This is a genomic window from Prevotella sp. E13-17, from assembly GCF_022024035.1.
GTDB lineage: Bacteria > Bacteroidota > Bacteroidia > Bacteroidales > Bacteroidaceae > Prevotella.
On sequence record NZ_CP091787.1, the window covers coordinates 173,015 to 1,095,760 of the forward strand.

Genomic DNA, 922,746 nt, shown 5'->3' on the forward strand with positions numbered 1-922,746 from the left:
AAATACCTAATTCATCTGGAGGTTGGGACGGTTATTGGGCACCATCTGCTAACTATTTGCTTACCTCTGGTGTAGAGGCTGATTTGTCAACCAGCAGTAGTGGTGACAATAAGTACCATGTGGCTGAAGCAGGTATGTATAGAGTGACTATCAATACCTCTACATTGAAAATTAAGGCTGAAAAGCTGACGGAGCCTTCAAAGGATGGTGATTACTATCTGATTAGCAGTGTGGATGACTACTACTGGTTTGCGGGTAAAGTAACATCTGCGGAAAGTAGTACTGCAAAGGCTCGTTTGACTGCAGACCTTGATTTCTCAGAGAAAGGATTCTTCCCCTTGGCCTGTGATAAATATAAGTTTAAGGGTGAGTTCGACGGAGCAGGTCATACCATTAGCAATGCTGTTATTAAAGGAAGTAATAACAATGTCGCTTTCATCCGTTATGCTACTAATGGAGCAAATATTCACAATCTCGTGATTGATGGTTCTTTTACAGGAAATGCTAAGGTGGGTGGCATTATTGGCTTTGCTCGCGATGGAGGTACAGTGACATTGACTAATATTATCAACAAGGCATCTGTACGTTCAACTGGTAATAGTGATGCTAACGCAGCAGCATTTGTGGGTTGTGCAACAGATGGTACAAAAATAACGGCCTTGAACTGTGCAAACATGGGTTCTGTTAGTGGCCAGGATGGTCAGTGTGCAGCTTTTGCAGGCTGGACACAGAGTGGAACCACTTTTACCAACTGTTGGAACAGTGGTACTATCAGCAATATAGATGGCACTTCTCAGCTTTATCGTAATTCAAGTTCTGTTACAGCAACCAATTGCTTTGACCTTACAAATGTTGGTAATCAGGGTACAAAGGTAGATGCTTCCACCCTTGCAACCGGTAAGTTCTGTTTTACATTGAATGGCGATCAGAGTAGTATCAATTGGTATCAGAACATGTCAGGTACAGTAGATAACTATCCTGTTCCATTCTCCTCTCATGCTCAGGTATATGCTAATGGTGAGCTAAAATGTGATGGTACAAGTGCTGGTGGTGAACTGACATATAGCAATTCATCTACCTCTGTGATCCCTCCTCATACCTATGTAAATGGATGGTGTTCAGTATGTAATGCACTAGACCATGACTATCTTACTGCTGACGGAGAGGAATATTACAGTATTGGTAGTGCCAATGATTTGCACTGGTTCGCTGCTATGGTGGCAGAGGTTAATCAGTCTGCCAATGCAAAACTGACTGGCGATATCGATTACACGGCATATAAGCAAGGATTTATTGGTACGAGTCAGTCACTTCCTTTCCGTGGAATATTCAATGGTCAGAATCATGTGGTTACTATTGATATTGTGAATAATGGATCAGGTCGTACCGGTCTATTTGCTTATATTAATGCTGCAACTATCAGAAATCTTATAGTAGAGGGAAGTGCTACATCTGCAGGTAATAACTGTGTCGGTGGTCTTGGTGGACGCTCCGATGGTGATGGCACACTTATTGAGAATGTGGTGGTGAAGACGGATGTAAGCTATACAGGTTCGAATGGCGACGCAACTTGTGGCGGTTTCTTTGCTAATATGGAAGGCAAAGTAACTCTTCAGAACTGCGCATTCTATGGTTCTATCAATACCGGTTCTGCCGAAGGTAATGGTGGTTTAGTAGGTTGGGCCGGCGGCGGTTCCGACAGCAAGTATATTAATTGTATCGTTGCTCCGACTTCCTATACACAGAATGGTAATAGTGCCGACTTCGCACGTAATAATGCTAAAACTACTCAATGCTATAAGGTGTTAGGCAGTGATGCTAGGCTCGTAACAGGAGAAATGACTTACGTTATGAACGAAGCCATAGGTGAGACTGTTTGGTTCCAAAAAATAGGCACTGATAGCTATCCCATGCCCTTTGGAACAGATGTGGTCTATGCCAACGGTTACCAGTACTGTGACGGAACAGTGAAGAGCGGTGCTTACGAAAATGAGAACAAAGGTGTAGTGCGTGATGAACATGTTTATGGTGAATGGGGATTCTGCACAAATGTAAATGGAAGTTCCGTAACCTGCGACCAGATTCAACCTGGATTCGCTACTCTTACCGATGGCTATTATCAGATTGGTAATGCGAAGGAACTGAACTGGTTCGCCGTTTGGACTAATCGTGAGGATGCTTCTGTTAATGCAAAATTGACTGCTGACATCAACATGACCGAAGTTGCAAACTTCCCTGGTATTGGATCTGGTGAGAAGAATTTTACGGGTACTATCGATGGTCAGCGTCACATCATTACCAATATGAAGATGGATTGGTCACGTGAAGGCGTTGGCTTGGTAAACCGTGCAGCCGATGGTGCATGTGTGAAGAACGTTACCATCGCTTCTAATTGTAGTTTCAAAGGCTCTAAAGCCGTTGCAGCACTGATTGGAGGTACTTATGGTGCTGGTGATATTTATATCGAGAACTGTGGTAACGAGGCTCCTGTTCAGTCAACTGGTCAGAATGCCGGTGGTATCATTGGCTGTCGTTTTAACGACAATATCTGTCATTTGACAAATGTCTACAATGTGGGTGAGATAACTGGTGAAACAGCAGGTGAGAGCGGTAGCTTCTCTGGTTGGATGAGTAATGCCGTTTTGAAGAATTGTTATAGCATTGCTGGCTATCCCACTTCTGAGGATACTCATGGTTTCCAACAGGGTAATCAGTTCTCACGTGGTAATGATATCAATCTGACCAACTGCTATGACTTCGGAACTGGAGACTGGGGCACGAATAATGGTTCATGGGGTTCCGCATTTACTGGCGATCACAAAATTATGGAGGTAAATGAAACGACGATGGGCGTTGTGTTTGCTGGTTTGTATGATGCTGAGGGCGGAGATGTTTGGCGCATGGAATATGAGGGCTGGGCTCACCCGGTGCTCTATGACCCTGCCAAGAAAGTGCTGAGCGAGAATGTGCCTAACCGCTTCTCAAGTGAGAATGGTGTTGACCTGACATTGAAGCGTACCACTGTTGCTGGCACATGGAACACCATCTGCTTGCCATTTGCTTTGGATGCTACGCAGATTGCATCACTCTTTGGCGCCGGTGCTAAGGTGGCTGAACTGACTGGTGCTACTGGCGAGACGCTGAATTTCACTACTGTTACCTCAACTGAGGCTGGTAAGGCTTATCTGGTTATGCCTTCTGAGGCTATGAGTGAGAAGGAACTGACTGTTGACCTCGATGCTACTGATCCTGTTGCAACAACAGAGGGTGGCTATGAATTTACTGGTATCTATCAGCCAACAGCTGTTGTGGCTAACGATCTGTTCGTGGCTGCAGGCAATAAGCTGACACCAAGTGATGGTACTGGTAATCTGAAAGCCTTCCGCGCTTATTTCCACAACACGGGTAGTGGTGCTCGCTTAACGAACTTTGTCATCGACGAAGAGACGACAGGCATTGCTTCTATTGAGGACGGACTGATGAAGGTTCAGGATGCTGTCTATGATATGCAGGGTCGCAAGGTTTCTCAGTTGAAGAAAGGACTCTATATTGTAAACGGAAAGAAACAAGTTGTTAAATAATAAATAAGGTATATGACTATGAAGAAAATGATATATGTATCCCCAACAGTAACAGTGGTGGAAATACAGATGCAACAGCTAATGGCTGTTTCTGGTAAGGTTGATGGCGAGCCAGGACTTATCCCGGATCCTACTCCCTCGGATCCTTCGGTGGGATTGTCCCGTCGCCACAATGATATCTGGGCTGATGAAGAAAACGAATCTGAAGAATAATATATATAGTGATCAACAACTTTTTTATTAACTTAAAACTGTTTTATTTATGAAGAAGAACCTAAGATTAATGCTTGTGTTGGCCGTCAGTTGGCTGACCAGTATGGGTGCTATGGCACTTGATCAGGTCGAGGGCGTCTATCAGATTGGTACAGCCGCTGACTGGGCAGACTTTTGTAGTTTGCACAATGATGGCACCGACCAACGTCTGAACGCTGTTCTTACTGCCGATATCACCGTGGAAGGTAATGCCATGGTGGGTATCAATGGTGGCGGTAAACCTTATCGCGGTGTCTTCGACGGACAGGGACATAAGCTGATTGTCAGCTATAACCTGAACGAAGAGCGTGTAGCTCCTTTCCGTCGTATCAACGGTGCTACAATCAAGAACCTGATTGTTGAGGGTAGTATCACCACCAAGTCAAAGCTGGCTTCCGGCCTTGTTGGTGGCTTGTGGCAGAGTGGCGCAAAAATACAAAATTGTGCCAGCTATGTGACCATCAACGATGAAGAGGGCGGTGACGCCACTCATGGTGGTCTTTGTGCAAGCTTTGAGGATGTCAATGGTGCTAACATCATCGAAAACTGTGCCTTCCTTGGCACCATCAATGCTCCCAACCGTGAGGGCTGCGGTGGTCTTGTGGGATGGACCAACAACAGTAATAACACCAACGAGATTCGCAACTGTCTTGTGGCTGCGACACTGAATGTGAAGAAAGATGCAAACAATGATGTCATCTGCCGTAATAATGGTATGGTCATCAACTGCTATTATCTGGGTAGTATCGAAGGTTTGAAGAACGACAAAGGGGCTATTGCTGCTACTGATCTACAGGCTCAGAGTGGTGAACTTTGCTTCTTGCTGAATGGCAAGAGCAGCGAGAATGTGGCTTGGTTCCAGAAAATTGGTACCGATGATAAACCTACAGTAATCGGCACCGACGTTGTCTATGCTAATGGCGAATTGAAGTGCGACGGTATGACTCCTAAGGAAGGCAGTAGCCTGACTTTCTCAAACGAAGCAGGTTCTACCATCGATGAACACGCCTATGTTGATGGTATTTGCACCGTCTGTGGTGACTTACAGGCGATAGAAGGCTTTTATCAGATAGGCTGTGCCGCTGCCTTGCAGAAATATTCAGAGATTGTCCGGACTGTCAATGGTGGAGCCAATGCCGTGCTGACCAAAGACATCGACATGACAGACCAGACGTGGATACCTATTGGTCAGGATGCCCACGACTTTAAGGGACATTTCAATGGGCAGGGTCATCGCATCCTGAAGCTTACCACGACTGCAGGCAATAACAATCAGGCACTGTTTGGTCAGGCTGTAGGTGGTGCCATTATTGAAAATGTCATTATCGACGCATCTTGCACCATCCAGGGCGCTGCCTTTGCAGCTGGTATCCTGGGCCATGTGTGGGGCGACGGCGTGATTGTTCGTAATTGTGGTAATGAGGCAAATATTAATGGTACGGGCAACAATGCTGCTGGTATCATTGGTTGCTCAGAGAAGGAAGTGCATATTTTGAACTGCTATAACACAGGTGCTATTGTCGGTGCCAACGAGAATGCTGGCATCTGCGCTTGGATGGGTAGCAGCAACTCTACTATCAAGAATTGCTTCAGCACGGGTGCTGTGACCAATGGTGTAGGCCTGTGGCGCAAGGATGAAGTAAAGGGCCAGAATGTCTATCAGATTGAGGGAAAACAAGGAACTGCGTTCACCGCAGAAGACCTCACTTCTGGTAAACTGGCCTACTTGCTGAATGGTAACAGCAGCACCGATGTAGCTTGGTATCAAAAGCTGGGTGATGAGGGTGATGCACAACCTTATCCTTTCGGTGAAGCTGTTGTCTATGCCAACGGACAGTTGCAGTGTGACGGTATCACGCCGAAGGAAGGCACTTCGGTGACCTTCTCCAACACTGAGGGCTCAACGGTTGACGAGCATAACTTTGTCGATGGCTTCTGCACGGTATGTAATGCGGTTGACGTCAACTATATTGTCGAGACAGAAGGTGCCTACAACCTGGCAAAAGCTGCTGACGTGGTATGGTTTGCAGCACTCGTGAATGGTGGTAAGGGCAATGCTAATGCTCGTCTGACTGCCGATATTGATTTCGATGGTGTCACATTCACTGGTATCGGTAATGCTTCTAATCACTACACAGGTACCTTCGACGGTCAGCGGCACATCGTGAAGAACATGGTGATCAACCTGCCCGAGACACAGAACGTAGGCTTCTTCAACGAGATTGACAATGGTGCTGTGGTTAAGAACTTCACCATCGATGCTTCTTGCTCTGTCAAGGGTAAGGCTTATGCTGCTGCCTTCGTTGGACATGTAAGTGGTAACGGCTCTGCTCTGCTGGAGTGCTTGGGTAATGAAGGTACCGTAGAGACTGTCAATCAGAATGCTGGTGCACTCGTAGGTTGCAACACCTCTGGCGAGCTGAAGATCACCGCGAAGAACTGCTACAATACCGGTGCTATCAAGTCGGGTAACGAGGCTGGCGGTCTGTCTGGCTGGTTTGGCAACGATGCAATCACTGTGAACTGCTATAACATGGGTGCTGTAATCAATGGTGAGTCTTATGCTCGTGGTAACAATATCCAGATTACAAACTGCTTCGACCCTATGGTCAACTGGCCTGCTATCACGCATGTCAACATGGAAGACTTTACCAATGGCGTTGTCTATGCTAAGTTGGCTGAGGCTGCTCCTTATGTATGGTATCTGAGTGCTGCTGAGGGTGGACACCCTGTGCTGTATGCTACCGAGTGGCAGACTGTCATTGTGAAATCTGACTATGCAGGTAACGAGATTGCTGATGGCGACTTCTTCATCTATAACCCCACAAGCGGTCTATGGCTGCAGAACAACGATAAGAACACTGGCGACTGGAATACCCGTGGTGCTACTGGTGACTATGGATTCGAATTCGGAATCAGCGCCATTGATGGTGGCTATAAACTCGATCCTAAGTTCGGTCATAATCATAGCATGAATATCAGCAACTTCTATCTGGATACTCAAAGTGATGTTTCTGCATGGAAGCTTGAGAAGTTGAACACCAATGAGGGTGTGATCGCTTACCAGATCAAGGCCGATGATGGCCGCGTGCTGAGTCTGAACAATGACAATAACTTGGACTGGAACACAGGTCGTGCTGCTGAGTGGCAGCTCGTTACCAAGGCAGACCGTATCAAGTTCATGAAAGAGAACGCTACTGTTGAGAATCCTGTTGATGCCACCTTCCTGATTAGCGACCCACGTTTCGTTAATGAGAATGAACGTGCCGCTGCATGGACTTGGGACATGAACCTTGATGGCGGTGCCCGCGATGATGTGCGCTGGTACAGAAACCGTCGTTCTTACGCTATTTGGAACTCTAAGAGCTTTAAGCTCTCACAGGTGATCGCTAATATCCCCAACGGACAGTATAAGCTGACCCTGAAGGGTTACTATCGTGATGGCGACAAAGATCAGGTTGTGGCTCGTCGTCAGGCTGGTGAGGAACGTATCCTGGCCAACTACTTCATCAATGAGGACAAGGCTCCAATGATGTCTATCCTCGATGGTGCCAGCGAGAACTGGGTGGATGGTCTGTTCTTCTATCCTGCTGCTGATGCAACTGCTCCTTATGGACACTATCCTGACAACGCAGATGGTTTCAACCGTGTTTTCCAGGATTATCCTAATAGCTATCTGAATGCTGGTGTTACCTCACAGGTAACCACTGGTCAGATGACCATCGGTCTGGAGAAGCTGGAGGCCAACGATCAAGACTGGCTGGCATTCGATGACTTCAGCCTGGTTTACATGGGTAACAGCATGGGTCTGGCAGAATATCAGAAAGCTCTGAATGATGCTATCGCTGCTGCTGAGGCTTTCGATGCTACTACAACCTCTGATGCTCTGGCTGGTGCTTTGACTACTGCTCTGACAGATGCTAAGGGCAAGCAGACTTCTACTGATGAGGACGAGCTTTCTACTGCAACTGCTACGCTGAATACTGCGCTGACTTCTGCTAAGGCTGTGAACATCGTGGCCCTGAAGGCTACCGCTGCTCTGGCAAAGACTGAGCAGGACGACGAGGCACGTGCTTCTGTTGCTCAGCTGCTGACTGATGCTACCGGTGCTGCCGAGACGGCTGTGGCCGAGGCTACGACTGCTGCTGAGGTAGAACAGGCTCTCTACGATCTGAGCGCTGCTCGTAAGATCAACGCCCTGAGCACTGCAGCAACCTTCAAGGGTAGCGCTCCTGCTGCCGGCAAGGTTTATCTGTTCAACGTTGGTACCGGCATGTTCTTGGGCACTGGCTCTGACTGGAACACTCATGCTGCTGTTGACCAGGTAGGTATCGAGATTGAACTCGTTGACCTTGATAAACCTGAGACCAACAACTTCAAGTTCAAGACAGGTCGCGGTGACGGTTGGATGGCTTACAATGGCTATGTTGATACCCGCGCTCAAGACATCTGGCACTTCCTGCCTGTAGATGGCAAGGAGGGCGTTTACAATATCAGCTCTACTGGTCAGGACGGCTTCCTGTTGGGCTACAACCCCAACAAGGGTACTGATGGCAAGAAGTACTGGAGCAACATCGGCATCGATCAGACAGGTCTGGACAAGCCCATGAACCAGTGGATGATTATCACTGCCGACGAGCGTGCTGCTATGATTAAGGCTGCCAGCGTGGAGAATCCCGTTGACGTGTCTTACCTGATTAAGAATGCCAGCCTGAACCGTCAGGACGGCTACGACATGTACACCAAGGCTTGCGAGGGTGGCAATGGCGGCGCACGCGTTTCTACGACCGCTGATGGCAATGGCGACCGCGCTGCTGACTATGCTTACGAGTTCTTCGAGCCCACCAGCTTCTCGTTCTCACAGAATCTGACTGGTCTGAAAGCCGGTAAGTATATCGTGATGGTACAGGGCTTCTTCCGTAATGGTAACGGCGATGCTCAGCGCGAGGCCTTCAACAATGGCAACGAGCCTGTACGCCTGGCCTACCTGTTTGCTAACAACGAGGAGGAACAACTGGCTAATATCACCGAGGAACTTGACCTCGTGCCTGCTCTGAACGACGTGATGACGAGCGACAAGGGTGCATTCCCCAACATGCCTAACGCAGCCATCGAATACTTCCAGCATGGTGCTTACTGGAATGCTGTTGAGGTAGAGGTAGGTACCGACGGTCAGCTGACCATCGGTGTGAAGAAGAACGAGAAGCAGCTGGATGGCGACTGGACCGTCATCGACAACTTCCGTCTGATCTACATGGGTAATCCTGCCCTCGAGACTGCAAAGAGCGAGCTCTCTACGCTGATTCAGACAGCTAAGGGTCTGGACACCACCGGTAAGACCGAAGAGAGTGTTTCTGCTCTGAACACAGCCATCACCAATGCTGAGACGGCTCTGGCTGCCGAGGATGCTACCGTTGAAAGTCTGACCACAGCTAAGACCAACCTGCAGACTGCCATCAACAACCTGGCAGATATCGTGAACGGCATCAACGCCATCGAGTCTGCAGCCCAGGCTGGCAAGGCATTCAACATGCAGGGTCAGCAGGTGAAGAAGGCCCAGAAGGGCGTTTACATCATCAACAAGAAGAAAGTGGTGGTGAAATAAGCTGTGAACAGCTATTCAAGACGACGGAATCGTCTTGAGACACTATAGGGCGAAGCCCGTATGCTTTGATGGCATGCGGGCTTCGTTTTGTTTGAAGGGGCTTCGGTCCTGAAAACCAATGGGAGCCCTCCGAAGGAAAACTCCACCCTGGTTCTCCAAAAGGAACCCCAGCCCAGCCTTTCCTCGGGAGGGTCGGGGTGGGGTTGTTCTTGGTCGGGATAGGAACGGTTTCGCACTGTCATAGTGCTGCTTTCGTCTTGTTATAGTTTCGCTTTTGCATTGTAATAGCTTTACTTTTGATGTCCGTCCAGCCCCTAGATGTGGCGCATCCAGCCCCTGGAACGGGTCATTTTAGCCCCTGGATGCGGTCGTTCTAAGGGCTGGATGTAGAGCATCCAGGGGCTAGACCAGAAATGAAAGCTTCGGTTTTAGACTTCAGAAGCGCCTCTTCAAGACTTTAGAATACGTGCTTTTAGACGTTAAAACGACCCTCTCCAGACTCTGGAAATGCCAATTCAAGACTCGGGGAGCATCGCGAAACCTATGCAATTGCAACTGAGTCCACTAAATTTCTACTGAGCCCTTTCAAAGGTTAGAGTTACTACTAATTTTTGTAATTTTGGCCAAAATTCAAATAATAATGGCCACAATTTGATTTTATCTTCGTATCTTTGCAGCGTAAATGATGGACGAAGACTTCGATATACGGGAAGAACGGTATGCTGGTGGCGGCGAAAAGGATTTCGAGAATGCCCTGCGACCACTGCGTTTCGGCGACTTCAGCGGACAACAGAAAATTGTAGAGAATCTGGAAGTGTTTGTTGAGGCTGCTAAGTATCGTGGCGAACCGCTCGACCACACCCTGCTGCACGGACCTCCAGGTCTGGGCAAGACCACGTTGTCTAACATCATTGCCAACGAACTGGGTGTGGGCTTCAAGATTACCAGCGGACCGGTGCTCGACAAGCCCGGTGACCTGGCTGGCATCCTGACCTCGCTGGAGCCGCGCGATGTGCTGTTTATCGACGAGATTCACCGCCTGTCGCCCGTGGTCGAGGAGTATCTCTACTCGGCCATGGAGGACTATCGCATAGACATCATGATAGACAAGGGCCCCTCGGCTCGCTCTATCCAGATAGACCTGAATCCCTTCACGCTGGTGGGGGCCACCACACGCAGCGGACTGCTCACCGCACCACTGCGCGCACGCTTTGGCATCAACATGCACCTGGAGTACTACGACCCCGAAACGCTGGCACGCATCATCGAGCGCTCGGCATCTATCTTGGACGTGCCCATCACCGAAGATGCCGCCATCGAGATAGCAGGGCGCAGTCGTGGCACGCCACGTATTGCCAATGCGTTGCTGCGTCGTGTCAGAGACTTCGCACAGGTGAAAGGAAATGGTGCCATTGATACTGCCATCTCGCGTGTGGCTCTGACGGCACTCAATATTGATAAATATGGGTTAGACGAGATAGACAATAAGATACTGCTCACCATTATCGACAAGTTCCGTGGCGGTCCAGTGGGTATCACCACTATTGCCACCGCCATTGGCGAGGATGCCGGAACGGTAGAGGAAGTCTATGAGCCTTTCCTCATCATGGAGGGTTTCATCAAACGCACACCACGTGGACGCATGGTCACCGAGTTGGCCTATCGGCATTTTGGTCGTAATCCATATTCGGGAGGTGTCATGCAGCCAGGGCTATTTGATGAATAATGGTTGCTTTTCAGTTCGTATTGTCTAAAAAAGGAGAATATTGGTGTTCTTCTTTTATCTGAATTTTTGGACTTATCAATCTTTTTTAGATTCCTTGTTTTGTGTTTATGATGCATTTGTGCTTGTAATAACCTGAATAGCAGTTAAATACGATGTAAAATTGTGATTATGGAAAAGCTATAAATAGCTATCATTTTTTGCTCATCGTGAAGATTAAAACTAATTTTTTTTGTACTTTTGCTTCAATATTATTTAGAACGTGATTATAGACTAACAATAAGATGCGCACCTATCTGAGGCTTATCATAACAACTGTTTCAGCTTTGTCGGCACTCCCAGTCTTGGCTTTGTCTGCGCAGAGTGAGACTCTGTTTTTTAGTCAGGCGATTCTCATTGTGGCACTAATCGCGGTGTTGGTGATTTTGTCGGTGTTGGTGATTTTATTGACCATTCAACTACGTGTTAGCATACACCGCCGAAAGATGATGCAGCAGACCATTGCTATGCGTGAACGCTTTCTGTTGAGTGTGGTTCATGAGTTTAGAGATCCGCTCTCGCTCATCAAGGGATTGGGACAGCAACTTGAAAAGCCAAGCGAAGAAAATAATATTTCCGTGCCAACAACGGCGGGGATGTTGGTTAGACAGACAGAAACGCTTTTGGCACTCGTGACAACCTTGCTAGATATTACGCGTGTTCAGTCGGTCATTGGCGAGGCTAAATGGAGGCATGGCAATGTGGTGGCCTATGTGGGTATGATTCTGCAGAACCATCAGCACGATGCCGACAGTAAGCGTCAGCACTTGAGATATCATCACTCGCTGACGTCTATTGAAATGGACTTTGTGCCTGCCTACATACATCGTGTCCTGTCAAAGCTGTTGGCAAATGCCATCAAGTACACAGGTGACTATGGTAACATAGATGTCTCGTTAGAAGTGGTCAACGGTGCGGAACTCATGGTACAGGTTAAAGATAATGGTGCTGGTATAGCACCCGACCTGTTGCCACGTATATTCGACATGTGTAATCATGCTGATAATTCTATGGCTGATGCTGGCACCATGTTAAGTTTGCCAATGGCAAAGATGATGGTGGAGGCCATGAGGGGACGTATCACGGTAGAGAGCGTGGTGGGCAAAGGTAGCACTTTTTCGGTGCGTCTGCCTATGAAATATGCAGGAAAGGTTGTGCCTCTCGTTGCCTCAGAAGCAGATACGACTGCATCATTGTCAGTAGAATCGGAGAAAAAGCCTGCAGACAATACGCTGAAGGACAAGAATCTGTCGGCACTCGATTCTTCTGTAGTTCTGATTGTTGAAGACAACCAAGATTTGGCATACTATATTGGCATGCACCTGAAACAGTGTAAGCTGATCTATGCTCGTAGTGCCAAGGAAGGAATGGAAAAGGCTTTGGAAAATATGCCCGATATTATCATTACCGATGTCACGATGCCTGGTGATAAGGATGGATTGGAACTTTGTCGTCAGGTGAAGAATAACGACCAGCTGAACCATACTCCAGTGATTATTATCTCGGCGCAGGTTACCGAGGACGACAAGATTAGAGGACTTGAGGCAGGTGCCGATGCCTACCTGATGAAGCCGTTCAACTCTGAGGAACTGGTGGTCAGGGTGCGTAAGCTCATTGAGCGACAGCGGCTGCTGAAACAGAAGTTTGAAGAAGTGGCAGGACAGGCAGAGGTGTCTGTGGAGAGTCTGCCACGAAAAGATCGAGCTTTCATGACCCATCTGCTGGATGTGGTGTACCGCTTGATGGCCTCTGGAAATGTGGACATTGAGAGCGTGGCCAAGGAAATGGCCATGAGTCGCAGTCAACTGAACCGTCGAATGTTGGCCATCACCAACCAGAACTCGTCCACCTACATCATGCAACTACGTCTGGCGCGTGCTAAACGACTGTTGAAGGCCGATGTTAATATGACTATCGGCGATGTGGCGCAGAGATGTGGCTTCGATGATGTGGCCTATTTTAGTCGAATATTCAAACAGACGTTCGACATTACTCCATCGCAATATCGGAAACAAATATAGATTATTTACAAATTATTAATTCAAGAAAACTATGCACATCGGAAACAGAATCAGAGAGGTGATGAAAGAGAAAAAAATGTCTGCCATCGCTATCGCTAAGATTATTAATTGCGAGCGCACCAACATCTACAACATCTATGCACGTAAGGATATTAATACTAAATTGTTGGAGCAGTTTTGCATTATCTTGAACCATGACTTCTTCAAGGAATTGTCGAAAGACCTGAATCAGAGGAAGGGGAAGTAAGGCAAAGAAAAAAGGCAAGAACGTTTTGATTCTTGCCTTTTTTTTGTACTTTTGTGCCCATGAAAGAGAAGATTGGTATCTTTGTTGGGAGTTTCAATCCCTTTACCGTTGGACATGACTCTATCGTCAGAAGAGCGCTGCCACTGTTCGACCGTCTGGTCATTGGCGTCGTGGGCGACCATGTGTCGAAGCCGGGTATGGTGCCTGCCGAAACACGTGTGCAAGCCATTGCCGAACTTTATCGCAACGAGGCGCGTATTGAGGTAAAACCTTACTATGGATTGGCTATTGACTTTGCTCGTGGCGTGGGTGCCCGTTACATAGTGAAAGGTGTGCGTTCGGTAAAGGATTTTGAATACGAACGTGAGCAGGCTGATATCAACCGTCAGATCAGTGGTGGCGAGATAGAGACCATCCTTCTCTACAGCGAACCACAGCTGTCGAGCGTGTCGTCATCGATGGTGCGAGAGTTGCAGCACTTTGGAGTAGATGTCAGCGACTTCTTGCCGACGGCTAACGAAGACTGAGGGCACGGTTCTCGGCTGCTTCCATAATCTCTCGTTCTCCCGGACCTTTATCGTTGATGCCACACAGGTGCAAGATGCCGTGAATGATGACGCGGTGTAGCTCTTCGTCGTAGGTTTTTTTGAAGAGCTCTGCGTTGGAACGTACGGTGTCGAGCGAGATGACCAGGTCGCCGTTGAGCACATTGCCCTCGCAATAGTCGAAGGTGATGATGTCGGTGTAATAGTCGTGTCCCAGGTACTCGCGGTTTACCTCCAGGATGTGTTCGTCGTCGCAGAAGAGGTAGCCAACCTCGCCTATCTTCTTTTGATAGGTGGCTGCCACCTTCTTAATCCATGCTGTGGTCTCGCGTCGCTTGATGGCGGGGAACTTCACATTTTCAGAACTGTAGGTTATCATCGTCTTTACTTTTTGTCTGTTAGTAACTCAAGTGCTCGCTTAACCATGTCGTTGGTGTCGTTGAACACGGAGAAATATTCGCTCATGTCCCACAGATCGCGAGCTATCAAAGCCTTCAGCTGTTGGCGTAGATAAGGCAGCGTCTGCTGGCGTTCGGCATCGTCTTTGGGCTTGATATTTTGCTTTTCGCCCTCCTTTATGATTTGGTCCACCAGCGACTGAGGAACTTCAAAGCTGGTCTTGAATGTGGCGAAGTCGGGATAACGTTTCTTCAGTTCTTTTCGCTTGCTGTCAACATAGCGCAGGTTCTGTTGCAGGATGATGCTCTTAGCTGCTAACTCGCGGTGATAGCGGGTGTACTTGGTGGTGTCGAGCGGTACGAAGTAGTCGGGCATGATGCCACCGCCGCCATAAACGATGCGATGCTGCTTCAGCGTGTAGTATTTCAGCGAATCGGCAAAGTGGATACTGTCGGCATTGGTCAGTTCACCAGCTTTTAAGCGGTTCAGCAGGTCTTCATCGTAGCTCTTCTTGTTGCCCTTCTCATAGGGCTTTTGGATGCAGCGACCAGAGGGGGTGTAGTAATGGGCTATGGTGAGACGAATCATCGAACCGTCAGGCAGTTCAACAGGGCGTTGTACCAACCCTTTGCCGTAAGACCGGCGACCTACCACCAAGCCACGGTCGTGGTCCTGAATGGCACCAGTCACAATCTCGGCAGCAGACGCAGTGAACTGGTCGATTAGCACTACCACTCTTCCATCGAGGAAACTGCCGTCACGGGGAGCTGTGTAGTCGCGACGTGGTACGCGGCGCCCTTCGGTATAGACAATCATGTCGCCACGGTTCAGAAACTCACCTGCTAAGTCGGCTGCAGCCTGTAGATAGCCGCCGCCATTCTCCTGCAGGTCGAGAATCAGGTCGCGCATGCCTTGTGACTTCAGCTTCTCCATACTCTCGAGAAACTCCTTATAGGTGGTGGCACTAAAGTTGCCTATGCGGATATAGCCGATGCCGGGTTTGATCATATAGGTGGCATCGATAGAGTGTACAGGGATCTTGTCGCGTTTCACCATGAATACCAGCTCTTCGCCGATGCCATGACGGCGGATGCCTAACTTCACGGTGGTGCCTTTGGGGCCGCGCAGGCGACGCATGATTTCTTCTTTCGACATCTTCACACCGGCAATGGCGGTGTCGTTGACATGAACGATGCGGTCGCCAGCCAGGATGCCTACTTTCTCAGATGGTCCTTTGGTGACGGGCTGGATAATCAGCAGCGTGTCTTCGACCATGTTAAACTGTACGCCGATGCCTTCGAACGAACCGTTCAAAGGTTCTGTCATCTGTTTGGTTTCCTGTGGATTGGTGTAGCTGGAGTGGGGGTCTAACTTCTCCAGCATGCCACGAATGGCATCTTCGACCAACTTGGTTTCATCAACCTCATCTACATATAGGTTGGTGATAACTTGTTCTGCGTAGTTCAGTTTGCGAAGATTGTTCTCGCTTTTATGTTGAGCTTGGGCAATGGTAGCCTGAGCAATCAGAACCGTTGCTAAAAGGAAAAAGTGTCTTTTGAGCATGTTGATGCGGGTTAAAGTTTAATATTGCTGATGTCTATCAGTCCATTGACAATGGCATAGATGGTGAGACCGGCAGGCGAGTGGATCTGAAGCTTGCGGGCAATGTTGCGACGGTGAGTGATGACCGTGTTGACCGAGATGCAGAGGTGGTCGGCAATCTCCTTGTTTGACATGCCCTGAACCAGCGATACGATGACATCTTTCTCGCGGTCGGAGATGGCATCCTGATCGCTGTTCTTAAACACCATGTCGCTGATGTTGCGGGCGATGTCGGTCTGCTTGACGATTTGCTCCAAGCGGCGGATGGCTGGTACAAAGATGCGATCCTCAACCAAGGCATGCTGATGCAGCCACTCTTCGTTGTCGTAGATATCGTGAAGTGTGGCGGTGAGCTTGTTGTTGTGAAGCCCGTCGCTGGGCAGATATTTGATGATGAGCAGCTTCAGCTCGCGTAGCTTCTTGTCGGCAGCACCATGGTGCTTAGAGAAAGTTTCGATGCTATAGTCGGTAGTGGGATGACCATCGATGAGTGACTGTACGTAAGGGAACAACGTCTTCTGCTCGTACTGCATGTGACGACGTATCTCTTGCGAGTAGGCATCGTAGAAACGCAGGATGAGTTGTCCCAGCGAGTCGTCGGCATTCAGACTTTCTTCCAGTTCACGACGGATAAAGGGCAACTGGAAGTCGAGGTAGTAGGCATGGCTGGCCTGTAGGTAGTGCATGAGAGTGGGCACAGACAACTGTTCGTCGTTCTCGGCATCGCTATAGCCATTGATGGTGAAGTTGACTACGGCGAGGAAGGTGTAGGTGTCAACGTGGTTATCCTCGCAGGTTTCCTTAACGGTCTTGTCGCCGAAGCCCAGGTTGATGCCAAAGCTTCCCAACATTTGCAAGAGGTCGTAGTTATCGCGTATCAGCGATATCATCTTGTCGTCGGCCTCGTACATCTTTTGATTTCTCATACGTTTTTGATTTATTCGTAAATGTCCTCTTCGGGGCGGTCTTCTTCTATAACGAGGTTGTCGATGATGAAGTTCTGGCGCTCCATGGTGTTCTTACCCATGTAATACTCCAGCAGTTTCTGCACTTGGTCGGTCTTGTGCAGCGTCACCTGTTCCAGACGAATGTCGGGACCGATAAATCCGGCAAACTCTTCGGGACTGATTTCGCCAAGACCTTTGAATCGGGTAATCTCGGGATCGGGGCCTAACTCCTGAATGGCTTTTTGGCGTTCCTCCTCGCTATAGCAGTAGCGAGTGATGAAATCGGTCTTCTTACCGTCTTCCAGCATCTTCTTATTCTTGATCTTTGTGCGGCGGTTGCGCACGCGGAACAAGGGCGTCTGCAGCACATAGACATGGCCTGTGCGGATGAGCTCGGGGAAGAACTGCAGGAAGAAGGTGATGATGAGCAGGCGGATGTGCATGCCATCGACATCGGCATCGGTGGCTACGATGACCTTGTTGTAACGCAATGTGTCTAATCCCTCTTCAATATCGAGGGCAGCCTGCAGAAGGTTGAACTCTTCGTTCTCGTAAACGACCTTCTTGGTGAGTCCGAAGGTGTTCAGGGGTTTTCCTCTCAGCGAGAAGACGGCCTGCGTGTTGACATCGCGGCTCTTAGTGATAGAACCACTGGCTGAGTCACCCTCGGTGATGAAGATAGACGACTCTTCCTTGCGGTCGTTCTTTACGTCGCTATAGTGTATGCGACAGTCGCGCAACTTACGGTTGTGCAGGTTGGCCTTCTTGGCACGTTCGCGTGCCAGTTTGGTGACGCCAGCCATAGCCTTGCGCTCTTTCTCGCTCTCTTGTATCTTCTGCAACATGGCCTCAGCCACGTCGGCATTCTTGTGCAGGTAGTTGTCAACTTCCTGCTTGATGAAGTCACCCACATACTTGTTGATAGACACGCCCCCATTGGGCTCCATGGTCAGTGAGCCCAGCTTGATCTTGGTCTGGCTCTCGAACATGGGTTCTTCTACGTTGAGGGCAATGGCTGCCACAATACCTGTGCGGATGTCGCCATACTCAAAGTTCTTTTGGAAAAACTCCTTGATGGTCTTGGCAATGTGTTCCTTGAAGGCGCTTTGGTGCGTACCGCCTTGTGTGGTGTGCTGACCGTTGACAAACGAGTAGTACTCCTCGCCATACTGGTTGGCGTGGGTAAAGGCTATCTCGATGTCTTCGCCTTGCAGGTGGATGATGGGGTAGATGGCATCGGCGCTCATGCGGTCTTTCAGCAAGTCTTCCAGTCCGCGACGCGAAAGGATGCGTCGGCCATTATACATGATGGCCAGTCCGATGTTCAGATAGGTATAGTTGCGGAGCATGTTCTCCACAATATCATCGTGGAACTTATAGTTCAAAAAGAGGGTGTTGTCGGGCTCAAAGTAGATGTAGGTGCCGTTCTCGTCTTGGGTGTCTTCGGTGACGTCGCTGACCAGCTTGCCTTTCTCAAACACTGCCTTGCGCACCTTGCCATCACGAAAGCTCTGGACTTCGAAGCGAGAACTCAGGGCATTCACTGCTTTCACACCGACACCATTCAGGCCGATAGACTTCTTGAAGGCTTTCGAGTCGTACTTGCCACCGGTGTTCAGCACGCTGACGGCTTCGATCATCTTTCCCTGTGGGATGCCGCGGCCATAGTCTCTGACGCTGACGCGCAAATGGTCTTCAACGTTGATCTCTATGCGATCGCCAGCTTTCATCTTGAACTCATCGATAGAGTTGTCGATGACTTCCTTCAGCAGTACGTAGATACCGTCTTCTGGCAGTTGACCGTCGCCCAGACGTCCGATGTACATGCCAGGGCGCAGGCGGATATGCTCTGTGCCACTGAGGGTGCGGATGTTGTCATCGTTGTAGTCAGAACGTTGATTATCCTCTCCCAAAACGGATGATGGTGGGGTGGAAGCTGTTGCCCCTATAGTTATGTCGTTTTCTAATGCCATAGTCTATATGTTTTATTTCGTCTGTTCTGGCTCCCAATCTCTTTGCTTGAGCGTGCTTACGTGGCTTGCAAAAGACCTTGGAGCGTTTAGATAGAGAGACTTTTCTTGTAACATCTGCGGCGTTTGTGCTGCTCGTTGTCGAAGTAGCCCCACTGGCTCTGCACCTTGCCGTTGGTCTCCATCTCTACATGTGTCTCGCCCCATTTGAACCCGTACTTCTGGTAGATGGGTATCAGATCGTAGAAAAGCAGGGCGTTAGCTCCTTTCGAACGGTATTCGGGCAGAATGCCAATGAGCAAGCAATCGACGATGTCGGTCTTCTTGAACTTCAGTGCTTTCATGAGATGCCACCATCCGAAAGGCCACAGACGACCGTTGTGGCACTTCTGCAGGGCGCGCGTCAGCGAGGGAATGGTGATGCCAACACCGATGCAGTCGTGGTCGGGCGTGTTCCAGTCTTCTATAATACAAAGCATCTCCAGATCGATGAACTTGAAGTACATGTCCACATACTCGTCCATCTGCTTTTGCGACATCTCTGAGTAGCCGTACAAATGGCCAAAGGTCTTATTGATGACCTCGAACACGCGGTGTCCATATTTCTTCGGTCCATAGATGTCTTCTTTCTTCAACTTCTTGATATGCAGGTTGTAGCGCGACATGCAGAGCTCTGCCACGCGCTTCATCTTGTCGGGCATACCCTCTTTGGGTACAAACACTTTGTACTCCACGTAGTCGTTGTCCTTCTCGTAGCCCGGCATTTGCTCCATCAGTTGTGGGTAGTAGGGGTAGTTGTAGAGCGTTGCCATGGTGCCCAACTGATCGAAACCGTCGGTCAGCATGCCTTCGGGGTCCATATCTGTGAAGCCCAGCGGACCTATAATCTCTTTCATGCCCTTCTCGCGTCCGTAGTCTTCTACTGCCGTGAGCAGTGCTTTCATCACCTCGGCATCGTTGACGAGGTCCAGCCAACCGAAGCGCACACAGGGACGCTGCCATTGCTCGTTGTAACGGTGGTTGATGATAGCGGCTACGCGACCCACCAGTTTGCCATCGCGATAGGCCAGAAAATATTCGGCCTCGCAGAATTCGAAAGCCGAGTTTTTGTCTTTACTAAGTGTGTGTAGTTCGTCACTGTATAGGTTAGGAGCATCGAATTTGTTACCTTTATACAAGTCATAATGCAGTTGGATAAAGGCTTTCATTCCCTTTTTGTCGATGACTCTCTCAATCGTAACTGATGACATTTCTTTCCTTATTTGGTGAATAATTATATGCTAAATCAACATACAAAGGTACTTTTTTTTTTAGACATATCAGCATAAATAAACAGTTTTTTGCATCTTTTCTCGTAAATTGCAGAAAAGAGGCGATAGCTTTGACGTAACTAAACCTATACTTTACCGTAACTAAACCTCTAGTTTACCGTAACTAAAGTGGCACTTTGCCGTAACTAAAGTGATGGTTTGGCGTAGCCATCGTAGCCGAATGACATTATGAGGTGCGCTGACAGATGAGCAGGGTGTGCTGCCCGTTGCGCAGGGTGGTGGCAAAGATGTAGTGGTCGCCACCGTCTTTCAGTTTCAGGCGCTGGCGCAACTGGACGGCGCTGAGGGGGAAGTTGCGCACGCTGATGTTGGCTTTTGTGATGTCGGCGAGGGCTGCTTTCAGCTCTTTCTTGTTCATCGTGGTGGCAGTCGTGATGCGGAAGCGGCGTCCTGGAAACTGGGGGCGCTCCTCGTTGGAGGTAAACAGGTGACTGTTGGGTGCCAACTGCTTGACGCCGAACGCCTTTTCTACTTCTGCGAAGCAACCGGCCTTCATGATAGAGGCGTTGGGTTCGTAGAGGTATATGCCTATTTCGGCGGGCTCGTCTGTCGAGGGGACCATGGTCGTTGGCGCGCTTGCCGTCACCTGCCACACCTGTTCATCGTTCACGCAGTAGAGCTGCAGCGCTTCTGCCTGTTGGCGCATCACGATGAGCAGTTCCTTGCATTCGTTCTGTGCCGAGACGATGTGCACCTCGCTAACGTGCTGTGGCCCCAGGTCTTCCACGGCTTTTTGCCAGTCGAGCATGGGCGACAGTTTCAGCACCACCACGTCGGCCTTTTGCAACAGTTCGTCGCGCAGTTCCAGTACGTTGGGCGTGCAGTCGCCGATGCCATAGGTGCGAGCGCCGTGAGTGTCGCGGCGAGCCGGGTCCATATAGATCATCGAAACATGCTCTAGTTGGTGCAATATGGCCACACCGTCGCCACACGTGCACGTCACGTTGGGTGCCAACTGCTGCATGTTGTGCTTCACCACCGCAAAGAGCTCCCCGTTCTGTTCTACGTAGGTGGCTTCTTTGAAGGCCTGACTCATGAACGAGATGTCCACACCGAAGCCACCGGTCAGGTCCACGAGGCGTTCTGCCGCTGCCGTCAGTCGCCGACAGAGGTTCTTCTTATACAGGGCAGTCTGTTCGCTAGAACACTGTTCCAGCGACAGGTGCTGAGGATATAAAAGCCCGTCAGTAGCTGCCCACGATGGCAACTTCTGACGGGCCTTTTGTAGTCCCGCAATCTGACGTAGCGCCAAGGCGAAGTCCACGTCCTTGTCGCGGCAACCTTTCAGCGCCAGCTGGCGCACGTCGGCATTGATGTTTTGTTCGATGAAATCGCGGGTTTTCTCGTTCATTTTTATTTTAGGATTACTTTCCTTCCGTTTATGATATAAAGTCCTTTGCGAGGATGCTTCGTGCGCTGTCCTTGCAGGTTGAACACCGCAGTGCCAAGCCTGTCGTTTACGATGGTCGAGATGCCGTCGGGCTGCTCTTTCGCAAAGGTCACGTTGACGCCACTCACCTTGATATGGTTGGCCTCAGCGCCAAATGTCACCTCACTGGCCTCGCCAGTCCACACATAGTCGTTGCCGATGGAGCCCTTGTCGGCAGTCATCTTCTTGTTGCTGTCTATGGTGACGAAAGCCAGTCGGATCAGTTTCCCGTTGCTGCTTGCCACCTTCAGCGTGTTGTCTTTGTACATACGAATCTGCGAGTCGTTGCAATACATGTTGGCGCTGCTGCCTTTTGCATAGGTGATGGTGACGCCGCCTTGTGAACCACTGAGTTCTGTCTCTTTCCCACTGTTCCAGGCTCCTTGCCATGAAACACCGAAGAAACTATTGTTCAGCAGTATCGTTCCATCCGTAGGTTGCTCGTCAGTCTTTGCAGTGATGGTGTAGGTGGCTGCCGATACAGCACTTTTCTTGTCGCCTTTCATGGCGAAGGCCTTCACGGTCGTGGTCTCGCTGATAGTAATCGGTGCCGTATATATATTGCTTTGCGCGGTGGGTTCGGTGCCATCGGTCGTGAAATAGATGGTGGATCCAATGGTCGAACAGCTCATGCTCACCTCCACACGCTCGGTGTAGCTGCCACTTTGTGGTGTGAATACGGGTTGCATCACGAAGTCAGGATCCACCGTGCCGCCACCCTCGTAGTTGTCGTAGCTGAAGGCTGTTTCCGTCTTCGAGCCCCATACGTATTCCTCCAGTCCTGGATAGTCTACAAATGGATTGCGGTTTTGCTGCACATCATCGCTGGCCACGGCATTGTTGCGTGCACGTTCCACCTCGTCAACAGGGTCTTGTTGCGACCAGCGGAAAAGCATATTCAGGTACCATTGTTGCAGTCCGGGATAGGCATCGTCGGTAAACACCTTCTTCACCTCGCCCTTAGACCAGTTCTTCAGCTTGTCCTGATAGCAGGTGGCCATATAGAAATAGATACGTGCGATGTCACCTTTTATCTCGTCGTTGGGTTCAAACACCGTACCACTATAGCCCGATGTCTTGCACGAGCCCAGTATGCTGTAGTTGTTGGCCGATGCTTTTGAGATGTTGCCCACCTCGGCGATGACGTAGGATGAGCGCATATTGTTGATCTTGGCATCCGTGGGCACCACGTGGATGATATCGCTTTTCATCGGACTGGCTTCAGCAAACCAGCTCTGCGGCACGGTGTGCTCCTTGTTCCAGCCAGCCCCTTCTGAGCTGTTGCCATGCTGGTTCCAGTTATAGTTGGTGATGTTTGAGTACCAGTCGCGCACATGACCGTCAGGTCGTTTGTCGGTCAACTGGTAGTATTCCTCAAGTCCTGAGTAGCTCAGGGTCTTGTGGTTCTTGATAATGTTGTGCAAAGCCGTCTTCAGTGCTTCGCCTTTCTTTCCGTTGGCGTTCTGGTAGTAAGTACCAGAGCCGTTAGGGCCTTGTGCCCAACTGCTCAACAGTGTTAACGTCAGCACCGCAAGCAGTGTCAGTGTCTTCTTCATAATATGTGTATAATGGTTTGGCTTTTATTCTAGATGATGTGTTTATCTTACGAATACTTTCTTTCCGTCGATGATATAGAGGCCCCTTGCAGGGCTCTTGATGCGCAGCCCTTGCAGGTTGAACGTGCCTTTCATCACCCTAATGGCGGCATTGTTCATTTGGTGTATGCCATCTGTGTGGTCATAGTTGTCATAGCTGAAGTCCACCATGGTCTTGTTGCCCCAGATGTATTCCTCCAGTCCCGGATAGTCGATGAAGGGGTTGCGGTTCTCCTGGATGCCATAGACAGCATTGTTGCGGTTGATCTCCTTCTCGCTCACAGGGTCATTTTTAGCCCATTTCATCAGCATCTTCAGTTGCCAGCTGCTCAGTCCGGGATAGGTGTTACCGTCCAGTGTGGGTCTCGAGTCGCTGCAGTTAGAGTACCAATCAGACAGTTTTTCCTCATAACATGTCACCATATAGAAATAGGTGCGTGCGAAGTCACCCTTGTATTCATCGTTAGGTTCGAAGACGGTACCCGTATAGCCAGGATAGGTGCATGTGCCCAGCTTGCTGAACTCGCCTGCCGACTTGTAGCTTTCGCCTTTCGTTTCGCCAAAGGGGAAGTTGCTGCGTTTTCCGTTGACCGTACCATCGGTGGGGTAGAGGTGGAACAGGTCGGTGTACATGGGTGAATTACTGCCAAACCAACTCTTAGGGAACGAGTGTTCGCGGTTGTACTTGTCGCCTTCTTTCGAGAAGTTGCCGGCCTGGTCCGTTTCAAATTCGTAGTTCGTGATGCCAGAGTACATGTCCCACACCTTTCCGTCTTCACGCACGTCGGTGGTGCGGAAGTCAATCCAAAGGTCTCTATAGGTTCGTTCCGTATGTGGATAGATGATGCCGCAAAGTGCCGTTTTCAGCGCTTCGCCCTGTTTCCCGTCGGCATTCTGATAGTAGGTGCCCGAGTTGTTGGGGCCCTGTGCCCATAGGCTGATGCTGGTCAGCGTCAGCATCATGAGGCTTATTGTTTTTCCAAATGTTCTCATTGCTCGATAACTAAGACGTACGTTCTCACTTTATAATGAATTTCTTATGGTTGCAGATAAAGATGCCAGGGCGTAGGTAGCACTTGTCAACCCGCATACCATATATATTATATGTGCAGTTGTGGCGCTGCATTGTCGTAGTAGTGATGTTGTCAATGCCCGCTTTGTTCGTCACTTCCACACGTGCCTCTTCAATCTGTATGTGCTTGTTGGCATTGGTCTGTGGCCAGCTGCTGGTGTAGGTAGAGGTGAATTCTACGCTGCTCACCAGTGTGTCTGTGGGTGCAGTCCACACGTTGCCGTTCATCTCGCCTACCGAAGGGATAAACTCCTTGTCACTCGACTTCTCAGGAACCACAAACTCAATGCGGCTGATGCCGTTATGACGAGCCTTGAATGTCAGCGTGTTCTTGTTGTAGAGACGAATCTGTGTGGCGTCGCAATACATGCGTGCGCCCTCAATGCCATAGGAGAACGTGATGCTGATGCCGTTTTGCTCAGCCTTCAGCGGCGGGCGCTCGTAGTAGTCGCGCATGTAGTCCGTGCTGCTCCAGTCTGTGCCAAACGTCTTTTCATTCAGCAGGATGGTGCAGTCGGTAGCCATCGTTTCATCGTCTGTCACCGGCTCGCCGCCGTAGTCAAAAGCAGTTTCTTTCTTTTCGCCCCAGATATAGTCCTCCAGTCCGGGATAATCTACAAAAGGATTGCGGTTGCCCTGTAGCTGGTAGATAGCCTCGTTGCGTGCCACCTCCTTCTCGCTGACGGGGTCCTGCTTAGACCATTGCATCAGCATGTTGAATGCCCACGGTGCAAAAGGCTGATAGACAGTCTCGTCTTCCAGATTGAACATCGCTCCCGTCCACGTGCCACAATGGTCGCCAATGCTATCCTTCGTGCTACTCCACGACGGTTGTCTCTTCTCATAGGCCGTTACCATGTAGAAGTAGATGCGTGCCAGGTCTCCCTTATACTCGTCGTTGGGCTCAAAGCATCGACCCGTGTATTCCTCGGAAAAAGTGCAGGCCCCCATCTTGCTGAAGCCCTCTTCTGAGGTGTAAAAATCACCGTTGTTGGTGCCATAGGGGTTGTTGCTACGCTTATTGTTGACGATACCTTCTGCCGGGATAACGTGTACTATGTCTGAATACATGGGTTTGATATCCTTGTAGGTATAGCTGCTTCCGCTCTTAGCTGCAGGGTTAAACCAGCTTTTGGGCATGGAATGCTCACGTTGAAAACCCTTGGTGCCCTCCGGGTCAATACCCGCTTTGCCGTTTCTATGAAGATTGGTGTAGATAGAGTAGGCCGACTTGCATGAATACATGTCCCAAATGATGGGCACCGTGTCCGTAGGTTTAGCATCCGTGTACTGATATGCATGCCATAGCGAGTCGTAGTCCACGACAGCCGGCGTGTTGATAATCTCGTAGAGAGCCGTTTTCAGTTCGGCCCCTTTCTTTCCATGGGCGCTTGCATAGTATGTGCCAGTGTTGTGAGGAGCCTGTGCCCCCATGGCTATCGCCGTGATGCAAGCCACTAAGCAGAGTAGCGTTTTCTTCATAGTGTGTCTGTTTTTAGAAAGGTTTAGCTTACAAAAGTACGGATTAATTTTGTAATGGCGAAACAATTGACCGAAAATTATTGCAGTGCAGCAATGTACTCCCACAATTTGCGATAGAAAGGATGCTTCGTCATGGTTTGACGGTCGCCCAGTATGATGAGCTTCATGCGTGCTCTGGTGATGGCCACATTCATGCGTCGCAAGTCGCGCAAGAAGCCTATCTGTCCCTCGTCGTTCGAGCGTACCAGCGAGATGATGATGATGTCGCGCTCCTGTCCTTGGAAACCATCCACCGTGTTGATGCTGATCAGGTGGCGGAAGGGTTTGAAGAACTCGCGTTTGCGCACTAACTGGCGCAGGTACTGCACCTGTGCTCTGTAGGGCGAGATGATGCCCACGTCCAGTCGTTCGTCCAGAATGCGTTCCTTGCCAATCATCTCGAAGTAGGCTTGCAGCGACAACAGCGTCAGTTCGGCCTCGGTCTTGTTCACGCGTCCGAACGACTCGCCCACGAACTCCTCCTTGCCTTCATACTGCGACGTGTCAATCCATGTCATGGGCAGGTCCAGATCCAGAATGCTGCGGTGCTTCACCTCGGGTGCCGACACCATCTGGTTGTGGTAGAACCAGTCGCTGGAGAAGCGCATGATGTCTTCGTGCATGCGGTATTGTATGCGTAGCAGCGTCACCACCTCGGGCTTTAGGTGGGCAATGCGCTCCATCAGTGTGCGCCCCAGTCCGCCTTTCAGCGCTTCGTAGCACTTCACGGTAGGCGGCAGCTGACAGTGGTCGCCGGCAAAGACCACGCGCCCGGCCCGGCGGATAGGTATCCAACAAGCAGCTTCAAGCGCTTGGGCTGCCTCGTCGATAAACAGCGTGCCAAACTTCATGCCGTCCAGCAATCGGTTGGCTGAGCCTACCAGTGTGCAGGCAACGACGCGAGCTTCGCCAAACAGTTCGGTATTGATGCGTATTTCTATCTCCGTGGCACGACTCTTCAGTCGGTCCATCTTCTGGTGCCAGTTGTCGCTACGCTTGCGTTGCGCCCGCAGTTCGCGTATGGCTTTGCGTATGGCCCACAGCTGCGGATAGTCGGGGTGCGCCTCGAAGCGTCGCTCGTAGGTGAACGACAACATCTTGTCATCCACGCGTGTGGGGTTGCCGATGCGCAGCACGTTGAGGCCGCGGTCCACCAGTTTCTCGCTGATCCAATCCACCGCCATGTTGCTCTGTGCGCATACCAGCACCTGACTCTCGCGGCGTAGGGTCTCGTAGATAGCCTCTACCAGTGTCGTGGTCTTGCCTGTTCCTGGCGGTCCGTGAACGATGGCAACATCCTTGGCACGCAACACCTCGTTGACCGCATGCTCTTGGGTGGCGTTGAGGTAGGGAAACCCCATGTCTGGAAACGAGAACGTCTCTGCCTTCTGCCGTGTGTAGAACAGGTCCCGCAGATAGCCCAACCGCCCTTTGGCACGCATGGTGCGCTCCAACGCCTCGAACATCAGGCGGTAGCTGGTCTCGTCGAAGAACAGCTGTACGCCCAGTTGTCCGTCGGTCACCTGCAGGTCGGCAACAGGAAAGCTGTCTGGCACGGCTACCACCATGCGGTCACCATCCACATAGCTCACCGTGCCGGGCATAGAGAAGAAGTGCATGTCCTTCTCATGTTGCACAAAGAACTGTACGGGTTTGCCGAACTCAAAGTTGTGGTCGGTGTCGTCGTCGGTGTTCCGATACACCTCTACGCACAGCTGGTTCAGCGAGTTAAAGTAGCTCTTGCCCAGTCGCAATGGCATCCACGCATCGCCACGACTCACGCGTCGCAGCATGCCAATGGTCTTGGTGTGCTCCTGGAAAGCCTTCTTTTCCTCATCGTACTCCATCTGAAGCAACATACGTTGCTGCTGAAGTTCTAATATCGGTGACAGCGTCTCGTTCATCAGTGCAAAAGTACTAAAAATGAATGGAATAGACAAGCGAAACGTAAAAATAGCATCTTGTTTATCGTTATATTAGAAACTTTTCGTATATTTGCCGCAGAAAATATAATCTTGCCTGTATGATGAATCATTTTAAGCTAATTATAATAACCCTATTGGTTGCTTTTGGGAATCATGGTATCGTGCATGCTCAATCGAAGCGTGAGCAGGATCCAAAGTATGTCGCCCTTCGCGACACAATGGTTCGTGCCTTCAACAATGATGACAGTATCCATTTTTATGCTGCGCTGAATAATTTTGAGTCCTATCTTCTGGAACGTAACGACCTGCATGGCTATTACACCCAGCGATGCAACGAGATTATCTTTCTGATGAATCGCCAGGAGATTTTTGAGGCTTACAAGCTGGCGCGCAAGCTTATTAGCGAACTGCAGGAGAGACAACTGGACAGCGAGATGTATATGGCTGTCAACATGATGGGGCATATCAATAATTATTGTGGCAACAAAGAGGCTGCCAAGAATAATTTCCGTGAGGTGATTGCGCGTTTGGAGAAGCAGGGCTACTACGAAAGCATGCCACCCATCTACATGAATATCGTCAACGTGTCATTAGACGACGACCCCGAGGAGGCCATGAAACTGTTGGATAAGGCGCGTGATATAGCTGTCAAATACTCACCAGAACGCGTTTTCGACATCGATACTCGCAAGACGCTGACCTACTTTGCCGACGATAAGCTAGACCTCTTCAAACAGGGCTACGAGGCCTATGTCGAAGGCGTAAAAGAAGGTAAAAGCTCTGTGCATGGCCGTTTGCTCGAGGCCTACTATCAGGCTTCTATTGGCAACACCGAGAAGGCTGTAGAGCTGGCTCGTCAGTTGGGTGATGATGGTCATGAAGCCATCACGATGATCTACAAGAAGGCGGGCCTGTGGGAGAAAGCCTATAACTCCCTCAACGATTTGCTGGTGGCCAACGACTCTGTCATCAACGTGGTGCTGAACAACAGCATGCAGGGGCTGCAGGATGACATGGCATTATACGAGAGCGAACGTGAGGCGGCACGTGCCAAAATGATTGGTCTTACAGTCATCATTGTACTGCTGATCATGCTGGTGGTGGCTTTGTTCTATATCGTGAATAGTCGTCGTCGCCACACGGCACAGCTCACCTCTGCCTACCAGCATGCCTTGGAGAGTGACAAGATGAAGCGTGCGTTCATCAGGAATGTGAGTCATCAGATACGTACACCGCTCAACATCGTCAGTGGATTCTCGCAGTTGTTCACCGATACGGACATGCAACTCAGCACCGAGGAACGTCGCATGCATGCCGAGATGATTGCCAAGAATACGCAGCTCATCACCTCGCTGGTCGATGAAATCTTGGAACTCTCCGAAAACGAGTCCACCACCAGTATCGACAAGAATGATGTGGTACAGGTGAGCAGTCTGCTGCAAACGCTGCAGACTGAGAACAGCGAGGGGTTGAGCGAGAAGATAGAGATAAAGATAGACTGTGGGGTGGACGAGGACTATGCTTTCCGTTCTAATGCCTCGGTGCTCAAGCGTGTGCTGAACATTCTGATAGAGAATGCAAAGAAATATACTGTTGCCGGCTCTATCACACTGTCTGCACAGCAAGAAGACCATCAGCTCGTGCTATCAGTGACCGATACGGGCGTTGGCATTTCAGAAACTGATGCAGAGCGTATCTTTGAGCGCTTTGTCAAGCTCGATGATTTCAAAGAGGGACTGGGCTTGGGGCTCTCATTATGTCGTGTGCTGGTGAAGCACCTCGGAGGTAGCGTGTCGTTGGATACGACCTATCACAACGGTGCCCGCTTTGTCATCACATTGCCAAACACGTGAGAGGTGAGAACTGAGAGGTGAGAACTGAGAGGTATGATTAGATTTTGTGCTTCTGCCAAAACTGATAGTAATCATACCTCTCAGTTCTCAGTTCTCAGTTCTCACTTAAAAAAGGGTTTACTTTGTTTTTGCTGTCATCGGGTTGCGTACGCCCTTGTAACCTTTTAGGAAGGCCTTGGCCGATCCAAAGCTCAGGAACATGTCAAGTCTTACGGGCAGGTGGTTCTGGTCGTCGGTCACGTAGAAGCGAATCAGCTCGTGATTCTCGCCATCCTCTTTCTCATAGAACGAGAACACCAGACAACGGAACTTCTCGCCGGTGCCGTCCACCTTGAAGTTCTCCTTGCCGCGGTACTTCAGCCACGAGTTGGTCAGGTGCTTGGCATCGCTGATGGGCATGGGGATGATGTCACCCTTCTTCATCTTCGACGCATCGAAGTTGCGAGCACGCAAGAAGATGCTCATCATGTCGTAAACACAATCGGTGTATTCCTTGTTCTTCCAGGTGTGCTCACCGTCGGCATCGATGCGGTGCATCTTCAGTCGGCAGTTGTTGCCAGGGTAGCTGTACCACAGCTCGTCCACATAGTAACGCTTGCCCTCCAGGGCACCCTTGCGGAAATACACTGGTGCCAGCGTGGCGGCATCGCAGTAGGACAACAGCGTGTCGCGCATCACGAAGATGCCATCCAACTTCTGGTTGCCGCGGGTGGTCAGACTGCTGCGGAACACCTTTTTGCCGGCATATCTCGACTCCATGGTTGACATGGAGGCAGAGCCTACCTTCACCCATACGAATTTCCAGTTGAAATAGAGGTCATAGACCAGAAACTCGCCCGATTTAAAGGCTTTGTTCTCAATGCCGCACGACTGTGCATTCATGCTGATGACACTCATCATGCCTATGATAGCAGTAAAAATGATTCTCTTTATCATACCTTATCTATTTATATTGTCAGTATATTCCTTGCCCATCTTCTTGGCACGGTCAAGGTTGCGGTTGCGCAGTTGCTTTTCTTTGTCGGGCTTCTGCTTCGTGATGGCAGGCGCCTTCTGCTTGTAGCGGGGCAGCGCTGTGAGGTTCCACTGTCGCGAAACGTCCCATTTGGCTTTGCACTCCACGATTTCGGGGTTGTAGAACACAGGCTCGGGTTGCAGGTCATCGTCGTAGCGACCGGTGTCCCAGCGACCATTGCCGTTCTTGTCGATGAACGCACGCAGGTAGTAGCTGCCAGGCTGCAGGTAGTAGAACTCGGCAGGCTGACCGCCGTGGGCCACCGACTGACGTTTCACCTTGTCGCTGGTGTCCATCAGCTGCACCACCACCGAGTCGCCCTGTTCGGCACCGCTAATCTCTACGGTCAGTGTGCTGAACGCATCCTCGTTCAGCACCTTGATGCCCTGCTTGATGGGTTTCGACACCTGTCCGTAGATGCCCTCGAAGGCTGCCGAGTCTATCTCCAGACTGTATTCCGTGTCTGGTCGCCAGTCCACGTTCATCTCGTAGATGCGTGTAGCTATCTGTCGGAAGTCGTGAGGGGCGCGATACCAAGTGGTGTCAATCTTCGAGTAGAGGTGCACACTGCCCGTGTCGCATCGTGCCAGTGGCTCAGGCATCTCGAAGCGCAGCACGTGCAGCGGACTGATGTTCTGGTTGGCATTGATTTTCACCTCCAGAGCCTTGGGCTTCATGATGGTGTCATAGGGCTCCTCGCGCTTTTTGCGTTTCTCCTGTTCCTTCTGCCATTTCTCGAAGGCCTTTTGTTGCTCCTTCAGTCGTTTGGCGTGGGGCGTCTTGGCTATCTGCTCCAAGGTGTCGGTGCGCTGCACCAATTGTCCCAGCGTGTCGGTCATCAGATAGCTGAACTCCACCAACAGCGTGTCTTGGTTCACCAGCGTCGTGTCGCTCAGCCAGTAGGTGATGGTGTCGTTCTTCATCGAGTATTCTGGTATCACGGCACTGTCCAAGTTGCAGTTCAGTCCTCTCAGCACGGGCAGTGAATCGCTGCCATAGGTGAAATAGAACCCCAGCCGGTCGGGCTCCTTGCGTTCGGTCTTCAGCAGGAAGCGGTCGGTCTGTGGCTCCTGGAAGCACAGCAGTGTGACGTCGTCGGGCAGGAAGTGGGTGTAGCCCACCCTCACGATGTTGGCAATGTGCAGTGAGTCGCGCCAGATGGTGTCTTGACGCACATCCTGCATACAACGGGGCACGATGCTGTCGTGCGAGAAAGCCATGTATTCGCTTTTCTGACCGTAGAGGAAGTCGCCGTCGGCATCTTGCAGTGCATAGATGCGATAAGCCCCGGGCCCCACCCCTTTCACGGTGAAGCGTCCGCTGCCGTTGGTGCGCGACACGCGCATCATGGGCTCTCGGTGTATGACCGAGTCGGCAAAGTTCTGGTATAGTCCCACCAGTACGCCCTTCATGGGTTCCAGGTTCTCGGCGTTCAGCACGTAGCCGCTCACCTCCAGAGTGTCTATCTGTGTGCCGGTAGAGAAGCTGAACGTGTAGTTGCCCATGGGGTTGCCTTCGTTGTTGTCGGTGATGGCATCGCTGAAGTCGATGGTGTAGGTAGTGTTAGCCTTCAGTGAGTCTTTCAGGTCCACCACGATGCGTCGGCCCGACGCCTTGATGTCGGCCTGTTCCAGTTGAGGTGGCGACACGATGACCTTGTTCTGTATGTCTTCCACCTTGATATATTCGTCGAAGTTGATCACCACCTTACGGTTTTTCACGTTCACGCCATGTTCAGCTGGCGACGAACTGATCACGCGTGGTGGTGTGTCGTCATACCAGCCACCGTCGGGGCTGCCCATGCGTGCGCAGGAAGAAAGGACCCCACCCAAAAGTGAAAGATGAAAGATGAGAGATATGATTACCATATTCTCAAACACACCTTTCCGTTGGCTCTTATTGTTAAATCTAATCATATCTTTCATCTATCATCTCTCATCTTCCGATGAAAGAGCCAGCAATTCCTCAATATGCTTGCGCTCATTGCTCAGTCGGGGCACCTTGTGCTGTCCGCCCAGCTTACCCTTAGACTTCAGCCAGTCGTTGAACAGTCCCTGGCGTGCCACCACGATCTCCAGTGGCTGCAGGGTGATGTCTTTATAGCGCTTCGCCTCGTAGTCGCTGTTCAGCTCTTGCAGTTTGCGGTCCAGTATCGAAGCAAACTCATGGATGTCGGCAGGTGGCGTAGAGAACTCGATGAGCCACTGATGGCGGCACTTGGCGTTCTGGTCCATAAACACGGGAGCGGCGGTGTATTCCAGCACCTGTGCCCCAGTTTTCTCGCAGGCATAGGCCAGTCCCTGTTCAGCATTGTCCTGTATCAGTTCCTCGCCGAAGGCATTGATGAAGTACTTGGTGCGTCCCGAAATGATAAACTTATAAGGATTGATAGAGGTGAACATCACCGTGTCGCCAATCTTGTAGCGCCACAGACCGCACGAGGTGCTGATCAGCATGGCGTAGTTCTTGCCTTTCTCCACACCCCACAGAGGCACGATGTGGTCGGTGCCCATCTCCTGGAACTCGTAGAACACGTCATAGTCTATCATCAGCAGCATCGACTTGTCGGCAGGATCGTCCTGCAATCCGAAGAAGCCCTCGCTGGCATTGTAGGTCTCCATGTAGTGCATGCGTGGCGAGGTGATGAGCTGCTGGTATTGTTCGCGGTAGGGCGTGAAGGCCACGCCACCATGGAAGAACACCTCCAGGTTGGGCCACACCTCTTCCAGATGTTGCTTGCCCGACAGTTCCATCACGCGGTTCAGCACCGAGAGCATCCACGAGGGCACACCGCTCAGGTTGGTCACGTCTTTGTTCATGGCCTCCTTGGCAATGCGGTCGCGCTTGATCTCGAAGTCACTCAGCAGAGCCGTCTCCTTTGCAGGCACGCGAAAGAGGTTCACCATGGGGTTGATGTTTTCTATCAGGATGGCGCTGAGGTCGCCCACCAGCGAGCCCGGCAGGTTGTAGTTGGGCGCATGACTGCCGCCCAGTATCAGTCCTTTGCCACTGAACATGCGGCTCTGCGGGTTGTTTCTCAAGTAGAGCACCACGGCATCGGTGCCACCATGGTAGTGCACACGCTTCAGTCCGTCGGGGCTCACGGGTATGAACTTCGACTTGTCGTTGGTGGTGCCGCTCGATTTGGCATACCACTTCACGCGTCCGGGCCACAGCACGTCGCTTTCGCCGTGGCGCATGCGGTCGATGTCGCCCTTCAGTTCCTCGTAGGTGTTCACGGGTGTGTTCTTCACAAAGTCTTCATAGCCACGGGTGGCGGCAAAGAGATGTTTCCGTCCGTATTCCGTATCCTTAGCTTTTGTCAACAGGTGGTTGAGCGCTGCTCTCTGCAGTGCCTCTGCTTCGTTGTTGTAGCGCTCTATCTCTCGCGCTCTCGAAGCAAACACCATTCTTGCTATTCCTGTAAAATCCATTTGTTCTTTATTAATATGGTGCAAAGGTACGATTAAGTGAGCGAAAATGCAAATTTATTTGCAATTTTCCGAACGGAAGTACCTTCGAGACCCGTTCTCAAAGGTACGAATAAGCGAGTACAAAACAAAGAATTTTATTCTTTTTTTGTCGAGCGTGAGTATCTTCGACATTTTTGTCAAAGGTACGATTAGGTGAGCGAAAAAGCAAAAAGAAAATCCATTTTCCTTTCTCTTTTCCGAACGTGAGTATCTTCGAGACTCGTTCTCAAAGGTACGGTTAAGTGAGCGAAAAAGCAAATTAATTTGCAATTTTCCGAGGGAGAGTTTCCAATTCAGAGTCTTGGAGCATTATTTTTAAAGTATAAAAGTAGTGGTTTTAGAGTCTGAAAGTTGCAGTTCTGAAGTCTAAAACCCAAGCAATCATTTCTGTTCCAGCCCCTGGGAAGCCTGTTTTCAGCCCCTGGACTGACCGCGTCCAGGGGCTGAAACGACCACATCCAGCCCCTGGATTTGACCTTTTCAGGGGCTGGATGCGGAGTAAAACCTTAACAATTGCATCATCAAACCAAAGGTATTGCATCGTCAAACCGCCACTTTTCATGCGTCAAACCGTCATTTTTCGATGGCATTGTGGCTTTGTTCTACTTCTGAACATACTTCTTCCCATCCTTAATATACATCCCTTTCTCTGGAATGCGACTGAGGCGACAGCCCTGGAGGTCGAAGAATTGAATCTTGTCGCTAACAGATGGCCTAATTGTTCTTATGTTATCGGGGATATTTGGAATGTTTGGATTGTCAGACATAAAGATGCACTCATCGCCTTCATAACAAGACACGAAATAAGTACAATCATTTGCGTTCATGTTTTGTGGTTCAGACGCTGGACGTTGCTCTTCAATACCAGAGGATACAGAGCCTATGCCTTCAATCCAAATGTCGTGCCAAACATCCTCGCCATCTACTATCGTGGATAGTCTTTGACCCTTTTCCGAATACTTTTGCAAGCAGATAATTCTGCGAAAAGAATGATTATCCACTTGAATGGTGTCAACATCATATACCATCCAGTTGGTATTGGCAGGCTTCTGTTTTGACTCCCAACTATATACCCGGCCAAAATCTTCTCTCCCAAAGTTGAAATAAAGTGAAGCAATAGGTTGATGAAATGAATTATTGCCAAAGTCACATTTATAAACCGATCGTTCTACCTCATAAAGAAGACAAACATCATATTCTCTTTCGTAATCTTGATAAATCAGTTTGGGATATTTGGTACGTTTAATGACTGTGTCACCTTTCACGACATACGAATAGGGCTTGCAATGTTCTCCACTATCGTCTATGTAATAGTGAATATAGTTCCAACGTTTTCCTTCAATGCCCATCTTGTGATACCCTTTCTCTGTAAGTTCAGGCTCAATGATTTGATAAAGCTTTTCTCCCTTACACTCACAAGACTGTAATGTGTTGTAGTTACCAGGAAGGGGTATCATAGCAAAGAAATCTTTTGTTGCACCAACGCCCTCTATCCATGTAAAGTTGTATGTTTCCCCGTACTCTCTGTTTGTGGGTATGTTCTGCAATGAGTATTTCTTTATGGGAATGTTCCCGTTGTTTTCAGTTTTAATATCCTTAACTATTATATTTTCGTTATGTAGATGAATCGTATCACCGACAGCACAGTCAAAGTCATAGATTAACTCTGCAGTGTCCTTGTTCGGCTGGAAAAAATAAACTTTTTTGTTCTCCTCGTAAAGACTTCCTCTATATTCTACGGCTTTACTGCCAAATCTGTTTTCAATATACATTTTAAGGCATTGCTTTCCTGCAATTAAAGTATCACCTTTTAAGTCATAATAGTAATAGTAATCATACATGGCGGGGCGCGCTGACAGAAAGTCATCATACATCCAGTGTTTCCCTTCCTCCACCAATGGCCTATATTCCGTTTCAGCAGCAGCGGTCTGTACAAACAGAGTTAGTAATAGTAGGATTGTTTTATTCATAATTAGCTTGTCTTTCTTCTTTTATTTCACGTACTTCTTCCCATCCTTAATATACATCCCTTTCTCAGGAACGCGGTTGAGGCGACGGCCTTGGAGGTCGAAGATGGCTCCCTCTCCTTTGTAAATGGCTGGGGAGAGGTCTGCAATGTTTAATGGAATGATGAAGCCTTGAATATTGTTGATAAGACATAGCTTGGGCTGCTTCTCCTCTGTATAGAGAACGGCATCCATCGAAATGCAACGAGCAGGAATGCTGATGGCTTCCAGATTAAATCCATAGAGATCGGTGATGGGCAGACGGTGGACACCCTTGCAGGCATAAAGCATCCGAGTGCCGTTGTTGTCTTCAAGTGAGTCGATGACCACATCTTCTACCGTAACCACGTCTCCACTGTTTTTATCTATTTCAAGATCGTTGAAGTTTAGGGGATGATCTTTGTAGAACTTCTCTATAAAAGGATCTGCGTCTTGGCAAACAAGATACTGGTCGGAGGTGTTTTCAGAAGCGAGGAGTGTAGGAATGCCATGCTGTTCACCCCTAATGCCAATCACTGTTCCGCGCAAAATGTTACCCACTTTTAAGTCAAGCCCCGTGGCATGGAAACAGATTGGCGCATCGCCTCGTATATAGATGTCTTCGCCGCCAATGAATAATACCGTGTCGCGTTGGAACTTAAGTCGCGCTTCGGTGCCAATGGGCAGATCGCGGAAGGCACGTATGCCCTCTGCCGTGGGCAGACCTTCTATGTCGTCTTGTGGCAGCGGGTCATCGTCATTGGGCCCTGCAGGCTCTTGTTGGCTAAGACTCTTTTCATAGGCATCAAGGTCAATGACGAAAAAGGGTATTTCGGTGCCGATGATCTCATAGTTGCTCTTGGCTGCATCTATGATAAACAAAGGATAACCGTCTGCCGACTTTTTGGTACCTTTAAGAATGCCCGAGATGACTTGTCCGGCATGGACCTGCTCAAGTCCTTCGACAAGGACTTTTACACCATCCGAGAGACAGATACGATCATCGGTAGTCTTGTAGATGGTGTCCTGATTGGACTGCAGGGCAATCTCTGTGTTGTCGGCCAGCGCTCGAAGTTGCTCAATGGAATTAATCTCTTGTTCGGAAGCACACACACAAAGTGAGATGGAAGTGAGCAGAATTGAAAGTAGAAGTTCTTTCATAGGCGGGGAATGATGTAGGTTGAAGTTTGATAGTTATATTAGTTTTATTTTTTCTTATGCGAAGGATATGGTTTTCGATTACAAAGATATGATGAATGGGTAGTCGTTGTTATTGTGCTTTGCGTTCTTTAACACGTTTAGTCTTTTCTTAACTATTATTAAATAGATGTCTTGTTTATAATAAGACAGTCTTTGCAAAGAATGATTATTGGCTGATTCTCACCCAGCAGACCTCGCGCTGAAATCCGCGCGGGTCGCGCAGTGTGAAGCGATATTCACGGCCCGGTTCGAAAGTCCGCTCCAGCTCTGCTGGCTTGCAAGGCAAGAACTTAGGACACGGAATTTTGATTTTCAATCGTGCCAAATCCGTGATTAAGCGAGAGCAAAACAATAGTTTACTTTTGCTTTGTCGAGTGTGAACGGATTATCTAATGTTTATGTGTCGCCAGACAGGTAATCTTTGGTTCATATTAATTGAAAAAGGTAGGGAAAAGAAAGGATGAGGTAACACTTTGAGGCAAAAAGGGGATTTCTTAGGCTGCTTTTATTCTAAAAGCTAGTCCTCACCGCTTTTTACTCCGAAAGTTTGGCTATTCAAAATAAAAGCAGTACCTTTGTACCACCAGAACCCGCCAAGCCTCTCCGCTCGACCTATGGTCGCTTGCCATAGCAAGAACGATGCTCAAATGTGCTGGTCGTTTTATTTTTACACAATGAGCAACAGAATTTCGCCGAACAACGATATGAAGGCTAAGATTGATTCACTTCTTGCCGACTACCCGGCCATTGATACCGTAGCAATGGGCTTTCCCCGTGGTTGGGAGAACGAACCGTTGTGGCAATAGGCACAATTATACAAGGCGGGCGAGGATGGAAAAGGCGCATCCTCGCCCGCTTTCGGTAAGGTGAAATGCTCTACACCAGAAGAAAATCAAAAAAAGTTGCTTGCCAGGCGTGACATTTCGGCTATTTGCGTCTATATATAGTAGAATGGCAAACGAAGACAACATAATCATACAACGCGTTCTCAGCGGTGATACCCAGAAGTTCGGGCTGCTGGTCAACCGACATGGCCCTGCGCTCATGACATTTGTGGGGCGCATTGCCCAGCAGCAGGAGGATGCCGAGGATGTAGTGCAGAACGCCTTCGTTGCTGCCTACCAGCACCTGATGGACTTCGATCCACAGCAGGCATCGCTGTTGACATGGCTGCAGCGCATAGCCTACCATGAAGCGTTGTACCATCTGCGAAAGCGAAGGCGCCAGGTGCTGCTGCCGCTTGATGTGGGTGACGACGTTCCTGACGAACTGCCAGAGACGGCTACAGCAGAAAAACTGGACGAGGCCATTCAAAAGCTGAGCCCGGAAGACCAAATGCTCTTGCAACTCTACTACTTCGACGAGCGTCCTCTGAAGGAAATAGCCTACATAACAAGCTCATCAAGCGACTCTCTCAATCGTGAAGTCTCGCGTCTCAGCAGCCGGCTTCATCGAATACGTCAACGACTCAGAATCATCTTAACACGCATGAACAATGAATAACGATAAAGATTTATTCTTCCAGGCCTTGCAACGACAGAACGAACGAGCCGCAAGGATGAAGATGCCCGACGACATGGAGCAGTGGGTGATGCAGCACATTGAAACCGAGGAAAAGAAGCCCACGCGAAACGTCTTTCTGTTCGCATTGAGAGCCATAGCATCAACCGCAGCTGTTATACTCATTGGACTATTCCTGCATGTGTATGAACCAGTAAAGAAAACGAGCAATGATCATAGCTACGATAAAACCAACTGGACAGGAGGCAGCACGCTGAAAAATGTGTATACCAGCAATCTGCAACCTAAACAGGCTACATTTAGTTACATTCAATTAAAAAAGAAACTGTATGAAAAGTATTAGTTTATATTTTCTGCTTATTGTAGCAGTATTGAGTTCGTGCCAGAAGCAGAACATCAACATGCACACCGTCATTCACTCCGATGGTACTTGCGAGCGCACGGTCAGCTACAGCAATGTGATGACTAAAGAGCAAAGAGACTCCCTCTTAGGAGAGCATTTGAATGGATGGTCTCAACCTATGCCAGAATGTCTGAACATCGATGCTTCCTGTAAGAGTTATACAGAAGTTGGCAAGGATGATACTGTAAAAACAACATTTACCTGTCCATTCTCGTCTGTGGAAGAGATGTGCCAACAGACACCTCTGCAACTGAATGGCGTCCGCCTGAAGTCAAGTGCCAAGTTGCATAAACGCTTCCGTTGGTTCTATACAGAATATACTTTCACGGAAACTTTTGCTTGTGTCGGCGATTCCTTCAAACTGCCACCTGTCAACTATGCCGACGAAAACATTGTGAGCTATTGGTTTACGGGACATCCTAATATTACCGAAGGATTCAGCGGAGCAGAAACTATGTCGAAACTGAACGAGATAGAACCTCTCATCAACAAATGGCTTGATGATAACTTTGTCAACCTGTGTTTCGACTACATCGTGAGCCACTACGACAGCATCCCAAATCCACCAGTCAGTCGCCAACGATTCATTGAACTTGAAGACTCTCTCGTGAAATTTGCAAAAAAGGGCAAGGATGATATTTTAGGGATACAAGCTGATAAAGTCTTTAAGGATTTCTTCGGCTCTGATTCTTACGCTTTGTTCTTCGATGAAGACACTAACTGCGGAAAAGAACTCATGAAAATTTACTCCGACCGCTTGAGCATTTTGGGTTTCAGTGTTCCTTACTCCCTCTCTATGCCAGGCACGGTCATTGATGCCGGAACGGGAATCTGCAAGGATGGTGTTGTCTATTACCCATTAACCGGCGAGCGGCTCATTCCTCACGATTATGTGATCTCTGCCAAGTCGAGAATCACCAACATCTGGGCTTATATAGTCACGCTGCTTGTCATTCTTATTGCCATTGGTAGTTTTGCTTATGGCAAAAAGCTAATTTTGAAGAAAGACTAAAACGAAACAAAGATGGACAAGAAAACCATCAGCACCTGTTTGAGGGGACTTGTAATGTTTTGCTGAGCGTTCTTGTCAATTGTGACAGTTATCGGTGACAAAAAAATGAGGGAAATGGAAGAATGATAGCGTTTTTTGTTTATCTTTGCAAACAGAATATTATTCATTTAATAGATTTGGATTATGAGAAACCTAATGAGACTTTTCGGACTTGTGGTTCTTGGAATCATGATGTGTACACCGGCGAATGCCCAGTTTGGTAAACTGCTGAAGAAGATGGGCGATGCCATTGATAAGGCTAGCGAGGTGACTAATGCTATCGTGGGTGAGAATAATACGGAGGCGGCAAAGCTGCCGGAGGGAACCGTGCAGGTGAATATTGAAGGCGGCGGTATGCTGGAGAATCCGCTGGCTGACTATATGGATGTGGAGTGCGAAGGCGTGTATGGTCGCACCACATCGCCATCGTTTGGTGAAGTGTATGCTGTGCTGAAGGTTAAGATGAAGGTGCCACAGACGAATCTTGGTATTGGTGGTGACCACGGCAACGCCGGCAACACGTTTGCTTATGATGCAAAGGGTACTGCGTACAAGCAGAAAATGAATATTATTGGTAACTATGATGTGCAGGAAGGCTTCTTTGTGCGTATCAAGTTGGACGACAGTCGCCGCTTTGTAGATGTGCCTAGAACGTTGACACACTTAGCCCTGGTGGACTATATGTTCTCTACGCAGGACACGAAATGGAAGGTGGTGAAACTGAGAGATGTGCCCATCCAGTGGGATGTGGAGCCGAAGGTGCACTTGGAGATGAGTAGCCAGCCGCCTGTTGGCGCTCCTCTGATTATAAATCCGCTGCGCGATGTGCTGGATATTCAGTTGGAAGGTGTATATGGTCAGACAACCGAAGAGGGTTTTGGTACCATCTATACGGTGCTCATGCTGAAGCCTAAGAAGCCATTCAAGCGTGTGGCAATAGGCAGCAACTGGGGTAGTAGTGCTCCCACACTGGCCATTGACCAAGATGCCAACCTGTATATGCCTTATAAGAACCTGTCGGATGCATTTACGTTTGAGCCGGGAAAACCGCTGCGCGTGGTGCTCAATGATAATACCCGCTATAAGAACATGTCAAAGGCCATACGGAGCATGGGCGTGATGAGGTTCTGCGTGAAGTTGGATGGTGGTGACCATTCTGGCTACATCTATTTGCAGAATGTACCCGTGACATGGGATCCGGAGCAGACGGAAGAATAACTATTTGCTGATTCTCACCCAGTGTACCTCGCGCTGAGTGCCGAGGGCATCGCGAAGGGTGAAACGATATTCACGGCCCGGTTCGAAAGCCCAGCGTAGGAACTGCTGGAAACTGCGAACTGGGCGGTTGTCTATCTGCGTGATGATGTCGCCCTCGCGAAAGCCCAGTTGGTAGGGCGTGCCGCCTTCCCACACCAAGCCTACGGCGGGAAGTCCGTCTTTCTCGATGAAGGCAATCTCTAATTGGGGATTGCTGACCTGCACAAAGGGCTGACCGTCGTAAGACTGGAAGCGCAGGCGGCGTTTCCGGGGGTTGATGATGAGCGTGCCATAGTCCAGCACGGCGGCGCCAAGATGTGAGCCGCCCTGCGTGGTGATGGTGTGAACATCGGCGAAGAGGAAGCTGCCCATGCGCAGCTGATGAAAATGGAGGAACACCACCTCGCCGCGCTTCTCAAGTCCGAAATGTCCCATGGCATGGCGTCCCTCGCTACGTCCTTCTATCTGGGAAACGAGTGTAGCGGCGTTGTTCTGTTCACCCTGGTCGAAACTTTCCTTGTTCATGATGTAGAGGCTGCGACTGCCCGTGTCGAAGAGCACCCGCTCCTTGTAGCGTCCGAAGGGCTTCACCTGGATGTAAGGTACATGATAGTGCAGTTGATAGCGCATGTCGAAACCGTCTTCCTGGTCGAAGAACTTTTTGCGGTCGGTCAGGATGAGGCGACGGTTGGCCACATCGATCTTAGCCAAAAGACCCTTGCAGAAGAGGTCGAAGCCGATGATGCCATCGATGGTTTGATTGCTCGTGGTGCGCTGTTGCACGGTGGCTTGCAGTCCTGTCAGCGTCAGTTGACCCAGCGTGAGTGGCGGCAACTTGACCACAGCGACCGTATCGCGCCGGTTGTTGGCATCGTAGGCAATCATCTGTCCGGCAGGTCGGCAGCCTTCTGGTTGGGTGTCGCTGAAGATGACGCTCTGTCCGGCGCCGGTGTCCAGCAGAAAACGATGCTGGCGGCCATTGATTGTGACGGGCAGATAAACCTGATGACTGTCCCACTCAATGGCGATGGAATCGACGAAATCGGTGCGCGACAGCGTGAAATCCAACGAATAGCGAGCCAACTGTGCATCGGCATTGATGCACAGCCAGCTCGCTAAAAGTAGTATCCATCGTGTCATAGGCTGTCAGCAGATGGCTGCTGTGATGATGGTTTATCGTTTCATCTCGTTGATGAGGCGGTCGGCATGTCCCCACTTGTCCATCATGAAGAGCACATAGCGGATGTCCACACCGATGCAGCGGGCCAGATGGCTGTCGAAGAAGATGTCGCTGGAAAGACTGTCCCAGTTGCCGTCGAAGGCCAGACCGATGAGGCGGTTCTTGCCGTCGAACATGGGCGAGCCGCTGTTGCCGCCCGTGATGTCGTTGGTGGTGAGGAAACAAAGGTTCATATTTCCGGCACTCTCCATCAGGGGAATCATCTCGGGTTCCACCTTGTAGTCCTCGATGCGGTTGCCGGTCTTCATCTTCTCCACGATGCTGGGCGCTGAGGTGAAGTAGCCCGAAGGTTTGCCGCCCAGGTTGTATTCCTTCACCTGTCCATAGCTCAGGCGCATGGTCATATTGGCATCGCTGTAGTGGGGCAGGTCTTGCTCCATGCGAATCTTGGCATCGCAGAGGTAACGCTCCTGAATGGCGATGGAATCGTTGATTTTCTGCATGCCTTCGCGCAGTTGGTTCATCATGTCGGTCAACTCAAAACCAAACCACACGCCGGGATCTTTCATGAACGACTTCTTGTTGGGATAGAGGCGGGCGCCCTTCTTCATGAGCTTTGACTCGGCATAGAGGAAGTCGGCATATTTCTGGCAGTCGCCATCGAATTGCTTGTCGATGAGTGCATAGACAGCCGAGAGGTACTGCTTCTGTGTCATCTGCTGACGGAAGTTGCTCAGCAGTGTGCCCAGAATCTCGCAGTCGGTAGCCTGGTCGAAGGTCTCGTTGTTGTCTTTCAGGGTGATGCGCTGGCGTTTGCCTTTGCCCACAGGCGATGCACCGTTGTGAACGAACATGGCGCGTGTCGATAGTTCGTCGGTGCGGCGGAAAGTCTCCGTCCAGTACATGAACGCCTCCATCAACTTGATGCGCTGGCTATACAGCTCATTCATCTTGTCAAAGTCAAGCTTTCCAACGAGGAAACCACTGCTTTTCTGCCACTTCTGCAATGCTTTCTCAAAGTCGCGCTTCTGCTGTATCAGTTGGATGCTGTCGATGCACTTGTTCATGCCGATAGAGTTCTTCCAGTAGTTGGACGACTGGGCATACTTTGAGTCGTACTTGATACGTACGGCTTCGGCGCCATCCATGTGGCGCTTCATGACCTCTTGCTTGACGCCACGCACCTGAGCGCGGATGGCATTCTGCACGTAGCGCTCTTCGATGCCATAGCTGGACAGGTAGCGACTGGTGCTGCCAGGATAACCAATGGTCATGGAGAAGTCACCCTCCTTGTAGCCCTCGTCAGAGATGCGAGCCCAGTGCTCGGGGTGATAGGGCACATTATCTTTTGAATAGGCGGCAGGACCGTTGGTCTTGGGGTCGGCATAGATGCGGAACACAGAGAAATCGCACGTTTGGCGAGGCCACATCCAGTTGTCGGTCTCGCCACCAAACTTACCCATAGACTTAGGAATGGTAAACACCAGACGCAGGTCGGTGAAGTCGCGATAGGTGGTGGCAAAGTAGCGGTTGCCCTCGTAGAAAGGTTTTAATTCAAGGCGAAGTGTAGAGTCCTTGGCCTTGATCTGTTTAGACATCTCATTCTCGATGGAATCGAGGAAAATGCTACGTTCCTTCTCGCTCATGTCGGCCAGTCCCTGTTTCATCAGTTCGTCGGTGACATCTTTCTGGTCAACCATAAATGCCACAAACATGTTCTCGTTGGGCAACTCTTCTTCGAATGACTTGGCACAGAACCCGTTCAGCATGTAGTCGTGCTCGACGGTGGAGTGCGAACGGATGGCCTCGAAGCCACAGTGGTGGTTGGTGAACACCAGACCATCGGGGCTTACTACCACACCTGAGCAATAGCCCGAGAAACATACCACCGACTTCATGATGGCATCGTCGGCTTTATAGAGCTGGTCGTAGGGCAGTTGGTAACCGTAGCCCTGCATCTGTTCATAGACAGCTTGGGGCAGATCGTAGAGCGTCCACATGCCTTCGTCGGCCTTCGCTCCTGTGACGGCCAGCATGATAAAGAGAGAGAATAATAGCTTTTTCATTTTTCGTTGTTTGAATAACTTGTGTGTGTTCTTTATTTGTTCTTGAAATACTTGCCAATTACAGGAAGCCCAGCGAGGGGCAGGTCGCGCTTCACGATCAGTGCAACGAATAGCAGGATGAGCAGTGTGTTGAACGCCAGAGAAGCAATCAGCGGCCAACTGCTGGCGATGCGCATGAAGGTGTAGAAGATAAAGGCGATGACAACATAGACGGAGATGTCCTTCAGAGGATAGTTGATCTTGTAATAGTGCTGGCCAATGAAGTAGGACAGCAACATCGAAGCGGCATAGGCCACAAAGCCAGCCCATGCGCAGGCCATATAACTGAAACGGGGAATGAACAGCACATCGATGCTGATGAGCACCAGCGCACCGAAGCCCGAGAAATAGGCGCCCCAGATGGTGCGGTCGGTCAGTTTATACCAGAACGACAGGTTGAAGAACACGCCAAACATGATCTCGGCGGCCATCACGATGGGCACCACCTTCAGACCCTCCCAGTAGCTCTCGCCGATGATGAACTTCAGTACGTCGATGAAACCCATGACGCAGAGGAAGGCCAGCAGCGTGAATATCACGTAGAACTTCATGGCCTGGGCATAGGTCTCACGGTTGTCTTTGTCCTTAGACCTGCCAAAGACAAAGGGCTCGTAGGCAAAGCGGAATGCCTGTGTGATCATGACCATGATCATGGCTATCTTGATGCAGGCACCATAGATGCCCAACTGGGCGCGAGCCTCCTCGACGGAACCGTCGTAGAGATAGGGGAACAGAATCTGTGAGGCGGCCTGGTTGAGCTGTCCTGCCACACCCATGATGAGCAGTGGCCATGTGTAGCTGAGCATACGCCGACAAGCTGCACCGTCGAAGCCAAAGCGGAAACCGCGCAACTCCTTCCAAAGCAGCAGCAGCGAACAGATGGTGCACACCAGGTTGATATAGAACACAAAGGCCACATCGAGCGTGAACTGTTCGTCGTAGATGCCGAAAGGATTCAGTCTTAGCGCAGGCAGAATGATCAGGTAGAGCAGGTTGAGCGAGATGTTCAACAGGATGTTGATGATCTTCAGAGCGGCAAACTTGACGGGCTTATGCTGATAGCGCAGGTAGGCAAAAGGCACTGCCATAAAGGCATCGATGGCCACGGTGACATACATGACTGCCACATATTCGGGATGGTCGGCATAGCCCACGGCACTGGAGATGGGCTCAATGAGCAACAGCACCAGTATGATGGACAGTAAAGAGGTGGTGGCCAGCATGCGCAGGGTGGTGGAGTAGATGCGCTCGGGTTGCTCGCCTTCGCGATTCATAAACCTGAAGAAGGTGGTCTCCATGCCAAAGGTGAGCAAGATGATGAGTATGGACACGTAGGCATAGACGTTGGTGATGACACCATACTCGCCACCTGAAGCAGCAAAGCGTGCGGTCTGGATGGGTACCAGAAGGTAATTGATAAAACGGGCAACGATGCTCGAGAGACCATAGATGGCCGTGTCTTTGACAAGTGATTTAAGATTTGCCATAGTTTTCTTTTATCCAAAGAACATATATGATACCAGGATGGCGGCAATGATGCCGGCAAGGTCGGCCAACAGGCCGCAGGCCACGGCATGACGCGTGTAGCGAATGCCTACAGAACCGAAGTAAACGGCCAGAATGTAGAAGGTGGTGTCTGTTGATCCCTGAAATACGCACGACAGACGGCCCACAAAGGAGTCGGCACCGTAGGTTGTCATGGCGTCGATCATCATGCCACGGGCGCCGCTGCCGCTGAGTGGTTTCATCAAGGCTGTAGGCAAGGCACCAACGAATTGGGCATCGATGCCCATCGATTCTATGCCGTAGCGGATGCCGTCGATCAAGAAGTCCATGGCTCCGGAAGCACGGAAAACACCGATTCCAACGAGGATAGCAACCAGATAGGGGATGATGCGCACGGCTGTCGTAAACCCGTCCTTTGCTCCTTCTACAAAGGCGTCATAGACGTTGATCTTCTTGAGTAGTCCTGCCGTGATAAAGCAAATGATGATGGTCATCAGGATGATGTTGGCAGCCGACGTGCTGACCAAGTTCATCTGTTCGCCATTCAGCTGGTTGAACCCCCAGATGATGCCCGACACCAACAGACAAGCGCCTCCTAAGGTGGCCAATACAGGTACGTTGAAAAGGTTGATGCGCTGGAAGAGTGAAGTGACCAGCACGCCCATCAACGTGGAAAAGAAGGTAGCCAGCAGGATGGGAATAAAGATGTCGGTAGGTTGGGCTGCCCCCATCTGTGCACGATAAACCAGAATGCTGACCGGTATCAACGTCAGTCCGCTGGTGTTCAGCACCAAAAACATGATCATGGGGTTCGAAGCGGTGTCCTTCTTGGGATTGATCTCCTGCAACTGCTCCATGGCTTTCAGTCCTAAGGGCGTTGCCGCATTGTCCAGTCCCAGCATGTTGGCAGCGATGTTCATAAAGATACTGCCCGTCACGGGGTGCCCTTTGGGAATGTCTGGAAACAGTTTGACGAACACCGGACTCAGCAGGCGGGCCAAGACGTTGACCACACCACCGCGTTCGCCAATCTTCATGATGCCTAACCATAGAGACAAAACGCCAGTCAGACCCAGAGAAATCTCAAATGCTGTTTTTGACGATGAAAACGTAGAATCCATCATTTCTGGGAAAACGTCAAAATCCCCCAGAAAGACTAATCGCACCAATGCTACCACAAAGGCGATGATAAAGAATGCAATCCAAATATAATTTAATACCATACAAGATGCAAAGGTAGTGTAAATTATTGAAATATGCAAAAGAAATTATGAGTTAAGCTATGTTAATAATAGGTACCTGTGTACATATTTAAATATAAAAAATAAAATGTAATGCTTGCCAAATGAAAAAAAATATTTAATTTTGCACCCGAATTGGTTAAGAAATTTTTTTGTTGAAAAATTATGATGAATGGAAAATCTCTTTTAGGTTTAATTTTGTCTATGTTGGCTTTCACTTCTTGCGAGCGTGATTTGTTCGACTTGGAGAAGTATAGAGAAACCGTGGCTGCTGCGTTCCCCGTGATGAATGTTGATCCAGACCACACATGGACCACCATTGGTACGGCAAGCGTGGAGCTCGGTGTAAACATGGGCACAGGCGAGGCGTACGACGTGAGGATTTACGATGAGAATCCTATCGGCAATCCCGAATCACTCACACTGCTGGCTCAGGGTACGGTAAACGATGGCGAGGTGCTCTCCACCGTGCTCAGCTATCCGTTGGATAAGAACTATGTCTTTGTGGCTTTGTTTGACAAAGACCGCTATATGAGTGTCTATCCCTTCGGTATCGTCGATGGTAAGATAGAGGGCGTCGTCAGCCTTGAGGCTACTGAGGAATCAAGAAGAATGGCTCCTCAGCGTCAGGTGGCGCACAGCTTCAACTTCCCCGATGCGCCTAATGCATCGCTCTTCGCCACATCAATCCCAAGTGGTGCAAAGACCGTAGATCGGTATTACGAGACCCAGAGCGGCAATTACTCCGTAAGAACCAGCGATACGCAAATCAACGTGTGGAACGGTAACTGTAATCTGTACTTCGGAGCAGGTTCTTACAATGTGAAGCTCACAGGTGTTAACAATAATACAAATATCTACTTGCTGTCTGGTGCAGTGGTCACGATGGATGTTAATATGAAATATGGCAATGTCAATGTCTATGTGGCTCAGGGTGCTACGTTGACGAGCAGTATTAATACCAATGTGCATATCTATAACAAGGGTACTATGAATGTTTCTGTCCTGACCCTCTATAGTTCGTATAATCCATGGTGGAATGATCCTAATGCTTCTGATGGAACCTTGTATAATGAAGGAACCGTGAGGGTTTCTGGCACTATCAATGTCAATAGCCATTCTCAGTTGGTCAATGCCGGCACAATCACCGCCGCTGCGATTAATGTGGCAGAGACCGGTCAGATCCTGAACAAGGGCACCATGACCGTGAGTGGTCATCTGGGCGTAGAGAACACCGAATCGCTCTTTATCAACGAGGGCACCTGTACAGCAGGAACTGTCGGCGTGGCTGGCAGTGCCGATCTCTACAACGACGGTAATATGACCGTCACGGGCGAGACCACCGTCAGCAGTAACCAGGCTACCTGGCACAACGACGGTACCTATACTACTCAGAAGTTCACCTATACAGCCGGTAGTACCGACGTGATTAACAACTGTAAGATGATTGTCACCGACCGTTTCTACATCGGTCTGGGCGACACCGACAAAAACAGCTTCCAGTTGAATGGCGGCGCTTCTGTTGTCACCAAAGACTTTGAGTTCTCTGGTCCTGGCTTCATCAAGATGGGGTCTGGCTCACTGTTTCAGGTCACTGGCAAGGCTTACATGGCTATCACCAAGGATGTCTATGGCATCTATGGTCCCAGCAAGGGCAGCTATGCCGTGTTCCAGGCTAAGGAGATCACTCGTCGTAGCGATATCAATCCTCGTCAGGGCTTCGTGGCCAACTATTTCAATCGTGTCTATGTGGCTACCGACAAGCACTTCAACTTTGGCTATAGCGACAAGAGCGATGCTCAGATAGCCAATGGTGAAATAGGCAATCAGCCCTATTATCGTCTCGACAGTAAGTCGGGCGCCAAGATGTCTTCATACAATGGTGCCGATGTCAAGATCGAAGCCGGCGAGTGCTCGCCTGGTTATGGTGGTCAGCCCCAAGCTGAGGAACCGCAGGCAGGTCCGTTGGGACTTCGCTACTGTTTCGAAGATAACTTCCCACAGTTGGGCGACTATGACTTCAACGATGCTGTGCTCACCGTTACACCAACGGTTAATGGCAAGAACGTCACCCTGAAGGTAACCCTTGATGCTGTCGGTGCTACCAAGCAGTTGGCTGCAGCTATCCGCATAGTAGGTCTGAAAGACAGTGATATCAAGAGTTGCACTCGTACTGGCAATCTCGATGACAACTATCCCAACACCTCTCGTGTCATCATCAACGGTATGGGTGAGAATGGTCTTGTCAGCAACAGTGCCAAGAACAACACCACCGATGTGGTCATTGGCCTCTTCAACAATGCCCACTGGTCTATCGGTCGTACCATCGCCAATATAGGTTCTGTGCAGAACTGGTTCTATAACACCGTCAATCCAACCAGTGGTTATGCTGGTAAGAAGAATGGCGTTGCTCCTGCCGAGGTGACCTTCACCTTCGAACTGAACAGCGCTGAGGCTGCTGCTCACTTCTCTGAGAAGGATCTCGACGTGTTCATTCTTGAGCCTTATAACTCTGCCTATTGGGAAGTGCACACCGTGCCCTTCAAGACCGACGAGGTGATGAAGGACTATGCCACCAACAGAAAGAAGGAGCTCTATGGCGACAACTTCCCATGGGCTATCTGTGTGCCGGGCAACTTTAAGTATCCTTACGAGTGGACCACCATTGGTAATGACAAGAGTGGTGAGATTGTCGGTGCCTACAGAACGCCTGGTCACTCTTTTGCCGAGTGGGCTCACGACCAGAAGAGCGCCACCGACTGGTATAAGTATCCCACCACGGAGGATGTCTATCAAGGACAATAACCCAAACTCTTTTTAGGGAATCAATTTCAGACTGCCGCCCCTTACAATGTCTTCATGCTGAATGCTGTTGCGTTGTAAGGGGTGGTCGTTTATTGTTGCCTTGCCAGTCTTGTCGGCCGATGAAATCGTGAATGTCCGTCCATGGCTCAGGTTCAAGGTGATCTGTTCAAACGACGGTGCACCTACGACATACTCAGTGGTGGCGGGACAAACGGGATAGAAGCCCATCATGGCAAACACCTGCCATGCCGACATCTGTCCAGCATCGTCATTACCGCTCAGTCCGCCCGGTGTATTGTTATATTCCGTTGCCAGAATATGACTGACCCACCGACGTGTCTTATCGGGTGCTCCTGCCAGTGCATAGAGCCAGGCCACCTGATGACAGGGCTCGTTGCCATGCCAGTATCTGCCTTCGCCGAACATCGAGTCGAGCTTTGCTACAAAAGCCTCGCGTCCACCCAACAGCTGTATCAGCCCTTCCACATTCTGTGGTACGTACCAGGTGTAATGACAAGTGGCTCCTTCTGTGATAAACGATTTGCGGTGGGTATGGTCACTGTTGTTCTCCCAACTGCCGTCAGCATGTCGTCCGTCGGCATAACCCGTATGTGGGTTTATCACGTTGCGCCAGTTCTCGCTGCGTTTCATCAGTTGTTGATAGTCCTCATCATGCCCCAGGGCCTTAGCCATCTGTGCTACGCAGAAGTCATCATACGCATATTCCAGTGTTCGTGAGGTCTGCTCATCAGTGTGAAAGGCCTCTTTGACGTGGTCTTCCATGGGTATATAACCATACTTCAGATATGATTGCAGGGCACGTCGGCCTAATCCGTTCTCATACGCTTCTGCCGTTTCCGGCCATTCCATCGCGTTTTTCCTCATCCCCTCGTAGGCTTTCTCTGCATCGAAGTCGCGGATGCCTTTCAGGTAGGCATCTGCCAGCACCGACACACAGTGGTCGCCTATCATCGCCGCTGTATAGCTGTTCCAACACGGAAAGATGGGCAGCCATCCACCCTCTTCGTACATGTCCACCAGCGACTGCATCATGTTGGCCGAACGTAAGGGGTCAATGAGGTTCAGTAGTGGGTGTAGAGCCCTGTAGGTGTCCCACATGGAGAAGTCGCCATAGTGTGTTCTGCCATTGCTGCTCTTAATGTTTCCACCCGCAAAGGCAGGATAGCGGCCGTCCACATCGCTCATCTCGCGAGGCAAGAACGACGCGCGGTAGAGTGCTCCGTAGAACTGATTGATTTTGTCTGCATTGCTGTCACTCACGTCGATGCGATGCATGCGCTCATTCCATTGCTGTATGTTGGTTTCCATCATTTCTTCAAACGACCGAAGCTCGCATAGGTTCTTTTCGGCTCCGTTTGCAGCGGTAAAAGAGGTGGCCATTCTCAGCTCCAGTGGTTGGCTCTTCTTTCCATTGAACGTCAGGCAGATGCCTTGCTCAAATGACGAAAAACGAACCATTTCATCGTTATATCTCATGACCATAAACCCGCAGAAACCAGCCGGTTCGCCCCATCCCTGATAGATGCGATGCACGGGGTTGCAGGCCGTGACTTGTCTTGCCTTTTCGTCCAGTTTTGCCCATCCCTCTTTCTCGTCGCTGTTGGTGTTCAGCACGATGTGGATCGGACCGTCTGCTATGGGCGTGATACGCATGATGGCGCTGTGGCTCAGTGCCGTCATCTCGATGGTCAGCCTCTCGTCGGGCAGATAGACCTTATAGTAATAAGGATGCGACACCTCATTGTCGTGGCTGAAGCGTGTGGCTCTCTCTGTCGGCGTGAAACGAGCGTTGCCGCTCAGTGCAGCCACGGTAAACGACCCATAGTCCTGCGTACAGCCCCCCACCAGCCAGTGACTGGCACGGATGCCTTGGAACAGCGAGTCCGTGTAGTAGTAGGGTGCCACGCATTTCTTTTCCGTGTCGCGCGTTTGTGGTGTCCAGAAAGTCTGTCCGTGAGGCACGAGCACGGCAGGCAGTGTCTGCCCGTGTTCCTCCGACCCTTTGCCGAAGAGTCCTGCCGACTTCGTGTTGGCAGGTGCCGTTCCCACCATGGTGTTGAGTGTCGCCAGCTGCCTGACGTGGTTCAGCATGTGAATGCGCTGGTGCATGTAGGTCTTGATATCCTCCCATCGGTAGCTGTTTTCCACCGAAGGAATGGGCAGTTTTTGCAATTTCTCGTTGTGCAGCAACTGTACCAGCACCTCGCCTTGGCGGTTTTTGGCAAAGATCATTTGCAGGTTGGCAGCCATCGGTACGATATCTTCCATCCCATCGCCAGGCAGTGATAGCTGAAGCAGCGTCAGTAGTCGGAAGAGCGCCGTGTCGTGACCAAAGCGAAGCGAAACCCCATGTCCACCACGGGCAATCATGGTGTCTGCTTCCTGCTCAATGTTTTCCCATAGTGGTATGCTCGAGCGGGCAGGAATACCATCGTTTAAAGGTGTCCGATCGTTGATCATCGTCATCCGTTCGTTGTTAGCGCGGTGCACGGCCATCATCTCTTCTGATGTAAACAGGTCCCAAAACGTCAGTTTCATCGGGATGTCCTGCATGTCGGAGGCGATGGTGTGAAGTTCTGTCAGCAAGCGCTTCTCTGTCGCATCGTCTGCCAAGGGCAACTTGAAAAGACTGCCAATGAAGCGCGCCGTTGATATGTTGAGCATGCTCTTTGTCTTCTGCGAGAGCACCTTCAGCTCGTCAGACTCATGGTTGATATACGCCATGAAGCGTGCTTCTGTCTCAGGGTGCAGGTCCTTGCAGGGCAGTTGACTGCAGAAAGCCAGCATCGAAACCCTGCATCGTGGCACCGTGCTTGACCGGGCCTGCATCGTGGCACCTTTAGAAAACACCTGTGGGTAGTTCTTCACCATGCGTTGTGCAATCTGTCGGTGTTGCTTTGCTCCCAAGGGCGTCAGCTGTCCGGCGTTCCCTTGGGCATTCTTCCACACCCGTAGCAAGCGTTTCTTCACGTCTTTGCCCAGGGCGGTCAGCTTGCTGTCGTCTTCAAACTGCTCCAACACCCAGGTGTAACGCTGTTCGTCGGGCAGCCATCTCGAACCATGGCGCCCATAGTGTGAGATATAAAAAACATCGAATCCATCGGGGAAAATGCCTTTCTCGGCCTTTGTCACGGGGTAGGCATAATAAACACCACCCGTCTGCTCGGGCGATAATGTCTGTGCTACGTTGGTCAGCGCCCACAACAGGCACACCGTAAGAATGCTTAGTCTTTTCATAGTGATTTGATGGTCCAGTCAATACCTAAAGGATTATGCCGCATTTCAAGCACCAGCGGCAGTGCTTCGTTCTTCTCTATCCACATCTCCGTGGCGTCGATGTCGGCTTTCACATGCACGGCGGCAGTCGTCTCATCGACTTTCCGCCATGTGATGGTGTCGTAAACGAAGGCGCCCTTTGCCCTTAGCTCGGCATAGGCCTTTTGCGAAATGAAGGCGAAGGTGCCCTTGACGGCGTGGTAGGTGGTGCCGTCTTGCTGCGGGGTGAGCCAGCAGAAGGTGGTGGCTTGCTCTACCTCCTGGCGCGGGATGTGGTAGGTGGTCTGCTTGCAGGTGAGCACCAGCGTGTCAGCGCGCCAGCTGTAGGCCAGGGGCCAGCTGCGGTACTGGCGGTTCAGGGTGAAGGCGATATGGGCGCTGGGGGAGGCGGGAGTGCCAGCCGAAACGGCTGGCCTACGGAGAAGGGCTGCAGGAGCGGCGGGCCCGGGGGCGGCGGTGAAATGGAGCTTGCCGCCTTTTAGGAGGTCTTGGTGGGTGATGCGGGCGGCGGGGAGTGGGCGGCCGTTCCAGGTGACGGCGGCGAAGTGGGGGGCGTCGCCCGTTCTTTCTACCTCCAGCTGCTGGCCGTTGGGCAGGGTGAAGCGGTAGTGGGGCAGTAGCGGGAGGTTGAGTAGGTAGGTGTCGGTGCCTGCCAGTGGGTAGAGTCCCATCATGTGGAAAGCCAGCCACGACGACATGGCACCTGAGTCATCGTTGCCGGGCAGTCCGTCTGGCAAGTCCGTATAGTGGTTGTTGATGATCTGATGGATGCGCTGGGTGCTCAGGTCGGGTCTTCCTATCCAATGGTATAGACAAGGTGAGAGGAAGGAAGGCTCGTTCTGTACGTTGTAGTAGCCCTTTTCAAAGAATAGGTCCAGTCGCTGCTTGAATGCCTCCTTGCCACCGCAAGCCTCGATCAGTCCCTCCACGTCGTGTGGGATGCTGAGTGAGTACTCCTCGCTCGTAGCTTCATAGAAGAATGTGTCCCACCAAGGCACGTACCATGGTGCCACCTTGGTGGTTGGCGTATAGGCTATCGTGGGGTGGAACACCTGAGAGTGTCCCCACGGTACTGAGTCGAGCCACTGTCCCTCTGCGTCTTTGGGCATGATGAAACCGCACATGCCGTCGTATATATAATCCTTACGCCACAGGTTCTTCCAGTTCTCCGACCGTTTCATATAGCGCTGATACACCCCAGTGTCGCCCAGTCGTTTGGCCACCTGTGCGATGCACCAGTCGTTGAAAGCATATTCCACGGTGCGTGTGCCGGCACGCGGGATGCCATAGGGAATATAGCCCAATGCGATATATTCGTTCAGTCCGCCGCGTCCGTGTTTCTCGTGTTCGCTGCCAGCATCCACTTCGCCATCTTTCAACATTGCCTCCAAAGCCAGGCGGTAGTCAATGCCTTTCAGTCCTTTGGCCATCGCATCGGCCACCACCACGTCGGCATTTGAGCCGCCCTGTGTCCTGCCGTTGCAGTCGCCACTGCGTGCATCGGGCATATATCCCTCATGTTGATAGATGTTGAGGAGCGCGTTGACCATGGCCACCTCGCGATCGGGGCACAGCAGCGTGAGCAGTGGCGACGAGGTGCGGTAGGTGTCCCAGATGGCATAATAGTCATCGTAGTAAGCCCCCTTCTTCCATCGTGGATTCTCTCCCGTCTTATCTACCGGCATCAGCATGGTGTGATAGAGCGCCGTGTAGAACATACGTTTCTGTTGTTCGGTGCCCTCGATGCTGATCTTCGACAGCTGTTGCTCCCATGTGGCGCGCAAGTGTTGCAGTTGCTGGTTGAAGTTTCGCTTCCCGATGTTCTTTTGAGCCTTTTGTATGCCGACATACGAGATGCCAATCTTTACGTTCACCAGTGTGTCGCTGAAGGTCAGTAGGTTGCCTTCAGCCTTGAAGGGCCGGTCAGTCCTCAAGGCAAAGAACACCGTGTAGGGACCGCCATTGTTCCAGCCACCCCTGATGCAAGAGAATCCCTGCACCTCATGGTCGGACACCACCTGGAAGTCTGCACCCACAAACTGCTGACGTTCGCGCAGGTTGGGCACCGGGTTCTTGCCCAGAAAATGGGTCACGTCCACCAGCAGCGCCCCCCTGTTGGGATAGTGAAAGCGGTAGTAGGCACAGCGCTCGTCGGTGGTAATCTCCGTGCGGATGCCGTTGTCGAAGGTGGTGGCATAGTAGCCCAGCTCGATCTGTTCCTCGCGGCGGGCCTGTTCGCTTTGGTCACCGCCCACAAGGCACGGCAGTATCAGAATGTTGCCATACTTCTGTCCGCCGCCCGTGCCGCTGACGTGCGTCTGCGAGAAGCCCGTCACCTTGGCAGGCATCTCGGCCCATCCCGCATTGGGCAGCACCCCGCAGTCAGGGCCAGGCTTCACCATGCCGAAAGGCATGCAGGGACCGGGGAACGTGCGTCCCACGCCCACGCTGCCAATACGCGGGTCAACATATTGCCAGCACTGGGCCGACAGTTCCGAAAAAAGACTCAGAAGACTTGTAAATAGTAGTATGGTTTTTAGTTTCATAGTGCAAAGATATACATTTTTTCCTTTTGAATGTGCTCCAATTAAAATAAATTGCATATATTTGCAACCGAATAGCAGAGAAAGAATATGAAAGACAGCATTTTGATTTTGAGCGGCGGCGTCGATTCTACCACCATGCTCTACGACTACAAAGACCGTATTGCGATGGCCATCTCGTTTGACTATGGCTCCAATCATAATGCCCGTGAGATACCCTTTGCCCGCATGCACTGCGAGCGACTGGGCATCCGTCATATCACCATCCCCCTGCAGTTTATGGCCACCTATTTTCGCAGTTCGCTGCTGTCGGGCGATGATGCCATTCCCGAAGGCCACTATGCCGACGAGAATATGAAGTCAACGGTGGTGCCTTTCCGCAACGGCATCATGCTGTCTATCGCCGTGGGCATGGCCGAGAGCAACAATCTGCAGTATGTGATGATGGCCAACCACGGCGGCGACCACACCATCTATCCCGACTGCCGCCCCGAGTTTGTGGATGCTTTCGATGCCACGGCGCAGGCCGGTACGTACAATGGCGTGCGTCTGTTGTCGCCCTATACCAACCTGACCAAGGCACAGATTGCCGCCCGCGGCAAGGAGCTGGGCATCGACTACAGCGAGACGTGGTCGTGCTATCGTGGTGGCGAGCACCATTGTGGTCGTTGTGGCACCTGCGTAGAGCGCCGTGAGGCATTTGAGCAGGCAGGCATCGACGACCGTACTGTCTATGAAGACTAATCTTACTGCATACCAATAACTACTTTTATACTAACCTTTTAATATTACTACATTATGAAGAAACTATCATCATTATTATTGATTCTGGTGGCCGCCCTGTGTTTGACGGCTTGCAGTGACAGTCCCGACAGTCTGGGTGCATCAAAAGCTAAGAAGCTGTTTAAAAAAGAGATGGCGCGTACGCATCGTCTTGAAGGTTTTGCTAATGTTCGCACCGGTTATTACGAGTGCAACGACAACGAGGATCGCTACAAGCTGCGCCAGTTGGCTGCCAACGACATCGTGACCTACAAGTGTGACGTGGTGAAAAAGACAGAGCGCGTCAGGAAGAAGCGCCGCGTGCAGGCAGGCTACTATTATAGATATTGGACCACCGAGAGCTACTATGTCAACGAAGAGGTGGACACCTATTTCGTGACCGTCGAGCTGACCGAGAAAGGTCGTGCTCTGCTCTATGAACCCCAGGAAGCCGAACCCGATGAGGACACCAAGGAACTGAAGCTCGATCAGGAGATAGACCTGAGCAAGTATCCCGAGTACAAGGTGGAAGCTGAGGAGTTTTCAAAGCCTGCAGCACAGGCCGAAGCACCAACTGTCGTAGAGACCCCCGACACGGTGGCTGCCTACGAAGAGAGCGAGGAAGCTTTCCAGCCCGATGAGCCAGCTACAGAGGCCGTTGACTCTAAAGCCAGTGCCTACGACAAGGCTAAAGCCAAGGAAAAGTACGAGGATGTGACGCTTAATGCCTTTGAACTGGACGTGATTAAGGCACGCAACGTGCGCAAGACGAGCGACAATACCGCGACGGCCCAGATTCTGGTGGAGTATGAAGACGTGACTCCCGTGGGTCGTATCATGATGGGCGTGTACGACGGTCAGCGCTTCGTTTCGCCAACACTGCACTACACCTATTTCGAAGACAAGGGCTGGCAACTGGACAGTGACGAATAAGCAGGACTCCTGTCAACATAACAACAGCTCCCATCCTACCGCCTGTCGGCCAGGATGGGAGCTGTTCTTTTTCACGACGGCAGAAACAGCAACTCAAGAGCTAAGCCATGACGACCTAAGCGTGGAGGTTTAGCGGCGCAAAACGGTCCCTTTGGTGCCTTTCGACTTAAGTCGTGAGACTTGTTGACTTAAGTCGTGAACGTTGTTGACTTAAGTCGAAAGGTCTGTTGACTTAAGTCGTGAACTACAGAAACGGCACTTTTAGGTTGGAAAAGAGGCTCTGTTATACCGCTATATGGCCGAGATTGGATTGTTTTTTCTAGCAAAAGTTTGGCGATAAAGAAAACAATGTTTATCTTTGCAGACAAGAAACAACTAATCTGCAGATAATTATGAGGAGAATCTTTACACTGTTAACTATGGGATTGCTGGCACTGAACAGCACCGCCCAGACAGAGTTGACGCAGACTGAGGCGAAGACCTTGTACAAGACTACAAGCAAGCACTGGATCAGCGTGCATGACCCATCTGTGGTATGGGAACCTAAAACCAAGCGATACTATATCTTCGGCTCACATCGTGCGCAGGCCTGGACACAGGATCTGCAGAACTGGACGTGGTTTAACTCGCCATGGAAAGTGGGAACCAACAATAATGCTTCTAACGAAGATGCTTTTGTGACGCCTCAGGTGAAGAAGGTGAAGAAAAATGGCCAGGAGGTTGACTTCCCGGCATTCAATGCCTATGAGTGGGCTGCTGCCTATCCTACGTGGAAAGACGGCAACGGCAATGCGTGGAATATCAATGGCAACATGTGGGCGCCCGACGTGATCTGGAACCCCGTCATGCAGAAATGGTGCCAGTATCTGAGCATCAACGGACCGAAGTGGAATTCGAGCATCATCTTGTTGACGGCCGATGACATCGAGGGTCCCTATGAGTATCAGGGACCTGTGGTGATTAGTGGCTTCGGGTTGAACGCTAACACTGACTATAAGAAGACCGACCTGGAACTGGTGCTCGGCACGACGCTGTCGGCACTGCCTTCGCGCTATAACAGTCCATGGGCCAGCACCCAAAAACCCAGTTTCCCGAACAATATCGACCCTTGCGTGTTCTATGATGAGGAGGGCAAACTGTGGATGGCCTACGGCTCGTGGTCGGGTGGCATCTTTATTTTGGAACTCGACGAGCAGACGGGTCTGCGCGATTATGACGTGGAGTACGAGAATAGCAACACCAGCGATGCCTACTTCGGCAAGAAGATAGCAGGTGGCTACTACTCGTCGGGTGAGGCACCCTACATAGAATATATTGGTGGCTACTACTATCTGTTTATCACCTATGGCGAACTGCAGCAAAACGGCGACTACAACATGCGCGTGTATCGGTCGAAGAACCCCAACGGACCTTATGCCGATCCCGCCGGACGCTCGCCCATCTATACGCAGTACACCATGAACTATGGCAATAATGCGCCTGCCCGTGGCGAGAAGCTGGTAGGTCCCTATAGTCATTGGGGCTACATGTCGCAGGGTGAGCGCTCGCAAGGGCATAACTCGATCATTGCGGCACCCGACGGTCGTACGTATCTGGTCTATCACACCCGTTTCTGCAATGACGACAAAGCCAGTGACGAGGGCCATCAGGTGCGCGTGCACCAAGTGTTCCAAAACAAGGAAGGCTGGCTTGTGGCAGCACCATTTGAATATAATGGAGAGGAAATCACGGATGCTGACATTGCCTCTAACCAGCCTTTCACACAGGAAGAGATGATCGGAACCTACAGTCTGCTGATGCATAAGTTTAGCAACAACCGCACGCAGTTGGAGCAGGTGGAACCTGTAGAGGTGACACTGAATGCTGATGGCACGGTGACAGGTAAGTACACGGGCAAGTGGAGTATGACCGAGGGCACTGGCTACGTCACGCTGACGCTGAACAACATAGTCTATCAGGGCGTTGCTGTCGAGGAAGTGATGGACAACAAGTCGATGCATGCGCTGGCCATCACAGCCTGCGGAACGTCGGGCGTGAACATCTGGGCTCACAAACTGATGCCTAAGTATGAACTGGCATGGATGCTGAACAACATGACGGTGCCTGTGAAGCAGAACCAGACTGTCTCTAAGGATGTGGACCTCTATGGCATGAAGATAGGTTTGCCCAACGTGATGCTGAGCTGGCAGAGCAACCAGCCCGAGGTTATCTCGCACTATGGTAAGTATAACCCCAGCGGACTGACCGAGGATGTGCCGGTGGTGCTCTCGGCACGCTTGGAGGCAGCCAACTACTATTGGGCACAAGACTATAAGGTGTATGCTGGAAAGGAGAACATGCCTACTGCCAATTGGAAGGGTGGCATGGTGGCACACTATGGCTTCGACCACCAGCAGCTCAGCAACTCGTTTGATGCGGCCCAGGTGGCAACGCTGGGTAAGAAGGGTACTGGCGTTGTGCCAGTGCTGGAAGACAATGACCCGATGCGCACCGGACGCGTGACACGCACCTACCCATCGGTCAACAACAACGAGGGTTATGTCACTATTCCTAACCCGCTCTATGGCAAGAACCTGGAGAATGGCGCAACCATCTCGCTGTGGGTGCAGCGCAACGACAACAACCTCTATGGCGCATTGTTGGGCGTAACAGATGGCAGTGCACGGCTGTTCTTCACGGGCAATGCCTATCTGGGTTTCAATGATGGCAAAACAGAGAATGTCGCTGGTGGCGTGTGGAACAACTGGATAGACCTGAACCATCCAGGGACGACCGAGACAAAACTTCTGTCGCAGAACAAGTGGGAGCTTGTGACGCTGTGCTTCGCCAAGGATGGCATCAGACTCTATGTCTCAGGGGCAGTGAAGAATTTTACAGCAGCCAATGGTAAACTAAACGGAACGGCAGTCAGTCAGGCGGCAAACTTTGACTACAGCCTCGTGCTGGAGCACTTGGCGGCCTCGCAATATCTGTATCTCGGCAATGGCGGTTTCTGGGGAACACCCGATGCCCGCTACGATGATCTTGTTGTGTACGACCGTACACTGTCGTTTTCCGAGGTTCTGGCTCTGAACACGATGGAGAACCGTGCGTTTGACTTCTGGACACTGAACCCCACGGGCATCGACGACATGCCACAGCAGCATGCCGCACCGGCAACAGCCATCTTCGACCTGCAAGGCAGGGTCATCAAAAATGGCAAATCGCTGGATAGCAATTTGCCACGTGGAATCTATGTAATCAACGGACGGAAGGTCGTCGTGAAGTGACGCTTACAGAGTGTACTTACGACCGTTCTGCACGATAATACCTTTTCGATTCTTTTTAACTGCACGCCCCGACAAGTCATAACATCTTGTTGGGGCGTCCGTTTTTACCGCAGGACGGATGCCTGTGGTCTGCTTAGACACGAAGTTGACGGTGTTGAGGCTCATGGCCTTGTTCTCCAACTGATCGGGGGCAACCATGGGCACGTAGAGCTCGAGGCTGGACTTCAGCATCTTGCCGGCATTCAACTGCTCGACCTCCTCGGGACAGAAGGCTGAACGCCAGAAGAACAACTCGCTGAACTGACGTGATACCTGACTGGTTGAGTCGCCTACGATGGTGCTGAACTGCGTGTTGATGCGCTCGTTGGCCTCTACGGATTTGTTGTCCACATAGAGCAGCACACGGCGCTGAGCGTAGTAATGAGTCAGCGTGATGGTGTGCCACTGGTCGTCGTTGATTGGAGCATCGACCGTCATCTGGTCGTCATACATGCTGGTGTAAACCACTTTACCCTCGGCATTGACCGACAGGTTGGCCTCGCGGGTACCTCTGGTGGCTTTCAAGGTGAGCAGCCTCCCGGCGTCGCCGCCTTTCACACGCAGGCTGATGGTGAAGGGATGTACGGTGCTTTCGCCCTGGAAGCTGACTACATCGCCCTGCCCCAGTGGCATGGCTGCTGTGGTGTTGCGCACGGGCTGTGACTTGCCGCTGGCGATGGCGTCGAAGAGTGATGGTGTCATGGCATAGAAAAACTCTTGGTGACCAGCCGTGGTGGGGTGGTAATCGTCGTCCTTATAGCCGGTTGCCCAGTGGCCCATGCCATCATCAATGGCACCCAGCGTGTTGACTGAAGACACGTCCCAGCTGTGGATGAGCAGGTTCATCTGCTTGATGTAGTTATAGTCCTCGGTGGTATAGTCGGCGCGGGTGTAGTTGTTCATCACCACAGGAATCTTGCCGTCGGCCTTGATCTTGCGGATGAGCAACTGCATGTTGTTGGCAAACTGATTGAAAATCTTCTGCTGGTCGGCAGCGCCATGGATACCCTCGTTGCCCATCGAGAGGCCAATGATGACATAGCGGGCGTGGTCGCGGGTCATCTCGGCATAGCGGTTCAGCAGGTCGTTGGTGGTGTTGCCGCCAATGGCAATGCCCGACACGTAGAAAGGTGTCTCGCTGGTTTTATCGTTGAAGCGCTTCTTCAGCTGTTCGCCGTAGAGGTAGGCATAGCCTTTGTTGCCCGTAGCACCCGTGCCGTTGCATACCGACGATCCGAAAGCTGAGATGCGGTAGGCATCGACGGGGGCGGTGAAGCTCCATGCCTTGGTCGTCATGTCGAAGCGCACGGTATAGGTGCCGCCATTGATGCGGATGTTGTTGGACTTGTAGGAAGGTTGGTCAGACTCGAAGTAAACATACTTGTCGCTGAACAAGAAGATGTGTGAATCGTCGAGGGTGACCTCCGACTGCCACACCTGATCTTCGACCTGTTCCAGCAGGATAGGCGTGGTGACAATGTTTCCCTTTAGGTACAGTTTGGTTTGGGCATAGCCCATGAGTGAAACGAGTAGCAAGAGTGCTACCAATGCTTTTTTCTTCATGCGATTTTTAGATTCTAGTTATTAATTATTACTTACTTTATCTTCTTGCTGGGTGGACTCAGAGCAAATCAAGACATCGCTCTATGTAGATGCCACACATGCGGTCTTCGACATCGCGGTTGCGATAGATCATCTCGCGAACCACATCCATGGCTTGACGGGTGCTGGCCGAGAGCGACTCGCCTTTCATCATGTGGCCGATGAGAACGGCCGAGAAGATGTCGCCGGTGCCATGAAACAGACCGGGAATCTCGTTGTATTCGTGGAGGAAATACTTGCCGGTGCTGGCATCGTAGCCCGCCACTTGGTTCTTGTCGTCAATGATACAGCTGGTGATGAGGGCAGAATGGGCTCCCAAGGCCACCAGACGGTCAAGCAACCGGCAGGCCTCGCTTCGAGTGAGACCTTCTTCCTGAAACGGTATGTCTGCCAGATAGCATGCCTCGGTGTAGTTGGGGAAGATGACATGTGCCACGCTGACCATCTCGCGCATCAGCTCTACCTGTTCCTGACCAATGCCATGGTAGAGACTGCCGCCATCGCCCATCACTGGATCAACAAACACGGTGCACCCCGTCTTGGCCTGTTCTCTGCAGAAGTCGGACACCAAGCGGGCTTGCTCCTCGCTGAACATCAGGCCGGTGCAGATGGCATCAAAATGAAAGCCCAGGCGCTTCCATACGGGAAGCGTCTGGCGCATATATTCTGTGGTGTCGAGTTGTGCAAAGTCGCCGTAGTTCAAGGTGTTTGATACTAAAGCGGTGGGAAGGTTGAAAGCGGGAATACCCATATAGTTAAGGATGGGGAGCATGGCTGCCATGCCTACCTTTCCATAACCGGCAATGTCGTTGATCAAAAGAACTTGTTTCATGTCATTTACTTAACACATTGCAGATTCTTTTCAAGTTGAGCGGTACTGCTGGCACCAACGAGTACGGAGGTGACACCGCGCTGCTTCAGAATCCAACGAAGGGCATATTCGGCCAGCGTCATGCCTTGCTGCTGGGCCTCGGCATTATAGCTGCGCAGACGGTCCAGAAGTTCGGGGGTGAGGGCGCTCTCCTTGAGGAACTTGCCTTTCGACATGCGTGAGTCGGCAGGGATTCCGTTGAGATAACGGTCGGTGAGCAGACCTTGTGCCAGGGGCGAGAACGAGATGAAGCCCACACCGTGCTCTGCACAGAAGTCCATGATGCCTGACTCTTGTGGCTCGCGGTCCAACATGTTCAGGCGACCCTGATAGATGAGCAGGGGCACATCGCGCTGCTTCAGGTAGTTGTAGGCAAAACGGGTGGCTTCGAGTGGCCAACGGGAGATGCCAATATAAAGGGCTTTACCGCTGCGAACGATGTCAACAAGTGCCTGGAGGGTTTCTTCAAGTGGGGTGTTGGGGTCGTAGCGATGACTATAGAACAGATCTACATAGTCCAGATGCATGCGCTTCAAACTCTGGTCGAGCGATGCCATGAGGTATTTGCGGGAACCCCAGTTGCCGTAAGGTCCAGGCCACATGTCGTAGCCGGCCTTAGAGGCGATGAACAGTTCGTCGCGATAGGGGCGGAAGGTGTCGTCCATCAGTCGGCCCATGGTCTCCTCGGCCGATCCATAGACAGGACCATAGTTGTTGGCCAGGTCGAAATGGGTGATGCCATGGTCGAAGGCATAGCGGGTAATCTCGCGTGAGCGCTCGTAGGGATCCACACTTCCGAAGTTATGCCAGAAGCCTAATGATACCTGTGGCAGCAGTACACCACTGTTACCACATCTCTTGAATGCCATGCCGCCTTCATCGTAGCGGTGTTCGTCAGCCTTGTATGTCATGCTCTTTCTCCTTATGATTTATATTTGGGAACAAAGGTACTAAAAAAAAGCGAACTGACATACAAGGCTGCGAAAAACTTATTCATAGAGTCCAAATTCATAGATACGTGTAGCATCGTTAGGACGTTGTGCGGGACTGACAACGTACAGACGTACGTAGCGAACACTGGCTGGTCTGAAACGACGGTCAACGATGTCGTTGCGGTTGTTGTCAAACATGTCGAGTGTCTGCCATTCCTCGGTGGCACTGTTGCGACCTTGCAGCAGACAGGTGCGCGTGATGCACGACTGGTCTTCTGCGCCAGCGTTGAGCAGATACCACCGACTGATGGTGGTGGGCTGACCGAAGTCGTACACCACATAGTTGGGGGCATCGGTCACGTCGCACCATTTTGTCTCTGCATTATCATCGGTCAGGTTGGCGGCACGCTCGTTGTCCTTGCACTCGCCAGAGACAGCCACTACCTTGGCCTTTTTCAGCAGGTTGTCCTTGAGGCTGTCCTTGCTGGCATCACCTTTCTGTTCGGTACTCTTCATAGAGGTCTGGAACAGGGGTGCCGCAGCTGTGGTGCTGCTGTCGTCGTTGGCCAGTGTGGCGGCAAAGAGGACGATGTGCTGGTCGGCTGGCAGGATCACCTGGGTAGCCTCGGCAGGGAGTTCAATTCTCAGCAGATACATATAGGTGAACTCATAGGGCTCGTCGCCGGCAGAAGAGTGGCGGTGGGTGCCTATGTAGGCTACCTGAGCATCTTTCAGATAGGCTTCGGTCTGACCGTCATGGCCCCACTGTCCGATGAAACCGGTGTAGTTGGGCACGGTGAGCTGCTGATTGAACGTCTGCTTGCGACCTGTCACCTTGAACTGTGCCTGACGGTCGTTCTTGTCGGAAGCTGCCAAGAGGTAGAGGTGACGGTAGTGCTTGTCGGTGGGCAACAGCAGGGTGTCGCCATGACAGGTGTGACCGTTGGCTGCGTCTGTATCGCCGAAGGTGAAGGGGATGTCGTTGACAGTCAGACCTTCTGTAGGCAACAGTTCTGCAGCATAGCTGTAGCCGCCTTCGAAATTGGATGAACCGGTGAAGGCATTGCTGCTGAAGCAGTGGCGGTCGAAGTCGAGAGCCAGCTGCTGACAATCTACAGCCTGACGCTGTGCGGGGCGCTTCAGGGTGACCTTATAGGTCTTCACGCTGAAGGGCTTCAGTTCTACTTGCAGCGAACGACCATCGAACTGTGCTGCACCAATGGTGCGCTCGGTACCGTCGGCCTCGACAGCCAAGGTGACGTCAGCAGCGAAGGTGATGTTGGCTTTCTGGTTTTGCTTGCCGCTCAACTCGTAAACACGAACCACATACTCGTTGCTGCGCTCTGCACGTTTCAGGGCACGAACCATCACTTGGTCGTTGTCGGAGCTGACAAAAGAGAAAGAGCGGCCGAGGGTGCCTTGATGACGGGTGGTGCGGAAGGTCTTCAACGGACTGTTCAGGGCTTTCGACTGCTGGTTGACTGCTGCCATGTCGAGTGCGCCTTGGTGACCGATGAGACTGTAGGTGAAGACATGGTAGCCCATGTCCTGGCGAGCCTGATAGGCATAGTTCTTTTTTACCTTTGGAGAGTAGAGCAGCGACAGACGCATGGTATTGTCGCAGGGCTTGTCCCAACCATAGCGAGAGTCGGTCAACAGGCTGACGCCATAGTTGTCGGAACGGTCGGTGAGGTCGGCCCATTCGTGTGCATAGACTTCAAAGAGGTGGTCTTGGTTGTTGGGGCGCTTCACGCTGCCCAGACCGATGTCGTAGGTGGTTTCTTTGTTGCTGACGCTGAGTGGGAACTCAGCCTTCAGCAGCGCATTCTCGGAACGCCAGTCAACCTCGTTCTCGAAGTCGATGCGGTCGATGGGACCATGATTATAAAGGTGGATGCGCTGAACGATGTCAGACGTTCCATACTTCTTGCGGATGATGAGTGTCTGACGCATGGCACCTTTCTCTAAGGCAATGCTGACTCCGTCGTGAACGGCCACGGGCTCGCGGTCGAGGGTGGCTTTCTGGATTTCCCATGCGGGCCATACTTCAGAGAGACAGTCGTCGAAGACCACCAGGCGGAGGCTCTTGCCGCCAGCCACCAACTCCTTGTTGGCGCGCTTGTCGAGCAGTGAGGTGATGTCGCCATACTTATCTACCTGCAGACGATAGGCTGCATTCTCGATGATGGTGCCCTGCTGGCTGACGGTGCTTGTCTTGCCACCGGCCTTGAGGCTATAAACGGCGTAACCGGTAGATGGTACGGTGGCGTGGAACAGCAGCAGTCGCTGTCCGTTCTTCTCAATAATCTGTGAGGCTACGCGCTTGCCGTCGGGACCGCTGACCTGGTAGCTCTTACCGTCGTTGATGACTACCTGTGCGATGCCGTCAACGGGGAAGGTCTCGTTGTTGTACACCACGATGGGTTGTCCAGCCACTTTGGTGTCCAGTCTGGAGGCAATACCGTTGATACTGTGCGTCATTACATCGGAGAAACCTTTCAGACTCAGCAACTCGTCGTTCCATGAAAACTCGTAGGCACGAGGTATGCTGGTGCCAGTCAGGTCGTCGTGGAACTGGTGCCAGATGAAACGCTGCCAGGTGTCGGTCAGTTGCTTGGCGGGGTATTGGTTGACACCCAGCCAGTCGGCCACAACAGCCGTACGCTCAGCGGCATCGCCAAGGTGTTCGTTCTGGCGGTTATAGAGTTTCATGGCTGCCTGTGAGGTGTAGCAGCCATTGCCGTGCACGTCCATGGGCAGTTCGCCGTCGAACACGGGCAATTCGGGATGGTCTTCGTAGGGCAGGTAGTCCTTGTACAGTTGGTCGCTGGTGGCGCTGATGATCTCGATGGGACCATCGCCTTTAAGACCTTTCTCCAAGGCGCGGACCGAGGGGATGTTGGGCGAGCCACCGGTGTCGCCGGTGCCATAGTAGCGATAGACGGTGTTCAGCGGACTCTCCTTGACCTCGCGCTGCAGCTGCTCGTTCTTCGACAGGTCTTCGTCCTTATAGCGCTGACCATAGCCAAAGCCGTGGGTCATCATGATGCGACTGCCGTCGATGCCCTGCCACAGTCCTACAGTGAACGGGTAGCGGCGGTTGCCCTCATAGAAGGGTTTTACGCGCCAAGCCAACTTCTGCGACGAGAAACCAATCAGGCCGCAGTGGCTGGCCAGGGTGGGCAGTGTGTAGCTGAAGCCGAAGCAGTCGGGCAGGAAGATGTCGGTACCCTCGGTGTTGAACTCCTTACGGTAGAAGTTCTGACCCAGCATGATGTTGCGCATGAACGACTCGGGCGAACAAACCACGGCTTCGTTGGCATCCCAACTGCTGCCTGTGATGTGCCAGCGACCGTCGGCCACATATTTCTTCATCTCTTCATAAAGGCTGGGGTAGTACTCCTTCATCCAGGCATACTTCACAGCACCTTCGAAGTTGAAAATGTAGTCAGGATAAGTCTTCAGAAGGTACAGGTTCTGAGTCAGAGTCTTGCGGATGTGGTCGCGGATGGTGGCCTGAACATCCCAGTTCCACTGGGTGTCGAGGTGAGCGTCAGAGACCATATATGCTTTCATCTTCTTTTCCTGAGCGGTGGCGCCCAGGGAAAGAAGTGATAAAGCGATAATCAGTATTTTCTTGTTCATGGTTAATGGATGTTTTAGTTTATAGGTATTGGAAAGGATGCCTTACTCGATGACACCACACCAGCCACCGTTGCGCACCAGCTTGATGGTCATGGTGGTAGCAGGCGACACGGGCTGTTGGCGCTTCTTGTAGTCAACAGCAATGCGATAGGCATTCTTGCCATCCTCGAAAGAGGTGAGCTGACCGCCGGTCTTCAGGAAATCGAGGTTCAGCGTGAGCTCTTGTGCATCGTTGGCGGTGATGGCACCCAGATACCATTTGTTGCCCTTGCGCTTGGCCACGGCATAGTAGCTGCCTGCCTTTGCTGCCAGCACGCGGGTCTCGTCCCAAGTGGTGGGAACAGATGCAATGAAGCGGGTGCACTCGTCTTCGCGCAGATAGCGGGTGGGACTGTCTGCCAGCATCTGGAAGGCACTCTCGAAGACTACATACATCGCCATCTGATAGGCGCGGGTGCCGGTGCCCTGAGGCAGTGAGCCACTGCTGTGGTTGTCTTCGGGCTGTGCCGACTGCATAGAGCCGGGGGTGAAGTCCATGCCGCCAACAGCATTGCGCATGAAGGGTTGCCAGATGGTGTTCTCGGTGCGGCACCACTGGTTGTTCTCCATTCCGCGAACGCCTTCGTAAGAGATGATGTTGGGATAGCGCATCTCAAGACCTGATGGCTTGAACGATCCGTGGAAGTCAACCATCAACTTATTGTCGGCGCAGGCCTTGGCCACGCGCTCGTAGAAGTTCACCATCCACTGGTCGCTATGGTCCATGAAGTCAACCTTCAACCCCTTGACGCCCATCTTTGCATAGTAGGGGATGAGGTCCATGTTCTGCTCTACGGTGAGCCAAGACAGCCAGAGGAACACGCCTACACCTTTCTCACGGCCATAGTCCACCAGCTCTTTCACATCGATGTCATCGATGGTGACGAAGGGGTTGCGCACGTCTTTGTTCCATCCTTCGTCCAGGAGGATGTACTCAATGCCGTACTTGGCAGAGAAGTCGATGAAGTACTTATACGTCTGGTTGTTGATGCCAGTGACGAAGTCAACATCCCACACGGTCCAGTGGTTCCACCAGTCCCAGCTTACCTTTCCCGGACGAATCCAAGAGACGTCGTTCAGCTGGCTCTTGCCACCCAGGATGCGCTCCATCTCGTTGGCAGCAATGGTGGCATCGTCGCCAATGACCAGGAAGCGCCAGGGCAGACTGCGGTTTGCAGAGGTGCGGGCGATGTAGTTGCCCTCTTGTGTAATCTTCTCGCTACGGTCGCCCCATGGTTCCCATTTCTCAGGAGAACGGGGGAACAAAGCGGTGAGTCCATTGTTGCCGGTGCTCTTGAGGAACATGTTGGGATAGTCGCGCAGGTCGCTCTCTGAGAAGAGTAGCTTGGTGCCCGAGGGTGATTCCAGCAGGATGGGCAGGTGGGTCATCTTGTCGTCAGCCTTATAGGTGCTGGTCTGAAGATGAGAGTATTCTTCTTCATAAGATGTCATGAACGAGCCACACTGTGAGAGGTGGGCTGTCATGTCCTGTGCCAGGTTGAGGGTCATGCCTTCGTTGATGATGTCGGTGGTGCCTTTGCCTTTCAGAATGAAGCGATAGGCCATACCATTATCATAGGCGCGGAACTCCACATCGTAGTTGTCGGCAAACTTTAGGGTCAGCACGTTGGCCACATTGGGTGTTACAGCGTTTTTCAGGGGGACCAGATTCTTGATTTGTTCGTTGATAGTAGAACGCTTGGCTTGGCGCAGACGTGGTTTGATGCCCAATAGCTTCTTGCCGTTCTGCAAGGAGATGGCGCTGGGGCTGAGCAGTTGCTCGGCTCCCTTTTCTACAGAGAAAGCCAGGCTGTCGCCGACCTCTATGTTTACACGGATGTCACCATTGGGTGATGTGAGAGTCAAGGCTTTCTGTGCCATCATGCTCAGTGGCATCATGGCGAGGATAGCCAGGTTAAGGAATAATTTTCGCATAGTTTTTTAGTGTTTGATAAATTTTTTATTGTTAAGAATGTAGATTCCTTTCTGTTTGCCCGAAGAGCGGCGGCCCTGCAGGTCGTAAATGATGTTAGAGGACTGTTGGCGGCCGATGGTGGTGATGCCCAGCACCTCTTCCATGCTAATGACAATATCCTCAGCCTCTGCAGGTGCTACAAGCCATGCGCGGAAAGCATCTACCGGTGTGGCAGCCTCGGCATGAACAAAGGCGGTGCCAGCTTCGTTGATGACCATGGCGTCTGCGCCTGTGCTGCTAGCGTTTGTAGTACCAACAAACTGATAGTTGTCGGTCATGGCCTTCATGGCAGATGCAGAGTTCAGCACGGTGGCGTCTTTACTATAAAACGTAATTGTGTCCTGTTTTGTTGTGTAGAAGATGTGAGGTACACCGACTTCCATCTTATCTACAGCTTCGAAATGGGCTATGCCGTCTTCTTCGCGGTCGAATGCCTTAACAACGGTGTGCGAAGGAAGCTGAGAAACCTCGAAGGGCAGGGTGATGGTCTCCCACTTTGCCGTGTTGGCTGGGCGTTTATATTCAATCTCCTTGGCTGTGAAGCGCTTGGGCGCCATGAAGTTCTTGCCGTCAATCAGGGTGATGTGCGCTGCCTCGCCGTTGATGATGGCATTGGCATTCTCCAGACCTCTGGTCTCTTTAGACAGGTAGTAGAGCGTGTTGGGGTTGTTGTTGGGACGCACCGTTTTGATGAGGCTATTGATGGTTGTCATATCCACAGCTACGGCTTCGGCAGGAATGGTGTAGGTCGATTTTCCGGCAGTACCCTTCAGCTCGTTGTTGGCAGTCCAGTAGATGACACCTTTTTGGGTGGTACCCATGTCTTTCAGACCACCACCGTTGATGTCGCCACCCTGGCTGTCGCCATAGATGATGCTCATGTTGTATTTAGCTCCGGTAGCGAGGTTGTTGAAGTCGAAATTCAGTTCGGCGGTCTCACCTGGTTCGATGTGGGCAGGCACCATGATACTGTTGGCACCATAGAAATAACCGTTGCTTTCCAGTTTGAACAGCCAGAGGCGGATGTTGTCGTCATAAGCTTCGTCGGCGTCATTATGTACTTTTACCGTGCCCTGCATGCGGTTGCCATAAACGCTGCTGCCAGTCATGTTGTTGATGGTATGAGAAACATAGCGCAGGTTGCGGTTGCGAGTGATACCCTCGTCGGTGATGTCAACAGTGGCATGAGCAATGATGTTGTTGCCACGGTTGTCGGTTGAGAGCCAGATGTTCCAGGTGCCCGTCTTCTCGGGTTTGAAGATGAACGAGCTGGTGGTTTCGCCGCCTTCGGTCATGGTGACAGCCGTGCGTCCGATGCTTTCACCTTTATCTTCGGTCTGGCTGACTAAGATATGAATTTCGCGATAGTACTCGTCGGCATTGTTCTTGAAGTTCACGCAGATGGGCTGGTTCTCGTTGACCTTATGGTTGCCGGGGAACGTGATGCCCGTCACGGTGACGTCCTCAACGGGGTGCATGCTGAGTGTGATGTTGTTTTCTCCGTCAACCTCTGCCAGGATATAGCGGATGGCAGGGTTTACGTGGGTCTGCCAGTCAGAGCTGGCACTGCGCTTGCTGATGGGCACAATGTGATAGCTGCCTGGTTGCAGATTGCCAATCTGGAATTCTAATCCGAAATAATAGTTGACGCCGAGGTCTCTGTTCAGTTGGCTGGCGATAGGTGTGATTTTACCTTCCTCGTTGATGTAGCCAATACCCATGTCCCACTGACCACTGACGCCCGACCAGTTGACGTAGTTGGCAAAGAACTTGTTCCCAGAGCGCAGTTCCCAGTCGTTGACCGTCAGTTTGGGTTGCTCTCTGGGAGCGGTGATATTGTCGGGCAAACGCAGACCGATGATAGCGTCCTGTCCCATGTTGTAACCGTCGGGAGTGGCGCTGGCGCCAATACCACTGTTGTTGTCGGGCGCCATCACGTCGATACGGAAGTAGCCATCATCAAGACTGCCCCATCCCCAGTTGACGTGATAAAGGCCTTGAATATCATAGCCATCAAGCACAAAAGCGTGCGCGCCACCCGAGTTGGAAGCTGCAAAAGCAATGGGATGACCAGTGGCAAGCTCGTTGTAGAGCAGGTTGTTCCAACTGTCGATGCTATGATTGCCGCGTGTTTCGATGTGTGCACCGTCATCAAAGCCGAAGTTGTTGATCAGCGTCTTGACACCTTCGGGGAAGCCCGCGCCCGACGAGGGACCATAGCCCATTTTACAGCCGACACCGACGTAGAGCATCAGTTGGGCGATGGCGGTCTTCTGAGCCTCAGTCTCGCTGCCGTTATAGTTGTCGAGCATATTGTCCCAGTCAATCGCAGCACCTTTTCTGATACCCTGTATGGTCACGGTGCGTTTGCCGTTGTTCGTGTCGTAGTCTATCGTATAGCTTGGGATAGTGCGCAACAACGCCTCAGGTTGGCGATAGTAGTTGATGACCTGGGCGATGGCAGTTGCCACACATCCTGTGGCACTGCGGTCTCCCTCGGTGCCATCCTCCTTGATATAACGCGGACAGAGGTCGTTGTAGGGACTTCCCTGGTTCCATGTGGTGGTCATCAGCGGAGCAATGTTATGCTTCGCGGGCTGTGGCATAGGTTTGGCATCGGTAGTCTTGGCTGCCGCTTTTTTAATGTTAGACTTGCCAATGTTGTTGATTTGCGTCTCGTAGCTGTTCAGCAGCCATCTCAGTCCTTCAGGCATGTTGTCGGCATCGAAGTGTCCTTGGTCCGTATAGCCTAATACCGATGGCGTACGGTCGTCGCCCGAGATAATAACAAAGCCACGGTTAGCGTCGGCATTGAAGATATAATAGGAAGCCTCGTCGGCAGTGCCTTGCCCCAGACGTGGAGCTTTGGCGGGTGTCTTTTCCGAAAGGTTGATGCCGCGCTCGCTCAAGAACTGACGAGCCTGCTGACGTGCTTGGTTGACAGATACTGTTGCTGCTTGCAAAGAAAGGCCCATGAGCAGAGCCATAGCAGTTGTAATTTTGTGCTTAATCATTATTACGTTTTGGTTATTTAGTTTGGTTATGTTGTTTTATTTCACTGTGAATTTGTGTTGGCCTTTCACGTAGATACCTTTGCGATGAGGCTGCTGTACGGGTTGTCCTTGCAGGTTGAAGACCGTATCGTCCTTGCTTGCTTGGCTCACGGTCTTGATACCTTCGGTGTCGTCTATCTTTTCGATTTTCAGCGAACTGATACGCAGTGTCCAGGCTGCCAAACGTGGGTAATCACCGCCAGTCCAGCTGTTGCTGGTGCCGGTCAGGTCGGCCTCCTGATAGGCAGTCAGTCGATAGCCTTCGGCCAATTTCATAGACATGACCTCCTTCATGCCGATGCCGTGGTTAGACAGCTCACCGGCGCAGTAGGTGCCAGGTGCCAGACTGACGGCATAGCCGCCATAGCTATTCCTGCTATAGAGCGTAACAACAGGTTCCTCGTTTTGTTTCGGTGGGAACACACGGTTGATTGCCGAAGCCCACTTGTTCAGATCCCATGTCTCATCGTTATAGACCCAGAGGAACCCACCCGTCACGTTGTTGTTGTCGTGCCAAGACTGCATCTTCTCTATGCAGGCTGTAAGGTTTGAGCCATCTTGGTAGTTCTCACGACCTGCATGTAGGGGAATGTTGCCAAAATGCCAGTCGTTGGGATTGTTATAGGCGCCACCGCCATAACACTGAATCAGCACACAGTCGCATGCACCAGTATGCTTGTTGTTCAACTGTGATACCAAGTTCTGCCAGAACGACTTGTTCATGTAGGGAGCCACGGTCGTCTTATAGCCCAACTCGTACATCATGCTGTGGAACTTCACTGCGGTGCTGACATCATAGCAGTGTTCATCATCGTTGTTGACGGCCTCAACCCAGGGAAGAGCCTCTTTCAGAGCCTTGAAGTTCTTGTAGAGAATGGTGTTTGAGCCAGTGCCTTGAGCGTTGATCAGATCCTTGATGCGATAATACGACTCGTTGCCCCAACCGCCAATGCAAATCTCCAAGCGCTGGATGCCTGTAGGCCAAGTCTTGAGTGCCTCCACATCCTCGACGTAGTGAGGCTGCTTGTTGGCAAAGACATAGACGCCATCCTTACAGATGGTCTCGCCATCGGTGGTTAGTGTACCATCGGTTTCCACGTTGACATTGAATAGAATGGCATAGGTGAAACCAGAGTTTTTCAGTTTAGTTACGGTGTTAGGACGCTCACGTCTGATATGACCGCCCACATAGATACCCGATTGGGCTGCCATATCGGCAGCCCATAAAAGGGTGATAAGCAAGGTTGCTATCAGTTTACTCATTATTACAAATTACTATTTATTATATCTTCTTTTCGCTACTTTAATAATCCGTCCGTCAGTTCTTCGTATGATGTTTAGTCCAGGACTGAGCGATGTTCGTTTCATGCCGTTCAGGTCATAGACCGTGGCTGGTGATTCTGTCTCATTGTCCATTGTGCTGATGCCCAGTGTTTTCCGTATCTGGTAACTGCTTGCAGGCACCATTTCTGCATGGACGGTCTCGTCGTAGAGATTCACGGTGATACGGTATCTGCCGTTCTTTGACACCTTCCACTTGTTGTCGTTGCCACCGATACATACTTGTTGAGAATTGAGGATGTCTTCACCATGCTGGTAGGGGTGAAGCTCGCGTGGTCCCCAGGTCATCTGCCCCTCAAGTTTGAAGTAGCCAGGTTCCACCACATTGTTATAGATGCCCAGTTCGCCCTCCCATGTGAAGATGTAGGGATTCTCATGGTCGCGCACGAAAGGCAGCATGTTGTCTCGTTTCCATTCTGTGTTGTCGGCGCCGTTTGGGATGGCACTGCCAGCTATCAGCAGTTCGTTCCATGGGAAGAACAGTTCTCCCTGCAGTTTTTTGCTGCCGGGCAAGACAACAAAATGGTAAAGGTCTTCTTGGAACGAAACGACCCACCCGGGCTGGCTGGCATCCTTGGTGGTCACATAATAGAGCCCGTTGTTGATGAGGTAAGAATCAGTCAACTGTGGTTTTAAGAATTGGGTGACACCCTCCTGATAGGTGGCGGTAGTCATCACTTTTACCTCGCCGACGTTCAGCGCACCTTTGAAGGCAAAGTTGCCGTTTGGCTGTTTCACCAGTTGTTGGGTGCCCTCGGGCACCGCACTTCCTGTAATCCAAAGGGCCGTGAAATCTTGTGCTGCCATTGCAGAAGGCAGTAGCAGTGCTATCAAGAATAGGATGGTTTGTATCTTCTTCATAAGGGTTTAATACTTATTGGATGGCTTTCTGTGTTGTTACGATGCCGTCGCTCCAAGTGCGACGCACGATATAAGGATGACCGATGACGGGACGTGCCAGTTCGCGACCTTGCATGTCGAAGAATCTCTCGCTCTTCATGTTGCGTGTGGTCGTGTCTTGGATATTCTCGGTCCAGTGTTGAATTTCGATTGTTGCAGATGTGTTGCAGCTGCGCTTTTCAATACCCACAGTGACAATGCCCGTCGTTTCATCGTAAGTCCACGTGTCAACGGTCTGACCGTCAACCTTCACACAGTCGGGCTTGGTCTCGCCCATGAACATGACAGTGTAGCTGCGCATCTCGACCATGCCTTTGAAGGCGCCTTCACGCGGTCTGATGCTTACTATGCGACGGTCGGTACCCATGGTCTGCGTGATGGTGGTGTTGGTGTAGGCTCCCTCCATATACCCTTGGGTGTCGCCCTCGTCTTCGTAGAGAACAGTGCTGCCATCGGCGCCAGGGATGATCTTCAACACCAGTTCGTCAGCCTGCGATTTCAGGTTGTCCATGTGAGGATTGCATGGAATGACAGCACCAGCCTTGATGAAATAAGGAATCTCGTTCATGGCATAGTAGTCGCTGATGGTCTGTTCGCCTTCTATCAGTCGATGGCGGCAGACATCGTACCACCTACCCTTGGGAAGCCATGTGCTGCGGAAAGTCTTGTCGGCATCTTCCGATGCAGTGGTGACGGGCGATACCAAAATGTCGTCGCCAAACATGTATTCGCCCTCTTGGCGATAAGACTCGTTTTCCTCGGGCCACTCGTAGTAGAGCGGGCGACAGATAGAGATGCCCGTGTCGTAGGCCTGACGGGCAGCCGTGTAGATATAGGGCATCAACTCGTAGCGCAGGTTGACGCAATCCAGCAACAAGGGGAAGTTGTCGTACTTCCAGATGCGGCGCTCATTGCCAGCCTGACTGGCACCGTGAGTGCGGAAGATGGGGCTGAACACACCAAACTGCAGCCAGCGCAGCATCAGTTCAGGGTTGGTTTCGCCTATCTGCAGATGACCACCAATGTCGTGGCCCCAGTAGCCGAAGCATACGTTAGAGGCAGTGGCGGTGAAATAAGGCTGGAAAGTCAGTGAGCCGTAGGTGCCATAGGTATCGCCCGAGAATCCGATGGGATAGCGATGGCTGCCCATACCACCCCAGCGATGGAATATCATGGGGCGACGGTCTTTGCGGTTCAAACGCATATCGTTGAAGAACACGTGGTTACACCAGAACGTCTCGCTCAGTCCTGGGGTGGCGTCGCTGGTCAAGTTCTGCTGCCAGTCCAACCACCAGAAGTCCACACCTTGTTTTTCGCGGTCGCGTATGATACGGTCAAACATGGCACGATAGAACGTAGAGTCTTCAAGCTCCCAAGGAATACGATCCACATTGGAACTCAGTCCCATGTCGTCTCTCATCTCCGAGAAGTGCTCTTCGTAGCTGGCCACGCCATCGGCAGGGTGCAGATTCAATGACACCTTCAATCCCTGCTCGTGCATCCATCTGATGAGTCCTGTGGGGTTAGGAATGATATTCTTATTCCAGGTCCATCCAGTCCATCCGTCCAGATGCCAGTCCATATCCATGATCATGACGTCGATGGGTATCTTGTTCTTTTGGATTTCGTTGACCAGATTGACGAAGTCTGTCTGTGTGTAGCGCTGATATTTGCTGTACCAGTAGCCCAGGGCGTAGAGTGGAGGCAGAGGCTGTCTGCCCGCAATCTTGATATAGTCGCCAATGGCTTTTTTATAGTTGTGGCCGTAGCCCATGAAATACCAGTCGTAAGCATTGACATCTACGGGTTTTGCCACCCAATCGATGCCATCTACCTGCTTGTCGAAAGCAAAGGTCGTCGAACCATCACCACGCGTGGTGCGGGGCGACTCGTCAATGATGGCCCATCCGCCGCGCGAGATGATACCGTCTTCCAAGTCATTGCGGTAGTTGTCGCCGCTGCCGCCGTCCAGTGTCCTTCGCGTACCTTTTAAGTTAAGAGCATCTTCTTTTCCTGGATACCAAGTCACGTTGACATCGTTCACCTTCATGCTGATGCTGAGGTTGTTGGGCGACTTCATGTTGGGGTTGATGGTAGAGCCCTTCTTGTAGCGGAGACAGAGCTTGTCTGTCTCGATGTAGAGGTAGTCACCCTCCTCGCGAGTGGTATATTTAGGTACCGTCAGGCGACGATTGATGACAGCAAACGTGGCACGATCCTCAAATTTTGAGGTGGTGCTGTACTGAATGCGAATCATCTCTGGAGTTAACACAGTGAATCGTGCACGGCCCGAGGTGACGATGGCATCTGGGTCTGCCTGAGGATCGGGATGATCTACTGCTGCGGTCAGCTGCACCACGCAGCCGACCAACAGCATCAACAAAGAAACAATTTTCTTCATTCTAACAATAAAAACCTAACTAAAACTATTACTAACTTTTTCTTCGGCAAAGTTCGGCATTTTTATCCTAATTTGTTCAAAGAAACCGAATTGTATAAGTGGTTTTTCTATTATACAAAATGTAACAGTTTGATTTTTAGACTGTTGAATTTTTGCTGATGCTGGTTTTGTATTAACATAATATTGGCTTATTTTGATTATACTGGGGTTCAAAGTTACAAATAATAATTAATTTTGGGCCCTTTTTCCCGAAAGAAAGAGTACCGCGGCATCACTTTTGAACAAATTTTTTCCTTGGCTGACACAGAATTTTCCATACCGTCACTTCAAGCTAAAAACACTTTGTGACAAAAAAATTTGGTTGATTCAGGAAAAATGGCTACCTTTGCCTGCGATATAAGAATAAGGTAAAAGAAGAAAAAGCGATAACGAGGATTCCGACTTTACGAGATAGTCGGGATTCTTTGTTTTATGTTTTTTCCGTATTTTAAGAACCAAAAATTGTAAATATGTCATACATGTCACAAGAGGGCTATGATAAGCTCATAGCCGAGTTAAAACGTTTGGAGGGCATTGAGCGCCCTAAAGCATCGGCCGCCATCGCTGAAGCACGCGACAAAGGCGACCTGAGTGAGAACAGTGAGTACGAGGCCGCTAAGGAGGCTCAGGCACATCTGGAGTCGAAAATCAACCAGTTGAAGCAGGCCATCACCGAGGCAAAGATTGTTGATACCTCTCGTCTGAGCACCGACTCGGTACAGATTCTGTCGAAGGTAGAGATGACCAACCTCGCCAACAAGGCTCGCATGACCTACACGATCGTCAGCGAGAGCGAAGCCAACCTGAAGGAAGGTAAAATCTCTATTACCACGCCTATTGCCCAGGGACTGCTGAACCACAAGGTGGGCGACGAGGTAGAGGTGCAGATTCCGCGTGGCACCATCAAACTGCGTATTGAGAAGATCACGATTGAATAAACTGTGAGTTGAGAACTGAGAGTTGAGAACTGAGAGATATGATTAGATTTTATTTGCGTTGAATCAATGCTGAGAGTCGTCATATCCCTCATTTCTCTTTTTTTATCTTATATATATAAATAAGGAATATGGATATTTTCAGTAAGATTGCTGCTGGCGAGATTCCCAGCTACAAGTGTGCCGAGAGCGACAAGTTCTATGCTTTTCTCGACATCAGTCCGGTGGCTAAGGGCCACACCCTGGTCATTCCCCGTCGTGAGGTGGACTACATCTTCGATATGGACGATGAAGAGCTGGCCGAGTATCAGGTGTTTGCCAAGCGCGTGGCTGTAGCCCTGAAGAAAGCTTTCCCCTGCAAGAAGGTGGCACAGGTGGTGTTGGGTCTTGAGGTGCCTCATGCACATATCCACCTCATCCCCATGAACACTGAGGCCGATGTAGATTTCCGCAAAGAAAAACTGCATCTCTCGGAAGAAGAGATGCAGCATATTGCAGAAGAAATCAGAAAGAATTTCTAAACGTATTTTTCACCATAACGTATGCCAACCTCGTTGACATACTTGCGAATGAGCGACGATGAGTCGCTCTTTTTGCATATCAGTAGCACGTCGTCCTGTTCTGCCACGATGTAACCTTCCAGTCCGTTGATGATACCGATATGCCCTTTTGGCAACTTGATAATATTGTCTTTACACTCTTCGAGGATGACTTCCGAATCAATCACCACGTTGTCATCGTCGTTTTTCTGCATACATTCATAGAGAGCATGCCACGTGCCGATGTCGGCCCATCCGAATCCGCAGTGCATCACATAGACATCCTCCGACATTTCGAGGGCAGCCTTGTCCATCGAGATGTTGGGATAAGCCGGATAGTGCTGGCTCACATAGGCATCGCACTCCTCTTTTGAGCCCATGTCCAACAGGTTGGCTATGCGGTAAGGCACGTCCTTGATCACCTCTATGAAGAAATTGCGCAGGTGGTTCACGTCGGTTATGTAGATACCGGTGTTCCACAGAAATTCGCCGCTGTCCATAAACATCTGGGCAAACTCGCGCTCGGGCTTCTCGGTGAACGACTGCACCTTATAGATATTGTCCTTCAGGGTGTGGTCGCCCATTTGGATATAGCCGTAGCCAGGCTCGGGGCGCGATGGCTTGATGCCCATGGTCAGTATGAAATCCTTGCCGGCAGCAAAATCCAAGCCGTCGGTGATGTCCTTGCCGAACGCCTCTTCGTTGAAGATCATCTGGTCGGCAGGTATCACCACGATGCGTGCATCCTGACAGCATCTGTGGATCATGACGCCAGCCCAAGCCACAGCTGGAGCCGTGTTGCGGTTCACGGGCTCGTAGAGAATGTGGTCGTCGTCAAGGTCGCACAACTGCTCGTGCACCAGCTTGTCGTATTCCCTACAGGTGCACACAAAGATATTCTCTTTGGGCAACAGGGCCGCCATGCGGTCGAAGGTGGCTTGCAAAAGTGTCTTTCCGGTGCCGAAGAAGTCGATAAACTGCTTAGGATGCTCAGTCCTGCTCGTTGGCCATAAGCGCTTGCCGCGGCCTCCAGCTAAGATGACACAATAGTTATGACTGTTTTTTTTCATACATCAGATTAGAAAGTTCCATGTTTATTGGGTGTAAAGATAAGAAAAAATCGTGATAGTACCAAGTGAAATGCAGTTTTTTTCTAAATATTTTGCGGGAATAAAAAAAATGTTGTATCTTTGCACCCGCTTTAAGAGCCCAGATGGCGGAATCGGTAGACGCGCTGGTCTCAAACACCAGTGGGGCAACCCGTCCCGGTTCGACCCCGGGTCTGGGTACAAAAGCTCAAGAAGCATGGAGTGCTGCAAAGGAAACTTTGCGGCACTTTTTAGTTAATCAGCAAACAGGAGTATGATATGAGTAACAGACAGACCATACTGACCATTACCGGTAGCGACGGCACTGGCTGGTCGGGCGTGCAGGCCGACATCCAGCTGATACATGCGCTGGGGGGCAAGGCTGCATCCGTCATCACGTCAATCACGGTGCAGAACACGCTGGGTATTCAGGAGTTCTACGACCTCCCCGCCGCTGTCGTTCAGCAGCAGGTCGAGGCTATCGTCAACGACCTGCAGCCACAGATTGTAAAAATCGGTCTGCTGCGCCGCACGGATGTGGTCGAGGTGGTGGCCAGTGTGCTGCGCAAATATCGGCCCCGGCACGTCATCTATGCCCCAGTGCTGCATTCGGCCAAGGGCGAACTGCTCGTGCTGCCCCGTGTTTACGAGGTGATTGAGCGCCAGCTGATGCCTCTGTGCACCATCATCCTGTCGCCCTCCGACCTGCCCCCGGGCCCTCGTCGCCACGGACATGCCAACCAGTTGGCCTCGGCCCTGGCCTACTATCTCAGCCTGGGCGAATCAGAAGCCGACGCCATGCTCCACGCCCAGACCTATCTCAAGGCGCTGCCTGCCGACTATGCCGATGGCAACACCCGCAGCGACGAACTCTACAATCAGTTTCTCATTGCCGTCGAGCGCTACTTCAACCGCTATGCCGACGTGGCATTCTATGCCGAACAGCTCAACGTCAGCGCCCGCTATCTGGGTCAGGTGACGCGCCGCACCGCCAACCGTTCGCCCAAAGCCATCATCGACGAGCGCATCATCAGCGAGATCACCTCGCTGCTCACCTCCACCCATCGCCCCCTCAAGGACATTGCCCAGCGCCTGGGCTTCTCGTCGCAAGCTCATCTGTCGCGCTACTTCAAGAAGCACAAAGGCTGTTCACCGTCCGAATATCTCCGAAACCATCATTCCGTTGCCGAGTCATAGTGCCACTATTGTTTTGCAAAAGTAGTCCTTTTTGGCTATAGAAATGGCACTTCCATGGTATAGAACTGACGCTATAGTTCCCGTCCCAGCCCCTGGAAAGCCCATTTCCAGCCCCTGGATCAGTCACTTCCAAGGGCTACGTTGACCACTTCCAGGGGCTGGATTCGTCTCGTCCAGGGGCTGGATGAGCATCAAAACCTTAACTCTTGCATCACAATAGTAACGCAATGGCACAGCAAAACTGGCCCAATGTCTGCACGATTAAGGCACTTTTGAAAGGTCACATTCAAAAATATATTTCGACAAAACACACCAGAATATCAGAATTATTTGTATTTTTGCCGCATAAAAGACTATGGAACGATGGATAGTTATATGAATATATCGGCATTTCTGATAGGAGCCTCAACAACCTTCTTCGCCATCTTCGCCATGCACATCTTGTTCTGGCGTCGGCAACGAACCCACTTCCAGCTGGTGCTGGGCTGCATCATGGCCATTTGGGCGGTGTGGTGTCTGAAGGATATTGTCATCACCTTCCCCGGGATGTACACCGAAGACGTCCTCAACTGGATATTTATCATCGATTCCTGGTCTGCCCTGACCTATACCGCGTTTGTCTTCGAGGCAGTGATGCCCCGATGGACCACTCCAGCGCGACTCTGTCTGTTGTCGTTGCCCTTTGTCGTCTTCACCTTATTATATATAATATGGCCCGTCAAGGAAGTGATCTATGTCGAGTCGGCGTTTCTTTGGTGCTATGCCTGGACGATTGTCATTATCGGATGGGTGAAGGTGCGCCGCCTCATCAAGTATGTGCGTGAGAACTACTCCAATATTGACCGCATCGACGTGGCATGGCTGAAGCCTGTCTTTGTCTTTGCCATTGTCAGCCAGCTGGCATGGTTGTTTACCTCGCTGACAGCCACAGTAGCTGGCGATATCGTCTATTACTTCTCCATCATTCTGCTGTGGCTGATGGTGCTGCGCTATAGCTGGGATTTCCGTCCTATCATGGTAGATCTGGAACAGGAAAAGACTGTTTTCGAAAAGAAGGATATGATGCCTATCGCAGAGGGGAGGCTGGAGAAGATAGTGGAAGAGCAGCGCCTCTATCTGAACAAGAATCTGACACTTGCCGACATGGCGGTGGCTCTGAACAGCAACCGCACGTATGTGAGCAACTACCTCCGTCAGGTGGTGGGTATGACGTTCTACGACTATGTCAACCTGTTGCGCATAGAGCGTGTCAGCATTCCCATGTTGAAAGAGCACCCTGAGTTCACACTGGAATATGTTGCCCAGGAGAGCGGCTTTGCCTCCATCTCTACGTTCCGTCGGGCATTCATCAAACTGACAGGACAAACTCCCCGCCAATATACGGCTTCTGAAGAATCATAGACTATCAGCGTGACCGAGGGGAAAGCGGTGAGGTCGGCCGTGTTTACCACTACAGCCTCGTCAATGGCCACGCGGTTGGCGGAGGCCACGTCATGAGTGACAAGACAGAAAAGCCTCATAAGGTGCTCATTGATGGAAAGATATACATCGTCCGAAAGGGTAGGGTATATACTCCGCAAGGACAAATGGTGAAATAGCCAGATCGCTATATACGAAAAGACCGTTACGCCCATCCGCGTAACGGTCTTTTTTATAAGAGATTACTTCACAAGCACCTTGTGACCGTTCTCTACCACGATGCCTTTATAGCCTTTCTTGATACGCTGGCCACTGAGGTTATAACGGACAGATGAAGCATTGGTTCGGTTGGACAACACGTTTTCGATGCCAGTTACTTCACTGGCAAACTGTAGCTCGGTAATCCACAGTTTTGAGCCCGGTGCCGATGCACCACTGCCCTCTGTGCTGGAACTCATGCCACTGACACTCGAGGTGATGTCGATATAGAAGGCGTTGATGCCCCAACCAAGACCGGAAGGGTCGTTGCCATTTTCGCTCTCGGAAAGATCGATGTAGCCGAAAGTCCAGTCAGACGCAGCCTCGGTTATCTTCTTGCGGAACTTCACAGTACGGGTCACTTGCGGTTTAATCACCAGGTCTTCGTTGAATTGGATGAACACCTGTGCTACGTCACCAGTCACGGGTTGGTATTTGTACCAGAAGGTGAGATAGCGTGCGGGAATTTTGTTGCAAGGCACGCCCTGTTCGTACTCGCTGCCGCTCATCTTTTTCAGGAAGCAGTCGGTGACTAACAGCGACGTTGTGACCACCTCACCCGGCATACCTGCCGCCGACATGTCCACTACCTTCGACTCAAGCAGAGCTGCCGTAGTCCCCGCAGTTCGGCCTTCGGTCTTCGTCACGCAGCCAGGAGCCAGAATGTTGAATGTGTCCCAATAGCCCGACGGTGACGTGTAGCTTCCGCCACCCATCTCTGCGGGCAGGTTGCGCTCCTCCCAGTCGGCAAAGCTGCCGTTGGGCACCTGATACAAGGTTACTGGCGAACCTCCGCCCACTTTGCTGTCGTCCACTATGAGGTTTGCGCCCGTACTCACCTTATATTTGTTCCAAGCCTCAGCACTCTGTTGGGTATATACTATGACGGTGAAATTCGGTTGGGTGTTCACTACGTCAGAGCCGAGCATCAGCGTGCCCTGCACGTTGCAGTCGAACGTTTCCAGATGTGTGTTTTCCATGAAGATTTTGTCGGGGATAGCATAGTCTCCACCGGCCTCTATGCCGATAATATGCAGTTCGGTATAATCTTTGAACTGAGCCTCTTGCAATGATACATTCTTCACATATAGTCGCTTCACGTTGTTCTGTGCCGTCATTTCCTGACCCGCCATTTGCAACGTGTACTGACGGAACATCGGCTCCCAGTAATTGGGGTCGGTGAGGTCAGAGCCTTCGATATGTGCCCACTTGGTAGCGTCAATCGGTTCAATGGTGAGTTGGAACTGTGGCCCGCGGTCTGCCCATTCATAGGTGTCGAGCGTGAATCGGTAGTTGTTCATTTGGTTCTCGCCTACAAATGCCATATACGAGTCGGTGATAACGGGGTCGTGCAGCGTAATCTGCGCCTGTACATCCATTGCCAGCATGAAGAGAACCATCAGTAAAGATAAAACTTTTGTTTTCATACGTTGCTGATTTTAAGTGAATATTATATTTAAGTGAACACTATGATAGATGATGTATTATGTAAATCATCATTTTCCACAAATCACCGTTATTGATGCTTGACATGTCGGACTTGTCGTAGATGGTAACTCAAATTTAAGAATACCATAATCATGCGCATCAAAATGTTATAACAACCGCAAAGATATAAAATCTTTTTCAATCATTGTCCATTTCGTCCGAAAAAAATGCAAAAAGCGTTAATAGGCTTGCTCATGCACGCCTTTAGAACGTGATGTCGTTCCGTTAATAGGCTTGCTCATGCACGCCTTTAACGGCTCGACCCGAGGGGTCGTTCATGTTCTTGAAGGCTTCGTCCCACTCCAGGGCAATGGCGGTGGAACAGGCTACGGATGCCTCGCTGGGCACACTGAGGGCGGCTGAGTCGCTGGGGAAGTGCTCGGCGAAGATTGAGCGGTAGTAGTATTCTTCCTTGTTCTTAGGCGGATTGATGGGGAAGCGCTCGGCGGCATGTGCCATCTGCTCGTCGCTCACGGCTGCAGCGGTCATCTCCTTCAAGGTGTCGATCCATGAGTAGCCCACACCATCAGAGAACTGCTCTTTCTGTCGCCAGACTACTGCCTCGGGCAGCATGTCGGCAAAGGCCTCGCGCACAATGCGCTTCTCAATGGAAACCCCCTCTAAATCTCCACGGGGGGAGACTTTCAGAGCGTCGTTTCCTCCCCTCGGGGAGGTTAGGTGGGGGTTACACATCTTGGCCTCGGGGTTGGTTCGCATGGCTACATCGAGGAACTCCTTGTCGAGGAAGGGCACGCGGCCCTCAACACCCCAAGCACTCAGGCTTTTGTTGGCGCGCAGACAGTCGTAGAGGTGCAGTTTGGAGAGCTTGCGAACGGTCTCTTCGTGGAAATCTTTGGCCGTTGGCGCTTTGTGGAAGTAGAGATAGCCTCCGAAGATTTCGTCGGCACCCTCGCCGCTGAGCACCATCTTGATGCCCATCGACTTGATGACGCGTGCCAGCAAGTACATGGGCGTTGAGGCGCGAACGGTAGTCACGTCGTAGGTCTCGATGAAGTAGATGACGTCGCGGATGGCATCGAGTCCTTCTTGAATGGTGTAGTTGATCTCGTGGTGAACGGTACCGATGTGGTCGGCCACCATCTTGGCTTTGGCCAGGTCGGGCGCGCCCTTCAGTCCCACCGCAAACGAGTGCAGACGGGGCCAGTAGGCTTTCGACTGCGAGTTGTCTTCGATGCGCATCTCGCTGTATTTCTCGGCGATGGCAGAGATGACAGACGAGTCGAGGCCGCCCGAGAGGAGCACACCGTAGGGCACGTCGCTCATCAGCTGTCGTTTGACGGCAGCTTCGAGTGCGTCGTGGATAGCAGTGACAGAAGCAGGATTGTTTTTGACTGCATCGTATTCAAACCAATCGCGTTTGTAGTAGCGCTTCATGCCAGGGTCGGCACTATAGTAGTAGTGACCGGGAAGGAACGGCTCGTAGCGCTCGCACTGGCCCTCGAGGGCTTTCAGTTCGGACGCCACATAGATGGTGCCGTCGGCATCATAGCCGATGTAGAGGGGTATCACCCCGATAGGGTCGCGGGCAATGAGAAACGTATCCTTCTCCTCGTCGTAGAGGGCGAAGGCAAAAATGCCATTCAGGTCTTCCAAGAAGTTGATGCCTTTTTCGCGGTACAGCGCCAGAATCACCTCGCAGTCACTACCCGTCTGGAAGTCGTACTTGCCAGCATAGCGGCGACGTATCTCTTGATGGTTGTAAATCTCGCCATTAACCGCCAATATCTGTTTGCCGTCGGGCGAGAACAGCGGCTGTTTGCCCGATTCAGGGTCAACGATGCTCAGTCGCTCGTGAGCCAATATGGCTGAGCCACCGCTGTAGATGCCGCTCCAGTCGGGGCCGCGGTGACGGATTTTCTGACTCATCTTCAGTGCCTTTTCACGCAGAGCAGGCATTTGTTCTTTTGCGTTTTTGCCCTGACAGGCGCCATCTTGCGTTGTCGAGCGAAAGATTCCAACGATTCCACACATAGTCTTATTCTAGTTTTTTGTTGCTTTTGTTGTTGTTATGGGTTATTTCTGCAAACTGTCAATATAGTTCACGAAAGCCTGATTGCAGAGTCGAGTGCCGCCAGGCGTGGGGTAGTGGCCCGTGAAGTACCAGTCGCCGGGGTGGCTGGGGCACGCCTTGTGCAGTCCTTCGATGCTTTGGAACACCAGCTCGATGGGCGCCTGCATATCCTTTGGGCGCAATATTTCCACAATCTTCTGGTTGATTTCCTCAACGGTGAATGGCTCGTAGAGGGCGCGCACGCAGTTTTGCATCTGCTCCTTGGGCTTCTGCAGTTCGTGCTTGCAAGCTTCGTAGGTGTCGCTTACCAGCTGTTGCATGCCGCGTTGCTTCAGCAGTGCCATTGTGGCGCGAAAGGCACAGAACTCCTCTAATCGGGCCATGTCGATGCCATAGTAGTCGGGGTAGCGAATCTGTGGCGAGCTTGACACCATCACAATCTTCTTGGGGTGCAGTCGGTCCAGTATCTTAAAGATGCTCTCTTTGAGCGTGGTGCCGCGCACGATGCTGTCGTCGATAATCACCAGGTTGTCCACCTGTGGGCGCAGCGAACCGTAGCTAATGTCATAGACATGGGCTGCCAGATCGTTGCGCTCGCTGTTGTCGGTGATAAAGGTGCGCAGCTTGATGTCTTTCCATACCACCTTTTCTGTGCGCACATCACCGTGAAGCTTGCGGAAACCGTCGGTCATACCATAAAAGGCCACCTCGGCCGTGTTGGGTATATACGAGAAGACGGTGTTGTCCACGTCCCCGTCGATGGCCTGCTTGATGGCGGGTGTGAGCAGTTCGCCCAGTCGTTTGCGCTCCTGATAGATGTCGCAGTCTGAACCTCTGCTGAAGTAGATGCGCTCGAACGAGCAGGCGCATAGTTGCTGTGCAGGCATGATCTGTGCCAGTTGGCTTTCACCGTTCTGATGAACGATGAGAGCCTGGCCGGGTTTCAGTTCATGTATGTCCGTTGCCTGAATGTCGAAGGTGGTCTGCAGCACGGGACGCTCGCTGGCAAGTGCGATGATCTCTTCATCGCGATAGTAGAAAGCCGGGCGTATGCCCCAAGGGTCGCGCACCGAGAACATCTCGCCCGAGCCGGTGAGTCCGCACATCACGTAGCCGCCATCGTAGTGCTGCATGGTGGTGCGCAGCACGTTGGCCATCTCTACATGACTGTCTATATAGTCGGTGATGGCCGTGCCCTCCAGTCCTTGCGCTTTGGCCTCGGCGAAGAGACGCTCCACCTCGCGGTCCAGCCGGTGTCCCATCAGTTCGAGTGTGATGTATGAGTCACCATAGATGCGAGGCGATTGTCCCTGCGCTGTGAGAAAACGGAAGACCTCGTCGATGTTAGTCATGTTGAAGTTGCCACACAGACACAGGTTCTTCGCTCTCCAGTTGTTGCGGCGCAAGAAAGGATGAACAAATGTCAGTCCACTCTTGCCTGTGGTCGAGTAGCGCAGGTGTCCCATGAGCAGCTCGCCCTTCATCTCTTCTGTTACTCTGGAGAAAATCTGTGTGATGGCATCCTTGCCTTCTGCTTTCTCACGAAACATATACTCGGTGCCAGGCTTGTTGGTCAGGCTCACCGATGCAATACCGGCACCCTCCTGTCCGCGATTGTGCTGCTTCTCCATCATCAGGTAGAGCTTGTTGAATCCGTAGGCCCAGGTGCCGTATTTCTTCTCGTAGTAGTCAAGTGGCTTCAGCAGACGAATCATTGCCACGCCACATTCGTGTTTCAGCTGTTCCATATTCTATTTGCAGGCTTTGATGAACGACATGAACAAGGGGTGCGGGTTGAGTACCGTCGATGTGTATTCGGGGTGGAACTGGGTTCCGATGTACCAGCGTTTCTCGGGTATCTCGACAATCTCCACCAGGTTGGCGGCGGGGTTGATGCCCACGCACTTCATGCCGGCAGCCTCGTACTCCTGCTGATACTGGTTGTTGAACTCGTAGCGGTGGCGGTGGCGCTCCTTGATAAAGAGACTCTCCTCCGACCCCTCTCTGTGAGCGAGGGGAGTAGATTGTTCTGACTGCGAGTATGCCTCAAACGTCTTACAACCTTTCAACACCTTACATTCGTAGGCGCCCAGTCGCATGGTGCCGCCCATCTGTGTGATGCTCTTCTGTTCCTCCATGATGTCGATGACGTTGTGGGGCGTCAGGTTGTCCATCTCCGCACTGTTGGCATCCTCGTAGCCCAGTACGTTGCGGGCAAACTCAATCACCATCATCTGCATGCCCAGACAGATGCCGAAGGTGGGTATGTCGTTGGTGCGTGTGTATTCAGCAGCAATGATTTTGCCCTCGATGCCACGACTGCCGAATCCCGGACAGATCACGACGCCCTGCATGCCCTCAAGCTTCTCGCCGATGTTCTGTTTGGTGATCTCCTCGCTGTTTACAAAATGCAGGCGGGCTTTCACGTCGTTGTAGATGCCAGCCAGGTTCAAGCTCTCGCGGATGCTCTTGTAGGCATCTTGCAAATCATACTTGCCTACCAGTGCGATATGTACTTCGTTGGTGGCACCCCGCTGCTTGTCGAGAAATGCGTGCCATGGCTTCATGGCTGGTGTCTCGCCCACGGGAATGCCAATCTTGCGCATGATGGCAGCATCCAGTCCCTGGCGCTGCATGTTCACGGGCACCTCGTAGATAGAGGGCAGGTCCTCGCTCTGGATGACGCACTCCAAGTCCACGTTACAGAACGATGCCACCTTCATGCGCATGCCGTCGTCAAGATGTCGCTCTGTACGAAGCACCAGGATGTCGGGCTGAATACCCATTCCTTGCAGTTCCTTTACGGAGTGCTGAGTGGGCTTGGTCTTCAGTTCGTCGGCAGCCTTCAGATAGGGCACGTAGGTCAGGTGCACGCAGACGGCATTGCGTCCCAGCTGGTAGCGCAATTGGCGGATGGCCTCCATGAATGGCGCACTCTCTATGTCGCCGATGGTGCCGCCCACCTCGGTGATAACAAAGTCGAGGACCTCTCCCGACCTCCCCAAAGGGGAGGAGGGGCTGTCGCTTTCCCTGCCCGTCAGGCACTCCCCTCCTTGGGAGGGGGCAGGGGAGGTTCTCAGCATCCTCCTCTTAATCTCGTCGGTGATATGAGGCACTACTTGGATTGTTTTGCCCAGATAGTCGCCGTGGCGTTCGCGATCTATCACCGTCTTGTAGATGCGTCCAGTGGTTATGCTGTTGTTTCGTGTCGTGTGTATGCCAGTGAATCGCTCGTAGTGTCCCAAGTCCAGGTCGGTCTCAAATCCGTCTTCGGTCACGTAGCACTCACCGTGCTCGTATGGGTTCAGTGTGCCTGGGTCGATGTTGATGTAGGGATCGAACTTCTGAATGGTTACCTTATAGCCGCGTGCTTGCAGCAGTTTTCCAATGCTGGCCGAAATGATACCTTTTCCCAACGAGGAAACGACACCACCTGTCACGAATATGTATTTTGTTTCCATGAATATAATATAAGAATGTGTTTGTTGTCCATCAAAATTGCTCTGCAAAGTTACCGTTTTTAAAAATAAATGAAGTTTCTCTTCCGGTTTTTGCATGAATAAAATGAAGTCAACTAACAATTTGTAACAATTGGAGGCTTTTGAGAAATAAATCATAATCAAAATAAAAGAATTTAGCGCCATTTTGCAACAAAGTGTAAGTTTGCAACAAATTATTGAATTAAAAAGAAAGTATAAAGACTGATGTTGTTGCATTTTGATTTATCTTTGCAGCCGGAATTTGACAAAACAAAAGGTAAAGCAAGGATAATATGACACAACGAAAACTAAACAATCAGGGACTTTATCAAAGTGAATATGAGCACGATGCCTGTGGTGTGGGTATGGTGGTGAACATCCACGGTGGTAAGAGTCATGAGCTGGTGGACAACGCATTGAGGGTGTTGGAAAACATGGAGCATCGTGGTGCTGAGACGCGCGACAAGACGGGCGACGGTGCCGGCATCATGGTGCAGATTCCCCACGAGTTTATTCTTCTTCAGGGCATCCCAGTGCCCGAGAAGGGGAAATACGGCACCGGACTGGTGTTCCTGCCCAAAGAAGAGCGTGCGCAGCAGGCGATACTGAGTGTGATGATAGAGGAGATAGAGCGCGAAGGCTTGCAACTGATGCATCTGCGCACTGTTCCCACCAACCCCGAGGTGCTGGGTGTGGCTGCTCGCGAGGTTGAACCAGACATTAAGCAGATTTTTGTGAAGAGGGGACCCACCCCCCATCCCCTCCCTGTAATGGAGGGGAGTGATTACACTTCAGACGAAGAGGAGAAGACATTCGAACGCACATTATATATAATAAGGAAGAGAATCGAGAATAGGGTAGCCAAAATGGAAGAACTATCTACTCCCCTCCCTCACAGGGAGGGGCAGGGGGGAGAGTCCGATTTCTACATTTGCTCCCTCTCTTCTAAGAATCTCATCTATAAGGGTATGCTCACCAGCGGACAGCTGCGTCGCTACTTCCCCGACCTCTCGAACGACTATTTCACCAGCGGACTGGCTTTGGTTCACTCGCGCTTCTCTACCAATACCTTCCCTAAATGGAAGCTGGCGCAGCCCTTCCGACTGCTGGCCCACAATGGTGAGATCAATACCATTCGTGGCAACCGCGGGTGGATGAAAGCCCGCGAGAGTGTGTTGAGCAGTGAGGCGCTAGGCGACATCAAGGACCTGCGCCCCATCGTGCAGGACGGCATGAGCGACTCGGCCAGTCTCGACAACGTGTTCGAGTTCCTGATGATGAGCGGACTCTCGCTGCCCCAGGCGATGGCCATCCTCGTGCCTGAGAGCTTCAACGACAAGAACCCCATCTCGGAGGATTTGAAGGCCTTCTACGAATATCACTCTATCCTGATGGAGCCTTGGGACGGACCTGCCGCACTGTTATTCTCCGACGGTCGCTATGCGGGGGGTATGCTCGACCGCAACGGTCTGCGCCCCAGTCGCTATACCATCACCAAACAAGGGATGATGGTGGTGGCCAGCGAGGTGGGCGTGATGGACTTTGAGCCTGGCGACGTGGTGTCGAAAGGTCGCCTGCAGCCGGGGAAAATCCTGCTCATCGACACCCAGGAAGGAAAAATCTACTACGACGGCGAAATCAAGGAGCAGCTCGCCAAGGCTCATCCCTACCGCGAGTGGCTCTCGGAGAACCGCGTGCAACTGGAGAAACTCAAGAGTGGAAGGAAGGTGGACAACAGCGTGGCCGACCTGCCCCGCAAGCTGGTGCAGTTCGGCTATGGTCAGGAGGATATCGACAAGACCATCATACCGATGGCTACTGCCGGACAGGAGCCTGTGGCCGCGATGGGTAACGACACGCCGCTGGCGGTCATCTCTGATCGTCCGCAGGTGTTTTTCAACTATTTCCGCCAGCAGTTCGCTCAGGTCACCAACCCCGCTATCGACCCCATCCGCGAGGAGCTGGTGATGAGCCTGACAGAATATATCGGCGCCGTGGGCACCAACATCCTGACGCCCGACGCCTCGAACTGTAAGATGGTGCGCCTGCCACAACCCGTTCTGACCAACACACAACTCGATATATTATGTAATATAAGGTATAAGGGATTCAAGACCATAAAACTAGCGATAGCGTTCACCTCCCCCGACCCCTCCAAAGGAGGGGAGAGCCTACGGGCAGCATTAGACAAATTGTGTAAAGATGCAGAGCAGGCTGTGGACGATGGCTATAACTATATAATCCTAACCGACCGCGAAGAGGAAGTCCGTAAGGCACTCCCCTCCTTTGGAGGGGTTGGGGGAGGTTACATTCCCTCCCTCCTAGCCGTCAGCGCTGTTCACCACTATCTGATAAGCGTGAGCAAGCGCGTGCAGACAGCCCTCATCGTGGAGAGTGGCGAGATTCGTGAGACGATGCACGCTGCCCTGCTGCTGGGCTACGGCGCCAGCGCCCTCTGTCCGTATATGACCTTCGCCATCCTCGACGATCTGGTGAAGCGCGGAAAAATTCAGGAGGCCTACGAGACCGCCGAGAAAAACTATATCAAGGCCGTGGATAAGGGCCTGAAGAAGATTATGTCGAAAATGGGTATCTCGACCATTCGCTCTTATCGTGGAGCCAAGATCTTCGAGAGCATCGGACTGAGCGAGGACCTACTGCGCCGCTACTTCGGTACAGAGGTGAGCACCATCGGTGGTGTGGGCCTGAAGGAAATAGCAAGGGATGCTATCCGTCTGCGCGAGCAGGCCAAAGAGCAGACCATGCTGCAGAACCAGGGCCTCTTTGCATGGCGCAAGGATGGTATCAAGCACGCCTGGAACCCAGAGACTATCGCCAAACTGCAACTGGCCTGTCGACAAGGCTCGTACGAGAAGTTTAAAGAGTGGTCAAAATTGGTTGACGAGAAAGAATCTCCCATCTTCTTGCGTGACTTCCTTCGATTCAAGAAAGTTACTACTCCCCTCCATGACAGGGAGGGGCAGGGGGGAGGGTCTTCCGTCTCCCTCGACGAGGTGGAAAGTGTTGAGAGCATCGTGAAACACTTTGTCACCGGTGCCATGTCGTTTGGCGCTCTCAGCATCGAGGCTCACGAGGCACTGGCACTGGCGATGAATAAGTTGGGCACACGTAGTAACACGGGTGAGGGTGGCGAGGATAACGTCCGCTATCACTCAGTGGTCGATGGCGTGAGCCTGAGTTCAAAGACTAAACAGATTGCCAGTGGTCGTTTTGGTGTTACTGCCGAATACTTAGTGAATGCCGAAGAAATACAAATCAAGGTGGCACAGGGTGCCAAGCCTGGTGAGGGCGGACAGTTGCCCGGATTCAAGGTCAACGACATCATCGCCAAGACGCGTCATGCCATCCCCGGCATCTCGCTCATTTCGCCGCCACCTCATCACGATATCTATTCTATTGAAGACCTGGCGCAGCTTATCTTCGACCTGAAGAACATCAACCCCACGGCTGCCGTCAGCGTGAAGCTCGTTGCCGAGAGTGGGGTAGGAACGATTGCCGCTGGTGTGGCTAAGGCCAAGGCCGACCTTATTGTCATCTCTGGTGCCGAGGGTGGCACGGGTGCATCGCCTGCTTCGAGCATGCGCTTTGCCGGAATCTCGCCTGAGATAGGACTGGCAGAGACCCAGCAGACCTTGGTGATGAACGGTCTGCGCAACCAAGTGCGCCTGCAGACCGACGGACAGCTCAAGACCGCCAAGGACGTAATCGTGATGGCCATGCTGGGTGCCGACGAGTTCTCGTTCGGTACGCTGCCCCTCATCGTGCTGGGCTGCGTGATGATGCGTAAGTGTAATACCAATACCTGCCCCATGGGTGTGGCCACCCAGAACCCCGAGCTGCGCAAGCATTTTGAGGGTAGGGCCGAATACGTGGTGAACTACTTCACCTTCCTGGCTCAGCAGGTACGCGAATACCTCTCGGAGATAGGCGTACATTCGCTGAAAGAGATTATCGGGCGGACGGAGCTGATTGAAAGCCTCACCCCCAGCCCCTCTCCGAGTGGAGAGGGGAGTAGTGTCACCGACAAATGGGCGACCATTGACTTCGGTCGCTTGCTTCACAAGCCTGACACTGACAAGGCGCTTTATTGGGACCGCGGGGCATATACAGAGGTTGGTGGCAATCATCTCAACAAACAGATACTCGCAGACTTTTCGGAGTTGATACTATCTACTCCCCTCGCCTCTGGGAGAGGGGACGGGGGTGAGGCTTCGTATGCCATCAAGAATACCGACCGTGCGGTGGCTACTATGCTCTCGGGCGCCATCGCCAAGAGATACGGCGAACAAGGTTTGCCCGACGGCACTATCAAGATCAAGTTCAAGGGCTCGGCAGGTCAGAGCTTCGGTGCCTTTGCCGTGAAGGGCTTGGACCTGCGCCTCGAGGGCGAGGCCAACGATTACTTCGGCAAAGGTCTCTCGGGCGGACGCATCTCTATCCTGCCCCCGGCTCGTCGCAGTGATGACTTCAAGGCCGAGGAGAATATCATTGCCGGCAATACCGGTCTCTATGGCGCCACCTCGGGCGAACTCTACATCAACGGAAAGGTGGGTGAGCGCTTTGGTGTGCGCAACTCCGGAGCCATTGCGGTCATCGAGGGTGCTGGCGACCATTGCTGCGAGTATATGACGGGCGGTCGCGTGGTGGTGCTCGGCAAAACAGGTCGCAACTTCGCTGCAGGTATGAGTGGCGGTGTGGCCTATGTCTATGACCCCGACCACACGTTCGATTACTTCTGCAACATGGATATGGTGGAGCTCTCGCTCGTAGAGGACAGTGTCTCTCGTAAGGAACTGCTCGAGTTCATCCGTCAGCATTACCTCCATACGGGTTCTGCTCTTGCAGGGCGCATGCTCGACGATTGGCATCGCTATATCGAGGACTTCATCCAGGTGGTGCCCATCGAGTATAAGCGTGTGCTCGAAGAGGAGAAGATGGCACGTCTGCACGAAAAGATTGCCGACATCCAGCGCGACTATTAAAAATTGAAGAATTAAAGAATGGAAGAATTAAAGAGAATTTCAATTTTTCAATCTTTCAACTTTTAAATTTTAAAAAAATGGGAAATCCAAAAGCTTTTTTAGAGATACACCGCCAAGAGGCGGGTTATCGTCCGATTCACGATAGAATCCATGACTTTGGCGAGGTGGAGCAGACGCTCTCCACTCGCGAGCGCAAACTGCAGGCAAGCCGTTGCATGGACTGTGGCGTACCTTTTTGCCACTGGGCTTGTCCGCTGGGCAACAAAGCACCAGAGTGGAACGATGCCCTGTACAAGGGCGACTTCGAACTAGCCTACCACTTGCTGAACAGCACGAACCCCTTCCCTGAGTTCACGGGGCGTATCTGCCCTGCTCTCTGCGAGAAGGCCTGTGTGCTGAACCGCTTCAACCACGAACCTACCACCAATCGCGAGGATGAATGTGCCATTACCGAGATGGCTTTTCAGGAAGGTTTTATCCAGCCTCGTAAGGATATTAAGCGCCGCTCGGCCGAAGGACGCTCGCAAGGCGAGAATGGTAAGACGGTGGCCGTGATTGGTGCTGGTCCTGCCGGACTCGCTGCTGCCAACGACCTGAACCAGATGGGCTACACCGTCACGGTGTTTGAGAAGAACGAGGCTGCTGGTGGCTTGCTGCGCTACGGCATCCCCAACTTCAAACTCAACAAGGCCGTCATCGACCGCCGCATCAAGCTACTAGAAGAAGAGGGCATCGAATTTAAATATGGCCAAGAGATACCTCTCACCTCTCACCTCTCATCTCTCAGTTCTGATTACGACGCCATAGTCGTCGCTACCGGCACCCCCACCGCCCGCGATCTGAAAGCCCCCGGCCGCGAACTGAAGGGTGTGCACTTCGCTCTCGAACTGTTGTCGCAGCAGAACCGTGTGCTGGCAGGCATCGAATTCTCAAAGGATGAGCGTATCACCGCCAAGGGCAAGGATGTGCTGGTGATTGGTGGTGGCGACACGGGCTCTGACTGTATTGGCACCGCCCATCGTCAGGGTTGTAAGAGTGTCACTCAGATTGAGATTATGCCGCGTCCTGTGGAAGGTCCGGAAGACCCGCAGAACCCTTGGCCCAACTGGCCTCGCACGCTCAAGACCACCTCGAGCCACGAAGAGGGTTGCACTCGCCGCTGGAACATCAACACCTTGGAGTTCTTAGGCGAGAACGGCAAACTCACAGGTGTCAAGGTGCAGGAGATTGACTGGAAACCCAACCCCGAGGGCGGTCGTCCCATCATGGTGGAGAAGGGCAAGCCTGAAATCATCAAGGCCGAGCTCTGTCTGTTGGCCATGGGCTTCCTGAAGCCCGAACATCCTGAATATCCTGCTAATGTATTTGTTTGTGGCGACTCTGCCAATGGTGCCTCGCTGGTGGTACGTGCGATGGCCAGCGGTAGGGAAACGGCAAAGAAAGTTGAAGCATATCTCTCAGCCAATGACTAAGATACCTTTCACAAAAATGCACGGTTGCGGCAACGACTATATCTATGTCGATACAACGCAGTACCCCATTGCCGATCCTGTGGCAGCAGCCATTGCCTGGAGCGATCGTCATAAGGGTGTCGGGTCCGACGGACTGGTGCTGATAGGCAAGTCGTCCATCCCCGAGGCCGATTTCACAATGCGCATCTTCAATGCCGACGGCAGCGAGGCGATGATGTGCGGCAACGCTTCGAGGTGCATAGGAAAGTACCTCTATGAGAGGACCAACCCCTGGCTCCTCCCAGTCAAAGAGGGAAATGGATACAAGGAGACCGTCATACGCTTGCTGACGCTGTCTGGCGTTAAAGTACTGTATCTGCATATTGTGAATGATGTTGTGGAGAGCGTCACCGTGGATATGGGCGAACCTGTTTTAGAGGACGATAATTTATTCACCCCAAATCTATCAACACCCCTCCCTCACAGGGAGGGGCAGGGGGTGGGTCTCTTCGTCTCCATGGGCAACCCCCACTACGTCATCTTCACCGACGACGTCGATCAGGTGGGCGACACGGGACGTGTGCTTGAGCATCATCCCGCCTTCCCGCAACGCTGCAACATCGAGTTTGCGACTCCCCTCCCTTCGGAGAGGGCGGGGGAGGCTTTCCGCACCCGGGTGTGGGAGCGCGGCAGCGGCATCACCCAAGCCTGTGGCACCGGTGCCTGTGCCACTGCTGTGGCAGCAGCCTTCACAGGCAGGGCTGGACGCATGTCGCACATCGTGATGGATGGCGGCACGCTCACCATCGAATGGGCCGAAGCCGACCGTGCGGCCGATGGTCGTCAGTATAAGAAAAACCACGTTTATATGACGGGACCTGCTGCCTTTGTCTTCGATGGCGAGATTACGGCCCCCTAAGTTAGGGGGCAACAGGGGTCTGAACAAGCCAAAGTCCCCTTCATAAGGGGATTTAGGGGTCTGAACAGGCTCTCTTACACATAATATTAACAATTAACGGGAAAGACACGAGGGGCGTTCAGACCCCCAACCCCCTCACTTAGGGGGCTCGCGTTCAGACCCCCATCCCCCTAACTTAGGGGGCTTAGATATATGGCACTAGTTAACGAACATTTTTTGAAGCTGCCCAACAACTACTTGTTTGCAGATATAGCTAAGAAGGTCAATGCTTTCAAGGTGACACACCCCGAAGCCGATGTCATCTCCATGGGCATTGGCGATGTCACGCAACCTCTGTGTCCGGCCGTCATTGAGGCCATGCACAGAGCCACCGACGAGATGGCCACCCGACAGGGCTTTCGCGGCTACGGTCCTGAGCAAGGCTACGACTTCCTGCGCGAGGCCATCCTGAAGAACGACTTCCTGCCTCGTGGCATCCATCTCGACATGGACGAGGTCTTCATCAACGATGGGGCTAAGAGCGACACGGGCAACATCCAGGAACTCATTCGCTGGGACAACTCCATCGGTGTCACCGATCCTATCTATCCTGTGTATATTGACTCAAACGTGATGATTGGCCGTGCCGGTACGGTCCAGAACGGTCTGTGGTCTAATGTGGTCTATATGCCTTGTAACGCCGAGAATGGTTTTACACCAGAGTTGCCCAAACAGCGTGTTGACGTCATCTACCTCTGCTACCCCAACAACCCCACGGGCACGGTCATCTCTAAGCAGGAACTGCGCAAATGGGTGAACTATGCCCTGAAGAACGACACGCTCATATTCTACGATGCCGCCTATCAGGCTTTCATCACCGATCCCGAGGTGCCTCATAGCATCTACGAGATCCGGGGCGCCCGCAAGTGTGCCATTGAGTTCCACTCCTATTCAAAGACAGCTGGCTTCACCGGTGTGCGCTGCGGCTACACCATCGTGCCCAAGGACTTGACTGCCGCCACCATCGACGGTCGTCGCATAGCGCTGAACCCTCTGTGGAACCGCCGTCAGTGCACCAAGTTCAATGGCACCAGCTACATCTCGCAACGTGCTGCCGAGGCCATCTACACCCCCGAGGGCAAACAGCAGGTGCAGCAGACCATCGACTACTACATGCAGAATGCCGGTCGCCTGCTGACAGGGCTTAGGGCTGCAGGCTTCGAGTGCTACGGTGGCGAGAATGCACCATATATATGGATGCGCACGCCTGAGGGCTCAACGTCTTGGCAGTTTTTCGAGGAACTGCTCTATGGTGCCAACGTGGTCTGCACGCCAGGCGTAGGCTTCGGTCCCAGTGGCGAGGGCTACGTGCGGTTCACCGCCTTCGGCACCCATGAGTCCACCGATGAGGCTCTGGAGAGAATTCTGAAATGGAGTGCTGGTAAATAAGCCAGAATAAGCCCCCGGACCCCCTCCTAACCTCCCCCTGTATGGGGAGGAATGGTTAGACTTTTAAATGGAAGATGATAGACAGCAAAAAAAGAAATGATTAGCAGTAAATGAAAGACTAAAAACCGCCCCTTATTCTAGTTTTTTTGCAGAAGTTGTTGGTGAATATGAATTCATCAACAACTTTTTTTTGATGCATGAAATGATTGGGCTATTTCCCTTGTGATATAACAAAAACCGCGGACCTTCGGTCCTAAAAACCAATTTGGATATCCCGCAAGGAACAAAAGGATATAGCACCAAATGCTAAAAACTATCCATTCCTCCCCATACAGGGGGAGGCTAGGAGGGGGTCCGGAGGTTAGGAGGGAGTTTTGCGAAATTTGCCCGAAACTGTCTCAGCTTCGGGCAAATGCGTTCAATAACAAGGAATGACCTTGGACGAATTAAAAAGGTTATCTGATAAATAATAGTTCGCGATATTTAGGCAGTGGCCAGAGAGCATCGTCAACGATCAGTTCCAACTTGTCGATCTGATAACGAATCTCGTCGAGCTTAGGCTCTACCTCGTCGTGATAGGCGATGGCCTTCTCGTGCTCACTCTCTATCTTGTTGGCCTTCTTGCGAGCATCTACCAGCTCTTCCACGCCCTTCTCAATGGCGAAGGTGCGCTCGGCTATCTCCTGAATAATCTTCTTGTTGCGAGCAGAGAGCTTGTCGGCAGTATCGATGGGGAACACCACTGCCATGTTGTTCAGGTTCTTCAGCAGCTCGCTCTGGTAGCGTGTGGCCACGGGGATGATGTGGTTCATCGAGATGTCGCCCAGCACGCGTGCCTCAATCTGGATCTTCTTGGTGTAGGTCTCCCATTTCACCTCGTTGCGTGCCTCCAGCTCCTTCTTGGTCATCACGCCCAGGCTCTCGAACATCTTGATGCTGGCGTCGTCGAGATAGCGCTCGAAGATCTTCGGACAGCTCTTCTCTACGTCCAGACCGCGCTTCTCTGCCTCGGCTACCCACTCGTCGCTGTAGCCGTTGCCGTCGAAGCGGATGGGCTTACAGGTCTTAATATCCTCGCGCAGTACGGCGATGATGGCGTGGAAGGTGGCGCTGTGGTCGGTGCCCTTCAGTTTCTCGGTGAACTCGGGGATGCGGGCATCTACGCGCTTCTTGAAGTCGGCCAGAGCCTCGGCTACGGCACTGTTCAGAGCGATCATAGCGCTGGCGCAGTTGGCCTCGCTACCCACGGCGCGGAACTCAAAGCGGTTGCCGGTGAAGGCGAATGGCGACGTACGGTTACGGTCGGTGTTGTCGATAAACAGCTCGGGAATCACGGGGATGTCCATCTTCAAGCCCTGCTTGCCGGCCATGGCCAGAATATCATCTACGTCGGCCTTCTCGATGTGATCCAGCAGCTCGCTCACCTGCTTGCCCAGGAAGCTTGATACGATGGCTGGGGGAGCCTCGTTGGCACCCAGACGATGTGCATTGGTGGCACTCATGATAGAAGCCTTCAGCAGACCATTGTGGCGATATACACCCATCAGTGTCTCTACAATGAAGGTAGCAAAGCGCAGGTTGGCCTCGGGGGTCTTGCCGGGAGCATGCAGCAGGATGCCGTTGTCGGTGCTCAAGCTCCAGTTGTTGTGCTTACCGCTACCATTGATGCCAGCGAAGGGCTTTTCGTGCAGCAGCACGCGGAAGCCATGCTTGCGGGCGATGCGCTTCATCACCGACATGAGCAGCATGTTGTGGTCCACGGCCAGGTTGGTCTCTTCGAAGATAGGAGCCAGCTCAAACTGGTTAGGAGCCACCTCGTTGTGACGTGTCTTCACGGGGATGCCCAGCTCCAGTGCCTCAAACTCGAGGTTCTTCATGAAGGCCTGCACACGCTCGGGGATAGCACCGAAGTAGTGGTCGTCCATCTGCTGGTTCTTGGCTGAGTCGTGACCCATCAGGGTGCGGCCCGTCAGTAGCAGGTCGGGGCGTGCGGCATAGAGACCCTCGTCCACAAGGAAGTACTCCTGCTCCCATCCGAGATTCGAGGTTACCTTCTTCACCGTAGGATCAAAATAATGGCAAACATCAGTAGCGGCCACGTTGACAGCATGCAGGGCGCGCAGCAGTGGAGCCTTGTAGTCGAGCGCCTCACCGCTATAACTGATAAACACAGTGGGGATACACAGCGTGTCGTCTATAATGAATACGGGCGATGTGGGATCCCAAGCAGAATAACCACGAGCCTCGAATGTAGAGCGGATACCACCAGAGGGGAACGAAGAAGCATCAGGCTCCTGCTGAACGAGCAGTTTTCCAGAAAACTCCTCTACCATACCGCCCTTGCCATCGTGCTCAATGAATGAGTCGTGCTTCTCGGCAGTACCCTCAGTCAGGGGTTGGAACCAGTGAGTATAGTGAGTGACGCCATTCTCTGTGGCCCACTGCTTCATGCCGATAGCCACTGCGTCGGCCACAGCACGATCCAGACGGGCACCATTGTCGATGACATCCACCATCTTCTCATACACGTCCTTGGGCAGATACTTGTACATCTTCTCACGATTGAAGACCTTCTTACCAAAGTACTCGTAAGGTCTCTCACTAGGGGCTTTTACGTCGAGGGGCTTTTTCTTGAATGCCTCGCCGACAACCTGAAATCTTAATGCTTCCATAATAATTTTATATCAGATGCTTGTTACACATTAAATTACACTTTGCAATGAATTCGCTGCAAAGATACGACAATAAGAAAGTAAATCACTTCGCAGTGAAACATATTTAATCTTCTTTTTTGTCAAAAATAACAATCTGTTATATTCATACCCCTTTTTCTTGCAAATTGAAAGTTAGACCCCAAATAGAAAGCCCGATGTGAAAGTTTTGCGCCTGCAATGCCCCCGCAAAGCTCTACTTCCCACACGCGGTAGTGCCGCTCTTACTCCCCCAAAGTGCCCCTATCACCACGCAAGAGTGGCGCTATTGATCTGCAAAAGTGCCACTATTGACTTGCAAGAGTGCCACTTTTGGTCCCGTTCTAGCCCCTGGCCAGCTCCATTCCAGCCCCTAGACAGCCCGCATCCAGGGGCTGGATGTCTCTCGTCCAGGGGCTAGAATGCACACTTCCAGGGGCTAGACGCCCCGCCATACCTACACTTTCGCCTCGCCAAAGCGCCAAAGCAGCACCGCCAAAGTGCCGCGATAGCGGGTCAAAAGGGCTTATTTTAATTTATTTTCCCTCCTATTATATACATATTCGAGGAAAAAAACGTATTCTTCCGCTACCTTGTATGTTCCGACAGGTTGCCTCAATGCTTATAAAGAAAGTTATTGGAGCCGTTTCACGAATATTGTGGAAGAATAAGCGAAGATTATAGGGATAGGTTTGAAGTCAACCTATTGCAAAACCATTTGACGGGGCTTAGATACTTATAGTCAATGCTCACAGCCACGAGGATGATGGCAATGAATATGAAGATAGACTTTCTCATTGCTTAGTATGTTTTCATAATGGCACTGTTGATGTGCTTGTCGATGTCGGTATTGCTACGCTTAGACTTCTTGCCGTATCCGAGGCTGTAGGTCACAGTCAGGTTGATGTTCCTGCCGTCGGCCTCGCCGTAGTTCCAGATGTCGCGGCGGTAGCAGCCGTAGTCCATCGTTATGTGCTGCTTCGTATAGCGGCTGAAAGGATTGCGCACCAGTGCTTTGACAGCCCAGTTCTTGTGATTCCAACTGACGAGCCACTCATAGACGGGACGGCGGCTGATGAGGTACGGCTCGCGGATGTCGAGTGCTGTGTAAGGTGTGTGGTAGTTGAAGCGTAGCATCCAGTCGCCCGTGAGGTAGGTGACGGAGGCTTTCATGCGGAAGATATTGTGTGACAGGTCGTAGGTGTCGCCACGCAGCATGTTGTATTCCTCGATGGCGGTCACACTAAGGCGCAATTTATCGGCAAAGACGCTGTAGGCATAAGTGGCAGTGAGCATGTTGCCGTAGTAGTTGCCGTCGTTCGTGTGGATGTCGTAAATGGTCTGCAGGGCGGCATCGTAGCGGTGCAGGATGTTGTCAAAGTAGATGCTGTTGTCGTAGGACACGGAAATCTTCGACTTGCCTATCTGCCCGTTGTACGACAGCGTATTGCCCAGCACTTTCAGCGGGGCGAGGTCGGGATTGCCCTTGACAGCCTCGAAGAACGAGGTGGGTACGGTCATGTCGTTCTTGTTCGACGGGTCGAAAAGCGTGTGGGTGAAAAGGCCGTTGATAGCGAGGGAGTGTTTCTGGTTCAGGGCGTAGTTGCCACCGTAGAAGGCCACAGGACTGCAATAATTGTAGTGACTGTCGTTGAGTTTGACGGCAGAGTTCGACACGCCAGCCGACACGTAGTAGTAATACTTCTGCGCTGAGCCGCTGAGTTGAACCAGTCCCATCGTCACGTCCGTAGTCAGCCGCTGGTTGCCCGCAGAAGTTCCCGTGTAGGTGTCCTTGTAGTGGTTGTGGTCGTGTGTCAGTGAGCCGGAGAGTGTGAGGCCGTTTTTCCACGACTTGTAGTAGCGTGCGTTGCCTCGAATGGCATTGTTGTCCTCGGTCACATCGGAGGTCATCGCGCTCTGGGCGGTCTCCGTGTAGCGGCTGTTGTATCGGTTGTGGCCGAACGAGGCCGACGCGGTGAAGTCGAGCGTCTGATCTTTGGGCAGCCAGAGCGTGTAGTTGACATAGACGGCAGGAGCGAGTCCGCGACTGTCCGACGAGTTGAGCCGTTGGGTCGTGCCCTCATAGCGTCCCGTGTAGAGAGCCTTCATCGCCGCCTCCACACTGGGCACTGCCTGACGGGTCAGACTGACGTAGGCGTTCAGTCGGTGGCTGTTGCCCGTCGATGTCAGTTTCATGCGTACGGCCTGGTTGTTCGTCTTGCGGAGGGATGTCTCGCTTGTAAAGTCCCGTGTCAGCGTCGAACGGTCGGAAAAGGTAAAGTCCTCGTGCCCTTCCGAATAACTATGGTCGTGAGCCCAATCACCCGATGCTGTCAGCGACAGCGTAAGTCCCTTCCTGGTGAAGTCGGTAAAGGCCAGATAGTCACCCGACTTGTAGGCCAGCCCCTCGGTGGCTGACAGATAGACGTTGCCGCCGTACTCCAATTTATAGGTGATGAAGTTCACCAGTCCCGCCTTGCCCGCATACTTGCCGCTCGGTGTGCGGATGTACTCGATGCTGCGGATGTTCTTGGCTCGTAGTGTCGCTACGTCCTCAGCCAGTGCCTCCATGCCATTAATACAAATCACCACTTCACCACCGCTGTGTGTCGTGATGTTCCTTGTATGTGGCGACACGTCCAGTTCCGCAGTCTGCATCACGCTCAGCAGGTCGAAGCCGTTGGCCGAATGTTTCTTCTCCAGCATCGTCGGCAGCAGCACCGTCTTGTCGGCCATCTCTATCTGCCCGTCGGCATTCACCACCACCTCCGGCAGTGTCTCGCTTTTGATGCTGTCGGTCTGCGCCAGTGCTATTGTGGTCATCAGGCAAACCGTTGAAAATAGAATCAGTCTTTTCATTTTAATATGATGTTTTAATCATTATAGCATACACGCTTCCTTAGGAATCGTTCAGGCTTTAACATTCGCGAGTGCAAAGGTACTGTTATTTTTTGCGAATGATGTGTTTTTTATTATGCTACAAGCTACTTTTAGACAAAATTTGCTTAAAATACGCGCGAAACAATGATATTATGCCTTGTTCTCAATAAAAAAATGTACCTTTGCAAGATAAGAAACGAGTCTTCATATACAATGGAATTAAATACTTTGATAGCAGAATGTACTGCATACGACTTCAAGGTGATGCTTGAAGAGAAGAAACCTAAGAGTTGGTTGAAGAGCGTAAGCGCCTTCGCCAATGGTTTGGGTGGTTCTCTTTTCTTTGGCATTGATAATGACGGCATCGTCAAAGGACTTGAAGATGTGCAGCATGTATGCGAGGCCATCAGTAGCAGGATTCGTGACTATATGGATCCCTTGCCAGAGGTGGAGATGATTCCCCATGATATAGATGGTTTACATATCTTACAACTAAAAGTCAATGCGGGACATTATACCCCATATTACTATGTTGGAGATGGTCAGCGTATAGCATTTGTCCGAGTTGGTGATGAAAGTATGCCTGCGTCGGCAGAACAGATGGTACGTTTGGTGCTGAAAGGTTCCAACAAGACTTTTGATTCCCTTCACACAGACTATAAAGCAGAGGACTATTCCTTTACAATATTGGCGAACTCGTTCAAAGACCGCACCAAACAAGAATGGGACAAGAAATATCTCTTGTCGTTTGGACTGGTAACTGGCACAGGGAACCTTACGAATGCGGGTGCATTGTTCGCCGATGATTGTCCTTTATGGCAGTCTCGCCTTTATTGTACCAAATGGGATGGAAAGGAAAAGGGCGATGCCATCAACGATGTAGAGTTTACAGGCAATGTCCTCATGCTGCTCCGTGAAGCCATGAATTTTATGAAGTCAAACACCAAGAGAGGATGGGAGAAACTGCCTGACGGCCGAAAGAACAAACCAGAGTATGCGGAACGTGCTGTTCTGGAAGCAATGGTAAACCACTTCATCCATCGTGACTACACGGTGATGGGCGGTGAGGTGCATTTGGATATATATGACGACAGACTAGCCATTACATCTCCTGGTGGTATGTATAGTGGACAGACCGTACAAGATCTATCTTTAGAAGAAATCGGATCGGATAGAAGGAATCCGATTCTTGCTGACGTGATGGCTCAACTTGACTATATGGAGAAACGAGGTAGCGGACTCACACGTATCTGTAATGAGACCAAAGCCTTGGAAGGATATAAGGACGAGCTGAAGCCTGTATTCAGGTCAACATCCAGCCAGTTTATGACCACTATATATTCTATGGGGTACGAACCAAAGAATAAACAGGATGAACAATATCAAGATGGGATTAAGTCGGGACTAAGCTGGGAGCAAGTTGGGACTAAGATTGGCATAGGCTGGGATGAAGTTGAGAAATTATTCATAGCCCTTCAAGAACCTAAAACCATGACCGAACTTAAAGAATTGTATCAGTGGTCTAACACAACAAAGTTCAGAACTAAATATGTAAGTCCTCTAATAGAAGCGCAATTTGTTGGTATGACTTTACCAAATAAACCAACAAGCCCTAAACAAAGATACTTCCTTACAGATAATGGTAAGGCATTACTCGTTAATGCGACTCGTAATTCGGGTACAAGTGATAAGGTGGAAAAGGTTAATCACATTCATTCTTGATGATAATACGTATTCTTCCGCAACCTTGTATGTTCCGTCAGGTTGCCTCAATGCTTATAAATCATATGATCCTTGGAAACGTTTCACGAATATTGTGGAAGAATAAGCGAAGATTATAGGGATAGGTTTGAAGTGAGCCCAAGAAGTAGAACGTAGCTTCTTGGGTTTACTTCAGTTTCTTTTTCGTTTTTTTGTCTCATCTGTCTGATTTATTTGGAAATATTGTTTATATTTGCGGCAGAATTGATGAATAGCGTAAGAGAATGAATTATAATCTTTTATGATACGTAGTCATGAACTATGCCTGAAAATTTCCTCCAAAAAACCAACTGATCCCGATTATAAGAGCTTGTTGGAAGAACTGTTTCGGTGTGAAATTGGCATTTCCAGAGTCTAGAGAGGTTCGTTTTAAAGTCTAAAAGCACGTGTTCTAAAGTCTAGAAGAGGCGTTTCTAATGTCTAAAACCGAAGCTATTATTTCTGGTCTAACCCCTGGATGCTCTACATCCAGCCCTTAGAACAACCGCATCCAGGGGCTAAAACGACCCGTTTCAGGGGCTGGATGCGCCACATCTAGGGGCTGGACGGACATCAAAAGTAAAGCTCTTACAACGCAAAAGCGAAACTATAACAAGACGAAAGCAGCACTATGACAGTGCGAAACCGTTCCTATCCCGACCAAGAACAACGCCACCACGACCCTCCCGAGGGAAGTGGCAATCCTGTCTTTTTCTATCTGATTTCTACTTTAATTGATTTCAATCTAAAGAATCTGCTGAGCCTCTACTGAAATAACAAAAAGCGAAAAATATAGGATTACCCCTATGAATTTTCGCTTGAGCCCGTAGTAGGCGGCAACCCCGCCCGAATCATTAAAAGAATTAAGTGACAGATCTATCAAAAAACAAAAAAATCTTCAACCGAAGCTGCTGGACTCAAAGGGAAAGAAATGGCAGCAGGCGAAGCAGATAGTTGAGCATTGGATTGATTTATTTTAAAAGGGAATATAGCAGAAAAGCGCGATAAGTTGCCAAATGTGTGAATTTTAAGGCACATTTGGCAGCTTATCGCCATTTTAGCCTATAACCGCTTTTAATGTAAATGCCATATTAAAATTTATCATCTGTCCGCTGTCAACATACTTTTGCCAAGCGTCCTCGCTATGGCTGATGTCGGAAATCTTAGTGGAATTTTCAGATTTAAAACGCTGATAAATGGATTCGAGAATGTTTAGCTCCTCGTCTGAGAATTCGGAAAGGTCAGGAGAAAGCATAGAGGTGAGTTTAGTACCTTCTGCTCCAGATTCAAAGTGCACAATCTCTTGTTGGATGTCATCGTAGAAACTATAGATTCTGTCCCATCGAATGGGCACGGGACCTCGCTGAATGGCTTTATAGGCTAAACCACTCATTCCTTTGCTGGTTATCTTATAACTATAGAAATCTGTGTAGAATAGCAACTTGTTCATCATCGTGAAGAATACACCGTGATACTTCTCTATGTAGAATAGGATGATGTTTTTGAGTTTGCTGATAGACTGTGTAGCATAGCCATTGAAGATGTCTCTTCGGCATCCATTGAAGATATAATCCTTGATGAATGCATCGTTGGCATCCGTTTTGACCGATTTCACCTTATTGAGTATCTTAGCAAATTCGTCTTCATCGAATTGATTTCTGGCGTTGGTTACAAAACTCTCAAAGATGTGTGGATTTTGAATAGACATTAGAATCTTGCCGTTAGCCTCGCTGGGCATATCTCCATTTTCATATAAGCGATACTGGTTGTCACCAAATCCAAGAATTTGGGACATCTTGGAGGCGGACAGACCATAGCGCTGGCGAATACGCTTAATCTCGTCAGGGAAGGGAATGCCGTATTTAGCCCGATACTGATTATAGACCTGTCCGACGTTGACTTCATCCAATGCCGTAGTGGTGAAACGCTCTTTGGTTTCATCACACTCATAAAACTGGTGTACGTACGGGAATGTCTCCTTGCGGAACGTCAGTTCTGATAACTCGTGGCGGAGGGTTGCATGACCTCCAGTAAATGGACTTTGCATATTACTTTATTTAAATGGGTAGTGCATTGGGTGCTCTGCGATGTGGAAAGAAATGCATAATGCACTTGCTCCCTTCCCCAATGTGATTTTGATGTAAACATCCTGTCCCTTGACGTCTTTTCCAAAGACCCACATCTCTCCGCAATGGTTGAGAGTGTCAATGACAGGTCCTTCAGAGTAGTCCTCGACTTCTAGATTGATAATAACAGAGTCTCGATACTTCGGTGTAATTTCTAAATCAACCAATGTTTGAGTATTCTTTCCTCTGTCATCCCTATATATGATTCCGAAGACTTTGATCTTTTCCTTCATTTGATTCAGGAAACGCTGAATATCTTCTTTCGTTGCCATTCTGGTATAGTTGTTCTGTTCTGCTGCAAAATTAAACTTTTTAGTTGAATAATTAAAGAAAATACTAATCTTTTTTATGATAAAGTTTATTTTTAGGTTGCAATAGGCATGCAGATGGGGTAATTGAGGCTTGTTGGTGGTTGAAGCTTTATTGTTTATTCTCACTCCCTAGTCGCCAGCCGAAAGGTATTCTTCGAGGATGTGGTGCTCGATAGATTCGGACGACATGCCGGAGAAGTCGGCTACGACTTTGCCTTTGTGAATATATGTGATCTCGTCGCAGATGTCAGAGATCGCGGAGATGATGTGCGAGGATAGTATGACGCACTTTCCCTTGGTCTTCAACTCCTTTAGCCATTGACGGAGAACGATGGTACCGGCAAGGTCTATGCCGTTGAATGGCTCGTCCATGATGACGACGTCGTTGTCTTGAAGCATGAGCACCAGCAGCATCAGTCGCTTTTTCATGCCTAAGGAGTATCGGCTGGCGTATTTGTCGAGGGGCAGGGCGAATTTCTCGTTTAGCTTGTTGATGGCCTCTCGACTGACGGTCTTTCCTTTTGCACGCAGACAGAACTCGATGTGCTCCATACCGGTGACGTATGAGTAGAAGAATGGCGTGTCGTTCATGTAGCCTACCTGGCAGTTCTCGCCGATGACGACGGTGCCATCGTATGATTCGATGCCGGCAATACATCTGAACAGAGTGCTTTTGCCTGCTCCGTTCTCGCCCATGATTCCATATACCTTGCCTTCGCAGAAGGAATGGCTAAAGTCGTCAACGATGGTTGACTTGCCATATTTCTTTGTCAAGTTGTTAACTTCTATCATCATTTGAATTTCTTTATTACTGAATAGGCATAATAAGCCAGGACTACCGATGTGACGATGGAGAACGGCATGACGAGTGGCACGATCAGTGAGGCGAAGAATATGGCATTCAGGACCATAAATGCAAACGCTGATATGATGTCATTGCCGCCGTTGGCTCTGCCGCTCAACAGACATAGCATCTCCACTTGAAACAACAGTAGGATGGCGCCAAGATAGTATAATGCTCCTAAACTGAAATCGACCAATAGTAGGCATACTATAAACGGTAGGAAGATGATGCACGCGTTTCTTAGGGCGAAAAGGAGTTTCAGCCAGAGAAACCTCAAGGCACTCTTGTAGTGAAACAGATACTCCACATGCCACTCGCGCATCAACAGCATGCTCATGACTGTAGCCGCAATCAGACTGACTGCCACTACCAGATTCCGATTCCCGATGTATGCACCAATCGCTCCGCCAGCCATGAGCAATAAGAATAGAGGTAGGGACAGGCGTCCGGCCCGATGGTACTCGTAGCTGCCGGAGGTCAGGCAAGGGAATGTGGGAAGACGCAAAGAGAAGCCTCCGCTCGGTATCGCGTACACCATCGGCAGAGGTAGCAGTAGGATTGCTGTGGCCCAAAGCTCGCCGCGGAAGAGGAAGAAACATAGAAAGGGGATTGATAGCAGCGCGTATTCTATGGTAAACAATAGCTGCGTCTGCTTCACGCCGAAAAGGGCATAGAGGAATGCAGTATCGCCACGCACGAAATGAAGCCCAGGCAACAAGAGGGCATAAAGTGCCACGCTGTAGTAGATGGGGGAGGCGATGAGTCCTGAAATCATGTATGCAGACAGGAACAGAAGAAGTAGTATGGCTGGGATGGCCACGAATCCCAGTTCCTTGATCATTCGCCAAAGGCGTTTCACTCTCAGTGTGAAATATAGTTTTAGTATATCGTTCATGTTATATCTTCTTGATTCCAATTTGAGCCGAATGGACTGCCAATTCTCGGCGTTTCGCCGGCCTGGTGGATGGCTTTCGGGTGCCAATAGTTCGGCTGTCGCTCTGTCTCCAGACTTTAGAACGGGCGTTGCCAGACTCTGGCTGCTTTGCAATACTTACCGAATTGCTATGCAATACCATAACTATTAGACGCTGAAACAGCAGCTTTTGCTACACAAAACGGCTACTTTTATTGGGTCAATGCTTAAAGATCAACTTTCAATGGTTTAGTGTTTGCTTGTTCATTTCAATATTGCTACAAACAAAAAATCCTCAACCGAAGTTGAGGATTTGCGCTTCAGGATGGGCTTGAACCAACGACCCCCTGATTAACAGTCAGGTGCTCTAACCAACTGAGCTACTGAAGCAGTGTTTGCTTGTTTGCGGGTGCAAAGGTAAAGCGTTTTTTTTAATTACGCAAACTTTTTTGAGAAAAAATTGCGAGAAAAGCGAATTTTTTGCAAAAAGTTACCGCTTTTCGCCCGTTTTTGGTGGCAAAGGTGTAAATTTGCAGCCGAAAAAGAAATTTAAAGAAGTATTATGACGAAGCTTGTAAAACGCTTGTTACTGAGCATAGTTGTGCTTTGCTGTCAGCAAACGATAGGTTTGACGCAAACAAACCATAACCTTGAGGTGGGCAAAAGCATGGATATCTTTAATGCCTTGTATAGCAATCTGGACCTGTTCTATGTGGACTCGTTGAACCCACAGCAGACGATGACAGCTGCCATTGACGGCATGCTGCGCTCGCTGGATCCCTATACAGAATACTATCCAGAGAGTGAAACTAAGAACTTGCAGATGATGTTGACTGGAAAGTATGCTGGTATTGGTGCGCTGATCAAGTATCACCTTGGTTTGAAACGCGTGGTGATAGACGAGCCTTACGAGGGGATGCCAGCTGCCGAGGCTGGTGTGAAGAAGGGTGATATCATCCTGGCGATAGACGACTCGGTGATGACTGACAAGCAGGTGAGCTATGTCAGTTCGCATCTGCGTGGCGATGCTGGCACGAGTTTTATGCTGAAGGTGAAGCGTCCATCGACGGGAAAGGTGATGAAGTTTAAGATAACGCGCAAGAATATTAAATTGCCCGAGTTGCCCTACTACGGCATGTTGGCCGATGAGGAAAAGAAAATTGGTTATATCAACCTGAATCAGTTTACGGAAGGATGCGCCAAGAGTGTGCGTCGCGCCTTTGTGGAGCTGAAAAAGCAGGGGGCCGAAGCGCTGGTGTTCGATCTGCGCAGCAATGGCGGCGGCAGCGAGATGGAGGCAGTAGATATCGTCAACCTGTGGGTGCCTCAGGAACAAACAGTGGTAGAGAACCGCGGAAAGGTGCGTCAGGCCAATCGTACGTACAAGACCCGGTTGGAGCCGGTGGACACGGTGATGCCACTGGTGGTCTTGGTGAATGGCGAGACTGCCTCGGCATCAGAGATTACGAGCGGAGCACTGCAGGATTTGGATAGGGCAATCATTATAGGTACGCGTACGTATGGTAAAGGATTGGTGCAGGTGCCAATGGATCTGCCATATAATACGAATGTGAAGATAACGACGTCGAAATACTATATCCCCTCGGGGCGCTGCATTCAAGCCATCAACTACAAACGAGGTGAGGCTGGTGGCTATAAGGAACGCATCGCCGACTCGCTGACGCATGTGTTCTATACTCGCAATGGTCGTGAGGTGCGCGATGGAGGCGGCATCAAGCCCGATGTTGAGGTGAAGAACGACACAATGCCCAATATCGTGTACTACCTGTCGGTGGGCGGATTGGATTCTACCGAGGTGATGTTTGACTATGTGGTGGATTATATAGCTAAGCATCAGCAGATTGCTGCACCACAAGAGTTCCATCTTACGGAGCAAGACTGGCAGGAGTTCAAAGCGCGCGTGGTAAACAGTGGCTTCACCTATGATGCGATGAGCAAGAAACAGTTTGATGAGTTGGTCAAAGCCGCCAAGTTTGAGGGTTATTATGAAGATGCAAAAGAAGCCTTCGATGTGTTGGAGAAAAAGCTGCAGCACGACGTTGCCAGTCAGTTGGACAAGCATCGCGCCACCATTCAGCAGATGATAGAACTGGACATCATCTCTGCCTTCTACTATCAGAAGGGAGGTATTGAGGCAGGCTTGGGCTACGATAAGCAACTGAAAGAGGCTGTCCGAATCCTGAAATCGGAGGACGAAATTAAGAAGATTCTTGAACCCCAGAAGAAGTGAAACTATAAGTTTTTTAAGAGGTTAGCATAAAAAACGGATTAAATATTTGTATGATTCGGGAAAAAGTATTATCTTTGCACCCGTTCAGTGGAATGAGAGACTCGAAAGGGTCTCTCATTTCTTTATAAATTGACGTTATATGATAACGAAAGAAACAGTAAAGACATTAGTGGAAGAGTGGCTGACGGAGAAAGGCAACTACTTCCTGGTGGACATCCAGATGGATGGCGATCGTATTGCTATTGAGATTGATCATGCGGATGGCGTCTGGATTGAAGATTGTGCAGAACTGAGCCGTTTTCTGCAGGATAAGTTGGGCGAAGAGCTGGGCGAGTATGAAATGGAGGTAGGCTCAGCGGGTATCGGCCAGCCTTTCAAGGTGGAGCAGCAATACCTGAACCATGTAGGTGACGAGGTGGAAGTGCTGACTGCAGAAGGTAAAAAACTGACGGGCGTGCTGAAGGCCGTTGAAGGTCGTCAGTTCACGGTGACGGTACTCGAGAAACAAGTGCCTGAGGGTAAGAAACGCCCTGTGAAAGTGGAAGTTGACAAGCAGTTCTCGATGGACGAGGTGAAGTCAACCAAATATGTGTTAGCATTCAAATAAAAACAAAAGAATAATGGCAGTTAAGAAAGAAGAGAAGGGTCCCAGCATGTTTGAGACCTTCCAGGAATTTAAAGAGACCAAGAACATAGATCGCACCACTCTGGTGAGTGTACTTGAGGAAAGTTTCCGCAATGTACTGGCAAAGATGTTCGGTTCGGATGAGAACTTCGACGTGATCGTGAACCCCGACAAGGGCGACTTCGAGATTCATCGTCATCGTATCGTTGTAGAAGACGGCGAGGTGAAAGACGAGAATAAAGAGATTGCACTGTCTGAGGCTCTGAAGATTGAGCCCGACTACGAGGTCGGTGAAGAGGTGAGTGAGGAGGTTGACTTCACAAAGTTTGGCCGTCGCGCCATTCTGAACCTGCGCCAGACGTTGGCTTCGAAGATTCTGGAACTTGACCATGATGCTCTGTATCAGAAATATAAAGACAAGGTCGGTACTGTCGTTAGTGGCGAGGTCTATCAGATATGGAAGCGAGAAGTGCTGCTGATGGACGATGAGGGCAACGAACTTCACCTGCTGAAGGCAGAGCAGATACCGGCAGACAACTACCGCAAGGGCGAGACCGTTCGTGCTGTCGTGAAAGAGGTGAACAACGATAACAACAACCCACGTATCATGCTGAGCCGCACCAGCCCCGAGTTCTTGAAGCGCCTGCTGGAAGCTGAGGTGCCTGAGATTGCAGACGGACTGATCGCTATCCGTAAGGTGGCCCGTATGCCGGGAGAACGTGCCAAGGTGGCAGTAGAGAGCTTCGATGACCGCATAGATCCAGTAGGAGCATGTGTCGGTGTGAAGGGTAGTCGTGTGCATGGCATCGTTCGCGAACTCTGCAACGAGAATATCGACGTGATCAATTATAGCAATAATGTACAGCTGTTCATCCAGCGTGCTCTGGCACCTGCCAAGGTTACCAGCATTAACCTGGACGAGGAGAACAACAAGGCCGAGGTTTACCTGCAGCCCGAAGAAGTTTCACTTGCTATCGGTAAGGGCGGTATGAACATCAAGCTGGCTTCGATGCTCACAGAACATACCATTGACGTGTTCCGTGTGGTTAACGAAGGCGAGAACGATGAGGACATCTACCTCGACGAGTTCAGCGATGAGATCGACCAGTGGGTTATCGATGCCATTAAGGCACTGGGCTACGACACCGCCAAGGAGGTGCTTAGCGCTCCTCGTGAGTTGCTCATAGAGAAGGCCGACCTCGAAGAAGAGACCGTCGATCAGATGCTCGATGTGCTTCGCTCTGAGTTTGAATAACTCTTAGTCCTTCAGTTGGGAGGCTGGGGGCTGAACGAGCCAGCCAACCTATCTGTAGGGCCATGTTAAAAGAAATAATTTTTAAATTTAACGGGGGGCGTTCAGACCCCCACTCCCCCTAACTCAGGGGGCGAAGAATATGGGAGTTAGATTAAATAAAGTATTAACAGAACTGAACATAGGACTTCAGACGGCAGTTGATTTCCTAAAGAATAAAAAGAGTCTGGGCGAGATTCGCGATGATGCTACGTTCAACACCAAGATTTCAGACGAACAGTATGAAGCATTGGTGCGTGAGTTTAGTACCGATAAAGCCGTAAAGACGCAGGCCGACATGCTCTTCCCTAAGAAAAAGGAGAAGAAGGCAGAGAAACCGGCAAAGGAACGGACCGAAGAGCCAACAGAGCGTCGCCAGCAGTTCAAACCGCTGGGAAAGATTGATCTGGACAGCTTGAACAAACCGAAACCCGCACCTGTTGCAAAGCCAGTGAGCGAACCCGAACCAAAGGCTGCTGCCGAGAGCCTGGAAGAGGTGATGCCTGTGAAGGAGGAAACTCCTGCTCCCGTCAAGGAGGAGGTGAAGTCTGAACCTGTCGTAGAACAGAAGCCCGAACCCGTTCATGTCGTCGAGGAGACTGTCGAGGAGGTACAGGCTGAAGAAGAGAAAACGACAAAGGTGGAAGAGAAAACCGAGACTAATAAAGAGTCTGCTATCTTTACGCTGAAGAGCGAGGCCAAGCTGGCTCCAAAGGTGAATGTGCTGGGTAAGATAGACCTGTCTGCACTGAACCAGAGCACTCGTCCGAAGAAGAAAACCAAGGAGGAAAAGCGCAAACAGCGTGAAGCACAGTCTGCTCAGATGCTTGGCGGCAACGCGCAGCAGAATGGGGAGAAACGCAAACGTGAGCGTATCCGTACGGGTAAAGTGGATATTGAGGAGGCTGCAAAGCAACAGCAGAATCAGCAGGGCAACGCTAAAAAGAAAAACAAGGGCGGCAATCAGAACTTCCAGGACAACGGTCAGCAGGGAGGTAAGAATAAGAAAAACAAGAACCGCATGGCAACCAAGCCTCTGGAGGCTAACGATGAGGACGTGGCACGCCAGGTAAAGGAAACATTGGCTCGACTGACATCAAAGACCACCATGAATAAGAAGGGCGCTAAGTACCGTAAGGAGAAGCGCGATGCAGTGGCCGAACGTATGCAGGAGGAGATGGAGTCGCAGGCAGCAGAGAGCAAAGTGCTGAAGCTGACCGAGTTTGTGACCGTCTCTGAGCTGGCTACAATGATGGACGTGCCTGTGGTTAAGGTCATCGGTACCTGTATGTCTGTTGGTATCATGGTAAGTATCAACCAGCGTCTGAATGCTGAGACCATCAATCTGGTAGCCGAGGAGTTCGGATTCACCACAGAATATGTGAGCGCCGAAGTCCAGGAGGCTATCACCGAAGAGCAGGACGATGAGAACGACCTGATCTCGCGTGCACCAATCGTTACGGTGATGGGACACGTTGACCATGGTAAGACATCGCTGCTTGACCATATCCGCAATACCAACGTGATTGCCGGTGAGGCCGGTGGTATCACACAGCACATTGGTGCCTACAACGTGAAGTTGAAAGACGGACGCCAGATTACATTCCTGGATACACCAGGTCACGAGGCATTTACTGCCATGCGTGCCCGTGGTGCTCAGGTAACGGATATCGCCATCATCATTGTGGCTGCCGACGACTCAGTGATGCCTACCACCAAGGAGGCTATCGCTCATGCTCAGGCTGCCAATGTGCCAATGGTGTTCGCTATCAATAAGATCGATAAGCCCGGTGCAAACCCCGATAAGATTCGTGAGGACCTGGCCAACATGAACCTGCTTGTAGAAGAGTGGGGCGGTAAGTACCAGTGTCAGGAGATTAGTGCCAAAAAAGGCATCGGTGTCGATGAGCTGCTGGAAAAAGTGCTACTTGAGGCAGAGATGCTTGACTTGAAAGCTAATCCTAACCGCAAGGCCACAGGTTCTATCATTGAGAGCTCGCTGGACAAGGGTCGTGGTTATGTTTCTACGGTGTTGGTGTCAAACGGTACGTTGAAGGTTGGCGATGTCGTTATCGCAGGTACTGCCTGGGGTAAGGTGAAGGCCATGTTCAATGAGCGTAACCAGCGCATCAAGCAGGCTGGTCCTGCTGAGCCTGCCATCATTCTGGGTCTTAATGGCGCACCTACTGCCGGCGACTCGTTCCATGTGATGGAAAGCGAACAGGAAGCTCGTGATATTGCCAATAAACGTACTCAGCTGCAGCGTGAGCAGTCGCTGCGTACCACAAAGACCGTGGGTCTGGATGAGATTTCACATCGTATTGCCTTGGGTGAGTTCCATGAACTCAATATCATTGTTAAGGGTGATACCGATGGTTCTATTGAGGCCCTGTCTGACTCGTTCATCAAACTCTCGACAGAAAAGGTTCAGGTGAACGTGATTAACAAGGCCGTGGGTCAGATTTCTGAGAACGACGTCATGCTGGCTTCTGCATCAGACGCTATCATTGTGGGCTTCCAGGTGCGTCCTTCAAGCGAAGCTCGCCGACTGGCCGAGCGCGAGGGCGTGGAGATCAATACCTATTCAATCATCTACGATGCTATTGATGAGGTGAAGTCAACCATGCAGGGTATGCTTGACAAGGTGAAGAAGGAAGTGATCAGCGGTATGATTGAGGTGAAGCAAGTCTTCAAGATCTCAAAGGTTGGTACGGTTGCCGGTGGCTTGGTTGTCGAAGGTAAGGTGCACAACAAGGATAAGGCTCGTGTCATCCGTGATGGTATCGTGATCCACACAGCTAATATCGATGCGCTGAAACGCTATAAGGATGATGCTAAAGAGGTGGCCACAGGATTGGAGTGTGGTATCTCGCTCGTCAACTTCAACGATATTCAGGCTGGTGACATGATTGAGACCTTCACAGAGATTGAAGTGGAGCAGAAACTGTAAAATCAAAAAAACTATACTGAAATCCCGAATGGTAATGTCTGTTCGGGATTTTTAATCGCTTTTAGTATCTGATTTACTGCAATGAAGAAAAGTAGTCTTATTGTCTTAACATTAGTATGGCTGACCCTGATGTGCGCTTGTTCGGGGCAGAAGGGTGTTAAGGGTGCTTCTACTGAAGCAGACAGTGTGGGCGTAGCTGTCAAGCACTTTGAGTTTGTTGACTCTGCCGACTATGCTTACCTGACGATTAACATGGAGTTGCCAGAGGCTTCCGATGAGGCGACGGAGAAAATGCAAGCATATCTGCTCCAACTTGCTGGCAACCGACTGAGTTATGTGGCATCGTATGAGGATAGACGCGCTTATCCACTTTATCATGGCGATAGCAATGATGTTGCTGCACAGCTGACGTACTACTTCAAGGAGACCATGCTGTTGTTGGACACCCTTTCGTCAAACGATGTCAGCGAGCGTAAACGCTATCTCGAAGAGGATACGACACTCACGGCGGAACAGAAAGCTAATGTGTTGAGCGAGTTGCCGCATTGGAGCTATGAGTATAAGCTACAGAAAACGGCTGACACGCTGAACTACGTGGTTTTCCTGTCGCAGGACTATGTCTTCACAGGTGGTGCTCATGGAGGAATGGGTGGCGACGGCTATATCACCTTCGACAAGACAGATGGTCATGTTGTCAGTCAGTTTGTTGATACAACGCGTGTGGCGGACGTTCAGCCGTTGCTGATTGAAGGACTGAAGCAGTATTACACTGAGGCATCAGAACAACAGATGACAACCGAAGAGCTGTTTGAGCGCTTGCAACTGCCTTTTGACGGTCCGAAGCATCAGATACCCCTGCCCATGTGGCAACCTTGTCCCACAAGTGAGGGACTGCTTTTCTGTTATGGGCAGTACGAGATTGCGTGCTATGCTGATGGCATGCCCTCGTTTGTCGTTCCTTACAACAAGATCAAGCCGTTTCTCACCAAAGATGCTCTCAATCTGTTGAGAGACTATTTGAAATAAATGACGAGGAAAGAGACAATGATTTCGCACTTTTTATTGTAATTTTGCAGGCGAAAGGAATTTGTGATGGAAGAAAAGAATCAATTTGTGCGTCAGGTGGCCGAGCAAAAGTATGAGTTCGGCTTCACGACCGATGTTCATACAGAAATCATTCCTGTGGGACTGAATGAAGACATCGTTCGACTCATCTCGCAGAAAAAAGGAGAACCTGAGTGGATGCTCGAGTTCCGCCTGAAGGCTTTCCGCTATTGGCAGGAGCAACAGGAACCAAAGTGGGGACATGTGCATGTGCCCGAGATCGACTATCAGGCTATCTCATACTATGCCGACCCTATGGCCAAGAAGCCCAAGGGCGATGGCAAGATTGACCCAGAGCTGGAGAAGACTTTCGACAAGCTGGGCATTCCTTTGGAAGAGCGTCTGGCCCTTTCTGGCAATACGGCTGTGGATGCCATTATGGACTCGGTGAGCGTCAAGACCACCTTCAAGGAAAAGCTGCGCGAAAAAGGCGTCATCTTCTGTTCTATCGGTGAGGCTATCAAGGAACACGGTGACTTGGTGCGCCAGTATCTGGGCAGCGTGGTACCCTACAAGGATAACTACTTTGCTGCACTCAACTCGGCCGTGTTCAGCGATGGTTCGTTTGTATATATCCCCAAGGGCGTTCGTTGTCCCATGGAACTGAGTTCATATTTCCGCATTAATGCCCGCAATACCGGACAATTTGAACGCACATTGATTATTGCCGACGATGATAGCTATGTGAGCTATCTGGAGGGATGTACGGCGCCGATGCGCGATGAGAACCAGTTGCATGCCGCTATCGTAGAGATTATCGTGATGAATCGTGCTGAGGTTAAATACTCCACGGTGCAAAACTGGTATCCTGGCGATGAGAATGGTAAGGGCGGTGTGCTGAACTTGGTGACAAAACGTGGCGACCTGCGCGGCATAGACTCTAAGTTGTCGTGGACCCAGGTAGAGACAGGTTCGGCTATTACTTGGAAGTATCCCTCGTGCATCCTTCGTGGTGATAATAGTGTGGCTGAGTTCTACAGTGTGGCGGTGACCAACAACTACCAAGAGGCCGACACGGGCACCAAGATGATACACATCGGAAAGAATACCAAATCGACCATCATATCAAAAGGTATCTCGGCAGGCCATTCGCAGAACTCCTATCGCGGACTCGTGCGTGCAGCCGCTACGGCCGACAACGCCCGTAATTATTCGAGTTGTGACTCGTTGCTGTTAGGCTCTGATTGTGGCGCTCACACCTTCCCTTATATGGATGTACACAATGACACCGCCATCTTCGAGCACGAAGCAACGACTTCAAAGATTTCAGAAGACCAGTTGCTTTACTGCAATCAGCGTGGCATTCCCACCGAACAGGCCGTTGGGCTCATTGTCAACGGCTATGCTAAGGAGGTCATCCAAAAACTCCCCATGGAGTTTGCCGTCGAGGCTCAGAAGCTGCTCAGCGTGTCGCTCGAAGGCACGGTAGGATAGCTTTGTGACTTTAAGGATTCGACTGTGGGCTGTCTAAAGGCAGCGTCATGATAAATCGTGCTCCGCCAGTGTAACTGGTGTCGAGCACGATGTCGCCTTTTAGGCGGCGACAAAGACTTCGCGCTACGGTAAGACCGATGCCAGTACCTTCGTAGTAGTCGTCCAATTGCACAAACTCTTCGAAGATCAGCTCGGCTTTGTCGGCAGGAACACCGATACCTGTGTCTTCAACTAAGATGCGAAGTTCGCTTTCGTTAGTTTCGGTTGTCAGCGTGATTTTCCCTTCCTTAGTAAACTTCTCGGCATTGTCGATGAGCAGTGTCAGCGCGCGTCTTGCCGCTTGTTCGTTGGTGGTAATCATGAGGCTGTCGGTGCCTTCGCCCATTTGCAAGTCAATGGGAATTTTGTATATCTCAGCATTAGAGAAGCTGTCCATAGCCAGTGCCACAATTTGAATGGCAGGAATGCAGTCATTGCGTTCAATCACAGTTTGGCTATTGGCATCACTTAGTTCCAGCATCTTATTAACCAATTCTGTGATGCGGTTGGTGTTATCAATAATTTTTTGATTAATGTCTTTTCGTGTTTCCTCGTCGAGTTCCATCCCTGGCGTCGTGATGACTTGGGTGAATCCCGAAAGGATGTTCAGAGGTGTTCTGATCTCATGAGAAATCTGTTGTATGAACGATGTCTTCATGCGCGATGCCTCCTTGGTTCTCTCGTTAGCTTCTTCCAGTTGCAGGTAGGCTTTCTTCAGTCGTTTTGATGACTGCAAACGAAGATAGTGTATCAGGAAGAAACCAATGTTAAAGACGACAAACACCACAACCAGGTTCCAGAAACGGTGACGTTCCATCTGAGCCTTTTGCTGTGCCAGTTCGGTCTCTTTCTGCTGCGTGTTGTAGAGTGTTGCCAGTTCAGCTGCATCGTCACGCTGCATGCGGGCGATAGCCGAGTCGAGTTCTATATAGATCTTAGTACCAACGGCCAGTGCCGAGTCAATCTTTCCAGATTTAATGTTGGCATGATATTTTGGAATCAGGAAGTTGTGCAGGTATTCCAGCGACAGTGTTCTCTCGTAGCGCTGGTTTAGTTCGTCGAGTCGTTCGAAGCTGCGTGCCGCTTCTTTCCAGCGCTGCGCTGCCATCAGATAGCTGATAGCTTCATATTGCCCTTCTGCCGTTTTTGAATAGTTTGTCAGCAGCGCTCTGTCGTATGCCGTTTTGGCTTCGGCCTTGTGTCCCAGTCCCTCCAATGCACTGGCACGGTAGAAGTTGAGTCGTCCTATTTGTTTGTCGAGGAATTCCTTGTTGGGCGAAGGCAGTAACATGTACTGGTTTAGTAGTTCCGAAAAATGCTCTGTCCAATCGTATGCTTCCTGATAATTTTTGATGGAAAGATTCTGTTCGGTGATATTGATAACTCCAACGATGGCACTGGTGAAGTTGTTGATGCTGGGATCATTCTTGATGATGTTTAAGTATTTGTCATAAGCATCTTTAAAGTCGTCGGCAGCATCTTCCGGATTGCCCGCTCGCAATTGGCAGCATCCCACGGCCACCTGCATGAATGCAAAGTCAGTGCTGTTAGCTTTGTCGGCATCGATCAGTCGTTGCATGGCGGGCACAATCTCCTTCATGATGGCATCGTGGTCGCCCTTTACCAGTAGTAGTCCCGACAGTCGATTGGCGCATTTGGCATAATAATCCAAGTCTTCCTCGTTGTTGATGCTTATTTCAAAAGCCTTGCGCCATTGTTTCTCTGCCAAGCGCACTTTCTTTTGTCTGGAGTAAGCATAGCCGCGCCAGTAGTGAAGTTTCATGGGGGCCATGTCTTGATTGTCTTCAAACTTGTCTGCCAGTAATAAGACTGAGTCGTAGTTGTGCTTCATGTAGGCCTCGTTCATCAGCGAGTCGGCCTTTTCGTTGTATGTCAGTTCTGTATGGCTATTGTTGCATGCCAACAGTAGTATGAATACTAAAGTCGTGGTAGCTAATACAAATAGTGAGCGTTTAGTTATTAGAAGTACATTCATCGTCTTATTGTCTTTATGTTTGCAAAGATACAATAAAAAGGTTAGACGAGTATAAATCAATGCTAATTATTTTCTTATTTTTCGTTTTTTTCTTTTGTATTGTGCCCACTTAATTGTAACTTTGCAGGCAAAAAGACAGAATAAGATGTTAGAAGTAAAGAATCTGCATGCCAAGATTGGCGAGAAGGAGATATTGAAAGGCATCGACCTGATAATCAAGGATGGCGAGACGCATGCCATCATGGGCCCTAACGGCTCTGGCAAAAGTACGCTGAGCGCTGTGCTGGTGGGCAATCCCCTTTACGAGGTGACCGAGGGAGAGGCATTCTTCAATGGTAAGAATCTGCTGGAGATGAAGCCCGAGGACAGAGCGCATGAGGGCTTGTTCCTCTCGTTTCAGTATCCTGTTGAGATTCCTGGTGTCTCGATGACCAACTTCATGAAGGCAGCTGTCAACGAGAAGCGCAAGTACTACGGTCAGGAACCCCTGAATGCTGCCGAGTTCCTGAAGCTCCAGCGCGAGAAACGCAAGATTGTGGAGCTCGACTCAAAGTTGGCCAATCGCTCGGTCAACGAAGGCTTCAGTGGTGGCGAGAAGAAACGCAACGAGATTTTCCAGATGGCCATGCTCGAGCCGAAGCTCTCTATTCTTGATGAGACAGACTCAGGTCTTGATGTGGATGCCATGCGTATCGTAGCCGAAGGTGTCAATAAGCTCCAGACCCCCGAGACGTCTTGCATTGTGATTACTCACTACGATCGTTTGCTCGAAATGATTCGTCCGCAGTTTGTGCATGTGCTCTACAAGGGACGCATCGTCAAGACGGGTGGCCCTGAGCTTGCCAAGCAGATACAGGAACACGGATACGACTGGATCAAGGAAGAAATCGGTGAAGAGTAGATCGGTGGAATTGTGAGAAGGGAATAGTGAATAGTGAAAAGTGAATAATTTGCTACCACACTTGATATGCAGTCTGAACAACAATATATAGAATTATATAAGGAGGCACGCGAGCTGATTTTCTCGCATGCCCCAGCGCCAATGAACGCTGTACGTGATGCGGCTTTCAACGACTTTGTGTCTGCTGGCTTTCCCAGCAAGAAGGTGGAGCGCTACAAATATACTGACATGCAGAAGCTCTTTGAGCCCGACTATGGTGTGAATCTTAGTCGTCTGCAGATACCAGTAGATCCCTACGAGGCTTTCCGTTGCGACGTACCCAACCTCAGCACCAGCCTCTATTTCGTGGTCAACGACATGTTCTATCACGACGATAAGCCAAAGGCGCATCTGCCCGAGGGCGTCATTATAGGTTCGCTGCGCGACTATCCCGAGGTGGTGGCTAAGTACTATGCCAAGTTGGCCAAGACTTCTGATGATGGCATCACGGCGCTCAACACCATGTTGGCGCAGGATGGCATGCTGGTCTATGTGCCCAAGAACCTCAAGGTGGATCGTGCCATTCAGGTCATCAACATCCTCAAGGCCACTCCACAGAATGCACAGCGACAGGTGCCCAATCTGATGGTGAACCGTCGTGTGCTGATTGTGCTCGAAGAGGGTGCCGAGGTGAAGATGCTGTTCTGCGACCATGCTGCCGATGACCGTCATTTTCTGGCCACGCAAGTCATCGAGGCATTCGTTGGCGAGAACGCTTCTCTTGACCTCTATTGCATGGAAGAGACACACCATAAGAATGTTCGTGTGAGCAATGTCTATATCGACCAGCAAGCCAACAGCCGCGTGAACCATAACGTGATCACCCTTCACAATGGCATTACGCGCAATCGCCTTGACTTGACCTTCAATGGCGAGGGTGCCGAGTGCCAGTGCTATGGTTGCGTGATAGCCGACAAGCAGCAGCATGTGGACAACAACACGCTGATCACCCATCGCGTGCCCCACTGCACTTCTAACGAACTCTACAAGTATGTGCTCGACGATAAGGCTGTGGGTGCCTTTGCCGGCAGGGTGCTGGTGGAGCATGGTGCACAAAAGACATCTTCGCAGATGACCAATCAGAACCTGACGGCCACCAAGGAGGCACGTATGTACACCCAGCCCATGCTCGAGATCTATGCCGACGACGTGAAGTGTGCACACGGCTCAAGCGTTGGTCAGCTCAACGATGCCGCCCTCTTCTATATGCGTCAGCGCGGCATTTCGCTACAGGAAGCCAAACTACTCTTGCAGAATGCCTTCATCAACGAGGTCATCGACAAGATGCAACTCGAACCCCTTCGCGACCGTCTTCACTACTTAGTAGAGAAGCGTTTCCGCGGAGAACTGAACAAGTGTGAAGGCTGCAAACTCTGTCACTAATTGCACTTCCCCCTTGACGCGTCACAGACGTGCTGCTTTCCCGTAACCAAAGCGATGCTTTCGTTACGGGAAAGTTGTTTGTTTGCCGTAGCCCAAGTGGCACTTTCGTTACGTCAAACCATCGCTTTTATCAGATCAAAGTGCCACTTTTGCTTCGCAATAGTTATGCTTTTGAATCCTTTCCAGCCCTTGGAAATTCCCAATCCAGCCCTTAGAGACGCCCATTCTAGCCCCTGGAAATGATGAGTCCAGGGGCTAAAAACGAGTTTTCCAGGGGCTGGAATCAACACCATTGTTTTACTGTTGTCGTTTCATACGGCCCGTTTGACGGTTTAATACTTCCGCTCCAAGATGATGAAAGTGGCTGTATGAAGTCGTAGGAGGACTGCTCGGGATGTGGGGGGGAAAGAAAAAAGGTCATCTGCTGATGACCTTTTTCCCATTTGTTATGTATATGCCCGACTGCGGCTTGGCTGTTTCTCTGCCGTTCAGATCGAAATACTTGTCGCTGTGCATCAAGTTTGTTGTCGTCCCCTTCTGCGTGTCTTTGATTGCCGAAGGCACAGGCGTGTTGCCCAATCTGAACAGTTTCACGCCGTGACTGGGCACCTTGGTCTTCAGCGTGCCGCTGACGGTGCCCACATCCTTCTTTGCCCAAATGTCGTAAAGCGGGATGTCTTCGTCGGCCGAATATCCAAACTGTGTCAGGTCAACATCATAGCTGTCGTTCTTTGTGACATAGAAGAAAAACTCCATGGTAGTCCCCGTGGTCGATGGGTTGTCTTTGTCGCAGCTGGAATCATAGCCGCATAGTGCCCTGAAGGTTTTGAACTGATGCCCCTCTGGCAGGTTGTAAACTAAGGTACACTGACCGTTGAGGCCCAGTCCTGTCTCATAATTCTTGCCATCCACGCACAGTGTGTTTCCTTCCACATTCTTGTTGACGTGCAAAGAGCCCCACTCCGCGCTATACGAATCATGCTTTAAGGTGGTCAACGAAGTCTCGTTTCCATCGGCATCAATCAAGACTGGGTTAATCAGATTGGCACGGTCGTAGGCAAAGCCATCGCCATAGTTGCTCACAAAGATCTTCAGTTGCTCGGCATCTGTAATGTCGGCTTCAAGCACTTTCGACTTGGTGCCGGTGCGTGAGATAAGACCAGAGCGTGCGGCATAGTCCTCTTGTTCGTCGGTCAATGGGTTTTGGTCGAACACCATAAACCTGACAGAGGTTGTGGCGCCCGTCTGTCCGATGCCAGAGTCATCGGCTGCAGCCATTGCTTTAAAACGAACCACATCCATGTTGTCGGGTATCGTGAAGAAGATAGCCGCATTGGCATCTGTCGAGAAACCGCGATCATAGGTCGTGCCCATCACCTTCATCTTTCCACCATGGTCCACGTTCTTGTTCTCATACACGCGGTTAAAGTACGACTTGGTGTATTGACGCGTCTTGTAGGTGCCGGTCAGTTCAACCTCAGTCCCGTCTCGCAGCACCAGTGTGGGGTTGATCCAGTCGCCGTGATCGTAGTTAAAGTTGTCGCCGCCGTCGTCAACAACCAGAACCAGGGTCTTGGCTCCCTCGGGCCATTCGATGTCAACATTGACAGCATGGCCGTCGGTCGTGTAGGCCACAGTCTCCGACTTGTAGAGCGCCTTGTTGCCTACGATCCACCGGTTGTTGTCGCGTTGGAAGAGAGCCAGCCAGCGGTTGCCAGTCACAGGGTCTTCCGACGTCCAAGTCACTCGCCCGTTGTCCTCGTCGTTGTCCACCTGATGCGCATGGATTCCATATTTATGCATGCGGTGATACTCCTCGTTGTTCAGCAGTGACAGCGTGAAAGCGTCATTCTTGGTCATCTCGCCACCGAAGAATAATGGCGAGTGACAGATGCCCCATAGTGTCATCATGGTCATCTGTTCGTTCTGTGTCAGCTGGGTCCATCGCCCGTTGTTGGCGTTCGTAAATCCTTGGTCGCCAATCGTCATGGCTATTTGTCCCAGTGGCAGCATGTCGCAGTCAGCATAATTGCCTGGTTGGGCATACTTGCTCCACTCGTTGGCTTCGTTGAAGACGGCATCCACAGCGCTCCAGTTGTCCCACAAGTCGTCCATCATGCGCCACATGTTGGCATTCTGCAGACACTCTTCGGCATACTGATATTGAGTCTTTCCGGGTGATAGCGACAGAACGATGGGACGCCCTGTCTGATCTATAGCCTTACGGATCATGTGAATCTCATCCGTGTAGAACGGTCTGCTCAGGTCGTCGATCTTCAGGAAGTCCACGCCCCATTCGGCATACAGATCCATGATAGAGTTATAGTACAGCTGACCAGCCTCGTTGTTTCTCACCAGCAGGTTGTCCTTTAGCCAAGTGCAAGGCGATGTGGTGCCATTGTAAACCTGCGACCAGGCAGTCTGCTCGCTTCCCTTCAGCTTGTAGCTGCTGCCTACCACCGATTTGGGAACGCCGCGCATGATGTGGATTCCGAATTTCAATCCCATCTTGTGAATCTTGTCGGCCAGCGCCTTAAAACCTTCGTTCTTGCCGTTGACCATGCACGAAGGGAAACGAGTAGGCGAGGGTAGGTATCGGCCGTATTCATCGATCACGTAGCCCTGGTCGCCGCGCTGGTTGTAGTTGCCGCCGCCCAGTGAGGGGTGGTTGCAGTACCAGCGTATGTCAACCACGACATACTCCCATCCGTGGCGCACCAGGTCGTTGTCAACCAGGTACTGTGCATTTTGCAGAACCTCTTTTTCTGTAACCGATGAGTAGTAGCAGTCCCATGAGTTCCAACCCATAGGGGGCGTCATTGCCCAAGTGCGAAAAGTTGCCATTTCTTCTTGCGCTGTCAAAGTGTTCAGCATAAGAAATAAGGAAATGATTGTTAATGTTAGCTTTTTCATCTCGTAAATAGTTTTGTAGTTTTCGTTGCAAAAGTACTAAATTGTTTGCAAATTGCGCATCGTTTTCGCCTTTTATTTGTACTTTTGCATGCAAAATTAATAAGGATGTACGATATAGATAAGATACGTGAAGACTTCCCCATATTGCAAAGGGAAGTATATGGAAAACCTCTGGTCTATCTGGATAATGCGGCTACCACGCAGAAGCCCCTTTGTGTGCTCGATGCCATGCGCGACGAGTATCTCAACGTGAATGCCAATGTGCATCGTGGTGTGCACTACCTTTCGCAGCAGGCCACCGATCTGCACGAGGCTGCTCGTGAGACGGTGCGCCGGTTTATCAATGCGCGCAAGGTTGAAGAGGTCGTCTTTACTCGTGGCACCACCGAGGCTATCAATCTCGTGGCGTCGTCGTTCTGCGAGTCACAGATGCAGGCTGGCGACGAGGTGCTGGTCACTGAGATGGAGCATCACTCCAACATCGTGTCGTGGCAGCTGCAGGCCATGAAGCGCGGCATCGTGGTGAAGCACGTGCCCATCACGGATGATGGCATCCTCTGCTTGGACCAGTTGGAAACGCTTCTCACCGAGAAGACCAAGATGGTCAGCGTGGCTCACGTCAGCAATGTGCTGGGTACGGTCAATCCCGTAGAACAAATCATCCGTGTGGCACATGCCCATGGCATCCCAGTGCTGGTCGATGGCGCCCAGAGCGCTCCCCACATGGCGATAGATGTGCAGGCCATGGACTGCGACTTCTTTGCCTTTAGCGGTCATAAGATGTATGGTCCGACGGGCATCGGTGTGCTTTATGGCAAAGAAGAGTGGCTCGAGAAGTTGCCTCCCTATCAGGGCGGTGGCGAGATGATCGACAAGGTGACGTGGGAGAAGACCACCTTCGAGCGCCTGCCTTTTAAGTTTGAGGCTGGCACCCCCGACTATGTGGCCACCCATGGGCTGGCCAAGGCCATCGACTATATCGACTCTGTTGGCTTCGAGGCTATCCAGCAGCATGAGCAGGCACTCACCCGCTACTGCATGGAACAGCTGATGACCATTGAAGGCATGAAGATCTATGGTCCGCAAGATGCCTCTGTGAAAGATGCCGTGGTCAGCTTCAATGTGGGCGACATTCACCATCTGGACATGGGCACCCTGCTCGACCGTCTGGGTATCGCTGTCCGCACAGGGCATCATTGTGCTCAGCCACTGATGAGTCGGCTGGACATCAGCGGCACTGTTCGGGCATCGTTTGCGATGTATAACACCCAAAAAGAAGTGGATGCCCTCGTCGAAGGCATCCACCGGGTGGCAAAAATGTTCTGACTCCTTTCTTCTCTCCCCGAGGGGAGAGACAAAAAAGCTTCCTCAAGTCTGGGGAGGCTTTTTTGTTGCAGAATGTTTAATTATAGTTTTTCGCGGCATTTCAATACGGCAGCAACAAACCAAGTGAGGCATAAGGCTTTCACGGGGACTGCACAGTCGGGGAATACGGTCATCAGGAAGGCCGCTTGCGCATTGAGCAGATGCAGCGTCTGTTTCACGTTGAGCTTTCTGCCCAGCACGCTGCCATAGTATTGCGCCAGTTTCTCCAAAGGTTGGATGATGGCGGCATGGAGGTTCATCACTGTGTTCATTTTCTCTTCGCGGATCATTAGTTCTGTATTCATAATGCTATGTTTTTGTTTTCTTTCTGGGTGCAAAATAAGGAAGTAAGAGTGCAATATAAGTTCACAAAAGAAACTTTTTGTGTTAAAAATGCAGGTTTTTAATTATTTTTAGTATTTTTGTAGCCTAAAACGAAGAGAACAATGTTGCTTAACCATTACTACGAAGGATTAGTAGAGGCTGGTTGCGATGAGGCTGGCCGTGGTTGTTTGGCAGGCAGTGTCTATGCAGCAGCTGTCATCCTGCCCCCCGATTACCAGAATGAACTGTTGAACGACTCTAAGCAACTGAGCGAGAAACGGCGCTATGCGTTGCGCGAGCAGATCGAGCGTGATGCTGTTGCGTGGGCAGTAGGCATCGTCACGCCCGAAGAGATAGACCATATTAATATTTTAAATGCCTCTATCCTGGCCATGCACCGCGCCCTCGATCAACTGCAGGTGCGCCCGCAGGCCGTCATTGTCGATGGCAACCGTTTTAAGTCCTATAAGGATCCCGCCAGTGGATCCCTGCTTCCCCATACTACTATCGTAAAAGGTGATGGCAAATATCTTGCCATTGCTGCCGCGTCTATTCTGGCTAAGACCTATCGCGACGACTATATGAACCAATTGGCCGAGGCCTATCCTCAGTACGACTGGAGGTCAAACAAGGGCTATCCCACCAAGAAACATCGCGAGGCCATCCGTCAGTATGGCACTACGCCCTATCATCGTATGAGCTATAACCTGTTGGGCGACGGACAACTGAGCCTCCCGTTTGACGAGTAAGCATCCCGACCGATGCCTGCAGACCACCGTTCTATTCATGACTAGCAACCGAGATAATGAGACACGATAAACTGGAAAGAGAGCTGCGACTACTACTGCTGCTCATCGAGAACCATCACTATACGGTGGCGGATATCTGCAATAAGATAGATATATCGCGCCGCAATCTGTATTATTATTTAGAGTCGTTCAAGTTTATGGGCTTCCACGTAGAGAACAACAAACCCTACTACCGCATACGTAAAGACTCTCCATGGTTCAAGAAGTTCGACGCTGCCGTGCATTTCACCGAAGATGAGGCCATCCTGATGCGCCATATCCTAGACAAGACCGGCGACGACAGTCAGCAGATGCAGCGCCTGAAGCAGAAGCTGGACAAACTCTACGATCTGGACATCCTCGACAATGTGGAGCTCCGTGAACAGGTGGGGCGCAATGTCTCTTCCATCTATGATGCCATCAAGCAGAAACGTACGGTGGTGTTGGAGGGCTATTCTTCGGCCAACAGCAACACGCTTAGCAATCGTCTGGTGGAGCCGTTCCTCTTCTTGAATGGCAATCAGGAGGTGCGCTGCTTTGAGATATCCTCCAAGATGAACAAGACGTTCAAGCTGTCGCGTGTGCAGGACGTGAAAATCCTGGACCTGTTTTGGGAGTACGAGAAGTTCCATCGCGAGATGCTGACCGACATCTTTATGTTCAGCAGCGAGAGCCAACAGCTCGTCAAACTGCGTCTGGGACGACTATCCTCCAGCCTGCTTCGCGAAGAATACCCACAGAGCGAACGCTATATTGAACCCGATGGCGACGACCATTGGCTGGTGGAACTGCCCGTCAGCTCGTTCAAGGGCGTCGGACGCTTCGTGTTAGGACTCTTGGAAGACATTGAGGTGCTGGAGAACGACGACTTTAAAGACTATCTGCGACAGAGAATACAAACTATGAAACAACGACTATGAACAAATTAAAAACAAATCTCATCCTGTTGGCTTTGGCCTGTGGCACTGCAGTGATGGCCCAGCAAGTCAACGACTCAAACACACCGCTTCACCTGATGAAGCCTGCTTACAGATGCGGTTACGGTGTGCCCGAGGCCGCAATGGTGAAGCAAACCATGGACCGCGTGCTCCACTATCTGCAACAATCTACGCCGGCCGTGCTCGAAGATAGTAAGACACACCGCGAAATCACCAATCTAAAGACCATCAACGAGCACACACAGTTGCGTCGTGGCGACTTCCGACTGACCAGCTATGAGTGGGGTGTCACCTATTCGGCCATGCTGGCAGCCTACCGCGCAACCGGCGATGTCGCCTATCGGGATTATGTTTATGAGCGTTATCGCCTCTTGGCGGCTGCCGCTCCCTATTTCGCACGGCTTTGTCAGCAGGGCAAGAAGATTGACCCAGTGATGCGCAAGGTCGTCGATCCACAGGCACTCGATGATGCCGGTGCTGTCTGCTCGTCGATGATTAAAGCCTGCGTGGCCGACAAGTCACTGCGGTTGGAGGCACTTATCGATAACTATACCTCTTATATATTAAATAAAGAGTATCGACTTGGCGATGGCACCTTTGCCCGTTTGCGCCCTCAGCATAACACCTTGTGGCTCGACGATATGTTCATGGGCATCCCCACCGTGGCTGATATGGGCCTCTATACGGGTGATGCGAGATACTACGACCAGGCTGCAGCACAGGTGTTGCAGTTTGCCCAGCGCATGTTTGTGCCCGAGAAACAGCTGTTCCGTCATGGATGGGTGGAGGACATGAATCCCCATCCCGCCTATCACTGGGGCCGTGCCAATGGCTGGGCCATCCTCACCCTTTGCGAGGTGCTCGATGTGTTGCCTCAGCAGCATCCTCAGCGTCAGGCTATTCTCAAACTGCTGCAACAGCATGCCGAAGGACTGGCTCGCCTTCAGGGCATTGATGGCTACTGGCATCAGTTGCTCGATCGCCCCGAAACCTACGAGGAGACTTCTTGCACCGCCATCTTTACCTACAGTCTGGCACATGCCATCAACAATGGGTGGCTCGATGCCAAAGCCTATGGACCGATAGTCATGCTCGGTTGGCATGCTGTCGAGAAGGCTGTCAACGACCGCGGTCAGGTGACCGGCGTCTGTGTAGGCACAGGTATGGGCTTCGATGCTGCCTTCTATGCCTATCGTCCTGTCCATGTCATGGCTGCCCACGGCTATGGTCCCGTCATCTGGGCCGGTGCCGAAGTGCTCAGTCTCCTGCAGTCACAGCATCCCAAGATGAACGACAGTGCCGTGCATTTCTATGATCAAGAGATCAATACCGATGAACCAATCTTCAGCGTCGATGGAAAAACGGATTTTTAGTTTGCTGTTTTCTGTGGTCTGTGCGTTGATGGTTCATGCGCAGTCGGGGCTGGATGCTCGCTCGTTCAAGAAATACTGGATGGTGGAATCAGAGGCTCCCGACTACCGTTTGTCGTTCTCTGGCGACACCTGTGAGCTGGTTGCCCCTAAGGGATTGACCCTTTGGCGCAAGCAGGCGGTGAAGCAGGGCATGGCTGTGGAGTACGATGTGCTTGTCACCGACGACCGTCTGAGCGATATGAACCTCTTCTGGATGGCCAGCGACCCAGCAGCAACGTCTGTTTTTAAGAACATGAACCAGCGGCAAGGTGTGTTCAAGAACTGCTATCAGCTGCAGATGTACTACCTGGGCTATGGCGGTAACTATAACTCCACCACGCGCTTCCGTCGCTATATGGGCGGTGGTGAGGTGCCTCCAGTCTGGAAGGAATATACCGATGGTGCCCACCTGTTGCGCTCGGGCCATTGGTATCACTGGCGTGTGGAGAGTACCCGCGAGGGGCGGACCCGCATCTTTGTCGATGGCGAACTGCTGGTTGACTACCTCGATCCTACCCCCTTGACCAGAGGTTGGTTTGGTTTCCGCACCACACTCTCTCGTGTCCGACTGACCAACTTCCGCATTGAGACGCTTCCTGCGCAGTCCGAAGTGCCCCTGCACTGGATTGGCGTTACCCCCACGGTGCCCCAACCCGTCACCTTTGGCGTGCCTTTCGCTCAGGGCGAACTGAAGAAGACTGCCGATGCCAGCCAGTTTGCCGACGCCGACTGCTGGCCTTTGGCTTGCTGGCCCGACGGTTCTGTCAAGTGGATGGGCGTGTCGGGCGTCTTCCCAGTAGCAAAGTCGGGTGCCCTCACCGTGAAAGATATGGGCCGTCAACTCTATATTGCCAACCAGCATCTGCAGGTTTTCATACCTAAGCAAGGCAGCCATTTCATTGACAGTCTGCTGATTGATGGTCTGAAGGTGGGCAGCAGTGCCACCCTGGTAGCCTCCACCACCAGCAGCCATTACACCGCAGAGATAGAGAGTGCTACGTTCGAACGGGTGGGAAAGGTGTCTGCCGTCGTGAAAGTGACGGGGCACCATGGCGGAAATGATGGTCGTCGCTGGTTGCCTTTTACCCTCCGCCTCTATGTTTGGCAAGGCAGTGACCAGATAAAACTTGTTCACTCCTTTATATATGACGGCGAACAGTCGCGCGATTTCATAACCTCATTGGGTGTTCGCTTCGGTGTGCCTATGCGCACCGAGACCTACAATCGTCATGTCGCCTTCGCAGTCGATGGCGACTCTCTGTGGCATGAGCCTGTACAACCGCTTGACGGTCGCCGGACATTGGATAAAGATGTCAACTGGCAGGCACGTCAGATGCAGTTCGAAAGTGTCCCAGCCAAGGAGACCTTCAGCGAGAAGGGTCAGACGCTGCTCAGCGAGTGGGCACAGTGGGACGGCTTCCGACTGTCGCAGCTCACCGACAATGCCTGGTCTATTCGCAAACGAGCCACCGACCGCACCCCATGGATTGGCACGCTGACCGGCTGTCGTGCGTCAGGACAAGTATTCGTGGGTGATACCGATGGAGGCTTGAACGTCCGTCTTTCAGATTTCTGGCAGAGCTATCCCTCCACCATTCAGGTGGACCGTGCCCGCAGCGACGAGGCTCAACTCACCATGTACCTTTGGTCGCCAGAGGCCGAGCCCATGAACCTGTGCCACTACGACACCATCGCTCACGGACTGTTGTCCAGCTATGAGGATGTGCAGGAGGGCATGAGCACCCCCTACGGCATTGGTCGCACCAGCGAACTGTGGTTGCTGCCCTACGCCGGAAAACCTCAATACGACGCTCAGAGGGGCGACTATCATCTGTTGCCTACGCCCGAATACTTGCACCGCAAGCGTGCCTTCGGCATATGGTCGCTGCCCACCAGGCACAGGGAAGTGGAACAGCGCCTTGACGACTATATCACCATCTTCCAGCGCGAGACAGAGCGCTGCAAGTGGTATGGCTTCTGGAACTATGGCGACGTGATGCATGCCTACGACGAAGAGCGCCATGAATGGCGCTATGATGTGGGTGGCTATGCCTGGGACAACACCGAACTGGCTTCGCCCATGTGGCTGTGGTACAGTTTTCTGCGTAGCGGACGGGCTGACATCTGGCGCATGGCAACGGCCATGACCCGCCACAACAGTGAGGTAGATACCTATCATATCGGGCCCTTTGCACCGCTTGGCAGTAGGCACAATGTGAGCCATTGGGGCTGCGGCGCCAAGGAGGCACGCATCTCGCAGTCGGCCTTCTTGCGTTTCTTCTACTACCTCACTGCCGATGAGCGCACTGGCGACCTGATGCATGCTCAGACCGACTGCGACACCTTGCTCTATCATTTGGACCCGATGCGTCTGGCTGAGCCTCGTTCGCTCTATCCCTGTCAGGCACCTGCCCGTCTGCGCATCGGTCCCGACTGGATGGCTTATGCCGGCAACTGGATGACGGAGTGGGAACGAACTGGCAATCGTCGCTATGCCGACAAGATCAAAACGGGGCTGCAGTCGATGGCCAATCTGAAGCATGGCCTCTTCACTGGCAATAAGGCGCTGGGCTATGATCCCGCCTCAGGGCGAATCACCTACGATGGTCCAGACAGTCTGCTGAACACCAACCACCTGTGTACCATCATGGGCGGCTTTGAAGTGATGAACGAGTTGATGGTCATGTTGCCTTCACCGCAGTTTGAAAGCACCTGGCTCGACCATGCCCGTCGTTACCGTGAGATGGCCATGAAGGTGAGCGGCAACAAGTTCCCCGTGCGTCGTCTCGACGCCTATGCTGCGTGGCGAGACCGCGATGTGGAGCGTCGCTCGCAGGTGTGGCAGTCGCTGCTGGCGCCCGCCCATGGCATCTCTACCAACGATGCCGCCCTGTGGTCGCTCGATGCTATCTATATGTTGGAAGTATTTTAACTCTTTAAATATTAAAAGCAACAATGAAAAAAAACATGATGATTTTGGCAGCTGCAGCCATGACGCTGGCAAGCTGCGGTTCGATTGCACTGAACCAGAATGCAACATCAACGGTTACTAACAATGCTACAACGGCTGCTACCAGCGTGTTGGGCAGTGTGTTGGAGGCGGCCACCAATGGACAGGCCCTGAGCAATATGTTTCAGAGTGTGCTGGGACTCGACAAGATGACCGAGAAGAGCATCGTTGGCACATGGAAGTACAGTTCTCCTGGTTGCGCCTTCACCTCTCAGCAGCTGTTGGCCCAGGCGGGTGGCGAGATTGCTGCCCAGCAGATCAAGGAGAAAATGTTGCCCACCTTCACCAAGTTGGGCGTGAAATCGTCAAACACCACCATCACGTTTAACGACGACAAGACCTTCTCGGCACAGTTTGCAGGCAAGAAACTCAGTGGTACCTACACCTTCGAACCTTCTACAGGTAAGGTGGTGCTGTCAACACTGCTGCTCAACATCACCTGCTATGCCAAGAAGAACGCCGATGGCATTGGCTTGCTGTTCGAGTCAACCAAGTTGCTCACGCTCTTCCAGACCATGTCTGCATTGAGTGGCAACAAGACCATGAGCACCATCAGCGACCTGTCTAAGAACTACGACGGTCTGCGCATGGGCTTCGACTTTAAGTAATTGACCCCATCGACGGTGCCACTTTGGGCTTGTTAAAGTGCCGCTTTGACAAGTCTAAAGTGGCACTTTTCTTGTGCTATAGCGCCACTTTGAGAAGTGAAAAGTGCCACGTTGACAATGCAATACGGCAGCTTCTGTCGTGGCAGATGAGGCTAATTGCACTAATTAACTTTAGAAAAAACAATTTCGGGGCCAAAGAATTTTTGCTATGTGGCGCAAAATGATTAATTTTGCACACTCAAACATATTGATACATAATTAAATAATATAAAAGCAAAGGAAATTGTTATGGCAAAGAAAGCGCTATTGATGATTCTCGATGGATGGGGAATCGGTAAGCATGGTAAGGGCGATGTGATCTTCAATACTCCCACACCTTATCTCGATTTGTTGACTGCCACTTCGGCTCACTCACAGTTGCAGGCTTCGGGTGAAGACGTTGGTCTGCCCGACGGACAGATGGGTAACTCTGAGGTTGGCCACCTGAACATCGGTGCCGGACGCATTGTTTATCAGGACTTGGTGAAGATTAACCGCGCCTGCAAGGATGGCTCTATCGTTGAGAACCCACAGGTGAAGGCTGCCTACACCTATGCAAAGGAGAACGGCAAGAAGCTGCACCTGATGGGACTCTGCTCTGATGGTGGTGTGCACTCAAGCCTCGACCACTTGTTCAAGCTCATCGAGGTGGGCAAACACTACGGTCTGAAGAACCAGACCTTCGTGCATTGCTTCATGGATGGTCGTGACACCGACCCCAAGAGCGGTAAGGGCTTTATTGAGCAGGTAACAAAGGTGTGTGCCGACAACGACGCTGCCATCGCCAGCATCATTGGTCGTTTCTATGCTATGGACCGCGACAAGCGCTGGGAGCGTGTGAAGGAGGGCTACGATCTCATCGTGAACGGCACAGGTAAGCAGGCTACTGACATGGTGAAAGCTGTAGAAGAGAGCTATGCAGAGGGAGTGACCGACGAGTTCATCAAGCCTATCCACAACAGTGCCGTGAACGGATGCATCGAGGAAGGTGATGTGGTGATCTTCATCAACTTCCGCAACGACCGTGCTAAGGAACTCACCATGGTACTGACTCAGCAGGATATGCCAGAGCAGGGCATGAAGACTATTCCCGGACTGCAGTACTACTGCATGACGCCATACGACGCCAGCTTCACCGGCGTCCACATCCTCTTCCCCAAGGAGAATGTGGAGAACACGCTGGGCGAGTATCTGTCACAGCAGGGTAAGAAGCAGTTGCACACTGCCGAGACCGAGAAATATGCACACGTCACCTTCTTCTTCAACGGTGGTCGCGAGCAGCCTTACGAGGGTGAGGACCGCATCTTGGTGCCCAGTCCTAAGGTGGCTACCTACGACCTGAAGCCTGAGATGAGTGCCTTCGAGGTGAAGGACAAACTGGTGGCTGCTATCAACGAGGCTAAGTACGACTTCATCGTCGTGAACTTCGCCAACGGTGATATGGTAGGTCATACGGGTGTTTACAATGCAATCGCTAAGGCTGTATGGGCTGTTGACAACTGTGTGAAGGACGTCATCGAGGCTGCAAAGGCCAACGACTATGAGGCTATCATCATTGCCGACCATGGTAATGCGGACAATGCCATCAACCCTGACGGCACACCTAACACAGCTCACTCGCTGAATCCCGTACCTTTCATCTACGTCACCAACAACAACTCGGCTACGGTGAAGGACGGTCGTCTGGCCGACGTGGCTCCTTCTATCCTCCACATCATGGGTCTGGAGAAGCCTGCCGACATGACTGGCGAGAACCTGATTCAGGATTAATCGTACATACCGACATAAAAAGAAAACGTGAGTCCCTTGATGGGGGCTCACGTTTTTATTTGGTATCAGTCGTATCATTAGTTTTCGATGGGGTTGTCTCCGTCTTTTTGCTCCGTTTCTTCACCAGCAGCAAGCGGTTGTTGTGGGGTGGGCGACGAGAGCGACTTACTTGCCAACAGCAATGCCACATAGCCAGTAATGGCGATGATGGCTGCCCAGATGATGACGTAGAGGGCAATGGTCACTGCCAGGCCGCCTATGAAATAGACCGCCAGTGTGAAACCGAAGTTGAGCCAGTCCTTGCCTCCTTTAATAGTGGCATAGACGGCAATGCCCACTTGCACCAGTTGGGGGATGAGAAACACGGTGACGGCCCAGTAGGGATGGCCCAGTGAGTACAGCCAGAAGGCTATCAACACGCTGATGGGTAGTCCGATGAGTCCCCATAGCCAGGAGCATTGGCGCTGCGCATGTTCGTTGGCCAGCTCAAGCGTACTCTTGAACAGTTTTACCTGATAGAAGAAGATGGTGATGATCAGTGCCCCGTTGATAATGGTCCACAGCCAGCCCACCTCGCTGGGTCTGACAAACCAGATACGCCTTTCGGCAAACAGAAACTGCGTCAGTTCTAAGATGCTGAGCACGATGAAGAGTCCTACCTGGGCATACATCGTGTTCCTGTTGCCGCTTTCTCGGTCTTTGCGGTTTACGTAGCCCGCAGCAATGAGCAGGAGACCAACGAGGTAGATGCCCCATACGGGCCATTCCCAGTCATGATGGAAGAAGAAGGTGTCTAGGTAGTTGGTAATACTGTCAAGGATGTTCATATCATTTGCGTTTAAGTTTGATGTTCAGTGTGCTGTTAGGTTGCAGCTTATCGTCGATGCAAATATACTACTTTTTGTTGAACAGACCATGATTATTGCGAAAAAGTTTGTAACTTTGTGGGCGAAACAGACACGACAAGAACGATGAACGTACAGATAGAGGAAACATGGAAACAATACTTGCAAGGTGAGTTTGAGAAGCCCTACTTCGCACAGTTGACCGATGGCGTGAGGCGCGAGTATCAGGCAGGCGCTTGTTATCCTCCAGGAAAACTGATCTTCAATGCCTTCAACCTGTGTCCGTTCGACCAGGTGAAGGTGGTCATCATCGGACAGGATCCCTACCATGAGCCGGGACAAGCACATGGACTGAGCTTTTCGGTGCAGGACGGTGTGCCGTTTCCACCTTCGCTGCAGAACATCTTTAAAGAGATACACGACGACCTGGGCACACCAATGCCTGTTTCGGGCGACCTGAGTCGCTGGGCACGTCAGGGGGTGTTGTTGCTCAATGCTACTCTGACGGTACGGGCACATCAGGCCAATAGTCATGCTGCGTTAGGATGGCAGCACTTCACCGATGCTGCAATCAAGGCATTGGCTTCGTCACGCGAGCATATAGTATATATGTTGTGGGGCGGCTTTGCCCGTTCAAAAGCAGCGATGATTGACCGCCATTCCAACTTGGTGTTGGAGTCTGTTCACCCTTCACCGCTCTCCGCCAACCGCGGTGGCTGGTTCGGTCAGCATCAGTTCTCGCGTTGCAACCAGTATCTCATCCAAACCGGACAGCAACCCATCAACTGGTAAACATAGTTTCTTCATTCTTCATTCTCCATTCTTCATTCTTCATTCTTCATTCTTCATTTATGAACATTCCTCCAATACTCCAAATAGGCGATATCCTGATTTCTTCGGATATCATCACCGAGAAATTTTGTTGCGATTATGAGACCTGCAAGGGCATCTGCTGCGTAGAAGGCGATGCCGGAGCCCCTGTGACCATCGACGAAGTGATGGAAATAGAGAACAGCACCGATGTGGTGTGGGACGATTTGTCGGCATCGGCTCAAAGCGTGATTGACCAGCAGGGGGTGGCATATACTGACCAGGAGGGTGATTTGGTGACCAGCATCGTGGGCGGAAAGGACTGCGTCTTTACCTGTTACGATGGCGACAACTGTCTGTGTGCACTTGAGAAAGCCTATCGAAAAGGTCTGACGGGCTACTGTAAGCCTATCAGCTGTGCCTTGTATCCTATTCGCGAAAAGACCTTCTCGGATGGCACTGTGGCACTGAACTACCATCGTTGGAACATCTGTGAGTGCGGACGCAAAAAAGGGAAGGCGCTAAACCTTCCCGTATATCAGTTCCTGAAAGAACCGTTGGTTCGCCGTTTTGGCGAAGATTGGTATCAGGAACTTTGTGATGTGGCGCAAATGCTCAGTTCTTCCGATAGTCACTAGGGCTCATACCCGCATGCTCCTTGAAGTATTTTCCCATGAATGACTGATTGGGAAAGTTGAAGTCGATGGTAATCTCCTTGATGCTCTTTGTGCTGTTCTTCAGTGCAAGGCGCAGTTCCAGTGTGACGTAGTTGTCGATCCATGTGTTGGGCGTACGACCACTGACGTTTTTCACCGACTGACTGAGATACTTAGGTGTGATGTTCATCTGCTGAGCATACCAGCTGACGCGGCGCTGTTGGCGACAGTTCTCTTCCACCAGGCGGATGAAACGGGTGAAGATCACGTCGCTGCGCGTCTGGTGATCATCTTTGATAGACTGTGCACGGTAGATGATATTGCTCAGATCATAGAACATGGCAAGGATAAGTGTGCGCATCAGTTCCTTGTGAAAGTGGTTGTGAGTCTCGGCAATCTTCTTGTTGAGCACCTTGAAGTCATCGTTGAACATCTGCTGTTCTTGTTCTGATAGCGACATGACAGGGTGGTAGCGTGAGTAGAGAAACAGGGCAGAGATGTCGCTCACCTCGCGGATCACCTCGTAGAAGAACTTCATGCTGAGCACCATGCCGATGCACTTGAAGTCAGCAGAAGTGTTCAAATGGTCAACCACATGACGCTCAGAGACAATGATTATGTCGCCCTGACTGATGTGTTTCTCTTCGGTGTCGAGCTTATAACTGGCACTGCCCTGTTGGCAGAGACCAATCACAATGAAGTTTAGTCGGCGCGGCTCAGTCATTGTCGGCAGCTGTCCGACGTCGGTCAATAGAATCAGGTCATCGTCGAGTGAGGTGCTTGTGCCCCATTGTTTGACCTTTTCAAAATCAGATGATACAATATTTCTATCCATTAAGTTTCTTTATTTGCTTTGATTTCATGCGGAAGGTCTTGTGCTTCCCGTTGTATTTCACAGTAATAAGTCCTCCCTTGTCTGCTTTGATGGTGGCCGAAGTCACCTTGCCCCCTTTCCATGTGATGGTTATCTCGTAGCCACCACGGGCACGTATGCCCCTGACTTCTCCGTCAGACCATGCACCGGGAAGGGCTGGCAGCAGTTCTATCGTGGTTCGAGGTTCTGCCTCGAACTGCACTTCGCTCTGCAATAACATCTCGCAAACACCAGCGGTGCCACCGAAGTTGCCGTCAATCTGGAAGGGAGGATGGGCGTCAAACAGGTTGGGGTAGGTGCCGCCACCCTGACCTTTGCGGCGCGGTCCGGCAGGAACGTACTCCAAAAGTTTTTGATAGATGTGGAAGGCCTGCTCGCCATTGTGCAGGCGTGCCCACAAGTTGATGCGCCAGCCAGTGCTCCAACCAGTGGTTTTCTCGCCCTTTTGAATGAGCGTTTGTTCGCAGGCTGCAAGCAATGATTCTGCTTTTCCGTCATAACCTCTATGTGCGTCATCGGCAGAAGCACTGATATGATGACCTGGATACAGTCCGATGAGATGACTTTGATGGCGGTGGTGCAGGTCGTAGTCGCGCCAGTCGTAGTACCACTCGTTGAGGTCGCCATCTTTTCCGATGGTGTAAGGGTGGAGGCGTGGCAGCGCTTGTTGCAGTGCAGTGACGTCATCGCCACACAGTTGTCCCGCAGCGATGGTGTTGATGAACAGCTCGCGGATGATAGCCAGGTCGGCAGTACCGCCATAACAAGTCATGCCATGATAACCCTTGTCGGTGATATATTCGTTTTCGGGCGAGGTGCTGGGTGCGGTGATGAGCTCCTGTGGGTTGTGTGGATTCTCTATGAGCCATTCCAGACAGAAGTCGGCAGCGCCTTTCATCAAAGGATAGGCGATGGTCTTAAGGTACTGTTCGTCTTGCGTAAAGAGATATTTTTCCCAGAGTGTCTCAACCAGCCACGCGCCACCCAGTGGCCAGTTGGCCCATTCGGGTTTTTCGTTCTTTTCGCCAACGGGATTGGCCATGGCCCAGATGTCGCTGTTATGACCAGCCGACCAACCACGGTTGATGCCATAATAGTTGTACGAGGTGTAGTGACCATTCTTGGCCAAGGCCTGTACGAATCCATCGATAGGCAGTGACATCTCTTGCAGGTTGGCGGCAAAAGCGGGCCAATAGTTTTCCTCCAGGTTGATATTAATGGTATAGTTGCCACGCCATGGCGCCTGAAGGTGGGGGTTCCACAGACCTTGCAGGTTGGCTGGAACCGACGGTGTGCGTGAACTGCTGATGAGCAAATAGCGTCCATACTGGAAGTAAAGGGTCTCCAGATAGCGGTCGGCGGCATCGTTGCCTTGGTGATAGGTCTTCAGCAGTTCGTCGGTAGGCTTGGTGTTGTCGTAAGTCTCTTTGCCGAGTCTCAGGCTGGCTCGGCTAAAAAACTCCGAATAGTCTGCCAGATGTCGTTGCTTCACCTCGTCAAAGGTCACGTTGTGGGTGTGCCAGAGTCGGTCGATGGCATTGTTGATATAAGGTGCGCCTTCTTTGACCGGATGCTTGTCGAAGCCATTGAAGCTTGTTTCATTGACCAAATAGATGACAGCTTCGCTGACACCTGTCAGCTGCAGGGTGCTGTCGGTTGCTTCTACGCTGCCCTCACGATGGTTCACTTGAAGCATTGTGCAGAAGTGGATGGTCTCTTTCTCGTTGCCTGTGGCGTGTCCCGTCAGGGTGAGTTGATCGCCTTTAGCCTTCACACGGTGACTGAGCAATGAGGTGAGTCGTACTTCAACATTGATCTGTCGGGGTTGCGAAGCTGTCAGACGGATGGCTATCAGCTGGTCGGGAGCCGAAGCCAGATACTCACGTTTGAACGTGATGTCACCTTTATGATATACAGTATGGGCGGTGGCAGAGTCCAGACTGAGCGACCGGCGATAACCCGTCACGTCGCTTGTTGCATCGTAGTCCACGATATGCATGGTGGCCAGTGGCATGTAGTAGCTCGAGTTATGGCCTTGAACGTGCAACTGAAGGGAGTCTGCCTTGCTGTAATCTTCGTTGAACAGAGCCTTACGGATTTCGGGAATCCATTTCGAGACACCAGCATCTTCCTGTCGGTCGATGGGTTTTCCGCTCCAAAGGGTGATGTCGTTCAGTTGGATGATGTCGTCCTGAGTGTCGCCATAGATCAGTGCACCTAATCGACCGTTGCCTAAAGGCAATGACTCTTCGAAGTATGTGGCAGGATGGTTGTACCATAAACTCATGGTCTGCTGACAATGACCAATGGCCGTTGCCAGCAAACCGATGATGGTAAGCAGTCCTTTCATATCTTAGTAAATGTAAATCTTAAAGTTCTTGATGCTGCCAGGAGCGCCTTGTTCGGCACGAGGCAGATACTCCAGAGCCTTTACACTTTGCTCAGAGCCCAGGTCGATGACCAGCAGATGAGGCTGTGCTGCACCCTTTTCAGTCAGCCAATAGGTTGACTCCTGCAGGTCGAAGACCTTGTCGCCCAGGTGGTTGCCGTTCTCCTCTTCGCTATTGGCATACTTGGTCTTCCAGGGTTCACGTGAGATTCGCTTGCCGTCTTGTCCCTGAAGATAGAGCTCTGCAATGGCTGCGCGGTCGCCCTCTTTCTGTGTAGATAGGCATTCAATGGCGAGGTAGCGGCCCTTCTGCGTAGCATCGAAGCTGATGGTCTGCCAGCCGTTGCCAGCCTTGAAGGCGCCTGTTGCAGCAGGTGTGGCACTGTTCAGATCGGGCTTGTCGCCAATGTTGTTGTGCTTGTTACTTTTCTCCAACTGCAGCTTGTTCAGCTCGGGTTCAGCCTGTCCCCAAACAACGGGCTCCTTCGGTCCGACGATGTCAAGTACGATGACTTCGTTCTTGCCCTTCTTCAACCAGCAGCCGGGCACATAGAGCGTCTGCTGCGGACCAATGGACCAAATGCGTCCCATGGCATGACCGTTCACATAGACCTGACCCTTGCCCCACGTCTCGAAGTTCAGGAACGTGTCGCCCACCTTCTTCAGCGTGAAGTAGCCGCGGTAGTAGCCGCGCCCGTTTTCACGCTTGGCAAAGCCATCGCTGAGCGGACGCTCCACCTTGTTGGCGTCGAATGCCTTAACGGCGCGGGAGTAGTCGTCTTCGATGGGCGTCATGGTCCACTTTTTCAGGTTCCATGTCACCTCGTTGTCGTCTACCTCTGCGTTGATGACGACATCGCCAACGATACCCTTGAAGTCCTTGATGGCACGACCGAAGTTAATGCGACCCATAGCTTCAACGAGAATTGCCAGCTTCTGGCCTTTCCTGATGGCAGGCAGTGTGAGCGACTTCTCGTTCTTCACGCGGTCAATCTTGCCAATGTACTTGTCGTCGATAAACACCTGGGCGTAGTCGTGAGCCTCCATGGTCAGCACACTCTGCACAGGCACTTCGGGCAGGCTCGTTACATAGTAGGTCATGCCCCAACCTAAGTCCATCTCCTCAAAGGTCATTGGGTTGACGTTGGGAATGAGGTGCTGATTCCTATAGAACGGTGCAAACTCCGTCAGCTCGAACTTAGGCACGGTGATGATGGGCATCGGAGCCTTGGGCACGGCGGGCATCTTCTTGCCGTCGTTGTATTTTGCCATCATCTGGCGCAGTTCCCAGAACTTCGGCGTGGCGTGGCCATACTCGTTGATAGGCGCATCGTAGTCATAGGAGGTGACGTCGGGCGCAAAGCCAGGGCTGTTGGCACCTGCCCAGTGACCGAACGACGTGCCGCCGTGGGTCATGTAGAGCGAGAACGAGATGCCTTTGCTGAGCATTTCGTCCATGCCATCTACCATATCTTTGGCAGGGCGGGTCTCATGGCGGGCCCCCCACTTGTCGAACCAGCCGCTCCAGAACTCAGAGCACATCTTCGGCGCGTTGGGGCGCAGCTCGCCGAGGCGACGGAACTGCTGGTCGATGTTGGCACCCGTGCCAAAGTTCATGGTCCATGTCAGGTCGTCGAGCCCGTTCTTTTCAAAGTTTGAAGACCAGTCGCACTGGAAGAGTGCCAGCTCCTTGCCATAGATGTTGCGCAGACAGTCGCGAATCTCACTGACGTAAGGCTTGTCCTCGCCATACGATCCATACTCGTTTTCCACCTGTACCATGATGATGGGACCACCCTTTTGGATGGTCAGCGGTGCCAGTTGCTCGCCCACCTTCTGCTCGAAGATTTTCACGCGCTCCATGAAATAGGGGTCACGTTCGCGCAATTTGATGTCTTTCTTCTTCAGCAACCACCAAGGCAGACCGCCCATTTCCCACTCGGCACATACGTAGGGACCTGGACGAACGATGACATACATGCCGTTTTTCTGTGCCAGTCGGCAGAACTCAGCCACATCGTTCTGACCCGTGAAGTCGAACACATTCTCCTGTTGCTCGTGGATGTTCCAGAAGATGTAGATGCAGACGGCGTTCATGCCGAGCGCCTTGCACATCTTGATGCGGTGCTCCCAGTAAGGACGAGGAATGCGAGGGTAGTGTACTTCGGCTGCTTTCACCACGAAAGGCTCACCGTTCAGCAAGAAGGTCTTGTCGCCCGTTGTGAAAGAACCTGGTTTTACAGCGGCTTGTAGAGCAGTTGGTGCGAACATCAGCATTGCAGCAACTGCAAGTTTCTGCAGTAGTTGTTTCATTTTTGTTATCTCTATTAGTTACTAATATCTTATGTAGTTAGGTGTGCAAAAGTACTAAAAAACTTTTGGTTTTTGGTACTTTTAGAACAATTTTTTTGCTATTCCTTGATTATTCCAATCCTTTTTCATACTTTTGCACGAGATATGGACGAGAATAAATATATTGATGAGGCTGTAGAGTTGCTTAAACAGCTGATAGCCATTCCGCGTGTCAGTCGCGATGAGACTGCTGCTGCCAACCACCTTGAGAATGTGATGAAAGGGTGGGGACTGAAGGTGAACCGCTCGTGTAACAACCTGTGGGTGGTGGCTGATGATTACGATGAGGCGCGTCCCACGGTGTTGCTCAATGCGCATATAGACACGGTGAAGCCCGTTGCCACATGGACCCGTGATCCCCATGTGCCGATGGTAGAGAGTGGTTGTCTTTATGGCATTGGCTCTAACGACTGTGGTGGCGGACTGGTGACCCTGTTGCAGGTGTTTCGTGTCGTGTCCATGCGCCCCCGCAACTACAACTTGGTATATCTGGCCTCTGCCGAAGAGGAGGTGTCGGGCAAGAACGGCGTCGAACATGTGTTGCCTTTATTGCCCAAGATTGATGTGGCCATTGTTGGCGAACCGACGGGCATGCAGCCTGCTATCGCCGAAAAAGGACTGATGGTCGTTGATGGCTATGCCCATGGCGTCAGTGGTCATGCAGCCCGCAACGAAGGCGTGAATGCCATCTACGAAGCCCTCGACGACCTGTGCTGGCTGCGCGACTATAAGTTTACGAAAGAGAGTCCGCTGCTGGGCAATACCAAGATGACGGTGACACAGGTGGAAAGCGGTACGCAGCACAACGTGGTGCCCGACCTTCTGCACTTTGTCATAGACATACGTACCAACGAATACTATCAGAACGAGTACCTCTTTGCCTTCCTTGAGAAGCACATGAAGCGCTGCGAGCTCAAGGCACGCTCGTTCCGCCTGCACTCGTCGCACATCAGCGAGACACATCCGCTCATACAGCGCTGCGTGGCTATGGGACTGCAACCTTTCGGTTCGCCCACGCTCTCAGACCAAGCTCTGATGCCCTTCCCTTCGTTTAAGCTCGGCCCAGGACAGTCGGCTCGCTCTCATTCTGCCGATGAATACATCCGTATTGACGAGATAGCGCAGGCTTTTCATACCTATCTGCAATTGCTCGATATCACCATAAACAAGGTCGATTGACGTGTTTCCACTGTCAATCGACCTTTCTCGTTATAAACTTTTACTTAAAAAACAATGAAATTTATCTTCTTAACCACTGCATAGGATTCAGCAATTCGGTCCAGTTGCGCAACTGGAACTGCATCATGTTGGTTGGTCCCAGTCTTCCTATGGCTTGGTTTGTTCTCACTTTCTGACCTGCCGCCACGCTGACACTTTCCATACCGCTATATACAGAGATGTATTTGCCGTGACGAACCATCACGATGTAGCCCTTGCCTGTGGCAAATACCTTCGTGACCTGACCGTCGAAGACGCAGCGAGCCGAAGCGCCAGGCTGACCTTTCAGGTGCAGACCCTTACTGCTCAGGTGCACATGGCTCATGCCATCGACCACATTAGAACCGAAGCTGCGCACCAGTTGGTAAGGACCGGTGATAGGCATGGGCAACTTGCCCTTATTGCTGGCAAAGCTACCACTGAGTTTAGCATCGGCATCAGCAACCATCATTTTAGGCTCTGGTGACGTCTTGCGTGCGTCAACCATCTCCTTTTCGGCCGTCTTTCGTTCTTCCTCAGCCCTCTTGGCACGTTCGTGGGCAGCCCTCTTTTCGGCTTCGTTCTTAGCGATGCGAGCCTCTTCGCGTGCCCTTTCCTCTCGCGCTTTGGCTTCGGCAATACGCCTCTTTCGTGCTTCCTCCTCGGCCTTCTTCTTGCGAGCCAGTTGCTCCTGACGGCGTTTCTCGGCCTCAATGCGTGCCTTTTCGCGCGCTATCTCCTCCTGTATCAGCCTTTCGATGCGTGCATTCAGTTCGGCCTCCTCCTTCTGTTGCTGGGCGATGATGCTTGCCACCGTCTTCTGTTCCTTCTTTAGCGAGGCCACCATCTTCTTCTGTTCGCTTTGTTGCTTCTCCAAGGTCTGCTTCTCGCGTTCGCCGCGGTTCAGCAGTGTGGTCTTCTCGCTTTTAGAATTCCTTAGCTCTTCCTTCTTGTTTTCTATCTGAGCCTGTTTCTGTTTCACAGCCTCGCCCTGTGCCCTCTGGTAGGTTGCATACTCTTTCATGAAGCGCATGCGTCGATACATCTGGTTCACATTCTGTGCACTGAGCACAAACATCACCTTGTTCTGCACCTTACGGTTGCGATACATGTAACGCATCGACTTGGCATAGCGCTCCTGTCGCTCCACCAGTTCTTGGTGCAAGATGACCAGTTGCGAATCCAGCAGTTCGATATGGGCGCTCAGGTTGGTGATGTCAGAGTTGATACTATCTATCGTGCGGCGCTTCTCGCTGATTTCGTTGCTCAGCACCAACACATCTTGCATGCGCTTTTTCACGTTGCGCTCCAGCTCTACCTGTCTTTTCTTCTGTGCTGCGATATTCTGTGAAATTTTCTTTCTTCTGTCCTGTAGCTGTTCCTTTTCGCTCTTCTTTGTAGCCTTTTTCTTGGTGGTTGTCTTCTTTCTTGCAGTGGTTGTCTTCTTTCTTGCCTGTGTCTGCGTGGTGGCAGGCTTACGGCGAGTCTGTGTCTTTCGCTGTTGGGCAGAAGACAAGCCGAAGCACATGAGGACCATGAGCAGGAAACAGATTTTCTTCATATCGCAGTTATCCTTATTGTTTTTATCCTAATTATAATGCCATGATGCGGCGCAGTATCTCTTCGGCATCCACCTCGCGGTATTTATTGCTGATGGTGGTGCGTGTCTCCCAGTCGCTGTTGGTGCCCAGGTTGTTGAACTTCATGTCCATCTTCACCTGTTTGTTGGGTGCTGTCAGCGTGATCTTCATGTCGCTGGGGAAGTGTGTCTGTGCCAGAGGCTTGAAGCCCAGATACTCCCAAGTGAGCTGAGTGTTACCTTTGTAGCTGTCGCGATACATGATATTTGCAATCTTGATTTGGCCGTTTGTCGGGTTGGCCAGCCAGCTATAGCTCATTCTGTCTTTTTCCAAGGATATGATGGCATCCTCATCGCTCATCACCATCTGGTAGCCCTTCATGTTCTTGGCGCTGATGGCTTTCTCTCCGGGCTTGAACAGTTCGTTGTAGAACAGAGCCTGCAGCGTATAGAAGTTCATGCCATTGTTGCGCAGGAAGTCAATGTAGTTATATGGTGCACGCATATACATCTTGTTGATGCGGTCCATAATCAATACATAGTCCTTGGTGAACTCGATCCGTCCTGCCTCAACAAAGCCGAAGGCCATCAGTTGCAGGCGTATCACGTCGTCGCGCTTGATGCGCAGGTTGCCCGTCAGTGATACCTGTTGAGGTCCTATCTCAATGGAGAACTTCACTTTAGAACTGACAAACTGTGGGGCTTGTGAGTTCTCAGCTACTTTTGTCAGAATCTCGGTCTGTGCAAGACTTTCGGTGGGCTGAGGCGTTGCACTGTTGACCATTTGCTTCTTCGAATGACAGGCGGTCAACAGCAGCGGTGCTGCCAGGATGACCACTTTTGCGTAGTTGGATAGTTTCATTGTTTGATGTATTTTTTTCGTTTTATCTTTCTGATAAGAACTTTGTTCTTCGGATCATGTTCCAATGCCTCTTTCCACATCTTCAGCGCCCCTTCCGTATCGCCATTCATGATGTAGATGTCGCCGGCATGCTCTTTCAGCACGGCCCCAATCAAGGTGTCGTTCTGCAAAGCCTGGTCTATGTAGATGCGCGCTTCAGCGTATCGCTGCTGCATGAATAAGATCCAGGCATACGTGTCCAGATAGGTGGCATTTTTTGGCTCCGCTTTGATGGTCTTATAGCTCATTTGCTCAGCTTCGTCCAGTCGGATACCTTTCAAACTAAGGTAATAAGCATAGTTGTTCAGACAGCCGATGTTGTCAGGTTTCCACTGCAGACAGGAGTCGTAGGCAGCAAAGGCCTCCCGTTCGCGCATCTTTTGGAAGAAAATATCGCCCATGACGGCATAGAAATCCGAAACGATTTCCGTAGAGCTCTCTTCGTTAATCACGCTGATGCCGTTTTGGAAAGCTTCCAGTGCGTGGTCGGTGTCGCCCTTGTTGAAGTAGGCAATGCCCTGATAGTAGTAGAAAGCCATCTCTTCGGGGTTGTATTGCCGAGCGGCCTGACACAGGCTTATGATGCGGTCTTTGTCTTCATCCTCCCAGGCATACTGCACCAGATGCAGACGAGCCGAAGCCCGGTCGGGTGCCAAGGTCAGCACTCGCTCCAGCGCTTTCGTGATAGAGTCGCGTGGCATCTGCTTCAAGTCCATGTATGCCGCTTTCATCTCAGCGATGTCTGCATCGGGCTGAGGCACGTCGAGCATGGAGTCAAAGAGTGCTAAAATCTGTGTGCTGTCGCCTCCGGTCTGTTCGTTTTCACTGATCAGCTGCCGCAGTTGCATCACTTTGTCGTCGGTGCTTGCTTTTGGGTTCAGCAGGATGCAGCGTGTCAGCGAATCAACTGCCGTGGCATCCTCCATGCTGATAAAGTAGTTGCGCAGCGTCTGTTGAGCTTTGACATGGTCGGGCTCTTCCTTTAGGATCTTCATCAGCACGTCGTATGCCTGTTCGTTGTCGCCGTTAGCCAACAGCGTGTTGGCATAGATGGTGCGATAGTTCAGATCGTTGGGGTATTGGTCAGACAGAGCCTTGATTTCCTCCAGTGCTTTCTCATGGTCGCTCATCTGGAAGTACAGTCCACTCTTTGCCAGCGAGATGCGTTCCGATTTGCCATCAATGGCCTCCATACGGTCGAGCACATCGATGGCCTTTTCGAAATCCTTCTCTTTCAGATACAGTTGATAGAGCATTTCCAAGAAGTCCTGTCTGCTCTTGTCCGTTGCATACATCCGTTCCAATACGTCGATAGCATCGGTGTATTTCTGTTTAGAGATATAAGCATGTGCCAGTGTCTCCATGTAGGTTTTGTTGGCAGGTTCCAGTTCTGTGGCATGCTTAAAGTGTTCGATAGCCTTGTCGGGCGCTTTCATCTCTGCATAGTATTGCGCCAGGAAATAATACGTTTCTGAGGCTTTCGGGTTTAGTTCCAAACAGCGTTGCAGCAGGTCGAAGGCTGCATCATGATGCCCCTTTTGTCTCTGTAGCATTGCTTCGTGGAAGCAGATGTCATACTGACGCATGGTGTCGGTCTGGGCCGTTGAGCCCAGGCAGCAAAGAAAAGCAGCCAGTATGCATATTGTCTTTTTCATTTCACGCCGGTATGTCCATATCCACCTTCGCCACGTTCAGTCTCGTCGAGCACTTCAACCTCGATGAATTCGGCTGTTTCGTGACGTGCAATCACCATTTGTGCAATGCGTTCGCCATCATTGATGACGAAAGGCTCTTGCGATAGGTTGATGAGCAAAACTCCAATCTCGCCACGATAGTCGGCATCGATGGTGCCGGGCGAGTTCAGAACCGTGATGCCCTTCTTGAGTGCCAGTCCGCTGCGAGGTCTTACCTGTGCCTCGTATCCTGCGGGCAGTGCGATGTGCAGACCCGTGGGAATCAGCTTGCGCTCCAATGGTTTCAGCTCGATGGGAGCGTCGATATTGGCACGTAGGTCCATGCCTGCACTCAGTGTGGTGGCATAGGCGGGAAGTTGTTGGTGTCCTTTGTTGACGACTTGAATCTTCATGCGCGTTATGTTATGCGTTATATTGTCGTATGTTGTATAAGGTGCAAAATTAGTAAAAACAATTGAATCAGCCATAATTTTTCTGCTAAATTGTGTTTTTATGCTGAAAATGTTGTACTTTTGTAGCCATGAAGATGAATTGGGAAAAACTTATCTCTAACTGTAGGCTCGGACAAGAACATCGGCATCTTGAACGTCATGATGACCGTACGGAGTTTAAACGTGACTATGACCGACTGATATTTTCGGCTCCCTTCCGTCGGTTGCAGAACAAGACCCAGGTGTTTCCTTTGCCCGGCAGTATCTTTGTGCACAACCGACTGACTCATTCGCTCGAGGTGGCCAGTGTCGGTATGTCGCTGGGCAACGATGTTGCCAGTGCTCTATTGGCGCGAGGCGAGCAGGGCACTTTCATCGGTGAAATCGGTCAGATTGTGGCCACAGCTTGTCTGGCGCACGATTTGGGCAACCCGCCTTTTGGCCATTCTGGCGAGAAGGCCATCCAAACGTTTTTCACGGAGGGTAAAGGTGCTTATCTGCAGGAGAAAGTGTCGCCCGAATTCTGGTCAGACATTACTCGCTTTGATGGTAATGCCAATGCCTTTCGTCTGCTCACCCACAGTTTTAAAGGCCGACGGAAGGGTGGCTTTGCTATGACCTATAGCACGTTGGCGTCTATCGTGAAATACCCGTATCCATCGTGTGCTGCCAAGAAAAATAAGTTTGGCTTCTTCACCCCCGAGCACGATGACTATGTGACGGTGGCGCAGATGTTGGGCATTCCTCGTCTGACCACAGCCGATGGCGCAGAGCGATGGGCTCGCTATCCGCTGGTCTATCTTGTCGAGGCTGCCGATGACATCTGCTATGAGATTATGGATCTTGAGGATGCCTATAAGCTGAAGATTCTGAACCTTGCTGAAGCCAAGGAACTTATGCTTTCTTTCTTCGATGAAACGGGGCAAAATCATATCATGAAGCGCGTCGAGGAGGAACTGCTCTACGACCCCAATGAACAAATACAATATCTGCGTGCCTGCGTCATCGGACTGCTTGAACATGAGTGCTATCAGGCGTTTATGAAGCACGAGGACGAGATTTTGGAAGGCACTTTCCAAGGGTCGCTTATCGAGCATATTTCAGAGGTGCCCCGCCAAGCTTATATCCATTGTGCTGAGGTGTCGAAGAGTCGCATCTATCGCAGTAAACCCGTGCTGGATGTGGAATTGTCGGGTTATCGTATCATGGCAACATTGATGGAGTTGATGGTGGAAGCGATTGAGCATCCTGACCGTTACTATTCGCAGCAGCTCATAGGCAGGGTGTCGAGTCAGTACGAGATTGAGCATGAAGACCTGGAGGTTCGCCTCATGGCTGTCATCGATTATATCAGTGGTATGACTGATGTCTATGCCCTTGATGTCTATCAGAAGATTTGCGGCATCTCGTTGCCAATCATATAACCCCCTCTAAACTTTAAGTTTTACTCTTGCTTTGGAGCCTGGAAGTGGTGATTCCAGACTCCAGAACGGGTGCTTTTAATGTCTGAAAGTGGCTCTTCTAAGCTTTAGAAATGCCGGTTCTAGAGTTCAGAACTTACGCTATTGTTTCCGTTCCAGCCCCTGAAACGCACACTTTTAGCCCCTGGATGGGCCACTTCCAGGGGTTAGAAGGACCACTTCCAGGGGCTAGAATCACCTCGTCCAGCCCCTGGATGCGTTCCAAAAGCGTAAGTATTGCGTTGCAAAAGTAAAGGTGTTGAGATACAATTGAGGCCAAAACATCATTCGTTTTGGCCTCAATCAGTTTTTAGTTCTTTTCCTTATAGATGACTTTGTTGGCACCACTGGTGATTTTCAGTGCCTCGGGGTGCTCCTTGATGAAAGAGTCGATGTGGCGCACGCGCTTTTCTTCAAGAATCTCGTCCATGGCTATTAAGATGCCAGTCTCTTCCACGTCGCCAAAGCCATAGTTGATGGCGGTGCCGAAAAGTTTCATGGTGGGCGAGAGACTCATATAGGCATTTACCAATGGAGGAATGTTGTAGCCCAGTTTGCGAATCTCGCGGTTCAGTATTTTATAGTCCTCTTTAAAGGTATCTTTGCAAAACAGTTGTGCTAAAGCCTTCTCATCAGCATCAATTTTAAGCGGTTTCATCGGGATGACAAGCTTCTCTTTATCGTCGAAATGCTTCTTCAGGAAATAAAGAATCATGTCGCGCCCCTCGCGGATGTAAGAGGGATACATGGTCATCTTGCCGAAGAAATATTTCACGTTGGGCATGATGACGGTTAGCGCACCGAGTCCATCCCACAGATTGTCGAGTGCAAACAGACTCTTCGCACCCATCTTCGAGCTCTGATAGGGAAGACTGACAAACGAGCGTCCCAGTTCAATGGTGTAGGGCATGTATTCCTTGAGGAATTTTTCAGAGAAGTGGAACATGTGGCTGGTGGCCAAATGGGGCTGGCCGTTGCTGTCTATATCCCACTTGGTGCCCTCCAGATAACGGTAACCACCGATGATCTCTTCGGCCTCCGGATTCCAGACGATGAGCTGTTTGTAGCAGTTCTCGCAGGTGTCGAACTCGTCGATGTCAACCTCCTTGCCGGTGCCGCCTCCCGCTTCGCGAAAGGCTATTTCACGCAGACGTCCTATTTCGCGCATCACGTTTGGTGCTTGGTGTGCCGTGATGACGTATATAAGATTGTTGCTTTTGTTGGTCATGCGCAATTGGCGCTCGGGAGTGAGTTCACTCTTGAGTACTTCGACGGGTATTGGATCAATAATCGGTTGTACCATGATTTCGTTTGCTTGTATCTTTAAGGTGCTAATTCGTAAACTTGTTTTTTGACTGTTTTAGCCCATTCCATTGGTGTCTTGTCGTTGTTGAACGATTCCCAGGCGATGGGTTTGCCGAAGGTGATGGTAAATGTGTTGCCAGTGTTCTTGAACATCTCGTCGGCAAGGAAAAGCATGGCTATGTTCACCTTCTTGACGTAACGGTCGCTGATGTTCGAAAGACGGTAGAAGAAATTGCTGTTCTGTCCGTCGAAGTGGATGGGGATGACATCACGGTGCGTTTCAATGCTCTTGGTGATGAATGTCTTCTTCCACTCAAGGTCGCAAATGACTCCATTCCGCTTGCGCGAGCAAAGACCGGCAGGGAACATCAAGATGTGTGTGTCGGCCTTGAAGCCTGCCTCGATCATGGCGGGGAAGTTGCGCGACTGTTTGCCGGTTTTGTTGATGGGGATACATAATGGCGCCAAACCAGGCAGGTTCATCAGCAGGTCGTTGACCAAATACCTGAAGTTGTCGTCGTAGTGCTCACCAATCACAGAGCCTATGGCTATGCCGTCGATACCGCCCAATGGATGATTGCTCACAAAGGTGTAGCGCTTAGGATCATCTTTAGCAGGCAGGTTCTCTAACCCTTTCACCACGATTTTTACGTTCAGGAAGTCAATGGCTGCCTTCAGCCATGGCGTGCCTTGCAGGTCGCGAGCGCTCCAAAGGAATTGATTGATTTGGTCTTCGTGAACGATGTGCTTCAGCCACCAGACGAGCGGACTTGGCACCCAACGGGCTTTGCTGCCCATTTTGCCTTTTAGTACCTTGTCAATATCGATGGTCTTCTCCATTTGCTTCTTCTTATAACGGCATGCAAAAGTACGCAAAATCTTTCATTTTCAGCACATTTTGTCTCAAAAATGTGCAATTTTACATTAATTAAGATAAATTAGTGACATTGCACAAAAATGCTTAAGTGTGTAATGAAATGTCTTGAAAAAGAAAAAAAGGATTTTTTTTAGTCCTTTCATAAAATTTTGTGGGGAAATGTGGGGGATTGTGGAGGAAAATGATTACTTTTGCATCCGAGACCATTTAATTATTGTTCGCATGCGATTTTTAGGTAACATAGAAGCCAAGACCGACGCCAAAGGGCGCGTGTTTCTGCCGGCCACCTTTCGTAAGGTGTTGCAGGCGGCAGGCGACGAGGTGCTGGTGATGCGCAAGGATGTGCATCAAAAGTGCTTGGTGCTTTACCCGGAATCGACATGGAACCGCCGCATGGATGCGCTGCTGGAGCGAATCAGCGAGTGGGACGACATGGGTCAGCAGGTGTTGAGACAATATGTCTCAGAGGCCGAGGTGCTGACGCTCGACGGTAATGGACGTTTTCTGATTCCTAAGCGCTATCTGCAAATGGCAGAGATCGAGCAGTCGGTGCGCTTCATTGGCATGAATGATGCCATTGAGATATGGGCTGCAGAGAAAGCGACAGAGCCCTTCATGAGTCAGGAAGAGTTCGCTCAGAAACTGAAGCAAATCATGCATAACGGTGCGGAAGGAAGATGATTAAAACAGCTGACACATATCATGTTTCTGTTCTGTTGAAAGAAAGTGTAGAAGGATTGGCCATCCAGTCAGGCGGCGTCTATGTTGACGTGACATTTGGCGGAGGCGGTCATTCGCGTGAAATCCTTCAACATCTGTCTGCAGAGGGTCATCTGTACAGTTTCGATCAAGATGCTGATGCGGAAAACAATATCGTTGCTGATGACAGGTTTACCTTTGTGAGAAGTAATTTCAGGTATCTCAAGAACTGGATGCGCTATTACGGCGTTGAAGAGATAGATGGCCTGTTGGCAGACTTAGGGGTGTCGTCGCACCATTTTGATGATGCCGAGCGCGGTTTCTCGTTTCGTTTCGATGCACCGCTCGATATGCGAATGAACAAACGTGCAGGAATGACGGCTGCCGATGTGGTGAATGACTACGACGAACAGCGACTGGCCGACGTGCTTTACCTCTACGGCGAACTGAAGAATGCTCGCAAGATTGCTGCCGTGTTGGTGAAAGCGCGCATGCAGCAGCGGATAGAGACCACAGGGCAGTTGATGCAGGTGACAGAGAAGCTGTTTCAGCGAGAGCGCGAGAAAAAAGAAATGACTAAATTGTTTCAGGCTCTGCGCATAGAGGTGAACCACGAGATGGATGCCCTGCGTGAGATGCTGATGGGGGCATGCGAGATACTGAAGCCAGGAGGGCGGTTGAGCGTGATTACCTATCACTCGCTGGAAGACAGAATCGTGAAGAATGTGATGCGCACAGGCAATGCCGAAGGGCGACAAGAGCAGGACTTCTTTGGAAGGGTGAAAAGTCCGTTACACCTTATTAATAATAAAGTGACGACCCCATCTGCTGAGGAGCTGGAAAATAACCCTCGAAGTCGAAGCGCAAAATTAAGAATCGCAGAGAAAATTTAAAAATAACATAATTCGGAATGAAAAACAATGACGGAACCACAGTATCCGACATGGAGCTAATCATTGAAGAAACGCCCACCGAGGAGAAAGCTGATGTAGAAGACAGAACATCGTCGGCCTATGAGCAGTTGAAAGAACGTGCTACCGAGGACGATGACGACATGACTGGTACGCTGACGCTGCGCCAGATTCTGGGTGGTGACCATCTGTTGGTGCTGGTGCGCCATCATGTGTGGCTCATTCTGTTGATTATGCTGCTGACAACAGTCTATGTGGGTTTCCGCTATCAATGTCAGAAAGACGTGATCGAGATCAGCGACTTGGAGAAAGTGCTGACCGACGCAAAATATAAGGCACTGGCCAGTTCAAGTAGCTTGACTGAGCTGTGCCGACAGAGTAACGTGTTGAAGGTGCTGCGTGAGAATAATGACTCACTGCTGAAAATCAGCGACCAGCCCCCTTATATTATTAACATCCCAGAAGATTAAAGCAGAGTCGTGAGCAGGTTTAACAAAGAAAAGGTAATGCCGCGTTATTTCGCCATTGCTGTGGTGTTGACGCTGATAGGTCTGGCAGTGATATTCAAGGCCGGCTATACCATGACTGTGGGCAGAAGCTACTGGGAGGTGGTGGCCAATCGTCTGAAAAGTGATAGCGACAGTGTGCGTCCGGACCGCGGTAATATCCTGAGCAGCGACGGCCAGCTGTTGGCCAGCAGTATTCCTGAATACATGATATTCATGGACTTTCAGCCTGGCGACCGTGAGGATACTGCGTGGACCCATAAGCGCGATTCTGTGTATTACAGTAAACTGGATAGTCTCTGCTGTGGACTGCATGACATCTTCCCCGAATGGACTGCAGAGAAGTTCAAGGAACGACTGGAGGAAGGCCATCATAAGAAGCTACGTGACGGCACTACGGGTGCTCGTCACTGGAAGATATATCCCAAGCGCATCAGTTATAACACCTATTGCGAGGTGTTGCAGTTGCCTTATTTCAACCTGCCGAAGAACAAGTACGGCTTTCATGCCGAACCCTTTGTGGCACGCCGACGTCCCTTCGGTTCATTGGCCGAACGTACCATTGGCGATATCCGAAGCTTTGAAGGCGGAAAGGATACGGCCCGCTTTGGTATCGAGCTGACTTACGACTCGATTCTGCGAGGTCAGGTGGGCATCCGTCGTAAGCAGAAAGTGCTGAATCGCATGGTGCCTTTTGTCGTCAAATCACCTGTGGCGGGTGCCGACATCATTACTACCATTGATGTGGGTATGCAGGACCTGGCTGAACAGGCTCTGATTGAAGAACTGAAGAAATGGGAAGCTTCAATGGGTGTCGTCATCCTCATGGAGGTGAAAACCGGTAATGTGAAAGCGATTGTCAACATGCGTCGTGGTTCGGATGGCGAGTACTATGAGCGTTTCAACGATGCCATCAGCTATCGTTGTGAGCCAGGTTCGGTATTCAAGGTAGCCTCGTTTTTGGTGGCATTCGATGATGGCGTGATAGACACCACCTATACGATAGATACCGGATGCGGTATCATGCAGATGCATGGAGCCAAGATGAAGGACCATAACTGGCACCGTGGTGGCTATGGCGTGATTAACGCTGCCCGTACGTTGGAGGTAAGTAGTAACATCGGCGTGAGCTATGTGATAGACAAATTCTACGGCAAGAATCCCACAAAATACGTAGAGGGACTCTACCGTGTGGGCATCGGCCAAGATCTGGAGCTCCCCATTGTGGGTTATGCTCCGCCAAAGATACGCATGCCGAATACCAAGACCACGAAACGCTCAGACTACTGGAGCAAGACCACTCTGCCATGGATGAGTATCGGTTATGAGACGCAGATTGCGCCTATCAACACAGTGACGTTCTATAATGCGATTGCCAATAATGGTAAGATGATGCGTCCACGCTTCGTCGAGAAAATCGTGAAAGATGGTCAGGTGATCTACGAGACACATCCTGAGGTTATCAAGGAGCGCATCGCTAAACCGTCGGCTGTCAAGATGATGCAGACCGTGTTGCGCCATGTGGTCAGTCAGGGCTTAGGCAAGAGGGCAGGTTCGCACTCATTCCAGGTGTCGGGTAAGACAGGTACGGCACAGGTGGCAAAGGCTGGCGGCTATAAGAGTGGTGTGGTGGACTACTGGCTGTCGTTCTGTGGTTACTTCCCATCCGACAATCCTCAGTACAGCTGTATCGTCTGTCTGAAAAAATCGGGGCTGCCCGCCTCTGGCGGAGCTATGTCGGGCGCAGTGTTCCATAACATCTCTGAGGGTGTGATGGCCAAGAGTCTGAAGCTGAGGGTGGAGGATGCCCGCGACTCCTTGTCTGTGTTTATCCCCGACGTGAAGGGTGGCAATGTGAAGAATGCAAAGTTTGTGCTTGAGCAACTGGGCATACACACGGGCGAGATGAAGTTTGAGACAACAAAGAGTGTGCCTCACCAAATGCCAAACACCATTGGTATGGGTGCGCGGGATGCTGTTTATGCTGTTGAAAGGCAGGGCATCAAGGCGCGGGTGAAAGGCAAAGGTCGCGTGGTGCGCCAAAGCATTGCGCCGGGCAGTCGTCTGAAGGATGGCATGATATGCACTCTGGAGTTGAACTAACAAGGAAAAAAAGAAGAAATAAGATATGAAACTGAAAGACATTATTAAGTGTATTGCGATAAACAAGGTGGAAGGCAATGCCGATATCGACATTGTGGATATCGACATTGATTCGCATAAGGTTGCTGCCGGTCATCTGTTTGTGGCTATCAAGGGTACGCAGACCGACGGTCATCAGTATATTGCGAAAGCGATAGAACTGGGCGCTTCGGCTGTGCTTTGCGAGGAGATGCCTGCAGAGCTGGATCCACATGTATGCTATGTGCAGGTGGATTCGACAGAAGCTGCTGTCGGACCTGTGGCTACAACATTCCAGGGTGATCCTACCTCGAAGGTGAAACTGGTGGGCGTGACGGGTACCAACGGCAAGACAACCATCGCCACCTTATTATATAATATGTTCCGTAAGCTGGGCTATAAGTGTGGTCTGCTGTCAACGGTATGTAACTATATTGAAGATGAGGCTGTGCCTGCCAGTCATACCACCCCCGATCCCATCGAACTGAACCGACTGTTGAAACGCATGGTCGATGCAGGTTGCCAGTACGTGTTCATGGAATGCTCGAGCCATGCCATTGCTCAGCAGCGTATTGGTGGGCTGAAGTTTGCCGGTGGCGTGTTTACCAATCTGACACGCGACCATCTGGACTACCATAAGACGGTGGAGAACTATCGCAATGCCAAAAAACAATTCTTCGATATGTTGCCAAAGGGTGCTTTTGCCATTACCAATGCCGACGATAAAAACGGCATGTTTATGGTTCAGAACACCAAGGCCGAAGTGAAAACTTACTCTACTCGACAGATGGCTGACTTCCGTGGGCGTATCATAGAGTGTCACTTCGAGGGTATGTATCTGGAAATTGACGGTCGTGAAGTGGGGGTACAGTTTATCGGAAAGTTTAATGTGAGCAATCTGCTGGCAGTCTATGGTGCTGCCGTGATGCTGGGACAGAAACCTGAGGATGTGCTGTTGGTGCTGAGCACGCTGAAGAGCGTGGCTGGCAGACTGGAGCCCATCCACTCGCCAGAGGGATTTACAGCTATTGTTGACTATGCCCACACACCTGATGCACTGGAGAACGTGTTGAAGGCCATCCACGAGGTGATGGACGGAAAAGAAGGTAAGATTATCACGGTTTGTGGTGCCGGTGGAAACCGCGACAAGGGCAAGCGCCCGTTGATGGCGCAGGAAGCCGTGAAACAGAGCGATCGCGTGATTATCACCAGCGATAACCCTCGTTTCGAGGATCCACAAGATATCATCAATGATATGCTGGCGGGTCTCGACCAAAAGCAGATGAAGAAGGTGGTGAGCATCGTGGATCGAAAAGAGGCTATCAAGACAGCTGTGATGCTGGCCGAAAAGGGTGACGTCATCTTGATTGCGGGTAAGGGCCATGAGGACTATCAGGAAGTGAAGGGCGTGAAACACCATTTCGATGACCGCGAGGTGGTGAGAGAAATCTTTGGCATTTAATCTTCAAACGAATATCTCGAAAATAGTATGCTATATTATATTTTTAGATTCTTAGAACAATACAATATCCCGGGGGCGCATCTGTGGAGCTATATCTCTTTTCGCGCGCTGTTAGCCCTGATCTTATCACTGGTTATCTCGGCATGGTTTGGCGAGTTCTTTATCAAATGGATGAAGCGCCGAAAGATTTTTGAAACCGAGCGTGACCCGGCTATCGATCCCTTCGGTGTGGAGAAGAAGGGCGTGCCAACGATGGGCGGCATCATCATTATCGTGTCTATCCTGGTGCCGGTATTGCTGTTGGGACGTATCAGAAATATCTATCTCATCCTGATGGTGGTTACCACGGTATGGTTGGGCTTTCTGGGTTTTATGGATGATTATATCAAGATTTTCCGTAGAAATAAAGAAGGACTGAAGGGAAAATATAAGATAGTAGGACAGGTGTCTATCGGTTTTATTGTAGGACTGACGCTTTATCTGAGCCCCGATGTGGTGATAAGAGAGAATATCTCAACACCTGTTAAGAACAAAGTGGAACTGGTGAAACACGAGACGGTGGCTCATAAGTCTCTGAAGACAACGGTGCCCTTTACCAAGCATCATAACCTCAGCTATTCGGAGCTGATGTCGTTCGTGGGAAAACATAAGGTGGCTGCAGGTTGGATCTTGTTTGTGGTGATGACAATCCTTGTGGTGACGGCTGTATCCAATGGCGCCAACCTGAATGATGGCATGGACGGTATGTGTGCCGGTAACTCGGCCATCGTCGGAGTGGCACTCGGTATCTTGGCCTATGTGTCATCGCATGTTGGATTCGCCTCTTATTTCGACATCATGTTTATTCCACGCAGTGAGGAACTGGTCGTGTTCTTGTGCGCCTTTGTGGGCGCCATGATTGGCTTCCTCTGGTACAACGCCTTTCCTGCTCAAATCTTTATGGGCGACACGGGCTCGTTGACCATCGGCGGCGTGATTGGTGTGGCTGCTGTGATTATACATAAAGAACTGCTGTTGCCTATCCTCTGTGGCATATTCTTTGTGGAGAGCCTCAGTGTGATCATTCAGACGCAGTGGTTCAAGTTCATGAAGAAAAAAGGACAGCGTGTGCGTGTGTTCCGCGCAACGCCGATACATGATAATTTCAGAAAACTTGATTCGCAGTTGGATCAGACCTCGCGCTATATCCTGAAAGGGTGGCCCCATCGTCCATTCCATGAGTCAAAGATTACTATCCGCTTCTGGATAACAACGATTATTCTGGCAGCGTTAACGATTATAACATTGAAGATACGATGAAGAGAATTGTAGTACTGGGTGCAGGCGAAAGTGGCGCAGGAGCTGCTGTGCTGGCAAAGAAAGAGGGTTTTGACGTATTCGTTTCGGATATGTCGTGCATCGGTGAGCGTTATAAGAAGATGCTCAACGACCATCAGATAGTATGGGAAGAGGGACAGCATACCGAGGAAAAGATACTGAATGCTGATGAGATCATTAAAAGCCCTGGTATTCCTGAGAATGCACCAATGGTGAAGAAAGCGGTGGAACGTCATATACCGATCATCAGTGAGATTGAGTTTGCCGGAAGATATACCAAATCAAAGATGATTTGTATTACGGGTTCTAATGGCAAAACCACTACGACCTCTTTGATTTATCATATTTTCAAGGAGGCTGGCTATGATGTTGGCTTGGCTGGAAATATCGGTAACTCGCTGGCACTGCAGGTGGCAGAGGATCCACATGCTTACTATGTGATCGAACTGTCATCATTCCAGTTGGATAATATGTACGACTTCCATGCCAACATTGCTATCTTGCTGAACATCACTCCCGACCATCTGGATCGATATAACTTCGAGATGCAGAACTATGTTGATGCCAAGATGCGTATTCTGCAAAACCAGACTGCCGAAGATGCCTTCATCTACTGGAACGATGACCCCATCATCAGTCGTGAACTGAAGAAGTATGATATCAAGGCTATTCAATATCCTTTCTCAGAACTGAAAGAAAAGGGTAGTATTGGTTATATCGAAGAGGGTAAATATGTTTTGGAAAAGCCGGAGCCCTTTAATATGGAACAGGAACAGCTGAGCCTGACAGGTCGCCATAACATCTACAACTCTCTGGCAGCTGGCCTGGCTGGTGATATTGCTGGTATAAAAAAAGAGGTGATACGCAAGTCGCTGAGCGAGTTTCCTGGTGTTGAGCATCGGTTGGAGAAAGTGGCAACTGTTCGTGGCGTGAAGTACGTGAACGACTCGAAGGCTACGAATGTGGATGCTTGCTGGTATGCACTCGACTCAATGAAGACCAAGGTGGTGCTGATATTAGGTGGTAAGGATAAGGGTAATGACTATGACCCCATCAAACCATTAGTGAAAGAGAAGTGTTCGGCATTGGTGTATCTGGGAGCCGACAACCAGAAGTTGCACGACAATTTCGATGGCCTTGGAATACCTGTGCGCGATACGCACTCAATGAAAGACTGTGTGGCTGCATGCTACGAACTGGCAAAGACTGGTGAGACGGTATTGCTGTCGCCCTGTTGTGCATCGTTCGACCTCTTTAAGAATATGGAGGATCGTGGAGATCAGTTCAAGGAACTGGTAAGAAGTCTATAGTGGAGAATGGAGAAGAAGATAGGAAATCTGTTTAAAGGTGACAAAGGAATATGGACGGTGTTCCTGTTCCTCTGTATTATCAGTATTGTCGAGGTCTTTTCGGCTTCGAGCACACTGACATATCATTCACAGAGCTATCTGGGTCCTATTTTAGGTCACGTCAGCAAAATCGTGATAGGACTGATGGTGACTATCGTTATTCTGAACATTCCATGCCGCTACTTCAAGCTGATCACCCCAATGCTTCTGTTGGTGACCTATGCCACTTTGGTATGGGTGCTGTTTGGTGGTCAGAGTATCAATGGTGCCAACCGTGTGATTCCTTTGCCTGGTTTTACCTTTCAGCCATCGGAGATAGCCAAAGGCTCGTTGGTGCTGGCAACAGCCCAAGTGCTGAGTGCCATGCAGAAACCTGATGGCTCGGGTGCCGACCCACTGGCCATGAAGTATGTGCTGATTATGTCGGTTCCAGCAGTAGCTTTGATTGGTATAGAGAACTTGTCAACGGCGGTATTGCTCTTCATGGTTATCTATCTGATGATGTTCATAGCCCGAGTTCCGATGATTCAGATGGGTAAGCTTACGGGGGTGCTGCTACTGATTGTGGCAGGATTCCTGATTCTGGTGTTCTCTCTGTCAAAGCTCGACCGTGAGGGTAAAGAGCTGGAGGCTGCCCAAAAAGCTGGTAACTTGGAACTGGTCAAGAAAGAAAAGGCTAAGGAGAAAAAGTCAGGATGGGATAAGGTGACGCACCGCTTTTGGACATGGAAAAACCGTATTGCCGGTGAAGATGAGAACAAGGACGTGGCAGCCAGTCAGTATAAGGTGACTGATAAGAACTATCAGGTGACGCACTCGAATTTGGCGATAGCTTCTTCCAACATTGTTGGAAAAGGGCCTGGCAATTCGGAAGAGCGCGACTATCTGCCACAAGCTTATTCCGACTTTATCTTTGCAATCATCATCGAGGAGATGGGCATAGGCGGGGCCATTGGAGTGGTGTTCCTTTATGTGATATTGCTGTTTAGAGCGGCACGAATAGCCAGCCGATGTGAGAACAACTTCCCGGCTTTCCTCATCATGGGACTAACCATGCTACTGGTGTTTCAGGCGGCCATCAATATGTGTGTGGCGGTGGACTTTGGTATCGTCACTGGTCAGCCGTTGCCATTGGTGTCGCGTGGTGGTACATCGACCATCATCAACTGTGCCTACATCGGTGCCATTTTGAGCGTGAGCCGTTCGGCCAAGCGTCGTGAGGAGAATGGAAAGAATGAAGAGAAGAAAAAAGTGAAAATAAATAGCGAACTGGAAGAATCATGAAACAGCCAAGAATCATTATCAGTGGAGGTGGAACAGGAGGTCATATCTTTCCTGCTGTCTCAATCGCAAATGCTATTCGTGAACTTTGTCCCGATGCGCAGATATTGTTTGTCGGCGCACAAGGCAGAATGGAGATGCAGCGTGTGCCTCAGGCCGGCTACGAGATAAAGGGTCTGCCCATCATGGGCTTTGATCGTAAGAACTTATTAAAGAACATCAAAGTGCTCTACCATGTGTGGAAGAGTCAGCGCATGGCTAAAGCGATTATCCGCGATTTCCAGCCGCAAGTGGCTGTCGGTGTGGGCGGCTATGCCAGTGGTCCTACGTTGAACATGGCTGCCTCAATGGGGGTGCCCTGTCTGATACAGGAACAGAACAGTTATGCTGGTGTTACTAATAAACTGTTGGCAAAGAAGGCTTCGAAGATTTGTGTGGCCTATGAGGGCATGGAGCGTTTCTTCCCGGCAGAGAAGATAATGATGACTGGCAATCCTGTGCGCCAGGCATTGCTCGACTCGAAGGTGACACGTGAGGAGGCCTTGAACTCGTTTGGGCTGAGTCTGGATAAGAAAACGGTGCTGTTGGTGGGAGGTAGCCTAGGGGCTCGCACCATCAATGAGAGTGTGCTGCAGCATTTAGACGAGATTGCCAGCTCTGGCGTGCAGTTCATCTGGCAGACAGGTAAGTACTACAGTGAGCAGATTGCTGCAGTGCTGAAAGAGAAAGGGCAGCCCGAGAACTTGCGTGTCATGGACTTTATCAGTGATATGGCTGCTGCCTATAAGGCTGCCGACCTTGTTATCAGTCGTGCGGGCGCCAGTTCTATCTCAGAGTTCTGCCTGATAGGAAAGGCTGTCATCCTCGTACCCAGTCCGAATGTGGCTGAAGATCATCAGACGAAGAATGCAATGGCCTTGGTGAATCGTGGTGCAGCCCTGTTTGTGAAAGATGCTGAGGCACAGGAAAAACTGATACCTCTTGCCATTAAGACCGTCGCTGATGATGCATGTCTGAAGAACTTGCGTGAGAATGTACTGAAGCTGGCATTGCCAAATTCTGCAGAGGTGATAGCCAAGGAGGTACTGAAGTTAGCAAAAGAAAAATAATCATATAATGGAAGCAAAAGATATTAAAGCCGTCTATTTCGTGGGTGCCGGTGGCATTGGTATGAGTGCTATCGTGCGCTATTTTATTCATCGTGGCCTGGTGGTTGCAGGTTATGATAAGACTCCATCAGATCTGACGAAGCAGTTAGAGAAGGAAGGGGCAAAGATTCACTATGAAGAGAATGTGGACGCTATACCTGCTGAATGCAAGGACCGAGAGCATTGCTTGGTGGTTTACACTCCGGCTATTCCTGCAGAACACAAAGAATTGGTGTATTTTCAGACCAATGGCTTTGAGGTGCAGAAGCGTGCTCAGGTGTTGGGCACACTGACACGGCAGATGAAAGGCCTCTGTGTGGCAGGTACGCATGGAAAGACCACCACGTCAAGCATGTGTGCTCACATCATGCATCAAAGCAGTTTGGACTGTAATGCGTTTCTGGGTGGTATCACGAAGAACTATGGTACAAACTATATCGTCAGCGATTCAGAATATGTTGTGATCGAGGCTGATGAGTTTGACCGCTCGTTCCATTGGCTGACGCCATGGATGACGGTTATCACGGCAACTGATCCTGACCATCTTGATATCTATGGCACGAAAGAGGCCTATTTGGAGAGCTTCCGTCATTATACCGAGCTGATTCAGCCTGGTGGCGCTCTGATCATACACCGCGACCTGGAGATGAAAGAACATCTGCAGGATGGTGTGAAGCGGTATGACTATGCCTTGAACGAGGGAGATTTCCATGCTGAGAATATTCGAATCGAGAACGGTGAGATAACATTTGATTTCGTGTCTCCGATTGAGTCGGTGAAGGATGTGCAGTTGGGCCATCCTATCCCCATCAATGTGGAGAATGGAGTGGCTGCCATGGCTATGGCACAATTGGCTGGCTGTACGGCAGATGAACTACGCCAGGGCATGAAGACCTACGGAGGCGTGGACCGTCGTTTTGACTTTAAAATCAAGACAGACAAGTTAGTGCTTCTTTCTGACTATGCACACCATCCAAAGGAGATTTATCAGAGTGCACGCAGTATTCGTCAACTATATAAAGGCCGTCATATTACAGCCATCTTTCAACCACATCTCTATACGCGAACTCGTGACTTCTATCGGGATTTCGCTGAGGCTCTAAGTCAGTTGGACGAAGTCATCCTGACAGAGATATATCCTGCACGCGAGTTGCCTATCGAAGGTGTCAGCTCGCAGTTGATCTATGATAATCTGGCTCCCGGTGTCGAGAAGCATCTGGTTAACAAATCAGACGTGCTGCCTATGATAAAGAGTCGTGATTTCGATGTGTTGATTATCCTTGGTGCTGGTGACCTGGACGCTCAGGTTCCAGAGATAGCAGAGATACTTAAAGCAAGATTGTAATAATTACGTATGAAGAAAGTCGTCATCATCCTTCTCAGCCTCTTGATTGCGGTTTATCTGGTATTCGTTTTCTTGACAAAGCAGAATCCAGAAGGACCAGATATGGTGTGCAAGGGCGTGAAGATAGAGATTGCTCAGGAAGGAGAGGTGGGCTTCTTGACCGTTGAGGATGTTAAAAAGATACTCACGGTTGAGCAGTTGAATCCGCAAGGGTTGATGATGAGTGAAGTGAACACCCGACTTATTGAGGAGAAATTAGCATCAAAGGATCTGGTTGAAGGCGCTGAATGCTATAAAGCGCAGGATGGAATGGTGCATGTCGTTATCAAACAGCGTATCCCCGTGATAAGGGTGATGGGCGATAACGGAGACGATTATTTCCTTGACAGTCGTGGACAGCGTATGCCTCACACCGACTATTCATGCAATCTCTTGATAGCTACAGGTCATATAAACATGAAGTATAGTGAGAAGGTTTTAGGACCTGTGGCCAATATTCTGCGTAAGAATGAGTTCTGGAATGATCAGATAGTGCAGTTGAACGTGCTGGCAGATGGTACCATAGAAATGGTTCCACGTGTGGGTGACCATATTATATATATAGGGCAGCCAATCAATCTTCGCACGAAGTTGGACCGGCTATGGAAGTTCTATGTCTATGGTTTAAATCAGGCAGGATGGAACAAATACTCATACATCAATGTAGAGTTTGATAATCAGATAATATGTAAGCGAAAATAAAACAGATAAAACAGTATGGCAGAATTTAAAGATTTTATTGTTGCAATAGAACTCGGTTCATCAAAGGTGACGGGTATTGCGGGACAAAAGAAACCTGACGGCAGCATTAGCGTGCTGGCAATGGTGAACGAAAGTTCGTCTGCGTTTATCCGTAAGGGCGTTGTTTATAACATCGACAAAACGGCTCAATGTCTGACAAGCATCATTAAGAAACTGGAAGCTCAGCTTAAGACGCGTATCACACAGGTTTTTGTGGGCGTCGGTGGACAGTCGATTCGTAGCGTGCGTAACACGGTTTCAAGGGATTTGCCTGACGATGGAATCATCACACAGGAGATGGTGGTTGAGTTGATGGATGAGAACCGCGCACTGGATTATCCGGATCAGAAGATTCTGGATGTGGCGGAACAGGAGTATCGCGTTGACACGCAATTACAGATGGATCCCGTGGGTATTCGCGCTGCACATCTGGAAGGAAACTTCCTGAACATTCTGGAGCGTAAGGCGTTCTTCCAAAACCTGAACAAGTGTTTTGAATCGGCGCAGATCAATGTTGCAGAGATGTATCTGGCTCCTTTGGCTCTTGCCAATGCGGTACTGACAGAGGCCGAGAAACGCTCGGGATGTGCATTGGTTGACATTGGTGCAGATACGACAACAGTCTCTGTGTTCTGGAAGAATGTGCTTCGTCATTTGGCTGTTATACCTTTGGGTTCTAACAATATCACCAAGGATATTACCTCCTTGCAGATGGAAGACAATGAGGCCGAGCAGATGAAGTTGAAATATGCATCGGCTTACACGGACAATGGTGAGATTGACCCGACGCTGAAATACTCTATCAGTGCCGACAGACAGGTGGACAGCCGTCAATTCATTGAGTTGGTAGAGGGACGCGTTGAGGAGATAATAGAGAATGTACGCTATCAGATTCCTGCTGAATACTACGATAAGTTGTTGGGAGGTATCATCCTGACAGGTGGAGGCTCTAATATGAAAAACATAGAGCATGCCTTCACTATATATACGCATATAGAAAAGGTGCGCGTGGCTAAATTTGTCACGATGACAATCAATTCGACAAATGAGGCTATCAAAGCCCGCAATGGTATGTATAATACTGTTTTGGGACTCTTGGCTAAGGGAGACATGAATTGCGCTGGAAGCTTTATTGATCCAGATGGCAATCTTTTCGAAGGACAGAGCACTCCACAGCCTGTCGGTCTTGACCGTCGTCCTCGTCAGCCTCATGAGATTGAGGCTGGTGTTATTCGTTCTTCTCAGGAAGAAGAGCTTGCCGAGAAGGAACGTATCAGAAAAGAGGAGGAAGAGGAACTTGCCGCTGAGAGGGAACGTTTGAGATTAGAAGAGGAAGAGCGCAAAAAACGTAAAGAGAATAGTGCGCTGAATAAGTTAGGCAAGAAGCTTAACCGTTTCTTCCAGAAGTTAACTGAAGATGAATAACCTCAAAAAAACGAAGAAATTATGTTAGAATTCAGTAAAACAAACGATATACTTGACTTCGGAATGCCCGAAGAGCGTCATAGCATCATTAAGGTCATCGGCGTTGGTGGTGGCGGTGGTAACGCTGTAAATCACATGTATAGGGAAGGCATTCATGATGTGACTTTTGTGGTATGTAATACCGATAATCAGGCACTTAATGATTCGCCAGTGCCTGTCAAGTTGCAGTTGGGCAGCGAGGGACTTGGCGCAGGCAACCGTCCGGCTAAGGCACGTGCGGCTGCTGAGGAGAGTATCGATCAGATTCGTCAGATGCTGAGCGACGGTACTCGCATGACCTTCATCACTGCTGGTATGGGTGGCGGAACGGGTACCGGCGCGGCGCCAGTCATTGCTCGTGTGTCTAAGGAGATGGGTATCCTGACCGTTGGTATCGTGACCATTCCTTTCCGCTTTGAGGGGAACAAGAAAATAGACCAGGCCCTTGATGGTGTCGAAGAGATGCACAAACATGTTGATGCGCTGTTGGTGATCAATAACGAACGCCTGCGTGAGATTTATCCAGACCTGTCGTTCCTCGATGCGTTTGGAAAGGCAGACGATACGTTGTCGGTAGCAGCCAAGTCAATAGCCGAAATTATTACCTTGCATGGCACGATGAACCTCGACTTCAACGATGTGAAGACCGTGCTGCAGGATGGTGGCGTGGCGATTATGTCAACTGGCTACGGTGAAGGCGAGGACCGTGTGAAGAAAGCTATAGATGATGCACTCAACTCACCGCTCCTTAACGATAATGATATCTTCAACTCTAAGAAGATTCTGTTGAATATCTCGTTCAGTCACCAGAAGGACTCTAAGGATAATTTCATGATGGAAGAGATGAACTATGTGCATGAGTTCATGGACAAGTTCGGTGACTTCGAAATCAAGTGGGGTGTGGCTATCGATCCTAATCTGGGAAAGAAGGTGAAGGTGACCATCTTGGCTACAGGCTTTGGTGTGCAGAATGTGGATGGCATGGAGGAACGCATGTTGAAACAGCAGACGCGTGAAGAAGCCAACCGTATTGCAGAAGAACAGGAGGCTGCTGCCAAACGCGAAGAGCGTCGTGGACTGTATTATAGCGAAAGTGACAATCAGAAAATACGCAAGCGCCGTCCTAATATTTATATTTTTGGTCCAGAGGATCTCGATAATGATGATGTGATCTCGGCTGTTGAGTCGATACCTACATACAAACGTACACGCGAAGTGCTGGCCAGCATTGGCAATCCGGCACAAACGCAAACTCCCGAAACGCCCAATCAAACAGATTATCAGCAGGGCGTCATCAGTTTTATTTAAGCCGTAGTGCTGTTTTATTTCGCGTCCAGGCTGCTGAGCATCTGCTTAGTAGCCTGGCTTTTATACACTCATTTGAAAAGTTCGCGAAGTATTGGAAGACAATGTAGTTCTGGAAATGCTGGCAGATGAATACGGTAGTAGATGAGCAAGTGATCTAACAGTTGGTTGCGTTCTTCATGCGACATCTGAAATAGATGCATGGTGGCAAGGTCCATACGCATCATGGTGCGGATAAGTCGAGCTTCCTGAGGCAGTAATATGTCGCGATGCACAGGAGGCTGTTTGCAGAATACCGCAGCGCGAAGATCAAAGTAGTCGCCATCGTTATAGTCGCTGATGTTTGGATAGAAACCCAAGAAGCGCGATAGGTGCATCAAGAAAACCAAGTGAAAATTAGCATAGTCCTTTTGGCAGTTGTCCAGCCATTCAATGCCCGAGCGAATATAGTCGAACAAAGGCATATTCTGTTGTTCGTCTCGCAACGCATGTGAAAGAAACTCGCTGATGAACAGGCTGATGGCCATCTTGGAAGGTTCTCCGTGCAGAGAGGGCAGGGGCGTGAGAAAGTTAACCTCCTTTATCCTTTGCAGTTGTTCGTTGGGACGTATCTCTCCTTCGATAGTCAGCAGGGATAATGGCTGAAAATGCTGCTTCTTAATCTTTCCACGAGCTGTCTTGGGCAGTCGTATAAAGAACGACATTCGCCCAGATTGGCGCGTAAACATATCGACGATAAGTTTTTGATCGCCATACCTAACTGTATGTAGTACAATAGCCTGCGTTTTTGTAAACATTGGGACAAAATTAGAAAAAAAACGGCAGAAAAATGAATTTTTATCGAAGAAAATTTGGTGGAACGAGAAAAAAGCAGTACTTTTGCACCCGCTTAAAAGGCGTCTGGTCCCTTCGTCTATCGGTTAGGACGAGAGATTTTCATTCTCTAAAGAGGAGTTCGACTCTCCTAGGGACTACGAAAGAATAAAGGTTAAATCCGTCATCTGCACAGTGATGTGCTACTGGTGAAAACTAGGAAAGGGTGGCGGAGGATTTTTTTAGTTAAGGGATTGGTCTGTAACTCATCGTTGTGAACCAGAACTGCTAACTAATCAAATCCGCCCAGGGCTGCTTTAGTGGCGTAAGACCCATAAGCTTTAATAACAATTAAATTTAAATTAAAAAATGGCAAACCACAAATCATCGGTGAAGAGAATTCGCCAGGACAAGAAAAAGGCACTGCACAACAAGTATTATGCTAAGACCATGCGTAATGCAGTTCGCAAGTTGCGTGCTATGACTAACAAGGATGAGGCTGTTGCTCTCTTCCCCAAAGTACAGAAAATGCTGGATAAGCTGGCTAAGACTCACGTTATTCACAAGAACAAGGCTTCAAACTTGAAGTCAAGCCTCGCTCTTCACGTGAACAAGCTCTAAAAGAAACGTTTGTAGAGTAAACAATACAGTCCGCATAGACATTTATGTTTATGCGGATTTTTTTTGTTTTCAATGCGTAAAATAATAATTATTTTATTCGCTTAAGTCACTTTTTTTTTGTAATTTTGCACCCTATAAAGCTTTTTTGAAATATGTCAGAAGAATTACAGCAAGAACAGCAGAATTATTCCGCAAGTAACATTCAGGTGCTTGAGGGATTGGAAGCCGTGCGCAAGCGTCCTGCTATGTATATCGGCGATATCAGCGAGAAGGGACTTCACCACTTGGTGAATGAGACCGTCGATAACTCTATCGACGAGGCCATGGCTGGTTATTGTACTCATATCGAAGTAACGATTAACGAAGATAACTCTATCACCGTACAAGATAATGGACGTGGTATCCCGGTGGACGAACACGAAAAGATGCACAAGTCAGCTCTTGAGGTTGTTATGACTGTGCTTCACGCTGGAGGTAAGTTCGATAAAGGCTCTTATAAGGTGTCTGGTGGCTTGCACGGTGTAGGTGTAAGCTGCGTCAATGCCCTCTCTACTCATATGAAATCGCAAGTATTCCGCAACGGACATATCTATCAGCAGGAGTATGAGAAGGGTAAACCACTTTACGATGTTAAGATAGTTGGAGATACAGACAAGACTGGTACACGTCAGCAGTTCTGGCCCGATGGCTCTATCTTCACAACGACAGAGTACAAGTACGACATCATTGCAAAGCGTATGCGCGAACTGGCATATCTGAATGCTGGTATCACCATCACGTTGACAGACCTGCGTCCCGACGAAGAGGGTAAGCTGCGCGAGCCCGAGGTGTTCCATGCCAAGGAAGGTCTGAAGGAGTTCGTTCGCTATGTAGATCGTCATCGCACCTCGATCATTGGCGATCCTATCTGCCTGAAGACAGAAAAAGATGGTGTACCCATCGAGGTAGCACTGCTTTACAACAGTGACTATTCTGAGAATATCCACTCTTATGTAAATAATATCAATACCATTGAAGGTGGTACTCACCTGACAGGTTTCCGCATTGCACTGGCTCGTGCACTGAAGAAGTATGCCGATGAAGATGACCAGTTGCGCAAGCAGATTGAGAAAGCTAAGATTGAAGTTGCACAAGACGACTTCCGCGAGGGTCTCACCGCCATTGTCTCTGTGAAGGTTGCCGAGCCTCAGTTCGAAGGACAGACCAAGACCAAGCTTGGTAATAGCGAGGTGAACGGTGCTGTTCAGAAGGCCGTGGGCGAAGCTATGAACAATTACCTTGAGGAGCATCCAAAGGAGGCACATACCATCTGTGAGAAGGTGATTCTGGCTGCCACAGCACGTATCGCCGCCCGTAAGGCTCGCGAGAGCGTACAGCGCAAAAATCCTATGAGTGGTGGTGGTCTGCCTGGCAAGTTGGCCGACTGTTCAAACAAGGATCCAAAGACCTGTGAGATTTTCCTTGTCGAGGGTGACTCGGCCGGTGGTTCTGCTAAGCAAGGACGCGACCGCCATTTCCAGGCCATCCTGCCTCTGCGTGGTAAGATTCTGAATGTAGAGAAGGTACAGTGGCACCGCGTGTTTGAAGCAGAGTCCGTGATGAACATTATTCAAAGTATTGGAGTTCGTTTCGGCGTTGATGGTGAAGATTCAAAAGATGCAAATATTGACAAGCTGCGTTACGATAAGATTATTATCATGACCGATGCCGATGTCGATGGTTCTCACATCGACACGCTCATCATGACACTCTTCTATCGCTTCATGCCACAGGTTATCCAGGGCGGTCACCTTTACATCGCTACACCTCCCCTTTATAAGTGCACCTATAAGAAGTTCTCTGAGTATTGCTACACCGAGCAGCAGCGTCAGGCGTTCATCGATAAGTATGTGTCTGGCGACGAGAACAGCTCAGCTTTGCATACACAGCGCTATAAAGGTCTTGGTGAGATGAACCCCGAGCAGTTGTGGGAGACTACTATGAATCCCGAAAACCGCTTGTTGAAGCAGGTCACTATCGAAAATGCTGCTGAGGCAGACGAGATCTTCTCAATGCTGATGGGCGATGACGTAGAGCCCCGCCGCGAGTTCATAGAGAAGAATGCAACTTACGCAAATATCGATGCATAATCAGAAAAAGCTATTATAAGTAGAAAGGACTGGTCTTGTTTAAGCCAGTCCTTTCTTTGTTTATGGACGTATTCAAGGTGCTGATAGTTTGTCGAGACGATGAAGACTGGTCACTCGTAAGTCTTCACTTCACGTTTGCCTTGCAGCACGGCATAAGCATTTTGTGCCAGCGCCTCCAGTTCGTCTTCGCCGGGGAAGCAATAGACAGGTGCCAGAAACTCAATGCGTTCACGTATGCGGCTGATCACATACTCCGACCTTGCCATGCCGCCCGTCAACAGTATCGCATCAATCTTACCGTACAACACGGCGCTCAGTCCTGCTATGTTTTTCGCAACATGATAAATCATCGCATTCAGAATCAGCTCCGCATGTTTGTCACCGTTGGCTATGCGCTGCTGGATCTCCACCACATTGTTTGTTCCCAGGTGCGCATTCAGTCCTGCCTTTCCAGCAATACGCTTCAACAACTGCTTCTCGGTGTATTTCCCGCTGAAGCAAAGACGTATCAGGTCGGCAGCAGGCAGGCTGCCGGCACGTTCGGGAGAGAAAGGGCCTTCTCCATCCAGAGCATTGTTGCAGTCCACGGCCCGTCCGTGGTCATGGGCTGCCACAGAGATACCGCCGCCAAGATGACAGATAATCAAGTTCAAGTCCTCATAGCGCTTGCCTATTTCGTTGGCAAATCTACGCGCAATAGCACGCTGATTAAGTGCGTGCCAGATGCAGATGCGGTTCATCAGTGGCGATCCACTGATGCGAGCATAGTCGTTCATTTCATCCACTACGCCCGGGTCTGCAATAAATGAGCGACATCCAGGTATCTCTTTGGCTATATCATAAGCAATCAGACAGCCCAAGTTGCAGGCATGGTTGTGCATGGCGATGCCATTATGTGTGTCGTCCAGCATTCGTTGATTAATCTCATAGACGCCACCAGCAATGGGTTTTACCAATCCGCCACGACCTATCACCGCATCAAATTTCAGTGGCACATTGATGTGTTTCAGTTCATTCAGGATTAGTTGCTTCCGGTAGTCCATCTGTTCTATGACATCGTCAAAGGCAGCCAAGTCTTCGTTCGAGTGTTGGATGCTGCGTAGCACCATTGGCTTCTCGTTTTCAAATACAGCCATCTTTGTCGATGTCGATCCAGGGTTTATAGCTAATATCAGCATAGTTCTTATTTTATATGACCTTGTTTGTTATCTCTTAATGTCTTAAACCGTTTTGGCAGCTACGGCGTTTAACACCATTTTATATGGCAGCGAATGCCAACGAATAATATTTCGACGTGCCATTGTCGCCTCTCGATGGTAATACCACAGGCACAATCGGACCACGCAGGATGCCAGCTGTCGTTGCTTCGCTGAACAGCGTGATGGTTTTATAAAAAACGTTGCCCGCTTGTATGTCAGGGAATATCAGTGCATTAGCCTGCCCGTCCAATGGCGATTCTATACCTTTTTTATGTAGAGCAGCCGGCGACAGTGACGTCTTCAGGTCCAGAGGGCCGTCAATGACACAAGTGCCAAATGCTCCGTCGTTAGCTTTTGCTATCAGTTCTTTATATTCCGCAGTAAACGGAAACGTTTTCTCGTTCACTTTCTCCGAACAGTTGATCAGTGCCACCTGTGGCGTTTCGATGCCCATGCGTCGGCATGTGTCAAGCATGTATCTCAGTTGCGCCTCCCTTTGCTCCTTGTTTGGGTAGGGAATGACAGCGGCATCCGTAAAGTATATCAGCCGCTTGTAGCCTGGTATCTGCGCGCAGGTGATGTGTGTCAGCACCTGTCCTTTCGGCAGAATGCCGTTTTCCTTGTTCAGTACAGCATGTAGCAACGTGTCGGTATTCAGGAACCCCTTCATCAGCACGTCCGCCTGTCCGTTTCTTACCAGTTCAACAGCTTTCAGTGCAGCCTCTTCGGCATTGGCAGCCTCCACCAATTTCGCATGCTCACCGTATGACTCCACCAGTTTAGCCACCCCCTCGTGGCATCCCACGAGCAGCGCTTCTATAAATCCCTCGTCCACAGCCCTCATCACCGCTGTCAGGGTTGATACGTCGTTAGGACAAACTACGGCCACCTTCTTTCTTTGGTGGCGTTCTACAAGGTGTTCTACCAGTTCTTCAAAACTGTTAATGGTCTTCATATTATTATCAATAAGGTTAGGCTTTCAAAAGCATTCCAGTGGCAAATATACAAAAAAAATAATTACGATTGCACAATTTTGCTGGAAAAGTGCAATCGTGGCCATTGTTTCCTGTTAAAATTTGGTAGTCTCGTTATTTTGCAGTAATTTTGCACTAAAGAAATAATTACTTGATTGGTATTATGCAGATTTGTAGTCATTTATCTGTTCTGGTGCACGATGTGGCAGCTAAGTATGGCGACCGCGAAGCACTTATTTACAAAAACTTTGGCGGAAAAACATGGAAGTCTTGTTCTTGGAACCAATTCTCTGATGTTGTGAAACAAGTGTCGAATGCTATGCTCAGCCTGGGTGTAGGCGTTCAAGAGAATATCGGTGTGTTCTCACAGAACTCCGTCCAGTATCTTTTCACCGACTTTGGTGCTTGGGGCATACGTGCAGTCACCATTCCTTTTTATGCAACCAGTTCGGAGCAGCAAATCCAGTTCATGATCAATGATGCAAAGATTCGTTATATCTTTGTAGGCGAGAAAGAACAGTATGAGAAGACCCGTCGTGTCTTCGGTACCTGTAAGACCCTTGAGCGCATCATCGTTTTCGACCCCTCGGTAGAGTTGCCAGAAAACGATTCCACGGTGATGTCGTTCACCGACTTCCTGCGCATGGGCGAGGGGTTGCCGCATCAGACCGCTGTAGAACAATTGCAGCGTGAGGCAACAATGGATGATATAGCCAACATTCTCTATACCAGTGGCACAACTGGCAATTCCAAAGGTGTCATCCTCACCATGGGACAGTATCATGCAGCCATGCTTGCCAATCACAAGTGTGTGCCTGTCACCGATGCCGACCGCGTGCTCAACTTCCTTCCCTTCACCCATATCTTCGAGAAAGGTTGGAAGATTCTTTGTATCACTGTTGGTGCACGCCTGATCGTCAACACCTATCCCCAAGAAGTACAGAAGTCAATGCGTGAGACCCATCCCACCTGTATGTCCAGTGTGCCTCGTTTCTGGGAGAAGGTCTATCAGGGTGTTCAAGAGAAGATTGAGAGCAGTGGCGCTGTTCAGCGCACCCTCTTCAAGCATGCCCTTGCCATTGGCAAGAAACATAACATCACCTATCTTGCTGCCGGCAAGCAGCCCCCCTTGGCTTTGCGCTTAGAGTATGAGATGCTCAACAAGACCGTCTTCTCGTTGGTACGTAAGGAGTTGGGTCTTGAGAATGCACATTTCTTCCCCACGGCTGGTGCTGCCGTATCTGCTCATGTTGAAGAATTTGTCCATTCCATCGGTCTCAACATGGTTGTCGGCTATGGTCTCACCGAGAGCCTTGCCACCGTGACGTGCGATCATCTTGGCAAGCCGTTCCATGTCGGTTCCGTGGGTCATCCGATTGACGGAATTGATATCAAGATCAGTTCTGAGGGCGAGATTCTATTGAAGGGTCCTACCATCACTCGTGGCTATTACAACCGCGACGATATCACCCGCGAGTCGTTCACCGAGGATGGCTACTTCCGTACCGGTGATTCCGGCTATATCCAAGATGGCGAGTTGTTCCTCAAGGACCGTATCAAGGATCTTTTCAAGACCTCAAACGGTAAATACATCGCGCCCCAGATGATCGAGTCGAAATTGCTCGTTGACAAGTATATCGATCAGATTGCCATCATTGCCGACCAACGCAAGTTCGTTTCTGCGCTCATCATCCCAGAGTACAAGTTGCTTGAAGACTATGCCCGCGAGCACAATATCATCTTTAAGGATCGTGAAGACCTGTGTCGCAACCAGCAAATCTACCAAATGTTGATGGAGCGCATAGATACCCTGCAGCAGCAGTTGGCCCACTATGAGCAAGTGAAGCGGTTCACCCTGTTGCCTCACGGCTTCTCTATGGAGCGCGGCGAGCTTACCAACACTTTGAAGATAAAGCGTCGCGTGCTCAATGAGAACTATAAGAAGGAGATTGATGCGATGTATGCAGAATAGATATTAGACTTCGATGGCTGTTCGTTCGTCCTGTCTCCGCCTTCTCGTTCTTCTGCTAATTGCCGTTCAGTCATTGGCAGCCGGTGGTCAGGAGGCGCATTTTTATACGCTGAATCGACAAAATGGTCTCAGTGACAACTGCGTCCTTCAGCTCATGCAGCTCAGCGATGGTAGAATGGTGACCGTCACTCCCCGTTCAATAGATATCTATGATGGTCAGCGCTTCAGTGCACTTAGCATCGATACAACACAATGGGTAGCTCTTCCTGCTTATCAGGGGGCTACCCATCTTTTTGCCGACAGCCATGACCGCCTTTGGATGAAGCAGCGCGAGCGACTCTATTGTTTTCACCTTCCCACCATGCGTCAAGTCATACCAGAAGACTGGCACGGCGATGATGATTTCTTTATCGATGATAACGGCAACACCTGGCTGTTAAAAGGTCGCACACTCCGACATGCCGCAGGAAACCATCGCTTGCAGCTGCCCCACTCGGCAGGTCTTTTGCAAGATGTCGTGGCAGTAGGCGATTCCATCTATACTTTTTTCGATACAGGCCAGCTCGTCGTCTTTACAGCCCAAGGCCGTCAGGTCTTTCTGTCGCAAGCCTATACTCCTGACGATGCTTCCCGTTATCAGTGGACCTCGCTCGTGGTTCAGGGCAGTGGCTCTTGTCTCTATCAGTTGCGCACTGGTGCTGGTGGGTCGGTGCTGCTTGAGTTCAATCGCAACAGTCGTCGGTGGCGCACTATTCTCACAAGTGAAAAAGTCCTTCACACCCTCACCCTCACACCCTCTGGCATTCTTTATCTCACCTCACCCTCAGGCTATTGGCACATCAATCCCCTGACGGGCCATCAGTCTTTCTTCAGTCAGCTCTGTTTGCCCGATGGGACCGTTCTTTTTACGGGTATCAATACTGTTTGTCTTGATCGCGAAGGAGGCTTTTGGTTGGGCACCTACGACAGCGGAATTCTCTACACCTCGCCTCTGTCTGGCTTGTTCGACACCAAGCCCATAGACATAGAAGTGCACCCCATCCTAACTACCATATATCTTCATGGTCAACCATTGCAGTCGGGCCATAGCTACGATGGGCGCGTACTTCTCAGTGTTACGCCTCCCTACGTGGATGAACTTCGTTTCTCCCATAGTCAGAACTCACTGGCCTTTCAGTTCTCCACCATGAACTATGTGCGTCCGCGCAGCACCTTCTATCGTTACCGCTTTTCGGGCGACGGACAAGGCTGGCACACCATTTCTGCCGATTCCATTGGTCATCTTGTCGATGATAAGGGCGTGTTCTATCTCCCTCTGACAAGTCTCTCACCGGGCGACTACTCTTTGGAGGTCATGGCTTCTACCAATCCCAATCATTGGAATCCGCACGATGTGCGAACCATCCACTTCACCATCGAATACCCTTGGTGGCAGTCGCCAGTGGCTTTTGTACTTTATGTTGTCATACTGGCGTTGCTCATTGCAGTCTTCTTCTTGAGCTATCGACGTCGTCTTGAGCGTCAGAACCGCGAACAGCTTCTGTTGCTGCGTATCCAAAACCTGGTGGATCAGGTTAACCGTTATGAACATTCTGCAGCGGCAGTGATGCTTAGTGAGCCCGATCAGGAAGCCAATGTTGAGCCTGAGCCAACGCCTCAAGAGAAAGAGTTTATGTCGCGTGCCACTGCGCTTGTCGAACAGCACATTGCCGATCCGACCTATAATGTTGAGAAGTTGGCTGCCGATCTCTGTATGGAGCGCACGGGTCTCTATAAGAAGCTGACGGCACTCATCCAACAGTCACCTGTCGCTTTCATCCGTACCATCCGTTTGCGTCGTGCAGCCGCCTTGTTGAGCCAGGGTGACAAGACCATTGCCGAGATTGCCGAGTATGCTGGTTTCTGTTCTCCCGGCTATTTCAGCAAATGTTTCCAGAAGGAGTTTGGATGCAAGCCTTCTGAATATAAGTAGCCTATATGATTCACCCTCCCTTAAGTAAGGAATGGACGGGTCGTATTTAAGCGACTTCTTCAGAAGCCGATAAAATCGTTGTTTTTTCCTTTTTCTTCATTTGTTCCATCCAAATCAACATTTCTTTGTGTGGTGTATGACAGGTTTGTCGTATCTTTGCATCGGTTTCCAGTTCAATTAACACATAAAAATGATCAATTATGAAACTTAACCATTTACTATTAACCCTGTCGGTTGCCCTTCTCGGTTTGACTAAGATTTGCGCACAATCATTCTATCATTTTGTGCCCACCGAGTATGTGGCTACCGACAACAATCGGGCGCCTCAGAGCGCATTCTCTTATGCAGAGCAGTCATTCACCATCCATTCTTCTGGCCAAAACAATGTGGCCTTCAAGATGGGTGGCGACTGCGATGGCAAGTATTTCATTACGCCAGCCGACCATTGGTTTGTGGTCAGCGGCCGTCAGCTGAAGACAGGTTCTGCCGATGCCTACCTGTGGTGGCTCAATGGCACTAATCACGGCTCGCAGGTAGCACCTGACCATGTTTGTGCCACGGCGGATGACCGTCAGGTGTTCGTCTGGAACTTGCGCAATGGTAATGCCCTTTTTTCTTGGTTTGATGTCAACCGTGAACGAATGGTACTCAACAGCAATGGCACTGGATTTATCCTTGCCATGGGACTTACCGCTTCCGGTTCAGACGGAACGATTACAGACGTGGGCTACTATAGCGACATGGCTATTGTCAATGCCTACCCCGAACTGATGCAAGTGCTTGGCATCACCCACGAGTCGCTGGCCCAGCAGATGAGCCAGGAACTGAGTGCTGTCATCTCTGCTGCCGAAGCACTGCTCGAAAGTCGTCCTGCCGATGAAACCGTCAAAAAACAGTTCCAGACAGCGATCGATGAGGCTCGGCAAATGCTCAGTGGTATCACCACTTCAAATTATGCTTCTATTCCCGATGTGATAGCCCGACTGCAGCAAGCCATGGAGCAGTATCGCGCCAAGAGCCGTCAGGTCTCCTGTCAGTTCACGTCCGATGGTCTGCTGGCTCGTTGGGACGAGATGTCTGTCCGTGTTCGTTTCGTCAATGACAGCATTCTGCGCATCACGAAGTTCGTGGGCGATGAAGCCCGCGTCGAGCCCAGCCTTGTGGTGAAGACCCCTGCTGCATCCGGTATAGACTTTACTCATTCTGAAGCCGATGGAATCGTCACTTTGTCCACTTCAAAAGTACGCTTAACCTATCATTTAGGCGATGCTGTGGTCAGCGTCTATCGTCCCACGGGTGAACAGCTTTATACTGAGCTATCTGCTCATATCGCAGCCCAGGCCGATGGCCCCAACGATGCTTTTCAGTTGAAACAAACCTTCCGTCTGGCCGACGATGAGCAGATTTATGGTCTCGGTCAGTTGCAGAACGGACGTCTCTCGATGCGCGGTCTCAGCACCACCATGATTCAGGACAACCGCAGTATCTATATACCTTATTTATATTCCTCCAAGCGTTACGCCCTCTATTGGGATAACTATTCGCCCACCACATTCACTGATGATGCCGCTGGCACCATGTTCTGTTCCACAGGTCAGGCCATCGACTATTATGTCTTGGTTGGCTCTTCTTCCGATGATGTGCTTCATGCCTGGCGACAGCTGACAGGCAAGACTCAACTGCCACCGCTGTGGAACTTCGGCCTCTATCAGAGCAAGCAGCGCTATCAGAGCACACAAGAGGTCATCGATGTGGTGAAGAAATATCGCCAGCTGGGTGTACCCCTCGATTGCGTGGTGCAAGACTGGCAGTACTGGGGCGATGACAACCACTGGAATGCCATGGCTTTCTTGAATCCTAAGTACAATGACTATCAGCGCATGATCGACGAGGTGCATGCCATGAATGCCAAACTCATGATCAGCGTGTGGGCCAACTTCGGTCCCGAGACACCTCAGTACAAGGAGTTTGCCCAGAGCGGTCGCCTCATTCCCATCCAAAGTTATCCCACCACTGTGGCTACGCGCCCTTATGACGTTTATGACGCTGCCACCCGCAACAGTTTCTGGAACTACCTCTCTCAGGGAATTATGAGCAAGGGCGTCGATGCCCTGTGGCTCGATTCGTCAGAACCCGACGACTTCAGCAATAAAGGCACCGACTACGACTATGTGACAGGTTTGAACGGACGCACCTTCCGTTCGCTGCGCAATGCCTTCCCACTCTGTCATGTGGAGGGCGTCTATGACCATCACTTGGCCGACCCCACGCTCAGTGACAAGCGCGTCAGCATCCTCACCCGCTCCGCCTTTGCCGGTATGCAGCGCACTGGTGCCTTCGTATGGAGTGCCGATATCACCTCAAGTTGGCAGACCCTCGCAGCCCAGATTCCTGCTGCCTGCAACTTCTCAGTGTCGGGCCTTCCTTATTGGAACAGCGATACGGGCGCTTTCTTTACAGGCAGTTATCGCGGTGTGGGCGACCCCGCATGGCGTACCCTCTACGACCGTTGGACCCAGTTCTCATGCTTCTGTCCGATGATGCGCTTCCACGGAGACAATACCCCACGTGAAATCTGGCAGTTCGGTTCGCAGGATGATGCTCAGGGTGACTATAACAATATTCTCCGCTATATCCGTCTCCGTTATCGCCTGCTGCCCTATCTCTACAGCACCGCCCATCAGGTGGTGGCCCACGATGATACCTTTATGCGTGGCATGGCGTTGGCCTACGAGGACGATGCTCAGTGCGTGGGCATCACCGACCAGTACATGTTTGGTCGTGCCTTTCTTGTGGCCCCCATCGTCACCGATGCTGGTGCCGGCCGCCATGTCTATCTGCCGAAGTTCGCCACAGCCACCACCGACAAAGGTCAGTGGTACGACTTCTGGACGGGTCGCATCCATACAGGCGGGAAAAGTCTGTTCCGCACAGCCCCTCAGGACATCCTGCCCCTTTATGTTCCTGCTGGTAGCATCCTGCCTTTTGGCCCTGAAGTGCAGTATAGCAGCGAGAAAGCCTGGGATAACCTTGAAATCCGCATCTTTGCCGGTGCCGATGGTCATTTCACGCTCTATGAGGATGAATTCGATGGCTATGGCTACAAACAAGGTGCCTGCAGTGAGATTCCTTTTGCTTGGGATGAAGCCTCACAGACACTCACCATTGGTGCTCGTCAGGGTGAGTTCCCCGGCATGCTGAAGCAGCGCACCTTCCGTCTGGTGAGGGTGTCATCAACAAAGGGTTTTGGCGATCAGCCCACAGCCACCTGCGATCAAGTAGTCATCTACAACGGACAACAGCTGACGGTCAGTCTCAAGGAAACGCCCGAGACCGAGACAACCCCCGAAGATATGACCAATCTGATTGCTAATCCCAGCTTTGAGGCTGATGGCAAGACGCTGAACATGGCAGCACCACAGGGGTGGACAGTCGATAGCGAAACCACTTGGTGGGGTGTGAACACAGGTGGTGGCAATGGCGATCCTCAGGCCACCGACGGACAGTACATCTTCGGTGTGTGGGATGGTTCCGCCTCGAAGACGCCCACTGTCAGTCAGACGCTGACCACGCTGCCTAAAGGAAGCTATACGCTGACCGTTGATATGCAGGCCAGCAACCGTTCGAATGAGACCATCCGTCTGGGCAAGCAGCATGTGTTTGCAGGCAGTCAGAAAGGATACTTTGCCCAACAGCTCAGCACTGCCGGCTGTGGTGATGTCTATCCCATGCAGACCATCTCGGTAGATTTCGATCAACCCGAAGACGGAACCCCCGTCACGATAGGCGTTTCTACCGAAGGTGCACCCGCCGAGACCTGGTTCAAGATAGACAACTTCCGCCTTTACCGACGTGGCGATTGTCCATCCATCAATGGCGTGCGTGTGTCTCACAAGGATCCCATCTGTTCGAACGACCATGCCGTTTATGGCTTAAACGGTCAAAAACTGCCGGTTCCATCGCGTCACGGTGTTTTTGTCAGTCATCAAAAAAAGTTCCTTCTCAGGTGATTCTTTCACATTTATGTTCGTGACTTACAACTCGTTGTAAGCTAAAAAACAGGCGAATTGTTTGGCAGTTCGCCTGCTTCTTTATACCTTTGCACCATGATTACACAAGACCAACTGAAAGATGTGCTCGAACGTGTGGAAAAGTTGGAACACTATCTTAAAATCGATCAGAAAAGAATAGAGTGGGAGGAAGAAGATTTGCGTACGCAAGCTCCCGACTTCTGGGACGACCCGAAGAGGGCTGAGGCTCAGATGAAGAAAGTGAAAACCATCAAGAAGTGGATTGATGGCTACGATGATGTGCGCACCAAGGCCGACGAGCTGCAGCTGGCTTTCGACTTCTATAAGGAGGAGATGGTCACCGAAGAAGAGGTCGATGCCGACTATGCCGCTGCCATTGCTGCCATCGAGCAGTTGGAGCTGATGAACATGTTGCGCCAGGAGGAAGACCCCATGGATGCAGTGCTCAAAATCAACAGTGGTGCCGGTGGTACCGAGGCTCAAGACTGGGCGCAGATGCTCATGCGTATGTATATGCGTTGGGCCGAGTCCCACGGTTATAAGGTCACCATCGCCAACCTGTTGGAAGGTGATGAGGCTGGCATCAAGAGTGTGACCATGCAGATAGAGGGCGGTGAATATGCCTATGGCTATCTGAAGAGTGAGAATGGCGTCCACCGTCTGGTGCGTGTTTCGCCCTATAATGCACAGGGCAAGCGCATGACGTCGTTCGCATCTGTCTTTGTGACTCCGTTGGTCGATGACACGATTGAGGTGTATGTTGACCCCGCCAAGTTGTCGTGGGACACCTTCCGCTCCAGCGGTGCCGGTGGCCAGAACGTCAATAAGGTGGAATCGGGTGTTCGCCTGCGCTACTGGTACACAGATCCCGACACGGGCGAGGAAGAAGAAATCCTGATTGAAAACACCGAAACCCGCGACCAGCCCAAGAACAAGGAGCGCGCCATGGCGCTGCTGCGCTCACAGCTCTACGACCGTGCGATGAAGAAGCGCATGGAGGCGCAGGCTAAGATTGAGGCTGGCAAGAAGAAGATAGAGTGGGGCTCTCAGATCCGTTCGTATGTCTTCGACGACAAGCGCGTGAAAGACCATCGCACCAACTACCAGACTGGCGATGTCGATGGTGTGATGAACGGCAAGCTCGATGGTTTCATCAAGGCCTATCTGATGGAGTTCCCGGTTTCTTCCGACGATTAGTCTGCGAATATATATCGGCATTGCTGAGATGCAATTCCTATAGAATAAAGATCTCATAGTGGCACTATTCATGATGAATGGCGCCACTTTTGTTTTCCAATAGTGATACTTTTAAAATGGCTCCAGCCCCTGGATTGTCCCTTTCCAGCCCCTGGATTGCCCCTTTCCAGCCCCTGAATAGACCTTCTCCAGCCCCTGGATGACGCCATTCCAGCCCCTGGATGCGGGTTGAAAGCTTTACTTTTGCTTGCAGAAAGTGGCACTATTGTCTGCCTGAAGTGCCGCTTTCGTCATGGAAGAGCGTCGCTTTACGGTGCTTAAACCGTTGCTCTGCCCCATAAATTACTTTGAAACAAAAAATTAAACAAATAATTTTTGGCGAAACCGAAAAAAGTTGTATCTTTGCCTCTCGTAAACCTATCAAACATTAAGTATTATGTCTAATAAACAAGGAAAGCATCTGAATAAAAGGCAGAAGGCCTACGCAGAGAAACTGGAACAGAAAGGTACAAACGTCGTGGCATGGATTATCGGTGTGCTGATAGTCTGTGCAGTGCTGTATGCATTTATCTCTGTATTGATGTTCGGATAAATGAGCGGACTGGAGATAGAGCGTAAATTCTTGGTACGCAGCAGCGACTATAAGCGCTTGGCGCATAAGAGCTACCGCATCAAGCAGGGGTATATCTGTAGTGGCGGTGGAAAGACTGTGCGTGTGCGCCAGCGTGATGACCAAGGATTTCTCACCATCAAGGGCCCGTCGCTCGACGGCGGACTCAGTCGCTACGAGTTTGAGAAAGAGATCAGCCTTGATGAGGCTGCCAAACTCTTTGACCTCTGCGAGCCAGGTATTATCGACAAGACCCGCTATCTGGTTGACTACGAGGGTTATACCTTCGAGGTTGACGAATTCTATGGCGAAAATGACGGTCTCGTGGTGGCCGAAGTTGAGCTGAAATCTGTTAACGACAATCCCAAACTACCTCCGTTCCTCGCTCAAGAGGTGACGGGCGACCGACGTTATTACAATAGTCATCTCCGCCAAAATCCCTTTTGTAACTGGAAGGATAGTTTATAACTATTCTTGGGCTTATGAGCATACGTCAGACCATCTCTTGCATGGTCATCTTTCTATTTGTGGCAGTAGAAACGGCTTGGCCGTCGTCACTCACACCATCAGCCCTGATGGCCCAAGGTGACTCCTGTCGTTTTTCTTTAAAGTTCAATGAATCCCTGAAATACTATCAGCAGGCCTACGATGACCTGACCGATAAGGGCGACCCTGCACTCAGGTTGCAGTTGTTGGAGCGCATCATGCGTTCGCACGACATGTTGCGCCATTGGAAGCAAATGCCCGAGGCCTCCTATCGACTCTACATGCTGGCTCGGCAGCAAGACGACTCCGTGTATCTGTCAAAAGCCCTCTTTATGCGGGGCCGACGCCTTTATAGGCAGGGCCACAAGCAGATGGCGTATCAGACCTGTTTCCATGCCCTTGGCATCATGAAGCGCTCCAACTATGAGCATAAGTATCATGAACTGGCGGCCTACTATAGCTTGCTGTGTTTTATGTATTATGGTGATGGTTTGTGTCGAACAGCCATGCGCATGTGCGATAACGCAGAATACTGCGTGCGCAAGGGATCGCAGATTCACGACAAGGTGTGGCAGCAGCGTGCCTGGCAGCGTGTTTATACCATGCGCATCGCCCTGCTGACTGAGTTAGAACGCACTGCCGAGGCCGACCAAATCTATCAAGAGTATGTGGGCGAAGCCCTTTCCGATCCGTTGGTTGGCGATGCTCTGCTGGAGTATTATCGCCTGCGCCACATGAACGACGAGGCACTTCGCTATCTCGACAGGTCCATCCAACATATTATGAGTGACGGCGATAGCTTGGGGCGCAACATGTTGAAGTTGTTAGCCGATAAAGGTTCTATCTATAATCAGATGGGCGACAGCCAGCATGCCGTTGAGTGTTTTGCCAGCACCACCCGTATTGCCGATTCCATCAGCGCTCATACGTTGGCCACCATCTCGGACGAAGTGATGAAGGTGATAGACAATGAGCGTGCTAACTCGCGTCATGGTCAGCTCATCATAGTGATGGGCGCCGCTGCGCTGTTGCTGTTTGTTGTGATGCTACTGATGTTGAATTACAGCTTGATGGTGCGTCGCAAGAACCAAACCATTATGGCCACTGTGCGCCAATTAATGCACTATCGCGACATGGTTGTGAGTGATCAGACTACCGATGGAACCGTTGAAAATCGTTCAACAGATGCACCCGATGAAGTGCAACGACATTTCGAGGAGATAGATCGTCGCATCATCCGTGAACGACTCTTTGTGAAGCCCGACTTCGGTCGCGACGATCTGATGGGCTTGATGGGTGTTGATAAAAACATGCTGGCCACTATTATTAATAAGTACACGAATACCAACGTGCCTGGCTATATCAACACCAAACGCATGGAATATGCCGTGACGCTCATCAAAAGTCATCCTGAATATACCATGGCTGCCATTGGCGAAGCCTGCGGTATCCCCAGTGCCACCACGTTCATTCGAAATTTCAAGCATGTTTATGGCATGACGCCATCTGATTTCCGCCGACAACTGTAGGAATCAGAATCTACCCCCCCAAAAAATTAACACTTGATAACATAACGTAACTGTCAATATTACAAATTTATTGGTTCTTATACTGTGATTAACTTGCGCAAATATGTGCAAGTTTTTTTTTCTTTTTATCGTCTAAAACGCTTTAAATACATGAAAAACTATACCATTTGGACAAAATGAAAAACGTAAAAGACAATTTGACAAAAAGTAATTGTTAAAATTAGTAATGAAATGAAATCATTTAGTAATTTTGCCAATGATAGATTTATGTTATACAATATTAATGGGCTTAAGTATGCGTAGGTTTTTATTGAACATATTGCTTCTTTGCGGGTTCGCCATCAGCACGAATGCTCAGCAGGTCACCATCGGCAACAACCTGCTCTACGATGCATGGCTCACCCCTAATCTTCGCGTCGGTACCCGTCTGTCGCCCCACTGGTCGGTGGGCATGACGGCAGGTTTCCGTCCTTGGCCTACTAACGATCAGACCTCGCGCAAGTGGCGTCACCTATTGTTGTCGCCCGACGTGCGCTACTGGACAGACTCTGTTAACGTGCACCATTTCTTTGGTGCTAACCTGATTTATAGTCATTATAACGTGTCGGAGGTTCGCTTCCCGTTTGGTATGTATCGTTCCGTGCGCGACGAGCGTCGTCAGGGCGACTTGGGAGCGCTAGGATTTTTCTATGGCTACTCCTGGCCACTGGGGCGCTACTGGAATTTGGAAGCCGTTATCGGAGCAGCCGTTGGCTACACCCAATTTAATCGCTATGAATGCGGCCATTGCGGCAAGAAACTGGGCACCACGAAGAAGGCGTTCTTCATGCCCCAGGCTGCTTTGAATATCGTCTATAACCTGCCTGGCAGACCTCGACTGGAACCACTGCCCGAGTTGCTGCCCGAAGTGGAAAGCAAGCCCGCATTTGCACCTTTCATGACGCCCGTGACGAATCTCACCTACAGTGCAGGCCGTCTGCATCAGGACGAGCGTCCGTTGCATGTGCATTTCCCCTTCGACAAGTCGGTGCTGCTGCCCGAGTTCCGCAACAATGCCGAGGTGCTGCGCCAGATACTGGATGTCACCGCCCATGCACTGGCCGACACCATGACCGATGTGCGCACCATCCAGATTGTGGGTCTGGCATCTATCGAAGGACCTGTTGCCTACAACCAGAAGTTGTCGCTTCGTCGTGCCGAGGCATTGAAAGAGTATGTGCGTCAGCACCTGCAGTTGGCCGACACACTGTTTGAGGCCGTTGGCGGTGGCGAGGGATGGACTGATTTCCGCCAGCAGTTGCAAGCCGAGGCCGAGCAGAATGCCGACCATGCCGCAGAGCTGCGCCAGGCACTCGACTTGATAGCCAGCGAGAAAGACCCGAACCGTTGTGAACAGAAACTGAAGCGCTTGAACGGTGGACGTACGTGGCAGTACATCAAGACGCATATTCTGCGCGACCAGCGTAACTCCGGCTACATGCGTGTGATGTATAAATATGAACCCGATAAGGTGGCGCCCCTCATCAACCGTGCCATTGGCCTGTTGCGCACCGACTGTAGCGATTGTCATCACGAAGCCCTGCAGCACCTGCTGACTATTCGCCACGAAGAGCGGGCACAAAATGCACTGGGCGTGGCCTACTACCTCTGCGGCTACACCAGTGAAGCCCTTGACTGTTTCCGAAGGGCCGCTGCCAATGGCGACCGCGATGCCATCGACAACCTGCGGCAACTGGAACATCCCTAACCTGTGAATAGCAATGCTAACAAATGAATAAGCGAGAAAAAGAATATTATTAATTACTAAACAAAATGTTTGACATGAAAAAGTTTTTCAACTATGCCTTTGCAGGAGCGATAGCACTCATAGGTACGTACGTGTTCAGTGGATGCACGTCTGACGACGAAGTCGTGACAGATGCTGTGAATCCTACGTACGATTCGGAAAAAGGAACTGTAAACACACAGTTCGTATTGAACATTGCTGCCGCCGACCAGAGCGGTATGAAGAAAGCGCCTCTGCATCGTTCTTCAGCCACAGCCACACAGGCTCTCGGTACTAACTTCCGTGGACTGACCGATGCTCGCATCCTCACCTACAAGCAGAGCGAAAATGGTAAGCACCTCTATGATGTATCTACCAGTGCGCTCTCTACTCGTAACTACGACCTGTCTAATTTGCTGGCATCAGGTGCCATCGCTGCCGACAACTCTCGTCGTGTGGTTGAGTTGGCACTGCCCATAGGTACCAACACGCTGTTGTTCTATGGCCGTGCTCCTAAGCCGACATCCGGCGCCAACCCCTCGGAGTATGGTAACATTACCTACAACGTAGGCGATAAAGCCACTGATACAGAGTTCACAACGTATGCTCGTATCAATGGTAATACGGCAGCCTTTTCGCATACTTGTACGTTGCTGTCAACGCTGATGACTCGTATGGCCAACTTGGGTCTGCACGTTGAAGCTCCACACGACAAATATCAGAGTAAGTCTGATCGGGACTATAGAGTGTCTTACTGGTCGCCAGGATTCCTGGATGCTCCCTATAAGACCGTCAGTGGTAGTAGGACAGCCTTGGCCGGTGACGAACTGGCAGCTGCGATTACTGCTGGAACCTATACGGATGTTGAGGGTGGTGTGACCTACACCTATAATGGTCCGATATCAAAAGACTGGCGAGATTACGGAGTTGCATACGCAGATCCTGTAACAAGAATAACAATGAAGCCTCTGGAGGAAATCCTGGGTAAGGCCTATGTGCTGATGACCACGATTCGCACGGTGGGCGGTGCTGCCGAAATACGTTCGGGCTCTGCAGACGGTATTCTGAGCGTGATTGAAGACCTGTGGATTGTGGCCGACAAAGTAGCTTCTGCCACAGCAACTAATGAGCAGGAGTATATTGCTAAGAAGATGGGTCAGCGCATTAAGAACCGTTTCAGCAACTATTTCCAGCGCGATGATGTGAATGGCGTGACGTTCAAGGATTTGGCAAGCATCAAGACAGCCTTCAATACTTATATCGATGTAGATCTGAATGTTCTTACAAATGCCATCGACCCCAATACCTTCCCTGAAGCTCTGAACCTCCCAGACGGAGCCGCACAGTTGACGTTCGATCCTACGGCCAATTCAAATACGGGTGCCTTCAGTTATGCTACCACTATTTCTGTGTTCAAACCCGTATCTGATAACACAACGACTGTTGATAAGTTCCTGTATCCTGCAGAGCTTGTTTACTTTGGCAATAGTCCCGTGCGTGTCAGCAATGAGACCCATGCGGAAAGCAATTACCCACAGACTGTGGCAAACTGGGACAACGACAGCTACTGGGTGGCTGCCAATAACCTGAAAGGCTGGGTCAAGAATGGTGCTGTGGCTAATACCACCCGTAGCGTGGCTATGCAGCGCGACATTAACTATGGTACAGCTTTGCTGGCCACCACAGTGAAGTATGGCGCAGCTATCATTGATGATAACCAGGCTGCTTGTACAGAGGAGACCAGCGATCAGCATATCACCGTGAATAGCACCTCGTTCAAGCTCACGGGCGTCATCGTTGGCGGTCAGTGTCAAAAGGTGGGTTGGAACTTCCTGAAAAAGGATGCTACAGGCAACGACTTCAACTTCATGGTTTACGATAGCTATATTGGCAGTGATGGCAATGGCATCACCGTGCCCTCTAACACTGCACAGACTTCTGACTTCAACTACACCCTGTTGTGGGACAACTATGATGCTGACAACAACAAGCAGCCAGTATTCGTAGCTCTGGAGTTTGTGAATAATTCGGGTGTTGACTTCTGGGGCAATGCCAACCTGATTCGTCGTGGCAGCAAGTTCTACCTCGTAGGCAAGCTGGATCCCACCGGCAGTTCGTTCCCCACTAGCAGCCGAGCCAAAACAGATGCAGCAAACTACATTCTGCCTCCTTACAAGGACGATGGCACCACTGATACCGAGAAGGTTCGCGTGTTCATGCAGGACCACAAGACCACGGCTAACTTCACCATCAGTACTTCTTCACTGAAGAGTGCTTACTCTACCGTTCCCGACCTGCGTTCTTCACAGGTATCGCTGGGTCTGGCTGTAGATATCCAGTGGGAGCCAGGTCTTACATTCAACGTAGAACTGGGACAGCAATAAACAGTTATTAATATGATGTATCTCGACAGAACAATCGCAAAGCTGATGGTGACAGTGCTCACAGCATTGTCACTGTCGGCGTGTTCTGTCATCGACGATGATTTGTCCGACTGTCAAGAGGGCGAGAAGTTCGAGATGGACTACCAGTTGAAGCTGGTCACCAACATGACTACGGAGCTGAAGACCCAGCTGACCACCATCACCGAGATGAGTGTGGCCAGCGCGCTGGAGACACACCTGAAGGACATCTTCAGCGACTTCGCCCACGATGTGGACCTCTCGTTCTACGATACCGAAGAGGAACAGGAGCGACTGGAACATGTACAGGACATTATCAATGCCAATCAAACCAGCTACACGCTGACGCTGCCCATGCGCAAATACATGCACCTGGCTGTGGCCAACATTAAGAACAACCCTGTGGTGGCGCTGCACGACGATGAGCTTAGCCCCACGTCGAAATTGCAGCAGACCGATGGCGAGAAGATTACCTCGCACACCACGGGCCTGTTTACGGCACGACTGCCGATGGAGGTACTGGAGGGCATCGATCAGACATTCAATGTCCGACTGTATATGGCCAACAGTGCTGCCACGCTGGTCATCGACCCTCGTGGTGTGAGCTATCGCGACATGAAGGTCTATGCCACCGGATTTGCCAATGCCTTCTGTATCAGCGACAGCATCTATCGCTTTCCTGAAAAGCCCGTGCTGGTCGAGGCAGAGAGAGTAGCCACCGACAACGACCTGTTATGCTTCTGTTCGGTGAACTTCCCATCGCCCGATGCTGTGCCTGCTGGGGCACCACGCCGCGTTATCGATACCTCGCTCTGGCAGTTTAAGGTGTATGTTACCAAGACCGACGGCACCGTGACCGAGACTGTGCTTGGCATCCCCGAGCCGCTGAAGGCTGGCGACCTGAAAGTGATCAAGGGCGAGTTGAACGACGACGGCGCTGTGACGCCAGCCAACAGTATGGTGGGTGTGAGTATCACGCTGAACTGGAATGATGGCGGCAACTATGATTCGGAACTATAATCAATACCTATGAGGAAGAAGAGACTACGTCTGATCTTACCTTTGCTTGTTTTGACAGTCCTGAGCGGCTGCACAAACGACGAGTCGCTACGCACTGACGAACAATCCGTCCGTGCGCAGTTGGCATTCGCAGTGTCGCCTCTCACCAAGTTGCACCAGGACAAAGCACCCCAACATCGTTCTGCTGCCAGTGTGGTACAGGCCGATGATCATTTCCGCGGGTTGCAAGAGCTACACCTCATTCCCTTTTCCAAGCGGGGCCGCGTGGAAGTGGACGACCTGCCCAGACTTTTTGGGGTGGACTACAGTGCTGGCAGCGACTATAGCAAGACCAACGCACACTTCTTCTACTATGAAGGCATGCAGTTGATGAACGGGGTGGCTTCGTTTCTGGTCTATGCCCGAGCTGCCGGTTCTTCAGATGCGTCGCTCGCCAACAAGCAGTATTATGGTGCACTGACAGCCAACTACCCTGTTGATGGCAATCCCGCCGACATCTCTTTCAATCTGCAGTCTATCCGAGACAACAACGATGTGCCCAGTGAGGCGGCTGACATCGCCCGCTATCTGACGGCCATCGCCCATGCGGAATGTCTGCACGAGGCGCATACCTATTCGTGGAGTGCTGCAACCGATTCTAAGTTGCAGGCTTTCTTCCTGAACTTCATTAATCAGGGGCAGGAGACCACTGCGCCCATGGCTGGCTCGTCGGTCAACGTGAATGCCTATGTCAGGGAGCTGCGAAGCAAGATCGCCGCACTGACCTATTCCGACTGGACCGTAGAGCGCAAGCTGCAACAGGCCATCATCGACTCTATCGACAACAAGGCTGTAGGTCTGCCTGTCAACTATCCCGCCTCTATCGGACTGCCCGACGGTGCTGCCGTGGTGCGTTATACCAACGGACAGTTCGTTCCACAGACCACCACTACCACGCTGGCCAGGGTGGCCGGCATTCGTCGTTATGCGCATCCGGCAGATTTGTACTACTATGCCAACAGTCAGATTAAGACCACTACGACGGATACCCGCAAAACCTATTATGAGAACGAGGCCACCTGGACCGATGTGCTGGCACGATACGAGACCGACAATGGCGTGGTGCGTAACAACACCACATCGGTGGCCATCAAGGAACCTGTGCACTATGCTGTGGGGTGTCTGCAGATGAGGCTCAATCCGCTGACGGTGTCGCTGAGCGATGCCGACGGGCGTTATATAACCGTTGATGCAACGACCTTCCCGCTGACGGGCATCATTGTGGGCAGTCAGCGCCCTGTGGGCTTCGACTTCAAACCCACCAGCACATCGGAAGTCGATGTGCGCTATGTTTACGACTGCTATCCGGTGGCTCCCGATAACAGTGTGATTTATCTGCCTCCCTATGGCGGCACAACTTCGGCCAACAGTAATACGCTGTTGCTGCAAACACCCGACGACGAGGAGGTGACCGTGATTGCTGAGTTCCAAAACAACAGCAACGTCACTTTCCGCGGACTGAACGGACTGGTTTACCCCGGTACCCGTTTCTACCTGTTGGGTATCTTGGCACCCGAGGGTGGTGCCACACACGACTATCAGCGTCGTGTCATTACGCAAGACTATGTCACCACGCTGAATGTCAGCGTCAACTCTCTCCGTAAAGCGTATAATGTGGTGCCCGACCTGCTGACAGAACGGCTGGAGGTGGGCATACAGCTGACCGCCGACTGGAAGATGGCGACGCCAACGATTGTAGAACTTGAATAAACAGAAAGACCGCATGAGACAAACTGCTGGGACATATCGCATCATTCGCACACTACTGCTACTACTGGCAGTGGCAATGGGCGGCGTGGGCTGTTCTCATGATAGCGGCGACGAGGTAGGGCGTGCGCCTGTGACTCCGTCTTTATACCTTAATATATATATAGAAGGCCAACAACTGAGCAACAAGCAGTCGGCTCCTCGGCGCGCCTACATCGGTGATGTGGCTGCCACGGAGGCCGAAAACAAGATCAGCAGTGTGCAGATATGGGTGTTTACTCATAACGATGGCACTCTGGTGGGCTATCTGAATCCGGCCATTGGTCAACTGAACAGTCAGCGCAGTGCCACCTACCTGATGCTGGTGCCAGACGAGTTTGCTCAGAACCCCACCAGCGTGGATGTCTATGTGCTGGCTAATGTTGCACACACGCATCAGCTGGACGAGACCACCACGCGACAGGAACTGGATGACGCTTTGATGCTGACTGGCGACCAGCCCTTCGGACTGACCGTCCTGACTACGGTGGTGCCTGCAGAAGGACTGCCCATGTCGGGCGTGCTGAGAGACCAGCCCGTCTATGGCGATAGCCCCGTGCTGCGCATTGGTACGGCACAACAGCCAGCTATTGTCAACGTGACGCGCATGGTGTCGAAGGTACGCTTCCTGTTTGGCTGTGCCATGACGCTGTCTGACTTCCAGATGACCCGCGTGGAGCTGGCTGACAACATGATTCCTGCCGACGAATATCTGTTCCTGAGCGACGATGGCAACGACTATCACCTGGGCAACAGCTATGTGACTGACGCCACCACACTGGCCACCATCACCGAAGAGGTGCCCAAGATAGAAGATCCGGAGACCTACGAATATCTGTCGGGTATGGCCCCCTCGTACTATGACCGACTGGTCAATGCGGCTGTGGCCGACGGTCAACTGCTGCAGGCAGGACCGTTCTACCTGCGCGAGAGTGACAAACGGCTCAGTGGCACCATCCACTATATAGTCGATGGCGTTCTCAAAGAGGCACCATTCCAGATGGAAAGGGCGGGCGACTTCTCACGTAATCACACGTGGATTGTGTATAGTTACTATGCAGGCAATGCCACCGACCGACTGGTGGTGAACGATGTCTTTGTGACAGACTGGAACGAAGTGAATCAAAATCACGAGGTGTATAACTGGTAAGCAAGTGTATGGCAATGAAGATGTTTCTGAAGAATATGGCGATGAGCACACTGGCAGCACTGCTGCTGGTTGCTTGCAGCATGGACGACGTCAGCGACCCACAGGGCACAACCGACGGCGAAATGCTGCAGTTGTCGTCGATGGTGAGACGCTCACCGGCCATCGTGCCAACCACCGACCAGGCCATCGAGATATATGTCACGCGGGGCACTGAAGCCCGAAGAGGCTCGTTCAGCTATGCCACCGACCTGGCGGAATGGCGCAGCAACGTCAGGGTGCTGCCTAACGAGAACCAGTATCTCTATGGCTTTATGCCTGCCACTGCGGCATCGTCAACGGCTATCAGCTACTTGTCGGACGGCTATGCCAAAGGCGCAATGCTGACCATCAACAACCTAGACCCCGTGACACCTGTTGACCTGTGCTTCCTGGCTGGCGTCAAAGGTGGTGAACCTGTGTCCAGTTCGGAGAATATCACCCTGTGGAGATACCTGTATGAGGGTCAACCCAAGAACCACAACAAGGTGAATCTGCTGATGGAACACCTCTATGCCAGCCTCAGCCTGCGACTGCTGGTGGGCAGCGATTATGACATCCTGCGTACTATCAAGGTGAAGAAGATACAACTGAAAGCTGCTGGAGCACGTAAGGTCAACGTGAGCATCACGCAGTGGAACGGACTGGAACCGCTGTTCAACTATACCACGACCGAGACGGCTGTCGAGGTGACAGACATGCTGAACAGTTCCGAGGGCGAGACGCTTAGTACCAGCGTACCACTGGTGGTGAACGACCTTTATGTGGCACCCATCCTGACAGGACTGAAGTTGGTGAGCTTCTATGATATATACGACAAAGAGGGCCATCTGGTCAGAAAGGACTGTCGAGCAGAGAATGACATCACCGGACTGATGTCTATGCAAGACGGCACCAAGACGACGCTCACCATGACGGTGGCTCCCAGCTACCTCTACTATTTAGCCGATCCTGATGCACTGGATCCGACGATTGTGAAGGAGTGAAAAACTAAAAAAACGAACGAAATGCGAAAGCTAATGACCATATTACTGAGTTGGATGTCTGCACTGGCAGTGCAGGCACAGATTACCATTGGCGGCAACGTCTATGGTGGCGGTAATGTGGGTGATACGAAAGGCTCAACAACAGTCACTATCTATGCTGGCGACATCAACAAAGTGTATGGCGGTGCCCGTATGGCCAATGTGCAAGGGGCTGCTTTTGTACATGTAGATGGCGAGCACGCTTCAAACTATATCCTGATTAACCACCTCTATGGCGGTAATGACATAGCCGGAATCATCGGCGCGTCTGATTCTATCCCTAAGCAACTGACGAAGGTGGGTACTGGTGCCGGACAGAATAAGATTGATAGTACATGGAATGCCTTTGTGCGTCTTTCTACCAAAACGGAAGTCGTTGGCGGAAAGGTCAACGAAGCAGCCGATGCTCAGAAGATATATATCGGACAGCTCTTTGGTGGTGGTAATGGCGACTATGACTATAACTCGATGCGATTGGAAGATGGTGAGACTCCAAATCCCTATTTCCATTTGAAGAAACCAGAACTGGGAAAGACCTATCTGGAACTGCTTGGCGGTTCTGTATCCTATGTCTATGGTGGCGGAAATAATGCCACCGTGACAAATCGTACGGTGATCTGTTTGGATAACCCCAGCAAGGTGGTCAACAGTATCGTGGACGCTTCAAACCCCAATGCCGACGGCGAAGGAGAACTGATGACCGACGAACGACTGGAGAATGAAATGGGTATCAACCTGACCTTCGCCTATCCGCATAGTGAGCAATATCAGATAGGACGTCTGTTTGGAGGTAATAACAAGGCAGAAATGGCTATACGACCCAGATGGAACCTGCTTCGCGGTTCTGTACGTAACCTCTATGGCGGTGGTAACGAGGGGCGTATGACAAGTCCGGAGGGCTTGCTCCTGCAGGTGGAAGGCGACAGCATGGTCGTAGAGAATGTTTATGGCGGATGCCGCAAGGCCGATGTGCGTGCCCTCTATGGCGGCGACGACAATCATCCTGTGCCCTATACGGAAATACAGCTGGATCCTACCGATAACCCGAACAATATTCCTGGTGGCTATGCAGCGCGTGTGCGTGTGCTGGGTGGCCACGTGACTAATGTTTATGGCGGTAACGATATCTCGGGCAACGTTTATGGTGGTAACACCGTGGGTATCCTGACCCGTATCTATGGCAATGTCTATGGTGGAGGCAATGGCTCGTATGCCTATACAGACAATCCTAAACTGAAAAATGATCCCAGATGGGGTGATTTCTACTATAACCCTGCCGAGATACTGGGATTGGAAGGCAACAGCTTCACGCAGATGCAGTCGGCAGAAGCCCTGAACCTTTTCCGACCGAATGCTGAACAGGTGTCTATCTTGGTTCGTGGCACGGCAGAGAAGCCAGTACTTGTTGAGGGCGCCCTCTATGTGGGTGGCAACAGCGCATCGCTACGTGAACAGACGGCCAGAAGCAACTTTGATACGCGTCAGCCGCATATCAAGATTGGTTCCTATGTCACCATCGACAATGTGTTCTTGGGCAATAATGGCGAGAACATGGTGAATTATCAAGAGACTGACAATGAACATGGCCGTGGCGAGGGCGTGCTGCGCACAATGGCAAGTACCGATAAGACTCCCGATGGTTCACGCTTCAATTCGATGAATCTGAAGGACTCGCTTTTGTTTGCCAAATACATGGAAGGCTGTGCCATGAAGATTAAGCCTAACGTGCTGTTTGAGGATACAAGACGTGGTGATGCCAATGATTATATACCTTACACTACGCAGTTTGGTTCGTTCTACTGTGGTGGTAACGTGGGAAGCATCATGACAGACGGTAAGATGACCGTTGATTTTGTGGATAAGGTGATAGTATATAATAAGGTGGTAGGTGGTTGTAATAATGCCAACGTCTATGCCACCGACGACTTTAATGCGGAATACCTGGGCGGACTGCTGGGCAATGCCGATGCCAATGGCGATAAGCTGGAGCTAAACTTCGCCGGATTGAAGATTCAGCCCAAGCGCTGGAATGCCACAAAGACGGCATTGGAGTGGAACACCATCAGTGCTGCTACGGGCGAGAACGTCAGTTCCGAGGGCTTGCTGCCTGGCACCACAACGGCAGCCGATCATGATCGCCGACTGAAGGGTGGAAATATCTATGGTGGATGCTATAACACCGGTCATGTGAACGGTAATGTGACGATCAATATCAATGCTTCTATCGTTGACCGCAAGGGCGAGTTTGCCATCTTCGACCAGGTGGAACAGAACGAGGGTGAAGCTATCCTTTATGGTAACAGCGACTATCATGTGACAGAGCGCCGCTCGGGTGTGATCCTCGATGAGCAGGGCATGGATGTGCTGGGTCAGGCACTGAACGTGTTTGGAGGCGGCTATGGACACGAGTCGGAGATATGGGGCAGCACGACGGTCAATATTAACAAGGGTTATGTGTTCCAGGTCTTTGGCGGTGGCGAGAATGGTCCGGTGGGAAATGCAGACTATTTCGACCCTGAGGCCTGGAAGCTGGTCTATTCCTATCACCCGGAGAATAGTTGCTATGTCAACCTGAAAGGTTCTGTGGAAGGTGTACACCGAGGTCATGTCGAGGACGACGACGAAATGGCTGAGGCTGAGTTTATCTATGGCGGCTCGTTTGAGGCGCCCATCGCCGGCAATGTGGTTGTAAACCTGGGTAATGGTCGTGTGTTCAACGCCTTTGCAGGTAGTTGTAATGCCGACATCTACGGACATACGGAGATGTATATCGGACGTAATGGCACGGATGCCGATGGTCATGATGTGTTGGGATTCCCTTGGGTGCGTGACCATGCGTATGGTGGTAATGACCTGGGTGGACGCATCCTGAACAAGGGTAACTTTATGAACCGTATCAACGATGATGTGGTTGACATGGTGCATAACCCAGATTCTGCAGACGTGCCCGACGTGACGAATGCCTCTGCCTATGTGGAGTATATTCAGGGAAATGTGAGCCACCTTTTTGGTGGTTGCTATGGCGACTATGACTATACGGATGCTCACTACCGTCAGTACACTTATCCTGATGGTGCGTCGAAACCTGGCTTTACAAAGCCTCGTCTGGACAACGCGTTTGTTAACCTTCGTCCTAATGTACATGTCAGAAACTCACTGAAAAAAGTCTTTGGCGCAGGACAGGGACACCTGAAGGGACTGGGCGTGGACAGCATGCAGAACCGTAGCTATATACTCGTAGAGATACCAAAGACCACTTCGAAATATCAGAATATTGAAATCTTTGGTGCCGGTGCCAACTGTGGTCTTGGTATGGGTGTCAATCCGTTGACACTGAGTGGCTATACGAATGCACTTGAGGGCACCGTTGAGGGACGTCCGGACAGTGGTTCTGCCATCATCGACCTGATGACGGGTCAGGTGAAGAGCGTGTTTGGTGGCAGCTATGAGGAGGGCGTCACCCGCCGTTCGGTTGTCAATGTGCCGCAGGGCTCGTCCATTTTCGTGGACAGCATCTTTGGTGGTGCCTATGGTGACGATCCTCTCTATCCTTGCGACGTCTATGAAGCGCATGTGAACTATTGTAGCGAGGAGGCTCGTGTGGGAGCGCTCTTCGGTGGAAACAACTCTGCCGACCGTACCCTCTATGGCCAAGTGAACATCAATGTGCCGGTGTGGAAGGATAAGGAGAATGGTTATCTGGCTACGGTCTATGGTGCTGGTTTCGGTTCTGACACTTGGTCGCAATATACCGAGGTGAACCTGTATAACGGTGCCAAGGTCTATGAGGTCTATGGTGGCGGAAACAATGGTAAGGTGCTGAACATGGAGTCGCTGCGAAAGTGGAAAGAGACCGACCCAACACTTGACCTTTCACTGCCTGGCTACGAGAATGCAGATGGCTTCGATGACGGTCTGGACAGCCCGTTGGCGCATGCCGTGCGTATGGATGGCAAGAAATACAATACCAACGTACACATCCACAAGGGTGCCACGGTTGTTAACTACGCCTATGGTGGTGGTTATGGTACGAATGCGGTGGTCAGCGGTTCTACTTATATCGACTTGTTGGGCGGTAATGTGATAAAGGATATGTATGCCGGCGGTACCAGTGGTGCTGTGCAGGACTACTATAAAGCTGGAACCTTCACGGCCAGTGCCACTGCTTACGTAGAGGGTGGTTCGGCTCGTAACGTCTATGGCGGTGGATGGCAAGGTGACGTGGGCTATACTAGGAGCGAGACAGCACAGAACGGCAAGAAGACCATCGTGGAAAATATTCCCGGAGAGACAAATGTGGTGATTGGTATCCGCCAGGATCGTACAGAAGCGCTGCCCGAAGATTATGGCTATTATGATGGTGTGCCAGCCATCTTGCGTAACGCCTATGCCGGCGGTGAAGGTGGTTCGGTGATTGGCAGAGCCACACTGACCATGAACAATGGCTACATTGGCTATTACTATGATACCGAGAGAGGTACTTACGTAGAGAAGGTCAACGATGAGACCTGGAGCGACCACGTGGGTAAGGATCGACTGTCGGACTGTGGTAACCTCTTTGGCGGTGGCTACGACGACAACAGTAGTGTGGATACGAGCTTTGTCACCGTGTGGGGCGGCATGATACGTAACAGCGTGTTTGGCGGTGGTGAGATTGCTACCATCGGACGCGGTAAGGTGCACGAAAGCGATGTGGACAACAAGATTCGTGAACTGGACAGCATCTATCTGTATGGCGGCACCAATGTAACACTCTATAACGGTCATGTGAAGCGCAACGTGTTCGGTGGCGGTAAGGGCTATAACATTCTGGGATATGGCGGTATTCACGGTTTCTATACCGACGGCTACGTGTTCGGACAGACTGCAGTGAACGTGTATGGTGGTGAAATCGGTACCGACGAAGGACTGGCGTCTGGCTATGGTAACGTGTTTGGCGGTGGCGATGTGGGCTATGTCTATGGTCGTGGTTACTTCAGCGAGAACAGCCGAAAGATTGGTACGGGCTCGCCTAACCATTACTACTACTACGACAGCGAAGGACACCTGACAGAAGACTGTAAGGTGGTGGTTTCGCCACAGCTGCAAATCAGAAAGAACGGCACACCGGTGACGTTCCAGGGAAAGGTTTACGGTCCTTATGACTATGTGCCTACCGACTATCTGAACACTCTGCCTGCCGATAAGGAAGACAGCAGATGGGCCAACCTCTATACAGGCGACGGACTGACAGCCGACGACCGGGTGGAGCGCGGTGTGCATATCCATAATGCTGTGTTTGCTGGTGGTAACGTGTCGTCTAACAGTGAGAGCTATAACAATGCAACCACAGTATTCGGTAATACCACGGCAACACTCAACGATGTGTACCACCATGACTATATCACCGTGGGCACAGAGCATACGGGTGGTCTCTATGGTGGTGGTAACCTGTCGTTGGTGGGTGGCTATCGCGAACTGAACATCACGAACTATGGTACGGACTACTACGGACTGGACCAGCAAATCTCGTTGGAAGACTATCAGAAGCTGACCAACCGTGAGCGTGCTTACTTCAGACTGGAATACCAGTGTCAGCAGGATGTGGTGATTGGTGGTAAGTCTTACCACGTAACCGATCGTATCAGTGAGGAGGAGTATAATGCTTTGCCCGCTGCCTATAAGATTCCGGAATACTGGATGCAGTATGGCTTCTGTTCTATCTATGCCGGACGATTGTTGAACACCATCCAGCGTGCAGACTTCTGTGGCGTATTTGGCAGTCGATTGGTTTTGCAGGGTGCCAAGGACCGTGTGGCTGACGTGGGCGATGCAACGGAGTACACCATCAACCGTGTTGGCGAGCTCTCGCTGAATCAGAAACACTCGGTGATTGCCGAAGACCTGGCGCTGAAGCCTGGTGCTGTGCCAGCGCTGAATGTGAGCGACCAGTCACCTGATGACTATCTGAATGCAGAGAATGCACTTCATGGCAACTACTTCGGTATCTATAGCGTGGTGAACTATCTGGGAGGCTTGACGAGCGATGTGCACTTTAGCGATCCTTACAGATATGTGGAGCACGGTAATGCCAAGACTGACGACACTGAAACCTATTATAGCTGGAAGACAAGTCACATAGACAAACGCGACCGTAATAATGGTACTTCTATTAATCAGATGGCATTGGCATCTGGTGTGTATCTGGAACTGACCTCGGAGCGGAGTACACCGAAAAACAAGATATATGGCGATATTACAGGTGTGATTGAACTGGACCTGATTAATGTGAAGAAGGACATTGAGGGTGGTGGCTATGTCTATGCACGCAATGAACATGGTGAGCGCAGTGAGATATCTCATGAGAACACTCTGCTGTCTGTCTATAATATGAAGAATGGCGATGAGGCGCTGACCAATAAGATTTTTATATATAGTCCAACGGTGCTGTTGGACCACCAGACCAGCGGCAACTTTATCCATAGGGCAAAGCGTATCGTGGATGACTGTTACCCGAACAACGGTGTCTATGACGATGGCTACGTGGCCTCGCCGGCACACTATTGGTACATCAAGGGTGAGGTGTATATTTACGACCAGGTGGTATCGGCCTATGTCGGCTCTGCTTCAGCCTACTCAAAGGAGGTGAAGATACCTCTGACCATCACTGCTTGCTCTAACGGACGACTCAGACTGATGAACATCCAGCCCAGCCTCTATGCTTACTATGCTAACGATGAGCGGACGGAGAAGATAACACCTGACGGTGTGAAAGTGGAAAACGAGAGTATGACGTACTACCTGAACGACGTCATTTCGTGGTGGGACTGGCACCAGCTGCCGGATAATGAACAGAGATACTTTGTCAAGGAAACCCGCGTCAACGTGGACTCTTGTATCATTGATGGCACGCCTTATTCTGCAGGTGCATTCGTTCTTGAAGATGATGCCACCCTTCATAGCACAACGGCCTGGCAAAACTTTGTGTCTGGAAACCACACGGTGTGCAATGCACTCGGTGAGGAGGTGACAGACCTAAACATGTTGTTCCACTCGTCGAACAATATTGGCCATGACACGGGCTATGTGCTCACCGTGAAGATGGACAGCCCGAAGGATTGGAACGACTGGTATAGTCCGCTGATGGACGCTGACGGCGACAAGATACGAAAGGATGCCTATAAGGCACTGCCTGATAAGTCTGGCTATATAGAGGGTCCTACATACACGTTGACGGGAGCCTCAGGTCTGTATGGTCAGCGTGAGTATGAGGTGGGCGATGTGATCACGAAGGAAGCTCATGACGACTATGTCTCTACGGTGGTGCGTATGCCGCAGCCACCCACAGGACAGGCTGTTGTGGAGCCAGCTTATGTGGCATTGGAAGATTTCGCAAACACCCAGAAAGGTAATGCAATCGGTCAGGAAGCTTACGATGCGCTGGATGATAAGTCGAAATTTGAGCCTGCTATGGTCTGCATCAACACTTTCCAGATTGGCGAAGAGTCGTACATCCTGCACGGAGAGCTGGTATCCGGAACCGACGAAAGCCTGGAAGAACTGGCTCGGAAATACAAGGTGTACAACAACAGCAGGATTAATGCCGACTCTGTCACCAATGCGGAGGCGCTGGAGTATGTGAAGGCTCATCTGTCTGAAGCCTACTATGTCAAGAGCGATGGCCTCTATGGCGGTCAGTACTACGAGGCAGGCGAGAATTATAGCGCCATCAAGTCGTGGTGCTCGCTGACAGATGCACGTGAGAATTTCGATTTCAACTATGATGCCCTTGATTTGCTGATTGACCCAGACTATCATGGCGAGGGCTTCACGGATGTTTATTATAAGAGTCCGTATAGCGATGTGAAGGCGGTAGAGTATGATGCCATTTACGACGGCCCTGGCACTCTGACTTATTATGATAATGACAACGTGGAACACACGATTGCATCGGGCAACAAACTGACGCGTGAGGAGTACGAGGAAGTTAGAAACGATCAACTGCACTATTCAAGCATTGTGGTGCCCGCAGGGTCTGGCGAACAGAAGATATTTATTGTCAACGAGTCGTTGATAGACAATGGTACACCTTATGCAAAGGGACAGGAAATCAGTGAGAAAGACTTTAAGTTGCTGTCGGCTGTCAACCGTGCCAAGGTGGATTCTGTTACCTTCCAGAAGGAGGGCATGGCAAACACGGTGTTCTATTGCTACGAGACTTATACGCCTTCTGCTTCGTTCACGACAGAGCGCGGTACTGCAGGACAAAAGGGTTCGGTAATCTCTGCCAGTGTCTTTGCCACGATTCCTAACTACCAGAAGCTTTTCTCAATACGTGGTTCTGAGCCAACCGAGACGACAACACTCTTTGTGTCGCGCGAATCAACAGCCAGGGATGTGACATCAGAGAAAATTCTGACGGCCGTTTATCAGTACACCTACTACGAACCTGATGAAGAGGGCGAAGGTATGAGTCTGGTCAACGAGCTCCATGTGCTGAACATCCATCTGCAACTGGAGAGCGGCGCACCAGAGATTGGCTTCCTGAATGCACCACCAGCCGTGTTGCCCGGCACCAAGCTCGGTCTGAAGGCACCCACGGTGAACCCCGGTCTTTACGAGGTGCTGACCAGCGGTTGGGAGATGTTCACAGACGAACATGATGCGATGTTGCGCCGCAATGGCGTGTCATTTAAGAACAACGGAACTCCGCTCTACTGGTATCAGGACCAGAAGGCATGGCTGGCGTTCTATTCGAAGACCTATCTGGGCAAGACCTATTCCAACTATGTGCCAGTGACGGTGGCTAACTATCATGATTTGGACGAGGTGATGGCCGACAAGGAGCATCATCTGTATGTGGATCATCCCGATGTGAGCCGCAACTCGAAGATATATATCGACGGTCGAACCTGCACGTCGGATGCTGGCAAGAGCAAACTCGACCTGCTGAAAGATTTCTACGACCTGAGTCTGCAGACGACAGAGGCTGCTACGGGTGCTACGGCAGGACATGCGCTGCTCGACAGTCATGTGAAGGGTGGTGCCAACCTGGAGTTCATTCTGAAAGGTGATGTGGCACCAAAGGCCTACACTGACTGGACACCTATTGGCGGCGAAGAACAGTGCTTTGCCGGAAATCTGCATGGCGATGGCTATACCGTCAGCGGACTGAACAACTCGCTGTTTGGCAAACTCTGCGGCAGTGTCTATAACCTCGGCGTGACGGGCTCGTTCTCGTCGGCAGGTGTCGTGGATACTGGTGATGGCTATGTAGAGAACTGTTGGATCAACACCACGGGAACACCCGACGGTTCGGTCTATGCCGTATTCGGTAATCCTAGCGACGAGGAACCAACAACCCGCCAGCTGGTCAACAGCTATTACCAAGCCGGCAAGAACTACAAGACCACGGCCAACACCCATGGTGTGGCTACGCCTATGTCTGCACAGGCATTCTATAATGGTACGGTGGCCTACAACCTGAACGGCTTCTACCTGAACAAGCGCTATTATGACCAGCAGCTCACTGGCGGAAAGGCATACCGCTACCTGAAGTCCGAGAATGATGAACTGTCTGAGCAGATGCTCACAGGCTATTATCCCACCACGCCCGATGCCCGTTATGGCGATGTGGGCTATGTGGAGAGCCGTTTTGAGGATGGTGACTTTATCTATGCGGATGGTTACATACCAGAGACGTCCGATGCCCGTATGCGCATGGAAAACAGCAGCGCTGCCTATGCACCTATATGGCCCGATGACTACCTCTTCTTCGGACAGACGCTGACCTATGGCTACAACCTGTCACGTCCGCACGATGACACGCCTGTGCATATCATCAAGAATGGCAACCGCCTGTCGCTGAGCGGTGCCGGCAACCGCGTCTATCGTGCACCTGCCTACTACCAAAGCAGTGTCATGGACAAGGTTCACTTTAATCTCTCGGCTGTGCTGGCTGCCAAGTCTGCACCTAAGTCGATAACAGACACAGACCTGAAACCGGCCTATCCGAATATGACGGCCGTTGACTTTGCCGGTCATAACGACAACACGTGGGCACTGGGCACCACAGGTGCTGCTACGCCAGCCTCCTTCTATCCACCTATGCTGGACGATGCCGATGGACTGCTGAGTATCACGAACGAGGGCGAGACCACCAACCTGCTGGTCTATGCACCTTCTGCCGAACTGAATGCCAAGACAAACGAAGTGCTGACCAGCTACTTCGTGGATCCTGTCTATGCAGATTATGACGTGGACGATGACTATCGCCGCGTGCGCACGGCACCTACCTCTATGGTTCATGGCCACTTGGTGCAGAGCAACCTCACGGCCATCACTGACCACCTCCTGGTAGATAAGCGCGATTTCAACTGTCCGTTGAGCTATACGTTCGCCTCTGGAAAACGCATGTGGCATCAACGTACGCCAGACCTCTATGTGGACATCAACAAGGGATGGGAAACCGTCAGTCTGCCTTTCACCGCCGAACTGGTATCTACGCAGGATAAGGGTGAGATAACACACTTCTATAGTGGTAGTCGTACGGCTGAGACAAACGGCGCAAAGATTGGTCACGAGTACTGGCTGCGCGAGTATCAGGGCAAGTCGGCCGAGGACGAGCAGGTATTCACAGCGGTCTTCAGTTATCCGCAGGCCACGGGCGACGACAAGCAGGTGGACAACACCTTCCTGTGGGATTACTATTACAGTAAGAACGCGCAGAAGGATGCCAACAACGACACCTACCAGACCTACTATGAGAACGGACGTGAGTTCTCAGACTATCCGCTGCTGACCACGGCAAAGCCTTATCTGATAGGCTTCCCGGGCAAGACCTACTATGAGTTTGACCTCAGTGGCGAATGGACCGCGCAGAACACTGCCAGCGTGGCCCCCGCACGACTCGACAAGCAGGTCATCAGTTTCGTTTCCGAACCGGCCATCACCATTGGCGTCAGTGATGATGAGCTGAACAGCGTGCCTGCCGATGGCTATGCCTTCGTGCCCAACTATATGAGTAAAGTGACGAATGGCTACCTCATGAATGCCGAGGGACGTAGCTTTGATGTGACGCCCGTTGGCGGTCTGGCTGCAACGCCATTCCGTCCGTATTTCGTGGCCAGTCCTTCGTCATCGCGTCGCCAAGTGCAGTCCATCCTGTTCGTAGGCAAAGACACCTCGTTCGCCTTCGATGAGCAGAAGCCATCTGAAGAGGAGCTGGGCGAGGGCGACCTGCAGTTCCGTCTGCGTCGCCATGCGATAGAGGTCACTTCAACGCTGCGTCGTGCTGCCGATGTGCACATCGTGAATACTGCCGGCGTGAAGGTTGGCTCGTTCACCATACAGCCCGGTGAGACCATCAGCACCCGTGTCGGAGTGGGAGGTATCTATATGTTGAATGCCGACGGTGGCAGATATCAGAAGAAATTAGTAGTAAGATAGAGCTATGATAAAGATATACGATTACACGAAACAAGTGATCAACAAATTGGTTGTTGCCTTGGCGATGCTGGCACTCGGCAGTGCCGCTGCGTGGGCACAGACAGACTATTCTGGTGTATATTATATTGCCAATGGCAATGGTTACAATGCAGGCACTCCTGCCAATAATTTCTATCTGGTACCTGCTACAAACGCGGACTACACTACGGGACAGCCACATCTGACAACGGCAAAGACTGGACAGGTGGAAAACAGTTGCTGGATGGTGGAGAAAGCGGGCGACTACTACCATATCATCCATATCTCCGACGGCAAGTATCTGACGGCCAACCCCGCCTACGAAAGCTCTACGGAAAATTCCGTAGGTCGTTTGAGGGTACACCTCGAAACAGTCACGACACCCGGCAATAATCATCTGTTTGAAATCAAACCCAACGGCAGTGCCACCGGCCCCTTTAACATCAGACATAAGGATATGAATGATGTCGTCAACAAGAAGACGGAGACCTATCTTGACCCTGCCGGTGGTAACAGAGAAGGCACCGAACTCACTAATTATCGAACCATTGACACCCCTTCTGGAACCGTCAACATTGGTGGTGGTGTCGGCTATTGGACGGATGAGGCTGCAGCCCGCTGGTATTTCGAGTCGGCCATAACGATTGTGGCTCCTACCATTACGAATAATTACGACGGCACTTTTACCATTACCGCAGCGACAGGTGCCGCCATCTATTATACAACCGATGGTAGCACACCTACCTTGTCGGCATATACTGGTTCTGGCACTACCTCAGTCAATGTCAGTCAGACGGACAACTTAACAGTCATCAAGGCCATTGCCAAGGCTGCAAGCGATTCTTATCCTACGTATGTTAAAGTCTATGAACTGCCCGTCTGCGAAAGACCGGTGTTCAGTATTTTAGGAAACAAGATTGTGATGACATGCCCTAGTGAGGACGTGGAGATCCACTATACAACGAATGGTGATCCTGCCACGTCTTCATCACCATTATACACTGGACCGATAACAAAAGAAAATGGCTCTGAAATCAGGGCCATAGCTACGAGACCTGGTTACGTGACCTCCGATGAAACCGTTCTCTTGCCGCCTACGGAGGTGTCTTCTTCCAGCGATATTACGGATATGACGGGAAATTATATCCTGGCAGCTGATTTCACCTCGACGGCCTCTATAGGAACCTCTGCTGATCCTTTCAGAGGAACGATCGATGGTGATATGATTGTGTTGTCGGGGCTTGATCGTCCTTTGGTTGCCTATGCCGATGGCGCCATCATCAAGAATGTTATTATAGACAACGTCAGCATCAGTGGTGGAACGAACGTGGGCGCTATATGTGGCGAGGCTACGGGCAGTACTCGCATCTACAACTGTGGTGTGCTGGCAACTAATAGTACGGTGGAAACGGACAAAGATGGCTATAACACGCTGACGAACTGTAGCAGTACCATCAGTGGTAGCAACTATGTAGGTGGCATTGTGGGCCTGCTCGATGGTAGTGCACGTGTCATCAACTGTTTTAGTTATGCCCATGTTTCTGGAGGTAGTTATGTGGGTGGTATCGTGGGATATAATAATGTTGCCACGAAATCAAACAATCTCAAGACTATGGTGATGAACTGCATGTTCTATGGTGAGGTCAGTGGCTCTTCAAAGGCCCCTATCTACAATGGTAGTATTATCACTAACAGAAGCGATCAGGCGGGGGTTAGCAACTTTAACTATTTCTGGGCAGGCGCCTCCTATGTTCAAAACAGGCAGATTGATGTTTACAACTGTGCTCTTTCTGCCGAAACACGCTTCTTGCAGCGCTTTGAGTTCTACCGTCATTTGCTCAACAGTAACAGAGCACTGGCTGCATGGTGGGCAACAGGCAGTGAAGAAAACGTGAACGAGATGAAGAAATGGGTGTTAGAACCTTCGCAGATAGGTAGTACGACGCCATATCCTATTCTTAAAACACCAGGCAAGTATTCTTCAGTGGTTAATATCGACGCAGACCATGCCGAGGCTTTTGCCAGCGATGCTGCTACAAAGAAGACACAATATAACCAAGGACGTAAGTTTGGTGAGCTGACCATCAAAATCCAGAATGCATCGAGTGGTGCACCGGCTGGTGCTAACATTGAGGTGACATCGGTCACACCAAACATCACGGATAAGGATCCTGCACACTTTAATTTCAACTATTATAAGGTTCAGTTGCCTTATTATAATGATGTGGGCACGAAGAACTATACAGGCAATAAGGTGGTGACGGGATGGAAAATTGTAAGCATCAGTGGGGGAACACATGGTTTCTCTACTGGTTCGGACGCAACGGCAACGGTTGACGAGGATGGTGATATCACGCTGACAACACCTTATAACTTTGCTGATCGCAAGAGCACCGACAAGGACTTGTATAGTGAAGGTGAGCGCGTGTTTAGTCAGGGCGCCTACTTCGATGTGCCAGAGGGCGTGTCATCAATCACCATAGAACCCTATTGGGCTAAGTGTGTGTATGTATCAGATGAATACCTCGACGTGGTGTATAATCAGAGTATGAATAACGGTACGCCTGCTTATGTGACAACGATAGGTGATGGCGCTCGTTATACAAATGCCATTGCATATGATTTCAATGGTAGCAGTCAGAACGTCTATACAACGATGCAAGCAGCTGTCACAGCACTGGCACCATCTGGCTCTGTTTACGATAATGCCATCGTGCTGGTGGGCAATGTGCATAGTCTGAAACTTTCGGATGAGACTAAAAATAAGTCATTTACAATCATGTCTATAGACTTGGATAAGGACAACGAGCCAGACTATTCATATATTCTCCGGTTTGACAGTCGTAAAAGGGTGCATCCCGTCAGAATCGACTTTCTGAATGTGATAGGTCTTGGCATGGCTCAAAAGTCCTTCGGTGGTACTGGAACTTACAACCTGGGTATCATGCAGCCCTACGGCTGGTTTGAATGTACCAACACGGGGCTTTTCCGTGTCACGCAGTTGGAATATGACTATGTTAACTCAAATGTAGCGAATACTGACAGAGCGGAAAGCCCGATGATTCTTCTGGGTGGAGTGATAGAACAGTGGGTGACCGTTGGTGGTGCAGAGGTATACAATAAAGAAGCAAAGTCTGTGACCTACTACCATGTGGGCAGCAATGTGTGGTTTAAGGAATTCCATATTGGTGTGCATCAAGACAAGACACAAGAGGAATTCGTCAGTCCGCATCCACCCATCTCTGTCACTGGTGGCGATTATGACATCTTCTACCTGACGGGTTACTATAATAGTCCTAGTAATAAATATGCCGATAATGCCGAATGCTATATCAATGGTGGCCGTTTCGACAAGGTGGCCGGTACGGGCATGCAGGGCATTGGCGCAGCTGGTGGTGCCGACGATACGGGCAACATCGTGTGGCAGATAGATAATGCCGATATCAACGAGTTCTATGGCGGTGGTATCAATGCAGCCCATATTGCCGAGGGCAACATCGTGACGGTCATCACCAACAGTCGTGTGGATCAGTTCTGTGGCGGTCCGAAGTTTGGCGATATGAACAGTAATAAGAAGGTGGCTACCAATGCCTCCAACTGCATCTTCCGCACCTTCTTCGGCGCTGGCTATGGCGGCAACTCTTATAACCGCCGTTATCCTCAGAACCAGAACAAGGTGTCCAACATCGACTGGAATGCCTGGGCTTCTGGTAATAATGGCATACAATACAGATACAACGCCTCTGGCGTGGAGTCGCGCATCGACTATCAGTTTATCCCCATGTCTGACAACACGAAGAACGTGGCCCGTCTGTTTGTTGACTATGTCAGCTTCTCGCTGGCTACCACTCACGATGTTACATCGAAATTAAAGGATTGTACGATTACAACAAGCCCGCTTGGCACACTCAATCTCTTCAGCCAGTGTGTGGGTAACTTCTATGGAGGTGGTAATCTTGGTATGGTGGCTGGACCGGTAAAGTCAACACTCACCAACTGTGTTGTTGAGGGACATGTGTTTGGAGCTGGTTACTCGGCCAGTCTGCCACCTGTAGCGGTGATGAATAATAATTTCCAAACAGAACCGTATTACGACGAGAATCTGGGTGCCTATCTGGATGCTGTGCTTCCTTCAACAGTGACCTACACTTGGCAACACCGTGATGTGGTTAATTCTGTAGAGACGGCTATTGACAAAACCAATCATATCCTCTTCACGCCGGTGGATCTAACAAGCCTTGGCGCTGTCACGGGTGATGTAACCCTGACCATAGATGGTAACACAACAGTCTCTAATGACAAGGTGATGTCGGTGGCTAAGAGCGTGTTTGGCGGCGGAGAAGAGTCGGACGTTGTTGGCGATACTTATGTGTCTGTAAAAGGTGGTACCATCGGCGCACAGGGCTTAGGCGGTGCAATCTATGGCAACGTGTATGGTGGCGGAAAAGGAAAGGTAGAAGATAAGTTGGCTGGATTGGTAAATGGTAATACGCATATTGTTATCAGCGGTTCGCCCATGATTCATCATAATATCTATGGCGGTGGCGCCATTGGTTCTGTGGGTGACTTTACCTACAGTAACGAGACAGGTCTGCCAACGGCGCTTCATACCAACAACACGGGCGTATGCCATGTGACGATCCTGGGCGGTCAGATTGGTACCACGGGTCTGAACAATGGTATGGTGTCTGGCGCTTCGCGTGGTGATGTGTCTGTACCCGGCGACGACGGCGTGGATCCCTACGACCAGATGGCATGGGTCTATGAGACGCATGTCACCATCGGTACCTCTGGTTCTGCTACCGGACCTGTCATTGCGGGCTCGGTCTATGGCAGTGGCGAGAATGGTCACACGTTTGCCGATACCGACATGAAGATATACAGTGGACTGATAGGCGTCCTGGACCGTAATGTCAATGGTGGTCCGCGCCATCCCTACCGTGGTAATGTTTATGGTGGCGGCTGCGGCACCGATACGTATGTCAAAGGCGGAAAATACTACTATAACCCCATGTCGGGTCAGGTGTGGGGCAACACTCACGTGCAGATCTTTGGCGGCCATGTGGCTCACAATGTCTATGGTGGTGGCGCCATGGGTACGGTGGGTAAGTATGCCTTTGTCGATGAGGCTTATAACACGGCCCATCCCGCTGCTACACTGCCGCTGGGCAAACCCTACGAATGCTTGTCGGGCGGCCTTTGTCAGGTGACGATCAGTGGTGGCCTGATTGGGGCCACGGGGGCCACCATGACAGCCGAGGGCGGTCCTGATGACTTTGGGCATGTGTTTGGTGCTGGACGAGGCGAAATGCACGATCCTGCTTTATACCCGAACCTAGAGGTGGCATGCTATTTCAATATGACACAACTCACCATCAGTGATCAGGCCTTAGTAACGGGTTCTATCTATGGTGGTAGTGAGAGTGGTCATGTGTTGGGAAATACCAATGTGATTATCGCAGGCGGACAGATTGGTTGTGGAGTGGGCACCGATAGGGCTTATTCAGATTGGGATGCTGAGACATTGGCACCCACAGACCACTGGCCTTTCGAGCATAATGGCCGTCCTCACGACCAATATGCTGATGCAAGTGGTAACTATCCAGAGATGCCTGCCGACGAGGATGGACCCTCGGCTCGTGGCGGCTATCCCAGTGCCACCGATGGCCATACGTTCTATGGTAACGTGTTTGCCGGTGGTTCTGGCTATTATCCTTATGCACCAGGCAAATGGCTCCGCTCTGCCGGTCGTGTGGAAGGAAATGCGAGTGTGACCATCAGTGGCGGTCATGTACTGAACAATGTTTATGGCGGTTGTGAGATGGCCGACATTCTTGGCTCTGCCACGATTCTAATGACGGATGGTACTGTAGGTGTACCACGCAGTGCTGCCGATATTGTTGCCAATCCTGCTGTAGGCCATATCTATGGTGGAGGCATGGGCGACAAACGTATCTTCTTTAATACCAGTACCAATGTGGCCTCGACGTCTGTCAACGTACTCGGTGGCAAGGTCTATGGCTCAGTCTATGGTGGTGGTGAGGATGGTCACGTGTTGAACAATGCAGTGACAACGATTCGCCAGGCAGATAATGATATTGCTACGGTGATAGGTACGGTAGGTACTACGGGCTATGATGGTAATATATTTGGTGGTGGACAGGGCTCTTCTATGGCTTTGACTTCCGGTGTTGTTGGAGGTAATGCGATTTTGAATGTTCAGGAAGGTACGATACTTGGCTCTGTCTATGGTGGTGGTCGTATTGCTTCTGTCGGAACCTATTTCGCTATGGCAAAAATCATTGATCCTTCATCTGGCGAGGAAGTGAATAATCCTGACTATGGAAAGATGCAGAGCGGCGATGACCATGGCGTGATTACCGTCAATCTCACGGGAGGCACTATCGAACAAAATGTCTATGGTGGCTGTATGGGAACAACTGAAAACGATAGCCTGGGTGTTTCAAAGAATGTCACAGTGAAACTGAATGAAAATGTGGCAGACGATGCTCGCGGTTGCGCTGTGAAGGGCTTTATCTTTGGTTGTAATAATGTGAATAGCTCTCCTCAGGGCGATGTCTTGGTGCATGTCTATAAGACTCAACGTGCAGGACAGACACGTATCACCAATCCTGCGGAAGGTCCGCAGACGGCTAAAGTACCTGGTACCAAGAGTGCCGATGGCAATTTTGTGCTGGAGTCATTCGATGTTAAAGCTGTCTATGGTGGTGGTAACATGGCAGCTTATATGCCATTGGATTTAGCTAATGGTTCTACCCATGTGATCATTGATGGTTGCGACCGCACCAGTATTGGACAGGTCTATGGCGGTGGCAATGCAGCCTCAACACCAGCTACGAATGTGGAAGTCAATGGAACTTTCGAGATTGGCGAACTGTTTGGAGGCGGTAACGGAAAGGATAGTATCGTCGTTAACAACATAAAGAAAAAGAACCCAGGCGCTAATGTCGGTTTCCTGGACTACTCCGATGTTGAGAATGATGAACGATGGGATACAAAGGAGGAAAGAGCGACAAATGCCGATTTCATTGCCCGCTACTCCTATGGCAGTGGTGAGGCTGTTGTTAATGTCAAAGGTGGCACTATTCATCGTGTCTTTGGTGGATCCAATACGAAGGGTAATGTGCGTATAGTAGCTTTGACGGTTCTTGAAGAGGTTGACAATAATGGCATACCTCTCTGTGTTTTCCATGTTGACGAGGCTTATGGTGGCGGTAAGAGTGCACCGATGGATGCAGAGGCTAAACTGATTATGGCATGTATCCCTGGTCTGACCGAGGTCTATGGTGGTGCTCAGGCAGCTGATGTCTTCGACGATGTGACGTTGACGATTACCAACGGTAACTTCAATCGCGTGTTTGGCGGTAACAATATCAGTGGAACCATCCGTGGTAAGATTACTATTAACATTGAGGAAACTGGCTGTAGGCCTGTTGTCATTGGCGAACTGTATGGTGGTGGCAACGAGGCAGGCTATTCTGTTTATGGCTATAACGAGGACGGATCTCTGATTGAAACTGCTTCTTCGCCTTTGTATGGCGACCCTGAAGTTAATGTCAAGTCGTTTACCAACATAGGCACCATTTATGGTGGCGGCTATGGTACCAATGCTGTGATGATTGCTAACCCCACCGTCAATGTCAATGTGGTGCTGGGCGACTATGCTGTTGATGGCCGAATAGGTACTATTGGTGATGTCTTTGGTGGTGGTAATGCTGCTAAGGTGATTGGCAATACGCAGGTAAATATTGGTACGGCTACGGGCGAAGATATCAACATGATATCACTTCCAATCCTCGATGCTGATGGCAATCCTGTCTTGGATGCAAATAATAAGCCTACTTATACTAAGAAAAGAGTTTTGGGCGCTAATATCACAGGTAATGTCTATGGTGGTGGTAACAATGCCGAGGTAACAGGCTCTGCTAATGTAACCATCGGTAAACAAGTCCCATAACAGCACCCATCATTACGCCTATTGCATCGGCAGCCAAGTCGAGCCATTCGCCTGAGCGGTTGGTGGTGCAATAGGCTTGAACCAGCTCAATCACGCCTCCCATCACGGTGGGAGCCAGCCATGCCCACAAGATCAGCTTGCGGGCATTTAATGTTTGGTGACTACGCAAGTATTCCCACCAAATGACTGCGCATGTGCCGCCATACATTACGAAATGGGTCCATTTATCCAGAAAGTTGATGCTTGGCAACTCCATTTCCTTGGGCGGCATGAACCAGATAGAAAGATACCATACGAGCGCAATACAGAGAATAGACAGTGGGTATTTCTTGATGAATGTGAGCATGTGAATTGCTTTTAGATGTAAACTGGTCGCAAAAATACGAATTATTCCGTAATTCTGCAACAAGAGATGCAAAAAAGAGAAGTCCGAGTACCGTGCAAAGCTACTTCCTTTGGTTACAATTTGTAGTTCATTCTGCTATTTTTCTTATTAGGTTGGTGCTGTCGGTTTGATTTTATTTACGATTTATTACCCAAGTTTCGTTTTTTTTTCCTACTTTTGCATCCGTTTTTAACAGGATACGAGAAATGAATCAGACGGAAAGAGCAAATTTCGGTAGTAAGTTAGGCATCATACTTGCCACTGCGGGGTCGGCCGTAGGACTGGGCAATGTGTGGCGTTTCCCCTATATGACTGGCCAAAACGGTGGTGCAGCCTTTATTCTTGTCTATGTGGCATGCGTGCTGATATTAGGCATACCCTGTATGCTCAACGAGTTTATCATAGGACGTCGGGCACAGGCCAACACGGCTCGTGCCTATGCCAAGTTGGCCAATGGCACCCCTTGGCGCCTCATCGGCCTCTTCGGCGTCTTCACTGGTTTCCTGATCACGGGCTATTATGTCGTGGTGTCGGGCTGGTGTCTGCAGTACATCTATGCTTCTGCAGCTGGTCATCTGATGGGCGATGCCGATTATGTGAAGACCTATTTCGAGACCTTCTCTGCCCATCCGTGGAAGCCCATTGTCTGTATGCTGCTGTTCATGCTGCTGTGCCATTTCATCATCTCGCGTGGCGTAGAGAAAGGTATAGAGAAGGGGTCTAAGATGATGATGCCCTTGCTCTTCATTCTGCTCATCGTGATTGCGGTGGCTTCATGCACCCTGCCTGGTGCCGGCCGAGGCGTCAGCTTCCTGTTTAACCCCGACTTCTCGAAGGTCGATAGCAATGTGCTGTTGGGCGGACTGGGACAGGCTTTCTATTCGCTCAGTGTGGGCATGGGCTGTCTTTGCACCTATGCCAGCTATTTCAAGAAAGACACCCACCTCACGAAGTCAGCCTTTCAGATCGTAAGCATCGACACGCTGATAGCCATTCTGGCAGGTCTCATGATATTCCCCGCGTTCTTTGCCATCTATCCTAATGCCCCCGAGCTGATGAGCGATCCCAATCTGTCCAGTCAGTATTGTGGTCCCGGACTGGTGTTCATCACCCTGCCCAGCGTGTTCCAACAGGCTTTCTCTGGGATACCTTACCTTGGAGAGGTGGTAGCCCTGCTCTTCTACGCCCTGTTGTCGTTGGCAGCCCTGACCTCCCTAATGTCTCTTCACGAGGTCAGCACCGCCTTTTTCCACGAAGAACTCAACATCTCGCGTCGCAAGGCTGCCGCCATTGTCACGCTGACCTGTGCCGTGATTGGCGTGTTCTGTTCGCTGTCGTTTGGCGATGGTCGTGAGTGGCTCATGGTGGGTGGCAAGTCCTTGTTCAACTGGTTCGACTACCTCACCGGTCAGATATTCCTGCCCACGGGCGGACTGCTCACCTGCTTGTTCCTGGGGTGGTATGTGCCAAAGGCAGTCGTCAAGGATGAGTTCACCAATGGCGGAACTTTCCGTGGCCGCCTCTTCGGCATCTATATCTTTGCCGTTCGTTTTGTCTGTCCCATCTGCATTCTGCTCATCTTCCTCCATCAGTTTGGTGTGATATGAGGTTGCGCGACTTCTTCTATATCAACAAGAGCGATCGTCGTGTTTTCGTAGCCCTCTTGCTGCTGGGCTTAGTGGCATTTGTGGCTGTTGGCATCCTTGACGATGATGTGTCTGATGAGGAAACGGCACAACCGGTGGCTGGTTGGCAGCGTGGCAGTCAGCGACAGCCGAAGTCTGAGCCCTATTATCAGACAGAAGCGCGCCGCGTCGAGCGTTTCCCGTTCGACCCCAACACGGCAGACAGCACCCAGTTGTTGCGCCTCGGGCTGCAACCTTGGCAGGTGCGCAATATCTACCGCTATCGGGCTTCGGGTGGCATCTATCGCTCAAAGGACGACTTTGCCCGCCTTTATGGCCTCACTGTCAAGCAGTATCGTGAGTTGGAACCTTATATCCGCATCTCCTCTGATTATCAACCCGCCTCTACACTCGTGAGCAGTGCAGCTGATAACCATCGTGACACGCTTTATCACACCTCAAAGATTCGTGAAGGCGAGACCGTCGGCCTGAACGTTCTGGATACTGCCATGCTGCAACGCGTGCCTGGCATTGGCAGCTATTATGCCCGTCGCATTGTGGCCTATGGACAGCGTCTTGGTGGCTATGTCAGTGTGGAACAGTTGAATGAGATCGACGATCTGCCTGCCGATGTCAAGAAGTATGTGCGGGTAACGGGCGATGCCCACGTCCGTCAGTTGGCCATCAACCATCTTTCGCTCAATGAGTTGCGGCGTCATCCCTACATCAACTACTACCAGGCTCGGGCTATTGTCGATTATCGTCGTCAGCACGGCACCATCACCGACCTGCAGCAACTCTCTCTGCTGCCCGACTTCTCGCCTGAGGCCATTGCTCGTCTGCGTCCCTACGTCAGCTATCAGTAGGAGCAGTCTGATAAAAATGACGGCAATTATTTGGAAAGATAAATATTTTTATGTACTTTTGTCACGAAAATATCTTTGCTATGAGTAGTTTAATGAATAGGATGACAATGCAACAGCTGCGACAAATTGCTGCAATGAGTGCTTTGTGTTGCCTTTTTGCAGCATGCAGCACCACGAAAAACCTGTCAAATAAAATAGATGATTCATCTAAGGGTAAGAGCATTGTCATTTTCTACGATAATGATGTTCATGGTGGTATAGACGGCTATGCCAAGATTGCAGGCCTGCGCGACGCTGTGGCCAAGAGTGATACCGCCTGGGCAGCAGCCGTCAGTTGTGGAGACTATCTCTCGGGTGGAGTGGCATGCACGCTGAAAGAGGGCATGTATATCGCCAATATCATATCCAGCACTGGTTACGACGTGTTGACCCTGGGCAATCATGAGTTTGACTTTGGCGTGCCACGCCTCATGGAGCTCGTGCCCCAGATGCATGCCCCGGTGATATGTGCCAACCTCTATTCCCAACAGAGCCAGCAGCCGATGTTGCCTCCCTATGTCATGAAGCAATATGGCGACAAGCGTGTGGCTTTTGTAGGTGTGACGACACCCGAGTCGATGACACTCGAAGGATATGCCTTCTTTGACTTGAATGGACGTAAACTCTACGACATGCGTACTGCTGATTTCTATCAGCTGGTGCAGCAGAATGTGGATAAGGCACGCAGCGAAGGTGCCGACTACGTGGTGATGCTGTCGCATCTTGGAGAGGAAGAGGGCGAAACGGGTGTCACCTCGCATCGTCTGGTGGCAGCTACCCGCGGTGTCGATGTGGTGCTCGACGGACATACCCATCATGTCTTTGAGCGTGAAGAGGTGAGAAACCTCGATGGACAACTCGTTCCTGTCACGCAGACTGGCACGCGATTTGCCAACGTCGGCAAACTTGTCATCACCGGCGATGGCCGTTTTCTCACGTCGCTCATAGCTGCTGCCGACATACCTTTTAAAAGCGAGAAAGTGGCTACGACCATTGATAGTGTCAATGCCGACATGCACGAGGTTACCTCGCGTCAGCTTTGCCAAACAGACTATGAACTGACCATCAACGATGCAAAAGGCGACAGACTGTGCCGACTGGCAGAAACCAACCTCGGTGATCTGGTGTCAGACGCTTATGTCGATTTCCTGGATTCCGACATAGGCTTGATGAATGGTGGCGGTCTTCGCAACAGCATTCCCGCCGGAAGCGTCTGCTATGGTGATGTGGTCAACGCGTTGCCTTTCATTAATAGGATGTGCAAGATTGAGGTCACAGGTCAGCAGTTGTTCGACATGCTGGTGAAATGTACGTCTAATCTGCCCTTGGAAGAGGGTTTCTTCCCTCATGTGTCGGGTATGACATATACCATTCACAGCAAGCGTAATACCGTTTCTGATGTGAAGGTGCTCAACAAAGACAGTCGGGTGTATGAACCTTTGGATCTTCACCGGAAATATAGTGTGGCCACCATCGACTATTATTCCCGTGGAGGCTTCTACGACATGCTGAAGAACTGTCCGTTCCTCGTTTCTACGAAGGTACTTAATCGCGATTGCGTGGCAGACTATCTGGGAAAACTCACACCTGCCGACATCGAGCGCTATCGCAGCACGCAGCACCGCATTACCATCATTGATGATTGATTATTCTCCCTTGATTTGCTTTAATTGGAATAACTGACCACCTTAACTTATTATACTGATGAAACAGAATCTTAACTTGATTACAATAAATGCTTTTCAGTATATGATTAAAGCATGCCTCCTGCCGATAGTTGTTGGTGTCTTGACAACGGTTGTGGGCTGTACGAATACGGAGAAGAAACAAAATCCTGCCCGTGAACCACAACCATCAGACACCCTCTACACTCAAGCAGCTGCCATGAGAATCTATGGCTATCAGCCAGAGCGGGCGTTGCAGATTGTGGATTCTGCAGTCATAGTGGGTCACTTAAGCGAGTGGCAGGCCGATCAGTGCCGGGCACGCATCTACAGTATGACTCAGATGTACGACCAGGCCGACTCGTTGCTTGGTGGACCAAAGGATGTCAGATTAGAGAAAGCACGTGTCATTGGCGAACGTCTGCTGAGTCACGATTCCATCAAGGCCGACAAGAGAGACCTGCTTGATGTATTGGAGGTGTTGTCATATACCGCCCGCATGCAGAACGATACGGCACGTTGGATACAGCGTTCGCACCAATATGTCGATTTGTGCCATCAGATGGGGCCCAGTCAGCAGACCAATGCGCTGCGCACTGAGGCCGAGATCGGTGCAGCACTCTGTACGATGGGACATCACGACGAGGGAATGGCAAAGTTGGACAGTGTGATCTATGAACTTGAAGCCACGTTCCATAATGAGCGCGACCGCGGCGCCTTCAATGAACTTGATGCCCTTATCATTGCCATGAAGCGAAAGATTGTTTCGCTTGGCACAAGCGACAGATATACCGAGGCATTGCCGCTGGCTCGTCTTATCCTTGAACATCTGGATGACTACGAGCTACATCCCGACAACTATCATGACGGTAGTGACCGAGAACCAGAAACCGAGCAAGAAAGAGCCGATTATATCCGGTTCTATCGCAGACAAGCTCAGAACTATATTGCGGCGGCTTATGCTTCTTTGGGCGATCAGGGCAACATGATTGCTGCTTTTGAAAAGATAGAGGAAGGTGTCAGAAAAGCAACTGTCCGCGAGCATATTGCCTACGAGCAAGCCCTGCAACAACGAATAGAGGCCGAGCATCAGCGTGAAATAGTCAGAAAGGTCATGTACTTTTCTACATGCATTGGTGTTCTGACTTTGTTGCTCATCGTTTTTGTTGTTGTGGTGGTTTTCAAGAATAGAGCTATCAGCCGTAAGAACAAGATCTTGGCACAGCAGATAGCAGAGACAGCCAACTACAGAGAGAAGTATTGGGAGAATAAGCGAACGGAGAACGAGTCGCAGGCTGAGCCGACTGAGTTGGATGCAATGACAGACGAGCATCTTTTCCAATATATCAACGATGTCATAGTGCGCGAACAACTGTTCCTCAATCCGCACTTTGAACGCCAGACCATCATGGATCGCTTCCATCTGTCTAAAGAACGTGTGGGAACCATCTTTTCCAAGGGCAGCAAGTATGCCAAACTTAGCAGTTACTTGCAGGCTCTTCGATTAGACTATTCGGCTGTGTTGTTGGTGGGCAGTCCCGAAAAGAGTATTGTGCAGGTTGCCACCGAGAGTGGCTTCAGCAGCAACACCTATTTTTGCAGTTGTTTCCGTCAGCATTTCAGTATGAGTCCGTCTGACTTTAGGAAGAATGCGCTGAAATAGCTGTTAGGCCCTTTAAATCTTGTCTGTAATCTATTTCAATCTTGTCTTTCGCTGTTACAATCTTGTCTTAGCTATTGCAGGACAGGATTTTTATGCCTATCTTTGTTGCGCAATGCAAGATGTACTTGTGTTCTTAATCGATGAGAAGTATAACACATTTTGATGTGACAAAGGCATAATATAACTATTCTTTACCTATATATTCAAAAGGCGACAATCGGAGTACAATCCCATTGCCGCCTTTTTGTTTATGAGCGATTCTGGAGTGACAGGATAAAGGTGACGTGACATCCTGAATGTGGCGTGTCTGCAAGTTCGAGCAAACCGCCTTGTTGTATCATCATGCGTCGGCTCAGTGAAAGACCGATGCCGCTGCCACTGCGCTTTGTCGTGAAGAAAGGAACAAAGAGCGATTGGCGGTTTTCGGCAAGGATGGGGGCTCCGTCATTGCTGATGTAGAGTAGGGTGCTGTCGCTTCTTTCTTTTCTTTCTGTCTGAATAACCATCTTTTTGGCATCCGCCTCAATGGCGTTCTTCACCAGATTCATGAGAACCTGACGCAGCATGCCGGCATCTGCATGTACCATCAGGTCTTCGGCAATCTCCTTTTCCCATGTGAGCAGTGGGTAGGCATTGCTGATATCGTCAATCATGGCATGCAGGTGGATGTTGCTCATGGTTGGCTTCTCCAGTTCCGACATCTTTCGGTAGTTAACCACGAAGTTGCTCATGTGCTGAGATGTTTCATAGATGGCGCGGACGCCATCCTCGAGAGGCGTACCCTTTACATCGTCGCGGTTCAAGAGTGATTGGCTGATGCTGGTAATAGGTGCTGTGGCATTCATCATCTCGTGGGTCAGCACACGGGTCAGCCGTTCCCATGACTCCACCTCGTTCTTGTTCATCTGTTGACGGATGCTCTCTCCCAACTGGTTCATCGTCTCTTGCATGGCACGTTCGCCGAAGAACATTCCATGCGTTGGCAAGCGGAAAGTGAAGTCTTGGTTGCGTATCGCCTCCTGCATGATGTGGGCACGCAACCTGAGCTTGCGCTGATGGCGCACGATGGCCCCCACCAACAATATCACTACACCTATTATAATCCCCCAGGTAATCATAACTCTCCGTTCTCCGTTCTCAAAGTCGTTTCATCTTGTTGTAGAGCGTCTGTCGGGTGATGCCCAGAAGATCTGCAGCCTGCGTGAGATTGCCATGACAGTGGTCTATGGCGCGACGGATATGCTCTTTCTCCATTTCATCGAGACTCACAATCTCGCTCTGCATGTCAAGCACATCTTTCAGTTTATGTACCAGTTCGTCGTTGTCCCATGGCTTGGTGATGAAGTCGGCGGCACCATTCTTCAGACCTTTCACCGCCAGGCTGACATCAGCATATGCCGTCAGCAAGACCACGGGCGTCTGAGGATGCTGTTTGTGAATGGCTCGAAGCCAAAATAAGCCCTCGGTGCCATTATTGACGCCCAAGGTGAAGTTCATGTCGAGTATCACGATGTCAACCGTCTGTTGAGCCATGATTTTCAGAATGTCATCGGGTTTGGTGGTGGTCAAGACATGGTTGAAAGAATTGTCCAGCAGATAGCGCATTGCTGTCAGAATCGAAGCATTGTCGTCTGCGATGAGTATGGTTCCATATTTATTCATGTTGCAAAATTAGTGAATTTTCGTCAAGGAATCATACGTGAGAGTGTATAATTTTTAGACGTTTTGCCTTCTCGCGCTTTTAAAGGCATGGTAATGTTAAGTAATAGATTTAATTTTGCAGCATGAAAACGACGTTGATTGTACTATTGAGTTTGGTGTCCATGCGCATTGCGGCGCAAAACGAATGGACGATGCAGAAGTGCATGCAGTATGCTGTAGCACATAATCATGAAGTGAAGCGAGCCGAGTTAGAACTCGATAACTACAAGGCTGCAAAGACAAGTGCCATCGGTCGGCTTCTGCCTGCCGTTGATGCTAGCGTTGGTGCTCAGTATAATTTCGGTCGAGCTATCGACCCGGAGACCAATGGCTATACCGACGTGAGTACCTTCTATAACGGTTATCAGTTGTCTGCCTCGCTGCCCGTCTTTGATGGGTTCAGTCGTCTGCATGCGTTGAAGGCTGCAAAGGCCAGTGTGCTGATGGGACGTGCTGGTTTGCGAAAGCAGCAGGACCAGGTCGCGCTCAATACCCTGCAGGCTTATGCCAATGCTGCCTACTACGACGGATTGGTGAAGATGGCCGAAGAAAAAGTCCGTGAGTCAGAGTTACTGCTGAAACAGGTGCGCCTGTTGGAAGAGGTGGGGCGAAAGAGTGCTGCCGATGTTGCTCAGGTAGAGTCGCAAAAGGCTGAGGCCGACTATGAACTCATCCGTCAGCAGAACCTCTGTGCCTCGGCTCTGCTTGAGTTGAAAAAGATGATGGCGTTCCCGTTAAACGAAGAACTCAGCATGAAGCATGTAGACTTGTCTGAGCAGCGGGAATCAATATGCTCGCTTATTTCAGGTTGTGACAATCCTTCTTCGCTTTCTGCTTCTCATTCTTCACTTCAAGAGGCTTTTTATCAGATGCAGGCGGCTAAGCATGACTGGCATGAGGCCCGTGCATCGCTGTTGCCATCTCTCTATTTGAGCGCAGGTCTAAGCACCACATACTATAAAACACTGCACAATGATGCCGCTGAGACTTTTCGCAATCAGATGAAGAACAATATGGGACAATATGTTGGCGCTACCCTCAGCATACCGCTCTTTAACCGCCTTCAGACTATCACTAACATACGACGGGCCAAGAACAATTATGGAATAGCCCGAGAGTCTTTTGAACAGACTCGGGCGGAGTTGGAAAAACTCAGCGTGGAAGCGTGGCAAGACTGGCAAGGCTATCAGAAGCAGATCATGCAAATGCGGGAAAAGGTGCAGGCAGACTCTTTGGCTTATAAGCTCACTCATCGTCAGTTTGAGGAAGGGCTCTCAACGGCTATTGATGTGCATACCACGTCGGCCCAGCTGCTCAACTCGAAAGCCACCCTGCTGCAATGCCAGTTGATGGCGATAGTGAAGGAACAATTAGTCAGATATTATAAAGGTGAAACGATATGGACAGAGTAATAGAGAAGACACTGACACAGCGACTGATGAAGAAAGCACCCTATGTGGTGGGCGCCTGTCTGCTGCTGCTGATATTGTTGTGGGTGATTTTCGGCAATCATGCCTCGACACTCAAGGTGAATCGTGACGAGCTGACTATCAGCGACGTGCAGCGGGCTGAGTTTAAGGACTATGTGCGCACCAACGGACAAGTGCTGCCCATCCAGATTGTTCAGATATCGCCCGAAGAGGGTGGTATCGTCCTGGAGAAGGTGGTGGAAGAAGGTACGCACGTGAAGAAGGGTGATGTCATCGTGCGCCTCTCAAACAGCAATCTCGATTTGCAAATTCTGAATGCTGAGGCTGAGCTGGCAGAGAAGCAGAATCTGCTGCGCAACACCCAGGTGGCTATGCAACAGGACCGACTGAACAACCAGACGGAGCAGGCCCAGTTGGATATGGACACCCAGCGCAAGCAGCGCACCTATGAGCAGAACAAGCGCCTCTATGGCGAAAGACTCATCAGCAGGGAGGACTATATCAAGTCGCAGGAGGACTATCAGCTCTCTGTCAAGAAGCGCTCGCTCATCACCAAGCGCCTGAAGCAGGATTCACTCTACCGTACCGTTCAGATGGATCAGATGGAGGACAACCTGCAGAACATGCGCAAGAACGTGGTGCTGGTGCGACAGCGCAAGGATAAACTCGAGATTCGCTCGGCCATCGACGGTGAACTGGGACTGCTCGATGTGGAGCTAGGGCAGAGCATCCAACCAGGTCAGAAGATTGGTCAGCTCAACGACCTCTCCGACTATAAGGTGCAGGCACAGATCGACGAGCATTATATCGACCGTGTGCGCCAAGGGCTCTTAGCCACTTTTACACGAGGCGACAAACAGTATCAGTTGCAAGTGCGTAAGGTCTATCCTGAGGTGCGTGAGGGCAAGTTCCGTTGCGACTTCATCTTCAAAGGTGAGCGCCCGGAAAATATCCGTACAGGTCAGACCTATTTTATCGACCTCGAACTGGGTCAGCCCGAGCAGGCCGTCATCATCCCTCGCGGCACCTTCTTCCAGACCACAGGTGGCCAGTGGATATTCGTACTTGACAAAAACGGAGAAAAAGCCTATCGCCGCAATATCCGCATCGGTCGCCAAAATCCGCAGTATTACGAGGTACTTGAAGGACTTGAATCTGGCGAACGTGTTGTCACCAGTGGTTACGAGGCATTCAAGGATAATGAGGTGTTAGTGATTAAATAAACAAGGTATTACGATATGAATGTATTTAGAAATATGCTTCACATGGCTTGCCGATTCAAGACGGCCACGGTGCTCAACTTCCTAGGACTGACGGTAGCCTTTGCTGCCTGCTACCTGTTCTTGACGCAAGTCGCGTACAACCATTCCTATAATAAAGGACTGACCAACTATCAGCAGCTTTATCGCGTGGAAGTGCCTGCGATGTTTGACCACAGCAAGTGGCAGTCGAATGTAAACCGCTTCTTGGCAGACGAGTTGGCTAAGTTGCCTCAGGTGGAAGGTATGGCTTTGCTGCAGTGTTGGCAGAATGATAGTCGTTTTACGAAAGACGGTACTGAGTTTACATTTAAGTCTTGTAAGGTTAGCAATGATGCGCTGAAGACTATGGCTCCACGCCTGCTCGACGGCAAACTCGGTTGGAAGGATGGTGACCAGAAAGGACTGATCATTCCTGCCTCAGTAGCCGTAAAGTATTTTGGGACTACGCAAGTGGCGGGTCGCTGTATGTGGAACGACAAGGACAGCATTGTTGTGAGAGGTGTCTATGAAGATTTTCCTGACAACAGCATCATCGACAATTACGTCTATGGCTGTATGGGAGACGAGAATGAGGGAAACTTCCAGAACTACAACTATAACTGCTATCTGCGCTTGAGGGAGCAGATGGATACGGAGAAAGCCAAGCAACAGATTCTAACCCCGTTGGTAGAGAATATGCATCAGATGTACATCGAACACGGTGTTGAGGATCAATGGGATGAGGGAAAAACGAAAGAAAGTCTCAACCTGCGCCTGCAACCCATCACAGAGACTTGGTTCGCAGGTGTTGACCCTGAGCATGACAGAGGTAACAAGGCTGTTGACTGGATTCTCCAACTTTCGTGCCTCTTGGTGCTGATAATCGCTGCCATCAACTTTCTGAACTTCACGCTGGCTGAGAGTCCGATGCGTATCAAGAGCATCAACACACGTCGCGTGTTGGGCAGTCCTGTGTCATCGCTCCGCCTGGTCGTTGTCGCTGAGTCTGTATGTACTTCGCTTTTAGCATTTCTGTTGGCAGTCATAGTCAGCTATCTGTTGTCGCAGTGGCCATTCATTAGCGAACTCACCGTTGGCAGCAGTGCCTTAGGCGATCATCCATTGCTATTGGTGTGTCTTTGTTTGGCAGCCATTGTTGTTGGTATCGTTGCTGGTGTCTATCCAGCTTTCTATGCAACCAGTTTCCAACCTGCACTCGTCCTGAAAGGTTCCTTCGGACTTACGCCTAAGGGTCGCCAACTGCGCACCTTATTGCTTTGTCTGCAGTTCCTTATCACCAGCGTGATGGTGGTCTATATCGGCATCCTCTATCTGCAAAGCTACTACATCTTCAACTCCGACTATGGTTACGACAAGGACGAGATTCTGTATGCGGATACTTGGGAACTGTTAGACAAGCAGGATGCCCTGCGCTCGGAGCTGATGCAGCAGACGGGTGTGGTTGATGTGGCCTATTCGCAGTTCTCTCTGGGAACTGGCGACAGATATATGGCTTGGGGACGCGGTGACAAGAATCATCAGGTGCAGTTCACGGTTCTGCCCGTGGACTGGCACTATCTTCACACCATGGGCATTCAGGTAATTGAAGGCCATGACTTCATGGAGCACGATGGCGATTGCTATATCATCAATGAAGCAGCCCGCAAGAAATGGGACTGGGTAGAGATTGACAAAAAACTGCTGGATGACGACCTCACGGTGATTGGTGTGTGCCAGAATGTGCGCTTTGCTTCTACCCGTGTGGACAACAACGACACGCCCATGGCCTTCATCGTTTATGGCGAGACCTATCTCAGTCGTGGGTGGACCAATAACCTTGGGGTGATGAACGTGCGTGTGGCAGCAGGCACCGATAAGGTACAAATGCGCCGGAAGATTAAGGATATCTGCATGAAGCTCGGCGCACCGCATGAGCCAGATGTGAGGTTCCTGAACCAGACGCTTGAGAGTACCTACCAGGAGGAGTTCCGCTTCATCCGTCAGGTCATGGTGTTCTCTTTCATCTGTCTTGTTATCACGCTCATCGGCGTGTTCTGTATGACGATGTTCGAAACAGAGTATCGTCGCAAGGAGATTGGCATCCGCAAAGTGATGGGCAGCTCTACCAGTCAGATTCTGGTCATGCTCAGCCGTCGCTATGTGTGGCTGCTTGTAGGTAGCTTTGTGATGGCAGCCCCCTTGGCGTGGTACATTGGCACACAGTGGCTACAGGGCTTTGCCGAGCGCACACCTGTATATTGGTGGCTCTTCCCATTGGCCTTCCTTGCGGTGGGTGTCGTTACCCTTGCCACCATCATCATTCAGAGCTGGCGCACGGCCAATGAGAACCCTGTGAACAGTATAAAAACAGAGTAAAAAGCAGTAAGTGGAGAGTGAGTGTCAACAAATCATACGACATACCGTCTAAAGATTAGACGAACGGTCTTTGGGGACCCCAAAAAGCTTGCATCGAACCAATAATGATCGTAAATTTGCAATGTAAAAACAAACAAAGTGGTAACAATTTAAATACTTACGATTATGAAAAAGGTTATGATTAGCTTGGTGATGTGCCTGATGACTCTGATTTCAAATGCACAAGTGATGACATCTGCCTCTGTCAATCATCTGATTGATTCAGCCATCAGGGATGGCGAAGCAGGCTTTGTTCGCAATACTTATCGTGATGCCCATGGCGAAATAACGATGATGGAAGTATATCGTGAACAGGTAAAACACAAGGGGGACAGTATACGGAAACCCATATTCCGCTATGAGTACCAATATGCTGCTGATGGCATGCTGACCAGCCGTACTAAGTTCGTGTGGCGAAAGAGTCAGTGGCGGTGCATCGGTCGTTTCGACTACTCGCTCGAGAATGGCATCTATACCGTCAGCTATAGCCGCTGGAACAAGTCAAAGGCCAGCTTCGGTCAGCCTGTCGGTCAGATCAGCTACACGCTGTTGCCCGACGAAAGCATTGCCAGCGTGTCTTACTATAGCCGTCATCGCCACGGTGACGCACTGACGCTGGAGTGGCAGGCACTCGTGGATAGCCACTCAGACCATATGAACTATTATATCACTCAGAAATAAACAATGAATATATTAAAATCTCTCAACCAGCGCGGCCAGCACAATTTCATTAAGATATTGTGCCTGGCCGTAGGCTTGGCTACAGGCATCGTGTTGGTAGGCAAGGCTGGTTTTGAACAGTCGTGGGACAATTTCTTCCCGACGAGTGACCGCATCTATATCGCCTGCGAAGACGTGATTCACGACGGCGAATACCAGCACTATTCGCAGACGCCTGGTGCTGTGGCACCTGCCTTGAAACGCTACTGTCCGCAGGTGGAGGCCGCCACACGCTACACGACTTTCGCTTGGGACATGCCGATTGTGACTGACGATGACAAGCGCGTGCGCACCAACTATGCCTTGGCGGACAGTTGTTTCTTCGATGTGTTCCCCTTCCGCGTGCTGGCAGGCAATGCGAAGAAGACGCTTAGTCGGGTGGACTGTTGCATGATACCGCTCTCGCTGGCTGAGAAACTGGCTGGCAGTGCCAATCCCCTGTCTGTGGTGGGCAGGAAGGTGTACTACAACAAGCGTGACGGCTTGATGCTCACCATTGGCGGCGTGTACGAGGATGTGCCTCTGAACTCCCGTCTGCACGGATTGGAGGTCTTGGTGTCGATGCCCACCATTACGCAATTGATATGGGACGGGCGCGACAACTGGATAGGCAACGACCGCTTTATGGGCTATGTGCGTCTGGCAGAGGGTATCACTCCCAACGACCTGAAACCTCAGATTGAGCGCATGCAAAAAGAAAACCTGCCTCAAGAGGAACTCCAGAAAGCCGGTGTCAGTCTGGGCTTCTCTGTTCGTCCGCTGCGCGATTACCATAAGAACGACGACGGCACGCTGCGTATGACGTGGATACTCTCTATCTTGGCTGCCGTGCTCATTGGCTGTGCCGTGATGAACTATCTGCTGCTGGTGATTGGTGGAGTCAGCCTTCGGGCCCGCGAGATGGCTGTGCATAGGTGCTATGGTGCAGAGAGTCGCCATATCTATCTGAGGGTGATGGCAGAGAGTCTTGTCCACCTGTTGCTGTCGTTGGTGCTCGCAGCCCTGCTGCTATGGGTGTTCAAAGCCACAATCGAAGAACTGGTTGGCGCCCCGCTCACGGTATTGTTGCAACTGGGTGGTAATATGCTCCTCATCTTGCTCACTTGTCTGGTGGTGCTGTTGGTCACGGGCTTGGTGCCTGGATGGATCTATATCCACATTCCCGTCACGACGGCTTTCAAGAACTACAGCCACACACACCGCCTGTGGAAACTCCTGCTGCTTGGCCTGCAGTTTGCGTCTGCCACCTTCCTCATCATGCTGCTGATGGTGGTAGGCCGACAGTATAAACTGATGGTGAACGACGATCCCGGCTATGATTATGCCAAATTGGGAATGGTCGATATGGATGGTGTCTCGAAAGAGCAGCGCCAGCTGGCTTATGACGAGTTGAGCAAACTGTCGTCGGTCGAGGGAATCACGATGTCATATGCTGATCTGACTAAATATCAGAGCGGTGACAATATCTTCCTGCCTGGCGATGACCGTATGTATATGAATATCTCTGACTGGTTCTATGTGGGTGATAACTTCTTCGATGTGATGCGCATTCCTGTCATTGCCGGCAGCACCTTTACAGAACAGACCGACACGCTGCGCGAGGTGATGGTGAGTCGCCAGTTTGAAGAGAAAATGAAACAGTTGGCAGGTTGGGATCAGGCCGTAGGCAAGCAGGTCATCTGCACCTCATACGAGGGCCCTTACACCATTGTGGGCGTGTTCGAGGATGTCCGTGTGGGTAGTATCTCCGATCCAGATACGCGCCCCTGTGTGTGCTTCTATAGTCGCCGTCCCGAGCAGATGCACCATATCACCATTCGTTTCCACTCCATGGATGGGCTTGAGGCAGCCAACAAGAAGCTACGGGAGATCGTGACCGACAATCTTGATATTGCCATCGTGCCCTATAACCAGATGATTGCCGACCTCTATACCGATGCCCGTCACTTCCGCTCAACGGTGATGATAGGTGTCTTGGTGGCGCTCACGATTGCCCTGATAGGTCTGGTTGGCTATCTGGCAGGCGAGTTGGCTCGTCGCCAGAAAGAGATTGCTATCCGCAAGGCTAACGGTGCCACCATCGGTGATGTGCTCAGGTTGTTTGTCATCGACATCCTGCGTGTGGCGCTGCCAGCCGTTGTGACAGGCGTCTTAGGCGCTTGGTATGTGGCTCGTTTGTGGCTCGAACAGTTCAGTGAGAAGATCTCGCTGGTGTCGCCAGTCTATGGCTTGGCCATCCTACTTGTGTTTGCTGTTGTCTTTGGTGTGGTCTGCTCGTGCTGCTATCGTGTGGCTAGCAGCAACCCCGTGGATTATTTGAAGAATGAATAGAAGCCCCTCCCTCAAGCACTGGGGAAGGTCAGAATGCAAAACAGAACAATAATATAAACAAAAAAATGACCCTATAAGCCTACCAGCATAGCTATTAGCTCCCCTCCATACAAGGAGGGCTGGGGGTGGGTCTCTCGATTATGATTAAGATTGAAAACATTCAGAAGGTGTTCCGCACGGAAGAGGTGGAGACCGTGGCCTTGGGCGGCGTGTCGCTCGAGGTGAAGAAAGGAGAGTTTGTCGCCATTATGGGTCCTTCGGGCTGTGGCAAGTCAACCCTGTTGAACATATTGGGTCTGCTCGACAACCCCACCAGTGGTACCTATTATCTTGATGGCGAGGAGGTCGGTAGGCTGAAAGAGGGCCAGCGCACCAAGGTCCGTAAAGGTCAGATAGGCTTTGTGTTCCAGAGTTTCAACCTGATTGACGAACTGAACGTAGAAGAGAATGTTGAGTTGCCTTTAACATATCTTGGTGTTCCCAAGAAGGAACGCAGACAGCGTGTTGAGGAAGTGCTGCGCCGCATGGCTATCAGCCATCGTGCCCACCACTTCCCTCAGCAGCTCAGTGGTGGTCAGCAGCAGCGTGTGGCCATTGCCCGTGCGGTGGTGATGAACCCTAAGTTGATCCTTGCCGACGAGCCTACGGGTAATCTGGACTCAAAGAATGGTCTGGAGGTGATGCAGTTGCTCACCGAGCTGCATCAGGAGGGCACCACGATTGTCATGGTGACGCACTCGGAACGCGATGCGGGCTATGCTCAGCGCATTGTGAACCTCTTGGACGGACAGGTTGTTCCAGATGTGAAACTATGATAAAAGCAAGAAGGTGGCCGAAATCATCGACCACCTTCTTGCTTTCTGCTGTCGGGATGAGGCGACTCGAACGCCCGACCCCTACGTCCCGAACGTAGTGCGCTACCAACTGCGCTACATCCCGATTGCTGTCAGTTTTTCCAAAACTGGCTGCAAAGTTACTGCTTTTTTGCTGATTCAGCAAATTTTTCCCAGAAAAGTTTAGAGTAGCTCTGGCAACTGATAGAGCTTGGTGCTGTTAGAACCCTTGATGAGAATGAGCTGATGCTGAGGTTTGTGCTGCTGCAGTTCGGCCTTGACAGCTTCCACATCGGCAAACTTGCGGTAGTCGGTGCGGGTCTTTCCAAACTCCTCGCCCACCAGCCAGATGTTCTCCAGTCCGCTGGCTGCCAGCAGATCTACAATCTTCTGGTGCTCCTCGCCGCTGACTTCTCCCAGTTCGCGCATGTCGCCAAGGATGGCCATCTTGCCCTCGCCCTCCTTCGTCTGCATCGTATGGAAGTTGTCGAGCGCAGCCATCATGCTCGAGGGATTGGCATTGTAGGCATCCACGATGAGGCGGTTGCTCTCGGTCTCAACCAGTTGTGAACGGTTGTTGGTGGGCACATAGGTCTCCAAGGCGTGGTCTATCTGCTTGCGGTCCACACCGAAGTTGATGCCCACGGCGATGGCAGCCAGCAGGTTGTCTATGTTGTAAGAGCCAATCAGATTGGTCTGCACCTTGTGCCACTTCTGCGAAGCGCCCGTCTCTTCCAGTTCCATCAAGGGCTTGCGCCAGCGGAACTTCAGCAGGGGGTCGCAGCTGAGCACCTCGCCCGAGATACAGCCATACTGGTTGTCGGGGTCGGTAGAGTAGGGCGTGCACCACATATCGTCGGTCAGCATATCTACCAGATAGTCGTTGTCGGCATTGATAAACACCAGTCCGTCTTCTTTCGAGCGCAGATAGTCGTAGAGTTCGCCTTTGGTCTTCACTACACCCTCGAACGAGCCGAAGCCTTGCAGGTGGGCGCGGCCTACGTTGGTGATGAGTCCGCAGGTGGGCTCGGCCGTCTCTACCAGCGTCTTGATGTCGCCGGGATGACTGGCCCCCATCTCGATGATGGCTATCTCGTGCTCCTTGGTGAGGCGCAACAGCGTCTTGGGCACACCCACATCGTTGTTGAAGTTGCCCTCGGTGGCCAGCACGTTGTACTTCTCAGAGAGCACTGCCTTGATGAGTTCCTTGGTGGTGGTCTTGCCGTTGGTGCCCGTGATGCCGATCACGGGGATGTTGAACTGGCGACGATGTTCGCGGGCAATGTCCTTAAAGGTCTGCAGACAGTTGTCAACAAGGATGTAACGGTCGTCTTTGACCACCTCGGGATTGTCAACGATGGCATAGGCACACCCCTTCTGCAGGGCGCCCTCTGCATAGAGGTTGCCATCGAACTTCTCGCCTTTCAGCGCCAGGAAGATGCTGCCTTCGGGGCAGTCGCGGCTATCCGTGGTGATGCACGGATGCTGCTGATATAGCTTGTATAGTTCCTTAATGTCCATACCTTATTGTTATAATTGACTGCAAAAGTACTAAGAAGTAAGCGAACCACCAAGCGTTTGCTTACTTTTTTCTTTCACTTTTCCAACCGTAAAGTGCTGCTTTTCTAATTCACGACTTAAGTCGAAAGACCTCACGACTTAAGTCGAAAAATCTCACGACTATAGTCAAAAGGTCTTGTGACTTAAGTCGTGAGTTGCTAAAGCGTAACTTTAGAGTTGCTTTACTTACGCTTATACACCATTGTAGTGCCCACTTTTGTACACGTAAGCATGGCTTCGGGGCCAGAGGTCAGTTCTTCAAGCCATTTCAAAACCATGTGTTGTGTCATGCCAAAGTAGTGCATCATCTGAGAGCGAGTAATAATTTGGTGCTCGTCCAGATAAATGTTCAACTGTCTGATAATCTGCTCTTTGGTATAGATAACCGAGTGTCCCACGCTGCCTCGTCCTGTCTTGTTGGTGAAGTGGTAGCCGTCTAGGTTCAGCTTGTCGAGCAGCGCTTTGTCGGGAGTAAAGTTGATGGTCTCTATGGCGACGTCGTTTCCAGTGATGTCGGCAGCATTGGTGAACTGCGTTTTCAGTTCGTTGCCATCCTCGTCGAAGCGTTTTTTGAATCCCACCTTCAGCGAGAACGTGCCGATGCCCTCCAGATGCAGTCGCTTGTTGTCGGTCAGGAAGTCCACAATCTCGGATGACAGCACGTTCAGTGCCAGTTCCATCATTTCCGGGTTCATCGAGTTGTGCATCTGCAGATGGTGCATCAGATCCTTTCTTCGTGCTGTGTAGAAGTTCTCGTGTCTCACTTGAAAAGTGTCTTTTCCCTCGGCATCTTTCAGAGGGTTGCGGTGTACGCTGAATTGAATTGTTTTGCTCATAATGTTCATGGTTTTTATTAAGGTCGTGCAAAGATACTGTTTTTTTATTCGAAATGCTACAGAAATCCGAAAAACTTTCTTAATTGGTAGCCATTATTTTTCTCCATTTCCTGCCGTTAATTGCAAATAATTAAGTAATTTTGCAGGCAAATAGGATACTACGATGGCATACGCACTGAATATCAAGGGACAACTGCTCGATCTGAGCGAGCCGCGCGTGATGGGCATACTGAACGCTACACCTGACTCGTTCTTTGCCGGTAGTAGGAAACAGACGGAGCAAGAGATAGCTGAGCGCGCGCGCCAGATTGTGGACGAAGGGGCAGCCTTCGTCGATGTGGGCGCTTTCTCTACCCGTCCCGGTGCTGCCGAAGTGACCGAAGAAGAAGAACTCGTGAGGATGCGTCGCGCCTTGCAGATTGTGAAGCGCGAAGTGCCCGATGCCATTGTCTCTGTAGATACGTTTCGACCTGCCGTGGCTCGCATGGCAGTCGAGGAGATGGGTGCCGACATCATCAACGATGTGTCGGAAGGCGGCGTGACGGGCATCGTTGGCAAACAGTTGGATGCAGAAACGAGCGAGGTGCCACAGATCTTCCGCACGGTGGCACGTCTGCAGGTGCCCTACATCCTGATGTCGGTACAGAAAGACCTGCACGACACGCTGATGGTCTTTGCCAAGAAGGTGCAGCAGTTGCGCGACCTGGGGCAGAAAGACATCATCCTGGATCCCGGCTTCGGCTTTGGAAAGACCTTGGAGGACAACTACCGTCTGATGGGCGAGATGGAGAGGCTGCAGGTGATGGAGCTGCCATTGCTGGTGGGCATCTCGAGAAAGTCAATGATCTACCGCCTGTTGGACACAGAACCCGACCGCGCCCTGAACGGCACCAGCGTGCTGAACACCATTGCCCTGATGAAGGGCGCCTCTATCCTGCGAGTGCACGATGTGAAAGAGGCGGTGGAATGCGTCAGGATTGTGAGAAGCACCACCGCATGACATCGAGATAAAAGTACTAAATAAGCGAAAGAAGAAAACATGTTTTTTGAATTCGGACTGAAAGATTTCCTCGACATCCTGTTTGTAGCCATAGGCTTGTACTATGTTTACAGGCTGATGCGTGAGTCGCGCTCGCTGAACGTGTTTGTGGGTGTGCTCATCTTTGTGGTGGTGTGGCTGTTCGTGTCGCAGGTGTTGCAGATGCGCCTGTTGGGCACCATCCTCGACCGCTTGGTCAGTGTGGGAGTGATTGCCATCATCGTGCTGTTTCAGGACGAAATCAGAAAATTCCTCTATAACCTGGGTGCCCATCGTCGCATCCGCAGTTTTGTGCGTCTGTTCTCGCCTGTGCATGGCGAGGAAGCAGACAAAGCCAATTTGAAAAAGAACATCATGCCTATCGTGATGGCTTGTATGTCGATGGCCAAGGGAAAGGTGGGCGCACTGATTGTGGTAGAGCGTACCACACCCCTGAACGACGTGGTATCGACCGGTGAGGAACTTGACGCTGAAATCAATCAGCGACTGATAGAAAATATCTTTTTCAAAAACTCACCACTGCACGATGGCGCCATGATTGTGCGCGACCATCGCATCAGGGCAGCAGCCTGTATCCTGCCTGTGAGCCACGATCTGGACATCCCGAAAGAGCTGGGACTCAGACATCGTGCCGCCCTGGGCATGTCGCAAGAGAGCGATGCCTTGTGCATTGTGGTCAGCGAAGAGACGGGCGGCATCTCCATCGCCCGCAACGGACAGTTCCGCCTGCATCTCTCTGCCGAGGAGCTGGAAGCCGTGCTGACCGAGGGAATGGAATAACAAACATTATCTACAAATAAATATAAAACAAATAAAGCATGGATTTATTAAGTCAAATTGTGGCGCGTGCTAAGAGTAACAAGCAGCGCATCGTACTTCCTGAAGCAGAGGAAGAGCGCACCCTGTGTGCAGCCGATCGTGTTCTGGCAGAGGACATGGCCGACATTATTCTGATTGGTAACCCTGCAAAGGTAGAGGCTCTGGCAAAGGAGAAGGGGCTGACACACATCGGCAAAGCCACCCTCATCGACCCAGAGAACTACGAGAAGAGCGAGGAACTGGCCGAGAAGTTAGCCGAAATTCGTAAGTCGAAGGGCATGACCATCGAGCAGGCTCGTGAGTTGGTGAAGAACCCTCTGTACTTGGGCTGTATGATTATCAAGACCGAAGGTGCCGATGGTCAGATCTCTGGCGCACTCTCTACCACTGGCGACACACTGCGTCCTGCGCTGCAGATCATCAAGTGTGCTCCTGGTATCACCTGCGTGAGCGGTGGACTGCTGCTTATCTCCAAGCAGAAACAGTATGGCGAGGATGGCGTACTGGTGGTTGGCGACGTCGCCGTTACGCCAATGCCCGATGCTGCTCAGCTCTCGCAGATTGCCGTGTGCACCGCACAGACTGCCAAGAGTGTGGCTGGCTTTGCTGAGCCCCGTGTGGCTATGCTGAGCTTTTCTACTAAGGGTAGCGCTAAGCACGAGGTGGTTGACAAGGTCGTTGAGGCCACACGTCTGGCTAAGGAAATGGCTCCCGACCTGAAGATTGACGGTGAGTTGCAGGCTGACGCTGCTTTGGTTCCCAGTGTAGGTGCCAAGAAGGCTCCCGGTTCTGACATTGCCGGTAAGGCTAACGTGCTGGTATTCCCCAACCTTGAGGTGGGCAACATCGGCTATAAGATGGTGCAGCGTCTGGGTGATGCAATCGCCATCGGTCCTATCCTGCAGGGTATTGCACGACCTGTCAACGACCTGTCGCGTGGTTGCTCGGTAGAGGACATCTACTACATGGTGGCTATCACAGCTTGTCAGGCTATGGATGCCAAGAAGTAGGACCCACCCCCAACCCCTCCCTGTATGGAGGGGAGTGGATACAATTAGAATAATCATTTAAAGAATGCCCCTATAACTCCTATAGGTAAATACTCCTCCCCATACAGGGGGAGGCTGGGAGGGGGTCGATAATTATGAAGATATTAGTTTTGAATTGTGGCTCATCGTCTATCAAGTACGCCCTGTATAATATGGACGACAAGAGCGTGATGACCAGCGGTGGCGCTGAGCGCGTGGGTTTGGATAATGCCTTCGTCAAGGTGAAGCTGGCCAATGGCGAGAAAAAACAGATTATGCACGACATCCCCGAACATACCGAGGGCGTCAAGTTTATCTTCTCTCTGCTGACCGATCCAGAAATCGGTGTCATCAAGAGTCTCGACGAGATTGATGCCGTAGGTCACCGTATGGTGCATGGTGGCGAGAAGTTCAACCAGTCTGTAGTGTTGACCGACGAGGTGCTGAAGGCCTTCGAGGAGTGCTCTGACCTGGCTCCACTGCACAACCCCGCCAACCTGAAGGGTGTGAACGCTGTGAAGGAGCTGATGCCAGGTCTGCCACAGGTCGGCGTGTTTGACACCGCCTTCCACCAGACCATGCCTGCCAAGGCTTATATGTATGCCATCCCCTACGAGCTCTACGAGAAGTATGGCGTGCGTCGCTATGGCTTCCACGGCACTTCACACCGTTATGTGTCAGCCCGCGCCTGCGAGTTCCTGGGCATCAAAGCCGAGGGCACAAAGATGATTACCTGTCATATCGGTAATGGCGGCTCGGTAGCTGCTGTGCTCGATGGTAAGTGTATCGACACTTCGATGGGTCTGACACCATTGGAAGGACTGGTGATGGGCACACGCTCTGGCGACATCGACGGTGGCGCTGTGACCTTCCTTGAGAAGAAGCTCGGCCTGGATGCCGATGGCATGAGCAACCTGCTGAACAAGAAGAGCGGTGTGGCTGGTATCACTGGCGGTTCGAGCGATATGCGCGATGTAGAGAACGCTGCCAAGGCTGGTGAGCCTCGTGCCGTGTTGGCACAGCAGATGTACTTCTATCGCATAAAGAAGTATATCGGTGCTTATGCAGCTGCCATGGGTGGTGTAGATGTGATTGTCTTCACTGCTGGTGTCGGTGAGAACCAGATATCTATGCGTTCAGAGGTTTGCAAGGGCTTGGAGTTCCTGGGCGTGAAGTTCGACGAGCAGAAGAACAACGTGCGTGGTGAAGAGGCTATCATCTCTGCCGACGATTCAAAGGTAAAGGTGGTGGTTATTCCTACAGACGAGGAACTGATGATTGCCACAGACACAATGAACCTTCTGTAAACTGAGGGTTTAAACTGAGAACTGAGAGTTGAGAACTGAGAGGTATGATTACTTTTTTTAGTTGAGAACTGAGAGTTGAGGGTTTAAACTGAGAACTGAGAGTTGAGAACTGAGAGGTATGATTACTTTTTAGTTGAGAACTGATTATAAATGAGGTGAGAGGTGTGATTATTTTCAGCGTTGGTTGATACGCTCGAATCTAATCATACCTCTCACCTCTCAATTCTCAGTTAAATTTAAACAACGCTTTCCCCCTCGATATATTGTTGCATGAACAGATGATCGCCGTCGTAAACGACGTAGGAGAACTGTGAAATCCAGTCGCCGAGGATGATGGTGCGCACCTTCTTACTGACCTGCAGATCGACCTCTATATGACGATGACCGTAGATGAAGACATCCACGTTGGGGTGCGTCTTCATGTATTCCTTTGTATAGAGAATGAGGTGCTCACGGTTCTCGCCCATGTATGGTGGCTCTTCACCGTTAGGACGCTTCATGCGCGAGTGCTTGGCCCATGTCTGTCCGAACCAGATGCCCCAGCGGGGATGGATGGCAGAGAACAGACTCTGGCAGATGGGACTGTGGAACAGCGCACGGATGAACTTGAACTTCTTGTCGGGATCGCCCAGACCGTCGCCATGTGCCAGATAGAAGATCTTGCCGTAGAGTTCGACGGTGAGTGGCTGTTTGTGCAGAATGACACCGCACTCGCGTTCAAGATAGTCGAAAGCCCAGATATCATGATTGCCTGTGAAGAAGTGGACTTCCACGCCCATGTCTGTCAACTCAGACAACTTGCCAAGAAAACGCGTATAGCCGCGTGGCACTACAAACTTATACTCGTACCAGAAGTCGAACATGTCGCCCAACAGATAGATGGCACCAGCCTTGTCTTTGATACTGTCAAGAAAGCGCACCAGACGGCGCTCCTGCATGCGACGGTGGTCAAGGGCCCACGAGCCTAAATGAGCATCGGATAAAAAATAAATATTCTTCATAGTTTAGAACTGAGAGTTGAGAACTGAGAGGTATGATTAGATTTGATACTTCTTTTTGAGCGTGTTGATAGAACTGACCAACATTTTGACCAGTTCTTCTGCGTCAGTATGTATAGAATCGAATTCCTTTTCATTTAAATAGTTTCCGTTATATAAACTTTTTAGCCAAAATAAAGTCTCGTCTGATTCTTTGAGAGCAATACTTAATTTGTGTATGAAATCTGCGGTACTCTGAGCGTTTCTGCTTTCGGCAATATTTGCTCCTATGCTGGTTCCACTTCGTAAGACTTGCTTCGACATTACAAGTTCTTTTTTCTGAGATGTGAGGTATTGATACATTCTGACGATTCTACCCGAAAAAACTTCGGATTTCTCCAGTAAGATACTTTTTTCCCGTTTCATGTTGGTAGTCCTACAAATCTAATCATATCTCTCAGTTCTCAGTTCTCAACTCTCAACTCAATCAAATCCCAGTTCGACTCTGGCCTCTTCGCTCATCATGGACTGATCCCATGCAGGCTCGAAGACGAGGTTGATGTTAGCAGACTTCACACCTTCGACACTTTCTACCTTGGTGCGGACATCCTCAAGGATGAAGTCGGCGGCAGGACAGTTGGGAGCAGTGAACGTCATGTCGAGATCGACGGCGGCCTCCTCGCTGACGTCGATCTTGTAGATCATGCCCAGATCGTAGATGTTGACAGGAATCTCAGGATCGTAAACGGTCTTCAACACGTCAACAATCCTTTCTTCTATTTGAGTTTTTTCTGTTTGTGTCATATTGATAATGGTGAATAGATGACTATTGTGTAGCAACCATGGGAAAAACGTATTTTGTCATGCCCTCATGGGTGTTGATGCTGATGCTGACAGAGTCGGCGGTAAAGTCAGATAAGGGGATACTGAAATAAGTGCGGAGTGAGTAGTAGGAGGGCACATCGTTCTGGTCGTGATAGAACTGCAGGTGGATGGTCTTCGTGCCATCGCTGTTCGTTTGCTTGCCCACCAGATGGGCAGCGACCAAGTGCTTCGCTTTGGTGTCGGTGGTGTTGCCTACCATCAGACGTACACCAAGGTTTAAGTATGTCTTGTTGGTGCTCACCCAACAGGTCTCAATCTTGACAGGATCCGTCTTGATGTCTTTGATCTGTCGGGGCGACAGGACCGTCACCCTGTTGAAACTGATGGCCTCTGCCAGCTTCTCGCCCTTGTTGTAGTATAAGATGCCACGATAAGTTGAGTCGGCCGTGGTGATCCAACTAGTAGTGAAGGGTGGGGCGGTGACGAGTCGTTCGTCTTCATCGGTCACCACATAGTCTATCTGCTTGTCGCTGTTGGCGTGCGCCAATACCATCTCTGCTTGCATGCGAGAGTAGGTCCCTTCACCCTTTTCGTAAACATCTTGGGTGCAGGATAGAAGTGCCAGAAAGGCAACAGCGAGGAAAGGCAGAGGCTTCATAGTGCGGTCATTTTGTTTTTGACGGGGTTGGCATACATGATAAGCATTTTTTCGCGCAGGAAGGCTTCATCCTTGTTGGGAATATGGATTTTGGCGAGTTGCTTGGCAAGATACTGCTCAAAGCGTTGGCGGTCGGCCTCGTTGTAATGGCTGGCCTGTGCGGTGTCACCATTCAACAGGTCAAGGGCTACGTAGTTGCTGGGGTAGAGTGTATAACCCTGGTGGATGGCTTGGTCCATGCGCTGACAGAGGGCGGCATAATACTCCTGTTTGGAGAGTCCTTCGAGTTCGTCAATCCACTCGTTGATGGGTTTGCCACAATGATACGTCACACGTCCTTTATAGCCAAAGATGCCCGTCTTCATGTTGTCGAGGTCGTCTTGTTTACTCTTCTTGAAAGCTGGGTTGTCGCGTTTCTGTTGGAACTCCTGTGCCTTCAGGTAGTCGCAAGGGTCGAACTCGTAGCTGATGGTCAGCGGCACAATGTTCAGTTCGCGCAGGTCTCCCCCCATGGCCAGCATCTTCAATACCGCTTCTTGCGTGTGGTCGCTGGAGTCCTTGGCACGACCTTCGCGCTGGGCAATCCAGATGTTCTCGCGTTTCTGTTGGACAGCATAATGAATATAGCTGCTCATCAGTTGACTAGAACGTAACATCTCTTTAGGTGTCAAGCCACGGCGCACGGTGAATGCCTTGTTCATGCGCACCAATCGTTTGATCCAGGGATAGATGAGCAGGTTGTCGCCAATACCAATCTCTACGGTGGTGGGATAGCCCGCCTCGATGAGCTTCACGTCGAGAAAAGCAGAGTCGAGCACGATGTCACGGTGGTTGCTGATGAAGGTAAAACGTGGCTGCTGCTTGTCTGTCGGCATCTGGCTGTAGTCGAAGAAACAACCGTCGGTATGTTTGCGGATGATATAGTTCACCACAGGTTTCATGAAACGTTTCTGAAAATCCAGCGGTGTCTTGATGCCTGTAAATGCGAGACGCAACAGGCCATTGCGCAACAGTTTTGGCAACCAGGGCGTAAAGCCCTTCATGATGATGTTGAACTGTCGGTCGCTGAGCAAGTCGTCAAACGCTTGCTTCATCTCTTCAGCCTCGTATGGCCGTATGTCGTCAAACTCGTTGCTTATCATACTTTTTACTTCTCACTTCTCACCTCTTACTTAGAATTGGTTCTCAATGATATCGGTCAGCACATCTTTGATGTCAAGACCTGCAGCACGTACCTGCTGAGGAATAAAACTGGTGGCAGTCATGCCAGGTGTAGTGTTGACTTCGAGCATAGAGATCTTCTGATCCTTAGAGATGATATAGTCAATGCGGATGATGCCATTACAGTGCAGGATGTCGTAGATCGTGCTGGTGAGCTCAGCCACACGCTGGGCGGTCTCTTCTGGAAGACGGGCAGGGGTGATCTCCTGTACCTGGCCATTGTATTTGGCATTATAGTCGAAGAAGTCGTTCTGGGTGACAACCTCGGTAGCTGGTAAAACAACAGACTTCTCTCTGGTCTTGTAGCAGCCGATGCTGATCTCGGTACCTTCGAGGAACTGCTCAATCATCACCTCATCGCTTTCCATCATGGCCACGCGCATCGCTGCTGCCAACTGGTCGGGCTTGACAACCTTGGAAACACCGAAGGAACTACCGTCGTTAGCAGGCTTCACAAAGCAGGGCATGCCTACAATGTCGATGATATCCTTCTTGCTGACCTCGTGCTCCTGTCCACGGCGTACCAACACGCTCTCAGCCACCTTGACGCCAAAACCGCGCAGATAGTTGTTCAGCACGAACTTGTCGAAGGTCATGGCTTCTACCAGTACACCGCTGGTGCTGTAGGGCAGGTGAATCAAGTCGAAGTATCCCTGCAGGATGCCGTTCTCGCCAGGTGTACCATGGATGGTGATGTATGCGTAGTCGAAGAGGCGTGTCTTGCCGTCTTCTTTGAACGAGAAGTCGTTCATGTTGATGCGTGTCGTGGTACCATCGTTCAACTGCACCTTCCAGTCGGTGCCTTTAATCTCAACGATATATACGTTGTAACGGTCTTTGTCAAAGAAGGAATAAAGGCCTTGGGCTGAGCGCAGAGAAACATCGTGCTCAGAAGAGTCGCCACCGCAAACGATGGCAATAGTGCGTTTTTGTTGTTGCATAGTGTATTATTGGTTATCTTTTAATCTTCCTCTCCATTTCTCTATTACTGCTGTCAGGTCTTGAGGCCAGTCGCTGGTGAAGTCCATTTGCTGTCCCGTGCGGGGATGGACAAAACCAAGCGTACGGGCGTGTAGGGCTTGGCGCGGACAAAGCTTGAAACAGTTGGAAATGAAAGCCTTGTAGGATGCTGTGCGTTCGCCACGCAGAATCTCGCAGCCACCATAGCGTTCGTCAGAGAACAGCGGATGACCGATGTGCTTCATGTGGGCACGAATCTGGTGGGTGCGACCTGTCTCTAGACGACATTCCACCAGTGTGGTGTAGCCGTAGCGTTCCAGTACGCGGTAGTGGGTAACGGCAGGCTTGCCTATCTCGGAGTCGGGTGGAAAGACTGCCATGCGCTGACGGTCTTTCGGGTCGCGACCGATGTTGCCCTCTATGCGCCCTTCGTCTTCTACGAAGTTGCCCCATACCAGCGCATTGTACGAGCGGTGGGTGTCGTGATTGAAGAACTGCTTGCCGAGATGCGACTTGGCCTCGGGAGTCTTGGCAACCACCAGCAGACCGCTGGTGTCTTTGTCGATGCGATGTACCAGTCCTACCTGCGGGTCGTTAGGGTCGTAGGAGGGCAGATTGCGCAGATGCCAGGCGATGGCGTTGACCAGTGTGCCGTGAAAATTGCCGCAACCAGGGTGCACCACCATGCCCGCAGGTTTGTGGATGACTATCAGGTCGTCATCCTCGTAACGTACATCCAGCGGAATCTCCTCTGGCTCGATGGTGGTGTCGTAATGAGGCCTGTTGAGCATCAAGGTGATGATGTCGCCCGAGCGCACCTTGTAGTTGCTCTTGACAGGACGGTCGTTGACAAACAAAAAACCAGCATCAGCCGCTTGCTGGATGCGATTGCGGCTGGAATGCTGGGTATGCTCTGTGAGGTATTTATCGATGCGCAGGGGAACTTGTCCACGGTCAACCTCTAAGCGCATGTGCTCGTAAAGCTGTTGATCGTCGGTCTCTTCACTTCCACCTTCTAAAAGGTCAAGTTCCTCGTCCTCGTTGATATAGTTGTCTATGCTCAATGTGCTATGCTTTGTTTATTCAAATACTTCAAGAAAATCATCGACTTCATCGTTCGAAACATCATTGCTTGATGATTTGACATGCGAGCTGTCGGGGCTGTCCCAACTGCCCATATCGTCGCGCTCGCCTAAAGAACCGTTGCCGATAACCAGTACCAATTGCGACTCTTTGGCCACCATGTCGCCTGCAGAGAGGTTGTGACCGTCGTGCTGGATGCCATAGACCCAGTCCTTCTCTCCGTCAATCAGTTTTGGAGGTAGCATCTTGAAGTCGAGAGCAGCCAATTTGGCTTCTGCCTCGCGATAGCTGCTATTATCTATAAGGTCGGGGATGGCAACGCGGGGCATGGTCAACGAGTTGATGGTCACATAGACAATGCGTCCTTGTTTGACCTTCATGCCTTTCTCTGGTTGTTGCGTGAGGATGCAACCGCTGGGCAGCGCTTTATTGTAGCTTGAGTCGTTGACAACCAACAAAAGGCCATTCTCCTCAAGGTCGCTCTGTGCTTTCAGGTAGTTGACACCATAGAGGTCGGGCATCTCGAAGCCATCACCGTGGTGTGTGTAGGCATTCAGCCAGCAGATCAATGCAATGAACAGCGCAATGATGGTGATAAAGACTGCTAACAGGTTGCCCCAGATGATAGGTGCTTTGAGCTTTTCTTTTATCTCTTTGAAATTCATTTCTATGTGTTCTGTTCTCCTTATTTGAATGCAAAGATAGAAAGATTCTATGAATCTTGCAAGTAAAATGAAAAAATAAAATGGGATGAGACCTCTCGGCTCATCCCATTTATGCTTTCTGTTTGTGACAAGTGGAATTTATTTTCCGTGGTTCTCGTCAGAAACGGTCAACTTCTTACGGCCCTTGGCGCGACGTGAAGCGAGCACGCGACGTCCATTCTTGGTGGCCATGCGCTCACGGAAACCATGCTTGTTCACGCGGCGACGGTTGTGGGGTTGAAATGTTCTTTTCATTGCAATGATTCTTTATTTATTAGTACTTATTTCCTCGAAATCGTCTCGATTTGGGCTGCAAAATTACATAAATATTTTTAATTGCGCAAGTTAAATGCTATTTTTTTCACTTTTCACTTTTCACTTTTCACTTTTTTTCGTAACTTTGCAGCCGGAAATTAATATTATACATTATAATTTTTATGATTAACTCACAAGACATTAAGAAAGGCACCGCCATTCGTATGGACGGTAGCATCTGGGTTTGCATTGATTTCCAGCATCGCAAGCCAGGTAAGGGAAACACCATTATGATCATCAAACTGAAGAACGTAAGTGATGGTCGTGTGTTGGAGCGTCGTTTCAACATCGGTGAAAAACTGGAGGACGTCATCATTGAGCGTCGTCCTTATCAGTATCTTTATGAGGACAACTCTGGTCGTATCTTCATGAACCAGGAGACCTTCGAGCAGATTCCCATTGACAACGAGCTGGTAATCGGTCACGAGTATATGAAGGAGAGCGACATCGTGGAGGTTGTTTCTGACACAACCGATGGTACAATCCTCTATGCTGAAATGCCTGTGAAGACCATTCTTCGTGTGACTCACTCAGAGCCCGGCATTAAGGGCGATACTGCAACCAACACCCTGAAACCCGCTACACTCGAGACTGGTGTTGAGGTGCGTGTTCCTCTGTTTATCAATGAGGGCGACCTGATTCAGGTAGATACCCGCGATGGTTCTTACCTGGCTCGCGCTAAGGAGTAAGAAAAATAGAATAATTGAATATTGAAAAATTGAAGTATTCAATCATCGTCCCTGTCTTTAACCGTCCCGATGAGGTTGGTGAATTGTTGGATAGCCTCAGTCATCAAGAGATGAAAGATTTTGAGGTTGTCGTGGTGGAGGATGGTTCGAACGTTACATGCAAGGATGTCTGCGATCAGTACGCAGGCATCCTTGATTTGTTTTATTACTACAAAGACAATAGTGGTCCAGGCCAGAGTCGTAACTATGGCGCAGCTCGTGCTCACGGCGACTGGCTGATTGTCTTGGATAGTGACGTGGTGTTGCCAGATAACTATCTGAAGGCTGTGGACGATGAACTTGCACATCTGGATTGCGATGCATGGGGAGGCCCCGATGCCGCCCATCCATCGTTTACACCTGTTCAGAAGGCCATATCTTATTCAATGACCTCTTTCTTCACCACCGGAGGCATCCGTGGTGGGAAAACAAAACTTGACAAATTTTTTCCCCGCTCCTATAATATGGGAATCCGTCGCAATGTCTATCAGCAGTTGGGTGGCTTTTCGAAGATGCGTTTTGGCGAGGACATTGACTTCTCGTATCGTATTGTAGAGGCAGGGTTTAAGACGCGCTTACTGCCCGCAGCATGGGTTTGGCACAAGCGTCGTACTGATTTCAGAAAGTTCTTTCGTCAGGTCTATAACAGCGGCATTGCACGCGTTAATCTTGAGAAAAGACATCCAGGAACAATGAAGCTGGTGCATCTGCTGCCCACGGTGTTCACCGTTGGAACCATTGCCTTGCTGCTCTTGGCACCATGGACAAGTGGGTGGTCGTTGCTGCCTTTGTTTCTTTATGCGTTGCTTCTTTGTCTGGATTCTGCCATTGCTAATAGGAGCCTACGAGTGGGCATGCTGAGTATTCCTGCAGCCTTCGTTCAGCTGATGGGCTACGGATTAGGATTCATAGAGTCGTGGTGGAAGCGCTGTATCTTAAAAAGAAACGAGTTCTCTGCTTTTGATGAGACGTTTTATAAATGAATCATAAACTGAACATTAACCAGTGGGCGGAGGAAGACCGACCACGCGAAAAAATGGAACGGTTGGGCCCTCAGGCACTGAGTGATGCCGAACTGTTGGCTATTCTTGTTGGCTCGGGCTCTTCAGAGGAGGATGCTGTGTCGCTGATGAAACGTATTCTCAACGAGTGCAACAACAACTTGAACACCTTAGGCAAGAAGTCTGTCAGCGATTTATGTCAGTTCAAGGGCATCGGTCCTGCTAAGGCCATCACAATCATGGCGGCCTGCGAACTGGGAAAACGCCGTCAGTTGGAGACTGCCGAGGAACGGCCTGACCTGGGTACGGCAACATGTATCTATAACCACATGCACCCAGTGATGCAGGATCTGGATGTGGAGGAGTTCTGGGTATTGTTGATGAACCAGAACTTCCGGCTTATCAAGAAAGTGCGCATCGCCCATGGTGGTATCAGTGAGGTGAGCGTGGATGTGCGCATCATCATGCGTGAGGCCGTCCTGTCGAATGCCACCATCATAGCCGTCTGTCATAACCATCCCAGCGGGAGCATTCGTCCCAGCAGACAGGATGATGCGCTGACAGAGACGATCTGTAAGGCTTGTCAGCTGATGCGCATCCATTTTGCCGATCATGTCATCGTTGCTGATGGCATCTACTACTCTTATCGCGAAGAGGGTAGGTTGTAGTGTCGATAGAAAGAAATTATTAACCATATACTAAACAGTTATGAGGTTCGTGAAGTTAACGCTGTTATGTTTGTGCCTGTCGCTTTCAGTGAAAGCAGGCACTGTTGACTCATTGCGTCAGGTTATCCCCACTTTGGATTATGACGAGCGTTCAAAGGCCTATTTGCAGATGTCGCAGTTGCTCAGCAGCGGCCATGATGTGAAAGCCATGCTCGAATGTACCAACGAGTGGATTGCTTACGAACAGAACCGCGGAAATGCCGGTGAAGAAGACAAGGCGCGATGGAGTCGCATTGCTGTGCTGACAAACTGTGCCTTGGACAGCATGTTGCTGGCTGAAGCGCCGGAGCAGATGAATTGGTTTGCTTCGCATGGCTTTTGGAATAACTACTATGATACGTGGGATAGCAAAGCCTGTGTCTATTTATATTCGGGCCGTATTCAGACGGCATTGCGCGAAGCATATAAGATGTTGGACGATGCACAGACACGCGACAAGAACTATGGCCGTTCTGTTGCCTATCAGTTGATGGGCGTAGTCTATGAAGGCATGGGTCAATATGCGCAGGCTGCCGAGGTGTTTCGTAAGTGTATTGCGCAGTTGAAGGAAAGCGATGGGCGAGTGGAGGTGCTGACCACTGTTTACGATTACCTTTGTCAGACGCTTGATGCGTCGCACGACTATGAGGGCGTGCTGAGTGTGGCCAATGAGTGGGAGCAGTGTGTGAAGCAACGTCTCAGTCAGAAGAGTTCGCTTCCAGAGATACATTATGCGACCTATATAGCCTGTCTGTGTAACAAGACTTCGGCATTGGCGGGATTGAAACATATTGATGAGGCTCAGCAGATACTTCTGAAAGCCAGTCAGTTGCAGTCGAAAAGTGGTACGCCCTTGGGGTTGTATCGCATATACTATACGCATACCCGTTGGGCGTTGGCGGCAGGTAAGCCGCACGAGGCGTTACAATACATCGACAGTATTCAGCATATGGACCTGAATGCAGGTGGCAATATTGACTTTTTACGTGGTCAGGCATTACAGATGATGGGCCGTTACAAAGAGGCTTCCGAGCTCTTTTATGACCTGTATTTGGCTAAAGACTCCACTTACACGCGTGAGATGCGTCTGCAGCTTGACGAGTTGAACACGCTTTATAAGGTCGATGAACTGAAAATCCAGAGCCAGTTGGAACGGTCTCGTTTCTGGATGGGCATCGCGATACTGATTGTTTTTGCCTTGTTACTGTTTATCTTCTTGCGCCATCGTGCTGCGGTTCGTCTCCGTCGTGAGCATGCGTTGCTGCAGGAAAGCAACGAGAAACTGGAACACAGCAACCAGCAGTTGCAGTTGGCCAACATGCGAGCTGGCGAGTCTTCAAAGATGAAATCGCTGTTCATTCGTCAGGTGTCTCATGAGATTCGTACCCCATTGAACATCCTTTCCGGATTCACACAGGTGATAACCTCGTCGGGTATGAATCTTGATGAAACCACAAAGGCGGAAATTCATGCGCGTATCATCGAGAGCACCGATCGCATTACGGGGCTTGTCAATAAGATGCTGGAGTTGAGTGACGCCAGCAGTCAGGCTATCATTGAGTGCAACGACGATGTGAACGCCATGCAGATAGCGCTGCAAGCCAGTCAGGATGCTCGTATGTCGCAGGCTCGTCATGTGGCATTTGATATAGTGGCAGACCCGAATGTAAAGAATATCCAGCTTCGGACCAATCTGAAACAGGCCACACGTGCCTTGTCTTTGTTGTTAGACAATGCCCAGAAGTTTACCAAAGAGGGTACTGTCTTGCTGAAAATCGATGCGTATGAAAATGGACTTCAGTTTGTTGTTGAGGATACTGGCATTGGTGTTCCTGTTACCGAAGCAGAACGAATTTTCGAAGAGTTCGTGCAACTGGATGGATATTACGAAGGAACGGGCATCGGTCTGACCGTTGCCCGTTCCATAGCACGCCGACTTGGCGGCGATGTAGTGCTTGATACAAGCTATGAGCGTGGTGCGCGTTTTGTCATGAAACTGCCTGCCATCGACAGCACAAGCACCCCGAAGATGAATGCCAATGACCAAGTAGTAGGTACTTCGATGTGAGGCATGTTGAGTTCAATTCCTATCCATGCAAATATTTGATTGATGTATTCGTTCATGGCGAGCAACATCTTGACGCCGACAAAGATAAGGATGACGCCCAAACCGTATTTCAGATAGGTGAAATATTGGGCCACGGCAGCCAGTGCAAAATAGAGTGCACGCAGTCCTAAAATGGCGAAGATGTTTGAGGTGAGTACAATGAACGGATCACGACTGACCGAGAAGACGGCAGGGATGGAATCGACAGCGAATGCCACATCGGTCGTCTCGATGACCAGCAAGGTGATAAACAGTGGCGTAGCCAGTCGCTTAGTGCCTTCTTTGATAAAGAACTTATCACCGTGCATCTTGGTAGTCACGGGGAAGAACTTCTTAAACAGTCTGACTACGATGTTTTGCGAAGGGTCGCTTTGCTGTTCGTCGTTGTGCGAAAACATCTTTGCGCCCGTATAGAGTAGGAACAGTCCGAAGAGTCCCAGTACCCATTCAAAGCGTTCAACAACGGCTGCACCGGCAAAGATAAAGATGCTGCGCAATACTAACGCACCAAAGATTCCCCAGAAAAGTACCTCATGTTGGTATTTGCGTTCAATGCCAAAAAAAGAAAAGAGCATTAGGAACACAAACAGATTGTCCATAGATAGCGATTTCTCTATCAGGTAACCTGCCAGAAATTCTGTTGCTTTCTCGTGGGCATCTACTGGATAGAACGCATAGATGCCTGCACAGAAGACAAGCGACACGCCAATCCAGATGGCTGTCATCTTCAGTGCTTCTTTGATGCTTACTTCATGTTCTCCTTTTTTGCCGAACATCTTCAGGTCGGCAATCAGCATGACAAATACAAGAACGTAGAAAACAATCCACGCCCAAAGTGGTAATAGTTCCATTATGATAGTGATTCAAGTATTCGTTTTAAAACTACCGAACAACTAATTTCACGGTTGGCTGCCTCGGGAATGACCAGTGAGTTCGGACTCTCAATGACATCGTCTGTGACAATCAGGTTGCGACGAACGGGCAGGCAATGCATGAACTTACCATTGTTGGTCCACGACATGTGCTCAGTATCTACTGTCCATGAGCGGTCCTCACAGGTAATCTTACCATAGTCAGCCGGGTTGGTTACGCCAGGGTTAGACCAGTTCTTGGCATAGATAAAGTCAGCACCTTCGAAGGCCTTCTTTTGGTCGTACTCCACACGAGCGTTGCCCACGAATTTAGGATCGAGCTCGTAGCCCTTGGGGTGGGTGATGACCAAGTCCACATCTTCGGCAGCGTTCATCCATTCTGCGAAGCTGTTGGGCACGGCCTGTGGCAAAGCACGGCAGTGAGGAGCCCATGTGAGGACTACCTTTGGCTTCTTGTTTTCGGCATGCTCCTTAATGGTGATGAGGTCGGCAAAGGCCTGCAAAGGATGAACGGTGGCTGTCTCCATGGCAAACACGGGCTTGCCGCTATACTTGATAAACTGTTGCAGCACGGTCTCTGCATAGTCGTATTCACGGTCTGTCAGACCGGCAAACGAGCGTACGCCGATCACGTCGCAGTAGCATCCCATGACGGGAATTGCCTCCAACAGGTGTTCGCTCTTGTCGCCATCCATGATGACACCACGCTCAGTCTCCAGTTTCCAGGCGCCTGCATTCACGTCAAGCACAATCACGTTCATGCCCAAGTTCATGGCAGCCTTCTGTGTTGAGAGTCGAGTGCGCAGACTATTATTGAAAAAGATCATCATCAGGGTTTTGTTTTTGCCCAGATGCTGATACTTATAGCGGTCGTTCTTGATTTCAAATGCTTCGGCCAGGGCTTTCTCCAGAGGGCCGATGTCTTGTACGTTAATAAAGCTTTTCATCGTTCTTTGTTTCGTTCTTATGCGTGTACAGTTTTAATATTAAAGTGCTGGCAAAATTACTAAATAATTTCGTCAGCACCAAATAATAGTTGAGAATAATAAAAGAAACACGCTTGTTTCCTTAGGGGTGTAATGTTATCCCAAATGCCAGAAAGGCTTTCTGGCTGCAAGGATTGGCCGTGACCTGGGCAAACACAGGAATCGTAAAGGAAGGGGTCACGTCAATCGCTTTTGTTGCACGCAGTGAAAGGTTAGTAATGGCAAATCCAGAAGTACCGTAAAACGTGGTGGCGAAGGGGACGGCACCTGCCGTAGCAGTCCAGTCAACCATGGCAATTTTGAAAGGTACAGCAAACTCCAGATAGCTGCTATAGGCTCGTTTGCCGTCCTTCTTCGCACCGTCGTTGCCCGCAAAGTTCATGAACCACTGCACCGAGGCTACTCCAAAGTCATAGCCTATGTTTGCTTCAAAAAGGTGGTTTGTGCTGTGGGCGTCATATCTAAAGTATCTGTTAAGTGGGTCCAGTCCGTCGTTAAACCAGTAGTCTGTGATGCCTATGTTCAGCCTGCCCAGTGTATAACCCAAAGTCAGGTCAAACTCTTTGGTGTCGTCGGGCTGGCTCAGTCCCACGCTGCTCCATGCTGTCAGCGACAATCCCTTATAGCTCACGCCCAGTGCTGGCTGTGCAGACACACTGCCCAGATCCTGACCGCGCCAGATGTAACTGCTTACGATATCGCTACTCACCGTCGTTTCTAACTTCTCTTGTGCAAAAGCCGTGCTACCAAGCATCATGCTCATTGCGATAATGATGGATGTTCTCATGTCTTATCTGTTTAGTTATAGCAGTATTCGCCGTGTTCGTAGATGTCCAGTCCTTCTTCCTCGATGCGAGCGTTCACGCGCAGGCCGTGTAGCTTTTTGATGCCATAGAATAGTGCCACACCGCAGACTGCAGCCCAGAGGTCAATGACCAGCACTCCGAATACCTGTGCGCCCAAAAAGCCAAAGCCATGACCATAGAAGACACCGGCGGTGGTAGAGAATAAGCCTGTCATGACGGTGCCAAGGATGCCGCAAACTCCATGAACCGATGAGGCGCCGACGGGGTCGTCAATGTGCAACTTGTGATCAATAAACTCGATGGCATAGACCAGAACAGCGCCACACACCAGACCAATGACGACTGAACCTATGGGCGAAACAACGTCGCAACCGGCAGTGATGCCTACCAAGCCAGCCAAGACGCCGTTCAGAGTCAGTGACAGTGATGGCTTGCCATATTTGAACCAAGTCACAAACATGGTGGCCATACCGCCAGAGACGGCAGCAAGGTTGGTGGTCAGGAATACATGCGAGATGGCAACACGGTTCACCTCGCCGCTGGCTGCCAGCTGAGAACCAGGGTTGAAACCAAACCATCCCAGCCAGAGGATGAAGACACCCAGTGCCGCCATGGCCAGATTGTGGCCGGGAATGGCACGACTCTTACCCTCTTTGGTGTATTTGCCGATGCGTGGCCCCAGTGCAATGGCGCCAATCAGAGCCAGTACACCACCAACGCTGTGCACGATGGCAGAGCCGGCAAAGTCGTGAAACACGTCACCAAAGGTGGTCATCATAAAACTGTCGGCAGCATCACTGCACAACCAACCTCCGCCCCAGGTCCAATGACCTTCGATGGGGTAGATGATAAGCGAAATGACTGCACTGTAGATCAGGTACATCGAGAACTTGGTACGTTCGGCCATTGCACCGCTCACAATCGTTGCCGCGGTGGCACAGAAGACCGTTTCGAACATCAAGAAGCCCTCTACGGGCAAGTCGCCTTTATAGAAAGAGAGGTCGCCCCAGTTGGGTATGCCTACAAAGCCAGCACCATCGCTGCCAAACATAAAACCAAAACCGATAAAGAAGAACAGCAATGAGCCAAACATAAAGTCCACAAAGTTCTTCATCAGAATGTTTGCTGTGTTTTTACCTCGGGTGAAGCCCGCCTCGCACAGCGCAAATCCTGGCTGCATCCAAAATACAAGCATGGCTGCTAACAGCATCCATACGGTGTCAAGTGATAATCCTATTTCGTTCATAATTCTATAACCTCCCCCTAACCCCCTCCCAAGGAGGGGGAACCTGTACGGAGGTATCTGGTTTTTGATTATTATTGTCCTCTTTTGCTTTCTTCCCCTCCTTGGGAGGGGGCGGGGGGAGGTTCCTATTTCTTGTCTCTCAGCACTGTGTCGCCATTTTCGCCTGTGCGGATGCTCCATGTGTCCAGTACTTCGCTGACGAAAATACGCCCATCGCCAACTTCGCCTGTGTGAGCTACCTGCAGAATCACCTTTACAGTGGGGGCTACGAATTGGTCGCGACAGACAATGGTCAGTGCTACGCGCTCAATCACGTCGGTTGAATACTGTACTCCACGATAGATCCTCTCTTCGCGACTTTGCCCGATGCCATGCACATTGTGGTATTCAAACCAGTCAATGTCTGATTGTAGCAGCGCCTCTTTCAAGTCTTCGAACTTCGTCTTTCGGATAATAGCTTCAATCCTTTTCATAACTCAATTCTCTTTTTTTACTTTATTATTAATAATTAGTCCCCGCTTTCAGGGAGTTCAATATGAAAGCTTTCGGATGCAAAATTAATTCATTTTGACAGAAAGAATGCTGAGGTTTGTGCAAAACGAATCTTTGTTTTGTGATTTACTATCAAAACGTAAGTAAAACAACTAAAATACTTTCAGTTTGTTGTTTTTTAGACGGTTGTAGCTTATAGTTTAATGTAAATAGCCGCCAAACGCCGTGAACAGGGGTACTATCCACGGCGTTTGGCGGCACTTTACTGTCGGAATATCGTTGCTTTGACTAAGCTCTTATCTGTCCTTCGCCTTCGATGAGCCACTTGTAGGTGGTGATTTCTTCCAAGGCCATGGGGCCGCGTGGGCCCAATTTCTGGGTTGAGATGCCTATCTCTGCCCCCAGTCCGAACTGCGCACCGTCTGTGAATGAGGTTGGTGCATTCCAATAGACGCATGCAGCGTCAACATGAGCCTGAAACATTCGTGCGGCCTTTTCATCCTTTGTGATGATGCATTCGCTATGCCCCGACCCGTTGTTGTCGATGTGTTCCAGGGCCTCTTCTATCGAGGCAACGGTCTTGATGGCCATCTTATAGTCCATAAACTCGGTGCCGAAGCTCTCTTCTGTGGCATGCTCCAGATAGGGATAGTGCCCTTCAAGCGCGGCATGAGCCTGCTGGTCGGCATAGATGATGACCTTTTTCTCTGCTAATGGCTCAACCAGATGGGCCAGGTCGCAGAGTCTCTCGCTGTGTATAAGCAGGCAGTCTAGTGCATTGCACACACTGACACGACGTGTCTTCGCATTGTTGACGATGGCGCGTCCCATCTCCAAATCACCGTCTTTGTCAAAGTAGGTGTTCACTACACCGGCACCAGTCTCAATGACGGGCACGCGAGCCGTGTCGCGTACGAAGTCGATAAGTTTTCTGCCACCGCGTGGTATGCACAGGTCTATGTAGCCCACGGCGTTCAACATCTCCCCCGTAGCCTCGTGAGTGGCAGGCAGCAGAGCTACTACATCTTTTGAGATGCCGTATTGCTCAAGCACTTCATGAATCAGTGCCACCTCCTCTCGGTTGCTGCAGTCGGCATCTTTGCCGCCTTTCAGAACGCAGGCATTGCCACTTTTGAAACAGAGTGAGAAAACATCAAACGTCACGTTCGGACGTGCTTCGTAGATCATGCCAATCACTCCGAAGGGCACCGACACACGGCACAGCCGCAAGCCGTTGGGCAGTGTCTTGGCTTTGGTCACATGTCCCAGTGGCGATGGCAGTGTGGCCACGTTGCGCATGTCGGCAGCTATGGCCTCCAATCTGCTCTCCGTCAGTTGCAGACGGTCGTAGAGCGGGTTTGATTTCTCCATCTTGCTCAGGTCCTTCGCGTTGGCCTCCAAGATGCGCTGTTGCTGTTTCACAATAGCCTTGCTGACGGCCAGAAGTATCTCGTTACGTTGTTCGTCGGTGAGCAGCCCCAGTCGTTTGCTGGCTTGCTTCACTCGTTTGAAAGTGTCAGTGAGTTGCATGGACTAAGAATTCGGTATGAGGGGTGTGGATTGAATCTTCGATGAGGTTGATGAGGATGTTGTCGCGCTTGCCGTTGGCAATAATGACACGTATGCCTGCTGCTTGGATTTTCGAGGCCGTGGCATATTTCGACTGCATGCCGCCACGTCCGGCTGAGCTTTTTTCGGCCTGAATATACTGTGAGAGGTCGCTGCCAGGAATCACCTCCTTGATCAGTTGCGACTGGGGGTCGTTGGGGTTGCCCGTGTAGATGCCGTCAATGTTCGACAAGAGTATCAACGTGTCTGCCTCCATCATTTGGGCGATGAGGCCAGACAGTTCGTCATTGTCGGTGAACATCAGCTCGGTGACGCTCACGGTGTCGTTCTCGTTGACAATGGGCAGCACACCATTCTCCAACATCACACGCATACATGCCTGCTGGTTCTTATACTGTTCGCCAGGACTGAAGTTCTCTTTCATCGTGAGGACCTGTCCTACATGGATATGGTATTCGCGGAAGAGGTCGTAGTATAGACCTATCAGTTTAGCCTGACCCAATGCAGAAAACAGCTGGCGCTGCTCCACCGAGTCAAGTTCGTGGGTGGCCTTCAGTTCGCGACGTCCGCAGGCTACGGCTCCTGATGATACCAATATCACCTCGAAGTCCTGTTGGCGCAGCCAGGCTATCTGGTCCACCAGTGCCGACATGCGTGTCACGTCAAGACGACCGTCAGGACGTGTCAAGGCATTCGACCCCACCTTGATAACGATTCTTCTCTTCATTGTGTATCCTTTTTCTCAATAAAAATAACAATCTGCTGCAAAATTACGAATAATATTTGTAATTTTGCAGCGTAATTTAGAAAAAGAATAAAAATAAGTAATAATCTAATGGATATAAACCAACTGATTACTCAGGTTAACGATGCCCTTTGGACTTACGTATTAATTGGCGCCTTGGTGGGCTGCGGATTGTGGTTCACTTGGCGCACGCGTTTTGTGCAGTTACGTATGCTTGGCGAGATGATACGCCTGCTGACCGACTCAGCAGTCGATACAACGCGCGGTGTGAAGCACATCTCTTCTTTTCAAGCCTTTGCCGTGTCGGTAGCCACGCGTGTTGGCACCGGTAATTTGGCGGGTGTTGCTTCTGCCATAGCCATAGGCGGCCCCGGTGCTGTGTTTTGGATGTGGGTCATTGCGCTGATTGGTGCGGCCACGGCTTTCGTTGAGTCAACACTTGCCCAACTGTTTAAAAGGAAGCATCAAGACTCCTTTATTGGTGGCCCTGCCTATTATATTCAGTATGGACTGCACCAGCGATGGATGGCCATCACCTTTGCCGTTCTAATCACGTGCCAGTTTGGACTTTCTAATAATTCCATTCAGTCCAACACCATTTGTTGTGCTATGCAGGAAGCTTTTGGATGGTCGCCCTTATGGGTGGGCATCTCTCTGTCGTTGATGGCATTGCTGATTGTCTTCGGTGGCATCCAGCGAATTGCTAAGGTGAGTTCTGTTTTGGTCCCTGTGATGGCCATAGGCTATGTGGTATTGGCCGTCTTTATCATCGTGACCAATATCGAAAAGATTCCCATTGTCATGAAGGTGATACTCGCCGATGCCTTTGGTATCCATCAAGTAGCAGGTGGCGGCATCGGAGCTACCATTATGTATGGCGTCAAGCGAGGTCTGTTTTCCAATGAGGCAGGCGAGGGCAGCGCTCCGAATGTGGCAGCCACGGCAGCCACCAGTCATCCCGTAAAGCAAGGTCTGATACAGGCGCTGGGTGTGTTTACCGACACCTTACTGGTATGCTCGTGCACCGCATTCATCATCCTGATCAGTGGTCTTTATTGCAATTCCGAACTGAATGGCATCGCCTTGACCCAGTCAGCGTTGCAGTCGGAGGTGGGAAGCGCAGGTCCTGTGTTTGTTGCTGTGGCCATCTTCCTCTTTGCCTTCTCCAGCATCATCGGTAATTATTATTATGGCGAGGCCAATATCCGTTTCATCACCAACGACAACAAGGTGATGACAGCCTATCGCATCTTCTCGGGTGGCGTGATGGTTCTATTTGGAGCACTGGCCAGTTTTGAGTTGGTGTGGAATGTTGTCGATTTCTTTATGGCTTTCCTGACATTGTGCAACCTCATTGCCATTGTCTTGCTCGGACGCTATGTCTTCCGTCTTTTAGATGACTACAACAGTCAGAAGCGTCGCGGTATCAAGGAACCTGCGTTCCATCGCAGTCAGTTTCCTGAGTTAGAGAAAGAGTTGGAATGTTGGGAATAAAAAAATGGGAACCATCTCGGTTCCCATTCTTGTTGTTATTTCTCTGCGTCTTTCTTTCTGATTTCTACGCGTCGAATCTTGCCTGAGATGGTCTTTGGAAGTTCGTCAACAAACTCCACAATGCGTGGATATTTGTAGGGCGCCGTCTCTTTCTTGACGTGTTGCTGCAGTTCCTTCACCAGGTCGTCGCCGGCCTTGTCCTTCCATTCCTTACCTAGTACCACGGTTGCCTTTACGACCATGCCACGGATATCATCGGGAACACCGGTGATGGCACACTCTACCACTGCTGGATGGGTCATCAGTGCACTCTCTACCTCAAACGGACCAATACGATAGCCCGACGATTTGATGACGTCGTCGATACGTCCTTCAAACCAGTAGTAGCCGTCTTCGTCGCGCCATGCCATGTCGCCGGTGTGATAGATGCCGTCGTGCCAGGCCTCGCGGGTCTTCTCTTCATCGCGATAGTAGCCCTTGAAGAGTCCGATAGGCTTCTTGTCGCCTATGCGTATCACAATCTCGCCCTTTTCTCCATCTTCGCAGGGGGTTCCATCAGCGCGCAGAAGGTCGATGTTGTATTGGGCATTGGGAATACCCATAGAGCCCGGTTTGGGAGTCATCCAGGGGAAGGTGCCCAGCGTCATCGTGGTCTCGGTCTGTCCGAAGCCTTCCATCATCTTGATGCCAGTCTTCTCATAGAACTTGTCGAAGACGGCTGGGTTCAGTGCCTCGCCTGCAGTGCAGCAGTACTCCAGACTGCTCAGGTCGTACTTGCTCAGGTCTTCACGAATCATGAAGCGATAGATGGTGGGCGGTGCACAGAAGCTGGTCACCTTGTATTTCTCCATTTGGCGCAGCAGCGTGTCAGCATTAAATTTCTCGTGATCGAATACGAACACGGTTGCACCGGCAAACCATTGGCCGTAGAACTTACCCCAGACGGCCTTGCCCCAACCGGTGTCAGCCACCGTCAGATGGAGAGAGTTCTCATGCAGGTTATGCCAGAACACACCTGTTGTCAGGTGACCCAGGGCATAGAGATAGTCGTGTGCCACCATCTTAGGCTCGCCACTCGTACCACTGGTGAAGTACATGATCATGGTGTCTTCATTGTTGTTGACGAAGGCGGGACGCTCAAACTTCGCAGCCTTGACTACCTCCGACTGATAGTCGCGAAAGCCTTCGGGAATGGGCTTGCCGTGGTCGGTAATGGTGATGTATTCCTTTACAGAAGGACTCTCGGGCATTGCCAGCCGGACCTGCTCGCACACGTAGGGGTCATCCACGCAGATAATCGACTTGATTGAGGCGCGGTTGTTGCGATACACGATGTCGTGTTTTGTCAGCATGTGGGTGGCGGGAATCACTACGGCACCAATCTTGCACAGTGCCAACATCACAATCCACCACTCGTAGCGGCGTTTCAGTATCAGCATCACGGGATCTCCCTTGCCGATACCCAGCGACTGCAGATAGCTGGCAGCCTGATCGCTCTGCTCTTTCAGTTGGGCGTAGGTGGCGCGAATCTCTTCGCCTTGGTCGTTGGTCCACAACAGGGCCAGTTTGTTGGGCGCCTCTGCGGCCCATGCGTCCATCACGTCATAGGCAAAGTTAAAGTGCTCGGGTATGATGAACTCTAAGTTTTTATTGTAATCCTCAACAGACTCGAAGTGAGTTTGCTTTAAAAATCTCTCTACCATGTTTATCTAAATCTCAATTCTCCAATGTTTTCTATTCGACGGTAAATGCCAAGAACTTTACCGCTTTGTCGCCAACGGCCAGCATGCCGTGAGGCTTTGTTGCATCAAAGTAGATGCTGTCGCCTTCTTCCAGGATGATGGTCTTGCCGGCGATATACAGTTCCATCTTGCCCTCCAGCACCAAGTTGAACTCCTGGCCGGGGTGGTTGTTCTTGTAGATGGTACGTGCACCTGGCTTAGGTTCCACCGTGACCACAAACACATCTGCCTTGTGGCCCACGAAACCGCCTACCAGCGACTGATATTTATAGGCCTTTGTGCGCTCAATGCTCATGCCTTGTCCCTTACGTGTCACGTAGTATGATGTCATGTGGGGCGCCTCTGCAAAGATGAGCTCCTCTGTAGATACACCATACTTATGCGCAATCTTCATCAGGTTCGAAATGGTAATGTCCATCTCGCCCTTCTCAATCTTCTCGTATTTCGCTGCGTCAATGCCTATTGTCTCGGCCATTTCGCTGACGGGAATGTCCAACACGTCGCGCAGTCCGCGCAGTCGCTCACCAATTTGTTTCAGTTGTTCGTCCATATATAAGCCCCCTAAGTTAGGGGGATGGGGGTCTGAACAAGCGTTTATCAGTCCCTTTATTATGTTGTTATGGAGGTCTGCGCTTGTTCAGACCCCTGTTGTCCCCTCGCTCGGCTATGCCGCTTTGCTTTGCAAAGAACTTAGGGGACTCAAACTCCTGCTTTCAGTCCGCGAATCACGGCCGAGGTAAATCCAGCATGCTCCATCTCGTTCAGTCCTTTGATGGTCAGACCACCAGGCGTGGTCACCAGGTCGATAGCAGCTTCGGGGTGCATACCGCTGGCTTGCAACAGCTTCACGGCGCCCAGCATGGTCTGCATCACAATCTCTTTGGCATGGTCGGCCTTGAAGCCCAGCTCCACACCACCTTCAGAGGCGGCACGGATATAGCGCATGGCGTAGGCAATGCCGCAAGAAGCCAGTGTGGTTCCTGCAGCCAAGTGTTGCTCGTCGGTCATCAGTGTGCTACCCATCGCATCGAAGATCGCCTTGACGGTCTCGGTGTGTGAGGGCTCGCCCGTTACGGTCACCAGGAATGTCATTGAGGCAAGCTCTGCAATGGCAATGTTCGGAATGCACAGGAACAATGGCATCTTGATGCCCGTCCACTCCTGTATCTTGACCGATGGCACACCTGCAGCGATGACCACAAGGATCTTCTCTGTCGTCAGTGCGGGGGCAATGCCTTTCAGCACCTGCTCAACCAACCATGGTTTCACGAATACCATCACAACATCAGCCTCGGCCGCAGCCTGCGCATTGTCGGTGGTCACGTTGATACCCTGTGCCGAAAACTTATTAAGCACGGCCTCCGAAGGGTCGCTTACTGTGATGTTCTTATTGTCGAAGTAGTCGGCCTTCATCATGCCTTCTACCGTGGCGCCACCCATAGCGCCAGCACCTATAACTGCTATTTTCATAATGCTTTCTCTAAACGTATCATAAATTCGTCTGCCATATCCTTACTGAAGGTCAGTGGTGGCAGCAAGCGCAGCACGTTCTCGCCCGAACAGCCCGTGAACACATGCTGCTCGTAAACCAGACGTTCGCGAACGGGCTTCTGAGGTTCGTTCAGTTCGATGCCAATCATCAGACCGCGACCGCGCACCTCTTTGATCATGGGGTGGTTCAGATGGCGCAGCTTGTCTATCAGGTAGTCGCCTACTACGCGGGCATTCTCAACCAAGTCTTCCTGTTCGATCACGTCAAGTACGGCCAGTGCAGCCGAGCAAGCCAGGTGGTTGCCACCAAAGGTGGTGCCCAGTTGCCCGAATTGTGGCTTAAACTCAGGCGAGATCAGCACGCCCGACATGGGGAAACCATTGCCAATACCCTTTGCCACGGTGATGATGTCGGGCTTGATGTCCAGCCACTGGTGGGCAAAGAACTTACCACTACGGCCGTAGCCGCACTGAATCTCGTCGCAGATCAGCACGGCGCCAAAACGCTTACAGGCATAAGCCAGACTCTGAGCAAACTCAGGTGTCACCATGCGAATGCCACCTACACCCTGTATGCACTCCAAGATGGCTGCGGCCACACCGCCTTTCACCAGCTCGCGCACCCAGCCTTCAATGTCGTCCAGAGGCAGGAACTTGGCATGGTGGTTGTCGTTGATGGGTGCCACAATCTTTGGGTTGTTGGTCACCTCTACAGCCAGCGATGTGCGACCATGGAAAGCCTTGTGGGCAGACAGCACGCGTGTGTTGCCTGTCTTAAACGAAGCCAGCTTCAAGGCGTTCTCGTTGGCCTCGGCACCGCTGTTCACCAAGAACAGCTGGTAGTCCTCGTAGCCCGACAGCTTGCCCAACTTCTCTGCCAGCTCAGCCTGCAGGTTGTTGTGCACCGAGTTAGAGTAGAATCCCAACTTCTGCAGTTGTTCTGACACCTTTTTAATATAATGGGGGTGTGCATGACCTATCGAGATGACAGCATGGCCGCCATACAGATCCAGATATTCCTGGCCCTTCTCGTCCCAGACCTTGCAACCTTCTCCCTTGACGATGTTGACATCGAATAGTGGATATACGTCGAATAGTTTCATGTTGTGTCCTTTCTTTTTTTTGTTGGTTAGAAAGCGGAAGCCTTCAGTTTCAGTCCGGCAGTCTCGTCAATGCCAAACATGATGTTCATGTTCTGTACGGCCTGACCCACAGCGCCCTTCAGCAGATTGTCGATGGCCGAGGTCACCAGCAGTTTGTTGCCGTATTTCTCGACATGCACCAGTGCCTTGTTGGTGTTCACCACCTGCTTCAAGTCGATAGCCTTGTCAGAGTAGTGGGTGAAGGCCGCTTCCTTATAGAAGTCCTTGTATGCCTCGATGACATCCTCTACGGGTACAGGTGTCTTGATGACAGCCGTACAGAAGATGCCACGGGCAAAGTCACCGCGATAGGGGATGAAGTCGATGTCGGCATCCAGATAGCCCTGCACCTGCTTCAGGCTCTGGCGTATCTCAGCGATGTGCTGATGCTGGAAGGGCTTATAGATGCTCAGGTTGTTGTTGCGCCACGAGAAATGAGTGGTGGCCCCAGGCTTCTGTCCTGCACCTGTCGAGCCGGTGATGGCATTGACAGCCACATCCTCTTTCAGCAGGTTCATGTGGGCTGCAGGCAACAGTGCAACCTGAATGCACGTGGCGAAGCAGCCTGGGTTGGCAACATGGTTAGCCATCGCAATTTCGCTTTTGTTGATTTCGGGCAGTCCATACACATAGTCATGATTACCTTTGATACGGAAGTCCTGTGCCAGATCGATAATCTTCACGTTGTCAGGGATGGTGTGTTCTTTCAGGAACTGCTCGCTTTTACCGTGTCCGAAGCAGAAGAACACCACATCGACCTTGTCGAAAGGCATCTCGTCGGTGAACTTCAGGTCGGTGTCGCCGATCAGCCCTTCGTGCACGTCCGACACCAGATTGCCGGCATTACTCTCAGAGTTGGCAAACACGATCTCTGCCTCCGGATGGTTCAGCAGCAAGCGGATCAGCTCGCCGCCAGTGTAGCCGGCAGCGCCTAAAACCCCCACGCGGAGGGACCCACCCCCATGCCCCTCCCTGTGAGGGAGGGGAGAGGTTACTTTTATGCCGTTGCTTATTTCTTTATTCATTGAAATAATTCTCTATTTGTTGTATTACCTGTTCAGTATTAAAGAGAACTTCTTCATTGGAAAACCTGAGGAAGTGATATCCCATTTGTTCCAAAGTGTCCTCTCGCATTTTGTCGTTTTCTTGTTGATGTGGTTCGGTGTGATATCCACCATCAACTTCAATAATAAGACCCTTTTCGGTTGAAACGAAGTCTGCGATATAATCCCCGATAACGTGCTGACGTAGAAATTTTACTCCTAATTGTTTATCGCGGAGAAACTCCCAAAGCACCATCTCTGCAGTCGTGGCATTCTTCCTGTTCTCTCTGGCCCAAGCCTTGAGCAGCCCATATCTGTCCGGAGCAGCCGTCTTATACCCCATACCATTATTATATTTATAATATAAACTTCCCCCCCATCTATCAATAAACTCCCCTCCCTCACAGGGAGGGGCATGTGGGTGGGTCTCTATAAACTCCCCTCCCTCACAGGGAGGGGTACGGGGGTGGGTCTCTTACCTCTCATTCGGATGTATCCCATAATACACGCGCAGCGGTGTGCTCGATACCTTGATGAAGCCCTTGGCCTCGTCAGACGTCCAGCCTGTCTGGGTCTCGCCATACTCGCCGAGCTTGCTCTTTGTCAGGTCGTTGTCTGAATCTACGCCAACGGTCTCAAAGCCGTAGGGGCGCAACTTTAGGATGGCAGTACCTGTCACGTTGCGTTGACTGCTGGTCAACATGGCCTCGATGTCGGGCATCACGGGTTCCAGATACTGACTCTCGTGCAGGAACATGCCATACCAGTTGGCCACCTGATCCTTCCAGTACTGCTGCCACTTCGAGAGCGTCGATTTCTCCAGCAGACGGTGAGCCTCGATGATCAGTTTGGGTGCAGCAGCCTCGAAACCTACGCGGCCCTTGATGCCGATGATTGTATCGCCTACGTTGGCATCGCGCCCAATGGCATACGAGGCACCAATCTCTTCAATCTTCTGGATCGCCTTGACCTTGTCATCGAACTTTTCGCCGTTCACAGCCGCAATCTCACCCTTGTCGAAGGTAATCTTCAGTGTGGCCTCCTTTTCGGCAGCAGTTACGTGTTTCAGGTAAGCCTCTTCGGGCAGCCCCTGTGTGGGGTCGAGCAGTTCGCCACCACAGATACTTGTACCCCAGAGACCTACGTTGTAGGAGTATTTCAGCTTGGTGAAGTCGGCAAAGTAGCCGTTGGCGTTCAGATAGTCCACTTCCTCCTTGCGTGTCAGGTTGCGGTCGCGTGTCAATGTGATAATCTCCACGCCGGGTGCCATTACCAGGAAGGTCATGTCAAAGCGGATCTGGTCGTTGCCGGCGCCTGTCGAACCATGTGCGATGGCATCAGCGCCAATCTCCTTGGCATAACGTGCGATGGCTATGGCCTGGAAGATGCGCTCAGAGCTCACCGAGATGGGGTAGCAGTTGTTGCGCAGCACGTTGCCGAAGATCATATATTTCAAAGACTTGGCATAGTATTCCTGTGTCACATCGAGTGTAACATAGGCCTTGGCGCCCAATTTGTAAGCGTTCTCCTCGTTTTTCTTCAGCTGTTCGGCTGAGAAACCACCGGTATTTGCACATGCTGCATATACCTCATAACCCATTTCCTTGGTCAGATACATCACGTTGTAGGATGTGTCCAGACCGCCACTGAATGCGACTACTACTTTCTTCTTCTGTTCCATGCTTTATGTTTTTTTTTACTTTAGCGAGCTGTATTCTTCAATCTCTTCCAGTTGCTTGATGCGTGCAATCGTCTCTGGCGTCAGTTTGGCGGGCAGTTGCTCGGTCGGGTCGAACAGCATGCCAGTGCAGATGCAGTACTTGCGCCCCGTACGGTGCAGCACGTCAACGTTGATGCAACCTTCGCATCCCTTCCAGAAAGCTTCATCGTCGGTCAGTTCGGCAAAGGTCACGGGCTTGTAGCCCAACTGTGTGTTCATAGCCATCACGGCAGCGCCGCTGGTCAGCGAGAAGATCTTGGCGTGTGGCCAGCGTGTGCGTGCCAGCGTAAACGTCAGGTCCTTGATGCGCTTGGCCAGTCCCAGGCCGCGAAAGTCGGGGTGAACAATCAGACCCGAAGTGGTCACATACTGTTTGTTGCCCCATGTCTCGATGTAGCTGAAACCGGCAAAGCGGCCGTCGCTCTCGCGCAGCGCAATCACAGCCTTGGCTTCCTGCATCTTCTTGGCCACATATTCGTGTGTGCGCTTTGCAATGCCGGTGCCTCTCACCTTAGCAGCTTCAGCTATAGTCTCCAAGATGGTGTCCACATAGACCTCGTGCTCGGGGCCTGCCACCATCACTTTAATGTCTTTATTTGTTTCCATGTTTTTATTTGATGTTCGGAACCACCTCGCTCAGCGCATTGATGAGCGCGCGCTGGGATGTTCCTTCTTTTATCACAATAAATATTGTGTCATCGCCGGCAATGGTGCCCAATATGCTGGTGATATTGGCACAATCTATGTTCCATGCAATGGCGCTGGCATAGCCTGGACGTGTCTTGATGACGCCCATGTTGCCTGCAAAATGGATGTTTACAAAGCCGGGTATCTCCATCATCTCACGAGCCGTGGTGGGGGTTGTCACACGCTTATACATGGTCTCGTTGGGTAGCACGTAAACATAGCCGCCGTTGATGGTCGATGCTTTGGCCACCTTCAGTTGCTTAAGGTCACGGCTCAATGTGGCCTGAGTCAGGTTGAATCCTTCCTTCCTCAAGGCTTCACGCAGTTCTGCCTGATTTCCAAGTTGTTGACTTGAAATGATGAGTCTCAGTGCTTCCAAACGGTAGTCTTTTTCTTTCATTGTTTTTGTGTCAAGGAGTATATTTATTCATTAACGCGGTGCAAAATTACATATTTTCTTGCATTTAACCAAATAAAAGTGTATTTATTTGCATAAATGGAAATTTCTTGCATAAAAAAAGAACAGCTCCACGCTGAAGGAGCTGTTCTTTTTGGTGTATAGAGTGCTTGGGCAGTGCCAAGCAACGATGTGTTTACTTGAGAATCAGTTTCTTGCCGTTCACGATGTTCAAGCCTTTCTGCGCCTTCTTCAGCTTCTGGCCGTTCAGGTTGAAGATGGTCTGCTTCTCGTTGTTGCCGCTGATGTTCTGTATGCCGGCAGCATCTGCTGCTTTCTTCAGAATGTCTTCCAGCAGGCTCTGGGCCTTCTCTGCTGTTTCGGCAAAGACGATGGTTGTGATGGTAGCTTGTTTCATGGTCAGCACCAGTTCGGGTGTTGCCTCGGCAGTTGCCTGACTACCCTCAACAGTAGCAGAGTAGTTAATCGCCATCATACCGCCGCCATCGAAGGTTACATTCGTTGGCTCTGAGCTGAATTTGATGCCATTCTCATCAAGTGTTGTATTAGCTGCAAGAGTCAGGTTCTCAAAGCTTGTTGTAGGTGGTATCTGCATGTTGAATCCAGAGAAGGTGATGTTCACGCTGTTCTCTCCAGCCTCAGCGATAGTCACAGTCTGTTCAGCAGTTGCGATGTCTGTGTTAGGTAATTTGGTTCCAGGTGTGGCAGCAGGACAGGTAGCAATGGCAATATATCCATTATAGGCAGTGCCTTGTGCGGTCTTCTCCAACTGTACCAGACGGAAGTCTGAGAATGACATCCAGTTGTGGAGAACGCTTGTCACACCACGAATACCGATAGTAACGGCGCCTTCCTCTGCTACCTCAAACTCTACGTTGTGGATGTTCCAACCGCGAGTGAACACACCACCTGCGTCACCGATGCTGGCTGTCTTCACGCTGTCTGTACCAGCGAAGAGCTTCAGTTCAACGTCGGCAGAGGCGCGTGAGATGGCAGAGAGCAGATATTTACCAGGCTCCAGGGTTACATCCTGAGTGAAAGAAACGTCCCATGCCTCTTTACCCCAATCGCCACCGTCGAAATAGTTGTGGGTAGCGCTGCCATCGGCACTAGTCCATGGCTGATTGCTTAAGATTTTGATGCTGCCGGTAGAACCTTCACCGTTGGTGGTGGTCCAGCCGTTTGTTTCGTCGTTGCCAGCAGGGTTTACAATCGTTTCTGTCAGGTCAACAGCATCCTCTACACCTTCGGCCTTGGCGTTAGACTCGTAGTAGGCACGCAGTGCAGCGTACAGTTCTTCGGCTGCAATCTTGGCATTAGCAGCAGTATCAGCAGTCTTAGTTGCGGGTTTCTTGTCTGCTTTTGCATAGAGCAGGTCAACAACCAATGCGTTAGCAGCAGCCAAATTGTTGTAGTCGGGTGCTGCATCGGTGAAGGTCTTGGTGGCTGCTTTCAGTGCAGCTGTTGCAGCTGTGTATTCTTCTGCGGTGGTAGGCTCGGCCTTGGCAATCTCTGCCTCCAGATTGCTCTTTTCAGTGCCACTCACGTTCTTCTCTGCTTCCAGGGCAGCGCGTGCTTCTGCCAAGGCTGCTTGATAGTCCTTTTTAGGAGCAGCAATGACGTATGTAGCGTAGTCGCCATAGTAAACGAGTGACAGTTGGTCGATACCAACCCAGTTGGCATTGGTGCTCTCCATCTTGAAGCCGACTTCAATGTCACCTTCTGCCTGATGGTTGTAAACGATTTGATAGTCTTTCCAAGCACCGCTTACTTCTGCTTCTGCAGTGTTCACAAAGAGTTTAGCACCGTTGATGGTCCAGTCGCTATGGCTCTGTTGCTGTGCGTTTGCAGTAGCTTTCAATACGTATGCACCTGCTGGCATGCCTTTTAGTGTCTGTTTTGCAGAACCATCGGCCAGGTGTCCGTCGTTGGCACTATTAACCCACTTCTCAATATAGCGAGTAGGACGCTCATTGTTCTGCTGATACTGCATGTTGTTCAGTGTCCAGCCCTGATTGGCCTCATCGCATGAGCCATTAATGAGCAGCTCTGCAGATGGATTATCTACTGTGTACTGTGCAAACTCGAATGTGCGTTCAGCAGCTTTCAGAGTAGCAATGGCAGCTTCAAGTTCCTGAGTATTCAGCTTGTTGCTTGTCAGTGTGGCTTCGGCCGCTGCAATAGCAGCATCGAATGCTTCGAGCCCCTGTGTGCGTTCTTCTGTCTTCAAAGCCTTGGCAGCTTCAATTTCGGTTGTCATATTGGCCTTCAGAGAGGCATATACTTCCTTAGCGGTGGTGAACCAGGTCAGCTGATAGATCTGCATGGTGTGCCAGTTGGTGCCAGGCTTATCCTTGCCCATACCCAGCTTGATGGTTCCGTCGGTCACTTCCACGTCAAACTGACGGAAATTGTTTTCTGTAGTAGAGGTGGCAATATTTGCAGTGATAAACTCCTTTTGGTCGTTTGCAAATACGTAGGCAACATCATTAGCACCGTCAGCCATGTCTGAAGTCATACCACGGTCAGGGGTGAAAAATGCATTGCCATAGAAGCCAACCTTGTACTTTCCGTTAGTCAAGCCTGTGATGTCTTGATAGATGATTGTACCAATACGATTGACTGCAGTGCCTTCAGCAGTACCTTCTTCATAGACCTCGGCCAGCTGAGCATTACGTCCGTCATAGGTGGTGATGGCTGGTGCAAACTGTGTGGCGCAGACACCGGCATTCACACCATTGAAATTCTTCCAACCGTTGGTGGCAACCTTAGCAGTCTGGTCAACCTCCTGATTCTTGTTGTCCAATTTAAACTGGTCAACCGCAGCCTGCAATTCGGTCTCGTCGCCAGTAGCTTCAGCAGTAGCAATGGCATCAAGCAGCTTACCTACTGCAACAGCGTCAGCATCGTTAGCTAGTTCCTTAGCCTCTGCCATCAGAGTGCTCTCTGCGTAAGTTTCTACATTGATGTAGTTGTAGAACCAACCATCTTGGCCATTGGGGCGGAAAGAAATCTTGTAGTTGCCATCAGCGGTAATTTCACCATTCTCGCCATAGCTGTTTTCCATGCCGTCGGGGAACCATATCAGGTTCGCACCGTCCTGCTTTACAACCTTGAACATGCTTGCGGTGGTCAGAGCCATGGTGTAAACGTACTCTTCTACTTCAGCCTTCTCGTTGAGGGTCATCTTGTAGGCGTCATTTACACCCCAGTTGGTCATGCTACCAACAATGTAGTAGTTGGCAGCGGGCTGAGGAGTTTCTCCGTTTTCCCATACGATGGTAATCTTGTCGATGTAAATAGCTTGGTCCTTTGAACGGAAACCCACGAATGCGTAGTCGCCACTTATGGTGATAGTTTTGCTTTCTGCATTTGCAGCAATCTCTCCCAGAAGTGTACCCTGAGTGCCTTCGTCGTACAGATCTGTGGCAGCGGTGTAGGCAGTGTTGCTACCATAGATGCTTATAGAACGGTCTGTGGTAGAAGAATTGAATTCTATGGTCACAGATTTAACTTTGCCACCAGTAGCTGTGGTGATAATTCCTGCGTTGCTGTTTTTTGTGCGCAACTGGATGCAGGTACTTTTGTTTGTTGCCATCTGTCCAGCATAAACGGCGTCAGATGTGAATGTTTTGCCCGTAAAGTCAGTATAGCTTGTACCTGTGATTTCAGAGAATGCGGCAACGGTCAACTCATCGGTGACTTCGTTCGCAAACATCGTACCACAAAGCACAGCAAACAAACTGAGCAATGATAAACGTAATGTTTTGATCATAATTAGTAAATGTTAGTTAATAATGATATTTTAGAGTTATATAATTGTAGTTAGTGAGTTTTAGCTAATTTGGTGCAAAGATACATTATTTATTGATACGTGCAAACTTTTTAGAGAGAAAATTTTTTAAAAATGTAATCTTTCGCCCTTCTTGTGGAATGTCATGCTGATTCTGTCGGTCATGAACGCGGATATCAAGTGGATAAAAGTGTCGCTCAATGCTTTGCTAACAATACTGATGAGTTCTTCTTTTCCCATCGTCAAGTGGCACTTTTGGTGTCTTGTTCAGCCACTCTTGTTTTCATATACTGCCACTATGGTTCTGCAATAGTGGCACTTTTGTTCTGGTTCCAGGGGCTGGAATGGTTGTGTCTAAGGGCTGGAAATGTAGTTTCCAGGGGCTAGGTTTGATGCGTCCAGGGGCTGGATAGACCAATTCCAGCCCCTGGATGCGCATCAATAGTTATCGAATGACGCGCGAAGACTGGCGCTGTTGCCCCGCAAAAGCGTCAGTCTTGCGTCGGAAAAGTGCCCCTCCTTCGAGATGGTAGGGGTGAGGTTTTACTTCGCGCGCATTAATATAATAAGGAGGGTGTAGGAATGGTGCATTGATATATATCAAGACCAACATAAAAATTGCATGATTTCTCAAATTTTTCTCGAAAAAGTTTTGGCGGTTCCAAAAAAAGCCGTACCTTTGCATCCGCTTACGAGGAACACCTCCTCACAAGCAAAACAAAAAAGAGTTCTTTGAAAGATTTACATAGACAGAGAAGTAGTACAAGAAGCGAGTACTAATCCTTATGGAGAGGTACTTGGGTAACAGTAAACGAACCGTCAATGCTATATATAATATAGGTTGATAGACTTGATACTTTTTGGATAGTCATTCTGAAACAGATAGCAGATGGGTCTTTTCCAGCTTAGGTTGGTTGGGATTCATTCTAAAGATACAAACATATACAATGAAGAGTTTGATCCTGGCTCAGGATGAACGCTAGCTACAGGCTTAACACATGCAAGTCGAGGGGCAGCATTTCGAAAGCTTGCTTTTGAAGATGGCGACCGGCGCACGGGTGAGTAACGCGTATCCAACCTTCCCCTTAGTAGGGCATAGCCCGGCGAAAGTCGGATTAATACCCTATGTTCTTCACAGCGGACATCTAAAGTGAAGCAAAGATTTATCGCTAAGGGATGGGGATGCGTCTGATTAGGTTGTTGGCGGGGTAACGGCCCACCAAGCCTACGATCAGTAGGGGTTCTGAGAGGAAGGTCCCCCACATTGGTACTGAGACACGGACCAAACTCCTACGGGAGGCAGCAGTGAGGAATATTGGTCAATGGGCGAGAGCCTGAACCAGCCAAGTAGCGTGCAGGATGACGGCCCTATGGGTTGTAAACTGCTTTTGTCAGGGGATAAAAGAGGGAACGTGTTCCCTATTGCATGTACCTGAAGAATAAGGACCGGCTAATTCCGTGCCAGCAGCCGCGGTAATACGGAAGGTCCGGGCGTTATCCGGATTTATTGGGTTTAAAGGGAGCGCAGGCTGGTGATTAAGCGTGACGTGAAATGCCGCAGCTCAACTGTGGAAGTGCGTCGCGAACTGGTTACCTTGAGTGTATTCGACGTCAGCGGAATTCGTGGTGTAGCGGTGAAATGCTTAGATATCACGAAGAACTCCGATTGCGAAGGCAGCTGGCGAGGCTACAACTGACGCTAAAGCTCGAAGGTGCGGGTATCGAACAGGATTAGATACCCTGGTAGTCCGCACGGTAAACGATGGATGCCCGCTGTTGGCGATATACGGTCAGCGGCCAAGCGAAAGCGTTAAGCATCCCACCTGGGGAGTACGCCGGCAACGGTGAAACTCAAAGGAATTGACGGGGGCCCGCACAAGCGGAGGAACATGTGGTTTAATTCGATGATACGCGAGGAACCTTACCCGGGCTTGAACTGCAGGCGAACGATTCAGAGATGATGAGGCCCTTCGGGGCGCCTGTGGAGGTGCTGCATGGTTGTCGTCAGCTCGTGCCGTGAGGTGTCGGCTTAAGTGCCATAACGAGCGCAACCCCTCTCTTCAGTTGCCATCAGGTTAAGCTGGGCACTCTGGAGACACTGCCACCGTAAGGTGTGAGGAAGGTGGGGATGACGTCAAATCAGCACGGCCCTTACGTCCGGGGCTACACACGTGTTACAATGGGAGGTACAGAGAGATGGTGTCCCGCAAGGTGCATCAAATCCTTAAAGCCTTCCTCAGTTCGGATTGGGGTCTGCAACCCGACCCCATGAAGCTGGATTCGCTAGTAATCGCGCATCAGCCATGGCGCGGTGAATACGTTCCCGGGCCTTGTACACACCGCCCGTCAAGCCATGAAAGCCGGGGGCGCTTGAAGTCCGTGACCGCAAGGATCGGCCTAGAGCGAAACTGGTAATTGGGGCTAAGTCGTAACAAGGTAGCCGTACCGGAAGGTGCGGCTGGAACACCTCCTTTCTGGAGTGTGTCGACGAAGTGCAAACGAAGTCAACACGCTATAAAAAGAGATGACTATCTTCCCTTTGCCCCCTAAGTTAGGGGGATGGGGGTCTGAACAAAAGAAAGTCTTAGGTTCGTAGTTAACCTCTAGGCTTCTTACTACTTACTTTGTTTATATCTAGAGAATAGATGAGCTGAGCGCAGATGTAGCGCCCACAGCTTGAAGCCAGTCCTATAGCTCAGTTGGTTAGAGCGCCACACTGATAATGTGGAGGTCGGCAGTTCAAGTCTGCCTGGGACTACAAGCTAAATGAAACTCTGAAATTGGGGGATTAGCTCAGTTGGCTAGAGCACCTGCTTTGCAAGCAGGGGGTCAACGGTTCGAATCCGTTATTCTCCACTGTGAAGAATGGAAGAATTAAAGAATGGAAGAATTGAAGTCTTCAGTCTTTCAACTTTTTAGCTCTTCAATTTTCTTCAAGAGATCTTTGACATATTGTGACACAAGACTGTAAGTAAAGACTTTAAGTCAGAACTGAGTAGATTTTTAAATCTCAATACAGCTAAAAGTATGAGCTATAGAGAATTGAAGAGTTTAAGATTTGAAGAATTCAATTTTTCAATCTTTCAATTTTTCAATCTTTATAATAGGCGAAAGTAAGTTAGGGCGTCTGGTGGATGCCTTGGCTCTCGGAGGCGAAGAAGGACGTGATAAGCTGCGATAAGCCTCGGGTAGATGCAAATAATCTTTGATCCGAGGATTTCCGAATGGGACAACCCAGCAGGCTGAAGGCCTGTTATCTATACAATGGTATAGAGGCAAACGCAGGGAACTGAAACATCTTAGTACCTGCAGGAAGAGAAAATAAACAATGATTCCCCTAGTAGTGGCGAGCGAACGGGGAAGAGCCCAAACCGGTTGTGTGGCAACGCATAGCCGGGGTAGTAGGACCACGCTGTGGTACTTGAATGACGAGGAGAAGCATCTGGAAAGTTGCATCACAGAAGGTGACAATCCTGTATCCGAAGTCAGACGAGGCCTAGTGGTATCCTGAGTAACGCGGAGCACGAGGAATTCTGCGCGAATCTGCCGGGACCATCCGGTAAGGCTAAATACTCCCGAGAGACCGATAGCGAACGAGTACCGTGAGGGAAAGGTGAAAAGCACCCCTATGAGGGGAGTGAAATAGTACCTGAAACCAGTCGCCTACAAGCGGTCGGAGCTAGTTTATCTAGTGACGGCGTGCCTTTTGCATAATGAACCTACGAGTTACCATCACCGGCGAGGTTAAGTATCTTAGATACGCATCCGCAGTGAAAGCGAGCCTGAACAGGGCGTTTAGTCGGTGGGGGTAGACGCGAAACCAAGTGATCTACACATGGCCAGGGTGAAGTCCCGGTAACACGGGATGGAGGCCCGCACCAATAAGCGTTGAAAAGCTTCTGGATGAGTTGTGTGTAGGAGTGAAAGGCCAATCAAACTTGGAGATAGCTCGTACTCCCCGAAAGGCATTTAGGTGCCGCGTGCTGTGTTCACCTCATGAGGTAGAGCGACCGATAGGTCAAGAGGGCTTCACCGCCTATCGAGACCTGACGAACTCCGAATGCATGAGGTCTGTAGCAGTGCAGTAAGGGTGCGGGTGCTAAGGTCCGTGCCCGAGAGGAGAAGAATCCAGACCGTCGTCTAAGGTCCCGGAGTGCTGCCTGAGTTAGTCTAACGAAGTCTGGCCTCGATGACAGCTAGGATGTTGGCTTGGAAGCAGCCATTCATTCAAAGAGTGCGTAACAGCTCACTAGTCGAGAGGCCGGGCGTGGATAATAATCGGGTATAAGGCAGCCACCGAAGGCGCGGGATAGCAACAATAAAAGTATCGGTAGGGGAGCATTCCATCGACGCTGAAGGTAACGGATGACCGTTACTGGAGTTTATGGAAAAGCAAATGTAGGTATAAGTAACGATAAGGGGTGTGAGATCCACCCCCGCCGAAAGACTAAGGTTTCCCGGGCGATGTCAATCAGCCCGGGGTGAGTCGGGTCCTAAGTTTAAGCCGAACGGCGAGAGCGATGGCTGATACGGTTAATATTCCGTAACTGCCTTCAGGAGCGACGTGGTGACGGAGCAGTGACACTGCCGCGCGCTGACGGAATAGCGCGTTGAAGAGTGTAGGCTATGAGGAATGCAGGCAAATCCACATTCCGAGCTGAACCTCGATAGTACGGAAGCCTCTTCGGAGGCATCTGATAGTGCAGGTAATCAGACTCCCGAGAAAAACCGCTAAGCTTAATCCTGGAGGTACCCGTACCGCAAACGGACACACGTAGTCATGTAGAATATACTAAGGCGTTGAGAGATTCGTGGCTAAGGAACTAGGCAAACTGACCCTGTAACTTCGGGATAAAGGGTCCTCTCTTCGGAGAGGCGCAGAGAATAGGTCCAGGCAACTGTTTAACAAAAACACAGGGCTGTGCGAACTCGAAAGATGAAGTATACAGCCTGACACCTGCCCGGTGCTGGAAGGTTAAGAGGAGATGTCAGTCGCAAGATGAAGCATTGAATTGAAGCCCCAGTAAACGGCGGCCGTAACTATAACGGTCCTAAGGTAGCGAAATTCCTTGTCGGGTAAGTTCCGACCTGCACGAATGGTGTAATGATCCGGACGCTGTCTCGGCCACGAGCTCAGTGAAATTGTAGTATCGGTGAAGATGCCGATTACCCGCGATGGGACGAAAAGACCCCGTGAACCTTTACTACAGCTTAGCATTGACCTTGGTCATCGGATGTGTAGGATAGGCCGGAGGCTATGAATCGGGCGCGCCAGCGTTCGTGGAGCCATCCTTGAAATACGGCCCTTCTGCTGCCTGAGGTCTAACTCGCAAATGCGAGGACACTGTTTGGTGGGTAGTTTGACTGGGGTGGTCGCCTCCAAAAGCGTAACGGAGGCTTCCAAAGGTACCCTCGGGCCGATTGGTAACCGGCCTTATAGAGTGCAAAGGCATAAGGGTGCTTGACTGGGAGGGAGACATCCCGAGCAGGTAGGAAACTAGGGCTTAGTGATCCGGTGCAAGTGTATGGAAACTGCATCGCTCAAAGGATAAAAGGTACTCCGGGGATAACAGGCTGATCCCCCCCAAGAGCTCATATCGACGGGGTGGTTTGGCACCTCGATGTCGGCTCGTCACATCCTGGGGCTGGAGAAGGTCCCAAGGGTTGGGCTGTTCGCCCATTAAAGTGGCACGCGAGCTGGGTTCAGAACGTCGTGAGACAGTTCGGTCTCTATCTATCGTGGGCGCAGGAGTCTTGAGTGGATCGGTCACTAGTACGAGAGGACCGTGATTGACAGACCTCCGGTTTACCGGTTGTACCGCCAGGTGCACCGCCGGGTATCCGCGTCTGGATCGGATAAGCGCTGAAAGCATCTAAGTGCGAAGCCGGCCACAAGATGAGGGCTCCATTGAGGGTCGTTGTAGACTACGACGTTGATAGGCAGCAGGTGTAAAGACGGTGACGTCAAAGCCGAGCTGTACTAATTGCCCGAAAGCTTTCGCTTACTGCGCTTTTACTTTCAACTGTATGGTTTTGGCTTTAGAGTCAGAAAGACTTCAGTTCTTGTGTTAAATGTGTCACCTTATACCTTATATAGACACTATAGAAGCAATAGAAACTATGGTTGCTATATAAAAGAGAAATATCAGGTGGTTATTGCGGCGGGGTCCCACCTCTTCCCATTCCGAACAGAGAAGTTAAGCCCGCTTGCGCCGATGGTACTGCAATGCAATGCGGGAGAGTAGGAGGCCGCCATCTTTACAGAGAGCCCTGATTCAGCAATGAGTCAGGGCTCTTTTTTGTTATTCTGCATGCGGTGGCGCTATGGAGAAGTTGCAGAGTCCTTGTTCCTTTTTTCTTCTCTTCTGGAAAGTTATTCGGGCTCTATGTGATGTTTTTCCGATTTTTATTGTATCTTTGTCCTCGAAATGAATCATCTGAAACGATTATATATTGAACTGAAGCGTGCCCCTCATTCGATGGGCTTCGGCATACAGTCGCCTACTGACTATCGTTTCGCGCGTTCGGTCATCAGCGAGTCGTGGCCCTATTATGCCTATGACGACTTTGACAAAGAGACCGACTGGTTGAAACAGAAGTTGGCTAAGTTGTATTTCCGTCTGGCCAACTTCCGTCAGCCTCGCACGATTATTGACATGGTGGGCGCTGCTCCCTTTGCCCAGAGGGCTTGTCCTCATGCTGAGGTGGTGAAGAACACCGCCCATGTGGACATTGCCTTTGTACCCATCGAATGCGAATATCAACAGCTGCTGGACATGTGCGATGACCATTCTGTCGTTGTCTTTGAGGGCATCAACCGTAAGATGCCACTTTGGCACTGCATAGAATATGACCAGCGCACAACAATTACCTTTGACCTCTATTACTGTGGTATAGTCCTGTTCGACCATAAGCGGTCCAAACAAAACTATATCATTAACTTCTGACCTCGATTTCCCTTTAACCTTTTATACTTTAAACCTATGACTAAGATCTATACACGACGAGGCGATGGCGGACTAACAGACCTGATAGGTGGCATACGTATCAGGAAAAACGATGTGCGACTGGAGGCCTATGGCACCGTTGACGAGCTGAGCTCGCATCTTGGACTACTTGCTGCTTGGATGGGGGATGACGATGAGCACGCAACCGTTTTGCGCATACAGAATGATTTGTTCTACATCGGCTCGCATCTGGCCACCGATCAGACCACCACACGTCTCTATGCTTCTGCCATCTTGCCTGATGGAGAGACACAGATGCTCGAACAGCATATCGACGAAATGCAACAACAGTTGCCAGAGGTTCGAGGGTTTATATTGCCTGGCGGTTGTCAGGCAGCAGCTCAGGCTCACGTCTGTCGGACCGTCTGCCGTCGTGCTGAACGGCATGTTTTGACGCTTGCAGAAATAGCACCTGTAGATGATCATGTGATTCAATTTTTGAACCGTCTGAGCGACTATTTATTTGTTTTAGCAAAAAAAATTAATATAAAAGCTGGTCGTAGTGAAATAATGTGGCAAAATGCTTGCAGATAAATTTTTTTTTGTTATTTTTGCACACCTAAATCAGTAAAAATTTCAAAAACAATAAAACTATGTATTGGACTCTAGAATTAGCTTCAAAACTGGAAGACGCTCCCTGGCCAGCAACTAAAGATGAATTGATTGACTATGCCATGCGATCAGGTTGCCCTTTAGAGGTGCTTGAAAACCTGCAGGAGATAGAGGATGAGGGCGATGTCTATGAAAGTATCGAGGATATATGGCCCGACTATCCCACTAAAGAAGACTTCCTTTTCAACGAGGATGAGTATTAAGGCTCTAATTTAGGGCTAACAAGTTAAGAATCAGCGAGATAAGCAAATTTTATTTGTTTGTCTCGCTGGTGTTTTATGGCGTTAAATAGCCTGATTTGTTTGCCTAAATTGCAATTTTTAACCTTCAAATTTGAGTTTGTTTGTCTAAAAGTTCGTACTTTTGCACATCCTCAGGAATAATAAGACAAACAAATAAGATATGGGAAGACCAAAAAGATTGTATCCGTTAGGAAAATATCGCCTTCGTACACCGAAAGTGATTGAGAAGGATAAAACCTATCCAGTAGAGTTGGAATACACATGGAATAGGCAGGTAATCCGTAAGTCAACTAATGTATTTGTGAAAGCAGCTGACTGGAACCAAAAGGGGAATCAGGGACGTGGTGAAATCAGAGCCAGTCATGGAAATGAGTATAAGCGCCTTAATCAATTGCTCATAAATCGTGTTGATAGGATAGATGCACAACTGGCTGAGTACAACGAGAAGCACCCCAATCAGATAACAGCAGAGATAATCAATGGCTTTCTTGCTGATAAGCCTCTTACCCGCAAGGATCAAGGCAAAGACTTCGTAGAGTTTGCTATGGCTCGTTTGGAATCAGATTACTCCAGGAATAGAATTGGTAGGAGCCGTTATATGAATGGCAAATGCTGTATGAATGTGTTTACCATATTCCTCCGCTCAACAAAGAAAGGAACATATGATAAAGACAAGATATATGTTGGCGATATTACTCCCGAACTGGTAGACAACTATATTGAATGGCGTAGGGAGATTAAGCAAAATAGTGATGAAACAATAAACCATGCATTGACACCGATACAGAAAGCATGTGCCTATGCCGCTGAATTGGGTATGATTGAGCCTACAGTCAATGCTCGTATTCAGGATATGCGAATTATCACCAAACCGTCCTTATCTGCCGAAGAAGAGGAAGAGTTTGACGGAAAGAGTCTAAGCCAAGCACAGATGGATGCGCTGCTTCAGTATTACAAGAACTGCAAGGAGCCACGTAGAAAAGAATTCCTTGAAATGTTTTTCTTTGCTTTTCATGCCTGTGGTCTCAGAATAGTGGATGTAATGACCCTGCAATGGGGCCATGTTAATCTGGAGAAGAAAGAATTGAGGAAGATCATGATAAAGACCGGTAAACGTCATATCATTCCTTTGTCAGAGCCAGCGTTACAAATATTAAAAAAATGGCGTGAAAAGCGGGTAGGGTGCCGTTATGTGTTCGATTTAGTCAAGGATAGCCTTGATCTTGATGATGCTGATGCACTCTATAAAGCTCGTAATAATGCCACTAAATGCATCAATCAATCGATAGTAGTAGCAGGAGACCAGATAGGGCTCCCTTTTAATCTGTCGATGCATGTAGCCAGACACTCATTTGCTGTTCTTGCCTTAAACAAAGGGTTGTCGATGTCAGTTGTTAGCCGCTTGTTAGGCCATAGCAGTACAGATATTACAGAAAAGGTTTATGCTCGCTTTCTGCCAGAAACCTTATCCTCGGAACTGAACAAGTTGAGTGGCGATTTGACGAAATTGGAACTTTTCTAACTCATTCTCAGAATTATTGTGTAATTTTGCACCCAAATTTGTAGATATAGTAATGACTCCAGATAAGCTAAAGACAATCATAGCCCAGAAAGAGGGTACAGAGATTGAGTTCAAGGAATCCAAGGATAGCTTGGCTCGAAAGGTCTATGAGTCTATTTGTGCATTTCTGAACCGCAAAGGTGGTCATGTCGTATTAGGAGCGAAGGACAATGGGGAAATTGTCGGTGTCAACCCTACAAAGGTCCAAGAACAGATGGATCAGCTGGCTAAGGACATGAATAATCCTCAGTTGTTTAAGCCCACCTACTATCTGACTTATGAACCTATGGACATAGACGGAAAGAAGATTATCTATTTCTATGTCCCTGAGAGTAACCAGGCTCATAGCTATAAGGGAATTTATTATGACCGTAATCAGGATGGTGACTTTGAACTGCGCAGTACCGAGCAGATTGCCAATCTGTTTATTCGTAAGAGCAAGATGAAGACAGAGGATAGGGTATATCCGATGTTAGGGATGAAGGATCTCGACGAGGAAGCTTTTGATGAACTGAAAAGAGGAATTCGTATTGAGAACTCGAAACATCCTTGGCTAAATCTGTCAAACGAGGAAATTATACGTTCAGGTGAGCTAATTGCCATTGATCCTGAAACAGGCAAAGAGGGGCTGACACTGGCAGCAATCTTGTTGTTTGGTAACAGTCATGCTATTGCTACAGCTTTGCCAACATACAGAATAGATCTCTTGTGCCGAGTAAACGACACAGAGTTATATGATGACAGGGAATTGTTGAGTTGCAATCTGTTGAAAGCCTATCCAATAATGATGGACTTTATCAAGAAGCATCTGCCAGAACAGCCCTACATTGAGGGAATACAGAGATTCAGTCTGCGTGACAGGATACTGAGAGAGGTTGCCCTAAACCTCATCATCCATCGCGAGTACAGTAGTGCTTATCCAACAACGTTTACCATCTATCGTGACCGCATCGTTACCGAGAACTGGAATATCCCGTATGTCTATGGTCACATCGACCTCCAGACAATGCGTCCGCATCGTAAGAACCCCAAGATAGCTAACGTATTCTCTCAAATGGGTATCGTTGAGGAACTTGGCAGTGGAATAAGGAAGATGTTCAAGTATACGCCGCTCTATGCTAATGGCAAGGAACCAATTATAGAAGAACAGGATGTATACCGCATAGAGATTCCTTATGTTCCCACTTTACTTCCCACTACAGATGAGAGTGGGAAGAAAACTGGGAAGAAAACTGGGAAGGAACTCGAAGATGTTATTAAAGAGGCAATAAGGAAAGATTCTTCTATAACTATTCAAGAGTTTCAGAAATTAACAGGTCTCTCTAAAAATGGCACCTGGAATGTGCTGAATAGGATGAAAGAACAAAACAAGATTAAACGTATTGGGCCTGATAAGGGCGGGCATTGGGAAGTCGTCGAAGAATAAGGAATGTTTATTTCAATATTAGTTATTGTATATTGCGTTGTTGTTCTTGCTGTAGCGTATGCCCTGAAGAAATATCAGCGCATCATTTTATGGTCAGCAGGTTTGTTACTTTTCATTGTAACAATGTTATTATTTGGGCTTGGAATAATGCATCCCAAGAACTTATATGGTATATGGGATGGTTGTTTTCCATTGATTTGTTCGGGAGTTATTCTTTATGTGGCAGAAAGTAAACATCAATTGCAGGTAAGGAATGTAATAAAGCTACCAGACAAGTTGAATACAGAACTGGCAATGAAAGTCTTTAATAAAGCACTTGAAGACGAATTCCTAAAAGTAGAAAAAGGAAAGTTGAAATGGAAAAAATCAACAGCATTGTTAGCATATATGTGTGGACGTATTTACTGTGGTGACTTCTCTCAGTATTATAAACGAGAAAATTGTTATCGATGGAAATGGGGAAACGAAGGTCGTTTCCCAACTTCTTTGTTAGAGTCATTATTCGATACTAAAAACATTGGTCAATCCCGTCAAAATGGCAAGAATGATATTGCTCCTGATGGTTCTGTCCATGTGGATTCTTGGTTTAATTAGCCAACTTTTCGCTTACAATAGATAGAAGGCAGCTATAAACAGGCTGCCTTTTTATGTTTCTGTAAATCAGAGAATTATATACCAATTCATAATGATTCATAACTTTGTTTATAACCATACTATAACCTTCCCTAATGATTTATTATTGACATTTTCCTTCTGACCCTTATTTTGAGAGAAAAACGGCCCCGTCAAAGGCCATCTCTTAAAATAAAGTAAAATGAAAAAAACAACAGTAGAAAAGCTATGCGACAGAGAGTTGCTGGAAGAGATCTTTCGCGTAGTACAAGGTAAAAAGAACCTTTCAGGTAACAATGATCTTCCAGAACAGCCTTCTCGTGTTTACAGCAACAAGGAGGTTATGGACATGTTGGGTGTCAAGGATAAGTACATGAAGAAACTCCGCGACAATGGCTATATCGGCTATTCGCGTGAAGGTGACAAGTACTGGTACACTCAGGATGACATAGACAAGTTTTTGCGTCACTTTCATTATGAAGCGTTTGCTACTAATCCTAATCTACCAAGACAGGAAGGAGGCAGAGTTTGATGAGGGAAGACATATTTGATCAATCATTCAAGGAGTACCAAGAGTGTGACCCTGTAGATGGTGGTGGATTCCATGTTGAACGGATGAACCAGTGCATTGACGAAGCTCATCAACTGCCTCCATTAGTTCCTCTCTATCCAAACATTGTGCTCGAAGGTGATCTCAGTATCATCTTCGGGCAGTCTGGCATCGGCAAGACCATCTTCGCTATGCAGATAGCCCGCCATATCGCCGAGAATGGCAAGCGACTGTTATACGTGGACTGTGAGATGACACCTCGCCAACTTGGCAACCGCTATGGGACTGCTAACTTTCCTCCTACTTTCCTTCGTGCAGAGATGGATAGGGAGCATCCTTCTGAGGATGTCCTAAAAGGAATTGAGGAAGTAGCTGTAGCCAATCATGTACAAGTCGTATTTATCGACAACATCACTGCCTTGGGACAATCGCTTGACAGAAGTGCTGATGCAGGAACCCTGATGGCCTCGCTAAATACCTTGAAGAAGCAATACAACTGGACGTTGGTCGTGCTCAACCATGTTCCCAAGATGTTTTCTGGTTATCAGCCTCTTTCCCTTTCTGCCATGCAGGGGTCTGCAAAGATAAACCAACTGATAGATGACGCTATCGGAATAGCACAATCCTGCATCGACTCAAACCTTGTTTACGTCAAACAGTGCAAGTGGCGTAACGGTGAGTTGACGATGGGAGCCGACCATGTGGCTGTCTATGAACGCTGTAAGGATGGCTATGGTAATCTGGGGTTCGTCAGTCGTGGATTTGGCACAGAGCAGGAACATCTGAGTATTGAAAGTGGCAACGAAAGGGAAGAAATAAGGGCTCGTGTAAGAGAACTCTCAGCCAAGGGAATGACACAGACAGCGATAGCCGAACAGCTCGGAATATCGCAGAGTAAGGTGTCAAGACTCCTGAAAGAATAGCCCCAATAATTATTCATTATTCACATTATTCATACTGCATAATTGAATAATTTGCATAAACTGAATAAAGAATGGACGATAAAGAACTGAAACAGATACTTGCCACCAAGGCACCAGCCTATGAGCGGTCTTTCATAGAGATTCCGAGGGATAGCTTTGTTCCTCGTCATTCCTCTATGTCTGATTATATGGACAAGTTGGTGAACTACAATGCTAACATGCTTAACCGCATTGATAATCTCGTTATGCGCTATCGGCTGGGTGCTACCTCTAAAACGATAAGTGAACACTTTGGTACTGTTCTGCCACGTATCAACAAGAAAGGGATGATAGTTGGTGGTAGTGTCATCTACTACAATACTGAGAATGGAGCCATGCTCCAGAAAGATGATCTTACCAATCATCTCTATTCTTGGTATGCTTTCGACTATTATACTGACTCTAACGTATTCTTTGGAGAACATCTGTGTCGTGACAGACAGACCGTCATCGTTCAAGAAGAGAAGACGGCTTTACTCGGAGCATTGGCTCATCCTAACTACGACTGGTTGGCAGTTGGTGTCGGCAACAACCTGACGGATGCGATGATGAAGAAGTTCATTGGACGACAGGTCATCCTCTTCCCTGATGACTTCTGCTTCGACTTCTGGTCAGATCACTTTGGCAGCAAGTTCAAGGTGGATGACGGTTTTACCCACCAAGACATTAACCAGTATCTGATAGACATCATCCATAAACAGTCAGTACCATGATCCGTAACGAGCGTGCATGGAGATAAAGGGCTTGCCCTTGATATAGCCCACTATAACTACGAGCTTCGCTTTCGTAGTTGTGGGCTCTTCCGAGGGACTCAGGGCTTTGCCCTAAGAACCCACCAAGGGCTGCTTGCCCTATGGAACCTCGCAAGGGGGGGACCCTCCCCCTTGACCACCCCGCTCAGTGGCATCTGCCCCTAAGAACCCTGAGCAGGAAGTGACTCTCTCCCTGCACCCTCCAATCAGGGTTCCCACCCCGTTACCCCTTTTGAAAGAATAGTAGAAACTAAAAATTTCTGAATTACAGTAAAACAGTAATTACATAAAAACATAAAATTGTAATATGAGTACAATAGCAAAAGCATCCGACCACGTAAAGCCCTGCAACATTGAGCAGAGTGAACGTCATAACAGGCGGGACGCTGAATATATCGCCTCGCTGAACCCACGCACTTTATATGTGCGGACTGAGCTGAGTCATAACAATGAGTCGTATGTAGTACCCGACTTGAAGGGTGTCACCCTCCAACAGCACTATGATGCCATCAAAGCTATGGTGAAACAGAAGACTGGCCGAGCTATGCAGGAAAAGAAGGTGACTGTCATTGGCAAGAATGGTAAGCCTAAAGAGCGTAACGGCAGTAGCCCCATCCGTGAGAGTGTTGTCAACATCAAGCCTGACACCACAATGGGCGATCTCTTGAAGTACACAGAGAAAGTGCGTCAAAGATGGGGAGTCAGGGCTATCCAGATACACATTCACAAGGATGAAGGCCATTATACTAACCCTGATGATCCGTCAACCTGGCAACCCAATCTTCACGCGCACATCATTTGGGACTGGATGAACCATGAAACGGGAAAGTCCTTTAAACTTGGTAAGAAAGACATGGAAGAATTACAAGACATGGCGGCTGAGACATTGGAGATGGAACGTGGCAAACGAAAGTCAGAGACAGGAGCCGAGCACCTGGAGCGAAACGAGTACATCCTGAAAGTGCAAGAGGAGAAGAAAGAGAAACTTCAGGCAGAAATTGCCGAAGAGGAAGCAAAAGCTACAAAGATGGCTCAGGCCTCCCTGTTCGACAAGATGTTCAACGCAGGTCTTAGCCCGTCAGTAAGGAAGGCATTTGAAGAGAAGGATGCAGCGCATAAGGAAGAACTGTTCCAGGCAACAACGGCTGTCAACGAGGAAGGTCTGCCTTATATGTGGACCAGTGGTAGTAAGAAGGGCCAGAACCTTACATGGGAGGAATTAGCCAAGTGCCGTGAAAGAGAAAAGAAAGATGCTGCCATTAAAGCCGAGGCCGACAAGCAAGCAGCCGTTACCCAGGCAAAGGCCGATGCCAAGGCAGAGCATGATGCTGAGATGGCCAAGACAAGAGCGGAGTATGAACTGCGTATTAAGAAAGAACGGCTCGCAGTCAAGGAGGACGGTACACCTCTCTGCTGGAAGGGTGGCAACAGGAACGGTCAGCAACTCACCAAGGATGAAGCGATAAAGTGGTTGGGTGGTCAGTTGAAGGTATCTCAAACCGTGAACAGTGCACTGCTTGATAGGCTGAGAGTGTTGAGAGACCTCTTGTTCGCAACTTGCAGTATGAACTTCAAACGAGTTGTCGAGATTATCGTTGACCAGTGGAAAGCAGGCATGAAGCATTTTGCCAAAGGCATGAAAGACTTTATCTGGAGTGCCATCAGTGTTGAGAAAACCGAGGCAGGGCGCAAGTCTTATGTGGATGATGCCGTTCACTTCGCAAAGATGCTCGCCAAGACTGATACTGATTGGGAAGCAGATGACAAAATAATAAACTCTCTTCATGAGGACGCGCTTCGCATTGTCGATGGCACATGGGAGTCTTACCACGAGAAGCAAGAGCAGCGCAGCCAACTCTTCGACGCAGCCGTATCGGCTCTTGTCCAGATGGGCAACTGCTCCTATCAGCGTCACCTGAATCAATCGCAGGCAGACACTATTGAGACCTTCCTTGCTTTCGATGGTGGTGACAGGAAGCAGCTATGTGATGAAATCTGGTGTGTGGCCAAAGATAAGGTTGAACGTTACTGGCGTGATGGTGCTCATGATGCGTTGGAGGAACTGAGAAATAGGGAATTATATAGCCGTAGTTACAACAATGGCATGAAAAGGTAGGCAATTTCACCAAGTAAATGAGGACCAATCCTGTGGCAGAAATGCTTGTAGATGCCTACGAATAGCAGCGGAGCAGTTAGTAAACGCCATGATTCTGTCATTCATCAAGGAACACTATCTATTAGAGAGGGTGTCATGGAGTGGCATTACTGACTCAAAGACTAATCTTACAGCATCTCGCACTCGGCAACTTTGTGATGCCATGACGGTCACCAAAAACTTGATGGCGAATCTACTTCTTGCCGCTAGTGGCAGAGGCGGTATCAGTGCAGGTGGTGGCGGTTCCAATGGTGAGCTTACAAACTGGGATGGCACGAAGAAGCGGAATGGTTGGGGCGTATCTTGATAGGAGTCCTGTATTTGTTCTTCATATAACAGCATTGAGTTACGGAGAAGATCTCGGTAACTAACTGTCACATGTATTGAGGTTGTTCCTATACATTCTTGGAGTTATACCCATCTCACGTTTAAAGAAACTATTGAAGGCTGGAGAGTTGGGGAAATTCAGACGATCGGCAATCTCGTAGGTCATCAGGTCACTGGTCTTTAGCAGCATCCTGGCCCGAAGTACAACGGCACGATTGATCCAGTACATGACGCTGTGGCCGCTGGCCTTGCTGATGACCGATGAAAGATGGTGAGGACTGACTCGCAGTTCTTTGGCATAGAAGGGGATGTTGCGCTCTCGTTCGCAATACTTGCTGACCAGCAGCTTAAACTGCTGAAACAACTGTTGATTGCGTGACGGGGCATCAGTCTTTTCGCTAGCTTCAGCGGCCTGTTTGATATAATTAGCATTGCTCAGCATGGCTTCTGTCATCTGCTTCACAGTATCACGTCGGTATGGTTGTTGGGTGGAAATGTCCCAAAGCAGATACATCATGCGAAGCAGGTACTCTGCATCTTTAGCAGGACAAGCCATGACAATACTTTCTGGTATGTGGATATGTGTCTTGTCAGCAATGCCGCATAGCATGAGGTCCATGCTGCAATGAGTAAACTCCAAAATCATGTCGGGCGTGGTGAGTATGAGCGTACCTTTCTCTATGTGATAATGCTCCAAATCCAGCTGAATGTCAGCCTCGCCATTCATTACTAATAGCAAGTGAGGCTCTGGCAGTTGGTATATTTCTCCATCACGCAAGAATGTAGCATTGCGTGGACATCCATTCAGGATGATAGTGATGTCGTCGTTGTTGATGATGTGGCACTCGCTGCCGACTACCTCTCGCAAATCCATGTTCTCAACTGAGAAATAATGTATGTTTTTTGTCTTACCCATTTGGCGAAAATTATGATTTTGTATGATTGGATTACAAAATTAGTATTTTTTTTTAATAGATAGACAAAGATTTTTGGAGAATCATACAAAATCATAATCTTTTCGTACAAAATCATAATCAAATTCATGGAAGATGGACGTAAATTTACAACAAAGAAACAAAAAACGATGGAAACAATATACTACACACGAGAGGCTAACGCCATGCTCAATACGCTGATAGAGGCGGGTGACGAAGTGGAACTGAAAATGCTGTTGGAAAAGGCCAAAGTCAATTTCCTGATAGCCCCAACAGTCCTTTCCGGTCTTTTGCAGGGGCAGGAAATAGTCTATCGCATGGAGGATGGCGTACAGTATTTCCGCGTCAACGAGAATTACCATTTGCTCAAGCGCGAAACAGACAGCTACCGTCCTCGTGATGTTGACATCTACCTCCGCTTCCGTCAGGCGATAAAGCAGTATTTCCGTGAGCATTATTCCGTCAGCGATTATGCCGCCATCCTTCGTGTCACACCGAAATATCTCGCCACCGTCGTCAGGAGAGTCAGTGGACAAACCGCCAAAAAACTGATAGAACAGGAGACCGTTGGCGAAATCAAGCACACCCTTCTCCACACCCAACTTACGGCAAAGGAGATTTCTGCTCAATTCCACTTCCCCAATACATCCTCATTCTGTCGTTTCTTCACAAGGCATACAGGAGTGACACCGCAAGAATTCCAGAAAAACAGTCTCATCATAAAGTAATAAGGACAGACAGCCATGATATATAGAATAGGTTTAGATATAGGCTCTACCACAGTGAAGATGGTTGTGGCCGATGGCGACGGACGCATCGTTTGGTCACGCTATGAACGACACAATGCACGCGTAAAAGAGATCTTGCTTCGATTCTTTGCTGATGCTGAGGAAAAGGTTGGCAGCAGTCATGTGACAGTGGCAGTTACGGGATCTGTTGGTATGCAGACGGCAGAGGTGCTTGGAGCCGAGTTCGTGCAAGAGGTAGTGGCAGCTTCTTTTTTCGCCCGCCAACAGTTTCCCGAGGCAAAAGCACTCATTGACATTGGCGGTGAAGACTCGAAAGTAGTGCTCTTCAACGATGGACGATTGGACCTGCGCATGAACGGCAACTGCGCCGGGGGCACGGGAGCCTTTATCGACCAGATGGCACAACTGCTGGGACTGACCAACCTGCAGATGAACGACTTGGCGCTGACCGCCACGCACCATCACACCATTGCCGCACGCTGTGGTGTGTTTGCCAAGACCGATGTACAGAACCTGATGAGTCGTGGTGTACCTATAGCCGACATCTGTGCCTCCGTGTTCCACTCCATCGCCGTGCAGACCATCACCACACTGGCCCACGGACAGACCATCGAGCCACCCATATTGCTCTGTGGCGGCCCGCTCACCTTTCTCTCTGCGCTGCGCAAAGCTTTTGCCGATTATATGCATTGGGACGAGAGCCTGTTCATCGTAGGTCAAGATAACTGTCTGGTTCCAGCCATTGGTTGTACCTTGCGTTGCAAAGATGCCACCTTTACACTGTCAGAGTTGAAGGAGAGGCTGAGTGCCAAGCAGCAAATCAACATCAAGACGGCCCAGCAGCCACTCTTTGTTGATGAGGACGCTGTCGCCACATGGCAGCAGGAGAAGAGGAATAATGCTATCGAGGTGGTGCCGATGCAGTCACGCGAGCAGGTCGTAATTGGCATTGACTCTGGTTCTACAACGACAAAGATTGTGGCCGCAAGGTCTTCGGGCGAAATACTTTTCACATACTACACACAGAGTCTTGGCAAGCCTATCGAGGCTGTGCGCGAAGGACTGCGACAATTGCAGATGGAGGCACAGCGGCAATGCTGCGGATTGAGTGTTGTCGGCTCGTGCTCCACAGGTTATGGAGAAGACCTGATCAAGGCTGCCTTTTCGCTCGATGACGGCATCATCGAGACCATGGCGCATTATCAGGCCGCTAGCCGGCTGATGCCAGATGTGTCATTCATCCTCGATATTGGTGGACAGGACATGAAAGCCATCTTCGTGGAGAAAGGCGTGGTGACACGTATGGAGCTGAACGAGGCCTGTTCGTCGGGCTGTGGCACATTCCTGCAGACCTTTGCTCAAAGCTTAGGAATCGACATTTCGGAGTTTGCCCGGCAAGCCTGCACTGCCGTACATCCTTGCGACCTGGGTACTCGTTGCACCGTCTTCATGAACTCGAAAATCAAACAAGTATTGCGAGAGGGAGCATGCGTGGCCGACATTGCCGCGGGTCTGGCCTACTCAGTGGTGAACAACTGTCTCCACAAAGTGCTGAAACTGAAAAACGTCAGCGAACTGGGGCGTAGGATAGTAGTGCAAGGCGGCACCATGCGCAACGATGCAGTTGTGAGAGCATTAGAACTGCTGACGGGCTGTCAAGTAGCCCGTAGTAACATGCCCGAAATGATGGGGGCATACGGCTGTGCACTCCACGCTGCCAGGCATCTGTCCGCCCCACGCTCTTTGGAACAGATGATGCAATCGGCCAACTGCGAAACACGTTTGCTACAATGCCGGGGTTGCGAGAATGCTTGCCAAGTGACGCGGCACAAGTTTGCCGGAGGTAGCAGCTACCACAGCGGCAACAAGTGCGAGCGGGTGTTTACCAATACTGCAACTACCTGTCAGCCCGGGGGCAACGTTTATCCCGAAAAACTACGCATGCTCTTTGACCGTGAGACCAACGCTGCAGCCTTGCGCCGCATCGGCATTCCGCGTGTACTGAACATGTATGAGGATTATCCGTTTTGGCACCGTCTTCTCACATACTGTGGTTTCCAGGTTGTGCTCTCGTCGGAGTCGAAGATGCAACGCTACGAGGGTGCCCTCTGCATGGTGATGAGCGACAATATCTGCTTCCCGGCGAAACTGGTACACAGCCACATAGAAGAGCTGCAGAATTCGGGCGTGGAGCGCATCCTGATGCCCTACGTGGTGTTCGACAAGCAGGAGAGCCTGACGGCCGTCAACAGCTACAACTGTCCTATCGTGTCGGGCTATTCCGATGTCATCCGCAGCAGTATGTCGTCCGCCGTTCCTGTCGATTCTCCCGTTATCAACTTCGCTGACAGCCGTCTGCTCAAGAAGCAGGTGGTGGACTATCTCTTGTCGCTCGGCATCAGCCCGAAGATAGCCAATAAAGCTTTCAGGCAGGCTTTGCAGGCACAAGAAGACTACGAGACAAGCATCCAGGAGCTGACTCAGAAGATTCTGGATGAAGGCCGACGGAAGCGACAGATGATTGTTTTGCTGGCTGGACGCCCCTACCATGCTGATCCGCTCATTCAGCACCGCTTGAGTGAGACCATCAGTCAGATGGGTGCATGCGTCATCAGCGAAGACATTGTCAGGAATCGCCAAGATATTGCCGATGGTCATACCAACAGTGTACGCCAGTGGGCATACACAAACCGTATCATCAAGGCCGCACAGTGGGTAAGCTCCGTGGCAACCGACGTGCAGTTTGTGCAGATGACTTCCTTTGGCTGTGGCCCAGATGCGTTTATACAGGACGAAGTGCGTTCGCTGCTGGCCCGCCATCATAAAACCTACACCCTGCTGAAAATTGACGACGTGAGCAATATCGGTTCTCTGAAACTACGTGTCCGCTCGCTCATTGAGAGTCTGCGTCTGCAATCGGGTCGCGCCAACCCAATTGTGCTACCCTTTCAGACTATCCGTACCTATACTCGTAACGACCGTCGTCGGAAGATTCTTGTTCCACATATCTCTGAGTTCATCACACCCTTGCTGCCTGCCTTTGGCCATGTGGCTGGCTACGACATCGAGGTGTTACCACCCAGCGATGCCGAGTCGGCCGCTGTCGGACTGCAATATGCCAACAACGAAGTGTGCTATCCCGCTACGCTCATTGTGGGCGACATCATCAAGGCACTACAGTCAGGCCGCTACCACCCGGAGGAGATTGCCGTAGCCATGTCGCAGACAGGCGGACAATGCCGTGCCACCAACTACGCGGGTCTCATCAAGCGGGCAATGGTGCAGGCGGGCTTCCAGCAGATACCGCTCATTACACTTGGTGTGACCACGAACGAAACGAAGGCCAATCAGCAAGAGGGATTCGACTTTCCCTGGCTAAGGCTTTTCCCTGTGCTTGCTACCGGTCTGCTGTATGCTGATGCCGTGGCCAAGATGTACTATTCCACCGTCTGCCGGGAGAAACAGGCAGGTACAGCTGACGTGCTGCGCGACAAATATCTTCGTCTTGCCTCAGAGGTAATACGAAAGCATGACACGAAGCAACTCATGTTGCTGATCGACCAAGCTGCTTCTGAGTTTAATGCAGCCTGCACAGACCGGAAGACGAAGAGGGTAGGCATCGTTGGTGAGATATTCTTGAAGTTCAATCACTTTGCCCATCAGCAAATCACCGACGTGCTCATCAACCAGGGGTTCGAGGTGGTACCGCCGCTCATCACGCCCTTCTTCCTGCAGGAATTTGTCAACGTCGTGCAGAACAAACGACTGGGACTTTCCGCTTCACACCTTCCTTCGGTGGTTGTCCGTATGCTCTACCGTCTTGCATGGCGACACATACAGCGGTTCAACAGTGTACTCAGCCGCTATCCGCAGTTCACGCCTTTCACCGACATTCGTCGCGAGGCGCGTTTGGCCTTTCATATCGTGTCTCCCGCTGCCCAGGCTGGCGAGGGCTGGCTATTGCCAGGCGACATGATGGAGCTGGCAGAGCAGGGTGTGAACAGCGTTATCAGTCTGCAACCCTTCGGCTGCATAGCCAATCACATCGTTGCAAAAGGTATCGAGAAAGCTGTTCTGCGACACTATCCCCACCTGAACCTGCTCAGTCTCGACTTTGACAGCGGGGTAAGCAGCGTTAATGTCATCAACCGCCTGCTGCTCTTTCTCGATAGTGCTTAGCTTTGTCGTGTATTAAACTTTGCATATTCAAGTGTAGTGCCTCATACATATAATATGTTTGTCCAATCCGCCAATGAATAGCCTTTGACCGCCTCAGACCGTGCGGTTTATTTGGCTAAAAATAGTTAAGAATTGCGTAAGTTGTTGATAATCAATTACGAGCCAAGTTTTCAACGAGGATGAGTATTAGGCAATCTTTTGATTCGTAACTAATTTGAAAATCAGTGAGGTGTGAAAATAGCAATTGCTTTCACACCTTATTTTTGTGTCTAAAAGTACGCGAATTCATTTGTAACATTAGCGTGAGAAAGACTGAAACAATGTCAGTTATATTAAAATAATGTAGTATATTTGCAGCATTAAAAACCAAAAACTATGAAGAAAGTATTACTGATGATGGTTGGATGGCTGCTCACAATGACGGCTTCTGCCAAGGGAGAGGACAAGGTTTACCAGTTTGACAAGCCGCTGTACGGTGCTGCGTACTATGCGGAATACACGCCGACGGACCGGCTCGACGAGGACATCCGGCTGATGAAGGAGGCGGGACTGACGGTGGTGCGCGTGGGCGAATCGACATGGTCGCTCTTCGAGCCACAGGACGGACAGTTTGAGTTCGCCTGGATGGATCGCATCATCGACGCGCTGCACAAGGCGGGCATCAAGGTCATCCTCGGTACACCGACCTACAGCATCCCGTCGTGGTTGGCAGCGGAGCACCCCGAGGTGCTGTCGCAGAAGTGGGACGGCGGACAGAGCCACTACGGCATCCGCCAGAACATGGACCTGCTGAACGCCACCTACCGCCGCTACTCGGAGCGCATCATCCGCAAGATGATGGAGCACTACGCCCAGCACCCCGCCATCATTGGCTATCAGGTGGACAACGAGGTTGAGGCGCGCAAGATTGACAACCCCGACTACTTCGAGGGCTTCCGCGAGTACATCAGGCAGGAGTTCCATGGCGACCTGAAGGAACTGAACCGCCGCTGGGGACTGAACTACTGGGGCATGAACATCAACCGCTGGGAGGACTTCTACGACCGCAAGGGGGTGACGAACCCTTCGTATAAGGTGTGGTGGGAGCGCTGGAACCGCAAGGTGACGGCCGACTTCCTGAACTGGCAGGCCGACATCGTGAGCGAGTACAAGCGCCCCGACCAGTTTATCATGCACTGCTTCATGCCCAGTTTCTACGACATCGACCAAGTGGAGGCATTCCGGCAGATGGAGTACCCCGCCATCAACGTCTATTACACCATGCAGAACGGACAGGACGGACAATGGATAAGTTATTCGTGTGACTTCATGCGCACCGTCAGCCGAAGCCACAACTTCCTCATCACCGAGACCAACGCCCAGGGCACAGGCTGGTCGAGCCGCAACCAGTGGCCTCCCTACGATGGACAGTTGCGGCAGAACATGTACGCCTTCCTCTCGGGCGGTGCGAATATGGTGGAATACTGGCACTGGAGTACGTTGCACTACGGTCAGGAGACCTACTGGCGCGGCATCCTCGGTCATGACGGTAAGCCCAACCGCGTCTATCGTGAGTTCCAACGGGGAGCCAAGGAGTTGGAGAAGATTGGCGACCGACTGGTGAACCTGAAGAAGCGGAACCGCGTAGCCCTACTGTTCAGTCACGACTCGAAGCACGCCCTCGACTTCATGCCCTACACCGACCGCGACCAATACAAGGTGGACATGATGTACGACGCACTCTACCGTCAGAACATCGAGTGCGACATCCTGCCTGTCGATAAGCCCGAGATGCAGGATTTCTCGCAGTACGACATGCTCGTGGTGCCCTCGCTCTATGTGGCAACCGACGAACTGCTCAGGAAAATCAGCGACTTCGTGCGAGAGGGCGGCGAGGTGGTTATGCTCTTCAAGAGCGGCTACACCGACTACGACAATGCCGTGCGCCCCGTGCTGGCTCCCGGTCCGCTGGCCGAAGCCTGCGGGTTCACCTATCAGGAGTATTCGAGTATCAACAAACTGCCGCTGAAGCCATCTTCTCCCCTCCACTTGGAGGGGTCGGGGGAGGCTTCCGTCAACACCTGGATGGAGTTCCTGCAACTGACCACGGCACAGCCCTTGGCCACCGTCGAGCACCAGTTCTTCGGTCAGTGGCCTTGCATCACAGAGAACCAGTATGGCAAGGGGCACCTTATCTATATCGGCACTGTGCCTTCCACCGACATTTTATATAAACTTATCGCCCGTGCTGCCGACCGAAAAGGCATCGCCACCCTGGAGCGCCAGTACCAGTTCCCCGTCGTCCTCCGCTCCGGCACCAACGCAAAGGGTCGTCAGATACACTACCTCTTCAATTTCTCCTACGAGCCCAAGACCATCGCCTGGCCCTATCAAGCCAGTCAGTCGCTGCTCGACCGGCAGTCCCTCGCCAAGGGTCAGGACATCACCGTTGAGCCGTGGGGCGTAGTAATAGGAGAAGAAAAATGACGAAAGACTGTTAGACTTGTTTGCCAAGTATCCAGCCATAAGTCTCAAACAAGTGGGCTTTCCGAGAGACAGAGAGTCTCAAAGATGATGAGTATCATCTTTAATGACGAGGAAGTATATTTTGATAAGTTTTCTTAGAGATTTGATAGATAATGTGTACCTTTGCGGCATAAAAAATAAGTAACCTCGTATGAATATGGAATTGCCTTTTACAGACTATTTAGTCCAAATAAAACGATTAATAAATGAAGAGGTTAGTACAACTGCTTGGTTTTCAACAACGTCGCTACATTTCAACGAGGATGAGTGTTAAATAGTAGATTTCTATCTATCTAATCAGATATCAGCGAGATAAGCAAAAACTATTTGCCTGTCTCGCTGATGTTTTTATTGTCGTACAAAATTGCGTATTTACGCAAAAAAAGTAAATGAATCTTTCGATATATCAATATTTCTATTTCTGCTTATATTTGCAAACAGAAATTGCGTATTTACGCAGAAAATGTAAATGGCTATGGTGATAATTACGTATATGAGCATCTATGAATTCCTACTTGATGAAAACAGTCTTCAGATATAACTTGCAGAGAAGGTCAAGCAAATTGTCTAAGATCGGCAGGAGGGATACATTAAAACGCTACATGAATGGCCAGCCCGATAAGGAGGAAGCTGCAGGTACTGTGTTAATGCCTCACTCCCCCTTCTTGAAGTCTGATGAGTGTGAGCGAGTAAAAGGACAACTTTCTTACATTGCACATGGCATGAAGGAAGAGCGACAGCAAAGTCGAAACCGTGGATTTCACATGTAAGACTCCAAAAACAAGCCTGCCAATAATTGCTACAGGCAGGCTTGTAATAAAAGAGCTATAGGCCTACAATGAATGGGGACACGAATATTATTTGTTGAAAATCTCTTCGAGTTTCTTATCAATGTCCTCACCACGTAGTCCTCGGGCAAGGATGGTGCCGTCGGGGGCGAAAAGGATGATGTGAGGGATGCCGTTAATGCCATATGCCTTCGTTGCAATATCCTGCGCATTTATGATTTGCGGGTATGGAATGAGATGTTCCTTAATGGCAGCTTCGGTGTGGACAGGCTTGTCGGAGACAGCTACGCCGACGACTTGCAGGCCACGGCTGCGGTATTTGTTGTAGGCGGCGATGATTCGGGGGATTTCCTCCAGACAGGGGGCGCACCATGAAGCCCAGAAGTCAACAAGGACATATTGGCCGCGTCCTATGTAGTCGCTCAAGCGCGTGGTCTTGCCATTGTAAACTACGGAAAAGTCGGTGAAGGGCCTCGACGGGTCACTTGGCCCAACGCGGTTCTGCTCTGCCTCTACTTTCCATCCCGTCTGGGCTTCATCGGGCAAGCCGAGTGCTTTTCTAATAAGGGGCTCTAGTTCGTCCACTTCGGTTGATGTAGAAAGAATGGTGCCATCGCGGTCGATGAGGTACATGCCTCCGCCGGAGAAGCCGAGACCGTTCTTCTGCCACACTTTCAGCTCGTCCTTCAGGTCGACGAGGTTCTGCCATGGGTAGCCCTCCTTTTCGGCGGCACGAGTCATGCGGCTCACCTCATCCTCGTGAGCGATGCCAACGACGGTAAACCCCTGCTCCTTGTACTTCTCATAGAGTGGGATGAGGTCTTTGCTGTGCTGTCGGCAGGGACCGCACCACGAGGCCCAGAAGTCGATGACGGCGACTTTGTCACGATAGAGTGATGACACGTTTACGCGCTCGCCGTTGGGTGTCAGAGCCTCGAAGTCGATGTAGGGCTTGCCGGGTGTAAGATGCCATGCCGCTTCGAGCGTGAGGATGGTGCTGTGGATGGGGTTCTCGGGGTGGAAGTTCTCGTAGGCAGTGTGATAGACGTTCATCAGCCTTGCCTTCATCTCGTTGTAGCGGTCGTTTCTGTATTGCATCCGCTCGGCTATGTCGTAGAGGGCGTACTGCATCGGGTGGGCAGCGTAATAGTCGAATTCCCATGCCCGGTATTCGTTGTACAGTTTCTCATATTCAGCCATGAATTCCCGGTCGCGCTTCATCAACAGCGTGTCCTCTTCGGGGTTCTTGCCCTGCTTCTGCAATTCCTCCACTCGTGGGCGAATCTCTTTTTCGGCTTGTTTCTTTATTTCGTTCAACTTCGAGACATATAGTCGTTCCGCCTCGGCATCCATCTTGACCTTCAGCATCTGTTCGGGACCACCGCTGACAACCTTCCATGTGTTGTCATCGAAACATAGCGTCACTGTAGCGTTGTTCTCTACGAGGAAATTCTCGTTTCGCCATGAGCCGCGTTCCCATTGCTCGTGCAGGAACACGTTGTAGAGCTTCATTTTGTCAGTCTCCACTTCGCATGAGAATCGCCCCTGCGCGTCTGCCTTCGCCGTGATGTAGTTGTCAGACACGCGGATGTCCACGTCGACAGGGCAGAATACTACAGTTTTTCCCTGCGTCGTATCACGCAATTCTCCTTCGACGTGGCATTTCACTTGCCCTTGCCCTGCCATTGCAACGAGGGCGAACAGAAGGGTGATGATGGCTTTCTTGTTCATTTTTCGTTTCTTATTTGTCTTTACCTTTTATTATATATACGCTGTAATGCGAAATCCTTATGTAAAGGTACAACAAATTACTGAAAAGTGGCATACTAATGCCCTACCTTTTATATATTATTTGCAGAAAGAATAAGTTTGTCGAACTCACCAATGAATCGCCTTTGACCTCCTCAGGCCGTGCGGTTTAATCGCTAAATAAAACTAAATCTTTATAGAAGAGTGGTTCGTTCAAATGGAAAATAATTACTTTTGCAGTATAAAACAATTCATTAAATAACGGTATTATGGATTTATTCGATCAAATTAGTGAAGATATTAAGGCCGCGATGAAAGCTCGCGACAAGGTGCGTCTGGAGACGCTTCGCAACATCAAGAAAGTATTCCTGGAGGCAAAGACGGCACCAGGTGCCAACGACACACTGTCTGATGCTGATGCACTGAAGATTATCTCAAAACTGGCTAAGCAGGGCAAGGAAACAGCTGCTACCTATACTCAGGCAGGACGCCAGGATCTGGCTGACGCAGAGTTGGCACAGGTGGAGGTACTTGAGACTTATCTGCCGAAACAACTTTCTCAAGAGGAGATAGAGGTAGAGGTGAAGAAGATTATTGCTGAGGTGGGAGCCACAAGCATGAAAGAGATGGGAAAGGTAATGGGCACAGCCAGCAAGCAGTTGGCTGGAAAGGCCGATGGCCGCATCATCTCAGAGATTGTGAAGAAGCTCTTGGCATAACCTCTGTCTCTGGGTCTCATCATAGGCTATATAATAAAGAACAAGCCTCAATTCCCGATGCTTAAGGGAATTGAGGCTTGTCTTTAGATAATGCATAAAAGTAAAAAGTACAAATTATTAGCTGTTTTTTAATGTGGCGGTATGGAACAAGGTGTGGAATTGTACGCCGGCTACTTAATGAATGCTAAATATGACTGATTTTCAAGGAGATTTTGTAATTTTGCATCCGATATTCATGAATATCCCATAAACGACTATGAAAACAGACATACAGATTGCTCGCGAATGTGAGTTGAAACCGATTGGCGATATTGCTGAAAAGCTTGGCATCGATAAGAATCAAATTGAGCCTTATGGACGCTATATGGCCAAGGTGCCTTTTGCGCTTATTGACGAAGAGAAGGTGAAAAAGAGTAAGCTGATTCTTGTGACAGCGATTAGTCCCACCAAGGTTGGTATCGGTAAGACAACCGTTAGCATCGGTCTGGCTATGGGCTTGAACAAGATTGGTAAGAATGCTTCCGTGGCACTGCGTGAGCCATCGCTTGGACCCTGTTTCGGTATGAAAGGCGGTGCAGCCGGTGGTGGCTATGCTCAGGTGCTGCCCATGGAGAAAATCAATCTCCACTTTACAGGCGACTTTCATGCGGTGACTTCGGCACATAACACCATCAGTGCTCTGTTGGACAACTACTTGTTTCAGCACCGGAAAGAGGGCTTCTCGCTGCGTGAGATCTACTGGAAGCGCGTGCTCGATGTGAACGATCGTGCCCTACGTAATGTGGTGACGGGACTTCATGGCGATGGCATCGTTTCGGAAACAGGCTTCGATATTACACCGGCCTCAGAACTGATGGCCATTCTTTGTCTAGCTACCAGCGAGGAAGATCTGCAGCGACGTATAGAAAACATCCTGTTGGGTATCACCTCTGACGGCAAGCCATTCCGTGTACGCGACATGGGCGTGGCTGGTGCTATCACCGTGCTGATGCGCGATGCCCTCTCGCCCAACTTGGTGCAGACCACCGAACAGACACCAGCTTTTATTCATGGCGGACCGTTTGCCAATATAGCTCATGGCTGTTCCAGCGTGATGGCTACGAAGATGGCAATGACCTATAGTGACTATGTGGTGACAGAGGCGGGCTTTGGTGCAGATCTCGGTGCTGAGAAATTTTTCAATATCAAGTGTAGAAAGGCTGGCCTTCAACCTCAGTTGGTGGTTGTTGTGGCCACAACCCAAGGTTTGAAGATGCATGGCGGTGTGGCACTCGACCATATTAAGGAGCCAAATGCCGATGGTCTGAAGGAGGGACTGAAGAACCTGAACCGTCATATCAACAACATGCAGAGTTTTGGACAGCCAGTTGTCGTTACATTGAACCGTTTCGATACCGATACCGAAGAGGAGATTGCTATTGTTCGCAAGAACTGTGAGGATCTGGGTGTGGGCTTTGCTGTCAACGAGGCTTTCCTGAAAGGTGGCGATGGTGCTGTGGAACTGGCACAGAAGGTGGTGGATACGATTGAGCGTATAAAGCCCCTGCCAGTGAACTTTACCTATCCAGAGACAGATTCGATAGAAGGCAAGATAGAAAAAGTATGTAAGCGCATTTATGGCGCTGCTGCCGTGGAGTTCAGCAAGACTGGCATGAGGAAGCTGGAGTCTATTAGAACGATCTTTGCTGACGACAAGGACATCTGTCATTATCCTGTCTGCATAGCTAAGACGCAGTATTCGTTCTCGGCGGACTCTACACGTTATGGTTCACCCGAGGGATTCACGATTCGCATACGTGATGTCATCTTGAACTGTGGTAGCGAGATGATTGTGGCGATTGCCGGTGACATGCTGCGCATGCCTGGACTGCCAAAGAGTCCACAGGCCGAACGCATCACCATTGTGAACGGTGAGATAGAAGGATTGTCGTAGTCTGCATCGACATTATAAAAAACAAGGAAGAAGAGGTTGACCTGTTCAGGTGGACTCTTCTTCCTTTCTAACAATCATTATTACAAACTAAAACTTAGTATGTCTCTCTGTGCCGGTGACTCATTTTAAAAGCACTTTCTTTTGCCCCTTCAGAAAGATCCCATGCAGATTGGCAGAGGAATTTACAACCTGTCCTAAGAGATTGTAGCAGTGCCCAGAGGTGTCGGTGTGCTGGTGGCTGGATGCTTGTGGAAAACGAATCCCGGATGCCCCGTACTCTTTTGGTGTCACCTGGAAATTGTCGAACCGCATGACGGTGTTGTGCGTGCGGAAACCTGCACGTCCGGTGATGAACGGCTTGGGGTCGGTATATGTGATAATAGGGTTCTCCATATCATCAATATAACAACGGAAGGTGGCACCTTCTACCTCTACTTTCATATGATGGGGGATGGATGGCGAAATGTTCTTGTTGGCTGTTGCCAGTGTCTTCCAGCCATAGTTGTGCTTGCCCAGAGCCACAGAGGTGGCGCCTGCCATGAAGATGTAGCCCTGCAGGAAGTCTGTGCCTAACACGGGATTGTCATCAGCTCCGCCCGTAGAGGCATTGGTGGTGCGGAATAGCAGGCCACCATTCATGTCGTTGCTGGTGTAGATGACGTCGCACTCTACGGTATAGTCAGTGAGGTGGATATCCTCGAATCCGCCCATCAGCATCTTACCATATCGACCTGTTGACTCCAACTGTCCATTCTGGATGGTCCAGTTGCCCTCGCGATAGCCCCATTCTTCGTTGAAGCCATTATCAAAATTGTCACTCATCGCATGTGGAGTAGCTACGCCACGCTTGAAGGTGTACTCATAGACAGACGGAGCACCGTCGATTACCTCTACTGTGAATGCGTGACGCCCACCTGCCAGCGAAAGGTCGTAGATTGGCTGAGTGGTGACTGTTGATTTTGTTGCAGGCAACTCAATATTATCGGCAATGGTCTCACCATCGAGCAATAGTCGGATATGTGCAGTCGTTGAAGACTGATATTGCAGACCGAGGTTATAGATGTTGTCGTTCTGAATATTGACCTGATAGGTCATCTTACTGCCTGCGGTGCAACGCAGATAGTTGGCTGTACCCACTGTCATGCTGTACTGCTCCACCAGGACATCTTCACTCTTTTCCTTGCACATGGAAGCCGCAATGATGCCTGGCACAGGCAGGCAGACATCACGGATGCCGCTGCCATCAACGTATGGGCTGATGGCAATGTATGAGAAGGCGGCAGAAGCTTGGTTCGTGGTATAGCCAATCTTTCCTCCATTTATCTTTTTGATGATTTGATATCTCTTCATACCATCCACATAGATTCTCGTATATCTGTCGTTTTTCTCAATGCGGATGGCATGCCAGCATGCAGGATCGAAGTCGGCAGGCAGGGCAACATATTTGTCGAGTAGGGCAGAGCCGTTCGCATAATAGATGACCTCCATCTTCTTCTCGGCAGCATTGATGAGCACCTCGCCATAATTCTGGGCATCCTGATAAGAGAAGATAGCGCCAAAAGAGCCCGTCGCAGTGGAAGAGCGAATGGTGAACTCTGCCGTGTATTGTTCATAAGCGCCGTTGTCGAAGATGATAGATTGCTGTCCCTTAGTGTCAGTCTGAGCCAAGTGGTCACTATTCACGATCTGCCACTGGTTTCCACTCAGAATAGTCCAGTCGTTGCCCAGCTCCTGACGTTCGAAGTAGTCGTTAGCAGCCACAACGGGCTTGTCTTGTTCCCAATTGGTGGGGCCTGTCATAATCAGCTTGTCGCCACACCACCCGATGCGCTCAAAGTTGAGCAGACGTCGAGCCTTGTTGTCCTGCAAGTTGTGGTAACAGAAATAATAGGTGTCAAGGTCGGGTCCCACGAAGGCCGTTCCATGTCCAAGAGCCTTGTGGGTAGGCGTCTCTGTGTCTATCAGGATTGGATTCTGGTCGCTCTGCGGATGGAAGCCAGAGAGAGGACCGCTGTTGCTGATGGCATAGTCGATGCGGTAGCCGTTGGTCCACACGTGGTTGCCGGTATAAAGCAAGTAGTAGAGTCCGTTGCGCTTGAACACACACGGTCCTTCTGTCCATTGTCCTGTCATGCAACATCCCAAATCTACATCTTCGCCATACGAGAGATGCGTGGGCATGGTGCAGCCGCGAATGCCACCATTGTTGGCGTGATAGAAGTACCAACTGCCATTGTCGTCGATAAACATAGAACCGTCAATGTCACGTCCCATGTTGCCTGTCTGATGAACAAACGGACCAAGCGGGCTGTCGCTGGTGAGCATATAATGACCGCCTCCTCGAGGTGAAGTGCACATGTAAAACTTGCCGTTCCAGTAGATGACCTCGGGTGCATAAGCTACAGCTGTTGTCTCGTCGGTACAACAAATATAGGAAGAAGACCAGTTTACCAAGTCTTTCGAACGCCAGCAGTAGATGTTGCGGTCGCCAGCGCTGACATAGAGGTAGTAATAGCCTTTGTACTTCATGATGTATGGGTCGCCCAGACTTCTGTTGTCAAGTCCTGGCAGTACCATGGGGTTGACCCACTCATCAGTCTGTGGGATTGGGTCGATTTGTGGTGTGGTCTTTAACCATACCAGTTCGTCATAGGTCATTTGACCATCAATACGAAGCCATCCATTCGACAATGTTCCTGAGGTGAAGGGATTCGCTTCGCTGAAATCCTCGTCTAAGATGACTTGCTTCGTGTCGCTGTCAGCCTCTTTCTTTGTGATACGTACATTATCGAAAGAAGCCTTCTCCGTCTTTCCAAGAGTGCCATCGTGTGATTGCCTGAATCCCATATTGGCGTATTGGAACTGTCCGTTCCGTTCATCGATAAGTATATCGTTAATGTAGGTGCTGACGTATTTCTCGTCTTCAACTTCTATGCGTATGTTGAATGGCTTTTCTACACCGATGTTCGCTTCTGAAGGAATGGGAATCTCTGCCAAGAGACTGGGATTGCCGCCTGTCCAGCGATGTGGACGTAACAGTGGATGCGCAGGATCGGCAATGTTGACTTGCCACATGTAGAAATTCTGTGCGTCGGTCGATGAAAAACAGATGCCTGCACTAAGCTGGTGGATGTTGACACGAGCCTCAATGGTGTATGATGAATGTTGTTCGATGGCTATTTCGCCTGTCGCGTTCTTGTTCAGCAAGGCGTCGTCCACAAGAAAAATGCTCTGGTTGGGGCGAAGCGTGATGGTCAGCATGGCATCATCACCGCTGGCCGTTAGGTGCGCAGGTTGGTCTGCACCGTTATGAGGGTTAAGGAGTGTCATTGATGCCGATGGAGACACATCCTTAAGGCGAATGGTGCATTCGGCACTTGAGGTGTCGATATTTCCGAAGTAGTAAACGTGATGTCCGTCAACCAGCTTATGTAGATAATTGAAAGGATGCTTTCCACTAGTGAACTGCACGTCGGGCTGTGGTAACAGACTGTCGAGAGCCGTCTTCATCGTTTCGGCTGTTGGCGTCGGCACAAACAAGGCTGCCGTATGCTGGCCTTCGCCATTCAACATACGATTGACAGTTTCTGCGATGGTTGCATCAGAAACTTTCGAGTCGGCACTATGCTTGGGCAACTGAGTGGTGAAGATAACACCAACCCCCTGTTTCCACGCTTCTTCAATTTTTTGAAGATTAGACGAGGAAATGGTTGACATGCCTGGCACAATAATGACCTTGAAGTGTTCCGTGTTGATGGTGTTAAGCATGTTCAGTTGTCCGTTGGATACCTCGCAACGGTCATCGATGACTTCTGGATGAAGGTAGGTGAAATCGCACCCCAGTTCATCGGTCAGAAGACGTGATATTTCAGGATAATCGGTACCTTCAACATCGACGCCCCCTTGGTAGAATCCTTTTGGACCGTCAAGATAATGACCTGCATAGAGTGTTTGAATAGGATATACCATTGCAACATCTGCTACATGGCGTGAAGGGCGAGCCAACAGGTAGTTCAAACGAGCCAGGAAACTGTTGAAATGAGGTAACTCTGCTTTATAGAGAGGGTTGCGCCATGACAGTTCTGGCAGGAACGTGACATCGCCATTGTTATACCACACGGCATGAGGTATGAGATGGTTGATGCCCTTGGTATATTGCTCAATGGCAATGTGATAGAGCTCCTCGACAGGTATGTTACCCATGTCGCCATAGGTCTCAGACATGACATAAGTCTTGTCCCAGCAGTTGGCAGAAGACGATACCACCTTATAGAAGTTCTCAGTAGGGCGTCCGCCACCGATCTTATCGATGCCAGGCATAGAGAGATATTTGCCAACCAGCATCAGGTCGCCAGCCACACTTGTAGGGTTGGCAATCTCTTCCTGATCTTGGTGTCCTGTAGCCAGAATGCCATGAGTGCTTGCCCAATCACCGATGGTCTTCATGAATCCTTCGCTGTAGAGCGCAGAGTGAAGACCGAAAAACAAGTTGCGAACCCATGGTGTGCGTTCTCCGATGTTATACCATAGGGCAGGATAGAGTTCTTCGGGTGAAAAACCGTAACGACGTTCAAATTGCTCGTTGAAGTCGCTTGTCCACATGCGTCCTTGCGCACGATACATGGTTGGCTCGTCGAAGAATGTTGAGACGATGGTCTTGCCAAAGTCATTAGAAAACTGCTTGAAGTAGGCTTCGTGCGTGTCTTGAACAAACAGTTTGACAGCCTCTGAAGAGAGGTAATCAACGTTGGGATCGCCATCGGTGATGCACTGACATACCATGATGTGCCATCCTGTTTCGTCTGGAGCTGTCCAAGTGAGTCGTTTCGTGTCCTCGTTGAGATTCGAGCGCAGATTGATAATCTGCTTCGTTTCTGAGTTCCATGCAACGACAGACATCAGCTTGCCGGTGTAAGTCAGCAGACGATTGAACGTAGTACCACGATCGATGCGATACTCAATCTTGTCAAGCCGCTTGACGGTATAATCAGGATGGTTGTTCATAAAGGTTTTGACGCCAGACCCATTGATGGCTCCCATACTGCCAGAGGGGAACCCATATTCGTCGTATATCGACATGTGGGCTCCTAACTGACGCGCTTTCTCGATGGCGCGGGCATAGAGCGTGAAATAGTCGGCAGAGAGATACGATGGACGAAAGTTGGCGCCAAATGGCAGAATGGCACAACCACCGTAACCATCGGTGTTGACCATCTGCTCAAGTTGTTCTTCCAGTGTTGAGGCGTTGATGGTCGTGTTGTTCCAGAACCACAATGGTATGGGCCTGTAGTCCATGGGAGGCGTACGGAATAGTTTGGTCTCAAAGGTGACAGCTGCAGACGTGTTGTCGGCGGTGGTCTGCATAGGTTGAACCATTGACAGCATCGCAGCGATGGTTAATCTTGCAGCATTCAGCGTTTTTCTAATCATTATTGCGTGTTCGAATTAATAGTCAAATAGAGAAAGAGGACGGAGTCGTATGGTTCCGCCCCCTTTCATCAATCATCATTATTACTTAACAAATTTCTTTCCAGATTTAATATAGATGCCTTTCTTTGTCTGTGACATGTTCACGTGGCGTCCCTGCAAGTCGAAGCTTTGGATGTTGTCATGCAGTTTTTGATGGCCGACGGTGCGAATGTCGGTAGAGATATTGTCAATGAACAACAGTGCATCAGTCGTCTCTTCGGGAACAGTGAAATAGGCTCCCAAGGCTGGCATGTTTTCTTCCTCAGTAGCCTTTTTCAGGTTATAGTTGTCGCCCAACAAGTAGAACGTCTTCCCGTCAGCAGTAGTTGACAAGGGCGCCAGCAGACCACAGAATGCAAATCCTTCGTTAGATTCAGATGTGGCATCCTCGCAAACAAGGTCTATGCCAGTCAGTTCGATGGGGTCATTGATGTCTTTGGTGGGGAATACAAGATAGGGCTTTCCAGCTTCTGTTCCAGTGGTGATAGAAGAGAAAAAGAACGAAGAAGTGCTTGCGTCAATATTGCTGAGAGCAGCCACACGAGAATCTTCTCCGAAGAGTGATGTCAATTGTTCAGCTGAAAGTGCAAAGGGCAAACAGAGCGTGTTCCATTGGTTGGCAACAAATGTTTTCTTTAGTGTGATGTCACTACCCATTAACACCGGCAAGTTGGTGTTGTCTTCATTTTCGCTGATGAGCAAAGCAGCCAGTGGAGTCTCTTCTTGTAATAATCGAGCTGCATAGGAACCGGCAGGGACATCTATGACCAACTGATTATTGACGACGCTTGCCAGTTCGTTGACGTCAAGATTGAAATAACGAGATTGACCACCGGTGAAGTTGTCGTAGAGAACCACGGTAGGCTCGCCTTCGGTGTTGTAGGTGGTCACTTTGACATTGTCGATAAGACTCTTGTGCTCTTTGTTGTTGGAACCATCAGCGCGGAAACCGATGCCGCCAAGATTGAGCAACTCAAGGTCGGTTATATCGTTCTGTTTGAAGGTGTCTTGTAGCTTGTCGTCTATATAGGTATATACGACGTTGCCGTCAACCTCAATCTTGATGTGATGTGGATTCAAGAAATCCTCAGCATTGAAGTCGGGGAATCGAGCACCAGCGGCGTGAGCTTTCCATTGCTCATTGCCACGGTCCAGATGATAGTAGATGTTGGCAGAGCCGTCGTTATAATAGTTGGGCGAGATCTGCCACATGTAGTTGCTGCCATTTTCATTGAGACCGAAGATAATAGAGACGTAGCCCTTCTCGATGGTTAAGTCGGCTTCTACAGCATAGTGCATGTCAATGCCCTGTTTGAACATGTTGTCAGGAAAATAGCGGCGTTCAGAGAGATCAACTCCCTCAGTGCGAAGTGTGCCGTCTTCCCATATAGGATTATTCGTCCAGTTACCATCTGTCTCATCAAAGTCCTCGAGATAGAGAATCTTCTGAGAATCATCATCGGTAATCTTGAAATAGTCGAACGAGGCTGATTCATTGGTGTTACCATCATGATCCTGACGTGTGCCAATCATGCCATAACGGAAATCGCCATCGCGCTCATCAATAAGAACGTCAACATCATCGGCTGCTTTACGTAGGTAGGTGCGGGCATGACTGCCATTCGTAATCTCAATCTTGGTGATAAACCAATCGGTGGTGTTCAGTGTCACATCGCCGGTGCCTTTCTCTTCAAGCAGAGCTCCAGGATTCCAGTGGTGCGGCCGGAAGAGTGAGCGGTCGCCATTCTCTCCCACGTTGTACTGCCACATGTAGAGATTGCCACCTTGCCCTTGGCAGGCTGAGAAGATAATTCCCGCGCCGATAGCATTGATTTTGAACTTGGTTTCGATGGTGTAGTTGTTGGTAAATGTGTAACACCATGTCTGGACACTTGCCAAAAGTACAAGTGCCATTGTTAAAATAAACTTTTTCATTGTTTAGGCTGTTAGTTGATGATAATGATTTTTGATTTATCGCCTTTGACGATATAAATTCCTTTTTTTAAGTTGTGTTGATTGAGGTCTGTACAAATATAGTGACCTTGCAGGTCATAGATGGGGTTGGCCTTCAGCTTACCCTCTGTGGCAGAGGGTAAGTGAATGGCAGTTGTCTTAAGTTTCGTTGTAAAGTGATAGCTACCAGAGCCCAGCCGATAGACCTGACAGCCGTTCTCAAATCCGAGATACTCTACTCCTTCAGCTTCAGTTGCAGGCTGGTTGCTTTCCATGACTGTGGCCTTTTCATCGGCTACGGGAAGATAGAGTGTGGCAGTGCTGTTTGCAGGGATGGTGCAATCGTAGGTGATGTCATCTTGGTCTGTGGTCTGCCAGCTGGAACGTATTTCACCATAATAGCTCTGATGATGACCTTTGGCACTGGTGATGATCTCCTGTCCAGTGGGCAACGTGGTGCGGCGGTCGGGTTGTGGTTGCAGAATGATATGACGGAAGCCAGGCTGCTTCGGGTCATATTCAATGCCGAGCATATAGCGGTACATCCATTCACCGACAGCACCATAAGCATAGTGATTGAAAGAGTTCATGCCAGGATCTCCGAATCCGCTCTCTACGGTATAGCTATTCCAGCGCTCCCAGATCGTGGTGGCACCCTGATCGATGCTGTAGAGCCACGATGGACATTTGCGCTGTAGTAGTAGATCGTAGGCATAGTCGTTGAGACCGAAACGCGAGAGTGTGGTGTTGAGAATTGCTGTTCCGGCAAAACCAGTGTTGAGCTTATAGCCATTGACGCGGATGTTGCGCGACAGCAGGTTCTTGAACTTCTCTATCTCAGCATCGTCTTCCAGCAGGTTATAGTCGAGTGCCATGAGATAGGCTGTCTGTGTGTTTTGACGTATAGAAGGCGTGATGTAACGACTACGGAACTCAGCCTTGATGTTCTGATAGAGTTCTTGATATGTCTGTGCTTTCTGTGCATAATCGTCGTTGTCGGTTTGACTGAGAGCCATAGACATTTGACTCATCAGTTGTGCAACGAGTGCATAGTAGGCTACGGCAATGTAGCGTGTGTCAGTATTGACAAACGAAAGCCAGTCGCCCCAGGTCAGTCCACCACCATTATATTTATAGCCATCGAATACCTGCTTAGAGAGATAGTTCATGTAGCGCGTCATTGACTCATAGTTCTCACGGAGCACTTCCTTGTTGCCCGTCATCATATAAAGATTGTAAGGAACCAGAATGCCAGCATCTGCCCATACGGTCTGTCCGAAGGGTGTGCCCCAACATTCGGGTGCAACACCAGGATAGGCACCTTCTCGGTTTTGGCCATCGCGCATGTCCTGCATCCATTTGCGGTAGAACGACTCCATGTTGGCATTGAAAAGACCTGTGCGAGAAAAGACCTGTGTGTCGGCTGTCCATCCCAGACGTTCATCGCGTTGCGGACAATCCGTGGGAATGCTGAGCAGATTGCCCCGTTGCCCCCAAGTGATATTAGAGAAGAGTTGGTTGACTAATGCGTTAGATGTTTCTACAGAGCCAGTGTCTTCTGTTGAAGAACTGATAGGCTGAGCCTCGATAGACAGAATCTCTACATCATCGCTGGGTGTGATCTCGCAATAGCGGAATCCGAAGAATGTGGTAGAGGGATGATAGCTCTCGCCATCCGCATCACCGCGCAGGGTGTAGTAGAGTGACGCTTTTGCCGAACGCAGGTTAGCCAGATAGGGCGTACCTCCAGGTCCATCGTTGCCACGGCTGCGTTCACCGGTGTCATTAAGCATTTCGACGAAGCGCATCTTCAGGCGGTTGCCAGCCTGTCCTTTAACCTTGAAGTTGACCCATCCGACAATGTTCTGTCCAAAGTCGATGACCACCGATTGACCTTTCTTCAATGTGATTGTGCCATCGCCCTCCTGCGTTGACACGACATTGGCCATGCCAAAGTCGGTGCCTGTTGACTTGCTGCCTTCGTGAATGGTGGCAGTGCGTACATGCTGGATAAGGTTGGGTAGTGTTAATACGTAACCACCTGTGAAGGCATTCACCTCACCATTGAACTCATGACTCTCTTCTACACCGTTCCATCCATTGTCATCGTAATCGGCAGCGGTCCAATCTGTGGCGAGGCGCGCATCGTATATTTCTCCGTCGTAGATGTCACCCAGTTTTAAAGCACCTTTATTAGATGACAACCAGGTGAGGTCGCTGACAATGATATCTTGAGTTTGATCGTCGTAGGTGATGAGAAGTTTTGCCAAGAATGCCGTTGTCGGCGAGCCATAGGCACCATGCATAACGGCGCCTGCCCACCAGCCAGGTGTGACAATAGCTCCAATAGCATTCTTTCCTTGCTGCAAGAGATTGGTAACATCGTGCGTACTGTAGAATACGCGTTTGCGATATTCAGTCCATCCAGGTTTCAGTTCTTCGTAAATGATAGTGCCATCGGGCTGCAAATGGCCGGCACGCTGACCGTTCACGAACAGATCGTACACACCAAGGCCTGACGTGAAGAGTGTGGCAGATTGGATTTTCTTATTGATGGCGAATGTCTTGCGAAACATAGGCATGCCTTTGGTAGCTGTCTGCATAACTTTCTTTTCGCCCGAAGCCGATTTGACGTGACACATCCGACAGCCTTGAAAGTTTTCGATAATAGCATCAAAGAAGTTGTCGGAAGACAGAGCCTCAAAGTCTTCTTTTATCAAAACAGACGAGGTGCCATTGCTGTCGTATTGAGTAAGTACGACGTTGTCGAAGTAGGCTTCCTCGCCAGTGTTGTTGTCAACACGCATGCCAATGTCGCCCATCACGGCTGTGCCACTGTTGTCGTTGAAGGTGTCCACGAGAATATCGTCAATATAAGTGTAGATCACGTTACCTTCTACCTCTATCCTGTAATGATGACGATGGCCGAGGAGGTCGGATTTCGAGAACTGTGTGAACTGAGCATCGTTCCATGTCAGGTTGCCATTCACATAGACGTGATGACGTACAGAAGGATTGGCATTGTCATTGACGTTGATTTGCCACATGTGGTAGGTGTTCCCTGAAGTGGCAGAGAATATAATGGCCGCTGCTGCCTTGACAATGTGCATGTCATAGTCGATGCTGAAGTGCGTGGGTTTCTCGTTGACGTCTTTTTGCCAAACAAGTACATGCTTGTTGGTAGAGCCGACAATGCGTAGTTTCTCGTTGGTCACGCTGCCACCAGTGAAAAGGCTGCCAGAAGAGAAATCTTCCGAAAATAGTACGGTTCCATCGGATTCTGTGACTTTGATGTCGTCGTAAACTCCTACTTCGGGTAGTCCGTCGCGCTCACCATGATCCTCGCGCATGCCAATCTTGCCAAATTTAAAGTTGCCGGTGCGTTCGTCAACCAGCACATCGTTGATGTATGTGCGTGCGAGCGAGGCATTGGTCACTTCGATGCGTAACGTAAACTCGTCAGTATTGTTCAGAGCTACTTTTCCTGTGAGATTGATGTCTGCAAGACAGGCTGGATTGCCATTGCTCCACACATGCGGACGCAGACGAGGATAGTCGCCCTCGGTATTCAGCTGCCAGTAATAGAAGTTGCCGGCATCCTGCATGGCAAAGCATAATCCTGCAGCAGTGTGTTCGATGGTTATCTTGCTTTCAATGGTGTAGTCGGTAATGACTTCTGGTGCTTGACCTGAAGCATAATCACTATATTTAATCCATTTGGCATTGCTCCATCCCGAGGACAGCAAACCCGTGTCGAAGCAGGCCTGCTCGGTCGAAGTGGCCTTGCTGCCTTTGTTGTCGCAGACCGTCACCTGCCAATAGTAGCGCGTGGCAGGTTGCAAAGGAAGGTTATGCACGGTGACATTGGCAGATTCTCCACTCTCTACAGTGCCTGAATCGTAGATGGGATGTGAGTGGTCTGCATTGCTAAAGATAATAAGCTGATAAGCTGTTTGAACAACACTTCGTTCGTCGGAATGCAGTTGCCATGAAAATTGCGGCGACAATACATCAATGCCGTTGGGATTGTGCAAAGATTGCACCCGTAAATGATCTACTGTAAGAGCATAAGATGAAATGCTACTGACAGCCATTACAAGTAAAAGTAGAATACTTCTTTTGTTTAGCATAAGTGGTTAATTAATAGTTTGGTTAGGTATGTGAAACGTGCCGCAAAGTTACTCTGTTTTTTGTGTCTGATAAGGAAAAAAACTATTCAAAAAAGGATAAAAACTTTCAACGGATGGAATTGCCCCGGAAACTTACTTTGCTTTTTGAGAAGGGGACTCTATTTTTTGAGATAAGTGGCATTTTGACACCAGAAAAGGGTTGTTCTTGGTCGGAATAGGAACGGTTTCGCACTGTCATAGTGCTGCTTTCGTCTTGTTATAGTTTCGCTTTTGCGTTGTAATAGCTTTACTTTTGATGTCCGTCCAGCCCCTAGATGTGGCGCATCCAGCCCCTGGAACGGGTCGTTTTAGCCCTTGGATGCGGTTGTTCTAAGGGCTGGATGTAGAGCATCCAGGGGCTAGACCAGAAATGAAAGCTTCGGTTTTAGACTTCAGAAACGCCTCTTTTAGACTTTAGAATACGTGCTTTTAGACTTTAAAAACGGCCCTCTTCAGACTCTGGAAATGCCAATTCAAGACTTTGGGAGCATCGCGAAACCTACGCAATTGCAACTGAGCCCAGAAAAGGGTCACGTTACTATCAGCAAAGTGGCACTTTGGTCCGACCAAAGCTATACTTTGCCGTAACCAGACTAATTATTTCGAATTGGAACTATAGAACTTGGCCATCAGTGCACCGCTGATGTTGTGCCAAACGCTGAATATCGCACCAGGAATTGTGGCAAGCGGGAAGGCGGCGAAATGAAGAACGGCCAGCGACGATGCCAACCCGCTGTTCTGCATGCCAACCTCGATGCTGAGGGCCACACACTTTGGTTTCTGAAGGCGGAGTAGGCGGCCCACCAGATAGCCAAGCGACAATCCCAGCAGATTGTGAAGCATGACAACGAGGATGACCACCATGCCGCCCATGAGCAGACGGTCGGCACTGTGAGACACAATGATGCCAACCACCAGTGCAATGACTATCGATGAGAATGCTGGCAGATAGGGAGTCGCTGTTTTGGTCATGCCGGGCAAAAAACGCTGACAAAGTAGTCCGGCGGCGATGGGGGCGATCACTACATATATGATGCTCTGCAGCATGCCAAGTGCGTCAACATCGACCATGGTGCCAGCTAAGAGCCAAACTAAGAACGGTGTCATAAAGGGAGCTAACAGGGTGGAGGTGGCAGTCATGCCCACAGACAGGGGCAGATCGCCTTTGGCCAGATAGGTAATCACATTTGAGGCGGTACCTCCAGGGCAGCATCCCACCAGAATGACTCCAAGCGCCAGCTCCTTTGGCAGAGCAAAGAGCCAAGATAGCGTCCAGGCCAACAATGGCATGACGGTGAACTGTGCCAGACAGCCGATAAAGATGTCTTTCGGGCGACTTAAGACAATGCGGAAATCGTGGGGCGAGAGCGTCAGCCCCATGCCAAACATAATCACACCGAGCATGGGATTGATGGTCCATGTGTCTATCCAAATAAAAGAACTGGGAATCAACAGTGAAATGCCTGCTGTGAGCAGTACCAGGGCTCCCATCCAACGAGCTATAAAATGACAAAACCTATCCATATATAATAAAGGTAAAGCAGAAAAAGGTGCTTTTTTATGCCTCTGAGTATTAATTGACTGCAAAGATACGCATTTTTAGTAGAAAGTGTTTCGATTGCGCAAAAAAAGTATTACCTTTGCAGCCGAAAAGATTGAATAAGGTATTTTAAATAAGTATTATGAGAAAAGAATGGAGAGGTTTTAAAGGAACCAAGTGGACTTCAGAGGTCAATCTGCGAGATTTTATTCAGAACAACTACACGGCTTACGAAGGCGATGAATCATTCCTGGTAGGACCTACCGATGCAACCAACCAGTTGTGGGGTCGTCTGCAGGAACTCCAGAAGGAAGAGCGTGCCAAGGGTGGTGTGCTCGACATGGAGACTGAGATCGTGTCAAGCATGACAGCTTATGGTCCTGGATACATTGATGAGAGCAAGAAAGACCTGGAGAAGGTTGTAGGTCTGCAGACAGACAAGCCCCTGAAGCGTGCATTCATGCCCTTCGGTGGTATCAAGATGGCAGAGCAGGCTTGCACTAACTATGGTTACAAGCCCTCGGAAAAGCTACACGAAATCTTCACAAAGTATTGCAAGACACACAACGATGGTGTGTTTGACGCATATACCGAGGAGATGAAGCACGTACGTCACAATCATATCCTGACAGGTCTGCCCGATACTTACGGTCGTGGCCGTATTGTTGGTGACTATCGCCGTGTGGCTCTTTATGGTATTGACTTTATCATTGCCGAGAAGGAAGCCGACAAGCGCAACTGCGGTGCTGGCGTTATGAGCGATGATATCATTCGCCTGCGTGAAGAAATCTCTATGCAGATCAAGGCCTTGAAGGAAATGAAGGCAATGGCTCAGATCTATGGTTTCGATATCTCTCAGCCTGCAAACAACGCACGTGAGGCTGTTCAGTGGCTGTACTTCGGCTATCTGGCTGCCATCAAGACTCAGAATGGTGCAGCCATGTCTGTAGGTCGTGTGTCAACATTCCTCGATATTTATATTCAGCGTGACTTGGAAGAGGGAACCCTGACAGAGGTTGAGGCACAGGAGTTGATTGACCATCTGGTGATGAAGTTCCGTATGGTGAAGTTCGCTCGTATTCCTTCATACAACGAGCTCTTCTCTGGCGACCCCGTATGGGCTACCTTGGAAGTAGGCGGTATGGGTATGGACGGCCGTCACATGGTGACCAAGAACGACTATCGCTTCCTCCACACACTGGAGAATATGGGTCCTTCGCCCGAGCCTAACCTCACAGTGCTGTACTCTCCCCGTCTGACAGACAACTTCAAGAAGTATGCTGCCATGATTTCGGTGAAGACCAGCTCTATCCAATACGAGAACGATGAGGTCATGCGTCCTGTATGGGGCGATGACTATAGCATCTGCTGCTGTGTAAGTGCAACACAGACTGGTAAGGAGATGCAGTTCTTTGGCGCACGTGCCAACTTGGCTAAGTGCTTCCTCTATGCTTGCAATGGTGGTGTAGATGCTAAGACTCGCGAACAGGTTGCTCCTGGCTTCCGTCCTATCAAGGATGAGTATCTGACATGGGAGGAACTGAAGCCCCGCTTCGATCAGGCAATGGACTGGTTGGCTGGTGTTTATGTCAACACTCTGAACCTTATCCACTATATGCACGATAAGTACTTCTACGAGGCAGCAGAGATGGCTCTGATTGATACAAACGTGCGTCGTACTTTCGCTACGGGTATTGCGGGATTCTCTCATGTGGTTGACTCAATCTCGGCTGTGAAGTATGCGAAAGTAAAAATGATTCGCGATGAAGAGGGCTTCAATGTTGATTATGTTGCAGAAGGCGACTTCCCCCGCTATGGTAACGATGATGACCGTGCCGATGAGATTGCAGTATGGCTGCTGAAGACCTTCGTTAAGAAGATTCGTAAGCATGCTACCTATCGTAACGCCACACCTACATGTTCAATCCTGACCATCACATCAAATGTGGTTTACGGTAAGTACACCGGTAATCTGCCCGATGGTCGTCGTGCAGGTACTCCTCTGTCACCTGGTGCTAACCCCAGCTATGGCGCTGAGAAGAATGGCTTGCTGGCTTCGCTGAACTCTGTTGCTAAGTTGCCTTACGAGTACGCACTCGATGGTATCTCTAACACACAGACCATTAGCCCCAATACTCTGGGCCACACCGACGAGGAGCGTGCTACTACACTGGTTCGTGTGATGGACGGATACTTTAGCCGTGGCGCTCACCACCTGAATGTGAATGTGTTTGGCGTTGACAAACTGCGCGATGCTATGGAGCATCCTGAGAAGCCCGAGTACGCAAACTTCACCATCCGTGTGTCTGGCTACGCTGTGAAGTTCATCGACCTGACCCGTGAACAGCAGGAGGACGTTATTGCACGTCAGTCGCACGAAAGCCTCTAAATTCTGGCTTTTTAGATGAACTGAGTATAACCGAATAAACTAGTATGACTAGCAAAGGCTATATACATTCTACCGAATCCTTCGGCTCCGTTGATGGGCCGGGGATTCGGTTTCTGATTTTCATGCAGGGTTGCCATATGCGCTGCCGCTACTGTCATAACCCGGACACGTGGAAGATGGGAGATGGCAAAACGGCCGGAACCACCGTCACTGTTGACGAGCTCCTCAATAAAGCCGAACGTTATCGCAGTTATTGGGGTGAAGAAGGCGGTATCACGGTAAGTGGCGGAGAGGCTCTGCTGCAGATTGACTTCCTGATTGACCTCTTTGAGGAGGCCAAGCGTCGTGGCATTAATACCTGTCTGGACACTTCGGCTCAGCCTTTTACCCGTAGGACAGAATTCTTCTCGAAGTTTGAACGGCTGATGAAAAGCACCGATTTGGTGCTTTTGGATATTAAACATATCGACTCCGAACGCCATCAGTGGCTGACCGGTCATCCCAACGAGCATATCGTTGATTGTGCTCGTTATATGGATGAGATAGGACAACCGATGTGGATACGTCATGTGTTGGTGCCTGGCATTACCGACGACGAAGAACAGCTGACGCGTCTGCGTGCCTTTATCGACACGCTGCAGAACGTGAAAAAGGTGGAAGTGTTGCCTTATCATACTTTGGGCACCTTTAAATGGGAACAACTTGGCGTGGATTATACACTGAAGGACGTGCCGACACCTTCTTCAGAACAGATAAAAATGGCAGAGCGGATACTTGTTAAGTAGCCGCTTTTTCCTTTTTTCACATAATAAAAGAGGACTACGTGCGTTATAATAAACATGTTTAGGCGAATCCTGTTGATATTGACGCTATGTATTGTGGCGATGGTTGAAGCCAGTGCACAATACGACCCTTCGTTCAGTCATTACTGGGCGATGGAGGCTTCGTTTAACCCTGCATCGGCGGGAAAACAGGAAAAAATAAACTTTGTGGGAGCCTATAACATGACGTTGACGGGGTTTGAGCATAGCCCTAAGACCATGTACGTATCTGCCGATATGCCATTTTTTATGCTTGGAGGCTATCATGGCATCGGCGCACGCATCATCAATGATGCTATTGGCCTCTTCTCTCATAAATCATTTGCACTGCAATATGCCAACAAGCAGAAACTGTTTGGCGGTACGTTGAGCATTGGAGTTCAGGCTGCAATGCTGAGCGAGACATTTAATGGATCAAAATTGGATTTGGAAAATGGTAGTGATCCAGCTTTTTCTTCTTCCGAAATTACTGGTTCAGCATTTGATTTAGGAGCAGGACTTTTTTATCAACAGCGAAACTGGTATGTTGGCGCATCTGTTCAACATGCCTTGGCGCCGACCGTTGAACTAGGCGAAACTAACGAAATTGCATTGGCTCAGACATATTATTTTACGGGTGGATGCAATATTCGATTGAGAAATCCGTTCTTAACAATACAGCCCTCTGTTTTAGGTCGCTTCGATGGCGTGGGCTATAGGGCCGATATAACGAGCCGACTAACCTATAAGCATGAAAGTAGAGTCATGTATGCCGGCTTGGGCTATAGTCCTAGCAATTCGGTGACGGTGTTCTTAGGGGGCGACTTCCATGGTGTTCGTTTGGGCTATGCCTATGAGATATATACCAATGGAGTGGGTTTGGGAAATGGTTCCCACGAACTGATAGTCGGCTATCAAACCGACTTAGACTTGTTTAAGAAAGGTCGCAACCGTCATCAGTCTGTAAGACTGCTTTGACTAGATTAAGAATAAAACGAAGCTAAAGAATATGAAGAAGAATGTTATGATAGTACTAAACGCCATGATGGTGCTGCTGCTTGCCAGTTGTTTTGGAGGTAAGGAGACAACTTCCATTGGTGGTGAGCTGACTGGAGCATCGGGGCGTGCTTTCTCTGAACCAGCTCCTTATGGTATGGTTCTTATCAAACGGGGTCACCTTCGGATGGGAATGGAGACTGTTGATTCACTTTGGGGTAAACAGACGCCGGTGAGAGATATCTCTGTGGAGGGATTTTGGATGGACGACACGGAAATTACCAACTCTGAATATCGCCAGTTTGTGAACTATGTGCGCGACTCTATCATACGTGAGCGTTTGGCGGACCCTAACTATGGCGGCGATGAGAGCTACAAGATTGAGGTAGATAAGAATGACGAACCCGTTAAACCTCATCTCAATTGGAAGAAGAGTCTGCCACGTAAACCCAACGAGGAGGAACTGCGTGCTATGGAGAGCGTCTATGTGACGAATCCTGTGACGGGAGAAAAAATGCTTGACGCTAGCCAGATGAACTATCGATACGAGGTATATGACTATACTGAGGCGGCACTACGACGCAACCGTCTGAATCCTGAAGAACGTAATCTGAATACTGATGTTCAGGCAAATCCAGACGAAGAAGTATGGATTTCTAAAGATACTGCTTATATCAATGAAGAAGGTCGCATTGTCCGTGAGACGATCAACCGTCCTCTTTCGGGGCCTTGGGATTTCTTGAATACCTACATTGTTAATATATACCCTGACACCACTTGTTGGGTGAATGATTTCCCTAATGCTGACAATGAGGTGTATATGCGCAATTACTTCTCGGCACCTGCCTATAATGACTATCCTGTTGTCGGCGTAACATGGGAACAGGCTAATGCCTTCTGCGCTTGGCGTACAGAATATTTGCTGAAAGGACTGGGCGCTGCAGCCCGCTACGTGCAGCGTTATCGTCTGCCAACAGAGGCTGAGTGGGAGTTTGCAGCTCGTGGTAAAGATCAGAATGAGTTCCCCTGGCAGAACGAGGATGTGGCCAGTGGCAAAGGATGTTTCTTTGCTAATTTCAAACCCGACAACGGAAACTATACGAAAGATGGTAATTTGATTACCAGTCGTGCCGGTATCTACTCTGCCAATTCTAATGGCTTGTTCGATATGGCAGGCAATGTGGCCGAATGGACATCTACTATTTATACTGAGGCTGGCGTGGATGCCATGAATGATATCAATCCACAGCTGAAGTATAACGCAGCCAAGGAGGATCCGTATCGCTTGAAGAAGAAGAGCGTGCGTGGAGGTTCTTGGAAAGATCCAGAGAGCTATATTCGTTCTGCATGGCGCTCATCTGAGTATCAGAATCAGCCCCGTTCGTATATCGGATTCCGCTGCGTACGTAGTTTGGCAAATACAACTAGTGACAAAGCACGCCCAGCAAAGGCAAGTGCTAAGAAATCAAGGAAATAACTAAAAACAAGATATAGAATGACAATTTATAGTAAATTCAATATCGTCTATCGCTTACAGAAGTGGATGGATAGTGTTCCAGGACAGACATTCCTGAATTATGCTTACAGTTGGGGAGCTTCTATCGTTATCTTGGGAACACTCTTTAAACTGACCCATCAGCCTGGTGCCAACTTCTTCCTGTTCTTGGGTATGGGCACCGAGGTGTTCGTGTTCTTTATATCGGCATTCGATCGTCCTTTCGACAAGACGGCCGATGGCATGGAGTTGCCTACGCATGTGGGAATGGTGGCCGGTGGTCAGGTACCGGAAGGCAATATTGAAGACCTTGACATCCCCGAGACTCAGGGCAATCAGCCCGCTGCTGCTATTGGTGGCGGTGTAGCAGGTGGCGGTACCATCATCATCGGTGGTGGTGTGGTCGGCGGCGTTGCCGGTGGTCAGCCAGCTGCAGTTGGTTCGGGTGCTGCTGAGGCTGTCAATACAGAAGCGATCGCAGCTGTTTCTTCGTCGGTAGGTACCATGGCTGGCGGTACAGTAGTATCTCCTGCACCTGCTGTCAACCCCGAACTGGAGGAGGCTACTTCAAATTATGTGGATGAACTGAAACGACTCACCGAGATGTTGCAGAAGGTATCCGTGCAGAGCGAGCGGTTGACGCGTGACAGCGAGGAAATGGAAAACCTCAACCGTACACTCACAGGTATCTGCAAGGTTTACGAGATGCAACTTAAGGGCGCTAGTCAACAAATCGGTACTATCGATGAGATCAATGAGCAAACCCGTAAGATGGCTGATCAGATCGTAGAACTCAATAAGATCTATGCTCGCATGATTGAGGCCATGACTGTAAACATGCCTAAAGTGGCCAGCAACGAAGCATAAATGTCTTGCTTTCATCCTACTAAACAGGAAATAATAATCAAGCAATTATGGCAATAAAGAAAAGACCAGTATCTCCGCGCCAAAAGATGATTAACCTGATGTATGTCGTCTTGATGGCAATGCTTGCGCTGAACGTGTCTAACGAGGTGCTCAATGGCTTCTCTATTGTGGAGGAAAGCCTGAATCGCACGACAGCCAACGCATTCAAGGAGAGTGCTGCAATATATGAGGACTTCGAGCAACAGATGCTTGCTAATCCTCAAAAGACGAAGGAGTGGTATGACAAAGCTCAGATGGTAAAGCATATGAGTGACTCGCTCTATAACCTTGCAGCCGAGCTAAAGCTTGCTATTGTGAAGGAAGCAGATGGAGAAGATGGTGATCCGTCAGACATTAAGAATAAGGAGGACCTTGAAGCTGCCAATCAGGTCATGCTCGCTCCTGGTCGTGGACGCGGTGAAGAGTTGCGCCAAGCTATAAATTCTTTCCGTGAACGTATGTTGAAGATGGTGCCCGATCCTGCACAACAGAAAATCATTGAGAGCAATCTGACAACAGAGGTTCCTCGTACAGGACTTGGCAAGAACTGGCAAGAGTATATGTTTGAGTCTATGCCAACGTCGGCAGCAGTGACATTGTTGTCTAAGCTGCAGAGTGATGTGCGTTATGCTGAAACGGAGGTCCTTCATACATTGATTCAGAATGTAGATGTGAAGGATATCCGTGTGAATGCGCTTGATGCTTTTGTGATACCCAACTCGCAGACGATCGTTCGTGGAGATAAGTTCTCTGCCCATATCGTCATGGCAGCTGTAGATACCACGCAGGTGCCTGATATCTATATCAATAATCAGAAGATGAACCTGAAAGATGGGCTCTACGAGACTGTCTGCGGGAAAACGGGAGATTTTACACTGAGAGGATTTATTGAAACAGTGAATGGCAATGGCGATAAGTTGCGTCGCGACTTCGAACAGAAGTACACCGTAGTGGATCCAAGCGCAACGGTGTCTGCCGATTTGATGAATATGCTCTACGCTGGTTATAATAACCCCATCAGCATCTCTGTGCCTGGTGTACCACAGAATAAGATTACAGCATCTATGACCAATGGATCGCTGACAGCGGCAGGTCCTGGCAGATATATTGCGCGTCCGTCAAAGATTGGCGAGAATGCGGTCATCACGGTGACTTCGACGAATACGGGGCGCCCTCAGCAAATGGGGCAGTTTGCTTTTCGTGTGCGTCGCTTGCCTGATCCTACACCTTATATAGATATCAAGGACGACAAGGGTAATCCCATCCGCTTCAAGGGTGGTGGAATGTCAAAAGCCAGTCTGATGTCGCTCGATGGCATCGGAGCGGCTATTGATGACGGAATCTTAGACATAGGTTTCCGCGTTATCTCGTTCGAAACGGTGTTCTACGATAATATGGGAAATGCTGTTCCCTGGGTGGGAGAGGGTAGCAAGTTCTCTGCCCGCCAGAAGGACACTTTCCGCAAGCTGACGCGCAATCGTCGCTTCTACATCTCTCGTGTGAAGGCCATCGGTCCTGATGGAATAGAGCGTACGTTGCCCACATCAATGGAGATTATCGTGAAATAGTAAAGAGTTAATTTTGTGGCCATGCCTGGCGGCATAGCCGAGTGAAGACATAAGAGTTAAGAAAGATATGAAGAAGCTATTATTCTTATTGATCATAACGCTGGCAGGTGGTAGCGCAATGGCACAGCCCAAGCAGCGTCGTAATCAGCAGACTACTGAGAAGGCCCAACAGCAGTCAGGTTCTCAGGCGATGACACAACGCATGCGTATTCAGTACCCTACAGCACTTAATATGCCCGAGGATGTGGTTTGGCGTCGTGATATCTATCGCGAGATAGATCTCAGTCATGAAGCGAATGCCGGACTCTATGATCCTGTGGAACCCGTTGGCAAGCAGATGAATCTGTTTACTTATATCTTTAAATTGGCTCTCCAAGGCTATATACCCGTGTATGAGTACCGTTTGGACGGCAACGAGGTGCTTGAGTCAAGTGCAAAAATAGACATGAAGACTGTGCTGGACAACTATCATATCTTCTATGAGGAGAAAGATGGAAAGATAAAGGTGGACAACAGCGACATCCCTTCTTCTGAGGTGAAAATGTTCTATCTCAAGGAGAGTGCCTATTACAACCAAGCAAATTCCACTTTCCACATTAAACCGCTGGCTTTGTGTCCAGTGATGTTGCGCGAAGACGACTTCGGAGGCGAGGCGGCCAAATATCCTTTGTTTTGGATAAAATACAGTGAAGTGGAACCTTATCTCAGTCGTAAAACACTGAAGACCAGTGATATCAATGATGCGGCTGTGATGAATATGGACGACTATTTTACGCTGAATAAGTATCATGGTAAGATTTACAAGACTGCCAATCGCCTCGGTAAGACATTGGCACAGATTGCAGGCAATGATACCACCAAACTGTCTGCTGAGCAGAAACGCATAGAGAAGGAACTCGAGAACTTCCGTAATGGCATCTTTGGCGATCGAGAGAAGCCCGTAGAGCCAGATAGTGTTAGTGCCACCACAGCCAAGGAGAAGAAGACAACAACACGAAGGACACGTGCTGCAACAAAAAAAGAGAAAGTGTCGAAGACCAAAGCTAAGAGTTCTTCGAGTGGAGGCTCTTCGGCTGCTCGCGTCTCAGTGCGCAGACAGCGTCATTAATGAAGGGGATGGTATGATGAAGAGGGATTTCTTATATAGATTTTACTTGACGGCGATGACATTGTTTTTAGCGATGTCATCGTTCGCGCAAGATATACAGATAGGCGCTAAGGGCGGCTTTGACTTGACGTCTATGGAATTTTCAAGTGGCGACCTGAACAAAAGTAATCGCGCAGGTTTTTTTATTGGACCTACTATGCGTATTGATACCCCTGTCATGGGACTTTCTATTGACGTTTCAGCACTCTATGATCAACGCAATGTCAAGGTTGGCACACGTACGCTCACCCAAGAAAGTTTAGTGGTACCAGCGCATGCCCGTTTTGGGGTGTCTATTGGTGACTTACTGGGTGTCTTTGTATGTGCAGGTCCTCAGTTAAGTTATAATCTTGGTAAGTCTTCTTTCCAGTGGGAAGACGTAGATCAATACCGTAAGCATTTCACTTTTCAGGAGACTACGCTTAGTATCAATCTTGGTGCCGGTGCTAAGTTTGGAGGCAATCTCGAGGGTGCTGTCTACTATAATGTGCCTCTTGGCAAGACTGCCGATTTTACATGGGATACGCTGGCTTCAGAGCTCCAAGATTTAGATATGCATACAGCCAAGTCGAGAACTAACTCTTGGCGTATTTCCGTTTCTTATTATTTTTAGCACTTGGTTTACGCAGATGTCATATTGCCTGTGCCGTTAGACGGACTCTTTACCTATGCTGTTCCTCAGTCGATGGAAAGCACGGTATCTACAGGCATGCGTGTACTTGTTCCTTTTGGCAAAAGCAAAACCTATATTGCCATCATTGCTCGTCTTCATCAACAAAAGCCAGAAGGCTATGTTGTGAAAGACATACTTCAGCAGATAGATACTTCCCCCATTCTGTTGCCACAACAGCTGGACCTGTGGCAATGGATTGCTGATTATTATATGTCGCCAATAGGCGAAGTCTATAAGGCTGCTCTTCCTGCAGGATTGAAGGCAGAAGACGGCTATCGCCCTCGCACTGAGACTTATATTCGGCTTACAGCCAACTACCGTCAGGAGGCTTCTTTGCATGTAGCACTCAATATTTTGAAACGCGCTCCCAAACAGTTGGAGGCCTTTATTGGCTACCTCTCCTTGTCGCGATGGGATACTATCGAAGGAGATACCTGCCGAGAGAGTGTGATGGAGATTACACGCGAAGAGCTAATGAATTCAACAGGTGCAACGCTCCCTACACTCAATCAGTTGGTAAAGCGTGGCTTTCTTGAAACCTACGAGGTGGAAGTGGGACGACTGAATCATGGCGGTGAGCCGCATCCCGAGCTGATAAAGACTCTTAACACTGCTCAGCAGGATGCCTATAATCAGATATTGATGTCGTTCATGAAGAAGAACGTCACTTTGTTGCATGGTGTCACCTCCAGCGGTAAGACGGAGATTTTTATTCATCTTATTCAGCGCGAGATTGAACAACATCGTCAGGTGCTCTATTTGCTTCCGGAGATTGCACTCACCGTTCAGATGATGCAACGCCTTCAGCGTGTCTTCGGACACCGTTTGGGCATTTATCACTCTAAGTACAGTGATGCCGAGCGTGTTGAGATTTGGCAGAAACAGCTCTCTGATAATCCCTATGATATCATCCTTGGTGCACGCTCTGCTGTGTTCCTGCCCTTTAAGAATTTAGGTCTGGTCATTGTAGATGAAGAGCATGAAACCAGTTATAAGCAGCAAGACCCTATGCCCCGCTATCATGCACGCAGCGCAGCCATCATGCTGGCACAAAAGGGGGCACGTGTACTCCTCGGAACTGCCACTCCGTGTATGGAGACCTATCACAATGCAAAGACAGGAAAGTACGGGCTAGTTGAATTGAAAGAACGCTATCAGGGTATTGAGCTCCCCGAGATTCAGGTTGTAGATATTCAGGACCTGCACCATCGTAAGATGATGAATGGTCCGTTTTCACCTCTTTTATTATCACGCGTACGCGAGGCCTTGGATCGTGGCGAACAAGCTATCTTGTTCCAAAACCGTCGTGGGTGGGCACCCATGGTCGAGTGTAAGCAGTGTGGGTGGGTGCCCCGATGCGAGCATTGCGACGTCAGCCTGACGCTTCATCGCAGCATGAATCAGCTGACATGTCATTATTGTGGTTTTACTTATCGCATCCCCACCGAGTGTCCTGCCTGTGGATGTAAGGATTTGCAAGGCCGGGGTTATGGTACCGAGAAGATTGAAGATCAAATTCGTGACATCTTCCCCGATGCACGCATCTCGCGTATGGACCTTGATACCACCCGTACTCGCAATGCTTACGAGCGTATTATTAGCGACTTTTCTGCAGGACGAACCAATCTGCTCATAGGTACTCAAATGATCAGTAAGGGGCTCGACTTCGAGAAGGTCAGTGTGGTTGGTATCCTCAATGCCGACACCATGCTCAACTATCCTGACTTCCGAGCCTACGAACATGCCTTTATGATGATGGCTCAAGTCAGTGGCCGTGCCGGTCGTAAGGGTAAACGTGGTTTGGTGATTCTTCAGACTAAGAACCCTCAACTGCCTGTCATCCAGCAGGTGGTGCGCAATGACTTTCAGTCGCTCTATCTTGATATGGTGGCCGAGCGCCAACTTTTCCACTATCCCCCTTATTATCGTTTGATTTACGTATTCCTGAAACATAAAAACGACGATGTAGTCAATACCGCAAGTTATGAGCTCGGCGCACGTTTGCGACAATGGTTTGGTGGCCGTGTGTTAGGTCCCGACAAACCAGCAGTGGCAAAAGTAAAGACCTTGTGCATCCGTAAGATGGTTCTCAAACTCGAGAACGGCATCGACATGCCTAAGGTCCGTCAATATTTAACGCTTGCCCAACAGCAGTTGCTGCAAGACAAGCGTTATAGTTCACTTCAAATATATTATGATGTAGATCCTCTATAAGAGGAACGCCTCTCTTAGAGGCTGATGTCGCAACCGATACCAATCACACGATTGGTACGAGTGAAGGTGTTGTGACCAGCAGGGATTTCGATACCCATGCTTTCGATTCCCTGCTTGGGCGTATCCATGTCGTAGTCCTCGTAGTTGGTCTGGAAATAGGCAGCCTTCAGTGTAACTGCGTCGCTCAGTTGGTAGTTCAGACCGAAGCCGAAGCTATAGCTGTTCACAACAAATGACATGTCGTTCATGTAGGCATCGGTAAGGTCGTAGCGAGTGAGCTGACCACCGGCAGAAACGGTAAGACGAGGAATGATGTCCCATTCTACGCCAGCCAGATACTCATCGGTTCCACCGTTAAGCAGCTTCTGTGAATTTTCATACCAATGAGCCTGCTTATCGAAGAAGTGATGATAGCCAAGGTCCAGACGCACGTTGCTGAGTGCGCTCCACTGAGCACCCAAAGTCAACAGCGCAGGCGCATCCTCTGGCACGCTGGTGCCGTCAATGTATTTGGCCGTAGCGGGAATCATGGCCGATTCAAGGTCTGAGTTGTTCTTCATGCGCATACGAGTCTTGAACTCATACTTGGCTGCAAAGTTGAAATCACCAAGTTTATAGTCCACGCCAACGATGGGTGCAATACCCCAACCAGTCTGATCGCTCTTCAGGTTCATGCCATTGGCGTATGGAGCCAGCTTCTCGCCTTCGGCGGCAACTTGGTCGGCAGCTCCCTGTAGCTTCTGGCCACTTTGAACCAAGGCTACCACATCGGGCTGTGCCATAGCTTCTTGCTGGCTCATGCCATTTCCCATGTAGCCTCCGACCTTGGTCTGAATAGCTGTTTGCAGGTTGGCTTTCGCATTGGTGAGACCTTCTGTCACTCCAATAATATATTCGGGGAGTGTCTGGCCATTGGTGCCATTCATTACACGGATATTATTCAAACGAGCCTCATATCTGGCAGAACCATAGAGCAGACGGAGACCACCATAAATCGAAAGGTTCTCATTGATTTTACGAGCAGCACCAATCTGCACACCGAAATAATATTGTCTGCCCTTCATATAGCCATCTACGTCGTAGCCACTTACAGAGGGCACTTCGGCTCCCAGTGGTTTAATCATGCTGTTGAGCATGGCAGATGTTGCGCCAAGCTTTTGTGCAATGGCTCCAACTGCTGTCTCAAACGAGCCTACACCCTTGTCGAACTCACACTTTCCGCCGCCACCAGGGATTGAGAAATTAAATTGGAAACTCCAGTCACCAGTATTGTAGGCAGCCTGTACCGATGGAATCACGGGCGCATCGGCTACGCCTTCAAAAGTCTTAGTGCTCTGACCATTGTTTTTTGCTCCCAACTTAAACAAATCGTTGGTTGCTGTAACTGTGCGGGTTTGGTGTGCATACTGCCAGTTTAGACCAAGGTGAAAACCATTAGGCATGAATGCTACACCCGCAGGATTGCTATACACTCCGTCGATACCAATGGCGGCATCGCGTGCAGGGTTTCTTAAAAAGTCAATGCTTTGGTTTGTGTTGGTTAAGATGCCACCAGCGTTTGCGGTGGTGGCGATTGCCAGCAGCAAGCCGGCTAAAATAGCTTTTGTTTTCATTTCAATTTAGAACTATGTTGAAAAAATTCGGCTGCAAAGGTATAGTGTTTGATTTAAAACTTTTTTAATATATGGCCTCAGTTAAGATAAATTAACTAAAAAACTGCACAAACTTGCACAAAAAGTGCAATTTGTGCAGTTTTCTGTTGCACAAAAGTGGGCTTAAGTGTGCAGTCCGTGAGGTAAAAAAGTCACCTTTCCTGTTCAATTTGGGCAGAATGGTCGGTCTATTCTTGCTGTTTGATGGGTAAAGCGTAAGGCTTTTATCTATCAAAAGGTTTACTTTCGTTTCGGTTCCAGCCCTTAGAACGAGCGTTTCCAGGGTCTAGAACGCATGCTTCTAGCCCCTGGAAAGTAGAAATCCAGGCTCTAGAAATGCACGTTCTAGCCCCTGGATTCGGCTCAATACTTATTGAATTGCATCGCAATAGTGGTACTTTTATTCGATAATGTAGCCTCTTTTAGGTTCCAAAACAGCCGCTATTGCGATGCAAGGGTGATGCTTTTTGGGGCGTTTTTCTTCTCTTCTGGATAGCTGATGCGGGTGTGATAGATGGTTTTCAGCTTCTCTATCATCACGGTTTGTGCGTAGGCAATGTCGCGGAAGGTGATGGGACACTCGCGGAAGTAGCCTTCTTCCACCATGCTGTTGACAATCTTGTTGACCAGTGTGCGAATGCTTTGTTCTGTATAGTCTGGCAAAGAACGTGATGCTGCCTCCACGGCATCCGCCATCATCAGAATGGCCTGTTCCTTCGTGAACGGATTTGGACCGGGGTAGGTGAATTGTAGTTCGTCAATCTGTTCGTCGGGATGTTCGTTTTTATATTTAATATAGAAGTACTTTGCTTTGCCCAATCCGTGGTGTGTGGCTATGAAGTCGCGAATTTGGGTGGGCAGGTTATGCTGTTTGGCCAGTTTGATGCCTTCGGTGACATGACTGATAATCATCTGGGCGCTCTCGACATACGACAGTTCGTCGTGTGGGTTAATGCCACCCGACTGGTTCTCTGTGAAGTAGATTGGGTTCTGTGTCTTGCCGATGTCGTGATAGAGTGCACCTGTGCGCACCAATTGCGGGTTGCCGCCAATCTTACGTGCAATCTCTGCCGCCAAGTTGCCTACCTGTATGGAGTGTTGGAAAGTGCCAGGTGCCACCTCACTCATACGTCTCAGCAGGTCCTTGTTCATGTCGCTCAATTCAATTAGTGTGATGTCTGAAGTAAAGCCGAAGAATTTCTCAATGAGGTAGAGAAGCGGGTAGCAGCAGAATAAGATGATGCCGCTCAGCATAAGAAATACATATTCAGTGTGCTCCATGTGTTCGATGTTGCCCGAACGGATCATGAACACAGCCAAGTTTGTCAGCATGGCAACTCCCGAGGTGATAATGGCTGTCCAGAACAGTTGTGAGCGGCTTGACAGTTCCCTGAGCGAGAAAATGGCGGCCAGTCCGGCAGCAATCTCCACAGAGATGAACTCCAGTGGTCGTTGCAGGATGGTAGCACAAATCAGCACCACTACCACGTGGGCCATGAAAGCCGTTCGCGAGTCCATAAACACGCGGATGAAGATTGGCACAATGGCGAAGGGCAGCAAGAATACGTGATATAAGTTATGCTCTACAAGTAGCGATGCATCTACAGTGGCCAGAACAATGAGTGCATAGATCATCATGGCCGAGCGAATACGTTGGAAGTAGTCGCGGCGATAGATGCTCAGGTAGATGGTGAAGGCACCAATGAGCAGTGTGACGAAAAGTAGTTCGCCCACTACTGTACTATTAAAGGTTGAGTCTGACTTATGCCTGAGTTCAATCTCTTTAAGGTAAGAGGTGATAATCTGGAAGGTGCGTTCGTCAACCAGATCGCCTCGACTCACAATCTTCTGACCACGTTGCACGACGCCGATAGCCAGCGGCACACTGGCCAGCAAGTCCTCCATGCTTTCCTCACTTCTAACCTTGTCGTAGGTCAGGTTAGGCACCAGATAGTTGTTGATGTCCATCTTGGAGATGGTCTCATGGTAGTACATGAGCCCAGGGTCCAGCTTCAGTCGTTCGTAGGCCTCTACGGGTGTCATCACCGAACTGGCATTGATGCTGGTTGCCTCTTTTTCATCAATGCGGCGGATAGCCTTCACCGAGTCGTCAGACACTTTCATGGGTTTCTTGGTATCCACAATACCCTGCTTGTAGAGCATGCGTATGCGGGCGCTGACAGCGTTGATGAAACTGCCCGACAATCCAGGTCGCTTCTGTCTCATCTCTGTGATAAACAGATGCTCCTGTTGCTGGCCTTTCTCCTTGTTGTAGATGTAGTAAGGCTCATAGTCCTTTAAAACTTGTTTTCTCTCCTGTTGTATCACGGAGTCGCTCTTATAGACAGGAAAATCAAATTGAGCGGTCAGGTCGTTGTGTCGCCACACCTTGTCCATCTCCACCTTGAACGAAGGCTTGTTGTCGCGTGGCATAAACCACACGATGAAGAGCACCGTGCCAAGCATCAAAGCAATGCGCTTTGCGATGTCTTGCCACGTCAGTTCTATCTTAAAGTTAATACCTTTCATGAAGATAAGTCTTTATTTCTGGCAGCAAATTTAGAAATTATTTTGCAGCCAGCCAAGGTTTTTGGTTGAAAATGTGCTCCAGACGCAAGCGATGCGCCCCTGTAGAACGGGAGCGCATCGCTTTTTCCTTTTTTAGTCTTTCCAATATTGTATGCGGCGGAAGTTCATCTCCCTCACTGTTTTCGGTCCGTTGCCCTCGTCGTAGGTCTTTATCTCCAGGCGCTGAGTCCAGTTGCCGTGGTCGTCAAACTTAATGTACTCATATTTTTCAGTGCCCTTTGCACAGGGGAAGTCGGTGATGACTCTCTTCTCGGTAACAAGGTAAGGGCGCTTGGGATCGCCATAAGTGAACACGGTCTTGATGGAACAGCAGGGACCGTCGAATACAATGTAGTCCACGTAGTGGTTGGGATCGTAGGGGCGCCAGTTTACATAGAAAAAGCAGGGTTCTCCATCCATGTCGCTAACCTCACCACCATATTTCACGATGCGTCCGTTCTTGTCGCGCTGAGCATCCTCAATCATTTGTCCGCCCCATGTGGCCAACGAGCTTTCCAACTTGCCGTCGCGGGTAAACATGTATTGCACAATGTCCTCAGACTTAGCTCCCTCGTCACATTTTCTCACCTGTCCGTGGAGTCCCAGGAAGTGCAGATCGGGACTCTCCAGTTCAGGTTTCACGATGTCGTCGATGATGAGCGTCTCGTCGCGAATGTCGCCACGGGGCTCGCGGTGTGTCATCTCAAAACCATACTTATACTCCTTGCTGCCTTTGATGGGCGATGCGCTGATGTGCTTGCCCTTCTTTTCCAGTGAGATAGCGTTGCCGTTCTGTCCTGTCTTCTGATATTCATAGGGGCGGGTAGAGTCCCACATGGTGTTCATGTCCACGTCGTCTGCCAGCAGCATCTTCACCTTGTCAACACGTCCGTTCACATAAGTCACCTGACAGCCCATGCCCAGTTTCTTGTTGGTGTAGATGACCGTGTCGTCTTGGCGTGCCACCTTTTTGAAATTCTCATACTTCATGATGTTCTCCACATTTTCCACGTTAGCGTTCACCATGTTCTCTGCCATCTTCATGGCTTTGTCCAGTTGCGCATGCATGGGCACGCTGGCAGCCATACATAGCAAGTAAGTTAGGATTGTTTTCTTCATACAGTTAGTAGTTTCTTTAGTATAGTATTCGTGCTGCAAAGATAAGTATTTGTTGTGATATAGCCAAGGAATTGGCGATGAAAAGTGATGAGGCTGAAATAAATTCTGGCCAGAATTCTTTTTGGGCTGAAGAAAATTATAACTATAATTATTTTTGGGGTTAAAAGAATAGTGCCGCCAAACGCATCGAAAAGTGCCGCTATTCGGGTCGTTTAGCGGCACTTTTCGGTGTGAAAAGCGTAGCTATACAAAAAAATCTGAATTGTGGGCTTATTATATCTTTTCATATTATGGGTCCTCCTATATGGTTATTTTACAATTACTTTCTTTCCGTTCACGATATACAGACCTTTTGAAGGTGCAGTAACACGCTGGCCAGCCAGGTTGAAGAAATCAAGGTTCTTCACGCTTCTTTCACTTATTCCTTCAATGCTTGCAGCTTCATCATCAAAGACAAGCGACAAAGAGCGAGCTTCTCCAGGTATGTCATCTGCTAATAGATATGCCTTTCCTGCAGGAATGGTTCCGGCGTCAGCAGGCTGGTATAGGTGCATCACACCTATTTAAATAAAATTAGTAAAATTGATGGCTGTATGATTAAAAATTAGTACCTTTGCACCAAATTATAAAAAGAACTAAAAAAACACATGGCAGAAAGAAAAGTGAGGGTGCGTTTTGCACCTAGTCCCACAGGACCCCTTCATATCGGTGGCGTACGTACCGCCTTGTATAATTATTTGTTCGCCCGTCAGCATGGCGGTGATCTGGTTTTCCGTATTGAGGATACCGATACCACCCGCTTTGTTCCACAGGCAGAGGCCTATATCATTGAGGCCTTCAACTGGCTTGGTATCAAGTTTGACGAGGGCGTGTCGTTCGGTGGAAACCACGGTCCTTATCGCCAAAGCGAGCGTCGTGACATCTACAAGAAATATGTGAAGCAGCTGTTGGACAATGGTAAAGCCTATATTGCCTTTGATACACCCGAGGAGCTGGCTAAAAAACGCGAGGAGATAGAGAACTTCCAGTACGACAATAAGACTCGAACCATGATGCGCAATTCGCTGACCATGCCTCAGGATGAAGTCGAGAAACTAATTGCTGACGGTCAGCAGTATGTGGTTCGTATCAAGATTGATGCTGGCGAGGAAGTGCTCGTTGACGATATGATTCGTGGCGAGGTGCGTGTGAAGAGCGATATCCTCGATGACAAAGTGCTGTATAAGAGCGCTGATGAGCTGCCAACCTATCACTTGGCAAACATCGTTGACGACCACTTGATGGAGATTACTCACGTGATTCGTGGTGAGGAGTGGCTGCCAAGTGCCCCGCTGCATGTGCTGCTTTACAAAGCTTTTGGTTGGGAAGACACCATGCCCCGCTTTGCCCACCTGCCTCTATTGCTGAAGCCTGATGGCAAGGGCAAACTGTCAAAGCGCGATGGCGACCGTCTTGGTTTCCCCGTATTCCCACTGGATTGGAAAGACGAACAGGGTAATGTCACTTCTACGGGCTATCGTGAACAGGGCTATTTCCCCGAGGCTGTCATCAACTTTCTGGCATTGCTGGGATGGAACCCCGGTACTGAACAGGAACTCTTTACCCTCGACGAGTTGGTGCCTCTGTTCGATATCTCTAAGTGCTCGAAAGCTGGCGCTAAGTTTGCCTACGAGAAGGGCATCTGGTTCAATCATGAGTATGTCTTGAAGAAGAGCGCTGAGGAGATAGCACGTCTGTGGGAACCCGAGGTGCGCGCTCATGGCGTCAACGACTCGTTCGACCGCATTGTGAAGGTCTGCGAGATGATGAAAGACCGCATCAGCTTCGTTAAGGAGTTGTGGCCCCTCTGTTCATTCTTCTTTGAGGCTCCCACGGCCTACGATGAGAAGACAGTCAAGAAGCGCTGGAAGGAAGACTCAGCTCAGGTGATGACCGAGTTGATTGGTGTTCTCGAAGGTATCGATGACTTCTCGCTCGAGAATCAAGAGCAGATTGTTCATGCTTGGGTAGAACAGAAAGAGTATAAGTTGGGCAATGTGATGAATGCTTGGCGTCTGACACTCGTTGGCGAGGGTAAGGGTCCCGGTATGTTTGACATCTCTGCCTTCCTGGGCAAGGATGAAACGATTGCCAGAATGAAACGTGCCATCGAAGTGCTGGGCTAATGTTTTACAACCTCATCATCTATTTATATCTTCTTGGAGTGGCTGTCTATAGCCGTTTCAATGAGAAGGTGCGTAAGATGTGGCGCGGAGAGCGTGACGCTTTCAGAGTGCTTCGCGAGAAGGTAGATCCCAACGCTCGCTACGTATGGTTTCATGCAGCTTCGCTTGGCGAGTTTGAGCAGGGGCGCCCTCTGATGGAGCAAATCAAGCGTGAGCATCCCGATATCAAAATCTTGCTCACGTTCTTCTCGCCCTCGGGCTATGAAGTGCGCAAGAATTACGAGGGTGCCGACATCATTACCTATCTGCCTCTCGACACTATTACCAATGCCCGTCGCTTTCTGCGCATCATTCGTCCGGAGATGGCATTCTTCATCAAGTACGAGTTCTGGTTCAACTATCTGCACATATTGAAGCACCGTCAGGTGCCTGTATATAGCGTGTCTAGCATTTTCCGCGATGGCCAGGTGTTCTTCCGTTGGTACGGTCGTCAGTATGGTCGTGTGCTGAAGTGCTTCACTCACTTCTTTGTGCAGAACGAAAAGAGCCGCGAGCTGTTGGCAGGCATTGGTCTGACAAATACGACTGTAGTAGGTGATACGCGTTTTGATCGTGTCCTCCAGATCAAGGCTGCAGCTAAACAGCTGCCTGTCGTTGAGGCCTTCTGCCAACAGTCATCAGCCAATGGTCAAAAGCCCAAGGTCTTCATAGCCGGTTCTTCGTGGCAGCCCGATGAGGAGATTTTCATTCCTTATTTCCAGAAGCATCCCGACTGGAAGATGATTATTGCGCCCCATGTGATTGGCGAAGACCATCTTAAACAGATAGAAAAGTTGCTTGAGGGCCGTAAGGTAGTACGCTATACTGAGGCCACAGAAGCAGATGTTCAGCATGCAGATGTTTTAATTATCAACTGCTTCGGTCTGCTCAGTAGCATCTATCGCTATGCTGATGTAACTTATGTCGGTGGTGGCTTTGGTGTGGGTATCCACAACACCTTGGAGGCAGCTGTCTGGGATGTTCCTGTGTTCTTCGGTCCTAATAATCAGAAGTTCCAGGAAGCTCAGAAACTGAAGGCTTGCGGCGGAGGATTAGAGATCTCGAGCTACGATGACTTTGAACGGCAGATGAACCTGTTTGATGCAGATGCTGAAAAGATAGCGTCGGCAGGTCGTGAAGCCGGCAAACTGGTACAACAATTAGCTGGTGCCACCCCAAAGGTTCTGAGTCATATACAGATTAAATAAACGAAAAGCGGCTGTGCATTGAGCATAGCCGCTTTTCGTTTTTACTTTTTCTTGTCTTTCGCACCTTTGGTCTTGACGGTGTCGGGTATTTCCTTCTGCAGATAGACTGGTGGTGGTCCATAGACCACGCGGATATCTGCATCTTTGAGCAACTCCGGAGCGGGTGCTGGCTTTGTCTCCTTTACTACGTTCTTGCTCGATTTGCAGGCACCAAAGCCCAGTGCAGCAATCGCACCAGACAGCAAGATGTTTGTAGTCTTCAGTACTTTCTTCTTCATATACTTCGGTATTTATAGTTTATCATCAGCAATCAGGTCACATTTTATGATGTCCCCCTCTTTCGTCCTCAGATGCAGTCCGTTGCCTTCGCAGTAGCGCCAGTGCTTACACTTCGCACATGCCCCACGTTTCATCCATTCGCGATGACGATGAGGTTGGTAGCGGTTTTCCCACACCTCCATAAAGTCATCTTGATAGATGTTTCCTTGCGAAAAGTCCGAGCGGATGCTGGTGCAAGCACCGATAGAGCCATCGATGAGTACCGAGCCGACGGTGATGCCGGCTGCGCAACGGAACAACCAGTCGCGCACTTCACCTTCGTAGTCTCCTAAGAATCCCTCGCAGCTGTAGTTTGCATGAATGCGTCCTTCATGCCGTGTATGACAGATGAAATCCAACAGTCCTCGAAACTTGTCGTGAGGCAGTTGCAACAGCGGGTCGTTGGCAGCACGCCCCATGGGAAAGATGGGAAACAAGCGCCAGTCGCTGACGCCCTTTTCTATCAGGAACTCCTTCATGTCGTTCAACTGGTCGTAGTTGCGTTGGTTCACGCAGGTCACTACGTCAAATTTGATGTCACCGTCGTTCACCAAAAGGTCGATGGCAGCACTGGCACGCTTGAAGCTTTCTGGATGACACCGCAGCCAGTTGTGGTTCTCCTCCAGTCCGTCTAAGCTGATGGCCACTGAGCAGAGACCTGCCTGCCGGAGTGACCTAAGTCGCTCTTCGTTGAGGTAGAGCCCATTAGTGACCATACCCCATGGAAAACCACGCTCCATGATGCCACGACCACACTGTTCCAGATCATCGCGCATCAGCGGTTCACCACCACTCAGAATGATAAAGACCTCGTTAGGATGACATTTTCGAGCTACGCTGTCCAACACCCGGAAGAAGTCTTCGCGAGGCATGTCGGCCTGTCGTGCCTCATGCTTGCAGTCACTGCCACAATGGCGACAATGCACGTTGCAACGCAGAGTGCACTCCCAAAACAACTGTCGCAAGGGATGTAGTTGTCGCAGGTTATGGTTGCGCAAGCGATTGGCCTCAAGGGCTATTCTTCGGCGTAGCTCCATCGTTTAAAAATGTTATTCGATGTTGCAAAGATACAAATGATTTTTGTAAACACAAAAACTTTCGTATTTTTGTAGCCCAAAAATAAAAAGAATGAAATATATGTGGATGATATTATTTCTGCTGTTGCCTCTGTTAGGCATCGCATATGTAGGCTGGCATGTATGGACGTTGGTGCCTTTGTCTCATTGGTTCCGTATCGGGTTGATAGGCTTTGGCATTCTCTCTTTCTTTTTGATATTTCTTAATCTGGGACGCGTCATAGACCGTTTGCCAATGGGGTTAGCCCGTGCTTGTTATGATTTGGGCGATAGTTCCATCTTTGTATTGCTTTATCTGGTGCTCATCTTCCTGGTTCTCGACTTAGGACGACTTCTGCATCTGATCCCAAGTGGGTGGCTGCACCAAAACTTTTATACGACAATCGCTGTAACCTTGGGCGTCTTTGTTGTCTTCATGGTTGGTAATATGAAGTATCATCATAAGAAACGCGTGGAGTTGAATCTGACCACCATGAAGTCGCTTAAGAAACCTTTAAAGCTGGTGATGATGAGCGATCTGCATCTGGGCTATCATAACCCGAGAACAGAACTGCACCGTTGGGTGGATATGATCAATGCTGAGCAGCCTGACTATGTACTGATTGCAGGTGATATCATAGATATGAGCATGCGTCCGCTCATCGAAGAAAACATGGCAGAGGAGTTTCAACGCATCAAGGCACCGGTCTATGCCTGTTTGGGCAATCATGAGTTTTATGCAGGTGTTCCTGAGGCACAACGGTTCTATCAGGATGCCGGTATCCATCTGCTGGTCGATGAGGCTACCGTTATCGATAGTAGTTTGGTCGTCATAGGCCGTGATGATCGCACTAATCTGCATCGTATGTCGGTTAAGGAGTTGGTGGCTAACAAAGATTTATACACCATCTTACTTGATCATCAGCCTTACAACCTGGAGCATGCTGAGGATGCAGGGGTTGACTTTCAACTAAGTGGCCACACCCATCGTGGACAGGTGTGGCCCATATCATGGATAACGGATCGCATCTACGAGTGCTCTTGGGGTAGTCATCAGCGCGGTGCAACCCAATACTATGTCTCATCGGGCATCGGTATCTGGGGTGGCAAGTTCCGCATTGGCACCCAGAGCGAGTATGTCGTAGCTACCCTTCGTCCTGCTCGTTAAGATAGTATTTAGAATATTCTACGTAGTGCTTGGCATTGTCCGTTTGTCCAGGACGTACTGGCTTGATGTACTTGGCAGGCACACCTCCCCAAATCTCTCCGGCAGGAATCTTGGTGTGTTGTAGCACTAAGGCGCCAGCTGCCACGATGGCCCCTTCGCCAATCTCGCAGCCGTCGAGTAGGGTAGATCCCATGCCAATCAAGGCATTGTCGTGGATGGTGCAGGCATGCACAGTGACGTTATGCCCTATCGTGACGTAGTTGCCGATGTGTGTGGGCCCCGTCTCGTGCGTCACATGCACACAACTGCCATCCTGGATATTGGTGCAGTTGCCAATGGTGATAGGGGCCACGTCGCCGCGTACCACTGCGTTGAACCACACCGAACACTCGTCGCCCATCGTCACATCACCCACGATGGTGGCGTTCTCACTAAAATAGCAGTCCTTGCCCCATTTGGGTGTTAAACCGCGATAACTCTTAATTAATGCCATATCTGGTTGCAAAGATAAACAATATTATTTAGAAACAGTGACTTTTATCTTTAAAACATGCTCAACCGTCTTTACACAAAAACAAAAAAAAGAGCAGCATGGCGCACCATGCTGCTCTTTATATATTGTTGAATTAATTAGAGGTTGGCATTGTCCTTCGCCCAATCCTCAACAGCAGGGATGATGCCCAGAGAGATAATCTCGTCACGCATCTTCTGCAGGTGCTCATAAGAAGCCTGCAGAGCAGCCATCTCCTCAGCAGTGCCCTCGGGCTCAGTGAAGTGAACACCGTCCTTGTCGATAACGGTAGGCATAGCCATCATCACGTTCTTGAAGCCGTAAGCGTTTACATAGCAACCGGCAGGCCACTTGAAAGGCTCACCGCCCATAGCACCCTCGATCATCTTGACAGCCTGATAAGCAGGGCTCTGGAATGAAGAACGGCCACGGAGCTTGATGATGTTGCTACCACCCTGTGTTGTCATGTGCTTGATCTCTGCCCAACGCTCCTCAGAGAGTGGGAGCTCAGAGAGAGGCTTGCCGTCAATGAGAGCCTTGCTGGCGAAAACTGCCATCTGCTCACCATGACCACCATAGGTGTAAGCGTTAGTCACCTTGTCCTGACGAACACCGAACTCCTGAGCCAACTGCTGCTGCAGACGGGTAGAGTCGAGCGCTGCCAGAGAGGTCAGCTGGTTGGGCTTCAAACCTGAGTGAATCAGTGCAGTCAGAGCGGTAACGTCTGCGGGGTTGAAGATGACAACCACGTGCTTAACGTCTGGGCAGTACTTCTTGATGTTCTCGCCAAACTCAGCAGCAATCTTGCAGTTACCCTTCAGCAGGTCCTCACGGGTCATACCCTCCTTACGGGGAGCACCACCAGAAGAGATGATGTACTTAGCACCGGTGAAAGCCTCTTTAGGATCTACGGTGTAAGAGATGTTTGCACCAGGGAAGGCGCAGTGGCACATCTCGTCGTAAACACCATGAACACCAGGCTCATAGATATCATACAAGCAGATGTTGGGAGTCAGACCCAGCATCAGCACACTCTGAACCATGTTAGAACCGATCATACCACCGGCACCAACAATTACCAATTTCTCGTCAGTTAAAAATGCCATAATTACTTTAGTGTTTTTATATTATTTAATATTTATCTTGAATGGTGCAAAATTACAAAAAAAATGCGGAAATAAAGTCTATATTTCCGCATTTAATAACGTTAAATATTAATAATAGGTTGTCATTTGTAAACTGCATTTGCCAAAACCGTAGTCTTAAGGGTAGGCAGTCTTAACATCGCTATAGAAATAATTGTTTTTTTCGTCTTTTAGATAGGCTCTATAGTAGAACCATGAGTAATTGTTGTAGCCAAAACCGCTACGGTCGATGTTAAAATACAGATACCATGGTGATGTCCCGTCTGGATTCGTTGGTATGCTATAATATTTGTAATTATATTCGTAGCTTGATAATGTCAAGTTGGATGACATGCCATACAGCATTCCTATTTCTTTCGGCGTTCCCATGAAGTTTTTGATGGTTATGTCAAACATGTATAGTTCATCGGTTTTTCCATACCATGAACTTTCAACTTGAATGTCTTGAATCGTCGTAAACTGTTTCCAGTCGCTTCGTAGTACTTGTCCTGCATAATCACTAACATACTCGCAGTAGTAGTATGTCGTGTTTGGTTCCAGACCTTCGATTTTCCATTCGTTGTATCTTGGATAAGATGAACTTGATACATTATATTTACTGGAATATTGCTCAAATACCGTGTCTTTGCTTACGTATAACCGCACTTCATTTCCACTATATTGGTAGCCTCGGCTCGTATTTCCGTTATCTGTGCCATACGATATGTATGCTGTTTGCGCATTTACCTCAGTAACATCTCCAGCAGTTATTGTCGTAGGAAATTGGTTTAAAGACCACTCGGATATATCATCAACGTCTGTACAACTTGTCATTCCAACTAACAGACTTAGAATGATTGCGTGATAAAAGGTTCGTATTTGTTTCATAGTCATTGTCGTTTAGTGATTAAAAGCAATACGAGAAATTGAATGATACGGCTCCGACATCTCCCCCATTAAAGTTCATATATCCTGCACCGATCATCAGATTGTTGATGCGCAAAGAAAGACCGGCTTCCCCACCAAAAGCATAATCTTCGGTATTATCATGATGAATTATATATTCACCATTCCTAAGCTCGTAACCAATCTGACTGTTAGCCAAACCAACGCCCACATTCAGATAAATAGGACACCATAAGCGCAGCATTCCACCTATGGTAGCAGCTTGAAATACGTGATTGGCTTTGCCGTCTTTCAGCATGTAATGATAGCCTATATCGTCAATGTAGCCGGAAAATTTATGAGAGTCATCCTTCATTGTTCCGTTGAGCAGTATCCTGCCGTAGAAACCAACGTTCTTAACCATACCGGCATGCACGCCAAAAGCGGGGCTGCTGCCAGGGAATGCCATGTCGGCACCAGCAAAAAACTGCCATTCGTCTGGCGGTGTGTTCCACCAGTTGGCTGCGTAGTATTTCTGTGCATTTGCATGTTGAATACTCATGATCATGCAAAGCAGACTGATGATAAAGATTGTTTTCTTCATAGAATAAAGGTTGGATGTTTGCGTGTTAGAATGGGAATTTCATACTCCAGATGTTACAATGGATGGTCTTTTTCTGTGAGCGGTTCGACAGGAAGTAGAGTGTCTTTCCGTCTTTCGAGAATACTGGACAGCAATCCATGGCAGGATGATAGGTGAGCTGGGTGAACTGCGTGCCATCGATACGGACGGCAAACAGGTCGAGATTCTGCTTTCTGGAAACGCTCGATTTGGAGTTGCCCTCGCAAACAATCCATTTGCCGTCTGGCGACATGGTGGGATTCGTGAATCCTCTTTCCTCATCGCTGAGAATAAGGGTCTCCTGCCCTTTTACATAGTTGACCAGCCATATCTCGCTCTGTCCTCTGGCGGTGTTGCGAACGCAAAGAAATTCCTCGTTGCTGTCGCCAACGGGCCATGGGTTGTAACCTCTGGCGCAAGAGATCAGTGTGCCGTCTTCCAGGTTGTATGCCCATATCGATGCACCGCCATTGCCTTCATAGCGCGTGAAGAAGAGCGTCTTGCCGTCGGCAGCCAAGATAGGATCGTCATCGCTGGCTGCATTCGTGATTTGTTGCATCACGCTGCCTGCATGCGAGTTGATAACACATATCTTACTGTTGCTGCCATTGGTATAGTCCGCATAGTAAATCTTGTCATCACTTCCCCACGAGACACTGCCCACATTACGGAACGTGCGTTGTGTGGCTGCGCTAATAGAGGTAGTCTTTCTAATCATGACATTACCCTTCTTGTCGCTGATGTTGATGTAGGCCAGTTCGTTGCCGTCAGGCGAGATGTCCATGCGGCGGAATGTTGTCCAGTAGAATCTCTGCTTGGCAGAGCAACCAATGATGCTCGATTGGAACGAGTACGGCTTGGTCGTGTAGATGTGACCTAAGCTCAGATTGTCATCCGTGATTTTTCGCAGATTTAGTCCTACTTCTTCCTGCATGGTTTCTTCAATAGGTTTGCCGGCAGAGGCCCCTAAGGTGAAAATTGTAAAAAACAAAAGAACAAAAAATTTCTTCATAAGGTTGATATTAAAGTCCATTCCTTTGATGGACAATGAATTATGTTAATAGTAATAATATGTTGCAAATATAAATGGTTTATTTGGTTTTTCCAAACAAAATGTCTTTTTTTTTTATTTAGGACAGAATATCTTTTTAAAATGTTTTCTTGGAGGCTGAAAGAAAAAGTGTTAACTTTGCGCTATCTTGTTTAATTGTAGAAAAAGTTAAAATATGATAGCAGAACGTCTGACTGCACTTCGCGAACTGATGCGTCGCGAGCATCTGAGTGCTTTTATTTTTCCAAGTACCGATCCACATCAGGGAGAATATGTGCCCGACCACTGGAAGGGGCGTGAGTGGATCAGCGGATTCGATGGGTCGGCAGGCACGGCAGTGGTGACACTGCATAGTGCTGCACTATGGACAGACTCTCGCTATTTTATTGCTGCTGCCGAACAACTCAAGGATACCGAATACCAATTGATGAAACTGAAGATGCCAGGAACGCCTACGATAGCAGAGTGGTTGGGGCAAGAGCTCAAGACTGTTCGGAGTGCCGAGGTGGGCATCGATGGCATGGTAAGCTCTGCACGTGTCGTACGTGATCTGATTGGCGAACTGCGACTGCAGGGCGGAATCACGCTGAGAACGAATCTCGATCCTCTCAAGCAAATATGGCGGGAGCGTCCTGTCATCCCCGAGAACAAGATTGAGCTGCAACCTCTGAAGTACGCTGGTGAGTCGGCACGCGACAAGGTGGCGCGCATCCGAAAGGCCCTGCGTCGTCAGCATGCCAACGGTATGCTGATGGCTTCGCTCGACGATATCGCCTGGACGTTGAACCTGCGCGGAACAGATGTCCACTGTACCCCCGTGTTTGTGGCTTATCTGCTGGTGTCGTCGGTCGATGTCACGCTGTTTGTCAGCCCCGCCAAACTGACCGATGAAGTGAAAGCGTACCTCGCAGAAGAGGGTGTGATGCTCCGTGATTATGAAGAGATTGCCGATGGGCTGAAACACTATTTTGAATATAACATCTTGATGGATCCCGACGAGGTGAACTACACCCTTTCGCAGATGGTGACCAGAAAGGTGGTTGAGGCTGAATCGCCCGTAAAGCGCATGAAGACGGTGAAAAACGAAGTCGAGATGGAGGGCTTCCACCATGCCATGCTGAGAGATGGTGTCGCGATGGTGAAGTTCTTGAAGTGGTTATCCGAGTATCCCGATGTGACCAAGCTGACAGAGCTGACCATTGATGAGAAACTGACGGCCCTACGTGCCGAACAACCGCTGTATCGCGACTTGTCGTTCGACACCATTGCAGGCTATGCAGACCATGGCGCCATCGTACATTATGAGGCTACGCCTGAGACAGCAACGCACCTAAAACCCGAAGGACTGCTATTGTTGGACAGTGGCGCTCAGTATCAAGACGGAACCACCGACATCACCCGTACCATTGCCTTGGGCCCCTTGACCGATGAAGAGAGAAAGGTATATACGCTGGTGCTGAAGGGACATATCGCCCTGTCGCGAGCTGTCTTTCCCGAAGGCACGAGCGGCACGCAGTTGGATGTGCTGGCCCGTCAGTTTATGTGGCGCGAAGGACTGAACTACCTGCATGGCACTGGTCATGGGGTCGGCTCTTACCTAAGTGTGCACGAAGGCCCTCATCAGTTCCGCATGGAGTGGAAACCTGCTCCGCTGGTGGCCGGCATGACCATCACCGACGAGCCCGGTCTTTATCTGGAAGGAAAGTTTGGCGTTCGCATAGAAAACACGCTGCTGGTGGTGCCGGCGATGGAGACCGCCTTCGGGCGCTATCTGCAGTTCGAGCCTCTCACACTCTGTCCGATAGACAAACGTCTCATCATGATGGAGATGCTGACCGACGAAGAGCGCCAATGGCTCAACGACTATCATGCGCTGGTCTATGAACGTCTTTCTCCTTGTCTGAACCAAGAGGAGAACGACTGGCTCAGAGCACAAACCTCGAAGATTTAATCAGATTTCCTCAAGTGCATAGTACTGGTAATCGCGTACGATGCGTTGAAGAAATGCAGTATCGTAGGCTTCCTGCCGCTCTATGCCCAGCTTCTGTGCCACCTTGTTGGCCAGGGCAGCAGTGCGCGGCAGGAAGTCGTCGCTTTTCATCGCCAGCGTCCGACTGATAATCTCTATCTGTTCCAGTGATAAGTCGGCAGCCTGTGGGTAGCGCGGTTTGTAGTTGCTTTCCAGAAAGTCATACTCGTCCAGGCTGACCTGAATGTCCTTATACTTTTTCAGTTTGACGACCATCGTGCCCGCCGCCAGGTCACCTATGCGCTGGTTGCGTCGGTTCAGTATCATGACCAGCACGCCGGCAAAGCTCAGTATGGGACCGTCAATCAGATACATCAGCCAGCGAATCAGGAAAGCACCAATGGTCGGTGTCGAGCCATCGGCTTTCACCACGCGCGTCTTCATGATCTTTTTTCCGACGGACTGTCCACGGTTGAACAGTTCGCAGAGCAGCGTATAGAATAGAATGGGCAAGACTATCAGTAAGACATTGGTCATGAAACTGAGATCCAGTTCCTTCAGGACCCTTGACACCAAGACGGCATATACCAACATGACGCCCCAGTCTATCACCTGGGCAGCCATGCGGTCGCCCACACTGGCGGGCGTCAACTCCAATTGTACGTATTGTCCTGTAAGAAAACTTGGTTCTGACATGATTTGGCAAGGTTTTGTTTAAAATCGCTGCAAATTTAGTGTTTTTTCTTTAAAATCGTTGTGTGTGTAGTTTTTTTTATTTACTTTTGCCTGCGAAATTAGTCAAACCAATAACAGCCGGTGAAAGAAGTAACTTTTATCAGACACAACATTGACAAGTGGAGACGGTATGAAAAAGTGCTCGAAGAAGAGGTCTTTTCTACGCCAGATGACTTGGCAGATGCTTATATCGACGTTACTTCAGACTTAGCTTTTTCGCAAACACACTATCCACAATCACGTATCACACTCTATCTGAACAACCTCGGCATATCTATCCACAACAAGATATACCGCAACAAGCGTGAGCGCTGGACCCGTATCTATACGTTTTGGACCCAAGAGGTGCCTGCCACCATGTGGGATGCCCGCCGCGAATTGCGTTGGTCGTTCCTGATCTTCCTGATGTTTTCCTTCGTGGGCGCCTTGTCGCAATGGCTCGATCCCGAGTTCTCGCGTTTGATCATGGGCGATAGCTATGTGGATATGACGCTCGACAATATCGCTAAGGGGTCGCCTATGGCGGTCTATGATGGCTCGACAGAGGGGTCGATGTTTGTACAGATTACCCTGAACAATGTCAAGGTGTCCTTCTTGGTCTATGTTATGGGCATCTTTACGAGTCTTGGCACGGGCTTTCTTCTCATGCGGAACGCGGTGATGCTGGGTGCTTTCCAAACCTTCTTTGCTCAGCATGGGCTGCTCTGCGAGTCGGCACTGGCCATCTGGTTGCACGGCACGCTGGAGATTTCTGCCATCATCATTGCCGGTGCTGCCGGTCTGGCCATGGGCAATGGCTGGCTGTTTCCCGGCACTTATTCCCGTATGGATGCCTTCCGTCGGGGTGTGAAACGCGGTCTGAAGATTGTTGTGGGCACGGTGCCTGTGTTCATCATGGCCGGCTTTATCGAGAGTTTTGCCACCCGCCATGTTGAGGTGGCCGATGCGTTGCGCTTGGGCATCATCGTACTCTCGGCCCTATTTATTGTCTCTTATTTTATTGTTTTACCATATTTAAAACATCATGAATCAGGAAAAACTACAAACTGAACTCTACGTTACACGAGACTTCGGAAAGAAATTGTCGGACACCATAGAATTTATCCGCAGCAACTGGCGCTTGCTGTTGCGCTATGAGACCTATCTGTTGCTTCCAATCAGTGTGATACTGGCCTTCTTTACGAATAATCTCGTTTCCGATTATTCTGGCATGCTTACTAGCATGATTGGAGTTACCATGTATGGATCAGGCATTTATCGTAACTTTGACAATATATTGGAGTGGTTCATCAATCTGTTTGGCTCTTTTGTCTGCTACGGAGCGGCCTTTATAGCTCTCAGTGCAGTAGTCTATGCCGTGATTTACTTCGTTTTCTTCACCGATAAGAAAATGACGGAAGTCAGTTTCGAGGAGCTGAAACCCCGCCTATGGTATTATGCAAAGCGTTCCCTCGTCTTGTCGCTGGTGACACTGGTGCTGTGCATCGTGGCTTCGATTGCGCTGGTGATGGTATTAGTAGGCCTCACCTTCCTGTTTAGCAGCATGCGCTTTGCCCTTCTCCCGATATATTTGTTCATTATCTTGGCAGTTGTTGCAGTAACAATCCCCCTGCTGTTGGTAATGCCTATCTACATGCTGGAGCCAGAATGCTCAGTTGTTAATGCCTTTATGAAGGCCTTCCGCTTGGGCTTTGCTACATGGGCAGGCGTGTTTGCTGTGTCGTTTGTGATAGGACTCGTGAGTACCATATTCGAGATGGTCACCACGATGCCTTGGTATGTGATGATTTTCACCAAAGAGATATTTACGTTGGCACACGATGGTGATGCTGGCATGACGGGCTCGTTCCTTTTCAGCTTTACGCAGTACCTGTTCTGCATTCTTCAATGCTTTGGTATGATGGTTGCCTCGACCCTCTCAATCGTGGGTATCACTATCCAGTATGGTCATGCTGCCGACAAAATCGACGGACGTGGCGTTGCCCAACATATTGACCATTTTGACCAGTTCGATAACGTCTAATCGCAGATAAGACCTTGGTGGCTCTCGATACCTTACAGATAGACAGCATGCAGGTTGCCATGTGGCAACAGGATGGCCGGTATGACTACAACCGCGAACTGATGGGCGGTGGCGAAAGTCTGCTGGAATGGCTGCAGCGTGTCGTCATGGGATGGTTCGAAGAACTGTTTGCCATTGCAGCGCACGACGAAAGGATGCAGTGGCTCCTGGCTGCGTTGGGTGTGGTGCTCGTTGTTGCTGTCGGCTGGTTTGTATGGCGAAAGCGCCAGCTGAAGTTTAACTACGATCGTCGTAATAACACACTCGACTACGAGCTCGATGGAGACACCATCTATGGCATGGACTTCACCCAGTTGATACAGGAAGTGTTGACGCGTGAGGACTATGCTCAAGTGGTACGCCTGGTCTATCTGCAGACGTTGAAGATGTTGAGCGATGCCACTCGCATCAACTGGCAAGCCTCTAAGACGCCCACACAGTATGTGGCTGAGGTAAGGCAGGAAGACTTTACAGAGCTGTCGCACCTGTTCATGCGTGTGAGATACGGTAATTTAACGGCCACGAAGCAACTGGCAGAGCGGATGAATATCCTGCAAGAGAATGTTGGACGCTGGCTCAACCAACCGACGGAAGGAGGTGAGGAGGCATGAAGATCAATGTGAAGTTTGTCATCGTGATATTACTGCTGGTGGCAGTGGCGTTCGCCATTGAATACCAGATGCCCCGCCGTTTCTCTTGGGAATACTCGTTCAGTCATGAGGACGACCAGCCTTTCGGTTGTATGATCATGGACAGCGTGCTGTCGGCATCGCTGCCTCATGGCTACGAAGTGCAGAATAGCACCTTCAGAGAGATGCTCGAGGATAGCACGATAAAGGCCCCCATAGGCATCATCGCTCTGACAGACCAGCGCATGGCGGATGCATCACGCGCCTATAGGTTGGCCGAACGTGGTCATGTAGTGCTGTTGGGATGTGGCAACGCAAATGATTTGAAAGATACGTTGCACTTTGAAGTGACGTGGCGCACCCGCTTTATTCTCAACGAGATGACTGGTCAGGACGCCGTCAAAGGTCGCCTGAGATGGATAGGGCAGGAGAGTGGCTATGCCAATCACCCAGCTGTCTATTCCGTATATAATAAGTTGATTACGGAGCGCATCATTTTGGATGAGAATGCCGTGTGCACACCGCTGTTGCAATACGAAATGGTATCAGCTAACAACCTTAGCGACACGTGTGTCGTCGCAGTGTCCTTCCCCGTGGGCAAAGGCGAACTCATCGTGCTGTCGGCGCCATTGCTGATGACCAACTACACGATGCTCGACGAAGGTGGTTCGGCAGTCATCGGCCGACTGATGAACCGCATGAAGCATCTGCACGTCGTTCGCACGCAGAGATACATGCCCGCTACGGCCCGCAACGAGACCTCGCCCTTCTATGTGCTCCTGCAAAAACCCCCATTGCGCTGGGCGCTCTACCTGTCGTTCCTCACCATTTTATTATTGATGGCATTCACTGCTCGCCGCCGTCAGCGTGCTATCCCTGTGATGGTGGCACCCGAGAACCGAAACTTGGAATTCGTGAAGCTGATAGGCAGCCTCTATTGGCAGGAGCATAACCATGCTGACCTGATCAAAAAGAAACTGAACTACACGGCAGAGACGATACGTCGGGAAACGGGTGTGGACATCATGGACGAACAGGTCATGAAGAAGAACATGGACCTGCTGGTGAGACTCACCGGTATGGATGCCCACCGGCTCAGCGATATCGTGATCAATGCCAAGGTGGCTGCTACGGGCATGTACGACATCAGCGACAAGGAGCTGAAGGCGCACATCGCCGATTTGAATGAAATGACTCAAAACCTATAGATATGACACAAGAGAACAATGAACAAAGAATAGACCTGACGGCATTTGCCGAGCGCGTGAACGAGTTGCGTGAGCAGATTTCACAAGTCATCGTCGGACAGGATGAGACTGTGACACTGCTGCTGACGGCCATTCTGGCCAATGGTCATGTGCTGATAGAAGGTGTGCCCGGTGTGGCCAAGACGCTGCTGGCCCGACTGGTGTCAAAGCTTATTGATGCCCGCTTCAGTCGCGTGCAGTTCACACCCGACCTGATGCCAAGCGATGTGCTGGGCACTAACGTGTTCAACATGAAGACGTCTGAGTTCGACTTCCACGCCGGTCCTGTGTTTGCCGATGTGGTGCTGGTGGACGAGATCAACCGTGCACCCGCTAAGACGCAGGCAGCCCTCTTCGAGGTGATGGAAGAACGACAGGTCACCATCGATGGCGAGACTCACCAGATGGGACAGTTCTATACCATCTTGGCGACCCAAAACCCAGTGGAGCAGGAGGGTACTTACAAATTGCCAGAGGCACAGACCGACCGTTTCATGATGAAACTCACGATGGGTTATCCCTCGATAGACGAGGAAGTGGCCATCCTTCAGCGCCATCATCAGAACGCCCGACTGACCTCGCTCGACGAGGTGAAGCCGGTGCTGACCAAAGCAGAACTGATAGAACTGCGACAGATGTTGGGACAGGTGTTCGTGGATCCTGTGCTGCTGCGCTACATTGCTGGCATCGTACAGCAGACACGCGAAAGTAAGGCCGTGTTCCTCGGTGCTTCACCGCGTGCATCGGTGGCCATCCTGCAGGCATCCAAAGCCCACGCACTGTTGCAAGGACGCGACTTCGTGGCTCCCGACGATGTGCGCTTTGTGGTGCCCAGCGTCTTGCAGCACCGCATCATCCTGACAGCCGAGGCCGAGATGGAAGGTCTGACACCGAAGAAGGTGATAGGCAGACTGATGGAGAAGGTAGAGGTTCCTAAATAAATAATAAGGTATTAGAGCATGTTTCTGACGCGTCGCTTCTATCTGTTGATGACGGTCGTCATCCTGGTGATGGCTGCTGGCTTTGCCGTGACACCATTGTTTGTTGCAGGCAAGGTGCTGTTACTGCTACTCTCAATAGCGGTGGCTGCAGATGTGTGGCTGCTGTGGAGCCGACGGGGCATCACGGCCATGCGACTGATGTCGGATAGGTTTTCTAATGGCGATGACAATGATGTGCGCATTCGGCTGGAGAGCAACTATGGATTCTGCGTGGATGTTGAGGTAATCGATGAGATTCCCTTTGTATTCCAACGTCGTGACGTCTGTTTCAAGGCAAAGTTGGCAGCAAAGGGCGAGGCCACAGTGAAGTATCAGTTGCGCCCCACGCATCGTGGCGTCTATGGCTTCGGTCGTGTGCGTGTCTTCGCAGCAACACGTCTGGCACTGGTGCAACGGCGCTACACCTGCGATGAGGCCCGCGATGTGAAGGTCTATCCTTCGTATATGATGCTGCGGCAGTATGAGTTGCTGGCCATGAGCAACAACCTCACGGAGATGGGCATCAAGCGCATTCGCCGCATCGGGCATAATACGGATTTTGAACAAATCAAGGACTATGTTGTGGGCGACGATTATCGCACAATCAACTGGCGTGCCACCGCGCGCCGGCATCAACTGATGGTGAACGTCTATCAGGAGGAGCGCGCCCAACATGTGTATGCCATCATAGACAAAGGGCGCATGATGCAACAGGCTTTCCAGAATATGACACTGCTGGACTATGCCATCAATGCCTCGCTGGTGTTGTCGTTCGTGGCAGTCAACAAGCAGGATAAGGCTGGGCTTGTCACCTTTGCCGATCAGTTCGAGACCTTTGTGCCGGCTTCCAACCAACCCGGACACATGCAAACCATGCAGGAGGCACTCTATGCCGAACAGACCGTCTTTGGCGAGACCGACTATTCGGCACTGCTGGTAGGACTGGCCAAACATGTGAACCGTCGTTCGCTGCTGGTGCTCTTCACCTCGTTCACCTCGATGGCTGCCCTTCGACGTCAACTGCCATTCCTGCGCCAGTTGGCCCTTCGCCACCGTCTGCTCGTGGTGTTCTTTGCCGATGAGGAGCTGGACAAGTACGTCAACACTGAGGCTCGTTCTGTGGAGTCGGTCTATCAGCATGTCATCGCCGAGAAGTTTCAGCACGAGCAGCGCACCATTGTGCAGACCTTGCGTCAGTACGGCATCCAGTCGTTGCTCACCACACCACGAAATCTGTCGGTAGGGGTTATCAATAAGTATTTGGAAATTAAGTCAAAAATTTAGGGGTAGGCGCATCAGTGCCACTCTTCTGCCATCCTCTTTTTAGGAAAACGTTCGCTTTTCTCAATATTAAACTGTAGCTTTCACCTTGTCAAACGATAGCTTTTCTATTGCAATAGTGCTGCTATTGTGATGCAATAGTGTTGGTATTGATACGGATCTAGGGCCTGGAACGATTGAATCTAGCCCCTGGAAATGCGCTCTGCAGGGCCTGGATTTAATTTTTTTAGGGCCTGGATTCAATCGTTCCAGGGCCTATATGGTGTAGCATAGTGCCACTATCGCTCGCAGAGAGTGGCAGAATAGTCGGTCAAAAACAAAGCACCTGATGTTTGAAACTAATACTTTTGTATGCCAACATGTCTGCACTTGTAGCCACCTTTCGACGGTGTTGGGAAGGACGCTTGCATGGGTCGTTTTATGGCTGTTTTGAAGATGGCGGAACGAATGAAGATAAGGCGTAACTATCACAAAAACAGCAAAAAACTCATTAAAAGCTTGGAAGTTTCCTGGAAAAGTAGTACCTTTGCACCCGCATTTCGTGTGCACTATGCCCGAATGATGCGCTAATGTATAACATTTTAAACAATTAAAGTCAAAAAACAGTATGATTATTGTACCCGTAAAAGAAGGCGAAAACATTGAAAGAGCCCTCAAGAAGTTTAAGAGAAAGTTCGAGAAGACTGGTGTTGTTAAGGAGCTGCGTCGTCGTCAGCAGTTTGACAAGCCATCTGTACTGAAGCGCCTGAAGATGGAACATGCCATCTATGTTCAGCAGCTTCGCACCAACGAGGAATAAAATTTTCTCTTGAAAATTTGGTAGTTTCATAATATTTCCGTAAATTCGTTGCCGAAAACCATTATAAATGGATTACTAAGCAACAGCAACGTGAAATGATTGACCTCTTCCTCAATTACTTGCGCTACGAACGGAACCGCAGTGAGCTGACCGTTTTGACGTATGAGAAAAGTCTGAAACACTTTGAAGCATACTTTAAGAGCAAGGAGGAAAATCTGGACTGGGCATCGGTGGATGCCGACGTGATCCGTTCTTGGATGGAGAACATGATGGACAGGGGCGATAAAGCGACAACCGTAGGCACCGGACTCTCCGCAGTCCGCTCGTTCTATAGATTCGCACTCGCCAGAGGTTTAGTCAAGAAAGATCCCGCACATCAGGTGCAGGCACCCAAAAAGCAGAAGCCTCTGCCGCAATTCGTGAAAGAAGGGCAGATGGATCAATTGTTGGATGCAGCTTGTGGAGATGAATATAAGGCGGTTCGTGCGCGTACCATTATTATATTGCTCTATGAGGCGGGATTGCGAAGAGCAGAGCTGATAGGACTGGATGATGACAATGTGGATTTTGCTGCAAGGCAGTTGAAAGTGACTGGTAAGCGCAACAAGCAACGTCTGATACCTTTTGGCGAAGAACTGGCCGAACAGTTGAAAAACTATATGGCTATTCGCGATGATCAGGTGGATAAACAATCCAAGGCCCTTTTCTTGGGACGAAACGGACAGCGTATCTCTCAGACGACAGTATATAATATTGTGAGAGAACAATTGCAACAGGTTTCGACCTTGAAAAAACGCTCACCACATGTGTTGCGTCACAGCTTCGCCACAGCCATGCTGAATCACGATGCCGGACTGGAAAGTGTCAGAAAACTGTTGGGGCATGAAAGCCTGGAGACAACAGAGATTTATACACATACCACGTTCGAGCAGCTGAGACGAATTTACAAAGAATCCCATCCCAGGGGTTGATCTTTATAGTTTAACTGTTAAAATAATAGGAGGTAACTATGGAAATTAAGATTCAGTCGATCCATTTCGACGCTACCGAAAAACTAGAGGCGTTCGTTGAGAAGAAAGTCGCCAAGTTAGAAAAGTCGTACGAAGATATTCAGAAAGTAGAGGTGCAATTAAAGGTCGTGAAGCCGGCAACTGCTCAAAATAAGGAAGCAAGTTTGTCTGTGGCTGTGCCTGGAAATACATTACATGTAGAGAAGGTGAGCGACACGTTTGAAGAGAGTATAGACCTCTGCGTTGACACGATGAAGGTGCAACTGCAGAAATTTAAGGAAAAATTGAGAAATTACTAAAAAAAAGCTGGAAAAGTTTTGGTAATTCAAAAATAAGTCGTAACTTTGCAGCCGTTTTCCAACAGGTCGTAAATCTGAAACGAGAGCGGCTGCTTCAAAAGCCTCTTTAGCTCAGTTGGCCAGAGCACGTGATTTGTAATCTCGGGGTCGTTGGTTCGAATCCGACAAGAGGCTCTACAGGAGTGAAAAGCAAGCGCTCGACAAGTTGGGACGCAAAGATTTTGGGTGTTTTCCAGAGTGGCCAAATGGGGCAGACTGTAAATCTGCTGTCTTTCGACTTCGGTGGTTCGAATCCATCAGCACCCACTCTCAAGAGATGTTTTTGCGGAAATAGCTCAGTTGATAGAGCACTAGCCTTCCAAGCTGGGGGTCGCGGGTTTGAGCCCCGTTTTCCGCTCTATAAACAACGCTGTAATAGCTCAGTGGTAGAGCACTTCCTTGGTAAGGAAGAGGTCCTGAGTTCAACTCTCAGTTACAGCTCTCTCGAGGAAATAAGGAGGAGCAAAAACATAGTAATTAAATCAATATTAATAAAACAACAAAACAATGGCAAAAGAGACATTTGTGCGCACCAAACCGCACGTAAACATTGGTACTATTGGTCACGTTGACCACGGTAAGACTACTCTGACCGCTGCTATTACAACTGTACTGGCTAAGGCTGGTCTTTCTGAGGTTAAGTCTTTCGACCAGATTGATAATGCTCCCGAGGAGAAGGAGCGTGGTATCACTATTAACACTGCTCACGTTGAGTACGAGACCGCTAAGCGTCACTACGCTCACGTTGACTGCCCAGGACACGCTGACTACGTTAAGAACATGGTAACTGGTGCTGCTCAGATGGATGGTGCTATTCTTGTTGTAGCTGCTACTGACGGTCCTATGCCTCAGACTCGTGAGCACGTTCTGCTTGCTCGTCAGGTAAACGTTCCCCGTCTGGTTGTATTCCTGAACAAGTGTGATATGGTTGAGGATGAGGAAATGCTGGAGCTCGTTGAGATGGAGGTTCAGGAGATCCTCGCTCAGTATGAGTTCGAAGAGGATACTCCTATCATCCGCGGTTCTGCACTCGGCGCACTGAATGGTGTTGAGAAGTGGGAGAAGAAGGTGATGGAGCTGATGGATACCTGCGACACATGGATCCAGGAGCCTCCTCGCGCTACCGACAAGCCTTTCTTGATGCCTGTTGAGGACGTATTCTCAATCACTGGCCGTGGTACTGTTGCTACTGGTCGTATCGAGACTGGTGTTATCCACGTTGGTGACGCTGTAGAGCTGCTCGGTCTTGGTGAGGATAAGAACTCAGTTGTAACTGGTGTTGAGATGTTCCGCAAGCTCCTCGATGAGGGTCAGGCTGGTGATAACGTAGGTCTGCTGCTCCGCGGTATCGATAAGAATGAGATCAAGCGTGGTATGGTTCTCTGCCATCCCGGACAGATCAAGCCTTTCAAGAAGTTCAAGGCTTCTATCTACGTTCTGAAGAAGGAAGAGGGTGGTCGTCACACTCCATTCGGAAACAAGTATCGTCCTCAGTTCTACCTCCGTACTATGGACTGCACGGGTGAGATTCACCTCCCCGAGGGCGTTGAGATGGTAATGCCTGGTGATAACGTTGAGATCACTGTAGAGCTCATCTACGCTGTAGCACTGAATAAGGGTCTGCGTTTCGCTATCCGTGAGGGTGGTCGCACCGTAGGTTCTGGTCAGATTACAGAGGTATACGAAGACTAATTCTAGCACATGTAGGATAGCCGGTTTTACCGACACCCTATAGTCTAGATGACATAAAAAGCCCCCGCTCAAGGGTGGGGGCTTACTTACGGGAATAGCTCAGTTGGTAGAGCATCGGTCTCCAAAACCGAGGGTCGTGGGTTCGAGTCCTCCTTCCCGTGCGAAACAGAATAAGAAGATGAATATTATTAAGAAGTTCTTTACATACTGCCAGACTTGCTACAATGAGTTGGCACATCAAGTTACCTGGCCCTCACGTCAGGAACTTACTGGTAGTGCAGTTCTCGTTCTTACCGCATCTTTAATTATCGCATTGGTAGTTCTTGCTATGGATAAGATCTGGGGATTGGTGACTGACGTTCTTTACATGGGTATTTAATTGGATGATGGCTGATACAGGAAAAAAATGGTATGTTCTGAAGGCCGTCAGCGGTAAGGAAGCTAAGGTCAAAGAGTATATAGAGGCATTGATGAAGAATAATCAACTTCTGGCTAACAATGTTGGTCAGATCTTGTTGCCCACTGAGAAATATGCTCAGCTTCGTAACGGCAAGCGCGTGGTCAAGGAGAAATTGTTCCTCCCTGGCTATGTTTTGATTGAGGCTCGCCTCGATGGCGAGACTGCTCATGAACTGCGCTACATTCCTAACGTGCTTGGTTTCTTAGGTGGTATGGATAATCCTAGCCCCGTTCGTCAAGCCGACATTAACCGCATTCTTGGTACTGTTGAGGAAACGGCCATTCGTACCGAAGAAGTTGCCGTACCTTATATGGTTGATGAAGCCGTTAAGGTTACTGATGGTCCTTTCAGTGGATTCAGCGGTGTCATCGAAGAGGTGAATGCGGAGAAGCGTAAGCTCAAGGTGATGGTTAAAATCTTCGGTCGTAAGACGCCTTTGGAACTTGCATTTAATCAAGTAGAAAAAGAATAAGACGCAATTGTTACGATGTGTCTGTTCTAATATACGGTCACAGGAGGCTTCCACTCCTTGGCTTATATGACAATCAATAATAATTATAAACAGAAATGGCTAAAGAAGTTGCTGGATTAATCAAATTACAGATTAAAGGTGGCGCTGCGAATCCTTCACCTCCCGTAGGACCTGCTCTGGGTTCAAAGGGTATCAACATTATGGGATTCTGCAAAGAGTTCAACGCCAGAACCCAGGATAAGGCAGGTAAGATTCTTCCTGTCGTTATCACATACTATGCTGATAAGTCATTCAGTTTCGTCATTAAGACTCCTCCCGCTGCTGTTCAGCTGATCGAGGCTGCCAAGATTAAGGGTGGTTCTTCTGAACCTAACCGTAAGAAGGTTGCTACTGTTACATGGGATCAGGTGCGCGCTATCGCTGAGGATAAGATGGCTGACCTCAACTGTTTCACAATTGAGTCTGCTATGAAACTGATTGCTGGTACAGCACGTAGCATGGGTATCACTGTACAAGGGGAGTTCCCTGGTAAATAACAATAACTTCAATTTTTAGAACAATGAGTAAACTGACAAAAAATCAAAAGTTGGTAGCTGATAAGATTGAAGCAGGGAAAGCATACTCTTTGAAAGAGGCCGCTACACTGGTTAAGGAAATCACCACAACCAAGTTTGAGGCTTCTGTAGATATCGATGTACGCTTGGGTGTTGATCCACGTAAGGCTAACCAGATGGTTCGTGGTGTCGTTTCACTGCCGAACGGAACTGGTAAGGTGACACGTGTGCTCGCTCTCTGTACTCCTGATCAGGAGGCTGCCGCTAAGGAAGCTGGTGCCGACTATGTTGGTCTCGACGAGTATATCGAGAAGATCAAAGGTGGTTGGACTGATGTTGATGTGATTATCACAATGCCCTCATGCATGGGTAAGTTGGGCCCCTTGGGTCGTGTACTCGGTCCTCGTGGCTTGATGCCTAACCCAAAGAGTGGCACTGTTACTATGGACGTTGCTAAGGCAGTGAAAGAGGTTAAGCAGGGTAAGATTGACTTTAAGGTTGATAAGGCTGGTATTGTGCACACCTCAATCGGTAAGGTTAGCTTTACTGCTGATCAGATCTATGAAAATGCTAAGGAGTTTATCTCTACCATTATCAAGCTGAAACCCGCTGCCGCTAAGGGTACATACATGAAGAGTATCTTTATTTCAAGCACTATGAGTAAGGGTATCAAGATAGATCCTAAATCAGTTGAATAACTCGTTAAAAGTTTAGTAAAATGAAAAAGGAAGTAAAAGATACTATTATCGTAGAACTCGGAGAGCAGCTGAAGCAATATCCTCACTTCTATCTGGTTGACTTGGCCGGACTGAATGCAGAGGCTACCAGCGACCTGCGTCGCAAGTGCTTCAAGAATGAGATTAAGCTTCTCGTTGTGAAGAACACGCTTCTCCACAAAGCTTTCGAGGCTTCAGAGATCGATTTCTCACCTCTTTACGAGTGCTTGAAGGGCAATACTGCCGTAATGTTCTGCAATACGGCAAACGTACCTGCTAAGCTTATCAAGGAATATAAGAAGGATGGTATCCCTGCTTTGAAGGGTGCTTATGCTGAGGAGAGCATCTTCGTTGGTGCTGACAAACTTGACGAGCTTGTTGCTATCAAGAGCAAGAACGAACTTATCGCCGAAGTTGTGGCTCTGCTGCAGTCGCCGATCAAGAATGTTGTTTCTGGCCTCAATGCCGGTGGCAAGATCCACGGCCTGCTTGACGCTGTCGCTGAGCGTAACAAATAAGCGAAAAAGTAATTTCATTAACATTAAAAACAATTAAAATTTAAATAAAATGGCAGATATCAAAGCTATTGCAGAAGAGTTGGTAAACCTTACTGTAAAAGAAGTTAACGAGTTGGCAACAGTCCTGAAGGACGAGTATGGAATTGAGCCTGCTGCTGCAGCCGTTGCTGTAGCTGCTGGTCCCGCTGCTGGTGGCGCTGCTCCCGCAGCTGAGGAGAAGACCTCTTTCGATGTAATCCTGAAGGAGGTTGGCGCTGCTAAGTTGCAGGTTGTAAAGGCTGTTAAGGAAGCTTGCGGTCTGGGCCTGAAAGAGGCTAAGGATCTCGTAGACGGTGCTCCTGCTACCGTTAAGGAAGGTCTGGCTAAGGAAGAGGCTGAGAACCTGAAGAAGGCTATCGAGGCTGCTGGTGCCGTAGTTGAGCTGAAGTAATTTTAAGCACAACAATATTTAATGGTTAGGGACTCTCAAGTAGAGGGTTCCTAGCCTTTTCTTGTCTTTTTATAGATCCGGTTTGACCGGAGACTCCGGAATCTCCGGCTTTATAGAATCATTACATTATCATATGACATCGAAAGTAATAGACAACAGAGTAAACTTTGGTAGCGTCAAGAATCCTATGCCGCTGCCGGATTTCCTCGATGTGCAATTAAAGTCTTTCAAAGACTTCCTGCAGTTAGACACTCCGCCTGAGGAACGCAAGAACGACGGTTTGTATAAGGTGTTCGCAGAGAACTTCCCTATCACTGATACTCGTAATAATTTCGTCCTTGAGTTCTTGGATTATTATATCGACCCGCCTCGCTACACCATCGATGAGTGTTTGGAGCGTGGTCTGACTTATAGTGTACCTTTGAAGGCTAAGCTGAAGCTATACTGCACGGATCCTGACCACGAGGATTTCGGAACAGTGATCCAGGATGTATTCCTCGGTCCTATTCCTTATATGACAGCTAACGGTACGTTTGTGATAAATGGTGCCGAGCGCGTTGTCGTTTCACAGTTGCACCGTTCGCCTGGCGTATTCTTTGGCCAGAACGTGCATGCAAACGGCACCTTGCTGTATTCAGCCCGTATCATCCCATTCAAGGGTTCTTGGATTGAATTCGCTACTGACATCAACAATGTGATGTATGCGTATATCGATCGTAAGAAGAAGTTGCCTGTTACTACGCTGCTGCGTGCCATCGGTTACGAAACCGATAAGGACATTCTGCAGATTTTCGACCTCGCCGAGGAGGTGAAGGTTAATAAGACTGCTCTGAAGAAGGTGGTTGGCTGTAAGCTGGCTGCCCGTGTGCTGAAGAGCTGGAATGAGGACTTCGTAGATGAGGATACCGGTGAGGTTGTTTCAATCGAGCGTAACGAGGTGATCATGGATCGTGAGACCGAGATCACGGAGGACAACATGATTGACATCCTTGAGAGTGGTGCTCAGACTATTCTGGTTCATAAGGACGAGAATACGGCTCAGGACTTCTCTATCATCTTCAATACGTTGGCCAAGGACCCATCAAACTCAGAGAAAGAGGCTGTGCTCTACATCTACCGTCAGTTGCGTAATGCTGATCCTGCCGATGATGCCAGCGCTCGTGAGGTGATCCAGAACCTGTTCTTCTCTGACAAGCGTTATGACCTGGGTGATGTGGGTCGCTACAGAATCAATAAGAAGTTGGGACTCGACACCGATATGGATGTTCGTGTGCTGACAAAAGAAGATATTATCGAGATTATCAAATATCTCATCCAGCTGATCAACTCTAAGGCTGCTGTCGATGATATTGACCACCTGTCAAACCGTCGCGTGCGCACCGTTGGTGAACAGCTGTCTAACCAGTTCTCGATTGGTCTGGCACGTATGAGCCGCACCATTCGTGAGCGCATGAACGTGCGTGACAACGAGGTGTTCACACCTACGGACTTGATCAACGCTAAGACGATTTCTAGTGTTATCAACTCGTTCTTCGGAACAAACCCACTGTCACAGTTCATGGACCAGACGAATCCTCTGGCAGAGGTTACTCACAAGCGTCGTCTCTCGGCCCTCGGTCCTGGCGGTCTGTCTCGTGAGCGTGCCGGCTTCGAGGTTCGTGACGTACACTACACACACTACGGTCGTCTGTGTCCTATCGAGAGCCCAGAAGGACCTAACATCGGTCTGATTTCTTCGCTCTGTGTATATGCTAAGATTAATGAGCTGGGCTTCATTCAGACTCCTTATCGTAAGGTGGAGAATGGTGTTGCCAACTTAAATAATGATGATATCGTATATCTGACTGCCGAGGAGGAAGAGAACTTTATCATTGGTCAGGGTAATGCTCCTTTGAACGATGATGGTACGTTCATTCGTCCCGTCGTTAAGTGTCGTCAGGATGCCGACTTCCCTGTCGTTCCTCCCTCAGAGGTGAACCTGATGGATGTATCTCCACAGCAGATTGCCTCTATCGCTGCATCTCTGATTCCTTTCTTGGAGCACGACGATGCTCACCGTGCACTGATGGGATCTAACATGATGCGTCAGGCTGTACCTCTGCTTCACAACGAAGCTCCTATCGTCGGTACTGGTATCGAGAAACAGGTTTGTGAGAATTCTCGTACCATGGTAACTGCCGAGGGCGATGGTGTTATCGAGTATGTCGATGCTACGACCATTCGTATCCTCTACGATCGCACAGAGGACGAGGAGTTTGTAAGCTTCGAGCCTGCACTGAAGGAATACCGTATTGCTAAGTTCCGTCGTACCAACCAGAACATGACCATCGACTTGCGTCCTATCTGCAATAAGGGACAGCGTGTGAAGAAGGGTGATATCCTGACTGAGGGTTATGCTACTGAGAATGGCGAACTGGCTCTGGGTCGTAACCTGTTGGTGGCTTACATGCCTTGGAAGGGTTACAACTACGAGGATGCTATCGTTTTGAACGAGCGTATCGTTCGTGAGGATGTGCTGACTTCAGTTCACGTGGATGAGTACTCTCTTGATGTGCGTGAGACAAAACGTGGTATGGAGGAGTTCACCGCTGATATTCCTAACGTCAGTGAGGAAGCTACTAAGGACCTCGATGAGAATGGCGTAATTCGCGTTGGTGCTCGTGTAGAGCCAGGCGATATCCTGATTGGTAAGATTTCACCTAAGGGCGAAAGCGATCCTTCACCTGAAGAGAAACTGCTTCGTGCTATCTTCGGTGACAAGGCTGGCGACGTGAAGGACTCTTCACTGAAGGCTAACCCCTCACTGACGGGTGTCGTTATCGATAAGAAACTGTTTGCTCGTGCTATCAAGACTCGTCAGACCAAGATGCAGGATAAGCAGATCCTGGCTAAGATCGACGAGGAGTATGAGGCAAAGGTTGAGGACCTGAAGGATATCCTGGTTGATAAGTTGCTGGAGCTGACCAAGGGCAGAACTTCACAGGGTGTGAAGGACTACACTGGTGCAGAGATTATCTCTAAGGGTTCTAAGTTCACCATGACAAACCTGAAGAATCTGGAGTATGGTGACGTGCAGACAAGCAACTGGACCAATGATGAGCACAAGAACACGCTGATTGCTCAGCTCATCATCAACTATATGAAGAAGTACAAACTGCTTGATGCAGAGATGAAGCGTAAGAAGTTTGCAATCACCATCGGTGACGAGCTGCCTTCTGGCATCCTGCAGATGGCTAAGGTCTATGTAGCTAAGAAACGTAAGATCGGTGTGGGTGATAAGCTGGCTGGTCGTCACGGTAACAAGGGTATCGTGTCTAAGGTCGTACGTCAGGAGGATATGCCATTCCTCGAGGATGGTCGTCCTGTTGACTTGGTACTGAACCCACTGGGTGTGCCTTCTCGTATGAACCTCGGTCAGATCTTCGAGGCTATCCTCGGTGCTGCCGGTAAGCGTCTGGGCGTGAAGTTCGCTACACCTATCTTCGACGGTGCTAAGCTGGAAGACCTGGCTGAGTGGACCGACAAGGCAGGTCTGCCTCGTCTGTGCTCTACCCACCTGTATGACGGTGAGACCGGTGAGCGCTTCGACCAGCCTGCAACGGTAGGTATCACTTACTTCTTGAAACTGGGTCACATGGTAGAGGATAAGATGCACGCTCGTTCTATCGGCCCATACAGTCTTATCACGCAGCAGCCTCTCGGTGGTAAAGCACAGTTTGGTGGTCAGCGTTTTGGTGAGATGGAGGTTTGGGCACTGGAGGCCTTCGGTGCCAGCCATGTGCTTCAGGAAATTCTGACAATCAAGTCTGACGATACTGTTGGTCGTTCTAAGGCTTACGAGGCTATCGTTAAGGGTGAACCTATGCCTACACCTGGTATTCCAGAGTCACTCAACGTGCTGTTGCATGAACTGCGTGGTCTTGGACTCAGCGTAACCCTCGACTGATGATATTTTGAATTAAGAATTAAGAATTAAGAATTGAAATATGGCTTTCAAGAAAGATTCAAAGACAAAGAATAACTTCACCAAGATCACCATCGGATTGGCCTCTCCCGAGGAAATCCTCGAGAGTTCTTTCGGTGAGGTTACCAAGCCTGAGACCATCAACTATCGTACCTATAAGCCTGAGCGCGACGGTCTGTTCTGTGAGCGTATCTTCGGTCCTACTAAGGACTATGAGTGCGCCTGCGGTAAGTACAAGCGTATCCGCTATAAGGGTATCGTTTGTGACCGATGCGGTGTTGAGGTGACCGAGAAGAAGGTACGTCGTGAGCGTAGCGGACATATTGAACTTGTTGTGCCCGTAGCTCATATCTGGTATTTCCGCAGTTTGCCTAACAAGATTGGCTATCTGCTGGGATTGCCTACAAAGAAGTTGGATGCAATTATCTACTACGAGCGCTACGTCGTTATCCAGCCTGGTGTGCTGGAGGGTCGTAAGGATGCAGAGGGTAATCCTTTGCTGGGCTCACAGAAGTATGACTTGCTCTCTGAAGAAGAGTATAATGATCTGCTCGATAACCAGCTGTCTGAGGACAACTACTATCTGGATGACAGCGATCCTAACAAGTTCGTTGCTAAGATGGGTGCCGAGGCTGTTTATGAACTGCTTCAGGGACTTGACCTTGACTCTCTGTCGTACGAACTGCGTGACCGCGCTAATACCGACTCTTCTCAGCAGCGTAAGAACGAGGCTCTGAAGCGTCTGCAAGTAGTAGAGGCTTTCCGCTCTTCTGTAGAGAAGGGTATTAACCGTCCTGAGTGGATGATCATGAAGATTATCCCTGTGACACCTCCTGAGCTTCGTCCTCTGGTGCCCCTGGATGGTGGACGTTTCGCTACATCGGATTTGAACGACCTCTATCGTCGTGTCATCATCCGTAACAACCGTCTGAAGCGACTGATGGAGATTCATGCTCCTGAGGTGATTCTGCGAAATGAGAAGCGTATGCTGCAGGAGGCTGTTGACTCATTGTTCGACAATAGTCGTAAGTCGTCTGCGGTGAAGAGCGACAGCAACCGTCCTCTGAAGTCTCTCTCTGACTCATTGAAGGGTAAGTCTGGTCGTTTCCGTCAGAACTTGCTCGGTAAGCGTGTTGACTACTCAGCTCGTTCGGTTATCGTCGTTGGTCCTGAGTTGAAGATGGGTGAGTGTGGTCTGCCTAAGTTGATGGCTGCCGAGCTGTATAAGCCATTCATTATCCGTAAGCTTATTGAGCGCGGCATTGTGAAGACTGTTAAGAGCGCCAAGAAGATTGTGGACCGTCGTGAACCTGTGATCTGGGACATCCTGGAGAATGTCATGAAGGGACACCCTGTATTGCTGAACCGTGCACCAACACTGCACCGTCTGGGTATTCAGGCTTTCCAGCCTAAATTGATTGAGGGTAAGGCTATCCAGTTGCACCCATTGGCATGTACGGCGTTCAACGCCGACTTCGATGGTGACCAGATGGCTGTTCACCTCCCCTTGTCAAATGAGGCTATCCTCGAGGCTCAGCTGCTGATGCTGCAGAGCCATAATATTCTGAACCCTGCCAATGGCGCACCTATCACCGTTCCTTCGCAGGATATGGTGCTTGGTCTGTATTATATCACAAAGATTCGTCCGGGAGCTAAGGGTGAGGGACTCTCATTCTATGGCCCAGAAGAGGCTATTATTGCTCACAACGAGGGTAAGTGCGACCTCCATGCACAGGTAAAGGTGATTGTTGACGATGTGGTTGACGGCATCAAGGTGCGTCATCAGGTTGAGACCTCTGTAGGTCGTGTGATTGTCAATGGTATCATTCCTGATGAGGTTGGTTTCGTAAATAAGGTCATCTCTAAGAAGTCTCTGCGTGATATTATTGCCGATGTGATTAAGAACGTAGGTTTTGCAGAGGCTTGTGAGTTCCTTGATGGTATTAAGAACCTGGGTTACCGTATGGCATATCTGGCTGGTCTGTCGTTCAACCTTGATGATATTATCATTCCTAAGGAGAAGGCCGATCTGATTGCTAAGGGTAATGAAGAGGTACAGCAGATCACCGACAACTATAATATGGGATTCATCACCGATAACGAGCGTTATAATCAGGTTATTGATACATGGACACACGTCAATAATGATATCGGTAACATCCTGATGAAGGAGATGACTGAGGCTGACCAGGGCTTCAATGCCGTATTCATGATGCTTGACTCTGGTGCCCGTGGTAGTAAAGACCAGATTAAACAGCTTTCCGGTATCCGTGGTCTGATGGCTAAGCCTCAGAAAGCTGGTGCCGAGGGACATCAGATTATTGAGAACCCCATTCTGTCAAACTTTAAGGAGGGTATGTCTGTGTTGGAGTACTTCATCTCTACGCACGGTGCTCGTAAGGGTTTGGCTGATACGGCCATGAAGACTGCCGACGCTGGTTACCTGACTCGTCGTCTGGTTGACGTTTCACATGACGTGATTATCAACGAGGAAGACTGTGGCACGCTCCGTGGTCTGGTTTGCACAGCCCTGAAGAGCGGTGACGAGGTGATTTCTTCTCTCTCTGAGCGTATCCTGGGTCGTGTATCTGTTCATGACGTGATCAATCCTAAGACCGGTGAGGTGATTGTTCCTGCTGGTGAGGAAATCACCGAGGCTATTGCTGAGGAAATTGAGAAGTCTGAAATCGAGAGCGTTGAGATTCGTTCAGTGCTCACTTGTGAGTCGAAGAAGGGTGTCTGCATGAAGTGTTACGGACGTAACCTCGCAACCCGTCGTATGGTTCAGAAGGGTGAGGCTGTCGGTGTGATTGCCGCACAGGCTATCGGTGAACCTGGTACTCAGCTGACTCTGCGTACGTTCCACGCCGGTGGTGTGGCTGCCAACGCAGCTGCTAATGCAAGTATCGTATCTAAGTACGAGAGTGCACGCATCGAACTCGAGGAGGTACGTACTGTTCCGTTTGATGAGGATGGACGCGAGTGCGAGATGGTTGTCAGCCGTCTGGGTGAACTTCGTTTCGTTGATCCTAATACAAAGATTGTGCTCTCTACGGTGAACGTTCCTTATGGTTCTTCACTCTATTTCAAGAATGGCGACGTGGTTGCTAAGGGCGACAAGATTGCTCAGTGGGACCCATTCAACGCTGTTATTGTAACTGAGTACAGTGGTACCTTGAGATTCAATGATGTCATCGAGGGTGTAACTTTCCGTGCCGAGACCGACGAAACTACTGGCTTGACAGAGAAGATCGTCACTGAGTCTAAGGACAAGACGAAGGTGCCAACCTGTGATGTGCTGGACGCTAATGGCGAGAAAATCGGTACTTATAACTTCCCTGTGGGTGGTCACGTGGTGGTTGAGGATGGACAGACAGTGAAGACTGGTGAAACCCTCGTAAAGATTCCTCGTGCTGCTGCTAAGGGTGGTGATATTACCGCCGGTCTGCCTCGTGTAACTGAGCTCTTCGAGGCTCGTAACCCATCTAACCCTGCTGTCGTAAGTGAAATTGATGGTGAGGTAACCATGGGTAAGGTAAAGCGTGGTAACCGTGAGATCATCGTCACCTCTAAGTCTGGCGACCAGCGTAAGTACTTGGTGTCTCTGTCTAAGCAGATTCTGGTACAGGAACACGATGCTGTTCGTGCTGGTACTCCTCTGTCTGATGGTGCTATCACTCCAAGCGATATCCTTGCCATTAAGGGTCCCACCGCTGTTCAGGAGTATATCGTTAACGAGGTGCAGGACGTGTATCGTCTGCAGGGTATCAAAATCAACGATAAGCACTTCGAGATCATTGTGCGTCAGATGATGCGTAAGGTACAGATTAATGATCCTGGTGATACTTCATTCCTTGAGTCTGACATCATCGATAAGCTTGACTTCGCAGAGGAAAACGATCGTATCTGGGGTAAGAAGGTTGTTGTTGATGCCGGTGACTCTGAGAACCTGCAGAAGGGACAGATCGTCACAGCTCGTCGCTTGCGTGATGAGAACACTTCTCTGAAGCGTCGCGACTTGCGTACCGTTCAGGTGCGCGACGCTGTGCCTGCTACTTCTACTCAGATTCTGCAAGGTATCACACGCGCTGCCCTCCAGACTAAGTCGTTCATGTCGGCTGCATCGTTCCAGGAAACCACGAAGGTTCTGAACGAGGCTGCTATCCGAGGTAAGCAGGACTTCCTCGAAGGCATGAAGGAGAACGTAATCTGCGGTCATTTGATTCCTGCAGGTACTGGTCTGCGTGAGTTTGAGAAGATTATTGTTGGCTCAAAGGAAGACTATGAGCGCATGCAGGCAAACCGCAAAAATGTGTTGGACTTTGTAGAAGAGTCTGTACTCGATGAGAACTAATATGTATCTTACATAATTAGCATTATATTAAAGGCCGAAAGTTTTTGTACTTTCGGCTTTTTTGTTTATTTTTGCATGTCATTAATTATTTAATACCAAAAGAATATGAACGAAAACGATCAGAAACAACAGGGACTTCAAGTAGAACTTTTGCCCGATAAGGCGCAGGGGGAATATGCTAACTTCGCAATTATTACGCATTCTTCGTCAGAGTTTGTCGTTGACTTCGCCCGTATGCTGCCAGGATTGGCTAAGGCACAGGTCCGTAGTCGTGTTATCTTGGCACCTGAACATGCAAAGCGTCTGTTGGGGGCATTACAGGAAAACATTATGCGTTATGAAAAGACCTTTGGGCCTATTAAAATGCCAGAGCAGGCAGGCCCGCGCACTATTGCCCCATTCAATAGCGGCAAAGGCGAAGCATAGGTTGCTCCTTGAATCTTAATTATCACAATTTATATCTCAAAGCATGATCGGTTTTGAGATATAAATTGTTAAAAACCTTATTTTTTGTTAAACTTACACTTTTTAAAGAATATTCCTTTCTTATAAATTAGGTGGATTGGGGAAAATGTCGTACCTTTGCACCCCGAAATGTCCCTGCGATTAACGAGGGGATATTGTGGCGTATAGAATATATACAATATAAATATATAATAAAAACAAAAAATTAAAGTAATTATGCCTACAATTTCACAATTGGTTCGCAAAGGCAGAAAGGAAATCGTTGACAAGTCAAAGTCACCAGCTTTGGATAACTGTCCTCAGCGTCGTGGTGTCTGTGTACGTGTCTATACGACAACTCCTAAAAAGCCTAATTCGGCTATGCGTAAAGTAGCCCGTGTTCGTTTGACTAACCAGAAGGAAGTCAACAGTTACATTCCCGGAGAGGGTCACAACCTGCAGGAGCACTCAATCGTATTGGTGCGTGGTGGTCGTGTAAAAGACCTTCCTGGTGTACGTTATCACATCGTTCGTGGTACTCTTGATACCGCTGGCGTAGCAAACCGCACACAGCGTCGTTCTAAGTACGGTGCTAAGCGTCCAAAGGCCAAGAAGTAAAAACTAACCGGTGAAGGTTAGAAGGCCAAAAACAAAAAGAAACAAACCCGTTTTGCTGGAGAATTGTTAATAGACAGGTTGAGTAAATGCCCGAGAGCGTGGCGTTGAAGAACAGACAAAGAACAGCCCCAAGCAGACAAAAAGAACAAAACAACAAAATGAGAAAAGCAAAACCAAAGAAGCGCGTGATCCTTCCCGATCCCGTGTTCAACGACCAGAAGGTCTCAAAGTTTGTGAATCATCTGATGTTCGACGGTAAAAAGTCGAAGTCTTATGAGATTTTCTACAACTCTCTGGAGATTGTAAAAGACAAGATGAAGGATGCAGAGAAGGCTCCCCTGGAAATCTGGAAGCAGGCTCTGGATAATATCACTCCTCAGGTAGAGGTTAAGAGCCGTCGTATCGGTGGTGCTACTTTCCAGGTCCCCACAGAGATTCGCCCAGACCGTAAGGAGAGCATTTCAATGAAGAATATGATCCAGTTTGCTCGCAAGCGCAGTGGTAAGTCAATGTCTGACAAGCTGGCTGCTGAGATTATGGACGCATTCAATAATCAGGGTGGTGCCTTCAAGCGTAAGGAGGATATGCATCGTATGGCTGAGGCTAACCGTGCATTCGCACACTTCCGCTTCTAATTAAGTTAAAAGGTATAATAGTATAAAGGTAAAGAGACAATGGCAAAACAAGATTTGCATTTGACCCGCAACATCGGTATCATGGCTCACATCGATGCCGGTAAGACTACCACTTCTGAGCGTATCCTGTTCTATACAGGTAAGACCCACAAGATTGGTGAGGTGCACGATGGTGCAGCTACGATGGACTGGATGGCACAGGAGCAGGAGCGCGGTATTACCATTACCTCTGCAGCTACAACCTGCAATTGGAAGTGGAATAACAACAACTATAAGATTAACTTGATCGACACTCCGGGTCACGTGGACTTCACCGCTGAGGTTGAGCGTTCACTGCGTGTGCTCGATGGTGCAGTTGCTACATATTCTGCTGCTGATGGTGTACAGCCTCAGTCAGAGACTGTATGGCGTCAGGCTGATAAGTACAACGTACCTCGCGTAGGTTATGTGAATAAGATGGACCGTTCTGGTGCAGACTTCTTTGAGACTGTACAGCAGATGAGAGATATCCTGGGCGCTAATCCCGTTGTTATTCAGGTGCCCATCGGTGCTGAGGAGAACTTCAAGGGTCTCGTTGACCTTATCAAGATGAAGGCTATTCTGTGGCACGATGAGACTATGGGTGCAGAGTATGATATTGAAGAGATTCCTGCTGACTTGGCAGATGAGTGCGAAGAGTGGCGTATGAAGTTGCTCGAATCGGCTGCTGAGTACGACGAGGCACTGATGGAGAAGTTCTTTGACGATCCTAACTCAATCACTGAGGACGAGATTATCGCTGCTATCCGTAAAGGTACTATCGCTATGGAGTGCACGCCTATGCTCTGTGGTTCTTCTTATAAGAACAAGGGTGTACAGCCTCTGCTTGACTATATCTGCGCATTCCTGCCTTCACCTCTGGATACTGAGGCCGTTATCGGTACCAATCCCGAGACAGATGAGGAGGAAAGTCGTAAGCCCAGCGAGGATGAGGCTACTTCAGCACTCGCATTTAAGATTGCTACTGATCCATATATGGGTCGTCTGGTATTCTTCCGCGTTTACTCAGGTAGCGTGAAGGCTGGTTCTTATGTTTATAATCCTCGTTCTGGTAAGAAGGAACGTATTAGCCGTCTGTTCCAGATGAACTCTAATAAGGAAATTCCTATGGAGTCTATCGATGCTGGTGACATCGGTGCAGGTGTAGGTTTCAAGGATATTCGTACTGGTGATACTCTTTGTGATGAAGAGAAACCCATCGTACTGGAGTCTATGACCTTCCCCGATACCGTTATCTCTATCGCTGTTGAGCCAAAGTCTCAGGCTGATATTGCTAAGTTAGACAATGGTCTTGCTAAGTTGGCTGAAGAAGACCCAACTTTCACCGTTCGTACAGACGAGCAGAGTGGTCAGACCATTATCTCTGGTATGGGTGAGCTTCACCTTGATATTATTATCGACCGTTTGAAGCGTGAGTTTAAGGTAGAATGTAACCAGGGTAAGCCTCAGGTTAACTACAAGGAGGCTATCATGAAGGAGGTAGAAATCGAGGAGACCTACAAGAAGCAGTCTGGTGGTCGCGGTAAGTACGCTAAGATGCTTGTAAAGGTTGGTCCCGTTGATGAGGACTATGATCTGAAGACCAATCCTGGCTTGCAGTTCGTTAACGAGGTTAAGGGTGGTAACATTCCTAAGGAGTTTATCCCATCTATCCAGAAGGGCTTTGAGACCGCGATGAAGAACGGTATCCTTGGTGGTTATCCTGTTGACTCTTTGAAGGTTGTTGTTGTTGATGGTGGTTACCACCCCGTTGACTCTGACCAGCTTTCATTCGAGATTGCAGCTCAGATGGCATACAAGGAGGCTTGTGCAAAGGCTAAGCCCGTGCTGATGGAGCCTATCATGAAGCTCGAGGTTGTTACTCCAGAGGAGAATATGGGTGACGTGATTGGTGACCTCAACAAGCGTCGTGGTCAGGTAGAAGGCATGGAAGAGGCTCGCTCTGGCGCTCGTGTCGTTAAGGCTAAGGTGCCCCTGTCAGAGATGTTTGGTTATGTAACCGCTCTTCGTACCATTACTTCTGGTCGTGCTACCAGCTCAATGGAATATGATCATCACGCTCCTCTGTCAAGTGCTATTGCTAAGGCAGTGCTTGAAGAGGTTAAGGGTCGTGCCGACCTGGTGTAATTATAGGATTTTCATAGCACTATTCATAACAATCCCACCGGTGGAACAGAACGTTCCTACGGTGGGGTTGTTTTTTATTCTTGGGATGTTCTAAAAATTAAATAACTGATAGTCAGATGTTTCTGACGATAATTCGATATAATTTTGTACCTTTGCAGCATCAAACGACGTAATCATGATGAAAACGACGATATATAGGCGACCGATGGATGAGAATCTCTTTGAGGAGGAACTCACCATAGAGGCATTGTCTGCAATGGGTAATCCCCTTGAGCAACTATCAGCCCTTGTGGACTTCGAGATGTTCCGTCCTGAATTGGAGGACATCCTGGTAAAGAAAGACTGCAAATCGACAAATACCAGCCGCAGCTTATTGCCTCTATGGGATAGCTGTGTCTTAACGTCAAATAATCAAGTCAAATGAGTGGATAAACGAACACTTTCGCGAGCCAACGATGCCCTATAAGGCACTGAAACCAACTGAACTGATTCAGAAGGTACGGCTTCCACTCGCAAATATTATTTTTTAGAACTCACCTAATAATATAAAATGTACGTGCGTACCTTATTTGTTTTATTAATCCTGATGCTCGCCTCGGGTGCTAAGGCACAGCAACAGACTGCTGCCTCCATATCCTGTACCGTGAAGAAGGTGCAGGTGGAGCGGCTGCCCGACCTTAACATCCCACGTAGTGGAGGAAGCACGCTGGTCATTAATGGCATCCCATACGTCATGGGAGGTCATACTTCGGGTTTCGTACCCACGCCCACCGCCGAGTATTTCGAGAACGGTGAGTGGCATGTATTGCCTATGGTCTATACCCACGACCACGGCTTGTGCCAGCCACTTCCATCGGGCAAAGTGCTACTGGCTGCTGGTCATGAGAAAGCCTTAGGCATAGGACAGACTTTTACCATGGAACTTTTTGATCCTGAGACACGCACTTTTGAGGGCTATGGCTGCATGGAGAAGAAACGCTTCTTCCCTTCATCGGCCCTGCTGGCAGACGGACGTGTGCTCATCAGTGGCAACTCTTACGAGGAAGACTGCATGGAGGTGTTCGATGGTTCGCGACAGAGCAAGTTCGTCAAGGCGGTGTCGGTCTTCCGGGCTTCTCCTTTCATCTTCCCGATAGCTTCAGACGATGCCCTCGTCATAGGATGCATGGACGGACACATGGCTCTCAACTCCGATACAGTAGTTGTGGATCGCTTGAAAGGCGATGCTCCGCAGATGCCGTTGTTCAACGAGTGGTATCCCATATCCATGCTGCTTCCTAAACCAGCCGAAGATAGTCGTATCAGTCAGGATTCGAGCCAATACACCTATCTGCTCTTGGTGCTTAACAAAAAGAGCCAAGAGGCGGCTATTGCCAAACTGGAGGGCACCGACCTTCAATTGCTGCCTACCGATTGCAGCATCCCCATGAGCGTTGAGGCAGGAGGACGCTTGGAGTGGTTCACGTCTGTCATAGTCGATCGCACTATCCACCGAGGCTATGTCGTGGGGCGTGACGAGAGATTCCATCTGTATGTCCTCGCTGTGGAGTACGACAAGCAGCCCGCTCGCCTTACTCTCTATGAGACGGAACTACAGGATTCCCTGCCTTTCTCTACTCCTGTGCTTCTGCCCGATGGCGATCTGCTGATGACAGGTGGCATTACTGACAATAATTTCACTCCTTTTGCCACCGCGTATCGATTCCACCTTGGCACCACCGATGACGTTGAAGCAGAGGCAGGTAACGGCTGGTTCTGGCTGTCGCTACTCTTCATTGCCGTATTGACGGGCGGTGCCGCCGCTTTATGGCTCCTCAGAAGAAAACGGAAACCACAGTCTGTTGCTGTGCCTGACGACTCTACTCTGCCCGACAATCTGTTGTTGGCGCGTATCTGCGACCTGATGGAGAATGAGAAACCCTATCTGAACAGTGAGTTGAAGGTGGCCGATATGGCTGAGCTGGTAGGTACCAGCAGTCGTAATGTGTCCGACTGCATCAAGGCTGCTCGTGGCTGTTCCTTCTCGCAGTTTGTCAACGCCTACCGTATTGACTATGTCAAGCAGTTGCTTGTCAGTCAGCCTGACATCAAGGTGGCAGCCGTTGCGCTGCAATCGGGCTTCGCCAACGAAATGTCGTTTTTCCGCACCTTCAAGGCCATTACCAGTATGACACCTAAGGAGTGGAAGGATAGCCAAGCTTCCTAAGGGAATACTGAGACAAAAGACGCAAATCGACTAACATTTCTTGCAATTGTTAGTCGGTTTGCGTTTTTTGTTAGTTCCTATATGTCCCTTTTCTGCTATATTTGCACAAAATATTCATACCAATAAATAAAAAAGAGATTATGAAAAGACTACTATTTTCATTCCTGTTCGTTCTCACGGCAATAGCCGGATGGGCACAAGAACAAGAACCAACTATGTTCACCGTAGGTAACTTTAAATATACGGTGACAGACGAAGCTAACCATAAGGTTTCTATAGCAAAAGCCGATGAGGCTACCCTCACTGGCGCACTGGAAATCCCGTCGAGCGTGACCCACGAGGCTGTGACCTACGCGGTGACTTCAGTTGGAGCCGGCGGTTTCTATGAAACAGGAATCACTAGCGTCACCATTCCTGCCTCAGTGACGAGCGTCGGTGACGCTGCTTTCCAAGCCTGCGGCAGCATAACCAGTATCACCATTGAGGATAGCGAGGCTCCTTTGTCTTTGGCAGGAACTTACGGTGAGCGTCCTTTCTGGAATAATGCCAGTATAATCTACCTTGGTCGCAACCTGACTCTGACAGGAGATTATGTAGATTTTCCACTTCTTTATGAAGCTACCAGTGTGGAGCTTGGCCCAAAAGTGACGACCATTAATCCTTATTTATTCTCTGAGAATTCCAAACTTGAAAACCTCACCATCGGCAGTGGTGTGACAACCATCGGTGAGTATGCTTTTAATCGTTGTGGAACCTATTGGGATGACGAAACCCATCAGGGCGTAGAGAATTTGGTGGTGACAATGGGCAGCAATGTTACAACCATCGGTGCATATGCTTTCGAGGAATGTAGTAAACTAAAATCCGTCACTCTGCCTTCAACACTGACAACCATTGGCAACGAGGCATTTTATCTCACAGGTTTAACCAGCATCAGTATTCCTGCCTCAGTGACGAGCATCGGAGATCTTGCATTTCAAAGCTGCGACAACATGACCAGCATCACCATTGAGGATAGCGAGACTCCTTTGTCTTTGGCAGGAACTTACAGTGAGCGTCCTTTATGGAACCCAGCCACCACCATCTACATTGGGCGTAACCTGACTCTGACAGGAGATGATGTGAATTATCCACTTCTTTCTGAAGCTACCAGTGTGGAGCTTGGCCCAAAAGTGACGACCATTAATCCTTATTTATTCTCTGAGAATTCCAAACTTGAAAACCTCACCATCGGCAGTGGTGTGACAACCATCGGTGAGTATGCTTTCTATGGTTGTGGAACCTATTGGGATGACGAAACCCATCAGGGCGTAGAGAATTTGGTGGTGACAATGGGCAGCAACGTCACAAGTATCGGCGCAAATGCTTTCAAGAATTGTGGTAAACTGAAATCCGTCACTCTGCCTTCAACACTGACAACCATTGGCTCAGCAGCGTTTCATTATACTGGTTTAACCAGCATCAGTATTCCTGCCTCAGTGACGAGCATCGGAGATTTTGCATTTCAATACTGCGACAACATGACCAGCATCACCATTGAGGATAGCGAGACTCCTTTGTCCTTGGCAGGAACTTACAGTGAGCGTCCTTTATGGAACCCAGCCACCACCATCTACATTGGGCGTAACCTGACTCTGACAGGAGAAGATGTGAATTATCCACTTCTTGAAAATGCTACCAGTGTGGAGTTCGGTCCGCAGGTGACTGTCATTCCCAACTATTTGTTCTCCGGAGTGACGTTGTCCAGTGTGAAGGTTCCTTGGCTGACACCTGTAACCCTGAACGCTACGACCTTCTCTGAATACACATATACCAACGCCACGCTGTGGGTTCCTGGCGGTACGAAGGAAGCCTACGAGGCAGCCACTAATTGGAAGGAGTTCGCTAACATGGACTTCTCCAGCTTCGTAGTTAGAATCACAGGTTCGGATCATGGTACACTGGCAGTCGCTGATATCAGTTCCACCAACGGTGAGGAGGAGACAACTCTCATCGACCGTGGTGAAGATGCCGTGTTCACAGTGACACTTGCTACTGGTTATGAAGCATCGACCTTTACTGTAAATGGTGAGGCTGCCGCATTAACGGACAATAGCTATACCGTAGAAGATTTGTCAGCTGACCAGACGGTAGTGGCAGGCTTTACAGCTATCAACTACACCATCGGCTATGACTTGGCAGGCGGTTCTGTGGCTAGCGCCAACCCCGCTACGTATACCATTGAGAGCACTGCTATTACCCTTAATAACCCCACTCGTGAAGGATATACTTTTACAGGATGGACGGGTACAGGGTTGGATGCTGCCACAACAACAGTAACCATTGCTGCAGGTTCAACAGGAAACCGCAGCTATACCGCCACATGGACACCTATTACATATAATATTGTGTACACGATGGATGGCGGTACGGCTACTCCTGATAACCCCACGACTTACACCATCGAGACCGAGACCTTCACGCTGAACAACCCAACGAAGACTGGCTACGATTTTGCAGGCTGGAAGCTCAATGGCGTAGGCGAGGCTATGATGACTGTCACTATCGCTCAGGGCAGCACAGGCCACTTGGCATACACAGCCACATGGACGCCGATTGTATATGAAATCGCCTACACCCTCGACGGTGGCACGGCCACTAACCCCGCCACCTACACCATCGAGACCGAGACCTTCACGCTGAACAACCCGACGAAGGCTGGTTACGACTTCGCAGGCTGGAAGCTGAATGGTGTGGGCGAGGCTATGATGACTGTCACCATCACTCAGGGCAGCACAGGCCACTTGGCATATACCGCCACATGGACACCTACTGTATATAATATTGTGTACATGATGGATGGCGGTACGGCTACTCCTGCTAATCCCACGACTTACACCATCGAGACCGAGACCTTCACGCTGAACAACCCCACCAAGACGGGTTACACCTTTAAGGGTTGGAAACAGAATGGCGAGGGCGGTGCAATGATGACTGTCACCATTTCTCAGGGCAGCACAGGTCACCTGGCCTACACCGCTACATGGCAGGTGAATCAGTACACCATTACCTTCGACAGCAATGGCGGTTCGGCGGTAGATGTTATCACTCAGGACTACGGTAGCACCGTGATACCTCCTGCCGAACCTACAAAGACTGGTTACGACTTCGCTGGATGGACTCCCGCATTGCCCGCAACGATGCCTGCTGAGAACATCACCGTGACAGCCAACTGGACGGTGAAGACTTATACCGTGAGCATCACGGGTACTGGCGTTAGTGCCGACAATATGAATCCTAAGTATGGTGACGATGTGGTGATTACCATTGCCGCTGACGAAGATCGTACGCTGAACACACTGACTGTTAACAATGTCGATGTGACGGCACAGGTAGTCAACAACCAGTACACTATCCAGAATGTTACTGGCAACGTGGTTGTTGTAGCTACCTTCAACGCTACGAAGGAGTTCATTACTCTGGCTCAGGGCGTGGGAACCTTCAGCTGCGCTCAAGACCTGAACTTCACCGGCAGTGGACTGAAGGCTTACATCGCCGCTGGTTATAGCTATAACAAGGAAGAATCTCAGGTACTTCTGGTACGTGTCTATGACATTCCTGCTGGCACGGGTCTCTATCTGAAGGGTGAGGCTGGTGTCACCTATAAGATTCCATATAGCACTTCGCAGGCCTACTATGTGAATATGCTCAAAGCAAACCTCACTGCAAGCTCGATTGCCAAGACTTCTGGCGACATGAGCAACTTCCTGCTCAACAAGGTGGACGGCGAATATAAATTCTGCGCTCCCTCGGCGACGGCAACGCTTGGAGCCCAAAAGGCTTACCTGCAGGTGCCTACCTCGTTTATGTCAGGTTTAGAGGAAGCTCGTGCTATCAGCATTGCTTTCGAGGATGATGGAACCACTAATATCAGCGATTTCGAACTGTTCACCAACAGCAATGAGCATCTCTATAACCTGAAGGGACAACGCGTAGAGAAGGCTGGACGTGGCCTCTATATTAAGAATGGTAAGAAGGTCGTGATAAAATAACTTTAAAAGGTATGAAACAGATGAAGAAAACATATCAACAACCCGTCACAAGGGAACTGCTTATCAAGGCAGTTCCCCTGCTGGCAGGCTCCTATTTACTAGAAGGAGAAACAGAAAATGGAGGAGGAATTGATCCTGATACCGAGGTTGATACAGGTTTAAGTCGTCGTAACAATTTCTGGGACGAAGACTGAGGACTGTGATTAATGGCTTCGGCTGGGCAAGGCTGCCTAAGTCCTTCATGGCAGAGAACACCGTGTTCCTGCTGCTGACGGCGTTCATACGTCGCTCGGCTATGCCGCTTTCCATAGCAAGAACTTCTACAAGTTCCTTATGGGCAGGCTGGACACAAAAGCCTTCGGACTGAAGAAAACAAGCCGCATCAAAGCCTTCGTGTTCAAGTTCTTTGCAAGCAAAGCGGCATAGCCGAGCGCATCAGCGTGCCAGCCAAGTGGATAAGAACGGAAAGGCACTATCAGCTGAATATCTACACGGACAACAAATCATATCAGAACCCTTTTGCATTCACTGACGGCTAAGAAACCGAATTCGCGGGTTAACGGCAGCATAAAGCCCCTGTAATGCTTGACGGGGTAAGGGGAAACTGGGCATGACCCATGCATAATCACGTCTGTACTGGCAAGACTATCGTTAGATGGAGAAGCAAACTACAAAATTAGTCAGCATCACTATTAGTTGCGGATTTTAGGTTTTATGCAAAGAAAATTATAATCTTATTATAAAGCGCTGGTGTGGCCTGTCTTTTAGTATTATTTAGCACTATAATGCTCCTTGTTCGGCATAAAAAGGCGTAAAAGTTTGGCGGACTCGGAAAAAATGTGTACCTTTGCAACCCGAAATCAGTCTGCCGTTGAGCAAATGACTCTTTAGCGGCAGGCGGTGAAAGTTTAAAAATTAAAAGATTAACAAATTAAAAGACAATGAGTCAAAAAATTCGTATCAAGCTGAAGAGCTACGACCACAAACTCGTAGATAAGTCAGCAGAAAAGATTGTGAAGGCTGTAAAGGCTACTGGTGCAATCATTAGTGGTCCAATTCCCCTTCCCACACACAAGCGTATCTTCACCGTTAACCGCTCTACCTTCGTTAACAAGAAGTCTCGTGAGCAGTTCCAGTTGTCAGACTACAAGCGTCTGATTGACATCTATAGCTCTACAGCCAAGACTGTTGATGCTCTGATGAAGCTTGAGCTTCCCAGCGGTGTTGAAGTTGAGATCAAGGTGTAGTTTCTTAATCTCAATCTATAGTATAAGCGATGCTTCTGACGTGATGCATCGCTTTTTTAGTTTTATTAAATAGTCTTTTTGTTTCATTTTGTTTCTTTTTTGCTAACTTTGCAGCCAATTTGAAACTATTTACAGATTATTTACTTTGTAAAATGAAAAAAATCTATCTTATCGGTCTGTTGGCAGTTTTCTTTTCAACAAATGTATGGGGGCAGATGGTGAATCCTGTGCACTTTACATCACAACTTAAAATGCTCGCTAACGACCAGGCTGAGATTATCTTCTCGGCAACCATCGATCCAGGTTGGCATGTGTATTCAACTGATTTGGGTGACGATGGTCCTGTTTCGGCTACGTTCAATGCTGTCAAGTTGGAAGGCGTAGAGAAAGTTGGAAAACTGACTCCACGAGGTCAAGTCATCAAGCAATATGATAAGATGTTCGATATGGAGCTACGCTTCTTCGAGACGAAAGCCACTTTTGTGCAGAAAGTACGTTTCACGAAGCCACAATATGTCATTGATTGCTATTTGGAATATGGTTCGTGCAACGATGAAATGTGTATGCCTCCTTCACAGGTTGAGTTCAAAAAAAGCGGCAACGTGACGTTAGCTGCTCAGCCAGTCGAAAATGCAGAGCAGAGTGGGACACTCGATTCTATCGTCGCAACTGTCGAGGCGCAGGCCGATACCATCGTTGCTGCCCCGGCAGATTCTGTCCTTTCTGCACTCTGGGCACCATCATCGCCCCTGAGCGATGGCACGAGTGAGACACCATCCTCGCTGTTCTATATCTTGTTGATGGGTTTTGTTGGTGGGTTGCTGGCAGTCTTGATGCCTTGCATCTGGCCCATCATTCCCATGACGGTGTCGTTTTTCCTGAAACGCGCCAAGACCGACAAGAAGAAAGGTGTTCGCGATGCCATTACCTATGGTCTGAGCATCATTGTCATTTATCTCGGCATGGGGCTCTTGGTGACCGCATTCTTTGGCAGCGATACACTCAATGCCATGTCAACGAATGCGGTGTTCAATGTGTTCTTGTTTCTGTTGTTGGTGGTGTTTGCCCTGTCTTTCTTCGGATGGTTCGAAATTAAGTTGCCAGGATCGTGGGCCGACAAGGTTGATTCCAAGGCATCAGAGACCAGTGGCTTGCTGTCCATCTTCCTGATGGCATTCACTCTGGTGTTGGTATCCTTCTCGTGCACCGCCCCCATCATTGGCTTGCTGCTCGTAGAGACCACGACCAGTGGCAACTGGTTGGCTCCGGCCTTAGGCATGTTTGGCTTTGCCTTTGCATTGGCCCTGCCCTTCACGCTGTTTGCCCTCTTCCCCACATGGCTGAAACAGGCTCCTCGTTCAGGTTCGTGGATGACCACGTTGAAGGTGGTCTTAGGTTTTGTAGAGCTAGCCTTCGCTTTGAAGTTTTTGTCTGTTGCCGATCTGGCTTACGGCTGGCATATCCTCGATCGCGAGGTGTTCCTCTCACTTTGGATTGTCATCTTCGGCTTGTTGGGTGCCTACCTCTGTGGCTGGCTTAAATTCCAGGAAGACGAGGTGGGTGGCGATCTGAATAAACCGATGCCTGTAGTTTGCATCATGGGTGGACTCGTCTCGTTCGCTTTCGCCATTTACATGATTCCTGGCTTGTGGGGTGCGCCCTGTAAGGCCGTCAGTGCTTTTGCACCACCTGTCAATACACAAGACTTCAATCTGAACAATAAAGTGGTAGAAGCTAAGTACACCGATTATGAAGCAGGTATGGCTGCGGCCCGCCAGCAAGGCAAACCCGTCTTCCTCGATTTCACAGGCTTCGGGTGTGTCAACTGTCGTAAGATGGAGGCAGCCGTGTGGACCGACCCGCGTGTAGCAGACAAGCTCACCAATGACTATATCCTCATCTCTCTCTTTGTTGACGATAAGACGCCATTGGCAGAGCCCATGGTCGTTACCGATGAGCAGGGGCGCACTAAGACCTTGCACACTGTCGGTGCCAAGTGGAGCTATCTGCAGAGCCATAAGTTTGGTGCCAATGCGCAGCCCTACTATGTCATCCTTGATCCGGTGACGGCTCAGCCCCTCAGTGGCAGCCGCGCCTACGACGAAGATGTGACCGCCTATCTGAAGTTCTTGGATGGCGGTCTGGAGAACTATCGCAAGGGCAACTGATGCTTATTTGGGCCGAATATTAAAAGGCAGGGATCACCTTGCCTTTTTCCCTTTTTATTATAGCAGTGCCTAAGTCTATGACCTCAACCATCCACCGCGACGGTTACACTTCACGATGTGCCCCCCCCCTGTTGTCGTGGATAGGAGCCTGTTCAAGATGGTATTCAACGATGACAGAACGTATGGTGCGATGATCTGCCTGTTAGTGATGTCTCGCAGGAATGCAGTGTTGAATAGTTAAACTTTCATAAAAGTTTGAGTTTTGAGGGTGCTGAGTATATGAAGTTCCATTTAATTATTGTACCTTTGCACCCGCAAAAAGTGGTCGTTGCGCTGGCTAAAAGCTATCAATACACTGAAAAAGAGCAGTTTAACCTTTGGTAAAGGAGGTTGTGGGCTGCATCCTTTTTGTGTGTATATAAAGATGGCAGCCGCAAGATGATGCTTTGAAAAGATAGTAACAAAACTTATTTATAACTCATTTATTTAAAATTTTAAAACTGAAATGCCAGGATTATTAGGAAGAAAAATCGGAATGACATCCGTTTTCAGTGCCGACGGTAAGAATGTACCGTGCACTGTTATCGAAGCTGGTCCTTGCGTTGTGACACAGGTCAAGACCGTAGAGAAGGATGGCTACAAGGCCGTTCAGCTCGCATTCGGTGAAAAGAAAGAGAAGAACACCACCAAAGCGATGATGGGCGTCTTCAAGAAGGCCGGCACAACACCAAAGGCCCACTTGGCCGAGTTCAAGTTTGATGAGGACTACAACTTAGGTGACACACTCACCGTAGAGCTTTTCGCAGATGCAGAGTTCGTAGATGTTGTAGGTACATCAAAAGGTAAAGGATTCCAAGGCGTTGTTAAACGTCATGGTTTCGGTGGTGTAGGTCAGAGCACTCACGGTCAGGACGACCGTCTGCGTAAGCCAGGTTCTATCGGTGCTTGTTCTTACCCCGCAAAGGTATTCAAGGGTATGCGCATGGGTGGCCACATGGGATGTGATCGTGTGACAACTCAGAACTTGAAAGTGTTAAAGGTGATTCCGGAGCACAACCTCCTCCTCGTGAAGGGTAGCTGCGCTGGTTGCAATGGTTCAACTGTATTAATTGAGAAGTAAAGATGGAAGTTAGTGTATTGAATATCAACGGTCAGGAGACCGGAAGAAAGGTGGTTCTGAATGACGCCATCTTCGCAGTTGAGCCTAACGATCACGTCATCTATCTGGACGTAAAGCAGTACATGGCCAACCAGCGCCAGGGCAACGCTAAGTCAAAGGAGCGCAGCGAGATCAGCGGTTCTACCCGCAAGCTCGGTCGTCAGAAGGGCGGCGGCGGTGCTCGTCATGGTGATATCAACTCACCTCTGTTGCGTGGTGGCGCCCGTGTGTTTGGTCCCACACCTCGTGACTACGGCTTCAAGCTGAACAAGAAAGTGAAGGCACTTGCTCGTAAGTCTGCTCTGACTTACAAAGCTCAGGAGAATGCAATTGTTGTCGTTGAGGACTTCGATTTCGAGGCTCCCAAGACCAAGGAGATGGTAAACATTGCAAAGAACCTGAAGGTGGATGGCAAGAAGTTGCTCTTCGTTCTGCCCGAGGCTAATAAGAATGTATATCTGTCAGCTCGCAACCTGCAGAAGGCCGAGGTTCTCGAGGCTTCAAAGGTTAATACCTATAAGGTGCTGAACGCAGATGTACTGGTGATTACAGAGAAATCACTTGAGACTATCGACGGAATCTTAAACAAGTAAAAAGGATACAACAGATATGGCATTTATCGTAAAACCACTGGTCACTGAGAAGATGACCAAGATCACGGAGAAGCAGCCTAACCGCTATGGTTTCGTTGTACGTCCTGAGGCTAACAAGCTTGAGATTAAGAAGGAAGTCGAGGCAATGTACAACGTAACGGTTGAGGATGTAAACACAATCCGTTATGCAGGTAAGCGCAGTCAGCGCTACACGAAGGCAGGTCTCGTGAAGGGACAGAAGAATGCCTTCAAGAAGGCTATTGTCACTCTGAAAGAGGGTGAGGAAATTGATTTTTACAGCAATATTGATTAATAGAAATGGCAGTACGTAAATTAAAGCCCGTAACTCCGGGTCAAAGACACAAAATTATTGGCACGTTCGAGGATATTACTGCATCCGTGCCAGAGAAGTCTCTCGTTTACGGTAAGCGTTCAACCGGTGGTCGAAACAACACCGGTAAGATGACCGTTCGCTACATGGGTGGCGGCCACAAGAAGAAGTATCGTCTGATCGACTTCAAGCGAGAGAAAGATGGTGTTCCTGCTGTAGTAAAGACAATCGAGTACGATCCTAACCGTTCTGCTCGCATTGCTCTGCTCTACTATGCAGATGGTGAAAAACGTTACATTATTGCTCCTAATGGACTGCAGGTTGGTACGACTCTGATGTCTGGAGCTGAGGCTGCACCTGAGATTGGTAACGCCCTTCCGCTCGCCAACATCCCCGTAGGTACGGTGGTTCACAACATTGAGCTCCGTCCTGGTCAGGGTGCTCTGCTCGTTCGTTCGGCAGGTAATTTTGCTCAGTTGACTTCTCGCGAAGGAAGCTACTGCGTGATTAAGCTCCCCTCAGGAGAGACACGTAAGGTGCTTTCTGCTTGTAAGGCTACCGTAGGTGCTGTGGGCAACTCTGACCATGCGCTGGAGGCATCAGGTAAGGCTGGTCGCTCTCGCTGGTTGGGACGTCGTCCTCACAACCGTGGTGTTGTCATGAACCCACATGATCACCCAATGGGTGGTGGTGAAGGCCGTCAGTCTGGTGGACACCCACGTTCACGTAAGGGTCTGTACGCTAAGGGTCTGAAGACACGTGCACCTAAGAAGCTTTCAAACAAGTACATCATTGAAAGAGCTAACAAGAAGTAAACAAGAAATCAAGAGTTAAATTATGAGTCGTTCATTAAAGAAAGGTCCTTATATCAACGTTGCTCTCGAGAAGAAAGTTCTCGCTATGAATGAGAGCGGCAAGAAGAACGTCGTAAAGACTTGGGCCAGAGCATCAATGATTTCCCCCGATTTCGTGGGACACACTGTTGCAGTTCATAACGGTAACAAATTTATCCCTGTTTACATTACTGAGAACATGGTAGGTCACAAGCTCGGTGAGTTCGCACCCACACGTCGCTTCGGTGGTCACGCCGGTAATAAGAAGTAATGCCCCAGGGTGAATTAAGAATTAAAAATTAGAATTAAGAATTACAATGGGAGCAAGAAAACATATTAAGGCTGAAGAAAGAAAAGCAGCTCTTAAGACACAGTATTTTGCAAAGCTGAAAGGCTGCCCTTCTTCTCCACGCAAGATGCGTTATGTCGTTGACATGATCCGCGGCATGGAGGTGAACCGCGCACTTGGTGTGCTGCGCTTCTCAAAGAAGGCTGCTGCAGCTGATGTGGAGAAGCTTCTCCGCTCAGCTATTAATAACTGGGAGCAGAAGAACGATCGCAAGGCCGAGGCTGGCGAACTGTTCATCACTCGCGCCTTCGTTGACGAGGGTGTTACACTGAAGCGCATGCGCCCCGCACCTCAGGGTCGCGGCTATCGCATCCGCAAGCGCAGTAACCACGTCACTCTGTTTGTTGACGCTAAAACTAACGACGTAAAAGAATAATAGAATGGGACAGAAAGTAAATCCAATTAGCAACCGTCTAGGTATTGTTAGAGGTTGGGAGTCAAACTGGTTCGGTGGTAAGGACTTCGGAGACAACCTGGTTGAAGACCAGAAGATCCGTAAGTATCTCAACGAGCGTTTGGCTAAGGCTAGCGTTTCGAAGATTTTCATCGAACGCACTCTGAAGCTGATTACCATTACTATTTGCACGGCTCGTCCGGGTATCGTCATTGGTAAAGGTGGACAGGACGTTGACAACTTGAAGGACGAACTGAAGAAGTTGTTCGACAAGGACGTTCAGATCAATATTTTCGAAGTTAAGCGTCCAGAACTGGATGCCACAATCGTTGCCACAAACATCGCTCGCCAGATTGAGGGCAAGATTGCTTATCGTCGCGCCATCAAGCAGGCTATCGCTAACACCATGCGTGCTGGTGCCGAGGGTATCAAAGTTCAGATCTCAGGACGTCTGAATGGCGCAGAAATCGCACGCAGCGAGATGCTGAAAGAGGGACGTACTCCTCTGCACACTTTCCGTGCTGACATCGATTTCTGTCAGGCAGAAGCTCTTACCAAGGTAGGACTGCTGGGTATCAAGGTTTGGATTTGCCGTGGCGAAATCTACGGTAAGGTTGACCTCACTCCTAACTTCTCTCAGGAGAAGCAGCAAGGTGGCCGTAACAACGGCGGTAACAATGGTGGCCGTAAGTTCCGTGGTGGTAAGAAGAATAATAACCGTTAAAAGAAAGAGAAGCTATCATGTTACAGCCAAAGAGAGTAAGATATAGAAGACCTCAAGACGGACGTGGCAATAAAGGCAACGCCCACAGAGGTACGACATTGGCTTTCGGTTCTTTCGGCATCAAGACTCTTGACGCTAAATGGATTGACAGCCGTCAGATTGAGGCAGCTCGTGTTGCTATCAACCGTTACATGAACCGTGAAGGTCAGGTATGGATCCGCATCTTCCCCGACAAACCCATCACTCGCAAACCTGCTGACGTCCGAATGGGTAAAGGTAAGGGTGATCCCGCAGGATGGGTTGCACCTGTGACACCAGGCCGTATCCTCTTCGAGGTAGAGGGCGTTCCCTTCGATGTGGCAAAAGAGGCTCTGCGTCTCGGTGCCCAGAAGCTGCCCGTAAAGACCAAGTTTGTTGTAAGACGTGACTACGATAAAAACGCTTAATTAGTATGAAGACGAAGGAAATTAAGGAACTCGAGACCAAGGAATTGGCCGAGCGCATTGAGACTGAGGTTGCCAAGTTCAACCAGATGAAGTTCAATCACAACGTCACTCCGCTGGAGAATCCCTCACTGATTAAGGCTGCACGTCGTGACATCGCACGCATGAAGACGGAGCTCCGTCAGAGAGAACTTAACAAATAACAATGGTCCAGATGGAAACAAGAAATTTAAGAAAGACAAGACAGGGTGTCGTTATCAGCAACAAAATGGATAAAACCATTGTTATCGCTGCTAAGTTCAAGGAGAAGCACCCTATTTATGGTAAGTTCGTCCAGAAGACGAAAAAGTACCATGCACATGATGAGAACAATGAGTGCCAGGTAGGTGATACCGTACTCATTATGGAAACCCGCCCTCTGTCAAAGACAAAGCGCTGGAGATTAGTACAAATCGTTGAAAAAGCTAAGTAAATATGATACAGACAGAATCAAGACTTACAGTAGCTGATAACAGCGGCGCACGCGAGGCTCTCTGCATCCGCGTGCTGGGTGGTACCCGCCGCCGTTATGCCAGCGTAGGTGATGTGATCGTTGTTGCTATCAAGAACGCTATCCCTACGAGTGACGTGAAAAAGGGTGCAGTATCTAAGGCTCTGATTGTCCGCACGAAAAAGGAAATTCGTCGCCCCGATGGTTCTTACATCCGTTTCGACGACAATGCCTGTGTTCTGCTGAACAACGCTGGTGAGCTTCGCGGTAGCCGTATCTTCGGCCCTGTAGCTCGTGAGCTTCGTGCAGTTAACATGAAGGTCGTATCTTTGGCACCTGAGGTTCTTTAACATTAAAAGATTTAAAAGTAATGAGCAAGTTACATATCAAGAAAAACGATACAGTCATGGTCCTGGCCGGTGAGGACAAGGGCAAGACTGGTAAGGTGCTGAAGGTCTTGGTAGAGAAGCAGCGCGCTATTGTTGAGGGTGTCAACTTCGTCAACAAGAGCACAAAGCCAAGTGCCAAGAATCCTCAGGGTGGCTTCGAGAAGATTGAGGCTCCCATCCATATTTCTAATTTAAGTCTGATCGACCCGAAGAGCGGTAAGGCTACTCGCGTTGCTATCAAGCACGAGGGTAAGAACGTGATTCGTGTTGCCAAAAAGTCAGGAGAGGAGATTAAGTAATGAATACAGCACAACTTAAGAAGACCTATGCTGAGCAGATTGCACCAGCATTGATGAAGCAGTTCAACTATAGTTCTGCTATGCAGATTCCTGTCCTGAAGAAGATCGTCATCAACCAGGGTCTGGGAGATGCTACTCAGGACAAGAAGATCATTGAGGTGGCTATCAACGAGATTTCTACCATCTGCGGTCAGAAAGCCGTTGCTACCTATTCTAAGAAGGATATCGCTAACTTCAAGCTTCGTAAGAAGATGCCTATCGGCGTTATGGTAACACTGCGTCGTGAGCGCATGTACGAGTTCCTGGAGCGTTTGGTTCGCATCGCTCTGCCTCGTATCCGCGACTTCAAGGGTATCGAGAGCAAGTTCGATGGTCGTGGTAACTACACACTGGGTATCCAGGAGCAGATTATCTTCCCCGAGATCAATATCGATTCAGTAGATCGTATTCAGGGTATGAATATCACCTTTGTTACAACGGCTAAGACCGATGAAGAGGGTTATGCTCTGCTGAAGGCTTTCGGTCTCCCATTCAAGAACGCTAAAAACGATTAAGAGATATGGCAAAAGAATCAATGAAAGCTCGCGAAGTGAAGCGTGCTAAGCTCGTTGCTCGTTATGCTGAGAAGCGTGCTGCTCTGAAGAAGATCATCGCTACTAGCGACGATGCTGCAGAGGCTTACGAGGCTGCTCGCAAGCTGCAGGCTATCCCCAAGAACGCTAACCCCATCCGTCTGCACAACCGCTGCAAGATCACGGGTCGTCCCAAAGGATACATGCGTCAGTTCGGTCTCTCTCGTATTCAGTTCCGTGAGATGGCATCAAGCGGTCTGATTCCTGGAGTGAAGAAGGCAAGCTGGTAATAGGCTTAAGGACATAAGCTGTTGGCATTGGCTGTTATCTAATAGCCAATGGCCAATAGCCAAAAGCCTTCATGCTAACGAAGAGAATTTTTTTATTTAATATTGTCGGGGGAGTCCCGATTAATTAAACAATTTATTTTTATGACAGATCCAATAGCAGATTTTCTGACGAGGTTGAGAAACGCAATCATGGCTCATCACCGTGTTGTTGAAGTACCAGCTTCAAACTTGAAGAAGGAAATTACTAAGATCCTCTTCGAGAAAGGCTACATCCTGAACTACAAGTTCATCGAGGATGGCCCTCAGGGTACTATCAAGGTAGCTTTGAAGTACGACCCTGTAACAAAAGAGAACGCCATTAAGTTCTTGAAACGCGTGTCAACACCAGGTCTTCGTAAGTACACTGGTTACAAAGACATGCCGAGAGTAATTAACGGACTGGGTATCGCAATCTTATCCACGTCTAAAGGTGTAATGACAGACAAAGAGGCCGCTCAGCAGAAAATTGGTGGCGAGGTTCTTTGCTACGTTTATTAATTGGAGGATAGCATATGTCAAGAATAGGAAAATTGCCAATTAGTATTCCCGCTGGCGTTACTGTAGCACAGGACAAGGACGGCGTAGTTACCGTTAAAGGTCCTAAGGGCGAGCTTTCACAGAAAGTCGATAAGTCGATTCTTGTTAAGATTGAAGATGGTCATGTTACCTTCGAAATCGACGAGAAGAGTCCCGTGAATATCAAACAAAAGCAGGCTTTCCATGGCCTCTATCGTGCACTCGTTAACAACATGGTTGTTGGTGTAAGCGAGGGCTACAAGAAGGAGATGGAGCTTGTTGGTGTCGGTTACCGTGTTTCTAACCAGGGTAACATTATTGAATTTGCGCTGGGCTATACACACCCCATTTTCATTCAGCTTCCTAAGGAAGTTAAGGTTGAGACCAAGTCAGAGCGTAACCAGAACCCTCAGATCGTTCTGGAGAGTGCCGACAAGCAGTTGCTCGGTCTTATCTGCGCAAAGATTCGTTCGTTCCGCAAGCCTGAGCCTTACAAAGGAAAGGGTATTTTGTTCAAGGGTGAAGTTATCCGTCGTAAGTCGGGTAAGTCAGCTTCAGCTAAGTAATCTTATTAATTAATGCTTAACATTTAAAAGATTATGACAACAAAGAAAGTAGAAAGACGAATCAAGATTAAATATAGAATTCGTAAGAACGTTATCGGTACTGCCGAGCGTCCCCGTATGAGCGTGTTCCGCAGCAACAAGCAGATCTACGTTCAGGTGATTAATGATTTGGAAGGTAAAACTCTTGCTTCTGCTTCTTCACTGGGTCTTGAGGCCATGCCTAAGATCGAGCAGGCTGAGAAGGTTGGTGAGATGATTGCTGCCAAGGCACAGGAAGCCGGCGTGAAGGCTGTTGTCTTCGACCGTAACGGTTATCTGTATCATGGCCGTGTAAAGTCTCTCGCTGATGGAGCACGTAAAGGTGGACTTAATTTCTAAACGATTATGGCAATGAACAAAGTTAAAGTAAATAGTGACATTGAACTGAAAGACAGACTGGTTGCCATCAACCGTGTTACTAAGGTAACTAAGGGTGGTCGCACCTTTACATTCGCAGCTATTGTTGTTGTCGGTGATGGCAACGGCATCATTGGCTGGGGCCTCGGTAAGGCAGGTGAGGTAACAGCTGCCATTGCTAAGGGCGTTGAGTCTGCTAAGAAAAACCTTGTGAAGGTACCTGTCTTGAAAGGTACCATCCCCCACGAGATGGAAGCTCGCTTCGGTGGCGCTCAGGTATTCCTAAAGCCCGCTGCAGCCGGTACCGGTCTTGTTGCCGGTGGCGCTATGCGTGCTGTGCTCGAGAGCGTTGGTGTGAAGGATGTGCTTGCTAAGTCAAAGGGTTCTTCTAACCCTCACAACTTGGTAAAGGCTACCATCGAAGCTTTGAGCAAGATGCGCGACGCTTATACCGTTGCAGGTACTCGTGGTATCAGTATGGAAAAAGTATTTAGAGGATAAAAGGAGATTAGACTATGGCAACAATTAAGATTAAGCAGATTAAAAGTAAAATCGGTTATCCCGTTGACCAGAAGCGTACTCTCGAGGCACTTGGACTTCGCAAGATTTCACAGGTTGTCGAGAAGGAAGATACTCCCGCTGTCCGCGGTATGATTCGCAAGGTTCATCATCTGGTGGCCGTTATTGACTAAACAGTAATAACAATTAAAACAGAATTCTATCATGAAACTGAATACATTGAAACCTGCAGAGGGCTCTACACATTCACGTCGTAGAATCGGTCGCGGTCCAGGCTCAGGTCTGGGTGGTACCTCTACTCGTGGTCACAAGGGTGCCAAGGCTCGTTCAGGTTATAAGAGAAAGATTGGTTTTGAAGGTGGTCAGATGCCTTTGCAGCGTCGTGTTCCTAAGGCTGGTTTCAAGAATATCAACCACAAGGAGTACTTTGCTGTCAACCTCTCTACTCTGCAGAAACTTGCAGAGGAGAAGAACCTCACCAAGATTGGTGTTGACGAGTTGGTAGCAGCTGGTCTAACCAATGGCAAAGAACTCGTTAAGGTTCTTGGCAACGGTGAGCTGAAGGCTAAGCTCGAAGTCGTAGCTAATGCTTTCTCTAAGACCGCAGAAGAGGCTATCAAAGCAGTAGGTGGAACCGCAACAATAATCTAAACTAAAGATGAAGAAGTTTATAGATACCCTTAAGAACATTTGGAAGATTGAGGATCTCCGTCAGCGTCTCCTCATCACCGTGCTTTTTGTAGCGATTTATCGCTTTGGTTCAAAAATCGTGCTCCCTGGTATTAATTATGGTATCCTGAAGGGCATGAACGAAGCCGGCGGCGGTCTTGGTGGACAGACCAAAGAAGGTTTGATGTCTCTCCTTGACATGTTCTCGGGTGGTGCATTCTCTCAGGCATCTATCTTTGCTCTGGGAATCATGCCCTACATCTCTGCTTCTATCGTTATGCAGCTTCTCGCTGTTGCTGTACCTTACTTCCAAAAGATGCAGCGTGAAGGCGAAAGCGGTCGTAAAAAGATTAGTATGTACACTCGGTACCTGACAGTAGCAATCCTGCTGTTTCAGGCACCGAGCTACCTCATTAATCTTAGAATGCAGGTTGGTTCTGCTCTTACCGATGGTATCAGTTGGATGGCATTTATGATTCCTGCAACCATTATCCTGGCTGCTGGTAGTATGTTTATCCTCTGGCTTGGTGAGCGCATCACCGACAAGGGTATTGGTAATGGTGTCTCGATGATCATCATGATTGGTATCATCGCTCGTCTCCCAGGAGCCTTTGCTCAGGAAGTTGGTTCACGCTTCGCTTCTGCTACTGGTGGCGGTCTGGTGATGTTCCTTATCGAGATACTTATTCTTCTCGCTGTCGTTTGCGCTTCTATCCTGTTGGTACAGGGTGTTCGCAAAGTTCCCGTACAGTATGCAAAACGCGTGGTCGGTAACAAGCAGTATGGTGGTGCACGTCAGTACATCCCCTTGAAGTTATTCGCAGCTAATGTGATGCCTATCATCTTTGCTCAGGCTTTGATGTTCATCCCCTTGGCAGTGGTTCAGTATTCGAACCCTGACAATGCTAGCTGGTTCATGCGCAACATGCTTGACCATCACAGTTGGTTGTATAACACTGTATTTGCTGCTCTCATCATTGCTTTCACGTATTTCTACACTGCAATCACTTTGAATCCTACGCAGATGGCTGAGGATATGAAACGTAACAATGGTTTCATTCCTGGTGTTAAGCCTGGTAAGGATACTGCTGAGTATATCGATACAGTCATGTCGCGCATCACACTGCCCGGCTCTCTGTTCATCGCTTTCATCGCTATCATGCCTGCATTCGCAAGCTTGCTCGATGTTAAAGATGAGTTCTCGCAGTTCTTCGGTGGCACATCGTTGCTCATCCTCGTTGGTGTGGTGTTGGATACCTTGCAGCAGATTGAAAGTCATTTGCTCATGCGCCATTATGATGGCCTGCTTAACTCAGGTCGCATTCATGGTCGTGGTGGTGTAGCAGCCTACTAAGCTGATGAAGATATTTCTGAAGACTGAAGAAGAGATAGAGTTGATGCGTCAGGCTAACCAACTCGTTGGAAAGACGCTTGGCGAATTGGCTCGACATATAAAACCTGGTGTGACGACCCTCCAGTTGGATAAAGTGGCTGACGAATTTATTCGCGACCATGGGGCCATACCTACCTTTAAGGGTTTCCCTAATCCTTATGGAGGGCCGTTTCCTGCCAGCATCTGTACCTCTGTCAATGATGTTGTTGTTCACGGGGTTCCTGATGCGAAGACTGTTCTGAAAGATGGAGATATTATATCTGTTGACTGCGGAACACTTCTTAATGGTTTCAATGGCGACTCTTGCTATACATTTTGTGTCGGTGAGGTGAGCGATGACGTTAAGAAATTACTTCGCGTTACTAAAGAATCCTTGTATAAAGGCATCGAAAATGCAGTTGCAGGCAGACATCTCGGTGACATCGGCAGTGCTGTGCAAGATCACTGTGAAGCCGAAGGTTATGGAGTTGTTCGTGAGCTGACAGGACATGGCATCGGACGTGAGATGCATGAGGATCCCCAGGTGCCTAATTACGGTCGTCGCGGAAATGGCGTTATGCTGAAAGCTGGAATGTGTATAGCCATTGAACCGATGATCACGATGGGAAAGCGTGATATCTACTTGTTGCCCGATCGCTGGAGCGTATGTACCCGTGATGGAAAACCCGCTGCACACTTTGAGCATACTATCGTCATCAGGCGAGGACAAGCAGAGATTCTCTCTTCTTTCGAGGAAGTAGAAACATTTGAAGGTAAACTTTACTAATAGCAAAGCATGGCAAAGCAATCCGCAATAGAGCAAGACGGAACGATTGTCGAGAGCCTCTCGAACGCAATGTTCCGCGTAGAACTTGAGAACGGTGTACAGATCATCGCCCACATCTCTGGTAAGATGCGTATGCACTACATTCGTATTCTGCCTGGTGACAAAGTCAAAGTTGAGATGAGTCCGTATGACCTGACTAAGGGACGAATTGTGTTTCGATACAAATAATAAAATCATTACTCAAAGATATGAAGACAAGAGCATCGTTGAAGAAGCGTACCCCAGACTGTAAGATTGTACGTCGCAAGGGTCGTCTGTTCGTTATCAACAAGAAGAACCCTAAGTACAAGATGCGTCAGGGCTAAAAAAAGTTAAAGAAGCAGCAAAAAGTAAGGAGATATCATTTTATTTCCTTACCTTTGCATGCTTTTTAGCAAATTTCGAAATTTAAACATTATTTTTTTATTCATTTATTTAACAAATGGCAATAAGAATTGTTGGAGTAGATTTGCCCCAGAATAAGCGTGGCGAAATCGCATTGACCTACATCTACGGTATAGGTCGAAGTAGTTCAGCAAAGATATTGGATAAGGCAGGCGTTAGCCGCGACCTGAAGGTCAGCGAATGGAATGACGACCAGGCAGCCAAAATCCGTGAAATCATCGGCGCTGAATTCAAAGTTGAAGGTGATCTCCGTTCAGAGATCCAGTTGAACATTAAGCGACTGATGGATATTGGTTGCTATCGTGGAGTCCGCCATCGTAATGGTCTTCCTGTACGCGGTCAGAGCACAAAGAACAATGCTCGTACTCGTAAGGGTAAGAAGAAGACTGTTGCTAATAAGAAGAAGGCCACGAAGTAAAGTTTAAAGTTTAACGAGCTTAAAGTTTAAAAGAATTATGGCAAAGAAAACAGTCACTTCAAAGAAAAGAAATGTGAAGGTTACCGCAGTTGGTCAGCTTCATGTTCACAGTTCTTTCAATAATATTATTGTATCTTTGGCAAATGACGAGGGTCAGGTAATCTCTTGGTCATCTGCTGGTAAGATGGGTTTCCGCGGTTCTAAGAAGAACACTCCTTATGCTGCTCAGATGGCCGCAGAGGATTGCGCTAAGGTTGCTTTTGACCTGGGCTTGCGTAAGGTTAAAGCCTATGTTAAGGGTCCCGGTAATGGCCGCGAGTCAGCTATTCGTGCTATCCATGGCGCAGGTATTGAGGTTATGGAGATCGTTGATGTAACGCCACTGCCACACAACGGTTGTCGTCCTCCAAAGCGTCGTCGCGTATAATTATTATGGTTGTTGACTTGTATTTTTGATAACAGAGTCAAACCAATTTATTATCATTAAGAAAATTATCTAAGATATTATGGCAAAGTATATTGGACCGAAATCTAAAATTGCCCGCCGTTTTGGCGAAGCCATCTACGGACCGGACAAAGTTTTGTCTAGGAGAAACTTCCCTCCTGGACAGCATGGCAATAACCGCCGCCGCAAGCAGTCGGAGTATGCAGTCATGTTGGCAGAGAAGCAGAAGGCTAAGTACACTTATGGTGTACTTGAGCGTCAGTTCCGCATTATGTTCGAGAAGGCTGCTAAGGCTGAAGGTATCACCGGTGAGGTGCTGCTTCAGAATCTTGAGAGCCGTCTGGATAATGTGGTATTCCGTATGGGACTCGCTCCTACACGTGCTGCCGCTCGCCAGTTGGTTAGCCATCGTCATATTGTTGTTGAAGGAAGAGTCGTTAATATTCCTTCATTTGCTGTTAAGCCTGGTATGGTTGTTGGTGTTCGTGAGAAGGCTAAGTCTCTCGAGGTTATCGCTGACGCATTGGCTGGCTTCAACCACAGCAAGTACCCCTGGATCGAGTGGGACGAGCAGCAGAAGGCAGGTAAGTTCCTTCACAAGCCCGAGCGTGCTGACATCCCCGAGAATATTAAGGAGCAGTTAATCGTTGAGTTGTACTCTAAGAACTAATAAAAATCATTAAGTTAATGGCGATATTAGCATTTCAAAAACCCGATAAAGTGGTAATGTTGGAAGCCAACGATCGTTTCGGCAAGTTCGAATTCCGTCCGTTGGAGCCTGGCTTTGGTGTAACCATAGGTAATGCCTTGCGCCGCATTCTCCTTTCATCGCTCGAGGGTTATGCTATCAACACAATCCGTATCACGGGTGTTGAGCATGAGTTCTCGTCAGTTCCTGGTGTTAAGGAAGATGTGACCAATATTATCCTGAACCTGAAACAAGTAAGGTTCCGTCAAGTAGTAGAAGAATTCGAGAACGAAAAAGTCAGCATCACCGTTGAGAATTCTACTGAATTTAAGGCTGGTGATATAGGCAAGTATCTGACTGGATTTGAAGTGTTAAATCCCGATTTGGTGATTTGTCATCTCGACGCTAAAGCTTCAATGCAGATAGATTTGACCATTAATAAAGGTCGTGGCTACGTTCCTTCTGAAGAGAACCGTGAGTTCTGTACGGATGTTAACGTAATCCCCATCGATTCTATCTACACCCCAATCCGTAATGTCAAGTTTGCAGTTGAGCCCTATCGTGTTGAGCAAAAGACCGACTACGATAAGCTTGTACTCGAAGTGACGACGGACGGTTCCATTCATCCAAAGGAGGCTCTTAAAGAGGCTGCCAAGATCCTTATCTATCACTTCATGCTGTTCTCTGATGAGAAGATCACACTCGAGAATAACGAGAGTGAGGTTAATCAGGAGTTTGATGAGGAAGTACTGCACATGCGTCAGTTGCTGAAGACTAAGCTTGTTGACATGAACCTTAGCGTTCGTGCTCTCAACTGCTTGAAGGCTGCTGATGTAGAGACACTCGGTGATCTGGTACAGTACAACAAGACAGACCTCTTGAAGTTCCGCAACTTTGGTAAGAAATCGCTCACTGAGCTTGATGATTTGCTAGAGAGTCTGAATCTGTCGTTTGGAACCGACATTACCAAGTATAAACTGGACAAAGAATAATGCGTTGAGCATTGTTCCTGTTGCCCAATAAAAAGTAAAAAACAACAATGAGACATAATAAGAAATTCAATCATCTCGGTCGTACTGCATCTCACCGTAGTGCCATGCTTGCTAACATGGCTATCTCGCTGATTATGCACAAAAGAATCACTACGACCGTGGCAAAGGCTAAGGCCCTCAAGAAGTATGTTGAGCCCCTTATCACTAAGGCTAAGGAGGATTCAACAAATTCTCGTCGTGTAGTATTCAGCTATCTTCAGAACAAGGACGCTATCAAGGAGCTTTTCTCTACGGTAGCTGAGAAGGTAGGTGATCGTCCCGGTGGATACACTCGTATCATTAAGCTGGGTGCTCGTCAGGGTGACGCAGCTCAGATTTGCTTCATCGAGCTTGTTGATTTCGATCCCGAAATGGCAAAGACCGAGACCAAGAAGAAGACCACACGTCGTTCACGTAAGGCCGCTAAGGCTGAGGCTCCTGCACAGGAAGCTCCTGCTGCTGAGGAGGCAAAGGTTGAGGAAGCTCCTGTTGCTGAGGAGACAAAGGCTGAGGAAGCTCCTGCAGCCGAGGCTGCTGCTGAAGAGGCAAAGGCAGAGTAAGACTTCATTAAGCAAGTTCTATACTGTTAATATATTGAATGCTCCTATCTCCGAGATAGGGGCATTCTTTTTTTTTTGCTTCTTACTGATGTTTGCTATTCTGTTTATGCGATCAGTCCTTATTTCCGATTGTTTTGACGATTGGTTGCCATTCGTTTGATTTGTCGTGGTGTAACCACGACCTACATGTAATGGCGCTTGTTTGGAATATTTGTTTTGTGTTTCTTTTGGTGTTGTCGAAGATGGTGTTGTGGATGTGGAGGAAGTGTTTAGATAACCATTTTTGCGGTTGTTTTTCTGGCTTCTTTCCACATGGGGAAATGCTGGTCCATGAGTGCATAAAAGCGGGGACCATGGTTCGCTTCTTTTAGATGAGCTAATTCATGAACGACAACATGCTCTATGCACCAGTCAGGTAGTAAGAGCAAGTAAAGGCTGAAACAAATCTGTCTTGTGCGTGAATTACACATTCCCCATCGGGATGTGGTGGCTTTATATGTGATTTCAGATGGATTGACGCCCATTTTAGGGGCGTGGTAAGCCAATAGAGGTCTTACCTTAGTATCTAAGCGTTGGACAGCTTCAGAGCGCTCTGAACGCTTTTTTAGGGGCAGTCGTTCATAAAACTGTTTTCTTTTTTGCTCCGTTTCTATTCTCCTTAGATGGGCTTTCTCTATCCAGTCACGGTGTTTTTCAATGAATTGTTCTATTTTCTTGCGTGACAGGAGTAGGGGAGCGGAAACATGCACATCGCCATTCTTGACGATGCGCATGGACAATCTGCTTGTTCGTCGGTATGTTACAACGATCTGCATTATTAGAATCTCACACTTCGTGAGCCATCAGTTTCTTCCTCGATAGTGACGCGCACGGCATCTTCCGGCAAGACCTCTTCAATCAATTCCGGCCATTCAATGAAGCATAAGCTGCCGCTATAGAAATATTCCTCGTATCCCATATCGTAAACTTCTTCCAGTTTCTTGATTCGGTAGAAGTCGAAGTGAAAAAGGCTGCAGCCAATACCATCCAAGGGCTTTGGAAGGCTATATTCATTGACGATGGCAAATGTAGGAGATGTGATGACATCCTCTACGCCCAGTTCTTCGCAGATAGCCTTGATAAAGGTAGTCTTTCCGGCTCCCATTTTGCCATAGAAGGCAAATACGCGGTGTTCTCCTATGTTATTGATAAATTCGCGTGCAGCATTGCGAATTGCTTCAATGTTCTTAATCTTTATTTCCATATTACACTATCTAATCTTTTCTTCTAAAACGATCTAATAATATCTTCTAGTACGATCTGATAATATCTTCTAGTACGATTTAATCTTTTCTGCTAGGCTTATTTTATCATTCCAGATTTGGTATTTATCTTTTCTTTCCTGTCATCGTGATGAGCGGTATAATCATTTCCTCCATAGAGATGCCTCCATGTTGGAATGTGTCTCTGTAGTATGACACATAGTAATTATAGTTGTTTGGATAGGCAAAGAACGAGTCGCCAGTGGCAAACACGTAGCTTGTCGATAAGTTAGGCGAGGGCAGTTGCGCCTTTTCGGGTGTCTTGATGACGAACAGTTCTTTCGAGTCGTACGACAAGTTCTTGCCCAGTTTATAGCGCAGGTTGGTGTTTGTATTGCGGTCGCCCACGATCTTCACCGGTTTCGTACAGCGTATGCTGCCGTGATCGGTTGTCACAATCACTTTGTAGTCTGTCTGTGCCAGCCATCTGAAGAAATCTGCAATCACCGAGTGGCGGAACCATGACAACGTGATACTGCGGTAGGCCGATTCGCTGTTTGCCAGTTCGCGCACCATTCTCGATTCCGTTCTTGCATGACTGAGCATGTCGATAAAGTTGAATACCACCACGTTCAGTTGGTTTTTGTCCAATGTATTCAGCTGTTGCATGAACCTCTCAGCCTCGGCCGAAGTATTGATTTTCTGGTACGAGAAAGACTCGTGCCTGCGATAACGTTCCAGCTGTGTTTTAATCAGAGGTCCCTCGTTCAGGTTCTTCCCCTCTTCCTCGTCTTCGTCCACCCAGAGGTCTGGGAACATCTTTGCAATCTTGTTGGGCATGAGTCCGCTAAAGATAGCATTGCGTGCATATTGCGTCGCTGTGGGCAGTATCGAAGAATAGACGTTCTCGTCAATGTCGAACTGGTCGCCAATCTCCTGTGCCAACATTCGCCATTGGTCATAGCGGAAGTTGTCGAGAACCACCATGAAAACCTTCTCTTTCTGGTCGAGTAGAGGAAACACACATTCTTTGAAGATGCGGTGCGACATTAGCGGCGCCTGTTTGTCGTCGGTTATCCAGTCCATGTAGTTCTTCTTCACGAACTTCGAGAACCCCAGGTTGGCCTCTTCTTTTTGCATAGCCAGCATTTCCGACATCTGTGAGTCCGTGCTGCTCAGTTGCAGTTCCCAGTGCACCAGTCGTTTGTACACCTCTACCCAGTCGTTCCATGTATGACAGTCCATGATCTGCATGGCAATCTGTTGGAACTGCTGTTGATATTGGCTCTGTGTCACCTCCGTTTCAATTTCGCGTCGGTGAATGTTCTTTTTCAGAGTCAGTAATATCTGGTTAGGATTCACCGGTTTTATCAGGTAGTCAGCGATTTTCTGTCCGATAGCCTGATTCATGATGTTCTCCTCTTCGCTCTTGGTAACCATCACTACAGGTGTTGCGGGAGCTATCTCTTTGATGCGCTGCAGCGTCTCCAATCCCGAGAGACCAGGCATCTGTTCGTCCAGTATCACCAGATCGAACGAACGCTCCTCGCACAAGTCGATGGCATCCGTACCATTTGACACCGTTGTCACCTCGTATCCTTTTTTCTCGAGAAAGATGATATAAGCCTTCAGCAGCTCCATCTCATCATCCACCCATAGCAATTGTCCGTTTGTCATATCCTTACCATAAGTCTTCTAAGTCAAACACTTCCTCCTCGCTGTCCTTGTCCTGTGCCGGAGCCACCTCGTCCTCAGCATCTACCACAGGTTGCTCGTAGTCAGGCTTCTGCAGCAGATCCTCATTGGTGACAGGCAGTGGCAGGAACACCTTTTCGTAGAATTCATCGTAGTCCTTGTAGCTAAAACGCGAACCTATCAGTCCGAGGTTGTGCTCACTGATAATCAAAGAACGACACCTCTTCAATATCTCGTTCATGGTCTGCGTGCTACGCAATTGACGTGCATATTGCAGCGCCTCGTCGAAATTCAGGAAGCCACGTATCAGCATGCGGCTGATGCCGTTGTCATGTTCTATCTCCAAGTCGAAGTTACGTACTAAGAAGTTCGAGAAGTTAAATCGTGCCATCTCGAACAATAGCTGGTTCTCGTTCAGCGAGTCCGTCTGATATACCAAGATAAAGTGGAACGGCACGTTACGCTCTGCCGACAGCGTGTCGGCATCCACAGAGTCATTGTCAGCCGTGATGTCGCGTCTAGACCAAACGTCATCCAAGTCAAACTTGCCGCCATGCAGAGTTCTGCCTTCCTGCACACCCTTGACAATCATGCCAGCCATCTCCGACACCTCGCTCTGCGGATATTTCTCTACCACCATTTTCAGGTTCTCTACACAACCTTTAGCATCGCCCTGATTCAGCAGGCTCAGTCCGTTGATGAACAAAAACTTCGGTCTGTTCTCACCCAGTGGAAAACGCTCTGCCGACAGTTTCGCGTTCGCCTGAATCATCTCGTGCTTGTTTGCCTTGAATGCCTCGTAGGTAGCCCCATAGATAGAGTCCTCAAGATGTTCCCCAAAGCGTGCGTTTTCCGCAAAGTACGGGTCACTCAGCAAGATGGTCCATTCGCTCTCGGGGTAGTCAGTCTGCATCCTTGTCAGACAGTTGTTGGCAGTCAGCGTGTCGCCCTTTAGAGAGTACAACAAGAACAGATGATACCAAGCCTGGTCGTTCTGCTCGTAGTCAGGATATTGCGAAGTCAGTCTCAGTAGCTGTTTCTCCGACAGTCTCAGGTTCTCCAGCTTATCTTTGAAGATAATTCCCGAGTTGAACAATCCGTCCATGATGGCCGCATTGCTCTCAGCCACCTGTTCTTCGGTGAAAGGTATCTGTGCCAAGTAGTATTCGCGGTTGTGTGGGTCGTTGGCTAACGAGTCAGCTTCCGCATTGTCGGCGTTGTTGTCAGTCTCAGTGTCCTCCGCATTTCCCGCCAAGTCCAGACTGTCGGTTGCTTCCTCGCTGTTGGTCTCCCCCTGCAGGTTCACCACCGTTTTGTTCGCGCGCTGCCAGTCGTCCACGTTCTCACGCTTTCCCCACTCTCGTTGGAACTGCTGCTTACCCTGGTTCACAGCCATCTGGTTGTAGAAGTACCACTTGCCATCCTTTGCCGCAGAGTTGTCTCGTTGTGGTGTCGTGTTGCGTGTGTTACGTCCGCCGGCAGCCCCTGCGTTCTGCTGCAGTTTCTCCACTTCAGCTTCCAAGGCCTTGTCGCGTTCCTCCTTTTCTTTCTTTTTCAGAGCGTCTATCACCCGGTCGATGGCAGCCAGACGTTCCTTTTCAGTCAGTTTTGCCAACGCTTGCAGAGAGTCCTGCAGATAGACCGCATCGGTGTGAGGCACCAGTTCGTCGAGCACTTTCGAGCGAAGTGCCAGACTCTCATAGTCATCGCGGTCTTTGTCCAGCAGACCTATTGCCTCGCCATAGCAGCGTTGAGCGTCGTTATATTTCTCCTTTTCCCAGTACAGGTTGCCCAGTTTCAGCAGCAGCACCCCTTTCTCTATGCCACCACGCGTAGCCTTTTCGTTGCCCGTTTCATAAGCACCGATTGCTTTTGCCGTGTCGTTCTGCATCAAGTAGATGTTGCCAATGGCATAATACACCTGATCTAGGTAATCCTTATTATTGTCCGATGCCGCCATGCGTTTCAGTCGTCCAATCATTTTCTTGGCACTACCCTTTGCCATGACCTCGGTCTGAGCTATTCGCGCATTAAACTCCAGTTCATAGGGCGGGTTCAGTCTCACCACCTTTTGGTAAGCCTTGTATGCCAGCTCCTTGTGGTTCAGTGCCGCCTCCACCTGTCCTGTCAGAAACCAGATGCGCGCCTTTTGGGTCGTACGCTTCTCGTGTTTAGCTGTCTTGCGCAGGTAGGGCAGAGCCTTTTCCAGTTCGCCATTCTTCAAATAGTAGTCCGCCAATGTCGCATCCCATGCCCTTTGAGCCTTGTAGTGGATGCTGTCGCGGTTCATGTTTCTAATCACGTCCTCGGCGTCATACAGCCAGTCCAGCTCCGTGTAGCAGCGAGCCAGCCAGGCGCGTGCCATGTTGTTGATGGCCGGCTGTCCCTGATACAGTCTGCTCACGTACGAGAATGTGGCAGCAGCTTCATCGAATGAGCCCTTCTGAAACTGCGCCTGTCCCATCAGCATCCACGCTTTCCATAGGAATGGGTTATACTCGCCGCGTGACAGCCATTCCCTGTCGCGTGCAGTCTTCTTCCTTGTCTTGTTCCATTGCGGTTTAGCCTTGATAGAGTGCATCTTGATGGCTTTCTCCATCTTCTCTATCGTGCGGTCATATTTCCCCTTTCCCAGGTCCCGGCTTGCTTTGTTGCCCACAGCATAGAGGGGCAACATCTCCGTGAAGTTGTCCTTGTTGCCCTTTTCTTTCTCCTCGTCACCCTCGATGTAGGCCAGAGAACCGTTGTAGTAAGTGTTGTATTTGGCTGTGAAAGAATGCCAGAATCGGCTCTTTCCCGTATTTTTTTGCGTAGAGCATGCTGTCATCAGCAGGAAGCTGATGACGCTACCTATACCTATATATAATAATCTACGCATCTAAAAAGAAGAACTCCTAAATGGCCGTTTTATTGCTTTCGCGGCGTTTTTTCTCTTCCATCAGACAGGCTATCTTGCAGTCGCCCGATACCTTGCTGCTGCATGTGGCGCAGTCTTCGCCCTCTACTACGGGCGCGTCGGTGCCACCTTTCGTCAGCATGGACGCCAATGCCGCCACGATGCCCAGCACTGCCAGCGATATAATACAAATGAGTGCAAACTGCATATACTTTATTGTTTGTTGATTACAAATCCTGTTTTCTCGAGATCATCCCAAAACATCGGGTACGACTTGCTGACCACCTGCGGGTTGTTGATACAGATAGGCATACGGAAGGCCATTGGTGCAAAGGCCAGTGCCATGCGGTGATCCTCATAGGTGTCAATGGTGTAGCAGTCGTTCCCTTCGGTCGTTGCCGAACGCTTGCCGTCCCACATCAGCTCGCTACCGTTCACACTCTTCAGTTCGATGCCCAGTTTTCTCATTTCTGTTGTCAATGCAGCCATGCGGTCGGTCTCCTTGATCTTCAGCGTCTGCAATCCCGTGAAGTGGAAGGGCACCCCCAGTGCACAGCACGTACAAACAAATGTTTGCGCCAGGTCGGGCATGTTCACAAAGTCATATTCCAGTCTGGGCACGTGACGTCCGCTCTTCTTCAGGGTCACGGTGGTGGGTATGCCAGGTTCCTTGGTCTCGAAGATGGTCTTCACCCCCAGCAGACTGAACAGGTAGCGCACACCTGAGTCACCCTGTTTCGACCCGTCCATCAGTCCGCTAAGTTTCACCTCAGCCTCCTCATCCTTCGACAGCGCCACCATCTCATACCAATAGCTGGCACCGCTCCAGTCGTTCTCAATCAAATAGGGACGCGCCACGTAGGGCTTAGGCTGCACGGTGATGGTGTCTATCGAGGTCCACTCGGCGTCAGCGCCAAACTCACGCATGGTCCAGAGCGTCAAGTCGATGTATGGTCGCGAAATAATCTCGCCGGTCAGTCGCAGTGTCAGTCCCTTTTTCAGCACGGGTCCAACCATCAGCAGTGCTGAGGTGTATTGCGACGACATGTTGCCCGCAATCTCCAGCTCACCGCCCTCCAGCTGCTGTCCGTTGATTTTCAGCGGTGGAAAACCGTTTTCTCCTTCATATTCGATGTCGGCTCCCAGGTGTCTCAGGGCGTCAACCAGCAGTTTGATAGGTCTGTGCTTCATGCGTTCTGTGCCCGTGATGATGTGTTCACCATGTTCTGTGGCCGACAGAAAAGCCGTCATAAAGCGCATGGCAGTGCCAGCCGCTTTGATGTCGATGACGTGAGGCATCCGTTCCAATGCTTGAATGATCACTTCTGTGTCGTCACAGTCGCTCAGGTTGTCGGGCAGCATGTCCCCTCCTGTCAGTGCATGTATGATGAGTGCCCGGTTCGAAATGCTCTTCGAGGCAGGCAGTTTGATGGTAGCCTGCAGTCTTTCCGGTGCTATGATGTTGTAAGTCTCCATATCTGACGGCAAAGTTACAAAATAAAAGTCATAATGCTACTATCGCCCTGCAATAATTAAAGTTTTTTGGAAAAAGGTGAAAAAGATGCAGAAAAATTTGGCAGTTTCGGAAAAAGTCAGTACCTTTGCATCCGCAATTCGGAAGAAGAGCATATTGATCGGGATTTAGCGCAGTTGGTAGCGCACACGTCTGGGGGGCGCGAGGTCGCTGGTTCGAGTCCAGTAATCCCGACAAAGTGAAAGTCCAAGCCACTGGTAAACGGTAGCTTGGATTTTTTTTGATTGTTGTATGTTCATCGGCATCTGATGACGGCTCAGTAGAGGCTCAAGGGCTCAGTTGCAATTGCGTAGGTTTCGCGATGCTCCCAGAGTCTTGAATAGGCATTTCCAGAGTCTGAAGAGGGTCGTTTTAAAGTCTAAAAGCACGTATTCTAAAGTCTAGAAGAGGCGTTTCTAAAGTCTAAAACCAAAGCTTTCGTTTCTGGTCTAGCCCCTGGATGCTCAACATCCAGCCCTTAGAACAACCGCATCCAGGGGCTAAAACGACTCGTTCCAGGGGCTGGATGCGCCACATCTAGGGGCTGGACGGACATCAAAACTAAAGCTATTACAACGCAAAAGCGAAACTATAACAAGACAAAAGCAGCACTATAACGCAACTTTCTGAGACCTTTTGTGTTTTCAGTCTGTGTTTATTGAACCTTGCGCAGCCACCCCCCTCCCATGTAGGGGAGGGGTCGGGGGTGGGGTCAGTGTTGTTCTAACCGCCAATGGAGATACAGACCCCACCCCAGCCCCTCCCCTTGAAGGGAGGGGAGTTCTGCGGATGATATATGTAATTTATAGAACATACCCCAAAAGGAATCTTTCGTACTATGCGGTTGAAAATCCAAGGACTCCGTAGCCCCTCCCCTCCCATGTAGGGGAGGGGTTGGGGGTGGGGTCAGTGATGTTCTAACTGCCAATGGAGATACAGACCCCACCCGTCCCTCCAGAGGGAGAGAGATATTCTCAATAGGATTCCTTTCTATTGATTTCTATCTAAAGAATCTGCTGAGCCACTACAGAAATAACAAAAAGCGCAAATAAAGGATTACCCCTATGAATTTTCGCTTGAGCCTAAAAAGCGTCAACTCACTCCGCGTCCTGTGCGGATATGAAGCATGGATGAATTCAAATCATGAGTTGAAAAGTCGTAACGTAAAGATTAAGGTTTATAATTTGACTTACGTTTTTTCATTTTACTTCATGATGCAGTTGGATGACAAAGTTCTTAGGGAATTTCCTAACCCTGTGCTAGGAAATCCCAAAGAGCGTGCTTACCAAATCAGCTCGCCTTTAAAAAAGTAAATGATAGACACACGATAGCGGGGCTGATTGCTTGATGACAAGCATAACTCGCCTGTATATCCATCAAGATATTGCAACTTTTTCTGGAATAGGAAAGTGCGTTTGGTGTCTCTCACCCAGAATGTTGAGTCGAGATTAATGTGCATGGATGCTTCCTCAAGCAGGTTCACCAGTTTAGGGCTTGTACGCAGTATATTTAATACTTCGTCAAGTTTTCTCATGGTGGGGTAGGGATAGCTGAACAGGGTGGTGGTGTAGAACTGCTCTTCAATTTCGTCTTTACTGAAAGGCTCACCCTTATGTATCTTAATATGACGAGGCGTTGTTTTGCCCAGCACTTTGATTAAGATGCCACACTTATTGCTGCTTTCTTCACGTATGCACATATAGCGAGAGTTTACATACTGGTTGTATGTATTCCTGCCGCTTTTTTTCAAGAATCTCTCTAGTTTTGGAATTACAGTAATTTCTCCTAAACTCCAGTTGTTTGTATTTGCTGTCATTTTCCTTTTGCTTGGTATGCGTTGTTATTCAATGTTACGTAGTGGTTCCTAATAATCGTCTTTAATTGATGCCCCTACCGTTGAACGTTGTAGATAGCTTCGTAGAGGCTCAAATACCTGATTAACGTGGATTTATGCTGCAAAGATAACAATTTTATGGATAAGTTCCAAATATTTTTAAATTTATCTAAACAAAAATCAAAAATATAATCAAAAATTATGGTCTTTTGTATCAAAAGTGGTGCATTTTGTGATAAAGTGTAACTGTTGGCAAGCCAAAGCTACGCATTTGTTTTCGTTCCAAAACTATCGCTTTCCGTATAAAAAATATTAAAAACTTTTGTGCTTCCCGCTACTTTTCGTATTTTTGTCCAACGTTTGTCGGCATGTTTGCATTTGTCGATTGTATCAATAACTAAGTAATGATGAGAAAACTATTAATCAACCTTTTCGTGTGTTGTGCCACCATCGTTTATGCCCAGCAAGTCGATATTGAGGCGCGTTACCGTCTGATTGATGAGGCCATAGCCCAGTCTTCGTCATATGTTGCCCAGCGCGAAGCAAAAATATCGGCAGCACGCCATGCCTTCGACATCAACAGCGGGCAGCAAAAAATGGATGTGGGCTATCAGTTGTACGAACTCTACCGCCCCTTTGTCAGCGACTCAGCCATCTATTTTCTCCGCCAGTGTATCTCGCTGGCCGATCTGCAGGGCAACCGCAACTTATCCGTGCGTTGTCGTTCGCAGTTGGCCATCTGCTGTTCAAACATCGGCCTTTATGACGAGGCCCTCACCATACTCGACTCCATCCATGTCGATAGCAGTCTTGATAAAATTGTGCTGGGCACCTATTATGAAGCCTATAATAATATTTATGGTGAGCTTGGCTATTACACCCATCTCGAAGATATGCGCCAGATATACTGGCAAAAAGAACAACACTACAAGCAGCTGATGTACGACTACCTGCCTGCCACCAGCGAAGCATGCTTTGTTCGCCGCGAGCAGGATGCTCAGAACGCAGGCGACATCAAGACGGCACTTGCCATCAATGACGAGTGGATGAAGACCGTTGAGCCTGGCAGCCATCGTTATGCCATGACCACCCTTTATCGTTTCATCGACTATAAGATACAGCGCGACACCGCACAGATGATGTACTGGCTCACCGAGTCGGTGCTGAGCGACATCCGCAATGCCGTGATGGACCAGGGCAGCATGTGGGAACTGGCCAACCAACTGATGCTCAGTGGCGATGTCGATCGTGCTTCGCGCTACATTAGCTATACCAGCGACTGTGCCAACCGTTATGGTTCGCGTCAGCGCAATTGGCAGATAGCCCCCCTGTTGTCGCACATCGCCAAGGAGTATAAGTCGCAGAGCGAACGCACCACCTCGCAGTTGCTTTGTGCGCTGTCTGTGATTAGCGTGATGTTGGTACTGCTGTTAGCCATTCTTTACATTGTGCATCACCGCAACATCCAGTTGAATGCCGCCCGTAACGACCTGCGCACCTCTAACGATGAGTTGGCCATGGTCAACGATCTGTTGGCCAGCCAGAAGGACGAGTTGTCGCAACTCAATGCCCGGTTGTCGGAGAGCAATCGCGTGAAGGAAGAATATATAGGTCGATTCATGAGCCTCTGCGCACAATATATTGACAAGCTCGATAACTATCGCAAGTTGGTCAACAAGAAGATGAAGAACAAAGAACTTGAAGAACTCTACCAGATGTCAAAGTCCACCGAGCTCAAGGAGAAAGAATTGGAAGAACTATATGAAAACTTTGACAGCGTCTTTTTGCATCTTTTCCCCGGTTTTATCGATGATTTCAATGCTTTGCTGCAGCCCGAAATGCGTATTCATCCTAAAGCAGAGAACCGACTGACCACCGACATTCGCATCTTTGCTCTTATCCGCTTGGGATTTGAAGACTCGTCGAAGATTGCCGAATTCCTCCACTATTCCGTCAACACTATCTATAATTACCGTGCGCGTATCAAAAACGGTGCACTCGGCAATCGTGAGTTGTTTGAAGAGCAAGTGAAGGCTTTGTGACGATGAAACCGGCAAAAATCAGTAATAAATGTCATTTTACACCTTTATATCTCATCCACTCTTTTTCTGAATCTCTTTTAGATGCAAGTGTTTAGAAATTAATAACTTGCACTTTTAATGCATTGGTTGTTGTCCACTTTTTGAATCCACGTGTTCGAGTGGCATTGCTTTTTTGTATAATTTTGAGCCGTCGAAACAATCATCGACGTGATATGTCAATAACCAATTTATTAATCAACTAAAATTATAATTTATCACCAACTAACCAAAGTATGAAAGAAAAAAGGTTTCTGTGGTTGTTGCTGGCACTGGTAGTGTCAATGGCAACACAAGCCCAAAACATTTTGGGTACAGTGACAGACGAACATGGAGAGCCCCTTATTGGTGTCTCTGTCGTCGAGAAATCAAATCCTCAGAATGGTACCGTCACCAACCTCGATGGTCAATTCTCCATCAGGGTGAACGAGGGCGCTGTCGTCGTGTGTAGCTATATAGGCTATGTCACGCAGGAAATGAAAGCCACCCGAGGCATGAAAGTGATGCTGAAGGAAGACTCTCAGGTGTTGCAGGATGTCGTAGTCATCGGCTACGGTGTGCAGAAAAAGAGTGTCGTTACAGCTGCTATTGCTAAGGTCAGCGCCGACGATCTGGACGGAAAGACACGTCTGCGTGCCGAAGATGCCCTGAAGGGATTGGCCGCTGGCGTCAACGTCACCTCCTCGTCGGGTCAGCCTGGTTCAAAGTCAATGGTCCGCATCCGCGGTATTGGTACCATCAACGACTCAAATCCTCTTTATATTATCGATGGAATGCCAACCGATCAGAATGGTATGGAAAGCGTCAACCCCTATGATATTGAAAGTATTGAAGTGCTGAAGGATGCCGCTTCTGGTGCTATCTATGGTGCCCGTGCCGCTAATGGCGTCATCCTGGTGACCACCAAGAAGGGTAAGATGGGCAAGGCCTCCATTAACTATAATTTCGGCTACGGCTGGCAGAGTGCCTGGAAGAAGCGCGATGTGACTGGTGCCACCGACTATGCCATCCTGCAGAATGAGGCAGCCGTACAGAACGGCATGGCTCCTATCTATCAGGATCCCTACAATCTGGTGGATGCCAACGGCCGTGCCATCAAAGGTTTTGGTACTGATTGGCAGGATCTGGTCTTTAACGACAATGCCCCTATAGCGCAGCATGACGTCAGCATCAGTGGTGCTACGGAGAAGGCTAACTACTACCTCTCGTTGGGTTACCTCACTCAAGAAGGTATCGTAGGTGGTAACTATGGACATTCAAACTATGACCGCTTGACCATTCGCTCGAACAATCAGTATAATCTTTTCGATGATTCAAAAGAGCGCAGCTTTCTGAACAAACTGGACCTCAGTGCCAACATCTCTTACATGCGTGTACATAATACAGGTGTGGAGACCAACTCTACCTGGGGGTCGCCACTCGGTTCGGCTCTCTATCTGGCTCCTGTGTTGCCAGTCACACTCGATGCCGGTTATGATCGCGATGGCAATGCCCTTGCTGGCGAGAAGATGATGGATCAGTATGCTAAGTACGAGCTCTATCGCAATGACCAGGGTAATCCTTATACCATCCCCAACTATGTGGGCTCTTATAATGAACAGGTCAACCCAATAGCCCTGATGCAGGGGACACCCACCCGCAATTGGAGTCATAAGTTCATGCCAAAGTTCTCGCTCGACCTGCAGTTGTGGGACGAACTGAAGTACCACTTCACCTACAGTGCCGAGCTCTCGTTCTGGGGTTACGATGCTGCCACCAAACAGAAGTTCTATCTTTCGGGCAATAACAATGCCGACCATACTTCTGCCACATCTTATAAAGGCAATAACTCAACATGGCAGGTGGAGAACACCCTGACCTACGACAAGATATTTGGTAAGCACACCATCGGCGTTGTGCTGGGACAGAGCGCCATGAAGTTCAAGGGCGACGAGCTGGGCGGTTCGCACTGGAACCTCGTCAATATCAACAAACCCAGCCTGAATTATACCACGGGCGGCGATTTGGAACTCTCTACCGATGCCAATGGCAAGATCACGGGTGCCAAGAGTCTGGTGGGCGCTTGGGGCGGACCTTACACCGAGCATCACCTCTCGTCGCTCTTTGCCCGTGTCAGCTACAACTACGACGAGAAGTACATGCTGCAAGGCACCATCCGTCGTGACGGTTCGAGCCGTTTTGGTTCAAACAATAAGTATGGTGTGTTCCCTTCATTCTCATTCGGATGGAACATCATGAACGAAGACTTCATGAAGGATACACGCGACTGGCTGAGCAACCTGAAACTGCGTGCCAGCTGGGGTAAGAACGGTAACGACAATATTGGTGACTTCGCCTACACCACACTGACCACCATCGGCGCCTCCAGCAACTACTATTTTGGTCAGACTGCCTCTATGGTTTACGGCTCGAAAGCCAACCGTCTTGCCAACGAAGACCTGAAATGGGAGGAGAGCGAACAGACCGACCTGGGACTGGACGTGGGCTTCTGGAACAACCAGCTGACATTCAGCGTGGATTACTTCGTCAAGAAGACCAACGGAATGATTATCGAGATGCCCATCCCATCGTATGTCGGCGAAGCTCGACCTCTGGCCAATGTCGGCGATATGGAGAACAGCGGTGTCGAATTTGAACTGGGCTATAAGTGGCACATCTCTGATGCACATTTTGCCGTGAAGGGTAATGCTTCTTACTTGAAAAACAAGCTGAAGAACCTGGGTAACGACAATGGCTTCCTGGACTTCGGCATCAACCAGTTCAGCGATGGCGGCACACGTGCCGAGAACGGACAGCCATTCCCCTTCTTCTATGGCTATAAGACCAACGGCATCCTGCAGAATCAGGCAGAAGCAGATGCCTATAATGCTAAGTATGGCACATCTTCAAACCCTGGTGATTTCCGTTTCGTGGATACCAATCGAGACAATGCCATCACCTCTGACGACCGCACCAATATTGGTAACGGTGTGCCCGACTGGACCTTTGGTCTGAACTTCGACGCTGAGTGGAAAGGCTTCGACCTGAGCGTCTTCTTCCAAGGCGTAAGCGGTGCTGATGTGTTCGACGCTACCTATCGTCAAGATATTCCTTCTGGCAACTATCCCACTTGGATATTGCAGCGCTGGACGGGCGAAGGTACCAGCAATACGGTGCCCACTATTGGCAACTCAAAGAACTGGGTCTGCAGTGACATGTATATTCAGGATGGCAGCTATCTGCGTCTGAAAAACATCACGCTGGGCTACACTTTGCCACGCCATCTCACCCGTAAGGTCGGTGTCAGCCGTCTGCGCCTTTACGCTCGTGCCGAGAACCTCTTCACTTGGACCAAGTACTGGGGCTTCGATCCTGAAATCGGTTCGGGTTCTACCAGTCTGGGTGTTGACTACGGCGTATATCCACAGGCTCGCACCTACACACTGGGATTCAATATTTCGTTATAGTTACAGAGTTTTATGAAATAAAGCGTTTAGATGATATGAACAACAAGATAAACAACCTATTGAAAAAGGGAATGACGGCAGCCAATTATTCACTGCTCACTGTTGGCCTGTCCCTTTTTGTCGCTGCCTGCAGCGACGACTTCCTTGAGGTGAAGAATCCTACGGGAGAACCTCTGGAAGAATATTACACGACGGAGGAAAGACTGAACGAGGCGCTTACCTCGGCCTACGCACCGCTGCACTGGCCCGACTGGGACAATGTGGCCTATAATGACCTGACCGTCGATGGCGAGATCATGGGCGATGACTTCTGGGTCGGTGGCAGCGACGTTCGAGACAACCAGCACTGGCACCGTCTGTTCAACTATGAAGCCGACGGCAATAACACGCTTTCCACACTCTGGGGCGACTTCTACAGTGGTATTAAGCGCTGCAACGATGCTATCAAGTATGCAGGATGGAGCGGCAATGCCAGCGCCAGTTTCCGTGCGTCGATGGAGATGCAGGCTCGTTTGCTTCGCGTGTACTATTATAATATATTGTGGCATTACTATGGCAATGTGCCCTTCTATCTTGAAAACCTGTCGCTGCCCTACACGGCACCTCAGCTCAAAGCCGACGAGATCTATGCTCGCTTGTTGCCCGAACTGGAGGAAATCATCGCCTCAGAGGTGCTGCCCATGCGCTGGCCCGCCGCCGAGTCGGGACGCGTCAGTCAGGCATTCGCCTATATGCTCTATGCCGAGATGGTGATGTATCAAAACGACAGTGCACGCTATCCTACTGCTTTGAAGTACATGCAGGAAATCATAGGTGATCCAAACTATGACCTGAATCCCAGTTTCGCCGACCTGTGGACAGAGCATGGAGAGTGGTGCGAAGAGAGCATCTTCGAGATCAACTACAACGATGACCAAGCACAGCGCGACTGGGGCGCAGCAGCCTTGAATGCAGGTGGAACCGTGTTCCCCACACTTTGTTCGCCAAAGGACTGGAAAGGTGGCGACGGCTGGGATGCCGGTGCCGAGGGTTGGGGCTTCTTGCCTATGAGGGTCGAGACCTATAATATGTATGATGCCGCCGACAAGCGTCGTGACGTGACTTGCTGGAATGTGCAGGGCACTCAGTATTCCGAGCGTTATCAGGACACGCATATCTGGCACGGAAAATATCGTCCGCAGACAGCCAACAATATTGACTGTCCTACCTCGAAGAACCTGAACTATAATAACAACAAGCGTATCTATCGCTATGCCGAGACACTGCTGAACGCAGCCGAGCTGTTGTTGCAGACTGGTGGCAGCGCTTCTGACGCCAAGGACTACGTGAACGAGGTGCGCACACGTGCAGGACTGAAGAAACTGGATGCTGTGACCATCGACGATATCTTCACAGAGCGCCATCTGGAACTGTGCGGCGAGGGCAAACGCTACTTCGACCTGGTGCGTGCAGAGGGCATCAGCGGTGCCACGCAGAAGGCAAGCACCGTGCTGGTACCCGATAAATATGGCTACCGCACCAACACATGGACACCCAGCAAGAAGCATATTCCTCTGGCTCAGAGCGAGCTGGATGCCGACCCAACGCTGGTACAGAACGAATACTAATTGTTAATTAAGGAGTTTAGAAAAAAGTATGAATAAGATATTTCAATTTTCGATGGGAGCTCTGATGGCAGGTGCCTTGTTGAATGCCTGCTCGCCCGACAGTTTCGATGGCGCTGATCCCAATGGTATCCCCTCGGTGGAAAATGTTGATTTCAATATCAGCGTGGACCAGGAGACCAACCAGATGATTGCTACCTATACGCCACAGCCCGGCACATACCCTGTGTGGATTGTCAATGGCAATAGCTATTCTACCCTGCAGGAGGTGGGCTACCAGAATCCTGAGGCAGGCACTTATACCATCGACTTGAAACTGGGTAATCGCAATGGATTCAGTCATGGCGTGGTCAGCAAGTCGTTTACCTTCAATGAGACAAAGATTGACTACACAGCCGACTTCCGTCGTCTTTGTGACAAGGAGTGGCGTATAGCCAACAAGGAAGTGGGGCACCTTGGTTGTGGTCCTGCAGGAACAGCTGCCACCGATTGGTGGAGTGCTGCTCCTAACGATAAAAAGGATTTTGGCATTTATGACGACCGCATCACCTTCACCACGACCAATCGTAAAGGCGGTGGCTATACCTATAATCCTGGTGCCGACGGAAAGACCTTCGTCAATAAGGGCGTAACGAAGTGGAATACGCAAAATGACGCTGATGATGTTGACGTGACGATCGGTAGTCAGACCTCGACCTGGAGTTTCGAGGTTTACGACTGGGAGGATGCTGCCGGTAATGTGACCAAGCAAACTTATATTCAGTTTGCTGCCAACACCATGTTCCCTTATATATCGAGCGATGCTCAGTATGAGAATCCTATGTTCCGCATCGAGTCGCTGACAGCAAGCAAACTGGTGTTGGTCTATGAAACGCCAGACCGCACCATCGCATGGCGTTTCGTGCTGACAAGTGCAGCCGATGAGCGACTGGTTGAAGAGCAGGGCTTTGATGCCAGCAGCGACTTCAACCTGTGGAAGGGCGTTACTCCCACTGCAAGTTTCTACTTCAACCCAGGATGGGTAACTGATCTTACTGAAGAGATGAAAGCTACCTATGTAGAAGGAGCCAATGACTACACGATCACCGTGCCTGAGGCATGTAGTGACAGATGGCAGGCTCAGTTCCAACTGCACTCTGATGTAAACATCACTGCAGACAAGAACTATGACTTCTCTGTCATTCTGAATGCCGATAAAGATGTTGACGGCGTGACAGTAAAGGTGACCGATGAGGCTGATGGCGAAACAATTATCGATGTTGCCGACGTGAGCCTGAAGGCCGGACAGGATGTCGTCTTCTGGAAGAGTGACCTCAAGGGTAAAACCCTCAATCAGGTGAAAGTGGTGTTTGACTTCGGTTATGCGCCCAAGGAAACCAAGATCAATATCAACAGCATTGTGCTGAAAGACCATGCCAACGACGATGGTACCATCGTGAAAGGTGGTGAAAGCGGTGACCAGCCCGTGATGGACTGGGATCCAGCAGCTGCATCTAACCTTTGGGCTGCTGTTGAGGCTGGCACTGCTTTCAAGAGCACTTCCACCTTCTTCGCTAACGAAGGTTGGAGTGCTTTGGAAACTCAGCCGGAAATTATCCATAAAGATGGTGCATGGGAATTTGTAGCACCTGCAGGCGTGGGACCAAATCAGTGGCAGGGACAAGTGAAAATCATGACCACACTCCCGGCATCAAAGGCCAAGAAGTACAACTTCTACTGTGTTGTAGAGTCAGACGTCGATATTAGCGGCGTAACCATCAAGTTGACACAGAGTGACGAAAGTGAAGACAAAAAGCACGACGACAACCACTTCTTCGATGGTCGTCATGATGTGAAGGCCGACGTGCCTCTGATATATAAAGCCGAAGCTGTAGAGCTGAAGAAGGATGATGCTCACGAGTTGACGCTTGTTTATGACTTTGGCGGCATTCAAGAGGGCGCTCATGTCAAAATCAGCAAAATCTTTCTTGAGGAGGCTGTCGTGATGGCCTACGATGATGCCAACAACCTGTGGAAGAGCGTTGATGATGGGACTAACTTTAAAGGCACTTCAACATACTTTGCTGATGCAGGTTGGAGTATGGTGGAGACGCAGCCGGAAATCAAACATGATGGTAGCAAGTGGAGCCTGACTGTTCCTGAAGGTGTCGGTTCAAATCAGTGGCAGGCACAGGTGAAAATCTTGACGACACTGAGTGCCAAGCAGAATGACCCCTATAATTTCCAGTGCACCATTACTGCCGATAGCGATATCAATGACGCTACCATCAAGCTGACACAGAGTGACGAGAGCGAAGAAGTGAAGCACGATGACAACAAATACTTCGATGGTCGCCATAACCTGAAAGCAGATGAGCCTTTTGTTTACAAGGCTACTGGTGTCACACTGCCAAAGGGTGATGCACATGAGTTCACTTTGGTATTTGATTTTGCTGGCGCCCCTGCAGGAACCAATATCACAATCAGTGATATCATTTTTGAAAAAGCACAATAAAGGATAATAAAAGCAAATAATGAAACGTTACATGTTTAGTACTCTATTACTTTCACTCACCGTAGCCCTTCTGGGCTGCGGTGGTGACGGTGATGACTCGGAGCCCTCAGGGCCAGTGATTACCACTTCGTTAGAAACTATCAGTGTGCCAGCTGATGGTGGTACCTATTCAGTAGATGTCAGAACGACAGGCAAAGAGTGGGGACTCTATGCAGAAGGCGATTTTATAAAGGCCACGGCACAGTATTCATCAAATCAAGCGGTTGTCACTGTTGACGAGAATCCAAGCACATCGGAGCGCTCAGGTAACGTCGTGATCATGTCGGGCTCGTCCCGCAAGAAAATCAAGATTACGCAGGCTGCAGCAGAAACTGCCGCCTACAATGCGCCAGAAGGTTATGCGCTGGTATGGCAGGATGAGTTTGACGCAGGAACGGAACTGGATGCCAATAACTGGACACACGAGGTGAAAGGCGCCGGATGGGTCAACAATGAACTGCAGAACTACGTGAACCACAAGACGCCAGAGGGGCAGTTGGTGACACAGGTGAAGAGTGGAACACTGCGTATCACGGCTTTGAAGGAAAATGGAAAGGTTTATTCTGGGCGTGTATATGCCAAAGTAAAACAAGGATGGACTTATGGCTATATTGAGGCCAGCATCAAGTTGCCAAAGGGCAAAGGCACATGGCCAGCTTTCTGGATGATGCCTGTGAACTTTAATTCGTGGCCCGCAGATGGCGAAATAGATATCATGGAAGAGGTGGGCTACCATCCCAACTATGTGTCTTCGAGTCTGCACGCTAATGCGCACGTTCACTCTAATAATACACAGGTGACCCATGAGATGAAGTGTGACGGTGCTGAAGACGATTTTCACACTTATGCCATTCTTTGGACACCAACCAATATCACGACCTATGTGGATGGAAAGGTCCAACTGAGCTATGACAACCGAGGCCTGGGGCGTGACGACTGGCCCTACGATGCTCCCTTCTACATCATCCTGAACCTCGCTTGGGGTGGAAGCTGGGGTGGTGCCCAGGGCATTGACGAGAGTGCGCTGCCTGCCACCATGGAGGTAGATTATGTGCGTGTGTTTCAAAAGAAATGAAACACACGCGACGATGTCTCCTCATGCTTCATTTTGACAAATTAACATACTCTATATAAATATAATGAAACAGATTATAATATCCGCCATGCTGCTTTGTGTCACGATAGATACACAAGCACAGACGTTGCCTGTGTATCTGGATGACAGTAAACCTATGGAACAGCGCATAGAGGATGCGCTGAGTAGGATGACACTCGACGAGAAAATAGCCGTGATTCATGCCCAGTCTAAATTCTCGGCAGCTGGCGTAAAACGTTTGGGATTCCCTGACCTGTGGACCACCGATGGCCCTCATGGGGTGCGTCCAGACGTGTTGTGGGACGAGTGGGAACAGGCTGGACAGACAAACGACTCGTGTGTGGCTTTTCCTGCACTGACTTGTCTGGCTGCTTCGTGGAACCCTCAGATGGCCCGACTCTATGGCGAGAGTTTGGGCGAAGAGGCTCTTTATCGTGGAAAACATGTATTGCTTGGTCCAGGTGTAAACATCAATCGTACGCCTCTCAATGGCCGTAATTTTGAATATATGGGCGAGGACCCTTTCTTGGCGTCACGGATGGTGGCTCCATACATACAGGGTGTCCAGTCAAAAGGGGTGGCATCGTGTGTGAAACATTATGCGCTGAACAATGACGAGGAGAATCGCTTCAATGTGAATGTGGTGGTGAGCGACCGTGCTCTGCACGAGATCTATCTGCCAGCCTTCAAAGCCGCAGTCCAGCAGGGTGGCGCTTGGGCCATCATGGGGGCTTATAACCTGTATAAGAATGAGCACTGCTGCCATAATGCCACGTTGCTGAACAAGATACTGAAGCACGACTGGCAGTTTGACGGGGTAGTGGTGTCTGACTGGGGTGGCGTGCATGACACGGAACAGGCCGTAAGGAACGGTCTTGATATGGAGTTTGGTTCGTGGACCAATGGTCTGACGGAAGGTGCCTCTAATGCTTATGATAGCTATTATTTGGCATTGCCATACAAGAAACTGATTCAGCAGGGTAAGTTCTCTATGAAGGAACTCGACGAAAAGGTGCGCCGCGTGTTGCGCCTGTATTATCGCACCACGATGCAGAAAAATAAGCCCGTCGGCTTCCTTTGTTCTGAGAGTCACTATGATGCAGCACTCAGAATAGCAGAGGAGGGTATTGTGCTTTTGAAGAATGATCATGGTCTCTTGCCATTGAAACAGGGCAAACGAATCTTGGTGGTTGGCGAAAATGCTATTAAGATGATGACCGTGGGCGGTGGCTCTTCATCGTTGAAGGTGCAAAAAGAGATACTGCCTCTTGATGCCTTCAAGGCACAATCGGCAACAGACAATTCTCAACTTTCAATAGACTATGCCCGTGGCTATGTTGGCGACACCGTGCAGAGCTACAATGGCGTGACGGTAGGCCGCAGCCTTTACGATATGCGCACACCGGCAGCGCTAATTGCTGAGGCTGTGGAGAAGGCCAAGAAGGCTGATTATGTGGTCTTCTTCGGCGGACTGAATAAGAGCGATTATCAGGATAGCGAGGGCCATGACCGTAAGGACTATGCGTTGCCCTATGGGCAAAACGAGGTCATTGAGGCTATACTGAAGGTGAATCCACGTCTGGTGTATGTCAACATCTCGGGTAATGCTGTCGAGATGCCTTGGGCCGACAGGGTTCCCGCCATCGTTCAAGGATGGTTTATTGGCTCTGAGAGTGGCGAAGCTCTGGTCAATGTGTTGCTGGGCAAGGCAAACCCCAGCGGTAAGTTGCCATTCTCGTGGTACAAGCACTTGGCAGACTGTGGGGCACATGCTTTAGGTACTTATCCTGGCACATGGCGCAATGGTGAACAGATCATTGATGAGGAGTATAGAGAGGATATATTTGTGGGCTACCGCTGGTTGGAGAAGCAGAACATCAAACCGCTCTTCGCCTTTGGTCACGGACTGAGCTATACGAAGTTTGCAATGAGTTGTCAGTCGTGGACAGACATGGGCAACGGAACGTATCAGTTTAGTGTCAAGGTGAAGAATACTGGTAAGTGTGCAGGCGCAGAGGTCATCCAACTATATATATCTGATAAGGAATGCTCGGTGGAACGTCCTAAGAAGGAACTGAAAGCTTTTGAAAAAGTGTTCTTGCAGCCAGGCGAAAGCAAGGTGGTGACACTGACTATTGGTCGTGAGTCTTTGAGCTTCTATGACGAAGCTGCTCGTGAATGGCGTGCAGAAGCAGGCACCTTTGAGGCTTTGATAGGCAATTCCTCAGACAATATATCTGATAAAATTACGTTTAAACTGAAAGAATGAACGTATATATGCGAATAACACTTTTGACGATAATGCTGAGCGCAATGTGTCTGAACATGCAGGCACAGACGGGTGACATGAATGTCTTTGTCAGTCAGCTGATGAGCAGAATGACACTGGAAGAAAAGCTGGGACAGTTGAACCTGGCACCAGCCAGTGACGAGATTGTGACGGGTGGCGCCGTGAACACAGAAGTAGGGCAGCGTATTGCCAACGGACAACTGGGTGGGGTGTTCAACCTAAAAGGTGTCAGCAAGATCAAGGCCCTGCAAGATATTGCCGTGAAGAAATCGCGCTTAGGCATTCCCCTCATCGTGGGGATGGACGTAATCCATGGCTATGAGACCATCTTTCCAATTCCACTGGCATTGGCATGCTCGTGGGATCTGGAAGCGATTGAGGAGATGGCACGCATCTCTGCACGTGAGGCTTCGGCTGATGGCATCAACTGGGTCTATTCGCCCATGGTGGACATCTGTGTAGATGCCCGTTGGGGGCGCATGGCAGAGGGTGCTGGCGAGGATCCCTTCTTAGGCGCTGAGGTGGCCAAAGTTTATGTGCGCGGCTATCAGGGCGATAGCTACACACCAGACCGCGTGATGGCGTGCGTGAAGCACTATGCACTCTATGGCGCTGCTGAGGCTGGACGCGATTATAACACCGTAGATATGAGCCGACTGCGCATGTACAACCAGTATTTTCCTCCCTATAAGGCTGCTGCTGAGGCTGGGGCAGGCTCGTATATGTCGAGCTTCAACATTGTCGATGGACAGCATGCCACAGCCAACCGTTGGCTGTTGACCGACGTGCTGCGCAACCAGTGGAAGTTCGATGGCTTTGTGGTGACAGACTATGGTTCTATTGGCGAGATGACTACCTGGGGCTTTGGCAACCTGAAGAGCAACTCGGCCAAGGCGCTGAAGGCCGGTACCGACATGGATATGTGTTCGAACGGATTCATCAACACACTGGCTGCCTCGCTGCAAGATGGGGCGGTGACGATGGATGAGATAGACCAAGCCTGCCGTCGTGTGCTGGAAGCCAAGTGGAAACTGGGACTCTTTGACAATCCTTATCGTCATCTGGATGCGAAGCGCAGAGCCAAAGATATCTTTACCAAAGAGCATCGTGCTGCAGCCAGAAAGATGGCAGCAGAGACTTTCGTGTTGTTGAAAAATCAGGATGAACTGCTGCCTTTGACGATGGATAAGACCATCGCCCTGATAGGTCCACTGGCCAACGACCGTGCTAACATTGCTGGCACATGGTGTGTGGCTTATACGCCAGAGCGCTATGCCACTGTCAAGGAGTCGTTGGAACAGCGTTTGCCCAAGGGCAGACTGCTCTATGCGCAAGGTTGCAACTTGACGCGCGATGAGGCTCTGCAGAAGGCCGCCGAGTTTGGCAAGACCATTCCTCGTGTCGATGCCGTTCGGGCTAAGGCCGAAGCACTTGCTGTCGCTCAGAAGGCAGATGTCATCGTCTGCGCCATGGGCGAGTGTGCCGATTTCTCTGGCGAATCATCGAGTCGTGCTACGTTGGAGATGCCCGATGAGCAGCGCGAGTTGCTGGCTGAACTGGTGAAGCTGGGCAAGCCCGTTGTGTTGCTCCACTTCTCGGGTCGTCCCACAGTGCTGACCTGGGAGCAGGAGCATGTGGATGCCATTATGAATGTGTGGTTTGCTGGTTCCGAGGCTGGCGATGCCATTGCCGATGTGCTGTTTGGCAAGGTGGCGCCCAGCGGACGACTGACGGTGACAATGCCACAGTCCATCGGTCAGGTGCCTCTTTACTATAACCACCTGAACACCGGTCGTCCGGTGCCTGAGGGGGCTAACGACTATCGTAAATATCAAAGTAACTATTTGGAACTGCGCAATGATCCGCTCTATCCGTTTGGCTATGGACTGACCTATACCTCATTCAGCTACTCAGACCTGTCGCTCAGTAGTGCAGAGATGGCCTTTGATGGCAGCATAGAAGCCTGCGTGACGGTAACAAATACGGGAAAGCGCGATGGTGACGAAATCGTACAGTTGTATATCCACCAGCAGGCAGCCTCAGTGGCACGTCCTGTGAAAGAGTTGAAAGGTTTCCAGAGAATACAACTGAAAGCTGGTGAGAAGCGGAAGGTGACTTTCCGCATCGGTCGTGAACAACTGCAGTATTACGATGCAGAAGGCAACAGCGTGTTGGAACCAGGAGTCTTTGATGTGATGATAGGTTCCGACAGTCGTCGTGTGATGTCAGCGACACTTCGTGTAGATTAGACCTTATTCAGATTGATTGTGAGTTCGCTCCGTTTCAGCAATGGCATCATTATAGCCTGTCAGTGCTGCAAACGGAGCGAATTGTGCAGCACGGTTCCACAGAGACATCTGCGGGTGTCGTTTAGACACATGATGTGGCAAATTTATAATGTCGTCGTATGTATCCATAAAATAATAAAACCTCTCACTTCTCACCTCTCACTTTGCGACAAAGTCGCACCACCTCTCACCTCTCACTTCTCATCTCTCATCTTGCGACAAAGTCGCACTACGCCTTGTGTCCGCCAATCTGTCTGTTGCGCTCTTTGGCGGTGGCCCCCTCTTTGAAGTTCAGACCGCGCAGGATAGCATTTTTCCCAAAGCGCTGTTTGATTCTTAGCTGCGCCTCCTGTAGCCTTCGTTCCTTCACCAGCTTGTCCTGTTCCTCCAGCTTTTGCTGCTCAAGTCGGACATAGTCCGTGAATAGATCCAGCTGTTGAACCGACTTTTGAGGTGGCTGGGCGGTCACTTCTGATGTCACATGATTGGTGGTCAGGTTCAGCCGTCGTATCAACAGAATAGGGTTCACACACCGGTCGAAGATGCTGGTCGCAGCCTCCATGATGAGGCGCGAAGAAGACGTGGGCTCACCGAACGAGTGAGAGCCATGCGCATGCTTTGGCACCAGCTTGCCATAGTAGTTGACGGTAATCTCACCCTGATACTGGTCGCGTATGTCTGGGCGGGTGAGACATTCCGTGTCGTAGCTCACGGTGAGCACCAACTGGTCGGTGACAAGACGCTTGCAGACCAAGTCCAAAGCCATGCCCTCTGCCATTTCCTGTACCACCACGCGTGCCTGTTCGGCGCTGTAGGGCGACTGCAACACCTGTCCGCTGCTGAAAGAGTTGCTCTCCGGTTTATAGGCTTTGATAGCCTCCATGGTGCATGGCTCCCATCCCCACGCATGGTCTATCAGCAGTTCGGCATTGACACCAAAGAGCTTGTAGAGCAACTCTTCGCTGAGCACCGATTGGCGGGCCAGCTGCCCCATGGTCTCGATGCCGTGCTTGGCCAGTTTCTCAGCGATACCATTGCCCACACGCCAGAATTTGGTGATGGGGCGGTAGTCCCACAGTTGGCGTCGGTAGGTCATCTCGTCGAGTTCGGCAATGCGCACACCATCTTTGTCGGCAGGCATCTTTTTGGCCACGATGTCCATGGCCACCTTGCAAAGGTATAGGTTGGTGCCGATGCCGGCAGTGGCAGTGATGCCTGTTTGCTTCAGCACATCGCGAATCATCGTCATGGCCAACTCATGGGCCGTCATCTTGTAGGATCCGAGATAGGCTGTGACGTCCATGAAGACTTCGTCGATAGAATAGACGTGGATGTCTTCTGGGGCAACATACTTCAGGTAGATGTCGTAGATCTTGGCGCTGACCTCGATATAGTGTGCCATTCGAGGCTTGGCAATGATAAAGTCAACACCCTTTGCCTTTTGGTAAACTTCAAAAAGACGTGCTCTGCCACCAATGCCATAGGCCTTCAACGACGGTGTCACAGCCAGACAGATGGTCTTCTCCGTACGACTCTCGTCGGCCACTACGAGATGTGTGGTCAGAGGGTCGAGTCCCCTGTCCACACACTCTACCGAAGCGTAAAACGACTTCAGGTCAATGGCTATGTATGTTCGTTGTGCCGACAAGACGGTTGATAGATGATGTTATGCCAAGGTGTTTCTTACTCAACAATAGACATTCTCATTTCAATGTCGTCGATAGGTCTGTCGGCACGACCAGTCGCTGTGCCCTGAATCATTTCGACAACATCAAGACCTTGCTCCACTTCACCAAATACGGTATATTGACCGTCCAGATGCGGCGTGCCACCAATGGTAGAGTAGAGCTTCAGCTGCTCGTCGGTCAGACCGTCTTTGCCAACCTTGCCTTCGGCTTCTGCCACCAGCTTGTCTTGCAATTCCTGCAGACCGGCACGATTTCTGTCGCGTCGCATCTGCATGATCTCTGCGCGATGCTCAGTGGCCAGCGCATTGAAGGCATCCTGAACCTTCTGCATGCGCAGTTGCTTGGCGAACTGGCGCAGCTGTCCTTCGTTGTAAACCTGTCCCCAGACGATGTAGAACTGCGAGCCGCTGCTGCGACGTTCGGGGTTCACCTCGTCTCCCTGACGGGCAGCAGCCAGGGCGCCACGCTTATGAAACAAGCCGTCCTTGATCTCAGCTTCGAGTGTGTAGTCAGGCCCACCCACACCCAGCATCTTGCCGGCGGGGGCACCTTTTGAATCGGGATCGCCGCCCTGAATCATGAAGTCTTTAATCACACGATGGAACAGCGTGCCATCATAGTAGCCCTCTTTCACCAATTTGATGAAATTGTCTCGGTGGATAGGGGTCTCATCGTAGAGGCGAACAATGATGTCGCCCAGCATAGTTTGAATATTTACTTTCATAGTTATTGCTGATACTTAGTGTTTTTTCTTGTTATTTATCGGTGCAAAATTACAAAAAAAAGAGAAAATATAGCTATCTTTGCATTCGGTTTTTAAAATACTGAAGATGAAACATCTGAATCTATTAATGCTGACAGGTGTGTTGCTGATGAGCGCCATGGCAATGTATGCTCTGCTGCCATCGCATGAAAAGATAACACAGGAAGTGGCTTTCGTGCCACAGGCTCCCAACTATAACGATACGCTTATGTGGCTGACGGTCGATGATGATAAAGACGGTCGTGGCGCCGACGTCTTCTATGTCGTGTCAACATGGGAGGAAGACTGGCAAAATGAGAATGGGCAAACCGTTCATTATGCTGATGTATGGAATGAACGCCATCGCAGACACATGGCCCGGGAAATCAATAAGGTGGCCGCCTATATGTCGCCGGGTAATCGTTTTTATGCGCCATTCTATCGCCATGCCACGATAGAGTCTTTTATGTTGCAGAGTGAAGACAGCATACGGCAGCGCGTTCAACTGGCTATGGACGATGTTTGCACGGCTTTCGACCACTTTTTAGCCCAGCGCGACTCAACGCGCCCGCTGATTATCGCGGGCTTTAGTCAGGGCGGTCTGGCTGTTGTTCATCTGCTGAAACACATGACCGACGAAACTTATGGACAGTTGGCTGCTGCCTATGTCATGGGCTTCAAGGTGACGCCTGCCGACACGTTGGAGAGTCGGCACCTCAAGGCTGCGCAAGGCGAGAGTGATACGGGCGTCACAATCTGTTATAACACGGTGAAGGATGTGAAATATATACATCCTGTCATTGCTGCTACCTGTATGAGCATTAACCCGGTAAATTGGCGCACAGATGCCACACCAGCGATTCTGCACGACACCATCACCGTCACGTTGTCGCCCGAAAATCAGGTGTTGGTGGTCAAGGGCTATGAAGGAAAAGAATATCCTCCTTACAAGGACTTTCTGAATGTGGGTGATATTCACAGCTGTGAGCCGTGGCTCTACAGCGAATGCCTGCAGCGCAACTTCAAAGTGCGCGCCGAGGCGTGGCGTCATCGAAAAAGATGATTTCTGTGGTTTCTCGTTTAACTTCCCATCAAACATCCCTTTTAACTTCCTATTAAAGTCATGGATTACTTACCCAAGGACCCCGCAATACTGGTGTCGAGCGTGAATATGTTGCTTCGCGATGAAGAGTTTGATACGTTAGAGTCGTTATGCTTTAATTTCAATACCGAGCCAGAAGACCTGAAGAACTATCTGATGGATAAAGGCTTTGTGTATAGCGAACAGCAACGACAGTTCCGACCAATTGGCTATGATGAAGTAAGACAATGACAAAAGATAGTATTGAGACAGCCTATAGCTTCCTGCACCAGAAGCAGAGAATCTATGCCCATTCTACGCTCGACTGGCAGAAAGACGACATCGAGATGGCTATTGCCGACTATGCCGACGGGATGAATCGAGAGCTGTTTGCACTGATTAGCAATGGTAAAGAGGACTTTTTGCATGATCATACGTGTTTCCTTGATGACATTACCAAGGCTGTCGAGTTACTCGAACAGATGCTTTAACCGAGTGAGATGCTATGAACGGCATGGCACTTTACTCCCTCATCCTGACTTTTCTTGTGTCTAAAAGGATGCATTTTAGAGTTTAGAACAGGCTGTTTTAAAGTCTGAAAATGGCATTTCTAAAGTCTAAGACCGCAACAATTACTTTGGATCCAGGGGCTAGAATGACCACCTTTAGGGGCTGGATCGACCGCTTTCAGGGGGTAGGAATGGCGCGTCCAGCCCCTGGAAACGTGTCATCCAGGGGCTGGACAAAGATTAAAACGGCCCGTATTGCGTGACAAAAGCGGAACTATTGGCAATGAAAAGTGCCACTATCAGCACAAAAGAGTTACACTTTCAACAAAGAAGAGAGCCACTGTCCTGTCCGAATAGCGACAGAAAGAACTGGCTCAGTAGAAATTTAGTGGGGGAGTAAGCATAAACCAGAACCCTCGGGTGAGAGTTTCAAGTGTGAGAAAACAAGAAAAGAGGTCATCACGACCTCTTTTCTGTGATCCGCTTGGGGCTCGAACCCAAGACCCCAACATTAAAAGTGTTGTGCTCTACCAACTGAGCTAGCGGATCAATTTCAACCTTTATGCTTTTAGCAAAGCGGGTGCAAAGGTACGAACTTTTTTTGAACCCGCCAAATTTATTTCAATGTTTTTTCGTTTTTAGCCTTTTCTTCTTCTATCGCATGTTGATAACATGTGCGACAAAGAGGTTCGTATTCTTGTGTTTCGCCCAGCAGCACGCGCTTGTCATTCTGTACCTTTCGGTGGCTGACATAGGCCAGTGAACCACATTTTACGCAGATGGCATGCACCTTCGTGACGTCGTCGGCAATGGCACAAAGGGCAGGCATGGGGCCAAAGGGAATGCCTCGGAAGTCCATGTCGAGTCCCGCCACGATGACGCGGATGCCTCGGTTTGCCAACTCGTTGCACACGTTGACGATGCCATCGTCGAAGAACTGAGCCTCGTCAATGCCCACCACATCTATGTCGCTGGTCAGCAAGAGGATGCTGGCCGACGACTCAATAGGGGTTGACTGGATATGCTTTTGGTCGTGGCTCACCACGTCTTCCTCGGAATAGCGCACGTCGATAGCCGGTTTGAATATCTCCACGCGCTGCTTCGCAAACTGGGCGCGGCGCATGCGTCGAATCAGTTCTTCGGTTTTACCCGAGAACATCGAGCCACAAACCACTTCGATTCTGCCTGGACGATGGTTCTCGCCTGTCGATGGATATGTAATCATGGTGCAAAGATAGCAAAAAGTTTATACTTTGAAGTCCGTTGTTCAGAGTTTTTTTTAGTAAAATGTTGTTAATTTGCGCCAATTATGAATTGCGAACTGTGAACAATGAACTAAAAATCATTACCTTTGCATCCGATATGGGAACATTATATATCGTACCCACACCAGTGGGCAATATGGAGGATATGACGCTGCGCGCCATACGTATCCTGAAGGAAGTTGATTTGATTTTGGCTGAAGATACCCGTACGTCGGGCATCTTGTTGAAGCATTTCAACATCAAGAATCAACTGCTTTCCCATCATAAATTCAACGAACATGGCACGAGTGCCTCGGTTGTTCAGCGGTTGCTGGCTGGACAGAATGTGGCACTTATTAGCGATGCCGGTACGCCAGGCATCAGCGATCCTGGTTTTTTTCTGGCTCGCGAGGCCGTGAGGGCTGGGGTAGAGGTGCAGTGTCTGCCTGGAGCAACGGCTTTTGTGCCAGCGCTGGTGAGCAGCGGTCTGCCATGCGACCGATTCGCCTTTGAAGGTTTCCTGCCTCAGAAGAAGGGGCGCCAGACCAAGTTGCAGTCGCTGGTTGAAGAGGAGCGTACCATGATATTCTATGAGTCGCCCTATAGATTGCTGAAAACGCTGCAACAGTTTGCTGAATTTTTCGGCGCCGACCGTCAGGTGAGCGTTTGTCGCGAGATCTCGAAAATACATGAAGAGAGCGTGCGTGGCAGTCTTGAGGAGGTCATTGCTCACTTCACAACGACCGAGCCCCGTGGCGAGATTGTGATTGTGCTGGCAGGCAAGAATTGAATGAGAGTAAGAAGATCATTACAGAATAAGAATTAAATATTAAGGTATATGAAAAAGATTTTGGTATGGTGCGTTTGCATGTTGGCTGTTGTCTCATGTAAGAATGATGCTAAGGATGCCAATGACTTGGCTCTGAATCATACTATTGATTCGTTGAACAGAGTGAATTATCAGAAAGACAGCGAGATCAACGATATGCTGGAAACCCTGAATGTGATACAGGAGGGCTTTAAGGCTATTAACGAAGCAGAGGGTCGTGTCACTGTAGAGCGTACTGGTGAGGGCGCCACCAATGAGACGAAGATTCGCGAGAATGTGCAGTTCATCCAGTCGAAACTTGCTGAGAACCGGGAGCTGATCAACAAGCTGCGTGTTCGTCTGCGTGAAGGCAGCATTGCCAGCGAGCAACTGAAAAAGACGGTGGAGAGCCTCTCTGAGCAGCTGCAGGCTAAGACGGTAGAAATAGAACAACTCCGTAAGGAATTGGCTGAGAAGGATATCCACATTGCAGAGCTCGATGAAAAGGTCAGCAACCTGGCTGATGATGTGAGCAACCTGGCTGAGGAAAACAAGCATAAGCAGGAGACTATTAAAACCCAGGACAAGGAGTTGAACACGGCTTGGTTCGTGTTTGGCACCAAGAAGGAACTGAAAGAGCAGAACATCCTGAAGAAAGGTGAGGTGCTTCAAGGCAATTTCAACAAGAACTACTTCACGAAGATTGATATCCGTGTGGATAAAGAAATCAAGTTGATGTCTCGCGATGCCAAGTTGCTCACCAATCATCCTGCCGGAACCTACAACCTGTTGCGCGATGCCAACAAACAGTATGTGTTGCGTATCACAGACCCGCAGCGCTTCTGGAGCACAAGCAAGTATCTGGTTGTTCAGGTGAAATAATCCCATACGGCAGTCGTCGGGCTGTCGGCTCTTGTGAAAGTGGCACTCTTTCGATGGATGGGTGCCACTTTCTTTGTCCTAAAGCACTGCTTTCGCAGGACTAAAGTGCCCTTTTTGCGTGTGGAATAATAAGTAACAATTGATGTGTGAAAATGCTGATAATTACAACATTTAGAAGCTCTTTTTCGTGAAAGAATGAAAGAATATGCGATAAAAATGTGAATTTTTGATTGTTTTCTTGTATTATTAAAAAGTTATAATTATCTTTGCAGGCTGTTAATTTGAAAAAACAAAGAAAAAATAGGTTTATTAATTATTTATATGGAGAAAAGATTTGTGATGCTTTTGGTTAGCTTGTTCCTGTCGATAGGAATGGGTTGGGCACAAAGCAAGATTACTGGAACTGTTTATGAAGACACAGGTGATCCTTGTATCGGTGCAACGGTGATGATACAGGGCACAAACAAAGGAACAAAAACGGATATCGATGGTCAATTCTCGTTGACTGTTCCCGATGGCAAGAAACTCGTTATCAGCTATATCGGTATGGTTACGAAGACGGTAACGCCGAAAAACGGTATGAAGGTGACGCTGCAGGCCGATGCACACATGGTGCAGGAGGTCGTGGTGACGGGCGTTCAGAAGATGGATAAGCGTCTGTTTACTGGCGCTACCACCAAGATTGATGCCGAAAAGACAAAACTTGACGGTGTGGCCGACGTGACTCGTGCACTGGAAGGTCGTGCTGCCGGTGTCAGCGTGCAGAACGTGTCGAGCACGTTTGGTACTGCACCCAAGATTAAAGTGCGTGGTGCTACCTCTATCTACGGTTCTTCTTCGCCCCTTTGGGTGGTCGATGGCGTTATCATGGAGGATGCTGTCAACGTGAGCAGCGACGACCTGTCAAGTGGCGATGCGCAGACCCTGATTGCCAATGCCATTGCCGGCTTGAACGCAGACGATATCGAGTCGTTCCAGGTCCTCAAGGATGGCTCTGCCACTTCTATCTATGGCGCTCGCGCCATGGCCGGTGTGGTAGTTATCACCACCAAGAAAGGTCGTGTGGGACACAGCGCAATCAACTATACCGGTGAGTTTACCTACCGCATGAAGCCCAGCTACAGCGAGTATAACATCTCAAACTCTCAGGAGCAGATGGGTATCTATAAAGAGATGGCAGCCAAAGGCTGGCTGGAATTCTCGGCCTTGGCCAACGGTGCTTCAAGTGGCTTGTATGGCAAGATGTATAACCTCATTCAGCAGTATAACGAGAGCAACGGCGCTTTCGGACTGCCCTACACTCAGGCAGCCATGAATGCCTATCTGCAGCAAGCCGAGTTCCGCAACACCAACTGGTTTGACCTGTTGTTCAATGACAACGTGATGCAGACCCACTCTGTCAGCATTTCCAGTGGTACGGAGAAGGCAAATCTCTATGCTTCGCTGTCGGCCATGCTTGACCCGGGATGGACCAAGGCCAGCGAGGTGAAGCGTTATACGGCCAACGTGAATGCCTCTTTCAACCTGTCGAAGCAGCTGACGCTGACCTTGCGTACCAATGCCAGCCATCGTTCGCAGACGGCACCGGGTACGCTGAACCAGAATACCGACGTGGTGAGTGGTGCTGTGAGTCGTGATTTCGACATCAACCCCTTTAGTTTTGCGCTCAACACCGCCCGTACGCTGGATCCCAATCAGACGTATAAGCGTAACTTTGCCGACTTCAACATCTTCCACGAGTTGAACAACAACTATATCGACATCGACGTGATGGATGTGAAGTTCCAGGGCGAAGTTTCTTATAAGCCCATTCTTGGCCTTGAGGTCAACTTGCTGGGTTCTTATCGCGTGAACCGTTCAAGCCGCGATCATAATGTGCTGAACACCTCAAACCAGGCCGAGGCCTATCGTGCCGGTGTGGACGATCCAAACGTGATGTACAGCAATACCTATCTGTACACCGATCCCGACAAACCCAACTCACTGCCTATCAGTGTGATGCCTAAGGGCGGTATCTGGATTGAGAACCAGAACCGCGTGAAGCAGTACGACTTCCGTGGTACTATTAATTATAATAAGGTGTGGGACGATATCCATATTTTCAACGCCTTGGTGGGTATGGAAGCCAACCGTGCCGACTATGATGCCTCTGAGAATCAGATCTACGGCATGGACTATGAACATGCACGCTTGGTGAAGGTTACTCCCGAATTTTTTAAGCAGGCAAAGGAAGAAGGTACAACGTTGTACCAGCGTTCCAGCTCATGGAATCGTCGATTGGCTTACATGGCCAACCTGAACTATTCTTATAAAGGTCGCTATCAGTTGAACCTGACCGGTCGTTATGATGGTACCAACCAGTTGGGTAAGGCCCGCAGCTCTCGCTGGTTGCCCACTTGGAACGTGTCGTCCTCTTGGAATGCCCATGAGGAGTCGTTCTTCAAAGACTGGATGGAGAAGACCAACGGTGCTGTCAGTCATGCCACCCTGCGTCTGAGCTACTCGCTGACTGGTGAGCAGACCACTGCTTCGAATGCATACCCCATCTACTATCCCACCATCATCTGGCGTCCTCAGAGCGACCAGCAGGAGACAGGTTTGGTGCTCTATCAGTTGGGCAACTCTGATCTGACTTTCGAAAAGAAGTACGAGTTCAACCTGGGTGTTGACCTGGGCTTCCTGAACAACCGCATCAACTTTGTCAGCGACATCTACTGGCGTGACAATAAATCGCTGATGGGCTATATGAATACCAATGGTTACGGTGGCGAACTGCGTAAGTTTGCCAACGTCGCAGCCATGAAGTCGCACGGTATTGAGTTTACCATCTCTTCACAGAACATCCGTACGAAGGATTGGAACTGGAATACCGACTTCACCTTCTCTTACAACAAGACTGAGATTACCCACCTGTTGTCCACCAGTCGTGTGATTGACCTGGTGACTGTTGGCGGTGCCTCACGTTTGGGCTACGACCACCGTTCGCTGTTCTCTATTCCTTTTGTTGGCCTGAACGACGAGGGTATTCCCCAGATCATCAACGAAAAGAACGAGGTGGCAACGTCAGACATCAACTTCCAGGAGCATGTCAATCTGGACTTCCTGAAGTATGAAGGTCCTACAGAACCAGCTTATACCGGTGGTTTAAACAATATGGTGTCATGGAAGAACTGGCGTCTGAACATGTTCTTCACCTATTCGTTCGGCAATAAGATTCGTCTTGACCCAGTCTTCTCTTCTGTCTATAGCGATCAGAGCGCAATGCCTAAGGAGTTCAAAAACCGTTGGGTCATCCCCGGCGATGAGAAGCACACCAACATTCCCGCTATCGCATCAGTTGCCCAATACTATAGCGACCGATATCTGAGCTATGCTTACAATGCATACAACTATTCTACTGCACGTGTGGCCGACGGTGGCTTTATCCGTCTGAAGAACATCTCTCTGTCATACGATTTCGATCCACAGCTGATTTCAAAGATCGGACTCAGCACCGCTTCGCTGAAGCTCGATGCTACCAACGTCTGGCTGCTCTATTCAGACTCCAAACTGAATGGCCAGGATCCTGAGTTTATCAACTCGGGTGGTGTGGCACAGCCTCTGTCAAAGCAGTTCACCTTGACGCTGCGTCTGGGTATCTAAGTAGGATGTATTTAACGAATAAATTGAACGATAAACGATAAAAGATGAATAATAAGATATACAATATATTGGCAATAGGATTGGGAGTGCTTGTCACAACGGCATGTTCTGACTTCTTGGATAAGATGCCCGACGAGCGCACAGAGCTCAATACCGTAGAGAACGTGGTAGATTTGCTGAAAGGCTCTTATCCCTCAACCAACTACCAGTTCATCTGCGAACTGTCAAGCGACAACTTTATTGATAACAATGCGCCACATCTGCCTTCAAATCCTAACGACAAGCAGATAGAGAACCACTATAACTATCCTTCGGCTGCACGCTGGAACGACGAGATGTTCCAGTTTGAAGAACCCCTCTCGGCCACCTATTCTGATGCTGAGTCGCATGGGCGTGTGTGGGACGGATGGTACAACTCCATTGCTGCTGTCAATGCTGCCTTGGAAGCTATCGACAATCTGGCTAAGGAAGAGGGCATCAACAGCCACGAAGACTACGCTCAGTTGTCTCCCCGCCTGCGTGCCGCCTATGGTGAGGCTCTCTTGCTTCGTGCCTACGACCACTTTGTCTTGGCCAACATCTTTGGTCAGGCCTATCGCAACGAGGCACAGAGCGCTCAAGACCGGTCTATTGCCTACGTCACTGAGCCAGAGACACAGCTGATCAAGGACTATGACCGTCTGTCGGTCAAGGAGGTCTATGACCTGATCATCAAGGATATGGAAGAGGGCCTGAAGTATGTCAGCGACAGCTACTACGCCGCACCCAAGTATCATTTCAACACCAATGCTGCCCATGCCTTTGCTGCTCGCGTCTATTTGTACCACCACGACTGGGACAAGTGTATCGCCGAAGCCAATCAGGTGCTGGGCACCAATGATGCTTCATTGCTCCGCATGTCGATGGACTATTCCATCTTCACAGACTGTGCCACCTCTAATGACTATGGCAACAAGTGGCAGGATCCGAAGTTGAACAACAACCTGATGCTGCTCGATACCTATAGCTCTTATTCACGTCTGGTATTCGGCTATCGCTATAGCATTGCAGGCGAGGCTGCTTCAGAAGTGCTGATGGTTCGCACCAACAGCGAGCTGTGGAGATCCTACATCGCCAACCCTATCACGATGGTCAGTGGCATGCTGTTCAGTTCCAGTCAGCACGACTACGGCTACTACTCTTGTAAGATCAATGAGCAGTTCCAGATGCTCGACAAGATAGCCCAGACGGGTTATGTTCATCAAATCATTCGTGCTTTCACAGCGATGGATCTGTTGCTGGAACGTGCCGAGGCTTATATCATGAAGAACGATTTGGCAAATGCCAGTCATGACCTCCAGGCCTACTGGAACAACTCTATCGAGACCTTCTCTGAAAAGGATAAGGCGACATTCGTAACGCCCGGCGATATCAAGTTGCTGACAGACGATATGATCAAGTCGAACTTCATGAGAAAGACCAACTGCTTCGACAACTGGGATTTCGTTTCGCAGAACATCTCATCTGCCATTCACATCACTCCAGAGGCTGTGCCTTACATGAACTGTCTGAACGACTTCCGTCGCTTCGAGCATAGCTTCGAGGGCATGCGCTTCTTCGACTTGAAGCGTTGGGGCATGGAGTGGACCCACTACTATGGTCTGGACAAGAAAGCTATTGTGATGAAAGGTGTGGACACCCGTCGCGCCCTGGAAGCACCTTCGGAGGCTAAGCTCAATGGCGCAGGCAGCTCTCGCCCCGAAATGGTAACTGTTACCGAGAACGATTCACGCCGTGGTCTGGTGGCTCCCAAATACAGTCAGTTTAGAATTAATGCAAACAAATAAGGAGGAAAAGCTATCATGAAGAAAAAGACAATCAATATATTGATGCTGTTGGCTGTGATGGCAACAGCCTTCCAGGTGACTTCTTGTTCGGATGATGATTTCACAGCCACGATCTTCGACACGAACGACTATCCCCTGGACCGCAACCTTTACACGTTCCCGCTGGATACCTTCGTGAAGGTCAACTTTCTGGAGCCTTACAATATGCGCTTCGTCTATAAGATGGAGTACATTGCTTCGGACAAGGACAAGAACCTGACACCGGCTTCTTACGACAAGAGTTGTCAGTTGGCCGTGCTGACCAAATACCTGTGGCACGATGTCTATAAGGATGTGGCAGCCGAGCACGACATCTTCTTGAAGAAGTTCAGTCCCCGCATTATCCATGTCATCGGTTCCAAGAACCTGAACACCTCGTCGGGTACTGAGACCCTCGGTGTGACTGAGGGCAATACCAAGGTGACGCTCTATCGCACCAACCTGCTGAACCCTGACGATATTGCTGACATGAACGAGTACTTCTTTGAGACCATGCACCATGAGTTTGGTCATATCCTGGACAACAACTCGCTGCATCCCACACCGTTCAACGTGCTGAGCAACGGCCGTTATAATGCTGCCGGATGGAATGACACACCCGACTCTGTGGCTGCTGCTCAGGGCTTCATCAGCAGCTATGCCTCGATGTCGTACACCGAGGACTGGGTGGAGACCTTTGCCCGCTACGTCACCCGCGACTCTGTCAGCCTGGAACGTATGTTCAACACTGCCGACTACGAGTGGGAGGTGGTGGACCTCAAAGATAAGAATAACGACCTCGAGGTGGATAGTGCCGACTATTTCTCACAGCTGACGGGTACGTTCGATATCGACACCATTGGCTATTTCAAGGGCGATGAGTCGGGTAAGGGTGAGCACAAAGTGTATCGTCGTGTGTGTCAGCGCGATGCCGACGACCATGTCGTTCTCGATGCAAACGGCCAAGTGCAGTGGGTAGCCAACTTAGCCGGCGCACGCAATATCATCAACGAGAAGATCAAGTACGTACGCGACTATATGAAGACAGAGTATGGCGTTGACATCGACGAGCTGCGCCGCAAGATACAGTCCAAGCAGTTCCGTGTGGATGACAATGGTAAATACCTGACCAAGGTGTCGCCCGTTTTGGCCTACAGTGGTGGTGCCGTCTATGTGTTGCGCCAGAATGAAGAACAGCTGAATGCCATCACCTATCGCGATCCGTTAACAGGTAAGACTCAGCTTGAACAGCTTCTTGAGGAGCTCAACGAGTATAAGAAATTGCAGACAAAATAATAGAAAGGAGGAGATAACGCTATATGAACAAGAAATTATATCCAGTAATACTACTGTTTGCTTCCGTGTTTGTGCTGGCATCATGTGTCAGCGAAGAAGACGACATCTTCGATCAGTCTGCTGCAGAGCGCCTGAATGCGGTCAGTAAGGTCTATATAGATCGCCTGTGCGACAGCCCCGGTGGATGGGTCATGGAGTATTATCCCTATACCGACAACGAAGATATGAACACGGGTGTGGGCTATCTCATCATGAACCGATTCCACAAGAATCAGTCTGTTTACACGCTGATGAAGAACAAGGCCACACGCAACACCGTGATGAACGACTCGTCTGCTTGGGAGGTTATCACCGACATGGGTCCCGTGCTGACATACAACAGCTATAATAAGTGCCTTGGTCGCTTCACCGATCCCTACGACGACTATATCCTCACTCCTGGAACCTACGACGATGAGTCGGGTAAAGGACTGCAGGGCGACTATGAGTTTGTGATGGTCGATGTGCCCGAAGGTGGCAATCATATCATGTTGAAGGGTAAAAAGCGCGGTGTCTATCAGCGTCTGACACGTGTGCCTGTCGGGACCGACTTTGAACAGTACATCGACGACATGAACAAGTTCAGAAATGCCTACTTCCAGTCGGGTGCCCGTTGGGAATACACCATCAAGGACCATGGCAACGCCTATCGCATGGATCGCGTGAATGGTGGTCGTCCTCGTGTCTATCCCGAAGGAAAAGACTCTACAGCCTATGGCTGGTATAATCCCTATCTGATCACCTATTATAACAATCAATACCACTTCCGTTTCAAGGACACGGTGATGGTGGATGGTAACCAGATGGAACAAGAGTATGCCTACGATGCAGATGCCGATAAGTTCATTGGCGTGTCGAATGCCGAGAACACACTCGAAGGTCCTGTTCCCGTAACTTACTTCTTGGAGAACCTGACAGCTAAGATAGCACGTCGCTGGGAAATGTCTAAGGCCGAAGCCGATCTGTCAGACGAAGTCAAATCGCTTCGTGAGGCAGTGGTAAGTGACTTCAAGGCCATTGGCTGTACCTTCAATTCGTTCAGTTTCATGATAAAAGGGGGAAAGACAGTTTTACGTGTGCAGTTCCGTCAGAAGACATCAAGCTATTCTTGGAACTATGTCTTTGATATGACGCAGGAAGGTGACAATGTCGTGTTGAAGTATGTCGAAGGAGAAGACGAGACGTCCTCGAAGAACATAGAGATGGTACCTTCGCTGAAGACGTTCGTAGATATGTTGTCTCAGACCTTTACTGTCTCTGCCAACACCACTCGTTTCAATCCCAGTAAACTTGTTTTGACCTCGTCAGATTCTAAATATAGACTATTATTTACATTGTATAACTAAATTTTAAAAGATTATGAAAAAGCTTTTACTCTTTGCCGCTCTTGCTATGACGGCTATGGCAGCAGATGCTCAGGCCCTGTCAGAAAAGAAAGTAAAGATGCCTGCACTTTCAGAACGCATTTCAATGATGGCAGCTCAGCGCCCACTGGTTAAACGCTCAGAAAGCGAGAAAGCTGCAAGACGTTCTATCGAGACAGGTGTTTACTATAAGCGTCCAAAGGGACTGATGTATTGTTGTGCCACAGAAGAAAGCCAACTCTATCCTCAGACCTTTTTGGTGACGAATCCTTTTCTGACTCCAGTATTTGTTCCTGTTGTTGCCAATTCGGCAGATTATACTTGGCATTTGAATGTGCTGGGTAAGGATGGTAAAGCTACTTTCTGCCAAGATTTGAGCTCTCCGGAATTGGGATTGGTAGATCCACAGACTGGTGAACTTCCTTTTGGTATTGAAGTTGGCTCGTCATACCCTCTTCCTACACTTGTGACGGCTAAGGACTCATTCACCATTGGACATACACCATGGGATGAAGAAAATGGTGTCGGCAATTATTACTGGGGCAACAATAAAAATTATATATCTCGTCTTAAGTCAGACTCAATTGCGCCTCATGGATTTCATGACGACCACTCTGGTTCGTTTGCTTATTGGGGACTGATTACGCCAAAAGTAAGTATCTATAATGCTAATTGGAAAGAAGATTATACTTATCTGTTTGGTACCGGCACTTGCTATTTAGACAATGATGACAAGCTCGATTCTTTGGCTACTTCTGTTGGTGCTCGGCAATATTTCGAGAAGCCCCAGTCTCCTCTCTATGTAGAAAATGTGTTTATCAACGCAATGACTTTTGCCGACAAGCCCATTGTTGGTGAAGCCAAACTCGTGATGACCATCACCAATGCTGAGTATGATGAGGAGACGCAAAGCCATTATGCAGGCAAGAAGGTGATTGCCACCTTGGAGTGTACGGCTGAGGATATTGAGAATATGAGTGAGCCAGAAGATCTTAATGATGGAAAACTCACAGAATTTGTGTTGAAGTTCAAGCAGAAGAAGGAGTCATTGCTTGGCGTCAGCGAAGAGGCATTTGTCATTGACGAGCCATTCGTAGTTACAATCACAGGTTTTGAACAGGAAGGTGTTGACATCAATTTGAGAGGCATTACAAATCCTTCTGAAGACGAGTTGGAATCTGCCACTATGTTGTTGACATACGATAGTAAGACGACTGGTCTTAGTTATCGAGGTGCAGTGGCACTGCCATTGGTGTTCAACTCTTGTTTCGACCATGCAGAACCTTGGGCTACAGCTTCTGCAGGTGAGGTAGATCTGACCGACTTTAACGTGCTTTTGGTTTCTGCCGATGGCACAACCGTTAGCAACAAAGGTTATAATGATGCAAACTACACCTTCATAAGTACCGCTTTCAGTTGGTTTAATACAGATGGCGACGAGAACTACTTCGTGTTGGACGAGAATCAGAATGAGGCCCCAGAATGGATTACTTCTTTTGATGTGACGAGTCTATATGATGAACAATATGGTGTTTACGATGGTCGTACAAAGCTTTCTGTAGCATGTGAAGCTCTTCCTGATGGTGTTACAGGTCGTTATGCTTTACTTTTCGTCTATGGTCGCGGCTATACATCAAAGACTCCTTTGATAGTTGTTCAGGGCAAGGTTGACAATCTTGATCAGCTCATTGCCACCCTTGGCATAGAGAACACCGGTGTGAAGCCTGTTTCTTCAAAGAAGTTCTACAACCTGATGGGTCGGCAGACCACCAAGGCTGCTAAGGGCATCGTGATTAACGATGGCAAGAAGTTCTTCGTGAAGTAAGCATGAAAGCAAAAAGAGGTGCGGTACCTGCTCTTGGTAGTCTTATTTGAAATAAGACATACTGTCATGCACAGGTTTTCAACCGCCAAACACATCATAAAGTTACGCTTTTCTTTTGGGAAAGCGTAACTTTTTTTGTCCTCATGTTTGGATGTCGATTTTTTGTGTTACCTTTGCATCCAAATAAAGACTACTTTGAACAGATGAAAAAACATCTTATTCTATTATTGATTTTTTGTTTGCTGAGCGCTGGAAGCGCTATGGCTGTGCCTGCCTGTCCAGGTGTCAGCAAGGCCACTCAGCCCGATGGAACCACCATCAGCATTCGTCTGCATGGCGATGAGTATATGCACTATTACACCACCGAGGATGGCTATTCGTTGGTGAAAGACGCTAAGGGCTTTTTCGTCTATGCCCAGCTGATCGACGGTGTGCTGGTCCCCACCACCATGCGCGCTCATGACCAGTTGCTGCGCACTGCGCAAGAGCAGGCCTATCTTGCCGGTGTGAAGAAGCATTTGATGCCTCGGCTGACTGCAGACCGTGCCCAGGAGAAAGCAGCCGAGCAGCAACGTCGTGCCAAAGCCTGTCGGAAAGCTCAGATGAGCCGCGGTTACTACGACTATTCCTCTTTTCGAGGACTGATTATCCTGGTGGACTTCAACGACCGTAGCTTTGAGAGTGAGAGTTATCCCAACATCATCAACGATATGGTCAACAAGCCTGGATACCAAGGCTATGACACCTCTGTTGATGAGGGGCGATACACGGGTAGTGTGCGCGACTACTTCTACGACAACTCAATGGGGCGCTTCAACCCTCAGTTTGATGTGGTTGGTCCTGTCCAAGTGAATAGAAGCCAGTATTATCCTAATGGAGGCAAAAACGATGTCACCCTGATGAAGGAAGTCATTCGTGCAGCCGATGCCATCGTGGATTTCAGCCAATATGATCGTGACGACGATGGCGTCGTTGACATGGTCTATATCATCTTTGCCGGATTGGGATCCAATATTGCCCTCAACGACAATCGGCTGATATGGCCGCATGCCAGCTCCTTTAACTGGACCCGTGCCGACGATGTCTATCTGGGTCGCTATGCTTGTTCTACGGAGCTCTATGGCACCGAGGAAGCTCATGTCTATGATGGCATAGGCACCATCTGCCACGAGTTCAGTCATGTGCTGGGCTTGCCCGATCTCTACGACACAGACTATGCCTCGGGTGGGGGACAGAGTTGTCATCCTGCCGAATGGAGTCTGATGGCAGCAGGCAGTTATCTCAACAGTGGACGTACCCCTGCTGGCTACACGCTCTATGAGCGCTATGCCGTGGGCTTCGCTGTGCCCGAGACCATTCAGAACGAGGGCCACTATACGCTGCCATCGGTGGGTAGGAGCAACACTGGTTACCGACTGAACACACCTGTAGATAGAGAGTTCTTTCTGCTGGAAAACCGTCAGCGCTCAGATAAATGGGATGCCCATCTGCCCGGCACAGGTATGTTGGTCTATCGCGTGGACTCTACCGATGCCCGTGTGTGGAACAACAATGTGCTGAACAACGACCCTTCACACAACTGTTTTGTTGTCTTGCGCGCCAAGGGTGAGCCCGACGCGCCGGTGGCCAACAACACCGATCCCTTTCCTGGTGCAGGTCGTGTCACAGAGCTAAGCAACACCACCTTGCCTGCCAATCTGAAGACATGGGCAGGCTTTGACAATCCCTTCGGACTGAAGAATATCACGGAGGACAATGGCATGATCACTTTTGATGTCTATGACGTCAACATCCTGTCGGCACTCTCACTGCCCAAGCAGTTGCACACCTGCGTGGGAATGCAGCAGCAACTCGAGCCTGTTGCCACGCCGGCTTCGGCTAAGTATAAAGCCACCTGGCAGTCGTCTGCTGAGTCGGTAGCCACGGTGTCGGAAGATGGTGTCGTAAAGGCGCTTGCCGCCGGCGAGACCACCATCACCGTGTCGTCTGACAACGGTCTGCAAGCCTCGTGTGTGGTTACGGTGAAGGATGTACCTTGGGTTGCCAATGTGATGGCGTTGAAACAGACCGACCAGGAGTCGGAAATCGCTTTAGCTCTGACAGACGCTCAAGTGGTTTATGTCTATAAGGACGATGTCTATCTGCGAGACGCATCGGGTGCAGTGATTCTTGAGAAAGCAGGAAGTCAACTCTCGGTGGGCAGTGTGCTCAATGGTTCTCTGCGAGGAACGAAAAAGACTGTCGATGGAGTGACACGCTTCTGCCTGAGTGACGATGCAGACATGGCAGCCAGTGTGCTCTTTGGTGATTCTCGTACACCAGAGCCCCGTATCGTGAGCCTCTCGTCTGTCGGTGAGCAAGACCTTTGCGACTACATCCTGATACCTTCTGTCCAGATGCAGACTACAAACTATGAGGGCGTGAGTGGACTCTATGTCACTGATGGCGAGACCTACGTGCGTCTTTACAACACACTGCAAGTAAAGAATATCACCTTGCCCACCAACTATGCCGGCAAATCCTACGACCTGACGGGCATCCTGCTCACCCGTGCCAGTGGCGACAAGCAGGTGCTGGAGTTAGCTTTGCTGAAAAGTCCGACTAAGGCAGACCCCAATAAGATTGACGATTTGTTTGGCGAAGCACAGACTATGCCGACTGCCACCTTTACGCTTGATGGTCGCAATGTGAAGACGATGAGTAAGCCCGGACTCTACATTGTGCGTCAGGGCTCTACGGTTCGCAAGGTTCTCGTGAAATAAAATCAACGCTTTTCGCGGAAGAACGTCTGCATCAGTTCGCGACATTCTTCCTCCAGTATGCCGCCAATGGCCTGCGCTTTCGGATGCAGGGCATGGGCGGCATACTTTTGATAGCCACGCTTCTCGTCGGCACAACCAAAGACCACGCGGGGTATCTGTGCCCAGCCAATGGCTCCGGCACACATCACACAAGGCTCAACGGTGACGTAGAGCGTGCATTCCGTGAGGTATTTGCCACCCAGCTCGTTGGCAGCCATCGTGATGGCTTGCATCTCGGCATGCGCCGTCACGTCGGTCAGTGTCTCCGTCAGGTTGTGTGCCCGGGCAATAATCCTGTCTTTGCACACCACAATAGCACCAATGGGTATCTCTCCCTCGCGCAGCGCCAGCTCGGCTTCTGCCAGTGCTTTGCGCATAAACTGCTCGTCCTTTTTTTGTTGCTCCATGTTGCAAAAGTACGAATTTTTTTTCGTACTTTTGCATCGTGGAATGGAAAATCATTCATATAGACGAGACTGATAGCACCAACCGGTGGTTGCGAGCGTACCAGCAGACGGCTGATGACAATCTTCAGTGCGTGGCCGTTTGGACCGACTTTCAGACGGCAGGACGCGGCTGTGGTAGCAACACTTGGGAGTCGGAACGCGGGCAGAACTTGTTGTTCTCGCTCTTGATTCATCCACAGATGCTACCTGCCAACCGGCAGTTCCATATCTCGATGGCTATCTCGTTGGCTATCTGCGAAGTGCTCGACCAGCAGATTGGCGACGTCAGCATCAAGTGGCCCAACGACATCTATTGGCGCAATGGCAAGTTGGCAGGCATTCTGATTGAAAACCAGTTGCAGGGCAGCACTATCCGCGACAGTATCATCGGTGTCGGCATCAACGTGAATCAGCAGCGCTTTCTGTCGAAAGCTCCCAATCCTGTGTCGCTCTTCCAGATTCATGGTCAGCAGACCAGTCGCCAAAATCTGTTGAACGACATTCTGCAGGCCTTCGACCGTCTGATGGGGCAAGACCTGAAAGACGCCTATCGGGCACGACTCTATCGCCGTAGGGGCTTCCATCCTTATGCCGATGCCAAGGGGGCTTTCATGGCAGAGATAGAAGATGTGGAGGCCGACGGTCATCTTTGCCTGCGCGACGATCATGGACAGGTGCGGCGTTACGCCTTCAAGGAAGTGAGCTTCGTTATTTAGAAAAACAATATTAATACAAGGAATAATAATTATGGCAAGATTTAAAAGGATTCTCCTGAAGCTCTCGGGCGAGAGCCTGATGGGAAAGCAGGGCTTCGGTATCGACCCTGAGCGACTGAGCGACTATGCTCAGCAGATTAAGGAAGTGGCTGAGATGGGGGTGCAGATAGGCATCGTCATCGGTGGTGGCAACATCTTCCGCGGCCTCAGTGGCAGTCAGAAAGGCTTCGATCGCGTGAAGGGCGACCAGATGGGCATGTGTGCTACAGTCATCAACTCGCTGGCACTCTCTTCTGCACTTGGCGCCATCGGTGTCAAGAACAAGGTGATGACAGCCATCCGTATGGAGCCCATCGGTGAGTTCTATACCAAATGGAAGGCCATCGAGGCCATGGAGCAGGGACAGGTGTGCATCTTCTCTGCGGGTACTGGCTCTCCATACTTTACAACCGATACTGGTTCGTCGTTGCGAGGCATTGAGATTGAAGCCGATGTGATGCTGAAGGGAACACGTGTGGATGGCATCTATACGGCCGATCCTGAGAAGGACTCTTCAGCAACAAAGTTCAATGATATCACTTATAAGGAGGTATTGGCACGCGGACTGAAGGTGATGGACCTCACCGCCATCTGCATGTGTCAAGACAATAATCTGCCTATCTATGTGTTCAACATGGACATCGTAGGCAATCTGAAAAAGGTGATGGAAGGCGAGGAGATTGGCACCTTGGTGCACAACTAATCGTTACTCCTCAACGAAATCTACATATTCGCCCTCATCCTGGGCGAATATTTTTTTGTTTGTGTTTTCTCTCTGGTCAACAATAGTATGCCCATCTTCTGTCTTCGTGGTATAGGTCTTCTGATGCGCTTGTTGTTGATAGCTTTGCTGACTCTTGTTATTGCTGCCTTTGAAGTAGTCCTTGGCAAACTGCGGTCCCCGTCGCTCTTGTTCCTGATAGTAGTATTTGTTGGATTTTCGCTGAAACTCTTCGTCGCTCATCTCGCCACGCATGTATTTGCGTACCATACGTATGATTCTGCCAATATAGAACATGACCACCAAAAAAACAGAGGCGGCAGCAACAACAAGGGCGAGAAACAAAAACAAGAAGAAATCCATGGTCGTCTTTTTAGCGTTTGTAGCAGAGTACCGATAAGATGATATACCACAAGATGACCACAGCAATGCCGGCAATGCCGAGTGCAGCCAGCATCACAGCGCTGCTGAGCACAAAGAGATATTTCACCTCGTTACCTTTCCATCCCCATGTCTTGAACTTCAAGGCAAACATGGGAACTTCAGACACCAGCAGGTAGCTGAACACGAATACCAATGCCAGCATGCCATATATATATAGTGGTGAGGAAGCCAGCCAGTCGCCAGCACCAACAATCAGCGCGCTCCAGAACAGGGCATTTGCAGGTGTGGGCAGTCCGATGAACCCCATGGCCTGTCGCTCGTCAAGATTGAACTTGGCCAGTCTAAGTGCCGAGAAGGCTGCCATGATAAAGGCCAGGAAAGGCACCAGTGGGGAGTGAATATGCTGCTGACACAGAAAGTCGAAGATGATGGCTGAGGGGGCAAAGCCAAATGTGATGTCGTCGGCCAGCGAGTCAAGCTCCTTGCCGATGGGCGATGACACGTGGAGCAAGCGTGCCGTCATGCCGTCGCAGAAGTCGAAGGCGGCACCAAGCACAATGAACAACAGTGCCAACTGATGTTCGCCCTGAAAAGCCCAATAGGTGGCGATGCAACCAGAAATCAGGTTGCAGCACGTAATGATGTTTGGTATGTGCTTCTTCATAGCTGTGCTTCTTATGTCGTCTTAGGGCAGTTTCGCAATGACGGTCAGGTCGCCCGTGGTGGGTTGTCCCATCTTGACACATGGTTGAGCGCCCAATGGCAGATAGACATCTACGCGCGAGCCCAACTTGATGAAGCCCAGATGCTCGTCGATATAGCAATCCTCTTCATCTTTGGCATAGGTCACAATGCGACGGGCCATAGCACCAGCCACCTGTCTTACCAGTATGTTTTCGCCATTAGGCATTTCAATCATCGTGTCGGCATGCTCGTTCTCCAGACTTGCCTTGGGCAACCACGCACGATGGTAGTTGCCATCGAAGTGCTTCACAAACTTCACGCGGCCATCAACAGGAAACCAGTTGGCATGCACGTTCAGCGGGCTCATGAAGATGCTAATCATCAGTCGCTTGTCGTGAAAATACTCGTCCTCGTCGGTTTCTTCGATGACCACCACCTTGCCGTCGGCAGGTGCTACCACCGTTTTCTCGGTGTCGCCGTTGAAGTAGCGAATAGGACAACGATAGAAATTCAGCATCAGCAGCCAGGCTGTGCCGAATATGGCGATGAATAGTGCAAAGGGTATAGGTGTGTCAAAAGAACGCCAGAGAATCACTGCAATGGCAATGACGAAAAACAAGCTGTATAGAAGTTCGTCTGTTCCTTCACGGTGAATTCTGATTTTCTTGAGCTTCTTAATTCTTTCTCCCATGGTTAGTTTTAAAATTTACCCTGCAAAGGTAATGCTTTTCTGCCAATAAATCAAAGTTTTTATAGATTTCTTTGTCTTTTTGCTACTGAATAGCCCGTTTTTCGTCACTTTGCGATGTAAAGGGCTCAAGCGAAGAATCATAGGGGTAATCCTTTCTTTGCGCTTTTTTGTTATTTCAGTAGAGGCTCAGCAGATTCTTTAGATAGAAATCAATTAAAGTAGAAATCAGATAGAAAAAGGACAGGATTACCCCCTCCCTTGGGAGGGTAGGGGTGGGGTTGTACTTGGTCGGAAAAGGAACGGTTTCGCACTGTCATAGTGCTGCTTTCGTCTTGTTATAGTTTCGCTTTTGCGTTGTAATAGTTTCGCTTTTGTATTGTAATAGCTTTACTTTTGATGTCCGTCCAGCCCCTAGATGTGGCGCATCCAGCCCCTGGAACGAGTCGTTTTAGCCCCTGGATGCGGTTGTTCTAAGGGCTGGATGTAGAGCATCCAGGGGCTAGACCAGAAATGATAGCTTTGGTTTTAGACTTCAGAAACGCCTCTTCAAGACTTTAGAACACGTGCTTTTAGACTTTAAAACTTTCCCTTTGGAGAAGTTACTTCGTCTCGGAAAAAAAGAAAAAACAAGTTTTCCTTTTGCATTTCTCTCGTTTTTTCGTAACTTTTCCTTTGGAGAAGTTACTTCGTCTCGGAAATAAAAAAGAAAAAACAAGTTTTCTTTTTGTATTTCTCTCGACTTTTCGTAACTTTGCGACAAAAAGTAGTAGAATTATAATTTTGGTATGGTAAAGCATATTATTCTTTGGACGTTAAAACCCGAACTATCGGATAGTGAAAAGCAAAATGTGAAGGCAGGCATCAAGGCTGGACTTGAAGGCCTGGTGGGCAAGGTGCCCGGACTGCTCGATGTGAAAGTGCATATTGACGGACGACTCGACTCGTCGAATGCCGATGTGATGCTCGACTCTACGCTCGAGTCGGCTGAGGCGCTGAAAGGCTATGCCCAGCATCCGGAACATGTGGCTGTGGCTAACAGCAAGGTCCGCCCTTATACAGTAAGCCGTTCGTGTCTTGACTTTGAAATTTAATCCGCCGTATGGAAGATTTCATACACCTGCACGTACATACCTATTATTCAATCCTTGACGGACAGTCAAAGATTAAGAACTTGGTGGACAAAGCCATCAAGGACGGCATGCGTGGTATGGCTATCACCGACCACGGCGATATGTTCGGCATCAAGGAGTTTCACGACATCGTGATGGGGGTGAATAAGGGTCGCAAGAAAGAGGGGCTTGATCCCTTCATCCCTATCTTCGGTTGCGAGATGTATGTTGCCAAGCATGGTCCCAAGGAACAGAAGAACGGTCGTGAGGATCAGAGCGGTTATCACCTGATTGTGTTGGCAAAGAACTATCAGGGCTATAAGAACCTGATCAAGCTGGTTTCTAATTCGTGGGTCGATGGCTACTACATGCGTCCTCGTACCGATCGTGCTGACCTGGAACGTTACCATGAGGGCCTCATTGTCTGTTCGGCATGTATCGCCGGCGAGGTGCCTCATAAGATTCTGGCTGGCGACATGGCTGGTGCCCGCGAAGCATTGGAGTGGTATCATAACCTGTTTGGTGACGACTATTACTTGGAACTTCAGCGACACGAGGTGAAAGACCCCACGCAGCGTGCCAACCGCGAGACCTTCCCCCTGCAGCAGCAAGCCAACAAGGTGCTCATCGAGTTGGCCCGTGAGTATGGCATCAAACTGATCTGCTCTAACGATGTTCACTTTGTGGATCAGGAAAATGCTGAGGCTCACGATCACCTGCTCTGTCTTTCTACGGGAAAGGATCTCGACGACCCCACACGTATGCTCTACTCCAAGCAGGAGTGGTTTAAGACCAAGGCCGAGATGAACGAGATCTTCAGCGACGTGCCCGAAGCATTGAGCAACACGCTTGAGATCCTGGAAAAGTGCGAGATATACTCCATCGATCACGACCCAATCATGCCATTCTATCCCATTCCTGAGAGCTTCGGAACTGAGGAACAGTGGCGCGAGCGCATCAGCGAGGAACAACTCTACGAGGAGTTCACACGCGATGAGAACGGCCTGAACCCCATGTCGCGTGAGGATGGTGATAAGAAAATCAAGAAACTGGGTGGCTTCGACAAACTCTATCGTATCAAGTTCGAGGCCGACTATCTGGCAGAATTGGCCTATAAAGGTGGTAAAGAGCGTTATTTGCCCAACGACGAGCTGGTGCTCGACAAGGTAGAGGTAGATACGGGCAATCCACAATCCACATACACCATCCTGCATTCCTCTCTGCCTAAGGAGGTTGACGACCGCATTCGCTTTGAACTGCACATCATGAAGACCATGGGTTTCCCGGGCTACTTCCTCATCGTGCAGGACTTCATCAACTCGGCACGCGACGAACTCGACGTGTGGGTTGGCCCTGGTCGTGGTTCGGCTGCCGGCTCGGTGGTGGCTTATTGTTTGGGAATCACCAAGATAGACCCGCTGAAGTATGACCTGCTGTTTGAGCGTTTCTTGAATCCAGACCGTATCTCGTTGCCCGATATCGATACCGACTTCGACGATGACGGACGTGGAAAGGTGCTGAAGTGGGTGATGGACAAGTATGGACATGAGAACTGCGCCCACATCATTACCTATGCCTCGATGGCCACCAAAAACTCTATCAAGGACGTGGCGCGCGTGGAGAAATTACCGCTGAGTGTGTCTAACGCACTGTGTAAGGCCATTCCAGACCGTCTGCCCGATGGGTTGAAGATGAATCTGGCCAATGCCATCAAGTGCGTGCCAGAGTTGCGTGATGCCGAGGCTTCCAACGATCCCGTGTTGGCCAACACCATCAAGTATGCGAAGATGCTGGAGGGCACCGTGCGCGGTACGGGTATCCACGCCTGTGGCTTTATCATCTGTCGCGACCCTATCAGCGACTGGGTGCCTGTCTCAACGGCCGATGATCCCGACTTCAAGGATACCAAGACCAACTGTACACAGTACGACGGACACGTCATCGAATCGACAGGACTCATCAAGATGGACTTCTTGGGACTGAAGACTTTGTCTGAGCAGAAAGAGGCCTGTGCCATCATCAAACAGACACGCGGCATCGATATTGATCTGGATCATATCCCCATTGACGATCCCAAGACCTACGAGCTCTACCAGCAAGGACGTACCATCGGCACCTTCCAGTTTGAGTCTGCCGGTATGCAGAAATATCTGCGCGAGCTTCATCCCACGGTGTTCGAAGACCTGATTGCCATGAACGCGCTCTACCGTCCGGGACCTATGGACTACATCCCCTCGTTCATTGCCCGTAAGAACGGCCGCGAGGAGATCAAGTACGATATCCCCTGCATGGAGAAATACCTGAAGGACACCTATGGCATCACCGTCTATCAGGAGCAGGTGATGTTGCTGTCCCGCCAGTTGGCCGACTTTACCCGTGGTGAGAGTGACGCCCTGCGTAAGGCCATGGGTAAGAAGAAAAAGGATATCGTTGACGCCATGAAGCCTAAGTTTATCGAGGGCGGCAAGAAAAATGGTCACGACCCCAAGATACTCGACAAGATATGGGCCGACTGGGAGAAGTTTGCCTCCTATGCGTTCAATAAGTCGCATGCAGCCTGCTATTCGTGGGTGGCCTATCAGACTGCTTATCTCAAGGCCAACTATCCTGCTGAGTTCATGGCAGCCATCATGAGCCGCCGTCGCGACCAGATCACGGAAATCACCAAACTGATGGATGAATGTAAGCAGATGGGCATTGCAACCTTGGGGCCCGACGTGAACGAATCCTATCAGAAGTTTGGTGTGAACCATAAAGGTGAGATCCGTTTCGGTCTGGCAGCCATCAAAGGACTGGGTGACAATGCTGCCTTGTCAATCATCGACGAGCGCGAGAAGAATGGTCCCTATAAGGATATCTTTGATTTTGCCCAGCGCATCAACTTCTCCAGTGTCAACCGTAAGGCTTTCGAGTCGCTGGCGCTAAGTGGCGGCTTTGACAGCTTTGGCATCCGTCGCGAGATTTATTTTGCCGAGAACAACAAAGGTGAGCTGTTTCTCGACTCGCTGGTGCGCTATGGTCAGATGTACCAACAGGCCAAGAACGAGGCACAGAACTCTCTCTTCGGCGGTTTTGACAGTGTCGAGATAGCCACACCGCCCATTCCTAAGACCGATGCACGCTGGAGCGACATTGAGCGTCTGAACAAAGAGCGCGATCTGGTGGGTATCTATCTGTCGGCTCATCCCTTGGATGAATATAAGATTATTCTCGACAATATGTGTAATGCACGTTGTGACGAATTGGCAGATAGGGGTGCAGCCCTCAAAGATCGCGAGGAAATCACATTAGGTGGCATCGTCACTGGTGTGCAGTCGCGTTTCGGTAAAGACAACAGGCCATGGGGAATCGTCACGCTCGAAGACTTTAATGGGTCGGGCGAGCTGGCACTCTTTGGCGACGATTGGATGAACATGAACGGAAAGTTTATTGAGGGTGCTGCCGTCTATATCACAGGAAAGATGCAGTCGCGTTTCTATAATTCAGATCAGAAATCGCTGAAGGTGACCAATGTCGAGTTGCTCCAGACCATCAAGGAGAAGGCTATTGAGAGCATCACCATCCAGTTGAACACCGATCTGCTTGACGACCAGATAGTGACAGAGCTTAACGACCTGGTGGATGAACACCCTGGCAGTACGAAACTGATGTTCCTGCTGCGCGACTCCACAGGCAAGCGCCACATGCTGCTGCGTTCGCAGAACAAAGCTATCGATGTGCGCCATACGCTTATAGACTATATCGAACGCACCGAGGCATTGGATTACACCATCAATTAGTCATTGGCATGATATTTGCACAGACTATTAATGAGATATCACAGTATTAACTCAATTAAAACGAAAAGTTATGGAAGTACAAATCACAAGCGAGAATTTCAAGGAGCTGAAGAATGGCAACCTGCCACTCGTGCTCGATTTCTGGGCAACATGGTGTGGTCCTTGCCGTCTGGTAGGTCCTATCCTGTCTGAACTTGCCGAGAAATATGATGGTAAGATCATTGTTGGTAAGTGCGATGTAGAGGAGAACGAGGAACTCGCTATGGAGTTCGGCATCCGCAACATCCCTACCATTCTATTCTTCAAGGGAGGCCAGCAGGTCGATAAGGTCGTTGGCGCCATGTCTAAGCAGGTATTCGACGAGAAGTTCCAGTCATTGCTCTAAGTCTATGGCAACGATGGACGAAGAACTCCTCATGGATGAGGAGGAGAACCGCCGCGAGCTGGCGTTCATCCGCAAGCAGGTGCCCACAGATGTCAAAGAGAGGTATTCCGACGCTCAGATTCTCTGGATGATGGATACTATTGTTGACTACTATTTCTCTTCGGGCATTCTCGAAAGCGCTGAAGAAGAAGTGGATATTGACCTGGAGAAGGTGGCTGACTATGTCTGCCAGCAGGCCAAGAAGGAGAAGCAGGGGGTGTTCGACCCTCAGGAAGTCTTCTTCATCATTCAGGCCGATCTCGACTTTCAGGAGCAGAACTGCTAATTTTTTTTATAAAAGGCGAGAGGTCGTGTCAAAAGTAACAGACACGACCTCTCGCTTTTTTTGTCATAGTCTCATGCTATAATGATTTCTTGATCTTGTAAGTACCACCGACGTATTCCTTAGGTGTTGCTTCGCCAGGCAGATAAACGGTGGCGGTGGCTCCCTTAGGAATGGTGAACTGCCAATTCCACTGACCATTCTTGTCGTAGTGCCAGTGGCTCTTGATGAGACCGGCAGCCGACTGGTATTGAGCATCAATATGGCCTAATCGCTTATCGGGGATGGGACGCATGATGATATGCTTGAAACCAGGTTGCATGGGGTCGGCAGCAATGCCTGCCACCGTCTCCCAAATCCATTCGCACACAGCACCATAGGCATAGTGGTTGAACGAGTTCATGCCACGAGGACCCATACCCTTGTCCTTCATATAGCTGTTCCAACGCTCCCACATGGTGGTGGCGCCATTGTCTATGCTGTAGAGCCAGCTGGGGTTCTTGCGCTGGAAAAGCAGGTTGTAGGCGATGTCGGCCATGCCGTTGTCGGTCAGTGTGCCCATGATGATAGAGGTGCCGAGGAAGCCCGTCTGCAAACAACCGTCGTGGTCTTTGAAGTTCTGGCGCAGACGAGCCACCAGTTGCTTCTTGGCTTCTCCTTCTACCAGCTGGTTCTTCAAAGCGAAGAGGGCGGGCGTCTGCATGGTGTTCAGAATCTGCGTCTTGAAAGTGCCGTCGGCATTAAGGAAGTGTTCCTTGGTGTAGGCTTTGGCACGAAGCGCCATCTCCTCATAGGTCTTGTAGTCGCGGCCAGTGGCCTTTGCCATGTCGCGCATCATCTCGGCATCAATCTGCCAGTAGCAAGCACTGAGGTAGTTCCAGTAGTCCACCGCGTCGGGCAGTGGGCCATTGCTGCCGAAGGCTGATCCGCCGCAGCTCTCCAGTGGCTCATAGCTCAGCCAGTCGGCCCACTGGTAGTTGCCATTCTGTCCAATCAGTTCCTGATGGCGATAGCAGGTGGCATTGACACGGTCGATGAAACGCTTCATCGAAGTCCAGCTCTGGTTGATAATCTGGGTGTCGGCAAATTGCTTCCAGATGGTCCAAGGCACGATGATGCCTGCATCGGTCCATCCCAGACGCATGCACTCGCCGCCGTATTGTGCCACGGGAGCCACGCCCGGGTAACCGCCCAGCGCATCCTGCGAGTCGCTCATGTCGCGCATCCACTTGTGGAAGAAATTCTTCGTGTCGGCAAAGAATGTACCGGTCTCGGTGAACACCTGTGTGTCGGCCGTCCAGCCCAGTCGCTCGTTGCGTTGCGGACAGTCGGTAGGCACTGATAGGTAGTTGGAACGAAGTCCCCACAGTGTGTTGGAGATGAGACGGTTCACCAGTTCATGGCCAGTGTTGATGGTGCCAATCTCCAGGTTCTTGTGAATAGAGGTGATGGGAACAGACCTCAGCGACTTGATACACACGGTGGCTGTGGCAGAGATAGAAACATAGCGATAGCCGAAGAAGGTGGCACGCGGCTGATAGCTCTCATACTGACCATTGCCAGCAAAGGTGTAGTCCAGACGGAAACAGTTGTCGTGGGCACGCAGGTTCTCACGATGCACAGTACCCTCGGGACCGTCCATGCCACGACTGCGTGCGCCATTGCCGTCGTTCAGCAACTCGCCGGGCAGACAGCTAAGGCGTGTGCCGGCAGCTGCCTTGAAGACAAAAGAAGGAACTGCGGCACAGTTCTGACCGAAGTCAACCACCAGGGTCTCGCCGGCATGGAGCGTCATCTCCTGTCCAGGCTTGAACGTCCGGTCAATGACTACCTTACCATACTCGCCATCACGTGCACCGCGGACCTCTTTCCAGATGTAGGCCTGAACTGGTGTCAGCGCCAGGTCCTCGCGTGCATAGACCTCAGCACCGCAAGAGGGCAGAATCTCTCCTCGGAACTCCGTGTTCTCTTCGGGCACCGAGAATGCATCGGGTGTGCTGAATCCCTGAGCGATACGTGCATCGTAGGCCTCGCCATCGTAGATGCCTGCATGCGTCACCGGTCCGGCGATGCCTGCTTTCCAGTCCTGAAGGTTGGTGCCGTAGGTCTGCTTGCTGCCATCGGCATACTCAATCACTAAAACGCCGCGGAAGGCACACTTGTGGCCAATCATACCATCGGTGCCCCAGGGCGTGACAATCTTGTCGGCCCACCAACCTGGAGTGACCTGTGCCGAGAGCACATTGCGCTGACCCGGCTTCTTGAGAAAGACGTCGGTCACGTCGTAGGTGAAAGAGCGTTTGGTCTTCTCGCGATGCGTGAAGCCTGGGCGCAAGACCTCCTCACCAATGCGCTTGCCATTGACAAAGAGCTCTGACACGCCCAGCGATGCCGTCATCCACGTTGCCTTTACTACCTTCTGCTGGTTCTCGATAGACGTCAGGAACCAGTTGGCACCATCGGCAGCGCGGCTGCCATCTCTCACTTCGCCCGTAACGACGGGAGCGTTTTTAACCGAAATCCACATTGACTTTTCCCAAGCCGAAGTGTTGAGCGCTTCGACGCGCTTGCCTGAAACAAAGTGGCTTTTAGCCATACTACTACTGACAGTCATGCTCATCATGACCATTGCCAAGCACCATACATTAAAGGTGTTCTTTTTCATCTTGGTTGTTTTTAGTTTGGTTTTGTTGAATAAGTTTGTTTTGTTGACGATATGTCGTGGGAGAGACTCCCATGATTTTAGTGAATAGACGGGAGAAATAAAGGCTGTCTTCGAAGCCCAACTTATAGCATATCTGGTTCACCTGTAAGCTGGTGTGTACCAGCAACAGACAGGCATGGTTGATTTTGAGCTGATTGAAATAGGCCAGTGGACTGATGCCTGTCTTCTTCTTGAACTGGGCAGAGAAATAGCTCATGGAGAAACCCACGTAGTGGGTGACGTCTTGCAGTGTGATGCGTCGCTCGATGTTTTCCTCCATATAATGAATGGCGGCATCGACAATGTCAACCTGCTGAGGGGCGCGTCGCCATTGTTGGAGATAGCGCATAGATGCCAGATAGTAGTGTAAGAGACTGGATGCGTAGCGCAAATCTTCAATCTCATGACCTGCACGTAGCGTGTTGAGAATATCATCGAAGATGTTGTTGCGCTCGCTGATGTGCGAGTTGATGGCCACATTGATGGTCTGCGGTTTCTGTGCACCCTCGGCATAGATGGCGGCATGCGCCCCTTTGAAGTGCACCCAATAGATGGTCCATCGCTGTCCCTCGCTCGAACCATATGAGTGGGGGACGCCTGCTGGAAGAATGAAATACTGATTGCGTTCTACCTGATATTCCTTATCGCCCACGCGATACCATCCCTTGCCATCGACGCAGTAGATAAGCACATACTGGTCAATGCCCTTCTTGCGGCTGCGATAATGATGCTCAGCCATGGGATAAAACCCAATGTCGGTGATGTAAAGACTGCTGACCAGCGGGTCGCGTTCTTCTATATCAACGATCATGGGCGGTAGTATGATTGATTGTTCCCCAAGGAATCCGTCTTTTAGTTTTGGCATAAAAAACTATTTAGCGCCACAAAGGTAGGCATTTTTTTTTAGGTGGATGGCCTGTTTACTGCCAATAAACCATAAGAAATAGAGAAAAATACTGCAATAAATGGCAAAAAGGCTAATGCGGGAGTAAAATAATCCATACTAAGAAGAGAAAAGTCTATAACGGTCAACCGAGAAAATAGCTACCTTTGCAGCGGAAATTCAACTAAGAACCCAAAATAAACCGTATGCAAAATCAAAGTAAAGGATTTATCTATTTCATCTGTATGGTGTCTGCTATGGGCGGACTGCTTTTCGGATATGACTGGGTGGTGATTGGCGGTGCCAAGCCATTCTATGAACAGTTTTTTGGTATTGCAGACTCACCGTTGATGCAAGGCGTAGCCATGACCTCGGCCTTGGTGGGCTGTCTGGCGGGCGCTATGGTTGCTGGTGCAGCTGCCGACAAGTTCGGACGCAAGCCGTTGCTTTTCGTCTCTGCAGTTCTTTTTACTGTTTCTGCTATTGCTACGGGCTTGTTTGATGACTTCACCCTATTTAATATAGCCCGCTTTGTGGGAGGTATGGGCATTGGTGTGGCCTCTGCTCTTGCCCCAATGTATATTGCCGAGGTCAGTCCGGCAGAGATACGTGGCCGCATGGTGAGCCTGAACCAGATGACCATCGTGCTGGGAATACTGGCAGCACAAATCGTCAACATGCTGTTAGCGCGCGATACGGCCGTTGCAGAGTGCATGGCATGGAACGTGGCGTGGGGCTGGCGCTGGATGTTTTGGGCAGAGACCTTGCCGGCAGCTCTGTTTCTGGTGATGAGCTGCATGATTCCAGAGAGTCCGGTGTATTTAGAATTGAAGAATGGAAGAATTGAAGGATTGAAATCTAAAGGAAAAAACTTCAATTCTTCAATCTTTCAACTTTTCAATTCTCCACAATACAGTAAGGTTCTGCTGCTTGGCCTGGTAATAGCCGTGTTCCAACAGTGGTGCGGTACCAATGTGATCTTCAACTATGCTCAAGAGATATTCATGGGTGCCGGGTTCGATGTGGATGGCATGTTCATCAATATAGTGATTACCGGTGTGGCCAATGTGGTGTTTACCTTTGTAGCACTCTACACCATCGAGAAGTGGGGCCGGCGCACACTCATCCTGTTAGGCGCGGGCGGACTGGCGCTGATCTACCTCACCCTGGGCACCTGCTACTACTACGAGGTCAAGGGCTTCGCCATGGTGTTACTGGTCGTGGCTGCCATTTCAGTCTATGCCATGACCTTAGGCCCTGTGACGTGGACCCTGCTGGCAGAGATATTTCCGAACCGTATTCGCGGTGTGGCGATGTCTGTCTGTACGTTTGCCCTGTGGGTGGGCTGTTGCACACTCACCTTCTCGTTCCCCTCGATGAATGCAGCCCTAGGCAGTAGTGGCTCATTCTGGGTGTATGCCCTGATTTGCATATGTGCATTTGTTTTCCTGTATCGCCGCTGTCCGGAGACCAAAGGAAAGGTGTTGGCAGAAGAATAACGAAGAATGATTAGATTAATGATAGAATAGAGTAATGGTAAAAGCTTGGAGAGAAATGGTGACGATACCCACCTACGAGGTGGGACGTCCCGACAAGAACCCAATGTTCCTGGAGAAACGCGTGTACCAGGGTTCGAGTGGTGTGGTCTATCCTTATCCCGTCATAGAGAGTATCAGCAACGAGAAGGTGGACAAGGAGTACAAGGCTGTCTTTTTGGAAAACGAATACATCAAGGTGATGGTGTTGCCCGAACTGGGTGGCAGAGTGCAGATGGCCTACGACAAGATAGCCCAGCGCCACTTTGTCTATTATAACCATGTCATCAAGCCTGCATTGGTCGGACTGGTAGGCCCCTGGATATCTGGTGGCATAGAGTTCAACTGGCCCCAGCACCACCGTCCCACCACGTTTATGCCCGCCGACAGCACCATCGAGGAGTGTGAGGACGGCTCGGTATGTGTGTGGGTGAGTGAGATGGAGAAAATGTTCCATCAGAAGGGAATGGCAGGATTTGTGCTGCGCCCAGGTTGTGCTTATCTGGAAATACGTGGTGTGCTGTATAACCGCACGGATGTGCCCCAGACTTTTCTGTGGTGGGCTAACCCCGCAGTAGAGGTCAACGATGCCTACCAATCGGTGTTTCCACCCGATATCAATGCCGTGTTCGATCATGGCAAACGTGCCGTTTCGTCGTTCCCCATTGCCACGGGCATCTATTACAAGATGGACTATTCGGCAGGTGTGGACATCTCGAACTATAAGAATATCTATGTACCCACATCCTATATGGGCGTGAATTCGCGCTATAACTTCGAGGGTGGCTATGAGAACGACACGAAGGCGGGCATGCTGCATGTGGCCAGTCACCACTTCTCGCCAGGTAAAAAACAGTGGACTTGGGGTAACGGCGACTTCGGACGCGCCTGGGACCGCAACCTCACCGACGAGATTGTCGCCGACAAGGGTGATGAAACTTCTCACCTTTCACCTCTCACTTCTCACTTGAAAGAAGGCTTCCGGCCCTACATCGAACTGATGGCTGGCGTCTATACCGAGAACCAACCAGACTTTTCATGGCTGATGCCTTACGAGGAAAAGCATTTTGTGCAGTACTTTATGCCCTATCGTGAGTTGGGCATGGTGAAGGAAGCATCGAAAGATCTGTTGGTCAATGTTGATGTGACCGACGACGCACAGGGCGAACAAAAGACCGTCATGAAGGTGTTTGCCACATCTAGACAGCAGGTGAGACTGGTGCTTGAGACTGATGGCGGCGAGGTGCTCTATGACGAAGAAAGGGTGCTGACCCCCGAGGCGGTGTTGGTGGAGACCTTTCCGCTGACAGACATGCAGACTCTGAACCTCAGAATATACAAGCGCATGTATAACAATACGGAGCGTTGTGTGTTACAGTGGCATGCTGAGCCCGATGAAATCAGACCTATCCCCGACAGCGCTGAGGCTGCGCTGCTGCCCGAACAGATCAAGACCAACGAACAATTGTATCTCACAGGACTGCACTTGGAACAGTATCGCCATGCCACATGGAACCCGTTGGACTACTATGAAGAGGCTCTGCGACGCGATCCTGACGATATTCGTTGCCTGAACGCCATGGGCTTGTGGTACATCCGCAAGGGCCGTTTTGCACTGGCAGAGGGCTATCTGAGAAAGGCCGTGAAGTTGTCGCAGAAGCGTAATCCCAATCCTTACGACAGTGAGCCCATCTATAATCTGGCATTGGCGCTGAAATATCAGCAACGCTACGATGAGGCCTATGAGCTGTTCTGGAAGGCTACCTGGAGCAAGGCCTGGGCAGATGCAGGCTTCTTTGAGGCAGCAAAGGTCAGCGCAAGACAGGGACGCTATGACGAGGCGATTGAAGAACTGGACCGCTCGCTGGCATACAATGCCCACAACCAGAAGGCGCTGGCACTGAAGGCTGCGGTGCTGCGTCGCATGGGTAAGACAGAGTGCGCCATCAGTGTATGTGAGACCGCACTGCAGACAGATCTGTTTAACTATGGTTGCCGCTACGAAAAGTACCTCCTTACGGGCAGTAAAGTGGCACTTTGCGAACTGCAAAGCATGATGCAAGGATTGGCAAAGAACTATGATGAGTTGGCAATGGACTATCTGACGACTGGTTTCATCGACGAAGCACAGGCTGTCTGGCAGCTGGCCATCGAGGCAAAGGCTGTGACGCCCATGACCTATTATTATATGGGCTATGCCGCACATACGCAGAATGGCGATGATGCTCTTTACTTCAAACAGGCAGAACAGACATGCCCTGACTATTGCTTCCCTAACCGTCTGGAGGACGTTGTCGTGCTGGAAGAGGCAAAGAAGCATGGGTGTGCCATGGCTCCTTATTACCTGGGATGCCTGTATTATGCTGCACGACAGTATGACTTGGCTGTGGAAAACTGGGAGATGGCAAGCAAACGCAAACCAGACTTCCCGACAGTGTGGCGTAATCTGGCACTAGCTTATTTCAACAAGCAGCAACGAGAGGCGTTGGCTCTGGAATGTATGGAGCGCGCTTTCCATCTCGACGAGACGGATGCACGCGTGCTGATGGAACTGGATCAGCTCTACAAGCGTCTTCATCGTCCGCATCAGGAACGTCTGACGTTCTTGCAACGCTATCCTCAACTGATTGCTCAACGTGACGATCTGGTGCTGGAGGAGATCACGCTGCTGAACCAGTTGGAACGCTATGAGGAGGCTATGCATAAGTTGGATGCACACATCTTCCACCCGTGGGAGGGCGGTGAAGGCAAGGTGCCAGCGCAATATCAGATTTGTCGTGTGGAGCGAGCTAAGCAGTTGCTGAAGGCAGATCCACAGTCGGCCGAGGCAAAGCGACTGCTGGAGGAATGCTTGGTCTATCCTGCCCACTTGGGCGAGGGCAAGCTTTACGGTGCTCAGGATAATGACTTCCTCTACTTCTTAGGTCGCTATGAAGAAGGCATCGTCGGACCTACTGAGCCTGCAGCAGCCATGTACTACAATGATGCTAAGCCCGACAAGATATTCTATGCGGGGTTGTGCTATCGCAAACTGGGACAGGAAGACAAGGCACGTGGGCTGTTTAACAAGCTGATCAACTATGGAAAACAGCACATCTTTGAGCATCAAGTGATGGACTATTTTGCCGTGTCGCTGCCTGACCTCCTGATATGGGAAGACTCTCTGGATATGAAGAACCAGATACACTGTAAGTATATGCTGGCGCTGGGGTACTATGGACTTGGCGACAGGGCGCATGCCTTGCGCTATCTGAGTGAGGTGGAGGCGTTAGACAACAACCACCAAGGTATCCAGCAGTTCCGATCGTTAATCAACCTATTATAATATTTGTTTTTTGGGAATAGGCAGTGGCTATTTGTGGTAAACAAAAAAGCACTGCCTATTTTTGTAACCCCCTCCTCACCTCCCCGAGGGGAGGGATTGGTTCTTTTGTGGTTCTGTTTAGGAAGAATGGAGGGCCTGTTCTTTCTCTTTTGAGAGGTAAGAGAAAGAGTTTAAAACACCAGTAGTTTTACTTTTGATTTTGTTCCAGCCCCTGGAATGGTCTATTCCAGCCCCTGGATGGGGTGGATCTAGCCCCTAGAATGAGCGCATCCAGCCCCTGGATAGCGAACTTCCAGGGGCTGGATGCGGATCAAAACTTACCGAATTAGAAGTCAATACTGGCACTATTAGAAGTCAATACTGCCACTCTTAGGAAATGAAACGGCTGCTTTTGCGATGCAAAACCATAGCTTTTATGGGGTTAGGTAGCGGCGGTTATGCTCTGAAACCTACGAAACAGGCTACTTGTTGCTTATTTGAAATTCTGCAGTTCGTAGAGTGCATCCAGCGCTTTGCCCGTCTCGTTGTCGAAGAGGCTGGCGTTATACCAACCTGTGTTCAGGTCGCCAGAGGTTCCCTTGGCATTGGCTTCGGCCCACCACCATGACAGACCATTCACTTGAGGATGATTCTTCAAGAGAGAGATCAGGTCTGCGGTGTAGTTTTTCTGTCCGGCGTTGGAGTAGGGATAGGTGGTTTGCAGATCAGTGGTGGTGCCGGGTATGGCCCATTTCCAGGGATAGCCGGTCTCTACGATCTGGATGTCTTTGCCGTAGTTCTTTGCTTCCAGTTGGGAAAGCACGTTGTCAAGTACTGACAGCTTGCCGTGAAAATAGGGGTAGTAGCTCAGTCCGATGATGTCGTAGTCGATTCGGGCATTCTTCATGCGGTCGAAAAAATCGAGCAACACATTGACTTTCGGCACGCGCTCGCTGTGAATGATAATCTTGGCCTGCGGACAAACTTCGCGACAGGCTCTGCCTGCTTGCTGCAGCAACTCAAAGAAACGATTCCAGTTGTTGGCATTACTCGTGGAATAGCAGCGGTTGTCAGTAGTACCTTTTGCGCCCCAAAGCATGCCATAGCTAATCTCGTTGCCAGTTTGGATGAAGTCGGGGGCAGCACCATAGTCTTTCAGCTGTTGCAGGCAGTCACGAGTATATTCGTAGATCTTCTCCTTCAGCTGGGTGGCACCAAGCGATTGCCAGTCTTGTGGTGTCCACTGCTTGCCGGGATCTGCATAGGTGTCGCTATAGTGAAAGTCGAGCATGAACAGCATGCCGGCATCTTTGATGCGTTTTCCAAGCTTTTTCACGAAGTCGAGGTCCTGGATGACCTCTTTCTTGTTGGCATCATCAGTGATAGATTGGCCTTTCACCGGGTCAACAAACAAACGCACGCGGATGGTGTTCCATCCTTGTTCACTGACGAAAGACAGCAGGTCGCTGATGGCACTGCCATTCTTGTCTTTGTATTGTGCCCCCTGTTTTTCATACTTGGTGAGCATGGATAGGTCGCCACCCACAAACTTTAATGCGGGCACGTGTATGGTGATGCTGTCTATAGCACTTGTCTGGATATTGTCATTCAGCGTGGAACCATTGTTGGAAAACGAAATTTGATTGGTGGTGCGTGTGTCGCCTTGGCTACATAGATAGAACGATTGTGCGTGTGAAAGACCGGCACCTGTTGCCAATAATAAAACAAGGATGAACTTACGTAGATTCATTGTTATAGTGTTTAAGTGGTTATCTATTGATGGCAAAAATACAAAATAATTTGCTATCTAAACGAAAATACTGGCTCATTTTAGTTAAAACTCCTAAATTTTTTGTGGATACCTATTTTTTTTCCTACTTTTGCAGACACCTAATGAAGTCAAGAAGTCAACGATGAACTGGGAACTCGTTTTTTACATATCAATCTTTGTTTACATCTTCGTCTATATCATGGGACGAAGGAATTTAATGCGCACCATTTGGAAGCGTAATCAGCAGTTACGTATTGCTTTGGATAGAGCAGAGGAATCAGATCGAATGAAGTCGGCCTTTATTCGTTCAATGAGTCATGAGATACGCACACCGCTAAATGCCATTAACGGCTTCTCGCAGGTGCTCTGTATGAACGGTATGGACCTGAGCGAAGAGGAACGCATTGAGTTGGAACAGCGTATATCAACGAATGTGGAGATTATCACAGTGATTATCAATGAGCTGCTTGAACTTGCTCACGGTGAGAGTATCGTAGTGGAACAGGAACGCACGCCGATGCACGTGAACGATGTGTGCCGGACAGCGCTAAATCTTGCCAAGGCTTCACAGCATAAGGATCTGGTATTTTCTTTCGAGAGTGAACTGCCTGATGACTATACCATTTACAGCAATCGTAACATTGTGAGCGAGATTTTGAATAAGGTTCTAAACAATGCAGTGAAGTTCACGGAGGAGGGCGGAATCACATTGGGATGCCGGCTGCACGAGTATAATCTTCAGATTACGGTCACTGATACGGGTATCGGCATACCTACGGATAAGTTTGACGAGGTGTTTGAGAACTTTGTGAAGCTGAACGAATATACTGAAGGTGTCGGTTTGGGACTTCCTATCAGTCGCCGTCTTGCTGAGGCTCTTCATGGAAAGTTGTATATCGATCGTTCTTATTATGAGGGCACGCGTTTTATATTGGAGTTGCCGGTAAAGTTCTCACAAGAATAAGCAACAGGAAAAGACAGCATGAGACGATTGCATTTCACAGCACTATTGGGACTCACCATTTGTTTGATGGTGGGTCTCATTTTGTATAATGGCCTGAAACCGGAAAATGAGCGAGCCAGACGCTATTCGCAGAATCGTCATACAAGCAGGGCAATGGATGGCTATCGACACATGATGGCAGAGAGATATGCCATGCTGACAACTGATGAGGCCGACCGTAGTGTGCTGGCGGCAATGACTTTAGGCGAAAAGAAAGCAGTCGGTAAGGATGTCAGGCGAATCTATTCTGTGACAGGTGCTGCTCATGTTCTGGCGTTGAGCGGCTTGCATCTCAGTATCATCTATATGTTGCTGATGAGACTTTCGCTGAACAGACAACGAAGTGTCTTGGTGCAGACCATCATTTTGTCGATGGTGTGGGGCTATACGTTGTTGACAGGCATGGCAACAAGCACGGTGCGTTCTGCTATTATGCTGACGGTCTATTCGCTGTTGGCATTGGGCGGACGCAGGGGATACCCGCTCAATGTGTTGGCGCTGACGGCCCTCATCCTGATGATTTCAGATCGTACGGTGGTATATGATATTGGTTTTCAGTTGTCGTTTGCAGCCGTATTATCAATTGTTTTAATCACGCCTGTTGTCGATGAATTGGTCGATAAGAATCGTTTTTTAAAGTATCCGGTGGTCAAATGGCTTTGGGACCTGATGGTCGTGTCGGTGGCTGCTCAGATAGGTGTGGCACCATTGTTGGCATATCATTTCGGTACATTCTCACCCTATTTCCTGTTAACCAACTTTATAGCTATTCCATCGGTGACCATCATCTTGTATTTGGCATTGCTTTTCTGGGTGACACCTTTCGATGTGGTCGGGCAACTGCTGGTGGGAGTGGTACATATATTAAATAAGGTACTTGCGCTGTTGGCACAAATACCTTATTCGGTGATTGATCATCTGCATCCTACGGTCGTGCAGACCATTCTTATCTATGTCGGTTTCGGATGCTGGTATGCAGCCATCCTCAAACTGTTACAGAAGCCTCAGAATGTCGTTTAGGTTGGCAACAATCATCAGCAGGATGACAATGCCGAAACCTACATACTCTGCGCGTATCATGAAAGTCTCTGAGGGTTTGCGGCGGGTAATCATCTCGTAGATGAGGAAGAGCACATGGCCACCGTCGAGTGCTGGGATGGGCAGAATATTCATGAAAGCAAGGATGATGCTGAGGAATGCCGTCATCAGCCAGAACTGATGCCAGTTCCAGGTGGCAGGGAAGAGATTGCCTATAGAACCAAATCCACCGAGCGACTTGACACCATCGGAGGTGAAGACATACTTGAGGTCGTCAACGTAGGACGCAAGCACGTGCCAACCATATCTGATTCCAGCGGGGAAACTCTCGAAGAAGCTATACCGTGTGGTTGTGGGTTCGTAGATGGCTTTTGGTGCGAAGCCAAGCTTCAGGTCTGAACTCAATGTAGTGCTGGCACGGAAGGTGTGGCCTTGCTGACGGTAGGTAATAGTGATGGCACGAGCCGCTAATTGTTCCTGAGGTGTTTGTGCAGCTTTATAGACATCGCTCATTCTGCCAATCTCATCTATAAACTGATTGTATGAATTGATGGCTTTACCATTGATGCTCAGCAGTACGGCTCCTTTCTGTAAACCAGCAGCAGCTGCTGCGGTATTGGGCAGAACGCTATCTACGACAGCGGGGAGGTATGCGCGACAGAAGATGGGTGCCGACTGAATCATCTCCAGAAGGTTCAAGTCGCCAGGCAGTGTGATGGTGGCAGGCTGTCCTTGGCGCAGCACGTCAACCTGTTGTGCCTCTGAGATGACGCGGAAAAGGTCGCTATCGAACTTCTTGAAAGGCTTGCCATCTGCGGCCAGCAGCACGTCGCCATCCTTGAAGCCCAGCTCGTGCGCCTGCTTGTTGAACTCCATGCCTTGTGACATCTCGCTGACGGGTACATACGACTCGCCCCAGGTGTAGAGCACCATCGAATAGATGAACAGAGCCAGGAGGAAGTTGACAAGCACACCGCCAATCATGATAAACAGACGCTGCCATGCTGGCTTTGAGCGAAATTCCCAAGGCTGAACGGGCTGTTTCATCTGTTCGGTGTCGAAGCTTTCGTCAATCATGCCGGCTATCTTGCAGTAGCCTCCGAGGGGAAGCCAGCCGATACCGTATTCAGTGTCGCTTTTCTTTGGCTTAAACTTGAAAAGGGCGCCTTTCCATTTGGCAATGGATACGTCGAAGAAGAGGTAGAACTTCTCTACGCGTACGCCAAAGAGTTTGGAAAAGAAGAAGTGACCTCCTTCGTGGAGGAGTACAAGCAGTCCGATGGCAAGCATGAACTGCAGGAGTTTTATGAGAAATACTTCCATATTGTTCTTGTTGGATGTTTGTGGTTAATTATAATAGCTCCGTGGCGATGCGACGTGCCTCGGCATCGGAGTTGAGATAATCTTCATAGGTAGGAGTCTTCACAAAGGTGGCGCGCTGCATGGTCTGGGCTATGATGTCGCCCATCTGTAGGAAGCCGCAGCGGTCCTCAAGGAATGCTCTATTTACAATCTCGTTGGCAGCATTGACAATACAGGGCATGTTGCCTCCTTGGTGAATGGCTTCGTAGGCCATGGCCAGACAACGGAACTTGTTGAGGTCGGGCTCGAAAAATTCGAGTGGCTGTTTGAACAAATCCAAGCGCTGACCGCTAAGAGGCAGACGTTGTGGGAACGAGAATGCATACTGGATAGGCAGGCGCATGTCGGGTACACCGAGCTGCGCTTTGACCGAACCGTCTTGGAATTGGACGGCGGAATGCACGATGCTCTGGGGATGAACCAATACTTGTATCTGTGAGGCCTCTACGCCAAACAGCCATTTGGCTTCAATCACTTCGAAGCCCTTATTCATCATGGATGCAGAGTCGATGGTGATTTTGGCACCCATATCCCAGGTGGGGTGACGCAGGGCATCTGCTTTTGTGACGTGCGCAATCTCTTCCATGCTTTTCAGGCGGAAAGGACCGCCTGAGGCTGTCAGGAGAATCTTGTCAATGGGGTTGTTGTCTTCGCCAACCAAACTCTGGAAGATGGCAGAGTGCTCGCTGTCAACGGGCAAGATTGAAGACCGGTTCTCAAGGGCAAGCTTGCAAATAAGTTCACCGGCAACAACCAGCGTTTCCTTGTTGGCCAGACAGATGGTCTTATGTGCTTTGATGGCATGGATGGTGGGTGAGAGACCTGCAAAACCAACCATGGCAGTCAATACCATGTCTATAGGACCTGCTTCCACGATTTCGTCAAGCGCGCGAGCACCGGCATACACCTTCACGTCGGGCATGTCGCTCATCAGTTGCTTGAGTTCTTCGTAGCGGGCCTCGTTGGCTATGACAATGGCGGCAGGCTTAAACTTGTGTGCCTGTTGTGCCAAAAGTTCTACTTTGTTGTTGGCTGTGAGGCAATATACCTCGTAGAGGTCTGAGTGTTCCTCTATGACCTCAAGGGCTTGTGTGCCAATAGAGCCGGTAGAACCGAGAATTGCTATTTGTTTCATATATCAAAGATGCCCTGAGGAAGGGCCATTGTTATTGTTTTCTTGTTCTGATCGATAGCTGTGATAAGATCCTCGGAAGCGGGTATGAGTAGTCCGTCTTCTAAACAAAAAAGGATATTGATGGTCGTGTCGTCAATGCTGGCAATGCGGCCGACTGTCTTCTGACTGTCGTGGTCGATGATGGTAAATCCAACAAAGTAGGTCCATGTAATGTCTTCCTGGTCTTCGTTCATGTTGCGAGGCAGGAATACATCACAGTTGGTTAGTTCCTTTGCACGTTCGAGCGTATCGATATCGCAGAATTTTACTAAGGCGGTGGAGTCCGAGCGGAAACGATATTCTTCCATAAAGAAAGGTACCAGAATGCCATCAACCTCCAGAATCAGGTAGTCGGCATCGGCACGGTCGAAGATGTCATCGTCGAACATAAAGCTGAGTTCACCCTTAACACCGTGAGCCTTTCCTATCTTTCCTATCTTATAGACGTCTTCCTTACGTATCATATGCGTTGAATCTTTGCACCAAGAGCGTTCAGACGTCCTTCTATGTTCTCGTAACCACGGTCAATCTGTTCGATATTGTCGATGCGGCTCACACCTTTAGCACTCATGGCGGCGATAAGCAAAGCAATGCCTGCACGGATATCGGGGCTTGACATGCGGCCACCACGAAGTTGTAGCTTTCTGTCATGACCAACAATTACTGCGCGATGGGGGTCGCAAAGAATAATCTGGGCACCCATGTCTATCAGCTTATCTACAAAGAATAGGCGGCTCTCAAACATTTTCTGGTGAACAAGTACGGAGCCACGTGCCTGTGTGGCCACGGTGATAAGCACCGAGAGAAGGTCTGGTGTCAAGCCTGGCCAAGGTGCATCTGCAAGTGTGAGGATGGTTCCGTCAATAAACGATTGTATCTCGTAGTGACGCATACGAGGGATGAAGAGGTCGTCGTCTTCTTCATTAACCGTGATACCCATACGCCGGAAGGTGTCAGGAATGATGCCAAGGTCTTTGATAGAAACGTTTTTAATGCGGATGCCATCACCTACCATGGCTGCCATACCAATGAATGAACCGACCTCAATCATGTCGGGTAGGATGCGGTGAACTGTACCATGAAGCTCTTCAACGCCCTCGATGGTGAGCAGGTTGGATGCAATGCCACTGATGCGTGCTCCCATCTTGTTTAGCATTTTGCAGAGCTGTTGAATATAAGGCTCGCATGCAGCGTTGTAAATGGTTGTCGTACCTTTAGCCAAAACAGCCGCCATGACGATGTTGGCGGTACCAGTGACCGAGGCTTCGTCGAGAAGCATGTATGCACCCTTTAGGCATGATGCAGAGATCTCATAGACATCTCGTTTGGCAGCATGATTGAATTGTGCTCCTAAGCGTTCGAAACCCAGGAAGTGTGTGTCCAGACGGCGGCGTCCAATCTTGTCACCGCCTGGCTTAGCGATAATGGCTTTGCCCATTCGTGCCAGCAATGGACCAATCATCATGACCGAACCACGTAGCTGGGCACATTTCTGTACGAACTCATCGCTCTCCAAATACTTTAAGTCCAGATGGTCTGCTGTAAAAGTATAGGTAGAGTGCTCGTCCTCAACAACCTTCACACCGATGTCCTTGAGCAACTGTATGAGATTCATCACATCGCGGATGTGGGGAATGTTGCTGATGGTGACAGGTTCACTGGTGAGCAGAGTGGCACAAATCACTTGCAGAGCCTCGTTCTTGGCTCCTTGAGGAAAAATGGTTCCGCTGAGCAGATGACCTCCTTCTATTTGGAATGCTGACATGGGCGGGGGCTATTTTACTTTTTTCTCTTGTTATTACGCTTGGGCTCTTCGTTGAACTTCACGGGGTTGAAGGTGAAGTTTGACAGATCGATTTGGATGACACCGTCGGTGAAACGAGCTAAGTCGTCGGCCACTTTCTCGTTGTCCATCGAACCTCGTCCCCACAGGGCAAGGTCTCGCTTCATCTGGTAGGCGGTCAGACGCGTGAGCTCATCACGCTTCTCGCCTGGCTCCATGGTCTTCAATTTCTCAAAGAGTTCTTCAACCAAATGTCCATAATGGCGTAGGTGAGCGTGCTCTTGTGGGATGGCCATGGGCTTTGGCTTGGCATTGATAACATCTGCATTGCTGATATCGAAGGGCCAGTCAATGTCCAGCTGTTTGTGGCTCATCAGATAGAGATGGTCCCAGAGTGCCTGCTTGTAGTCTGCATTGTCGCGAATGTGGGGAATTTTTGTTTCCATCAAACGGACGATGGTCTTTGCACAGCGAAGACGTTCCTCTCGTGTGGGGAGCGTTACGGCGTGGTCCACCATTTTTTGAATCTCCCGACCATATTCCGGAAGTAACAATGGTTCTCGTTGTGTGTTATAATCCAATCCTTTTATTTCCATATTCTAAATCAACTTTGATGGCATTTTGGCTACGTAGTCCTTTAGATAGAAAGGCACAAAATAGGCCACATCTTCTACTTGTCCACTCAGCAAACGGCGTTCAGCCAAAGGTTGCATCCATTTGGCCAATGGCTCAATGCCATCGATATAATGTGCATTGGGGTGCTGTATGACATCCATACATTTCTTGGCGCCATTGCCAAAGAAATAGATAGGCTGCTTGTCTAGATACTCACGATAGGTGTCTGCATCGACAATGTCGGCACGAATTTCGCGAACGGGCTTCAGTGCTCGGTCGTAGAGTCCGGCATAGACCTCCATGCGGCGTGCGTCAAGCATCGGACAGAGAATAGCATTCTCGGGAACCAGTTCTCTCAGCAACACGGGCACACATAGCAGTTCGAGGGTCGGAACAGCTATTAACTGAAGGTTCCGGCCATAACAGATACCTTTAGCCATTGAGACACCGATGCGCAGGCCGGTATATGAGCCTGGACCGCAACTTACGGCAACGGCGTCAAATGGAATGGCATGATTGTCGGTGAACGAGAGTGCTTCGTCAATCATGGTGCCCAGTCGCTCAGCATGGTTGGGACCGGAATGGTCGTCCTGCTGGAAAATGACATGTGAGTCTTCGCTCACAGCTACAGAGCAAACGTCAGTGCTTGTTTCAATATGTAGTATGCATGACATAGTATTCTTGTTGTCTTGCTTTTATAGGGTTTGTTATTTCTTGTTTTGTGCGTCTGACCACTTCTTCAGGCGCTTATATTCCTTTTTCGTCAGTCGCATGAATGAACCATGCTGAGGAGCTGTGACACCTTCAATATCTACCGGTTCACGGAAGTTGCGCAGGTTCTCGTCGGCCTTGCAGATGCGATAATGTTTGGGTCTGTCGCTATATTGGATATAAGCCACGCGCCAAGACTTGTCGCCAATCAGTTGAAAGGCGCTTGAGCCTTCGCACTTCTTCTTCCCTTCAAACGATACGTAGTCGTCTTCTACGGGTTCACCCCATCCGTGGGTCAGATGTCTTGAAGTGGCAGTATAGATGCCAGGCTTGCCACCTTCTTTCTTGATCAGCATGTGGTAGAGCCCGTCTGGCAGCAGGTTGATATCGGCATCAATGGTGGCATATCCCCAGTCGAACAATAGCTTGGGCTGCGTCAGCTTGGTAAACGACTTGTCGGCATAGCTATAATACATTCGGTCGTATGCTTCTTCGGCTCGGTTCCACATGGAGTAATAGATGAAGTAGCCACCTTTTTCTCCATTCTCCCATGTGTAGTCGGGATCCCAGAAAATCTGTGGTGCCCATACGCGATTAATGGTGCTCCAATCTTTATAGACGCTGCAGGCATTGGCATCAGAGAAGATGCTGGTGCCTTTGCGATAGTCAAAGGTGACGCTGGTCCAGTGGGTCAGGTCGTCACTTTTCAGCAAATCGATGCCATAGTTGTCCCACACATGGCTTTTGGCAACACACATATCGGTGGTCACCATCACGAAGCCTTTGCCGTCATAGCTGCGTGTGATGTAGGCATCGCGCTGACCACCCTCAATGCGAGCATGTACTTTAGGATCCATGATGGCCTTTCCGTCCAACAGATCCTCGTAGTGATAACCGTCTCGGCTCAGGGCGTATGCCGTGAACTCACCTTGGTCACTCATGTGACAATACAGGTAACCATAGTTGCCTTTTTGGATATTCTGGGCGTTGGCAGACGAAGTTTCAATGATCAATATAGCAATGATACTTAGTATGTTGCAGAATCTATTCCAGTTTCTTACATCCATTTTAAGCAGTCTTTAATATCTTCTTCTATAACTTTGCTGCAAAAATACACATTTTCTATCGAATAGCCAAAGAATAGTTCGAAAACCTTTTGCTGTCTCATTCTTTTTCAGTACCTTTGCCTACTGAATGATAAACTGATTCACTAAAACGAATTCAAACTAACTATCATAAACAATATGAATACTGCAAAATCTCTATTGACGGCCTTTCTTATGGTCGCATCAGTGTGTACGACGTCGGCTGTGGATAAGAAACAGCCTGTGGCGCTGGAACCACAGGACCCCAATGAGATGGTGTCCTATCTGTTCACCTACTTTAATAGTAACGACCCCAAGGACGAGCAAATATGTTATGCTTTGAGTGACGATGGCTATAACTATACGCCGCTGAACGATGGTATGCCAGTTATCGAAAGCGATACCATCGCACTGACTCAATGTGTGCGTGATCCCCATATTCTGCGCGGAGAGGATGGCAAGACGTTTTATATGGTGGTCACCGATATGCGCTCATCGTTGGGGTGGAGCAGCAACCGTGGTATGGTGTTGCTGAAGTCAACAGACCTTGTCAACTGGCAACACTCCACCATCAACTTCCCGACACGTTATACCAAGAAATGGAAGAACGTCATTCGCGTGTGGGCACCTGAGACTATCTACGACCGTCAAGCCGGCAAGTATATGGTGTTCTATTCGCTTCGTACCAGCGATCCTGGCTCTTACGATCGGATCTATTATCAGTATGCTAACAAGGACTTTACCGATTTGGAGGGCGAACCTCAGTGGTTGTTTGATGCGGGCAATGCCACTATTGATGGTGATATTGTCTATAACGATGCCGACCAGATGTATCATCTCTTCTATAAGCAGGAGTCGGGTAGGGGAATCTACCAAGCTGTTGCCAAGAACCTAACTGACAAGTGGCAGATGGTTGGCGGCAATGTAGAGCAGACCAAGGAGAGCGTGGAAGGCGTCGGCGTTTGCAAGGCCATCGATGGCAAGTCGTGGATTATCATGTACGACTGTTATGGCAATGGGCATTATCAGTTCTGCAAGTCGGAAGACCTGAAGACTTTTAAGTTTGTGCAGAATACGGAGATGCGTGGTAAGTTTACCCCACGTCATGGAACCATTATACCAATCACTCGTGCCGAGAAAGAGCGCCTTCTGAAGGCATTCCCCAATCACAAGCAACCCATCCTCAGTGGTTTTCATGCAGATCCCGAAGTGCTCTATTCCAACAAGACCAAGAAGTATTACATCTATAGCACCACCGATGGAACCCCTGGTTGGGGCGGCCACGACTTCAGTGTTTTTTCTTCCGACAATCTGATCGACTGGAAAGATGAAGGAAAGATGCTTGATGTGAAGGGCGATCAAGTCAAATGGGCCACTGGCAATGCTTGGGCACCATGTATCATTGAAAAGAAAGGCAAGTACTACTTTTATTTCTCTGCTCATAACCCTAAGACCAATCGCAAGGAAATTGGTGTGGCCGTGAGCGACAGTCCAACAGGTCCGTTCGTGGATAGCGGAGCACCAATCATCACCGATAATGATCGTCCTCGTGAGGCTCGTGGAGGACAGGCCATCGATGTTGATGTGTTTAAAGATCCCAAGAGTGGCAAGTACTACCTGTACTGGGGCAATGGCTTTATGGCTGGTGCAGAGTTGAATGACGACATGCTCTCAGTGAAGAAAGAGACCATCACCCACATGACACCTCAGGGGGGCAACCTTCAGACATGGGCTTTCCGCGAGGGTGCTTATGTGTTCTATCGCAAAGGTAACTATTACTTCATGTGGAGTGTTGACGATACTGGCTCGCCCAATTACCATGTGTGTTATGGCACCAGCAAGTCACCCCTCGGTCCTATCAGCATCGATGAACAGAACTATTTGGTCATCAAACAGAAACCCGAGGATAAGATTTATGGCACCGCCCATAACTCGGTGTTGCAGATTCCCGGAAAAGACGAGTGGTACATTGTTTACCACCGCATTAATAAAAACTACGTAAATCATGAGCCGGGCATTCATCGTGAGGTTTGCATAGACCGCCTGACATTCGATAAAAAGGGGCGTATTATTCCGGTCATTCCGACATTAGATGGACCAGCACCTTTGAAATAAAAGAAAAGAGAAAGGATTCTGTTGCGGCAGGATCCTTTCTCTTTTCTTGTGTTTTTAGGCTCAGTGTTGCAATTGCATAGGTTTCGCGATGCTCCCCGAGTCTTGAATTGGCATTTCCAGAGTCTGAAGAGGGCCGTTTTTAAAGTCTAAAAGCACGTGTTCTAAAGTCTAAAAGAGGCGTTTCTGAAGTCTAAAACTGAAGCTTTCATTTCTGGTCTAGCCCCTGGATGCTCTACATCCAGCCCTTAGAACGACCGCATCCAGGGGCTAAAACGACCCGTTCCAGGGGCTGGATGCGCCACATCTAGGGGCTGGACGGACATCAAAAGTAAAGCTCTTACAACGCAAAAGCGACACTATAACAAGACGAAAGCAGCACTATAACGCAGCTTTCTGAGACCTTTTCATTTTTCGCTTGAGCCGTGTTTTATTAATCTATGTAGGGCCATTGGTCTTCAGACCATTTGATGAGGCGTTGTATGAGGATGGCGCCACCATTATATTTCTTGGCATATCCGTGACACACGAACCAACTTTCTCCGTTCCAGTCGTAGGCGGCACAGTGACCAGCAGCCTCAAACTCTTTTTGGTCTCCTTCGAAAAACAGGCATCCCCCACCTTCCAGCATCTTGCGACCTTGCTTATCGACGTAAGGGCCTGCCACGTCTTTCGAACGTCCCACAGCCACACGGTAGTTGCTCTTTGAACCGCGACAGCAGTAGTCCCAAGACACAAAGAGGTAATAGAAGTCACCATGTTTTAGTATGAACGGAGCCTCAATGGCATTGCGGCCGGCAAACTTTGATGTGGGATTCTCTGCAGCCTTTGGGTCGTTGGGCAAATAACGACGTGCAATGGTCTTTGGTTTTGAGGCCAAGTGCATGGTCGTGTCAAGTTTTGCTATTTGAATACCATCCCAAAACGAGCCCCATGTCATCCAAGGTTGGTCGTTGTCATCGATGACAAAGTTTGGGTCAATCGCATTCCATTGGTCTCTTTTTGCTTTTGAGGTGACGATGCAGCCGCGGTCTTCCCATTTCCCGTTCAGCGCTTTTGCCGACATCAGACCGATTGCTGAGTTGTTCTTTCCGAAAGTTGAGCAACTGTAAGCCAGCCACCATTGTCCGTGCCATTTGATAACATCGGGGGCCCACACATGGTTCTTGAATCCCGGCACCGAGTCGTGTGTCCAGGCAGGAAGGTTTTCGATGTAAGGGCTGGCTTGTACGGTCCATGTCTTACGGTCTCGAGATGTTGCCCACTGCACACCGATGCCTGTAGAGAGCATGTAGAATGTACCGTTCTCGTATGCCATTACTGGGTCGTGTGCCATGATGGTGTCACTTGAAAAAGCCATGCGACGTGGACGTTGTGCTTCGGTGGTCGCACAAGATGCAGCGATACAAAGTAATACTAGTAATTTTTTCATTTGCTTTTGTAGCTTGGTTTCAGATGATTGTTTTGATAGTTAATTAACGAATTCGTTTGCAAATATACGCTTATTAGAGCGGAAATGCGATAAAAATGTTCGTCTGTTAGTGTATTTTAACCACTTTATGCTCATTTTACTCTTTTTTTCTTTGTAATGGACTTGTTTTTTCGTATCTTTGCCAAGCAATAGAACTAAATGATAGAGGTATGAAATTATTCAAGGTGTCGGTTTATGTCTTTACATCCCTGACATTGCTCTTTATCTCTATGCCCGTTTGGGCAGATGCAGTGCAAGTCGATTCTTTAACCACACTCAATGAACTAAGGGCACAAAACGAGTTACTTCAACAGCGTTCGCGATTCACAACCGGAGGCTTAGCCATGATTTTAGGTATTACCGCTATGTTGGTATTTCTTGTAATCAACAATCGCTGGAACCATAGACTGGAGATTAAAAACAGACAGTTGGAACGAGAGCGCAACGTGGTCGTGGCTCAGAATAAGCAGTTGGCAGTAGAGCGCGATCGTGCAGAACAGGCGTTGAGCGTCAAGACGTCTTTCATTCAGAATATGACCCATGAAATTCGTACCCCCTTGAATGCAATAAGTGTCTTTTCCTGATTTTGGTTGACAGTTTATTGCTTTTTTCCTGATGTAGTTGACAGTCGATTTCCTGAATTAGTTGACAATTTACTAGAAACGTTGACACCTTTACTGAAAAGGTTGTCTTTTTCCTGAAACTGTTGACAACTATGAAAAACACTGCGGTGGTTTGCCAAGCGGCTGGAGGCGCAAAGCCTCCAAAGAGTGCCCTCCAGCATTCCGCCTGCAAAGTTATGGATTAATCTGCAGATTCTGTTCATTCTTGCGATATATTTTATTCTTCCACATCTTTTTCTGTTCACCAGTCTGTTCGTGAACAGCATTTGGAGTCTGCATGCCGATGCTGTAGTGAGGACGCCTGCTGTTATAGAAATCAACAAAGCGCTTTATCTGCTCAAGAGCCTCTTCATACGTTGCGAATCGCCTTTCCTGACGATAGACGCTCTCGTACTTGATTGTTTCGTTCACACGCTCTGCAATGCCGTTATCAGTAGGTTTGTAGTCCTCTGTCATGGATATTAATATGTTATGTTTTAGCAATTCTTCCACATACGAATCGCAGCAGTACTGTACACCTCGGTCAGAGTGGTGAATGAGTCCGGAGAGGTCGCCACCGCCAGCCTGTTCTATAGCCATGCGGAGAGCCTTGAGCGTAAATGCAGATGAGAGAGATTCTGCCAGATACCAGCCAACAATCTTCTTTGAATAGGCATCCGTTACGAGATGCAGATAGCAGCATCCGCTCTTGAGTTCAATGTAAGTAATATCGCTCACCCAGAGCTGGTTGGGTGCTGTAGGAATGAATCCTTTAATAAGATTCTTCCATTTGTGGTATCGATGGTTGGAGTTCGTTGTAGAGCGGCTTTTGCGAGGCTTCTGCATCAGTTTGTGGCGACGAAGTAAATTCATAAATTTATCGCGCCCAGGCATCCAACCCGTATTAAACATTACACCAAGCATCAACCAGAGTTTTACTCCTCCAATCCCTGGATCAATCTCACGTATCTCACGTACAGCATCAAGAATATGAATCTCACGGGCCAACCGTTCCGTTTCATCCGTCTTCTTCTTGTAATAGGCCTGCCTGCTTCGGCCAAGCAGATCACAGGCAGCAGTTACCGTCAGGCCATGCTGCCTATGAAGTTCTTCTACTGCTTGGCCCCAGATTTTTTTCTGATATCAATTCCGTTCTTTTCGGCTACGTCAATCAGAGTGTTCAGGGCCAGATTCTGCAACTCCAGCTCGCGGACACGGGCTTCAAGTGCCAGTACCTCAGGAGATTTCTCCTCTTTCTTCTTACGTGCCATATCTTCAAGCGCTTTGGTATCCGCCTGCAAAGATACAACTTTTTTTGAATGTCGATATCTCTTAACCCAAGTTCTTATCGTATGTGGGTTAACATTGTAGTACTCGGCCAGCTCTTCTGCGCTGTTGTCGCCACTTAAAAATACTGAGACAATCTCGTCTCTTTTCTCCTTTGGAGTCCTTTGATACGTTCTTTTCATAAGTTTAACACATTTATTAAGTTCCTAAATGTGTCAACCTATATCAGTATAAGACAAAGTGGTTTCTGTCAGGTGTTAGCGACTCCAGATATAGACATTCCCCAGGAAGAACGATTCGAACTTAGTACTCGGATACAAGAGAACACCCGGCAGCTCACAACGATTCTTGACGATCTGATTATGATTTCCGACTTAGAGAGTAACTGCTCAACACCACCCCTTGAGGAATGCCCTGCTGTATCTATAGTCGAGTTCGCTGCTGATGCCTTTCGGCTATTGGTTCCTTCCACGTTGACATTCAAGACAGAAAGTCATGTGGATGCCGACTTGGTTGTCAAGACAAATCCACACATGATTAATACCATTCTTCAGAAGTTGCTAAGCAATGCCGTGAAGTTTACCAGCCAGGGGAGTATCACCCTTTCTCTCTATAGCTCTGACACGCAAATATGTATTTCTGTCATGGATACAGGTCCTGGTATTCCTGCAGAAAAGAAAGATTTTGTGTTTGAACGATTTACTAAACTGGATAGTTTTGTTCCCGGTACGGGTCTTGGCCTCTCTATCGCACGGTTGATAGCAGAGCGCATCAATGCCACCCTGACCCTTGATACCACTTATGTTAAAGGGGCAAAGTTCGATCTTGTTATACCCATCCATTTCGCCGTATGAAAGAAAAATTTCTTGCTTTGATGGGCTTTTCTGTTCATCGCCATAACCTCAGGACCGAGATTGTTTCAGGTCTGACAACGTTTACTACCATGGTTTATATCTTGGCGTTGTTGCCTGCCATGACCGAGCCATTGCGAAAGGTTGGTTTTCCCGTAGAAGCCGTGTTGACAGCCTCTATTTTGGCAACCGTCATAGGCACGTTGCTGATGGCTTTTCTGGCTAAACGTCCTTTCGGGCAGGCTCCAGGTCTCACGCTCAACATCTTCTTTATTCAGACAGTTTGCCTGTCGTTAGGCTATCCTTGGCAGTTCGCTCTGACAGCCGTTCTTATCGAAGGCCTTCTGTTTGTGTTGCTTTGCATCGGAAATCTTCGTCAGCTTATCTTCGAGCTTGTGCCATCATCTTTGAAGTATGCCATAGCTGCAGGCATTGGCTTCTTCATTGCCATGTTGGGCTTCAAGAGCAGTGGCATGCTGGCCGATGGCACCATCTTTAACCATTTAGAGACGATGACTACACCGACCTCGATACTTTTTCTTATTGGTCTCTTGCTGACAGGACTGTTTGCCATTCTGCATATTAAGGGTGGGCTATTGCTCAGCATCATCTTTGTGACACTTATCGGCATCCCCTTGGGTGTGACCACAGTACCCAACGATGTGTTCTCAATGCCAGTATCACCAGCTCCCCTGTTTTGTCAGTTCTCTTTAGACTATCTTCTTCTTCCTGATCTCTGGGTCTGTGTGCTTATCATGCTGTTTTTCGATGTCTTTGACAGTTTAGGAACGATTGTCGGAATCATGGCGTGCACCGGACTGATGCGTAAGAATGGTCGTATTCCACATCTGCGATCAATCATGCTCAGCGATGCCCTGGCCACCATGACAGGAGCATGTTTAGGATGCAGCACCGTGACGACCTATGCTGAGAGTGCTACCGGGTTTGCCGAGGGTGGTCGTACGGGAGTTTCAGCTTTTGTCGTTGCGTTATGTTTTGCCGCCAGTCTTTTCCTTGCACCTGTTTTTCTGGCAATCCCTGCTGCCGCTACGGCTCCTGTCATGGTGATGGCAGGTCTCTATCTCTTTGGATCAGTGCGTCATATATCGCTGACCAATACAAAAGAGATGATGCCGGCCTTTCTCACCATTTTGCTCATGCCTGTCACTGGTAGCATCACCGATGGCATCATTGCAGGTCTCTTCTCCTATATTCTTTTGGCTTTCTTAGGCGGGCTTGCTAAACGCCTGTTCCGACGTCATTCTTTAGAGGCAGAATAAAGGCAGGTTTTAAAAAGGACCTTAAATAATTAAAGGTGGCTCCGTATGGGGCTACCTCGGCTACGTCTGCCAGATTGAGCTTACCAGACACCGCTCCATCAACAACATTGCCACCAACCTGTTCGCTGGGCTTATTGCCTACAACTTGCTGCCAAAGAAACCTGAAATGAACATAGAAATCATCGACAGAAGCAGACTTATTGCCTAAAACTTACGTCGAACTCACGTTTAGAATAATGCCGCCAAACGCTTTAAATGGCGTCGGAATAGGTTTCTTTGCGGGTTAAAAAAGGTTAAACTGTAGATTGTAATATAACAACGATGTTTAAAAAATATTATATTTGCAAAAAATCAGTTTCACTGACCTGAATAACAAAACATGATAAATAAAATGCCCAAATATAGGCAATGATAGTAGCATTTTGGGTTTCAGTTTGAATTGGTTTTACCTTAAATAGAAATTACACTAACAAAACAGCGATTATGAAAGTTTTTAAAAGATTCTTAATGACCTTGGCTCTCGCTGCCAGCGTTGGGCTTAGTTGGGGAGCACCTGCAAATGCCAAACTGCCGGGCAAGTTCTCGGTGAGTGCAACGCAGGTAGTTTATTTCTCGCGCGGCAACCTGCAATACACCCGCGAGAGTACCTCTGTGGACTGGAGCACCGGCACCTTCCGCCTCGCTACGAACCAGTATGACATGATTGAGACGAATGCCAACCCCTGGTCTACTGACAACTGCGGCGACAAGACGGTAATCGGTCTCTTCGGCTGGGGTACATGGGGCGAAGGCAAAACGCCGAATCTCACTACTAATGATCCGACCGCCTATACATGGAGCACGGATTTCACCGGTATGCTGGAAGGTTATAACGACTGGCGTACGCTGAGCAAGGACGAGTGGGTCTATCTGTTGGACACACGTGCCACGGGTGTGACGGTCAATGCTACCGCAGACGCACGCTATACGATGGCTACCATCAATACCGATGGCACACCGGTAACGGGACTCATCATCTTCCCCGATGCCTTTGCCGGTGCCGCAACAGCGGGTGTTACTTGGGGCACGATTAACGACAAAAGCGATTTCGCCACGACCTGTACCGCAGCCGGTTGGACGGCGTTGGAACAAGCGGGCTGTGTATTCCTGCCCGCGTGCGGACAGCGTTCTAAAATTAATGCGACAGCGAATGTTAGAACAGGCGGATGTGGCACTGACGTACTCTATTACACCTGCACGGTTTCTAGTGGGAGCAATATGGCACATAACATCTATTTTTCCAAAAGCGATGCACTTGCAAATGACGAAAGCGGTGTCCGTCAGGCTTTCGGCGTGCGCCTTGTGAGCAATAATGCTCCGGCAGCCGTCGTTGCCCCTATCGCCTACAACTATCCTACCACCTACAGCCTCTTCGGTATCCCCGAGGGATGGAGCGTCAAGGTGAACGACGAAGAGGTAGCCGTGGTCAACGGCGCTGTCAAGAATATTGCAGCCAACGACCGGTTCGACCTGCTGCCTACCAAACCCGAGGACGTGAAGCTGGTGGAGATAGTACCGTATCTCCTCGACCTCGCTACTGTAACTGACAGCGTGGTTTACATCCTGGACGGCGACAGCATCACCGGTACCGCTAACGGCAATATCTCAATTGTCATCGTGCCGGATGCAAAAGTCTATTTCAAGGACGTGAACCTGACGAACACGGCTAATCATCCCGCAGTCCTCTGCGGCGGCAATGCCGAGATAGTTGTCGTAGGTGAGAACACCATCACCTGTACTACGGAAGGCGCGTACGGCATCCGGGCTGCTGGAGCGGGTACGACACTGACCCTCAGCGGCGACAAGGCGCAACTCAGTGCCACCATCGACCCTAACGGCGGAACTGTTAACCAATAAGCATAATGAATAAATGATTACAGCTATGAGAAATAGATTTAAACAATTGATGCTTGTTGCGTTGATAGTCTTCGGCGCAACCGGCGCATGGGCACAGGTGACCCAAGGCCCATGGACGTACATGGACTACCGGACCGGTTGCTGTGGCAGAGACGATAACCCGGCGATATCTTTCAATGGTTTGAACAACAGCCACTGGGCAACCGTTGAAGGTCCCTGGTGCGATGGAGACGGTGTCGGTTTTACCGTCAAGAGCGGAAAAGCCAACAAGAACCAAAAGAACGGTGTCTTCTCCACCTATTACATCGATCAGACTTTGGAGTCCTACTCGCGTAGGGTGCTGACATGGACATTCGTCTTAGGCAGCCAATCCAAAAAACATTACTCCAACACCTGTCTCTACGGACTGCAAGGTACGTGGCAGGATATCAATGCACTCACGGTGGATTTCACGGAGGAATACTACAACAAAACGGGCTCCGACAAACTGTTAGCGCAGTTCCGGAACATCGCCCTGAACGATAAAGGAGTCTTTACGAGTAATTACGTGAAGACCTTTACTTTCGACAACAGCGGCAACGCCAGCTCCGCCACCAAGTCATGGTGCCTGCTGCTGACCCACGTGGTCAGCTCCGCAGACCCCGTGGACGGTATGCATGAGTGGGGCTCCTTCAGGCATGTCAGTGCGACATGGACAACCTACTACTACAAGTATGTGACCTTCAACGCCAACGGAGGCAGCGGCTCGATGAACAGGCAGACGGTGGAGAACAGCGCCAAACTGACCGCCAACGCCTTCAGCCGCACGGGTTATGCCTTCGACGGATGGGCTACTTCGACATCCGGTTCCAAAGCCTATGACAACCAAGGGGATATATCCGCTACATCGGGTAGCAAGGGTAATGTGACGCTCTATGCCCGCTGGAAAGCCAACACCTACACCGTGACGTTCAACCAGCAGAGTGGTACAGGCGGTTCGGGTTCGACAACGGCTACCTATGCTGCAGCCATGCCGAAAATCACTGTTCCGAACCGCACGGGTTATACCTTCCAAGGGTATTATACCGAGGCGAACGGTAAGGGTACGAAATACTACAACGCCAACGGTACCTCTGCCAAGAACTGGGACAAGATCGCTGCAACGACACTTTATGCCTACTGGACAGCCAATACCTACACCGTGACGCTGAACCAGCAGAGCGGAACGGGCGGTTCGGGTTCTACCACGGCTACCTATGCTGCGGCAATGCCGAAAATCACCGTTCCTACTCGTTCAAGTTATACCTTCGGCGGTTACTACACCGAGGCAAAGGGCAAAGGTACGAAATACTACAACGCCAACGGCACTTCTGCCAAGAACTGGGACAAGACTGCTGCTACTACGCTCTATGCCTACTGGGCACCGGTACCATACGCCATCACCTATAACCTTGAAGGCGGTACGGATACCGGCAACCCGACAAGTTATAATATCGAGACGGAGACCTTTACGCTCAAGGCTCCCGTGCGCGAGGATTATACCTTCCTCGGCTGGACGGGCTCCAACGGCGAGGAGGTGCAACTGACAGTCACGATTGCCAAGGGCTCAACGGAGGGAAAGAGCTATACTGCCCACTGGGAAGCCAACGACGCTATCCTTCAGGAACTCCATACCGCCCTCGGCGAGAAAGCTTGGACGGGTTACGGCGTCAACACCGGCGTCATCAGCTACAGCCGCGGTGACGAGCCGAAAGAGTTCCGCGCTACCATCATGGGCGGTACTTATACCTTCGATATCCCCTTCCGCGATGTCAACTCTATCACCAAGACTCTCAACACCGACGGCTCTGCTACCTATACGCTGAATGTTTCCCTGCCTGCCCAGACCGGTATGGCGTCCGAGACGCTGCGCGTCACCCTCAAAGACGGTGAGATAACCGGCATGGAGAGCGAGAACGCAGGACTGGAGATGAGCAAAGAGGGTGCCGAGATAACCGACTGGGCTGCGCTCCAGACGGCTATCAACAACGGCGGTGTCATCAAGCTGACTGCCGACATCACGGCGACACCCGCTGATGCGGCGCTCACCGTGCCCGCCGGCAAGACCGTCGTGCTCGACCTCAACGGATTTACTATCAACCGCGCCATGACAGCCCCTGCTGCCAATGGTAGCGTGATTGTCAATAACGGTACACTCGCTATCCAGACCACCAACGGCGGCAAGATCACCGGCGGTAAGACCACCGGCAACGGCGGCGGTATCCTCAACAACGGTGTGCTGACCCTCTACGGAGGTGAGATCACCGGCAACAAGGCATCCGGCATGGGCGGCGGCGTATATAACGCTGCGGCAGCACCGGCAGGCTTCTGGATGACTGGAGGACTCATCGACGGCAATACCGCCGGCAGTTTCGCAGCCATCGGAGGCGATGTGACCTTCAGCAACATGGCTATCGTTCAGGTGAACGCCACCGGTAGTACGGTCAGCAACACAACGGCTAAGACAGGTATGGTCAAATACGACTATATACAACCCGTCATGCCGGATATGGAGAAGTTCGGTATCCTCTCTGAACTCTATGCCGCCCTCGGCAACGAGACATGGACGGGCTACGGCGTCAATACCGGCGTCATCAGCTACAGCCGCGGCGACGAAGTGAACGAGTTCCGTGCTACCTTCATGGGTGGTAACTACACCTTGGATGTGCCCTTCGGCGACTTCACCGCAGCCTCCAAGGTGGAGAATGAGGACGGCAGTTTCACCTATACGCTCGAACTGCCCCTCCCGGCTTACACCGGACTGAGCTCCGAAACTGTCAAAATCACCATCAAAGACGGTGAGATAACTGGTCTCCAGAGCGAGAACGCCGGGCTGGATATGAACAAAGAGGCGGGTGAGATCACCGGCTGGGCTGCCCTGCAGGCGGCTGTCAACAATGGCGGCGTCATCAAACTGACCACCGACGTGACGGCTACCTCTACGGATGCGGCGCTGACCGTTCCTGCCGGCAAGACCGTTGTGATCGACCTCAACGGACACACGCTCAACCGCACCCTGACAACCCCCACTGCCAACGGTAGCGTGATCATCAATAACGGTACGCTCGCCATCATGGACAATGCCGGCAACGGTAAGATCACCGGCGGTAACACCCTCAGCATTGGCGGTGGTGTGCTCAACAACGGTGCCTTCACTCTCTACGGAGGCGAGATTACCGGCAACAAGGCATCCGACGCGGGCGGCGGCGTATATAACACAGCGGCAGAACTGCCCGGAGGCTTCTGGATGACTGGAGGTCTGATTGACGGGAACACTGCTTCCGTCAGCGCAGCCATCGGCGGTAAAGTGATCTTCAACAAACAGGCAGCCGTTCAGGTAAATGCTGACGGTACTGTTGTTGATATCAACACGGCGGCAGCCAATATGATGTCCTATTCTTACATACGTCCGGCACTGCCGAGTGTTGACCAGATGATGACTACGCCCGCGCAGCAGGCTTCCGGTGCATGGCAAGCCTACATGCCTGCCGGCAATCGTATGCTCCGCGTTACCTACAAGGACGAGCCTAAACTGGCTTGGGTGGATAAGGACAAACAGCCTGTCACCGCTATCACCGGCTATCACGGATTCCAGTCCTTGGTTGCTATCCCGAACATCAAAGCATCGAATAAATTCTTTGAGGCAGTTATGGCAGGCACTTCCGTACTGGAGGCTTTCTCCTCGAATCAGGATGTAGTGAGCGTAGTCGGTATCGGCAGCTTCTCTATCAATGGGGTTGGTGAGGCAGACTTGGCGGCTATCCACCGCAACGATGCGGACTTCAAGTACGACTCCGTTGCCTTCCATGTAACAGTGCTTGCGCCGGATACCTTGAAACTGAAGACCAACAACGCCGAGTGGGGTACCGTAGCAGCGGTGACACCGCTGACCGATAGTATCCATGTCGGTGAAGACAACAAGTTCTTCGCTGTGCCGGGTGCGGTAATGAAAGTACAGGCTGCTCCGGCGAAAGGATTCCACCTCCGTAACTGGAGCAACGGTGCAGCCGTAGATGCTACGCTCCGCGCTAACGTGCAGGTACAGGGCAACACCGACCTGTTAGCGTTCTTTGCTCCGGACACCGTGCTGGCTGTTGTAACCAAAGAGCCGCAAATCTTCGACACCCTGATGTACAACGGCGCACCACAGACAATTCTGGCTAACGGTACGGCTATTGGTGGTCAATTCAAGTACTCGACCGACAGCGTAGAGTGGTCCACCGAGTTGCCGCAAATCAAGGATGCTGGCACGCACGACATCTTCTATTATGTCGATTCTACTGACGTACTGCACCGCTGTCTGCCAGTACAGAAGGCGAAGGTGACCATCGCCAAGGCTCCGCTGACCATCACCGCAGAGAATAAGACCGTCATCTACGGCAATGCAGCACCGGGCTTCAGCGTATCGTACAACGGTCTGAAGGGCGAAGACCTGCCTGCTGACGTGCTGATGGGCGAACTGGCATACGCGTGCGACTATGCTGTCGGCAGCAACGTAGGTCCTTACACCATCACTCCGAGCGGACAGACATCGACCAACTACGAGATCACCTATGTCAACGGTACACTCAACGTCCTCAAAGCCGCTCCGTCCTTCACCGTTCCGACAGCGAACACGCTGACCTATAACGGCGAAAGCCAGACTCTGGTAACCACGGGTGATAGCAACGACGGAACGCTGGCATACACGCTGGACCCGAATGACGATGAGAACTGGGTGGCATACAGCCCGTACGCCAAGGAAGCCGGTACATACAATATCTACTACAAGCTCATCGGCGACGGCAACCATACGGACTCCATTGCTCCGGAACCAGTAGCAGTGACCATCGCCAAGGCGGCACTGACTATTACCGCGGACGGCAAGTCCGTCACCTACACCGACCCCGTACCAGCTTACACGGTTACTTATGCCGGCTGGCAGGGCGAGGATAACGAGGATGTGCTCACCGGCGAAATCGCTTATGCGTGCGAATATACCCCGACAGCCAATGCGGGCGAGTACGACATTGTTCCGTCTGGCGTCAGCAACCCGAACTACGACATCACCTTCGTCAACGGAAAGGTAACGGTAAGCAAGGCGGCACTGACCATCACTGCCGATAACAAAGAGATTATCTACGGCGACGAGGCTCCCGACTACACCGCTGTGTTCGAGGGCTGGAAGAACGAGGAAGATGAGACCGTTCTGAATAAGATAGGTTATACCTGCGCTTACGAGCAAGGAAGCTCTGTCGGCACCTATTCCATCACTCCGGTTGCCGAGGCTCAGAACTACGACATCACCATCGTGCCTGCAACACTGACGGTCAACAAGGCTACGGTCAAAGTATCAGGTGCCGAGGCACAGGTGGCAAAGATTGCCGATGGCAACACCACGGCTGTGGTACTGAATGCCGGCGAGCTGGAGGGCATCAAGCTCAGCGATGCCATCGCTCACAACACCACCGCCACGTTCTCAGACGCTACGGTAGGTGAGAACAAGACCATCACGCTCTCCTACGAGCTGACGGGCGACGCTGCACTGCTCGCTAACTACGACTTGACCCCGACCAGCGAAACCTTCACCACCGGAGGTGTCATCATCGAAGGCTTTGTCCCTGCGGAGGAAGGGGATACTGAGAAAAAAGATATGAAGATTCAAGAGGGTATCGAGGTCTATGCCTATGGCTATTGCGACGGCAGCGGATACAGCATCCCCTATCACCTCAAGAGCGGCAACCCTGACCAGTACAAGATTGAATATGAGGACAGCCGTTTCACTGACGTGGACTGGACGCCGCTACCCACAACCGGCAAGGACGGAACAATCTTCGTAGATATCCCAGTGGATCTGCCTACAGGTGACTACACCATGACGGTTCAATTCCGTGACAGCCGCTTCACGTGGCTTGAGAGCAAGGCACTTAACGTATCTTTCCACGTCAACCTGCCGGAAACCTATGTCAGACCGTTGTTCAGTAATACAATTGTCCTCGTTGATACCGACAGGTGCTTCACAGACATTCAGTGGTATCACCGCAACAACAGCTCTGAGGCATGGAAACCCATACCAGGTGCCACTGGTCACTACTATCGTCCGGAGAACGGTGCTAAGCTGGAAGGCGAGTATTTCGTCAGCGCAAAGATGAACGGCGAACCCACCTACACATGCGCTCAGTACGATATGGAGACACTCTACGGCGAACCCACACAGACGGCAAAGGTACGTGCTTACCCGAACCCCGTTGTCAACTCCACAACAATCACCGTCGAAGGCTTTGATAAGTATGAACATGACCTGCGTATTGTCAATCTCAAGGGCATAGAGATGGCAAGGAAATGCTTCCAGGGCAACGAGGTAACCATAGACATGAGCAGCTACCCAGGCGGTAACTACTTGTTCTATGTGGACGGCATCGTTGTCAAGGTGATAAAAAAATAAAACACAGAAGAAAATCGTGTTTTGTAGATGATGTTCAAAATAGCAACTAGAAATATTAATAATATGCGAACAAAATATTTTCTTACCATCATTGCTGCTGCATTGGCTGTCACAGCCAATGCACAGCAGAGCCTTCATGACAACTATGTAGGCGCTTCGGTCGGAGGTGGTCTCAATACGATGCTCTACGAGACTGCTCACGGTCATCAGGACTTGGGTATGGGAATCGGTGCAGGCTTGTTCTATGGCCGGTTCTTCAACAAAACCATCGGACTGGGTTTAGGCCTGCAGTACAACAGGGCAAACGCTTATACTACCTACAACTGGAAAGAGGTGACCAACGGTCTCATCCACCCCGACAACCCCAACACGACGTATAACCTGATGACGGGGTTCGACAACTTTAAGGAACGCCAGAGCATTGGCTATCTCTCCATTCCCGTTGAGGTGCTGTTTCGCAAAGCGCTCAACAGTCGTCTAAGCATGATTGGCGGCGTGGGTATGGCACTTGACTTTCCGCTGAAGGGCAAGTATGTGGCAAAAAGTGGTTCGTATTCTACGACGGGTGTCTTTCCTGAGATAACTGATGATGTCTTCCACGACATGCCCGAACATGGGTTCAGCACCTACACCACTACGCAGGGTGCCAAGTTCAATAACTACAGCAAGGTGGGCGCCTCGGTTATTGGAGACATCGGTGCCCGCATGGCGCTCAACGACAACCTTGGGCTCTATGTTGGTATTTACGCTGGCTATGGGGTCACCAACCTGCTGAGTGACGATAAGCAAGAAATTATGCTCTCTATCAATGATACGGATCCTTCTGTCATTGATTACCGCGGTACGTTCGACAGTAGAGAGTGCAGCAAGGTCAACCTGCTACGCTGCGGCCTGAAGGTGGCTATAGACTTTGGATGGTCAGGCAGAAGCGGCAAGGCTGCAAAGGACAAGGTACAAACTGTTTCGCTTGATGATGAGCTGCGCATCGCTGCTGAAAAGGCACGTCAGGACAGCATTGCCAATGCTAGGGCTAAGGCTGAATCAGAGCGGCTGGCCCGTGAAAAGGCTCTGCGCGACAGATTGGCTGCCGAGAAAGCGGCACAAGAGGCAGAGGCGGCTAAGATGGCTGCAGAGAAGGCACGTGTCGAAGCTCTCAAGAAGAAGGTGGAATTGGTCAACGTGCACTTTGATATTGCTGGAACAGACATGCACTTCCAGGAGGGCGAGCAGCTTATAGTGGATGATATATGCCGCGTCATGGCGAAAGATCCTTCGATGAAGATTGTCATCACAGGTCATACTGACAATACGGGCAGTGCGAAGAAGAACCGGCGCGTATGGGGTATGAAGCGTGCTGAGGCTCTCCGAGACTATATGGTGGACAAGGGTGTGCCTGCCAGTCAGATTCGCTGCGAATCGAAGGGCGAGACAGAGCCTGTGGCAGACAATGCGACTCGTCAAGGACGTGCCCTCAACCGTCGTGCCAACATCCGCTTTGAATAAGTAACTGGGAAACGTTTGACGCGGAACGGTCTCTGATAAAGAGAGCAAGCGATTACTAAGAAAAAAACTGCGATGGCATGTCGCAGTTTTTTTCTTACCTGTATGTGAGAGAATCTCTATTAAAAGAAAAAGAAAGGTTGACTAATATAGCAGCAGGAGTCCGGCAAATCCGCTCATCACAATCATTTTGATGGGGTTTACCTTGAAGAACATGGTGCCAACGAAGGTGGCAACAAACAGCATGACGCTGATGACAAACTGCCACATGTTCTCATCGGGTGTAGAGAAATTGTCTTTTGTACACAAAAGTAGTGTTGCTGCGGCCAACAAACCTACTACGGCGGGGCGTAGTCCTGTGAAGATTGATTGTACGCTGTTGGTCTTCATGTATTTCATAAACATCTTGCTGATGAGTATCATCAGAACGAACGAAGGCAGCATCAGTGCAAATGTTGCTGTGGCAGAACCAAGCACAGACATTCCTATGCCGTAGCCCGCATTGTGACAGGCTGTGTAGCCACAATAAGTGGCAGAGTTGATGCCAATAGGCCCGGGTGTCATTTGACTGACAGCCACGATGTCTGTAAACTGAGATGTTGTCATCCAGCCCCAGTGATGCACCACTTCGCTTTGAATCAGCGACAGCATGCCATAGCCTCCTCCGAAGCCGAAGAGACCAATCTTAAAGAATGTAATAAATAGATAAAGGTATATCATTATTAAATTGTCGGTTTGATATATTTTCCATAGCACCATCCGCAAATGCCTGCAGCCAGGATGATATAGATGGGCGAAACACCCAATAGCCAGATGAGCAATGCACCTCCAAGGGGTATCCAACAGTTAGCCCATGACACGTGGGCGCTCTTGGCGAGATTAAATGTGGGCACGGCGATGAGTGCCACCACTGCCGGACGGATGCCACGGAAGATTGAAGCTACGATGGGATTGTCTTGAAACTCGTGGAAGAACATGGCGATGCCCAGGATGATCAGGAACGAGGGTAGGGCTGTTCCAATAGCAGTCGCTGCGGCACCACGCAGTTTGCGCAGTTTATAGCCAATAAAAATACTCGTGTTAATAGCAAACACGCCTGGACAACTCTGGGCAATGGCAATGATGTCAAGGAACTCCTCTTTTGTCACCCATTGCTTCTTGTTCACCACCTCTTCCTCTATTAAAGGTATCATGGCATATCCACCCCCGAGGGTGAATATGCCAATCTTAAAGAAGGTCTTAAATGATTCTAAATATATGTTCACTTCAGTGCGGTCTGTTATTCACTTATCACTTATGTTCCTCCACCCACTTGCGTGCATTCACGAAGGCTTCAATCCATGGGGTCACCTCGTCGTTGCGACGGTCGGCGGGATACCAGGCATTCTGCCAAGGGAATACGGCACGCTCCAAGTGAGGCATCATGCACAGATGACGACCATCCTCCGAGCAGATACCTGCTACGTTATAGTCAGAGCCGTTAGGATTAGCGGGATAGCCAGCATAGTTGTACTTAGCAATCACGTTGTAGGCACTCTCTGCCTCGGGCAACTGGAACTTACCCTCTCCGTGAGCTACCCACAGACCGAGCTTGTTGCCGCTCAGCGAACCGAACATCACGCTGTTGTTCTGAGGTATGCTCAGGCTGATGAACTCACTCTCGAACTTGTGACTGTCGTTGTGCAGCATCTTAGCACCCTTAGCACCAGTCAAACCAAGCTCTACCATCAGCTGGCATCCGTTGCAGATACCCAGTGACAGGGTGTCCTTGCGGGCATAGAACTTATCCAGGGCTTCCTTAGCCTTGGGGTTGAAGAGGAAGGCACCAGCCCAACCCTTGGCCGAGCCAAGCACGTCGGAGTTAGAGAATCCACCGCAGAACACGATCATGTTGATGTCCTCGAGTGTCTCACGACCAGAAATCAGGTCGGTCATCATCACGTCCTTCACATCGAAGCCGGCCAGATAGAGACAGTATGCCATCTCGCGCTCACCGTTGGTACCCTTCTCACGGATAATGGCAGCCTTGACACCAGTCATCTCACGACGGTCGGCAGAGATACCATATTGAGCCAACTTACCAGTGAAGTCCTTGTTAAACTTCATCTCGACAGGCTGCTTCTTATAGTTCTCGAAACGCTCCTTGGCCTTGCCATTGAAGCTCTGCTTGCGGTCGAGCAGATATGATGTCTTGTACCATGTGTCACGGAGTGCGTCGATGTCGAAGGTCAGCTCCTCATCACCGGCCTTCACCACGATGCTGCGGCTCTCAGGTACTGAGTAACCAATCTTGGCAAAGCCTACGCCCTGCTCTTCCATGAACTCAGCAAACTCCTGTTTGTGCTCATCGCTCACCTCGATAACCACACCTGGGTTCTCAGCGAAGAGTGCTTTTACGACATCACCGTTCTTGCAGATGTCGTGCAGGTTGATGTGCAGACCACCCTTTTGGTTGGCGAAGCACATCTCAAGCAGGGTGGTGATGAGACCACCGGCAGAGATGTCGTGACCAGCCATGATCCACCCCTTCTCGATAAGTTGCTGGACAGCCATGAAGGCATCAGCAAAGTACTCTGCATTCTTCACCGTAGGCACATCGTCGCCCACCTTGCCTAAACTCTGGGCAAAGGCAGAACCGCCCAGACGTTGTTCGTCGAACGAGAAGTCGATGTGATAGAGTGATGCGTTCTTATCATTAACTAATACAGGTGATACCACCTTCTTGATATCAGAAACCTCACCGCCGGCACTGACGATGACCGTGCCCGGAGAGATGATCTTTTCGCCGTTAGGATACTGCTGACTCAAAGACAGCGAGTCCTTACCCGTAGGTACGTTGATGTGCAGTTCGCAGCAGAAATCGCTCAATGCCTTCACACCAGCATACAGACGGGCATCCTCTCCCTCCTGAGAGCGACATGGCCACATCCAGTTGGCTGAGAGACTCAAAGAGTCCATACCCTCTGCCAGAGGAGCCCATACAATATTGGTGAGTGCCTCGGCAACCGACAGTACAGAACCGGCAGCGGGATTAGCCAGACCAGCCTGAGGGGCATGACCGAGAGCGGTAGCGATACCCTTCACACCACGATAGTCGAGGGCTACCACACCACAGTCGCTCAATGGCAACTGAATCTCACCCTGACACTGCTGACGGGCAATCTTGCCTGTTACAGAACGGTCCACCTTGTTGGTCAACCAGTCCTTACATGCCACAGCCTCCAGCTGGAGCACGCGGTCGAGGTATTCGTTAATCTTATCCTGACTGTAGGTCACGTCGTCGTAGTGGCGCTCTACAGTGTTATCTTTCATGATGGTCTTGGGCGAGTGACCAAACATCTGAGCCACGTCGAGGTCGAAAGGCTTCACACCATCGCCCTGTTTGAACGAGAAGTGAGCATCGCCAGTGGTCTCACCAACCACATACAGTGGCGCACGCTCGCGCTCAGCAATCTTACGTACATGTTCGATGTGCTTTTCATCAATGAGCAAGCCCATGCGCTCCTGACTCTCGTTGGCAATAATCTCCTTTGAACTCAAGGTCTTGTCACCAATAGGCAGTTTGGTCATGTCAATCTCACCACCACACTCCTCAACGAGTTCTGACAAGCAGTTCAAGTGACCGGCCGAACCATGGTCGTGGATACTTACAACGGGGTTCACATCCTCCTCACAGAGTGCACGCACCAGGTTGTAGGCACGCTTCTGCATCTCAGGGTTGGCACGCTGCACGGCGTTCAGCTCGATGCCATTGCTGTAGCGACCTGTATCTACAGACGATACAGAACCGCCACCAAGACCGATGCGGTAGTTGTCACCACCTACAACGACCACCTTGTTACCCTTCTGAGGTTCTTTCTTCAGACAGTCGCGCTTAGTGCCGTAACCCACGCCGCCAGCCAGCATGATCACCTTGTCGTAGGCATACTTGGTGTCGTTGGGTTCCTGATGCTCGAAGGTCAGTACAGAACCGCAGATCAGTGGCTGACCGAACTTGTTGCCGAAGTCAGAAGCACCATTCGAAGCCTTGATCAGGATCTGCTCAGGTGTCTGATACAACCACTGACGAACAGGGATAATGTTCTCCCAGTCACGAGTCAGCTGGTCGTCGTCGGTCAAACGGGGATAGGCAGTCATATACACTGCCGTACCAGCGATAGGCCATGAACCTACACCACCACCCATACGGTCGCGGATCTCACCACCCGTACCAGTAGCAGCACCATTGAATGGCTCAACGGTTGTGGGGAAGTTGTGGGTCTCGGCCTTCAGCGAGATCACACTCTCTATATCCTTCACCTGGAAGTAGTCGCTGGTGCTCTGGTCCTTTGGTGCGAACTGCTCTACGACGGGACCCTGTGCGAAAGCCACATTGTCTTTGTAGGCAGAGAGAATCTTGTTGGGGTTCTCCTGTGTCGTCTTCTTGATCATGGCGAAGAGCGAACTCTCCATCTCCTTGCCGTCGATGATAAACGTACCGCCGAAAATCTTATGACGGCAGTGCTCAGAGTTGATCTGGGCGAAACCGAAAATCTCAGAGTCGGTCAGTGGACGGCCGTTTTGCTTCTCCAGTCCGTGCAGATAGTCGATCTCCTCGGGTGAGAGAGCCAGGCCCTCTTGCTCGTTGTATTCCTCCAGATTATCTACATACTTGATGGGCTCTGGCTGAATGTTGATAGTGAAGATTTCTTGATTCAGTCCTTCATACATGCGCTGCAGCATTTCGTCGTGCTCAGCATCTTTCGAATCGACAGCGAAGTACTCTTCTATACGAGAAATGCCGCTGAGTCCCATGTTCTGAGTAATCTCAACAGCATTTGTTGACCAAGGGGTCACCATTTCGCGACGTGGACCGACGAAGAATCCTTCCATCGTCTGGGCATCAACAGGCTCGGCATTGCCGTAAAGCCAACAAAGTTCCTGTACTTCTGCTTGATTGAGCTGATGATCCACTTCGGTGGCTATCACGCTCTTAGCGGGGGTTTTGAAGAAAAGAATCATAATTTCTTATTAACCTTATTAATATAGATGATTTAATTTTGCTGCAAAGGTACAAAAAATCAAGTGAACGCCCAAAAAATACAGCTATAATCCATCGATTTATAATTATAATAACATCAATAATGGCTATTATTTTTTGCGATTATATGAAAACTTAGTATCTTTGCAGGCAAAATAGGACGTAAATAGAATACGATGACTTACACAATTGAAAAGGTAGCGACGCTCATAGGTGCACGTCGTTACGGAGAGAGTGACACCACCATTGGGTGGCTTTTGACAGACAGCCGTTCACTTTGTTTTCCTGAACAGACTCTATTCTTTGCCTTGCGCACCAAGCGCAATGACGGACATAAGTATATTGATGAGCTTTACCGCCGCGGTGTTCGGTCGTTTGTGGTCGAGCAGGTGCCGACCGATCGTGAAGCAAACTATCCCGACGCCAACTTCCTGAAAGTACCTTCACCATTGGCTGCTTTGCAGCGATTGGCAGAGCGTCATCGCGACGAGTTCGATATTCCTGTGGTGGGCATCACTGGCTCTAACGGTAAGACGTGGGTCAAGGAGTGGCTCTATCAATTGCTGATGCCCTCCATGAAGGTGACGCGCTCTCCGCGCAGTTTCAATTCGCAGATTGGTGTGCCGTTGTCTGTCTGGTTGCTCAACGAACAGACCAAAGTGGCTTTGTTTGAGGCTGGTATCAGCGAACCTGGCGAGATGCTGTCGCTCCACGACATCATTCAGCCAACCATTGGCGTGCTCACCTCTCTGGGCTCGGCTCATCAGGAGAACTTCCGCTCAATGGACGAGAAATGTATGGAGAAGTTGCAGCTCTTCCGCAATACGCAGGCGGTGGTCTATCCCTCTGACGATGACACCGTGAGCCGTTGCGTGCGCCGTTCGCAGTATCAGGGTGAGCGCATCGGATGGTCGCGCTACAGCGAAAAGGCACCGATGTATGTCAAGGTCGATGACCGTCATGTCTCTTATATATATAAAGGTGTGGAGGGCGCTTTCGATATTCCTTTTGCCGATGAGGCCAGCATAGAGAACTCTATTACCTGTGCCACAGTGGCACTCTACTTGGGACTCACACCCGAGGAAATTGCCGAGCGTATGGCACTGCTGGAACCCATTGCCATGCGATTGGAGGTGAAGGAAGGACAGCGTGGACTCACGCTGATCAACGACTCTTACAACAGCGACATCAACTCACTGGATATCGCACTCGACTTCATGAACCGTCGTCCTGAACAGAAAGAGAAAGCGAAAACGCTGATCTTGAGTGATATCTATCAGAGTGGTGAGTCGCCTGCTGAGCTCTATGGCGAGGTGTCCGACCTGCTCGTGAAGCGAGGTGTTGACCGCTTTGTCGGCATCGGGCCCGAGATTTCGGCTCAGGCCAACCGCATCGCCGTCGAGAAGAAAAGGTTCTTTACGACCGTTGAAGAGTTTCTGAACAGTCAGCTGTTCCATACACTCCACGACCAGATTCTCCTGTTGAAGGGCGCTCGCTCGTTTGGTTTTGAACATATCAGCGAACTCCTTGAGCAGAAGGTTCACGAGACCATCCTTGAAGTCGATCTCAATGCTGTGGTCGATAATCTGAACCACTATCGCTCGTTCATGAAGCCTGGCACCAAGATGGTGTGCATGATCAAGGCCGACGCCTATGGCGCTGGCGCCGTGGAGATTGCAAAGACGCTGCAAGACCACCGGGTGGACTACTTGGCTGTGGCTGTTGCCGATGAGGGTGTGACACTGCGCAAGGCGGGCATCACCCAGAATATTATCGTCATGAACCCGGAGATGTCGTCCTTTAAGACGCTCTTCGACTATGATCTTGAGCCTGAGGTCTATTCTTTCCGTCTGATGGAGGCTCTTGTCAATGCCGCCGGCAAACAGGGCATCACAGGATGGCCTGTCCATATCAAGCTCGACACGGGTATGCACCGTTTGGGCTTCGACCCCGAACACGACATGGAGCGCCTCATAGACTTTCTGAAACATCAGCAGGCCATCATCCCGCGTTCGGTGTTCTCGCATTTCGTGGGCTCCGATAGCGACGACTTCGACGCTTTCTCCGCCCGTCAGTTCCAGTTGTTTGATAAGGCCAGCCGCCAGTTGCAGGACGCCTTCCAGCATAAGATACTGCGCCACATGGACAACTCTGCCGGCATCGAGCACTTCCCCGAGCGACAGATGGATATGTGTCGTCTGGGCATTGGCCTCTACGGCGTTGACCCTCGCACCAACAAAATGCTCACCACCGTTTCTACACTGAAGACCACCATTTTGCAGATGCGCCGTGTGAAGGCTGGCGATAGTGTGGGCTACAGTCGTAAGACTATTCTCGAGCGCGACAGTATGATTGCTGCAATCCCGATTGGTTATGCCGACGGTTTGAACCGTCATTTAGGCAATCGCCACGGTTACTGTCTGGTCAATGGTCAGAAAGCGCCCTATGTCGGTAATATCTGTATGGATGTAGCAATGATTGATGTCACAGGCATCGACTGTCATGAAGGTGATAGTGTCGAGATTTTTGGCAAGAACCTGCCAGTCACGGTGCTGAGCGACACCATCGATACCATTCCCTACGAGGTGCTGACTGGCGTTTCCAACCGTGTGAAGCGCATTTATTTCCAGGATTAAGAAAGACCCCACCCCAACCCCTCCCCTACATGGGAGGGGAGTGGCTACGGAGTCCTTGGATATTCAACCATATAGTACGTTTTGGATATGTTTTATAAATTGCATATATCATCCGCTGAGCTCCCCTCCCATGTAGGGGAGGGGCAGGGGTGGGGTCTGTATCTCCATTGGCAGTTAGAACATCACTGACCCCACCCCCCGACCCCTCCCCTACATGGGAGGGGAGGGGCTGCGCAAGGTTCAATAAACACAAATGAAAACACAAAAGGTCTCAGAAAGTTGCGTTATAGTGCTACTTTCGTCTTGTTATAGTTTCGCTTTTGCGTTGTAAGAGCTTTACTTTTGATGTCTGTCCAGCCCCTAGATGTGACGCATCCAGCCCCTGGAACGGATCGTTTTAGCCCCTGGATGCGGTTGTTCTAAGGGCTGGATGTAGAGCATCCAGGGGCTAGACCAGAAATGATAGCTTCGGTTTTAGACTTCAGAAACGCCTCTTTTAGACTTTAAAATTCGCGCTTTTAGACTTCAAAACGACCCTCTTCAGACGCTGGAAATGCCAATTCAAGACTCTGGGAACATCGCGAAACCTACGCAATTGCAACTGAGCCCACTAAATCCGTGTTCTCTTTGTTCCATATAAAATTGCAAAAAAATTTCTTGTTTGCAATTATTTTTGTATCTTTGCACAGGCTAAGTGAATAACTTGGTCAAACAAACTACGCTAAAACAAATAATTTTTTTTTATAAAGATAAGATGGAACAAGTTTTCAGTTACATTATCAATTTGGGAGCCTCGGTCATGATGCCGATACTCTTTACTGTCATTGGCCTTTGCATCGGCATGAAGTTTGGAAAGGCCATCAAGAGCGGTCTCTTTGTAGGCGTGGGATTTATTGGCTTGAATGTTGTCACGAAATTGCTCACCGACAACTTCACTTCTCCGCTTGAAGGAATCTCCGAACTCTATGACCTGGCACTCAGCGTGTTTGATATGGGCTGGCCTGCAGCAGCTGCTGTGGCCTATAACACAGCCGTAGGCGCACTGATCATACCTATCTTGTTGGGTGTCAACTTCCTGTTGCTCTTCACCAAGTGCACACGCACGGTGAATATTGACTTGTGGAACTACTGGCATTTTGCCTTTATTGGCGCCGTGGCCTACTTCGTGATGGACAAGTCGTTGGCATGGGGCTATTTCGCAGCCATTGTGTGCTATGTGGTCACGCTGGTCATGGCCGACCTCACCGCCGATAAGTTCCAGCAGCACTACGACCTGCCAGGCATCTCTATCCCTCAACCTTTTTGCCAGAGTTTCACGCCGTTTGCCGTGCTCATCAACAAGGCACTCGACATGATTCCCGGGTTCTCGAAGCTTGATGTCGATGCCGAGGGACTGAAGAAAAAGTTCGGCGTGTTGGGCGAACCACTGGTGTTGGGTGTCATCGTAGGTGCTCTGATAGGCATTGCAGCCCAGCTCGACGTCAAGAAAGTGTTGGTTCTTGGTGTCACGATGGGCGCCGTCATGGAGCTCATTCCCCGCATCACCTCGCTCTTCATCGATGGCTTGAAGCCTATTGCCGAGAAGACTCAGGAGGTGGTGAAGCAGAAGTTCAGTGGCAAGAAAGTGTATATCGGCATGTCGCCAGCTTTGGTCATCGGTCATCCCACGACGCTGGTGTGCTCAGTCATCCTGATTCCTGTCATCCTGGTCATTGCTGTTGCGCTGCCGGGCAATCAGTTCCTGCCCCTGGCATCGCTGGCAGGCATGTTCTATATCTTCCCCCTCGTTCTCCCATATACCAAGGGCAATGTGGTGAAGACGCTCATCATCGGTCTTGTGGCTCTGATGATTGGCCTTTACTTCGTGACCGACATGGCACCAGCTTTCACGCAGGCAGCCCACGAAGTGTATGAGGCTACGAAGAACGATGCCGCCAAGATTCCCGCGGGCTTCGAGGCCGGCGCACTCGACTTTGCCTCGTCGCTCTTCGGATGGGTCATCTATAAGTGTGTCAGTTCGTTGGAGTATGTGGGCATGGGCTTGCTGAGTGGCGTTGCCGTGGTGATGCTCTTCATCAATCGCCGTCGCATCGTGGCCGACGAGAAAGTCAATCAATAGTCATCTGATAACTAAAACAATAGAAGCATGAAAAAAGTAATCATGAGTTTTGCCCTGCTGATGGGGGCATGGGGTGCCAATGCCCAACAGACCGTGAACTTCCAGACGGCCTGCCATCCTGAGGATGTGAAGCACTACGATACGAAGACGCTCCGTGAGCGCTTCGTGATGGAGAAGGTGATGGAAGCCGACAAGATCAATCTGACCTATTCGCATTACGACCGCTTCATCTTTGGTGGCGCCATGCCTGTTGCCAAGACGTTGAAGCTGGAGAACTTCCAGGAGCTGGGTCTCGATGTGGATCCCACCATCAAGGACAAGTATTTCCTTTATAACCGTGAACTCGGCGTGGTGAACTGCGGCGAGGGCGATGGCGTGGTGATTGTCGATGGCAAGGAGTATGCTCTGGCTCCCAAAGAGGCACTCTACATCGGTCGTGGACATATTGCTAAGGGCAAAGATGTCAATAAGGAGGTGCTCTTCCGTTCGAAGGATGCCCAGAAACCAGCTAAGTTCTACCTGAACTCGGCCACTGCCCATCAGCACTACAAGACGCAGTGGATCACGCTCGACGGGCGTAAGGGCTCATTGAAGGCTGCCGTCTGGGGACCTGTAGGCTCGCTGGAGGAGTGCAACAACCGCACCGTGTATAAGCTCATCGTGAACGACGTGCTGGAAGAGGGCCCCTGCCAGTTGCAGCTGGGACTGACACAGCTGAACCCTGGCGCTGCCTGGAACACCATGCCGCCCCATACGCATGGTCGTCGCATTGAGGCCTACTACTATTTCAACCTGCCTCAAGACCAGACCATCGCTCACGTGATGGGTCAGCCCGAGGAGAGTCGTGTGGTGTGGTTGCACAACGAGCAGGCCATCATGTCGCCCGAGTGGAGCATCCATGCTGCTGCCGGCACCTACTACTATACCTTTATCTGGGGTATGGCCGGCGAGAACCTCTATTATAATGATAAAGACAACATACCTGTAATCGATATTCGCTAATTCACAATGACACCTATTCAAACTTCAAAAATGACGAATTTCCGTTGGGTGATCTGTGGTATGCTGTTCATGGCCACCACGATCAACTATATGGACCGTCAGGTGTTGTCGCTGCTCAACACCAACTATATCTCGACAGAGTTTCATTGGGACAACGATGACTATGGCACTATCACTGCCATCTTCTCGCTCTTCTATGCCTTTATCTCACTTTTCGCAGGTCGTTTCATCGACTGGATGGGCACCAAGAAAGGCTATATCTGGGCCATCGTGGTGTGGAGCATCGGTGCCTGTCTGCATGCTGGTTGCGGCATCGCCACCTGTTGGTTGAACGATATTGACAGCATTGAGACGCTGCGCACCATGGAGAAAGCCTCGCAGATAGGACTCTTCGGACTGACATCCAGCGTGTGGCTGTTCATTGGCTGCCGCATGATTCTCGCCATGGGTGAGTCGGGCAACTTCCCCGCTGCCATCAAGGTCACAGCTGAGTATTTCCCCAAGAAAGACCGTGCTTTGGCCACCTCCATCTTCAATGCTGGTGCCTCTATCGGTGCCCTCATTGCTCCGCTCACCATTCCGGCTCTGGCCGATGCTTTTGGTTGGGAGATGGCCTTTATCATCATTGGTGCCATTGGCTTTTTGTGGGCAGGACTCTGGGTGTTTGTCTATACCTCGCCAGCCAAGAGTCGTTTTGTCAACAAGTCAGAGCTGATTTATATTGAGTCAGACAACAATGTCGAAGCCATCGAAAAAGAGGCGCCCAGCGAGGCGGAAGACGCCGTTAAACTGTCGCTTTGGGACTGCTTTAAGTATCGTCAGACGTGGGCATTCATCGTGGGTAAGCTGTTTACCGATGGTGTGTGGTGGTTCTTCCTCTTCTGGGCACCCGACTATTTCAACCAGTTGGGCTATCCTGTCACCACGATGACTGGCAAGATGTTGCTCTTCGTGCTCTACCTCATCGTCACCGTTGTCAGCATCTATGGCGGCTATCTGCCCAAGCTGTTTGTCGAGAAGCGCGGCATGAATCCCTACATCGGACGTATGCGTGCCATGCTGATTTTTGCCTTCTTCCCCATCTTTGCCATGTTTGCTCAGCCCCTGTCGGGCATTTCGCCCTGGATTCCGGCTGTCATCATCGGTCTGGCTGGTGCAGGTCATCAGGCATGGTCGGCCAATCTCTATTCCACCATTGGCGACATGTTCCCCAAGTCGGCCGTGGCAACCATCACCGGCATCGGCACCATGTTTGGCGGATTGTGCAGCTTTGCCATCAACAAGATTTCTGGTGTGCTCTTCGACTATGCCGAGGCTCAGGGCGAAGCCTTCACCTTCTTTGGCGAGACGGGCAAGCCTGCCGGCTACATGATCGTGTTCTGCTACTGTGCAGTGGCCTACCTCATCGGTTGGGTCATCATGAAAGCCTTGGTGCCCAAGTACAAGCCTGTGGTCGTAGAATAAATAAAAAGACCCCCTCCTAACCTCCCCCTGTGAGGGGGAGGAATAGGTTGAAAAACAATTGAGAGGTCTGAGTTTCTTTATATCTCGAAGGACATCATAAAAAACAATTACTGAATCTTTATTTCAGCAGACTGCAGGAAAGGTGCGGTGGCCGTGATGACGGCCTCTGCACCTTTTGCTTTGTGGAAGTAGCCCACCAGTCGGCCGTTGAGCACGCGCAGACGGTTTTTCTGTGTGCGAGCATTCACCGTGGGATCCATCATGTTGCCGTTTTCCAGTCCCAGCAGCTGGGCACCGCGCATGCGGATGGTCACCTCGTTGTCGGCCTGACGCACCACGTTGCCCTGCTCATCGACCACTTCGACGAAGAGATGAGCCACGGAGTCGGTGCTGAGGCGCAGCGCATGTGGTGCCTTGGTCTCAGGAATCTCATAGTAAGCCCCGTTCGAAGCCACGCAGCGCAGTGTGCCTCCTCGGTAGTCAATGTCCCAATAGGGCATGTCGGTCTGCTCGTCGCGCTGCATCTGACTGTCCACGGGCTTGCCGTCAATCAGCAACTGGGCAGTAGAAGCATTGGTGAAGCACGTCACACGCTGTTGGCCATGTGTGCGGTTGTCTCGGTGCAAGGGGTACATCTGGATGAAGCAAACGGGCTTGTCGCTCCACAGAGCAGCGCGATACCATCCGCTAGGCTTGCGCTGACCGGCCAGGTCGAGCAGGCCTGCCGACGAGCCACGTGCGGGCCAAGGACCGCTCTCGCCCAGATAGTCGATGCCTGTCCATAGGAACTGACCGAAGATGTGCTCCTTGTCGCGCACCGCACGCCATGCCTCCATGTCGTGACGGTTCTCCGAACCATAGATCACGCGCTGTGGATAGCGCTCGTGGTCTATGTCATAACGGCTCTCGGTGTAGTTGTAGCCCACCACGTCGATAGCACCAGGATAGGCTGTCTCGTTCGACATGACCACACCAGCCAGGGCGCCCGTGGTGGGGCGCGACGTGTCGATAGCTTTCACCACCTTGGCCAGTCGCTCGGCTATCCGACCGATACGCTCGGCATTGGGCTGCTCTGGCTTGTAACCGCCGTATGCTGGCTGGGTGAAGTCGGTGCCGTTGCCGTTGAGCACCGGGTGAGAGTAGGGGTCGTTGGGATAGTCCACCTCGTTGCCTATAGACCACATGAACACCGAGGGGTGACAACGGTCGCGGCGCACCATGTCGGCCACGTCGCGCTCTATCCATTCTTCGAAGTAGGTGTAGGTGCCCTGGAAACCAGGCACACCCTTGTTCCATCCCTTCAGCCACTTGCGTTTAGGGAACTCCCACTCGTCGCTTGCCTCGTCCATCACCAGCATGCCCAGTTCGTCGCACAGGTCGTAGAGCTCGGGAGCGTGCGGGTTGTGACTCATGCGGATGGCATTCACACCGATGGCTTTCAGTTCTTGTATGCGGCGGCGCCACACCTCTTTAGGCACGGCAGTGCCCAGCACGCCTGCATCGTCGTGCAGACAGACGCCCTTCACCTTCATCCACTTGCCGTTCAGGGCAAAGCCTTTGTCGGCAGAAAAGTCGAGGGTGCGCAGTCCTGCCTTGACGGTGGAGGCATCGATCTCCTCGTCATGGGCAGATAGGGTGGTGGTGAGCGTGTATAGATAAGGGTCGTCAAGATTCCAGCGATGAGGGCGATTGATGGTCAGCCTGACCGTTTTCTTCTCTTGTGGCTTGATGGCTGTCGAGCCTGTGGCAACCGTGTTCCCGTGGGCGTCAATCAGTTTTACGATGGCCTTCAGCGGTAGTGACGTCTTGTCGGGGCGCTCGTCGGTGGTCTCAATATCGACCTCGACCACGGCCCGCTTGTTGTTGATCGATGTGAGACGATAGGCTGTGCCCCATTGTGCCAGATGCACTTCGGGTGCTTCAATGAGCCACACGTTGCGGTAGATGCCCGAGCCCGTGTACCAGCGTGAGTCGTTCTCTTGGTTGTGGTTCACACGCACGGCGATGACATTGCGGCCGTCGGCCCGCAGATAGGGCGTCAGGTCATACATAAACGAGGCGAACCCCGAGGGGCGGCAGCCCAGCAGGTGTCCATTCACATACACCTCAGAGTAGTTGTAGGCGCCTTCGAAGTAGATGAAACGCTTGCCTTTGGCTCCCTCTGCGGGTAGCACCTTCCTGTACCATCCGATGCCGCCGGGCAGATAACCTTGGCAGGAGCCTTTGTCGGGCGACATGGGCTGCTCTATGCTCCAGTCGTGGGGCAGCGAGAGGCGTCGCCATGAGGCGTCGTCGTAGTCGCCATCCTTCATTTCGGGCTGTTCGTAGATGTGCTGTGTACTGTCAATGTGCAGGAACCGCCAGTTGTCGTTCATCAGGCGGGCTTTGCCAAACGACACCTGTGCAGAGACAAGTGCTGGCGACCAGAGACAGACTGCCAACAGGGTGAGCAGTCTGGTGTAGCGAGTAGTTTGTTGCATGTTGTTATGGTTTGGTTGATAGGAATCCTTGGTGCTTCAGTACCTCGATGAGTCCTGCCGACATAGCCTCGTTGTCTTTCTTCGTGTAGCGGATGTCGGTGAAGATCTGCGCCAGCGTCTCTTTATGGTTAATCTCTACAAAGTGCTGGTTCTCGGGCAAGGCCTCTTTCTCTTGGTAGTAGGCATTGATAGCCGCGGGCGAATAGTCCTGGTAGGTCTCGTTGTGCACAAAACTTTCCAGTGGCAGACGGTCGCTTTGCGCTGGTTCTTCGGCGGGCCAGCCCACCGTCAGCGTGGCTACGGGCATCACCAGCTGGGGCAGCTGCAGCGTGTCAATGATCATCTGCGGCATATAGACGGTGGTGCCGAGGTAGCAGTAGCCCAGCCCTTCCTCGTCCATCAGGTTGCAGAGTGTCTGCGTGTAGAGCAGTGCATCGATGGCTGCATTCTGAAACGACAGGAAGTTGTTGTAGCCAGGCTCAGCCTTCCGGCAACGGGCCCACTGGCTGGTGCGGTTGAAGTCGGCACAGATGGTCAGCACCACGGGGGCTGCTGTCACCATCGGTTGATTGAAATGGGCGGGCGCCAGTTTGGCTTTCATCTCGTCGTTGCGGGTCACCACGACGCTATACAGTTGCAGGTTGCCCATGGTCTGCGTGCGTGCTGCCTCGTTCATCAGGCGGTTGAGCAGTGTCTCGTCCACAGGGCGGTCGGCATACTTTCTGATGCTTCGGCGTGATAGTAAATTCTTCATGTTTCTGATATTTTTCTTTTTCGTGGCAAAGTTACGAATAAACGAGTGAAGAACAAAACAAAGCCATTTGTTTTTTCTTTCGATTCGGCGCAGCCAAAGTTGCGCAGGGCGATTGTGAACAATTTTTAAAAAAAACGTGGAAAAAATTTGCATTTTTATCTTTTTTTAGTAATTTTGTAACCGAATGACGTAAGTTCTTTGCATTGAGTTGTGTCGAGGAACTAATAACATAGATACCAGAGTTTATTAGAGTGATTTCTATTAACTAATATATATATAAATAATGAAAAAGCTATTATCTATTTTCACCCTGATGCTACTGATGTCAGCATCGGGCGCATGGGCGCAAGACGCCAAGCATTTGATTACGGCCACTTACCGCGAACAGACACGCTCGCTGGAGCAGCCGCTGCCCTACGCCACTACCATCGGCGCACTCTATGAGGCCGTTACGGGTGAACCCTTCAGTGATTTAATCAGCAGTATGTCCTCTGTTGGCATGCCTCTTACCGGAATCACCTCCCGCAACACCAGCGTCGTCAGCATTGGCGAATTAAACGGCGCAAGCACCCCGGTGACGGTTAATGCCGATGGCGAAACCATCATCAATTTAATTTTTGGTAATTATGCTCAAGGCATCTTAGTCAGCGCCATCTCCCCCCTCTACGCTTACGTGAAGGACGGCGTGAAGGATGCCGGCAAGTGGACGGTGAAGGTTGGCGAGGGCGAGGCCCAGTGGCTGCCCATCGGCGGACTGAAGGGCGACGGCTCGGAGACCGTGACGCTGCAGTACAACGGACGAATGAAGGTGAAGGGCGTCAAGGCTACAAGCGACGCGGCACCGGCTGAACCCAGCGTTCCCGACGGGGCCATCAACGGCAAGTTCAGCGTAAGCGATGGCAAGCAGGTTTATTTCTCGAAAGGTAACCTGCGTTACGCATCAGGCGCATGGAGCTTCTTTGACAATCAGTACGACTACTACGCCACTTACAGCGCAGATGCGTGGGACAAGTTTGGCTGGAGCAATTCAACGAATAATTTCGGCATGAGCACTTCTACGGAAAATGCTGTTTATCAAGGCGACTTGGTTGACTGGGGTACTGTTCCTGGTATCGGCACAGGCTGGCGCACGCTGACCAAGGACGAGTGGAACTATCTGTTCATGACACGTGAAAGCGGCAGTAAAGTTAATGGCATGAGCCCCAGCCCTGATAACGCCCGATATACTCATGCTACCATTAACACAGACAATGGAACCGGTGGTATTAGAGGTATGATATTGTTTCCTGACGGTGTGACGGTAAATTATAGCGATGCCACCTCCTGGGGAGGAATCAACCAATATAGTAATTGGAATGGTTCTACCAAATGTACAACAAGTCAGTGGAATGCTCTTGCAGCCAAGGGTTTCGTTTTCCTGCCCACCGGAGGTGTCAGAAATGGAACAACAATTAGCAACTCCAACAATAACGGATACTATTGGTCATCATATACAGCCTCTCCTACCAGTGGATATGCTTACTACACTCGCGTAGTTGCTTCAACTGAGCCTACCACGGCCTACGATTCTCGCAAAATAGGTATCTCCGTGCGCCTGGTTCGCGAGGTGGCTACAAGCGACGCACCGGCGAAGGAACCGGCTACGGTGACGACGGCGCCGACGGGTGCGGCGGGACTCACCACGGCGAGCGCTGTAACGGAGAAGCTGGCGACTGGGGGCGTGGCCGACGGCGGCACGCTGAAGTATGCCATTACCAGCACCACGACGCAGCCTGACGACGCAGCCTTCACATTAACAATATCGCCCACTGTGTCAGACTTGAAGACGGCTTTGAGCATGTCGACCCTCGCAGCTGGCACGTATTATGTGTGGTACAAGGTGTTTGCCGACGCTGATCACGCCGACAGCGAGGCTGCCTACGTGAGCGTGGCCGTGGCTCCGGCTGAGACAACCGTCACCTGGAACAGCAGCAACATTGGTGGTAGTTACCCTAATGGCCTTTATGTCTCGGGCACCGACATGCCATATGAGAAGGAGGGCATCACGCTGAGTGGTAATGCCGACATGATACATGCCGAGTGGTATGATTATGGAGATCCGACGGAGGCTGGCATCTCTTTCAAGGTGTACGGATCCGGCGGCTTTACCTTCACGGCACCGACCGGCAAGAAGTTCACAAAGATCGAGATGACGCTCACTAACGCTGCTGGATGGGACATTGCATATGAAGAAGAAAAACTCGGCACTGGATGGGCATTTAATATTGATTGGGAAACACGTATCCTTACAGTCACGTGGAAGGGCAGTGCCGCCGTCTCGACGGTTGGGCTGCTGACGGGCGCTAATGATTTCAGCGGCGGACTGGTGAATAGCATCGTGTTCACGCTAGTGGATGCAGAGTAATCCCCCTCACCGCTCCCCCCTCCCTTGTAGGGGAGGGGTCGGGGGTGGGGTCAGTAACCCCAAATGAATCCCCCAGCGGCTGAGAAGATACAGACCCCACCCCCAGCCCCTCCCCTACAAGGGAGGGGAGAGGCGCGGGAAACAAATAAAGATACAATCGCACGGGGGGACAGGCACCCTGTGACCTAACGCCCCTCACGCGTGTATATATATAATAAGGAGCTCTTTGAGGCTTCGCCTCGAAAATCACTACGCTCAAAAGAGCCTGTAAACGAGTTTCTTGAGACCTAGCGGAACAAGCGAGCTGAGCTCGAGTCCACTCTTTACTCGCTAAACGTGATCTTTGACTTACTGAGACAAACGGATATTATTTTCTGGGGAAAGAAATTACAAGGAATTGACCATAAATTATTCATTAATTGATGGCAATTTGCGGAAAATTCGTATCTTTGTACGCGAAAGGCGTGCGAAGCTGCTCACGCTCGGCAAAATGAGCAAGCTCTTTTGCCCTCGCTTAACCGCAGCTTTGTCTGCCAGAAAGTATAAACAACGACGATTATGGCAACACTGGTATTACAAGTTCCCGACGAGAGCCTTGTTAACAAGGTGAAGCAGGCCTGCAAGATGCTTGTGGGCGTGGCTTCGGTAAAGGTGCAGCAACCTGCAAAGCAAAAGGAGTTTGACATCACCAAGACTGCAGGCTACCGCGAGGCGATGGACGACGTGAAGAACGGCCGCGTATATCATGCCGAGAGCGTGGACGATATGTTCAAGCAGATACTTGGCGAGGAGGCATTCAGTAAAATCCGCAGAAGCAATGTATAGCATCGATTACACCAAGCGTTTCAACAAAGACCTGAAGCGCTGTATGAAGCGAGGCCTTGACTTGCAGCTGATTCACGAAGCTATCTCTCTACTCAGAGCCACGGGTACCCTGCCCATGAAGTATCGCCCGCACAAACTGTCGGGCGATAAGAACGGACAGTGGGAGTGCCACATCGAGCCTGACTGGCTGATGACGTGGGAGCAAAATGACATGGAGTTGACGCTCCTGTTCCTGCAAACAGGTACACATTCTGACTTGTTCTGACGCAACAAACTTATTAGGATTAAGTTTAACAAATAAAAGAAAGGACAAGTAATATGGGAATGTATTTAGTTGGACTATTTGTAGGATTGCCATGCCTTATATTCCTCATTTATACCTACACCCCAAAAGGTAAGCGCTGGATGAGAGCTAACGGGCTCCTTTGAACGCGCAGGGAACTAAGTTTCCTGCGACACTCAGAAACTAAAAAATATCCGCCGAGACATCCGAAAGGATGAGCTCGGCGTTTTGTATTCACTCCCCTCGCCCTCAAAGTTCCCCTCGCCTTAAGATCCCCTCGCCTTAAGTTCCCCTCGCCATAAGTTCCCCTCGCCTTCGGAGAGGGGTTAGGGGTGAGGTTCTAGGGGTGAGGTTCGAGCTCGGCGTTTTGTTTTTATCCGTTTTGTCTCAAGTAATGTTGGAGGCCGGGAAAGCTCCCCTCCCATCGTAGGGGAGGGGTCGGGGGTGGGGTCAGTGACCTCAAAATCCCCACCAGCTGCGGCAGAAGGGAAAGATACAGACCCCACCCCCAGCCCCTCCCCTACAAGGGAGGGGAGAGCCGCGGGAAACAAATAAAGATACAACAATAATAAATAAAATTATAAGTAATATGAGACAATTAAAGAACTTTTTGATTAAGCGAGAGCAAAGCCAAGCTTGCTTGAGCTTTGCCAAGCGTGAAAAAAGTCGGCTTTTAGCCAAAACATTACTGACGCTCGCACTGCTAATCACGGCCGCGACGGGCGCATGGGCCGACCAGCTCGCGTCGTCATACTCGTCGAACGCGACGCTCAACGCAGTAACCGTGTCGGCTAGCATGGAAGTCACCATCGCCACCGGCGTGACCGTCACCATCAACAACGGTCTCAACATCACCAGCGGCACACTCACCGTCAAAGGACCCGGCACGCTCGTCGTTAACGGCAAGGCCGGCAGCAACGGCGGCAACGGTGAGACGGGCGGCAACGGCACCCCCGGCAGCGCAGCCATCACTGGCAACATCGTCGTACAGGACGGCGCCACCGTACAGGCTACTGGCGGTAAAGGCGGCAACGGCGGTGCTGGTGACCCGGAAAATGGTGGCCATGGCGCCAATGGTGCCGCAGCCATCAGTGGCAACGTCACCGTACAGGGTGGCGCTACCGTGAAAGCTACTGGCGGCAACGGCGGCAACGGCGGTTATTCCGAAGCGGAGAACGGCGGCAACGGCGGCAACGGCGGCAATGCCTTCGCAGGCACACTGACCTACAAGGGCGGCACCGTGACTGCCAACGGCGGCAACGGCGGCAGCAACGGCGGCAGCGACGGCGGCTGGGGCGGCAGCGGCGGCAGCGCAGGAAAAGCCTTTACCACCTCCGTGAACTTCGTGTCGTCTGATTACATCCTGACGGACGGCAGCAATGCAATCACTGACACTCAAGTCACAAGCAAGAAAAAGGTTGTCATCAGCCCGAAAGTCGCTGTCAACAGCGTGACGCTCGCGCCGACCTCGGCCACGCTGACCTTGGGCGAGACAGAGACGGTGACATTGACTGCCACCGTCGCCCCCAATGACGCTACGGACCCGACCGTGAAGTGGAACGTCACCGCGGGCGCCGAAAAGGTGAAGCTCTATAAGGACGAGAACTGCAGCACCGAGGTTGGCACAGCCGCCACCGACGTGCTCACCGTCTATGCCAAGGGCCTGGCAGTAGGAGAGGCCACCGTCACCGTCACCAGCAACGACGACGCGACGAAGACCGCCGCCTGCACCGTGACAGTCATCCCCTCCGGCCCCGAGGTCGCCTGGAACAAGGCCAAGAAGACCGGCACGTTCACCATGCCCGGCGGCAACGTGACACTGGAGCCCGAGTACTACCCACAGGCCGCGCTCACCGCAGCCCCCACCGCCATCAATGACGTGCCCGCCACCACCGACGGCGCCATCGTCAAAGCCGGCACCGTGGCCAACATCGGCGAGACCGAGACCGCACAGGGCACCGTGATGTACTACGTCAGCCAGACGGCCCTCGACGACGACGCCCTGCTGGCCCTCGCCGCTGACGCGTGGACAGCCGACGTGCCCACCGCCAAGAGCCTCGCCCAGGGCCAGGCCTACATCTACTACTACGTGCGCGGCAACGACAGCGACACCGACGAAGAGAACTTCAGCGACGGCGACATCCTGGCCGCCAACGCCCTCACCGTCACCATCGCCGCCGAGCCCACCTACACCGTCACCTTCGCCGAGGGCACCGATCCCAACGAGTGGACCGCCAGCCCCAACGCCGACGTGAAGAAGGGCGAGACCGTCACCGTCACCTACAGCGGCACCCGCAGGGTCATGGGCGTGAAGGCCGAGAAGAAGGCTTCTGAGTCTCTCATCGTCAACCCCGTAGTGGGACAGATTATCGGCAGCGACGGCAAGAACTACGACGCTAATGCCACACTGCCCGACGGCGTGACCAAAGTGGCCATGATAGCCTATGTGGGCAAAGATGCTGAAACCAGCACCACTTACAATCACGGCCTCGCCTTGGCACTGGAGGATGTAACCAGCACAGATATAAATTGGTGTTCTCAAACAAGCGTTACATGTTTAGGAACTCAATATGTTTATGATGATAATAGTAATACACAGTTCAAAGATTTGGCTGGCATTGCCAATACCGATGCGCTTGTAGGTCATGATTCGCATACTCATGCTGCAGCCAAGGCAGCCAGAGACTACAACAGCGGCACTCATCCCACAGGTACAAGCGCCTGGTTCCTGCCGAGTGCCGGTCAGTGGGATAAGATGGCTACCGCTGCAGGTAGTTATGCAAACCTGAAAACTAACGCGGGCTTGCAGGGGGGCAAATTCTCCGCCTACTGGTCTTCTACGGAGTGCGATACCGAACACGCGTGGTTCTTCTTCCCCGAGTACGGCGCTTGGAACCTCAACAATAAGGGCGGCGGCAACTTAGTTCGTGCCTGCCTCGCGTTCTAACCCCTCTCGCGCGTATATAATATAAAAGGTATAAAAGACTCTCCCCCGACCTTGAAGATTTTGTCCGCTTAAGGACTAAATCGCCTGTGGAGGGAGGGGAGTAGATAGAAAAGAAAGAAAACAATTAAACGAATAAATATTATGATACATAAATTTAGATATATATTGACGCTCGTCGCGCTGCTACTGCTGGTTGCGGTACCGGCAAGCGCCATGCAGATATTCGTCAAGACGCTGACAGGTAAGACCATCACGCTTGACGTGGAAAATACCAACACCATCTTGGAAGTAAAAGGGATGATTGAGACCAAAGAGTCGATACCAACCGACATGCAGCGTCTTATCTTCGCAGGCAAGGAGCTTGAAGACTCGAAGACACTGAACGACTACAACATCCAGAAGGAGTCGACCCTCCATCTTGTTTTTAAGTCCGACTACATCGAAGTCACCCCCGGCTCGTCCGCTAACACATGGACCTTCGCGATGCCCGGCAGCGACGTCGTGTTGACTCCTATCTATGCTCCTACCAAGGTGACCCTTGCTGCCAACGACAAGACAATGGGTACCGTAGAGGTTGCCGGCGAAAGCAAAGTGGAATGGACGGCTGAGACATGGAAGGGCTGGACGTCGGATATCAAGGAATATACCGTAGATGACATCACTATGACCAGCTCCGAGAGTGCACGTATCCAAGAGTACATTTCCGAAGATAAGTATAATAATAGTCTTTTCTTCTTCGTTCGCAAGATGGTAAATGATGATGCCGTTACCTTCAGCACCACAGGCGACCCCTTCAGCCGCATCGAATTCACGATGATTGGTGATTATTCTGAAAGAAACCCTGACATAATACCTAATGACAATTGGACCTTCGAGGGCAAGAGCGCCGTATGGGAAGGCGAAGCCACCAAGAGCCTCACGCTCCAGAGCTGCAGCACCAATGTCAGCAAGATTACATTCTACAAGGGTGCCACTCCCGACGGCGTGACTATCAACGGCGACGACACATTCACCGTGGCCAAGACTGCCACCGTGACGCTGAAGGCTACACCTGCCGAGGGCTACAAGTTCCTGTACTGGGAGGATGACCAGACCAACACCAACCCCGTTCGCGAAGTCACCATCGAGTCTGGCATGGCTGACATGACCTATAAGGCCGTGTTCGCAGAGATTCTTTACAACGTCACCTTCGCCGAGGGCACCGATCCCAACGAGTGGAGCGCCAGCCCCAACACCGACGTGAAGAAGGGCACCGCCGTCACCGTCACCTACACCGGCTCGAAGAAAGTCATCGTCGTGAAGGCGGAGAAGAAGAAGAGACCGGAATTCGTACCAGGCGCGACAATCCAGAATATAGAATCATTTGTCGAAGTCGAAAACAACAGGGATGGCACCATCACCCTCCACATGCCTACGCTGAACCCGTCGACATACAATGTAACCGGCAGTGGTTTTAGCAATGGTGAACACACACTGCATTTCGGCTATGAAAAAGGTAGTGGCACAAATATGTCCCCTATCGGAGCGAATATCATTGAATATAGCTGGGCCGGCCATACGCCTTTCAGCGAACTGGACAAAACCATTGACATTACTTCGGGGGAGCCGAGGGTGGCCATCCTGATTACAGGCCACGTACAATCTGCCACTTGTCCAGCGCCAGGCAAAGAACACTATTGGGGACTGTACCGCTACACCAACCCCGTGAAGGTGACCTACAACCTGGGCGGCGGCAGCGTCAGTGGCTCCACTGCCGACAAGGTGGAATACCTCTTCAGCGGCGATGCCCTTGCCACCACTTTCGCAGCACCCACACGTGAGGGCTACACCTTCGACGGCTGGTACACCTCTGCTGAAGGCGGCACGAAACTTACCGCCAGCAACGCTACCAGTGCCACCACCATCTACGCTCACTGGAACGCGATTGCCGAGTAACCCCCTCTCGCGCGTATATAATATAAAAGGTATAAAAGACTCTCCCCCGACCCCTCCCTGTGGAGGGAGGGGAGTAGATAGAAAAGAAAGAAAACAATTAAACGAATAAATATTATGATACATAAATTTAGATATATATTGACGCTCGTCGCGCTCTTTGCAATGACCGCGGGCGCGTGGGCACAAAGCTACGAAGCCAAAGTCTTTGACGTTCCCGCTTCGTGGGCAGAAGACCAGACTAAATTATCGGCTGCCGACCTGCCGAAAGACTTTGTGCAGATAACCAAAGAAGAGGCAAAGGCGCTGGCCGTTCCAGATGGCTCTGTTATTCTCATCTATGGTTTTGAGGGCGAAAATGTTAAAGTGTTGATATTTAGTAGTGGCACTCTTGCCGATGAGGATGAAGCTCCAGAAGTCAGGGGAATGTTTAGAATGTATCAGACAGATGCTAATATTATAATCTGCTATCCCGCCCCCGGCGGTCCCAAGGTCGCTTGGAACGCTGCAAACAAGACCGGCACCTTCACGATGCCCGGCAGCGACGTGGTGCTGACACCCATCTACGCCAAGACAGCCGCATTCGCCACCACGGGCACCGAGCCCGAAGTGAAGACGCTCCTGCCCGAAGCCGCTGAAGGCGTCATCGCCGGCACCGACGCATCGCTCATCGCCGAGGGCACCGGCATCGTGGCCTTCGCCGGAACGAGCACCGAGGATACGCAGGGCACGCTGATGTACGCCATCGGCACCTCAGCCACCGAGGCCCCAGCACTCACCGCATTCAGCGCCACAGTGCCCACAGCCGAGAACGTCGCTGACGACGGAGGAAATGTCTATGTATGGTACTACATCAAGGGCGTCGACGCCCCCGAGGGTGTAGCCGCCACGCTCGACAACACCTTCGAAAACACCGAGCCCGCCTGCCTCACCGTCACCGTGCTCACCAACAAGTTCGACATCACCTTCAACGCCGCCAACGCCAACACCATCGAGGCAGGCAAGGCTACCGTTACTGTAGGTGGCACAGCCGCCACCGTCACCGAGGGTAAGCTCGAGGGCGTGAAGATGGGCAGCGAGGTGAAGGTCAAAGCCAACACCGGCTACAAGTTCCGCAAGGTGGAGGTGAAGAAGGGCGGAGCGAAGCCCACGCTGGCTGCTACCTTGACCACCGCCGGCATGACCGTGAAGGTGTCATTCCTTTTGGTTGGTAACGCAGAAACCGTGAACTTCACCAGCAACGGCGACGGCACGTACACTAAAACGGGTGGCACAGGAACTACTGCAACTGCCCCTGACTGGATCATACAGTTGGTCGAAAATAGCGGCATGATTGTCTTCAAAGCATATCCAAACGATGAAAATGAGAATAGCAAAACGGCATTCAAATTCAATTTCTTCCCATCGGATAATACTTATTACATGTGGGCAGGAAATGCAGCCCGAGATCTCGAACCCACCTTCACCAGCATCAGTGTGAACGACACGGCCATCGCAGTGACCGAGGCGCAGGACAACTAACCCCTCTCGCGCGTATATAATATAAAAGGTATAACATAAAAAGAATACAATATATGAAAACAATATCAAGATATATAATGACGCTCGCGCTGCTACTGACCGCAGCCACGGGCGCATGGGCACAAGGTGATTATCTTATTAATGTCGACTTCGCCTCTATTTATGATCGTATGGGAACACATTTTCGTTGTATGATTATGAATCAGATGGATCCTGAGGCAGAAATTAAAGGTACGCTCAACCTATCCGTCGATGGTGTGTCAAAGGGCAGTTTCAATGTTAATGATAACATGGTTGATGGTTTTATTGCCCCTGTAGATGCGGGAGATCATACCTGGTCTGCCGTGTTTTCTCCAGATGGAGGCGGTTCCTTTAACGGGAATGGAAATTTTACAATAGACAAATTGTCTACTTCTATCGCTTATTATGGCTCTACTTCAATTAATATGGGTGAGGGTGAAAGTACTGAACTTGAAGTTTATGTGGCTCCTGATGGAACAGAAGGGTTAAGCTATTCATCAAGTGACGCTTCTGTTGCTTCTATATCCAAAAAGGAATATAGTAATGATACATATATTATTCAAGCTAAGGCTACAGGCACTGCAACAATTACATTTTCATTCGCAGGCAATAAAAATTATGAAGCTGCCAAAGAAGATAAAACAATCACTGTCACCGTCTTACCAGCCCCCGTCGAGGTAACCACCAACAAGGCTGAGAACGATACCGTCTTCACTGAGGCATCGTTCACCATGCCCGCCTTCGACGCAACGGCCGAGTACGAGCTGGTGCGCGACATGAGCGTGCAGATGACCGCCAAGATGGGCGACGGCACCGACGGCCTGCGCTACCGCGTGAAGAAGGCAGAGCAGGGCGAAGGCTATGAGCCCGCCGACATGAACATGTTGCAGGTGCTGGCACTCGTAGAAGTGTACGACGGCATCGAGCAGAAAGACCTCACACTGGATCAGGACTACTTCTGCCGCATCTATAAGCTCGACGAGCAGACACTGCAGCCCGAAGGCGACGGCGTCAAGCTCTACGACTTCGACTTCGCCCCCGGCCTCTACGCCCTCAAGGCCTTCGCCTATGACGACAGCGACTACGCCGGCGAGACCGCCTTCTCCAACACCTTCAAGCTCTTCCAGGGCTACGAGGTAGAGGTGGCCGCCAAGGAGTTCATCACCTACTATAGGGACGAGCCCCTCTACGTGGAGGACGAGGATGCCGTGCTCTACACCATCAGCAGCGTAAACGGCGACCAGGCCGTGCTGAGCGACAGGAGCGACGCCATGCCAAGCAACACTCCAATGCTGGTTTATAACAAGAGCAATGAGACGAAGGTCATCCTCCTCATCCCATGCGCCGAGCCCGACATGGCCATCACCGTAGCACCTGAGTTCCAGGGCACCCTGACCGGCACCACCATCGCCGCCAGCACCGAGAACGTGACCAACTACGCCTTCAACGGCAAGGCTTTCGTCTTCGTGAAGAACGACCTCGCCATCGGCGCCAACAAGGCTTGGCTGAGCGTCAACACTGGCGTGCCCAGCGCACGAATCACGCTCGTCTTCGACGAGACCACAGGAATAAACCTCACCCCAACCCTCTCCGAAGGCGAGGGAGCATGGTACGATCTGAACGGACGTAAGCTCGACAAGATGCCGACGAAGAAGGGCGTTTACCTCTTCAAAGGAAAGAAGGTCGTGATTAAGTAAAAAGACCCACCCCCAACCCCTCCCTGTGGAGGGAGGGGAGTAGTAAGAAAAGAATAATGCGTGATTGATAGTAAATAAAATACGTACAGAGTGACTTCCCCCTCCCTCAACAGGGAGGGACGGGGAGGGTCCTAAAATTTATATATGAATATGAAACAAAAGATATTTTCATTGCTCGTGCTGCTGGTGACGGCAGTAACGGGCGCGTGGGCGCAGACCACCTACACCGTGGCCGGCAACAACGCAGCCATGTTTGGCTCGGTTTGGGATCCTACTTACACCGCCAATGACATGACGAAGAACGGTGATGGCACCTACAGCATCACCTACACCAACGTCTATCTCGATGATAATGTGCTATACAAGGTCGTGAAGGATCACAGCTGGGATGAGGCATATCCTAATGTTGACCGCGTTATCAATATCGCTAAGGCTGGCACCTACACCTTGACCATACACTTCAACCCAAATACCCATGAAGTATATGAGACGATGCCTGGCGTCGCTCCGACCTACGACCTCAAGGTGGGCACGAACGCTCAGGGCACCGTGAAGTTCTACGTGGGCGAGAACGAGGTGACAAAGGCTGAGGAAGGCGCCACCGTAACGGTAGCGATCGAGCCCAACACGGGCTGGAGCGTAGGCGGACTGCAGGGACTGTGGTACGCCGCTGGCAGCGCCGTGAAGGCACCCAAGCGCATACAGGCTGGCGTGGATTTGCTGAAGGACTTCGAGCTGGAGCCCGTAGAGGGCAACCCCAATGCCTTCACGTTCACCATGAAGCGCGCCAACGCCGAGATCTCGGTGAGCTACCGCAAGCTGCTCACCCACACCGACATCAGCTTCGAGGACATCGCAGCCGTGACCTACACCGGTCAGGCACTGACACCCGACGTCACAGTGAAGGACGGTCAGACCGTTCTTACCAAGGACACCGACTACAGCGTGAGCTACGAGAGCAATGAGAACGCCGGCACGGGTAAGGCTACCATTGTGGGTATCGGCCTCTATAGCGGACAGGTGGAGAAGACATTCACCATCAACAAGGCCGACATCACGCCTACGGCTCCCACTGCCATGACACAGCTGACCTACAACGGCGAGGCGCAGACGCTGGTTGCTGCCGGTAGCATTACCGGCCCAGGCAATATGGAGGCATGCGAGATGCAGTACTCGCTGGACGGACAGACCTATGCCAAGGAGCTGCCTACAGCAGTCAACGCAGGAAGCTACACCGTATTCTACAAGGTGGTGGGCGATGCCAACCACAACGGTGTGGACGCACAGTTTATCAACGTGGCCATCTACAAGGCTGCCCTGACCAACGTGCTGCTGGAGGCATCGACCCTGACCTACAACCAGCAGGAGCAGTCGCCCATCATCACCAGCGTGAAGGCCGGCACACTGGACGTTCCAGCCGAGGCCTACACCATCAGCGGCAACAAGGCCACCAACGTGGGCAACTACCTGATTGAGATTCTGCCGAAGGACGACGCACAGAACTTCGACGGCACGGCCAAGGCCCAGTGGAGCATCGTGGCTGCCAACGCCAACCTGTTCAACATCGAGCTGAGCAACTCATCGCTGGTATATAACGGCACTGAACTGAAGCCTACCGCTACCGTGAAGGACGGTGAGACCACACTGGTGGAGAACACCGACTACACTCTGGCCTACACGAACAACGTGAACGTGGGCACCGCTACCGTGACCGCAACGGGTATTGGTAACTACAGCGGCACGAAGACGGCTACCTTCACCATTACACAGGCCGACATGGTGATTACAGCGCCTACCGTGAAGGAGGGACTCGTCTATACAACCCAGCCGCAGGCACTGGCCAACGCCGGCACCGTGGAGGGCGGCGAGCTGATGTACTCGCTCGACAACACGCAGTGGACCACCACCGTTCCCACTGGTACGGAGGCTAAGGAATATACCGTATATTATAAGATTGTGAACGACGCCAACCATAAGGCCGTGGAGCCGCAGCAGTTCAAGGTGACCATAGAACAGGCCACACTGACCGCCGCTCAGCTCACCGAGACGAACTTCGTCTATAACCAGCAGGAGCAGACCGTTCTGGTATCTTACGTGAACGCCGGCACCATCGTAGTGCCTGCCACCAGCTACGACGTAGAGGGCAACAAGGCCACGAACGTGGGCAACTACGAGGCTAAGATGACCGGTAAGGGTAACTTCAAGGGCGAGGTGAAGGTGCAGTGGAGCATCGTAGCCGCCAACGCCAACCTGTTCAACATTAGCCTGGGCACGACCGAGTACACCTACGACGGCACTGCCAAGACGCCAACCGTTACTGTGAAGGACGGTTCAGCCGTCCTTGTCGAGGGCACCGACTACACCGTTGCCTACACCGCCAACACCGCTGCCGGCACGGCTACCGTAACGGCTACGGGTAAGGGCAACTACACCGGCACGCAGACGGCTACCTTCGTTATCAAGCCCGCCAAGCTGACCAGCGTAACACTGGCTCAGACAGAGTTCCAGTACAACCTGTTTACACCGGTGGCTCAGACCGCAGCCATCAGCGAAGTGAAGGCCGGCAACCTGACTGTTCCCGCCGCACAGTATGAGGTGAAGGGCAACACACAGACCGAGCCGGGCGAATACATCGTGACCGTAACGGGTAAGACTAACTTCACCGACAACGTAACGGCTAAGTTCGTGATCCTCGACCAGGTGGTTGACGGCGACGCCGAGAAGACTGAGACGGAAGAGAAGGTTGACGACATCGACATGACGGTGACCGTAGTAGATCGCAACAAGAAGGAACTGCAGATCGACGAGATTACCGAGGGTGCACCTTCGGGCGACAACCTCACCGTAACGATTCCTTCGACCGTCAATGGCTGGAACGTGGTGAGCGTAGGCGCTAACGCCATGGGCGGCATGACCAATGTGACCGACATCATCATGCCTGACACTGAGAAGGCTATCCAGGTTGAGAAGGGCGCATTCCCCTCACTGGCTGTCATCCACACCACACTGGCTCTGCTCGACGACTATGCACTGATGGCTAGTCTGAAGGACAACTACGAGGCAACGAAGGTGCTGTGCACCGTGACTCCGGTGAACAAATTCTGGACACTGGGTACTGGCTGCGACGTGATTATCCCCGAGGGCATTGACGCTTATGTCGTGAAGACGAAGAACACCGCCGAGGTGGCTACCGAGATTATACCTGAGGAGATGCTGAAGAGAGGCAACGAGCGCATCATCAAGGCTAACAATGGTGTGCTGCTGCTCGGCGAGGCTGGCAAGAGCTACGACCTCTGGGCCTACAGCGGACGCATTGCCAGCGGTATGCCTGTGGCTACAAGCGACAACAAGGACTACGGCAGCGACAACTGCCTGGAGCCCGTCGTGGAGAACAAACACTACGAGAGCGGCCACTACTTCGTGCTGCAGAACAACGAGTTCCACAGCATCCTGGCAGAGGGTGACGAGGTGAAGGTACCTGCCGGCAAGGCTGTGCTCCACCTGGGTAACGACCAGGCAGGCGCTAACGCCCGTGTGCTGAAGATTGATGATGGCACAACGGGAATCAGCCTCACCCCCAACCCCTCTCCTGAAGGCGAGGGGAGCGTCTACGACATCCAGGGCCGCAAGCTGCAAGCTGCACCGACCACGAAGGGACTGTATATTGTCAACGGCAAAAAGGTCGTGGTTAAGTAGATAAGAATTTAGAGTTAAGAATTTAGAGTTAAGAAAGATATGAGTAAGAAAATATCAATTCTTGTACTGTTCTGTCTGGCGCTGACAGGTGTACAGGCGCAGACAAGAGACTCGGTGGCCTTCCAGCCCCACTGGTTCGTCCAGCCCCAGGTGGGCGTGGGCTACCATGTGGGCGAGGCTAAGTTCTCGAAGTTGCTGTCGCCTGCTGCCCAACTGAGCGTGGGCCGTCAGTTCTCACCTGTGTTCGGACTGCGCCTTGGCGCTGCCGGCTGGCAGGCCCGCAACTGGCAGACACACCCCGTGGCAGAGTATAAGTGGAACTTCGTGCAGGCCAACCTTGATGCAACGCTGTCGCTGACCAACCTCATCTGGGGCTGGGATGCCGACCGTAAGTGGAACGTCTATGGACTGGCTGGCGTGGGCTTGAACGTCGGCTTCAACAACGACGACGCCAATGCCCTGCAAGCCATCAACGAGAGCACGGGCATTCCTGCACTGACTAACGGCGGTTTCCAGAAGCTGTGGGACGGCACAAAGCTGTTCCCTGCCGGACGCATCGGTGCCGGCATCGAATATGACCTCTCTGAGCGCGTGGCTCTCGGATTGGAATACAACGCCAACGTGCTGCCCGACAAGTGGAACTCGAAGAAGGGCAAGAGCGACAATCTGGATTGGCAGCAGAACCTGCTGGTGGGCGTGAAGATAGCCCTGGGCAAGACGCGCAAACACATACTCATCGAGGAGCCTGTAGTGCCCGAGCCAGTCGTCGAGGAGAAACCCGAACCTGTGGTGGAGAAGAAACCCGAACCCGTGGTGGTGGAGAAGAAACCGGAGCCCGTGGTGATCCCCGAGATTCCCGAGATTCCCGAAGTGAAGGTGTACTTCGCTGCCAGCTCATCGCGCCTGTCTCCTGCTGAGGCAGAGAAGCTGCAGCCCGTAGTAGATTATCTGAAGCAGTATGCCGAGAAGCAGGTCACCATTTGTGGCTATGCCTCTACCGACGGCCAGAAGGCCTACAACCAGCGTTTGTCTGACCGACGTGCAAAGGCGGTTGCCCGCTGGCTCGTGGACCAGGGCATCGTTGCCGAGCGTATCACGGCCGAGGGTAAGGGCGAGATGGACTTAGGCAGTCGCAAGGAGAGTCGCGCAGCAGCTGTGATAAGCGTGAAGAGTGAATAATCTGCTGCCGCTATTAATATAAATATAATAATCTAAAAATAATAAATGGATATGAAGAAGAACTTCTTTTATGCATTGATGATGCCCGCACTCTTGCTGGGCGCAGTGTCCTGCACCGACTATCAGGACGACATCGACAAGCTGGGCGCAGAGAACGATGCCCTGCGCAGTTACAACAACCAGACCATCTCGCAGTTGAACTCCATAGTGTTCCAGACGGAGAAAGGCGTGGTGAACATCACTGTGGATCAGCCGGCTGCTGCTACCATCGTCTATGAGGTAGAGCCCAAGGAGCTCGCTTCTACACTGGCTGCCGACATCACCCGACTGAGCTTCCTCTGCCAGCACGATGCTGCAATGGCTATCACTGATGCTAAGGGTGATAACTCCAAGGGGACGCTGACCATCACCGCTACGCCCAGCGGCTTCGACGGCAGCAAGGACTACAGCCTCTCACTGCTCTACAGCGAGAACGGACGCTCCTATCAGACGGCTTACACACCCGTGAAGGTGATCACTCACCCCACTGCAGGAAGCCTGACTATCAATATCCCTGCCACCGCTGGCGGTAAGTACGGCGTCGGTGCCAGCTATCAGCTCAGCGCCGAGTTCACACCTGCCTACGTCACTGAGACCGAGGTAACCTGGAGCGTGGATGATCCTACCATCGCCACCATCAGCGAGGACGGCGTGCTTACACCGCTGAAAAACGGCACCGTAACCATCATCTGCACATCTAAGGATAATGCTGAAGCCACCGCTTCTATCACCATTGAAATTACTGGTGGTAACTTACCCTTGGACGAGGGAGGTATCAGTCAGGGTGACGCAGAATAATGCGGTTCGGATTTAAGGTTTTCTAGGTTGTTCAGGATGACCTTGAAGGCGTACTCACTTCGCGTGAGTGCGCCGCTTTTTATTAAAAACAAGTTTTTCCTTTTGTATTTCTCTCGACTTTTCGTAACTTTGCGACTAAAAGTCGCTTAGTTACTTCGTCTCGGCAAAAAAAAGAAATGTCTTTCTTTTGTTTTGCGCTCAACTTTTCGTAACTTTTCCTTTGGAGAAGTTACTTCGTCTCGGAAATAAGAAGAAAAAACAAGTTTTCCTTTTGTATTTCTCTCGACTTTTTCGTAACTTTGCACCAATAAAAAGATGTGGAACGGAATGGAGAATCAGAAGACCTTATCAAATGATGATCTGCTGCAAGCACTGTTCGTTGAAGAAGGTGGTGAACAGCAGTGGGTGAGCAATATCCTAAAGCAGGAACGGAATCGGCCTGATGCCTTGAACGAGGCGCAGGTGAAACGTGTGTTGGGCTACCTGCATGATTGTGCACAGAGAGCAAACGTGTCACAACTGCACCCACAGGTGACTGAAGTACGTCCGCAGGTGCTGGAGTGCGATGTGGTTCGCTTTCAGAACAATAAGGAAAAATGGGTGGCTTTGGTGGGATTGCTGAATGGTTATCCCTACGAGATATTCACTGGCCTGCAAGATGACGATGAGGGCATCGTGCTGCCAAAGTCGGTGACCAAAGGACGTATCGTGAAACAGGTGAATGCTGACGGCACCAAACGTTACGACTTCCAATTCACAAACACACGCGGTTATAAGATCACAGTGGAGGGCTTGTCAGAGCGCTTCAACCCCGAATACTGGAACTATGCCAAGCTGATCTCTGGCGTTCTGCGCTATCGCATGCCTATAGAGCACGTCATTAAGTTGGTGGCCTCGCTGCAACTTCAGTCGGAAAGCATCAACACGTGGAAGAACGGTGTGGAGCGTGCTTTGAAGAAGTATGTGCCCGATAGTGCTGATAATGAGGAACAAGCTGTTGAAGAGGGGACCGTATGACGACCATTGCACGCAGTGAAGTGCTGCTCTGTGAGGCCCGATTCTATGCGTTTCATGGGGTGATGCCTCAGGAACGGAAAGTGGGTGCCGAATATACTGTCAGCGTGACGGTGGGCTATGATTATGCCAAAGCAGCCGAGAGCGACGAGGTGGACGACACTCTGAACTATGCTGAGCTGTATGAATTGGTGAAACATGAGATGCAACAGCCTTCGAAACTACTGGAGCATGTGGCACTGCGTATGGGTGAGGCTATCTTCCAGAAATGGTCACAGGCTGCATATGCCGACATACGGGTGATGAAGAACAACCCACCGATGGGGGCTGCCTGCGCAGGAGCAGGCGTCAACCTGCATCTTGTAAACGACAAAACAAAGAAATGCTAAGAAGATTATTATATACCTTTTTTATATTATTGGGGATGACCTGTACCATGACGGCAGCAGGAAAACATCGCTATACGTTGGTGATTGATGCTGGACATGGCGGAAAGGATGCCGGCGCACTTGGCAAACGATCGAAAGAGAAGAACATTAACTTGAGTGTAGCGTTGGCTTTTGGACGCTACGTGGAGCAGAACTGCCCCGACGTAAGGGTCATCTATACCCGTAAGACTGATGTGTTCATTCCTTTGCACGAACGTGCCAGCATTGCCAATAGAAACAAGGCGGATGTGTTTATCTCGATACACACCAACTCTGTGGCAAGTAAGAAACCAGTCACGGGACTGGAAACCTACACCATGGGTATGCGGCGCAGCGACGAGAAACTGAGTGCTGCTATGCGCGAGAACAACGTGGTGCTGATAGAGCAAGACTACCAACAGCACTATGCAGGCTTTGACCCGCGTTCGCCAGAGAGCTATATCATCTTTGAGATGATCAATGACGACAACATGCTGGAGAGCGTAGAACTGGCAAAACTGATACAGAAACGTGTCTGTGCTACGGCAGGACGTCCTAACAAGGGTGTGAAGCAGGATGCTTTCCTGGTGCTGCGCGAGACCTCTATGCCTGCCTGTTTAGTGGAGTTGGGCTATATCAGCACTGCATCGGAAGAGGCCTATCTGACCAATCCTGCCAATGTGGATGCTATGGGGCGTGGCATTTATCAGGCATTCTTGGAATTTAAGAACAAGAGTCAGGGCGTCACGCCTGCATTGCCTGCAAAGACAACGTCAAAAGTAAGTCAGCCCGCAGAAACAACTAAGCCCGCTGAAACACCTGCACCGACAGAGACAGTCAAGCAGGTTGAACCAGACAAGACGACAGAGGCAACTGTCATCGAAGTATCTGCCAAGGCTGTAGAACCTGTTGTGGCCGAGGAAGAGAAACCCGTTGGACGGACAGAGGAATCCGCTCCAGTAGGTCATACATCGGCTCCTGTGTTTAAGGTACAGTTTCTTACCAGCGAACGACAGTTGCGTGTGGGTAATGAACGCTTTAAGGGACTGAAGGATGTAGAGAGTTATAAGGATGGAGGGCTGTGGAAGTACACCGTGGGTGCCTCGACCGATTACAAGCTGATCAGCGAGAAACGCAGCGAGGTGGCCAAGAAATTCCCCGAGGCTTTTATTGTTGCCTTCAAAGACGGCGTGCGCATCAGTGTGCAGGACGCCATTCGTGAATATAAAAACAAATAAGAAATAAAAATAGAAAGGAAACCATGAAGTATTTTACAAAGGAAGTAAGAATAGGCTTGATGGCCATTGTGAGCATCATTGTTCTGTTTGCTGGCATGCAGTTCCTGAAAGGATTGAATCTGTTCAACAGAGGCAATGAATACTATGCAAAGTTTGACAACGTCAGTGGCTTGTCGGCATCGAGTCCTATCTATGCCAATGGCTTCAAAGTAGGTGTTGTCAAGAAGATCATCTATGACTATCATAATCCAAAGAACATCTTGGCCTTGGTGGAACTGAACAAGAAGTTGCAGTTGCCTGTTGGTACTTCAGCCGAGATTTCGAGTGATCTGCTGGGTAATGTGAAGATGGAACTGAAATTCGGTAAAAATCCGTTAGAACTGATGGAGGTGGGCGACACCATCAGGGGCGAGATAGCTCGTGGCTCAATGGATCAAGCTGCCGACATGCTGCCACAGCTTGAGGCCATGATTCCAAAGGTGGACTCTATCTTGATGAGTCTGAACAAACTGTTGGCAGACCCTGCATTGGCAAGTATCCTTCATAATGTGGATGGCGTGACTGCCAATCTCACCACAACCACCAGCGAGTTGAACACCTTGACAGCCTCTTTGAACAAACAGATGCCACAGATGTTGAAAAAGGCTGATGGTGTACTGGCCAATACAGAGGGCTTCACCCGTCAACTGAACGAGATGAACTTGGCTGCAACGATGAATAAGGTGGATGCTACCATGGACAATCTGCAGCAAACCACCGACAAGATGAATAGCAAGGAGGGCACTCTGGGGCTGCTGATTAATGATCGTGCGCTCTATAACAACCTTAACGCAACGATGTATCACGCTGATTCTTTAATGATGGATTTGCGCTTGCATCCCAAACGCTATGTTCACTTCTCGGTATTTGGCAGGAAAGGAAACTAATTTTATTTTGTCTAAATAACAAATTGCTCAATTTTATGGTTGGATACCTGCTAAATAGTTGAATAATAGCATGTTTGAATTACACAAGGGGCTATGTTTTATTCATTATCGTGAAACGTTGTAATTGCCCTATTTTTAAGGAGTTGCGATGTTTGTAAACACGGGAGCGTGATTTAAGTGATTTTGAAAAATAAAAAAAAAGTGCGAACTTTGCACTCACAAGTTGAGAAATAGGAAGACACCTATCTTTTAACATAATATAAAAAAAGTATTAACGCCTAAGATGCAAAATAATTATAAGATGCTTTGGGACAACTGCCTGCATCTGATCAAGCAGAATGTTTCGGAGCAAATATATAAAACGTGGTTTGAGCCAATCGTTTTCGAGTCGTATGACCCTGAAAAGAGAACGCTATTGGTACAAGTTCCAAGTCCCTATATCTACGAGTACTTGGAGCAATACTACGTGCGTTTGATAGCTTGGGCGCTGAACAAAAGCTTCAACGAGAACGTCAAGTTGACCTATCGACTGGTTACGGATAAGGTTAACAAGAAGATACAAGACTGGGAGAGTGAGGGAGACTCATCCATCGATGAAGTGCCTCCAAGAGCACGTGCCAATAAGGCACCTTCGACCATCGAGGCTGCAGTGCCACAGGACTTGAACCCTATGCTTGACACCAAGAAGACGTTCGATAACTATATTGAGGGTGCCTCGAACAAGTTGCCTCGCACGGTAGGTCTTTCCATAGCCGAACATCCTGGCAAATCTACCTTCAATCCTTTCTTCGTTTTTGGTCCGTCGGGCTGTGGTAAGACGCACCTCATCAATGCCATTGGCTTGAGGTGCAAACGGATGTACCCGAAAAAGCGTGTGCTTTATATCTCAGCACGTCTGTTTCAGGTGCAGTTTACCGACTCTGTACGGCAGAACACCACCAACGACTTTATCAACTTCTATCAGAGTTTGGACGTGCTCATCGTGGATGATATCCAAGAGTGGGCCAGTGCGAAGGAGACGCTGAACACGTTCTTCCACATCTTCGACCACCTGTTCCGTTTGGGTAAGCAGATTATCCTTGCCAGCGACCGTCCTCCTGTGGATTTGACATGGGTGAAGGACCGCCTGTTGACACGTTTCTCTTGCGGACTGATTGCCGAGCTTGAAAAGCCCAACGTGCAGCTCTGTGTGGATATCCTGGAGTCAAAGTGTCGTCGAGACGGTTTGAAGATCTCCAAGGAAGTGTTGCAGTACGTGGCACAGACCGCCAACGGAAGTGTGCGTGACTTGGAGGGCGTGCTGAATTCATTGTTGGCCTATAGCATTGTCTATAACTCTAATATCGACTTGCATCTGGCTGAGCGCGTCATCAAGCGTGCGGTGAAGATAGACAATCATCCGCTCACCATCGATGATATCATGGAGACAGTGTGCAAGCACTACGGCGTGAACCAGCAGCAAGTGTTTAGCAAGAGCCGTAAGCGTGAGTTTGTGCAGGCCCGTCAGATATCGATGTATTTGGCACAGAAGTACACCAAGATGCCCGCCTCACGCATCGGACAGTTGATTGGCGGACGCGACCATTCAACGGTGCTCTACAGTTGTTCCAGCGTGGAGAAGCAGTTGAAGGTGAATCAAGCCTTCAGGGAGGAGATGAACAGCATAGAGCATTCATTTAAGTTGAAACAATAGTTTAGATAGCATATCATAAAAAACGCCCGTTCAGTTCGAACTGAACGGGCGTTTTTTTATGATGGTGGTGCAGCGGCTCAACCGCTGCCTACGGGGAATTGGGGAATTCTATTTGGCAAGATATTTTTTGCCGTTGTGGATGTAGATGCCGTGCTGCGGCTTCTCGATGCGCTGCCCCTGCAGGTTGTAGTATGCCTTGTCCTGAGTGGTTGGTGCACTCTTCACTTCCTGGATGCCCGTAGGATCTACGCCCTGGAACGACTCGATGAAGTCGGGCAGGTAATAGCCCAGATGAGGAGGCTGGTTGTAGGCCACGTTCTGCCAGCAGATGCCCATGCGATACACATGGTCGTGCATCAGGGTGGGGACGCGGTATTTTGTGGTTGTCAGCGTTGTGTAGATATTCAGTGCATCATTTGTGGCATTGCGTAGTATGAGCTCTTCGCGCCAGTCGCCAAAGATATCGGCAGAGAGACAAGGCGTGGCCTTCGTGTCATTGTTCGACAGACCGCTTGGATATGAGCGGCTGCTTAGTCCAAGTCTGGTGGCAGATGTCGTGGCATGATATTTATAGATGTTGATATCATCCTGTAGTTCGTCCAGTGCGTCACCATCCCAATAAATTCGGAAATTCATCGACGGCATCACTGTGCCTACCTGATCTTTGGTGATAGCATTGAACGGATTTTGGATTCTGTCGCTGCTGTTGAATCCACCGTAGGCCGACCAGAACTCATAGCCACGAGTATCAGCAATGATATCGGCAGCCAAGCCACGACCGTTGTCTTTCCCTGACTGTCCGCCCTTCAAGAGAATCTCACCGGTAGCAGCATCATGGATATCCCATGCGTAGGGTCCTTTTTCCTCATGTACATCGAAAACCTCAAGTCCGGGACGATCGGGATTAAGATCACCCATATGTATGGCGTCGCCATGACCGAAGCCCGTAGCATAGAGCAGATTTCCATTGTCATCAACGGCTGCTGCGCCCCAGATAATTTCATCTTTGCCATCGCCATCAACATCGGCCACACTGAGGTTGTGGTTGCCATTAGCAAACATTGTATTGCTGCCACTGCCACTGGTGGCCTGAGGAGCTGTCACTTTTGCAGACTCCTTTAAATCTGCATCGACCACCGACCATTGTGTGTTAGAATCGGAACGATGAAGCCAGCGATGCTTCAATTGTGTACCATCGAAGTCCACAGCCCATACATAGGCATAACTATAGTAGCCGCGGCAGAAAATACCACTGGGATTAGCCTCTGGTCCACTCAGATAGGCTACAGCAGCCAAATAACGGTCGCCACGGTTGTAGCCGTGGTTATCCGTCTTGCCAACCGCCCAATTAAATGTTCCGTCTGCTTCGCTCAGTTCGGTCTTGGTATTACGGTTGGGATAGTAGGCAATGGTGTTGATGGCTTTACCAGTTAAGCCATTGAAGACGGTCAGATACTCGTGTCCGCCATCCATGCGTCCCGATGATGTAATCCATGATTTGGTGTTGTCTGCCGATTTGATGGTGACATTTGAAGTAGCTTGGTTCACATAAGTGCCTTGGCTGTCCTTAGAGCCGGGGGCAGTCTTACACATCATCTCTGCCTTGCCGTCGCCATCGAAGTCATAGACCATAAATTGCGTGTAGTGGGCACCAGCACGTATGTTCTGTCCCAGATCTATGCGCCATAGCTTTGTTCCATCCAGCTTATAGCAGTCTATTAACACGGGGCCGGTAATACCATCCTGACTATTGTCCTTAGAGTTGGAGGGATCCCATTTGACAAAGATCTCATATTGTCCATCGCCATCCACATCTCCCACCGAACAATCGTTAGGCGAATAGCTGTAGTCACCACTTCCTGCGGGCTTGTCAAGAGGCAACTCAAGGAAAGCTTTGCTCCAAGGGCTGACAGCCTTTGTCGTTTCTGTCAGTTGACCGTTTTGATAGACATTCACTTGATAGGTGTCAGTGGCAGAACCAGATGTTGACATGAAGGTTGCACCGATGATGTCACTTTTCAGGGACTGTCCATTTTTCAATACCTCGAATGATGTATTAGGTGTATCAGTGCCCAGCATACGCCAGCTGATGAAGTGCTTATTGGACTGCGGTACAACGACCAGTCCACGATCCAGCTTTTCCATCTGGCTTGCTGGCGTATCACTTGGCTTTTGTGCGTAGCCCGTTGATGCTGTCAAGAGGGCGCACAGTGTGATAATACTTTTTCTCATGTTTTATTTGATGACCGTTTTTCTGCCGTTAATGATATAGATGCCTTTCTTGCTGGGAGTGCTGATTGCTCGTCCAGAAAGTGTATAGACCGTAGTTTTGTTGCTATTGTCACGTACATCATTGATACCTGTAGAAGTAGAGATGACGCGCAGCTTACCAGTAGTCTTCAGCAAGTCTGTGGTGTCCCATGCCAATCCCTCAGGAAGTGTGGGCAGATTGATAGCAGTAGGCTCAGCATCCAGTGAACCACAGGTCCACATGATGAATTCATCGCCAGCCGCGGGCTCATATTCGTCACCCATGCCAATATTGATATCGCCTTTAATCTCCAGTTTGCCTTTCACTGTAATAAACGAACGACCGTTGTCGTTGGTAAGCATCTTATAGATGTTCAGATTAAGTTTAGACGTGGGGTAGAGGTATATGAATCCAGTAGAGTTGATGCAACCATAATGACGCGTCTTGGTGACATCGCCAGGCTCAAGTGTTCCACCTTCAATCACTCTGACGTTGCCTACGGTTCCTACGCCCTTCAAACTTGCAGTTTTCTGTACGGTTGCTGTTGCAGAGCCAAAGAGCGACGTGGTAGCCTTTGCATTGTTCAGTACGATGCTACCGTCAGAGAGCGTGAACTCATTGGCATTGATAGCCGTCTTGATAGTCCAAGCACCTGTTCCTACTTTAAATACATTGACCGAACCACTGAATTTTCCACTGAAGTTCATATCTCTGTTGGCATTTCCAACCGTCAGATTACCGGTCATAGCCATTGTGCCGCTGCCATCGAGAGCGCCAAGGGTCAATGTTGACAGCTTGTTGGTAAACGTGGTCGCACCATCAATATTAAGTGTGGCCTTTGGCAGTCCATAGCTGTTGTTCCAAGTAAATTCATAGCTGCTACCGCTATGATTTGCAATCAGCGTACCTTCGAAATTGCTCCAATTGCCTTTCAGGATATTTCTGACATAGGTGGCGTAAACCGTCAGAGAGCCCTTGCCCTTCAGAGTTCCGCTATAGTCACAGCGTCCATCCAGGTAGAGCTTGCCTGTGGCGCCTTCTGTCACTTCATAGTTCGTGGTATTCTTAGAGTAGGAGTAAGAGTTGTTCTCGTCGGCAACGGTGGTGTTCGTACCATTAAACACGATCGTTGTGGGAGCAGACATAATGCTTGCATTGGTCTCACGGATGTTCACTGTGCCAGCATCCACATACAGTGTGTCAAAACTATTTGAGGTACTCAACGTCAGTGTGCCATTGCCCGTCTTGTGCAGGAATGCACCTGCATTAGTGCCATAGCGCGTGGTAGTACCAGAGAGAGTGAACGCACCTTTTGTTTCGAGTGTGCCACCTTTCTTGCTTAGTGCTATTGTTTGACTTGTTCTGCCTCCAGAAGGCACAACCAGAGTGCCTCCGTCGAGAATAATTTTTTCGTTGTTACCGCCTAAGGCACCATAGTCACTACCCTCTACATCGGCCAGTGCAGAAACAATCACTTTTCCGCTTTCGATCTTGGTGCCACCCGTAAACTTATTTGTGTTGTTGATGGTCAGGCTGCCATCGCCTTTCTTAGTCAGCATTGTTGAACCAACGATGTTGCCATCGCCAGACAGCGTGAAGTCCTTGCTATTGTTGAATTCTACACTGCCAGGATATACTTCTTCTGTGACGTTGACGGTCGTTACATTTGCCTGATCGTTGAAGGTGACGTCGTCGCCAGTGACGAAAGAACTGTTGGCGCCATTTATAGCGAAGTTCTCGCTTCCTGCGAAGTCCCATACGCCATCTGTGCCACCATTCCATACGATGCTTGTTGCATCGCGCAGTTTGATAATGGTAAGCACAATGTTGCCTTCCTCGTATGTCAGCGTAAATTTCTTACCCTTTATGCCCTCTACTTTGATGTCGTTGATATTGCCCTCCAGTTCGCTGACTGTGGCCAGCGTATAATTGCCGGGAACAAGGCCGTTGTCAACAATCTCAAAGACGGGTGTCGAATATTCAGGACCATACTTCCAGTCTTTCTTCTCAATGCTCAACTTCGTAGCGTTAATCTTGTCGGTATTGTCAGCATTAGCGTCGAAGACAATGCGTGAACCGAAGCCCAGCACCAAGTTCGTCGTTGTCAAAGTGCCCGTGGCATTCTTGCCGCCAGGATAGATGGTGGCATTATAGTCGGCCTTGATGCCGCCGTTGAAGGTGCCACCGTTAGAGATCAGGTTGGTGTGGCGGTTCAGCCATACGGGGCTCGACTGCATGGTACCGTCAAACTGCAGTGTGCCGGCCCATACGTCGGTGTTGCCGGTGTATGTCTCGGTGACGTTGGGCAGCACCAGTGTGCCGTCGCCCTGCTTCACCAGGCGCATGCCGCCAGTGAAGGCACCGCCGGTCAGCGTGTGGGTATAGTAGGTTCTGGTGATGTTGTTATTGTTGTTGTGGCCCTGAACCCAGCTTGGCGCATTGTCAAAGAAGATATAGGGCGTAGCACCATTGGCCACGCTGACGGTCATGTCGTTGGTTTCGGCCATCATCACCTGCTGGTCGTTCTGAGCCGTACCGATGCTACCGCCATTCTGTATTTCGGTGCGGTTGGTGTTGGTCAGAGCGGGTGGGGCAGCAGTGATGCCTTCCAGCTCGCCCAGGAAGTAGCTGACATGAGGCGGCTGGTTGTAGCCGTTCATCTGCCATACCATGGCGTTGCGGTACTGCATGTCGTGCCACAGCGTGTAGTTGCGCCACTCGGTGGGGATGGTGGTGGTGTAGATACGGATCTTATTGTCGGCCGTGCGGGCAATCACCTCCTCGCGCCAGTCGCCAAAGAGGTCACCCTGATAGCAAGGTGTGCCCTTGGTGTCGTTGTTGGTCAGCGAGCCAGCCAGCGTCTCCAGTGAGCCCTTGTTGTACTTATAGATAGCGATGGCAGTGTTCTTGCCGTTCGAGTAGTTCAGTCCCTCGTCGCAGAGGTCACCGTCCCAGTAGATGCGGAAGTTGTCGGGGATGCCTCCTTTGGTCATGCCGCTGACATAGTCGGCGGTGACACAGCTGATGGGGTTGTCGTAGCCCGAGAAGCCCATGGCGCCAGGATAGTCGTTAGAGAAGTTGCCTGCTATGCAACGACCGTCGTCCCTGCTGCTGACAAAGCGGTGGTAGATCTTCGCCGTGGTGGCATCGCGGTAGTTGTTGCCAGGGTTGTCTTCCAAGCAGGCAAAGATCTCATGACCATGCTTATAGGGATTGAAGTCGCTGTGGTGCTGTGCGTCGCCATGGCCCAGTCCCGTTGTTGAAAGACCCATTCCGTTGTCGTCGATGACCATCGAACCGAAGCAAATCTCGTCGCGTCCGTCCCAATCGACATCGGCAACAGCATAGTTGTGATAGCCATTGCCATACCAAGGCGAACTGCTGTCGTCGCAGTACCAGCGCCAGCGCTCAGTGAGTGCGTGGGTGGCAGGATCGACATCCAGTGCAATCATCTTATGACGGGTGTAGATACCACGTGCCAAGAAGATGCTGGGCTTGCGGCCATCCAGATAGGGCGCACCGAAGAAGTGCTTTGACGAGCGGTGACCGTAGCCGTCGCCCCACGCCTTCTCCAGGTCGGTCTCGCCATCCTCCAGTCGCTTCAGGGGGTATTCCATGATTTGATAGGGCACACCGGTCTCACCGTTCAGATAGACCAGATACTCGGCACCGTCGTGCATAAACCAGTTGGTGCCGCCGCCAGTGGTTCCACGGTAGTTCTTGGTTGCGTCGCCAATGACGTGAGATTTGCCGAAAGCATCGTAGATGGTTGTGCCATCAGCAGCGCGCATGATGACCTCTGCCTTGCCGTCGCCGTCCCAGTCGTAGGCAGCAATGTTCTGCTCGTTGTTCTGGAAGTCGCCCATGTTAGGACCACAGTTGATGTACCACAGACGGGTGCCGTCCATTTTCAGACACTCAAAGAGACTATACTCCTTGGTGTCCACACCGTCAATCTTTGGACCGTTCTTGGGGTACGACTGCGAAATCTCGCTCTGGTTGTCGAATTTCATCAGCATCTCCACCTGTCCGTCGCCATCGACGTCGGCACAGCAGGCATCGTTGGGCACATAGACCGACTTCAGTCCGTCATGCGTGGGCGTGATCTCCAGATACTTGTTGGCCCACACATCGGCGGCCTTGCTGCCAGTAGTTTCCTCAGTGCCACGCACCACAGCCTTCACGGTGTATTTGCTGCCAGTCGTGCCGGCAGCATCAATGAAATTAGATACCTCCAGATTCGAGGCCACCTTTGTGCCGTCGCGATAGAGGTTGTACTTCACGTCGTAGTACTCCTCGCCCAGAATACGCCAGGAGCAGAACACACCGTCAGCCGTCTTGACAGCCGTCAGACCGCGGTCGAGTGCGTCGGTGCGTCGCTGTGCAAAGCCATTGATGGCCGTTGTTAGCAACAGTGCTGATAGGAAATAAAGTCTTTTCTTCATATTGTTTTAGTATTATTTGTCGTTATTAGTTCGGTGGCAAAGATAAGAAAAATCTGTTAAACACAACAGAAATAATTGGTTTTTAACTTGTGGAATTTGAGAGAAAAGAGGTTTAACCGTAGTAAACCACATGTGCGATTTTGGTACCATCGCTTGGTAGCCCGGCTACCACGGCTTGGTAGTGTGACTACCGACGCTTGGTAGCCTCAGTACCAACGCCTGGTACGACCAGTACCAAAACGTGGTACTGATTTTGGTACTGAGAGAATACAAAAATCCCCACAACCTGTTGGCTGTGGGGATTGGTATTTAAACGAGTTTGATTCTTCGCTTACTTAATCACAAACTTTTTACCCTGCTTAACGTAAACACCCTTCTTCAGGTTGTTCATGTCCATGCGGACACCATTCATGTTGTAAACAGGAGCATTGCTGTCTGAAACCACCTTGTTGTAGTTCATGTTGTCGATGCCATCAGTGCTATCAGCGCTCAGTACGAGAACACGGCTCAGGGCAGTGTCAATACGATAGAGCTGGAAGGTCTCAGTACCCTTAATGGTTGATACGACACCGGCAATGTGATCGGCCTTGTATTTAGCCAAAGCTTCTGCAGGCTCTGTACCTACAGGATACTGTGGGTGGATAGAACCGCCACCATAGTTGTCAATCTTAGAAATAACGACCAAGTCGTCGTCAGTCAAACCATCGAAGCTAAATGTTACATTGTTTACTGCAATGCTTCCGCTCTGTGCGTCACCCTTCACACCTGTGTTGATGAGACCAATACCCTCATTAATCTTGGCAGCAGCAATATCATCGCCAGCAGCTTGACCTTCACCAGGATTGGTGTTCCACATCTTCAGAGGAGCAAACATCGTTGCAGCAGTCTCTTCTGTCAGTTTAGAAGGAACGAGCAGATAACGCTTGATAGCTTCTGCAGTCTCCAATGATTTGTAGGTTCTGCCATCGAGAGTGTAGCCATTCTCTTTCTTGTAGCCGGCAACAGTTGCCTCATAGTTTTCAGCAGCGCTGGTGAAACCATATGCGGGATAGAGAGCGTAGATGTCCTGATCCTCGTTTTTCTCTCCAGTAGCGATTTCGAAGTATAATCTCATGCGACCACTCCAGCTGTTTTCGCCGCTCATTGATACAGAGTTCAGATCGTCAATCGGCTCAAAGCCTTTCTCCTTCAGAGCTTCGCCAGTCATGTGCTGGAAGTCGATATCGTTCTTAATAGCGTATTTGATGTCGTTGACAACGCTTGAAGTGCTGCTTGCATAGCCAAGTGCTTTGGTCGTAATTTTCAGAGTACCCTTGTTTGGAACAGAAACTTTAGCACCAGAGGTCTGGTTGTTCAGAGTGAAGTTACCCTGGCCGCCTTCGCCTTCAAAAGTGAAGTCCATAAATACATCGGGTTGGAGGGGAATAACTTTGTTGTCAACAGTGAACTGATAGGTCTTTGAATAACCTTCGTCTGCACCTACAACAGCATAGGTGGGATTAGGCAGTACGACAGGCTCGCAAACAACATCTACAGTGACTACTTCTGAGGTCTTTTGTCCTGCAGTAGTCCAAGCGCTCAGTTTACCAGAGGTCTTGGTTGTATATAATACGCTACCTTCTTCAACATCGTCGTAAGAATAGGTCTTTTCTACACCATCTGTACCCTTAACGTGCAAAGTCTCACCCTCAAGGAAAGTAATCATATAGGTGCGCTCAGAATCATTCAGACCTGTCAACGCAATAACGGGTTCGTTGGCCCAATCTACATCCAAGTAAACTTGAAGATTGTCGATGCTGTAAACAGACTGATAACGAGCTGCCATCAGGTAAAGACCTGTAGCGAAGAGCTTTTCATCATCATTCATGGTCTTTGTACCAGTAGCTACTGCTTTCTGTGTGTCGTAGTCGAAGATTTCGTAAGAAACCTCTTTGGTCTGAGTGTCAACATTCAGAGTTACCAAGTACCATGTAGCTGCATTACCTGAATTTGGAATGAAGACCTTTGTAGAGTCGTTGTTGATATACCAGTGAGTGTGGTCATAATCACATGCACCTACAACCTTCTTTTCGTCGTTGCTATTCTGTGTCAAACTGAACAGACAGTTTGGAAGCTTTGAGTATGGCAACCACTGACCAGCACCATTACCATTGGTATTTTTACAGCCATCTTCATCAGCAAAAATGGCAACCTCACCATTCCACTGGTTGTTACCCTGAGCATCAAAGCGAATTTCAAAACTCAGCGAGTAAGATGTTTCTGTAATACCTTCGAAAATTGAAGGTCCCCAGAAGTCATGGGCAGAACGACCATTGTTCTGACCAAGAGCAAATTGGAAAATGTTACTTGCATCTGTTGAAGCAATAGTGCCTGTACCGCCATTGATGGTCCATGTTGCAGGAACACCACCTGCCTCAAAGTTCTCAGAATAGAGAACGCGAATGGCATTTGCATTGATAGCAAACATTGCTAATAATGCAGACATGAAAACGTAGATCTTTTTCATACGATTAAGTTTTTAATTAGTAATTAAGTTAATTAAATGGTTTTTTAATAAAGGTTTTAGAGTTTCAATCTGTAACCCCAGGATGTGTTACCATCCTGGGTTTTGTTTCAGTGCGCCACCTGACTTCAATATCTCGCTCTGGGCGATGGGGAAGAAGTACATCTTGTCGTCCCAGTACTTACGAGAGTTGCTGTCGGTGATTACTTGTTCGTCAAATGTGTCCTCTCCAGTCTTGGTGATGCGCACACTCTTGATAGTACGATACTTGATGTCGCCAGCCTTTTTCCAACGACGCAGGTCGAAGAAACGATGTCCCTCGAAAGCAAGTTCTACAAAACGTTCGTTCTCGAGTTTCTCGGCAAACTGTTCTTTACTCAACCCATCAGCAATATTACCTATCTTTGCACGGGTACGTACAACGTTGATGGCTTGTGCAGCAGTCATCGAAAGACCCGTTGCAGTTGTGTAGGCATCATCTGTGTAGTTAAGCATTGCCTCAGCATAGTTCAGGTAGAACTCTGCCAAACGGAAGGTCACCCAGTGATGACGCTCGGTGGTAGCACCGCTGGCGCCAATGGTCAAACTCTTGTTGACATACTTCTTCAGATAGTAGCCAGTTGGCGTTGCATAGGCAATGGGCTGTCCGTTGGCACCACCAATGAAGGTTTCCAATGTGGCATTGGGCCACTGATCGCCATTCTTGGCAATGGTTGCTTCTTTACGGATGTCACCATCCTCGTAGGCTTCAAAAAGGTTCTGGGTAGGACAGTTGCCACCTCCAGCATTCTCCAATCCAATGGGGAAGTTGTACTTCTCAAAACTATTGGTAGATGAAACCACACGACGCACAAAGATGCACTCTTCGGTGTTGGTCCAGTTGTCCTTCTGGAACAGACTTGCATAGTCTGCGGTGAGTTTCATGCCACGACTCTTACACTCATCAATGACTTCTTTGTTGGCAAGGGCAGCCTGATGCCAGCGCTCTTTGTCGTTGCTGGGATTGAACAAAGGGCTTGCGTAGTAGAGGGCGGCACGAGCTTTCAGAGCAAGAACGGCGAGGTTATTAACTCGGCCTGTCTCATTCTTGTTTTTTAGCTGCATGTTGCCAAGGTTTGAATAGTCCTTCACAATGAGGTCTTTGATATCGTCGCATTCGCTGATGATGTAATCGAAAATCTCATCGGAAGACTTACGTGGCTGCACGTTTGCCTCGTTAGCATCCATGACGGTGGTAATCAGGGGCACACCACCAAACATGCGTACCAAAGTGAAGTAGTAGTAAGCACGCAGGAAACGGGCCTCGTACTGAAGGTTCTTGTATTGTGCCAACTCCTGTTTGTAGTCAACGTCGGTCAGATATTCCTCAAACTCCTCGTCCTTAAACTTGTCCAAATACAGGTTGGCATAGCTGATACCACGCCAGCATTTGGTCCATGTTGAACCATCATTATTGTCTGATGCACTCCAACCACCATTGTAGAACTTCTCGATGGCGTTGCCGGCATGGCTATACACGGCCTCGTCGGTAGCAGAAGCCAGCATCGCGCCACTATAGTTGCCAAAGTCTGTGTCCAGATCGTTGTAGGCCGACGTCACAAGACCAGCAGCGCGGCCGAACGTCTTCTTTACGTAGTCCTCATCATAAACGCTATACTCCTTGTAGTCCATCTTGTCGCCACATGAAGCGAGTGCGACAACTACTGCGGCGAGGCTCAGAATATTCTTGATTTTCATATCCTTCTTGTTTTTTGGTTATTGATGTTAAAGAGTAACAGAAACACCGAAAGCTACACTGCGTGTAAGAGGTGTTGTTGCGCTGTAGGCAGCAGCATCGACCTCATCGAGATGATCGAAAGTGAAGAGGTCAACACCACGCAGATATACCTTGGCACCATTAATGTACTTGGTCTTGGCCAGCAACTGCTTGGGTACGTTGTAGTAGAACTCAATGTTGCGCAGCTTCAGATAAGAACGGTCGCGCAGCCAGAAATCACTGGTCTGATAGTTGTTGGCATTGCTTTCAGAACTCAAGCGAGGATATTTGGCATTGGCATTGTTGTTCTCCTGGCTCCAGCGGTTGTCGTAAACCTGCTGGGCAAGGCTGCTGTTGCCAACAAGTCCCCAGTAGTAACCAGTTGTGTTGAGCATGGCAGAGAAGCGACCTACGCCCTGGAACATCATGTCAAGGCCGAAGTTCTTGTATTCAGCTCCGAGATGGAAGCTATAGTACAACTCTGGTGCGGTAACGCTGTAGCCCATACGAACCTTATCGTTGGCATCAATCACATTGTCGCCATTAACATCTTTGTAGCGGATATCACCAGGACGTACGGTGGTGAACGTCTGACGGGGAGCAGCATCAATCTCTTCCTGACTGGTGAAGATGCCCTCAGAAACAAGTCCGTAGATAGAGTTGAGAGGATTGCCAGTCTGAACAAGGTTGTCGTAAGCACGTAGCTCTTCTGCCATATCCTTAATCTTGCTCTTTGCCAGTGTCATGTTGCCACCGATGTTGAGTGTGACGTCTCCAAACTGGTGGGTATAGTCGATAGATGCATCGAAACCGTGCTGGTTGACAACACCCTGGTTGACGTAGGGAGTACCGAAACCAATCAAGGCTGTGTAGGCACCGGCACCAGAGCACCAGATGTCGTAACGATGATTGAAGAAGTAGTCAAACTCCACGTTCAGACCCTTGAAGAGCGTAGCATCGAAGCCAACATTGAACTTGGTGGCCTTCTCGTGGCTGGGGTTGACTGTAGCCATGGTGCCGAGTGTTGTGGTACCATAAAGATCTTGTGCGGCTGTTGCATCTACGAAATAGTAGGCAGATGCACCGCTGATAGAATAGCTCTGCGTGTAGTAGGTCCAGATGTTGTCACCAGGGAGGTAGTCGGCATTCAGTTTGCCGATAGAGGCTCGCAGCTTCAGGAAATCAATCCACTTGATGTCTTTCATGAAGTTCTCCTTTGAGATGACCCATGCTGCAGAGAGGGTAGGGGCAAAAGCCCACTTAGTGTTTGGAGCCAGGCGGCTTGAACCACTATAGGATAAAGCCAACTCAGCGATATACTTCTGTTTGTAGGCATAGTGCGACCACCAAGAATAGTTCTGACGGTAGATAATGTTGTTATTACCATTCAGGTGCTGATAGTCGTAGTCCCACTTCAGCTGGCTATATACATAGTGGTCGTCGAAAGTGCGGTCGAAATTGACACCGCCGGCAGCAGTCAGACGGCGAGCAAAAGCACGGGTAGCAGCAACCTGAGCCATTTCGGTACGTTCACCACCTGTGAAGTAGTCGCCCAATACGGGCTCGCCAGCATTCCAGCCAGTCACGGGATAGCTTCCATAGACGTAGCCCTTGCTGTGATTCTCGTAAAGCGTTGAGTAGGTATCATAGCCTAGCTTCAGGAAGAAACCTAAGCCCTTAACCCAGCTGGACAAATCCTGTGTGAGAGTTATGTCTGCGAAAAGTCCACGCTCATGAATCTTAAAGTAAGCAGCGTCGGTTGTTAAAGCCACGGGATTCAGAGTACCTGCCCATGTTGAATTACCACCCCAGTCGCCTGTTTCGCTCTTGATGGGGAAGGCTGCAGATGGCAAATTGTAGATGTTGCTCCAAGGTGTTGCTTCATTGCCAGGCTGTGAATTCTCGCTGAGCAAACCAGAGATATTGGCTTTCAACATTGTGGTTGGTGTCAGGTCGATATCCAAATTGATGCGCAGGTTACCGCGTACGTACTTATCCTGAGTAGAATAACCGCTGGTAGCATCAGGTGTCTTGATGAAACCTTTATCAGAAAGCAGGTTCAAGGCGGTGTAGTAGCGGAAACGCTCGCCACCACCTGTAAAGTCAATGCCCACTTTGTTGGTGACGCCATGATGACGGAAGGTCTCATCTACCCAATTCACGTTGGGGTATTGGTAAGGATATTGTCCATTTTGGAACGCTGCCATAGCCTCCTGGCTATAGCGTGCATATTCGCCTTTGCCCTCGTTGAACAGAGCCTCGTTCATGGCTGCTGCATAGGTAGGACCATCAATGAACTTAGGACGGTCGGTCTGATAGTTAATCAGGTGGTCGTAGTGTACAGACATCTCATTGGAGTTGTATTTACCACGCTTGGTGGTGATGAGAATAGCACCGTTGATACCTTTATAACCATAGAGCGCAGTGGCTGCAGCATCCTTCAGGATGGTAACATTCTCAACATCTTCGGGGGTTACAACCGAAATCTCGCGCTCAACACCATCGACCAGAATCAGTGGCGTGCTGGTGCTGAGACTCTGTAGGCCACGAACATAGAACGTAGGATTCTTGGCAAAGTAAGAGCCTGTGCCATCGAGCGAAACCAGACCATTGCCTTGGCCCAGGATAGAGTTGCCGATATTCTTGGCGGAACGCTTATCCACATTGTCGCGTGTAATGACAGAGGCTGACGATGTAGATTGCTCACGGCTGAACGTCTTTTCTGCTCCCACATCGATGCTCTGCTGGACAAAAGTGTTGCCTTTTTGCGCTATGCTGTCTTTCTGTGCTGCTGCTGGCAGGCTGAGGCCTGCAAGCAGTGAGAGCACGAATATATTTTTTCTATTCATAGTTTCTTAATTCTTAATTCTTAATTCTTAATTTTTCACTCAAGAATTTTACCAGCCAGGGTTCTGAATGAGACCGTAGCCCTTGTTTATCTCAGTGATTGGCAGTGGGAAGAGGAACCACTTCTTAACTTTAAGATCGTTTGGATCCATGTCCCACATCACACGGCGACGATTCTGCAGGGTGAACTTCTCATATTTGAAGTGGTCGGGTTCAGCCAAGCCATTATCCTTGTCTGTACCAATGTATGGGTTGTAGTTGGGAAGCCACTCGCCCATAACGTTCTGCAGACGGGTAATCTTCATGCCATGCAGTTCTTTACACATCCAATCGGTGCGCTTGTAACGAATCATGTCATAGTAGCGGTTGTTGCTCATGCCCAACTCGCAAGCACGTTCTCGAAGAATTTCTTCGATGAGCTTGCTCTTGTCGGTGGTCAGCGTGTTGTCAAATTTCTCCATGGGGTCAAGACCTACACGAGCACGCACTCTGTTCACACAGTTGAGTGCAGCAGTCAAATCGCCTGTCTGGGCCAGTGCTTCTGCCCACATGAGCAGCATTTCGTCGTAGCTCAGATATACCCAGTGCATAAACTTACGGTGATACTCCTCACCCAAGTAGTACTTCATGGTACCGAAACCGGTAGAATATCTGAATGTCAGCTGTTCGACAATGGTACCATCGGTTTTAGCGATGCTTTGACCTACATTGTTGCCACCAGTCCACAACTCATAGATGTCGCCAGAAGACTTGCCTGAGTTCCAGTCAAGTGTCATGGGCTGACCATTGACAATAGCATTCTCGTAAAGACGTGGGTCGCGGATGGCATATTTCTGGATAGTCTTCTTACCTGACTTCTGTGGAGGACTGAAGAATAGCTGACCATCAGGCTTAACCGTCTGGTTGGCGTTATTCTTGATTGCATATGTCGGAGCTACAGGAGCACTGGCAGCATCGTCCCACTTGAAAGGTTCGCCATTTGCCCATGGGAACATCTCAACATACTCGACAGTAGGACAGTAAGAGTTTCGACCGATGCCAACCCAGTTCCACCATGCATAGGTGCCCTGTGTGCCATAGATGGTAGCTACGCGGGTAGAGTGGATTACTTCCTTGCTACCTTGATATATGTATCCCATACGATAGGCCTGACGATAAGCATCGGCACTATTCTCTGTGGGTTGGTTCAACTCATAAAACGCGCCGCCTGTACCCAGCGTTTCGCTATTGGGGTTGGCTTCACCGTTGGCTGCAAAGAATTCGCGGCATGCCTGCTCAGCGCGAGTCCAGCGGGCAGGATCGTAGTTGCCATACCATACCAGATGCTCTTTCTCTGCCTCAGAGTTACCTCCATAGTAACCCTCGTTGTCGTTGAACAGAGGTGATGCAGCGAAAACCAGAATCTTAGCTTTCAAAGCCAGTGCACCTGCCTTCGTCCAGCGACCAGTATTGTTGTAGGCATCAGTGTCTTTGGTGTCTCCGTCCCATGCCCAACGCAGGTCGGGAGCAGCTTCATCGAGCAGGTTAACCATGTAGTTAACGGTTTCTTCGACCGTAGCGCGTTTCAGATGAGAGTAGTCACCCTCTGTGCCTGAGTAAACCTTGTCAATGATAGGCAGACCTCCGTAAACACTGAAAAGGTCGAAATAACGTGCAGCTATCAGACACTTGGCTTCTGCAATATAGCTTTTCTTGTCGGCCTCTGCCAATCCGGGAACTCGATCGATGTTTTCAAGAAGCAGGTAGGCTTGACGAACAGCAGCCCACACCTTGTCATTAATAAAAGAAATTAATGGATCGTCGTTGGCAGACAGCGTGTTGCTATAATAAGAATTGAAGATGGCTGTACCATTCCAGTGAATCTGGTAACAGTCTGTCAGTGCATCCAACTTACCCCAGTAGTGATTCTGACTGGTTGGCAGACCAGAAGCATTCGAGAATGGCAGTCCATAGTACTGCATGCCGTAGATACCTGTCAGAAACTGTCGGGTGTATTCGGCACTATTAAATACTGTGTCGATGGTGACAGTTCCGCCTGGCGCTTTTTCTACAAAGCTATCGCCCACTTTTACATCATCGGTACATGCGGTGAATGCTGCACCAGAGACCAATGCCATTGCGGAGGCGTAAATGATATGTTGAAGTTTCATATTGTATTCTTCTTTATATGTTAAACAGTAACACCATTAGAATCCGAGCTTAAGGCTCGCTGTGTATGTACGCTGCAATGGATAAGAGGGCGCATTGCTGGCGCGTGTTTCAGGATCACCCCAGATGTAGGGTGAGAATGTCAGCAGGTTATAGCCACTGAGGGCCAGCTGCATCTGGTTCAGACCAAGTGATTTCATGAATGGAAAATGGAAATCGTAGGCCAACTGGATGGTCTTCACACGCAGGTACTTGGCATCCTTCTCGTAGAGCGTGCATTCTGCATAGTTCTGAAGTGCGTTATTCCATGTGGCACGGGGATATTCAGCACTCTGTGATGGATTGTCAACGGTCCATGTGTGGTCGAGATGGTATTTCAGCAGACCACCATCGGTGTTAGTGCTGGCTGCCTGGAATGGACGACGGAATACATCGGAGATGAGACGGCTAACGTTCCAAGCACCGGTCAGCTGAGTGTTAAATGACCATTCTTTGTATTGGAAACCAAGGGTTAAACCTGCGATGTATTCTGGATCGTCAGTATAGGCATTACCACGGAACATATCGTTACCGTCAATCTTACCATCCTTGTTGAGGTCAACAAATATAGCGTCACCAGGCATTAGTTTTCCTACCATCTGCTCAGGGAAAGCTGAACCGAATTGTGCTTCGTAATCGGCTTCGGCACCCTCATAGTAGAACTTCCAGAATTTGTACAAAGGGCGTGAACCAATGCGGTTGCCGCGTTCATACATGTAGTCATAGGCCTTTGGAGCTTCCTTTCTTTCGATAATCTCGTTTTGGTTGTAAGAAACGTTGAACTTAGCCCAGTAACGGAAGTCGCTGCCAATCTTGTCCTGCCAGTTGAGTGATGCTTCCCAACCCCAGCTGTTTACCTCACCGAGGTTGCTAAATGGAACGGTGAAGCCGAGGATACTGGGAGCTGTCTGGTCCTGCAGCAAAATGTCTTTACGTTTTTCGCGATAGATATCGAATACGCCACGCAGACGGTCGTTGAGGAAATTTACATCAATACCGTAGTCCTGCTTGAAGGCCGTTTCCCAAGAAACGTCAGGGTTGTTCTTGGTTGCTTCTACAGCGCCCTTCGCAACGGTACCATTCTCTACACCGAAGTCGTAAGCATAAGGATTGGTGTCTTTACCAATACGTTCTGCAAGTGCAGTGGTATTAACAAAGTATGGATCGGGGATATACATGAATCGGCTGCCACCAATCTTATCATTACCTACGAGACCCCAAGAAGCACGCAACTTAACGAAACTGAATACCTTCTTAAGGGGCTTGAAGAAGGGCTCATCGCTAATCACCCAACCTACAGAACCTGCAGGGAAGGTACCAAAGCGCTTGCCGGGAGCGAAGTTCTCAGAACCGTTGTAACCAATATTGAACTCAGCAATATAGCGGTTGTTCCAGTCGTAGGTTACACGACCTACCAGACCTACGTAAGTACGTGGTATATCAAGATAAGTACCGCTAATATAGTAGTCCTTACTTTGGTTGTATAGGGCAAGGGCAGAAATGGTGTGCAGACCGAAGGCACGGCTGTAGTTTACAGAACCTTCCATATACCAGTTACGACCCGGACGGCCGCTTATATCTGTTGAGTATAATGGAAGTGTGGGTTCTATATTCTTACGATATAAGATGGTTTCACCATCAGCCTGAAGAATAGGTGTGTAGGTTGCAATTTCAGCTGTGGTGGTGCGACGTGAAGTGAAGCTGCTGCTATAAGAGCCTTTGATTTTGGCAGATAGTCCTTTGGTAATAAAATCCAACTTCTGATCCAAAATCAAGTCGAAACTCAATTTGTTGTTGTTGTCATGCCAACCACCAGGCTGATAGGCGTAGTAGGTCATTGGAGAGCTACCTAAAAATGGCAACATGTTTGCAGGATTCTGCTCGAAGTTTAGGTTGTCAGTGGGCGAGACGGAGTTAACAATATAACGACCATCAACGATTCCGGGGCTCACAAAAGGAGTGGCCTGATAGATAGCCTTAATCATACCGCCAGATCCTTGACCTGTACGTGGAGAATCCTTATCGTCAACCTTACCAGAAACATTGACACTCAGCAAGGTCGTCTTTGTGACGTTCAAGTCGATGTTGGCACGGTAGTTGAAACGCTGATACTGATAACCAAAGTCGTAGTCAGCATCAAATTGCTTGAACAGACCGTCTTGTGTGAACATACCGGCAGAAATGAAGTATCGAACTTTCTTGTTACCGCCAGATATATTAATATTGTGTTGCTGCTGGAGCGTTACATCTTTCATGATGTAGTCTGCCCAGTTCATGCTTGGGAAACGAATGGGGTCGCTTCCATCACGGAACTTGTTGATGACATAGTCGCTGAATGGTGCTGCAAATGGCTTGGCTGGATCTGGGGTGTAGTCGTTGTATGCCATCTGGTTGTAGAAGTTGGCATACTCATAAGAGTTAGCCAACTCAATCATCTTGGTGGGAGTCATGGCTGAGAAAGAGGCGTTAGCCGTAATCTTTGCCTTTCCTTCAACACCACGCTTAGTGGTGATCAAGATAACACCGTTGGCACCACGTACACCGAATACAGCTGTAGCAGAAGCGTCCTTCAGTACGGTGATGCTCTCAATTTCGTTGGGGTCGATGTCCCACATCTCACGTTCAACACCGTCCACCTGAATAAGGGGGTTGGCATCTACCCATGTAGCTTTACCACGAACGAAGATGCTGGCAGCATCACTACCAGGCTCACCTGAGTACTGGACCGTGGTCACACCTGAAAGCTGACCAGCCAGCACGTTGTTGACAGATGATACAGGTGTGCGAACCAAGTCTTCGGCCTTCACTGAAGAAAGGGCACCCGTGACGGTCACCTTCTTCTGAACACCGTAGGCGACAACCTCAACGCCTTTCAGCATGGTCGATTCTTCTTCGATGACCACCTTCATGCCGTTAGCGGCTTTCACGGTGGCCTCTTTGAAGCCTACATAAGAAATCTTTAACTGGGTACCTGGGGCTACGTTCAAAACGAAGTTACCGTCGAAGTCGGTTACGGTACCTTGAACAGTTTTGCCACCTACGATGACAACGCTGGCGCCAATAATTGGCTCACCTTGACTATCCACAACCGTACCTTTGATCTGGCTCTTCTGTTGCTGAACAGCTGCATTAACAGCCTGCCATCCTAACATGGGGGGAGTGAAAAGCATCATTGCGCAAGTCAAAGCACAAGGCATGATAGTCTTCTTGATGGAAGTTAGTTTGATCATAAATTATTATGTTAGTAATATCTGCTTAGAGAATTAGTTTGGTGCAAATATAGACATTATTTTATATCCATAAAAACGAAAAAGCCATTTTTTTTTAATTTTAGCTAATTTTTGTGGTAAAAAATCAATTTTCAAAGTTTTTTGATTAAGTTTGCATTTGCAAATCAATTCCTAAACAAACGGTAAAAACAATGAAACGGTTATTCTTATTTGTTCTTCTCACTGTGGGGAGTGTTCTGACTATAGCTGCACAGGAGAGTCTGGCAGGAAAGCGTATTGGTATCTTGGGCGACAGCTATGTGCGCAACCATCGTGAGCCTATTGAAAATACTTGGCATTATAAGTTTGCTAAGCGGCATGGAATGCAGTACTTTAACTATGGGCGCAACGGCAACTGTGTTTCTATCGACCTGAAACAGTGGGGTAGGGCGATGGTTAATAGATATCAGGAGATGGACGACTCGCTTGATTATGTGGTGGTTATTGCTGGTCATAACGATGCGGCACGTTTGGATAGTATAGGTGCAGATTTGTTTAGAGAAAAACTGACAGAATTATGCGATGGACTGATTGAACGCTATCCACGTGCGCAACTGTTTTTCTTTACCCCATGGATGCGAGCCGACCATGATGTGAATGCGCATAACTTCGAAGTCGTGGTAGATTGTATTCTGCAGGTTTGTGCTTCGCGTTCTATCCCTGTTTTTGATGCTTACCACCATGGTAATATATATGCGCAGAGTGACCACTTTCGTGATCTCTTCTTCCAGAATGGGCGTCGTGATAAGGCTCATCTCAATGCCAAGGGGCATGATCGCTTTCTGCCAATAGCCGAACATTTCATCATGCAGTATATCTCATTAGATAAATAACGCGACGATTTCTTGGGCATTATGTTTTTTTTATTTATTTTTGCAAATCAAACGCTGTGTTAATGTACGTTGATAGATGAAGAAGCTATTTTGGACTTTTATCTGTTTTGCTCTTTTCCTGGTATCATGTACTGAGCGCCAAGCCAAATATCGTATTGGCATTTCTCAGTGCTCGGAAGATATCTGGCGCGACAAACAGAATTATGAACTTCGGATGGGAACCTATTTCCATAATAATGTGGAACTGAAGTTTGCCGCAGCTCATGATAACGATGAGCGTCAGGTACAACAAATTGATAGTCTGGTGAACGAGGGCATCGATCTCTTGATAGTGGCTCCAAATCAGGTGCAGACCATTTCTCCTGCCATAGACCGCACTTTTGATAAGGGCATCCCGGTCATCGTGTCTGAACGAAAGACTAATTCTCGGAAATATACCGCCTTTATTGGTGCAGATAACTATGAGATGGGGCGAGTGATGGGTGAGTACATCATTTCTTGTCTTCATGGTCGTGGCACCGTTTTGGAAATCAAAGGACTAGAAGGTTCTTCGCCTGCTATCGAACGCCACAATGGTTTTATTGATGCTTTGAAAAACGCACCACAGATTAAACTGGTGGCATCGCTGCAAGGAGACTGGACTGAAAACACTGGTTATGAGACCACCCGTCAGTGGCTGGCCAACCATCAAGACGAACATGTGGATTTAGTGTTCGGAGCCAACGACCGCACAGCGATGGGGGCACGAAAAGCATTGGGCAATGGCGTGCGCTATTGTGGTATAGATGGTCTTCAGGGCGAAGGCGGCGGCATCCAGCTGGTTCGCGATTCTTTGTTGGAAGCCTCTTATATCTATCCCACTCATGGCGATCAGTTGATTGACCTGGCAGTGAAGATACTCGAGGGCCAGCCCTATGAAAAAGAGACTATGATGATGTCAGCTCTTGTGACGCGCGATAATGCCAAGGTACTATTGATGCAGAACGAAGAACTGATGCGACAAACACATCGGCTGGACCAAATACATCAAAAAGCAGACTCGTACTTGCGAGAGCTCAACACCCAATATGTCATTAATTGGTTAGCTGCAGGTGTGATTGTCTTGTTGTTGGTGGTTATTGTGTTGTCTTATCTGCAGCATCTGCGCAAGTTGGCTATCCAGCGCGAACGTGTTACGAACACCATCTGGAATATGGAGCCCATCACTTCTGTTGAAGAACAGCAGACGCACGAGGATGTGGACAAAGAGGAAGAAACAAATGCCAGTCCTGTCGAAGGGACGTTCATCTCTCATTTTCGTGAAGTGGTGGAAACCCGACTCGGTGATAGCGACCTGAGTGTTGATGACTTGGCCTCTGCTATGAACCTCAGTCGTGTTCAACTCTATCGCAAGGTGAAGGCTATGACAGGTTCTTCGCCCGTAGAACTGCTTCGCACCGCACGTTTGAATCGTGCCTATCAGATTCTGCTCACTACAGACAAGAGTGTCAGTGAGGTAGCCTATGCTGTTGGTTTCACGGCTCCTTCTTACTTTACCAAATGTTTCAAAGAAGCCTATGGCATGGTGCCAGGCGATGTCAGGAAGTAATTCGCTGAAATATTAAATATCGTTCATTCCGTCGCAAAAATGTTACATTGCAACAATTTTTGGGTGGCATGAACGATATTTTCAATCTGTAGCTACTAATAATATATACTTTTGTCGAAAATTCATTTTAACAAGAGTATTAACTAAAAACTGAAAGCTAATGAAACAAGCAAAACGAGTGTTTTTGAGTTTCCTGACCCTGCTGTTTTGTACGGTGATGCATGCACAGTCAACAGTTTCGGGAACGGTGGTCGATGAAACTGGTGAAACAGTCATCGGTGCCACTGTTAAGGAAAAAGGCACAGCAAATGGTACTGTGACCAACTTTGACGGTGAGTTCACGCTGAAGGTGGATGCTGGCAAGGTCCTCGTGGTCACCTACATCGGTTATCAACCGCAGGAGATGCCGGCCAAGAACGGCATGCGTGTGGAGTTGAAGCCCGACAATCAGGTGTTGCAGGAAGTAGTGGTGACGGGTTACACTACTCAGCGCAAGATTGATCTGACAGGTGCTGTCTCGACTGTGAATATTGGCGAACTGGCCAAGCAGAACGAGAACAACCCCATGAAAGCCCTGCAGGGTCGTGTGCCAGGTATGAACATTAGTGCCGATGGTAATCCATCAGGAGCCGCCACGGTACGTATCCGTGGTTTGGGTACGCTGAACAACAATGATCCTTTATATATTATAGATGGTGTGCCCACCAAGTCGGGCATGCACGAGCTGAACGGCAATGATATCGAGTCTATTCAGGTTCTGAAGGATGCCGCTTCGGCTTCTATCTATGGTTCGCGCGCTGCCAATGGTGTGATTATCATCACGACCAAGCGCGGTAAGGAAGGAAAGGTGAGAGTAGATTTTGACGGTAGTGTCGCTGCTTCTTTCTACGCTCATAAGATTGAGACCCTCAATGCCCGCCAGTTTGGTCAGGCACTTTGGCAGGCAAACATCAACGATGGCAAGAATCCCAATAATAATATTGTGGGCTATAACTTTGACTGGGGATACGATCAGAACGGTCATCCGCAGCTCTATGGCGTGACCATGGACAACTATCTGGACACCAACGGCACACTGCACGCTGGCGACACCGACTGGTTTGACGAGGTCACTCGCACAGGCATCGTTCAGCAGTACAACCTCTCTGTCAGCAGTGGCTCCGAGAAGGGTAACTCGTTCTTCTCTATGGGCTATTACGATAATAAAGGTACGATCAAAGAGTCAGAGTTCAGTCGTCTGTCGGCACGTGCCAATACCGAATATAAGTTGCTGGATGACATTGTAACGATCGGTGAGAACTTTACCCTGAACCGCACCAAGGGAACCGATGCTCCTGGCGATATTCTCAGAAACGCCTTGCAGTTCAGTCCCAATTTCCCCATCTATGCTGAAAATGGTGAGTATGCTCAGCCCGTGGGAGCATTCCCAGAGCGTGAGAATCCCCTGAGTATGCTTTCAAGAACGAAAGACAACGAATATACGATGTGGCGTATCTTTGGTGATGCCCACATCAGCATTACGCCGTTTAAGAACTTCATGATTCGTTCTACCGTCGGCTTGGACTACAGTCAGAAGCAACAGCGCAATTTCCAGTATCCCGTGGCTAATGGTAAGATTGCCAACTCCGAGACCGCTGCCGAGATGCGTCAGGAGCATGCCCAGCGCTGGATGTGGAATGCCATTGCTACTTATAATTTGGAGATTGGCAAGCATCGTGCAGATGCCATGATTGGTACAGAGTTGAACCGCACGGACGACAACTGGAGTAATGCCCGTCGCTATGGCATGGCAGTACTCACTACCGATTATATGTGGCCCACAGCAGGCTCTGGTCGTCAGGTGGCCGAAGGCTCAGGCGGTGGCTTCTCGCTGGTTTCTTTCTTTGGAAAAGCCAACTACACCTATAATGATACTTACATGGCATCTTTCACCCTGCGTCGTGATGGTTCAAGCCGTTTTGGTAAGAACAACCGATACGGTACCTTCCCATCAGCATCAGCTGGTTGGCGTATCACTCAAGAGAAATTCATGGAAGGCACCAGAAGTTGGCTCGATGATTTGAAGGTACGTTATTCTTGGGGTATGACTGGTAACCAGGAAATCTCGAATACAGCCCGATTCACCATGTATGCACCCGTCGTTACCACCGAGTTGTGGAATGGTGAGGCCCCTGCCGGCACCGTTTACGACATCACCGGTAGCAATGGTGGCACCAACCTCCCCAGTGGTTATATCCGCAAGCAAATTGGCAACGAGGATATCAAATGGGAGACAACCATGCAGCACAACCTTGGTTTTGATTTCTCACTTCTCAACAGAGATATTTACGGCAGCTTTGACTGGTTCTACAAGAAGACCACCGACATCCTCGTCGAGATGAAAGGACTTGGCACACAGGGTGAAGGTTCTTCGCAGTGGATCAATGCCGGCGAGGTGAAGAACGTAGGTTGGGAGTTCTCGTTGGGCTATCGTCATAAACTGGCCAACGGCTTCTCTTGGGACATCACAGGAAACATCAGTAAGTACACCAACGAAGTAACGAAACTGCCAGAGACCGTCGCTGCTGCCGGTACCTACGGTGGCAATGGCGTGTTCAGCATCATCGGTCACCCCATGTATTCAGAGGTTGGCTATGTGGCAGACGGTTTGTTCCGCACGCAGGAAGAAATCAACAACCACGCCTCTCAGGAAGCTGCCGGACTGGGCCGTATTCGCTATCTCGATGTGGTTAAGGACGGCACTATCAACGAGAGCGACCAGGCATGGATCTACGACCCCACACCCGACTTTACCTGGGGTCTGAACATCTATCTGCAGTATAAGGATTGGGACCTGTCCATGTTCTGGCAGGGCGTTCAGGGCGTCGATGTCAACTGCTACGACTATAAGACCCAGACCGATTTCTGGACCAATACTTATGATAAGGTGAACCTTCCCTATTTGAATAAGGGCACCCGAGTTCTTGACGCATGGAGCCCTGCCAATCCTGGTAGCGATATCCCTGCGCTGAGCACCAGAGATGTTGCCAACGAAGGCCGCCTGTCTTCATATTACATTGAGGATGGCTCATTTGCTAAGCTTCGTACCATTCAGTTGGGCTACAACCTGCCCAAGTCTCTTGTCAACAAGTTGAAGATGGAACGTGTACGTCTTTATGCTTCAGCCCAGAACCTGCTGACCATCAAGAGCAGCAAGTTCACGGGTGTCGATCCTGAGAATCCTGGCTTCGGCTATCCAATCCCTCTCAACCTCACATTCGGCATGAATGTATCGTTTTAATTGATAACAGACAATCGAAATATGATAATTATGAAGACTATATATAAAGCATTTGTCGCATGTTGTGCGCTTGGTGGTTTAACTTCTTGCTCTGACTTCCTCGACGACCAACTGCCACAGGCTACACTGACCGAGGAACAAGCAAAGGATCCTGCTAATGCAGACAACATCCTTACCTCTGCATACGCTGGACTGGTAACCATCGAGGATATGAACGCCTCGTTCTCCTTGTGGAACTATGACACGCGCTCGGACGATGCATACGTTGGTGGTGCCGACCATTCTGATGGTACTCCTTTCCATAACCTGGAGCTATGTACCGGTGTGATGACCACCGACTGGAACTTCAGTTCCATCTGGACCAGACTCTATAAGTATTTGTCGCGCGTTAATCTTTGTCTTAATGTGCTGTCGAATGGCAATCAGGACGATGCAGCCGTTCAGGAGCGCATAGCAGAGATGCGCTTCCTGCGTGCCTACGGTCACTTCCAGCTGAAGCGCTTGTTCAAGAAGATTCCTTTTGTCAACAAGCCCAATCTGGAGGAAGATGATATTAAGAATATCTCAAATACCGAATACACCAACGACGAAGGTTGGATGCAGATCATCGAGGACTTGAACTATGCCTACGAGCATCTGCCTCAGACGCAGGCCGACAAAGGTCGTCCCAACAAGTCTGCTGCCGCTGCTTTCCTAGCCAAGGCTTATCTCTACAAGGCCTACCGCCAGGACGATGCCAACAGCAATCAGGTGACCAGCATCAACGAAGACGACCTGAAGAAAGTGGTGGAATACACCGAGCTCACCCTGTATCGTGGCTACGACCTTGAGGGCGACCTGCACAACAACTTCCGTCCTGAAGAAGCCTACGAGAATGGCAAGGAGAGCATCTGGGCCATTCAGTATTCAAAGAACGACGGTACGAACTACGGTAACCTGAACTTCTCAAATCGTCTGATTCCACCCGAGCTTGAAGGTATCTTGGGCGGTTGTGACTTCTACAAGCCCTCACACAATTTGGTGAATGCCTACAAGACCGACTTCGAGGGCCATCCCATGTTTGATGAGGCTAATGCCACAGACTATGCTGTGCTTGTAGGCAAGACCGTCGGCAACAGCCAGACTGTTGACCCGCGACTCTTTATCACCGTGGGCATGCCCGGTACACAGTTTATGTTCAATCCCAATCCCAAACTTACCATTGGTGAGGGCAAGCCTTGGAGTCGTTCTAATGGCAACTATGGCAATTTCATCTCTCTGAAGCAGTGCGTTGACCCCGACCTGACAGATAAGTACATCTTCAATGCAGACAACCAGTGGGCTACATCGATGAACCGCATCGTGTTCCGCTATGCTGATGTGCTGCTCATGCGTGCAGAAGCATTGGCACAGTTGAACAAGACCGGCGAGGCTATTCAGCTGGTGAACAAGCTGCGCAATCGCGCCAAGAGCATGCAGTCAAGCAGTGTTGTGGCCAACTATCCCAGTACGCTGAACGTACGTTTCAATGTGAAGCCCTACGAAGGCACTTACGACAAAGCCAAGACTTTGAGTATTGTCAAGATGGAACGTCGTCTGGAACTGGCTATGGAGTGCGAGCGCTTCTTCGACTTAGTGCGTTGGGGCGAAGCAGCCAGCGTGATCAATAACTTCTATGCCACCGAGAGCAAAAGTGCCAAATTCCTTGAAGGTGCACAATTCGTGGCCGACAAGAACGAATACCTGCCTATACCTCACGAGCAGATGGCTGCCTCTAATGGAAAATACACTCAGAACTGTGGTAATTGGTAATAAGAACATTTAAACTGAATATTATGAAGACTAAAATATTTAATATCATCTGTGCACTGATGGTTGCCTGCGGGTTTGCTGCCTGCTCAGACGATCATACAGGCAGTCTCAGCGTCGGTGGCGATTGTCTGGTGCAGAAGTTCGTGCTTAACGACCAGTACGAAGCAACCATCGACATGGCCACCAAGCTGATCAAAGTGAAGGTGCCCGTCGATTTTACCGCTAAGAACGACATGGTTGTCACCAGCATGATTGTTTCGCCAGGAGCATCCAGCAATATCAAGCAGGGCGACCATATCAATGTGGAAGCCGACCAGACCTTGCGCATCACCAATGGCGACCTGATGATGGAATATCGCATTGCCGTGCGCAATGACGAGGCCAAGCTCTATAACTTCTACCTTTCAGGCATCAAAGGTGCCATCAACGAAGAAGATAAGACCATCACTGTCTATGTGCTGGGCATCAGTGGCATCGACCTGAGCAATGCTTCCTTCACTGTAGATAATAGCGAGGATGCTGTCAGTTTCCCGGCCAGCGGTTCGACTGCCGATTTTAGCGATCCGAACAATCCGTTCCAGCTCACGCTGAACGATGGCACGGCTACTAATACATATACCGTGAAGATCGTGATGATCGATAAACCTGTAGCCATCTTCGCAGGCAACGCAGCTAATGTCGATGAACTGAAAGACGAGGAGAAGGCTGCTGCCAAATGGCTGACCAGCAATATTCAAGGCTCGGCTTATGTCTCTTGGGAACAGATTGCCAACTTCGACGGTCTGCTGGATGAGTGTAAGTTCATCTTCTTCCATCGCCAGACAGGTGCTTATACCTCCTTCTCTGGATTTGAGGGAGGCGAGAAGAGTGCCATGGATGCTCTGCCAAAACTGAAGGAATACTGGAAGAAGGGTGGCGCTTTCGTGCTGCAGCGCATGGGTGTTAACCTGGCAGCAGCGTTAGGTGCTATGCCACAAGACGGTTGTCCTAACAACTGTTGGGGTGGCAATGGCGAAGGTGGTCCACAGATGGGTGATGATCCCTGGACGTTGCCTGTCTTCGACAAGAACCATGCTTTGTGGCAAGGACTTGTTGTCAACCCTGCCAATCCCGAAGCCATTTACACGCTTGATAAGGATTACACCATCTGTAACTCAGCATCTCAGTATCACTGGGACGGCGTTTCCGACGAAGCCCTCTATCAGAAGTTCGACGAAGTGACCGGTGGTAAGGCTCGCCGCCTGACCGGACATGGCAACGAGATTTCTTCTTGGGAACTGAAAAACTACAATGGTGAGTTTGGAAAGGGTGGTATCATCTGTTTCGGTGCCGGTCTGCTCGACTGGTATTCTCCCACCGACTATACCTCTGTTTACCATGAGAACATGGGCAAGATTCTGATGAATGCCTATCATTATCTCACCGGTGAATAATCAATAACTGTCTAACCTTATATAAATAGAACAATATGAACACTAAAAGCATAAATAAACTGCCCCACACAATGACAGTGATGAGTTTTTGCTTGGCGGCCATTGCACTCTTTTCCTGCTCTGACGACAAGATTGTAGGCGATCCCGGCAAGGACTGGAATAGCAGCGAAGAGCGTTATTCGCCTGTTGACGAAGATGCTTTTTTGACCTACTTTAAGCCCGCACTTGGACGCGTAGGCGACCCCATGCCGTTCTACGACCAGAAGGCAGGCAACTTCAAGGTGCTCTATCTGCAAGACTATGACGACAATGCCAAGTATTGTTTCCACCCCTATTGGGGCGTTCAGACCACCGATGGATGTAACTATCAGTCGATTGGCGAGGTGCTGGCAGTAGGTAGCAACGACTATCAGCAGGATGCTGCGCTTGGCACTGGCTGCTGTTATTATAACGAGAGTGAAGGTCTGTACTATATTTACTACACTGGCGAGAACGCCGACTGTAAGGATCGCCAGGTGGTAATGCGTGCCACATCACCCGACTTCAAGACCTGGACGCGCGACAATCTTTGGCAGCTCCATGGTTCCGACTATGGCTATTCTGGCTGGGACTTCCGCGACCCACAGATCTTCGTGGCCGACGACGGTCTCTATCACATGGTTATCTCTACCAAGCCTTCCTACGGTGGCGATCCCAAGTTCGCCGACTTCAAGTCTGCCGATATGAAAAACTGGGAGCACGTCGGTCAGTTTAACATGGTGTGGGAGCGCATGTGCGAATGCCCCGATGTGTTTAAGATGGGCGAATGGTGGTATCTCGTGTTCAGCGAGGGACAGGCAGTCAACTGGAGCCGCAAGGTGAAGTATGTCAAGGCCAAGAGCTGGGACGAGCTGAAGACTTGCCTCAACGACCCCAAGGTGTGGCCCGACTATAAGGAAGGCGTGCTCGACAGTCGTGGTTTCTATGCCGGCAAGACGGCCTCAAACGGCACCGACCGTTATATTTGGGGATGGTGCCCATACCGTTCTGGCGCAGATATCGATGCCAAGAATGTCAATGTGGGTGCTGGCGGCGAGCCAAACTGGGGTGGTGCGCTGGTTTGCCACAAGATTATCCAGCACGAAGACGGCACCATCTCACTCGGCGAGGTGCCTGCCATGGCGGCCAAGTACAACAAGCAGCAGGCGCTTCAGGTGGTGGCCAGCAATGGTTACGCCAATAGTCAGCTCACTGGCGAAGACGCCTATGTGATGTTCGGCCGACTGGGTTATCACAACCACATCAGCATGACGGTGAAGACCGAAGGCAATGCCGACAGATTCGGCATCTCGCTGGTTCGCAGTGTCGATGCCAAAAAATACTATACGCTGATGGTAAACCCCGAGGCCGGTGGCGAAAAGCGCAAGGTGAACTTCGAGCAGGAGGGCGAGGAAGGCAAGGGCTTCATCGAGGCAATCGATGGCTACGAGGTTCCACGTCCTGAGGATAATACCTATCAGATTGATATCTACACCGACAACTCCGTTTGTGTGATATATATCAACGACAACGTCTGCTACACCAACCGCATCTATGGCATCCAGAATAACAACTGGAGCATCAACAGCTATGGTGGAATGGTGACCGTCAGTGACGTCAAAGTCAGTCAATATTAAATTAATACTATGATGATAATCTAAGGGGACAAGCATCATCAACGGCTATTGCGCCGTTGTGATATGCCCCTCAGACAATTAGGAAAAAATCGTTCATTGTGCTCAAAAATGTTGCTATGAACGATTTTTCCTATTGTTTGCAACAAGAATGATAACAGAAAAGAGAAAAAACATCTACTTTTGCAACCAACAACAATAAAAAAAACGTTTTGGTAAAAGGTTAGGTGATCATAAAAAGGTAAGAGATTGCGTTCGGGATAACATTGATATTGAAACTAAAAACTCGAATAGATGAACGCAAAAAAGTTATTATCATTCTTGACGGCTGTCGCAATGACAACAGGCATCATGGCGCAAGTGACGCCCATTGTGCTTGGCGACAGTCATGCCATGCTAAAGGTGACTCAACACTCACGCTATCTTCTGATACCCATACAGGAAACAGAAGACATCGCTTCTATTGCCGTGCTGGACGGACAAAACAATATGGTGCAGCGGCTCAACGTGAAGTTGGCCATTGACCGTGTTGACTATTGGGTGCCCTATGAGTTGCAGAATGCCTGCCTGATGGACATTGAGTTCCATGGCGATCGTCGTCAGAAGGGTGCTGTCAGCGAGTTTGTTTGCTGGCACGAGATTCAGTATTCTGATAGCTTCAACGTAGCCAATCGTGAACGATTCCGTCCGCTATACCATCACACACCGCAGTATGGCTGGATGAACGATCCCAACGGCATGTTTTATATGCCGTCGTCGCCGACAGGCAACGACGGGAAGACAGGTGCTGCCGGCGGCGTGTGGCACCTCTATTATCAGTATAATCCTTACGGTTCGCAGTGGGAGAACATGCACTGGGGCCACTCTACCTCGCGCGATCTCGTTCACTGGGAGTCACAACCCATCGCCTTGGAGCCTGACTGGCTGGGCAGCATCTTCAGTGGGTCGTGTGTGACCACCGGCGATTCAGTGGTGGCTTTCTACACTTCTGCCGGCATGCACCAGACGCAGTCCATGGCTGTCTCGAAAGATGGCGGACGTAGCTTCAAGAAATACTCGGGCAATCCGATTATGTTTACCAGCGATGTGCCCGACTTCCGCGACCCCAAGGCCTTCTGGAACGAGGATGCCAAGATGTGGAATCTCATTCTGGCTGCCGGTCAGGAGATGCGTATCTACTCATCAAAGGACCTGAAACAGTGGCAGTACGAGAGCTCTTTTGGCAAGGAGTATGGCAACCACAGTGGTGTGTGGGAGTGTCCCGACCTGTTCAAGCTCGACGATAAGTGGGTGCTGATTTGTAACATCAACCCTGGCGGACCCTTTGGTGGCAGTGCCACGCAATATTTCGTCGGCCACTTTGATGGTCATAAGTTCACCTGCGAGTCGATGCCCAAGGTGACGAAGTGGATGGACTACGGCAAGGATCACTATGCCACGGTGTCGTTCTATAATGCACCCGAGAATCGCAGGGTGGTGCTGGCATGGATGAGCAACTGGCAGTATGCCAACCAAGTGCCCACGAAGCAGTTCCGCTCGGCCAACTCAATCCCCCGCGATCTGGGACTGTTCACCTGTGGCGAGGAAACCTATGTCAGTGTGGTTCCGTCGAAAGAGATGCTGGCCCTCCGTGGTCAGAAGGTGAAACGTCCTACCGAGGCTTGCGAGATTGTGGTCGATGTGAAGTCGCAGGCCGAGATTGTGCTTTCAAACACCAAAGGTGAGCAGGTGGTGATGACCTATGATGCCGTTCGGCAGCAGTTTGTCATGGACCGCACGAAGGGGGGCGATGCCACCTTCAGCGAGACCTTCCCTTGCGTCACCGTTGCGCCCACCTATGGCCACATCAAGCAGTTGCGCATCTTCGTTGACCGTTGCAGCATCGAGGTCTTCGATGCCGAGGGCAAGATGGCCATGACCAATCTGGTGTTCCCGGCCGAGCCATATAACAACATCAAGGTGAAGGGCGGCAAGGCTGTTGTCTATCAAATTAAGTATTGAGAATCAAAACATTGAACGATATGAAACAGAATAAGTCTATTTATCTGATTCCCGTCATGCTCTGCTTCTTCTGCATGGGCTTTGTGGATTTGGTGGGCATTGCCTCCAATTATGTGAAGAGCGATCTGGCGCTGAGCGACTCGGTGGCTAACGTGTTTCCTTCACTGGTATTCTTCTGGTTTTTAATCTTTAGTGTGCCAACAGGCATGCTGATGAATAAGATAGGGCGCAAGAAGACTGTGCTGCTTTCGCTCGTCGTTACGGTCGTCTCTTTGCTGTTGCCTCTGTTTGGCGAGAGCTTCGGCATCATGTTGGTGGCCTTCTCACTGCTGGGTATCGGTAATGCCTTGATGCAGACGTCGCTCAACCCGCTGGTATCTACGGTGATGGGCGGAGGCAACTTGGCTTCTACGCTTACCTTCGGTCAGTTTGTGAAAGCCATCGCTTCGTTCTCGGCTCCCTATTTGGCTATGTGGGGCGCCACGAAGGTGATACCCGATTTTGACCTCTCTTGGCGAGTGCTGTTTGGCATCTTCTTCGTGGTGGGCGTCCTCTCCACCGTCTTGTTGTTTGTGACGCCTATCGACGAACCCGCCACCGAGGGCAAGGCCTCCTCGTTTATGGAGTGCCTGAAACTGTTGGGCACGCCCATCGTGCTGTTGTCGTTTCTGGGCATCATGTGCCATGTGGGTATCGATGTGGGTACCAACACCACGGCACCAAAGATTCTGATGGAACGTCTTGGCATGACGCTTAATGAGGCTGCCTTTGCCACGTCGCTATACTTTATCTTTCGCACCGTGGGCTGTCTGACGGGATCGTTCTTCCTGCGTGTGTTGAAGATGCGCACTTTCTTTATCGTCAGCATCTCGATGATGGCCTTGTCCATGTTGTTGCTGTTCATCGGTCAGGCACAGTGGGAACTCTATCTCGCCATCGCCCTGGTTGGCTATGGCAACTCGAACGTGTTCTCGATGTGTTTCGCCACTGCCCTTGAGTCGATGCCCGACAAACAAAACGAGGTGAGCGGACTGATGATCATGGGACTCTTTGGCGGCACCATCTTCCCGCTGCTGATGGGCTTCGCCAGCGACGGTTTCGGACAGGCTGGTGCCGTACTGGTCATGGCAGTCGGTGTGCTCTATCTCTTCACCTATATCAAACAATTAAAAACCGCATAGAACTATGAATGAGAAACGTTATGTAGTAGGACTCGGCGAGGTCCTGTGGGACGTGCTTCCCGAAGGCAAGAAACTGGGTGGCGCCCCTGCCAACTTCGCTTATCATGCCGGACAGTTCCTGGGCATGGACAACACGATTGCCGTGAGTGCGCTGGGCGAAGACCGTCTGGCTGAAGAGACACTGGATGCACTGCGCGAACACAACCTGAACGACCTGCTGCCTCGTGTGCCCTATCCAACGGGAACCGTACAGGTGCAGCTCGATGAACAGGGCATCCCCAGCTATGACATCAAGGAGAATGTGGCATGGGACAACATCCCCTACGATGAGGATATCCGTCAGATTGCCAAAAACTGCCGTGCCGTGTGCTTCGGTTCACTGGCACAGCGCAACGTGGTGAGCCGCACGACCATCCAGAAGTTCCTCGACGACACCCCTGCTGACTGTCTGAAGATTTTCGATATCAACCTGCGTCAGCAGTTCTACACGATGGAGATTGTCAAGGAGTCTCTGCAGCGTTGCAACATCTTGAAGATCAACGACGAGGAGCTGGTATTGATAGGACGCATGTTTGGCTATCCCGGTCTTGATATGGAAAACAAGTGCTGGCTCATCCTCGGCAAGTACAACCTCGACATGTTGGTGCTGACTTGCGGTACCAATGGCTCGTATGTGTTCACACCTGGTCAGATGTCGTTCCAGGAGACCCCGAAGGTGAAGGTGGCCGACACCGTTGGCGCCGGCGACTCGTTCACGGGTTCTTTCGTGGGTTCTATCCTCAATGGCAAGTGTGTGCCCGAGGCACATCGCACCGCCGTTCAGGTTTCGGCCTATGTCTGCACGCAGAATGGTGCCATGCCTGATATACCATCAGAGTTTGTGAAGTAAAATTATATCGTGCGCCACAGGCGCTCCAAGTGTGCATGAGGTCGTGTCTGTTACACGACCTCTTTTCATTTTCAATAGTTCTGCTTTTGTCTTGTTATAGTTCCGCTTTCGTCTTGTTATAGTGCTGCTTTCGTCTTGTTATAGTTTCGCTTTTGCGTTGTAATAGCTTTACTCTTGATGTCCATCCAGCCCCTAGATGTGGCGCATCCAGCCCCTGGAACGAGTCGTTTTAGCCCCTGGATGCGGTTGTTCTAAGGGCTGGATGTAGAGCATCCAGGGGCTAGAGAAGAAATGATAGCTTCGGTTTTAGACTTTAGAATTGCCACTTCTAGACTTTAAAAACGCCTCTTTTAGACTTTAAAACGACCCTCTCCAGACTGCCGTCTGACAGCCCCAAAGCCACGGTTGGACAACCCTATACCGCCAACTTTCCTGCCGAAAACCTTGGCAGTTTGGGATTTTTGTCATACCTTTGCGCGTTGGTAACTAACAACCAAAAACAACAATGAAACGACTATTACTCTTCGCATGCGCCCTGGTGGCCATGACCGTGCAGGCACAGACTGCACGCAAGTTCACAGTAAACATCACGCCCGACGGGGCTTCAAACATGGTGGCCTATCTGCCCGACATGCCGACGGGTAGGGCAGTGGTCGATTGTCCCGGTGGTGGCTACAGCCATCTGGCTCTGCAGCACGAGGGACACGACTGGGCTGCGTATTTCAATAAGCAGGGCATTGCCTACTTCGTGCTGACCTATCGCATGCCGAAGGGCGACCGTGATATCCCCCTGAGCGATGCACAGACAGCCATACGTATGGTGCGCGACTCTGCCGACTTCTGGCATGTGAACCCCTACGATGTGGGCATCATGGGCTTCTCGGCAGGCGGTCATCTGGCTTCATCTGTGTCAACGCATAGTGAGTTTGACTGTCGTCCCAACTTCAGCATCCTGTTCTATCCCGTCATCTCGATGAATCCGCGTGAGGGACATCGCGGAAGCAGCGAGGGCTTCTTGGGCAAAGAGGGACTGGAGAACGAACAACTGGTCAAGGAGTGGTCTAACCAGAATGCTGTGCGCCGCCATCTGACACCGCCAGCCGTCATCTTCACCGCCAGCGACGACCAGGTGGTGCCCGTCGTCAACAACTGCCTGCGTTACTATGAGTCCATGCGACGTGCAGGCAACGACTGCGCCATGTATATCTATCCCACCGGTGGCCACGGCTTTGGCTTCCGTGACAGTTGGACCTATCACAACCAGATGTTGAACGACCTGACCACCTGGCTCAATGCACACAAGGCCCCCCGCAAGGATGCCATCCGCGTGGCATGCATCGGCAACAGCATCACCGATGGGTCGGGCATTGACATGGCCGACCTGAAAGGCTATCCCGCACAGTTGCAGAAACTGCTGGGCAAGGGCTATCACGTGAAGAACTACGGCGTGGGAGCACGCACCATGCTGAACAATGGCGACCATCCCTACATGATAGAGCAGGCGTGGCGCGACGCGCAGGCTTTCCAACCCAACATCGTGGTCATCAAGTTGGGGACCAACGACTCAAAGGATTTCATCTGGAGCAAGCATTCAAAGGAGTTTGCGGGCGACATGCAGACGATGGTCAACGCACTGCGCAAACTGCCGTCTAATCCGAAAATCTATCTGTGTACGCCTATCAAGGCCTTCCGCGACAAGTGGGGCATCACCGACTCTGTCATCGTGAACGGTGTCATTCCCGCCATCCGACAGGTTGCCAAGAAGAACAAACTGACGGTCATCGACCTCCATGCGGTGCTCACCGATGAGGCCAGCATGACACACGACATGATACATCCCAACGAGAAAGGAGCAGGGCAGATGGCGAAAGCCATTGCCGATGCTATTCGACTAAAAGAATAATAAAAAGAAAGAAAAGCGGGATTTTTCTTTGCAATTTGGTAGATTATTCGTACCTTTGCACGCAGAATAAATTACTCGGGGTGCTTTTTGCTTACCTTTCTTATTGTAAATAAGAAGAAATGCAGGAGGCTGAGATTATACCCATTGACCTGATGCAGGTAATGCTGCCGTAGGGAATGAGCACTGATGATATGTATAAACCTCGGGTAAGGACCGTAAGTGGGTCTTTGCCCGAGTTTTTTTGTTTAAGAGGTATGACTATTAGACTAAATGGGAAAGAACAGCAGACAGCGGCTGCTACATTAGAAGAACTGGCACATGAACTAGGATTGCCTGAAAAGGGCATCGCCATGGCGATGGAGATGAGAATGGTACCGCGACAAGCGTGGGCTGAGACATGCCTCAACGCTGGTAGCGAAGTGATAATTATTAAAGCTGCTTGTGGCGGATGATACAGTTTATTAGTCATTACAACGACCAGTATAATTATTTGGACACGATTGCTCTGGCCCTGCAAGGCGGATGCCGATGGGTGCAGCTGCGCATGAAGAATGCGCCTGTCGATGAGGTGCGGCGTACGGCAAGACTGGCACAGCTGATGTGTCGCAGCGCCGGCGCCACGTTTATCATCGACGACCACGTGGAACTGGTGAAAGAACTGCATGCCGACGGTGTGCATCTGGGACTGAGCGACATGCCGATAGCCGAGGCACGCCGTCTGTTGGGTCCCGACTATATCATTGGTGGCACCGCCAATACGTTCGACGACGTGAAAGCACATGCTGAGGCAGGAGCCGACTACATAGGGTGCGGGCCCTTTCGGTTCACCACCACCAAAGAGCGCTTGTCGCCGGTGTTGGGACTGGAGGGCTACCGACAGATTGTGGAAAAGATGAAGAGCGAGCATATCAACCTGCCGATTGTTGCCATTGGAGGCATCACGGCTGCCGATGTGCCCGACATCATAAAGACAGGTGTGACGGGCATTGCCCTCAGTGGCGCCGTCATCAATGCGGTTGACCCTGTCGATGAAATGAAAAGATTGATAAAGATTGTAGATCATGAGTAAATTGGTAATCGCAGGTCGTGAGTTCAGCTCACGTCTGTTCCTGGGAACGGGAAAGTTTAACGACAACACCCTGATGGCAGAGGCTATCAAGGCAAGTGAGACGGAAATGGTGACGGTGGCCATGAAACGCATCGAACTGGGTGATAGGGATGACGACCTTCTGACGCACATCACGCAGAACAAAAATATACAGTTGCTGCCCAACACTTCGGGGGTGCGCAATGCCGAAGAGGCCGTGTTTGCTGCACAGATGGCCCGCGAGGCCTTTGGCACCAACTGGCTGAAACTGGAGATACATCCCGATCCGCGCTATCTGCTGCCCGACTCGGTGGAGACGCTGAAGGCCACCGAGCAGCTGGTGAAGCTCGGCTTCGTGGTTCTGCCTTACTGTCAGGCTGACCCCACATTGTGTAAACATCTGGAGGAGGCAGGCGCAGCCACTGTGATGCCCCTGGCAGCACCCATCGGCACCAACAAGGGACTGCGCATGAAGGACTTCCTGCAGATCATCATTGACCAGGCAACCGTGCCGGTGGTGGTCGATGCAGGCATCGGTGCACCCAGTCATGCAGCCGAAGCCATGGAGATGGGTGCCGACTGCTGCTTGGTGAACACGGCCATTGCCGTGGCAGGCGACCCCGTCAGGATGGCGGATGCCTTCCGTCAGGCGGTGATAGCAGGACGTCAGGCCTACGAGGCTGGCCTTGGAGCTATTGCCGAATGTGCTGAGGCCACGAGTCCTCTTACTGCTTTTCTTAACGCTTAATTATTCAGGAGTATGATCAACGACCATAAAGCTTACGCTCAACGTGAGAAGGCCTATATGCAAGGCACCATTTATCCCAGTGTGAAGGTGGGCATGACCAAGGTGAACCTGACACCCACTGTGACACGAGACAAAAAGGGAAAGACACACAAAGAAACCAACGCACCTATATATATATATGACACCAGCGGTCCTTACACGGACCCTAACTATCAGGTGGACCTGAAAAAGGGACTGCCACGCATGCGCCAACAGTGGATCGACGAACGCAGGGAGAAAGGCATGGGCGTCACTCAGATGGCTTGTGCCAAGGCGGGCATCATCACTCCCGAGATGGAGTATGTGGCTATTCGTGAGAATATGAACTGCGAGTCACTGGGCATCAAAACGCATATCACACCGGAATATGTGCGCGATGAGGTGGCTCGCGGGCGTGCCGTCATTCCTGCCAACATCCATCATCCTGAGAGTGAACCGATGATCATCGGTCGGAACTTTGCCGTGAAGATCAACACGAACATCGGCAATTCGGCCACGACATCGTCTATCGACGAGGAGGTGGACAAGGCTGTGTGGTCGTGTAAGTGGGGTGGCGACACGCTGATGGACCTCTCTACAGGCAATCATATCCATGAGACGCGCGAATGGATTCTGCGTAACTGTCCGGTGCCCGTCGGCACGGTGCCCATCTATCAGGCACTGGAGAAAGTGGATGGCAAGGTGGAAGACCTGTCGTGGGAGGTCTATCGCGACACGCTCATAGAACAATGTGAGCAGGGCGTGGACTATTTTACGATTCATGCCGGTATCCGTCGTCATAACGTTCACCTGGCCGACAGTCGCCTGTGTGGCATCGTGAGCCGTGGCGGAAGCATCATGAGCAAGTGGTGTCTGCTGCACGACAAGGAGAGTTTCCTCTACGAACACTTCGATGACATCTGTGACATCGTGGCTAAGTATGATGTGGCCTTGTCGCTGGGCGACGGCTTGCGACCGGGCTGCACTGCCGATGCCAACGATGCGGCACAGTTTGCGGAGCTCGACACCATGGGCGAATTGGTGGTGCGCGCGTGGGACAAGAACGTGCAGGCTTTTATCGAAGGGCCAGGTCATGTGCCTATGCACAAGATTCGTGAGAACATGGAACGCCAGTTGGTGAAGTGCCATGAGGCACCTTTCTACACGCTCGGTCCGATTGTCACCGACATTGCGCCGGGCTACGACCACATCACCAGTGCCATCGGTGGGGCACAGATTGCCTGGTTGGGCACGGCCATGCTGTGCTACGTGACGCCTAAGGAGCACTTGGCACTGCCTAACAAGGACGATGTGCGTGCTGGTATCATTGCCTACAAGATTGCGGCCCATGCTGCCGACTTGGCAAAAGGACATCCGGGGGCTTGCATTCGCGACAATGCACTTTCGAAGGCGCGCTTTGAGTTCCGCTGGCGCGATCAGTTCCACCTCTCGCTCGATCCAGAACTGGCCTTGAAATACTTTGAAGAGGCAGGGCACACCGATGGCGAGTATTGTACGATGTGCGGTCCGAACTTCTGTGCTGCCAAGCTGACGCACGACTTGAGACGATTGAAGAAGTAAACGACTGAAGACCGATGGAACTGTCCAACGAACAACGCAGGCGTTATAACCGTCACTTGATACTGGAGGGCTTTGGTGCTGAGGCTCAAGAACGTCTGTTGCAGTCAAAAGTGCTACTGGTCGGTGCCGGTGGCCTGGGGTCGCCAGTGGCTCTCTATCTGGCTGCTGCCGGGGTCGGCACGATGGGCGTGGTGGATGGCGATAGCGTGAGTATCACCAATCTGCAACGACAGGTGTTGCACAGCACAAGGGATATCAATCGCCCGAAGGTGGAGGTGGCACGCGAACGCATCGAGGCTCTGAACCCTGATGTAAGCGTGCATACGTATGAACTCTATCTGAACGAGGCCAATGCCATGAACCTGATAGAGCCGTATGATTTTGTCATCGATGGTACCGACAACTTTGCCACGAAGTATCTGGTCAACGATGCTTGTGTGATGCTGGGCAAGGCCTTCTGTATGGGTGGCATCAGTCGTTACAGCGGGCAGCTGATGACTCATGTGCCTGGTTCTGCATGCTACCGATGCTTGTTTCCTGAACCGCCAGCTAAAGAGGACGTGGAAACCTGTGCCATGGTGGGCGTGCTGGGGGCTGTTGCCGGCATGTTGGGCACGGTTCAGGCTACTGAGTGTGTGAAGTATCTGGCTGGGGTGGGGCAGTTGCTCACCAACGCCCTTCTCACCTTCGATGCGCTGACCATGCGGTGGCAGCGCTTTGACTTCGGACAACGAGACGACTGTGCTCTTTGCGGCGAGCACCCAACGATACATGAACTGAAGGAATATGCCTTCCGACCTTGTAAATCAAAATGAAAGAGATATGTTTTCTGACGAACTAAAGAATATCAACTGGGACGAGACGACCGAGCGTATTGCACGGATGACCGATGCCGACGTGCGCCGGGCATTAGGTAAGAGTCGTCTGGACGTGAACGACTTCATGGCTTTGCTCTCGCCCGCTGCCGAGCCTTATCTGGAGACGATGGCCCGACTGTCACGCCGTTACACCGAGGAGCGCTTCGGGCGCACCATGTCGATGTTTATTCCCCTCTACATCACTAACTCGTGTTCTAACTCATGTGTCTATTGCGGGTTCCACCGCGAGAACCCGATGGCGCGCACAATTCTCACCCCCGAGCAGATTGAGGATGAGTATAAGGCCATCAAGCAGTTGGCGCCTTTCGAGAATATACTGCTGGTCACGGGCGAGAATCCTGCCAAAGCGGGCGTGCCCTATCTGGCCAAGGCCATTGATATCGCCAAGCGATACTTCTCGAACATCAAGATAGAGGTGATGCCACTCAAGATGGAAGACTATCGGGAACTGACACACCATGGACTGAACGGTGTCATCTGTTTCCAGGAGACCTATAACCGTGAGCACTATCAGCTGTATCATCCACGTGGCATGAAGAGTCGTTTTGAGTGGCGCTGCGATGGGTTCGACCGGATGGGACAGGCTGGTGTGCACTCCATCGGTATGGGCGTACTCATTGGACTGGAGAAAGAGTGGCGTACCGACGTGACGATGATGGCTCACCACCTGCGCTACTTGCAGAAGCACTACTGGCGCACCAAGTACTCTATCAACTTCCCTCGCATGCGCCCGGCACAGAACGAGGGGTTCCAGCCTAACTGCTTCATGACCGATCGTGAGCTGGCACAGTCCACCTTCGCCATGCGTATCTTCGATCACGACGTGGATATCTCTTACTCTACCCGTGAGCCTGCTTATATACGTGACAACATGTGTACGCTGGGTGTGACCACCATGTCGGCAGAAAGCCATGTGAATCCTGGTGGCTACCACACCTATCCACAGGCACTGGAGCAGTTCTCGGTGAGCGATGAGCGCACGGCCAGGGTGATCAACGCCCGACTGAAAGAGTTGGGGCGCGAGCCTGTGTGGAAAGATTGGGATGCTTCGTTCGATTATGTTAATCGTGCCGTATGACAATTGTTATAACCCGTCCAGACTTCTTTGATGGTGAAGCAGAGCGCATCACCGAACTGCTGCACAGCGGCAGGGCTGACTTAGTGCATATCAGAAAGCCACAAGCCAGTCGTGAAGAGATGATGCGATTACTAATAGCGTTGCCAGGTGACATCTACGACCGGCTGGTGTTGCACGATCATCATCAGTTGGCCGTAGTATGTCATTTACATGGCGTCCACTTGAACAGTCGCAATCCGCAGCCACCGGCAGGATGGACTGGGACTGTCAGCATTTCGTGTCACTCGTTCCAAGAGTTGGCCGAGTGTCGTCGCAAGCCCTATGACTATATGTGCCTGAGCCCCATCTTTGACAGTATTTCGAAAGAAGGGTATCGCTCTGCTTTTACGCGTGAACAGATAGCAGAAGCCAGAGCAAAGGGAATCATCGACGAACGTGTGATGGCGCTGGGTGGCGTGACGTTTGACAGAGTGGAAGAGGTGATGGAAATGGGCTTCGGAGGAGCCATGATACTGGGCGACGCATGGAGATAGTACTGAGCATAGCAGGCAGTGACAGCAGTGCTGGTGCCGGCATTCAACAAGACTTGAAAACCATCACGGCGTTGGGATGCTATGGGGCCACGGTGATAACGGCGGTCACATCGCAGAACACCATGGGGGTGCAAGATGTGATGGCTGTGCCTCAGCAGGTGGTGATGAGCCAGATGACGTCGGTCTTGTCTGACCTCGACGTCAAGGCTGTGAAGATTGGCATGGTTCCTAATAGGGAGGTGGCGGAAGGTATTGTGGAGGTGTTGGAAAGGTTCGCTTGTGAAAACATTGTCTATGACCCAGTCATGATATCTACAAGTGGCACGCGGTTGATGACAGATGATTGTATATCGTATGTGCAGCACCACTTAATGCCGCTCTGCACACTTGTCACACCGAACATCCCTGAGGCTGCTGTGCTCGATCTGCAGGCATTGCATGACGCTGGCGTCGCCTATCTTGTGAAGGGCGGTCATGCTGATGGCGAGGAGATGACCGACAGACTGTATCTGGCTGATGGCGCACAACGAGTGTTCTCTTCGGCTAAAATTGCAACGACCAACCTGCATGGAACGGGGTGTACGCTCTCAAGTGCTATAGCAACCTTTTTAGCCAAAGGTGCATCACTGACCGAGGCTGTTGCTCTGGCAAAGGAACATATAAAAAGGGCCATTCTCGCGGGGCGTCACCTTGGCGTGGGTCACGGGAATGGTCCTTTATGGTTTTAAGAGTACCTTTTCTTATTTGTTGATGGCCTCGTTATAGCGCTCCATCAACCATTCGTCTTGCTCGGGAATGGTCATGTGGCTGTTGTCGAGCAAGAGGGCATCGTCAGCCTGACGAAGGGGCGACACCTCACGATGAGAGTCGATGTAGTCGCGCTCCTGCACATTCTTCAGAATGTCGGCATAGTCGGCAGGCATTCCTTTTTCCTTTAACTCATCGAAGCGACGCTGTGCACGAACCTCGGCCGAGGCGGTCACAAAGATCTTCAGTTCGGCATCGGGGAACACCACGGTGCCGATGTCGCGTCCGTCCATCACGACGCCTTTGTCCTTGCCCATCTGCTGCTGTTGTGCCACCATTGCCTCGCGCACAAAACCCAGTGTGGCGATGGGTGACACATGGTTGCTCACCTCCAGCGAACGAATCTCCTGTTCCACGCACTCACCGTTGAGGTAGGTGTCAGGGCGGCCGGTCTCAGCATTTAGTTGGAACGATATGCTGATGTTGGCCATCTGTTGTTTCAACTCGTCGGTCTTGATGCTGCCATCCTCGCAAAACAGATTGTTGCGCAAGGCATAGAGGGTGACCGAACGGTACATGGCACCGGTATCTACATAGATATAGCCCAGTTTGCGAGCCAGTGCCTTTGCCATCGTGCTCTTACCACATGATGAGTGGCCATCGATGGCTATCGTAATCTTTTTCATAGTGTATAGCTGAAATTAATGATTAATGAAGTGCTACTAACATGATATTTGCCATAGGCAACGTGCAACTTGAGGCGCTCTAACGACATACCTGCACCCAATGACAAACCAGCACCGTGTGAGGATGTATCTTCGCCGGCGTTGATCTTCATCTCTGAGGCACGCATGCCATTATAGCCAGCGGCAACATAAAACTGATCGGTGAGCAACAGGTCGGCACCGAGCACCACGTGCTTGCCAATGCCATATTCCCAGTCGTTCAGTCGTACCAGTGTTGCCGAGAAGCGCAGGGGCGAACCAATCAGTCGTTTGGTGACACCCAGTTGCAGGTCGAGTGGGATGCGCTCGAAGTCGTCTTCGTAGGCTTTAATCTGCCCACCCAGGTTGCGTGCCACAGCACCGATGCCCCATTGTGACGCTTCGTCGAAGTAGTGCAGTCCCAGGTCAACAGCCACTGCCATTGAGTTATAGTTGCCAATATATGAGGCTGCCCACTTGGCAGTGATGCCACCGCTGAGATGTTCGGAAAGTCCGTAAGCAAAGGTGCCACCCAATGCAAAATCGTTGGCACGGAAAGTGCCAGTCTCTTGATGGTCGTAGGTGGTCTGTTTCATCTCTCCGAACGAGATGAAGCGTCCCTGTATTCCCCATGTGCTTCTTTCGCCTAAAGCACGCGTATAAGAGGCCGAACCAGTGAGCGTCCCTTGCATATACGTCATCATGTTCAGGTTCATGGTGCGGTCTGTCACATTGTTGATAAGGGCGGGGTTGTGGAATACCAGTGAGGCATCGTCTTCGTCTATCGACACATTGTCACCGCCCAGCGCAGCAACATGGGCACTGACAGGCAACCGCAGGAAGTTGAATGCGGTCTCACTGTCTTGGGCCTTCGCCCATAGGGTGAAGACCGACAACAGGCATAACAGAACGGTTCTTCTCATTGTTTATTCCGAAATTGACGGCAAATATACAAAAAATATATGCCATTACTTTATTATAACGTGTTATTTTATGATTTATTTCGGAATAGTTTTGTATATTTGCAGCCGAAGCCTGTTTCTTTACGGGTTTTTCATTGAGAAAAGTAACTAATTAATAATGTGTATAATCATGGGAAATATCAAGAAACTGTTGTTTGTATTTGTTGCATTGATGCTGGCAACCACCACTGTTCATGCTCAGACTCACAAGTATTACGACACCAAACATGAGGTTGGCGTCTCGGTTGGTGTTGGTGCTAATACGGAGATTATTGGTGCTATCGGCGATGCTGTAGAGATTGTAACTACCAATGTGGTACTGCCTATATTGACGGGGGGCTACAGTCTTGAGAGTCAGAAATACACCTATGGCGATGCGTCCTATTATCCGACGGTTGCTGTGGAGTATTATTATCATGTTAATAGAGTCATTGGCCTGGGTGGCATCATGGCCTACAACGGAATGAGTCGCGATATGTTTGTCACGGTAAAGGATAATAATACCGGCGCACGAAGTACGCAAAAGACGGGCGTGGCCAAGCGTCATAACTTCAGCATCATTCCTACGGCTAAGTTCGATTGGTTGCGCAAAAAGAACTTTGGCATGTATTCAAAGTTGGGTGTTGGTGTCAGTTTCCTCAATGAGAGTCAGAAAGATGATGCAGCAGGTGGAACAGACTATAGCAACACCGATGCCGTTGTCAACTTCCAGTGTTCGCTTTTAGGCATAGAAGTGGGAAGTCAGCGTTTGCGTGGTTTTGTTGAGGCGGGTGTTGGCGAACGTGGTATCTTCTCTGCTGGACTGCAATATAAATTTTAAATAGAAAAAACGCCAAGCTCATGCTTGACGTTTTTTGTTTGCGGAGAGAACAGGATTCGTGCTCGACCTGTAAGGGCGCTTTCACAAAGCAAAGCGACTGAAAGAACCGTGAGAACCTGTTGTCAACGCAATAGAAAAAACGCCAAGCTCATGCTTGACGTTTTTTTGTTTGCGGAGAGAACAGGATTCGAACCTGCGAACCGGTTTTGCCGGTTACACGCTTTCCAGGCGTGCCTCTTCAACCACTCGAGCACCTCTCCTTTTACAATGCGAGTGCAAAGATACTAATTAGTGAGCAAAACACAAAATAAAAGTGATTATTTATTTTGCCTTAAACACTCTTTCCACATTTTCTGTAGTCTGCCTGCCAATCTCCTTTTCGCTCACGCCGTAGCTCTTGGCTAAAAGTGCGATAATGTGTGGAATATAGGCACTCTCGTTTCGTTGTCCACGCATGGGAACGGGCGCCATATAGGGCGCATCGGTTTCCAGTACCAGACGGTCGAGTGGGACAGCTGCTGGCAGAACCTCGGGCAGATGACTCTTTTTAAATGTAGATACACCACCGATGCCCAACACAAACTGCGGGAACTGTAGCAGCTCGCGCGCCTCTATCTCGTTGCCTGTGAAGCAGTGAAACACACCGCCTGGCAATTCGTCGGCATAGCGCTTTAGAATGGCAATCATCTCGTTTTGTGCCTTTCTGCAATGAATCATCAGTGGCAGTCTGGTTTCTACAGACCAACGGACCTGTTCCTCGAAGGCTTCCAGTTGTTCCTGCTCAAACTCCCGACTCCAGTAGAAGTCCAGTCCCACCTCGCCTATAGCCAGTACCTTTTGCCTGTTGGCATCCAGCAGTTGGCGTATCGCTCTCAACTGCTCTTGCCAGTCGGCATGCACCTCCTCAGGATGCAGTCCGACCATTGGGTAGAGGAAATCCGGATGACGGTCGCAAAGTGCCAGAATACGTTGTGAAGAAGCAAGATCGATGGCTGGTATGAAGAGGGCGGTGGCTCCTGCTTCACGAGCACGATCCATCACCTCTTGGCGGTCGGCATCAAACTCCTCGCCATCGATGTGTATATGCGTATCAATGAAGTTTAAGTCCATCATCTATTTCTTGCGCTTCATCATCTCGTCGGTATAGTTCAGCAACAGTTGTTTACGTTCTTCGCTGACGTTGACCTTAGCCAGATACTTGCGACATTCGTTGAAGTAGTAGTTGATTTTTTCCTCACACAGCTGACGAATGCCAATTTCGTCGTAGAGCGCTGTCACGGCATGTACTTTTTCCTCGCGGTCAAACTCCTTAGCCTCAATCCAGTGCATCAGTTCGCTGCGCTGCTTATCGTTGGCGCGGTTCACTGCATTGATGAGCATGTAGGTCTTTTTGTTGGAGGTGATGTCACCGCCAATAGCTTTGCCAAAAACTGCGGGGTCGCCATACACATCGAGCAGGTCGTCTTGCAGTTGGAATGCTAATCCCAGCTGCTCGCCAAACTTATAGAGATGATAAGTGTCCTCTTCGGAGGCATCGGCCAGGATGGCTCCAATCTTGGTGGCACAGGCCAGTAGTACGCTGGTCTTCAAGCGAATCATCTCAATATATTCTTCTTCGGTGACGTCGTTGCGCGTCTCGAAGGTCATGTCGTACTCTTGTCCTTCGCCAATCTCGAGTGCTGTTTCGGTGAACACCTCCAGTACGGCCTGCAGATGTCGCGCATCACATTGCATCATGCGCTGATAGGCCAGCACCAGCATCGAGTCGCCCGAGAGGATGGCCTTGTTAGCATCCCACTTCTTGTGCACCGTCTTATGACCGCGACGCAGGTCGGCATTGTCCATCAGGTCGTCGTGCAGCAAGGTGTAGTTATGATAGGTCTCCAAACCCAAGGCGGGCATCATGATGTCTTCGGGCTGGTCTTTGTATAGTTGGTAGGCAAGGAGCATCAGCACCGGACGGATGCGCTTTCCTCCAAGAGACAGCACATAGCTGATGGGGTCGTAGAGTGATGTGGGCTTTCGGTCATAGCTCATGCCGTCGAGGGCGGCGTTTACTTTCTTTAGAATGTCGTTTGCGTTCAACATAATCTCTATTGCTTTTTTTACAATTTAAATATTACGGGGATGCACACCTTGGTGCGACAGGGCTTTCCATCCTGAATGCCGGCAGTCCAGCGGGGCATGGTGCGCAGTACGCGCAGTACCTCGTGATCGCAGGCTGGATGAAAAGAAGAAACCACCTTGACGTCGGTCACCGAACCGTCTTTGTTGACGATGAACTCTGCCACCACCTTACCTTGTTTCTTGGCTTGTTGCAGGTTGGCAGGATATTTCAGGTTGCGTGTGAGCCATTTCATAAACTCCACCGGACCACCGGGAAACTGTGGCAGATCCTCAACCACTCGGAAACTCACAGCCTCTTCGTCGGGTGGGGGAGGCGGTTCCATCTCGTCATCCACGGCATCCATGTCGCTGCTGAGGTCAGTCTCTACAGGCTCTTCGTCCGTCTGTGGCTTGTTGTCTTGCGTTTGGTCGTCGGGCTTCACCACCAGCTTCATCGTGGGCTTTGGCTCAGCCTTGGGCGCCAGCGCCAGCTCATCCTCTGTTCTCATCAGCGACGAGAGGTCTTCATCGTTGGACAACATCTCCAGCAGATCCGGGTCGTCAAGGGGGTCGTCGGGGGTTATCGTGTACTCTAATGCCACGAACAAGCAAGCCAACGCAACAATCAGTCCCAGCAGGAACCGTTCGGTGCGCTTGCCTTCCAAATCAGCCTTATCGCTCTTCTTTATCTCCATTGACGCGGCAAAGGTACTATTTTTCTTTTTAATTACGACATCTTTTGAAATATTATTATTACCTTTGCCACGCAAAACGAAAAAAGATTATGAAAAAGTTTTTGTTTATACTTGTCGTACTCCTGCTGACCATCGCCGCAGGCGAAATCATGGCGCAAGACAGTCTGGCTAATATCTCTGTCGAAGAGATGGTTGGCGAAGAGGATATGGCTGCCTTGCAGGAGATGGCCGATGGCGACATGAGTTTCCACCAGCAGCTGAAGACCAAGTTTGTGGAAGGCACGGCCGGCTTTATGTCGCTGGTAGCCATTGCACTGGTGCTGGGCATGGCTGTCTGCATTGAGCGCATCATCTATCTGACACTGTCGGAAATCAACGCAAAGAAACTGTTGGAGGACATCGAGAAGAAGGTGGAATCCGACGATGTAGAGGGCGCCAAGACCCTGTGTCGTAACACACGCGGTCCTGTTGCCAGCATCTGCTATCAGGGACTGATGCATGTGAAAGACAGCATGGACACCATCGAACGATCTGTGATGAGCTATGGCTCGGTACAGACAGCCAAGTTGGAGAAGGGCTGTTCGTGGATACGTCTGTTTATTGCCATCGCCCCTTCGTTGGGTTTCTTGGGTACCGTGATCGGTATGGTGATGGCCTTCGACCAGATACAAGAGGCTGGCGATACCAATGCCACGATTGTGGCATCGGGCATGAAGGTAGCCCTGATTACCACCATCTTTGGTATTATCGTTGCGCTGATTCTGCAGTTGTTCTATAACTTCATTCTTTCTAAGATAGAGCATCTGACCTCGCAGATGGAAGAATCGGCTGTTTCGCTGCTTGATATTATCTCAGAACAAAAGTCAAAGCAAGGGAAATGATAGACGTCATACTCTATACCATCTACATCCTGTTGGCCGTGGGCATTGGGCTTGCATTGTGGTCGGCACTGCGTCATGTACGTGTGACACCGCTGATGCTGGGCGTAGCAGCAGGCATGTTGATCATCCTGACGCTGACCTATTTTCTGGCCGACACCACACCGCTGACCATCAATGGCCGTACGTTTGATGATGAGTTCTGGTTGCGCGTCAGCGACATGCTCATTTGGACATCGGTTGTGCTGATGCTGATAGCAGTCTTGGGTGTTGTGATCAGCGCCACGGGGTTGGGACGTAAACTAAAGTAATTGATCATGTTTCGAAGACGAGAGCAGAGGGACGTACCCGAATTGAACACCACATCGACAGCTGACATCTCTTTCATGTTGCTGATATTCTTCCTCGTTGCCTCATCGATGGACGATGTGGACAAGGTGATGCCTCGCCAATTGCCCCCTCCCGAGGAGAGCGCTCAGGTGCAGGAGTTGGTGGTGAAGCAACGCAATGCCCTGGTACTGAAACTGGATGCCGACAACCGTCTTACTTGTAATGATGAGGCAATCACCCCCGAGGCGCTGACTGAGCGTGTAGAGGAGTTCGTGGCCAATACGAACAACGCTCCCTCGCTGCCAGAGAAGAGTCGCCGCGAGGTAAACCTGTTTGGACTTTGCGAGGTCAGCGACAAGCACGTCATCATGATTGATGCCGACCGCGGTGCTACCTATGATGCCTATTTCCAGATGCAGAATGCCATAGCCCGTGGCTATATGCACCTGCGCAACCAGCTGGCACTGCAGCACTTTGGCCGTCCGCTGACCAAATGCACGCCTGAAGAGCGTGAAGCTGTCCAGATGGTCTATCCTCAGCGTATCAGTGACCGCAGCGAGACAGAGGAAGGAGGTGAGAAATGAGATTCAATCGCTATTCTTTCCGAAAGAAGCCGCGTCCCGATGTGCCCACGCTGAACACCGCCTCGCTGCCAGACCTGATTTTCACGGTGCTGTTCTTCTTTATGCTGGTGACCCACATGCGTAGTGCCGAGGAAAAGGTGCAATACACCATACCGCAGGGGCGAGAATTGCAACAGCTGACCCACAAGGCCGCCAACTGCTACATCTTTATTGGTCGCCAGCCTGGTGCCGCCCCCGACGAATACAGCATTCAAATCAACGATAAACTGGTGAAGCTGGCCGATGTAGAGAAATACGTAGAGGCAGAGCGTGCCAAAATGGCCAGTGATGACCAAGCCTACATGACTGTCACCATCAAGGCCGACAAGCAAGTGCCCGTGGGTTTGATTACGGACGTGAAGAAGGCGTTGAAGAAAACTTATGCGTTGAAAATCAACTATTCTGCCAGCGAAAAATAGAACATAAATGTTTTGATTTGAAACATTTATGTAAAAAATGACTATAAAGTATTTGTACAAATGGAAAAAAAATATTATCTTTGCACGGATAATACATTATATAAGATATGGCAAATCAGAAACTTGATCGCTTAGATAAGCAAATACTGAAACTTATTTCTGAAGATGCGCGCATTCCTTTTCTGGAAGTTGCTCGCGCATGCAATGTCAGTGGTGCTGCTATTCACCAGCGCATCCAGAAACTGACCAATATGGGCATTTTGAAAGGCTCGCAGTTCGTGATTGATCCTGAGAAGGTGGGCTACGAGACTTGCGCTTTCATTGGCCTGAACTTGAAGAATCCCGAATCGTTCGACGAGGTGGTAGAGAAACTGAAAGGTATGCCTGAGGTAGTGGAGTGCCACTATACTACAGGTAACTATGACTTGTTTATCAAGGTTTACGCCTTGAACAACCACCACCTGCTCACCTTTGTTCACGACAAGTTGCAGCCTCTGGGATTGGCGCGTAGCGAGAGCCTCATCTCGTTCCACTCGCCCATAGACCGTCCGCTCCCCATCGTTGACATGATCAACGCCGAGGAAGAGGAAGTTTAAGCCGGTACATAGTCAACAAAAGCATAAGCGTGCGAATGGCGCTCGTCGGTCGAGTGTTGTTCGCGCGCTTTCTCTTTCCACTGGCTGTAGTCGGGGAAGAATGTGTCGGCCTGTGCCGGCACATCGTCTATTTCGGTCAGACATAGGCGGTCGGCCTTGTCGATCAAGTTGCGATAGAGGCTGGCGCCACCAATGATATAGATGTCTTCGTCAGGGGCGCATGTCTTGATGAAGTCGTCCCAGCTTTTGAAACACTCACAGCCAGGCAGTTGGCTGACCGATGTTGACAGCACGCAGTTGCGGCGATTGGGCAGTGCTCCTTTAGGCAGACTCTCGAAGGTGCGTCGTCCCATCACGATGGTGTGGCCCGTGGTCAGCGCCTTGAAGCGCTTTAGGTCGTTGGGCAACCAATATATCAGTTTATTCTCAAAGCCGATAGCCCTATTTTTGGCTACGGCAGCAATCATTGAAATCATATTTAAAAAGTCTCCTCCCTTATGGAGTATAGCATTGTCAGACAGATACTTCGGCTTTAATGTGTGGCCATGGATCGTAGTTCTCCAGCTGGAAGTCTTCGAACTTGAAAGCGAAGAGATCCTTCACGTCGGGGTTGATCTTCATGGTGGGCAGTGGTCGCGGCTCGCGAGTCAGCTGCAGACGTGCCTGTTCCAGGTGGTTCAGGTAGAGGTGTGTGTCGCCGGTGGTGTGGATAAACTCGCCGGGCTGCAGTCCTGTGACCTGTGCCATCATCATGCACAACAGGGCATAAGACGCAATGTTGAAGGGCACACCAAGGAAAGTGTCGGCCGAACGCTGGTAGAGTTGCAAAGACAGTTTGCCGTCGGCCACATAGAACTGGAACATGGTGTGACATGGCGGCAACGCCATCTTGTTGACCTCGGCCACGTTCCATGCCGAAACAATCATGCGACGAGAGTTCGGATTGTTCTTGATTTGGTCCAACACATACTTGATCTGGTCAATGGCACCACCGTCGTAGTCGGGCCATGAGCGCCACTGGTGTCCATACACCGGTCCCAGTTCGCCATTCTCGTCGGCCCATTCGTTCCATATTCTGACCCCGTGTTCCTGCAGATAGCGCACGTTGGTGTCGCCCTGAAGAAACCACAACAGTTCGTAGATGATGCTCTTCAGGTGCAGCTTCTTGGTCGTCAACAGTGGGAAGCCCTTGCTCAGGTCGTAGCGACTCTGCGTGCCGAAGATGCTGATGGTGCCCGTACCCGTGCGGTCACCCTTCTCCGTACCCTCGGTCAGAATGCGGTTCAGAATATCCAGATATTGTTTCATAATGGTATTGTTTGGAGTGCAAAAATACATAAAAAAGCAGACACTGCCAAATAATCATCCTTGTATTTTCGGTTATACATCCGATGTGACTTTTGTTTGGTCGTTTCGTAATAATGATGTAACTTTGCAGCCAAATTGAAACTAAATCTAAAATAATGGAACAGCAAAATGCTATTTATGATGCCCGTCAGCTTGGTCTGCCACGCATGATGGTGCTTGGTGTGCAACACCTTTTTGCCATGTTTGGCGCCACCGTACTCGTACCGCTTCTTACTGGTCTTGATGTCTCTGTGACCTTGTTGTTTGCCGGTATCGGTACGTTGATGTTTCATTTCATTTCCAAGTGGAACGTGCCTGCCTTTCTTGGTTCGTCGTTTGCTTTTCTGGGCGGTTATGCCTCGGTCAAGGAGATGGGCGTGGCTCAGGGACTCTCCGAGTCGTTGGCGCTCGACTATGCCTGTATGGGTGTGGCCTGCGCGGGACTCTTGTATTTCGTCATGGCAGCGCTCATCAAGTCTTTTGGCGTCAAGAAAATATTAAACTTCTTCCCACCGGTAGTCACAGGTCCCATCGTGATTGCTATTGGTCTGGTTCTGTCGGGTTCGGCCATTGCTAACTGTCAGACCAACTGGGCCTTGGCCATCATCTCTATCGTCACCGTCATCACCTCGTCTGTGTGGGGCAAGGGTATTATTAAGATTATCCCTGTGCTGTTGGGCGTTGTGGTGTCGTATGTCATTGCCGCCTTGATGGGTGAAGTTGACTTCACACCTCTTGGCGAAGCTGCTTGGGTTGGCTTCCCCATTGCCAAAGAGCGCACCATTCTGGCCGTGTTCGAGGATGGTAACACCACGCTCATGCTGTCTTCTATCTTGGCTATCATGCCCATCGCCTTTGCTACCATCATGGAGCATATTGGCGACATGTTTGCCATCAGTTCTACGGTGGACAGAGACTTCCTTTCCAACCCCGGCCTGCACCGCACACTGACGGGCGATGGTCTGGCCACGGCTGTCGCATCGCTCTTTGGTGCCCCAGCCAATACCACTTATGGCGAGAATACAGGTGTGCTGAACCTCACAAAGGTGTTCGATCCCAAAGTGATTCGCATTGCCGCCTGTCTGGCCATTATCCTGGCCTTCTGTCCTAAGTTCGCCTGTCTGGTGCAGCTCATGCCTGCAGCCACCATCGGTGGTGTGAGCCTGATACTCTACGGTATGATATCGGCTGTCGGCGTGCGCAACCTGGTGGAGGAGAAGGTTGACCTGAAGAGCTCGCGCAACGTGTTTGTGGCAGCGCTCATCTTGGTGCTGGCCATCGGTGTGAAATATGGCGCCAACGACGACATCGCCTTTGGTCCCATCCACCTGTCGGGACTGGCCATCGCTGCCCTTGTTGGCATCCTGCTCAATGCCATCATGCCTGGCAAACTCGGTATGAAGGTGAAGTCGTTCAAAGGGAAGGAGAAATCATAAATTCCCGTATGCCTATGAAGTAGCCATTCATTCGCATTGGTATCATAAGAGTGCCACAATTCCCCTCGGATAGTGGCACTCTTCTTTTATAAAAGTGCCCCCTTTGCTCTGCAAGAGTGCCACTTTTGTCTGCATTCCAGGGGCTGGAGATGATAGTTCCAGGGGCTAGACGTCACACTTTCAGGGGCTGGACAGAGTCAATCCAGGGGCTGGAATCATCGTTTCTGGCCCCTGGATTGGAGTCAAACTCAAAACTGTTGCTGGCCACAACCGAAGCTATTCTCGCATGAAAGTGCCTGTATGGGGCGGCAAAAGCATGAAAAAAAGAAGTAAAAACTTGGATAGTAACGGGAATTTAGTTACTTTCGCAGCCAAATTAGAGAAAACAAGGATAGCGTATGTTGGAAGTGATGATGACCCTGTTTGTCATTGTTGTGGTGGGATATGCCGCCGGCAAACTGGGATATATGGGAGGTGAGTTCGATCGCAAACTGTCGAGTCTGGTCATCAACTGGACTTGTCCGGCCTTGATTCTGGCGTCGTCTATGACTGGCGACATGCCCGATCGTAGGTATATCCTGCCGCTGCTGGGCATCAGCGCCTTTACCTATGTGGTGCTGACGCTGTTGGCATGGGGGCTCTCGCGTGTGCTCACCAAGAATGCCGGTGACCGCGGCATCGTGGCCTTCGCACTGGTGTTTGGCAATGTGGGCTTTATGGGCTATCCAGTGGTGGCCAGCATCTTCGGTCAACAGGCGGTGTTCTATGCCGCCGTGCTCAACGTGGTGAACACGTTTGCCGTCTTTACCATCGGTACGATGATGATCACAGGCGGTCAGGGTAGCGACCGTGAGCGGTTCAACAAGAAGGTGCTCTACAGCACACCCATGCTCTCGGCCTATCTGTCTATGCTGATCGTGGCGCTGGGCATTGATAACATACCTGCCTATGTGAGCCAACCGCTGACCATGATAGGTAACATCACCGTGCCGGCGGCCCTGCTGATCATCGGCTCGTCGATGTCGCAGCTGCCGCTGCGCGCCCTGATGGGCAACATGACGGTCTATGGCACCACGCTGTTCCGACTGGTGCTGCTGCCCGTGGGTGTGCACTTCCTCTGTCTGGCGCTGGGCTTCGATCCCTATGTGACAAGCATCAACACCGTGGTCATAGCCATGCCCGTGGCCACCTATGGCACCATCCTTTGTCTGAAGTACCAGCGCGACACCACGCTGATAGCCGAGGTGACGTTTATCACCACGCTGCTATCCATGATATCTATCCCATTACTAGTGATGTTGTTTTAAAGAAGCTATTTCCAGTGCCATCAGGTTCAGCTGCTGGCATTGGTGGGCTGTAAGCTTCCTTCTGTCGTTGTGGTGCTCCCATGGCGACAGCATGAGCAGTGTGCCTTTCGCACAGGCATAAAACTGCTCTCCGTGTGGTTTCGATAAAGGACCAAAACCGTTTTCCATGAGCACGATGGTGGGCAAACCGGCATCGAAGGCGGCCCGCATGACGCGCTTCTCGCCAGGCGAGATGGCAGGCGATACCAGCACGGCCCCTTGTCGTGCAGCCTCAAGGTGGCTGCCAATCTCGCGCTCGATGTCGCTGTCGGACAGTCGGCGCGACAAGCGGACGGCCATGCGGCAAGGTGCCGACAGCAACTGGCGGTTGCCGATGCCGCTATAGCATTGCGTGTCTATGCGGAGGTTGAAGAAAGGGCGCAACAGCTCGGGGCGGGCGCGTTTCATCATCAGGCGCCGCGGGTTGTCGTGGAGGTAGTTGATCCAAGCAGATAGCTCGTCGTAGGAGCGGAGGATGAGGTCGTTGTAGCCCTTTGCGAAAAGCGGGCGATAAGGGAGCGACGGCACAGCCGCCGCCTGCTGGGAAGCCGCCGCCTGCTGGGAAGCCGCCGCCTGCTGGGAAGCCGCCGCCTGCTGGGGAGCCGCCTGCTGGGGAGCTGCCTGCTGAGAAGCGGGCGGCTCGGGAGGGGGGATAGCGGGTAGCTGGGAGGTTGCGCTTCTTCCTGTAGGTAGCGGCTTTGCCGCTGCCATCCGTGTGGCCGCTTGCTCGAGTGCTCGCTGCGCTTTGCGGCATCCAGCCTTAAAGCCGGAGATGACCTGCCCCAGGTGTACGGGCAGTGGGGCGGTGACAAAGAGGATGCCATGAAGGTGGTCGGGCATCATCTGGATGCCCTTCACCTCTATTTGGGGGTAATAGCCGTGAATGCCCATCCACTCGCTTTGAACGGCCTTTCCAAGCTCAGTCAGTTCTATGCGTGGCGCTTTCTCGCTGCCGGCAGGTGCAAATGGGGCTCCTTCAAGCTTGCCGAAGATGGGGCTCCGCCCTTCTGTCTCGATGGTGATCATATACATGCGGCGCTCACAGTAGTCGTGATGGTCGTCTCGCCGTTTCATGGAGGGCTTCTTTGCTCCTGCGTATTGCTTTTTCCTCGCTATCTGTTCGTCGGTCATCCTAATATGGGGACATAGGTGTCGGGGGTGTGGGTGGTTCTGATGCGCCACTCCTTAGGGTAGAGGTTGTTGGCACGGCTGCCAATGTTCTTCATGGTGCCAAGGATATGCTGTTGGAATGCCACTGCAACGATGCCACGAGGGGTGGCGGCAGGCAGCACCAAGGCTTCGCCACGCAGATAGGCGATGGCCTGTTGGTAGGTGAGTTCGACACGTTCGGCTGTCATCCCTTCTGTAGAGACAGGCGGCGTAAGAACCTTCAGGATGTCGGCATTCGCTTTCTTTGATGGGGCCGATGCAGGGAGGTGGCCCTTCTTGCGAAGGACGCACATGAAGAGCCCCTCGCCACGCGTGATGCCTGGTATGAAGCGATAGACGGGATAGGTGAACCCTTCGAGCAGCGAACCGGTGATGTTCCATTCTGCCTTTGTGACTACGGGCAACACGTCGGCACCCAGCTCGTCAATGATCCAGCGGATGTTTTCTTCGTTCTCTTTAGTATTAAATGTACAGGTACTATATATTAACAGTCCCCCCTCGTTGAGACATGTCCACGCATCGCCGACAATGTCGCGCTGCAACTGCCAGCAGCGCTCTACGTTCTGTGGACTCCATTCGCCGATGGTGGCTTCGTCCTTGCGGAACATGCCTTCGCCCGAGCAGGGCACATCGCAGAGGATGAGGTCGAACTTCATCTTTGACTTGCGGTAGTCCTTTGGGTAGAGGTTGGTGACGTGGTGGCGCTCATGGCCCCATTTCGTGATGTTTTCCAGCAGGATGCTGGCACGTCCGCGCATCGGCTCGTTGCTGTAGAGTGTCCAATCGGCAGGCAGAGCAGTGCGAAGCAATGTCGATTTGCCGCCAGGAGCAGCGCAGAGATCAAGGGCAAGTCCACCTCCATTGGCCCTCAACAGGGCGGGAAGGTGCTGTCGGATCACCTCGTCGAGAAACATGGATGCGGCTTCCTGCACATAGTAACAACCAGCGTGGAACAGAGGATCGAAGGTGAAGTTAGGGCGACTCTGCAGGTAGTAGCCCCCTTGGCACCAGGGCACTTGCTCGCCACTGATAGCTATGAGCCCATTGCTCTTTAAGGTATTCAGTCGGATGCTGACTGGTGAAGGCTCTTCGAACGAATGAAGGAAACGTTCGAAACGCTCGTTGCCCATCAGCTGACGTGTGGAGTGGATGAATTCTGTGGGTAAATTTGTCATTTCGATGCAAAGATAATCATTTTTTTAATACCTTTGCAACTAATCAGTTTATAATTGCGTCTAACAGATAAAAAGTAACAAACAAGATAATGTATTGGCGTATGAAGAAAATGATGTTGATGCTATTGACTGTGGGCATGTTTGCAGCATGCTCGTCGTGCCATTTTGACTACAAGCAAGAATCACGCATAACTGAATCAAGAAAACATGTGAAGGACTTCGAAAAGATCGAGATGTTGGGCAGTATGGACGTGACATATATGCAAGGCGACTCGTTTGAGGTGAAGGTTGAGGCCCCCAAAGATGTTGTTGACAAGGTGGAGACGGAGGTCAAGAACCACAAGCTGCTGATTCGTATGAAGGGCACCAACCACCTGTTTCATTTCGGAAATGCAAGCAGTGATGATGTGAAAGTCACGGTGATGTCGCCCGATTTGATTGGTGTCAAACTGAATGGCTCTGGTGATTTTGAGTGTGTCGGACTGCTCGATACCGATGTTCTCGATATCAACCTGGTGGGGTCGGGTGATGTAGAGTTCAAGAATGTCATCTGCGACCAAATCAATGTGAAGCTCGTAGGCTCGGGCGACGTGGACGTAGAGAAGGTAAGAACGCTGATGTCCACCATGGAACTGGTGGGCTCGGGCGACATAAAGATGAAGTTCGACGATGCAAAGATGGTCGATGCACGGCTGGTGGGCTCAGGCGATATCACTCTATATGGAAACGTAGAGACGTTCACGAGCAGTGCTCACGGCTCGGGCGAGCTAAACATTGATAAGCTGAAGGTAATGAATAACAAGAAATAATGTAAAAAGGGAATGAAGATGAAAAAGTATTTATTAGGATTGACAATATTACTGGCCCTCACCGTCTGCATGCCGGCATCGGGGCAGAAGCACCGCCATACGCCTCAGGCAGAACTGGTGGACTCGACAAGTCAAGATGCTGTCGAGGTGTTCTCAGATACCACTTCAACAGACACCGCCTCAGCGCATCGTACTGTCACACGGACGATAAGAACACCCTGGAAAACAGTTACCACGACCTACGATGCAGATGACGAGGAAATGGAAGAGTTGGAAAAGAATTTGACGATGTTTAACAGAGCTTTTACCCTGATACCATGGGGAGCCGTCACATCTGTCTTTTTAATCATCATGTTGGTCATTCTGATGCCCATTATGCTGATGGCGATTGTGATCATTGTTGTGGTCAGACATAGTCGCAAGCGTAGTCGGCAGAGAATGATGGATATGGCCCAGATGGCATCCCAGCAAGAGGCAGGCGCCGCACCAAAGCAGGCGTATGCAGACTGGACACAGGAGCCTCAGACCATAGAGGATGACTATCAGAAAGGTCTGCGCCAGTGCTTTGTGGGAGTGGGACTGATGATATTCCTCGGACTGACGGCTGGCAATGTGGGCTTCGGTATCGGTGCCTTGGTGTTCTGTATCGGACTGGGTAAGGTGTTTGGTGCTAAGAAAGCTAAACAACTGAGAGATGAGCACGATATCAACAGATCGGGAGAGGACCATCTGCAAAATAAAGATTAACGAATAGAAAAGAAGATTATGGCAAAGAAACTATATCGCAGCGACGACCGCATATTGGGTGGCGTCTGCTCAGGACTGGCAGAATATCTGGATTTTGATCCCGTACTCGTGCGTTTAGGTTATGCAGCACTGACACTGTTTACAGCATTCTGTGGTATCATCTTCTATATCATAGCATGGATCGTGATTCCGGAAAAAAACCTCAGATCGTTATAAGTTAAGTTAAATAAGTTTGTAAAAGAAGTGGCTACATTAAGTGACCTTTCTCTAGTTGCGCAGGTGGCGGTGTTCGGCAATAAGCGAGCTTTCGACGAGCTCGTGCGCCGATACCAGTCGCCTGTGCGCAAGTTCTTCCTGAACCAGACACTAGGTGACGGTCAGCTGAGCGATGACTTGGCGCAAGATACCTTTATCAAGGCCTATACGAATATTGCGTCGTTCAAGGGCCTGGCTTCTTTTCAAACGTGGATCATGCGCATCGCTTATAATGTCTATTACGACTATACACGTCGGCACCGTCTCACTGAAGATGTGGACATGGTGTCGCAACGAAGTGGAAGTGGCGGACAGACAGCCTTGCAGATGGATATCTATGCTGCGCTGGCATTGCTGAAACCTGACGAACGCAGTTGCATCACACTACAGTTGATAGAGGGCTACGACATAGCCGGCATCGCTAAGATTACAGGTATGAAAGAGGGAACGGTGAAGTCGCACCTCTCGCGTGGAAAAGACAAATTAGCAACCTATTTAAGACAGAATGGATATGATGGAAGATAACGAACGCTTATTGCAGAACTTTTTTTGTGAAGCAGCCAGAACACCTGTTGCTGACGATGGCTTCACCAATCGTGTGATGCAGCGACTGCCGCAACGTGTCAACAGGTTTACGCAATTGTGGAACGTCTTCTGTATCACGGTCTTCGTGGTGCTGTTTGTGATGTTCCGCGGATGGGAATCGCTGATGGCACAGTTTGAGGTGATGGCACGCACACTGGCGGCAACCTCGTTCAGCTTCAATCTGTCGGTGCTGCTATCGGTGGTGGTGGGCCTTCTGCTCGTGGCCATCATCGAGTTGATGTATAGTGATAATGTGAAAATCAGGGATTTGTTGCGCTAAGACCATAGGTGGTGCGCAGCACGATAAACTCGGTGCGGCGGTTCAGCTGGTGACAAATCTCCTGTTTCTCTTCGTCCTTTAGTGCGTTGATAAACTCCTCGGTCAACACATCGCCTTCCTTTAGCCAGGGATAGGTCTCGGTGAGCTTACGCTTCACCACCTTTGGCTTGCCTTCTCCATAGCCCACGGGCGACAAACGATCCTCGGCAATGCCGTGGTCGATGAGGTAGCGAACCACGCTCTCAGCACGTCGCTGAGACAGACGTTGGTTGTAGGCATCTGCCCCGCGGAAGTCTGTATGAGAACTCAGCTCAATGGTGATGTTGGGGTTCTCGTTGAGCAGGTCGATGAGGCTGTCGAGTGCCTGCGTGGACTCGGGACGCAAAGTGGCCTTGTCGAAATCGTAGAAGATGTTTCGTATCAGCACCGGTGCTGAGAGCGAAGCCAATGGGAATTGCAAGACGTATTCTTCAGACTCCTTGACGGGCTCCACTCGCAGTTCTTCCTTGTGGTTGAGGAATCCTTTGCAGGTGCCCAGGAATACGTAATCCACACCTGGATGAATCTCTTCGGTAAACGAACCGTCGCCTTTTACATTCAGTTTCTTATTTGTGCCATCGTTGCCTACCATATAGACCAGTGCTTGTGGCAATTCGTAACCATCTTTCTCGTAAACCCATCCTTTAACGGTCTGGATGACTTCCGACTTCTCGAATGAATAGATATGGTCCCAGCCATTGGCGTTGCCACGATTCGACGAGAAAAAGCCACGGTTGTGCAGGCCTTCGAAGGTCATGCCAAAGTCGTCGCCTTGCGAGTTGAGGGGGGCACCAGGATGTTCTAATGTGTATAAACTCTCTTCAGTCTTCTCCTGGCTCCCCTCCTCGGTGGGACTGGGGGAGGGTTTTGCTATGAAGATGTCTAGTCCGCCCATGCCTGGGTGGCCATCGCTTGAGAAGTAGAGGTCGCCGTTAGGTCGGAAGGTGGGGAAGAGCTCGTTGCCGGCAGTGTTGATAGGTTCGCCAAGGTTCTCCAGTCCAACCAATCCATGGCTGGTGATCTGTATGCGCCAGATGTCATAGCCGCCCAATCCGCCAGGCATGTCGCTCGCGAAATAGAGCCATTCGCCATCAGGCGAGATGGCAGGATGGGCAAAAGCAGAGAGCGTGTCCTTGGTAATCTCCAATTCGTTGGCCTTGCCCCATGAGGCATCACTACGTGTAGCGGTGGCTATCTGGGCGTAGCGTGGGTAGTTGGGGTCGGTCTTGCAGACAGTGAGGTACATAGTCTTGAAGTCGGGCGCAAAGGCGCAGGCACCCTCGTCGAAATCGCTGTTTAGTTCAGACTCGATGACCTCGGGCTTCTGCCATTTCCCCTTCTCATCTTTTTGCGAAACAAAGATATCGGCATTCTTCATGCCAGTGATGCCGCTAAGCTCATCGCCTTTGGCCTGATTGCGTGTTGAGGTGAAGTAGAGCTGGTCGAAGTCATCGCCAGCCAGCATCGGTGAGTAATCAGCGCGGTGCGAATTGAACACATTCTCCCTCTTGACCGTGTAGCCCGAATACATGGCTTCTGCTTTCCATTTTGGTGCCATGCGGGCCGACAGCAGACCGTTCTTGGCAAGTTGCGACTGGTCGCCATTCTCCATCATCTGGAGAAAGGTGTTCTCTGCCTCTTTATAGCTGGCATTCTTCAGTTGCAGTTTCCCCAAGTAGAACAGCGTCAGTGAGTCTTGTTGCTTGAAACGTAAGGCATTCTTATAGGCAGCAATGGCTCGTTGTGTGTAGTTGATGCGACGATAGCAGTCGGCCATCTTTAGCGCACGAAGTCCACGCAGTTGGCGTTCCTTGGCAGGTGTTTGTGAATAAGCTTTCTTGTATTGTGTGGCTGCGTCGTAATATTCTCCAAGGGCATAGTATTTGTCACCCTTCTTCATGGCAGTGTCGGCTCCGCATCCTGAAAGCAGGATGCAGGCCATGACAATATGTAATATAAAGAATATCTTGCGCATACCCTTATATAACGTCGGTATCGACATTTTATTGCTTAAGGGGCTGGTCGAAGGGTAAACGGAAGGTACATCCTTCCTTCCAGCGTGAACAACCATAGGCCGCCTTTCCCTTGATGATGGTGCCTTGGCCGCACAAAGGACAAGGACTTCCCTCAAGAGCTTGGGCATTGGTATCTGCTTTTGGCTGTTCTGCAGCTGACTTGGTCTTCTTTTGTCTCTTTTTGGGTGTCTTCTCTTTAGGAGCATCCTTTGGTTTGGAGACCGGGGCTGCTTCGATTGTTACTCGACGGTTGCTCTGGTCGGCAATGACCTGTCGTACGATGTCGTTGACCTGTGTCTTTAATTCGTCGATGAATACCTGTGGGTTGTATTTCTGGGCTTCAATGTCGCGAAGCTTCTTTTCCCAAATACCAGTCAGTTCAGCACTCTTCAAAAGTTCTTCACGGATGAGGTCGATTAGTTCTATGCCAGTTGGCGTAGCCACTAAGTTCTTGCGCTCCTTCTTGATGTAATGGCGCTTGAAAAGGGTCTCGATGATGGCAGCACGTGTAGAGGGACGACCAATGCCGTTCTCCTTCATGGCACGGCGCAATTCCTCGTCGTCAACCAGTTTGCCGGCAGTCTCCATAGCGCGTAGCAGGGTGGCCTCGGTGTAGAACTTAGGCGGTGTGGTCATCTTCTCGGTCAGTGTGGGGGTGTGAGGACCATTCTCTCCCTTTGTGAACGAGGGTAGGGTGCGCTCTTCTTCATCGGGCTTCTTCTCGTCATCATCACTCTGTACCTCTTTAGCATAAACAGTACGCCATCCAGCATCAAGGATGGTGCGGCCGGTCACCTTAAACTCAATTCCATCGACCTTACCAAGTACGGTGGTTTGTGCAAACTGACAATCGGGGTAGAACACAGCAATAAACCTGCGGGCTATAAGGTCATACACCTTGCGCTGCATGTCGGTGAGGTTTTGAGGGACGATGCCTGTGGGGATGATGGCATGGTGGTCGGTCACCTTTGATGAGTCGAAGACTTTCTTTGACTTGATGAGCGGTTTGCCTCCCAAGGCTTTCACAAGTTCGGCATAGGGCGACTGTCCTGCAAACTTCACTTGGAAAAGACCATTCATGGTTTGTGGGCACTTGGGATAGACGTCGTCTGGCAGGAAGGTGGTATCTACACGAGGGTAGGTGGCTAACTTTTGTTCGTAGAGTTGCTGGATGATATTCAGTGTCATCTCTGCCGAGAAACCAAACTTACGGTTGCAGTCCACCTGTAGTGAGGTGAGGTCATAGAGCGATGGTGGAGCCTCTTTACCGTTTTTCTTTTCAACCTTGGTTACTTCAAAGGGCTTTCCCTCGATGGTGGCAAAAGCCTGTTCACCTTCTTCCTTAGAGGTGAACTTGCCAGAGGTGGCTGTGAACGTGGTGTCGCGATAGACGGTGGCCAGCACCCAGTAGGGTTCGGGCTTGAAGTTGTCAATCTCCTTCTGACGGTTCACAATCAGTGCCAGTGTAGGGGTCTGAACACGACCAATGCTTAGCACCTGGCGGTTCTGACCATACTTAATGGTGTAGAGTCGCGTACAGTTGATGCCCAACAGCCAGTCGCCCACGGCACGACTTAGCCCAGCAAGATAGAGCGACTGATATTCGTTCTGATCCTTTAGATTGGCAAAACCCTCGCGTATGGCCTCGTCGGTCATCGATGAAATCCACAGACGTTGCACCGGACACTTGACCTGTGCCTTCTGCATGACCCAGCGCTGAATGAGCTCACCTTCCTGACCGGCGTCACCACAGTTGATGATGCTGTCAGCCTGTGACATCAGTCGTTCGATGGTAGCAAACTGTTTCTTGATGCCTTCGTCCTCCTTCAGACGGATACCAAATTTAGGTGGAATCATGGGGAGTGACGACAGACTCCACGACTTCCACATGGGGGTATAGTCTTCTGGCATCTTCAGTTCGCACAGGTGACCAAAGGTCCACGTCACCTGATAGCCGTTACCCTCCATGTAGCCATCGTGCGAAGCTGTTGCACCAATGATACGTGCTATATCTTTTGCCACGCTGGGCTTCTCTGCAATGCAAACAATCATGTTTGGTTCTTCTTTGTTTTATTTGGCAAAGGTAAGCATTTTTTTAGTAATAGGCAAAAAGAAAGAGGGAAAAACCAATGGTCTTTCCCTCTTTTATAATGGGCTTTATGGATTACTGAGCCAGTTTGCCGTCAGAACCGAGCACATTCACAATCTTGTGGATGTACATCTTCTTCATGTTCTCGCGAGCGGGCTTCAAGTACTGGCGTGGATCGAAGTGATCGGGATGCTCAGCGAAGTGCTTGCGAATGGCAGCAGTCATAGCCAGACGTGAGTCAGAGTCGATGTTGATCTTGCAAACAGCGCTCTTAGCAGCCTGACGGAGCTGCTCCTCGGGGATACCTACTGCGTCGGGCAGGTTACCACCGTACTTGTTGATGGTGTCAACCTCGTCCTGAGGAACTGAAGAAGAACCGTGGAGCACGATGGGGAATCCAGGAAGCTTCTTCTCGATCTCAGCGAGAACGTCGAATGCCAATGGGGGAGGAACGAGCTTACCAGTCTTGGGATCGCGTGTGCACTGCTCGGGCTTGAACTTGTAAGCACCGTGAGAAGTACCGATAGAGATAGCCAGTGAGTCGCAACCTGTGCGAGTAGCGAAGTCGATAACTTCCTCAGGCTTGGTGTAGTGAGACTCCTCAGCAGCAACCTCGTCCTCAACACCAGCCAAAACGCCGAGCTCAGCCTCAACAGTTACATCGTACTGGTGAGCGTAGTCAACAACCTTCTTGGTCAGGGCGATGTTCTCCTCGTAAGGCAGTGAAGAACCGTCGATCATAACGCTTGAGAAGCCCATGTCGATACAATCCTTACAGAGCTCGAAGGTGTCACCGTGGTCAAGGTGAAGAACGATCTCAGGATGCTCACATCCCAGCTCCTTTGCATACTGTACAGCACCCTCGGCCATGTAACGCAAGATAGTAGCGTTGGCGTAGTTACGAGCGCCCTTAGAAACCTGCATGATAACAGGTGACTTTGTTTCAACAGCAGCCTGAACGATAGCCTGCATCTGCTCCATGGTGTTGAAGTTGAATGCGGGGATAGCGTAACCACCGGCTACAGCCTTCTTGAACATCTCGCGAGTATTTACGAGACCCAAATCCTTGTAATTTACCATAATCGTTATTTACTTAAATTTATTGATTGAAGTTTAATTTTTTTTCTGACCGCAAAGGTAATACATTATTTTTAAATAAAAGAAGTTTTTCGCTATTTCTACCTCCTTTTCGAAAGAATAACAACTCCTTTTAACCTACTTTTGCGGCGATTTGGCGAAAATGCAACATGTAGTTGACAAAATCATTTGGCTTACTCCGTGATACTGTCGAGAAAGGCTTGATGCACTCTGGTGTCGTTGTCTAATTCAGGATGGAAGGCGGTGACTAACTGTTTTCCTTGACGAGCAGCCACGATGCGTCCATCGACCTTTGCCAAGACCTGGCACAGGGGTGACAATACTTCCTTGATATAGGGCGCACGGATAAAGGTCATGGGGATGTTGTCGCCTATGTCCGACATTGCGGCGGTGGTGTGGAAACTGCCCAGTTGGCGGCCATAGGCATTGCGCTGCACACTGATGTCCATGGTGCCTAAATGCATAGGAGACAGTATAATAAGTCCGGCACAGGTGCCAAAGACGGGAAGTCCGTCGATAATGGCATGGCGGATGGGGTCAAAGAGTCCCAGATCGCGGAGCAGCTTGCTTTGCGTGGTCGATTCGCCACCAGGAATGATGAGGCCGTCTTTGGGCTTTTGCCAGTCGGCCAACTGACGCACTTGGAAGGTCTCAACACCGAGGCGGTGGAGCATTTGCTCGTGTTCGGCAAATGCTCCTTGTATGGCTAATACGGCTATTCTCATGGCGCTTATTTCCCTCGTTCAGCCATCAACAACTCAATCTCCTGTTCGTTGATGCCTACCATAGCTTCGCCGAGGTCTTCAGAGAGTTCGGCTAGCATCTTGGCGTCTTGATAGTTCGTGACAGCTTTGACGATAGCTGCAGCACGTTTGCGGGGATTTCCACTTTTGAAAATGCCACTGCCAACGAAAACACCCTCAGCTCCTAACTGCATCATTAATGCAGCATCAGCCGGTGTTGCTACACCACCAGCGGCGAAGTTGACCACCGGCAACTTGCCATTTTCGTGTACGAACTTCACCAGTTCGTAGGGAGCCTGCAGCTGCTTGGCTGCCTCAAAGAGCTCGTCCTCGCTCATGCTCACCAGACGGCGAATCTCGCTCTGCATCATGCGCATGTGACTGACGGCCTGCACGACGTCTCCAGTCCCTGGCTCGCCTTTGGTGCGAATCATCGTTGCACCTTCGGCGATACGACGCAGTGCCTCACCCAAGTTCTTGGCACCGCAGACGAAGGGCACGTCGAACTTGGTCTTGTCGATGTGAAAGATGTTGTCGGCAGGACTCAGCACCTCGCTCTCGTCGATGTAGTCGATCTCGATGGCCTGCAGAATCTGCGCCTCGGCAATGTGTCCAATGCGGCACTTGGCCATCACGGGGATGCTTACGGCCTCCTGTATGCCGCGAATCATTTTGGGATCGCTCATTCTTGACACACCGCCTGCTGCACGGATATCGGCAGGAATGCGCTCCAGTGCCATCACGGCGCAAGCACCTGCTTCCTCGGCAATCCTGGCTTGTTCGGGCGTTGTTACGTCCATAATTACTCCGCCCTTCAACATCTGGGCTAACTCACGATTAAGTTTTTGTCTTTCGTTTATCATTTTCTTATTTCGTTATAGTTGATAATCTGTTGGGGAAACAATCTTTTATCTAGTTTTGTTTGCGGTGCAAAGAAACGAAGAAAAAGGGAGAATACACCTGATAATTCCGTTTATGATAAAAGAAAACACAATTTGGTAAAATAGTGACTCTAAAAAAAGAAGAAGGGGTACGCATCACTGCACACCCCCTTCAGTAAATGGTATCGATTATTTTGTTTACAAGGGATAATCTTCGAAAGCATAGAGAACGGTAGAGAGATAGCGCTCGCCGGTGTCGGGCAGCAGCACAACAATCTTCTTGCCCTTGTTCTCCGGGCGCTTAGCCACCTGGATAGCTGCATAGAGTGCAGCACCTGCAGAGATACCTACCAGCAGACCTTCCTGCTGGGCAATCTCACGACCAGTGCGGATGGCATCGTCGTTCTCTACATCAAACACCTCGTCTATCACATCAGAGTTGTAGGTCTTGGGAATAAAGCCAGCACCGATACCCTGAATCTTGTGAGGTCCGCTCTGACCACCATTCAGCACAGGGCTCGACTTCGGTTCTACAGCAATAATCTTCACATTGGGATTTTGCTCTTTCAGATATTTGCCAGTACCGCTAATGGTTCCACCAGTACCCACACCACCGATGAAAATGTCAACAAGACCATCGGTGTCGCGCCAGATCTCAGGACCAGTAGTGGCATAGTGCTTGGCGGGGTTGGCACCATTTTCGAACTGTTGCAGAATAACACTTCCAGGAATGCTGTCGCGCAACTCCTCGGCAGCGCGGATGGCACCTGGCATACCGTCTTTCCCTGAGGTGAGACGAACCTCGGCTCCATAGGCTTTTACGAGGTTACGGCGCTCTACACTCATGGTTTCAGGCATGGTAAGGATAAGGTGGTAGCCCTTGACGGCTGATACCAGTGCCAGTCCTACGCCCGTATTACCACTGGTTGGCTCGATAATGGTGGCGCCGGGTTTAAGAATGCCTTTTTGTTCTGCATCCTCAATCATCGCCAGTGCGATGCGGTCTTTCACACTACCACCGGGGTTGAAAAATTCTACTTTGGCGATGATGGGAGTTTCCAGTCCCTGCGCCTTTGAATACTTGTTGAGCTCCAGAAGTGGGGTGTTGCCGACGAGCTCAGTCAGCTGTTTTGCAATTTTACTCATAACCTTATCCTTTATTTTAATTATAGTGAATATCCTTCAGCTATTTTTATTAAGTTATTATATATTCAAACTGTCGTTTTGTTTTTCCGACGGTGCAAAGTTACGGTGTTTTTCCCAACCCTACAATACCACAGGAGGGTTATTTGCATACCATAATGATGGTATTTCAACGAAAAACGGCTAAAGATCGTGGTCAACCATTGCTGCAACACACGAATCTGACCATACGTTTTCGGCTGTTTCTATCATGTCGAGAATCGTATAGATGGGTAAGATGATGCCCAGTACGGCAACAGGTGCACCGATGCCCGACATCAGGGAAAGGGTCAGGAAATAGCATCCCATAGGTACACCAGCATTGCCTATGGCAGAGACAACAGAAATGAATAGCCATAGCAGGATGGTTCCAATGGTAATGGCTTCACCCCCTTGTTGCATCACAAAAAGAGAGGTGATAAGTATGAATGCAGCACATCCGTTCATGTTGATGGTGGTACAGATAGGCAGCACAAAGCGGGCTATGTCTTTCTTGACCCCCAATCGTTGTTCGGCTGTTTCCATGGTGACTGGCAGCGTAGCGGCACTGCTTTTGGTGAAAAGTGCCATCAATACGGCTGGCAGCATTTGTCCCAAGACGTGTATCGGATTTAAACCTCTTGCTAAAAGAAACAGAGGCAGAATGACAAAGAACTGAATGATATTGCCACCTACTACGACCAACACGTAGCGACCTATCGAGTCGGCAATCACACCAGCACTAACCTGTGCAGCTAATTGTGCTGAGAAAGCAACGATGCCCAATGGCAATGTTGAGATAAGCCAGCGAATCAACAAGAACAATAGCTCCTGTAGTCCGAGTAGTCCTTTGATGACAACAGCTTTGTTCTCGCTGTCTGGCAATTTGGAAAGACCAATGCCAATGGCAAAAGCCAGTAGCAGAAGCGACAGCACGTTGCCCTCGAGAATAGGTTTAATGATGTTGTTGGGGATGACAGAGAGCAGATGGTCAACGTAAGAAAGTTCTTCGGCAGTCCCTTCTTCATTTCCAGATGGAAGTGCTGCTAAGACTGTTTCTGGCAGTGTAGATGGGGAAATCAAAACATATAGCAAGGCCCCCACTGCTGCAGCAGCTGTAGTCGTGAGCAGAGTATAGCTCAGTGTGCGTCCAAAGATTCGACCTGTGCCTTTCGATCCGAATGTGGAAAGCGTGGTAATCACGGCCAAGACGATAGTTGGTACGGCTAAAAGTTGAAACAAACGTGTGTAGATGGTGGCAATGAAGTTCATGGTTTCATTGAGCCAAGCGATGCCCAACAATCCCAAAACGGCACCTACGATGAGTGCCAGTATCCAAATTAATGTTCTTTTCATTATAATTCAAACGATAGATTCATATAAATATTGCGCCCTTTCTGAGGAATATGACACCAGTCCGAATAGGTGGTATAGTATCTGTCGAAGACGTTTTCGATACCTGCACGGATGATGAAACGATGATGATTGGCAGAGTCGTGCTGTGCAGAGCTTCGCTTAAGCGAGAATTGATAGCTGGCAGACAGGCTGACGATGGTCCATGCAGGCGTTCCCGTCTCGCCATATTTACTGCCGAATCTTGCCTGACGGGCATGTCCTTTCACGTCGGCTTGTGCACTCAATGCCCCTTTGGCGTAGCTGAGTCGTGACTGATAGCTTAGCGGTGCTATCAGTGGCAGACTCCCACCCTCATGGTCTCGACTGGTGCTGTAGCTGCCTTTTGCACTCCAGCGCCACTCTCTTGTGGGGCACCACTCGGTTGATAGTGAGATGTTTGCTATGGTTGCATGGCTGATATTGCCATACACCTTCACTCCCTCTGCTCCAACAGTCATGGCACTTAACCTGTTCTCGAATTGACCGATGATATAGTTCGAGAAGAGAAAAGCGTTGGCATCAATTGAAAAATTGAAAGATGGAAGAATTGTAAAATTGAAGTTCGTGTTCAGTTCTATCGCACTCTCGTTCTTCAGTCGTGGATTGCCGATATAGTCATACTGGTCGAACGTGTTGTTCAGATAGTAGCCATAGGCCTCTGTCACCGTTGGCGCGCGACTGCCCCAACCGGCACCAATGCACCATTGGCCATTGATCATTGACAGTTGATAGTTGACAGCTATGCGGCCAGTGGTCTGATGGTATTGCCGTTGCATGCCCGGAAAGAAGACGCTCAGTGCTTTGTAGCCCTCCTCGTTATGTAGCTGCTGATGCTGCCATGAGAGTTTGCCCGAGAAATGAATGGCAGATTGATCTGATAGCCGAATGTCGTCGGTGAGGGCTGCCCCCATGTTCAGAGTTCCTACGTCAGGCCATGTCACCATATACATTGGAGCTGCACCTCCGGGGTACATTGTCATGTCGGCAAACAGACGGTTGTAGTAACTGTCTATGTTTAGTGATACATTGTTGGTCATATCAAGAATCTTAGCCTGAGCGTTGAGCATGGAATAAAATCCGGCAGTCCAGCTCTTGCCAGGCATGTCCATGTGGATTTGCACGTCTGGCCGTGTTGTGTCGTCCATGATGTGGACAATGTGGTTATAGTATCCCTTCGTTTCCCACGATTCCAACACCGAGCGCTGGAACAAGTGCTTGTAGGCTAACGACGTGATAATGGCCTCGGCTTTTGCGACATCCATATTCAAGGCCGGATAGCCCACATCGGTAGCCCGGTCAAAGATTAATGTACTTTCGATGGCATCATTGGTGGCAAGTCGATAGCCGCAGTTCACAAAGGTGTTTATTTTCTGGAACTGAGAGTAATCTACTTGGCGGTTTCCGCCTGCTTCGTAGTTGTCGGCGTGGCGATAGAAAGTCCCTCCGTTGGCATAGAATTTCTTTGAAGCGTATGCCAAGTCTGTGCCATACACCTGAACATGACCATTTGTCTCATACCCAGTGTTGACACCGAAGTTGTGAGAATTGTGCGATTCATAGTCATGCAGGAAACCAGCCTTGCGCAGTTTTAAATCTATTGCGCCGCCGATATTGCCTGTGGCTTGTGGATTGCCGTTAAGACCACTGCTCAGACTGATGCTCTGCAGGTTGCTGCTCTCTACGTAGGAGGTGACGGGATCCATCTTGTCCGTACATGCATAGAAAATCTTCATGCCATCGATGGTCGTGGACAAACGCTCTGTCTGCATGTTGTTGACGGTCGGTTCCCAGGCATACGAGCCTCGCCTCACCAGTTCTACGTGGTTCAGTTCCTGCAGATGTTCATCGATGGTTGCGGCCTGTCCTTTGGCTGAACGCTTTCCGCTTTGCCCGCGCGATACGACGACCACCTCGTCCAAATGTTGTGACGAGGTGGCAAGCGTATCTCCTAATAGGATAGTTGATAGCAAAATGACTCCTAACATACAATCTATGTTTTTTTAGCTATTAGGTCTCGATAAATTATTTTCTCAGTCTGCGATCAGATTGTCACATCCCAGTAGAGCGAGCTTAGTTCGCCTCCGCCAGCCACGATGTTGCCTTGTGCATCCTTGACCGTCAGGTGGATGCGCCACAAACCGGTCATCGTCAGGTTGATAGTGCCTTGATAGCTGCCGTCCTCTTGTTTCAGGAGTGGCGTGTTGTTGGGCGAGGTGTGGTTGCCCATGTCTGGCATGCGCGGGTCTATTTCGATGGTAAACGTCTCGGTGGCAATCTGGTATGGGTCGGAAGCCTTTGCACTTTTTTTTGAGATGTAGGCTCTGATGTCGTTAGTTCCTGTTTTAAAGTCTGTGGGGTTTACCAGTGACAAGTAGTAGGTGTCATTGTCAACCTTAAATGATTTCAGCCATGCTTGTCCGTCGGGCAGGGCATTGACGACGATGTCGTGCTTCTCTATGCCGCCTTTGGCTCCCAGTATCAGTGCGTCGTAAGACAGATTCCACGAACCGGCATCGCTGCTGTTCATGACAAATGAAACCCATGTGCGCTTTACAGCCAGATAGCCATTGTTGAAACTCTCAGCCACAGGTCCTACTGGTGTGCTGTGATACATGTCCATTTTCACCATGTGCATCAGTGGCGTTAAGCCCGATATCTCAAAGTTCTTGATGTAGTTGCCGGTTGCTTTCTTGGTGGCAACGAAGAATAATTCGTTGTAGCCATTGTGAAAGGTCCCCGTCTTGGTGTAGGCAAAGACATTATATTTACCGTCAACTTCGGTCTGCAGCTCAGGCACAATCTTTACGGTCTGAAGGAAGTGGTACACCTGTAGTGCCTCTTCTGCAGAGCAGCAATCTATGTCATCCGTAATAGTGATGCCTGGTATTTCAATACCTGCCTCTACACCGTCATCGTTACTGTTGCAAGCTGTCAGTGCTGCAACGACTAAAACTAAAAACAATCCTTTTACTTTTTTCATATTCCTTACCTTTTTTGAAGTCCCCTAAGTTAGGGGATTAGGGGTCTGAACAGACGAGAACCAGACCAAAAATATTCTTTCTATGGGATGCCTGCGCCTGTTCAGACCCCCATCCCCCTAACTTAGGGGGCTTTTGACAATGCAAAGGTACTAGGCTTTTTCTTTACCCACAATCCCATGTTCAAGGCATTCGAATACCATATAAAAGGTATAAACTATAGATTGAGGGGAACCGACTGCCTGTTGCAGTCCATTCCCCTCTCTTGGTTATATGATATTAGGAATTAATTAATATCCAGGATTCTGCGCTATACCCAGGTCTTCACCACTGAGGCCAGTAGGAATAGGTTGACGGTAGTGGCGACCACGGATGTTATTGTACTTTGCACGCAGGTGGTTATGCACTTTGGTGAAGTAAGCTTCCTGATCAGCATTGTAGGTGTTGCCAAGTGAGGTCTTCCAGTTGTCTGCAAAGTGCTTATAGTTAGCCACCTTCTTCACGCTGCTGATGAGATCTTTCCAGCGGTAAGAGTTGAGCACGGAGAACTGCTCGTAGGTGAACTCATAGTCCCATTCACGTTTGATCTGCTCGAAGGTGGGAGCGCTGATTTCTTCAATACCAGCACGACGACGCAACTGGTTGAAGGGCTCTGCAGCCTCGCTGTTGCGACCCAACTGTACGAGTGCTTCAGCCTTGATGAGCAGTACCTCTGCATAGCGGATTTCGATGCGGTCAACGCTGTTTTTAGTGATCTCCAGATTCTCGGCGTCTTCGTAGCTCTGATCAACTCCTTTGCCGTTGATGGGCGTATATACGGGCGAGTAGTAATGGTAGATCTTTTGATCTTCAGGGTTTTTGATTTCAATGAGGTAGGTCTCTGCCAGTCGCTTGTCGTTGGGTTGTTCGCGTTTCCAGTCGTCATACAGGTTGTCATCTGCTACCTCGGTGTGGTTCTGGGTGTAGCCGTTGCCGTTCTCACCATTCTGGAAGGGGAAGGTCCACGAGCAGTGTGTCTGGTGGTTGCCCTGGGCATCCACTTTGTCACCATCGTGAGCAATGGTGAACAGATGCTCGTTGGTGCCGCGCTTGTTGCTCTCATAGTCGCGGCCATAGAGCTTGTTGTAGTCGGGGTCAAGAGCCAGCAGTCCACTGTTGATCACCTTGTTGGCATATTCTATAGCTTTCTCCAAGCGACTGTCGGTCTTCGTGAACTGAGGATCGGTTTGGCTGGTTGCAATGGCCTGTACCTCAGCAGCCGAGAGAGGGTTGTCGCCCCACACGAGATAAGTGCGAGCCAGCAGAGCCTGCGCTGCTTGTTTTGACGGTGTGCGTGGGTCGCCGTCGTAGTCTTTCAGCAGTGACTCAGCATCGGTGAGGTCTTTAACCACCTGAGCCAACACGTTGTCTATGCTCTGTCGTTCTGTTGTAGAGCCGCCATTCTCTGTGAATACGGGCACTTCTCCCCACAATTGGGCCAACTTTAGATAGGCCAAAGCACGCAGAAACTTAGCTTTACCAACTGCAGCGTTGTAGCCTGCTTGTGTGACTTTCCCGGCTTCCACCGAATTGTTGATTGTCGTGATGGCCTCATTGGCCTGAGCAATGCCGAGCAGCAGGTGATTGAAAATCTTAACTTGATACCACGTGGTGGGCTCCTGTTCGAAACGGCTGTTGACCGGACCAGCTTCACTTTCCTCACCTTCGAAAGAAATGAGCTTGTTTGAGTTCAGTTCAATGATGAACGAAAACGATGATGATAGTGGCTGCCAGTGACTGTACACACCATTGACGAGTGAGAGTGCAGAGGCATCGTCGGCTACGACGTTCTCGTCCGTCACCTGATTGTCACTGCCATTGGTGTCATCGCTTGAGCATGACACGAAACCAAATGAAAGGGTTGTTGCCAAAGCGGCACTGAGTAGGATTCTTGCTTTCTTCATACTGAAATCTCCTTTTTACCTTTAGTTAATACAATAATGTTTATTTCCTCTTTTATGTTAGTTGAATGATTACAAAGAGATGTTCACGCCAAACACGAAGCTACGCGATGAAGGATAGACACCGCTGTCGGTGCCACTGGCCACCTCGGGGTCGTAGCCCTTATAGGATGTAAGGGTGAAGAGGTTTGATGCCGTTGCATAGAGGCGAAGACTTTCAACTTTCCATTTGGCACTGTCCACTTTAAGATTGTAGCCAATGGTCAGGTTTCTGAGTTTCAAATAGCTGGCATCCTGTACGTAGCGACTGTCTATGTAGCCAATGGGCCGGGCATTAGAAGCCAGGGGTAGCGTGTTGCCGCCATGACTTGGTGTCCATGAGTCTTTGACAGTGCTCAGCACGTTGTACGAGTCGTTGGTCAACTCCAGACGGCGACCCAGTGCGTTGTAAACCTCGTTGCCATAGCTTCCGGCAAACGATGCAGAGAGGTCAAAGTCGTGCCACGTGAGTTGTGTTGAGAAGCCATAGACGACATCGGGTTGGATGCTACCCAGAATCTGGCGGTCGTTACCATCGATGTGGCCATTCTTGTCGTTATCCACGAACTTGAGGTCGCCGGGCTTCGGCGTCTGTCCGTTGACGGTGGGTAGCTTGCTGACATCTTCGTCGCTCTGAACAATGCCGTCAAAGCGCAATCCGTAGAAAGAACCGAGAGCCTCGCCACGACGCAGAATCTGCTGGTTGTCTGAACCTTGGATTACGTTGTTCGTGGTGCCCATGTTGGTAATCTCGTTGTGGTTGTAGGCTATGTTGACCGAGGCCGTCCAGCGCAACTCCTTGTATTGTAGAATTGTAGAGTTGATTGCCAGTTCGGCACCCTTGTTTACGACATTACCTACGTTCTGCAACTGCGTGGTGACACCCGATGAAAAGCCCATTGGAACCACCAGCAGCAAGTCGCTGGTCTTCTTGTAGTAGGTGTCGAACACCACGTTTACGCGGTCGTTCCACAATCCCAAGTCAATACCAAAATTATATGAAGCCGTGGTCTCCCACTTCAGTTTGTCGTTGGCCGTGTTTTGTTTGGCGTAGCTACTGCTGCCGCCATACGAACCAGTGGCGTAACTGGTGGTAAAGGCATAGTCGCTGATTTCCTGATTGCCCACCAGACCACCGGTCAGTCGCACCTTTAGGTAGTCGATACCGTGAATACCCTGCAGAAATTTCTCTCTGTCAACATTCCACGAAAGCCCCAATGATGGGAAGTAGCCCCAACGATGGTCTGCAGCAAAGCGACTGCTGTTGTCTGCACGGAACGTGGCTGTGGCATTATAGCGATCGGCCAGCGTATAGTTGGCGCGAGCAATAAAGCTGTTCAGCCGAGCTTCGCTGATGCCCGTCTTGGGCGTGTAGATTTCGGCACCGTCACCCAGGTTGTGCTGCTTCAGACTCTCATTGGTGAAGTGGTTCGTGCGGATGGCGCTGTATGTAGAAGTCTGCGTCTGGCGCGTGTAGCCGCCCAAGACGTCGATGTGATGCTGGTCAAAGTCAAGGTCGTAGGTGGCCGTGTATTCCTGTTGCCAGACATCGGTCTGGCGATTGCCTGTGCCACCAATGCCCTGTGTGGCCAGTCCCAGTGAGGTGTAAGCTCCCGAGAAATAGTTCTGTGAGAGTTTCTCGCTGTTCAGTCCAAGTGAGACCTTAAAGGTGAGGTGGCCAATACGCAGAGTGGTCCATACGTTAGTCAAAAGGTAGTTGTTAATGTTTTCGGCCACACTCTCCTTTAGGTCGTACACAGGGTTGGCTGCATGATCGCCAATGGCAAAATAAGCATATTCGTAGGGGTTGTCGAAGTTGTAAGAGCCGTCGGCATGATAGACGCTGACTACGGGGGGCATCAGCAGCGCATAGACAAAGCTGTTGGTGATGCCAGCCGAGAATGGCGAAGAATTAAACACTTTCGCCTCGGCCGTGGTCAGTCCTTGTTGCTTGGAACGTCCGTAGGTGGCATTGACGCCAAAGCGCCAATCCTTCTGCAATTCCCATTCCACGTTGGTGTGGAAGTTATAGCGTTCAAATCCAGAGTTCAGGATGATACCTTCCTGGTCGGTATAGTTGGCAGAGAAGGCGTAGCGGTTTTTCTCTGTACCACCGTTGATGCTCAGTTCGTGGGTCTGCTGCAATGCCGTGCGAGTCACGGCATCCTGCCAGTCGGTTCCTGTGCCCAGCGCAACAATCTCCGCATCGCTGTAACCTCCTTTGTTGCTGTAATAGTCTTTCTGATACTGTGCCCATTCGCTGGCATTCAGCAGGTCTAACTTCTTTGCAATATTGCTCACGCCTACCGAGTAGTTATAGTTCACGCGAGCCTTTCCTTCACCAGGCCTTCCTTTTTTGGTGGTGATGAGAATCACACCGTTGGCGCCACGCGAGCCATAGATGGCGGTGGCAGAGATGTCTTTCAACACCTCTATCGATTCGATGTCATTGGGGTTGATGGTAGCCAGTGGGTTCAGTGAGCCTTCAATGGCGCCAATGCCTGTGCTGTTGTTGGCGGCATCTTTGAAGTAGATAAAACCATCGACCACGTAAAGTGGCTCATTGCTCGCATTTACCGAGTTGCCGCCACGAATACGTATATGACTGTCGGCACCCGGCTGACCGCTGCTGGCAGTCACGTTCAGACCTGCCACCTGTCCGCCAAGGGCGACGTCCAGTGTCGGAGCAGTCACCTTTTCAAAGATGTCGGCCTTCAACTTAGTCACGCTGCCAGTCAGTTGTGTGCGTTTCTGAGTGCCATAACCCACCACAACGACCTCGTTCAGTTTATGATCTTCCTCTTTCAGAGCCACTACGAGATTCTTGTCACTACCTTTCACGCTGATGACCTGCTGTTCATAACCGATGTAACTGATTTTTAACTCAGATGGAAAAGTTGTCACATCAATGCTGAAATGCCCTTCGGCATCGGTGATAACCCCCACATGATTGCGGGCATCGTATATCGTTGCACCAATAATGGCTTCTCCCGTCTCGGCGTCGGCTACCATTCCTATAATAGGGGCAGCCAACGCCGCACAGTGAGAAACAATGGCAAAAGATAGTATTGTTAATCGTGTTGTCTGAAAACTCTTCATACCTTATCCTTTTTATTTATCCGTTTAATACTTTCGACGGTGCAAAGGTACGGCGGTTTTCGGGCTCTCACAATCCCACGTGTGCGGCATTCGCATACCGAGAGTATGGTATTTCGATGAAAAAATGACTATTTCTGACGCATCACATCTACAATAACACCCTCTGTTTGGACCATTCCAGGCGATGCAATCAGTCCTATGTGGCGCATCGTTTGTTCTGCCGACGGGCCATTGATGCCGTGCTGTCGCTCAATAGCAATACCGCAGAGGGCTAGGTTGACCGACTGGTAGGCGGCATCTACCGCCACGATACCTTTCATCACACAGCCATGGTTGCCACCATCACAAATCATCCCCGTGATACTCGAAGCCATATTCTGTATGATCAATGTCAAGGTCTTATGTGTTCCACCCTTCAGATAAGCCAATCCGCAAGCCATTCCAGTACCTGCCGCGATAGCACATCCACAGAAAGCAGAGAGTTTTCCTGAATATTCCTTAATATACATACAGACAAGATAGCTGAGGGCCGTGGCACGCAGCAACTGTTCCTCACCATAGCCATTCACCCGACACGAAGCATAAAGAGGAAGCGTGGCAATGATGCCATGGGCACCACTACCCGTGATGCTCATTGCAGGTTTTGACAAGCCGAGAACACGCGCCTCGATAGCGCCATTACAAAGCAGAGAAGCAGTCTTCTGTTCGTCAGCAGAGATTACCAGCCGGTGGTTTTGTGAATACAGGTAATCAGTAATGGTGGCCTTACTGCTTTGGAGTGCTTCCTGAAAAAGGGCGAGATTCAAATCATAAGCATGCCTAATAAAAGTTATCTCGTCAATAGGAACCCTGTTTACATAGTTCAGCAGTTGTCGTAGAGAATAGCGGTGAATCAGAGGGGTGTCGGCTGCTGCCCTTTTCCCGTTGTTCTTTTTCTTTGCAGCTTTAAGAACAACCTTTCCATTCTGCACAATCTCTGTGATATTAATATGGGTGTCCTCTATCGTAACACTTGCATCGCCCTCATCAGTTGTGACGACAGCATGGATGTAAATACGACTGGATACATCGCCCATCGTCACTTGTATCCGACCTTCACTGACTATCTTCCTTGCCTGACGGTTGTGGATAGGTTTTACGCCGTCAAGACATTCCAGTTTCTTGTCGGCAACAGCTGCTACATAACCTAAAGCAGCAGCATGAGCAATGCCCACCTCATTACTATTAGGAATGCCGCAGGTGAAGGCATTCTTATACATGCCACTGTTGAGCGTGAGACGGATGCTCCTTAAATCCCCCTTGACATACCCCTTTGCCGAGGCTACAGCAAAAGCGATGGCTCCAGGTTCAGTGACGCCCAATGCTGGACGCATATCGTCATGAATCAATTTCGTTAATGTATTCATTTTCTATGGTGATGACGGATAATACATGTTATGAAACAACATACCAACAAGAACCAGGGATAGACGGTTGTGAAGAACATGTCGGTTGCTTCCAGTTCAACAGTCGCTCCTAAAGCTTCAACCCCCTTCATCAAAAGGAGCAGGCACCCACCATAAGGGAGCACAAAGGGGAACGTGCAGATAACGGTGGCAAGAATTGTGGTACGACGAAAAGGGTGGATTCCCTGCCGTTGTCCTATATCATTTACAAAGGGGGCAACGCAGATATTGGCAATGGTGTTGACGGCTGCAATCAGGATACCAGCAATGGCCACCAGGGAAAAGATGGTAATACAAAAATATTCACCTTACGTAAAGCCAGTATCATCACAACCAGGATTGGAAATAGCAGGAAAAGACCCTTATAGTCATCCGAACCGGAAGAGATGTCTGTCTGCAATGTCTCCGTCCTCCATAATCCCACAAAAGAAAAGAATAGCAGCGTTAGGACGACAGCCCATAAAACAACGGGCAGACGATGGCGAATACTTTCACCTACGTCTGCCACCCTGCCATCATCATATTGTTGAGTAGAGGCAGCTATCACAGCGGTATCAGAAACTGGCGAGATACTATCTCCTAAGGCGGCCCCAGAGAGGATGGCTCCACCCAGAAGAGCCGCATCTCCTCCAACAGCGATGCCTGCAGGAAATAACGTCAGACTCATCGCACTGATCGTGCCAAAGCCTGACCCCGTAGATATGGCGAACAAGCCAGAGAATAGGAAAGTAACAATAATGAATGCCGTGCCTCCACAATCCAGAGTGGTTGCCGCCCACACCAAGCCCTCCACAAGATGTCCCTCCTTCAGGATGTTTCCATAGACACCTACTATAAGCCAAAGCAACGAAGCGGTAACAGCCGTTCGACTGCCGAAAAAAGTAAATACGGTTGCCCAGTACTGTTGTCTGTCAGTGGATAATAAAGAGCCTCCAATGACAGCTACGAGACCTACAACTATGAGAAGATTGATATCTACAACCTCAAAAAACGACAGTCCAATAACTGTCGTTACAAAGAATGTAAAGGGTAGAACTGATGCACCTGACGAAATACCAGCAGAAGAATGCTGTTCGATAGTATTCATTTATTTTCGGATGCCTTCGAAATGAATTGTACCAACCATCTGTCCAGCATGCTTGAATGTGTAGTCTAGTATCAGACGATTATCTTGATACTTGCCGTTAAGATCGCCAGCTACCGTATAAATGCCATTCATACTGCCATAGTCTTTTATTGAGAATGTGATTACATTATCAGTCAACGTAGCAGGTATTTTATATATGATAGCACCGGGATAAGCACTTTTCCCTACATAGAAAGTGGGCTGTTTTAGTGTCACCGTTCCATCATCATTCACTTTAACAGTAGCCGTCTCCGTGCCCTGCGGTGTTACATCCTGACTACGTTCCTCTCCCTTCTCATTAATAGAGACCAACGTTCCACTTGCCTCACCGATAAAATCACCAGCAAGGGAATTAAGCGTTAGGGGCGCACTTTCATCGTCACTGCTGCAGGCTGTAAATGCCACAGCCATCATCATCATCCAAATCAATCCTTTTACTGTGTTCATAATTCTTACCTTTTTTAAAGTCCCCCTAACTTAGGGGGCTTTTGACAATGCAAAGGTACGGTGCTTTCAGCTTTCCTGCAATCCCTCTTTCACGGCATTTGCGTACCGAAAGCATGGTATTTCAGTAATTATTATTAATTATTCCTCCTTTTTTTGTACCTTTGCGGCCAAATTCAAACAATAATGGCTATAGATAGTGCAATCTTTCGTAGAAGTGAGTTGCTGTTGGGTAATGACGCAATGGACCGCATTGCCCAGAAACGAGTAATTATCTTTGGTGTGGGCGGTGTAGGCTCTTGGTGTGCCGAGAGCTTGGTGCGCTCAGGTATCCGCCAGTTGACAATTGTCGATTCCGACCGCGTGTGTATCACCAATATTAACCGTCAGCTGATGGCCACGACGAAAACCGTTGGTCAGGTGAAGGTTGAAGCATTGAAAGAGCGCCTGCTCAGCATCAATCCGAAGGTAGAGATTACCGCACTACAGAAAATTTTCTCGGAAGAGACTGCCGAAAGCTTCCAGTTGGACACCTATGATTATATCATCGACGCCATTGACTCGCTAAAAGACAAGGCCTACTTGATACTATTGGCATGTCGCACGCAGGCAAAGCTGTTTTCTTCTATGGGTGCTGCCTTGAAACTGGACCCCACGCGTATCAAGGTCACTGAGTTCTGGAAGGTGCAGGGAGACCCATTGGCACGTGCGTTGAGAAAAAAGTTCAAGAGTCAGAAGACATTCCCCAAGCGCAAGTTTCAGTGCGTCTATAGCGATGAACTGCTGGAGAACCGCGGCCAGAACGCCACCTGTGGCACAGAGCAGTGTATGTGCCCCAAAGCAAAGAATGGTCCTGGCGACCAAAGTCTCTTGAACCATGAATGGTGCTCGTCGAAAGCACAAATCAACGGCACCCTGGCTCACATCACCGCCATCTTTGGCTTCATGCTGGCAGGTCTCGTCATCCAAGATGCAGCAAAATAGTTAAGTTCCAGAAGATCTGTTACTATAATCTTATACTTATTGGCATATCTTAGCAGCAATGTTATTAAGTTCCAAGCAGCGGGCACGCATATTTCTCAGCTGTTCATTTTGCCAAGGATAGGGCGAAAGCATGAGTAGCCTACCTTCTGCACAGGCCATGAGATAGCGTGGATCTGGTTTAAAGAAAGGAGGGAATCCTTTTAATAATAGCACGATAAGAGGTATCCCGTTTTCCAGACATGCAGAGGATATCTGACGTTCTCCCGGACTGATACAGGGAGACACAATGACAGCCCCTTCTTGTCCTTCCTTTAAGAACCTTTGTTTTTGCTGTTCTATTTCCTGAGGGTAGAGATGTCGGGAGCATTGCACTTGCAATTTGACTGCGGCATCAAGTAACCTAATGTTTCCCATCGCATCCATCGGTATTCCTGCAACCATTATTTTCCCCAATGGTTTGAATAACCCAGGATGGTCACGCTTTAACAACAAACGGCGAGGGTTGTCTTCAAGATAGGCCAACATACGGTTCAGCTGTCCCTCGTGGCGCAGCAAGCGGTCATGATATCCTTGCTCCCAAAGTGTCCCCTTCTTGCTATTGGAAGACGGCAACGTTGTTGCTGTGTACAGAACCGACTTTCCGCTTTCTCCGGCATTCATTGTCTCTGTTTTAGTACACAGCGACATCGTCGCCGTCATCACCCCCAGTTCCCTTGCAGCCTTATGCGTGCCAGCCTTAAAGCCCTTAATAACCATGCCTAGATGATACTCCATTCTTTCGTGCACAAAGAGAACACCATGAATATGGTCTGGCATAATGCATAGCTTCATCACCTCAACTTTTGGATAAAAGCGGGGAATATTCATCCAGCATTCCTTCACCTTTTCTCCCAAGGACGACAGTACCACATTGGGGCGCTCAGCCCCCTCTGTTACTTCCGCCTTTCCAATCAACGTCCCTAACAAAGGTCTTCTGCCTTCTGTGGCAATGGTTATCATATAGATGCCACGGTCAGTGTAGTCATTATATTCGCAGCGACGTTTCATCGATGCTACCTTGTCCTGCTGCATCGACCACTCCCTGCTTCTTTCGTTCCTAAATATTTTCTTTTCCATAAAATGGAACAATGATTGACCTGCAAAAGTACGCAATAAAAATGGAATAAAGATTGTTTTTTAGATAAAAAGAACACAAAAGGGACGGTTCCTTTGTGTACTCGATAAAAACGATGAGTTCAAAGTGATTGTTGAACAGCCGTTTATCAATGGCCAGCCTGTCTGTGATGCCGAAATTGCAGATTATATGAAACAAATGGGATTCGAATTAAAGAATCCTCGTAATTGGACCTATGCCACACCTGACATCTATTTGAGTGATATGCATGATGAGAATATTATCCGTTCAGCAACGGGTGCCATTTTCGTTGTAGATTGCGACATTCGCATTAACACGCCAGAATTGCGAAACGGAGGTGTAAGGTCACTTACCACAAATATCATTTATCAAGCCTAATCCGCTTTTGAATTAGAATACATTTATACCTTCCAAGGAATCAGTGGAATTCAGCGGGACAGACCTTATAATTTCTCTCACTAGTCAAGAAATCATACGCCTGTCCCGCTGATTTATCCTTTTACTTTTTCCTTCGAAACATCCTCGTGTCCTATATATATCTTGAACATACCATTATCATCTGCAGTTTCCAAATCCATCAGATTATTAGAAACAGCTGATGTGTCTGTTCCATTCACTATATGGATATATGACCTATATATCGGAATGTATGTTGTCTTAGCTGATATAGAACTAACAAACAACAAAGCGCCAATGATAGAGATAACTATTCGTTTCATATTTTTTATTTCGCCCCTTTTCTTCTATTACACTCTCTGCAAAGCATCTGGCAGTTCTCTACTACTGTTCTGCCTCCATCGCGCCATGGAGTGATATGGTCGCCTTCCATAAATTCATAGTCGAACTCCTTACCACAGATAGGACAGATGTGGTTTTGCTTTTCCCATACAGCCAGTTTAATATCCTCTGGGAAGGCGCGAAGATCCAGATAATGCTCATCACCAGTCAATACGTATGGGATAATACCAGCTTGTTTCTGAATTTCGCTGTCGCGCATCAAGGCAGAAATTCGTTGTCTAAGAGCAACCGTATCAAGTGTTTCTGAACCATACTTATCATATAGCTCTGCCCAGTCCAACCCCTTCATGATTTTCTTAAACTTCTTCATATCAAAGTTCGTGATAGCCCAATTGAGTACCGTTTGGAAATATGACCACAGATTATTTGCATTGGGGGCGTGCTGATGTTGGGCCATATAACCAACTACAGTTTGGCGATGTCCCAGACGAGTCTCGTGGTCAGCCATCCATTCTAAAGCTTTATGAAGGAAGTCTTGGCGGATAGGTGTTCCATTTACTAAGTCCTTGCCTAAGCGATAAGCACCACAATTTGACTTTGAGAAATGTCGTTTAGCATCGTTCACAAATGGACCTGCATAAATGGCGTTATTGATTTCCTGTTCATTCAGGGGTTTGCCAGCGATATTGATAGTCTTAAACCACTCCAACTTTTCTGATGGCTCACCTTCGCAAACGTATACAGTCAACTTATAGTCAAGAATGCGTCGCTGGATATCTGCCGGCTGATTGAAGAAGTTCTTGAAGTCATACGAGAACTTACCATCTACATATTCACAGAGCGACAATGTGCGTTGCTGACCATCCATCACCTCGTAAGGACAATCGGCATCGTCACTCCGCTTAACCCAATACATCACGTTTAGTGGATATCCATGAAGAACAGTTGTTATCACAGCTTGCTGCTCCTTTTCATTATAGATGAACTCACGCTGATAAGGCGGACGGATATCCAACTTACCATCATACCCACGAACGCCTTGTTCGTCGTTGTTAACGTAACCTTTGACAATATCGCCAACTGTTACTTCTATCTGCTTGATTGTCATCATATCTTTTGAGGGTGTTTGTTGCGGATTACAATTCGTGCAAAGAGACGTTGATATTCTCCATTCCTTTTGATATAGAAAGCTGGGCCTCCTTGTTTTGACTTTGGCAAGTCTTTTGGTTTTGTTGTCCCAAGAACGAGGCTAATTCCTATTATTTCAAATTGTTCAGGATTGTACTTTTCAAGAAATGTAACAGGAACTCCCATTTTACCCTCATAATCGTATGGAATGTTTGTGGCCTTATTGACTTCTATTGCATCATAGTTTTCATAGTATGGATATTCTTCATGAGAATAACGACATATCAAGTCTATCTCCTCATGTCGCTTCTGATGGTCGAGATTAGTAAACCAACAGATATTACCAAGATTCCGCCATAAGCGTCCATCTCTATATGCATAACCATTTGATCGAAGTCGTTTGGTATCATTCAAATCATAGAAATCTGGTATCTCATAATCATCAGGGACAGCAAACCATGTATGTCCAGAATGATATCCCATCCATAATTCATTATTCAATATAAGTGGGTATATTTCTTTGTATGTAATAGCATTCTGATTGCCAATAATCAAGAATTTCTTCTTATACTCCATTAGTTGACTAATATATTCTCTAAATAAGGAAAAAGGAGGATTTGTCACAACGATATCCGCCTGCTTCAACAGCTCTATGCACTCTGGGTCACGAAAGTCCCCAGTCTTTAATGTACCTATAACATTCTTGTCGTTCTTCAGCAAGTATTGAACATCGCTGAGGTCAACAGCTCCATCGCCATTCAAGTCCTTGACTTCAGTAATCTCAACTTTATAGGCAATTTTCTTTGGTTCCTCAGTAAAGTCGCCAAAGTCAATCATCAGTTCATTGCCTTGTATTGGCGAACCATTATAACACGTACAGATTAACTTCTTCAAGCCCAGCTGATTGAATCTCAAAGCAAAATACTTAAAGAAGTTACTCTCATAAGGGTCATCGCAATTGCACAGCACAACCTTATCACGAAAGTGCTGCCAGTAGTGCTGCAACTCTCGCTCAATGTCTGTTAATTGCGTATAGAACTCGTCTTTTTTTGCTGTTTTGGCAGCATTTAGGTTTTTATTAGCCATACGCTAAGCATTATGCGTATTGCTTATCTTCGGAGAGGTTGTGTTAAAGCACAAAGAAAGCATGAACGATTCCCATCCACACTTCCAGGCTCTACCACAAGCCTCAAAAACCAGATAAGTCACGCCCATGCTTAACGCACAGACGCTTGCAACTTATTCTTCGGTTTTTGTACTTGTTTGAATGTGGTAGATTCAGAAGTGTACCGAACAAAGCAAACGCTTGTTTATATTTCCTCAAAAGTCATACCGGCACCTCCACTGAGGCTTCGCGCCGATACTTAATTGCAAAGATACGAAGAAGTGGGGATAAAACAAAATAAAAGCGGAACTTTTTGTGAGTAATAGTAGGGCTTTTATCTCGCAATAGTTATTGGTTTGCGATGCAATAGTTATTGTTTTGAGTCGAATCTAGCCCCTGGAATGGATGATTCTAGGGGCTAGATTGTATCTGTCTAGCCCCTAGATTCGTGCTGTCTAGCCCCTAGACGTTGATATTCTATCCCCTAGAATCAAAACAAGACCTACGCTTTTGCATGGGCAAAGTGTAGGTCTTGGATGATAAAAGGGGGAGTGTTGGAAGTCAAGACGACCCTTCTTGGGTGGTTATGTGCTATGTGGTGCAAGCATCTCTCAACTGCTTTAGTGCGCGATGAAGCAGTTGACGAGGTGTCCCTATGTTGAGGCGCATAAAGCCGTTGCCGTTTTCGCCAAACATGGCACCGTCGTTCAGGGCCAGGTGGGCACGGTTGACGAAGAGGTCAACGAGGGCCTCGTGACTGAGTCCCAGTGCACGACAGTCGAGCCACACTAAAAACGATGCCTGTGGGCGCCAGGGTTTAATCTGTGGCAGGTGATCACGACAGAAGTCTTCCACAAACTGGATGTTGCCTTCCAGGTAACTCAGCATCTGACGGCGCCATTCTTCTCCCTGCTGAAAGGCTGCAATGGTGGCGATGGGCGCAAAGAGGGGTGGGTCGTTCAGCTCGTTGGCATCGAGCCAGGTGTAGAACCGGCGACGCAAGGTGTCGTTGGGCACAATGGCATAGCTGCTGACGATGCCGGCAATGTTGAAAGTCTTCGATGGCGCACCAAAGGTGATGCTGATCTGGGCAGCTTCGTCGCTCACCGAAGCGAAGGGCACATGCTGATGGCCAAAGAGTGCCATGTCAGAATGAATCTCGTCGCTGATGACGATGATGTGGCGTTCGTAGCAGAAGTGTGCCAAGCGTTGCAGGGTTTCCTTTGACCAACAGATGCCTGCAGGATTGTGAGGGTTGCTCAGAATCAGCAAACGACACTTATCGTCGGCCACCTCGGCCAGTTGCTCGAAGTCCATCTCATAGGTGCCGTTAACCTCTTTCAGCGGATTGTAAACCACCTTTCTGCCATTGCCTTCGGGCGTCAGTCGGAATGGATGATAGACGGGTGTCTGGATAATCACCTTCTCATCCTGCTTTACAAACACATTGATGGCCATGCCAATGCCTTTCACAATGCCCGGTATGTAGGTGAGCCATGGGCGTTCTACGTGCCACTCGTGGTGTTCCTGAATCCACTGTATGATGGTGGTCCACAACTCATTGGGCACCACGGTGTAGCCAAACAGCGAGTGGTCCAGACGGCGGCGCAAGGCATCGGTGATAAATGCAGGTGTCTCAAAGTCCATGTCGGCCACCCATAGTGGCAGCAGGTCGTCGCGACCATATCGCTCCTTCAGCACACCGTGCTTCAAGTCGCCACTGCCCGAGCGGTCAATGATTTTATCGAAGTTGTACTTTATATTCATAAAAAAACGAATCATATCTTTCATCTCTCATCTTTCATCTCTCTCTCCAGCGCCTGCTTGATGTCTGCCAAAATATCCTCACGGTCTTCCAGTCCTACCGATAGGCGGATGGTCGTCTGCCGAACGTCCATCTCCTTCAGTTGCTCTTCAGAGAAGTTGCCGAAGATGGTTGAGGCTGGGTGGATGGCCAATGTGCGGCTGTCAAACAGGTTGGTGGCACGATGCACCAGACGCAGACGGTTCAAGAAACGGAAACAGGCTTCCTTCGATTCGAGGTCGATGGTGAGCATAGCGCCGGCCGTCTTGCCAAACTGCTGTTGGGCAAGAGCATGATAGGGATTGCTCTCCAACCCTACATAGTTGACCTTCACCACGCGGCTCAGCTCCTGTGCCAACCACAAGGCGTTGCTGGCCTGACGCTGATAGCGCACATCGAGCGTCTCCAGACCGAGCGTCTGCATGTAGGCTGCCTGCGGTGTCATGTAAGCACCCAGGTTGAAGAGCAGGTCATACTTCACCCGCTTGTTGATGTCGGGGAAAGTGCCATAGTCGATGACCAGTCCGCCCAGCGATGTGCCGCCACCCGAGAGATACTTTGTGCTCGACACCACTTCGATGTCGATGCCCAACGCTTTCAGGTGTGTCTCGGTGAACGGGATCACCGTTGAGTCGGCTATCACGGGAACACCCTTTTGGTGGGCAATCTCTGCAATGGCCTTCAGGTCGGCTACTTCCAGTTGAGGATTGGTGACCACCTCAAGGAATACAGCAGTGGTCTGCTCGTCGATGGCATCGGCCACCGCCTCCAGATTGGTGAGGTTGCGCAGTCGTGCCTCAACGCCAAAGCGCTTCAGGGTGTTGGTGAGAAGTGCCAGCGTGTTGCCAAACAGATGGTGTGACGAGACGATGTTCCTGTTTTGTTCGGCAACGGCCAATAGCGTATTACTGATGGCAGCCATGCCCGAGTTGAAAGCCGTCACGTGGGCAGCACCCGTCAGCGCTTTTACGCGTTCTTCGAAGTTGGTCACGGTGGGATTCTCCACGCGCGCGTAGTCAGGCGCTTTGATGCGGTTGCAGAAGGCATCGGCCATGACGGCGGCATCGTCGAACTCGAATGCCACATTATTATACACAGGTACGGCCAGTGCTCCGTAAACATCTGGCCGTACAAATGGGTTGTTGATTGCGATTGTTTGTTTTTTCATCCTTACCAGTTTAAACTTTTTTGTCAATTGTGTTTGTGAATGTTGTTATGTTAGATATAGAACTCAGAAGAGTCAATAAGTCCTGCACGCAAGGCGTATTTCACCACTTCGTGGGCAGTGTTGATGCCTAACTTCCTGAAAATGTTCTTGCGGTGGGTGGTGATGGTGTGGACACTTGAGAAGCGCTCAGTGGCTATCTCCTTGGTTGTCTTTCCTTGGGCGATGGCCTTCACGATTTCTGTTTCTGTCGTTGTCAGTATGTTGGGGTGCTCTTCTTCCTCCTGTTGCTGGGTGATGATGGCTTCCAGTGCACGTTGACTGATGAAACGCTGGTGATGGCTGACGGATTGCAGCGCATCGCGCAATTCATGTATTGAACCATCCTTGAAGACAATACTGAATTGGTGTGACGAATAGATAACACGTCGCATGAACGGTGGTGTCAGTTCTTCGCTGATGAGTATCCATTCCGAGAGTGAGAAGCGTTCGGCCACAATCAGGAGTTGGTCTTCGTCGGTGAAGTCGAACAGCGTGTAGTCGAGCAGCACCGTGGCACACTCGTGCTCCTTGAGCAGAGCCACAAGGCCTGCTTTGTCGGTGGCTTTATACACTACGTTCGCATTGTCTTTCGTGAGAAGACTCTCCAGCGCAAAACGTGTCAACTCCTGATTGTCAGCTAAGATATACTTCATGGTCGTTTAATCTATTTGTTTTTCGACTGCAAAGCTACTGTTTTTTTCTGATTTCTCATCATCAATAGCACGAATTTTACGAATGTGTCATGTCAATGAACATCATTCGTAAAATCGTGCTCGCCCCCGTTTTGGGGTAACTTAAATCTTGTCGAGAGCCTGTTTCAGGTCTTCCAGAATGTCGTCGATGTGCTCAGTGCCAATGCTCAGACGAATGGTGGCAGGCGTGATGTGCTGCTCAGCCAGTTCCTCGGGCGACAACTGTGAGTGGGTGGTGGTGTAGGGATGAATCACCAGACTCTTCACGTCTGCCACGTTAGCCAGCAATGAGAAGATCTGTAGCGCATCGATGAACTTCCATGCCTCTTCCTGTCCGCCCTTGATCTCGAAAGTGAAAATGCTACCAGCACCATTGGGGAAATATTTGTTGTACAGTGCATGGTCACGATGGCTGGCGAGGGCAGGGTGGTTCACCTTGGCCACCTTGGGATGGTTGGCCAGGAAGTCAACAACCTTCAGGGCATTCTCCACATGGCGCTCCACACGTAGGCTCAGCGTCTCGACACCTTGCAACAGGATGAAAGCGTTGAACGGCGAGATGGCTGCACCGGTGTCGCGCAAGATGACGGCACGAATGCGCGTCACATAGGCAGCTGCGCCTACAGCATCGGCAAACACGATGCCATGGTAAGAGGGATCGGGCTTGGCCAGCGTGGGGAACTTGTCGGGGGCGGCCTTCCAGTCGAACTTGCCACCGTCAACAATCACACCGCCAAGTGAGGTGCCATGACCGCCAAGGAACTTGGTTGCCGAATGAACAACAATATCGGCTCCATGTTCCAGCGGACGGATAAGGTATGGTGTTCCGAATGTGTTGTCAACGATGAAGGGGATGCCATGCTTGTGTGCAACGGCAGCAACACCTTCAAGGTCGAGCACATCGCTGTTGGGGTTGCCGAACGTCTCGGCATATACTACTTTTGTGTTGGGTTTGATAGCGGCTTCCAGAGCGTCGAGGTCGTTGACATTAATAATGGTATTGCTGATGCCCTGGGTTGCCAGCGTGTGAGTGATCAGGTTGTAAGAACCGCCATACAGATTGTCGGCAGCTACAATATGGTCGCCAGCCTGCACAATGTTCTGCAGGGCATAGGTGATGGCAGCAGCACCAGAAGCTACGGCCAAACCGGCTACACCACCTTCGAGGGCTGCCACTCGATCCTCGAACACACCCTGTGTCGAGTTGGTCAGACGACCGTAGATGTTGCCAGCATCGCGAAGACCAAAACGGTCGGCGGCATGCTGTGAATTACGGAACACATATGAGGTGGTCTGATAGATGGGCACGGCGCGAGCGTCGGTTGCGGGGTCGGCCTGTTCTTGACCTACGTGGAGTTGCAAAGTCTCAAAACGATAATTCTTCTGTGCCATAATCTTTTTCCTTTCTTTTTATTGTTAATGTTTATGTTTTCTTTTGTTTTTTTGTCCTTTTGACGTTGCAAAGGTACTATGTTTGGAGAAATACACCAAATTATTTGCTAAATCCAGAAGAAAACACTAATTTTGCATATGAAAAAGAATAAAATTCTAAATAGGCTTTTGTGGAACACCTCAAACAGAATAAAACTCTAAATGATGGCAGAAATCTTAGACGAAACCGACTTGCAGATACTGAAAACGCTGCAAAGAAATGCAAAACTGACGACCAAAGAATTGGCAGATGCCGTCCATCTGACGCCAACTCCTGTCTTTGAACGCCAGAAACGACTGGAGAAAAAAGGGTATATCAAGAAGTATGTGGCTGTGCTCGACCCCGAGAAGTTGGGGCAGGGCTTACAGGTGTTCTGCAAAGTGAAGTTGCAGCAGATTAACCATGAGATTGCTGATGCCTTCGTTCGTCGCATTCAGCGCATACCAGAAGTCACGGAGTGTTACAACACTTCTGGCTCCTACGACTATTTATTAAAAGTACGTGCGCGAGATATGAAACAGTATCAGGAATTTGTGCTCACCAAGTTGGGCGATATAGATCATGTCGGTGCTATCGAGAGTACTTTCGTGATGAGTGAAGTAAAGCAGACTTATGGTATCAATATTTAATCTTTTAATATCAAAAAAACATAAAAAAAGGGTCACCGCTGTGACCCAACCTTTGTTAACCTTAAATCTAATACTATGAAAAACACAATGCAAAGGTAGGGTAAAAAGTTTCAAACTGCAACAAAAAGGAGCAAAAAAGTTGCTTGATTGTTATTTAATTGATATATGTCAAGCATTTGGGACGGTTGTTGTTGGCTTTTGGTGGTGTTCATGAAAATTATTACCTTTGCAATACAGTTATTAATTGCGTAGAATTATCAAGTATAAAAACGATTGGATATGGAAAACCCTTATGTGAAACAATACCCCGAACTGCTTGAAGGCAAGACCCTGATATATGTGCATGGATTTGGTTCCAGTGGTCAGTCGGGCACGGTGACGCGTCTGCGCACTGTGTTTCCCAATACGAAAGTGGTGGCTCCTGATTTGCCTGTGGACCCATTTGAAGCCATGACGTTGCTGAAGCAGTTGTGTGCTGACGAGCAGCCGTCGCTGATTTTAGGTACTTCTATGGGTGGTATGTACACGGAACAGCTATATGGTTTTGATCGTATCTGCATGAATCCAGCCATGTGTATTGCTGACACGATGCAGGCTCACGGTATGACGGGCACTCAGACCTTTCAGAATCCACGTCTTGATGGCGTGAACCAGTTTTATGTTGATAAGGCACTGGTGAAAGCGTACCGCACTGTTTCTGAACAGCGTTTTGCCAATGTTAGTGATGAAGAGCGTCAACGTGTGTATGGACTCTTTGGTGACCGCGATGAGGTGGTGGACACCTTCGATATGTTTCAGCAGCACTATCCCAATGCCATCCATTTTCATGGCGAGCATCGTATGGACGATCGGTCGTTCATGCACTCGGTGGTGCCGGTGATTCGTTGGATTGACGATCGTCAGGAGAAACGTGAACGTCCTATTGTATATATCGGTGTGGAATGTCTGTGGGACGACTATAAGAAACCTGCGAGCAGTAGCCAGAAGACGGTGCGCCAGCTGATAGAGAAGTATCAGGTCTTTTTTGTCGCACCTTCGTCTTCGTCGTGTCCTGCTGAATATGCCGAGATGGTGGCTTGGCTGCAAGAGTATTTCGATGTGATGGCGTGGGGGCACACTATCTTTACCAACCAGCGCCATTTGCTGTATGGTGACTATCTGATCGAGAAAATGCAGACTCGCGATTCGATGGCAACGCGTCTGGAGTTTGGCTCTGATACATTCAAAACCTGGGAAGCTGTCTTGGATTATTTCTCATTGTTGGGCGGACAATAGGTTTCCTCCATTTCGTCATCCAGCTTGTCCTCCCATAGATAGCGTTTGGTCTCCTTGGCCGCCACACCGCTGAGCAACAACAGGGCCACAAGGTTAGGAATGGTCATCAGTGCATTCATGCAGTCGGCAATGTTCCAGATAATATCTAAATTGATGATGCTGCCAAAGAACAGCATCACAATATAAAGAATGCGATAGAAACGATTGGCTTTTTTCCGCTCAATGTAGTTTACGGCACTTTCGCCGTAGTAACTCCATCCAAGGATGGTACTGAAGGCGAAGGTGATAATGCCAAAGGTGAGAACTGGTGCACCGATGTAAGGAATCTTAGAAAAAGCTACTTTGGTCAGCGCTGCTCCATCATTGTAGCTGATTTCGGGATAGGCCAGAATGCTGCTGACCAGTACGATGCCTGTCATGGCACAAATGATGACTGTGTCCCAAAAAGTACCGGTACTTGATACCAGGGCTTGGCGCACTGGGTTGCGTGTTTGAGCAGTTGCGGCAACGATAGGTGCCGAGCCCATGCCACTCTCGTTGGAGAACAGGCCGCGGGCAATACCATAGCGTGCTGCCATCATGACCGAAGCACCCACGAATCCGCTGCCTGCAGCTTCGGGGTTAAAGGCGGAAAGGACAATCAGACGGATGGCGGGCCACACAAAGGGGCTGTTCATGCAGAGAATGACGATACATCCTGCGACATAGAGTATGGCCATAAATGGAACCAAGAAGGTGCATACCTTTGAAATGGTCTTGACACCGCCAAGGATGACCGAGGCAGTGAGTGCACATACGGAGATGCCTACTACCCAGGTAGGAATGCCAAAGGTCTCGTTGGTGAGCAAGGCAATGGAGTTGGCCTGCACCGTACAGCCGATACCAAACGATGCCAGAGCTGTGAATGTGGCAAAGAGGATGGCCAGCCACTTCATGCCAAGACCGCGTTCCAACGCATACATCGGTCCACCATAGTAGTGACCGTCGGCTGCTTTTACTCGATACTTCACAGCCAATAGTCCTTCGGCATATTTGGTGGCCATGCCAAAGATGCCAGTCAGCCAGCACCATAGTACAGCGCCTGGGCCTCCCAAGGCTACCGCTGTTGCGACTCCTACAATGTTACCTGTGCCAATGGTGGCAGCCATAGCTGTTGCCAGTGCACCAAACTGGCTGACGTCGCCAGTGGCTCCTTTGTCTTTGCATACAGACATGCGGATGCCTTTCAATATTTTGCGTTGAGGAATGCATAGTCTGAAGGTAAGGAAGATGTGTGTGCCTAATAATAGGATAATCATGGGCCATCCCCATAGGAAGGTTCCGGCTACGGTAAAGAAATCGTTGATTGCGTCCATTGGCTTTAGTGAATGTTTATTAGTTTGTGTGTCTGCAGTGACAAGTGCCAGTGTGGATGTTGCTGGATGTATGTCACGCATTGTGTGATGATCTGTTGGTTCTTGTTGTCGTTGCCGGTGTCGCATGGTTGAAGACATAGATAGGCTTCTTTTGCTATGCAGGCATATCGCTCGGGGTCGTGCAGACCGTCGAACACAACTTTTATCTCGTTAATCTTATTGAGTCGTAGTGACGATGGTTGGTCGGTAAACAGATCTTTTGGCGACCATGTGACCCAATCAATACTGGGTGGCAAGGCATGGGTGCCATTGGTCTCTATGGCTACATAGAAACCCGCATGATGGAGCTTTTCTACCAGTGCGTCATCTACCTGCAGTGATGGCTCGCCACCGGTGAGAACCACAAAACCACACGACCGCCACTGACTGATGGCTTTGAGAATGTCGTCGGCTGTCATCGATTGATAGTTGCTGAAGTCGGTGTCGCAGAAGGGACAGCGCAGGTTGCAGCCACTGAATCGTACAAACACAGCGGCACGTCCTGTGTGGCGACCTTCGCCTTGTAGGGAGTAGAAAATCTCGTTGACTCTATACATTACAGCAGGTAGCGGGCATCAATGGGAAATTCATTGTCGTAGGCTTGTGCCACATTACCAATCGACTCCTCGACGATGGCTTTATAGCACTGGGGGAACTGGTGTACCACCCAGGCGGCAATGTTTTCGGCAGTAGGGTTGAAGGGTAGCAGGTCGTTGAGATACCCGTGATCCAGATAGCCGTGAATGGCTTTTTTGATGTGAGAATAGTCCATCACCATGCCTTCGGCATTGACATCTTCCGAGGCCAGGAAAACAGTGATTGTCCAGTTGTGACCGTGCATACGGCTACACTTGCTGTCATAGGGCAGCGATAGTTGGTGGCTACCAGCCACGTCCATTTTCTTTGAAATACAATAGATCATAATATAAAAAGCTTCCACCATCATTGCTTTCGCATAGTGGGTAGGGAAAAAAGCTCGTTTTTTTCAGTTTTCTTGCAATATTGCGCTGCAAAGATAGTACAATTATCTGACAGTGCCAAAACCGCAAAAAGAAATTTGGGCCTGAATGAAACAAAACATGGCCAGAATTTAATGAATCCTAGCCATGATAAAATGTTCGTTCTATCTCTGTTTAGATGATAGAAGCAAAGTCTTTCTCGCAAATGTAGTTCAGGTGGTTGGCTTTGATGACCTCTGTAGCCTTGTCGGTATCATCGGTGCGGAAAATCAAGATGCCCTTGCCTGCCAACAGGAAAGAATAGAGGTAGGTGATGCCAAGACCAGCATCGCTGAATGTCTTGACGGCATCGGCAGCACGACCAGGCTCGTTGTCCAACTGAATGGCGAAGACCTTCGAGAGTGCAACGGCAACGCCTGCATTCTTCAGTTCTTCGTAGGCGCGGGCAGGTTCGCTGCAGATGATGCGGTAGATACCGTACTCTGCCGTATCGGCAATGGTCGAAGCAATGATTTGAATGTTTGACTGCTTCAGTAGGTCGAGGACCTTGACGAGTGTACCCGAACGGTTCTCAATGAAAATGGATAGTTGGTTAATTGTCATAATACTAGCTTTTTTACTTGGTTATATCGTATCTTTATTGTTGTCTTATGGTATTACTGATACACCTTGCGTTTATCTATCACGCGGACGGCCTTGCCCTCGCTGACAGGCAGTGTGCCGCGGGGCACCAGTTTGACACGTGGCGTGAGCAGTATCTCGTCTTTCAAAGCACGGGTGATATCCTTGTTGAGCTGCTGAAGACGACTGTAGTCGTCGGTAAACATATCGGCTAACTCCACCTCGACGGTCATGTTGTCGTTGTTATCGTCGGTGGTCAGGGTGATGAGATAGTTGTTGCCCAGCTCCTTGAACTGCATCAATATCTTCTCAATCTGGATGGGGAAGATGTTGACACCGCGCAGCACCATCATGTCGTCAGAGCGTCCGCGCATGCGGTCCAGACGCACGTGGTTGCGACCACATGGGCAGGTGCGTCCCAGTACGCGGGTAAGGTCGCGGGTGCGGTAACGCAACAACGGCATTGCTTCACGGCACAGGGTGGTGAGTATCAGTTCTCCGATTTCTCCGTCGGCTACAGGCTCCAGCGTCTCGGGATTTACAATCTCAACAATATAATAGTCTTCCCAGAAGTGCAGACCATTCTGTTCGGGACACTCGAAACCAACGCCGGGTCCGCACATCTCGCTCATGCCAAACGAGTTGTAGGCCTTCACGCCCATCATCTCCTCGATGCGCTTGCGCTGTTCTTCACTATGAGGCTCAGCACCTATGGCCAGCACCTTGAGTTTGGTGTCGCGGCGTGGGTCAACGCCCTGCTCCTGCATCACCTCGTAGAGGCGTGTTACATATGACGGGACGGCATGGATTGCCGTGGTTCCGAAGTCCTTGATGAACTTAATCTGGCGCAGCGAGTTGCCGGCAGCAGCAGGAACTGTGAGCATGCCCAGGCGCTCGGCGCCATACTGGAAGCCCAGTCCGCCCGTGAACATGCCATAGCCCGATGAGTTCTGGAATACATCGTCGGGACGCAGACCGACCATCCACAGATTGCGTGCCACCTGATTGGCCCATTCATCAAGGTCTTTTTTGGTGTGCAGTATCACGGTCGGGTTGCCAGTAGTGCCACTGGATGAGTGCAGGCGCACACAGTCGCGCAAGGGCACACAGCTCATGCCAAAGGGATAGGTGTCGCGCAAGTCTTGTTTGGTGGTGAAGGGCAGCTTTCGGATGTCGGCCAGCGACTGTATATCGTCGGGCGTGATGCCTGCCTCCTTGAATTTCTTTTGGTAGAACTCGTTGGTCATGCAGTGGCGTACAGTCTCTTTGAGACGTTCCAGTTGGAAAGCCTCAATCTGCTGGCGTGTCATGGTTTCGCGTTCTGGATTGAAGTAGGGGCTATTATTCATAGTTTGGGGGTCTAAGTTATTTACACATTATTGGTTTGGTTATTATCAATAGTTATGGTTCATGGTCCTAGTTTGTGCAACTTAGAACCATGAACTATAAATGAATTTACAACTTTCTGTTGTCTATGACGTGAGCACTCTTGCCTTGACTGCGCTCAATGGTGTTGGGCGCCTTGAGTTGTACTTTGGCGACGATGCTGAGCACACTCTTCAACTTGTTGCTGAGTTTCTTCTCAAGTTCGGCAACGGCAGCAGGTGTATCGAAGGTGGCGGTGAAGTATTCCTGGCGCAACTCTACCTGTACCTGCAATGTGTCGAGGTTGTTCACACGATCTACTACCAACATATAGCGTGGCGCAAATTCTGGCATAGAGAGAATGACGCTCTCTACCTGTGAGGGGAAGACGTTGATACCACGGATGATGAGCATGTCGTCCGAGCGACCTTCTATGCGTCCCATACGGATATTGGTACGACCACACTGGCAGACGCCTGGCAGCAGCGAGCAGAGGTCGCGGGTGCGATAGCGCAGCAATGGCATGCCCTCTTTCGTAAGTGTAGTAAACACCAGTTCGCCAGTCTCGCCAAGGGGCAGCGGCTCGAGGGTTACGGGGTCGATGATTTCGGGGTAGAAGTGGTCTTCGTTGATGTGGCTGCCGTGTTGCTTCTCGCATTCGTAGCTCACGCTGGGGCCCATAATCTCGCTAAGTCCATAGATGTTGTAGCCTTTCAGTCCCAGACGGGCCTCAATCTCCTGTCGCATCTGTTCGGTCCAAGGTTCAGCACCAAAGGCACCAATCTTCAAGCGGATATCTTCTTTCTTGATGCCCATCTTCTCCATGGTCTCGGCCAAATATAGTGCATACGATGGGGTGCAGGCAATACCAGTGATGCCCAGGTCACGAATCAATTTCAGGTGCTTTTCGGTGTTGCCCGTTCCTGCGGGAATGACAGAGGCTCCCAAGTGCTCTACACCGTAATGTGCACCAAGGCCTCCGGTGAAAAGGCCGTAACCGTATGCCACAGAGAATATGTCGTTGCGCGTGACGCCAAAGGCGGTGAGACAGCGGGCCATCGTCTCGCTCCATATACCGATATCCTTGCGCGTATACCCCACAATAGTAGGATTGCCCGTGGTGCCCGATGAGGCGTGTACACGGATAATTTCGCTCTGTGGCGCTGCTTGCAGGCCAAAGGGATAGTTGTCGCGCAGATCTTGTTTGGTGGTAAAGGGCAACTTTTTGATATCTTCGATGGTTTGAATATCGTCGGGGCGGATGTTCAGAGCCTGAAGTTTATTACGATAGAAAGGTACATTGTGGTAAACGTACTCCACAATCTTATGAAGTCGCTTGCCTTGCAGAGCGCTCATTTCATCGCGGCTCATGCATTCTTTGTTGGGATTCCAAATCATGTCTATGTTTTTAGGTTTGTGTGTTGCAAAAGTACAATATTTATTGCTTTTCGCCAAAAAATAGTAATGAAACTTTTTGCCTTCTTCTTAAATTGTATTATTTTTGCAACAAAATGCAAAACGACTATGATAAACAAACAACTGCTAGAACCAGAGAGTATTGTAGTGATTGGTGGATCCAATAATGTGCACAAGCCAGGTGGCGCCGTGGTGCGAAATTTGTTGAGCGGAGGATATGAGGGAACATTGCGCATCGTGAACCCTAAGGAGGACGAGGTGCAGGGCATCAAGGCCTTTCATGACCCAAGAGAGTTGCCGCCTACGGATTTGGCTATATTGGTGGTAGCTGCCAGGTTCTGCCCTGACTATGTAGAACTGTTGGCCAGCGAGAAACAGGTGCGAGCCTTTATCATTATTTCGGCTGGCTTTAGTGAAGAGACTCCAGAGGGTGCACAGTTGGAGCAACGCATTTTGGATACTTGTAGGCAGTATGACTGCGCGCTGATAGGTCCTAACTGCATTGGCTTGCTCACACGTTGGCATCATTCAGTGTTTACCAAGCCTATTCCGCATCTCAACCCCAAGGGGGTGGACTTTATCTCGGGTTCGGGCGCTACGGCAGTGTTTATCTTGGAGAGTGCTGTCAGCAAGGGACTGCAGTTCAACAGTGTGTGGTCTATTGGCAATGGCAAACAGATTGGTATCGAGAGTGTGTTGGAATATATGGACGAACACTTTGATGCAGAAAGAGATTCGTTGGTGAAGCTGTTGTATATTGAGAATATAGCCGACCCCGACAAGCTGTTGTATCATGCCACCTCGCTGATTAAGAAAGGATGTCGCATCGCAGCCATCAAGGCAGGTTCGTCGCAGGCAGGCAGTCGGGCTGCCAGCAGCCATACGGGAGCCATTGCTTCGAGCGATTCGGCTGTTGAGGCTCTGTTCCGAAAGGCTGGCATCGTGCGCTGTTTCTCAAGGGAGGAACTGACCACTGTGGGTTGCATTTTTAAGTCAACCGAGAAGTCAAAGTTGTTACCACTGGGACAACCATTGAATGTTGCCATTGTGACCCATGCTGGCGGTCCTGGTGTTATGCTGACCGATGCGTTGTCAAAGGGCGGTATGAACGTTCCACCATTGAGTGGCCCGGTCGCCGAAGAACTGAAGTCGAAACTTCTGCCTGGCAGCAGTGTGTCTAATCCAATCGACATTCTGGCTACTGGTACGGCAGAACATTTGGGCATAGCCATAGACTATTGCGAAAAGATGAATGATATAGACGCTATCATGGTTATCTTTGGAACGCCCGGGTTGGTGAAGATTTTCGAGGTCTATGACACACTGCATAAGAAAATAATGGAATGCCAGAAGCCTATTTTTCCCATCCTGCCCAGCTTGAGTACGGCGGGGCCCGAAGTGCAGGAGTTCTTGAAACGTGGACATGTGAACTTCTGCGACGAGGTGACGCTGGCCACAGCACTGACGCAAGTCATGAAGACACCGGCGCCAGCTGAACAGAATGTGGTGGTGAACGGGGTTGATGTGCCTCAGATACGCAAAATCATTGATGGCATTAGTGATAATGGATATGTTGCGCCCAACTTGGTTCACAGCCTCCTTACGGCAGCAGGTATCCCAACGGTGCCCGAATTTGTGAGCCCCAGTCAGGATGAGATTGTGTCTTTTGCGGAGAAATGCGGCTATCCTGTGGTGGCTAAGGTCGTAGGTCCTGTGCATAAAAGTGATGTGGGTGGCGTGGCGCTGAATATCCGTTCAAAAGAGGTGTTAGTGGCAGAATTCGAACGCATGATGCAGATACCAGGTGCAACGTCGGTGATGGTACAGAAGATGATAAAAGGTCGTGAATTGTTTATTGGCGCCAAATATGAACCTCGTTTCGGTCATGTGGTACTCTGTGGACTGGGAGGCATCTTTGTAGAGGTGCTGAAAGATGTGTCGTCGGGCTTGGCTCCGCTGTCTTTTGAGGAGGCTTACTCCATGATACACTCGCTGCGCGGCTATAAAATATTAAAAGGTACGCGAGGTCAAAAGGCTATCAACGAACGTAAATACGCGGAGATTATCGTTCGGCTCAGCACCTTGCTTCGCTTTGCAACTGAAATTAAAGAGATGGATATCAACCCGCTATTGGCCGACGAAAATGACGTTATCGCAGTCGATGCCCGTATTCTGGTTGAGAAATAGGAAAGCTCTTTAAACAATTACAGCTATAACCTTTTGAGCTATAGCTGTAATTGTTGGGATATTAACGAAATTTATTCTGGGTTGTTTTCTGCAAATATCTTCATGCGCTCGTCTAACTGGGCATACTGATGATCCTCGATAAACGAAGTGCATACGCGCAGACCTTCTTGGCATGACCCTGTGGTGACAAGACAAATGGCAGACACACCGTAGTACATCAGCTCGCGGGCCAGTTGGCCGCTGGTCATGCCTTTGTATCCAATCGTAAAGTAGAATCCATCGGCCACAGGACGGTCCAGGTCGCGGTCGTAAACGACATGGAACCCATGGCGCAGGAATATCTCCTTCAGCTTGTGGGCACGCTCACCATAGACCTTTACTTCGTCGCGGAAATGATACTCGCCATCGCAGGCCGCACGAAACATCTCGGCCAGTGCATACTGAGCCGAATGGCTAGTGCCACTACTCAGCGCGTAAAGCATACGGGTGGAGAATACCAAACCAAAGGGCAGTCCTTCGTAGCGTGCAGCCAGGTCAGGGTAGTGGCGATGGAACAGCTTGTTGCTGATGCAGACCACGCCGATGCGCTCCCCGGCATAGCTGAATGCCTTGGAACCACTGATCAGCAACATGTAGTTGTCTGTGTAACGAGCCACGGTGGGCTGATAAGGCGCTTCGAAAGGTGTGCTCAAGTCTTCGCGGAAGTCCATGGCAAAGTAGGCCAAGTCTTCCATCACGACGGCATCATACTTGGTGGCCAGTGTGCCAATGGTCTGCAATTCGCTCTCGGTCAGACAGACCCACGAGGGATTGTTGGGGTTGGAATAGACAATGGCACAGATGTTGCCTTTCGCCAAATAGCTCTCGAGTTTGGCCTGCAGTTTGTCGCCGCGGAAATCATAGACGTCGAACGTCTCGTACTTCACGCCTTGTACCTGCAACTGCATTTTCTGAACAGGGAAGCCTGGGTCGATAAATAAGACGGTGTCTTTCTGCTTGTTAGCCTGCGAACAGGTGAGGAACGAAGCAAAGGTGCCCTGCATAGAGCCACATACAGGTACGCAACCCTCTGCCGCAATGTCAACACCGATGAAGGCTTTCACAAAGCGCGAGGCTTGTTTTTTCAGCTCGGGGTAGCCCTGTATGTCGGGATATGAGTGGGCAATGCCGTTCTGGAGGGCTTTGATTTGAGCTTCGACGCCCACCTTGGCAGCGGGCAGTCCCGGAATGCCCATCTCCATTTTTATATACTCTACGCCGCTCTCCTTCTCGGCGGTGGCTGCCACCTGCTTCACTTCGCGGATGGTGGCTTTAGCAAAGTCCTGAATGCCCATCTTGGCAATCAGCGCATCTACAATTTCTTTTTTTATTGGTGTTGGTTTCATAATCATGCAAACAGGTCGAGCACGAAGCGCGTGCCTTTAGTAAACTGAGGGTCAATCTCCAGATCGCCCTTCATCTTCAGTGCCATCTGCTTGCAGATAGGCAGTCCGAGGCCGTCGCCATTGGTCAGGTCGTGGACTTCGCGGAAGGGCTTGAAGATTTCATCGCGTAGCTCTTCGGGAATACTTTCGCCCGTGTTGGATACGAGGAACTGGAACTTATGCACGCTGCGCTTCTTGAATTCGAGGGTGATATGTCCACCTTCTGGGGTATGCTCAGCAGCATTGCTCAGCAGGTGGAAGATGATATGAGAGACGTAGGGACGGTTGATGTTGGCAAACATCTTGGGCACGTTGACGGTCAACTCCACATCCTTGCGCACCTTATTGCGAATCTCATCCATCAAGGCCTCGCAATATTGGGGCAGCGAAGTATCCTCCAGTTCTACGTTCTCTTCCATCGTGTTTTCAATGTCTGATAGCGTCTGGATGTGTGCCGAGAAGTCGAGCAGAGCCTTAATCTCAGGTTGCTGACCGTCAATCTTGCGCAGTGTGGGTTCGAGCTGAGACGAGATGTTGCTGATGAACTTAGCTTTCAGGGCATTGTTCTCATTGGCCAGTTTGATGGTTTTCTTCTGCTTGCGGGTGAGCAGGATAAAACGCATCAGTGTGATGCCTCCGATGACCAGTGCGACAACCAGTGCGGCGACAACCACAATGAGGGCAATGATGAAGCCCATGCGCATGGACAGCGAGCTGTCTTTGTCGGCGATAGAGGCTTCGTTGTTGGCTATCTGCTGCTTCAGAGAGTCAATCTCTTCGGCTGTTTTCAGTGCGCTGACAGAGTCTTTCCACACCATATAGCTGCGATAAGATTCGGCCACCAGGTTGGCACTGTTGCTGCGACGGCCGTTGGCAATCAGCATCTTGTAGGCTTCGTCCACCTTGTCATACTCCTTCTGGGCAGTCAGCTTCTGCGACATCTGTGCGAACATGGCGTTGCCGAGCTCGTTCTGTCCGAAGGTGTAGTAATAGATAGTCTTGTTGTAGAGCAGGTCGTTTTTCAGACTTTCGTCGTTGGCGCGGGCTGCATAGACCTCCATATTTTTGATGTGGTCCATTGCATTAGCGCTGCGACGCATCCTGACATACATCTGCATGCGTTCTCTTGAGGTGAGGTAGCGCATGCCAGCCTTGGTCTGTTCGTTGGCGCTGGCATTGCTGATTGCGACATCGATGTCGCGCAACAGATCGAAGGCTTCCTTGAAGGCATTCTCTTTATAATACAGGGATGTGGCTTTGACACCACACTCAACACCTGCCTTGATCTGTCCTTTGTTGGCATAGTCGTGGAATGCCTTGATGTAAGATGAGCGTGCTGCTGCGATGTTGGTGCTTTCCGCTTCGAGGGCACGCTGGTGGTATTCACTCTTGTCCTGAGCAATGGCGAGCATGCTGCAGGCGAGAAATGCCATCATGAACACATAAAATCTTTTCATCATGCTATTAGTTTTTTTTGTAATATTGTTATTTCTGAGCCTCACGTCCCAGTGCCAAAGCCTTGATGTTGGCTTCGACGATAGCTTCGCCCTTACGACCAAAGACGCGTCGGATGGCATCTTCCAACTTCTCGTATTCGATGCCCAGCGCCTTTTGGGCAGCGCCCAGCAGAATCACGTTGGCAGAGCGGGGCACACCATTGTTCTTGGCCATCTGCTCGATGTTGAGGCTGATGACGTGTGGCAACTTGGCAAGGTCGCCTTCGATGACGGCCATATCGGGATAGTTTGGAATGTTGACAAACGGTGTGGCAGAGGTGATGACCCATCCGTCTTGTTTCAGAAAGGGCAGATAGCGAAGCGCTTCCATGGGCTCCATCGAGATGATGACGTCGGCACTGCCTTTGGCTATCAGGTCGCTATGGATGGGATTGCTTGAGATGCGCAGGTTTGACTGTACGTCGCCACCGCGCTGACTCATGCCGTGTACCTCGGCCTGTTTGATATAGAGGTTCTCGTTCATGGCGGCTTCGCCAATGATAGTGGCGATAGAGAGGATGCCTTGTCCGCCTACGCCGCAAAGGATGATATCTGTTTTCATTTCTGTGCTTTCTTTTGTTTCAAGTGACGTTGTAGAGTTTGCATGCATTCGCGACGGGGAATGATGACGCTCGTTCCCTTGTAGTTGATTTCGTCGCGGATGATCTGCGTAATCTCTGGCATGTTCTTGGGCAGGGGAACCACCACCTTCAGGTGCTCGTCGGAAAGACCAAGACCGCGGCAGATGGCCTCAAACTTATTGGTGCCGGCAGAGTCTTGTCCGCCGGTCATACCCGTAGTCAAGTTGTCTGAGATGATGACGGTGATGTTGGCATTCTCGTTGATGGCATCCAGCAGTCCCGTCATGCCACTGTGTGTGAAAGTAGAGTCGCCGATGATGGCTACGGCAGGCCACTGACCTGCGTCGGCTGCACCCTTGGCCATGGTGATTGATGCACCCATATCCACACATGAGTGGATGGCACGGAAGGGGGGCAGGAAGCCCAGTGTGTAGCAGCCAATGTCGCCAAAGACGCGTGGATTCTCATATTCCTTCAGCACCTCGTTGAGGGCGGCATAGACATCGCGATGACCGCAACCCTGACAGAGTGCAGGGGGGCGTGGCGCTACATCGGCACATGGATCGAAGCATTCGCCAATCTCCATGCCCAGCGCCTTCTTGACGATGTCGGGTGTCAGCTCGCCGGTGCGGGGCAGTGTGCCGTCCAACTTGCCGTGAACGTTCTTCATGTCGGCCACGCCACGCACGATGTCTTCAATGAATGGCTGCCCTTCCTCTACAATCAGTACCTCTTTGCACTCGTCCATCAAGCGACGCACCAGCTTCTTGGGCAGTGGGTACTGCGAGATTTTTAGTATGGGGTAGGGGCTTCCGTCGGGGAAGCACTCATTGACATAGTTGAAACCGATGCCGCTGGCAACGATGCCCAGCGAATGGTCTTGTCCTTCAACATATATATTATAAGGTGAATTGGCTGCATCTTCCTCGAGCGTAGCTTGCTGAGCCGTCACCACATCGTTGCGCTTGCGGGCGTTGGCAGGCAGCAATACCCAGTTGGAAGCGATGGCATCGTAGTTCATCTCGTTTTCCTGTCGAGCTTCGCTGGCCACCTCGACCACGGCGCGAGAGTGGGCCATGCGGGTGGTGACACGCATCAATACAGGCAACTTCTGTTGCTCGCTGTATTCAAAGGCATGTGCCATCATGTCGTAGGCTTCCTGCTGGTTAGAGGGCTCGAAGGTGGGAATCAAGGCAAACTTTCCATAGAAGCGAGAGTCTTGCTCGTCTTGCGATGAGTGCATCGAGGGGTCGTCGGCCACTAAAACGATCACACCGCCGTTGACACCCGTCATGCCGCTGTTGACAAAAGGGTCGGCACAGACGTTCAGACCGACATGCTTCATGCACACCAGCGCTCGCTTGCCCATGAACGACATGCCCAATGCGGCCTCCATGGCTGTCTTCTCGTTGGTGCTCCAGCGGCTGTGAATGCCGCGCTCTTGTGCTAATGGATTATTCTGTATAAACTCAGTGATTTCTGTCGAGGGCGTACCGGGATACGCATATACGCCGGAAAGACCCGCATGGATGGCTCCAAGCGCGATGGCCTCGTCGCCTAGTAAAAGTTTCTTGTTTGCCATGATTCTTATTAAGTTGTATAATTTGATGACTGCAAATTTAGACATTTTTTTTATAACGACCAAGATAAAATGCTTTTTTTGCTTGGCTTCGAGGACTAATTCATATTTATTCTGTAACTTTGCAACGCGTAAAAAATAACTTTTCTGCGGGTAAAGTATCACTTTTCGATACGAAAAGCGGCACTTTAGGCACAGAAAACCATAGCTTTAAGAAATGAAAGGCAAAGAGATAAAAGTGGTGGCTGTTGATGCCGACGATACATTGTGGGACTGTCAGGGCTATTTTGACAAGGTAGAGCAACATCTATACCGTCTGATAGCGCCTTATTGCGATGATCCAAAGCGCGAACTTTTCAAGACGGAGTCTGGCAATATGGCCGATATGGGCTATGGTTGCAAGGCTTTCACTATCAGTATTCTGGAGACGGCCATGAGGGTTGGCGGCTCACATCTCTCTATAGCCGAACTGAATGGTCTGCTCATGGATTGCAAGTCGCTGCTGCATCTGCCTGCAACACCGCTGAAAGGGGTCGCTGAAACGCTCGAGGTGCTGCAGGAACGTCCGTACAAACTGGTGTGTTTCACCAAAGGTGAGTTGCAGGATCAGGAGAATAAACTGAAACGCTCAGGGCTGCTGAAATATTTTGACGATGTGGAGATCACGTCCGACAAGACACAACGAGAGTTTTTGGCACTTTGCGAACACCAGCATATCCATCCTTCTGAGTTGCTCATGATCGGCAATTCTCTGAAGAGCGACATCGCTCCGGCGCTGGCTATCGGCGCCTGGGGCATACACATTCCTTTTCACGTCACGTGGCAATTGGAACATTTCGATGATATCGATCACGAGCGATTGGTGAAGATTGAGCATTTCAGCGATGTTCTGCGTTACATTTAGAGTGCTTGTTAGGCTTTAATTTGACCAGAATAGCCAGCCTATTCTGGTCGTTTTGCAGTTTAAGAGAAGAACTTTTATCTACCAATAGTTAAGCTTTTGCTTTGATTCCAGGGTCTAGAAACTGTATTTCCAGCCCCTGGAATGAGTGCGTCCAGCCCCTGGAATTCGCATTTCCAGCCCCTGGAAAGTGCATTTCTAGCCCCTGCGTCCAGTGCAATACTTATTGAATGAGCATACAACAGCGCCGCTTTTGCCCCATAGAACAAGGACTATTGACCATTGAAAAGACTGCTTTTGCCTTGCAAGGGCGAGTGTCTCTTTGGCAACATAGGCTATCGCTATCAGCCATCGCACGTTTTCCTGTTTAGGATGGGTGTCGGTCCTTCGTTTAACCTTGGCGGCGAACATGCCGTTACAAAATCCGTATTCCCATATATGAGCTTTGGATTTGTATTATAATACAAGAAATCCCACAGATATTTTGAAATCTGTGAGGTTTTTTGTACCTTTGTGGCCAAAATAAGGAATAAATACGTATTTAATAAAGATGGAAAACAAAAATTATAAGCGTACGACGGTGACTTCGGCGCTGCCTTATGCTAATGGTGGCGTGCATATCGGTCACTTGGCAGGTGTGTATGTGCCTGCCGATATCTATGTGCGCTATCTTCGCTTGAAGAAGCGCGATGTGTTGTTTATCGGAGGTAGTGATGAGCACGGTGTGCCCATCACAGTACGTGCCCGTAAGGAGGGCATCACTCCTCAGGATGTAGTAGATCGCTATCACAAGATGATTAAGGACTCGTTCGAGGAGTTTGGCATATCGTTCGATATCTATAGCCGTACCACCAGCGAGACGCACCATAAATTTGCTGCCGAGTGGTTTAGGAAACTCTATGACGAGGGAAAACTCGTGGAGAAAACGACTGCTCAGCTCTACGATGAGGAGGCTAAACAGTTCTTGGCAGACCGCTATGTGGTGGGCGAATGTCCCTATTGCCACAACGAAGGTGCTTATGGCGATCAGTGCGAGAAGTGCGGACGCGACCTTTCGCCGACAGAACTGATCAATCCTAAGTCAACCATCAGTGGTTCGACACCGGTCCTGAAGGAGACTAAAAACTGGTATCTGCCCTTGAATGAGTATCAGGACTGGCTGAAAAAGTGGATTCTGGAAGGTCATAAAGAATGGCGACCCAACGTCTATGGTCAGTGCAAGAGCTGGCTGGATATGGACCTGCAGCCCCGTGCCATGACGCGCGACCTGGACTGGGGTATCCCCGTTCCCGTGGAGGGAGCAGATGGAAAGGTGCTCTATGTGTGGTTTGATGCGCCTATTGGCTATGTGTCAAACACCAAGGAACTCTGCGAGCGTGAGCCCGAGAAATGGGGCAACTGGGAACAATGGTGGCAGGACGAGGACACGCGTCTGGTGCATTTCATCGGTAAGGATAATATCGTGTTCCACTGTATCATCTTCCCCGTGATGATGAAAGCCCACGGCAAATATATCATGCCCGACAACGTGCCTGCCAACGAGTTCCTGAATCTGGAGAACGACAAGATCTCTACCTCACGCAACTGGGCCGTATGGCTCCATGAGTATCTGGTGGATATGCCAGGCAAACAGGATGTGCTGCGCTATGTGCTGACTGCCAATGCGCCTGAGACCAAGGATAATAACTTCACTTGGAAAGACTTCCAGGATCGCAACAACAACGAGTTGGTGGCTGTCTATGGCAACTTCGTGAACCGTGCACTTCAGCTCACCAAGAAATACTGGAACGGTGTCGTTCCTGCCTGTGGCGAACTGCAGGATGTTGACAAGCAGGCGCTCGAGGAGTTTAAGGACGTGAAGGCCAAGGTGGAGGCACTGCTGGAGCAGTTTAAGTTCCGCGATGCCCAGTTCGAAGCCATGAACCTGGCCCGTATTGGCAACCGCTACATCACTGAGTGTGAGCCTTGGAAGGTGTGGAAGACCGATCCCAAGCGCTGCGAGACTATCCTGAACATCTGCTTGCAGCTCACCGCCAATCTGGCTATCGCTTTTGAGCCATTCCTGCCATTCAGCAGCAAGAAGCTGCGCGAGATGCTCAATATTGACAGCTTCGAGTGGGAGCAGTTGGGCAGCACCAACCTCCTGGAGGCCGGACACCAGTTGGGCGAGCCAGCTCTGCTGTTCGAGAAGATTGAGGATGAGGTCATCCAAAAGCAGCTCGACAAGCTCGAGGCAACCAAGAAAGCTAATCAGGCAGCTGCCTATAAGGCTGCTCCCATCAAGGATACCGTATCGTTTGAGGATTTTGAAAAGCTCGACATCCGTGTGGGTTTGGTGAAGGATTGTCAGAAGGTGAAGAAGTCAAAGAAGCTACTTCAGTTCACCATCGACGATGGTTCAGGCACCGATCGCACCATCTGCTCTGGCATTGCCGCTTTCTATGAGAATCCGGAAGAGCTCATTGGCAAGCGTATTCTCTTCGTGGCCAACTTCGCTCCTCGCACCATGATGGGCATCGAGAGCCAGGGTATGATTCTCTCGGCCGTCGATGCCGACGAGAGTCTGAGCGTGGTAACCACAACAAAGGATGTGAAACCTGGTAGTCAGGTGGGATAAATAGTTGAGAGATGAGTGCTGAGGCTAAGGGCAAGCAGATGACTATATGTATCTGCGGAGGTGGTAACCTTGGACATTCCATAGCGGGACGAGCAGCAGCTGTACTCGAAGGTAAAGCTTCGGTAAGGCTGCTGACTCGCAAACCCGATTTGTGGAGCCATACCATTGTTGTCGAAGATGACTGTGGCGGCGTTTTCTCTTCTCCGTTGTCGATGGTGACAGATGATGTCTGTCAGGCGGTGTGTGATGCTGATATCGTGCTCCTTTGTTTGCCGGGGTATGCCATCACCAGCGAATTACTCAGGCTCAAGCCTTTCCTCTCTCCACGTGTCTTGCTGGGATCCGTGGTGTGCAGCACGGGTTTCTTCTTTGATGCTTTTGATGTTCTTGGAAAAGAAACACCGTTGTTTGGATTCCAAAGGGTTCCTTTTGTGGCCAGAATCGCTGACTATGGCAAGAAATCGTATATCTGGGGTTATCGTAAAGAGGTGTTTATGGCCACCTCGCATATAGACAGTGATAGCTGCACAAAACTTCAATTGCTATTCGAACAGCTCTTTGGAACACCCGTCAGTCTCTTGCAAAGCTATATGGAGGCGGCGCTGACCAACAGTAATCCAATCCTTCACACAGGACGATTGTACACCATGTGGAGAGACTGGGATGGACAACCAATGGAGCGTCAGACCTATTTTTATAAGGAATGGACCGATGAAGCCTCTGAAACCATCATCGCAATGGATCAGGAGTTTTTCCAACTTCTTTCTGCTTTGAATGTCAGAAAGGGCGCAATCAAACCCCTGCTCGAGCACTATGAGTCTGTCGATGCTCAATCAATGACATACAAAATCAGAAGCATTCCTTCGCTGGCAAAGGTGCTCTCTCCAATGATTGAGGTGGAGGGAGGCTTTGTGCCCGATCTTCAGAGTCGCTATTTTATTGAGGATTTCCCCTATGGCTTGTCTCTTATTTGCAAGCTGGCAAAGGATCAGGGTGTGCCGACACCCATTATGGATAAGATAAATGCCTGGGGAATGAGTATGTGTCAGAATAGGTAAATGACCGAGACGTTAAAGGATAAAACGGCAAAGGGCCTCTTTTGGGGTGGGCTGAGCAATGGCGTTCAGCAGGTGTTGGCATTGGTGTTCGGCATCATCCTTGCCCGAAAGCTGGATCGTGGTGATTATGGTATGATTGCCATGATTGCCATTTTCTCGGTGATAGCAACAGAATTGCAGGCCAGCGGATTCAAGACAGCTCTGCTAAAGAGCAAGAATCCCCAGCACAACGATTATAACTCTGTTTTCTGGTTCAACGTCATTGCAGGACTCATACTCTATATAGTCCTCTTTTTTTCGGCTCCCTTTATTGCAGATTTCTACCATAAACCTGAGTTGGTGACGCTCTGCCGCTATGTCTTTTTGGGCTTCGTCTTCTCTGGTTGGGGAATGGCTCAGTCGGCCTATCTGACGAAAAACCTGAAGATTAAGGAGGTGGCCAAAAGCACGACGATAGCCACATTGGCATCGTGTGTCATAGGTGTTGTGATGGCCTATTGTCGTTGCTCCTATTGGTCGTTGGCAACGCAGAGCCTGACATTGATACTCTTCAACACCTTGCTTTTGTGGTATTACAGCCCATGGCGTCCAAGTATGCACATCGACTTCGGGCCCGTGAAGCGCATGTTCCCGTTTAGTGTGAATATCATGTTCTCGGCAATACTCGTTCAGGTGAACGCCAATATGATGAGTATATTGTTGGGACGCTATTTCACTAAAGAGGAAACGGGCGATTATAGTCAGGCCTACAAGTGGAGTTCGATGAGCATGTTGCTGTTGCAAGGCATGCTGAAACAAGTCGATGTGCCAGTGTTGGCAGGGTTGCAGGATGAGCGTGAACGGCAGTTGCGCGTACTTCGCAAGATGATGCGTTTCACGGCCTTTATCTCTTTTCCTGTCTTATTCGGTTTCGGATTGGTTTCTCATGAGTTTATTATGTTGACCATTGGCGAGAAGTGGGAACAGTCTTCTCAGCTATTGCCATACCTCTGTCTGAGTTGTGCTTTTGTTCCGCTTGTCACGCTGATGCAGGATGCTATCGTAGCACGAGACAGCAGCCGCATCTATATGGTGAACACCTGTCTGTTGGGATTGTCGCAGTTGGCTCTTCTCTATATGCTGTGGCCCTACGGCCTAAGAGCGATGGTCTGCCTTTTTGTGGCAGTCAACCTGTTGTGGGTGCCCATCTGGTTCTTCTTCTTGAAGAGACTGACGGGCTATCGATGGCTGTCATTCTTTGCCGACATAGCTCCTTTTGCCCTTTCGGCATTAGGCGTCATGGGCCTTACCTATGTGCTGACGTGTGCATTTGAGAACTATTATTTGCTGCTGTCGAGTCGCATTCTGATAGCTGCATTACTATATTATGCCGTGATGCGCATGGCCAAGGTGAAGATACTGGACGAGTGCCAGCAGTTCCTGTTACAGAAGTTAAGAAGAAAAGAGACACATCATGAACTCTAAGATTATTTCATTTCTCCGTTTTCCATTGACTTTCCTGGTCGTAGTGATACACTCGCGAGGCGAAGTGACGCACGTCTCTGATTGGTTACATCTCACAATGACGGATGTGTGCAGCTTGACGAAAGTATTTCTGAGTGATGGCGTAGCACAAATTGCTGTGCCTACATTCTTTTTTATTTCTGGTTATCTGTTTTTCTATCAGTTGGAGAAATTCGATTTCAGCACCTACAAACGCAAGCTGAGGAGTCGTTTCCATACGTTGATGGTGCCTTTCGTCTTGTGGAATCTTCTGTGCATTCCTCTTACTATGCTCGTATTCTATGGTGAGGGGCTTAGCGGAACCAGCGCTCCAACAAAGGCAATTGACTATTGGAACAGCATCCCTTGGGGACACATCTTTTGGGATTACACATCGCATTTGGCCGAGTATCCAAATCTGTTTGGTATGCCATTGCTCATCAATGGACCTGTTTTAGGCACCTTTTGGTATGTGCGAGATTTGATATTGGTGGTTCTGCTTTCTCCTCTCTTCTATTGGTTCTTGAAGCGTACGGGGAAGTATGGCGCGCTGTTCCTTCTTCTGCTGCTATGTTTCAGGGTGTGGCCCTACATGACATTGCGTGTGCAATGTCTTTATTTCGTGTTGGGTGGCTATTGGAGCATGAACAAACGAAACTTGTATATTGAGAGCAATGTGCTGAGAAGGCTCAACTATCTGCTGACTGTCTCATTGTTGTTGTTCCTCACGGCTGTTGGAAGCTATGAACATTTCTGGGGCTTCCAACTGATGCCATTGTATGCATTGTCGGGCATGGCAACCGCTTTCTGCCTTGCTCACAAGGTGCTACAGCTTCGTCCCAACTTTCGTTTTCCTAAGATTCTGAATGAGAGTAGCTTCTTTGTCTATGCCTTACACATCGAGTTCTCCTTGCCTTTGGCTTTCTTTGTTGTAAAAGGTATCTTAAGACAACTGCCCTTTGAACTGCAACTTCTACAGTATCTTTTGGTCCCTGTTGTCATCTATGCTATCAGTATAGGAGCCTATTGGCTGATGCAGAGATTTACGCCAGCCTTGCTTCGCCTGCTTACGGGTAGTCGTTAGACTAGAGAATAAGACCACTAAAAGGAGGAAGTAGAGCCGCTATCCTACGACTATTGAAGCCCCAAAGAACGGACTATGTCTTCATAGGTGTTTTCTGCCACGCTCTTACCGTTGTCAGGGAGCAATGTCTTATGCAGAAAATTAGCACGTTCTGCTTGTTTCGGGTCGTTGCCTGCCAGAACAACATCTTCTATGAACTGCAGAATGTCGTTTTGATCTTTACCGATGTAATGCTGATCGTAGGCCATTTGGCACAGCTTACTGACCTCTCTTTTAATCAGGTTGATGTCTTTGCTGATAAACATGACAGGCTTGTTGAAGTACATATAGTCAATGACAAACGAACCGCTGTCGTGAACCATGGCGTCTGAACCGCGGAAGAGATCTACGAAGTCGCCGGTCTCTAACTGCGTGTTAGGCATCGTAGCCCATTTCTGATAGTATGCGTCAGTGCGTTCTTGCCCCCATTCTGGATGCTTGCACAACTCGCGATAGAGGCTGGGATGTGGTTTGAAGGCTATCTGCAGTTGCTCTTGATAGCGCTCGGCCAACTGCACCATAAAGTCGCAAAGGTTCAGAAAGTTAGAACGTGAGAACGATGTTCCTTCGTTGGCCAGAGAGAAGTGAGGTGCCCAAATCAGATGTTTGCGCTTGTGATCTTCGTCGTGCCATGCTGTCGAGGGCTCGTCACGCATGAATATGTCAGAACTGGGATACCCCGTGACGACCACGTTGCGTGCCTTGTTCTTTGCAAAGTGCTGGGCATCTTGCATGCTGTAGCGGTCGAAATAGAACAGCTTCCATGCTATGTTTTGGAAAGGACCATCGTAGTTATAGGCCGTTGAGGCTTGAAGATAGCAGTAGGGATAATAAGCAATCAGACGGTCTGTGAACTGCAGGAAGCAATGTTTGGGATGGAACACACCATGATAAGGCTGGGGGTAGAACACAATGTCTGGGTTGATTTCGTGTCGCACATCCAATGGCGGCTCGTTGTCTTCCAGACGCCAGTCGTGGTAGGGCATCCCTTGCTCAGTGAAGAAGGCACGCATCTTCTGGAGGTTGTCTAGCTGCTGCCTCCGATCATGATTGATGGTAGGCGACAGGATGATGTGCAGTTCAAATCGTCTGTCGGACTCCAACTGGCGGTATAGCCCCTGATATTTCCACATGGCAATGTCGAGGGCAAAGAAAGCCACACGGATGGTTTGGCGCTTCTGCAGCTCCTTGATGAATCGTTTCTGGCGAGCAGGCATCAATCGATAGCCCCAATGTTCTAGCCAGTATTCTTCTGCGTATTGGCAGAGTATGGTCAGTTTATCTCTAAACGATGTGGTCATATGGAGGTTCCCGATATCTTTATTGATGAGATTTGACGTGCAAAAGTACAATATTTTGTTTGAAGTTCAAAATATTATTTGTACTTTTGCACTTACGAAGTGTTAACGCAAATATCATGAAGTATTATTCAGCCAAGACTGACGTTGCGGTACTGGTATTGTTTTTCAATAGGCCAGATATGCTCAGGCGCCTGTTTGCACAGATCAAGAAGGCAAGACCTTCAAAGCTATTGCTGTATCAAGACGGTCCGCGTAGCCAGGCTGATATGGAGAAGATGATGCAGTGTCGGGAGATAGTGGCCGACGCAGAGATTGACTGGACATGCACTGTTCATCGTAACTATAGCGAGGTGAATCGCGGATGCGACCCTTCCAACTATTTGTCGGTGAAGTGGGCCTTCTCTCTCTACGACAAATGTATCAAGTTCGAGGATGACGATTGTCCTTCGTTGTCGTTCTTTCCTTTCTGCAAGGAGATGCTTGATCGCTATGAGAAAGACTTGCGTATCAGTGTTATCACAGGTATGAACTATGATGAGATAACTCCTAATATGCCTTATGATTACTTCTTCACCACTACGTTCAGTATCAACGGGTGGGCCACATGGCGACGTGTCGTAGATCAGTGGGATGATGAGCAATATGCTTTTCTGGACGATACATTCAATATGCACCAGCTGGAGGCACTTATTAAGGAACGTAAGTATCAGAAAGACTTTGTGAAGTTCTGCCGCTATCACCGCTCATTGGGAAAGGCTTATTATGAAACACTCTTCCATGCTTCTATGTTCTTTAACTCTGGAATGAGCATCATCCCACGGGTTAATATGATTTCTAATGCCGGTGCTACCGATGAAGGAACACATTATTCCGGTAGTAACGACACCATTCCTCATGGTCTTCGACGTATTTTCACCATGAACCATCATGAGTTGACCTTCCCTTTGCGGCACCCGAAATACGTGATAGAGAATGTGGAGTACAAGCAGCGGGCCTTCCGCACGATGGGGTGGGGACATCCTTGGGTGAAGATGGGACGCTCCTTAGAAGAACTGTGGCTCAACTTGAAGAAGGGCAACTTCAGACGCATTACGTCGGCTGTAGGCAACCGCATAGGCATTTGGATGGGCCACTCGAAATTTGATTAACACAATGCAATAATTCATGCGACTGGATTCTTTCAAGCACTTCAAGACCGATATGTACTTCGGCATCGTCAAGAGCTTCCTTGCATACCATCCCGTCAATACCGGGACGAAGACAGTCTTCTTGACCTTCGATGACGGTCCGGAGCCTGGCATCACCGAATTCGTTCTTGAACAGCTGGCTCTTCATCAAGCAAAAGCCACCTTTTTCTGCTGTGGCTGTAATGTGGCGGCCCATCCTGCTCTTTACGACAGACTGATGGCTGAGGGGCATGCCGTTGGCAATCATACCTACTCCCACCTGTATGGCCCGGAAACAGAACCGCGACACTATGCTGACGACGTGAGAAAATGTGATGAGATATTGTCCACTAGCACAATCCTGTTCAGACCCCCATGGGGTATTCTTAACTTCTGGGAAATGTTTCTCCTGAGGAAAAAGCGAATAGTGCTTTGGGATGTCGAGTCAGGCGACGTGCGTCCTGACGTTGAGTTAACCAGCATACTGGCCGATATCGATGCTCATACAGCCAAGGGGCAAGGTATCGTCCTCTTCCATTTCTCGAAAGAGCACGAACAGAGGACAAGGCTGTTGCTGCCTGCAATATTGGAGCATTGCACAATAAAAGGATATTCTTTTGAAACACTTTAGGAAGGAATTTCAACATGTTTGAAACCGTATTTGCAACAGATAAACCTAAAAAAGGGATTACGCCTAAACCCCACAAACTGCCTTTCGATTATGAAAGCCGCTGTCTGCTCATGTGGGAGGAACATTGCGTAGAGTGTAGTCCCCCTTACTGTTATCATCACTGTGTAAACTACCAGCGGCGTAAGGACAACCGTTGCGTCAGAATGCAAGGAGGCATCCGCAAAAGCTATGAATCGACCGGTTCTCTACCTTATGCGGCTGTCTGCACTTTCAGAAAATGGGCTAAGCTCGAAGCTATGTATGCCTCTCATCCCGTTCGCGATATTGTTTACAGGAGGGCAGACAAACTCAATGAATGCTTGTCGAAGATGGTGTTCACTGTGGCACATGCCATGAGAGGACTACTGCCAAGCTATGCCCCCTATTCCCGGTTTAACCGCTACAAAAATCATTGGCTCACCACCTGTTGCGTGAAGAACGAAAAGTTTGACCTGCTTTACATGGACTGTGAGCTGAGAGATAAGGAGCAGGTGCAGCTAATGGTACAGATTGACCAGCCCGAGAAAGTCCTTTTCTCGCAAATGTTTACTCTGAAGAAAGGCGATAACCAACTTTCTGTTGATACATCATCCATTGAATTCAATGTGCCCGAAACACGCATATTCATCACCCCGATGAACGAAGAGACCGACACCACCATTGTTTTCACATGGCTGGACCTGTTCAGGTTGAAGACGCAGAAGTCAGCTGAGGAGGAGAAACCTGCAGAAAAAATAAAGGTCGTTGTATGGGATTTGGATAATACGCTCTGGAAAGGCACGTTGGTAAATGACAGCAATGTCGTGCTCAACGACGAGGCCCTTAGCGTTGTCAGACAGCTCGACCAGCGTGGCATCTTGAATTCGATAGCCAGCAAGAACGACTATCAGCCGGCATTCGACAAACTCAAGGAACTGGGCATCGACGAGTATTTCCTGTGTCCTGCTATCAACTGGGGGCAGAAAAGCCTCAATATCAAGGAGATTGCCAAGCGGTTGAACTTAGGCATCAGTTCTTTTGCTTTTATCGACGATAACGTCAGAGAGCGTGAAGAGGTAAAAACAGCGCTCCCCATGGTGCGAGTTTTCGACGAAAAGAATCTGCAACAGTTGTTGAAACGCGACGAATTCAACGTGCCCGTCAGCGAATTGAGCAAAAAGCGCAGACTTTCCTATATGCAAGAAGTGTCGCGGAAGCAATTTGCGGAAAGCTTCTCAGACAATTATGAAGCCTATTTAAGAAATCTTGGAATGACATTGGAGGTCTATGCTGTAGGCCCACAGAATCAGCAACGCTGTTTTGAGCTAGTGTCAAGGAGTAATCAGCTGAACTTGACAACCAATCGGTATACAGAAGATGAGTTTCAGCAGTTGTTGAAACGGAATGATGTGGTTGCTTTTGCTTTCGGCTGCAAAGACAAGTTTGGTGACTATGGCATTATTTCCTTTCTGTCATTACAGATAGAGGGCAGCGAAGGGAGCATCACTGATTTCGTAGTGTCGTGTCGTGTGGCAAAGAAAAAAGTAGAGAATGCTATCATCACGTCACTGAAAGAACCGTTGGCAATCCGCGGTGTCGAGCGCTTGAAAGCCACACTCATCAGAACTAAGAAGAATGGTCCGTTGTCTGAGGTCTTTCGTGATTTGCCTTTCAATATTGTCAGCGATGATGAACGGCAGACTGTCTATTTGTTGCCAGACCTCCAGAAAATTGCCGATAGCGGTATTATCAAGATTGACTACCTGTAAAGCTTGCGTACCAAGGGTTCGATAACCTTTGGTACGTAAGTTTCTATAGACTCGTTTCGTTTTACTCGTCCGCGTATTTCGGTGCTCGAGATGTCGAGCAACTCTGTATTGGCTACGCTCACGTTGGCTGGCAGCGAAGCTGTGTCAATCTCGCAGCCGCGTCGGGGATAGACCACTATCTGATGGTTGTTAAGAATGTCATCGGCTCTGTACCAGCGATGGAAGTTCTGCCAGTTGTCGCCCCCTATTAATAATATAAAGGTGTGCTCTGGGAAGTCCTTACTGAGTTGTTGCAGTGTGTTCCATGTGTATGAAGGCCTGGGCAGGTGGAACTCATAGTCGCAGGCCTTGAGCCCTTCCTCATCCTGAAGGGCAGCTTTGGTCAGCTCAAAGCGTAGCTTTTCATCCAGCAGAGTGCCACGGTCCTTCAGTGGGTTCTGCGGAGAAACCATAAACCATATCTCGTCAAGTCCAGCTATTTTCAGCAGTTGCTTTGCCAACGAGATATGGCCTATGTGTATAGGGTTGAACGAACCGCCGAGGAGACCGATGGACCTCCCCCGGCCCCTCCCAAGGAGGGGAGTGCCTTGCGGGTATGTGTGACTTTCGCTTTCCATTTCCTCAAGCCCCTGATTCTGTTTACACTCCCTCCTCTTAGATGAGCTCGGGCGCGTTTAGGAATCTTGCTATGATTTCCAGTGTCTCCTGCTTGGCTTTTTCCAGGTCGTCGTTCACGATGATATGGTCAAACTGGGGCGCAAACGTCATTTCGTATTCAGCCTTTGCCAGTCGTTCGGCAATAGCCTCGGGTGTATCTGTGGCACGACCTTCCAAGCGGCGGCGCAGTTCCTCTACCGAGGGTGGCTGAATGAACAGGCTGAGTGCCTCTTCGCCATAGAACTTCTTGATGTTGATGCCACCTTTCACGTCAACGTCGAACACCACGTTCTGTCCGGCCTCGCGTTGGCGCTCCACCTGCTGCTTCAAGGTGCCGTAGAAGCGATCTTGATAAACCTCTTCATACTCCAGAAACTCATCGTTCTGAATCTTCGCCTTAAACTCCTCGGGTGTCAGGAAGAAGTATTCCACACCATTCTGCTCAGTGCCACGAGGTGCACGCGAGGTGCAAGAGATTGAAAAATACAATTTCAGCTCAGGATGCTCCTTCATCAGCCACTGCACGATGGTTGATTTGCCGCTGCCGGAGGGGGCACTGAAGATGACTAACCTCCCCCGACCCCTCCCAAGGAGGGGAGCGCCTTGCGGATTTCCTGATGTTGTTGTTTTATTGTTCATTGATTGTTTATTGCCTGTTTTATGGTATCTATTACCTTTTCTATGTTACAAATAACCTCCTCATTAGTGAAGCGTATCACCTCAAAACCATATTGGTTTAGGTATCTCGTGCGTTCTTTATCGTTCATGGGATGGTCACCAATATAATGATAGCCTCCATCAACCTCGACAACAAGTTGTTTCTCTAAACAAACAAAATCTGGAATATAACCATAAATTGGATGTTGCCGTCTGAATCGCACGCCTAGATTCTTGTGTCTGAGATATTCCCATAACGCCGACTCTGCGGGAGTCATATACCGACGATTACTTTTGGCATTTCTCAGCAGTAGTTTATAGGTAGAACCATCTGTCGTCTCGTATCGGAACCTCCCTCGCTCCTTCTCAGGGAGAGGAGCACCTAGCGTATTGATGTCCTCTTCTCTATGTTGTGAATCAACAAGATCATTCATACTTCATTATCTAATGATGGTATCCCTTCTACCGGTGCCCGTTAGGCCCCCCCCCTCCTTGGGAGGGGTCGGGGGAGGTTTTACAGCGCATTCAGCACCTGTTCCTTAATCTGCTCCAGCTCGTCTTTCATCTGCACCACGATGTTCTGCATCTCGGCCTGGTTCGACTTCGATCCTGTGGTGTTGATTTCGCGTCCCATCTCCTGAGCGATGAATCCCAGTTTCTTTCCCTGGCCGTGATCGTTAGCCATCGTCTCGCGGAAGTATTTCAGATGGTTTGTCAGACGCTGTTTCTCCTCGCTGATGTCCAACTTCTCAATGTAATAGATGAGCTCCTGCTCCAACCGGTTCTTGTCGTACTCCACACCAGGAATCTGCTGCAGACCCTCTACAATGCGCTGACGAATCTTCTCTACGCGGCTCTTCTCGTAAGGCTCGATCTCTGCCAACAGACGCTCAATGTTATCCACCTTCTCGGTGAACTTCTTCTCGAGTGCGGCACCCTCCTGTTTGCGGAAGTCAACCAGTGCTTCAATAGCACTTTCTACGGCTTGACGTGCGGCCACCCATTCCTCGTCGCTGAGTTCTTCTTGCTCGGTCTTGGTCAGCACGTCTGGCATGCGTGTCAGCGTGTAGAGCCAGTCAGCTGGTTCTGGTATGCCAACCTTCTCTGCCACGTCTTTCAGTTGATGGTAGTAGTTTTCTACCAGTGCAGTGTTGATAGGGGTGGCATCAACACCGGTATTTTTCTCAATCCACAGTGCGAAGTCCACCTTTCCGCGTTCAACCGAAGTGGCAATCATCTGACGTATCTCCATCTCCTTTTCGCGATAGAGTGGGGCGATGCGTGTGCTCAGGTCCAATTGCTTGGAGTTGAGCGATTTTATTTCGGCAGTGATTTTCTTGTCTTTGAATGCTACGACTGCCTTGCCGTAGCCCGTCATTGATTGTATCATTATCCTTTATTGCTAAAAAATATTCTTATTTCATCTTCCACCCTCCTTCGCTCTCTATCATTGGAACAACAATCTCTTCCATGGTAGAGTCGGCAAAGTTGAGGTTTATGAATACCTGCATGACATTGAGCGTGGAGTCCACGAGGGCACGGTTGGTCTCAATGCCGACCACACCGCCGTGCTCTTCCTGCTGTCTGACCACGAATTGCTGATAGATTTTCAGCAGCCCTTCGCGATAGCTATCGGGCAGACTGTCTGCATTGACACGCCCTTTCAGGAAGGCTTCGTAGTCGCCTGCCAGCAGACTGTTGTAGTAGGCCAGCGCCGCCTGCTGGGCTTTCTCCTCGGGAGTCGGTTCTTTGTCACAACCAGCAAAGACCAGCACCAGTGTCGCAATCGCAAGAATGGTTCTCTTCATCAGCTCTTATTTCTGTCGTACAAACACGTTGATAGGCGAGCCTGTCAGCGTCCAGTTCTCACGAATCTTGTTCTCCAAGAAACGCTTGTAGGGCTCTTTGATATACTGAGGCAAGTTGGCATAGAAGATAAATGTAGGTATCTGCGTGTCTGGCACTTGCGATACGTACTTAATCTTGATATACTTACCTTTGATTGAGGGTGGGGGTGTTGCTTCCACGATGGGCAGCATCACCTCGTTCAATTTCGAGGTGCCAATCTTCACCTTTCGGTTCAGATAAACCTCCTTAGCCGTTTCCAAGACCTTGAAGATGCGCTGCTTGGTCAGTGCCGATGCAAAGATAATGGGGAAGTCAACGAATGGTGCCATGCGCTTGCGGATGGCCTGTTCGAAGGTGTCTATGACTACCTGCGATTTCTCTTCTACCAAGTCCCACTTGTTGACCACCACGACCAAGCTCTTGTTGTTCTTCTGGATGAGCTGGAAGATGTTCATGTCCTGAGCTTCGATACCGCGGGTGGCATCAAGCATCAAGATACAAACATCGCTGTTCTCAATAGCGCGGATAGAACGCATCACGCTATAGAACTCCAAGTCTTCCGACACCTTGTTCTTACGACGGATACCGGCGGTGTCCACCAGATAGAAGTCAAAACCGAACTTGTCATAGCGTGTATAGATAGAGTCACGTGTCGTACCGGCAATGTCGGTCACGATGTGACGGTCTTCGCCGATAAAGGCATTGATGATGCTCGACTTGCCAGCGTTGGGACGACCAACCACCGCAAAGCGGGGAATGCCGTCTTCTGCCTCGTCCTTCTGTTTCTCGGGCAGCGCCTCCAGCACCTTGTCCAGCAGGTCGCCCGTACCACTACCCGTGGCAGCGCTGATGCAGTATGGATCGCCCAGTCCCAACTTGTAGAAGTCGTATTGTCCGTACAGGTCCTTACCATCGTCAGCCTTGTTGGCCACCAGTATCACTGGCAGCTTGGCACGGCGCAGGATCTGAGCCACGTCCATGTCCCAGTCTGTCACGCCGTTCTTTATGTCGCAAAGAAACAGCACCAGGTCGGCCTCTTCGGTGGCCACCAGCACCTGCTTGCGAATCTCTTCTTCAAAAACGTCATCGCTGTTGACTACCCAACCGCCCGTATCTACTACCGAGAACTCGCGTCCGCACCATTCGCACTTGCCGTACTGGCGGTCACGTGTAGTGCCGGCTTCGTCGCTCACGATAGCTTGTCGGCTGTTAGTCAGTCTATTAAACAAAGTGGACTTTCCCACATTGGGACGTCCTACAATCGCTACTAAATTTCCCATAATACGTATTATTTGGGTGCAAAGTTACGAAAAATATTCCGAAACACATCGTGCTTCGGAATATTTCTTACTGTTATTCAGGGTTATACCCGAAATTATCAAGTTCCTTTTTCGACGAGCGCCAGTCCTTATCTACCTTGACAAAAATCTCCAGGAAGATATGTTTGTCGAAGAACTTCTCCAGCGTCTTGCGGGCTTCTGTAGAAACCTTCTTCAGTGCCACGCCCTGATGGCCAATGATGATGCCCTTTTGCGAGTCGCGCTCCACGTAGATTACGGCGTTGATGTGTATCTGTCGGTCGTCCTCCTTGAAGCGCTCCACCACCACCTCCACCGAGTAGGGTATCTCCTTGTCGTAGTACAGCAGAATCTTCTCGCGGATAATCTCGCTGACAAAAAAACGGGCCGGTTTGTCGGTCAACTGGTCTTTGTCGAAGAAGGCCGGACTCTCTGGCAGCAACTCTTGGATGCGCTTCAGCAGGATGTCGGTGCCAAACTTGTTCTTGGCCGAGATGGGCAGAATCTCTGCGTTGGGCAGTAGCGAGTGCCATTTCGTGACAATGTCGCCCAGTGTCTTCTGGTCGCTCTCGTCTATCTTGTTGATCAGCAGAATCACGGGGATGGTCATCTTCTGCACCTTCTCCAGAAAGTCCATGTTCTTCTCGGGGTTCTCCACCACGTCGGTCACGTAGAGCAGCACGTCGGCATCGGTCAGCGCACTCTCCGAGAAAGCCAGCATCGACTCCTGCAACTTGTAGTTGGGCTTCAGCACACCTGGCGTGTCAGAAAACACAATCTGCATGTCGTCGGTGTTCACGATGCCCATAATGCGGTGGCGTGTGGTCTGTGCCTTAAACGTAGCAATGCTGATACGCTCTCCCACCAGCTGGTTCATCAGTGTTGACTTACCCACATTGGGGTTTCCTACAATGTTTACAAATCCTGCTTTATGTTTCATATCATCTGTTTAAGTTTTGCAAATTTCGCTATTTTTCTTGTAATATGCAAATTCTTTGTATCCTTTTTCACAATCATCGCCATTCTTCCGTTTTATTTTGTACCTTTGCACCAGCAAACTGTTTCATCAAAAAATAGGAATCATCAGACAATATCTTTATGAAGACAAAACATATCCTCTACGAGACACAGGGCACCTGCTCTAAACTGATTGACGTCACTGCCGACGAGAACAACATCATCCAGCAGGTGTTCTTTGTGGGCGGTTGCAATGGCAACCTGCAGGGCGTCAGCAAGTTGGTCACCGGTCAGCACATCGACGATGTCATCAGCAAGCTCAATGGCATTCATTGCGGTGTGCGCAGCACCTCGTGTCCCGATCAACTCTGTCGTGCGCTGGAACAACTCAAGGCTGCTCCTTTGGCATAACGATATTTGTTAGCCCCTTTTCTCACTTCATCCACGCCGTTTGAACAGCCAATAGTGGCACTCTCGACGTGCAGTAGCGGTACTCTTGACGTGCAGTAGTGCCACTCTTGACGTGCAAAAGTGGCACTATTGTCCTCGTTCTAGCCCCTAGAAATGTCGATTCTAGCCCCTAGATACACCCATTCTAGCCCCTGGATGCCCTGGTTCTAGCCCCTAGAAATACCGTTTATAGCCCCTAGAATCAAATTCAAACCATAACTTTTGCAAGTAGAAAGCCCCAGTATTAAGCATCAATAGTGCCACTCTTAGCATGCAAAAGTGCCACTATTGTTATGCAATGAAGCTTTTTCTTTGCGTAAAAAGAATAACAAAAAATAAAAAGAATAGCAAAAATTTGGAACTTATAGAAATTGTTCCTATCTTTGCAACGTCAAAAGTTTCTCTTTTGACTATCCGGTAAATCCGAGAGGAGCAAGCCTTTATCGACACTACTCCAATTTAAAAGAGCTATTTCGGTAGCTCTTTTATTTTTCGTATCGTTTCTTTAATAGACGGTAGAATGCTGGGTGAAGCGCAATGTGTCTATCTATGGATACGCCCTTTTTCCCCTTGAAGATAAGAACTTCAATGGCATTTGTGTTTATTTCAAAATATTTCTTTATGTCAGCAACAAGCAGACGAGTATTGTAATCAACAGCCATATTTAGAAGTACTCTGTTGCTTTGCCCGATAGATTCCACAAGTCTGTTGCTAACGGACGATTTTCCTGTAATCGTTTTAAGGTCGTATAGTTTGTAATTACCCTTTTGTTCAAAAATAAAGTCGGGCGTTCTGAACCCTTTGGGATTGGGTAGGATGAATACCTTGTAACCATGTTCTACTGCTTTTCTTGCAGCATTCAGCAGGTTGGGGTAGTCGCAGTCTTTTTCTCCTCCGGTGCTGTAAATGTGTGATTCGCCTTCAATAGGTGTAAATGATGGATGCCCAATGATTAGTTTTAGCTGATTAATGAAACCAGCTCCGTGACAGATTTGTAAATCTTTTAACAGAGTGTCAATGTCGTAATAGGGCGTATTCTCGCATGCCAACAAGCATGCAATCTCTTCGGATATGCTTTCCTCTCGTTCTATGATTTCGGCTTCAGTCACGGTTTCTGGTAATTTAGTGGCGCAAAGGTACTACAATAACGCAATTCCTGCAAACTTTCTTCGAAGAATTCTTCCCGATTTTCAGAATCTAGATTCGTCGGGAAACTTATATTTGTAAACAAAAAACGTCATGAGTTTCGATGTACTCATGGCGTAAGAGGGCTCGCTTATAGCTATATGATTATGTTGTATGTGTCAAAGAGTATCCTTCCGTAAGATCTATTAGGGCTCTGTTGGGAAATGGTACTCCACGAATGCCTCCATGGCTTCGTAGCAGGCGAGGCCCAGCTCGTCGTAGCGGCGGGCGGTGTCGCGGTTGCGGTCTTCGGCACGCTGCCAGAACAGGCGCTCGTCGTTGCCCAGGAAGGGCGCACTCTCCATCTGACTCTGATGGCGCAGGATGGCATTGCGCTTCTCGCGCAGTTCCTCAGGCGACATGGGCACACACATCTCGATGTCGGCCACGTCCCATTCGGCCCACGCACCACGATACATCCAGATGCGACAGTCGTTGAGCCAGGCGGCACCAGCCTGTCTTTCCTGATCGATGGCAGCCAGCACCACATCGGTACACTTGCGGTGGGTGCCATGCGGGTCGGCCAGGTCGGCAGCCACGTAGATCTGGTGTGGCTGGATGTCGGCAATGAGCTTCTGCACGATGCGCACATCGCGCTCGGTGACGGGCAGCTTTTCTATCTTCCCGCTCTCATAGAAGGGCAGGTCGAGAAAGTGAGTGTGGTCTTTGGTGATGCCGTTGTAGCCACAGGCATTGCGTGCCTCACCCCGGCGAATGAGCTTCTTGACCGTGAGCACCGCAGGTGTGTCGAGGTCGCCCTCCTTCTTCTGCTTGATATAGCCCATGATGTTGCTGTAGTAGCTCTTGATGACCTCGTCGGCGTCGTTGGCAAAGAGCTTGTTGAAACCGTTGATGAAGTGCATGTAGAGACGCACCTCCTCGTCGGCTACGGCAATGTTGCCACTGGTCTGATAAGCAATGTGCACATCATGATGCTGTTGGATGAGACGGCGAATGGTACCTCCCATTGATATGACATCGTCGTCGGGATGCGGTGAGAACACAATGATGCGCTTGGGATAGGGCAGCGCACGCTCAGGACGAGTGCTGTCGTCGGCATTAGGCTTGCCGCCGGGCCATCCGGTGATGGTGTGCTGCAGTTCGTTGAATACGGCGATGTTGACCAGTCCCGCCTGTCCGTCGAACTGTTGCACCAGATGGCCCAGCCCGTTGTCCTCATAGTCTTTCGTCGAGAGCTTCAGCACAGGTTTGCCCACCTTGCGGCATAGCTCGATGACGGCCCGCCGCAAAGCGTGGTCGGGCATCTGAATAGTAGTAGTTAGATTGAGATTCAACATAGGAATAATTGTTAGGTTCGTTCGGGTAGGAGGACGACGCCCTGCTGCTTCTTGCCGTCCATCATGATTTTGAGCGGACGGTCGAAGCGCACATGGCGCACGTATTCGGTCTCCTCGACGGCAGGCATGGCATCGAGAATGTCCTGCTGCAGCACCCCATCGCCCGTATAGGTGTTGATGGTGAAGTAGCCCACACCAAACGAGGTGAGGTTCTGGAAGAAGTGAGTGCCCTGCGAGGGATCCACATGGTAGTTCTTCAGGCCAGCCTCGACGATGACACGGGCGGCAGAGATGTGTGGCCACTTCACGGGAATGCCCAACCAATAGTCGCTGGAGCCCCAGCGTCCTGGACCAATCAGGATGTAGTTCTTGCCTTCGTCCAGGAACTTGCGGTTGATCTTCTCTATGTCGCAGGCAATCATCGGGTTGTTGGATGCCGTGAAGTTCTCGTCGGTCTTGACGTAAACCACATCGACCACGTCTTCCGAGATGCCGTGTCCCAGAGAGTTATGCGAACGCATGAGACACTGTTCGTCGGATATCTTCTGCAGGTCTTCGTCGAGCACCTGCTTGGAATCGACGATAGGACGAATCTGGAGCAGGTAGAAAGCCCCTGTTGCACCACCCGATGGGTTGCTGGAAGTGGTGTCAAGATTGCAGGCAAACTCAATCTCCACGGGACGACGCATCTCCTCGGCACCATATTTCTGGGCCAGTTGCAGAATCTCTGGCAGAGGGAACACTCCCTGTTGCAGCACGCCATCGAAGGTGATGACCTTGCGCCCGCCCTCGTAGATGCCAGGGCGAATGACCTGATCCATGGGGTCAAACGTAGAAGCAATGAAGCGCAGCGAACCATCTTGGTCGGCCTGTTTCACGCGCAGGCTCTTGATGTTGAACCCATCGTCAACCTTAAAGTCGGTGCCAACGTGCGACATGTCGAGTGCATAGAAGCGCGTCTGCGTGTCGCGTAGTGCCGTCTCCATTTCGCTGGTCTGCAGTATCTGGTGCGGATGATAGGGCGATACGCGCAATGTCTGTCCGCCATCCACGATATATTTTCCCAGTCCCAGTGCCAGCGAGGCAATGCCCTCTTCGGCCGTTTCATCGCCAATGGGGTAGTAGTTCAGCGAGCGCAGCACACCCGAGAACGAAGGATAGTAGAGGTCGCCATACTGTTGGCCCACCACCTCCTGGATGATGACCGCCATCTTCTCTTGGTCGATGACGTTCTGTGTGGCCGTCATGTAGGCCTTCGAGTCACGATAATAGACCGAGGCATAGACACTCTTGATGGCGCATGACAACATGCTCAGCATCTCATACTTGTCATCGAGCCATGGAATCATGTAGGTGGAATAGATGCCAGCGAAAGGCTGATAGTGAGAATCTTCGAGCAACGACGATGAACGGATGGCGATAGGCTTCTTGATGGCTTCAAAGAAGATGAAGAAGTCCTCAATCAGGGCATCGGGCAGTTGCGCCTTCAGGAAGTGCTGAAGGATGATGTCATCGGGGGCATCGCTCAGAGCAATGCTCCACAGGTTGTTGGAGTCCATGAACTCATCGAAGAAGTCGGTGCAGAGCACCACTGTCTTCGGAATCTGCACGGGCGCATTCTCAAACTTGTTGAGCTCGGGATGGCGCTTGATGATGTTGTCGAGGAAAGCCAGACCACGGCCCTTTCCGCCGAGCGAACCATCGCCGATGCGTGCAAAGTGGGCATAGCGGTCGAACTTGGCACGGTCGAAGACGGCCACCACACCGATGTTTTTCATCTTACGGTACTGTACGATGGCATCGAAGATGATCTGACGGTGGGCATCGACATCCTGCAACTTGTGCCAGGTGACGTGCTTCAAGAACTGCGATACGGGGAAGATGGCACGAGCGCATAGCCAGCGACTCATGTGGTTGCGGCGGATGTGATGCATCAGTGAGTCGTGGGGAATCTTGAAGATGTTGTCCTGCAATTCCTTCAAAGAGCGTACGCGCATCACCTCCTCCTTGGTCTCTGGGTCGCGGAAGATGAAGTCGCCAAAGCCCATATGCTCCTCCAGCACATTGCGCAGATCTACGTTAAACTTCTTGGAGTTCTTGTCTATGAAGTCGTAGCCCTCGGCTTCAGCCTTTTGTTTGTTGACGGTCTCGGAGCTTTGCAAAATCAGCGGCACGAACTCATCGTGCTTACGAATCTCACGGAACAGTTTCAAGCCCGCCTCGGGGTCGCCCTCTTCCATGTGTGAAAGGCGGTTTGTCGATGCCTTCATCGGGAAGCGTGTGTCGCTGATGACGCCCTGCACGTTGTCTTGATACTTCTCGTAGAAGGCCATTGCCTCCTCGTAGTTGGTGGCCAGCACCACCTTGGGGCGCCCACGTTTGCGCTGGGCAGCAGCGTGAGGGTTGAGCGCCTCGGTCGAGAAGCGCTTGCTTTGTGCCAGAATATAATTATAAAGGTTGGGCAGAATAGACGAGTAGAAACGAATGTTATCCTCCACGAGCAAAATCATTTGCACGTCAGCTTCGCGGATATCATGGTCTATGTTCATCTGGTCCTCAATCAGTTTGATGATGGAGAGAATGAGATTGGTGTTGCCCAACCAGCAGAACACGTAGTCGAAGATAGACATGTCTTCGTCCTGCATGCGGCGTGTGATGCCATGCGAGAACGGTGTCAGCACCACGCAAGGAATATGCGGGTGCGCCTGTTTGACCTCGCGAGCCACGGTGAAGGCATCGTTGTCGGCATTGCCGGGCATACAGATGACCAGGTCAATGTCGGTGGTCTTCAGCACCTCGTTGGCCTCCTCGGTGGTAGAAACCTGGGTGAAGGTGGGCGGGTAGCGCATGCCCAGCTCGGTATATTCGTCGAACACTTTCTCGTCAACGCGGCCATCGTCTTCAAGCATGAAGGCGTCATAAGGGTTGGCCACGATGAGAACGTTGAAGATGCGTCGGGTCATCAGGTTGACGAACGAGACGTCTTTCAGGTAGAAAGAATTGAATTCTTGTGGTATGTTAGCCATAGATGATATGTTTACAGTTTTAGTAGCGCGTCGCGGCACTGCTCCATGAGCCACTTAGGTGTGCTGGTGGCGCCACAGATGCCAATGGTCTCGATGCCTTTCAGCCATTCGGGATTGATTTCTTCGGGTCCCTCGATAAGGCGGGAGTTGGGATTCACGCGCAGACACTCGTTGAAAAGCACCTTGCCATTCGAGCTCTTGCGCCCACAGACAAAGAGGATCAGGTCGTGGCGCGTGGCAAACTGCGAGATGTTGGGCATGCGGTTAGCCACCGAACGACAGATGGTGTCGAAGCTCTTGAAGGTCGCCTCGGGCGAGATGTGCTCCTGAATGTACTTGGTGATGCGGTGAAACTCGTCGAGCGACTTGGTGGTCTGACTATATAAATAGATGTCGCGCGTGAAGTCCAGCTGTTTCACTTCCTCGAAGTTCTCGATGACAATGGCCGAGCCTTCCGTCTGTCCGACCAGTCCAAGCACCTCGGCATGACCTTTCTTGCCGAAGATGACAATCTGGCTTTTCGCTGCTTGTTTCTGACTGTTGACGTTCTGACTAATGGCTAAATGCCAATTGTCGATAGTCATATCGTGTTGTTGCTTGATCCTGTTCTGCAGCTTCAGCACCACGGGACAGGTGGCATCGATTATCTCGATGTTGTTCTTTCGCGCCAATTCGTAGGTGGCAGGAGGTTCGCCATGCGCACGCAGCAGCACTTTCACGTCGTGTAACAGTTTCATGTCTTCATGCGTGATGGTGATAAGTCCCATCTGTTTCAGTCGTTCGCACTCCATGCTATTATGGACAATGTCGCCCAGACAGTAGAGCGTCTTGCCCTTTTTCAGTTCCTCTTCAGCTTTCTTGATGGCGGTGGTCACTCCGAAGCAGAAGCCACTGCCTTCATCTATTTCAACTTGTAACATTGAACTTTACTGTTTAAGCAATTTAAAATAATCGTCGAGCAGGTCCTGAGCGGCTACGAATGAAGTCTTCTGTCCATCCAGTACCGTCTGCTCGGCAGCATTAAGTTGAGCTTTGATCTGCGGGTTGTTGTAGAAACTCAGGCGCAGATGCTCGTTGATACTCTCGTACATCCAGTACTTAGCCTGCTCGTTGCGACGATGGTCGAAATAGCCATTCTGCTTCACAAAGGCAAAATACTCGTAGATCATATCCCAGATTTCCTTGACCCCGGTGCCATAGAAGCCACTGTAGCACAGAACCTTCGGCGCCCATCCGCTTTCGGGCATGGGAAAGAAATGCAGCGCATTGCGGAAGTTGGTGGCAGCCATCTGGCAGCGATCCACGTTGTCGCCGTCACATTTGTTGATGACAATGCCATCGCTAATCTCCATGATGCCTCGCTTGATGCCTTGCAGTTCGTCGCCAGTTCCTGCCACTTGGATAAGCAGGAAGAAGTCAACCATGGAATGACAAGCCGTCTCACTTTGTCCCACGCCGACGGTTTCAACGAAGATCTTATCGAAGCCTGCGGCCTCGCAGAGAATGATTGTCTCGCGCGTCTTGCGGGCTACACCGCCCAGAGACCCTGCCGATGGGCTGGGGCGGATGAAGGAGTCGGGATGGACAGCCAGTTTCTCCATGCGGGTCTTGTCGCCGAGGATGCTTCCTTTGGTCCGTTCAGAAGACGGGTCGATAGCCAGTACGGCAAGGCGACCGCCTTTCTCATTCAGCAGATGGACGCCAAACTCGTCGATAGAGGTGGACTTGCCGGCGCCGGGGACACCGCTGATACCGATGCGCACAGACTTGCCGCTATAGGGCAAGCACTTGTTAATCACCTCTTGCGCCTTGGCTTGGTGGTCGGGATTCGTGCTTTCTATCAGTGTGACAGCCTGCGAGAGAATGGTGACATCGCCTTTCAGAATGCCCTCCACCATCTCGTTGGCGGTGAGCTCACGGCGGCGTATGCGGTTGCGCTTCAGGTAGGGATTGATGATGGAAGGTTGCTCCACACCACTGTTCACCTGTAGGCCTGCATATTCAGAACTGTTCTCGGGGTGCTCCATAATCTTCTTTTTTATTTGTAGTTGATGCTGATGACCACCTTTGCGTGGTCAGGATCATTGGTAATCATGAGAATACGTGGTCTTGAACGAACCTTCTTCAGATCGTTGGGATAGACCTTGGCTTTCAGCGTGGCAACTTCGCCTGGTTGCAGCTCACTCTTGTTGAGTTGCACCTTCACACCTTTGGTGAAAAGCTGCATAGATGAAATCTTGAGTGGCGTGCGCCCCTGATTGGTGATGGTGATGACTCCGCGTTTATGCTTGGCATCCAGTGTCAACTGGTTGGCAGAGAGCTGCATCTTGGGTGCATACTGCTTGTTGTTGCCGTCGAACTTCGACATGTCGGGCAGCAGAACCACCGATACGGGAATCTCAATTTCAGAGCGAATAGACTCGCCCAAGGTGCTGGCCAAATAGACTGACGTCTGGGTAAGTCCCATGCCATAGACCTTCTGACTGTTCAACGTGACAATCATCTTGCCAGTGCGGTAGGGACTTAGCTTTTCGGGGATGGCCTTTGCTGAGAGGTATGGAGGCAGATGAAGCATGTTGGGCGTGATGGTAGAACTGCTGTTGTTGTAGATGTTGAACTCAGCCTGACGGACATCGCCCTTGTTCACATCGTCGAACTCCAGATTGTTGACGTCTGCACGCAGTCCGTTCAGGTCGTAGGGGTATTTTTCTGCCATGTTCTCGGCAGTGGGTTCGGCAAGGACGATGCCTTTCATCTTCAGATAGACAGGCTTTATTTCCGTCTTTGCAGAGCGGCCACTGGTCTTGCAATAGACAGCAATCTGCTTGTTGAAATGACCAAGCATGCGGGCATCGTAGGTCATCGAGATGGTGAACTTCTCGCCTGAAGATATGCTCTTCTTGGGCCATACCGTCTTGGTGCAGCCGCAGTCGGCTTTGACATCGGTGATGACAATACTCTTGGGCCCTTTGTATTTAAGTTCAAAGGTGCCGGTGATGGGCACTTCATAGGCAGTCTTGCCTACGTCAATGGTTGACTTGCTGATGGTCAGTTTCTGTGCCTGAGCGGTGAATGCTGTCAGGCAACACAGAGTGAGGGTCAGTATCTTTTTCATTTTACGATGATGGTTTCTGATGCTGTTTGGCCGCGGAACTCAGGCGCATAGGCGCATCCTGCTGTGAGGGCGCCTGTCTCGTAAGTGCCGAGGCGGTCGATATAGTATTCTGTCTCGATGACGTGCTTGCCTTTTGGCAGGCGGTCGAAGTAATAATGGGTGGCATTGTCCTTGGGTGCGCAATAGTAACCATTGCGGAAACCACTGAGCTGGTTGACGGGTTCCATGCAGGCTGCGCGCTTGTCGATGACCTCTACGAAGTCGAAGTCGCGCGCGGCATTGATGGTGATGCGCACCTTGATGCGGTCGCCAACCTTCAGAGGCTGATGACCAATGAGTTCGCGCTTCACGCTGATCTCGCTGCTACCCGGCTGAATGCTGGTGGTGGGCTGCATGAACTGCGCATAGACTGCGCCCCAACTGGTACCGGCAGATGTCTTCTCGGCAGTGAATGTCTGTTGGCCATGATAGTCGTGAGAAACTTTCACATAGCCTAATCCTGCGGTGGCTTTTGAGTGATCCAACAATTTCTCGTCAACCCTCAGCGTGGTGGGCATGCTTGGACTGTCGAGAATGCCCTGGTTGTCTTGGGCGTTCAAGAACGCATAGATGGCATTAACGCTGTTGATTGGCGTGTCCCAAGCCTGTGTGCGCTTCTGCTGCAGGAGCCAGCGGCGCATCTGGTCGATGGTCGTTGTGTCGGCAGGCGTGAGCTTCTGCAAAGCTTCGATGACAGCCACCTGAGTAGGAATGCGATAGTCGCGCCATGAATAGCCAGCACGGGGCGTGTCGTAGTAGCGGCCCATGTCTTCCTTATACACGGTGTACTCCTTGAGACTCTTGATGTAGGCAGGTGCGTTGAGGATGATGGCTGCAAGCGCTTTCTCGTAGATGCTCTGGCTCTTGACGTCCTTCTTCAACAGTTTCTTGAGGTAGCTCTGTGCCTCTTCAACCTTTGCCGTGGGCTTTCTGCCACTGATTTTCGACATGTAGAGATACTGCAGAGCCTTGAAAGAGGGGAACGACTGGCGATGGCCTTTCTTTTCTTCCTTCTTCATCTCGTCAACCATCTTCAAGATTTCCTGATCCATGAATGTGAACGAGGCTGCCAACATCTTTTTGGTGTCAGCCTGTTCGCCAGCCATCTGGTTCAGTCTAACCAGCATCTCGCTCACCTCAACGGTGATGAAGAATGAGCCATTCATGCCTGGCCACCAGCTCCATGAGCCATTGGCTTTTTGCAAAAGGCTGAGCTGATTGATGGCCGATGTGATGCGGTAGTCCATTAAAGAACTGTCGAAGAAATCGGCCAACTGACGTTTCTGTTCGGTCTCGCTACGGGCATCAGCCACCCAAGGCGTCTCGTTGAGCACCAAGTCCTTCAGCGCTTCGTTCTTCTCGAGTGCACTTGTCAGTGACGTCTCCTCGCCGTTCTCTTGCTTCCAGGTTTCAAAGACGTGCTTGGCTTGTGGGTTCTGCCCCAGTATATGACGTCCCAAGGTGTTGGCATAGAGTGCAGTGGCCTGACAGATGGCGCACTGGTCGTTGGCATGTGCCACGGTGGGCAGGGCCTGAATCATGAGCCATGCAGGATTGTTGGTGTATTCAAAGGTGAGACGAGCCTGTGTGGCATCGGTGGGAATCATGGCAGCAAGATCAATGGTCTTGGTGCCGGGAGCCGTCTGTGTGAAAGGAATGGTGACGGTCATCTGCTCCTTGTTGGGCAGAATGGGGAGGTAGTGCTGTTCGCCGTCGCTGAAGCCTTCGCCAGTGAATGATAACTTTGCTACTACCAAACCTTGGGTTTCGTGGCGGCAAACGTATGGAAAGGTGACGCCAAACGTGGCGTTTGCCGGCACTAAAGTATTGCGGCTGTCGGAGTAAAGCACTTGCATCGTTTCAGGATCGAGCAATTCCAGACGTGCAACACCCTCGATATCATGGTCGCTGGTGTTAAAAATGCGCGCGCTGATGGTGGCCTCGTCGCCCATGCGAATGAAGCGAGGCAGGTTGGGTTGAATCATCACATCTTTCTTGGCCACGGCTTCGCCCTCCAGTAAACCGTATCTCAAGTCTTTGGTGTGGGCCAATCCGATGAAGCGCCATGAGGTGAGACTCTCTGGTAGCGTGAACTTGAGGGTGAAGATGCCGGTGGAGTCGGCCATCATTTGGGGATAGAAGAAGGCGGTCTCCTGTAGGTTCTCGCGCATGGAAACTTGCTCGGTGGCGTGTGCTGCCTGGGACGATTCTTCGCTGCTGGCAGTCTTCTGCTTGATGTCGAGCCCGGCAATGCGACCATTAAGTGTACTGCCCGAACCTGTCACGATATAATTGCTTTCCATGCATTCGTATGTGTCTGCATTGCTATTGACTTTCAAAGGCTCTTCTGCAAGGTGTAAACCACGCTTGAACGGACGTCTGGTGCTGGGATACCACATGCTGGGATAGCAAGAACTGTCGAAATGGCTTAGAGCTAACTCATCGACTTTCAGAGGGTTCAGCTTTCGTGTGGCGTTTCTTCGCACGCTGTATCCCTCGCTGAAACTCCACTCAAGGATGGGCAGTGAGTAGTTGGTGTAGGGCATGAAGTTCCAGTTGTGCATGGCAAGTTGGTCAAGACTCTTGTCGAAAAGTGTTGCCATGAGTTGGATGCCGTCTGCTGATGTAGGCTCTACCTTCAGCGTCCATTCTTCTTGCTGACCAGGAGTGAGCCTGTCTCGGAAGGTCTCCCACGTCATGTTCAGCTTCTTGTCTTCTGTCGGACGCAGAATAGAGAAATTGTATCTATAGACAAGGCCGTCTTTAACCCAGACGTAGCTCAGTGAAAGTCCGTCGCCATATTCTGGTTTGTAGGTCAGCTTGCGGTTGATAAGTGCGTTAGACTTATCGACAGATCCTTGCTCAATGATACCGATGCCCGATGCTATGGTGTAGATGATGTGTACGTCCTTAGCAGAAGAGCCAATCTGAAGGGTGACGGGTGTGCCGTCGTTCGGAAACTGACCGTCGGAGAGATAGAACCACTCATCGGTCTCTTCTGCTGGCTTCTTGTCGTTGAGCGAGAACACGATAAAGGATTTTTCTATGATCTCATCTTCGTATTCGGCTCTCAGCGTGTGCTTACCGCTCTTCAATCGGGGCAGAATGATGGGAGCACAGGTCTCTATGGTCTTCCATTTCCCTCTATCCAACTGATAGCGAACCTTACGTATGAGGTCGTTGCCAGCGGCATTCTTCAGGTGCAATGTGGGCTTTTGCATCTTCTCGATTAAAAGTTTGTCTTCGATATCGATGCTTAGTGCCGTCTTGCGATTGCCGAGAGGGACGGAGAGTTCACCGTGATGCGTCTCGCCAGCCATGTCTGTAACGTCGGCCGTGACAATGAAATTGCAGAACAACGGATGTTCGGTAGCTGGCATCACCAGAGGCATTCTTACCTCAAAATGGCCATTGGCATCGGTCGTTGATTCGCCAGTGAGGATGGTCTCGTCTTGTATGTCGTTGCCAAACCGCATGCTGCTCCAATAGGCCATGTCAGCAAACCACCACCATGCGCGGCGGCGTTCTACGCGATAGGTCACATGGGCATTCTGAACAGGTATGCCAGCATAGCTCTTGGCAGTGGCTTTGATGGTCAGAGTGTCGCCCGCTTTGTAGTCTTGCTCCACTTTCGGAAACTCTACTTGGAAGGTGGGACGCTTGTATTCTTCAACTCGGAAATAATGATACTCATTGCCTATACGAATATGATAGTTACCTGTCAGGCCCTTAACGGGCAGGTTGAAGTCGGCACTGACTGTGCCAAAGGCATCGGTGACGAGCTGTTTCTCGGTCAAAACGCGATGGTTGGCGTCATAGAGAGTGACAGTGACCTGCTTGTTGGCTGCCGCCCGTTGGTCGTTGTGCTGGTTGACATGATAGATAATGGCAGCCATGTGAACCTTCTGCCCAGGGCGATAGATGGCGCGATCGGTCATGATTGCTGTTTTGTCGCCTTCGTATTCGTATTCTTGATAATCGTACAGACGGTTTAAAAAGGGGCAGGGACAGAAACGGTCGTCTTTGGTTGAAGCAAAAACCTTGGTGTCGTAGGCATCGTTGGCTTGCTTGAAATGGTAGTAACATTCGCCTTGTGCATTGGTGGTGAGCGTCGTTGACTGCTCTTTGGTGATCAGACGCACGGAGGCTCCAGTGATGGGTTGGCCTGTTGTGGCATTGACAACCACAAAGCGCATTCTGTTGTTGGGCTGACCTTGCGAAAGTAAACGGACGTCGCTCACGAAGTAAAGAATACGGGCGTTTGCGGTTTGGGGCTGTGAATTAAACTCTATCAGGTAAACGCCAGCAGGCAGACCAGGAAGTGTGACGGTGTCATTCTGTAGCTCGTAATCCTTCCAATCGGTATAGTTGCGTGTCTCGTTAAATGGCGTAGCCGTGAGAAGAGGCTTGATTTTTTCGTAGTCTTGGGTATTGTTGGGGGTCAAAGAAATGTCTCCGTTGGCATTTACCTTGTAGATATGCATTGCCAACTGATTGATGCCTCTCAGGTTTTTGATGGTAATCTTCTGTTCGCGGTTTGGAATAAAGATATGTTTGTCAACGTTGACGGTGAACTGTTCTCGTGTGAGGTTCATGCGAGCATTGCGCAGTTCGTTCATGCGGGGCCAGCTCCCCCAGCGCTGAAGGGCTTTGTCGATGTAGGCAATGCGGTCGGAGACTTCTGCGTTGCGCATCTGCTGGTAGCGGCTGATGGCTGCTTCGCCACAAACATCCAAGTCGCCATAGAGCGCCATTAGTGAGTCGAGTTGTTCAATAGTGGCACCCTTGATTGCTGTAAGAAGTTGCGCCTTGCGGTTGGTGGTTGTCAGATAGTACTTGTGGAGAACCTTTGTCTGGTCTGTTTCATAGCCTATCACACTCAGCAGGTCGTCGTCAAAGAAACGACTGTCTTTCTCTTTAATAATAAAAGGAGTGTAGCCTGTGACCTTTGTTGCGGCTAATATAGCAGGGTGGGAAAGTGCCTTCTCGCGATAGTATGCCGCTTGTTGACGGGCTTCGTCGAAAGACAACGCATTGTTCTCGTATATTGAAACGAGCACTGCATCATAGACGGCCTGTAGCGCCCAGTTGCCTTCTGCCTTCTGTTCGCATGCCTCCAGACGCTCAATGGCTGACTTGAGCGAGTCGGTCGAGATAGCTGTCAATGCTTTTGCTGCCGAAAGTTCGGCTTTCAGCAGATGCCCATAGTCCTTTTCTCTTTCTGCTTTCTTGGCAATCTTTTGCAAGATAGTGATCTGTGTGCGTGGCAGATCTTTATCCTCTGCATCGTTGACCTGTTTCCAAAGAGTGTTGTATGTCTGTTTGGACTGGGCGTATAAACAATTAGTTGATGCCATCAGCAAGATGGCTGCAATCATTATATACTTCTTCATTGTAGCTTACATTTTGAGCAAAGTTACAAATAAATATTGAGACAAAAGGGGATTGTGCCATTAAAAAAAGAAAGTTTAACGAAATAGGACCGTTGCTTGTATGATGCAATGTGCTGTTTGTCAATGACAAATTGTCATACTCGCTTGCCGTTTTGTCTGTATTTTGCCTTGGGCATGCAGTTTGAGGAACTTGGGTAGAACGAATTAATTAATTGGAAAGGAGAATATTATGACGCTTGAAAAGTTTACAATCAAAGCACAGGAGACAGTTCAGCAGGCTGTGAATATAGCCCGTAAGAACAGTCAACAGTCCATTGAGCCCATTCACTTGTTGAGGGCTCTGATGGATAAAGCGCAGGACATCACCAATTTTGTATTTCAGAAGTTGGGTGTCAATGTGCAGCAATTAGAGGTGTTGACTTCGCAAGAACTCCAGCATTTGGCTCGTGTGCAGGGTGGAGATCCCTATCTTTCAAACGATAGTCAAAAGGTTTTGCAGAAGGCTGAAGACCTTTCGCGCGAAATGGGCGATGAGTATGTGTCTTGTGAACCCATGCTTCTGGCACTGTTAATCGTTAACTCAACGGTTAGTCGCATGCTGAAAGATACCGGTGCCAACGAGAAAGACATGCGGCAGGCCATCCTGGAACTGCGTCGTGGACAGAAAGTGCAGAGCCAAAGTGCAGACGATAACTATCAGTCGCTGGAGAAGTATGCCAAGAATTTGGTGGACTTGGCACGTGCTGGGAAGCTTGACCCAGTGATTGGCCGAGATGATGAGATTCGCCGTGTGCTGCAGATTCTCTCGCGTAGAACGAAGAATAATCCTATTTTAATAGGCGAACCTGGAACGGGTAAAACCGCTATCGTAGAGGGATTGGCTCAGCGCATCGTTCGTGGTGATGTGCCAGAGAACCTGAAAGACAAGCAACTCTTCTCGCTTGATATGGGCGCACTGGTAGCTGGCGCTAAATATAAAGGTGAGTTCGAGGAGCGACTAAAGAGCGTGATCAATGAGGTGACGGCGTCAGAAGGACGTATCATCCTCTTTATTGATGAGATTCATACACTCGTAGGAGCTGGTAAGGGTGAAGGTGCCATGGATGCAGCCAATATCTTGAAGCCTGCACTGGCACGTGGAGAACTGCGTTCAATTGGTGCCACGACCTTGAATGAATATCAGAAATATTTCGAGAAGGACAAGGCATTGGAGCGTCGATTCCAGACAGTGATGGTTGATGAACCTGATGAACTTTCGGCAATCTCGATCCTTCGTGGCCTGAAAGAACGCTATGAGAACCACCACAAGGTGCGTATCCAAGACGATGCTTGTATTGCGGCGGTACAACTCTCGGAACGATACATCACAGAACGTTTCCTTCCAGATAAGGCTATCGACTTGATGGACGAGGCTGCGGCTAAATTGCGCATGGAACGCGACTCGGTACCAGAAGAGCTGGACGAGATAATGCGTCGCTTGGCTCAGCTGGAGATTGAGCGAGAAGCTATCAAACGTGAAGGCGATCAGCCCAAAATAGCTCAGTTGGATAAAGAGATAGCAGAGCTAAAAGAGCAAGAAACTCGGTTCCGCGCCAAGTGGGAAGGCGAGCGCCAGCTCATCAACAAGATCCAGCAGGACAAGCAAGAGATGGAAAACTTGAAGTTGGAAGCTGAGCGTGCTGAACGAGAGGGTGATTATGGTAAAGTCGCTGAGATTCGATACTCAAAGCTAAAGGCCTTGGAGGATGATATCTTAGCTATTCAGGGGCAGCTGTCAAATGCTCAAGGCGGCAACTCGTTGGTGCGTGAAGAGGTCACAGCCGATGATATTGCTGAGGTGGTGAGCCGCTGGACGGGCATTCCTGTGACTCGCATGATGCAGAGCGAACGTGAAAAGCTGCTGCATTTGGAGGAAGAATTGCATAAGCGCGTGATTGGTCAGGAGGAGGCTATCACGGCGGTAAGCGATGCAGTGCGTCGTTCAAGAGCAGGACTGCAAGACCCCAAGCGACCGATTGCTTCATTTATTTTCCTGGGTACAACGGGTGTCGGAAAGACGGAACTGGCAAAGGCATTGGCAGAATACCTGTTCAATGACGAGACCATGATGACACGTATCGACATGTCGGAGTATCAAGAGAAGCACACTGTCAGCCGCCTTATTGGTGCGCCTCCGGGATATGTCGGTTATGACGAGGGCGGACAGCTGACCGAAGCAGTGCGTCGCAAACCTTATAGTGTGGTGCTTTTCGACGAGATTGAGAAGGCTCATCCTGATGTGTTCAACATCCTGCTGCAGGTGTTGGACGATGGAAGGCTGACCGATAACAAGGGACGTACTGCCGATTTCAAGAACACAATTATTATAATGACGAGCAATGCCACGCGCGAACAGCTTCGACAGAACATGCGTCCCGAGTTCTTGAATCGTATTGACGAGATTATCACCTTCCAACAACTGTCGAAAGAGGAAATCGCTCAGGTGGTTCGTCTGCAACTTGGACGAGTGCAGAAGATGCTGGAGCCACAAGGATTCCAACTGCAGGTCAGCGATCATGCTGTGGCATGGCTGGCTGAAGAGGGTTATGATCCTGACTTTGGAGCTCGCCCTGTGAAGCGTGCTATCCAGCAATATCTGCTCAATGACTTGTCGAAGAGAATACTTGCAGATGAAATTGACCGGACCAAACCAATAGTAGTTGATGAGTTCGGCGAAGGATTGGTATTTCATAACTAAAAAAGAAGTTTGTTTTTCTGAAAAAAATAAAAAAGGATACTTTCTGTGATAGAAAAGTTTTGCGCAAAGTGAATTAATTGCTAACTTTGCCGCACCGTATGAAAAGGATAACACAAGAATTAAGAATGTCAGCCATCTTGCTCATGATGCTGATGCTGATGGTAGCTGTTGAAACACAGGCTCAAATTACAGGACACGTAGTAGATGCCACTAATGGTCAGCCTGTTTCAATGGCTAGCATCATTTATCGTAGCAATAAGGTGGCTGTTCGCGCTGATAGCTTGGGATGTTTTAGTATTGAACGTCATCATGGGTGGCGTCTGACGGTCAGCGCTGTTGGTTATAATCCCAAAGTGATAAATATAGATAGTAAGACGCCTGCAACTCTTATTGTTCGTTTGAAGCCTAACTCAAAAGTGCTTGAGGAGGTGACGGTCAGCTCGAAGAAAAGGTCAAAGTATAGTCGAAAGAATAATCCTGCCGTGGAGTTGATGAAGAAAGTGATTGCGGCAAGGAAAAAGACAGATATCAAAACTCACGACTATTACCAGTATAATAACTATCAGAAGATCATGTTCGGACTGAATGATCTGAAGTTAGATACACTCGAGTCGAAGTTGTTTCAGCGTCATCCTTGGTTGCTTAATCAGGTGGAAGTGAGTGCTTACAATAACAAACTCATCTTGCCGCTCTCGGTCGATGAGAAGGTTACGCAAGAAATCTACCGTCGCGACCCGCATACAGAGAAAAGTATTATCAAAGGAGAGACATCAACGGGCGTCAACGACCTGTTTCAGACGGGCGACATCATCAACCAAGTACTGACCGAATGTTTCACGGATATTGATATTTACGAGGATGATATCCGCCTGTTCCAATATCCCTTTACCAGTCCTATCGGGAAAGACGCTATTTCTTTTTACCGCTATTACATTACAGATACAACGATGGTTGGTACTGATCGCTGTATCCAGTTAGACTTTACACCAAATAATCAACAGGACTTTGGCTTCCGTGGACGTTTGTTTGTGCTTGACGATTCAAGCTATCAGGTGAAACGTTGCGAACTGACTATTCCCAAGACCAGCAGCGTGAACTGGGTTGAGAATATGCAGAGCATACAAGAATACACCAAGCAGCCGAATGGCGACTGGGTGCTCACGGTCGATGATATGATGGTAGAGCTCTATCTCTCTAAGCTATTATCGAAGTTTATTGTCGTACGTACGACGCGCCATAGCGACTATGATTTCACAGAGGTGCCCCGCCAATTGTTGAGAGGCAAGAAGAAAATACTAAAGGATGCCTATGCCGAAATGCAGGATGATGATTTCTGGGCAAAATACCGTCAGGTGGAACTGACAAAGAGTGAAAGCTCAATGGATAGCTTTGTTAAGAACCTGCAGCAACTCAAAGGATTTAAGTATGCCATCTTTGCCCTAAGAGCACTTGTGGAGAACTTTGTGGATACAGGTACCAAAGAACACCCCTCGAAAGTGGATATCGGTCCTATCAACACGATCGTCTCGCAGAATTTCTATGATAAGTGGCGTCTGCGTGCCTCTGCCCAGACAACTGCCAATCTGCATCCTCACCTTTTCCTGAAAGGTTACTATGCCCGTGGCATGGAGTCGAACCAGAACTACTACGATGCCCAGCTAACCTATACGTTCAACCGCCCAGGTTATCTGCCTCGAGAGTTCCCTCGTAAAGCATTATACGTAGAGTCAATGCGCGATGTGATGCTGGCAAGCGATAAGTTTATTCAGACGGACAAAGATAATCTGTTCACCTCGCTGAAGTTTGCTGAGATGGACAAAATGTTCCTTTACAACAGACAGCAGGTGGGCGTTGACTATGAAATGGAGTGGGGACTGAAACTCTTCGGTAATGTGAAAACCGAGAAGTTGCAGCCTATTGGCAACTTGTCGTTCACAACACTTCATGACATGGATGATCCTACACAGTATTATAAGCAGCCAAAGATGACGGGATTGGGTCGCCAGTCCCTGCGCTATACGGAGGCTACCGTTGGGTTCCGACTGGCTCCAGGCGAGACTTTTATCAACACCAAACAGCACCGTTGGCCACTTTCTCTTGATGCACCCGTGTTCCGTTTGCAGCACACGATGGGCTTTGATGGCGTGTTAGGGGGACAATATCGTTACAACTTCACTGAGGGTGAGTTCTATAAGCGCTTCTGGTTGCCCATGAACTGGGGAAAGTTTGGCGTCAGAACCAAGTTCGGTGCCCAGTGGAATCAAGTACCTTATCCCTTGCTGATCATGCCTGTGGCCAACTTAGGCTATGTGCTTGAGGACGAGACATTCAACTTGATTAATAATATGGAGTTCCTGAATGACCGTTACATCTCCGTGATGGCCGACTGGGATTTAAATGGTAAACTGTTTAATCGCATTCCTTTCCTCAAGCGACTGAAGTGGCGTGAGTTTATCAGTGCTAAGATGTTGTGGGGTAGTTTGTCTGACAAGAATAATCCTTTCTTGGAAGAAAATCAGTCGAGCGACATCCTGATGATGTTCCCCGATGGCAGTCATGTGATGGATAAGAGCAGACCTTACTGGGAGGTCTCTGTAGGAATACATAACATTTTCAAACTCCTCCATGTGGAGTATATCCGGCGACTCAGCTATAATGAGTTGCCAACTGCTCATAAACAGATTGTGAAATTCACGTTTAGGGCATCGTTCTAAATTGTAGTCAATAGTAAGTAATGTTTATTTAACCAATACAAACAAAACAATGAAACAATCAACTGTAAAGCCTGCCGAGGGTAAACTCGGCATCATGGTTGTGGGAAATGGTGCTGTCGCCACAACATTCATGACTGGTGTTCTGATGGCCCGCAAAGGACTGACCAAGCCCATCGGCTCGATGACGCAATACGACAAGATGCGCGTCGGCCGTGGTGCAGATGCAAAGTATCTGAAGTATGATGAGATTGTGCCAATGGCAAAGCTCGATGACATCGTGTTTGGCTGTTGGGATGTCTATCCTCAGAATGCTTTTCAGAGTGCCATGTATTGCGAAGTCCTTAAAGAGAAGGACATTATGCCAGTACGTGACGAGCTCGAAAAGATTGTCCCGATGCCTGCCGCCTTCGATAAGAACTATGCCAAAAGACTTGACGGTGACAACGTGAAGGACTGCAAGACACGTTGGGAGATGGTGGAACAGTTGCGTGAAGACATCCGCAACTTCAAGGCAGCCAACAACTGTGCACGTATTGTGGTGCTCTGGGCTGCTTCAACTGAGATCTATGTGCCAGTCTATGAGCCAGTACACGGAACGCTCGAAGCACTTGAAAAGGCGATGAAGGCCGATGATCGCGAACACGTTGCTCCCTCTATGTGTTATGCTTATGCAGCGCTGACCGAGGGTGCTCCATTCATTATGGGCGCTCCAAACACCACTGTCGATATTCCTGCAATGTGGGAACTGGCAGAAAAGACCAAGATGCCTATTGCCGGTAAAGACTTTAAGACTGGCCAGACATTGGTGAAGAGTGGCTTCTCGCCCATCATCGGAACACGCTGTCTGGGACTGAGCGGATGGTTCTCGACCAACATTTTGGGTAATCGCGATGGTCTTGTGCTCGACGAACCAGCCAACTTCCGTACGAAGGAGGTCTCAAAACTGTCAACGCTTGAGACCATTCTGCGTCCTGATCTGCAACCTGATCTCTACGGACACGGCAACGATGAGGATACGCAGTATTATCATAAGGTGCGCATCAACTATTATCCTCCACGTAATGACAATAAGGAAGGCTGGGATAATATCGACATCTTTGGTTGGATGGGCTATCCCATGCAGATTAAAATCAACTTCCTCTGTCGCGACTCCATCCTGGCAGCACCACTCTGCCTGGACCTCTGTCTGCTGACCGACTTGGCTGCTCGTGCTGGTCGTTATGGCATTCAACGCTTCCTCAGCTTCTTCCTGAAGAGCCCAATGCATGACTATACAAAAGGTGAACTCCCCGTCAACCACCTCTATCAGCAATATACGATGCTGAAAAATGCCATCCGTGAGATGGGAGGCTATGAGGCCGACGAAGAGCTTGACTGATGAATATCAAAAGATAGCCCGCTGTTTAATGGCAGCAGGCTATCTTTTTTATGTCCTTATAGTAACGATAGGTACTAACTTAGGTTCTGTATATACTGAGGCCTATCTTATGAATTTTATTATTTCTCCATTCTCTTTCCTGATGATAAAAATCCCCTTCTTGCCCGTTTGATGGCGTATAGTGCCGTCAAGCTGATAGCAAAGGGCTGGGTTACGACTGGTTTTGGGGTGTTTTACTTCCAGTATTGCTGGGTCTCCCCCCATGAAGTTAAAAGAGATGAGGCCCTCTTCCGTCATGCGTATGTCCGTGATAGCCTTAGACAACAGCGTCTCGGCAGCAGCGTTCTTGGTAATCATCACGCTGGCAGGAACAGAGGTATTAGTCAGACTGTCATTCCAAGTCGAGGTCGAATCTGTTATACAGGGGTAGGCAGAAGAACTCAGATGATAGTTATTCATATTCCGCTTGTTTCGGTAAGGACTACGGGCTAAGCCTCTTTGTGTCAATAGTTGATCCCATTCATTGTAGTTCAGGTCGTCGGCATTCACAAGTTCGTAGTGCAGTTGGCCTTTTGTGTTGTTTACGGTATTTCCTGCCCATTCGATGGGAAGGTAATAGACGTGATAAATCACCAGTCCTTTCCCTGGCAATCCTGCATCCCATCCTTCCCATTGCCTGTTTTCCAACAGGTAGAACTCGTTGTCCGAATGGCTGATTTTGTAGCACTCACCACCTTGCGAAACAGGTTTCAAGTTGACGATGCTTGTCGGATTGGTCAACTCAATAGGCTTGGCCCATCCCAGCAGCATCTTCAGCATGGGAGAGTAGTTGGGCGGGCACCATCCGTAGTTTGTGAAGTTGCCACCGTCCATCAGGTCCCATTCATCGACGGCAGTATACTGCCAAAGATTCACAGGGTAAAGGTCGGGTAATCCCAAAAAGTGGCTGTATTCATGACAAATAGTGCCTAAGCCGTAAGAAACATTGTTAGGCCATATCTCTCCGCTGCAAGTATAGTCTGAAAGTTGATAGCCGCTTTTTGTGGTAATGGTGGTGTCTAAAAAGCTGGTGTGTGGCCAGATGTGGCCCCAGCATAAGGGACTATTGATATTGCCACTGGTGCCTGCATATACAAAGATGACTTGCTCTATGCTTTTGTCGCCGTTCCAGTCATATTGACTAAAATCCAAGTCTGCATTCTCTGCCACAAAAGCATTCAGGGCTTCTCCTAAGGCTTCTTTATTATAGTCTTTGGTGTTTTCTGTCGGGTTCTTTCTGCCTTGTGCTTTCTGTGAAACCTCATAAGGACCAAAGACGTCGAATTTTAGGTTTAATAAGCCATTCGACTGTTCACGGAAATAGTCGGCAATACAACCTTTGCCATCACGCTCGTTGAAGCCATGAGCATTAAAAAGCGAGTCGTAATAGGCTTTGGTGTGTTTCTGGGTGAAATAGGTAGAGTCGCCTTTGAAGTTCAAAAGCACTACCGGGTGTTTATACACACGAGTGGAATCCCAATCCTTTTTGATAGGAGGAAGCTTCTTTCTTGCACGGTGCTGATGCGTTGCTTCTGTATCGAAGTCTGGCATACAGCCACCTCTCTCAACGTTCTGCGCCGTGAGAAGAAGGGGAAAAATTGCCCCTATCAAAAAGGCGGGAATCCTTTTCATGTGAGCTTGATATTATTTCTGACAAGGTGTCCAGGGCTTCAGCGTCTGGAAGAAGTCGTTGCCCTTGTCATCTACGAGGATGAATGCAGGGAAGTCTTCTACGTCAATCTTCCAGATAGCCTCCATACCCAGTTCTGGATACTCTACGCATTCAATGCTCTTGATAGAGCTCTGCGAGAGGACTGCAGCTACGCCACCAATAGTACCCAGATAGAAACCACCGTGTTTCTTGCAGGCATCGGTAACAACTTGCGAGCGGTTGCCCTTGGCAATCATTACCAATGAAGCACCGTTGGCTTGGAACTCGTCAACGTATGGATCCATGCGGTTGGCTGTGGTGGGCCCCATCGAACCGCAGGGATAACCCTCTGGCGTCTTGGCAGGACCGGCGTAGAGTACTGGATACTTCTTGAAGTATTCGGGCATTCCTTCGCCAGCGTCCAGACGAGCCTTCAACTTGGCGTGGGCAATGTCGCGAGCAACAATAATCGTACCCTTCAGGTTTACTCGTGTAGAAACAGGATACTTAGACAGTTCCTTGCGTACGGCATCGATGCCTTCGTTCAAATTGATCTCGATACCCTTGGCGCCCTCGCCAGGTTTTGCATATTCAGCAGGAATCAATTCGCAGGGATTAGAGTCCATCTTCTCCAGCCAGATGCCGTCTTTGTTAATCTTTGCCTTGATGTTGCGGTCGGCAGAGCAAGAGACGCCCATGCCGATAGGACAGCTGGCACCGTGACGAGGCAAGCGAACCACACGGATGTCGTGAGCCAGATACTTACCGCCAAACTGTGCACCCAGTCCAATCTTGTGGGCTTCTTCCAGCAACTTCTTCTCCAAGTCCACGTCGCGGAATGCGCGACCTGTCTCGTCGCCTGTCGTGGGCAGGGAGTCGTAGTACTTGATAGAGGCCAGCTTCACCGTCAGCAGATTCTTTTCTGCCGATGTACCACCAATCACAAAAGCAATGTGATAAGGAGGACATGCAGCCGTACCCAGTGATTTCATCTTCTCTACCAAGAAAGGAATCAGTGTGCCTTCGTTCTGAATGGTAGCTTTGGTCATGGGGTAGAAGTAGGTCTTGTTGGCCGAACCGCCACCCTTGGCAACCATTACAAATTTGTATTCAGCGCCCTCTGTTGCCTCGATGTCAATCTGCGCAGGCAGGTTGCAGCGGGTGTTTACCTCGTCATACATGTTCAGAGGCGCATTCTGCGAATAGCGCAGGTTGTCTTGAGTAAACGTGTTGAACACGCCAAGGCTCAGTGCTTCTTCGTCTTCAAAGCCTGTCCACACCTGCTGACCCTTCTCGCCGTGGATGATTGCAGTACCTGTATCCTGGCAGAAAGGCAGTACGCCCTTGGCTGCCACATCGGCATTGCGCAGGAATTGCAGCGCCACATATTTGTCGTTCTCTGAGGCTTCAGGATCGTTCAGAATCTGAGCCACCTGCAGATTGTGCTCACGGCGCAACATGAACTCTACGTCGTGGAATGCTTGCTGAGCTAACAATGTCAGGGCTTCCTTTGATACTTTTACAATCTCTTTACCTTCAAACTGGCCGACGCTTATGCCTTCCTTGCTCAAAAGTCTATACTCGGTCTTGTCCTCGCCCAACTGAAACATAGGGGCGTACTTGAATTCAACAGGTGTTGCCATAGCTTTTATTATTTCATAATGTATTTGTTACTGAGGGCAAAGTTACGAATAATCTTCGAGACGCCCAAACAAACACACGTTTTTTACTTGTTCTTCTTGTAGTACTCCAGTGCCAATCGAACATTGTCCTTCACTGCCTCAGAAGAGAATGTGGCACCAGTGACGCCATCAACTTTAGCGTTCAAGGCATCATTGACTTTCATGCCGTTCCATTTGCCCAGCATCTCTCGCTTCACTTTCGCAAAGAACTTAGGTGTTTCCTGGTTCTTCAGGGCCTCAATCTTAACCACTTTGTTCTTTTGTATATAGACCTTCAGAGGGGTTGCGCCCACATAGCCTGTCACTTTCTTGCCCAGTGTGGTTGTGTTGACCACGTACATGCCGTCTTGTTTGGTCATTACTTCGTCGGGTTTTGCGCTTTGAAACATGGTGGCCAGCATCAGCAGCGAGGCTGCGCTGACAAGTGTCATTTTACTTTTCATCTTTTTATCCTTTATTCTTTGTTTATACAATCTATTAATTGACGGACTGGTTGCCCCTCGGTTTAACTGTGGTGTTTGCCAAAAAAACTTAATTATAGAGTCCGATGCTCAGTCCGATGCAACGACTATCCATCTGGCCGTTGGCTCTGATATAGGTGCCGTAAGCACGCACAAACCACCAGGATCTCTGTCCTTTCATGCTCAGTGGGAACTGGTAGCTCAGCGCCACTTTGCCAGTCCAGTAGTTGGCTTTGTAGTATCTCATGTCGGGCAACAGCACCTGTTGGGCATAGTCTGTGTTCATATCACTCAGGCTAAGTGCAGCTTCTTGTGACAGGAAACCGCCGGCTTCGGCATCTATCCAAAGCCTTTTGCCGATGGCGGTGCCACCTTCTGTCAGTAGCAACGTGCCTCCGTGTGACAGTCTTGATGTGGGCAACAGGTACTTGTTCTCGTTGTCGTTGATGGAAATAGAGGCTCCGAAGTAGGCTTTCTCATCTTTTTGACTGGTCAGATGCGCTCTGTAGCGCATGTTTGCCTCGAAACAATTCACCTGGTAACGCTTCTTGAAGGTTATCAGGTTCGTATAATAAAAAGAGGTGAACCCCGTCTTTGCATCCTTTTCCTGTTGCAGCTTCTGCCGGTATTCGTCGGCATAGGCTTGGCGATAGCTCACATGAAGATCCAGCTGATGAAGCAGACGGCCCTCCTTGCTGCGGTGGTGTGCATCAAGTGCATAGGTGAATTCGGTGAAGCGTCCCGGTTCATACTTATATTGACCATACACATACTCGTTGTCTCTCGCTATGCTTGCAGCAACAACGGAATGTCCATCCGCATGTCGATAGCCATAGCTAACCTCTGCTGCAAAGGTGTGATCCACCCATTCACGTGCGAAACTGCTGTATCCGCCTGTGGTTCCATCGGCATGTTCCATGCCTGTCATCAGATAGTATTTCAGAGTAGGGTCTTGCTGAACGGTGGTCACACCTGTGATTTTCTCCTTGCGTCGCTGATAGCTGGCACTGAGACCAAAGACGTGTCTCCCCATCGTGCGAATCACGGCTGGCGACAATTTATAGTCCAACAGTTGCGAACGCGAACGCGGATCGCGCAGTCGGCTCAGGTCGCCCACCTTGTAGTCTAATCTAAGACCATATTGCCAGTTGTTCAGGTTCACCGTTCCTACGGCTGCGGTGAAGTCGAAATCCTGAAAGTCGTATTTGCCCTTGATGGCGCTTCCGGCAAAGTAGGGGTTTGCATCATAGGGGCGCATGACGTCACACCATGTCCTGTCTTTCTCTCTGCCATAGTCGAAGTCAAACCGACCGTATCCGTGCAGGTATTTCCCAATTGTCTGATAGCGCTCGGTCTGAAACCGCAACTGGTTTGTCGGCATGCCCTCTTGTACGCGTTTATAGTCTCCACTCAAGTGTTCTGCGTTGAAAAGTGCATAGCCACGGTTCTCGGTAGAGTCCAGTCCCAGTGCTGCAGCATTGTTGGTCAGACGCCATGTCTGTGTGGCATCGGCATAGCGATAGTTGCTCTCCTGTGCTTGCAAATACATGGAGAACAGTGCCAGTAGTGATAGTATGGATATTCTATTCATCGTATTCGCGAGGGGCTATTGTGGTTGAAACTTTGAAGTCGTTCAGACTGTTGTTGGTGTCCATCAGAATCTTATGCCCGTCTGTCGCGGTCCTTTCCGTACGGCGATAGACCACTTCTCCGGTGTAACCGTTGGCGGCATTGATGTTCGTATAGCCGGCGTCAATGTCGGTATAGAGGCGTTTGGAACTGACGTCCACTCCTGTGGGCTTGTTTTTCAGATAGTCCACACCGTCAAGCACCAGTTCGCGTGGCACCATCAGGTACATCATACCCGATGTTTTGCCGTAGGCATAGTCGCGTTTCCAGTCTGCCAGATTGTCGTCGGTCCTGAAGATAATCACACCGCAGGGACCGCCCTGCACCAGATTCATGGTTGCATTGGCATTGGTCGATGAGAACGCAGTCAGCAGAGCAGGCGTTGCGGGGTTGTTGATAGTCTTGCCTGTTGCATCCTTCGACTCGAAGTCAGCGCCGCTCAAGTCGTGCTCTGTCGCATTGATGTCGCTATGGTCTGTGGCACTATTCGTAATCAGAATAGTTCCTCCAGGCGCTACCAGACAGGGCTTGTCGGTCGGAATCTGGAACACCTGCTTCACCACGACGTAGGCATCGTTGTATAATTCATGCAGATTGTCGAGCGTAAAGGGCTGAGGGTTTGTTGAGTCAAGCAGACCAATATAGAGGCCGCTCGCATCTACCGTCTCGTCGGCTTGGTTGTAAAGCTCCAGATATTTGCCAGCCATATAGTTACGGTTGTTCTGGTCTTTCGATCCCGCCGATGCTATTTTGCCGATGACAATGTCGCGTTTGATAGCCAAGAATGTGGGCAACAGAATAGGTGTTCCCTGTTGCGCTTCTGTGATGAGTTGTTCGTTCAGACTTCCTGACACGGTGCAACCATTGGCGGTGAGCACCTGTCCTGTGAGCTGTGCATATTCTTCTCTGCCTACAGACCATGAGGTCGATATCCCGTAGATGTCAGGTATTAGCTCCTTGAATGTGGCAATGCCGTTGGCATCGGTCTTGGCAGTCAGGGTCTTGTCGCCTATAGTCATCACGATGTCGTGACCTTCATAGTCGCTGCCCTGTGTGAATTCTGCTGGCATTTGCAGTTGTATCTGTGCGTCAATGGCATGACTCACGTCTTGGTAGTCAACGCAAGCCACGAGGAGTGATGCTGATAAGAGGACCAAAATATTCTTCTTCATGCGCTTATAAGTTCAGATAAAGTTCGGCACCAAAGCTCATACCGACATTGCGTTGACTGAGCGTGTTGGTGTTGTTGCCCTTCATGTAGGGCTCATAGTAGAGGGCATTGTTTACATAGAACGACAAGCCGCCCACTTTTCCCAGCTCTTTTGTCAGGCGTGCCTGCAGGTTCCATGTGATGGGCGATTTCGATGGCACGTTGTCGTTGATGCGTATAAGCAGGTCTTGAATAGCAACACTGCTCTGATTGGTGGGCTTGATGGCATAGTATTGGGCATCCATACCCAGGTAGCCATTCAGCATGTCGCTGGTTATTTCGTGGCGTTGCAGGTCGTTGTCAATCCATCCGATAGGGTCTTTGTCTGCTTGATAGCTGGTATGCCAGTCTTGCCAGATGGCCTGAGCAGTGAGCGAGGCCACCATGCCCAGTTCGGGGATGTGTGTCACCGTGCGCAGTGTGGTGACAAACCGACGATATTTCGAATAGTCTAACCCCGAGGGATAAATCACCTTGAATGGCGTTGTGCCGATGCTGGAATAGGAAGTGGGCAGCAATGCAGCTTTGGGCGACTGACTATTCAGGTCGGTTGACCATGTCTTCGTCTCCTGCCAGGCACCACTTAGATAGAAAGAGGTGCGCAGCATCTTCACCGTTCCAAAGTCCATATCGGCTTCAATACCACGGTTTACAGTGGTGTTGGTGTTGCCTATCTCGCCTGTTGTCATGGCAATGATGTCCTGACAGTCGTAGCCTTTCGTGAAGTCATAATTGCCATTGGCGTCGAAGGGTGGCACTGTGGCAAAGTGGTTCACGGCATACGTGAAATAGTTGGTCACAGGACCAAAACCGTTGGGCGTCTTATCTCTGTAGGCTAACAGTGACAGCTTCTTGCCGCCGCGTATTTTAAAGTCCACACCAAGCTCCACTTTCGTCGTGGTGGCATTCTTCATGTTCTTTGAATAAGCTACCTCATAGACCTGTGTGTGGTATGCCAACAGTTGGGCAGAACCGTCCTGTGGCATGTAGTTGGCCGACACGCGGTCGTTGTATTTCTTATCTGGGTAGAGGTAGTTCAATCCGGGCGTCTTAGAGTTTAAGCCGAAGCCGGCACGAAGATCCAACCATTTTGCAACGGAGAAGGACGCATTCAAGCGAGGAGAGAGCGCCGTGGTTGCCACATTACCGAATGGTTGCAGGGCCGTAAAACGTACACCAGCAGTGGCTCTCAAGCGGTTCACCTTGTTTATGTTCCATGTGAACATATCCTCGGCATAGGCAGCCAACTGGTGCAGGGCAGGGATGTCGCTGAAGGCACGGGGGCGACCATCACTGTTGGGGCGCAGCGGATAGCGCTCGTCGGCATTGTAATAGCCGCGTCCATGGTTCCAGTCGTAGTGATATTCTGCCCCCACCTTAAATGTCTGGCGTGTCTTGCCCGAACGGAAAAAGAACTGGTCGCTCAGCTTGGCGTAGATATTACCTGGACGACTCTCCGTGATGCCTGTTGCCAGATATGAGCGTGTCTCAAACGGCACTACATAATAGCCCGTCTCTGTGGCAGTGATGATGGGAAGCAAGCCAGAACTTACACTGGCGAACGACGAGTTTCTGCTATCGTTCTGCGTCAGGCTGATGCCGATGGTGTAGGCAATGGTGCGGGCCAGCAGCTTGTCAAGTTGCAACTTTCCGTTGTGTGTCAACGAGAAGGTCTGGTTCTTTGCTTCCGAATAAGTGCCATCGGCAATAGCGTCGGGATCCTTGCCTGTCCAGTCCTTTGCCTGCATATAGCGCAGCTTGGTGTTGGTGTGCCAACGACTGTTGATGTCGTAGCCCCAACCTAAGGAGGCCGTATAACGGTGGAACGAGCGCGTCTTCATACGTGGATCGCCCCATGCCTGTGCATAGTCCAAGCTGCCGTTCAGTATGCCCAGCTTGCCCATGTTCTCGCCCTTGCCCAGACTGTAGTTCATCATGCCTGGGTTGATCTTGCTTTTAAACTGCCATGGAGTGACACCCACCTTCGAGTGTACAACCACCAGACCGCTGGTGAGGTCGCCATATTCAGCCGAGGGGATGCCTCTCACCACCTCCACTTCGTCGATATCATCGGCAGCCACCTGACGCAGGTCGGTGCCAGTGAAGGCTGTCGAAGAGAAAGAGCCTTGTTGCACAGCACCGTTGTTCGACATAGGCACACCGTCAATCACGATGCTTGAACCAAATGCCGAAGTGTTGTTGTTCACCAGTTGGCGCAGTTGCAGGTTGGAGGCCGATGTCAGATCATTGTTGCCCATCAGCTGTCCGGGCACCAACTGCATGATGTCTGCCAGTGATGTGGCCTGCAGATGGTCGATGGCCTGACGACCAATGACGCTCGATGTCGATGCTCCGCTGATGTTCTGGCGTGCGGTGACACTCACCTCTTTCAGCGACAGAGACCTCTCTTCCAGCTCCACCTTCATTGAAAGGTCCTGATCATCTACACGCACTTGAATCTGGCGAGTCTGGAATCCCACGTAGCTCACGGCCAGCGTGTATTGTCCCTTGGGCACATTGCTCAGCACTGCCACACCTTGAATGTTGGTCACCACGCCCAATCCGATGGGGTTCAGCATGACGGTACCCATGATGATAGGCTCGTGGGTCTTCTTTTCTGTGACGGTGATGCGTATGTTGGCTGCCGTCATAGCTGCGGTACATAGCAACATCAATGAGAATGATAGTAATCGCTTCACGTGTCTTGTAGTTATGACTGAAAGTTATTCCTTGCACTGATGGGGAGCGGGTAGCGTGGCTTTGATGCCTGCACTGCGCAGTCCTTCCAGCAGTTTCTCTTCTGTGGTGTACTTGTTGGCATAAGTGATGGCCAGCGAGTGTCTGCGCTTGTTGGCATTAGCATCATCTACCGCCTCCAGTGAGAGTGCAAGGTCGATGGCTTCGTCCACATCGGTGTCTTCTGGGATGAGGAAATAAGCAAAGCTGATATCCTTGCTGGTGTAGTAGTTCACTGGTGTGAAGCCCATCTCGCCCAGCACTTCACGGATATGGGCCTTGCATGTGCGGTTGGCGTCATAGCGGAAGAATACATAGTGGCGGTCCACGTGTGCCGCCATACTGTCGATGCCCTCCATGCCTTCAAAGCGCTTCATGATGCGATTGGCACAGTTCTGACAGTGCATGTCGCTCATCTGCAGACCCATGCCACGCAGAATGGTGTCGTTCTCATGGTATGCTGACGCCTTATAGCGTGTGCCTTTCAAGATCGACTTGATAGAGTCTGGGCTGATTTTTGTATGGTCATAACAGATGGTTGTCGTCCGTTTCTCCAAGTCGAATGATAGTCTTTCCACACCGTCTTCCTTTAACAGTCTGTTCTTAACTTTGTGAGCACACTCCTCACATCTCATCCCTTTGATACGGATGGTAAATGAATCAGTGTTGTCTTGTGCCGACAGGTAGGCTGGCATTAGTAGCGCAGCGAAAAAAAGAATCAATGTTTTCATAGTTTCTACACTTATTTTCTGCAAAGATACATATTTTATATATAAATACGGTGTGAAATGCACTTTTTAACTAAATCAGAAGACCACGAAACCACCATTGGGCTGTACGGTGATAGTCAGCTTCCCTTTCTTCTGTGCCTTGTTCGAAATACGCGTGATGGCGGTGCCTGTGATGTGGCCTTTCTTGTCCGTTTGGTCGTTGAGCAACATGTTGAAACCGGAAATGTTGAGTGTCAGTTTCAAAGGAACTTTTTGGGCGTTGAGACCAGCCATGTACCATTTGTCGCCATGACGACGCGCCATGACTACATACTCGCCAGGGTAGCCATCAATGAATCGCGTCTCGTCCCACGTGGTGGGCAACTGTTTCAGGAAGTCAATCTCATGTTGAGGCAAGTCGTTGAGGTTGTTGGGCTGGATGGCCACACACTGGATGGCGGCCTGGTTGATGAAGCCCGTAGCTATCTCAAAGCCATCGGTGGTCTGACGCAGGTGGCGGCTCTTGTTGTCGCGACTCATGTATTTGTTCATGATCACACCGCCCCAGTCCATGGCTCCCACGGCATTGCGGCAGAAGGGGTGCATGGTCAGCTGGAATGGCTCCTGAGCTGCGTGGTAGTCGGAGAAATAGACATTCTCTGATGCCAGCACGGCTTCACTTGATACATAGTTGGGATACATGCGCTCCCAACCGCGCGGCAGCGTGCAGCCATGGAAGATCACCTGAATGCCATAGCGGTTGGCATCGTAGAGGATGTCCTCGTAGAGTTTCATGGTCTCCTGCTTGTCGCCGCCAAAGAAGTCCACCTTGATGCCCTTCACGCCAATCTCCTTCAGCCAGCGCATCTCTTTGTCGCGAGCAATGTTGGTGTCCATGCATCCACGTGGGGTTTGAGGTGCATCGTTCCAGTGACCGTTCGAGTTGTACCACAACATCAGTGCTACTCCCTTTTCTTGAGCATATTTCGACAAGGCAGGCATGCGGTCACGACCTATCTGCGTGTCCCAGCAACCATCCACCAGACAGTATTCATAGCCCATCTTGGCAGCCAGGTCGATGAACTCAATCTGGTCGTCCCAGCAGACGGAGTTGTCTTGCCAGATGAGCCAGCTCCAGGTGTAACGGCCAGCCTTGTAGTCCTCTGAGGGTTCGTAGAGAGGTTCCACCACGTCATAGGGAATGGTGGTCTCTACGATGGGTTGCAGTGTTTGTCCCACGGTGATGGTGCGCCATGGTGTAGTGCCGGGTAGCATGAAGCCAGGCTGTGCCGAGCCGTTGCCGTTGTTCTCCTTGGCATCGGGGAAGGCGATGGAGTAGCCCTTGCCCGCTTCAAAGTCAGAAAGGTGCGAGCCGCAGTATTGACTGCTGACGCCGGTTTCCGAGATCAGCACCCAGCCGTTTTCCCCCTCATGGAAAAGACATGGGAAGGTGTAGCCCCGACCATATTTCGATTTCACGTTCATGGGTGCATCTGCCTTGTATTCCTCTTCATAGCTGGGCTTGGTGCGCTCCCATCCGGTAAAGGGACCAATCTGCGGACAGATGAAAGTGGTGGTCTGCTCGGGCAGCAGGAAGGCTGTAGCTTCCTCCAGAATGAAGGCACACTTCGGGTTGTCGTTCTTCTGACGGGGAATGCAGTAGCGGAAGGCCACATCGTTATCAGACACCGAGAATTGTACCGTGAACTTCTGATGTTTGGCATTCTCCATTTCCACGTCCAGCTGCGTGGCTACATAGTGCATTTGCGACTGCTTCACCTGTCGCATCGTGTAGCTTTTATCCACCTGTGTGGTCTTCGTGCTTGTAATAGTCAGTCCTTGTGTGAAGTCAGCGAAGTCGGTCTTCAGTCCCAGTGTCGATGGCTGCACCATTCGGTTGCCTTCTAATGTGACGGCATAGGTGGCGCGACCATCATGATCGTTGATTTCTACTTGGAGTTTTCCGTTGGGTGAGGTCACTGTTGCTTCACGTGCCGAAAGCATCATAGGCATCAACAGTGCCATTGTCAGTATGGTTCTTTTCATAGTCAAGTATGGTGTTTTATTTTAAGTAATCTTGATTGTCTGGACCAATATAATAACCTGGTTCCGCAGGTTGGTTGTAGCCTACGTTCTGTGTGGCTACCGAGAGCCGATAGGGAATGTCACTCATCAAGCAGTTGATGCGATAGTCCGTGGGAATGGTCGTGGTATAGATGCGCAGTTCGCTCGAGTCCTCGCTGCGGGCCATGACTTCCTCGCGCCAGTCGCCCAGGATGTCGGCTGCCAGACAGGGATTCGACTTGGTGCCGTTGTTGAAACGGATGTCTTCGAAGCGCTTCACGATGTCAATGCTCTTCTTCTCCCAGTTGTATTTAGTCACCGTCTCGTGATCCAGCAGCTCGCGTAGCAGGTCGCCGTCCCACCAGATGCCGAAGTTGATGCTCAGCCAGCGTCCCTTCTTCATGCCCAGCCTGTTTTGGTGTTGCGGGTCTTGAGCATCTTTTGCCGTGCCCACCACGTCGCCTTTCATGTTGCGAATGCCGTGGCTGTCGCTGCTCCACAGTTCCCATCCGTAGTTGGTGGGGTCAATGTCGGCACCCATTGCGCGGCCAACGTCGTTCGGACTCTTGATCTGAAACACCACCTCGCCCGTTTTCGCATCGCGGAAGTCACTACCGTCTTTGCGATTCTCATGACAGTCCCAGATGTAGAGCTTGTTGGTCTGTGGGTCAGGCACCAGGTGAATGGCGTCGCCGTGGCCCATTCCTGTGTTGTAGAGCCCCTCGCCATGATGGTCCACGGCCATCGAACCATAGGTTATCTCGTCCCATCCATCACCATCTACGTCGGCAATACGCAGGTTGTGGTTGCCTTGTCCTGCATAGTCGTTCCATTGGGCATCGTCGGTGTCAAATGTCCATCGGTTTTGCAGCTCGTGGCCGTCCCAATCCCATAGTGCTATCACGCTGCGGGTGTAGTATCCGCGACAGAAAATGGCGCTGGCTGTGGTATGTCCGAAATAGCCGACACCTGCCAGGTAGCGTTCCGAACGGTTGCCGCGATTATCGCCCCAGGCACTCACTTTCCCTCTTTCGGGTATGTAGGGCTTCGTGTCCATCACCTTGCCCGTGAGTCCGTTGAACACGCTGATGTACTCCGGGCCGTCCAGAATGCGTCCTCGCAGTTCGCGGTAGTCCACCGTGGCATCGCCAATCACGTGGCCTTGTCCATCGCATGTGCCATCGGCTGTCTTTACCATCAGCTCTGCTTTTCCATCGCCATCCAGATCATAGACAATGAACGGTGTGTAGTGGGCACCACTGCGTATGTTCTTGCCCAGGTCTATGCGCCACAACCGTTGTCCATTCAGTCTGTAGCAGTCTATCAATGTTGAGCCCGTATAGCCATCGTGCGAGTTGTCGTGTGAGTTTGAAGGATCCCATTTCAGGAATATCTCGTACTGTCCGTCGCCGTCCACATCGCCCACGCTGGCATCATTGGCTGAATAGGTGAAGGAACGTCCGTCGGGTGTCGTCCCGTCGGCAGGCTTGTCCAGTCTCACGGAGATGTAACCATGCGGAGCTTCGCTGCGCAGGGTGAACAGACCGTTGGCAGCACCGCCTCGCACCTCGTAAATGTTTATGTTGTCCAGTGGCGTGCTGTCCACAAAGCAGGTGCCACCCTCGGTCAACGGCTCTTTCGTCAGCAGTTCACCATTCTTATATACATAGAAAGCTTCGTTTTTGCGGTCGCCTTTCAGTGTGCGCCAACTCAGGAAGACACGATTGCCGTCGCGTACAGCCACCAAACCTCTGTCCAGACTGTCGGTGCTAAGTTTCTCGTTGTTGTAAGCGCATTGTGCCCCGGCGTTCAGTGCCAGGAGGATCGCCATGCAGTTTAGTAGAAAAGTTTTCATCTTGTTTGTAACGTTAGCTTTTAGTTTCCTGCTGCAAAGTTACATTATTATTTTTAAAAGACTGCGACTTTCCTGCTTTTTTGTTGTCTGGTGGCGTGCTTTAATGTTTGAAAAAGAATCCTTTAGTTGAGCCCTATTGCATTTGGTATATCTGTTGTTCCAGCTCGTCGAGGTCGATTGGGTCAATGTCTGCGTCGAGGAGCTCACCATTCTGATTAAACAGCTTGTAGGTTGGCCATGTATGCACATTCAAATAGCTCTCAATGGCTTTCTGTTGTTCATCAGGCAGATTGTAGTGAGCCACGTTTGGTCCATAAACCTGATACTCCTTGATAACATTCTCCCATGATTCCTGTGGACTATGGTTGGCCAGATAGAGATACTGAATGTTGTGGTCTTTCAGTCTGGCATACTCCTCACTAGAGTGCGATAGTCTCTCCTTGCAAGGGCTACACCAGGTGCCCCAAATGTCGAGCAGCACCATCTTTCCTTTATAGGGCTCCAGGATTTTCTTGAGTAATGCTTCGCCCTCTGTGATGCCGGCAAGATGGTCTGCCGATTTCAGTACCTGCTTGTCAAATTCTCGATTTTCGATGGTTAGATAGTGCTTGTTGGCCTCCTCAATCAAGGCAGTGCTGTAAGGGTTATTAATGATGGCTGTCATCGAGTCTAAGACAGTTGGCGTTAGCGATGAATGGTCATGCTCAAAGGTATTTAGTACAGTTCGTGTGAGCCAGACGTTCTTGATAAATGGATCAATACCCATTGAGTCAAGAAGGTATGACTCTTTTTCCATTTTATGTAGGGTGTACATGCTGTGAAGGAACTTTTGAACCTTTGGTCTGTTCAGAATCTGACTAATATCTCTGATCAGTGCAGCATTGTCGGCATTGATTTTTTCTACCAGTTTTTTCTTTTCTTCATTGGTTGGAGCAGCATTTATTTTCGCATTTGTCTCGTTAATCCATTTACTCCAGCGTGTCAGAAGGGCCTGCTCCTCATCGCTGGATGTAATATCGTTGATATAGTCAGCAATCTGCAAAGAAGTTGGTTTTGAGTGAGCTCTTAGTATATCATCCAGATAATCGCGCATAAAATAGCTTAGAGAGGAATGCAAAGTGTAGGGATGCTCGAATTTAGTCCAGAAAGTGTCGTGAGCATAGCGGCGGGCATTGTCGGATAGCATGAAATTACGCATTCTGAAACGTGCCTGCCCGAATGATTGTGCATGATTAGTCAGCATGTTTCCTTTACTGAAAATACGATAGCGTGAAGACAGGGTAGGGTGATGCTCGCAGAAAGCGTCTAATTGGGCCGTTTGAACCTTTAAGAGACTGTCAACCGATGTCATATACTGCTCGAGCTCTTCATCGCTAGCGTGTCCTGCTCCTTCTAAACCAATATAAAAGTTGTTGGAATCCCAACAGGGTGGATACTTGATAAGTTCATTTTGTAGCCTACAGTCGTCGCCCATAAAGTAACGTCGCCCCTCCTTGTAGTCATACAGCAGGAAGTAGGTCTTGCCGGGTTCAAGCATGGTATTAAAATTGCAAAGATTATAGTCGCATACAATCTCCGAACTGTTTAGCAGAGGTATTTTTATTATGAATCGGCCCTTTTCATCCAAGTCGGCATTGACAGTTTCTCCTTTATCGGTATAGATATTCCTGTGGTAGATGCCAAAGGTGTTCTGGGGTTTCATGAAGTCGGGCATGTCTTTAATCCAGCCTATGAGTGTCACAGTGTCGGTTTTATAGTCTGTATCCACAAAGTCGGTTCGCATGTCCTTTGTGGGGTAGTCGGGCATGTAGCGAGAGGTTATCATAGCTAGTTCTTCTTTTTGGTTGCCCATCTGTATGGTGCGTATGCCTTTCTTGTTCTTTCCAATGCTGACTTTCACTATGTCATTGCCATTCTGCATGACGATGTCAGCCTCGCCAGTCTTTTGGTTCACGCTGCACTGTCTATAGTCCCAGAACTTACATTGGTAGATGGCGCAATCATCCAGAAATGCTATTTTCCAGTTGCCCTGTTTGTCGCTCCAATACGAAGGGAAAAGCTGTTTCCAGCGTTCTTCTGCAGGTTTGATGCCTTTGATCTGATATGTCTCTTGATTGTTGCTGGCGAAAAAGTCGAAAGCCTTTGTACCTTTTGGAAGTGGTGGGAAGTGGATGGCTAGTTCGTATAGTCCTTTTTCCTTGGTTTCTTTAGGGTCAATCAACACTCTGTAAAAACGTTTTTCGCCCACTTTTAGATAGGTGTCGCCTGTCAGTTGGAAGGCGTAGTCTGTTTCTGCTTGGCGAAGACGTGCTGTGATGTGTACCATCGTCTCGTCGGTTTTCAATTCTACTTTACTTACGTCGAGGTCGAGCAGAAAATTACCATTGCCGTAATGGCTTCCATACTCAGTAGAGGGATTATCCCACACCGTTGTTTTAACTTTTGCCCGTCCTGTTAGGGAGAACAGTAACAGAAGGGCCATGATGACAGCATATTTACTCATTATTTTTTAGGTTTTGGTTGGTAATGTTTTTTTTGTAGTGCAAATGTAGTAATTAAATAATATATGGTACGTACATTTATGATTTTATTAGGTTAGTTTAACTATTTTGTACTTCCGTTTCGCTGTCAACGATGTATTTTTGCGTTTTTTCTTGTTAGTATTCAAAATAATTTGTATCTTCGCAACGTCAATCGATTAATTACTAAGCTACTATTAACAACATGAATCATCGTATTACTGAAGGCTATATGCCGTTTCTGGACTATCAGACCTACTATCGCGTTGTGGGCGAGCCATCTGACAAAACACCGCTGTTGCTGCTGCATGGCGGCCCGGGCAGCACACATAATTATTTTGAGATGCTCGACTGCTTGGCCGACACGGGGCGGCAGGTCATTTCATACGATCAAATAGGCTGTGGCAACTCTTACCTTGACGGACACCCGGAGTTGTGGACTTTGCAGACGTGGATGGACGAACTCATGGCTATCCGCGAGTATCTTCATCTGGACGAGGTGCATCTTCTCGGACAGTCGTGGGGCGCCATGCTGGCCATTGCTTATGTCATTGACCAAAGGCCAAAGGGAGTGAAGTCGCTGATTCTTTCATCGGGCCATGCCTCCAGTTCGCTCTGGGCCAGTGAGCAACATCGACTCATCACCTATCTGTCGGAAGCAGATCAAACTGCTATCCGCAACGCTGAGGCTACTGGCGATTGGGATAATCCAGACTACCTGCGTGCCAACGAACACTATTTCGATTGCTATGTGACCAGCACCGACGCGCTCTCGCCCGAGTGCCTGACGCGCCCAAAACGTACTGGCAAAGAGGCCTATCTGTATGGGTGGGGCCCCAACGAATATCAGCCTTTGGGTAGCCTGAAAGACTTTGAATATACGGACAAGTTGAACCAAATCATCCAGCCAACGCTGATCTGTAGTGGTACCCAAGACATCTGCACGCCCGTCGTAGCAGCCTCGCTCTACGAGCATATCCTCAACAGTCGCTGGCACCTGTTCCGCCGTTCGCGCCACATGTGTTTCGTCGATGCCCACAGAGAGTACTGTCAGGTGCTGACAGCGTGGCTGGATGAGCAAGATTGACCCTTCGTTTATTAACCTGTTTACCCTCCCAAAGTGCTTGTATTGCATGACTAAAACGGCTGTTTCGTGTAGCAACAGTGGCGGTGTTGTGATGCAATACGGTAACTATTGGGTTGAATCCAGGGGCTGGAATACCCTAATCCAGGGGCTGGACGATTGCTTTCCAAGGGCTAGACAGTTGCATTCCAGGGGCTAGAATCCACCAAGCCAGGGGCTGGAACGAGTGTAAAAGCTATGCTGTTGATGTGTAAAAGTGATGCTCTTCTCCTCGCAAATGAGAAGAATTAGATGATTATTCAGCCTGAATAAACCATTGAACCAGCTTAAATCACACCTGTCCCTATTTCTGAAGTCACCTATTGATAGGATATTGATATCAACGAATTATCTTAATAGAATAGAAAACATTTTGCGTATCATAATTAATTTTGTAATTTTGTGCCCTCAATTTATATATATGCTAAAAACAATGAAACACCTAACATTACTTTTCTTTTGCCTTATGGCATGGAGCCATGTTAATGCCCAAGTGAGCATTACTTACAACAACGAAGCACAGTGGAAAACCTACGATGACTTTAATGCCGTATTCCTTGACAGTGACGAGTTTATTTATAAAGCAGACACCAAACAGGCACGAGCTGACCACCGCGGCAACGGCTATCGCGACAACGACGTCTCGGGATGTGCTGCCGCCATCTGGTGCCAGGCCATCTATTACGATATGGTGGTCAATGCCTATAATCGTGCTAAGGCCGAGGGTGACAAGGCGCGCATGAAGAAGTACAAGAAACTGCACGATAAAATATATAATGGTGAAAAGTCACACTATGTGAACTTTGATTTCGACAACCCCAGTACGAATAATGGCTGGTTTGTCTATGACGACATCATGTGGTGGACAGGTGCCTTGGCACGTGCTTATGCAACTTTTGGAAAATCAGAGTATCTGAAATACTCGGAGATGAGCTTTTGCCGTGTGTGGTATGGTTCTGAAAAAGTAGGCGATGACGGCTCTTATGCCGATCCTGCCCGCTTTGAAGGCAAGGCCGGCGGCGGTATGTTCTGGGAATGGCAGCCCATTGACCACGCTCGTCCTCACCAACCGGGTGACTTCCGTTCGGCTTGCATCAACTTCCCAACAGTTATTGCCGCTTGCCATCTCTATCAGTTGGTACCAGAGGGGCGCACACCATCTACAGCGGCACGTCCTACGTATCAGACGAAAGCCTGGTATCTGGAAAAAGCTAAGGAAGTGTATGCATGGGCAGATAAAGTGCTCGTCGATGCCAACGGACGTGTGGCAGATGGTATTCATGGTGGTGCACCAGGTTTCAAAGATCACCTGTACAATCAGGCAACCTACATCGGTGCCAGCTGCATGCTCTATCAGTTGACTCAAGATGCCAGCTACCTGACAAAGGCACAGCGCGCTGCCGACTATATCATAGATCACATGTGCACCAAATCCATCCTCGACTTTGAAAAAGGTTATGAGCAGGGTGTCTATGCGGCCATCTATGCACAGTATATCAAAATGCTGGTTTATGATTGTGGCTTGGATGACGTGGCGAAGCAGAAATACCTGTCACACATTCAGATTAATCTGCAGAGTGCATATGCTAATATGGACAAGACTCGTGGCATCCAGATGGGTAACTTCGCAAAGAAGACCAGCAAGAACGATGTTGTCGAGAGCTATGGTGCCAGTGGTATGCCAGCCCTCATGCTGATGTTCCCTGCAGAGAAGAAATAATCTTATAGCGGTAAGATACAATCTGTATAAATAAAATGTGGGACGACCTGATGGTTATCCCACTTTTTATTTATACCTTTGTAGCCGATTATCAGATAATTATATTGAATGAAATGGGTATCGGGGTGTTTGGTACCTTGCCACACGTCTTTTTCTTGATTATTAACTTCTTTTAAGGGATAGACTGTACTCTTTAACAAAATTATATGTATCTTTGCAGTCAAAGACTTGTGCTTCTTGTGGCAGGGTGTATTGTGTTTGCCCTGTCTTATATAATTATATAACTAGTAACAAAAATGACTACACCTAAAACATTAAACAGGTTGTCTTTACTGACAACGATTATGGCTGCTATTCTTATTTGCTGTCACGTATTCACATCATGTTCGAACAATGATGATCCTGCCCCCATTTCAGGCCGTGCATACAATCTCGACCAGAAGATAACGAACCGTCGGGAGTGTCACGCGCTGAAAATGATTGCGAATGATGTGCTGAACTTGAAGTTCCGTCAAATCGTGTTCGAATATACCAGCGTCGGTCCCGACTTGAAGACACCTGTGCGACTGACAGGCGTCATTTCAATGAATCCCGCCGTATATAATAAAGATGAGGCTCCACGTGGTCTGATGCTTTACAATGAGTTTACATGTGCCAAGCATGGTGAGCGTACTTCTCAGAACGAGATTGACGACATCGGTCTATACATGAACAAATACCAGAATCTCATTATGGTTTCTGCCGACCTCTATGGTTGGACACTCACGGAGGACAAGCCACAGGCCTACTGCTGTCCGGAGATTACCAGTGTTGAGACCATCGATGCTTGGGATGCCGCCATGCAGATTCTGAAAGACGAGGGCTATGCCATCAGCGGACTGCCCACCTTCAATGTGGGCTATAGCAGTGGCGGTTTCTCGGCACTCGCCGTTCAGCGCTACTGCGACGAGAAACGTCCTGATATCCATTGGAACCTGACCTCGGGAGGTGCTGCTCCCTTCGACTTGCATAGCGTTTATATCAGTAACATTACCAACCCCACCTCTGGTTATGCTTGTTCTTTCCCACTCGTGGTGGTGGCTTACAAGGAGACTTACCACATGGACTTTGACTACAAGGACGTGTTTGTAGAGCCTCTTGCCAGCAACATCCAGAAGTGGATACTCTCCAAAGACTACGGCACATGGGAAATCAACAAGCTCATTGCCGGTGGTGATGAAGCAAAGGTCAAGGACTGCCCCGTCAACCTTATTCTGACGCCCGATGCACTCAATCCTCAGTCTGTCGTTGGCAAGAAACTGGCCCAGAAGCTCCGTGAGAACTCCCTTTGCGGCGAGGGACAGACTTGGCAGCCCAACACCAAGACCAAATATTACATTATGCACTCTGCCGGCGACAAATACATGGATTGGCATGTGGGCGAGGAAATGGCCAACTACCTAAAGGCTCATGGCTGCAACGTCGAAACCGAGTTTGGCGACTGGGGCAACCACGTGGACTACGGACTCTTCCAGCACATCGGCAAGACCATTCTCTTAATGGAAGACTTTATGCCCGACAAAGATGCTACCAGGGAGCAGGCAATAAAGGATGCCATTGACAAGGCTGAAGAATATATCAGAGACCAGGTCTCTGATATGACGGGAATCTCACTATAATCTGCCAATAATAATAAAAATAAAACTATATGATTATGAATCCAAGAAAAATACTTCTTTTATCCATGGCGTTTACAGCTATGGGCACGTGGGCACAGAGTGCTTTGGGCAATCTTCCCGAGGTTAATGTGAACGACGTTGAGATTATGTCTGTCAGCGAGATCGAATTCAGCAGTCGCGATAGTATTGTGATTGACTCCGTTACGGGGCGGGCCGACACCCTCATCATCGACGAGGGCATTACGTCAATTAAACCGATAGACGAGGCCACAGAGCAGGCTCGTGCGCCACGCCGTTCGCCCAGCACCAGCGACAAAGACCTATACGGAGGTCTGACGGATGCAGGCAAGCAGCTAATCCGTTCTGGTGCCTATCTCTATACCTATAAATACCCTTCGGTAGATGCCGACGGCAACAAGGTCATTCTTTCCGCGTTGATGGGTGTGCCGCGCTGGCAGTTGAATATGGGATTTGCCGCACCGAGCAATGTGCTCATAGCCTGCCACGAGACCATCACGAGCAACTGGGAATGCCCCACTAGTTATAATAATGGTGATAATGGTGGCGATTGGAAAACGGGTGTCGGCATGATGCTGATGTACACCCGCTACGATCGTACTCGCCAGCCGTGCTGTCTGGTCATCATGCCCGACTACGAGGGCTATGGCATCACTGCCGACCGTGCACATCCCTATCTCTATCAGGAACTCACCGCTCGTCAGGTGGTCGATGCCGTGCGCTACGGACTGGCATTCTACAATGCTAATGTTGGCACGGGCAAGAACTTTGACGCATTAGAGAGTAACTGGCAAAGCGTCAGCCTCGGCTACTCGCAGGGCGGCAGCGTGGCACTGGCCGTACATAAGTTCATCGAACAGAACGGACTGGACACCGACCTTCACTATGCCGGCTCCGTATGTGGCGACGGTCCCTACGACCCGGTGGCCCATCTGCGCTATTACATCACGGACAACGGTGAAACTTATGATGGTAGTAAAAAGACGAAGCACGAAGCCGGTACCGTGTCGATGCCAATCGTGATGCCACTTATTCTGAAAGGTATGTGCGACAGCAACCCGCTGATGCGCCAGCATTCAATCGACGAGTATCTATCCGATAAATTTCTGGCAACAGGCTCCCTACAGATGATTGAGGCCAAGAAAAACCCCAATAAGGCTGACCAGTTCAGCACCGACGACGTCACAAAACGCTATGTGTGGCAAAGCAAACATGGTGTCACCCACGCCTTCACGCTTCCCAGACCATACGGCGGTAATGCGGCTGTAGGTGGCAGCTTCACAGCCGCACAGATGAGTGATATGTTCTACTATACGTCAACTCCCTTTTTGATCTTTGGTACTCTCGCAGCTTATGGTAAGCTTAGTGAGATGTTGACCCCTGATTGCTACACCTATTTCACAACTAAATCGAATTTCGAAGATGCCGGTGGCAATCGCGTGACTCCCACTGGTCGCGGCTTCATGCAGGACCTGCACCGAGCCTTGGAGAGCAACAACCTCACCGTAGGCTGGACACCTAAGCACCGCGTGGCCTTCTATCACTCTTCTTACGACACTGTGGTGCCTTTTGTCAATCTGTGTTCGTTTGTCAAAAATCAGCCATATTTGTACTATTACATCCAACCAGAAACGGACGATATCACTACCGAGACTCCTTCTTATCGGTTGCAACAAGCAGGTGCCTATCCTTTGTGGCCGACTGGAGACCCAGATAAAGCGGATGTCTATATCAACGACACCAATAGTTCGGATGACCACGTGGGTGCCGGTAAGGACTTCTTTATGTTAGGCGAAGTCTTGGGCACCTCGCCCGACTACGCTTTGTTCAAGTGGGTGCTGAAGAAAAAGACAGACTAAGTATTAACCTAAAAAGGACATACGACAATGAAAAGATATATTATTCCTATTATCATAGCAACCCTGCTGCCGGCAATGGCCTTTGCCGCGAAGATGCAGGGAACGCTGACGCTGGGAGCACCAGCTATAGAGGCTGTCTGTATCTACGACACGGAGGCAAAGACCGCCACCTTGGGCAATGGCTATACCTCCTGTATCAATCACTACGAGGATGGTGAACTCGTCATTCCAGGTTCGGTGACCTATAAGGATGAGTCCTATAAAGTTGTTATTGGACAGTTTGCTTTCCGTCTGTGCAACAAACTGACAAGAGTAACCATCGAAGAAGGTGTTGAGCACATTGGCGACTATGCCTTTGTAGGTTGCTCCTCAGTGACAGAGATCAGGCTGCCAGCCACGTTGCAAACCATCGGAGCCGGCGCCTTCTGTAACCTCACCAGTCTGACGACTATGCGTTGCAAGGGAACCACCGCCCCCACATGGCAGTGGAACGATGTCTTCTCTGTGCTTGGTACCAAGGAGAGCATGGAGGAAATGGCGCAGAAGCGCATCCTCTATGTTCCTAAAGACAAACTTGCCAGCTATAACGATACCAAGTTCGACGGAACTTCTTCTGGCACCCTGACGGGAGCCAACGAGAAGGTAGGCTGGCAGGAAGCCTTTGCACGTATTTACGAGCTCAGCGACGAGCCATACGAAATCACTTCATTAGATGCGTTCAAGACATTCCGTGACAAAGTGAACGAGGGTACGGCTTGGAGCTATTACGGGACTACCAACTTTAAGCTGACAACAGACCTTGACCTCAGTGAGAGCAATTGGGAACCCATCGGTACTGATACCCATCCTTTCAGCGGCATTTTCGATGGTGGCGGTCATGTCATCAAGAGCCTGACAATTGACAGAGTTGAAACGGATTACATCGGTTTATTCGGCTATGCCACAGAAGCGACTATCTATAACATGTATCTCGAAAATCCCAAGGTTTGGGGAAGAGACTATGTGGGCACCGTTATCGGCTATGCCTCTAACAACACTCATCTCACCGACCTGCTTGTAATTAGAAGCAGAAGCGATGATGCCTCTGCTGTCTATGCCAAAAGTGGCAGTAGTGGCGGTATCGTAGGCCGTGCCAATGATGGCACCATAGAGCGTTGCATGTTCCGTGGAATGATTTATGGCACTGGCTGGACTGGCGGTATCGCCGGCAACATCTTCAACAATGTTACCGTCACCGACTGCTCGGCAGCCTACTATTTTACAAATATAGGTCAAAATCAGCCAAAGGTTGGAGGCATCGTAGGCGGCGCTGGCAGTGTTACGATTAATCGTTGTTTAGCAAGACACGAATTTAATGTCCTTTCTTCATCAAAGGGCTGGATAGTAGGAGGTACTAACCGGACCGAGGCAAGCAGCATCTCGAACTGTATATATTGGGGAGTTACAGGGTCATTAGCTGCTAATGGCATAATAGGTGTTCAAGAAAACAGTAGTACATGTACATACACAAATAATGTAAGCAAGGATAGCCAAGATGACATGAAGGAGGATAAAGCCAAGTCCACGCTAGGCGAAAACTGGTACTACTTTACCGACAACTATGTTGACTTACCCATTCCCATCACGCTGAAGGATATGTATATTAAATACTGTGTAGATGAGGCGGATGAATCTACCGGACTGGTCTATCGTCCGGCGTATGCTGACGATAGCGATTACGAGGTGATTGGCTATACGGGAACGGCTACCAGCCTCACCATCCCCGCCACATATAATGACAAGCCCGTCTCCGCCATTCTCGACGGTGTCTTCAAGGACAACACGACGCTGAACACCATCACCTTAGGCAGCAACCTGAAGAGCATCGGTGCCCATGCCTTTGAGAACTGCGATGCGCTGACCAGCGTCGATTTGCCCGATGCCGTGACCTTTGTGGGCAGAGATGCCTTCCGAGGCTGCGACAACCTGACGAGTTTTAACATCGGCAGAGGCTTCGAGAACCATGAGGGCAACTTCCTGGCCTACTGCCCCAGCATGACCACGCTGACGGCATCGCGCGGCAACGACAACGGCTACAGCTGTGTGGATAATGTGCTGACACATAAAATTAATCGTGAAGGAACGTACTATGGCTATATTATTGCATGCGCACCGGGTAAGGAGGGTGACTACACGATTCCCGATTTAGAGTGTAGTTACATCACCTTGTTCCCATACAGCTTTGCTACTTGCGAGAAACTGACCAGCATCACTGCCCCTAACAAGCATATCGTATTGAACGATGCCCTCTTTGACGGGGACTATAATCTCCGCTATGTGGACATGCGCAATGTCGATGGGTTTAAGGATGAAAGCAGTTCTGGATATACAGATACAAAAGTGACCGTTGACCGCAACGATGCCAACAGTCCCTTCTATGGCATGAGCGGATATACGATGGTCTATCTGCCTTCAGGGAACAGTGCTGCTTCCGGCGAGCCCAATGCCGTTATCGACGGTACAGCCAACCAGATTATGCTGAACGACAAATGGGACTTCAATCCGAAGGTGTCGCCCATCACGGCGACGAACGGTGTCTCCTACAGCCGTATGCTTAAACCCGATATGGTGGAAATAACAGAGGACACCGACGAGAGTATTACCATTGAGGGAAAGGAGACAACCCAACTGGAGGGTCACTACGAATACGCCGCAGCGGGTTACACCTGCTACCTGCCTTACGCCCTGACACTCAGCAATGAGAACGCAAAGGTATATAAGCCTACAGAAACCAGCGTCGAGGCGGGTGTGACCACCATCACCTTCGAGCAGGTGGAGAATAACGCGATCGAGGCATATAAACCCTACTACATCGTGGTAAGCGGAAGTAGCGGTGTTGACCTGAGCACCGATGCAGAGGTGACGGTCAGCACCGACACTGGCGGCTCATGGACTGTGGGCGACTATGCCCTGAAAGGCACTACGGTGACCATTCCCAACAGCTCGCTCTACAATGCTACCTATCCCACCTACATCTTGCAAAGCGACGGCAAGTGGCACAAGGTGCCTCAGAACCAGCCGAAGGCATACATGGGTCCCTTCCGTGCTTACTTCCAGGCTACGAGCGCCAGTGCTACCCGTGCCCTCAACATGACAATCGAGGACAGTGAAGCGACGGCTGTTGACGCTGTCATCCGCACCATCGATGCCGACGGCACAGAGCACTACTACGACATGAACGGCAGACTGCTCAGCGGAAAACCCCAGAAGGGCATGTATATCCACAACGGTAAAAAGTACATTAACAAATAGGAGGACACAGCAATGAAGAAAAAATATGAAAAACCCGCCACAAGCGTGGTAATGCTTAAATATAAGCCCAATTTGCTAGTAAGCAGCCCTGTGGACCCTGTGGATACTCAGTTTAGCGACGATGAAGATTACGAAGATTGGGATTATGACGGCGGTCAATAGATGGCCATAGTGTCAATGGAACCTGACAAAGAGACGACGGACGGCCTCCGTCGTCTCTTTGTGTCAAATAAAATAATAATTTTTAAACATTTATAGCAATGAATTGTGTCAGGTACTGCTACCTTGTCATATAACAAGGGCAGAGCGATGATGCTCTGCCCTTTTTTCGCTTTTGTCGAAATTTTTATTGAATTATAGCTATAATTTGATTTAAGGGTATAAGTCTATTTCGCTAATTTGAGCCTGCTTCGCAGGGAAATTATCCAAAATTTGGTTCAAAATTAAGCAAAAAAAATAAAATCATCTCTGAATAATTTTGTTTCCAATTCTGTGGAATTTGACTTTCCCTTCTTGCGTCCCGATGGTAGCAAGCGACCAAAGGTCGAGCGCGGCCGTCGAGCTAAACCTTCCGCACGAAGTGCGCTCCTTTTCACAAGACATGCTGTAACTACGCTTTTAAATTTTTGCCAAAATTCAATTAATTCTGGCCAAAATTTATTTGAAGAGTTGAAAGATTACGTGATTTTCTTTATACCTTTGTGGCCGAATATCGATTAAATAATCTTGAATGAAGGAATTTGTAATATCAGAAGCTAAGGCCGAGACGGCTGTGCTGGTGGGACTCATAACCCCACAACAAGACGAAGCAAAGACAAAGGAATATCTCGACGAACTCGAGTTTCTCGCTGATACGGCTGGCGCCCGCGTGGTGAAGCGATTCACGCAGAAAGTGGGTGGACCCAGCAGTGTGACCTATGTGGGAAGCGGTAAGCTGGATGAGATCCGACAATATATCAAGGCGTGTCAAGATGCCTACGACGACTGGATGGATCAGCAGGAAGAACAGCTGATTTCGGCAGAGGATATGGGCGAGGCACCACAACCTGTGGGCATGGTGATCTTCGACGATGAACTGAGCGCCAAACAGATACGCAACATAGAGAAAGAACTGCAGGTGAAGATACTGGACCGCACCTCGCTGATTCTCGATATTTTTGCCATGCGTGCCCAAACGGCCGAGGCTAAGACACAAGTGGAACTGGCACAACATCGCTATATGCTGCCACGACTGCAGCGTCTGTGGACACACTTGGAGCGACAGGGCGGTGGCTCTGGCTCGGGTGGCGGAAAAGGTAGTGTGGGACTGCGTGGACCAGGTGAGACGCAGTTGGAGATGGACCGACGCATCATCCTGCACCGCATCACACTGCTGAAACAGCGACTGGTCGAGATAGACAAACAGAAGACTACGCAACGCAAGAACCGTGGCCGACTGATACGTGTGGCACTGGTGGGCTATACCAATGTGGGCAAATCGACGTTGATGAACCTGCTGTCGAAGAGCGATGTCTTTGCCGAGAACAAGCTCTTTGCCACGCTCGATACCACCGTTCGCAAGGTGACCATCGAAAATCTCCCGTTCTTGTTGGCCGACACGGTGGGCTTTATCCGTAAGTTGCCCTCAGACTTGGTAGAGTCGTTTAAGTCAACACTTGATGAGGTGCGCGAAGCCGATCTGCTGGTGCACGTGGTGGATATCTCGCACCCCGACTTTGAAGACCAGATAAGAGTGGTGGAACAGACGCTGGGCGAGTTGGGCTGCTCGGAGACACCGTCAATGGTGGTCTTCAATAAGATAGATGCCTATAGGTGGACTCCGCAGGACGAAGACGACCTGACGGAACCCACCAAGGAGAATATTTCGCTCGACGACCTGAAACGCACTTGGATGGCCAAGATGCAGGGCGACTGCCTCTTTATTTCGGCTAAGCAGAAGGAGAACATCGACGAACTCCGTAGCGTATTATATAATAAGGTGCGCGAACTGCACGTTCAGAAATACCCGTATAACGACTTTTTGTACAACATTGAAGAACAGTAAAAATCGTTAAATAATAGCAAAATGAAAGGCAAGAACGAAAGTTTTTGCCTTTTTTCTTGGTTGGTATTGCTATTTTCTCTATATTTGCGGTGTGTAAGTAAACAAATTGACAACTTTAAAACTATAAGACACTATGGAAGTACAGAAAATTATGCAAGAGTTGGAGCGCAAGCACCCCGGCGAGTTGGAATACCTTCAGGCCGTACGCGAAGTGCTCGAATCTATTAAGGATGTATATAACCAGCACCCAGAGTTTGAAAAGGCAAAGATCGTGGAGCGTATCGTAGAGCCCGAGCGAATCATTACATTCCGTGTGCCCTGGGTCGATGACAAGGGCGAGGTGCAGGTCAACATTGGCTATCGCGTGCAGTTCAACAGCGCTATAGGCCCCTATAAAGGCGGACTGCGCTTCCACCCATCGGTCAACCTGTCTATCTTGAAGTTCCTGGGCTTCGAACAGACCTTCAAGAATGCGCTGACAACACTGCCTATGGGTGGCGGTAAAGGTGGTAGCGACTTTGCCCCTCGTGGTAAGAGCGATGCCGAAATCATGCGCTTCTGTCAGGCCTTTATGACGGAGCTCTACAAGGTGATAGGTCCCGATATGGACGTGCCTGCCGGTGATATCGGTGTTGGCGGTCGTGAGATTGGCTACCTGTTTGGTATGTATAAGAAACTGACCTCGCAGTTCCATGGCGCTACCCTGACGGGTAAGGGTATAGAATGGGGCGGCAGTATCCTGCGCCCAGAGGCTACAGGTTATGGTGCTCTCTACTTCGTACATCAGATGATGGATACTCACGGCATCGATATCAAGGGCAAGACAGTAGCTCTTTCAGGCTTCGGCAATGTGGCTTGGGGTGCTGCAAAGAAGGCTACCGAACTGGGCGCTAAGGTCATCACCATCAGTGGTCCCGATGGTTATATCTATGATCCCGCAGGACTGGATGCCGAGAAGATAGAGTACATGTTGGAGCTGCGTGCATCGGGCAACGATGTCTGTCAGCCCTATGAAAAGGAGTTCCCCGGTTCGAAGTTCTTTGCAGGCAAGAAACCTTGGGAACAGAAGGCCGATATCTATCTGCCCTGTGCCACTCAGAACGAGCTGAATGGCGATGATGCCGACATGATTCTGGCCAACAAGCCCCTCTGTGTGGCTGAGGTGTCGAACATGGGATGCACTGCTGAGGCCGTCAATAAGTTTATCGCCGCTGGTCAGTTGTTTGCTCCTGGCAAGGCCGTCAATGCAGGTGGCGTGGCTACCTCTGGTCTGGAGATGACGCAGAATTCGATGCGCATGTCGTGGACGGCAGAGGAAGTCGATCAGCGTCTGCATCAAATCATGTCGGGCATTCATGAGCAGTGCGTCAAGTACGGTCGCGAGGGCAACTACGTGAACTATGTGAAAGGTGCCAACGTGGCTGGCTTCATGAAGGTTGCCAAGGCGATGCTGGCGCAGGGCATTGTTTAATTCATTTGAATGCAACTTAGAAAGATAACGATATTTCTGATTTCAGTGGCAATAAGCCTTACTGCTTTGGCACAAAGTCAAAGCGGTAAGGCTTCTTATTATTCTAAACGGATGACTGGTACGAAGACGGCCAATGGCGAACGGCTTCATCACGACAGCATGACCTGTGCGCATAAGAGCTATAAGTTTGGCACCTTTCTGAAGGTAACGAATACCAAGACAGGCAAGACAGTGGTGGTGAGGGTGAACGATCGCGGTCCCTACATTCGCGGACGCATCGTGGACCTGAGCTATGGTGCTGCTGCACGACTGGGCATCCTGGGCGATGGCACTGCGCATGTGCGCATAGAAAAAGCCGAACCTGAAAACACCATTTGGTTCGATGTCAACAGGTTCGACTCTAAGGGGCAAAGCCATCACTCGCCTTTAGGCCCCTTGCATCTTCCCAAGGCAAAGATTGACTCGACACTTATCGGGCGACCAATGCCTGTGGTCAGATAGCTTTTTATTTCTCCTTTATCTCACGATTTTCTTTCCATGATAGATGTAGAGTCCTTTGGCAGGGACCGCTACACGACGTCCCATGAGGTCGTAGAACATCCCATCGGGTGTTGATGCCTGATGTTCGCGGATAGCGTCGATGGTGTTGCTGTCCTGAAGAAGACGCACATTGTCCAGATAGAGCAGTGTGTTGTTGGCAGCACCAGCGCTGGCCGATGACTTATAACCCATAGAGATGGTGACGTCTTGTGGCGATGTCAGCTCGAAGTCAAAGCATAACAGTTGCCACGAGGCATTCACGGAAGGATAGCGGTAGTCGCTCTTGGAGCCGATCTTGATGCCAGTCATTGAGGTGCAGGTGTTGTTGCCGCTGGTGGTGACCACAGTTCCGTTGTTGCTAGTCTGGTTGGGACATTCGTAACGGGCATCCATCAGCAGGCGAAACTTGCCCTTAGGCAGTGTGACGGACTGCGTGATGGCATTGGTGCCGGCATCCCACGAGTTCAGTACTGTCAGCACACGGTCGCCGCAAGTGGTGTCGGCCATGGGGCGCGAACAGCGTGCGGTGTAGTTGCCTACGGAGCTGGGGCTGGCGCAAAACTGCGTGGTGCTGTAGGGCATGGAGTACATGCGACAGAAGTTAGAGCCTCCGCTTAGTGTGTTGCCAGCCTTCCACCCCTTGACGGGCAGTATGTTGGCCCATTTCGTGTTGGTCGCAGCCACGGTGTTAGTGTAGCAGGGGTTGTAGGTCACACCGTTCAGAGTCACGCTGCCGTCTGCTTTGCCATAAGTCTCATCATTTTCAAAGTTGGCATTCTCCAGTGCTATCTCTGTGATGTCTTCATAGCCTTGCGTAAGGTCTTCATTTTCATCGGAAACGGGAAATGTGGCACCTTCCTCGATCAGAAGGTCGCCTCCCACAATTGATGCTTTAATGGTGCCAGAGAACTTGATGGTTTTCTCCTTGACGCCATCGGTGGTGACGGCGTGGATGGTGAACTCGTCATTGCTCTTGGTGAGGTTCATGAAGTAGGCCACGTCGGGATGGTCTTTCTCTTGGACGGTCAGTAATTCTGGTTGGTCGTAATAGAACTTCACGATGTCTGCATGACTATGGTTCTCCTCCAGTGCAAAACGGTAATCAACAGAGGGGACTGACAGAACTGGATAGCCCATTGTGGTCTTGACCAAAGGCAGACGGAGCTGCTGGTCGCTGGCAAAGTTGGCCACGATGAAATAACCGGTATTGTCGGGGTCGAGGGCGAAAACGGCCTGCCATCCCTCTGGAACTTCTATCGCTCTCAGTGCTGCTGAAAGCTGGGCAGTGGTCTGGGCATCGGTGTTGGAGTAATAGACCACGGCACGGCGGTCCACCGTCTGGCCGGCTTTCACGCTACGGCTGGTATTGTCGTAGCATGTATATAGCTTTGAAGTCATCACCGAATTGTTGTTGCTGCGTTCGCCAAAGCCCATCTGATTCTTGTTGGTCACGATGCCCAGCTGGTTGTCGATGTTCACCCAGGGCGTTGTCAGCTTTTTCAGTGTGATGCCATCCAGTAGCTGTTCGCCTTCTGCCGTGTAGAAGGTGCGCTGAGTCTTGGTAAACTCGTCCATGCTGATAGCCATCAGTCCGCCCTTCTCGGCTGTGATTGTGACAGGTGCGTTGGCACGTACATAATCTATATAGATAACGGCATTGCCTGGTGTTGAATAGATGGCAAAACGGTTGTTCAGTGAGGCATCGTTGGTGTTCAGTTCACCATTCATGACATAGCTGTTGCCACGAAGGTCGTAGATGCCGCTCACGACCGGTGTGGCATTTGCCTTCTTGCCACTCACGTCATACCATCCAATGAAATTGCCGGTGTTGTTGGCGCGGTAGGGCACGATGAGGTTAGACTGTTCCAAGTTTTTCACGTGGGGCGCAATATAGCCAGTATAGCTCTGCAGTCCGCTGCTCCAAGAGAATGTGGTGAAGCGCTGTTGGGTGGAAGCGCGTATGATGTTCTGTGTTGCAAATACCTTGGCCTCGGCATACTGACGGTTGAAGTCCTCCCAACTGGTGGGTGTCAGGTCGGCAGTAGAGAGCAGTTCGTGCATCAGCCAGGTCATCATCACGCGATGAGCCTCTACACCCATTCGGCGGGCACCAACGTCGGGTCGCAACAGCCACTGTCCATCGGTGGTTGTCTGCTGGCGTGACTTGATCATTTGGTAGGCGCGGTCTTCCAACATCAGCGCATGAGGGTCGCGCAAGAAACAAGCATTGGTAGAGTAGGAGGTGATTTGGTCGTAAAGGAACAGGCTCCAGTCGTTGCCGTTAGGCATGGCCAACTCTCCATCGCTGAGTGCCAACCAGTAGAGCACTTCGTTCATCACCTTGTCGTTGTTGTGCATCAAGGCGTTAGTCTTCCATTTCTCTTCGCCATAGAGTCCCTGCTGGAACAGTTTAAGTGCCAGAGCAGCCTCGCCCAGTTCCTGAATGACTACGTTCTGGTATGACGTATGGAAATAGTTGTGGTTCTGCAGCGTAAAGTCGTCATAAAGGTTCTGACCCTTATAAAGATCCTTGACGCGCTTCTGATCGTAGTCAGGGTCTATCACGGTCTCGTCGGTTGCATCGTCTTTCTGCGAGTAGCTGTTGATGGCAAATTCGCGCAGGCGCTGGAACCAACGAGGTGCTAATTCGTCGTTGGGGAACAGTCCTAACGTGGCTGCCAGTACATCGGCCTCCCAACCGTTTTCCTCTGCCTTGGTGTCGCCGTTGAAACCTATGGGAATCGATCGTCCCAATTCGTAGTTGCATTCTGCCTTCAACAGATTGTAGATATATCCTTTCTGATTGTCAGTCAGCTTGTCCCATTGGAAAAAGGCCGAATAGGCTACTGACATGGCCCATAGCGAGCTCTCCCACACTGCATCGCTTGTGGAGGTAGAGCCCCAGTATTTGTTGCCGGCGCACACCTTCAGCTTGTTGGCCTTGTGCGTAGAATAGGCAAAGACAAGGCTTTTCTTGGCCATTGCCTCCATGTCGTCCCACGTTACATTGGCGGGGAGCGTCACCTGATCTTTGCCATATTTGACCAGGAAGGCGCAAATCATTGAGAGGTCGGCATTGGGGCGCACACCGCGCTCGTCGTTGCCCATCGTGTTCTCGCCCTTGAAACAACCACACACCTCGTTGAGGCTGTTGGGGGCAGCACAGTCCTGGAAGTCGTTCTTAAGATAAGTGGAAAAGTTGGCCAACATCTGCATCAAGTCAGCCTTCATGGCCTGTTCTGAGTTCTGTGCCATCATATTGATTGCCACAGTCAGCCACATGGTTAAGAGTAGTATTTTTTTCATTGTTAGTATATTTAGTTATTTGTTTTCGGGCTACAAATTTACGGATTTTTTTTGAAAGAACATAAAAGACATGGCACCTTTTGTAAGGTTTTTGTTTTTTTTATTATCTTTGCCGCAGATATGAGGATGAAAAGATATATTATTGCGTTGATGCTCATAGTCTTAGGACTGATGGATACTTACCCTCAACGGGCACGAATGGGCAAACTGTCGCCTTTGTTGCGGAGGGTGGCGAGGACCACCGTGTCATCACCACAGCGGGTCTGTGCCTTTGTGAAGGTGACCGCAGGTGGCCAACGGGCACTGCAAGAGCATGGCTGCAAGGTGTTGTTGAGAAAAGGACAACTCTATATCGTGGATCTATCGACAGACCAATTGGCAGAGTTGTCGCTGGACCCGCGTATCTTGCGCATTGAGGCTAATCATGCTGCACAGGTGCTGACCGATTCGATGGCTGTCCACCTGAATGCGCTACCCGCCTATGAAGGTCAAGCACTACCGCACGCCTTTACGGGCGACGGTGTAGTGGTGGGGGTGATGGACATTGGCTTTGATCTGACGCATCCAAATTTCTATAGTCGTGATATGTCGGCGTATCGTATTAAGGCGTTTTGGGATATGCTGTCTCGCGATACGTTGGGAAGTAGGTTCCCCGTGGGACGTGACTATACGGATGTTACAGAGATTAAAGCACTTGGGCGCTCGACCGATGGCCGAGACATGACACACGGCACACACACACTTGGTATTGCTGCTGGTAGTGGCTATGACACGAAATATCGGGGCATGGCGCCCGACGCAGACATCTGTTTGGTTGCCAATGCAGTGGGCGATAATGCTGCTTATGTGGATTCCGCTGATTACTATAAATATACATTTGCGACTGATGCGCTTGGGTTCAAGTATCTTTTCGATCAGGCAGAACGGCTCCAACAGCCATGTGTGATTTCTTTTAGTGAGGGCAGCAGTGAGGATTTTTATGGCCATGATCAACTGTATTACGAGATGTTGGACAGTTTGGTGGGACCTGGACGCATCTTGGTGGCAGCGGCAGGTAACAGGGGACATCAGAAAACATGGTTCTGTAAGCGGCGCGGTGAGCAGTCTGAAGGCACGTTCTTGACGTCGAAGAATCAAGAGTCGGCCTTCACGTTGAAGTCGGCAGATGACTTTGTCTTGCGCATGGTGCTATATGGCGCCCGCAATGATACCGTATTGGTGGACAGCAAGCAAGTGAAGGAACAAACCGACAGCACCATGCAGATGGCACTGCGCCATGATGGCACTACTTATTTTTTCGAGGTGGAAGCCTATGCTTCTTGCTATGATGCTCAAGATGTGTGCTACGATGTGATGGTGAATAGCGAACGTGGGGTGGGAAAGATTTGCCCTTTTTCTGTCGAGATTGTCGGGCGCGATGCAGAGGTGGGTTTCTGGAATATGACCGGTACGTTGGTAACGAATGCTGTGAATCCCCTGCTATTTGCTGGAGAGAGCACGCACAATGTTCATTCACCATCGTCAGCTCCTTGTGTGATTAGCGTGGGGGCCACCAGCTATCGCGACAGCATAGCCAATTACGAAGGCGCATGGAAGCACTATTGGCATGCGCCTCAAGGCATGCGTGTGCCATTTTCTTCGGTGGGACCGACAACAGACGGGCGCATCAAACCCGACGTGATGGCACCAGGCAATAACATCATCTCATCGTATAGTAGTTGGTACTTAGAGCATCACCCTGATGCTTCTGACGTGAAATGGGATGTGGCCCATTTTGATTTTAACGGACGGACCTATGCGTGGAATTCCAATAGTGGGACCTCTATGTCCTGTCCGGCTGTGGCTGGCGCCATCGCACTATGGCTTCAGGCTAAACCTACGCTGACCCCTGCCGAGGTGAAAGATGTGATGGCGCACACCTGTCGGCAGCCAGACCCATCGCTGACTTACCCCAATAATGAGTATGGATATGGTGAGATTGACGTCTATCGTGGCTTGCTTTATCTGTTGGGAACTGATAAAATAGACGGTGTCTCAAAGAAACAAACGCATGCCACCGTCAGTATGACTGCCGATGGCATGCTTCGTGTGTGTATGGCGGACGCCTTACAGCGGTCTGCCACGATTCGCTTGTTTGCTCTTTCTGGCGCCCAGGTGTATGTTGGACAGTTGCACCAAGGATTGACGTCTTATAACTTGGCATTGCCTTGGCTTGCATCTGGCATCTATGTGGTGCAGATAGATGGGCCAGTAACGGTCAGTGGGTCAACACTCGTGCGCCGCTGATTACTTCTTGAACGTGATACGGAAAACGGGAGCGATGGTGTTGGGTTTGTCGGCAGGAATCATGATGGTGAGCCCATTGGCGTCTTGTGTGAAGGCTACTTTGTGGCCACCTAACAACTCTACCTTTTTTATCTTTCCGCTTTTCGTGCTCAATGCTTTCATGAGAAAAGCGCCAGACTCGGGCCAGTCCATGATGGTGGCATAGACAATGCCTTTCTTCTGAACGTAACGCACATCCCTTGATGAGTAAGTCTGCCCTTCGTTGAAGCCCTGCGCATTCATTGGGTTGGCTGATTCTGCAAGGGGACCTTCGCCAAAGGTCTGCCACGTGCGTGTGCCGTAGATGCTTTCACCATTGATGTCCATCCATGCCTTAATGTCGGCAAGTATGGCTTGTTCTTTGTCATCGATCGTTCCATTGGCTTTTACGGGGACAGAGAGCAGCAGATTGCCATTCTTGGAGACTACGTCAATGAGCATGCGGATGACTGTAGCACCACTCTTATAGCGGTTTTGCTGATACACATTCTGGTCGTAGTGCCACTGGCCAATACATGTGCAGGTCTGCCAATATTCCTGTTGTGGACGATCGGGGACACCACGCTCAACGTCCCACATCATGTAATCCTTTTGCTGTGCCGTCAGTTGCTTGCCCGTGACGATGACTTGTTGTTTGCTTTTGTGCTGAGCAGCGCTATGGTTATAGTAGTGTTGCAGAATGTTTTGGCCTATATTGTCATCGCATCCGTAGAAGGGCATGGCCGTATCATCGAAGTATATCATGTCGGGATTATAGTCGTTGATGAGCTGCAGCACGCGGTTTTGAAATTTTAGTTTGTACTGTTCAGAGGGTAGTGAGGCTCCTTTGCCCCAGTCCCATTGTGGGTGAATGCCGCGCACCTTCTTCCAGTCGGCTGAATGCGCATGTCTTTGGGCATAGAGCTCCTGTGGGTCCATGCCTTCCCACCACTTGCCTTTGCCTTCGGCTTTGGTCAGGTTGCCGTCATATTCCTGAGATGGTTCCAACCATGTCCATGCGTGTGAGGCATGGATGCTGACTCCCAAGGGAAGACCAACTTTTTGGCAGGCAGTTTTCCAACCTTTGATGATGTCTTTCTTTGGACCGATGTTGACCGAGTTCCATTCCTGGTAAGGGGAGTCCCAGAGGTCGAAGTTGTCGTGGTGATTGGCTAAGGCCATGAAATAGCGAGCACCTACGCTCTTATATAGCCTGACCAACTCGTCGGGGTTCCAAGCTTCTGCTTTCCAAGCATTGCATAGCTCCTTTAGCCCAAACTCTGCAGGTTGACCAAAATGACCAACGTGGAACTTGTTTTGGGCGTGCCCTTCGAAATAGATGTGGCGGGCATACCAATCGCCATCTTCTGCCTGACACTGTGGTCCCCAGTGTGCCCAGATGCCAAACTTGGCGTCCTTAAACCATTCTGGACATTCCCATTGTGACAGACTCTCCCAGGATGAATCAAAGGTGCCTTGCCTTACGGCGACATGGTTCTGTCCGATTGTGATTGATGTTGCCGCCATGAAGAGCAGCGTAGTAGTTAGTTTTTTCATTTCCAGTAGTATGGTTGTTTAATTAATAATATGGTTGTTTTAGTGTTCTAAAGGGGAAGAAAAGGGATGCTAAAGCGACATCATTCTTCCGCTTTAGCGTCCCTTTTCAAAGTCAAATCAATAACCAAAGATTTGTTCGGTGGTGACACGCTTCACGGGCCCGTATTGTTGCAGGGTCTTCATGTCGAGTTCCTTCTCATCGCCAAGGATGATGTAGCGGAATGGCTTTTTGGCCATGCGCTCTTGCTCAAACTTCACAATGTCTTGCATCGTCAGGGCGGGGAGGGCATTGTAAATTCGCTCGTTCATGTCGTAGTCGATGCCACGCTCCTTGGCCTGCAGCCATGCGTTGATAAGTCCGAACTTAGTAGTACGTTGACTTGCCAGACGCTTGGTGAGCGACTCTTTCGCAATGTGGAAAGCATTGATGCTCTGAGGGATGCTGTCGAGGATGGTGTGGAATTGTCGTGCGCAGTCCATCATCTTGTCGTTCTGGGTGATGATGTGGGTGAAGAAATACTCAGATGCGTCGGCATGTTGAGGTTGCATATAGAGCGCAAAGGCATTATAGGCCAGACCGCGCGTCTCGCGCATCTCCTGGAAGACAATGGAGTTCATGCCTCCACCGTAGTATTCGTTGAAGAGGGCCTGGATAGCATCGTCGTCGTGGTTCCACTGACGTGGTTCGTTGTGGAACATGCGCATGTAGATGTTCTTGGCATCATAGGGCGCAATGAGTATCTCGCTTTGCGGGGTGGGCTGCAATGTGTAGTGCTTGCCTTGAGGCACGGCGGCCAACTGCCCCGTAGGATGCTGTTCGCTGATGACGGCTGACAACTCTTGCTCGTCCATAGGGCCATAATATAATATGGTGTGCTGATAGCGCTTCAGGTCGCGCAACAGGTTGAGCAGTTCCTGAGGATTGGTCTCGGCTAATTGTTGTGCAGTGTAATCATTGCGATAGGGGTTGTATGCACCATACATGCCATAAGCGAACAGATGTTGGAAATTGGCATTCTGGTCTGCTTTCTGGTCCATGCGGCTTTTCTCTCTGATGGCAATATACTGCATGTAAGCAGCGCTGTCAACCTTGGCATGCTGCATCACGTGTTCTGTCAAAGCCAAAGCCTCGGCCATATTCTCGCTTAGTCCGTTCAGGGTCACGAAGATGTCGCGGTCGCCCACGCTGATGTTGTAGTTGCAAGCCAGCTTGTAGAACTGCTGTTTCAACTGCTGGGCAGACAGTGAGTCGGTGCCAAGATAGTCCAGATACTCGGCAGCATAGTTATAGCGCACATCACTTTCCTCGCCAAAGGCATAATGGAAAGCCAGTGTGAACCGTCCGTTCTCTACGTTTTTGACATAGATAAAGGGCAACTTTGAATTGGTTTCTCCAAAGGTGAGGTCACGTTTGAAATCTACAAATTTGGGCTCGATGGGAGCTACTTTGGTGTTTTGTATGCTCTTGACGTAGTCTGACACTAATTCGCGGTTGGCTGGAATAGGTGTGATGGCAGGTTTTTCAATCTTCCTTTGTGTGGTGTCAACGCCTTGACGCTTATAGACAGCTACATAGTTGTTCTGAAAATGCCGATTGGCAAAAGCCACAATCTGTTCTTTTGTCATGCCTTCCAAACGACTGAGCCACTCTACCTCCTGCTGCCAGGGTGTGCCATTGATAAAGGCCTCTACAAACATGTTGGCGCGGGCTTGGTTGGATTCAAGTGCATTATAGTACTGTAGTTTCATGTTGTTGATGACAGAGGGCAAAAGATCGTCTGAGAACTGGCCTTTCTTTAATTTCTCGATTTCCTCAAGAAGCAAACTGCGCACTTCGTCGAGTGTCTGCCCTTCACTTGGGGTACCTGCCATCAGGAACGTAGAATAATCCATGTTGGTCTGTGAACCAGCCCAAGCCTCGAGCATCTTCATCTGCTGGTTGATGTCTAAGTCGATGAGACCGGCAGTTCCATTGCTTAGCATTTGCTCTACAACTTGCAGTGTGTCGGTCTGGAGCGAGTTGGCCTTGTCAAAGCGCCAACCCAGCCAGATGGTCTCTGCTTCCAGTCCCACCACGGTGGTGTCGATAGGACTCGTGATTGCCGGTTGTGCGGGGAAAGTAGGCTGTTCGACATCATCGCCTGCCTTCCACTCACCGAAATATTTCTTGATGGTGCTCATCACCTCGTCGGGATCAAAGTCGCCAGCCATGCAGATAGCTACGTTGTTGGGCACATACCATTTCTTAAAATATGCTTTGATATTAGATATTGAAGGATTCTTCAAATGCTCTTGTGTGCCAATGGTGGTCTGTGTGCCGTAGGGGTGGTTGGGGAACAGCTTGGCAGACATGGCAACGAACAACTTATCAATGTCGTTGGAAAGGTGCATATTGTATTCCTCATAGACTGCTTCCAACTCGGTGTGGAAGCCACGAATCACCATGTTCTGGAAACGATCGCTCTGAATCTTGGCCCAATTCTCAACCTCATTGGATGGGATGTCCTCTACATAGCAAGTGACATCTTCGCTCGTATAGGCATTGGATCCCTCAGAGCCGATGATGGCCATCAACTTGTCGTATTCGTTGGGAATGAAATACTTGGCAGCTAACTGGCTGACAGAGTCTATCTCATGATAAGCCTGGCGACGTGCTTCGGGATCGGTCAATTTACGATACCGCTCATAGCGCGCTTCAATGTCGTCTAAAAGTGGCGCTTCGGCTTTGACGTTGGTTACGCCAAACTTGTCTGTCCCCTTGAACATCAGATGCTCTAAGTAATGTGCCAAGCCCGTGGTCTCTGCCGGGTCGTTCTTAGAACCAGTGCGCACGGCAATGTATGTCTGTATGCGTGGTGCCTCCTTGTTGACACTTAGATATACTTTCAGTCCGTTTTCCAGTGTGTAAATGCGTGTTTGCGTAGGATCGCCCTTAACGGTTTCGTAGTCCTTGCTGCAACTGCTCAATAAAAAGAGAGCCAGTGAGAGAACACAGGCTCCTGATAATAGTTTAAAATTCATTTATCTTTGATTAATTAATTCTCGTAGTCAATTTCATGATCAAGCTTTGAAAGGAAGTCATCGAAGACATTCTGCTCAACATCGCCCATCTGAAATTCTTTTTCTGCATCTTTCCGAATCTCGGCAATCCATGCTCGACGGGCTCTGACATAGTCCTCGCGGATACGTTCACAAGCGGTCTCATTGAGCTCTTCCAGGTGGTAATAGTCCAGAATCATTTGGTAACTCCAAGCCCAGCGGTAGTTGCTATAGTTCTTGTTGATCTCGTCGAAGCGGTCTAATACCTGTTGGATGTTGTCTATGTTGCCTCCTTTGATATCATCGATGAGGCGCTGTTCTTCACTTTGGGGTAGCAGCAGTCCGCTCATGTCAACCCACGTTCCTTGTCCTATGTTGCTGATGGGCTTACCAATGTATCCCTCTTTTTGGGCGCGTTTCAAGACGGCACCCATGTAGATGCGTAGGGCAATGTCGTAGTATTTCAGTCCTTTCTTTAGTGATGAGGCATTGATGACGTACTCATGGAAGTTATAACTCGTCACATTTTCACCTGATGCGTTACGCAATGCTTTTAGGATTTCAATGCCTTGCATAATCTCACCCACGGTGAAAGGGCTGAGCCAGTCGAAGTTGATGATACTTTTTTTCGACTGTTTAGAACGCTTGTCGCGCTTAGGCCATTTCTTGATGTCGCGGTAGAGACCTACTGTAGTAATGTTGCGGCCTGGCACCAAATACATAGTGTCGCCGTAAGCAATCAGGTAGGAGAATGGCAAACAGCGTGTGTCGGGGTGGTGCATCAGCTTTCCGAAGCAGACACTGAAAGCACCAATAGTTGCAGGCATCAGCACGTAGGAACCCGAAGCTGTTTTGGTGCCACGCTCCAGCGTGCCATAGTGCATGGGGCCCATCTTATAGGCATGGTTCGAGAAGTTGGTGTTTGAACCGGCATTGTAGAATGAGAACTCGCCTCCAATCAGCAAAGAACTCTTATGATGTGAGGCTGAGAAAGGACCACAGAAGGCTGCACATGCTTCACCATTGGCCATGAACGAGTTGGCAAAGAACAGACTCGCTTCGGCTGTGAAACCATTGGTAATCTGACAGGCTTCGCCGACGAAGCAGTCTTGCATCTTCACCGAGTTGTTAATAGAGCAACCGTCGCAGATGATAGAATTCTCGCAGATGACACCTGTGCCGATAAAGACGCTGGCATCTTCGTTGCTTAGAATGGTACATTCGTTCAAACGGGCAGCTCCGCTAATCTCGCAGTCGCCCTTGATGACGGTATTTGTAATATCTTTGGTGTTGATAATCTTCACGCGGTTTCCAATAATACCTCGTTCTGGCGTGCTGATACGTACCTCATCGTCTATGAGTTGCTTCAATTGATTGATGAGCGCCTTGTCGCAATGATGCTTCACCATGAATGAAGCCAGTTGTGAATTCAGTTCGCGAAACAACGTCACGTTTCCGTCACCCATCTCGTTTAGAACCGAGATAGTAGAACCAGCACCATAGCTGGCACCTTCGAGTGTCTCCATGGTCGAGATGTTCGAGATGTAGCAGTCATCACCGATAGTATAGTTATTGATAAAGTTTCCAACTTTTTCTATCAGGCAGTCGTTGCCAATGCTGACATTGCGCAACGTAGCATCGTTGATGCCAGAATGCTTGAAGAAGCCGGAGCTAACCTCAATCTGCTTATTGAACGATCCAAGGCAAATGTCGCCATAGAGTATCATACGATGAAAGTTGTATGGTTTGAAGTCGAGTGCCACTTGCACGCGGCTCCAATCTTCTGCCCAACAGCCGTTGGATTCAAGCACGTTAATCTCGTCTTGGTTCAATAATCTATATTCCTTCATAAGGTATAAAAATGATGTTTTTTAATGATTCTGTTGCAAAAATAGTTATTATTTTTTATAAATGAATGCAATTATACTGTTTTTTTTAATAGGCATGCTCATCGTTGGCAATCTCGTCTTTATCTATGGGCTTGCTGTCAATCTTGCGCCAAGCATAGCAAATATAAGCCAATACAAAGGGGATGAGTAGCGAAACATAGAACATCGTGTTGAGCGTGAAATAGCTGCTGCACGAGTTTTCGAGTGTCAGCGATGACTGAAGATCGGCAGTAGAAGGGTAGTAGGCAGTGTGGTTCCAGGCACTTGTCAGTAGCAATGCCAGAACAGTCAGCACGGTGCCAATGCCTGCCGACCAGATACCAGCAAACTTGAAGAGAGAAGGATGCTGTGTAAAGAATTTGCTGTCACGCAATAGTTCGGTTGCGATACCCCAAAGCACAAGGACTACGCCAATCAGCATCACCACTGTAAGGTACCACATGTCCATCATGTTGTGCAGATATTTGTTGGGTTCAATGAAGATTTCGCCCGTTTCTGGATTCCAAGCGTAACCGTCTTTTAATAGCAGGTGGACAAGATAGCTCACAAAAAGAATGACGAAAGGGATGGCAGTACCGATTAGTCTGACGCTGCCACGACTGCGTATGTTCTCGTCGTTCACGTTGTTGATGATGTATAAGATGCCCAATGTGCGTGCCAGAAACATCACCGCCAAGCCAAACACCAGTACCCATGGATTAAGCAGGGCGTCGAGTCCGTGTGACGCATTGGCCCAACGGCTGATGATGGGAGTGACGGCTTCAGTATTGATCAAGTTGCTTTTTTCTACGATGAAGTTAGAACCCTCAAAGAAGGTGGCAACAGCACCACCCAACAACAGTGGACCAAAGATGCCGTTGATAACCAGAAACCATTGGAAGGTCTTTGCTCCCAACAAGTTTCCTATCTTGTTTTGAAACTCATAGCTCACCGCTTGCAGTACAAAAGTAAAGAGAATGAGCATCCACAGCCAGTAAGCACCACCGAAAGAGGTGGAGTAGAACAGTGGAAAAGAGGCGAAAAACGCACCGCCAAAGGTTACCAGGGTCGTAAATGTAAATTCCCATTTGCGTCCTGTAGAGTTAATCAGCAACCGGCGCTCTTCGTCATTGTGTCCTAATGAGAATATAATAGAGTTCGCACCTTGTACAAATAGCAGGAATACCAGCAGGGCTCCCAGTAGCGAAACCAAGAAGCACCAATAATGTTGTAAGAATGAATATGTTAGCATAGTTGTTTCTTTTTGGACAGTTAGCAGAAATAATCAAATTCAGATTCTCAAACGTTCGGTCCTTTTTTGATTTGTTTGAAAAGGATGCTGATTTCCACCGCCAGCATTGTAGTGAACAGAATCAGAAACAAGAAGAATGTGATAATGACGCTCGACGAATGCAAGTCGCTGACCGCAGCCCATGTGGGGAGCATGTCTTGAATAGTCCAGGGCTGTCGGCCAAATTCCGCTACCAGCCATCCGCATTCCGAACCGATGTATCCCAGGGGCACCAACATGATTGCCCCCCAGTAGTGCCATGCAGGCAACTTCGTGATGTCGCGCTTGGCAAATAGCCATTTGGGCCAGTGATAGAGTGTTGCCAGAACAACGGCGAAGAACAGGATAAACAAGCATCCCACGCCTACCATCACACGGAAAGCCCAGAAGTTGACCAGCACCGGAGGAATCAGTTCTTCTTTGTTGTGCAGGTAGCCGTAACCAAAATACTTCATGTTCTCCTGAAGGGTGGCCAGGTGTGTGGTCCCATCCTCACCACTGGCTTTCGCGTTGCGGTAGGCTGCCAAAGCACTGATTGCCTTCTTGCCACGTTCTATCTTCTCATCGGCAGATGGTTCTACTCTTCCGTCTGGCGTAGTATAACCATTCAGAATGTCGTTGATGCCAGGTACAAATCCTTTTGGATCGTTGGTAGCCATGAGTGACAGTCCATAGGGTATCTCAATACCTTCAATCAGTTTAAGTCCCTGCTCTGTTCCTCCGTCGTAAAGCGCTTCCATCGCAGCCAGTTTCATGGGTTGCACCTTGGCCACGTCCATGCCCGACTTGTGGCCGGTGGCACCAGCCAACAGGGCAGCAACGAGTCCGACAGCAGCGCCAATCTTCATACTCTCTACAGCCATCTTCACGTGTCGTTTCTTCATCAAGTACCAACAACACACGCCAACGCAGAAGATGCCTCCAATGATCCATGCTGAGGTGACGGTGTGGCAGAATTTAGACACCGCAAAGGGCGAAAGAGCAACCTCGAAAAAGGAAACCATCTCGTTGCGCATGGTATCGGGGTTGAACTCGCAACCTACGGGATACTGCATCCATGCATTGGCCACTAAGATCCACCAGGCAGAGATGGTCGCTCCCAAGCCAGTGAGCCAAGTTGAAGCAAGATGGAAACCTGCCGACACTTTCTTCCAACCAAAGAACATGACTGCAACAAATGTGGATTCCATAAAGAAGGCCACAATGCCTTCGATGGCTAATGGTGCTCCAAAGATGTCGCCCACAAACCATGAGTAGTTACTCCAGTTGGTACCGAACTCAAACTCCAGAATGATGCCAGTGGCTACACCCATGGCAAAGTTGATGCCAAAGAGTTTCTGCCAGAACTGGGCTGTATGCTTCCAAAACTCATCTTTCGTCCGATAATAGATGGTTTCTGCAATGCCCATAATGACAGCCAGTCCTAATGTTAGTGGAACAAATAACCAGTGGTAGATGGCTGTTAGAGCAAATTGAGCCCTCGACCAGTCAATGGTTCCTGCATCGATGTTTAATAATAGATTTTCCATATAACTTATTTGTTTTAGTTGTCATTCACACGTTTGGTCAGTTCGTTGGCTACGAAGCCAGCTTCATCGCCATGTGCATTCTGTTTGAGAAAGTTGGGAAAGAAGAAAGGTTTTAAGATAAAGAACATGATGAACAGTTTTATCAGGATGATTATCCAGAGTGTCTTGCCCAGTGTCATATGACGGAAGCCGTCATAGTAAAGGTCGATGACTCGGTAGATAAAGCTGTTCTTTTTCATAGGCTTTTAATCTAATTGTCTGTGGGCAAAGATAGATAAAAAACATTAAACAGCCAAATAATCGATTAATTTTTTATAATTTTGCATCCCGAACAGGCTCAAGCCCTGACAAGACACTAAAAGCCAAAGTTTCGATAAATAGTAAATAAACGATGAAGACAAAACAATTATTACTTCTATCTGCTGCGCTCATTGCCGCTACTCAAGTGAGCGCAGGAGACATTACAAAGCATGTAAACCCATTGATGGGGACAGAAACATTATGGTCGCCTCAAGACCTCGGCTACACCCGTACCGAGACAAAACGCGCTTGGGGCGCAGAAACCTTTCCTGGTGCTGCCATGCCCAATGCCATGGTTCAGGCAACTCCCGTTACGATGTACCATTCAGGCTCGGGCTATCAGTATGAAGACCATCAGATTTATGGCTTTGCCCATACCAGTAAAGGGCACTGGAATCTGTTGCATGTCCCCATACTGCCAGTCACTACCGAAGGTCAATGGCGCCCCGACAACTATTGTTCGTGGTTCAGTCATGAACATGAGTCGGCGTCTCCTGGCTATTATCAGGTGCTGCTCGACCGCTATCAGGTCAATGCAGAACTGACCACTACGCTACGCTGTGCCTATCACCGCTATTCGTTTCGTGCAGGCGACGAGAAAATGTTGTTAGTAGATATCACTCATTCCAATGCTCATCCGCACAATTATCAAGTAAAGAAGGCTGCAGATAATGCCTTCTCTGGTTATCAGGACGGCGAGGGACGCGCCTATTTCTATGCTGTCACCAACTACGAGATCAATCAAGTTGCCATGGTAAGCGAGCATCGCAATAGTGTTGGCGTGGTCACATTTAAGGACTCTCGCGCAGCAAAGCCATTAGAGGTGCGTATCGGTTTCTCGTTTGTGAGCATTGATAATGCCAAGGCTAACCTTGAAGCAGAACTGTTGAAGGAAGGTAAAACCTTTACAGAGGTGCGCCGTGATGCCGATCAGACGTGGGAGAAACTCTTAGGTCACGTACGTATCAGCGGTGGTACTGCTCAGCAACAAGACATGTTCTATTCCACACTTTATCGTGCCTTCCTATGGCCTTGCCTGCGCAGCGATGCCAATGGCGAATATCGTGACGACCATGGTCAGGTGGTGCGCGGCGACTATGCCTACTACACCGATCCTTCGTTGTGGGATACCTATCGCAACAAACTGATTCTTCTTGGTATGATCTCGCCCGAGGTGGTGGCGGATATCATCAAGTCGTGTGTTGACAGGGGAGAGAAACATGGTGGCTATATGCCCACATTCTTCCATGGAGACCATGCTTCGGCCTTTGTGGCAGGCTCCTGGTTGAGAGGTATTCACGACTTTGACCTTCGTCGTGCCTATCAGCTGATGTTGAAGAATGCCACCGTGCCTGGGCGTGGCGGTCGTCCCTACCTCGATGAGTATCTGGAACGTGGCTGGATTTCGGAGAAAGACACCACCAATGTTCCTACCGAGGATGAGTACAAAGGCTCCGTCACCAAAACCGTAGAGTATGCTTACGACGACTATGCGACGGCATTGGTGGCTCGTGTGCTGAAAGACAAGAAGAATGAAAAGATGCTGCTCCAGCATGCACAGAATTATAAGAACCTGTTCGACCCCTCTACAGGCTTTTGGCGTGGCAAGGTGTTGCGTAATGGCGAAGGACAGTGGATAGAAGAATTCTTTCCAAACTATCCTTATTATCAATATATGTATCGCGAGGCTGATGCTTGGAATTCGCTGTTCTTTGCACCTCATGATCCTGCCGGCATGATTGCTCTTTATCCATCATACCAGGCTGTAGAGCAGAAGCTCGATTCGCTCTTCTCTGTTCCTTGTGGCGGTTATGAGGCTTGGAACCTGACGGGCTATCTGGGCACATACTGTCATGGCAATCAGCCTGGTCATGGCATTCCCTATACCTACTATTTCATTGATCGTCAGGAGAAGGCTCAGCATGTCCTGAACATATTGATGAATAACTATTATGGTATGGGCGAACATCATTTGGCTTATGCAGGTATGGACGATGCCGGTGAGATGTCATCGTGGTATGCTCTCAATGCCATGGGCATCTATACTTATTCGCCTGCCGATCCGCAGTATATTGTCACCGTGCCCCTCTTCGATAAGGTGGAGTTCACGCTGGGCACCACAGGCAAGACCTTCGTTATCAGGAAAGAAGGTCAAGGCGAGAAAATCCGTCAGATCACGATTGGAGGGAAACCCTTGAAAGGATGGTTTGTGAACCATGCCGATCTGGCACAAGGCAAGACGTTAGTCATCAAGGTGGAATAAATATAAGTAAAATAAATGGAAGAAAGACCGTCATCCTATGTTCGGGTGGCGGCCTTCTTTTTTGTCCCTGCATTCTTCCATTTCACCTTATTATTATTTGTATTGGTCGAAAAGGTAAAGAATAATTTGGCGCATTCGTGAAAATCTATTATTTTTGCACGCGGTTAATTTACAAATGAAATAAACAAAATGAAGAAAAGTTGGATTGTTATTGGCATAGCTGTTGTCACCGTACTGATTGGTTTGGCTGTTGCGTTATTTATTGGTCTTCAACAGCAGAAACAACAAGTGGCTGAAATGCAAGAGCTGGCTGAGTTGGATAAACAGGAAATGGAAAACGAATATGAGCGCTTCACACTACAGTATAGTGAGATGATGACTCAGATTAACAATGACTCAATCATAGAACAACTGACGCAGGAACAGTTGCGCACTCAGCAACTGCTGGAAGAACTGAAGAATGTGAAGGCCAGCGATGCCCGTGAGATAGCTCGATTGAAGAAAGAACTGGCCACCGTGCGCGAAGTTCTACGTTCGTATATACGTCAGGTGGACTCGCTGAATCAGGTCAACAAGAGCCTGATGGCCGAAAATAGCCAGATCAGAGGCCAGTTGGAACAGACCAATCTGGAGAAGCGCGACCTGCAACAGGAGAAGCAGAACCTGACAGAGAAAGTTGCCATTGCAGCACAGCTTGATGCAACAGGCATCACCATGACACCTCTGAACAAACGTGGTAGGGCAGAGAAGAAAATCAAAAATGCCAAGACCCTTCAGGTGAGTTTCAATATTGCACGTAATGTGACTGCTGCCAATGGCAACCGCACCATCTATGTGCGTATGACTAAGCCCAACGGACAGTCGTTCACAGCAGGTACGTTCACTTACGAGAACCGTCAGCTGGAGTATTCTATGAAGAAAGTCATCGAATATAATGGTGAGGAGACCGGCGTACAGACCTTCTGGACGGTGGGAGAGTTTCTCGAGGCTGGCGAATACCGCGTCAGCATCTTTGCCGATGGTCACATGATTGGATCAAGAACATTTAATTTTAAATAAACAAACTATGAAAAAACGTTTGGCTTTAGGACTTTGCTTCCTGACGCTTGGAGCAGCAGCCGCTGATGCACAGCAGTTGTTGAGCTTGGACAGTTGTAGAGCCATGGCCCTGCGCAACAACAAGCAGATGAACGTGCAGCAGCTGAAGCAAGACGTCGCCGCCAACCTGCGAAAGTCTGCACGCACTAAATACCTGCCGCATGTAGCCGCCATAGGAACTTATCAGTACACCAGTCGCGAAGTGTCTCTGCTCAGCGACGACCAGAAGAGCACCTTCCCCAAGTTGGGAACGGCTGCAGGTCTGCGGATGGAGCAGGTCGTGCCGGGAGCAGCATCGACGCCCGCTATAGCGACGTTGCTTGGTGTGCTTGATGCTACTGGTCAGCATGTTGTCGATGCCTTGGAAACCGACACACGAAACATCTTTGCAGGTTCAATCATGCTCACGCAGCCCGTGTTTATGGGTGGTAGCATCGTGGCGATGAACAAGATGGCGCGTATCAATCAGGCCATGGCCGAACATACGCAGGACGCCACCCGTCAGATAACTCTCTACGAGACCGACAAGACCTATTGGCTGGTTGTCTCGCTGAAGCACAAACAGCGTTTGGCCGAGAGTTACCTTGAAGTGGTGAAGAAGCTTGAGACGGACGTACAAAAGATGATTACCGAGGGAGTCGCCACGCGCAGCGACGGCCTGAGTGTCAGCGTGAAGGTGAGCGAAGCCGAAATGAATCTTCAAAGAGTGAACGATGGACTTGTGCTGGCCAAGATGTTGCTTTGTCAGCAAATAGGTCTGCCGTCAGACAGCAACATCACTTTGGTTGATGAGAACACCGACAGCCTGTCGGAGGTGACGCCCGTTCTTGGTTCCAATGGCGAACAGGCTCGTTCGATGGCCATGGAAAATAGACCTGAGTTGCGACTTCTGGAAAGTGCTGTCGATTTGTCGCGTCAGTCCACCAACCTGTTGCGTGCCGGCAATCTGCCTCAGGTGCTGCTCACCGGTGGTTATGTTGTTTCCAATCCCAACGTGCTCAATGGCTTTGAAAAAAAGTTCGGAGGCATGTGGAATGTAGGTGTGATGGTACGTGTACCCCTTTGGAACTGGGGCGATGTGAACTATAAAGTCAGAGCATCCAAGGGCGCTACCGCTATTGCCAACCTGGAGCTGGAAGAGGCTCGCGAGAAGATAGAACTGCAGGTCAATCAGACCAACTTCAAGGTTGATGAGGCCAACAAGCGTCAGGCCATGGCGCAGGCCAGCATCAAGCGGGCAGAGGAGAACCTGCGTACAGCAGAGGTTGGCTTCCGCGAAGGTGTGATAACTCCCACGACTGTGATGGAGGCGCAGACGGCATGGCTTCAGGCCAAGTCGCAGAAGATTGATGCCGACATCGATGTCAAGATGGCACAAGTGGACTTGCAGAAAGCCATGGGACAACTTAAGTAGTACACCGTTTACAGTAAAGAGTTCAAAGTAAAGAGTTTTAGTTTAATAATCATTTTGAATTATGTCAGTACAAGCATCAACGCAACATAAGAATATTTTGTATGCCATCCTGGGCTTCTCTTGCGTGGTCATACTAGTCGCACTCATTGGCGTCTTTGCCCTAGGTCGAGACCCAGAGCTGATACAGGGACAAGTAGAAGTGTCGGAATACCGCGTGTCAAGCAAGGTCCCCGGACGAATCCTTGAAATCCGTGTGAAGGAAGGCGACTTCGTGAAGGCTGGCGATACCCTCGCCATACTGGATGCTCCCGAAGTGGATGCCAAAAGACAACAAGCACAGAGCGCAGAGGATGCTGCTTCGGCTATGGAGCTGATGGCAAAGAATGGCGCTCGCAAGGAACAGGTGCAGGGCGCCTATCAGTTGCTACAGCAGGCTAAGGCTGCCTACGAGATTGCCGAGAAGTCATACAATCGTGTTCAGCGTTTGTTTGACGAGGGCGTGGTGAGTGCTCAGAAGCGTGATGAAGCTTTGGCCATGTATAAAGCCTCAGAGGCTCAGATGAAAGCAGCGCAGAGTCAATATGAAATGGCGCAGAACGGCGCACGCCGTGAAGAGAAGTTGGCTGCTCAGGCACAGGTGAATCGTGCCAAAGGTGCCGTGCAGGAAGTAACGTCATACATCAACGAAACAGTGCAGATTGCACAGATGGATGGCGAGGTGAGCAACATCTATCCAAAGGTAGGCGAACTGGTTGGTACAGGTAGTCCTATCATGACCATCTCTATGATGAACGACATGTGGGGCACATTTAATGTACGTGAGGATCAATTGGGCGCGTTGACCATTGGAACAGAGTTTGATGCCTTTGTGCCCGCCTTCAACAAGACCGTCAAGATGAAGGTGTACTACATGAAGGATCAAGGCTCTTATGCCGTGTGGAAGGCAACGAAGGCCAATGGTCAGTATGACTTGAAAACATTCGAGGTGAAAGCCCGTCCGGTAGAGAAGGTGGAAGGACTCCGCCCGGGAATGTCGTTGATTATCAGATAAATGAAGTATCTATTGCGAATATTCCATTTGATGATGCGCGAGTTGGCGATTCTCAGACGGAATCACCTCTACGCCTTCTGCATGGTGGTCTTTCCCATTCTTGTGTTGGTGTTCTTCACCACGCTGATGAAAGAAGGACTTCCCACGGAGATGCCTGTGGGTGTTGTTGACCTCGACAACACCTCGATGACACGTTCGCTGACCCATCGACTGGATGCTTTCCAAATGTCGCGTGTCGTTGCACACTATCCCAGTGTGACAGAAGCACGGCGCGCCATTCAGCGCAACGAGATATATGCCTTCATGTATCTCCCCAAGGGAACCACCGACAAGTTGCTGTCTAATCGTCAACCCAAGATTTCCTTCTATTATTCTTATACCACGATGGCAGCAGGAGCCCTGTTGATGAAGGACTTGAAGACCATTTCAACCCTGGGGTCGGCTGCCGTAGGGCAAGCCACGATGCAAGCCAAGGGTATGACCGATGCCCAGATTCAGACGCTGTTGCAGCCTATAAGGGTGGATTTGCATCAGATAGCCAATCCGTGGACCAGCTATAATGTTTATCTCACAACGATGATTGTGCCAGGTATCATCATGCTGTTTATCTTTCTTATTTCGGCCTATTCGCTGGGTACCGAGATTAAGTTTGGCACAGGCAAGCAACTGATGGAGATTGCAGGCAATAACATCCTTGTGGCTATCGTTGGTAAGTACCTGGTTCAGACACTCATCTTCCTGGCCATTGTCTATGCTTACGAGTACTATGTGTTCATGGTGCTGGGGTTCCCGCATCTGGGTAGTCCGTGGATGTTGGTTCTGCTGGGCCTCATTCAGGTGCTTTCGTCACAAGGCTTTGGCATCTTTGCTTTCGGTCTCACACCCTCGCTGCGCATGTCGCTCAGTATCTGTTCGCTGTGGGCCGTGCTCAGCATCTCGATGGTTGGTTCGGCGTTCCCCGTGATGGGCATGGATGGTGCTCTGCAAACATTGTCGTGGCTTTTCCCGTTGCGCCATTACTTTATGATATATCAGATATGTATCTTCAATGGTTTCCCGCTCATTGATGCGTGGTTCCATTTTGCAGCTTTGGTAGCATTCTTGCTGTTGCCTTGGTTTGTGATGAAGAAAATAAAGAATGCAATGCTTACCTATGTCTATATTCCGTAATCTGAATGAAGGGCTTCATGACATCTGTTTCATCTGGTGGCGTGAGATGAAGCTGATGGTCAGGGACGAGGGTGTCATCATCTTCTTCTTTGTGGTGCCCATTATCTATCCCCTGCTTTATTCGTGGATATACAATAATGAAACGGTGCACGAAGTGCCTGTGGCGGTGGTTGACGACTCGCATTCATCGTTGTCGCGACAGTTTATCCGCATGTGCGATGCCTCGGCGGATGTCAAGGTGGCATACTATGCTCAGGATTTGAACGAGGCCAAATCGCTGGTCAGCCGTCAGTTGGTGAAGGGCGTGTACCATATTCCCAGTGACTTCGATACGAACATCAACCGCTTGCAGCAAGCCACGGTGAGCGTGTATTGCGACATGGCGCTGATGTTGACCTATAAGGCCGTCTATCAGACAGCCCAGTTGGTGACCATGCAGATGGGCACAGAGATTAAGACCAAGTTGGCAGGTCGCTTCACGAAGCAGGAAGAACTGATAGCCTCGAAGCCGCTGGCATTTGATGAGGTGCCGATTTTCAATCCCTCGGGTGGCTATGGCTCCTTCATCTTGCCTGGTGTGCTGATGCTTATCCTGCAGCAGACTCTGGTGTTGGGCATCGGTTTGGCGGCAGGAACAGCACGCGAGCAGAATCGCTACGGTCAGTTGGTACCGATGAGTAAGCACTATCATGGCGTGTCGCGCATAGTGGCAGGCAAAGCTTTGGCCTATTTCATGGTCTATGCCGTGATGGGCGCTTGGTTGCTGTTGGCAGTGCCCCGCCTGTTCCACTTCCCGCAGTTGGCAGCCTGGCCTTCGTTGTTGGCTGTGGTCTTCCCTTATATTTTGGCTTGTATTTTCTTTGGCATGACGGTGTCCTGCTTGGTTCGCTATCGCGAGAATGTGATGCTGCTCATGGTTTTTGTGTCTGTTCCCCTGCTGTTTTTGACGGGTCTCAGTTGGCCTCAGTCCAATATTCCCGCTGTCTGGCAGGGCATTTCGTGGTTATTCCCGTCCACCTTTGGTGTCCGTGCCTTTGTGCGTCTCAACTCCATGGGCGCGTCGCTCGCAGATGTGTTGCTAGAGTATCGCATCCTGTGGATTCAGGCTGGTGCCTATTTCCTGTTGGCCTATGCGGTCTATCGTTATCAGATCGGGCAGGCTCAAAAACGTATCAAGCAGGAGTATCAGGACATGAAGGAACGCATCGAAGAGCGCAAGAAGCATGCCAAAGTTTAGGATGCCTTACGGCAAAGTGCCACTTTCGTTCCGCAAAAGTGGCACTTTGCTTTGTTCAAAGCGGTACTTTCGTTATGGTAAAGTGCCGCTTTTCTGTTGCAAAAGTAATGCTATTGTCTTGTCTCTAGCCCCTGGGAGTCACGTGTCTAGCCCCTGGATCTGCTGTCTCCAGCCCCTGAAAACACCATTTCCAGCCCCTGAAGCGGACCATTCTAAGGGCTGGATGACGACCAAGAGTGTAACTATTGTCCGCCAAAACCTCTGCTAATAGTTATCAAGAATCATCTTTCTGCGTTGCTTTTCGGCCGCTTTTCGGCGTCGTTGCTTCTTGAGCAACAGTTCGTCAACGCCCCAATAGATGAGCCCAAGAGGGTTGAAACCCTTCGGGTTGGCCTCCATCAGTTGCATATCTACCTTCGATGGCTTCTGGAAGGCCGTGGCAGTCTTGTCGCGGTGGCGCCCCCAGATAATCACCTCATTGACCGAAAAAAGTCGGGGCAACAACTCTATCGTGTCGCCTTGCAGTTCGTCGCTGTCCATCGTGCGTTTCTCAAAGCTGGGGTGCATCAGCGTCACTCTCTTGAAACTGCCTTTGAGTAGGACGGCTCCTTCCCACGTACTGACTGCCTCTTGTCCGTTGTCAGTAGTTATCAGGACGTTGCGAATGGGAACGCCCGTTTCCATGTTGACAACGATTAAGCTTTGCGACAGCGTGTCAACATGTAGTGTGTCTTGTGCTCGGCAGCAGCCGATGTCTGGTAGGAGTAATACGAGTAGAGTAAGTAGTCTGGGCATGGTTCGTGATTGTTAGTAATCTGTTGACGGTGCAAAGATAATTCATTTCGCTATACGATGGCGATAATTAATGCGAAACTCTGTTACAGATATGAAAATTAAGACTTTATTCAATTTTTTTTGCAAAAGTAAAAATACCTGCATCTTTTTCTTGGCTATTCCATTTCTGATGATTAATTTTGCAGTCGATTCTAAAAATAAGAACCTAAAACTAAATGGTAAGAACATGCAAAGCAAGATGAAAAGAATGGTACTCCTGATGTTGGTCTTCGGGGGGATGATGAACACCACTATGGCCGATGACTGGATGGCACAACTTGACGATAACACCTATTGGACACAGGTGAGCATTCCTGGTACACACGATAGCGCTACGGGCGAAGGGTGGACAGGACTGGGAATCCTGGTTGGTGATTTGACGGGCAAAACACAAGACCTCAACATCGCAGGGCAGCTGGCTTGCGGTGTGCGGGTGTTCGACCTCCGGCCTTGTGTCTCGGGCAGCGAACTGGTGATTAACCATGGCGTGCTCCAGACCAAGGCAAAGTTTGCCAATACGATGCGACAGCTCTGCCAGTTCGTGAGCAATCATCCCACAGAGTTTGTGGTTGTGCTCATGCGCCACGAGACCGATGGCGACAGCAACAGCGACAAATGGGCTGGAATGATTGCTGACTGTCTGAACAGCGAAGACATTCAACCACTGTTGGCCGACTACAAGCGCGACCTGACGGTGGGCGAACTGCGTGGAAAGGTGCTGCTGCTCTCGCGCGACAGTTATGGCAGTCAGCCCGTGGGGGCTTTCATTACGGGGTGGGGGCATCAGGCCGACTATGTCACTGCCAGCATCAAGGGCGTGGGCAGAAATATCGGAACGATGTATGTACAAGACTATTACGAGGTGATGGACCAAATGACAGCCAAGCTCAATGGCATTGAAAAACTGCTCAACTTCTCTACGAAAAACAATGTAGAGCAGGGCGTTCGTCATTGGGTGGTGTGCGTCAACCATGCTTCAGGCTATACGCAGTCGGCCTCGACCGATGGCAATAGGGATAATGCCGTCAAGTGTAATCAGAAGTTCATTGACTTTCTGAGCGTTGATACGCAGGCGGGACCCACTGGTATCGTGATGATGGACTTTGCCGGTGTCAATAAATCGGGCTCTTACGACGTTAAGGGATTGGATCTGGTGAACACCATTATTAATAATAATCAGCGCTACTCACCAGTGAAAAAGGCTGATCATACGGGCATCAGTAGTCAGGAGAGAAATCTGAAGAAAGGGCTCTTGCACTATGATTTGCTGGGTCGCCCCATGCGCAGTCAGCGGCGCACCGCAGTACTCATAGACCGTCAGAAAAGCATCAAGAGGATTGGACAATAATGGTTCCAATCCTCTTGACGTTGTTTGAGGCTAACCCTTCAAACCAACAATCTGCGTTTTAGGCAGCTCTTTGTTGCGGCGGTTCACCACCGTTACTACGGCCTGTGCCAAGTTGATAAAGGCCTGCCCCGTCATGGTGTCAACCTTTGTAGCCGCAGGCGCACCTTGGTCGCCGCTCTCACAAATGCTCTGCACCAGTGGAATCTGTGCCAGGAGGGGCACGTTCATCTCCTGAGCCAGTTGCTTGCAGCCCTCCTTGCCGAAGATATAGTATTTGTTCTCGGGCAGTTCGGCTGGCGTAAACCATGCCATATTCTCAATGAGCCCCAGAATGGGCACGTTCACTTTCTCATTGCGATACATGTCAATGCCCTTGCGTGCGTCGGCCAGAGCCACCTGCTGGGGTGTTGAGACGATGACAGCACCGGTGATGGCCAGCGTCTGAAGCAGGGTCAGGTGGATGTCGCTGGTGCCCGGAGGAGTGTCGAGAATGAAATAGTCCAACTCGCCCCAGTCGGCATCGGCAATGAGTTGCTTCAGCGCACTGGTTGCCATGCCGCCGCGCCACAATGTGGCGGTGTCGGGATTCACAAAGAAACCTATGCTGAGCAGCTTGACACCGTATTGCTCTACGGGCACGATGAGCTGGCGACCGTCTTTCTCAACGGCGTAAGGACGAGCATCCTCTACGTTGAACATCTTGGGCATCGATGGGCCAAAGATGTCGGTGTCGAGCAATCCGACCTTATAACCCAGACGGGCCAGAGAGATAGCTAGATTGGCAGAGACGGTCGATTTGCCCACACCGCCCTTGCCAGAGCTGACGGCGATGATGTTCTTGACCTGTGGAAGGAGCTTTTCGACTTCGGGGCGAGGCTTCGATTTGAACTCCGTCTCAATCACTACCTCTATGTCTTGTCCGCAGTGGTATTTGATGGCAGCCTCGGCAGCCTTGACTGTTGATTTCAGAAAAGGGTCGGTATCGCGAGGAAACAACAGAACCACGCTGACCTTCCAGTTGTTGCCTTCCACTGCAGGGTCAAGGGGAACAACTGTTGGCGTGTCGACCACCATGTCGCTTTCTACCAGATTCTTCTTCGTGCCCGCATAGGTTACTGTGGCGAGCGCATCCATAATCAGTTTGGGATATAATGTCATATGTGTTTTATGATTTATGTGTTATTCCTGATCCAATAATATTGGCATCTTTTTCCACGATTTATCTTCTGCGTAATTGTTGAGACAGCCTTGGGGAACTGTTATCTTGCAGGCATTCAGAACGACACCTTTGAAGGTGCTGTGCGAAATGGAAGGAGGGAGCGGACTGCGCAACGTCAGCTCGCGCAGAGACACGCACTTGGCAAAAGCATTGCCATTAATCTTCTTCATCGCAGCGGGTAGTTCTACACGATACAGCGAACTGCACTCGCGGAATGCGGCACTGCCAATAGTGGCACATGCTGCCGGCACAACGACGGCATGCAGCGAAGCACAGCGTTCAAAGGCGTTGTCGCCAATGCTGGTGACGGAGACGGGCAGGTTGATGCTGCTCAGCGACGTGCAATCCTGAAAGGCATTGTCCTGAATGCTCTTGACAGAGACAGGTAAACGGACGACACGGAGCGACCGACAGGAACGGAATGCATCGCTCTCTATCTTGTCTATAAATCCCTGTATATAGACACTGTCCAGCGAAACACAGTTCTCGAAGGTGTCGCTCCCCATTTGTTTCACCATGCTGGGAATATGTATGTGGCGCAGACTGGCGCAGTTTTCGAAGGCATGATCCTGTATGCGCGTAAGAGCGCTGGGCAACTTAATCTCTTGGAGCGACTTGCAATCGTAGAAAGCGCGCTGCCCAATGACCTTGATAGTAGCAGGGATGGAAAGCTCCGTGAGATTGCTGCACCCAGAGAATACTTCGGCTCCCAAGTTCTTGGCATAGCCATCGATGTTGACCGAAGAAAGATTGGCACAGTCTTGGAAGGCGCTGTAGCCGATGCGATGAACACTCTCTATCGTCACGGTTGTCAGTGCTAAACAGCCTTTGAATGCCTCGTTGCCCACCATGGTGGCTGTTGTCATCTCGATATTCTGCAGGTTGACACAGCCTTCAAAGGCATTGTTGCCAATCTCGGAGATAGCATCGGGCATCTGAACGCGCTCCAAGGCTGCGCATCCCTTGAAGGCATTGTTGCCTATCAGGGTGACAGAAGCAGGAATCTCGACTTGCTGCAGGGCGGTGCAACCAGCGAAGGTGTTGTCGCAAAGGCGGTTGATGTCGGCCTTAATATGGGCTTGTTGCAGATTGACGCAGTTGTTGAAAGCGTAAGCGTCCATCCGTGTAACATGAGAGGGAATATCTATTTCGGTGAAAAGCATGCAACCGTCGAAGGCGTGGTTCTTGATGGTGACGAGGCTTTGAGGCAGTGCAACTTCCTTCAAGGCTGTACAATTGTAGAACGCATACTCGCCAATGACCTCGGTGCCATCGGGAATCACAATCTCCTGCAGGTTCACACAGCCACTGAAACAGCTGCGACTCACTTCGGTAGTGGTGTTGGGGAGGATGATTCTTTGTAGTGATTTGCAGTTCAGAAACATGGCAGCTGGCAGTGATCCTGCTTTCATTCGGTAGGTGCCTCTGCTGCCGGTGATGCTGGCCCCCGAAAGATCGAGTACCCTTAGTATGCGGTCTGAAGCTTTTTTTGTGCGAACTCTGTTGGCAATCAACTGAATGATCTTCATGTCACTGGCGTTCAGTGGACCGCTGATGGTCAGTTCTTCTACGGAATAGCGACTGCTGTCGGGCAGCAACTGTGCCAACTGCCCCTCGGAATCGGTCGTGATAGTCAGCCGTTGGGCGGTCATCCATAATGAGGTCAGTAGTAGTAGGGCGGTAGTAAGGATTTTCTTCATAAGGCAAATGTGTCATTTTGCAGTATCCAATGAACTTCTTTTCGAACGATGATAGCTGCGGTAGTCGTCAAGTGGTATCTCTACATCGGGCTCAAAGAGTTGACCGTCGTGCGGCAATTGGAATTTGACATAGCGGATGTTGAGGCCGCGGGCCAGCCACATACTCTCGTAATAGGTTTGGATGGAGAGCAGTTCTTTGTCGTCTATCTGATTGTCGTGGTAGAGGTCTTCTGTCTTTACAATCACGGGCAACTGGTTCTTATCAATCATATAACCAGTATATGTGAACAGGAAATTGGAGTCGGTCTTCAGGTGAATGATACCCTTGTCGATCAGGAAGCGACGATAGCGCTCCATAAAATAGGTGGAGGTGAGGCGCTTGCGTGGATTCTTCATCTGTGGATCACTAAAGGTGAGCCAGATCTCCTGAACTTCGTTGGGCGCAAAGAAACGGTCTATGATCTCAATGTTTGTTCTCAGGAAAGCTACGTTCTTCTGTCCTTCCTTCAGGGCACGGGTGGCACCGGTCCACATGCGTGCACCTTTGATGTCAACACCAATAAAGTTCTTGTTGGGATATAGCTTTGCTAACTCTACGGCATACTCGCCCTTTCCACAACCCAGTTCCAACACAATGGGGTTGTCGTTGTGAAAATAGTCTTCGCGCCAGCGACCTCGCATCTCAAACGGAACCTCGTCCACCACCGAATAAGGGTACTGAAACACATTCTCGTAGGTCTCCATGTCGGCAAACTTTGCCAGCTTTCCTTTGCTCATAATCTTATTTTGGAGCAAAGGTACGAATAAAAATTCGATATTACAAATAAATAAGGTGGAAATGATAGTTCATACTCAGCGCTGCTACAGAAGGAAAGAGGGTTGCTGATATGAATAATTACGTTAGATGTGTAGTAGATTTCTGGCTATAAACCATGCGGGTGCCAGAATACATAAGGCGTAGAGAATCCATTTGCTGGTCAGTATGTTGCGCCATCTCTGTTGGCTTTTGCCAGTCAGCAGCAGCTCTTCAATAGCGAAGAGAACAATGTAGGGCAGGATGATGATGAGTAGATAGTTGTAGTGTATGGCTTCTGAGAAATGACCATGCATCAGCGCATGAAGGAAGCGCTGCATGCCGCATCCAGGACAGTTCAGCCCCGTTAGCTCATGAAAAGAACATTTGGGAACGAGAATGACCTCCGTGGGGTTAAAAAGGAATAGCAGCACCAGCGCAATGGCTGTTGCTGCTATTCCTAAAGTGATATATATCCCTCTTCTTGTGGACATATCTATAGTTGCATCATATTTGCAAGCTGAGTAGCTCCAAAGATTGCAAAGTAAACAATGCTGAAGATAAATCCTGCTACCAGCAAGATTGAACTGATGAGGTTCAGTGTCTTGGCTGTCTTGGAGGCATCTTGAGCTAATAGGACTGATGATTCGCCCATGTTGTTGTACTTCACGACGTCGTTAGACTTGATAAGGGCGATGATTGACAGTATCAATGCAATGAAGCCCGTGCATCCACAGCAGAAGATGATGGATATAACCAGATTCACGATTGACCAAGTCTTATAGTCCTTGGGCTGCTGAGGAAATGCGTTTCCGTTTAAATTGTTGTCCATAAGTTTAGGTATATTAGTTGTTAATCAATGACAACGGTTGTCCATCCGTGCTTGTCTTCGATGGTGCCATACTGGATGCCACGCAGGGTGTCGTAGAGCTTCTTAGACTGAGGACCAGGATTAGGACCGAAGTCGTAGCGCTTGCCGGTCTCCAGATCATCGATATACGAGATGGGACTGATGACAGCGGCTGTTCCGCATGCTCCGGCTTCCTCGAAGGTTGACAGCTCTTCCTCGGGAATAGGACGACGTTCAACCTTCATGCCCAGGTCTTCTGCCACTTGCATCAGCGAACGGTTGGTGATAGAGGGCAGGATAGAGGTTGACTTTGGTGTGATATAAGTGTTGTCCTTGATGCCGAAGAAATTGGCAGCACCACACTCATCGATGTATTTCTTCTCCTTGGCATCCAAATAGAACTCGCAGGCATAGCCCTTCTCGTGCGCCAGATTGTTGGCGAACAATGATGCGGCATAGTTACCACCCACCTTGTACTTACCTGTGCCGAGAGGCGCAGAACGGTCGTAGTCGCGCACAATGACGTAGGGGTTGCTTGAGAAACCACCCTTGAAGTAAGGACCGACAGGTGTTACGAAGATTAAGAACAGATACTCTTTCGCTGGATGAACGCCAACCTGAGCACTGGTACCAATCAGCAGTGGGCGCAGATAGAGGGTAGCACCACTCTCGTAGGTGGGAATCCATTCTTGATTCAAACGAACTACTTTCTCTGCCATTTCGACGAAAAGCTCGGTGGGAACCTCAGGCATCATAATGCCGCGACAGGTTGACTGCAGGCGCTCTGCATTGTCTTTCACACGGAACAGACGTACCTTTCCGTCAGGACAACGATAGGCTTTCAGACCTTCGAATGCTTCCTGTCCGTAGTGCAGGCAGGTGGCTGCCATGTGAAGCTTCAGATATTCGTCTGATGATACTTCTATTTCTCCCCATTTTCCGTTGCGATAGTAGCAGCGTACGTTGTAGTCCGTTGGCATATAGCCGAACGATAGATTTTTCCAATCCAGTTCTTTCATAATCTTCTTGTGATCATTAAATCCGTTTAGAAATGTTTAAAAAGTGATGCAAAGTTATACAAAAATTCTGTTTTCGGCAAGTAATTCTAACTTTTTTCCAGTATTTTTTTGATTTCACTGTCAGTCTTGTTTAATTTCTCCTTGCACTGTTTGATAATCTGCAGTGCGGATTTCAGCTGTTCGGACAGCTCGTCGATGCCGAATTCGTTGTTCTCCATCTTGCGAACGATGGTTTCTAGCTGTTGTAATGATTCTTCGTAGTTCATTTGACGATAGATATGATGGTGCCTTTTTCAAGGCGAGTGACTAATTCATCGTTGGACTTTACTTGTGAGGGGTCGCGTAGTAGTTTGCCCTTGTGAAGTGTCATGCTGTAGCCGCGCTTCAGTAGAAGCGTCGGGTCAAGCGCCGTGACTTTCTGCTCTAAAAGGTCTAAACGGTGTTCTTCTTTTTCGAAACGTCTTTGCAGATGAGAAAGGATGGCCTGCAGGTGGCGCTCCAGCAGGGTCTCTTGCTTGGCTCTTGTCAGTGAAAAGAGTGGGGGGATGCGCTCCGAGAGATTGGCAAGTCGTAGTTGTTCAACCTCTATTTTGTTCTTCACAAAGTGTGCGATGCGTTCTTCGTACTGCTCTATGTGGTGCTGCGTCTTCTCAGTGTTGGAGATGAGAAACTGTGCGGCAGCCGTTGGGGTCTTCACTCTGGTGTGGCTAACCATGTCAAGCACCGACTCGTCGCGGTCGTGGCCGATGCCGGTAATGATGGGTAGGGGGAAATTGGCAACGTTCTCTGCCAGGGTTAAAGTGTCGAATCCTGACAAATCGGCCGTGGCTCCTCCGCCGCGAATGATGACAACGCAGTCGAATGGCAAGGCGAAAAGCTCGTTTTGTTGTTGATAAATGGCATTCAATGCCGTGATGATGCTTTGCTCTACCTGTTCGCCCTGCATGATAGCAGGGAAGAGTTGGGTGCGAAAAGCAAAGGGAGTGTCGGCCAGCTGGTTGACGAAGTCGCCATAGCCTGCAGCTGTCTCGCTGGAGATGACAGCGATATTCAGTGCAAAAGGCGAGAGCGTCAGTTCCTTTTGTAAATCGAAGATGCCTTCTTCCTTTAGCTTTCTGATGATTTCCTGACGGCGCTGTGCCATGTCGCCCAAGGTGTAGGTCGGGTCTATGTCTGTGACTATCCACGAAAATCCGAAGGCCTCGTGGAACTGAGCATAGACCTTTAAGCGAACTTTCAGTCCTGCATGTAGCGGCTGACCGGTGATTCGCTCAAAGTGTGGTTGTAGCATGCCCCACGTGTTCTTCCAGCATTTGGCAGATGCTCGTGCTACGGGGGTGTTGGAGCGTTCGTCTTTTTGGATAAGTTCCATGTAGCAGTGTCCTCTGCTCTCGCGGCATTCCGACAGTTCTGCCTCTACCCAGTATTCTTGATCCATCGCATTTTCGATGGCTTGTCGTACCAGACTGTTGAGTTCGTAGAGCGTGAAGGTGGTCATTGTCCTAACTGATAAGCGGTCCAGAAGTTGGGAATACCATATCCATAGATGTTGGTTGGTTCCTTGTAGTGGTTGCCACTGCGGCGCACCAAGTTGATGATCTCGAAGGCGCTCTTGCTGGGAAGCGCCTGCCATAGACAGGCAACGAGCCCAGTGACGATGGGGGTCGAGAATGAAGTGCCCATATCATTGATCAGCGTTCCCCGGCCTGAGATAAGGGCTGTCGGTGCTCCGATGGCAACGACATCGGGCTTGATGCGTCCGTCTTGTGTGGGCCCTAGACTGGAGAATGCTGCGATGACTGAATTCTGGTCGATGGCACCCACGGTCAGTATGTCGGTAGCATCGCCAGGAACACTGATCTTTTTCCATGGTCCCATGCCCGAATTGCCGGCAGAATTGCAGAGCACAATGCCTTTTCGAGCCAACATGGAAGCTGTTCTGGATATGAATGCGGTCTTGCCGTCAAGGTCTTGCAGACGATAGTTGCCGCGGTCGTTGTCGAATTTATAATAGCCCAGACTCGAGTTGATGATGTCCACGCCTACGGAATCGGCAAATTCGGCAGCCATAGTCCATAGGTCTTCCTCTACGGGCTGCTCGGTATTGGAGTCTTCACAACGCAGTAGCCAATAGCTGGCATCGGGTGCAGTGCCCATACATACTTCGGGTGCTTTGGCGGCAAGAGCCGAGAAAACCTTTGTTCCGTGGTCAATGCTGTTGAAACATGTCTCTCTGTCGTCGTAGAAACGGTGGTCGAGGGCAGTGACCACGAAGTCGTGTGTGCCGGTAATGTGGGCCTCGCGAAGGGCGGGAATCTGGCTGTAGTTCTGAAATCCACCATCGAGAATGGCAATGGTGATGCCCTTTCCCGTGAAGCCTTGTTCGTGAAGCCAATGGCCTGCCAGTGTCTCAATCTGTTGTCTTGACATGCCATAGGGGTCGTTGTGAATAGAGTCCCAGCGGTTGAAAGTCTTGTGTACATTCCAACGGATGTCGGCAGGCTTCTCGATGGAGTCGGGCGAGATATACACGCAACGGCTTGCTTTTACGATAGGAAGGGTGCCAAGACGGCGGAGCTCGGTGGTGTCTTTTGAACTGACCAGCACTGTGTTCTGCCACTTGCTGGTGCCAAGCACGGTGGTTCCCTTTGACGAAAACATGCGAATGTAGCTCTGGGGAATGGGCAGGTCGGTGGAATCGACTGCAATGCCTTGCTTGCGACGGCGGTTCAGACTCTTCTTGGAAAGAAAACGTCCAGCCTCATTCAGTGAGTAAGTGGTCGCTTTCTTGTCGTTGAGCGTGTATCTGCAGATATAGACTTTAGTGCCGGGATATTTTATTTTCCCCGCATGGACGGACAGGCCGACAAACAGTAAAGTCATCAAGATGACGAGATGTTTCATGAATGATGATTCTTTAAATGAATACAAAAGTATGAATAAAAAATGGAATAGCCAAACTTTTGGCATGAAACACGTTGGTAAATCGAAAAAGTTTCGTATCTTTGCACACGTTAATAAAGATATGGATAGTAAAGCGAGAGCATTAGAATTAGGGCAGAAGAATGTGGGAGCGCTGTTATGGCAGTATGCACTGCCTGCTATTGTGGCGATGACGGCCTCGTCGCTCTATAATATCATTGACCGTGCCTCCATTGGTCAACTGGTGGGAGCCGATGCCATCAACGGTCTTTCGGTTACGTTTCCCTTCATGAACCTTAGCGCAGCCTTTGGCGCTGCTGTGGGCGTTGGCGCCTCTACTTGTATCAGCGTGAAACTGGGACAGCGTGACTACGACACTGCAGAGCATCTGTTGGGAAATACGGTTACGCTGAATCTCATCGTGGGATTCCTGTTTATGAGCGTCTGCCTGTTGTTTCTCGATCCCATTCTTCGCTTTTTTGGCGCCAGTGATGTGACGTTGCCTTATGCCCGAGAGTTCATGGAGATTATCTTGGCAGGCAATATTGTCACCCACATGTACTTCGGCATGAATGCTTTGCTGCGCGCTTGTGGCAAGCCTCGTCATGCCATGTATGCCACCTTGTTTACGGTGGTGATGAACATCTTGCTGGTCATCGCCTTCGTGTGGGTGTTTCGCTGGGGCATCAGAGGAGCTGCATTGGCCACTATCACATCGCAGACGATGGCAATGTGCTGGCAGCTGTGGATATTTTCGGACCACAAAGAACTGATTCATCTGAAGCGAGGCATCTATGGATTGAAGGCCGATTTGGTGAAAAACATCATTTCTATTGGCGTCTCTCCTTTCTTGATGAATGCCACTTCGTGTATTATCGTGATTTTCATGAACCGCCAGTTCTTGTCTTATGGTGGTGATATGGCTGTAGGTGCATACGGCATAGCCAATACGTTTGGCATGTTCTTCTTCATGATAATTATGGGGATTAACCAAGGCATGCAGCCCATTGTGGGTTACAACTACGGTGCAAAGAAGTTCGACCGTATGCTTCGCTGTCTTAATTTAGCCATTCTTTCTGCCACAGCCATCATGGTTCTGGGCTGGTTGATGGCCATTCTTTTCCCCGCAGAGATGGCTCGCATCTTTACAAAGGATGCGGTTCAGATAAGATTGGCGGCCGATGGCATACTGATAAATATGCTGTTGTTTCCCCTAATCGGCTTTCAGGCAGTGACGACAAACTTCTTTCAATGTATAGGCAGGGTGAAGATTTCTATCTTCCTCTCGCTGTCAAGACAGCTGACAATCCTGCTGCCACTCATTGTCGTGTTCCCGATGATATGGGGATTGAATGGACTTTGGGCGGCTTTGCCTACGAGCGACGGTCTGGCAGCTATGATGGCGGCTTTCGTGTTGTGGAAGTATATGCGAGAATTTAAAGTGGGAAAGGTATGAAAGACGGAGAGAAAGTGATAATCAACGTTGGGCGACAGCTGGGCAGCGGAGGACGAATGGTGGCGCAGTTGCTGGCGAAGACTTTCGATGCACGTTTCTATGATAAAGAACTGCTGGAACTGGCAGCTCGGGAAAGTGGTTTCTCGGAAGAGTATTTCGAACAGAACGATGAGTGTAAAGGCTTCTTTCGCTCGTTGTTCAACATAGGCACATTGCATCTTCCCGATAACGGTTTCTATCAGAATGGCTTTTCGCAGGAGTCGCTTTTCAAAATTCAAAGTGATGCTATCCGTAAGGCGGCTGCAGAGGATTCTTGTGTTTTCGTAGGTCGTTGTGCGGACTATGTGTTGCGCGACAAGGCAGAATGCGTGAACATATTTGTGACGGCGCCAATTGATATTCGTATCGATTGCGTGACAGAACGTCATCATTGTTCGCGCGAAGAGGCTCGACGTATTATTGAAAAGGGTGAACATGAACGTGCTACTTACTATAATTACTACACGGGCAAACGCTGGGGGGCAGCAGAGAGTTACCATCTCTGTATTGATGCTTCCGTGATGGGAATCGAAGAAACAGCAGACTATATTGCGAGATACATTAAGGCTCGACAGCTAAAGAATGGCTCTGCGGAGAGAATTGTATAGGTTTACGACCAGAATAGCATCGGTTTACGGCATGAAAAGGATAGGTTTGATCAGCGATACGCATGGCTACTGGGACGACAAGTACTTGCACTACTTCGAACAGTGCGACGAAATCTGGCATGCTGGCGACATTGGCAGTGTGGAGGTGGCAGAACGACTGGCTGCATTCAGACCTCTGCGCGCTGTCTGTGGCAACTGCGATGGGGGTGACCTTAGACTGATGTATCGCGAGTTGAACCGTTTCAAATGTGAGGATGTGGATGTTTTGATCAAGCACATAGGGGGCTATCCCGGCAATTATGATGCCTCCGTGTGTGGAACACTGTTTGCCAATCCGCCACAGTTGTTCATCGCTGGTCACTCACATATACTAAAGGTGAAATACGACAAAACCCTAAACCTGTTGCACCTGAACCCTGGCGCAGCCGGACTACAGGGGTGGCACAAGGAACGCACACTGATGCGGCTGACCATTGATGGCAGTGCTTTCAAAGACTTGGAGGTCATCACTTTGGCTGATCCCAGAAAGGAGAATGGCTTATGATGGAATGGATTGCGGAAATAGTCGTTGACACAATAGTTGCGGCTGCGCTTACGTTATTATGTTATATCATCGGACTTGATGAGTCGTGGCAAGATGCCTCAAGAACGTTCTTCGTGGCCTTTCTCGTGATGTTTCTCATGGGAGCCTACAGAAAATATAAAAAAGGAAAGGAGTAATTAATAACATAAATATGAAGACAATAGTTATCACTGGTGGCGCAGGCTTTATTGGAAGCCATGTTGTACGCTTGTTTGTAAACAAGTACCCCGAGTATCGCATTATCAATCTTGACAAACTGACCTATGCAGGAAATTTGGCTAATTTGAAAGATATAGAAGATAGGCCCAATTATGAGTTCGTGAAAATGGATATCTGCGACTTTGATGCGTTCTATCGTCTCATGCAGGAGAAAAAGGTGGATGGCATTATTCACCTGGCTGCAGAGAGTCATGTGGACCGCAGCATCAAGGATCCGTTTACTTTTGCAAAGACAAACGTGATGGGCACTCTCTCGCTGTTGCAGGCTGCAAAGCTCTATTGGGAATCGTTGCCCGAGAAATACGAGGGCAAACGCTTCTATCATATCTCTACAGATGAAGTCTATGGTGCACTGGAACTGACACATCCCGAGGGTATTGAGCCTCCGTTCACTACAACGGCCTCAAGTGCTGAGCATCATTTAGCCTATGGTGATAAGTTCTTCCTGGAGACCACAAAGTACAATCCACATTCGCCATACAGCGCTTCGAAAGCCTCGAGCGACCATTTCGTGCGTGCCTTCCATGATACTTATGGAATGCCGGTGGTGGTGACCAACTGCTCTAATAACTATGGTCCTTATCAGTTTCCAGAAAAACTGATTCCGCTTTTCATTAATAACATCCGTCATCGCAAACCGCTCCCAGTCTATGGAAAGGGTGAAAACGTGCGCGACTGGTTGTTCGTTGAGGACCATGCACGTGCTATAGACTTGATATTCCACAAAGGAAAGATTGCCGATACGTATAATATTGGTGGTTTCAACGAATGGAAAAATATCGATATTATCAAGGTGGTCATCAAGACGGTCGATCGCTTGTTGGGCAGAAAGGAAGGCGAGGATATGGATTTGATCACGTTCGTCACCGACCGTGCGGGTCATGACTTGCGTTATGCCATCGACTCATCGAAGTTGCAGCGTGAACTAGGATGGGAACCAAGTCTGCAGTTTGAAGAGGGAATAGAAAAGACGGTGCGCTGGTATCTTGATAATCAGGCGTGGCTCGATAATGTCACCTCTGGCGACTACCAGAAGTATTATGATAATATGTATGCCAATAGGTAAACATTGATTCTAATTCGACCGTAATCTTACAGAATATGATAACTTCGAAGTTTAATCGTCGCGCTGTTATTGGTGCTTTGCTAGGTATAATGCTGGGAGTAATCGCCAGTGGCGGTGTCTCTGCATTGCAGTCTTCTACCTTGGTGCCATTGAGCCTGACTATGATAGCTTTGGGAACCTTGTTCTGCCTGGGCTATCTTTGTTGGTTGCGACGTATTACGGTGTACCCAGATGGAATCGAGACCAGGAGTGTGCTGTTGCCGTTCTGGCGCAGATTCTATTTCTTTACGGAGTTTGACTATTTGGAAACCTCGCGGATGCGAGAGGGCGAAGTGTTGAGGCTCATACGTGGCGGGCGCCGCGTTATAAGCATCGCTTCTGCTGTCTATAGTAACTATGAACAGCTCTGCGAAGCTATCAGGGTGAAACAGAAGGAGAATTTCAGAGCGCGCGATAATGAGGAGGTCGTCTCGGAATTCAGGATGCCTTACATATATGGAGCTTGGGGATTTATGCTGATGGCATTACTCTTTCCTCTTGGCTGCATCATGGGTGGAGGAGAGATGACTTTGGGAAAAGTGCTATTCTCACTTTTGGGAATTTTGTTCTTTGGCGGCATAACGCTGACATATCTCTACTCTTTCAAGCGTATCACCGTGTGGAGAGGACAGATGGAGGTGAGCAGCTTGTTGTGGCCATTCAGAACAAGATACTACCAAATGTCTGATTTCGATGGATGCTATTATATCACTATCACAAACGACGGACAGCTGGGCGCGCAGACTGAAGAGGCACGCTGGTTGGTGAAGAATGGAAAAGTGAGACTCAATATCGAGGAAAGAAAATATAAGAACTATGAGGCATTGAAATATGCCACGCAAACAAATTACCTGGGAAAGTTGGAAATGACCGCTTTTCAGGCCATGAAGTATGAATTTGGTAAAACGTTAAAGCTATGAAGAAAATACTATTGTTAGGCTCAGGCGAACTGGGCAAGGAGTTCGTGATTGCTGCTATGCGCGCAGGACAGTATGTGATTGCCTGCGACCGCTACGACAATGCACCGGCTATGCAGGTGGCTGACGAGCGCGAAGTGTTTAACATGCTCGACGGCGATGCATTGGAGGCTGTCGTAAAAAAGCACCAGCCCGATATTATCGTGCCAGAGATTGAGGCTATTCGTACGGAACGCCTATTCCAATTTGAAGAACAAGGCATTCAGGTAGTGCCTTCTGCTCGTGCCGTCAACTTCACGATGAACCGTCGGGCTATTCGTGATCTGGCTTCAAAAGAGCTGGGCCTGCGTACGGCAAAGTATTTCTATGCTAAGACTTTCGATGAATTTAAGAGGGCTGCCGACGAGATCGGTTTCCCATGTGTGGTTAAACCTCTCATGTCTTCGTCGGGGCATGGCCAGAGCTATGTTCACAATGACGATGAATTGGAACAGGCTTTCAAGGAGGCTATGGAGGGCTCGCGTGGTGATGTGAAGGAGGTTATCATTGAGGAGTTTATTGATTTTGACTCTGAATTCACATTGCTCACGGTTACTCAGCAGCATGGTTGGCCAACGCTGTTCTGTCCGCCAATTGGACATGTACAAAAGGCGGGTGACTATCGCGAGTCGTGGCAGCCATATAAGTTGCCTGATGAGGCACTAAAACAGGCACAGACTATGGCTGATAAGGTGACGAAGGCTTTGACGGGTGCAGGCATCTGGGGCGTGGAGTTCTTCCTAACGAAACAAGGGGAGGTTATTTTTAGCGAACTGTCGCCCCGTCCGCACGATACTGGGATGGTGACACTTGGTCATACTACCAACTTGTCGGAATTTGAACTCCACTTCCGCGCAGTAATGGGATTGCCTATTGCTGGCATCCATTTGGAACATGCTGGTGCTTCTGCGGTAATTCTTTCGCCAGAGAAAGTGTCGGCGCCAATTGATAAGTCTTTGCTTGACTACAATCTGACTGATGCTCTGAAGGAGGACCGAACTCGTATTCGTATCTTTGGAAAACCGGAGGCTCACAAGGGACGCCGTATGGGCGTGGTGCTCTGCTATGGCGAAGTAGGGGATGATGTCAATGTGCTTCGCGAGAAAGCTAAACGCTTGGCTAAAACGGTCTTGGGAACTGATCCATATACTAAATTTGAACATTAAAAGATGGAACGCGTCAGTATCATAGAACTTCCCAAAATCGTTGACCCAAGGGGAAACCTGACGGTGGCAGAGCAAATGAAGAATGTCCCGTTTGATATCGCCAGGGTTTACTGGACTTATGATATTCCTTCTGGTGAACATCGTGGCGGACATGCACATCGATCTTGTGAGGAGGTGATTATTGCTGTCAGTGGCTCGTTTGACGTGGAGGTGTATGATGGTAACGTGCGCCAGACTTTTCATCTGAATCATCCGTATCAGGGGCTTTATGTGGGGACTAACGTATGGCGCACGCTTGAGGATTTCTCTAGTGGCGCAGTATGCTTGGTTCTGGCTTCTGAGTTGTTTAATGAGGATGAATATATCTATGATTACAATGAGTTTGAACAAATTGTGAGATGATGTTCCGTATAGTACGATATGACGAAACTCTGCATGATGTATGGAATCGATACGTAGATAGGGCACGTAACGCTACTTTCCTGTTCTATCGCGAATACATGGATTATCATAGTGATCGTTTTAAAGATCACTCGTTGCTGTTCTATTCAGGGAACCATCTGCATTCTATTCTCCCGGCACATGAGGATGGCGAATTGTTTTGCTCTCACAAAGGACTGACTTATGGCGGACTGCTGATGGACGAGGATGTGACTACTGCAGATGTGGTTCACTTATTTGAGGAGTTGAACGACTATCTGCGACAGATGGGATTCCAAAAGGTTCTCTATCGCGCTATTCCTTGGATTTATCATCGCTTGCCTTCTGAAGAGGATTTGTATGCCATGTTTTGGAAATGTGGTGCACGCCTGCAGCAACGTATGTCGGGTACGGTCATCTTTCTCGATGCTCATCTTCGCTGGCGAAAAGACCATCGGCGCCGCTTGAAACAGGCACAGATGGCAGACATTCAGGTGAAACGGGATGCCAGTTTGGCAGAGTTTTGGCCTGTTCTCAACGATAATCTCCAGAAAAAATTTCAGGCACAGTCTGTGCATACACTTCAGGAGATAGAGCTATTGAAGTCTCGCTTCCCTGATAAGATCATACAATATAGTGCATATCTGGATGGTCGAATCATAGGGGGTATCACTTTCTACGTAATGGGACATGTTCTGCATGGCCAATATAGCGGGACAACTGATGAGGGAAAACGCCTTGGTGCCATGGAGGCAATCTATGAACAGGTTATGTATCATGACTATCAAGATTTGAAATATCTCGATTTTGGCACTTCTAACGAACAGGGCGGACTGGTTCTGAACGAAGGACTAATTGCTCATAAGGAGGGATATGGCGGACGTACTGTGATGTACGATACGTATGAATGGATACTTTAATACTTAATAATTATGGATTACGAAGAAATGAACTATCAATCACTGTCTTCGCGGCAGCGTGAATGGAACTCATCATTGGCTTTTTCTGCTTTGATGAGAAAAGTATATGTGTGGATGTCTTTGGCATTGGTGATTACTGCACTGGCTGCCTATGGGGTGGCTACGAACCCGGTCATGACGGAGATACTTCTTTCTAACCCTGTCCTGATGTGGGGTATAGTGGGAGCTGAACTGTTGCTGGTTATTGGACTCGGAGCAGGAGTCAATAAAATGTCACTTACGGTTGCGACAACGTTGTTTATCGTTTATTCAATCTTGAATGGCGTGATGCTTTCTTCTATATTTTTTATTTATAGCTTAGGAAGTATTACTACTGTATTCTTAATCACGGCTTCAACTTTCGGAGTAATGTCTTTATATGGATATGTGACGCAAAAGGATTTGACTTCATGGGGAAGATTACTTATGATGGCATTAATAGGCCTTATTATTGCTACCATTGTGAATGTCTTTGTGGCAAGTCCTGGGTTGACTCTGATAGCAAGTTATGTCGGTGTTCTGGTGTTTGTGGGATTGACAGCGTACGATACGCAACGTATCAAGCAGATGTTCCTGACAGCCCCTGATGCAGGAGAACATATGCAGAAATATGCACTACTTGGCGCTTTGAACCTCTATTTGGACTTTGTTAACCTGTTCCTCTATCTACTTAGGATTTTTGGAAAAAGAGAATAATAGTCCTTATATATAATAATGTATAAGGTTGCAGATTTGTCAATATACAAGAAAATCTGCAACTTTTTTATTAAAAAAAGAACGAAAATGTTTGGCGGTTCCGAAAAAAGCCGTACCTTTGCATCCGCTTTCGCCTCACAACGAGGCGCAAAAACAAAAGAGAGTTCTTTGAAAGATTTACATAGACAGAGAAGTAGTACAAGAAGCGAGTACTAATCCTTATGGAGAGGTACTTGGGTAACAGTAAACGAACCGTCAATGCTATATATAAATATAGGTTGATAGACTTGATACTTTTTGGATAGTCATTCTGAAACAGATAACAGATGGGTCTTTTCCAGCTCAGGTTGGTTAGGATTCAGTCTAAAGATACAAACATATACAATGAAGAGTTTGATCCTGGCTCAGGATGAACGCTAGCTACAGGCTTAACACATGCAAGTCGAGGGGCAGCATTTCGAAAGCTTGCTTTTGAAGATGGCGACCGGCGCACGGGTGAGTAACGCGTATCCAACCTTCCCCTTAGTAGGGCATAGCCCGGCGAAAGTCGAATTAATACCCTATGTTCTTTACGGATGGCATCTGAAGTAAAGCAAAGATTTATCGCTAAGGGATGGGGATGCGTCTGATTAGGTTGTTGGCGGGGTAACGGCCCACCAAGCCTACGATCAGTAGGGGTTCTGAGAGGAAGGTCCCCCACATTGGTACTGAGACACGGACCAAACTCCTACGGGAGGCAGCAGTGAGGAATATTGGTCAATGGGCGAGAGCCTGAACCAGCCAAGTAGCGTGCAGGATGACGGCCCTATGGGTTGTAAACTGCTTTTGTCAGGGGATAAAAGAGGGAACGTGTTCCCTATTGCATGTACCTGAAGAATAAGGACCGGCTAATTCCGTGCCAGCAGCCGCGGTAATACGGAAGGTCCGGGCGTTATCCGGATTTATTGGGTTTAAAGGGAGCGCAGGCTGGTGATTAAGCGTGACGTGAAATGCCGCGGCTCAACCGTGGAAGTGCGTCGCGAACTGGTTACCTTGAGTGTATTCGACGTCAGCGGAATTCGTGGTGTAGCGGTGAAATGCTTAGATATCACGAAGAACTCCGATTGCGAAGGCAGCTGGCGAGGCTACAACTGACGCTAAAGCTCGAAGGTGCGGGTATCGAACAGGATTAGATACCCTGGTAGTCCGCACGGTAAACGATGGATGCCCGCTGTTGGCGATATACAGTCAGCGGCCAAGCGAAAGCGTTAAGCATCCCACCTGGGGAGTACGCCGGCAACGGTGAAACTCAAAGGAATTGACGGGGGCCCGCACAAGCGGAGGAACATGTGGTTTAATTCGATGATACGCGAGGAACCTTACCCGGGCTTGAACTGCAGGCGAACGATTCAGAGATGATGAGGCCCTTCGGGGCGCCTGTGGAGGTGCTGCATGGTTGTCGTCAGCTCGTGCCGTGAGGTGTCGGCTTAAGTGCCATAACGAGCGCAACCCCTCTCTTCAGTTGCCATCAGGTTAAGCTGGGCACTCTGGAGACACTGCCACCGTAAGGTGTGAGGAAGGTGGGGATGACGTCAAATCAGCACGGCCCTTACGTCCGGGGCTACACACGTGTTACAATGGGAGGTACAGAGAGATGGTGTCCCGCAAGGTGCATCAAATCCTTAAAGCCTTCCTCAGTTCGGATTGGGGTCTGCAACCCGACCCCATGAAGCTGGATTCGCTAGTAATCGCGCATCAGCCATGGCGCGGTGAATACGTTCCCGGGCCTTGTACACACCGCCCGTCAAGCCATGAAAGCCGGGGGCGCTTGAAGTCCGTGACCGCAAGGATCGGCCTAGAGCGAAACTGGTAATTGGGGCTAAGTCGTAACAAGGTAGCCGTACCGGAAGGTGCGGCTGGAACACCTCCTTTCTGGAGTGTGTCGACGAAGTGCAAACGAAGTCAACACGCTATAAAAAGAGCTGACTATCTTCCCTTTGCCCCCTAAGTTAGGGGGATGGGGGGCTGAACAAAAGAAAGTCTTAGGTTCGTGACGAACCCAAGTGCTTCTTACTACTTACTTTGTTTATATCTAGAGAATAGATGAGCTGAGCGCGGATGTAGCGCCCGCAGCTTGAAGCCAGTCCTATAGCTCAGTTGGTTAGAGCGCCACACTGATAATGTGGAGGTCGGCAGTTCAAGTCTGCCTGGGACTACAAGCTAAATGAAACTCTGAAATTGGGGGATTAGCTCAGTTGGCTAGAGCACCTGCTTTGCAAGCAGGGGGTCAACGGTTCGAATCCGTTATTCTCCACTGTGAAGAATGGAAGAATTAAAGAATGGAAGAATTGAAGTCTTCAGTCTTTCAACTTTTTAGCTCTTCAATTTTCTTCAAGAGATCTTTGACATATTGTGACACAAGACTGTAAGTAAAGACTTTAAGTCAGAACTGAGTAGATTTTTAAATCTCAATACAGCTAAAAGTATGAGCTATAGAGAATTGAAGAGTTTAAGATTTGAAGAATTCAATTTTTCAATCTTTCAATTTTTCAATCTTTATAATAGGCGAAAGTAAGTTAGGGCGTCTGGTGGATGCCTTGGCTCTCGGAGGCGATGAAGGACGTGATAAGCTGCGATAAGCCTCGGGTAGATGCAAATAATCTTTGATCCGAGGATTTCCGAATGGGACAACCCAGCAGGCTGAAGGCCTGTTATCTGTACAATAGTATAGAGGCAAACGCAGGGAACTGAAACATCTTAGTACCTGCAGGAAGAGAAAATAAACAATGATTCCCCTAGTAGTGGCGAGCGAACGGGGAAGAGCCCAAACCGGTTGTGTGGCAACGCATAGCCGGGGTAGTAGGACCACGCTGTGGTACTTGAATGACGAGGAGAAGCATCTGGAAAGTTGCATCATAGAAGGTGACAATCCTGTATCCGAAGTCAGACGAGGCCTAGTGGTATCCTGAGTAACGCGGAGCACGAGGAATTCTGCGCGAATCTGCCGGGACCATCCGGTAAGGCTAAATACTCCCGAGAGACCGATAGCGAACGAGTACCGTGAGGGAAAGGTGAAAAGCACCCCTATGAGGGGAGTGAAATAGTACCTGAAACCAGTCGCCTACAAGCGGTCGGAGCTAGTTTATCTAGTGACGGCGTGCCTTTTGCATAATGAACCTACGAGTTACCATCACCGGCGAGGTTAAGTATCTTAGATACGCATCCGCAGTGAAAGCGAGCCTGAACAGGGCGTTTAGTCGGTGGGGGTAGACGCGAAACCAAGTGATCTACACATGGCCAGGGTGAAGTCCCGGTAACACGGGATGGAGGCCCGCACCAATAAGCGTTGAAAAGCTTCTGGATGAGTTGTGTGTAGGAGTGAAAGGCCAATCAAACTTGGAGATAGCTCGTACTCCCCGAAAGGCATTTAGGTGCCGCGTGCTGTGTTCACCTCATGAGGTAGAGCGACCGATAGGTCAAGAGGGCTTCACCGCCTATCGAGACCTGACGAACTCCGAATGCATGAGGTCTGTAGCAGTGCAGTAAGGGTGCGGGTGCTAAGGTCCGTGCCCGAGAGGAGAAGAATCCAGACCGTCGTCTAAGGTCCCGGAGTGCTGCCTGAGTTAGTCTAACGAAGTCTGGCCTCGATGACAGCTAGGATGTTGGCTTGGAAGCAGCCATTCATTCAAAGAGTGCGTAACAGCTCACTAGTCGAGAGGCCGGGCGTGGATAATAATCGGGTATAAGGCAGCCACCGAAGGCGCGGGATAGCAATAATAAAAGTATCGGTAGGGGAGCATTCCATCGACGCTGAAGGTAACGGATGACCGTTACTGGAGTTTATGGAAAAGCAAATGTAGGTATAAGTAACGATAAGGGGTGTGAGATCCACCCCCGCCGAAAGACTAAGGTTTCCCGGGCGATGTCAATCAGCCCGGGGTGAGTCGGGTCCTAAGTTTAAGCCGAACGGCGAGAGCGATGGCTGATACGGTTAATATTCCGTAACTGCCTTCAGGAGCGACGTGGTGACGGAGCAGTGACACTGCCGCGCGCTGACGGAATAGCGCGTTGAAGAGGGTAGGCAATGAGGAATGCAGGCAAATCCACATTCCGAGCTGAATCTCGATAGTACGGAAGCCTCTTCGGAGGCATCTGATAGTGCAGGTAATCAGACTCCCGAGAAAAACCGCTAAGCTTAATCCTGGAGGTACCCGTACCGCAAACGGACACACGTAGTCATGTAGAATATACTAAGGCGTTGAGAGATTCGTGGCTAAGGAACTAGGCAAACTGACCCTGTAACTTCGGGATAAAGGGTCCTCTCTTCGGAGAGGCGCAGAGAATAGGTCCAGGCAACTGTTTAACAAAAACACAGGGCTGTGCGAACTCGAAAGATGAAGTATACAGCCTGACACCTGCCCGGTGCTGGAAGGTTAAGAGGAGATGTCAGTCGCAAGATGAAGCATTGAATTGAAGCCCCAGTAAACGGCGGCCGTAACTATAACGGTCCTAAGGTAGCGAAATTCCTTGTCGGGTAAGTTCCGACCTGCACGAATGGTGTAATGATCCGGACGCTGTCTCGGCCACGAGCTCAGTGAAATTGTAGTATCGGTGAAGATGCCGATTACCCGCGATGGGACGAAAAGACCCCGTGAACCTTTACTACAGCTTAGCATTGACCTTGGTCATCGGATGTGTAGGATAGGCCGGAGGCTGTGAAGTGGGCGCGCCAGCGTTCGTGGAGCCATCCTTGAAATACGGCCCTTCTGCTGCCTGAGGTCTAACTCGCTAATGCGAGGACACTGTTTGGTGGGTAGTTTGACTGGGGTGGTCGCCTCCAAAAGCGTAACGGAGGCTTCCAAAGGTACCCTCGGGCCGATTGGTAACCGGCCTTATAGAGTGCAAAGGCATAAGGGTGCTTGACTGGGAGGGAGACATCCCGAGCAGGTAGGAAACTAGGGCTTAGTGATCCGGTGCAAGTGTATGGAAACTGCATCGCTCAAAGGATAAAAGGTACTCCGGGGATAACAGGCTGATCCCCCCCAAGAGCTCATATCGACGGGGTGGTTTGGCACCTCGATGTCGGCTCGTCACATCCTGGGGCTGGAGAAGGTCCCAAGGGTTGGGCTGTTCGCCCATTAAAGTGGCACGCGAGCTGGGTTCAGAACGTCGTGAGACAGTTCGGTCTCTATCTATCGTGGGCGCAGGAGTCTTGAGTGGATCGGTCACTAGTACGAGAGGACCGTGATTGACAGACCTCCGGTTTACCGGTTGTACCGCCAGGTGCACCGCCGGGTATCCGCGTCTGGATCGGATAAGCGCTGAAAGCATCTAAGTGCGAAGCCGGCCACAAGATGAGGGCTCCATTGAGGGTCGTTGTAGACTACGACGTTGATAGGCAGCAGGTGTAAAGACGGTGACGTCAAAGCCGAGCTGTACTAATTGCCCGAAAGCTTTCGCTTACTGCGCTTTTACTTTCAACTGTATGGTTTTGTCCTTAGAGTCAGAAAGACTTCAGTTCTTGTGTTAAATGTGTCACCTTATACCTTATATAGACACACTATAGAAGCAATAGAAACTATGGTTGCTATATAAAAGAGAAATATCAGGTGGTTATTGCGGCGGGGTCCCACCTCTTCCCATTCCGAACAGAGAAGTTAAGCCCGCTTGCGCCGATGGTACTGCAATGCAATGCGGGAGAGTAGGAGGCCGCCATCTTTACAGAGAGCCCTGATTCAACACTGAGTCAGGGCTTTTTTTTTATTAAGATTATTTTATTATGGTTTGACCGAAGTGGTTTAATTTGAAGATGAAAAAAGAGCGTATTACTTATTCAAGATACTTGACTCCTTTTATTTTAGTTACGCTATTGTTTTTCCTTTGGGGATTTGCAAGGGCTATTCTTGATGTGTTGAATAAACATTTTCAGGATGAAATGGCTATTTCTATAACGCGTTCCGCATGGATTCAGGTTACTACATATCTAGGTTATTTCCTGATGGCTATACCTGCAGGAATGTTTATTCGTAGATATGGTTATAGAAATGGTGTTGTATTAGGCCTATCGATATTCGGTCTAGGCGCTCTTGCTTTTATACCCATTTCCTCTTTTTACGGATTTCTTATTGCGTTGTTTATTATCGGTTGTGGATTAACCTTTTTGGAAACAGCTGCGAACCCCTATGTAACAGAGCTAGGACCGAAAAGGACATCGGCTAGTAGATTGAATCTGTCTCAGACGTTTAATGGTATGGGATGTTTTATGGCTACGCTTTTGGTTGGACAATTTTTATATCGTGAAAGCGCGAAAGGTGCAGATGTTGCTGTTCCTTATGGTATTCTCGGTACAGTTGTCCTTATTATTGCTGTTTTGTTTTCACGCGTAAGACTTCCCGAGATAAAGCATGATCAACATGATAATCAGGGTTTAACTTCTGTTCTGAATAACAGATGGTTCCTATTTGGATTTCTTGCTTTATTATGTTATGAGATTGCGGAAATATCCATTAATAGCTATTTTATGAATTTTGTAACCGACACAGGTTGGATGTCTAAATTGATGGCTTCACGTTTAGTGTCGTTTGCTTTAATCATCTTTATGTGTGGACGCTTTATTGGTAGTTGGGTTATGAGTGCTGTAAAGGCTGAGAAGATGCTCTTTTTCTGTGCTTTTGGCTCGGTAATATGCATGACATTGACTTTTTTAGATTTGGGAGTTCTTTCTCTTTTTGCTTTAGTGCTAAACTATCTTTTCGAGGCTATCATGTTTCCAACTATTTTTTCGTTAGCTATTAGGGGACTTGGATCTCAAACTAAAAGCGCTTCTTCTTTGTTGATGATGACACCAATAGGTGGCTGTGGTTTCTTGTTGATGGGGTACCTTGCGGATCATACAACCCCCTACATACCATTTATACTCCCTTTAACAGCATTTCTTGTTGTTCTTGTATATGCTGCGTTAATGGTAAGAAAGTCTTCTGTCTGATTCTAGTTTTATCCTATATAAAAAGCATCCTAACTATGTCAAATTTCTTTGGTAGTTAGGATGCTTTCTCGCTTTATAGAATTATTCTAAGACTTGTTCTGCTGATTAGTTTGTTGGTTCGAATAGTTGTAGATGGCTTCTTCTATTTATGGATGTTACTTTGCTACTTTACAACCGTTATGAATATAGATACCACGTGTCGCATACGAGGGTTGTTCCACCTGTATGCCACCAAGGTTATAAATATGCTTCTGCTCGAGCCCTGCCTTATAGCGCAACGGCAGAATATTGGTCCGTTGGGTTAGATAGTCGTCAACGCTTGTTACAAAATTAATATCGTAGATTTCACATGAGCCGTCGGTGTTCGATGACGTAAGTCCGAAGATTGTCTGGCCAATACACACGCTGGGACGAGTTCCGGTGAAGTTGTCATAGAGTCCGCTCTTCGACATGTCCCAGGCAATGAGTTGCTGCTGACTACCGTCAACGATGACTGTTTGCTGGACATTAGGTGTCACCTGGGAACCATGATTTATGCCGTTCAGCCACCAGAGATAAGAAGCTCCAGAGAAGAACTCCAGTCCTTGTCCGCGTACCACCAGAAACTTCTGATTGATGTCAATGTCGTAGTCGCTGCTCTCGTGTTTCAGCATCAGCGCAATGTTGTTGTTGCCAGTGCTCTTCGCTTTGATAATGTTGCTTTCAGCATCGTAAGTGATGCTACTGGCCGGAATACGACGTGTGTCGCCTGTGGTCCAGTCGCTGGCTTGAAAGCGATAGGCCTTAGCTGCGGGATTATAGCCGCACAATAATCTGAGATAGTAGAGTCCGGGATTCAGTGTTCCTGCCGTAGCTGCAAGGCGCACTACGAATTTCGTCTTTACAGAACCTTCCCCATCCTTCAACAAAGATGCAGGAATGGGGAACTCTATATTGTAGAATCCGTTTTCAGCTCCCTTGTAGTTGGCCGGAATGTTGATGTCGGCTATCTTCGTGCCGTCGACCGTGAGTACCGCCTTTCGCCCTTGGTCTGCCGTAGTGAAACGGCACATGACCGAGAGGCTGTCGGCTACTTGAGTCTTGTTGTACAAGGTATATTGCACATATCCCCCCTTCTGAGCATCACGATAGCTCTCGCCATTGTATGAACCTTTGTTGGAGTCCGATGAGTAGTTGTATTCATGGCCAGCTTCGCTCTGCTGCTCGCCTGGAGCCACGAAGTCGAGCGTGCGAGCCAGTAGAGCCTCGTTGGCAGTCTCTGTCTGCGCCATGTCGCTTTGAGCAAAGTTCTCAGCCGTTTGCTGATACCAATAGCACATGTAGCGACCATGATGAATCTGATAGAAAGGCTGCAGCGTGAGCGTATGCCATTTGTAAGTTTCTACACCCTCACGACTGGCGTCGATGTTGAAACGCAGTGAGTTGTCGCTAGTCACTACGCGCTGAATACGGCTCAGCACATTGTCACGCTGGCCTATAAGTAGTGGCGCAGAAAGAAGATTCTTGGAAGTGCCCATCGAGCCGGGTGCATGATCCATGCGACCAGCACCGCCATACTCGTTTTGCAGTTCCTCGTATGCGAGTCCTGTCTGTGCGACCTCTGCCTCGGTAGGAACAGTAGTCTGAGCGCCCAACAAGATGGGCCCAAACTTGAAGGCGATGTAGTCGGTGTAGTTGGGACACACCTCATAGCGCAGTTCCATGGGTAACCACACGGTGATTTTATCGCCTACGCTCCAAGTGCGACTGATTGTTATGTAGCTGGCTTTGCCCTGTTCTACCGCCTGATTGACAGCCTGGCCGTTGACTAGCACTTGATACTCCTTGCCAGCCCATGCCGGATGTCGCACAGCTATGGTATATGTGCCCCCTCGAGTGATGGTGAGTTGTGTAGTTGCTGTGTTGCTAGTAGGCAAAGTCGACGAAGAACTGTCGATATTGGGGAAGATGGTCTCCTGCCGAATGCCGAAGGTAGCATCGCTCAGTTCTGAAGGGGTGAAGAGATTCACATAGAGGGTCTTGTTGTCATCATGTGTATAGATGAAGTGACCATACTTAGAATGGTTCTCCATGCCTGTTCCCACACAGCACCACATGCCCTGGTTCACTTGCGAGTAGATGCGGTAACCTTGTGGACGTAGTGTTGTGAAGTAAACATATCCGCCAGTGGTGGGATCCTGTGTAGAGAGAATATGGTTCCACATGGCTTGCTCATAGAAGTCAGCATACTTGGCATCGCCAGTGTGGTCGCTCATCATCTCAGATAGTTTCAACATGTTGTTCGTGTTGCATGACTCAGGTCCATCCAGTTGGTCGATATACCTGTTACTGTTCTTTTCCGAAAGAAAATGCTCGTTCACTGAGTTACCCCCGATGCAAACTGTTCTGTTTGTTGCTACATCCTTCCAGAAGTTCTCTGCTGCTATTGAGTATGATTGATTGTCAGCCTCGCCAATTCGCTCCATGCCAATATATTTTGGTACCTGTGTGTTGGCATGCAGCCCGTCCAGAAAAGTCGTGTTGAGAGTCTGCATGCCGTTCAACATCTTCTTGTGCGTATATTTCTTGGCTGCATTCAGATATTTTGTGTCGCCAAAGAGCTGATAAGCATCCATCAGCGACTCGTTCATGCCCCCATGTTCGGTGTCAAGTACCTTTTCCATATCCACATCACTAACTTGTGCAATCACGTTGACACTCCAGTCGGCCAACTTTCTGAACATCTCCTTGGCCGTCTCGCTATCCCCGTAGAGGTATGCATCGCGCAGTCCCGCCAGAATTTTGTGTTGACAATAGAAGGGCACCCATCCTCCATGTGTCTTATAAGGTTGAATGTCTCCTTTGTAGAGCGCCTCCCAATCGCTGTTGATTGGTTGCCCTCCAATGAAGCCGTAAAGTCCGCTGTGATTATCGTTGAACTGATCCTGACAATCCTTCATGACCTTGATCATGTAGTCCAAACGCTCTTTCAGTTGCGTTTTCATGTCGTCATCATGACAAGCCGCATAGGCGAGTGCCAATGCCGAAAGGTAATGTCCGCCTACATGTCCGCTAAGGTCGAAAGACGCATTGCCCCAGTTGTCGAAGTTTGGGTGTTTCGTCAGCCATTGAAAGTAGGGCGATGTGTTGTCTGTCGTTGCTGCTAGTCCGGCCTGTCGGACGTATGGTGTCAGCAGACGGTCTGTGTCATACTTCAACAATACTTGAATATTCAGGTCCATGGCCCGCTTCATCGGACAGTCAAGCAAGGTGACCTGTTCCAGATCGAAGTGCTTAGGGTACAGTTCACTTTGAGCCTCTGCAGCAGTTCCATACCCGCAGAGTATCAGACTTGTAAGTAGTAGTTTTGGTAGTTTCATTTTCAATTAGTGTTTATTTGTTTTTATTTCACTGTTGTCCGCCTTTCACGTATCAGTTTCAGCTGTCGTAGCATGTCTTCATAATGAAGCGCATTCAGACCGCTGCTCTCCTGCAGTTGTTGTTGACAGAATTTCTCCACCTCTGCCAGATTCATCAACACATAGAGTGAAGCGTCCGAGTTCATGTAGCGTCCCATGACCCCTTTCATGTCAGTTTCCGTCGGGTTCAGAATTGAGTTCAGGTGTTGAACATACGAACGCTGCAATTGTCTTCTTGCCTTCGCCTTTTGGTCGTTAGCTTTGCCAATGGGTTTCCATACAGCGGTCTTCAAGTCTTCAAGATAAGCGTCAACAGCATAATCCGTAGCAGCAATGTTGTTGAACATCAGTGGTGTCATCATTCGGTTCAGCAGGTTGCTCTGCATCTGTTGATGTGTGTTTGCTACGTCAGTCGCCGTCTTCGAAACGATGGCGGTGGGGTAGAGCCATTCCGGCATCTCGAACACCTGCTGCCCAATGAATGCCACAGCTTGCTTCTGTCTTTCTGGTGAGGCATATTCCACAGGTGTGCGTCCGGGCATGTTGTTTGTGTATCGCGAGCCAATGTTCTTAGCAACGTGATTCACATATCTGTTAAACTGGTCGCGTACGGCATTATACATCTCGCTGAGGTCGTCATACTGGTCGTTGTCCTGATGAGTCCATTCAGGCAGTTTCTGCATGATGCGCTTCAGGTTTTTGATACCATATTCCGATGCTTTCACGCTGTTGTCGCCCAGATCCTCGGTCTGCGCACGTGCATCCTCGTTTCGTCCTTCGCCTCCGAACCATAGTCGTGGGTTGCCTTTCAGCGTGCGGGTCGTCTCCGTCATCAGTTGCTCTTTTTCCTCATATTCATCTTTGAATTCCGGTCGCCACTGGTATCCCCATTTTATGGCCCATTTGTCATAGTCGTTGATGCGTGGGAACAGACCCTTTTCGCTGATTTTGTCTTCTGGTTGAGCCACGTAGTTAAAGCGTGCATAGTCCATGATGCTTGCAGTGTGTCCATTGGCTTCGACCCAAGCCTTGTCGCGCAGCTTTTCAACAGGTGTGGCAAACGATGCCCCCATGTTGTGGCGCAGTCCAAGCGAATGACCCACTTCATGACTGCTCACAAAGCGAATCAGCTCGCCCATCAGTTTGTCGTCAAAGTGCATGGTCTGTGCCCGCTTGTCCACAGCACCACATTGTGTCATATACCACTTGGTCAGCAGGTTCATCACGTTGTGGTACCAGCAGATGTGTGCCTCAATGATTTCGCCCGAGCGTGGGTCCACGATGCGTGGTCCGTAGGCATTCTCAGTTTCAGACGGCAGATAGCGCAATACCGAATAGCGTGCATCTTCCAGACTGATGTTTGGATCATTTTCTGGCAGAACCTTTGCCGTGATGGCGTTTTTGAATCCAGCAGCCTCAAATGCCACGTTCCAATCCTTGATGCCTTGAATAAGATAGGGAATCCATTTCTTGGGTGTTGCAGGGTCAATGTAATAGACAATCTGTTTTTCAGGTTCGGTCAACTCCCCCCTCAGGTATTTCTTTTTGTTCTTTGGCACCAGCCTGTAACGTGAGATGAACGACTCGTGCTGCGTCTTGTGTTGCTGATCGCTGAAGCGAACGTAGTTGTTGACGAAGTAGCCTACACGTTCATCCCACAGACGTTTGCGCATGGGCTCCTTTGGAAGCAATACGATTGACGTATTGAAGGCCATGGTCATGGCACCCGTTTTCGAAGCTTCCGATCGTCCAGCGCTCGAACCGTAAGTGCGTGTTGAAGCCACCTCGATATTGGTAGGGAACACCTTGATAGTGTCAATGAATGTCAGATCCTTGTTTTGTCCGCCCACTTTCAGCGTGCCTTTGTTTCCGCTTGCGAAGCTCGTCAGGTGGCTGTCGCCCGTGAGGAACGACGTCACCTCAATCAAACTGTTGTCTTCTTCCTTGTTGCGACCAATGATTTTAAACGAGCGTACGATGGGATCTACGGTCGATTGTTCCAGTGTGCGGGCAATATTGTCTTTGTCGTCAGCTACGTGCGACAACACATATTGGCGCATCATCAGTCGTGTGGTGTCCCGGCGTTCAAAATATACGGTGCTATGACTGACCTCTTCGCCTGCAAACAGTCCGAAGTTCTGTGGCACTGCGGTGAGTCGTGTGACAAACAGCAAGTAGCGTCCTAAGATAGAGTCAGGCACCTCGAAGTAGTATTTGTCGTCGATATGGCGCATGCCAAACAAGCCATTGGTCACGGTGCCCCCCTTCTTGATCAGTTTTTCATATTCCGTCTCCTTCTTTTCTTCCTTTTTTGTTGTATGCTTCTGACTTTTGTTCTTTGTCTTTAGCGTATCCACTTCGACAGAATCATTTTGCAACGTGTCAGTCTTTGCCACCATAACGGGGCTGGCCTGCATGTTGCAAGCCATCATCATTGCTATTATTGTAGTCAGTGTCTTATTCATAGTTTCTTGCAGTAGTTTTTATTTCATCTCCTTTTTGCCGTAGGCCAGTGCTGCGCCAATGGCAGTGCAGAACTGCGAGTATTTCGGAATGTGGAAACGCACATTGTATAATTTCTCGAGTGCTGGGAATATATCCTTGCATTGTGGCAATAGCGACAGGTGCCCAATCAATACCATGTCGCGACAGTCGGTGCCCTGAGCTGCCAGCACGGCAGCCGAGCCGATTGACTGCAGTACCATGGTGATGATGCCGCATGCAATGTCTTCGCGCGAGGCGTCGTTCTTGGCATGTGCAAAAAGCGAGGCCGTAGCCTCCATGGGCAGACCGGGAAGCGGCTGTGCCGATATGTCGCCAATGAGCAGGTTGATATGCTTGATGTTGCCTTGCATGGCCAGTTCCGACACCTGTTTGATGTCGCTGGTGTTCAGCATGATGCGCGACAGTCCTTGCAGTGTGCCACCGCCAATGCCGATACCGCCGATGTGTTCTATCTTGTCGCCATGACACATCACAAACGAAGTGCCAGTACCCATCGACACCACGATGGCATGATCGATGTGAGATTCGAAGCGTGCGCCAAGCGCGTCAGCTATAAACTCATCGCAGCGACTTGTTTTGACGCCATAGACATCGTTCTTTACGTAGGCAGCACCCACACCTGTCAGCATGACGTGGTCTATCTCTTCCAGTTGTAGGCTGTTGTCGTGCAGATATTTTCCAAATGCTCCATACAGCGAGGTGATAGGATCTGCAGCCGTAATACGTATTGGTGCCGATGGCTTTCCATCGCGCAGTCCAACTATCTTTGTGGTGCTGATGCCCACATCAATACCTAATATTATACCCATAATCAAGAGATTTTGGTGCAAAGGTAGCTATTTTCTTTCATATAACAATAGTTTTAACAAATAATATAATGTTCGCATGCGTACGTATGCGCGATGCCATCTTTTCTTCAGTCCACATTTGGATGTTAGGAAAAAACTTTGTACCTTTGCCCTGTCGTAATACTAAAACAATGTATATTGCAGTAGCAGGTAATATCGGTAGTGGAAAGTCAACGCTCACACGCATGCTGGCTCATCATTATGGATGGGAGGCACGTTTCGAATCCGTTGACCACAATCCTTATTTGGAAGACTATTATAGCGACATTCATCGGTGGTCTTTCAATATGGAGGTGTTCTTCTTGAAGGAGCGCTTCCGCGATTTGATAGATATCTCCAAGTCAGACCATACCATCATTCAAGACCGTTCAATCTATGAGGGCGTCTATGTGTTCATGCAGAACAATAAAGCCATGGGCAATCTCTCCGACCGCGACTATGAAACCTATATGGAGTTGTTCGAACAGATGATGAGTGTGGTTCATTACCCCGATCTGATGATCTATCTCAAGGCTTCGGTGCCACATCTGGTAGGCAACATACAAAAGCGCGGACGCGACTACGAGCAAACCATGAAGTTAGAGTATCTCGAGAACTTGAATCGTCGTTACGACGATTTTATCAGCCAGATGTATAAGGGGCGGGTGATGGTTCTCGAGAAAGACAATCTGGATTATCAGAACAATCCTAAAGACTTCGCTAAGATCATCGACCGTATCGATAGCACCCTCTTCGGTCTCTTTCCGCCCCAATAATATATGGTGAGGCAGAGAATCTTTCATTATTTAACCCTCAATACAACATCTCCTTTAACTCCCAATTTAAGAATATGCATATCGCAGTAGCAGGTAATATTGGCAGTGGCAAGACCACATTGACTAAAATGCTGGCCCATCGCTATGGATGGACCCCACGATTCGAACCGGTAGATAATAATCCGTATCTGGAAGACTTCTATGCAGACATGAAACGCTGGTCTTTCAATCTGCAGATTTATTTTCTGAACAAGCGCTTCAAGGAGGTGGTTGAGATCTCACAGTCAGAGGACACCATCATTCAGGATCGCACCATCTTTGAGGATGCCTGCATCTTTGCTCCCAATCTTCATGGACAAGGCCTGATGAGTGATCGCGACTTCAACAACTATAAGGATCTTTTCGACCTGATGATGTCGCTGGTCAAGTTGCCCGACCTCATGATCTATATTCGTTCAAGCATCCCCACACTGGTGGCACAGATACAGAAGCGCGGGCGCGAATACGAGCAAACCATGCGTCTCGACTATCTGGAAGGCCTGAGCAAGCGCTACGAAGATTGGATAGAGACCTATCAGGGACAACTGATTGTCATCGATGGAGATCACTGTAAATTTGGAGATCGGGCCGAAGACTTCAAGCAGGTGACAGACATGATCGATGCTAAGCTTTACGGCCTGTTCCCTATGGAGTGAACCGCAAAAACGCATCAACAGGGTCAGACTATTGGTCTAACCCTGTTGATGCGTGGTGGTATATAACAACAAAAATCCCGCTAAAGTCCTAAGACTATCGCGGGATTTAAATGAAAGGAGGAGTGGTACCTCCAGGAATCGAACCGGGGACACACGGATTTTCAGTCCGATGCTCTACCAACTGAGCTAAGGCACCATTGTTCTTTTAGATCACTGCATCCTTTCGTTTGCGGGTGCAAAGGTACAACAAAAAGTGCAACCTGCCAAACAATTATTGGATTATTTTCTCCATAAGCCTGTTTTTAACACATTTTTGCTAATTTTCTCGGTGTTATTGGCGTCTGTTACCTTTTTTATGTCGGTTCAGCTGGTTGCTCAAAACGAGTCGTTTCTTCTGCTCTTTGCGTCACTATGACGATGCTATACTAAAGCTTTCGTCATGCTAAAGTTATGCTTTTGATATGATTCCAGCCCCTGGATGTTTCAATTCCAGCCCCTGGAAAGTCAAATTTTAGCCCCTGGAAACCGCAATTCCAAGGTCTGAAACTGGGCTTTCCAGGGGCTAGAATCGATGCAAAAGAGCCACTATTGCATGACAGAAGTGACGCTCTATGCTTGGCAAAGGCCAACTATTGTGTGGTTATAGTGACTCAGTTGGCCGTTATTCTGAATTGCGCACGTTTGGGGCTATAATCCTGTTTTGTTGAATCATGAATACTGGAACTGTCAAAATGACAGCCGATCGTATTGTAGTGAGCAGATGCCTGTTCTTGAAGGTGTTCTCAGGTTTTGAAGAAACTGCTCAGTTAGGATACGATATACATATACTTATAGTGGGTTCCATCCTTGCGCTTTGAGCTCGAATTCCTGATTGTCGCGTGTCACGAGTACATGGCCGAATTTCGCATCGGTGATGTGACCGATGAGTCGCACGTCGTCCATCTCTTTGATTTTCTCCAGGTCTCCGATGGGGACGGTGAACAACAGCTCATAGTCTTCGCCGCCATTCAGGGCACAGGTGGTGACGTTCATGTTCATTTCCTCGGCCATCACAGCCGTCTGATAGTCGATGGGCAGTTCCTTCTCGTAGATGCGGCAACCCACACCGCTCTGCTTGCAGATGTGCATCAGCTCAGACGAGAGACCGTCGCTGATGTCCATCATGGCCGTCGGACGTACGCCAGCCTCGCGCAGTTTTCGGATAATGTCGCCTCGCGCCTCAGTTTGAAGCTGACGTTGCAGCAGGTATTCTTTTCCAGCAAAGTCGGGCGAGAAGTGGGCCAGCTCCTCCAACGCACGCTGATCGCCTTTCTTCTTGGCCTCTTCCACCTGCTGATAGTACACGCTCTTCTCGCGTTCCAGCAGTTGCAGCCCCATATAGGCAGCCCCCAAGTCGCCGCTCACGCAGACCAAGTCGGTGTCTTTCGCGCCGTTACGATACACGATATCCTCCTTGCGAGCCTCGCCAATACAGGTGATACTGATGGCCAGTCCAGTGTAAGACGAGGTCGTGTCGCCACCAACAATGTCCACATTCCATTTCTCGCAAGCCAGACGCAGGCCGGCATAGAACTCTTCCATGTCCTCTACGGTGAAGCGCTTGCTGAGGGCCAGCGATACAGTGATCTGTCTTGGCGTGCCATTCATGGCAAACACATCGCTGATGTTCACCATGGCAGACTTGTAGCCCAGATGTTTCAAGTCGATATATGTCAGGTCGAAGTGCACACCTTCCATCAGCAGGTCGGTGGTTATCAGTACCTCGCTATCGGGGTAGTGAAGTACGGCGCAGTCGTCTCCTACGCCGTACTTGGTTGATTCGTTCTTGTTTTCTAAATCTTTTGTCAGTCTGTCAATCAGACCAAATTCTCCTAATTTTGCTATTTCCATAAACAATGGGCTTTGGATTATTACTTCCAGTTCTCTGTGGGGTGATCGGTATTAAACTCTTCTGAGGCGTTATGCTCCAGTTTTTCAGAGCGTACAATCATCTCACGCATGATTTCGGTCATCACAGGTTGTGCCTTGTCGGCAGCTTCCTGCACCTCTTCGTGGCTGACCTCTACGGGAATATCGAAGCCTCCCAGGTCAGTGACGACGCTGATGCCGAAGGTGCGGATGCCGCAATGGTGAGCCACAATGACCTCGGGCACTGTTGACATGCCCACGGTGTCACCGCCCAGAATGCGATACATCTTGTATTCTGCAGGTGTTTCGAAAGTAGGTCCCTGCACCCCCATATAAACGCCATATTGCAGTCTGATCTTCTTCTCGCGTGCAATCTGGCTGGCCAGCTTGATGAGCGAGGGGTCGTAGGTCTCGTGCATGTCGGGGAAGCGAGGCCCGGTGGGGAAGTTCTTGCCGCGTAGCGGATGTTCAGGGAAGAAGTTGATGTGGTCTGTGATCACCATCAGGTCGCCGATTTTGAATCCCGGGTTCATGCCTCCGGCGGCATTGCTGACAAAGAGTGTCTTGATGCCCAGCTCGTACATCACGCGAACGGGGAATGTCACTTCCTTCATGGTGTATCCCTCATAATAGTGAAAGCGTCCCTGCATGGCCATGATATCCACGCCGCCCAGTTTGCCGAAGATCAGTTTTCCTGAGTGTCCTTCTACGGTAGATACGGGAAAGTTGGGGATTTCGCTATATGGGAATTCGTAAGAGTCAGTTATTTCTGAAGCTAATTGTCCGAGGCCTGTCCCCAGAATGATGGCTGTTCTTGGGCTTGTGGTCATCCTTTCTTTTAACCAGGATGCTGTTTCTTGAATTTTTTCGTACATAGTTAATAATTTTTTGGTTAAACTTATCGGTTTGTTCAAGCATGAATTCAATCTCGAGTGGCAGTACAAAGAGACTGCTTTTCACGGCTTCACTCAGGCCTTGTGTGTGTTTAATGCGTGCAGCATCCTTCTCGGTGGTGACGATGCATTTAGGCCCTTGCAGGTTGTTGAATTCAGCATTGATTCGTTCTATATCTTGTGGATTGAAACTGTGATGGTCTGGAAACGTGAGCGGGTGCAGCGATGCTGCATGGGGTTTAAGGTCTTCGATCATCTGTTGTGGCGATGCGATACCCGTCAGCAACAAGCAGTTCTGGTCCTTTAGGTCAGTCAGATTGCCCGCCTTTTGTGCCAGTTGCGCGTTGGCAGCTTCTTTGAATAGGGGTGTCAGTTTGCCGTAAGACAGAGTGCTGAAGTACAGCTCTTGATAGGGAAACAAGTCCATTGCCTTGGTGATAACCCGATATTCCATTGGCGTCAGGCTTTTGGGGCATTTCGTGACGATGATGATGTCTGCGCGGTTCTTGCCCGATAGCGGTTCGCGCATGCGTCCTGCAGGCAACATTTTGTCGTAGATGATCAGTCGGTGATAGTCCACCAACAGAATGTTGATGCCCGGTTTCACGTAGCGATGTTGGAAGGCGTCGTCCAGCAGTATGACGTCGAGTTTAGGGTCTTTCTGCAGCAATAACTTGATGCCCTTGGCCCGTTTTTTCTCTACGGCAATAGTAATGTCGGGGAATTTCTGCTTCATCTGGTAAGGCTCGTCGCCAATATCCTGAGCAGTCGAATGCTCGTCGGCAATCAAGAAGCCTTTCGACGTCCGCTTGTAGCCACGACTCAGCACCGCCACCTTCGCACTTTTCTCCAGCAATCTAATCAGATATTCGATATGAGGTGTCTTGCCAGTACCGCCCACGGTGATGTTGCCCACCGAGATGACAGGTGTGCTGAAGCTCTCGCTTTTCAGTATGCCCATCTCAAAGAGATAGTTTCGCATCTGTACCACGCAGCCGTAAAGCCAGCCCAGTGGCAGTAGCCATTTGTTGATTTTGATGAAGTCGCCTTCCATACCTATGGTTTACTTGAAGAATAGTGCCACTTTTCAGCTGTTAAAGTGGCACTATTCCGAGGTTAAAAGTTCCACTCTGGTTGTCTTAAACAGTAGTATTTCTGTTCTTGTTGAGTTTAAATGCCTGTGACGAAGGGCAGTCTTGCCTGCAGTCGGTTGCGCTGCTGGTCGCGTCGCATCTCCATGATGGGCGTATAGAGCTCGCCCAGTGTCTTCTGCATCTCGGCATCCAGATAGCTGCCTTTCTTGTCGGTACTCTCCAGCAAAGCCTCAAACCAGTCTGTCTTGCCGGGGTAGGGAGCCGTGTAGTACTTGTCCAACTTGGCCAGTTCGGCAGCCTTCTTGATGGCATCATCAAGAGACCCCAACTTGTCCACCAGTTTGATGCCCACAGCATCGGAGGCAATCCATACACGTCCTTGCGCAATCTCGTTTACTTGTTCCTTGGTCATGCCGCGTCCGTCGGCAACGATGGTCAAGAACGAGTCGTAACCACGGTCCACGTAGCCCTGCATGAAGCGAATCACGTCGGCATTGTTTTTGTCGAATATCAGGCGTGTCTCGTAGTCGCTATAGTGGTTGGTGCTAACGCCATCCCATGTGATTCCCAGCTTGTTAGACACCAGCTCGCTCATGTTGGGCACCAATCCGAAGATGCCAATAGAGCCAGTGACCGTTGTCGGTTCGGCGAAGATGTAGCTGGCGGGAGCGCTGATCATGTAGCCACCCGAGGCCGCATAGCCACCCATGGAAACCACCACGGGTTTCTTCTCCTTCAGTTGCTTGATGGCGTGCCAGATGTGTTCCGAGGCGATAGCGCTACCACCAGGCGAGTTGACGCGCAGCACGACGGCCTTAACGTCGTCGTCCTTCGCCAGTTCGTTCAGGTCTTCAACGGTCTCTTTGCCCACGATGGCATGCTCACTGGCAAAGGCACTGGCTTCTTCATCAATGATTTCGCCATAGGCATAATATACGGCAATCTTGTCACCGTCCTTCTTGTTCTCCTCTTGCAGGTTGGTCATGTCAGAGAGTGTCAGCTGGTTGATGTCGTCATCCTCGCCGAGTCCCAGTTTTCCCTTCACAATCTCCTTGATCTTCTCGGGGAAGATGGCATCGTCAATCAGTTTGGCAGCCTTGTAGTCGGCAATGTTGGCGAAAGCCATAATGCTATCGTCTGCCAACTGGTTCAGCTGGTCGGGTGTCACGTTGCGGCTCTCAGCCATCTGCTTCAGCCACAGTTTCCAGATGCCCTGCAGATAGGCTGTGCGCTGTTCGCGGTCGTTTTCGCTCATGTCCTTACGGGTGACACTTTCCACTGCACTCTTATATTTGCCCACACGGGTGGCCTGATAGGTGATGCCTATTTTCTCGTACAGACCAGTCATGTAGTAGTTTTTGCCCCCCAAACCTTTGAAGTCTATCATGCCCTGACGATCCATAAAGATGCTGTCGGCCACGGAGCAAACATAGTAAGAGCCCTGTGTATATCTGTCGGCAAAGGCAAGGATCCACTTGCCGCTCTTCTTGAAGTCGGCCAGTGCATCGCGAACCTGCTGGGCGGTGGCTGGTGCGTCAAATATGGTGGTGCCGCCTTCCAGGTAGATACCCTTGATATTCTCGTTGTTCTTCGCTTTTCTGATGGCGGCAACAATGTCGTCCAGTCCCATTTCGGTCATGTCAACCTGTCCCAACAGTTGGTCGAGTGGAGAGCCTCCTTCAGTTCGTTCGCTCACCATTCCGTCCATTTTCAACACGAAAACAGAGTTTTCTTTTGCTTTCGTTGGTGCCGAACTGCTGGCAATCATTGATGCAAAAGAGATCATCATAAAGATGCCACAAATAATAAGTAACGCGATGATGCCGCAAATGGTTGCGAGCATGTACCTAAAAAATTGTTTCATATTTGCGTTTTTTTTTGATAATTCAGTATGCAAAGATACAGATATTTTCATAATTATATGCAAAAAAGCAAGTAAAAAGTTCGTCATATATAAAAATAGGTGCCGAAATTTTTGCCGTTTCTGCTATTTGCCGTATCTTTGTAGCATTATAAACAAATAACTTAAAAACGAATCCAATGAATCAGAAAATCATGTTGGCAGTCATACTCCTGATGGTGTGTGTCACTGCTGTAGGTAAGAAAAAAACACAAGTTCAGGAACTATGGCCCAATGGCGAGCCGATGGCAGCGTGGTTTACAGATACCAGAAAAGTCGATGTTGAGACGCTCGGAAAGAAATACATACTGACAGACTATGGTGTACGCCAGGGCACAACTGATGTGCAAACCCGCGAAATCCAGGCCGTGATAGACCGTGCTGCTGCCAATGGCGGTGGCGTCATCGTGGTGCCAAAGGGCACGTTCTATTCAGGAAGCCTGTTCTTCAAGCAGGGCACCCACCTGCTGGTCGAAGAGGGTGGTGTGCTGAAGGGATCAGATCGCATCCGCGACTTTGAGATTCGCGAGACGCGCATCGAGGGGCAGACATGTCCATACTTCGTGGCTTTGATCAATGCCGATAGCGTTGACGGATTCACAATTGCAGGCAAAGGCACTATCGATGGCAACGGACAAGACTATTGGCACGAGTTCTGGATCCGTCGTCAGTGGAACCCTCAGTGCACCAACAAGGATGCACAGCGCCCGCGCCTTACCTATATATCGAACTCAAAGAATGTGACCATCCAAGATGTGCGACTCATCAACTCGCCCTTTTGGACAAATCATATTTACCGTTGCGACCACGTGCGCTACCTTGATCTCTATATCTACTCTTCGACAACGGGTATCAAGGGACCTTCAACCGATGCTATCGATATAGATGTGTGTCACGATGTGGTGGTGCGTGGCTGCTATATGAACGTGAACGACGATGCCGTCGTGCTGAAGGGCGGCAAGGGAACCTTCGCCGATCAGGCGCCCGAGAATGGTCCTTGCTATAATATCCTGGTGGAAAACTGCCATTATGGTACGGTGCATGGCTGCATGACACTGGGCTCTGAGTCTGTCCACGACTGGAATGTCATCATGCGTCGCTGCCATACCGACAACACACAAAACGTGCTTTGGCTGAAGATGCGCCCCGACACGCCGCAGCACTACGAGTATGTGCGCGTGGAAGACTTCACGGGTAAGTGTCGTAGTTTTCTGTTGGTGAAACCTTGGACGCAGTTCTATCAGAAAGAAGACCGTCCCGATATGCCGCTGTCGCAGTGTAATGACATCAGTTTTAAAAATATCAACATGGAGTGTGGCACGTTCTTCAACGTGGAAGGATCTGATAAATATCTGCTCAAGAACTTCTCTTTTGAGAATATTGATGTGAAAGATGGTGCCAAGAAGAAAGCCTTTGAGAACCACCCCGTCGAGCTGTTGACGCTGAAAAATGTGGTGGTGAATGGTGAAAAGCGATAAAGTGACGGACTGATGAAAAGACTCTCTCTCTGCCTGCTGTGGCTCGTGCTGGCCGTGACTTTGGCGTCTGCCGAGCGTCAGAAGCTGAACTTTAACGCAGATTGGCGCTTGACTGTTGGCGATGTCAAGGATGCTGCTTCGCCTGCATACGATGATGCGGGCTGGCAACGCGTCACGTTGCCTTTTGCCTTCAATGGCAATGAGGCATTCAAAGTAGATATCGCGCAACTGACAGACACCATCTGCTGGTATCGCAAACACTTCCATCTGACTCAGGAACAAGTCGGTGGAAAGGTGTTCGTCGAATTTGAGGGCGCTCGCCAAGGGGCCGACGTCTATGTGAATGGTCGCCATGTTGGCTTTTCTGATAATGGTGTCATGGCTTTTGGCTTCGACCTGACGCCTTTCGTTCGGGCGGGGCAGAACCTGATAGCGGTGCGTTGCGACAACAGCTGGACGTATCGTGACCGCATCTTGGACAGCCGATACCAGTGGAACGACAAGAATTTTAATGCCAATTATGGGGGGCTGACCAAGAATGTGTTCCTGCATATCACCGATAAGCTCTACCAGACATTGCCGCTCTACTCGAATCTGAAGACCACTGGCACCTATATATATGCCACCGATTTTAACGTGGCAGAGCGTCGTGCCGTGATTCATGCCGAGTCGGAAGTCAGCAATGACGACAGTTGCCAGCGTTCGTTCACCTTCGTGGCAAAAGTCTTTGACTTAGACGGGCGTGAAGTGGCATCGATGAAAGGCGACCGTGTCACTGTGCATCCAGGTGAGCGGCGGCGTGTCACAATAGCTCAGGAGGTAGGCAATCTGCACTTTTGGTCGTGGGGCTATGGCTATCTCTACACCGTGAAGACACAACTGGTGGCAGACGATGGGTCTGTTCTTGACTGTGTAGCCACGCGCACAGGTTTCCGAAAGACCAAGTTCGCTGAAGGAAAAGTGTGGCTGAACGATCGGGTGATGATGATGCATGGCTATGCTCAACGCACGTCGAACGAATGGCCTGGTGTAGGTATTGGCGTGCCAGCGTGGCTGAGTGATTATTCTAATGCATTGATGGTTGAGTCGGGAGCCAATCTGGTTCGTTGGATGCATGTGACGCCTTGGAAGCAAGATGTGGAGTCGTGCGACCGTGTCGGACTGCTGCAAGCTATGCCCGCCGGCGATGCAGAGAAAGATGTGGAAGGCCCCCGCTGGCAGCAACGTGTTCAACTGATGCGTGATGCCATTATATATAATAGGAATAACCCCAGTGTGGTGTTCTATGAAGGTGGCAATGAGTCTGTCAGTCGCGAGCACATGCTTGAGTTGAAGGCTCTTCGCAATGAGTATGACCCTCATGGAGGTCGCGCCATTGGCAGTCGCGAGATGCTCGACATTGATGAGGCTGAATATGGCGGTGAGATGCTCTATATCAACAAAAGTGCCAAACATCCTATGTGGGCCATGGAGTATAATCGTGATGAAGGACTCCGAAAATACTGGGATGCGTACAGCTATCCCTATCATCAAGAGGGTGATGGACCCTTATATCGTGGAGCACCGGCTCTTGAATATAATCATAATATGGATGCTTTTGCTCGTGGCATGGTGGAACGTTGGCATGAGTATTGGCTTGAAAGACCAGGTACGGGAAGGCGTGTGAGCAGTGGTGGCGTGAAGATTGTGTTTTCTGATACCAATACGCACCATCGTGGCGAGTCTAACTATCGCACCAGTGGCGTGGTCGATGCGATGCGCATTCCGAAAGATGCCTTCTTTGTTCATCAGGTGATGTGGGATGGATGGGTATCTCCAGAACATCCGCGAACATACATCATCGGCCATTGGAACTATCCAGAACAGACCCGGAAGGATGTTTATGTCGTATCAACGGCAGACGAGGTGGAACTCTTTGTCAATGGCAAGTCCATCGGCAAGGGACAACGTTCTTATCAGTGGCTCTTTACTTTCAAGGACGTTGCATTCGAACCGGGCGTGTTGGAAGCTCGCGGTAGCGATGGCTCTTCGTTTCAGATAGAGACTGCAGGCGAGCCCTATCAGTTGAAGTTGACGGCGATTGAAAATCCTGAAGGCATGAAAGCTGATGGTGCAGACATGGCACTCATACAGGTCGAGGTGGTCGATAGACAAGGACGCCGTTGCCCGTTGGATAATAGAATGATGCACTTCCACCTGTGGGGCGAAGCGAAATGGATCGGGGGAATAGCGAGCCAGCGTCCTGAGGATAATTACGTGGGGCGTATGTCGCTGCCTGTGGAGTGTGGTGTCAACCGTGTATTGGTCCGTTCAACTTCTAATGCCGGCCATTTTGACTTGTCTGTTTGGGCAGATGGGGTGCGTCCGGCGTATCTGACCATGAAGACGCATCAGTCCGACTGTCAAGAGATGCCTCAGTCGTCACTGCGCCCATTGTTGTCGCGTGGCGAGACGCCAGCAACTGCATCTTATCGCGAAGTGAAAACAAGTGCGGTGATTGTCGGGGCGAAAACGGGCTCAAATATGCAGTCGGCAGTCAACAGCTACGATGATAACGAACTGAGTGAGTGGCGTAGCGATGGCGAGCAACGGAATGCTTGGATTACCTATCAGTTGGACAAAAAGAGAACGATCGATGAGATTGCCATCAAACTGTCTGGTTGGCGTCAGAAGTGTTATCCGCTGGAAGTCTATGCCGGCAAGAAGAAAGTGTGGGAAGGATTAACCGATGCCACATTGGGCTATGCTCATATCTGCATAGATGCACCGGAGGCATCGCGTGAGTTGACCATTCGTATGGTGGCTCCAGCGCAGAACACTGCTAAGTTTGGCAGCGTGAAGGAACTTGCGGGCGGTCATGCCAACGAGTTTGATAGAGTGAAGACGGAAAATGTAAAAGTGGAATTGCGCATCGTAGAGGTAGATCTGTTGGAACGAAAGTAGTTGTTACTACTAATCTCTTGTACCTTAATTTATAAAATAAAGCGTGCCAAATTGTCAGTAAAGTCATTTTGGCACGCTTTTCGCTACTATTCTGGCAGAACAACAATACTATTCAAAATTAAAACATATTAGTTATGAACATTAAACCATTAGCAGACCGCGTGCTCGTATTGCCTGCACCGGCTGAAGAGAAAATCGGTGGAATTATTATTCCTGACACAGCAAAAGAGAAGCCCCTTCGTGGTATTGTTAAGGCCGTAGGTAAGGGCACAAAGGATGAAGAAATGATTCTGAAAGAAGGCGACGAAGTTCTCTATGGAAAATATAGTGGAACGGAAATCGAACTCGACGGAGAGAAATTCCTGATGATGCGCCAAAGCGATGTACTCGCTGTTATTGAGAAATAAAGAAGGATTAATCACAAAATCTCGAAATACCGATACCTCAAAATATCGATATCTCGACAAAAAGAAAAAAGAAAATGGCAAAGGAAATTAAATTCAATATGGACGCCCGTGATGCAATGAAGCAGGGCATTGACCAGTTGGCAAATGCAGTAAAGGTAACCCTCGGTCCTAAGGGCCGCAATGTGGTTATCGAGAAAAAGTTCGGTGCACCTCAGATTACTAAGGATGGTGTGTCTGTAGCAAAGGAAATTGAGCTCGAGGATCATTTCGAGAACACTGGTGCACAGCTTGTAAAGAGTGTCGCTTCAAAGACTGGCGACGATGCAGGTGATGGCACAACAACCGCTACTATCTTGGCACAGGCTATCGTTAGCGAGGGACTGAAGAACGTGACCGCTGGCGCTAACCCCATGGACCTGAAGCGTGGTATTGATAAAGCTGTGAAGTGCGTCACAGATTTCATTGCAAAGAACGCTGAGCAGGTTGGTGACAACTATGATAAGATTGAGCAGGTTGCCACTGTTTCTGCCAACAATGACAAGGAGATTGGCGAACTGCTGGCCGAGGCTATGCGCAAGGTATCTAAGGATGGTGTCATCACCATCGAGGAAAGCAAGAGCCGTGATACCCATATTGGAGTCGTAGAGGGAATGCAGTTCGATCGTGGCTATCTGTCAGCTTACTTCGTTACTGACAGTGAGAAGATGGAGTGTGCAATGGAGAATCCTTATATCCTTATCTATGATAAGAAGATTTCTAACATCAAGGAGTTCCTGCCTATCCTGCAGCCTGCTGCAGAGAGTGGTCGTCCCTTGCTGATTATTGCTGAGGATGTTGACTCTGAGGCTCTGACCACACTGGTTGTCAACCGTCTGCGCGGTGGTCTTAAGATCTGTGCAGTGAAGGCTCCAGGCTTTGGCGATCGTCGTAAGGCTATGCTCGAGGATATTGCCGTTCTGACTGGCGGTACTGTTATCAGCGAGGAAAAGGGCTTGAAACTGGAGCAGGCTACACTCGAAATGCTGGGTACCTGTGAGAAACTGACCGTTACGAAGGACAATACAACCATTGTTAATGGTGCTGGTGACTCTCAGGCTATCAAGGATCGTATCAACCAGATTAAGGCAGAAATCGAGAACACCACATCTTCTTACGATAAAGAGAAGCTGCAAGAGCGTCTGGCCAAGCTGTCAGGTGGCGTAGCTGTCCTCTACGTAGGTGCTAATAGCGAGGTAGAGATGAAGGAGAAGAAGGATCGTGTTGACGATGCACTCTGTGCTACACGCGCAGCTATCGAAGAGGGTGTCGTTGCCGGTGGTGGTACCACTTACATTCGTGCACTCGATGTATTGGCTGATCTGCAGGGCGACAATGCCGATGAGCAGACTGGTATTAACATCATCAAACGTGCCATTGAGGAGCCTCTGCGTCAGATCGTAACCAATGCAGGCGGCGAGGGTGCAGTTGTTGTTCAGAAGGTGCGTGAGGGTAAAGGTGACTTCGGTTACAATGCCCGTCTTGACAAGTACGAGGATATGCGTGCTGCAGGTGTCATCGACCCTGCTAAGGTTTCTCGTGTAGCTCTTGAGAATGCCGCTTCTATCGCAGGTATGTTCTTGACCACCGAGTGCCTCATCTGCGACAAGCCCGAGAAGGAGCCTGCCATGCCAATGGGGGGCGCTCCTGGAATGGGCGGCATGATGTAAGTCCATAGGAATGAGAAAGTAACGCGTTTTTGCTAACTCAACTTTACAAAAGGCGAAGGAAAAGTTCTTGACTTCTCTTTCGCCTTGATTTATGTCAAAAACTAAAGTTTTTTATATCAAAAAGTTTGGTTGTAAGAAATAATGTTAGTACTTTTGCATCACAAAAGATATTTTTTTGATTTGTTTTAGTAGATTAGTTTTTAAGTAGTTTGTTTTTGGAGCTAGTTGTCGTGAGACAGCTAGCTTTTTTTATCATCTTTGTTTTGCAAGAATCAAATAAAACCATTACCTTTGTCGCATAAATCATGAAATAAATAGAATGCATCAACTATTAGAACTATATAAGCAGTGGCGGGGCGAGGAACCTGCCGTCACCCAGCAATTGCCAGTGGCAGGTAGCAACCGTATTTATTACCGAATGACGGATGGTGAAGGCGAAAGTGTTGTGGGCTGCATAGGCACTAGCCGGGATGAGAACCATGCCTTTATCTATTTGGCTCGTCATTTCTCCAAGCGCCAATTGCCTGTTCCGCAGGTGTTGGCTGTCAGTGAAGACGAGTTGCGCTATCTGCAGACAGACTTAGGCACGGTGTCTCTCTTCGATGCCATTCGTGGCGGTCGTGAAGCAGGCGGTCGTTATACGTTGAAAGAGCAGGAACTGTTGAAAGCCACAATCCGTGAACTGCCTAATGTACAGTTTCGTGGCGCACGTGAGTTAGACTTCTCCAACTGTTATCCACAGCCAGAGTTTAATATCGAGGGCGTGCTCTTCGATCTCAACTATTTTAAGTATTGCTTCCTGAAAGCCACCGAGCTCGACTTCCATGAACTCAAGCTTGAGGCAGACTTCCGTCTGTTGGCCAAAGACCTCACCGCAGAGAGGTGCGACAGCTTCCTCTATCGTGACTTCCAAGCGCGCAATGTCATGTTGACAGATGGAAAACCTTTCTTTATTGATTTCCAAGGCGGTCGTCGTGGCCCCTTCTATTATGATTTGGCTTCTTTCTTATGGCAGGCTTCTGCCAGATATCCCGACAAGCTGCGTGCTGAGCTTCTCGATGACTATTACGAGGCAGCCCAGCAGTTTATCGAGATGCCAAAACGGGATATCTTCGCCAGTCGTTTGCAGCTCTTTGTGTTCTTCCGCACCCTTCAGGTGCTGGGTGCCTATGGCTTCCGTGGCTACTTCGAGCGTAAACAGCATTTCATTGACAGTATTCCTCCTGCCATACAAAATCTGCGCGAGTTGTTGCAGACGGCCGATTTCCAATATCCTTATCTTATTTCGCTGTTACGTAAACTCACAGAGTTGCCGCGCTTCCAGCGTATAGAGGTGACCGCAGCTCGTTCCGATGGCTATAAGACCACCGACAACAACCCTTATAAGGCGCATCCCAAAGATGGTCCTGCCACGTTCTCGAAGTATGATGGAAAGGGTCCCTTGGTGGTGAAAGTCTTCAGCTTCTCTTATCGAAAGGGTATTCCAGAAGATGAGAGTGGCAATGGCGGTGGCTATGTCTTCGACTGTCGATCGACCCACAACCCCGGTCGCTATGAACCCTATAAGCAACTGACTGGTCTTGACGAGCCAGTGATTCGTTTCCTCGAAGACGATGGCGAGATACTGACATTCTTGGAGAGTGTCTATAAACTGGCCGATGCACATGTAGAGCGCTATATCCAACGTGGTTTCACTTCGCTGATGTTCTCTTTCGGGTGCACTGGTGGCCAGCATCGAAGCGTTTATAGTGCTCAGCATTTGGCTGAACATATTCATCAGAAGTTTGGCGTTGAAGTTCGCATCTGTCATCGCGAACAGAACATCAGTCAGACACTTGAGGCAAAACAATAACTCATTGAGCCCACCTTCTTGTGGGCTCAATCTTTATAAAAACTACAATGAAGAAACTACTTACACTAATCATTCTGTTCCTGACACCATTTGCCGTCATGGCACAGTCGGGACAAGTAAGCACCGTAGCCAATGGCAGCGTGCAGGAGTTATGGATTGACAATGGCAGCCGCCACATCTTTGGCGAGCTCTTCACGCCTGCTGCCACAGGAAAGAAAGCACCCATAGCTATCATCGCCCATGGCTTTAATGGCTCTTTCGATTATGGTCGCCATTATTTCGACGTGATGGGCCGCAAAGGTTATCAGTGTTATACGTTCGACTTTCCATGTGGGTCGGTGCGCAGTCGTTCCGACAACAATACCCTCAACATGTCCATCCTCGATGAGGTCAGCGATCTCTGTGCCATTGTGAAGTATTTCCGCAGTCAGGGACATCGTCACATCGTTCTTGTTGGCGAGAGTCAGGGCGGACTGGTTTCTGCACTGACTGCTGCCAAACTGAAAGGGCAGGTGAGTCAACTGGTGCTGGTCTATCCTGCCTTGTGCATTCCCGACAACTGGCGTCAGCGCTATCCACAACTCGATGCCATTCAGGAGGTCACCGAACTGTGGGGCGTCAAGATGGGACGTCGCTTCTTTGAAGAAATACACGACATGCACCCTCTTGACATCATTGGCATGTATCGAGGTCCGGTACTCATTGTTCAGGGCGACCAAGACCGCATTGTGTCTATGGAAGACTCACGTCGTGCCCAGCAGCTTTATCGCAAAGGCACCCGCCTGCATGTCATTCCTGGTGCCAGTCATGGTTTCAGACCTCATGAGTTTCAGCAGGAAGAAGAACAACTTGAACTTTTTTTGAAATAGTTTAGTTGAGTGGATAACGACGTCAGGTTTGGCGTCGTAAAAAAATCAGTTTTGTTTTGGCAATATTGTAGAAATAGTTTATTTTTGCAGTCAGAAAGTTATTAACACCAAATGAAAAACGTATTGAATATGAGAAAACTATTGGTCATCGGAACGATGGTGCTGGGTGCTATGCAGGCCACAGCACAGAATGTGGCGCAGACCTCTGCGCAGGATCTACAACCATCTGCTGCACAACAGACGGTTCAAGTGGCGGATAACGATGGAAACAGTCTGCTTCCTAACGTGTTCAACCATCTGGGCGTTGGTGTCGGCATTGGTGTCATGAATGGTTTGAGCGTTGAACTTGCCACACCGGCAACACGCTTTTTGGCCCTTCGTGCCGGCTATAACTTCCTGCCGAAGCTGAAGATGGACGTGGATTTTGACACCGATTTCGGCGATATGAACACCGCAGTGAAGAATAATCCTAGATTTCAGGAGTATCAGATTCCTGACGAGATTACCGTAGAAGGCAAACTTGATATGGGTACTGCCCATGTGCTGGTGGATGTCTATCCCTTTCAGCTCAGCAGCTTCCGCGTCACCCTGGGTGCCTATTTCGGTGCCGATAAGATTATCAAGGTGTATAACAAGAACGAGGGCGATCTGATGGGGGTTACCAAATGGAATCAAGATAGTCAGGACCCAACTAAGTTGGCCGACCTCCGTGCGATGAATGGTGGCAAGTTGGATAAGATTGGTTTCGACATGGGCGACTACTTCCTGGAGCCTGATGCCAATGGAAACTTGGAGGCCAGCATCAAGGTGAAGAATTTCCGCCCGTATGTAGGTGTGGGCTTTGGTCGTGCGGTTCCCCGCCATAGCCGTGTGACTTGCAACTTCGACCTGGGTGTACAGTTCTGGGGCAGTCCAGAGGTTTATCTGCATGGTGCCAACGGCGACGAACAGTTGCAGTCGTCTGACCTCTCTGGCGAAGGCAGTAAGGCCGTAGAGATTCTGAGTAAAGTCAAGGTGTGCCCCATGATGAGCCTGCGTATCGTAGGTCGTATCTTCTAAACGAAGGCCGCCTCTTTGAATGAATGATGAAAAGCCATCGGAGATGATTCTCTGGTGGCTTTTCTTTTTTGTTAATTATTAAAATAATACCACTATCCTCACGGACGGTGGTAGCTCTATTAACCATAAACCTTAAAATCGATTGTTAAGCTAATGATATCCCATCATTAGATATTGTTATAAGACGGCGGCGGTAGAGATCGCCGACAGCCTTCTTAAAAGCTTTCTTCGATACTTTAAAGCGGTCGCTGATGAGTTCCGCCGGACTGTTGTCCGACAGGTCGCAGTGCCCGTTGTTCTCATATAGATAGCGCAACAACACCTCGGCAAACTCCAGTGTGTGCTGGCGGCCGGTAGGTTGCAGTGTGATGTCTATCTTGCCGTCCTGACGCACGTGGTCTATGTAGGCAGTCAGTCGGTCGCCGGTGTGCAGTGGCTGGAACACCTGATTCTCGAAAATCAGTCCCTGATACTTGTTGTTGATAATGCACTTGAAGCCCAGGTCGGTCTTTTGCCAGATGAGGCAGTCGCAGGTGTCGCCATGCTTCAGTAGGGCGCCTTTGCCAGCTGTTGCCGTTGTCTCGTCTCCATGAGACTTGGTTGCTGCCTGACTGATGTACTTATCAACCTTGGCAGTAGCCATCAGCCGGTGGCTCTCTTCGTCTTCTTTCACATAGACGATGTAGTGTTTGCCCACCTCCATGCGCTGTTTCTGTTCGCGGAAAGGGCAGAACAGGTCTTTCTGCAGTCCCCATTTCATGAAAGCGCCATACTTGTTGATCCATGCCACCTCAAGATAGGCAAACTCGCCAACGATGGCCAGTGGTGTCTCGGTGGTGGCCACGGTGCGCTCTTCCTGGTCCAGATAGACAAACACCTTGATTTCATCACCGATGCGCATCTGTGGTGTCACGTAGCTTTTGGGCAACAATATTTCGCCCTCGTCACCTCCGTCCAGATAGAGGCCGAAGTCCACGCGCTTCACAATTTTCAGTGTGTTGTAGTTTCCAAGTTGTATCATATGGCTGTTGTCGTGAAGGGGTCTGTTGGGTCAGCGGGCTGCTGGATGGGTGCAAGAAGTCCGTCTTTCATGTGGATGGTGCGATCGGTCAGTGTGGCCAGCTCCTCGTCGTGGGTCACGATGACAAACGTCTGTCCGAACTTGTCGCGCAGGTCGAAGAACAGCTGGTGCAGCTCGGCCTTGTTCTTTGAGTCGAGCGAACCGCTGGGCTCGTCGGCCAGGATCACCGCTGGGTTATTGACCAGCGCACGAGCCACGGCCACGCGCTGCTTCTCGCCGCCCGACAGTTCTGCAGGCTTATGACCGGCACGCTCAGAGAGTCCCATGAACTGCAGCAGTTCCAGGGCGCGTTCCTTTGCTTCTTTGTTTGAGCGACCAGCAATGTAGGCCGGTATCATGATGTTCTCAAGAGCTGTGAACTCGGGCAGCAGCTGGTGAAACTGGAATACGAATCCCAGATGGCGATTGCGGAAGTCTGACAGCTGTTTCTGGCTGAGTGTGGTGGTGTCTATGTTGTCCACGCACACCGTGCCACTGTCGGGGCGGTCCAGTGTGCCCATGATTTGCAGCAGCGTGGTCTTACCGGCACCGCTGGGGCCCACAATGCTCACCACCTCGCCTTTCGCAATGTCGAGGTCGATGCCTTTCAGCACTTGTAGTGAACCAAAGCTCTTGGTGATATTTCTTAATTTAATCATTGTCTTTTGGTGCTTTTTTCGCCGAGTGAATCCAGCGCGAGACGATGTCATAGATGCTGTTCTCCTCGTAGTGTTGTGCCTCGGTGAAGCTCATGGAGTCATCCTTCGTGTCGCCATACTGGTCGGGGAAGATGATCATGAGGTTGGTGCCGGCAAAGTATTTCGTCAGCTCATCGGGCAATCGCTCTAAGGCATTTTTATAACTGATAGTACCCTTACGGGCTGTGATGACGATGAACAACTGGTCCTTGCCAATGTCGGCAGCCAGCTTGGGCAACTCGTTCCAGTGGCCCATGGGGGTGTATTCTCCGCGCACGTGCGGATGCACATTATTAATATATTGCGCTATGAGCGACAACGACTCCTGGCGTCCGTGGAACTGAATGCGGCAGTCCAGTTGTCCGGCCAGTCGGCACACGCGCTCCAGCCAGCGGTGGAAGCCCGGCTCGAACTCTGCGCGTGAGGGCACGGCCACCTGTATGCGTCGCAGCGTGCTCAGTGGCTGTTCGAAACGTGTCAGCACGATTTGTCGGTTCAGACCATTGTAGAGACTCTGGATGAACTCACCCCAGAACTTAGGCGACACCTCCGTATGCACGTGCATGCCCATCACAATCTCTGAGCATCCAAACTCGCGGAAGGCATGTTTGATGCCGTTGGCAATGTTGGTGGCCAGTCGGACCTGCGTCTGCATCATCACCTCCGAGGCGCTGGCCTGTCGCTCCAGCTGTTCCAGCAGTCGCAGTCCCTGTTCGCGCTCCACAGCACTGTTCTGTCCGTCGTACACCACGTTCAGTGCCACTAGTCCGCGGCTCAGCTTCTCGTTGCGCATCAGCAGCGACAGATAGACCAGCTGTGGCGCAATGTCGGGGTATTTCACGCAGACCAGTATCTTCTCGTCGTCGTGCTGCGGCTTGTGGTCTATGTCCAGGTTCAGCTTCTCGCGGAAGATAATTTCCTTGGCGGCCTTGTCGGTCATCAGTGTCGAGACGATGCAGGTGACCAGTATCATCATCACCACGCCGTTCAGCATCTCGTTGTTTACCAGCATCACCCCCGGAGCCACTTCGATGCGCATGCCCACCATGGTCATGGCGATGGCGCCAGCAGCATGGGCCGATGTCAGTCCGAACATCATGTGGCCCTCGGCCTTGGGCAGACGGAAGATGATGGCCGAGGTATAGGCGGCCAGTGCTTTTCCAAACGTGCCAAAGAAGGCGATGAGCAGCACGATGCCTATCACCTGAGCGCTGTCGAGCACAGAGTGTAGGTCAATGAGCATGCCCACACCAATCAGAAAGTAGGGGATGAACAGTGCGTTGCCAATGAACTCGATGCGGTTCATCAGCGGCGATACGTGGGGGATGTATCTGTTGAGTATCAAACCCGAGAAGAAGGCACCGAAGATACCTTCTAAACCGATCAGACTGGATAGTGCTGCACTGAGAAACATCACCGCCATGATGAAGATGTACTGCATCACGCGGTCGCTATAGCGGCGCAGGAAGTAGCGCGTCAGTCGCGGTATCAGGTAGATGCAGCCGGCCATATAGACTGCCAGTTTTACTGCAAAAAACAACCAGAACACCACGCCACTGTTCTCGTCGAACGTGCCCACCAGCGCAGCCAGCATGACCAGCGACAGAAACAGCGATATCATCGACGAGCCCACGCTGAGCATCACGCTCGAGTTGCGCTGCAGACCGTAGCGCCCAATGATGGGGTAGGCTATCAGCGTGTTGGATGCCATGATGCAACCCAGCAGAAACGATGCCTTGCCGTTGTAGCCCAGCAGTGTCATCGACATCAGGTAGGTGAGCATCAGCGGTATGACGCATGTCAGCAGTCCAAAGGTGATGAAGCGCTTGGTGTTCTTCTTCACGCTCTCCAGGTCCATTTCCAGACCGGCAAGAAACATGATATAGAAGATGCCTACGCGCCCAAACAGCTCGAACGACTCGTCGCGCTCCAGGACATTGAGCCCGTAAGGACCTATCAAAATGCCTGCCAGCACCATGCCGATGATGTGCGGGATGCGCAATTTACCCATGATGATAGGCGCAAACAGCACAATAAGCAGCACCACAAAGAAAATCAACGTGGGGTCGGCAATGGGGAAATATGAGGCTAATGGTAACATTTCATGTGCAAAGATACGAACTTTTGCTTAAATCTAAATCGTTTGCGGGGCTTTTTTTCACCCTTTACTCATAATTACTTGTCTATATATGCTTGTCTTCGCTAAAAATTAATGCATTTATATTGGAAATATATTCTTTTTCCCATCTTGAAACACTGATACTTGAATTAGATAATGAAAAAAAAACCACGTATTCTTTTGCATTTTGTATGTTTATTCGTAACTTTGCAGCCAATTACGTAAACCATTATAAAAATTAAGCAAGATGAAAGTAGCTATTGTAGGTGCAAGTGGAGCAGTGGGACAGGAGTTCCTGAGACTGCTCGATGAGAGAAACTTCCCCATGGATGAATTGGTATTGTTTGGCTCCGAGCGTTCGGCTGGTCGCACATATAAGTTCCGTGGTAAGGATATCGAAGTGAAACTGCTGAAGCATGGCGACGATTTCAAGGATATTGATATCGCCTTCACATCGGCAGGTGCTGGCACCTCAAAAGAGTTTGCAGAAGACATCACCCGCTATGGCTGCGTGATGATCGACAACTCGAGCGCTTTCCGCATGGACGACGATGTGCCCTTGGTAGTGCCCGAGTGCAATGCTGAGGATGCGCTGAAGCGCCCTCGTGGCATCATTGCCAACCCCAACTGTACCACCATCATGATGGTCGTCGTGCTGCAGCCACTGGAGCAGCTGTCGCACATCAAGCGCATCCACGTCAGCTCTTACCAGAGCGCCAGTGGTGCCGGTGCCGCTGCTATGGCCGAACTGCAGCAGCAGTACAAAGAGATTGTGGAGACTGGCGAGGTGAAGACCATCAAGAAATTCCCCCACCAGCTGGCATACAACGTGATTCCCCAGATCGACGTGTTCCAGCCCAACGGCTATACCAAGGAAGAGATGAAGATGTACAACGAGACACGCAAGATTATGCATACCGATGCCAAGTGCTCGGCCATGTGTGTGCGCGTCAGCTCGCTGCGCTCTCACTCTGAGTCGGTGTGGATCGAGACCGAGGCACCCATCTCTGTCGAGGATGCCCAGAAAGCCATCGCAGCAGCTCCCGGCTGCACGCTGGTAGACGATCCCGCCACATTGACCTATCCCATGCCGCTGGAGACAGCCGGCAAGGACGACGTCTTCGTAGGTCGTGTGCGCAAAGACCTGGCCGACGAGAATGGACTCACCTTCTGGCTCAGTGGCGACCAGATTCGCAAGGGCGCAGCCCTCAACGCCGTTCAGATTGGCGAGTACTTGGTCAAAGAGAAGGCTTTGCCTTGCTTTGGTAAGTAAGGACCGACGGATGGTCGCAGGCCCTTTGGGCTATTAAAAAAGTTGTTAATAACTGAAACCTTGATAAGAGCCTGGTATTGCCAAGCATGCCGATATCATCGGAGTCTTGCCATGCCAGGCTTTATTTTTTCGCCAGAATTATTTGGCTATTTCAGTAAAAAATAGTACTTTTGCATCCGCTATCGCAACAATATGCGCCTGTGGCGGAATTGGTAGACGCGCTAGACTTAGGATCTAGTGTCTCGCGACGTGCAGGTTCGAGTCCTGTCAGGCGCACAAACAAAAAAAGGAAATCCAATCGGGGATTTCCTTTTTTGTTCTTTATTATAGACTTTCCTCTCTCTCTTCGGAGGGGATGGTTCAGCTCAGTTGCAATTGCGTAGGTTTCGCGATGCTCCCAGAGTATTGAATTGGCATTTCCAGAGTCTAGAGAGGGTCGTTTTAAAGTCTAAAAGCACGTATTCTAAAGTCTAGTAGAGGCGTTTCTAAAGTCTAAAACCGAAGCTATCATTTCAGGTCTAGTCCCTGAATGCTCTACATCCAGCCCTTAGAACAACCGCATCCAGGGGCTAAAACGACCCGTTCCAGGGGCTGGATGCGCCACATCTAGGGGCTGGGCGGACATCAAAAGTAAAGCTATTACAACGCAAAAGCGAAACTATAACAAGACGAAAGCAGAACTATGACAGTGCGAAACCGTTCCTATCCCGACCAAGAACGCTCCGGACCCTCCCGAGGGAGGGAGACATCCTGTCCTTTTGGGTATTCCAGATTCAACAAATATCCGCACGCTATCATGACCATTAACCACAGTATTGATATAATAATTTCCCTTATCTTTGGTCATTGTAAAACTTGTCTGACCAAAAGTCGCCACCGCGGAAACGTAAAATAGCGATAAGATGCCTGCACGTTTAATGTTTTGATTCATCTTATTCTATATTTTATTGTGAATCTTTCTTGCAAAGAAAGTTCTTCAAATTAACTAAACTCTATTTAAACCTCCTTACGACCGTAAAATTAATATAGCCATTATTATGAAAGGGTCTAATATCATTTATCGTCATTTTTTTTATTTGATGTAATATATTGAACATTCGTTTAGATGATATGTCTTTTTCCATTAAACCATAGCTTGATAATTCCACCAAAATGATATTCCCTTTTGTATCTATTGATAAAATGACAAATATTAAACGATGATTTTTATATAATCTTTTTTTTTCTTTGTTTGATAGCTCTTTATCAATAATATCTAAAATGCGTTTGACATACATTTTCTCTGAGTTGTGAGAAATGAATACACCATTATCGACAGATAATTTTTCAAGCTGATTATCTATTTTTTGTTGAATATAATTATTATAATCGTCTTGCAGATGATAAGAAAATCTCTCTATCATATCCGCATTTTTCTCTAAGCAAGTCCTTTCTATTTTATATTTCGATGAAATGAGTATAGTCTGAGAATATGAACTAAATGTGAATATTAAAAATAGTGATAATAATACTGTTTTTCTAATGTTTTGCTTCATTGTCTTCAATATTTTAAATGACCCATAGCTATTCTTCGGAATCTACAAGGACATTGCGAGGAAGAAGATCCCATACCTCGTATGTGGCGTTCTTGAAACGTCCTTCTGTAGACGTCTTCTCAAATCCGAGTGCTGCCATATAGGTGTCAATCATTATTTGGGTAGCAGGATGAGCACTTGCAATTCTTGGTTGCGCGATAACTGGTTGAACTGTACGGCCATCGAAACCTGCAAAACCATAGAAAGAGTAAGCAGCTGCACGTTGCTCTACCTCAAAACGGTTTACATCTGCTTGGCTAGTTCCAAGTTGCGTTTCATGTACTGCGCAAAGTCGTATGAGCTCATTGGCGATTGCTGCGATGCGGCTATTTTCCGCATCTTGCGCTCCGTTACTTCCTTGTGGAACTGGTTAAAAAATATCATAATCCATCTTTGTTTATACTACTTCGGCAAAGATAAGATTAATTTGCAAAACAAACAAGTAAAAACCGGGAAATGTTGCTGTAAGAATAATATAAAGGCTCACTCTGAGCGCGCTGTTCTATGGGAATCGGGGTGAGCTTGTTGGGTGCAAATATAGTATAATTGCACTAAAGTAGTGCAGAAATCATATCAAAATTGCACTATTGTAGTGCAATTTTGATAAGGGAGGGACGATGGACAAATCTTCAATCGTTATTCCATTTTTACATTAATACATCAACCCGAAGGCCCAAAGGGGGATAATGTTGCCTGAGCCGAATTCAATATCGTCTTTCACAATATAGCCTTCTTTGGCAGTGGTTATTTGTTTCTTACCCTTATTCTTTCCGCCTACCTCAAATGTCTTTCCATCTATCTCAAAGTCGCTGATGCGTGAACTGATGACATCTGAAACGATACGCATCTGGTTGTAGAAGAATGTTTCGCGGATGTTGCCAATATCAGTGGTCGGTCCTCCTAATAGGTATGCGATGTTAGGGTTGTCTAGATATACTTTCTCGACTTTTCCAATTCCTCTGATGCCACCAGTGTTATCACGCAGCTGGCCAATCATACCAGCCTGTTCTATATAAAGGAAATAGTCTGGTAATATATTTCGGCTCACACCAACTACTGTCGATAATGAATCCATGACTGGTTTGAAAGGCACACTTTGGGCAATAACAGATAAAAGTTTCTTCAGCTTTCTACCTGTAGAGGCAGTCATGTTGGCAAATTGCGGTATGTCAACCTCCATCGTTTGGTTGATAACTTGACGAAGTTTCAACTCAAAGTCTGAATCACTGGAGAAGGGATAATAGCCCCTCTTCAGATAGTCGCGGAACAATGGAAGCGGATGATTGACATCGGCCACAACTGCCTTCAACGCTAAGACGTCTTCTAATGTATAAATAGAAGCGTCTATGTTGTGAAACAGTTTAAGATACTCTCTGAACGATAGGCCTTGCATCATAAAGATTGGTGCTCTGCGGCTTAAGTCAGAAAAGCCTTTATATATATCGAGTACCGATGAACCTGTGAAGCCGATCTTTACATCTGGATGTGAATCGTATATCTGTTTTAACTCGCGCGACCAGTTTTCATACTTATGTATCTCGTCTATAAATATTTGCTCGCCACCTTCTTTAATAAACTCATCCACAGTGTCAACGAGATTGTGCGATGAAAAATATAAGTGGTCTGCACTTATATACAGTATGTTTCTTGAATTCCTGTGCTCCTTGATATACTGCAGAATCATTGTGGATTTACCTATACCACGTGGTCCAACAAGTCCAAACATCCTCGAATCCCAGCTAATTTGGTCAAACATATAGCGGTGAAAGGTTGAAGTGGTTTGCTTCAACTGGCCTTCCATAAATTCAATGAGCGTGATGTCCATAAGCGTTATTTCTTTATTATTTCACTGCAAATATAGTATAATTGCACTAAAGTAGTGCAGAAATCATATAAAAATTGCACTATTGTAGTGCAATTTTAACAAATAAAGGTGCTCTTATATGCATATTTACTCGCTACGAATAATAATTATTCTGAAATTGTAAATAGTAAAGCCCCGCACTGTGATAGACTCCAGTGCGGGGCTTTTGGTGTTATAACACGCGCTCTGTTTTGTTAGCGCTCTTCCAGTCTTGTATCGAAATAGACTGTCAGGGTTGGCGTGTAGGTGTTGGCCAGGCTGATGACCAGCTGACCCTTGTCGCCCTTCCAGACGGCCTCTTTGCGATCCTCGCCCTTGCTCTTGTAGTCGGGCATGCCGTAGAGCTCAGCATATTGGTCGCGTTTCTGCTGCCACAGCTGTCGAGTGCTGTCGTTGGTGGTGGCACTGAAGGTTTCCTGGATGACCAGAATGGTGTCGTTGTTGTTCTGGATAGACAGGTTGTAGGCCTTAGAGCCGGGCTTCACCAAGCTGATGACCACGCCATCGGTGTTGGCCGTGTCGATGACTAGACCGCGGGCTTTCATGGAATCGACAAACTGAGAGGTGGGCATGTCGAGCGACAGACCTTCGTAGGCCATATATTCTCGTTTGCCACAGGCGCAGAGCATCAATAATGCTGCGCAAGCAAATAATAGTTTCTTCATTTCTTTGTACTTGTATTTTCTTCTTGATAAATGAATCAATCTTCGAGCGAGTAGGTGATGGTGGTCACCACGCGCAATTTCTTAATGTATGGCGTGTTCTGGTCGCGGTCTTCAATCTCGAACTGTCCCTGTCCGGCCGTCTGGATGTTGCCTAGTTCGGCATTGCTGGCGTCAGCAAACTGCTCGGCGGTCTTCTGTGCGTTCTTGATAGCCTCGGCCATCATCTCGGGTTTCATCTGCTGGAACGAAGCATACTCGTAGTTGGGGTAGCTGCTGTCTATCGCCACGCCCTGCTTCAGCAGTTCGCCCTGCTTGTAGATGGTCTGGTTCACCTCCTTCACCTTGTTGGTGGCTACGGTGACGGTGGTGTTGATGATATAGCGGAAGTTCTTTTGGTTGTCGCCCCATTCGCGAGCCTCCAGATCGGTCACGGAGGGAGCGTTGACCGTTATCTCCTGTTCGCTGATGCCGTTGGCCTTGAGGAAAGCTTTGATCTTGTCGGTCTGCACGTTGATGCGCTCATAGAGGGCAGGCAGATCGTTGCCCGTCTCCTTGGTCGAGATGCTCCACGTTACCTTGTCGGCATTCACCTCGCGTTCGGCCAGTCCTTTCACGGTGACCTTGCGGTCTTTGTTGGCAAATGTGTTGATGCCCGACTTGATGCATAATCCCAGCACGATGATACCGACAGCCAGGATCAGAGATTCTTTAATTCTGTTCATAGTTAGTTGTATTAAAAAATTGCTTGCAAATTAACGAAACAATTCGCAAACTTGCAAGCAATTTCTATTAAAAGTGTTTAAATGTGCGACTTTTCGGCGCCAGACACATTTATTTATGCATAAATTTATAGGTCTGTCCGTTGGCACGGCGCAACACGTTCAGGCCAGCTACGGGGCTATTGACCTTCATGCCCAGGCTGTTGTAGATGGTGTCTTGTGCAGAGACAGCAGCATGGGGCGCAGTGATGCCGGCAGGCGATGAGTTGGTGTTGATCATCTTCTGGTTGGCAGCCTTGACGCGGTCCTCAACAACCTTAATCACCGCACGGTCGTAAGTCATCAGTCCGTTGACTTCGGTCTCTACGTCGGTGGTTTGTGTATAGACGGCTGCAGCAAAGCAAGCCTTGTCGCCATTGAACGTGGTGCCCTGGCCCAGACGGGTAATGATGTCGGCATAGTGCTCGTAGCGATCGGTGACGCCTTCGATGGTGCCGTTGTCATTATAGGTGGTGGCAAACTTCTCGTACCAGCGGTGGCCTTCGACGTTGAGGCCCAGACCACCATATTCTCCCAGCACCAACGGCTTTTCAGGGTCGTTGAAGTCGATCACGGGATCTACGTAGCAGTGAAGGTCAACCATATCGCCGGCGCCCTTGTGGTGGTTACCACCAGAGGCGGGGTTGATAACACGGCTGCCATCCAGCTCGCGGGTGTAGTCGCAGATGGCCTTGGTCTTGAACTGACCCCAGCTCTCGTTGAACGGTGTCCACACCACGATGCAAGGATAGTTGTAGCACTGGTTGATGATGGCCTTCCACTCGTTCTTGAAGACGCTCTCAACGGCGGTTGAGATGCTGCCGTCGCCATTGTACCACTCGCGCTGTACCCATCCCTCGTTGCCACCGAAGGTAGAGGGCATGTCCTGCCATACCATCAGACCGAGGCGGTCGCAGTGGTAGTACCAGCGGGCGGGCTCAACCTTCATGTGCTTACGAATCATGTTGAAACCCCACTCTTTGGTCTTTTTGATGTCATAGACCAGAGCCTCGTCGGTAGGTGCGGTGTAGATGCCGTCGGGCCAATAGCCTTGGTCGAGAGGGCCAAGGTGGAACAGTGGCTCATTGTTGAGCATCAGTCGCCAGTAGCCGTTGGCATCCTTGCCATAGGAAATCTTGCGCAGGGCGGCATAACTCTTCACGTGGTCAACCTCCTGACCGTTGCTCAGGTAGATAATCTCCAGGTCGTAGAGGTTGGGGTGATAGGGCGTCCATAGCTTGCATGACTGTGCGTCCAGCTGACAATCGACAGTCGCAGAGGCATTCACGGTCTGCTCGCTGATGATGGTGTTGCCATTCTTCAGCAACACTTTCACCTGATCGCTCTCGCTGGGTTTGTTCAGTGTGATGTTCAGATTGAAACGGCTGTTGTCAACATCGGGCGTACATTTCATATTGTACACATACTTCTGGTTCACGGGTTCCAACCATACGGTCTGCCAGATGCCAGAGCAGGGGGTGTACCAGATGGTGGTTGACTCGCTGTTGATGCGCTGTTTGCCCACGGGCTGCTTGCTGATGTCGGTGGGATCAAGCACTTTCACCACGAGGGTGTTGGTGCCTTCTTGCAGCGCAGCGGTGATGTCGAAAGAGAAGTTGGTGAAACCACCGTTGTGGGTGCCGATACGCTTGCCGTTCAGATAGATGGCTGCATTATAGTCAACAGCACCGAAGTTCAGACGGATGTTCTTGCCGTTCCATTCTGCCGGAATGGTGAACTCGCGCTTATACCACAGGGCCTCGTCGGCATCCAACTGGCGCTTCACACCCGAAAGACTCGACTCAATGGGGTAGGGAACCAGGATTTTTCCTTCGAAGTTCTCGGGCTGGCTGGCATTGGTCTTGGTGATGGCATAGTCCCACAGACCATTCAGGTTTTGCCATTCCTTGCGCTCAAACTGAGGACGTGGATACTCGGGCAGTGGGTTGTCGGCTTTCACGTCTTTAGTGAAGACAGACTGCAGACCGCCTTCAACGGGTTTCCATTCTGTCTGCACGGTGGGCTTGGGAGCAATCTTATCCATGAGCACCTTCATCCAGTGACCACCGATCACGGAACGGGCGCGGAAGCCACGAGCAGAACCGTTGCCGTTGGTCCAGTACCAGTCGCTGAGCGGCCAGCGGGTCGGAGTCTCGTTGGCATACTTATAGACGCGGTCGGCAAACTGCAGGAAGGTCTCAGTGTCGGGAGCCATTGGCGCTGCCCACATCACCCAGTCGCTCTTGGTGTATGCCTCACGACTGTCGAGTGGCAGACCGTAGGTGTTCTGCTTGGTCAGGTAGTACTTGATCTCGCGGCGCATGACGTCGGGCGAGAACATGTTCAGGCCCCACAGCTTATCCCACACCAGGTTGTACTTGATGCTCCATGTGTTGCTACGGTCGAAGGCCAGCTTATAGTGGTCGCCATCGCGGGCGTCAACTTCCCAGATCTTTGCCATCTGGCGAGCCTTCTCTTCGTAAGGCTTCCAGTCGCTCTCCTTGAAACCATATATGCGTGCAATCTCAGCGTAGGCGGCCACACCGAAGATGGCTTTCAGGGAGAGGTTGGCATTGTGAGCCCAGTGGCCGGCAAAGTCGTCGGTACACAACTGGTTAGAGGGGTCTTGTCCGTTGTCGCGCAGGTAGTTGGCCCACTGGCGCAGTGTGAGGATGTCTGCTCGGCTCAGCCAATTGGCATTGCCGTCGATACGGCAGATGGCTGCAACGAGGGTCAGAATGTTACCGCTCTCCTCAATAGGCATGTTGCCAGCGAAGCCACCACCAGCGTCAGGACGTGTGATGGAGTAAACCTGTCCGTTGGCGTGAGGATAGGTTCCGAGGTCGTGGGCTGCAAATTGGCTGAAGCCCCAGCGGCTGCTGCGGCAATAATCCAAGATAGAACGAATCATGCCTTTCTGCAGGTCTGTGTTGTAGCAGAGGAACAGAGGTGCCTCGGGGTAGGTGAGGTCAACGGTGTTCACACAACCGTTAGAGTTGTTCTCTTTCGAGAAATACAGCAGTTGGCCCTTGTTGTCCTGGAACAGCTTGTGGGCTGCCAGTACATGACGGTAGGAACCAGACAACAGTTCGGCATACTTGACATTACCGGCTGCCAATCCGTCGTCGTAGATAGTTTTATCTTGAGCCTTGCAGCGATTCATGATGCTGGCGTAGTTCTGGTTCATCTCCTCGAAAGCCTGGAAGATGGTCTTGCCATTGCGGGCCCAGTAGCCGGGATAATCGACATCCATGTAGCGCATGTCTTTAATCTCGTCGTAACCAATCATCATATAGCTGCTGGCAGTCTTGACGCTGCCTAAGTCTTTCATGTAGGCAAGTGCAGGCATAGAAGCTTGGTCGGTGCTGTTCTGAGTGCCGTCGTAGGGCAGCAACTGTCCGTTCTGGATGAAGTTGCTCTCCATGTTCAGCCCATCGGCAACACTTATCTGACCATTGATGGCAGGGATATACAGATAGCCCCAGTCAATGGTGATGAGGTCGCCGACACGTCCGAGAATATTCTGGGCGACAGAGCCTGACTTGATATACTGGATGCCGTTTTCGGTGACAATGCTTGAGGTTGTCTCTTGGCTGCTCTCGTTCACAGTGAGCTGTGGCGAGGTGGCAAAGTAGAACTGCACATCGTGGGTCTTGTCGTCGGTGGCACGTACCTGATAGCTCAGGTAGTTGATGGGTACGGAAATCAGGTCGAGGTCGTCCATGACCATTGGCGCCGTGAAGACCAGGTCGAGCTCTACTGGACCACAAGTGAAGGTGTAGTAGGTACTGGTTGCCAACACATGGCAACGCTTCTGGGTGGCCTTGATGGTTGTGTCGTTGCTCTTCTTCACGTTCTCAAACAGACCGAAGTCGATATAGGCTCCGCCTTTGGTGTTGTGGCAGTGGGCAGCAATCATGTTGTTGCCTTCGTGCAACAGGGCCTTCTCGGTGGCGCTCAGCTTGTGAAGCTCGCCCTGGATCCAGGTCTCGCCAGTCTGTATCACGCGTGTACCATTTATATATAATTCGAAGACGTCGTCGTGAGAGAACTGGATCCACAGTTCTTTCTGCAGGTCGTCGGCTGTAAGCGATACGGTGCGACGTACGTAGATGTCGGAGTTCTCGCTGGTCCAGTTGTTGCGCACATGAGGATATTCTCCTGGTGTGCCCCATGCAGACTCCTGAGTCTTCCAGCTGGAATCGTCGAAAGAGGTCGCTGCCCATGTGGTGCCATCCTGCTTGTCGTAAGACACTTTACCGGTCCAGCCCTTGTCGGCCTTGGTCATCGGTGCAATGGCAGCCAGCACATATTCGCGTTGCTGACCCATGAAACGGTATGACTTGCCGTCAACGCGCAGAATGCCATCCATCGCTTTCTCTGCGTCGCTCCAGTGACGGGTGGTGCCGTCGTTCAAACGATCGAAGGGCGACCATAAGGAGAAGTAAGGGTCGTTTGTAAACAAAGGAACTGATGGCAGTCGCAACGCAGTTTCCTGATACGGAACAAAATCGTCGGCGGTCTGTGACTGAGCCGATGCAACAGTCAGCAACATGCACGTTGCTGTCATTGCGGTTCTTAGTTTAATCATATCCTGAAGGTTTTTATTGTTAGTTGTAAATATGATGTTTCATCGCTTTACCAGTAGCTTCTGGCCTTTCCAGATGTAAAGACCGCTTGGCAGTGTGTCCACGCTGTTGCTGATGGCTCTGCCATCCATCGTGTAGGCTTTGTCGTCCATCAGTTGATGATAGTCAGCCTTGAGGACGGAAGTTGCTTGCGCCTTGCGGTGCTGCCATACTGCCAGCATAGCATATTCGGCAGCAAACGAAGCCTGATGGAATCCTTTGGTCTTGCTGCTGTCGCCCCAACCACTCAGCAAGTTGATGGGGAGCATGTTGTGACGGTTGAAGTGCTCGAAGGCATAGTCCAGGTTGGCCTGAAAACTTTCCAACGAACGGTTGGATTCGGTACTTAGACCAGTCACGTCAGCATCGACATAGGCGCGCATCAGCACGTTGTCGAACCAAGCATTGAAGCCTTGCAGGGCATTGTCGTCGGTAGGCCATTGGTAGTAGGTCTTGCCACTGACACGCTTGGGGCGGGCAAAGTTCTGAAAACTCTTGGTGGCAAGGTCCTTCACATCATTGCTATATTCTGTGGAATTGGTGGCTTTTAGCAGTTCTACGGCACCTGCCAGCATGGTTCCTGTGTTATAGGTGAAGGCATTGCCTACATGGGGACCATTGTCAACGTGGGCACGGCGCTTCTTGAGGCCTGAGTCAACATACTTCAGGGTACCATCGGCACCAAGCATGTCCCAATAAACTCCCGTGTCTTCATTGAGCAGATTTTTCTTTTGCCAAGCATAAATCTTCTTGGCAAAGTCGAGATAAAGATCGGAACGCTTAACCAATGCGGTTGCCAGCTCGTTGTCTTTGTCTCTGTAATAGTAATTACAATTGGCTTTCTCTTCGGGGGTTGCATAGATGTGATGCAACCATACTAATGGCTGGATGATGGGGCCGTTTGAGCAGGCGTGCTTTGAGTTGTAGCCGGGGCCCCATGTGATGCCGCCATACTCCTCGCCATTGCTGTCACGCCAGCAGTCCCAACCATCTAGCACATAGTCTGTGAGGTGGGTGGCTTCTTCCAGATAACTCTCTTTGCCGGTCAACAGATAGGCCCGGATCAGCTCGCGGGCAATCCACATCTGGTCATCGTAAACGTTGAACTTCAGGTTGTCGCCAGTCACGTTGGCCTTGTTGCGCTCGCTGGCACGAGGTACGGCATAGACACTCCATGAGCGACTGCTGGCATAGGAAAACAGCTTGTAGGAACCTCTGTAGTAGGTCAAGTTGTCAATCAGTACATCCAACTGCTTGGCGTACTTATCGAAATGCGTCGTATAAAGCTCTGGTTCAGCGTCCTTTAACGTCTTCAATGCTTCGAGCACAGAGCAGTGCGCCTCAATAGCCGCTGTATATGGCCACACATCGGAAGGACCGCTAACCTCGTCGCTCTCAGTGTCGCAGACGTCTGCCATATACAAGTTGGTGTCGGTGCCGCGGAACGAACGCTCCATGGTGGCATCGAGAATCAGCATCGCACGCTTTAAGTTCTGCACAGCCATTTCTGACTGTGCAAAACTTGATGCGTTGATGCCTAACGTAAGTAGGAATAAAGCAATTATCTTATTCATTTCGTGTTGGTCTTAGAGAATGAATAGGGGACTGCAGACTCACTGACACCGCGCTGGCGGTTGGGCGTGGTCTGCATGGTGAATTCGATGCGACCACCCTGCAACAGGTCTTTGTGCTCCAGATAGTTCTTGTCGTATGTCTGGCCATTGAAGGTCATGCCACCGATGTAGCGCGCCTCAGCACTGTTGTTGTTGGCCTGAATCTCCAAGGTCTTATGGTCTGGCAGGTGCAAGGTCATCTTGTCGAAGTAGGGGGTGCCCAGCGCATACTGGTTGGAACCTGGACAAACAGGATAGAAACCCATGGCTGAGAAGACATACCAGGCAGATGTCTGGCCATTGTCCTCGTCACCGCAGTAGCCGTCGGGGGCAGCCGTATAGAGATGGTCCATGGCTTCGCGAATCCAGTATTGAGTCTTCCAAGGCTGCGATGCCCAGTCGTAGAGATAAATCATGTGCTGAATGGGCTGGTTGCCATGAGCATAGTTACCCATGTTCATAATCTGCATCTCGCGAATCTCGTGGATGACGCCACCATAGTAACTGTCGTCGAACAGGGGGGGCACACTGAATACTGAATCGAGCATCTGTACGAAGTCGCTCTTGCCACCCATCAGGTTGATAAGTCCTTGAGGATCGTGGAATACCGACCAAGTGTAGTGCCAAGCATTGCCTTCGGTGAAGGCATCGCCCCATTTCAGAGGGTTGAAGGGTGACTGGAAAGTGCCGTCGGCATTGCGACCACGCATCAGCTTAGATTCTTTGTCGAACACTTTCTGATAGTTCATGGCATGTTCGCGGAAAGGCTTCAATTCTTTCTTTGACTTGCCCAGCGACAGTCCTAACTGGTAGATGCACCAGTCGTCATAAGCATACTCCAATGTGCGGGCCACGCTCTCACGGATACCGGTGTTGTAGGGCACATAGCCCAGCTTGTTATACTGCTCGAAACCAAGACGGCCCGTTGATGATACCTGTGGGTGTACGGCATTAGCACCGTGTACGACAGCTTTCCAAAGGGTCTCGATGTCGTAACCGCGCAGACCTTTCAGGTAAGCATCGGCAACGATAGAGGCAGAGTTGTTGCCCACCATGCAACCGCGATGGCCAGGACTTGCCCATTCGGGCAGAAATCCACTCTCGAGGTAGGTGTTGACCAGACCTGCTTGCATCTGCTGGTTCATTTCAGGATAAAGGAGGTTCAATAGCGGGAACAGCGAGCGGAAAGTGTCCCAGAAACCAGTGTCGGTAAACATATAACCGGGCTTCACCTCGCCATTGTAGGGGCTGTAGTGCACAATCTCGCCGTTAGCACCCTTCTCAAAGAACATACGAGGGAAGAGAACTGCACGATACAGACAGCTATAGAATGTGCGCAGGTGATCAATATTGTCGTCCTTCACCTCAACACGGCCCAGCACTTCGTTCCAGCGGTTCTTGCCTTGCTGGCAAACGGTCTCAAACGATTTGCCTTTCACTTCGCCAAGATTTCTGATGGCCTGCTCTTCGCTGATGAACGATGAGGCCACACGCAGCGTCACTTGGTCGCCACGCTTGGTCTCGAAACCTACGACGGCACCGGCATGCTTGGTCTCTACCTCTGTCTTATCGGTCATCTTACCGTTGTCAACGGTCTTCACAAAACTGAAAGGACGGTCGCACTCAATGACGAAATAGTTCTTGAAGTTGGCGGGAACACCACCGCTGTTCTTGGTGGTGTAGCCAATAATTTTGTTGCCTGATACCTTTACAAACGAACCATTGTCGAAGGCATCGACCACGATGCGTGCTTCGCTGGTCTCAGGATAGGTGAAACGCATCACCACAGCACGTTCTGTAGGGGTCATCTCGGCCGTTACGTCATGGTCGGCCAAATAGACTTTATAATAATATGGACGAGCAACCTCGGCCTTATGAGAGAACCACGATGCGCGCTCATTCTCGTTGAACACGGTGCGTGTGGTCGGCATAATAGCAAACTGACCATAGTCGTTGATCCATGGTGAGGGTTGGTGGGTCTGCTTCAGTCCACGAATTTTTTCTGCGTCATAGGTATAAGCCCATCCGTCGCCCATCTTTCCTGTTTGGGGCATCCAGAAGTTCATGCCCCATGGCATGGCGATGGCGGGGTAGGTGTTTCCTGTTGATAGTGAAATTTTTGACTGTGTACCAACGAGGGTACTTACATAATCAACAGGTTCTGCTGCCTGTGCCGACCAGGTGGTCAGGCACAGCAGCAGAACGCTGATAGAGTGTTTAAAAGAATTGTTTACCATTGTATAGCTTGATCTTCGTCAGGAATTTGAGTATTGATAGTGCGCTGCAAGGTGAGCGTACCACTGACGGTATAAGAGAACTTAGAACCGCTAAGTGATGTGTAGTCATCAAACGAGTAATCGATATTGTTGATGATGACATTGCGATAGCGAAGATATGGATAGGTCTGGTCTTCGCTCTCAACCATGCGGTATGAAGCTTCCTTATTGACCACAAGGTTCATCTCGGGATTGTCTGACCACATCTTAATGGTGCCCGATTTGCCACCGTTGAACTGTGCGTAGATCTTATACTTGCCACGCTGTGGGTTGCTCTCGTCGAAACGACCGGCATAGAAGAACACGGTGTTGTCGTTAACGACGTAGGTGCGCAGCCAGGTCAGACCTGTTGAGTTCTGGTCGCCCTTGACAGCGATTGTCAGACTGGTAGCACTGTAGTCTCCAGAGTAGTCGTTGAAGGGGAAGATGCGGAGCATGGCCTTCTTGTAGTTCTTACGGGGATTAGGTGTGTAACCATCACCCTCAGCTACAGTGATAGGGAAGATCCACTTGTCAACCAGGTCAAGATTGTTGAAGTCAATCTTGATGTTCAGAAGACCTACGTCCTGACCCTTGGGGATGGTCAGGGTGCTGGGAAATTCACAGTAGGGGTTCATGTCCTTATAATACAACTCCTCGCGGGTAGCGAAACGAGCCCAGTTCAGTGCATTCAGCGTGTCAGGGTCGTGCTGGAAGTTGACCACACGGGTGGCACTGTTGTGGGTAGAACCGCTGACAATCACGGGCAGCTCGTAGTTAGAGATACCTGAGCCGTACTTTGCCTTACCATCGCTGTTCTTTCTGGTGAAAGGCACATAGACGGCTGTGATGCCCTGGTCGTTGAGTGGTGCACGGAAGCTGATGTACTGTTCGTACTGCTCGTCTTCCCACTCATCGTTGCATGAGGTGGTCACCGTCAGCATTGAAGCAGCGACCATGCCATATATAAATGACTTCATTATTGTTTTCATAATTCTATAGTTTTCTGTTCTTAGTCATAATACTGCCATCCAGGATTCTGAGTGAGCTTATAGTTGCGCTTCAACTCTGCTTTGCGAATGGGCCAGAAATACATTTTCTCTGAGAAGGTGGTCGGCAGACTGGTGATGGGCACAATCTTCTGGAAGTCGTCCTTCTGGGCTGCCGTCATCATGATGTTGCAACCGTAGATGATCTTTGACTCCTCAACCTGTGCGTCCATCCAGCGACGCAGGTCGTAGTAGCGCTTGCCTTCACCCATCAGCTCAATCATACGCTCACGCTTAATCTTCTCGCGGAGCACATCGCGATCGGCATATTCAGCAGCGGTATAGTCGGGCACACCGGCACGGATGCGTACGGGCTGGATACCACGTTTGATTTCAGACACATCGCGCGAGATCGTGTACTGCTTAGAACCATCCCATGAGTCGATGGTGTAGCTCTGAGTCAGCTCGTTCAGACATTCAGCATACATCAACAGGATGTCGGCGTAGCGAATGGCTGTCTCGTACTTTCTCTGGATATGATCGTAGTCGCCATTGGTTGAACGATAGTCGTGTGGGTTCACCCATTTCTTGATACCGATACCTGTGCGCAGGTAACGAGTAGAGTTGGTGTAACCATTGTCACCGCCACGATAGTAGAAGACTGCACTGTAAGTACCGCTGGTGGTGTGGCTGGGGTTGGTGTCCCACCACTTAGAACCATTGAATGCTACAGATGCATAGAAACGGGGCTCGCGGTTAGCGTACTGAAGTGATACGTTGGGAGCCAGAGGAGGATACTGACGGTAGTTCTTGGCAGTGGTCCAACCCTGTACGCGTTCAGAACCATTACCGCCATTCATCTCGCTATCCTTACCTGGGACATCGCTGCCATCATTCATGTAGTAGGCATCAACCATCTTCTGGGTCATGCCGTGAGCATTCCAACCATTCAGTGATGATGGCAATTGGTGAGCCACCAGCGAAGTGATAGAGTTGTTGATATCGTCGCACATGTTGTAACCACGCGTGAAGATCAGCTCAGGATTGTCGGCCATACCAACCTCACCGTCGAAAATCTGACGATAGCTCAGGTAGGGGTCGATGTCGGCCCAACCTTCTGGCCAGTTCTTGGTAGAGAAATTGCCGTCTGCAGGGGGATCAATGGTTGCATCGCGGTCGAAGGTGGCAACCGTGTTATAAGGAGCGTGGTAAAGCTCGTAGCCTGCTTCGCATTCCATCAGGTCGCGACAAGCGGCAGCTGCGCGTGCCCATTTAGACTCGTCGTACTCAAGGCTGAGCAGATGAGTACCGTCGAAGTTGGTCAACAGCTTGGCAATGTCATCCTTGACAGCAGGATCATGCTTGCCGTTTTTCAGCTGTCCGTTGGCCAGAGGGCTGGCTGCATAGACGTAGGCTAAAGCACGTGCAGCGAGACAGGCACCCTTGGTAGGACGAACGATGTTCAGGGGGTCACGCTTCCAATACTGAATCTCCTTGGCAGCCTGTTCCATCTCCGTTGCAATATATACGGCGCACTCTTCATAGGTGCTGCGAGGAATAGAAACGGCCTCGTAGTTCTGAGTATAGTCGACACCATCATCGGGCATGATGGGCACAGGACCATATTTGCGGAGCAACAGCCAGTAGTAGTAAGCACGTGCAAAACGTGCCTGACCCTTGCGGTCGATGCGCTCCTCTTCGGTCATCTGTGGGTTCTTGTCGATGTTGTGGATGAATACTGATGCCTGGAAAATACCTTTATAGGCTTTCTCCCAAGCCCAATAACCAGTGTCTTCATCATATTCGCCCAGTTTGAAGGCATTGTAGGTGTGGCGGTACTCGCCATCGTCTCCATACTGTGGGTCACGGTCGCCGTAGTACATGTCGTCAGCAAAACAATGATAGTGACCATTGCCTTTACCGATGACGTCGGCAAGCTCGTTTGTCATGAATGAATAGGCGTAAGCCAGCCATTCTTCCGACTGCTGTCTGCTGGTGAAGACCGTCTCCAGTGTCTTACGGTCCTCAAAATACTTATCCGAATCCAGCTCGTCGGCACAACTTGTCAGTAGCACACTTGCGCTAGCTAATGACATGATACATGTTGCAAATATCTTTTTCATCGTCTTTAATTCTTTCTAAGTCTGTATTAAAGATTAACTTGTACACCCAATGTCACAGCTTTTGTGATGGGATAGTTCTGTCCTGTTGAGCTTGCCATTTCTGGATCCCAAGTCTTGAACTTTGAGAAGGTGAGCAGGTTGGTGGCCTGCAGGAAGAAACGAACCTGGTTCAGGTGAGCTTTGTTGACCAGTGTCTTTGGCAGTGTGTAGCCAAGGTCAACGTTCTTCAGACGCAGGTAGCGACCGTCGCGCAGCCAGAAGCTAGAAGCACGGTTGTTGTTATTGTTATTACCATAGGTCAGACGGGGATAGTCTGCATTAGGATCCTCGTTGGCAGGGATACCCAGCTGTGCTGCAGTCTGTGCATCGACATAACGGTTGTCCAGCATGCCTTTGAAAATCTGACCGTAGTTGTTGTTGCTGAATGCATACACACACATACCGTTAATCAGGAAAGTTGACTTGCCGGCGCCCTGGAAGTGCAGGTTGATGTCGAAGTTCTTGTACATCACAGACAGACCGAGACCGTAGATCAGGTTAGGTGTGCGGGTTGCACCGATGGCAACTACGTCACCGTCGTTGATGACACCGTCACCGTTGACGTCCTTATACTTGATGTCACCAGGCTGTACCTGACCGAAGTCCTGACGAGGACTGTTGCGAATGTCGTCGTAGTCTTTGAACAGACCTTCTGCAATCAGACCGCGAACCTGGTCAACACGATAGCCACGTGTGTACTGATAGGGATAAACGTTGTTTTCAACGTCGTGGTCGAGAATGGTGTTCTTACTATAGGTGATGTTACCACGTGCAGTCAGACGAACCTCGCCAAAGGTCTCCTCGTACTTGAAGTTACCATCGAAACCTTCTGACTTCACAGCACCAACGTTGGCGCGAGGTGAACTCTCAAGACCTGTGCTCCAAGGCAGGTAGTTACGTGCCATGTAGATGCCGGTACGCTTCTCGTGGAAGTAATCGACGGTCAGAGAGAAACGGTTGTTCCATACCACGATGTCAAGACCGAGGTCGTTCTTCTTAGCAACTTCCCATGTGACGTTGGGAGAAGCTACCTGGGTGTAGTGAATACCATTGACGTGGCCGTTGCCCCAGTTCCAACCAGCGTCGGTGTTGCCCAGAGTATAGAGGTAGGGGAAACGCTCGTTGCCCAGGTTGTCGTTACCGACCTTACCATGAGAGAAGCGAATCTTCAACATGTTGATCCATGGGCAGGTTTCCTGTACGAGCTTCTCCTCACCGATATTCCATGCCAATGACCAGGCGGGGAAGAAACCGAAGCGGTGGTTGTCAGCAAAGTTCTCGGAACCGTTGTAACCGAAGTTGAAGTCGGCAAAGTAGCGGTTGTTGTAGTTATAGGTCACCTGACCAGCCAAAGCCATGTTCTTTTTGGCAATACTGTTCTTGATGTCGTCACCGATATTCTGAGTCTGGATGTAAGAGTCCTGCGTGTATTTCAGGTTAGCACCTACATTGTGAACCTTGGCAAACTTACGGTCCCAGTGCAACAGCAGGTCGATGAACTCACGACGAGAACCGTCGCTGCCTGAGCTCTGCTTCATATCGCTCTGATCGAATACACGGTCGTAGGTGATCTCGCCAGTCTGTGTGTTACGTGGGAATGCCGAGTAGAGGGCAGGAGCCTGCTGGTGGCTGATCCAGTTGCTGTTGTAGGTATCGAAACCGAAACGTCCGGTGAACTTCAGACCAGGAGTGATGAACTTCAGATCCTGTTCCAGAGTGACGTTGCTCTGCAAGTTGTTGCTCCAGTTCTCATTGTAACCAGACTGCGTTGCAGATACCCATGGGTTGATCATGGCTGAGTTGCCACGACCAATGTTGATCATAGGCATGTAGCCATTGCTATATACAATAGGAGAGAGAAGGGGGTTGTAACCGAACAACTGTCCCCAGATATCGTCATCGTTTACCCAAACGTCCATCTGGTTCTGGCTGTCTTCGATATCTTCCTTCGAACGTGTTCTCAGCATACCTGGGCTGTTACGCTTTGACAGGTCGCCAGAGATACCCAGCTTCAGCAAGGTCGTTGGGGTGATGTCGATATCCACATTCAAACGATAGTTCCAACGCTTGTAGTTGGCATTGGTGTCGTACTTGTCCTTCAGGGTCTTGTCGGTCTTGTACATACCCTCATCGTTAACGAAAGATACAGAAGCATAGTAACGAGAAGTGTTACCACCACCACTCAGGTTGACATTGGCGCGATTGCTCCAAGCGCCATCCTTCAGCAGCAGATCCATCCAGTCTACATTAGGATAGAGGTCGGGGTCGATGCCTGTACGGATGATGTCGATTTCCTCGGGCTGATAGTAGCGGGGCTGGTTGCGGGTCAGACGAGCCTCGTTTACCAGGTTGGCATAGGTGATACCGTCAACAAACTCAGGTGTCTTGGTACGTGTGTTGTAAGATGTCTCCACCTTACCGTTCACCTGAATCTTACCTGCCTTACCGTGCTTGGTGGTGATCAGAATAACACCGTTAGCACCTTTTGAACCGTAGATGGCTGTAGCAGAAGCATCTTTCAATACAGAGAAAGACTCAATATCCTCGATGTTCAAGTCGTTGATGTTGTCGCGCTCGAAACCATCTACCAGGATATAGGCCTTGGCACCGGCACCGAAGGTAGAGATACCACGAATCCAGAACTCAGAAGTGTTACGTCCAGGCTGACCAGAGGTCTGCATGGCAATGATACCTGGCACGTTACCTGCCAGTGTGTTAGAGAGGTTTGATGAGCTGAAGTGCTTCAGATCATCCATGTTCACATTGGTCACAGCACCTGTTACGGTCAGTTTCTTCTGCGTACCCATACCGGTGACAACGACTTCGTCAACGGCATTGATGCGCTCTTCTACCATCTTCACGTTGATGGTCTTAGTGTCGCCCTTGACCATCACTTCCTTGGTACCGAAACCAATGTATGAGAATACCAGTGTCTGGTACTCCTTCACTTTTATTTTGTAGAAACCGTCAATGTCTGTGATGACACCGAGGCCTTTCACATCCTTTACCACTACGTTGGCACCAATCAAGGGTTCACCGTCTCCGTCAACGACATGACCAGATACCTCGATGTCCTTTTGTGCCAAAGCACTCATGGAAGTGCAGAGTGATATCAATAGTAATGCAATGTACTTTTTCATAATTGTTAGGTCTCCTTATTATTATTGGTTATCACTATTCTTCGCCTTCCATGGAAATCATGCGGACCTTATGGCCTACGGTATCCAGAATATAGAAGGTGTTTGTCTCCTCATTGTATGCAATACCTGTCGGGTCGCGGAAACGAGCAACTTCACGCAGGTCACCATCTTCAGTACCCCACATGTTGTTGTCGGTGATAGAAGAAGTACCACGACCGGCAAAGGTACGTACCAGACCTTCTGGTGTCAGATAGCGAACACAGTGGTTCTGGTTGTCGCAGAAGTAGAAGTCGTAAACATCGTCACGGCCTTCAGCTACATATTCGGGGTTCTTGACGAAGCAGCCCTGGTAAGGACGATTCATTCGTGCATTGGCACCTACACCTTCAACCCAGCCAGCGTTGTTCATGTCGCCAGCGAATACATAAGGAGCCGAGAAGCATTTGGTCTCTTCGTTGTAGTCAGAACGCAGAATGTAGTGGTGGTTGATGACTACGATATAAGCATATTTACCTGAGGGGTGAATGTCAATCTGGAATTCCCAGCCATTGTCCTGAATGCTGAAAATCTTCTCAAAAGCGCCGTCGGCCAAAGAGGGCTTCCAGGGATCGCCTTCGTAGTCGGGCTGCTGGGTCTCGAAATAACGTTTCATGTCCAGACGGTAAACCTGACCACTCTCATAACTGTTGAAGTAGAGCTCGCCATTGCGGGGGTGGATTGATGCACCGTTACACTGCTTGTAGGCAGCCAGTACCTGACGAGGAGAACTGTTGTTGAATGTACCGTCGTAGTTGCGAGTCACAATCCATACGCTGGTTGACTGCTGACCATTGTCGTCGCGGTCGGTAGATACAATCATGTACTTGGCCTTCTCGCCTGTGTAGGGGTCGTCGGCAAAGTCGATGGTGCGCAGACGCTTGTCTTGGAAACAAGCGGCCTTTGACATAACCAGCTGCACGGTCTTCTTGTTCATGTCCAGCATCTGGATGCCAGGGCCACCATTGTCGTAAATAATGTAGAGACGCTCAGGGTAGAGGGGGTCCCACTTCATGAAGGCGTCATCGCGGAAACCGGTTGCCTCAGAGAAGGGAACGGCGATGCCTACAGAACCAGGGTTCCAGGGGTCGTCACCAGACTCATTACGTGAACCGGTCAGTGTGCTCAGCACCATCTTGCGTTCGTAGTTGAACTTCTCTGATGCTACTGCGCTCTGATAGCCAGTCTCTTCGTTACCGATGGTCACATTGATGTCGCCACCAAGTGCACCTGCGGGTACGAAACAGTAAATCACAGTAGGCTTCACGTTGACAACCACCGCATTCTTACCACCAATGGTTACTTTCACCAAAGCGGTGTCAACACCAAAGTTCTCACCAAAGATGAGCATCTTCTGGCTCACACCACCTTCTTTCGGCGTAAAGTCGGTAATGGTTACAGCCTTTGAACTGTCAAATGGGATGTTGGCATCCTCATTGTCGTCATCGTTGCATGAGACCATGCAAGCGGAAAGGCACAAAAGGAGCATGCCAAATAGGCATTTGCTCCTTGAGTTTAAAATAGTTTTAATCATGTTTTATAGTTGTTTAGGTTATTGTTCTTGCAACTTGTCGGCCAGAACCTTCATCCAGTAACCACCGATTACAGAACGTGCCTTGAAGCCAGTCATCAGACCTGACTTAGTGTCGTGCCAGTCACTGATAGGTACGCGGCTTTCTGTTTCGTTGATGTATTTGTAGAGGGGATCCACAAACTTCAGGAAGGTCTTGTTGTCCTTAGCCATGGCTGCGGTCCACATAATCCAGTCGCTCTTGGTGTAGTCACGACGAATATCCAGAGGAAGTCCGTACTTGTTCTGCTTGGTGAGATAGTACTTCATGTCGCGCTCCATAGCACCGTTGGGGAAGAGGTTCAGGTTCCACAGCTTGTCCCATACCATATTGTACTTCTGACTCCAAGTGTTCTTGCGGTCGAAGGCCAGACGGTAGTGGTCGCCCTCGCGAGCGTCACGCTCCCAGATGGTTGCCATCTCCTTGGCACGAGCCATGTATTTGTCTGCTACATCGTCGAGACCCTTCATACGAGCCATCTCGGCATAGGCAGCAACACCCATGATTGCCTTTACAGAGAGGTTGGCATTGTGAGCCCAGTGACCAGCAAAGTCGTCGGTACAGAGCTGGTTTGAAGGATCCTGACCGTTCTCAGAGAGATAGTCTGCCCAAGTGGTGATGATGTCCCAGTACTTATTCACGTAACCAGTGTTTCCGTCCAGTTTGCAGAGCATAGCAGCCAGTGTCAGCATGTTGCCGGCCTCCTCCAGAGGCATGTCGCCACCATATACCTGCTTGTTGGCCTTAGGATACTGACCCAGATCGTGAGCAGCAAAAGGCTTAGTCCAACGGCCAGTGTAGCTATATTCAAAGATACTGGTCATCATTCCCTTCTGCAGTTCGGGGTTGTAGCAGAGGAACAGCGGAGCCTCGGGATAGGTGAGGTCAACGGTGTTCACACAACCATTAGAGTTGTTTTCCTTAGAGAAGAACAGCAGGTTGCCCTCGTCGTCGCGGAACAACTTGTGAGCGGCAATCACGTGACGGTAAGAACCTGAGAGGATTTCTGCATACTGCTTGTTACCAGCCTTCATACCATCATCATAAATTTGCTTATCCAACTGACGGCAACGCTTCATGATGCCGCTGTACTCACGGTTCAGACGGTCAATCATGTCGAAGATCGTTACGCTGCCCTCATGAGCCCAGTAGCCCTTGTAGCGCTTGTAGAAGTATTCAATGTCCCAAATCTCATCGTAACCCATGATAGCATAGCTGGACGCTTGCTTGGTGGTGCCGAAGTTGTGGCAGTATGCCAGTGTGGGCATCTCGTTCTCTTTCTGTGCTGTTACGCTCTGCTTGCTCTGTGGCATCTTACCATTCTTGGTGAAGTTGCTCTTCAGGTCATTCTCGCAGGCAATAGCTACATCACCATTGATGGCGGGCAGGTAGAAGTAACCCCAGTCGATGCAGATACCATCACCAGTCTTTGCCAGGATGGGCTGCTCGATGGTTCCGGTGCAAGCATATTTGGTTCCCTTCTTCTCAACAATTGAAGAAATGGTGGGCTGGTCGGCCTTGTTGACAGCCATCAGAGGAGAGGCTGTGAGCATCAGCTGTACGTTGTGAGCCTGACCATCTGTAGAACGAACCTGATATGAGATGTAGTTGGCAGGAGCCGACAGCAAGTCATAATCGTCAATCAGCATAGGAGCTGTGAACACCAGGTCGAGTTCAACAGGACCGCAAGTGAATGTATAATAAGAAGAGGTGGCCAGTACGTCAACAGACTTCTGGGTAGCCTGCTGGATGTTGTAGGCATCAGCCTTCTTAACCTTGAAAATTCCAAAGTCAGTGTAAGCACCGCCAGTGGTGTTGTGGCAGTGTGCAGCAATGATGTTCTTGCCAGGCTTCAGAAGCTTCTTCAGCTTGCTGTCCAGCTTAAGGGTAACACCCTCGCGCCAGATTTCGCCAGTGCTGGCAACTTTTGTGCCATTGATGAAAATCTCGAAAACATCGTCGTGAGAGTAAGTCAGCACGAGATCTTCGTTCAGGTCCTTTGCATCGATGTTGATGGTGCGGCGCACATAGAGGTCGCTATTCTCCTTGCTCCAGTGTGTACGGACATTGCTCAGGTCGGGCGAACCGAATGCGGCCTTGCCCTCGTCCCATTTGCTATCGTCGAAGTCGTTCTTCTGCCATCCATTGGCCTGCTTCTCACGAGTGTAGCGAGCTGTCCAAGCTTCCTCGTTGGCCATAGGGATGATGGTTTCGTAGCGCTCACGGTCTGCGCCCATAAAACAATATGTCTGGCCATCAACGCGCAAGAAACCCTGCATGGGCTTCTCATCGTTGGTCCAGTGACGCGTGGTTCCTTCGTTCAGCTCATTGTAGGGTGACCATATAGAGAAATATGGGTCAGACACAATAAGAGGAACCGAAGGCAGACGGAGGTCTGTCGGTTGATAGGGCTTGAATGTATCCTGGCCTTGAGCTTTTGCTGCAAGAGCACCGAGGAACATTGCTCCAAATAGAAATACTTTTTTCATACGTTTTTTTATACTATATAAAAGTTTTAAGTTATTAACAACTATATTAGGTTTATCCGTTAACAATCTTTTACCTCAAAGAGACTAATGCCTGTTGAATCTCGAAAAACTAAAACTACTAACTACAAATAATTACTAACTATAAAATCTAAAACATTAGCATCACTGCTATTGACGATGCAAAGTAAGCAATTATTTGTCGAACGAATGGATAATAGCTATTCAAAACATAAAAAAAATAGTTCACACCTTGTCGATTTTACTAAATAATCAGAGTTCTGACGAGATTTTTTTGTTTGTTTGAAATTCTTGTTGTATCTTTGCCGTGCAAAAAATCGAATTGGATAGAATGAAGACAGCATACTTTCTTATTGGTATTTTGAGCTTTGCAAGTGTCTTGTTAGGATGCGATCATCATAAGGACCTCAGTGGCGACAACTCAAAACTGGTTTTTGCGGCAGGCTACTATCCTCAGGTAGCAGTATGGAATCAACACTATTATTATACCATGCAGATTCCTTCTGCCGATAGCATCATCTTGTGGAAGTCTGACAGCCCAGAAACTTTGGCACAGGGAGAGCGCCAATGTGTGTGGCATGCTGATTCGATGCAGCATATATGGTCACCGGAAATCCACCGTATTAATAATAAATGGTATATCTATTTCGAAGCAGACGGAGGCAATACTGACTTTCATCAGCTTTACGTGCTGGAAAACAGTTCGGCCGATCCTTTGAAGGGTAAGTTTGAACTGAAGGGTGCCATCGTGACCAACGAAGAGTGGAACTTTGGTTTGCATCCCACCTCTGTGCAGGTTCGCGGTCAGCAATACTTGTTGTGGTCTGGTTGGCCCCATCGCCGCAAAGAGACCGAGACACAGTGCATCTATATGGCTAAGATGGAGAACCCATGGACGCTGGGTTCTGAGCGTGTGATGCTTTCTGAACCAGAATACGAGTGGGAACGTCAGTGGATCAATCCCGATGGCTTGCGTTCAAACTATCCTATCTATGTTAACGAGAACCCCGAGGCATTCATAACCCCCGATGGTCGCTATGTTTGTGTGTGCTATTCGGCCAGTGGCATCTGGACGGTCTATCACTCTTTGGGTATGCTCTATGCACGAACTGATGCCGATTTGCTCGACCCAGCTTCTTGGACAAAGGTGGAGGAACCATTGTTCCGTGCACAGAAAGATACTTGCATCTATTGGCTTTCGTCTAATGTCTGCGTGTTTCCGTCGGCCGATGGGCATACCAACTATATGCTCTACGAAAGCAGATGGTTAGACTCTAACCGTCATGACCACCGTGATGTGCGTATCAAGTCGATGTCGTTCAACGAGGAAGGACTGCCCGAATTCGGACAGCCCTGATCCATAACTTTAATAAAATAGATTTTTAATCCTTTGTTGCCACCGTATTGCGGATTTCGCTGATGACAACGCCGGGATCCATCAAGCTGATGCGCAGTTTGATGGTCTTTTCTTCTTGACTTTCATAATCAATGGTGGCATCATTGTAGCCCTGAGCCACCGTGGTGTGCCACTTTCCTTTCATGGCTGTGGTCCGGAGCGATTGGGTGTTTGTCCAAGCCCCTTCGATAGAGAGGGCGACACGCAGGTCGTAGTCGGTATTGATGGGGAAGTTCGAGAGGCAACGCACCTCGATGGTGTTGCGCCCGACCTTAACCGGTATCTCATAGTCAACATAGGGAGCCTCTGCTATTTGTGTGTCCTCATAGGCTTTCATGTCTAAAGGCCATACCGTGACGCTGGCCTGGTTGATGCCGACACCTTCCAAGGTCTTAACTGTGGGACTTGCCGCCGTATAGTGGTTTGCAGGGATGATGACCACCTCATCTTTTTTGCGTACAGCTTTTGTCTTGCTGATGTTGGCTGTTGTGGCAGTTGCAGGCATGTCGAACTGCTTTTGATTGCGAGGCTTACAGTTCATCATGCCTTTCCATTTACCCCCAGCAATATCGTTGTTGTACTTGTCGGTCAATGCAAGGATGGTGTTGTAGGCTGTCTGTGCCTCGTTGGCATACTTCAGGGCCAATTCCTTCTGTCCCAGTTTAGCCAATTCCAGACTCTGTGCCGCACGGAAAGTCTTGACATTCATCTGATAGGCCCCTTTCACTGGATATTCGATCAGTTGGAAGAAGGCATCCTGCAGTTCTGTAGGAATCTGCGGCTTCAGTGCATCAACCTGTTGGGTCAGCGCAGCATAGCTGCTGATACGCTGTTCCATGTCGTCATACGTGTATTTAATCATGTGCACATGCTCGGGTTTGCCGCCTGCTGCCAGGTGGTAATATTCCTTTTTGATGGCAGCTATCTGGTCGGCATAGGCTGCACCAAAGGTTCGTTCAGCCCATGCGCGGTTGTAGCCAATGGCTTTCTCGGGCGTCCATTGGTTGATGTCCCACGCCAGGTCCATGCAGAACTCGAGTTCCATCTCGGCAGGCTTGATGTCGCCGACGTTGATAACCCACAGTGTGCGAATACCTTGGTCGTAGGCACGCGACAGCTCGTAGCTCATCAGCGAAGGCGAGTGGGAGGCAATCCACAGATAGTCGGCAGGTGTTCCCCAATATGACACGTGGTAGTACACACCATTGCCGCCGCTGCGGGCCTGCTCGGCGGGTTTGGGCAACTGGCGGATGTAGCCGTGGTTGTCATCGACCCAGCAGAGGGTCACGTCTTCGGGCACTTGCAGACCGGCATTGTAGGCATCGAGCACTTCCTTGTAGGGGATGAACAGCTGTGGCACCTTGGTCACATCGTCGAAGTACTTGCCCAGCAGCTCGCGCTGATAACCGATGATGTCGGTCAGTCCGCGCACCTTGTCTTCTGTTGAGGGATAGCCCGAGATGCCCCAGTCGTGCACGCCACGCATGCCGAGGGTGTACATGCCGTCGTAATCCACGCTTTCTGCCACGCGCTCTTCCCAGTATTGCTGAATCTTGGCTTTGTTCGTGACGTAGTTCCAGTCTTCGTTGTTGCCATTCCAGGGGGCATGGCGCCACTCCCACTCGTTGTCGCGCAGCATCTGTTCGCAGTGGCTGGAGCCCAGCATGATGTCGTACTTGCGGGCCACGGGCAGGTTGTCCTTGTTGGCCCAGAAGGCTTCTGAACACAGGTGCATGGCAGGCCACAGCGTGTTGGCGCGCAAGCGCAACAGCAGCTCCATCACGCGGGCATAGGTGTTGGGACCGATGTTGTTGTACTTCTTGTCGATGCCCTTAGACGCCCAAGGGAACAGAGCGAAGTCTTCGTCGTTGATGAAGATGCCGCGATACTTCACGGAGGGCTCCTTCGAGGTGGTCTTTTCACCGTTCACGTAGAGCGCCTCTTTCTTTGCTGGCGCCACATCGGCCCACCACACATAGGGTGAGACACCCATTTGGCGTGAGAGTTCAAACAGGCCATAGGCGGTGCCACGGGGTGTGGAACCAGCAACCACCAGTGCTCGTGGGTTTTTGGTCATCTGAATGGTGAAGACCTCCCACTTGCCGCAGATGTCAGTCACGTCAATTTTTCCTTCGCTCACTAGCTGGTCGATAAAGGCCGACTGCCCCACCGTTCCGGCAATGATGGGCAGTGTTGTCTGTGCCAGACTGTTAGTCACATCAGGACGTTTACCACTGACCAGCTCCATATCGTTGGCCAAACAGTTTGCTACCGTTCTGACGACTTCGGCATCGTTGTCGGCCACGGCAATGGTGGTCTTGAACATGTCGTTGACCAGCGTCATGCTTTCTGCCGTCGGTCGTTCACTGATGCTGATGCTTTGTTGTGCATTCATGCACGTGGGCACCAGCGCCAGTAGTGCAATAATAGTTTTCTTTTTCATCTGTTAGTTTTTTTATGTAGTATGCTTTTATCGTTTTATCACCTTAATAATACGTCCATCTTTTTGCTTCTTGATGTTCAGTCCCCTCTGCATGCTTTTCAGGGGTTGTCCGGCAGTATTGAATAGCTGTACGGGTGCATTCTTCTCAAGCTCTACGTCATTGATGCTGTTGGCAGAGGTTGTCAGAGCCAGTGCCATGCGTGCGGTGTTCTCCATGAGCGACACGCCACTGGCCATGGCACCCATCGAAGGTGTCGATTCTTCATCGAAAGCCTCGCCCCAATAGTAACTGCAGAAGGTGTAGGGGTAGGCCTCGAGGTTCAGGTTGCTCCACAGTGTGTTGGCATTTTTCTGCAGGAAGTTGATGATGGGCCTCTTGTAGGTGGCGCTCATTGATTCGTCGAGTACGAAATTGACGAGATATGGAATCAGTACTGCTTTGAAAATGCTCTGGTCCATGCTGTTACCCTCGTTGCGTAGCAGTCCTCTGTCGGTGCAACGGGAGCTGCTAATGGCGTAGTAAAGCACCTTTGAGGCCATATTCTTATATTCTGTTTGACCGGTGAGATGATAGAGGTAGCGTGCTGCTTCGCCGAAAGTACCCTGAGTGTAGGTGAGGGGCGGCTCTTCTACACGTCCATCGTTGTTCAGCTTTCTCATCTCGTTGGCCTGATAGGCATAGATATTCTTGGCTGCCTCTAGGTATGAACTTTCGTTATAGCGCTCGTAGAGCTTAGATGCTACCAGGCAGCCTGGCGAGTTGGTGCAGGCATTGGGGCCGGAGCCATCGTCTTTCCATGGCAGACTGAAGTAACCGTCGTTCCAAGAACCACGTGGCAAGATATAGTTGTCGAAAATAGTGCGGGCTGTGGCGGCATAGGTGTCGTCGTCGAGCGCTTCGCTGATGTGAATCAGCGTCAGGCAAATCCAGCACATGTCATCGGTAAACGTGTTGTAAAATCCTGTGTCGTCACCTTGCTTGAAGTACCAGTTGTTTGCATGGTTTTGATACCAGCGTTGCATGGTTTGCTTGTAAAATCTGGCTCTGGCGGCATCAGTGTTCTTGATGCGCTGGTAGGCGTAGATGATAGGGTCTAATGCATGAGCTTGCTGCCAATAGATGGTGGCTGATTCGTTTTTAGCGTTGGTATTGCTGGTTGGAATCGCATAGAAGATACCAGTTGCCCTGTTCATAAATTGTCCTGTAAACGTGTTGAGCAGTGAGTCTGAACGCCCAGAATAGTCGCGTTCGATCAGTCTTGCCAACGTGCTTGTTTGTGCATTTAGTGAAACTAATGCAGTTGATAAAAATGCAATAGCTATTAATGCTTTTTTCATCAGAGATACTTTTGGTTTAGTTATTGTCATTATTACGTTACTTATATCACCATTTTTAGGTGCAAAGATACAAAGATAAAATCAATTATAGCCATAATTTCCTGATTTTTAGCTTTTGTCAATGGATTTATAAAAATTATCTGGGCTCAAGCGAAAATTCATAGGGGTAATCCTTTATTTGCGCTTTTTCAGTAGAGGCTCAGCAGATTCTTTAGATAGAAATCAATAAAGTAGAGATCAGATAGAAAAAGGACAGGATTACTCCCTCCCTTGGGAGGGTAGGGGTGGGGTTGTTCTTGGTCGGGATAGGAACGGTTTCGCACTGTCATAGTGCTGCTTTCGTCTTGTTATAGTTTCGCTTTTGCGTTGTAATAGCTTTACTTTTGATGTCCGTCCAGCCCCTAGATGTGGCGCATCCAGCCCCTGGAACGGGTCGTTTTAGCCCCTGGATGCGGTTGTTCTAAGGGCTGGATGTAGAGCATCCAGGGGCTAGACCAGAAATGAAAGCTTCGGTTTTAGACTTTAGAAACGCCACTTCAAGACTTTAGAATACGTGCTTTTAGACTTTAAAACGACCCTCTTCAGACTCTGGAAATGCCAATCCAAGACTCTGGGAGCATCGCGAAACCTACGCAATTGCAACTCTTTATTTAATCATCACTTTCTTATGATTGATGATGTTAATGCCCTTATTTGGCTGCGACAGATGTTGTCCTGTCAGAGAATAGATTTTGTCTTCTTGTTTAGTGGTCGTAAGTGTGTGGTTGAGGTTGTCTGTTCCCGTCAGATGGTGAATACGAAAGAAGTCCACCTTGAACCAACCAGCATTATCGCTGGTCGAACGTTCGCCGTTGTTTCGTTTGTTGCCTGTTTTAATGCCAATGGTCAGGTCTTCTCCAGCTTTGACGTTGACCTTCACCTCCATGTCGCGCAGAACGACATTCGACGAACTGCCACCTGCATAGCCGGCGTAAGTGTTGATTTCTCCTTCTGTGAGCAGGTTAGTGTAGTCTGCCGCAGTGCCGTAGTATTGAACGTTTTGGTTGGCGAAGAGACGGCAGTTGGTTTTCTTGTTCGATTCTACCCATAGCTTGCATGCAACAAGATATTCACCGGGTTCCAACTTCGATGCAGGAATGGTCTGATAGAGCCAGAACTCGTCGGGCATGGGCACAGAGTTAATCCAGCATACGTTGTTGCCGTGCAGGTTGGTGGCATCTTGGTTCACACCATAGGAATCAAGTCCGTTTGCTCCTTTTTTCAATTCACCTTTCGACAACCAGTTGCAGGGAATGCCTCGGCCGATATTGCCTTTGGCATTCAGCTGGCAGTTGTTGTTGTATTCAAAGTCATTGTTCTCAATGAGCTGTTCGGTGAGCGTCAGGTCTTCAGCCTCGGCCATGCGACCACGAATGGCTTCTATGCGAGCATCCATCTCAAACTTGTCATCGGTGTCGTACCAGTTGCTGAAAACACCATGTTGTGATGCTATCAGTGCGGCTTTCGCTGCTTTCATAGCTTCATAGGAAGTGGCTAGATGGCTATAGCGATCTTCTTTGTTCTTATAAGCATAGACGAAATGATAAACGGCAGTACTTAAGTTCTCCATATAGTGAGCATAGGCCGAGAGATGATCGTAGAAGAATGTCTGGCGGTCGGAAGGCAACTTACTCTGTATGGCTTCGCAGTGGCGTGCCACCTCGGCAAAGGCCTTCATCTCGCGACTCATGCCTGCCAAGACACTGTCCACAGGGTTGCGTCCTTCGATGCGGAATGTGCGTCCTGCCACACTCTCGTATCCAATCTCTGTAAATGGGTTCGACTTAAAGGTGTTCCATGTGTTGTTAATCTGTTTGATAACCTGTGAGTGGCGCAAGTCCTGAAACACATACTGACGGTCGAACCCACCGGGGAAGTCGCTCTTCTTGGGGTTCCAGTAAGCATAGTAATAGTCGTGGTAGAGTTGTGCTATTTCATCGGCATGTTCTTCTCCAAAGTATTGCGCACAGAACTGACGCATGAAGTCGTTTGTGTTGTAACTATTTGAGTTCCACATCATGGCAGCGTTGGCACTCATCTCCATCAAGAATTCACGAACATTGCCTGCATTGACTACACTGAAAGTCAGTGGACCCTTGCTTTGTACGTAGCGATAGTTGTCTTCCATCTTCCAAGGTCCTTCGGCAGGAGCCAAGTGGGCACCAGTGGAGTAGAACTGCAGGTTCATGTAGTAGCCCAGTTTCACGTTGTTCACGTTGGTCCAGTTCACCAGGTCATCATAGGGATAGTGGTCACGTCGGCCTGCAACAAACGTCCACAACATGTTGGTGGCTGTGGGCGGTTGCAGATGACCGGCAGCAAGCAGCGACGATATCTCGTCATAGAACGTCATGCGTACAAAGGGGTTCGCCTCGCCAGTTGCCTGACAAATCATGTCGTATTGTTCTTTCACCATTCGATTGATGACAGCACCGCGCTCAGCGTCTGAAGAGGGCGCATCAGTAAAGACAGACCAGAAAGGCTGGTCGGTCTTACCTCGGAAGGCCACCTGCCAAAGGTTCTCTACACCGCTGTTCATCACCGAGTTGATGTTGTACTGCCAGAACTCACGCAACGATGCCATGTCGTTGACAGAAAGAGCTGGAGGCGTTGTCTTTCTGACCTGTTGCCAGTAGGCATCCCAGTTGGCAAAACTATTGTTTAGTGCTACCATGTGGTGTGACGTTAGCACCAGTCCGTATTTCTTGTAGAGCATGGCCTCGCTATTAAGCGTGCCATTGGTGGTTACGGTAGCTGTGTATTCCACCGTGTTCAGTTTCAGTCGGAGCATGGTTTCCAGCCATCGCTCGTTATTGTCTGTGCTCAGTCGGCGCCAGGGCACAAACAAGTCTTCGTCGTTAGGAAACCAGGCACGGTAGCGAACCGTAGGTGATGACACATAGTAATCTAAATCATCTGAAACCTCTATTTGAGTCTGTTGCTCTGGTTTCCAGTCGCACCAATACCATAGTGGGGGTACTCCCAGAATCTTCTCGCTCAGTGTGTAGATGGCATAAATAGTGCCTCGCATGTCGGCGCCCTGCATCACAATGCGATGGTTGTCTGCGTCGGCATAGACGCGGTGCGATTCGTAGCCGTCAGTTTCCTTTGCTTCGGGCAATAGCTGCTCAACACCTTTGGTGCTCATGTTGGCTACTAAGAGTTCTACACCGCTCGTTTGGCCTGCGGTCGATGCAATCTCTGGTCTGAAACCTAACACTTTTTCGAAGTCACGCTGTAAGGCTTCGACAGCTAGTTTGACTTGGCTACATTCCTCTTCAGGAACAATGATGGTGACGTTGCCTTTGGCCAGGGTCAGCCCTTCTATTGCGTTCTTGACAGAGAAGGTGACACGTGGACTTATCTCTGTGTAGCCGTTGTCTGCGAAAAGCACGGCATAGTAGTCGTTGACGTCTTTAATGTTGAATTGTATTGTTCCATTGTTGTTTGTTGTGTACTGCCAGGCATACGATGGCGTACCAGGACCAGGCTGTTGCCCCTTCAGATAAATGCCAATCCAAGCTTGAGTGCCTACAGGAGCATTTTGATAGTTGATATTAATGGTTGCTCCCGGTTCGTATTTTGGGTTGTCAAGAATCAATTGTGGGGCTGTCGAACCGCTCACGTCGATAACCTTTGACTCGGAATAATCGCTCCAGTCAAGATTCATAGAACGGTTGCGACATCGCATGAAGAAATGGCCAGAAGGAAGGTCTTTCTTCGTCAATTCAAGAGTGGTGACTGGCTGGCCATTGCGCACATTCTTTGGCATAAAAGTATTGTCTACATCGTAATAGTCTTCGAATAGAAGGGTACGCTGATAAACAATATCGGTAAATTTCGCATCGCGTGCTATCTGGTATTCACTGCTGTGCAGACCTTCAACAGTAGCTTGTTGCTGAATAGTGGCTGGTAGTGTCACTTCAGTTGAAGATAAGTAGAGCGAAGGTGTAGCAGGTTTGTCTGTTTGTGAGAGCTTGCGACTAAAACGATCAATGAGTACATTGTCGAGAGCCAGACGTGAGTTGCCAATAGAATAGGTCTCTATGGTCACTTCATCGTTTGAAGGGTTGAACTCCATGAGTTGATATGTCCATTGATCAATGGTTTTCTGTACTTCATCACGGTTGCGATTGTCGGGTGTTTTTCCCCACAACTGTTCATAGTCTTGAGCTGATGTACCCACACCGCCACCAGTAATCATATGGTAAACAGGCCATTCTTGCATCTGTCCGCGTGCATAGAGATGATGATGTCCTGCACAGTTCAGTACGTGCTTCTTTGAAGAAGAGAGGATGGGCATGATTTCATTAGTCATCCAAGGATTGGTGTCGCTTGCCCATTGTTCAGCATAGAGGGGGCGATGCTGCACACTGATGATGAAACGCACGCTTGCATCCTTGTCTGCTGCTTCGACGACACGTTTTGCCCATTGCTTCTGTTGTTCAGACACACCATCTGTGTTCAATACAATGAAAAGTACAGGACCTGCCTGATAGGCATAATAAAAGGCTGTATAACTCTTAATGCCCTGATAGTCCATGTTGCCATACGAAGCATAGTGACCATCGTAAAGTTTCAACTCTGGGTCTTTAAACAGTTCGTGATTGCCCACACAGGTCATGATGGGCAATTTTGACATGACCTCACGTGACTTATATAGATGTGTAAACTCATATTGTCTAATGGAGCCAGAGTCAACCTGATCTCCAACGTTCATTATCATGCTTACATTATCTTCGAGGTTCTCTTTACCCCACTTCTGTTGCGCCTTACGTGCCGCCATACGTATCAGCCATTCATAGTCTGAACGCTCGTTGCGCTGATGGTCGCCAATCATTAGAATACGGAAGGGTTTTAGACTCGTAGGCTCAGGCATGGTGCGAAAGTGGTGTATTTCGCTACTTTTCTCACCACAGATAACTTGATAATAATAGACGGTGTTGGGTGATAGGCCCTCTATCTGGGCATTATACCAATAATAGCTGGTAGCAATCTGACGTGCAGAAGAAGAGACTTGCTTGTCAAGATGATTCGCATCTGTTCCATACTTGACAATTGAGTTGTTATTGATAGCCTTCGTCTTCCAACATACCTGGATGCTATGGTCGGTAGCCTGATTCAGATATGGCGCAGTCATCTCTGCCGGTACTTCAATAGGTGTAACCGTAAGACGTATGGCATCGTAAGTCCCGTCTCCATTTTCTGTGTAGTATATGTCTGGCTCACTATAAGCTTTGTTGTTAATGGTGAGACTGGTTCCGTTTTTCGTCTTATACTCGCGAAAGGTTTTAATTGTCCGTATCTCCGTGGGGGTGTCGGCAACTTTTTTTGCTGCCAGTCCACCTCCAAGGATGGGTATGCATAGTGTAAGTATGGCTAAAACAATATTTCTTGTATTCATGTTGCTTGAGAAATAAATAATAATTAGGTATTTAGACTATAATATCAATTATTTGATTACTTTCTTCCCGTTAACGATGTACATGCCCGAGTGAACGGTATTATTAAGCTGGCGACCTTGCAAATCGAATATCTGTTTGGGTGCTTTGGCTTTGAAGCTGTTGATGCCAACAGTGGTTGCATCAATCTCGTCGAGGGTCCAAAACGAACGATGGTTGGTGCCGTTGACGGCAGCAAATGTCTGTACCCAGCATTCAGCCTGATTACTCTCGCCTCTAAGGTTGAGACCGATGGTGCCTGCACTGAAGTCGTAGGGAGCATTACCTGTGTATGCAAAGCCATAGCGTCCGTCTTCTGCCGATGGTGCTGTGACATGGTATTCGGCCTTTTCCTCGCCGAGCAATACTGGTTGCTCTGTTGTGGCAGTATAGCCTTGAATGTATCGGGCCGTGGTAGCATTCTTTACGTAATAACAGTTCTTATTGTCTGTTTTCTCAAAAGTCCAATAGGTATTTTCGTCAACCTCGTCACCGCAAAGCACATAGTCGTTGGGGCCTGTCGTGTCCTTCATATAGGCGGGCGCATTGTTGCTGAAGTTACGGATGGTAAAGTATTTGCCATTCAGCACCCAATCTTCGGATGGCTGAGGATTAATATTGCCGTCTTCATACTTCTTTAGGTCGATAGTGCCATCCATTACCTCGCGTATCTCGTCGGCAGAGAGGATGCCTTTGAAAAAATAGACTTCGTCGAGCTTACCTTGAAAATAATCCTTGTTGGCTTTGTGGCCACCAATACGGAAACCGCCGGTGCAAGCCTCAAACTGAGGAGCAGGTACTGTGCAGTCGCGAACACCATTAATATAATATGTGACGCTGAGGTCAACAGGATTGCAGACCACGGCTACGTGCTGCCATTCTCCAGGCACCAGCGAGCCGTAGTTGGCATGGTTTTGTTGGGCTCCAAGGAAGTTGTTGTAGAAAAAACGCGCATCACCACCGTTGACCGATGCTTCAGCTCTACTATAGAGGTAAATGCGACCAGTACCTGCTTGATCTTTCTGCGCCAGAATTACCTGGTCACGAAAGTAAAAGCCTCCGTCCTGATTGCCTGAACTTGGCGCGTCACTCCGCTCGTTGTACACCCAGGCACAAAATGTGGTCTGGGTGTTTTTTGTTTCTACGATGCCGTTGGTGTTGAAGTCTAGGTACTGGGCACTTCCATTAAGCTCAATGCCTTTCCCTTTGACACCTTCAACATAGCTAAAACCTTCGTTTGACGGGGTCAACTCGTAGTGATGCTTTGAGGCATCATCCGTGTTGTCGTTGAAGTCATAGTAGAAGATGAGCTCCTTGGCTGTGTCCTCGATGTCTTCAGAAATGCTGAGGCCTACACTTTTTGCCCAGTTGTTCCAAAGAGTTTTTAGCTCACGCACTTTCTCAGGATATTCCGCAGCCACATTGTTGGTCTCGGCGTAGTCGTTTTTCAAGTTGAATAGCTGCCAGCCGGCACCTTTGAGTGCTGTAAGGCGCCAATCGCCTTTGCGTACGGCCTTTCCGCCTTCGTGTTCCCAGAAGAGCACACGCTCGCCATTCCACACGCCCTCGCCCTGAAGCAGAGGCAGTATAGAACGACTCTCCTCACAAAGGGGCTTGATGGCGTTACCATGATAAGTGGTGGGGTAGGTGGCATTTGCCAGTTCTATACACGTTGGCATAATGTCCAGGAAATGGCAGGGCTCACGATTGATGGTGCCTTCTTTGGCTTTGCTGATACCAGCAGGCCAGTGGATGATGGCAGGTGTAGCGGTTCCTCCGTGGAATTGGGTTGTCTTCCAATAGCGGAAGGGTGCATTGATTGCGCCTGCCCATCCGTTGTGCAGATAGTTGTAGGTCAGCTGGCTACCAGGTGTTGGCGAGTTGTGAACAACCATCTCGCCAGAGCGTGTGCGGTCATGGCGGTCGAAGTCGCCAATCGTGTAGTTCTCGCTGGAAGCTCCATTGTCTGAACAGAAAATAATCAGCGTGTTGTCGTAGATGTTACGGCGTTTCAGTTCATTGATGATGCGTCCGATGTTTTGGTCAACACAATCCACCATGGCGGCATGAACCTCCATGTTGGCTGCTTGGAAGGCCTTGTCGCTCTCATTTTCCCAGGCACGTCCGGATGCGTTGCTTGCCTCTGGTGTTTCTTCCGGGTTAACGATGCCCAGCTCAATCATTTTTTTATAACGACGTTGGCGCAGGGCATCCCATCCATCGTCATATACGCCTTTATATTTCTCAATGTCCTGTGGTTTTGCCTGTACAGGCCAGTGGGGCTCTTGGAAAGCCACATACATGAAGAATGGCTTACCATCGGCTGTCATCTCGTCCATCATGTCAATGGCTTTGTCGGCCACATAGTCGGCATAGTAGAAATCGCTGGGAATACCATCGGTGAAAAGAGGCTCTTCGTTGTGTACCAGTGAGAATGGGTCAAAGTGGTCTGTGACACCCCAGATTGTACCCCAGTGCTGGTCGAAGCCACGATTGCATGGGTATGTGTCGATAGGTGCAAAAGGGCGATTGTTGAATGTGTTTTGGTGTGACAGCCACGCCATTTGGTCGGTGTTGTTGCCAATACCTTGAGTCAGCGAAAGATGCCACTTTCCGCTCATGCCGGTGTGGTAGCCAGCCTCTCGCAGCACTTCTGGTATAGTCACACAGTCCTTTGTCAGGCTTTGTCCCATCCCTGTGATACCTACAGTCTGTGCATAGCGGCCAGTCAGCAGTTGGGCGCGTGAAGGACAGCTGCGTCCCGAGTTAAAGAACTGCGTAAAACGGATGCCGTTCTCAGCAAGACTGTTAAGGTTTGGTGATTGTACTTCACCGCCAAAGCATTCCAAATCAGAGTAGCCCATGTCATCTACCACGATGAGCATGATGTTGGGTCTCTCAGGTTGTTGCGCCTGGGCTGGCACTAATGCTGGTAATGCGGCTGTTGCCGACATCAGCATTTTCTTAGCGTTTAGTTGTGTCATGATTGTTAGGATAAATTATTATTAAGAAAGGTTTCTTCTAATTACTTGCTATTGGTGCCAACAAAGTTACAATAAATAAAAAAAAAGGTGTAAGGGCATAAAAGAAAACTATCCGTTCAAGATGACTTTGAACGGATAGTTTTCTGCGATGATTAGATTTTTTTATTTTTTCATTGCTTTCTGGCCCATTCCATGACGTTGGCAGGTGGGCGCTGACACAGCAATTCTTGTTTCATAAAATCCATATATGGTTTTACATGGCCGAATATTTGTTGGAAGGCTTTGCACATGTAGTTGAGTCCTCGTTCCCCATTGGCTGTCTGGCAAAAGCGGTCTTTCGGACACCCACCATTGCAGACGAAAAGCCATGGACAAGACAGACATTGCTGTGGCAGACCATTTCGCTTGCCCCGGCCAAATGTCAATTGACGGTCGCTATACATCATCTCGGTGATGGTCTGCTTGTGGATGTTGCCTAACTTGTATTCTGGAAAGACAAAGTGATCACACGAGTAGAGGTCGCCGTTGGCTTCAAGTACAGAGGCATGACCGCATGTCTCTGCCATAGCACACACACCGGGGGCCTCGCCAACCCAGCGGGCCAGTGTGGAGTCAAAGAGCTGAACGAAGACTTGTCCCACATCGTTACGCACCCACTCGTCGAAGATGGTACAACAGAAGTGGGCATATTGCTCTGGCGTGACAGAGAAGTCGGCTAACTGTGCCTCTTCGTTGTCGGCCACATGGGCCAATTGCCTACCGTCTTCATGAGGCAGAATTCTTTCGATGATGGGGGCAAACTGGATGTATTGGCATCCGTTCTCTTTGTAGAAGTGATAGACGTCGAGTGGGTAGTCAGCATTATAGTCGTTGACCACACCCATCGCATTCCATTCCACCCCGTGCTTCTGCAACAGTCGGATGCCGCGCATCACCTTGTAGAACGAGGGCTGTCCGCCGCGTGCCCGGCGATATTCGTCGTGCAGATCCTGAGAACCATCGATCGAAATGCCAATGAGCCAGTTGTTTGCTCGGAAAAATTCACACCATTCATCGGTTAACAGCGTACCGTTGGTTTGAAGACAGTTCTCGATGATACGTCCGCGAGCATACCTTTTCTGGAGTTCCAACACACGCTTATAGAAACTGATGGGGCGCATCAGAGGCTCACCACCATGCCAGGTGAACAGCACCTGCGGCTGTGTCTGCGACTCAATATACTGGCTGATAAAGGTCTCCAGTGTGCGGTCGTCCATGTTGAAACGCTCATTCTGAGGGAGGTTGGTATAGAGTTGACTCTTCTCGAGATAATAACAATATTTGCAAGCCAGATTGCAAAGACTGCCAACTGGTTTTGCCATCACATAAAGTGGTCGGGAAAAGGGTGCGAATGTGGCCATGTTTTGATTATGTATGAAAGGCCGCGCACCTTTTGGAGTGCACGGCCTTAAATGTTAGGATGAAAGATGAATTATTTCACCACCATTTTCTTCTTGTTGATGATGTAAACGCCCTTCTTAGCCTTGTTCACCTGCTGACCCTGTGCGTTGAACATCTTGCCAGCCTTGGCTGCAGCCTCGATAGCATTGATACCATCTACGAAGTCCTCCAGATTGTCGATGGCAGTCTGCAGGTTGGTCTTAGCTGTGGTCAGACTTTCAACGGTAGCATCCTCGGCAGCCAGAGCCGTCTCAGCATTGGTGATGGCACTGTTCAGATTAGAAACGCTGCTTTCGGTCTTACCGGTGGTGTCCAGACCCTTAGCTGTCTGAATCAGCGTAGAGAGCTCGCTCTTGGCAGTCTCGAGGGCAGGATTACCCATGTAGATCAGACGGAAGTTGTCGATAACGGTCCAGTCGCCATCCAGCTGCTTCTCGTTCTTCTTCACACCGATGGTCAGCTGACCGTCGGTACCTACCTCTACCTCAACAGCATTCCAGTAAGCACCATGCTGGAAGTATTCGATGGCTGCGTTAGGCATGTTGGGGAATGCACCCTTGTCGCTCGTCATCACGTCGATCAGAGCAGGCACGAGGTCAAGTTCCTCGGTGATATTAGCCAGTTGTTCCTCCTCGTTGTTAGCAAACAGGTAGGCCAGGCGCACAGGCTCGCTGCCATTGTTGAAGGCCTCGCGCTGAGCATCGCCGTTACCATTGCGGAAGAAGCCCTGTACCATCACGATATACTTACCGGCTTTCAGACCAGTCAGATTCTGTGAGAACGAGAAGCTGGTGGGCTCGAAGAACTCGTAAGCATAGTCAGCAGCGCGGTTGCCATCGCCATCAGCGGTCGTAGAAACGCGTGCGCCGCCATTGCCACCCTCGCAAGCCTTGGTGTACATGTCGTAGCCGTCCTGACGGTTCAGGCTGGCATTCTTAATCAGGTAAGACACATCAACGGGATTCTCCACGCTGGCAGCCTTAATCATAGCAGCACGCTCAGCAGGCGTGATGACCATCCACTGGTTCATCGGGTTGTCCAGACCAGTCTGATCAATACCGATGTTGCTCCAGTACTTCTTGCCATCTGTACCCTTGTTGGGGTTGTAGCCCAGCAGGTAGCCGTCCTGGCCGGTAGAGCTGATGTTATAGACACCCTCTTTGCCATCTACGGGCAGGAAGTGCCAGATGTCCTGACCGTTGGTATCTACATAACCATTGTAGGCCATCCAGCCACCACCGCGACCAGTCCTGAACTTGAAGTTGTTGATCTCAGGATTGTCCAGGTCAACCAGTTCGATCTCGATACCTACCTGGTCAACAGCAGCATGAGTGTTCCAGTCAGAGCCAGTGCCCAGGAACATGCCGGTACCAACGTTGAACAAGTAAACCTTGCCGGCAGCAGGAGCGCTACCCTTGAAGGTAGCTGTAGTGGTCAGGGCGTTGATCTTGCGGGCAGCAGTCAGGTCGAAGAGAGCCTGTTCTACAGCCTGTGCCGTTGTAGCCTCGGCCACAGCCGTCTCGGCAGCACCGGTAGCATCGGTCAGCAGTTGGCTGACGGTAGAGAGTGCCTCGTCGTCTTTCTCGCTCTTAGCCAGATCCACGGTAGCCTTCAGTGCCACGATGTTCACAGCCTTAGCCGTGTTCAGCGCATTTCTCAGGTTGGTGGTGGCAGTGATGATATCCTCAGAGTTGGTTGCCTCGCGTGCAGCGATGGCGTTTGTCAGTGCCTGGCTGAGTGCATTAGCTACAGGAGCCGTTGTCGTGGTGGCATCGAATGCCTGTGCATCGCTGATAGCCGTATTGAGTGCATTGAGGAACTCGGTCAGATCGATCTGTGTGCCGAAGTAGGTCAGACGGAAGTTGTCAATCACAATCCAGTTGCCTGCATTACCGTTGTTCGTGTTCTCGATACCGATAGTCAGTTTACCGTCTTCGCCCACGATGATAGAACCAGTTGTTGTCTTGTAAAGACCACTCTGGAAGTACTCGTTAGCCTGTACGGGCCAGTTGGGAATCTCCAGACCGTTGATCACCTCGCCAACGCCAGGCATGGTGCCTGCACCGCTGGTGACATTGGGCAGGGTGGCCTCTACCTTGACATCGCTGCCATTGATGGCCACCAGTGAAGCTGTGTGATTCAGCTCCTGCTTGTTGTTCACCTTTTTAGTCTCGTCGTCGCTATTGCCGTCGCGGTAGAAACCGTTCACGCTGACCTTATAGATACCTGCAGGCAGGCCTTCGATGGTCTGCTTCATGTTGGCATCACTCTGGTAGAACTCAACCACATAGTAAGGATTGCGTTCGGCAGTCATCACACCGCCTACGCCAGTCCATCCACGGCTGACCTCCTGACCATTGAACTTGGTGAAGTTAGGATTGTTGATGAGGAATGTAGCGTCAACAGGAGCCTCGTTGGTGGCTTTCTGCATGTAGGCCAGCAGCTGTGCCTTGGTGACGAGCTTCCACTGGGCATTGAGGTCGTTCTCGTAGTCGGCAGCATCCTTTTCGCGCTTCTGTACGGCATTCCAGTAAAGGGTGTTGCCATCGCAGGCACCGTCGTTCACATCGTAAACAAAGTGCCAGCGGAAGTTGTCGAACACGTTCCAGTAGTACACCTTTTCCTTGCCTGCTACGGGACGGAAGGCTGACTTGTGCTCACCGTTCTTGTCCCAGTACTCCTCGTTCCAGTTCAGACCAGACCATCCGTTGCCACTCATCTTGAAGGCAGGGATATTGTCAGTGCCTGTGCCATCTTGAGTCAAGGTGACCAGCATGCCAGGATTATCAATAGAGATGTGGCATCCCCAGTCGGCGGTGGTGTTCAGGAATAGGCCTGTACCAACGTTGAGCAGGTAGAAGTCACCGTTAGCAGGCTCTGAGCCTTCAATATTGGCAACGTCAATCTTCGTGGCTGCATTCAGTTTGCGAGCTGCACGCAACTTGTAGAGAGTATCATTGAACTGTTTGTCTGTAGCGGTGGCCACTGCTTCAACAAGAGCCTTGGCGGCAGTGGCGTCAACACCTTCGGCCTCGGCCAGGGCTATCGTAGCATTCAGCATGTCAACGCTTTTCTGCAAGGGAGCCCCGTTGCATGCCTTGATAGCATTGTCGATTGCATTGATGGCAGCTGTGATTTCTTCTTCAGTAGATTCTGCGGTCAGCGTCTTCGCAGCAACTACAGCCTGAGCAATAGCATCCTTGAATGGAGCAGCCACTGGCTCGTTGTAAGCCTCGCCTTCGGCAATCTTGGCCTGCAGACTCTTGTAGAGAGCCAAGGCAACGGCACCCTTATAGGTGACAATCACGCGATGCCAGTTGAACCACTGACCGGTGCTGGTTGCAGAAAACATGATGCCCATCTGACCGTTCTTCACCTTGACATTCTCGACCAAAGCACTGGCCTGGTCGAGAGCAAGGGCGTCGGAAGCAGTCCACATCTGGTCAGGACGCTGACCGGTGGCACTATTTGCCCAGCTGGCGCCATTGGAAACATTCCAATAGCCTCCCAACTGCTCCATGTTGGGGAAGTTGGCTGTGTTTGTGTTTTCCTCACCAGTAGCCACAATCAGCTTAGGTGCTGTCGTGTCGCCTTCGTCCTGACGATACATACCCATGAAGCGAATGTCATATAGACCGTTAGGCACTGTCTGCGTCTGATTGGCAGTGAAAGCAGCGTGCCAACGCTCGTATTCACCAGCTCCATAAGCAGCATTCTTTCTGTCATCGGGTGTGCCATCGGCAGCCTGCCAGTTCCATTGGTCAATGCTTTTGTCAGAAGCCATGTCGGGATGATCGAAGAGGTAGGATGCATCGACGGGCTCCTCAATAGAGCCGGCAACGGCAACAAACAGCGTGCGGAAAGCTGCACGAAGGTCGTCGGCAGAGGCCTCTGCATTGGTATAAACTGTGTTGGCTGCATCCAGTGCAGTGGCATTGGCTGCCAAGGCATTGCTCTTCTCAAGAGCCTTGTAGAGTCCCCACATCGCCTTGCGGGCTTTGAACTGGCGAAGCTTGCCTGCTTCTATGTCTTCCTTGGTGATGAATGTCCAGTCGGTGAAGCCCTTTCCGGCATATAGTGTAGTCTTTCCACCGCGCAGGAACATCACGTCGAGAAGTTTCTGTCTGGCCACATTCTTCAGCGTGTAGGCGTTAGGGTAGTTGGGCGATGCTTCAAAAGTGAAACGGACACGGTCGCCGGCATTGCCTAAATCCGACCACATCGCAGCTGCATTCTCACTATCATCCTGACCAAAGAATACGTCAGCAGCGCGGTCCTTGACATGAATCTTGATAGTTTTTTCGCCATCGGGTATAATATTGATGACCTGACGGCCGGCACCTGCTGAGGCGTCGCCATTTTCCAGTTGGTTGGCAATAGCCTTTGTCTCGTAGTTGTAACCGCGGGTCAGCACAGCCTCTGCCTCGATATTATACACATAGACGTCGGTTTGCTGACTCAGAGTGGTCAGGTCCTGTCCCGGAGCAGTAGGCGCAGTCCATAGGACCTGTGCTTGCAGACAGCTTCCACCGAATGAGCCTAAAGCCAATACGGCAACAAGTAATCTTCTTTTGTTCATAATTCTTGTTTTGTTTAAGTTAATAATAATGATAAGTTTGGTTAAATCGTTTTGTTTTCTTTTCTGGTTAAATCTTGAATATAATGAATGCTACTTTTGCATTAGGTTTTGTTTGCAAAAATAGCATTTATTATATATATAGAACGAAAAAATATGTTCAGAGAACAAAAAAATCTAATCAAAGTGTCATCATACTGTTCTTTTACCCATGATAATCCTTTGGAAGCATGCCAAATTGCGCTTTGAAGCATTTGGCGAAATAGCTGGTCGATGAAAAACCGACGCGTTCTGCTACCTCGCTGCTACGACATCCTTCGCGCAGGAGCAGGGCGGCTTGGTTCATGCGCGACGTTTTCAAATAGTCGGTAGGTGTCATACCTGTCAGGGCTTTTATCTTGCGATAGAAACTGCTTCGACTCATGTTGAGTTGTTCGGCCAGCGTGTCAATCGAGAACTCTTCGTCGCGCATGTTGTCGGCGACAGACTTCTGCATTCGTTCTATGAACTGGAGGTCCTGCTGGTTCAGTCCCAGCGGACTCTCCTCTTGCAGTGATTGCGTATTGAAGCCCTCGATGCTCTTCATGCGTTCGTAGAACTGTTGGCGCAGACGCAGCACGTTCTCAATCTGAAGATGCAACTGTTTGATGGCAAATGGCTTCTCCATGTAGATGTCGGCACCGCTTTCCATGCCTTCCACCTTCGACTCAACAGTGGTCTTGGCAGTCAGCAGGATGAGGGGGAGGTGGCTGGTGTCGATGTTTGTCTTGATGTTTTTGCACAGTTCGATGCCATCCATGCGAGGCATCATCAGGTCGCTGACAATGATGTCCACCTCGTTGTAATTCACCACTTCGATTGCTTCGATGCCATCGTGTGCCTTTACAACCTTGTACCATTGTCGCAGCGAATCGGCAGTAGCTTTCAGCAGTTCTTCGTTGTCTTCTACCAGTAAGACGGTGTGTGACTTGGCTGAAGACGTGGCATCAGGGATGTTTGACTCTTCGGCAATGGGGGCGATATCTTCGTTATCAAAGGTAGCCTCGTCGCTGTTCAGCAGTGGCAGAGTGATGACGAAGCATGAACCACCGCCGGGAGCGTCTTCATACTGCAGGTCGCCATGATGTGCCTCGGCCAGCATCTTGGCATAGGCCAGACCGAGTCCTGTGCCCAGCGAAGTCGCTATATTGTCGTTGCCTATCTGGTAGTAGCGATCGAATATCTTGTCGCGCTCCTCGGTAGGAATACCTGAACCGTCGTCTATGACGGAGATTTTGATTTTCTCGTCGTTGATACTTTCCAGTTTCAGGATGATGTCATGGTTCGTATATTTCAGGGCGTTGCCTACGAGGTTCATCATCACCTTCTTCATCTTGTCCAGGTCTATCACGGTGGTCACGTTCTCTTCGGGCAGTTGCAGTTGTATCTGCTTGCCTTGCACCTTCACCGCGTCAAAGAACTGCTTGTAGATGTCCGTCAGCATCTTCTTGATATCTACGTTTTGCTGCATCAGCGAGATGCCGCCATTCTCGGCTTTTTGGAAGTCGAGCAGCTGGTTGGTGATGCCCAGCAGGTAGTTCATGTTGCGACGGATTGACGTGAGGTGCTCTTTCAGTTCGCTGCCACCTAAGTCTTCGCCACCGTCAATCTTCTCCTGCATCTTTTCCAAGGGCAGACTGATCAGTGTGAGCGGGGTGCGTATTTCATGAACGAGATCCACAAAAAAGCGAATCTTAGACTGGAAGGTCTGCTTCTCTTGCTCTGTTCTGAACGACTCCATCTGTCGTGCATAGCGACGCTTCAGCTTGCGCTGAGCACGTCTGTAGGTGTAGAAGATGAAACCAGCAATCAACAGCGTGTAGAAGATGTAGGCCAGCGTGGTGCGATACCACGGTGGCAGTATTGTAATTTTCAGGCGGGCTATCTCGGCATCGTTGTTGTCGCCCATCCGTCTTAACAGAAACTCGTAGTCGCCTGGTGGCAGATTGGCATAGGTGGCTTCAGAGTTTGACGTGCCTCGCACCCAGGTCTTGTCAAAGCCCTTCAGCATGTACTCGTATTTAGCTGGTGGCATACCGCAGAAGCGTGACGACGCAAAATGCAATGTAAAGCTATTGTCTGCGTAGGGTAAAGAGATACTTTCCTTGGTGTAAAGCAGTACATCGAGTCCAAGTCTCTTCAGTTCTTCCTGGTCGTTGTCGATATATGGGAAGTTGATGCTCTGGATATACACGTGCTCCAGGTCGAGCACGGGTTTCAGCTGTTGTGGCACAAAGCTGAACAGACCATTGGATGTGCCAAAGAGCATGTAGCCGCAATGAGGGTTGCACGACACGTTGGCTTCCTGATTCTGGATCGTAGCATAGAGCTGAATGTCGCGGACGTCGCGTGACGGAGTGATGCGCACAATACCAGCCGTAGAACCCATCCACAGGTTGCCCAGCTTGTCTTCTTCGATAAAGGTGATGGGCAGACCGTGTATAGAGCTGCCTTCCGTATCGTAGCGTTCAAAGTCCTTGGCGTCGGGCAAAAGGCGATATAAGCCGCCACCGTTGGTGGCCAGCCATAGCACGCCTTGCGAATCGCAGTGAATCACGTTGGCAGCCTTGAAACCAATGGCGTTTGATTGGAAAAAGTCAAACCAATCATTCTTAGGATCCTTTCTGTACAGACCTTTATTGGCCGAAGAAGCCCACAACCATCCATCGTTTGTTTCAGCAATATCGACAAAAGGTGTCATTGCGCTGATGCTGGCATAGCTGCGGAAGTGGTCGTTCTGGCGGTTGTAGTGCGAAAGCCCCCAGCTGGTGAGGATATAGATGTCACCATTCTTCGTGCGGAATATTTTGTTGACCTCGTTGCTGGGGATGGTGTAGGGCACAGCGCTGGAGTATGTAAAGTTGCGAACGGCACCGCTCTGCGTGTCAATGACGCGGATGCCCTGGTGTCGAGTGCCTATCCAGATATTCTTACCGTCGAGCATAATACTGCTGATCTCCGCTGGTAGCTGTGTATGGTTATAGGTGCTGACAACCTGTGTGCTGGTGTTCATGCGAAAGAGACCGTGGTCTGAGGCAATCCAAACCTCGTTGGCATCTCCCAGACACAGCGCATTGATGTTGGTTTGGCGGCGCTGTTTGTCGGTGAGCGGCAGTTCCAACATCCTGATGCCATGGTTCTGTGTAGGCAGGATGTTGATGCCTTCAGTCTCCGTAAGTACCATCAGCGAACTGTCGGCATCCCATACCAAATGGTTGATATCGTCATTGTTTAGCAGATAGCCGGGAGTATTGTTGGCATTAATGGATTCTAAATGACCACTCTCGGGATAGAATCTGAATAATCCGTTCTCGCTGGCAATGAGTATGCGGCCGCTGGCATCTGACGTCAGGTGGCGAATGCCGCCAACTTGCGCTAACTGCCATTGTTGTCCTGCGCTTTCGTGATGTTGGCTGAGTAGCCTCAGAGTGTTGCTGAAACCCAACCAAAGATGACCGTTGCAGCGTGTCAAACTGATGGGATTCTTGTCGTCTTTGTAGCCTTCCACCTTGTGCGAACGCAGGAACTGTCCGTCGCTTCGATAGATGGCCAGGTCGCCCGAGAACGTAGCCGCATAAATCAGACCGTCGCTGTCCATTTCGATGTCGCAGAAGAAGGTGCCATGTCGGCTGTCCTGATACAAACTGTCCTTCTTTGAGTCATAGATGAAAAGTCCCTGTCCCTGTGTGGCTATCCAAATAAGCCCATTATCGGTGTTGATGATTTTTGGCACGGCGGTGCTGATGACAACGCCATAGCGGGTTTTCTTCTCAAAGCGGTTGTACTTGTTCTGCTGCCTGTCAAATACGTACAGTCCTGCCGTACCCCCCAGCCAGATGTTTTTTTCGTGTTCAAAGATAGAGATGATCGTGTTTGTCTCGTTGGGATTCTGCTTGGTAAACATGTCGCGATACGTGTGCAGGCGAAGACCGTCGAAATAGTTCAGACCGTTTTCAGTACCAATCCACAGCAGTCCGTAGCTGTCGCGCAGCGCACAAAGGGTTGCGTTGGTTGACAATCCCGATGACGTTGAAAACCGATTAACATTGATGGGTTGTGCGTGTACGTTGTGAAGTAGCGCGCCTCCCATATATAATATAAGGTATAGTTTTCGTAGATTCATTTAGCCGATAATGTATTTGCTTTTTGGTAAGAATGATAGTAGTTTCGTAGTCACAGCGCAGCATACAAACGTGAGTATGGCAATCGTGGGGATGGCCAGTGCCACGGGGATGCTGGGCGCAGCAGAGTCGCCATCGATAATCCAGGCTGCTATAGGAGCCAGGAAGAACAGGTGCATCAGATACATGCCGAACGACAATTTCGATAGCGAGGTGATGATGGCTGGCGCTTTAGCCTGTTTGATGCAGGTGAACAGCAGAAACAGTCCAAAAGTCGCCACGAGCACGTTCAGCGTGCAGAACTCCCACGACCATTCCAGCATGGGCGTCTCAATCAGCAGACCAGGCTCGCCCTTCCACCAGAAGCTCCAGGCGGTGAAGGCTGCGCCACCCACAAAGGCGATGGTGCCCACCACCAGTCGTTTGTGCTGGTTCCATGAGAGATGGTATCGGATATAGTGTGCTAAAACTAAATAGCCCAGATAGCCCGAGCAGTACCAGAACATGGAGAACTGATTCCAGAAGCACTCTCCCCATAACTCGGGCGAAACAAAGCGGTGCAGCCAGGGGATGAGGGTGGTAAAGGCGAAGATGCCAATGAAAATGAGTTCTTCTTTGGCTGTGGCACGTTCCAGCCAGGGAGACACAACGGGTATAATCAAGTAGAGACTGATCAGTGGATACATGAACCACAGGTGACCGGCCATCGAAGGGAAGTTGAAAGGCAACAGCTTGAAGTCGGTCATAGACTGCTCCCATGTCATTCCGCCCCATGCTAATGGCAGGAAGGTGTAGAGCAATAGGAAGACCATAAATGGTGGAAGAATGCGCATGAAGCGACGGCGGTAGAATTGCGTCATCGTGGTTCCCGACTTCATGGGCACTAACAAGAATGCCGATACAATCATGAATAGCGGCACGGCAACACGTCCGAGCGCTCCATCGTAGAATGCAACCCAGAACCGATTGCTCTCGTTGGCCAGCATTGATACATTGCCAGCCAGTCCTGAAGCGTCGGCTCCATAGAAATTTTCACTGGCATGTACCAGCATTACTAAGAAGCAAGCCACTACGCGAAGGTAGTCAAGGAACGTGATTCGCTCTTTCATTTTGTTGTCGTTATCTGTTTAAATGATGCGCAAATATACAAAATTAATAAGACTCTGACAAGTAGAAAATGAATTAATATGGGTTGATTAACAGATATTTTCCTTTTTTGAACAGATTCTGTCCTTCGCTTTCTACTTTAAATTATAATTTTGCTCCCAGAAATATATGCTATCAAAGTACAAACCAATAAAACCAAATTATTATTAACTCAAAACTCAAGTTTTATGAGAAAATTATTACTATTCGTAATGAGCTTGTTGGTTGGCGGCACAATGCTTGCTCAAAGCTCAAACGTTGAGGTGGTTGACAACTTGTCAAAGTACACCGGTACGGAGACCTTCGTCTATAACAAGGCGGATGGCAAGGTTTACGTTCGTAACAATTGCAATAGCTACGAACTCTATGGCGTTTATGAGAAGGTGAATTCTTTGAAGATTACACAGCCTGATTTGCAGGAGGGTGAATATTTGAAGGCTCCCGATGGCGCTTACATCAATCTGAATTACATTCCTAAGAACAATACCCGTGCGGTGGCTGTCATCAAGGCTTCTGAAGGTCCCGACTGGAAGGCTGTCTATGGATGTGGTTACGATAAAGATGGATGGAAAGACCGCTTCTGCTTCTTCTCTACCAATGCTACCATCGACCTTGGCGGTGAGACTGGCGACAAGTCTCAGATGGTTTACGGCCAGAAGATCTGGACCGTGCTGGATGCTGCCGAAGGTACGCTGAAGATTTATGATGATGAGCAGATGACCAATCTGAGAGGTACTGTGACTGACTCACCAAAGGGCGAGACAAATACTTGTAAGACTCCTCTGTATGTGTTCGCTCAGAACAAGGATTATCCTGCCGAGGTAGGCGATCGTGTTCAGACCGACTGCTACAACCCTTACATCGAGCTCTACAACCTGAAGATCTACGAGGGTACAACACTGGTGTTCGACCTCATTCCCGTACTGTCAAACAGCAAGGGTGCCCTGAAGGATAAGGTGAGTGGTAAGATCTTCTATTCTGAGAACGACAAACTGTTCGAGGTAGGTGGCATTGAGTCTGGTATCACCGTATATCCTGGCAAGATGGTTTACAATACCACAGATAATAAGGTTTATAAGTATAATGGTAATGAATTCGAGATCTGCGGCAATGGTGAGCGCACACTCAGTCCTATCGCTTCTACCGATTATAAGAACATGAAGAACTGGATTTGTCCTAACGAGCACTGGGCTTCTGTTTATGGCGAAGGCTCACGTATCTCTTGGGACGAGACCACCGGAACAAGCAGCCTCAATCCTTATGTAGGTACAGGTGGTTGGGAGCCTCTGTCTTACAAACTGACTGTAGAACCTTACAAAGACTACAACGTATCGTTCACCTACGGCACTGGCGGCTGGGGCACATGGGACGGAAACCACAACGAGACCGATAACCCAACAACTCTTCCTTTCAAGATTATCGACCGTGAAAACTACAATCACGGCAATGGTCGCTATAACGACGAGGGCCTGATTGCTTATGCAAAGATTTCTCCAGAAGCAACTGAAGGCAGCAACTATAGCGTTGACTTCACTTCGCCCACAGACATTGCTACATTCATCCTCCAGTTTGGCGTGGTTGATGATGGCGAACATACACCCGCTTACTGGTTCAGCTTCTCTAACTGGTTGGTTCAGGAGTATGTCTATCCCGAGTCTTATCCCGCAGTTAATCCCTTCGGTCCACTGTTGGCCGACCTGATTCCTTCTGTCGAGAAATACGATGGTAATATCACTACAGCTCTGAAAACCAATCTCGATGCAGCTCTGAATAGCGCTAAGGCTGTTGCAGAAAGCAGCGACCTGGCTGCTCAGAAAGAGGCTTACGATGCCCTGAAACTGGCTTTCGACAATGTGAAGGCCCTGAATGCTGACAACTTCACCGCACTGAAGAATACTATCGCACTGGCTAAGGAAGAAGGCTTAGAGTCTCTCGAGTCAGAGTCTTTCTTCGAGGCTGGTACTACCAATGACGAGTTGGACAAAGCACTGAAGAGTGCTCGTGTCGCACGCAAGCAGAATGTGGCTGAGCGTCAGCCCAACGTATTCAAGGGCAATGTTCCTGCCAAAGGCGAATTCTATCTCTACAACGTAGGTCAGCAGCGCTTCCTCACTGGTGGCTCTGACTGGGGTGCACACGCTGCTCTGGGCATGCCTGGCACATTGGTTACTCTCGAGCCAAGCGATGCTGCTGATGGATTCTTTATCAATACTCACCTTTCTAATGGTTCAGATGATAATGGTACGAAGGAATATTTGAACTATCGTGGTTATATGGACTGTCCTAAGGTTGATGACTGGTATTTTGTTGAGGTTGGCGATGGTAAGTACAACATCTATCAGTATGACTATAAAGATGTATATGTGAAGTACAATCCCGATGCAAGTGTCAACGAAGGTCAGGGCGACTGGAATACTGTTGGAACCGAGAACCATCTGCCTGCTGGTCAGGAGGCTGTTGACCCCGAGGATCTTGATGCACAGTGGATTCTGGTAACTCAGGAGGAGCGCTTGGCACTATTGAAGAATGCAACTGCCGAGAATCCTGTTGACGCTTCGTTCATGATTGTTAACCCTGGTTTCAACCAGCGTGCAGAAGTTGAGCCCGCATGGACTCTCTCAGATGCCAGCATTTGGGAACGTGGTAGTAATCACAATGACTTCACCGTTGAGGCTTGGAACAAAGGAAGTATGGTTGTCGATCAAGTCATCAAGGGCTTGGAGCCTGGTTTCTATGAAGTGTCTGTTCAGGGCTACTATCGTGATGGCAACTTCAATCATCAGGTGGATGTCGTTTCTAAGGGTGAAGAGGCTATCCAGAATGCAGCCCTTTATGCACAGTATGAAGAAGTTGCTCTGCCTAACATCACCGTCGATGCTGATAAGGCTCCTGGTCTCGGCACTAAGTCTGCTATTGGCGAACTGCCTAACAATTGCGATCAGGCAGCTCAGTACTTCCAGAATGGTCTTTACAGAACATCTGTTGTTGCTGAGGTCGATGCAAGTGGTGAACTTGCTATTGGTATCTATAAGGATGAGCAACCTAATGTAGAAGACTGGGTCGTTGCCGACAATTTCCGTATCAAGTATCTGGGTGCTACCGATCCTGGCATTGATGGCATCAGCGAGAAGGTGCTCCCCTCGGCTCAGAAGAACAAGATCTTCAATCTGCAGGGTGTCGAGCTGAAGAAGGCCGAGAAGGCTGGTATCTACATCAGCAACGGCAAGAAGTTCATCAAGAAGTAATCTTACAATCTCACCAATAGGTGACTATACATCAAGGTCTGCGCTAAAAACGCAGACCTTTTTTTGTTCGAGTTTCAGAAAAATATTGTAACTTTGTCCGCAGAATCAAATACAATCACATGAAACATTCTGCGAAACATATCTTGTTGAGCAGCCTTGCTTGTCTGCTCGTCATGTTCTGCGCTTGTAGTGGAGGACATCGCCGTTCGGCAGAATCGGCTGCCATCAGCGACTCGCTGTCGAACCCCACCTATGCCAAAGGCTTCACGGTGAGAGTGATGAACCATGGCGTCAGACTCGTTGACGTGGCCGACCCGCAAGAAGACGAGGACCGCATGCCTGTTGACTATCATTTCGCTCTGGTGCCGAAGGGCACTCAAGATGTCGCGATACCTCAGGGCTATGTCAGGGTCGATGTGCCCATCGAGCGCACCATCGTGATGACCATGTTGCAATTGTCCAACTTCATCGCTTTGGATGGCTTGGATGTGGTCAAAGGCATCACCGGCACCAAGAATCTCTTCAACAAGGACGTGCGTCGGCGAGTGAAGGAGGGCCAGATTGTCAAGATTGGCATGGAGGGCAACTTCGACACCGAGCTCATCTTGGCTGCTCACCCCGAGGTGATATTCATCTCGCCATTTAAGCGTGGCGGCTACGAAGCAATCAAGGAGACCGGCATCACGCTGATTCCGCATTTGGGCTACAAGGAGCTGCATCCGCTGGGACAGGCCGAATGGATCAAGTTTGTTGCTATGTTTACCGGACAGGAACAGCAAGCCGATTCGCTGTTTGACCACATAGCCCAAAACTATCATCGTGTGAAAGTCAATCCTAACAGTCTGGCGGATGACGCCATTCCCACCGTGTTCAGTGGCGAGATGCATGGCGGCAACTGGTATGCCGTGGGTGGCAAGAATTCGCTGGCACAGCTCTTCCGCGATGCTGGTGCCGATTATGTCATCCACGACGACAACACCGGTGGCGTCAACATTGAGTTCGAACAGATGTATGCCACCGCTGCCAATGCCGACTATTGGCGCATACTCAACAGTTATGAGGGCGACTTCTCTTACGAGGCGCTCCTGCAGGCGGAGCCCCGCAACAAGCTGTTCAAGGCTTTCCGCGACAAACACGTCGTCTATTGCAACATGAAGCAGACACCTTATTACGAGATGGCCCCCGTTAGGCCCGATCTTGTTCTGCTCGATCTGGTGCATATCTTCCATCCCGGGCTGCTCTCTGACGACCATCAGCCTGTCTTCTATCACTTGCTGAAATGAAAAAGACGCTCTTGCTCATTCTCGTGCTGATGCTCGCCATCGTGGCGCTGCTCGTTCTGAACCTTCTGCTCGGAACGGTGCGCATTCCTTTTGCCAGCGTGTGGCGCATCCTGCTGGGCAGCGAGGACGAGTCTGAGATATGGCGCAACATCATCTTCTCTTCGCGTGTACCCCAGGCGCTGACAGCCCTGGTGGCTGGTGCCGGATTGGCGGTCAGTGGCTTGCAGATGCAGACTGTGTTCCGCAATCCGCTGGCTGGTCCTTCGGTGCTTGGCATCTCCAATGGCGCCTCGCTGGGCGTGGCCTTTGTGGTGCTGCTCTCGGGTTCGCTGGGGGGCGTGGCTCTCAGCCGTCTGGGCTATCTGGGCGATGCAGCCATTTCGCTGGCAGCCATCATCGGTGCACTGCTGGTGATGGGGCTCATCGTGTGGGTAGCTTCAAAGGTGAAGGGCAACGTGACGCTGCTCATCATCGGTGTGATGATAGGCTATCTGGCCACCGCCATCATCGGTGTCTTGAAGTTCTTCTCTGCCGAAGAAGACATCCGCGCCTATGTGGTGTGGGGGTTGGGCTCGTTCGGACGTGTGTCGGGGGGGCAGATGTTGCTCTTCGTGTGCCTCATGCTGCTATTGCTACCCCTCAGCATGCTCACGGTGAAGTCCATGAACCTCTATATGTTGGGCAACGGCTATGCCCGCAACCTGGGGTTGAACGTGCGGCGCACCCGTACTTTCCTGATTCTCAGCTCGGGCACACTGGTGGCCATCGTCACCGCCTACTGCGGTCCAATCATGTTCATCGGTCTGGCAGTGCCCCACTTGGCACGTGCCATCTTCCGCACCAGCGACCATCGCATCCTCATGCCAGCCTCGTTGCTGACTGGCGCTGCGCTAGCGCTGTTCTGCAACTTGGTGGCTCGCATGCCTGGTTTCGAAGGTGCCTTGCCTGTCAATTCCGTCACCGCCCTGATTGGCGCTCCCATCGTGGCTGGTGTGTTGTTCCGCAAAAGAAAGGAGAATTATGAGTGATATATCTGTTCAGCTCAACCAGCTGTCTATCGGTTACAAGCAGAAACATCAGCAAAAGCTGGTGGCGCAGGGTATCACCGCTACCATCGCTGAGGGACAGCTCACCTGTCTGCTGGGTGCCAACGGCATTGGCAAGTCCACGTTGCTGCGCACGTTGGCAGCCTTCCAATCGCCACTCCAAGGCGAGATATGGCTCGATGGCAAACAACTTGACAGCTACACTGATCGTCAGCTGAGTCGCAGGGTGGGCGTGGTCTTGACCGAGAAGCCCAACATCCGCAATATGACGGTCGGCGAACTGGTTGGCCTGGGGCGTGCACCCTATACGGGCTTCTGGGGACGGCTGAGTGCCGAAGACCGACGTATCGTCGATGAGAGCCTTGCTCAGGTGGGTATTCAGAACCTGACGCAGCGCATGGTCGATACGCTGAGCGATGGCGAACGGCAGAAGGTGATGATTGCCAAGACGCTGGCTCAGCAGACCCCTGTCATCTATCTCGACGAGCCCACGGCCTTTCTCGATTTCCCCAGCAAGGTGGAGATGATGCAACTGCTGCGCCGACTGGCCCACCAGATGCAGAAGACGGTGTTTCTCTCAACCCACGACTTTGAGTTGGCACTGCAGGTAGCCGACACGTTGTGGCTCATGGAACCGCAGGCGCTCCACATCGGCACCGCCCGCCAACTGGCCGACCGTGGTGTGCTGTCACGCTTTGTCGAGCGCGATGGTATCAACTTCGATGCCAATAACCTGCGGGTGAAGATATAACATATACCAACCCTTTCAACCCCTCCCCAGCCCTCCCGAGGGAGGGAGTTAAGAAAGTATCCCCTCGGGGAGATTTAGAGCGGATGGTTAGTAAATTTCCCCTTCTTCTCCAATCAAAAGGATGGTCAGTTCGCCATCGGGCAATAAGGGCTTACAGTGTCTCATACAGTGGTCGATAATCGTATCGGCCATTTTTTGTAGTTGTTGCTTTGGCACCAGGGTCCATAGTTCGCGTGCCAAGGTCATGTGCTCTAAGTCGATGTCTATGCCGGCTTCGTGCAACATGCTGCCGACGAAGGCCTTGTCCATCACGGTTTTCTTGCTGTGGGTGTCCAGATGTCCTGCCGCCAGCTTCACCGCCTTGCCCAGCATCACGCCCAGCGTCACCTGCTTGAATCCCAACTCGTGGGCTGCCTTCAATGTCTCGCCCACAAAGTTGCCATACTCCACAAAGGCTTGCGATGGCAGGGTGGGATAGAGCCCTTTCACAAATCGCTCGCTCTTGCCGCCGCTATTGATCACCACCCGTTCCGATTCACTGGCCTTTGCCACCTGCATACACTTGCGTATGCTGCTGATGAATGCCTCTTCTGAGAATGGCTTCACGATGCCGCTGACGCCAATAATCGAGATGCCTCCTTCGATACCTAGTCGTGGGTTGAAGGTCCTTCGGGCTATCTCGGCACCACCAGGGACGGAAAGCTTGCAGACCCACCCCCGGCCCCTCCCTGAATGGAGGGGAGTGGTTAGACCTTCCAGATTCTTTTTAATCATCTCGCGAGGCCCCTTGTTGATAGCTGGCTCACCAGGAGGATAGTCGAAGCCCGGCAGTGTGAAGTGGCCGATGCCTTCCCCCGCCACTATTTCCCAATTTCCAACAGAAAAAGAAGCTTCACTTCCCTTTGGAAGGGGCTGGGGGTAGGCTTCTATCTTTATCCCGTCCGTCACGTCGGGGTCGTCGCCAGCATCCTTGATGCAGTAGGCATAGTCCTCGCCATAGCCCACCGCCACCATGATGGTCTCGCCGTCGGGCAGTATCACTGGCACCTCCTGGGGCCGCTCGCCGCTCATCATCCTGCAGGCAGCCACCACTGCCGCCGTGGCGCATGTGCCAGTGGTCAGTCCACTGTGCAGAGGAAAGAACTCTGGCAACAGCCGCTCCACGGCACGGCGCAATCCGTAGGGACCATTGCATCCTGTGGCATAGTCTTCAAAGGGTAGTCTCGGCTTTCTGATGGCAATAATCCTCATGCCCAGTCGGCGTGCAGCCGCCACCTTCTCGCTGAAGCCACCACTCTCGCCGCTCTCTTTCAGCAGGATGGCATCGGCCTTCACGTCGATGGTGTCGCCGTCTTCATAGAAGCACAGCTGTTCGTCGGTGGCGCCCTGCGCCCTGGCCAGTGCTATCGATGAGGCACGTCTCAGTATGCGGTAATAAACCTTGATGCCCTTAGCCTCCAGCGGTTTCAGCTTGCCGATGGTCTGTACTCCGGTGGTGGCCAACAGCGAACAGATGTCGGTAGGCACTTCGTCGTAGCTGTCTATCCATTCGATGTCGGCATCGTGAGCCGGATAGATGCGCTCGTAGCGCACTGCGGGGATGCCCAGCGCCCGTGCCACCTCGCCGATGGTTTTGTGCAGTTGCGAGGCAAAGGGGTGGGCTGCATCCACCACGAGGCGTATGTCGTGATGGCGACAAAACGTGCGCATCGCCTCGCCGTCCATCGCACCGTCAATGCGCACGCCGTGTTTGAGCGTCAGCGCCTGCTCGCCCGTCTTCGTGCTGTAGTAGAATGTGCTTCCGCTCTCCTCCAGCACCTCTGCCGCCTTGCGTCCTTCCGTTGTTCCGCCAAATACCAGTATCATGCCGCTGCTTTCAATTTTTGGCAAAAATACGAAGAATAAACGAAACAGCAAAGTTTCAAGCCGCGATAGTTTGTTTTATTCTTAAAAACATGCTACCTTTGCAATAATGAAACAGAGAAGACATAAAAACAGACGTAGCAGCTATGGCTGGATTGGTCTGGTGCTGCTCCTCATCGTGATAGGTGTGGCCCATACCCCGCTATGCTCGCCCGAGGCAGACGCTGAGTTGACGTCGCCAACAGACGTCGGCACTGACCAGTTACTGATTCCTTCGGTTGACAACGGGGATGGTGCCGGGTTGGTGCTCAGGCGCACCTCTTATGTGGTGTCGTATAATGCAGAGACCCGCTGTCCCAACTGGGTGGCATGGCAGCTCACTGCCGACCATGCCGACGGCCCCCTGCGGCGCATGAGCAACTTTCACGAGGACGACGACTGTCCGCAGCCTCGTGCCACACTGCAAGACTACCGTGGCAGTGGCTGGTCGCGTGGTCACATGTGTCCTGCCGGCGACAACAAGTGGAGCCGTCAGGCCATGTACGACTCCTTCTCGCTGGTCAACGTCTGTCCGCAGAATGCCAAGCTCAACAGTGGCGTGTGGAACAGTATCGAGACCGACTGCCGTCGCTGGGCCCGCCAGTATGGCGAGGTGTATATCGTTTGTGGTCCTGTGTGGTCTCGTGGGCCTCGTCGCACCATCGGCGCCAATGCCGTTGCCGTGCCCGATGCCTTTTTCAAGGTGGTGCTCCGCCTGTCGCCCACGCCTCAGGCCTTCGGCATCGTGGTGAAGAATACCGAGGGCACCCGCAAGCGCGACCTCTACTACAACAGCGTCGATCAGGTGGAGCGCATCACCGGCATCGACTTCTTCCCCGCCTTGCCCGATGATGTCGAGCGTCAGGTAGAAGCCACCGTCGATATGACAGCATGGTGATACTCTGTGCTCTTAGGTTGTTGCCAACTTGTAGCTCTATGCAAAAGAAATTTGAATATTTCCTAAATGCCATGCATCGGAGATGGAAAAGTGCCACTTCCCGTTTGGAATAGTGGCACTTTTCATTTCTAATAGTTCCGCTTTTATCATGCAATACGGACCGTTTTGTTCTTCGTCCAGCCCCTGGACGACTCGTATCCAGGGGCTGGACGCGCTATTCCTAGCCCCTGGACGCGGTCAATCCAGCCCCTAAAAATGGTTAGTCCAGCCCCTGGATCCAAAGTGATTGTTGCGGTTTTAGACTTTAGAAATGCCATTCTTAGACTTTAACATCACCTGTCCTAAACTCTAAAATGCATCCTTTTACACTTTAGAATCAGCTTTTCTAAAGTCTGGGTTTGCTCTAAAACCAAGGAACAGCTACAATCCTTTTGACAGACAATAGCTTTCGTGATTACTATAAGCCCACTGCCGCCCTTTTTGACGCCTGTGCCGAAGGCCGCCTACTTATCCTTAGCCCCTGGCCTTATGAAAGTACAAAGCGCCATATCAGCCGCTCCGATTGCGTAACTCTGAATGAACTGGCAGAGGAGATATGTAATCATCTGAACGGTTCACAACCAGATATACACCCCAATCATTGATTTGTCCACGTTTACTATAGGTTTCAACAAATAACAAAGCCTCGCGAAAATATTTTTTTTCTTTTTTTTCTTGTCAAATATTTGCGGTAGTCAATTATTCTTTATATTTTTGCAAAGTTCTTTCCAAATGCTGAAAGCCCTTGGGTATTCACAGGAGGTGGGACACATACATATTAAAGGCGTTTTCTGAACGCTTTGGTTTTGACGCTTTGAGAACTTCGCAACTTCCAAACTGTCTGTCAAAAACAAAGCAACGGGAACGCCCCTTAGTGGTGTAATACATTATGCCCGCCAGAGATGGCATGGGCGTGATATATACATCGGCGTGGGGCTTTCAGCGTTGCTCGGTTAGACGGACAGGGTAATGCGAAGACCTTCAAAGCGTGGACCGGGCACGGAACTGGCTCCACGTTTTTTGTGTGTATGTAAGTGATAACCTAAAATAATTTATGACCGAGAATGGAGCATGTATCGGTAAAAGGATTCCTCCGTGGAAATGCAAACTTTTAAGAGTTGGACATCTGCGGACAACAAGTGAATATGAATAAAAAGCTTTTCATTCCAATTGCGCTATGCTCCTTAATAGTTGTGGTTGTCATCATGACGTGTGTGGGACCTAAAAACAAAATAAAGATTGAATGGGAGAAGGTGTCAGTACCAACTTTTAACGATTCCATAGAGTTGAAAGTCTATGTAGAAAATTCTGGAAGTATGGATGCTTATATGTGTTCTGGATCAAATTTGAAAGATGCTGTTTTTGACTATATTAGTGACCTTGAGAAGTATTCAACATCCGACTCTCTTTTCTATATAAACTCCAAAATAATACCTTATAATAATGGAACTCTTGAGGCATATATAAAAGACTTGACACCACAATCTTTTGCGAAAGCTGGTGGAGATAGGAGTAATACAGATTTGAGAAATATATTCTCAATGATTATGGGGGCACATGAAAACAAGACGGTTTCTGTCTTGATTTCAGATTGCATCTTAGACATTCCACAAAGTGCAACAGACTATTTTGGGAACTGCCAAGTTCACATTAAAAATGTATTCAACAATGCTTTATTAAAGTACCCTTATTTGGGAGTTGAAATAATTCAGCTGGAATCAAAATTTGACGGATTTTGGTTTTGTGGCAGGAACAGCAAGAAATTGTCAGGCATTAAACGTCCATACTACATATGGTTAATTGGTGATCAGCGGATTCTAGCAAAACTCAATAAATCCGTGAAAGTTGATAATATTATTGGAGGCATCAAGAATTATAGTGCATACGCATCCTCACAGCCTATTCCGTTTTCCTTTCAGAAGTCAACATTCAAAGTCAATCATACAAAGAAAATCAAAGTTGAACTTGTCACTGACTTGACAGCATCTCTACAAAGTAGCCTTGTAACCAAAAATCTTGGTAACTATAAGGTTTCAAATCCTTCCCAAATGACAATATTATCTGTACAAGATATAAATGCCGCAGATAGTAAATACTCTCATGTCATAGAATTTGAAGTCACTAATCCTGAGACAATGGGAGAGGAGAATGTTTCTTTTTCTTACCCCTATTTAGATTCATGGGTTGAAGCAGCCAATGACTCCACGGGTACAATAGACAATAACATTGACAAAACGACAGGTATTCTTTCTTTGGTTAAAGGTGTAGCAGAAGCATACAAAGACCATACAAACTATGGAACAGTATCATTCAGCTTGAAAAACAAATAAAAAACGATTAAAATATGGGAGAATTTTTCGGAAGCATTTATTGTTGGCTTGAGGACTTCTTTGGACTCGAATTAGCAGACTATCTTTGGGGACAGTCGTCTCCAGAGCAACAGAGTAACATGTACATTGGTATTGGGCTATCGATGCTATGTATTACATTCTTTATGGTGGTAACCTACTACTATGTAGTTAATCATCCTCGACTAAACAACTGGTGGGGGTGGTTAATTTTTGCTGGTGTAAACGCTGCGATTAACTTTGTAGTTGGCTGGCAGTGGGTTCTGAAAGACTATTATGATGGGCTAATGGTTGCTGAAAGCGCAACTACCGGCAAAATGGAAGATCTGCATATTTACGAATCAGACATTCTGGCCTTTGGCGTTACAAACATGATAGATGCTATTCTTGCCTTCTTGATTCTCTCTTACATTATCAAGTGGTGGAGTTCTAATTGCTCTCGTGCACCTTTCTAACTTCAAACAATTTCAATTATGGCTAAATTATATATATTTGGTATAGGGGGTACAGGCGCTCGTGTCCTCCGTTCTTTTACAATGATGATGGCTTCTGGTGTAAACATTGGTTCTGATGAGATAGTGCCAATTATTATTGACCCAGATGCTTCCAATGCTGATTTGACACGAACAGTTGCCCTGATGAACAACTACAGAGCCGTACACTCAGAATTGACTTTTACAAAAAAGAATGAATCCCAATTCTTTAGAAAAGAACTGTCTCAGATTCTAGTTAATTACACTTTGCGCATTAACGATACTGATGACAAAACCTTTCAGCAGTTTATCGACTTGGCGTCCATGGAGAAATCATCACAAGCGATGATGAGAATGCTATTCTCAGAAAAGAACTTGGCTTCGTCTATGGATGTTGGTTTTAAGGGGAACCCCAATATCGGAAGTGTTGTGCTAAATCAAATTGTCGATTCAGATGACTTCCAGGATTTTGCTAATAATTTTGAATCAGGCGATAAGATATTTATCATTAGCTCAATCTTTGGTGGAACGGGCGCAAGTGGTTTTCCTTTGCTGTTAAAGACTCTCAGAACAGGAACTTCGTTTCCTAATAATGATTTGATAAACAAAGCTGAAATAGGAGCCATTACTATTCTGCCTTACTTTAAGCTAAAGAATGATGACGAGAGTGAAATAGACTCTTCAACATTTATATCAAAAACAAAATCCGCTTTAGCTTACTATGAGAACAATATAAGTAAGAATGGTTCTATTGATGCCATCTATTTCTTGGCAGATAATATGACCAATACTTATGAGAATCATGAAGGTGGCTCTGCTCAACAAAATGATGCACATCTCATTGAATTTCTTGCTGCTACAGCTATTGTGGATTTTAGTAACAAAACTCATCAGAACACAACGAACAAAGAACTTGGCCTAAAAGATGTAACTGGTGGAGCCATTACATTCGATTCCTTCTATGACAAACAGAAAAAGATGCTCTTTGCCCCACTCACAGAATTTATGATGATGGCAAACTGCTTAACACACAAAATGAGTTATTACTCTTCGAAGGATTTCAATGCCAATAATGACAATTTTAATGGTTTATACAATTCTTCTTTCATGTCTGAATTGCAATCGATGGCTGCTTTGTTTATTGAATGGTTAGACGAAATGAAAAGGAACAAACGTTCTTTGGATTTGTTTAACCTCAATTCAAAGGATAAACCTTTCGATATTGTAACAGGATGTAAGCCAAAGAAAATTGTAAGTCTGAAGTCGGATTACGACCTAGTTACAGATAGACTGAATTCTGCTGTGAAAAAATGCCAAAGTAACGACAATAATGACAAATTCCTGGAGATGTTCTATCTTGGCATGTCAAAACTTTTTAATGAGAAATTTAATGCGTAACCACTATGTCTAAAGTATTCAGATTATATAAAGAAGGAACCACAACCTATCAGGGGTGGAATGAAAGCCCCGCATTTCCTTACAATTCAAATGCACGAGATACTATTGAAGATCCAGATGGTGCCAGTGCAAAAAACGAGATAACATCAATACCGTCACCTTTTGCCAGAATAGATTTAGTTAAAACAGCATTCAGGGAAGTTTGCCGTAGAGCGACTAAAGATATAAAAGAACTGGATGGTAATACCATTTATCACAAGATGGTGTCTGATTCCTTGGATGTTGGAGAGATATTCTTTAATATAGACAAGTTTAAGGAAAAAATAGAAATCATCACTTGGGATCCATCGTCAATGATACCTGTACTTAAAAATGACAACAACGTCAGTCATTTCTATGTTGCAGACGCATTGGACAAATATCTGCAATCGGATGCCAAGACTTATAATTTCGGTCAATTACAGAACATCTACCTTCTTAACTATACGAAAGGTCCTGATGAACTAAATATTATTGGCGCAACTTCTCCTGCTACCCTCTTCTTTAGTGGCGCTAATAACCTTGAATATATACAAGACATATTCTTTGCAAATAATGACCGTCCTTTTGATGGCGATTATGTAGCCCTATACAATCGTGATTTTGATTATATTAAGGCATGGTGGACATTGCGAAAGACGATTCCGTCCTTCTCAAATCTCTTTCCAGAAATTGAGTCCTACCTGAATCTGACATTTAAAGCCATTTCAGACCAACAGATTAAGAACAAATTAAATGCTATAACGTCGGCATCAGCGAAGGATTTTGATTTTATTGATGTACAAACACATCAGCAAAGCAATCAGGTTGAAGTGCTTGGAACCGTCTTGTTTAAGAAAAAGGGCAAAGCTGAAATAGAAAACGAGTTCACGATTCGCCCAGAGCGGAATATCGTAGGAGTCAAACCCCTTGTACTCCCTGTTGAATCTGGTAACAAGTATTCAAACCTTCAGTATGCTAATGGTGTATGGGGTAATACGAACAAAGCACCATATAAGCCAATAATAGCAGACATTGAGAGAAGAACACTCCCTTATGATGGCTCTGTATACTCGTATCTTACAATAAGTGATTTTCTTGAAGACACGATAGTCAAAGTTCCTCATAGCCTTAATAAAAAGTACTTCTTTAACGGAAACTTGAATGAGGAAGAAGAGATGACATCATTCCTACTCCCCATCAAACCCTTGTATTTCCGTTATTTCTCTATAGAGACATTGAATTCTACAATGCCAGATGGGAAACTTGCTTTTGAAATGGAATCCGTAGCAGGAGGCTCTGTGAACGTAATTATCCGTATTCCTATCACAGGTAATGGTAACATCAACTACATCGAATATCAACGTATCTATTATGCGCAGCGCCAAGCTGACGTTTCGGAGACTCAGAATTCCGGTGGTATGACAACCTTCGACTTTACTGGTCTGGTAATGCCCAGTATGAAGTTCCAGAACGAAGAGGATGCAATATATACCGTATCATGCGTTAGCACCTTCTCCAATCAGTTCCGATTCGATTTCTATCGTGAGAGTGAAATTATACGCGACATACCTGTAGATTGTAGAAATCAGGAAAGAGGCCTTTTCGATTTTAAGGCAGAAACATATACTATCCAAAATAATAATTTTGACTTTATTAGAGTTTCCAACAAGGGGGGAATTAGTAATGTTATCATCCCCAACTTCCTTACGCATCAAAATTTGGAAGATTTTGAATTTGCAATTGACTTAGGAACATCTAACACACACATTGAGTTCAAGAAAACTGACAATAACGGTTCAGAATCATTCAATTATAAGGAGTCTGAGGCTTTATTTGGACTATTTTTTGTACAATCCTATCGTGAAATACAGGGAAAACTCATTCCCTTGGATTTGATTGATGAAAACGACTTAATAGTACGTGATTTCATTCCTGTTGCAGTTGGGGACGAATCTGATTTCTCTTTCCCAACTAGGACAGCTTTGTCATACGCTAAATCTACTGATTGGACAGAGAAATTGAGAACATTTGGCCTGATAAATTTCGATATTACTTACAATAAGAAGTTAGGTATTGCATATAATGCTAAACCAATGGTAAATATTAAATGGAGTAGCAAACCAAATGCCCAGTCTGCAATGCAAGCGTACATACGCAATATCATGATGATCATTCGTAACAAGGTGATTGCCAACAACGGCAATCTTGCCAGAACAAAAATTACATGGTTCTATCCGAATAGCATGTCTCCACGCCGGCTTTCTCAGCTAAAGAATGCATGGAATGATTCATATTCAGAATTGTTCAATCGGGATGGCGCTACAAGAAACATCTCTGAGTCGGTTGCTCCAATCCAGTTCTACTTCCGTAGATATGCGACTGCAACGAATCTTGTTAATGTTGATATTGGTGGAGGAACTACAGACATTGCTTTTTCATCTAACGGCAAAGTGGAATATATCACCTCTTTCAAATTCGCTGCAAACTCTCTTTTTGAGGATTCCTTCTCCGATATTAACCCGAATAATGGTATCGTGGACTGGTTTAAGAATGATATTCTTGGCCTCCTTCAGTCGAAGCCAGAGTTGAACGAACTTGTTAATATTTTTAACAGCAACTTGGGACAGCCTGCGAACATGGCCTCCTTCCTATTCTCGCTGAAAGACAATTCTGCTACGAAGAGTCTTGCCCAAAACAACATTGACTTCAACAAGATTCTACAAAATGACACGAAGTTTAAGTTGGTATTCATCATCTTCTATACTGCAATCGTCTATCACATTGCACAAATAGTCAAAACAAAGGGATTGAAAGCACCACGACACATCGCATTCAGTGGTAATGGTAGTAAGATTGTTGGCATTATTTCATCCGATCCAAAGATTCTTGGTAAATACACCAAAGTAATCTTTGAAAAAGTGCTTGGCACAGAATACGAATCAGCCCTTGATATCCTCGGTTTGGAACAAGGATCAAATCCCAAAGAGTCCACCTGTAAGGGTGGCTTGATTGCAACCGAAGCCTATGAGGAAGAACCGGAGACTCTTATCCTGCGTGATTCTTCTGGAAAACTTGCAAATGTCAATGACACATACGCTTCCATTTCTGATACTCATAAGGCTGAAATTGTGAAGACAGTCAAAGACTTCTTCAGATTTGCGCTGACAGATATTCCATCAGCATTCAATCTGGACAACAATTTCGGTGTTGACAACGTGACAATGAAGATTGCAAAAGAAGAGTGTACAAAGGATTTGGAAACTTACCTTGACAAGGGTATAGAACTCTCTATCAAAGAGTCTGGCAACAAGGACAACCCAATCGAAGATGCTATATCATTCTACCCGATTAAAGGTGTCCTGCAGTCTCTTTCAAGCAAAATTCATGAGTATTATTTAGAAAATCCAAGCAAATGAAAAAGATATTAAACACCATTATATATATAGCTATCATCATGGCTGTATCTTCCTGTAGTTTTTTTGAGGAAGACAAATCTCAAAAAGACTCCAAGGAGATATCTTCAATTGAAGGGCTAGCTCCAGAAATAAAAGCACACATTGTGGAACAAGACTCTTTAATGAAAGATCTAGTGAATAAAGTAGATACTTTAGCAGTAGCTCTTAATCAAGTTCAAAAAGGGAATTCTGAATTAAGAGAGAAAATTGAGAATATTGAGAGTCCTAGAAGCACATGGGCATGGATGTCTATGGGTGCCATAGTTCTATCGATAATAGCACTCTTTTTGGCACTCTTTAGGCGGGGGTTGGACGAACATGAAGTCCGTGCTGTAGTAGGTGACCGTTTGGATAGCTCTCGGAGAATAAAGGAATTGATTTTCAATGTCAATAGCCTCATGAATGAAGCACAACGTAATTCTCAAAACACATCTTCAAGTTCTTCCAATTTATCAAGTAGCATAGAAAGTCGCATTCAAAAATTAGAAAATACATTGCAGGAAGTTGTAACGTATTTGAATTCTCAAAAACCTATACTAACTCACCAGCAGACCTCTTATGGATATTCTAATTCTCAGCAAGAAAGGACATCTGAAGTAATCCGTGCTGGTTATGCAAATATTAATACAGGTAAATATTTTACTAAGATTTTGGATTCGAGTCAGGAAACGTGTGTGTTCTCCATCAAGTTCAAAAATGAGAAAAAAGGTGAATTTACAATTATCTCATTAGATAAAATAAAATCTAGAAATGGATGGCAGGAAGTTGTTGAATATACGGGTTCAATAGAAGATGCAACCAGTTTCAAGGAAATCGAAAAAGGTATCTGCGAAAAGTATGATGAAAACACTTGGGAAGTTACAAAAAAACTTAAAATCAGACTACTGAAGTAAAATGTCACAATTAGTACTAGTAATTGTTGCACTTATTATTGTGCTACAGATATTCTTTTTCGTGAAGAATGTGCTCCGTATGCGAGAGTACAAAAAAATCTTCGCCGAGGAAAGATCCTGGGGTATAGCTCATAATCCCGAAACAAAATTTGTCTCTGGCATTTTTGGAAGCGGTAACAATATTTTTGAATCCATCAAGGACTCAATCAACAAATACCTTGAAAACAATTCAGGTTCTGTTATTGATTTCTCGCTCCTTAAGGATGCCGTAGATCGCCATTGCGATTCTGTTGAGAATGATATCAATACCCTTACGCCGACACCACTGTATTGTGGCCTTGCAGGAACAATGGCAGGCGTAATTGTTGGCTTAGGTTCGCTTATAACAACCGGAAGTATTACAGACCTACTTTCATCAGGCTCAGATGACTTTGGTAGTGCCGCAAACGGAGTAAACGATTTGCTCTCAGGTGTGGCATGGGCTATGCTTGCAAGCATCATGGGTATTTTGCTCACTACAATAGCCTCCCTTCTATTCAAGAGATATAAACTACAAGGAGAATCAGGAAAGAATACATTCCTTGCATGGTTGCAAGCCAAATTGTTGCCAGAGTTACCTTCTGATACTTCTGATGCTCTCAACCGTTTGGTTAAGAACCTCAACAAGTTCAATAATACGTTTGCAGAAAACACTTCATCATTGCGTGGCGCTTTGCGAGAAGTAAACGAATCCTATAGAATTCAAGGCGATATTATCAAAGCCGTGCATGACATGGATGTGATGAAGATGGCTAAGGCCAACGTGCGTGTACTTGAAGAACTAAAGGAATGTACAGACAAACTTGAACAGTTTAATGGGTATTTGAACGATATTCACGGCTATACTGATGCCATCCACACATTCACAACACAATTTGAACAAGAGGCAAACCGATTGCATGTTTTGGAGGAAATCCAGCAATATTTCTCACGCCACAAAGCTGAAATCGCTAAGGATGCGGCAGATTCCGATGTGGCTCTAAGAGATGCCTTACGTTCATTAAGGGAGTCATCGGAGTCAAATTCAAAGGAACTTAATAGTATATTTGTTCAGCAGGCGGAAGACTTTAAGCGAATATTAAAGGAAGAGAAAGAGTCCTTTGAGCAAGTTAACGAAGATTTAAAAGCTCAATTCTTAACTCAGCTCAAGGAAATACCAATGCTTGAGAAAAAACTTGCAGATGTGGCAGAAATTCCGCAGAAAATTGACGATATGATTGTCAGACTTGAAGAATCAAATAGCCAGTTATATTCAAACTTCATATTCTCTACGAGGGAGACGCTTCTTCAATATGCCAAAGCAAGTAAAAAGAATATGGATAACGATTCCAGTACCTCAGCACCAACAACTTATAAGACAAGCTGGGTTGTCATTGTTTGCGCAATCTTGATAGCAATAGCCTGTACAGCAAATACTATTCACAACATATGGTTTGCTGACAAGATAAAAAAAATGCATGCTACTGAGCAACAAAACAATAATTATCAGGATTCGTTTGCTCCTGATTCTATTATTCCTGATTCTATTGCGAATGATACTACTGCAATAGATTCTATGGCCAAATTACAATGATGTGATGCTATGGTAGAAAAGAGAGAATCATTCTTTTGGACAAGCTATTCGGATTTGATGACAAGTCTGTTCTTCATCATGCTAACTTTATTCGTGTTGGTCATTGTTCTATTGCATAAACGAATGGAAGCAACAGAGAGGCAACTTGAAGAGATTAAGAAAGTAGAGGCTTCTACCAAAGAACTTGAAAGCTCAAAGAACTTTGCCTATAAAGCAGAATATAAGAAATACGTTCTGGATGTCAGGTGTTTCTTTGAGGCCACGAAATACCAACTTGCAGATTTACAAGCAGACACTACACGCCTACATCAAGCAGGAATGGAAATCAAAGAGTTCTTAGATAGAAACAGTGCGAATCAATATCTGCTCATTATTGAAGGACAAGCATCACGCAATTCAACACGCCTTACTGATGACAATTATGACTATAGTTTCCAAAGAGCTCTAACGCTTATGAAATTCTGGAAAGATGTGTGTATGATAGATTTTGGCGGCAATTGTGAAATTCAAATTGCGGGAAGTGGCGATGGTAGATACAATTTTGGATATACCGGTGGAGAGGGCACAGCGCGTTTTAATCTACTGGATGGCACGTTGATGCGAGAGCGAGGAGAGAAAGAGAAAGATAACCAAAGATTTGTTATTCATATAATTCCCAAAAATATCATAGAAAATGAAGAAAAATAAAATATTCATTTTACTTGTATTGATACCATGCATAATATTTGCATTATCATTATCATCATGTGCCCATAAATCAGGCCGTCATGGTCGCGACAATAACCGCAGTCGTACAACGATAGCTAAAATCCAAAATAACGACAGAAGAGAGCGCAAAGTTGGTGGTCACACTAAGGTTAGCATGCGCAAGGAAGGTGGAGTCTATCTTGTGCCTATTACTGTTAATGGTTTAAATCTTGATTTCATATTTGATACAGGTGCATCAAGTATCAGTCTGTCATCAGCAGAAGCAATGGTGATGCTAAAACAAGGGCAGATTACGCAAGATGACATTTTGGGACAGCAACAGTTTAAAGATGCTACAGGCGGTGTCTCTGTAGGAACAATTGTTTTGCTCCGCATGGTTCAAATTGGTGACATCACTCTTGAAAACGTTGAAGCGACCGTTGTCGATAATATTCAGGCACCATTGCTTCTTGGTCAAACCGCATTGGCAAAATTTGGCAAAGTGACTATAGATTATAATCATAATACGATAGAATTCAACTAGGCTGTAAATGATGGTAATATTTATTTGTTTATGATTGTTATGATTGTTAGGGCAGAGCATTCTAGGGAGACTCGGAAAAATTGAGATAGACAATGGCCGGAATGTGTTAAAGATAACACAAAGATAATTGGCGTTGATAAACATTGACTTTAATAGAGTGAAGATGAAGCAAATTTATATTGTTCTTGCAGCGATGATGCTGCTATGTCTTGCACCTATGCCTTATGGGTACTTCATGCTGGTTCGGTTTGTGACAATGATGGTATTTGGGGCCTCGGCCTATAACTATTATTCTGCGGGAAAGGCTTCTTTAGCTTGGACGTTTGTAGGCCTTGCGTTGTTGTTTCAGCCTTTCTTTAAGTTTGCACTAGGACGCGTAATCTGGAATGTTGTAGATGTTTTAGTCGCTATATTCTTGATAATCCTAGTTGTTCGAGAAAGAGAGGCTGGAAAGGAAAACGCATAAGTATCGTTCTTTCTCTGCCAATGGTCAAATGTCATAATAGAAACAATTGGGAGAAATTAATAATGATGCTTGCCGTTGGCGATATGTGTGAAAGCGTCTTTTGCAAGCCTTGCGGCATCGAAAGTGTGGCGAATTATTTGGATATATTGTCTGATTCTCATATCTTTGCAAATAGAAACATCTATTATAAACTTTTTAAGGCATATTATTATGAAAAATCTATTCTACGCCTTGCTGGCATCATTGATGCTGACTTCATGTATGACACCATTCTATCAGGTGTATACTGTGAAATCGGAAAACTTAACGCAAAAGGAAAACACCTTGGCATTTGAAAACGAAGATTGCGAGGTGCTCTACAATCTTTGGTCGGAGAAAGGGTCTGTGAGTTTTGTGTTTAAAAACAAAACCGACAAAGATATTTTTATAGACATGACGCAGACTTTCTTTATAAAAGATGGTGAAGCGCACGACTATTATTTAAACAGAACATTCACTAACCAGTCTTTCTCTTCGGTCAACGTAGGCTACAGCTACTCGGTATCAAATGCTTATGCTGTAGCGGGCAAATGGTGGCCCAATCAGTATTCCTCGGTAGCATCTTCTCTCTTCGGCATAGGTCTAAACGCTGAAAAGAAGAATGGCTTTTCATCTGGTGTAGAGACCAAGGAACAAGAGGTTATATGCATACCTGCTCATAGCTTTAAGTATATTGGAGGATATAGCATATGTGAAAAACCGGCAAGTACGTGTGATAACAAAATTGATTACCCGTCGAAAACTGCTGTCTTTGCAGACTATAGCTTGTCAACAACACCGTTGACTTTCAAGAATCGCATCGCTTATTCTTTCGATAAGAGGCCTGCTCCCGTGACGTTTATAGAAAACTCTTTCTGGTTGGAGTCTGTGAAAAACTATTCGGAGAAAGCTGCTACAGAATTGGTGAAGGACGAGACGAAATGTGCCAGTGAGTTTTCACCCAAGAAGCGTGTGTTCAAGATTGGAGGACCCAACCAGTTCTATCTTGTCTATCGCAGATAGAACTGGTTGGGTTGTACTTATTTACGCTTCACCCTCTCGGAAGAGATGGGTGAAGTGTTTGTTGTATAGCTCAGAGAGTCCTTGGCGGTTGTCGATGGCTTCGCCCACCACGAGCATGGTGGTGAGGGTGAGGTGGTTGTCGTGGACAATGCGCGCCAGGTCTTTCAGTTGGCCGCGGAATATCTTCTGGTCGGGCCATGTGAGGTGATAGCAGGCGGCAACAGGGGTGTCCGCGGGATACTCCTGCAACAGCTGGCGCTGCACATCATCGACAATGGCGGCAGAGAGGAAGATGCACATGGTGCTCTGGCTGCGAGCCAAGAGGTGCAGCTGTTCCTTCTCGGGCATGGGTGTGCGACCTTCGCCACGGGTGAGGATGATGGTCTGACAGCGCTCGGGGATGGTGAACTGACTCTGCAACTCGGCAGCGGCAGCCAGAAACGACGAAATGCCTGGGGTGATGTGGTATGCCATGCCCTCGCGGTCGAAGAATGCCATCTGCTCTTGGATGGCACCAAAGATGCAGGGGTCGCCAGTATGCAGGCGCACGATGAAGTGGCCCTGGTTGTAGTGTTCCTTCATCAGGGCACACTGCTCATCCAGATTCATGTCGGCCGACGAGCGCACCACGGCACCAGGCTTATGGCACTCGGTCAATGCCTTGGGCACCAGCGAACCGGCATAGAGAATCAGGTCGGCACGCTCCAGCATCTTCCTGCCTCGCACACTTATTAAATCGGGATCGCCAGGGCCGGCACCAACGATCTCGATGAAGCCTCCTCGGGAGCCTCCCCCAACCCCTCCGAAGGAGGGGAGATCTGACGAACATCCATCAAGCCCCTGTGGCACTCCCCTCCTTCGGAGGGGTTGGGGGAGGCCCAGTGCTGCTGTCCAGTTCTTACCTTTGAGCTTAGTAACGACGAGCTGGCCGTGGTTAGAGCCCAGAATGGCTGCTGCTTCGCAGACGCTGGGCGTGCCCACGTGCTTCTCGACGGTGGCGCTGGGATTGGGTACGTCTATCTGAGAAAGTTCTTCGGAGGTGAAGAACACCACTTCTTTTCCTTTTTCTTTCAACAGCTGGACGAAGGGCTCATCTTGTTTGACGTCGATGGTGCAGTAGCGATGGGCGCAAGGCAGGATGCCCTGCTGGGCTATAGCCTCGTCTATTTCATCATGGATACTCATGTAGTCTGCCGGATGATGCGCCAGACCGAAGCCGATAGTTCCAATCATGGGCACAAAGTGTAGCAGGCGGATGCCTGCAGGGACACTGCGTATGAAGGGTGACACGATGATCACTAAATCATATTTGTTGGGGTCGGCCTCGCCGATGTCGTGGATGATGGTGACATGGTCGGGTTTGGTTGCTTCCAGATAGTCGGTGCCTTCGTCGCGTGCTTCCAGCAATAGGGCTGTTGGCTTGCGGTTGACAAAGGCAAAGATGCAGTCGTTCATGTCTTCAATCTCGCTGGCTACGGGCCAGTTGAAACGTTTTCGGAATGTGTCGAGCGCCCACAGTCCGGCACAGTCGCTCTGAGTGGTGATGACCTCGTGGGCGCTGAGCAGAGCCGACAGCTCGCGCGTCAGGTCGTTGGCACCGCCGATATGTCCAGAGAGAACCGAAATGACATTCTGTCCCAACGAGTCGATGCAGACCACGGCAGGGTCGGTGTGCTTGTCGGCAACAAGCGGAGCGATGGTGCGCACGCAGATGCCCATGGCACCGATAAAGATGAAGGCATCGTAGTCTTGCCAGTGGGTTGCAACAGCATTGCGACTCACGATGGCAGTGTCGCTCAGTTTCTCTTGTAGTGTGGCGGCGATGCTGGCACCAGCCTCGCTGATCTGTATGATGGCTATCTTCTGCATTTCAGTATGGTGATAGGGTGATGATCGTTGAGTTGAATATAGAGTGGTGGGTCTTGGCGAAGACCGAGTTCACGGCAGGCCTCGTCCCACAGTTGATGACTATCGGTGATGACACGGGGCGCTTTGACGCTGTTCATCACGATGATGCCATTGGGAGCAAGCACGGTGAGCACCTTCTGCATGATTTCCTTGAGATGACCACCATGACCGCCGATGAAGACGGCATCGGGGGAAGTGAGAGGTGAGAGGTGAGAGGTGAGAAAGTCCCCTATGTGGATGTTGATGCCGGGGGCTCCGAAATGGTGCATGTTTTCTTGGATGATGGTCTCGCACTCAGGACGAATCTCGAAGGCTTCAACCTGAAGGTGCGGAAACAGCAGACGGGCCTCGATGCTGACACTTCCTGTGCAGGCACCGATGTCCCACAGTGTGTGGCGATGCCCCAGATCGAGCGCTTGAAGGGTCAGGAGACGTATGGGCATCTTGGTGATCATCTTCTCACGACCGTCGAGCAGTGCAAATGCGCTGTCGGGGAGACCCATGCCCAGGAGACCCACCCCCAGCCCCTCCCTGCGAGGGAGGGGAGTTGTTAGGATTAGGCAGTTGGGTGTGGAGAAATCCTTCTTTGCGGCTTCCTCGAGGGAGCATGTGCTGACAGTTTCTAATTGAGGATTGCCAAGATGCTCGCCGATATTCATAATATAATTATTGTAGCCATACTCCAGCATGCGCTGGGCTATAGCTGTAGGTGTGTGCTCGCGGTCGGTGAGGATGCCAATCTTCTCGGTCCGTTCAATCAGTGCACGGTCGAACTGGGGCCAGGGTCGTCCTGTCAGCGAGACGATGCGCATGTCGTGATAGGGCAGCAGCAGACGGTGGGCCAACAGCTGAAGCGAGTTGAAGGCGGGATAGACCAATAGCTCGGCATCGGGCATCTCGCGGCGGATGGTGTTGGCAAAACCAAAGAACAGTGGGTCGCCGCTGGCAAAGATGATCACTTGGGTTGCAAAGGCACGGTACTGTTCGAATACGTTGTCCAAGGGAATGGTGATGTCTATCCATTCAGCATCGGCAGGCAGCAGTGGAGCTACTATCTCGTGATGACGACGACCGCCCGAGAAGATCTTGCCTTGACGAATGATATCCAGCACCTCTGGCGGAAACCAGGGGGCTGGATGATCGGTGATACCTATGACGATAAAACTGGCTCGCTTCATAGTGCTGATGTGTTATTTTGCCATCTTCATCACATCGTCGAGGGTGAAATGTCCGGAGAAGACCAACAGCGTGAGCTCTTTGCCATCCTCGACCTGCATGAGGACTGCCGACTGCCCTTTGTCAATGTGGTGGAAAATGTTGACCTTGCTATCGTCTTCGTTGACCTGCATCAGCAGCTCGTATTTGCCGTTATCCCTGATGGTCTTGACTTCGCCCTTCAGTTTCTTGGAGGTGGAGGCATCTTCGCTGGTGATGATCTGAATGCCAGTCAGCTTGTCGGTCAGCGTCTTGATGTCAATGCCAGGGACGGAGGGAGTCGCATTTTTGCCGGCCAGTCCCAGCATGTATTTCGAGATGTAAACGTAGGTGACGTTCTTGGCATCGGCATATTTTTCGAATGCCTTAACCTGGGCGTTGGCACCAAGGCTGCACAGGGCAACCACAGTACACAGTATGAATCGTATCATTGCTTGTTTCATATTATTTCAAGGTGTTTAATTGTTCGTTTAATGTTTGTTCTGTCTTGTCGCTCAGCGCCTTTGCCTTCTCCAAGTGTCCTAAGCCGCGATTCAGATTGACGGCCAGTAGTGTGAGGGCACGCTGCGCTTCCTGTTGAGCTTTGATGGGATCCTGGTAGGTGTCTTGTTCGGCCAGATTCTGATACTTGTCTTGACGCAGCAAGTGGAATCCCACGCCAAAGACAAGGACAATGCTGGCAGCGATGGCTGCGGGGCGCACCACATGGGCAAAGAGTCTGCGACGCTTGGCGCGCTGCTGTGACTTCTCCTGCTGTTCCCATTGGTCAATCTTGGTTGAGAGACGTTCTGAGAGTCCTTCAGGAATGGGAATCTGTTCGAGTTCTTTCCAATTCAGTTGGTCCATGTCTTAGTGATATTTTGAAATTGCTGTTTCAGTTTCTTCTTGGCTCGCATCACGATGATGCGGATGTTGCCCTGCGTGAGTCCGGTGTCGCGTTCAATCTCCTCGTAGGAGCGCGCCTCCACTTCGTGCAGCTGAATCATCAGAGCCTCTTTGGGCGGTAGCTGACGGATGAGCCCGTCAAGCCGTTGCACTGCATCGCGGGCGTCAAGCTGGCAGTCGAGGCTTCGCTCGTCGGGTGGCCCGTCATCGTGTCGCAGTTCTGCCGAGGTGTCCGGTCGCCGTTGTCGCCGTTGATCCACGAACAGGTGGCGGAGCATGGTCACGAGATAACCCTCGCTCTGGGCCTCGGGTGGCAGCTCATTGCGCTTCTGCCACAGTTTCAGGTAGAAATCCTGAAGCAAGTCTTCGGCATCCTGCGCTTGTCCGGTGAGGTGAAAGGCCACCCGGTAGAGCAACCGGTGGTGGGGCATGAACCGTTGTTTGAACTCCTTTGCGTCCATGACGGGCTATTCGGCTTTATCTTCGTCTTGTTCCATCAGTTTGGCAAGGTCCAGCTTGCCCTTGATGATAACCAGTGATACCTCTTTTTTCTCTTCGGCCAGGATGACAAAGATTTTGTTCCTGCCACTGTTGTTCTGACAGATTTTTACGCGCTCGCCATCTTCGTTGGCACTGACCAGCACCTCCCAGTCTTTGCCAGTGGTGAGAGCTTGTGCATCCGCTGCCAGTTGCTCGCCAGCTTTCTCCTCTTCACAGGTAAACACATCGACAGAGCTGATGTTTTTCAGAATGTCGCCCGACTTGTCGCCGATGTTTATGTTGTTGCCAATATGAAGTCCCTCGTTATTGTGTGATGCCAGCTTGATCATGAACTTGGGGATGTGGATATGCGTCACGCCGTCGATTTTTGACAGACTCTTGAAACTCTTGGCCTGAGCGTTGACGGTGATGCAGGCCAATACCAGTGCTACGCAGACAGCCAGTGCCTTAACATTTCTCCATGATACATACTTGATAAATGAGTGTTTCATTGTTGTTTGGATGTTTTAATGATTGACTTTTGTTTTCTGTTCTCCAAGAGCGTCATCGATGAACCCTTCTATTAGTACATACGGAAAAACCTTTGAGGCTGTTACAAGAAAAAAGCATTTTTTTGCTTAAAGATCACGACCGGGGGCGAGCTGCTCGGCATCATCATAGGTAAGAATGGCGTTGCAGAGCGTGGCAGCGAGGTTGCTGCCGCCCTTGCGCCCCTCGACAATCAGTTTGGGAATGTGGCGCAACGTCTTGACGGCATGCTTGCTCTCGCACACATGCACAAAACCAACGGGGGCGGCGATGATGCCAGCAGGGCGAAGCTTGCCCTTGTGGACCAGGTCGCAGATCTCGAAGAGTGCCGTTGGGGCATTGCCTACCACATAGAGTGCCTCGGGATACTGCTCGGCAGCCTGTTGCATACAAGCCTGACTGCGTGTGATGCCCTTTTCCTGGGCAATCTGTTTGGTCTTGGAATCGTTGATGTAGCAGTGTACCTGAATGCCCAAGCGGTCTAATGCTCCTTTGCGGATGCCACTGGCAGCCATCGTGACATCGGTGACGATGTGCTTCAGGGTGCCGTCTTTTACCTTATTATATATTAGCTCGGTGGCACGGTCGTCCATCCACAGACAGTCTTCCATGGTGAAATCAACGGTGGTGTGGATGGCGTGTAGCAATGGCCACAGACGCCAGCGGGGCACATCGGGGTGCTTCATCTCGGAAAGAATGGTGCGGAAGCTTTCCATCATGATAGACTGGCCGGGCTTTACGTCTTCCTGCTTCTCCTCGCGGTAGTACCCGCGTGGTGTAATAAAGATCTTACGCCCCTCGCCCTTTGGAGAGGGGACGGGGGTGAGGCTTATATACGACTGGGAGTTGCCGATCAGTACGACGGTGAACATATCGACATCTTCGGGGTCGAAGGCACCGAGAGTGGTCACCTTCACCTGCTGATCCTCGCGGCCAGCCTGACGCACATAGCCCACGGGCGTGTCGGCACTGCGCTCCTGAAGAAAGAGCTCTTGCAGGCGATAGAGCTGCCAGTAGCGCCCATGCGACTTGGGGTTGTAGATGGCAGTGACAAAGTCGCCAACAGCAGCTGCACGGATGCGGCGCTCAATCAGCGACCATGGTGTCATGAGATCGCTCAGCGAGATGATGCACATGTCGTGACCGATAGGGGCACCCAACAGCGAGGCTGCTTTCTGAAAGGCAGAGATGCCCGGCAGGACGGTCACTTCGATATCATTGGCAGCCTGTTCGTGTCGCATTTCGTAAATGAGCGGCGCCATGCCATAGATGCCGGCATCGCCACTGGAGATGACCACAACAACCTTCTCTTGCATGGCCAACTGAAAAGCCATCTCGGCGCGCTCGCGCTCTTTCTTCATGCCGGTATCCACACACTCACAACCTTCTTTCAGATGTGACTCGACAAACTGGAAGTAGTATTTATAGCCTACCACCGCGTCGGCCTGACTCACTGCATGCAGTACGGCAGGCGTCATATCCTCGGGACTACCAGGGCCTAAGCCCGCAATGATTATTTTCTTCATATTGCTTGCAAAGATACAAAAAATGATTAACTTTGCAAGCAAAAAGCATAAAAGAATCATTTTTACAGGGCAATGAGCAGAATAGTTCTGATAACAGGCGGACAACGCTCGGGGAAAAGCGAACAGGCAGAGGCTCTTGCGCTCAGTCTGAGCGCTCATCCTGTTTATATGGCGACGGCACACGTGTGGGATGATGAATTCCGGAAACGGGTTGAAAAGCATCAACAAAGACGGGGGGCGCAGTGGACCAATATCGAAGAAGAACGCTGGCTGAGCCGTCACGACATGACAGGACGTGTGGTGCTGGTGGACTGCATCACGCTGTGGCTCACTAATTTCCTCACAGACGGTCAGACAACGGAGCAAATACTGCAGGATGCCAAGGATGAATTTGACCGTCTGACGGCACAGGACGCTACGTTTATCTTCGTCACCAACGAGATAGGCAGTGGCGGCGTGAGTGAGAACGCCCTGCAACGGCGCTTCACCGACTTGCAAGGGTGGATGAATCAGTATGTGGCCAGCCGTGCAGACGAGGTGATACTGATGGTGAGTGGCATTGCCGTAAAGATCAAATAGACCATGGAACTGAAAGACGCAATACAACAAAAGATTGACAACCTGAACAAACCGAAGGGGGCCTTGGGACGACTGGAGGAACTTGCCATGCAGATATGCTTGATACAGCAGACACTGACACCCGTGCTGAAGCATCCCTGCCACCTGTTGTTGGGTGGCGACCACGGCATTGAGCGAGAAGGCGTCAGCGTGTCGCCCCGCGAGGTGACGTGGCAACAAATGATTAACTTCACCCACGGAGGCGGAGGGTGTAACCTGTTCTGCCGCCAACATGGGTTCGACCTTCGCATCGTTGATGTGGGCGTTGACCACGACTTGTCGCAGGTGGCGGGCATTGTCAACCGAAAGATAGCACGTGGCACGCAGAACTTCCTGCATGGACCGGCTATGACGGAGGCGCAATACAATGAGGCACTGCAAGTTGGTGCCCAGTTGGTGGACGACTGTGTGGCAGAGGGTTGCAATGTGCTCTGTATTGGTGAAATGGGCATTGGCAATACCTCGCCCAGCAGCATCTGGATGCACCTCTATAGCAACATCCCCCTGGAGGACTGCATTGGAGCCGGCTCGGGACTGAACAACGAGGGCATACGCCATAAGTATCAGGTGCTGCGACAGGCTGTAGATAACTACCAAGCACAGGCCGTCCCATTGCCATCGCCACTCAGCTACTTTGGCGGTTTCGAGATGATAACAGCCATTGGCGCCATGTTGCGCGCTGCCGAACAGAACCTGATTATCCTGATCGACGGATTCATCATGACGGCGTGTGCCCTGGGTGCGGTGCAGTTGAATGCCGAGGTGAAGAAGAACATGATTTTCACCCACTGTGGCGACGAGTGCGGACACCGCAGGATGCTGGACTTGTTGGGAGCTAAGCCACTGTTGAATCTGGGATTGCGGCTGGGTGAGGGCACTGGTGCCTTGTGTGCTTATCCGCTGATTGACTCGGCTGTCAGGATGATGAATGAGATGAATAATTTTGATGATGCAAAGATAACTAAATACTTCTGATATGATATCCAACTTGCATACGCCTTGGTACGACCGCCCTTGGGCTGCACTGATCTTCTTTACTCGTCTGCCGCTGTGGCGCATCTATCAGCCCAGTAAGGAGAGTTACCAGTCGGTGGTGGAGTGGTGGCCCATGGTGGGATGGCTCACGGGTGGCTTGACAGCTGCGGTCTTGTATTTTGGCAGTTTCGTTATGCCCTTTCTGACGACCGTTGTTGCAGCTATTGCCATGCGTCTGCTGTTGACGGGAGCCCTGCATGAAGATGGATTGGCAGACTTCTTTGATGGCTTTGGCGGTGGCGGTAGTGACCGTCAGCGCATTCTCGACATTATGAAAGACTCGCACATTGGTACCTATGGCGTACTGGCCCTGACGGTCTATGAGCTGATGCTGTGCTCCACATGGTATGCGCTTGGTCCTGAATTGGCAGCGCTGACGGTGCTGGCTGCCGATCCATTTGCCAAGATGGTGACCAGTCAACTGGTGATGATGATGCCCTATGCCCGAAGAGAGGAAGAGGCTAAGTCGAAGATGGTGTACCGCCAGATCAGTACAAAGGCGGCCATAGGTCTGGCCCTTCAAGGTCTGCCTCTGATGGTTGGCTATCTTTTCTTCACGCGGATGGCGTGGGAATGGGTGCTGTTTGCACCAGCTTTAGTGATGTACTTCCTATACCTGATGATATGGCGCAAACTGAGAGGTTACACCGGTGACTGCTGCGGTGCGGTGTGTCTGATGGTGGAACTGAGTATCTATGTGGTGGTGAGCGCCATCGCCGTGTAGAGCAGCACGATGACAATAACCATGATAACTTCTGCCGTTCTGTTGGTCAGGACGGCTTTTTTCATATCGTCGGTTGTCAGCATGCGCTCGTTTTCGCCGATGAATGGCTTGTCGAACAGTTCGCCAAAGTAATAGTGAGGTCCGCCAAACCTGCAGTCAAGGATGCTGGCCAGTGCCGCTTCGGGATAGCCGCTGTTGGGCGAAGCATGCTGCCGTCCGTACCTCCGCACGAATGCCAGTCTCTCAGGAAAGCCTCCCCTCGGGGAGGTTACGAAGGGGTTGGTAATCATCAGAATGGCTGTCAGTCGGGCTGGGATATAATTAGCAATATCGTCAATATGCGCAGCCCAGCAACCGAACGCCTTGTAGCGTTCGGTCTTGTAGCCAATCATCGAGTCGAGCGTGTTCACCATCTTGTAGGCCAACATGCCTGGAATACCTAGTAGGGCATACCAGAAAAGGGGGGCTATGACGCCATCGCTCAGGTTCTCTGCCAGTGTCTCGAGGGCGGCAGTGCGCACCTCTTGTGCCGACAGTTCGGAGGTGTCGCGGCCAACGATGCGAGCCACCTGCCTTTTTCCTTCGTCCAGCGAACGGTCCAGGGCGAGAAATACCTCGCGCACTTCGCGAATCAGTGTGGTGCCAGCCAGACAATAGAAGACGATGATGAAAGCGAGATATGGCAGGTAAAGGTCGAGTAAAAGTCCTGCGGCATAGGTGGCGAGTATTAGGAACACAGCCGTAAAGGCACCTTTCAGTTGGCGGTGACGGCCTTTGTTAAGTTTGTGTTCAAACGCAGCGATAGCCTTGCCGAACCACACAATGGGGTGGGGCAAGCGTGCAGGGTCGCCAAACAGGAGGTCCATGCTCCATCCAATCAGCAGTGAGAGTACATGCGTCATTCGCTTAATAATTGATAAATATGCTCAATGTCCACATGTTGACGTATGTGGGCGGCCAGTTTGTTGTATTGCTCCTCTTTGAAATCCATGAGGCTCTGTGTAGGCTTTGTGGTTGCAACCAGCCCTTTCAGCAAATGTTCAATGACAGGTGCGTTGTCCAAGAAACCGTGGATATAGGTGCCTATACAGTGGTCGGCCTGTAGGATGACTTCGTCGGTATCGCTGATGCCCTGATGAATCTCGTAGCCCTGACAGGTCTGTCCGTCAAACTGGAAGCTGATTTGCCGGGTCTTCTTCTCGGCAGTCATCGTGGTGTGGATGGGCAAAAGACCCAATCCGGGCAGCGAGGCAATGGTGCCTTCAATGCCATCGGGGTCGTTGATGGACTGTCCCAGCATTTGATAGCCGCCGCAGATGCCTACCACCATCTTGCCATTGCGGTGGGCACGCAAGATGGCTTGAGCACAACCATTGCGGCGCAGCTCCATCAGATCGTCGAGTGTGGCTTTGGTGCCAGGCAGAATGATGATATCTGCCCGGGCGATATCGGCAGTGTTGTTGGTATAGAAAAGGTTCACCCGCGGGTCACGCTCCAATGTGTCGAAGTCGGTGAAGTTGCTGATATGTCTGAGCAGAAGCACGGCAATGTTTACCTTGCCCTCGGCCAGTTCGCGGCGTTTCATCTCCAGACTGACGCTATCTTCTTCGTCGATAAAGATGTCGCGATAGTAAGGCACCACGCCCAGAACGGGAATGCCACAAAGGTCTTGCAACATCTGGCGTCCTTGGTCAAACAAGCGCATGTCGCCACGAAACTTATTGATGATGATACCCTTGATGCGTTGGCGGTCTTCGGGGGCTTGCAACATGATGCTGCCATATACCGAAGCAAAGACACCACCGCGGTCTATGTCGGCCACCAGTATCACGTCGGCATGGGCATGGCGTGCCATCGACATGTTGACCAGGTCGCGGTCTTTCAGGTTAATCTCGGCAATGCTGCCTGCACCCTCCATCACAATGGGATTATAGCGAGCCTCCAAGCGGTCGAAGGCGTCGCAGACGGACTGGCGGAAGCTCCCCCCTCCTGACCTCCAATACTCATAAGCATCCTTGTTGCCTATCGGCCGTCCGTTGAGCACTACCTGCGAGGTGTGGTCGGAACTGGGTTTCAGCAGTAGTGGATTCATGTCCGTATGACAAGCAATGCCGGCTGCCTCTGCTTGCACCGCCTGAGCACGTCCTATTTCCAACCCCTCGGGAGTGGCATAGGAGTTCAGTGCCATGTTTTGTGCTTTGAAGGGTGCAGGCTGATAGCCGTCTTGCTTAAAGATGCGACAGAAGGCGGCGGCAATGATGCTTTTGCCTACGTCGCTGCCCGTTCCGGCAAACATGATGGGGTGTAACTTCTTCATAAATGATAGAGATGCGTATAGCTCGCGAAAACGTTTTTAAATTTGAATACTGGTGTAGGTACGGGTTCGCCTTTTGCATTATAGACCTGCGTGATGCTTTCAGGAGTTTCAGAAAATTGGGTGTAGTGAAACTCGTGTCCACGGTATTCCTTGTTGCCCATTGTGAAACGGCGATAGCCCAGTGACAACTTGCGGTCTGCCTTACGAGCCGTAATACTATAGGGCAGTACGCCACACATGGGATATTCGCCTTCGTCGGTGACGATCTTTTCGCATAGATACATCATGCCACCACATTCGGCCACGATGCGTCCGCCCCGCAAGGCATAGTCGCGGATGGCCTCTCGGCAGGCTTTGTTTCCGACAAGCGCCTCGAGATGCTTCTCTGGATAGCCTCCGGGCAGATAGAGAAGGTCTGTGTGGGTGAGGTCGGGAACAGCCGTTTCGGGGTCGAAAAACTGTGGATGACGGAAGCTGTCGATAATCTCTGTGTAGAGAAATGAGAACGATTCTTGGTTGCGGGCAATCAGCACGTTTTTGAGGTCTTGGGGTTTGCCGTAACCAAACGGTGAGTTTTCTGTAACTAAACCATCGGTTTGGCAGTAGCAAACGGAAGGTTTGCCGTCACCAAACTTGGGGCCTGCTGTGACCAGCTTTTTCCAGTCGATGTGCTGCTCAATCTGTCGGAGTAGTTCGCGGTTGTCGGAATCTGCCGAGAAGTCGAGTCCCAAATAGCGTGAGTCCGTCTCTAATGCTTGACTCTTGGGCAAATAGCCCAGACAGTCGATGCCCACATCCCGGCACACCTGCTGCAGCATGGCATAGTGGCGCTCAGAGCCTACCTTATTAAATATGACGCCACAGCAGCGTACCTGTGGGTCGAACTGCATGAACCCCTTCAGCAGCGGCGCCATCGAGTAGGCGGCGCTCTTGGCATCGACCACCAGTATGACGGGGATGTTCAGCGTGCGTGCAATCTCTGCCGACGACCCTCGGTCGCGGTCGTAGCCATCGAAGAGCCCCATCATCCCCTCTACGATGCAGATGTCGGCATGGTCGCCATAACGGCAAAACAGTTTGCGAACGTGCTCGGGCGTGGCCATAAACGTGTCGAGGTTGACGCTGGGACGGCCGCATACCGCCTCATGAAACTTCGTGTCGATATAGTCGGGACCACACTTGAAGGGCTGCACCGTGTAGCCCTTCTCTGTGAAAAGGGCCATCAGTCCGCGGGCTATCGTGGTCTTTCCACTGCCACTGGTGGGAGCTGCTATGAGAAAAGCGGTCTTCATACGGCGACAAAGATAGTTATTTATTCTGAATTGGAGAAGCCGAAAGGATGCAAAGTGAGAAATAGGGCATCTGACGATTGATGATTTCCTCGCGGCAGTTCGTGTGGAAAGCTGTTGGCATACCAACGTTTTCAAAATAGTGGCATACGATATGCGCGTCTTGACGCAACAGGCTTTTGACTTCTTCCTGGCACCGTGATAGTTTCATGACGACTACCACATGACGGGATGCAAGTAGCTGTCGGAGTGTTGTCGCATCGGCATCGCCAGGCAAGATGATGAGGCGCTCGTGCTGACTCGCCAGTGAGAGTCTTGCTTCGGCAGCGGCAGCGATAAATGATGGGATGCCAGCCAGCTGAACGACGGGAACGCTGGCTTGCTGCAGTCGGTCCATCACGTAGTGGATAGAGGCGTAGATACTCACATCGCCCTCGACGGCAACGACCACCCGACGACCCTCATGGTGGTACTTGACGCAATCGTCAAAGATGCTGTCGTAAACCAAAGAAACCGCCTGGCGGTCCTTGAGCATAGGCAGCTCAAAGACCCTCAGGCGGTTTTTGTCGCACCATTCGCCAATGATAGCGGTGGCACGTGACTGCAATGTCCCGTCGTGACTTCTTGTTGCAGGCACCATGACAAGGTCTGCCTCTTTGAGTGTCTTGACGGCTTGAATGGTCATCAGGTCTGGATGACCGGGTCCCAGCGACAGGAAGGTGACGGGATGATATGACATAGCACTGGCTGTTTATTTCTCAAAGTAGCGAATCTGGTCGAAATAGATGCCTTCCGACAGCTGGGCACCTTTGGTCACACTGCCAGTAGCCACATCGTAAATGTAAATGCGGTTCTCGGTATCGTTGCTGATGCCAAAATAAGCCTTGTTCTCCTTGGCATTGTAAACAGAACGCTGTGAGAAGCTGCCGGCACAGTAGGGCAGGTCTTCACCGTCGTATTGCAGGCGAGTAGCCGTCTTGGCATTGAGGTCAACCACAGAGTAGTAGTAGGCCACATCCTGGATGCCAGTGCCCACAGCGTTGTCGCCAGAATAAACCAGCGCCTTGTTGTCGCCCAGATATTGGATGGTCAGAATCTTGCCTTTGGTGTCGGGGAAGGCATTATAGCCAGTTTCGAAGTCAAATTCGCCCTTCTTGATGCGTAGCAAGCAGCCATAGTTCTTCTTGTTGACGGTGTTGAAGGCCGTCAGATAGAGGTTGTCGTCGTTGTCGAAGAAGATGAAGTTCTGCAGTAGCTCGCCATAGGCAGAACCCTGCATCTGGGCTGCTTCCTTGTTGATAATCTCCTGCTCAACCTCCATTGTCTCGGGGTTGATGACGGCTATGCGGAAGAAAGGCTCGTTGGTGCTCTTGTTACTGCCACTGGTCTCTTTCTTGTTGTTGTAGAAATAGAACAGCTTATGGTCGCTCTTGCGATAAGTCAGCAGACCGCTGGTTGACAAGACATTGAAGCCCTCAGCCACCTGAATGCCTGCTATGGTGCCCTCGTTGATGATGCTCATGTCGGTGGTGTTCAGCTTGGTCCACACGACATGGGTGTGGTTATCGTCGGTTGACATGATGAGCAGGGTGTTCTTGTCGAGCCATGCGTGGGTGTAGTTGCGTGGGGAATAGGTGTTCTTTTCAAATTTCTGTTCCTGTACAACGGTCAGTTTGTTGTCCTTCAACTGCAACTTTGAGAAGCGGTCTTTGGAAGCGGGCACCTGATACATGAACTCGTCGTCGTAGATGCTCTCAATGGTATAGTCGGTAATCTCAACGCCATTGCCCTCGAAAGAGATCAGTGCGTCGGGGTCATTCAGCGAGTTAACACTCAGGGTGATGTGCGTTTCTGTCTTGCTCATGCCGCCGTGTTTGCCAACAGTGCACGTCAGGTCGTAGTGAGCGGTGGACTTTTCGTTGATTGTTTTTTGGCTTGCGTCGTCATCTTCGCAGGCCGTGAAAGCGGCAGTCATCATCAATACTGCCATCATTGAATGAATAAAACTTAGCTTTTTCATTGCTTTTTTGGGAAGTTAATTGAGTTGATAATGTTTATTGTAATAATAGTCTGAATTTGGCAAACAGTGTGCGACCAGGCTTTTGCAACTTATAATTGTCATAGATGGTCGCATCAAAGATGTTGTCGCAATCTAGCGAGATGCCGTATCGGCCGTGGTTCCAGGCATAGGTGATATTGGCGCCCACGATGTTCTTCGTGGGAATACGGGCTTTGGTGCTCTTGCTGCCATAGGCTTCCCATGAGAGAAAGAACCAGTGTACCCACTGATGGTCTGCGCATAGAGATAGATGATCACCTTTTTGCAACAAATCTCTCAGTGAGTAGCGAAGCTCAGCTGAGGAGAAGAGCCAAGGACGGTTGGGTACGCGGTTGTTGAAAGTTGCATTCTGCTGCCCGTTGTCAAGATAGCGCAGGCGGTTGCGTGCATCCTGCCAGCTGATGTTTCCTGTCAGCTGGAGCCTGCCATTCCAGTCGTAGCGCACCTCGCCCTCCAGACCTTTGATGTGGATGGCGGGTTCGTTGCTGTATTGCATCATTCCTTCCTTCTCAGCTATTTGAGGCTGTATGTAGTTGTCAACATAGCGGAGGAAACCGTTCACTTCATAAAATAATGTGTGTTGTCCGCCACGCAGAGTGCCGAAAAGACCAAGGTTCAGGTTGTCGCTGCTTTCAGGTTTCAGCGTCAGGTTTGCATAGATGGTGGTGCCATTGCCCAACAGTTCGCGTGCCAAAGGCAGACGCGTGCTATGCTCATAACTGGCTTTGAGAGCCAGTGCCTTCATGATTTCCACTCGTGTGCCAATGCCACCGCCCAAGCTATTCTTGGTGTTGCTGCCTTTTACGCTGCGAGAGTTGGTGAGGAAAGCCAGGTCTGTCTGTTCCACCGACAGGTAGTTAACATAGTCTTTCAGAAAGAAAGTGTTATACATCCTGCCTTGCCACAGTGACTGGTTGTATGCCAAACCAATGATATGCTTCGCCAAAACATCGTTGGCAGGTGTGAATTCCTGATCAACTTCATCCCATCGGTTGTTGCCAATGCGGTTCATGGCATAGGTGAAGTTAAGCAAGTGATAATCGGAAAGGCGATAGTTCAGTTCAGCCCGAACAACCGTTGTCGGCCGTTTGATATGGCGTAACTGAAAATTTCTGCCATTGATCTCGTTGTGTCCGCTGGAGATATAATCACCGTTCCAGTCATATTGGCGATGGGCAGTGTCTGTAGCAATCGTGTGATCCCAGGTGTGCGAAAACGAGAAAATGGCACTAAGGTTTTCCGTTAGAAACCGTCGTTTTTGGTAGTGGGCTCCGATACTCCAAGCTTTTGTATCGCGTTCGGCCATTCCAATGACACGTGTCTGAACCTGTCCGGTCTGCAGTTCCTTGTTGGTTAGCTGATAGCTGGCGTTTACAAAGAACTCGTCGGTCCACGATTGGTCTGTGACGCCCACTTCTACTTGTCCCAATGCCGACAGATAGCGGTCGTGGAAGCGCTTGCGGTTTGAAGGCAAATATTTTCGGCTGTCTTCATCCCACAGTTCCACTCCCTTCATCATATAGTCATTCTTGGAATTGTTGAAGCCAATGGTAGGTCGGACAATCAGTCGGTTGGGCAAAATGTATTGCGCGTTGAGATCGGCCTTATGCGTGTGGAAAGAGCCCACACCATAAGACATGTCAAGGTAGTTGGCCTTACGCTGGTTGGTCACAATGTTGATGGCTCCACCCAGTGCGTCGCTGCTTAGCCAGACGGGAACCACTCCTTTATAAATCTCTATGTGGTCTATCATGCTGATGGGCAGGTTGGCCAAGGTGACTCCCGAGCCTTTTACGTCGAGTGGAATGCCGTCGATGAAGTAGCGCACGGCATTCCCCGACATGCCGTTGATGCTCAGGTCGAAGTCAGATCCAAGTCCGCCTTCCTCTCGAATCTTCACACCCGACGTGCGGTCGATAATGCTGTTCAGGTTATTGATGCTCCCTGCAAAGGAGCGAATGTCAACGGCATTCACCGTCAGCGCACCTTCGCGCAGACGCTGTGTCTTGCTCTTTCCGGTGATGGTCACGTCGGTTAAAGTCACCGAATCGCGCATGTGGCTCTTCCGTAACTTCTGTGCTGAGGCTGTCGGCATACTGCCAATCCACAGCATGATAAGCATCATCGCAAGGATAATGTGGTTTTTTGTTCTCATTTTACACTATTGGGCCTTGTCCCGAGGCATCCACGTCGTATCTGTTTTGTTGGCAGGACCAGCTTGGTCCCCCCCTCTTTTGGCAGGTTTCCTGACTCTCTCCCTCAAAAAAGCCTGCCTTCCCGAATGATGGTTCAGTGGCTTTCTGACGACTTTTCCATAATGGAGATTACAGTAGCGGGCACTGTTCAGGTCTTGCACCTGATTCCCTCTCTTCCCCAGTGAAACACCGAGGAATCACCAAATCGGTGGCAAAGGTACAACATTTTTTTGACTAAAATTGTCGGTTATTAAAAAAATGTGTATCTTTGCAGCCGCATTGTTGTTGACAACACTGCCCACAGAGGTGCGCTTAACCGCGCTTAATTGGGAATAGGGGTGAAAATCTCCAACTGTCCCGCAGCTGTGAACTCCATTATGGCTCTTAAGCTGAACGCCATTGTCCATTTGAACGAGAAGGCGCTTGAGAGTGGAGGAAAGTCAGAAGACCAGCCTCTTGTAGGAATTTGCCGATATGCTTTCGATGTAAGAGCGTATGGCACAAGCAAATAACAAGACGTAGAAAGTGTGCAATTAATAACTGTGCATGTGTGTATTATTATATAAGTAATAGATCAGGAGAACGTCCTGTCGTGAGATAGCACGTTCTCTTTTATACTTTAAAAAGGAATTGATGAAACTCATTGCAATAGTGGCGGCACTGGTGTTTGGTTTCATGCCATCCGTGCAAGCCCAGAAATTGATACAGGGCGACAGCCTACAGGAGGTGGTGGTGACGGGTACAGGTACTCGTCATCTGTTGCGTACAGCGCCTGTTCAGACAGAGGTGATCACCAGTCGTGACCTGCAACAGTTTGCAGGACGTAGCATCGAGGAGGTCTTAAGCAGTCTGTCGGCCAGCTTTGCCTTCAGCGAAGACGATATGGGATCGCACCTGCAATTGAACGGTCTTGGTAATAGCTATGTGCTGATACTGGTGGATGGGAAACGGCTGCATGGCGACAATGGCGGACAGAACGACCTGGGGCTCATTGATCCGGCACGCATCGAGCGCATCGAGATTGTGAAAGGCGCAGCATCGGCTCTCTACGGCAGCGATGCTATTGCAGGTGTTATCAACATTATTACGCGCAAACAGGAAAGTAGTATTCAGATAGACCATGAAACACGCGGTGGAAGCTATGGTGACCTGCGCCAGCATAATGGCGTGGGCATAGCTTTTGGACACCTCAGAAGTTTTACAAACTTTCACTTCCGTCATGGTGATGGCTGGCAGAACACGGGGACGGAAGACCCTACGCAGATAGGTGGTCGCACCGTGACAGATTCACGCAATAAGACTGTCAACAGAAACGAGCTATGGCAGGTGGCCGAACGCCTGTCGTACCATCCGATGAGTGGCATGGAAGTCTATGCTGAAGGGATGATGTATCATAAACGAATCTATCGCCCCAACGGTAAGTATTCCTTTGCCGATGTGCATGGCTACGACCTGTCTTACGACGATGCAGCCGTCTCGTCGGGCTGGTCTTGGCAGCGAAAGAATGGCACACAACTCAGTGCCGACATCAGTTGGAACCGCCATGCCTATTTCTATGATTATACGTCAGAGAATGGATGGGTGGTGGAAAGTGATAACCCCGCAATACCTTTTATCTATTATAAGGGAGACCGCGCACTGCAGGCAGACCAGCGTCGCTTTCTCTCCCACCTGAAAGGAGTCTTCCGCTTGTCGGAGCATCATCGCCTGAGCACAGGCTATGATTATCGCTTTGACTGGCTGAAGGCCCCTTTGCGTATTAGTAAGGAGCGTGTGACAGACTGGACACAGGCTGTATATGCTCAGGATGAATGGAACCCATTGGCGAATCTGAACGTGACAGCGGGTCTCCGTCTGGACCACAACCAGCAGTTCGGACTGCACCTGACACCAAAGATCAGCGGTATGTGGAGTCTGGGCGATGTGGTATTGCGGGCTTCTTGGGCGCAGGGATTCAAGTCACCGACGCCTAAGGAGTTGCACTATCGCTATGTGCGCGATATGGGTGGCGTGCGTCTTTTTCTTGGCAATACCAACTTGAAACCGCAAACCAGCAACTACTTCTCGCTCGGTGCAGAGTATCACATCCGCCAGGTCAGCTTCAGTCTGACGGGATATTATAATAAGGTCGATCAGATGATTAATTTGGTAACCATCCCCAAGCAGCAGGCGCCTGCCGACCTTTTGATACAGTATGCGCCAGCTTTTGTCAGGCAGTATAAGAACCTTGAGGATGCTTATACCACGGGTATCGACTTTAATGTGAAATGGAATGTCACCAATGAAATTCAAATAGGTGGCGGTTATAGCCTCTTGCAGGCACGTGGCAGTGTGTATGATGAGGATACTGGGCAGTTGCATCGTATGACCATCGACGGAACGGCGCGCCATAAAGGCAACGTCTTTCTGACATGGAACCACCGTTTCTCGCCATCCTATCGTCTCGGCGTGGGAATCTATGGCCGGGCTTCTTCTACACGATACTATGAGAATTATGGCAATGGTAAAGGTTATCAGTTGTGGCGTCTGTCCACCAATCATGACCTCTTCCGCCTGAAAACCATGACATGTAGGGTAGAGGCGGGCATTGACAACCTGTTCAACTACGTGGATCGCACACCGCATCTGCGTCATCTTGGCACCACCACGCCGGGCACTACGGTCTATGCATCACTTGTTCTTCGATATAACCACGGCAAGAAGATAAACTATAATAAACATTATTCAACTTTAAAAACAAACAACAATGAAGAAGATTAAGTTCTTACTGACGGCCTTCTTGGCCATGACAATGAGCGCATCCTTTGTGGCTTGCGATGATGATGACAACACTCAGCAGAACAATTTTACGAAGTATTTGTCAAGCGTGGAGTCGCAGGTGAAGACAAAGAAGGCCAAGAGCAATAACAAGAAAGCTCTGCTGCTTGTGGCTTTTGGCTCAACTTGGGAGAATGCCCACCAGACTTTCAAGGGAATTGTCAGTGACTATGAGAATGATCAGGCCTTCAAAGACTACGACGTTTATTTCTCTTTCACATCGGCTATCTGTATTAATAAGAGCCGTGAAGGCGAGCACTACGAGAGTCAGGACTTCTATGCACCCAACTTCTGGCTGGAGGCTATTGGTCGTCAGCAGTACGAAGAGGTGCGCGTTCAGTCACTCCACGTCATCCCTGGCGAGGAGTTCCTGCGCCTGCGCGATAACTATATCAAGGACTTTAAGAACAATGTCTATGGCGATCTCGACGATCAGTATCTTGAAGAGGGCGTCAAGGTGTTTGTCGGTGGTCCACTGATGGCCGAACAGGAGGATGTTGACGCAGTGGCTCAGGCTCTGAACAGCAACTTCAACCAGTATGTGAAGGATGGCAACGTGATGGCATTCTTGGGCCATGGTAACCCTGAGGGCTATAACTATGGCAATGGTAACGTGCGCTATGAGCAGTTGGAGACCGCTCTGCAGGCTATCAATCCAAACTATTACGTGGCTACGGTTGATATGGAGGGAAATCTGCTTGACGACCTCTACGATCGCATGAAGGACCGAGTGAAAGCTGATGCCACCATCACACTCCACGCTCTGATGTGTATTGCCGGTGACCATGCTCACAATGATATGTCTGGTATTGAGAACGAGGGCGACAGCTGGCGTGAGTTCTTCGCTGAAAAGGGATATAAATGCGAGTACGATGGCAATGATGCCAATGCGGCAAACACTTGTATTCTGAAAGGTCTTGGCGACTATGCCAATATCCGTGCTATCTGGAAGAAGCACACTAAGGAGGCTGTGGAGATGTTTGCCGAAGAGGAATAACATCATGACTAAAAGTGTTTTTTTAACGATGGCAGCACTCCTTTTGGGGAGTGCTGCTTTTTCGCAAGTTCATCAAATGGCTCGTCGCGATACCTTTCGCATCGCTCATAGCTACGATCTTAACCCTGTGGTTGTGACGGGTTCTGGGCATCATCAGCGCTTGAAGTCAACATCAACGCCTGTGCATGTGCTCTCTAAGCGGGAGATTCAAGAGCAAGGCATCACTACGATTGAAGATGCCTTGGTTCGCATGATGCCGCAAGTGTCAATGGCGCCTAACTCAATGGGCAACTTCCTCGAGCTCAACGGACTGGGAAATAAGTACATTCTCATACTCATTAACGGGCAGAAACTTGGTGATGCTTCTGCCAGTGTTGACTTGCAGCGTATTGATATGGCCCGTGTGAAACGCATTGAGATTCTCGATGGGGCAGCATCATCGCTTTACGGATCTGATGCCATTGGTGGCGTCATCAATATCATCACCGACCAACCTGCTAAAACAGATGTGCTGCCTGTTGGCATTACGAGTTCTTCGCGCGTCAGTGGCGAGGGGAAAATGACTGAGAGCGTGACTCTCGATGTCTATAAGAATGGTTTTGGCTCCTATACATCGTTCACACACGATAGGGCAGATAGCTACCAGACTTACACAGAGAAATATCAAAAAGGTAGTACCACACTGACGGAACCTACTATTGCACCTCTCTTCACGGGCTATCGGTCAAACCTTGTCAGTCAGAAGTTTACCTATTCCCCGTCCCGTCAGTTGGCCATGAATGCTGGATTCGAGTATAATCATAAGATAACGGATCGACCCAATACTCGTGCGGATATTACTGGTGGAACGGACTATGAGATGCGCTACAAGGGATTGCGCTGGAATGTGGGTGGTATCTATAAGTTTGATGCTAAAAACTCTATCCAAGCTGATGTTACGATCGATCGCTTTCGTTATGGAAAAGAGTATGATGTGCCAACAAATACTTACGAGGTGGGCGACTATGTGCAGTCAAAGAAACAGCGAACCATCGAGAACCAGCTGAAAGCTATCCTCAGCTTGGTACCCCAAGGCACAACGATCGTGGGATCTGACTGGCGCCTGGATAAACTGATTGCTACCTCTGGAAGTATCAATGAGGAATCGTATATCTTAGCATATTATGCGCAACACGAACAGCGCTTCTTGGACCATTTCACTGCTACTGTTGGCGCGCGCTATGATTATCATAAAAGCTTTGGCAATCATTTCACACCTAAGTTGTCGCTCATGGGCTCGTTTGGTAATGTCAACTTGCGAGCAACCTACTCGGCAGGTTTCCGTGCGCCAGGTCTTGAAGAAATCTATTATCATTACTATTCAGTGAACCGCGGCAAACCTCAAATCACCTTTGGCAATAAAGAACTGTCGCCCGAGAAAAGCAACTACCTGTCACTGAATGCGGAATATCGCACTCGCAATCTGGCTGTCAGTCTCACGGGCTTTTGGAATAGTATCTGGGATATGGTGGTTCGAAGGGATATTGATGTGACATCAACTACCCTTACGATGCTTCAGGCAGAGTTTCCTGAGATGACAGCAACAGAGGCTGCTGCACTAACTCGTTATTCCATCTATCAAAACAGCGATCGTGGTGATGTTAAGGGACTGCAGATGAATGTGTCTGCCAATGTTTTAGAGGGGCTGAACCTCTCGGTCAACTATGCATGCACTTATGCGCGCTCAAAGAGTGGATCTGATTGGACGATACTTGACCGTAGCATACGTAATGCCGCTACAATGGCAGTCAGCTATCATCACACTTGGAGACACTATACGTTGAACGTCAACCTGAACGGTCGTCTGCAGTCTAAGACCTATTATTCAGCTTATGAAAATGCTCCTGGATATGGCTTGTGGAATCTGCAGACCACCCATTCCTTTATGATCGGCAAACACCTGCTTGTAGAGCCAAGTCTGGGTGTTGATAATATCCTTGATAAGATAGATGCGCGTATTGACAGTACGAACCGGAAATATGCTCTTTTCTCTCCAGGACGGCGAGTGGTAGCTGGATTGCTGCTGAAGTTTTAAGTCATAAAGAAAGCGTGCTGCCCGTATGAGCAACACGCTTTCTCGTTATATAAAACAACTCTAGTTCTCTTAAATACTGTAAGTGTAGCTTTTTGAAATCAAAACGTTAGCCTCGTTCCAACTGCTAACTACGGTAGCTACAATCTTCTTTATCAATCTTTTCATACGTTATCCTTTCTTTACTTTAATTCTCATCCGACCCTTTGTCGGATTCACATCTTTTTTACTTTATAATCTTAATCGAGTGCAAAGGTAGCACGTTTCTTTCAAAATACCAAGCATTTACGTTGTTATAGATTGAAAAACAGTATAATAGTGACCTATGTCAAGAGCATATTTTTCATTCCGTTTGTTTGGAACGTATGTATATTTTGTATATCTTTGCCAAAGAATGAAACAGATTTATACAAAGACTGGCGATGGCGGACAGACCTCGTTGCGGGGCGGTGAACGTGTGGAAAAGGACGATATACGCATCGAAACGAATGGACAGATTGACCATCTGAATGCACTTTTGGGTGTCGTTCGCAGTGCCTTGGATGCACCTCTCATCCGACAGATACAGCAGGAGCTGATGGTGGTGATGAGTCATGTAGCCACACCCGAGGGCTGCGAGAATCCTAAGGCGCTTCATGTAGTAGCGCTTACGGACCAGATGGAACGCGAGATTGATGCACTGACAGACAGTCGCGCTTTGGGATTTGTGGTGCCTGGCGACCATCGCGAAAAAGCTTTCCTTCATGTGGCGCGCACGCAGTGCCGAACGGTGGAACGTCGTTTGTGGACGTTACACAGGTCTTATCCCGTGGATGCTGATATCCTGATATTTTTCAATCGCTTGTCTGACTATTTATTTGCTCTTTCATTATGATACAAGGTCACGGAGATGATACATTTCGCTACAAGGATATTCGAATGAACTTCAGTTCGAATATCTATGCTCATGCCGATTTAGGCAGTTTGCAGACATTCTTGACGGAGCGCATGGGCGTTATCTCTCAGTACCCCGAGCCTGATGCTTATTCGTTGGCAACGGTTATTGCTCAAAGGCTTCATGTACCCATTGGTTCTGTGTTGGTCACCAACGGGGCTGTTGAGGCTATCTATTTGGTGGCACAGATGTTGGCTGGCGAGGGTATTCGTCACTATATGGTCAGTCAGCCCACGTTTAGTGAGTATGAAGATGCTTGCAAGATGTTCGGCATGGAGAAGGGGGAGGGGGGTGCTTGTTGGATATGTAATCCCAACAATCCTACAGGTACTGTCGCCCGCCGTCTGCCCTTAGATAAATATAAGGTGACGGTGATTGACCAGTCATACGAAGATCTAACGGCAGCTCGGTTGATGTCGCCTGCCGAGGCTGTGGCAGCAGAGAGTGTTATCCAGATTCATTCGCTGACAAAGACCTATGCTGTTCCGGGACTACGCGTAGGCTATATTGTTGCTTCCGAGGCTTTGGTTAGTCGGTTGCAAAGGTGGCAACGCCCATGGTCGGTCAATGCCTTGGCTGTAGAGGCGGGCAAATGGCTACTGCTTCACCATGTCAGTGTTGTGCCTGATTTGTCGGCTTATCTGGCAGAGACACAGCGTTTGTATCGTGCATTGAATCAGTTGCCCATGATTCAGGCATTACCGACTGAGACCAATTTTATGCTGGCGCGTATTGAGAGTGCTACGGCGGCAGAACTCAAGGAATACCTTGCCACGAAACATCGTATGTTGATTCGTGATGCTTCCAATTTCTCAGGATTGAATGAACATTATTTCCGCATTTCGGCACAGAGACCAGAAGAGAACGATGCGCTGATAGCAGCTATAGCCTCATTTCATTAATAAGTCACAGGCATACTCTATGAGTGTGTCTCTTCCCTTTGCCACATCGTCGTCAGTAAGCTGCACCAGATGATCTGGCTCAATTCCAAACTCACACGACTGCTGGTTGGCGTCATACATTGGTACAGCAGAGAAACGTATGTTCCAGCCATTGGGCAGACTGCTGCTGAAGGGCATGCCGGCGCCCCCGCCAGTATGGTCGCCCACGATGATGGCTTGTGGCATCTGTTTCATATACATCACAAACTCGTTGGCGGCACTGAACACATGTCGGTTGGTCAGGATGACCACAGGCTTCTGCCAGCGAAGATTGCTTGAGGGTACGATATAGCGAGCTTCCATCTTTGAGAAGTCGTGGTGTCCAGGTCCTGTCTTATGCTGGTAGTAGCCGACCAGTGTCTTCTCGTTACAGAAGCGTGCCGCCAGTTTCTCTGCATTGGTCAGGTTGCCGCCGCCGTTGTTGCGGATGTCAATGATGAGTCCGCGACACAGCATGCATTCCATCATCACCTCGTCCAGATTGCCATCGCCAATGCCATCCATAAAGCTCTCGTAGCGTATGTATCCTATATTTCGGTCCAGAAGACGGTAATCCAGTCCTGCTGCTATCTTATAGTCTGTTCCCATATAGCGACGAATGATCGAGTCATTATAGTTGGTAGGGTAGTTTTCGTACCACGACCAATAGCGACCATAGTCAAAGGCTGTCGTGATGTTCACATGACCGTCGCGCAGTTCACTGAGCATACCTGTCAGCACTTCGAAGAGCTGTTTGCTGGTCATCGTGTCGTCGATGCGTGCTGCATACTCCACTTTCACGGCATCCCAATCAAGTCCATACGCCTGCTGCTTGTAATCAAAGAAACAGTAGTGCTCGTCGATAATCTTCCACAAGGCCTCGAAATTACCTTGTGGCGAGTTGTCAAACTGTTCCTCATCGACGCAAGCAGCAAATAGCGGCAACAGACAAAGCAGGTATATCAGTCTTCTCATAGTTTCTTGTCGTTAAAAATCCTTGATGATGCCCAGCATGATCCGGTGCGACAGCACATGCTGTTTCAGGTGGTTTGCCTGCAGTTGCTGGTAGTCACCAAGATAACTCAGCGATAGCATGGTGGTGCGGTAGATAGGGTAGGCCACCATGAAGTGCTGACGGAAGTAGGGGGCAGACACAAAGGTCGTGGGAACGATGTTGTGGTCATAGTTGCCAAGCGAGAACATCTCGTAGTACGATTGACCGTAGTTGGGACTAAATGCTACACCTACGAGCGGCAGATTCAGCTCATAGCGAAGCAGTACGAAGCGTTTCCAGAGTGGGAACGTGTAGCTGGCAATGCCTGTTGGCATCAGTTGTAGTCCCGCCCTTGCTTGTGCAGGGTTATTAGAATTGGAGGTGTTATAGATGAAGCCCAGTCCCGCATTGACCACACCGCCAGCTTGAAGTGTCAGACTGCCGTTGAGCTTCTGCCATCGATAGAGGCGTCCCCAAGCAAAATTGAAAGCTCCCTCCACCTCGCTCTTGTCGCCCGAACGGTCTTTCGCCGTAGATAGGTTCAGCTGACTGTGCATCAGCGTGCTCCAGTCTGACGATGGCTTCTTTCTTTCTGAGGAAACTAGAATGCTGATGCCATCACCTTTGAACTTCTCCTGTGTGAGATAGGTGTCCAGAATGTTGGTCTCACCATAGCCCACCTGCAGGTAACGGGTAACGTGAACTGGTTCCTGCCCATTGGCCGTGTGGCCAACAGACAGGAACCAGCATAGGGCTATCAAGCATCTTAATTTATTATTCATCGTCGAAAAGTCTTAGTTGACCGGTCATCTCGTCAATCACCTGCTGTTGACTTTTGCCTTCATCAGGATCACTGCCTTCTCCTTCGTCGTCTGGGGTGTCGGTGGCTTCCGGTGTTTCGGGGGCCTCTGGCTCTTCGGGGAATCTGGTAGGCTCAAGTTCAACGATGCTCTCTATCTGATAGGTGCTGAGACGTTTGCCTTTAGCTTTGAAACCTTTGACCGAGATAAACTGTTCCGCATCGATCTCTTCCGAACCGCGGAACTCGTCGGCACCGCCATAGGTCACCTTGATGAGTGGATAGACCTGATCGCTGAGCAGAATCAGTTTTGAGGCAGGGTTCTCACCCAAGTAGTTCTGTTTGCGTTTGGTGGCTTCCATCAAGAAGCGCTTGACGTAGGGATAACCCTGATTGTCGGCATCGAAGAGCACGGCCGTCCATACCTTCTCGGGCATGAATTTCTCTATGCGCAGGATGTTCTCCTCGTAGTGGTTGTTCACGTCGAAGTTGGTCAGGTAGAATTCACCATTCGTCAGGACAACCAGTATCTGATCGTCATCGAAGAACTCGCCCAGCAGTCGTCCGTGCTCGTCGTAGTTGAGACGGTTCACGTCGGGATCGAACCACACCTTGCGTCCACCCAGTGTTGAGTGTCCCTGTGATTTCAGCGTGATGCGGTGTACGGGCTTTTTCGTCAGCAGATTACCCTTCGAGGCACGTCCCTTAATCAGCACTTCGGCAAACGAGCGTTCCAAGAAGATGCTCATGCGTGGGTTCTTGGCCTGGACAGAGGCGTCTAATGTCACCTTGATAACCTCCGCTTCACCATTAGGATTGGCCGTGAAGTACATGATCTTCGAGCCAGCGGTGCCTTGTGTCAGATCGTATTCGCGGTCGCGGGTGATACCCGTGATATTGAAGCGCTTAATATAGCATGGACCATTGCGGCCGTCGCGATATACTACGTTATAGATGGTGCGCTTGTCGTTTCGCTTGAAGACATCTATCCATAGCACGTTCTTGCCAACAAAAAGTTTCTCGGCAACGCGTACCACTTTGTACTTACCATCTTTGTAGAACAAGATGATGTCGTCGATGTCTGAGCAGTTGCAGACGAACTCGTCTTTCTTCAGTCCCGTACCGATAAAGCCCTCACTACGGTTGATGTAGAGTTTCTGGTTGGCTTCTGCCACCTTTGTGGCCTCGATGGTGTCGAAGTTGCGGATCTCTGTCAGTCGTGCGTGATCCTTGCCATACTTGTCCTTCAGGAACTGGAACCACGCTGCGGTCACCTCTGTGAGGTTAGCCAGGTCGCGGTCAATCTCGTCAATCTCAGCCTTGATGCGTGCCATCAGCTCATCGGCCTTCTCTTTGTTGAACTTCAGGATGCGTTGCATCTTGATTTCCAACAGTCGCAGAATGTCGTCCTTGGTCACCTCGCGCACCATCTGAGGATAGAAAGGCGTCAGTCGGTTGTCGATATGTTCGCAGACCTTGTCCACATTGGGCGCCTCTTCAAACTTCTTGTCTTTATAGATGCGCTCCTCGATGAAAATCTTCTCCAGCGAACAAAAATGCAGTTGTTCCAACAGTTCGCCCTTGCGTATCTCCAGCTCCTGACGAATCAAGTCCTTGGTGCGTTCAGCGCTATGAATCAGCACGTCGCTCACGGTTAGGAACTGCGGTTTCTCGTCCTTGATGACACAGCAGTTGGGCGAGATGTTGATTTCGCAGTCGGTGAAGGCATAGAGCGCATCAATGGTCTTGTCGCTCGAAACGCCGGGAGCCAGATGCACCTGTATCTCGACCTGTGCCGATGTCAGGTCGGTCACGTTGCGGGCCTTGATCTTACCTTTTTCAATGGCTTTCGTGATGCTCTCAATCAGAGTGGATACAGTCTTGGAGAAAGGCAGTTCGCGGATGACCAACGTCTTCTGGTCTAATTTCTCAATCTTGGCGCGCACCTTCACAACGCCGCCACGCTGACCGTCGTTGTATTTTGATACATCAATGCTGCCTCCTGTCTGGAAGTCGGGATAGAGATGGAACTCCTCGCCATGCAGATAGCTGATGGCAGCGTCGCAAATCTCGCAGAAGTTATGGGGCAGAATCTTGGACGACAGACCCACGGCAATGCCTTCGGCACCTTGTGAAAGAAGAAGGGGGAACTTTACGGGTAGGGTGATAGGCTCCTTGTTGCGACCGTCGTACGACAATTGCCATTCGGTGGTCTTAGGGTTGAAGACCGTGTCTAAGGCGAACTTAGACAGGCGGGCTTCGATGTAACGAGGGGCAGCGGCACGGTCGCCAGTCAGAATGTTTCCCCAGTTACCCTGCGTATCTACCAACAGGTCCTTTTGTCCCAGTTGCACCAGTGCATCGCCAATAGAGGCATCGCCATGAGGGTGAAACTGCATGGTGTGTCCCACGATGTTAGCCACCTTGTTATAGCGTCCGTCATCCATACGCTTCATGGAGTGCAGAATGCGGCGCTGCACGGGTTTCAGTCCGTCCTCAATATGTGGCACGGCACGTTCCAGAATAACATAGGAAGCGTAATCCAGAAACCAATTCTGATACATGCCGCTCAAGTGGTGAACCACCGAAGCATCGAAGCGGTTCACAGGCTTATAGTCAGAATGGCCCTCGGCGTTTTCTGGTTGATCAGAGTTGTCTGAATTGTCGGAAACATCAGTATTCTCTGACTTCTTCAATTCGTCTTTTATTTCGTCGTCCATCACTTGCTTGTTTTTCAGTTTGCTTGCAAAATTAAGGAAAAATAGCGAGAATGCCAAATTTTACACTAAGAAATCCCAATTCTGTTGTGCTGATGATGTATCAGAAAACCAGTTGTGTGGATTTGTTTTTATCACCCTCCATCCGCAAGTGATGCTCATTCAGAGCCGAATTGTGGATAGATGTATTAAATAATGTGTAGAAATGGTGGTTTTTTCACCGAAAATGACTACCTTTGCACGCAATATAATTAAATAGTTCAAAAACTTTAGAGAGAAAAAAGTAATAAATAAATATAAAGAAATGGCACAAGAAGACGTATTTAAGAAGATTGTATCGCATTGTAAGGAGTATGGTTTCGTTTTCCCGTCAAGCGATATCTACGACGGACTGGGCGCTGTCTATGACTATGGTCAGAACGGTGTGGAGTTGAAAAACAATATCAAGCAGTATTGGTGGAAGTCAATGGTCCTGCTGCACGAGAATATCGTGGGTATCGACTCTGCTATCTTTATGCACCCCACCATCTGGAAGGCCTCTGGCCACGTTGATGCTTTCAACGACCCCCTCATCGACAACCGTGACAGCAAGAAGCGCTATCGTGCCGACGTGCTGATTGAGGACCAGATTGCCAAATACGACGAGAAGATTCAGAAAGAGGTAGAGAAGGCTCGCAAGCGCTTCGGCGACTCTTTCGATGAGGCTAAATACATGGAGACCAGCGAGCGCGTGAAGGAGGCAAAGGAGAAGCGCGACGCACTGCACGCCCGCTATGCTGAGGCTATGCAGGGCCCCGACCTCGAGGCTCTGAAGCAGATCATCCTCGACGAGGAGATTGTGGACCCCATCAGCGGCACCAAGAACTGGACCGACGTGCGTCAGTTCAACCTGATGTTCTCTACCGAGATGGGTGCCTCTGCCGATGGCTCTATGAAGGTTTACCTGCGTCCTGAGACGGCACAGGGTATCTTCGTGAACTACCTGAACGTGCAGAAGACTGGTCGTATGAAGATACCTTTCGGTATCGCACAGATCGGTAAGGCTTTCCGCAACGAGATTGTGGCTCGCCAGTTCATCTTCCGCATGCGTGAGTTCGAGCAGATGGAGATGCAGTTCTTCGTAGCTCCCGGCACCGAACTCGAGTGGTTCCCCAAGTGGAAAGAGACTCGTATGAAGTGGCACCTGGCACTGGGCTTCGGCGCAGAGAACTATCGTTTCCACGACCACGACAAGCTGGCTCACTATGCCAACGCCGCTACAGATATCGAGTTCAAGATGCCATTTGGCTTCAAGGAGGTTGAGGGTATCCACTCTCGCACCAACTTCGACCTCTCTCAGCATGAGAAGTTCTCTGGCAAGAGCATCAAGTACTTCGATCCTCAGACCAACGAGAGCTATGTGCCCTACGTTATTGAGACCTCTATCGGTGTTGACCGTATGTTCCTCTCTATCATGTGTCACTCTTACTGCGAGGAGAAACTGGAGAACGGCGAGACCCGCGTCGTGCTGAAGTTGCCCGCAGCCTTGGCTCCTGTCAAGCTGGCTGTGATGCCTCTGGTGAAGAAAGATGGTCTGCCCGAGAAGGCTCGCGAGATCATCAACGACCTGAAGTTCCACTTCAACTGTCAGTATGATGAGAAAGACTCTATCGGCAAGCGCTATCGTCGTCAGGACGCTATCGGTACACCATACTGTGTGACTGTTGACCACGACACCCTGAACGATGGTTGCGTCACTTTGCGTTTCCGCGATACGATGGAACAGGAACGCGTGAAGATCAGCGACCTGGCCTCTATCATCGAGGACAAGGTTAGCATTGCAAGTCTGCTTAAGAAACTTCAATAAATGAAAATTCGATATTTTATCTTTGCTTGTCTCTCACTGCTGAGCTTTGCCTCATGCAGTGAGACCGATGGCGAGCCCGATGAATATGACAACTGGCAAGCCAGGAATGCGGTGTTCTTTGCCTCGCTGGAAGACTCACTGGCAGCAAAGCCCGGCGAGTGGAAGAAGCTGAAAAGCTGGTCTCTGCGTGAAGACACGCTGACGGCTTCCACCGATTATATCTATGCGCACGTGATGCCTTCTGGCATGGAGAGTGGCGAGACCACCAGTCCGTTCTACACTGACTCGGTGCGTGTGATGTATCAGGGACGCCTCATTCCTTCAGCATCTTATAGCGAGGGTTATCCGTTCAATACAGGAACCGTCTATGGTAAGTTCACACCTGTCACGGGTGCCACGACCAAGTTCCTCGTGTCGGGTCACACCGATGGTTTTGCTACAGCGCTGCAGAACATGCATCGCGGCGACTATTGGCGTATCTATGTACCTTCTGCATTGGGTTATGGCGACTATGGCACAACAGGTGTTCCCGGCTACAGCGTCCTGGTGTTCGACCTCTTGCTCATCGACTTCAGTCCTGCTGGTCAGGCAATGCCGGTCTGGAACTAAGAGATCATAGCAGATACACATCGTGTTATCATAACGCTTCGTCATTCATTTGAGTGACGGAGCGTTTTCTTTATAGCCCTTTACACCGTATTAATATAATGTAAAGGGCGCCAATACCGTTATTATTCCCCGACTATACCTATAGAATCATTCGGTGATAGTTATGCTTTCGTGCTGCTATAGTTTAACTTTTGGTTTGCGTCTAGCCCCTAGATGACTCGATTCTAGCCCCTGGTCGAAACGATTCTAGCCCCTGGATTGCCTATTTATAGACCCTAGATTGTCCATTTCCAGACTTTGGAATCAACATAAAACGGCCGCTATTGCATTCTGATAGAAGTTGTTTTGCATCTGAAAAGTGCCAATGTCGCGCTGTTATACTGGCTCTTTTAGATTGCATGACTTGTTTTTTTGCTTCCTGAAAGCACTGTTTACCACTATTTTATATAAAATGATGATTGAGTTGGTCAATCATTATATCTGTTTCAATAAAATTGATTACCTTTGCGTACAAATAATTAACATCACATCAATCTAAACTTAAAAAATTAAAAAGAAAAGACTACTTCTTTTTGTATTATTACTTTTTTACACATGGTGAACTTCCTCAGGGAAAGAAAGTTTTTAAATAAGAAATGAATATTATACTATCTCCAACATCTATCGGTGTAAGTCTCTGTGAGACCACCCTGAGTCATGACATATGTAAGTTATCTGAAGACATATATTTGTTCTTCAGAGATAAAACGTATTCTAAATTAGTAGAAACCTTGGAAGTAGAATTTTTCTGTGATTCTTATTTGAATCTATATAAAAGACCATATTATACGGAAAATATATCTAAAAAAATTCCTTCCTCAGAAGAATCATTCACGATTTATCATAAATTGGTTGTTGATATAGAAATACCCAAAGATGAAGTCTTACATGCTTCCAGTATAAGATTGTTGATTTTGAAAGAATTCATCAACTATTTCGCCAAGACCACTCTCCCTGTTAAGATTAGGAAGTCATTTGATAAGGATCGTTTTGTGGCAGACTTAAAGGCATTCTTCGATAGTTATTCTGCCTGGCAGGGTAAATAAATGAGCCATGAAAGGAAAAGCGTCATTTTAAAATACAAAAAGGTTGTCTCCCTCCAGAAAACAGAATATTTAGATAATAGGATTACTAAAAATGTAGTGTATTATGAAAATAATATTAAAGAATGTATTTGATGTTAATGTTGGGAAAAAACATCGCAATAATTTTGAAAAAATGAGTAAAGCATTGCAATCTTATTTTATGGAGCGCACGTACTCATCCATGTTAAACGAAATGGTTATAGATATGATATGCTCTATAGAGTTTAGAATGACATATCGGAAGAAGCCTGTATATTATGAGGACAAGCTAATAAAGGTGGACCCGGGTTATAGTGATGCAACATTTCGTATGTATCATTTGCTTTTTGTAGATATTCCCTTACCAGACGAATTTGCTACTTGTTCCGTGGATAACGCTGTCGCGATGATTGGAGATACGATGGTTAAGTATTTCACAGAAGTAAATCTCCCTGTTAAGATTAGGAAGTCGTTTGACAAGGATCGTTTTGTGGCAGACTTGAAGACCTTCTTCGATGGGTATTTGGAAAGTCGTTAAAGTCGGGGATAGATAATACGGTTTTAAAATAATATAATTGGAAATGGAAGGCGACATTGGCAATAAATGTGTCGGTTTCAATAAAAATGATTATCTTTGCAAGGACAATAAGAACTCATGTTCATCTAACAGAATAATGATATGATAAAAAACTGGATAGATTGGATGAAAGTTATCGGGATGTTCACCATTATTTGGGGACACTGCTTTCCTGTGCTTTTCTCTGATTTCCTATATGCTTTCAGTGTACCGCTGTTTTTCTTTATCTCGGGCTATTTGTCAAGATATGAACCAGACAAAGGCGTATTCTGGAAAAAGATATTTCAAAGATTGCTGGTGCCTTATCTGATACTGAGTGTACTGAAGGCTGCTCCCCATCTTTTCAGCGAGGATGCCCCTTGGTCGTTGCTCGCCATCATGACCGGATTCCATACGCTTCACGACGTGATGGGTTGCGGAAAACTTTGGTTTGTCTATACGCTGATCATCATCAAGGTGATAACGCAACTTACGAGGTATTCGCGCAATTCGAGGTACGTGCTGTTGGTGGTATCCTTGGTGGTGGGTATGGTGTGCCAGAGCTATTACCCTGATGGCATGTCGTGGGCTGTTGCAAATACGTTCCTGTCGTTGCCGTGGTTCTTGCTTGGCTACGAATACAAGTGTTTGCAGTGGGACACGAAGCTGACAGACGCTCTTCAGGAAAAATCCGTCTGGCTCAAAGGTATGCTTACCCTCTTATTGATGATATCGCTCTATGGCGTCAGCATGGTCAATGGCAGGGTACGCATGTATGAGGCAGGCTACGGCGAGAATATCTTTTTGTTTCTGTTGGGCGGTGCCATTGGCATTTTGGCTATCCGCATCATTTCTGAGATGCTTGGCCGTTACAGAAGCACGGCATTAAGTCTGCTGTCCATCGGCACGATTGTCATCCTGGCCTATCATCAGGATATCAATCACTCTATACTGAAGTTGATACGCCAACAGGAGTGGACGCCTCTGCTCGAGGATGCGGCAACGTTTGCGTGCAGCTTGGTTACCCTGTTGGTGTTCATCCCTATTAATTATGTGGTGTCGCACTATCTCCCCTTTATAATCGGAAACAGAAAACAGACACTCAATCAATAACCCTCCGGCAAGTGGACGTTCACCGTCAGGCTATGTACGATTATCATGGCATAGCCTGACGGTTCTTGATGGTCATTTTCGTAGAAAAGTGGCGTGAATTGTTTTAAACAGTAACTTTTTCTTGTGAGTTTGATAGTTTATTTGTACTTTTGCCGACGAATTAGGTAAAAAGATTCTATCAAACAAATCAAAAAATTAAATGATGAAACTAAAAGCTTTGATGGCAGCAGTGGTCGTATTGTGCACCACGCTTGCCGCTTGTTCGGATTCAGACGACAGTCGTGAACCCGAAGTGGTCGATATCACGGCCACGGAAGTAACAAACCTTACACCAGACTTCATTGGCACCATCAGTGGCATTGAGACGGGACAAAAGTTCGAGGGCGGCGAGACCGTCACCCTCACACTGACCCCTGGCGAGATACTGATGACGGGCTTTGCCGATTATCACATGGAGCATATCCATGTGCATGTGGGCGACCAGGTTTACATCCCAGAGTTCCCGGATCAAGCTGAGGGCAACGCTGATGAGGTGAAAATAGAGGTGACGGTGCCTCGCAAACCCTTCTCAGTGGTGGTTGCCTATGCCGTACAACAACAGTTTGCAGACGACGGACATACGCTATCTCTCGAAGACAACAAGGACGGCATTGAGCTGTTCGGTGTCAGTCAGGAGAAAACGTATAAGTATTTCGACTGCTACCTTCGTACACCTGAGGCCTACACCATCGACAAGGTGGAGTATAAGATGGGCGACGGCGAATGGCAAGACCTGACGACCAGTGTGGGATGCAGCTTCCAGCGTACAGCCATCGGCCGTGTCTATCAGGTGACGGTGCGCCCCGACTATCAGAACGTGACGGCCGATGTGACACTGCGTGTCAACGGTACGCAGCACAAGCGCAGCAAGATTACGTGGAAGAATACCGACTTTATCAACACGGAAGTACCCGAGGGCTACGAGCCCAACGTGCTGCCAGAGAGTGCTATTGGAGGCGATCGGGTGGTGGCATCGTTCTATACCAAAGACAATTACTATCTGGCGGGAGCCACTGCCAGCATCGACAACGTGACCCCCGAGTGCTTGCATCGTGCCTATGTGGTCTTCACCATGCCCGAAGAGGATGTTGAAATAACACTCGACTTCAAGGAGAAAATTGACGTGGAGTATGTGCTGGGCACACATTTCAAGAATGCTCAGTTCTATAGTGACAAGGATATCTACTATGGCGTGCCCGTGACAAAGGCCATCCCTGGCGACTATGTCTATCTGTTTGCCAATGCCGATAATGGCTATAAGCCTGCCACAGTCGTCAATAACAAGGGTGAGAAGGCAGACTTTGTGATCTATGGCGAAGGACTCGACCGCTATGCTTACTATGCCCAGGTGCATGTGCCCGACGATGCTACCAAGCTGACGGTCAATGCTGAGGCGGTGGCAGCCCACCAGGTGAGCGGCGACAATATCTCGTTTGACGGTGGTCACCTTTATGCCGCAGGCGAGACGGTCAACTTTACAGTGGTCGTTCCCTCGGGAAAGAAGATCAAGAGCATCAGTGCTGCCGATGCCAATGGTCATGACGTGACACTGACGATGAACGGTGCCTATGGTTCTTTCGTGATGCCTAATGGCGATGTGACAGTGACTGTCACCTTCGAGAATGTGGGGCAGGAGGGCAACGTCACCATTAAGGCGCTCTATGACGAGGATCAATACAGTGTGACATCGCAGAGCACCGCTTACTATGGTGCCATCGATGGCAATGGCATTCAGGTCGCAGCAGGCACCACACTCTATATCAGTGTGGTCGATAACTACGGTGAGGCTTTCTGGATAGGTGTGAAGATAGGCGACAGCGTGCAGTATTTCGAAGCTCAGGCGGACGAAGACACTGGTGAGTACACATTTGGTCGAAGCTTCGAGTTCAGTGCTGATGCCACCATCAAGGTCGGAGCCACCAAGACCACCGTGCTTTTCTAAACATCACTATTCACATACTAAAGTGCCACTTTACGCTGCGTAAAGTGGCACTTTTCTAAGAGTAAAGCGGTGCTTTTCTGTGCTTTTTTTATAAATATCTGTAAATGAATGTGTTGGCAGAATAGTTGCAAATTTTTGCAAACAAGGTTTTGAATTGCGAACTATTGCAAACGGAATTGTTTGGATAGTTCGCTTTTTTCGTGTACCTTTGCGACATGAATCAGATGATGACGATACTTCCACAGCGAGAACTGTTCCTGATAATAATAGGTGCAGTGACCTATGTAGCCCTGTTTGTGGTGACCTGGCAGAACAGCCGGCGCAAGGTGCTGATGCTGCAAGAGCGACTGAACAAGGTGCGTGCCATGCAGGAAGTGGCCGATGTAGAGGCCAACCGACAGAAGATTGAAGAACTGGAAAAGCTGATATCGAAGTTGGGATCAGAGAACTCTATGTTGCGTCTGGAACTCGAAGAGAAAAAGGCAAAGCTTGACTATGTCAACACGATGGCACGCATTGAGAGCGAGAAACGCGAGCGTGCCGAGGGCGACATCTTTGGTTCGGCCATCTATCTGAAGATACAGCGACTGGCCAGCGAGGGTCGAACGATGGGCGAAGAAGACTGGCAACAGCTGGCTATGCTGGTGGATGGTGTATATACGGGATTCTCGGAGAAGTTGTATAGCCTATACAAGTTGTCGGTTTACGACTATCATGTGTGTCTGCTGGTGAAGGTTCATATCCTGCCCAAGGACATAGCCCTGCTGACATCACATTCCAAAGAGAGTGTTTCTACCAGTCGCAGCCGCCTCTATCAGAAGGTGTTTGGCAAGAAAGGTTCGGCCAAAGACTGGGACGACTTTTTGTTGTCGCTATAATATATAAATAATGTATAACCATCATTAAAAGTAGAAAGCTATGATTGATTATCTGTTGGCCAATATGTGGCAATTATGGGCTGTACTAACAGTTGTAGGCCTGATACTGGAATTGACATCAGGCGACTTCTTCCTTATGTGTATTGCAATTGGTGCGGCAGGCGCAGCCATTGTAGCGCCCTTCGCTAATATCTATGTGCAGTTGGCCGTCTTTGGTGTGGTCACGCTGTTCAGTCTGTTTCAAGTGCGCCCCTTTGTGCTACGCTATCTGCATAGAAACGAGAAGCGGCGTGTAAGCAATGCCGATGCTTTGTTGGGACGTGAGGGCCGTGTGACAGAGCCTATCAAGGCCGGTGGCTATGGCTATGTGGCAATCGATGGCGACCTGTGGAAAGCCGTCACGTCGGACGACATGGAGATTGCCATTGACACCCGTGTGAAGGTAGTGGGGCGTGAGAGCACCATTATCACCGTAGAAAAACTATAAAAAAAACTATATTAACAACATTAACTTTATTAATTATGGACATTACGCTTTATTTTTTCCTCGCATTGGCTTTTGTAGCCATTTTGATTGTGAAGAAGGCTTTGGTGATTATTCCTCAGTCAGAGACTAAAATCATTGAGCGACTGGGTCGCTATCATGCCACACTGGAGGCTGGTGTAAACTTCATCATCCCCTTCATTGACAGCGCGAAGAACATTGTGGTGCTGAATCACGGACGCTACTCTTACTCTTCGACCATCGATCTGCGTGAACAGGTGTACGACTTCCCTTCACAGAACGTGATTACGAAGGATAATATCCAGATGGAGATTAATGCACTGCTGTATTTCCAGATTGTGGATCCTTTCAAGGCTACCTACGAGATAACCAACCTGCCTAACGCTATCGAGAAGCTGACACAGACCACACTGCGTAACATTATAGGCGAACTGGAACTGGACGAGACACTGACCTCTCGCGATACGATTAACACAAAGCTGCGCCTGGTGCTGGACGATGCTACCGACAAGTGGGGCGTCAAGGTGAACCGCGTAGAGCTGCAGGATATCACACCTCCTGCTTCCGTACTGTCTGCCATGGAAAAGCAGATGCAGGCCGAGCGTAACAAGCGTGCACAGATCCTGACATCTGAGGGCGAAAAGGCTGCCGAGATTCTGGCATCAGAGGGCGAGAAGACGGCAATGATCAACCGTGCTGAGGCTGCCAAGCAGCAAGCTATCCTGACTGCCGAGGGTGAAGCTCAGGCTCGAATCCGCAAGGCTGAGGCCGAAGCGCAGGCTATCGAGCTGATTACTCAGGCCGTGGGCAAGAGCAGCAATCCTGCCAACTATCTGTTGGCGCAGAAATACATACAGATGTTGCAGGAACTGGCTACGGGCGACAAGACGAAGACGGTCTATCTGCCATACGAGGCTACCAACTTGATGGGCTCTATCGGTGGTATCAAGGACTTGTTCAAGAGCGAATAAGCATTCGTAATGATAAGCTAAAGGCATCACTGACAGGTGGTGCCTTTTCTTGTTTTTTAGGGTTTGGGTGCCATCTTTTTGGTCGTTTTCTTTTGCACAATAGAAAAAAGTTGTATATTTGCGTCATAAATAGAAATCTGAAACTTATGCCGAAATTTGCAGATTATATCCGACGCATAGAGATTGATGCTCTGTGGAGCGGTAAGAAACACATCGTGTGGGAGCTGGATCCGCACGTCAATGTGCTGAGTGGTATTAACGGCGTGGGCAAGAGCACCATCCTGAACAAGGTGTTTCGCAGCGTTAATACGAATGGCGACGTGGTGAACAACCTGTTGAAGGGCGTCCATATCGATGTGGAACCAAGTGATGCAACGCATGTGAGATTCGATATTATCAAGTCGCTGGACAGTCCGGTACTTGATATGGAAACCATGAATCTGGTGGACTCGCGCATCAGATCGGCACTCGATTTCCAGCTATATCATCTGCAGCGTAAGTTCCTGGACTACCAAGTGAACATCGGTAACCGTATTATCGTTGAGCTACAGCGGGGCAATGCCGATGCTGCGCAGCAGTTGTCGGAAGCAAAGAAACGCTTTCAGGATATTGTTGACGACCTGTTTGCCGAGACCGGAAAGAAGATTATCCGGACGGAAAACGAAATAAGATTCTCGCAAATCGGTGAGACGCTGGTGCCCTATCAGTTGAGTAGTGGCGAGAAACAGATGCTGGCCATCTTGCTGACGGTACTCGTGGAAGACCAGCAACCCTATGTGTTGTTTATGGACGAGCCTGAGGTGAGTCTGCATATGGAATGGCAAAAAAGATTGATTGACCTGATTATGGAACTGAATCCCAACGTACAGATACTGCTGACGACACACAGTCCGGCAGTGGTGATGAACGGATGGATGGACAAGGTGACGGAGGTCAGCGATATTACGCTTTGAATGGATAGTTGAAGACCATGGCTTATCGGCTAAAAGATAATCTCAGCAGTCAGTATTTCGAGGCAGCCAATGCGCTGACATCGAAGCGTGCGCGGCGTAGAATCGTAGCTTATGTGGAAAGTTATGACGATATCTACTTCTGGCGGACGGTGCTGACGAGGTTTGAAAATGACAAGCGTTACTTCGAGGTGATGCTGCCATCGAAGGTAAATCTGATGCGAGGCAAGAAGTCGGTGCTGATGAATTTCATTGGCGAAAATGTAGGTCCAGACATGATTGCCTGCGTAGATGCCGACTATGACTATCTGTTGCAGGGCATCACGGAACAGTCGCGTAGGGTGCTGAACAGTCCTTACGTGTTTCATACCTATGTGTATGCCATCGAGAACTTCCAGTGCTATGCCCCGTCGCTGCACGATGTATGTGTGGCTGTGACGCTCAACGATCATCGCATCTTCGACTTCAACGAGTACTTCCGTCAGTACAGCGAAGCATGTTTCCCTTTGTTCGTATGGTCTGTATGGGCCTACAGGTCGGGACACTATCCTAAGTTCTCGCTCACGGAGTTCAACCGCGTGGTAGATCCGGGGGGCTTCGCAGTGCAATATCCAGAGAAGTCTATCGGCAATGTGCAGCGTAAAGTACGCCAGAAAGTGCGCGAACTGCAACGTCAGTACCCTAATAACAAAGAGGCTTATCTGAAGGTGAAGAACGATATCCTGCAACTGGGCGTGACACCGCAGACCACCTATCTCTATATGCAGGGGCACCACCTGTTTGACAATGTGGTGGCTCCCATCGTTAGTAAGGTGTGCAACCTGCTCCGACAGGAACGCCAGAATGAGATATACCATGCACAGGCTCACAGGACACAGAAGAGAAACGAAATGTCCTGCTACGAAAACTCGTTGCAGGACATTAAGGTAATGCTAAAGAAAAATACTGCTTATCAGCAGTGTGATCGTTTTCTGCAATTGCAGGAAAACGTGGAACGCTTCCTCAATCAAACGTAGGTTTCCAGGAATTTAACGGTACCCTCAACCTTTACTTCTTTTGCCGTGGCTGGAATCAGCACGGTTTCACCGGCATTCAGACTGACGGTCTTGCCGTCTGCAGTCAGCGTGCCTTCGCCCTTCAGACCAATAAGGATGACAAAAGAGTCGAGTTCGCTATAGTCAAGCATCATGGGTTCGTCGAGATCGTAGATGGCAGTGGTGAAGTAGGGACATTGTACTACCTGTTGGGGAACGTTCTTCTCCAGTTGATACTCTGTGCGATAGTTGGGCAACACGGTGTAGTCAATGCTCTCTGCGGCCTCCTTGGTGTGCAGTTCGCGATAGTTGCCGTTTTTATCCTTGCGCTTGAAGTCGTAGATGCGGTAAGTGACATCACTGGTTTGCTGTATCTCGGCAACGAAGCAACCTGCACCGATGGCATGAATGCGACCGGCGGGAATAAAGAATACGTCGCCTTCGCTCACTTCATAACGTGCCAAGGCATCGGTGATGGTGTCGTTCTCCACCATCTCTTTATACTGCTCGGGGGTGATTTGCTGCTTCAGTCCGTTGTAGAGTTGTGCACCCTTATCCGACTCAAGGGCCACCCACATCTCTGTTTTTCCGCGAGACTTGCCCTGACGATGAGCAATCTCGTCGGTGGGATGCACCTGGATAGAGAGATCCTGACGGGCATCGATAAACTTGATCAGCAGTGGGAATTCGTCGCCAAAGCGTTCGTAATTCTCTTGTCCAACCAGTGCTCCTTTCTGCTCGCGTACCAACTGATTCAGGCTTTTGCCTTTCTCTGTACCATTGGCCACGATGGTCTCGTTGTCCTTTACTCCTGAAATCTCCCAGCTCTCTCCAACATTCTCGAGGGTAGAGTCCAAATGTTTGAATGCTGTAATCTTTTCACCTCCCCAAAGTGTTTGCTTCAAAAGGGGTTCAAATTTAAATAATTCCATTGTTACTATACTATAAAGCTTTTTGTTAATAATTAGTTCTCTTTCCAAAAACTTCTGGTGAACAGCAGCAGTACTGTCATAATCTCCAGTCGTCCCATGAGCATCAGCGGACAGAGTATCCACTTGATATAGTCGGGAAGTGCTGACCATGACATCACAGGACCTATCTGGGTGTCCAGCGTAGGCCCTACATTACTTACACAACTTAGTGCTATAGTGATGGCATTGGTGTTGTCTATGCCTGAAACAATCATGATGGTGGCGGTGACTAACATCATGACTAAGGTTAGCGTAAAGAACGCAAACAGGGTCACCAGCTTGGATTGGGGAATGCTGGTGCCATTGACTTTAACCGGAAGAACAGCATTTGGGTGCAGACTCTGACGGAAATTGTTGCGTATCACCTTTAGCAACATCACACCTCGAATACACTTAAAGCCTCCGCTGGTGCTGCCAGCACATGCACCAAGATACATGACAACGCCAAGGATAACCCACGTAATGTGTGGCCATGCACCAGCATCATCGTTAAACATTCCAGTGGTTGTGATGAACGATACTACCTGAAACAATGCACTGCGGAATGCATGCTCTAAACCATAGCCCATGCGTGTCAGCAACAGATACATAATCCACAGGGTGGCAACAACAACAACACTGATATATAACTTAAACTCTGAATTTGTAAACAGAGTCTTCAGTTTCATCTTGACAAGGCTGATATACAGCAGGGTGAAGTTGATACCCGACAGAAACTGGAAGGTGATTGAGATATAATCAATGGTGGGCGAGTGGAAATATTCCGTGCTGTCATTATGTATGGCAAATCCACCAGTGGCGGTTGTCGTCATGGAGTAGTTGATAGCCTCAAACCAATTCATGCCGGCTGCCCAATAAGACAGAGCGCAACCGAAGGTGAGAATAAGATAAATGCTCCATATCCACTTGGCAGAAGTGGTTAGTCGTGGGTGCATCTTGGCCTTGATAGGACCTGTGGCCTCGGCGGCAAACACTTTGACACTACCGCCAACCAGCGAAGGCAGAATGGCAATGGTGAAGAAAACGATTCCTAATCCGCCAATCCATTGTGTCAGCGAGCGCCAGAAAAGGATAGCATGTGGCAGCACTTCTACATCGTCTATGATGGAAGCACCGGTGGTCGTAAAACCTGATGTGGACTCAAAGAATGCGTCAGTAACATTGGGAATGCATCCGTGTATGAGAAATGGCAAAAGGCCAAAGATGGAAAAAACAACCCATGCAGCAGTGACAACGAGGTATGCATCTCTACGACTCAGGCTATTGTCGGCGTTGCTACCAAAAAAAAGAAAGACGAATCCGCTTGCAAAAGTAATCAGCAGTGAGAGTAGAAATGCCATCAAGTCGTCCTCATGATAGAAAAATGAGATGCCTACACAGAGCGACATGAACAGCGACTCTATGAACAGCAGTGAGCCAATAATCTTGCTGATGATACGGAAGTTTACCATATCGAGTTGTTCTTGAAGTACTTTTCTAATTTATTCAGCTTGTGTTCGTGGCAGAACACCATGACTGTGTCGCCAGCCATAATCTGTGTGTTACCATTTACCAACAAGCCTTTGCCGTCACGTACAAGGCCACCAATGGTGACACCGAATGGCAGACCGAGGTCTTTCACTGGGTGGCGTGTCACCTTTGACCCCTCTGAAGCAATGAACTCAGCCACGTCGGCTTCGACCATCATGAGCGAACGCATGTTCCTGACATCGGCTTTTAGCATCATCTGGAAAATATGGCTGGCAGCAACGGTCTTCTTATTGATAATGGTTCCGATATCTAAGCTCTCGGCCATGGAGACGTAGTCTAGATTCTCAACCATGGCAACGGTTTTGCGAACACCCCACTTCTTGGCTGCCAGACAAGCAAGGATGTTGGTCTCGGCATTACCAGTCAGTGCGACAAAGGCTTGCGTGTGCTTGATACCTTCTTCATTGAGAAGGCCTGGGTCGCGACCATCGCCGTGGATAACCATGGCATCTGACTCGCTCAGAAGTGTGTTTAGTCGTTCGCAGCGTTCTGCAGAGTTTTCGATAATCTTGACGTTCATATGGTCTGGCATAGCCAAGGCTGCTCTTACGGCAGTCTTTCCGCCGCCCATAATAATGACATTATGAACATCTTCATAGTGCTCTTTGCCTACAATCTTTCTGATATAAGGAATATAGTCCTGTGTTGTCATGAAGTAGGCTAAGTCGTAAAGCTGGAGTTCATCAAAGCCTCCAGGGATGATGGTCTCGTCGCCTCGCTTGATGGCAACGATATGATAGGGGTCGTCAGGACCGCAAAGGTCTTTTAATGGCTGGTTTAAGATCTCGCAACCTTCGCGTAACTTGATGCCAAGCATCACCAATGCGCCATCGTGAACGTCCCATCGCTGACGTACCCACGACATTTTCAGACCGGTAATAATGTCGCGTGCGGCCAGCACTTCGGGGTAAACCAGAGAGTCAATGCCATGATCGCGGAAGAATGGTTGGTTCTGTGGATGCAGGTATTCGTAGTTGTCAATACGGGCTACCGTCTTCTTAGCTCCTAAAGCGTGAGCCAACATGCATGCGTTGATATTGCGACTCTCATAGCGTGTAACGCCAACAAAGAGATCGGCGCTGCCCACACCAGCATCCTTCAGCGTCTTAATACTGGTCGGTGAGGCACAGACGGCCATGATGTCATAGGTGGAATCAATACCTCCCAGACGCTCCTCATCATCGTCAATGAGTACGCAGTCGTGATTCTCCGTAGAGAGTAATCGTGAGAGATGCTTGCCAACAGCACCTGCTCCTGCAATGACTACTTTCATTTTAATATCTCTTTCTTAATACTTTCGTTGTCGATCCCCACAATCTCTCGCAATTGTTGGATGGTGCCATGCTCTACAAAAGCATCGGGAAGACCCATGCGGGTAATCTGTGGAGTGTAGCCGTGGTCGCTCATCCATTCCAGTACTGCGCTGCCTAACCCACCGTTTCGCACACCGTCTTCGATGGTGATGATGCGCTTAAACTTCTGTCCGACTTCGTGAAGCAGATTCTCATCAAGTGGCTTCAGGAAACGCATGTCGTAGTGTGCTACGGACTTTGTCGTAATCGAGTCTATGACTTTTGCAACGTCATTACCGATGGGGCCGATGCTAAGCACTGCTACATCATTGCCATCACGCAGTTTGCGACCTGTTCCAACGGCAATCTCTTCCAGTGGACACCGCCAGTCAACGATGACACCGCGACCGCGCGGGTAGCGGATGACAAAGGGACCTTTGCCTGGTAACTGTGCAGTGAACATCATTTTGCGCAGTTCGTGCTCGTTCATAGGCGAGCAAATCGTGAGGTTGGGGATAGGACGAAGGTAGGCCAAGTCGAAGGCACCGTGGTGTGTGGGACCGTCTTCTCCCACCAAACCGGCACGGTCAAGGCAGAGCACAACGGGCAACTTCAGAATGGCAACGTCATGAATGACATTGTCATAGGCACGCTGTGCAAAGGCACTGTAGATATTGCAGAAAGGCAATTTGCCCTCTTTTGCCATACCAGCGGAGAATGTAACGGCGTGTCCTTCGGCAATACCCACGTCGAACATGCGCTCGGGCAGCTCCTTCATGGCTATGTTCATCGAACAGCCTGTGGGCATAGCGGGGGTTACACCGACAATCTTATCGTTCTGTTTGGCCAACTCTAATAGTGTATGTCCAAAGACTTCCTGGAACTTTGGTGGCATGTTCTTTGTGTCACCGCTAATCAATTCGCCAGTTTCTGGGTCGAACTTGCCGGGCGCATGCCACACGGGCTTGTAGTTTTCGGCAGGGGCATAGCCGTGTCCCTTTTTGGTATGCAGATGAAGAAGCTTTGGCCCTTTCATGTCTTTCAGCTGGCGCAAGATACGTACCAGCTCTTTTACGTTGTGACCATCAAATGGACCAAAGTAGCGAATGTTCATGCCTTCGAAGATGTTCTGCTGTTCAGAGATAACGCTCTTCAATGCATTCGACAAGCGAATGAGCCCTTGTTTGCGGGCTTCGCTAAGCAATCCGTTGCTGGCAAGCCAACGGGCAGCTCTGAAACGTAATGCATTATAGGTCTCGTTGGTGCTGAGACTCAACAGGTATTCCTTCATGCCGCCCACCGAACGGTCGATAGACATGTCGTTGTCGTTGAGGATAATCAGTAGGTCGTTGGGGATTGAAGACACATTGTTCAATCCTTCGAAAGCCAGACCTCCGCTCATGGCACCATCGCCAATCACCGCTACCACATGTCGGCTGTTCTGCGAAGCCACAGCCATACCAAGGGCTGCTGAGATAGAGTTGGAAGCATGACCACAGATAAACGAGTCGTATTCACTCTCCTCGGGCGAGGGAAATGGCTTGATGCCACCCAGTTTACGGTTGGTTGAGAACTTGTCGCGACGGCCAGTCAGGATCTTGTGTCCATAGGCTTGGTGGCCTACGTCCCAGACAATGCGGTCTTCGGGTGTATTGTACACATAATGGAGCGCAACGGTCAACTCAACAACTCCTAAACTTGAAGCCAAATGTCCTGGGTTTACTGATAGTTCGTTGACAATGTCTTGTCTTAGTTCAGAACAGAGTTGCTGCAATTTGTCCGTGCTAAGTGAACGCAGTTGACTTGGGTCGTCTATTGTGTTTAGTATTTCAAGTTTATTTTGTTCCACGATTTAAGTGTAATCCTTTTATGCTGCAAAGTTACAAACATTCAGTCATATATCAAAATGAAAGGTACTTTTTTTTCTCTTTGTCATAATAAAAGTAGTGGATATTCTTGGCGGGTTCGTAATATTTTTCTATATTTGCAGACAGTTTAAGCTAGCCTGAAATTAATATATGAAGTACATTTCGCTACCAACCGATGATGAGGAAAGACGTTTGTCGTTCTATCTTGCAATGGAAGAGTATGTGGCTCGCCGTTTTAAGGAGGACGATCTGTTCTTTATGTGGCGGGTGGCGCCTAGTGTGATCTTTGGTAGGAATCAGGTGATGCAGAACGAGGTGAACCTGGATTATTGCCGTCAACACCATATTCATATATACAGACGCAAGAGTGGTGGAGGCTGTGTGTATGCGGACCGTGATAATCTAATGTTGTCTTTCATAACTTCGGGCGACAACGTGGCTTTCAACTATAATCGTTTTATGGGGATGATCTTGTTGGTGCTCAGAAAACTTGGCATCCAAGCCACCAGTACCCAGCATAATGACGTGATGATTGGCGACAGAAAGGTGAGTGGAACAGCCTTCTATCAGTTGCCCGGACGTTGTGTTGCACATGCCACTTTGCTCTATGATACCAACATGGAGCACATGCTTAATGCCATTACTCCCAGTGCTGATAAACTACAGAAGAAAGGCATTGAGAGCGTGCGACAGCGCATCACGCTGCTGAAAGACTATACTATGCTGACAGCAGAGCAGCTGATTGCTTTTATTAAAGCGGCACTTTGCACCGAGGAAAGTAGCCTTTTGCCCGATGATATCCGTGAGATAGAGAAAATAGAAGAAGGATATTTGCAAGAAGAGTTTATCAACCGAATACTTTAATAACATCATTTTAAATATACTAATACTAAAAACAATGGCTATAAAACAAGAGAAAGAAGAACAGGAGAAAAGGACGTGCCTCTACGACCGCCATGTGGCTGAGGGTGCCTATATGACTCCTTTCGCAGGCTTTATCATGCCTATTCATTACAAGGATATACAACTTGAACACAAAGCCGTACGGCATCAGTGCGGACTCTTTGACGTCAGTCATATGGGCGAGGTCACCGTCAAGGGATGCCAGGCAGAGGCTTTCGTGCAGCATCTCTTCACCAATGACATTGCCGGGGCCCCGATAGGAAAGGTTTTCTATGGCATGATGTGCTATGAGCATGGTGGGACGGTCGATGATTTGTTGGTGTATAAGATGGGTGAGAACAATTTCTTCCTTGTCATCAACGCTGCCAATATTGATAAAGACTGGGCATGGATTCAGCAACAAGCAGATGGCTACGATGTGGAGTTGGCCAATAAGTCTGACTACTACGGTCAGATTGCTCTGCAGGGGCCAGAGTCTGAGCATGTGATGGAAACGGTGTTGAACATTCCTTGTCGCGAACTGAGTTTCTATACTGCAAAGTCTATCGGTGATATAATCGTTTCGCGCACCGGTTATACAGGTGAGGATGGCTTTGAAATCTATGCCCCTCACGCCTATATTCAGGAGTGTTGGGACAAGCTGATTGCAGCAGGCGTTCAAGCTTGCGGACTAGGTTGTCGCGATACGTTGCGCTTCGAAGTGGGACTTCCTCTTTATGGTGATGAACTTTCGGAAGACATTTCGCCCGTGATGGCGGGGCTTACGATGTTCGTAAAGTTTGATAAGCCCGAGTTTATCGGACGCAGTGCACTCTTAAAACAGAAGACAGAGGGCGTCGCTCGTAAACTGGTTGGTATCGAGCTAAAAGACAAAGCCATACCTCGTCATGGCTATGAGGTGCTGAAAGATGGTGAGACAATCGGCGAGGTGACGACAGGTTATCATGGCATTTCTGTGGATAAGAGCATCTGTATGGCCCTGATTGATAGTCGCTATGCAGCGCTCGGAACCGAGGTTGAGATTCAGATTCGTAAGAAGACCTTCCCGGGTGTGATCGTTAAGAAACGTTTCTATGAGAAACATTATAAAAAGTAAAAACCTTAAAACTAAAAGAATTATGGCAAAAGTTATTGAAGGACTCTATTATAGTGAGTCACATGAGTATGTAAAGATTGAAGGTGATTATGGCTATATAGGTATCAGCGACTATGCTCAGCATGCTCTGGGCAACGTGGTCTATGTTGATATGCCCGATGTGGATGATGAAGTGGAAGCCGGTTCTGAGTTCGGAGCCGTGGAAAGCGTCAAGGCCGCCAGCGATCTCATCGCTCCTGTTAGTGGCGTTGTCGTAGGGAAAAACGAGGCTCTCGACGATCAGCCAGAGCTTATCAATCAAGACCCCTATCAGAACTGGATTGTCAAGGTAGAGCTAACGGACAAGACAGAGCTCGATCATTTGATGGATGCTAAAGCCTATGCAGCATTCTGTGAGCATTAACTCATAATTCAAGACTATGCATAAGTATTTTCCCCATACGGAAAGCGACCTGAAAGACATGCTCGCCCAGGTGGGCGTGTCTTCTCTTGATGACCTCTATGCAGAGGTTCCTCAAGAGATTCGTTTCCAGGACGACTATCAGTTGCCATCGGAAATGAGTGAGTTAGAGGTCAGACAGTTGTTCGAACGCCTGGGTTCGCAAAACCAACAGTTGGTATGTTTTGCGGGGGCTGGCGTCTATGACCATTACACACCATCGGTTATTCCCAACTTGTTGCAGCGCTCAGAATTCCTCACCAGCTACACGCCTTACCAGGCAGAGATATCGCAAGGCACGCTTCACTATATCTTTGAATATCAGTCTATGATGACAGAGCTGACAGGTATGGATATCTCTAATGCCTCGATGTATGATGGAACCACAGCAACTGCCGAAGCAGTGATGATGGCTGTGGCTGCCGGAAAAAAGCAAAACACAGTACTTGTCAGTGAAACTGTTGATCCCAAGACCCTTGATGTCGTGAAGACGTATGCCCATTTTCATCATATTGACATCGAGATGATTCCTGCCAAGGATGGCATCACAGACCTTTCAGCCCTCCGTTCTCAGTTGTCGGCAGGTAATGTGGCTGGCGTTGTGGTTCAGCAACCCAACTATTATGGCATCATAGAAGACTATGAAGGCTTTGCCGATGCTATTCACGAGCAGAAGGCACTCTTCATTATGAATAGTATCATTGCCGACCTTGCCTTGCTGAAAACACCAGGAGAATGGGGCGCAGACATTGCTGTTGGCGACGGACAGTCGCTGGGCATTCCCATGCAGTGGGGCGGTCCATACGTAGGGTATATGTGCTGTACAGAGAAGTTGATCCGCAAAATGCCGGGACGTATCGTCGGAAAAACACTAGACAACCGTGGGCAACGTGCCTTCGTCTTGACGTTGCAGGCACGCGAACAGCATATCCGTCGTCAGAAAGCAACATCGAATATCTGTTCCAATCAGTCGCTGATGGCGCTCTTTGTCACCATCTATTGTTCGCTCATGGGTAAACAGGGACTGAAGAAAGCGGCAGAGCTGAGCTATGCTGGTGCCCATTATTTGTGTGATGAACTGTTGAAAACCAATCACTTTACTCTGGCTTATCAGCAACCATTCTTCAATGAATTTGTGGTGTGCTACGATGGTGATTTGGACGCTTTGCAGCGCCGGATGTTGGAACATGGCATCTTTAGTGGCATCAAGGTGGCAGACCATCAATTGATGTTTGCCGTTACAGAGAAGAGAACAAAGGAAGAGATTGATAAACTGGTTGAACTATTATGAATAATCGATTATACGGAAACTTGATTTTCGAACTTTCACAAGAGGGACGTTGTGGCTATTCTCTTCCACAAAATCGTTTCGGCAACTACGAATTGCCTGTCTCGATGAGACGTGCAGAGGATGCTCAACTGCCAGAATGCGATGAGATGACGGTGGTGCGTCACTACACCAACTTGTCGGCCAACAACTTTGGTGTGGACAATGGCTTCTATCCACTCGGCTCTTGTACGATGAAGTACAACCCTAAGATTAACGAGGAAATGGCTGCTTTGCCTCAGTTCTCTGGTTTGCATCCTATGCAACCTGCAGAGACAACACGTGGCGCAGAGGCTGTTTGCACATTACTTTGTAAGTCGCTTTGCGAGCTTACGGGCTTGCATGCTTTCACGCTGAAACCCTTTGCCGGTGCTCATGGTGAGTTGACGGGACTGATGGTCATCAAGAAATACCACGAAAGTCGTGGTGATGAGAACCGTCGATTGGTCATTGTACCCGACTCGGCCCATGGTACCAATCCCGCCAGTGCTGCTGTTTGTGGTATGGACATTATAGAGGTGAAGTCACTGCCTGATGGTACCGTCGATGTAGAAGCCTTGAAGACCTTACTGGCAGAACATGGGATGCAAGTAGCAGCTATGATGATGACCAACCCTAATACGTTAGGACTGTTTGAACGTCAGATTCCTACCATTGAGAAAATGGTTCACGCTGCAGGTGGGCTAATGTACTATGATGGCGCCAATCTTAATCCAATGTTGGGGGTTGCCCGTCCTGGTGATATGGGTTTCGATGTGATGCATATCAATTTGCACAAGACATTCTCTACACCTCACGGCGGAGGCGGCCCTGGTGCGGGTCCTGTTGGTGTGCGCAAGGGGTTGGAATCGTTTTTCCCCAACGTGTCGCCCTATCATGGAAACTTTGCTGTTGCGATGCGTGCCTATGCCTATATCCTTTCACTGGGACGCGAAAATCTAAAAATGGTTGGCCCACTTGCTACGCTCAATGCTAACTATATCAAGGAATGTCTGAAGGATGTTTATGAGTTACCAATCGATGGCTTGTGCAAACACGAGTTCGTATTTGATGGTCTGAAGGATAAATCAACCGGTGTCACGACAATGGATGTCGCCAAACGCTTGTTGGATTATGGCTATCATGCGCCTACCATCTACTTCCCATTGCTCTTCCATGAAAGTTTGATGATAGAGCCAACAGAGAACGAGTCGAAGGAAACAATTGATGGCTTCATTCAAGTGATGCGACAAATTGCTGAGGAGGCAAAGACAGATCCAGAACTTGTGAAGTCGGCACCTCATAACACGCCTATCGGACGTGTAGATGACGTCTTGGCAGCAAAGCATCCTGTTACGACTTATCGCCAACTCCAGTCTGATTGCATTCAATGATCAAAAAGAATATGTTCCATGAGTAAAACGGATTTGATTGTCATCGGTGCGGGGCCTGGTGGCTACCGCGCTGCTGAATATGCCGCAAAACAAGGACTGAAGGTGGTGGTCTTTGAAGGTGAAGAGGTGGGAGGAACCTGCCTTAATGTGGGGTGCATTCCAACGAAAGTTTATGTTCATAGTGCTTCTTTTGATGAGGCTCGCGAGCGTAAGTCACAGGTTGTGATGCAGTTGCGGAGTGGGGTAGAGAGCATCCTTGCACATCCCAACATTACATTGGTTCGCGGAAAGGCCGCCTTCGTAGATGCACAAACAGTCAACAACTATACAGCAGATCATATTATCATAGCTACTGGTTCGGAAACGAAGTGGCTTCCTGTTAAAGGACTTGACGATCCACGTGTGGTCGATTCTACAGGACTTCTGAATCTTGAGACCTGTCCTAAGCGACTTGCTATTATTGGTGCTGGCGTGATTGGCATGGAATTCGCCTCGGTTTTCAATCGTTTTGGCACAGAGGTCACAGTGATAGAGTATCTGAAAGAATGTCTGCCGGCACTTGATAGTGACATAGCCAAGCGCTTGCGCAAAACCTTAGAGAAGCAGGGCGTGACGTTCAAGATGAAGACTGCGGTAGAGCAGATTGCCGATATCGATGCTGATGTCATCCTGATGGCTACGGGACGTAAGCCCCGTACTGCCGGTCTGAACCTCGAATCCATAGGTGTTCGCCTTGCCGCCAATGGCTCTATTCCTGTTGATAGTGATTTTCGCATAACCAACCTTTCCTCTTTGGCTGCATGCTATGCTATTGGCGATGTGAATGGAAAACAGATGCTGGCCCATGCTGCAGAGATGCAGGCCGTTCACGTGGTAAACCAGATAGTGGGTATAAGCGATGGCATTCGTTTCGACATTATGCCCGCAGCCATCTTCACAACACCCGAGGCTGCTTGTGTCGGTCCCACAGAAGACCAGCTCAAAGAGCGGGGTATAGGCTACGAGTGTCGAAAGGCCTTCCACCGAGCCAATGGCAAAGCGCTTACGATGAACGAGCCTGAAGGAATGCTGAAACTGTTTTGTGAGCCTGATGGCGGTCGGATATTGGGCTGTCATGCCTTTGGTGCACATAGTTCAGACCTTATCCAGGAGGTGAGTGTGCTGATGTGTCGCGATACGACGGTGAAGCAGTTGCGTGACATGGTTCACGTGCATCCATCGCTCAGCGAAATACTTCTCTCTGCTGCAGAATGACTTTTCAACAAGAAGGATTCTGGCCATTATTTAATTAATTTTGGCCAGAATCCTTTTAATTTTGGCCATTATTTTGTACCTTTGCACTAAAATAGAAAGCAGAATGTTTAAATCAGATAAGCTTATCAACCTTGTTTTGCTACTCATGGTAGCCGTTTTGTTAGGCTTGTGTGTGATGAGTATCGTAAACGAACAGCAGTCTGTGGATAAAAGACAACATCTGACGGAACATGGTAGAGAATAAAAACAGCAAGCATGTCATTACCATGCGCATTGGACGCAATACACTTTCGTTTTCAAAACATCTTGAAGACGATAGCGTTGTCAATGAACCCTTCATTGTGAAGAGCGGTGTGTCGATGGCAGCCAATCTGCGTGAGGCCTTTAAATCGTCAGAATTGTTGGCCGAGAGTCAGGATAAGGTGCGTGTGCTGATAGACACCGATGTGCTGATGGTGCCCATTGAGTTGTTTGAAGAAGCTACTAAGGATGACATGTTCTATCAGGCATTTCCTTCCAGAACTCAGGAACTCGTTTACTTCAATGTGCTTCCCGACCTAAATGCCGTGGCAGTGTTCTCGATGAACCGTGACCTTCGCTTGGTCATTGACGATCATTTCAGCGACGTAACGTTGTTGGTCGCCATGTTGCCCGTGTGGCGACAGCTTCACCAGCGCAGCTATACAGGACCTCGTCACAAGTTGTATGGCTATTTCCATGAGAAGAGATTGGATGTTTTTAGCTTTCAGCAGAATCGGTTTAAATTCTGCAATGTGTTTGATGCTTCTCATCAGAACGGCTCGCTCTATTTCCTGTTGTATGTGTGGAAACAGCTCCAGTTGGCTTCCGAAACCGACGAGTTGCACTTGTGTGGCAATGTGCCCGAGGCCGACAAGTTGGTTGTTGAACTGAAGAAGTACGTAAAGAATGTTTATTTAGATGAGGATAATAACAGGTAAGTACAAGGGTCGCCACTTTGAGATACCACGCACATTTAAGGCTCGTCCGACGACCGATTTTGCCAAGGAGAATATCTTTAATGTGTTGGTCCAGTATGTGGACTTTGATGATGCTGTGGCTTTGGATCTCTTTTCGGGAACTGGCAGCATCACATTAGAGCTCATCTCGCGCGGTTGCAGTCAAGTGGTCAGTGTTGAGATGGATCGTGACCATCATCGATTCATCACCGATTGCCTGAAGAAATTGGGAACTGACGCATGCATTCCTCTGCGTGGCGATGTGTTCCGTTTCCTGAAATCATGTCATCAGCAGTTTGATTTTATCTTTGCCGATCCTCCCTATGCCCTCAAGGAACTGGCTTCAATCCCCGACTTGGTCTTTGAGAAAGGCATCTTGAAGTCGGAGGGTGTTTTTGTCTTGGAGCACGGTAAAGACTACGATTTCTCGAGTCATCCTCATTTTGTTGAGCACCGAAGTTATGGAAGTGTGAATTTCTCGCTGTTCAGAGCAACGGTGAAATAAGTCTGCCGATAGATTCTCCTAAGCGTGCCAGGAAACTGGGGCGCATGCGCTTGGGAAGTGTTCGCAGTTCGGTGGTCAGTCTCTCGTCTTCCAGAAACACTTGTTTCATGCGATGAGCCACCTCCTTATTATATACAAACATATTAGCCTCGAAGTTATTTTCCAGACTGCGGAAATCTACGTTTGTTGAACCGCAGGTGGCTATGCGGTCGTCGCACACCATAAACTTCGAGTGCAGAAACCCCTTTTCATAGAGTAAAACCTTGACACCAGCGTCAACCATATCCTTCAAGAAGGAGCGGCTTCCCCATTCAACCAGTCGCCCGTCGCTGTGTCTTGGTGTCATCAGCCTCACGTCAACACCAGCTGCTGCTGCCGTTTTCAGTGCAAAGAGAATGGCATCCGGGGGCAGGAAGTAGGGTGTTTCTATATAGAGATATTTGCGTGCAGACGAGATGATGTGCATGTAGCCCTGCATGATCTCGGGGTAAGCTGCCAGTGGTTCGCTGGTCACCGTCTGTACGATGCAGTCCACAGACAAGCCCTTGTTGACCTCAGGGTAGTAGCGTCGGTCAGTCAGCACAGTTCTGTCCACGAAATACCAGTCGATGAGGAATGTGCGTTGCAGCGAATAGACACCGTTGCCCTCGATGCGCAGCATGGTGTCTCGCCAAGGTCGGTGCTTGCGTCCTTTCACATAGCGCAAGGCAATGTTCATGCCCCCGATGTATCCAACCCTACCATCGACAACGAATATTTTGCGGTGGTTGCGGTAGTTCACTTTGTTGGCAAACGAGGGAATCTTCACAGGCATGAATGCTTCGGCCTCGATACCTTCCATTCGGAGTCGCTCGAAGAAGCTGGTCTTCACGCTCCAGCATCCCACATCGTCATATAATATTCTCACCTTCACCCCTTGTCTGGCCTTGTCTATCAAGGCATCGGTGAGCAGACGGCCTAATGCATCGTCTTCGAATATATAGACATCAATGTGAATGTGGTCTTTGGCTGCGGCAATGTCGTGCAGCAAGGACAGAAAGAAGGCATAGCCATCGGTCAGAATGTCTATTTTGTTGTGATTAAAAGGCAGCGAGAAACTTTGGTTTACGAACAGGTTGATGAGTGGTGTCTCAGACTCAGGCAACTGCAGGTGTTCTTGCTCAACAAACTCTATCATGCTGCGTTTGGTGAGTTGGTCCATGGTGTGGCGGCTGGCCATTCGCTCCTTACGGGTGTTGACGCCGAAGATGAAGTAGGCCAGCAATCCAGCCAGCGGGATGAAGTATATCACCAATGCCCATGCCATTGTTTTGGATGGCTGGCGATTGTCCATCAACACATGGAGAATGGTGATAATGATGATGGTCTGGTATAGGAGGATGATAATACTGTAGATGGACATAGGCTGCTTGTGTTTCTGACGGTTATTTCATGATCAGGTCGCTGCCCAGGTTCTTGGCCAGTGCGTCGCGCAACTCTTTTATCTTCACATGCTCCTTGAGTAGTTCCATGGTTCGCTCCATATTGCCGTTCACCTGATTCAGTTGTTGATTGATTTCCTTCAACTTGTTCTCTATGATGTTCATGCGATAGTCCATGATGAGGTGCAGCACGCGTTGCCGCAGGTTCTGTTCGTCATCCTCGATAGAGAAACGGCCGCCCAGCTGATGTCGGTCGATGGCAAGCTGGGTGGCCAGCTTACTGATTTGCATGTCGGGATGACTGCAGAAGTAAATCTCCGATTTGAAGTTGGGATTCTCGCATTGTGCCACAGCTTCCTCCAAGATTTTGTTGTGGAGAGGTGACACAAAGGTGATGCCATCCTGACCAAGGTCGTACTGAATATACTGTGCGACAGTGAGCGATATGGTCTGTCCGTCTTCCGTCGCCACATCTTTATAAATAATGTCATTGCCGTGACGCACAATCTCTCTTACCAGCATCAGTTCCACCTGGGTGGATTGTTCTGCGGCAGTATGCAGGGTGAGAGGCTGCAGTTCCTCGTTGGAACTTTGCTCTGCTTTTTGTTCTTCCCGCACCTGCTCCTTTTTTTTCTCCTCCACATTCTTGCTGATGCATTTGTTCATCTCGGCAATGAGCGTCTCCTCCTTGATGTTTAGGCGGTGAGACAGGTTGGTGGTGTACTCATTGCGCAGAATGTTGTCGGGAATCACCGAGATGCTTTTCAGTATGCCACCAATAGCTTCAGAGCGTTTGATGGGGTCCGACACGTTCTCGATGGTCAGGCGGCTCTTGAAGGTGATAAAGTCTGTCTGGTTCTCGTTGATGTATTTCTTCAGTTCTTCGGTGGAGTGTTTGCGGGCAAACGAGTCGGGGTCGTCGCCATCGGGCAATAGCAGCACGCGTATGTTCATGCCTTGTGCCAGCAGCATGTCGGTACCACGCATGGCAGCGTGGATGCCAGCCTCGTCACCATCGTAGAGCAATGTAATGTTGTTGGTGAAGCGGTGCAGCATGTGAATCTGGTGGGTAGAGAGTGCAGTGCCGCTGTTGGCCACCACGTTCTCAATGCCAGCTTGGTGCATGGCGATGACATCGGTATAGCCTTCCACCATGAAAACCATGTCTTCCTTCACAATGGCGCGCTTGGCTTGGTAGAGACCATAGAGCTCTCGCTCCTTGTGATAGATGTCGGAATCGGGCGAGTTGACATATTTCTGCGCCACACCCTTGGTGCGTGAGTCCAGCACACGGCCACCAAAGGCCACCACTTTGCCGCTGATGTTGAACCAGGGAAAGATGGCACGTCCGCTATAGCGATCGTAGGCACCACGCTCGTTCTCAATACATAAGCCGGTTTTTACGAGAAACTCCTGCTTGTAGCCTTTCTCTTTGGCTGCCAGAAAGAGGGCGTCGCGCTTTTGTGGCGAGTAGCCTAGTTGGAATTTCTCAATGATATCATCGCGGATGCCACGGCTGCGGAAGTACTGTTTGCCTATGGCCAGTCCGTCGGGGTCGTTCAAAAGAATGTTGTGGAAGTAGTCTTTGGCCCATTCGTTGACGATGAACATCGATTCACGGTCATTCTGTTCCTGTCGCTCTTCGTCGGTCAGTTCTTTTTCAACGATTTCGATGTTGTACTTCTTGGCCAGCCAGCGCAGGGCTTCGGGGTAGGTGATTTGTTCGTGCTCCATCAAGAAGTTGGCGGGTGTGCCACCCTTGCCACACACGAAACAGTGACAGATATTTTTCGATGGCGACACCATGAACGATGGGTTGCGGTCGTCGTGGAACGGGCAAAGGCCTTTATAGTTCACACCGCTCTTCTTCAGCGTTACGAACTCTCCAACCACATCAACGATTCTTGCTGCGTCAACAATCTTCTCAACAGTCGCTCTGTCAATCATGCTGCAAAGATAATAATAAGTGGGGAAAAAACCAAAAGTATTCTTTGTTTTTTCCCCACTCGGTATCAAGCGTTTGGCGTGTCACCGTCAGCCCTTCACTTCCCCGTAGCGAAACCCATGGTTTGGCGTTACGAAACGAGTTGTTTCTCCTTCAGGAACTGACAGTTTGCCGTCACCTTACTTTTTCTTTAGATATTTGGCCAACTCCGAAGCGTTGGCGCGAAGTCCCTTGGCCATCGACTGGGCGTTCATCTGTGCACCTAGTTTCGAGGCATGTGTGTGATCCTTCTTGAAGTATTTGGCGCCAGCCTTCTCTTTGATCTGAGCCATCTTGGCCTGAGCTTTAGCTTTGTCGGCAGGCAACTTCTTCACGGCGAACTTCTTGTCGAGGAAGTCGGCCGAGATGTTATGCATATCTACAAACTCTACGCCTGTCTCTGCTACCACCTCGCGATACCACCTGCCATAGGAGTCATCGCGGCGCTCCACCTTTCCGCCTGGCCACTCATTGCGTGGCGTCAGCGATACGAGGATGGGGGTGGCGCCCTTTTCGCGTACGTCGTCGATCATCTTTTTCAGATACCAGCCAAACGAATAAACCACCTCATAGGTATCGTTGTCCAGATGATAGACGTGCAGTGTATCTTTGGTGCCGGGTATCACACCGCGTGCTTTGGCATCGGTGATGGGGCAGATGTCGTTGTGACCAAACTGGATGGTCACAAAGTCACCGGGCTGCAGCGAGTTGTAAACCTTGTCCCACAGTCCTTCGCGTATGAACGAACGGGTGGATCGACCGGCACGTGCAGCGTTGACAAGGGTGATCTTTGACTCGTCAAACACGGTGCTTGCCTGCGCTGCCCATCCCCACATGCCGTCTTCTTCCTTGTCGGCATTCTTCACGGTCGAGTCGCCTGTGAAGAAGACTGCGGGCTTGCCGCTGCTGCGATCCACACGATAGACCTCGGGTTCTACGTTCTTCATCATGGCTTGCAGTGGCTTTAATTGTGGGTTCTGGCTCTCCCAAAGTCCCTCGGCTGCCGAGCGTGCGTTCATCTCGGCACCAAATTTAGACGTGTGTATCTTGTCGCCCAAGAAGTGATACTGTTCTTTCCAGTGACTATAGCTGTCCAGTTTTTGGCCGCTTCGCTCGTTCAAGTCAACGTATGGCACACCTTCAACCGCAGCCATGTAGGCAGCCCACATGGAGTGTGGCTTACGAACGATTTTGCCTTTGTCATCGTAAGCGTCGCGCGGTGTCAGCGACATCAGGATAGGGTTGGCACCTTTAGCTCTGATTTCCGAGATGTAGCGATGCAGATAGGCACCGTAGGAATAAACCGTATCCGTTTTTTGTGTGCGCTGATTGAAACCGACATAGAGCGTGTCGGGGTCAACACCGGGTATCACAGCGCGTGCGCGCTTTTGGTCAAAGAACTCGCCATTGTCGTTGTGACCAATCGATACGATGACCCAGTCGCCTGGTTTCAGCGCATCGCGGACGGCGGGCCACAGGTCTGTATAGAACGTACGTGTTGACATGCCGCCCAAAGCCTGGTTCTCTACCGTGATCTTTGATTCGTCAAAGTATTTGTTGGCAAAATAGCCCCAGCCCCATTGTCCGTTAGAACCATTGCCTTTTGTGCCGTTGCGCATCGTAGAATTGCCGATGAGATACAGCACGGGGTGATTGCCTTTGCGGCTGCTTCCGGGCGCTGGGCGCGACATGAGAGCCTTGGCAATAGAGTCGGGGGTGTTGTCCACCACCTTGTTAACGTCTTCGATAGGGTCGGGCAGATTGTCGAAACCTTGAGCCGAAGCCGTGAGACCCAGCATCAAGACCGTCATTGTAGAAAGTAGTTTCCTTGTCATTGTAGTTTGTAATAAGATTGGTTGTGTAGGTTGCAAAGTTACTACTTTTTTTCGACTATCCATGTTCTTATTCCTTTTTTTTCGTATCTTTGCAATCGAGAACCAATGAATCATCTCATCATTCTGCTATGAAAAAAGTATATAAGGCACATATTCTCTTTACGAAGGAAAAAGATCACTTCGAGGTCTTTGAAAACGGATATATTGCTGTCGAAGACGGCATTGTGAAAGGTGTGGCTTCCAACCTGTCGGAATTGGATGCTGCTGATGCTGAAATCGTGGACTTTGGTAATCGCTTGCTGATACCAGCCATGAACGACATGCATGTCCATGCACCGCAAGTTCACAATCAAGGCGTTGCAATGGACTTGGAACTGTTGCCGTGGTTGCAGAACTATACCTTCCCCGAAGAGGCAAAATATGCTGATGTGGCGTATGCCGAACGTATGTATCGACGCTTCCTCCACACCCAGTGGCTTTTCGGTACCATGCGCAGTGTGGTCTTTGGAACCGTTCATACCGATAGTACTCGCTGCCTGATGCGACTCTATCAAGAGGCTGGCATGGGCGCTATGGTCGGTAAGGTGGCAATGAACCGCAACTGTCCCGACAATCTCTCTGAGGATGTCGATGCCTATATCAAAGGCACTGAGCAGCTCATCAGGGAATTCTCTCACCTCTCATCCCTTGTCCGCCCCATCATCACACCACGCTTTGTGCCCTCATGTACGCCCGAGTTGCTTCGCGCTTGTGGCAAACTGGCCGAGAAGTATCAGCTGCCTGTGCAGTCGCATCTGTCCGAGAATACTTCTGAGATAGAGTGGGTGCAGGAACTGGAACCCGATAGTGAGAGCTATGGTGATGCCTACAACCGCTATGGTCTCTTCGGACAGACGCCTACCATCATGGCACATTGTGTGTGGACGCATGGCAAAGAGTTGGAACTGATGAAGCGGAATAAGGTGATGGTGGCCCACTGTCCAACGTCCAATTTCAACCTTTCTTCAGGACTGGCCCCTATTCGTTCGTTGCTCGACGAGGGACTTCGCATTGGCTTGGGTAGCGATATTAGTGGCGGACACGATCTCAACATGTTCCGCATGTTGGTCTATGCCATCCAGGTCAGCAAGATGCACTACCAACAGGATCACAGCAAGGCTTTCCTCACACTGCCCGAAGTGTTCTGGATAGCCACCAAGTCGGCAGGCTCATTCTTTGGCAAAGTGGGTAGTTTTGAACCAGGCTATGAGTTCGATGCCCTGGTCATCGACGATGGTGTGTTGTATCCAGACGAATATTCGCTACAGCATCGCCTCGAGCGTTTCATCTATGTTGGCGACGATCGTCAAATCCTACATCGCTTCTGTCGCGGTCAAGAGATTACTGAGCCAAAGGTGTTTTAGCATGGAGTGAAGGGCGAAAGATGAAAGACGCTCGACTTTCACTTTTTCTTTATGAATAGACAAGAATAGGCAACAACCTGTAATATGAAAGAGGAGCATGCTCAAATTGGGCATGCTCCTCTTGGTGTATTGATGGTTTATCCGCGTGATTCGGATAAGCTGCTGTCGTTACTCGGCCTCTTTCTCTACAGCACGGAAATTGTCGAGGTCTTCTACCTGGAAGTTCTTGATGTATGCAGCCTTACCGCAAACATCTTCCTCGGTCATGCGAACATATACGTTGGCACTCTTCTCGAAAAGCTCTGGTGCCTTGGTGGCATCGCGGAGGATGAGCAGACTCATCACGATCTCGGCAGTCATGTCGTACAGACGGCGAGCCAAGAAGTCGTGAGCATCCTGATTGTCGAGAGCTTTCACAGTGTTCAGAGCCTCCTCGTAAACAGGAACGAGCTTTTCTACGCGAGCCTTCAGGTTCTTCAGACTGTCGCTCACCTCAAGACCTGCCAGCATCTCCTTGATGTTGTTCAGCATGGTGCCGTTAGTGATGTAACGGATAGCAGCTACAACCTGCAACTGAGTGGTACCCTCGTAGATAGAGAAGATGCGTGCATCGCGGAACAAGCGCTGGCTCTTGTATTCCATGATGAAACCAGAACCACCGTGGATGCTGATGGCATCATATGCGTTCTGGTTGGCATACTCAGAGTTCATACCCTTGGCCAGTGGCGTGAAAGCGTCAGCCAAACGCTGATATTTCTTCAACTCCTGCTTCTCCTCGGGCGTAAGTTTGCGGTCGCGCTCGATATCCTCAAGACACTTGTAGATATCTACATAAGCGGCTGTCTCATAGAGCAATGCACGACCGGCATCGAGCTTGGCCTTCATGCGAGAGAGCATGTCATAGACAGCGGGGAAGTTGATAATCTTGTCACCAAACTGCTGACGCTCCTTGGCGTAAGCCAGTCCCTCGTTGTAAGCCTCCTGCTCTACACCTACGCTCTGTGCGGCGATACCCAGACGGGCACCGTTCATCAGAGCCATCACATACTTGATCAGACCGAGACGAGTGCTACCGCAAAGCTCTGCCTTAGCGTTCTTATAAGTCAGCTCACAGGTAGGTGAACCGTGGATACCCAGCTTGTGCTCGATGTGACGAACGTCAACACCGCCTTGGCGCTTGTCGTAGATGAACATTGACAGACCACGTCCGTCCTTGGTGCCTTCCTCAGAACGAGCCAGCACGAGGTGGATGTCGCTATCACCATTGGTGATGAAACGCTTCACACCGTTCAGTCGCCAGCAGTTCTCCTTCTCGTCGAAGGTCGCCTTCAGCATCACGCGCTGCAGGTCAGAACCAGCATCAGGCTCAGTCAGGTCCATACTCATACCCTCACCAGCGCAAACGCGGGGGATATACTTCTGGCGCTGCTCCTCGCTGCCGAACTCATACAGAGTGTCGATACAGCTCTGCAAGCTCCAGATGTTCTGGAAACCAGCATCAGCAGCCGAAATCATCTCAGAGAGCATAGAGAACACAGCATTAGGCAGGTTCAGACCGCCGTAACGGCGAGGCATGCTTACACCCCACAGACCGGCCTTGCGGGTGGCGTCGAGGTTCTCATAAGTCTTAGAGGCATAGATCATACGACCGTTCTCGAGGTGCGGACCTTCCAGGTCAACGCTCTCAGAGTTAGGCTCAATGATGTTTGCAGCCACGTCGCCGGTGATGTCGAGAATCTGCTTGTAGTTCTCGATGGCATCGCCCAGGTCAACGGGGGCATAGTCATATTCTTTCGCATCAGCGAAACCCTTTTCTTTCAGCTCAACGATACGAGCCATCAGGGGGTGGTTCAAGTAGAACCCGATCTCAGGATGATCGCTATAATAGTTTGCCATAATTAAAGCCTCACCCCCGACCCCTCTCCCAAGGAGAGGGGAGTAAAATGTTTTTTCCCTTGAAAGGGTGAAGGGTCGGGAGTTTCATTTTTATTCGTTAAACAATAATTCTTTAATTCTTATAATGACCGTTTTCAGGTCGTTGCCTATTTCTTCGTTTTTGAAACGGATAACAGTAAATCCTTTACTCTCCAAGAATTCTGTGCGGTTCAGGTCGTCCTGCAGCTGTCTCGGCTCGTTGTGGTAACCACCATCAACTTCAATCACTAACATCTTCTTGATGCATATGAAATCTGCAATGTAATCACCTATAGGGTGTTGCCTTCTGAAGTGATAGCCACAGTTAAGTTTCCTTAGTGCTTCCCACAATACTCGCTCGCTTTCAGTCATTTCCCCGCGATTCTTCTTTGCGAAATCTTTCAGCAGTTCATACCTATCAGGAGCCGCAGTTTCATAGTGATAGCCCATCGCACAGATACTATTTACTCCCCTCTCTCTGGGAGAGGGGCTGGGGGTGAGGCTTCTTACTTACTGTTCTGCTTATAATACTTAATAAGTTTGGGTACAACCTCTTCGACGGTGCCGTTGATGACGTAGTCGGCGATGCGGTTGATAGGTGCATCGGGGTCGCTGTTCACAGAGATGATGATACCAGAATCCTGCATACCAGCGATGTGCTGAATCTGTCCAGAGATACCGCAGGCGATATACACTTTGGGGTGAACGGTCACACCCGTTTGACCAATCTGACGGTCGTGGTCCAACCAGCCGGCATCAACAGCAGCACGGCTACCACCTACTTCACCATGAAGCACCTTGGCCAGCTCGAACAGCATGTCGAAGTTCTCCTTAGAGCCTACGCCATAACCACCGGCAACAACGATAGGAGCACCCTTCAGGTTGTGCTTGGCAGCCTCCACGTGGTGGTCAAGCACTTTCACTACGAAAGCCTCGGGGCTCACATACTTGCTTACCTCTGGGTAAACAACCTCCCCCTTAGCCTTACCCTCGTAGAGAGCTTTCTGCATGACGCCTGAGCGCACCGTAGCCATCTGAGGACGGTGGTCGGGGTTCACGATGGTAGCCACGATGTTACCACCGAAAGCAGGACGAATCTGATAAAGCAGATTCTCATATACCTTATTATTCTTCTTATCCTCAAAAGGACCAATCTCCAGTTCGGTGCAGTCGGCAGTCAGACCAGAGGTCAGTGAAGACGATACACGTGGACCGAGGTCGCGACCGATAACGGTAGCACCCATCAGACAGATCTGTGGTTGCTCCTCCTTGAAGAGGTTCACGAGGATATCGGTGTGGGGTGCAGAGGTGTAAGGGAACAGGTCCTTAGCGTCGAAAACAAACAGCTTGTCAACACCGTAAGGCAGAATCTGATCCTCAACCTTACCCTTGATGCCTGTACCGGCAACAATGGCATGGAGCTCTACGTTCAGTTCATTGGCGAGTTTGCGACCCTTGGTCAGCAGCTCCTGAGATACTTCCTGTACCTGAGTACCTTCTATTTCGCAATATACAAATACGTTGTTCATAACTTTTGAATGAAGAATGAAGAATGGAGAATGAAGAATTTCTTGCGTCCCGCTGGTAGCAAGCGTCACCCTACGGGATGCCGAGCGGCTACCGCTCTTCTGACGTTCTGTCCTTTTGTTGAACCTGCATTACCTGTTTGCCCGTTTTGTTGGGCGGCAGCAAATTCTTCATTCTTCATTCTTAATTCTTAATTTATCCAATGATTTTCTCGTCCAACAATTCTTTGATCATTCCCTCGATGTCAGCATCAGAAGCCGTCAAAGTCTTCGACTCCTTAGCCTGGAACACAATGTTCTTGATGGCCTTCACCTTGGTGGGCGAACCACTCAGACCACACTGGTTCACGTCGCCATCCACATCAGCTACGCTCCACTGGTTGAGGTTCAATTCGGGGCGCTGCTCATACAGATAGTCGTATGGTGTACCCTCGGCAGGGCGCTCCATAGGACAGGTAGCGCGCTTGTATTTCATCACCAGTTTAGCGTTCTGTGGGCGACAGGGAGCTGCACTACCATTCACGGTAATCACTACAGGCAGTGGAGCCTCTACGGTCTCTACACCACCGTCGATGACACGCTTGATAGTAGCCTTGCCATCCTTGACAGAGAGAACCTCCTCGGCGTATGTCACCTGATTGAGACCCAGTTTCTGAGCCACCTGAGGGCCTACCTGAGCGGTATCACCGTCGATAGCTTGGCGACCACCAATGACAATGTCAACATCGCCAATCTTCTTAATAGCGGTAGCCAGTGCATATGATGTAGCAAGGGTGTCAGCTCCAGCAAACAGACGGTCGGTCAACAGCCAACCGGTGTCAGCGCCGCGATAAAGTCCCTGACGGATAATCTCGCCAGCGCGTGGAGGACCCATGGTGAGGATTCCTACTGTTGAGCCAGGATTCTGCTCTTTCAGACGAAGAGCTTGCTCCAGGGCATTTAAATCTTCTGGATTGAAGATGGCGGGCAAGGCTGCACGGTTTACGGTGCCTTCTGCGGTCATTGCATCCTTACCCACATTTCGGGTGTCTGGCACTTGTTTGGCCAGTACAACAATCTTTAAAGCCATAATATATTAATGTATATAAAACTATTTGTTCAAAATTTTGCGGGTGCAAAGATACGTTTTTTCTATCATTTAACAAAGTAAAAAGTATAAAAATTGCACAAACGGGCCTTAAACGTGCACATTTCCCTATTTTTGTGCAATAAAAAAGAGATGTATTGCTACACCTCTTTCCTGTATAAAATAATATAAGTGATGTTCGTTAAACCAGATGTGCAATCAGGTCTTCGCGGTCTCCGGGCAGCATATCGATGACTGGAATCTCAATCATCGTGTAGCAACCGGGTTCCTGTTTCATGGATGCACGAGCCACGTTGACCAGAACCTGACCGGTCAGTGCGGGGTTGTTGATGCTCATGTTGAACTCCAGACGCTGGTTCTGCGTCTTTCCGCTCACACCTTTGCGCACTAAGTTCACACCGTGACCCATGTCGCGGACGTCATCTACACTCTCTACCTGGAAAACGTGGGTCTCGTCACTGGCAAAGTAGGGGTCTGCCTTGATGGCGGCTGTCACCTCGTCCAGATTGGCACCATCTTCTAACTCCACATATACCATGCGGCGATGAATGCCCTCACCCAATGGAATGGTCATTGAAAGAGCGTTCTTGACGCCAGCCTTTGAGCGCACGCACACGCTGTGACCCATAGACATGCCTGGGCCAAAGTTCGTATAGCTCAGTCCCTTGGGAGCCAAGCTCTGCATCAGTGTGCGGACGATAGAGTCAGAACCTGGGTCCCATCCGGCAGCGATGACGCTCACGGTGCCCGTCTTCTTGTTCAGCTCCATCAGGTTGCGACGATAGTCGCGAATCATGGTGTGTATGTCAAATGAGTCCACTGTGTTGATGCCCAGTGGCAATATCTGTTTGGCATATTCTTCGCACGAACGGGTAGGAGTGGCCAGAATGGCTACATCTACGTCTTTCAGTTCTTTGATGTCTTTGACGACTTCATACTTTGCCAGTTCGGCTGGCTTGTCTTGTGCACCGTTTCTGCGCACGATACCTGCTACTTCAAAATCGGGGGCGGCTTCGAGTGCCTCCAAGGCGTAGCGACCAATGTTGCCGTAACCAACTACGGCTGCTCTGATTTTTTTCATTGTTTTTTTGTGTTGTGAGTTTAAAACTGGATGCAAAAGTACTACTTTTTTCTTGAAAAGCGTGAGTTGATAATAAAAAAAATATTAAAAAGTGGCTGTTAGCCCTTGTCGGAAAGTGCTTTTTCGTGTTTTGTTGGCTAAAGAAATTAATACATTATTATAAAAATTATTTTAAAATATTTTTCTGTTTAAAGTAAAAGTTGTAACTTTGCATCCGAATATTCGTAAACCAAACCTATTGATTATTAATTGATTTGATTATATATGAAAAAGTTAGTTGTTTCATGTGCAGCAATCCTCTCATTAGTGGCTTGCTCCAACGAGAAAGACCTATTTGATTCCTCAGCCATTGAACAAAAGCAAAAGGCCGAGTATTCCATGCAATTTGAGAAGCAGTATGGAAAAATCAGTTCAAACAAGACTTGGGACTTTACCGATTTCTCTGCATCAATGACTCGTGCCGCTTCTGCTGAGACTCGTGCCGTGTTGGTTGACGGCTTAAACTTTGACTTGAACTATTCTGTTACAAATGGCAGGTTGTTTAGTTCTATGGCTGCCCGCTCTCAGAACAAAGCACTCTATGATGCTATTAAGACATCTCTTCCCGATGGTCGTCAGCACACTGGTGTTCCTGTTGTGTTGACAGCTCCCAGCAATTCGTTTACGATCTATCCTGTGAGTGTTCAGGGTGCTTGGACCCACGATCTCTATGTGAAGGTAGGTAACGGCACTCCTATCAAGGTCTATTCAAAGACATGGACCGACTATTCTCATGGCTTCGTCAACGGAGAGGGTCTGAAGGGTGTTTATACGTTAGTTGGATTCTACCTCACTCAATACACAGATATGCCTGGCTTGCACGTTGAAGCTCCAGCTGGTACCCCCATTGAGATTTATTTGGCCAATGTGAAGGACGGCAGAACTTCTAAACCTTCTGTAGGTACTTTCAATGGTCAGGCCATCTATGTAGAAACAGAGGCAAAGCCCCAGGGCATTGAGATGCATGAGAATGCCATTGTTAAGTATGTTGGTATCGAGGATAATAATGGCTATGGTACAGATAATGACTACAACGATGTGGTTCTGGCCATCGTGGGCAATCCCGAGGTACCTGAGGAAATCAAGGTGACCGACGATCAGTACGATGTCACTTCCAGCGTCACCAAGCGTTATATGATTGAAGACCTGGGTAGCATTGGCGACTTCGACTTCAACGACATCGTTGTCGATGTGACCGAAACTACCACATCTACCTATAAGAGAACGATGACCAACGGTGTGGTGACTGCCAACGAACTGATTGGTACAGAGAAGAAGCAGAAGGCCGTTCTTCGTCACCTGGGTGGCGTGCTGCCTTTCCAACTGACGATTGGATCCACCGAACTGCCCGAGCGACAGGGCATTCTGGATAAGGACTTGGAAGAAGAATACGATATTGAAGGCTGGGATCCCTATGCTAACAATATTTCTGTGAAGGTTAAGCAGAAGGACAACGAGTCTGTTTTTGTCATCCCATTCCCCAAGGCAGGCGAGGCTCCAATGATTATTGCAACATCGGAGACATGGCAGTGGATGCCCGAGAAGCAGAGCGTGCCCAAGGATTGGTTCTACACAGATTTCTAATTTGCGAGTTTAAGCACTTTTGCGTGCCAAACACAATAAACGGGCGGAAACGCCCGTTTTATTTTTGTTATAGTGTAAATAATCTGTTTTATGATTGAGTATATAAAAGGAGAGTTGACCGACCTCACACCGGCTCTAGCCACCATTGAGGCAGCAGGCGTGGGCTACGGCATGAATATATCGCTAAACACATTTAGTGCCATCCAGGGAAAGAAAGAGGTAAAGCTCTATGTCTATGAAGCCATTCGCGAAGATGCCTATGTGCTTTACGGCTTTGCCACCAAGAAAGAGCGCGAGATGTTCCAGCTCCTCATCACCGTCAGTGGCGTTGGTGCCAACACCGCACGCATGATGCTCTCAGGCATGAGCGTTAGCGAGTTGTGCTCAGCCATCTCTACGGGCAATGCCAAGCTCATCCAGAGTATCAAGGGCATAGGCAAGATGACAGCCCAGCGCATCATCGTAGATTTGCGTGATAAGATTGTAGCTCTGGGTATCACCAGCGAGATTCCTGCTGGCGGACAGATTGCCGCTCCCGTCAACAATGAAGTTCGCGACGAGGCCGTCTCTGCGCTCACCATGCTTGGCTTCGCACCTGCTCCCACCCAGAAGGTGGTGGTTCAGATTCTGCAGGAACAGCCCTCACTACCCGTAGAGCAGGTCGTGAAGTTGGCATTAAAGCAGATTAAGTAATAACGTAAAGACGAATTTCGTCAGTCCATGCTCAACACCATCACCAACACCCTTCTCCGCTTCATGCCCAAGGGAATGATGGAAGAACACATCGTTAAATACGGCATTAAGTTGTAAGACTGAAGCAAATCATCCTGTCATTGAGAAACGGAATACTTCAGTTTCTTGCAGTTCAGGCCGTGCTGTCACCATTCTTACGTAGTCACGAATCAGGTGACGCCAGTCGTTACCACCCATGCTGAAATACTTCTCTTGGAACTCGCGCTGACACTCAACTACTATATTCATAATGGTAGTGCCCTCATACTGTTCCATCATGTTGTGTACCAGGCGACGTACGTCATCGTCCTTCTCCACATCATCAAGCATAGAGCCAGCAGGAATCAGTTTAATCTCTTCTGACCTTTTTCTTTGAGAAGTGCCTATTTCGCTATTGCGATAATTCAGATACATAGCCTTAGCCATTTCACCCATCACACGCTTATAGAACTGTTCATCTTCAAACAACTTTGAGAATGCATCCATCTGCTCCATATAGCACGACTGGGCTATCTTGTCAAACTCCTTGGGGAAGATGCTGGTCTCAAACATCTGGGCGTCATTGTTCTTAGCCTGCTTTTTCAGCGTCTTGCTCGATTTCAGCATCTTATCGTAGATAGTCTCTACTATCACCCTATCGGCCTCGGTAAACTTACCAGCATACATGATATTGATTTTATCAATGATGTTGGCCAGCAGGTCGGTCTTTATTTCAGGTTTCTTGCCCTGAGTTCCCTTTTCTGGGTTCACAGTCTTATCCTTAGCCGTAGGATTCAGTTCGATTGAGCCAGAGAACGTCTCAGTCAGTTTGTTGTTAATCAACGCCAGCTTATTGCTCAGGTCAACCTTCTGATGGGCTTTCTTTGGGATGATTCTGTAGAAGTACTCTGCAAAGATATAGGTTTTGTACAGCTCTCTGTCGAACGTGCGAACCACCTGGGCCATATAGGCATAGAAACGGATAAAGTTCTTAAGCAGCGACCTGATTTTAAATTGCTCTTCCTCAACAAACGCCTCATAAGCGTTCAATGCAGGTTTTAGTGCCGATGCCAACTTACCCATATCATTGTCACCCTGCTTGCGCTTGGCAAACAGTTGATATACCTTTTCCTCATCATCAGTATTCCACAGGTGATATTTCTTCAGCTCAGTATCATACTCGTAAACCACGTTCACATCTACCGCATCGCTCAGCAGCGTTTCTTCATAGAACGGCTGGAACGAAGCCTTGATGCCATCCACAGTATTAATGAAGTCGAGGATATAAGTATCCGTCTTTCCTTTGCAACTACGGTTCAGGCGCGAAAGTGTCTGTACAGCCTTTACGCCACGCAGTTTCTTATCTACAAACATGGTGTGCAGCAACGGCTCGTCGAAACCAGTCTGATACTTATCCGCTACAATCAGCACGTTGTACATATCGCTATTAAAGAACAGCGGCAACTGCTTTTCCGATATCTTCTGATCGTCTGTACTGTTCAGCTTGCTCTCAGTATATTCCTCGCCCAGATACTTTACTGTACCCGAGAAGGCCACCAATGCATTCACATCCGTATAGCCCATCTTCTTGCAATATTCTCTGAGCAGGAACAGATATCTCACAGCATGTGCTCTCGATGGCGACACAATCATGGCCTTGGCCTGTCCATCCATCTTCGAAAGCGTAATCTCGCGCAGTTTCTCTACCATCACCTCCACCTTCTGTTGCAATACGAATCCATGCGTATCGTGATAGTGCTTGATGGCAAGTGTTGCCGGAATCTCTTCAAACTCAGGATTATCCTGTACAGCCTTAGCTATCTCGTAGCTGGTTTCTATGGTGGTATAGTATTTCAACACATCCAGAATAAATCCCTCGTCGATAGCCTGACGCATAGAGTAATGGTGGAAGGCATCGTAGGTACCGTCAGCCTTCATCACACCAAACGTCTGTAGCGTTTTGGGCTTAGGAGTAGCCGTAAAAGCATAGAAGTACAGGTTCTTATGTTTGCCCTGTGCCAACAGAGTTTCTGTCATCAGGTCCATGCTGTCCTTCAGTTCCTCTTCCGTCTTCTCTTCCCATGCAGCCATCTCCTTCAGCGCCTCATCTGTATCAGCCAACGCCTCTTTCAGTTTCTCGGCACTCTTTCCACTCTGACTGCTATGAGCCTCATCTATCACGATAGCAAAGTTCTTTTGAGCATGCCCATCCAACTCTTTATAAATCAACGGGAATCGATGGATAGTGGTAATGATAATGCGCTTTTTATCATTGATAGCATCCTTTAGTTTCGATGAGTTATCGCTATCCGTAATTGTCTCTATCTGCCCCTGTTTGTGGTCGAAGCCAAGAATGGTGTCCTGCAACTGGTTGTTCAGTATTCTACGGTCGGTCACCACAAATACCGATTGGAACATCTCCTTGTCCTCATCATTATGCAGCGACGACAGACGGTAAGTCAGCCATGCAATAGAGTTCGACTTTCCACTACCAGCACTATGCTGCAGCAGATAGCTCTTGCCCTCCTTGCTGGCCTTGGTGTCGGCCACCAGCTTTTCCACCACATCCAACTGATGATAACGAGGGAAGATAATCTTCTCCGACTTACTCGTAACCTTCTTGCCATTCACCAGTTTCACCTTGGTTTCCACCTGCAAACTGATGTAACGCTGAAGCAGCGACAGCAGCATATCCCTACGCAGCACCTTCTCCCACAGATACGAAGTAGGATAACCATCAGGATTCTCAGGATTTCCTCCATCACCAATGTTTCCTGCCCCATTACTGCCTTGGTTAAATGGCAGGAAGAAAGTTTTTTCGCCCTGCAAGCGCGTGGTCATCACCACCTCTTCCAAATCCACACCAAAGTAAGCCAGTATACGATTGTTGAATTGGAACAGTGGTTCCTTGGGGTCGCGATCGTACATATACTGGTGCTTCGAGTTTTCCACCGTCTGACCCGTAAACTGGTTTTTCAGTTCCAGCGCCACCACGGGTATTCCGTTCACTGACAGCACCATATCTACAGAGTTTTTGTTCTCTGTAGAATAGAAGAACTGGCGTGTCTCTGTCAGTATGTTGGCTTGATATTTCTCCACAAGTTCCTCGTTCAATCCAGATGCTGGTTCAAAATAAACAAACTTCAGTCCGATGCCACGATCCTTGATACCATTTCGCAGTACATAGATGAGTCCACTCTGGGCCACGTTATTTTGGAACATCTTATAGAGCTGATGTTCGGCCTGCTCGCCATACACATTCTTATATTTAGCCCATTGCTTGGGTTGAGTAGCCTCTATAAACTTGATGAGTACAGGCATGTCAATGGCGCGTTTCTTGTCGTACGTAGCCATTGTACCCTTTACGTAGCCGCCTTCATTCAGCAGCCAACTCTCAATATCTTGTTCCAGGTTTTTCTCTTTGGTTTCCATAGGTCAGTTATTCTTTATTTTAACAACCATTCCAATGCCGAAATGATATGTATTGTTTTTCCGTCAATCTCCACGTCGCGCGTTTGCGAGAATGCTATTAGGGTGAGATTGTCACATGAGAGAGCGCCAGATGCCTTTATGAGTGCTGATGTTTCACGATCGTAAGCACGCTGGCTGTCAATCTCATAAGCCACCTGTATCAACTCCATTACTTTATTCTTGTCGCATATCACAAAATCAATCTCTTTAGCTCTGTTGTCTGGCTTATAGTAGTATACATCATAAAAATCATAAGCACAACGCCTAAGTAATTCTATATATACTACGTTCTCCAATCTCCATCCCAGATTTTCAGGAGCCAGCACGTTGTTTCTATTTCCCTGCATTCCTGTATCTATGACATATGATTTAGGATTGCGTATTCTCTCCTTGCTCTTAAAAGAGTGACGTGTAAGGAGCTGTATCATAAAAGCCTTGGCAAGATAGTCAACATAATTTTTAACCGTCTTGTCGCTCATGCCCAATTCTTTGGTCAACTCTTCATAATTCACCTCTTGGCATGCATTATTGATGAGATGATGAGCCAGCTTTCGCAAAGCATCCACGTCACGAATTCTGAAACGATTCTTTATGTCTTTCAGCAGAATAGCTTCTATCAGGCTTTGAACGTAAGCTCGCTTGTTGCGAAGACCCTGCATCTCAGGAAAGCCTCCGTCGTGTATATAATCCATAAAAGCACGCTTACGGTCGGCTTCGGCTTTGGTAGTTATGCTCTGAGTATCAATCTGATGATAGTCGCAATACTCTGAGAATGAGAATGGATAAAGATGTATCTCGTTGTAACGGCCTGTAAGATGTGTGGCCAGTTCGCCGCTAAGCAGTTTGGCATTACTACCCGTTACAAATATATGCATATCAGTACGTAGCAGTCGGTTCACAAACAGATACCACCCATCTACGTTCTGTATCTCGTCGAGCACCAGATAAGGCACATCGGTACCATACAGCTGATATACACACGAGAGCACTGTATTCAGGTCTTCGGTCGTCATCTTGGCCAGTCGGTCATCATCCAGGTTCACATAACCATAACGGATGCCACGTTCCAGCAGCACCTTGTGGCAAATTGTTGATTTACCACTTCTACGTACACCGATTACTACCTGAGCCATCTTGGTGTCGAACTCGAAGAGCGACTCCTCTTTGCGGGCCACCCACTTCTGTGGCTTGTAGCCCTTTATCTCCTCCTGTTGCTCAGCCAGTACCTGCAAAATTATCTTCTCGTCGATCATAACTTTATAGTTTTGCGATTTTCTCGCGGTTTTCGTCGGCAAATATATAAATTATATTTTAAAACTCCGCTAAAATGCAAAAAAAATGTGTCTAAACTCCGCTAAAATGCAATCTTTAAACCTCTAAACTCCGCTAAAATGCAAAAACTGTCACTCTTAATTCCGCTAAAATGCAACATTATAACCGGCAATCTCAATTCATTTAATTGAAAATTTTCGGTTCCACTCTTCTACTGATGGACGATGTTCGTCATCATAACACGACAAAATCTTATCACGCATTTCAGGAAATAATAATCCCCTTAATATATAGAGATTCTCTTCTTCAAAATAGTTAAGAACATATTGGTTCATTCTATCAAGCAGTCCCAATGCTTCTCCAATTATTCCATCGCAGTTTTGTTCGTCCAATTGAACAACAAGGTTACTCATACTCAATCCATGGGCATATTGTGATAAATACGAGATTAGGTCATAATCTCCAGAATAATCTATCTGCTCATATAAGTCTCTCCATTGATATTGATTCTTATTTTTGTAGGACTTAAATTCCTTGAATTTCCAATTTCTATTCTTAACAATGCAATTAAAAGCTTCTTCATCCACTTTTCTAAGCGGAGATTTGTCCAATATCTCCTGAGCCTCACGCATCATTCGTTTTCTATGCTCTCTGTTAATCTTTATCAAATCATTGGCGTGATTCTTTTCCTCTTCTGGAAGTCCCAATTTTATGCTGTTTTCTGGTAAAACAACCAAGTTCCTTTCGCATCCATCAAGCACATAAAGACAATGTCTTAGCAAACGTAGATTCATGTTAGGCTCCATATATACCAAATGGAAAACAGACACACAATCACCCAACATTCTCAAGATACAATTTGCTGTAACATAATCCCTATGTTCCGTTATCACTTTATAGAATGTGCTGAATGACTTTAATCGTATATAACAAAAATGAGCAACATACCCCTTTAGGTCATTGACAGATGCATAGCGATAAAGATTGCATACCCGTTGCACAGTATTCATATAGATATAAAAAGAGAATCGGTACCTATCAAAAATAGAATACCCGAATTTCTCTGTTCCTTCTATATGAAATCTTGGCTTCATCCTTATACAACTTCTTTTTTACCAGTTACATATTCGTATATTACAGACTTCTTATATTCCTTCAACTCCTCTATCTTCGCTTGCTTCAAAGCTATCAACGAGTCGATTTCGGAGCATTTTTGCTGAATATACAGAGCTATTTCCTTTTGTCCTTCAATTGGTGGAACAGGTATGTCCAGCCTACCGAAGTCATTATAGGCAACCTTAAGGCGACATGTATTCACCCTGCCTTCACCTCTTTCTATAGCATATATTCCTTTACC

659 protein-coding genes, 18 tRNA genes, 6 rRNA genes, 6 pseudogenes and 3 riboswitches (2 of these 692 only partly in view) are annotated in these 922,746 nt (G+C 49.7%); of the genes and pseudogenes, 390 read left to right on the plus strand and 299 right to left on the minus strand.

Features of this window, described 5'->3' with window-relative positions; translation table 11 throughout:
- From L6472_RS00525 to coaD, 7 genes are all read left to right on the plus strand, one after another.
- Positions 1 to 3,581, plus strand: partial view of a SusF/SusE family outer membrane protein gene (locus L6472_RS00525; RefSeq protein ID WP_255777056.1) — the 3' portion only. The gene continues 226 nt to the left of window position 1, outside the view; the window shows 3,581 of its 3,807 coding nt (coding positions 227–3,807); its start codon lies beyond the left edge, outside the window; the stop codon is at positions 3,579 to 3,581.
- A 27-nt stretch (positions 3,582 to 3,608) separates the two neighbouring features.
- On the plus strand, positions 3,609 to 3,794 hold the full coding sequence (locus L6472_RS00530; RefSeq protein WP_237806208.1) for a hypothetical protein: 186 nt from the start codon (positions 3,609 to 3,611) through the stop codon (positions 3,792 to 3,794).
- 49 nt (positions 3,795 to 3,843) lie between these two features.
- Positions 3,844 to 9,438, plus strand: a complete 5,595-nt coding sequence (locus tag L6472_RS00535) for an FIVAR domain-containing protein (RefSeq protein WP_237806211.1) — start codon at positions 3,844 to 3,846, stop codon at positions 9,436 to 9,438.
- Positions 9,439 to 10,123: 685 nt separating this feature from the next.
- On the plus strand, positions 10,124 to 11,164 hold the full coding sequence (ruvB, locus tag L6472_RS00540; RefSeq protein WP_237807947.1) for a Holliday junction branch migration DNA helicase RuvB: 1,041 nt from the start codon (positions 10,124 to 10,126) through the stop codon (positions 11,162 to 11,164).
- A gap of 395 nt (positions 11,165 to 11,559) precedes the next feature.
- Complete coding sequence (locus tag L6472_RS00545) at positions 11,560 to 13,221, plus strand: response regulator (RefSeq protein ID WP_237806213.1); 1,662 nt, start codon at positions 11,560 to 11,562, stop codon at positions 13,219 to 13,221.
- Between the two features lie 31 nt (positions 13,222 to 13,252).
- Entirely contained in the window at positions 13,253 to 13,468 is a 216-nt protein-coding gene (locus L6472_RS00550) for a helix-turn-helix domain-containing protein (RefSeq protein WP_255777057.1), read from the plus strand.
- A 59-nt stretch (positions 13,469 to 13,527) separates the two neighbouring features.
- A complete protein-coding gene (coaD, locus tag L6472_RS00555; RefSeq protein ID WP_237806217.1) occupies positions 13,528 to 13,995 on the plus strand; it encodes a pantetheine-phosphate adenylyltransferase in 468 nt (155 codons plus the stop codon).
- Here the strand turns inward: coaD and ybeY are convergent.
- The 10 genes from ybeY to L6472_RS00605 form a co-directional block, all read right to left on the minus strand.
- Positions 13,982 to 14,392: an rRNA maturation RNase YbeY gene (gene ybeY, locus L6472_RS00560; protein ID WP_237806219.1), complete on the minus strand. Its 411-nt coding sequence runs from the start codon at positions 14,390 to 14,392 to the stop codon at positions 13,982 to 13,984. The two genes, coaD and ybeY, sit on opposite strands and share 14 nt — an antisense overlap.
- A 5-nt stretch (positions 14,393 to 14,397) precedes the next feature.
- A complete protein-coding gene (locus tag L6472_RS00565) occupies positions 14,398 to 15,975 on the minus strand; it encodes a S41 family peptidase (RefSeq protein WP_237806221.1) in 1,578 nt (525 codons plus the stop codon).
- A gap of 11 nt (positions 15,976 to 15,986) precedes the next feature.
- A complete protein-coding gene (locus tag L6472_RS00570; RefSeq protein ID WP_237806223.1) occupies positions 15,987 to 16,940 on the minus strand; it encodes a LuxR C-terminal-related transcriptional regulator in 954 nt (317 codons plus the stop codon).
- Between the two features lie 11 nt (positions 16,941 to 16,951).
- Positions 16,952 to 18,934, minus strand: coding sequence for a DNA topoisomerase IV subunit B (locus L6472_RS00575; RefSeq protein ID WP_237806225.1), 1,983 nt, complete (start codon positions 18,932 to 18,934; stop codon positions 16,952 to 16,954).
- An 86-nt stretch (positions 18,935 to 19,020) separates the two neighbouring features.
- Positions 19,021 to 20,181 carry an N-acetyltransferase gene (locus L6472_RS00580; RefSeq protein WP_237806227.1) on the minus strand — a complete coding sequence of 387 codons (1,161 nt, stop codon included), beginning with the start codon at positions 20,179 to 20,181 and terminating at the stop codon, positions 19,021 to 19,023.
- Between the two features lie 247 nt (positions 20,182 to 20,428).
- Positions 20,429 to 21,613, minus strand: a complete 1,185-nt coding sequence (locus tag L6472_RS00585) for an SAM-dependent methyltransferase (RefSeq protein WP_237806229.1) — start codon at positions 21,611 to 21,613, stop codon at positions 20,429 to 20,431.
- A gap of 2 nt (positions 21,614 to 21,615) precedes the next feature.
- The gene (locus tag L6472_RS00590; protein WP_237806230.1) at positions 21,616 to 23,247 is read right to left on the minus strand and encodes an endonuclease; all 1,632 of its coding nucleotides are present in this window, start codon (positions 23,245 to 23,247) and stop codon (positions 21,616 to 21,618) included.
- Positions 23,248 to 23,289: 42 nt separating this feature from the next.
- On the minus strand, positions 23,290 to 24,279 hold the full coding sequence (locus tag L6472_RS00595; RefSeq protein WP_237806231.1) for an endonuclease: 990 nt from the start codon (positions 24,277 to 24,279) through the stop codon (positions 23,290 to 23,292).
- A gap of 25 nt (positions 24,280 to 24,304) precedes the next feature.
- On the minus strand, positions 24,305 to 25,840 hold the full coding sequence (locus L6472_RS00600) for an endonuclease (protein WP_237806232.1): 1,536 nt from the start codon (positions 25,838 to 25,840) through the stop codon (positions 24,305 to 24,307).
- A 77-nt stretch (positions 25,841 to 25,917) separates the two neighbouring features.
- A complete protein-coding gene (locus L6472_RS00605) occupies positions 25,918 to 27,783 on the minus strand; it encodes an AAA domain-containing protein (RefSeq protein ID WP_237806233.1) in 1,866 nt (621 codons plus the stop codon).
- A gap of 119 nt (positions 27,784 to 27,902) precedes the next feature.
- Here L6472_RS00605 and L6472_RS00610 point away from each other — a divergent pair, with 119 nt between their 5' ends.
- On the plus strand, positions 27,903 to 29,657 hold the full coding sequence (locus L6472_RS00610; RefSeq protein WP_237806234.1) for a sensor histidine kinase KdpD: 1,755 nt from the start codon (positions 27,903 to 27,905) through the stop codon (positions 29,655 to 29,657).
- A gap of 117 nt (positions 29,658 to 29,774) precedes the next feature.
- On the opposite strand, the gene L6472_RS00615 is transcribed toward L6472_RS00610, so the two are convergent.
- The 5 genes from L6472_RS00615 to L6472_RS00635 all read right to left on the minus strand — a co-directional run bounded on the left by L6472_RS00615 (position 29,775) and on the right by L6472_RS00635 (position 37,291).
- Positions 29,775 to 30,593, minus strand: coding sequence for a DUF3108 domain-containing protein (locus tag L6472_RS00615; protein WP_237806235.1), 819 nt, complete (start codon positions 30,591 to 30,593; stop codon positions 29,775 to 29,777).
- Between the two features lie 3 nt (positions 30,594 to 30,596).
- Positions 30,597 to 32,588: an Ig-like domain-containing protein gene (locus L6472_RS00620; RefSeq protein ID WP_237806236.1), complete on the minus strand. Its 1,992-nt coding sequence runs from the start codon at positions 32,586 to 32,588 to the stop codon at positions 30,597 to 30,599.
- A gap of 12 nt (positions 32,589 to 32,600) precedes the next feature.
- The gene (locus tag L6472_RS00625) at positions 32,601 to 34,106 is read right to left on the minus strand and encodes a GH3 auxin-responsive promoter family protein (protein WP_237806237.1); all 1,506 of its coding nucleotides are present in this window, start codon (positions 34,104 to 34,106) and stop codon (positions 32,601 to 32,603) included.
- A 641-nt stretch (positions 34,107 to 34,747) separates the two neighbouring features.
- Positions 34,748 to 36,115 carry a hypothetical protein gene (locus L6472_RS00630; protein ID WP_237806238.1) on the minus strand — a complete coding sequence of 456 codons (1,368 nt, stop codon included), beginning with the start codon at positions 36,113 to 36,115 and terminating at the stop codon, positions 34,748 to 34,750.
- A 21-nt stretch (positions 36,116 to 36,136) separates the two neighbouring features.
- On the minus strand, positions 36,137 to 37,291 hold the full coding sequence (locus tag L6472_RS00635) for a hypothetical protein (RefSeq protein ID WP_237806240.1): 1,155 nt from the start codon (positions 37,289 to 37,291) through the stop codon (positions 36,137 to 36,139).
- A gap of 713 nt (positions 37,292 to 38,004) precedes the next feature.
- Between L6472_RS00635 and L6472_RS00640 the strand changes: the two genes are divergently transcribed.
- From L6472_RS00640 to L6472_RS00660, 5 genes are all read left to right on the plus strand, one after another.
- Positions 38,005 to 38,136, plus strand: coding sequence for a hypothetical protein (locus L6472_RS00640; RefSeq protein ID WP_370640861.1), 132 nt, complete (start codon positions 38,005 to 38,007; stop codon positions 38,134 to 38,136).
- Positions 38,137 to 38,281: 145 nt separating this feature from the next.
- Positions 38,282 to 38,833, plus strand: a complete 552-nt coding sequence (locus L6472_RS00645; RefSeq protein ID WP_237806242.1) for an RNA polymerase sigma factor — start codon at positions 38,282 to 38,284, stop codon at positions 38,831 to 38,833.
- Positions 38,826 to 39,194: a hypothetical protein gene (locus L6472_RS00650; RefSeq protein ID WP_237806244.1), complete on the plus strand. Its 369-nt coding sequence runs from the start codon at positions 38,826 to 38,828 to the stop codon at positions 39,192 to 39,194. The genes L6472_RS00645 and L6472_RS00650 overlap by 8 nt, the downstream gene beginning before the upstream one ends.
- Complete coding sequence (locus tag L6472_RS00655; RefSeq protein ID WP_237806246.1) at positions 39,181 to 40,266, plus strand: hypothetical protein; 1,086 nt, start codon at positions 39,181 to 39,183, stop codon at positions 40,264 to 40,266. The genes L6472_RS00650 and L6472_RS00655 overlap by 14 nt, the downstream gene beginning before the upstream one ends.
- Before the next feature lie 183 nt (positions 40,267 to 40,449).
- Positions 40,450 to 41,523, plus strand: coding sequence for a hypothetical protein (locus L6472_RS00660; RefSeq protein ID WP_237806248.1), 1,074 nt, complete (start codon positions 40,450 to 40,452; stop codon positions 41,521 to 41,523).
- Here the strand turns inward: L6472_RS00660 and L6472_RS00665 are convergent, their stop codons facing one another.
- Genes L6472_RS00665 through L6472_RS00680 form a run of 4 tightly spaced genes read right to left on the minus strand, consistent with a single transcriptional unit; the run spans position 41,524 to position 47,576 of the window.
- Positions 41,524 to 42,702 (minus strand): aspartyl protease family protein, encoded by a 1,179-nt coding sequence (locus L6472_RS00665; RefSeq protein ID WP_237806250.1) that lies wholly within the window; start codon positions 42,700 to 42,702, stop codon positions 41,524 to 41,526. It lies immediately after the preceding gene.
- Positions 42,703 to 42,735: 33 nt separating this feature from the next.
- Positions 42,736 to 44,808, minus strand: a complete 2,073-nt coding sequence (locus L6472_RS00670; protein WP_237806252.1) for a S46 family peptidase — start codon at positions 44,806 to 44,808, stop codon at positions 42,736 to 42,738.
- A 32-nt stretch (positions 44,809 to 44,840) separates the two neighbouring features.
- Positions 44,841 to 46,334, minus strand: coding sequence for a lipopolysaccharide biosynthesis protein (locus L6472_RS00675; protein ID WP_237806254.1), 1,494 nt, complete (start codon positions 46,332 to 46,334; stop codon positions 44,841 to 44,843).
- Between the two features lie 9 nt (positions 46,335 to 46,343).
- Complete coding sequence (locus L6472_RS00680; RefSeq protein WP_237806256.1) at positions 46,344 to 47,576, minus strand: nucleoside recognition domain-containing protein; 1,233 nt, start codon at positions 47,574 to 47,576, stop codon at positions 46,344 to 46,346.
- Between the two features lie 183 nt (positions 47,577 to 47,759).
- Between L6472_RS00680 and L6472_RS00685 the strand changes: the two genes are divergently transcribed.
- The gene (locus L6472_RS00685; RefSeq protein WP_237806258.1) at positions 47,760 to 50,399 is read left to right on the plus strand and encodes an LruC domain-containing protein; all 2,640 of its coding nucleotides are present in this window, start codon (positions 47,760 to 47,762) and stop codon (positions 50,397 to 50,399) included.
- 12 nt (positions 50,400 to 50,411) lie between these two features.
- Here the strand turns inward: L6472_RS00685 and L6472_RS00690 are convergent, their stop codons facing one another.
- Positions 50,412 to 53,657 (minus strand): GH92 family glycosyl hydrolase, encoded by a 3,246-nt coding sequence (locus L6472_RS00690; RefSeq protein WP_237806260.1) that lies wholly within the window; start codon positions 53,655 to 53,657, stop codon positions 50,412 to 50,414.
- Entirely contained in the window at positions 53,654 to 56,242 is a 2,589-nt protein-coding gene (locus tag L6472_RS00695) for a GH92 family glycosyl hydrolase (RefSeq protein ID WP_237806262.1), read from the minus strand. Before L6472_RS00695 ends, L6472_RS00690 begins: the two co-directional genes overlap by 4 nt.
- 87 nt (positions 56,243 to 56,329) lie before the next feature.
- Between L6472_RS00695 and queC the strand changes: the two genes are divergently transcribed.
- From queC to L6472_RS00710, 3 genes are all read left to right on the plus strand, one after another.
- On the plus strand, positions 56,330 to 56,983 hold the full coding sequence (queC, locus tag L6472_RS00700) for a 7-cyano-7-deazaguanine synthase QueC (RefSeq protein WP_237806265.1): 654 nt from the start codon (positions 56,330 to 56,332) through the stop codon (positions 56,981 to 56,983).
- A 54-nt stretch (positions 56,984 to 57,037) separates the two neighbouring features.
- Positions 57,038 to 57,934, plus strand: a complete 897-nt coding sequence (locus L6472_RS00705) for a hypothetical protein (RefSeq protein WP_237806267.1) — start codon at positions 57,038 to 57,040, stop codon at positions 57,932 to 57,934.
- Positions 57,935 to 58,326: 392 nt separating this feature from the next.
- A complete protein-coding gene (locus L6472_RS00710; RefSeq protein ID WP_237806269.1) occupies positions 58,327 to 61,203 on the plus strand; it encodes a lipocalin-like domain-containing protein in 2,877 nt (958 codons plus the stop codon).
- A gap of 3 nt (positions 61,204 to 61,206) precedes the next feature.
- Here L6472_RS00710 and L6472_RS00715 read toward each other — a convergent pair whose 3' ends face one another.
- The 9 genes from L6472_RS00715 to L6472_RS00755 all read right to left on the minus strand — a co-directional run bounded on the left by L6472_RS00715 (position 61,207) and on the right by L6472_RS00755 (position 78,001).
- A complete protein-coding gene (locus L6472_RS00715; protein WP_237806271.1) occupies positions 61,207 to 62,805 on the minus strand; it encodes a GDSL-type esterase/lipase family protein in 1,599 nt (532 codons plus the stop codon).
- 58 nt (positions 62,806 to 62,863) lie between these two features.
- Positions 62,864 to 63,676, minus strand: coding sequence for a pyridoxamine kinase (locus L6472_RS00720; RefSeq protein WP_237806272.1), 813 nt, complete (start codon positions 63,674 to 63,676; stop codon positions 62,864 to 62,866).
- A 5-nt stretch (positions 63,677 to 63,681) separates the two neighbouring features.
- On the minus strand, positions 63,682 to 64,626 hold the full coding sequence (locus L6472_RS00725; RefSeq protein ID WP_237806274.1) for an aldo/keto reductase: 945 nt from the start codon (positions 64,624 to 64,626) through the stop codon (positions 63,682 to 63,684).
- Positions 64,627 to 64,704: 78 nt separating this feature from the next.
- Positions 64,705 to 68,292, minus strand: coding sequence for a glycoside hydrolase family 38 C-terminal domain-containing protein (locus tag L6472_RS00730; RefSeq protein ID WP_237806277.1), 3,588 nt, complete (start codon positions 68,290 to 68,292; stop codon positions 64,705 to 64,707).
- A 42-nt stretch (positions 68,293 to 68,334) separates the two neighbouring features.
- A complete protein-coding gene (locus tag L6472_RS00735; protein ID WP_237806279.1) occupies positions 68,335 to 70,266 on the minus strand; it encodes a glycoside hydrolase family 97 protein in 1,932 nt (643 codons plus the stop codon).
- A 6-nt stretch (positions 70,267 to 70,272) separates the two neighbouring features.
- Positions 70,273 to 73,320, minus strand: a complete 3,048-nt coding sequence (locus tag L6472_RS00740; protein WP_237806281.1) for a C10 family peptidase — start codon at positions 73,318 to 73,320, stop codon at positions 70,273 to 70,275.
- A gap of 36 nt (positions 73,321 to 73,356) precedes the next feature.
- Positions 73,357 to 74,622: a hypothetical protein gene (locus tag L6472_RS00745; protein ID WP_237806283.1), complete on the minus strand. Its 1,266-nt coding sequence runs from the start codon at positions 74,620 to 74,622 to the stop codon at positions 73,357 to 73,359.
- Positions 74,623 to 74,634: 12 nt separating this feature from the next.
- Complete coding sequence (locus L6472_RS00750) at positions 74,635 to 75,561, minus strand: SusF/SusE family outer membrane protein (protein ID WP_237806285.1); 927 nt, start codon at positions 75,559 to 75,561, stop codon at positions 74,635 to 74,637.
- A gap of 13 nt (positions 75,562 to 75,574) precedes the next feature.
- Positions 75,575 to 78,001 carry a glycoside hydrolase family 31 protein gene (locus tag L6472_RS00755; protein ID WP_237806287.1) on the minus strand — a complete coding sequence of 809 codons (2,427 nt, stop codon included), beginning with the start codon at positions 77,999 to 78,001 and terminating at the stop codon, positions 75,575 to 75,577.
- A 509-nt stretch (positions 78,002 to 78,510) separates the two neighbouring features.
- Between L6472_RS00755 and greA the strand changes: the two genes are divergently transcribed.
- Entirely contained in the window at positions 78,511 to 78,978 is a 468-nt protein-coding gene (greA, locus tag L6472_RS00760; protein ID WP_237806290.1) for a transcription elongation factor GreA, read from the plus strand.
- A gap of 128 nt (positions 78,979 to 79,106) precedes the next feature.
- The gene (locus L6472_RS00765; protein WP_237806292.1) at positions 79,107 to 79,496 is read left to right on the plus strand and encodes an HIT family protein; all 390 of its coding nucleotides are present in this window, start codon (positions 79,107 to 79,109) and stop codon (positions 79,494 to 79,496) included.
- On the opposite strand, the gene L6472_RS00770 is transcribed toward L6472_RS00765, so the two are convergent.
- A complete protein-coding gene (locus L6472_RS00770; RefSeq protein ID WP_237806294.1) occupies positions 79,493 to 80,584 on the minus strand; it encodes a mannose-1-phosphate guanylyltransferase in 1,092 nt (363 codons plus the stop codon). The two genes, L6472_RS00765 and L6472_RS00770, sit on opposite strands and share 4 nt — an antisense overlap.
- Before the next feature lie 137 nt (positions 80,585 to 80,721).
- Here L6472_RS00770 and L6472_RS00775 point away from each other — a divergent pair.
- The 3 genes from L6472_RS00775 to L6472_RS00785 all read left to right on the plus strand — a co-directional run bounded on the left by L6472_RS00775 (position 80,722) and on the right by L6472_RS00785 (position 83,200).
- Positions 80,722 to 80,803 (plus strand) — tRNA-Leu (locus L6472_RS00775).
- 78 nt (positions 80,804 to 80,881) lie between these two features.
- Positions 80,882 to 81,799, plus strand: coding sequence for a bifunctional hydroxymethylpyrimidine kinase/phosphomethylpyrimidine kinase (locus L6472_RS00780; protein ID WP_237806296.1), 918 nt, complete (start codon positions 80,882 to 80,884; stop codon positions 81,797 to 81,799).
- Between the two features lie 375 nt (positions 81,800 to 82,174).
- Positions 82,175 to 83,200: an AraC family transcriptional regulator gene (locus L6472_RS00785; RefSeq protein WP_237806298.1), complete on the plus strand. Its 1,026-nt coding sequence runs from the start codon at positions 82,175 to 82,177 to the stop codon at positions 83,198 to 83,200.
- 260 nt (positions 83,201 to 83,460) lie between these two features.
- Here the strand turns inward: L6472_RS00785 and L6472_RS00790 are convergent, their stop codons facing one another.
- From L6472_RS00790 to L6472_RS00805, 4 genes are all read right to left on the minus strand, one after another.
- Positions 83,461 to 84,903, minus strand: coding sequence for a hypothetical protein (locus L6472_RS00790; RefSeq protein WP_237806300.1), 1,443 nt, complete (start codon positions 84,901 to 84,903; stop codon positions 83,461 to 83,463).
- A 286-nt stretch (positions 84,904 to 85,189) separates the two neighbouring features.
- On the minus strand, positions 85,190 to 86,956 hold the full coding sequence (gene asnB, locus L6472_RS00795) for an asparagine synthase B (protein WP_237806302.1): 1,767 nt from the start codon (positions 86,954 to 86,956) through the stop codon (positions 85,190 to 85,192).
- Between the two features lie 42 nt (positions 86,957 to 86,998).
- Positions 86,999 to 88,744 carry an amidophosphoribosyltransferase gene (locus tag L6472_RS00800; protein ID WP_237806304.1) on the minus strand — a complete coding sequence of 582 codons (1,746 nt, stop codon included), beginning with the start codon at positions 88,742 to 88,744 and terminating at the stop codon, positions 86,999 to 87,001.
- A 3-nt stretch (positions 88,745 to 88,747) separates the two neighbouring features.
- Positions 88,748 to 90,457, minus strand: coding sequence for a CTP synthase (locus L6472_RS00805; RefSeq protein ID WP_237806306.1), 1,710 nt, complete (start codon positions 90,455 to 90,457; stop codon positions 88,748 to 88,750).
- Positions 90,458 to 90,768: 311 nt separating this feature from the next.
- On the opposite strand from L6472_RS00805, the gene gltB reads away from it, so the two are divergent.
- The 4 genes from gltB to L6472_RS00825 all read left to right on the plus strand — a co-directional run bounded on the left by gltB (position 90,769) and on the right by L6472_RS00825 (position 99,276).
- Positions 90,769 to 95,478 (plus strand): glutamate synthase large subunit, encoded by a 4,710-nt coding sequence (gene gltB / locus L6472_RS00810; RefSeq protein ID WP_237806308.1) that lies wholly within the window; start codon positions 90,769 to 90,771, stop codon positions 95,476 to 95,478.
- Between the two features lie 77 nt (positions 95,479 to 95,555).
- Positions 95,556 to 96,950, plus strand: a complete 1,395-nt coding sequence (locus L6472_RS00815; protein WP_237806310.1) for a glutamate synthase subunit beta — start codon at positions 95,556 to 95,558, stop codon at positions 96,948 to 96,950.
- The gene (gene dapF, locus L6472_RS00820; protein WP_237806312.1) at positions 96,943 to 97,848 is read left to right on the plus strand and encodes a diaminopimelate epimerase; all 906 of its coding nucleotides are present in this window, start codon (positions 96,943 to 96,945) and stop codon (positions 97,846 to 97,848) included. Before L6472_RS00815 ends, dapF begins: the two co-directional genes overlap by 8 nt.
- 192 nt (positions 97,849 to 98,040) lie before the next feature.
- Positions 98,041 to 99,276, plus strand: a complete 1,236-nt coding sequence (locus L6472_RS00825) for an LL-diaminopimelate aminotransferase (RefSeq protein WP_237806314.1) — start codon at positions 98,041 to 98,043, stop codon at positions 99,274 to 99,276.
- Positions 99,277 to 99,731: 455 nt separating this feature from the next.
- On the opposite strand, the gene L6472_RS00830 is transcribed toward L6472_RS00825, so the two are convergent.
- Together L6472_RS00830 and L6472_RS00835 are read right to left on the minus strand one after the other, a co-directional pair.
- On the minus strand, positions 99,732 to 101,948 hold the full coding sequence (locus L6472_RS00830) for a glutamine synthetase III (protein ID WP_237806316.1): 2,217 nt from the start codon (positions 101,946 to 101,948) through the stop codon (positions 99,732 to 99,734).
- Positions 101,949 to 102,767: 819 nt separating this feature from the next.
- Complete coding sequence (locus L6472_RS00835; protein WP_237806318.1) at positions 102,768 to 104,825, minus strand: hypothetical protein; 2,058 nt, start codon at positions 104,823 to 104,825, stop codon at positions 102,768 to 102,770.
- Between the two features lie 234 nt (positions 104,826 to 105,059).
- Between L6472_RS00835 and L6472_RS00840 the strand changes: the two genes are divergently transcribed.
- On the plus strand, positions 105,060 to 106,568 hold the full coding sequence (locus L6472_RS00840) for an ATP-binding protein (RefSeq protein WP_237806320.1): 1,509 nt from the start codon (positions 105,060 to 105,062) through the stop codon (positions 106,566 to 106,568).
- A 649-nt stretch (positions 106,569 to 107,217) separates the two neighbouring features.
- Complete coding sequence (locus L6472_RS00845; protein ID WP_237806322.1) at positions 107,218 to 107,358, plus strand: hypothetical protein; 141 nt, start codon at positions 107,218 to 107,220, stop codon at positions 107,356 to 107,358.
- A gap of 285 nt (positions 107,359 to 107,643) precedes the next feature.
- On the opposite strand, the gene L6472_RS00850 is transcribed toward L6472_RS00845, so the two are convergent.
- The 5 genes from L6472_RS00850 to L6472_RS00870 form a co-directional block, all read right to left on the minus strand.
- Entirely contained in the window at positions 107,644 to 108,633 is a 990-nt protein-coding gene (locus tag L6472_RS00850; RefSeq protein ID WP_237806324.1) for a type II toxin-antitoxin system antitoxin SocA domain-containing protein, read from the minus strand.
- Between the two features lie 6 nt (positions 108,634 to 108,639).
- Positions 108,640 to 108,984 carry a toxin gene (locus tag L6472_RS00855; RefSeq protein ID WP_237806326.1) on the minus strand — a complete coding sequence of 115 codons (345 nt, stop codon included), beginning with the start codon at positions 108,982 to 108,984 and terminating at the stop codon, positions 108,640 to 108,642.
- 168 nt (positions 108,985 to 109,152) lie between these two features.
- Complete coding sequence (locus tag L6472_RS00860) at positions 109,153 to 109,818, minus strand: ATP-binding cassette domain-containing protein (RefSeq protein WP_237806328.1); 666 nt, start codon at positions 109,816 to 109,818, stop codon at positions 109,153 to 109,155.
- On the minus strand, positions 109,815 to 110,762 hold the full coding sequence (locus tag L6472_RS00865) for a hypothetical protein (RefSeq protein WP_237806330.1): 948 nt from the start codon (positions 110,760 to 110,762) through the stop codon (positions 109,815 to 109,817). Before L6472_RS00865 ends, L6472_RS00860 begins: the two co-directional genes overlap by 4 nt.
- A gap of 334 nt (positions 110,763 to 111,096) precedes the next feature.
- Positions 111,097 to 111,170, minus strand: a tRNA-Asn gene (locus tag L6472_RS00870).
- Between the two features lie 172 nt (positions 111,171 to 111,342).
- Between L6472_RS00870 and L6472_RS00875 the strand changes: the two genes are divergently transcribed.
- The 6 genes from L6472_RS00875 (at position 111,343) to sufB (ending at position 120,435) form a co-directional block, all read left to right on the plus strand.
- On the plus strand, positions 111,343 to 113,031 hold the full coding sequence (locus L6472_RS00875) for a S41 family peptidase (RefSeq protein WP_370640862.1): 1,689 nt from the start codon (positions 111,343 to 111,345) through the stop codon (positions 113,029 to 113,031).
- A 139-nt stretch (positions 113,032 to 113,170) separates the two neighbouring features.
- Positions 113,171 to 113,638 (plus strand): ribosome assembly cofactor RimP, encoded by a 468-nt coding sequence (gene rimP, locus L6472_RS00880; RefSeq protein WP_237806334.1) that lies wholly within the window; start codon positions 113,171 to 113,173, stop codon positions 113,636 to 113,638.
- A 13-nt stretch (positions 113,639 to 113,651) separates the two neighbouring features.
- Positions 113,652 to 114,911 (plus strand): transcription termination factor NusA, encoded by a 1,260-nt coding sequence (gene nusA, locus L6472_RS00885; protein ID WP_237806336.1) that lies wholly within the window; start codon positions 113,652 to 113,654, stop codon positions 114,909 to 114,911.
- A 139-nt stretch (positions 114,912 to 115,050) separates the two neighbouring features.
- A complete protein-coding gene (gene infB / locus L6472_RS00890) occupies positions 115,051 to 117,897 on the plus strand; it encodes a translation initiation factor IF-2 (protein ID WP_237806338.1) in 2,847 nt (948 codons plus the stop codon).
- Positions 117,898 to 117,978: 81 nt separating this feature from the next.
- Positions 117,979 to 118,923 (plus strand): RsiV family protein, encoded by a 945-nt coding sequence (locus tag L6472_RS00895; protein ID WP_237806340.1) that lies wholly within the window; start codon positions 117,979 to 117,981, stop codon positions 118,921 to 118,923.
- A 66-nt stretch (positions 118,924 to 118,989) separates the two neighbouring features.
- The gene (sufB, locus tag L6472_RS00900) at positions 118,990 to 120,435 is read left to right on the plus strand and encodes a Fe-S cluster assembly protein SufB (protein ID WP_237806341.1); all 1,446 of its coding nucleotides are present in this window, start codon (positions 118,990 to 118,992) and stop codon (positions 120,433 to 120,435) included.
- Positions 120,436 to 120,445: 10 nt separating this feature from the next.
- Here sufB and L6472_RS00905 read toward each other — a convergent pair whose 3' ends face one another.
- Positions 120,446 to 122,470: a HAMP domain-containing sensor histidine kinase gene (locus tag L6472_RS00905; protein ID WP_237806343.1), complete on the minus strand. Its 2,025-nt coding sequence runs from the start codon at positions 122,468 to 122,470 to the stop codon at positions 120,446 to 120,448.
- Positions 122,471 to 122,615: 145 nt separating this feature from the next.
- Here L6472_RS00905 and sufC point away from each other — a divergent pair, with 145 nt between their 5' ends.
- Positions 122,616 to 123,371 carry a Fe-S cluster assembly ATPase SufC gene (sufC, locus tag L6472_RS00910; RefSeq protein ID WP_237806345.1) on the plus strand — a complete coding sequence of 252 codons (756 nt, stop codon included), beginning with the start codon at positions 122,616 to 122,618 and terminating at the stop codon, positions 123,369 to 123,371.
- A gap of 66 nt (positions 123,372 to 123,437) precedes the next feature.
- Positions 123,438 to 124,793: a Fe-S cluster assembly protein SufD gene (gene sufD, locus L6472_RS00915; RefSeq protein ID WP_237806347.1), complete on the plus strand. Its 1,356-nt coding sequence runs from the start codon at positions 123,438 to 123,440 to the stop codon at positions 124,791 to 124,793.
- Between the two features lie 417 nt (positions 124,794 to 125,210).
- On the opposite strand, the gene L6472_RS00920 is transcribed toward sufD, so the two are convergent.
- Complete coding sequence (locus L6472_RS00920) at positions 125,211 to 127,637, minus strand: NPCBM/NEW2 domain-containing protein (RefSeq protein ID WP_237806349.1); 2,427 nt, start codon at positions 127,635 to 127,637, stop codon at positions 125,211 to 125,213.
- 174 nt (positions 127,638 to 127,811) lie between these two features.
- Here L6472_RS00920 and L6472_RS00925 point away from each other — a divergent pair, with 174 nt between their 5' ends.
- Complete coding sequence (locus tag L6472_RS00925) at positions 127,812 to 129,032, plus strand: aminotransferase class V-fold PLP-dependent enzyme (protein WP_237806351.1); 1,221 nt, start codon at positions 127,812 to 127,814, stop codon at positions 129,030 to 129,032.
- A gap of 80 nt (positions 129,033 to 129,112) precedes the next feature.
- Here L6472_RS00925 and L6472_RS00930 read toward each other — a convergent pair whose 3' ends face one another.
- A complete protein-coding gene (locus tag L6472_RS00930) occupies positions 129,113 to 129,376 on the minus strand; it encodes an ATP-binding protein (protein WP_237806353.1) in 264 nt (87 codons plus the stop codon).
- Between the two features lie 141 nt (positions 129,377 to 129,517).
- Here L6472_RS00930 and L6472_RS00935 point away from each other — a divergent pair, with 141 nt between their 5' ends.
- The 6 genes from L6472_RS00935 (at position 129,518) to gpmI (ending at position 137,960) form a co-directional block, all read left to right on the plus strand.
- Positions 129,518 to 130,144: a ribonuclease HII gene (locus tag L6472_RS00935; protein WP_237806355.1), complete on the plus strand. Its 627-nt coding sequence runs from the start codon at positions 129,518 to 129,520 to the stop codon at positions 130,142 to 130,144.
- A 56-nt stretch (positions 130,145 to 130,200) separates the two neighbouring features.
- Positions 130,201 to 131,103: a WYL domain-containing protein gene (locus L6472_RS00940; protein WP_237806357.1), complete on the plus strand. Its 903-nt coding sequence runs from the start codon at positions 130,201 to 130,203 to the stop codon at positions 131,101 to 131,103.
- The gene (locus L6472_RS00945; protein ID WP_237806359.1) at positions 131,100 to 132,494 is read left to right on the plus strand and encodes a glycoside hydrolase family 105 protein; all 1,395 of its coding nucleotides are present in this window, start codon (positions 131,100 to 131,102) and stop codon (positions 132,492 to 132,494) included. Before L6472_RS00940 ends, L6472_RS00945 begins: the two co-directional genes overlap by 4 nt.
- Entirely contained in the window at positions 132,475 to 135,465 is a 2,991-nt protein-coding gene (locus L6472_RS00950; RefSeq protein WP_237806362.1) for a DUF6250 domain-containing protein, read from the plus strand. The genes L6472_RS00945 and L6472_RS00950 overlap by 20 nt, the downstream gene beginning before the upstream one ends.
- Positions 135,466 to 135,488: 23 nt before the next feature.
- Complete coding sequence (locus L6472_RS00955; protein ID WP_237806364.1) at positions 135,489 to 136,151, plus strand: DUF4923 family protein; 663 nt, start codon at positions 135,489 to 135,491, stop codon at positions 136,149 to 136,151.
- A gap of 288 nt (positions 136,152 to 136,439) precedes the next feature.
- On the plus strand, positions 136,440 to 137,960 hold the full coding sequence (gpmI, locus tag L6472_RS00960) for a 2,3-bisphosphoglycerate-independent phosphoglycerate mutase (RefSeq protein ID WP_237806366.1): 1,521 nt from the start codon (positions 136,440 to 136,442) through the stop codon (positions 137,958 to 137,960).
- Positions 137,961 to 138,037: 77 nt separating this feature from the next.
- Here gpmI and L6472_RS00965 read toward each other — a convergent pair whose 3' ends face one another.
- Positions 138,038 to 138,787 (minus strand): hypothetical protein, encoded by a 750-nt coding sequence (locus L6472_RS00965; RefSeq protein ID WP_237806368.1) that lies wholly within the window; start codon positions 138,785 to 138,787, stop codon positions 138,038 to 138,040.
- 144 nt (positions 138,788 to 138,931) lie between these two features.
- Here L6472_RS00965 and L6472_RS00970 point away from each other — a divergent pair, with 144 nt between their 5' ends.
- Positions 138,932 to 139,597: a uracil-DNA glycosylase gene (locus L6472_RS00970; RefSeq protein ID WP_237806370.1), complete on the plus strand. Its 666-nt coding sequence runs from the start codon at positions 138,932 to 138,934 to the stop codon at positions 139,595 to 139,597.
- Positions 139,598 to 139,656: 59 nt separating this feature from the next.
- Positions 139,657 to 140,253 carry a DUF3109 family protein gene (locus L6472_RS00975; RefSeq protein WP_237806372.1) on the plus strand — a complete coding sequence of 199 codons (597 nt, stop codon included), beginning with the start codon at positions 139,657 to 139,659 and terminating at the stop codon, positions 140,251 to 140,253.
- Here the strand turns inward: L6472_RS00975 and L6472_RS00980 are convergent.
- The 3 genes from L6472_RS00980 to L6472_RS00990 are packed head-to-tail and all read right to left on the minus strand — an operon-like array spanning position 140,231 to position 145,847.
- Entirely contained in the window at positions 140,231 to 141,106 is an 876-nt protein-coding gene (locus L6472_RS00980) for a helix-turn-helix domain-containing protein (protein WP_237806374.1), read from the minus strand. The two genes, L6472_RS00975 and L6472_RS00980, sit on opposite strands and share 23 nt — an antisense overlap.
- Positions 141,099 to 143,495, minus strand: coding sequence for a glycoside hydrolase N-terminal domain-containing protein (locus L6472_RS00985; protein ID WP_237806376.1), 2,397 nt, complete (start codon positions 143,493 to 143,495; stop codon positions 141,099 to 141,101). The genes L6472_RS00980 and L6472_RS00985 overlap by 8 nt, the downstream gene beginning before the upstream one ends.
- 3 nt (positions 143,496 to 143,498) lie before the next feature.
- Positions 143,499 to 145,847, minus strand: a complete 2,349-nt coding sequence (locus L6472_RS00990; protein WP_237806378.1) for a beta-galactosidase — start codon at positions 145,845 to 145,847, stop codon at positions 143,499 to 143,501.
- 144 nt (positions 145,848 to 145,991) lie between these two features.
- Between L6472_RS00990 and L6472_RS00995 the strand changes: the two genes are divergently transcribed.
- On the plus strand, positions 145,992 to 147,065 hold the full coding sequence (locus tag L6472_RS00995) for a M20 family metallo-hydrolase (RefSeq protein ID WP_237806380.1): 1,074 nt from the start codon (positions 145,992 to 145,994) through the stop codon (positions 147,063 to 147,065).
- Positions 147,066 to 147,126: 61 nt separating this feature from the next.
- Here L6472_RS00995 and L6472_RS01000 read toward each other — a convergent pair whose 3' ends face one another.
- The 4 genes from L6472_RS01000 to dut are packed head-to-tail and all read right to left on the minus strand — an operon-like array spanning position 147,127 to position 151,649.
- Positions 147,127 to 148,644: a peptidoglycan DD-metalloendopeptidase family protein gene (locus L6472_RS01000; RefSeq protein ID WP_237806382.1), complete on the minus strand. Its 1,518-nt coding sequence runs from the start codon at positions 148,642 to 148,644 to the stop codon at positions 147,127 to 147,129.
- A 31-nt stretch (positions 148,645 to 148,675) separates the two neighbouring features.
- The gene (locus L6472_RS01005; RefSeq protein WP_237806384.1) at positions 148,676 to 149,524 is read right to left on the minus strand and encodes a DUF4292 domain-containing protein; all 849 of its coding nucleotides are present in this window, start codon (positions 149,522 to 149,524) and stop codon (positions 148,676 to 148,678) included.
- On the minus strand, positions 149,521 to 151,218 hold the full coding sequence (locus L6472_RS01010; RefSeq protein ID WP_237806386.1) for a tetratricopeptide repeat protein: 1,698 nt from the start codon (positions 151,216 to 151,218) through the stop codon (positions 149,521 to 149,523). Before L6472_RS01010 ends, L6472_RS01005 begins: the two co-directional genes overlap by 4 nt.
- Positions 151,215 to 151,649, minus strand: coding sequence for a dUTP diphosphatase (gene dut, locus L6472_RS01015; RefSeq protein WP_237806388.1), 435 nt, complete (start codon positions 151,647 to 151,649; stop codon positions 151,215 to 151,217). The genes L6472_RS01010 and dut overlap by 4 nt, the downstream gene beginning before the upstream one ends.
- 134 nt (positions 151,650 to 151,783) lie before the next feature.
- Between dut and dgt the strand changes: the two genes are divergently transcribed.
- Entirely contained in the window at positions 151,784 to 153,112 is a 1,329-nt protein-coding gene (gene dgt, locus L6472_RS01020; RefSeq protein ID WP_237806390.1) for a dGTP triphosphohydrolase, read from the plus strand.
- Positions 153,113 to 153,458: 346 nt separating this feature from the next.
- Here dgt and L6472_RS01025 read toward each other — a convergent pair whose 3' ends face one another.
- Both L6472_RS01025 and L6472_RS01030 read right to left on the minus strand, forming a co-directional pair.
- Positions 153,459 to 154,451 (minus strand): GNAT family N-acetyltransferase, encoded by a 993-nt coding sequence (locus L6472_RS01025; RefSeq protein ID WP_237806393.1) that lies wholly within the window; start codon positions 154,449 to 154,451, stop codon positions 153,459 to 153,461.
- Positions 154,452 to 154,471: 20 nt separating this feature from the next.
- The gene (locus L6472_RS01030; protein WP_237806395.1) at positions 154,472 to 155,293 is read right to left on the minus strand and encodes a 1-acyl-sn-glycerol-3-phosphate acyltransferase; all 822 of its coding nucleotides are present in this window, start codon (positions 155,291 to 155,293) and stop codon (positions 154,472 to 154,474) included.
- A gap of 259 nt (positions 155,294 to 155,552) precedes the next feature.
- Here L6472_RS01030 and mraZ point away from each other — a divergent pair, with 259 nt between their 5' ends.
- The 13 genes from mraZ to ftsZ are packed head-to-tail and all read left to right on the plus strand — an operon-like array spanning position 155,553 to position 171,021.
- A complete protein-coding gene (gene mraZ / locus L6472_RS01035) occupies positions 155,553 to 156,011 on the plus strand; it encodes a division/cell wall cluster transcriptional repressor MraZ (RefSeq protein WP_237806396.1) in 459 nt (152 codons plus the stop codon).
- Positions 156,008 to 156,922 carry a 16S rRNA (cytosine(1402)-N(4))-methyltransferase RsmH gene (gene rsmH / locus L6472_RS01040; protein WP_237806398.1) on the plus strand — a complete coding sequence of 305 codons (915 nt, stop codon included), beginning with the start codon at positions 156,008 to 156,010 and terminating at the stop codon, positions 156,920 to 156,922. Before mraZ ends, rsmH begins: the two co-directional genes overlap by 4 nt.
- Before the next feature lie 17 nt (positions 156,923 to 156,939).
- Positions 156,940 to 157,410 carry an FtsL-like putative cell division protein gene (locus L6472_RS01045; RefSeq protein WP_237806400.1) on the plus strand — a complete coding sequence of 157 codons (471 nt, stop codon included), beginning with the start codon at positions 156,940 to 156,942 and terminating at the stop codon, positions 157,408 to 157,410.
- Positions 157,411 to 157,419: 9 nt separating this feature from the next.
- On the plus strand, positions 157,420 to 159,549 hold the full coding sequence (locus L6472_RS01050; RefSeq protein WP_237806402.1) for a penicillin-binding protein: 2,130 nt from the start codon (positions 157,420 to 157,422) through the stop codon (positions 159,547 to 159,549).
- A 25-nt stretch (positions 159,550 to 159,574) separates the two neighbouring features.
- The gene (locus L6472_RS01055; RefSeq protein ID WP_237806404.1) at positions 159,575 to 161,029 is read left to right on the plus strand and encodes a UDP-N-acetylmuramoyl-L-alanyl-D-glutamate--2,6-diaminopimelate ligase; all 1,455 of its coding nucleotides are present in this window, start codon (positions 159,575 to 159,577) and stop codon (positions 161,027 to 161,029) included.
- Positions 161,030 to 161,056: 27 nt separating this feature from the next.
- On the plus strand, positions 161,057 to 162,328 hold the full coding sequence (locus L6472_RS01060) for a phospho-N-acetylmuramoyl-pentapeptide-transferase (RefSeq protein ID WP_237806407.1): 1,272 nt from the start codon (positions 161,057 to 161,059) through the stop codon (positions 162,326 to 162,328).
- Entirely contained in the window at positions 162,325 to 163,656 is a 1,332-nt protein-coding gene (gene murD, locus L6472_RS01065) for a UDP-N-acetylmuramoyl-L-alanine--D-glutamate ligase (protein ID WP_237806409.1), read from the plus strand. The genes L6472_RS01060 and murD overlap by 4 nt, the downstream gene beginning before the upstream one ends.
- 6 nt (positions 163,657 to 163,662) lie before the next feature.
- On the plus strand, positions 163,663 to 164,979 hold the full coding sequence (locus tag L6472_RS01070) for an FtsW/RodA/SpoVE family cell cycle protein (RefSeq protein ID WP_237806411.1): 1,317 nt from the start codon (positions 163,663 to 163,665) through the stop codon (positions 164,977 to 164,979).
- Positions 164,976 to 166,085 (plus strand): undecaprenyldiphospho-muramoylpentapeptide beta-N-acetylglucosaminyltransferase, encoded by a 1,110-nt coding sequence (murG, locus tag L6472_RS01075; protein WP_237806413.1) that lies wholly within the window; start codon positions 164,976 to 164,978, stop codon positions 166,083 to 166,085. The genes L6472_RS01070 and murG overlap by 4 nt, the downstream gene beginning before the upstream one ends.
- A 7-nt stretch (positions 166,086 to 166,092) precedes the next feature.
- Positions 166,093 to 167,469 (plus strand): UDP-N-acetylmuramate--L-alanine ligase, encoded by a 1,377-nt coding sequence (gene murC / locus L6472_RS01080; RefSeq protein ID WP_237806415.1) that lies wholly within the window; start codon positions 166,093 to 166,095, stop codon positions 167,467 to 167,469.
- A 9-nt stretch (positions 167,470 to 167,478) separates the two neighbouring features.
- Positions 167,479 to 168,210 carry a cell division protein FtsQ gene (locus L6472_RS01085; protein WP_237806418.1) on the plus strand — a complete coding sequence of 244 codons (732 nt, stop codon included), beginning with the start codon at positions 167,479 to 167,481 and terminating at the stop codon, positions 168,208 to 168,210.
- A gap of 15 nt (positions 168,211 to 168,225) precedes the next feature.
- The gene (gene ftsA, locus L6472_RS01090) at positions 168,226 to 169,674 is read left to right on the plus strand and encodes a cell division protein FtsA (protein ID WP_237806420.1); all 1,449 of its coding nucleotides are present in this window, start codon (positions 168,226 to 168,228) and stop codon (positions 169,672 to 169,674) included.
- Between the two features lie 21 nt (positions 169,675 to 169,695).
- Entirely contained in the window at positions 169,696 to 171,021 is a 1,326-nt protein-coding gene (ftsZ, locus tag L6472_RS01095) for a cell division protein FtsZ (RefSeq protein WP_237806422.1), read from the plus strand.
- Between the two features lie 68 nt (positions 171,022 to 171,089).
- Here the strand turns inward: ftsZ and recO are convergent, their stop codons facing one another.
- A complete protein-coding gene (recO, locus tag L6472_RS01100) occupies positions 171,090 to 171,815 on the minus strand; it encodes a DNA repair protein RecO (RefSeq protein ID WP_237806424.1) in 726 nt (241 codons plus the stop codon).
- 105 nt (positions 171,816 to 171,920) lie between these two features.
- On the opposite strand from recO, the gene L6472_RS01105 reads away from it, so the two are divergent.
- From L6472_RS01105 to gyrB, 3 genes are all read left to right on the plus strand, one after another.
- Positions 171,921 to 171,992: transfer RNA gene (locus L6472_RS01105), tRNA-Glu, on the plus strand.
- Between the two features lie 208 nt (positions 171,993 to 172,200).
- Entirely contained in the window at positions 172,201 to 172,452 is a 252-nt protein-coding gene (gene rpsT, locus L6472_RS01110) for a 30S ribosomal protein S20 (protein WP_027450665.1), read from the plus strand.
- Positions 172,453 to 172,604: 152 nt separating this feature from the next.
- Positions 172,605 to 174,581, plus strand: coding sequence for a DNA topoisomerase (ATP-hydrolyzing) subunit B (gyrB, locus tag L6472_RS01115; protein WP_237806426.1), 1,977 nt, complete (start codon positions 172,605 to 172,607; stop codon positions 174,579 to 174,581).
- Positions 174,582 to 174,691: 110 nt separating this feature from the next.
- On the opposite strand, the gene buk is transcribed toward gyrB, so the two are convergent.
- Both buk and L6472_RS01125 read right to left on the minus strand, forming a co-directional pair.
- Positions 174,692 to 175,759 (minus strand): butyrate kinase, encoded by a 1,068-nt coding sequence (gene buk, locus L6472_RS01120; protein ID WP_237806428.1) that lies wholly within the window; start codon positions 175,757 to 175,759, stop codon positions 174,692 to 174,694.
- A 79-nt stretch (positions 175,760 to 175,838) separates the two neighbouring features.
- A complete protein-coding gene (locus L6472_RS01125; protein WP_237806430.1) occupies positions 175,839 to 176,735 on the minus strand; it encodes a phosphate acyltransferase in 897 nt (298 codons plus the stop codon).
- A gap of 182 nt (positions 176,736 to 176,917) precedes the next feature.
- Here L6472_RS01125 and L6472_RS01130 point away from each other — a divergent pair, with 182 nt between their 5' ends.
- The 15 genes from L6472_RS01130 (at position 176,918) to L6472_RS01200 (ending at position 217,157) form a co-directional block, all read left to right on the plus strand.
- Positions 176,918 to 178,726 (plus strand): long-chain fatty acid--CoA ligase, encoded by a 1,809-nt coding sequence (locus tag L6472_RS01130; RefSeq protein ID WP_237806432.1) that lies wholly within the window; start codon positions 176,918 to 176,920, stop codon positions 178,724 to 178,726.
- Positions 178,727 to 178,739: 13 nt separating this feature from the next.
- Positions 178,740 to 180,698: a helix-turn-helix domain-containing protein gene (locus tag L6472_RS01135; RefSeq protein WP_237806434.1), complete on the plus strand. Its 1,959-nt coding sequence runs from the start codon at positions 178,740 to 178,742 to the stop codon at positions 180,696 to 180,698.
- A gap of 200 nt (positions 180,699 to 180,898) precedes the next feature.
- Positions 180,899 to 184,708, plus strand: a complete 3,810-nt coding sequence (locus L6472_RS01140) for a TIM-barrel domain-containing protein (protein WP_237806436.1) — start codon at positions 180,899 to 180,901, stop codon at positions 184,706 to 184,708.
- A gap of 96 nt (positions 184,709 to 184,804) precedes the next feature.
- Positions 184,805 to 185,926: a peptide chain release factor 2 gene (gene prfB / locus L6472_RS01145; protein WP_237806438.1), complete on the plus strand. Its 1,122-nt coding sequence runs from the start codon at positions 184,805 to 184,807 to the stop codon at positions 185,924 to 185,926.
- 436 nt (positions 185,927 to 186,362) lie between these two features.
- Positions 186,363 to 186,518, plus strand: coding sequence for a hypothetical protein (locus tag L6472_RS01150; RefSeq protein ID WP_237806440.1), 156 nt, complete (start codon positions 186,363 to 186,365; stop codon positions 186,516 to 186,518).
- Positions 186,519 to 187,004: a CYTH domain-containing protein gene (locus L6472_RS01155; RefSeq protein WP_237806442.1), complete on the plus strand. Its 486-nt coding sequence runs from the start codon at positions 186,519 to 186,521 to the stop codon at positions 187,002 to 187,004.
- 14 nt (positions 187,005 to 187,018) lie between these two features.
- Entirely contained in the window at positions 187,019 to 188,551 is a 1,533-nt protein-coding gene (locus L6472_RS01160; RefSeq protein WP_237806444.1) for a helix-turn-helix domain-containing protein, read from the plus strand.
- Positions 188,552 to 188,846: 295 nt separating this feature from the next.
- On the plus strand, positions 188,847 to 190,298 hold the full coding sequence (locus L6472_RS01165; RefSeq protein ID WP_237806446.1) for a DUF3575 domain-containing protein: 1,452 nt from the start codon (positions 188,847 to 188,849) through the stop codon (positions 190,296 to 190,298).
- A 74-nt stretch (positions 190,299 to 190,372) separates the two neighbouring features.
- Complete coding sequence (locus L6472_RS01170) at positions 190,373 to 192,700, plus strand: hypothetical protein (protein WP_237806448.1); 2,328 nt, start codon at positions 190,373 to 190,375, stop codon at positions 192,698 to 192,700.
- A gap of 12 nt (positions 192,701 to 192,712) precedes the next feature.
- The gene (locus tag L6472_RS01175; RefSeq protein ID WP_237806450.1) at positions 192,713 to 193,738 is read left to right on the plus strand and encodes a hypothetical protein; all 1,026 of its coding nucleotides are present in this window, start codon (positions 192,713 to 192,715) and stop codon (positions 193,736 to 193,738) included.
- 9 nt (positions 193,739 to 193,747) lie between these two features.
- Positions 193,748 to 195,487, plus strand: coding sequence for a hypothetical protein (locus tag L6472_RS01180; RefSeq protein WP_237806451.1), 1,740 nt, complete (start codon positions 193,748 to 193,750; stop codon positions 195,485 to 195,487).
- 13 nt (positions 195,488 to 195,500) lie between these two features.
- Positions 195,501 to 196,673 (plus strand): fimbrial protein, encoded by a 1,173-nt coding sequence (locus L6472_RS01185; RefSeq protein WP_237806453.1) that lies wholly within the window; start codon positions 195,501 to 195,503, stop codon positions 196,671 to 196,673.
- Between the two features lie 14 nt (positions 196,674 to 196,687).
- Entirely contained in the window at positions 196,688 to 197,695 is a 1,008-nt protein-coding gene (locus tag L6472_RS01190) for a hypothetical protein (protein ID WP_237806455.1), read from the plus strand.
- A 33-nt stretch (positions 197,696 to 197,728) separates the two neighbouring features.
- The gene (locus L6472_RS01195; RefSeq protein WP_237806458.1) at positions 197,729 to 209,161 is read left to right on the plus strand and encodes a hypothetical protein; all 11,433 of its coding nucleotides are present in this window, start codon (positions 197,729 to 197,731) and stop codon (positions 209,159 to 209,161) included.
- Positions 209,162 to 209,165: 4 nt separating this feature from the next.
- On the plus strand, positions 209,166 to 217,157 hold the full coding sequence (locus L6472_RS01200) for a chitobiase/beta-hexosaminidase C-terminal domain-containing protein (RefSeq protein ID WP_237806460.1): 7,992 nt from the start codon (positions 209,166 to 209,168) through the stop codon (positions 217,155 to 217,157).
- Here L6472_RS01200 and L6472_RS01205 read toward each other — a convergent pair.
- The gene (locus L6472_RS01205; protein ID WP_237806462.1) at positions 217,126 to 217,503 is read right to left on the minus strand and encodes a VanZ family protein; all 378 of its coding nucleotides are present in this window, start codon (positions 217,501 to 217,503) and stop codon (positions 217,126 to 217,128) included. The genes L6472_RS01200 and L6472_RS01205 overlap by 32 nt on opposite strands.
- 245 nt (positions 217,504 to 217,748) lie before the next feature.
- On the opposite strand from L6472_RS01205, the gene L6472_RS01210 reads away from it, so the two are divergent.
- The 4 genes from L6472_RS01210 to L6472_RS01225 all read left to right on the plus strand — a co-directional run bounded on the left by L6472_RS01210 (position 217,749) and on the right by L6472_RS01225 (position 223,399).
- Positions 217,749 to 219,149, plus strand: coding sequence for a sodium-dependent transporter (locus tag L6472_RS01210; protein WP_237806464.1), 1,401 nt, complete (start codon positions 217,749 to 217,751; stop codon positions 219,147 to 219,149).
- Positions 219,146 to 220,033, plus strand: coding sequence for a helix-hairpin-helix domain-containing protein (locus L6472_RS01215; protein ID WP_237806466.1), 888 nt, complete (start codon positions 219,146 to 219,148; stop codon positions 220,031 to 220,033). Before L6472_RS01210 ends, L6472_RS01215 begins: the two co-directional genes overlap by 4 nt.
- 92 nt (positions 220,034 to 220,125) lie before the next feature.
- On the plus strand, positions 220,126 to 221,718 hold the full coding sequence (locus L6472_RS01220; RefSeq protein ID WP_237806468.1) for a bifunctional UDP-sugar hydrolase/5'-nucleotidase: 1,593 nt from the start codon (positions 220,126 to 220,128) through the stop codon (positions 221,716 to 221,718).
- A 103-nt stretch (positions 221,719 to 221,821) separates the two neighbouring features.
- Entirely contained in the window at positions 221,822 to 223,399 is a 1,578-nt protein-coding gene (locus tag L6472_RS01225) for a helix-turn-helix domain-containing protein (protein ID WP_237806470.1), read from the plus strand.
- Positions 223,400 to 223,647: 248 nt separating this feature from the next.
- On the opposite strand, the gene L6472_RS01230 is transcribed toward L6472_RS01225, so the two are convergent.
- Positions 223,648 to 224,517, minus strand: coding sequence for a PAS domain-containing sensor histidine kinase (locus L6472_RS01230; protein WP_237806473.1), 870 nt, complete (start codon positions 224,515 to 224,517; stop codon positions 223,648 to 223,650).
- Between the two features lie 19 nt (positions 224,518 to 224,536).
- Positions 224,537 to 225,061, minus strand: a complete 525-nt coding sequence (locus tag L6472_RS01235; RefSeq protein ID WP_237806475.1) for a response regulator — start codon at positions 225,059 to 225,061, stop codon at positions 224,537 to 224,539.
- Positions 225,062 to 225,183: 122 nt separating this feature from the next.
- Here L6472_RS01235 and L6472_RS01240 point away from each other — a divergent pair, with 122 nt between their 5' ends.
- The 6 genes from L6472_RS01240 (at position 225,184) to L6472_RS01265 (ending at position 234,052) form a co-directional block, all read left to right on the plus strand.
- The gene (locus tag L6472_RS01240) at positions 225,184 to 226,512 is read left to right on the plus strand and encodes a TolC family protein (protein ID WP_237806477.1); all 1,329 of its coding nucleotides are present in this window, start codon (positions 225,184 to 225,186) and stop codon (positions 226,510 to 226,512) included.
- The gene (locus L6472_RS01245; protein ID WP_237806479.1) at positions 226,500 to 227,753 is read left to right on the plus strand and encodes an efflux RND transporter periplasmic adaptor subunit; all 1,254 of its coding nucleotides are present in this window, start codon (positions 226,500 to 226,502) and stop codon (positions 227,751 to 227,753) included. The genes L6472_RS01240 and L6472_RS01245 overlap by 13 nt, the downstream gene beginning before the upstream one ends.
- Positions 227,754 to 227,768: 15 nt before the next feature.
- Complete coding sequence (locus L6472_RS01250; protein WP_237806480.1) at positions 227,769 to 230,147, plus strand: ABC transporter permease; 2,379 nt, start codon at positions 227,769 to 227,771, stop codon at positions 230,145 to 230,147.
- Between the two features lie 165 nt (positions 230,148 to 230,312).
- Entirely contained in the window at positions 230,313 to 230,867 is a 555-nt protein-coding gene (locus L6472_RS01255) for a DUF3836 domain-containing protein (protein WP_237806482.1), read from the plus strand.
- A 3-nt stretch (positions 230,868 to 230,870) separates the two neighbouring features.
- The gene (locus L6472_RS01260) at positions 230,871 to 233,237 is read left to right on the plus strand and encodes an ABC transporter permease (RefSeq protein ID WP_237806484.1); all 2,367 of its coding nucleotides are present in this window, start codon (positions 230,871 to 230,873) and stop codon (positions 233,235 to 233,237) included.
- A 140-nt stretch (positions 233,238 to 233,377) separates the two neighbouring features.
- Positions 233,378 to 234,052, plus strand: a complete 675-nt coding sequence (locus tag L6472_RS01265) for an ABC transporter ATP-binding protein (RefSeq protein WP_237806486.1) — start codon at positions 233,378 to 233,380, stop codon at positions 234,050 to 234,052.
- A 51-nt stretch (positions 234,053 to 234,103) separates the two neighbouring features.
- Here the strand turns inward: L6472_RS01265 and L6472_RS01270 are convergent.
- From L6472_RS01270 to L6472_RS01280, 3 genes are all read right to left on the minus strand, one after another.
- Positions 234,104 to 234,176, minus strand: a tRNA-Pro gene (locus L6472_RS01270).
- 77 nt (positions 234,177 to 234,253) lie between these two features.
- A complete protein-coding gene (gene murF, locus L6472_RS01275; protein WP_237806488.1) occupies positions 234,254 to 235,591 on the minus strand; it encodes a UDP-N-acetylmuramoyl-tripeptide--D-alanyl-D-alanine ligase in 1,338 nt (445 codons plus the stop codon).
- 221 nt (positions 235,592 to 235,812) lie between these two features.
- Positions 235,813 to 236,466 (minus strand): hypothetical protein, encoded by a 654-nt coding sequence (locus L6472_RS01280; protein ID WP_237806490.1) that lies wholly within the window; start codon positions 236,464 to 236,466, stop codon positions 235,813 to 235,815.
- A 163-nt stretch (positions 236,467 to 236,629) separates the two neighbouring features.
- Between L6472_RS01280 and folP the strand changes: the two genes are divergently transcribed.
- The 4 genes from folP (at position 236,630) to L6472_RS01300 (ending at position 240,659) form a co-directional block, all read left to right on the plus strand.
- The gene (gene folP / locus L6472_RS01285; RefSeq protein WP_237806492.1) at positions 236,630 to 237,466 is read left to right on the plus strand and encodes a dihydropteroate synthase; all 837 of its coding nucleotides are present in this window, start codon (positions 236,630 to 236,632) and stop codon (positions 237,464 to 237,466) included.
- A gap of 39 nt (positions 237,467 to 237,505) precedes the next feature.
- Positions 237,506 to 238,285, plus strand: a complete 780-nt coding sequence (gene cdaA, locus L6472_RS01290) for a diadenylate cyclase CdaA (RefSeq protein ID WP_237806494.1) — start codon at positions 237,506 to 237,508, stop codon at positions 238,283 to 238,285.
- A 38-nt stretch (positions 238,286 to 238,323) separates the two neighbouring features.
- The gene (gene pta, locus L6472_RS01295) at positions 238,324 to 239,334 is read left to right on the plus strand and encodes a phosphate acetyltransferase (protein WP_237806496.1); all 1,011 of its coding nucleotides are present in this window, start codon (positions 238,324 to 238,326) and stop codon (positions 239,332 to 239,334) included.
- A gap of 134 nt (positions 239,335 to 239,468) precedes the next feature.
- Complete coding sequence (locus L6472_RS01300; protein WP_027450633.1) at positions 239,469 to 240,659, plus strand: acetate kinase; 1,191 nt, start codon at positions 239,469 to 239,471, stop codon at positions 240,657 to 240,659.
- A gap of 236 nt (positions 240,660 to 240,895) precedes the next feature.
- Here the strand turns inward: L6472_RS01300 and L6472_RS01305 are convergent, their stop codons facing one another.
- The 9 genes from L6472_RS01305 to rpmH all read right to left on the minus strand — a co-directional run bounded on the left by L6472_RS01305 (position 240,896) and on the right by rpmH (position 247,342).
- Positions 240,896 to 241,660, minus strand: a complete 765-nt coding sequence (locus L6472_RS01305) for a UDP-2,3-diacylglucosamine diphosphatase (protein ID WP_237806498.1) — start codon at positions 241,658 to 241,660, stop codon at positions 240,896 to 240,898.
- Between the two features lie 36 nt (positions 241,661 to 241,696).
- Positions 241,697 to 242,062: a four helix bundle protein gene (locus L6472_RS01310; protein WP_237806500.1), complete on the minus strand. Its 366-nt coding sequence runs from the start codon at positions 242,060 to 242,062 to the stop codon at positions 241,697 to 241,699.
- Between the two features lie 57 nt (positions 242,063 to 242,119).
- On the minus strand, positions 242,120 to 242,440 hold the full coding sequence (locus L6472_RS01315) for a metal-sulfur cluster assembly factor (RefSeq protein WP_237806502.1): 321 nt from the start codon (positions 242,438 to 242,440) through the stop codon (positions 242,120 to 242,122).
- Positions 242,441 to 242,462: 22 nt separating this feature from the next.
- A complete protein-coding gene (locus tag L6472_RS01320) occupies positions 242,463 to 243,119 on the minus strand; it encodes a NigD-like C-terminal domain-containing protein (protein WP_237806504.1) in 657 nt (218 codons plus the stop codon).
- The gene (locus L6472_RS01325; RefSeq protein ID WP_237806507.1) at positions 243,116 to 244,261 is read right to left on the minus strand and encodes an acyltransferase; all 1,146 of its coding nucleotides are present in this window, start codon (positions 244,259 to 244,261) and stop codon (positions 243,116 to 243,118) included. The genes L6472_RS01320 and L6472_RS01325 overlap by 4 nt, the downstream gene beginning before the upstream one ends.
- Positions 244,262 to 244,291: 30 nt before the next feature.
- Positions 244,292 to 245,281, minus strand: coding sequence for a D-alanine--D-alanine ligase (locus L6472_RS01330; protein WP_237806509.1), 990 nt, complete (start codon positions 245,279 to 245,281; stop codon positions 244,292 to 244,294).
- 6 nt (positions 245,282 to 245,287) lie between these two features.
- Positions 245,288 to 246,358, minus strand: coding sequence for an RluA family pseudouridine synthase (locus tag L6472_RS01335; protein ID WP_370640902.1), 1,071 nt, complete (start codon positions 246,356 to 246,358; stop codon positions 245,288 to 245,290).
- A 21-nt stretch (positions 246,359 to 246,379) separates the two neighbouring features.
- Complete coding sequence (locus tag L6472_RS01340) at positions 246,380 to 247,048, minus strand: PASTA domain-containing protein (protein ID WP_237806511.1); 669 nt, start codon at positions 247,046 to 247,048, stop codon at positions 246,380 to 246,382.
- 138 nt (positions 247,049 to 247,186) lie between these two features.
- Complete coding sequence (gene rpmH, locus L6472_RS01345; protein ID WP_027450624.1) at positions 247,187 to 247,342, minus strand: 50S ribosomal protein L34; 156 nt, start codon at positions 247,340 to 247,342, stop codon at positions 247,187 to 247,189.
- Between the two features lie 182 nt (positions 247,343 to 247,524).
- Between rpmH and efp the strand changes: the two genes are divergently transcribed.
- From efp to L6472_RS01365, 4 genes are read left to right on the plus strand one after another with little or no spacing between them, the layout of a single operon-like run.
- Positions 247,525 to 248,091: an elongation factor P gene (gene efp / locus L6472_RS01350; protein WP_027450623.1), complete on the plus strand. Its 567-nt coding sequence runs from the start codon at positions 247,525 to 247,527 to the stop codon at positions 248,089 to 248,091.
- 29 nt (positions 248,092 to 248,120) lie between these two features.
- On the plus strand, positions 248,121 to 249,113 hold the full coding sequence (locus L6472_RS01355; RefSeq protein WP_237807950.1) for a glycosyltransferase: 993 nt from the start codon (positions 248,121 to 248,123) through the stop codon (positions 249,111 to 249,113).
- Complete coding sequence (gene radC / locus L6472_RS01360; protein ID WP_237806513.1) at positions 249,110 to 249,799, plus strand: DNA repair protein RadC; 690 nt, start codon at positions 249,110 to 249,112, stop codon at positions 249,797 to 249,799. The genes L6472_RS01355 and radC overlap by 4 nt, the downstream gene beginning before the upstream one ends.
- A gap of 40 nt (positions 249,800 to 249,839) precedes the next feature.
- Complete coding sequence (locus tag L6472_RS01365; RefSeq protein WP_237806515.1) at positions 249,840 to 251,906, plus strand: ATP-binding protein; 2,067 nt, start codon at positions 249,840 to 249,842, stop codon at positions 251,904 to 251,906.
- Here the strand turns inward: L6472_RS01365 and L6472_RS01370 are convergent.
- The 7 genes and pseudogenes from L6472_RS01370 to proB all read right to left on the minus strand — a co-directional run.
- Positions 251,804 to 252,796 carry a TerC family protein gene (locus L6472_RS01370; protein WP_237806517.1) on the minus strand — a complete coding sequence of 331 codons (993 nt, stop codon included), beginning with the start codon at positions 252,794 to 252,796 and terminating at the stop codon, positions 251,804 to 251,806. The two genes, L6472_RS01365 and L6472_RS01370, sit on opposite strands and share 103 nt — an antisense overlap.
- Entirely contained in the window at positions 252,796 to 253,764 is a 969-nt protein-coding gene (locus L6472_RS01375) for an N-acetylornithine carbamoyltransferase (RefSeq protein ID WP_237806519.1), read from the minus strand. The genes L6472_RS01370 and L6472_RS01375 overlap by 1 nt, the downstream gene beginning before the upstream one ends.
- 121 nt (positions 253,765 to 253,885) lie before the next feature.
- Positions 253,886 to 254,590, minus strand: a complete 705-nt coding sequence (locus L6472_RS01380) for a hypothetical protein (protein ID WP_237806522.1) — start codon at positions 254,588 to 254,590, stop codon at positions 253,886 to 253,888.
- An 11-nt stretch (positions 254,591 to 254,601) separates the two neighbouring features.
- A complete protein-coding gene (locus L6472_RS01385) occupies positions 254,602 to 255,855 on the minus strand; it encodes an ammonium transporter (RefSeq protein WP_237806524.1) in 1,254 nt (417 codons plus the stop codon).
- A 125-nt stretch (positions 255,856 to 255,980) separates the two neighbouring features.
- The gene (locus L6472_RS01390) at positions 255,981 to 256,328 is read right to left on the minus strand and encodes a P-II family nitrogen regulator (protein WP_237806526.1); all 348 of its coding nucleotides are present in this window, start codon (positions 256,326 to 256,328) and stop codon (positions 255,981 to 255,983) included.
- 307 nt (positions 256,329 to 256,635) lie between these two features.
- Entirely contained in the window at positions 256,636 to 257,877 is a 1,242-nt protein-coding gene (locus L6472_RS01395) for a glutamate-5-semialdehyde dehydrogenase (protein ID WP_237806528.1), read from the minus strand.
- Between the two features lie 4 nt (positions 257,878 to 257,881).
- A pseudogene (proB, locus tag L6472_RS01400) lies at positions 257,882 to 258,643 on the minus strand (glutamate 5-kinase); the annotation flags it as partial.
- A gap of 108 nt (positions 258,644 to 258,751) precedes the next feature.
- On the opposite strand from proB, the gene L6472_RS01405 reads away from it, so the two are divergent.
- Positions 258,752 to 260,155, plus strand: coding sequence for a sodium:alanine symporter family protein (locus L6472_RS01405; RefSeq protein ID WP_237806530.1), 1,404 nt, complete (start codon positions 258,752 to 258,754; stop codon positions 260,153 to 260,155).
- Between the two features lie 35 nt (positions 260,156 to 260,190).
- On the opposite strand, the gene L6472_RS01410 is transcribed toward L6472_RS01405, so the two are convergent.
- The 10 genes from L6472_RS01410 to L6472_RS01455 all read right to left on the minus strand — a co-directional run bounded on the left by L6472_RS01410 (position 260,191) and on the right by L6472_RS01455 (position 272,173).
- The gene (locus L6472_RS01410; RefSeq protein ID WP_237806532.1) at positions 260,191 to 261,858 is read right to left on the minus strand and encodes an AMP-binding protein; all 1,668 of its coding nucleotides are present in this window, start codon (positions 261,856 to 261,858) and stop codon (positions 260,191 to 260,193) included.
- 31 nt (positions 261,859 to 261,889) lie between these two features.
- Positions 261,890 to 262,447, minus strand: a complete 558-nt coding sequence (locus tag L6472_RS01415; protein WP_237806534.1) for a helix-turn-helix domain-containing protein — start codon at positions 262,445 to 262,447, stop codon at positions 261,890 to 261,892.
- A gap of 149 nt (positions 262,448 to 262,596) precedes the next feature.
- Complete coding sequence (locus L6472_RS01420; protein WP_237806536.1) at positions 262,597 to 263,367, minus strand: pyrroline-5-carboxylate reductase; 771 nt, start codon at positions 263,365 to 263,367, stop codon at positions 262,597 to 262,599.
- Positions 263,364 to 264,491 (minus strand): aspartate aminotransferase family protein, encoded by a 1,128-nt coding sequence (locus tag L6472_RS01425; RefSeq protein WP_237806538.1) that lies wholly within the window; start codon positions 264,489 to 264,491, stop codon positions 263,364 to 263,366. Before L6472_RS01425 ends, L6472_RS01420 begins: the two co-directional genes overlap by 4 nt.
- A 26-nt stretch (positions 264,492 to 264,517) precedes the next feature.
- Positions 264,518 to 265,555, minus strand: a complete 1,038-nt coding sequence (gene argC / locus L6472_RS01430; protein WP_237806540.1) for an N-acetyl-gamma-glutamyl-phosphate reductase — start codon at positions 265,553 to 265,555, stop codon at positions 264,518 to 264,520.
- Positions 265,548 to 265,916 (minus strand): endonuclease domain-containing protein, encoded by a 369-nt coding sequence (locus L6472_RS01435; protein ID WP_237806542.1) that lies wholly within the window; start codon positions 265,914 to 265,916, stop codon positions 265,548 to 265,550. The genes argC and L6472_RS01435 overlap by 8 nt, the downstream gene beginning before the upstream one ends.
- Positions 265,917 to 266,048: 132 nt before the next feature.
- Positions 266,049 to 267,254: an argininosuccinate synthase gene (locus L6472_RS01440; RefSeq protein ID WP_237806544.1), complete on the minus strand. Its 1,206-nt coding sequence runs from the start codon at positions 267,252 to 267,254 to the stop codon at positions 266,049 to 266,051.
- A gap of 15 nt (positions 267,255 to 267,269) precedes the next feature.
- Positions 267,270 to 267,899 carry a GNAT family N-acetyltransferase gene (locus L6472_RS01445; protein WP_237806546.1) on the minus strand — a complete coding sequence of 210 codons (630 nt, stop codon included), beginning with the start codon at positions 267,897 to 267,899 and terminating at the stop codon, positions 267,270 to 267,272.
- A gap of 4 nt (positions 267,900 to 267,903) precedes the next feature.
- Positions 267,904 to 268,380: an arginine repressor gene (locus tag L6472_RS01450; RefSeq protein ID WP_237806548.1), complete on the minus strand. Its 477-nt coding sequence runs from the start codon at positions 268,378 to 268,380 to the stop codon at positions 267,904 to 267,906.
- A 193-nt stretch (positions 268,381 to 268,573) separates the two neighbouring features.
- Entirely contained in the window at positions 268,574 to 272,173 is a 3,600-nt protein-coding gene (locus L6472_RS01455; protein ID WP_237806550.1) for a hypothetical protein, read from the minus strand.
- 962 nt (positions 272,174 to 273,135) lie between these two features.
- Between L6472_RS01455 and L6472_RS01460 the strand changes: the two genes are divergently transcribed.
- The 16 genes from L6472_RS01460 (at position 273,136) to L6472_RS01535 (ending at position 288,377) form a co-directional block, all read left to right on the plus strand.
- Positions 273,136 to 274,665 (plus strand): 16S ribosomal RNA (locus L6472_RS01460).
- Positions 274,666 to 274,875: 210 nt separating this feature from the next.
- Positions 274,876 to 274,949 (plus strand) — tRNA-Ile (locus L6472_RS01465).
- A 24-nt stretch (positions 274,950 to 274,973) separates the two neighbouring features.
- A tRNA-Ala gene (locus L6472_RS01470) sits at positions 274,974 to 275,047 on the plus strand.
- A 251-nt stretch (positions 275,048 to 275,298) separates the two neighbouring features.
- Positions 275,299 to 278,195 (plus strand): 23S ribosomal RNA (locus L6472_RS01475).
- Positions 278,196 to 278,336: 141 nt separating this feature from the next.
- Positions 278,337 to 278,449: ribosomal RNA gene (gene rrf, locus L6472_RS01480) — 5S ribosomal RNA — on the plus strand.
- Together the 16S, 23S and 5S rRNA genes with 2 tRNA genes alongside form the textbook arrangement of a ribosomal RNA operon.
- A gap of 170 nt (positions 278,450 to 278,619) precedes the next feature.
- The gene (locus L6472_RS01485) at positions 278,620 to 279,138 is read left to right on the plus strand and encodes a hypothetical protein (protein ID WP_237806552.1); all 519 of its coding nucleotides are present in this window, start codon (positions 278,620 to 278,622) and stop codon (positions 279,136 to 279,138) included.
- Between the two features lie 36 nt (positions 279,139 to 279,174).
- Positions 279,175 to 279,732: a cob(I)yrinic acid a,c-diamide adenosyltransferase gene (locus L6472_RS01490; RefSeq protein ID WP_237806554.1), complete on the plus strand. Its 558-nt coding sequence runs from the start codon at positions 279,175 to 279,177 to the stop codon at positions 279,730 to 279,732.
- Between the two features lie 59 nt (positions 279,733 to 279,791).
- Positions 279,792 to 280,013 carry a DUF2795 domain-containing protein gene (locus L6472_RS01495; protein ID WP_027448922.1) on the plus strand — a complete coding sequence of 74 codons (222 nt, stop codon included), beginning with the start codon at positions 279,792 to 279,794 and terminating at the stop codon, positions 280,011 to 280,013.
- A 199-nt stretch (positions 280,014 to 280,212) separates the two neighbouring features.
- Complete coding sequence (locus L6472_RS01500) at positions 280,213 to 281,574, plus strand: tyrosine-type recombinase/integrase (RefSeq protein ID WP_237806556.1); 1,362 nt, start codon at positions 280,213 to 280,215, stop codon at positions 281,572 to 281,574.
- 52 nt (positions 281,575 to 281,626) lie between these two features.
- Complete coding sequence (locus L6472_RS01505; protein WP_237806558.1) at positions 281,627 to 283,039, plus strand: RNA-binding domain-containing protein; 1,413 nt, start codon at positions 281,627 to 281,629, stop codon at positions 283,037 to 283,039.
- 3 nt (positions 283,040 to 283,042) lie between these two features.
- Positions 283,043 to 283,633, plus strand: coding sequence for a hypothetical protein (locus tag L6472_RS01510; protein ID WP_237806560.1), 591 nt, complete (start codon positions 283,043 to 283,045; stop codon positions 283,631 to 283,633).
- Positions 283,634 to 283,853: 220 nt separating this feature from the next.
- A complete protein-coding gene (locus L6472_RS01515; protein WP_237806562.1) occupies positions 283,854 to 284,183 on the plus strand; it encodes a helix-turn-helix domain-containing protein in 330 nt (109 codons plus the stop codon).
- The gene (locus tag L6472_RS01520; RefSeq protein WP_237806564.1) at positions 284,183 to 285,124 is read left to right on the plus strand and encodes an AAA family ATPase; all 942 of its coding nucleotides are present in this window, start codon (positions 284,183 to 284,185) and stop codon (positions 285,122 to 285,124) included. Before L6472_RS01515 ends, L6472_RS01520 begins: the two co-directional genes overlap by 1 nt.
- Before the next feature lie 71 nt (positions 285,125 to 285,195).
- A complete protein-coding gene (locus tag L6472_RS01525) occupies positions 285,196 to 285,876 on the plus strand; it encodes a DUF6371 domain-containing protein (RefSeq protein ID WP_237806566.1) in 681 nt (226 codons plus the stop codon).
- A gap of 346 nt (positions 285,877 to 286,222) precedes the next feature.
- Complete coding sequence (locus L6472_RS01530; RefSeq protein WP_237806568.1) at positions 286,223 to 288,031, plus strand: hypothetical protein; 1,809 nt, start codon at positions 286,223 to 286,225, stop codon at positions 288,029 to 288,031.
- 88 nt (positions 288,032 to 288,119) lie between these two features.
- Complete coding sequence (locus L6472_RS01535; protein ID WP_237806570.1) at positions 288,120 to 288,377, plus strand: hypothetical protein; 258 nt, start codon at positions 288,120 to 288,122, stop codon at positions 288,375 to 288,377.
- A gap of 60 nt (positions 288,378 to 288,437) precedes the next feature.
- Here L6472_RS01535 and L6472_RS01540 read toward each other — a convergent pair whose 3' ends face one another.
- Positions 288,438 to 289,313, minus strand: a complete 876-nt coding sequence (locus tag L6472_RS01540; RefSeq protein ID WP_237806572.1) for a helix-turn-helix domain-containing protein — start codon at positions 289,311 to 289,313, stop codon at positions 288,438 to 288,440.
- Positions 289,314 to 289,481: 168 nt separating this feature from the next.
- Between L6472_RS01540 and L6472_RS01545 the strand changes: the two genes are divergently transcribed.
- From L6472_RS01545 to L6472_RS01555, 3 genes are all read left to right on the plus strand, one after another.
- Positions 289,482 to 290,060, plus strand: coding sequence for an AraC family transcriptional regulator (locus tag L6472_RS01545; protein ID WP_237806574.1), 579 nt, complete (start codon positions 289,482 to 289,484; stop codon positions 290,058 to 290,060).
- Positions 290,061 to 290,075: 15 nt separating this feature from the next.
- Complete coding sequence (locus tag L6472_RS01550; RefSeq protein WP_237806576.1) at positions 290,076 to 294,260, plus strand: acyl-CoA dehydratase activase; 4,185 nt, start codon at positions 290,076 to 290,078, stop codon at positions 294,258 to 294,260.
- A gap of 375 nt (positions 294,261 to 294,635) precedes the next feature.
- A complete protein-coding gene (locus L6472_RS01555; protein WP_237806578.1) occupies positions 294,636 to 296,726 on the plus strand; it encodes a beta-galactosidase in 2,091 nt (696 codons plus the stop codon).
- An 896-nt stretch (positions 296,727 to 297,622) separates the two neighbouring features.
- On the opposite strand, the gene L6472_RS01560 is transcribed toward L6472_RS01555, so the two are convergent.
- Entirely contained in the window at positions 297,623 to 299,284 is a 1,662-nt protein-coding gene (locus tag L6472_RS01560) for a TlpA disulfide reductase family protein (RefSeq protein ID WP_237806580.1), read from the minus strand.
- A 287-nt stretch (positions 299,285 to 299,571) separates the two neighbouring features.
- Here L6472_RS01560 and L6472_RS01565 point away from each other — a divergent pair, with 287 nt between their 5' ends.
- Both L6472_RS01565 and L6472_RS01570 read left to right on the plus strand, forming a co-directional pair.
- On the plus strand, positions 299,572 to 300,021 hold the full coding sequence (locus L6472_RS01565) for a GatB/YqeY domain-containing protein (protein ID WP_027448925.1): 450 nt from the start codon (positions 299,572 to 299,574) through the stop codon (positions 300,019 to 300,021).
- A 256-nt stretch (positions 300,022 to 300,277) separates the two neighbouring features.
- A complete protein-coding gene (locus L6472_RS01570) occupies positions 300,278 to 301,954 on the plus strand; it encodes a formate--tetrahydrofolate ligase (protein ID WP_237806582.1) in 1,677 nt (558 codons plus the stop codon).
- Positions 301,955 to 302,074: 120 nt separating this feature from the next.
- Here the strand turns inward: L6472_RS01570 and L6472_RS01575 are convergent, their stop codons facing one another.
- The 4 genes from L6472_RS01575 to L6472_RS01590 form a co-directional block, all read right to left on the minus strand.
- Positions 302,075 to 307,384: a family 43 glycosylhydrolase gene (locus tag L6472_RS01575; RefSeq protein WP_237806584.1), complete on the minus strand. Its 5,310-nt coding sequence runs from the start codon at positions 307,382 to 307,384 to the stop codon at positions 302,075 to 302,077.
- An 81-nt stretch (positions 307,385 to 307,465) separates the two neighbouring features.
- The gene (locus tag L6472_RS01580) at positions 307,466 to 309,358 is read right to left on the minus strand and encodes a hypothetical protein (RefSeq protein ID WP_237806586.1); all 1,893 of its coding nucleotides are present in this window, start codon (positions 309,356 to 309,358) and stop codon (positions 307,466 to 307,468) included.
- Between the two features lie 11 nt (positions 309,359 to 309,369).
- On the minus strand, positions 309,370 to 313,410 hold the full coding sequence (locus tag L6472_RS01585) for an alpha-L-rhamnosidase (RefSeq protein WP_237806588.1): 4,041 nt from the start codon (positions 313,408 to 313,410) through the stop codon (positions 309,370 to 309,372).
- Between the two features lie 732 nt (positions 313,411 to 314,142).
- On the minus strand, positions 314,143 to 315,069 hold the full coding sequence (locus L6472_RS01590; RefSeq protein ID WP_237806590.1) for a bile acid:sodium symporter family protein: 927 nt from the start codon (positions 315,067 to 315,069) through the stop codon (positions 314,143 to 314,145).
- A gap of 158 nt (positions 315,070 to 315,227) precedes the next feature.
- Between L6472_RS01590 and pflB the strand changes: the two genes are divergently transcribed.
- The 9 genes from pflB to priA all read left to right on the plus strand — a co-directional run bounded on the left by pflB (position 315,228) and on the right by priA (position 327,273).
- A complete protein-coding gene (gene pflB, locus L6472_RS01595; protein WP_237806592.1) occupies positions 315,228 to 317,474 on the plus strand; it encodes a formate C-acetyltransferase in 2,247 nt (748 codons plus the stop codon).
- A 44-nt stretch (positions 317,475 to 317,518) separates the two neighbouring features.
- Positions 317,519 to 318,259, plus strand: a complete 741-nt coding sequence (pflA, locus tag L6472_RS01600; protein WP_237806594.1) for a pyruvate formate-lyase-activating protein — start codon at positions 317,519 to 317,521, stop codon at positions 318,257 to 318,259.
- 54 nt (positions 318,260 to 318,313) lie between these two features.
- Positions 318,314 to 319,252, plus strand: coding sequence for a type IX secretion system membrane protein PorP/SprF (locus L6472_RS01605; RefSeq protein ID WP_237806596.1), 939 nt, complete (start codon positions 318,314 to 318,316; stop codon positions 319,250 to 319,252).
- 31 nt (positions 319,253 to 319,283) lie between these two features.
- The gene (locus L6472_RS01610) at positions 319,284 to 320,747 is read left to right on the plus strand and encodes an SUMF1/EgtB/PvdO family nonheme iron enzyme (RefSeq protein ID WP_237806598.1); all 1,464 of its coding nucleotides are present in this window, start codon (positions 319,284 to 319,286) and stop codon (positions 320,745 to 320,747) included.
- 18 nt (positions 320,748 to 320,765) lie between these two features.
- Entirely contained in the window at positions 320,766 to 321,632 is an 867-nt protein-coding gene (gldL, locus tag L6472_RS01615) for a gliding motility protein GldL (RefSeq protein ID WP_237806601.1), read from the plus strand.
- Between the two features lie 47 nt (positions 321,633 to 321,679).
- Positions 321,680 to 323,239 (plus strand): gliding motility protein GldM, encoded by a 1,560-nt coding sequence (gldM, locus tag L6472_RS01620; RefSeq protein ID WP_237806603.1) that lies wholly within the window; start codon positions 321,680 to 321,682, stop codon positions 323,237 to 323,239.
- Positions 323,240 to 323,306: 67 nt separating this feature from the next.
- Positions 323,307 to 324,347, plus strand: a complete 1,041-nt coding sequence (gene gldN, locus L6472_RS01625; RefSeq protein WP_237806605.1) for a gliding motility protein GldN — start codon at positions 323,307 to 323,309, stop codon at positions 324,345 to 324,347.
- Between the two features lie 13 nt (positions 324,348 to 324,360).
- Positions 324,361 to 324,999 (plus strand): outer membrane beta-barrel protein, encoded by a 639-nt coding sequence (locus tag L6472_RS01630; RefSeq protein ID WP_237806607.1) that lies wholly within the window; start codon positions 324,361 to 324,363, stop codon positions 324,997 to 324,999.
- A 3-nt stretch (positions 325,000 to 325,002) separates the two neighbouring features.
- Positions 325,003 to 327,273 (plus strand): primosomal protein N', encoded by a 2,271-nt coding sequence (gene priA, locus L6472_RS01635; protein ID WP_237806609.1) that lies wholly within the window; start codon positions 325,003 to 325,005, stop codon positions 327,271 to 327,273.
- A gap of 14 nt (positions 327,274 to 327,287) precedes the next feature.
- On the opposite strand, the gene L6472_RS01640 is transcribed toward priA, so the two are convergent.
- The 4 genes from L6472_RS01640 to L6472_RS01655 form a co-directional block, all read right to left on the minus strand.
- Positions 327,288 to 328,886: an OmpP1/FadL family transporter gene (locus tag L6472_RS01640; RefSeq protein ID WP_237806611.1), complete on the minus strand. Its 1,599-nt coding sequence runs from the start codon at positions 328,884 to 328,886 to the stop codon at positions 327,288 to 327,290.
- A 480-nt stretch (positions 328,887 to 329,366) separates the two neighbouring features.
- Complete coding sequence (locus tag L6472_RS01645) at positions 329,367 to 331,454, minus strand: HD family phosphohydrolase (protein ID WP_237806613.1); 2,088 nt, start codon at positions 331,452 to 331,454, stop codon at positions 329,367 to 329,369.
- Between the two features lie 132 nt (positions 331,455 to 331,586).
- Complete coding sequence (locus L6472_RS01650; protein WP_237806616.1) at positions 331,587 to 332,612, minus strand: hypothetical protein; 1,026 nt, start codon at positions 332,610 to 332,612, stop codon at positions 331,587 to 331,589.
- Positions 332,613 to 332,920: 308 nt separating this feature from the next.
- Positions 332,921 to 333,169, minus strand: coding sequence for a hypothetical protein (locus L6472_RS01655; RefSeq protein ID WP_237806618.1), 249 nt, complete (start codon positions 333,167 to 333,169; stop codon positions 332,921 to 332,923).
- A gap of 90 nt (positions 333,170 to 333,259) precedes the next feature.
- Here L6472_RS01655 and gltX point away from each other — a divergent pair, with 90 nt between their 5' ends.
- The gene (gene gltX, locus L6472_RS01660) at positions 333,260 to 334,777 is read left to right on the plus strand and encodes a glutamate--tRNA ligase (protein WP_237806620.1); all 1,518 of its coding nucleotides are present in this window, start codon (positions 333,260 to 333,262) and stop codon (positions 334,775 to 334,777) included.
- Positions 334,777 to 336,024 carry a 3-deoxy-D-manno-octulosonic acid transferase gene (locus L6472_RS01665; protein ID WP_237806622.1) on the plus strand — a complete coding sequence of 416 codons (1,248 nt, stop codon included), beginning with the start codon at positions 334,777 to 334,779 and terminating at the stop codon, positions 336,022 to 336,024. Before gltX ends, L6472_RS01665 begins: the two co-directional genes overlap by 1 nt.
- A gap of 41 nt (positions 336,025 to 336,065) precedes the next feature.
- On the opposite strand, the gene L6472_RS01670 is transcribed toward L6472_RS01665, so the two are convergent.
- Together L6472_RS01670 and L6472_RS01675 are read right to left on the minus strand one after the other, a co-directional pair.
- Positions 336,066 to 336,302 (minus strand): hypothetical protein, encoded by a 237-nt coding sequence (locus L6472_RS01670; protein ID WP_237806624.1) that lies wholly within the window; start codon positions 336,300 to 336,302, stop codon positions 336,066 to 336,068.
- A gap of 12 nt (positions 336,303 to 336,314) precedes the next feature.
- A complete protein-coding gene (locus L6472_RS01675) occupies positions 336,315 to 337,379 on the minus strand; it encodes a TIGR04133 family radical SAM/SPASM protein (protein ID WP_237806626.1) in 1,065 nt (354 codons plus the stop codon).
- 91 nt (positions 337,380 to 337,470) lie between these two features.
- Between L6472_RS01675 and L6472_RS01680 the strand changes: the two genes are divergently transcribed.
- Positions 337,471 to 338,565, plus strand: a complete 1,095-nt coding sequence (locus L6472_RS01680) for a metallophosphoesterase (RefSeq protein ID WP_237806628.1) — start codon at positions 337,471 to 337,473, stop codon at positions 338,563 to 338,565.
- Here L6472_RS01680 and L6472_RS01685 read toward each other — a convergent pair.
- From L6472_RS01685 to L6472_RS01705, 5 genes are all read right to left on the minus strand, one after another.
- Entirely contained in the window at positions 338,543 to 339,058 is a 516-nt protein-coding gene (locus L6472_RS01685; protein ID WP_237806630.1) for a gamma carbonic anhydrase family protein, read from the minus strand. The two genes, L6472_RS01680 and L6472_RS01685, sit on opposite strands and share 23 nt — an antisense overlap.
- A 137-nt stretch (positions 339,059 to 339,195) precedes the next feature.
- Positions 339,196 to 340,182, minus strand: coding sequence for a malate dehydrogenase (locus L6472_RS01690; RefSeq protein ID WP_237806632.1), 987 nt, complete (start codon positions 340,180 to 340,182; stop codon positions 339,196 to 339,198).
- A gap of 156 nt (positions 340,183 to 340,338) precedes the next feature.
- Positions 340,339 to 341,088, minus strand: coding sequence for a hypothetical protein (locus L6472_RS01695; protein WP_237806634.1), 750 nt, complete (start codon positions 341,086 to 341,088; stop codon positions 340,339 to 340,341).
- 19 nt (positions 341,089 to 341,107) lie between these two features.
- Positions 341,108 to 341,689, minus strand: coding sequence for a hypothetical protein (locus L6472_RS01700; RefSeq protein ID WP_237806636.1), 582 nt, complete (start codon positions 341,687 to 341,689; stop codon positions 341,108 to 341,110).
- 25 nt (positions 341,690 to 341,714) lie between these two features.
- Entirely contained in the window at positions 341,715 to 342,641 is a 927-nt protein-coding gene (locus L6472_RS01705) for a hypothetical protein (RefSeq protein WP_237806638.1), read from the minus strand.
- Positions 342,642 to 342,933: 292 nt separating this feature from the next.
- Here L6472_RS01705 and L6472_RS01710 point away from each other — a divergent pair, with 292 nt between their 5' ends.
- The gene (locus tag L6472_RS01710) at positions 342,934 to 344,709 is read left to right on the plus strand and encodes an aminopeptidase P family protein (protein WP_237806640.1); all 1,776 of its coding nucleotides are present in this window, start codon (positions 342,934 to 342,936) and stop codon (positions 344,707 to 344,709) included.
- Here the strand turns inward: L6472_RS01710 and L6472_RS01715 are convergent, their stop codons facing one another.
- On the minus strand, positions 344,710 to 345,423 hold the full coding sequence (locus L6472_RS01715) for an RDD family protein (protein ID WP_237806642.1): 714 nt from the start codon (positions 345,421 to 345,423) through the stop codon (positions 344,710 to 344,712).
- Between the two features lie 120 nt (positions 345,424 to 345,543).
- Between L6472_RS01715 and L6472_RS01720 the strand changes: the two genes are divergently transcribed.
- From L6472_RS01720 to rplQ, 63 genes and pseudogenes are all read left to right on the plus strand, one after another.
- Entirely contained in the window at positions 345,544 to 346,512 is a 969-nt protein-coding gene (locus L6472_RS01720) for a stage II sporulation protein M (protein ID WP_237806644.1), read from the plus strand.
- Entirely contained in the window at positions 346,487 to 347,485 is a 999-nt protein-coding gene (locus L6472_RS01725) for a hypothetical protein (RefSeq protein ID WP_237806646.1), read from the plus strand. Before L6472_RS01720 ends, L6472_RS01725 begins: the two co-directional genes overlap by 26 nt.
- A 17-nt stretch (positions 347,486 to 347,502) precedes the next feature.
- Positions 347,503 to 348,135, plus strand: coding sequence for a DUF4129 domain-containing protein (locus L6472_RS01730; RefSeq protein ID WP_237806648.1), 633 nt, complete (start codon positions 347,503 to 347,505; stop codon positions 348,133 to 348,135).
- Positions 348,132 to 349,361 (plus strand): hypothetical protein, encoded by a 1,230-nt coding sequence (locus tag L6472_RS01735; RefSeq protein ID WP_237806650.1) that lies wholly within the window; start codon positions 348,132 to 348,134, stop codon positions 349,359 to 349,361. Before L6472_RS01730 ends, L6472_RS01735 begins: the two co-directional genes overlap by 4 nt.
- Before the next feature lie 2 nt (positions 349,362 to 349,363).
- A complete protein-coding gene (locus tag L6472_RS01740; RefSeq protein ID WP_237806652.1) occupies positions 349,364 to 350,341 on the plus strand; it encodes a MoxR family ATPase in 978 nt (325 codons plus the stop codon).
- An 18-nt stretch (positions 350,342 to 350,359) separates the two neighbouring features.
- Entirely contained in the window at positions 350,360 to 351,664 is a 1,305-nt protein-coding gene (locus L6472_RS01745) for a DUF58 domain-containing protein (protein ID WP_237806654.1), read from the plus strand.
- 604 nt (positions 351,665 to 352,268) lie between these two features.
- Complete coding sequence (gene rpsU / locus L6472_RS01750) at positions 352,269 to 352,460, plus strand: 30S ribosomal protein S21 (protein ID WP_027448954.1); 192 nt, start codon at positions 352,269 to 352,271, stop codon at positions 352,458 to 352,460.
- 95 nt (positions 352,461 to 352,555) lie between these two features.
- Positions 352,556 to 353,431, plus strand: a complete 876-nt coding sequence (locus L6472_RS01755; protein WP_237806656.1) for a tyrosine-type recombinase/integrase — start codon at positions 352,556 to 352,558, stop codon at positions 353,429 to 353,431.
- 38 nt (positions 353,432 to 353,469) lie between these two features.
- Entirely contained in the window at positions 353,470 to 353,769 is a 300-nt protein-coding gene (hpf, locus tag L6472_RS01760) for a ribosome hibernation-promoting factor, HPF/YfiA family (RefSeq protein ID WP_027448956.1), read from the plus strand.
- Positions 353,770 to 353,869: 100 nt separating this feature from the next.
- Positions 353,870 to 353,943: transfer RNA gene (locus L6472_RS01765), tRNA-Thr, on the plus strand.
- A gap of 49 nt (positions 353,944 to 353,992) precedes the next feature.
- A tRNA-Tyr gene (locus tag L6472_RS01770) sits at positions 353,993 to 354,075 on the plus strand.
- Positions 354,076 to 354,093: 18 nt separating this feature from the next.
- Positions 354,094 to 354,166, plus strand: a tRNA-Gly gene (locus tag L6472_RS01775).
- 11 nt (positions 354,167 to 354,177) lie between these two features.
- A tRNA-Thr gene (locus L6472_RS01780) sits at positions 354,178 to 354,249 on the plus strand.
- Positions 354,250 to 354,315: 66 nt separating this feature from the next.
- The gene (tuf, locus tag L6472_RS01785; RefSeq protein ID WP_237806658.1) at positions 354,316 to 355,500 is read left to right on the plus strand and encodes an elongation factor Tu; all 1,185 of its coding nucleotides are present in this window, start codon (positions 354,316 to 354,318) and stop codon (positions 355,498 to 355,500) included.
- Between the two features lie 88 nt (positions 355,501 to 355,588).
- Positions 355,589 to 355,661 (plus strand) — tRNA-Trp (locus L6472_RS01790).
- 17 nt (positions 355,662 to 355,678) lie between these two features.
- Positions 355,679 to 355,879: a preprotein translocase subunit SecE gene (gene secE / locus L6472_RS01795; RefSeq protein WP_155808417.1), complete on the plus strand. Its 201-nt coding sequence runs from the start codon at positions 355,679 to 355,681 to the stop codon at positions 355,877 to 355,879.
- 7 nt (positions 355,880 to 355,886) lie between these two features.
- Entirely contained in the window at positions 355,887 to 356,432 is a 546-nt protein-coding gene (gene nusG, locus L6472_RS01800; protein ID WP_237807951.1) for a transcription termination/antitermination protein NusG, read from the plus strand.
- A gap of 95 nt (positions 356,433 to 356,527) precedes the next feature.
- Positions 356,528 to 356,968 carry a 50S ribosomal protein L11 gene (gene rplK / locus L6472_RS01805; RefSeq protein WP_237806660.1) on the plus strand — a complete coding sequence of 147 codons (441 nt, stop codon included), beginning with the start codon at positions 356,528 to 356,530 and terminating at the stop codon, positions 356,966 to 356,968.
- A gap of 23 nt (positions 356,969 to 356,991) precedes the next feature.
- Entirely contained in the window at positions 356,992 to 357,684 is a 693-nt protein-coding gene (gene rplA / locus L6472_RS01810; RefSeq protein ID WP_027448960.1) for a 50S ribosomal protein L1, read from the plus strand.
- Positions 357,685 to 357,704: 20 nt separating this feature from the next.
- Complete coding sequence (gene rplJ, locus L6472_RS01815) at positions 357,705 to 358,220, plus strand: 50S ribosomal protein L10 (protein ID WP_237806662.1); 516 nt, start codon at positions 357,705 to 357,707, stop codon at positions 358,218 to 358,220.
- A 49-nt stretch (positions 358,221 to 358,269) separates the two neighbouring features.
- Complete coding sequence (gene rplL, locus L6472_RS01820; RefSeq protein WP_237806664.1) at positions 358,270 to 358,650, plus strand: 50S ribosomal protein L7/L12; 381 nt, start codon at positions 358,270 to 358,272, stop codon at positions 358,648 to 358,650.
- A gap of 133 nt (positions 358,651 to 358,783) precedes the next feature.
- Positions 358,784 to 362,596, plus strand: coding sequence for a DNA-directed RNA polymerase subunit beta (gene rpoB, locus L6472_RS01825; protein WP_237806666.1), 3,813 nt, complete (start codon positions 358,784 to 358,786; stop codon positions 362,594 to 362,596).
- A gap of 40 nt (positions 362,597 to 362,636) precedes the next feature.
- Positions 362,637 to 366,968 (plus strand): DNA-directed RNA polymerase subunit beta', encoded by a 4,332-nt coding sequence (gene rpoC / locus L6472_RS01830; protein ID WP_237806668.1) that lies wholly within the window; start codon positions 362,637 to 362,639, stop codon positions 366,966 to 366,968.
- Between the two features lie 105 nt (positions 366,969 to 367,073).
- Positions 367,074 to 367,394 carry a DUF3467 domain-containing protein gene (locus L6472_RS01835; protein WP_237806670.1) on the plus strand — a complete coding sequence of 107 codons (321 nt, stop codon included), beginning with the start codon at positions 367,074 to 367,076 and terminating at the stop codon, positions 367,392 to 367,394.
- A gap of 255 nt (positions 367,395 to 367,649) precedes the next feature.
- Positions 367,650 to 368,030 carry a 30S ribosomal protein S12 gene (gene rpsL / locus L6472_RS01840; RefSeq protein ID WP_027448966.1) on the plus strand — a complete coding sequence of 127 codons (381 nt, stop codon included), beginning with the start codon at positions 367,650 to 367,652 and terminating at the stop codon, positions 368,028 to 368,030.
- Between the two features lie 158 nt (positions 368,031 to 368,188).
- The gene (rpsG, locus tag L6472_RS01845; protein WP_027448967.1) at positions 368,189 to 368,665 is read left to right on the plus strand and encodes a 30S ribosomal protein S7; all 477 of its coding nucleotides are present in this window, start codon (positions 368,189 to 368,191) and stop codon (positions 368,663 to 368,665) included.
- 39 nt (positions 368,666 to 368,704) lie between these two features.
- Positions 368,705 to 370,831, plus strand: coding sequence for an elongation factor G (gene fusA, locus L6472_RS01850; RefSeq protein ID WP_237806672.1), 2,127 nt, complete (start codon positions 368,705 to 368,707; stop codon positions 370,829 to 370,831).
- A gap of 175 nt (positions 370,832 to 371,006) precedes the next feature.
- Positions 371,007 to 371,186 (plus strand): annotated as a pseudogene (locus L6472_RS01855) (IS5/IS1182 family transposase); the annotation flags it as partial.
- Between the two features lie 201 nt (positions 371,187 to 371,387).
- Positions 371,388 to 373,037, plus strand: coding sequence for a helix-turn-helix domain-containing protein (locus tag L6472_RS01860; RefSeq protein WP_237806674.1), 1,650 nt, complete (start codon positions 371,388 to 371,390; stop codon positions 373,035 to 373,037).
- A 140-nt stretch (positions 373,038 to 373,177) separates the two neighbouring features.
- The gene (locus tag L6472_RS01865; protein WP_237806677.1) at positions 373,178 to 377,068 is read left to right on the plus strand and encodes a leucine-rich repeat protein; all 3,891 of its coding nucleotides are present in this window, start codon (positions 373,178 to 373,180) and stop codon (positions 377,066 to 377,068) included.
- Between the two features lie 11 nt (positions 377,069 to 377,079).
- On the plus strand, positions 377,080 to 377,262 hold the full coding sequence (locus tag L6472_RS01870) for a hypothetical protein (RefSeq protein ID WP_237806679.1): 183 nt from the start codon (positions 377,080 to 377,082) through the stop codon (positions 377,260 to 377,262).
- A gap of 11 nt (positions 377,263 to 377,273) precedes the next feature.
- Positions 377,274 to 377,607: pseudogene (locus L6472_RS01875) on the plus strand (hypothetical protein); the annotation flags it as partial.
- Between the two features lie 402 nt (positions 377,608 to 378,009).
- Positions 378,010 to 378,315 carry a 30S ribosomal protein S10 gene (gene rpsJ / locus L6472_RS01880; protein ID WP_027448969.1) on the plus strand — a complete coding sequence of 102 codons (306 nt, stop codon included), beginning with the start codon at positions 378,010 to 378,012 and terminating at the stop codon, positions 378,313 to 378,315.
- A 152-nt stretch (positions 378,316 to 378,467) separates the two neighbouring features.
- The gene (locus tag L6472_RS01885) at positions 378,468 to 380,483 is read left to right on the plus strand and encodes a protein-disulfide reductase DsbD (RefSeq protein WP_237806681.1); all 2,016 of its coding nucleotides are present in this window, start codon (positions 378,468 to 378,470) and stop codon (positions 380,481 to 380,483) included.
- 505 nt (positions 380,484 to 380,988) lie between these two features.
- Positions 380,989 to 381,603 carry a 50S ribosomal protein L3 gene (gene rplC / locus L6472_RS01890; protein WP_027448971.1) on the plus strand — a complete coding sequence of 205 codons (615 nt, stop codon included), beginning with the start codon at positions 380,989 to 380,991 and terminating at the stop codon, positions 381,601 to 381,603.
- A gap of 2 nt (positions 381,604 to 381,605) precedes the next feature.
- Complete coding sequence (rplD, locus tag L6472_RS01895) at positions 381,606 to 382,235, plus strand: 50S ribosomal protein L4 (protein ID WP_237806683.1); 630 nt, start codon at positions 381,606 to 381,608, stop codon at positions 382,233 to 382,235.
- A 16-nt stretch (positions 382,236 to 382,251) separates the two neighbouring features.
- Positions 382,252 to 382,548 (plus strand): 50S ribosomal protein L23, encoded by a 297-nt coding sequence (rplW, locus tag L6472_RS01900; protein ID WP_027448973.1) that lies wholly within the window; start codon positions 382,252 to 382,254, stop codon positions 382,546 to 382,548.
- Positions 382,549 to 382,553: 5 nt separating this feature from the next.
- The gene (gene rplB, locus L6472_RS01905) at positions 382,554 to 383,381 is read left to right on the plus strand and encodes a 50S ribosomal protein L2 (protein WP_027448974.1); all 828 of its coding nucleotides are present in this window, start codon (positions 382,554 to 382,556) and stop codon (positions 383,379 to 383,381) included.
- Between the two features lie 22 nt (positions 383,382 to 383,403).
- Positions 383,404 to 383,670 carry a 30S ribosomal protein S19 gene (gene rpsS, locus L6472_RS01910; RefSeq protein ID WP_027448975.1) on the plus strand — a complete coding sequence of 89 codons (267 nt, stop codon included), beginning with the start codon at positions 383,404 to 383,406 and terminating at the stop codon, positions 383,668 to 383,670.
- 46 nt (positions 383,671 to 383,716) lie between these two features.
- Entirely contained in the window at positions 383,717 to 384,124 is a 408-nt protein-coding gene (rplV, locus tag L6472_RS01915; protein WP_027448976.1) for a 50S ribosomal protein L22, read from the plus strand.
- 4 nt (positions 384,125 to 384,128) lie between these two features.
- Positions 384,129 to 384,866, plus strand: coding sequence for a 30S ribosomal protein S3 (rpsC, locus tag L6472_RS01920; RefSeq protein ID WP_027448977.1), 738 nt, complete (start codon positions 384,129 to 384,131; stop codon positions 384,864 to 384,866).
- Positions 384,867 to 384,883: 17 nt separating this feature from the next.
- Positions 384,884 to 385,312: a 50S ribosomal protein L16 gene (gene rplP / locus L6472_RS01925; protein WP_027448978.1), complete on the plus strand. Its 429-nt coding sequence runs from the start codon at positions 384,884 to 384,886 to the stop codon at positions 385,310 to 385,312.
- 5 nt (positions 385,313 to 385,317) lie between these two features.
- On the plus strand, positions 385,318 to 385,512 hold the full coding sequence (rpmC, locus tag L6472_RS01930) for a 50S ribosomal protein L29 (protein WP_027448979.1): 195 nt from the start codon (positions 385,318 to 385,320) through the stop codon (positions 385,510 to 385,512).
- Between the two features lie 2 nt (positions 385,513 to 385,514).
- Complete coding sequence (gene rpsQ / locus L6472_RS01935) at positions 385,515 to 385,781, plus strand: 30S ribosomal protein S17 (protein WP_237806685.1); 267 nt, start codon at positions 385,515 to 385,517, stop codon at positions 385,779 to 385,781.
- A gap of 2 nt (positions 385,782 to 385,783) precedes the next feature.
- Positions 385,784 to 386,149 carry a 50S ribosomal protein L14 gene (gene rplN, locus L6472_RS01940; RefSeq protein WP_027448981.1) on the plus strand — a complete coding sequence of 122 codons (366 nt, stop codon included), beginning with the start codon at positions 385,784 to 385,786 and terminating at the stop codon, positions 386,147 to 386,149.
- Between the two features lie 20 nt (positions 386,150 to 386,169).
- Positions 386,170 to 386,487, plus strand: a complete 318-nt coding sequence (gene rplX / locus L6472_RS01945; RefSeq protein WP_237806687.1) for a 50S ribosomal protein L24 — start codon at positions 386,170 to 386,172, stop codon at positions 386,485 to 386,487.
- A complete protein-coding gene (rplE, locus tag L6472_RS01950) occupies positions 386,487 to 387,041 on the plus strand; it encodes a 50S ribosomal protein L5 (RefSeq protein ID WP_237806689.1) in 555 nt (184 codons plus the stop codon). Before rplX ends, rplE begins: the two co-directional genes overlap by 1 nt.
- 5 nt (positions 387,042 to 387,046) lie before the next feature.
- Positions 387,047 to 387,349, plus strand: a complete 303-nt coding sequence (gene rpsN / locus L6472_RS01955) for a 30S ribosomal protein S14 (protein WP_237806692.1) — start codon at positions 387,047 to 387,049, stop codon at positions 387,347 to 387,349.
- Between the two features lie 141 nt (positions 387,350 to 387,490).
- A complete protein-coding gene (gene rpsH, locus L6472_RS01960; RefSeq protein WP_027448985.1) occupies positions 387,491 to 387,886 on the plus strand; it encodes a 30S ribosomal protein S8 in 396 nt (131 codons plus the stop codon).
- A gap of 14 nt (positions 387,887 to 387,900) precedes the next feature.
- Positions 387,901 to 388,470 (plus strand): 50S ribosomal protein L6, encoded by a 570-nt coding sequence (gene rplF / locus L6472_RS01965; RefSeq protein ID WP_237806694.1) that lies wholly within the window; start codon positions 387,901 to 387,903, stop codon positions 388,468 to 388,470.
- Positions 388,471 to 388,503: 33 nt separating this feature from the next.
- On the plus strand, positions 388,504 to 388,848 hold the full coding sequence (gene rplR / locus L6472_RS01970) for a 50S ribosomal protein L18 (RefSeq protein WP_237806695.1): 345 nt from the start codon (positions 388,504 to 388,506) through the stop codon (positions 388,846 to 388,848).
- A 6-nt stretch (positions 388,849 to 388,854) separates the two neighbouring features.
- On the plus strand, positions 388,855 to 389,367 hold the full coding sequence (gene rpsE / locus L6472_RS01975; RefSeq protein ID WP_237806697.1) for a 30S ribosomal protein S5: 513 nt from the start codon (positions 388,855 to 388,857) through the stop codon (positions 389,365 to 389,367).
- A gap of 14 nt (positions 389,368 to 389,381) precedes the next feature.
- Positions 389,382 to 389,558 carry a 50S ribosomal protein L30 gene (rpmD, locus tag L6472_RS01980; RefSeq protein ID WP_027448989.1) on the plus strand — a complete coding sequence of 59 codons (177 nt, stop codon included), beginning with the start codon at positions 389,382 to 389,384 and terminating at the stop codon, positions 389,556 to 389,558.
- A 31-nt stretch (positions 389,559 to 389,589) separates the two neighbouring features.
- The gene (rplO, locus tag L6472_RS01985) at positions 389,590 to 390,036 is read left to right on the plus strand and encodes a 50S ribosomal protein L15 (protein WP_027448990.1); all 447 of its coding nucleotides are present in this window, start codon (positions 389,590 to 389,592) and stop codon (positions 390,034 to 390,036) included.
- A 7-nt stretch (positions 390,037 to 390,043) separates the two neighbouring features.
- The gene (gene secY / locus L6472_RS01990; RefSeq protein ID WP_237806699.1) at positions 390,044 to 391,408 is read left to right on the plus strand and encodes a preprotein translocase subunit SecY; all 1,365 of its coding nucleotides are present in this window, start codon (positions 390,044 to 390,046) and stop codon (positions 391,406 to 391,408) included.
- Positions 391,409 to 391,412: 4 nt separating this feature from the next.
- Entirely contained in the window at positions 391,413 to 392,213 is an 801-nt protein-coding gene (gene map, locus L6472_RS01995) for a type I methionyl aminopeptidase (protein ID WP_237806701.1), read from the plus strand.
- A 9-nt stretch (positions 392,214 to 392,222) separates the two neighbouring features.
- Positions 392,223 to 392,441 carry a translation initiation factor IF-1 gene (infA, locus tag L6472_RS02000; RefSeq protein WP_027448993.1) on the plus strand — a complete coding sequence of 73 codons (219 nt, stop codon included), beginning with the start codon at positions 392,223 to 392,225 and terminating at the stop codon, positions 392,439 to 392,441.
- A 20-nt stretch (positions 392,442 to 392,461) separates the two neighbouring features.
- Positions 392,462 to 392,578 (plus strand): 50S ribosomal protein L36, encoded by a 117-nt coding sequence (rpmJ, locus tag L6472_RS02005; RefSeq protein ID WP_009160995.1) that lies wholly within the window; start codon positions 392,462 to 392,464, stop codon positions 392,576 to 392,578.
- 116 nt (positions 392,579 to 392,694) lie between these two features.
- Positions 392,695 to 393,075: a 30S ribosomal protein S13 gene (rpsM, locus tag L6472_RS02010; protein WP_027448994.1), complete on the plus strand. Its 381-nt coding sequence runs from the start codon at positions 392,695 to 392,697 to the stop codon at positions 393,073 to 393,075.
- A 37-nt stretch (positions 393,076 to 393,112) separates the two neighbouring features.
- Positions 393,113 to 393,502, plus strand: a complete 390-nt coding sequence (gene rpsK, locus L6472_RS02015) for a 30S ribosomal protein S11 (RefSeq protein ID WP_237806703.1) — start codon at positions 393,113 to 393,115, stop codon at positions 393,500 to 393,502.
- Between the two features lie 79 nt (positions 393,503 to 393,581).
- A complete protein-coding gene (gene rpsD, locus L6472_RS02020; RefSeq protein WP_237806705.1) occupies positions 393,582 to 394,190 on the plus strand; it encodes a 30S ribosomal protein S4 in 609 nt (202 codons plus the stop codon).
- 17 nt (positions 394,191 to 394,207) lie between these two features.
- Positions 394,208 to 395,200 (plus strand): DNA-directed RNA polymerase subunit alpha, encoded by a 993-nt coding sequence (locus L6472_RS02025; RefSeq protein ID WP_027448997.1) that lies wholly within the window; start codon positions 394,208 to 394,210, stop codon positions 395,198 to 395,200.
- 47 nt (positions 395,201 to 395,247) lie between these two features.
- A complete protein-coding gene (rplQ, locus tag L6472_RS02030) occupies positions 395,248 to 395,799 on the plus strand; it encodes a 50S ribosomal protein L17 (protein WP_237806707.1) in 552 nt (183 codons plus the stop codon).
- Positions 395,800 to 396,068: 269 nt separating this feature from the next.
- On the opposite strand, the gene L6472_RS02035 is transcribed toward rplQ, so the two are convergent.
- The 6 genes from L6472_RS02035 to L6472_RS02060 all read right to left on the minus strand — a co-directional run bounded on the left by L6472_RS02035 (position 396,069) and on the right by L6472_RS02060 (position 403,107).
- Positions 396,069 to 396,572 (minus strand): M48 family metallopeptidase, encoded by a 504-nt coding sequence (locus tag L6472_RS02035; RefSeq protein ID WP_237806709.1) that lies wholly within the window; start codon positions 396,570 to 396,572, stop codon positions 396,069 to 396,071.
- A 44-nt stretch (positions 396,573 to 396,616) separates the two neighbouring features.
- Entirely contained in the window at positions 396,617 to 397,042 is a 426-nt protein-coding gene (tsaE, locus tag L6472_RS02040; RefSeq protein WP_237806711.1) for a tRNA (adenosine(37)-N6)-threonylcarbamoyltransferase complex ATPase subunit type 1 TsaE, read from the minus strand.
- 124 nt (positions 397,043 to 397,166) lie between these two features.
- Positions 397,167 to 398,717, minus strand: a complete 1,551-nt coding sequence (locus L6472_RS02045) for a PglZ domain-containing protein (RefSeq protein ID WP_237806713.1) — start codon at positions 398,715 to 398,717, stop codon at positions 397,167 to 397,169.
- A 4-nt stretch (positions 398,718 to 398,721) separates the two neighbouring features.
- Entirely contained in the window at positions 398,722 to 401,613 is a 2,892-nt protein-coding gene (locus tag L6472_RS02050) for a tetratricopeptide repeat protein (protein WP_370640865.1), read from the minus strand.
- 16 nt (positions 401,614 to 401,629) lie between these two features.
- Positions 401,630 to 401,839 (minus strand): hypothetical protein, encoded by a 210-nt coding sequence (locus tag L6472_RS02055; RefSeq protein ID WP_237806715.1) that lies wholly within the window; start codon positions 401,837 to 401,839, stop codon positions 401,630 to 401,632.
- Positions 401,840 to 401,844: 5 nt separating this feature from the next.
- Entirely contained in the window at positions 401,845 to 403,107 is a 1,263-nt protein-coding gene (locus L6472_RS02060) for a 3-phosphoshikimate 1-carboxyvinyltransferase (RefSeq protein WP_237806717.1), read from the minus strand.
- 159 nt (positions 403,108 to 403,266) lie between these two features.
- Between L6472_RS02060 and L6472_RS02065 the strand changes: the two genes are divergently transcribed.
- Positions 403,267 to 403,339 (plus strand) — tRNA-Pro (locus L6472_RS02065).
- A gap of 1,087 nt (positions 403,340 to 404,426) precedes the next feature.
- Here L6472_RS02065 and L6472_RS02070 read toward each other — a convergent pair.
- Positions 404,427 to 404,960 (minus strand): hypothetical protein, encoded by a 534-nt coding sequence (locus tag L6472_RS02070; RefSeq protein ID WP_237806720.1) that lies wholly within the window; start codon positions 404,958 to 404,960, stop codon positions 404,427 to 404,429.
- 425 nt (positions 404,961 to 405,385) lie between these two features.
- On the opposite strand from L6472_RS02070, the gene L6472_RS02075 reads away from it, so the two are divergent.
- From L6472_RS02075 to bglX, 7 genes are all read left to right on the plus strand, one after another.
- Positions 405,386 to 407,020: a DUF6377 domain-containing protein gene (locus L6472_RS02075; protein ID WP_237806722.1), complete on the plus strand. Its 1,635-nt coding sequence runs from the start codon at positions 405,386 to 405,388 to the stop codon at positions 407,018 to 407,020.
- Positions 407,021 to 407,292: 272 nt separating this feature from the next.
- Positions 407,293 to 410,502 carry a TonB-dependent receptor gene (locus L6472_RS02080; protein ID WP_237806724.1) on the plus strand — a complete coding sequence of 1,070 codons (3,210 nt, stop codon included), beginning with the start codon at positions 407,293 to 407,295 and terminating at the stop codon, positions 410,500 to 410,502.
- Positions 410,503 to 410,537: 35 nt separating this feature from the next.
- Complete coding sequence (locus L6472_RS02085) at positions 410,538 to 412,109, plus strand: RagB/SusD family nutrient uptake outer membrane protein (protein WP_237806726.1); 1,572 nt, start codon at positions 410,538 to 410,540, stop codon at positions 412,107 to 412,109.
- 28 nt (positions 412,110 to 412,137) lie between these two features.
- Positions 412,138 to 414,600, plus strand: coding sequence for a hypothetical protein (locus L6472_RS02090; RefSeq protein ID WP_237806728.1), 2,463 nt, complete (start codon positions 412,138 to 412,140; stop codon positions 414,598 to 414,600).
- A 19-nt stretch (positions 414,601 to 414,619) separates the two neighbouring features.
- Positions 414,620 to 415,714 carry a family 16 glycosylhydrolase gene (locus tag L6472_RS02095; protein ID WP_237806730.1) on the plus strand — a complete coding sequence of 365 codons (1,095 nt, stop codon included), beginning with the start codon at positions 414,620 to 414,622 and terminating at the stop codon, positions 415,712 to 415,714.
- A 64-nt stretch (positions 415,715 to 415,778) separates the two neighbouring features.
- Positions 415,779 to 418,004: a glycoside hydrolase family 3 protein gene (locus tag L6472_RS02100; RefSeq protein WP_237806732.1), complete on the plus strand. Its 2,226-nt coding sequence runs from the start codon at positions 415,779 to 415,781 to the stop codon at positions 418,002 to 418,004.
- Between the two features lie 8 nt (positions 418,005 to 418,012).
- Positions 418,013 to 420,274, plus strand: a complete 2,262-nt coding sequence (gene bglX, locus L6472_RS02105; RefSeq protein ID WP_237806734.1) for a beta-glucosidase BglX — start codon at positions 418,013 to 418,015, stop codon at positions 420,272 to 420,274.
- A 3-nt stretch (positions 420,275 to 420,277) separates the two neighbouring features.
- Here the strand turns inward: bglX and L6472_RS02110 are convergent, their stop codons facing one another.
- From L6472_RS02110 to L6472_RS02120, 3 genes are all read right to left on the minus strand, one after another.
- Positions 420,278 to 420,442, minus strand: a complete 165-nt coding sequence (locus tag L6472_RS02110) for a hypothetical protein (RefSeq protein WP_237808042.1) — start codon at positions 420,440 to 420,442, stop codon at positions 420,278 to 420,280.
- A 100-nt stretch (positions 420,443 to 420,542) separates the two neighbouring features.
- Complete coding sequence (locus L6472_RS02115) at positions 420,543 to 421,961, minus strand: DNA methylase (RefSeq protein ID WP_237806736.1); 1,419 nt, start codon at positions 421,959 to 421,961, stop codon at positions 420,543 to 420,545.
- A 35-nt stretch (positions 421,962 to 421,996) separates the two neighbouring features.
- Positions 421,997 to 422,725, minus strand: a complete 729-nt coding sequence (locus tag L6472_RS02120) for a peptidylprolyl isomerase (protein ID WP_237806738.1) — start codon at positions 422,723 to 422,725, stop codon at positions 421,997 to 421,999.
- 106 nt (positions 422,726 to 422,831) lie between these two features.
- Here L6472_RS02120 and L6472_RS02125 point away from each other — a divergent pair, with 106 nt between their 5' ends.
- Genes L6472_RS02125 through L6472_RS02135 form a run of 3 tightly spaced genes read left to right on the plus strand, consistent with a single transcriptional unit; the run spans position 422,832 to position 424,315 of the window.
- Entirely contained in the window at positions 422,832 to 423,806 is a 975-nt protein-coding gene (locus tag L6472_RS02125) for a DUF3089 domain-containing protein (RefSeq protein ID WP_237806740.1), read from the plus strand.
- A 60-nt stretch (positions 423,807 to 423,866) separates the two neighbouring features.
- Positions 423,867 to 424,076, plus strand: coding sequence for a DUF4250 domain-containing protein (locus tag L6472_RS02130; RefSeq protein WP_237806742.1), 210 nt, complete (start codon positions 423,867 to 423,869; stop codon positions 424,074 to 424,076).
- Positions 424,073 to 424,315 (plus strand): hypothetical protein, encoded by a 243-nt coding sequence (locus L6472_RS02135; protein WP_237806744.1) that lies wholly within the window; start codon positions 424,073 to 424,075, stop codon positions 424,313 to 424,315. The genes L6472_RS02130 and L6472_RS02135 overlap by 4 nt, the downstream gene beginning before the upstream one ends.
- 494 nt (positions 424,316 to 424,809) lie before the next feature.
- Here L6472_RS02135 and L6472_RS02140 read toward each other — a convergent pair.
- A tRNA-Lys gene (locus L6472_RS02140) sits at positions 424,810 to 424,882 on the minus strand.
- A 67-nt stretch (positions 424,883 to 424,949) separates the two neighbouring features.
- Positions 424,950 to 425,558 carry a thymidine kinase gene (locus L6472_RS02145; RefSeq protein WP_237806746.1) on the minus strand — a complete coding sequence of 203 codons (609 nt, stop codon included), beginning with the start codon at positions 425,556 to 425,558 and terminating at the stop codon, positions 424,950 to 424,952.
- A gap of 137 nt (positions 425,559 to 425,695) precedes the next feature.
- On the opposite strand from L6472_RS02145, the gene rsmI reads away from it, so the two are divergent.
- From rsmI to L6472_RS02185, 8 genes are all read left to right on the plus strand, one after another.
- Complete coding sequence (gene rsmI / locus L6472_RS02150) at positions 425,696 to 426,367, plus strand: 16S rRNA (cytidine(1402)-2'-O)-methyltransferase (protein WP_237806747.1); 672 nt, start codon at positions 425,696 to 425,698, stop codon at positions 426,365 to 426,367.
- A 48-nt stretch (positions 426,368 to 426,415) separates the two neighbouring features.
- On the plus strand, positions 426,416 to 427,267 hold the full coding sequence (locus L6472_RS02155) for a hypothetical protein (RefSeq protein WP_237806749.1): 852 nt from the start codon (positions 426,416 to 426,418) through the stop codon (positions 427,265 to 427,267).
- 321 nt (positions 427,268 to 427,588) lie between these two features.
- Positions 427,589 to 430,909, plus strand: coding sequence for a SusC/RagA family TonB-linked outer membrane protein (locus L6472_RS02160; protein WP_237806751.1), 3,321 nt, complete (start codon positions 427,589 to 427,591; stop codon positions 430,907 to 430,909).
- Positions 430,910 to 430,953: 44 nt separating this feature from the next.
- A complete protein-coding gene (locus L6472_RS02165) occupies positions 430,954 to 432,735 on the plus strand; it encodes a RagB/SusD family nutrient uptake outer membrane protein (protein ID WP_237806753.1) in 1,782 nt (593 codons plus the stop codon).
- Positions 432,736 to 432,750: 15 nt separating this feature from the next.
- The gene (locus tag L6472_RS02170; protein WP_237806755.1) at positions 432,751 to 434,049 is read left to right on the plus strand and encodes a substrate import-associated zinc metallohydrolase lipoprotein; all 1,299 of its coding nucleotides are present in this window, start codon (positions 432,751 to 432,753) and stop codon (positions 434,047 to 434,049) included.
- A 23-nt stretch (positions 434,050 to 434,072) separates the two neighbouring features.
- Entirely contained in the window at positions 434,073 to 435,434 is a 1,362-nt protein-coding gene (locus tag L6472_RS02175; protein WP_237806757.1) for a DUF4302 domain-containing protein, read from the plus strand.
- A 13-nt stretch (positions 435,435 to 435,447) separates the two neighbouring features.
- Positions 435,448 to 437,277 carry a hypothetical protein gene (locus L6472_RS02180; RefSeq protein ID WP_237806759.1) on the plus strand — a complete coding sequence of 610 codons (1,830 nt, stop codon included), beginning with the start codon at positions 435,448 to 435,450 and terminating at the stop codon, positions 437,275 to 437,277.
- A 203-nt stretch (positions 437,278 to 437,480) separates the two neighbouring features.
- Positions 437,481 to 440,039: a M6 family metalloprotease domain-containing protein gene (locus L6472_RS02185; RefSeq protein ID WP_237806761.1), complete on the plus strand. Its 2,559-nt coding sequence runs from the start codon at positions 437,481 to 437,483 to the stop codon at positions 440,037 to 440,039.
- A gap of 2 nt (positions 440,040 to 440,041) precedes the next feature.
- Here the strand turns inward: L6472_RS02185 and L6472_RS02190 are convergent, their stop codons facing one another.
- Positions 440,042 to 440,485, minus strand: a complete 444-nt coding sequence (locus tag L6472_RS02190; protein ID WP_237806763.1) for a nucleoside deaminase — start codon at positions 440,483 to 440,485, stop codon at positions 440,042 to 440,044.
- A gap of 38 nt (positions 440,486 to 440,523) precedes the next feature.
- On the opposite strand from L6472_RS02190, the gene L6472_RS02195 reads away from it, so the two are divergent.
- Together L6472_RS02195 and pyrH are read left to right on the plus strand one after the other, a co-directional pair.
- Positions 440,524 to 441,240 carry a biotin--[acetyl-CoA-carboxylase] ligase gene (locus L6472_RS02195; RefSeq protein ID WP_237806765.1) on the plus strand — a complete coding sequence of 239 codons (717 nt, stop codon included), beginning with the start codon at positions 440,524 to 440,526 and terminating at the stop codon, positions 441,238 to 441,240.
- Between the two features lie 31 nt (positions 441,241 to 441,271).
- Positions 441,272 to 441,982 carry a UMP kinase gene (gene pyrH, locus L6472_RS02200; protein WP_237806767.1) on the plus strand — a complete coding sequence of 237 codons (711 nt, stop codon included), beginning with the start codon at positions 441,272 to 441,274 and terminating at the stop codon, positions 441,980 to 441,982.
- A gap of 3 nt (positions 441,983 to 441,985) precedes the next feature.
- Here pyrH and L6472_RS02205 read toward each other — a convergent pair whose 3' ends face one another.
- The 3 genes from L6472_RS02205 to L6472_RS02215 are packed head-to-tail and all read right to left on the minus strand — an operon-like array spanning position 441,986 to position 443,759.
- Complete coding sequence (locus L6472_RS02205) at positions 441,986 to 442,363, minus strand: DUF4834 family protein (protein ID WP_237806769.1); 378 nt, start codon at positions 442,361 to 442,363, stop codon at positions 441,986 to 441,988.
- A 10-nt stretch (positions 442,364 to 442,373) separates the two neighbouring features.
- Positions 442,374 to 443,048 (minus strand): phosphatidylcholine/phosphatidylserine synthase, encoded by a 675-nt coding sequence (locus L6472_RS02210; protein WP_237806771.1) that lies wholly within the window; start codon positions 443,046 to 443,048, stop codon positions 442,374 to 442,376.
- A gap of 21 nt (positions 443,049 to 443,069) precedes the next feature.
- On the minus strand, positions 443,070 to 443,759 hold the full coding sequence (locus tag L6472_RS02215; protein WP_237806773.1) for a phosphatidylserine decarboxylase family protein: 690 nt from the start codon (positions 443,757 to 443,759) through the stop codon (positions 443,070 to 443,072).
- Between the two features lie 785 nt (positions 443,760 to 444,544).
- Between L6472_RS02215 and L6472_RS02220 the strand changes: the two genes are divergently transcribed.
- The 4 genes from L6472_RS02220 (at position 444,545) to L6472_RS02235 (ending at position 449,357) form a co-directional block, all read left to right on the plus strand.
- Positions 444,545 to 444,850: a Dabb family protein gene (locus L6472_RS02220; protein ID WP_237806775.1), complete on the plus strand. Its 306-nt coding sequence runs from the start codon at positions 444,545 to 444,547 to the stop codon at positions 444,848 to 444,850.
- Positions 444,851 to 444,858: 8 nt separating this feature from the next.
- Positions 444,859 to 448,647 carry a DNA polymerase III subunit alpha gene (gene dnaE / locus L6472_RS02225; protein ID WP_237806777.1) on the plus strand — a complete coding sequence of 1,263 codons (3,789 nt, stop codon included), beginning with the start codon at positions 444,859 to 444,861 and terminating at the stop codon, positions 448,645 to 448,647.
- 70 nt (positions 448,648 to 448,717) lie between these two features.
- On the plus strand, positions 448,718 to 449,032 hold the full coding sequence (trxA, locus tag L6472_RS02230; protein ID WP_237806779.1) for a thioredoxin: 315 nt from the start codon (positions 448,718 to 448,720) through the stop codon (positions 449,030 to 449,032).
- Between the two features lie 13 nt (positions 449,033 to 449,045).
- Entirely contained in the window at positions 449,046 to 449,357 is a 312-nt protein-coding gene (locus L6472_RS02235) for a hypothetical protein (RefSeq protein ID WP_237806781.1), read from the plus strand.
- Between the two features lie 76 nt (positions 449,358 to 449,433).
- On the opposite strand, the gene L6472_RS02240 is transcribed toward L6472_RS02235, so the two are convergent.
- Complete coding sequence (locus L6472_RS02240) at positions 449,434 to 451,983, minus strand: family 78 glycoside hydrolase catalytic domain (protein ID WP_237807952.1); 2,550 nt, start codon at positions 451,981 to 451,983, stop codon at positions 449,434 to 449,436.
- A gap of 16 nt (positions 451,984 to 451,999) precedes the next feature.
- Positions 452,000 to 452,923: an AraC family transcriptional regulator gene (locus L6472_RS02245; protein ID WP_237806783.1), complete on the minus strand. Its 924-nt coding sequence runs from the start codon at positions 452,921 to 452,923 to the stop codon at positions 452,000 to 452,002.
- Positions 452,924 to 453,147: 224 nt separating this feature from the next.
- Here L6472_RS02245 and L6472_RS02250 point away from each other — a divergent pair, with 224 nt between their 5' ends.
- On the plus strand, positions 453,148 to 454,440 hold the full coding sequence (locus L6472_RS02250; RefSeq protein ID WP_237806785.1) for an MFS transporter: 1,293 nt from the start codon (positions 453,148 to 453,150) through the stop codon (positions 454,438 to 454,440).
- 34 nt (positions 454,441 to 454,474) lie between these two features.
- On the plus strand, positions 454,475 to 457,801 hold the full coding sequence (locus tag L6472_RS02255) for a DUF5107 domain-containing protein (protein ID WP_237806787.1): 3,327 nt from the start codon (positions 454,475 to 454,477) through the stop codon (positions 457,799 to 457,801).
- Between the two features lie 472 nt (positions 457,802 to 458,273).
- Here L6472_RS02255 and L6472_RS02260 read toward each other — a convergent pair whose 3' ends face one another.
- Positions 458,274 to 459,530: a glycosyl hydrolase 53 family protein gene (locus L6472_RS02260; protein WP_237806789.1), complete on the minus strand. Its 1,257-nt coding sequence runs from the start codon at positions 459,528 to 459,530 to the stop codon at positions 458,274 to 458,276.
- Between the two features lie 163 nt (positions 459,531 to 459,693).
- Here L6472_RS02260 and L6472_RS02265 point away from each other — a divergent pair, with 163 nt between their 5' ends.
- The gene (locus tag L6472_RS02265) at positions 459,694 to 460,515 is read left to right on the plus strand and encodes a sensor histidine kinase KdpD (protein ID WP_237806791.1); all 822 of its coding nucleotides are present in this window, start codon (positions 459,694 to 459,696) and stop codon (positions 460,513 to 460,515) included.
- Between the two features lie 18 nt (positions 460,516 to 460,533).
- Entirely contained in the window at positions 460,534 to 461,574 is a 1,041-nt protein-coding gene (locus tag L6472_RS02270; RefSeq protein ID WP_237806793.1) for a ComEC/Rec2 family competence protein, read from the plus strand.
- Here L6472_RS02270 and rseP read toward each other — a convergent pair.
- The 7 genes from rseP to L6472_RS02305 are packed head-to-tail and all read right to left on the minus strand — an operon-like array spanning position 461,548 to position 468,304.
- Positions 461,548 to 462,915: an RIP metalloprotease RseP gene (gene rseP / locus L6472_RS02275; protein ID WP_237806795.1), complete on the minus strand. Its 1,368-nt coding sequence runs from the start codon at positions 462,913 to 462,915 to the stop codon at positions 461,548 to 461,550. The genes L6472_RS02270 and rseP overlap by 27 nt on opposite strands.
- A gap of 28 nt (positions 462,916 to 462,943) precedes the next feature.
- Complete coding sequence (locus L6472_RS02280; protein WP_237806798.1) at positions 462,944 to 464,089, minus strand: 1-deoxy-D-xylulose-5-phosphate reductoisomerase; 1,146 nt, start codon at positions 464,087 to 464,089, stop codon at positions 462,944 to 462,946.
- Positions 464,086 to 464,592, minus strand: a complete 507-nt coding sequence (gene rimM, locus L6472_RS02285; RefSeq protein WP_237806800.1) for a ribosome maturation factor RimM — start codon at positions 464,590 to 464,592, stop codon at positions 464,086 to 464,088. Before rimM ends, L6472_RS02280 begins: the two co-directional genes overlap by 4 nt.
- Entirely contained in the window at positions 464,589 to 465,893 is a 1,305-nt protein-coding gene (gene murA / locus L6472_RS02290) for a UDP-N-acetylglucosamine 1-carboxyvinyltransferase (RefSeq protein WP_237806802.1), read from the minus strand. Before murA ends, rimM begins: the two co-directional genes overlap by 4 nt.
- Positions 465,894 to 465,907: 14 nt before the next feature.
- Positions 465,908 to 466,507, minus strand: coding sequence for a DUF4290 domain-containing protein (locus L6472_RS02295; protein WP_237806804.1), 600 nt, complete (start codon positions 466,505 to 466,507; stop codon positions 465,908 to 465,910).
- A gap of 3 nt (positions 466,508 to 466,510) precedes the next feature.
- Positions 466,511 to 467,200 (minus strand): tRNA (adenosine(37)-N6)-threonylcarbamoyltransferase complex dimerization subunit type 1 TsaB, encoded by a 690-nt coding sequence (gene tsaB, locus L6472_RS02300; RefSeq protein WP_237806806.1) that lies wholly within the window; start codon positions 467,198 to 467,200, stop codon positions 466,511 to 466,513.
- Between the two features lie 33 nt (positions 467,201 to 467,233).
- Positions 467,234 to 468,304 carry a glycoside hydrolase family 43 protein gene (locus tag L6472_RS02305; protein WP_237806807.1) on the minus strand — a complete coding sequence of 357 codons (1,071 nt, stop codon included), beginning with the start codon at positions 468,302 to 468,304 and terminating at the stop codon, positions 467,234 to 467,236.
- 177 nt (positions 468,305 to 468,481) lie between these two features.
- On the opposite strand from L6472_RS02305, the gene L6472_RS02310 reads away from it, so the two are divergent.
- Positions 468,482 to 470,437: a family 43 glycosylhydrolase gene (locus L6472_RS02310; protein ID WP_237806809.1), complete on the plus strand. Its 1,956-nt coding sequence runs from the start codon at positions 468,482 to 468,484 to the stop codon at positions 470,435 to 470,437.
- A gap of 430 nt (positions 470,438 to 470,867) precedes the next feature.
- Here the strand turns inward: L6472_RS02310 and L6472_RS02315 are convergent, their stop codons facing one another.
- Positions 470,868 to 471,866 carry a family 43 glycosylhydrolase gene (locus tag L6472_RS02315; protein ID WP_237806811.1) on the minus strand — a complete coding sequence of 333 codons (999 nt, stop codon included), beginning with the start codon at positions 471,864 to 471,866 and terminating at the stop codon, positions 470,868 to 470,870.
- A 209-nt stretch (positions 471,867 to 472,075) separates the two neighbouring features.
- Between L6472_RS02315 and L6472_RS02320 the strand changes: the two genes are divergently transcribed.
- Complete coding sequence (locus L6472_RS02320) at positions 472,076 to 472,489, plus strand: hypothetical protein (RefSeq protein WP_237806813.1); 414 nt, start codon at positions 472,076 to 472,078, stop codon at positions 472,487 to 472,489.
- A 213-nt stretch (positions 472,490 to 472,702) separates the two neighbouring features.
- Here the strand turns inward: L6472_RS02320 and L6472_RS02325 are convergent, their stop codons facing one another.
- Positions 472,703 to 473,638, minus strand: a complete 936-nt coding sequence (locus tag L6472_RS02325; RefSeq protein ID WP_370640904.1) for an IS3 family transposase — start codon at positions 473,636 to 473,638, stop codon at positions 472,703 to 472,705.
- Complete coding sequence (locus L6472_RS02330) at positions 473,620 to 473,976, minus strand: transposase (protein ID WP_237804691.1); 357 nt, start codon at positions 473,974 to 473,976, stop codon at positions 473,620 to 473,622. The genes L6472_RS02325 and L6472_RS02330 overlap by 19 nt, the downstream gene beginning before the upstream one ends.
- Positions 473,977 to 474,006: 30 nt before the next feature.
- Between L6472_RS02330 and L6472_RS02335 the strand changes: the two genes are divergently transcribed.
- The 6 genes and pseudogenes from L6472_RS02335 (at position 474,007) to L6472_RS02360 (ending at position 485,766) form a co-directional block, all read left to right on the plus strand.
- Positions 474,007 to 474,648 (plus strand): sensor histidine kinase KdpD, encoded by a 642-nt coding sequence (locus tag L6472_RS02335; protein WP_237806815.1) that lies wholly within the window; start codon positions 474,007 to 474,009, stop codon positions 474,646 to 474,648.
- Positions 474,645 to 475,925, plus strand: a complete 1,281-nt coding sequence (locus L6472_RS02340) for an NCS2 family permease (protein ID WP_237806817.1) — start codon at positions 474,645 to 474,647, stop codon at positions 475,923 to 475,925. The genes L6472_RS02335 and L6472_RS02340 overlap by 4 nt, the downstream gene beginning before the upstream one ends.
- 64 nt (positions 475,926 to 475,989) lie before the next feature.
- Positions 475,990 to 476,133, plus strand: a pseudogene (locus L6472_RS02345) (IS982 family transposase); the annotation flags it as partial.
- Positions 476,134 to 476,408: 275 nt separating this feature from the next.
- A complete protein-coding gene (locus tag L6472_RS02350; protein WP_237806819.1) occupies positions 476,409 to 477,821 on the plus strand; it encodes a hypothetical protein in 1,413 nt (470 codons plus the stop codon).
- 25 nt (positions 477,822 to 477,846) lie between these two features.
- Entirely contained in the window at positions 477,847 to 484,263 is a 6,417-nt protein-coding gene (locus L6472_RS02355) for an MBG domain-containing protein (RefSeq protein WP_237806821.1), read from the plus strand.
- Between the two features lie 63 nt (positions 484,264 to 484,326).
- Positions 484,327 to 485,766, plus strand: a complete 1,440-nt coding sequence (locus tag L6472_RS02360) for an OmpA family protein (protein ID WP_237806823.1) — start codon at positions 484,327 to 484,329, stop codon at positions 485,764 to 485,766.
- A 141-nt stretch (positions 485,767 to 485,907) separates the two neighbouring features.
- On the opposite strand, the gene L6472_RS02365 is transcribed toward L6472_RS02360, so the two are convergent.
- From L6472_RS02365 to purL, 3 genes are read right to left on the minus strand one after another with little or no spacing between them, the layout of a single operon-like run.
- The gene (locus tag L6472_RS02365) at positions 485,908 to 486,483 is read right to left on the minus strand and encodes a chromate transporter (protein ID WP_237806826.1); all 576 of its coding nucleotides are present in this window, start codon (positions 486,481 to 486,483) and stop codon (positions 485,908 to 485,910) included.
- A 2-nt stretch (positions 486,484 to 486,485) separates the two neighbouring features.
- Complete coding sequence (locus L6472_RS02370; protein ID WP_370640905.1) at positions 486,486 to 487,022, minus strand: chromate transporter; 537 nt, start codon at positions 487,020 to 487,022, stop codon at positions 486,486 to 486,488.
- A gap of 31 nt (positions 487,023 to 487,053) precedes the next feature.
- Positions 487,054 to 490,764, minus strand: a complete 3,711-nt coding sequence (purL, locus tag L6472_RS02375; RefSeq protein ID WP_237806828.1) for a phosphoribosylformylglycinamidine synthase — start codon at positions 490,762 to 490,764, stop codon at positions 487,054 to 487,056.
- Between the two features lie 195 nt (positions 490,765 to 490,959).
- Between purL and L6472_RS02380 the strand changes: the two genes are divergently transcribed.
- From L6472_RS02380 to L6472_RS02395, 4 genes are all read left to right on the plus strand, one after another.
- Positions 490,960 to 493,419, plus strand: coding sequence for a bifunctional UDP-N-acetylmuramoyl-tripeptide:D-alanyl-D-alanine ligase/alanine racemase (locus tag L6472_RS02380; RefSeq protein WP_237806829.1), 2,460 nt, complete (start codon positions 490,960 to 490,962; stop codon positions 493,417 to 493,419).
- A gap of 754 nt (positions 493,420 to 494,173) precedes the next feature.
- Positions 494,174 to 495,538 (plus strand): PTS galactitol transporter subunit IIC, encoded by a 1,365-nt coding sequence (locus L6472_RS02385; RefSeq protein WP_237806830.1) that lies wholly within the window; start codon positions 494,174 to 494,176, stop codon positions 495,536 to 495,538.
- A 27-nt stretch (positions 495,539 to 495,565) separates the two neighbouring features.
- Positions 495,566 to 496,540 carry a 5-dehydro-4-deoxy-D-glucuronate isomerase gene (gene kduI, locus L6472_RS02390; RefSeq protein WP_237806831.1) on the plus strand — a complete coding sequence of 325 codons (975 nt, stop codon included), beginning with the start codon at positions 495,566 to 495,568 and terminating at the stop codon, positions 496,538 to 496,540.
- A gap of 6 nt (positions 496,541 to 496,546) precedes the next feature.
- Complete coding sequence (locus L6472_RS02395; protein ID WP_237806833.1) at positions 496,547 to 498,004, plus strand: MFS transporter; 1,458 nt, start codon at positions 496,547 to 496,549, stop codon at positions 498,002 to 498,004.
- A gap of 107 nt (positions 498,005 to 498,111) precedes the next feature.
- Here the strand turns inward: L6472_RS02395 and L6472_RS02400 are convergent, their stop codons facing one another.
- Both L6472_RS02400 and L6472_RS02405 read right to left on the minus strand, forming a co-directional pair.
- The gene (locus tag L6472_RS02400; RefSeq protein ID WP_237806835.1) at positions 498,112 to 500,484 is read right to left on the minus strand and encodes a glycoside hydrolase family 2 TIM barrel-domain containing protein; all 2,373 of its coding nucleotides are present in this window, start codon (positions 500,482 to 500,484) and stop codon (positions 498,112 to 498,114) included.
- A 4-nt stretch (positions 500,485 to 500,488) separates the two neighbouring features.
- Positions 500,489 to 501,238, minus strand: coding sequence for a nitroreductase family protein (locus tag L6472_RS02405; protein ID WP_237806837.1), 750 nt, complete (start codon positions 501,236 to 501,238; stop codon positions 500,489 to 500,491).
- 283 nt (positions 501,239 to 501,521) lie between these two features.
- On the opposite strand from L6472_RS02405, the gene L6472_RS02410 reads away from it, so the two are divergent.
- The 15 genes and pseudogenes from L6472_RS02410 (at position 501,522) to dnaA (ending at position 523,858) form a co-directional block, all read left to right on the plus strand.
- Complete coding sequence (locus tag L6472_RS02410) at positions 501,522 to 503,642, plus strand: hypothetical protein (RefSeq protein WP_237806839.1); 2,121 nt, start codon at positions 501,522 to 501,524, stop codon at positions 503,640 to 503,642.
- 558 nt (positions 503,643 to 504,200) lie between these two features.
- The gene (locus tag L6472_RS02415) at positions 504,201 to 504,467 is read left to right on the plus strand and encodes a response regulator (protein ID WP_237806841.1); all 267 of its coding nucleotides are present in this window, start codon (positions 504,201 to 504,203) and stop codon (positions 504,465 to 504,467) included.
- Positions 504,460 to 504,732 (plus strand): type II toxin-antitoxin system YafQ family toxin, encoded by a 273-nt coding sequence (locus L6472_RS02420; RefSeq protein ID WP_237806843.1) that lies wholly within the window; start codon positions 504,460 to 504,462, stop codon positions 504,730 to 504,732. The genes L6472_RS02415 and L6472_RS02420 overlap by 8 nt, the downstream gene beginning before the upstream one ends.
- Positions 504,733 to 505,339: 607 nt before the next feature.
- Positions 505,340 to 507,697: a hypothetical protein gene (locus L6472_RS02425; RefSeq protein ID WP_237806845.1), complete on the plus strand. Its 2,358-nt coding sequence runs from the start codon at positions 505,340 to 505,342 to the stop codon at positions 507,695 to 507,697.
- Between the two features lie 141 nt (positions 507,698 to 507,838).
- Positions 507,839 to 509,632 (plus strand): ubiquitin-like protein, encoded by a 1,794-nt coding sequence (locus tag L6472_RS02430; RefSeq protein ID WP_237806847.1) that lies wholly within the window; start codon positions 507,839 to 507,841, stop codon positions 509,630 to 509,632.
- A 114-nt stretch (positions 509,633 to 509,746) separates the two neighbouring features.
- Positions 509,747 to 511,150 (plus strand): hypothetical protein, encoded by a 1,404-nt coding sequence (locus L6472_RS02435; protein ID WP_237806849.1) that lies wholly within the window; start codon positions 509,747 to 509,749, stop codon positions 511,148 to 511,150.
- A gap of 53 nt (positions 511,151 to 511,203) precedes the next feature.
- The gene (locus L6472_RS02440) at positions 511,204 to 512,868 is read left to right on the plus strand and encodes a hypothetical protein (protein WP_237806851.1); all 1,665 of its coding nucleotides are present in this window, start codon (positions 511,204 to 511,206) and stop codon (positions 512,866 to 512,868) included.
- Positions 512,869 to 513,018: 150 nt separating this feature from the next.
- Complete coding sequence (locus L6472_RS02445; RefSeq protein WP_237806853.1) at positions 513,019 to 516,564, plus strand: hypothetical protein; 3,546 nt, start codon at positions 513,019 to 513,021, stop codon at positions 516,562 to 516,564.
- Positions 516,565 to 516,603: 39 nt separating this feature from the next.
- A complete protein-coding gene (locus L6472_RS02450; RefSeq protein WP_237806855.1) occupies positions 516,604 to 517,743 on the plus strand; it encodes an OmpA family protein in 1,140 nt (379 codons plus the stop codon).
- Positions 517,744 to 517,794: 51 nt separating this feature from the next.
- The gene (locus L6472_RS02455; protein ID WP_237806857.1) at positions 517,795 to 518,580 is read left to right on the plus strand and encodes an Ig-like domain-containing protein; all 786 of its coding nucleotides are present in this window, start codon (positions 517,795 to 517,797) and stop codon (positions 518,578 to 518,580) included.
- Between the two features lie 525 nt (positions 518,581 to 519,105).
- Positions 519,106 to 519,552 (plus strand): annotated as a pseudogene (locus L6472_RS02460) (ribonucleoside-diphosphate reductase, adenosylcobalamin-dependent); the annotation flags it as partial.
- 41 nt (positions 519,553 to 519,593) lie between these two features.
- Positions 519,594 to 519,983 carry a dihydroneopterin aldolase gene (gene folB / locus L6472_RS02465; protein WP_237806859.1) on the plus strand — a complete coding sequence of 130 codons (390 nt, stop codon included), beginning with the start codon at positions 519,594 to 519,596 and terminating at the stop codon, positions 519,981 to 519,983.
- Positions 519,977 to 521,239 carry an N-acetylmuramoyl-L-alanine amidase gene (locus tag L6472_RS02470; RefSeq protein ID WP_237806861.1) on the plus strand — a complete coding sequence of 421 codons (1,263 nt, stop codon included), beginning with the start codon at positions 519,977 to 519,979 and terminating at the stop codon, positions 521,237 to 521,239. The genes folB and L6472_RS02470 overlap by 7 nt, the downstream gene beginning before the upstream one ends.
- A gap of 23 nt (positions 521,240 to 521,262) precedes the next feature.
- Entirely contained in the window at positions 521,263 to 522,165 is a 903-nt protein-coding gene (locus tag L6472_RS02475; RefSeq protein WP_237806863.1) for an MlaD family protein, read from the plus strand.
- Positions 522,166 to 522,448: 283 nt separating this feature from the next.
- On the plus strand, positions 522,449 to 523,858 hold the full coding sequence (gene dnaA, locus L6472_RS02480) for a chromosomal replication initiator protein DnaA (RefSeq protein ID WP_237806865.1): 1,410 nt from the start codon (positions 522,449 to 522,451) through the stop codon (positions 523,856 to 523,858).
- A 108-nt stretch (positions 523,859 to 523,966) separates the two neighbouring features.
- Here the strand turns inward: dnaA and L6472_RS02485 are convergent, their stop codons facing one another.
- The 7 genes from L6472_RS02485 to L6472_RS02515 form a co-directional block, all read right to left on the minus strand.
- The gene (locus L6472_RS02485; RefSeq protein WP_237806867.1) at positions 523,967 to 526,090 is read right to left on the minus strand and encodes a rhamnogalacturonan lyase; all 2,124 of its coding nucleotides are present in this window, start codon (positions 526,088 to 526,090) and stop codon (positions 523,967 to 523,969) included.
- A gap of 3 nt (positions 526,091 to 526,093) precedes the next feature.
- On the minus strand, positions 526,094 to 530,554 hold the full coding sequence (locus tag L6472_RS02490; protein ID WP_237806869.1) for an autotransporter-associated beta strand repeat-containing protein: 4,461 nt from the start codon (positions 530,552 to 530,554) through the stop codon (positions 526,094 to 526,096).
- Between the two features lie 331 nt (positions 530,555 to 530,885).
- Positions 530,886 to 533,060: a hypothetical protein gene (locus L6472_RS02495; RefSeq protein ID WP_237806871.1), complete on the minus strand. Its 2,175-nt coding sequence runs from the start codon at positions 533,058 to 533,060 to the stop codon at positions 530,886 to 530,888.
- A gap of 87 nt (positions 533,061 to 533,147) precedes the next feature.
- Positions 533,148 to 534,794, minus strand: coding sequence for a RagB/SusD family nutrient uptake outer membrane protein (locus L6472_RS02500; protein WP_237806873.1), 1,647 nt, complete (start codon positions 534,792 to 534,794; stop codon positions 533,148 to 533,150).
- A 27-nt stretch (positions 534,795 to 534,821) separates the two neighbouring features.
- On the minus strand, positions 534,822 to 537,662 hold the full coding sequence (locus L6472_RS02505) for a SusC/RagA family TonB-linked outer membrane protein (protein WP_237806874.1): 2,841 nt from the start codon (positions 537,660 to 537,662) through the stop codon (positions 534,822 to 534,824).
- A 48-nt stretch (positions 537,663 to 537,710) separates the two neighbouring features.
- Positions 537,711 to 539,810: a RagB/SusD family nutrient uptake outer membrane protein gene (locus tag L6472_RS02510; RefSeq protein WP_237806876.1), complete on the minus strand. Its 2,100-nt coding sequence runs from the start codon at positions 539,808 to 539,810 to the stop codon at positions 537,711 to 537,713.
- Positions 539,811 to 539,846: 36 nt separating this feature from the next.
- The gene (locus L6472_RS02515; protein ID WP_237806878.1) at positions 539,847 to 543,077 is read right to left on the minus strand and encodes a TonB-dependent receptor; all 3,231 of its coding nucleotides are present in this window, start codon (positions 543,075 to 543,077) and stop codon (positions 539,847 to 539,849) included.
- A 191-nt stretch (positions 543,078 to 543,268) separates the two neighbouring features.
- Here L6472_RS02515 and L6472_RS02520 point away from each other — a divergent pair, with 191 nt between their 5' ends.
- The 18 genes from L6472_RS02520 (at position 543,269) to thiD (ending at position 566,318) form a co-directional block, all read left to right on the plus strand.
- A complete protein-coding gene (locus L6472_RS02520) occupies positions 543,269 to 543,949 on the plus strand; it encodes an SGNH/GDSL hydrolase family protein (RefSeq protein WP_237806880.1) in 681 nt (226 codons plus the stop codon).
- Positions 543,950 to 544,025: 76 nt separating this feature from the next.
- Positions 544,026 to 545,537 carry a substrate-binding domain-containing protein gene (locus L6472_RS02525; protein ID WP_237806882.1) on the plus strand — a complete coding sequence of 504 codons (1,512 nt, stop codon included), beginning with the start codon at positions 544,026 to 544,028 and terminating at the stop codon, positions 545,535 to 545,537.
- A 160-nt stretch (positions 545,538 to 545,697) separates the two neighbouring features.
- Complete coding sequence (locus tag L6472_RS02530; protein WP_237806884.1) at positions 545,698 to 548,817, plus strand: TonB-dependent receptor; 3,120 nt, start codon at positions 545,698 to 545,700, stop codon at positions 548,815 to 548,817.
- Positions 548,818 to 548,847: 30 nt separating this feature from the next.
- Positions 548,848 to 550,608: a RagB/SusD family nutrient uptake outer membrane protein gene (locus tag L6472_RS02535; protein ID WP_237806886.1), complete on the plus strand. Its 1,761-nt coding sequence runs from the start codon at positions 548,848 to 548,850 to the stop codon at positions 550,606 to 550,608.
- A gap of 23 nt (positions 550,609 to 550,631) precedes the next feature.
- Complete coding sequence (locus tag L6472_RS02540; protein WP_237806888.1) at positions 550,632 to 552,041, plus strand: DUF4960 domain-containing protein; 1,410 nt, start codon at positions 550,632 to 550,634, stop codon at positions 552,039 to 552,041.
- 35 nt (positions 552,042 to 552,076) lie between these two features.
- Positions 552,077 to 553,696 (plus strand): glycoside hydrolase family 32 protein, encoded by a 1,620-nt coding sequence (locus tag L6472_RS02545; RefSeq protein WP_237806890.1) that lies wholly within the window; start codon positions 552,077 to 552,079, stop codon positions 553,694 to 553,696.
- Between the two features lie 291 nt (positions 553,697 to 553,987).
- A complete protein-coding gene (locus tag L6472_RS02550) occupies positions 553,988 to 555,694 on the plus strand; it encodes a DUF4980 domain-containing protein (protein ID WP_237806892.1) in 1,707 nt (568 codons plus the stop codon).
- 20 nt (positions 555,695 to 555,714) lie between these two features.
- Positions 555,715 to 556,875 carry an MFS transporter gene (locus L6472_RS02555; RefSeq protein ID WP_237806894.1) on the plus strand — a complete coding sequence of 387 codons (1,161 nt, stop codon included), beginning with the start codon at positions 555,715 to 555,717 and terminating at the stop codon, positions 556,873 to 556,875.
- A 4-nt stretch (positions 556,876 to 556,879) separates the two neighbouring features.
- Positions 556,880 to 557,764 (plus strand): carbohydrate kinase, encoded by an 885-nt coding sequence (locus L6472_RS02560; protein WP_237806896.1) that lies wholly within the window; start codon positions 556,880 to 556,882, stop codon positions 557,762 to 557,764.
- 505 nt (positions 557,765 to 558,269) lie between these two features.
- A complete protein-coding gene (axeA1, locus tag L6472_RS02565; RefSeq protein ID WP_237806898.1) occupies positions 558,270 to 559,667 on the plus strand; it encodes an acetylxylan esterase AxeA1 in 1,398 nt (465 codons plus the stop codon).
- Positions 559,668 to 559,733: 66 nt separating this feature from the next.
- Positions 559,734 to 559,860: riboswitch (TPP riboswitch) on the plus strand.
- A 61-nt stretch (positions 559,861 to 559,921) separates the two neighbouring features.
- Positions 559,922 to 560,119, plus strand: a complete 198-nt coding sequence (gene thiS / locus L6472_RS02570; protein ID WP_237806900.1) for a sulfur carrier protein ThiS — start codon at positions 559,922 to 559,924, stop codon at positions 560,117 to 560,119.
- Positions 560,116 to 560,736 carry a thiamine phosphate synthase gene (locus L6472_RS02575; protein WP_237806902.1) on the plus strand — a complete coding sequence of 207 codons (621 nt, stop codon included), beginning with the start codon at positions 560,116 to 560,118 and terminating at the stop codon, positions 560,734 to 560,736. The genes thiS and L6472_RS02575 overlap by 4 nt, the downstream gene beginning before the upstream one ends.
- Entirely contained in the window at positions 560,729 to 561,502 is a 774-nt protein-coding gene (locus tag L6472_RS02580) for a thiazole synthase (protein ID WP_237806904.1), read from the plus strand. The genes L6472_RS02575 and L6472_RS02580 overlap by 8 nt, the downstream gene beginning before the upstream one ends.
- Before the next feature lie 12 nt (positions 561,503 to 561,514).
- Complete coding sequence (thiC, locus tag L6472_RS02585) at positions 561,515 to 563,101, plus strand: phosphomethylpyrimidine synthase ThiC (protein ID WP_237806906.1); 1,587 nt, start codon at positions 561,515 to 561,517, stop codon at positions 563,099 to 563,101.
- 14 nt (positions 563,102 to 563,115) lie between these two features.
- The gene (locus L6472_RS02590) at positions 563,116 to 563,916 is read left to right on the plus strand and encodes a HesA/MoeB/ThiF family protein (RefSeq protein ID WP_237806908.1); all 801 of its coding nucleotides are present in this window, start codon (positions 563,116 to 563,118) and stop codon (positions 563,914 to 563,916) included.
- 7 nt (positions 563,917 to 563,923) lie between these two features.
- Entirely contained in the window at positions 563,924 to 565,057 is a 1,134-nt protein-coding gene (gene thiH / locus L6472_RS02595) for a 2-iminoacetate synthase ThiH (protein ID WP_237806910.1), read from the plus strand.
- Positions 565,054 to 565,590 carry a thiamine phosphate synthase gene (locus L6472_RS02600; protein ID WP_237806912.1) on the plus strand — a complete coding sequence of 179 codons (537 nt, stop codon included), beginning with the start codon at positions 565,054 to 565,056 and terminating at the stop codon, positions 565,588 to 565,590. The genes thiH and L6472_RS02600 overlap by 4 nt, the downstream gene beginning before the upstream one ends.
- Positions 565,581 to 566,318, plus strand: coding sequence for a bifunctional hydroxymethylpyrimidine kinase/phosphomethylpyrimidine kinase (thiD, locus tag L6472_RS02605; RefSeq protein WP_237806914.1), 738 nt, complete (start codon positions 565,581 to 565,583; stop codon positions 566,316 to 566,318). Before L6472_RS02600 ends, thiD begins: the two co-directional genes overlap by 10 nt.
- Before the next feature lie 12 nt (positions 566,319 to 566,330).
- On the opposite strand, the gene cmk is transcribed toward thiD, so the two are convergent.
- Together cmk and porQ are read right to left on the minus strand one after the other, a co-directional pair.
- On the minus strand, positions 566,331 to 567,023 hold the full coding sequence (cmk, locus tag L6472_RS02610) for a (d)CMP kinase (protein WP_237806917.1): 693 nt from the start codon (positions 567,021 to 567,023) through the stop codon (positions 566,331 to 566,333).
- Complete coding sequence (gene porQ, locus L6472_RS02615) at positions 567,020 to 567,964, minus strand: type IX secretion system protein PorQ (protein ID WP_237806919.1); 945 nt, start codon at positions 567,962 to 567,964, stop codon at positions 567,020 to 567,022. Before porQ ends, cmk begins: the two co-directional genes overlap by 4 nt.
- A 169-nt stretch (positions 567,965 to 568,133) precedes the next feature.
- On the opposite strand from porQ, the gene L6472_RS02620 reads away from it, so the two are divergent.
- Positions 568,134 to 568,823, plus strand: a complete 690-nt coding sequence (locus L6472_RS02620) for a hypothetical protein (protein ID WP_237806921.1) — start codon at positions 568,134 to 568,136, stop codon at positions 568,821 to 568,823.
- Positions 568,824 to 568,995: 172 nt separating this feature from the next.
- Here L6472_RS02620 and L6472_RS02625 read toward each other — a convergent pair.
- The 4 genes from L6472_RS02625 to L6472_RS02640 all read right to left on the minus strand — a co-directional run bounded on the left by L6472_RS02625 (position 568,996) and on the right by L6472_RS02640 (position 571,624).
- A tRNA-Ser gene (locus tag L6472_RS02625) sits at positions 568,996 to 569,083 on the minus strand.
- A 61-nt stretch (positions 569,084 to 569,144) separates the two neighbouring features.
- On the minus strand, positions 569,145 to 569,936 hold the full coding sequence (locus L6472_RS02630) for a TatD family hydrolase (protein ID WP_237806923.1): 792 nt from the start codon (positions 569,934 to 569,936) through the stop codon (positions 569,145 to 569,147).
- Positions 569,937 to 570,911, minus strand: a complete 975-nt coding sequence (locus tag L6472_RS02635; RefSeq protein ID WP_237806924.1) for a polyprenyl synthetase family protein — start codon at positions 570,909 to 570,911, stop codon at positions 569,937 to 569,939.
- A gap of 17 nt (positions 570,912 to 570,928) precedes the next feature.
- Positions 570,929 to 571,624 (minus strand): energy transducer TonB, encoded by a 696-nt coding sequence (locus L6472_RS02640; protein WP_237806926.1) that lies wholly within the window; start codon positions 571,622 to 571,624, stop codon positions 570,929 to 570,931.
- 89 nt (positions 571,625 to 571,713) lie between these two features.
- Between L6472_RS02640 and L6472_RS02645 the strand changes: the two genes are divergently transcribed.
- The 5 genes from L6472_RS02645 (at position 571,714) to L6472_RS02665 (ending at position 574,470) form a co-directional block, all read left to right on the plus strand.
- Positions 571,714 to 572,505, plus strand: a complete 792-nt coding sequence (locus tag L6472_RS02645; protein WP_237806928.1) for a MotA/TolQ/ExbB proton channel family protein — start codon at positions 571,714 to 571,716, stop codon at positions 572,503 to 572,505.
- On the plus strand, positions 572,502 to 572,813 hold the full coding sequence (locus tag L6472_RS02650) for a hypothetical protein (RefSeq protein ID WP_237806930.1): 312 nt from the start codon (positions 572,502 to 572,504) through the stop codon (positions 572,811 to 572,813). The genes L6472_RS02645 and L6472_RS02650 overlap by 4 nt, the downstream gene beginning before the upstream one ends.
- 6 nt (positions 572,814 to 572,819) lie before the next feature.
- On the plus strand, positions 572,820 to 573,416 hold the full coding sequence (locus tag L6472_RS02655) for a biopolymer transporter ExbD (protein ID WP_237806932.1): 597 nt from the start codon (positions 572,820 to 572,822) through the stop codon (positions 573,414 to 573,416).
- Positions 573,413 to 573,874: a biopolymer transporter ExbD gene (locus L6472_RS02660; protein ID WP_237806934.1), complete on the plus strand. Its 462-nt coding sequence runs from the start codon at positions 573,413 to 573,415 to the stop codon at positions 573,872 to 573,874. The genes L6472_RS02655 and L6472_RS02660 overlap by 4 nt, the downstream gene beginning before the upstream one ends.
- A 107-nt stretch (positions 573,875 to 573,981) precedes the next feature.
- Positions 573,982 to 574,470, plus strand: a complete 489-nt coding sequence (locus tag L6472_RS02665) for an Lrp/AsnC family transcriptional regulator (protein WP_237806936.1) — start codon at positions 573,982 to 573,984, stop codon at positions 574,468 to 574,470.
- On the opposite strand, the gene L6472_RS02670 is transcribed toward L6472_RS02665, so the two are convergent.
- Both L6472_RS02670 and L6472_RS02675 read right to left on the minus strand, forming a co-directional pair.
- A complete protein-coding gene (locus L6472_RS02670; RefSeq protein ID WP_237806938.1) occupies positions 574,467 to 574,946 on the minus strand; it encodes a dihydrofolate reductase in 480 nt (159 codons plus the stop codon). The genes L6472_RS02665 and L6472_RS02670 overlap by 4 nt on opposite strands.
- A gap of 37 nt (positions 574,947 to 574,983) precedes the next feature.
- Positions 574,984 to 575,778, minus strand: coding sequence for a thymidylate synthase (locus L6472_RS02675; RefSeq protein ID WP_237806940.1), 795 nt, complete (start codon positions 575,776 to 575,778; stop codon positions 574,984 to 574,986).
- 155 nt (positions 575,779 to 575,933) lie between these two features.
- Here L6472_RS02675 and L6472_RS02680 point away from each other — a divergent pair, with 155 nt between their 5' ends.
- Entirely contained in the window at positions 575,934 to 577,253 is a 1,320-nt protein-coding gene (locus L6472_RS02680) for a uracil-xanthine permease family protein (RefSeq protein ID WP_237806942.1), read from the plus strand.
- A 398-nt stretch (positions 577,254 to 577,651) separates the two neighbouring features.
- Complete coding sequence (locus L6472_RS02685) at positions 577,652 to 578,560, plus strand: AEC family transporter (protein ID WP_237806944.1); 909 nt, start codon at positions 577,652 to 577,654, stop codon at positions 578,558 to 578,560.
- On the opposite strand, the gene L6472_RS02690 is transcribed toward L6472_RS02685, so the two are convergent.
- Positions 578,543 to 579,127, minus strand: a complete 585-nt coding sequence (locus L6472_RS02690) for a hypothetical protein (protein WP_237806946.1) — start codon at positions 579,125 to 579,127, stop codon at positions 578,543 to 578,545. The two genes, L6472_RS02685 and L6472_RS02690, sit on opposite strands and share 18 nt — an antisense overlap.
- A gap of 599 nt (positions 579,128 to 579,726) precedes the next feature.
- Positions 579,727 to 580,944 carry a hypothetical protein gene (locus tag L6472_RS02695; protein ID WP_237806948.1) on the minus strand — a complete coding sequence of 406 codons (1,218 nt, stop codon included), beginning with the start codon at positions 580,942 to 580,944 and terminating at the stop codon, positions 579,727 to 579,729.
- A 101-nt stretch (positions 580,945 to 581,045) separates the two neighbouring features.
- Here L6472_RS02695 and L6472_RS02700 point away from each other — a divergent pair, with 101 nt between their 5' ends.
- From L6472_RS02700 to L6472_RS02720, 5 genes are read left to right on the plus strand one after another with little or no spacing between them, the layout of a single operon-like run.
- Positions 581,046 to 581,753 (plus strand): head GIN domain-containing protein, encoded by a 708-nt coding sequence (locus L6472_RS02700; RefSeq protein WP_237806950.1) that lies wholly within the window; start codon positions 581,046 to 581,048, stop codon positions 581,751 to 581,753.
- 18 nt (positions 581,754 to 581,771) lie between these two features.
- On the plus strand, positions 581,772 to 582,500 hold the full coding sequence (locus L6472_RS02705; RefSeq protein ID WP_237806952.1) for a DUF6249 domain-containing protein: 729 nt from the start codon (positions 581,772 to 581,774) through the stop codon (positions 582,498 to 582,500).
- An 18-nt stretch (positions 582,501 to 582,518) separates the two neighbouring features.
- Positions 582,519 to 582,716 (plus strand): PspC domain-containing protein, encoded by a 198-nt coding sequence (locus tag L6472_RS02710; RefSeq protein WP_237806954.1) that lies wholly within the window; start codon positions 582,519 to 582,521, stop codon positions 582,714 to 582,716.
- 27 nt (positions 582,717 to 582,743) lie between these two features.
- Entirely contained in the window at positions 582,744 to 583,280 is a 537-nt protein-coding gene (locus L6472_RS02715; protein ID WP_237806956.1) for an RNA polymerase sigma factor, read from the plus strand.
- On the plus strand, positions 583,267 to 583,620 hold the full coding sequence (locus L6472_RS02720) for a DUF5056 domain-containing protein (RefSeq protein WP_237806958.1): 354 nt from the start codon (positions 583,267 to 583,269) through the stop codon (positions 583,618 to 583,620). The genes L6472_RS02715 and L6472_RS02720 overlap by 14 nt, the downstream gene beginning before the upstream one ends.
- On the opposite strand, the gene L6472_RS02725 is transcribed toward L6472_RS02720, so the two are convergent.
- From L6472_RS02725 to L6472_RS02795, 15 genes are all read right to left on the minus strand, one after another.
- A complete protein-coding gene (locus L6472_RS02725; protein WP_237806960.1) occupies positions 583,601 to 585,634 on the minus strand; it encodes an OmpA family protein in 2,034 nt (677 codons plus the stop codon). The two genes, L6472_RS02720 and L6472_RS02725, sit on opposite strands and share 20 nt — an antisense overlap.
- Positions 585,635 to 585,662: 28 nt before the next feature.
- Positions 585,663 to 587,726: a DNA topoisomerase 3 gene (locus tag L6472_RS02730; RefSeq protein WP_237806961.1), complete on the minus strand. Its 2,064-nt coding sequence runs from the start codon at positions 587,724 to 587,726 to the stop codon at positions 585,663 to 585,665.
- A 112-nt stretch (positions 587,727 to 587,838) separates the two neighbouring features.
- Entirely contained in the window at positions 587,839 to 588,843 is a 1,005-nt protein-coding gene (locus L6472_RS02735) for a class II fructose-bisphosphate aldolase (RefSeq protein WP_237806963.1), read from the minus strand.
- Positions 588,844 to 589,034: 191 nt separating this feature from the next.
- Positions 589,035 to 589,586: a pyridoxal 5'-phosphate synthase glutaminase subunit PdxT gene (pdxT, locus tag L6472_RS02740; protein WP_237806965.1), complete on the minus strand. Its 552-nt coding sequence runs from the start codon at positions 589,584 to 589,586 to the stop codon at positions 589,035 to 589,037.
- Positions 589,587 to 589,591: 5 nt separating this feature from the next.
- Positions 589,592 to 590,467 (minus strand): pyridoxal 5'-phosphate synthase lyase subunit PdxS, encoded by an 876-nt coding sequence (pdxS, locus tag L6472_RS02745; RefSeq protein WP_237806967.1) that lies wholly within the window; start codon positions 590,465 to 590,467, stop codon positions 589,592 to 589,594.
- Positions 590,468 to 590,683: 216 nt separating this feature from the next.
- Positions 590,684 to 591,631 carry a cysteine synthase A gene (cysK, locus tag L6472_RS02750; RefSeq protein ID WP_237806969.1) on the minus strand — a complete coding sequence of 316 codons (948 nt, stop codon included), beginning with the start codon at positions 591,629 to 591,631 and terminating at the stop codon, positions 590,684 to 590,686.
- A gap of 180 nt (positions 591,632 to 591,811) precedes the next feature.
- Positions 591,812 to 593,002, minus strand: a complete 1,191-nt coding sequence (locus tag L6472_RS02755) for a dicarboxylate/amino acid:cation symporter (protein ID WP_237806971.1) — start codon at positions 593,000 to 593,002, stop codon at positions 591,812 to 591,814.
- Positions 593,002 to 595,026 (minus strand): hypothetical protein, encoded by a 2,025-nt coding sequence (locus L6472_RS02760; protein ID WP_237806973.1) that lies wholly within the window; start codon positions 595,024 to 595,026, stop codon positions 593,002 to 593,004. The genes L6472_RS02755 and L6472_RS02760 overlap by 1 nt, the downstream gene beginning before the upstream one ends.
- Before the next feature lie 56 nt (positions 595,027 to 595,082).
- Positions 595,083 to 596,021, minus strand: a complete 939-nt coding sequence (locus L6472_RS02765) for a FixH family protein (protein ID WP_237806975.1) — start codon at positions 596,019 to 596,021, stop codon at positions 595,083 to 595,085.
- A gap of 288 nt (positions 596,022 to 596,309) precedes the next feature.
- A complete protein-coding gene (locus L6472_RS02770) occupies positions 596,310 to 597,962 on the minus strand; it encodes a RagB/SusD family nutrient uptake outer membrane protein (protein WP_237806977.1) in 1,653 nt (550 codons plus the stop codon).
- A 69-nt stretch (positions 597,963 to 598,031) separates the two neighbouring features.
- The gene (locus L6472_RS02775) at positions 598,032 to 601,097 is read right to left on the minus strand and encodes a TonB-dependent receptor (protein ID WP_237806979.1); all 3,066 of its coding nucleotides are present in this window, start codon (positions 601,095 to 601,097) and stop codon (positions 598,032 to 598,034) included.
- 128 nt (positions 601,098 to 601,225) lie between these two features.
- Positions 601,226 to 602,503, minus strand: a complete 1,278-nt coding sequence (locus L6472_RS02780) for a serine dehydratase subunit alpha family protein (protein ID WP_237806981.1) — start codon at positions 602,501 to 602,503, stop codon at positions 601,226 to 601,228.
- Entirely contained in the window at positions 602,500 to 602,817 is a 318-nt protein-coding gene (locus L6472_RS02785) for a hypothetical protein (protein WP_237806983.1), read from the minus strand. Before L6472_RS02785 ends, L6472_RS02780 begins: the two co-directional genes overlap by 4 nt.
- Positions 602,796 to 603,389, minus strand: a complete 594-nt coding sequence (locus tag L6472_RS02790; protein ID WP_237806985.1) for a Na+/H+ antiporter NhaC family protein — start codon at positions 603,387 to 603,389, stop codon at positions 602,796 to 602,798. The genes L6472_RS02785 and L6472_RS02790 overlap by 22 nt, the downstream gene beginning before the upstream one ends.
- Positions 603,390 to 603,629: 240 nt before the next feature.
- Complete coding sequence (locus L6472_RS02795) at positions 603,630 to 604,115, minus strand: calycin-like domain-containing protein (RefSeq protein ID WP_237806987.1); 486 nt, start codon at positions 604,113 to 604,115, stop codon at positions 603,630 to 603,632.
- 183 nt (positions 604,116 to 604,298) lie between these two features.
- Between L6472_RS02795 and L6472_RS02800 the strand changes: the two genes are divergently transcribed.
- Positions 604,299 to 605,096, plus strand: a complete 798-nt coding sequence (locus tag L6472_RS02800; protein WP_237806989.1) for a ThiF family adenylyltransferase — start codon at positions 604,299 to 604,301, stop codon at positions 605,094 to 605,096.
- A 36-nt stretch (positions 605,097 to 605,132) separates the two neighbouring features.
- Here L6472_RS02800 and L6472_RS02805 read toward each other — a convergent pair whose 3' ends face one another.
- A complete protein-coding gene (locus tag L6472_RS02805) occupies positions 605,133 to 606,212 on the minus strand; it encodes a transposase (RefSeq protein ID WP_237806991.1) in 1,080 nt (359 codons plus the stop codon).
- A 64-nt stretch (positions 606,213 to 606,276) separates the two neighbouring features.
- Between L6472_RS02805 and L6472_RS02810 the strand changes: the two genes are divergently transcribed.
- Entirely contained in the window at positions 606,277 to 606,609 is a 333-nt protein-coding gene (locus L6472_RS02810) for a hypothetical protein (protein WP_255777124.1), read from the plus strand.
- Between the two features lie 113 nt (positions 606,610 to 606,722).
- Here L6472_RS02810 and L6472_RS02815 read toward each other — a convergent pair whose 3' ends face one another.
- The 7 genes from L6472_RS02815 to L6472_RS02845 all read right to left on the minus strand — a co-directional run bounded on the left by L6472_RS02815 (position 606,723) and on the right by L6472_RS02845 (position 614,297).
- Complete coding sequence (locus tag L6472_RS02815) at positions 606,723 to 606,950, minus strand: hypothetical protein (RefSeq protein ID WP_237806995.1); 228 nt, start codon at positions 606,948 to 606,950, stop codon at positions 606,723 to 606,725.
- 5 nt (positions 606,951 to 606,955) lie between these two features.
- Positions 606,956 to 608,080 carry a DUF262 domain-containing protein gene (locus tag L6472_RS02820; RefSeq protein ID WP_237806998.1) on the minus strand — a complete coding sequence of 375 codons (1,125 nt, stop codon included), beginning with the start codon at positions 608,078 to 608,080 and terminating at the stop codon, positions 606,956 to 606,958.
- On the minus strand, positions 608,077 to 609,183 hold the full coding sequence (locus L6472_RS02825; RefSeq protein ID WP_237807000.1) for an adenine-specific methyltransferase EcoRI family protein: 1,107 nt from the start codon (positions 609,181 to 609,183) through the stop codon (positions 608,077 to 608,079). Before L6472_RS02825 ends, L6472_RS02820 begins: the two co-directional genes overlap by 4 nt.
- Before the next feature lie 610 nt (positions 609,184 to 609,793).
- The gene (locus L6472_RS02830) at positions 609,794 to 610,984 is read right to left on the minus strand and encodes a MalY/PatB family protein (protein WP_370640869.1); all 1,191 of its coding nucleotides are present in this window, start codon (positions 610,982 to 610,984) and stop codon (positions 609,794 to 609,796) included.
- Positions 610,985 to 610,989: 5 nt separating this feature from the next.
- Positions 610,990 to 612,174 (minus strand): PLP-dependent aspartate aminotransferase family protein, encoded by a 1,185-nt coding sequence (locus tag L6472_RS02835; protein WP_237807002.1) that lies wholly within the window; start codon positions 612,172 to 612,174, stop codon positions 610,990 to 610,992.
- A 50-nt stretch (positions 612,175 to 612,224) separates the two neighbouring features.
- The gene (locus L6472_RS02840; protein WP_237807005.1) at positions 612,225 to 612,866 is read right to left on the minus strand and encodes a response regulator transcription factor; all 642 of its coding nucleotides are present in this window, start codon (positions 612,864 to 612,866) and stop codon (positions 612,225 to 612,227) included.
- 141 nt (positions 612,867 to 613,007) lie between these two features.
- Positions 613,008 to 614,297 carry an O-acetylhomoserine aminocarboxypropyltransferase/cysteine synthase family protein gene (locus tag L6472_RS02845; RefSeq protein WP_237807007.1) on the minus strand — a complete coding sequence of 430 codons (1,290 nt, stop codon included), beginning with the start codon at positions 614,295 to 614,297 and terminating at the stop codon, positions 613,008 to 613,010.
- A 201-nt stretch (positions 614,298 to 614,498) separates the two neighbouring features.
- Between L6472_RS02845 and L6472_RS02850 the strand changes: the two genes are divergently transcribed.
- Together L6472_RS02850 and L6472_RS02855 are read left to right on the plus strand one after the other, a co-directional pair.
- The gene (locus L6472_RS02850; RefSeq protein ID WP_370640870.1) at positions 614,499 to 614,966 is read left to right on the plus strand and encodes an Lrp/AsnC family transcriptional regulator; all 468 of its coding nucleotides are present in this window, start codon (positions 614,499 to 614,501) and stop codon (positions 614,964 to 614,966) included.
- A 279-nt stretch (positions 614,967 to 615,245) separates the two neighbouring features.
- Positions 615,246 to 616,241, plus strand: a complete 996-nt coding sequence (locus L6472_RS02855; RefSeq protein ID WP_237807009.1) for a YqiA/YcfP family alpha/beta fold hydrolase — start codon at positions 615,246 to 615,248, stop codon at positions 616,239 to 616,241.
- Here the strand turns inward: L6472_RS02855 and L6472_RS02860 are convergent.
- The 6 genes from L6472_RS02860 to L6472_RS02885 all read right to left on the minus strand — a co-directional run bounded on the left by L6472_RS02860 (position 616,214) and on the right by L6472_RS02885 (position 621,978).
- Positions 616,214 to 617,596 (minus strand): sodium:alanine symporter family protein, encoded by a 1,383-nt coding sequence (locus L6472_RS02860; protein WP_237807011.1) that lies wholly within the window; start codon positions 617,594 to 617,596, stop codon positions 616,214 to 616,216. The genes L6472_RS02855 and L6472_RS02860 overlap by 28 nt on opposite strands.
- A 5-nt stretch (positions 617,597 to 617,601) precedes the next feature.
- Entirely contained in the window at positions 617,602 to 618,192 is a 591-nt protein-coding gene (locus tag L6472_RS02865) for a 7-carboxy-7-deazaguanine synthase QueE (RefSeq protein ID WP_237807013.1), read from the minus strand.
- Positions 618,192 to 618,554, minus strand: coding sequence for a 6-carboxytetrahydropterin synthase (locus tag L6472_RS02870; protein WP_237807956.1), 363 nt, complete (start codon positions 618,552 to 618,554; stop codon positions 618,192 to 618,194). The genes L6472_RS02865 and L6472_RS02870 overlap by 1 nt, the downstream gene beginning before the upstream one ends.
- Positions 618,555 to 618,768: 214 nt before the next feature.
- Positions 618,769 to 619,197 (minus strand): amino acid-binding protein, encoded by a 429-nt coding sequence (locus tag L6472_RS02875; protein ID WP_237807015.1) that lies wholly within the window; start codon positions 619,195 to 619,197, stop codon positions 618,769 to 618,771.
- Between the two features lie 53 nt (positions 619,198 to 619,250).
- On the minus strand, positions 619,251 to 620,564 hold the full coding sequence (locus tag L6472_RS02880; protein ID WP_237807017.1) for a phenylacetate--CoA ligase family protein: 1,314 nt from the start codon (positions 620,562 to 620,564) through the stop codon (positions 619,251 to 619,253).
- Positions 620,565 to 620,670: 106 nt separating this feature from the next.
- Complete coding sequence (locus L6472_RS02885; protein ID WP_237807019.1) at positions 620,671 to 621,978, minus strand: phenylacetate--CoA ligase family protein; 1,308 nt, start codon at positions 621,976 to 621,978, stop codon at positions 620,671 to 620,673.
- A gap of 126 nt (positions 621,979 to 622,104) precedes the next feature.
- Here L6472_RS02885 and L6472_RS02890 point away from each other — a divergent pair, with 126 nt between their 5' ends.
- Positions 622,105 to 624,183 carry an acetate--CoA ligase family protein gene (locus tag L6472_RS02890; protein ID WP_237807021.1) on the plus strand — a complete coding sequence of 693 codons (2,079 nt, stop codon included), beginning with the start codon at positions 622,105 to 622,107 and terminating at the stop codon, positions 624,181 to 624,183.
- A 71-nt stretch (positions 624,184 to 624,254) separates the two neighbouring features.
- On the opposite strand, the gene L6472_RS02895 is transcribed toward L6472_RS02890, so the two are convergent.
- The 4 genes from L6472_RS02895 to L6472_RS02910 are packed head-to-tail and all read right to left on the minus strand — an operon-like array spanning position 624,255 to position 629,266.
- Positions 624,255 to 625,568: a pyridoxal phosphate-dependent aminotransferase gene (locus L6472_RS02895; RefSeq protein WP_237807023.1), complete on the minus strand. Its 1,314-nt coding sequence runs from the start codon at positions 625,566 to 625,568 to the stop codon at positions 624,255 to 624,257.
- Between the two features lie 2 nt (positions 625,569 to 625,570).
- On the minus strand, positions 625,571 to 627,067 hold the full coding sequence (locus L6472_RS02900) for a HAMP domain-containing sensor histidine kinase (protein WP_237807026.1): 1,497 nt from the start codon (positions 627,065 to 627,067) through the stop codon (positions 625,571 to 625,573).
- Between the two features lie 25 nt (positions 627,068 to 627,092).
- Positions 627,093 to 627,665, minus strand: coding sequence for an indolepyruvate oxidoreductase subunit beta (locus L6472_RS02905; RefSeq protein WP_237807028.1), 573 nt, complete (start codon positions 627,663 to 627,665; stop codon positions 627,093 to 627,095).
- The gene (locus L6472_RS02910; protein WP_237807030.1) at positions 627,662 to 629,266 is read right to left on the minus strand and encodes a thiamine pyrophosphate-dependent enzyme; all 1,605 of its coding nucleotides are present in this window, start codon (positions 629,264 to 629,266) and stop codon (positions 627,662 to 627,664) included. Before L6472_RS02910 ends, L6472_RS02905 begins: the two co-directional genes overlap by 4 nt.
- A gap of 214 nt (positions 629,267 to 629,480) precedes the next feature.
- Here L6472_RS02910 and L6472_RS02915 point away from each other — a divergent pair, with 214 nt between their 5' ends.
- From L6472_RS02915 to L6472_RS02940, 6 genes are all read left to right on the plus strand, one after another.
- Entirely contained in the window at positions 629,481 to 630,167 is a 687-nt protein-coding gene (locus L6472_RS02915; protein ID WP_237807032.1) for an HAD family hydrolase, read from the plus strand.
- 279 nt (positions 630,168 to 630,446) lie between these two features.
- On the plus strand, positions 630,447 to 630,626 hold the full coding sequence (locus L6472_RS02920) for a hypothetical protein (protein WP_237807034.1): 180 nt from the start codon (positions 630,447 to 630,449) through the stop codon (positions 630,624 to 630,626).
- 88 nt (positions 630,627 to 630,714) lie between these two features.
- Complete coding sequence (gene metG / locus L6472_RS02925; RefSeq protein ID WP_237807036.1) at positions 630,715 to 632,781, plus strand: methionine--tRNA ligase; 2,067 nt, start codon at positions 630,715 to 630,717, stop codon at positions 632,779 to 632,781.
- 11 nt (positions 632,782 to 632,792) lie between these two features.
- Positions 632,793 to 633,839: an NAD/NADP-dependent octopine/nopaline dehydrogenase family protein gene (locus tag L6472_RS02930; protein WP_237807038.1), complete on the plus strand. Its 1,047-nt coding sequence runs from the start codon at positions 632,793 to 632,795 to the stop codon at positions 633,837 to 633,839.
- The gene (locus L6472_RS02935) at positions 633,840 to 635,303 is read left to right on the plus strand and encodes a lipopolysaccharide biosynthesis protein (protein WP_237807040.1); all 1,464 of its coding nucleotides are present in this window, start codon (positions 633,840 to 633,842) and stop codon (positions 635,301 to 635,303) included.
- The gene (locus L6472_RS02940; protein WP_237807042.1) at positions 635,293 to 636,405 is read left to right on the plus strand and encodes an acyltransferase; all 1,113 of its coding nucleotides are present in this window, start codon (positions 635,293 to 635,295) and stop codon (positions 636,403 to 636,405) included. The genes L6472_RS02935 and L6472_RS02940 overlap by 11 nt, the downstream gene beginning before the upstream one ends.
- A 50-nt stretch (positions 636,406 to 636,455) precedes the next feature.
- On the opposite strand, the gene L6472_RS02945 is transcribed toward L6472_RS02940, so the two are convergent.
- Entirely contained in the window at positions 636,456 to 637,745 is a 1,290-nt protein-coding gene (locus L6472_RS02945) for a CDP-glycerol glycerophosphotransferase family protein (protein ID WP_237807044.1), read from the minus strand.
- A 116-nt stretch (positions 637,746 to 637,861) separates the two neighbouring features.
- On the opposite strand from L6472_RS02945, the gene L6472_RS02950 reads away from it, so the two are divergent.
- Genes L6472_RS02950 through L6472_RS02960 form a run of 3 tightly spaced genes read left to right on the plus strand, consistent with a single transcriptional unit; the run spans position 637,862 to position 641,329 of the window.
- On the plus strand, positions 637,862 to 638,893 hold the full coding sequence (locus tag L6472_RS02950) for a hemolysin activation protein (RefSeq protein ID WP_237807047.1): 1,032 nt from the start codon (positions 637,862 to 637,864) through the stop codon (positions 638,891 to 638,893).
- Positions 638,894 to 638,909: 16 nt separating this feature from the next.
- Positions 638,910 to 639,542 (plus strand): polysaccharide deacetylase family protein, encoded by a 633-nt coding sequence (locus L6472_RS02955; protein ID WP_237807049.1) that lies wholly within the window; start codon positions 638,910 to 638,912, stop codon positions 639,540 to 639,542.
- Positions 639,543 to 639,556: 14 nt separating this feature from the next.
- Positions 639,557 to 641,329, plus strand: a complete 1,773-nt coding sequence (locus tag L6472_RS02960) for an HAD family hydrolase (protein ID WP_237807051.1) — start codon at positions 639,557 to 639,559, stop codon at positions 641,327 to 641,329.
- Here the strand turns inward: L6472_RS02960 and nadD are convergent.
- The 7 genes from nadD to era form a co-directional block, all read right to left on the minus strand.
- Positions 641,320 to 641,946, minus strand: a complete 627-nt coding sequence (gene nadD / locus L6472_RS02965; RefSeq protein ID WP_237807053.1) for a nicotinate (nicotinamide) nucleotide adenylyltransferase — start codon at positions 641,944 to 641,946, stop codon at positions 641,320 to 641,322. The two genes, L6472_RS02960 and nadD, sit on opposite strands and share 10 nt — an antisense overlap.
- Before the next feature lie 37 nt (positions 641,947 to 641,983).
- Positions 641,984 to 642,625, minus strand: coding sequence for a guanylate kinase (gene gmk, locus L6472_RS13605; protein ID WP_370640873.1), 642 nt, complete (start codon positions 642,623 to 642,625; stop codon positions 641,984 to 641,986).
- Complete coding sequence (locus L6472_RS13610; protein ID WP_370640874.1) at positions 642,622 to 643,077, minus strand: endonuclease domain-containing protein; 456 nt, start codon at positions 643,075 to 643,077, stop codon at positions 642,622 to 642,624. The genes gmk and L6472_RS13610 overlap by 4 nt, the downstream gene beginning before the upstream one ends.
- A gap of 80 nt (positions 643,078 to 643,157) precedes the next feature.
- On the minus strand, positions 643,158 to 644,033 hold the full coding sequence (locus L6472_RS02975) for a YicC/YloC family endoribonuclease (protein ID WP_237807056.1): 876 nt from the start codon (positions 644,031 to 644,033) through the stop codon (positions 643,158 to 643,160).
- A gap of 25 nt (positions 644,034 to 644,058) precedes the next feature.
- The gene (locus tag L6472_RS02980) at positions 644,059 to 644,451 is read right to left on the minus strand and encodes a hypothetical protein (RefSeq protein ID WP_237807058.1); all 393 of its coding nucleotides are present in this window, start codon (positions 644,449 to 644,451) and stop codon (positions 644,059 to 644,061) included.
- Positions 644,452 to 644,457: 6 nt separating this feature from the next.
- Entirely contained in the window at positions 644,458 to 645,771 is a 1,314-nt protein-coding gene (gene der, locus L6472_RS02985; protein WP_237807060.1) for a ribosome biogenesis GTPase Der, read from the minus strand.
- Between the two features lie 73 nt (positions 645,772 to 645,844).
- Entirely contained in the window at positions 645,845 to 646,729 is an 885-nt protein-coding gene (gene era, locus L6472_RS02990) for a GTPase Era (protein ID WP_237807062.1), read from the minus strand.
- 158 nt (positions 646,730 to 646,887) lie between these two features.
- Between era and L6472_RS02995 the strand changes: the two genes are divergently transcribed.
- Entirely contained in the window at positions 646,888 to 647,157 is a 270-nt protein-coding gene (locus L6472_RS02995) for a TIGR03905 family TSCPD domain-containing protein (RefSeq protein ID WP_237807064.1), read from the plus strand.
- Between the two features lie 524 nt (positions 647,158 to 647,681).
- Here L6472_RS02995 and L6472_RS03000 read toward each other — a convergent pair.
- From L6472_RS03000 to L6472_RS03030, 7 genes and pseudogenes are all read right to left on the minus strand, one after another.
- Positions 647,682 to 648,305, minus strand: a complete 624-nt coding sequence (locus tag L6472_RS03000; protein WP_237807066.1) for a hypothetical protein — start codon at positions 648,303 to 648,305, stop codon at positions 647,682 to 647,684.
- 222 nt (positions 648,306 to 648,527) lie between these two features.
- Positions 648,528 to 649,664: pseudogene (locus L6472_RS03005) on the minus strand (PIG-L family deacetylase); the annotation flags it as partial.
- Between the two features lie 26 nt (positions 649,665 to 649,690).
- Positions 649,691 to 652,705 carry a PEP/pyruvate-binding domain-containing protein gene (locus L6472_RS03010; RefSeq protein WP_237807068.1) on the minus strand — a complete coding sequence of 1,005 codons (3,015 nt, stop codon included), beginning with the start codon at positions 652,703 to 652,705 and terminating at the stop codon, positions 649,691 to 649,693.
- Between the two features lie 11 nt (positions 652,706 to 652,716).
- On the minus strand, positions 652,717 to 653,625 hold the full coding sequence (locus tag L6472_RS03015; RefSeq protein WP_237807071.1) for a 4-hydroxy-3-methylbut-2-enyl diphosphate reductase: 909 nt from the start codon (positions 653,623 to 653,625) through the stop codon (positions 652,717 to 652,719).
- A gap of 6 nt (positions 653,626 to 653,631) precedes the next feature.
- On the minus strand, positions 653,632 to 654,732 hold the full coding sequence (meaB, locus tag L6472_RS03020; protein WP_237807072.1) for a methylmalonyl Co-A mutase-associated GTPase MeaB: 1,101 nt from the start codon (positions 654,730 to 654,732) through the stop codon (positions 653,632 to 653,634).
- A gap of 11 nt (positions 654,733 to 654,743) precedes the next feature.
- The gene (locus tag L6472_RS03025; RefSeq protein ID WP_237807074.1) at positions 654,744 to 655,820 is read right to left on the minus strand and encodes a DUF1573 domain-containing protein; all 1,077 of its coding nucleotides are present in this window, start codon (positions 655,818 to 655,820) and stop codon (positions 654,744 to 654,746) included.
- The gene (locus L6472_RS03030) at positions 655,817 to 661,252 is read right to left on the minus strand and encodes an alpha-2-macroglobulin family protein (RefSeq protein ID WP_237807076.1); all 5,436 of its coding nucleotides are present in this window, start codon (positions 661,250 to 661,252) and stop codon (positions 655,817 to 655,819) included. The genes L6472_RS03025 and L6472_RS03030 overlap by 4 nt, the downstream gene beginning before the upstream one ends.
- 229 nt (positions 661,253 to 661,481) lie before the next feature.
- Here L6472_RS03030 and clpB point away from each other — a divergent pair, with 229 nt between their 5' ends.
- From clpB to L6472_RS03045, 3 genes are all read left to right on the plus strand, one after another.
- Entirely contained in the window at positions 661,482 to 663,989 is a 2,508-nt protein-coding gene (gene clpB / locus L6472_RS03035) for an ATP-dependent chaperone ClpB (RefSeq protein WP_237807078.1), read from the plus strand.
- A gap of 98 nt (positions 663,990 to 664,087) precedes the next feature.
- Positions 664,088 to 666,703, plus strand: a complete 2,616-nt coding sequence (locus L6472_RS03040) for a DUF5686 family protein (protein ID WP_237807080.1) — start codon at positions 664,088 to 664,090, stop codon at positions 666,701 to 666,703.
- Between the two features lie 49 nt (positions 666,704 to 666,752).
- On the plus strand, positions 666,753 to 668,081 hold the full coding sequence (locus L6472_RS03045; RefSeq protein ID WP_237807082.1) for an inositol-3-phosphate synthase: 1,329 nt from the start codon (positions 666,753 to 666,755) through the stop codon (positions 668,079 to 668,081).
- Between the two features lie 102 nt (positions 668,082 to 668,183).
- Here L6472_RS03045 and L6472_RS03050 read toward each other — a convergent pair whose 3' ends face one another.
- The 10 genes from L6472_RS03050 to L6472_RS03095 form a co-directional block, all read right to left on the minus strand.
- Positions 668,184 to 669,752 carry a M6 family metalloprotease domain-containing protein gene (locus tag L6472_RS03050; RefSeq protein ID WP_237807084.1) on the minus strand — a complete coding sequence of 523 codons (1,569 nt, stop codon included), beginning with the start codon at positions 669,750 to 669,752 and terminating at the stop codon, positions 668,184 to 668,186.
- A gap of 12 nt (positions 669,753 to 669,764) precedes the next feature.
- Positions 669,765 to 671,414 carry a fumarate hydratase gene (locus L6472_RS03055; protein WP_237807086.1) on the minus strand — a complete coding sequence of 550 codons (1,650 nt, stop codon included), beginning with the start codon at positions 671,412 to 671,414 and terminating at the stop codon, positions 669,765 to 669,767.
- An 83-nt stretch (positions 671,415 to 671,497) separates the two neighbouring features.
- Positions 671,498 to 671,896 (minus strand): FMN-binding protein, encoded by a 399-nt coding sequence (locus L6472_RS03060; protein ID WP_237807088.1) that lies wholly within the window; start codon positions 671,894 to 671,896, stop codon positions 671,498 to 671,500.
- Positions 671,897 to 671,984: 88 nt separating this feature from the next.
- Positions 671,985 to 673,505 (minus strand): DUF6850 family outer membrane beta-barrel protein, encoded by a 1,521-nt coding sequence (locus L6472_RS03065; protein WP_237807090.1) that lies wholly within the window; start codon positions 673,503 to 673,505, stop codon positions 671,985 to 671,987.
- On the minus strand, positions 673,498 to 674,715 hold the full coding sequence (locus L6472_RS03070; protein ID WP_237807092.1) for a DUF4876 domain-containing protein: 1,218 nt from the start codon (positions 674,713 to 674,715) through the stop codon (positions 673,498 to 673,500). Before L6472_RS03070 ends, L6472_RS03065 begins: the two co-directional genes overlap by 8 nt.
- Positions 674,716 to 674,719: 4 nt before the next feature.
- Positions 674,720 to 677,425, minus strand: coding sequence for a TonB-dependent receptor (locus L6472_RS03075; RefSeq protein WP_237807957.1), 2,706 nt, complete (start codon positions 677,423 to 677,425; stop codon positions 674,720 to 674,722).
- A gap of 51 nt (positions 677,426 to 677,476) precedes the next feature.
- Complete coding sequence (locus tag L6472_RS03080) at positions 677,477 to 678,220, minus strand: heavy-metal-associated domain-containing protein (RefSeq protein WP_237807094.1); 744 nt, start codon at positions 678,218 to 678,220, stop codon at positions 677,477 to 677,479.
- Between the two features lie 75 nt (positions 678,221 to 678,295).
- A complete protein-coding gene (locus tag L6472_RS03085; RefSeq protein WP_237807096.1) occupies positions 678,296 to 680,245 on the minus strand; it encodes a glycoside hydrolase family 97 protein in 1,950 nt (649 codons plus the stop codon).
- A 16-nt stretch (positions 680,246 to 680,261) separates the two neighbouring features.
- A complete protein-coding gene (locus tag L6472_RS03090) occupies positions 680,262 to 682,118 on the minus strand; it encodes a rhamnogalacturonan lyase (protein WP_237807098.1) in 1,857 nt (618 codons plus the stop codon).
- 133 nt (positions 682,119 to 682,251) lie between these two features.
- Positions 682,252 to 684,621: a thioredoxin-like domain-containing protein gene (locus tag L6472_RS03095; RefSeq protein ID WP_237807100.1), complete on the minus strand. Its 2,370-nt coding sequence runs from the start codon at positions 684,619 to 684,621 to the stop codon at positions 682,252 to 682,254.
- A gap of 221 nt (positions 684,622 to 684,842) precedes the next feature.
- Here L6472_RS03095 and pepI point away from each other — a divergent pair, with 221 nt between their 5' ends.
- The 9 genes from pepI (at position 684,843) to L6472_RS03140 (ending at position 698,322) form a co-directional block, all read left to right on the plus strand.
- Positions 684,843 to 685,724, plus strand: a complete 882-nt coding sequence (gene pepI / locus L6472_RS03100; RefSeq protein WP_237807102.1) for a proline iminopeptidase — start codon at positions 684,843 to 684,845, stop codon at positions 685,722 to 685,724.
- Positions 685,725 to 686,193: 469 nt separating this feature from the next.
- Positions 686,194 to 687,480 (plus strand): glycoside hydrolase family 76 protein, encoded by a 1,287-nt coding sequence (locus L6472_RS03105; protein ID WP_237807104.1) that lies wholly within the window; start codon positions 686,194 to 686,196, stop codon positions 687,478 to 687,480.
- A gap of 296 nt (positions 687,481 to 687,776) precedes the next feature.
- Positions 687,777 to 689,138, plus strand: a complete 1,362-nt coding sequence (locus L6472_RS03110) for a hypothetical protein (protein WP_237807106.1) — start codon at positions 687,777 to 687,779, stop codon at positions 689,136 to 689,138.
- A 35-nt stretch (positions 689,139 to 689,173) separates the two neighbouring features.
- Positions 689,174 to 691,015 carry a hypothetical protein gene (locus L6472_RS03115; RefSeq protein ID WP_237807108.1) on the plus strand — a complete coding sequence of 614 codons (1,842 nt, stop codon included), beginning with the start codon at positions 689,174 to 689,176 and terminating at the stop codon, positions 691,013 to 691,015.
- Positions 691,016 to 691,042: 27 nt separating this feature from the next.
- Positions 691,043 to 694,306: a leucine-rich repeat protein gene (locus L6472_RS03120; protein WP_237807110.1), complete on the plus strand. Its 3,264-nt coding sequence runs from the start codon at positions 691,043 to 691,045 to the stop codon at positions 694,304 to 694,306.
- Positions 694,307 to 694,318: 12 nt separating this feature from the next.
- Positions 694,319 to 694,468, plus strand: a complete 150-nt coding sequence (locus L6472_RS03125; protein WP_237807111.1) for a hypothetical protein — start codon at positions 694,319 to 694,321, stop codon at positions 694,466 to 694,468.
- A 568-nt stretch (positions 694,469 to 695,036) separates the two neighbouring features.
- Positions 695,037 to 696,350, plus strand: a complete 1,314-nt coding sequence (gene hflX, locus L6472_RS03130; protein WP_237807113.1) for a GTPase HflX — start codon at positions 695,037 to 695,039, stop codon at positions 696,348 to 696,350.
- Positions 696,351 to 696,483: 133 nt separating this feature from the next.
- Positions 696,484 to 697,821 carry an NADP-specific glutamate dehydrogenase gene (gdhA, locus tag L6472_RS03135; RefSeq protein WP_237807115.1) on the plus strand — a complete coding sequence of 446 codons (1,338 nt, stop codon included), beginning with the start codon at positions 696,484 to 696,486 and terminating at the stop codon, positions 697,819 to 697,821.
- A 66-nt stretch (positions 697,822 to 697,887) separates the two neighbouring features.
- Positions 697,888 to 698,322, plus strand: coding sequence for a septal ring lytic transglycosylase RlpA family protein (locus L6472_RS03140; protein ID WP_237807117.1), 435 nt, complete (start codon positions 697,888 to 697,890; stop codon positions 698,320 to 698,322).
- A 15-nt stretch (positions 698,323 to 698,337) separates the two neighbouring features.
- On the opposite strand, the gene L6472_RS03145 is transcribed toward L6472_RS03140, so the two are convergent.
- Positions 698,338 to 701,667, minus strand: a complete 3,330-nt coding sequence (locus L6472_RS03145; RefSeq protein ID WP_237807118.1) for a hypothetical protein — start codon at positions 701,665 to 701,667, stop codon at positions 698,338 to 698,340.
- A 126-nt stretch (positions 701,668 to 701,793) separates the two neighbouring features.
- On the opposite strand from L6472_RS03145, the gene L6472_RS03150 reads away from it, so the two are divergent.
- A complete protein-coding gene (locus L6472_RS03150; protein WP_237807120.1) occupies positions 701,794 to 703,953 on the plus strand; it encodes a S8 family serine peptidase in 2,160 nt (719 codons plus the stop codon).
- On the opposite strand, the gene L6472_RS03155 is transcribed toward L6472_RS03150, so the two are convergent.
- The 6 genes from L6472_RS03155 to L6472_RS03180 all read right to left on the minus strand — a co-directional run bounded on the left by L6472_RS03155 (position 703,954) and on the right by L6472_RS03180 (position 713,494).
- Positions 703,954 to 705,528, minus strand: coding sequence for an alpha-L-fucosidase (locus tag L6472_RS03155; protein WP_370640875.1), 1,575 nt, complete (start codon positions 705,526 to 705,528; stop codon positions 703,954 to 703,956).
- Positions 705,529 to 705,645: 117 nt separating this feature from the next.
- A complete protein-coding gene (locus tag L6472_RS03160; protein WP_237807122.1) occupies positions 705,646 to 708,549 on the minus strand; it encodes a pitrilysin family protein in 2,904 nt (967 codons plus the stop codon).
- Positions 708,550 to 708,563: 14 nt separating this feature from the next.
- Positions 708,564 to 710,417, minus strand: a complete 1,854-nt coding sequence (locus tag L6472_RS03165; protein ID WP_237807125.1) for a DUF4954 family protein — start codon at positions 710,415 to 710,417, stop codon at positions 708,564 to 708,566.
- Between the two features lie 85 nt (positions 710,418 to 710,502).
- A complete protein-coding gene (locus L6472_RS03170; protein WP_237807127.1) occupies positions 710,503 to 711,687 on the minus strand; it encodes a cytochrome d ubiquinol oxidase subunit II in 1,185 nt (394 codons plus the stop codon).
- A gap of 47 nt (positions 711,688 to 711,734) precedes the next feature.
- Positions 711,735 to 713,255, minus strand: coding sequence for a cytochrome ubiquinol oxidase subunit I (locus L6472_RS03175; RefSeq protein ID WP_237807129.1), 1,521 nt, complete (start codon positions 713,253 to 713,255; stop codon positions 711,735 to 711,737).
- Positions 713,256 to 713,269: 14 nt separating this feature from the next.
- On the minus strand, positions 713,270 to 713,494 hold the full coding sequence (locus tag L6472_RS03180) for a DUF4492 domain-containing protein (RefSeq protein ID WP_237807131.1): 225 nt from the start codon (positions 713,492 to 713,494) through the stop codon (positions 713,270 to 713,272).
- A 152-nt stretch (positions 713,495 to 713,646) separates the two neighbouring features.
- Between L6472_RS03180 and L6472_RS03185 the strand changes: the two genes are divergently transcribed.
- The 6 genes from L6472_RS03185 (at position 713,647) to L6472_RS03210 (ending at position 721,788) form a co-directional block, all read left to right on the plus strand.
- Positions 713,647 to 715,818 carry a GH92 family glycosyl hydrolase gene (locus L6472_RS03185; protein ID WP_237807133.1) on the plus strand — a complete coding sequence of 724 codons (2,172 nt, stop codon included), beginning with the start codon at positions 713,647 to 713,649 and terminating at the stop codon, positions 715,816 to 715,818.
- A gap of 189 nt (positions 715,819 to 716,007) precedes the next feature.
- Complete coding sequence (locus tag L6472_RS03190) at positions 716,008 to 716,877, plus strand: hypothetical protein (protein ID WP_237807135.1); 870 nt, start codon at positions 716,008 to 716,010, stop codon at positions 716,875 to 716,877.
- 7 nt (positions 716,878 to 716,884) lie between these two features.
- Positions 716,885 to 718,330, plus strand: a complete 1,446-nt coding sequence (locus L6472_RS03195; protein WP_237807137.1) for a TolC family protein — start codon at positions 716,885 to 716,887, stop codon at positions 718,328 to 718,330.
- A gap of 61 nt (positions 718,331 to 718,391) precedes the next feature.
- On the plus strand, positions 718,392 to 719,381 hold the full coding sequence (locus L6472_RS03200; protein ID WP_237807139.1) for an HlyD family secretion protein: 990 nt from the start codon (positions 718,392 to 718,394) through the stop codon (positions 719,379 to 719,381).
- A complete protein-coding gene (locus L6472_RS03205) occupies positions 719,382 to 720,551 on the plus strand; it encodes an ABC transporter permease (RefSeq protein WP_237807140.1) in 1,170 nt (389 codons plus the stop codon). It begins immediately after the preceding gene.
- On the plus strand, positions 720,535 to 721,788 hold the full coding sequence (locus L6472_RS03210) for an ABC transporter permease (protein WP_237807141.1): 1,254 nt from the start codon (positions 720,535 to 720,537) through the stop codon (positions 721,786 to 721,788). Before L6472_RS03205 ends, L6472_RS03210 begins: the two co-directional genes overlap by 17 nt.
- 264 nt (positions 721,789 to 722,052) lie before the next feature.
- Here L6472_RS03210 and L6472_RS03215 read toward each other — a convergent pair whose 3' ends face one another.
- Positions 722,053 to 722,583 (minus strand): 6,7-dimethyl-8-ribityllumazine synthase, encoded by a 531-nt coding sequence (locus L6472_RS03215; RefSeq protein ID WP_237807142.1) that lies wholly within the window; start codon positions 722,581 to 722,583, stop codon positions 722,053 to 722,055.
- A gap of 238 nt (positions 722,584 to 722,821) precedes the next feature.
- Between L6472_RS03215 and L6472_RS03220 the strand changes: the two genes are divergently transcribed.
- Positions 722,822 to 723,970, plus strand: coding sequence for a phosphatidylinositol-specific phospholipase C domain-containing protein (locus L6472_RS03220; protein ID WP_237807143.1), 1,149 nt, complete (start codon positions 722,822 to 722,824; stop codon positions 723,968 to 723,970).
- A gap of 30 nt (positions 723,971 to 724,000) precedes the next feature.
- On the opposite strand, the gene L6472_RS03225 is transcribed toward L6472_RS03220, so the two are convergent.
- The 9 genes from L6472_RS03225 to L6472_RS03265 form a co-directional block, all read right to left on the minus strand.
- The gene (locus tag L6472_RS03225) at positions 724,001 to 725,128 is read right to left on the minus strand and encodes an Mrp/NBP35 family ATP-binding protein (protein WP_237807144.1); all 1,128 of its coding nucleotides are present in this window, start codon (positions 725,126 to 725,128) and stop codon (positions 724,001 to 724,003) included.
- Positions 725,129 to 725,149: 21 nt separating this feature from the next.
- Complete coding sequence (locus L6472_RS03230; protein ID WP_237807145.1) at positions 725,150 to 726,889, minus strand: leucine-rich repeat domain-containing protein; 1,740 nt, start codon at positions 726,887 to 726,889, stop codon at positions 725,150 to 725,152.
- A 12-nt stretch (positions 726,890 to 726,901) separates the two neighbouring features.
- On the minus strand, positions 726,902 to 727,666 hold the full coding sequence (trmB, locus tag L6472_RS03235) for a tRNA (guanosine(46)-N7)-methyltransferase TrmB (protein ID WP_237807146.1): 765 nt from the start codon (positions 727,664 to 727,666) through the stop codon (positions 726,902 to 726,904).
- A 123-nt stretch (positions 727,667 to 727,789) separates the two neighbouring features.
- Positions 727,790 to 728,176, minus strand: a complete 387-nt coding sequence (locus L6472_RS03240) for a DUF2752 domain-containing protein (protein WP_237807147.1) — start codon at positions 728,174 to 728,176, stop codon at positions 727,790 to 727,792.
- Between the two features lie 2 nt (positions 728,177 to 728,178).
- Positions 728,179 to 728,514, minus strand: a complete 336-nt coding sequence (locus tag L6472_RS03245) for a CD225/dispanin family protein (protein ID WP_237807148.1) — start codon at positions 728,512 to 728,514, stop codon at positions 728,179 to 728,181.
- 20 nt (positions 728,515 to 728,534) lie between these two features.
- Positions 728,535 to 729,551: a branched-chain amino acid aminotransferase gene (locus L6472_RS03250; protein ID WP_237807149.1), complete on the minus strand. Its 1,017-nt coding sequence runs from the start codon at positions 729,549 to 729,551 to the stop codon at positions 728,535 to 728,537.
- Positions 729,552 to 729,637: 86 nt separating this feature from the next.
- Positions 729,638 to 729,817, minus strand: coding sequence for an exodeoxyribonuclease VII small subunit (xseB, locus tag L6472_RS03255; protein WP_237807150.1), 180 nt, complete (start codon positions 729,815 to 729,817; stop codon positions 729,638 to 729,640).
- Complete coding sequence (gene xseA, locus L6472_RS03260) at positions 729,814 to 731,049, minus strand: exodeoxyribonuclease VII large subunit (protein WP_237807151.1); 1,236 nt, start codon at positions 731,047 to 731,049, stop codon at positions 729,814 to 729,816. Before xseA ends, xseB begins: the two co-directional genes overlap by 4 nt.
- Positions 731,046 to 732,455 (minus strand): S8 family serine peptidase, encoded by a 1,410-nt coding sequence (locus tag L6472_RS03265; RefSeq protein ID WP_237807152.1) that lies wholly within the window; start codon positions 732,453 to 732,455, stop codon positions 731,046 to 731,048. Before L6472_RS03265 ends, xseA begins: the two co-directional genes overlap by 4 nt.
- Before the next feature lie 121 nt (positions 732,456 to 732,576).
- Between L6472_RS03265 and L6472_RS03270 the strand changes: the two genes are divergently transcribed.
- The 16 genes from L6472_RS03270 to L6472_RS03345 all read left to right on the plus strand — a co-directional run bounded on the left by L6472_RS03270 (position 732,577) and on the right by L6472_RS03345 (position 747,644).
- On the plus strand, positions 732,577 to 733,929 hold the full coding sequence (locus L6472_RS03270) for an MATE family efflux transporter (protein ID WP_237807153.1): 1,353 nt from the start codon (positions 732,577 to 732,579) through the stop codon (positions 733,927 to 733,929).
- Positions 733,926 to 734,576 carry an AAA family ATPase gene (locus L6472_RS03275; protein ID WP_237807154.1) on the plus strand — a complete coding sequence of 217 codons (651 nt, stop codon included), beginning with the start codon at positions 733,926 to 733,928 and terminating at the stop codon, positions 734,574 to 734,576. Before L6472_RS03270 ends, L6472_RS03275 begins: the two co-directional genes overlap by 4 nt.
- Before the next feature lie 31 nt (positions 734,577 to 734,607).
- Positions 734,608 to 735,120: a metallophosphoesterase gene (locus L6472_RS03280; RefSeq protein ID WP_237807155.1), complete on the plus strand. Its 513-nt coding sequence runs from the start codon at positions 734,608 to 734,610 to the stop codon at positions 735,118 to 735,120.
- Entirely contained in the window at positions 735,117 to 735,296 is a 180-nt protein-coding gene (locus L6472_RS03285) for a hypothetical protein (protein WP_237807156.1), read from the plus strand. The genes L6472_RS03280 and L6472_RS03285 overlap by 4 nt, the downstream gene beginning before the upstream one ends.
- A 14-nt stretch (positions 735,297 to 735,310) precedes the next feature.
- Entirely contained in the window at positions 735,311 to 736,444 is a 1,134-nt protein-coding gene (gene rfbB, locus L6472_RS03290; protein WP_237807157.1) for a dTDP-glucose 4,6-dehydratase, read from the plus strand.
- 35 nt (positions 736,445 to 736,479) lie between these two features.
- On the plus strand, positions 736,480 to 737,403 hold the full coding sequence (locus L6472_RS03295) for a hypothetical protein (protein ID WP_237807158.1): 924 nt from the start codon (positions 736,480 to 736,482) through the stop codon (positions 737,401 to 737,403).
- A complete protein-coding gene (gene purT, locus L6472_RS03300) occupies positions 737,400 to 738,605 on the plus strand; it encodes a formate-dependent phosphoribosylglycinamide formyltransferase (protein WP_237807159.1) in 1,206 nt (401 codons plus the stop codon). Before L6472_RS03295 ends, purT begins: the two co-directional genes overlap by 4 nt.
- A 3-nt stretch (positions 738,606 to 738,608) precedes the next feature.
- A complete protein-coding gene (locus L6472_RS03305; RefSeq protein ID WP_237807160.1) occupies positions 738,609 to 739,007 on the plus strand; it encodes an FdtA/QdtA family cupin domain-containing protein in 399 nt (132 codons plus the stop codon).
- Entirely contained in the window at positions 739,004 to 739,945 is a 942-nt protein-coding gene (locus tag L6472_RS03310) for a GNAT family N-acetyltransferase (protein ID WP_237807161.1), read from the plus strand. Before L6472_RS03305 ends, L6472_RS03310 begins: the two co-directional genes overlap by 4 nt.
- A gap of 12 nt (positions 739,946 to 739,957) precedes the next feature.
- Positions 739,958 to 740,680 (plus strand): Bax inhibitor-1/YccA family protein, encoded by a 723-nt coding sequence (locus tag L6472_RS03315; protein ID WP_237807162.1) that lies wholly within the window; start codon positions 739,958 to 739,960, stop codon positions 740,678 to 740,680.
- Between the two features lie 381 nt (positions 740,681 to 741,061).
- Positions 741,062 to 742,591 (plus strand): 16S ribosomal RNA (locus L6472_RS03320).
- Between the two features lie 210 nt (positions 742,592 to 742,801).
- Positions 742,802 to 742,875 (plus strand) — tRNA-Ile (locus tag L6472_RS03325).
- Between the two features lie 24 nt (positions 742,876 to 742,899).
- Positions 742,900 to 742,973 (plus strand) — tRNA-Ala (locus tag L6472_RS03330).
- A gap of 251 nt (positions 742,974 to 743,224) precedes the next feature.
- Positions 743,225 to 746,121 (plus strand): 23S ribosomal RNA (locus L6472_RS03335).
- Positions 746,122 to 746,264: 143 nt separating this feature from the next.
- A 5S ribosomal RNA gene (gene rrf / locus L6472_RS03340) occupies positions 746,265 to 746,377 on the plus strand.
- A gap of 91 nt (positions 746,378 to 746,468) precedes the next feature.
- Positions 746,469 to 747,644 carry a sugar MFS transporter gene (locus L6472_RS03345; protein WP_237807163.1) on the plus strand — a complete coding sequence of 392 codons (1,176 nt, stop codon included), beginning with the start codon at positions 746,469 to 746,471 and terminating at the stop codon, positions 747,642 to 747,644.
- Positions 747,645 to 747,799: 155 nt separating this feature from the next.
- On the opposite strand, the gene L6472_RS03350 is transcribed toward L6472_RS03345, so the two are convergent.
- The 3 genes from L6472_RS03350 to coaW are packed head-to-tail and all read right to left on the minus strand — an operon-like array spanning position 747,800 to position 754,356.
- Positions 747,800 to 751,003: a beta-L-arabinofuranosidase domain-containing protein gene (locus L6472_RS03350; RefSeq protein WP_237807164.1), complete on the minus strand. Its 3,204-nt coding sequence runs from the start codon at positions 751,001 to 751,003 to the stop codon at positions 747,800 to 747,802.
- Positions 751,004 to 751,026: 23 nt separating this feature from the next.
- On the minus strand, positions 751,027 to 753,474 hold the full coding sequence (locus tag L6472_RS03355) for a zinc-dependent metalloprotease (RefSeq protein WP_370640907.1): 2,448 nt from the start codon (positions 753,472 to 753,474) through the stop codon (positions 751,027 to 751,029).
- 51 nt (positions 753,475 to 753,525) lie between these two features.
- The gene (gene coaW / locus L6472_RS03360; RefSeq protein WP_237807167.1) at positions 753,526 to 754,356 is read right to left on the minus strand and encodes a type II pantothenate kinase; all 831 of its coding nucleotides are present in this window, start codon (positions 754,354 to 754,356) and stop codon (positions 753,526 to 753,528) included.
- A 170-nt stretch (positions 754,357 to 754,526) separates the two neighbouring features.
- On the opposite strand from coaW, the gene L6472_RS03365 reads away from it, so the two are divergent.
- Complete coding sequence (locus tag L6472_RS03365) at positions 754,527 to 755,150, plus strand: deoxynucleoside kinase (RefSeq protein ID WP_237807169.1); 624 nt, start codon at positions 754,527 to 754,529, stop codon at positions 755,148 to 755,150.
- Between the two features lie 74 nt (positions 755,151 to 755,224).
- Positions 755,225 to 755,845 carry a deoxynucleoside kinase gene (locus L6472_RS03370; RefSeq protein ID WP_237807171.1) on the plus strand — a complete coding sequence of 207 codons (621 nt, stop codon included), beginning with the start codon at positions 755,225 to 755,227 and terminating at the stop codon, positions 755,843 to 755,845.
- 123 nt (positions 755,846 to 755,968) lie between these two features.
- Here L6472_RS03370 and L6472_RS03375 read toward each other — a convergent pair.
- The 5 genes from L6472_RS03375 to sppA all read right to left on the minus strand — a co-directional run bounded on the left by L6472_RS03375 (position 755,969) and on the right by sppA (position 761,604).
- Positions 755,969 to 756,041, minus strand: a tRNA-Phe gene (locus tag L6472_RS03375).
- A 632-nt stretch (positions 756,042 to 756,673) separates the two neighbouring features.
- Positions 756,674 to 757,735 (minus strand): thiamine-phosphate kinase, encoded by a 1,062-nt coding sequence (gene thiL / locus L6472_RS03380; protein WP_237807173.1) that lies wholly within the window; start codon positions 757,733 to 757,735, stop codon positions 756,674 to 756,676.
- A 20-nt stretch (positions 757,736 to 757,755) separates the two neighbouring features.
- Positions 757,756 to 758,628, minus strand: a complete 873-nt coding sequence (locus tag L6472_RS03385; protein WP_237807175.1) for a purine-nucleoside phosphorylase — start codon at positions 758,626 to 758,628, stop codon at positions 757,756 to 757,758.
- A complete protein-coding gene (gene lpxK / locus L6472_RS03390; protein WP_370640877.1) occupies positions 758,513 to 759,700 on the minus strand; it encodes a tetraacyldisaccharide 4'-kinase in 1,188 nt (395 codons plus the stop codon). The genes L6472_RS03385 and lpxK overlap by 116 nt, the downstream gene beginning before the upstream one ends.
- 116 nt (positions 759,701 to 759,816) lie before the next feature.
- The gene (gene sppA / locus L6472_RS03395; protein ID WP_237807177.1) at positions 759,817 to 761,604 is read right to left on the minus strand and encodes a signal peptide peptidase SppA; all 1,788 of its coding nucleotides are present in this window, start codon (positions 761,602 to 761,604) and stop codon (positions 759,817 to 759,819) included.
- A 176-nt stretch (positions 761,605 to 761,780) separates the two neighbouring features.
- Between sppA and L6472_RS03400 the strand changes: the two genes are divergently transcribed.
- The 7 genes from L6472_RS03400 (at position 761,781) to L6472_RS03430 (ending at position 771,954) form a co-directional block, all read left to right on the plus strand.
- On the plus strand, positions 761,781 to 763,118 hold the full coding sequence (locus tag L6472_RS03400) for a glycoside hydrolase family 28 protein (protein WP_370640878.1): 1,338 nt from the start codon (positions 761,781 to 761,783) through the stop codon (positions 763,116 to 763,118).
- Between the two features lie 12 nt (positions 763,119 to 763,130).
- Positions 763,131 to 766,061 carry a sugar-binding domain-containing protein gene (locus L6472_RS03405; RefSeq protein ID WP_237807179.1) on the plus strand — a complete coding sequence of 977 codons (2,931 nt, stop codon included), beginning with the start codon at positions 763,131 to 763,133 and terminating at the stop codon, positions 766,059 to 766,061.
- A gap of 134 nt (positions 766,062 to 766,195) precedes the next feature.
- A complete protein-coding gene (locus tag L6472_RS03410) occupies positions 766,196 to 766,468 on the plus strand; it encodes a co-chaperone GroES (RefSeq protein ID WP_237807181.1) in 273 nt (90 codons plus the stop codon).
- A gap of 74 nt (positions 766,469 to 766,542) precedes the next feature.
- Complete coding sequence (groL, locus tag L6472_RS03415; protein WP_237807182.1) at positions 766,543 to 768,174, plus strand: chaperonin GroEL; 1,632 nt, start codon at positions 766,543 to 766,545, stop codon at positions 768,172 to 768,174.
- A 319-nt stretch (positions 768,175 to 768,493) separates the two neighbouring features.
- A complete protein-coding gene (locus L6472_RS03420; RefSeq protein ID WP_237807183.1) occupies positions 768,494 to 770,026 on the plus strand; it encodes an RNase adapter RapZ in 1,533 nt (510 codons plus the stop codon).
- Between the two features lie 47 nt (positions 770,027 to 770,073).
- On the plus strand, positions 770,074 to 770,895 hold the full coding sequence (locus L6472_RS03425) for an alpha/beta hydrolase (RefSeq protein WP_237807184.1): 822 nt from the start codon (positions 770,074 to 770,076) through the stop codon (positions 770,893 to 770,895).
- Between the two features lie 129 nt (positions 770,896 to 771,024).
- Positions 771,025 to 771,954 carry a hypothetical protein gene (locus L6472_RS03430; RefSeq protein WP_237807185.1) on the plus strand — a complete coding sequence of 310 codons (930 nt, stop codon included), beginning with the start codon at positions 771,025 to 771,027 and terminating at the stop codon, positions 771,952 to 771,954.
- Positions 771,955 to 772,099: 145 nt separating this feature from the next.
- Here L6472_RS03430 and L6472_RS03435 read toward each other — a convergent pair whose 3' ends face one another.
- Genes L6472_RS03435 through L6472_RS03445 form a run of 3 tightly spaced genes read right to left on the minus strand, consistent with a single transcriptional unit; the run spans position 772,100 to position 775,813 of the window.
- Positions 772,100 to 772,975: a S1 RNA-binding domain-containing protein gene (locus tag L6472_RS03435; RefSeq protein WP_237807186.1), complete on the minus strand. Its 876-nt coding sequence runs from the start codon at positions 772,973 to 772,975 to the stop codon at positions 772,100 to 772,102.
- Positions 772,972 to 773,673: an ABC transporter ATP-binding protein gene (locus L6472_RS03440; RefSeq protein ID WP_237807187.1), complete on the minus strand. Its 702-nt coding sequence runs from the start codon at positions 773,671 to 773,673 to the stop codon at positions 772,972 to 772,974. Before L6472_RS03440 ends, L6472_RS03435 begins: the two co-directional genes overlap by 4 nt.
- Entirely contained in the window at positions 773,666 to 775,813 is a 2,148-nt protein-coding gene (locus L6472_RS03445) for a cation:proton antiporter (protein ID WP_237807189.1), read from the minus strand. The genes L6472_RS03440 and L6472_RS03445 overlap by 8 nt, the downstream gene beginning before the upstream one ends.
- Before the next feature lie 265 nt (positions 775,814 to 776,078).
- On the opposite strand from L6472_RS03445, the gene L6472_RS03450 reads away from it, so the two are divergent.
- Together L6472_RS03450 and L6472_RS03455 are read left to right on the plus strand one after the other, a co-directional pair.
- The gene (locus L6472_RS03450; RefSeq protein ID WP_237807191.1) at positions 776,079 to 777,104 is read left to right on the plus strand and encodes an aspartate-semialdehyde dehydrogenase; all 1,026 of its coding nucleotides are present in this window, start codon (positions 776,079 to 776,081) and stop codon (positions 777,102 to 777,104) included.
- A gap of 194 nt (positions 777,105 to 777,298) precedes the next feature.
- Positions 777,299 to 777,380, plus strand: a tRNA-Leu gene (locus tag L6472_RS03455).
- Between the two features lie 716 nt (positions 777,381 to 778,096).
- Here L6472_RS03455 and L6472_RS03460 read toward each other — a convergent pair.
- The 13 genes from L6472_RS03460 to L6472_RS03525 form a co-directional block, all read right to left on the minus strand.
- Entirely contained in the window at positions 778,097 to 778,639 is a 543-nt protein-coding gene (locus tag L6472_RS03460; protein ID WP_237807192.1) for a hypothetical protein, read from the minus strand.
- Between the two features lie 282 nt (positions 778,640 to 778,921).
- Entirely contained in the window at positions 778,922 to 779,062 is a 141-nt protein-coding gene (locus L6472_RS03470) for an MLO family protein (protein WP_237807193.1), read from the minus strand.
- 268 nt (positions 779,063 to 779,330) lie between these two features.
- The gene (locus L6472_RS03475; protein WP_237807194.1) at positions 779,331 to 780,503 is read right to left on the minus strand and encodes an ATP-binding protein; all 1,173 of its coding nucleotides are present in this window, start codon (positions 780,501 to 780,503) and stop codon (positions 779,331 to 779,333) included.
- 233 nt (positions 780,504 to 780,736) lie between these two features.
- Positions 780,737 to 781,207 (minus strand): hypothetical protein, encoded by a 471-nt coding sequence (locus L6472_RS03480; RefSeq protein WP_237807195.1) that lies wholly within the window; start codon positions 781,205 to 781,207, stop codon positions 780,737 to 780,739.
- Positions 781,208 to 781,242: 35 nt separating this feature from the next.
- Positions 781,243 to 781,929, minus strand: coding sequence for an SIMPL domain-containing protein (locus tag L6472_RS03485; RefSeq protein WP_237807196.1), 687 nt, complete (start codon positions 781,927 to 781,929; stop codon positions 781,243 to 781,245).
- A 109-nt stretch (positions 781,930 to 782,038) separates the two neighbouring features.
- Positions 782,039 to 786,556 (minus strand): glutaminase domain-containing protein, encoded by a 4,518-nt coding sequence (locus L6472_RS03490; RefSeq protein WP_237807197.1) that lies wholly within the window; start codon positions 786,554 to 786,556, stop codon positions 782,039 to 782,041.
- Positions 786,557 to 786,595: 39 nt separating this feature from the next.
- The gene (locus L6472_RS03495) at positions 786,596 to 788,167 is read right to left on the minus strand and encodes a glycoside hydrolase family 76 protein (RefSeq protein WP_237807199.1); all 1,572 of its coding nucleotides are present in this window, start codon (positions 788,165 to 788,167) and stop codon (positions 786,596 to 786,598) included.
- Complete coding sequence (locus tag L6472_RS03500) at positions 788,164 to 790,443, minus strand: GH92 family glycosyl hydrolase (RefSeq protein WP_237807200.1); 2,280 nt, start codon at positions 790,441 to 790,443, stop codon at positions 788,164 to 788,166. The genes L6472_RS03495 and L6472_RS03500 overlap by 4 nt, the downstream gene beginning before the upstream one ends.
- Entirely contained in the window at positions 790,437 to 791,441 is a 1,005-nt protein-coding gene (locus L6472_RS03505) for a DUF4973 domain-containing protein (RefSeq protein WP_237807201.1), read from the minus strand. Before L6472_RS03505 ends, L6472_RS03500 begins: the two co-directional genes overlap by 7 nt.
- A gap of 32 nt (positions 791,442 to 791,473) precedes the next feature.
- Complete coding sequence (locus L6472_RS03510) at positions 791,474 to 793,573, minus strand: RagB/SusD family nutrient uptake outer membrane protein (RefSeq protein WP_237807202.1); 2,100 nt, start codon at positions 793,571 to 793,573, stop codon at positions 791,474 to 791,476.
- A 26-nt stretch (positions 793,574 to 793,599) separates the two neighbouring features.
- Positions 793,600 to 796,752 (minus strand): TonB-dependent receptor, encoded by a 3,153-nt coding sequence (locus tag L6472_RS03515; protein ID WP_237807203.1) that lies wholly within the window; start codon positions 796,750 to 796,752, stop codon positions 793,600 to 793,602.
- A 34-nt stretch (positions 796,753 to 796,786) separates the two neighbouring features.
- On the minus strand, positions 796,787 to 798,250 hold the full coding sequence (locus L6472_RS03520) for an IPT/TIG domain-containing protein (RefSeq protein ID WP_237807204.1): 1,464 nt from the start codon (positions 798,248 to 798,250) through the stop codon (positions 796,787 to 796,789).
- Between the two features lie 90 nt (positions 798,251 to 798,340).
- Positions 798,341 to 800,848, minus strand: coding sequence for a glutaminase family protein (locus L6472_RS03525; protein WP_237807205.1), 2,508 nt, complete (start codon positions 800,846 to 800,848; stop codon positions 798,341 to 798,343).
- 349 nt (positions 800,849 to 801,197) lie between these two features.
- Between L6472_RS03525 and L6472_RS03530 the strand changes: the two genes are divergently transcribed.
- On the plus strand, positions 801,198 to 802,223 hold the full coding sequence (locus L6472_RS03530; RefSeq protein ID WP_237807207.1) for a family 43 glycosylhydrolase: 1,026 nt from the start codon (positions 801,198 to 801,200) through the stop codon (positions 802,221 to 802,223).
- 25 nt (positions 802,224 to 802,248) lie between these two features.
- Here L6472_RS03530 and L6472_RS03535 read toward each other — a convergent pair whose 3' ends face one another.
- From L6472_RS03535 to L6472_RS03570, 8 genes are all read right to left on the minus strand, one after another.
- Positions 802,249 to 804,705: a glycosyl hydrolase 115 family protein gene (locus tag L6472_RS03535; RefSeq protein WP_237807209.1), complete on the minus strand. Its 2,457-nt coding sequence runs from the start codon at positions 804,703 to 804,705 to the stop codon at positions 802,249 to 802,251.
- 27 nt (positions 804,706 to 804,732) lie between these two features.
- Positions 804,733 to 805,971 carry a glycoside hydrolase family 76 protein gene (locus tag L6472_RS03540; RefSeq protein ID WP_237807211.1) on the minus strand — a complete coding sequence of 413 codons (1,239 nt, stop codon included), beginning with the start codon at positions 805,969 to 805,971 and terminating at the stop codon, positions 804,733 to 804,735.
- Positions 805,972 to 806,689: 718 nt separating this feature from the next.
- Positions 806,690 to 811,486, minus strand: a complete 4,797-nt coding sequence (locus tag L6472_RS03545; RefSeq protein ID WP_237807213.1) for a glycosyl hydrolase 115 family protein — start codon at positions 811,484 to 811,486, stop codon at positions 806,690 to 806,692.
- A gap of 48 nt (positions 811,487 to 811,534) precedes the next feature.
- Complete coding sequence (locus L6472_RS03550) at positions 811,535 to 814,507, minus strand: sulfatase-like hydrolase/transferase (protein WP_237807214.1); 2,973 nt, start codon at positions 814,505 to 814,507, stop codon at positions 811,535 to 811,537.
- 170 nt (positions 814,508 to 814,677) lie between these two features.
- The gene (locus L6472_RS03555; protein WP_237807215.1) at positions 814,678 to 815,907 is read right to left on the minus strand and encodes an anaerobic sulfatase-maturation protein; all 1,230 of its coding nucleotides are present in this window, start codon (positions 815,905 to 815,907) and stop codon (positions 814,678 to 814,680) included.
- A 71-nt stretch (positions 815,908 to 815,978) separates the two neighbouring features.
- Positions 815,979 to 820,526: an FIVAR domain-containing protein gene (locus L6472_RS03560; protein WP_237807216.1), complete on the minus strand. Its 4,548-nt coding sequence runs from the start codon at positions 820,524 to 820,526 to the stop codon at positions 815,979 to 815,981.
- A gap of 202 nt (positions 820,527 to 820,728) precedes the next feature.
- Positions 820,729 to 824,652 carry an ATP-binding protein gene (locus L6472_RS03565; RefSeq protein WP_237807217.1) on the minus strand — a complete coding sequence of 1,308 codons (3,924 nt, stop codon included), beginning with the start codon at positions 824,650 to 824,652 and terminating at the stop codon, positions 820,729 to 820,731.
- 33 nt (positions 824,653 to 824,685) lie between these two features.
- The gene (locus L6472_RS03570) at positions 824,686 to 825,792 is read right to left on the minus strand and encodes an acyltransferase (protein WP_237807218.1); all 1,107 of its coding nucleotides are present in this window, start codon (positions 825,790 to 825,792) and stop codon (positions 824,686 to 824,688) included.
- A gap of 225 nt (positions 825,793 to 826,017) precedes the next feature.
- Here L6472_RS03570 and L6472_RS03575 point away from each other — a divergent pair, with 225 nt between their 5' ends.
- The 4 genes from L6472_RS03575 (at position 826,018) to L6472_RS03590 (ending at position 832,154) form a co-directional block, all read left to right on the plus strand.
- Positions 826,018 to 829,074, plus strand: coding sequence for a hypothetical protein (locus L6472_RS03575; protein WP_237807219.1), 3,057 nt, complete (start codon positions 826,018 to 826,020; stop codon positions 829,072 to 829,074).
- Positions 829,075 to 829,193: 119 nt separating this feature from the next.
- On the plus strand, positions 829,194 to 830,357 hold the full coding sequence (locus L6472_RS03580) for an ABC transporter substrate-binding protein (protein WP_237807220.1): 1,164 nt from the start codon (positions 829,194 to 829,196) through the stop codon (positions 830,355 to 830,357).
- Positions 830,354 to 831,385 (plus strand): iron ABC transporter permease, encoded by a 1,032-nt coding sequence (locus tag L6472_RS03585; protein WP_237807221.1) that lies wholly within the window; start codon positions 830,354 to 830,356, stop codon positions 831,383 to 831,385. Before L6472_RS03580 ends, L6472_RS03585 begins: the two co-directional genes overlap by 4 nt.
- Positions 831,378 to 832,154 (plus strand): ABC transporter ATP-binding protein, encoded by a 777-nt coding sequence (locus L6472_RS03590; RefSeq protein ID WP_237807222.1) that lies wholly within the window; start codon positions 831,378 to 831,380, stop codon positions 832,152 to 832,154. Before L6472_RS03585 ends, L6472_RS03590 begins: the two co-directional genes overlap by 8 nt.
- A gap of 87 nt (positions 832,155 to 832,241) precedes the next feature.
- Here the strand turns inward: L6472_RS03590 and cbiD are convergent, their stop codons facing one another.
- Positions 832,242 to 834,020 carry a cobalt-precorrin-5B (C(1))-methyltransferase CbiD gene (cbiD, locus tag L6472_RS03595; RefSeq protein WP_237807223.1) on the minus strand — a complete coding sequence of 593 codons (1,779 nt, stop codon included), beginning with the start codon at positions 834,018 to 834,020 and terminating at the stop codon, positions 832,242 to 832,244.
- Between the two features lie 106 nt (positions 834,021 to 834,126).
- Between cbiD and L6472_RS03600 the strand changes: the two genes are divergently transcribed.
- From L6472_RS03600 to L6472_RS03655, 12 genes are all read left to right on the plus strand, one after another.
- Positions 834,127 to 834,954: a DNA/RNA non-specific endonuclease gene (locus L6472_RS03600; RefSeq protein WP_237807224.1), complete on the plus strand. Its 828-nt coding sequence runs from the start codon at positions 834,127 to 834,129 to the stop codon at positions 834,952 to 834,954.
- 431 nt (positions 834,955 to 835,385) lie between these two features.
- Positions 835,386 to 835,598, plus strand: a complete 213-nt coding sequence (locus L6472_RS03605) for a hypothetical protein (RefSeq protein ID WP_237807225.1) — start codon at positions 835,386 to 835,388, stop codon at positions 835,596 to 835,598.
- Between the two features lie 540 nt (positions 835,599 to 836,138).
- A complete protein-coding gene (locus L6472_RS03610) occupies positions 836,139 to 837,323 on the plus strand; it encodes a hypothetical protein (RefSeq protein ID WP_237807227.1) in 1,185 nt (394 codons plus the stop codon).
- 14 nt (positions 837,324 to 837,337) lie between these two features.
- The gene (locus L6472_RS03615) at positions 837,338 to 837,796 is read left to right on the plus strand and encodes a hypothetical protein (protein ID WP_237807229.1); all 459 of its coding nucleotides are present in this window, start codon (positions 837,338 to 837,340) and stop codon (positions 837,794 to 837,796) included.
- An 18-nt stretch (positions 837,797 to 837,814) separates the two neighbouring features.
- Entirely contained in the window at positions 837,815 to 839,212 is a 1,398-nt protein-coding gene (locus L6472_RS03620) for a hypothetical protein (protein WP_237807231.1), read from the plus strand.
- A gap of 5 nt (positions 839,213 to 839,217) precedes the next feature.
- Positions 839,218 to 842,649 (plus strand): hypothetical protein, encoded by a 3,432-nt coding sequence (locus L6472_RS03625; protein WP_237807233.1) that lies wholly within the window; start codon positions 839,218 to 839,220, stop codon positions 842,647 to 842,649.
- The gene (locus tag L6472_RS03630; RefSeq protein ID WP_237807234.1) at positions 842,646 to 843,581 is read left to right on the plus strand and encodes a hypothetical protein; all 936 of its coding nucleotides are present in this window, start codon (positions 842,646 to 842,648) and stop codon (positions 843,579 to 843,581) included. The genes L6472_RS03625 and L6472_RS03630 overlap by 4 nt, the downstream gene beginning before the upstream one ends.
- Position 843,582: 1 nt before the next feature.
- Positions 843,583 to 845,193, plus strand: a complete 1,611-nt coding sequence (locus L6472_RS03635; protein ID WP_237807235.1) for a hypothetical protein — start codon at positions 843,583 to 843,585, stop codon at positions 845,191 to 845,193.
- A 123-nt stretch (positions 845,194 to 845,316) separates the two neighbouring features.
- Positions 845,317 to 845,880, plus strand: a complete 564-nt coding sequence (locus L6472_RS03640) for a hypothetical protein (protein ID WP_237807236.1) — start codon at positions 845,317 to 845,319, stop codon at positions 845,878 to 845,880.
- Positions 845,867 to 846,424 carry a TIGR02281 family clan AA aspartic protease gene (locus tag L6472_RS03645; RefSeq protein WP_237807237.1) on the plus strand — a complete coding sequence of 186 codons (558 nt, stop codon included), beginning with the start codon at positions 845,867 to 845,869 and terminating at the stop codon, positions 846,422 to 846,424. Before L6472_RS03640 ends, L6472_RS03645 begins: the two co-directional genes overlap by 14 nt.
- A gap of 163 nt (positions 846,425 to 846,587) precedes the next feature.
- Positions 846,588 to 846,890 carry a DUF6804 family protein gene (locus L6472_RS03650; protein WP_237807238.1) on the plus strand — a complete coding sequence of 101 codons (303 nt, stop codon included), beginning with the start codon at positions 846,588 to 846,590 and terminating at the stop codon, positions 846,888 to 846,890.
- Positions 846,891 to 847,100: 210 nt separating this feature from the next.
- Positions 847,101 to 847,931, plus strand: coding sequence for a hypothetical protein (locus L6472_RS03655; protein WP_237807240.1), 831 nt, complete (start codon positions 847,101 to 847,103; stop codon positions 847,929 to 847,931).
- 21 nt (positions 847,932 to 847,952) lie between these two features.
- Here L6472_RS03655 and cobM read toward each other — a convergent pair whose 3' ends face one another.
- The 7 genes from cobM to cobJ all read right to left on the minus strand — a co-directional run bounded on the left by cobM (position 847,953) and on the right by cobJ (position 854,494).
- Complete coding sequence (gene cobM, locus L6472_RS03660) at positions 847,953 to 849,800, minus strand: precorrin-4 C(11)-methyltransferase (protein WP_237807242.1); 1,848 nt, start codon at positions 849,798 to 849,800, stop codon at positions 847,953 to 847,955.
- Entirely contained in the window at positions 849,788 to 851,017 is a 1,230-nt protein-coding gene (gene cbiE / locus L6472_RS03665) for a precorrin-6y C5,15-methyltransferase (decarboxylating) subunit CbiE (protein WP_237807243.1), read from the minus strand. Before cbiE ends, cobM begins: the two co-directional genes overlap by 13 nt.
- A gap of 12 nt (positions 851,018 to 851,029) precedes the next feature.
- Positions 851,030 to 851,485, minus strand: coding sequence for a DUF4252 domain-containing protein (locus tag L6472_RS03670; RefSeq protein ID WP_237807244.1), 456 nt, complete (start codon positions 851,483 to 851,485; stop codon positions 851,030 to 851,032).
- 13 nt (positions 851,486 to 851,498) lie between these two features.
- On the minus strand, positions 851,499 to 851,900 hold the full coding sequence (locus tag L6472_RS03675) for a hypothetical protein (RefSeq protein ID WP_237807245.1): 402 nt from the start codon (positions 851,898 to 851,900) through the stop codon (positions 851,499 to 851,501).
- Positions 851,888 to 852,400, minus strand: coding sequence for an RNA polymerase sigma factor (locus tag L6472_RS03680; RefSeq protein WP_255777068.1), 513 nt, complete (start codon positions 852,398 to 852,400; stop codon positions 851,888 to 851,890). Before L6472_RS03680 ends, L6472_RS03675 begins: the two co-directional genes overlap by 13 nt.
- A 6-nt stretch (positions 852,401 to 852,406) precedes the next feature.
- Positions 852,407 to 852,931, minus strand: a complete 525-nt coding sequence (locus L6472_RS03685) for a DUF4252 domain-containing protein (RefSeq protein WP_237807246.1) — start codon at positions 852,929 to 852,931, stop codon at positions 852,407 to 852,409.
- Positions 852,932 to 853,057: 126 nt separating this feature from the next.
- Positions 853,058 to 854,494 carry a precorrin-3B C(17)-methyltransferase gene (cobJ, locus tag L6472_RS03690; RefSeq protein WP_237807247.1) on the minus strand — a complete coding sequence of 479 codons (1,437 nt, stop codon included), beginning with the start codon at positions 854,492 to 854,494 and terminating at the stop codon, positions 853,058 to 853,060.
- Between the two features lie 72 nt (positions 854,495 to 854,566).
- Between cobJ and cobU the strand changes: the two genes are divergently transcribed.
- Genes cobU through cobS form a run of 3 tightly spaced genes read left to right on the plus strand, consistent with a single transcriptional unit; the run spans position 854,567 to position 856,871 of the window.
- Positions 854,567 to 855,073, plus strand: coding sequence for a bifunctional adenosylcobinamide kinase/adenosylcobinamide-phosphate guanylyltransferase (gene cobU, locus L6472_RS03695; protein WP_237807249.1), 507 nt, complete (start codon positions 854,567 to 854,569; stop codon positions 855,071 to 855,073).
- Between the two features lie 3 nt (positions 855,074 to 855,076).
- Positions 855,077 to 856,087, plus strand: coding sequence for a nicotinate-nucleotide--dimethylbenzimidazole phosphoribosyltransferase (cobT, locus tag L6472_RS03700; protein WP_237807251.1), 1,011 nt, complete (start codon positions 855,077 to 855,079; stop codon positions 856,085 to 856,087).
- 1 nt (position 856,088) lies between these two features.
- On the plus strand, positions 856,089 to 856,871 hold the full coding sequence (cobS, locus tag L6472_RS03705) for an adenosylcobinamide-GDP ribazoletransferase (protein WP_237807253.1): 783 nt from the start codon (positions 856,089 to 856,091) through the stop codon (positions 856,869 to 856,871).
- On the opposite strand, the gene cbiB is transcribed toward cobS, so the two are convergent.
- Genes cbiB through L6472_RS03735 form a run of 6 tightly spaced genes read right to left on the minus strand, consistent with a single transcriptional unit; the run spans position 856,841 to position 864,691 of the window.
- Positions 856,841 to 857,773 carry an adenosylcobinamide-phosphate synthase CbiB gene (cbiB, locus tag L6472_RS03710; protein WP_237807254.1) on the minus strand — a complete coding sequence of 311 codons (933 nt, stop codon included), beginning with the start codon at positions 857,771 to 857,773 and terminating at the stop codon, positions 856,841 to 856,843. The genes cobS and cbiB overlap by 31 nt on opposite strands.
- The gene (locus tag L6472_RS03715; RefSeq protein WP_237807255.1) at positions 857,770 to 859,188 is read right to left on the minus strand and encodes a cobyric acid synthase; all 1,419 of its coding nucleotides are present in this window, start codon (positions 859,186 to 859,188) and stop codon (positions 857,770 to 857,772) included. The genes cbiB and L6472_RS03715 overlap by 4 nt, the downstream gene beginning before the upstream one ends.
- On the minus strand, positions 859,185 to 860,480 hold the full coding sequence (locus L6472_RS03720; protein ID WP_237807256.1) for a cobyrinate a,c-diamide synthase: 1,296 nt from the start codon (positions 860,478 to 860,480) through the stop codon (positions 859,185 to 859,187). Before L6472_RS03720 ends, L6472_RS03715 begins: the two co-directional genes overlap by 4 nt.
- A 16-nt stretch (positions 860,481 to 860,496) precedes the next feature.
- On the minus strand, positions 860,497 to 861,216 hold the full coding sequence (locus L6472_RS03725; RefSeq protein WP_237807257.1) for a precorrin-2 C(20)-methyltransferase: 720 nt from the start codon (positions 861,214 to 861,216) through the stop codon (positions 860,497 to 860,499).
- Between the two features lie 12 nt (positions 861,217 to 861,228).
- The gene (locus L6472_RS03730; RefSeq protein ID WP_237807258.1) at positions 861,229 to 862,497 is read right to left on the minus strand and encodes a hypothetical protein; all 1,269 of its coding nucleotides are present in this window, start codon (positions 862,495 to 862,497) and stop codon (positions 861,229 to 861,231) included.
- 34 nt (positions 862,498 to 862,531) lie between these two features.
- Positions 862,532 to 864,691, minus strand: a complete 2,160-nt coding sequence (locus tag L6472_RS03735; RefSeq protein ID WP_237807259.1) for a TonB-dependent receptor plug domain-containing protein — start codon at positions 864,689 to 864,691, stop codon at positions 862,532 to 862,534.
- 63 nt (positions 864,692 to 864,754) lie between these two features.
- Positions 864,755 to 864,951, minus strand: a riboswitch (cobalamin riboswitch).
- A gap of 67 nt (positions 864,952 to 865,018) precedes the next feature.
- A riboswitch (cobalamin riboswitch) is annotated at positions 865,019 to 865,203 on the plus strand.
- 161 nt (positions 865,204 to 865,364) lie between these two features.
- On the opposite strand from L6472_RS03735, the gene L6472_RS03740 reads away from it, so the two are divergent.
- From L6472_RS03740 to L6472_RS03760, 5 genes are all read left to right on the plus strand, one after another.
- Positions 865,365 to 867,491, plus strand: a complete 2,127-nt coding sequence (locus L6472_RS03740) for a TonB-dependent siderophore receptor (RefSeq protein WP_237807261.1) — start codon at positions 865,365 to 865,367, stop codon at positions 867,489 to 867,491.
- Positions 867,478 to 868,545 carry a sirohydrochlorin cobaltochelatase gene (locus L6472_RS03745; RefSeq protein WP_237807262.1) on the plus strand — a complete coding sequence of 356 codons (1,068 nt, stop codon included), beginning with the start codon at positions 867,478 to 867,480 and terminating at the stop codon, positions 868,543 to 868,545. The genes L6472_RS03740 and L6472_RS03745 overlap by 14 nt, the downstream gene beginning before the upstream one ends.
- Before the next feature lie 28 nt (positions 868,546 to 868,573).
- Positions 868,574 to 870,619 (plus strand): TonB-dependent siderophore receptor, encoded by a 2,046-nt coding sequence (locus L6472_RS03750; RefSeq protein WP_237807263.1) that lies wholly within the window; start codon positions 868,574 to 868,576, stop codon positions 870,617 to 870,619.
- Positions 870,620 to 871,010: 391 nt separating this feature from the next.
- Complete coding sequence (locus tag L6472_RS03755; RefSeq protein ID WP_237807264.1) at positions 871,011 to 871,490, plus strand: cob(I)yrinic acid a,c-diamide adenosyltransferase; 480 nt, start codon at positions 871,011 to 871,013, stop codon at positions 871,488 to 871,490.
- Positions 871,487 to 872,452 carry an aminotransferase class I/II-fold pyridoxal phosphate-dependent enzyme gene (locus L6472_RS03760; protein ID WP_237807265.1) on the plus strand — a complete coding sequence of 322 codons (966 nt, stop codon included), beginning with the start codon at positions 871,487 to 871,489 and terminating at the stop codon, positions 872,450 to 872,452. Before L6472_RS03755 ends, L6472_RS03760 begins: the two co-directional genes overlap by 4 nt.
- On the opposite strand, the gene L6472_RS03765 is transcribed toward L6472_RS03760, so the two are convergent.
- From L6472_RS03765 to L6472_RS03775, 3 genes are read right to left on the minus strand one after another with little or no spacing between them, the layout of a single operon-like run.
- The gene (locus L6472_RS03765) at positions 872,441 to 873,445 is read right to left on the minus strand and encodes a S41 family peptidase (RefSeq protein ID WP_237807266.1); all 1,005 of its coding nucleotides are present in this window, start codon (positions 873,443 to 873,445) and stop codon (positions 872,441 to 872,443) included. The two genes, L6472_RS03760 and L6472_RS03765, sit on opposite strands and share 12 nt — an antisense overlap.
- Positions 873,446 to 873,457: 12 nt before the next feature.
- A complete protein-coding gene (locus L6472_RS03770; protein ID WP_237807267.1) occupies positions 873,458 to 874,246 on the minus strand; it encodes a DUF3316 domain-containing protein in 789 nt (262 codons plus the stop codon).
- Positions 874,239 to 876,983 carry a DNA gyrase/topoisomerase IV subunit A gene (locus tag L6472_RS03775; protein ID WP_237807268.1) on the minus strand — a complete coding sequence of 915 codons (2,745 nt, stop codon included), beginning with the start codon at positions 876,981 to 876,983 and terminating at the stop codon, positions 874,239 to 874,241. The genes L6472_RS03770 and L6472_RS03775 overlap by 8 nt, the downstream gene beginning before the upstream one ends.
- A 301-nt stretch (positions 876,984 to 877,284) precedes the next feature.
- Here L6472_RS03775 and L6472_RS03780 point away from each other — a divergent pair, with 301 nt between their 5' ends.
- The 11 genes from L6472_RS03780 to L6472_RS03830 all read left to right on the plus strand — a co-directional run bounded on the left by L6472_RS03780 (position 877,285) and on the right by L6472_RS03830 (position 888,508).
- On the plus strand, positions 877,285 to 878,826 hold the full coding sequence (locus L6472_RS03780) for a glycine--tRNA ligase (protein WP_237807269.1): 1,542 nt from the start codon (positions 877,285 to 877,287) through the stop codon (positions 878,824 to 878,826).
- Positions 878,827 to 879,435: an FKBP-type peptidyl-prolyl cis-trans isomerase gene (locus L6472_RS03785; RefSeq protein ID WP_237807270.1), complete on the plus strand. Its 609-nt coding sequence runs from the start codon at positions 878,827 to 878,829 to the stop codon at positions 879,433 to 879,435.
- Between the two features lie 635 nt (positions 879,436 to 880,070).
- Positions 880,071 to 880,520 (plus strand): hypothetical protein, encoded by a 450-nt coding sequence (locus L6472_RS03790; RefSeq protein WP_237807271.1) that lies wholly within the window; start codon positions 880,071 to 880,073, stop codon positions 880,518 to 880,520.
- Positions 880,521 to 880,623: 103 nt separating this feature from the next.
- Entirely contained in the window at positions 880,624 to 881,076 is a 453-nt protein-coding gene (locus tag L6472_RS03795) for a hypothetical protein (RefSeq protein WP_237807272.1), read from the plus strand.
- A 141-nt stretch (positions 881,077 to 881,217) separates the two neighbouring features.
- Positions 881,218 to 882,207 carry an acyltransferase family protein gene (locus L6472_RS03800; protein ID WP_237807273.1) on the plus strand — a complete coding sequence of 330 codons (990 nt, stop codon included), beginning with the start codon at positions 881,218 to 881,220 and terminating at the stop codon, positions 882,205 to 882,207.
- A gap of 199 nt (positions 882,208 to 882,406) precedes the next feature.
- Positions 882,407 to 884,188: a hypothetical protein gene (locus L6472_RS03805; protein WP_237807274.1), complete on the plus strand. Its 1,782-nt coding sequence runs from the start codon at positions 882,407 to 882,409 to the stop codon at positions 884,186 to 884,188.
- A gap of 215 nt (positions 884,189 to 884,403) precedes the next feature.
- Complete coding sequence (locus L6472_RS03810) at positions 884,404 to 885,066, plus strand: hypothetical protein (protein ID WP_237807275.1); 663 nt, start codon at positions 884,404 to 884,406, stop codon at positions 885,064 to 885,066.
- Positions 885,067 to 885,106: 40 nt separating this feature from the next.
- Entirely contained in the window at positions 885,107 to 885,553 is a 447-nt protein-coding gene (locus tag L6472_RS03815) for an NfeD family protein (RefSeq protein WP_237807276.1), read from the plus strand.
- Positions 885,554 to 885,588: 35 nt separating this feature from the next.
- Positions 885,589 to 886,542: an SPFH domain-containing protein gene (locus L6472_RS03820; RefSeq protein ID WP_237807277.1), complete on the plus strand. Its 954-nt coding sequence runs from the start codon at positions 885,589 to 885,591 to the stop codon at positions 886,540 to 886,542.
- Positions 886,543 to 886,688: 146 nt separating this feature from the next.
- On the plus strand, positions 886,689 to 887,495 hold the full coding sequence (locus L6472_RS03825; RefSeq protein WP_237807278.1) for an AAA family ATPase: 807 nt from the start codon (positions 886,689 to 886,691) through the stop codon (positions 887,493 to 887,495).
- 17 nt (positions 887,496 to 887,512) lie between these two features.
- Complete coding sequence (locus L6472_RS03830) at positions 887,513 to 888,508, plus strand: DUF4435 domain-containing protein (RefSeq protein ID WP_237807279.1); 996 nt, start codon at positions 887,513 to 887,515, stop codon at positions 888,506 to 888,508.
- Here L6472_RS03830 and L6472_RS03835 read toward each other — a convergent pair.
- The 4 genes from L6472_RS03835 to dxs are packed head-to-tail and all read right to left on the minus strand — an operon-like array spanning position 888,499 to position 894,168.
- Positions 888,499 to 889,458, minus strand: coding sequence for a type I phosphomannose isomerase catalytic subunit (locus tag L6472_RS03835; RefSeq protein WP_237807281.1), 960 nt, complete (start codon positions 889,456 to 889,458; stop codon positions 888,499 to 888,501). The genes L6472_RS03830 and L6472_RS03835 overlap by 10 nt on opposite strands.
- A 32-nt stretch (positions 889,459 to 889,490) precedes the next feature.
- On the minus strand, positions 889,491 to 890,948 hold the full coding sequence (locus L6472_RS03840; RefSeq protein ID WP_237807283.1) for a TrkH family potassium uptake protein: 1,458 nt from the start codon (positions 890,946 to 890,948) through the stop codon (positions 889,491 to 889,493).
- Complete coding sequence (gene trkA / locus L6472_RS03845; protein WP_237807284.1) at positions 890,942 to 892,300, minus strand: Trk system potassium transporter TrkA; 1,359 nt, start codon at positions 892,298 to 892,300, stop codon at positions 890,942 to 890,944. The genes L6472_RS03840 and trkA overlap by 7 nt, the downstream gene beginning before the upstream one ends.
- The gene (gene dxs / locus L6472_RS03850; protein ID WP_237807285.1) at positions 892,297 to 894,168 is read right to left on the minus strand and encodes a 1-deoxy-D-xylulose-5-phosphate synthase; all 1,872 of its coding nucleotides are present in this window, start codon (positions 894,166 to 894,168) and stop codon (positions 892,297 to 892,299) included. The genes trkA and dxs overlap by 4 nt, the downstream gene beginning before the upstream one ends.
- A 169-nt stretch (positions 894,169 to 894,337) precedes the next feature.
- On the opposite strand from dxs, the gene L6472_RS03855 reads away from it, so the two are divergent.
- The 8 genes from L6472_RS03855 to L6472_RS03890 all read left to right on the plus strand — a co-directional run bounded on the left by L6472_RS03855 (position 894,338) and on the right by L6472_RS03890 (position 902,061).
- On the plus strand, positions 894,338 to 895,051 hold the full coding sequence (locus L6472_RS03855) for a lipoate--protein ligase family protein (protein WP_237807286.1): 714 nt from the start codon (positions 894,338 to 894,340) through the stop codon (positions 895,049 to 895,051).
- A 34-nt stretch (positions 895,052 to 895,085) separates the two neighbouring features.
- On the plus strand, positions 895,086 to 896,186 hold the full coding sequence (gene gcvT, locus L6472_RS03860; RefSeq protein ID WP_237807287.1) for a glycine cleavage system aminomethyltransferase GcvT: 1,101 nt from the start codon (positions 895,086 to 895,088) through the stop codon (positions 896,184 to 896,186).
- Between the two features lie 22 nt (positions 896,187 to 896,208).
- Entirely contained in the window at positions 896,209 to 896,589 is a 381-nt protein-coding gene (gcvH, locus tag L6472_RS03865) for a glycine cleavage system protein GcvH (RefSeq protein WP_237807288.1), read from the plus strand.
- A gap of 16 nt (positions 896,590 to 896,605) precedes the next feature.
- The gene (gene gcvPA / locus L6472_RS03870) at positions 896,606 to 897,916 is read left to right on the plus strand and encodes an aminomethyl-transferring glycine dehydrogenase subunit GcvPA (protein ID WP_237807290.1); all 1,311 of its coding nucleotides are present in this window, start codon (positions 896,606 to 896,608) and stop codon (positions 897,914 to 897,916) included.
- Positions 897,913 to 899,325 carry an aminomethyl-transferring glycine dehydrogenase subunit GcvPB gene (gene gcvPB, locus L6472_RS03875; RefSeq protein ID WP_237807291.1) on the plus strand — a complete coding sequence of 471 codons (1,413 nt, stop codon included), beginning with the start codon at positions 897,913 to 897,915 and terminating at the stop codon, positions 899,323 to 899,325. Before gcvPA ends, gcvPB begins: the two co-directional genes overlap by 4 nt.
- Before the next feature lie 18 nt (positions 899,326 to 899,343).
- Positions 899,344 to 900,579 (plus strand): NAD(P)/FAD-dependent oxidoreductase, encoded by a 1,236-nt coding sequence (locus L6472_RS03880; protein WP_237807293.1) that lies wholly within the window; start codon positions 899,344 to 899,346, stop codon positions 900,577 to 900,579.
- A 230-nt stretch (positions 900,580 to 900,809) separates the two neighbouring features.
- Positions 900,810 to 901,538: a DUF3822 family protein gene (locus tag L6472_RS03885; protein ID WP_237807295.1), complete on the plus strand. Its 729-nt coding sequence runs from the start codon at positions 900,810 to 900,812 to the stop codon at positions 901,536 to 901,538.
- Positions 901,519 to 902,061, plus strand: coding sequence for an RsmD family RNA methyltransferase (locus L6472_RS03890; protein ID WP_237807297.1), 543 nt, complete (start codon positions 901,519 to 901,521; stop codon positions 902,059 to 902,061). The genes L6472_RS03885 and L6472_RS03890 overlap by 20 nt, the downstream gene beginning before the upstream one ends.
- Here L6472_RS03890 and cls read toward each other — a convergent pair.
- The 3 genes from cls to L6472_RS03905 all read right to left on the minus strand — a co-directional run bounded on the left by cls (position 902,042) and on the right by L6472_RS03905 (position 907,301).
- Complete coding sequence (gene cls, locus L6472_RS03895) at positions 902,042 to 903,463, minus strand: cardiolipin synthase (protein ID WP_237807299.1); 1,422 nt, start codon at positions 903,461 to 903,463, stop codon at positions 902,042 to 902,044. The two genes, L6472_RS03890 and cls, sit on opposite strands and share 20 nt — an antisense overlap.
- A gap of 22 nt (positions 903,464 to 903,485) precedes the next feature.
- Entirely contained in the window at positions 903,486 to 905,429 is a 1,944-nt protein-coding gene (dnaG, locus tag L6472_RS03900; RefSeq protein ID WP_237807301.1) for a DNA primase, read from the minus strand.
- A gap of 177 nt (positions 905,430 to 905,606) precedes the next feature.
- Entirely contained in the window at positions 905,607 to 907,301 is a 1,695-nt protein-coding gene (locus tag L6472_RS03905; RefSeq protein ID WP_237807303.1) for a GDSL-type esterase/lipase family protein, read from the minus strand.
- 128 nt (positions 907,302 to 907,429) lie between these two features.
- Here L6472_RS03905 and L6472_RS03910 point away from each other — a divergent pair, with 128 nt between their 5' ends.
- On the plus strand, positions 907,430 to 908,704 hold the full coding sequence (locus tag L6472_RS03910; protein ID WP_237807304.1) for an amidohydrolase family protein: 1,275 nt from the start codon (positions 907,430 to 907,432) through the stop codon (positions 908,702 to 908,704).
- Positions 908,705 to 908,872: 168 nt separating this feature from the next.
- Here L6472_RS03910 and L6472_RS03915 read toward each other — a convergent pair whose 3' ends face one another.
- The 5 genes from L6472_RS03915 to L6472_RS03935 all read right to left on the minus strand — a co-directional run bounded on the left by L6472_RS03915 (position 908,873) and on the right by L6472_RS03935 (position 914,312).
- Positions 908,873 to 910,600, minus strand: a complete 1,728-nt coding sequence (locus tag L6472_RS03915) for an acyl-CoA dehydrogenase family protein (protein WP_237807305.1) — start codon at positions 910,598 to 910,600, stop codon at positions 908,873 to 908,875.
- Between the two features lie 90 nt (positions 910,601 to 910,690).
- Positions 910,691 to 911,068: an endonuclease domain-containing protein gene (locus L6472_RS03920; RefSeq protein WP_237807306.1), complete on the minus strand. Its 378-nt coding sequence runs from the start codon at positions 911,066 to 911,068 to the stop codon at positions 910,691 to 910,693.
- A 56-nt stretch (positions 911,069 to 911,124) separates the two neighbouring features.
- Positions 911,125 to 912,147 carry an electron transfer flavoprotein subunit alpha/FixB family protein gene (locus tag L6472_RS03925; RefSeq protein WP_237807307.1) on the minus strand — a complete coding sequence of 341 codons (1,023 nt, stop codon included), beginning with the start codon at positions 912,145 to 912,147 and terminating at the stop codon, positions 911,125 to 911,127.
- A 193-nt stretch (positions 912,148 to 912,340) separates the two neighbouring features.
- Entirely contained in the window at positions 912,341 to 913,213 is an 873-nt protein-coding gene (locus L6472_RS03930; protein WP_237807308.1) for an electron transfer flavoprotein subunit beta/FixA family protein, read from the minus strand.
- Positions 913,214 to 913,412: 199 nt separating this feature from the next.
- On the minus strand, positions 913,413 to 914,312 hold the full coding sequence (locus L6472_RS03935; RefSeq protein ID WP_237807310.1) for a diaminopimelate dehydrogenase: 900 nt from the start codon (positions 914,310 to 914,312) through the stop codon (positions 913,413 to 913,415).
- Positions 914,313 to 914,576: 264 nt separating this feature from the next.
- Here L6472_RS03935 and L6472_RS03940 point away from each other — a divergent pair, with 264 nt between their 5' ends.
- Both L6472_RS03940 and ruvA read left to right on the plus strand, forming a co-directional pair.
- The gene (locus L6472_RS03940; protein WP_237807312.1) at positions 914,577 to 915,935 is read left to right on the plus strand and encodes a hypothetical protein; all 1,359 of its coding nucleotides are present in this window, start codon (positions 914,577 to 914,579) and stop codon (positions 915,933 to 915,935) included.
- A 90-nt stretch (positions 915,936 to 916,025) separates the two neighbouring features.
- On the plus strand, positions 916,026 to 916,628 hold the full coding sequence (gene ruvA, locus L6472_RS03945) for a Holliday junction branch migration protein RuvA (RefSeq protein WP_237807313.1): 603 nt from the start codon (positions 916,026 to 916,028) through the stop codon (positions 916,626 to 916,628).
- Between the two features lie 129 nt (positions 916,629 to 916,757).
- Here the strand turns inward: ruvA and L6472_RS03950 are convergent, their stop codons facing one another.
- The 4 genes from L6472_RS03950 to L6472_RS03965 form a co-directional block, all read right to left on the minus strand.
- The gene (locus tag L6472_RS03950; RefSeq protein WP_237807314.1) at positions 916,758 to 920,078 is read right to left on the minus strand and encodes a type I restriction endonuclease subunit R; all 3,321 of its coding nucleotides are present in this window, start codon (positions 920,076 to 920,078) and stop codon (positions 916,758 to 916,760) included.
- Between the two features lie 14 nt (positions 920,079 to 920,092).
- Entirely contained in the window at positions 920,093 to 921,370 is a 1,278-nt protein-coding gene (locus L6472_RS03955) for an ATP-binding protein (RefSeq protein ID WP_237807315.1), read from the minus strand.
- Positions 921,371 to 921,568: 198 nt separating this feature from the next.
- Positions 921,569 to 922,183, minus strand: coding sequence for a hypothetical protein (locus L6472_RS03960; protein ID WP_237807316.1), 615 nt, complete (start codon positions 922,181 to 922,183; stop codon positions 921,569 to 921,571).
- Positions 922,184 to 922,485: 302 nt separating this feature from the next.
- Positions 922,486 to 922,746: the final stretch of a restriction endonuclease subunit S gene (locus L6472_RS03965; RefSeq protein ID WP_237807318.1), read on the minus strand. The gene runs 1,023 nt beyond the window's last position; the window shows 261 of its 1,284 coding nt (coding positions 1,024–1,284); its start codon lies beyond the right edge, outside the window; it ends in the stop codon at positions 922,486 to 922,488.

Bases quoted from the DNA above. Each gene is read 5' to 3' on its own strand.
- L6472_RS00530 (WP_237806208.1), top strand. From the start codon at position 3,609: ATGATATATGTATCCCCAACAGTAACAGTGGTGGAAATACAGATGCAA.
- L6472_RS00535 (WP_237806211.1), top strand. From the start codon at position 3,844: ATGAAGAAGAACCTAAGATTAATGCTTGTGTTGGCCGTCAGTTGGCTG.
- ruvB (WP_237807947.1), top strand. From the start codon at position 10,124: ATGGACGAAGACTTCGATATACGGGAAGAACGGTATGCTGGTGGCGGC.
- L6472_RS00550 (WP_255777057.1), top strand. From the start codon at position 13,253: ATGCACATCGGAAACAGAATCAGAGAGGTGATGAAAGAGAAAAAAATG.
- coaD (WP_237806217.1), top strand. From the start codon at position 13,528: ATGAAAGAGAAGATTGGTATCTTTGTTGGGAGTTTCAATCCCTTTACC.
- ybeY (WP_237806219.1), bottom strand. From the start codon at position 14,392: ATGATAACCTACAGTTCTGAAAATGTGAAGTTCCCCGCCATCAAGCGA.
- L6472_RS00565 (WP_237806221.1), bottom strand. From the start codon at position 15,975: ATGCTCAAAAGACACTTTTTCCTTTTAGCAACGGTTCTGATTGCTCAG.
- L6472_RS00570 (WP_237806223.1), bottom strand. From the start codon at position 16,940: ATGAGAAATCAAAAGATGTACGAGGCCGACGACAAGATGATATCGCTG.
- L6472_RS00575 (WP_237806225.1), bottom strand. From the start codon at position 18,934: ATGGCATTAGAAAACGACATAACTATAGGGGCAACAGCTTCCACCCCA.
- L6472_RS00580 (WP_237806227.1), bottom strand. From the start codon at position 20,181: ATGTCATCAGTTACGATTGAGAGAGTCATCGACAAAAAGGGAATGAAA.
- L6472_RS00585 (WP_237806229.1), bottom strand. From the start codon at position 21,613: ATGAACGAGAAAACCCGCGATTTCATCGAACAAAACATCAATGCCGAC.
- L6472_RS00590 (WP_237806230.1), bottom strand. From the start codon at position 23,247: ATGAAGAAGACACTGACACTGCTTGCGGTGCTGACGTTAACACTGTTG.
- L6472_RS00595 (WP_237806231.1), bottom strand. From the start codon at position 24,279: ATGAGAACATTTGGAAAAACAATAAGCCTCATGATGCTGACGCTGACC.
- L6472_RS00600 (WP_237806232.1), bottom strand. From the start codon at position 25,840: ATGAAGAAAACGCTACTCTGCTTAGTGGCTTGCATCACGGCGATAGCC.
- L6472_RS00605 (WP_237806233.1), bottom strand. From the start codon at position 27,783: ATGAACGAGACGCTGTCACCGATATTAGAACTTCAGCAGCAACGTATG.
- L6472_RS00610 (WP_237806234.1), top strand. From the start codon at position 27,903: ATGATGAATCATTTTAAGCTAATTATAATAACCCTATTGGTTGCTTTT.
- L6472_RS00615 (WP_237806235.1), bottom strand. From the start codon at position 30,593: ATGATAAAGAGAATCATTTTTACTGCTATCATAGGCATGATGAGTGTC.
- L6472_RS00620 (WP_237806236.1), bottom strand. From the start codon at position 32,588: ATGATTAGATTTAACAATAAGAGCCAACGGAAAGGTGTGTTTGAGAAT.
- L6472_RS00625 (WP_237806237.1), bottom strand. From the start codon at position 34,106: ATGGATTTTACAGGAATAGCAAGAATGGTGTTTGCTTCGAGAGCGCGA.
- L6472_RS00630 (WP_237806238.1), bottom strand. From the start codon at position 36,115: ATGAATAAAACAATCCTACTATTACTAACTCTGTTTGTACAGACCGCT.
- L6472_RS00635 (WP_237806240.1), bottom strand. From the start codon at position 37,291: ATGAAAGAACTTCTACTTTCAATTCTGCTCACTTCCATCTCACTTTGT.
- L6472_RS00640 (WP_370640861.1), top strand. From the start codon at position 38,005: ATGAGCAACAGAATTTCGCCGAACAACGATATGAAGGCTAAGATTGAT.
- L6472_RS00645 (WP_237806242.1), top strand. From the start codon at position 38,282: ATGGCAAACGAAGACAACATAATCATACAACGCGTTCTCAGCGGTGAT.
- L6472_RS00650 (WP_237806244.1), top strand. From the start codon at position 38,826: ATGAATAACGATAAAGATTTATTCTTCCAGGCCTTGCAACGACAGAAC.
- L6472_RS00655 (WP_237806246.1), top strand. From the start codon at position 39,181: ATGAAAAGTATTAGTTTATATTTTCTGCTTATTGTAGCAGTATTGAGT.
- L6472_RS00660 (WP_237806248.1), top strand. From the start codon at position 40,450: ATGAGAAACCTAATGAGACTTTTCGGACTTGTGGTTCTTGGAATCATG.
- L6472_RS00665 (WP_237806250.1), bottom strand. From the start codon at position 42,702: ATGACACGATGGATACTACTTTTAGCGAGCTGGCTGTGCATCAATGCC.
- L6472_RS00670 (WP_237806252.1), bottom strand. From the start codon at position 44,808: ATGAAAAAGCTATTATTCTCTCTCTTTATCATGCTGGCCGTCACAGGA.
- L6472_RS00675 (WP_237806254.1), bottom strand. From the start codon at position 46,334: ATGGCAAATCTTAAATCACTTGTCAAAGACACGGCCATCTATGGTCTC.
- L6472_RS00680 (WP_237806256.1), bottom strand. From the start codon at position 47,576: ATGGTATTAAATTATATTTGGATTGCATTCTTTATCATCGCCTTTGTG.
- L6472_RS00685 (WP_237806258.1), top strand. From the start codon at position 47,760: ATGATGAATGGAAAATCTCTTTTAGGTTTAATTTTGTCTATGTTGGCT.
- L6472_RS00690 (WP_237806260.1), bottom strand. From the start codon at position 53,657: ATGAAAAGACTAAGCATTCTTACGGTGTGCCTGTTGTGGGCGCTGACC.
- L6472_RS00695 (WP_237806262.1), bottom strand. From the start codon at position 56,242: ATGAAACTAAAAACCATACTACTATTTACAAGTCTTCTGAGTCTTTTT.
- queC (WP_237806265.1), top strand. From the start codon at position 56,330: ATGAAAGACAGCATTTTGATTTTGAGCGGCGGCGTCGATTCTACCACC.
- L6472_RS00705 (WP_237806267.1), top strand. From the start codon at position 57,038: ATGAAGAAACTATCATCATTATTATTGATTCTGGTGGCCGCCCTGTGT.
- L6472_RS00710 (WP_237806269.1), top strand. From the start codon at position 58,327: ATGAGGAGAATCTTTACACTGTTAACTATGGGATTGCTGGCACTGAAC.
- L6472_RS00715 (WP_237806271.1), bottom strand. From the start codon at position 62,805: ATGAAGAAAAAAGCATTGGTAGCACTCTTGCTACTCGTTTCACTCATG.
- L6472_RS00720 (WP_237806272.1), bottom strand. From the start codon at position 63,676: ATGAAACAAGTTCTTTTGATCAACGACATTGCCGGTTATGGAAAGGTA.
- L6472_RS00725 (WP_237806274.1), bottom strand. From the start codon at position 64,626: ATGACATACAAGGCTGACGAACACCGCTACGATGAAGGCGGCATGGCA.
- L6472_RS00730 (WP_237806277.1), bottom strand. From the start codon at position 68,292: ATGAACAAGAAAATACTGATTATCGCTTTATCACTTCTTTCCCTGGGC.
- L6472_RS00735 (WP_237806279.1), bottom strand. From the start codon at position 70,266: ATGCGAAAATTATTCCTTAACCTGGCTATCCTCGCCATGATGCCACTG.
- L6472_RS00740 (WP_237806281.1), bottom strand. From the start codon at position 73,320: ATGATTAAGCACAAAATTACAACTGCTATGGCTCTGCTCATGGGCCTT.
- L6472_RS00745 (WP_237806283.1), bottom strand. From the start codon at position 74,622: ATGAGTAAACTGATAGCAACCTTGCTTATCACCCTTTTATGGGCTGCC.
- L6472_RS00750 (WP_237806285.1), bottom strand. From the start codon at position 75,561: ATGAAGAAGATACAAACCATCCTATTCTTGATAGCACTGCTACTGCCT.
- L6472_RS00755 (WP_237806287.1), bottom strand. From the start codon at position 78,001: ATGAAGAAAATTGTTTCTTTGTTGATGCTGTTGGTCGGCTGCGTGGTG.
- greA (WP_237806290.1), top strand. From the start codon at position 78,511: ATGTCATACATGTCACAAGAGGGCTATGATAAGCTCATAGCCGAGTTA.
- L6472_RS00765 (WP_237806292.1), top strand. From the start codon at position 79,107: ATGGATATTTTCAGTAAGATTGCTGCTGGCGAGATTCCCAGCTACAAG.
- L6472_RS00770 (WP_237806294.1), bottom strand. From the start codon at position 80,584: ATGAAAAAAAACAGTCATAACTATTGTGTCATCTTAGCTGGAGGCCGC.
- L6472_RS00780 (WP_237806296.1), top strand. From the start codon at position 80,882: ATGAGTAACAGACAGACCATACTGACCATTACCGGTAGCGACGGCACT.
- L6472_RS00785 (WP_237806298.1), top strand. From the start codon at position 82,175: ATGAATATATCGGCATTTCTGATAGGAGCCTCAACAACCTTCTTCGCC.
- L6472_RS00790 (WP_237806300.1), bottom strand. From the start codon at position 84,903: ATGAAAACAAAAGTTTTATCTTTACTGATGGTTCTCTTCATGCTGGCA.
- asnB (WP_237806302.1), bottom strand. From the start codon at position 86,956: ATGTGTGGAATCGTTGGAATCTTTCGCTCGACAACGCAAGATGGCGCC.
- L6472_RS00800 (WP_237806304.1), bottom strand. From the start codon at position 88,744: ATGGAACAGCTGAAACACGAATGTGGCGTGGCAATGATTCGTCTGCTG.
- L6472_RS00805 (WP_237806306.1), bottom strand. From the start codon at position 90,457: ATGGAAACAAAATACATATTCGTGACAGGTGGTGTCGTTTCCTCGTTG.
- gltB (WP_237806308.1), top strand. From the start codon at position 90,769: ATGACACAACGAAAACTAAACAATCAGGGACTTTATCAAAGTGAATAT.
- L6472_RS00815 (WP_237806310.1), top strand. From the start codon at position 95,556: ATGGGAAATCCAAAAGCTTTTTTAGAGATACACCGCCAAGAGGCGGGT.
- dapF (WP_237806312.1), top strand. From the start codon at position 96,943: ATGACTAAGATACCTTTCACAAAAATGCACGGTTGCGGCAACGACTAT.
- L6472_RS00825 (WP_237806314.1), top strand. From the start codon at position 98,041: ATGGCACTAGTTAACGAACATTTTTTGAAGCTGCCCAACAACTACTTG.
- L6472_RS00830 (WP_237806316.1), bottom strand. From the start codon at position 101,948: ATGGAAGCATTAAGATTTCAGGTTGTCGGCGAGGCATTCAAGAAAAAG.
- L6472_RS00835 (WP_237806318.1), bottom strand. From the start codon at position 104,825: ATGAAAAGACTGATTCTATTTTCAACGGTTTGCCTGATGACCACAATA.
- L6472_RS00840 (WP_237806320.1), top strand. From the start codon at position 105,060: ATGGAATTAAATACTTTGATAGCAGAATGTACTGCATACGACTTCAAG.
- L6472_RS00845 (WP_237806322.1), top strand. From the start codon at position 107,218: ATGACAGTGCGAAACCGTTCCTATCCCGACCAAGAACAACGCCACCAC.
- L6472_RS00850 (WP_237806324.1), bottom strand. From the start codon at position 108,633: ATGCAAAGTCCATTTACTGGAGGTCATGCAACCCTCCGCCACGAGTTA.
- L6472_RS00855 (WP_237806326.1), bottom strand. From the start codon at position 108,984: ATGGCAACGAAAGAAGATATTCAGCGTTTCCTGAATCAAATGAAGGAA.
- L6472_RS00860 (WP_237806328.1), bottom strand. From the start codon at position 109,818: ATGATGATAGAAGTTAACAACTTGACAAAGAAATATGGCAAGTCAACC.
- L6472_RS00865 (WP_237806330.1), bottom strand. From the start codon at position 110,762: ATGAACGATATACTAAAACTATATTTCACACTGAGAGTGAAACGCCTT.
- L6472_RS00875 (WP_370640862.1), top strand. From the start codon at position 111,343: ATGACGAAGCTTGTAAAACGCTTGTTACTGAGCATAGTTGTGCTTTGC.
- rimP (WP_237806334.1), top strand. From the start codon at position 113,171: ATGATAACGAAAGAAACAGTAAAGACATTAGTGGAAGAGTGGCTGACG.
- nusA (WP_237806336.1), top strand. From the start codon at position 113,652: ATGGCAGTTAAGAAAGAAGAGAAGGGTCCCAGCATGTTTGAGACCTTC.
- infB (WP_237806338.1), top strand. From the start codon at position 115,051: ATGGGAGTTAGATTAAATAAAGTATTAACAGAACTGAACATAGGACTT.
- L6472_RS00895 (WP_237806340.1), top strand. From the start codon at position 117,979: ATGAAGAAAAGTAGTCTTATTGTCTTAACATTAGTATGGCTGACCCTG.
- sufB (WP_237806341.1), top strand. From the start codon at position 118,990: ATGGAAGAAAAGAATCAATTTGTGCGTCAGGTGGCCGAGCAAAAGTAT.
- L6472_RS00905 (WP_237806343.1), bottom strand. From the start codon at position 122,470: ATGAATGTACTTCTAATAACTAAACGCTCACTATTTGTATTAGCTACC.
- sufC (WP_237806345.1), top strand. From the start codon at position 122,616: ATGTTAGAAGTAAAGAATCTGCATGCCAAGATTGGCGAGAAGGAGATA.
- sufD (WP_237806347.1), top strand. From the start codon at position 123,438: ATGCAGTCTGAACAACAATATATAGAATTATATAAGGAGGCACGCGAG.
- L6472_RS00920 (WP_237806349.1), bottom strand. From the start codon at position 127,637: ATGGCAACTTTTCGCACTTGGGCAATGACGCCCCCTATGGGTTGGAAC.
- L6472_RS00925 (WP_237806351.1), top strand. From the start codon at position 127,812: ATGTACGATATAGATAAGATACGTGAAGACTTCCCCATATTGCAAAGG.
- L6472_RS00930 (WP_237806353.1), bottom strand. From the start codon at position 129,376: ATGAATACAGAACTAATGATCCGCGAAGAGAAAATGAACACAGTGATG.
- L6472_RS00935 (WP_237806355.1), top strand. From the start codon at position 129,518: ATGTTGCTTAACCATTACTACGAAGGATTAGTAGAGGCTGGTTGCGAT.
- L6472_RS00940 (WP_237806357.1), top strand. From the start codon at position 130,201: ATGAGACACGATAAACTGGAAAGAGAGCTGCGACTACTACTGCTGCTC.
- L6472_RS00945 (WP_237806359.1), top strand. From the start codon at position 131,100: ATGAACAAATTAAAAACAAATCTCATCCTGTTGGCTTTGGCCTGTGGC.
- L6472_RS00950 (WP_237806362.1), top strand. From the start codon at position 132,475: ATGGAAAAACGGATTTTTAGTTTGCTGTTTTCTGTGGTCTGTGCGTTG.
- L6472_RS00955 (WP_237806364.1), top strand. From the start codon at position 135,489: ATGAAAAAAAACATGATGATTTTGGCAGCTGCAGCCATGACGCTGGCA.
- gpmI (WP_237806366.1), top strand. From the start codon at position 136,440: ATGGCAAAGAAAGCGCTATTGATGATTCTCGATGGATGGGGAATCGGT.
- L6472_RS00965 (WP_237806368.1), bottom strand. From the start codon at position 138,787: ATGAACATCCTTGACAGTATTACCAACTACCTAGACACCTTCTTCTTC.
- L6472_RS00970 (WP_237806370.1), top strand. From the start codon at position 138,932: ATGAACGTACAGATAGAGGAAACATGGAAACAATACTTGCAAGGTGAG.
- L6472_RS00975 (WP_237806372.1), top strand. From the start codon at position 139,657: ATGAACATTCCTCCAATACTCCAAATAGGCGATATCCTGATTTCTTCG.
- L6472_RS00980 (WP_237806374.1), bottom strand. From the start codon at position 141,106: ATGGATAGAAATATTGTATCATCTGATTTTGAAAAGGTCAAACAATGG.
- L6472_RS00985 (WP_237806376.1), bottom strand. From the start codon at position 143,495: ATGAAAGGACTGCTTACCATCATCGGTTTGCTGGCAACGGCCATTGGT.
- L6472_RS00990 (WP_237806378.1), bottom strand. From the start codon at position 145,847: ATGAAACAACTACTGCAGAAACTTGCAGTTGCTGCAATGCTGATGTTC.
- L6472_RS00995 (WP_237806380.1), top strand. From the start codon at position 145,992: ATGGACGAGAATAAATATATTGATGAGGCTGTAGAGTTGCTTAAACAG.
- L6472_RS01000 (WP_237806382.1), bottom strand. From the start codon at position 148,644: ATGAAGAAAATCTGTTTCCTGCTCATGGTCCTCATGTGCTTCGGCTTG.
- L6472_RS01005 (WP_237806384.1), bottom strand. From the start codon at position 149,524: ATGAAACTATCCAACTACGCAAAAGTGGTCATCCTGGCAGCACCGCTG.
- L6472_RS01010 (WP_237806386.1), bottom strand. From the start codon at position 151,218: ATGAAAAAGACAATATGCATACTGGCTGCTTTTCTTTGCTGCCTGGGC.
- dut (WP_237806388.1), bottom strand. From the start codon at position 151,649: ATGAAGATTCAAGTCGTCAACAAAGGACACCAACAACTTCCCGCCTAT.
- dgt (WP_237806390.1), top strand. From the start codon at position 151,784: ATGAATTGGGAAAAACTTATCTCTAACTGTAGGCTCGGACAAGAACAT.
- L6472_RS01025 (WP_237806393.1), bottom strand. From the start codon at position 154,451: ATGGTACAACCGATTATTGATCCAATACCCGTCGAAGTACTCAAGAGT.
- L6472_RS01030 (WP_237806395.1), bottom strand. From the start codon at position 155,293: ATGGAGAAGACCATCGATATTGACAAGGTACTAAAAGGCAAAATGGGC.
- mraZ (WP_237806396.1), top strand. From the start codon at position 155,553: ATGCGATTTTTAGGTAACATAGAAGCCAAGACCGACGCCAAAGGGCGC.
- rsmH (WP_237806398.1), top strand. From the start codon at position 156,008: ATGATTAAAACAGCTGACACATATCATGTTTCTGTTCTGTTGAAAGAA.
- L6472_RS01045 (WP_237806400.1), top strand. From the start codon at position 156,940: ATGAAAAACAATGACGGAACCACAGTATCCGACATGGAGCTAATCATT.
- L6472_RS01055 (WP_237806404.1), top strand. From the start codon at position 159,575: ATGAAACTGAAAGACATTATTAAGTGTATTGCGATAAACAAGGTGGAA.
- L6472_RS01060 (WP_237806407.1), top strand. From the start codon at position 161,057: ATGCTATATTATATTTTTAGATTCTTAGAACAATACAATATCCCGGGG.
- murD (WP_237806409.1), top strand. From the start codon at position 162,325: ATGAAGAGAATTGTAGTACTGGGTGCAGGCGAAAGTGGCGCAGGAGCT.
- L6472_RS01070 (WP_237806411.1), top strand. From the start codon at position 163,663: ATGGAGAAGAAGATAGGAAATCTGTTTAAAGGTGACAAAGGAATATGG.
- murG (WP_237806413.1), top strand. From the start codon at position 164,976: ATGAAACAGCCAAGAATCATTATCAGTGGAGGTGGAACAGGAGGTCAT.
- murC (WP_237806415.1), top strand. From the start codon at position 166,093: ATGGAAGCAAAAGATATTAAAGCCGTCTATTTCGTGGGTGCCGGTGGC.
- L6472_RS01085 (WP_237806418.1), top strand. From the start codon at position 167,479: ATGAAGAAAGTCGTCATCATCCTTCTCAGCCTCTTGATTGCGGTTTAT.
- ftsA (WP_237806420.1), top strand. From the start codon at position 168,226: ATGGCAGAATTTAAAGATTTTATTGTTGCAATAGAACTCGGTTCATCA.
- ftsZ (WP_237806422.1), top strand. From the start codon at position 169,696: ATGTTAGAATTCAGTAAAACAAACGATATACTTGACTTCGGAATGCCC.
- recO (WP_237806424.1), bottom strand. From the start codon at position 171,815: ATGTTTACAAAAACGCAGGCTATTGTACTACATACAGTTAGGTATGGC.
- rpsT (WP_027450665.1), top strand. From the start codon at position 172,201: ATGGCAAACCACAAATCATCGGTGAAGAGAATTCGCCAGGACAAGAAA.
- gyrB (WP_237806426.1), top strand. From the start codon at position 172,605: ATGTCAGAAGAATTACAGCAAGAACAGCAGAATTATTCCGCAAGTAAC.
- buk (WP_237806428.1), bottom strand. From the start codon at position 175,759: ATGCTGATATTAGCTATAAACCCTGGATCGACATCGACAAAGATGGCT.
- L6472_RS01125 (WP_237806430.1), bottom strand. From the start codon at position 176,735: ATGAAGACCATTAACAGTTTTGAAGAACTGGTAGAACACCTTGTAGAA.
- L6472_RS01130 (WP_237806432.1), top strand. From the start codon at position 176,918: ATGCAGATTTGTAGTCATTTATCTGTTCTGGTGCACGATGTGGCAGCT.
- L6472_RS01135 (WP_237806434.1), top strand. From the start codon at position 178,740: ATGGCTGTTCGTTCGTCCTGTCTCCGCCTTCTCGTTCTTCTGCTAATT.
- L6472_RS01140 (WP_237806436.1), top strand. From the start codon at position 180,899: ATGAAACTTAACCATTTACTATTAACCCTGTCGGTTGCCCTTCTCGGT.
- prfB (WP_237806438.1), top strand. From the start codon at position 184,805: ATGATTACACAAGACCAACTGAAAGATGTGCTCGAACGTGTGGAAAAG.
- L6472_RS01150 (WP_237806440.1), top strand. From the start codon at position 186,363: ATGTCTAATAAACAAGGAAAGCATCTGAATAAAAGGCAGAAGGCCTAC.
- L6472_RS01155 (WP_237806442.1), top strand. From the start codon at position 186,519: ATGAGCGGACTGGAGATAGAGCGTAAATTCTTGGTACGCAGCAGCGAC.
- L6472_RS01160 (WP_237806444.1), top strand. From the start codon at position 187,019: ATGAGCATACGTCAGACCATCTCTTGCATGGTCATCTTTCTATTTGTG.
- L6472_RS01165 (WP_237806446.1), top strand. From the start codon at position 188,847: ATGCGTAGGTTTTTATTGAACATATTGCTTCTTTGCGGGTTCGCCATC.
- L6472_RS01170 (WP_237806448.1), top strand. From the start codon at position 190,373: ATGAAAAAGTTTTTCAACTATGCCTTTGCAGGAGCGATAGCACTCATA.
- L6472_RS01175 (WP_237806450.1), top strand. From the start codon at position 192,713: ATGATGTATCTCGACAGAACAATCGCAAAGCTGATGGTGACAGTGCTC.
- L6472_RS01180 (WP_237806451.1), top strand. From the start codon at position 193,748: ATGAGGAAGAAGAGACTACGTCTGATCTTACCTTTGCTTGTTTTGACA.
- L6472_RS01185 (WP_237806453.1), top strand. From the start codon at position 195,501: ATGAGACAAACTGCTGGGACATATCGCATCATTCGCACACTACTGCTA.
- L6472_RS01190 (WP_237806455.1), top strand. From the start codon at position 196,688: ATGAAGATGTTTCTGAAGAATATGGCGATGAGCACACTGGCAGCACTG.
- L6472_RS01195 (WP_237806458.1), top strand. From the start codon at position 197,729: ATGACCATATTACTGAGTTGGATGTCTGCACTGGCAGTGCAGGCACAG.
- L6472_RS01200 (WP_237806460.1), top strand. From the start codon at position 209,166: ATGATAAAGATATACGATTACACGAAACAAGTGATCAACAAATTGGTT.
- L6472_RS01205 (WP_237806462.1), bottom strand. From the start codon at position 217,503: ATGCTCACATTCATCAAGAAATACCCACTGTCTATTCTCTGTATTGCG.
- L6472_RS01210 (WP_237806464.1), top strand. From the start codon at position 217,749: ATGAATCAGACGGAAAGAGCAAATTTCGGTAGTAAGTTAGGCATCATA.
- L6472_RS01215 (WP_237806466.1), top strand. From the start codon at position 219,146: ATGAGGTTGCGCGACTTCTTCTATATCAACAAGAGCGATCGTCGTGTT.
- L6472_RS01220 (WP_237806468.1), top strand. From the start codon at position 220,126: ATGAATAGGATGACAATGCAACAGCTGCGACAAATTGCTGCAATGAGT.
- L6472_RS01225 (WP_237806470.1), top strand. From the start codon at position 221,822: ATGATTAAAGCATGCCTCCTGCCGATAGTTGTTGGTGTCTTGACAACG.
- L6472_RS01230 (WP_237806473.1), bottom strand. From the start codon at position 224,517: ATGATTACCTGGGGGATTATAATAGGTGTAGTGATATTGTTGGTGGGG.
- L6472_RS01235 (WP_237806475.1), bottom strand. From the start codon at position 225,061: ATGAATAAATATGGAACCATACTCATCGCAGACGACAATGCTTCGATT.
- L6472_RS01240 (WP_237806477.1), top strand. From the start codon at position 225,184: ATGAAAACGACGTTGATTGTACTATTGAGTTTGGTGTCCATGCGCATT.
- L6472_RS01245 (WP_237806479.1), top strand. From the start codon at position 226,500: ATGGACAGAGTAATAGAGAAGACACTGACACAGCGACTGATGAAGAAA.
- L6472_RS01250 (WP_237806480.1), top strand. From the start codon at position 227,769: ATGAATGTATTTAGAAATATGCTTCACATGGCTTGCCGATTCAAGACG.
- L6472_RS01255 (WP_237806482.1), top strand. From the start codon at position 230,313: ATGAAAAAGGTTATGATTAGCTTGGTGATGTGCCTGATGACTCTGATT.
- L6472_RS01260 (WP_237806484.1), top strand. From the start codon at position 230,871: ATGAATATATTAAAATCTCTCAACCAGCGCGGCCAGCACAATTTCATT.
- L6472_RS01265 (WP_237806486.1), top strand. From the start codon at position 233,378: ATGATTAAGATTGAAAACATTCAGAAGGTGTTCCGCACGGAAGAGGTG.
- murF (WP_237806488.1), bottom strand. From the start codon at position 235,591: ATGGACATTAAGGAACTATACAAGCTATATCAGCAGCATCCGTGCATC.
- L6472_RS01280 (WP_237806490.1), bottom strand. From the start codon at position 236,466: ATGAGCAAAACAATTCAATTCAGCGTACACCGCAACCCTCTGAAAGAT.
- folP (WP_237806492.1), top strand. From the start codon at position 236,630: ATGGCATACGCACTGAATATCAAGGGACAACTGCTCGATCTGAGCGAG.
- cdaA (WP_237806494.1), top strand. From the start codon at position 237,506: ATGTTTTTTGAATTCGGACTGAAAGATTTCCTCGACATCCTGTTTGTA.
- pta (WP_237806496.1), top strand. From the start codon at position 238,324: ATGGATTTATTAAGTCAAATTGTGGCGCGTGCTAAGAGTAACAAGCAG.
- L6472_RS01300 (WP_027450633.1), top strand. From the start codon at position 239,469: ATGAAGATATTAGTTTTGAATTGTGGCTCATCGTCTATCAAGTACGCC.
- L6472_RS01305 (WP_237806498.1), bottom strand. From the start codon at position 241,660: ATGAAGAATATTTATTTTTTATCCGATGCTCATTTAGGCTCGTGGGCC.
- L6472_RS01310 (WP_237806500.1), bottom strand. From the start codon at position 242,062: ATGAAACGGGAAAAAAGTATCTTACTGGAGAAATCCGAAGTTTTTTCG.
- L6472_RS01315 (WP_237806502.1), bottom strand. From the start codon at position 242,440: ATGACACAAACAGAAAAAACTCAAATAGAAGAAAGGATTGTTGACGTG.
- L6472_RS01320 (WP_237806504.1), bottom strand. From the start codon at position 243,119: ATGAAGCCTCTGCCTTTCCTCGCTGTTGCCTTTCTGGCACTTCTATCC.
- L6472_RS01325 (WP_237806507.1), bottom strand. From the start codon at position 244,261: ATGATAAGCAACGAGTTTGACGACATACGGCCATACGAGGCTGAAGAG.
- L6472_RS01330 (WP_237806509.1), bottom strand. From the start codon at position 245,281: ATGCAACAACAAAAACGCACTATTGCCATCGTTTGCGGTGGCGACTCT.
- L6472_RS01340 (WP_237806511.1), bottom strand. From the start codon at position 247,048: ATGAATTTCAAAGAGATAAAAGAAAAGCTCAAAGCACCTATCATCTGG.
- rpmH (WP_027450624.1), bottom strand. From the start codon at position 247,342: ATGAAAAGAACATTTCAACCCCACAACCGTCGCCGCGTGAACAAGCAT.
- efp (WP_027450623.1), top strand. From the start codon at position 247,525: ATGATTAACTCACAAGACATTAAGAAAGGCACCGCCATTCGTATGGAC.
- radC (WP_237806513.1), top strand. From the start codon at position 249,110: ATGAATCATAAACTGAACATTAACCAGTGGGCGGAGGAAGACCGACCA.
- L6472_RS01365 (WP_237806515.1), top strand. From the start codon at position 249,840: ATGAGGTTCGTGAAGTTAACGCTGTTATGTTTGTGCCTGTCGCTTTCA.
- L6472_RS01370 (WP_237806517.1), bottom strand. From the start codon at position 252,796: ATGGAACTATTACCACTTTGGGCGTGGATTGTTTTCTACGTTCTTGTA.
- L6472_RS01375 (WP_237806519.1), bottom strand. From the start codon at position 253,764: ATGAAAAGCTTTATTAACGTACAAGACATCGGCCCTCTGGAGAAAGCC.
- L6472_RS01380 (WP_237806522.1), bottom strand. From the start codon at position 254,590: ATGAGAACATCCATCATTATCGCAATGAGCATGATGCTTGGTAGCACG.
- L6472_RS01385 (WP_237806524.1), bottom strand. From the start codon at position 255,855: ATGAACGAAATAGGATTATCACTTGACACCGTATGGATGCTGTTAGCA.
- L6472_RS01390 (WP_237806526.1), bottom strand. From the start codon at position 256,328: ATGAAAAGGATTGAAGCTATTATCCGAAAGACGAAGTTCGAAGACTTG.
- L6472_RS01395 (WP_237806528.1), bottom strand. From the start codon at position 257,877: ATGCAACTCACTGACACTTTCAAACGAGTGAAGCAAGCCAGCAAACGA.
- L6472_RS01405 (WP_237806530.1), top strand. From the start codon at position 258,752: ATGGATATAAACCAACTGATTACTCAGGTTAACGATGCCCTTTGGACT.
- L6472_RS01410 (WP_237806532.1), bottom strand. From the start codon at position 261,858: ATGGTAGAGAGATTTTTAAAGCAAACTCACTTCGAGTCTGTTGAGGAT.
- L6472_RS01415 (WP_237806534.1), bottom strand. From the start codon at position 262,447: ATGGACGAACAACTGAAACAAATTGGTGAGCGACTGCGCGGACTGCGC.
- L6472_RS01420 (WP_237806536.1), bottom strand. From the start codon at position 263,367: ATGAAAATAGCAGTTATAGGTGCTGGCGCTATGGGTGGCGCCACGGTA.
- L6472_RS01425 (WP_237806538.1), bottom strand. From the start codon at position 264,491: ATGAAACTATTCGACGTATATCCACTATTCGATGTCAACATCGTCAAG.
- argC (WP_237806540.1), bottom strand. From the start codon at position 265,555: ATGAATAAAGAAATAAGCAACGGCATAAAAGTAACCTCTCCCCTCCCT.
- L6472_RS01435 (WP_237806542.1), bottom strand. From the start codon at position 265,916: ATGGGGTATAAGACGGCTGCTCCGGACAGATATGGGCTGCTCAAGGCT.
- L6472_RS01440 (WP_237806544.1), bottom strand. From the start codon at position 267,254: ATGGAACAGAAGAAGAAAGTAGTAGTCGCATTCAGTGGCGGTCTGGAC.
- L6472_RS01445 (WP_237806546.1), bottom strand. From the start codon at position 267,899: ATGGAAACAAATAAAGACATTAAAGTGATGGTGGCAGGCCCCGAGCAC.
- L6472_RS01450 (WP_237806548.1), bottom strand. From the start codon at position 268,380: ATGAAAGAAAAAGACTACCGTTTGGAAGCACTGAGACTCATCATTTCA.
- L6472_RS01455 (WP_237806550.1), bottom strand. From the start codon at position 272,173: ATGATCAAAACATTACGTTTATCATTGCTCAGTTTGTTTGCTGTGCTT.
- L6472_RS01485 (WP_237806552.1), top strand. From the start codon at position 278,620: ATGAATCATCTGAAACGATTATATATTGAACTGAAGCGTGCCCCTCAT.
- L6472_RS01490 (WP_237806554.1), top strand. From the start codon at position 279,175: ATGACTAAGATCTATACACGACGAGGCGATGGCGGACTAACAGACCTG.
- L6472_RS01495 (WP_027448922.1), top strand. From the start codon at position 279,792: ATGTATTGGACTCTAGAATTAGCTTCAAAACTGGAAGACGCTCCCTGG.
- L6472_RS01500 (WP_237806556.1), top strand. From the start codon at position 280,213: ATGGGAAGACCAAAAAGATTGTATCCGTTAGGAAAATATCGCCTTCGT.
- L6472_RS01505 (WP_237806558.1), top strand. From the start codon at position 281,627: ATGACTCCAGATAAGCTAAAGACAATCATAGCCCAGAAAGAGGGTACA.
- L6472_RS01510 (WP_237806560.1), top strand. From the start codon at position 283,043: ATGTTTATTTCAATATTAGTTATTGTATATTGCGTTGTTGTTCTTGCT.
- L6472_RS01515 (WP_237806562.1), top strand. From the start codon at position 283,854: ATGAAAAAAACAACAGTAGAAAAGCTATGCGACAGAGAGTTGCTGGAA.
- L6472_RS01520 (WP_237806564.1), top strand. From the start codon at position 284,183: ATGAGGGAAGACATATTTGATCAATCATTCAAGGAGTACCAAGAGTGT.
- L6472_RS01525 (WP_237806566.1), top strand. From the start codon at position 285,196: ATGGACGATAAAGAACTGAAACAGATACTTGCCACCAAGGCACCAGCC.
- L6472_RS01530 (WP_237806568.1), top strand. From the start codon at position 286,223: ATGAGTACAATAGCAAAAGCATCCGACCACGTAAAGCCCTGCAACATT.
- L6472_RS01535 (WP_237806570.1), top strand. From the start codon at position 288,120: ATGATTCTGTCATTCATCAAGGAACACTATCTATTAGAGAGGGTGTCA.
- L6472_RS01540 (WP_237806572.1), bottom strand. From the start codon at position 289,313: ATGGGTAAGACAAAAAACATACATTATTTCTCAGTTGAGAACATGGAT.
- L6472_RS01545 (WP_237806574.1), top strand. From the start codon at position 289,482: ATGGAAACAATATACTACACACGAGAGGCTAACGCCATGCTCAATACG.
- L6472_RS01550 (WP_237806576.1), top strand. From the start codon at position 290,076: ATGATATATAGAATAGGTTTAGATATAGGCTCTACCACAGTGAAGATG.
- L6472_RS01555 (WP_237806578.1), top strand. From the start codon at position 294,636: ATGAAGAAAGTATTACTGATGATGGTTGGATGGCTGCTCACAATGACG.
- L6472_RS01560 (WP_237806580.1), bottom strand. From the start codon at position 299,284: ATGAACAAGAAAGCCATCATCACCCTTCTGTTCGCCCTCGTTGCAATG.
- L6472_RS01565 (WP_027448925.1), top strand. From the start codon at position 299,572: ATGGATTTATTCGATCAAATTAGTGAAGATATTAAGGCCGCGATGAAA.
- L6472_RS01570 (WP_237806582.1), top strand. From the start codon at position 300,278: ATGAAAACAGACATACAGATTGCTCGCGAATGTGAGTTGAAACCGATT.
- L6472_RS01575 (WP_237806584.1), bottom strand. From the start codon at position 307,384: ATGATTAGAAAAACGCTGAATGCTGCAAGATTAACCATCGCTGCGATG.
- L6472_RS01580 (WP_237806586.1), bottom strand. From the start codon at position 309,358: ATGAAAAAGTTTATTTTAACAATGGCACTTGTACTTTTGGCAAGTGTC.
- L6472_RS01590 (WP_237806590.1), bottom strand. From the start codon at position 315,069: ATGGATAGGTTTTGTCATTTTATAGCTCGTTGGATGGGAGCCCTGGTA.
- pflB (WP_237806592.1), top strand. From the start codon at position 315,228: ATGAGAAAAGAATGGAGAGGTTTTAAAGGAACCAAGTGGACTTCAGAG.
- pflA (WP_237806594.1), top strand. From the start codon at position 317,519: ATGACTAGCAAAGGCTATATACATTCTACCGAATCCTTCGGCTCCGTT.
- L6472_RS01605 (WP_237806596.1), top strand. From the start codon at position 318,314: ATGTTTAGGCGAATCCTGTTGATATTGACGCTATGTATTGTGGCGATG.
- L6472_RS01610 (WP_237806598.1), top strand. From the start codon at position 319,284: ATGAAGAAGAATGTTATGATAGTACTAAACGCCATGATGGTGCTGCTG.
- gldL (WP_237806601.1), top strand. From the start codon at position 320,766: ATGACAATTTATAGTAAATTCAATATCGTCTATCGCTTACAGAAGTGG.
- gldM (WP_237806603.1), top strand. From the start codon at position 321,680: ATGGCAATAAAGAAAAGACCAGTATCTCCGCGCCAAAAGATGATTAAC.
- gldN (WP_237806605.1), top strand. From the start codon at position 323,307: ATGAAGAAGCTATTATTCTTATTGATCATAACGCTGGCAGGTGGTAGC.
- L6472_RS01630 (WP_237806607.1), top strand. From the start codon at position 324,361: ATGATGAAGAGGGATTTCTTATATAGATTTTACTTGACGGCGATGACA.
- L6472_RS01640 (WP_237806611.1), bottom strand. From the start codon at position 328,886: ATGAAAACAAAAGCTATTTTAGCCGGCTTGCTGCTGGCAATCGCCACC.
- L6472_RS01645 (WP_237806613.1), bottom strand. From the start codon at position 331,454: ATGAAAGGTATTAACTTTAAGATAGAACTGACGTGGCAAGACATCGCA.
- L6472_RS01650 (WP_237806616.1), bottom strand. From the start codon at position 332,612: ATGAAGAAAACAATCCTAACTTACTTGCTATGTATGGCTGCCAGCGTG.
- gltX (WP_237806620.1), top strand. From the start codon at position 333,260: ATGGCAGAAAGAAAAGTGAGGGTGCGTTTTGCACCTAGTCCCACAGGA.
- L6472_RS01665 (WP_237806622.1), top strand. From the start codon at position 334,777: ATGTTTTACAACCTCATCATCTATTTATATCTTCTTGGAGTGGCTGTC.
- L6472_RS01670 (WP_237806624.1), bottom strand. From the start codon at position 336,302: ATGAAGAAGAAAGTACTGAAGACTACAAACATCTTGCTGTCTGGTGCG.
- L6472_RS01675 (WP_237806626.1), bottom strand. From the start codon at position 337,379: ATGGAGCTACGCCGAAGAATAGCCCTTGAGGCCAATCGCTTGCGCAAC.
- L6472_RS01680 (WP_237806628.1), top strand. From the start codon at position 337,471: ATGAAATATATGTGGATGATATTATTTCTGCTGTTGCCTCTGTTAGGC.
- L6472_RS01685 (WP_237806630.1), bottom strand. From the start codon at position 339,058: ATGGCATTAATTAAGAGTTATCGCGGTTTAACACCCAAATGGGGCAAG.
- L6472_RS01690 (WP_237806632.1), bottom strand. From the start codon at position 340,182: ATGGCATTTTTAACTGACGAGAAATTGGTAATTGTTGGTGCCGGTGGT.
- L6472_RS01695 (WP_237806634.1), bottom strand. From the start codon at position 341,088: ATGAAACAAATACGAACCTTTTATCACGCAATCATTCTAAGTCTGTTA.
- L6472_RS01700 (WP_237806636.1), bottom strand. From the start codon at position 341,689: ATGAAGAAAACAATCTTTATCATCAGTCTGCTTTGCATGATCATGAGT.
- L6472_RS01705 (WP_237806638.1), bottom strand. From the start codon at position 342,641: ATGCAGGAAGAAGTAGGACTAAATCTGCGAAAAATCACGGATGACAAT.
- L6472_RS01710 (WP_237806640.1), top strand. From the start codon at position 342,934: ATGATAGCAGAACGTCTGACTGCACTTCGCGAACTGATGCGTCGCGAG.
- L6472_RS01715 (WP_237806642.1), bottom strand. From the start codon at position 345,423: ATGTCAGAACCAAGTTTTCTTACAGGACAATACGTACAATTGGAGTTG.
- L6472_RS01725 (WP_237806646.1), top strand. From the start codon at position 346,487: ATGAATCAGGAAAAACTACAAACTGAACTCTACGTTACACGAGACTTC.
- L6472_RS01735 (WP_237806650.1), top strand. From the start codon at position 348,132: ATGAAGATCAATGTGAAGTTTGTCATCGTGATATTACTGCTGGTGGCA.
- L6472_RS01740 (WP_237806652.1), top strand. From the start codon at position 349,364: ATGACACAAGAGAACAATGAACAAAGAATAGACCTGACGGCATTTGCC.
- L6472_RS01745 (WP_237806654.1), top strand. From the start codon at position 350,360: ATGTTTCTGACGCGTCGCTTCTATCTGTTGATGACGGTCGTCATCCTG.
- rpsU (WP_027448954.1), top strand. From the start codon at position 352,269: ATGATTATTGTACCCGTAAAAGAAGGCGAAAACATTGAAAGAGCCCTC.
- L6472_RS01755 (WP_237806656.1), top strand. From the start codon at position 352,556: ATGATTGACCTCTTCCTCAATTACTTGCGCTACGAACGGAACCGCAGT.
- hpf (WP_027448956.1), top strand. From the start codon at position 353,470: ATGGAAATTAAGATTCAGTCGATCCATTTCGACGCTACCGAAAAACTA.
- tuf (WP_237806658.1), top strand. From the start codon at position 354,316: ATGGCAAAAGAGACATTTGTGCGCACCAAACCGCACGTAAACATTGGT.
- secE (WP_155808417.1), top strand. From the start codon at position 355,679: ATGAATATTATTAAGAAGTTCTTTACATACTGCCAGACTTGCTACAAT.
- nusG (WP_237807951.1), top strand. From the start codon at position 355,887: ATGGCTGATACAGGAAAAAAATGGTATGTTCTGAAGGCCGTCAGCGGT.
- rplK (WP_237806660.1), top strand. From the start codon at position 356,528: ATGGCTAAAGAAGTTGCTGGATTAATCAAATTACAGATTAAAGGTGGC.
- rplA (WP_027448960.1), top strand. From the start codon at position 356,992: ATGAGTAAACTGACAAAAAATCAAAAGTTGGTAGCTGATAAGATTGAA.
- rplJ (WP_237806662.1), top strand. From the start codon at position 357,705: ATGAAAAAGGAAGTAAAAGATACTATTATCGTAGAACTCGGAGAGCAG.
- rplL (WP_237806664.1), top strand. From the start codon at position 358,270: ATGGCAGATATCAAAGCTATTGCAGAAGAGTTGGTAAACCTTACTGTA.
- rpoB (WP_237806666.1), top strand. From the start codon at position 358,784: ATGACATCGAAAGTAATAGACAACAGAGTAAACTTTGGTAGCGTCAAG.
- rpoC (WP_237806668.1), top strand. From the start codon at position 362,637: ATGGCTTTCAAGAAAGATTCAAAGACAAAGAATAACTTCACCAAGATC.
- L6472_RS01835 (WP_237806670.1), top strand. From the start codon at position 367,074: ATGAACGAAAACGATCAGAAACAACAGGGACTTCAAGTAGAACTTTTG.
- rpsL (WP_027448966.1), top strand. From the start codon at position 367,650: ATGCCTACAATTTCACAATTGGTTCGCAAAGGCAGAAAGGAAATCGTT.
- rpsG (WP_027448967.1), top strand. From the start codon at position 368,189: ATGAGAAAAGCAAAACCAAAGAAGCGCGTGATCCTTCCCGATCCCGTG.
- fusA (WP_237806672.1), top strand. From the start codon at position 368,705: ATGGCAAAACAAGATTTGCATTTGACCCGCAACATCGGTATCATGGCT.
- L6472_RS01865 (WP_237806677.1), top strand. From the start codon at position 373,178: ATGAAAAGACTACTATTTTCATTCCTGTTCGTTCTCACGGCAATAGCC.
- L6472_RS01870 (WP_237806679.1), top strand. From the start codon at position 377,080: ATGAAACAGATGAAGAAAACATATCAACAACCCGTCACAAGGGAACTG.
- rpsJ (WP_027448969.1), top strand. From the start codon at position 378,010: ATGAGTCAAAAAATTCGTATCAAGCTGAAGAGCTACGACCACAAACTC.
- L6472_RS01885 (WP_237806681.1), top strand. From the start codon at position 378,468: ATGAAAAAAATCTATCTTATCGGTCTGTTGGCAGTTTTCTTTTCAACA.
- rplC (WP_027448971.1), top strand. From the start codon at position 380,989: ATGCCAGGATTATTAGGAAGAAAAATCGGAATGACATCCGTTTTCAGT.
- rplD (WP_237806683.1), top strand. From the start codon at position 381,606: ATGGAAGTTAGTGTATTGAATATCAACGGTCAGGAGACCGGAAGAAAG.
- rplW (WP_027448973.1), top strand. From the start codon at position 382,252: ATGGCATTTATCGTAAAACCACTGGTCACTGAGAAGATGACCAAGATC.
- rplB (WP_027448974.1), top strand. From the start codon at position 382,554: ATGGCAGTACGTAAATTAAAGCCCGTAACTCCGGGTCAAAGACACAAA.
- rpsS (WP_027448975.1), top strand. From the start codon at position 383,404: ATGAGTCGTTCATTAAAGAAAGGTCCTTATATCAACGTTGCTCTCGAG.
- rplV (WP_027448976.1), top strand. From the start codon at position 383,717: ATGGGAGCAAGAAAACATATTAAGGCTGAAGAAAGAAAAGCAGCTCTT.
- rpsC (WP_027448977.1), top strand. From the start codon at position 384,129: ATGGGACAGAAAGTAAATCCAATTAGCAACCGTCTAGGTATTGTTAGA.
- rplP (WP_027448978.1), top strand. From the start codon at position 384,884: ATGTTACAGCCAAAGAGAGTAAGATATAGAAGACCTCAAGACGGACGT.
- rpmC (WP_027448979.1), top strand. From the start codon at position 385,318: ATGAAGACGAAGGAAATTAAGGAACTCGAGACCAAGGAATTGGCCGAG.
- rpsQ (WP_237806685.1), top strand. From the start codon at position 385,515: ATGGTCCAGATGGAAACAAGAAATTTAAGAAAGACAAGACAGGGTGTC.
- rplN (WP_027448981.1), top strand. From the start codon at position 385,784: ATGATACAGACAGAATCAAGACTTACAGTAGCTGATAACAGCGGCGCA.
- rplX (WP_237806687.1), top strand. From the start codon at position 386,170: ATGAGCAAGTTACATATCAAGAAAAACGATACAGTCATGGTCCTGGCC.
- rplE (WP_237806689.1), top strand. From the start codon at position 386,487: ATGAATACAGCACAACTTAAGAAGACCTATGCTGAGCAGATTGCACCA.
- rpsN (WP_237806692.1), top strand. From the start codon at position 387,047: ATGGCAAAAGAATCAATGAAAGCTCGCGAAGTGAAGCGTGCTAAGCTC.
- rpsH (WP_027448985.1), top strand. From the start codon at position 387,491: ATGACAGATCCAATAGCAGATTTTCTGACGAGGTTGAGAAACGCAATC.
- rplF (WP_237806694.1), top strand. From the start codon at position 387,901: ATGTCAAGAATAGGAAAATTGCCAATTAGTATTCCCGCTGGCGTTACT.
- rplR (WP_237806695.1), top strand. From the start codon at position 388,504: ATGACAACAAAGAAAGTAGAAAGACGAATCAAGATTAAATATAGAATT.
- rpsE (WP_237806697.1), top strand. From the start codon at position 388,855: ATGGCAATGAACAAAGTTAAAGTAAATAGTGACATTGAACTGAAAGAC.
- rpmD (WP_027448989.1), top strand. From the start codon at position 389,382: ATGGCAACAATTAAGATTAAGCAGATTAAAAGTAAAATCGGTTATCCC.
- rplO (WP_027448990.1), top strand. From the start codon at position 389,590: ATGAAACTGAATACATTGAAACCTGCAGAGGGCTCTACACATTCACGT.
- secY (WP_237806699.1), top strand. From the start codon at position 390,044: ATGAAGAAGTTTATAGATACCCTTAAGAACATTTGGAAGATTGAGGAT.
- map (WP_237806701.1), top strand. From the start codon at position 391,413: ATGAAGATATTTCTGAAGACTGAAGAAGAGATAGAGTTGATGCGTCAG.
- infA (WP_027448993.1), top strand. From the start codon at position 392,223: ATGGCAAAGCAATCCGCAATAGAGCAAGACGGAACGATTGTCGAGAGC.
- rpmJ (WP_009160995.1), top strand. From the start codon at position 392,462: ATGAAGACAAGAGCATCGTTGAAGAAGCGTACCCCAGACTGTAAGATT.
- rpsM (WP_027448994.1), top strand. From the start codon at position 392,695: ATGGCAATAAGAATTGTTGGAGTAGATTTGCCCCAGAATAAGCGTGGC.
- rpsK (WP_237806703.1), top strand. From the start codon at position 393,113: ATGGCAAAGAAAACAGTCACTTCAAAGAAAAGAAATGTGAAGGTTACC.
- rpsD (WP_237806705.1), top strand. From the start codon at position 393,582: ATGGCAAAGTATATTGGACCGAAATCTAAAATTGCCCGCCGTTTTGGC.
- L6472_RS02025 (WP_027448997.1), top strand. From the start codon at position 394,208: ATGGCGATATTAGCATTTCAAAAACCCGATAAAGTGGTAATGTTGGAA.
- rplQ (WP_237806707.1), top strand. From the start codon at position 395,248: ATGAGACATAATAAGAAATTCAATCATCTCGGTCGTACTGCATCTCAC.
- L6472_RS02035 (WP_237806709.1), bottom strand. From the start codon at position 396,572: ATGCGCATCGTCAAGAATGGCGATGTGCATGTTTCCGCTCCCCTACTC.
- tsaE (WP_237806711.1), bottom strand. From the start codon at position 397,042: ATGGAAATAAAGATTAAGAACATTGAAGCAATTCGCAATGCTGCACGC.
- L6472_RS02045 (WP_237806713.1), bottom strand. From the start codon at position 398,717: ATGACAAACGGACAATTGCTATGGGTGGATGATGAGATGGAGCTGCTG.
- L6472_RS02050 (WP_370640865.1), bottom strand. From the start codon at position 401,613: ATGCGTAGATTATTATATATAGGTATAGGTAGCGTCATCAGCTTCCTG.
- L6472_RS02055 (WP_237806715.1), bottom strand. From the start codon at position 401,839: ATGCAGTTTGCACTCATTTGTATTATATCGCTGGCAGTGCTGGGCATC.
- L6472_RS02060 (WP_237806717.1), bottom strand. From the start codon at position 403,107: ATGGAGACTTACAACATCATAGCACCGGAAAGACTGCAGGCTACCATC.
- L6472_RS02070 (WP_237806720.1), bottom strand. From the start codon at position 404,960: ATGACAGCAAATACAAACAACTGGAGTTTAGGAGAAATTACTGTAATT.
- L6472_RS02075 (WP_237806722.1), top strand. From the start codon at position 405,386: ATGAGAAAACTATTAATCAACCTTTTCGTGTGTTGTGCCACCATCGTT.
- L6472_RS02080 (WP_237806724.1), top strand. From the start codon at position 407,293: ATGAAAGAAAAAAGGTTTCTGTGGTTGTTGCTGGCACTGGTAGTGTCA.
- L6472_RS02085 (WP_237806726.1), top strand. From the start codon at position 410,538: ATGAACAACAAGATAAACAACCTATTGAAAAAGGGAATGACGGCAGCC.
- L6472_RS02090 (WP_237806728.1), top strand. From the start codon at position 412,138: ATGAATAAGATATTTCAATTTTCGATGGGAGCTCTGATGGCAGGTGCC.
- L6472_RS02095 (WP_237806730.1), top strand. From the start codon at position 414,620: ATGAAACGTTACATGTTTAGTACTCTATTACTTTCACTCACCGTAGCC.
- L6472_RS02100 (WP_237806732.1), top strand. From the start codon at position 415,779: ATGAAACAGATTATAATATCCGCCATGCTGCTTTGTGTCACGATAGAT.
- bglX (WP_237806734.1), top strand. From the start codon at position 418,013: ATGCGAATAACACTTTTGACGATAATGCTGAGCGCAATGTGTCTGAAC.
- L6472_RS02110 (WP_237808042.1), bottom strand. From the start codon at position 420,442: ATGGATACATACGACGACATTATAAATTTGCCACATCATGTGTCTAAA.
- L6472_RS02120 (WP_237806738.1), bottom strand. From the start codon at position 422,725: ATGAAAGTAAATATTCAAACTATGCTGGGCGACATCATTGTTCGCCTC.
- L6472_RS02125 (WP_237806740.1), top strand. From the start codon at position 422,832: ATGAAACATCTGAATCTATTAATGCTGACAGGTGTGTTGCTGATGAGC.
- L6472_RS02130 (WP_237806742.1), top strand. From the start codon at position 423,867: ATGGATTACTTACCCAAGGACCCCGCAATACTGGTGTCGAGCGTGAAT.
- L6472_RS02135 (WP_237806744.1), top strand. From the start codon at position 424,073: ATGACAAAAGATAGTATTGAGACAGCCTATAGCTTCCTGCACCAGAAG.
- L6472_RS02145 (WP_237806746.1), bottom strand. From the start codon at position 425,558: ATGATTACATATCCATCGACAGGCGAGAACCATCGTCCAGGCAGAATC.
- rsmI (WP_237806747.1), top strand. From the start codon at position 425,696: ATGGGAACATTATATATCGTACCCACACCAGTGGGCAATATGGAGGAT.
- L6472_RS02155 (WP_237806749.1), top strand. From the start codon at position 426,416: ATGAAAAAGATTTTGGTATGGTGCGTTTGCATGTTGGCTGTTGTCTCA.
- L6472_RS02160 (WP_237806751.1), top strand. From the start codon at position 427,589: ATGGAGAAAAGATTTGTGATGCTTTTGGTTAGCTTGTTCCTGTCGATA.
- L6472_RS02165 (WP_237806753.1), top strand. From the start codon at position 430,954: ATGAATAATAAGATATACAATATATTGGCAATAGGATTGGGAGTGCTT.
- L6472_RS02170 (WP_237806755.1), top strand. From the start codon at position 432,751: ATGAAGAAAAAGACAATCAATATATTGATGCTGTTGGCTGTGATGGCA.
- L6472_RS02175 (WP_237806757.1), top strand. From the start codon at position 434,073: ATGAACAAGAAATTATATCCAGTAATACTACTGTTTGCTTCCGTGTTT.
- L6472_RS02180 (WP_237806759.1), top strand. From the start codon at position 435,448: ATGAAAAAGCTTTTACTCTTTGCCGCTCTTGCTATGACGGCTATGGCA.
- L6472_RS02185 (WP_237806761.1), top strand. From the start codon at position 437,481: ATGAAAAAACATCTTATTCTATTATTGATTTTTTGTTTGCTGAGCGCT.
- L6472_RS02190 (WP_237806763.1), bottom strand. From the start codon at position 440,485: ATGGAGCAACAAAAAAAGGACGAGCAGTTTATGCGCAAAGCACTGGCA.
- pyrH (WP_237806767.1), top strand. From the start codon at position 441,272: ATGGCAAGATTTAAAAGGATTCTCCTGAAGCTCTCGGGCGAGAGCCTG.
- L6472_RS02205 (WP_237806769.1), bottom strand. From the start codon at position 442,363: ATGGATTTCTTCTTGTTTTTGTTTCTCGCCCTTGTTGTTGCTGCCGCC.
- L6472_RS02210 (WP_237806771.1), bottom strand. From the start codon at position 443,048: ATGAAGAAGCACATACCAAACATCATTACGTGCTGCAACCTGATTTCT.
- L6472_RS02215 (WP_237806773.1), bottom strand. From the start codon at position 443,759: ATGGGAGAAAGAATTAAGAAGCTCAAGAAAATCAGAATTCACCGTGAA.
- L6472_RS02220 (WP_237806775.1), top strand. From the start codon at position 444,545: ATGGTAAAGCATATTATTCTTTGGACGTTAAAACCCGAACTATCGGAT.
- dnaE (WP_237806777.1), top strand. From the start codon at position 444,859: ATGGAAGATTTCATACACCTGCACGTACATACCTATTATTCAATCCTT.
- trxA (WP_237806779.1), top strand. From the start codon at position 448,718: ATGGAAGTACAAATCACAAGCGAGAATTTCAAGGAGCTGAAGAATGGC.
- L6472_RS02235 (WP_237806781.1), top strand. From the start codon at position 449,046: ATGGACGAAGAACTCCTCATGGATGAGGAGGAGAACCGCCGCGAGCTG.
- L6472_RS02240 (WP_237807952.1), bottom strand. From the start codon at position 451,983: ATGGTCATGATGAGCATGACTGTCAGTAGTAGTATGGCTAAAAGCCAC.
- L6472_RS02245 (WP_237806783.1), bottom strand. From the start codon at position 452,923: ATGCCAAAACTAAAAGACGGATTCCTTGGGGAACAATCAATCATACTA.
- L6472_RS02250 (WP_237806785.1), top strand. From the start codon at position 453,148: ATGCAAAATCAAAGTAAAGGATTTATCTATTTCATCTGTATGGTGTCT.
- L6472_RS02255 (WP_237806787.1), top strand. From the start codon at position 454,475: ATGGTAAAAGCTTGGAGAGAAATGGTGACGATACCCACCTACGAGGTG.
- L6472_RS02260 (WP_237806789.1), bottom strand. From the start codon at position 459,530: ATGAATCTACGTAAGTTCATCCTTGTTTTATTATTGGCAACAGGTGCC.
- L6472_RS02265 (WP_237806791.1), top strand. From the start codon at position 459,694: ATGAACTGGGAACTCGTTTTTTACATATCAATCTTTGTTTACATCTTC.
- L6472_RS02270 (WP_237806793.1), top strand. From the start codon at position 460,534: ATGAGACGATTGCATTTCACAGCACTATTGGGACTCACCATTTGTTTG.
- rseP (WP_237806795.1), bottom strand. From the start codon at position 462,915: ATGGAAGTATTTCTCATAAAACTCCTGCAGTTCATGCTTGCCATCGGA.
- L6472_RS02280 (WP_237806798.1), bottom strand. From the start codon at position 464,089: ATGAAACAAATAGCAATTCTCGGTTCTACCGGCTCTATTGGCACACAA.
- rimM (WP_237806800.1), bottom strand. From the start codon at position 464,592: ATGATACGTAAGGAAGACGTCTATAAGATAGGAAAGATAGGAAAGGCT.
- murA (WP_237806802.1), bottom strand. From the start codon at position 465,893: ATGTCAGCATTCCAAATAGAAGGAGGTCATCTGCTCAGCGGAACCATT.
- L6472_RS02295 (WP_237806804.1), bottom strand. From the start codon at position 466,507: ATGGAAATAAAAGGATTGGATTATAACACACAACGAGAACCATTGTTA.
- tsaB (WP_237806806.1), bottom strand. From the start codon at position 467,200: ATGTCATGCATACTACATATTGAAACAAGCACTGACGTTTGCTCTGTA.
- L6472_RS02305 (WP_237806807.1), bottom strand. From the start codon at position 468,304: ATGGATGTAAGAAACTGGAATAGATTCTGCAACATACTAAGTATCATT.
- L6472_RS02310 (WP_237806809.1), top strand. From the start codon at position 468,482: ATGAATACTGCAAAATCTCTATTGACGGCCTTTCTTATGGTCGCATCA.
- L6472_RS02315 (WP_237806811.1), bottom strand. From the start codon at position 471,866: ATGAAAAAATTACTAGTATTACTTTGTATCGCTGCATCTTGTGCGACC.
- L6472_RS02320 (WP_237806813.1), top strand. From the start codon at position 472,076: ATGAAATTATTCAAGGTGTCGGTTTATGTCTTTACATCCCTGACATTG.
- L6472_RS02330 (WP_237804691.1), bottom strand. From the start codon at position 473,976: ATGAAAAGAACGTATCAAAGGACTCCAAAGGAGAAAAGAGACGAGATT.
- L6472_RS02340 (WP_237806817.1), top strand. From the start codon at position 474,645: ATGAAAGAAAAATTTCTTGCTTTGATGGGCTTTTCTGTTCATCGCCAT.
- L6472_RS02350 (WP_237806819.1), top strand. From the start codon at position 476,409: ATGAAAGTTTTTAAAAGATTCTTAATGACCTTGGCTCTCGCTGCCAGC.
- L6472_RS02355 (WP_237806821.1), top strand. From the start codon at position 477,847: ATGAGAAATAGATTTAAACAATTGATGCTTGTTGCGTTGATAGTCTTC.
- L6472_RS02360 (WP_237806823.1), top strand. From the start codon at position 484,327: ATGCGAACAAAATATTTTCTTACCATCATTGCTGCTGCATTGGCTGTC.
- L6472_RS02365 (WP_237806826.1), bottom strand. From the start codon at position 486,483: ATGATATACCTTTATCTATTTATTACATTCTTTAAGATTGGTCTCTTC.
- purL (WP_237806828.1), bottom strand. From the start codon at position 490,764: ATGATTCTTTTCTTCAAAACCCCCGCTAAGAGCGTGATAGCCACCGAA.
- L6472_RS02380 (WP_237806829.1), top strand. From the start codon at position 490,960: ATGACTTACACAATTGAAAAGGTAGCGACGCTCATAGGTGCACGTCGT.
- L6472_RS02385 (WP_237806830.1), top strand. From the start codon at position 494,174: ATGGAACAAGTTTTCAGTTACATTATCAATTTGGGAGCCTCGGTCATG.
- kduI (WP_237806831.1), top strand. From the start codon at position 495,566: ATGAAAAAAGTAATCATGAGTTTTGCCCTGCTGATGGGGGCATGGGGT.
- L6472_RS02395 (WP_237806833.1), top strand. From the start codon at position 496,547: ATGACACCTATTCAAACTTCAAAAATGACGAATTTCCGTTGGGTGATC.
- L6472_RS02400 (WP_237806835.1), bottom strand. From the start codon at position 500,484: ATGCAACAAACTACTCGCTACACCAGACTGCTCACCCTGTTGGCAGTC.
- L6472_RS02405 (WP_237806837.1), bottom strand. From the start codon at position 501,238: ATGAAGAATTTACTATCACGCCGAAGCATCAGAAAGTATGCCGACCGC.
- L6472_RS02410 (WP_237806839.1), top strand. From the start codon at position 501,522: ATGAAAAAGCTATTATCTATTTTCACCCTGATGCTACTGATGTCAGCA.
- L6472_RS02415 (WP_237806841.1), top strand. From the start codon at position 504,201: ATGGCAACACTGGTATTACAAGTTCCCGACGAGAGCCTTGTTAACAAG.
- L6472_RS02420 (WP_237806843.1), top strand. From the start codon at position 504,460: ATGTATAGCATCGATTACACCAAGCGTTTCAACAAAGACCTGAAGCGC.
- L6472_RS02425 (WP_237806845.1), top strand. From the start codon at position 505,340: ATGAGACAATTAAAGAACTTTTTGATTAAGCGAGAGCAAAGCCAAGCT.
- L6472_RS02430 (WP_237806847.1), top strand. From the start codon at position 507,839: ATGATACATAAATTTAGATATATATTGACGCTCGTCGCGCTGCTACTG.
- L6472_RS02435 (WP_237806849.1), top strand. From the start codon at position 509,747: ATGATACATAAATTTAGATATATATTGACGCTCGTCGCGCTCTTTGCA.
- L6472_RS02440 (WP_237806851.1), top strand. From the start codon at position 511,204: ATGAAAACAATATCAAGATATATAATGACGCTCGCGCTGCTACTGACC.
- L6472_RS02445 (WP_237806853.1), top strand. From the start codon at position 513,019: ATGAAACAAAAGATATTTTCATTGCTCGTGCTGCTGGTGACGGCAGTA.
- L6472_RS02450 (WP_237806855.1), top strand. From the start codon at position 516,604: ATGAGTAAGAAAATATCAATTCTTGTACTGTTCTGTCTGGCGCTGACA.
- L6472_RS02455 (WP_237806857.1), top strand. From the start codon at position 517,795: ATGAAGAAGAACTTCTTTTATGCATTGATGATGCCCGCACTCTTGCTG.
- folB (WP_237806859.1), top strand. From the start codon at position 519,594: ATGACGACCATTGCACGCAGTGAAGTGCTGCTCTGTGAGGCCCGATTC.
- L6472_RS02470 (WP_237806861.1), top strand. From the start codon at position 519,977: ATGCTAAGAAGATTATTATATACCTTTTTTATATTATTGGGGATGACC.
- L6472_RS02475 (WP_237806863.1), top strand. From the start codon at position 521,263: ATGAAGTATTTTACAAAGGAAGTAAGAATAGGCTTGATGGCCATTGTG.
- dnaA (WP_237806865.1), top strand. From the start codon at position 522,449: ATGCAAAATAATTATAAGATGCTTTGGGACAACTGCCTGCATCTGATC.
- L6472_RS02485 (WP_237806867.1), bottom strand. From the start codon at position 526,090: ATGAGAAAAAGTATTATCACACTGTGCGCCCTCTTGACAGCATCAACG.
- L6472_RS02490 (WP_237806869.1), bottom strand. From the start codon at position 530,554: ATGAAGAAAAGACTTTATTTCCTATCAGCACTGTTGCTAACAACGGCC.
- L6472_RS02495 (WP_237806871.1), bottom strand. From the start codon at position 533,060: ATGAAAAAGATCTACGTTTTCATGTCTGCATTATTAGCAATGTTTGCT.
- L6472_RS02500 (WP_237806873.1), bottom strand. From the start codon at position 534,794: ATGAAAATCAAGAATATTCTGAGCCTCGCCGCAGTAGTTGTCGCACTC.
- L6472_RS02505 (WP_237806874.1), bottom strand. From the start codon at position 537,662: ATGAATAGAAAAAATATATTCGTGCTCTCACTGCTTGCAGGCCTCAGC.
- L6472_RS02510 (WP_237806876.1), bottom strand. From the start codon at position 539,810: ATGAAACTTCAACATATCATTTACGCCTCCGCAATGGCATTGGTCTCT.
- L6472_RS02515 (WP_237806878.1), bottom strand. From the start codon at position 543,077: ATGATCAAACTAACTTCCATCAAGAAGACTATCATGCCTTGTGCTTTG.
- L6472_RS02520 (WP_237806880.1), top strand. From the start codon at position 543,269: ATGAAACGGTTATTCTTATTTGTTCTTCTCACTGTGGGGAGTGTTCTG.
- L6472_RS02525 (WP_237806882.1), top strand. From the start codon at position 544,026: ATGAAGAAGCTATTTTGGACTTTTATCTGTTTTGCTCTTTTCCTGGTA.
- L6472_RS02530 (WP_237806884.1), top strand. From the start codon at position 545,698: ATGAAACAAGCAAAACGAGTGTTTTTGAGTTTCCTGACCCTGCTGTTT.
- L6472_RS02535 (WP_237806886.1), top strand. From the start codon at position 548,848: ATGAAGACTATATATAAAGCATTTGTCGCATGTTGTGCGCTTGGTGGT.
- L6472_RS02540 (WP_237806888.1), top strand. From the start codon at position 550,632: ATGAAGACTAAAATATTTAATATCATCTGTGCACTGATGGTTGCCTGC.
- L6472_RS02545 (WP_237806890.1), top strand. From the start codon at position 552,077: ATGAACACTAAAAGCATAAATAAACTGCCCCACACAATGACAGTGATG.
- L6472_RS02550 (WP_237806892.1), top strand. From the start codon at position 553,988: ATGAACGCAAAAAAGTTATTATCATTCTTGACGGCTGTCGCAATGACA.
- L6472_RS02555 (WP_237806894.1), top strand. From the start codon at position 555,715: ATGAAACAGAATAAGTCTATTTATCTGATTCCCGTCATGCTCTGCTTC.
- L6472_RS02560 (WP_237806896.1), top strand. From the start codon at position 556,880: ATGAATGAGAAACGTTATGTAGTAGGACTCGGCGAGGTCCTGTGGGAC.
- axeA1 (WP_237806898.1), top strand. From the start codon at position 558,270: ATGAAACGACTATTACTCTTCGCATGCGCCCTGGTGGCCATGACCGTG.
- thiS (WP_237806900.1), top strand. From the start codon at position 559,922: ATGACTATTAGACTAAATGGGAAAGAACAGCAGACAGCGGCTGCTACA.
- L6472_RS02575 (WP_237806902.1), top strand. From the start codon at position 560,116: ATGATACAGTTTATTAGTCATTACAACGACCAGTATAATTATTTGGAC.
- L6472_RS02580 (WP_237806904.1), top strand. From the start codon at position 560,729: ATGAGTAAATTGGTAATCGCAGGTCGTGAGTTCAGCTCACGTCTGTTC.
- thiC (WP_237806906.1), top strand. From the start codon at position 561,515: ATGATCAACGACCATAAAGCTTACGCTCAACGTGAGAAGGCCTATATG.
- L6472_RS02590 (WP_237806908.1), top strand. From the start codon at position 563,116: ATGGAACTGTCCAACGAACAACGCAGGCGTTATAACCGTCACTTGATA.
- thiH (WP_237806910.1), top strand. From the start codon at position 563,924: ATGTTTTCTGACGAACTAAAGAATATCAACTGGGACGAGACGACCGAG.
- L6472_RS02600 (WP_237806912.1), top strand. From the start codon at position 565,054: ATGACAATTGTTATAACCCGTCCAGACTTCTTTGATGGTGAAGCAGAG.
- thiD (WP_237806914.1), top strand. From the start codon at position 565,581: ATGGAGATAGTACTGAGCATAGCAGGCAGTGACAGCAGTGCTGGTGCC.
- cmk (WP_237806917.1), bottom strand. From the start codon at position 567,023: ATGAAAAAGATTACGATAGCCATCGATGGCCACTCATCATGTGGTAAG.
- porQ (WP_237806919.1), bottom strand. From the start codon at position 567,964: ATGAGAAGAACCGTTCTGTTATGCCTGTTGTCGGTCTTCACCCTATGG.
- L6472_RS02620 (WP_237806921.1), top strand. From the start codon at position 568,134: ATGGGAAATATCAAGAAACTGTTGTTTGTATTTGTTGCATTGATGCTG.
- L6472_RS02630 (WP_237806923.1), bottom strand. From the start codon at position 569,936: ATGATGGACTTAAACTTCATTGATACGCATATACACATCGATGGCGAG.
- L6472_RS02635 (WP_237806924.1), bottom strand. From the start codon at position 570,911: ATGTTGAACGCAAACGACATTCTAAAGAAAGTAAACGCCGCCCTCGAC.
- L6472_RS02640 (WP_237806926.1), bottom strand. From the start codon at position 571,624: ATGGAGATAAAGAAGAGCGATAAGGCTGATTTGGAAGGCAAGCGCACC.
- L6472_RS02645 (WP_237806928.1), top strand. From the start codon at position 571,714: ATGAAAAAGTTTTTGTTTATACTTGTCGTACTCCTGCTGACCATCGCC.
- L6472_RS02650 (WP_237806930.1), top strand. From the start codon at position 572,502: ATGATAGACGTCATACTCTATACCATCTACATCCTGTTGGCCGTGGGC.
- L6472_RS02655 (WP_237806932.1), top strand. From the start codon at position 572,820: ATGTTTCGAAGACGAGAGCAGAGGGACGTACCCGAATTGAACACCACA.
- L6472_RS02660 (WP_237806934.1), top strand. From the start codon at position 573,413: ATGAGATTCAATCGCTATTCTTTCCGAAAGAAGCCGCGTCCCGATGTG.
- L6472_RS02665 (WP_237806936.1), top strand. From the start codon at position 573,982: ATGGCAAATCAGAAACTTGATCGCTTAGATAAGCAAATACTGAAACTT.
- L6472_RS02670 (WP_237806938.1), bottom strand. From the start codon at position 574,946: ATGATTTCAATGATTGCTGCCGTAGCCAAAAATAGGGCTATCGGCTTT.
- L6472_RS02675 (WP_237806940.1), bottom strand. From the start codon at position 575,778: ATGAAACAATATCTGGATATTCTGAACCGCATTCTGACCGAGGGTACG.
- L6472_RS02680 (WP_237806942.1), top strand. From the start codon at position 575,934: ATGGAACAGCAAAATGCTATTTATGATGCCCGTCAGCTTGGTCTGCCA.
- L6472_RS02685 (WP_237806944.1), top strand. From the start codon at position 577,652: ATGTTGGAAGTGATGATGACCCTGTTTGTCATTGTTGTGGTGGGATAT.
- L6472_RS02695 (WP_237806948.1), bottom strand. From the start codon at position 580,944: ATGACAAATTTACCCACAGAATTCATCCACTCCACACGTCAGCTGATG.
- L6472_RS02700 (WP_237806950.1), top strand. From the start codon at position 581,046: ATGAAGAAAATGATGTTGATGCTATTGACTGTGGGCATGTTTGCAGCA.
- L6472_RS02705 (WP_237806952.1), top strand. From the start codon at position 581,772: ATGAAAAAGTATTTATTAGGATTGACAATATTACTGGCCCTCACCGTC.
- L6472_RS02710 (WP_237806954.1), top strand. From the start codon at position 582,519: ATGGCAAAGAAACTATATCGCAGCGACGACCGCATATTGGGTGGCGTC.
- L6472_RS02720 (WP_237806958.1), top strand. From the start codon at position 583,267: ATGATGGAAGATAACGAACGCTTATTGCAGAACTTTTTTTGTGAAGCA.
- L6472_RS02725 (WP_237806960.1), bottom strand. From the start codon at position 585,634: ATGCGCAAGATATTCTTTATATTACATATTGTCATGGCCTGCATCCTG.
- L6472_RS02730 (WP_237806961.1), bottom strand. From the start codon at position 587,726: ATGATTGTTTGCATTGCAGAGAAGCCCAGCGTGGCAAAAGATATAGCA.
- L6472_RS02735 (WP_237806963.1), bottom strand. From the start codon at position 588,843: ATGGTAAATTACAAGGATTTGGGTCTCGTAAATACTCGCGAGATGTTC.
- pdxT (WP_237806965.1), bottom strand. From the start codon at position 589,586: ATGAGAATAGCCGTATTAGCCATACAAGGAGCATTTGCCGAACACGAG.
- pdxS (WP_237806967.1), bottom strand. From the start codon at position 590,467: ATGATAAACGAAAGACAAAAACTTAATCGTGAGTTAGCCCAGATGTTG.
- cysK (WP_237806969.1), bottom strand. From the start codon at position 591,631: ATGAGTAAAATTGCAAAACAGCTGACTGAGCTCGTCGGCAACACCCCA.
- L6472_RS02755 (WP_237806971.1), bottom strand. From the start codon at position 593,002: ATGAAAAGAACATTAATTTGGATACTGGCACTCATCGTAGGTGCCGTT.
- L6472_RS02760 (WP_237806973.1), bottom strand. From the start codon at position 595,026: ATGTTAGGAGTCATTTTGCTATCAACTATCCTATTAGGAGATACGCTT.
- L6472_RS02765 (WP_237806975.1), bottom strand. From the start codon at position 596,021: ATGAAAAAAGTAAAAGGATTGTTTTTAGTTTTAGTCGTTGCAGCACTG.
- L6472_RS02770 (WP_237806977.1), bottom strand. From the start codon at position 597,962: ATGAAGAAAGCAAGAATCCTACTCAGTGCCGCTTTGGCAACAACCCTT.
- L6472_RS02775 (WP_237806979.1), bottom strand. From the start codon at position 601,097: ATGAAGAGTTTTCAGACAACACGATTAACAATACTATCTTTTGCCATT.
- L6472_RS02780 (WP_237806981.1), bottom strand. From the start codon at position 602,503: ATGAATACATTAACGAAATTGATTCATGACGATATGCGTCCAGCATTG.
- L6472_RS02795 (WP_237806987.1), bottom strand. From the start codon at position 604,115: ATGAACACAGTAAAAGGATTGATTTGGATGATGATGATGGCTGTGGCA.
- L6472_RS02800 (WP_237806989.1), top strand. From the start codon at position 604,299: ATGGCTATAGATAGTGCAATCTTTCGTAGAAGTGAGTTGCTGTTGGGT.
- L6472_RS02805 (WP_237806991.1), bottom strand. From the start codon at position 606,212: ATGGAAAAGAAAATATTTAGGAACGAAAGAAGCAGGGAGTGGTCGATG.
- L6472_RS02815 (WP_237806995.1), bottom strand. From the start codon at position 606,950: ATGAAACGAATAGTTATCTCTATCATTGGCGCTTTGTTGTTTGTTAGT.
- L6472_RS02820 (WP_237806998.1), bottom strand. From the start codon at position 608,080: ATGATGACAATCAAGCAGATAGAAGTAACAGTTGGCGATATTGTCAAA.
- L6472_RS02825 (WP_237807000.1), bottom strand. From the start codon at position 609,183: ATGGCTAATAAAAACCTAAATGCTGCCAAAACAGCAAAAAAAGACGAG.
- L6472_RS02830 (WP_370640869.1), bottom strand. From the start codon at position 610,984: ATGATTCGTTTTTTTATGAATATAAAGTACAACTTCGATAAAATCATT.
- L6472_RS02835 (WP_237807002.1), bottom strand. From the start codon at position 612,174: ATGAAAAAACAAACAATCGCAATCAACAACCCATTTGTACGGCCAGAT.
- L6472_RS02840 (WP_237807005.1), bottom strand. From the start codon at position 612,866: ATGAAGTATATCTTAGCTGACAATCAGGAGTTGACACGTTTTGCGCTG.
- L6472_RS02845 (WP_237807007.1), bottom strand. From the start codon at position 614,297: ATGGCACAGAAGAATTATCGTTTTGAGACTTTGCAACTCCACGTAGGT.
- L6472_RS02850 (WP_370640870.1), top strand. From the start codon at position 614,499: ATGATGGCAGAAATCTTAGACGAAACCGACTTGCAGATACTGAAAACG.
- L6472_RS02855 (WP_237807009.1), top strand. From the start codon at position 615,246: ATGGAAAACCCTTATGTGAAACAATACCCCGAACTGCTTGAAGGCAAG.
- L6472_RS02860 (WP_237807011.1), bottom strand. From the start codon at position 617,596: ATGGACGCAATCAACGATTTCTTTACCGTAGCCGGAACCTTCCTATGG.
- L6472_RS02865 (WP_237807013.1), bottom strand. From the start codon at position 618,192: ATGTATAGAGTCAACGAGATTTTCTACTCCCTACAAGGCGAAGGTCGC.
- L6472_RS02875 (WP_237807015.1), bottom strand. From the start codon at position 619,197: ATGACAATTAACCAACTATCCATTTTCATTGAGAACCGTTCGGGTACA.
- L6472_RS02880 (WP_237807017.1), bottom strand. From the start codon at position 620,564: ATGAATAATAGCCCCTACTTCAATCCAGAACGCGAAACCATGACACGC.
- L6472_RS02885 (WP_237807019.1), bottom strand. From the start codon at position 621,978: ATGATTTGGAATCCCAACAAAGAATGCATGAGCCGCGATGAAATGAGC.
- L6472_RS02890 (WP_237807021.1), top strand. From the start codon at position 622,105: ATGATAAACAAACAACTGCTAGAACCAGAGAGTATTGTAGTGATTGGT.
- L6472_RS02895 (WP_237807023.1), bottom strand. From the start codon at position 625,568: ATGAAACCAACACCAATAAAAAAAGAAATTGTAGATGCGCTGATTGCC.
- L6472_RS02900 (WP_237807026.1), bottom strand. From the start codon at position 627,067: ATGATGAAAAGATTTTATGTGTTCATGATGGCATTTCTCGCCTGCAGC.
- L6472_RS02905 (WP_237807028.1), bottom strand. From the start codon at position 627,665: ATGAAAACAGATATCATCCTTTGCGGCGTAGGCGGACAAGGCATCCTC.
- L6472_RS02910 (WP_237807030.1), bottom strand. From the start codon at position 629,266: ATGGCAAACAAGAAACTTTTACTAGGCGACGAGGCCATCGCGCTTGGA.
- L6472_RS02915 (WP_237807032.1), top strand. From the start codon at position 629,481: ATGAAAGGCAAAGAGATAAAAGTGGTGGCTGTTGATGCCGACGATACA.
- metG (WP_237807036.1), top strand. From the start codon at position 630,715: ATGGAAAACAAAAATTATAAGCGTACGACGGTGACTTCGGCGCTGCCT.
- L6472_RS02930 (WP_237807038.1), top strand. From the start codon at position 632,793: ATGAGTGCTGAGGCTAAGGGCAAGCAGATGACTATATGTATCTGCGGA.
- L6472_RS02935 (WP_237807040.1), top strand. From the start codon at position 633,840: ATGACCGAGACGTTAAAGGATAAAACGGCAAAGGGCCTCTTTTGGGGT.
- L6472_RS02940 (WP_237807042.1), top strand. From the start codon at position 635,293: ATGAACTCTAAGATTATTTCATTTCTCCGTTTTCCATTGACTTTCCTG.
- L6472_RS02945 (WP_237807044.1), bottom strand. From the start codon at position 637,745: ATGACCACATCGTTTAGAGATAAACTGACCATACTCTGCCAATACGCA.
- L6472_RS02950 (WP_237807047.1), top strand. From the start codon at position 637,862: ATGAAGTATTATTCAGCCAAGACTGACGTTGCGGTACTGGTATTGTTT.
- L6472_RS02955 (WP_237807049.1), top strand. From the start codon at position 638,910: ATGCGACTGGATTCTTTCAAGCACTTCAAGACCGATATGTACTTCGGC.
- L6472_RS02960 (WP_237807051.1), top strand. From the start codon at position 639,557: ATGTTTGAAACCGTATTTGCAACAGATAAACCTAAAAAAGGGATTACG.
- nadD (WP_237807053.1), bottom strand. From the start codon at position 641,946: ATGGAAAGCGAAAGTCACACATACCCGCAAGGCACTCCCCTCCTTGGG.
- gmk (WP_370640873.1), bottom strand. From the start codon at position 642,625: ATGAACAATAAAACAACAACATCAGGAAATCCGCAAGGCGCTCCCCTC.
- L6472_RS13610 (WP_370640874.1), bottom strand. From the start codon at position 643,077: ATGAATGATCTTGTTGATTCACAACATAGAGAAGAGGACATCAATACG.
- L6472_RS02975 (WP_237807056.1), bottom strand. From the start codon at position 644,033: ATGATACAATCAATGACGGGCTACGGCAAGGCAGTCGTAGCATTCAAA.
- L6472_RS02980 (WP_237807058.1), bottom strand. From the start codon at position 644,451: ATGAAGAGAACCATTCTTGCGATTGCGACACTGGTGCTGGTCTTTGCT.
- der (WP_237807060.1), bottom strand. From the start codon at position 645,771: ATGGGAAATTTAGTAGCGATTGTAGGACGTCCCAATGTGGGAAAGTCC.
- era (WP_237807062.1), bottom strand. From the start codon at position 646,729: ATGAAACATAAAGCAGGATTTGTAAACATTGTAGGAAACCCCAATGTG.
- L6472_RS02995 (WP_237807064.1), top strand. From the start codon at position 646,888: ATGAAGACAAAACATATCCTCTACGAGACACAGGGCACCTGCTCTAAA.
- L6472_RS03010 (WP_237807068.1), bottom strand. From the start codon at position 652,705: ATGGCTAACATACCACAAGAATTCAATTCTTTCTACCTGAAAGACGTC.
- L6472_RS03015 (WP_237807071.1), bottom strand. From the start codon at position 653,625: ATGTTACAAGTTGAAATAGATGAAGGCAGTGGCTTCTGCTTCGGAGTG.
- meaB (WP_237807072.1), bottom strand. From the start codon at position 654,732: ATGGAGCACCCCGAGAACAGTTCTGAATATGCAGGCCTACAGGTGAAC.
- L6472_RS03025 (WP_237807074.1), bottom strand. From the start codon at position 655,820: ATGAAAAAGATACTGACCCTCACTCTGTGTTGCCTGACAGCATTCACC.
- L6472_RS03030 (WP_237807076.1), bottom strand. From the start codon at position 661,252: ATGAAGAAGTATATAATGATTGCAGCCATCTTGCTGATGGCATCAACT.
- clpB (WP_237807078.1), top strand. From the start codon at position 661,482: ATGACGCTTGAAAAGTTTACAATCAAAGCACAGGAGACAGTTCAGCAG.
- L6472_RS03040 (WP_237807080.1), top strand. From the start codon at position 664,088: ATGAAAAGGATAACACAAGAATTAAGAATGTCAGCCATCTTGCTCATG.
- L6472_RS03045 (WP_237807082.1), top strand. From the start codon at position 666,753: ATGAAACAATCAACTGTAAAGCCTGCCGAGGGTAAACTCGGCATCATG.
- L6472_RS03050 (WP_237807084.1), bottom strand. From the start codon at position 669,752: ATGAAAAGGATTCCCGCCTTTTTGATAGGGGCAATTTTTCCCCTTCTT.
- L6472_RS03055 (WP_237807086.1), bottom strand. From the start codon at position 671,414: ATGGCAACACCTGTTGAATTCAAGTACGCCCCTATGTTTCAGTTGGGC.
- L6472_RS03060 (WP_237807088.1), bottom strand. From the start codon at position 671,896: ATGAAAAGTAAAATGACACTTGTCAGCGCAGCCTCGCTGCTGATGCTG.
- L6472_RS03065 (WP_237807090.1), bottom strand. From the start codon at position 673,505: ATGAATAGAATATCCATACTATCACTACTGGCACTGTTCTCCATGTAT.
- L6472_RS03070 (WP_237807092.1), bottom strand. From the start codon at position 674,715: ATGAAGAAGAATATTTTGGTCCTCTTATCAGCATCACTCCTCGTGGCT.
- L6472_RS03075 (WP_237807957.1), bottom strand. From the start codon at position 677,425: ATGTTGCTATGTACCGCAGCTATGACGGCAGCCAACATACGCATCACC.
- L6472_RS03080 (WP_237807094.1), bottom strand. From the start codon at position 678,220: ATGAAAACATTGATTCTTTTTTTCGCTGCGCTACTAATGCCAGCCTAC.
- L6472_RS03085 (WP_237807096.1), bottom strand. From the start codon at position 680,245: ATGAAAAGAACCATACTGACAATGGCACTGTTGATGCCTATGATGCTT.
- L6472_RS03090 (WP_237807098.1), bottom strand. From the start codon at position 682,118: ATGAAAACTTTTCTACTAAACTGCATGGCGATCCTCCTGGCACTGAAC.
- L6472_RS03095 (WP_237807100.1), bottom strand. From the start codon at position 684,621: ATGAGTAAATATGCTGTCATCATGGCCCTTCTGTTACTGTTCTCCCTA.
- pepI (WP_237807102.1), top strand. From the start codon at position 684,843: ATGAATCATCGTATTACTGAAGGCTATATGCCGTTTCTGGACTATCAG.
- L6472_RS03105 (WP_237807104.1), top strand. From the start codon at position 686,194: ATGAAACACCTAACATTACTTTTCTTTTGCCTTATGGCATGGAGCCAT.
- L6472_RS03110 (WP_237807106.1), top strand. From the start codon at position 687,777: ATGACTACACCTAAAACATTAAACAGGTTGTCTTTACTGACAACGATT.
- L6472_RS03115 (WP_237807108.1), top strand. From the start codon at position 689,174: ATGAATCCAAGAAAAATACTTCTTTTATCCATGGCGTTTACAGCTATG.
- L6472_RS03120 (WP_237807110.1), top strand. From the start codon at position 691,043: ATGAAAAGATATATTATTCCTATTATCATAGCAACCCTGCTGCCGGCA.
- L6472_RS03125 (WP_237807111.1), top strand. From the start codon at position 694,319: ATGAAGAAAAAATATGAAAAACCCGCCACAAGCGTGGTAATGCTTAAA.
- hflX (WP_237807113.1), top strand. From the start codon at position 695,037: ATGAAGGAATTTGTAATATCAGAAGCTAAGGCCGAGACGGCTGTGCTG.
- gdhA (WP_237807115.1), top strand. From the start codon at position 696,484: ATGGAAGTACAGAAAATTATGCAAGAGTTGGAGCGCAAGCACCCCGGC.
- L6472_RS03145 (WP_237807118.1), bottom strand. From the start codon at position 701,667: ATGAAAAAAATACTACTCTTAACCATGTGGCTGACTGTGGCAATCAAT.
- L6472_RS03150 (WP_237807120.1), top strand. From the start codon at position 701,794: ATGAAAAGATATATTATTGCGTTGATGCTCATAGTCTTAGGACTGATG.
- L6472_RS03155 (WP_370640875.1), bottom strand. From the start codon at position 705,528: ATGAAAAAACTAACTACTACGCTGCTCTTCATGGCGGCAACATCAATC.
- L6472_RS03160 (WP_237807122.1), bottom strand. From the start codon at position 708,549: ATGAATTTTAAACTATTATCAGGAGCCTGTGTTCTCTCACTGGCTCTC.
- L6472_RS03165 (WP_237807125.1), bottom strand. From the start codon at position 710,417: ATGAAGGAATATAGATTATTGAACCAAGACGAGATTAACGTGCTTGAA.
- L6472_RS03170 (WP_237807127.1), bottom strand. From the start codon at position 711,687: ATGCTAACATATTCATTCTTACAACATTATTGGTGCTTCTTGGTTTCG.
- L6472_RS03175 (WP_237807129.1), bottom strand. From the start codon at position 713,255: ATGGAAAATCTATTATTAAACATCGATGCAGGAACCATTGACTGGTCG.
- L6472_RS03180 (WP_237807131.1), bottom strand. From the start codon at position 713,494: ATGAAAAAGAACAGCTTTATCTACCGAGTCATCGACCTTTACTATGAC.
- L6472_RS03185 (WP_237807133.1), top strand. From the start codon at position 713,647: ATGAAGACAAAACAATTATTACTTCTATCTGCTGCGCTCATTGCCGCT.
- L6472_RS03190 (WP_237807135.1), top strand. From the start codon at position 716,008: ATGAAGAAAAGTTGGATTGTTATTGGCATAGCTGTTGTCACCGTACTG.
- L6472_RS03195 (WP_237807137.1), top strand. From the start codon at position 716,885: ATGAAAAAACGTTTGGCTTTAGGACTTTGCTTCCTGACGCTTGGAGCA.
- L6472_RS03200 (WP_237807139.1), top strand. From the start codon at position 718,392: ATGTCAGTACAAGCATCAACGCAACATAAGAATATTTTGTATGCCATC.
- L6472_RS03205 (WP_237807140.1), top strand. From the start codon at position 719,382: ATGAAGTATCTATTGCGAATATTCCATTTGATGATGCGCGAGTTGGCG.
- L6472_RS03210 (WP_237807141.1), top strand. From the start codon at position 720,535: ATGTCTATATTCCGTAATCTGAATGAAGGGCTTCATGACATCTGTTTC.
- L6472_RS03215 (WP_237807142.1), bottom strand. From the start codon at position 722,583: ATGCCCAGACTACTTACTCTACTCGTATTACTCCTACCAGACATCGGC.
- L6472_RS03220 (WP_237807143.1), top strand. From the start codon at position 722,822: ATGAAAAGAATGGTACTCCTGATGTTGGTCTTCGGGGGGATGATGAAC.
- L6472_RS03225 (WP_237807144.1), bottom strand. From the start codon at position 725,128: ATGACATTATATCCCAAACTGATTATGGATGCGCTCGCCACAGTAACC.
- L6472_RS03230 (WP_237807145.1), bottom strand. From the start codon at position 726,889: ATGAAGAAAATCCTTACTACCGCCCTACTACTACTGACCTCATTATGG.
- trmB (WP_237807146.1), bottom strand. From the start codon at position 727,666: ATGAGCAAAGGAAAGCTGGCAAAGTTTGCCGACATGGAGACCTACGAG.
- L6472_RS03240 (WP_237807147.1), bottom strand. From the start codon at position 728,176: ATGTCCACAAGAAGAGGGATATATATCACTTTAGGAATAGCAGCAACA.
- L6472_RS03245 (WP_237807148.1), bottom strand. From the start codon at position 728,514: ATGGACAACAATTTAAACGGAAACGCATTTCCTCAGCAGCCCAAGGAC.
- L6472_RS03250 (WP_237807149.1), bottom strand. From the start codon at position 729,551: ATGAAAGAACTGGATTGGAAAAATCTATCGTTCGGCTATATGCCAACG.
- xseB (WP_237807150.1), bottom strand. From the start codon at position 729,817: ATGAACTACGAAGAATCATTACAACAGCTAGAAACCATCGTTCGCAAG.
- xseA (WP_237807151.1), bottom strand. From the start codon at position 731,049: ATGACCACCTTCACGCTCTACGAACTCAACAGTCTGGTACGACAAGCC.
- L6472_RS03265 (WP_237807152.1), bottom strand. From the start codon at position 732,455: ATGAAACATCTCGTCATCTTGATGACTTTACTGTTTGTCGGCCTGTCC.
- L6472_RS03270 (WP_237807153.1), top strand. From the start codon at position 732,577: ATGGATAGTAAAGCGAGAGCATTAGAATTAGGGCAGAAGAATGTGGGA.
- L6472_RS03275 (WP_237807154.1), top strand. From the start codon at position 733,926: ATGAAAGACGGAGAGAAAGTGATAATCAACGTTGGGCGACAGCTGGGC.
- L6472_RS03280 (WP_237807155.1), top strand. From the start codon at position 734,608: ATGAAAAGGATAGGTTTGATCAGCGATACGCATGGCTACTGGGACGAC.
- L6472_RS03285 (WP_237807156.1), top strand. From the start codon at position 735,117: ATGATGGAATGGATTGCGGAAATAGTCGTTGACACAATAGTTGCGGCT.
- rfbB (WP_237807157.1), top strand. From the start codon at position 735,311: ATGAAGACAATAGTTATCACTGGTGGCGCAGGCTTTATTGGAAGCCAT.
- L6472_RS03295 (WP_237807158.1), top strand. From the start codon at position 736,480: ATGATAACTTCGAAGTTTAATCGTCGCGCTGTTATTGGTGCTTTGCTA.
- purT (WP_237807159.1), top strand. From the start codon at position 737,400: ATGAAGAAAATACTATTGTTAGGCTCAGGCGAACTGGGCAAGGAGTTC.
- L6472_RS03305 (WP_237807160.1), top strand. From the start codon at position 738,609: ATGGAACGCGTCAGTATCATAGAACTTCCCAAAATCGTTGACCCAAGG.
- L6472_RS03310 (WP_237807161.1), top strand. From the start codon at position 739,004: ATGATGTTCCGTATAGTACGATATGACGAAACTCTGCATGATGTATGG.
- L6472_RS03315 (WP_237807162.1), top strand. From the start codon at position 739,958: ATGGATTACGAAGAAATGAACTATCAATCACTGTCTTCGCGGCAGCGT.
- L6472_RS03345 (WP_237807163.1), top strand. From the start codon at position 746,469: ATGAAAAAAGAGCGTATTACTTATTCAAGATACTTGACTCCTTTTATT.
- L6472_RS03350 (WP_237807164.1), bottom strand. From the start codon at position 751,003: ATGAAACTACCAAAACTACTACTTACAAGTCTGATACTCTGCGGGTAT.
- L6472_RS03355 (WP_370640907.1), bottom strand. From the start codon at position 753,474: ATGATGGCTTGCAACATGCAGGCCAGCCCCGTTATGGTGGCAAAGACT.
- coaW (WP_237807167.1), bottom strand. From the start codon at position 754,356: ATGGGTATAATATTAGGTATTGATGTGGGCATCAGCACCACAAAGATA.
- L6472_RS03365 (WP_237807169.1), top strand. From the start codon at position 754,527: ATGTATATTGCAGTAGCAGGTAATATCGGTAGTGGAAAGTCAACGCTC.
- L6472_RS03370 (WP_237807171.1), top strand. From the start codon at position 755,225: ATGCATATCGCAGTAGCAGGTAATATTGGCAGTGGCAAGACCACATTG.
- thiL (WP_237807173.1), bottom strand. From the start codon at position 757,735: ATGGAAATAGCAAAATTAGGAGAATTTGGTCTGATTGACAGACTGACA.
- L6472_RS03385 (WP_237807175.1), bottom strand. From the start codon at position 758,628: ATGTACGAAAAAATTCAAGAAACAGCATCCTGGTTAAAAGAAAGGATG.
- lpxK (WP_370640877.1), bottom strand. From the start codon at position 759,700: ATGGAAGGCGACTTCATCAAAATCAACAAATGGCTACTGCCACTGGGC.
- sppA (WP_237807177.1), bottom strand. From the start codon at position 761,604: ATGAAACAATTTTTTAGGTACATGCTCGCAACCATTTGCGGCATCATC.
- L6472_RS03400 (WP_370640878.1), top strand. From the start codon at position 761,781: ATGAATCAGAAAATCATGTTGGCAGTCATACTCCTGATGGTGTGTGTC.
- L6472_RS03405 (WP_237807179.1), top strand. From the start codon at position 763,131: ATGAAAAGACTCTCTCTCTGCCTGCTGTGGCTCGTGCTGGCCGTGACT.
- L6472_RS03410 (WP_237807181.1), top strand. From the start codon at position 766,196: ATGAACATTAAACCATTAGCAGACCGCGTGCTCGTATTGCCTGCACCG.
- groL (WP_237807182.1), top strand. From the start codon at position 766,543: ATGGCAAAGGAAATTAAATTCAATATGGACGCCCGTGATGCAATGAAG.
- L6472_RS03420 (WP_237807183.1), top strand. From the start codon at position 768,494: ATGCATCAACTATTAGAACTATATAAGCAGTGGCGGGGCGAGGAACCT.
- L6472_RS03425 (WP_237807184.1), top strand. From the start codon at position 770,074: ATGAAGAAACTACTTACACTAATCATTCTGTTCCTGACACCATTTGCC.
- L6472_RS03430 (WP_237807185.1), top strand. From the start codon at position 771,025: ATGAGAAAACTATTGGTCATCGGAACGATGGTGCTGGGTGCTATGCAG.
- L6472_RS03435 (WP_237807186.1), bottom strand. From the start codon at position 772,975: ATGATACAACTTGGAAACTACAACACACTGAAAATTGTGAAGCGCGTG.
- L6472_RS03440 (WP_237807187.1), bottom strand. From the start codon at position 773,673: ATGATTAAATTAAGAAATATCACCAAGAGCTTTGGTTCACTACAAGTG.
- L6472_RS03445 (WP_237807189.1), bottom strand. From the start codon at position 775,813: ATGTTACCATTAGCCTCATATTTCCCCATTGCCGACCCCACGTTGATT.
- L6472_RS03450 (WP_237807191.1), top strand. From the start codon at position 776,079: ATGAAAGTAGCTATTGTAGGTGCAAGTGGAGCAGTGGGACAGGAGTTC.
- L6472_RS03460 (WP_237807192.1), bottom strand. From the start codon at position 778,639: ATGAAGCAAAACATTAGAAAAACAGTATTATTATCACTATTTTTAATA.
- L6472_RS03470 (WP_237807193.1), bottom strand. From the start codon at position 779,062: ATGATATTTTTTAACCAGTTCCACAAGGAAGTAACGGAGCGCAAGATG.
- L6472_RS03475 (WP_237807194.1), bottom strand. From the start codon at position 780,503: ATGGACATCACGCTCATTGAATTTATGGAAGGCCAGTTGAAGCAAACC.
- L6472_RS03480 (WP_237807195.1), bottom strand. From the start codon at position 781,207: ATGAAGAAACTATTATTTGCTTGCGCAGCATTATTGATGCTCTGCGCC.
- L6472_RS03485 (WP_237807196.1), bottom strand. From the start codon at position 781,929: ATGAACAGAATTAAAGAATCTCTGATCCTGGCTGTCGGTATCATCGTG.
- L6472_RS03490 (WP_237807197.1), bottom strand. From the start codon at position 786,556: ATGATTAAACTAAGAACCGCAATGACAGCAACGTGCATGTTGCTGACT.
- L6472_RS03495 (WP_237807199.1), bottom strand. From the start codon at position 788,167: ATGAATAAGATAATTGCTTTATTCCTACTTACGTTAGGCATCAACGCA.
- L6472_RS03500 (WP_237807200.1), bottom strand. From the start codon at position 790,443: ATGGTAAACAATTCTTTTAAACACTCTATCAGCGTTCTGCTGCTGTGC.
- L6472_RS03505 (WP_237807201.1), bottom strand. From the start codon at position 791,441: ATGAAGTCATTTATATATGGCATGGTCGCTGCTTCAATGCTGACGGTG.
- L6472_RS03510 (WP_237807202.1), bottom strand. From the start codon at position 793,573: ATGAAAAAGATATTTGCAACATGTATCATGTCATTAGCTAGCGCAAGT.
- L6472_RS03515 (WP_237807203.1), bottom strand. From the start codon at position 796,752: ATGAAAAAGTACATTGCATTACTATTGATATCACTCTGCACTTCCATG.
- L6472_RS03520 (WP_237807204.1), bottom strand. From the start codon at position 798,250: ATGGTCTCATGCAACGATGACGACAATGAGGATGCCAACATCCCATTT.
- L6472_RS03525 (WP_237807205.1), bottom strand. From the start codon at position 800,848: ATGAAAAAAGTATTTCTATTTGGAGCAATGTTCCTCGGTGCTCTTGCA.
- L6472_RS03530 (WP_237807207.1), top strand. From the start codon at position 801,198: ATGAAGACAGCATACTTTCTTATTGGTATTTTGAGCTTTGCAAGTGTC.
- L6472_RS03535 (WP_237807209.1), bottom strand. From the start codon at position 804,705: ATGAAAAAGAAAACTATTATTGCACTACTGGCGCTGGTGCCCACGTGC.
- L6472_RS03545 (WP_237807213.1), bottom strand. From the start codon at position 811,486: ATGAATACAAGAAATATTGTTTTAGCCATACTTACACTATGCATACCC.
- L6472_RS03550 (WP_237807214.1), bottom strand. From the start codon at position 814,507: ATGACACAACTAAACGCTAAGAAAATGCTGATGTCGGCAACAGCCGCA.
- L6472_RS03555 (WP_237807215.1), bottom strand. From the start codon at position 815,907: ATGGCCACATTCGCACCCTTTTCCCGACCACTTTATGTGATGGCAAAA.
- L6472_RS03560 (WP_237807216.1), bottom strand. From the start codon at position 820,526: ATGAACAAAAGAAGATTACTTGTTGCCGTATTGGCTTTAGGCTCATTC.
- L6472_RS03565 (WP_237807217.1), bottom strand. From the start codon at position 824,652: ATGGGAGGCGCGCTACTTCACAACGTACACGCACAACCCATCAATGTT.
- L6472_RS03570 (WP_237807218.1), bottom strand. From the start codon at position 825,792: ATGAAAGAGCGAATCACGTTCCTTGACTACCTTCGCGTAGTGGCTTGC.
- L6472_RS03575 (WP_237807219.1), top strand. From the start codon at position 826,018: ATGAGAAAATTATTACTATTCGTAATGAGCTTGTTGGTTGGCGGCACA.
- L6472_RS03580 (WP_237807220.1), top strand. From the start codon at position 829,194: ATGAAACATTCTGCGAAACATATCTTGTTGAGCAGCCTTGCTTGTCTG.
- L6472_RS03585 (WP_237807221.1), top strand. From the start codon at position 830,354: ATGAAAAAGACGCTCTTGCTCATTCTCGTGCTGATGCTCGCCATCGTG.
- L6472_RS03590 (WP_237807222.1), top strand. From the start codon at position 831,378: ATGAGTGATATATCTGTTCAGCTCAACCAGCTGTCTATCGGTTACAAG.
- cbiD (WP_237807223.1), bottom strand. From the start codon at position 834,020: ATGATACTGGTATTTGGCGGAACAACGGAAGGACGCAAGGCGGCAGAG.
- L6472_RS03600 (WP_237807224.1), top strand. From the start codon at position 834,127: ATGAAACAGAGAAGACATAAAAACAGACGTAGCAGCTATGGCTGGATT.
- L6472_RS03610 (WP_237807227.1), top strand. From the start codon at position 836,139: ATGAATAAAAAGCTTTTCATTCCAATTGCGCTATGCTCCTTAATAGTT.
- L6472_RS03615 (WP_237807229.1), top strand. From the start codon at position 837,338: ATGGGAGAATTTTTCGGAAGCATTTATTGTTGGCTTGAGGACTTCTTT.
- L6472_RS03620 (WP_237807231.1), top strand. From the start codon at position 837,815: ATGGCTAAATTATATATATTTGGTATAGGGGGTACAGGCGCTCGTGTC.
- L6472_RS03625 (WP_237807233.1), top strand. From the start codon at position 839,218: ATGTCTAAAGTATTCAGATTATATAAAGAAGGAACCACAACCTATCAG.
- L6472_RS03630 (WP_237807234.1), top strand. From the start codon at position 842,646: ATGAAAAAGATATTAAACACCATTATATATATAGCTATCATCATGGCT.
- L6472_RS03635 (WP_237807235.1), top strand. From the start codon at position 843,583: ATGTCACAATTAGTACTAGTAATTGTTGCACTTATTATTGTGCTACAG.
- L6472_RS03640 (WP_237807236.1), top strand. From the start codon at position 845,317: ATGGAAGCAACAGAGAGGCAACTTGAAGAGATTAAGAAAGTAGAGGCT.
- L6472_RS03645 (WP_237807237.1), top strand. From the start codon at position 845,867: ATGAAGAAAAATAAAATATTCATTTTACTTGTATTGATACCATGCATA.
- L6472_RS03650 (WP_237807238.1), top strand. From the start codon at position 846,588: ATGAAGCAAATTTATATTGTTCTTGCAGCGATGATGCTGCTATGTCTT.
- L6472_RS03655 (WP_237807240.1), top strand. From the start codon at position 847,101: ATGAAAAATCTATTCTACGCCTTGCTGGCATCATTGATGCTGACTTCA.
- cobM (WP_237807242.1), bottom strand. From the start codon at position 849,800: ATGCAGAAGATAGCCATCATACAGATCAGCGAGGCTGGTGCCAGCATC.
- cbiE (WP_237807243.1), bottom strand. From the start codon at position 851,017: ATGAAGCGAGCCAGTTTTATCGTCATAGGTATCACCGATCATCCAGCC.
- L6472_RS03670 (WP_237807244.1), bottom strand. From the start codon at position 851,485: ATGATACGATTCATACTGTGTACTGTGGTTGCCCTGTGCAGCCTTGGT.
- L6472_RS03675 (WP_237807245.1), bottom strand. From the start codon at position 851,900: ATGGACCAACTGAATTGGAAAGAACTCGAACAGATTCCCATTCCTGAA.
- L6472_RS03680 (WP_255777068.1), bottom strand. From the start codon at position 852,400: ATGGACGCAAAGGAGTTCAAACAACGGTTCATGCCCCACCACCGGTTG.
- L6472_RS03685 (WP_237807246.1), bottom strand. From the start codon at position 852,931: ATGAAACACTCATTTATCAAGTATGTATCATGGAGAAATGTTAAGGCA.
- cobJ (WP_237807247.1), bottom strand. From the start codon at position 854,494: ATGAAGAAAATAATCATTGCGGGCTTAGGCCCTGGTAGTCCCGAGGAT.
- cobU (WP_237807249.1), top strand. From the start codon at position 854,567: ATGAGCAGAATAGTTCTGATAACAGGCGGACAACGCTCGGGGAAAAGC.
- cobT (WP_237807251.1), top strand. From the start codon at position 855,077: ATGGAACTGAAAGACGCAATACAACAAAAGATTGACAACCTGAACAAA.
- cobS (WP_237807253.1), top strand. From the start codon at position 856,089: ATGATATCCAACTTGCATACGCCTTGGTACGACCGCCCTTGGGCTGCA.
- cbiB (WP_237807254.1), bottom strand. From the start codon at position 857,773: ATGACGCATGTACTCTCACTGCTGATTGGATGGAGCATGGACCTCCTG.
- L6472_RS03715 (WP_237807255.1), bottom strand. From the start codon at position 859,188: ATGAAGAAGTTACACCCCATCATGTTTGCCGGAACGGGCAGCGACGTA.
- L6472_RS03720 (WP_237807256.1), bottom strand. From the start codon at position 860,480: ATGAAGACCGCTTTTCTCATAGCAGCTCCCACCAGTGGCAGTGGAAAG.
- L6472_RS03725 (WP_237807257.1), bottom strand. From the start codon at position 861,216: ATGTCATATCATCCCGTCACCTTCCTGTCGCTGGGACCCGGTCATCCA.
- L6472_RS03730 (WP_237807258.1), bottom strand. From the start codon at position 862,497: ATGAAAAAGCTAAGTTTTATTCATTCAATGATGGCAGTATTGATGATG.
- L6472_RS03735 (WP_237807259.1), bottom strand. From the start codon at position 864,691: ATGAGAACAAAAAACCACATTATCCTTGCGATGATGCTTATCATGCTG.
- L6472_RS03740 (WP_237807261.1), top strand. From the start codon at position 865,365: ATGAAACTCATTGCAATAGTGGCGGCACTGGTGTTTGGTTTCATGCCA.
- L6472_RS03745 (WP_237807262.1), top strand. From the start codon at position 867,478: ATGAAGAAGATTAAGTTCTTACTGACGGCCTTCTTGGCCATGACAATG.
- L6472_RS03750 (WP_237807263.1), top strand. From the start codon at position 868,574: ATGGCAGCACTCCTTTTGGGGAGTGCTGCTTTTTCGCAAGTTCATCAA.
- L6472_RS03755 (WP_237807264.1), top strand. From the start codon at position 871,011: ATGAAACAGATTTATACAAAGACTGGCGATGGCGGACAGACCTCGTTG.
- L6472_RS03760 (WP_237807265.1), top strand. From the start codon at position 871,487: ATGATACAAGGTCACGGAGATGATACATTTCGCTACAAGGATATTCGA.
- L6472_RS03765 (WP_237807266.1), bottom strand. From the start codon at position 873,445: ATGAGAAGACTGATATACCTGCTTTGTCTGTTGCCGCTATTTGCTGCT.
- L6472_RS03770 (WP_237807267.1), bottom strand. From the start codon at position 874,246: ATGAATAATAAATTAAGATGCTTGATAGCCCTATGCTGGTTCCTGTCT.
- L6472_RS03775 (WP_237807268.1), bottom strand. From the start codon at position 876,983: ATGGACGACGAAATAAAAGACGAATTGAAGAAGTCAGAGAATACTGAT.
- L6472_RS03780 (WP_237807269.1), top strand. From the start codon at position 877,285: ATGGCACAAGAAGACGTATTTAAGAAGATTGTATCGCATTGTAAGGAG.
- L6472_RS03785 (WP_237807270.1), top strand. From the start codon at position 878,827: ATGAAAATTCGATATTTTATCTTTGCTTGTCTCTCACTGCTGAGCTTT.
- L6472_RS03790 (WP_237807271.1), top strand. From the start codon at position 880,071: ATGAATATTATACTATCTCCAACATCTATCGGTGTAAGTCTCTGTGAG.
- L6472_RS03795 (WP_237807272.1), top strand. From the start codon at position 880,624: ATGAAAATAATATTAAAGAATGTATTTGATGTTAATGTTGGGAAAAAA.
- L6472_RS03800 (WP_237807273.1), top strand. From the start codon at position 881,218: ATGATAAAAAACTGGATAGATTGGATGAAAGTTATCGGGATGTTCACC.
- L6472_RS03805 (WP_237807274.1), top strand. From the start codon at position 882,407: ATGATGAAACTAAAAGCTTTGATGGCAGCAGTGGTCGTATTGTGCACC.
- L6472_RS03810 (WP_237807275.1), top strand. From the start codon at position 884,404: ATGAATCAGATGATGACGATACTTCCACAGCGAGAACTGTTCCTGATA.
- L6472_RS03815 (WP_237807276.1), top strand. From the start codon at position 885,107: ATGATTGATTATCTGTTGGCCAATATGTGGCAATTATGGGCTGTACTA.
- L6472_RS03820 (WP_237807277.1), top strand. From the start codon at position 885,589: ATGGACATTACGCTTTATTTTTTCCTCGCATTGGCTTTTGTAGCCATT.
- L6472_RS03825 (WP_237807278.1), top strand. From the start codon at position 886,689: ATGCCGAAATTTGCAGATTATATCCGACGCATAGAGATTGATGCTCTG.
- L6472_RS03830 (WP_237807279.1), top strand. From the start codon at position 887,513: ATGGCTTATCGGCTAAAAGATAATCTCAGCAGTCAGTATTTCGAGGCA.
- L6472_RS03835 (WP_237807281.1), bottom strand. From the start codon at position 889,458: ATGGAATTATTTAAATTTGAACCCCTTTTGAAGCAAACACTTTGGGGA.
- L6472_RS03840 (WP_237807283.1), bottom strand. From the start codon at position 890,948: ATGGTAAACTTCCGTATCATCAGCAAGATTATTGGCTCACTGCTGTTC.
- trkA (WP_237807284.1), bottom strand. From the start codon at position 892,300: ATGAAAGTAGTCATTGCAGGAGCAGGTGCTGTTGGCAAGCATCTCTCA.
- L6472_RS03855 (WP_237807286.1), top strand. From the start codon at position 894,338: ATGAAGTACATTTCGCTACCAACCGATGATGAGGAAAGACGTTTGTCG.
- gcvT (WP_237807287.1), top strand. From the start codon at position 895,086: ATGGCTATAAAACAAGAGAAAGAAGAACAGGAGAAAAGGACGTGCCTC.
- gcvH (WP_237807288.1), top strand. From the start codon at position 896,209: ATGGCAAAAGTTATTGAAGGACTCTATTATAGTGAGTCACATGAGTAT.
- gcvPA (WP_237807290.1), top strand. From the start codon at position 896,606: ATGCATAAGTATTTTCCCCATACGGAAAGCGACCTGAAAGACATGCTC.
- gcvPB (WP_237807291.1), top strand. From the start codon at position 897,913: ATGAATAATCGATTATACGGAAACTTGATTTTCGAACTTTCACAAGAG.
- L6472_RS03880 (WP_237807293.1), top strand. From the start codon at position 899,344: ATGAGTAAAACGGATTTGATTGTCATCGGTGCGGGGCCTGGTGGCTAC.
- L6472_RS03885 (WP_237807295.1), top strand. From the start codon at position 900,810: ATGGTAGAGAATAAAAACAGCAAGCATGTCATTACCATGCGCATTGGA.
- L6472_RS03890 (WP_237807297.1), top strand. From the start codon at position 901,519: ATGAGGATAATAACAGGTAAGTACAAGGGTCGCCACTTTGAGATACCA.
- cls (WP_237807299.1), bottom strand. From the start codon at position 903,463: ATGTCCATCTACAGTATTATCATCCTCCTATACCAGACCATCATCATT.
- dnaG (WP_237807301.1), bottom strand. From the start codon at position 905,429: ATGATTGACAGAGCGACTGTTGAGAAGATTGTTGACGCAGCAAGAATC.
- L6472_RS03905 (WP_237807303.1), bottom strand. From the start codon at position 907,301: ATGACAAGGAAACTACTTTCTACAATGACGGTCTTGATGCTGGGTCTC.
- L6472_RS03910 (WP_237807304.1), top strand. From the start codon at position 907,430: ATGAAAAAAGTATATAAGGCACATATTCTCTTTACGAAGGAAAAAGAT.
- L6472_RS03915 (WP_237807305.1), bottom strand. From the start codon at position 910,600: ATGGCAAACTATTATAGCGATCATCCTGAGATCGGGTTCTACTTGAAC.
- L6472_RS03920 (WP_237807306.1), bottom strand. From the start codon at position 911,068: ATGGGCTATCACTATGAAACTGCGGCTCCTGATAGGTATGAACTGCTG.
- L6472_RS03925 (WP_237807307.1), bottom strand. From the start codon at position 912,147: ATGAACAACGTATTTGTATATTGCGAAATAGAAGGTACTCAGGTACAG.
- L6472_RS03930 (WP_237807308.1), bottom strand. From the start codon at position 913,213: ATGGCTTTAAAGATTGTTGTACTGGCCAAACAAGTGCCAGACACCCGA.
- L6472_RS03935 (WP_237807310.1), bottom strand. From the start codon at position 914,312: ATGAAAAAAATCAGAGCAGCCGTAGTTGGTTACGGCAACATTGGTCGC.
- L6472_RS03940 (WP_237807312.1), top strand. From the start codon at position 914,577: ATGAAAAAGTTAGTTGTTTCATGTGCAGCAATCCTCTCATTAGTGGCT.
- ruvA (WP_237807313.1), top strand. From the start codon at position 916,026: ATGATTGAGTATATAAAAGGAGAGTTGACCGACCTCACACCGGCTCTA.
- L6472_RS03950 (WP_237807314.1), bottom strand. From the start codon at position 920,078: ATGGAAACCAAAGAGAAAAACCTGGAACAAGATATTGAGAGTTGGCTG.
- L6472_RS03955 (WP_237807315.1), bottom strand. From the start codon at position 921,370: ATGATCGACGAGAAGATAATTTTGCAGGTACTGGCTGAGCAACAGGAG.
- L6472_RS03960 (WP_237807316.1), bottom strand. From the start codon at position 922,183: ATGAATCTACGTTTGCTAAGACATTGTCTTTATGTGCTTGATGGATGC.